This is a genomic window from Streptomyces sp. NBC_00846, assembly GCF_045207325.1.
Lineage (GTDB): Bacteria > Actinomycetota > Actinomycetes > Streptomycetales > Streptomycetaceae > Streptomyces.
Map to the genome: position 1 here is coordinate 629526 of NZ_CP108846.1, position 922746 is coordinate 1552271.

Annotated in this window: 795 protein-coding genes, 8 tRNA genes, 6 rRNA genes, 42 pseudogenes and 4 riboswitches (1 of these 855 cut by a window edge); of the genes and pseudogenes, 367 read left to right on the forward strand and 484 right to left on the reverse strand. The window is 70.1% G+C overall.

Features of this window, described 5'->3' with window-relative positions:
• The 10 genes and pseudogenes from OG936_RS02965 to OG936_RS03010 form a co-directional block, all read left to right on the forward strand.
• Positions 1-1620, forward strand: the final stretch of a protein-coding gene (locus OG936_RS02965; RefSeq protein WP_406492312.1) for a type I polyketide synthase. The gene continues 5601 nt to the left of window position 1, outside the view; only the last 1620 of its 7221 coding nucleotides appear in the window; its start codon lies beyond the left edge, outside the window; its stop codon occupies positions 1618-1620.
• Positions 1621-1704: 84 nt separating this feature from the next.
• A pseudogene (locus OG936_RS02970) lies at positions 1705-7173 on the forward strand (SDR family NAD(P)-dependent oxidoreductase); the annotation flags it as partial.
• A gap of 108 nt (positions 7174-7281) precedes the next feature.
• Entirely contained in the window at positions 7282-12060 is a 4779-nt protein-coding gene (locus tag OG936_RS02975) for an SDR family NAD(P)-dependent oxidoreductase (RefSeq protein WP_406492313.1), read from the forward strand.
• 17 nt (positions 12061-12077) lie between these two features.
• Positions 12078-20852: an SDR family NAD(P)-dependent oxidoreductase gene (locus OG936_RS02980; RefSeq protein WP_406492314.1), complete on the forward strand. Its 8775-nt coding sequence runs from the start codon at positions 12078-12080 to the stop codon at positions 20850-20852.
• A gap of 82 nt (positions 20853-20934) precedes the next feature.
• The gene (locus tag OG936_RS02985) at positions 20935-21786 is read left to right on the forward strand and encodes a 3-hydroxyacyl-CoA dehydrogenase family protein (protein WP_406492315.1); all 852 of its coding nucleotides are present in this window, start codon (positions 20935-20937) and stop codon (positions 21784-21786) included.
• Between the two features lie 6 nt (positions 21787-21792).
• A complete protein-coding gene (locus tag OG936_RS02990; protein WP_406492317.1) occupies positions 21793-22047 on the forward strand; it encodes an acyl carrier protein in 255 nt (84 codons plus the stop codon).
• 36 nt (positions 22048-22083) lie between these two features.
• On the forward strand, positions 22084-23268 hold the full coding sequence (locus OG936_RS02995; protein WP_406492319.1) for an acyl-CoA dehydrogenase family protein: 1185 nt from the start codon (positions 22084-22086) through the stop codon (positions 23266-23268).
• Complete coding sequence (locus OG936_RS03000; protein ID WP_406492321.1) at positions 23265-24353, forward strand: HAD-IIIC family phosphatase; 1089 nt, start codon at positions 23265-23267, stop codon at positions 24351-24353. The genes OG936_RS02995 and OG936_RS03000 overlap by 4 nt, the downstream gene beginning before the upstream one ends.
• Positions 24350-25165, forward strand: coding sequence for a thioesterase II family protein (locus OG936_RS03005; RefSeq protein ID WP_406492323.1), 816 nt, complete (start codon positions 24350-24352; stop codon positions 25163-25165). Before OG936_RS03000 ends, OG936_RS03005 begins: the two co-directional genes overlap by 4 nt.
• Positions 25162-26673 carry an AMP-binding protein gene (locus OG936_RS03010; protein ID WP_406492325.1) on the forward strand — a complete coding sequence of 504 codons (1512 nt, stop codon included), beginning with the start codon at positions 25162-25164 and terminating at the stop codon, positions 26671-26673. Before OG936_RS03005 ends, OG936_RS03010 begins: the two co-directional genes overlap by 4 nt.
• Positions 26674-26732: 59 nt before the next feature.
• Here OG936_RS03010 and OG936_RS03015 read toward each other — a convergent pair whose 3' ends face one another.
• The 5 genes from OG936_RS03015 to OG936_RS03035 form a co-directional block, all read right to left on the reverse strand.
• Positions 26733-27491: an ABC transporter permease gene (locus OG936_RS03015; RefSeq protein ID WP_406492327.1), complete on the reverse strand. Its 759-nt coding sequence runs from the start codon at positions 27489-27491 to the stop codon at positions 26733-26735.
• The gene (locus OG936_RS03020) at positions 27481-28410 is read right to left on the reverse strand and encodes an ABC transporter ATP-binding protein (RefSeq protein ID WP_406492329.1); all 930 of its coding nucleotides are present in this window, start codon (positions 28408-28410) and stop codon (positions 27481-27483) included. Before OG936_RS03020 ends, OG936_RS03015 begins: the two co-directional genes overlap by 11 nt.
• 345 nt (positions 28411-28755) lie before the next feature.
• Positions 28756-30018 (reverse strand): pyridoxal-dependent decarboxylase, exosortase A system-associated, encoded by a 1263-nt coding sequence (locus OG936_RS03025; protein ID WP_406492331.1) that lies wholly within the window; start codon positions 30016-30018, stop codon positions 28756-28758.
• Positions 30015-31694, reverse strand: a complete 1680-nt coding sequence (locus OG936_RS03030) for an acyl-CoA ligase (AMP-forming), exosortase A system-associated (protein WP_406492333.1) — start codon at positions 31692-31694, stop codon at positions 30015-30017. The genes OG936_RS03025 and OG936_RS03030 overlap by 4 nt, the downstream gene beginning before the upstream one ends.
• Complete coding sequence (locus OG936_RS03035; RefSeq protein ID WP_406492334.1) at positions 31687-31956, reverse strand: phosphopantetheine-binding protein; 270 nt, start codon at positions 31954-31956, stop codon at positions 31687-31689. Before OG936_RS03035 ends, OG936_RS03030 begins: the two co-directional genes overlap by 8 nt.
• Before the next feature lie 362 nt (positions 31957-32318).
• On the opposite strand from OG936_RS03035, the gene OG936_RS03040 reads away from it, so the two are divergent.
• Positions 32319-33377, forward strand: a complete 1059-nt coding sequence (locus OG936_RS03040) for a hypothetical protein (protein WP_406492336.1) — start codon at positions 32319-32321, stop codon at positions 33375-33377.
• A 123-nt stretch (positions 33378-33500) separates the two neighbouring features.
• On the opposite strand, the gene OG936_RS03045 is transcribed toward OG936_RS03040, so the two are convergent.
• Entirely contained in the window at positions 33501-35453 is a 1953-nt protein-coding gene (locus OG936_RS03045; RefSeq protein ID WP_406492338.1) for a condensation domain-containing protein, read from the reverse strand.
• The gene (locus OG936_RS03050; protein ID WP_406492339.1) at positions 35450-35896 is read right to left on the reverse strand and encodes a hypothetical protein; all 447 of its coding nucleotides are present in this window, start codon (positions 35894-35896) and stop codon (positions 35450-35452) included. Before OG936_RS03050 ends, OG936_RS03045 begins: the two co-directional genes overlap by 4 nt.
• A gap of 164 nt (positions 35897-36060) precedes the next feature.
• On the opposite strand from OG936_RS03050, the gene OG936_RS03055 reads away from it, so the two are divergent.
• The 13 genes and pseudogenes from OG936_RS03055 (at position 36061) to OG936_RS03115 (ending at position 48756) form a co-directional block, all read left to right on the forward strand.
• On the forward strand, positions 36061-36327 hold the full coding sequence (locus OG936_RS03055) for an acyl carrier protein (protein ID WP_406492341.1): 267 nt from the start codon (positions 36061-36063) through the stop codon (positions 36325-36327).
• Positions 36328-36375: 48 nt separating this feature from the next.
• A complete protein-coding gene (locus tag OG936_RS03060) occupies positions 36376-37002 on the forward strand; it encodes an acyl-CoA dehydrogenase family protein (RefSeq protein ID WP_406492342.1) in 627 nt (208 codons plus the stop codon).
• Positions 36996-38138: an acyl-CoA dehydrogenase family protein gene (locus OG936_RS03065; protein WP_406492344.1), complete on the forward strand. Its 1143-nt coding sequence runs from the start codon at positions 36996-36998 to the stop codon at positions 38136-38138. The genes OG936_RS03060 and OG936_RS03065 overlap by 7 nt, the downstream gene beginning before the upstream one ends.
• The gene (locus tag OG936_RS03070) at positions 38135-38662 is read left to right on the forward strand and encodes a hypothetical protein (protein WP_406492346.1); all 528 of its coding nucleotides are present in this window, start codon (positions 38135-38137) and stop codon (positions 38660-38662) included. Before OG936_RS03065 ends, OG936_RS03070 begins: the two co-directional genes overlap by 4 nt.
• Positions 38659-39660 (forward strand): GNAT family N-acetyltransferase, encoded by a 1002-nt coding sequence (locus OG936_RS03075; RefSeq protein ID WP_406492347.1) that lies wholly within the window; start codon positions 38659-38661, stop codon positions 39658-39660. The genes OG936_RS03070 and OG936_RS03075 overlap by 4 nt, the downstream gene beginning before the upstream one ends.
• Before the next feature lie 4 nt (positions 39661-39664).
• Positions 39665-40243 carry a GNAT family N-acetyltransferase gene (locus OG936_RS03080; protein ID WP_406492349.1) on the forward strand — a complete coding sequence of 193 codons (579 nt, stop codon included), beginning with the start codon at positions 39665-39667 and terminating at the stop codon, positions 40241-40243.
• Positions 40240-43512, forward strand: coding sequence for a S41 family peptidase (locus tag OG936_RS03085; protein WP_406492350.1), 3273 nt, complete (start codon positions 40240-40242; stop codon positions 43510-43512). The genes OG936_RS03080 and OG936_RS03085 overlap by 4 nt, the downstream gene beginning before the upstream one ends.
• Positions 43509-44246: a 4'-phosphopantetheinyl transferase family protein gene (locus OG936_RS03090; RefSeq protein WP_406492352.1), complete on the forward strand. Its 738-nt coding sequence runs from the start codon at positions 43509-43511 to the stop codon at positions 44244-44246. The genes OG936_RS03085 and OG936_RS03090 overlap by 4 nt, the downstream gene beginning before the upstream one ends.
• Positions 44247-45128: 882 nt before the next feature.
• Positions 45129-45233, forward strand: a pseudogene (locus OG936_RS03095) (IS5/IS1182 family transposase); the annotation flags it as partial.
• 132 nt (positions 45234-45365) lie between these two features.
• Positions 45366-46553 carry a tyrosine recombinase XerC gene (xerC, locus tag OG936_RS03100; protein WP_406492354.1) on the forward strand — a complete coding sequence of 396 codons (1188 nt, stop codon included), beginning with the start codon at positions 45366-45368 and terminating at the stop codon, positions 46551-46553.
• A gap of 203 nt (positions 46554-46756) precedes the next feature.
• On the forward strand, positions 46757-47392 hold the full coding sequence (locus OG936_RS03105) for an ATP-dependent Clp protease proteolytic subunit (RefSeq protein WP_406500306.1): 636 nt from the start codon (positions 46757-46759) through the stop codon (positions 47390-47392).
• A 7-nt stretch (positions 47393-47399) separates the two neighbouring features.
• Positions 47400-47708 (forward strand): hypothetical protein, encoded by a 309-nt coding sequence (locus OG936_RS03110; RefSeq protein WP_406492356.1) that lies wholly within the window; start codon positions 47400-47402, stop codon positions 47706-47708.
• Between the two features lie 387 nt (positions 47709-48095).
• Positions 48096-48279: riboswitch (cyclic di-AMP (ydaO/yuaA leader) on the forward strand.
• Positions 48280-48282: 3 nt separating this feature from the next.
• Positions 48283-48756, forward strand: coding sequence for a C40 family peptidase (locus tag OG936_RS03115; protein WP_406492357.1), 474 nt, complete (start codon positions 48283-48285; stop codon positions 48754-48756).
• A 207-nt stretch (positions 48757-48963) separates the two neighbouring features.
• Here OG936_RS03115 and OG936_RS03120 read toward each other — a convergent pair whose 3' ends face one another.
• A complete protein-coding gene (locus OG936_RS03120) occupies positions 48964-49395 on the reverse strand; it encodes an ATP-binding protein (RefSeq protein WP_383759518.1) in 432 nt (143 codons plus the stop codon).
• A gap of 230 nt (positions 49396-49625) precedes the next feature.
• Here OG936_RS03120 and OG936_RS03125 point away from each other — a divergent pair.
• Together OG936_RS03125 and OG936_RS03130 are read left to right on the forward strand one after the other, a co-directional pair.
• Positions 49626-49885, forward strand: a pseudogene (locus OG936_RS03125) (hypothetical protein); the annotation flags it as partial.
• Entirely contained in the window at positions 49882-50028 is a 147-nt protein-coding gene (locus tag OG936_RS03130) for a DUF397 domain-containing protein (RefSeq protein WP_406492359.1), read from the forward strand. The pseudogene OG936_RS03125 and the gene OG936_RS03130, both read left to right, overlap by 4 nt.
• Here the strand turns inward: OG936_RS03130 and OG936_RS03135 are convergent.
• Positions 50021-51163, reverse strand: a complete 1143-nt coding sequence (locus tag OG936_RS03135; protein ID WP_406492361.1) for an 8-amino-7-oxononanoate synthase — start codon at positions 51161-51163, stop codon at positions 50021-50023. The two genes, OG936_RS03130 and OG936_RS03135, sit on opposite strands and share 8 nt — an antisense overlap.
• 142 nt (positions 51164-51305) lie before the next feature.
• Between OG936_RS03135 and bioB the strand changes: the two genes are divergently transcribed.
• From bioB to OG936_RS03155, 4 genes are all read left to right on the forward strand, one after another.
• The gene (bioB, locus tag OG936_RS03140) at positions 51306-52514 is read left to right on the forward strand and encodes a biotin synthase BioB (RefSeq protein ID WP_406492363.1); all 1209 of its coding nucleotides are present in this window, start codon (positions 51306-51308) and stop codon (positions 52512-52514) included.
• Complete coding sequence (locus tag OG936_RS03145; RefSeq protein WP_406492365.1) at positions 52507-53811, forward strand: adenosylmethionine--8-amino-7-oxononanoate transaminase; 1305 nt, start codon at positions 52507-52509, stop codon at positions 53809-53811. The genes bioB and OG936_RS03145 overlap by 8 nt, the downstream gene beginning before the upstream one ends.
• Before the next feature lies 1 nt (position 53812).
• A complete protein-coding gene (bioD, locus tag OG936_RS03150) occupies positions 53813-54520 on the forward strand; it encodes a dethiobiotin synthase (protein ID WP_406492367.1) in 708 nt (235 codons plus the stop codon).
• A gap of 61 nt (positions 54521-54581) precedes the next feature.
• Positions 54582-55259 (forward strand): class I SAM-dependent methyltransferase, encoded by a 678-nt coding sequence (locus tag OG936_RS03155; RefSeq protein WP_266744848.1) that lies wholly within the window; start codon positions 54582-54584, stop codon positions 55257-55259.
• Positions 55260-55415: 156 nt separating this feature from the next.
• Here OG936_RS03155 and OG936_RS03160 read toward each other — a convergent pair whose 3' ends face one another.
• Entirely contained in the window at positions 55416-55787 is a 372-nt protein-coding gene (locus tag OG936_RS03160; RefSeq protein ID WP_266744849.1) for a fic family toxin-antitoxin system, toxin component, read from the reverse strand.
• On the reverse strand, positions 55784-56011 hold the full coding sequence (locus OG936_RS03165) for a hypothetical protein (protein WP_030921856.1): 228 nt from the start codon (positions 56009-56011) through the stop codon (positions 55784-55786). Before OG936_RS03165 ends, OG936_RS03160 begins: the two co-directional genes overlap by 4 nt.
• A 246-nt stretch (positions 56012-56257) precedes the next feature.
• Between OG936_RS03165 and OG936_RS03170 the strand changes: the two genes are divergently transcribed.
• The 10 genes from OG936_RS03170 to OG936_RS03215 all read left to right on the forward strand — a co-directional run bounded on the left by OG936_RS03170 (position 56258) and on the right by OG936_RS03215 (position 66815).
• Entirely contained in the window at positions 56258-56683 is a 426-nt protein-coding gene (locus OG936_RS03170) for a GNAT family N-acetyltransferase (protein ID WP_406492370.1), read from the forward strand.
• Positions 56684-56860: 177 nt separating this feature from the next.
• On the forward strand, positions 56861-58201 hold the full coding sequence (locus tag OG936_RS03175; RefSeq protein ID WP_406492372.1) for a hemolysin family protein: 1341 nt from the start codon (positions 56861-56863) through the stop codon (positions 58199-58201).
• Positions 58198-59217: a hemolysin family protein gene (locus OG936_RS03180; protein WP_406492374.1), complete on the forward strand. Its 1020-nt coding sequence runs from the start codon at positions 58198-58200 to the stop codon at positions 59215-59217. Before OG936_RS03175 ends, OG936_RS03180 begins: the two co-directional genes overlap by 4 nt.
• Before the next feature lie 276 nt (positions 59218-59493).
• A complete protein-coding gene (locus OG936_RS03185; RefSeq protein WP_406492376.1) occupies positions 59494-60342 on the forward strand; it encodes an SGNH/GDSL hydrolase family protein in 849 nt (282 codons plus the stop codon).
• Positions 60343-61299: 957 nt separating this feature from the next.
• Positions 61300-62910: an ATP-binding protein gene (locus tag OG936_RS03190; RefSeq protein ID WP_406492378.1), complete on the forward strand. Its 1611-nt coding sequence runs from the start codon at positions 61300-61302 to the stop codon at positions 62908-62910.
• A gap of 2 nt (positions 62911-62912) precedes the next feature.
• A complete protein-coding gene (locus tag OG936_RS03195) occupies positions 62913-63320 on the forward strand; it encodes a roadblock/LC7 domain-containing protein (protein WP_266744855.1) in 408 nt (135 codons plus the stop codon).
• Positions 63317-63682: a DUF742 domain-containing protein gene (locus OG936_RS03200; protein WP_383759540.1), complete on the forward strand. Its 366-nt coding sequence runs from the start codon at positions 63317-63319 to the stop codon at positions 63680-63682. Before OG936_RS03195 ends, OG936_RS03200 begins: the two co-directional genes overlap by 4 nt.
• The gene (locus OG936_RS03205; RefSeq protein ID WP_383759542.1) at positions 63660-64268 is read left to right on the forward strand and encodes an ATP/GTP-binding protein; all 609 of its coding nucleotides are present in this window, start codon (positions 63660-63662) and stop codon (positions 64266-64268) included. The genes OG936_RS03200 and OG936_RS03205 overlap by 23 nt, the downstream gene beginning before the upstream one ends.
• Complete coding sequence (locus OG936_RS03210; RefSeq protein WP_406492381.1) at positions 64265-65527, forward strand: cytochrome P450; 1263 nt, start codon at positions 64265-64267, stop codon at positions 65525-65527. Before OG936_RS03205 ends, OG936_RS03210 begins: the two co-directional genes overlap by 4 nt.
• A gap of 58 nt (positions 65528-65585) precedes the next feature.
• Positions 65586-66815: a cytochrome P450 gene (locus OG936_RS03215; protein WP_406492383.1), complete on the forward strand. Its 1230-nt coding sequence runs from the start codon at positions 65586-65588 to the stop codon at positions 66813-66815.
• Between the two features lie 352 nt (positions 66816-67167).
• Here OG936_RS03215 and OG936_RS03220 read toward each other — a convergent pair whose 3' ends face one another.
• On the reverse strand, positions 67168-68994 hold the full coding sequence (locus OG936_RS03220) for a protein kinase domain-containing protein (RefSeq protein WP_406492385.1): 1827 nt from the start codon (positions 68992-68994) through the stop codon (positions 67168-67170).
• Positions 68995-69707: 713 nt separating this feature from the next.
• On the opposite strand from OG936_RS03220, the pseudogene OG936_RS03225 reads away from it, so the two are divergent.
• The 3 genes and pseudogenes from OG936_RS03225 to OG936_RS03235 all read left to right on the forward strand — a co-directional run.
• A pseudogene (locus tag OG936_RS03225) lies at positions 69708-69941 on the forward strand (MFS transporter); the annotation flags it as partial.
• Between the two features lie 492 nt (positions 69942-70433).
• Positions 70434-71876: an adenylosuccinate lyase gene (gene purB / locus OG936_RS03230; RefSeq protein WP_406492387.1), complete on the forward strand. Its 1443-nt coding sequence runs from the start codon at positions 70434-70436 to the stop codon at positions 71874-71876.
• Positions 71873-72023 (forward strand): annotated as a pseudogene (locus OG936_RS03235) (mismatch-specific DNA-glycosylase); the annotation flags it as partial. The gene purB and the pseudogene OG936_RS03235, both read left to right, overlap by 4 nt.
• A gap of 223 nt (positions 72024-72246) precedes the next feature.
• Here OG936_RS03235 and OG936_RS03240 read toward each other — a convergent pair.
• Entirely contained in the window at positions 72247-73539 is a 1293-nt protein-coding gene (locus OG936_RS03240) for a kelch repeat-containing protein (protein WP_406500307.1), read from the reverse strand.
• 105 nt (positions 73540-73644) lie between these two features.
• Here OG936_RS03240 and OG936_RS03245 point away from each other — a divergent pair.
• Positions 73645-73890 (forward strand): annotated as a pseudogene (locus tag OG936_RS03245) (IS110 family transposase); the annotation flags it as partial.
• 270 nt (positions 73891-74160) lie between these two features.
• On the opposite strand, the gene OG936_RS03250 reads toward OG936_RS03245, so the two are convergent.
• Together OG936_RS03250 and OG936_RS03255 are read right to left on the reverse strand one after the other, a co-directional pair.
• Complete coding sequence (locus OG936_RS03250) at positions 74161-74904, reverse strand: ABC transporter permease (protein WP_406500308.1); 744 nt, start codon at positions 74902-74904, stop codon at positions 74161-74163.
• Positions 74901-75839, reverse strand: coding sequence for an ATP-binding cassette domain-containing protein (locus tag OG936_RS03255; protein ID WP_406492389.1), 939 nt, complete (start codon positions 75837-75839; stop codon positions 74901-74903). The genes OG936_RS03250 and OG936_RS03255 overlap by 4 nt, the downstream gene beginning before the upstream one ends.
• Positions 75840-75948: 109 nt before the next feature.
• Here OG936_RS03255 and OG936_RS03260 point away from each other — a divergent pair, with 109 nt between their 5' ends.
• The 3 genes from OG936_RS03260 (at position 75949) to OG936_RS03270 (ending at position 79034) form a co-directional block, all read left to right on the forward strand.
• Positions 75949-77121 carry a sensor histidine kinase gene (locus OG936_RS03260; protein WP_406492391.1) on the forward strand — a complete coding sequence of 391 codons (1173 nt, stop codon included), beginning with the start codon at positions 75949-75951 and terminating at the stop codon, positions 77119-77121.
• 4 nt (positions 77122-77125) lie between these two features.
• Positions 77126-77776 carry a response regulator gene (locus tag OG936_RS03265; RefSeq protein ID WP_406492393.1) on the forward strand — a complete coding sequence of 217 codons (651 nt, stop codon included), beginning with the start codon at positions 77126-77128 and terminating at the stop codon, positions 77774-77776.
• A 100-nt stretch (positions 77777-77876) separates the two neighbouring features.
• Entirely contained in the window at positions 77877-79034 is a 1158-nt protein-coding gene (locus OG936_RS03270) for an ROK family protein (RefSeq protein WP_383759559.1), read from the forward strand.
• 54 nt (positions 79035-79088) lie between these two features.
• Here OG936_RS03270 and OG936_RS03275 read toward each other — a convergent pair whose 3' ends face one another.
• Complete coding sequence (locus OG936_RS03275) at positions 79089-79856, reverse strand: GntR family transcriptional regulator (RefSeq protein ID WP_406492395.1); 768 nt, start codon at positions 79854-79856, stop codon at positions 79089-79091.
• Positions 79857-80184: 328 nt separating this feature from the next.
• A complete protein-coding gene (locus tag OG936_RS03280; RefSeq protein ID WP_406492397.1) occupies positions 80185-81069 on the reverse strand; it encodes an RNA polymerase sigma-70 factor in 885 nt (294 codons plus the stop codon).
• A gap of 322 nt (positions 81070-81391) precedes the next feature.
• Between OG936_RS03280 and OG936_RS03285 the strand changes: the two genes are divergently transcribed.
• Positions 81392-82876: a GNAT family N-acetyltransferase gene (locus OG936_RS03285; RefSeq protein WP_406492398.1), complete on the forward strand. Its 1485-nt coding sequence runs from the start codon at positions 81392-81394 to the stop codon at positions 82874-82876.
• Here the strand turns inward: OG936_RS03285 and OG936_RS03290 are convergent.
• Positions 82812-84104: a trans-sulfuration enzyme family protein gene (locus OG936_RS03290; RefSeq protein WP_406492399.1), complete on the reverse strand. Its 1293-nt coding sequence runs from the start codon at positions 84102-84104 to the stop codon at positions 82812-82814. The genes OG936_RS03285 and OG936_RS03290 overlap by 65 nt on opposite strands.
• Positions 84105-84163: 59 nt before the next feature.
• Between OG936_RS03290 and OG936_RS03295 the strand changes: the two genes are divergently transcribed.
• Both OG936_RS03295 and OG936_RS03300 read left to right on the forward strand, forming a co-directional pair.
• Positions 84164-84658, forward strand: coding sequence for an Lrp/AsnC family transcriptional regulator (locus OG936_RS03295; protein ID WP_406492401.1), 495 nt, complete (start codon positions 84164-84166; stop codon positions 84656-84658).
• A 73-nt stretch (positions 84659-84731) separates the two neighbouring features.
• Complete coding sequence (locus tag OG936_RS03300) at positions 84732-86417, forward strand: DUF885 domain-containing protein (RefSeq protein ID WP_406492403.1); 1686 nt, start codon at positions 84732-84734, stop codon at positions 86415-86417.
• 174 nt (positions 86418-86591) lie between these two features.
• Here OG936_RS03300 and OG936_RS03305 read toward each other — a convergent pair.
• A pseudogene (locus OG936_RS03305) lies at positions 86592-86832 on the reverse strand (rhodanese-like domain-containing protein); the annotation flags it as partial.
• Between OG936_RS03305 and OG936_RS03310 the strand changes: the two are divergent.
• A pseudogene (locus OG936_RS03310) lies at positions 86827-87178 on the forward strand (Lrp/AsnC family transcriptional regulator); the annotation flags it as partial. The pseudogenes OG936_RS03305 and OG936_RS03310 overlap by 6 nt on opposite strands.
• On the opposite strand, the gene OG936_RS03315 reads toward OG936_RS03310, so the two are convergent.
• The 3 genes from OG936_RS03315 to OG936_RS03325 form a co-directional block, all read right to left on the reverse strand.
• Entirely contained in the window at positions 87168-90404 is a 3237-nt protein-coding gene (locus tag OG936_RS03315; protein ID WP_406492404.1) for an AAA family ATPase, read from the reverse strand. The pseudogene OG936_RS03310 and the gene OG936_RS03315 overlap by 11 nt on opposite strands.
• Positions 90401-91567 carry an exonuclease SbcCD subunit D gene (locus OG936_RS03320; protein WP_406492406.1) on the reverse strand — a complete coding sequence of 389 codons (1167 nt, stop codon included), beginning with the start codon at positions 91565-91567 and terminating at the stop codon, positions 90401-90403. The genes OG936_RS03315 and OG936_RS03320 overlap by 4 nt, the downstream gene beginning before the upstream one ends.
• Before the next feature lie 267 nt (positions 91568-91834).
• The gene (locus tag OG936_RS03325; RefSeq protein WP_266744875.1) at positions 91835-92461 is read right to left on the reverse strand and encodes a YigZ family protein; all 627 of its coding nucleotides are present in this window, start codon (positions 92459-92461) and stop codon (positions 91835-91837) included.
• Positions 92462-92519: 58 nt separating this feature from the next.
• On the opposite strand from OG936_RS03325, the gene OG936_RS03330 reads away from it, so the two are divergent.
• Both OG936_RS03330 and OG936_RS03335 read left to right on the forward strand, forming a co-directional pair.
• Entirely contained in the window at positions 92520-92930 is a 411-nt protein-coding gene (locus OG936_RS03330; RefSeq protein ID WP_406492408.1) for a CoA-binding protein, read from the forward strand.
• Positions 92931-93003: 73 nt separating this feature from the next.
• Positions 93004-93828, forward strand: coding sequence for an aminoglycoside N(3)-acetyltransferase (locus tag OG936_RS03335; RefSeq protein ID WP_406492409.1), 825 nt, complete (start codon positions 93004-93006; stop codon positions 93826-93828).
• 45 nt (positions 93829-93873) lie between these two features.
• Here the strand turns inward: OG936_RS03335 and OG936_RS03340 are convergent, their stop codons facing one another.
• Both OG936_RS03340 and OG936_RS03345 read right to left on the reverse strand, forming a co-directional pair.
• On the reverse strand, positions 93874-94434 hold the full coding sequence (locus OG936_RS03340; RefSeq protein WP_406492411.1) for a YbaK/EbsC family protein: 561 nt from the start codon (positions 94432-94434) through the stop codon (positions 93874-93876).
• A 44-nt stretch (positions 94435-94478) separates the two neighbouring features.
• Positions 94479-95051 carry a helix-turn-helix domain-containing protein gene (locus OG936_RS03345; protein WP_406492413.1) on the reverse strand — a complete coding sequence of 191 codons (573 nt, stop codon included), beginning with the start codon at positions 95049-95051 and terminating at the stop codon, positions 94479-94481.
• 93 nt (positions 95052-95144) lie between these two features.
• Here OG936_RS03345 and OG936_RS03350 point away from each other — a divergent pair.
• Positions 95145-96006, forward strand: a pseudogene (locus OG936_RS03350) (EamA family transporter).
• A 21-nt stretch (positions 96007-96027) separates the two neighbouring features.
• Here the strand turns inward: OG936_RS03350 and OG936_RS03355 are convergent.
• Entirely contained in the window at positions 96028-96783 is a 756-nt protein-coding gene (locus tag OG936_RS03355; protein WP_406492415.1) for an acyltransferase, read from the reverse strand.
• Between the two features lie 182 nt (positions 96784-96965).
• Between OG936_RS03355 and OG936_RS03360 the strand changes: the two genes are divergently transcribed.
• Positions 96966-97496, forward strand: a complete 531-nt coding sequence (locus tag OG936_RS03360; RefSeq protein ID WP_383759579.1) for a gamma carbonic anhydrase family protein — start codon at positions 96966-96968, stop codon at positions 97494-97496.
• Positions 97497-97606: 110 nt separating this feature from the next.
• Here the strand turns inward: OG936_RS03360 and OG936_RS03365 are convergent, their stop codons facing one another.
• Both OG936_RS03365 and OG936_RS03370 read right to left on the reverse strand, forming a co-directional pair.
• Positions 97607-98266 carry a DedA family protein gene (locus OG936_RS03365; protein ID WP_406492416.1) on the reverse strand — a complete coding sequence of 220 codons (660 nt, stop codon included), beginning with the start codon at positions 98264-98266 and terminating at the stop codon, positions 97607-97609.
• Positions 98267-98428: 162 nt separating this feature from the next.
• Positions 98429-98881 (reverse strand): DUF4442 domain-containing protein, encoded by a 453-nt coding sequence (locus OG936_RS03370; protein ID WP_266744884.1) that lies wholly within the window; start codon positions 98879-98881, stop codon positions 98429-98431.
• Positions 98882-99019: 138 nt separating this feature from the next.
• Here OG936_RS03370 and OG936_RS03375 point away from each other — a divergent pair, with 138 nt between their 5' ends.
• Together OG936_RS03375 and OG936_RS03380 are read left to right on the forward strand one after the other, a co-directional pair.
• Positions 99020-100108, forward strand: coding sequence for a hypothetical protein (locus OG936_RS03375; protein WP_406492418.1), 1089 nt, complete (start codon positions 99020-99022; stop codon positions 100106-100108).
• Positions 100109-100171: 63 nt separating this feature from the next.
• Positions 100172-101470, forward strand: coding sequence for an MFS transporter (locus OG936_RS03380; protein ID WP_406492419.1), 1299 nt, complete (start codon positions 100172-100174; stop codon positions 101468-101470).
• Here OG936_RS03380 and OG936_RS03385 read toward each other — a convergent pair.
• From OG936_RS03385 to OG936_RS03400, 4 genes are all read right to left on the reverse strand, one after another.
• Complete coding sequence (locus tag OG936_RS03385) at positions 101432-102277, reverse strand: spermidine synthase (protein WP_406492421.1); 846 nt, start codon at positions 102275-102277, stop codon at positions 101432-101434. The two genes, OG936_RS03380 and OG936_RS03385, sit on opposite strands and share 39 nt — an antisense overlap.
• 88 nt (positions 102278-102365) lie before the next feature.
• Complete coding sequence (locus OG936_RS03390) at positions 102366-102572, reverse strand: hypothetical protein (protein WP_406492422.1); 207 nt, start codon at positions 102570-102572, stop codon at positions 102366-102368.
• A 221-nt stretch (positions 102573-102793) separates the two neighbouring features.
• Positions 102794-103963 (reverse strand): elongation factor Tu, encoded by a 1170-nt coding sequence (gene tuf, locus OG936_RS03395; protein WP_406492424.1) that lies wholly within the window; start codon positions 103961-103963, stop codon positions 102794-102796.
• Positions 103964-104054: 91 nt separating this feature from the next.
• Positions 104055-104198: a hypothetical protein gene (locus OG936_RS03400; protein ID WP_406492426.1), complete on the reverse strand. Its 144-nt coding sequence runs from the start codon at positions 104196-104198 to the stop codon at positions 104055-104057.
• A gap of 195 nt (positions 104199-104393) precedes the next feature.
• Here OG936_RS03400 and OG936_RS03405 point away from each other — a divergent pair, with 195 nt between their 5' ends.
• From OG936_RS03405 to OG936_RS03415, 3 genes are all read left to right on the forward strand, one after another.
• Positions 104394-105107 (forward strand): TVP38/TMEM64 family protein, encoded by a 714-nt coding sequence (locus tag OG936_RS03405; RefSeq protein ID WP_406492428.1) that lies wholly within the window; start codon positions 104394-104396, stop codon positions 105105-105107.
• A gap of 225 nt (positions 105108-105332) precedes the next feature.
• A complete protein-coding gene (locus OG936_RS03410; protein ID WP_406492430.1) occupies positions 105333-106205 on the forward strand; it encodes an undecaprenyl-diphosphate phosphatase in 873 nt (290 codons plus the stop codon).
• Between the two features lie 432 nt (positions 106206-106637).
• Positions 106638-107165 carry a ferredoxin gene (locus OG936_RS03415; protein WP_406492431.1) on the forward strand — a complete coding sequence of 176 codons (528 nt, stop codon included), beginning with the start codon at positions 106638-106640 and terminating at the stop codon, positions 107163-107165.
• Here OG936_RS03415 and OG936_RS03420 read toward each other — a convergent pair whose 3' ends face one another.
• Entirely contained in the window at positions 107166-107417 is a 252-nt protein-coding gene (locus tag OG936_RS03420; RefSeq protein WP_406492432.1) for a hypothetical protein, read from the reverse strand.
• A gap of 88 nt (positions 107418-107505) precedes the next feature.
• Here OG936_RS03420 and OG936_RS03425 point away from each other — a divergent pair, with 88 nt between their 5' ends.
• From OG936_RS03425 to lnt, 4 genes are all read left to right on the forward strand, one after another.
• The gene (locus tag OG936_RS03425; RefSeq protein WP_406492434.1) at positions 107506-107877 is read left to right on the forward strand and encodes a transposase; all 372 of its coding nucleotides are present in this window, start codon (positions 107506-107508) and stop codon (positions 107875-107877) included.
• Positions 107874-108737 carry a universal stress protein gene (locus OG936_RS03430; protein WP_406492436.1) on the forward strand — a complete coding sequence of 288 codons (864 nt, stop codon included), beginning with the start codon at positions 107874-107876 and terminating at the stop codon, positions 108735-108737. Before OG936_RS03425 ends, OG936_RS03430 begins: the two co-directional genes overlap by 4 nt.
• A gap of 70 nt (positions 108738-108807) precedes the next feature.
• Positions 108808-109305, forward strand: coding sequence for a nuclear transport factor 2 family protein (locus OG936_RS03435; protein WP_406492437.1), 498 nt, complete (start codon positions 108808-108810; stop codon positions 109303-109305).
• Between the two features lie 92 nt (positions 109306-109397).
• Entirely contained in the window at positions 109398-111020 is a 1623-nt protein-coding gene (gene lnt, locus OG936_RS03440) for an apolipoprotein N-acyltransferase (protein WP_406492439.1), read from the forward strand.
• A 129-nt stretch (positions 111021-111149) separates the two neighbouring features.
• Here lnt and OG936_RS03445 read toward each other — a convergent pair whose 3' ends face one another.
• Together OG936_RS03445 and OG936_RS03450 are read right to left on the reverse strand one after the other, a co-directional pair.
• Entirely contained in the window at positions 111150-112049 is a 900-nt protein-coding gene (locus OG936_RS03445) for a Gfo/Idh/MocA family protein (RefSeq protein WP_406492441.1), read from the reverse strand.
• 83 nt (positions 112050-112132) lie between these two features.
• Entirely contained in the window at positions 112133-113344 is a 1212-nt protein-coding gene (locus OG936_RS03450; RefSeq protein ID WP_406492443.1) for an FAD-dependent monooxygenase, read from the reverse strand.
• Between the two features lie 84 nt (positions 113345-113428).
• Here OG936_RS03450 and OG936_RS03455 point away from each other — a divergent pair, with 84 nt between their 5' ends.
• Complete coding sequence (locus tag OG936_RS03455) at positions 113429-114046, forward strand: TetR/AcrR family transcriptional regulator (protein WP_406492445.1); 618 nt, start codon at positions 113429-113431, stop codon at positions 114044-114046.
• 75 nt (positions 114047-114121) lie between these two features.
• Positions 114122-114571 (forward strand): hypothetical protein, encoded by a 450-nt coding sequence (locus OG936_RS03460; protein WP_406492447.1) that lies wholly within the window; start codon positions 114122-114124, stop codon positions 114569-114571.
• A gap of 154 nt (positions 114572-114725) precedes the next feature.
• Here OG936_RS03460 and OG936_RS03465 read toward each other — a convergent pair whose 3' ends face one another.
• The 7 genes from OG936_RS03465 to OG936_RS03495 all read right to left on the reverse strand — a co-directional run bounded on the left by OG936_RS03465 (position 114726) and on the right by OG936_RS03495 (position 120845).
• Positions 114726-115211, reverse strand: a complete 486-nt coding sequence (locus OG936_RS03465; protein ID WP_406492449.1) for a hypothetical protein — start codon at positions 115209-115211, stop codon at positions 114726-114728.
• A gap of 149 nt (positions 115212-115360) precedes the next feature.
• Positions 115361-116044 carry a uracil-DNA glycosylase gene (locus OG936_RS03470; protein ID WP_406492450.1) on the reverse strand — a complete coding sequence of 228 codons (684 nt, stop codon included), beginning with the start codon at positions 116042-116044 and terminating at the stop codon, positions 115361-115363.
• An 87-nt stretch (positions 116045-116131) separates the two neighbouring features.
• Complete coding sequence (locus OG936_RS03475; RefSeq protein WP_406492452.1) at positions 116132-117715, reverse strand: ABC transporter substrate-binding protein; 1584 nt, start codon at positions 117713-117715, stop codon at positions 116132-116134.
• 118 nt (positions 117716-117833) lie between these two features.
• Complete coding sequence (locus OG936_RS03480; RefSeq protein WP_383762086.1) at positions 117834-118589, reverse strand: SDR family oxidoreductase; 756 nt, start codon at positions 118587-118589, stop codon at positions 117834-117836.
• 20 nt (positions 118590-118609) lie between these two features.
• Entirely contained in the window at positions 118610-119371 is a 762-nt protein-coding gene (gene fabG / locus OG936_RS03485) for a 3-oxoacyl-ACP reductase FabG (protein WP_266744902.1), read from the reverse strand.
• 236 nt (positions 119372-119607) lie between these two features.
• Positions 119608-119991 carry a DUF3037 domain-containing protein gene (locus OG936_RS03490; protein WP_266907222.1) on the reverse strand — a complete coding sequence of 128 codons (384 nt, stop codon included), beginning with the start codon at positions 119989-119991 and terminating at the stop codon, positions 119608-119610.
• Complete coding sequence (locus OG936_RS03495; RefSeq protein ID WP_383762090.1) at positions 119988-120845, reverse strand: HipA family kinase; 858 nt, start codon at positions 120843-120845, stop codon at positions 119988-119990. The genes OG936_RS03490 and OG936_RS03495 overlap by 4 nt, the downstream gene beginning before the upstream one ends.
• A gap of 158 nt (positions 120846-121003) precedes the next feature.
• Here OG936_RS03495 and OG936_RS03500 point away from each other — a divergent pair, with 158 nt between their 5' ends.
• Complete coding sequence (locus OG936_RS03500) at positions 121004-121441, forward strand: hypothetical protein (protein ID WP_406492455.1); 438 nt, start codon at positions 121004-121006, stop codon at positions 121439-121441.
• Positions 121442-121492: 51 nt separating this feature from the next.
• On the opposite strand, the gene OG936_RS03505 is transcribed toward OG936_RS03500, so the two are convergent.
• A complete protein-coding gene (locus OG936_RS03505) occupies positions 121493-121873 on the reverse strand; it encodes a hypothetical protein (protein WP_406492456.1) in 381 nt (126 codons plus the stop codon).
• Between the two features lie 606 nt (positions 121874-122479).
• Here OG936_RS03505 and OG936_RS03510 point away from each other — a divergent pair.
• Positions 122480-122989 carry a Rieske (2Fe-2S) protein gene (locus OG936_RS03510; protein WP_406492458.1) on the forward strand — a complete coding sequence of 170 codons (510 nt, stop codon included), beginning with the start codon at positions 122480-122482 and terminating at the stop codon, positions 122987-122989.
• On the opposite strand, the gene OG936_RS03515 is transcribed toward OG936_RS03510, so the two are convergent.
• Positions 122986-123669 (reverse strand): cysteine hydrolase, encoded by a 684-nt coding sequence (locus OG936_RS03515; protein ID WP_406492459.1) that lies wholly within the window; start codon positions 123667-123669, stop codon positions 122986-122988. The genes OG936_RS03510 and OG936_RS03515 overlap by 4 nt on opposite strands.
• 111 nt (positions 123670-123780) lie before the next feature.
• On the opposite strand from OG936_RS03515, the gene OG936_RS03520 reads away from it, so the two are divergent.
• Entirely contained in the window at positions 123781-124257 is a 477-nt protein-coding gene (locus OG936_RS03520; protein WP_406492460.1) for a pyridoxamine 5'-phosphate oxidase family protein, read from the forward strand.
• A 104-nt stretch (positions 124258-124361) separates the two neighbouring features.
• Here the strand turns inward: OG936_RS03520 and OG936_RS03525 are convergent, their stop codons facing one another.
• Positions 124362-125276 carry a LysR family transcriptional regulator gene (locus OG936_RS03525; protein WP_406492462.1) on the reverse strand — a complete coding sequence of 305 codons (915 nt, stop codon included), beginning with the start codon at positions 125274-125276 and terminating at the stop codon, positions 124362-124364.
• A gap of 74 nt (positions 125277-125350) precedes the next feature.
• Between OG936_RS03525 and OG936_RS03530 the strand changes: the two genes are divergently transcribed.
• Positions 125351-126385 (forward strand): DMT family transporter, encoded by a 1035-nt coding sequence (locus OG936_RS03530; protein ID WP_406492464.1) that lies wholly within the window; start codon positions 125351-125353, stop codon positions 126383-126385.
• On the opposite strand, the gene OG936_RS03535 is transcribed toward OG936_RS03530, so the two are convergent.
• Entirely contained in the window at positions 126376-127707 is a 1332-nt protein-coding gene (locus OG936_RS03535; RefSeq protein WP_406492466.1) for an aminotransferase class I/II-fold pyridoxal phosphate-dependent enzyme, read from the reverse strand. The genes OG936_RS03530 and OG936_RS03535 overlap by 10 nt on opposite strands.
• Positions 127708-127742: 35 nt before the next feature.
• Here OG936_RS03535 and OG936_RS03540 point away from each other — a divergent pair, with 35 nt between their 5' ends.
• Complete coding sequence (locus OG936_RS03540; RefSeq protein ID WP_406492468.1) at positions 127743-128438, forward strand: pyridoxamine 5'-phosphate oxidase family protein; 696 nt, start codon at positions 127743-127745, stop codon at positions 128436-128438.
• A gap of 57 nt (positions 128439-128495) precedes the next feature.
• On the opposite strand, the gene OG936_RS03545 is transcribed toward OG936_RS03540, so the two are convergent.
• Together OG936_RS03545 and OG936_RS03550 are read right to left on the reverse strand one after the other, a co-directional pair.
• A complete protein-coding gene (locus OG936_RS03545) occupies positions 128496-129452 on the reverse strand; it encodes a DMT family transporter (RefSeq protein ID WP_406492470.1) in 957 nt (318 codons plus the stop codon).
• Positions 129453-129613: 161 nt separating this feature from the next.
• Complete coding sequence (locus OG936_RS03550; protein WP_406492471.1) at positions 129614-130642, reverse strand: EamA family transporter; 1029 nt, start codon at positions 130640-130642, stop codon at positions 129614-129616.
• Positions 130643-130802: 160 nt separating this feature from the next.
• Between OG936_RS03550 and OG936_RS03555 the strand changes: the two genes are divergently transcribed.
• Positions 130803-131021: a hypothetical protein gene (locus OG936_RS03555; RefSeq protein WP_406492472.1), complete on the forward strand. Its 219-nt coding sequence runs from the start codon at positions 130803-130805 to the stop codon at positions 131019-131021.
• Here OG936_RS03555 and OG936_RS03560 read toward each other — a convergent pair.
• Positions 130994-131563, reverse strand: a complete 570-nt coding sequence (locus OG936_RS03560) for a Clp protease N-terminal domain-containing protein (RefSeq protein ID WP_406492473.1) — start codon at positions 131561-131563, stop codon at positions 130994-130996. The two genes, OG936_RS03555 and OG936_RS03560, sit on opposite strands and share 28 nt — an antisense overlap.
• Positions 131564-131810: 247 nt before the next feature.
• Between OG936_RS03560 and OG936_RS03565 the strand changes: the two genes are divergently transcribed.
• Together OG936_RS03565 and OG936_RS03570 are read left to right on the forward strand one after the other, a co-directional pair.
• Positions 131811-132014, forward strand: a complete 204-nt coding sequence (locus OG936_RS03565; RefSeq protein WP_406492475.1) for a hypothetical protein — start codon at positions 131811-131813, stop codon at positions 132012-132014.
• Between the two features lie 78 nt (positions 132015-132092).
• Positions 132093-132524: an SRPBCC family protein gene (locus OG936_RS03570; protein ID WP_406492477.1), complete on the forward strand. Its 432-nt coding sequence runs from the start codon at positions 132093-132095 to the stop codon at positions 132522-132524.
• 87 nt (positions 132525-132611) lie between these two features.
• Here OG936_RS03570 and OG936_RS03575 read toward each other — a convergent pair whose 3' ends face one another.
• A complete protein-coding gene (locus OG936_RS03575; protein ID WP_383762128.1) occupies positions 132612-133238 on the reverse strand; it encodes a PadR family transcriptional regulator in 627 nt (208 codons plus the stop codon).
• A 200-nt stretch (positions 133239-133438) separates the two neighbouring features.
• Between OG936_RS03575 and OG936_RS03580 the strand changes: the two genes are divergently transcribed.
• The gene (locus OG936_RS03580; RefSeq protein ID WP_406492479.1) at positions 133439-134497 is read left to right on the forward strand and encodes a phosphotransferase family protein; all 1059 of its coding nucleotides are present in this window, start codon (positions 133439-133441) and stop codon (positions 134495-134497) included.
• 668 nt (positions 134498-135165) lie between these two features.
• On the opposite strand, the gene OG936_RS03585 is transcribed toward OG936_RS03580, so the two are convergent.
• The gene (locus OG936_RS03585; RefSeq protein WP_406492481.1) at positions 135166-135603 is read right to left on the reverse strand and encodes a VOC family protein; all 438 of its coding nucleotides are present in this window, start codon (positions 135601-135603) and stop codon (positions 135166-135168) included.
• A gap of 211 nt (positions 135604-135814) precedes the next feature.
• On the opposite strand from OG936_RS03585, the gene OG936_RS03590 reads away from it, so the two are divergent.
• Entirely contained in the window at positions 135815-136636 is an 822-nt protein-coding gene (locus tag OG936_RS03590) for a PhzF family phenazine biosynthesis protein (RefSeq protein ID WP_406492483.1), read from the forward strand.
• Between the two features lie 91 nt (positions 136637-136727).
• Here the strand turns inward: OG936_RS03590 and OG936_RS03595 are convergent, their stop codons facing one another.
• Positions 136728-137507: a CPBP family intramembrane glutamic endopeptidase gene (locus OG936_RS03595; protein WP_406500309.1), complete on the reverse strand. Its 780-nt coding sequence runs from the start codon at positions 137505-137507 to the stop codon at positions 136728-136730.
• Between the two features lie 184 nt (positions 137508-137691).
• On the opposite strand from OG936_RS03595, the gene OG936_RS03600 reads away from it, so the two are divergent.
• Positions 137692-139482, forward strand: coding sequence for a substrate-binding and VWA domain-containing protein (locus OG936_RS03600; RefSeq protein WP_406492484.1), 1791 nt, complete (start codon positions 137692-137694; stop codon positions 139480-139482).
• A gap of 139 nt (positions 139483-139621) precedes the next feature.
• Here OG936_RS03600 and OG936_RS03605 read toward each other — a convergent pair whose 3' ends face one another.
• A complete protein-coding gene (locus tag OG936_RS03605; protein WP_406492486.1) occupies positions 139622-141127 on the reverse strand; it encodes a glutamate-cysteine ligase family protein in 1506 nt (501 codons plus the stop codon).
• Between the two features lie 482 nt (positions 141128-141609).
• Here OG936_RS03605 and OG936_RS03610 point away from each other — a divergent pair, with 482 nt between their 5' ends.
• Complete coding sequence (locus OG936_RS03610; RefSeq protein ID WP_406492488.1) at positions 141610-142203, forward strand: hypothetical protein; 594 nt, start codon at positions 141610-141612, stop codon at positions 142201-142203.
• A 321-nt stretch (positions 142204-142524) separates the two neighbouring features.
• A complete protein-coding gene (locus OG936_RS03615) occupies positions 142525-142731 on the forward strand; it encodes a DUF5999 family protein (protein WP_323183800.1) in 207 nt (68 codons plus the stop codon).
• Between the two features lie 87 nt (positions 142732-142818).
• Here the strand turns inward: OG936_RS03615 and gcvP are convergent, their stop codons facing one another.
• On the reverse strand, positions 142819-145704 hold the full coding sequence (gcvP, locus tag OG936_RS03620) for an aminomethyl-transferring glycine dehydrogenase (RefSeq protein ID WP_406492490.1): 2886 nt from the start codon (positions 145702-145704) through the stop codon (positions 142819-142821).
• Positions 145705-145896: 192 nt separating this feature from the next.
• Positions 145897-145993: riboswitch (glycine riboswitch) on the reverse strand.
• A gap of 113 nt (positions 145994-146106) precedes the next feature.
• Between gcvP and OG936_RS03625 the strand changes: the two genes are divergently transcribed.
• A complete protein-coding gene (locus OG936_RS03625) occupies positions 146107-146475 on the forward strand; it encodes a PRC-barrel domain-containing protein (RefSeq protein WP_406492492.1) in 369 nt (122 codons plus the stop codon).
• On the opposite strand, the gene OG936_RS03630 is transcribed toward OG936_RS03625, so the two are convergent.
• The 13 genes from OG936_RS03630 to OG936_RS03690 all read right to left on the reverse strand — a co-directional run bounded on the left by OG936_RS03630 (position 146400) and on the right by OG936_RS03690 (position 161608).
• Entirely contained in the window at positions 146400-147854 is a 1455-nt protein-coding gene (locus OG936_RS03630) for a DNA polymerase IV (RefSeq protein ID WP_406492494.1), read from the reverse strand. The genes OG936_RS03625 and OG936_RS03630 overlap by 76 nt on opposite strands.
• A 57-nt stretch (positions 147855-147911) precedes the next feature.
• Complete coding sequence (locus OG936_RS03635) at positions 147912-148529, reverse strand: MerR family transcriptional regulator (RefSeq protein WP_266907202.1); 618 nt, start codon at positions 148527-148529, stop codon at positions 147912-147914.
• Between the two features lie 168 nt (positions 148530-148697).
• Positions 148698-149171, reverse strand: a complete 474-nt coding sequence (locus tag OG936_RS03640; RefSeq protein ID WP_006123076.1) for a bifunctional nuclease family protein — start codon at positions 149169-149171, stop codon at positions 148698-148700.
• 53 nt (positions 149172-149224) lie between these two features.
• Positions 149225-149968: a MerR family transcriptional regulator gene (locus OG936_RS03645; RefSeq protein WP_383762157.1), complete on the reverse strand. Its 744-nt coding sequence runs from the start codon at positions 149966-149968 to the stop codon at positions 149225-149227.
• Between the two features lie 17 nt (positions 149969-149985).
• Positions 149986-150774, reverse strand: a complete 789-nt coding sequence (locus tag OG936_RS03650; RefSeq protein WP_383762159.1) for an FHA domain-containing protein — start codon at positions 150772-150774, stop codon at positions 149986-149988.
• Positions 150775-150964: 190 nt separating this feature from the next.
• Positions 150965-151753 carry a DUF881 domain-containing protein gene (locus OG936_RS03655; protein ID WP_406492496.1) on the reverse strand — a complete coding sequence of 263 codons (789 nt, stop codon included), beginning with the start codon at positions 151751-151753 and terminating at the stop codon, positions 150965-150967.
• A gap of 5 nt (positions 151754-151758) precedes the next feature.
• On the reverse strand, positions 151759-152091 hold the full coding sequence (locus OG936_RS03660; RefSeq protein WP_003970459.1) for a small basic family protein: 333 nt from the start codon (positions 152089-152091) through the stop codon (positions 151759-151761).
• Positions 152088-153002, reverse strand: coding sequence for a DUF881 domain-containing protein (locus tag OG936_RS03665; protein WP_406492498.1), 915 nt, complete (start codon positions 153000-153002; stop codon positions 152088-152090). The genes OG936_RS03660 and OG936_RS03665 overlap by 4 nt, the downstream gene beginning before the upstream one ends.
• A gap of 98 nt (positions 153003-153100) precedes the next feature.
• On the reverse strand, positions 153101-155596 hold the full coding sequence (locus tag OG936_RS03670; protein ID WP_406492499.1) for a sugar phosphate nucleotidyltransferase: 2496 nt from the start codon (positions 155594-155596) through the stop codon (positions 153101-153103).
• 113 nt (positions 155597-155709) lie between these two features.
• Positions 155710-156318 (reverse strand): CDP-alcohol phosphatidyltransferase family protein, encoded by a 609-nt coding sequence (locus OG936_RS03675; RefSeq protein WP_266744946.1) that lies wholly within the window; start codon positions 156316-156318, stop codon positions 155710-155712.
• A gap of 148 nt (positions 156319-156466) precedes the next feature.
• Positions 156467-156583, reverse strand: a 5S ribosomal RNA gene (gene rrf, locus OG936_RS03680).
• A gap of 77 nt (positions 156584-156660) precedes the next feature.
• Positions 156661-159785: ribosomal RNA gene (locus OG936_RS03685) — 23S ribosomal RNA — on the reverse strand.
• Positions 159786-160082: 297 nt separating this feature from the next.
• Positions 160083-161608 (reverse strand): 16S ribosomal RNA (locus OG936_RS03690).
• Together the 16S, 23S and 5S rRNA genes form the textbook arrangement of a ribosomal RNA operon.
• Before the next feature lie 687 nt (positions 161609-162295).
• Between OG936_RS03690 and OG936_RS03695 the strand changes: the two genes are divergently transcribed.
• Together OG936_RS03695 and ptsP are read left to right on the forward strand one after the other, a co-directional pair.
• The gene (locus OG936_RS03695) at positions 162296-162745 is read left to right on the forward strand and encodes a PTS glucose transporter subunit IIA (protein WP_406492501.1); all 450 of its coding nucleotides are present in this window, start codon (positions 162296-162298) and stop codon (positions 162743-162745) included.
• A gap of 76 nt (positions 162746-162821) precedes the next feature.
• Positions 162822-164492, forward strand: coding sequence for a phosphoenolpyruvate--protein phosphotransferase (ptsP, locus tag OG936_RS03700; RefSeq protein WP_406492503.1), 1671 nt, complete (start codon positions 162822-162824; stop codon positions 164490-164492).
• Positions 164493-164554: 62 nt separating this feature from the next.
• On the opposite strand, the gene OG936_RS03705 is transcribed toward ptsP, so the two are convergent.
• Positions 164555-165490: a hypothetical protein gene (locus OG936_RS03705; protein ID WP_406492505.1), complete on the reverse strand. Its 936-nt coding sequence runs from the start codon at positions 165488-165490 to the stop codon at positions 164555-164557.
• A gap of 67 nt (positions 165491-165557) precedes the next feature.
• A complete protein-coding gene (locus OG936_RS03710) occupies positions 165558-167534 on the reverse strand; it encodes an acetoacetate--CoA ligase (RefSeq protein WP_406492507.1) in 1977 nt (658 codons plus the stop codon).
• A 221-nt stretch (positions 167535-167755) separates the two neighbouring features.
• Between OG936_RS03710 and OG936_RS03715 the strand changes: the two genes are divergently transcribed.
• Positions 167756-170104, forward strand: coding sequence for a glycoside hydrolase family 31 protein (locus OG936_RS03715; protein ID WP_406492509.1), 2349 nt, complete (start codon positions 167756-167758; stop codon positions 170102-170104).
• Positions 170105-170125: 21 nt separating this feature from the next.
• On the opposite strand, the gene OG936_RS03720 is transcribed toward OG936_RS03715, so the two are convergent.
• Positions 170126-170668, reverse strand: a complete 543-nt coding sequence (locus OG936_RS03720) for an NUDIX domain-containing protein (RefSeq protein ID WP_406492511.1) — start codon at positions 170666-170668, stop codon at positions 170126-170128.
• A 57-nt stretch (positions 170669-170725) separates the two neighbouring features.
• On the opposite strand from OG936_RS03720, the gene OG936_RS03725 reads away from it, so the two are divergent.
• Both OG936_RS03725 and OG936_RS03730 read left to right on the forward strand, forming a co-directional pair.
• Positions 170726-171532 (forward strand): M15 family metallopeptidase, encoded by an 807-nt coding sequence (locus OG936_RS03725; protein WP_406492513.1) that lies wholly within the window; start codon positions 170726-170728, stop codon positions 171530-171532.
• Between the two features lie 116 nt (positions 171533-171648).
• A complete protein-coding gene (locus OG936_RS03730) occupies positions 171649-171996 on the forward strand; it encodes an Mpo1-like protein (RefSeq protein WP_406492515.1) in 348 nt (115 codons plus the stop codon).
• A 137-nt stretch (positions 171997-172133) separates the two neighbouring features.
• On the opposite strand, the gene OG936_RS03735 is transcribed toward OG936_RS03730, so the two are convergent.
• From OG936_RS03735 to OG936_RS03750, 4 genes are read right to left on the reverse strand one after another with little or no spacing between them, the layout of a single operon-like run.
• Positions 172134-172739, reverse strand: coding sequence for a GTP-binding protein (locus OG936_RS03735; RefSeq protein WP_406492517.1), 606 nt, complete (start codon positions 172737-172739; stop codon positions 172134-172136).
• On the reverse strand, positions 172720-173142 hold the full coding sequence (locus OG936_RS03740) for a DUF742 domain-containing protein (protein ID WP_406492519.1): 423 nt from the start codon (positions 173140-173142) through the stop codon (positions 172720-172722). Before OG936_RS03740 ends, OG936_RS03735 begins: the two co-directional genes overlap by 20 nt.
• 9 nt (positions 173143-173151) lie before the next feature.
• Positions 173152-173595, reverse strand: coding sequence for a roadblock/LC7 domain-containing protein (locus tag OG936_RS03745; RefSeq protein WP_406492521.1), 444 nt, complete (start codon positions 173593-173595; stop codon positions 173152-173154).
• The gene (locus OG936_RS03750) at positions 173592-176480 is read right to left on the reverse strand and encodes a nitrate- and nitrite sensing domain-containing protein (protein WP_406492523.1); all 2889 of its coding nucleotides are present in this window, start codon (positions 176478-176480) and stop codon (positions 173592-173594) included. Before OG936_RS03750 ends, OG936_RS03745 begins: the two co-directional genes overlap by 4 nt.
• A gap of 429 nt (positions 176481-176909) precedes the next feature.
• On the opposite strand from OG936_RS03750, the gene OG936_RS03755 reads away from it, so the two are divergent.
• Positions 176910-177365, forward strand: coding sequence for a hypothetical protein (locus OG936_RS03755; protein ID WP_406492525.1), 456 nt, complete (start codon positions 176910-176912; stop codon positions 177363-177365).
• 214 nt (positions 177366-177579) lie between these two features.
• On the opposite strand, the gene OG936_RS03760 is transcribed toward OG936_RS03755, so the two are convergent.
• From OG936_RS03760 to OG936_RS03790, 7 genes are all read right to left on the reverse strand, one after another.
• Positions 177580-182415 (reverse strand): hypothetical protein, encoded by a 4836-nt coding sequence (locus OG936_RS03760; protein ID WP_406492527.1) that lies wholly within the window; start codon positions 182413-182415, stop codon positions 177580-177582.
• A gap of 108 nt (positions 182416-182523) precedes the next feature.
• Positions 182524-183453, reverse strand: coding sequence for a hypothetical protein (locus OG936_RS03765; protein WP_406492529.1), 930 nt, complete (start codon positions 183451-183453; stop codon positions 182524-182526).
• Positions 183450-183614 (reverse strand): hypothetical protein, encoded by a 165-nt coding sequence (locus tag OG936_RS03770; RefSeq protein ID WP_406492531.1) that lies wholly within the window; start codon positions 183612-183614, stop codon positions 183450-183452. Before OG936_RS03770 ends, OG936_RS03765 begins: the two co-directional genes overlap by 4 nt.
• Positions 183611-185137, reverse strand: coding sequence for a hypothetical protein (locus OG936_RS03775; protein WP_406492533.1), 1527 nt, complete (start codon positions 185135-185137; stop codon positions 183611-183613). The genes OG936_RS03770 and OG936_RS03775 overlap by 4 nt, the downstream gene beginning before the upstream one ends.
• Before the next feature lie 83 nt (positions 185138-185220).
• Positions 185221-188883, reverse strand: a complete 3663-nt coding sequence (locus OG936_RS03780) for a hydantoinase B/oxoprolinase family protein (protein WP_406492535.1) — start codon at positions 188881-188883, stop codon at positions 185221-185223.
• A gap of 178 nt (positions 188884-189061) precedes the next feature.
• Entirely contained in the window at positions 189062-190480 is a 1419-nt protein-coding gene (locus tag OG936_RS03785) for a HEAT repeat domain-containing protein (protein WP_406492537.1), read from the reverse strand.
• 219 nt (positions 190481-190699) lie between these two features.
• Positions 190700-191092, reverse strand: a complete 393-nt coding sequence (locus OG936_RS03790; RefSeq protein ID WP_406492539.1) for an ankyrin repeat domain-containing protein — start codon at positions 191090-191092, stop codon at positions 190700-190702.
• A 335-nt stretch (positions 191093-191427) separates the two neighbouring features.
• On the opposite strand from OG936_RS03790, the gene OG936_RS03795 reads away from it, so the two are divergent.
• Complete coding sequence (locus OG936_RS03795) at positions 191428-191622, forward strand: hypothetical protein (protein ID WP_030968886.1); 195 nt, start codon at positions 191428-191430, stop codon at positions 191620-191622.
• A gap of 37 nt (positions 191623-191659) precedes the next feature.
• Positions 191660-193297 (forward strand): hypothetical protein, encoded by a 1638-nt coding sequence (locus tag OG936_RS03800; protein WP_406492540.1) that lies wholly within the window; start codon positions 191660-191662, stop codon positions 193295-193297.
• Between the two features lie 95 nt (positions 193298-193392).
• On the opposite strand, the gene OG936_RS03805 is transcribed toward OG936_RS03800, so the two are convergent.
• Positions 193393-194892 (reverse strand): PLP-dependent aminotransferase family protein, encoded by a 1500-nt coding sequence (locus OG936_RS03805; RefSeq protein WP_406492542.1) that lies wholly within the window; start codon positions 194890-194892, stop codon positions 193393-193395.
• A 102-nt stretch (positions 194893-194994) separates the two neighbouring features.
• Here OG936_RS03805 and OG936_RS03810 point away from each other — a divergent pair, with 102 nt between their 5' ends.
• The 4 genes from OG936_RS03810 (at position 194995) to OG936_RS03825 (ending at position 198551) form a co-directional block, all read left to right on the forward strand.
• Positions 194995-195720 (forward strand): YitT family protein, encoded by a 726-nt coding sequence (locus tag OG936_RS03810; RefSeq protein WP_406492544.1) that lies wholly within the window; start codon positions 194995-194997, stop codon positions 195718-195720.
• Positions 195717-196481: a glycerophosphodiester phosphodiesterase gene (locus OG936_RS03815; protein ID WP_406492546.1), complete on the forward strand. Its 765-nt coding sequence runs from the start codon at positions 195717-195719 to the stop codon at positions 196479-196481. Before OG936_RS03810 ends, OG936_RS03815 begins: the two co-directional genes overlap by 4 nt.
• A 46-nt stretch (positions 196482-196527) precedes the next feature.
• Positions 196528-197901, forward strand: coding sequence for an MFS transporter (locus OG936_RS03820; protein WP_406492548.1), 1374 nt, complete (start codon positions 196528-196530; stop codon positions 197899-197901).
• Positions 197902-198176: 275 nt separating this feature from the next.
• Complete coding sequence (locus OG936_RS03825) at positions 198177-198551, forward strand: RNA polymerase-binding protein RbpA (protein ID WP_007262928.1); 375 nt, start codon at positions 198177-198179, stop codon at positions 198549-198551.
• Between the two features lie 129 nt (positions 198552-198680).
• On the opposite strand, the gene fxsA (OG936_RS03830) is transcribed toward OG936_RS03825, so the two are convergent.
• The 4 genes from fxsA (OG936_RS03830) to OG936_RS03845 form a co-directional block, all read right to left on the reverse strand.
• Complete coding sequence (fxsA, locus tag OG936_RS03830; protein WP_406492550.1) at positions 198681-199271, reverse strand: FxsA family membrane protein; 591 nt, start codon at positions 199269-199271, stop codon at positions 198681-198683.
• Between the two features lie 86 nt (positions 199272-199357).
• The gene (locus OG936_RS03835; RefSeq protein ID WP_383763436.1) at positions 199358-200125 is read right to left on the reverse strand and encodes a polyprenol monophosphomannose synthase; all 768 of its coding nucleotides are present in this window, start codon (positions 200123-200125) and stop codon (positions 199358-199360) included.
• Between the two features lie 549 nt (positions 200126-200674).
• A complete protein-coding gene (locus tag OG936_RS03840; RefSeq protein WP_406492552.1) occupies positions 200675-202321 on the reverse strand; it encodes an amidohydrolase in 1647 nt (548 codons plus the stop codon).
• 47 nt (positions 202322-202368) lie between these two features.
• Positions 202369-202809, reverse strand: a complete 441-nt coding sequence (locus tag OG936_RS03845) for an Lrp/AsnC family transcriptional regulator (protein WP_266363289.1) — start codon at positions 202807-202809, stop codon at positions 202369-202371.
• Between the two features lie 203 nt (positions 202810-203012).
• On the opposite strand from OG936_RS03845, the gene OG936_RS03850 reads away from it, so the two are divergent.
• Entirely contained in the window at positions 203013-203411 is a 399-nt protein-coding gene (locus OG936_RS03850; protein WP_406492554.1) for a hypothetical protein, read from the forward strand.
• Between the two features lie 455 nt (positions 203412-203866).
• Here OG936_RS03850 and OG936_RS03855 read toward each other — a convergent pair whose 3' ends face one another.
• Positions 203867-205039 carry an acyl-CoA dehydrogenase family protein gene (locus OG936_RS03855; RefSeq protein ID WP_406492556.1) on the reverse strand — a complete coding sequence of 391 codons (1173 nt, stop codon included), beginning with the start codon at positions 205037-205039 and terminating at the stop codon, positions 203867-203869.
• 309 nt (positions 205040-205348) lie between these two features.
• On the opposite strand from OG936_RS03855, the pseudogene OG936_RS03860 reads away from it, so the two are divergent.
• Positions 205349-205519, forward strand: a pseudogene (locus OG936_RS03860) (glycosyl hydrolase family 18 protein); the annotation flags it as partial.
• A gap of 106 nt (positions 205520-205625) precedes the next feature.
• Here the strand turns inward: OG936_RS03860 and OG936_RS03865 are convergent.
• The 4 genes from OG936_RS03865 to OG936_RS03880 all read right to left on the reverse strand — a co-directional run bounded on the left by OG936_RS03865 (position 205626) and on the right by OG936_RS03880 (position 210185).
• Positions 205626-205973: a thioredoxin family protein gene (locus OG936_RS03865; protein ID WP_406492558.1), complete on the reverse strand. Its 348-nt coding sequence runs from the start codon at positions 205971-205973 to the stop codon at positions 205626-205628.
• 28 nt (positions 205974-206001) lie between these two features.
• Positions 206002-206178: a hypothetical protein gene (locus OG936_RS03870; protein WP_406492560.1), complete on the reverse strand. Its 177-nt coding sequence runs from the start codon at positions 206176-206178 to the stop codon at positions 206002-206004.
• A gap of 49 nt (positions 206179-206227) precedes the next feature.
• Positions 206228-208324, reverse strand: a complete 2097-nt coding sequence (locus OG936_RS03875; RefSeq protein WP_406492562.1) for a SpoIIE family protein phosphatase — start codon at positions 208322-208324, stop codon at positions 206228-206230.
• A 475-nt stretch (positions 208325-208799) separates the two neighbouring features.
• Entirely contained in the window at positions 208800-210185 is a 1386-nt protein-coding gene (locus tag OG936_RS03880; RefSeq protein WP_406492563.1) for a peptidase C39 family protein, read from the reverse strand.
• A gap of 176 nt (positions 210186-210361) precedes the next feature.
• Here OG936_RS03880 and OG936_RS03885 point away from each other — a divergent pair, with 176 nt between their 5' ends.
• On the forward strand, positions 210362-210991 hold the full coding sequence (locus tag OG936_RS03885) for a uridine kinase (RefSeq protein ID WP_406492564.1): 630 nt from the start codon (positions 210362-210364) through the stop codon (positions 210989-210991).
• 360 nt (positions 210992-211351) lie between these two features.
• Positions 211352-213262, forward strand: coding sequence for an AAA family ATPase (locus OG936_RS03890; protein ID WP_406492565.1), 1911 nt, complete (start codon positions 211352-211354; stop codon positions 213260-213262).
• Between the two features lie 85 nt (positions 213263-213347).
• Here OG936_RS03890 and OG936_RS03895 read toward each other — a convergent pair whose 3' ends face one another.
• From OG936_RS03895 to ribD, 10 genes are all read right to left on the reverse strand, one after another.
• Positions 213348-214445, reverse strand: a complete 1098-nt coding sequence (locus OG936_RS03895; RefSeq protein ID WP_406492567.1) for a hemolysin family protein — start codon at positions 214443-214445, stop codon at positions 213348-213350.
• Positions 214442-215812 carry a hemolysin family protein gene (locus tag OG936_RS03900; protein ID WP_406492569.1) on the reverse strand — a complete coding sequence of 457 codons (1371 nt, stop codon included), beginning with the start codon at positions 215810-215812 and terminating at the stop codon, positions 214442-214444. Before OG936_RS03900 ends, OG936_RS03895 begins: the two co-directional genes overlap by 4 nt.
• A gap of 186 nt (positions 215813-215998) precedes the next feature.
• Positions 215999-216463, reverse strand: a complete 465-nt coding sequence (locus tag OG936_RS03905) for a PH domain-containing protein (RefSeq protein WP_383763464.1) — start codon at positions 216461-216463, stop codon at positions 215999-216001.
• Positions 216464-216498: 35 nt separating this feature from the next.
• Positions 216499-217347 (reverse strand): ATP phosphoribosyltransferase, encoded by an 849-nt coding sequence (hisG, locus tag OG936_RS03910; protein ID WP_406492572.1) that lies wholly within the window; start codon positions 217345-217347, stop codon positions 216499-216501.
• Between the two features lie 70 nt (positions 217348-217417).
• A complete protein-coding gene (locus OG936_RS03915) occupies positions 217418-217690 on the reverse strand; it encodes a phosphoribosyl-ATP diphosphatase (RefSeq protein WP_073739434.1) in 273 nt (90 codons plus the stop codon).
• 35 nt (positions 217691-217725) lie between these two features.
• Positions 217726-218211 carry a 6,7-dimethyl-8-ribityllumazine synthase gene (gene ribH / locus OG936_RS03920; RefSeq protein ID WP_406492574.1) on the reverse strand — a complete coding sequence of 162 codons (486 nt, stop codon included), beginning with the start codon at positions 218209-218211 and terminating at the stop codon, positions 217726-217728.
• 30 nt (positions 218212-218241) lie between these two features.
• Entirely contained in the window at positions 218242-219540 is a 1299-nt protein-coding gene (locus OG936_RS03925; RefSeq protein ID WP_406492575.1) for a bifunctional 3,4-dihydroxy-2-butanone-4-phosphate synthase/GTP cyclohydrolase II, read from the reverse strand.
• Positions 219537-220181: a nicotinamide riboside transporter PnuC gene (locus OG936_RS03930; RefSeq protein WP_406492577.1), complete on the reverse strand. Its 645-nt coding sequence runs from the start codon at positions 220179-220181 to the stop codon at positions 219537-219539. Before OG936_RS03930 ends, OG936_RS03925 begins: the two co-directional genes overlap by 4 nt.
• Positions 220178-220795, reverse strand: a complete 618-nt coding sequence (locus OG936_RS03935; protein WP_406492579.1) for a riboflavin synthase — start codon at positions 220793-220795, stop codon at positions 220178-220180. Before OG936_RS03935 ends, OG936_RS03930 begins: the two co-directional genes overlap by 4 nt.
• On the reverse strand, positions 220796-221896 hold the full coding sequence (gene ribD / locus OG936_RS03940) for a bifunctional diaminohydroxyphosphoribosylaminopyrimidine deaminase/5-amino-6-(5-phosphoribosylamino)uracil reductase RibD (RefSeq protein ID WP_406492581.1): 1101 nt from the start codon (positions 221894-221896) through the stop codon (positions 220796-220798).
• A 156-nt stretch (positions 221897-222052) separates the two neighbouring features.
• Positions 222053-222183: riboswitch (FMN riboswitch) on the reverse strand.
• A 353-nt stretch (positions 222184-222536) separates the two neighbouring features.
• Here ribD and OG936_RS03945 point away from each other — a divergent pair.
• Positions 222537-222866 (forward strand): annotated as a pseudogene (locus OG936_RS03945) (hypothetical protein); the annotation flags it as partial.
• Between the two features lie 62 nt (positions 222867-222928).
• On the opposite strand, the gene OG936_RS03950 reads toward OG936_RS03945, so the two are convergent.
• Complete coding sequence (locus tag OG936_RS03950) at positions 222929-224119, reverse strand: ROK family protein (RefSeq protein WP_406492583.1); 1191 nt, start codon at positions 224117-224119, stop codon at positions 222929-222931.
• Positions 224120-224277: 158 nt separating this feature from the next.
• On the opposite strand from OG936_RS03950, the gene OG936_RS03955 reads away from it, so the two are divergent.
• Positions 224278-225510: an MFS transporter gene (locus OG936_RS03955; RefSeq protein ID WP_406492584.1), complete on the forward strand. Its 1233-nt coding sequence runs from the start codon at positions 224278-224280 to the stop codon at positions 225508-225510.
• 511 nt (positions 225511-226021) lie between these two features.
• A complete protein-coding gene (locus tag OG936_RS03960) occupies positions 226022-227407 on the forward strand; it encodes a uracil-xanthine permease family protein (protein ID WP_406492586.1) in 1386 nt (461 codons plus the stop codon).
• Between the two features lie 364 nt (positions 227408-227771).
• Here OG936_RS03960 and OG936_RS03965 read toward each other — a convergent pair whose 3' ends face one another.
• A complete protein-coding gene (locus OG936_RS03965) occupies positions 227772-228641 on the reverse strand; it encodes a PP2C family protein-serine/threonine phosphatase (protein ID WP_406492588.1) in 870 nt (289 codons plus the stop codon).
• Between the two features lie 642 nt (positions 228642-229283).
• Here OG936_RS03965 and OG936_RS03970 point away from each other — a divergent pair.
• Positions 229284-229406: pseudogene (locus tag OG936_RS03970) on the forward strand (DUF5995 family protein); the annotation flags it as partial.
• Between the two features lie 2 nt (positions 229407-229408).
• On the opposite strand, the gene OG936_RS03975 reads toward OG936_RS03970, so the two are convergent.
• The 6 genes from OG936_RS03975 to OG936_RS04000 form a co-directional block, all read right to left on the reverse strand.
• Positions 229409-230341 (reverse strand): GNAT family N-acetyltransferase, encoded by a 933-nt coding sequence (locus OG936_RS03975; protein ID WP_406492590.1) that lies wholly within the window; start codon positions 230339-230341, stop codon positions 229409-229411.
• Positions 230338-232497, reverse strand: coding sequence for a peptidase C14 (locus OG936_RS03980; protein ID WP_406492591.1), 2160 nt, complete (start codon positions 232495-232497; stop codon positions 230338-230340). Before OG936_RS03980 ends, OG936_RS03975 begins: the two co-directional genes overlap by 4 nt.
• Positions 232498-232561: 64 nt before the next feature.
• The gene (locus tag OG936_RS03985) at positions 232562-233401 is read right to left on the reverse strand and encodes an SDR family NAD(P)-dependent oxidoreductase (RefSeq protein ID WP_406492593.1); all 840 of its coding nucleotides are present in this window, start codon (positions 233399-233401) and stop codon (positions 232562-232564) included.
• A gap of 207 nt (positions 233402-233608) precedes the next feature.
• Complete coding sequence (locus tag OG936_RS03990) at positions 233609-234454, reverse strand: amidohydrolase family protein (RefSeq protein WP_383764777.1); 846 nt, start codon at positions 234452-234454, stop codon at positions 233609-233611.
• Positions 234451-235638 (reverse strand): mandelate racemase/muconate lactonizing enzyme family protein, encoded by a 1188-nt coding sequence (locus tag OG936_RS03995; protein WP_383764780.1) that lies wholly within the window; start codon positions 235636-235638, stop codon positions 234451-234453. Before OG936_RS03995 ends, OG936_RS03990 begins: the two co-directional genes overlap by 4 nt.
• Positions 235638-237008, reverse strand: coding sequence for an aspartate aminotransferase family protein (locus OG936_RS04000; RefSeq protein WP_406492595.1), 1371 nt, complete (start codon positions 237006-237008; stop codon positions 235638-235640). The genes OG936_RS03995 and OG936_RS04000 overlap by 1 nt, the downstream gene beginning before the upstream one ends.
• A 289-nt stretch (positions 237009-237297) precedes the next feature.
• Between OG936_RS04000 and OG936_RS04005 the strand changes: the two genes are divergently transcribed.
• From OG936_RS04005 to OG936_RS04050, 10 genes are all read left to right on the forward strand, one after another.
• Positions 237298-238155: an IclR family transcriptional regulator gene (locus OG936_RS04005; protein ID WP_406492596.1), complete on the forward strand. Its 858-nt coding sequence runs from the start codon at positions 237298-237300 to the stop codon at positions 238153-238155.
• A 208-nt stretch (positions 238156-238363) separates the two neighbouring features.
• Positions 238364-240514, forward strand: coding sequence for a peptidase C14 (locus OG936_RS04010; protein WP_406492598.1), 2151 nt, complete (start codon positions 238364-238366; stop codon positions 240512-240514).
• A 214-nt stretch (positions 240515-240728) separates the two neighbouring features.
• Positions 240729-241985 (forward strand): Gfo/Idh/MocA family protein, encoded by a 1257-nt coding sequence (locus tag OG936_RS04015; protein ID WP_406492599.1) that lies wholly within the window; start codon positions 240729-240731, stop codon positions 241983-241985.
• Positions 241986-242032: 47 nt separating this feature from the next.
• The gene (locus tag OG936_RS04020) at positions 242033-243283 is read left to right on the forward strand and encodes an ABC transporter substrate-binding protein (RefSeq protein ID WP_406492601.1); all 1251 of its coding nucleotides are present in this window, start codon (positions 242033-242035) and stop codon (positions 243281-243283) included.
• Positions 243284-243387: 104 nt separating this feature from the next.
• Positions 243388-244296: a carbohydrate ABC transporter permease gene (locus tag OG936_RS04025; protein WP_383753353.1), complete on the forward strand. Its 909-nt coding sequence runs from the start codon at positions 243388-243390 to the stop codon at positions 244294-244296.
• Positions 244297-244298: 2 nt separating this feature from the next.
• Positions 244299-245246, forward strand: coding sequence for a carbohydrate ABC transporter permease (locus OG936_RS04030; protein WP_406492603.1), 948 nt, complete (start codon positions 244299-244301; stop codon positions 245244-245246).
• Positions 245247-245252: 6 nt separating this feature from the next.
• A complete protein-coding gene (locus tag OG936_RS04035) occupies positions 245253-246281 on the forward strand; it encodes an NAD-dependent epimerase/dehydratase family protein (RefSeq protein ID WP_383753358.1) in 1029 nt (342 codons plus the stop codon).
• A gap of 8 nt (positions 246282-246289) precedes the next feature.
• Positions 246290-247357, forward strand: coding sequence for a dihydrodipicolinate synthase family protein (locus OG936_RS04040; RefSeq protein WP_406492605.1), 1068 nt, complete (start codon positions 246290-246292; stop codon positions 247355-247357).
• Entirely contained in the window at positions 247341-248363 is a 1023-nt protein-coding gene (locus OG936_RS04045; protein ID WP_406492607.1) for a hydroxyacid dehydrogenase, read from the forward strand. Before OG936_RS04040 ends, OG936_RS04045 begins: the two co-directional genes overlap by 17 nt.
• A 130-nt stretch (positions 248364-248493) precedes the next feature.
• Positions 248494-249342, forward strand: coding sequence for a fumarylacetoacetate hydrolase family protein (locus OG936_RS04050; RefSeq protein ID WP_406492609.1), 849 nt, complete (start codon positions 248494-248496; stop codon positions 249340-249342).
• Between the two features lie 13 nt (positions 249343-249355).
• On the opposite strand, the gene OG936_RS04055 is transcribed toward OG936_RS04050, so the two are convergent.
• The 5 genes from OG936_RS04055 to OG936_RS04075 form a co-directional block, all read right to left on the reverse strand.
• Complete coding sequence (locus tag OG936_RS04055) at positions 249356-251062, reverse strand: flavin monoamine oxidase family protein (protein ID WP_406492611.1); 1707 nt, start codon at positions 251060-251062, stop codon at positions 249356-249358.
• A 45-nt stretch (positions 251063-251107) separates the two neighbouring features.
• Positions 251108-251905 (reverse strand): carbon-nitrogen hydrolase family protein, encoded by a 798-nt coding sequence (locus OG936_RS04060; protein WP_406492613.1) that lies wholly within the window; start codon positions 251903-251905, stop codon positions 251108-251110.
• A 283-nt stretch (positions 251906-252188) separates the two neighbouring features.
• A complete protein-coding gene (locus OG936_RS04065) occupies positions 252189-252644 on the reverse strand; it encodes an Lrp/AsnC family transcriptional regulator (protein ID WP_266745074.1) in 456 nt (151 codons plus the stop codon).
• Positions 252645-252754: 110 nt separating this feature from the next.
• On the reverse strand, positions 252755-254212 hold the full coding sequence (locus tag OG936_RS04070; protein WP_266745075.1) for an aldehyde dehydrogenase family protein: 1458 nt from the start codon (positions 254210-254212) through the stop codon (positions 252755-252757).
• A gap of 197 nt (positions 254213-254409) precedes the next feature.
• A complete protein-coding gene (locus OG936_RS04075) occupies positions 254410-255876 on the reverse strand; it encodes a GuaB1 family IMP dehydrogenase-related protein (RefSeq protein ID WP_406492615.1) in 1467 nt (488 codons plus the stop codon).
• Between the two features lie 308 nt (positions 255877-256184).
• Between OG936_RS04075 and OG936_RS04080 the strand changes: the two genes are divergently transcribed.
• Positions 256185-257207 (forward strand): terpene cyclase, encoded by a 1023-nt coding sequence (locus OG936_RS04080; protein ID WP_406492617.1) that lies wholly within the window; start codon positions 256185-256187, stop codon positions 257205-257207.
• A gap of 203 nt (positions 257208-257410) precedes the next feature.
• On the opposite strand, the gene OG936_RS04085 is transcribed toward OG936_RS04080, so the two are convergent.
• The 4 genes from OG936_RS04085 to fmt form a co-directional block, all read right to left on the reverse strand.
• Entirely contained in the window at positions 257411-258427 is a 1017-nt protein-coding gene (locus OG936_RS04085) for a sugar-binding transcriptional regulator (RefSeq protein ID WP_266752094.1), read from the reverse strand.
• Positions 258428-258591: 164 nt separating this feature from the next.
• The gene (rpe, locus tag OG936_RS04090) at positions 258592-259275 is read right to left on the reverse strand and encodes a ribulose-phosphate 3-epimerase (protein WP_406492618.1); all 684 of its coding nucleotides are present in this window, start codon (positions 259273-259275) and stop codon (positions 258592-258594) included.
• Positions 259276-259408: 133 nt separating this feature from the next.
• Positions 259409-260842 carry an RsmB/NOP family class I SAM-dependent RNA methyltransferase gene (locus OG936_RS04095; protein WP_406492620.1) on the reverse strand — a complete coding sequence of 478 codons (1434 nt, stop codon included), beginning with the start codon at positions 260840-260842 and terminating at the stop codon, positions 259409-259411.
• A 305-nt stretch (positions 260843-261147) separates the two neighbouring features.
• On the reverse strand, positions 261148-262080 hold the full coding sequence (gene fmt / locus OG936_RS04100) for a methionyl-tRNA formyltransferase (protein WP_406492622.1): 933 nt from the start codon (positions 262078-262080) through the stop codon (positions 261148-261150).
• Positions 262081-262309: 229 nt separating this feature from the next.
• On the opposite strand from fmt, the gene OG936_RS04105 reads away from it, so the two are divergent.
• Positions 262310-262861, forward strand: coding sequence for a hypothetical protein (locus OG936_RS04105; protein WP_406492624.1), 552 nt, complete (start codon positions 262310-262312; stop codon positions 262859-262861).
• Positions 262862-262937: 76 nt separating this feature from the next.
• Here the strand turns inward: OG936_RS04105 and OG936_RS04110 are convergent, their stop codons facing one another.
• The 14 genes from OG936_RS04110 to pyrR form a co-directional block, all read right to left on the reverse strand.
• Complete coding sequence (locus OG936_RS04110; RefSeq protein WP_406492626.1) at positions 262938-265082, reverse strand: primosomal protein N'; 2145 nt, start codon at positions 265080-265082, stop codon at positions 262938-262940.
• Between the two features lie 175 nt (positions 265083-265257).
• Positions 265258-266466, reverse strand: a complete 1209-nt coding sequence (metK, locus tag OG936_RS04115; protein WP_383753389.1) for a methionine adenosyltransferase — start codon at positions 266464-266466, stop codon at positions 265258-265260.
• A 243-nt stretch (positions 266467-266709) separates the two neighbouring features.
• Entirely contained in the window at positions 266710-267912 is a 1203-nt protein-coding gene (gene coaBC / locus OG936_RS04120) for a bifunctional phosphopantothenoylcysteine decarboxylase/phosphopantothenate--cysteine ligase CoaBC (protein WP_406492627.1), read from the reverse strand.
• A gap of 172 nt (positions 267913-268084) precedes the next feature.
• A complete protein-coding gene (gene rpoZ / locus OG936_RS04125; protein ID WP_003970369.1) occupies positions 268085-268357 on the reverse strand; it encodes a DNA-directed RNA polymerase subunit omega in 273 nt (90 codons plus the stop codon).
• A 119-nt stretch (positions 268358-268476) separates the two neighbouring features.
• Positions 268477-269088 carry a guanylate kinase gene (gmk, locus tag OG936_RS04130; RefSeq protein ID WP_266745084.1) on the reverse strand — a complete coding sequence of 204 codons (612 nt, stop codon included), beginning with the start codon at positions 269086-269088 and terminating at the stop codon, positions 268477-268479.
• A gap of 38 nt (positions 269089-269126) precedes the next feature.
• A complete protein-coding gene (locus OG936_RS04135) occupies positions 269127-269450 on the reverse strand; it encodes an integration host factor (protein WP_014157387.1) in 324 nt (107 codons plus the stop codon).
• Positions 269451-269694: 244 nt separating this feature from the next.
• Positions 269695-270534: an orotidine-5'-phosphate decarboxylase gene (gene pyrF, locus OG936_RS04140; RefSeq protein ID WP_406492628.1), complete on the reverse strand. Its 840-nt coding sequence runs from the start codon at positions 270532-270534 to the stop codon at positions 269695-269697.
• Positions 270531-271640: a quinone-dependent dihydroorotate dehydrogenase gene (locus tag OG936_RS04145; protein WP_406492630.1), complete on the reverse strand. Its 1110-nt coding sequence runs from the start codon at positions 271638-271640 to the stop codon at positions 270531-270533. Before OG936_RS04145 ends, pyrF begins: the two co-directional genes overlap by 4 nt.
• 64 nt (positions 271641-271704) lie before the next feature.
• Positions 271705-275013: a carbamoyl-phosphate synthase large subunit gene (carB, locus tag OG936_RS04150; RefSeq protein ID WP_406492631.1), complete on the reverse strand. Its 3309-nt coding sequence runs from the start codon at positions 275011-275013 to the stop codon at positions 271705-271707.
• Complete coding sequence (carA, locus tag OG936_RS04155; protein ID WP_406492633.1) at positions 275006-276148, reverse strand: glutamine-hydrolyzing carbamoyl-phosphate synthase small subunit; 1143 nt, start codon at positions 276146-276148, stop codon at positions 275006-275008. Before carA ends, carB begins: the two co-directional genes overlap by 8 nt.
• Entirely contained in the window at positions 276145-276726 is a 582-nt protein-coding gene (locus tag OG936_RS04160; protein WP_406492635.1) for a hypothetical protein, read from the reverse strand. The genes carA and OG936_RS04160 overlap by 4 nt, the downstream gene beginning before the upstream one ends.
• Positions 276723-278009: a dihydroorotase gene (locus OG936_RS04165; RefSeq protein WP_406492637.1), complete on the reverse strand. Its 1287-nt coding sequence runs from the start codon at positions 278007-278009 to the stop codon at positions 276723-276725. Before OG936_RS04165 ends, OG936_RS04160 begins: the two co-directional genes overlap by 4 nt.
• A 2-nt stretch (positions 278010-278011) precedes the next feature.
• Positions 278012-279007, reverse strand: a complete 996-nt coding sequence (locus OG936_RS04170) for an aspartate carbamoyltransferase catalytic subunit (RefSeq protein WP_406492639.1) — start codon at positions 279005-279007, stop codon at positions 278012-278014.
• Between the two features lie 93 nt (positions 279008-279100).
• Positions 279101-279685 carry a bifunctional pyr operon transcriptional regulator/uracil phosphoribosyltransferase PyrR gene (gene pyrR, locus OG936_RS04175; protein WP_406492641.1) on the reverse strand — a complete coding sequence of 195 codons (585 nt, stop codon included), beginning with the start codon at positions 279683-279685 and terminating at the stop codon, positions 279101-279103.
• A gap of 221 nt (positions 279686-279906) precedes the next feature.
• Here pyrR and bldD point away from each other — a divergent pair, with 221 nt between their 5' ends.
• The gene (bldD, locus tag OG936_RS04180; RefSeq protein WP_266745093.1) at positions 279907-280407 is read left to right on the forward strand and encodes a transcriptional regulator BldD; all 501 of its coding nucleotides are present in this window, start codon (positions 279907-279909) and stop codon (positions 280405-280407) included.
• 171 nt (positions 280408-280578) lie between these two features.
• Here bldD and nusB read toward each other — a convergent pair whose 3' ends face one another.
• The 13 genes from nusB to OG936_RS04245 form a co-directional block, all read right to left on the reverse strand.
• Positions 280579-281010: a transcription antitermination factor NusB gene (gene nusB / locus OG936_RS04185; protein ID WP_266745094.1), complete on the reverse strand. Its 432-nt coding sequence runs from the start codon at positions 281008-281010 to the stop codon at positions 280579-280581.
• A gap of 2 nt (positions 281011-281012) precedes the next feature.
• Complete coding sequence (efp, locus tag OG936_RS04190; protein ID WP_406492643.1) at positions 281013-281579, reverse strand: elongation factor P; 567 nt, start codon at positions 281577-281579, stop codon at positions 281013-281015.
• A 50-nt stretch (positions 281580-281629) separates the two neighbouring features.
• Entirely contained in the window at positions 281630-282736 is a 1107-nt protein-coding gene (locus OG936_RS04195) for an aminopeptidase P family protein (RefSeq protein WP_406492645.1), read from the reverse strand.
• Positions 282737-282838: 102 nt separating this feature from the next.
• Positions 282839-283651, reverse strand: coding sequence for a Pro-rich N-terminal domain-containing protein (locus OG936_RS04200; protein ID WP_406492647.1), 813 nt, complete (start codon positions 283649-283651; stop codon positions 282839-282841).
• Between the two features lie 351 nt (positions 283652-284002).
• Positions 284003-284443, reverse strand: a complete 441-nt coding sequence (aroQ, locus tag OG936_RS04205) for a type II 3-dehydroquinate dehydratase (RefSeq protein WP_266745098.1) — start codon at positions 284441-284443, stop codon at positions 284003-284005.
• Positions 284440-286086 (reverse strand): 3-dehydroquinate synthase, encoded by a 1647-nt coding sequence (gene aroB / locus OG936_RS04210; protein ID WP_406492649.1) that lies wholly within the window; start codon positions 286084-286086, stop codon positions 284440-284442. The genes aroQ and aroB overlap by 4 nt, the downstream gene beginning before the upstream one ends.
• Positions 286083-287267 (reverse strand): chorismate synthase, encoded by a 1185-nt coding sequence (gene aroC, locus OG936_RS04215; protein ID WP_406492651.1) that lies wholly within the window; start codon positions 287265-287267, stop codon positions 286083-286085. The genes aroB and aroC overlap by 4 nt, the downstream gene beginning before the upstream one ends.
• Before the next feature lie 146 nt (positions 287268-287413).
• Complete coding sequence (locus OG936_RS04220; protein WP_406492652.1) at positions 287414-288250, reverse strand: shikimate dehydrogenase; 837 nt, start codon at positions 288248-288250, stop codon at positions 287414-287416.
• Complete coding sequence (gene mltG / locus OG936_RS04225; RefSeq protein WP_406492653.1) at positions 288237-290063, reverse strand: endolytic transglycosylase MltG; 1827 nt, start codon at positions 290061-290063, stop codon at positions 288237-288239. Before mltG ends, OG936_RS04220 begins: the two co-directional genes overlap by 14 nt.
• A gap of 95 nt (positions 290064-290158) precedes the next feature.
• Positions 290159-290644, reverse strand: coding sequence for a Holliday junction resolvase RuvX (ruvX, locus tag OG936_RS04230; protein ID WP_406492654.1), 486 nt, complete (start codon positions 290642-290644; stop codon positions 290159-290161).
• Positions 290641-293310, reverse strand: coding sequence for an alanine--tRNA ligase (alaS, locus tag OG936_RS04235; RefSeq protein ID WP_406492656.1), 2670 nt, complete (start codon positions 293308-293310; stop codon positions 290641-290643). The genes ruvX and alaS overlap by 4 nt, the downstream gene beginning before the upstream one ends.
• Positions 293310-293672 (reverse strand): DUF6167 family protein, encoded by a 363-nt coding sequence (locus tag OG936_RS04240; protein ID WP_383753433.1) that lies wholly within the window; start codon positions 293670-293672, stop codon positions 293310-293312. Before OG936_RS04240 ends, alaS begins: the two co-directional genes overlap by 1 nt.
• Positions 293673-293679: 7 nt before the next feature.
• On the reverse strand, positions 293680-294129 hold the full coding sequence (locus tag OG936_RS04245; protein ID WP_383753436.1) for a DUF948 domain-containing protein: 450 nt from the start codon (positions 294127-294129) through the stop codon (positions 293680-293682).
• A 224-nt stretch (positions 294130-294353) separates the two neighbouring features.
• Here OG936_RS04245 and OG936_RS04250 point away from each other — a divergent pair, with 224 nt between their 5' ends.
• The gene (locus OG936_RS04250) at positions 294354-296558 is read left to right on the forward strand and encodes an ATP-binding protein (protein ID WP_406492657.1); all 2205 of its coding nucleotides are present in this window, start codon (positions 294354-294356) and stop codon (positions 296556-296558) included.
• Between the two features lie 17 nt (positions 296559-296575).
• Here the strand turns inward: OG936_RS04250 and rpsD are convergent, their stop codons facing one another.
• Positions 296576-297190 carry a 30S ribosomal protein S4 gene (gene rpsD / locus OG936_RS04255; RefSeq protein WP_266745108.1) on the reverse strand — a complete coding sequence of 205 codons (615 nt, stop codon included), beginning with the start codon at positions 297188-297190 and terminating at the stop codon, positions 296576-296578.
• A 188-nt stretch (positions 297191-297378) separates the two neighbouring features.
• On the opposite strand from rpsD, the gene OG936_RS04260 reads away from it, so the two are divergent.
• Positions 297379-298080, forward strand: coding sequence for a DUF2470 domain-containing protein (locus OG936_RS04260; protein ID WP_406492659.1), 702 nt, complete (start codon positions 297379-297381; stop codon positions 298078-298080).
• 63 nt (positions 298081-298143) lie between these two features.
• On the opposite strand, the gene OG936_RS04265 is transcribed toward OG936_RS04260, so the two are convergent.
• Together OG936_RS04265 and OG936_RS04270 are read right to left on the reverse strand one after the other, a co-directional pair.
• Positions 298144-299526, reverse strand: coding sequence for a replication-associated recombination protein A (locus tag OG936_RS04265; protein ID WP_406492660.1), 1383 nt, complete (start codon positions 299524-299526; stop codon positions 298144-298146).
• A gap of 69 nt (positions 299527-299595) precedes the next feature.
• The gene (locus tag OG936_RS04270; RefSeq protein WP_266745110.1) at positions 299596-300231 is read right to left on the reverse strand and encodes a vitamin K epoxide reductase family protein; all 636 of its coding nucleotides are present in this window, start codon (positions 300229-300231) and stop codon (positions 299596-299598) included.
• A gap of 119 nt (positions 300232-300350) precedes the next feature.
• Between OG936_RS04270 and OG936_RS04275 the strand changes: the two are divergent.
• A pseudogene (locus OG936_RS04275) lies at positions 300351-300661 on the forward strand (ABC transporter ATP-binding protein); the annotation flags it as partial.
• 179 nt (positions 300662-300840) lie between these two features.
• Here OG936_RS04275 and hisS read toward each other — a convergent pair.
• Complete coding sequence (hisS, locus tag OG936_RS04280) at positions 300841-302103, reverse strand: histidine--tRNA ligase (RefSeq protein ID WP_406492661.1); 1263 nt, start codon at positions 302101-302103, stop codon at positions 300841-300843.
• Between the two features lie 15 nt (positions 302104-302118).
• Positions 302119-302805 (reverse strand): MBL fold metallo-hydrolase, encoded by a 687-nt coding sequence (locus OG936_RS04285; RefSeq protein WP_383753448.1) that lies wholly within the window; start codon positions 302803-302805, stop codon positions 302119-302121.
• Positions 302806-302959: 154 nt separating this feature from the next.
• Here OG936_RS04285 and OG936_RS04290 point away from each other — a divergent pair, with 154 nt between their 5' ends.
• Entirely contained in the window at positions 302960-303745 is a 786-nt protein-coding gene (locus OG936_RS04290; RefSeq protein ID WP_406492663.1) for a peptidylprolyl isomerase, read from the forward strand.
• 204 nt (positions 303746-303949) lie between these two features.
• A complete protein-coding gene (locus OG936_RS04295; protein WP_406492665.1) occupies positions 303950-305179 on the forward strand; it encodes a DUF349 domain-containing protein in 1230 nt (409 codons plus the stop codon).
• A 169-nt stretch (positions 305180-305348) separates the two neighbouring features.
• Here the strand turns inward: OG936_RS04295 and OG936_RS04300 are convergent, their stop codons facing one another.
• Positions 305349-306236 (reverse strand): hypothetical protein, encoded by an 888-nt coding sequence (locus OG936_RS04300; RefSeq protein ID WP_406492667.1) that lies wholly within the window; start codon positions 306234-306236, stop codon positions 305349-305351.
• A 228-nt stretch (positions 306237-306464) separates the two neighbouring features.
• Here OG936_RS04300 and OG936_RS04305 point away from each other — a divergent pair, with 228 nt between their 5' ends.
• Positions 306465-306968 (forward strand): MarR family winged helix-turn-helix transcriptional regulator, encoded by a 504-nt coding sequence (locus OG936_RS04305; protein ID WP_406492669.1) that lies wholly within the window; start codon positions 306465-306467, stop codon positions 306966-306968.
• Between the two features lie 38 nt (positions 306969-307006).
• Here OG936_RS04305 and OG936_RS04310 read toward each other — a convergent pair whose 3' ends face one another.
• The 15 genes from OG936_RS04310 to pgsA all read right to left on the reverse strand — a co-directional run bounded on the left by OG936_RS04310 (position 307007) and on the right by pgsA (position 322959).
• Entirely contained in the window at positions 307007-309613 is a 2607-nt protein-coding gene (locus tag OG936_RS04310) for a RelA/SpoT family protein (RefSeq protein WP_406492671.1), read from the reverse strand.
• Positions 309614-309782: 169 nt separating this feature from the next.
• Positions 309783-310337, reverse strand: a complete 555-nt coding sequence (locus OG936_RS04315) for an adenine phosphoribosyltransferase (protein WP_266745116.1) — start codon at positions 310335-310337, stop codon at positions 309783-309785.
• Positions 310334-311452, reverse strand: a complete 1119-nt coding sequence (gene secF / locus OG936_RS04320; RefSeq protein WP_406492673.1) for a protein translocase subunit SecF — start codon at positions 311450-311452, stop codon at positions 310334-310336. The genes OG936_RS04315 and secF overlap by 4 nt, the downstream gene beginning before the upstream one ends.
• Position 311453: 1 nt before the next feature.
• Positions 311454-313202, reverse strand: a complete 1749-nt coding sequence (gene secD / locus OG936_RS04325; protein ID WP_406492675.1) for a protein translocase subunit SecD — start codon at positions 313200-313202, stop codon at positions 311454-311456.
• Positions 313203-313349: 147 nt separating this feature from the next.
• Positions 313350-313841: a preprotein translocase subunit YajC gene (yajC, locus tag OG936_RS04330; protein ID WP_406492677.1), complete on the reverse strand. Its 492-nt coding sequence runs from the start codon at positions 313839-313841 to the stop codon at positions 313350-313352.
• A gap of 164 nt (positions 313842-314005) precedes the next feature.
• Positions 314006-315103 (reverse strand): Holliday junction branch migration DNA helicase RuvB, encoded by a 1098-nt coding sequence (ruvB, locus tag OG936_RS04335; protein WP_406492679.1) that lies wholly within the window; start codon positions 315101-315103, stop codon positions 314006-314008.
• Positions 315104-315427: 324 nt separating this feature from the next.
• Complete coding sequence (gene ruvA / locus OG936_RS04340; RefSeq protein ID WP_383753479.1) at positions 315428-316051, reverse strand: Holliday junction branch migration protein RuvA; 624 nt, start codon at positions 316049-316051, stop codon at positions 315428-315430.
• Positions 316048-316623, reverse strand: coding sequence for a crossover junction endodeoxyribonuclease RuvC (ruvC, locus tag OG936_RS04345; protein ID WP_406492681.1), 576 nt, complete (start codon positions 316621-316623; stop codon positions 316048-316050). Before ruvC ends, ruvA begins: the two co-directional genes overlap by 4 nt.
• A 137-nt stretch (positions 316624-316760) precedes the next feature.
• Positions 316761-317513 carry a YebC/PmpR family DNA-binding transcriptional regulator gene (locus OG936_RS04350; protein ID WP_266745123.1) on the reverse strand — a complete coding sequence of 251 codons (753 nt, stop codon included), beginning with the start codon at positions 317511-317513 and terminating at the stop codon, positions 316761-316763.
• Between the two features lie 61 nt (positions 317514-317574).
• Positions 317575-318168 (reverse strand): pyridoxal 5'-phosphate synthase glutaminase subunit PdxT, encoded by a 594-nt coding sequence (gene pdxT / locus OG936_RS04355; RefSeq protein WP_266745124.1) that lies wholly within the window; start codon positions 318166-318168, stop codon positions 317575-317577.
• 6 nt (positions 318169-318174) lie between these two features.
• Complete coding sequence (pdxS, locus tag OG936_RS04360; RefSeq protein ID WP_406492683.1) at positions 318175-319095, reverse strand: pyridoxal 5'-phosphate synthase lyase subunit PdxS; 921 nt, start codon at positions 319093-319095, stop codon at positions 318175-318177.
• Between the two features lie 167 nt (positions 319096-319262).
• Positions 319263-319760 carry a hypothetical protein gene (locus tag OG936_RS04365; protein ID WP_266752096.1) on the reverse strand — a complete coding sequence of 166 codons (498 nt, stop codon included), beginning with the start codon at positions 319758-319760 and terminating at the stop codon, positions 319263-319265.
• A 387-nt stretch (positions 319761-320147) separates the two neighbouring features.
• Positions 320148-321356, reverse strand: coding sequence for a glycosyltransferase family 4 protein (locus OG936_RS04370; RefSeq protein WP_266745125.1), 1209 nt, complete (start codon positions 321354-321356; stop codon positions 320148-320150).
• Positions 321353-322288, reverse strand: coding sequence for a phosphatidylinositol mannoside acyltransferase (locus OG936_RS04375; protein WP_383753489.1), 936 nt, complete (start codon positions 322286-322288; stop codon positions 321353-321355). Before OG936_RS04375 ends, OG936_RS04370 begins: the two co-directional genes overlap by 4 nt.
• Positions 322285-322959, reverse strand: coding sequence for a phosphatidylinositol phosphate synthase (gene pgsA, locus OG936_RS04380; protein WP_406492684.1), 675 nt, complete (start codon positions 322957-322959; stop codon positions 322285-322287). The genes OG936_RS04375 and pgsA overlap by 4 nt, the downstream gene beginning before the upstream one ends.
• 268 nt (positions 322960-323227) lie before the next feature.
• Here pgsA and OG936_RS04385 point away from each other — a divergent pair, with 268 nt between their 5' ends.
• Positions 323228-325453 carry an elongation factor G-like protein EF-G2 gene (locus tag OG936_RS04385; RefSeq protein ID WP_406492686.1) on the forward strand — a complete coding sequence of 742 codons (2226 nt, stop codon included), beginning with the start codon at positions 323228-323230 and terminating at the stop codon, positions 325451-325453.
• Between the two features lie 146 nt (positions 325454-325599).
• On the forward strand, positions 325600-327270 hold the full coding sequence (locus tag OG936_RS04390) for a hypothetical protein (protein WP_406492687.1): 1671 nt from the start codon (positions 325600-325602) through the stop codon (positions 327268-327270).
• 66 nt (positions 327271-327336) lie between these two features.
• Here the strand turns inward: OG936_RS04390 and OG936_RS04395 are convergent, their stop codons facing one another.
• Positions 327337-327897, reverse strand: a complete 561-nt coding sequence (locus OG936_RS04395; protein ID WP_266745129.1) for an HIT domain-containing protein — start codon at positions 327895-327897, stop codon at positions 327337-327339.
• A gap of 66 nt (positions 327898-327963) precedes the next feature.
• Between OG936_RS04395 and OG936_RS04400 the strand changes: the two genes are divergently transcribed.
• A complete protein-coding gene (locus OG936_RS04400; protein WP_406492689.1) occupies positions 327964-328641 on the forward strand; it encodes a potassium channel family protein in 678 nt (225 codons plus the stop codon).
• 29 nt (positions 328642-328670) lie between these two features.
• On the opposite strand, the gene thrS is transcribed toward OG936_RS04400, so the two are convergent.
• From thrS to OG936_RS04415, 3 genes are all read right to left on the reverse strand, one after another.
• On the reverse strand, positions 328671-330656 hold the full coding sequence (gene thrS, locus OG936_RS04405; protein ID WP_406492691.1) for a threonine--tRNA ligase: 1986 nt from the start codon (positions 330654-330656) through the stop codon (positions 328671-328673).
• A gap of 127 nt (positions 330657-330783) precedes the next feature.
• The gene (locus OG936_RS04410) at positions 330784-332085 is read right to left on the reverse strand and encodes a hypothetical protein (protein WP_406492693.1); all 1302 of its coding nucleotides are present in this window, start codon (positions 332083-332085) and stop codon (positions 330784-330786) included.
• A complete protein-coding gene (locus OG936_RS04415) occupies positions 332085-332651 on the reverse strand; it encodes a DUF4365 domain-containing protein (RefSeq protein WP_266745132.1) in 567 nt (188 codons plus the stop codon). Before OG936_RS04415 ends, OG936_RS04410 begins: the two co-directional genes overlap by 1 nt.
• A gap of 206 nt (positions 332652-332857) precedes the next feature.
• Between OG936_RS04415 and OG936_RS04420 the strand changes: the two genes are divergently transcribed.
• The gene (locus tag OG936_RS04420) at positions 332858-333583 is read left to right on the forward strand and encodes a 3'-5' exonuclease (RefSeq protein WP_406492695.1); all 726 of its coding nucleotides are present in this window, start codon (positions 332858-332860) and stop codon (positions 333581-333583) included.
• Between the two features lie 97 nt (positions 333584-333680).
• Here OG936_RS04420 and OG936_RS04425 read toward each other — a convergent pair.
• Together OG936_RS04425 and OG936_RS04430 are read right to left on the reverse strand one after the other, a co-directional pair.
• Positions 333681-333752, reverse strand: a tRNA-Val gene (locus OG936_RS04425).
• Positions 333753-333791: 39 nt separating this feature from the next.
• A complete protein-coding gene (locus tag OG936_RS04430) occupies positions 333792-334238 on the reverse strand; it encodes an SRPBCC family protein (RefSeq protein WP_406492697.1) in 447 nt (148 codons plus the stop codon).
• Positions 334239-334321: 83 nt separating this feature from the next.
• Here OG936_RS04430 and OG936_RS04435 point away from each other — a divergent pair, with 83 nt between their 5' ends.
• Entirely contained in the window at positions 334322-336892 is a 2571-nt protein-coding gene (locus OG936_RS04435) for an SCO7613 C-terminal domain-containing membrane protein (RefSeq protein ID WP_406492699.1), read from the forward strand.
• Positions 336893-337067: 175 nt separating this feature from the next.
• Here OG936_RS04435 and OG936_RS04440 read toward each other — a convergent pair.
• Together OG936_RS04440 and OG936_RS04445 are read right to left on the reverse strand one after the other, a co-directional pair.
• Positions 337068-337139: transfer RNA gene (locus OG936_RS04440), tRNA-Val, on the reverse strand.
• A 54-nt stretch (positions 337140-337193) separates the two neighbouring features.
• Complete coding sequence (locus OG936_RS04445; protein ID WP_406492700.1) at positions 337194-337685, reverse strand: TIGR02611 family protein; 492 nt, start codon at positions 337683-337685, stop codon at positions 337194-337196.
• A gap of 189 nt (positions 337686-337874) precedes the next feature.
• Here OG936_RS04445 and OG936_RS04450 point away from each other — a divergent pair, with 189 nt between their 5' ends.
• Both OG936_RS04450 and OG936_RS04455 read left to right on the forward strand, forming a co-directional pair.
• The gene (locus OG936_RS04450) at positions 337875-338288 is read left to right on the forward strand and encodes an SsgA family sporulation/cell division regulator (RefSeq protein ID WP_003959770.1); all 414 of its coding nucleotides are present in this window, start codon (positions 337875-337877) and stop codon (positions 338286-338288) included.
• 354 nt (positions 338289-338642) lie between these two features.
• Positions 338643-339215, forward strand: a complete 573-nt coding sequence (locus tag OG936_RS04455) for a CGNR zinc finger domain-containing protein (RefSeq protein WP_406492701.1) — start codon at positions 338643-338645, stop codon at positions 339213-339215.
• A gap of 4 nt (positions 339216-339219) precedes the next feature.
• Here OG936_RS04455 and OG936_RS04460 read toward each other — a convergent pair whose 3' ends face one another.
• The 3 genes and pseudogenes from OG936_RS04460 to OG936_RS04470 all read right to left on the reverse strand — a co-directional run bounded on the left by OG936_RS04460 (position 339220) and on the right by OG936_RS04470 (position 340336).
• Positions 339220-339375 (reverse strand): hypothetical protein, encoded by a 156-nt coding sequence (locus tag OG936_RS04460; RefSeq protein ID WP_266745138.1) that lies wholly within the window; start codon positions 339373-339375, stop codon positions 339220-339222.
• Positions 339376-339574: 199 nt separating this feature from the next.
• Positions 339575-339817, reverse strand: a pseudogene (locus OG936_RS04465) (LacI family transcriptional regulator); the annotation flags it as partial.
• 57 nt (positions 339818-339874) lie between these two features.
• Positions 339875-340336 carry a hypothetical protein gene (locus OG936_RS04470; RefSeq protein WP_383753973.1) on the reverse strand — a complete coding sequence of 154 codons (462 nt, stop codon included), beginning with the start codon at positions 340334-340336 and terminating at the stop codon, positions 339875-339877.
• A gap of 233 nt (positions 340337-340569) precedes the next feature.
• Here OG936_RS04470 and OG936_RS04475 point away from each other — a divergent pair, with 233 nt between their 5' ends.
• On the forward strand, positions 340570-341085 hold the full coding sequence (locus OG936_RS04475) for a DsbA family protein (RefSeq protein WP_266745140.1): 516 nt from the start codon (positions 340570-340572) through the stop codon (positions 341083-341085).
• A 12-nt stretch (positions 341086-341097) separates the two neighbouring features.
• Here the strand turns inward: OG936_RS04475 and OG936_RS04480 are convergent, their stop codons facing one another.
• From OG936_RS04480 to OG936_RS04490, 3 genes are all read right to left on the reverse strand, one after another.
• Positions 341098-341934, reverse strand: coding sequence for a GNAT family N-acetyltransferase (locus tag OG936_RS04480; RefSeq protein WP_406492702.1), 837 nt, complete (start codon positions 341932-341934; stop codon positions 341098-341100).
• Positions 341935-341998: 64 nt separating this feature from the next.
• On the reverse strand, positions 341999-342820 hold the full coding sequence (locus OG936_RS04485) for an aminotransferase class IV (RefSeq protein ID WP_406492703.1): 822 nt from the start codon (positions 342818-342820) through the stop codon (positions 341999-342001).
• A complete protein-coding gene (locus OG936_RS04490) occupies positions 342820-343854 on the reverse strand; it encodes a chorismate-binding protein (protein WP_266752099.1) in 1035 nt (344 codons plus the stop codon). Before OG936_RS04490 ends, OG936_RS04485 begins: the two co-directional genes overlap by 1 nt.
• 163 nt (positions 343855-344017) lie before the next feature.
• Here OG936_RS04490 and OG936_RS04495 point away from each other — a divergent pair.
• From OG936_RS04495 to OG936_RS04515, 5 genes are all read left to right on the forward strand, one after another.
• Positions 344018-344090: transfer RNA gene (locus tag OG936_RS04495), tRNA-Gly, on the forward strand.
• A gap of 37 nt (positions 344091-344127) precedes the next feature.
• Positions 344128-344201: transfer RNA gene (locus OG936_RS04500), tRNA-Cys, on the forward strand.
• Between the two features lies 1 nt (position 344202).
• Positions 344203-344274 (forward strand) — tRNA-Val (locus OG936_RS04505).
• Between the two features lie 20 nt (positions 344275-344294).
• Positions 344295-344366, forward strand: a tRNA-Val gene (locus tag OG936_RS04510).
• A 23-nt stretch (positions 344367-344389) separates the two neighbouring features.
• Positions 344390-344461: transfer RNA gene (locus OG936_RS04515), tRNA-Val, on the forward strand.
• Positions 344462-344566: 105 nt separating this feature from the next.
• Here the strand turns inward: OG936_RS04515 and OG936_RS04520 are convergent.
• The 3 genes from OG936_RS04520 to OG936_RS04530 form a co-directional block, all read right to left on the reverse strand.
• On the reverse strand, positions 344567-344851 hold the full coding sequence (locus OG936_RS04520) for a zf-TFIIB domain-containing protein (RefSeq protein WP_406492704.1): 285 nt from the start codon (positions 344849-344851) through the stop codon (positions 344567-344569).
• A 68-nt stretch (positions 344852-344919) separates the two neighbouring features.
• Complete coding sequence (locus tag OG936_RS04525) at positions 344920-345876, reverse strand: phosphotransferase (RefSeq protein WP_406492706.1); 957 nt, start codon at positions 345874-345876, stop codon at positions 344920-344922.
• Positions 345877-346088: 212 nt separating this feature from the next.
• Positions 346089-346298, reverse strand: a complete 210-nt coding sequence (locus OG936_RS04530) for a hypothetical protein (protein ID WP_406492708.1) — start codon at positions 346296-346298, stop codon at positions 346089-346091.
• A 643-nt stretch (positions 346299-346941) separates the two neighbouring features.
• Between OG936_RS04530 and OG936_RS04535 the strand changes: the two genes are divergently transcribed.
• Positions 346942-348324 carry a serine/threonine-protein kinase gene (locus tag OG936_RS04535; RefSeq protein ID WP_406492710.1) on the forward strand — a complete coding sequence of 461 codons (1383 nt, stop codon included), beginning with the start codon at positions 346942-346944 and terminating at the stop codon, positions 348322-348324.
• Positions 348325-348328: 4 nt separating this feature from the next.
• Here OG936_RS04535 and OG936_RS04540 read toward each other — a convergent pair whose 3' ends face one another.
• The 8 genes from OG936_RS04540 to OG936_RS04575 form a co-directional block, all read right to left on the reverse strand.
• Positions 348329-349147 carry a TrmH family RNA methyltransferase gene (locus tag OG936_RS04540; protein WP_406492712.1) on the reverse strand — a complete coding sequence of 273 codons (819 nt, stop codon included), beginning with the start codon at positions 349145-349147 and terminating at the stop codon, positions 348329-348331.
• A gap of 103 nt (positions 349148-349250) precedes the next feature.
• Positions 349251-350522, reverse strand: a complete 1272-nt coding sequence (cobA, locus tag OG936_RS04545; RefSeq protein WP_383753534.1) for a uroporphyrinogen-III C-methyltransferase — start codon at positions 350520-350522, stop codon at positions 349251-349253.
• A 240-nt stretch (positions 350523-350762) separates the two neighbouring features.
• Positions 350763-354038, reverse strand: coding sequence for a nicotinate-nucleotide--dimethylbenzimidazole phosphoribosyltransferase (gene cobT, locus OG936_RS04550; RefSeq protein ID WP_406492714.1), 3276 nt, complete (start codon positions 354036-354038; stop codon positions 350763-350765).
• Positions 354039-354370: 332 nt separating this feature from the next.
• A complete protein-coding gene (gene cbiE, locus OG936_RS04555) occupies positions 354371-355609 on the reverse strand; it encodes a precorrin-6y C5,15-methyltransferase (decarboxylating) subunit CbiE (RefSeq protein WP_406492716.1) in 1239 nt (412 codons plus the stop codon).
• Between the two features lie 109 nt (positions 355610-355718).
• Positions 355719-356396, reverse strand: coding sequence for a GNAT family N-acetyltransferase (locus OG936_RS04560; protein WP_406492718.1), 678 nt, complete (start codon positions 356394-356396; stop codon positions 355719-355721).
• 102 nt (positions 356397-356498) lie between these two features.
• Complete coding sequence (locus OG936_RS04565; protein WP_406492719.1) at positions 356499-357365, reverse strand: MetQ/NlpA family ABC transporter substrate-binding protein; 867 nt, start codon at positions 357363-357365, stop codon at positions 356499-356501.
• A gap of 71 nt (positions 357366-357436) precedes the next feature.
• On the reverse strand, positions 357437-358108 hold the full coding sequence (locus OG936_RS04570) for a methionine ABC transporter permease (protein ID WP_406492721.1): 672 nt from the start codon (positions 358106-358108) through the stop codon (positions 357437-357439).
• On the reverse strand, positions 358105-359166 hold the full coding sequence (locus tag OG936_RS04575; RefSeq protein ID WP_406492723.1) for a methionine ABC transporter ATP-binding protein: 1062 nt from the start codon (positions 359164-359166) through the stop codon (positions 358105-358107). The genes OG936_RS04570 and OG936_RS04575 overlap by 4 nt, the downstream gene beginning before the upstream one ends.
• Positions 359167-359757: 591 nt before the next feature.
• Here OG936_RS04575 and OG936_RS04580 point away from each other — a divergent pair.
• Entirely contained in the window at positions 359758-360117 is a 360-nt protein-coding gene (locus tag OG936_RS04580; protein ID WP_266745155.1) for a hypothetical protein, read from the forward strand.
• Positions 360118-360119: 2 nt separating this feature from the next.
• Positions 360120-360554, forward strand: coding sequence for a hypothetical protein (locus OG936_RS04585; protein ID WP_406492724.1), 435 nt, complete (start codon positions 360120-360122; stop codon positions 360552-360554).
• A 37-nt stretch (positions 360555-360591) separates the two neighbouring features.
• Here the strand turns inward: OG936_RS04585 and OG936_RS04590 are convergent, their stop codons facing one another.
• From OG936_RS04590 to OG936_RS04600, 3 genes are all read right to left on the reverse strand, one after another.
• A complete protein-coding gene (locus OG936_RS04590) occupies positions 360592-361095 on the reverse strand; it encodes a GNAT family N-acetyltransferase (RefSeq protein ID WP_406492725.1) in 504 nt (167 codons plus the stop codon).
• 36 nt (positions 361096-361131) lie between these two features.
• Positions 361132-361698 (reverse strand): sigma-70 family RNA polymerase sigma factor, encoded by a 567-nt coding sequence (locus OG936_RS04595; RefSeq protein WP_406492727.1) that lies wholly within the window; start codon positions 361696-361698, stop codon positions 361132-361134.
• A 93-nt stretch (positions 361699-361791) separates the two neighbouring features.
• Positions 361792-362970, reverse strand: a complete 1179-nt coding sequence (locus OG936_RS04600; RefSeq protein WP_406492729.1) for a glycerophosphodiester phosphodiesterase — start codon at positions 362968-362970, stop codon at positions 361792-361794.
• 234 nt (positions 362971-363204) lie between these two features.
• Between OG936_RS04600 and OG936_RS04605 the strand changes: the two genes are divergently transcribed.
• Entirely contained in the window at positions 363205-363876 is a 672-nt protein-coding gene (locus OG936_RS04605; protein WP_266745160.1) for a 1-acyl-sn-glycerol-3-phosphate acyltransferase, read from the forward strand.
• Positions 363877-363978: 102 nt separating this feature from the next.
• On the opposite strand, the gene OG936_RS04610 is transcribed toward OG936_RS04605, so the two are convergent.
• Together OG936_RS04610 and OG936_RS04615 are read right to left on the reverse strand one after the other, a co-directional pair.
• A complete protein-coding gene (locus tag OG936_RS04610; protein WP_406492731.1) occupies positions 363979-365523 on the reverse strand; it encodes an MFS transporter in 1545 nt (514 codons plus the stop codon).
• On the reverse strand, positions 365520-366071 hold the full coding sequence (locus tag OG936_RS04615) for a TetR/AcrR family transcriptional regulator (RefSeq protein WP_383753566.1): 552 nt from the start codon (positions 366069-366071) through the stop codon (positions 365520-365522). Before OG936_RS04615 ends, OG936_RS04610 begins: the two co-directional genes overlap by 4 nt.
• 84 nt (positions 366072-366155) lie before the next feature.
• Here OG936_RS04615 and OG936_RS04620 point away from each other — a divergent pair, with 84 nt between their 5' ends.
• On the forward strand, positions 366156-366680 hold the full coding sequence (locus tag OG936_RS04620) for a hypothetical protein (RefSeq protein WP_406492734.1): 525 nt from the start codon (positions 366156-366158) through the stop codon (positions 366678-366680).
• 36 nt (positions 366681-366716) lie between these two features.
• On the opposite strand, the gene OG936_RS04625 is transcribed toward OG936_RS04620, so the two are convergent.
• From OG936_RS04625 to OG936_RS04640, 4 genes are all read right to left on the reverse strand, one after another.
• Entirely contained in the window at positions 366717-367631 is a 915-nt protein-coding gene (locus OG936_RS04625) for a sigma-70 family RNA polymerase sigma factor (protein ID WP_406500311.1), read from the reverse strand.
• Positions 367632-367778: 147 nt separating this feature from the next.
• Positions 367779-368789, reverse strand: coding sequence for an aldo/keto reductase (locus OG936_RS04630; protein ID WP_406492736.1), 1011 nt, complete (start codon positions 368787-368789; stop codon positions 367779-367781).
• A 112-nt stretch (positions 368790-368901) separates the two neighbouring features.
• Positions 368902-370335 carry an argininosuccinate lyase gene (gene argH / locus OG936_RS04635; protein WP_406492738.1) on the reverse strand — a complete coding sequence of 478 codons (1434 nt, stop codon included), beginning with the start codon at positions 370333-370335 and terminating at the stop codon, positions 368902-368904.
• 88 nt (positions 370336-370423) lie between these two features.
• Positions 370424-371617 carry an argininosuccinate synthase gene (locus tag OG936_RS04640; RefSeq protein ID WP_406492740.1) on the reverse strand — a complete coding sequence of 398 codons (1194 nt, stop codon included), beginning with the start codon at positions 371615-371617 and terminating at the stop codon, positions 370424-370426.
• Between the two features lie 230 nt (positions 371618-371847).
• Here OG936_RS04640 and OG936_RS04645 point away from each other — a divergent pair, with 230 nt between their 5' ends.
• Both OG936_RS04645 and OG936_RS04650 read left to right on the forward strand, forming a co-directional pair.
• Positions 371848-372459: a pyridoxamine 5'-phosphate oxidase family protein gene (locus tag OG936_RS04645; protein WP_406492742.1), complete on the forward strand. Its 612-nt coding sequence runs from the start codon at positions 371848-371850 to the stop codon at positions 372457-372459.
• 56 nt (positions 372460-372515) lie between these two features.
• Positions 372516-373217, forward strand: coding sequence for a L,D-transpeptidase (locus OG936_RS04650; RefSeq protein WP_406492744.1), 702 nt, complete (start codon positions 372516-372518; stop codon positions 373215-373217).
• 15 nt (positions 373218-373232) lie between these two features.
• On the opposite strand, the gene OG936_RS04655 is transcribed toward OG936_RS04650, so the two are convergent.
• The 6 genes from OG936_RS04655 to OG936_RS04680 all read right to left on the reverse strand — a co-directional run bounded on the left by OG936_RS04655 (position 373233) and on the right by OG936_RS04680 (position 380026).
• Complete coding sequence (locus tag OG936_RS04655; protein ID WP_266745179.1) at positions 373233-373769, reverse strand: arginine repressor; 537 nt, start codon at positions 373767-373769, stop codon at positions 373233-373235.
• Positions 373770-373779: 10 nt separating this feature from the next.
• Positions 373780-374976: an acetylornithine transaminase gene (locus OG936_RS04660; RefSeq protein ID WP_406492745.1), complete on the reverse strand. Its 1197-nt coding sequence runs from the start codon at positions 374974-374976 to the stop codon at positions 373780-373782.
• Positions 374973-375887, reverse strand: a complete 915-nt coding sequence (argB, locus tag OG936_RS04665) for an acetylglutamate kinase (protein ID WP_406492747.1) — start codon at positions 375885-375887, stop codon at positions 374973-374975. The genes OG936_RS04660 and argB overlap by 4 nt, the downstream gene beginning before the upstream one ends.
• Positions 375884-377038, reverse strand: coding sequence for a bifunctional glutamate N-acetyltransferase/amino-acid acetyltransferase ArgJ (argJ, locus tag OG936_RS04670; protein WP_266745182.1), 1155 nt, complete (start codon positions 377036-377038; stop codon positions 375884-375886). Before argJ ends, argB begins: the two co-directional genes overlap by 4 nt.
• Positions 377035-378063, reverse strand: coding sequence for an N-acetyl-gamma-glutamyl-phosphate reductase (gene argC / locus OG936_RS04675; protein ID WP_383753592.1), 1029 nt, complete (start codon positions 378061-378063; stop codon positions 377035-377037). Before argC ends, argJ begins: the two co-directional genes overlap by 4 nt.
• 97 nt (positions 378064-378160) lie before the next feature.
• Positions 378161-380026, reverse strand: a complete 1866-nt coding sequence (locus OG936_RS04680) for a glycoside hydrolase family 15 protein (protein ID WP_406492749.1) — start codon at positions 380024-380026, stop codon at positions 378161-378163.
• Between the two features lie 164 nt (positions 380027-380190).
• On the opposite strand from OG936_RS04680, the gene OG936_RS04685 reads away from it, so the two are divergent.
• Complete coding sequence (locus OG936_RS04685; RefSeq protein ID WP_406492751.1) at positions 380191-380688, forward strand: peptidylprolyl isomerase; 498 nt, start codon at positions 380191-380193, stop codon at positions 380686-380688.
• A gap of 141 nt (positions 380689-380829) precedes the next feature.
• Positions 380830-381573 carry a Clp protease N-terminal domain-containing protein gene (locus OG936_RS04690; RefSeq protein ID WP_406492753.1) on the forward strand — a complete coding sequence of 248 codons (744 nt, stop codon included), beginning with the start codon at positions 380830-380832 and terminating at the stop codon, positions 381571-381573.
• Between the two features lie 38 nt (positions 381574-381611).
• Here OG936_RS04690 and OG936_RS04695 read toward each other — a convergent pair.
• A pseudogene (locus OG936_RS04695) lies at positions 381612-382055 on the reverse strand (histidine phosphatase family protein); the annotation flags it as partial.
• A 2-nt stretch (positions 382056-382057) separates the two neighbouring features.
• On the opposite strand from OG936_RS04695, the pseudogene OG936_RS04700 reads away from it, so the two are divergent.
• Positions 382058-382327 (forward strand): annotated as a pseudogene (locus OG936_RS04700) (EamA family transporter); the annotation flags it as partial.
• Between the two features lie 86 nt (positions 382328-382413).
• Entirely contained in the window at positions 382414-382623 is a 210-nt protein-coding gene (locus OG936_RS04705; RefSeq protein WP_266745188.1) for a DUF1918 domain-containing protein, read from the forward strand.
• A gap of 106 nt (positions 382624-382729) precedes the next feature.
• On the opposite strand, the gene OG936_RS04710 is transcribed toward OG936_RS04705, so the two are convergent.
• On the reverse strand, positions 382730-384022 hold the full coding sequence (locus OG936_RS04710) for a glycoside hydrolase family 10 protein (RefSeq protein WP_406492755.1): 1293 nt from the start codon (positions 384020-384022) through the stop codon (positions 382730-382732).
• 187 nt (positions 384023-384209) lie between these two features.
• Between OG936_RS04710 and OG936_RS04715 the strand changes: the two genes are divergently transcribed.
• The 3 genes from OG936_RS04715 (at position 384210) to OG936_RS04725 (ending at position 388839) form a co-directional block, all read left to right on the forward strand.
• Entirely contained in the window at positions 384210-385070 is an 861-nt protein-coding gene (locus OG936_RS04715) for a 3-hydroxybutyryl-CoA dehydrogenase (RefSeq protein ID WP_406492756.1), read from the forward strand.
• A gap of 905 nt (positions 385071-385975) precedes the next feature.
• Positions 385976-386377 carry a hypothetical protein gene (locus tag OG936_RS04720; protein WP_401598506.1) on the forward strand — a complete coding sequence of 134 codons (402 nt, stop codon included), beginning with the start codon at positions 385976-385978 and terminating at the stop codon, positions 386375-386377.
• 2 nt (positions 386378-386379) lie between these two features.
• Positions 386380-388839, forward strand: a complete 2460-nt coding sequence (locus OG936_RS04725) for a tetratricopeptide repeat protein (protein WP_403231054.1) — start codon at positions 386380-386382, stop codon at positions 388837-388839.
• Positions 388840-389100: 261 nt separating this feature from the next.
• Here the strand turns inward: OG936_RS04725 and mads8 are convergent, their stop codons facing one another.
• The 7 genes from mads8 to OG936_RS04760 form a co-directional block, all read right to left on the reverse strand.
• Positions 389101-394779, reverse strand: coding sequence for a methylation-associated defense system ATP-binding protein MAD8 (mads8, locus tag OG936_RS04730; protein WP_406492759.1), 5679 nt, complete (start codon positions 394777-394779; stop codon positions 389101-389103).
• Positions 394779-396425, reverse strand: a complete 1647-nt coding sequence (gene mads7, locus OG936_RS04735; protein ID WP_403231052.1) for a methylation-associated defense system protein MAD7 — start codon at positions 396423-396425, stop codon at positions 394779-394781. Before mads7 ends, mads8 begins: the two co-directional genes overlap by 1 nt.
• The gene (mads6, locus tag OG936_RS04740) at positions 396416-400804 is read right to left on the reverse strand and encodes a methylation-associated defense system protein kinase MAD6 (RefSeq protein WP_406492761.1); all 4389 of its coding nucleotides are present in this window, start codon (positions 400802-400804) and stop codon (positions 396416-396418) included. Before mads6 ends, mads7 begins: the two co-directional genes overlap by 10 nt.
• Positions 400804-402228, reverse strand: a complete 1425-nt coding sequence (gene mads5 / locus OG936_RS04745; protein WP_403231050.1) for a methylation-associated defense system restriction endonuclease subunit S MAD5 — start codon at positions 402226-402228, stop codon at positions 400804-400806. Before mads5 ends, mads6 begins: the two co-directional genes overlap by 1 nt.
• A complete protein-coding gene (mads2, locus tag OG936_RS04750; protein WP_403231049.1) occupies positions 402225-404381 on the reverse strand; it encodes a methylation-associated defense system DNA methyltransferase MAD2 in 2157 nt (718 codons plus the stop codon). Before mads2 ends, mads5 begins: the two co-directional genes overlap by 4 nt.
• A 244-nt stretch (positions 404382-404625) precedes the next feature.
• Positions 404626-406737 carry an AIPR family protein gene (locus OG936_RS04755; protein WP_406492764.1) on the reverse strand — a complete coding sequence of 704 codons (2112 nt, stop codon included), beginning with the start codon at positions 406735-406737 and terminating at the stop codon, positions 404626-404628.
• A gap of 88 nt (positions 406738-406825) precedes the next feature.
• Entirely contained in the window at positions 406826-408175 is a 1350-nt protein-coding gene (locus OG936_RS04760; RefSeq protein WP_406492765.1) for an endonuclease domain-containing protein, read from the reverse strand.
• A gap of 411 nt (positions 408176-408586) precedes the next feature.
• Between OG936_RS04760 and OG936_RS04765 the strand changes: the two genes are divergently transcribed.
• A complete protein-coding gene (locus OG936_RS04765; RefSeq protein ID WP_403231045.1) occupies positions 408587-409525 on the forward strand; it encodes a DUF5655 domain-containing protein in 939 nt (312 codons plus the stop codon).
• A 96-nt stretch (positions 409526-409621) separates the two neighbouring features.
• Here OG936_RS04765 and OG936_RS04770 read toward each other — a convergent pair whose 3' ends face one another.
• Positions 409622-410368 carry a DNA-methyltransferase gene (locus tag OG936_RS04770; protein WP_403231044.1) on the reverse strand — a complete coding sequence of 249 codons (747 nt, stop codon included), beginning with the start codon at positions 410366-410368 and terminating at the stop codon, positions 409622-409624.
• A 578-nt stretch (positions 410369-410946) separates the two neighbouring features.
• On the opposite strand from OG936_RS04770, the pseudogene OG936_RS04775 reads away from it, so the two are divergent.
• The 7 genes and pseudogenes from OG936_RS04775 (at position 410947) to OG936_RS04805 (ending at position 418266) form a co-directional block, all read left to right on the forward strand.
• Positions 410947-412079: pseudogene (locus OG936_RS04775) on the forward strand (C40 family peptidase).
• Between the two features lie 90 nt (positions 412080-412169).
• The gene (locus OG936_RS04780) at positions 412170-412478 is read left to right on the forward strand and encodes a DUF6112 family protein (protein ID WP_266621993.1); all 309 of its coding nucleotides are present in this window, start codon (positions 412170-412172) and stop codon (positions 412476-412478) included.
• On the forward strand, positions 412478-413167 hold the full coding sequence (locus OG936_RS04785) for a hypothetical protein (RefSeq protein ID WP_403231042.1): 690 nt from the start codon (positions 412478-412480) through the stop codon (positions 413165-413167). Before OG936_RS04780 ends, OG936_RS04785 begins: the two co-directional genes overlap by 1 nt.
• A gap of 27 nt (positions 413168-413194) precedes the next feature.
• A complete protein-coding gene (locus OG936_RS04790; protein WP_403231041.1) occupies positions 413195-414622 on the forward strand; it encodes an ATP-binding protein in 1428 nt (475 codons plus the stop codon).
• 144 nt (positions 414623-414766) lie between these two features.
• Positions 414767-416239 carry an SCO6880 family protein gene (locus tag OG936_RS04795; RefSeq protein WP_403231040.1) on the forward strand — a complete coding sequence of 491 codons (1473 nt, stop codon included), beginning with the start codon at positions 414767-414769 and terminating at the stop codon, positions 416237-416239.
• Between the two features lie 42 nt (positions 416240-416281).
• Positions 416282-416734, forward strand: coding sequence for a DUF6238 family protein (locus OG936_RS04800; RefSeq protein WP_306104624.1), 453 nt, complete (start codon positions 416282-416284; stop codon positions 416732-416734).
• A gap of 26 nt (positions 416735-416760) precedes the next feature.
• Positions 416761-418266, forward strand: a complete 1506-nt coding sequence (locus OG936_RS04805; protein WP_399475102.1) for an ATP-binding protein — start codon at positions 416761-416763, stop codon at positions 418264-418266.
• 184 nt (positions 418267-418450) lie between these two features.
• Here OG936_RS04805 and OG936_RS04810 read toward each other — a convergent pair whose 3' ends face one another.
• Positions 418451-418771: a hypothetical protein gene (locus OG936_RS04810; protein ID WP_399475103.1), complete on the reverse strand. Its 321-nt coding sequence runs from the start codon at positions 418769-418771 to the stop codon at positions 418451-418453.
• A gap of 193 nt (positions 418772-418964) precedes the next feature.
• On the opposite strand from OG936_RS04810, the gene OG936_RS04815 reads away from it, so the two are divergent.
• From OG936_RS04815 to OG936_RS04845, 7 genes and pseudogenes are all read left to right on the forward strand, one after another.
• Positions 418965-419654, forward strand: a complete 690-nt coding sequence (locus OG936_RS04815) for a hypothetical protein (RefSeq protein ID WP_266412472.1) — start codon at positions 418965-418967, stop codon at positions 419652-419654.
• A gap of 135 nt (positions 419655-419789) precedes the next feature.
• Positions 419790-420371, forward strand: a complete 582-nt coding sequence (locus OG936_RS04820; protein ID WP_406492767.1) for a hypothetical protein — start codon at positions 419790-419792, stop codon at positions 420369-420371.
• 95 nt (positions 420372-420466) lie between these two features.
• Positions 420467-421228 carry a hypothetical protein gene (locus OG936_RS04825; RefSeq protein WP_403231039.1) on the forward strand — a complete coding sequence of 254 codons (762 nt, stop codon included), beginning with the start codon at positions 420467-420469 and terminating at the stop codon, positions 421226-421228.
• A 26-nt stretch (positions 421229-421254) separates the two neighbouring features.
• Positions 421255-421754, forward strand: a pseudogene (locus tag OG936_RS04830) (hypothetical protein).
• 187 nt (positions 421755-421941) lie between these two features.
• Positions 421942-423730 (forward strand): annotated as a pseudogene (locus OG936_RS04835) (type IV secretory system conjugative DNA transfer family protein).
• Positions 423727-423957 (forward strand): hypothetical protein, encoded by a 231-nt coding sequence (locus OG936_RS04840; protein ID WP_406492769.1) that lies wholly within the window; start codon positions 423727-423729, stop codon positions 423955-423957. The pseudogene OG936_RS04835 and the gene OG936_RS04840 overlap by 4 nt, the downstream one beginning before the upstream one ends.
• A complete protein-coding gene (locus tag OG936_RS04845; RefSeq protein ID WP_403231037.1) occupies positions 423954-425129 on the forward strand; it encodes a DnaB-like helicase N-terminal domain-containing protein in 1176 nt (391 codons plus the stop codon). Before OG936_RS04840 ends, OG936_RS04845 begins: the two co-directional genes overlap by 4 nt.
• Positions 425130-425197: 68 nt before the next feature.
• Here OG936_RS04845 and OG936_RS04850 read toward each other — a convergent pair whose 3' ends face one another.
• Positions 425198-425605, reverse strand: coding sequence for a hypothetical protein (locus OG936_RS04850; RefSeq protein WP_406500779.1), 408 nt, complete (start codon positions 425603-425605; stop codon positions 425198-425200).
• On the opposite strand from OG936_RS04850, the pseudogene OG936_RS04855 reads away from it, so the two are divergent.
• A pseudogene (locus OG936_RS04855) lies at positions 425546-425926 on the forward strand (hypothetical protein); the annotation flags it as partial. The gene OG936_RS04850 and the pseudogene OG936_RS04855 overlap by 60 nt on opposite strands.
• Positions 425927-426047: 121 nt before the next feature.
• Positions 426048-426260 (forward strand): annotated as a pseudogene (locus OG936_RS04860) (C-5 cytosine-specific DNA methylase); the annotation flags it as partial.
• A gap of 153 nt (positions 426261-426413) precedes the next feature.
• Here OG936_RS04860 and OG936_RS04865 read toward each other — a convergent pair.
• Both OG936_RS04865 and OG936_RS04870 read right to left on the reverse strand, forming a co-directional pair.
• Positions 426414-427541, reverse strand: a complete 1128-nt coding sequence (locus tag OG936_RS04865; RefSeq protein WP_406492771.1) for an NADAR family protein — start codon at positions 427539-427541, stop codon at positions 426414-426416.
• A gap of 54 nt (positions 427542-427595) precedes the next feature.
• A complete protein-coding gene (locus OG936_RS04870; protein WP_406492773.1) occupies positions 427596-428081 on the reverse strand; it encodes a hypothetical protein in 486 nt (161 codons plus the stop codon).
• Between the two features lie 46 nt (positions 428082-428127).
• Between OG936_RS04870 and OG936_RS04875 the strand changes: the two genes are divergently transcribed.
• The 6 genes from OG936_RS04875 (at position 428128) to OG936_RS04900 (ending at position 432055) form a co-directional block, all read left to right on the forward strand.
• Entirely contained in the window at positions 428128-428472 is a 345-nt protein-coding gene (locus OG936_RS04875) for a hypothetical protein (RefSeq protein ID WP_406492774.1), read from the forward strand.
• Positions 428473-428565: 93 nt separating this feature from the next.
• Positions 428566-429159 carry a DUF4913 domain-containing protein gene (locus OG936_RS04880; protein WP_406492775.1) on the forward strand — a complete coding sequence of 198 codons (594 nt, stop codon included), beginning with the start codon at positions 428566-428568 and terminating at the stop codon, positions 429157-429159.
• Entirely contained in the window at positions 429156-429929 is a 774-nt protein-coding gene (locus OG936_RS04885) for a glycosyl hydrolase (RefSeq protein WP_406492777.1), read from the forward strand. Before OG936_RS04880 ends, OG936_RS04885 begins: the two co-directional genes overlap by 4 nt.
• Positions 429926-430402, forward strand: coding sequence for a hypothetical protein (locus OG936_RS04890; RefSeq protein WP_398597145.1), 477 nt, complete (start codon positions 429926-429928; stop codon positions 430400-430402). The genes OG936_RS04885 and OG936_RS04890 overlap by 4 nt, the downstream gene beginning before the upstream one ends.
• Positions 430399-431070: a hypothetical protein gene (locus tag OG936_RS04895; protein WP_406492779.1), complete on the forward strand. Its 672-nt coding sequence runs from the start codon at positions 430399-430401 to the stop codon at positions 431068-431070. Before OG936_RS04890 ends, OG936_RS04895 begins: the two co-directional genes overlap by 4 nt.
• 151 nt (positions 431071-431221) lie before the next feature.
• Complete coding sequence (locus tag OG936_RS04900) at positions 431222-432055, forward strand: DUF317 domain-containing protein (protein ID WP_406492781.1); 834 nt, start codon at positions 431222-431224, stop codon at positions 432053-432055.
• Positions 432056-432583: 528 nt separating this feature from the next.
• Here OG936_RS04900 and OG936_RS04905 read toward each other — a convergent pair.
• Positions 432584-432850, reverse strand: coding sequence for a hypothetical protein (locus OG936_RS04905; RefSeq protein WP_406492783.1), 267 nt, complete (start codon positions 432848-432850; stop codon positions 432584-432586).
• Between the two features lie 219 nt (positions 432851-433069).
• Between OG936_RS04905 and OG936_RS04910 the strand changes: the two genes are divergently transcribed.
• The 8 genes from OG936_RS04910 (at position 433070) to OG936_RS04945 (ending at position 436747) form a co-directional block, all read left to right on the forward strand.
• Positions 433070-433411, forward strand: coding sequence for a DUF317 domain-containing protein (locus OG936_RS04910; RefSeq protein WP_360467304.1), 342 nt, complete (start codon positions 433070-433072; stop codon positions 433409-433411).
• A gap of 56 nt (positions 433412-433467) precedes the next feature.
• On the forward strand, positions 433468-433653 hold the full coding sequence (locus OG936_RS04915; protein WP_385029479.1) for a hypothetical protein: 186 nt from the start codon (positions 433468-433470) through the stop codon (positions 433651-433653).
• Between the two features lie 78 nt (positions 433654-433731).
• Positions 433732-433908: a hypothetical protein gene (locus OG936_RS04920; RefSeq protein ID WP_406492786.1), complete on the forward strand. Its 177-nt coding sequence runs from the start codon at positions 433732-433734 to the stop codon at positions 433906-433908.
• 60 nt (positions 433909-433968) lie between these two features.
• Positions 433969-434181, forward strand: coding sequence for a hypothetical protein (locus OG936_RS04925; RefSeq protein WP_360467308.1), 213 nt, complete (start codon positions 433969-433971; stop codon positions 434179-434181).
• Positions 434178-434585 carry an esterase gene (locus OG936_RS04930; protein ID WP_360467310.1) on the forward strand — a complete coding sequence of 136 codons (408 nt, stop codon included), beginning with the start codon at positions 434178-434180 and terminating at the stop codon, positions 434583-434585. The genes OG936_RS04925 and OG936_RS04930 overlap by 4 nt, the downstream gene beginning before the upstream one ends.
• Before the next feature lie 340 nt (positions 434586-434925).
• On the forward strand, positions 434926-435195 hold the full coding sequence (locus OG936_RS04935) for a hypothetical protein (protein WP_326666646.1): 270 nt from the start codon (positions 434926-434928) through the stop codon (positions 435193-435195).
• Positions 435188-435805, forward strand: coding sequence for a DUF6879 family protein (locus OG936_RS04940; RefSeq protein ID WP_406492788.1), 618 nt, complete (start codon positions 435188-435190; stop codon positions 435803-435805). The genes OG936_RS04935 and OG936_RS04940 overlap by 8 nt, the downstream gene beginning before the upstream one ends.
• 90 nt (positions 435806-435895) lie before the next feature.
• On the forward strand, positions 435896-436747 hold the full coding sequence (locus tag OG936_RS04945) for a methionyl-tRNA formyltransferase (RefSeq protein WP_406492789.1): 852 nt from the start codon (positions 435896-435898) through the stop codon (positions 436745-436747).
• A gap of 22 nt (positions 436748-436769) precedes the next feature.
• On the opposite strand, the gene OG936_RS04950 is transcribed toward OG936_RS04945, so the two are convergent.
• The gene (locus OG936_RS04950) at positions 436770-438926 is read right to left on the reverse strand and encodes a tetratricopeptide repeat protein (RefSeq protein ID WP_406492791.1); all 2157 of its coding nucleotides are present in this window, start codon (positions 438924-438926) and stop codon (positions 436770-436772) included.
• Positions 438923-439333: a hypothetical protein gene (locus tag OG936_RS04955; RefSeq protein WP_406492793.1), complete on the reverse strand. Its 411-nt coding sequence runs from the start codon at positions 439331-439333 to the stop codon at positions 438923-438925. The genes OG936_RS04950 and OG936_RS04955 overlap by 4 nt, the downstream gene beginning before the upstream one ends.
• A 550-nt stretch (positions 439334-439883) precedes the next feature.
• Between OG936_RS04955 and OG936_RS04960 the strand changes: the two genes are divergently transcribed.
• Both OG936_RS04960 and OG936_RS04965 read left to right on the forward strand, forming a co-directional pair.
• Entirely contained in the window at positions 439884-440006 is a 123-nt protein-coding gene (locus tag OG936_RS04960) for a hypothetical protein (protein ID WP_406492794.1), read from the forward strand.
• Between the two features lie 360 nt (positions 440007-440366).
• Complete coding sequence (locus OG936_RS04965; protein ID WP_406492796.1) at positions 440367-443225, forward strand: protein kinase domain-containing protein; 2859 nt, start codon at positions 440367-440369, stop codon at positions 443223-443225.
• Positions 443226-443483: 258 nt separating this feature from the next.
• Here the strand turns inward: OG936_RS04965 and OG936_RS04970 are convergent, their stop codons facing one another.
• The 9 genes from OG936_RS04970 to OG936_RS05010 all read right to left on the reverse strand — a co-directional run bounded on the left by OG936_RS04970 (position 443484) and on the right by OG936_RS05010 (position 450552).
• Positions 443484-443708 (reverse strand): hypothetical protein, encoded by a 225-nt coding sequence (locus tag OG936_RS04970; RefSeq protein WP_406492798.1) that lies wholly within the window; start codon positions 443706-443708, stop codon positions 443484-443486.
• Between the two features lie 281 nt (positions 443709-443989).
• The gene (locus OG936_RS04975) at positions 443990-445759 is read right to left on the reverse strand and encodes a relaxase/mobilization nuclease domain-containing protein (protein ID WP_406492800.1); all 1770 of its coding nucleotides are present in this window, start codon (positions 445757-445759) and stop codon (positions 443990-443992) included.
• Entirely contained in the window at positions 445759-446424 is a 666-nt protein-coding gene (locus tag OG936_RS04980) for a MobC family plasmid mobilization relaxosome protein (RefSeq protein ID WP_406492802.1), read from the reverse strand. The genes OG936_RS04975 and OG936_RS04980 overlap by 1 nt, the downstream gene beginning before the upstream one ends.
• Positions 446421-446645: a hypothetical protein gene (locus tag OG936_RS04985; RefSeq protein WP_406492803.1), complete on the reverse strand. Its 225-nt coding sequence runs from the start codon at positions 446643-446645 to the stop codon at positions 446421-446423. The genes OG936_RS04980 and OG936_RS04985 overlap by 4 nt, the downstream gene beginning before the upstream one ends.
• Before the next feature lie 102 nt (positions 446646-446747).
• Complete coding sequence (locus tag OG936_RS04990; RefSeq protein ID WP_406492805.1) at positions 446748-447815, reverse strand: DUF2637 domain-containing protein; 1068 nt, start codon at positions 447813-447815, stop codon at positions 446748-446750.
• The gene (locus OG936_RS04995) at positions 447812-448378 is read right to left on the reverse strand and encodes a WhiB family transcriptional regulator (RefSeq protein ID WP_406492807.1); all 567 of its coding nucleotides are present in this window, start codon (positions 448376-448378) and stop codon (positions 447812-447814) included. Before OG936_RS04995 ends, OG936_RS04990 begins: the two co-directional genes overlap by 4 nt.
• A 119-nt stretch (positions 448379-448497) precedes the next feature.
• On the reverse strand, positions 448498-449205 hold the full coding sequence (locus OG936_RS05000) for an ATP-binding protein (RefSeq protein WP_406492809.1): 708 nt from the start codon (positions 449203-449205) through the stop codon (positions 448498-448500).
• Positions 449205-450227 carry a hypothetical protein gene (locus OG936_RS05005; RefSeq protein WP_406492811.1) on the reverse strand — a complete coding sequence of 341 codons (1023 nt, stop codon included), beginning with the start codon at positions 450225-450227 and terminating at the stop codon, positions 449205-449207. The genes OG936_RS05000 and OG936_RS05005 overlap by 1 nt, the downstream gene beginning before the upstream one ends.
• Before the next feature lies 1 nt (position 450228).
• Positions 450229-450552, reverse strand: coding sequence for a transcriptional regulator (locus tag OG936_RS05010; protein WP_398635930.1), 324 nt, complete (start codon positions 450550-450552; stop codon positions 450229-450231).
• Between the two features lie 403 nt (positions 450553-450955).
• Here OG936_RS05010 and OG936_RS05015 point away from each other — a divergent pair, with 403 nt between their 5' ends.
• The 4 genes from OG936_RS05015 to OG936_RS05030 all read left to right on the forward strand — a co-directional run bounded on the left by OG936_RS05015 (position 450956) and on the right by OG936_RS05030 (position 453870).
• Positions 450956-451384: a helix-turn-helix domain-containing protein gene (locus tag OG936_RS05015; RefSeq protein WP_266412440.1), complete on the forward strand. Its 429-nt coding sequence runs from the start codon at positions 450956-450958 to the stop codon at positions 451382-451384.
• A 200-nt stretch (positions 451385-451584) separates the two neighbouring features.
• Positions 451585-452112 carry a hypothetical protein gene (locus OG936_RS05020; protein ID WP_406492813.1) on the forward strand — a complete coding sequence of 176 codons (528 nt, stop codon included), beginning with the start codon at positions 451585-451587 and terminating at the stop codon, positions 452110-452112.
• A 4-nt stretch (positions 452113-452116) separates the two neighbouring features.
• Positions 452117-453289 (forward strand): MAB_1171c family putative transporter, encoded by a 1173-nt coding sequence (locus OG936_RS05025; RefSeq protein WP_406492814.1) that lies wholly within the window; start codon positions 452117-452119, stop codon positions 453287-453289.
• Complete coding sequence (locus tag OG936_RS05030) at positions 453286-453870, forward strand: phosphatase PAP2 family protein (RefSeq protein WP_406492816.1); 585 nt, start codon at positions 453286-453288, stop codon at positions 453868-453870. Before OG936_RS05025 ends, OG936_RS05030 begins: the two co-directional genes overlap by 4 nt.
• Positions 453871-453993: 123 nt before the next feature.
• Here OG936_RS05030 and OG936_RS05035 read toward each other — a convergent pair whose 3' ends face one another.
• The 3 genes and pseudogenes from OG936_RS05035 to OG936_RS05045 all read right to left on the reverse strand — a co-directional run.
• Positions 453994-454881 (reverse strand): phosphotransferase family protein, encoded by an 888-nt coding sequence (locus tag OG936_RS05035; protein ID WP_385039272.1) that lies wholly within the window; start codon positions 454879-454881, stop codon positions 453994-453996.
• A complete protein-coding gene (locus OG936_RS05040; RefSeq protein ID WP_406500312.1) occupies positions 454878-455891 on the reverse strand; it encodes an XRE family transcriptional regulator in 1014 nt (337 codons plus the stop codon). Before OG936_RS05040 ends, OG936_RS05035 begins: the two co-directional genes overlap by 4 nt.
• 228 nt (positions 455892-456119) lie before the next feature.
• Positions 456120-456281 (reverse strand): annotated as a pseudogene (locus tag OG936_RS05045) (helix-turn-helix domain-containing protein); the annotation flags it as partial.
• A gap of 241 nt (positions 456282-456522) precedes the next feature.
• Here OG936_RS05045 and OG936_RS05050 point away from each other — a divergent pair.
• From OG936_RS05050 to OG936_RS05115, 14 genes are all read left to right on the forward strand, one after another.
• Positions 456523-456918, forward strand: a complete 396-nt coding sequence (locus OG936_RS05050; protein ID WP_406492818.1) for an ATP-binding protein — start codon at positions 456523-456525, stop codon at positions 456916-456918.
• 39 nt (positions 456919-456957) lie between these two features.
• The gene (locus OG936_RS05055) at positions 456958-457410 is read left to right on the forward strand and encodes a DUF6415 family natural product biosynthesis protein (protein WP_403231002.1); all 453 of its coding nucleotides are present in this window, start codon (positions 456958-456960) and stop codon (positions 457408-457410) included.
• Entirely contained in the window at positions 457410-457883 is a 474-nt protein-coding gene (locus OG936_RS05060; protein ID WP_406492820.1) for a DUF6302 family protein, read from the forward strand. The genes OG936_RS05055 and OG936_RS05060 overlap by 1 nt, the downstream gene beginning before the upstream one ends.
• 44 nt (positions 457884-457927) lie before the next feature.
• Positions 457928-458140 (forward strand): DUF5999 family protein, encoded by a 213-nt coding sequence (locus tag OG936_RS05065; RefSeq protein ID WP_399475153.1) that lies wholly within the window; start codon positions 457928-457930, stop codon positions 458138-458140.
• Positions 458137-458802, forward strand: a complete 666-nt coding sequence (locus tag OG936_RS05070; RefSeq protein WP_406492821.1) for a hypothetical protein — start codon at positions 458137-458139, stop codon at positions 458800-458802. Before OG936_RS05065 ends, OG936_RS05070 begins: the two co-directional genes overlap by 4 nt.
• Before the next feature lie 194 nt (positions 458803-458996).
• Positions 458997-460232 carry a methyltransferase, FxLD system gene (fxlM, locus tag OG936_RS05075; RefSeq protein WP_406492822.1) on the forward strand — a complete coding sequence of 412 codons (1236 nt, stop codon included), beginning with the start codon at positions 458997-458999 and terminating at the stop codon, positions 460230-460232.
• 59 nt (positions 460233-460291) lie between these two features.
• The gene (locus OG936_RS05080) at positions 460292-460486 is read left to right on the forward strand and encodes an FxLD family lanthipeptide (protein ID WP_406492823.1); all 195 of its coding nucleotides are present in this window, start codon (positions 460292-460294) and stop codon (positions 460484-460486) included.
• Positions 460487-460589: 103 nt separating this feature from the next.
• Complete coding sequence (locus tag OG936_RS05085; protein ID WP_406492824.1) at positions 460590-463652, forward strand: lantibiotic dehydratase; 3063 nt, start codon at positions 460590-460592, stop codon at positions 463650-463652.
• A complete protein-coding gene (locus tag OG936_RS05090) occupies positions 463649-464881 on the forward strand; it encodes a lanthionine synthetase C family protein (protein WP_406492825.1) in 1233 nt (410 codons plus the stop codon). Before OG936_RS05085 ends, OG936_RS05090 begins: the two co-directional genes overlap by 4 nt.
• On the forward strand, positions 464863-465852 hold the full coding sequence (locus OG936_RS05095) for a thiopeptide-type bacteriocin biosynthesis protein (protein WP_406492827.1): 990 nt from the start codon (positions 464863-464865) through the stop codon (positions 465850-465852). The genes OG936_RS05090 and OG936_RS05095 overlap by 19 nt, the downstream gene beginning before the upstream one ends.
• A 352-nt stretch (positions 465853-466204) precedes the next feature.
• Positions 466205-467080, forward strand: a complete 876-nt coding sequence (locus OG936_RS05100; protein ID WP_266412420.1) for a hypothetical protein — start codon at positions 466205-466207, stop codon at positions 467078-467080.
• Entirely contained in the window at positions 467077-468303 is a 1227-nt protein-coding gene (locus OG936_RS05105; RefSeq protein WP_306104571.1) for a hypothetical protein, read from the forward strand. The genes OG936_RS05100 and OG936_RS05105 overlap by 4 nt, the downstream gene beginning before the upstream one ends.
• Positions 468300-470075 carry an Hsp70 family protein gene (locus OG936_RS05110; protein WP_306104570.1) on the forward strand — a complete coding sequence of 592 codons (1776 nt, stop codon included), beginning with the start codon at positions 468300-468302 and terminating at the stop codon, positions 470073-470075. The genes OG936_RS05105 and OG936_RS05110 overlap by 4 nt, the downstream gene beginning before the upstream one ends.
• A gap of 1 nt (position 470076) precedes the next feature.
• Positions 470077-471414, forward strand: a complete 1338-nt coding sequence (locus OG936_RS05115; protein WP_406492830.1) for a hypothetical protein — start codon at positions 470077-470079, stop codon at positions 471412-471414.
• A gap of 25 nt (positions 471415-471439) precedes the next feature.
• On the opposite strand, the pseudogene OG936_RS05120 reads toward OG936_RS05115, so the two are convergent.
• A pseudogene (locus OG936_RS05120) lies at positions 471440-471679 on the reverse strand (transposase); the annotation flags it as partial.
• Between the two features lie 42 nt (positions 471680-471721).
• On the opposite strand from OG936_RS05120, the gene OG936_RS05125 reads away from it, so the two are divergent.
• A complete protein-coding gene (locus tag OG936_RS05125; RefSeq protein ID WP_406492831.1) occupies positions 471722-471850 on the forward strand; it encodes a hypothetical protein in 129 nt (42 codons plus the stop codon).
• Positions 471851-471887: 37 nt separating this feature from the next.
• Here the strand turns inward: OG936_RS05125 and OG936_RS05130 are convergent, their stop codons facing one another.
• From OG936_RS05130 to OG936_RS05155, 6 genes and pseudogenes are all read right to left on the reverse strand, one after another.
• A complete protein-coding gene (locus tag OG936_RS05130) occupies positions 471888-472238 on the reverse strand; it encodes a hypothetical protein (protein WP_266412414.1) in 351 nt (116 codons plus the stop codon).
• Entirely contained in the window at positions 472235-473401 is a 1167-nt protein-coding gene (locus tag OG936_RS05135) for a TRAFAC clade GTPase domain-containing protein (protein ID WP_306104568.1), read from the reverse strand. The genes OG936_RS05130 and OG936_RS05135 overlap by 4 nt, the downstream gene beginning before the upstream one ends.
• A 56-nt stretch (positions 473402-473457) precedes the next feature.
• Positions 473458-473952: a hypothetical protein gene (locus OG936_RS05140; protein WP_306104567.1), complete on the reverse strand. Its 495-nt coding sequence runs from the start codon at positions 473950-473952 to the stop codon at positions 473458-473460.
• Positions 473953-474198: 246 nt separating this feature from the next.
• Positions 474199-476778 carry a DUF262 domain-containing protein gene (locus tag OG936_RS05145; RefSeq protein WP_306104566.1) on the reverse strand — a complete coding sequence of 860 codons (2580 nt, stop codon included), beginning with the start codon at positions 476776-476778 and terminating at the stop codon, positions 474199-474201.
• Between the two features lie 221 nt (positions 476779-476999).
• Positions 477000-477224, reverse strand: a complete 225-nt coding sequence (locus tag OG936_RS05150) for a hypothetical protein (RefSeq protein ID WP_306104565.1) — start codon at positions 477222-477224, stop codon at positions 477000-477002.
• A 246-nt stretch (positions 477225-477470) separates the two neighbouring features.
• Positions 477471-478990: pseudogene (locus OG936_RS05155) on the reverse strand (TIGR04141 family sporadically distributed protein).
• Between the two features lie 161 nt (positions 478991-479151).
• Between OG936_RS05155 and OG936_RS05160 the strand changes: the two are divergent.
• The 8 genes and pseudogenes from OG936_RS05160 to OG936_RS05195 form a co-directional block, all read left to right on the forward strand.
• Positions 479152-480150 carry a hypothetical protein gene (locus tag OG936_RS05160; protein ID WP_306104564.1) on the forward strand — a complete coding sequence of 333 codons (999 nt, stop codon included), beginning with the start codon at positions 479152-479154 and terminating at the stop codon, positions 480148-480150.
• A 233-nt stretch (positions 480151-480383) separates the two neighbouring features.
• Positions 480384-480764 carry a hypothetical protein gene (locus tag OG936_RS05165; protein ID WP_306104563.1) on the forward strand — a complete coding sequence of 127 codons (381 nt, stop codon included), beginning with the start codon at positions 480384-480386 and terminating at the stop codon, positions 480762-480764.
• Positions 480758-482035, forward strand: a complete 1278-nt coding sequence (locus OG936_RS05170; protein ID WP_306104562.1) for a ThiF family adenylyltransferase — start codon at positions 480758-480760, stop codon at positions 482033-482035. The genes OG936_RS05165 and OG936_RS05170 overlap by 7 nt, the downstream gene beginning before the upstream one ends.
• Positions 482011-482517, forward strand: coding sequence for a Mov34/MPN/PAD-1 family protein (locus OG936_RS05175; protein ID WP_398597106.1), 507 nt, complete (start codon positions 482011-482013; stop codon positions 482515-482517). Before OG936_RS05170 ends, OG936_RS05175 begins: the two co-directional genes overlap by 25 nt.
• Before the next feature lie 62 nt (positions 482518-482579).
• Positions 482580-484055, forward strand: a complete 1476-nt coding sequence (locus OG936_RS05180; protein ID WP_306104560.1) for an SAVED domain-containing protein — start codon at positions 482580-482582, stop codon at positions 484053-484055.
• 534 nt (positions 484056-484589) lie between these two features.
• Positions 484590-484829 (forward strand): AlpA family transcriptional regulator, encoded by a 240-nt coding sequence (locus OG936_RS05185; protein ID WP_306105215.1) that lies wholly within the window; start codon positions 484590-484592, stop codon positions 484827-484829.
• Positions 484830-484968: 139 nt separating this feature from the next.
• On the forward strand, positions 484969-486240 hold the full coding sequence (locus OG936_RS05190; protein WP_406492835.1) for a tyrosine-type recombinase/integrase: 1272 nt from the start codon (positions 484969-484971) through the stop codon (positions 486238-486240).
• An 89-nt stretch (positions 486241-486329) separates the two neighbouring features.
• Positions 486330-486452 (forward strand): annotated as a pseudogene (locus tag OG936_RS05195) (3-hydroxyacyl-CoA dehydrogenase family protein); the annotation flags it as partial.
• 74 nt (positions 486453-486526) lie between these two features.
• Here the strand turns inward: OG936_RS05195 and OG936_RS05200 are convergent.
• Together OG936_RS05200 and OG936_RS05205 are read right to left on the reverse strand one after the other, a co-directional pair.
• Positions 486527-487057 carry an NUDIX domain-containing protein gene (locus OG936_RS05200; protein ID WP_406492836.1) on the reverse strand — a complete coding sequence of 177 codons (531 nt, stop codon included), beginning with the start codon at positions 487055-487057 and terminating at the stop codon, positions 486527-486529.
• Positions 487058-487157: 100 nt separating this feature from the next.
• Positions 487158-488507 carry a transcriptional regulator gene (locus tag OG936_RS05205; protein ID WP_406492838.1) on the reverse strand — a complete coding sequence of 450 codons (1350 nt, stop codon included), beginning with the start codon at positions 488505-488507 and terminating at the stop codon, positions 487158-487160.
• 426 nt (positions 488508-488933) lie between these two features.
• Between OG936_RS05205 and OG936_RS05210 the strand changes: the two are divergent.
• Positions 488934-489149, forward strand: a pseudogene (locus OG936_RS05210) (PucR family transcriptional regulator ligand-binding domain-containing protein); the annotation flags it as partial.
• A 348-nt stretch (positions 489150-489497) separates the two neighbouring features.
• Here the strand turns inward: OG936_RS05210 and pheT are convergent.
• The 7 genes from pheT to infC all read right to left on the reverse strand — a co-directional run bounded on the left by pheT (position 489498) and on the right by infC (position 497264).
• The gene (gene pheT, locus OG936_RS05215; protein ID WP_406492840.1) at positions 489498-492011 is read right to left on the reverse strand and encodes a phenylalanine--tRNA ligase subunit beta; all 2514 of its coding nucleotides are present in this window, start codon (positions 492009-492011) and stop codon (positions 489498-489500) included.
• The gene (pheS, locus tag OG936_RS05220; protein WP_406492842.1) at positions 492011-493138 is read right to left on the reverse strand and encodes a phenylalanine--tRNA ligase subunit alpha; all 1128 of its coding nucleotides are present in this window, start codon (positions 493136-493138) and stop codon (positions 492011-492013) included. The genes pheT and pheS overlap by 1 nt, the downstream gene beginning before the upstream one ends.
• Before the next feature lie 145 nt (positions 493139-493283).
• Positions 493284-494513, reverse strand: a complete 1230-nt coding sequence (locus tag OG936_RS05225; RefSeq protein ID WP_406492844.1) for an ATP-binding protein — start codon at positions 494511-494513, stop codon at positions 493284-493286.
• A gap of 285 nt (positions 494514-494798) precedes the next feature.
• Positions 494799-495632 (reverse strand): TrmH family RNA methyltransferase, encoded by an 834-nt coding sequence (locus OG936_RS05230; RefSeq protein ID WP_406492846.1) that lies wholly within the window; start codon positions 495630-495632, stop codon positions 494799-494801.
• Between the two features lie 125 nt (positions 495633-495757).
• Positions 495758-496141, reverse strand: coding sequence for a 50S ribosomal protein L20 (rplT, locus tag OG936_RS05235; RefSeq protein WP_018103794.1), 384 nt, complete (start codon positions 496139-496141; stop codon positions 495758-495760).
• A 109-nt stretch (positions 496142-496250) separates the two neighbouring features.
• Complete coding sequence (gene rpmI, locus OG936_RS05240) at positions 496251-496445, reverse strand: 50S ribosomal protein L35 (protein WP_072484441.1); 195 nt, start codon at positions 496443-496445, stop codon at positions 496251-496253.
• A 120-nt stretch (positions 496446-496565) separates the two neighbouring features.
• Positions 496566-497264 (reverse strand): translation initiation factor IF-3, encoded by a 699-nt coding sequence (gene infC / locus OG936_RS05245; protein WP_266745198.1) that lies wholly within the window; start codon positions 497262-497264, stop codon positions 496566-496568.
• Positions 497265-497607: 343 nt separating this feature from the next.
• On the opposite strand from infC, the gene OG936_RS05250 reads away from it, so the two are divergent.
• Positions 497608-497970 (forward strand): DUF1844 domain-containing protein, encoded by a 363-nt coding sequence (locus OG936_RS05250; protein ID WP_266745199.1) that lies wholly within the window; start codon positions 497608-497610, stop codon positions 497968-497970.
• 91 nt (positions 497971-498061) lie between these two features.
• On the opposite strand, the gene OG936_RS05255 is transcribed toward OG936_RS05250, so the two are convergent.
• The 3 genes from OG936_RS05255 to OG936_RS05265 all read right to left on the reverse strand — a co-directional run bounded on the left by OG936_RS05255 (position 498062) and on the right by OG936_RS05265 (position 501114).
• The gene (locus OG936_RS05255; protein WP_406492849.1) at positions 498062-498790 is read right to left on the reverse strand and encodes an SseB family protein; all 729 of its coding nucleotides are present in this window, start codon (positions 498788-498790) and stop codon (positions 498062-498064) included.
• Positions 498791-499018: 228 nt separating this feature from the next.
• The gene (mycP, locus tag OG936_RS05260; protein WP_406492851.1) at positions 499019-500206 is read right to left on the reverse strand and encodes a type VII secretion-associated serine protease mycosin; all 1188 of its coding nucleotides are present in this window, start codon (positions 500204-500206) and stop codon (positions 499019-499021) included.
• A complete protein-coding gene (locus tag OG936_RS05265; RefSeq protein ID WP_406500314.1) occupies positions 500203-501114 on the reverse strand; it encodes a hypothetical protein in 912 nt (303 codons plus the stop codon). The genes mycP and OG936_RS05265 overlap by 4 nt, the downstream gene beginning before the upstream one ends.
• A 427-nt stretch (positions 501115-501541) precedes the next feature.
• Between OG936_RS05265 and OG936_RS05270 the strand changes: the two genes are divergently transcribed.
• The gene (locus tag OG936_RS05270; protein WP_406492853.1) at positions 501542-502744 is read left to right on the forward strand and encodes an amino acid deaminase/aldolase; all 1203 of its coding nucleotides are present in this window, start codon (positions 501542-501544) and stop codon (positions 502742-502744) included.
• A 91-nt stretch (positions 502745-502835) separates the two neighbouring features.
• On the opposite strand, the gene OG936_RS05275 is transcribed toward OG936_RS05270, so the two are convergent.
• The 3 genes from OG936_RS05275 to OG936_RS05285 form a co-directional block, all read right to left on the reverse strand.
• Entirely contained in the window at positions 502836-503627 is a 792-nt protein-coding gene (locus OG936_RS05275) for a 3-oxoacyl-ACP reductase (protein WP_406492854.1), read from the reverse strand.
• A 6-nt stretch (positions 503628-503633) separates the two neighbouring features.
• On the reverse strand, positions 503634-505010 hold the full coding sequence (locus OG936_RS05280) for an aldehyde dehydrogenase family protein (protein ID WP_406492855.1): 1377 nt from the start codon (positions 505008-505010) through the stop codon (positions 503634-503636).
• A gap of 103 nt (positions 505011-505113) precedes the next feature.
• Positions 505114-506481: a glutamine synthetase family protein gene (locus OG936_RS05285; RefSeq protein WP_406492857.1), complete on the reverse strand. Its 1368-nt coding sequence runs from the start codon at positions 506479-506481 to the stop codon at positions 505114-505116.
• A gap of 109 nt (positions 506482-506590) precedes the next feature.
• On the opposite strand from OG936_RS05285, the gene OG936_RS05290 reads away from it, so the two are divergent.
• Positions 506591-507361: a gamma-glutamyl-gamma-aminobutyrate hydrolase family protein gene (locus tag OG936_RS05290; protein WP_406492859.1), complete on the forward strand. Its 771-nt coding sequence runs from the start codon at positions 506591-506593 to the stop codon at positions 507359-507361.
• Here OG936_RS05290 and OG936_RS05295 read toward each other — a convergent pair.
• Complete coding sequence (locus OG936_RS05295; protein WP_406492861.1) at positions 507358-508314, reverse strand: aminoglycoside phosphotransferase family protein; 957 nt, start codon at positions 508312-508314, stop codon at positions 507358-507360. The genes OG936_RS05290 and OG936_RS05295 overlap by 4 nt on opposite strands.
• A 117-nt stretch (positions 508315-508431) precedes the next feature.
• Positions 508432-509376, reverse strand: coding sequence for a LysR family transcriptional regulator (locus OG936_RS05300; protein ID WP_406492862.1), 945 nt, complete (start codon positions 509374-509376; stop codon positions 508432-508434).
• Between the two features lie 70 nt (positions 509377-509446).
• On the opposite strand from OG936_RS05300, the gene OG936_RS05305 reads away from it, so the two are divergent.
• Positions 509447-510598 (forward strand): TDT family transporter, encoded by a 1152-nt coding sequence (locus OG936_RS05305; protein WP_406492864.1) that lies wholly within the window; start codon positions 509447-509449, stop codon positions 510596-510598.
• On the opposite strand, the gene OG936_RS05310 is transcribed toward OG936_RS05305, so the two are convergent.
• The 4 genes from OG936_RS05310 to OG936_RS05325 form a co-directional block, all read right to left on the reverse strand.
• Positions 510537-511244, reverse strand: a complete 708-nt coding sequence (locus OG936_RS05310; RefSeq protein WP_406492866.1) for a helical backbone metal receptor — start codon at positions 511242-511244, stop codon at positions 510537-510539. The two genes, OG936_RS05305 and OG936_RS05310, sit on opposite strands and share 62 nt — an antisense overlap.
• Before the next feature lie 15 nt (positions 511245-511259).
• Entirely contained in the window at positions 511260-511805 is a 546-nt protein-coding gene (locus OG936_RS05315; protein ID WP_384454176.1) for a helix-turn-helix domain-containing protein, read from the reverse strand.
• Positions 511806-511966: 161 nt separating this feature from the next.
• Positions 511967-514603 (reverse strand): ABC transporter permease/substrate binding protein, encoded by a 2637-nt coding sequence (locus OG936_RS05320; protein ID WP_406492867.1) that lies wholly within the window; start codon positions 514601-514603, stop codon positions 511967-511969.
• A complete protein-coding gene (locus OG936_RS05325; RefSeq protein ID WP_406492869.1) occupies positions 514596-515669 on the reverse strand; it encodes a glycine betaine/L-proline ABC transporter ATP-binding protein in 1074 nt (357 codons plus the stop codon). The genes OG936_RS05320 and OG936_RS05325 overlap by 8 nt, the downstream gene beginning before the upstream one ends.
• Before the next feature lie 404 nt (positions 515670-516073).
• Between OG936_RS05325 and OG936_RS05330 the strand changes: the two genes are divergently transcribed.
• Both OG936_RS05330 and OG936_RS05335 read left to right on the forward strand, forming a co-directional pair.
• Complete coding sequence (locus OG936_RS05330) at positions 516074-516982, forward strand: 5'-3' exonuclease H3TH domain-containing protein (protein ID WP_406500315.1); 909 nt, start codon at positions 516074-516076, stop codon at positions 516980-516982.
• 73 nt (positions 516983-517055) lie between these two features.
• Positions 517056-517898 (forward strand): siderophore-interacting protein, encoded by an 843-nt coding sequence (locus OG936_RS05335; protein WP_406492870.1) that lies wholly within the window; start codon positions 517056-517058, stop codon positions 517896-517898.
• Here OG936_RS05335 and OG936_RS05340 read toward each other — a convergent pair.
• Positions 517805-518527 carry a PadR family transcriptional regulator gene (locus OG936_RS05340; protein ID WP_406492872.1) on the reverse strand — a complete coding sequence of 241 codons (723 nt, stop codon included), beginning with the start codon at positions 518525-518527 and terminating at the stop codon, positions 517805-517807. The genes OG936_RS05335 and OG936_RS05340 overlap by 94 nt on opposite strands.
• Before the next feature lie 190 nt (positions 518528-518717).
• Here OG936_RS05340 and OG936_RS05345 point away from each other — a divergent pair, with 190 nt between their 5' ends.
• The 6 genes from OG936_RS05345 to OG936_RS05370 all read left to right on the forward strand — a co-directional run bounded on the left by OG936_RS05345 (position 518718) and on the right by OG936_RS05370 (position 524847).
• On the forward strand, positions 518718-519302 hold the full coding sequence (locus OG936_RS05345) for a sigma-70 family RNA polymerase sigma factor (protein ID WP_406492873.1): 585 nt from the start codon (positions 518718-518720) through the stop codon (positions 519300-519302).
• Complete coding sequence (locus OG936_RS05350) at positions 519299-520069, forward strand: anti-sigma factor domain-containing protein (RefSeq protein WP_406492875.1); 771 nt, start codon at positions 519299-519301, stop codon at positions 520067-520069. Before OG936_RS05345 ends, OG936_RS05350 begins: the two co-directional genes overlap by 4 nt.
• A gap of 112 nt (positions 520070-520181) precedes the next feature.
• Positions 520182-521546 carry a cryptochrome/photolyase family protein gene (locus tag OG936_RS05355; RefSeq protein WP_406492876.1) on the forward strand — a complete coding sequence of 455 codons (1365 nt, stop codon included), beginning with the start codon at positions 520182-520184 and terminating at the stop codon, positions 521544-521546.
• Positions 521547-521618: 72 nt separating this feature from the next.
• The gene (locus OG936_RS05360) at positions 521619-523256 is read left to right on the forward strand and encodes a molybdopterin-dependent oxidoreductase (RefSeq protein ID WP_406492877.1); all 1638 of its coding nucleotides are present in this window, start codon (positions 521619-521621) and stop codon (positions 523254-523256) included.
• Between the two features lie 43 nt (positions 523257-523299).
• The gene (locus tag OG936_RS05365; RefSeq protein ID WP_406492878.1) at positions 523300-524292 is read left to right on the forward strand and encodes an ADP-ribosylglycohydrolase family protein; all 993 of its coding nucleotides are present in this window, start codon (positions 523300-523302) and stop codon (positions 524290-524292) included.
• A gap of 84 nt (positions 524293-524376) precedes the next feature.
• Positions 524377-524847: an SPW repeat protein gene (locus OG936_RS05370; protein ID WP_266745221.1), complete on the forward strand. Its 471-nt coding sequence runs from the start codon at positions 524377-524379 to the stop codon at positions 524845-524847.
• A gap of 186 nt (positions 524848-525033) precedes the next feature.
• On the opposite strand, the gene OG936_RS05375 is transcribed toward OG936_RS05370, so the two are convergent.
• The 12 genes from OG936_RS05375 to OG936_RS05430 all read right to left on the reverse strand — a co-directional run bounded on the left by OG936_RS05375 (position 525034) and on the right by OG936_RS05430 (position 537085).
• Positions 525034-527868, reverse strand: coding sequence for a DEAD/DEAH box helicase (locus tag OG936_RS05375; protein WP_406492879.1), 2835 nt, complete (start codon positions 527866-527868; stop codon positions 525034-525036).
• Positions 527869-527912: 44 nt separating this feature from the next.
• Positions 527913-528821: a diacylglycerol kinase gene (locus OG936_RS05380; protein ID WP_406492880.1), complete on the reverse strand. Its 909-nt coding sequence runs from the start codon at positions 528819-528821 to the stop codon at positions 527913-527915.
• 17 nt (positions 528822-528838) lie between these two features.
• Positions 528839-529789 carry a twin-arginine translocase subunit TatC gene (gene tatC, locus OG936_RS05385; protein WP_406492882.1) on the reverse strand — a complete coding sequence of 317 codons (951 nt, stop codon included), beginning with the start codon at positions 529787-529789 and terminating at the stop codon, positions 528839-528841.
• A 65-nt stretch (positions 529790-529854) separates the two neighbouring features.
• Positions 529855-530148 carry a Sec-independent protein translocase subunit TatA gene (gene tatA / locus OG936_RS05390; RefSeq protein ID WP_383753690.1) on the reverse strand — a complete coding sequence of 98 codons (294 nt, stop codon included), beginning with the start codon at positions 530146-530148 and terminating at the stop codon, positions 529855-529857.
• A gap of 252 nt (positions 530149-530400) precedes the next feature.
• The gene (locus OG936_RS05395; RefSeq protein ID WP_406492884.1) at positions 530401-530598 is read right to left on the reverse strand and encodes a hypothetical protein; all 198 of its coding nucleotides are present in this window, start codon (positions 530596-530598) and stop codon (positions 530401-530403) included.
• A 35-nt stretch (positions 530599-530633) separates the two neighbouring features.
• Entirely contained in the window at positions 530634-530903 is a 270-nt protein-coding gene (locus OG936_RS05400) for a hypothetical protein (RefSeq protein WP_406492886.1), read from the reverse strand.
• Positions 530904-530920: 17 nt separating this feature from the next.
• Positions 530921-531877, reverse strand: coding sequence for a helix-turn-helix transcriptional regulator (locus OG936_RS05405; RefSeq protein ID WP_406492888.1), 957 nt, complete (start codon positions 531875-531877; stop codon positions 530921-530923).
• A 12-nt stretch (positions 531878-531889) separates the two neighbouring features.
• Entirely contained in the window at positions 531890-532843 is a 954-nt protein-coding gene (locus tag OG936_RS05410) for a helix-turn-helix transcriptional regulator (protein ID WP_406492889.1), read from the reverse strand.
• Positions 532844-532956: 113 nt separating this feature from the next.
• Complete coding sequence (locus OG936_RS05415) at positions 532957-533331, reverse strand: FKBP-type peptidyl-prolyl cis-trans isomerase (protein WP_406492891.1); 375 nt, start codon at positions 533329-533331, stop codon at positions 532957-532959.
• 43 nt (positions 533332-533374) lie between these two features.
• Positions 533375-534328 carry an FKBP-type peptidyl-prolyl cis-trans isomerase gene (locus OG936_RS05420; protein WP_406492892.1) on the reverse strand — a complete coding sequence of 318 codons (954 nt, stop codon included), beginning with the start codon at positions 534326-534328 and terminating at the stop codon, positions 533375-533377.
• A 126-nt stretch (positions 534329-534454) separates the two neighbouring features.
• Entirely contained in the window at positions 534455-535816 is a 1362-nt protein-coding gene (pafA, locus tag OG936_RS05425) for a Pup--protein ligase (protein WP_406492894.1), read from the reverse strand.
• A gap of 9 nt (positions 535817-535825) precedes the next feature.
• Positions 535826-537085: an MFS transporter gene (locus OG936_RS05430; RefSeq protein WP_406492895.1), complete on the reverse strand. Its 1260-nt coding sequence runs from the start codon at positions 537083-537085 to the stop codon at positions 535826-535828.
• Between the two features lie 136 nt (positions 537086-537221).
• On the opposite strand from OG936_RS05430, the gene OG936_RS05435 reads away from it, so the two are divergent.
• Positions 537222-538268 carry a LacI family DNA-binding transcriptional regulator gene (locus OG936_RS05435; RefSeq protein WP_406492896.1) on the forward strand — a complete coding sequence of 349 codons (1047 nt, stop codon included), beginning with the start codon at positions 537222-537224 and terminating at the stop codon, positions 538266-538268.
• Positions 538269-538313: 45 nt separating this feature from the next.
• Here the strand turns inward: OG936_RS05435 and prcA are convergent, their stop codons facing one another.
• From prcA to arc, 6 genes and pseudogenes are all read right to left on the reverse strand, one after another.
• Entirely contained in the window at positions 538314-539138 is an 825-nt protein-coding gene (prcA, locus tag OG936_RS05440; protein WP_383753710.1) for a proteasome subunit alpha, read from the reverse strand.
• 58 nt (positions 539139-539196) lie between these two features.
• Complete coding sequence (gene prcB, locus OG936_RS05445; protein ID WP_406492898.1) at positions 539197-540042, reverse strand: proteasome subunit beta; 846 nt, start codon at positions 540040-540042, stop codon at positions 539197-539199.
• Positions 539994-540184: pseudogene (locus OG936_RS05450) on the reverse strand (endonuclease domain-containing protein); the annotation flags it as partial. The gene prcB and the pseudogene OG936_RS05450, both read right to left, overlap by 49 nt.
• A gap of 101 nt (positions 540185-540285) precedes the next feature.
• Entirely contained in the window at positions 540286-540504 is a 219-nt protein-coding gene (locus OG936_RS05455; RefSeq protein WP_383753714.1) for a ubiquitin-like protein Pup, read from the reverse strand.
• A 120-nt stretch (positions 540505-540624) separates the two neighbouring features.
• Positions 540625-542136 (reverse strand): depupylase/deamidase Dop, encoded by a 1512-nt coding sequence (gene dop, locus OG936_RS05460; RefSeq protein WP_406492900.1) that lies wholly within the window; start codon positions 542134-542136, stop codon positions 540625-540627.
• A gap of 233 nt (positions 542137-542369) precedes the next feature.
• Positions 542370-544136, reverse strand: a complete 1767-nt coding sequence (gene arc, locus OG936_RS05465; RefSeq protein WP_406492901.1) for a proteasome ATPase — start codon at positions 544134-544136, stop codon at positions 542370-542372.
• 241 nt (positions 544137-544377) lie between these two features.
• Here arc and OG936_RS05470 point away from each other — a divergent pair, with 241 nt between their 5' ends.
• Positions 544378-544689 (forward strand): ferredoxin, encoded by a 312-nt coding sequence (locus OG936_RS05470; protein ID WP_266907129.1) that lies wholly within the window; start codon positions 544378-544380, stop codon positions 544687-544689.
• A gap of 39 nt (positions 544690-544728) precedes the next feature.
• Here the strand turns inward: OG936_RS05470 and OG936_RS05475 are convergent, their stop codons facing one another.
• From OG936_RS05475 to OG936_RS05485, 3 genes are all read right to left on the reverse strand, one after another.
• The gene (locus tag OG936_RS05475; RefSeq protein ID WP_406492903.1) at positions 544729-545307 is read right to left on the reverse strand and encodes a hypothetical protein; all 579 of its coding nucleotides are present in this window, start codon (positions 545305-545307) and stop codon (positions 544729-544731) included.
• Positions 545308-545557: 250 nt separating this feature from the next.
• Complete coding sequence (locus tag OG936_RS05480) at positions 545558-546463, reverse strand: tRNA (adenine-N1)-methyltransferase (protein WP_093541283.1); 906 nt, start codon at positions 546461-546463, stop codon at positions 545558-545560.
• Positions 546464-546532: 69 nt separating this feature from the next.
• Positions 546533-547783, reverse strand: coding sequence for a site-2 protease family protein (locus OG936_RS05485; RefSeq protein ID WP_406500316.1), 1251 nt, complete (start codon positions 547781-547783; stop codon positions 546533-546535).
• A gap of 171 nt (positions 547784-547954) precedes the next feature.
• Here OG936_RS05485 and OG936_RS05490 point away from each other — a divergent pair, with 171 nt between their 5' ends.
• Together OG936_RS05490 and OG936_RS05495 are read left to right on the forward strand one after the other, a co-directional pair.
• Positions 547955-548800: a RecB family exonuclease gene (locus tag OG936_RS05490; protein ID WP_406500318.1), complete on the forward strand. Its 846-nt coding sequence runs from the start codon at positions 547955-547957 to the stop codon at positions 548798-548800.
• A 9-nt stretch (positions 548801-548809) separates the two neighbouring features.
• Positions 548810-549481, forward strand: coding sequence for a response regulator transcription factor (locus OG936_RS05495; protein WP_093541287.1), 672 nt, complete (start codon positions 548810-548812; stop codon positions 549479-549481).
• A 66-nt stretch (positions 549482-549547) separates the two neighbouring features.
• Here the strand turns inward: OG936_RS05495 and OG936_RS05500 are convergent, their stop codons facing one another.
• The 3 genes from OG936_RS05500 to metH form a co-directional block, all read right to left on the reverse strand.
• Entirely contained in the window at positions 549548-551149 is a 1602-nt protein-coding gene (locus OG936_RS05500; RefSeq protein WP_406492905.1) for an ABC transporter substrate-binding protein, read from the reverse strand.
• 526 nt (positions 551150-551675) lie between these two features.
• Positions 551676-552377, reverse strand: coding sequence for an HAD family hydrolase (locus OG936_RS05505; protein WP_383753726.1), 702 nt, complete (start codon positions 552375-552377; stop codon positions 551676-551678).
• A gap of 120 nt (positions 552378-552497) precedes the next feature.
• Positions 552498-556010, reverse strand: a complete 3513-nt coding sequence (gene metH / locus OG936_RS05510; protein ID WP_406492906.1) for a methionine synthase — start codon at positions 556008-556010, stop codon at positions 552498-552500.
• A 239-nt stretch (positions 556011-556249) separates the two neighbouring features.
• Here metH and OG936_RS05515 point away from each other — a divergent pair, with 239 nt between their 5' ends.
• The 5 genes from OG936_RS05515 (at position 556250) to OG936_RS05535 (ending at position 562187) form a co-directional block, all read left to right on the forward strand.
• Positions 556250-557014: an IclR family transcriptional regulator gene (locus OG936_RS05515; protein ID WP_383753731.1), complete on the forward strand. Its 765-nt coding sequence runs from the start codon at positions 556250-556252 to the stop codon at positions 557012-557014.
• 264 nt (positions 557015-557278) lie between these two features.
• Entirely contained in the window at positions 557279-558070 is a 792-nt protein-coding gene (locus tag OG936_RS05520; RefSeq protein ID WP_266745246.1) for an MIP/aquaporin family protein, read from the forward strand.
• Between the two features lie 71 nt (positions 558071-558141).
• Positions 558142-559668 carry a glycerol kinase GlpK gene (gene glpK / locus OG936_RS05525; RefSeq protein ID WP_266745247.1) on the forward strand — a complete coding sequence of 509 codons (1527 nt, stop codon included), beginning with the start codon at positions 558142-558144 and terminating at the stop codon, positions 559666-559668.
• A gap of 5 nt (positions 559669-559673) precedes the next feature.
• A complete protein-coding gene (locus OG936_RS05530) occupies positions 559674-561284 on the forward strand; it encodes an FAD-dependent oxidoreductase (RefSeq protein WP_406492908.1) in 1611 nt (536 codons plus the stop codon).
• Positions 561285-561515: 231 nt separating this feature from the next.
• On the forward strand, positions 561516-562187 hold the full coding sequence (locus OG936_RS05535) for a FadR/GntR family transcriptional regulator (RefSeq protein WP_384458404.1): 672 nt from the start codon (positions 561516-561518) through the stop codon (positions 562185-562187).
• Between the two features lie 141 nt (positions 562188-562328).
• Here the strand turns inward: OG936_RS05535 and OG936_RS05540 are convergent, their stop codons facing one another.
• The 5 genes from OG936_RS05540 to OG936_RS05560 form a co-directional block, all read right to left on the reverse strand.
• The gene (locus tag OG936_RS05540; protein WP_266745249.1) at positions 562329-563381 is read right to left on the reverse strand and encodes an ABC transporter permease; all 1053 of its coding nucleotides are present in this window, start codon (positions 563379-563381) and stop codon (positions 562329-562331) included.
• The gene (locus OG936_RS05545; protein WP_406492911.1) at positions 563378-564898 is read right to left on the reverse strand and encodes a sugar ABC transporter ATP-binding protein; all 1521 of its coding nucleotides are present in this window, start codon (positions 564896-564898) and stop codon (positions 563378-563380) included. Before OG936_RS05545 ends, OG936_RS05540 begins: the two co-directional genes overlap by 4 nt.
• A gap of 121 nt (positions 564899-565019) precedes the next feature.
• Positions 565020-566060: a sugar ABC transporter substrate-binding protein gene (locus tag OG936_RS05550; protein ID WP_406492912.1), complete on the reverse strand. Its 1041-nt coding sequence runs from the start codon at positions 566058-566060 to the stop codon at positions 565020-565022.
• A gap of 146 nt (positions 566061-566206) precedes the next feature.
• Positions 566207-566986 (reverse strand): SDR family NAD(P)-dependent oxidoreductase, encoded by a 780-nt coding sequence (locus OG936_RS05555; protein WP_383753747.1) that lies wholly within the window; start codon positions 566984-566986, stop codon positions 566207-566209.
• Positions 566986-568317: an L-fuconate dehydratase gene (locus OG936_RS05560; protein WP_406492914.1), complete on the reverse strand. Its 1332-nt coding sequence runs from the start codon at positions 568315-568317 to the stop codon at positions 566986-566988. Before OG936_RS05560 ends, OG936_RS05555 begins: the two co-directional genes overlap by 1 nt.
• A 255-nt stretch (positions 568318-568572) precedes the next feature.
• Here OG936_RS05560 and OG936_RS05565 point away from each other — a divergent pair, with 255 nt between their 5' ends.
• On the forward strand, positions 568573-569643 hold the full coding sequence (locus OG936_RS05565; protein ID WP_406492916.1) for a PAC2 family protein: 1071 nt from the start codon (positions 568573-568575) through the stop codon (positions 569641-569643).
• Positions 569644-569782: 139 nt separating this feature from the next.
• Here the strand turns inward: OG936_RS05565 and OG936_RS05570 are convergent.
• The 5 genes and pseudogenes from OG936_RS05570 to OG936_RS05590 form a co-directional block, all read right to left on the reverse strand.
• A pseudogene (locus OG936_RS05570) lies at positions 569783-570445 on the reverse strand (NPCBM/NEW2 domain-containing protein); the annotation flags it as partial.
• Positions 570446-570535: 90 nt separating this feature from the next.
• Positions 570536-571765 (reverse strand): cysteine--1-D-myo-inosityl 2-amino-2-deoxy-alpha-D-glucopyranoside ligase, encoded by a 1230-nt coding sequence (gene mshC, locus OG936_RS05575; protein ID WP_406492918.1) that lies wholly within the window; start codon positions 571763-571765, stop codon positions 570536-570538.
• A gap of 151 nt (positions 571766-571916) precedes the next feature.
• Positions 571917-572771, reverse strand: a complete 855-nt coding sequence (locus tag OG936_RS05580) for an SCO1664 family protein (protein ID WP_406492920.1) — start codon at positions 572769-572771, stop codon at positions 571917-571919.
• Positions 572735-573325, reverse strand: coding sequence for a DUF3090 domain-containing protein (locus OG936_RS05585; protein WP_406492922.1), 591 nt, complete (start codon positions 573323-573325; stop codon positions 572735-572737). The genes OG936_RS05580 and OG936_RS05585 overlap by 37 nt, the downstream gene beginning before the upstream one ends.
• 104 nt (positions 573326-573429) lie before the next feature.
• Positions 573430-574152: a histidine phosphatase family protein gene (locus tag OG936_RS05590; RefSeq protein WP_406492923.1), complete on the reverse strand. Its 723-nt coding sequence runs from the start codon at positions 574150-574152 to the stop codon at positions 573430-573432.
• A gap of 59 nt (positions 574153-574211) precedes the next feature.
• Between OG936_RS05590 and corA the strand changes: the two genes are divergently transcribed.
• A complete protein-coding gene (corA, locus tag OG936_RS05595) occupies positions 574212-575207 on the forward strand; it encodes a magnesium/cobalt transporter CorA (protein ID WP_406492925.1) in 996 nt (331 codons plus the stop codon).
• A 25-nt stretch (positions 575208-575232) separates the two neighbouring features.
• Here the strand turns inward: corA and OG936_RS05600 are convergent, their stop codons facing one another.
• On the reverse strand, positions 575233-576021 hold the full coding sequence (locus tag OG936_RS05600) for a ferritin-like domain-containing protein (protein WP_406492927.1): 789 nt from the start codon (positions 576019-576021) through the stop codon (positions 575233-575235).
• A 316-nt stretch (positions 576022-576337) separates the two neighbouring features.
• Positions 576338-577387: an LLM class F420-dependent oxidoreductase gene (locus OG936_RS05605; protein WP_383753769.1), complete on the reverse strand. Its 1050-nt coding sequence runs from the start codon at positions 577385-577387 to the stop codon at positions 576338-576340.
• A gap of 140 nt (positions 577388-577527) precedes the next feature.
• Here OG936_RS05605 and OG936_RS05610 point away from each other — a divergent pair, with 140 nt between their 5' ends.
• Positions 577528-578511 carry an aldo/keto reductase gene (locus OG936_RS05610; protein ID WP_406492929.1) on the forward strand — a complete coding sequence of 328 codons (984 nt, stop codon included), beginning with the start codon at positions 577528-577530 and terminating at the stop codon, positions 578509-578511.
• Positions 578508-580808, forward strand: a complete 2301-nt coding sequence (locus tag OG936_RS05615; RefSeq protein ID WP_406492931.1) for a helix-hairpin-helix domain-containing protein — start codon at positions 578508-578510, stop codon at positions 580806-580808. The genes OG936_RS05610 and OG936_RS05615 overlap by 4 nt, the downstream gene beginning before the upstream one ends.
• 51 nt (positions 580809-580859) lie before the next feature.
• Here OG936_RS05615 and OG936_RS05620 read toward each other — a convergent pair whose 3' ends face one another.
• On the reverse strand, positions 580860-581519 hold the full coding sequence (locus OG936_RS05620; protein WP_406492933.1) for a hypothetical protein: 660 nt from the start codon (positions 581517-581519) through the stop codon (positions 580860-580862).
• Positions 581520-581566: 47 nt separating this feature from the next.
• Between OG936_RS05620 and OG936_RS05625 the strand changes: the two genes are divergently transcribed.
• Complete coding sequence (locus tag OG936_RS05625; RefSeq protein ID WP_030918345.1) at positions 581567-581755, forward strand: DUF5703 family protein; 189 nt, start codon at positions 581567-581569, stop codon at positions 581753-581755.
• Between the two features lie 87 nt (positions 581756-581842).
• Here OG936_RS05625 and OG936_RS05630 read toward each other — a convergent pair whose 3' ends face one another.
• The 4 genes from OG936_RS05630 to OG936_RS05645 all read right to left on the reverse strand — a co-directional run bounded on the left by OG936_RS05630 (position 581843) and on the right by OG936_RS05645 (position 586147).
• Positions 581843-582583 carry a chaplin gene (locus tag OG936_RS05630; protein ID WP_406492935.1) on the reverse strand — a complete coding sequence of 247 codons (741 nt, stop codon included), beginning with the start codon at positions 582581-582583 and terminating at the stop codon, positions 581843-581845.
• A 138-nt stretch (positions 582584-582721) separates the two neighbouring features.
• A complete protein-coding gene (gene chpH / locus OG936_RS05635; RefSeq protein WP_406492937.1) occupies positions 582722-582955 on the reverse strand; it encodes a chaplin ChpH in 234 nt (77 codons plus the stop codon).
• Between the two features lie 351 nt (positions 582956-583306).
• On the reverse strand, positions 583307-584698 hold the full coding sequence (locus tag OG936_RS05640; RefSeq protein ID WP_331746122.1) for an IS1380 family transposase: 1392 nt from the start codon (positions 584696-584698) through the stop codon (positions 583307-583309).
• Positions 584699-584821: 123 nt separating this feature from the next.
• Positions 584822-586147 carry a M20/M25/M40 family metallo-hydrolase gene (locus OG936_RS05645; protein ID WP_406380353.1) on the reverse strand — a complete coding sequence of 442 codons (1326 nt, stop codon included), beginning with the start codon at positions 586145-586147 and terminating at the stop codon, positions 584822-584824.
• Positions 586148-586329: 182 nt separating this feature from the next.
• Between OG936_RS05645 and OG936_RS05650 the strand changes: the two genes are divergently transcribed.
• From OG936_RS05650 to OG936_RS05665, 4 genes are all read left to right on the forward strand, one after another.
• A tRNA-Leu gene (locus OG936_RS05650) sits at positions 586330-586417 on the forward strand.
• Between the two features lie 341 nt (positions 586418-586758).
• Positions 586759-590508 carry a choice-of-anchor D domain-containing protein gene (locus tag OG936_RS05655; protein WP_406492939.1) on the forward strand — a complete coding sequence of 1250 codons (3750 nt, stop codon included), beginning with the start codon at positions 586759-586761 and terminating at the stop codon, positions 590506-590508.
• Between the two features lie 26 nt (positions 590509-590534).
• A complete protein-coding gene (locus OG936_RS05660) occupies positions 590535-590975 on the forward strand; it encodes a hypothetical protein (protein ID WP_406492942.1) in 441 nt (146 codons plus the stop codon).
• A 164-nt stretch (positions 590976-591139) separates the two neighbouring features.
• The gene (locus OG936_RS05665) at positions 591140-592075 is read left to right on the forward strand and encodes a pseudouridine synthase (protein WP_406492944.1); all 936 of its coding nucleotides are present in this window, start codon (positions 591140-591142) and stop codon (positions 592073-592075) included.
• A 13-nt stretch (positions 592076-592088) separates the two neighbouring features.
• Here the strand turns inward: OG936_RS05665 and OG936_RS05670 are convergent, their stop codons facing one another.
• Together OG936_RS05670 and OG936_RS05675 are read right to left on the reverse strand one after the other, a co-directional pair.
• Entirely contained in the window at positions 592089-592718 is a 630-nt protein-coding gene (locus OG936_RS05670) for an MBL fold metallo-hydrolase (protein WP_266745268.1), read from the reverse strand.
• Positions 592718-593803, reverse strand: a complete 1086-nt coding sequence (locus OG936_RS05675) for an S-(hydroxymethyl)mycothiol dehydrogenase (protein ID WP_406492946.1) — start codon at positions 593801-593803, stop codon at positions 592718-592720. The genes OG936_RS05670 and OG936_RS05675 overlap by 1 nt, the downstream gene beginning before the upstream one ends.
• A 281-nt stretch (positions 593804-594084) precedes the next feature.
• On the opposite strand from OG936_RS05675, the pseudogene OG936_RS05680 reads away from it, so the two are divergent.
• Positions 594085-594321, forward strand: a pseudogene (locus OG936_RS05680) (transposase); the annotation flags it as partial.
• Positions 594322-594395: 74 nt separating this feature from the next.
• Here OG936_RS05680 and OG936_RS05685 read toward each other — a convergent pair.
• Positions 594396-595097 (reverse strand): FadR/GntR family transcriptional regulator, encoded by a 702-nt coding sequence (locus tag OG936_RS05685; RefSeq protein WP_266745270.1) that lies wholly within the window; start codon positions 595095-595097, stop codon positions 594396-594398.
• Between the two features lie 144 nt (positions 595098-595241).
• Between OG936_RS05685 and OG936_RS05690 the strand changes: the two genes are divergently transcribed.
• The 3 genes from OG936_RS05690 (at position 595242) to OG936_RS05700 (ending at position 597875) form a co-directional block, all read left to right on the forward strand.
• Positions 595242-595751 (forward strand): gluconokinase, encoded by a 510-nt coding sequence (locus tag OG936_RS05690; RefSeq protein ID WP_406492948.1) that lies wholly within the window; start codon positions 595242-595244, stop codon positions 595749-595751.
• 11 nt (positions 595752-595762) lie between these two features.
• The gene (locus OG936_RS05695; protein WP_406492950.1) at positions 595763-597160 is read left to right on the forward strand and encodes a gluconate:H+ symporter; all 1398 of its coding nucleotides are present in this window, start codon (positions 595763-595765) and stop codon (positions 597158-597160) included.
• Positions 597161-597425: 265 nt separating this feature from the next.
• Positions 597426-597875: an ASCH domain-containing protein gene (locus OG936_RS05700; protein ID WP_406492952.1), complete on the forward strand. Its 450-nt coding sequence runs from the start codon at positions 597426-597428 to the stop codon at positions 597873-597875.
• 22 nt (positions 597876-597897) lie between these two features.
• Here the strand turns inward: OG936_RS05700 and OG936_RS05705 are convergent, their stop codons facing one another.
• Positions 597898-599130 carry a carboxylesterase family protein gene (locus OG936_RS05705; protein ID WP_406492953.1) on the reverse strand — a complete coding sequence of 411 codons (1233 nt, stop codon included), beginning with the start codon at positions 599128-599130 and terminating at the stop codon, positions 597898-597900.
• Positions 599127-600479, reverse strand: coding sequence for an MFS transporter (locus OG936_RS05710; RefSeq protein ID WP_406492954.1), 1353 nt, complete (start codon positions 600477-600479; stop codon positions 599127-599129). The genes OG936_RS05705 and OG936_RS05710 overlap by 4 nt, the downstream gene beginning before the upstream one ends.
• 284 nt (positions 600480-600763) lie before the next feature.
• Here OG936_RS05710 and OG936_RS05715 point away from each other — a divergent pair, with 284 nt between their 5' ends.
• The 10 genes from OG936_RS05715 (at position 600764) to OG936_RS05760 (ending at position 610232) form a co-directional block, all read left to right on the forward strand.
• Positions 600764-602239 carry a 2-hydroxymuconic semialdehyde dehydrogenase gene (locus OG936_RS05715; protein ID WP_406492956.1) on the forward strand — a complete coding sequence of 492 codons (1476 nt, stop codon included), beginning with the start codon at positions 600764-600766 and terminating at the stop codon, positions 602237-602239.
• Entirely contained in the window at positions 602236-603051 is an 816-nt protein-coding gene (locus OG936_RS05720; RefSeq protein WP_406492957.1) for a 2-keto-4-pentenoate hydratase, read from the forward strand. The genes OG936_RS05715 and OG936_RS05720 overlap by 4 nt, the downstream gene beginning before the upstream one ends.
• On the forward strand, positions 603048-604034 hold the full coding sequence (locus OG936_RS05725) for an acetaldehyde dehydrogenase (acetylating) (RefSeq protein ID WP_406492959.1): 987 nt from the start codon (positions 603048-603050) through the stop codon (positions 604032-604034). The genes OG936_RS05720 and OG936_RS05725 overlap by 4 nt, the downstream gene beginning before the upstream one ends.
• Positions 604031-605062 carry a 4-hydroxy-2-oxovalerate aldolase gene (gene dmpG / locus OG936_RS05730; RefSeq protein WP_383753824.1) on the forward strand — a complete coding sequence of 344 codons (1032 nt, stop codon included), beginning with the start codon at positions 604031-604033 and terminating at the stop codon, positions 605060-605062. Before OG936_RS05725 ends, dmpG begins: the two co-directional genes overlap by 4 nt.
• Complete coding sequence (locus OG936_RS05735) at positions 605062-605823, forward strand: 2-keto-4-pentenoate hydratase (protein ID WP_406500320.1); 762 nt, start codon at positions 605062-605064, stop codon at positions 605821-605823. Before dmpG ends, OG936_RS05735 begins: the two co-directional genes overlap by 1 nt.
• The gene (locus tag OG936_RS05740) at positions 605823-606278 is read left to right on the forward strand and encodes a RidA family protein (protein WP_383753826.1); all 456 of its coding nucleotides are present in this window, start codon (positions 605823-605825) and stop codon (positions 606276-606278) included. The genes OG936_RS05735 and OG936_RS05740 overlap by 1 nt, the downstream gene beginning before the upstream one ends.
• Positions 606275-606796 carry a 3-hydroxyanthranilate 3,4-dioxygenase gene (locus OG936_RS05745; protein ID WP_406492961.1) on the forward strand — a complete coding sequence of 174 codons (522 nt, stop codon included), beginning with the start codon at positions 606275-606277 and terminating at the stop codon, positions 606794-606796. The genes OG936_RS05740 and OG936_RS05745 overlap by 4 nt, the downstream gene beginning before the upstream one ends.
• Before the next feature lie 2 nt (positions 606797-606798).
• Positions 606799-607800, forward strand: coding sequence for an amidohydrolase family protein (locus OG936_RS05750; protein WP_383753831.1), 1002 nt, complete (start codon positions 606799-606801; stop codon positions 607798-607800).
• 129 nt (positions 607801-607929) lie between these two features.
• Positions 607930-609549 carry an IS1634 family transposase gene (locus tag OG936_RS05755; RefSeq protein WP_406492962.1) on the forward strand — a complete coding sequence of 540 codons (1620 nt, stop codon included), beginning with the start codon at positions 607930-607932 and terminating at the stop codon, positions 609547-609549.
• 182 nt (positions 609550-609731) lie between these two features.
• Entirely contained in the window at positions 609732-610232 is a 501-nt protein-coding gene (locus OG936_RS05760) for a hypothetical protein (protein WP_406492964.1), read from the forward strand.
• Positions 610233-610532: 300 nt separating this feature from the next.
• On the opposite strand, the gene OG936_RS05765 is transcribed toward OG936_RS05760, so the two are convergent.
• A complete protein-coding gene (locus OG936_RS05765; RefSeq protein ID WP_406492966.1) occupies positions 610533-611474 on the reverse strand; it encodes a LysR substrate-binding domain-containing protein in 942 nt (313 codons plus the stop codon).
• Between the two features lie 205 nt (positions 611475-611679).
• Complete coding sequence (locus OG936_RS05770; protein ID WP_406492968.1) at positions 611680-613335, reverse strand: FAD-binding dehydrogenase; 1656 nt, start codon at positions 613333-613335, stop codon at positions 611680-611682.
• A 217-nt stretch (positions 613336-613552) separates the two neighbouring features.
• Here OG936_RS05770 and OG936_RS05775 point away from each other — a divergent pair, with 217 nt between their 5' ends.
• The 5 genes and pseudogenes from OG936_RS05775 (at position 613553) to OG936_RS05795 (ending at position 615984) form a co-directional block, all read left to right on the forward strand.
• Positions 613553-614446, forward strand: coding sequence for a DMT family transporter (locus OG936_RS05775; RefSeq protein ID WP_406492970.1), 894 nt, complete (start codon positions 613553-613555; stop codon positions 614444-614446).
• A 117-nt stretch (positions 614447-614563) separates the two neighbouring features.
• A pseudogene (locus OG936_RS05780) lies at positions 614564-614719 on the forward strand (SDR family oxidoreductase); the annotation flags it as partial.
• Between the two features lie 33 nt (positions 614720-614752).
• Entirely contained in the window at positions 614753-615271 is a 519-nt protein-coding gene (locus OG936_RS05785; protein ID WP_406492971.1) for an NUDIX domain-containing protein, read from the forward strand.
• A gap of 9 nt (positions 615272-615280) precedes the next feature.
• Positions 615281-615676: a YidH family protein gene (locus OG936_RS05790; protein WP_406492973.1), complete on the forward strand. Its 396-nt coding sequence runs from the start codon at positions 615281-615283 to the stop codon at positions 615674-615676.
• Positions 615673-615984, forward strand: a complete 312-nt coding sequence (locus OG936_RS05795; protein WP_406492974.1) for a DUF202 domain-containing protein — start codon at positions 615673-615675, stop codon at positions 615982-615984. Before OG936_RS05790 ends, OG936_RS05795 begins: the two co-directional genes overlap by 4 nt.
• Before the next feature lie 19 nt (positions 615985-616003).
• Here the strand turns inward: OG936_RS05795 and OG936_RS05800 are convergent, their stop codons facing one another.
• Positions 616004-616960 carry an NADP-dependent oxidoreductase gene (locus tag OG936_RS05800; RefSeq protein WP_406492975.1) on the reverse strand — a complete coding sequence of 319 codons (957 nt, stop codon included), beginning with the start codon at positions 616958-616960 and terminating at the stop codon, positions 616004-616006.
• Between the two features lie 68 nt (positions 616961-617028).
• Positions 617029-618318 (reverse strand): glucarate dehydratase family protein, encoded by a 1290-nt coding sequence (locus OG936_RS05805; RefSeq protein ID WP_406492977.1) that lies wholly within the window; start codon positions 618316-618318, stop codon positions 617029-617031.
• 153 nt (positions 618319-618471) lie between these two features.
• On the opposite strand from OG936_RS05805, the gene OG936_RS05810 reads away from it, so the two are divergent.
• Together OG936_RS05810 and OG936_RS05815 are read left to right on the forward strand one after the other, a co-directional pair.
• Positions 618472-619494: a phosphotransferase family protein gene (locus OG936_RS05810; protein ID WP_383753851.1), complete on the forward strand. Its 1023-nt coding sequence runs from the start codon at positions 618472-618474 to the stop codon at positions 619492-619494.
• Between the two features lie 6 nt (positions 619495-619500).
• The gene (locus tag OG936_RS05815; RefSeq protein ID WP_406492979.1) at positions 619501-620715 is read left to right on the forward strand and encodes an acyl-CoA dehydrogenase family protein; all 1215 of its coding nucleotides are present in this window, start codon (positions 619501-619503) and stop codon (positions 620713-620715) included.
• 27 nt (positions 620716-620742) lie between these two features.
• Here OG936_RS05815 and OG936_RS05820 read toward each other — a convergent pair whose 3' ends face one another.
• Together OG936_RS05820 and OG936_RS05825 are read right to left on the reverse strand one after the other, a co-directional pair.
• Positions 620743-625353 (reverse strand): HEAT repeat domain-containing protein, encoded by a 4611-nt coding sequence (locus OG936_RS05820; RefSeq protein ID WP_406492980.1) that lies wholly within the window; start codon positions 625351-625353, stop codon positions 620743-620745.
• 229 nt (positions 625354-625582) lie between these two features.
• Positions 625583-625747, reverse strand: coding sequence for a hypothetical protein (locus tag OG936_RS05825; protein WP_406492981.1), 165 nt, complete (start codon positions 625745-625747; stop codon positions 625583-625585).
• Positions 625748-625821: 74 nt separating this feature from the next.
• On the opposite strand from OG936_RS05825, the pseudogene OG936_RS05830 reads away from it, so the two are divergent.
• Positions 625822-626775 (forward strand): annotated as a pseudogene (locus OG936_RS05830) (LysR family transcriptional regulator).
• Here the strand turns inward: OG936_RS05830 and OG936_RS05835 are convergent.
• Both OG936_RS05835 and OG936_RS05840 read right to left on the reverse strand, forming a co-directional pair.
• Positions 626714-627307 (reverse strand): TetR/AcrR family transcriptional regulator, encoded by a 594-nt coding sequence (locus OG936_RS05835; protein WP_406492983.1) that lies wholly within the window; start codon positions 627305-627307, stop codon positions 626714-626716. The pseudogene OG936_RS05830 and the gene OG936_RS05835 sit on opposite strands and share 62 nt — an antisense overlap.
• A 232-nt stretch (positions 627308-627539) precedes the next feature.
• Positions 627540-628304, reverse strand: a complete 765-nt coding sequence (locus OG936_RS05840) for an SDR family oxidoreductase (RefSeq protein WP_406492985.1) — start codon at positions 628302-628304, stop codon at positions 627540-627542.
• Positions 628305-628489: 185 nt separating this feature from the next.
• On the opposite strand from OG936_RS05840, the gene OG936_RS05845 reads away from it, so the two are divergent.
• On the forward strand, positions 628490-629764 hold the full coding sequence (locus tag OG936_RS05845; RefSeq protein ID WP_406492987.1) for an exo-beta-N-acetylmuramidase NamZ domain-containing protein: 1275 nt from the start codon (positions 628490-628492) through the stop codon (positions 629762-629764).
• 83 nt (positions 629765-629847) lie between these two features.
• Here OG936_RS05845 and OG936_RS05850 read toward each other — a convergent pair whose 3' ends face one another.
• Positions 629848-632673, reverse strand: a complete 2826-nt coding sequence (locus OG936_RS05850; protein WP_406492989.1) for a penicillin acylase family protein — start codon at positions 632671-632673, stop codon at positions 629848-629850.
• Between the two features lie 227 nt (positions 632674-632900).
• On the opposite strand from OG936_RS05850, the gene OG936_RS05855 reads away from it, so the two are divergent.
• The gene (locus OG936_RS05855) at positions 632901-633512 is read left to right on the forward strand and encodes a hypothetical protein (RefSeq protein WP_383753876.1); all 612 of its coding nucleotides are present in this window, start codon (positions 632901-632903) and stop codon (positions 633510-633512) included.
• An 87-nt stretch (positions 633513-633599) separates the two neighbouring features.
• Here OG936_RS05855 and soxR read toward each other — a convergent pair whose 3' ends face one another.
• The gene (gene soxR / locus OG936_RS05860; RefSeq protein WP_406492990.1) at positions 633600-634088 is read right to left on the reverse strand and encodes a redox-sensitive transcriptional activator SoxR; all 489 of its coding nucleotides are present in this window, start codon (positions 634086-634088) and stop codon (positions 633600-633602) included.
• Positions 634089-634272: 184 nt separating this feature from the next.
• Here soxR and OG936_RS05865 point away from each other — a divergent pair, with 184 nt between their 5' ends.
• Complete coding sequence (locus tag OG936_RS05865) at positions 634273-634734, forward strand: MaoC family dehydratase (RefSeq protein ID WP_383753880.1); 462 nt, start codon at positions 634273-634275, stop codon at positions 634732-634734.
• Positions 634735-634747: 13 nt separating this feature from the next.
• Here OG936_RS05865 and OG936_RS05870 read toward each other — a convergent pair whose 3' ends face one another.
• The 3 genes from OG936_RS05870 to OG936_RS05880 form a co-directional block, all read right to left on the reverse strand.
• Positions 634748-635371, reverse strand: coding sequence for a TetR/AcrR family transcriptional regulator (locus tag OG936_RS05870; RefSeq protein WP_406492991.1), 624 nt, complete (start codon positions 635369-635371; stop codon positions 634748-634750).
• Between the two features lie 82 nt (positions 635372-635453).
• On the reverse strand, positions 635454-635744 hold the full coding sequence (locus OG936_RS05875) for a YiaA/YiaB family inner membrane protein (RefSeq protein ID WP_266745293.1): 291 nt from the start codon (positions 635742-635744) through the stop codon (positions 635454-635456).
• Between the two features lie 147 nt (positions 635745-635891).
• The gene (locus OG936_RS05880; RefSeq protein WP_406492993.1) at positions 635892-637043 is read right to left on the reverse strand and encodes an acyl-CoA dehydrogenase family protein; all 1152 of its coding nucleotides are present in this window, start codon (positions 637041-637043) and stop codon (positions 635892-635894) included.
• Between the two features lie 65 nt (positions 637044-637108).
• Here OG936_RS05880 and OG936_RS05885 point away from each other — a divergent pair, with 65 nt between their 5' ends.
• Genes OG936_RS05885 through OG936_RS05895 form a run of 3 tightly spaced genes read left to right on the forward strand, consistent with a single transcriptional unit; the run spans position 637109 to position 639553 of the window.
• The gene (locus tag OG936_RS05885; protein WP_406492994.1) at positions 637109-637798 is read left to right on the forward strand and encodes a TetR/AcrR family transcriptional regulator; all 690 of its coding nucleotides are present in this window, start codon (positions 637109-637111) and stop codon (positions 637796-637798) included.
• A 15-nt stretch (positions 637799-637813) separates the two neighbouring features.
• Positions 637814-638536 carry an ArsR/SmtB family transcription factor gene (locus OG936_RS05890; protein WP_406492996.1) on the forward strand — a complete coding sequence of 241 codons (723 nt, stop codon included), beginning with the start codon at positions 637814-637816 and terminating at the stop codon, positions 638534-638536.
• 33 nt (positions 638537-638569) lie between these two features.
• A complete protein-coding gene (locus OG936_RS05895) occupies positions 638570-639553 on the forward strand; it encodes a DMT family transporter (RefSeq protein ID WP_406492998.1) in 984 nt (327 codons plus the stop codon).
• A 215-nt stretch (positions 639554-639768) separates the two neighbouring features.
• Here OG936_RS05895 and OG936_RS05900 read toward each other — a convergent pair whose 3' ends face one another.
• The gene (locus tag OG936_RS05900) at positions 639769-640848 is read right to left on the reverse strand and encodes a Zn-dependent alcohol dehydrogenase (protein WP_406493000.1); all 1080 of its coding nucleotides are present in this window, start codon (positions 640846-640848) and stop codon (positions 639769-639771) included.
• 50 nt (positions 640849-640898) lie between these two features.
• Positions 640899-642287: an aldehyde dehydrogenase family protein gene (locus OG936_RS05905; RefSeq protein ID WP_406493001.1), complete on the reverse strand. Its 1389-nt coding sequence runs from the start codon at positions 642285-642287 to the stop codon at positions 640899-640901.
• A 103-nt stretch (positions 642288-642390) separates the two neighbouring features.
• Between OG936_RS05905 and OG936_RS05910 the strand changes: the two genes are divergently transcribed.
• Positions 642391-642732 (forward strand): hypothetical protein, encoded by a 342-nt coding sequence (locus tag OG936_RS05910; RefSeq protein ID WP_406493002.1) that lies wholly within the window; start codon positions 642391-642393, stop codon positions 642730-642732.
• Between the two features lie 127 nt (positions 642733-642859).
• Here the strand turns inward: OG936_RS05910 and OG936_RS05915 are convergent, their stop codons facing one another.
• The 5 genes from OG936_RS05915 to OG936_RS05935 all read right to left on the reverse strand — a co-directional run bounded on the left by OG936_RS05915 (position 642860) and on the right by OG936_RS05935 (position 650143).
• Entirely contained in the window at positions 642860-644746 is a 1887-nt protein-coding gene (locus OG936_RS05915; RefSeq protein ID WP_406493003.1) for an ABC transporter ATP-binding protein, read from the reverse strand.
• Positions 644747-645141: 395 nt separating this feature from the next.
• Positions 645142-645798, reverse strand: a complete 657-nt coding sequence (locus tag OG936_RS05920; protein WP_406493004.1) for a TetR family transcriptional regulator — start codon at positions 645796-645798, stop codon at positions 645142-645144.
• Positions 645799-645846: 48 nt separating this feature from the next.
• The gene (locus tag OG936_RS05925; protein ID WP_406493006.1) at positions 645847-647130 is read right to left on the reverse strand and encodes a hypothetical protein; all 1284 of its coding nucleotides are present in this window, start codon (positions 647128-647130) and stop codon (positions 645847-645849) included.
• Positions 647127-647969 (reverse strand): hypothetical protein, encoded by an 843-nt coding sequence (locus OG936_RS05930; protein ID WP_406493008.1) that lies wholly within the window; start codon positions 647967-647969, stop codon positions 647127-647129. The genes OG936_RS05925 and OG936_RS05930 overlap by 4 nt, the downstream gene beginning before the upstream one ends.
• A complete protein-coding gene (locus tag OG936_RS05935) occupies positions 647966-650143 on the reverse strand; it encodes a right-handed parallel beta-helix repeat-containing protein (protein WP_406493010.1) in 2178 nt (725 codons plus the stop codon). The genes OG936_RS05930 and OG936_RS05935 overlap by 4 nt, the downstream gene beginning before the upstream one ends.
• A gap of 121 nt (positions 650144-650264) precedes the next feature.
• Between OG936_RS05935 and hmgA the strand changes: the two genes are divergently transcribed.
• The 3 genes from hmgA to OG936_RS05950 all read left to right on the forward strand — a co-directional run bounded on the left by hmgA (position 650265) and on the right by OG936_RS05950 (position 653737).
• Positions 650265-651593, forward strand: a complete 1329-nt coding sequence (hmgA, locus tag OG936_RS05940; protein ID WP_406493012.1) for a homogentisate 1,2-dioxygenase — start codon at positions 650265-650267, stop codon at positions 651591-651593.
• Between the two features lie 65 nt (positions 651594-651658).
• Positions 651659-652444, forward strand: a complete 786-nt coding sequence (locus tag OG936_RS05945; RefSeq protein WP_406493014.1) for a GntR family transcriptional regulator — start codon at positions 651659-651661, stop codon at positions 652442-652444.
• A gap of 60 nt (positions 652445-652504) precedes the next feature.
• Positions 652505-653737 carry a type ISP restriction/modification enzyme gene (locus tag OG936_RS05950; protein WP_406493015.1) on the forward strand — a complete coding sequence of 411 codons (1233 nt, stop codon included), beginning with the start codon at positions 652505-652507 and terminating at the stop codon, positions 653735-653737.
• A gap of 23 nt (positions 653738-653760) precedes the next feature.
• Here OG936_RS05950 and OG936_RS05955 read toward each other — a convergent pair whose 3' ends face one another.
• Complete coding sequence (locus OG936_RS05955; protein ID WP_406493017.1) at positions 653761-654468, reverse strand: TetR/AcrR family transcriptional regulator; 708 nt, start codon at positions 654466-654468, stop codon at positions 653761-653763.
• A gap of 63 nt (positions 654469-654531) precedes the next feature.
• On the opposite strand from OG936_RS05955, the gene OG936_RS05960 reads away from it, so the two are divergent.
• Both OG936_RS05960 and OG936_RS05965 read left to right on the forward strand, forming a co-directional pair.
• Complete coding sequence (locus OG936_RS05960; protein WP_406493019.1) at positions 654532-655509, forward strand: ATP-binding cassette domain-containing protein; 978 nt, start codon at positions 654532-654534, stop codon at positions 655507-655509.
• A gap of 71 nt (positions 655510-655580) precedes the next feature.
• On the forward strand, positions 655581-656333 hold the full coding sequence (locus OG936_RS05965; RefSeq protein WP_383753994.1) for an ABC transporter permease: 753 nt from the start codon (positions 655581-655583) through the stop codon (positions 656331-656333).
• A gap of 242 nt (positions 656334-656575) precedes the next feature.
• Here OG936_RS05965 and OG936_RS05970 read toward each other — a convergent pair whose 3' ends face one another.
• The gene (locus OG936_RS05970; protein WP_406493021.1) at positions 656576-656839 is read right to left on the reverse strand and encodes a hypothetical protein; all 264 of its coding nucleotides are present in this window, start codon (positions 656837-656839) and stop codon (positions 656576-656578) included.
• Between the two features lie 272 nt (positions 656840-657111).
• On the reverse strand, positions 657112-657921 hold the full coding sequence (locus OG936_RS05975; RefSeq protein ID WP_406493023.1) for an SGNH/GDSL hydrolase family protein: 810 nt from the start codon (positions 657919-657921) through the stop codon (positions 657112-657114).
• Positions 657922-658116: 195 nt separating this feature from the next.
• On the opposite strand from OG936_RS05975, the gene OG936_RS05980 reads away from it, so the two are divergent.
• Positions 658117-659238: a DUF5925 domain-containing protein gene (locus OG936_RS05980; RefSeq protein ID WP_406500322.1), complete on the forward strand. Its 1122-nt coding sequence runs from the start codon at positions 658117-658119 to the stop codon at positions 659236-659238.
• 117 nt (positions 659239-659355) lie between these two features.
• Here OG936_RS05980 and OG936_RS05985 read toward each other — a convergent pair whose 3' ends face one another.
• Complete coding sequence (locus tag OG936_RS05985; RefSeq protein ID WP_383753918.1) at positions 659356-659733, reverse strand: GntR family transcriptional regulator; 378 nt, start codon at positions 659731-659733, stop codon at positions 659356-659358.
• A gap of 69 nt (positions 659734-659802) precedes the next feature.
• On the opposite strand from OG936_RS05985, the gene OG936_RS05990 reads away from it, so the two are divergent.
• The 3 genes from OG936_RS05990 to htpG all read left to right on the forward strand — a co-directional run bounded on the left by OG936_RS05990 (position 659803) and on the right by htpG (position 663246).
• Complete coding sequence (locus OG936_RS05990; protein WP_406493025.1) at positions 659803-660723, forward strand: GNAT family N-acetyltransferase; 921 nt, start codon at positions 659803-659805, stop codon at positions 660721-660723.
• The gene (locus tag OG936_RS05995) at positions 660704-661198 is read left to right on the forward strand and encodes a DUF402 domain-containing protein (RefSeq protein ID WP_406493027.1); all 495 of its coding nucleotides are present in this window, start codon (positions 660704-660706) and stop codon (positions 661196-661198) included. The genes OG936_RS05990 and OG936_RS05995 overlap by 20 nt, the downstream gene beginning before the upstream one ends.
• A 110-nt stretch (positions 661199-661308) precedes the next feature.
• Positions 661309-663246 (forward strand): molecular chaperone HtpG, encoded by a 1938-nt coding sequence (gene htpG / locus OG936_RS06000; protein WP_406493028.1) that lies wholly within the window; start codon positions 661309-661311, stop codon positions 663244-663246.
• Between the two features lie 125 nt (positions 663247-663371).
• On the opposite strand, the gene OG936_RS06005 is transcribed toward htpG, so the two are convergent.
• The 4 genes from OG936_RS06005 to OG936_RS06020 all read right to left on the reverse strand — a co-directional run bounded on the left by OG936_RS06005 (position 663372) and on the right by OG936_RS06020 (position 670658).
• Entirely contained in the window at positions 663372-664919 is a 1548-nt protein-coding gene (locus OG936_RS06005; RefSeq protein ID WP_406493030.1) for a trifunctional class I SAM-dependent methyltransferase/NUDIX hydrolase/VOC family protein, read from the reverse strand.
• 154 nt (positions 664920-665073) lie between these two features.
• Positions 665074-665967, reverse strand: a complete 894-nt coding sequence (locus OG936_RS06010) for an esterase/lipase family protein (RefSeq protein ID WP_406493031.1) — start codon at positions 665965-665967, stop codon at positions 665074-665076.
• A gap of 216 nt (positions 665968-666183) precedes the next feature.
• Positions 666184-667197 carry a DNA polymerase thumb domain-containing protein gene (locus tag OG936_RS06015; protein ID WP_406493033.1) on the reverse strand — a complete coding sequence of 338 codons (1014 nt, stop codon included), beginning with the start codon at positions 667195-667197 and terminating at the stop codon, positions 666184-666186.
• Positions 667194-670658, reverse strand: a complete 3465-nt coding sequence (locus OG936_RS06020; protein ID WP_406493035.1) for a DNA polymerase III subunit alpha — start codon at positions 670656-670658, stop codon at positions 667194-667196. Before OG936_RS06020 ends, OG936_RS06015 begins: the two co-directional genes overlap by 4 nt.
• Before the next feature lie 222 nt (positions 670659-670880).
• On the opposite strand from OG936_RS06020, the gene OG936_RS06025 reads away from it, so the two are divergent.
• Positions 670881-671717 (forward strand): hypothetical protein, encoded by an 837-nt coding sequence (locus OG936_RS06025; protein ID WP_406493037.1) that lies wholly within the window; start codon positions 670881-670883, stop codon positions 671715-671717.
• A gap of 440 nt (positions 671718-672157) precedes the next feature.
• Here the strand turns inward: OG936_RS06025 and OG936_RS06030 are convergent, their stop codons facing one another.
• Together OG936_RS06030 and OG936_RS06035 are read right to left on the reverse strand one after the other, a co-directional pair.
• The gene (locus OG936_RS06030) at positions 672158-673567 is read right to left on the reverse strand and encodes a protein kinase domain-containing protein (RefSeq protein ID WP_406493039.1); all 1410 of its coding nucleotides are present in this window, start codon (positions 673565-673567) and stop codon (positions 672158-672160) included.
• 356 nt (positions 673568-673923) lie between these two features.
• Positions 673924-675054 carry a hypothetical protein gene (locus tag OG936_RS06035; protein ID WP_406493041.1) on the reverse strand — a complete coding sequence of 377 codons (1131 nt, stop codon included), beginning with the start codon at positions 675052-675054 and terminating at the stop codon, positions 673924-673926.
• Between the two features lie 508 nt (positions 675055-675562).
• Between OG936_RS06035 and OG936_RS06040 the strand changes: the two genes are divergently transcribed.
• Positions 675563-676441 (forward strand): septum formation family protein, encoded by an 879-nt coding sequence (locus tag OG936_RS06040; protein ID WP_406493043.1) that lies wholly within the window; start codon positions 675563-675565, stop codon positions 676439-676441.
• A gap of 110 nt (positions 676442-676551) precedes the next feature.
• On the opposite strand, the gene OG936_RS06045 is transcribed toward OG936_RS06040, so the two are convergent.
• The gene (locus OG936_RS06045; RefSeq protein WP_406493045.1) at positions 676552-677103 is read right to left on the reverse strand and encodes a DoxX family protein; all 552 of its coding nucleotides are present in this window, start codon (positions 677101-677103) and stop codon (positions 676552-676554) included.
• Positions 677104-677739: 636 nt separating this feature from the next.
• Between OG936_RS06045 and OG936_RS06050 the strand changes: the two genes are divergently transcribed.
• Positions 677740-678165 carry a hypothetical protein gene (locus OG936_RS06050; RefSeq protein ID WP_406493047.1) on the forward strand — a complete coding sequence of 142 codons (426 nt, stop codon included), beginning with the start codon at positions 677740-677742 and terminating at the stop codon, positions 678163-678165.
• Positions 678166-678237: 72 nt separating this feature from the next.
• On the opposite strand, the gene OG936_RS06055 is transcribed toward OG936_RS06050, so the two are convergent.
• On the reverse strand, positions 678238-678714 hold the full coding sequence (locus tag OG936_RS06055) for an ATP-binding protein (protein WP_406493048.1): 477 nt from the start codon (positions 678712-678714) through the stop codon (positions 678238-678240).
• 208 nt (positions 678715-678922) lie between these two features.
• On the opposite strand from OG936_RS06055, the gene OG936_RS06060 reads away from it, so the two are divergent.
• Both OG936_RS06060 and OG936_RS06065 read left to right on the forward strand, forming a co-directional pair.
• A complete protein-coding gene (locus OG936_RS06060) occupies positions 678923-679768 on the forward strand; it encodes a helix-turn-helix domain-containing protein (RefSeq protein ID WP_406493050.1) in 846 nt (281 codons plus the stop codon).
• Positions 679765-679971 carry a DUF397 domain-containing protein gene (locus OG936_RS06065; RefSeq protein WP_406493051.1) on the forward strand — a complete coding sequence of 69 codons (207 nt, stop codon included), beginning with the start codon at positions 679765-679767 and terminating at the stop codon, positions 679969-679971. The genes OG936_RS06060 and OG936_RS06065 overlap by 4 nt, the downstream gene beginning before the upstream one ends.
• Positions 679972-680073: 102 nt before the next feature.
• On the opposite strand, the gene OG936_RS06070 is transcribed toward OG936_RS06065, so the two are convergent.
• Positions 680074-680601 carry a hypothetical protein gene (locus tag OG936_RS06070; protein ID WP_406493053.1) on the reverse strand — a complete coding sequence of 176 codons (528 nt, stop codon included), beginning with the start codon at positions 680599-680601 and terminating at the stop codon, positions 680074-680076.
• 35 nt (positions 680602-680636) lie between these two features.
• Between OG936_RS06070 and OG936_RS06075 the strand changes: the two are divergent.
• The 4 genes and pseudogenes from OG936_RS06075 to OG936_RS06090 form a co-directional block, all read left to right on the forward strand.
• Positions 680637-680783: pseudogene (locus tag OG936_RS06075) on the forward strand (DUF397 domain-containing protein); the annotation flags it as partial.
• Between the two features lie 80 nt (positions 680784-680863).
• Positions 680864-681349 carry a hypothetical protein gene (locus OG936_RS06080; protein WP_406493054.1) on the forward strand — a complete coding sequence of 162 codons (486 nt, stop codon included), beginning with the start codon at positions 680864-680866 and terminating at the stop codon, positions 681347-681349.
• 25 nt (positions 681350-681374) lie between these two features.
• Positions 681375-681791, forward strand: a complete 417-nt coding sequence (locus OG936_RS06085) for a hypothetical protein (protein ID WP_406493055.1) — start codon at positions 681375-681377, stop codon at positions 681789-681791.
• 193 nt (positions 681792-681984) lie between these two features.
• Positions 681985-683979, forward strand: coding sequence for an N-6 DNA methylase (locus OG936_RS06090; RefSeq protein ID WP_406493057.1), 1995 nt, complete (start codon positions 681985-681987; stop codon positions 683977-683979).
• Positions 683980-684151: 172 nt separating this feature from the next.
• Here OG936_RS06090 and OG936_RS06095 read toward each other — a convergent pair whose 3' ends face one another.
• Positions 684152-684736, reverse strand: coding sequence for a hypothetical protein (locus OG936_RS06095; RefSeq protein ID WP_406493058.1), 585 nt, complete (start codon positions 684734-684736; stop codon positions 684152-684154).
• A 296-nt stretch (positions 684737-685032) separates the two neighbouring features.
• On the opposite strand from OG936_RS06095, the gene OG936_RS06100 reads away from it, so the two are divergent.
• Positions 685033-685896 (forward strand): alpha/beta fold hydrolase, encoded by an 864-nt coding sequence (locus OG936_RS06100; RefSeq protein WP_406493060.1) that lies wholly within the window; start codon positions 685033-685035, stop codon positions 685894-685896.
• Between the two features lie 54 nt (positions 685897-685950).
• Here the strand turns inward: OG936_RS06100 and fxsT are convergent, their stop codons facing one another.
• From fxsT to fxsA (OG936_RS06120), 4 genes are all read right to left on the reverse strand, one after another.
• A complete protein-coding gene (fxsT, locus tag OG936_RS06105; protein ID WP_406493061.1) occupies positions 685951-689889 on the reverse strand; it encodes an FxSxx-COOH system tetratricopeptide repeat protein in 3939 nt (1312 codons plus the stop codon).
• Positions 689873-691228, reverse strand: a complete 1356-nt coding sequence (gene fsxC, locus OG936_RS06110) for an FxsC protein (RefSeq protein ID WP_406500324.1) — start codon at positions 691226-691228, stop codon at positions 689873-689875. The genes fxsT and fsxC overlap by 17 nt, the downstream gene beginning before the upstream one ends.
• Positions 691229-691439: 211 nt before the next feature.
• The gene (fxsBH, locus tag OG936_RS06115; protein ID WP_406493063.1) at positions 691440-693674 is read right to left on the reverse strand and encodes a radical SAM/SPASM protein FxsBH, inactivated beta-hydroxylase extension form; all 2235 of its coding nucleotides are present in this window, start codon (positions 693672-693674) and stop codon (positions 691440-691442) included.
• Between the two features lie 64 nt (positions 693675-693738).
• Positions 693739-693906: an FxSxx-COOH cyclophane-containing RiPP peptide gene (fxsA, locus tag OG936_RS06120; protein WP_406493065.1), complete on the reverse strand. Its 168-nt coding sequence runs from the start codon at positions 693904-693906 to the stop codon at positions 693739-693741.
• A 227-nt stretch (positions 693907-694133) separates the two neighbouring features.
• Here fxsA (OG936_RS06120) and OG936_RS06125 point away from each other — a divergent pair, with 227 nt between their 5' ends.
• On the forward strand, positions 694134-695060 hold the full coding sequence (locus OG936_RS06125) for a DUF4231 domain-containing protein (RefSeq protein WP_406493067.1): 927 nt from the start codon (positions 694134-694136) through the stop codon (positions 695058-695060).
• A gap of 68 nt (positions 695061-695128) precedes the next feature.
• Here OG936_RS06125 and OG936_RS06130 read toward each other — a convergent pair whose 3' ends face one another.
• The 4 genes and pseudogenes from OG936_RS06130 to OG936_RS06145 form a co-directional block, all read right to left on the reverse strand.
• The gene (locus tag OG936_RS06130; RefSeq protein WP_406493069.1) at positions 695129-695605 is read right to left on the reverse strand and encodes a hypothetical protein; all 477 of its coding nucleotides are present in this window, start codon (positions 695603-695605) and stop codon (positions 695129-695131) included.
• Positions 695606-695816: 211 nt separating this feature from the next.
• Positions 695817-696716, reverse strand: coding sequence for a S1 family peptidase (locus OG936_RS06135; protein ID WP_406493071.1), 900 nt, complete (start codon positions 696714-696716; stop codon positions 695817-695819).
• 250 nt (positions 696717-696966) lie between these two features.
• Positions 696967-697227: pseudogene (locus tag OG936_RS06140) on the reverse strand (DUF1684 domain-containing protein); the annotation flags it as partial.
• 6 nt (positions 697228-697233) lie between these two features.
• A pseudogene (locus tag OG936_RS06145) lies at positions 697234-697430 on the reverse strand (hypothetical protein); the annotation flags it as partial.
• A 308-nt stretch (positions 697431-697738) separates the two neighbouring features.
• Between OG936_RS06145 and OG936_RS06150 the strand changes: the two are divergent.
• Complete coding sequence (locus tag OG936_RS06150; RefSeq protein ID WP_406493073.1) at positions 697739-698182, forward strand: cell division protein SepF; 444 nt, start codon at positions 697739-697741, stop codon at positions 698180-698182.
• Between the two features lie 22 nt (positions 698183-698204).
• Here OG936_RS06150 and OG936_RS06155 read toward each other — a convergent pair whose 3' ends face one another.
• Positions 698205-699416, reverse strand: coding sequence for an acyl-CoA dehydrogenase family protein (locus tag OG936_RS06155; RefSeq protein WP_406493075.1), 1212 nt, complete (start codon positions 699414-699416; stop codon positions 698205-698207).
• Positions 699417-699489: 73 nt separating this feature from the next.
• Complete coding sequence (locus tag OG936_RS06160) at positions 699490-701196, reverse strand: MFS transporter (RefSeq protein WP_406493077.1); 1707 nt, start codon at positions 701194-701196, stop codon at positions 699490-699492.
• Positions 701197-701745: 549 nt separating this feature from the next.
• Here OG936_RS06160 and OG936_RS06165 point away from each other — a divergent pair.
• Positions 701746-702774, forward strand: a complete 1029-nt coding sequence (locus OG936_RS06165) for a phosphatase PAP2 family protein (protein ID WP_406493079.1) — start codon at positions 701746-701748, stop codon at positions 702772-702774.
• Between the two features lie 111 nt (positions 702775-702885).
• Here the strand turns inward: OG936_RS06165 and OG936_RS06170 are convergent, their stop codons facing one another.
• The 4 genes from OG936_RS06170 to OG936_RS06185 form a co-directional block, all read right to left on the reverse strand.
• Positions 702886-703101, reverse strand: coding sequence for an I78 family peptidase inhibitor (locus tag OG936_RS06170; RefSeq protein ID WP_406493081.1), 216 nt, complete (start codon positions 703099-703101; stop codon positions 702886-702888).
• Between the two features lie 488 nt (positions 703102-703589).
• Positions 703590-704573, reverse strand: coding sequence for a helix-turn-helix transcriptional regulator (locus OG936_RS06175; RefSeq protein WP_406493083.1), 984 nt, complete (start codon positions 704571-704573; stop codon positions 703590-703592).
• Positions 704574-704631: 58 nt separating this feature from the next.
• On the reverse strand, positions 704632-705564 hold the full coding sequence (locus OG936_RS06180; RefSeq protein WP_406493084.1) for a transferase: 933 nt from the start codon (positions 705562-705564) through the stop codon (positions 704632-704634).
• Complete coding sequence (locus OG936_RS06185) at positions 705561-706844, reverse strand: glycosyltransferase family 4 protein (protein ID WP_406493086.1); 1284 nt, start codon at positions 706842-706844, stop codon at positions 705561-705563. The genes OG936_RS06180 and OG936_RS06185 overlap by 4 nt, the downstream gene beginning before the upstream one ends.
• Positions 706845-707257: 413 nt before the next feature.
• Here OG936_RS06185 and OG936_RS06190 point away from each other — a divergent pair, with 413 nt between their 5' ends.
• Positions 707258-708049 (forward strand): hypothetical protein, encoded by a 792-nt coding sequence (locus tag OG936_RS06190; RefSeq protein ID WP_406493088.1) that lies wholly within the window; start codon positions 707258-707260, stop codon positions 708047-708049.
• Between the two features lie 137 nt (positions 708050-708186).
• On the forward strand, positions 708187-708531 hold the full coding sequence (locus OG936_RS06195) for a hypothetical protein (RefSeq protein ID WP_406493090.1): 345 nt from the start codon (positions 708187-708189) through the stop codon (positions 708529-708531).
• Between the two features lie 68 nt (positions 708532-708599).
• On the opposite strand, the gene der is transcribed toward OG936_RS06195, so the two are convergent.
• From der to aroH, 5 genes are all read right to left on the reverse strand, one after another.
• On the reverse strand, positions 708600-710069 hold the full coding sequence (gene der, locus OG936_RS06200) for a ribosome biogenesis GTPase Der (protein WP_406493092.1): 1470 nt from the start codon (positions 710067-710069) through the stop codon (positions 708600-708602).
• Between the two features lie 63 nt (positions 710070-710132).
• Entirely contained in the window at positions 710133-710792 is a 660-nt protein-coding gene (locus OG936_RS06205) for a lysophospholipid acyltransferase family protein (RefSeq protein WP_406493093.1), read from the reverse strand.
• On the reverse strand, positions 710789-711505 hold the full coding sequence (gene cmk / locus OG936_RS06210; RefSeq protein ID WP_406493094.1) for a (d)CMP kinase: 717 nt from the start codon (positions 711503-711505) through the stop codon (positions 710789-710791). The genes OG936_RS06205 and cmk overlap by 4 nt, the downstream gene beginning before the upstream one ends.
• 124 nt (positions 711506-711629) lie before the next feature.
• Positions 711630-712715: a prephenate dehydrogenase gene (locus OG936_RS06215; protein ID WP_406493095.1), complete on the reverse strand. Its 1086-nt coding sequence runs from the start codon at positions 712713-712715 to the stop codon at positions 711630-711632.
• A complete protein-coding gene (gene aroH, locus OG936_RS06220; protein ID WP_266745348.1) occupies positions 712712-713074 on the reverse strand; it encodes a chorismate mutase in 363 nt (120 codons plus the stop codon). Before aroH ends, OG936_RS06215 begins: the two co-directional genes overlap by 4 nt.
• A gap of 306 nt (positions 713075-713380) precedes the next feature.
• Between aroH and OG936_RS06225 the strand changes: the two genes are divergently transcribed.
• On the forward strand, positions 713381-714091 hold the full coding sequence (locus OG936_RS06225; protein WP_406493097.1) for a DNA polymerase beta superfamily protein: 711 nt from the start codon (positions 713381-713383) through the stop codon (positions 714089-714091).
• Positions 714092-714147: 56 nt separating this feature from the next.
• On the opposite strand, the pseudogene OG936_RS06230 reads toward OG936_RS06225, so the two are convergent.
• The 13 genes and pseudogenes from OG936_RS06230 to OG936_RS06290 all read right to left on the reverse strand — a co-directional run bounded on the left by OG936_RS06230 (position 714148) and on the right by OG936_RS06290 (position 728126).
• A pseudogene (locus tag OG936_RS06230) lies at positions 714148-714961 on the reverse strand (DNA polymerase beta superfamily protein).
• A 3-nt stretch (positions 714962-714964) separates the two neighbouring features.
• The gene (locus tag OG936_RS06235; RefSeq protein ID WP_406493099.1) at positions 714965-715987 is read right to left on the reverse strand and encodes an ADP-ribosylglycohydrolase family protein; all 1023 of its coding nucleotides are present in this window, start codon (positions 715985-715987) and stop codon (positions 714965-714967) included.
• A complete protein-coding gene (locus tag OG936_RS06240; protein WP_406493100.1) occupies positions 715984-716718 on the reverse strand; it encodes an NUDIX hydrolase in 735 nt (244 codons plus the stop codon). Before OG936_RS06240 ends, OG936_RS06235 begins: the two co-directional genes overlap by 4 nt.
• Positions 716719-716795: 77 nt before the next feature.
• Positions 716796-717047 (reverse strand): annotated as a pseudogene (locus OG936_RS06245) (nicotinamide riboside transporter PnuC); the annotation flags it as partial.
• A 153-nt stretch (positions 717048-717200) separates the two neighbouring features.
• Positions 717201-718310, reverse strand: coding sequence for a pseudouridine synthase (locus tag OG936_RS06250; protein WP_406493102.1), 1110 nt, complete (start codon positions 718308-718310; stop codon positions 717201-717203).
• Positions 718310-718957 (reverse strand): SMC-Scp complex subunit ScpB, encoded by a 648-nt coding sequence (scpB, locus tag OG936_RS06255; RefSeq protein ID WP_406493104.1) that lies wholly within the window; start codon positions 718955-718957, stop codon positions 718310-718312. Before scpB ends, OG936_RS06250 begins: the two co-directional genes overlap by 1 nt.
• Positions 718954-719982, reverse strand: a complete 1029-nt coding sequence (locus OG936_RS06260; protein WP_406493106.1) for a segregation and condensation protein A — start codon at positions 719980-719982, stop codon at positions 718954-718956. The genes scpB and OG936_RS06260 overlap by 4 nt, the downstream gene beginning before the upstream one ends.
• Before the next feature lie 85 nt (positions 719983-720067).
• Complete coding sequence (locus OG936_RS06265; protein ID WP_406500326.1) at positions 720068-720697, reverse strand: hypothetical protein; 630 nt, start codon at positions 720695-720697, stop codon at positions 720068-720070.
• A complete protein-coding gene (locus OG936_RS06270) occupies positions 720694-721812 on the reverse strand; it encodes a ParA family protein (RefSeq protein WP_406493108.1) in 1119 nt (372 codons plus the stop codon). The genes OG936_RS06265 and OG936_RS06270 overlap by 4 nt, the downstream gene beginning before the upstream one ends.
• A gap of 368 nt (positions 721813-722180) precedes the next feature.
• Complete coding sequence (ald, locus tag OG936_RS06275; protein ID WP_406500328.1) at positions 722181-723296, reverse strand: alanine dehydrogenase; 1116 nt, start codon at positions 723294-723296, stop codon at positions 722181-722183.
• A gap of 143 nt (positions 723297-723439) precedes the next feature.
• Positions 723440-725503: a tetratricopeptide repeat protein gene (locus tag OG936_RS06280; protein WP_406493110.1), complete on the reverse strand. Its 2064-nt coding sequence runs from the start codon at positions 725501-725503 to the stop codon at positions 723440-723442.
• A gap of 223 nt (positions 725504-725726) precedes the next feature.
• A complete protein-coding gene (locus tag OG936_RS06285) occupies positions 725727-726353 on the reverse strand; it encodes an NUDIX domain-containing protein (protein ID WP_383762331.1) in 627 nt (208 codons plus the stop codon).
• Between the two features lie 87 nt (positions 726354-726440).
• Positions 726441-728126: a CTP synthase gene (locus OG936_RS06290; RefSeq protein WP_406493111.1), complete on the reverse strand. Its 1686-nt coding sequence runs from the start codon at positions 728124-728126 to the stop codon at positions 726441-726443.
• A gap of 417 nt (positions 728127-728543) precedes the next feature.
• On the opposite strand from OG936_RS06290, the gene OG936_RS06295 reads away from it, so the two are divergent.
• Positions 728544-730346, forward strand: coding sequence for a glycoside hydrolase family 15 protein (locus OG936_RS06295; protein WP_406500329.1), 1803 nt, complete (start codon positions 728544-728546; stop codon positions 730344-730346).
• A gap of 208 nt (positions 730347-730554) precedes the next feature.
• Entirely contained in the window at positions 730555-732180 is a 1626-nt protein-coding gene (locus OG936_RS06300; RefSeq protein ID WP_266907083.1) for a PucR family transcriptional regulator, read from the forward strand.
• 77 nt (positions 732181-732257) lie between these two features.
• Here the strand turns inward: OG936_RS06300 and OG936_RS06305 are convergent, their stop codons facing one another.
• From OG936_RS06305 to OG936_RS06330, 6 genes are all read right to left on the reverse strand, one after another.
• Complete coding sequence (locus OG936_RS06305; RefSeq protein ID WP_406493113.1) at positions 732258-733355, reverse strand: glycosyltransferase family 4 protein; 1098 nt, start codon at positions 733353-733355, stop codon at positions 732258-732260.
• A gap of 185 nt (positions 733356-733540) precedes the next feature.
• The gene (locus tag OG936_RS06310; RefSeq protein WP_406493115.1) at positions 733541-734305 is read right to left on the reverse strand and encodes a hypothetical protein; all 765 of its coding nucleotides are present in this window, start codon (positions 734303-734305) and stop codon (positions 733541-733543) included.
• 193 nt (positions 734306-734498) lie between these two features.
• Positions 734499-736244 carry a DNA repair protein RecN gene (gene recN, locus OG936_RS06315; RefSeq protein WP_406493117.1) on the reverse strand — a complete coding sequence of 582 codons (1746 nt, stop codon included), beginning with the start codon at positions 736242-736244 and terminating at the stop codon, positions 734499-734501.
• Between the two features lie 108 nt (positions 736245-736352).
• Positions 736353-737258 carry an NAD kinase gene (locus OG936_RS06320; RefSeq protein WP_383762313.1) on the reverse strand — a complete coding sequence of 302 codons (906 nt, stop codon included), beginning with the start codon at positions 737256-737258 and terminating at the stop codon, positions 736353-736355.
• Positions 737255-738070, reverse strand: a complete 816-nt coding sequence (locus OG936_RS06325; RefSeq protein ID WP_406493119.1) for a TlyA family RNA methyltransferase — start codon at positions 738068-738070, stop codon at positions 737255-737257. Before OG936_RS06325 ends, OG936_RS06320 begins: the two co-directional genes overlap by 4 nt.
• A 7-nt stretch (positions 738071-738077) precedes the next feature.
• The gene (locus OG936_RS06330) at positions 738078-738431 is read right to left on the reverse strand and encodes a hypothetical protein (RefSeq protein ID WP_406493121.1); all 354 of its coding nucleotides are present in this window, start codon (positions 738429-738431) and stop codon (positions 738078-738080) included.
• A 43-nt stretch (positions 738432-738474) separates the two neighbouring features.
• On the opposite strand from OG936_RS06330, the gene OG936_RS06335 reads away from it, so the two are divergent.
• Positions 738475-738822 carry an SCP2 sterol-binding domain-containing protein gene (locus OG936_RS06335; protein WP_383762304.1) on the forward strand — a complete coding sequence of 116 codons (348 nt, stop codon included), beginning with the start codon at positions 738475-738477 and terminating at the stop codon, positions 738820-738822.
• Positions 738823-738870: 48 nt separating this feature from the next.
• Here the strand turns inward: OG936_RS06335 and OG936_RS06340 are convergent, their stop codons facing one another.
• Both OG936_RS06340 and OG936_RS06345 read right to left on the reverse strand, forming a co-directional pair.
• On the reverse strand, positions 738871-739719 hold the full coding sequence (locus OG936_RS06340) for an ABC transporter ATP-binding protein (protein WP_406493122.1): 849 nt from the start codon (positions 739717-739719) through the stop codon (positions 738871-738873).
• Between the two features lie 140 nt (positions 739720-739859).
• Entirely contained in the window at positions 739860-740888 is a 1029-nt protein-coding gene (locus tag OG936_RS06345) for an HAD hydrolase-like protein (RefSeq protein ID WP_406493124.1), read from the reverse strand.
• 71 nt (positions 740889-740959) lie between these two features.
• Between OG936_RS06345 and OG936_RS06350 the strand changes: the two genes are divergently transcribed.
• Positions 740960-742237, forward strand: coding sequence for a DUF1015 family protein (locus tag OG936_RS06350; protein ID WP_406493125.1), 1278 nt, complete (start codon positions 740960-740962; stop codon positions 742235-742237).
• A 59-nt stretch (positions 742238-742296) separates the two neighbouring features.
• Here OG936_RS06350 and OG936_RS06355 read toward each other — a convergent pair whose 3' ends face one another.
• The 6 genes and pseudogenes from OG936_RS06355 to OG936_RS06380 all read right to left on the reverse strand — a co-directional run.
• Positions 742297-743016: a tetratricopeptide repeat protein gene (locus OG936_RS06355; RefSeq protein WP_406493127.1), complete on the reverse strand. Its 720-nt coding sequence runs from the start codon at positions 743014-743016 to the stop codon at positions 742297-742299.
• A complete protein-coding gene (locus OG936_RS06360) occupies positions 743016-744170 on the reverse strand; it encodes a hypothetical protein (RefSeq protein WP_406493129.1) in 1155 nt (384 codons plus the stop codon). The genes OG936_RS06355 and OG936_RS06360 overlap by 1 nt, the downstream gene beginning before the upstream one ends.
• 211 nt (positions 744171-744381) lie before the next feature.
• Positions 744382-744498: ribosomal RNA gene (gene rrf, locus OG936_RS06365) — 5S ribosomal RNA — on the reverse strand.
• Between the two features lie 133 nt (positions 744499-744631).
• Positions 744632-747756 (reverse strand): 23S ribosomal RNA (locus OG936_RS06370).
• Positions 747757-748065: 309 nt separating this feature from the next.
• A 16S ribosomal RNA gene (locus OG936_RS06375) occupies positions 748066-749591 on the reverse strand.
• A gap of 698 nt (positions 749592-750289) precedes the next feature.
• Positions 750290-750463: pseudogene (locus OG936_RS06380) on the reverse strand (DNA-3-methyladenine glycosylase); the annotation flags it as partial.
• 155 nt (positions 750464-750618) lie between these two features.
• Here OG936_RS06380 and OG936_RS06385 point away from each other — a divergent pair.
• The gene (locus OG936_RS06385) at positions 750619-751173 is read left to right on the forward strand and encodes a recombinase family protein (RefSeq protein WP_406493131.1); all 555 of its coding nucleotides are present in this window, start codon (positions 750619-750621) and stop codon (positions 751171-751173) included.
• Positions 751174-751264: 91 nt separating this feature from the next.
• On the opposite strand, the gene OG936_RS06390 is transcribed toward OG936_RS06385, so the two are convergent.
• The 4 genes and pseudogenes from OG936_RS06390 to OG936_RS06405 all read right to left on the reverse strand — a co-directional run.
• The gene (locus OG936_RS06390; RefSeq protein WP_406493133.1) at positions 751265-751498 is read right to left on the reverse strand and encodes a recombinase family protein; all 234 of its coding nucleotides are present in this window, start codon (positions 751496-751498) and stop codon (positions 751265-751267) included.
• 273 nt (positions 751499-751771) lie between these two features.
• Entirely contained in the window at positions 751772-752497 is a 726-nt protein-coding gene (locus tag OG936_RS06395) for a class I SAM-dependent methyltransferase (RefSeq protein WP_406493135.1), read from the reverse strand.
• A 167-nt stretch (positions 752498-752664) separates the two neighbouring features.
• Positions 752665-753276 carry a DNA-3-methyladenine glycosylase gene (locus OG936_RS06400; RefSeq protein ID WP_406493137.1) on the reverse strand — a complete coding sequence of 204 codons (612 nt, stop codon included), beginning with the start codon at positions 753274-753276 and terminating at the stop codon, positions 752665-752667.
• A gap of 14 nt (positions 753277-753290) precedes the next feature.
• Positions 753291-753548, reverse strand: a pseudogene (locus tag OG936_RS06405) (DNA-3-methyladenine glycosylase); the annotation flags it as partial.
• A 72-nt stretch (positions 753549-753620) separates the two neighbouring features.
• Between OG936_RS06405 and OG936_RS06410 the strand changes: the two are divergent.
• From OG936_RS06410 to OG936_RS06420, 3 genes are all read left to right on the forward strand, one after another.
• The gene (locus tag OG936_RS06410; RefSeq protein WP_266745377.1) at positions 753621-754403 is read left to right on the forward strand and encodes a sporulation protein; all 783 of its coding nucleotides are present in this window, start codon (positions 753621-753623) and stop codon (positions 754401-754403) included.
• Positions 754404-754456: 53 nt separating this feature from the next.
• Positions 754457-754987 carry a YbhB/YbcL family Raf kinase inhibitor-like protein gene (locus OG936_RS06415; protein WP_383762491.1) on the forward strand — a complete coding sequence of 177 codons (531 nt, stop codon included), beginning with the start codon at positions 754457-754459 and terminating at the stop codon, positions 754985-754987.
• 156 nt (positions 754988-755143) lie between these two features.
• Positions 755144-755650, forward strand: coding sequence for an HNH endonuclease (locus tag OG936_RS06420; RefSeq protein ID WP_266745379.1), 507 nt, complete (start codon positions 755144-755146; stop codon positions 755648-755650).
• 89 nt (positions 755651-755739) lie between these two features.
• Here the strand turns inward: OG936_RS06420 and OG936_RS06425 are convergent, their stop codons facing one another.
• The 4 genes from OG936_RS06425 to OG936_RS06440 form a co-directional block, all read right to left on the reverse strand.
• On the reverse strand, positions 755740-756507 hold the full coding sequence (locus tag OG936_RS06425; protein ID WP_406493139.1) for a sulfite exporter TauE/SafE family protein: 768 nt from the start codon (positions 756505-756507) through the stop codon (positions 755740-755742).
• 62 nt (positions 756508-756569) lie between these two features.
• The gene (locus OG936_RS06430) at positions 756570-757499 is read right to left on the reverse strand and encodes an SPFH domain-containing protein (RefSeq protein WP_266745381.1); all 930 of its coding nucleotides are present in this window, start codon (positions 757497-757499) and stop codon (positions 756570-756572) included.
• A 152-nt stretch (positions 757500-757651) separates the two neighbouring features.
• Complete coding sequence (locus OG936_RS06435; protein WP_406493142.1) at positions 757652-758080, reverse strand: NfeD family protein; 429 nt, start codon at positions 758078-758080, stop codon at positions 757652-757654.
• 233 nt (positions 758081-758313) lie between these two features.
• On the reverse strand, positions 758314-759111 hold the full coding sequence (locus OG936_RS06440; protein WP_266745383.1) for an ABC transporter ATP-binding protein: 798 nt from the start codon (positions 759109-759111) through the stop codon (positions 758314-758316).
• 143 nt (positions 759112-759254) lie between these two features.
• On the opposite strand from OG936_RS06440, the gene OG936_RS06445 reads away from it, so the two are divergent.
• Complete coding sequence (locus OG936_RS06445) at positions 759255-760034, forward strand: hypothetical protein (RefSeq protein WP_406493144.1); 780 nt, start codon at positions 759255-759257, stop codon at positions 760032-760034.
• 180 nt (positions 760035-760214) lie between these two features.
• Here the strand turns inward: OG936_RS06445 and OG936_RS06450 are convergent, their stop codons facing one another.
• From OG936_RS06450 to OG936_RS06460, 3 genes are all read right to left on the reverse strand, one after another.
• On the reverse strand, positions 760215-760463 hold the full coding sequence (locus OG936_RS06450) for a chaplin family protein (protein ID WP_383762478.1): 249 nt from the start codon (positions 760461-760463) through the stop codon (positions 760215-760217).
• 145 nt (positions 760464-760608) lie between these two features.
• Positions 760609-761253: a response regulator gene (locus tag OG936_RS06455; protein WP_406493146.1), complete on the reverse strand. Its 645-nt coding sequence runs from the start codon at positions 761251-761253 to the stop codon at positions 760609-760611.
• Positions 761246-762391 carry a GAF domain-containing sensor histidine kinase gene (locus OG936_RS06460; RefSeq protein WP_406493147.1) on the reverse strand — a complete coding sequence of 382 codons (1146 nt, stop codon included), beginning with the start codon at positions 762389-762391 and terminating at the stop codon, positions 761246-761248. Before OG936_RS06460 ends, OG936_RS06455 begins: the two co-directional genes overlap by 8 nt.
• Before the next feature lie 551 nt (positions 762392-762942).
• Between OG936_RS06460 and OG936_RS06465 the strand changes: the two genes are divergently transcribed.
• The gene (locus OG936_RS06465) at positions 762943-763683 is read left to right on the forward strand and encodes a transglycosylase SLT domain-containing protein (protein ID WP_406493148.1); all 741 of its coding nucleotides are present in this window, start codon (positions 762943-762945) and stop codon (positions 763681-763683) included.
• A gap of 111 nt (positions 763684-763794) precedes the next feature.
• Here OG936_RS06465 and OG936_RS06470 read toward each other — a convergent pair whose 3' ends face one another.
• A complete protein-coding gene (locus OG936_RS06470) occupies positions 763795-766389 on the reverse strand; it encodes an FHA domain-containing protein (RefSeq protein ID WP_406493150.1) in 2595 nt (864 codons plus the stop codon).
• Between the two features lie 444 nt (positions 766390-766833).
• Here OG936_RS06470 and serB point away from each other — a divergent pair, with 444 nt between their 5' ends.
• The gene (gene serB / locus OG936_RS06475; protein ID WP_406493152.1) at positions 766834-768090 is read left to right on the forward strand and encodes a phosphoserine phosphatase SerB; all 1257 of its coding nucleotides are present in this window, start codon (positions 766834-766836) and stop codon (positions 768088-768090) included.
• A 149-nt stretch (positions 768091-768239) separates the two neighbouring features.
• On the opposite strand, the gene OG936_RS06480 is transcribed toward serB, so the two are convergent.
• The 4 genes from OG936_RS06480 to OG936_RS06495 all read right to left on the reverse strand — a co-directional run bounded on the left by OG936_RS06480 (position 768240) and on the right by OG936_RS06495 (position 770693).
• The gene (locus OG936_RS06480; protein ID WP_406493154.1) at positions 768240-768758 is read right to left on the reverse strand and encodes a SixA phosphatase family protein; all 519 of its coding nucleotides are present in this window, start codon (positions 768756-768758) and stop codon (positions 768240-768242) included.
• Between the two features lie 74 nt (positions 768759-768832).
• Positions 768833-769039 (reverse strand): hypothetical protein, encoded by a 207-nt coding sequence (locus OG936_RS06485; RefSeq protein WP_383762462.1) that lies wholly within the window; start codon positions 769037-769039, stop codon positions 768833-768835.
• Positions 769040-769230: 191 nt separating this feature from the next.
• Complete coding sequence (locus OG936_RS06490) at positions 769231-769350, reverse strand: SGM_5486 family transporter-associated protein (protein ID WP_406493156.1); 120 nt, start codon at positions 769348-769350, stop codon at positions 769231-769233.
• A 17-nt stretch (positions 769351-769367) separates the two neighbouring features.
• A complete protein-coding gene (locus OG936_RS06495; protein WP_406493158.1) occupies positions 769368-770693 on the reverse strand; it encodes a CynX/NimT family MFS transporter in 1326 nt (441 codons plus the stop codon).
• Between the two features lie 150 nt (positions 770694-770843).
• Here OG936_RS06495 and OG936_RS06500 point away from each other — a divergent pair, with 150 nt between their 5' ends.
• Positions 770844-771518: a FadR/GntR family transcriptional regulator gene (locus OG936_RS06500; RefSeq protein ID WP_383762457.1), complete on the forward strand. Its 675-nt coding sequence runs from the start codon at positions 770844-770846 to the stop codon at positions 771516-771518.
• 172 nt (positions 771519-771690) lie between these two features.
• On the opposite strand, the gene OG936_RS06505 is transcribed toward OG936_RS06500, so the two are convergent.
• From OG936_RS06505 to OG936_RS06530, 6 genes are all read right to left on the reverse strand, one after another.
• The gene (locus OG936_RS06505) at positions 771691-772077 is read right to left on the reverse strand and encodes a hypothetical protein (protein WP_406493160.1); all 387 of its coding nucleotides are present in this window, start codon (positions 772075-772077) and stop codon (positions 771691-771693) included.
• A gap of 169 nt (positions 772078-772246) precedes the next feature.
• Positions 772247-773014, reverse strand: a complete 768-nt coding sequence (gene fabI / locus OG936_RS06510) for an enoyl-ACP reductase FabI (protein WP_266745395.1) — start codon at positions 773012-773014, stop codon at positions 772247-772249.
• Between the two features lie 5 nt (positions 773015-773019).
• Positions 773020-773739 (reverse strand): 3-oxoacyl-[acyl-carrier-protein] reductase, encoded by a 720-nt coding sequence (gene fabG / locus OG936_RS06515; RefSeq protein WP_266745396.1) that lies wholly within the window; start codon positions 773737-773739, stop codon positions 773020-773022.
• A gap of 132 nt (positions 773740-773871) precedes the next feature.
• Positions 773872-774258: a type II toxin-antitoxin system VapC family toxin gene (locus OG936_RS06520; RefSeq protein WP_406500331.1), complete on the reverse strand. Its 387-nt coding sequence runs from the start codon at positions 774256-774258 to the stop codon at positions 773872-773874.
• A gap of 5 nt (positions 774259-774263) precedes the next feature.
• Positions 774264-774551, reverse strand: coding sequence for a type II toxin-antitoxin system Phd/YefM family antitoxin (locus tag OG936_RS06525; protein WP_406493163.1), 288 nt, complete (start codon positions 774549-774551; stop codon positions 774264-774266).
• Positions 774552-774702: 151 nt separating this feature from the next.
• Positions 774703-775179 carry an ATP-binding protein gene (locus tag OG936_RS06530; RefSeq protein WP_406493165.1) on the reverse strand — a complete coding sequence of 159 codons (477 nt, stop codon included), beginning with the start codon at positions 775177-775179 and terminating at the stop codon, positions 774703-774705.
• A 196-nt stretch (positions 775180-775375) separates the two neighbouring features.
• Here OG936_RS06530 and OG936_RS06535 point away from each other — a divergent pair, with 196 nt between their 5' ends.
• From OG936_RS06535 to tyrS, 5 genes are all read left to right on the forward strand, one after another.
• Positions 775376-776242 (forward strand): helix-turn-helix domain-containing protein, encoded by an 867-nt coding sequence (locus OG936_RS06535; RefSeq protein ID WP_406500332.1) that lies wholly within the window; start codon positions 775376-775378, stop codon positions 776240-776242.
• Positions 776239-776460, forward strand: a complete 222-nt coding sequence (locus OG936_RS06540; RefSeq protein ID WP_383762439.1) for a DUF397 domain-containing protein — start codon at positions 776239-776241, stop codon at positions 776458-776460. Before OG936_RS06535 ends, OG936_RS06540 begins: the two co-directional genes overlap by 4 nt.
• Before the next feature lie 198 nt (positions 776461-776658).
• On the forward strand, positions 776659-778182 hold the full coding sequence (locus tag OG936_RS06545) for a TldD/PmbA family protein (RefSeq protein ID WP_406493167.1): 1524 nt from the start codon (positions 776659-776661) through the stop codon (positions 778180-778182).
• Between the two features lie 82 nt (positions 778183-778264).
• Complete coding sequence (locus tag OG936_RS06550) at positions 778265-779659, forward strand: metallopeptidase TldD-related protein (protein ID WP_406493168.1); 1395 nt, start codon at positions 778265-778267, stop codon at positions 779657-779659.
• Between the two features lie 55 nt (positions 779660-779714).
• Positions 779715-780980 carry a tyrosine--tRNA ligase gene (gene tyrS / locus OG936_RS06555; protein WP_406493169.1) on the forward strand — a complete coding sequence of 422 codons (1266 nt, stop codon included), beginning with the start codon at positions 779715-779717 and terminating at the stop codon, positions 780978-780980.
• A gap of 172 nt (positions 780981-781152) precedes the next feature.
• On the opposite strand, the gene OG936_RS06560 is transcribed toward tyrS, so the two are convergent.
• Entirely contained in the window at positions 781153-781428 is a 276-nt protein-coding gene (locus OG936_RS06560) for a GlsB/YeaQ/YmgE family stress response membrane protein (RefSeq protein WP_383762430.1), read from the reverse strand.
• Between the two features lie 249 nt (positions 781429-781677).
• Here OG936_RS06560 and OG936_RS06565 point away from each other — a divergent pair, with 249 nt between their 5' ends.
• Both OG936_RS06565 and OG936_RS06570 read left to right on the forward strand, forming a co-directional pair.
• The gene (locus OG936_RS06565; protein WP_406493171.1) at positions 781678-782043 is read left to right on the forward strand and encodes a DUF3099 domain-containing protein; all 366 of its coding nucleotides are present in this window, start codon (positions 781678-781680) and stop codon (positions 782041-782043) included.
• A gap of 273 nt (positions 782044-782316) precedes the next feature.
• The gene (locus tag OG936_RS06570) at positions 782317-782574 is read left to right on the forward strand and encodes a hypothetical protein (protein WP_406493173.1); all 258 of its coding nucleotides are present in this window, start codon (positions 782317-782319) and stop codon (positions 782572-782574) included.
• Between the two features lie 198 nt (positions 782575-782772).
• On the opposite strand, the gene moaA is transcribed toward OG936_RS06570, so the two are convergent.
• The 5 genes from moaA to OG936_RS06595 form a co-directional block, all read right to left on the reverse strand.
• On the reverse strand, positions 782773-783762 hold the full coding sequence (moaA, locus tag OG936_RS06575) for a GTP 3',8-cyclase MoaA (RefSeq protein WP_406493174.1): 990 nt from the start codon (positions 783760-783762) through the stop codon (positions 782773-782775).
• A 172-nt stretch (positions 783763-783934) separates the two neighbouring features.
• Positions 783935-785575, reverse strand: a complete 1641-nt coding sequence (locus OG936_RS06580; protein ID WP_406493175.1) for a cation acetate symporter — start codon at positions 785573-785575, stop codon at positions 783935-783937.
• Positions 785572-785937 carry a DUF485 domain-containing protein gene (locus tag OG936_RS06585; protein ID WP_406493177.1) on the reverse strand — a complete coding sequence of 122 codons (366 nt, stop codon included), beginning with the start codon at positions 785935-785937 and terminating at the stop codon, positions 785572-785574. The genes OG936_RS06580 and OG936_RS06585 overlap by 4 nt, the downstream gene beginning before the upstream one ends.
• 528 nt (positions 785938-786465) lie before the next feature.
• Positions 786466-786864, reverse strand: coding sequence for a DUF6281 family protein (locus OG936_RS06590; protein ID WP_406493178.1), 399 nt, complete (start codon positions 786862-786864; stop codon positions 786466-786468).
• 38 nt (positions 786865-786902) lie between these two features.
• A complete protein-coding gene (locus OG936_RS06595; protein WP_406493179.1) occupies positions 786903-787238 on the reverse strand; it encodes a hypothetical protein in 336 nt (111 codons plus the stop codon).
• Positions 787239-788007: 769 nt separating this feature from the next.
• Between OG936_RS06595 and OG936_RS06600 the strand changes: the two genes are divergently transcribed.
• Entirely contained in the window at positions 788008-789543 is a 1536-nt protein-coding gene (locus OG936_RS06600; RefSeq protein ID WP_406493180.1) for a S8 family peptidase, read from the forward strand.
• A gap of 101 nt (positions 789544-789644) precedes the next feature.
• Positions 789645-791066 (forward strand): CoA transferase, encoded by a 1422-nt coding sequence (locus OG936_RS06605; protein ID WP_406493182.1) that lies wholly within the window; start codon positions 789645-789647, stop codon positions 791064-791066.
• Here OG936_RS06605 and OG936_RS06610 read toward each other — a convergent pair.
• Together OG936_RS06610 and OG936_RS06615 are read right to left on the reverse strand one after the other, a co-directional pair.
• Positions 791053-791733 (reverse strand): lysoplasmalogenase, encoded by a 681-nt coding sequence (locus OG936_RS06610; protein ID WP_406493184.1) that lies wholly within the window; start codon positions 791731-791733, stop codon positions 791053-791055. The two genes, OG936_RS06605 and OG936_RS06610, sit on opposite strands and share 14 nt — an antisense overlap.
• Positions 791730-792608, reverse strand: coding sequence for a sterol desaturase family protein (locus tag OG936_RS06615; RefSeq protein ID WP_406493185.1), 879 nt, complete (start codon positions 792606-792608; stop codon positions 791730-791732). The genes OG936_RS06610 and OG936_RS06615 overlap by 4 nt, the downstream gene beginning before the upstream one ends.
• A 306-nt stretch (positions 792609-792914) precedes the next feature.
• On the opposite strand from OG936_RS06615, the gene OG936_RS06620 reads away from it, so the two are divergent.
• Positions 792915-793499, forward strand: a complete 585-nt coding sequence (locus tag OG936_RS06620) for a TerD family protein (protein WP_406493187.1) — start codon at positions 792915-792917, stop codon at positions 793497-793499.
• Between the two features lie 257 nt (positions 793500-793756).
• On the opposite strand, the gene OG936_RS06625 is transcribed toward OG936_RS06620, so the two are convergent.
• Genes OG936_RS06625 through OG936_RS06645 form a run of 5 tightly spaced genes read right to left on the reverse strand, consistent with a single transcriptional unit; the run spans position 793757 to position 798784 of the window.
• Positions 793757-794470: a VIT family protein gene (locus OG936_RS06625; protein ID WP_406493189.1), complete on the reverse strand. Its 714-nt coding sequence runs from the start codon at positions 794468-794470 to the stop codon at positions 793757-793759.
• A 25-nt stretch (positions 794471-794495) separates the two neighbouring features.
• Entirely contained in the window at positions 794496-795815 is a 1320-nt protein-coding gene (locus OG936_RS06630; protein ID WP_406493190.1) for an amidohydrolase family protein, read from the reverse strand.
• Positions 795815-797092: an amidohydrolase family protein gene (locus OG936_RS06635; protein ID WP_406493191.1), complete on the reverse strand. Its 1278-nt coding sequence runs from the start codon at positions 797090-797092 to the stop codon at positions 795815-795817. Before OG936_RS06635 ends, OG936_RS06630 begins: the two co-directional genes overlap by 1 nt.
• Positions 797082-797987: an SDR family NAD(P)-dependent oxidoreductase gene (locus OG936_RS06640; protein WP_406493192.1), complete on the reverse strand. Its 906-nt coding sequence runs from the start codon at positions 797985-797987 to the stop codon at positions 797082-797084. The genes OG936_RS06635 and OG936_RS06640 overlap by 11 nt, the downstream gene beginning before the upstream one ends.
• Positions 797984-798784: an acetoacetate decarboxylase family protein gene (locus OG936_RS06645; protein WP_406493193.1), complete on the reverse strand. Its 801-nt coding sequence runs from the start codon at positions 798782-798784 to the stop codon at positions 797984-797986. The genes OG936_RS06640 and OG936_RS06645 overlap by 4 nt, the downstream gene beginning before the upstream one ends.
• Before the next feature lie 115 nt (positions 798785-798899).
• Between OG936_RS06645 and OG936_RS06650 the strand changes: the two genes are divergently transcribed.
• From OG936_RS06650 to OG936_RS06675, 6 genes are all read left to right on the forward strand, one after another.
• A complete protein-coding gene (locus OG936_RS06650) occupies positions 798900-799553 on the forward strand; it encodes a TetR/AcrR family transcriptional regulator (protein WP_383749701.1) in 654 nt (217 codons plus the stop codon).
• 29 nt (positions 799554-799582) lie between these two features.
• A complete protein-coding gene (locus tag OG936_RS06655) occupies positions 799583-800581 on the forward strand; it encodes a DEDDh family exonuclease (RefSeq protein WP_406493195.1) in 999 nt (332 codons plus the stop codon).
• Between the two features lie 64 nt (positions 800582-800645).
• Positions 800646-800879, forward strand: a complete 234-nt coding sequence (locus tag OG936_RS06660) for a hypothetical protein (protein WP_266745420.1) — start codon at positions 800646-800648, stop codon at positions 800877-800879.
• A 74-nt stretch (positions 800880-800953) separates the two neighbouring features.
• A complete protein-coding gene (locus tag OG936_RS06665) occupies positions 800954-801796 on the forward strand; it encodes an SURF1 family protein (protein ID WP_406500334.1) in 843 nt (280 codons plus the stop codon).
• A gap of 115 nt (positions 801797-801911) precedes the next feature.
• Complete coding sequence (locus tag OG936_RS06670; protein ID WP_406493196.1) at positions 801912-803711, forward strand: glycoside hydrolase family 15 protein; 1800 nt, start codon at positions 801912-801914, stop codon at positions 803709-803711.
• Positions 803712-803716: 5 nt separating this feature from the next.
• The gene (locus OG936_RS06675) at positions 803717-804472 is read left to right on the forward strand and encodes an SDR family oxidoreductase (RefSeq protein WP_406493197.1); all 756 of its coding nucleotides are present in this window, start codon (positions 803717-803719) and stop codon (positions 804470-804472) included.
• A gap of 159 nt (positions 804473-804631) precedes the next feature.
• Here OG936_RS06675 and amaP read toward each other — a convergent pair whose 3' ends face one another.
• Genes amaP through OG936_RS06700 form a run of 5 tightly spaced genes read right to left on the reverse strand, consistent with a single transcriptional unit; the run spans position 804632 to position 806971 of the window.
• The gene (gene amaP / locus OG936_RS06680) at positions 804632-805210 is read right to left on the reverse strand and encodes an alkaline shock response membrane anchor protein AmaP (protein WP_406500335.1); all 579 of its coding nucleotides are present in this window, start codon (positions 805208-805210) and stop codon (positions 804632-804634) included.
• 5 nt (positions 805211-805215) lie between these two features.
• Positions 805216-805902 carry a DUF6286 domain-containing protein gene (locus OG936_RS06685; protein ID WP_406493199.1) on the reverse strand — a complete coding sequence of 229 codons (687 nt, stop codon included), beginning with the start codon at positions 805900-805902 and terminating at the stop codon, positions 805216-805218.
• Positions 805899-806261, reverse strand: coding sequence for a hypothetical protein (locus OG936_RS06690; RefSeq protein WP_406493201.1), 363 nt, complete (start codon positions 806259-806261; stop codon positions 805899-805901). Before OG936_RS06690 ends, OG936_RS06685 begins: the two co-directional genes overlap by 4 nt.
• Positions 806258-806449, reverse strand: coding sequence for a hypothetical protein (locus OG936_RS06695; protein WP_383749713.1), 192 nt, complete (start codon positions 806447-806449; stop codon positions 806258-806260). The genes OG936_RS06690 and OG936_RS06695 overlap by 4 nt, the downstream gene beginning before the upstream one ends.
• A 48-nt stretch (positions 806450-806497) precedes the next feature.
• Positions 806498-806971 carry an Asp23/Gls24 family envelope stress response protein gene (locus tag OG936_RS06700; protein ID WP_406493202.1) on the reverse strand — a complete coding sequence of 158 codons (474 nt, stop codon included), beginning with the start codon at positions 806969-806971 and terminating at the stop codon, positions 806498-806500.
• A 91-nt stretch (positions 806972-807062) separates the two neighbouring features.
• On the opposite strand from OG936_RS06700, the gene OG936_RS06705 reads away from it, so the two are divergent.
• Entirely contained in the window at positions 807063-807764 is a 702-nt protein-coding gene (locus tag OG936_RS06705) for a hypothetical protein (protein WP_406493203.1), read from the forward strand.
• A 124-nt stretch (positions 807765-807888) separates the two neighbouring features.
• Here OG936_RS06705 and OG936_RS06710 read toward each other — a convergent pair whose 3' ends face one another.
• The 3 genes from OG936_RS06710 to OG936_RS06720 form a co-directional block, all read right to left on the reverse strand.
• Positions 807889-808680 (reverse strand): enoyl-CoA hydratase/isomerase family protein, encoded by a 792-nt coding sequence (locus OG936_RS06710; RefSeq protein ID WP_406493204.1) that lies wholly within the window; start codon positions 808678-808680, stop codon positions 807889-807891.
• A gap of 152 nt (positions 808681-808832) precedes the next feature.
• Entirely contained in the window at positions 808833-809054 is a 222-nt protein-coding gene (locus OG936_RS06715; RefSeq protein ID WP_406493206.1) for a helix-turn-helix domain-containing protein, read from the reverse strand.
• Positions 809055-809394: 340 nt separating this feature from the next.
• Positions 809395-810993 carry an ABC-F family ATP-binding cassette domain-containing protein gene (locus tag OG936_RS06720; RefSeq protein ID WP_406493208.1) on the reverse strand — a complete coding sequence of 533 codons (1599 nt, stop codon included), beginning with the start codon at positions 810991-810993 and terminating at the stop codon, positions 809395-809397.
• Between the two features lie 282 nt (positions 810994-811275).
• Here OG936_RS06720 and OG936_RS06725 point away from each other — a divergent pair, with 282 nt between their 5' ends.
• Entirely contained in the window at positions 811276-811689 is a 414-nt protein-coding gene (locus tag OG936_RS06725) for a VOC family protein (protein ID WP_266745430.1), read from the forward strand.
• A gap of 94 nt (positions 811690-811783) precedes the next feature.
• On the opposite strand, the gene OG936_RS06730 is transcribed toward OG936_RS06725, so the two are convergent.
• From OG936_RS06730 to OG936_RS06740, 3 genes are all read right to left on the reverse strand, one after another.
• Positions 811784-813094, reverse strand: coding sequence for a hypothetical protein (locus OG936_RS06730; RefSeq protein ID WP_406500337.1), 1311 nt, complete (start codon positions 813092-813094; stop codon positions 811784-811786).
• A gap of 185 nt (positions 813095-813279) precedes the next feature.
• Positions 813280-814407, reverse strand: coding sequence for an alpha/beta hydrolase (locus tag OG936_RS06735; RefSeq protein WP_406493210.1), 1128 nt, complete (start codon positions 814405-814407; stop codon positions 813280-813282).
• Between the two features lie 180 nt (positions 814408-814587).
• Positions 814588-815247, reverse strand: a complete 660-nt coding sequence (locus tag OG936_RS06740; protein ID WP_406493212.1) for a class II aldolase/adducin family protein — start codon at positions 815245-815247, stop codon at positions 814588-814590.
• A gap of 303 nt (positions 815248-815550) precedes the next feature.
• Here OG936_RS06740 and OG936_RS06745 point away from each other — a divergent pair, with 303 nt between their 5' ends.
• The 9 genes from OG936_RS06745 (at position 815551) to cobI (ending at position 828703) form a co-directional block, all read left to right on the forward strand.
• Entirely contained in the window at positions 815551-816816 is a 1266-nt protein-coding gene (locus tag OG936_RS06745) for an anion permease (RefSeq protein WP_406493214.1), read from the forward strand.
• Between the two features lie 75 nt (positions 816817-816891).
• Positions 816892-817122: a hypothetical protein gene (locus tag OG936_RS06750; protein ID WP_266745434.1), complete on the forward strand. Its 231-nt coding sequence runs from the start codon at positions 816892-816894 to the stop codon at positions 817120-817122.
• A 171-nt stretch (positions 817123-817293) separates the two neighbouring features.
• Positions 817294-817425: riboswitch (cobalamin riboswitch) on the forward strand.
• 144 nt (positions 817426-817569) lie between these two features.
• The gene (locus tag OG936_RS06755) at positions 817570-818658 is read left to right on the forward strand and encodes a cobalamin biosynthesis protein (RefSeq protein WP_406493216.1); all 1089 of its coding nucleotides are present in this window, start codon (positions 817570-817572) and stop codon (positions 818656-818658) included.
• Positions 818655-820172, forward strand: a complete 1518-nt coding sequence (locus OG936_RS06760) for a cobyric acid synthase (protein WP_406493217.1) — start codon at positions 818655-818657, stop codon at positions 820170-820172. Before OG936_RS06755 ends, OG936_RS06760 begins: the two co-directional genes overlap by 4 nt.
• Positions 820173-820180: 8 nt before the next feature.
• Entirely contained in the window at positions 820181-823846 is a 3666-nt protein-coding gene (gene cobN / locus OG936_RS06765; RefSeq protein WP_406500338.1) for a cobaltochelatase subunit CobN, read from the forward strand.
• A 121-nt stretch (positions 823847-823967) separates the two neighbouring features.
• Positions 823968-825986 (forward strand): putative cobaltochelatase, encoded by a 2019-nt coding sequence (locus tag OG936_RS06770; RefSeq protein WP_406493219.1) that lies wholly within the window; start codon positions 823968-823970, stop codon positions 825984-825986.
• Positions 825986-826585, forward strand: coding sequence for a cob(I)yrinic acid a,c-diamide adenosyltransferase (gene cobO / locus OG936_RS06775; RefSeq protein ID WP_406493221.1), 600 nt, complete (start codon positions 825986-825988; stop codon positions 826583-826585). The genes OG936_RS06770 and cobO overlap by 1 nt, the downstream gene beginning before the upstream one ends.
• A gap of 10 nt (positions 826586-826595) precedes the next feature.
• Positions 826596-827960, forward strand: coding sequence for a cobyrinate a,c-diamide synthase (locus OG936_RS06780; RefSeq protein WP_406493223.1), 1365 nt, complete (start codon positions 826596-826598; stop codon positions 827958-827960).
• Positions 827957-828703, forward strand: coding sequence for a precorrin-2 C(20)-methyltransferase (gene cobI / locus OG936_RS06785; RefSeq protein WP_406493224.1), 747 nt, complete (start codon positions 827957-827959; stop codon positions 828701-828703). Before OG936_RS06780 ends, cobI begins: the two co-directional genes overlap by 4 nt.
• 23 nt (positions 828704-828726) lie before the next feature.
• Here cobI and OG936_RS06790 read toward each other — a convergent pair whose 3' ends face one another.
• On the reverse strand, positions 828727-829449 hold the full coding sequence (locus OG936_RS06790) for a ZIP family metal transporter (protein ID WP_406493226.1): 723 nt from the start codon (positions 829447-829449) through the stop codon (positions 828727-828729).
• 119 nt (positions 829450-829568) lie between these two features.
• Between OG936_RS06790 and cobM the strand changes: the two genes are divergently transcribed.
• From cobM to cobC, 6 genes and pseudogenes are all read left to right on the forward strand, one after another.
• Positions 829569-830417 (forward strand): precorrin-4 C(11)-methyltransferase, encoded by an 849-nt coding sequence (gene cobM, locus OG936_RS06795; protein WP_406493227.1) that lies wholly within the window; start codon positions 829569-829571, stop codon positions 830415-830417.
• A gap of 65 nt (positions 830418-830482) precedes the next feature.
• Positions 830483-831736, forward strand: a complete 1254-nt coding sequence (gene cbiE, locus OG936_RS06800; RefSeq protein WP_406500340.1) for a precorrin-6y C5,15-methyltransferase (decarboxylating) subunit CbiE — start codon at positions 830483-830485, stop codon at positions 831734-831736.
• Positions 831733-833451, forward strand: coding sequence for a precorrin-3B C(17)-methyltransferase (cobJ, locus tag OG936_RS06805; RefSeq protein WP_406493229.1), 1719 nt, complete (start codon positions 831733-831735; stop codon positions 833449-833451). The genes cbiE (OG936_RS06800) and cobJ overlap by 4 nt, the downstream gene beginning before the upstream one ends.
• Entirely contained in the window at positions 833448-834056 is a 609-nt protein-coding gene (locus OG936_RS06810; protein ID WP_406493230.1) for a precorrin-8X methylmutase, read from the forward strand. The genes cobJ and OG936_RS06810 overlap by 4 nt, the downstream gene beginning before the upstream one ends.
• On the forward strand, positions 834053-834973 hold the full coding sequence (locus tag OG936_RS06815) for a sirohydrochlorin chelatase (RefSeq protein ID WP_406493231.1): 921 nt from the start codon (positions 834053-834055) through the stop codon (positions 834971-834973). Before OG936_RS06810 ends, OG936_RS06815 begins: the two co-directional genes overlap by 4 nt.
• A pseudogene (gene cobC / locus OG936_RS06820) lies at positions 834903-836051 on the forward strand (Rv2231c family pyridoxal phosphate-dependent protein CobC); the annotation flags it as partial. The gene OG936_RS06815 and the pseudogene cobC, both read left to right, overlap by 71 nt.
• A 99-nt stretch (positions 836052-836150) precedes the next feature.
• On the opposite strand, the gene OG936_RS06825 reads toward cobC, so the two are convergent.
• On the reverse strand, positions 836151-837176 hold the full coding sequence (locus OG936_RS06825) for an SCO1860 family LAETG-anchored protein (RefSeq protein WP_406493233.1): 1026 nt from the start codon (positions 837174-837176) through the stop codon (positions 836151-836153).
• Positions 837177-837510: 334 nt separating this feature from the next.
• Positions 837511-838587: an amidohydrolase family protein gene (locus tag OG936_RS06830; RefSeq protein WP_266752117.1), complete on the reverse strand. Its 1077-nt coding sequence runs from the start codon at positions 838585-838587 to the stop codon at positions 837511-837513.
• Positions 838588-838724: 137 nt separating this feature from the next.
• On the opposite strand from OG936_RS06830, the gene OG936_RS06835 reads away from it, so the two are divergent.
• The 7 genes from OG936_RS06835 to OG936_RS06865 all read left to right on the forward strand — a co-directional run bounded on the left by OG936_RS06835 (position 838725) and on the right by OG936_RS06865 (position 845551).
• Positions 838725-839831, forward strand: coding sequence for a pyridoxal-phosphate-dependent aminotransferase family protein (locus OG936_RS06835; protein WP_406493235.1), 1107 nt, complete (start codon positions 838725-838727; stop codon positions 839829-839831).
• Positions 839832-840170: 339 nt separating this feature from the next.
• A complete protein-coding gene (gene ectA, locus OG936_RS06840; protein WP_406493237.1) occupies positions 840171-840701 on the forward strand; it encodes a diaminobutyrate acetyltransferase in 531 nt (176 codons plus the stop codon).
• A gap of 199 nt (positions 840702-840900) precedes the next feature.
• Entirely contained in the window at positions 840901-842169 is a 1269-nt protein-coding gene (gene ectB / locus OG936_RS06845) for a diaminobutyrate--2-oxoglutarate transaminase (protein WP_406493238.1), read from the forward strand.
• A gap of 77 nt (positions 842170-842246) precedes the next feature.
• Positions 842247-842645 (forward strand): ectoine synthase, encoded by a 399-nt coding sequence (locus tag OG936_RS06850; RefSeq protein ID WP_389989987.1) that lies wholly within the window; start codon positions 842247-842249, stop codon positions 842643-842645.
• Positions 842646-842648: 3 nt separating this feature from the next.
• Positions 842649-843554 carry an ectoine hydroxylase gene (thpD, locus tag OG936_RS06855; protein WP_406493240.1) on the forward strand — a complete coding sequence of 302 codons (906 nt, stop codon included), beginning with the start codon at positions 842649-842651 and terminating at the stop codon, positions 843552-843554.
• 112 nt (positions 843555-843666) lie between these two features.
• A complete protein-coding gene (locus OG936_RS06860) occupies positions 843667-844692 on the forward strand; it encodes a VOC family protein (protein ID WP_406493242.1) in 1026 nt (341 codons plus the stop codon).
• Between the two features lie 52 nt (positions 844693-844744).
• A complete protein-coding gene (locus OG936_RS06865) occupies positions 844745-845551 on the forward strand; it encodes a hypothetical protein (RefSeq protein ID WP_406493244.1) in 807 nt (268 codons plus the stop codon).
• Positions 845552-845647: 96 nt separating this feature from the next.
• On the opposite strand, the gene OG936_RS06870 is transcribed toward OG936_RS06865, so the two are convergent.
• The 4 genes from OG936_RS06870 to OG936_RS06885 all read right to left on the reverse strand — a co-directional run bounded on the left by OG936_RS06870 (position 845648) and on the right by OG936_RS06885 (position 851534).
• Positions 845648-848377 (reverse strand): SpoIIE family protein phosphatase, encoded by a 2730-nt coding sequence (locus OG936_RS06870; protein WP_406493246.1) that lies wholly within the window; start codon positions 848375-848377, stop codon positions 845648-845650.
• A 296-nt stretch (positions 848378-848673) separates the two neighbouring features.
• Entirely contained in the window at positions 848674-849735 is a 1062-nt protein-coding gene (locus OG936_RS06875) for an aminotransferase class V-fold PLP-dependent enzyme (RefSeq protein WP_406493248.1), read from the reverse strand.
• A gap of 261 nt (positions 849736-849996) precedes the next feature.
• Positions 849997-850716, reverse strand: a complete 720-nt coding sequence (locus OG936_RS06880; RefSeq protein WP_406493249.1) for a DsbA family oxidoreductase — start codon at positions 850714-850716, stop codon at positions 849997-849999.
• 404 nt (positions 850717-851120) lie between these two features.
• Positions 851121-851534, reverse strand: coding sequence for a hypothetical protein (locus OG936_RS06885; protein ID WP_406493251.1), 414 nt, complete (start codon positions 851532-851534; stop codon positions 851121-851123).
• Positions 851535-851549: 15 nt separating this feature from the next.
• Between OG936_RS06885 and OG936_RS06890 the strand changes: the two genes are divergently transcribed.
• Positions 851550-851732: a hypothetical protein gene (locus OG936_RS06890; protein ID WP_406493252.1), complete on the forward strand. Its 183-nt coding sequence runs from the start codon at positions 851550-851552 to the stop codon at positions 851730-851732.
• 339 nt (positions 851733-852071) lie between these two features.
• On the opposite strand, the gene OG936_RS06895 is transcribed toward OG936_RS06890, so the two are convergent.
• Both OG936_RS06895 and OG936_RS06900 read right to left on the reverse strand, forming a co-directional pair.
• A complete protein-coding gene (locus OG936_RS06895) occupies positions 852072-854180 on the reverse strand; it encodes a prolyl oligopeptidase family serine peptidase (protein ID WP_406493254.1) in 2109 nt (702 codons plus the stop codon).
• Positions 854181-855770: an ABC transporter substrate-binding protein gene (locus tag OG936_RS06900; RefSeq protein ID WP_406493256.1), complete on the reverse strand. Its 1590-nt coding sequence runs from the start codon at positions 855768-855770 to the stop codon at positions 854181-854183.
• 779 nt (positions 855771-856549) lie between these two features.
• Here OG936_RS06900 and OG936_RS06905 point away from each other — a divergent pair.
• From OG936_RS06905 to OG936_RS06915, 3 genes are all read left to right on the forward strand, one after another.
• The gene (locus tag OG936_RS06905) at positions 856550-856876 is read left to right on the forward strand and encodes a Scr1 family TA system antitoxin-like transcriptional regulator (protein ID WP_406493258.1); all 327 of its coding nucleotides are present in this window, start codon (positions 856550-856552) and stop codon (positions 856874-856876) included.
• A gap of 36 nt (positions 856877-856912) precedes the next feature.
• Entirely contained in the window at positions 856913-857119 is a 207-nt protein-coding gene (locus tag OG936_RS06910; RefSeq protein ID WP_406493260.1) for a DUF397 domain-containing protein, read from the forward strand.
• 278 nt (positions 857120-857397) lie between these two features.
• Positions 857398-857727, forward strand: a complete 330-nt coding sequence (locus tag OG936_RS06915) for a hypothetical protein (RefSeq protein ID WP_406493261.1) — start codon at positions 857398-857400, stop codon at positions 857725-857727.
• 161 nt (positions 857728-857888) lie between these two features.
• Here the strand turns inward: OG936_RS06915 and OG936_RS06920 are convergent, their stop codons facing one another.
• The 5 genes from OG936_RS06920 to OG936_RS06940 form a co-directional block, all read right to left on the reverse strand.
• The gene (locus tag OG936_RS06920; RefSeq protein WP_406493263.1) at positions 857889-859061 is read right to left on the reverse strand and encodes a HupE/UreJ family protein; all 1173 of its coding nucleotides are present in this window, start codon (positions 859059-859061) and stop codon (positions 857889-857891) included.
• A gap of 118 nt (positions 859062-859179) precedes the next feature.
• Positions 859180-863157 (reverse strand): metallophosphoesterase, encoded by a 3978-nt coding sequence (locus tag OG936_RS06925; RefSeq protein WP_406493265.1) that lies wholly within the window; start codon positions 863155-863157, stop codon positions 859180-859182.
• A gap of 278 nt (positions 863158-863435) precedes the next feature.
• Positions 863436-863789 carry a hypothetical protein gene (locus OG936_RS06930; RefSeq protein WP_406493267.1) on the reverse strand — a complete coding sequence of 118 codons (354 nt, stop codon included), beginning with the start codon at positions 863787-863789 and terminating at the stop codon, positions 863436-863438.
• A 130-nt stretch (positions 863790-863919) separates the two neighbouring features.
• Positions 863920-864531 (reverse strand): DUF1349 domain-containing protein, encoded by a 612-nt coding sequence (locus OG936_RS06935; protein ID WP_406500341.1) that lies wholly within the window; start codon positions 864529-864531, stop codon positions 863920-863922.
• A complete protein-coding gene (locus OG936_RS06940) occupies positions 864531-866051 on the reverse strand; it encodes an aldehyde dehydrogenase (NADP(+)) (RefSeq protein ID WP_406493268.1) in 1521 nt (506 codons plus the stop codon). Before OG936_RS06940 ends, OG936_RS06935 begins: the two co-directional genes overlap by 1 nt.
• 171 nt (positions 866052-866222) lie before the next feature.
• Here OG936_RS06940 and OG936_RS06945 point away from each other — a divergent pair, with 171 nt between their 5' ends.
• The 4 genes from OG936_RS06945 (at position 866223) to OG936_RS06960 (ending at position 870568) form a co-directional block, all read left to right on the forward strand.
• Positions 866223-866993 (forward strand): IclR family transcriptional regulator, encoded by a 771-nt coding sequence (locus OG936_RS06945; RefSeq protein WP_406493269.1) that lies wholly within the window; start codon positions 866223-866225, stop codon positions 866991-866993.
• A 3-nt stretch (positions 866994-866996) separates the two neighbouring features.
• Entirely contained in the window at positions 866997-867470 is a 474-nt protein-coding gene (locus OG936_RS06950) for a GNAT family N-acetyltransferase (RefSeq protein ID WP_406493271.1), read from the forward strand.
• A gap of 102 nt (positions 867471-867572) precedes the next feature.
• Positions 867573-869024 (forward strand): penicillin-binding transpeptidase domain-containing protein, encoded by a 1452-nt coding sequence (locus OG936_RS06955; RefSeq protein WP_406493272.1) that lies wholly within the window; start codon positions 867573-867575, stop codon positions 869022-869024.
• A 311-nt stretch (positions 869025-869335) separates the two neighbouring features.
• Complete coding sequence (locus tag OG936_RS06960) at positions 869336-870568, forward strand: MFS transporter (RefSeq protein ID WP_406500342.1); 1233 nt, start codon at positions 869336-869338, stop codon at positions 870566-870568.
• Here the strand turns inward: OG936_RS06960 and OG936_RS06965 are convergent.
• Positions 870551-871266: pseudogene (locus OG936_RS06965) on the reverse strand (hypothetical protein); the annotation flags it as partial. The gene OG936_RS06960 and the pseudogene OG936_RS06965 sit on opposite strands and share 18 nt — an antisense overlap.
• Positions 871267-871421: 155 nt before the next feature.
• Between OG936_RS06965 and OG936_RS06970 the strand changes: the two are divergent.
• Complete coding sequence (locus tag OG936_RS06970; RefSeq protein WP_406493273.1) at positions 871422-871655, forward strand: hypothetical protein; 234 nt, start codon at positions 871422-871424, stop codon at positions 871653-871655.
• A 105-nt stretch (positions 871656-871760) separates the two neighbouring features.
• Positions 871761-872978: a TerD family protein gene (locus OG936_RS06975; protein ID WP_406493275.1), complete on the forward strand. Its 1218-nt coding sequence runs from the start codon at positions 871761-871763 to the stop codon at positions 872976-872978.
• Between the two features lie 129 nt (positions 872979-873107).
• Here OG936_RS06975 and OG936_RS06980 read toward each other — a convergent pair whose 3' ends face one another.
• The 4 genes and pseudogenes from OG936_RS06980 to OG936_RS06995 all read right to left on the reverse strand — a co-directional run.
• Entirely contained in the window at positions 873108-873338 is a 231-nt protein-coding gene (locus OG936_RS06980) for a hypothetical protein (RefSeq protein WP_037711258.1), read from the reverse strand.
• Positions 873339-873416: 78 nt separating this feature from the next.
• Positions 873417-873838, reverse strand: a pseudogene (locus tag OG936_RS06985) (TROVE domain-containing protein); the annotation flags it as partial.
• Between the two features lie 281 nt (positions 873839-874119).
• Entirely contained in the window at positions 874120-875568 is a 1449-nt protein-coding gene (locus OG936_RS06990) for a hypothetical protein (RefSeq protein WP_406493277.1), read from the reverse strand.
• Between the two features lie 217 nt (positions 875569-875785).
• Positions 875786-876250: pseudogene (locus tag OG936_RS06995) on the reverse strand (antibiotic biosynthesis monooxygenase); the annotation flags it as partial.
• 137 nt (positions 876251-876387) lie between these two features.
• Between OG936_RS06995 and OG936_RS07000 the strand changes: the two are divergent.
• Positions 876388-877521, forward strand: coding sequence for a lipid II:glycine glycyltransferase FemX (locus tag OG936_RS07000; protein WP_406493278.1), 1134 nt, complete (start codon positions 876388-876390; stop codon positions 877519-877521).
• Positions 877522-877582: 61 nt separating this feature from the next.
• Here OG936_RS07000 and OG936_RS07005 read toward each other — a convergent pair whose 3' ends face one another.
• Positions 877583-878227, reverse strand: a complete 645-nt coding sequence (locus OG936_RS07005; protein WP_406500343.1) for a DUF4232 domain-containing protein — start codon at positions 878225-878227, stop codon at positions 877583-877585.
• A gap of 217 nt (positions 878228-878444) precedes the next feature.
• On the opposite strand from OG936_RS07005, the gene dapA reads away from it, so the two are divergent.
• Positions 878445-879329 (forward strand): 4-hydroxy-tetrahydrodipicolinate synthase, encoded by an 885-nt coding sequence (dapA, locus tag OG936_RS07010; RefSeq protein WP_406493279.1) that lies wholly within the window; start codon positions 878445-878447, stop codon positions 879327-879329.
• Between the two features lie 226 nt (positions 879330-879555).
• Here dapA and dapD read toward each other — a convergent pair whose 3' ends face one another.
• Entirely contained in the window at positions 879556-880545 is a 990-nt protein-coding gene (gene dapD, locus OG936_RS07015) for a 2,3,4,5-tetrahydropyridine-2,6-dicarboxylate N-succinyltransferase (RefSeq protein ID WP_406493281.1), read from the reverse strand.
• Positions 880546-880753: 208 nt separating this feature from the next.
• Between dapD and OG936_RS07020 the strand changes: the two genes are divergently transcribed.
• Positions 880754-881641 carry a winged helix-turn-helix transcriptional regulator gene (locus OG936_RS07020; protein ID WP_406493282.1) on the forward strand — a complete coding sequence of 296 codons (888 nt, stop codon included), beginning with the start codon at positions 880754-880756 and terminating at the stop codon, positions 881639-881641.
• A gap of 21 nt (positions 881642-881662) precedes the next feature.
• On the opposite strand, the gene OG936_RS07025 is transcribed toward OG936_RS07020, so the two are convergent.
• Both OG936_RS07025 and OG936_RS07030 read right to left on the reverse strand, forming a co-directional pair.
• Complete coding sequence (locus OG936_RS07025; protein WP_406493283.1) at positions 881663-882199, reverse strand: TetR/AcrR family transcriptional regulator; 537 nt, start codon at positions 882197-882199, stop codon at positions 881663-881665.
• On the reverse strand, positions 882199-882519 hold the full coding sequence (locus tag OG936_RS07030; protein ID WP_266745506.1) for a multidrug efflux SMR transporter: 321 nt from the start codon (positions 882517-882519) through the stop codon (positions 882199-882201). The genes OG936_RS07025 and OG936_RS07030 overlap by 1 nt, the downstream gene beginning before the upstream one ends.
• 192 nt (positions 882520-882711) lie before the next feature.
• Between OG936_RS07030 and OG936_RS07035 the strand changes: the two genes are divergently transcribed.
• The gene (locus OG936_RS07035) at positions 882712-883746 is read left to right on the forward strand and encodes a hypothetical protein (protein WP_406493284.1); all 1035 of its coding nucleotides are present in this window, start codon (positions 882712-882714) and stop codon (positions 883744-883746) included.
• 111 nt (positions 883747-883857) lie between these two features.
• On the opposite strand, the gene OG936_RS07040 is transcribed toward OG936_RS07035, so the two are convergent.
• The 9 genes from OG936_RS07040 to OG936_RS07080 all read right to left on the reverse strand — a co-directional run bounded on the left by OG936_RS07040 (position 883858) and on the right by OG936_RS07080 (position 891137).
• On the reverse strand, positions 883858-884331 hold the full coding sequence (locus OG936_RS07040) for a carboxymuconolactone decarboxylase family protein (protein WP_406493286.1): 474 nt from the start codon (positions 884329-884331) through the stop codon (positions 883858-883860).
• A gap of 223 nt (positions 884332-884554) precedes the next feature.
• Positions 884555-884908, reverse strand: a complete 354-nt coding sequence (locus OG936_RS07045; protein WP_371665221.1) for a metal-sulfur cluster assembly factor — start codon at positions 884906-884908, stop codon at positions 884555-884557.
• On the reverse strand, positions 884905-885360 hold the full coding sequence (gene sufU, locus OG936_RS07050; protein WP_093899506.1) for a Fe-S cluster assembly sulfur transfer protein SufU: 456 nt from the start codon (positions 885358-885360) through the stop codon (positions 884905-884907). The genes OG936_RS07045 and sufU overlap by 4 nt, the downstream gene beginning before the upstream one ends.
• Positions 885361-885386: 26 nt before the next feature.
• Positions 885387-886643: a cysteine desulfurase gene (locus OG936_RS07055; RefSeq protein ID WP_266745510.1), complete on the reverse strand. Its 1257-nt coding sequence runs from the start codon at positions 886641-886643 to the stop codon at positions 885387-885389.
• On the reverse strand, positions 886640-887404 hold the full coding sequence (sufC, locus tag OG936_RS07060) for a Fe-S cluster assembly ATPase SufC (protein ID WP_406493289.1): 765 nt from the start codon (positions 887402-887404) through the stop codon (positions 886640-886642). The genes OG936_RS07055 and sufC overlap by 4 nt, the downstream gene beginning before the upstream one ends.
• A 7-nt stretch (positions 887405-887411) precedes the next feature.
• Entirely contained in the window at positions 887412-887729 is a 318-nt protein-coding gene (locus tag OG936_RS07065; protein WP_406493290.1) for a bifunctional 3-phenylpropionate/cinnamic acid dioxygenase ferredoxin subunit, read from the reverse strand.
• Positions 887729-888910 (reverse strand): Fe-S cluster assembly protein SufD, encoded by a 1182-nt coding sequence (gene sufD, locus OG936_RS07070; protein WP_406493292.1) that lies wholly within the window; start codon positions 888908-888910, stop codon positions 887729-887731. The genes OG936_RS07065 and sufD overlap by 1 nt, the downstream gene beginning before the upstream one ends.
• Before the next feature lie 68 nt (positions 888911-888978).
• Entirely contained in the window at positions 888979-890400 is a 1422-nt protein-coding gene (gene sufB / locus OG936_RS07075) for a Fe-S cluster assembly protein SufB (protein ID WP_406380746.1), read from the reverse strand.
• Positions 890397-891137: a helix-turn-helix transcriptional regulator gene (locus OG936_RS07080; RefSeq protein WP_406493294.1), complete on the reverse strand. Its 741-nt coding sequence runs from the start codon at positions 891135-891137 to the stop codon at positions 890397-890399. The genes sufB and OG936_RS07080 overlap by 4 nt, the downstream gene beginning before the upstream one ends.
• A gap of 136 nt (positions 891138-891273) precedes the next feature.
• Here OG936_RS07080 and OG936_RS07085 point away from each other — a divergent pair, with 136 nt between their 5' ends.
• From OG936_RS07085 to OG936_RS07095, 3 genes are all read left to right on the forward strand, one after another.
• Positions 891274-892254, forward strand: coding sequence for an ABC transporter ATP-binding protein (locus tag OG936_RS07085; RefSeq protein WP_406493295.1), 981 nt, complete (start codon positions 891274-891276; stop codon positions 892252-892254).
• Positions 892251-893018: an ABC transporter permease gene (locus OG936_RS07090; RefSeq protein WP_383749880.1), complete on the forward strand. Its 768-nt coding sequence runs from the start codon at positions 892251-892253 to the stop codon at positions 893016-893018. Before OG936_RS07085 ends, OG936_RS07090 begins: the two co-directional genes overlap by 4 nt.
• A 75-nt stretch (positions 893019-893093) precedes the next feature.
• Complete coding sequence (locus tag OG936_RS07095; RefSeq protein ID WP_406493297.1) at positions 893094-894098, forward strand: COX15/CtaA family protein; 1005 nt, start codon at positions 893094-893096, stop codon at positions 894096-894098.
• 180 nt (positions 894099-894278) lie between these two features.
• On the opposite strand, the gene OG936_RS07100 is transcribed toward OG936_RS07095, so the two are convergent.
• Entirely contained in the window at positions 894279-894635 is a 357-nt protein-coding gene (locus OG936_RS07100) for a hypothetical protein (protein WP_406493299.1), read from the reverse strand.
• A 98-nt stretch (positions 894636-894733) separates the two neighbouring features.
• The gene (locus OG936_RS07105) at positions 894734-895687 is read right to left on the reverse strand and encodes a heme o synthase (RefSeq protein ID WP_406493300.1); all 954 of its coding nucleotides are present in this window, start codon (positions 895685-895687) and stop codon (positions 894734-894736) included.
• Between the two features lie 413 nt (positions 895688-896100).
• Here OG936_RS07105 and tkt point away from each other — a divergent pair, with 413 nt between their 5' ends.
• From tkt to pgl, 5 genes are read left to right on the forward strand one after another with little or no spacing between them, the layout of a single operon-like run.
• Entirely contained in the window at positions 896101-898188 is a 2088-nt protein-coding gene (tkt, locus tag OG936_RS07110) for a transketolase (RefSeq protein ID WP_406493302.1), read from the forward strand.
• A 34-nt stretch (positions 898189-898222) separates the two neighbouring features.
• A complete protein-coding gene (tal, locus tag OG936_RS07115; RefSeq protein WP_406493304.1) occupies positions 898223-899341 on the forward strand; it encodes a transaldolase in 1119 nt (372 codons plus the stop codon).
• Between the two features lie 5 nt (positions 899342-899346).
• Entirely contained in the window at positions 899347-900879 is a 1533-nt protein-coding gene (zwf, locus tag OG936_RS07120; protein WP_406493306.1) for a glucose-6-phosphate dehydrogenase, read from the forward strand.
• Positions 900876-901925 carry a glucose-6-phosphate dehydrogenase assembly protein OpcA gene (gene opcA / locus OG936_RS07125; RefSeq protein ID WP_406493307.1) on the forward strand — a complete coding sequence of 350 codons (1050 nt, stop codon included), beginning with the start codon at positions 900876-900878 and terminating at the stop codon, positions 901923-901925. The genes zwf and opcA overlap by 4 nt, the downstream gene beginning before the upstream one ends.
• A complete protein-coding gene (pgl, locus tag OG936_RS07130) occupies positions 901922-902704 on the forward strand; it encodes a 6-phosphogluconolactonase (protein WP_383749900.1) in 783 nt (260 codons plus the stop codon). The genes opcA and pgl overlap by 4 nt, the downstream gene beginning before the upstream one ends.
• Before the next feature lie 178 nt (positions 902705-902882).
• Here the strand turns inward: pgl and OG936_RS07135 are convergent, their stop codons facing one another.
• The 15 genes from OG936_RS07135 to uvrA form a co-directional block, all read right to left on the reverse strand.
• Complete coding sequence (locus tag OG936_RS07135) at positions 902883-904442, reverse strand: PH domain-containing protein (RefSeq protein WP_406493310.1); 1560 nt, start codon at positions 904440-904442, stop codon at positions 902883-902885.
• Positions 904439-904942 carry a PH domain-containing protein gene (locus OG936_RS07140; protein WP_266745526.1) on the reverse strand — a complete coding sequence of 168 codons (504 nt, stop codon included), beginning with the start codon at positions 904940-904942 and terminating at the stop codon, positions 904439-904441. Before OG936_RS07140 ends, OG936_RS07135 begins: the two co-directional genes overlap by 4 nt.
• Before the next feature lie 4 nt (positions 904943-904946).
• The gene (gene pgi / locus OG936_RS07145) at positions 904947-906599 is read right to left on the reverse strand and encodes a glucose-6-phosphate isomerase (protein WP_406493312.1); all 1653 of its coding nucleotides are present in this window, start codon (positions 906597-906599) and stop codon (positions 904947-904949) included.
• Positions 906600-906751: 152 nt separating this feature from the next.
• The gene (locus tag OG936_RS07150) at positions 906752-907087 is read right to left on the reverse strand and encodes an RNA polymerase-binding protein RbpA (protein ID WP_072483070.1); all 336 of its coding nucleotides are present in this window, start codon (positions 907085-907087) and stop codon (positions 906752-906754) included.
• A 109-nt stretch (positions 907088-907196) separates the two neighbouring features.
• Positions 907197-907433 (reverse strand): preprotein translocase subunit SecG, encoded by a 237-nt coding sequence (gene secG / locus OG936_RS07155; protein WP_266736497.1) that lies wholly within the window; start codon positions 907431-907433, stop codon positions 907197-907199.
• 114 nt (positions 907434-907547) lie between these two features.
• The gene (gene tpiA, locus OG936_RS07160; protein WP_406493314.1) at positions 907548-908324 is read right to left on the reverse strand and encodes a triose-phosphate isomerase; all 777 of its coding nucleotides are present in this window, start codon (positions 908322-908324) and stop codon (positions 907548-907550) included.
• A gap of 6 nt (positions 908325-908330) precedes the next feature.
• Positions 908331-909542, reverse strand: coding sequence for a phosphoglycerate kinase (locus OG936_RS07165; RefSeq protein ID WP_406493315.1), 1212 nt, complete (start codon positions 909540-909542; stop codon positions 908331-908333).
• A 109-nt stretch (positions 909543-909651) separates the two neighbouring features.
• The gene (gap, locus tag OG936_RS07170) at positions 909652-910659 is read right to left on the reverse strand and encodes a type I glyceraldehyde-3-phosphate dehydrogenase (RefSeq protein WP_266745530.1); all 1008 of its coding nucleotides are present in this window, start codon (positions 910657-910659) and stop codon (positions 909652-909654) included.
• 259 nt (positions 910660-910918) lie between these two features.
• The gene (gene whiA / locus OG936_RS07175) at positions 910919-911908 is read right to left on the reverse strand and encodes a DNA-binding protein WhiA (protein ID WP_266745531.1); all 990 of its coding nucleotides are present in this window, start codon (positions 911906-911908) and stop codon (positions 910919-910921) included.
• Positions 911899-912933 carry a uridine diphosphate-N-acetylglucosamine-binding protein YvcK gene (yvcK, locus tag OG936_RS07180; RefSeq protein WP_406493318.1) on the reverse strand — a complete coding sequence of 345 codons (1035 nt, stop codon included), beginning with the start codon at positions 912931-912933 and terminating at the stop codon, positions 911899-911901. Before yvcK ends, whiA begins: the two co-directional genes overlap by 10 nt.
• A complete protein-coding gene (gene rapZ, locus OG936_RS07185; protein WP_406493319.1) occupies positions 912930-913907 on the reverse strand; it encodes an RNase adapter RapZ in 978 nt (325 codons plus the stop codon). The genes yvcK and rapZ overlap by 4 nt, the downstream gene beginning before the upstream one ends.
• Entirely contained in the window at positions 913904-916159 is a 2256-nt protein-coding gene (uvrC, locus tag OG936_RS07190) for an excinuclease ABC subunit UvrC (RefSeq protein ID WP_406493321.1), read from the reverse strand. The genes rapZ and uvrC overlap by 4 nt, the downstream gene beginning before the upstream one ends.
• Before the next feature lie 119 nt (positions 916160-916278).
• Positions 916279-916428 carry a hypothetical protein gene (locus OG936_RS07195; protein WP_406493322.1) on the reverse strand — a complete coding sequence of 50 codons (150 nt, stop codon included), beginning with the start codon at positions 916426-916428 and terminating at the stop codon, positions 916279-916281.
• 92 nt (positions 916429-916520) lie between these two features.
• Positions 916521-916949 carry a Rieske (2Fe-2S) protein gene (locus OG936_RS07200; protein ID WP_406493324.1) on the reverse strand — a complete coding sequence of 143 codons (429 nt, stop codon included), beginning with the start codon at positions 916947-916949 and terminating at the stop codon, positions 916521-916523.
• A gap of 387 nt (positions 916950-917336) precedes the next feature.
• On the reverse strand, positions 917337-920396 hold the full coding sequence (gene uvrA, locus OG936_RS07205; protein WP_406493326.1) for an excinuclease ABC subunit UvrA: 3060 nt from the start codon (positions 920394-920396) through the stop codon (positions 917337-917339).
• A 175-nt stretch (positions 920397-920571) separates the two neighbouring features.
• On the opposite strand from uvrA, the gene OG936_RS07210 reads away from it, so the two are divergent.
• On the forward strand, positions 920572-921261 hold the full coding sequence (locus OG936_RS07210) for a maleylpyruvate isomerase family mycothiol-dependent enzyme (RefSeq protein WP_406493328.1): 690 nt from the start codon (positions 920572-920574) through the stop codon (positions 921259-921261).
• 10 nt (positions 921262-921271) lie between these two features.
• On the forward strand, positions 921272-921925 hold the full coding sequence (locus tag OG936_RS07215; RefSeq protein ID WP_406493330.1) for an MBL fold metallo-hydrolase: 654 nt from the start codon (positions 921272-921274) through the stop codon (positions 921923-921925).
• Positions 921926-922746: the final 821 nt, after the last annotated feature.

The window sequence follows — 922746 nt, forward strand, 5'->3', positions numbered from 1 at the left end:
GGCCTCGCCGGGGCGTTCGTCGCCGGTACGGCCGTCGACTGGGCGGCCGCCCTCCCCGAGGGCCCGCGCGCGGAGCTGCCCACCTACGCCTTCGACCGCCGCCGCTTCTGGCTCACCGACACGGGCGGAACCGGCGCGGGGCCGGCGTACCGCACCACCGCGGTGGCCGACGGGGGTCTGCTGCTCGACGCCCGGCTGTCGCGCCGCTCCACCGCCTGGCTGGCCGACCACGTGATCGGCGGCGTGACGGTGGTCCCGGGGACGGCCCTGCTGGAACTCGCCCTGCGGGCCGCCGCCGCGGCCGGGGCCACCGAGGTCGCCTCGCTCACCCTGACCGCCCCCGTCGTCCTCCCCGCCGAGGGCGCGCTGGACGCGCAGGTCACGGTGGGTGCCGCGGACCCGCTCGGGCAGCGCCCGCTGACCCTGCACACCCGCCCGGCGGGCAGTCCGGATGCCACCTGGACCCCGCACGCCGTCGGGCGCACCGCCGGCCCGACGGCCGCGCTCGCCACGGACGGCGCGGAAACCGACTGGGCCGCGGCCTGGCCACCACCCGGCGCGAGCCCGCTCGACCTGTCGGACGGGTACGGACGGCTGGCCGACGCCGGATACGGATACGGCCCGGCGTTCCGGGGCCTGCGGGCCGCGTGGCGGGCGGGCGACGACCTCTACGCCGAGGTCCGCCTCCCGGCTGCGGTGGCCGCGGAGGGTTCCCTGATCCACCCTGCGCTGCTCGACGCCGTACTGCATCCGCTCGTCCTCGAAGCGCCCGGCTCGCGGCTTGTTCCGTTCGCGTTCAGCGCCGCGGAGGTGGCCTGCGCGGGCACCGACGCGCTGCGGGTACGGCTGTCGCGGGAAGGCGACCGGGTGCGGCTCACGCTGCGCGATACGCGGAACCGCCCGGTGGGCCGGGTCTTCGTAGCCCTGCGCCACGCGGCGGCCGGCTTCGGCACGGAGACCGCGGGCACGCCGGCAGCCGACGCGCCGGAGACCGGTACGCCGGTCCCGGAGCGGGCGCCGGGCGAGGACCCGTCCGGACGCGTACCCGAGCCGAGGAAGGAACACGGGGCCGGTGCCGGGACGGTGGCCCCGACCGGAGCGGAAGGGTTCACTCCGGAATCCCTGCTGGAGCTGGTCCGGGAGAAGGCCGCCGACCTGCTCGGTCACGGCGCGCCGGAGGAGGTCGAGATCGACAAGCCCTTTACCGATCTGGGCTTCGACTCCATGGGCGCCGTGGAGCTCCAGGACCACCTGGAGATGGCGACGGGCCTGCCCCTCGCCGCCACCCTCGTCTTCGACCACCCGACCGTCGCCGACGTCGCCGCCCACCTGACGGAGCTGCTCGGGTCCGCCACCCCGTCGGCCGCCGACGACGGCCCCGCGGCCCCCGACCCGGCCCTCGCCCGGCTGCGCGAGGCACTGGACGACGTGACCGCCCTGCCGGCAGCCGGACCCGAGGACGGGACCGGGGCCGGGGACGGCCGTCGCGACGCCGCCGAAGCGCTGCTGTGGGACGCCCTGCGGCAGATGCGCGGCGACCACACCACCGGAGATCTGGCCGACGAGCTCGACCTGGTCAGCGACGACGCCCTCTTCGAGTTCATCGACACCCAGCTGTAGCCAGCGGACCGCCGCACCGAACCCAGACGTGAGCGACCAGACGGAGGAATGAGCATGGCAAACGAGGAGCGGCTCCGCGCCTATCTGAGACGGGTCACCGCGGACCTGGCGGACGCCCGGCAGCAGATCGGCAAGGCCGACGAACGCGCCCACGAGCCGATCGCGGTGGTCGGCCTCGGCTGCCGCTACCCAGGCGGCGTGGAGAGCCCCGACGACCTGTGGCGGGTGGTGGCCGACGGTACGGACGCCACCAGCGAGTTCCCGGACAACCGGGGCTGGGACGCGGCGAAGGTCTACGACCCGGACCCGTCCAAGCCCGGCACCACGTACACCACGCGCGGTGGATTCGTGCACGACGCCGGGGAGTTCGACGCCGCGTTCTTCCGCATCGGCCCCCGTCAGGCACTCGGCATCGACCCCCAGCACCGCCTCTTCCTGGCCAGCGCGTGGGAGGCGTTCGAGCGGGCCGGCATCGACCCGTCGACGCTGCGGGGCAGCGACACCGGCGTCTGGGCCGGGATGATGTACGAGTACTACTCGGCCCGGTTCGCCGGGGTCACCCCGCCCGAGGTCGACGGCACCCTGATGGTGTCGAGCACCCCGAGCATGCTCTCCGGCCGGGTCTCCTACATCTTCGGCCTGGAGGGGCCGTCGGTCACCGTCGACACCGCCTGCTCCTCCTCGCTGGTGGCGGTGCACCAGGCGGTGCGGTCACTGCGGTCCGGGGAATGCTCGCTGGCCCTGGCCGGCGGTGTCACCGTGCTGGCGACGCCGGACGCCTTCGTGGAGTTCTCCCGTCAGCGGGGCCTGTCGCCGTCGGGCCGCTGCAAGCCCTTCTCCTCGGACGCCGACGGCACCGCGTGGGGCGAGGGGTCGGGTGTCGTCCTGCTGGAGCGGCTCTCCGACGCGCGCCGCAACGGCCGCCGTATCTACGGGATCATCCGGGGCAGCGCCGTCAACCAGGACGGCGCGAGCAACGGTCAGACCGCGCCGAGCGGTCCCGCCCAGGAGCGGGTCATCGCGAGGGCCCTGGCCGACGCCCGGCTCACCGCCGCCGACGTCGACGCGGTGGAGGCGCACGGCACCGGCACCCCGCTGGGCGACCCGATCGAGGCCAACGCGGTCCTCTCCGCCTACGGCCGCGAACGCCCCGAGGAGCTGCCGCCGCTGCGGCTGGGCTCCGTGAAGGGCAACCTCGGGCACACCCAGGCCGCGTCCGGCATCGCCGGGATGATCAAGATGATGATGGCGATGCGGCACGGTGTGCTGCCCCGCACGATCAACGTCGTCGAGCCCACCCGCCAGGTCGACTGGTCCTCCGGAGTGGTCAGCCTGCTGACCGAGGAGCAGCCCTGGCCGGCCCGCGAGAACGCGCCGCGCCGCGCCGCCGTCTCCTCGTTCGGCATCAGCGGCACCAACGCCCACGTCATCCTGGAGGAACCGGAACCGCAGCCGGAGTCCGCCGCGGACGCGCCGGGTTCCGCCGCCGCGCCGTACGCCTGGGTGCTGAGCGCCGCCACCGACGTCTCGCTGCGCGGCCAGGCGGAGCGGCTGCACCGGCACCTCACGGAGCGTCCCGCGGTGAGCGCGGCGGACGTCGCGCACTCGCTCACCGCCCGCCGCCCGTTCGGCTGCCGCGCGGTGGTCGTCGGCCGCGACCGGGACGAACTGCTGGAGCTGCTCTCCTCGTTCGCCCGGCGTCAGGACGGCAGCCCGGTCCCGCACGGGGAGGTTCCCCAGGGCAGCACGCGCACCGCGTTCCTGTTCACCGGGCAGGGCGGCCAGCAGACCGGGATGGGCCGCGACCTGTACCGGGCGTTCCCGGTGTTCGCCACGGCGCTCGACGAGGTGTGCGCGGCCGTCGACCCGTACCTGGAACGGCCGCTGCGCGAGGTCATGTGGGCCGAGCCGGGCACCGAGGAGGCCGCCGAGCTGGACCGCACGTACTACACGCAGCCCGCGCTCTTCGCGTACCAGGTCGCCGTCTTCCGGCTGCTGGGCTCGCTGGGCGTGACCCCGGACCGGGTCGCCGGGCACTCGGTGGGCGAGATCGCCGCCGCCCATGTGGCGGGGGTGTGGGACCTGGCCGACGCGGCCCGCATGGTGACCACACGGGCCCGGCTGATGCAGCGACTGCCCGTCGGCGGCGCCATGTTCGCGCTCTCCGCGAGCCCGCAGGAGGTCGCGGAGAGCCTGGTGGGCCTGGAGGGCCGGGTCGGGATCGCCGCCGTCAACAGCCCGGGGGACGTGGTCGTCTCCGGTGACGCGGAGGACTGCGCGGCGATCGCCGCCCACTGGTCGGAGCGCGGCCGGCGCACCACACGGCTGACCGTGAGCCACGCCTTCCACTCGCCGCTGATGGAGCCGGTGCTGGCGGAGTTCACCGCCGAGTTGGCCACCCTCACCTTCCGCTCGCCCACCCTCGCCCGGGAGACCGATCTCGGGCCGGACCGCGACTGGACCGACCCCGGCTACTGGGTGGACCAGGTGTGCGGCACGGTCGGCTTCGCTGCCATGGCCGGACGGCTCGACGAGGCGGGGACCGGCCTGTACCTGGAGATCGGACCGCGTCCCGTGCTGTCGGGGATGATCAGGACCTCGCTGCCCGACACCGGGGCGGTGGTCACCGCCGTGTCCCGCCGCAGCCTCGGGGAGCCGGAGGCCCTGCTCACCGCTCTCGCCGAGGCGTGGGCGGGAGGAGCGCCGGTCGACTGGCCCGCGCAGGCCACGGGCGGCCGCTCCGTGGAGTTGCCCACCTACGCCTTCCACACCCAGCGGTACTGGCTCAACAGTGCCGAACCCCGGCTGGACGCCGAGGCGTTCGGACTCACCGGTGTGTCCCACCCGATGCTGTCGGCGGCGGTCGAGCTGGACGACGGCGGGCTGGTCACCACGGGCCGCTTCACCGCCGACGACCTGCCCTGGATGGCCGACCACACGGTGGCCGGCACGCCGATCGTCCCGGCCACCGCGCTGCTGGACGTCGTCGCGGAGACGGCCGCGCGGGCCGGACGGGGCCGGATCGAGGAGCTGACCTTCGAGGCACCGCTGCCGCTGCCGCGGCGCGGCCCGCTGGACCTGCGGGTCGTGATCGGCGCGGACGGCTCGGTGCAGGTGCTGGCCCGCTCGGACAGCGAGGCCCCCTGGACCCGGCACGCCTCCGGCAGCGCCACCGAGGACGTCGAGGGCGGCGACGTGTGCGCCTGGGCGGCCGTCTGGCCCCCCGCGGGCGCCTCCCCGGTGGACCTGACCGGCGGCTACGACAAGCTGGCGTCCCTCGGCTACGAGTACGGCCCGTCGTTCCGGGGTGTCCGGTCGGCGTGGCTGCGCGGCGACGAACTGCTGGTCGAGGTGGAGGTGCCGGAGGCGGCCGAGCGGACCGGGTTCGCCCTGCACCCGGTGCTCCTCGACTCCGCGTTCCACCCGTACCTGCTGGCGAGCGGCTCGGACCAGCTGCGGCTGCCGTTCTCCTTCCGCGGGCTGCGGCTGGCCACGGCCGGCGCGACCAGGCTGCGGGTACGGATGGCCATCGGCGCGGACGGGGACCAGATGTCGCTGACCGCCGCCGACGAGCAGGGCGCGCTCGTGGTCGCCGCCGAGAACCTGAGGGTCCGCGCGGTCGACCCGGCCGCCCTGGCCGCCGCCGTCGGCGGCCAGAGCGACGCGGGCCACTACGGCCTCGACTGGGTCCCGCTCCCCGCTGCCCCGGCGGCCGGGGACCGGCGCTGGGCACGGCTCGGCGACCCGGCCGACGACGGCCTTCCCGCCCACGCCGACCTGGACGCACTCGCCTCGGCGGGCGGCGCACCCGACTTCGTGCTGTTCGACTGCGATGCGCTCGCCGCGTCGCTCACCGAGGCCGAACTGCCCGTCTCCGTACGGGAAATCACCGCCCGGGTGCTGGAGACCGTGCGGGAGTGGGCCGCGGACGATCGGTTCGACGGCTCCCGCCTGGTGGTGGCCGCCGCCCCGGACCGGCTGGACACCGCGGCCGTCTGGGGGCTGGTACGGGCCGCGCAGGCCGAGCACCCGGACCGTTTCCTGCTCGCCGGGATCACCGGCGAGCAGGAAACGGATGCCGCCGGCGGCATCGACGCCGCGGCGCGGGCGCTGCTGGCCGCCGCCTCGGACGCGGACGAGTCGCAGCTGCTGATCCGTGACGGCCGGGCGCTGGTCCCCCGTATATCCCGGCGGACCAGCGCTCCGGGCGCCGAGGACGCCGGTCTCGGCGAGGGCACGATCCTGGTCACCGGCGGCCTCAGCGGCCTCGGCGCGATCACCGCCCGCCATCTGGTGGAGCGGCACGGGGTTCGGCATCTGCTGCTCACCTCCCGGCGCGGCGCGGACACCCCGGGGGCGAACGAACTCGCGTCCTCCCTCACCGCGTTGGGCGCGACGGTCCGGATCGAGGCGTGTGACGCGGCCGACCGTGACGCCCTCGCCGCGCTGCTCGGCTCGCTCCCGGCGGACCGGCCGCTGACCGGTGTCCTGCACGCCGCCGGAGTCCTCGACGACGGCCTGCTCACCCGGCAGACCACCGAGCGTCTGGAGCGGGTGCTGCGGCCCAAGACCGACGCGGCGTGGGCGCTGCACGAGCTGACGGCCCAGCTGCCCTCGGTACGCGCGTTCGTCCTCTTCTCCTCCTTGGCCGGTGTGCTCGGCAACGCGGGGCAGAGCACCTACGGCGCGGCCAACACCTTCCTCGACGCCCTGGCCGCGCACCGCCGGGCGCGGGGTCTGCCCGCGGTGTCGGTGGCCTGGGGCCTGTGGTCGACGTCCGGCATGGGCACCCACCTGACCGCCGCCGACGAGGCGCGCCTGGCCCGGGCCGGGATCGCGGCGCTCAGCGAGCCGCAGGGCCTGCGGCTGCTGGACACCGTGCTCACCGACCCCGGCGGTGACACGCTGGTGGTCGCCTCCCGGTGGAATCCCGCCGGGCTGCGGGCCGCCGTGGCGGACGGCGCGAGGGTGCCGCGGATGCTGCGCGGCCTGTTCAAGGGCGTACGGCGGACCGCCTCCGCGGGAAGCGGGTCCGGGCAGGGCCCGGCCGGCGGAGCGCTGGCCGCCCGGGTGCGGGAACTGACCGGGCAGGAGGCCCACGAGGCGGTCGTCGCCGCCGTACGGGGCCATGTGGCGGCGGTGCTGGGACACGGCTCGCCGGAGTCCCTGGACCGTACGGCCCCCTTCCTCGACCTGGGCCTGGACTCCCTGACCTCGGTGGAGCTGCGCAACCGGCTCAAGGCGGACGCCGCGCTGGACCTCGACCCGACGCTGGTCTTCGACCACCCGACGATCGACGCGCTCTCCGGCCACCTGGCGGGCCTGCTGGCCCCCGAGGCGCCGGACCCGGTGGCGGATCTCGACCGGACCCTGCGCCGCATCACGGGCGAGTTCGACTCCGCCCTGCCCGAGCTGCGGGAACGCATGGTCGACACCCTGTGCGCGGCGCTCCACCACCTGGGCATCGACACCGGCCCCGCGCGCATGGCGTCCGCGGTCCTGGACGAGGCGACCGACGAGGAACTCTTCGCCTTCATCGACGCCAAGTCATGACCCGGCGGGGGCGGCCCCCTTGGCCGCCCCCGGTCCCAGTACCCCAGGCCCTCCGGTACCGCCCCGGGCCGCGGGCGACACCCGAGGCAGAAAGCAGGAAGCAGGAAGATGGCAGGCGAGGACAGACTCCGGGAATATCTGAAGAAGGCCACCGCCGACCTGGCCGAGGCGCGCCGCCGTGAGGCCGCCGCCGACGAACCGCTCGCCGTGGTCGGCATGGCGTGCCGGTTCCCCGGCGCACCGTCCGTCGACAGGTACTGGGACCTGCTGTCGAACGGCCGCACCGGCGTCGTCGACGACGTGCCGGACGGGCGGTTCGACCTGGCCGCACTGCGGGAGACGGACGGCGTCTACACCACCCGGGGCGGCTACCTCGACGACATCGCCGGGTGGGACGCCTCGTTCTTCGGAGCGTCCCCGCGCGAGGCCCTGCGGATGGACCCGCAGCAGCGGCTGCTCATGGAGCTGACCTGGGAGTCCCTGGAGGACGCCGGGCTGCCGCCCGCCGACCTGGCGGGCAGCCGTACCGCGGTGATGATCGGGCTGTCCGACACCCTGCAGTACGGGCGGATCCAGCAGGAGCGCGAAGGCCTGTCCATGGTCCACGACCCGTACGGGGGGCAGGGCGCGTCGCTGAGCGTGGCCGCCGGCCGGATCGCGTACCACTTCGACCTGCGCGGTCCCACCATGACGGTGGACACCGCGTGTTCCTCCTCGCTGGTCGCCGTGCACCTCGCCGGGGCGGCACTGCGCCGCGGCGAGTGCACGACGGCCGTGGTCGGCGGCGGATTCCTGATGATCCACCGCGACATGTACGTCAACGCCTGTGCCACGGGCATGCTGTCGCGGGACGGCCTGTGCCGGACCTTCGACGCCCGTGCCGACGGCTACGCCCTCGGTGAGGGCGCCGGAGTGGTCGTCCTGATGCGGCTGTCCGACGCGGTCGCCCAGGGACGCCCGGTGCACGCCGTGATCCGGGGCACCGCCGTCAACCAGGACGGCCGCAGCAACGGCCTCACCGCGCCCAACCGCGCGGCGCAGGTGGACGTGATCCGCCGCGCGCTGGCCGCCGCCGGAGCGAGCCCGCAGGACGTGTCGTACGTCGAGGCGCACGGCTCCGCGACCCGGCTCGGCGACGCCATCGAACTCTCCGCGCTCGGCGACGTGTTCGGCCGGCGTACGGCCGACGACCCGCTGCTCGTCGGGGCGGTCAAGACCAACATCGGGCACACCCAGTCGGCGGCCGGCATGGCCGGACTGATCAAGACCATCCTGGTCCTGAAGCACGGGACGGTCCCGCCCAACCTCAACATGGAGCAGCCCTCGCCCACGGCCCTGGCGCAGGACGGGTTGCTGCCCGTCACCACCGCCCGGCCGCTCCAGGCCGCCGCCGGGCAGCCCCGCCTCGCCGGGGTCAGCTCCTTCGGCTGGTGCGGCACCAACGCGCACGTCGTGGTCGCCGCCCCCGCCGCCGACGAGGCCGCGGGCGGATCCGGCGCGGCCGACGGCTGCGGCGCGGCCGAACTGCTGCTGGTGTCCGCCGCCGACGACGACGCCCTGCGCGCCCGGCTCGGCGATCTGGCCCCCGCCGCGGGACGGGCACCGCTCGCCGACCTGGCCCACACCCTGCGCGCCGGGCGCGGCACCCTGGAGTACCGGCGCGCGGTGGCCGCCGAGGACGCCGGACAGGCCGTCCGCCTGCTGGAGCGGGCCGGGCGCGAACCCGGCGTGCGCGCCGCCAAGGAGGCCCCGAGGATCGCGTTCCTGCTGCCCGGCGTCGGCGACCACTACCGGGGTCTGGGCCAAGACCTCTACCGCCGCGAGCCCGCCTTCGCCGCCGCCGTCGACCGGTGCGCGGACATCGCCGCCGGGCGCTGCGACATCGACCTGCGCGCCCTCTTCCACGCCGAGCCGGAGCCGCCCGCGCCCGCCGGGGACCTGCTGGGCCCGGCCGCCCAGGCGGCGGACGACCCGGACCACCGGGCGGTCACCTCCCATCTGCTGCTGTTCACCGTGGAGTACGCCCTCGCCGAGCTGCTGAACAGCTGGGGTGTCCGCCCCGAAGTGCTGGTCGGCTACAGCCTCGGCGAGTACGTCGCGGCCTGCCTGGCAGGAGTGTTCACCCTGGAGGATGCCCTGTGGGTGGTCTCCAGGCGCGCCCGTCTGATCGAGGCCGCGCCGCCGGGCGGCATGCTCGCCGTCGCCGCCGCCGCCGACCGTGTCGAGGCGGAACTCGCCGGTGCGGGGCTCGCGGTGGAGGTCGCGGCGCTCAACGGCCCCTACATGACGGTGCTCAGCGGCCCGCCCGAGGACGTGACGGCCGCCGCCGCCCACCTCACCGCGGCGGGTCTGCCCGCCCGGCCGCTGCGCTCCGCCCACGCCTTCCACTCCTCGCTGCTCGCCCCCGCCCGCGACGAACTGGCCCGCGCGGTGGCCTCGGTGGAGCGCAGACCTCCCACGGTCACCGTGGTCTCCAACGTCACCGGCGCTCCGCTCACCGCCGAGCAGGCCATGGACCCCGGCTACTGGGCCGACCACCTCACCAGCCCGGTCCGCTTCTTCGACGGCCTGGGGGCCTGCGCCGGGCTGAACCTCGGCGCCTATGTCGAGCTGGGCGCGGGGCAGACCCTCGGCGGACTGCTGCGCCAGCACGCCGAGGCCGCCGACGGCCCGCTCATCACCGGCACCCTGCCCGCCCGCTGGTCCACCGACGGCCGGCCCGATGAGCGCGCCCATCTGCTGGAGACCTGCGGCCGCCTCTGGGAGCGCGGAGCCGATCTCGACCGGACGGCCCTCGGGCGCGGCGCGGGCCGCTTGGTCCCGCTGCCCTCGTACCCGTTCCGGCGCACCCGCTACTGGCCGGAGGGCCCGCTCCTGGTGAGGTCCGCCGCGGACCTCACGGGCCTCACGCCCGCGGACCACTGCTACGCCCCGGCCTGGCGGCCGGACGTCACCGCGTCCGCCGCTCTCCTCGCCGCACCCGGACCGCTGGACGGCCCGCTGCTGGTCCTCGCGGACCCGGACGGCGTCGGCACCCGCCTGGCCGACCTCGCCGAGGCCGCCGGAACGCCGGTGCTGGAGGTCGTCCCCGGCACGGAACGGCGGCGCGACGGACGCCGGCTGGTGATCGATCCGGACGACCCGGACCACCACCGGGAGGCGCTGGCCGCCGCGCGCGCCCTGGGCCCCGGCCGCCTGCACGTCGCCCACCTGTGGAGCCTGTGCGAGCCGGTGCGCACCCCGCCGTTCGCCACCGACGCCGAACTGACCGCCGCGATCCGGTACGGCTTCGACGCGCTGCTGCTGACCGTGCAGGTCCTCGGCCCCCTTGCCGGCATCGACGGGGCGGTCCTGGTCACGGCCACGGCCGGCGCGGCCGAGGTCATCGGCCGCGACTGCACGGCCCCCGAGCGGGCCCTCGCCCACGGCCTGGCCCGGGTGGCCCGCGCCGAGTACCCGGGCCTGGGCTGGCAGGGCGTCGACCTCGACCCGGAGGCCCCGGCCGACGCGTCCGCCGCCGTCCTGCTCGCCGAGCTGGCCCGGGCGGCGGGCGCCGGCCCCCGGACCTCCTCCGACCACGCCGTGGCCGCCTGGCGGCGAGGCCGGCGGCTGCGCCAGGACTGGGCGGCCGTCGACCTGCCCGCGCCGGACTCCGCGGCCCCCGCGGCCCCGACCGCCCCGGCGTTCCGTGCCGACGGCACCTACCTGATCACCGGCGGCACCCGCGGGCTGGGTCTGTCGCTCGCCCGGCACCTGGTGCGGTCCGGGGTACGCCGCCTCGCCCTGGTCGGCCGCACCGACCTGCGGGCCGCCGCGGCGGCCGAGCCGGAGGGCCGGGCCGCACACAGCCTGCGGGACGTCGCCGAGCTGGAGGCGGCCGGCGCCGAGGTGCTGCTGCTCACCGCCGACGTGGGCGTGCCGGGCGAACTGCGGCGCGCGCTGGGCGCGTGCCGGGAACGCCTCGGCGCACCGCACGGGGTGCTGCACGCGGCCGGTCTGCCCGCGCGGGGCATGACGTTCCGGCTGACGCCCGGCGGCTCCCGGCCGGTCCTCACGCCCAAGGTGCTGGCGATGGGCCCGCTCGCCGAGCTGGTGGGTCCCGACGTGCCGGAGGCGGACCGCCCGGAGCTGCTGGTGCTGTACTCGTCGGCGATCACCGTGTTCGGCGGGATCGGCGAGGGCGACTACTGCGCCGCCAACAGCGTCCTCGACGCCTACGCGTCGGCGCTGTCGGCCGCCGCGCCCACCACCCGGGTGCTGAGCGTGGCCTGGGGACCCTGGCAGCACGACGACTGGCAGGCGGAGGGCCCCGGCAGCGCCCTGGCCGCCAGGGTGCGCGAGCACCGCGAGACCTACGGCTTCACCGACGAGGGCGGCTGTGCGCTGCTGGACCGGCTGGCCGGCACGGCCCACGGCCCGGTGCTCGCCGTCCGCCACGCGCTGGCCGAGGGGATGCGCGCCTGGGACGAGGTCACCGCGCTGGACGAGGTGACCGGCGCGGCCACCGCGCAGGACCGGACCCGCTTCCCGCGCCCCGCGCTGCGCGCCGACTACGTCGCGCCGCGCACCGCCCTGGAGCGCGCCCTGGCCGAGATCTGGGGCCGTCACCTGGGCATCGACCAGGTCGGAGTCCACGACCCGTTCTTCGACCTGGGCGGCAACTCCCTGGTGGGGCTGGCCGTGATGACCGCGACCGAGCAGCAGACGGAGCGAAGCTTCCCGCCCGCCCTGCTCTTCGCGCACCCCACCGTCGCCGAACTGGCGGCGGCGCTGGACGGCGCCACGACGGCGACCGCCATGACCACAGCACAGGACCTCGGCTCCGCGAGGGGCCGGCGAAGACGCCGGGCCCGCGACGCCCAGAGCCCCCTGACGCGGAACCGATGAGGACGAGGACGGACGACATGACCGAGCATCCGATCGAGGTCGCTTCGACCGACATCGCCCTGGTGGGCCTGTCGGGGCGCTTCCCGAAGGCCGCCGACGCGGCCGAACTCTGGGCCAATGTCCGGGCGGGCCGCTCCGGCGTCACCCGGTTCACCGACGAGCAGCTCCGGGCCGCCGGGGTCGCGCAGCACCTGCTGGACGACCCCGACTACGTCAAGGCAGGGGCGGTGGTCGACGGCGTCGACCTGTTCGACGCGGGCTTCTTCGGGATCAACCCGAAGGAGGCGCAGATCCTCGACCCGCAGCACCGGCTGTTCCTTGAGCACAGCTGGCACGCGCTGGAGGACGCGGCCTGCGACCCGGCCCGTTTCGACGGCTCGATCGGGGTGTTCGCGGGCTGTGCCATCAGCAGCTACATGAACCACAACCTGGTTCCGGCCGGGGTCGCCCAGCAGGTCGGCGAACTGGCCATGGGCCTGGCCAACGACAAGGACTCGCTGCCCCTGCGGGTGGCCCACGCCCTCGGCCTGTCGGGCCCCGCCTACGGCATCCAGAGCTACTGCTCGACCTCGCTGGTCGCGGTCTGTGCCGCCGCCACCAGCCTCGCCGCGTTCGAGTGCGACCTCGCCCTGGCCGGCGGCGTCGCCATCACGGTGCCGGGCGGCACCGGCTACCTCTACCAGGCCGGCGGCATCAGCTCCCCCGACGGCGAGTGCCGCGCCTTCGACGCCTCCGGGCAGGGCAGCCTGCTGGGCAACGGCGTCGGTGTGGTCGCGCTGCGCCGCCTGGAGGACGCGCTGGAGGCCGGGGACCGCGTCTACGCGGTGATCCGGGGCTGGGCGGTCAACAACGACGCGGGCCGCAAGGTCGGTTTCACCGCGCCCGGCGTCGGCGGACAGGCCGAGGTGGTCGCCGAGGCGCTGGCCGCCGCCGGGCTGGAGCCCGGCGACATCACCTACGTGGAGGCCCACGGCACAGGCACGGCCCTCGGCGACGCGGCCGAACTCGCCGCGCTCCAGCAGGTGTTCGCGGGCGAGGAGCTGCTGCTCGGCTCGGTGAAGAGCAACGTCGGCCACCTCGACCGGGCCGCGGGCGTCACCGGACTGATCAAGGCGGCGCTCGCGCTGCACCACGAGGAGATCCCCGCCACCCTCAACCACTCCACACCCAACCCGCAACTCCTCTCCGGTGACGCCCGGCTGGAGGTCGTCACCGAGAACCGGCCCTGGCCGCGCGGCGAGAGCCCCCGGCGTGCCGGCGTCAGCGCCTTCGGTATCGGCGGCACCAACGCCCACGTGGTGATCGAGGAGGCGCCCGAGCGGCCGGTGCGCGCCGACGCCGCGCCGTCCTCGGCCCGTCCCGAGCTGCTGGTGTGGTCGGCGCGGACCGCCACGGCCGCCGACGAGGCGGGACGGCGCCTGGCCGCCCGCCTGGAGACGGAGCCCGTCCCGCTGGCCGATGTGGCCCACACCCTGCACACCGGGCGCGCCGTCCTCAGCCACCGCCGTGCCCTGGTCTCCCGCTCGGCGCGGGACGCGGCCCGCGGCATCCACGAGGGCGCGTACCTCGCCGGGCAGCAGGGCCGTACGGACCGGCCGGTCACCCTGTACCTGCCGGACGGCCCGATCCGGCTGCGTGACGCCGACGAACTGGCCGCGCGCGAGCCCGCGTTCCACACCGCCCTGGACGCGTGCCGCACGGCGCCCGGCGGAGCCGAGCCGGCCGGCCCGAACGACACGCAGACCTCCTTCCCGGTGGCCCACGCGCTGACGGCGCTGCTGCGCTCCTGGGGCGTCACGCCCGCCGCGTACGCCGGCCGCGGCTCGGGACGGCTCGTCGCCGACCGCCTGTCCGAGGCGCTCCCGCCCGCCGCCGCCCTGGAGGCGCTCGGGTCCACCGCGGTGGCGCACACCGGCTCCGGCGACACCCTCGCCGAGCTGCTCGCCGATGAGGAACGCGTCCTGCTGGTGCTGGGCACGGCCGACCTGTCCGGTCTGACGGCCGAGCAGCGGGAACGGGTCGTCGAGGCGCTGCCCGAGACGGCCGCCGACGACGGCCTGGCACTGGCCGAGGCCGTGGCCCGGCTCTGGCTGGCCGGCGCACCCGTCGACTGGGACACTTACGCCCAGGGCCGGAACGCCGTCCGGGTCGGTCTGCCCGGCTACCCGTTCGAGCGCCGGCGCTACTGGATCGACCCGCCCGCCGCCCCCGCCGGAAGCGACGGCACGCCTCAGCCGGCCCGGGACGGCTCCGCGCCGCAGGACTCCGGCCACGTCACGCTGCTGACCCCCCGCTGGACGCCCGACGAGGCCGGTGCGGCCGCCGCCGACGCCGGTCTCACCGGCCGCTACGCCCTCAGCCGGGACCGCCACGGTGTCGCCGACGCCCTGGCCGGCCTGCTGCGCGCGGCCGGCGTGGCCGACGTCGCCCTGGTGAACGAGGACGCGGAGGCCGAGGCCGCGACGGCTCCGGCCGAGGGCCCGCTGACCGTCGTTCACCTGGCCTCGCTGGACGCGCGGGAGCCCGGTGACGCGGTGCTCGCCGTCTCCCGGTTCCTGTCCTCCTGGGCGGGCCTGCCCAGCACGGACCGGGTGGTGCTCGCCACCCGGGGCGCGCGGGCCGTGTCCGACGGGGAGAGCGCCGACCCCGCCCAGGCCGCCCTCGCGGCCCTCCCGGTCGTGGCCGGGCAGGAGTACCCCGGCCTCGACAGCCGGGGCGTGGACCTCGACCCGGCGGCGGAGCCCGCACAGGCCGCCGCGCACCTGCTCGCCGAGTTGCGCCGGGTGGCCGCGGACCCGCTGACGGCGTACCGGTCCGGCCGCCGCCACCGCCCCTCCTACGTCCCGGCCGCCCCGGAAGGCGGCCACGGCGCGGGCCCGGCCGCCGAGACCGACGGAGCGGTGCGTGCCGGTGGCCGCTACCTGATCACCGGCGGTCTCGGTGACGTCGGCCTCCTCGTCGCCGGGCACCTGGTGCGCGGCGGCGCGGGTTCGGTCGTCCTGGCCGGCCGCTCCGGGCTCCCGGACGACCCGGCCCACCCGCGCCGGCGGGCGGTCGAGGAGCTGTCCGCGCTCGGCGCCGAGGTCCGCGCGGTGCGGCTGGACGTCACCGACGAGGCCGCCGTACGCGCCCTGTTCACCGACGGTGGCGGGACGTTCGACGGCGTGGTGCACGCCGCCGCCGACACCGCGCAGGACACCTTCCTCCCGCTGAGCGCCCTGGACGAGGAGACGGTACGACGCCACTTCGAGGCCAAGGTGGGCGGCGCGCGCACCCTGCGGGCGGTGCTGCGGGAGCTGCCCGCCGACGGCGCTCCGCGCTGGTGCGTGGTGTTCTCCTCCACCTCGGCCCACCTCGGCGGCCTGGCCTTCGGCGGCTACGCGGCGGCCAACGCGGCCCTCGCCGCCCACGCCGGGGGTGCGGCTGGCGACGCCACCCGCTGGATCTCCGCCGCCTGGGACACCTGGGCCCCCACCCTGGAACGTCTGGAGGGGCCGTTCGGCGCCGCGATGACCGCGCACGCCATGACCGTCGAGCAGGCACTCACCGCGTTCGACGGGCTGTTCACCCGGGCCGCCCGGTCCCTGGTGGTGGCCGCGGGCGGTCTGGGCGACCGGCTGCCCCGGCCGGCGGCGGCCCGGCCCACCGCACCAACGGTCCCGGCGGCCACCTTCCCGCGCCCGGAACTGCCCCAGCCCTACGTCTCCCCGGTCACCGCGACCCAGCGCGCCCTGGCCGCGCTGTGGACCGAGGTCCTGGCCATCGAGCCGGTCGGCATCCGGGACAACTTCTTCGACCTGGGCGGAAGTTCGCTGCTGGCCCTGCAGATGCTGGCCACGGTCAAGGAACGCTTCGGGGTGGCGGTGCCGACGGTCGCCCTGTTCGAGTCGCCGACCGTACGGGGCCTGGCCGGCGTCCTCGACGCGGGCGGCCCCCGCCCGGTCAGCGCGGCCCCGGCACCGGCAGCCGTGCCCGGACGCCCGGCGGCACCGGTCGACGCCGTACCCGCCGCGCGGGCCGAGCCGTCCGCCCCGGTGGCGAGGACCGCCACCACCGCCGAGCTGCCCGACGCCGACGAACTGGACCGCCGGATCGCCATCATCGGCATGGCGGGCCGCTTCCCGGGCGCGGGCGACGTGGTGGAGTTCTGGCGCAACCTGTGCGACGGCGTCGAGTCGGTCACCTTCTTCAGCCCGGAGGAGCTGATCGAGGCGGGGGTGGATCCGGACCTGGCCAACGACCCGGACTACGTGCCGGCCCGCCCGGTCCTGGACGACATCACCGGGTTCGACGCGGGGTTCTTCGGGATGAGCCCCCGCATGGCCGCGCTCACCGACCCCCAGCAGCGGCTCTTCCTGGAGGTCTGCTGGGAGGGACTGGAGCATGCCGGTTACGCCCACGAGGGGTACCGCGACCGGGTCGGCGTGTTCGGCGGCTCGAACCTCAGCACCTACCTGCTCGGTATGCTGCCGCAGCTCGTCGCGGAGGGCGACGTCAACCCGTACGAGCTGATCATGAGCAACGACAAGGACGCGCTGACCACCTCCGTGTCGTACCTGTTCAACCTCGACGGGCCGAGCGTGGCCGTACAGACGTTCTGCTCCACCTCGCTGGTGGCCGTGCACACGGCGGTGCGCAGCCTGCGGGCCGGGGAGTGCGGGACGGCGCTGGCCGGCGGCGTGTCCGTGGCCGTACCGGACCGCCGGGGACACCTGCGGCAGACCGGCGGGATGGACTCCCACGACGGCCACGTCCACTCCTTCGACGCGGAGGCCACCGGCACGCTGTTCGGCGACGGTGCGACCGTGGTCGTCCTGAAGCGGCTCTCCGACGCGCTGCGCGACGGGGACACCGTGCACGCGGTCATCCGGGGATCGGCGTTGAACAACGATGGCGCCCAGAAGGCGGGTTACACCGCGCCGAGCGTCACCGGACAGGCCGCGGCGGTGCGCGCGGCGCTGGTGGACGCCCAGGTCACCAGCGACGAGATCGGCTACGTGGAGGCGCACGGCACGGCCACCGAGCTGGGCGACCCGATCGAGATCGCCGCGCTCACCCGGGCGTTCGGACCGGCCGCCCGGCCGGGGTCGATCCCGATCGGCGCGGTGAAGACGAACATCGGTCACCTCAACCACGCCGCCGGCACGGCCGGACTGATCAAGACGGCGCTCACGGTGCGCGAGGGCGTGGTCCCCGCGTCCCTCAACTACACCCGCCCGAACCCGCAGATCGACTTCGCCGGCAGCCCGTTCTACGTCAACACCGGAACCGCCGCCTGGTCCGGCCCCGACGGCCGGCCGCGCATCGCCGGGCTCAACTCGCTCGGCATGGGAGGCACCAACGTGCACGTCGTGGTGGAGGAGCCGCCCGCGCCGCCGGCCCGGGGTCCGGAGATCCGCCGCCACCACCCGCTGGTGCTCTCGGCCCGGTCCGAGGCCGCCGCCGACCAGGCGGTGCGCGAGCTCGGTGAGCACCTGGCCGCGCACCCCGAACTACGTCCGACCGACGTGGCGTTCACCCTTCAGGCCGGGCGCAAGGTCTTCGAGCACCGGCGCGCGGCAGTGGTCGGCGGCACCGCCCACGCGGCGGCGGTGTTCTCCGGCGAAGACGAAGACACACCGGTGACGACCCGGGTGGAGACGGTCTCCGGCCGTCCTGTGGCGTTCCTCTTCGCCGGGGTCGGCGAGCAGTACCCCGGCCTGGTCGGCGACCTCCACCGGCACGAGCCGGTGTTCCGCGCCGAACTCGACCACTGCCTGGACCTGTTGGCGAAGGAGCTGCCGGACGTCGACCTGACCGGGCTGCTCACCGGCGACCGCCCGGGCGCGGGCCCCGACCTGGCCGCCCTGCTGGGCCGGGCCACCGGTCCGGCCGACGGGCGGGAGGCGGAGCTGGAGCGCACCGAGGTGGTGCAGCCGCTGATGTTCGCCGTGGACCACGCGCTGGCCCGCACGTTCCTGGCCTGGGGTGTACGGCCCTCGATGATGCTGGGCTACAGCCTCGGCGAGTACGTCGCCGCCTGCCTGGCCGGGGTGCTGTCGCTTCAGGACGCGATCGCCCTGGTCGCGCACCGGGCACGGCTGATCGGCGAGGCGGAACGCGGCTCGATGGTGGCCGTGCCGCTGAACGCGGAGCAGTTGCTCGACCGTTACGGACTGGCGGAGCGCGGACTGGACGTCGCCGCGGTGAACGGACCGTCCGCCGTGGTGGTGGCCGGGCCCGGCGAGGCCCTGGAGTCGCTGATCGCCGACCTTGCGCGGGACAGTGTCCCGGCGAGGCCGCTGCGCACCACGCACGCCTTCCACTCCCGGATGCTGGCGCCGCTCGCCGAACAGCTCACCGCCTGGGTGGCCGAGAACGTCACCCTCAACCCGCCCGCGTTGCCGTACCTGTCCAACGTCACCGGCGACGTCGCCGACGCCGCCCTGGTGTGCGACCCGGGCTACTGGGCCGCACACATGTGCCGCACGGTCCGGTTCGCGGACGCGGTGGAGCGGTTGCTGGCCGAGCCGGAGCTCGCGATGGTGGAGATCGGCCCGGGCCCGTCGCTGGGCGCGATGGTGCGCGGGGCCGACTGCCCTCCGCAGCGCTGGCCGCTGATCACCGCCACCCTGCCGGCGCAGAGCGATCCCCGCCCCGCCGACCTGGTGCTCACCGAGTGTGTCGCCCGGCTCTGGATGACGGGCGTCGACCTCGACTGGGCCGCCTACCACGGGTCCGGTCCCGCCACCACCGCGCTCCACCAGGGCGCCACGCCGGGCCGGGTGCCGCTGCCGACGTATCCCTTCCAGCGCCAGCGCTACTGGATCGACCCCGCACCGATGCCCGGTGGCCGGGCCGCGCCGGCGCTGTCCGCCGGGCCGCTGGAGGAGCCGACCTCCTTCGCCGACCTGGAACGCGTGCCGTTGCTGCCGGAGGAGCAGTGGCTGTGGCAGCCGGTGTGGCGGCAGACGGCCGCTCCCGCCCCCGCCGAGGGGCAGCCGGGCCACTGGCTGGTCTACACCGACGGTGCGGCCGCCGAGCGGATCCTGGCGGAACTGCGCCGGGCCGCGGAGAGGGACGGCGCGACGGTCACCGCGGTCCGGCCCGGTGACGGCCACACCGAACTGCCGGACGGCGACCGCACGGTCCGCCCCGGCAGCCATGAGGATGCCCTGGACCTCCTGACGGACCTGCGCGGACGCGGGCTGAAGCTGGAGCGGGTGGTCCACCTGTGGACGCTCGGCGACATCGACGCCGACGACGACGAGAGCACCGACGACGAGACGGTGCGGCGCGGCCTGCACACCGTGGTCGCGCTGGCCCGCGCGGCCGACGAACTCGGCCGCCTCGACTGGGAGCTCGACCTGGTCACCGCGGGTGTCCACCAGGTGCTGGACGGCACGGAGGTGCGCCCCGCCGCGGCCACCCTGGTCGGTCCGTCACTGGTGGTGCCCCTGGAGTATCCGGGGATCAGCACCCGCCTGATCGACGCGCTGCCCGGCGTCCAGGCCGCCTCGGTCGCCGCGGAGCTGCGCCGGCCCCGCGCCGACCTGATGGTGGCGCTGCGCGGCGCCCGGCGCTGGGTCCCGCGGTACGAGTCCCTGCACCCGGCCGACCCCGAGGCGGTGGCGGAGGACCTGCTGCGCGAGGAGGGCGTCTACCTGATCACCGGCGGGCTGGGCGGGATCGGCCTGGCCATGGCGGAGCGGCTGGCCCGCTCCTGCCGGGCGCGGTTGGTGCTGATGGGCCGGCGCGGGCTCCCGCCACGCGAGCGATGGGAGGCCATCGCGTCCGGCGCCGAGCAGGCCGAGGACGCGGTGCGCGAGCGGGTCCGCCAGGTGCTGGGGCTGCTCGCCCTGGGCGCCCAGGTGGAGATCGTGGGCGGCGACGCGGCGGACCCCCGCGACATGCGCCGGGCGGTGGGCGCCGCCCAGGAGCGGTTCGGCGCGCTGCACGGCGTGCTGCACGCCGCCGGCGTGGCGGGCACCGGCCTGATCCAGTTCAAGGAACCGGAGGACTCCGAGCTGGTGCTCGCCCCGAAGGTCGCCGGCCTGCGGGCCCTGACCGAGGCGCTGGGGATCGGCGGGCCGGACGAGACGGAGCTGGACTTCCTGGTCCTGTTCTCGTCCATCACCTCCGCCACCGGCGGCGGTCCGGGCCAGGTCGACTACTGTGCCGCCAACGCCTATCTGGACGCCGCGGCGGCGCGGCTCGCTCAGGGCGGCCGCCGGGTGGTCTCCATCAGCTGGGGCGAATGGACCTGGAACGCCTGGGACTTCGGCCTGGCGGGCTACGACGACGAACTGCAGTCGTTCTTCCGCCAGCACCGCGCGACCTTCGGCATCGGCTTCGACGAGGGCTGGCGGTGCCTGCTGCGGGCCCTGGCCACCGGTGAGCCGCGCGTGGTGGTGTCCACCCAGGACCTGCCGACCATCGTCCGCTACAGCACCGGCTTCACCGTCGAGGCGGTCCTCACCCCGGCGGTCGCGGGCACCACGTCCGGTACCCGCCACCCGAGGCCGGACCTGCTGACTCCGTACCGGCAGCCGGAGGGGCCGGCCGAGGAGGCCGTCGCCGGGGTCTGGTGCGAGCACCTGAAGCTGGAGTCCGTCGGATCGCTGGACAACTTCTTCGAGCTCGGCGGCAGTTCGCTCCTCGGTATCGCCGTGCTGGCCCAGCTCCGCCGCTCCTTCCCGGACGCCGAGCTGCCGCCCCGCGTGCTGTACGAGGCCCCCACGGTCGAGGCGCTGGCCCGCGTGGTCCAGGGCGTGGGGACACCGGTCGGCCCGGTCGGCCACCGGACGGCCTGACCGCACCCGCCCGTCCGCCTCACCGCATCCGCATCACCCCGCACACCCCCGACCACCCCGCACAGAAACGGAGAACAGTGGCATGACCGTCGTAGGAGTCGTCGGCGCCGGCGTCATGGGAACAGGCGTCGCCCAAAACCTCGCACAGTACGGCTTCGAGACCGTCCTGGTGGACGTCTCGGAGGAGAACCTGGCCGACGCCAGGGCGGTGATCGCCCGCAATGCCCGTCTCAGTGGCCTGATGGGCGGCCCGACCCTGGACCCCGACGAGATCCTCGGCCGGATCACCACGGCCGTGGGTCTGGACGCCCTCGCCAAGGCCGATTTCGTGATCGAGAACGTCACCGAGGACTGGGACACCAAGAAGGGCGTCCACCAGGAGCTCGACCGGGTGCTCTCCCCGACCGCGATCGTGATCGTGAACACCTCGGCGATTCCGATCACCCGGGTCGCCTCCCTCGGCTCCCACCCCGAGCGCGTGGTGGGTGTCCACTTCATGAACCCGGTGCCGGCCAAGCCGGTGGTGGAGCTGATCCCCGGCTTCCACACCAGCACGGAGACCGTGGAGAGCACCCGGACGTTCCTGGCCGGCTTCGGCAAGCGGGCCGTCGACGTCAAGGACGCGTCCGGTTTCGTCTCCAACCGGGTGCTCATGCTCACGGTGAACGAGGCGGCGTTCCTGGTGTACGAGGGCGTCGCCACCGCCGAGTCCGTCGACGAGGTCTTCCGGGGCTGCTTCGGCCACCCGATGGGCCCGCTGGAGACCGCCGACCTGATCGGCGTCGACACGATCCTCTACAGCGTCGAGGTGCTCTACGAGCACTACGCCGACAGCAAGTACCGCCCCTGCCCGCTGCTGAAGCAGATGACGGACGCCGGGCTGCACGGCCGGAAGACCGGCCGTGGCTTCTACACCTACGGAACTCAGGAGTAAACGATCATGACCACTGTCGCCCTCACCGCCGCCGAGCGCATCACCTCCTTCGTCCGCGGCCGCTTCCCGCAGGCAGATCTCACTCCGGACCAGGACATCTTCGCCCTCGGCTACATCAACTCCCTCTTCGCGATGGAACTCGTGATGTTCATCGAGAAGACCTTCGGTGTCGCCGTTCCCAACGGCGAGCTGAAGATCGACAACTTCCGCACCGTCGCCGCGATGTCGGCGCTGGTCGGTCGGCTGGACGCGTCCGCCTGACCGGCGGCGCACACGAGAGAACCGAGGAGGATCAGCATGACGACCACGGTCGTGTCGCCGCCGGCAGGCGGCACGCGGACCGGTGGCCCGGCCGTCGACCGGGCTTCGGTACGCGCGTTCGTCGACGAGTTCGTCACCCCATACGCCGACGACTGGGACCAGGCCGGTTACGTACCCGGCGAACTCCTGGAGCGCCTCGGCGCGCTGGGCCTGTGGGCCCCGTTCCTGCCCCGGCGCCTGGGCGGCCAGGGCCTCGACCTGGTGACCCTGGGCGAGGTGCACGAGGAGGTCGGCCGCGGCTGCTCCTCGGTCCGCTCCCTGCTCACCGTGCACACCATGCTGTCGTGGGCCCTGCTGCGCTGGGGCTCGCCCGGACAGGTGGAGCGGTGGGCGCCCTCGCTCGCCGACGGCAGCGTGCGCGGTGTGTTCTGCCTGTCCGAACCGGGCGCGGGCAGCGACGCGGCCGGCATCACCACCTCCGCCGTCCCGCACCGGGGCGGCTGGCTGCTCAACGGCCGCAAGAAGTGGACCACCGGCGGACAGATCGCCGGCCTCTTCCTGGTGTTCGCCCACACCGAGACCTCGATCGTGGCGCTCCTCGTCCCCAAGGACACCCCCGGGGTGCGCGTCACACCGATCAACGAGATCTTCGGCACCCGGGCCTCCCTGCTCGCCGAGATCGATTTCGACCACGTGGAGTTGGGGCCGGACGCGCTGCTCGGCCCGAGCTCCTTCGCCTCCGGCATGGTGCTCAGCGGCACCCTCGACCTGGGCCGGTACAGCGTGGCCTGCGGCTCGGTCGGCATCGTCCAGGCCTGCCTGGACGCCAGCGCCGACTACGCCGGCCGGCGCACGGTGGGCGGCGCCGCGCTGCGAGAACTCCCGCTGATCCGCGCCAAGCTCACCGACATGGTGACCGACGTACGGGCGGCCCGGCTGCTGTGCCGGCAGGCCGGGGAGCTCAAGGACGCCGGGGACCCGTCGACCATCATGGCCACCTGGGTGGCGAAGTACTTCGCGTCGACCGCCGCCGCCCGGCACTCCACCGAAGCGGTGCAGATCCACGGCGCCAACGGCTTGACCCCCGACTACCCGGTGGCCCGTCTGATGCGGGACGCCAAGGTCACCGAGATCATCGAGGGCAGCAACGAGATCCAGCGGCTGACCATCGCCGACGAGGCGTTCCGCGAGAGGACGCCCGGAACAGGAGGAACGCTGTGACCACAGCGATACAGCCGCCGGCCGCCGAGCAGGCGGAGGACCCGTACCGCAAGCCGGTCCGCGGCCGGATCAAGTGCGTGGTGTGGGACCTCGACAACACCCTGTGGGACGGGGTGCTGCTGGAGGACGGTGACGTCACCGTGCGCCCCGGCGTGGTGGAACACATCCGCCGCCTGGACGCGCTGGGCATCCTGCACTCCGTGGCCAGCAAGAACGACCATGACACCGCCATGGCCAAACTCGGCAAACTGGGCCTGGAGAAGCTGTTCCTCTGCCCGAGGATCGGCTGGAACCCGAAGTCCGATTCGGTGAGGACCATCGCCGCCCGGCTCAACCTCGGTCTGGACGCGTTCGCCTTCGTCGACGACCAGGACTTCGAGCTGGCCGAGATGGAGTTCTCGCTGCCCGAGGTGACCCGGATCAACGCCGCGGACATCGACACGGAGCTGCTCCGCGACGAGTTCCGGCCCCGGTTCACGTCCGACGAGTCCGCGAACCGCCGCGAGATGTACCGCAGCCAGCTCGCCAGGGAGGAATTGGAGAGCGAGTTCACCGGCACCAGCGAGGAGTTCCTGGCCGGCCTGGACATGGCCTTCACCATCGCTCCGGCCGCCCGGGAGGACCTCCAGCGGGCGGAGGAGCTCACCGTCCGCACCAACCAGCTCAACGCCACCGGCCGCACCTACTCCTACGACGAGCTGGACGAGCTGCGCGAGTCCCCCGATCATCTGCTGCTGGTCGCCGAGCTCACCGACCGCTTCGGCTCCTACGGCAAGATCGGCCTCGCCCTGGTGGAGAAGGGCGCGCCGGACTGGCGGCTGCGGATGCTGCTGATGTCCTGCCGGGTGATGTCCCGCGGCGTCGGCTCGGTGCTGCTCGGCCATCTGATGCGTCTGGCCCGCGATGCCGGAGCCGGCCTGACCGCCGACTTCGTGGAGACCGGCCGCAACCGGATGATGCAGATCACCTACGCCTTCGCGGGGTTCCGCGAGGTGAGCCGCGAGGGCGACCGGGTGGTGCTGGCCGCCGACCTGAGCCAGACGCAGGACGCCCCCGGCTACGTACGGCTGGAGGTCAGGCCATGAGCACGGTCGTCGCGCCCGCCGAGGCGTCCCGCGCGGGGAGGCCGGCCGGCGCCTGGTTCCCCTTCGCCGAGCATCCGGGCAGCGACGGCCCGCTGCTGTACTGCCTGCCGCACGCGGGCGGTTCCGCCTCCGTCTTCCGGTCCTGGTTCGGCCGGATCGGGTCGGCCTCGGTCCGGCCGGTCCAGCTGCCCGGCCGCGAGACGCGGTTGCAAGAGGTCCCGTACGACGCCATGGACCTGCTGGTTCCCGACCTCGCGGAGGCCGTCCTGGCCGACCTGGCCGCGGGTCGGCCAGGACGCCCGTTCGCCGTGTACGGGCACAGTCTGGGCGCGACGATCGCCTTCGAGCTGGTCCGGGAGATCCGCCGCAGGCAGGGGCCGGACCCGGTCCATCTGATCGTGTCCGGCTGCCCGGCCCCCGGCGGCGGCTGGGCCACCGAGGGCGAGGACGACCCGCGGATGACGGGGGCGAGCGACGACGAGGTGGTCGCGCTGCTGCGGCGCATCGGCGGAACCCCGGAGTGGATGCTCACGGACCCATCGGTCCTGCGGCTCATCCTGCCGCCGTTCCGCGCGGACTTCACGGTCAAGGAGTCGTACCGGTACCGTGCCGAACCGCCGCTGACCGTGCCCGTCACGGCGCTGGCCGCCAACGGCGACCCCCGCGGGCCGGCCTCCGGCATGGCCGAATGGAAGCGGGGGACGACCGGCCCGTCGACCCTGCACACCCTGTCCGGCGGGCACTTCGCGGTACTCGCGCAGGCCGAAATCACTCACAGGCACATCGAGCGCGCGCTGCGGAGTGCGGTATGACCACCCTGCACGCCGTCCCGCCCGGCGCGGCGGCGGAGGCCGACCGGACCGACGGGACGCTGACCGGCTGGTTCCTGCGGGGGCTCGCCCTCGGCCCGGGCGCCGAGGCGCTCCGGGCCGGGGCGGACCGGGTGACGTACGGGGAACTGCACGAGCGGGCCCTCGCCCTGGCCGGTGCCGTCACGGCGGCCGTGCCGGGCGGGCGGCCCCGCCGGGTCGGCCTGCTGGGCGCCCGGTCCGTGACGGCGTACGCGGGCCATCTCGCCGCCGGCTACGCGGGGGCGGCCGTCGTCCCCCTCAACCCCGCCTTCCCGGCGGAGCGCACCGCGCACATGATCACCGCGGCCGGGGTGGACGTGCTGATCGTGGCCGCGGAGGGCGAGGCCGCGCTGCCCGCCCTCGCCGGGGTCGTGGACCGCGTCCCGGTGGTGCGGTGGCCGTCGCCGCACGCACCCCTGACCGGGCTGCGCCCGGCGGACCCCGACGACGTGGCGTACATCCTGTTCACCTCGGGCTCGACGGGCCGCCCCAAGGGCGTGCCGGTGCTGCACCGCAACGTGGACGCGTATCTGCGGTTCGTCCACGACCGCTACCGCTTCCACCCGGGCGACGTCTTCTCACAGACCTTCGACCTCACCTTCGACCTGTCGGTGTTCGACCTGTACGGCGCCTGGGGGGCGGGCGGCACCCTGGTGAGCGTGCCCCCCACGGCTTACGCGTCGCTGGAGAGGTTCGTCGCCGACCACGGCATCACTGTGTGGTTCTCCGCGCCCAGCCTGATCTCCCAGCTGTCCCGCAGGCCGCGGGGACTGGCGGCCGACTCGATGCCCTCGCTGCGCTGGAGCCTGTTCTGCGGGGAACCGCTGCTGGCCCACGACGCAACGTGCTGGCAGAGCGCCGCGCCCGCTTCCGCGGTGGAGAACCTGTACGGCCCCACCGAGCTCACCATCTCCTGCACCGTCCACCGCTGGGACCCGGTGCGCTCGCCCGGTCGCTGCGTCAACGGCATGGTGCCCATCGGCACGTTCCATCCCGGTCTGCGGTATCTGGTGCACGAGGGTGAACTCTGCGTGACCGGGGACCAGATGTTCCCCGGGTATCTGGACCCGGCGGACGACGAAGGCCGGTTCCTGGACGTCGACGGCGCCCGCTGGTACCGCACCGGGGACCTGGTGCGTGAACGCGACGACGGCGAGCTGGCCTGCCTCGGGCGCCTCGACCAGCAGGTGCAGATCCATGGCATACGGGTCGAGCTCGCCGAAGTCGAGTGCGCCTTGCGGCGGGTGGACGGTGTACGCGACGCGGTCGTGGTGGCGGCGGACGGCGAACTCACTGCCTACCTGCTGGGCACGGTGCGGCCGCCGGCCGAACTGGCCCGGTCGCTGGCCGAGTTCCTGCCCCGTCCGCTCGTACCGCGCCGCTTCGTGCACCTGGACGCGTACCCGCTGAACGCCAACCGCAAGGTCGACCGCAAGGAGCTGACCGCCCGCGCGGCCCGGCACGTGTGAGGCCCGTTCCGCCCCGGCAACCGGGGCGGAACGGGCCTGACCGGGTCACCGGTACCGCGTCACAGCAGGTGGCTGCGGCCCCACCCGCGGGAGAGCCGGTAGGCGGCGAGCACGCCGAAGACCAAGGTGATGGCCAGGCACACCAGGACGGGCCGGACCATCCCCGCACCGTCCCCGGACAGCGCGGCGCGCAGCAGGGACATCGCCCAGTAGCCGGGCGAGAACGGCGCGACGTGCTGGGCCCAGCCCGGCATCAGATCCACCGGCACCAGTGCCCCTCCGAGCGCGCTGATGGAGATGGCCCCCAGGTCGGTGACCATGCCCAGGTCGCCCCGGCTGCGGGCCACGGTGGCCAGGAACGCTCCCATGGACAGCAGGGCGAGCCCCCACACGGCGACGGCGAGCGCCACCCAGCCGATCACGGAGCCGGGCAGGTCCAGCCCGAGCACCAGCGAGCCGTACGCCATCAGTACGCACTGCTGGACCAGCAGGACCACGAAGCCGGGCACCATCTTGCCGAGCAGCAGTTCGGCCCGGCCGGCCCGGGTGCTCCGGAGCCGGTCCCAGGTGCGCCACTCCCTCTCGACCATGATCGAGTTGCCCACGACGGCCAGCGCGAAGACCGAGAACATCACCAGCGGACCCGTGACCGCCTGCACGGTCCCGCTGTCCAGGGCCTCCATGTACAAGGGCTTGAGGACGAGCATCAGCACCATGGGGATCGCCACGTAGCTGATCAGTTGTCCGGGGTCGCGCAACCGCAGGATGAGGTTGTGCCGGACGAGCAGTCCGGTGCGCAGCAGGGTGTCAGTCGCCATCGAGTACCGCCAGGGATCGGTAGAGGTCGTCGAGATCGGGCTTGCGGACGTCGACCGACGCCACCGGCCGGCTGGCCCCCGCGAGCATCCCGACCAGGGTGCCCGTCGGGTCGTCGGTGGAGCGGCGGTCCTCGGTTCCGTCTTCGAAGGTGAGCCGTACCTCGCCCGGCAGGCCGGTGAGCAGCTCGGCGGCGGTGCCGCGGGCGACCACGCGACCACGCTTGGCCACCGCCAGGGTGGCGTCCAGCTCGGTCAGTTCGGCGAGGTAGTGGGTGGTGTAGACCACGGCCGCGCCGTCGTCGGCCCGGCGGCGGACGGTGTCGAGGAGCGCCTGGCGGGTCTCCGGGTCTGCGCCTGCGGTGGGTTCGTCGAGCAGCAGCAGGGCGGGCCGGTGTATCAGCGCGGTGCCGGCCTGCGCGCGGCGCTGCTGGCCACCGGAGAGGAACCCGGCGGGCCGGTCGAGGAACTCGGTGAGCCGCAGGTCGGCGGCGACCTCGTCGACCGCGTCGCTCAGTGCGCCGCGGCGCAGCCCGGAGAGGCCGCCGAACAGCTTGAGATGCTCGCGGACCGTGAACGACGGGTAGAGCGCGAGGTGCTGGGGGGAGACCCCGACCAGGTGGCGGGCGGTGTGCGGGTCGTGGCCGGCGACGCTCACGGTGCCGCCGTCGGCGCGGATCAGCCCGGAGACGACCTCCACGAAGGTGGTCTTGCCCGCTCCGTTGTGGCCGACCAGACCGACGATCTCGCCCGGTGCGACGCTCAGGGTGAAGCCGCCGAGGGCCTCGACATCGCCGTAGCGCTTGGTCAGCCCGGTGACCTCCAGCACGGGTTCGGCGGGCCGCTTCTCGGGCGGCCGCGTACTCCCGGGGCCGGAGGTGGCGCGTTGCGTGGGCGGTGACGGGGGCGCTGGGATCTTCATTCGGGCTCCTGTGTGAATGCTCCACGGTGACCCGGGGCTGGGGTACCCCGGGTCAGGGGCGAAACGGACCGGACCGTCACCGCTCGCGCGGTAGCGTGCTGACGGTCCGTGGCCGGGCGATCGGCGTCCGGCACGCCCGTGCGCCGCGTCAGCCGGATCCGCCGGCAGAGGACCCCTGCCGGCGGATCCGCCCGCCGCGCGGGCGCGGGACGCCGCTCGCCGGTCCGGCCCTGCGCCGTGGCGGGCATGGTCCGCCCACGACCGGGCGGAACGCTGCCTGGCACGGCACAAGATGGTCAAGACACTCCTAGTTCCCCTTCCGGGCAAACATTGCCGGTCGCGGCACTAGACGAGCAGCTCACGGGGTGCGGGGTGGCCGAGGAACGCGACCGGGCTGGCGGTCAGGCCGTACGCGCCCGCCTGGAACACCGCGATCAGGTCACCCGGTTCGGCCCGGGGCAGCGACACCGCCTTGCCGAGCAGGTCGAGGGGGGTGCAGAGGCAGCCGACGACATCGACGACCTCGTCCCCGTCCGGTCCGGCGTCGACCTGGCCGGCGAGTGCGAGGGGGTAGTTGCGGCGCAGCGCCCGGCCCAGGTTGCCGGTGGCGGCGAGCTGGTGGTGCAGGCCGCCGTCGACGACCAGGTAGACGGTCCCCCGGGACTCCTTGCGGTCGACCACCCGGGTCAGGTAGACCCCGGCCTCGCCGACCAGGTACCGGCCGAGTTCGATCACCGGCCGGGCCAGCGGGAGCCGGTCCCGGACCACGGTGTCCAGTAGTTCGGCCAGGTTCTCCCCGATGGGACCGAGGGCCAGCGGCCGGTCCCTGGCGCTGTACGGGATGCCGAACCCGCCCCCGAGATTCAGGTACCGCACAGGGGCCGGGGCGTGCCCGGCCAGCTCGGCCAGCAGCTCCACCGTGGCCCGCTGCGCCGCGCGGATGCTGTCGGCGTCGAGGTTCTGCGACCCGGCGAAGACGTGGAACCCCTCGAACTCGACCCCGGTGCACCCCAGTTCGGCGAGCAGGGCCGGCGCCTGCTCGGAGTCCACGCCGAACTGCTGCGGCCCACCCCCCATCTTCATACCCGAACCCCGCACCGCGAAGGGCGGGTTGATGCGGAGTGCGGCCCTGGGACGGACCCCGAGTTCCTCTCCGGCCTTCGCCAACCGGGCCAGCTCGGTGGCGGATTCGAGCTCGACGAGGACTCCGGCGGCGACCGCCTGCCGCAGTTCCGCGGCCGTCTTGCCGGGCCCGGCGAAGGCGATCCGGGCCGGTGGCACACCCGTGTCCAGCGCCGCCAGCATTTCCCCCGCCGACGCCACGTCGAGGCCGTCGACCAGGGTGCTCAGGCAGTGCAGCACGGCGGGCATCGGGTTGGCCTTCACCGCGTAGCTCAGCTCCACCGCGCCGGGCAGCGCGGCACGCACCTCGGCGACCCGGGCGGCGATCAGGGCCCGGTCGTAGGCGAAGAACGGCGTGCCTCCGGCCCGCTCGGCGAGCAGTCCGGCGGGGATCCCCCCGATGGTCAGCTCGCCACCCGCCACCCCGTGCAGAGCGGGCCCGTAGGGCGCGGCGGCGGTGACACCCAGCTCATCCACCGCGCTCATGAGCCGGCCTCCGCGAGGCGCCGCAGCTCGACCCGGTCGAACTTCCCGTTCGCCGAACGGGGCAGCACGTCCAGCTCCATGATGCGGCGCGGCAGCATGTACGCCGGCAGTTCCCGGGCCATGGCCTGGCGGAGCCCCCCGGTGCCGCACGGGCCGCAGACCACCAGCACCACGTGCTGGCCGAGTTGCTCGTCCGCCGCGCCGAACGCCACCGCCTCGGTGACCAGTCCGGTGGCGTAGGCCGCCTCCTCGATCTCGGTAGGGCTGATCCGGTAGCCGGACGACTTGATCATCTCGTCGGCGCGGGCCACGAAGTAGAGGAAGCCCTCCTCGTCCCGTTGGACGGTGTCCCCGGACCAGACGGCGAGTTCCTGCCGCACCCCGGGCACGCCGCCGGGCAGCGCCCGGAACCGCAGGGCGGTGGTCTCGGGGTTGTTCCAGTAGCCGAGGGCCACCAGCGCGCCCCGGTGGACCAGTTCGCCCGGCTCACCCGGCATGCAGGGTGTGCCGTCCGGCCGGACCACCAGCACCTCGGCGTTGGGAATGGCCTTGCCGATGGAGTCGGGCCGCCGGTCGACCTCGTCGGGGTCGAGGTAGGTGGAACGGAACGCCTCGGTCAGCCCGTACATCAGGTAGGGGCGGGCCTGCGGGAAGTGGCCGCGCAGCCGGGTGAGGGTGACAGCCGGCATCCGCCCGCCGGTGTTGGCGAAGTAGCGCAGCCGCCGGGTGGCCTCCCGCGGCCATTCCAGCGCCGCGAGCTGCATCCACAGGGGAGGCACGCAGGTCAGCCCGGTGACGCCGTGGCGGGCGCAGAGCCGCATCACCTCGCGGGGCACCAGGTAGTTGGTGAGCACGAGGTGGGCGCCGCGGGCCAATGCGGTGGTGAGCTGGCTGAATCCCGCGTCGAAGCTCAACGGCAGGAGGCCGAGCAGGACGTCGTCCTCGGTGTGGGCGAGGTAGGTAGCCACGCTCTCCGCCCCGGCCAGCAGGTTGCGGTGGGAGAGCACCACGCCCTTGGGTCCGCCGGTGCTGCCGGAGGTGTAGAAGACCGCGGCGACGTCCGCGTCGATCACCGCGTCGGCGCCGGGCACCGGCCGCGCGCCCGGCTCGCCCAGCCGGGGCCAGGAGGTGATCTTCCAGCGGTCGTCGACCGGCGGCACGGCGGCGGTCTCACCGATCACCACGAGGTGCCGCACCGAGGTGTTCGGTGTCAGCGCGCCGCGCACGGTCTCCATCCGTTCGGCGGTGGTGATCAGGGCGACCGGCGTGCAGTCATCGGTCAGCCGGGCCAGATAGCGGGCCTTGAACAGGGGGTTGACCGGCACGAACACCCCGCCGGCCGCGGCGACGGCCAACACGGCCACCACGGTCTCGACGCGCTTCTCGGCGTACACCGCGACGCGGTCGCCCCGCCGCACACCCAGCCGGTACAGGCCGTACGCCGCCGCCGCGACCTGCTCAGCGAGCTCGCGGTAGGTGAGGGTGCGCTCCTTGAACGTCAGCGCCGGACGGTCGGGGGCGCCACGGCCGAGCAGTTGGTCGAGCCGCACGAGCGTCCCTGTCGCCCCGGGTGTGCCGGGCGTCCCGTGGGCCGCCCGTCCGTACGGCATGCGCCCGGCCGGGCCGGGCCGGGACCCGCCCCTGACGGCCTCGGTCTCGGTCAGCCTCTCACTCATGGCCGACGGGCTCCGCCGGCACGAACTCGGCCACGGCCCCCCACAGGGAACCCACGGTGGCGAAGGTCTCCTCGGTGAGCGCCTCGTCGGGCAGCTCCACCCCGAAGGTGTCCTCCAGCTCCGCGAGGAGCTGGACCACCCCCATGGAGTCCAGGCCCAGTGCCGCCAGGTCGTCTGCGGGGGCGAGTTCACTCGCCTCGGCATAGGGCAGGTACTGCAGCAGCGCGTCCTGGAAAGCACGCGGGATCTGCAAATCGGCCATGGTGGTCGGTCCCCATTCTCTTCTTCCGCCGGAGTGCGTGTGTTCTGCGCAGGTGCACGAACGCGGCTACTCGACCACCGGCCGCTCTCGTCTTGCCATCACGCCACTGCCACTCGGCCCAGTCCCCGCCGTGACCAGCACGTACCCCACGGGTGAGGTGACGGCGCGGGCGGTCCGACGGAGAAGGAACAGCGAAGCAGCAGGGAAACGGCATCCGAACGGGGGCCGGGCGGAGCCGACGACAGGGGGACGGCGGCAGGGTGATGGCACGTATGTCCACGATGCGCGGTAAGCGTGGCGTCCGGTTCCGGCCAGTCGACCGGACGACACGATTCGCATTCTTGACAGTGGGAGGTCTCTGCATGATCACGGGGATCACGATCAAAAGCCCCACCGCAGACGGTCTGTTCGGCGCCGCGGCGGCGCCCGGAGTAGCCTCGCCGACGGAACCGACGGATCGGGACAGCGTGGTCGCGGTTTACCAGTACACAACACACCACGGGTCGTTGACGCCCACGGCGGTCGACCAGGTGGCCACCGAGTTGGGCCTCTCGGCCGGCGAGGTGTTCGCCGCGGCCGCTCGCCTCGTCGAGCTGCGCATGTTGCGCACCGAAGAGGGCGCGGACGGCATCCTGGTACCGCTCGACCCGCAGACGGCGGCGACACTGCTGGTGTCGCCGATGGAACGGGCGATCCTCCAGCAACGGGACCGGGCCGACCAGTTGCGGGCCCGCATCGACACCATCGCGGGCGGGTCGGGAGCGATTTCCGGCCCTCTCGGGGTGATCGACCGCGCGGAGGGCGAGCCGGAGGTCCGGGGGCTGCTCCGGCTCGCCGCGGCCGACTGCCAGGAGGAGGCGGTGGCACTCTGGCCCGGCGTCGACGGCGTCTTCGAGGCCTGCTGCGACGCCCTGGGCTCCGGGGTCGCACTGCGGGTCCTCGTCCCGCACCGCGAACGCGCCGACTTCGCGTCCCGGGCCCGGGCGACCGAACTGGTGGCCCGGGGTGTGGAGCTGCGCACCATACGCGCGGTCCCCCAGGCGGCGGTGGTCTTCGACCGCGTGGTGGGCGTGGTGGTCGCACCGGGCGACGGCGTACTGCCGCCGACCGCGCGGCCCGTGCGGGACGAGACCACGGTGCACTGTCTGGTCGAGATGTTCGACCTGCTCTGGGAGTCGGCCAGCCCGTTCGAACCGAACGAACCGGGCTACGCGGAGGACGTGGTGGACGACTTCCAGCGTTCCATCGCCCTGCTGATGTCCCAGGGTCTCACCGACGAGGCGGTGGCACGCAGGCTCGGCATGTCCGTACGCACCTGCCGCCGTCACATCGCCGCCCTGATGCACAGCCTCGGCTCGGTCAGCCGTTTCCAGGCCGGCGTCCGCCTGGCACGGCGCCTGGCCGTCGACACGGCGGCCTGACCCCGGCCCGCTGCCGACCCCTGTCGGCCCTCCGGCCCCGCCCGGGGCCGGAGGGCCGACAGGGGTGGTGCCGCCGCGCTCCGGCCGCACGTCACCTGACCCGATCCCGGCCGGAGCCGCAGCTCAGGCTCCGGCGGGGACCGTCACACCGGTGCGCCCGGCCGTCTCCGCGTCCCGGGTACTGCCTACGGGAACCAGGTCGCGGGCGAGTCCCTCCAGCGGGCGGATGCCGAAAAGGGCTTCCAGGCCGAGTCCGGTCCAGCCGCGGCGGCGCAGTTCGGCCACGACGAGCGGTCCGCGCAGGAGGCGTCCGCCGGCGGCCGTGTACGGCAGGTCGAGGTCGACCTCCGCCACCTCGTTCACCTCTCCGACCACGACGGCCAGCACGGCCTCCGCCTCGGTCCCGGTGCCGGCCCCGGCTCGGATGCCCGGCTCCTCCGTCCGGTAGGCCGCGCCCGCCCTCTCCCGTACGGTGATCCGGAAGCGCTCGGGGCAGGACGCCCCCGGCTCGGTGGCCACGACGTCCCGGACGTACCGCCGCAGTTCCCGTTCCGGCATCGCTCGCGCCGTCTCGACATCGGCGATCAGCCGCCCTTCCGCGGCCTCCGCCTCGTCCACCCGGGCCCGGAGCACCGCAGGGTGTCCGGCCAGCACCCGCTCGACCGCTTCCAGGTCGACCAGGTCCCCGCCCGACCGACCGGTCCGCCGTGCCGCCGCCGGCGGGGCGTACCCGAACAGCGCCGCGGCCTCGCTCAGCCGCAGGTCGGCAGCCGGGTCGTGGTGAGCTTCGAGCAGCCGGACGTAGCCGTGCAGGAAGGCCTCGACGCCGGCCTCGTCCAGCACCTCGGCCAGCGTGCTCAGGCTGAGGCGCACCCCATCGCCCATTTCGAGCACGGTGAAATAGGAGTCGGTGCCGGAACGCGCCCAGGCGGCGGGCTCCGGTCCACGGAGGAACCGGTCGCGGCGGCTGCCGCAGCGTTGCTCGGGCCTGCTGAGGAAGTTGACCTCGGAGGTCACCCGCAGCGGCCGCCCACGACGGTGGCCCTCCTGGGCCACCAGTTCGGCCAGCTCGTCCCAGGGTGTGTGGGCGTGTTCCTGAGCGCTGGTCAGCGCCTCGGCGACGCGCGCCGCCACCTCGCTGAACGCGGGGTCGCCGGAGAGGTCCACGCCGACCAGGGTGGGACTGAACATGCAGGTCATCACGTTCATCAGGGAGCCCTCCCGATGACTGGCCAGCCACCGGTGGGCCACGCCGGCCTCCCCCGTGTAGACCGCGCAGGCGACCGTGTAGGCGGCCAGGTGCACGGCGGCCGGCCACAGCCGCAACCGGGCCGCGAGCTGCCGCACGGTGCCCAGCAGGGCGGGCGCGGTGAGGGTGGCGGCGTGCGCGGCCGGAGCCGCCGTGCCGGGCGGGACTTGTCGGCGGGTGCCGAACGCGTCGGCGGGCAGCCGCCGTACCGCCTCCCGCCAGTACGCCGTCGTCCGCTCCCGTTCGGCCGGGGCCATGGTGGCCTCGGCGGCAGCGAGACCGACGGGCTGGTGGGCGACCGGCGGGAGCTGAGCGCGCCGCCCCCGGGAGAGCCCCCCGACCAGCTCGACGAACTCCCGCTGGAACAAGCCCAGTGACCAGTCGTCGCAGCTCATGTGGTGGAGCACCAGCACCACCCGGGCGGGCATGCCGCCGGTGGTCACCACGCAGACCCGGATGGGCCAGTCACGGGCCAGATCGAACTCGGTCTCGGTCATCTCGGCGATCACTTCGGCCGGCCCGGGAGTGCCGTCGGCCTCCGAAGTGACGGTCCGCAGCCGCAACGGCCTGGGCGGGTGCACCACTTGGCGCGGCCACGGCCGGGCCTCGGCGTCGATCACGGTGCGCAGTCCCTCGTGACGGCGCACCAGGAAGTCCACCGCCGTGCGCACCACGGCCAGCGGAACCCCTGCGGGAACCGGGCTGTTGACCACGACATGGGCGTCATGCCGGGTGCCGGGCGGCACCTGCTGGTACCTGAGCCAGTGGTACCGCTGCCCCCAGCACAGCTCCTCGCCCCGCGCCCCGGTCCTGCTCGCGCCGTTCATCCGCCGCCTCCTCCTCCAGCGTTCTTCCGGCCGTCCGGTCTTCCGGTCCCGCCGCTTTCGAGCCTTTCCAGAATCCCCGCCCCGAGGGAGAAGAAACAGCATTTCCCGATGGCCAATGACGGACGGCAACTTGCTGTCATCGAAAGCGATCCGAAGCCGGGTCCGAAAGTGTTGACGCCACCAATAGACATGCCGGATTCTCCTTCTCGCCGGACGAATTCATCGCCCGGTGGACGTCCATATTCCTGGGCGTCTCCCTCATGGGAAGGTGTGATCCATATGACGAAGGCTGCGTCCAAGGCCGCTTCGAAGGCCGCGTCGAAGGCTGCTTCCAAGGCTGCTTCGAAGGCCGCGTCGAAGGCCGCGTCGAAGGCTGCCTCGAAGGCTGCGTCGAAGGCTGCGTCGAAGGCCGCTTCCAAGGCCGCTTCCAAGGCCGCTTCCAAGGCCGCTTCGAAGGCTGCCTGACCAACGAAGTACCGCCCGGCTCGCAGTTGATGCCGAGAGCCGGCCCGCGGACGCCGACTGCCACAAAGAGTCGGCGCCCGCGGGCTGCGCTCGCCGTACCCTTCCACGGCTGTCGCACCGCTCTTCAGGAAAGGAACTTCCGATGGATCGCGCCGAAATAATCGAGCATCTTCGCCAGTCCCTCACCGTTATTCTCGGCCGTCCGCTCCCGGAATTCGACGAAAAAACCAGGATTCTCGAGGACCTGGAAATGGACTCCATGCGCTTCGTCGAGTTACTCATGAGCCTTGAGGACACTCTCGGCCTGGAGGCGGATCCGGAAACCCTCGATCCGGAGGTTTTCCAGTCCGCCGGAGCCTTCGCCGACTACATCAAGGACCGTCTGGAATTCGCCCGCGCCGCGGGATGACGACGTCCGTCCCCGGCATCCGGTACCCGTAGCGACCACAGGACCGATATGAGCGAGACGATCACAGCATGTGAGGCCGCGGCCTACGACGGCGGTCCGGCCCGAGGCCTGGCGCTTGCCCTGGCCACCGCCGACGCCGGCCCGCCCCCGGGTGGCGTCGGCGCGCTGCCCTCCGGCGACGTGCCCCCGGACGCCGAGGTGGTGCCCCACCGGCTGGCGGCCCTGGAGGGCGTCGGTTTCGTCCGCTGGCCGGTGTCCGGGCCGGCCCCGAAGCCCACGGACGCCCCCCACCCCTGGACGCTGGCCGCGCACCTTGCGGCCGCCCGGGCGGGAGTGGCCCGCAGGCTGCTGGACGACGCGGTCGCCCACCTCTCCCGGCGCTCGGCGGGCGGCGAACTCCTCAGCCAGAAGCAGCTCGTGCGCGGCGTCGTCGCCGACGTGCACACCGAGTTGGAGGCCGTGCTGCGGCTGCTGCGTGTGGCCGGGCACCTCCCGGCCGCCGTGGTCGACGCCCACGACCGGCTCACCGCCCTCGACTGGGAGGCGGCCAAGCTCCTCGGCGCGGCCGGCTTCCTCGCCGACGGCCCGGCCCGTGCCGGGTACGTGGCCTGGCTGATCGCGGAGAGCTGGCTCGACCGGAACCACACCGCTGTGAAGGAGCCGGCGCCGTGCTGAAGCTGTCCGACACCCCGCTGCGGGAACTGCGCCACGTCTGCCGCGAGGCCGGCCGCGAACTTCGCCGGTACGCCCTGGCGGTGGACGACGACCCCGGCGGCTCCACCGCCTACCTGGACTCCGCGGTCCTGGCCCTGATGCGGGCGGCGACCACGCCGAAGGAGTTCCGTACCCCGGACATGCCGGACGACCGGGGGTTCGCCGACGGCTGTCTGTCCCGAGTCGTCGCCGGGGTGGAGATCGCCCGCGGGGACGCGGGTGTCGTCGCGGCCAACACGGGGGCCTCACTGGCCGGAGCGGCCGTCGACACCCTCGGGGACGACACCCAGCGCGCGTTGTTCTACTCGGCCATCGCGGACGGCCGTTCGTGGACGTGCTTCGGCATGACCGAGCCCGACCACGGCAGCGACGCCACCGCCATGGAGACCCGGCTCGACGCCCTGCCCGACCCGGCCGACGGCTACCTGCTGACCGGCGCGAAACGCTATGTCGGAAACGCCTCCCGGGCCTCGGTCGGCGTGGTCTTCGGCCGCACCGGACGCAGCCCGCTGTCCATCAGGGGAGCCCTGATCCCGCTGCCCGCCCCCGGGTTCACCGCCGAGCCGCTCGACATGATCGGCCTGCGCGGGGCGCGGATCTGCCGTCTCGGCCTCGACGGCGTGCACGTGCCGCGCGAGATGCTGCTCGGCGCGCACCTGCCCGCCTCCCGGCGCGGCCTGTGGGGCATCGGCCGCACCTTCAACGCGATGCGGCTGCAGGTCGCCGCCCTCGCCCTGGGCACCGCCCTGGGCACCCGCGACTACGTGGTCGAGCAGCGCCCCCGCTGGGATGGCCACGAGACCGTCTCCGCCCGCCTCGACGCCGCCCGCCAGTTGCTCTACGACGCGGCTGCCGCCGTCGACCACGACCCCGACACGCGCCGGCCGCCCTCCGCCGCCAAGCTCCACGTCACGGACCTGGCCGTGCGCACCGCCCACTGGGCCGCCCGCGCCCTGGGGCCCGGCGCGCTCCAGGAGCACCCGCTGCTGGAAAAGTGGTGCCGGGACGTGCGGGCCTTCGAGTTCATGGACGGAACCAGCAACATGCAGCGCCTCCACATCACCAGCGACATCGCCTCCCGGAGGGCCAGACCATGACCGTCACCGCCGAAGAGGCCGTGCGGCCGGACCCGCAGGCGCCGCCGCCGGTCTGGTCCGCGCGGCACGTGACCGAGGCCGACCACGCCGCGGCCCTGGACTTCTTCACCGAGCCCGACTTCCGCTTCCGTACCGTGCGGTCCGACGTCCTCGCCGAGTGGGAGGTCCTCTCCCTCCTCGACGACGCCCGTCTGCTGCTCGCCGACGGCGTGCCCGTCGGGCTCTACGCCGTCGAGAACTCCGGTGCCGACCACGCCTGCCATCTGATGCTCCAGCTCCGCCTCACCGCGCGGCTGCCGCTCGCCGTCTGGGGGTCCGCGTACCACGAGGTGATCCGCGGGCTGCGCCGGCACCGTGAGCTGGTCCGGCTCGCGGTGCTGGTGGGCGACGACGACGAACGCGGTCTGGCCGCCGCCCGGCTGGCCGGCCTCACCGAGGAGGGCGTCCTGCCCGGCATGACGGTCGGCGACGGCCGCCGCCGCGGGCAGGTCTTCTTCTCCCGTATCTGGGAGCCCGTGTCGTGACCACCCTGACCACCGCCCTGCGGCTGCGCGGATACCGCTCGGCCGACCTGCCCCTGCTCTCCGGCGGCTGGCTGCCCGGCGAGCTCCTCGGCCTGCCCGACCCCGACCGGCCGCCGCTGGCCGACCCGTCGTCCGTGCCCGCCCCGGCGGCCGGCCGCCCCGACGACGAGCTGTGTGTCGTGGACGGCGTGGGCTTCGTCCGGTTCACCGAGCTGAACTGGGTGCACCGCCGGGCCAGGCTCGAGACCGGGCTGCTCCGCGAGGCGTCCCATCTCGCGGGCCCGCTCCTCGAAGCGGCCCTCGTCCACGCCTTCTCCTGGCTCAACCTGCGCCGCGTGCACGGCTGGTACACCCCGGCCGGGCCCGACGGCGTACCACCGCTGCGCGCGGCGGGTCTGGCCCCGGAGGCCGAGATCCCGCAGGCGCTCTGGCTCGACGGCCGACCGGTGAGCCGCCAGATCTGGGGAGTGTCCCGCCCCGACACCGCGGCCGCCGTGACCGACAACGCGACCACGGTGACCGACGACGCGACCACCGGGACGACCGTCCCCGCCACACTGGAGCAGTTGTCCCCCGACGCCGCGGCGCGGCTGCTGGGCGAGGCTCCCCAGGACGCCGTGCGCGGTTTCCTCGACCTGGACCCGGTCACTCAGAACACCGCGCTGCTGGCCCGTGAGATCACCCGCCGGGGCCTGACGGTGCTGCGCCACGGCGAGGCGCTGCTCGGCTGCGCCGTCAACCCGGTGCAGCCCCGTCAGGCGACCGTGGCCACCACCTCGGCCGATCCGGTGGCGCTGCGGGCCCTGCTGTCCTTCCTGCACACCTACCGCCGGTGCACCTCCTTCACCGCCGAGACCCGCGCCGGTTCGCCGGTCCTCCCCGCGCTGGAGGCCTGCGGATTCACCCGGGCGGGTGTCCTGCCCGGCCATCTCTTCCTCACCCGCCGCTACCACGACGTCCTCGTCCACCACTTCACCCACACCGCGCTGGAGGGATGACTCCATGGCGCTCGTCACCGTCCGTCACTTCACCGAGGCGGACATCCCGCTGCGCACCGCACTGCTGCGCGAGTCCCGGTTCCAGGCCAATCTCACCGACTTCGCGGTGAGCAGCTCCGACGACGCCCTGACGAAGCGGCAGCACCGCGCCATCACCGAGGAACAGGCCGAGTGGCGGTTCTTCACGATGTGCGGGCGGGGCGGGGATCCGATCGGCTTCGCCTGGATCACCTCCATCGACTGGCGGAGCCAGACCTGTGAACTGTCCTTCGGCGTGCTGCCCAGCCACCGGGGCCCGTTCGGCGCGGCGGCGGTGGCCGCCGCCCACACCCATGTGCGGGAGGAGCTGAACATGCGGGTGGTGATCAGCCAGGTCCTCGAACACAACACCATGCTGGTGGCGGCCCGGGAGCTGGCGGAGCAGCGGCAGGTCCGCTGCGCGTACGACTCCTACACGGTCGGCGAGTGGCGGACCGCCTGCTACTGGACCGAGAACGAGGAGGACGTGCGACAGCGCGCCGAGGAGGCCGCGCGCCGCCGGCGGGAGATCGCCGACCGCATCCGAAGCCGGACCGCCCCATGACCGCGCCCGCCGCGACCCCGTCCGACGGGTCCGGCTATCTGCGGCAGCCCACCCTCGTGGGCGACCTGGTGGTCTTCGTCTGCGAGGACGACCTGTGGTCGGTGCCCGCCGCCGGTGGCACCGCCCGCCGGCTCACCGCGGGCGGGGCCGGGCCGTGCTCGGGGCCGCGGCTGTCCCCCGACGGCCGTCTGGTCGCGTTCACCGCGGCTCCCGAGGGCACGCCGGAGGTGTGTGTGATCTCCGTCGGCGGCGGCCCGGTCCGCCGTCTCACCAGCCAGGCCGGCGACTGCCTGGTCCTCGGCTGGCATCCGCGCACCGGCGACGTGGTCTACGCGGCGACCGCCGGGCTGCCCACCGGTTTCGGCCGCCGGCTGTTCGCGGTCGGCCCCGGCGGCGGCCCGCCGCGCCTGCTGGAGGCCGGTCCGGCAGCCTCCGTCGCCTACGGCCCGGACGGCGGGGTGGTGATCGGCCGTTCCCTCGCCGACCCGGCCCGCCGCAAGCGGTACCGGGGTGGCGCGGCGGGCGAGCTGTGGGTGGACGCCGACGGGTCCGGCTCCTTCCGCCGCCTCGAACTCCCCCCGGGCAACCCGGCGTTCCCGTGCTGGGTCGGCGACCGGATCTACTTCGTCTCCGACCACGACGGCACCGGCAACGTCCATTCCTGCCGCCCGGACGGCTCCGGCCTGACCCGGCACACCCACCACACCGACTACTACGTCCGCGGGCTGACGGGCGACGGAGAGCGGCTGGTCTACCACCAGGGCGCGCGACTGCGTCTGCTCGACCCGGCCGACCCCGACGGCCGCGACCGTCCGGTCCCGGTCACCGTCACCCCCTCCGGTGCGCAGCACCAGCGCCGGATCGTGTCCGCCGCCGGAGACCTCGACCATGCCCGGCTCTCCCCCGACGCCTCCCGTCTCGTCGTCGCCTCCCGGGGCAAGGTGTTCACCCTCGCCCCGTTCGACGGCCCGGTCCGCCGCCACGGCACCCCGGACGGGGTGCGCTACCGGCTGCCGCAATGGCTCGCCGACGGAACCCGTCTGGTCGCCGCGGCCGGGGACGACGCCCCCGGCGAGCGGCTCGTCCTGCTGCCCGCCGAGGGCGGGGCGGAGCTCGACTCCCTGCCGCTGGGCGACATCGGTTACGTCACCGATTTGGCCGCCGCCCCCGTCGGCGGGCAGGTAGCGTTCGCCACCAACCGGCAGCAGCTGTGGAGCGTCGACACCGACGCGGCCCACCCGGAGCCCCGCCTGCTGGACAGCAGCCCGTACGACAGGATCGAGGACCTGGCCTGGTCACCGGACGGCCGCTGGCTCGCGTACACCTTCCCGGGCACGCGGCGCACCACCGCCGTCAAGGTCGCCGAGCCCGCCACCGGCCGCACCGCACACCTCACCTCCCCCGTGCTGCGCGACTTCGCCCCTGCCTTCGACCCGCTGGGCCGCTACCTGTACTTCCTCGGCCAGCGCGACTTGCTGCCCGAGTACGACCAGGTCCAGTTCGACGTCGGCTTCCCCCTCGGCACCCGTCCCTACGCCGTCCTCCTCACCGCCGGCACGCCCCCGCCCTTCACCGGCGCACCGGCCCCGGAGGCCGACGGCGAGCAGCCGGTGGAGGTGCGTATCGACCTCGACGGAGTGGACGGCCGCGTCGTTGCGCTGCCGCTCCCGCACGGCCGGTACGCGGCGGTGCGCGGCCTGCCCGAATCCGTGCTGGTGCTCGGCGTGCCACTGGCCGGCCCGGCCGCCGACGGGCCCGAGGACCGCCGCCGTACCCGCGAGGGCACGGTGACCGTGGTCGAACTCGCCACCGGGGAGACCACGGAGGACTACCTCTCCCCCGTCGACGAGACGGACACCGACCCCTCGGGCGCGTTCCTGCTGTACCGGCACGAGCACCGTATCCGTGTGGTGCCCGCCGGAGTGCCCAGGACCGACGTCGAGGACTACGACAACATCGTTTCCCCGCCCGGCCGGGAGACCGGCTGGATCGACCTGGCCCGGGTGACCGTCCCCTTCCGCCCGGCCGCCGAGTGGCGGCAGATGTACCGGGAGGCGTGGCGGCTGCAGAAGGAGGGCTTCTGGCACTCCGGGATGTCGGGCGTCGACTGGGAGGCGGTCCACGACCGCTACCTCCCGCTGCTCGCACGGGTCGCCACCCGGTCCGAACTCTCCGATCTGCTGTGGGAGTTGCAGGGCGAACTGGCCACCTCGCACGCCTATGAGCGCGGCGGCGACCACGGCCGGCCGCCCGGTCCCGGCGGGGGCCCCGGCCGCCTCGGCGTCGACTGGGAGCCCTCCACCGGGCCCGGCGGTGGCTGGCGGATCGCCCGCGTCGTCCGCGGCGAGCCGTGGAACCCGGAGGCCACCTCCCCCTGCGGCCTGCCCGGCGTGGACATCCGCGCCGGCGACGAGGTCGTCGCTGTCGACGGTCACCCCGTCGGCCCGCTCGGCCCGGGCGAACCGCTTGCCGGACTGGCCGGGTGTGAGGTGGAGCTGACGGTGCTGCGCCCCGGCGCGGCCCCCCGGCGGGTCACCGTGCGCGCGGCCCGCGACGAGGGACGCGCCCGGTACGTGGAGTGGGTGGAGGCCAATCGCCGCTGGGTCGACGACGCCTCCGGCGGCCGGCTGGCCTACCTCCACATACCCGACATGTTCCACACGGGGTACGCCGACTTCGTCCGCCAGTTCCTCACCGGCCTCGACCACGACGGGCTGATCGTGGACGTCCGACACAACGGCGGGGGCAGCGCCTCCCCGATGATCCTGGACCGGCTCGCCCGCCGCCGCGCCGGGGTCGAGCACAGCCGCTGGAGCGGCGAGGTGCCGTACCCGCTGGAAGCGCCGCACGGCCCGATGGTGGCGCTGGTCAACGAGCAGACCGGCTCCGACGGCGAGATCTTCGGTCACATGTTCCGCGCCCGCGGCCTGGGGTCGCTGATCGGCACCCGCACCTGGGGAGGCACCATCGCCACGTGGCCCCGGCACCGTCTCGTCGACGGCACCCTCACCACCCAGCCGGAGTTCTGCTACCACCTCACCGGTGTCGGAACGGGCTTGGAGAACCGCGGTGTGGAACCCGACATCACTGTCGAGCTGCCGCCCGCCGGACCAGACCTCCCGCACCCCGACCCGCAGCTCTCCACGGCTGTCACCCACCTGCTCGGCTCCCTGCCGCCCCTGACCGCCCCGGTCCTCGCGCCCGCCCCGCACGCGGACGGCCGCCCGTCTCTCGTGCCCAGTGCCCGCCGCCCCCAGGAGACTCCATGACCTCCGGGCCCGCCCTCGGCACAACCGCTCCGCTCGCCCCGCCCGCCCCGGGCGTCTGCGACATCTGGTTCCTGCCCATCCGTCACCGTCCCGCCTGGGTACCGCTCCTCTCCTCCTGGGAACGCGACCGTCTCACCCTGCTCGGCGCCACACCCTCCGGCGCCTCGCTCGTGACCTCCCGCGCCGCGCAACGCCTCATCACCGCCCGCTACCTCGGTGTCCCCCCGGAGACCGTCCACACGGTCCGCGCCTGCGAGCGCTGTGACCATCCCTCGCACGGCCGCCCCCGCGTCCCCGGTGCTCCCTTCGACTACTCGGTCTCCCACTCCGAGGAGTGGCTCCTGATCGCCGTGGTCGGCTCGGGGCGCGTCGGCGCGGACCTGGACACCGTCGCCCCGCACCGCGACCTGGAAGGTCTCGCCCGTACCGCCCTCACCTCCGCCGAGCACCGCGCCCACGTCGGGCTCCCCGACGACGCCCGCCGGGCCGCCTTCCTCACCGCATGGGCCCGCAAGGAAGCCGCCATCAAGCTCACCGGGCACGGCCTCGCCGCCCCGCCCGTCCTCATCGACGTCGCCGGCCCCCGGGCCACCGCGCCGGGCGTCCCCGACTGGCCCCTCTCCGCGCCCTGGCTGACCGACCTCCCGGCGCCGCCCGGTCACGCCGCGGCGCTCGCCACCTCCGAGCCGCTGACCGCGCTCCGACACCGCCAAGAGAGGCATTCGTCTCGCTGATGCGCTGACGGCGTCCCGGGGCAGAACCGGGGTCACCGGGCAGGCGACCGCGTAGGTCTCGACGCGGGAGACCGCGTCGACGAGCCAGTCCGTGGTGTTGCGCGCAGGGCAGGTCGCGTCCGCCCGCGTGGGAGACCGGTATCCCACGCCGGGTCTCGGCGGCCTGCAGCCAGGCGGTCTCCCGGGCTACTGCGCGGGCCGTGCACAGTGCCGCGAGTGCGGTGGTGTCGATGTCGGCCCGGACGCGCCGTGCAGTGGGGGTGGAGGCCACCGGACCGAACACCTCGCGCTGGTCACGCAGGAGGGACAGATCGGCGATTGCCTCGCCGCCGTCGGCGAGCATCACCGTCAGGTCGACCGCCACCTGGCCCGGATCGTGGCCGGGGCCGCGCGGCCGCAGCCGACCCAGCACGATCAACAAACCCGGCCACCATCCCAGCCCGGAGACCACTCACTCAACTTGACAGTGCCCACGTACGAGTTACCGGTTCCGTGGTTAAAGAGCGTGGACCATCCTCCGAGCCGTATTGCCCTGTCGATCGCCCAGGCGGTGGAGCGGCAGTCGCATGACATCGATCATTCCCGGGTCGCTGGTCGCTACTGTCCGAAAGAGCTTCCACTGACATCTGCTGGTGCTCGGCCGACGAGGATGATGTGGTGAGAACCGTCTTGCCAGGGCTTCACGGCTGTCCACACCCGGGGGTGCCACCAGCTGGACCGACCCGCAAGGCCCAGATCAATCCCCTTCACAAAGACCACTTCGCCAGCGGTGTTTTGTTGGACCGGGGAGTAGAGATCGAGTGGGTGGCCTGCGCCGACGGCGTTGATCAGGGCTTGAAGTTCGGGTGGCGGGGATGCGTTGCTCCAGGCTCGCCGTCCGTCGTGCCTGCATCCATCATTGCCCCGATCCGCGAGGAGTTCCTCGCCTCGCTGCCGGATCGTGAGGACACTCACCCCTTGGGTTGCCACAACCCGCGTATCCCGGACCCTCTCACTGATCTATGACGGGAGCATGGCCGTGCGGGCCTGACCAGGCGTAAGACCTCCCGGGCAGGAGGAATCGCGGCTTACCGTAGGCACTTCAGGAAGCCGCCGAAGTAGGCCAGTCAAGGGGGGTACATGCCGCAGATCAAGAAGGTCACGTTGCAGAGCGGCAAGGTCCGTTACCGCGCCGTCGTCGACATGGGCCATGACGCCCAAGGCAAGCGCAAGCAGCGCACCGTCACGATGGACACTGCCACAGAGGTGCGTGACGAGATCGCCCGCATCCGCAATCAGCGGGCGACGGGCATGTACGTCATGCCGAGCAAGATCACGGTGTCCGAGTGGCTCGACATCTGGCTGGCCAAGAAGGCCGAGGACCTGGAGGAGAGCACGGTCCAGGGGTACAAGAACGCTTTGGTCCACGTGCATTCCTACCTCGGCCATATGCGCCTGCAGGAACTGACGGAGGAACACGTCGAGTCCATGGTCGCCTGGCTACTCGTCGACGCCCGCAGGCGCGGGGGCCAAGCCGGCACAGGACTGCGCCCCTCGACGGCCCAAGGGGTGCTCAGTCGTCTGAAAGAGGCCCTCGGTCGGGCCGTCGTACGGAAATTGGTGCATGTCAACGTCGCCGAGTACGTGAAGATCCCTCGCCGCGCCCGCAAGGAGGACAAGCGCACCAACAAGCGTCCCGCCCCGTGGAACGTCGTCGAGGTCGAGGACTTCCTTCACGGCATCAAGGACGAACGCCTGTTTGCCCCGCTGATACTCAGCCTCATGGGCCTGCGTCCCGCTGAGGTCGCCGGTCTGCGCTGGGAGGACATCGACTTCGACGCCGAAACACTGGTCATCGCCAACACCAGGACGATGATCGGCAACGCCCGGGTGCTGGAGAAGGACACCAAAACCGAGGCGGGCGAGCGCACACTGCCGCTGCCACTGCCGGTGAAGCAGGCGATGCTCGCCTTTCAGGCGACGCAAGAGGTAGAGCAGATGTCAATGGGCGCGCCCTATCAGCGCTCTGGCTATATGTTCGTCGACCGCCTCGGCCAGCCGCTCACGACTCGCCACCTGCGTGAGGCCGCGTACTCCCTGCAGCGGAAGCTGGAGCTGCGGAAGGTCCGGCTCTACGAGGCGCGCCACTCGTGCCTCACGTTTCTTGCCGTCAACGGCGTGCCGGACGTCGCCCTCGCCGCATGGGCCGGGCATGCCAACGCCAACTTCACCAAGCGGGTATACGTCCGCCCGAGCCCCGAGGACCTCCGCGTCGCCTCGGACCACCTCACTTCTCTACTCGGTTTCAGTGAGGGCGAAGCAGCCTGATGATCAAGACGTCGTGACGGATTGTGAGATACCCGCCCTCGGCGAACAGCTAAAACAGCCTCTGACCTGGGACTTTTAGTGGATCACTAGGATGTGCCCCGCATCCTAATTTTCTGTACGTCCTGTACATTTTTTACAGGCGCTCGCGCAGAGTCAGCTCACGCGAATCCCGTACAGATCCCGGAAGAGAGGCATCGTTCATGCTGTTCCGTCCTGCCGCCCGCTACGTGCTGCCCGAGTTCACCGAGCGCACGACCAACGGGACCCGCACCCTCGACCCGTACTCCAAGCTGCTCGCCGAACGGATCGTCTTCCTCGGCACCCCGGTCGACGACACCGCGGCCAATGACCTGGTCGCCCAGTTCATGTATCTGGAACACGCCGCCCCGGACCGGCCCATCTCCCTCTACATCAACTCCCCCGGCGGCTCGTTCGGGGCCATGTCGGCGATCTACGACACGATGGAGTACCTCACCTGCGAGGTGGAGACCTACTGCCTCGGCCAAGCAGGTTCCTGCGCGTCGGTACTGCTCGCGGCGGGTGCTCCCGGCAGGCGGCACGCGCTGCCCGGGGCGCGGGTCGTCGTACAGCAGCCCGCACTCACCGAGCCGGTGCAGGGCCAGCCGTCCGATCTGGAGATCGAGGCGCAGGAGTTGGAACGGGTCCACGAGATGCTCACCACGCTGCTGGCCCGCCATACCGGCCGCGGCGCCGAGCAGATCGCCGCCGACATCGAGCGCGATCTCATCCTCGACGCCCCCGGCGCCAAGGCATACGGCCTGGTGGACCACGTCATGGAGAACCGGAAGTCGTCGCTCCCGCCGCACGGCGCGCGGTGAACGCCCGATGCGAGCAACGGAGTTGCCACCACTGCCCGCACTGACACGCGCCGAGGGCGAGTTCATCGACCGCTATCTCGAAGTCCTCGACCAACTGGGCCGGATCAACCCGGCCCGCGGCGACGACACCTACTCCGCACTGCGGGCCGCACAGGCACTGGCCTCACGGGCGGCCGCGCTGCGGGACGCCCTCACGTTGATGCACGAGCGCGGCGAAGCACGGATCCACGCCGCCACCCTGGCCCGGGCGCTACGGGTGCTGGACGGGGAACGGCGGGCCGGACGCGTCACCGTACCCCCCGATCCGACGAGTTGATCAACCGATTTTCCGCCAGGCCGGCCGGGACCAGCCGGGCTCCCCCGCAACCCGCCCCCGGCCGGAGGCACCCAACTCCCCTTCGCGACACGCCCGGTGGTCACATCGAAATTCCTAGCTCTTTCGGCGTAGAAAGTCCTTCTCGCGAGATATTTCTCCACTTGCGCGCTCCCGGTGGCCAACGAGCGGAATCCATGATTCCGCCCCTGGTACGGGACCGGTCCGCATGAACGTCGGCGTTCCCGGAATCGTCGGCTCCACCCGAACGGGTCAGCCGTGAGGAGCCTCACAATTCGTCGCTTATTCTCGGAAATCCGGCAGTCGGTGAGTCAAGATCCGTGGGACGACAAGCCCCCGCCACAGCGACGGGGCGGTCCGGGCGGACGCCGAGTCCTGCCGCCGTCCGGATGTCTGGTCGACAGAAGTGGATCGGCAGGAGTGGAGGACCCGAGCACAACGGGTCGACCGGATCACCGGTCGGCCCTCGGGGTGAAGCCGCCGAGCGCGGCCGGGCAACTTCGCCAGCCCGAACCCGACAGGTCATCCTTCACAGGCGGCTGACGAAGGGTTGCGCATGACTGCGCAGGTTCATGTCCCGTCTCTGCTCGCCCGGGCCGGTACGGCCTCGGTTCTGACTCTGGCCGCCGTCGGCGGCACCATGCTCGTCCCGGGCGCCGCGACGGAGGCCCAGGCGGCGACTCTCTCCATGAAGGCACTCAAGGTCGCCGCGTCCAAGAAGGGATCGCCGTACAGGTGGGGGGCCACCGGCCCCAACCTCTTCGACTGCTCGGGACTGACGGCCTATTCGTTCAAGAAGGCCGGCAAGAAGCTCCCCCGCACGGCCCAGCAGCAGTACAACAAGACCCGCCACATCCCGGCCTCACACAGGCAACGCGGCGATCTGGTCTTCTTCCACTACGGTCACAGCGTCTACCACGTGGGGATCTACGCCGGTCACGGCAAGATCTGGCACTCGCCGAGGAGCGGTGCGGTGGTCCGGCTGGAGAGGATCTGGACGAGACACGTCTATTACGGCCGGGTCCGCTGACGCGGTCTCAGCGCCGCTGACAAGCCCGGTGCGGCTGAGGACTTCCGTGCAGCAGGGGGCCGGACGCCAGGACCAGCCCCCACGCGGTGAGCGTCGCGCCACCTCCGCCCTCTACGGCGCGGGCGGCACGCGGGCGGCGCAGCCACCAGCCCATCCGTCCCGTCCGCCGTCGGCCTGTCCGGGTAACGGGGCGGATCGGGTGGCCGCTCAGTTCTGTACGGGGATGCTCCATGGGAGCGCGATCCAGACCCTCTTGCCGCCGTCGGCGGTGGGGGTGACGGTGAGCCGGCCTCCGCACTCCTTGGCCAGGGAGCGGATGATCACCATGCCGCGTCCGTTGTCCTGCTGAACGGTGGCGGGCAGCCGCCGGGGCCGACGCGGGTGGCTGTCCGTCACTCCCAGCTGCAGCTGTTCCTCCCGTTCCAGTCTCAGGTCCACGGTGAAAGTGGGCGACTGTCCGAAGGTGTGCTGGACGGCGTTGGTCGCGAGCTCCGAGACGATGAGCCGGATGCCGTCGGCGAACTCCGTGTCGGTGGCCAGTCCCCATTCGGTGAGCACCCGGTCCACATATCTCCGGGCCGCCGCGACCGAGACCGGCTCGCTCGGCAGAGTGACACTGGCTTCTTGATGGTCTGCCATGGCGAGCCGTCCCTTTCCCACCCGGACCGACTCGCGCTCGGTCCCGGTTGTGCTTCGCGCCAGATTGCCTTTGATGCTGCCCCCTCCGGCGACGATCCATCAAGATATGCATATGTCTGTCGCTCAATGCGGTGAACCCTGCCCGCAAAACCGTATGCGGGCGTCACACTGTCCGCTCGGCAGGAGAAGGAGCGGGGACAGGGAGGAAGACCGCCGATGCAGCAGGGCCCGTGGCTCAACTTCCCCGCATTCAATATCAGTTGCTTCCGTTCTCGGTCGGCAAATATGCCGGTCTCTCCGGCCGTTCTCGACCATGTGACGAGTAGCCTTCCATCTGGAGCGGAAAGACGATCTCGAGGCGTACGGCTCGGCCTTGCGCACGATGCAGGCGCACACGCTGTCGCCGCAGCACTCGTTGGACCTCATCGCCGCGGTCGACCGCGGCGATCATCGTTACGGTGGCGGCGCAGCAGCCGCAGCACGGGGATGAACAACTGCGTGGAGGCCGCTCCGTTCGGTGACGGACGACCGGCCGTGCGGGACTCCATGGATGTGTCCAGGCCGCCGCTGCGGTTCTCCGCGGCGGCCTGGACCTCTTTCGCCTCCGGCCTGCACCAAGGTCCGGTCAGGTGACGGGAGCGGTCCGTCGCACGATCGCCACCGCCTCGGCCATCTGTTCCTCGGTCAGATCGGCGCGCGCGGTCAGCCGCAGCCGGGAGACGCCGTCCGGCACCGACGGCGGCCGGAAGCATCCCACCGCGATTCCTGCGGTACGGCAGTCGGCCGCCCAGCGCACCGCCGCGTCCGCCGAGGGCGCCCGTACCGAGACCACGGCGGCATCGGGGCGCACGGCGGTCAGGCCGGCGGCGGTCAGCCGCTCGTACAGCGCGGTGGCGACGTCTCGGACCCGTTCGGCGCGCTCCGGCTCGCGGCCGAGCAGCCGCAGGCTGCCCAGCGCGGCGCCCGCGGCGGCCGGCGCGAGACCCGTGTCGAAGATGAAGGTCCGGGCCGTGTTGACCAGGTGTTCGATGACCCGGGCCGGACCGAGGACCGCTCCCCCCTGGCTGCCCAGGGACTTGGAGAGGGTGAGCGTGGTGACGATTCCGTCGCCGCCCGCGAGACCGGCGGCGGCGAGCGCGCCCCGGCCGCCGTCCCCCAGTACGCCCAGACCGTGCGCGTCGTCGACGAGCAGCGCGGCGCCCTCCACCCGGCAGGCGTCGGCCAGTTCGGGCAGCGGCGCGGCGTCGCCGTCGACCGAGAAGACCGAGTCGGTGACCACCAGGGAACGGCCCTCGTGCGTCTGCAGGACCTTGCGTACGGCGTCGGGATCGGCGTGCGGCACGACGGCGGTCCCGGCCCGGGAGAGCCGGCAACCGTCCACGATCGAGGCGTGGTTGCCCGCGTCGGAAACGATCAGCGAGCCGCGGCCGGTGAGCGCGGTGAGGGCGGCGAGATTGGCCGCATAGCCCGATGACAGGACCAGGGCCGCCTCGAACCCGCAGAATTCGGCCAGCTCGTCTTCGAGTTCGGCGTGCAGAGCGGTGGAGCCGGTGACGAGCCGGGATCCGGTCGCGCCCGCACCCCATCGGCGGGCGGCCTCGGCGGCGGCAGCGGTGACCTCGGGGTGCCGGGTCAGGCCCAGGTAGTCGTTGCTCGCGAGATCCAGGAGTTCTGGTTCGGCGGGCCGGGTGCGGAGCGTACGGACGAGTCCGGCGTCCGCGCGGCGGCGCGCCTCGTCGTCGATCCAGTCGAACGGGGCGAAGGACATGAGCGGTCCCTTTTGTAGGCAGCTCACAGACCCTAACCGGGGGCGCAGCAGGTCATGCTGTGGCAATACCCACACCATCGGCGTGCTCCATTGTCCGGTTCCTCCTTGGCTGCGGGCCGTGCCGTAGGCCAGGATCAACGTCATGGACCTCCTGAACACGCTGGTGGACAAGGGGCTGCGGCGCGAGCTGCCGACCCGCGAAGAAGCACGCGCCGTACTGGCGACCTCGGACGACGATCTGCTCGACGTGGTGGCCGCGGCCGGAAGGGTGCGCCGTCAGTGGTTCGGGCGGCGCGTGAAACTGAACTATCTGGTCAATCTCAAGTCCGGGCTCTGCCCCGAGGACTGCTCGTACTGCTCGCAGCGGCTCGGCTCGAAGGCCGAGATCCTCAAGTACACCTGGCTGAAACCGGATGAGGCGTCGAAGGCCGCTGCGGCCGGGGTGGCGGGTGGCGCCAAGCGGGTGTGTCTGGTGGCGAGCGGCCGCGGACCGACGGACCGTGATGTCGACCGGGTGTCGCAGACCATCGAGACGATCAAGGAACAGAACGAGGGCGTCGAGGTGTGCGCCTGTCTCGGTCTGCTCTCCGGCGGACAGGCCGACCGGCTGCGTTCGGCGGGCGCCGACGCGTACAACCACAACCTCAACACGTCCGAGGGGACGTACGGGGACATCACCACCACCCACACCTACGCGGACCGGGTGGAGACCGTGCAGCAGGCGCAGGCCGCCGGGCTCTCGGCGTGCTCCGGGCTGATCGCGGGGATGGGCGAGAGCGACGCCGATCTGGTCGATGTCGTCTTCTCGCTGCGGGAGCTGGACCCGGACTCGGTGCCGGTGAACTTCCTGATCCCGTTCGAGGGAACCCCGCTGGCCAAGGAGTGGAACCTCACCCCGCAGCGGTGCCTGCGCATTCTGGCGATGGTCCGGTTCGTCTGCCCGGACGTGGAGGTCCGGCTCGCGGGCGGGCGCGAGGTGCATCTGCGCTCGATGCAGCCGCTCGCCCTGCACCTGGTCAACTCGATTTTCCTGGGCGACTACCTGACCAGTGAGGGGCAGGCGGGGCAGGCGGACCTGGACATGATCGCGGACGCCGGTTTCGAGGTGGAGGGAGCGGGGACGACGACGCTGCCCGCGCACCGTGCGCCGGCGGGGGGCGGGTGCGGTTCGCACGACGGTGGGTGCGGTCCGCACGACAGCGGGTGCAGTTCCCAGAACGGCGGGTGCGCGCCGTGCTGCGACGCGCCCGGGGATGCCGTGGCCGAACCCGGCGAGGTTCCGGCAGCACGCACGGATCTGGTGGCGGTGCGTCGTCGCGGCGCGGGCACGGATCTCGCTCCCAATGCATGAGGCCCTCACTCCGGACGAGCTCCGCTCCCTGGACCGGGCCCACGTCTGGCATCCGTACGGCCCCATGCCGGGACGTCAGGAGCCACTGGTCGTGGAGTCCGCGTCCGGGGTACGGCTCCGGCTCGCCGAACCGGCCCACGGGCAGCAGGAGCTGGTCGACGGCATGTCGTCGTGGTGGTCGGCGGTGCACGGCTACAACCACCCGGTGCTCAACGAAGCGGCGCGCGGCCAGCTGGACCGGATGAGCCATGTGATGTTCGGCGGGCTCACCCATGAGCCCGCCGTGCGGCTGGCCACCCGGCTGGTCGAGATCACCCCGGAGCCGCTGCGGCATGTGTTCCTCGCCGACTCGGGTTCGGTGTCGGTCGAGGTCGCGGTGAAGATGTGTCTGCAGTACTGGCGCTCGGCCGGGCGGCCGGCCAAGCAGCGGCTGCTGACCTGGCGCGGCGGTTACCACGGGGACACCTGGCAGCCGATGTCGGTGTGCGACCCCGAGGGCGGCATGCACGAGCTGTGGTCGGGCGTGCTGCCCCGGCAGATCTTCGCGGACGAGCCACCGGCCGGTTTCGACGCGGAGCCGGATGCCGCGTACGCCCGTCATCTGCGGGAACTGATCGCGGAGCACGCCGACCGGCTGGCCGCGGTGATCGTGGAGCCGGTGGTGCAGGGCGCGGGCGGCATGCGGTTCCACTCCCCCGCCTATCTGCGGGTGCTGCGCGAGGCGTGCGACGCGCACGACGTGCTGCTGGTGTTCGATGAGATCGCCACGGGGTTCGGCCGTACGGGGAAGCTGTTCGCCGCCGGGCACACGGGGATCTCGCCCGATGTCATGTGCGTGGGCAAGGCGCTGACCGGTGGCTACCTGACGATGGCGGCGACGCTGTGCACCTCTCGGGTGGCGGAAGGTATCTCGCGCGGCGACGTGCCGGTGCTGGCACACGGACCGACGTTCATGGGCAATCCGCTCGCCTCCGCGGTGGCGTGCGCCTCGATCGACCTGCTGCTCGGCCAGGACTGGGAGCGGGAGGTCCGGCGGATCGGTACGGGGCTGCGGGAAGGTCTCGCCCCGGCGGCGGACCTGCCCGGCGTGCGAGAGGTGCGGGTACTGGGCGCGATCGGCGTCGTACAGCTCGATCACGAGGTGGACATGGCTGCCGCGACCCGGGCGGCGGTGCGGGAAGGCGTGTGGCTGCGGCCGTTCCGCGATCTCGTCTACACGATGCCGCCGTATGTGACCGGTGACGACGATGTGGCGCGGATCTGCCGCGCCGTGTGCGCGGCTGCGCGGGAGGGCTGAGATGACGGTTCTGGTAGTGACGGGTACGGGCACGGAGATCGGCAAGACGGTGGTGACCGCGGCCGTGGCGGCGGCCTGCCGGGATCGCCGCGTCGCGGTGCTCAAGCCCGCGCAGACAGGGTTGGCCCCCGGCGAGCCCGGGGATGCCGCCGAAGTCGTACGGCTGGCGGGCGGCCAGGTGACCGCGGTCGAACTGGCCCGGTTCCCCGAGCCGTTGGCCCCGGCCACGGCCGCTCGCAGGGCCGGTCTCCCACCGGTACGGCCGTACGAGATCGCCGAGGCGGCCCAGAAGCTGGCGGCCGAACACGATCTGGTGCTGGTCGAGGGTGCGGGCGGGCTGCTCGTCCGGTTCGACGACGAGGGCGCGACCCTCGCCGACGCGGCCCGGCTGCTGACCGCACCGGTTCTGGTCGTGACGCGGGCGGGACTGGGCACGCTCAATGTCACGGCGCTGACCTCGGAGGCCCTGCGGGCCCGGGGGCTGGAGTGCCTCGGCGTGGTGGTGGGCAGCATGCCCGCCGAGCCGGACCTCGCGGCGCGCTGCAATCTGTCGGATCTTCCGGTGGTGGCGGGTGCCCCGCTGCTGGGTGCGGTACCGGCCGGTGCAGGGGCGCTGGAGCCGACCGTTTTCCGTGCTCGGGCCGGAAGTTGGCTGGCCGCGGAGCTGGGCGGGAATCGGTCGCCGGATGACCGGCTGAGCCGTGCGTGACGGGGGGAGAATCGAAGTAGCCGTACCTTGCGGGTCGAGTGCCGTGTCGAGGAGGTCCGTCATGCGTCTTCGCAGCACGAAAATCCCGGAGGACGCGGTGCACCACCCCGTCTTCGCCCGGATCTACGCCCGGATGAGCGTGGCGGCGGAGACCGGGGCGGGGCTGGCCGCGGTGCGCTCGGAGCTGTTGGCCGGTCTGTCCGGCCGGATCATCGACATAGGTGCGGGCAACGGCCTGAACTTCGCGCACTACCCGCCCGCGGTATCGGAGGTGGTGGCCATCGAACCCGAGCGCAGCCTGCGGCAGTTGGCGGTGGCGTCGGCACTGCGTGCCGGAATTCCGGTGGATGTGGTGCCGGGCACGGCGGAGGCCCTGCCGGTGAAGAGCGAGGCGTTCGACGGGGCGGTCACCTCGCTGGTGCTGTGCACCGTACGGAATGTGGAGCGATCGCTCACGGAAATCGTGCGGGTGCTGCGGCCAGGCGCGGAGCTGCGCTTCTTCGAGCATGTGCGAGCCGATGACCGGGTGATGGCAGCGACCCAGCGGGCACTGGACCGTACGGTCTGGCCACTGCTGGCGGGCGGGTGTCACACGGCGCGCGACACCCTGGCCGCCATCGAGAGGGCCGGGTTCACGGTGGAGACCTACCGGCGGGTCAGGATGCCGGACTGGGGATTCCGGCTGCCCACGTCCGACTGCGTGCTGGGCGTGGCCCGGCGGCCGGCCGTGCTGGACTGACCCGTCGGCTCGCCGCCGCGCAGCCCACCGCGCGCACCGGAAACGTACAGCCCACGCGCGCACCCGCAACGTACAGCCCGCGCCCGCACCCGCAACGTACAGCCCGCGCCCGCACCGGAACCGTCCTGCGGGCCGGGGACCTCCGGGCCGCAGACCTCACAGACTCCACTGGCGCAGTTCGTCGGCGATGGCCCGGACGTCCGCCTTGTCCTCCTTCACCAGTCGGGCCAGGTCACGCACCTGCTCGGGCGAGGTGATGACCTTCAGCCCGGAGGCGACGAGATAGCCGTACGCGACGGCCGAGGAGAACATCGCGTTGGAGTGTTCGAGCGCGGGGACATGAAGCAGCAACTGCAGCAGGGCCGCGGCCCTGGAGTGCGGGTCGCTGTAGACAGGGCTGCCGAAGATCTCGGCCTCATGGCGGGCCACCGCGGCCACGAGCGCACCCCAGTCGACGACCTGCGGATCGCCGGGGGTCTTGTGCTCGGCCACCATGAGCAGCCAGGAAAGGTCGATCTGGAGATTCAACGCGTGCCTTTGCGCTCCGGGCCGAACTCCTCGGCGAACACCGACTCGTACTGCTTCATGAAGTCGGCCGCGGCTTCGACAAAGGTGTGTCCGACCTCACCCGCATCCTGCTTCACGAGTTCCTCTATGTAGCGGTTCACGCTCATCCCCCTCTGCAGCGCGCGCTGTCGCGCGGCCTCGGCGGTGGCCTCGTCCACTCTCACGTTCAGCTGAGTCTTGGGCACAGCAACACGCTAGCGCGGGCGTGCTAGCACCGGCAAGAGGAGCCGTACGGTGCCCCGTACACCGGTCGTGCCTGAGTGCACCGGTCTCCGCGTCGACCGCACCGGTCACCGTCGACCGCGCGGGTCGTACATGACCAGGCGGTCATGCGTGCCGGCCCGGCCGTCCGTGACCACATGGTGGAATTCGTTCGTCGCTCCAGCCGTCCCGGTGATGGGATCCCGGCATGAAAAAAACTCGATGGCGACATGCACGACCTCGTCGTACGGGCCGCGATACCGGCCGACCTCGACTCCGTCCTCGCCTTCTGGAAGGTGGCGGCCGAGGGAAACAGCATCAGTGACGACCGGGACGGGGTCGAGCGGCTGGTCGCCCGTGATCCGCAGGCGCTGATCCTCGCCGAGTCCGACGGCGTACTCGCCGGAACGGTGATCGCCGGGTTCGACGGCTGGCGGTGTCACCTGTACCGGCTCGCCGTCCATCCCGACCGACGGCGCCGAGGTGTCGGCAGCGCGCTGCTCGCCGCCGCGGAGGAACACTTCGTGCGACTGGGCGGGCGACGTGGCGACGCGATGGTGCTCGACCGCAATGAACTGGCGCAGCACGCCTGGCGCGCCGCGGGCTACGGGCCCGAGCCGCAGTGGAGCCGTTGGGTGAAGCCCCTCACGAACTGAAGGACGATCACCCGAAAAGAGGAGCCTTCTTTGCCGATCCTTTACGATAGGTGGACTCCTGACCGACCCTTCCGAAAGGTGTGAGCGTCCGCCCATGGGCGAGCCCCCCAGTAGTCGACAGTCCCGGCACCGAGCAATCCTCCCGCCCCTGCCCGATCATGGGACGGAGGTGAACCGATGACTGAAGTGCTTCTGCTGCTCGTGGCGGTGCTGCTCTCGCTCGCCTGCGGCGCCTTCGTCGCGGCCGAATTCTCTCTGACCACCGTCGAGCGCGGCCAGCTCGAACGGGCCGTGGAGCGGGGTGAGCGCGGCGCGGTGAGCGCGATGAAGGCCGTCCGCAGCCTCACCTTCCAGCTGTCCGGCGCACAGCTCGGCATCACCGTCACCAATCTGGTGGTCGGCATGCTCTCCGAATCGTCCATCGCGAAGCTGATTCGCGGTCCGGTGGAGGCCGTGGGCCTGTCCCCGAGCGTGGCGTCCTCCGTCGCCCTCGTCCTGGGAACCGCCCTGTCCACGGTGTTCCTGATGGTCGTCGGCGAACTCGTCCCGAAGAACTGGGCCATCTCCTCGCCGCTCGCCGTGGCGAAGGCCGTGGCGACCCCGCAACGGGCCTTCACCGCCGTGTTCCGGCCGTTCATCAGCCACCTCAACAACACCGCGAACCGGATCCTGCGCCGCCTCGGCCTGGAGCCCACCGAGGAGCTGGCCTCCGCGCGCAGCCCGCAGGAGCTGGTGGCGCTGGCCCGGCACTCGGCGAAGGCAGGCGCGCTGGAGGCGGACACCGCGGAGCTGTTCGTCCGCACGCTCAACCTCGCGGAGCTGACGGCGGAGAACGTCATGACGCCGCGGGTGCAGGTCACCGCGCTGGAGGTGCAGGCGACCGCAGAGGATGTCGCGAACGCCACCCGGGCGACCGGCCTGTCCCGCTTCCCCGTCTACCGCGGCAGCCTCGACACCGTCGTCGGTGTGGCGCACATCAAGGATGTGCTGGCCGTCCCGGCCGAGCAGCGGCCCCGGACCCGCGTCTCGGAGATGCTGCGCGAACCCCTGCTCGTGCCCGAGACCCTCACCGTGGACCGGCTTCTGGACCAGCTGTCCGGCAAGCTCGCCATGGCCGTCGTCATCGACGAGTACGGCGGCACGGCCGGCGTCGTGACTCTGGAGGACATCGTCGAGGAGGTGGTCGGCGAGGTGCGCGACGAACACGACCCGCACGAGACACCGGACCTGGCACCGGCCGGCGAGGACGCCGACGGACGGACCCTGTGGTCGGCCGACGGCGCCGCGCGCATCGACCAGCTGAAGAGGATCGGACTGAGGGTGCCGGACGGACCGTACGAGACGCTCGCCGGACTCGTGGCCACCGAGGTCGGCCGCATACCCGCTGTGGGTGATTCGTTCGAGCTGGCCGGCTGGCGGGTCCATGTGGTGGACGCCTCCGGGCGCCGTGCCGCGCGGGCCCTGCTGCATGCGCCGCTGCCCGGCGACTGCGACGAGCGGACGGAGGACGCACGATGATCGCCGTCCAGCTCTTCATCGGGGCGATGACCCTGGTCGTGAACGCCTTCTTCGTCGGCGCGGAGTTCGCGCTGATCTCCGTACGCCGCAGCCAGGTCGAGCCCGAGGCCGAGGCCGGGAACCGGCGGGCGCGCAGCGTCATCTGGGGCCTCGAACACGTATCGGCGCTCCTCGCGGCGGCGCAGCTGGGCATCACCCTCTGCACACTGGTCCTCGGCATCGTCGCCGAACCGGCCATCGCGCATCTGCTGGAGCCCGCCTTCGACGCGGTGGGTATGCCGCACGGACTGATCCACCCCATCTCATTCGTGATCGCACTGTCCCTGGCGACGTACCTGCACATGCTGCTCGGTGAAATGGTGCCGAAGAACATCGCCCTGGCCGAGCCGGTACGGGCCGCGCTGCTGCTGGGTCCGCCGCTGGTGACTCTCGCCAGGGCACTGCGTCCGGTGATCTTCGCGATCAACGCCTTCGCCAACGCGCTGCTGAAACTCCTGCGCGTCGAAACGAAGGACGAGGTGTCCGCCACGTTCTCCGACGACGAACTGGCCCGGCTGGTGAAGGACGCCGGCGACGCGGGGCTGGTCGACGACCGCGCGGCCGAACGGCTGCACCACGCTCTTGAGCTCGGCCGGCGCCCCGTGCGGGATGTGGTGCTGCCGGTGGAGCGGGTGGTGTACGCCCGGATCGGAACGACCCCGGAGCAGTTGGAGCAGCTCTCGTACGAGACCGGTTTCTCGCGCTTTCCGGTGATGGACAGCGAGGAGCGGATTCTGGGCTACCTCCATGTGAAGGACGCCTTGGACGCCACACCGCGCGATGTGCCGTTCCCGGTCACGGCGATGCGGCCGATCGCCCGGGTGCGGGCCGCCACGCCGCTCGACGACGTACTGACCGCGCTGCGGCGCAGCCGTACGCACCTGGCGGTGGTGCTCGACGAGGACGGTCGACTGGCCGGGCTGGTCACGATGGAGGACGTGCTACGGGAACTGGTGGGCCGGCCGCAGGCACGCTGACCGGTGAACGGGGGCGGTGGGCGCGGCCGGGCAGGGCTCAGCGAGGGCCCGGGGCGCGCCCCACCTGCGGAAGGACCACCGCTCACGGGAGGGGCCGCCGGTCGTGGGAAGGCTGTCGCTCCGGGACCGTCAACGGCCAACGCCGGGTTTGTTCCCGCGACCGCCGCCCGAGCGGCTGAGGACGCAGCCGCTCGGGGGGCGGCCCACTGCCACGCTTCGTGCCCGGCCGACGTCGCCCGGAAGCGTTCGTGGGCACCGCGATACGATCGCACCGCCATGGAAATGAATGCCTCCTACACCAGTCTTGTCGCGGTCGGCGACTCGTTCACCGAGGGCATGTCGGACCTGCTGCCCGACGGCTCGTACCGGGGCTGGGCCGATGTTCTCGCCGGACGGCTCGCGGTCCGTACGCCAGGATTCCGCTACGCGAATCTCGCCGTACGAGGCAAGCTGATCGGCCAGATCGTCGACGAGCAGGTCGATGCGGCGGCTGCCTTGCGGGCGGATGTCGTCACGCTCGTCGGCGGACTCAACGACACGCTGCGGCCCAAGTGCGACATGGGTATGGTCCGCGGACGGCTCGAAGAGGCCGTGGAACGTCTCGCGCCCTCGTGCAATGAGCTTGTGCTCATGCGCAGCCCCGGTCGCAACGGCCCGGTGATGGAACGCTTCCGGCCGCGGATGGAGGAGCTGTTCTCCCTGGTCGACGAGTTGGCCCTCCGCCACGGTGCGTTGGTCGTCGATCTGTACGGGGCACCGGCCCTGGGCGATCCCCGGCTGTGGGACGTCGACCGGCTCCATCTGACGTCCGACGGGCACCAGAGGGTCGCGGAGGCGGTCTGGCAGACGCTGGGGCTGCCGCCCGAGAGCGACTGGCGCACGCCGCTCCCCACCTCCGTGCCGCCCGGATGGGCGATACGACGCGTCGAAGACCTCCGCTTCGCCCGCCGGCACCTGATGCCGTGGATCGGCCGTCGGCTGACCGGCCGCTCGTCCGGGGACGGGCGGACAGGCGCGCAGTACAACGCGGAGCCGGGGACGGCATTCTGGGTCACCCCCGAGGATGTCCACAACCCCGGCCCCGTGGCGACCTGGCGCCAGGTGGACGCGCCTCCGCTCTCGTAGCAACCCATAATCCGGACCGCAGCGCCGGCCTGTACAAACCGCCAGCAGAATCTGGACACCGTGTTCCAGACGCGAACGGACAGACGCAGGTCATGGCAGGTCCAGGGCGCTTTCAGCCGATCAACCACTGATCATCTCTCACGGATTCCCACGGCCGGTCGACTCGGGCCCGCGAAAAGCGTCCTACGCGGCCGCGGCCGTCCGCAGGTCTTCGACTTCCACGTGGACGTACTCGGCCTCTGTGAAGGCCACGGCACCGGACCGTGCCGGCCCGGCTGATCGTGGCCCGTCGCCGGATCGCCCCCGTTGCCCGCCCGGTCGAGGACCTGTGGACGGAGCCCCCGCTCGGAGCTGTGGGCGCCGTGCAAACCTTTGTCGGCGCACTGCGTCGTGCCCTGGAACCGGACCGGCCGCCCCGGGCCCCGCCCGACTGCTGGAGGCCAGGAACCTCGCCGGGTCCCTGCCTTGCTCGCGCGGTTGGTCCGGAGCGGACGGGATCGGCGATGACTCGCCGGCACGCACGGTCTTCCATCGAGGCCACGGGGCGTCGAGAACTCCGTGATCTCGGAAGCCTGCGCCTGCTCCTGCTCCCGGGGCCAACGCGCCTGACGCTTCGTCATGAACCGGATGCCAGGTAGCCATGCCGAAGCCCTGACTACCGCTCTGCAGGGCGTGAGCTGAGGCGCAGCGCGCCCAAGTGGGAAAGAAGGCGAGGCTGTTCACGCCCGGAGAGCACTTCCGCTTAAGCGGATTGGAGATACGATCTTCAGACAACCTCTGGTGCAGGAGTGGTTTCTCCCGTGAAGACGACGACGAACCGGGGCGATGCCGACAGGTCGCCCGGGATCGCGGACTCCTGTGCTGGCGCCCGCACGGTCCTCCTCCGCCGCACGTCGCTTGATGTCCGACGCCTGGCTTCCACCAGACATCGACTTATTGCCGAATCAAAGGTCTTCCATGGCTCGTTCCCCCGCATCCACTGTCAAACCCCGTAGAAGCATTGGCCTTTGGAAGCCGTCTCTCGTACTCACACTCCTTGTCTTCTCAGGAGCCGTGGTGCCCGTCGCAGGCGTCGGCATGACCGCGGCCGTGGCATACGTTGTGGCCTTTCTGCTGGTCTTCGCCTGCCTCGTCCACCTGTGCAGGCAGCACCGGGCGAGCGTGGCCGAAGCCATCCGCCTAAGTGCCGAGATACGTGAGCGTGAGGCGGAGGCCGCACGCCGCGATGCCGACTGGCACGCACATGTGCGTAAGCAGTCCGAAGCGGCGCTCCAGGAGGCGGAGTTCCTCCTGGAGAAGCGGCTGCCTGCCGCTCTCGGCAGGAGCGGGATTCCCGCGTCACGGGACAGTTCGGAGCCACTCGTTCGGGAGCTCTCCAAGCGCTTCGACCGGCTGCTCACGGATGTGTCCGATGCAATCGACAACCGCGAGGAGTCGCAGCGCATCGCGTTGGTCGAGCTGGCGAGCAGAGTCCAGACCTCGGCACACCGGATCCAGGCGACGGTCACGGGTGTGGCGGAGCGTCACCCGGGCGACGCGGACTTGCTCGAGGCCACCATGCATGTGGACCACGCGGCAACTCAGCAGGCGCGACACGCCCAGAGTCTCAAGGTCTTGTGCGGGGAGTGGCCCGGCCAGCAGTGGCAGAAGCCGCTGGCGCTGGTCGATGTGGTGCGGGCCGCCTCGGGCCGGATCGTCTCGTTCAAACGTGTCGAGGTGACCGGTGACCCGGATGTCGGCATCACCGCATCGGTGGTCGAACCACTGATCCATCTCATCGCGGAACTGCTCGCCAACGCGACCGAGTACTCACCGCCGAGGACCGGCGTCCCCGTCACGGTGCGGACCGTGCAGCGTGGTGCGGTCATCGAGGTGGATGACGGCGGCCTCGGCCTGGACGAGCACCGGCTGGCCAAAGCACGTGACATCGTCTCCGGCCGCCGCCTTCTCGGCGTCGGTGATGTCGGCGAGATCCCGCAGACCGGCTTCGCGGTCGTCGGCCGCTTCGCCCATCGGCACGGTCTCAGCGTCGATCTGGGTCCGTCGCCGTACGGAGGCGTCCGCGCGGTGATCCTCGTGCCACTGGAGCTCCTGAAGACCCTCGCGCCCGCCGGAGCGCCCGGCGGGCGGGTGCATGCCACTCCGCCGCCGGCTCCGCCGTCACCATCACCGGCCGTGCCCTCCGCCGACGTCACCCCGGCCGCCCCCGACCGCACCGTTCCGGCACAGGCCCCGGCTCCGGCGGCTGAACCCGCCCCGTCGCCCGAGCCGCCCCGGGAAGCGGACCGGTCCGGTTCACTCCCGCCTGCCACCGATGGTCCGGCCGCACGTCAACGCCGGTTGCCCCAGCGCAGGTCTCGACGTGACGGATACATCCCCGCGGTGGAGGAGGCGCCGACCGCTGTCACTCCACCGGGTTCGCCGGAGAACGCCGGCGACTGGATGGAGCAGTTCTTCGAAGGCGGCCGGACCACGCCCCCCGCCTCCGGCTCCGCTCCCGGTCACGACCCGCACGACCCCCTGTACGACTCCTCCGCCACCCCCGATTCCTCAGAAGGACCGATGTGAGCATGAATTACGTGGAGAACCCGGAGCAGCGTGGCTGGATGATCTCCGAAGTCGCCGCAGTGCCCGGCGTACGGCTGGCGATCGTCTTCAGTTCCGACGGTCTGCTGTTGGCCAACTCGGAGGGCATGGACCGCGACTCCGCCGACCGTTTGTCGGCGAGCTGCGCGGGTCTTCAGTCCCTCGGCCGCGGTCTCGGACGGGAGTACGGCGAGGACGGCGGCGCTGTGCACCAGCAGATGGTGGAGTTCAACGGCGGTTTCCTGTTTATGCGCAGTGCCGACGGTGCACATCTCGCCGTCGTGACGGGCCCCGTGATCGACCCGAAGCTCGTCGCCCGGCAGATGCAGGCGCAGGTGATGAAGATCGGGGCGAGCAATCTCAGCAGCCCGCCGCGTCAGGGCTCCGCGTGAGCGGGCCGGGAGAGGGGTTCTCGGACGGTGCGTTACGCCCGTACGTGATCACGAAGGGGCGCTCCAGGCCAACCCGTAACACGATCGGCGTCGAGACGCTCCTCGTTGCGGTGGACCCCCCACGGGCCCTCCCTGTCTCCGCGACCAGGGAAGAGATCACCCTCGTGCGCATGTGCGCGCAGCTGCTGTCGCTCGTGGAGGCCGCCGCTCATCTCGGACTGCCGGTCAGTCTGGTGAAGGTGCTGGCGTCCGACCTCGTCGACAGCGGGCATCTGTCCGCACGCTCCGGTGTTCCACGGGCCGCCCTGCCCGATAAGCAACTGCTACAGGAGGTACTGGATGGTCTCCGTCGGTTCCGCTGACCGCTACTTGCCCGACACGGTGCAGCAGGCCGTCAAGATCCTCGTCGTGGGCGCGTTCGGCGTAGGCAAGACCACGCTCGTCGGATCCGTCAGCGAGATCGAACCGCTGCGCACCGAGGAGGTGATGACGGCGGCGAGCGTGGGGGTAGACGAACTCGCCGGTCTGAGCGACAAGACGACCACCACCGTCGCCATGGACTTCGGCCGTGTCACGCTCAGCTCGCGACTGGTCCTCTATCTGTTCGGTACGCCTGGCCAACAGCGGTTCTGGGATCTGTGGGAAGGGCTGGCCGAGGGCGCCCTCGGCGTGCTCGCACTGATCGATACCCGCAGGCTGGAGGACAGCTTCGACGTACTGGAGCAATTGGAGATCCGCGGGCTCCCGTTCGCGGTCGCGATCAATCAGTTCCCGGACAGCGAGCGCTACACCGACGAGGAACTGCGCGGTGCGCTCGATCTACTGCCCGAGACACCCATAATGACCTGCGACGCGCGCGACCGCGCCTCATCGGTCGATTCCCTGATCAGGTTGGTGGAACACGTATCGGGCATCCATGCGGCGCGCACCCTGGAAACAGCCTCATGAGCACTCTGCCGCCGCCGGGGTGCCCGTCGCACGCAGGGCACGGCACCGGACTGCTTCCGCTGTCTGCAGTCGTCAGCTCGTCCGACCCGCATGCGGTCTACCGCAGGCTCCGCAAGGAGTGGGGCAGCGTCGCGAAGGTCGAGCTGGAGCCGGGCGTGCCTGCCTGGTTGGTGATGGGCTACCAGGAACTGCTGGTCATCACCCGGCAGGAGCAGCTCTATTCCCGCGATTCCCGTAACTGGCGCGACCTGAACGAGGGGGCCGTCTCGCCGTATTCGGGACTCCTCCCGATGATGGGATGGCGTGCCAACGTCATCGGAGCCGACGGCCCCGAACACCGGCGGCTGCGCAAGCCTCTCGACGACGGGATCGCGCGGATAGACCAGCGCAGGGTGCGTCGTGAGGTGGAGGCGTTGTGCACGGATCTGATCGCGTCGTTCTCCGAGCGTGGCAGCGCTGATCTGGTCAACGAATACGCCACGATCGTGCCGATGCTGTCACTCGCTTCGTTGTTCGGCCTGGACAGCGAAGAGGGCCGGGAACTGCTCGACGCGCTCATCGCACTGTTCGGCAGTGCGGGGGACTCTCAGGCCGGAAACCGCAACTTCGAGCAGATCCTCCTCGATACGGTGCGCGAGCGGCGGCGCAATCCGACCGACGACATGACGACGGTCTTCATCAACCACCCCAACCTGCACAACGAGGCGGAGCGCCTGCAGTCCATCGTCGTGATGATCTCCGCAGGAAACGAGACGGTCACCGCCTGGATCTCGCACACGCTCCGGCTCATGCTCACCGATCCGCGTTTCGCCTCCCGCCTGCACGGCGGGAGGCTCGGAGTGGATGACGCGCTCGACGAGGCGCTGTGGCGCGATCCTCCCATGAACAACATGCCCGCCCGGTACGCGCTTCACGACACCGAGCTGGGAGGCCGGCACATCCGGCGCGGCGACTGCCTCATCCTCGGGCACGCAGCCGCCAACGACGATCCCGAGGTCCGACCGGACGGTGCGGACGAACGCTGGGGAAACCGCTCACATCTGGCCTTTTCGGCCGGCCCGCATGTGTGTCCCGCACAGGTGCCCGCTCGGCTGATCACTCGTACCGCGGTGCAGACCGCTCTGCATCTGCTGCCGGACATGAGACTCGGCATTCCGGCGGACGAGGTGGCCTGGCGTCCCTCTCCCTGGACGAGGGTGCCGGTCGCACTGCCCGCGGAGTTCTCCGCGGCCCGTATCCCTACCAGGACGGGTCGATGAACCCTCGTATCCGACAGGACCGGCGCACGGCGGGTCCTGAGATTAGGAGCAGTTCGACATGACGCCACATATACCTGTCATCGCTCTGGATCCTCATGGAACGGACCATCACGGCGAGGCGGCCAAGCTCCGTGAACTCGGCCCCGTGGTGCGGGTCCAGCTGCCCGGCGACGTGATGGCCTGGTCCGTGACGGATCACGCCCTGCTGAACGAGATGATCGCCGACCCCCGCTTCAGCAAGGACTGGCGCAACTGGAACGCCATCATCCGAGGCGAAATTTCGGACGGCTGGCCCCTCATCGGCATGGTGAAAGTCACCAACATGGTGACCTCGGACGGCCAGGAACACCGCCGCCTGCGCAAACTCGTCACCCAGACCTTCACACCGCGCCGCGTCCAGGAACTGCGTCCCCGCATCCAGCAGATCGTGGACGACCTGCTGGATGACCTGCCTTCGCATGCCGCCGCCGACGGCAGTGTCGACCTCCGCCGCCACTTCGCGCACCCTGTGCCCATGCAGGTCATCTGCGACCTGTTCGGTGTTCCGGCCGACGAGCGTCCCCGTCTGCAGGAGCTGATGGACAACATCTTCCGCTCCGATCTGCTGCCCGAGGAGGTCAACGCCAGCCAGATCGAGCAGTACGAACTGCTGGCGCGGGTGGTCGAAAGCCGTAGGCGTGAGCCGGGAAGCGACCTCACCAGCGCGTTGATCGCGGCCCGTGCCGCGGACCCCGACGCGCTCAGCGAGGAGGAACTGGTCGGCACTCTGCTGCTCATGCTGTCGGCAGGGCAGGAGACCACCCTGAGCCTGATCACCAATGCGGTGCGTGCGCTGCTGACCCATCCCGACCAGCGGGAGATTGCCGTACGGGGCGACGCGGACACCTGGGCGAACGTGGTGGAGGAGACGCTGCGCTGGGACGCCCCGATTGGGAACTTCCCCTTCCGCTATCCCCTTGAGGACGTCGAGATCGCCGGAGTGCGCATCCCGAAGGGGGAGGCGATCATGGCTCCGTTCAGCGCTGTGGGGCGCGACACGGCCCAGCACGGCGAGGATGCCGACCGGTTCGACATCACCCGGAAACAGCGCAAGCACCTGGCCTTCAGTAACGGCCCGCACTTCTGCCTCGGCGCGCCGCTGGCGCGGCTGGAGGCCGCGTTGGCCTTGCCCGCAGTGTTCGAGCGGTACCCGGACCTCGCGATGGCAGTCGATCCGGACGCCCTCATCGCGGTGCCGTCCCTCTTCTCGAACAGTTCCTCGACTCTGCCCGTTCGGCTCGGTATCTGACCTGTGTGCGAGGCCCGGAGCATGCCTTGACGCTGTTGGTCGATTCGGGCCTGGTTGCTTCGCCCCTCGCTATGCGACGGGGCGAAGTGCTGTAAGGGGGCCGATTCGGGTGCGGGCGCGGGTCCCGGCGACGGCGCCCTGCCCGGGTCGAACCAGTGCGTGGTGTGGTCGGCCAGGGACGGCGGGGGCGAAGGGACGATGGAAAACCCCGGCCCACTCTCTCGCCACCTTCCAGGCGTGCGACCTGGATGCCGTGCAGTGGAGCAGGCCGACCGGGCTCCATCCCGCACGTTGCAGCAGCCGCCGCATCGGCGGCCTGGACGTCGGCAGGGCGATCACCGGCAAACCAGCGTTAGTAGGGCACCGTGTCGCACAAGGTCTCCGCCCAGGCAGAGGCGCCGTACTTGTTGGCCGCGCGCACCGTGACGCAGATCTTGTCACCGGAGTACGGGCCACTGATCGTGTAGCTGGTGCTGCCGGTCGAGTAGGTGGTGTCGACGTTCTTCTTGGTGAAATTGCTGCCCGTGTTGGTGTAGTGGATGTCGTACCTGGTCGCTCGGGAGATCGCCGGCCAGCTCACCTTGATCGGCATGTCGCACGCGCCGACACAGGAGTTGGCGTACGCAGCCTTGTAGCTCTTCATGGCTGGCGGCCGCGAGCCGGAGGACGAGCCGCCGGAGCCGGACGAATCTCCGCCGGCCGAGCCCGTGGAGCCGGACGGCCCCGTAGAGCCGGACCTACCGCCGGTGCCGGTGCCGCTGCTGCCTGAGCCGCTCTCGCCACCTGGTGAACTGCCGACGCTCTCCTGGTTGTTCGGCCTGTCCGGCCCGTCCTCGTCGTCCTTCCCCTTCTCTCCGTCCACGCCCTTGCCGTCGCCCCCACCCTTCCCGTTTCCTCCCTTGGAAGGTGAACTGCTGGGCGCGCTCGTCACGTTGCGGTCACGAGGAGTGGCGGTCGCACTGCTGCTCGGTGACTGGGCGTGCGTTCCATCCCCGCTGCCACCCTCAAGGGTCTGGAGCAGGACGACCGTGCCGCCGCCGACGGTGATGACGGCAACGATGGGCAGAACGATGAGCCTGCGGCGCCGGCGGGGCCGCCGTTCGTGCTCCCGCCGTCGCGTCGTGGTGCCGTTGTCCGCCGGGACGACTTCGGGAGGCCCGCCCTGCGGCCGCAGCCCGACGGTCGCCAGGTCCACGGGCTCCTCCCGCAGCGGCGCCGCCTCAGCGTCGAGCAGCCGTGCGGACTGCTGCGCGAGGTGCGCGACGACGTCGGCAGGCAGCCAGGAGCCGCCCGCGGTGCGCGGACGCGGCCGCTCGGGGTCCTCCAACAGCTCGTCGACGTCCGGTCGTTCGTCGATGCCCTTCGTCAGACACCGGGTGATGAGCGCCCGCAGCGCGGCGTCCTCGACCCGCGTCAGGTCGGGCTCGCCCTCCACGATCTGGAACATCACCGCGTGCTGATTACTTGCCCCCTGCCCGAACGGCAGCCGCCCGGTCGCCGCATACGTCAGCACGCACCCGAGGGTGAACACGTCGCTCTTGGCCCCCGCGCGCTGCCCGTACACCTGCTCCGGCGACATGAACCCGGGAGAGCCGATGGCCATCCCCGTACTGGTCAACAAGGACTCGACGGACGTCTCGAGCGCACGCGCGATCCCGAAGTCGATGACCTTCGTGCCGTCCACGGTGAGCATCACGTTGGACGGCTTCAGGTCGCGGTGCACGATCCCGGCGCCGTGAATGTCCTTGAGTGCCTTCAGCAACCCGTCGGCGAGGGCGTGCAGGGACGCGGCCGGCAACGGCCCGTACAGTCGCACGACTTGCTCAAGCGAGAGCCCGGGAACGTACCCCGTGGCGACCCACGGCGGTTCGTCGCCCGGACCCGCGTCCAGCACCGGCGCCGTGTACCGCTCACCGACCCTCCGGGCCGCCTCGATCTCCCGCCGGAACCGCGCCCTGAACTGCCTGTCGGACACGTGCTCTTCGTGCACCATCTTCACGGCTACGGTCCGCCCGCTGTCCGACCGTGCGAGGAACACCCGTCCCATGCCACCGGCACCAAGCCGCCCGAGCAGCAGATACGGCCCGATGCGCGCGGGGTCGCTCACCGCGAGCGGCTTGATACCCCCCTCGACGCTGTCGTCCCGCTCGTCACGTCCGTCCCTGTTCGTAGCACTCATGATGGTGCGGCTCCCCCGCTCTTCCCGCCTGGTCAACGGCGTAACTCGAATGAGAATAGACGTTGTTGATGTACCTGGTGAAATTGTGGGAGGCGTTGTACGAACGGGACGGTTCTAAGCGGCATCAGCGAAGTGCAGCACTGATCCTTTCGCCACCCAGGTCGGCGCCTTGGCGCACCAAATGATCAGAAAATGACTTCACTCAACTCGCTCAGCAGTCCGGATTGGGCAAGCCCAGGGATGAGCGGCGCCGAGATCGGGACTGCCGACAGGGAATGCACAAGGCGTTCCACAATGCCGACCGTGCAGCTCGAAGTGATATCCGCGCCGGCCGCGTCAGGTGCCCCAGTCTTGGGTGTGCCCGCTGCTCTCGTCGTCGGCTTATGTCAAGCCCAGGCCGCTATCCCTCTCACACCATGGCCAACCACCGCAGGCGCCGCCCGAAGCCCCCGCTCCGGGCCCCGGGCCGACGAGGGGAATAAGGTGATGAAGAAGGCCTTTCGGGAAATTAACAGCCCCACGCGGCGCAACCGTATGGTGGATGATGCGGCCCGGAAGGAGCTGAGGGAGAGCGACCTTCTCCCCCGGGCGCAGTTGAGCATCCTCGCCCACCAGATCGACCTGGCCGCTGGGCCCACGTCGAATGAAACCTCTCCGTTCAGCAACTCCCATCAAAAGGCATAGAAAGAACTCGGCGTCTTCATCGAGACCACCTCCTGGTCGACTTGGCCGTGCAAGCCGTCCATGTGACCAATCAGAGCGTGATCTGCCCGCGTCGGCCCGACGCGGGCAGCCGGGTCATCGGCGGCTACATGATCTTCTACTCCGCGGGCAGCGCCCTCGCTTCCACAAGCCTGTATGCGGCAGCCGGCTGGGGCGCGGTATGCCTCCTCGGAGCCGGGTTCAGCCTCCTTGCGCTCGCCCTTTGGGCAACCGGACGGAGCTGATTCCCGGCGGTCGCCGCCCGCAGGGCGACCGCCCGGCCTGAGGGCACCGCTCCCGGCGAGCACGGCGACGCGCGAGCAGATGCCGGATCCGCACAGGGCGCGTGCGACCTGACCGTCGGCGAAGACGGTGACGTTGCACTGGTGGGGATTGCCCCTCTTCAAAGAAACGGCGGCCGGCGAGCAGCGCCGGATCTTCACGGGCCGGCGCAGCAACAGGTCGGCCTGGTCAGCCCCCGCTACGGCCGGTCGAGGTCCCACGCCAAGCACGCGCATGCCTGCCCTCCGGGCCGACTCGACGCCGGTGACCGAGTCCTCCACAGCCATCGCGTCCTCCGGCCGCACGCCGCACAAATCACCGGTCCGGGGCCGTTTCGTCCCAGGCGTGTCTCACACACTGTGTGCGAGACGGTGGTCCAGGAACCCCTGACCTGGACTTTGTGGACTTTGCGGACACTCACGAACCACTGAGGACGACAGGTAAACTCTGGACACGTGACTGCTGTGTCTGCGAAGCCTCGCATCCCCAATGTCCTGGCCGGCCGCTACGCCTCCACGGAGCTGGCCGTCCTCTGGTCCCCCGAGCAGAAGGTGAAGCTGGAACGCCGGCTGTGGCTGGCGGTGCTGCGCGCTCAGAAGGACCTCGGGATCGAGGTGCCGGACGCCGCCCTCACCGATTACGAACGTGTCATCGACCAGGTCGACCTGGCCTCGATCGCCGAGCGCGAAAAAGTCACCCGCCACGACGTCAAGGCGCGCATCGAGGAGTTCAACGCCCTCGCCGGCCACGAGCAGGTCCACAAGGGAATGACCTCCCGGGACCTCACCGAGAACGTCGAACAGCTTCAGATCCGGCTCTCCCTGGAGCTGGTGCGCGACCGCACGGTGGCGGTCCTGGCCCGGCTCGGCAAGCTGGCGGGCGAGTACCGCGAGCTGGTCATGGCCGGCCGCTCCCACAACGTCGCCGCCCAGGCGACCACGCTCGGCAAGCGCTTCGCTACCGCGGCGGACGAGCTCCTGGTGGCCTACGGGCGGCTCGAGGACCTGTTGGACCGCTACCCGCTGCGGGGCATCAAGGGGCCCGTGGGCACGGCCCAGGACATGCTCGACCTGCTGGGCGGCGACGCCGGAAAGCTCGCCGACCTCGAGCAGCGCATCGCCGCACACCTCGGATTCGCCCAGGCCTTCACGTCGGTCGGCCAGGTCTACCCCCGCTCACTCGACTACGACGTGGTGACCGCGCTCGTGCAGTTGGCCGCGGCGCCCTCGTCGGTCGCTAAGACGATCCGTCTGATGGCCGGGCACGAGCTGGTGACCGAGGGCTTCAAGCCCGGCCAGGTCGGCTCGTCCGCGATGCCGCACAAGATGAACACCCGCTCGTGCGAGCGTGTCAACGGCCTGATGGTGATCCTGCGCGGCTACGCGTCGATGACCGGTGAACTGGCGGGCGACCAGTGGAACGAGGGCGATGTGTCCTGCTCCGTGGTCCGCCGCGTGGCGCTCCCCGACGCGTTCTTCGCATTCGACGGTCTGCTGGAGACCTTCTTGACGGTGCTCGACGAGTTCGGGGCGTTCCCGGCCGTTGTCGCCCGTGAACTCGACCGCTACCTGCCCTTCCTCGCCACGACCAAGGTCTTGATGGGTGCGGTGCGCGCTGGTGTCGGCCGTGAGGTCGCCCACGAGGCGATCAAGGAGAACGCGGTTGCCTCGGCCCTGGCCATGCGCGAGCAGGGCGCCGAGCGCAACGAACTGCTCGACAAGCTGGCCGCCGACGACCGCATCCCGCTGGACCGCGCCCAGCTGGACGCGCTGATGGCCGACAAGCTCTCCTTCACGGGGGCGGCGGGCGACCAGGTCAACGCGCTGATCTCGCGCATCGAAGAGATCACCAAGCAGCATCCCGCGGCCGCCGGTTACACGCCGGGCTCCATCCTCTGACGGCCACCACCACACCCGAAGAGCTCGAGGCCGCCCGCGACCGCACCGTTCCCGATGTGGTCGCGGGCGGTCTGCGTGTGCTGTTCTGCGGGATCAATCCGAGCCTGATGAGCAGGGGCGACGGGCTACGGCTTCGCCCATCCCGGCCCCGTCGAGGTCGGCTACGACTTGATCTCGAAGGCCCTTTTCAGCCCGGCCATTCAGGCACCCCGCGTACGCGCGGAGCGGCGGAGCCCCGGGCATCCCCCGGGACTCCAGGCGCAGGCCGGGGCCGGCGATGGGCTCCAGGTCGCCGGGCCACCCCGCTGCAGACCGGAGCCGGCCGAGAGAAGGGTGATGCGGCCCCGCCATCGGATCGGTGGCGAGGCCGTCATCTGCCGGTGCGGGCCGGGCCGGGGCCCGGCCCGCACGAGCGTTGGGTCTGGTCGGGCTTCAGAGTGAAGTCGACCGTAGTCGGCTTGCGTGGCTTGATCTTGGTCGATGCGGTCTGCGACGCCCAGCCGTCCTTGGACGCGGTCACCGTGAGCGGGCTGTTCCTGACGTCGAGCCAGAACTGGTAATGACCGTTCCGGTCGGCCTTCAGGGTGCATTTCGCCCACTTCGTGGTGATCTGCACGGTTGCTCCGGCCAGTGGCGTCGGCGTGCCAGTACAGTCGGTTCCGGTGACCGTGCCGGTGATCTTTCCCCAGGTCCTGGGCGGGTTCACCGCGAGCGTCACTGGCACCGGCACAATCCCGTACGGGGTCTTCGCGCTGATCAGGAGCTGCGCGGTGAACGTGCCGGGTTGGGTGATCTCGGCGAGGTTCGCGTTGAAGCTCACGGTGACGTCAACGCTCTCGCCCGGCTGAAGCGTCACGTCGGTCTTGTCCTCTGCCAGCCAGGGGACGTCGGTTGTGGCATCGCACTGGTCATAGCCGGGCAGCAGATCCGAGGTCGTAAAGGCGACGAAGCTTCCGGTAGTACCCCCGACCTTGTAGAAGCCGCAGACGGAGCCGCCACGGTAGAAAGTGCGGCTGGAGTTGGGCAGCGCGGTCCAGGTGTTGGAACCCGGGTCGTAGGTGTAGCCCCTGTTGGTAAGCGTGCCGGATTCGTTGGTCACGCCGCCGGACACGAGGAGCTTGCCGGCTGCCGCCGAGTTGCCCGTCCCCCACAGGTCGATCGACAGGTCGGCGACGGGAGTCCAACTGTCGGACGACGGGTCGTAGCTGTAGGCGTGCTTGGTGGTGGTACTGCCCGACATCCCGCCCGCGCAGTACACCTTGTCCGCGACACCGCCGCAGCCGAGCCAGGCAATCGACTCCGGATACTCCGCGCCCGAACTCCAGGAGTTCGAGGCAGGGTCATACACCTGCACGTCCGTCGTGCCGCAGGTGGACGCGCAGCCGCCCACGATGTAGATCTTGCCGCCCAGCACGGTCACGGCGGCACCGGCGTACGGCTTCGGGTTGTCGGCACCGGCGTACGGCTTCGGGTTGTCGGCGCCGGTGGACCAGGCGCCGGTCAGCGGGTCGAAAATCTCGGTCTTGGCCACCGGATTCCCGTTCGCGCCCCAGCCGCCGAAGACGTAGAGCTTGCCACCGTAGGCGGCCGCCTGCGGCGCTTCCCGGGCAACGCTCAGATTCGGCAGGGCACTCCCCCCTGGGCACCTGGGGAGTAGACGTATGCCTTACTGACATTGATACTCGTACGCGGTTCGGATCCCCGGCCCAGATCCGCAAGGCGGGCAGGCGGCGGCTGGTCACCCCGATGCGGCCAAAGTGGCCGAGACTCGATGCCGGGGGTCGGTGTCAGGACCGGAGCCCGGATCCTCGTCGAGGTCGGCGACGGCAGCACCTTCCCGACCGCCGGCCACCTCGCCACCTACGCCGGACTCGCCCCGGCCACCCGCAGCTCGGGCTCATCGAGTCGCGGCGAACAGCCCACCAGACGAGGAAACAAGCAGCTCAAACGGGCCTTCTTTCTCTCCGCGTTCGCGGCACTTGGCGACCCGGCATCGCGCACCGCCTTGACCAGACACATAGGGCCCCCCAACTGGCCGACTCGGCTGCCGAGACCCGTCGCTGGGCGGAGCGGGGCCGTCACGACAGCGGGTCCCGAGCCCACCCACAACGTTGCCTGCTGGACGCAGCGGCGGTTGCCGCGTTCTGTCTCAGTGGGCTGCGGCCCGCGCACGTCGCATCGGATTGATCTGCGTCACCACAACGCTCAGCTCCCATCGATGAGGCGGGGTGAAGTACGGACACGGACGCGAACATGGACGCGGGACGCGGGACGCGGGAGTCGACTACGCGTCTCTTCGCCGGATCGCCCACCAGCCCGCCAGCAGTGCGGCCGCTGTCCACCCGGCAGCCACGGCGAGGCCGCTCCAGGGTCCGAGACCGCCGGTGGGGTTCTGGTGGAGCACCAACTGTCCTGCTCGGTCCGGCAGATACCGCGCCGCCCCACCCGCGACATCTCCGACCACGAAGGAGACAACGAGAATGAATGGGATGAGAAGGCTGAGGACGGCCACAGCGCTGCGCAGCAGCATCGTCAACCCGGCCGCAAACAGAGCCATCAGGGCCAGGTATATCCCACCACCGAAGGCTGCCCGCAGGGCGCCCGGCTCCCCCAGGCCGATCGCGTACTTGCCCATGAACATCTGTCCCACCAGAAAGGCGCTGAAGCTGGTGACAAGGCCGACGACGAGGGCCGACACACCGACAAGGGCCATCTTGGCCGCGTAGAAGACACCGCGGCGCGGGACGGCGGCGAGTGATATCCGCAGGGCACCGTTGAGATACTCGGACGAGATCGCCGTCGCTCCGAAGCTGATGGCCGCGATCTGGCCGAAGTTCAACGCGTAAAAGGCGCCGAAGAGCAGCTCTGTGTCAGCGTTGTCGGCCTCGGACTGGCCGACACTGGCACATACGAGCACGGTGATGGCGAGCGTCACGAGAAGGACCCCTATCAGGGATCCGATGACGGACCGCACCGATCTGATCTTGATCCACTCGGAGCGCAGCACTGCTGTGGTCGACACGGTCAGCCCTCCTGTCGGTTCGTGGACGAAGTCGCCGCGACGGAGAAGTCCATCGCGTCAGCGGTGAGGTCGAGGTATGCCTGTTCCAACGTGGTCTGCACGTCCATGAGTTCAAGCACGGCAATACCCTCTGTAGCGGCTATCGCACCAATCTCCCCGGCCTTGGCTCCGTCGACGGTCCAACGCCCGTCGCCGTCGTGCGCAGGCATATATCCCTTACGGATCAGGACATCGCGCAGGTGAGTGGATTCAGTCGTGCGCACTCTTACCCGAGGCCGGCTGCGGGAGTTCAGGAAATCCTCCATCGGCAGGTCGGCAAGGAGCCGGCCCCGGCCGAGGACCACCAAGTGGTCGGCGAACGAGGATGTCTCGTTCATGAGATGGCTTGAGACCAAAACTGTGCGCCCCTCTCGGGCGAGCCGCTTCATCAGCTCACGGATCCAGATAATGCCTTCCGGATCCAGTCCGTTGGACGGTTCGTCGAGCATCACGACCTCCGGGTCACCGAGCAGCGCAGCCGCTATGCCCAGCCGTTGTCGCATGCCGAGTGAGAATGTCTTGATGCGTCTTTTGCCGACCTGGCCGAGGCCTGCCTCCTCCAGGACTTCGTCCACTCTCCGTGCCCCCATGCCGTTGCTGACCGCGAGGGCCAGCAGGTGATTTCGCGCGGTACGCGAAGCATGGGCGGCCTGCGCGTCAAGCAGGGCGCCTACGCGGCGCAGCGGATCGTCGAGCGTGGCATAGGGCTGCCCGTCGAACGTGGCCGTGCCACTGGTGGGCCGGTCGAGGCCGAGAACGAGTCGCATGGTGGTGGACTTACCGGCACCGTTGGGGCCAAGAAAGCCGGTGACGCGACCGGGGCGCACGCTGAACGTGAGGCTGTCCACGGCGCGGGTCTTGCCGTATTCCTTTGTGAGCTCATGGACGTCGATGCTGGTCATGTCCCTCAGACTCGGTGCCGCACCGGGTCCCTTGCCTCCCCCGGAGGTGGGGATCATCTCCCTCGCTCGGGGGAGCCGTCGCACCCGTACGGACTGACACGATGGCAGCATGTTCCGTTTCCTCCGCCCGCTGGCCGCCTCTGCCACCTACTCCCGATGGTTGCATCTCCTCATCCCCGGGGCGGCCTGCAGCGTGTGGGTCTTCATCTCCATGGATACGCCGTGGGCGCCCATGGTCTTCGCTGTGCCGGTGGGGTTGTTGCCCGGCATGCGGCTGGCCGAGGGCGTTCAGGCACAGCTCCTACTCACGCCTGCGGAGCGGGGCAGGCCCGACGCCACGATTTCCGCAACCGCTGCGACGACATGGTCGGATCGCTGGCGAACCGTGTTGTGGCTGGAGATACGCCTGCTGGCCGCCGCCGTCGTCGGGTTCGCGACGGTGTGGCTGTCGGCGACAGCTGTCGATCTCATCCTCACCGCCTCGGGCACCGTCCCGACCGGTCAGTGGCTGGTCCGCGAAGTGGAGCCGCACTGGTGGTACGCCCTGCTCTCGCCCCTGCCCGTCCTGGTGCTGCTGGCCGTGGTTGTGGCCAGTGGCGAGCTCGTCACCGCCACCGCCCGTCGGCTCCTCGGCCCCTCACCGGTGCAGCGGCTGACCGCCCTGGAGGAGCGCACCGAGCAGTTGCTGGAGCGCAACCGCATCGCCCGGGAACTGCACGATTCGATCGGGCACGCGTTGACGGTCGCGGTCGTGCAGGCGGGTGCGGCACGTGCGGCTCGCGACCCGGAGTTCACCGAGCGGGCACTTGTCGCGATCGAGGAGACCGGCCGGGAGGCGCTCGACGATCTGGAGCGGGTTCTGCGGGTGCTGCGCGAATCGGGGGCTCCGGTTGGACAGCAGCCGACCCTCGCGGAAGCGGACCGGCTCCTGGACTCCGCTCGTGGTTCGGGGACGAAGATCGATGCGGATGTGTCCGGCCCACTGGAACAGGTTCCGGGGGCGGTCTCCCGTGAGGGATATCGCATCCTCCAGGAGTCCCTCACCAATGTGCTGCGTCACTCCGGGACGGTTCCCGTCCGGGTACGGATCAGCGTCATCAACGGCCGGCTGGAGTTGGAGGTGGCCAATCCGCTGACCGGTTCGGCGGGTACACCTGGAGGGGGGAGCGGCTTGCGGGGCATCCGTGAGCGGGCCGCGTTGCTGGGCGGAATAGCCAAGACAGGTGCGCACGATGGCGAATGGCGGGTGCACGCAAGCCTTCCGTTGAACGGCCTAGGCTGACCTGATGCCGGTTACCGTTCTTCTGGTCGACGACGAACCCCTCGTCCGCGCGGGGCTGCGCGCGGTGCTTGAGGCTCAGCCCGATATCGAGGTCGTAGGCGAGGCGGGTGACGGCGCCGCGGTGATCCCGTTGCTGCGTCAGCTGCGCCCCGATGTGGTGGCCATGGACGTCAGGATGCCGCTGATGGACGGCATCGAGGCGACGCGGGTGGTGCTGCGCACCGTGCCGGATCCGCCGAAGATCCTGGTGGTCACCACATTCGAGAACGACGAGTACGTGTACGAGGCGCTGCGTGCCGGAGCGGATGGTTTTCTCCTCAAACGTGCCCGGCCCGCAGAGATCGTGCATGCGGTGCGCCTGGTCGCAGAGGGCGAGTCGCTGTTGTTCCCGGCGGCGGTCCGGCAGCTCGCCGCCGAGTACGGCACGAGCAAAGCGCGGGCGGTCATGGACCGGGCATCGCTGACCGAGCGGGAGGCCGCGGTCCTCCGGCTGATGGCCCGTGGTCTGTCGAACGCGGAGATCGCAACCAGGCTCGTGGTCGGTGTCGAGACGGTGAAGACCCATGTCAGCGCCGTACTGGCCAAGTTGGGTGCGAGGGACCGCACCCAGGCGGTGATCGCTGCGTACGAGTCGGGGTTCGTCGCTCCGAGCTGATGACCGCCGCCTCCGGATATCCGTTCCGGCCCGCGGTCGCCCTGTACCCGGGCAGCGAGTACGATCCGCCTGACATGCGCACGAGCTGGGAGGACACACCGTGGGCCGGCTGACCGGTGGGGATCCGTCGCTGCTGCGACGGATCAATTCCGCGGTGGTACTGCATGCCCTCCGCGGCGCCGACTCCCCCACTCTCACGGACCTCACCCGGATCACGGGTCTGTCCCGGCCGACGGTCGAAGGCGTCATGGAGGGGCTCTTCGAGGCCGGGCTGGTCGTCGAGTCGGTGCCCGACGGCGGCGAGGCACGGCGGCAGGGGCGGCCGGCTCGTCGGTTCCGGTTCCGCGCCGAGGCCGGGCATCTGCTCGGTATCGAGATCGGCCCGCATCGGATCTCCGCTCTGCTGTCTGGGCTGGACGGCCGGATCATCGGGGCGGGCTCACGCGAGGTGTCGGAGACGGCCTGCGCCGACGACCGGCTCGACAAGGTCAGGGCCGTGGTCGCCGATGTTCTCCGGCGGACGGGTGTGGCCCGGAGCAGTCTGCGTGCGGTCGGTGTCGGCAGCCCGGGCATTGTGGAGGCCGACGGGACCGTTCGGCTGGGCACCGCACTGCCGGACTGGACGGGTCTGGCGCTGGGCGAGCGGCTGAGGCGCTCCTTCCGCTGTCCCGTCCTCGTGGAGAACGACGCCAATGCCGCAGCGGTCGCGGAGCATTGGAAGGGCGCGGCCACTGAAACGGACGACATCGTGTTCGTCCTGGCCGGGCTGAGCCCGGGCGCCGGTTCGCTGATCGGCGGAAGGCTGCACCGGGGTTTCGGCGGTGCGGCGGGGGAGATCGGCGCGCTGCATCTCCTCGGCCGCGAGGCGACGCCGGAGAGGCTTCTGTCGACGACGGACACCCCGTTGGACCCGTTGGACGAGCCTGCGGTGGCCGCTGTGTTCGCGAAGGCACGGCATGGCGATGTCCGGGCGCAGGCGGCGGTGGAGCGGTTCATTCAGCGTCTGGTGCACGATGTCGCGGCGCTGGCGCTGGCGCTGGACCCCGAGCTGGTGGTGATCGGCGGCTGGGCCGCCGGACTGGACGGAGTACTGGACCCGCTCCGCCGTGAGCTGGCCCGCTACTGCCTCAGGCCACCACGGGTCACGCTGTCGCTGCTCGGCGAGGCGGCGGTGGCCACGGGCGCTCTGCGGCTCGCGCTCGACCATGTCGAGGAGCAGCTCTTCGCTGTGGAGGGAACAGTGACGGCCCGCCGCTGAGTGCGACGGGCCGTAGGCGAACCGAACGTCTCGGGCAGGCCGCGGCCGGCCTTGTCAGGATGCCTGGCGCTCCTGGCCGTGATGGCTGATCTCCAGGCCGCCCGAGTCGCCGAAGGTGAGCCGGCAGGTGTCGGCCCGGTAAGTGGCGACGGAGAGCGCAGCGGTGCCACCGGCCGCGAGGTAGCGGGTGGTGACGACGAGAACGGGGGCGCCGGGAAGCCGGTCGAGCTCCTTGGCATCGTCCACTCGCGCCGAGCCGAGCTCCACCGAACGGTCCTGGCCGTCGAGGCCGAGCCGGTGCAGTTCGCGCAGGACACTGCGGGCCCGGGCAGGGCCGGAGGGGGCATCGATCGCGGAGAGTTCGGGGACGGACGACGACGGGACGTACAGGAGTTCCGCCGCGACTGCCTGTTCGTGGGTGACCCGGATCCGGCGGACGATATGTACCGGCTCGTCGCTCGCCACGTCGAGCACGGCCACCACTGATGCCGGTGCGATCGCCGTCGTGCAGTCCACGGGCTGCCACGCCTCGCCGGTACCGCCGCCGGCCCAGTCGCGCTGCGCCGTGGAGACGGCGACCCCGACGCGCGGCGGGGCGACAGTGGTCCCGACGCCACGACGGCGTTGCAGTCGGCCTTCGAGTTCGAGCTGTTCCAGAGCCTGCCGGAGTGTCGCCCTGGCGACTCCGAACCGGGCGGCGAGTTCACGCTCGTTGGGCAGGATCTCGCCCACCGCAAAGTCCGAGTCGAGTGCCTCACTGAGCACGGTCTTGAGGTGCCAGTACTTCGGCTCCTGCACCGTTTCCAGCTGCGTGGTCCCCACCCTGTCCTCCGCAATCGCCCAGCGGCTATTCCGCGACGTTATTTATTAAAGGTTCTTTTCTTAACGTTGAGACCATAGGACGGGACACCCCCTTGGTCAAGACCAATCCTCCTCCGGTCACGCAGCGAAACGGGCCTCTGCCACAGAGCGTTCACAGGACGTTCTCGGTGCCGTGAGCCGCCCGCAGCACAAGGCCCCACGGCCGGCCCGCGTGGGGCTCCGGCAACCGTGGGACTTCGCGGCAGGGCGACAGGTGGACGGATTCCCGTGCGAACCGGAGGTGCTTGCACCGGCTGGAAGCGCGCGTTCCAGCGGCCGGAATGTGCGGCTACTCCCCAGCCAGACAAGCAAGCTTGTCAGGATTACGCACGATATATACGCACTGAATGAGCCCATCCCATACATCCACCTGGAAGACGGAGTCGGGTCTTCCGCCCGAGAGCACCAGCAGGCCCGGCCCGCCGTTGAGCTCCAGGAATCGGATGTCGAAGTCCGGGACCTGATCGCGAACGACCGCGAAGAGGAAACGGCCGACCTTGTCGGCGCTCTCGATGACCCGTAGCGGCGCCTTGGACTTTCCACCACTGTCACCGACAAGCCGCACATCGGGCGCGAGAAGGATCAGCAGCTCCTCGATGTCGCCGCCCGCCGCCGCGGCGAGGAACCTCTCCGTAAGGTCACGACGGTGGGCCGGGTCGACGTCGTAGCGCGGCTTGCGCTCCTCGACATGGCGCCGCGCGCGTCCCGCGAGCTGGCGCACTGCCGCCTCGGACCGGTCGAGCGTGGCGGCGATCTCCGCGTACGGGAAACCGAAGGCCTCGCGCAGAACGAAGACGGCCCGTTCCAGAGGTGACAGCGATTCGAGGACGACCAGCACGGCGACCGACACGGAATCGGCGAGAACGGCCCGTTCCGCGGTGTCGGGCACGGCCGGCCCGAAGTCGGTGACCAGGGGCTCCGGCAGCCACGGCCCGACATACGCCTCGCGCCGCGACTTCGCCTGCCGTAGGCGGTCGATGGCCAGTCGCGTGGTGACCCTCACGAGGAAGGCGCGCGGCTCCCGCACATCCTCGCGCGATGCCGACGACCAGCGCAGCCACGCTTCCTGCACGACATCCTCGGCGTCGGCGACCCTGCCCAGCATGCGGTAGGCAACCCCGGTGAGCACGGAGCGGTGCTCCTCGAAGACGTCGGCCGTGGTGTCAGCTGTCACTCCTTCATCCCAGCCGACCCACCGCACCCTGTCCAGCACGAATCACCCAGCCCCTTGAACTGCAAGCTACCGATCGGTAATTGTCATTGACGAGCGCTCAACGTCACGTTCAGGCATGGCCTGTTCACCCCGCTCGCCGAGGGGGTGCGGTTGCTGGCGGCGGCTCACGGCCCGGGCTCGGAGGCCCCGCCGTACTCCCCCGAACCATAATCGATCAAGACACCAATCAGCCAAAATAGGCAATAGGGGACTAGATCCACACTTAACCCATCAGTCACAGAGCGTTCGTGATCAGGCAACACCGTTCAGTCACAGTGAAGGCATGACTGATGCGACCTCCGCCAAGACTGCCCGCCGCTCCCACCACTGGCGGCGGGACGTGACCGAACTGGCCGCGCTGTTCGCCGCCGTCGCGGTGGCCGACGCGCTCGCCAACCTGATCGGGCACCAGCCGGACGGACCGTATCTCCTGATCGCCTCGGCCGTGACCCTGGCTGTGACAGCCACGGTCCACACCTGGTGGGCACGGCGCCACAGCCACGCCCCGCCACCGACCGGCACCGACCTCATCACCGAGACCGGCAGCACCGACAGCACGGCCCCCTACGACCACACCAACAGCAACACCGCCAACAACACCCACAGCGGCCACGACAGCCACACCACCGCGCTCGCGACCACCACCACCGCCACGGGCCCGGGCCCCTCCCGCGAGGACACGGTGCTGTGGCGGATGCGTACGACCGTTCGGGACGTCCCGGGCAGTCTGGCCGCGCTGTGCAGCACGCTCGCCCAGCACCGGGTCGACATCCTCGCCCTGCAGACGCACCCGCTGACACAGGGCACGGCCGACGAGCTCCTGCTGCGGGCCCCCGCCCCGCTCCAGACCCAGCAGCTCAGCCGGGCGATCTCCGCAGCGGGGGGCGGCTCGACCTGGATCGAGCGGGCGGACGCGCACGATCTGGTGGACGCCCCGACACGCATCCTGGGTCTCGCCACGCGTACGGCCCTGGATGCGGCCGAACTCCCCCTTTCCCTACGTCAGTTGCTCGGTCGCTGCACGATCCACTCGCTGCCCGCCGTATCGATCACCGGCCGCGCAACGGGTGAGACCGCCCCGGTGGAGGGTGTGCTGGAGGAGACGGTGATACGGCTGCGCGACCCGTCCGGAGACGCCATCACCATCGAGCGGCCTTATCCAGCGTTCACCCCGACCGAGTTCGCCCGGGCCCGCGCCCTGGTGGAGCTGGATGCCCGGCTAGGCCCCCGCGTGCCGCGCAGCGAGCACGTTCTCACGCTCCCCGAGGGAAACGAGATCGCCGTGCGCCGCGCGGACCAGGGCGACCTCGGAGCCGCCCGCGCCATGCATGACCGCTGCTCCGAGCGGACTCTGCGACTGCGGTACCACGGCCCGGTCCGTGACGCCGACCGTTACCTGGACCACCTGCTGAGCCCCCGCTTCGGCCGCACCCTGGCGGTGCGGACGGCCTCGGGCCGGCTGGTCGCCCTCGGCCATCTCCTGTGGGACGGTGACGAGACCGAGGTCGCCCTCCTCGTCGAGGACGGGTGGCAGCGTCGCGGGATCGGCTCCGGACTCCTCGGCCGCCTGGTGACGCTCGCCATCGAGGCAGGCTGCGAGAGCGTCTACGCCGTCACCCAGTCGTCCAACACCGGCATGGTCGCGGCCATGCGCGCGCTGTCCCTGCCGCTGGACTACCAGATCGAGGAGGGCACGCTGGTCATCACCGCCCGGCTGGATGCGACTCCCGTCCGTTCGCTGCCGCTGTACGAGCAGGCCGGCCACTGACACCCCCCTTTTGACCGACGTCCTGCCGGCCGACGCCGTGCTGACCGCCCTCCTCGCGGCCGCCCGGCCCCTGTGAGCTCAGCGCCTGGCACAGGTCGGCCCACAGATCCTCGACGTCCTCCAGACCGACCGACATCCGCAGCAGCCGGTCCCCGACGCCGGACGCCTGACGGTCTCCCTCATCCACAATGCGGTGGCTGATGGAGGCCGGATGCTGGATCAGAGTGTCCACACTGCCGAGACTGACCGCGGGCGTGACGAGCCGTACGGCCGAAATCACCCGGTGCGGATCCCCGTACACCTCGAACGAGACCATCGCCCCGCCCAGTTTCGGGTAGTGGACCCGGGCGATACGCGGATCGGCCTTCAGCCGGCGGGACAGTTCGGCGGCGCTCGCGGAAGCCGCCCTCACCCGCACCGGGAGTGTGGCGAGCCCGCGCAGCAGCAGGTATCCGGCCATCGGATGCAGCACTCCGCCGGTGGCGAAGCGGACCTGCCGCAGACGGGCCGCGAACTCCTCGTCACAGGCGACGACGCCACCCATCACATCGCCGTGCCCGCCGAGGTATTTGGTGGCGCTGTGCAGCACGATCCGCGCGCCGTGCTCGACGGGACGCTGGAGCACGGGTGTGGCGAACGTGTTGTCGACGAGCAGCGGCACGGAACCGCAGGAGTGCGCGATCGCCCGGATGTCGACCTCGGCGAGCGTCGGGTTGGCGGGCGTCTCCAGCATCACCAGACCCGTGTCCGGACGGAGCGCCTCCGCGATGCCCGCCGGGTCGGTCCAGGTCACTTCGGTGCCCAGCAGACCGGCGCCGAGCAGGTGATCGCTGCAGCCGTAGAGCGGCCGGACGGCGACCACATGACGCAGTCCCATGCTTGCCCTGACCAGCAGGACGGCGGTGAGCGCCGCCATTCCGCTGGCGAACGACACCGCGCTCTCCGCACCTTCGAGCCGGGCGAGGGCGGTCTCGAAACGGGCCGTCGTCGGGTTGTCCAGCCGCGCGTAGACGGGCGGCCCTTCGAGTCTCGCGCCGGTGGCGGCGAAGGTGTCGATCCGCTCGGCCTCGCCCCTGGAGTCGTACGAGGGGTAGGTGGTGGACAGATCGATCGGCGGGGCGTGCAGGCCGAGCGCCGCGAGATCGTCGCGGCCCGCGTGCACGGCTTCGGTGGCCAGCGCCCTGGATCGGGTTGTCGTCGAGGGCGCCATCGAGGCTTCGGTGTCCATGACAGCACTCTGAACAAACGCCGGGCACTTATGAAAGTGTCCCGTGCTACGTTCGGCAGATGGCCGATTCAGTCGTTCTCGACCCGGTGGATCTGCACATTCTGCGGCTGCTGCAGAACGATGCCCGGACCACCTACCGCGAACTGGCCGCCGAGGTCGGCGTCGCGCCGTCGACCTGCCTGGACCGGGTGGCCAGGCTGCGCCGCTCCGGCGTCATACTCGGCCACCAACTGCGTCTGGACCCGGCGAAGCTCGGCCGCGGTCTGGAGGCGTTGCTCTCCGTACAAGTCCGTCCGCACCGCAGAGAGCTCATCGGCCCGTTCGTCGAACGCATCAGGACGCTGCCCGAGTCCCGCGCGCTCTTCCATCTGACCGGGCCCGACGACTATCTGGTCCATGTCGCGGTCACCGGCACCGCGGATCTGCAACGCCTGGTGCTGGACGAATTCACCTCGCGGCGTGAAGTGGCCCGGGTCGAGACCCGGCTGATATTCCAGCAGTGGGAGTGCGGCCCCCTGCTGCCACCCGCCGCCGGACAGCCCGGGACGGGCTGAGAACGCACGCCCGGCGGTCCACCGAGGCCGAATGATGGTGACGCGCAGGCCCCCGGCGTACGAGGATGTCCGCATGTCAGATATTCCCAGCAGCGCGCTGCCCCGCCAGGTCGCCGACGCCTACGTCGACGCATTCATCGAGCTCGACCCGATCGCGGGCACCTACCTGGGTGTCGCTGAGAGCTCGCGCCACCTTCCCGACTTCTCCCCCGCGGGGCAGGAAGCCCTAGCCGAACTCGCCCGTACCACCCTGGTGAAGCTCGACGCCGCCGAGCAGCTGCCCGGCGCGGACAGCGATGCCGAGCGCCGTTGCGGCCGCCTTCTGCGCGAGCGTCTCACGGCGCAACTCGCCGTCCATGAGGCCGACGAGGGACTGCGCGCCGTCTCCAACCTCTCCTCGCCGCCGCACAGCGTCCGTGAGGTGTTCACGGTGACACCGACCGAGACCGACGAGGACTGGGCGGCGGTCGTGGACCGGCTGCGCGCGGTTCCCGCCGCGCTGGAGGGCTACCGCGAGTCGCTCGCGCTCGGCCTGGAGCGCAAGCTGTACGGCGGCCCGCGCGCCGCCGCCACCTTCATCGGCCAGCTCGGCGAGTGGGCCGGCGACGGCGGGACGGGTTTCTTCCATGACTTCGCGGCCGCCGGCCCGGCGTCCCTGCGTACCGATCTGGACGACGGCGCCCGCCGGGCCACGGAGTCGGTCGTGGCGCTGCGCGACTGGATGCGCGATGTGTACGCCCCCGCGATCGAAGGCGCGCCCGACACGGTGGGCCGCGAGCGGTACGCGCGCTGGTCGCGCTACTTCAACGGCACCGATCTCGACCTCGACGAGGCGTACGCGTACGGCTGGTCCGAGTACCACCGGCTGCTCGCCGAGATGAGGACCGAGGCCGAGAAGATCCTGCCCGCCGCCGGTCCCTGGGAGGCGCTGGCCCATCTCGATGTGCATGGCAAGCACATCGAGGGGGTCGACGAGGTCCAGGCCTGGCTGCAGAGTCTGATGGACGAGGCGATCGAGGCGCTCGACGGTACACACTTCGAACTCGCCGAGCGGGTAAGGAAGGTGGAGTCCCGCATCGCCCCGCCCGGCGGCGCCGCCGCCCCGTACTACACGGGCCCGTCCGAGGACTTCTCGCGCCCCGGCCGCACCTGGCTGCCCACCATGGGCGAGACCCGCTTCCCGGTGTACGACCTGGTCTCCACCTGGTACCACGAGGGTGTGCCGGGCCACCATCTGCAGATCGCCCAGTGGACGCATGTGGCCGACAGCCTCTCCCGCTACCAGGCGTCGATCGGCGAGGTCAGTGCCAATGCCGAGGGCTGGGCGCTGTACGCGGAGCGGCTCATGGACGAGCTGGGCTTCCTGCCGGACGCCGAGCGCCGCCTCGGTTATCTGGACGCGCAGATGATGCGGGCCTGCCGGGTGATCGTGGACATCGGCATGCACGCGGAGATGGAGATTCCGGCGGACTCCCCGTTCCACCCCGGCGAGCGGTGGACCCCGGACCTGGCCCAGGAGTTCTTCGGCAACCACAGCGGCCGCCCGGCCGACTTCGTGGAGAGCGAACTCACCCGCTATCTCTCGATGCCGGGGCAGGCGATCGGCTACAAGCTGGGCGAACGCGCCTGGCTGCTCGGCCGGGAGAACGCCCGCAGGGCGCACGGCGACGCGTTCGACGCCAAGGCCTGGCACATGGCCGCGCTGTCGCAGGGCCCGCTCGGTCTCGACGACCTCGTGGACGAACTGTCCAAGCTCTGACCGTGGACGAACTGTCCAGGGCTCCGGCCGTGGACGAGCCGGCCAGGCTCTGACCTGCCTCTCGCCCCCTCCCGCCCCTCCCGTCGCCTCCGGTCCTCCGCACCACTCGCGGGACGTCCCGGCAAGGGCGGCAGGGAGGGGCGAGCGGGAGGGGTACGCGTCCGGCGCGGCCGGTCAGCAGCCGCAGTCGTCGGAGTCGACCGGTGTGGTGAGCGGGTCGGCGTCGCGCCGTTCGCGCCCCTGCCAGGTCTCGAACGAGAAGCCCTCACGCACCCAGTACTCGAAGCCGCCGAGCATCTCCTTGACCTGGCAGCCGAGTTCCGCGAGGGCGAGCGCGGCGCGTGTTGCGCCGTTGCAGCCGGCCCCAGCAGTACGTGACCACGGGGACGGCCGGGTCGAGGAGGCTGCGGGCCTGTCCCCGAGTGCCGTGACCGAGCGGGTGCGCAGGCTGGAGGAGGCCGGGGTGATCAGCGGGTACGCGGCGGTGGTCGATCCGGAGCGGTTGGGGCTGCCGATTCTCGCTCTCGTACGGCTGCGCTGTCCGAACGGCAATGACAAGCCGTTCCACGATCTGCTCGATACGACCCCACGAGATCGTGGAGGCCCACCATCTCACCGGCGACGACTGTTTCGTACTGAAGGTCACCGCCCGCTCGATGCGTCATCCTGAGGAGGTCTCGGGCAGGATCGGCGCCCTCGGCTCCGTCACCACGAGCGTCGTCCGCTCCTCGCCGCTCCCCCGGCGCGCCGTCAGCCGCTGACCTCGCCCGCGGTGCGGTGCCGTACCGCCGATCCGTGGCGCTCCTTCACCACTTCGAGCTGTGCGGGGATGCGGCGGCGCAGGTCGCCGACATGGCTGACGATGCCGACGCTGCGGTCCCGTTCACGCAGCGAGTCCAGCACGTCGAGCACCTCGTCGAGGGTCTGGTCGTCCAGGCTGCCGAAGCCCTCGTCGATGAAGAGGGTGTCCAGCCGTACGCCGCCGGCCTCGTCGGTGACGACATCGGCGAGGCCGAGCGCGAGGGCGAGCGAGGCGAAGAAGGTCTCGCCGCCCGAGAGTGTCGCCGTGTCGCGTTCGCGTCCGGTCCAGGCGTCGACGACGTGCAGGCCGAGGCCCGATCGGCGGCCTCCGGTGCGGGCATCGGAGTGGACCAGCGTGTAACGGCCGGACGACATGCGCTGCAGCCGTGCGGTGGCGGCGGCCGCGACCTGTTCGAGCCGGGCGGCGAGCACGTAGGACTCCAGCCGCATCTTGCGTTCGTTGTCCGCGGAGGTACCCGCGGTGAGCCCGGCCAGCCGTGCCACCCGGTCGTACTCCTCGCGCAGCGGCCCGAGCCCGCGTACCTCGTCCGTGGCGCTGCGCGACAGCCTGACCAGCTCGGCGCAGCGCTCGCGTGCGGCTGCCAATGCCGCGGAGGCGTCCCGCAGCAACCGTTCGGCCGTGTCGTACGCGGCCTGCGCGGCGTCCACCGCGGCGGGCGGGCCGTCGGCGGCGGCTCGGGTCGCGGTCTCGGCGAGACGGTCGGCGACGGCGGCCGCCTCGGACTGCCATGCCTCGGTCAGGCGCTGAAGTCCGTGCTGTTCGGCGTCGGTGAGGAGGACCGCGGACGCGGCCTGCGGGGTGTCGAACCCGGCACGGAACGCGGCGTCCGCGAGTCGGCCGTCGGCCTCCTTGCGGCGCCGCGCGGCCGACTCCTGCTCGCGCACCGCCTCGGCGGCGGCGGCGAGCAGACCGACCCGGCGCTCCAGCAGCTCGGCGTGCTCGGCGACGCTGCCGGACTCCCCTCGGATGACCGCCAGCTCTGCTTCCAGCGTGGCCTGTTCACGGTCCAGGCCTTCCCGTAGGGAGGTACGGGCCGCGGCCCGGCGCTCGGCCAGTTGCCGGCTCTCAAGGCGTTCGGCTTGTTCCCGCTCGGCCATGGCGAGTGCCTCGCGCGCCGCGTGCATGCCGGCGGCGGTCCGGTGCGCCTCGGCATGTCCGCGCGTCAGCCTCTCGACGAGCGCGGCGAGTTCGGCGATGGCCGGATCGGCGACGGGCTCGTCCGCGGAACCCGGAAGGGGCCGCTCGCCGCGGGCCGCACCGGTCGCAGCCACCTCGGCCCCGGCGCCCGGCACGCACGGCGCCGCCCCGGCAGCAACGCCTCCGGACACCGACGCGGACACAGCCGACTCGACCGCGACGCCCCCGGCCCCCCGCCCGGACGCACCCGGGTCAGCGGCAGTGGCGCCGTCCCTCGGCTGCGGCACCGCCGGCTGTGCGGCGGCGGCGCGGGCGGCCAGGTGCTTCTCGCGTACGACCCCGAGCTCCCGGTCCGCCTCCGTGCGCGCCTCCTCGGCACGCCGGTACGCGTCGAGAGCCCGTTCCTCGGTGGCCCGGTCGACATGGCCGTCGCCGGCGCGTGCGGGCCTGGGGTGATCGGCGGAGCCGCACACCATGCAGTCCTCGCCGTCCACCAGTTCGGCGGCCAGTTCCGCGGCGATGTCGCGGAGCCGTCGTTCGCGAAGCTCCAGCCACGTCTCATGGGCGCCCGAGGCCCGCTCGCGGGCCTCCGCCAGCCGCTCGGCGGCGGCCGACGCCTGGATGGCGAGCGCGTCACGGCGGCGGGCCGCTTCCAGCCGTGCGCGGGCCGGCTCCAGTCGGCCGGCGAGCTGTTCGGCGCGGGTCGCGGCCTCCTGCGCCTCCTCGATGCGGGCCCGCAATTCCTCACGGGTGGCAGCCCAGTCGGCCAGCCAGCCCTCCGCCTCACGGATCAGCTCGTCGTCGGCCCGGGCCTGGCGCTCCAGTCCGGCTCGCTCGGCGTCGATCTGCCCGCTGCGCCGCTCGGCGCGCTGCGCGGCGTCGAGCCCGCCGAGCTCCTGGCGGAGTCTCCGTTCCATTTCCGCCAGTTGTTCGGCACCGGCGTCGGCCAGGGTGTCGGGCAGCAGCGCCCGGGCGCCGTCGCGGGCCGCGCGGGCCGTACGGTACGCGCGCTCGGCCTCGTCACGCAGCTCCAGTGCCGGTGCGACGAGGTCGGCCTTGCGGGCCCGTGCGAGCCGTTCACGGTGCCGGTCGTGGTCGGGACGGCCGGCTTCGAGCACGTCGGCGCGGCGCCGGGTCTCCTCGTACCGCTGCTGGAGCGCGGCACGTTCGCGTTCGTTGTCGAGGGCCAGGCGGGCGGCCGACTGCCGGCCTTCGGCCATGGCCAGTACGGACGCGGCGATGTCGAGCCGTTCCCGGGCGCTGCTGCGGGCCGTCGCGGCCCAGGCCAGCACGCCGTCGGCGAGCCCGGGTTCGCCGGGCTGGATGTCGGGCAGCGGCGATTCGCGGGCGGCCGGTCCGGCGGCCTGGGCGATCCGCTGGGCGACCGCGAGGATCCGTTCGTCCCCGGCCCTGACCTGTGCTTCGGCGGTACGGCGCAGTTCGGCGAGGCGCTCCTCGACGGCGGCGAAACGGCGGGTGTCGAAGAGCCTGCCGAGCAGTTTGCCGCGCGCCTCGGCATCCGCGCGCAGGAAACGTGCGAAGTCGCCCTGGGGCAGGAGGACCACCTGGCAGAACTGGTCCCGGCTCATCCCGATGAGCTGGGTGATCTCCTCGCCGATCTCCTGGTGCGAGCGGCTCAGCGGCCGCCAGCCGTCGTCGGGGTCGTACTCCCGCAGGCTGCTCTGGGCCTTCTCCGTGGTGAAGCCGTTGCCCTTCTTCTTGGGGCGGGGCTGTGCGGGGCGCCGGGTTACTTCGAGGCGCCGGCCACCGACGGTCAGTTCGAGCGTGACCTCGGTGGGGAGGCCGGCCAGGGCGTGGTCGCTGCGCAGCGACGTGCCGGGGCTCTGGCGGGCGCCGGGCACCGCGCCGTACAGGCCGTAGCAGACCGCGTCGAGTACTGAGGTCTTCCCGGCACCGGTCGGCCCGTGGAGCAGGAAGAGCCCGGCTGAGGAGAGCGCGTCGAAGTCGATGTTCTCGGTGGCGCCGAACGGCCCGAAGGCGGTGATGGCGAGCCTGTGGAGTCTCAACGGTTCACCTCGCGCAGAGCGTCGTCGACCCGTACGTGGTCGAAGGCGCCGCGCAGCACCGTGCGCTCCTGCTCGTCCGCCGAGGCCCCGGCCCGCACGTGTGCCACGAAGTCCTCCGCGATCTGCTGGTCGTCGCGCCCCTGGAGGCGCTGCGCGTACGAGGCGAGCGGGTCGTCGGGGGCCCGTTCGGGTTCGAATACGAGACTGAGGGTGTGCGGGAACCGCTCGACGAGGCGGGTCATCGGCTCGACCGGGCGCACCGGGTCGGTGAGCGTGGCCTCCACCCAGGCGTCCCGGTGCCGCTCCAGCGCGGGGTCGTCGACGAGGGTGTCGAGGCGGCCGCGGAGTCTGGCGAGCGGACGGGGCACCGGGCAGTCGACGCGTTCGGCGGCGATCGCGCCCGAGGCGTCGAGATCGATCAGCCACATCGTCTTGCGGTGGGCTGCCTCGGAGAAGGAGTAAGCGAGCGGCGAGCCCGAGTAGCGGACCCGCTCGGTGACGGTCTGGCAGCCGTGAAGGTGCCCGAGCGCCGCGTAGTCGACGCCGTCGAAGACTCCGGCGGGTACGGCGGCCACCCCGCCGACGGTGATGTCGCGTTCGCTGTCGCTGGGCTCGCCGCCCGCGACGAAGGCATGGGCGAGCACCACGGACCGGGTGGTGTCGGGGCGGCTCGCGAGGTCCGCGCGCACCCGGTCCATGGCCGCGGTCAACACCGCCTCGTGCCCGGCACGATCCGCCTTGAAGACGTCCTTCACCAGGGCGGGTTCCAGATAGGGCAGTCCGTAGAACGCCACATCGCCGTGTGCGTCGCGCAGGACGACGGGGGTGGCGCAGTGGGCGGGGTCGGTACGCAGATGGATTCCGGCCCGCTCGATCAGGCCCGCGCCGACGCCCAGTCTGCGTGCCGAGTCGTGGTTTCCGGAGATCATCACGGTGGGCACACCGGCGGCGGCGAGCCGGTGCAGCGCGTCGTCGAAGAGCTCGACTGCGGAGAGCGGCGGAACGGCCCTGTCGTACACGTCGCCCGCGACGAGGACCACGTCCACCTCGTGTGCGTGCACCGTGGCCACCAGGTGGTCCAGGTAGGCGGCCTGGGCTTCGACCAGGGAAACCCGGTGGAACGACCGCCCCAGGTGCCAGTCCGATGTGTGCAGAATCCTCAAGAACCGGCTCCGACCTGCGTCATCTCTTCCTCCGCCCCCAGGGCGCGGGGCCGCCGCGCACCGTGATCACACGGACCTTCGCGGAGTCCTGTCCCTCCGTACCGGCCACGTCTGCACCAGTGGGCCCCTGATTCCTCACCGGCCCCAGTCTCCCATCATCGCCGACCGCCCCGGGCCTTCAGCCGGGCTCGTCGCGCCGGGCGTGGGCCCCGCACAGCGTGGACCCGACCCCGACCCCGACCCGCGGTTCCGGCCCCCGCCCCCTGGTCAGGCGTCCCCGTACGCCTCGCCGCCCAGCTCCAGCCGGGCCTCGCCCGCCGTCGCGTCGGCCAGCCAGCCGCGGAACCCCTCGACATCGGCGTCCGGCAGCCCGATCTCGATGACGACGGCCTCCGCGTACCGGACCTCGCGCACCGTCCGTCCGGTGGCCCGGAGGTCGTTCTCCAGCTTGCCCGCCCGCTGATGGCCGACGGTGATCGTGGCGAGGCGGAACCGCTGCCGGGTAAGGGTGCCGATCGCGTCGAGGGCCTCGCCGACCACTCCCCCGTACGCCCGGATCAGGCCGCCCGCGCCGAGCTTCACACCGCCGTAGTAGCGGGTGACGACGGCCACGACGTACCGCATCTCACGGCGCGTCAGCATCTGCAGCATGGGGACACCCGCGGTGCCGCCGGGCTCTCCGTCGTCGCTCGCCTTCTGTACGGAGGCGTCGGCGCCGATCACGTAGGCGAAACAGTTGTGGGTGGCGGTCGGGTGTTCCTTGCGAATGCGTGCGACGAAGTCCTGCGCCTCCTGCTCGGTGGCGGCGGGGGCGAGCGCGCAGATGAAGCGTGACCGGTTGATCTCGGTCTCGTGCACGCCCGCTCGGGCGACTGTCCGGTACTGCTCCTGCATCCCGCCAGCCTATGCCCCGGCCGGGAACAGTCCGGGGCCGCCGTCCGTTGTCCGGGTCATGTACGCAGACGCAGAGACGATCCGCAGGATTCTCCGGGACACGGGCGAGACCTGGGCCGTGGTGGGCCTGTCCGACAACCGGTCGCGCGCGGCCTACGGCGTCGCCGAGGTGCTTCAGCGCTTCGGCAAGCGAGTGGTCCCGGTGCATCCGAAGGCGGAGCGGGTCCATGGCGAGGACGGCTACGCCTCGCTGGCCGACATACCGTTCCCGGTCGATGTGGTGGACGTCTTCGTCAACAGCGAACTGGCGGGCGGCGTGGCCGACGAGGCGGTGGCCACGGGCGCGAAGGCGGTCTGGTTCCAGCTCGGGGTGGTCGACACCAAGGCGTACGACCGTACGCGCGCGGCGGGGCTCGACATGGTCATGGACCGCTGCCCGGCCATCGAAATACCGGCGCTGAGCCAGTAGCCGCAGCACTCCCGTCGCTCGTCCGCATGTGCGTGGTGTCACACTCGTGGTCCGGCTGGGAGAATGACCCGCTGTGAGTACTGCGACTGCGCCGATCGTCCGTCACGGCCGAACCGGGCTGGCCGGACAGCTGTCCGAGCTCGGAGTGGAACGGAACGGCGTCCTGCTGGTGCACGCGTCGATACGGGCGGTGGGCACGGTCGGCGGCGGGGTCGGGGCAGTGGTCGGTGCGTTGCGCGACGCCCTCGGCGAACACGGCACACTCGTCGTCCCGGCTTTCACCCCGGAGAATTCCGACACCTCTGCGCACTATCTCGACCGGGTGCGCGGTCTCACCGACCAGGCGCGGGAGGCGGTGCGGGCGAGCATGCCGCCGTTCGACGCGGCGACCTCGGCCGCGCCGTCGATGGGCCGCCTCGCGGAGGCGGTCCGGCTGACCGAGGAGGCAGTACGCAGCGGACACCCCCAGACGTCCTTCGCCGCGCTCGGACCGCTGGCCCGGAATCTGGTGGCGGACCACCGGTCCGACTGCCATCTCGGCGAGGACTCCCCGTTGGCCCGCCTCTACGACCTGCGTGCCCAAGTGCTTCTGCTGGGCACCGGGTTCGACACCTGCACCGCGTTCCATCTCGGTGAGTACCGAGTGCCTGTCCCGCCCCGCCGCAGCTACCGCTGTGTGGTGACGACCGAAGGCCGGCGCCATTGGTGGGAGTACGAGGACGTCGCGCTGGACGACGGCGACTTCGCAGCCCTGGGAGCGGACTTCGCCCACTCGGACAACGGTGCGGCCGTCCGCACCGGGCCGGTGGGCGCGTCGACGAGCCGGCTTTTCCGCCTCACCGATGCCGTCGACTTCGCGTCCCGCTGGCTGTCGTCACACCGGGGCGGGTGCCGGTGAGGGCCCTCTGCCGCACGCACGGCTGAGCGGTGGCCTCAGAGGCTGTCAGCCCCTGACGCCCAGGCCCTCGACGATCACCGCGCCCGGCAGCGCGGCCAGTGCCTTGCCCGGCACGATCAGCTTGCCCCGGCGGCTGCCGCTGCCGATCAGCACCCACTCCTCGTCGACGACGGCGGGATCGATCAACAGCGGCCAGCCGGCCGGGAGTCCGATCGGTGTGATGCCGCCGTACTCCATGCCGGTCTCGCCGACCGCCGTGTCCATCGGGGCGAAGGATGCCTTGCGGGCACCGAGGTGCTTGCGGACCGCGCCGTTCACGTCGACGCGGGAGTGGGAGAGGACGAGGCAGGCCGCCAACGACACTTCGCCGCCGCGCTTGCCCGCCACCACGACGCAGTTGGCCGACCGGTCGAGCAGTTCCGCACCGTGGTGCTCGACGAAGACCGCGGTGTCGGCGATGGCCGGATCGGTGTCGACGTGGATGACATGCTCGGCGGGGACGCCGCCCCAGCCCTCGGTCACGGCTGCGGCGACGGGCTCGGTGAGCAGGTCTGGACGGTCGGCCGCCGGACAGGCGTTCTCGAAGGATCCGATGGGTGCGCGCATACGCAGCACGCTAACAGCGTCCCGGAGGCGTCAGACTGGCCGTCTCATCGTACCGGCGGGATCGAGACCGCCATGGTCACCTCGGTGGGCTCGGAGCCGTCGTTGCGGTAGGCATGCGGGTGATGCGCCTCGAAGGAGGCGGATCCACCGGCGGGTACGCGGTACGAGGAGCCGTCGACGATCAGGGTGAGCTCGCCCGCCGTGACGTGGAGCAGTTCGACGGTGCCCTCGGGGTGCGGATCGGAAGTGCTGCTGTCGCCGGGCATCAGTCGCCACGACCAGAGTTCGAGCGGGCCCCTGGCCTCCGTGCCGACGAGCAGGGTGGTGGCGCTGCCCGCCTCCGTGGACCACATGCGCACCGCCTGACTCTCGGGCACCAGCCGGACGGGGGAGCTCTGTTCGTAGTCGAGCAGCGTCGTGATGCTGACACCCAGCGCGTCGGCGAGCTTGACCGTGGTGCCGACGCTCGGATTGGTGCGGGCCTGCTCGATCTGAATGATCATGCCGCGGCTGACCCCGGCACGCGCGGCAAGTGCGTCCAGAGTGAAGCCGCGTTCCCCCCGCCAGCGTTTGAGATTGCGCGCCAGCGACTGAGTGAGCTGATCAAGGTCAGACACATTCCATCCAATATTTTGAATGACAGAGTCGAATATATTGCACTACGGTGCGGTGGACCGAACCGTTCATCGCACTGTACTGCGAGGCATGCCATGACAGCACTGTTCGCCCTGGCCACCAGCCTGCTCTGGGGGTTGGCCGATTTCGGCGGCGGGCTGCTCACCCGGCGTACGCCCGCACTCACCGTGGTCGTCGTCTCGCAGGCCGCCGCGGCCGTGGTGCTGGGCGGCGTCGTGATCGCGACCGGCGGCTGGAGCGAGGCGGGTCCGCACCTCTGGTTCGCCGTCGCGGCGGGTGCCGTCGGACCGGTCGCACTGCTGAGCTTCTACAAGGCCCTGGCACTCGGCCCGATGGGCGTGGCCGCTCGGATCACTGGGTGTCGCCGTTCCGGTGAGCGTCGGGATCGTCGTCGGGGAGCGGCCGGGGCTGCTGCAGTTCGCGGGGGTCGGCGTGGCCGTGGTGGGCATCGTGCTGGCCGGCGGTCCGCAGTTGCGCGGGGCGCCGGTGCAGCGCCGGGCGGTGCTGCTGACCCTGGTGGCCGCCTTCGGCTTCGGCTCGGTGATGTCCCTGATCGCGGAGGCGTCCACCACGGTCACCGGGCTGTTCCTGGCGCTGTTCGTCCAGCGCCTGACCAACATCGCGGTGGGCGGTACGGCCCTGTATGTATCGGTGCGGCGCGGGGCACGCGCACTGCCGGAGGACGGCGGTGTCGCCGTGGTGCTCGCGGCGCTGCCCGCCCTGGCGTTCGTCGGACTCGCGGATGTGGCGGCCAACGGCACGTACTCGATCGCCGCACAGCACGGCCCGGTCACCGTGGCCGCCGTGCTCGCCTCGCTCTATCCGGTGGTCACGGCCGTGGCCGCGCACGGCGTGCTCAAGGAACGGCTGCGCGGGGTACAGGCGGCCGGGGCCGGTCTCGCGCTGGTGGGCACGGTGCTGCTGGCGACCGGCTGAGGGCTCCGGCCGCCGCCACCCTCAGTCGCCGGACGGGCCCGAAGCCTCACCCGGCTCCGACAGGGACAGCAGCTGCTCGGGCGTGACGCCCGACGGAATCGGCACCGGGGCAGGGGTGCGCAGCGGGGGCTGCCAGCCCATCTCGGAGTCCCAGCTGCGCACGACACGGGCGGGAGCACCGGCCACCACCGCGTGGTCGGGCACCTCTCCGCGTACGACCGCGCCCGCCGCGACCACCACGTTGCGCCCCAGCACGGCCCCCGGCAGAATCACCGCTCCGGTGCCGATCCAGCAGCCCGGCCCGATGGTGACGGGTTCCATGCGGGGCCACTGCTTGCCGACCGGCTCGTACGGATCGTCGTAACTGTGGTTCGTGGACGTGATGTACACATACGGTCCGCAGTACGTGTCCGAGCCGATGGTCACCCTGGTGTCGGCGACGACATGACTGCCGCGGCCGAGCACCACTCCGTCCCCCAGAGTCAGGATCGGCTCGGCGCCGAGGTCCAGGTCGGGCATGAGTCCGGCCGTCAGCGTGACCTGCTCACCGATCACACAGTGGGCGCCGAGCTCGATCCACGGCTCTCCGAAGACCGTGCCCTGCGGGAAGGCCAGTCGGGTGCCTTCGCCGATCCGGCCGAACCGCAGCCCACCGGGGTGTTCCGCGGTGACCGCGCCCGACTCCTGCACCCAGCGCCAGCCGCGATGGACGGCCCGGGACAGGGCGCGCCGCCGCCAGGCGGCGAGGGAAGAGAACGCGTTCCAGTTCTTGGGCACTCGCACACGGTAGTCGGCGGCGCCCGGCGTGATCACCGCGGCACCCTGTGATGTTCGCCCCACTCGACGTCAGCTCTTCGCCCGTCGCCTACCGTTTCCCCGACGCGATCGGACAGCGGCGGCCGAGCCGTGGCGGTCGGACGACCACGACCGCACCACACCTGAGCACGGAGGAACGGGCGATGGCAGAGCAGGCGTTGATCACCGGAATCGGCGGCAAGGAGCCGGACATCGATGCGGAGGCCTTCACGGCACCGACGTCGGTCGTGATCGGCGAGATCACGATGGCGGCGGGCTCCAGCCTCTGGTACCAGGCCGTGCTGCGCGCCGATTGCGGTCCCATCGTCATCGGCGCCGACAGCAACATCCAGGACAACTGCAGCGTGCATGTCGATCCCGGGTTCCCGGTGACGGTCGGCGAGCGTGTCTCGGTCGGACACAACGCCGTACTCCACGGCTGCACCATCGAGGACGACGTCCTGGTCGGCATGGGGGCCACGGTCCTCAACGGCGCTCGCATCGGCGCCGGTTCGCTGGTCGCGGCACAGGCGCTGGTTCCGCAGGGGATGCAGGTACCACCGGGGTCGCTCGTCGCCGGCGTCCCCGCCAAGGTCAAGCGGCAGCTGACCGAGGAGGAGCTCGAAGGCATCAAGTTCAACGCGGTGGGCTACGCGGAACTGGCCAAGGCACACCACCAGGCACACGCGAGCTGAGCGGAACGCGGCGGCACGGAGCGCAACCGAGGACCACGGGCGGGCTGACGGAGGGCAGCGAAGGAAGCCTCGGACTGCGATTCCCCGGTTCCGTTCCGCCTCCGGCCCGGTCAGTCCACTGCCGGCACGGCCTCCGCCTCGGGCGCCGATGCGGCCGACGCCTGTGCCGCCGCCTTCTTGGCCCGGTTCTTCAGCACCAGCATCGACGTCACACCGAACAACACCGCGGCGGCCAGCCCGAGGTAGGAGAACTGCTTGAGCCAGGCCTCGGCGACGACGCCCACCGAGTAGACGACGGCCGTGGTGCCACCGGCCCAGACGATGCCGCCCAACACGTTCGCGATCAGGAACTTCCAGTACGGCATGTGCAGCACGCCGGCCAGCGGACCCGCGAAGATCCGCAGCAGGGCGACGAAGCGGCCGAAGAACACCGCCCACATGCCCCACTTCTGGAACGACCGTTCCGCCATGCCGATCTGGCTTTCCCCGAAGTGCTTGGGGAACTTCCCGCCGAGCCGGGCGAGCAGTGGCCGGCCGCCCTTGCGGCCGATGGCGTAGCCGACCGAGTCACCGATGACCGCGCCCGCCGATGCGCAGGCACCGAGGATCCAGGGGTTGATTCCGTCGTGTCCAGCGGCCAGAAGCGCCGCGCTGACCAGGACGATCTCGCCCGGCAGCGGAATGCCGAGGCTCTCCAGCCCGATGACGACACCCACCAGGACGTACACGCTGACGGCCGGGACGGTCTCCAGCCACTCCTGGATGTGCAACGCCGATTCCTCTCGTAACTGATGTCCGGTTGCCCGCCGGCCAACTCCTCGGCGCACCGCGGGAATGCTACCTGTCCGACCATCCGCCCGAACAGCGCGAAGGACCGCCACGGCCCCTGGAGTCCAAGGGTGTGTGGCGGCCCTTCACGGAGCCGTTCCTGGTCAGGCGTTCGGACGCAGCGTCCAGAGGACCGTCATCTCACCGGTCACCGCGCCGTCCGCGCGCCGGATCTCGATGGCCACGGGGAATTCGGGGCGCTTGCCCGCGTCCAGTTCGGCGACGACCTCGGCCACCGGGCGGCCGAGGGTCGCCGTGGCCGTGACGACGCCCTTGGCCAGCTTCTTGTAACCGATCTCCGCCTTCACCGCCAGCGGAACAGCGCGGGACAGTTGGTCGCCGAAGGCGGCGAGGACGATCGCACCGCTTGCGGACTCCGCGAGCGTGAACATCGCACCGGCATGGGGTCCGCCGACATGGTTGTGGTAGTCGGCCTGGTCCGGCAGGCGGACCACCGCACGCTCGGCGGTCGTCTCCAGGAACTCGAGGTTGAGGGTCCGGGCCATCGGGACCGTCGCGGCGAGCATCTCGCCCACGGTCGTCTGTTCAGCACTCATGACCAGATGTTACTTACGAGTAGAACCGTTTGGCCATCCCGGGATCCGCTCCGTCCCGTAACGCTGTCGCTTCCCTCACGGTGCGCTCGCGGGGGTGGGCGCAGTCGACCGGACACCACACCTCTATCGTTACTCGCCATGTGGCCAGGACAGCAGCCGCCCGGGGGCGAGCAGAACCCGCAGGACCAGAGTCAGAACCCATATCAGCAGCCGGGGTACCAGCAGCCGAATCCCTATCAGCAGCCGGGATATCAGCAGCAAGGACAGCCCGGTCAGCAGCCGGGGTACCAGCAGCAGGGTCAGCCCGGGCAGCAGCAGGGTCAGCAGCCCGGCTACCCGCAGCCGAACCCGTACCAGCAACCGACCGTGCCGCAGTACGCGATGCCCGGCCCGCCCGGTGGTCCGCGGCCCGACGGCGGCAAGAAGAAGACCACCGCCGTCGCGATCGTCGCGGCCACTGCCGTCGTCGTGGCTGCCGTGGTCACCGGTGTCGTCGTGATGAACAAGGACGACAACAAGGGCAAGGACGTCGCCGACGACAAGAACTCCTCGGCGCCCGCCGAGCCGTCCGGATCCGCGTCCTCGCCCGAGGCGAACCCGCGCGGCACCGACGGGGACGCCAAGCCCCTGATCGCAGGCTGGAAGGTCGTCACCAACCCCAGGTGGGGCACGCAGTTCGACGTGCCCGGCGACTGGGAGGTCGGCGCTCCCGGCACGTTGTCGTACTTCGAGGACGAAAAGAAGGGTGACGGCTCGCCCTACATCGGATTCTCCGCACCGTCCTACTACCAGAGCAAGTGGTGCGTGGACGATTCCGACAAGGACGGCACCAAGGAGGACATGAGCCTGGCCAGCGCCGGCACCAGGGGCGCCCAGGGCGCCACCGACGCGGCCAAGAACGCCCGCAACGAGGCCGGCGACTGGGCGTGGGCCGCCTACGCGCAGCACATGCCGAAGAGCACCATCAAGTTCACCGAGGCCAAGCAGTACACCACCAAGTCGGGTCTCACCGGCCAGGTCGTCACAGCCACCGCCCCGAATGTCACGAAGCGGAAGAAGTGCGACGGCGACGGCAAGACGATCGCCTTCACCTTCAAGAACAAGAAGGGCGATTTCGCGTCCTGGATCCTGTACGCAGCGCACAACGTCAAGGACGAACTCCCTGACACGACGATCCAGAAGATTCTGAGCACCGTGCGGCTGGTGGACGTCACCTCATCCCCCTGACCCACTCCCCCGTGTCCCGGAAAGCAGTTGGCAGGGCGGGGCCGCGGCGGCGATAGTCCCTTGGTGACTGCCGCTCCCGCATCCCCCGTCCGCCGCCCCGGCCGCAACTATCGTCTGCTGACCGCCGCCGCGATCATCACCGGCCTGGGTACCCATGGCGCGCTGATCGCGGCGGCGTTCGCGGTTCTGGAGGCGGGCGGTGACGGCGGCGACGTCGGGCTGGTGGCCGCCGCCAGGGCTGCACCGCTGGTGCTCTTCCTGCTGATCGGCGGGGCGGTCGCCGACCGGCTGCCGCGCCACCGTGTGATGGTCGCGGCGAACGCCCTCAACTGCGTCTCGCAGGCCGCCTTCGCCTGGCTGGTCCTGGCCGGTGATCCGAAGCTGTGGCAGATGATGCTGCTCACCGCGTTGTGCGGCACCGGGCAGGCGTTCTTCAACCCGGCGGCCGAGGGCATGCTGATGTCGAGCGTCAGCCGTGAGCAGGCGAGCCGCGCCTTCGCCCTCTTCCGGATGGCCATGCAGAGCGCGACGATCGGCGGTGCGGCGCTCGGCGGCGCCATGATCGCCGCGATGGACCCGGGCTGGGTGCTGGCCATCGATGCCGCGTCCTTCGCGGTGGCGGGTGCGCTGCGCGCCTTCCTCGACGTCAGCCATATTCCGTCGCGCGCGCCGGGCGGCGGTCTGCTCGCCGATCTGCGGGACGGCTGGCAGGAGTTCGTCGGCCGCCCCTGGCTGTGGAGCATCGTGGCGCAGTTCTCGGTGGTGGTCGCCGCGGTGGGGGCCGCCGAGTCGGTGTACGGGCCGCTGGTCGCCCGGGACGAGCTCGGTGGCGCCCGCCCCTGGGGCTTCGCGCTCGCCGCGTTCGGGGCCGGCACGTTCGGCGGGGCATTCCTGATGACGCGCTGGAGGCCGCGGCGGATGCTGCTGGCCGGAACCCTCTGTGTCTTCCCGCTGGCGCTGCCGTCGGCGGGGCTGGCAGTGCCGTTGCCGGTGGCGGGGCTCTGCGGGGTGATGTTCGTCAGCGGCGTCGCCATCGAGGTGTTCGGGGTCTCGTGGATGACGGCCATGCATCAGGAGATCCCGGAGGAGAAGCTGTCGCGGGTCTCGGCGTACGACTGGTTCGGCTCGGTGGCGATGATGCCGGTCGCCACCGCGCTCGCCGGGCCGGTGGAGTCCCTGGTCGGGCGCGGTCCGGCCCTGTGGGGCTGCGCGGCGCTGATCGTGCTGGTCACCGGTGCCGTGCTGTTCGTGCCCGAGGTACGCAATCTGACCCGGGCCGCCGTCACCACCGAGGTGGTGACGGCCAAGGCGCGGGCATCGGACTCAGCCGATGCCGAAGGCTCCGTCGGGCGGCTCGGGTGAGGCGACCGCCCCGCTGTCCTCGACCGGCCGGGCGGCTCCGGCGAACCGGTCCAGCGCGCGGCCGTACTCGACCCTGGCGGGGAAGGCGTCTGCGGCGCAGCGACGGGTCAGCGTCACGGTGTCGACGGGGAGCGGGGACGCGACGAGGATGACGTTGCCGAAGCGCCGGCCGCGCAGCACCGCGGGTTCGGCGATCAGCGCGAGTTCCTCGAAGACGGCCGCGAAGGTGGCCAGTTGGGAGCGGAGGAATCCGAAGGGCGCGCCGTCGGCGAGGTTGGCTGCGTAGATTCCGCCGTCGCGCAGCGCCCGGCGGGCGGCCCGCGCGTACTCGACGGTGGTGAGGTGGGCGGGCACCCGCGAGCCGCCGAAGACGTCCGCGATCAGGAGGTCGACGGAGCCGGGCGGGGTCTGTTCCAGCCGGCTGCGGGCGTCCGTGCCGTGCACGGTGATCCCGCTGCTTTCGGGGACCGGCAGGTGCTCGGCGACCAGGGCGAGGAGCCCGAGGTCGGCCTCGGCCACGTCCTGACGGGAGCCGGGCCTGGCCGCGGCGACGTAGCGGGGCAGGGTGAGCGCACCGCCGCCGAGGTGGAGTACGTCCAGCGGTGCGCCCGGTGCCGCCGCGCAGTCCACGATGTGGGCGAGCCGTCGCGCGTACTCGAATTCGAGGTGGTCCGGCGCGTCGAGGTCGACGTACGACTGGGGCGCGCCGTCGACGGTGAGCAGCCAGGCCCGGTCCCGGTCCACGTCGGGCAGGAGTCTGGCGGTGCCGTGGTCCACGTCCCGGATGACAGGTATCGACTCGTTCACTCCCCCATTGTGGGGGCCGGATCAGCTGTTCATGACCGCGGCTACGGCTTCGGTGTGCGCCGCCGCCCGGGCGAGCCCGGCGCGAGCCTCAGCGGCCCGGGTCGAGGGGGTTGTGGCCGAATGCCTTCTTCGCCGCCGCGTCCAGGGTGATGACCTCGACACGGGCGCCCTTCGCGGCGAGTTCGGCCGCCTGTGAGTGCGGCGAGGCGAGGGCCTTGTTGCCACTGGCCGTCGGTGCGACGACGATGACGCGTCCGTGGCCCACGGCGAGATGGGCGTTGGCCGGGGAGTGCACCCCGCCGACCACCGCGCCCGCCGAGCTGCCGATGGTCAGGTCGGCGCCGGTGAGGTCCGCGCCCGCCTTCGCGAGCCCGTACAGAATTCCCGATTCCCAGGCGCTGCCGGTGACACGCCGACGCCGAGCACCAGTGCTGTTCCTGTCCTGCCGTCAGTCTTGCGCAGTGCGCCGGGCCCGCCTCCCGCGGGGCACGGGAGGCGGGCCCTTGGCGGCACGCGTCAGAGCAGTGCGGTGACGGTGCCCGCGCCGACGGTGCGGCCGCCCTCGCGGATCGCGAAGCCGAGTCCGGTCTCCAGTGGGACGTCACGGCCCAGTTCGACGGTCAGGTCGACCGTGTCGCCGGGGCGCGCCACCGCCACCCCGCCGAGGTCGACATCGCCGACGACGTCCGCGGTGCGGATGTAGAACTGCGGCCGGTAGCCGGTGGTGACCGGCGTGGTCCGGCCACCCTCCCGCGCCGACAGGACGTAGACCTGCGCGGCGAAGCGACGGCTCGGCGTCACGCTGCCGGGCGCCGCGACCACATGGCCGCGGCGGACCCGGTCGCGCTCCACACCGCGCAGCAGCAGCGCCACGTTGTCGCCGGCCTCCGCGGACTCCATCGGCTTCCCGAAGGTCTCCAGACCGGTGACGACCGTCTCGATGTCCGGGCCCAGCACCGACACCCGGTCGCCGGCACGCACGGTGCCGCGCTCGACGGCCCCGGTGACGACGGTGCCCCGGCCGGTGATGGTCAGGACGTTCTCCACCGACAGCAGGAACGGCGCGTCGGTGTAGCGGACCGGCATCGGCACGTACGTGTCGACGGCGTCCAGCAACGCCTCGACGGCCGCGGTCCAACGAGGGTCGCCCTCCAGGGCCTTGAGGCCCGACACACGTACGACGGGGACGGAGTCACCGCCGTAGCCGTGCGCGGAGAGCAGTTCACGGACCTCCAGCTCGACCAGGTCGGTCAGCTCGGGGTCGCCCGCGTCGGCCTTGTTGAGGGCCACGACGATGTGGTCGACGCCCACCTGCCGGGCGAGCAGGACGTGCTCGGCGGTCTGCGGCATGATCCCGTCGAGCGCGGAGACGACGAGGATCGCCCCGTCGAGCTGGGCGGCGCCGGTGACCATGTTCTTGATGTAGTCGGCGTGGCCCGGCATGTCGACATGGGCGTAGTGGCGGGTGTCGGTCTCGTACTCGACGTGCGCGATGTTGATGGTGATGCCGCGCTGCGTCTCCTCCGGTGCCCGGTCGATCCGGTCGAACGGGACGAACGTGCCGGTTCCGCGGTCGCTGAGGACCTTGGTGATGGCGGCGGTCAGGGTGGTCTTGCCGTGGTCGACGTGGCCCATGGTGCCGATGTTGAGGTGCGGCTTGGTGCGCACGTATGCCGTCTTGGGCATGGCTCATTCCTTGGATTCGAAGCTGAGAGAGAAGACCCCAGGGCCCCGCCGACCCTCCCCTCACGGGGTCCGCCGGACTGTCGGGGGAGGGTCAGCTTCGGGCGCCGCCGATGGGCGCCGCGGCAGCGGTGAACGCTGCCGCGGCGACAAGTGCCGCTGCGATGACGGGGTTCACGGCAGCCTTCGGCGCGTCCGCGACTGCGGACCGCGCTGCGGGAAAGGCGTACCGGAACATGGGTCCGATCATGGCCGAGCGACGCGGCGGCGTCGAATGGTTTTCCGGCGGACATCGCGAGCGGGATACGGGAGTTCGGCGTCCGGCCGCGGTCGGAGGCCTGGCGTCCGGCAGGGCGCCGGGAGTGCACGGGCCACCCGTCCCGTACCGTTCGCGTTGCGGCGATCACCCACGGGCGTCGGTTAGTCTCCCCGCATGCTCGACCCCGTCCCCGCCGCCCGGCCCGCCACCGGTCTCGCCGCGCGCTGCACGAGGGCGCTGCTGTCGCCCTGGTCCCGGTTCTCACTGCTCGTGGTGGTGCTGCTGGCCGCCGCGGCGGCGATGCTGCTCCTCCAGCCCCAGCGACTGCTCGCCGCCGACTGGCCCGGCAGGCTGAGCGGGGGCGCGGCCGCGGTCGTGCTGTTCGCTGTCGCGTACGGCGCGTGCACCGTGGCCTTCGTGCCGAGGCCCCTGCTCAATGTCGCCGCGGGCGCGCTCTTCGGTTCGCAGGCGGGTCTGGCGGCGGCGCTGGCGGGCACGGTCCTCGGCGCGGGCATCTCGTTCGGGCTGGGCAGGGTGCTCGGGCAGGACGCACTCCGTACGCTGCTGCGCGGGCGCTGGCTCAGGGCGGCGGACGGTCAGCTGAGCCGGCACGGTTTCCGCTCGATGCTGGCGCTGCGGCTGTTCCCCGGTGTCCCGTTCGCGGCGGCCAACTACTGCGCGGCGGTCTCGCGCATGGGGTATCCGCCGTTCCTGGCCGCCACCGGGCTCGGCTCGATCCCGAACACCGCCGCCTATGTCGTCGCGGGCAGCGAGGCCTCGTCACCGACGTCGCCCGCGTTCCTGGCGGCGATGGGCTTCATCGTGTTGACGGGGCTCGGCGCGGCCGTCGTCGCCTGGCGCAAGCGCCACCGATTCTCCGCCGAGTGAGCAGAGTGAGACGTGTGGTCCGGTACGCGCCGGAACGGGCGGCAGGGGCGGCACGGGGCATGCGTAAAGCTGTTCATCTGAGGGCGATACCCTGCCCGCGACCGACCGAAGATCTCCGGGCGCGGCGCGGTGCCCTGCCCTCATTCGACCGCAAATCCGTACATGGCCGACGGCACCCATGGCCGTCGGCCGATGCACGATCACCTCCGGGATGGCCAAAGCCCCATGAGCTGGTTCGAATCGTTCGTCCTGGGCCTCGTTCAGGGACTGACCGAGTTCCTGCCGATCTCCTCCAGCGCGCATCTGCGGCTGACCGCCGCGTTCGCCGGCTGGCACGACCCGGGTGCGGCGTTCACCGCCATCACCCAGATCGGCACGGAGGCTGCCGTCCTCATCTACTTCCGCAAGGACATCGTCCGGATCGTCTCGGCCTGGTTCCGCTCGCTGGTGGACCGGTCGATGCGCGGCGACCACGACGCCCGGATGGGCTGGCTGGTCATCGTCGGCTCCATCCCCATCGGCGTGCTCGGTGTGACGTTCAAGGACCAGATCGAGGGCCCTTTCCGCGATCTGCGGCTGATCGCCACCACTCTGATCGTCATGGGCATCGTCCTCGGCATCGCCGACCGCCTCGCCGCCCGCGACGATTCGGGGGGCAGGCACCGGGCCGGCAAGGAGCGCAAGACGCTCAGGGAGCTCGGCATCAAGGACGGCCTGATCTTCGGTTTCTGCCAGGCCATGGCCCTGATCCCGGGTGTCTCCCGTTCCGGCGCCACCATCAGCGGTGGTCTGCTGATGGGGTACACCCGCGAGGCGGCGGCCCGCTACTCCTTCCTGCTGGCGATCCCGGCGGTGCTGGCCTCGGGTGTCTTCGAGCTGAAGGACGCGGGTGAGGGACATGTGTCGTGGGGGCCGACGATCTTCGCGACGTTCATCGCGTTCGGCGTGGGGTACGCCGTCATCGCGTGGTTCATGAAGTTCATCACGACCAAGAGCTTCATGCCGTTCGTGGTTTACCGGATCATTCTGGGCATTCTGCTCTTCGCCCTGGTCGGCGCCGGGGTTCTGAGCCCGCACGCGGGCGAGTCCGCGGGTTGACCGAATCGCCGCACCTGGCACTATCTAGCGCATTCTGACGCTTTCGCACATCCATGCGTCGTGATCGTCTCCCGTTTCCCTCCCACCCGTCTCCCACTCGGGAGACTAGGAGGCGCGCAGCTAAACAGCGGTGCGACAGCAAATCCGGGGACCGAAAGAAGGGCCTGCACAGCCTCAAGCAGCTGTGCGGGCCCTTCTACGCGGCGGCCGGGTTCGGGTCAGTCCGGATCGGGGCGGGCCAGTAGGCCTTGGACGCGCTCGGTAAGCGCCTTCTCCGGGTCCGGGCTGATCGTGGACTGAACACAAAGACTTGACAGACATCCCATGAGCTGGAGAGTCAAACGGCGAGCCCGTGAGCCCAGGGAGACCAGACAGTTCCCCTCCCATCGGGAGCCCGTCGTTCAGCCCGAACGGATGCCCTAGTCTCCGCGCATGACGCTCTACTTCGACCCGGTGGCCATTCTCGGCAACGACCGCGATGCCTTTCGCGGCAGTTGGGAAGACCGACTGTGGCTCAACGTCCCCGGGCCCTTCTACGGCGGGGAGACCGACACCTGCTGGACGGGACGGCTTTCGGCACCCGCCCACGTCCTCTATGGAGGCGAGTGCCTCAGCGAGTACGTCTACCACCAACCCACAACGCCTGCGGACACGGCCCTGCTGATCGAGGCGGCGGACAACGATCCGTTCCTCGGGTACGGCTGTGACGACGACTCGCGGTGGACACCGAGATCGGTCCGGGAGTGGTGGCGTAATCGCAGCCAGGTCGTGCAGTACCTGTCCGAGCAGCGGAGCAAGTGGGATGAGAGCGATGCCTGGGCAGACCAGGGCATAGCCGCTGCCGTCCGCGACTTCGAGCGCTACATCGCCGGTGGCCTGGCAACTGACCTGCGGATTTACCTCTACTGGCTGGAAGAGCGGCAGTCCCCCACACCCGTTGACCGGTTGCCTGATCTGTAGTCACGCGGCGAGTGCGTGGGCCCGCTGGGACCATGCTGTCGCCTCGTCGTACGGTGTGCCGGTTTTCAGGCAGCCGTGCAGGATGCCGACGAGCCGGTTGGCGAGTTGGCGCAGGGCTGCATTGAATTCGATGCCGCGAGCTCGTTGCCGCTCGTAGTAGGTTCTGGCTCCGGCGGAGACCCGCAGTGTGGAAAAGGCCTGGGCGATCAGGGCGTCGATGAGCCGGTCGTTGCGGACGTACCGTGCGGTCACGACCTTCTTTCTGCCGGAGGCGCGGGTGATCGGGCTGGTGAGGTTCCGAGATACTGGGACGGATTGGTCCCGGAGGAAGCAGTCCAGGTTGAGTGGCAAGAGCAACATGAGCAAGCGGTACACGTCGGAGTTCAAGCGGGACGCGGTGGCACTGGTCCGGTCGTCAGGGCGGAATGTCACCGAGGTCGCCCGGGAACTCGGTGTGAGTCCGGAGGGTCTTCGCGGCTGGGTGAAGCAAGCGAAGGTCGACCGCGGCGAGGGGGTGCCCGGCGCGCTGACCACGGCGGAGAAGGGAGAGCTCCAGCGGCTGCGCAGGGAGAATCGGGAACAGCAGCAGACGATCGAGATCTACCGGTCCGGACAACCGGCCTCGGGCAGAAGGGGCCGAAAGGCCCTGCCGTACAGGTCGTGCGCGCACCAGCCTGGGACTCGTACCGCCGGAATCTGGAGGAAATCATGACCACCGCCGACTGTCCCGTGATCGCAGCCGTCGACGGCTCGTCACACAGCCGCGAGGCACTCGACTGGGCCGCGCGCGAAGCCGTCCGCCGGGGGCTCGCGCTGGTGATCGTGCACGCCCGGACGCCGACCCGGCCCGCCGCCCGGGAGACGCAGCTGCGCGGGGCGGAGGAGCTGCTCACCCGGTCCGTACGGAGGGTGGGCGAGATCGCTCCGGACCTGCACCCGACGACGCTCGCACCGCTGGACTTCCCCGCGGCGGCGCTCACCGCGCTCAGCCGCGAGGCGTCGCTGGTGGTCGTCGGCTCCCGCGGCCTGGGTGGTTTCCGGTCCCTGATGCTCGGCTCCAACAGCCTGGCGACCGCCTCGATGGCCGAGTGCCCCGTGGTCGTCATCCACAGCGGACCGTCGGAGGAGGACGAGGCGGAGGCGGCGGAGGCCTACCCGGACATCGTCGCGGGCGTGGCCGCCGACGAGAGCAGTGAAGCGGTGCTGGACTTCGCCTTCGCTACGGCCGCGTCCCGGCCGGGTGCCCGGCTGCGGATCGTGCACGGCTGGACGATGTTCTCCTCGATGCTGTCCGGCGGTCCCGTCTTCGACCGGGACGCGGCGGCGGGAGCTGCCGCGCGCACGCTCGCCGAACTCACCGCGGGCCGGCAGGAGAGGTACCCGCAGGTCGAGGTCGTCAGGGAACCGGTCGGCGGCTCCGCCGCACGCACTCTGGTCACGGCCTCGGCGACCGCCGCGCTGACCGTGATCGGGCGGCGCAGGGGCGGTGAGTCCCTCGGGCTCGGGCTCTCCCCCGTCGCGCAGACCACGCTCACGCACGCGCTCGGCCCGGTGGCCGTGGTGCCCTGCTGACAGCGGCGCCGACCCGCCCGCGCGTGCACGCCCCCTTGGCGTCGCACTCCCGCGGGCAGACACTGACCCGATGACGCAGCGCGTGGATCTCTCGACCGTGATGGACCAGTTGTCCATCGATGCAGTGATCACCGGATACGCGAGGGCGGTGGACGACGGAGCGTGGGCGGACTACCGGGCCCTGTTCACCCCGGACGGCCGCGCCGACTACCGCAGCGCGGGCGGCATCGAAGGGCCCGCCGCCGAGGTCGCCCAGTGGCTTGCGGAGACCATGCGGCTCTTCCCCGTACGCCAGCATCTGATCGTCAACCGCCGGCTCGACATCCAGGACCTGGGCGGCTACCCGGGCGACCGCGCCGAGGTGCGGGCCGACTACCTGAATCCGATGCGGCTGGAGGTCACGGCGGGCGCCGAGGGCGGTTCCGGGAAGGGGGCGGGTGCTCCGAACTTCGTCTCCGGCGGGCGGTACGCCTTCACCCTGTCGCGTACGGCGAGCGGCTGGGGGATCCGTTCCGTGACCGTCGACGAGAAGTGGCGCGACACAGCGGGCTCGCACGTCGCGGGCTGACCCCGCCCACCGGGTGCTTCCGTTCGTCGGCGCCGGGGAAGAACTGCGGAACGGGGGCCCAGGGGCGACACTGCTGATCAAGGAGGCGCGGCATGCGGATTCCGGCGGGTCGGCGCGAGCGGTGGCAGAGGATTCTGCGGTCCGGACGGTGGCGCGGCTGCATCGCGCTGCTCGCCGGTGCGTTGCCCGCGCTCGCGTTCCCCGCCCCTTCCCTGTGGTGGTTCGCCTATGTCGCTCTGGTGCCGTGGCTGCTGCTGATCCGGTCCGCCGGTACGGGGCGCCGGGCGGCGCTCGACGGCTGGCTCGGCGGGATGGGCTATCTGCTCGCCGTGCATCACTGGCTGATGCCGAGTCTCCATGTGTTCATCGTGATCCTGGCGGCGCTGCTCGGTCTGCTGTGGGCGCCGTGGGGGCTGCTGGTCTTCCGGACGATGCACGGGCGGGTGCGCGTCGCATCCGCGGCGACCGCGGTCGTGGTGGTGCCGTGCGGCTGGCTGATGATCGAGCTGGTCCGCTCCTGGGAGGGGCTCGGCGGTCCCTGGGGGCTGCTCGGCGCCAGCCAGTGGGAGGTGGCTCCGGCGCTCCGCGTGGCATCGGTCGGCGGGGTGTGGCTGGTGAGTCTGCTGGTGGTCGCCGTGAACACCGCCGTCGTGCTGCTGTTCGTGAGCGCGGCCGCCCGGACGGTCGCCGTCGTCTCCGTCGTGACGTGTGCCCTGGCGGTGGGGGCGATGGCCGGGTGGGCGCCGCGGCCCGAGCCGTCGGGCGTGGCCAGGGTCGCCGTCGTGCAGCCGGGTGTGCTCACGGGTCCCCACAGCGTCGAGCGGCGGCTCGCCGTCAGTGAACGGCTGACCGGATCGCTGGCGGGACGCGGTCTCGATCTGGTGGTGTGGGGCGAGAGCAGTGTCGGGGTGGATCTCTCCCAGCACCCGGACATCACCGCCCGGATCGCGGCCCTGTCGCGTCGGGTGGGCGCGGATGTGCTGGTCAACATGGACGCCCGGCAGACCGACGCGTCGGGCCGGACGGGGATCTTCAAGTCCGCGGTGCTGGTGGGTCCGCACGGGCTGACGGGACAGCGGTACGACAAGATGCGCCTGGTGCCGTTCGGGGAGTACGTCCCGGCCCGTTCGGTACTCGGGTGGGCCACGTCCGTGGGCAAGGCGGCGGGCCAGGACCGGCTGCGCGGCACCCACCCGGTCACGATGTGGCTCCCCGGAGCCGAGGGCGGAAAGGGGCTGCGCATCGGGCCGCTGATCTGTTTCGAGTCCGCGTTCCCCGATATGAGCCGGCGGCTGACCCGGGACGGCGCGCACATCCTGGTCGACCAGTCCTCGACCGCGACGTTCCAGCACAGTTGGGCTCCCGAACAGCACGCCTCGCTCGGGGCGCTGCGGGCCGCCGAGAACGGCCGCCCGATGGTGCATGCCACGCTCACCGGCGTCAGTGCGGTGTACGGCCCGCAGGGCGCGCGGATCGGTGCCCCGCTCGGTACGGATACGAGCGGGGCCGCGGTGTTCGACGTACCGCTGGCGTCCGGTACCACCCTCTATGTGCGGCTGGGTGACTGGCCGGTGCACGGGGCGTGGGCGGTGCTGGCCGTGTTCTGCGCGTACGAGGGGGTGCGGATGCTCAGGAGGCGCGACGGGAGCGGGCCGGGCGGCGCGAGGGATGCGGAGGCTCCGGTGGTCGGCTCACGCGGCGGGCCCGCGGTGTGAGCCCGGGTGGGGAGGGGCCGGCCGCCGGACCATCCCGACCTTGTCGGTCACGGCCAGCACCAGCCACACCGCGCCCGAGGGTGCTGAAAATCCCGGCCGGGCCCGGACTTCAGCGCCTTCCCGACCCTCCTAGGCGCAGTCCAGGTCGCGCAGGACGCGCTCGCACAGCTCGTGCGTCTGCAGGGCATCCCTGGCGTGCAGCACCTTTCCGGCCCGTACGGCGTCCAGGAACGACAGCACGCTCTGCTCGATGCCGCGCTGACGGGCCACCGGAACCCAGTCGCCGCGTCGGCGTACGCTCGGCTGGCCCCTGTGATCGATCACCTCGGCAAGGTTCACGACCTCGCGCTTGGAGTCCTGGCCGGAGACCTCCAGCCGTTCCTCGGTCGAGCCGCTGAGCCGGTTCATCAGGCCGATCGCGGTGAATCCGTCGCCGGACAGCTGCAGCACCACGTGGTGCATCAGACCGTCACGGATCCTTGCCTGAACGACGGTGTGCTCAATCGGCCCCGGGGCGAGGAAGCGCAGGGTGTCGACGACATGGATGAAATCGTCGAGCACCAGGGTGCGTGGTTCCTCGGGCAGGCCGACCCGGTTCTTCTGCATGAGGATCAGCTCGCGCGGGAGCTCGGCGCACTGCGCGTATCCGGGCGCGAGCCTGCGGTTGAATCCGACGGCGAGGCTCGCCCCGCGCTCCTCGGCCAGGCTCACCAGCCGCGCGGAATCGGCCAGTTCATAGGCCAGCGGCTTGTCGACGTAGGTGGCGACGCCCGCGTCCAGCAGCCGCCCCACGATCTCCGGATGTACGGCGGTGGGCGCGTGGACGAACGCGGCGTCCAGGCCCTCGGCGAGCAGCGATCCGAGGTCGGTGTGGCGCTGCCCGGACGGGATCCGGTGGGCCTCGGCGACCGCCGTCAAGGTGGCCGGGGTGCGGGTCTGCAGGTGCAGTTCGACCCCGGGCAGTGTGGTCAGGACCGGCAGATACGCCTTCTGCGCGATGTCGCCGAGCCCGATGCAGCCGACCTTCACGGGGGTCTCCCTCTCACTGTTCGGCGCGGGTCGGAGCGGCGTTCACCGGGTGAGGGTGCCCGTCGGGCTGTTCGAGCCGGTGTCTACCGCGGTGGCCGGTGCGCGTCCTTCGTCCGGGCAGCATACGTGTCCCCCGGCGGCTGCCAGTCCGCGATGCCGTCGAAGGTGCGCAGGACGAGAGTGGGCCCGATCCGCGAGACGCCGGTGATCAGGGCGTCGCGCAGCAGTACGGCCGGGGCACCCGTCCATCGCATCAGCCGGGCGGCCTTCGCCGCCTTGCGGACGATGACCGTCGTGCGGGGCAGCCGGTCGGCGGTGTACGCGGCCAGGCCCGCGCCGAGTTCCCGGTCCGGCGTCACGTGGTGGGCGAGCACGATGGCGTCCTCGATCGCCTGGTTGCCGCCCTGGCCGAGGCTGGGGGCCATGGCATGCGCGGCGTCGCCGACGAGGGCGGTGCGGCCCCGGTGGAACGAGGGCAGGGGGGTGATCAGGTGGTGCACATCGTTCCGGAGCACCTGGCCGGGCTCGGCGGCGGCGATGACGGAGGGGATCGGGTCGTGCCAGCTGCCGAACCGGCGCACCAGCTCCGCCTTCTCGTCGTCGGCGGCATGGGTTCCGGCAGGGGCGACGGCGGCCGCGTAGGCGTAGATTCGGCCGTCCTTGAGCGGCTGGGTGCCCCAGAGAGCGCCGCGCCCCCAGGTCTCGTGCGGTGCGAAGGGCTGCCCGGACGCGGGAACGACGAGACGCCAGGTGGTGAATCCGGCGTACGAGGGGCCCGGGTGCGCCGGGAAGAGGGCGCCGCGTACACCGGACCTGATGCCGTCGGCCCCGATCACGAGGTCGGCTTCGAAAGTCCCGGACACCGTCCGCACCACGGCACGCGCACCGCCCACGACGCCCGGGTCCAGCAGTTCCGCGACGGCACCGGTGTGGACGGTGGAGTCGGGGAGCCGGGCGACGAGGCGGTCGACGAGGGTGGCCCGGTGCAGCAGGACGATCGTGCCGCCGAACCGTTCGGTCGCGGCGGCGCTGTTCGTACGGGAGAGCCAGCGGCCGCCCGGGGTGCGCATGCCGCCCGCGCCCTGCCAGGCGGCGAGGGACCGGATCTCGTCGCCGAGGCCGATGACGTCCAGGGCGCGCTGGGAGTTGGGAGCGAGAGCGATAGCGGCGCCGACGGGTTCCAGGGAGGCGGCGCGCTCCAGAACGGTGACCCGCCAACCGCTCCTGCGCAGGGCCACCGCCGTGGTGAGGCCTCCGATTCCGCTGCCGATGACGACGGCGTGGGGATGGTCCATCGTTCCTCCTCGAACCCTCGAAACTACACCTGTAGTGACACGCTCACCGTACTACAGATGTAGTACCGCGGGTAGGTTGGCCCCATGGCCACACGCACCACCGGCACCTCCCGGGCCGATCTCATGACCGATGCCGCCCTCGCCCTCCTCGCCGAACGCGGGATGCGCGGGCTGACCCACCGCGCGGTGGACGAGCGCGCCGGACTCCCCCAGGGGTCGACGTCCAACTACGCGCGTACCCGGCAGTCCCTGCTGGAGGCGACGGTGCGACGACTGGCGGAGCGCGAGGCACGGGTGCTCGCCCCGGGTGAACTTCCGGTTCCGGACGCCGCACAGCCACCTGGCCCGGAGGCGCTGGTCGCCGGTCTCGCGCTGGCGCTGCACCGGTATCTCACCCGCCATCCCGAACTGCTCGTCTGCCGCTACGAGCTCGCCCTGGAGGCCACCCGGCGCCCCGAGCTGCGGGAGTTCTTCGACGCGACGGGCCGGCAGTTCCGCGAACCGCTGATGGCGCTGATGACGGCGGCCGGATCGGCCGAACCCGAGCGGCATACCCTGTCCCTGGTGGCCTGGTGCGAGGGGCTGATGTTCTCGTGCGCCGCGGGGTCGTACCACCGCTCCGTACCGACGGAGGAGGAACTGCGTACCGGCTTCGCCGAACTGCTGCGCGGGATGCTGGGACCCGCGTGGCCGTTGCGCTGACCGGCGTCACTCGTGCGGACCAATCACGGCTTCCCGGCTCACCTGATACCGGTTCCGTACCGCAGAGTTGATCAGGTGCAACGAACCAGAATCACCGTGAAGCTCCTGGTCGGCCTGGCGGTCACGACGCTGTCCGGCTGTGTGTCCGTGACCCCGCAGCCGGATGTGCCGCCCCGGCCCCAAAACGGCAGCCCCGCCCAGGACCTGGCGCCACAGATCGCGCGTCCACCGGTCCACGACAGCCTGGAAGCCGTTCCGGTCCCGGCGCCGTCCGCCGCCGCGTCCACGCCGGCGGGCGCGCCCCCGGGCACCGGCCGCGCCGCGGCCCGCGCACCACGGCAACGGAACCACCCCGGGACGGCCCGGCCCCGGCCGCGTCACGCCCCGCCCGCCGTGACCGCCCCCGTCCCGGCCCTGCCGGCCACCATCACCGGAACGGACGTCTGCACGCTGGGACGGGGGTACGGGCACTGGCCGGCGGGCAGCCCGCAGTCCCGGATCTGCGAGAACGCCTACGGCCGCTGAGCCCGGTACGACAGAGACGAGCGGTCGTCCGGCACCGGCAGAGCAATCGCTGAGCCCGGTACGACAGACACAAACCGACGTCCGATACCGGAACCCCACTCTCCCGGTTCCGGGCGAGTGAGCGGTGGCCCGGCCGCCCCGGCCGGGCCACCGCTCACATCTCCCGCAGCCTCAGCTCCAGCCGCACGATCGCCGCCCGGACCCCTCCCCCGTATCCGTCGTCCGATCCGTCCGCCGCGAGCACGCCGGAGGCGGCGTGCGCCCGGTCCAGGTGGATCCGGGCCGCCTCGGGGCGCTGGAGCTTCACATAGTCCGCCGCGAGATTGAGATGGAGCGAGGGATAGAACGCCCGCACCGCGAGCGCGTCGGAGTGCTGCGCCGCCCGCTCGTCGGTCAGGCTGTCGGCCGCGGTCAACGCCCTTAGGTCCCAGGCAAGTTCATCACCGGGGTCGTCCTGGGTGTCGGCCATGTAGTGGGCGAGGGTACACCGGTGCAGGGCGTCACCGTCCTCGCCGATTTCCGACCAGAGGCCGCCGAAACGATTGCGGGCCTCCTCCCGGTCACCGCCGTGCAGGAGCATGACGGCCTGGCCGATCCTGGTCATGACGGCGTCCTTGGACGCCTCCCGCCGCTCCGTCACTGCGGCCTCCCTGTCCCTGTCCACCCGTGCCCGACCGACCGTTCCCGATCGACGCTAGCCGCAGCCGCGGCCAATCCCGCTGAGGCTCGGGCGGGCGTCCGGGCCTGTCCACCGGGCGCCCGCCACCGGCCCCGGCCCGGACCGCGGCGTCAGCCCAGGTCGGGAATGCGCCAGTCGATGGCCTCGTGCCCCTGCGCCGCCACCGCCTCGTTGATCTGCGTGAACGGACGGGAGCCGAAGAACTTCTTGGCGGAGAGCGGTGAAGGGTGCGCGCCCTTCACCACCGTGTGGCGCTCCTCGTCGATCAGCGGGAGCTTCTTCTGGGCGTAGTTGCCCCAGAGCACGAAGACGGCCGGATCGGGCCGCGAGGCGACCGCGCGGATCACCGCGTCGGTGAACTTCTCCCAGCCCTTGCCCTTGTGCGAGTTGGCCTCGCCCGCGCGCACCGTCAGCACGGCGTTGAGCAGCAGGACGCCCTGCTGGGCCCAGGGCATCAGATACCCGTTGTTCGGGACGGGCAGACCGAGTTCGTCGTTCATCTCCTTGTAGATGTTCCGCAGGGAGGGCGGCGTCTTCACACCCGGCCGCACGGAGAAGCACAGGCCGTGCCCCTGCCCCTCTCCGTGGTACGGGTCCTGGCCGAGGACGAGGACCTTCACCTTGTCGTAGGGCGTGGCCTCCAGCGCGGCGAACACCTGGTCGCGCGGCGGATAGACCGGCCCCTTGGCCCGCTCCTCCTCGACGAACTCGGTGAGCTCCTTGAAATAGGGCTTCTGCAGCTCTTCGCCGAGGACGCCACGCCAGGACTCGGGCAGCAGGTCGGTGTCGGTCACGTCAACAACCTCCGGTAGGTAATACGTTCTTCACCCGAGAACCTACCGGGGGCCACTGACAACGGACCTCGCGAGTTCTGCCGGGGCCTACCAGCTGGCCTTGCGGTACAGCTCCCACATCTGCATGACCGTCTGCGGGTCCAGGGCGCGCTCGCCGCCGCCGATGTCCTCGCCCGAAGCGACGTACAGCTTGCCCTGCCACAGCGGCAGCAGCCGTACGTCCTCGACCATGATCCGCTGGGCCCGTTCGAACTGCTTCCCGACCGCGCCCCGGTCGCTCTCCGCACGGGTCTGAGGCAGCAGCTGATCGGTGATCTCACGCTTCATGTAGGGCATCCCGGTGATGCTCTCCTTGCCCACGAAGGGGGCGATGAAGTTGTCCGGGTCCGGGAAGTCCGGGAACCAGCCGCGGCCGAAGACGGGGTACCGGCCCTTGGTGAAGCCCTCCTGGAACTCCTTCCAGGAAGGCTTGCTCTTCAGCGTGATCCGGAACAGTCCGGAGGCTTCCAGCTGACGCTTCAGCTCGTCGAATTCGGGGACCGTGGAGGAGCCGTACCGGTCGGTCGTGAACCAGAACGTCATCACGACGGGTTTGGTGATGCCCGCCTTGGTGAGGATCTGCTTCGCCTTGTCCTTGTCGGGGTCGCCGTAGGCGTCGAAGAAGCTGGTGGTGTGTCCGGCGATTCCCTTGGGGACCGTGGAGTACAGCGGCTCGGCCGTGCCCTGGTAGACCTTGGCGACCAGGGCGTCACGGTCCACGAGCTGGGCGATGGCCTGCCGCACGGCCACGTTCCCGGCGGCCGGGTCCTCGGGGTTGAAGACCAGGAACCGGATGTCCGCACCGGTGGTCTCCACAATCTGCAGATCGCTGGTCTTGTCCGTGTTGTCTTCCAGATTGACGACCTCCTCGGCGGTGAGGCCGCGGTAGATCGCGTCTATCTCGTTCTTCTTCAACGCGGCGACCACGGGGGCGGATTCCTGGAAGTACCGGATGGTCACAGCGTCGTTCTTGCGGTTGGCGAAGCCCTTGTAGTCCGGATTCTTCACCAGTTCGGCCCGGTTCCCCGGCTTGTAGGCATCCAGGCGGTAGGGGCCGGATCCGGTGACCTTCCCGTCGTTGCGGATCTTGTGCTCCGCATAGTCGCTGGGCGCCACCAGCGACATCGCGGGCGTGGCGAGAATGAAGGGGAACGTGGCGTCCGGCTTGTTGAGATGGAAGACGACCATGTCGTCGCCCTTGGTCTCGACCCGGTCCAGCGAGCCGAGCATGCCGGCGGGGCCGCCCTTGACCTTGATGGCCGAGATCCGGTCGATGGAGTACTTCACGGCCTCGGCATCGAGATTGTCACCGTTGGAGAACTTCAGGCCCTTGCGGAGTTTGCACCGATAGGCCGTGCTGGTCGTGTCGGTGAACTTGCACCATTCCGCGGCATCGGGCTCGGGGCTGGTGCTGCCGGTGGGAAAGCTCACCAGGGTCTGGAAGACATTCCGCATCAATTCCCAGGAGTTGTCCCACGCCGCCGCCGGATCGAGGGTGGAGGGCTCACTGGTCGTTCCGACGACTATCTTCTGCTCCACATTCGAGCCGCTGTCGGAAAGGAGTCCGCAGCCGGCCAGCAGGGAAAGGGAAGCAAGGACTGCAGTGGCCTGCAAACTGGCCCGGTAGAACACGTGAACGCTCCTCGATCAGCCATGGGTCGGCAGACCATACCGCAGTGCCCCGTCGGGTCAATCCACGGGCCCGACAGGGCACTTGAGTCAATAAGGACCAAACCCGCTCAGGCTGTGCTCAGCCCACGCCCGCATTGAGGAATATTCCGCCGTCGACCACCAGGGTCTGTCCCGTGATCCAGTCGCTCTGGCTCGACGTGAGGAACGCGGCGGCGCCGCCGATGTCCTCGGGGACTCCCAGCCTGCCGAGCGGATAGGCCGCGGCGGCCTCGGCCTCCCGGCCCTCGTACAGTGCCCGGGCGAACTTCGTCCTCACCACCGCGGGGGCGATCGCGTTGACCCGGACGACCGGTGCGAACTCGTGCGCCAGCTGGAGGGTCAGGTTGACCATGGCGGCCTTGCTCATGCCGTACGCGCCGACGAACGGCGAGGCTGATATTCCGGCGACCGAGGCGATGTTGACGATCGCCCCGCCGTTCTCCTTCTGCCAGGTCTTCCAGGTCTGCTGGGCGAAGCCGAGCGCCGAGATCACGTTCGTCTCGAAGACCTTGCGGGCGACGTTGAGGTCGAGGTCCGCCATCGGGCCGAAGACCGGATTCGTACCGGCGTTGTTGACCAGGAAGTCGACCCGGCCGAACGCCTCCATGGTGCGCTCGACCGCTGCCGCCCGGTGTGCCTCGTCGTGCGCCTTGCCCGCCACACCGATCGCCCGGTCGGAGCCGAGCCGCTCGACGGCCGCCTTGAGGGCGTCCTCGCCGCGCCCGGTGATGCACACCCGGTCGCCGCGGGCCACGAGCGCCTCGGCGATGCCATAGCCGATGCCCCGGCTCGCGCCCGTGATCAGCGCGACCTTCCCGCTGTCCTGCACAGTCATGATGTCCATAACCCTTCGGGTCAGTTGAGCGGTCCACCGGCGACGTACATGACCTGGCCGGAGACGAAGCCGGCCTCGTCGCCCGTGAAGAACGCGATGGCGTTCGCGATGTCCTCGGGCCGGCCGACGCGCTGCACCGGGATCTGGGTGGCGGCGGCCGCCTGGAACTCCTCGAAGCCCATGCCGATCCGGGCCGCGGTCTGCGCGGTCATCTCGGTGACGATGAAGCCCGGGGCGACGGCGTTGGCGGTGATGCCGAACTTGCCGAGCTCCTTGGCGAGGGTCTTCGTGAAGCCCTGCAGCCCGGCCTTGACGGCAGAGTAGTTGGCCTGGCCGCGGTTACCGAGCGCCGAGGAGGAGGAGAGCGAGACGATACGGCCGAACTTGGCGTCCACCATGTGCTTCTGGACGGCCTTGGCCATCAGGAACGCGCCCTTGAGGTGCACGTTCATCACGGTGTCCCAGTCGGACTCGGTCATCTTGAAGAGCAGGTTGTCGCGGAGTACCCCCGCGTTGTTGACGAGGATCGTCGGCGCGCCGAGCTCGGCGGCGACCCGCGCGACCGCGGCTTCCACCTGGGCGCTGTCCGACACATCGCAGCCGACGGCGAGGGCGGTCCCCCCGGCGGCGGTGATCTTCTCGACAGTGTCCTTGCAGGCCGCCTCGTCGAGGTCGAGTACGGCGACGGCGCGGCCCTCGGCCGCCAGCCGTACCGCGGTGGCGGCGCCAATGCCCCGCGCCGCTCCGGTCACGATGGCGACGCGCTGCTCGGTGGTGGACATGCTTGGTTCTCCTCGCCCTTGGATCGCGGCTCAGCGGACGTCGGGGCGCTCCCGGCACGGAACCTTCGCGTGCGCGGAACCACCCCGATAACTGAGCAACCGCTTAGTACCTTCAGCAGACGAGACGCTAGAAGCCCTGGCACCCGGTGTCAACGGCCCACGGCCACAGGGGCGCATGTCACACCCGGCGACGCCGCTGCCGTGAGGGTCACGGGCGGCGCCGCGGGGACGGAGAATCAGCGCACCAGCAGATCGAGCAGCCGCTCGACCTCGGCTTCCGGGTCGTTCGTGAGGCCGCTGTGCACGGGGCTCGGCTGGACGACGGTGGAGCGCGGGGCGATCAGCCAGCGGAAGCGGCGGCCCGCGTCGTCCCGGGCCGCCTGGCCCGCGTCCGCACCACCGCGACAGACACCCTCGACGGCGCGCAGAGCGGCCCGTACACCGACCACGTCGGCGGTCGGGTCCAGGGCCTTCAGCTTGGTCTCGTCGAGATGGGTACGGGCGGCGACGAAACCCCGCGCGCGGCAGTAGACGACTACGCCCGCGTTGAAGAACTCGCCGCGCTGCACGCGCGGCACCACGCGCAGCAGCGCGTACTCGAAGACATCGCGCTCGCTCACCGCTGGCCGTCCTTGTCGTTCTTCTTCTTGGTGGGGTGGGGCCACGGGGTGAGGTGTTCGGTGAGCCAGCCGGGTGCCTGGGACGGCTTGGGCTCGGTGGGGCCCTCCAGCGTGATCCGCTCATGAATCGTCGCGGCGCGCGGCAGCAGCGCCTCCACATAGGCGCGACGCAGCTCGTCCGTGGAGTCGAAGCCGGGCTCGTCCACCAGCCATTCGTCGGGGACGTCGGCCGCGACCTCGGTGAGCAGTTCCTCGGTGACCAGCGGGGCGAGTTCGGCGGCCGCCGCCGCGATATCGGGGGCGAACGGGGCGAGTGCGTGGTCCGAGGCGTTGTACGGCTTGGCCGCGGATGTCTGGGCGCCGGGCCAGTTGTGGTGCCAGATCATGGTGGCGCCGTGGTCGATGAGCCACAGGTCGCCGTGCCAGATCAGCATGTTCGGATTGCGCCAGGACCGGTCGACGTTGTTGATCAGCGCGTCGAACCAGACGACCCGGCCGGCTTCCCGGGAGTCCACCTGATAGGCGAGCGAGTCGAAGCCGATCGATCCGGGCAGGAAATCCATCCCGAGATTGAGTCCGCCGCTGGCCTTCAGGAGTTCCTGCACCTCCTGGTCGGGCTCGGCGAGCCCGATGACCGGGTCGAGCTGGATCTGTACGAGGTCGGGGACGCGGAGGCCGAGCCTGCGGCCGAGCTGTCCGCAGATGACCTCCGCAACCAGTGTCTTGCGGCCCTGTCCGGCGCCGGTGAATTTCATGACATAGGTGCCGAGGTCATCGGCCTCGACGATTCCGGGCAGCGATCCGCCCTCCCGCAGGGGCGTGACGTAGCGGGTCGCTGTGACTTCGGTGAGCATTTTCCCAGGCTATCCGGCGCCCGGAATCCACGATCCACGGCTCGGGCCCACGAGTATCAGGGCGCCACCGGCCCCAGGCTCGGGTGGTGGACGGTCGCCGCCGGACGGCGAACAGCCCCCGTGCCCGACCGTGCCGTTCACGCTCGGGAATGCGGTCGATGCCGCGGGCCGTCACGGTCGAAGGCTGTCTGGCCGATTGCGGCCCCGACTCCGTCGTCGCCGTCGGCGGTGACATGACGGCCCGCGCGGTACACACCGACGGCGAGATGTCCGTCGGCGGCACGCTCGTGGCCGAGGTCGTCTACGGCTCCTACAACGACCAGACGCTCCGGGCGGGCACCATTCGTGCCCGCCTGGTCATCGAGGACGAGCACTGCACGATCGCCGAGGTGCAGGCGGACACCCACTTCGATCTGGACGACTACCAGCAGGGATACGGCGACGGCGTACAGGAGCAGCTGCGCGAACTGTTGGTGGACGGGGTGTTCTCCAATGAGGAGGACGAGGAGGAGGAACAACTGGACCGGACACTCCTCTTCGCCCGTCTGCGCGCGGGCGAGCCGGTGTTCCGTGCGGGGGAGGCGGCGGCCCACTGACGGCTCGTCGTCACCACCCCGGTAGCTCCGGTCGCCCCGGCGACGCAGCGCCTACGAACGCAACGCTGCCAGCACTCGGCTGCGAAGAAGCTCATACTCCGCGCGGAGCCGCACGATCTCCGCAGGCCGCTCGATCACATCCCCGCCGACAACCGTCTCGTCAGGTCCGAACTGCTCGCGCGTGAGATCGACTTCGATCCCCATGCCCAGACGGTTCCACCAGTGGTAGTCGACGCGCTCGCCGTCGACGTGGACCTCGCCGCGGATCAGCTCACCACCCAACAGGTCGTGCACCACCAGGGCGGTGACACCGCATTGGTCGCGTGCCGGGTTGTCCGGAGTCCAGTGCGGACGGTGGGCCGGCGTCGTGGTGTCCGCGCCCCACCCGCCGCGAATGGTCTGCTCAAGGTCGTTGAAGTTGGTCAGCGTCATGTCGCTCAGCCTCGCAGACGCCTCCGACAATCACCCGCGCCCGGTCACACGTGACCCACCACGCCCGACCGATCACACGTGACCTGTCACGCGTGACGCCCGGCCTCCCGCCGGTCCGGGCCAGTACCGGAACGGGGCGATTCTCCGCGACGACGCCGTCCGAAGAATTCGGTATGCGGAGTCCTTCTGCCGGCCGGAGGTCTTCCCTCCGGTGGTCTCCGGTGCGGCGCCGACCGGCCGGCGGTTCCACTGCACCCATTGGGAGGAACGGTCCCTCGGCCACCCGGATGTACTTTCGGCGAATTACACGCGCAATTCGCTGCTCCCGCGGCGGCCGGGCTGACGCGCCCGCTCATGCTGGTGCACGGTCTTGCCGAAGACAATGTGGCCGTCGTGCTGCGTCGGCCGCCCGGTCATCCGGAAGGGGACGGCGGGCAATCCCGTGCCTGCTGGAGCGGGACTGCCTCAAGAAGTCCCTGGCGCGTTGAACACGGGGCTCCCGCTGCGCGTACCCCTGGTCGGGCACAGACGTGGTGAACACCGAGGTCGTAAACACAGAAGTCGCGAACGTCGACAGTCGCACACATCGCAGAAGGGAATGCCGGAATGAGCGCATCGCAGGACCATGAGGTCCGTCCCGGACGTCGGGCCGTTGTCGCAGCGGTCGGGGCCGCCTCGGTGGCTGCCGTACTCACCGCGTGCGGAAACGAGAAGGACTCGGGGGGTTCGGGCGCGGTCCACCCGGCCGCCGGCGGAAGGGACGGCAGCGGCGAGGCACTGGCGAAGACTACCGACATCCCCGAAGGCGGCGGAAGGGACGGCAGCGGCGAGGCACTGGCGAAGACTACCGACATCCCCGAAGGCGGCGGAAAGATCTTCGCCGACCAGGGCGTCGTGGTGACGCAGCCCGAGGCCGGTGAGTTCAAGGCGTTCTCGTCGAAGTGCCCCCATCAGGGATGCACCGTGTCGAGCGTGTCGAACGGCACCATCAACTGCCCGTGCCACGGCAGCAAATTCAACCTGCGGACGGGCAGCGTGACGGTGGGGCCGGCGTCTCAGCCGCTGCCCGCCAAGGCCATCACGGTCAAGGGCGGTTCGATCACCCTCACGTCCTAGTTGTGCTGCCCCGTCCGGCCGCGATCCGCCGGACGGGGCACGGTCCGCCCTCTGCTCAGCCAGCAGCCGAGCACATCATCGGTGGTCGTGATGGTGGCGACGAGGGCGAGCGTGTTGCGGATCACCGCGGGGGTGTAGTCGGCCGGCACCCCCGCGATGGCGTCGGACGGCACCACCGCCGTATAGCCGAGATTCACCGCGTCGAACACGGCGTTGGGGACGGCGACATTGGCCGAGACACCGGTGACGACGAGCGTCCGGCAGCCGAGGTTACGGAGCAACGCGTCCACCTCCGTACCGGCGATGGGCGAGAGGCCGTGCAGCCGACGCACGACGAGGTCCTCGTCCGCCACCTCGATGGGCGCGGCGATCCGTACCGCCGTGGTGCCCGAGTACTGCTGTACGGGCAGCCGGCCGGCAGCTCGGAACAGGCGGGCGTTGTTGTTGGCTCCCCGCCCGTCTGGGCGGCGCTCGGCCACGGCGTGCAGTACCTGGACCCCGGCCTCGTGGGCAGCCGCCACCAGCCGGGCGACTCGGTGGAGGGCCCCGGAGGACCTGGCCTCCTCAGCCAGCTCCGGCAGAGCACTGTCGGGGCCCACGACACCTTGCTGGCATTCGACCGTCAGAAGCACGGTGGTGGCCGGATCGAGCTGCTCGGCAAGCTGTTCCTTCGACGGCACGGCTGCCCCCTTCGGTCGCGGATCGGGCGCGCGAGGCTAACCGCCATTGCGCGACGAGGGAAGAGGCCCCATGCTTTCTGACACATAGTCAGCTACTGGGGAGGGGCACCCATGGCCACCATTCAGCGACGGGGCCGTCGGATCATGATGACGGGCGCGGCACGCGACACCTATCTCGCCGAGCAGCGGACCTGCCGGGTCGCCACCGTGTCCGCCGGCGGCCGCCCCCACATCGGCGCCCTCTGGTTCACCTGGGACGGCACCTCTCTCTGGCTGTACTCGATCACCCGCAGTCTGCGCTGGTCCCAGCTGCGTGACGATCCGAGGATCGCGGTGGTCGTGGACGACGGGGTGGAGTACGCGGATCTGCGCGGCATCGAACTCTCCGGCGAGGCCGTCCCGGTCGGCGAGGCACCCCGTACCGGCGAGCCCTGCTCCGAACTCGACGTTCCGGAGCGGCTGTTCGCGGCGAAGTACTTCGGGATGGACACCATGCCGCACGACGGGCGGCACGCCTGGCTGCGGCTTACCCCGGAGGCCATTACCTCCTGGGACTTCCGGAAGCTCGCAGGCTTGTCCTCGACGTGAGCAACGCCCGCAGAAGAACCTGGCCCCAGCCTCGGCAGGCGAACGTGAGCGGCCTCGACAAGAGAACATGAGCGACGCCGACCGGACAAAACCTGCACCCCGGCCTACGCCGTCGGGGCGTCCATCTCCCGGCCCGCCGTCCGCAGCGCCGTCACGGCCGCCCTGATCGACGGACGGCGGTCCGCGTCGGTGCGCCACACGGCGTGGACGTGCCGTCGCATCTTCTGCCGTACGGGCACGAGCCGCACTCCGTCGGGCACCGGCCCACGGCCCAGCCGAGGCGCCACACAGACACCCACCCCAGCAGCGATCAAGGCGAGTTGGGTGTGATGCTCGCCCGCCAGATGCGCGATGCGTGGTTCGATACCCTTCGATCGCAGGGTGAACATCAGCCAGTCGTAGCAGAACTCGCCCTCGGGCCAGGACACCCAGTCGTCGTCGGCGAACTCCTCCAGATCCACCTCGGCCCGGTCCGCGAGAGGATGACCGACCGGCATCGCGACGTCCGGTGCATCGTCCAGGAGTTCGACCTTGGCCAGACCACCGGGCACCGGCAGCCGTTTATTGCTCCAGTCCAGCACGACCGCCAGGTCGATATCGCCTCTGATGACCGCACGGATTCCCTCCTCGGGCTCCAATTCCCTTGTCCGTACGCGTAGTTCGGGATGGTCGGCGCGCAGCGCCTGGAGCACGGCGGGGAAGAGACCGCGCGCTGCGGTCGGAAAGGCGGAGAGTCGTATCTCGCCCACCACCTCTCCGCGCTGCGCCTCGATGTCGGACTGGGCCAGCTCGACCTGGGACAGGATCCGGGCCGCGTGGTCGGCGAGCAGCTGACCGGCGTCGGTGAGCCGGACCCCGCGACCGTTCTTGGCGAGGAGCTGCTGGCCCACCTCCCGCTCCAGCTTCGACATCTGCTGGGAGACCGCCGACGTGGTGACATGCAGCCCCTCGGCGGCACCGCTGACCGAACCGTGTCGGGCGAGTGCGTCCAGGGTGCGCAGGCGCTCCAGATTCAACATGTAAGCAATGCTACGCGGTTTTCCACACAAAATCTCACTTGTCCTACTCGATTGTTTTCGTCATCGTTGACCGCATGAGCGCGCCGGTCACACCGAGAACCCCTCCTCCTGCCAGATCCTCCGCCCCGTCCCGGCCAACCGGGACGGCCACCCCCGCCACCACCCCGGCGCTCCTCGCGACGTCCGCTTCGGCCCCGGCCGCGCGGCCCGGGCTGAACTGGCGGATCCGCTTCGGAGCGCTCTCCCTCATATGGGGCTTCAGCTTCCTTCTGATCAAGGTCGGAACCGAGGGCTACGCCCCGTTCCAGGTCACTCTCGGCCGCCTCCTGGCGGGCACGGCCGTGCTGGCCGTCGCGATGGCGGTACGCAGGGAGCGGCCGCCGCGCGGTGCCCGCACGTGGGGGCACCTGGCCGTCGCCGCGTTCTTCCTGAACGCGCTGCCGTTCTCGCTCTTCGCCTATGCCGAGCTGACCATCCCGTCGACCCTGGCCGGAATCTGCAACGCGACCTCGCCCCTGTGGGGCATGGCACTGTCGCTCGTCGCGCTCTCGGAGGACCGGCCCACCCGTCGCCGCGTCGCCGGACTCGGGCTCGGTTTCCTGGGCGTGCTGACCGTGCTGGGCGCCTGGCAGGGCTTCTCCGGGCTGGACGTCAGCGGCACGGCCATGGCGCTGCTCGCCTCCCTCAGCTACCCGATCGGCTGGATCTACGTCCGCAGAACGCTGGCGGGCAGCGGTTCCTCCACGCTCTCCCTGACCGGCAGCCAGCTCTTGCTCGGTACGGTGCAGATCGCTCTGGTGACCCCGCTGTTCACCTCGGTCCCCAACGGATTCCCCCTGCTCCCGACCCTGGCCGTGGTCGCCCTGGGTGCGCTCGGTACGGGCCTTGCGGTGCTGGTCCAGTACGGCCTGGTGGCGGAGGTCGGACCCACGACCGCGCAGATGGTCACGTACTTCATCCCGGTCATCGCCACCGCGGCCGGAGTCCTCGTGCTCGGCGAACAGCTGAGCTGGAACACTCCGGTCGGCGCCCTCGTGGTCCTGGCGGGCGCCGCCCTGACCCAGAGCAGGGCGCGCGGCGGAAGGACCGGGACCAGGACTCAGCCGTAGTTCAGCGGTTGCACCGGTCCGGCCGCCGCCGCCACCGCATCGGCCAGCGGCTCGATGTCGCCCTCGGTGAGCGGTGAGACGGTGAGCCGGACACCCTGGGGCGCGGCCATCCGGAACCGCGCTCCGGGCGCCACCGCCCAGCCCGCGTGCAGCAGCCGTGCCACGGCCCCGGTCTCGTCGCTCACCGGCACCCACACGTTCATGCCGCTGCGTCCATGCGCCTCCACGCCCCGTTCCTTCAGTGCCCGCACGAGTACGTCCCGGCGCTTCGCGTACGCCCGCGCCACCTCGGCCGGGTCGACCGCGCCCGAGGCCCACAGATGCACCACGGCCCGTTGCAGCAGTCTGCTGACCCAGCCGGGGCCGAGCCGCTGTCGGCCCGACACCCGGTCGACGGTGACCGGGTCGCCGGTCAGTGTGGCAACGCGCAGATCCGGCCCGTACGCCTTGGCGACGGACCGCACGAACGCCCACCGGTCCGTGGCGCCCGCCAGCGGGTACAGCGGGAGATCGACGATGCCGTGCCCGTGGTCGTCCTCGATCAGGAGCACTTCGCGGTGTCCGGCGAGGACGCCCCGTAGCTCGAAGGCGCGCCCGCCGCTGATCGCGGCCCCGGTCGGATTCTGCGCCCGGTCGGTGACGACGAGCGCTCGGGCCCCGGCGTTCAGCACGCGCTCCACGTCATCGGGCAGCGGTCCGTCGTCATCGAGTGCGACGGGCACGGGGCGCAGTCCCAGCGCCGGTACGAGATCGAGCATGCTGCCCCATCCCGGGTCCTCGACGGCCACCGCGTCACCGGGTTTCAGATGCGCGACCAGTACCCGCTCGATCGCGTCCAGCGATCCCGAGGTCGCGACCACGGGCCCGCCCGGCACCCGGTCGGCATCCAGTGCGGCGCGCGCGAGTGCGGCGAACTCCGGGTCCACCGGCGGCTGTCCGTACAGACCGGGGTCTCGCGCATACTCGCCCGCGGCCGCCGCGAACGCCTCCCCCAGCGCGGGCAGCAGCGCCGGATCGGGGTTCCCCTCCCCCAGATCCCGCACCCCGGGCGGCGCCTCGACCCGGAGCGAACCGCGCGCCGTACTCGCGGGGCGCGGCCGCACCCTGCTGCCCCGGCGCCCGGCCGTCTCGATCACTCCACGCTCGCGCAGCGTGCGGTAGGCGGCCGCCACCGTATTGGGATTCACCCCCAACAGATCCGCCAACTCCCTTATCGGCGGCAGCACTTGCCCCGGCGCGAGGTCACCCGAACCGACCCCGCGCTCCACACTGGCGGCAATTTCCGATGCGCGCCGCCCGACAATCCGATACTCTCCTAGCACAAACTAGATTATGCACTAGTGCAATGGAGTGCGCAATGTCGGACACCGCATCGCCGCAGAGCACGAACCCGGACACCGCGGCCGGATACCGGCCGACCGAGCGCACCGTCCCGACCCGTTCCCGCGATCGTGCGGCCTACGACCGGGAACTGGTCCACTCGATACTCGACGAGGCGTACGTCTGCCACCTCGGCTTCGTCCGTGACGGCGCACCGGTCGTCCTGCCGACGCTTTTCGGCCGGGTGGGCGAGCGGCTCTACGTACACGGTTCGACCGGCTCCCGGCCGCTGCGGGAGACCGGCCGGACCGACCCCGGCCTGCCCGTCTGTCTGACGGTGACGCATGTCGACGGGCTGGTGCTGGCCCGCTCCGCCTTCCATCACTCGATCAACTACCGCTCCGTGGTGGTCCACGGCATCGCGCGCACGGTGACCGACCCGCAGGAGCGGCGGACCGCCCTCGACGCGATCGTCGACCACGTGGTGCCGGGCCGGTCCGCGGACTCGCGGCCCGCCGACGAGAAGGAGCTGGCGGCGACGGCGGTGATCCGGCTGGACCTCCAGGAGGTCTCCGCCAAGATCCGCACCGGCGGCCCCAACGACGAGGCCCGCGACCTCGCACTGCCCCACTGGGCGGGCGTCGTCCCGCTCGCCCACGGCTATGCGGCTCCGCTCCCCTCGGACGACCTCGATCCCGCGATCGGGGTGCCCGGCTACGTCACCGCGCTCTGAACCGTCCCAGGACCGGACGGCCCGCCACCGTGGCCATGGGCCCGCCCGCCCCAGCGGTCAGGCCGGTACGGCCCCCCGGCGGCGGGCGTGCGCGGCACTGCGCGCTTCGGCGAACGCCAGCCCCGTGACGGCCACGAGGAGCAGCAGCGTCCCGACGACGGTCGCGGCGGTGAGCTGCTCACGGAGCACCAGGACAGCGATAGCCGCCGCACTGACCGGTTCGAGCAGCATGATCACGGACACTGTCGCCGCACGCACCACCGCGGCGCCCGCGAAGTAGAGCGCGTAAGCGAGCGCGGTCGGTACCGCCGCCACGTACACCAGCAGCGTCACCACGTGCGCGGGCTGAGCGGTATGCGGTACGAGCCCTTCGGCCACGGCCATCGGCAACAGTCCGACGGCTCCGATCCCGAAGGCCCAGGCGCTGGTGGCAAGCGAGTCGGTGGTGCCGCCGTCGCGGCCGAGCCACCGGGTCAGCAGGGTGATTGCCGCGTAGCCGGCCGCCGCGAGCAGGGCCAGGGCGACTCCGGCAGGCCGTACCGTGGCCCCATCGCCCCCGAGCACCAGCACCGCGAGCCCGGCCAGCGCGCCCACAACCGCAGTCAGTCCGCCGCGCCCCAGCCGTTCTCCCATGGTCAGTCGCGCGCCGACCGCGATGAGCACGGGACCCGCCCCTAGGGTGACGACGGTCCCGACCGCGAGGCCCGTCGCCTCGACGGCCGCGAAGTACGCGCTCTGGAAGACGGTGAGACCCACACCGGTGCCGAGGACGCGCAGCAGCCGACGGCTGCGCGGCTCGGCGGGGGCGGCCGCCCGCCGAGGCCGTAGCGCCAGCACGGCGAGCAGCAGCAAGAGGCCGCCCGCGCAGCGCCAGAACGACAGGGCCAGCGGGCCCAGATCGCTGGCCTCGAAGATCAGCGAGGCGGCGGCCCCGGCAGTACCCCAGGCAACACCGGCGACGATCAGATAGAAGAGGCTCCGCCCGATGGGCAGGCCGGAAGCAGGATTCGACACGTGGCTTCTCCGGATGAAGACGGGACGGTGGTCGCTCGGCTCCGCACACGGGCCGCGACGGACCGCCCGGGAACTGCCCGAGCCCGGTCTTCGTCAGGAGTGGCCGCCGCCCGTGTCAGGCGGTGGGCGGCGAAAGCACGGTCGCATACATGCGCGTCACATTACGTCGCGGTACGGCCCGTGGACAACTCCCCCTCGGCCGCGGCGCGACCCCTGTCCGCTCCGGCGATCTGTCCGCCGCCCGGCCCTGACGCGACGGGGCCGGAGGGCGTCCGCGGCGTCGCCGACTGGGCGATGAATGCGCCGATCAGCACTATGGAACCACCGATGAGCTGCGGCGCCGACAGGTGCTCACCGAGCATCACCCAGGCGAGCACGGTCGCGATGACCGCCTCCAGACAGGCGACGACACCCGCCACCGCGGGCGAAAGCAGCCGTACCGAGATCACGCCGGTGACGTAGGCGAGGACCGTCGCCAACAGCACGATCCACAGGAGCAGAAGCCATGCAGGTACGTCCGTGCCGTCCATGCCCGCGCTGCCGCCCAGAATCGACCAGTCCATGTTCCACGGCCGCGCGACCACGGTGAGAACGACCGTGCCGATCAGCAGCCCGTACGCGATGACACCGACCGGATGCGGCGGTTCCGCGCCTTTCGCCTTATCCGTGCTCCCCTGGTCCGACAGGACGAAGTAACCGACCTGACAGCAGGCGGCACCGAGCGCGAGGATCAGCCCGACCATGTCGAACCTCAGCCCCGACCAGGCCTCGACCACGCACGCGAGCCCCCCGACTGCGAGCACCACACCGACCGCGGCGCTCCGGGTGACCGGCCGGCGCTGGACGAAGCGGACCCAGCCGAGGACGAGCGCGGGCGACAGATACTCCACGAGGAGCGCGACACCGACGGGGATACGGGAGATCGCGGCGAAATAGAAGGCCTGCACACCCGCGACGGCGAGCAGCCCGAACCCGAGCAGCAGGAGCGGCCTGCTGCGTACGAGATCCCGGTGCCGCCAGGCGACGGGCAGCATGACGAGGGCGGCGCCCGCCACCCGTAGCCACACCACATGGAGCGGATCGAGGCCTGCCTCGATGAGCGGCTTGGCCGCCACCCCTGAACCACCGAATGCGAACGCCGAAACCAAGGCAAGTCCCAGGCTGGCGCTTCTCCCCTGAGACGCGTGCATCGGCACATCATGACAGCTGAAGTCAGGAGCGTCACCCCGATGACCCCTGACATGCACTCCCTGTCAGACACCAGGCCCCTCCGCGGCACTGTCCGTCAGACGCCCGGCCCCTCCGCGGCGCGCTGTCCGTCAGACGCCCGGCTCCACCGCAGCCCCCGCCATGGTCGCGGATCCGGTGCTGCGCACCGCACTTGTCGTCACCACCATGGTCGGCGTCACCATCGGCACCCAGTTCCTCGGCCTCGACGCCCGTCGCGACGCTCCCGCCGACCGCATCGCCGCCCTGCTCCGCCCGGCCTTCAAGGTGCCGACCGAACCGCCACGCCGAATCGGCGCCCGCGCCTCGGGCCGTCAGCCCCCGGCGCCCCGCCACCCCTGACCGGACACCCCCACGATCCGGGCCGCAAGCTGCTCCGCGTCGACACCGGCCCGCTCCAGCACGTCGACAGCCCGGCACTCGTGGTCCCTGGCCAGCGCCGCGAGCAGATCGAGCCCGCCGGCCCTCGCGTCGCCCCGCAGTTCCGCCCGCTCCAGGGCCCCCGCCATCGCCGTGGCGGCCGAGGGCGACCAGCCTTCCACGCCCGTGTCCCGCACAACGGAATCCGCGCCCCGGACGACCGGAACAGCTCCGGAGTCCTCCACCGCACCCTGCCAGCGGAGCCCGTAGCCGATACTGCGCTGGACGAGATACCCGAGGACCTTGGCCAGCTGGGGTCCCCCCTCGAAGGCCGCCCGCACCTCGGGGTCCGATTCGATGAGGGAGTGCAGCAGATGCGCCGTGTCGACCTGCCGGTCGCCGTCGCGCAGCGCTCGCCTGCGGGCACCCGTCACCACCGCGGCCAGCTCCACAGTGAGTCTGGCGTCGAACTCAGCACGGTTCGGTGCGGGCTGCTGAGGGATCCGCGGCGTCCGGTTTTGCACACCTCCCACCCCATCAGTCCCGCAGCGCCGAAGCATCGCCGGAGGGACCCATCTAGGCATCCCACGCAAGTTGGGCACACTCGAACACCTCCTCCTCCTTACGGATGAGATCTCGCCATTTCGGGATCCGATCCGTAAGAACAGCGCGCGCCGCCTTGCCCCGCGCTCCCGGAGCAACCAGGAGCCGCCCCCCGCACGTCCCACAGGCCACACCACCCCCACGGCAACCGGAAGGGAGCCTGCGGACGTGTCCTGGTTGGTCGCCTTACCGGCGCTCGACGGGCGGGAGTACGTGTACCGCGTCCACGCACCGGTGGACGCACTGCACGCCGACCTCTTCTGGGCCGCCTTCCACTGCCATGACGACGGCCCGCACCCGCGCGCCTGCGACCGGTTCGACGCCGCACTGATCTGGCGGGCGGGACCCAAGGACCGGATCACAGAGATCTGACGGTTCATCAGTATTGAATGTTGACGTCACTGCGGCTACGTTCCGCGACACCGTAACCCGCCGAGAAGGGGTGGTCGCATGGCCGAAGTCAGTGCAGAGGCACGCATCGAGGCGCCGGCCGAGAAGGTCTGGGCCCAGCTGACGGACTTCACCGCGTACGGCCAGTGGAACGCCACCCACACCAGCTTCCCCAAGGGCGGCCCGACAACACTCGAAGTCGCAGCCACCTATGAGGAGAACATGAAACTCATGGGCTTCCCGGCGGAGGTGATCTGGACGGTGGCGGAGCTGGAGACCGCGCGCCTGCTCACCACCAAGGGCAAGGGGCCGATGGGCGTCAACCTGGCCATGCGCTACTCACTGACTCCCGACGGCGACGCGACCACGGTACGCATCGACGGGGAGTTCACGGGTGCGGCGGTCTCCCTGATGGCGGGCAAACTCAAGGATTCGGCGACCGCCGCGCTCGTCGAATCACTGCGCAAACTGGGCGGGCTGGTCGCAGCCTGACAGCCACCGCAGGGACGGGAAAGGGACCTCGCGGCTCGGCCGCGAGGCCCCTGAACACTGCGCCGCCCCGCACGTCGCCCCACGGGCTCAGTGCTCGTCGGCGAGGATCAGATAGAGCTTCTTGCGGGCGTCATTGATGACGGAGAGCGCCTTCTGACGCTGATCGGCCGAGCCGGTCTTCCAGACCTGACCGAACGCCTCCATCAGGCCGAAACCGGCCTGCCGGATCTCATTGACGCTCTCCCAGTCGACTCCGCGCCCGGCCTCCTCCCAGGGCGCGTCGGGACCCGACTCCGCCTCGGTGCGACCGGCATCGGTCAGCGTGAACAGCTTCTTGCCGCCCTCACTGGCACTGACGATCAGGCCCTCGTCCTCCAGTAGCTGGAGGGTCGGGTAGACCGAGCCCGGACTGGGCCGCCAGGCCCCGCCGCTGCGCTCGCCGATCTCCTGGATCATCTCGTACCCGTGCATCGGCCGGTCCTTCAGCAGCGCCAGGATCGACGCACGCACGTCACCGCGGCGCGCCCTCCCCCGGCCGCCACCCCGGCCGCGACCGCCGCCGAAGGGGCCACCACCGAAGGGACCGCCACCGAACGGCGGACCGAACTGCCCGAAGGCCGCCCGCCGCCCCTCGAAGTCACCCCGGCCTTGATGGCCGGGCCCGCAGTGCCCATGTCCATGCCCGTGCTCATGTTCGTGTCCACGTGAACGCATCGCCACACTCCTTCCATCGTCGATCTGTCGCGATGCGTCAACGATATATCGGAACCGGTCGCTTGACAATCACCCAGTCGGTCACTGCTGGTGACCTGTCTCAGCGAAGGTTGATTGGCTCAGTGCCGGTCGTCCGGGGCCGTGCTCGGTGGTCGGCTGCGGGCGCCCGCGCGTGCGAAGCTACGGCTACGCTCGTCGGCATGCTGAACCGTGTTCCGTTCAATGAGGCGCTGCTCTCCACCGTGGGCACCCCCAAGCTGACCAAACTCCTGGACAGCAGTCCGCGGTCACGGGTGTGGCGGGTGCGGCTGGCCGACCGGCGGCTGGTGATCGTCAAGCAGATCACCGACAGCGGGGACACGGGCGCCGACGCGAACACGCGCTTCGCGCGGGAGGTCGCCGGGCTGCGCCTGGCGGGGCGGGCCTCCGGGCCCGCCGTGGCCCCCGCGGTGCTCGCCACGGACCTGTCCTCGCGGGTGATGGTCCTCGAGCACTTGGACGGCCTCGGCAAGACGGACGACTGGATGCCGGGGTACGCCGAGTCGCTCGCCCGGCTGCACGCCCTGACCGGGCCCGCCGACGCGGGCGCACTACCGGTCTGGTCGGGGCTCACGGCCACCGACGCGGAGTCCTTCCTCACCCTGGCCAGGGCGCTCGACGTGCCCGTACCGTCCACGGTTCCCGATGAACTCGCCGGTCTCCTGGAGCGGTTGGACCCCACCTCGCACCATGCGCTGCTGCACGGCGACCCCTGCCCCGGCAATGATCTGCGCACCGCCGACGGCGTCCGCTTCGTCGATTTCGAGAGGGCCTCGCTCGGCAACGGCCTGATCGAACTCGCCTACTTCCGCATCGGCTTCCCCACCTGCTGGTGTGCCCTGTCGGTCACCGCGGCCCCGCTTACGGAAGTCGAGGACGTCTACCGGACCACCTGGCGCGGCCTCACCGGGAAGGACGTGCCGGGTGACCTCGCCGACGCGTGCGCAGGCTGGCTGATCCAGGGCGACGCGCTCGTCGAGCGGGCCCACCGCGGGACGGTCGACCAACTCGCCCGGGTGCCCGCCGAGGACTTCGAGTGGGGCTACGTCTCCGCTCGTGAGCGGCTCGTCCACCGCCTGGACGTGGTCGCCGACATGACCCGCGACCACGATCACCTGCACGCCGTCGGCCGCCTCAGCTCCGCCCTGGCCGGCCGCCTGCTCGAACGCTGGCCGAAGCTGCGCCCGCTGCCCACGCATGACGCCCGCCCCTGGTACTAGGCCTTCTTCTTCGGCTGCTCAGGCCGGCCGCGGGACAAGCGGTAACACTTTCGCGAGCACCAGCGGCGGGTCCGGCCATCCTTGCGACGGTCGAGCGGTTTCTGGCACTGCCCGCAGGACACCGGCTTGAAGAAGACGGCTGGGGCAACACCGCCAGACGACCACGTGCGGCATCTGCGGGCTCGTCGCGTGAGGTCCGGGAACGCCGGAGCCCCTGCCCGGCAAACGGGAGACCTTCTCGGTGGTGGTGGTCGCCCTCTCCGGTGCCCGGCTCTGTACCGGTTCGGCACGGCCGGCGTCGCGGGCGTACTCGGTGTGCGTGGTGCGGCCGGGCACTCGGGGCCCACGACCTGCCGTTCCCGGCATCGGCGTCAGCCCGCTCCGGCGCCGCGACCGGCCCGCCCACGCGCCGCTGTGCCTCGCCGCCCCGGCCACGACGACGATCGCCACCACCGGGCGCATGCCGCGCTCTCGGCCTGCCGGTCCCGGCAGCAAGGCCTGAGCTCCCCGGCTGAAGAACACCGCGCGTCGCCATCACCGGGCGGCCACCCCACGGACGGCAACTTCGACGAAACCCGCAGCGTCCCCGCGGATGCAACCGCAGGAAACAACGGGCCTTCTGGACCTCGGCGTTGGTCAGCACCCGCAAGGGGCTGAGGCAGTCGCCGTCAGACCAGGCAGAACTCGTTTCCCTCCGGGTCTGCCAGCATCACGTGATCGGGTCTGCCCAGCAGTTCGTACTCATGGATCACAGTCGCACCCGCAGCGGCCAGCCGCTCCACCGCCTGGACCACTCGCGGCCATCGCACCTCCCAGGGCACATCACGACCGCCCCCGACCTGCACATCCAGATGCAGTCGGTTCTTCACCACCTTCGACTCCGGCACTTGCAGGAAGGACAGGTTGGGGCCCACCCCGTCCGGATCGCAGAGGTACGCACCCTGATCCCACTCGTCCTTCGGGATCTCGTGATGAGCGAACCACTCCTCCCAGCTTCCGAAGCCCGCGGGCGCGGGCTTCGCCGTATAGCCCAGTGCCAGCGCCCAGAACTCAGCCAGCTTCGCCGGGTGCACGCAGTCGATCGTCAAGTTCCACTTGATCCGCATGGGGCCTCCTCGATCCGATGGGGAACCGTACCGCCCGCCTCTGACACACCCGGTCCGCCGCATCGCGCCCGGCTCTCACGGCTCGTGGACGGAGGAGCAGCCGGAATCGGTGGCAGGCGCTCGAAGTCCCGGCCGGCGGCCGGGCATTTCGGTCCAGCGACAACGAATTGGCCTTGTCCCGCCACGTTCCGTCGCACTTATGGTCGGCGTCATGAGGATCCGAATCGTCGATGCGTTCACCGACCGCCCCTTCAGCGGGAATCCGGCAGGAGTCCTGCTGCTGGACTCCGACACCTTTCCCGACGACACGCAGCTCCAGTCGATCGCCACGGAGGTCAACCTCTCCGAGACCGCTTTCGCCCACCGGCTGCCGCTGGGTGGCGAAGCGGACTGGGCACTGCGCTGGTTCACCCCGACGACAGAGGTGGACATGTGCGGGCACGCCACCCTCGCGACCGCGCACGTCCTGCACACCACCGGGGCGGCGAGCGGCACGGTGCGTTTCACGGCGCGATGCGGAATCCTCACCGCGACCGGCCACCCGGACGGCACAGTCACCCTCGACTTCCCCACAGCCCCTCTGACATCGGAGTCCGTCCCGGCCGGGCTGGGCGGCGCCCTGGGCGCGGAACCGCTCTCCGTCCACGACACCGGCCCCCACATCGGCGACCTTGTCGTGGAACTGGCCGACGAGGCGACCGTACGAGGATTGGCCCCGGATCTCGCCGCGGTGGCCCGCCTCTCCCGGCGGGGCGTCGTCGTGACGGCCGCCGCCGAGGACCCCTCCCGCGGCTACGACTTCGTCTCCCGCGGCTTCTTCCCACGCGTCGGGATCGATGAGGACCCGGTGACCGGCAGCGCCCACACCGCACTGGCCCCCTTCTGGTCGGCCCGCCTCGGCCGTGACGAGCTGACCGGACTACAGGCCTCCGCCCGTTCCGGCCTGGTCCGCACCTCGCTGCGCGGCGAACGCACCTTGCTGACCGGCAGCGCCGTCACGGTCATCGACGGCGAACTGCTCACGGCACTCTGAACCTTCCGGCGACAACGCAACGGAGGGCGTACGGACCACTCCCGTACGCCCTCCGCACACGCCGAACACCCCCGACCGACCCCCACCCCGCTCACGGCGTAGGCAGCCACCCCACCTTCCCGGCCAGCAGGGCGTATCCGACGAACGCCCCTATGTCGAGCAGCGCATGCGCCGCCACCAGCGGACCGACCCGCCCCCAGCGCCGGTACAGCAGCACGAAGACCACGCCCATCGCCATGTTGCCGATGAAGCCACCAATGCCCTGATACAGGTGGTACGAGCCGCGCAGCACCGAACTCGCCGCCAGGGCGGCCATCGGCGTCCACCCCAACTGCCCGAACCTGCGCAGCAGGTACCCGACGACGATCACTTCCTCCACTACGGAGTTCTGCAGTGCGGACAGGATCAGGACCGGGAATTTCCACCACACGTCGGGCAAAGACTCCGGGACCACCGTCAGATTGAAACCGGCTGCCCTCGCCACCAGATAGAAGGCGAGCCCGGCGCTTCCGATGCCCGCCGCGACCAGCGTGCCGCGTCCCAGGTCCGGCCACGGCCTGGACCGGTCGAAGCCGATGACCCGCAGACCGGTGCCCTCCCTGATCAACAGATGCGCAACGAGGGCGACGGGCACCAGGGCCGTCGCGATACCGAAGAGTTGCCAGGCGAGATCCAGCCATGGGCGCCCTGGCGCGTACGAGCTGTTGAGGGTCGCGGCCTGTTCCTTCAAACCGCCTGGTTTCGTCAGTGATCCGACAAAACTGATCAGGGCAGACACCCCGCTGGCCCCCAGCGAGAGAGCCAGCACCAGCACCGTTTCGGACCGCAAGATCCGTTGCGAAACAGCCTCCTGGGGAAAAGAATCAGCCACGCGCCCCGCCTCCACCTGTACACCTGCCTTGAGTTGTGTATTCACGCCCCATGCCCCGCCGCGCCCCGCTAGGGTCTCGAATGCAGGTACGAAGATCATGCGCGACAGGCCGGGGGACAACCGCCATTGCCAATGGTGTGGTCCCCCTTTTCCTTGTTCATCCTCAAGGAGGGGCACCACCGACATGGGACGTCACAGCTTGCCCGACGGCTACGCGACCGATGGAAGCGGGGACGGTCCACCGCCGCTTCGTCGGCGCACCGTTGCGATCGCGACCGTGCTCGTCCTCGCGGTGGCGGCCGGAACGGTAGTCGCGGCGCAGGGCGGCCTGCTGTCGTTCTCGAAGTCCTGCGAGGACTCCGCCATACGTCTCACCATGGCGGCCTCACCGGACATCGCCCCCGCCGTGCGGGCCGTCGCCGACAAGGCGCGCGAGGACGATCTGAGATCCGACGGCCGTTGCCTGTACGTGCGGGTCATCGCGCGCGATTCCTACAAGGTCGCCGATGCCATCTCCTCCGGCACCCATGCCCCGGACTACCAGATCTGGCTGCCCGACTGCGACCTCTGGCTCGACCGGGCCAAGGGCTCCGGCAACGGCATTCCGATCACCGGCGGTGATTCCATCGCCTCCTCCCCCGTCACCATGGCCATGGTGCCGTCCGCGGCCAAGACGCTCGGCTGGCCCAAGAAGAAGTACTCGTGGGCCGAGCTGACGGCTGCGGTCCTGGACTCGGACAAGGTGCGCCTGGGCTCGGCGGACCCGGCACGCAGCGCCACCGGGCTGCTCGCCCTCTCCAGCATCGGCACGTCCTCCGAGAAGCAGGGCGGTGACAGCGACACCAGGGGCGCGGCGACCGCCAAGCTGCTCGCGCAGCGCATGTCGGACAGCGACACCCAGGTGCTGGACACACTGGCGCAGAGCGATTCGGGCTCCGAACAGGGCAATCCGGCCCGCAACCAGGCGGTGCTCCTCTCCGAGCAGGCCGCGTTCACCCACAACGCGGAGTCGACCGGCGGCGGAAGACTCGATCTCTTCTATCCCAAGGACGGCACCCCGCTGCTCGACTATCCGTACACGCTGGTCGACGAGACCAGGATGAGTACGGCCGAGGGCCGGGCGGCGCTGCGGTTCATGACGCTGTTGAACGAGCCGGGCGCGCAAGCCACCCTGAAGAAGCACGGCTTCAGGAACGTGGACGGGACGGCCGGGGAGTCGGTGGTCGCGTCGGCGGGCGGCAGCAAGCCCCAGCCGTACGCCACCACGGCCACGGCGGCACCGTCCGCCGAGGACCTCCAGCAGACGCTCGGCATGTGGACGATCACGATACAGAGCGCACGGCTGACAACGGTTGTCGACGCCTCGGGTTCCATGGCCACGATCGTGCCGGGACGCAATCAGTCCCGGATGGATGTCACCAAGGCGTCCCTGATCCAGGCCCTCAACCAATTCACCCCGAACGACGAGATCGGGCTCTGGGAGTTCGCCACCACGCTCGACGGCGACAAGGACTACCGCAGGCTGGTTCCGACCGGCCGGCTCGGGGATCCGGCGAAGGGCGGCGGTACGCACCGCGAGAAGCTCGCCGCGGCCTTCTCCGCGCTCCAGCCGGTTCCGGGCGGCGCGACCGGCCTGTACGACACCGTTCTGGCCGCGTACAAGGACGCCCAGGCGACGTATGTGAACGGCAAGTTCAACGCGGTGGTGATCCTCACCGACGGCTCGAACCAGGACGCCCCGTCCATCTCCCGCAGCGCCCTGATCGCGGAACTGAAGCGGATCGCCGACCCGGAGCGTCCGGTGCCGCTCCTCGCCATCGCGGTCGGCCCGGAGGCCGACCGCGAAGAGGTGAACGAGATAGCGAAGGTGACCGGCGGCGGGGGCTACCAGGTCACCGACCCTGCGGATATCCAAGCCGTGATTCTGCAGGCCGTCATGACGGCTGGGCAGAGCAGCCACGCCGCCCAGGAGTAGCCCTCCGTGCGGCCGGGAACCACGGCGGACGACGTCAGCCGGGAGCAGTGGCGGCCCGCCGACGCCCGCCACAACGACTGCCCGTCACGCCGACGCCCGCCACATCGACGCGCCCCACGACGAGATCAGCGCGCCGGGATCACCGCGCCGGGACACCCGTCGGCCAGCTGTGCACGGGCTCGCCACTGTGCATCAGTTCGGCGTACCGGCGGGTGGTCGCGGCCAGTGCGGCATGCCGTCCGAGCCCGGTCTCCCGGGCCCGGTGGTAGGTGTCCACCTGCCAGGAGGCCCCGTTCACCCGACGCTTGCAACGCTCCTCGATGACCCCGAGATAGCGGTCCCGGTCCGCGGCCTCGATGTTCCAGGCATCGAGCCCCGCGGCAGCCAGCGGCAGCAGTTCGTCCCGTACGAGCCTGACGGCCGGCACCCGCGTCAGCCCGCCCGCCCGGCCCGGACGCGGCCAGATCAGCTCCGCGTCGATGCCGTGGCGGCACGCGGCGTCGAAATTCTCGGCCGCCGCTGCGAACGGCAGCCTGGTCCACACCGGACGGGAATCCTCGGCGAGCGCCCGCACGAGCCCGTAGTAGAGCGCGGCATTGGCGATCACATCGGTGACGGTGGGGCCGCCGGGCAGGACCCGGTTCTCCACCCGCAGATGGGGTACGCCGTCGGCCATGCCGTACACGGGCCGGTTCCAGCGGTAGACGGTGCCGTTGTGGAGCACCAGCTCCTGCAACTGCGGCACCCCGCCCTCGTCGAGCACTCGCAGTGGTTCCTCCTCGTCGCAGATCGGGAGCAGCGGGGGGAAATAGCGCAGGTTCTCCTCGAAGAGCTCGTACGCAGAACCGATCCACCGCTCACCGAACCAGGTCCTGGGCCTTACCCCCTGGTTCTGGAGTTCGGCCGGTCTGGTGTCCGTGGCCTGCTGGAAGAGCGGCGGCCGCGACTCCCGCCACAGTTCCCTGCCGAACAGGAAGGGGGAGTTGGCACCAAGGGCGATCTGGACCCCGGACACGGCCTGCGCCGCGTTCCAGACGGCCGCGAAGCGCTCCGGCGTCACCTGCAGATGCAGCTGAACCGATGTGCAGGCGGCCTCGGGGGTGATCGAGGAGGAGGTGCAGACCAATCGCTCCACGCCGCGTATATCGAGGGAGAAATCCTCGCCCCGCGCAGCCACCATTTGATCGTTCAGCAGTGTGTAGCGCTCCGCGTCCGAGAGGTTCGCCGCAACGAGGTCCGCATGCCCAAGGGTGGGCAGAATTCCGATCATCATGATCCCGGCATCAACCTCGCCCGCCTTCCGGTGGGCATATCCGAGGCCAGTCCTGATCTCTTCGGCCAGCTGATCGAAAACGCGTCCGTCCAGATGGTGCGGGACTATGTTCACTTCCAGATTGAACATCCCGAGTTCGGTTTGGAAATCACGGCTCGCGATGCGCGGGAGCACCTCCCCATTCATCATCTTCGGCAGACCGTCGGCGCCCGCCAGATTCAGTTCGATCTCCATGCCCATGAGGTTGCGGGGGCGGTCGAACCTCCGCTCCGCCAAGAGCCTCTCCAGTCCCTCCAGGCACTGGTGGAGCTTCCTCCGGTACCTGTGCGGATCGGACAGATCAAAGGCGCCCGCCACGACCTTCTCCCCCATCGAAGCGTCCCTCCCTCGAGTGGGCGGCCCGCGGCCCAGGCCGCTCGCGTCACGGTCGATAATGCCCAGACCGGGTGATCCATAACGCCCCGCGATCGCCGCGCACCCAGTAATCTGAAGGCGGCCGTCCGGGCACATTACGTCGGCATGACGCAGTTCGCATTTTCCACCGCCGGGCATGCAGCGAAAACACCGGCGCGTTTCGGCCGACCGCGTCGAGGGAAAAATCCCTGGCGGCGGCTGCGCCGCCGACGACGAGTCAGCATAATCTCCGCATAATAAAGTCTTGATACCGCCTTGTCGGCCATGCCTGCGACGGCTAGTGGAATCACTGCGTGAACACGTGTCGTATAAACTTCGCGGACGAGGCAGAGAGTTGACGCACCGGCCCAGTCACCGGCCTCCTCTGGCCCCGCACGCCGACAGCGCCGTCTGCACCCGCCCACGCATCACCGTGTCTCCGAAGTGAGAGGCGACCCACTATGCCGCTGCTTGTTCCCCCGGCTCCCGCGCCCGCTCTCCGCAGCGTTCTCGCGGCACTCGGTTCACCCACCGCAGTCCGCGAGGCCCGTACACCGGCTCTCCGATCCGCCCAGGGGCCACTGAGCCCCGAACTCCCGCTCCCCGTCCATGTACTGGAGCGGATCGGCCCGAGCGGGCTCGCACCCACCACCCGGCTAGCCGCGTGGCGGTTCGTGATCCGCAGCTCGGAGCAGGCGGTCGCCGCGGCGGACACCATGCTCACCCCGGACGGCTGGGCCTTCTCGCACTTCTTCGAGGGCCCGTACATCGCCTCGACCGAACTCGCCCTGCGCCAGGCCGAGACAGTGACACCGCATTACCAGCCACGGCTGCTGTCCGTTCCTGAGCTCTACATGCTGGCGCTGTGGCTGCACGGCGACGCCGATGCCGACGCGGCCGGTGGCACTCTCGCCCCCGCCGATCTCCTCGTACCGCTGGCTCCCGCCCCGCCGGGAATCGCGGCCCACCGCCCGCACCGGGTAGCCGATCTGCTCCGCGTGATGACGCTGCGCATCACCCCGCGCCCCGGCCCCCTGCTCGGATCGCCGGCCTGACAGCGGCGGCGCCCCACACCACAGGGCTGTGCCCCGCCACCGTCTCCGGTGGTGGGGCACAGCCCTGCGTGGCGCACATTCCGCCCATCCGGACTAGTCCGGTCCGGCCACCCCGAACCACCCGAAGTGACAGTGCAGTTGCAGTGAACCGTCCGGCCGGGTGACGCGTCCTCGGGGTAAGGAGAAGTGCTGCTGCGAAATCCCTGCGGATTGACGCCCGTGGGGCAACACTGGGACCGGACCGATCGATACGGGGGAGCGGCCATGAACACCTCGTCAAGCCGCAGGACATTCACTACAACGCAGCGAAAGAACCCAGCCATGTGCCAGCACCAGCCACCTTGTCCGACCGCCGACTCAGCCGACCGGGAAGCCGCCCGTCTGACGGCACACCACCCGGAACAGGGCTGGAGCCTGCTGTGCAACGGCGTCCTGCTCTTCGAGGACACCGGTGAGCTGCTCCCGGACGGGCAGATCATCGCCCCGCACCGGCCCCTGGAGACCGGCCGGGTGGTGAAGGCCGCCTGAACCCGGCCTGTACGAACGGGGGCCGGCCCGGAGAGAACTCCGCACCGGCCCCGACGCATGTCCGCGTCACGCCCTGCCGCTCATGCCTCAGTTGTCGTACGCGTCCAGCGGAGGGCAGGAGCAGACGAGGTTACGGTCGCCGAAGGCGCCGTCGATCCGGCGCACCGGCGGCCAGTACTTGTCGGCAGCCGAGACACCGGCCGGGAAGACCGCCACCTCACGGCTGTAGCCGTGCTTCCACTCCCCGCCCAGCATCGCCGCGGTGTGCGGAGCGTTGCTCAGCGGGTTGTCGTCCGCGCTCCACTGGCCGGAGGCCACCTTCTCGACCTCACCGCGAATGGCGATCATCGTGTCGCAGAAGCGGTCGAGCTCCGCGAGGTTCTCGCTCTCGGTCGGCTCGATCATCAGCGTCCCCGGGACCGGGAACGACATGGTCGGCGAGTGGAAACCGTAGTCGATCAGACGCTTGGCGATGTCGTCGACGGTGACGCCGGTGGCCTTGGAGATGGGCCGCAGGTCCACGATGCACTCGTGTGCGACCAGCCCGGCCGGACCGTTGTACAGGATCGGGTAGTGCGGTTCGAGGCGCTTGGCGATGTAGTTGGCGGCGAGTACGGCGACCTGCGTCGCACGCTTCAGGCCCTCACCACCCATCAGGCGCACGTACGCCCAGGAGATGGGGAGAATGCCGGCCGAGCCCCACGGAGCGGCCGAGATCGGTCCGACACCGGTCTCCGGGCCCGCCGCGGGCTGGAGCGGGTGGTTCGGCAGGTACGGCGCGAGGTGCGCGCGCACGCCGACCGGGCCGACGCCGGGGCCGCCACCGCCGTGCGGGATGCAGAAGGTCTTGTGCAGGTTCAGGTGCGAGACGTCGCCGCCGAAGCGGCCCGGCTTGGCGAGGCCGACCAGCGCGTTGAGGTTGGCTCCGTCGACGTACACCTGACCGCCGGCATCGTGCACCTCGGCGCAGATGTCCGCGACGTGCTCCTCGAACACACCGTGCGTCGACGGGTACGTGATCATGAGCACGGCGAGCTCGTCACGGTGCGTCTCGATCTTGGCGCGGAGGTCCTCGATGTCGACCTCGCCGTCGTCGGCGGTCTTCACCACGACGACCTTCATGCCGGCCATCACGGCACTGGCGGCGTTGGTGCCGTGCGCGGAGGACGGGATGAGGCAGACGGTCCGCTGGTCGTCGCCGTTGGCCCGGTGGTACGCCCGTACGGCCAGGAGACCGGCGAACTCGCCCTGCGAGCCGGCGTTCGGCTGGATCGAGACAGCGTCGTAGCCGGTGACCTCGGCGAGGCGCTCCTCCAGCTCACGGATGAGCGTGAGGAAGCCCGACGCCTGCTCGGCCGGCGCGAAGGGGTGCAGCGCGCCGAACTCGGGCCAGGTGATCGGCTCCATCTCGGCGGTCGCGTTCAGCTTCATGGTGCAGGAGCCGAGCGGGATCATGCCACGGTCCAGAGCGTAGTCCCGGTCGGCGAGCTTGCGCAGGTAGCGCAGCATCGCCGTCTCGGAACGGTGCTGGTGGAAGACCGAGTGCGTGAGGATCGCGTCGGTGCGCAGCAGGCCCTCGGGCAGCACGTCGGCAGCCGCGGCGTCCAGCGCCTCGATGTCCCCGTCGGCACCGAACGCGGCCCAGACGGCGGCGATCTGCGTACGGGTGGTGGTCTCGTCACAGGCGAGGGAGACGAGGTCCGTGTCGACGAGCCGCAGGTTGACACCACGCTCGCGGGCGTCGGCCACGACATCGGCGGCCTTCCCGGGAACGCGCACGGTGACGGTGTCGAAGTAGGAGCCGGTCACGACGTCGATGCCACTCGCGCGCAGCCCCTCGGCCAGGATCGTCGCGTAGCGGTGGGTGCGAAGGGCGATCGTCCGCAGCCCGTCCGGACCGTGGTAGACGGCGTACATCCCGGCCATGACGGCGAGCAGCACCTGAGCCGTGCAAATGTTGCTGGTGGCCTTCTCGCGGCGGATGTGCTGCTCACGGGTCTGCAGCGCCAGCCGGTAGGCCTTGTTGCCGTCTGCGTCGACGGAGACGCCGACGAGGCGGCCGGGCAGGCTGCGGGCGAACTTCTCGCGTACGGCCATGAAGCCGGCGTGTGGTCCGCCGAAGCCCATCGGCACACCGAAACGCTGGGTGGTGCCGACCGCGATGTCCGCGCCCAGGCCGCCCGGTGAGGTGAGCAGGGTCAGGGCCAGTAGGTCGGCGGCGACCGTGACGATCGCACCCAGTTCGTGTGCCTGCTCGATCAAGGGCTGGATGTTCCGCACCGCTCCGGAAGCGCCCGGGTACTGCACCAGCACGCCGAAGACGCCGCGCTCGGCGATCTCTGCCGGGATGCCGTCGGAGAGGTCCGCGACGACGACCTCGACACCGGTGGGCTCGGCGCGGGTCTCGATGACGGCGATCGTCTGCGGCAGGGCATCGGCGTCGACCAGGAAGACGCCGTTCTTGACCTTGCCGACGCGCCGCGAGAGCGCCATGGCCTCGGCGGCCGCGGTGCCCTCGTCGAGCAGCGAGGCACCGGAGGTGGGCAGCCCGGTCAGCTCGGCGACCATCGTCTGGAAGTTGAGGAGCGCCTCCAGGCGGCCCTGCGAAATCTCCGGCTGGTACGGCGTGTACGCCGTGTACCAGGCGGGGTTCTCCATGACGTTGCGCAGGATCACCGGCGGTGTGAAGGTGCCGTAGTAGCCGAGCCCGATCATCGGGGCCAGCACCTGATTCCGGTCGGCCAGGGCGCGCAGTTCGGCGAGGACCTCGGCCTCGGTGCGGGCGGCCGGCAACCGGAGTGCCTCCGCGCTCTTGATGACATCGGGCACCGCGGCCGCGGTCAGCTCGTCCAGTGAGCCGTAACCGACCTGGGCGAGCATCTTCGACTGCGCCTCGTCATCGGGACCGATGTGGCGCTGTTCGAACGGAATACCCTGCTCCAGCTGGGAGAGCGGAGTGCGACGGGGGGTCATGGTGGAGGCCTCCTGGTCTGTCACGACCTGCGAGGGGCACCACGGCGCGGGTGCCCGGACGGCCTCCCCCTCTGTCATCTCAACCTGAGAGCTTCACCGGCGCGCCTTGTGGCGTACCGGCTTTCACCGTCGGTGAGGAAGGGAACCGACGGCGCTCGGCCGCACGGAACCCGTCCTGCTTTCCAGAGTGACCTCGTCCGCGCGGTACGGGGGCCTGAGAGATTCCGGGGAGGATTTGCTCCTTCGGCGCCTCCGGATTCGCTCCGGAGGACTCTCCCGCACGGGGTCAGCAGCCATCACCAGCCTACCAGCGGGGCTCGTGGCGGAATTCTCGAGTGGCCAACCCCTCGGATCTGCACTTTTGTAGTGCTTGTGGAGTAGCCGCGACCAGTGGGAGGGACCGTGCAGACCGACATCGATCCGCGCAGCCTGATCGGCCGCAAGGCGTTCGACCGCAAGGGCACCAAGATCGGAACCGTGGACGAGGTGTACCTCGACGACGCGACCGGTGTGCCCGAGTGGGCAGCCGTACGTACCGGACTCTTCAGCCGGGACGCGTTCGTCCCGCTGGAACCCAGCGAGTTCGTGGAGGATTCGCTTCGCGTCCCCTACGACCGGGCGCTGATCAAGGACGCACCCGACTTCGGCGTCGGTCGCCATCTCTCACCGGAACAGGAGCTCCAGCTCTACCGGCACTACGGTCTGGACTCCCCGCCCGAGGAGGCCGGCCCGGACAGGGACTTCGGCAGACTGGCCGGCCAGGACGAGTAGTCCGCCGGGTTCCGCACCAGCGGCAGCGGATCGACCGGCTGCAACTGCGCGTCGTCGATCCGGAAGGTACGCACCCGGCCAGGCGCCGACTCCGGTTCCTCGAACCGCACCGTGACACGGCCGACACCACTGCCCTGCACCCAGCCATGGCCGTAGACGTCATGGCGCACGTCCTGCCCGGCGGGCCAGCGCCGGGAGGCGAGCTGTTCTGAGGTCTCGGGGGTCTCCTCCCCCGCACCACCGGCGGGCTCGCCCCCCTGGTCACCCGCTTCCTCCTCGGCCTCTTCCCCGGTCGCGGCCCGCTCACCGGCCGCCTGCGCGAAGAGGTCCTCCTGCGTGTAGTCGGCGAGCCCCGTGACGCCGACCCCCAGGAGCCGTACGCCTCCGGTGGTGTCCACGGCCTCCAGGAGCCGCGCGGCGGCCTCCCGGACCACTGTGGGGTCGTCCGTGGGCCCACGGAGCGTCTCCGACCTCGTGAGCGTGGAGAAGTCGTACCGGCGCACCTTCAGCACCACCGTCCGCCCGGACCGCCCCGCGCCCCGCAGCCGCTGGACGCATCGGCCGGCCAGCCGCTCGACCTCCGTCCTGACCCGCACCCGGTCGTGCAGGTCCGCGTCGAAAGTGTCCTCGACCGACACCGATTTCGCGTCCCGCTCCGCGACAACGGGCCGGTCGTCATACCCGAACGCCATCCGGTGGAGCGAGCCGCCGTGCGCCTTCCCCAGCAGGCGTACGAGCTCCGCCTCACCCGCCTCGGTCAGGTCGTTGACGGTCATTATCCCGGCGCGGCGCAGATGGTCCGCCGTCGCGGGCCCGACGCCGGGGAGGATCCGTACCGGCATCGGTGCGAGCAGCTCCCGCTCCGTGCCCGGCTCGATGAGCACCAGCCCGTCCGGTTTGGCCTGCTCCGAAGCGATCTTGGCCAGCATCTTGGAGCCCGCGAGCCCGACCGAGCCGGTCAGTCCGGTGACCGCCTTGATGGCCGTACGCAGCTGCCCGCCGATCTCCAGCGCAGAAGCCGTGTCATCTGCCGCCCCACCGGCTTCCAGGTCCACGAAAGCCTCGTCCAGGCTGAGCGGCTCCACCAGCGGGGAGAGCCGCCCCAGCAGCTCCATCACTTGGTCGCTGACCGTCCGGTACAGCAGGAAGCGGGGCACCAGATAGGCCGCGTTGGGGGCCAGCCGCCGGGCCTGCGCCATGGGCATCGCCGAATGCACTCCGAAGCGCCGTGCCTCGTACGACGCGGTGGCGACGACTCCGCGTGGCCCCAGCCCACCGACCACGACCGGCTTTCCGCGCAGGCTGGGCTTCGCCGCCTGCTCGGCAGAGGCGTAGAAGGCATCCATGTCGAGATGCAGGATGGTGGGCGCGGCTCTCACATCAATCGATGCTGCCCCATGGCACTGACAATCGCCGGGCCCGATTCCTCGCCCCGGTCAGCCGGCGCGGTTGCGCCGCCGCGCGAGCTCATCGGCGGGGTTGTTCCCGACGAGCGTCTCGCCGGTGTCCACGCGCTCTCCGTGCAGCTGCGACAGCGCGACGTCGACGTCCCGCCACACCACGCCCACGGCAATTCCGAAGACCCCCTGGCCGCCTTGGAGCAGGTCGACGACCTCGTCGGGCGACGAGCACTCGTAGACCGTCGCCCCATCGCTCATCAGCGTCATCCGCTCCAGGTCCTGGAACCCGCGGGCCCGCAGATGCTGAACCGTGGTACGGATGTTCTGCAGAGCGACGCCCGTGTCCAGGAAGCGCTTGACGATCTTCAGCAGGACGACGTCCCGGAAGCTGTAGAGCCGCTGTGTGCCCGAGCCGTATGCCGGACGGACGCTCGGCTCGACCAGCCCCGTGCGCGCCCAGTAGTCGAGCTGCCGATAAGTGATCCCCGCAGCCGCACACGCTGTTGGCCCCCGATAGCCGATGTCGTTGGCCGATGCCACGCCGCCCCCTGCCACCGCCGCCGGTTGAACCGGTTGCCTGATGGTGTGGTCGGCTGTACTCCCCTGCTGCGGATACGGCCCACCCGCCGCCGTACCGTCGCCGCTGCTTCTCACGCCGACCTCCGTCCTTGACCTGCCATCTCGAAGGTAGGCAGTCACTCGGGGTGCGTCAACGATCGCCACACTCGGCACGCCGAGTGATAATCACCCTGAGGGTGGTTTCCCGTGACCCGTGAGCGGGAAAGGCTTGTCGAATGCGCTGACGGCGACCCCGTAGAACGGTCACTGACTGTTGGTGCCGAAGTCCTCTGGTGAAATCTGATCGAGGAACTCGCGGAACTTCTCCACCTCGTCCTCCTGCTCGTCGGGGATGGCGATGCCGGCGTCGTCGAGCACCCCGTCGCTGCCGTAGATCGGCGTTCCGGTGCGCAACGCGAGCGCTATGGCGTCGGACGGCCGCGCGCTCACCTCGACCCCGCTGGCGAATACCAGCTCCGCGTAGAAGACCCCTTCGCGCAGGTCCGTGATGCGGACCTCGGTGAGCTCCTGGCCGACGGCCTCGAGCACATCCTTGAAGAGATCATGGGTCAGCGGCCTGGCCGGCGCCATGCCCTGCTGGGCAAAGGCAATCGCAGTCGCCTCACCAGGACCGATCCAAATGGGGAGGTACCGGTCGCCTCCCACTTCACGCAGGAGCACGATCGGTTGGTTCGAGGGCATTTCCACCCGGACACCCACAACGTCGAGCTCGTTCACACAGCAACCCTAGGACGTGCTCGGCAGGTTTGGGTAGTCGGGCACCGACGAGATCAGTGGAACCGGACCTTCAGAGCGGTCTGCACCAGGGCCGAGTGAAGTCGAACCGACAGCTCGGCGAGCTCCCTCGCGGTGGCCTCGGCATGCGCTCTGGTCTGCGGATTCCGGTGCAGCCGCAGGGGCGCGACCACCTGCTCGATGAGTCCCGCCTCGCGGTCGGCGGCTGCCCGGATGGCACGCAGGTGACGCGGTTCCAGACCGAATCGGCCCAGATCCGCCACAAGCTTGGCCACCGTGACCATCTCGGCGTCGTAGCCGCCCTCGCCGCTCGGAGCGACCAGGCCGTACGACTCCCACTCGTCGAGGTCACTCTCGGTGGCCTCGGTCGCCGCCAGCAGCTCGGCACGGCCGATCCGGGCCGCGGTCGCCCTCCCGGACTGCGCATCCCAGCCACCGTCGGTCAGGTCCCGGGGACCGCCTCCGGAGGGCAGGGCGGACTGCTCGCCGCGGGCGAGGGCGTCCAGATGCTCGCGGATGACCTTCAGCGGGAGGTAGTGATCCCGCTGCATACGCAGCACCTGCGCGAGCCGCTCCACGTCGGCCGCACGGAACTTGCGGTAGCCGGAGGGGGTCCGCTGCGGTTCGACAAGCCCTTCGGCCTCCAGGAAACGAATCTTGGAGATCGTCACTTCGGGAAACTCGTCCCGCAGCTGCAGGAGCACCGTGCCGATGCTCATCGGGCGGTCGTCGGCAGTGGCGGTGCCGTGACCGGCACCGCCCGTCGGTGTTCTCAGCATGGACCTTCCCTGACGGGTCAGATGCCCCGCTGGCTTGCGTAGAAGACCAGCCGGTACTTGCCGATCTGCACTTCGTCACCGTTGGACAGGGCGACGGAGTCGATGCGCTCGCGATTGACGTAGGTGCCGTTGAGGCTGCCCACATCCCCGACCGTGAAGCTTCCGTCTGAGCTCCTGCGGAACTCCACGTGCCGCCTCGACACCGTCACGTCGTCGAGGAAGATGTCGCTCTGCGGGTGGCGGCCGGCCGTGGTCAGCTCGCTGTCCAGCAGGAAGCGGCTGCCTGAATTCGGACCGCGCCGCACCACGAGCAGCGCCGACCCGAGCGGAAGGGCGTCGACAGCGGCCTGAGCCTCGGGCGAGAGGGACGGCGCGAGCGTCTGCCCGGTGGCCTCCGCCTCGTACGCCTCGAGACCTGAGATGGAAATGGTCGAGGTCGTCTCCGAGGCACGCTCGGGAATTCCGCCCCTCAGCGGCGCACCGCAGTTGGAGCAGAAACGACTGGCCTCGGCGTTGCGATGACCGCACCTCGTACACACTGGCATGGACGAACCCTCCTGCCTCGGGGTAAACCCTCCACCTGTACCTGAGGTTGACGGTTCTCCGGAACCTATGCGGCCGGCACCGGCAGGGTCAACAGACGACGCGCCGGAAGCACCCGCATTGTCACTGCCCGAACCGGACACCTGATCGCGGAAGAGCGGGCGCTCCGAGCCCTGCTCATCCGCCTGGCCGTGGCGCGGTGCGCGATGGCGGGCAGCCTCATCGCGAGCGCTCTTGCCGAACAACTTCCCAAACAACTTCACGGGCGATTCCCCTTGACCGAAATAGACCCGCCCGTGGGGCAGGACGAACCCTGAATGAACACACCTGCCGACCCGGACATCTTCACAACGTCCGTATCCACTCGACAGTTTCCACCACGCACCACCATTACGATGCGGCGACCCCCCGCAACCGCCTGCCCGTATCCTTCGCCCCCTCGGTGCCGCGGCCTCACGGGGACGACGACCGAGCGTAGTCAGGCCGCTTTGCCGGTCGCAAGACATCCACGACGATGTCGTCGGCCTGCTCAACATGCACGGTGGCCTGCTCCTTCTCCAGTGTCTGCACCACACCGCCGGGGATGTTCAGCGCCGGCTCCAGGTCCTGGGGCTTGCCGATCACCTTGAACACGTACGGCGCGGCGATCTTACGGCCGTCAACCTTGACCTTGCCGCCGTCACCGGAGAAGTAGGTACTGGCCACCACTCTGACGCCGTTGACCTCGATCGCCTCGGCGCCCGCCGCACGCAGCTCCTGGAGCGCGTCGAGCAGCATGTCTGCCTTCACTCCGTTTCCCGGGTCGTTGACGGTGAGGGTGATCCCGGGCCCGTGCGCGGCCACGGTACCCGCGAGGACCCCGAGTTGCCGTTCTTTCTCCACCGTCTGCTTGCGCGCCTCCTCGGCCTGGTCGGAGCTGTTCTCCAGCTCCGTTCGCTGAGCGTCGAGACGCTGCTTCTCGTCCTCCAGACGCTGTGTGCGGTCGTCCAGCTCGTCGAGAATGCGGACGAGGTCCTCCTGGCGGGCACCTCTCAGTGCGCTGTTGTCGCTGTTCGAACGGACCTGAATGGCCAGCCCGAGGCCGAGGACGAACAGCAGCAGCGCGACGATGAGTTGGGCCCGTGTCACCCGCGGCGGCCACAGACCGGCGATGAGCCGCTGACGCCCGGTGAGCTCCTTGGCAGCGTCGGCCGACTCCTCGCCGGGATGCTCCTTGCCGCTGGGAAGTTCTTCGTTGCTCATCGGCATCAGGCCCGGAAGACGTGCCGGCGGATGGCCGCGGCGTTGGAGAAGATCCGGATCCCGAGCACGACCACCACACCGGTGGAGAGCTGCGCGCCGACGCCCAGCTTGTCGCCCAGGAACACGATCAGTGCGGCCACCACGACATTCGACAGGAACGACACAACGAACACCTTGTCGACAAAGATTCCGTCGAGCATGGCCCTCAGACCGCCGAAGACTGCGTCCAGAGCAGCCACCACAGCGATCGGAAGATAAGGCTCGACCACCGCCGGCACCTCGGGCCGGACCAACAGTCCGACCACGACTCCCACGACGAGGCCCAGTACGGCGATCACGATGTGCCCTTCCCTGTCTCTGCCGCACCACTGCCGGTGTCTGCGGCCTTGTAAGGCTCTGCTGTTCGTACGATCAGGCTCGGCGCGACTTGGAGGCTCACCTTTTCCTGGACGGACGTGCTCGTCCGGATGTCGAAAGTGTCCTTGAGCGCCTGCAGATACTGGCCGTCGGCACTGTCCTGGAATGCGCTGCTCAACGGCTTCCCGTCCCCCACCGCCAGCACCGTGTACGGCGGCACGAGCGGTCTGTTGTCGACCAGTATGGCGTCGCCGGCCGCGCGGATCGCCGACAGGGCGGTCAGACGCTGCCCGTTGATGGCGATCGCTTCCGCACCGGACTGCCACAGGCCGTTGACGACGCGCTGCAGGTCCCGGTCGCGGACCCGCCCGGTGTCGGAAAACCCGCTGGTCTCCCTCGGCCCGCCACCGCCCTGGTCGGTGCCCTTGGCGTCGTCGACGACGAGTTTCACGCCGGGCCCTTCCACCGGTGTCGCGCCGGCGAGCAACGCCACCAGTTCCCCCTGGTCCCCCCCGTGCTTCTCCAGCGCCTTGCGCTGTCGACTGCCCACATCGTCCCGGAGCTTGTCGACCTGCGCCTCGAGGTTGTCCGCCGCTGCCGTCTCCTCGCCGATACGGTCGATCAATTCCTCGCGCTCCTTGGCGAGGACCGGCGCGGCAACACGTGCCTGCGCGGCACCGAGCGTGACGACAAGGGCAGCAAGGACCAGACAGGCGGCGAGGCCGAATTTCGCCTTGAGTGTGCGGGGCAGTCCCGCGCTCCCGTCTGCCTTGCGACGCGCCGATGCCTCGGCGTACCCGTCGTCGAGGCTGTGGTCCATCACATTGGTCAGCAGCGACATGGACGCGTCGGGGCGCGAGGCGGTACTCCGATCGGGGGGCTGCTGCGACATGCCGCACATCGTCGCACGTCGCCACTGCTACCGCCGAATGGCCCCACCGATGGGCCCGGAGGCGTCGCTCGATGCCTCCGGGTCCAACGGTGGAACCCTCAGTGACCTGCGCTGTCCACAACCGCTGCCCATTCGTCCAGCAACGCCTGCGCGGAGGCGTCGTCCGGGCCCTCGGCCCACAAATGGGTGACAGCCTCGGCCGGGTCCGGAAGCACCATCACCCATCGCCCGTCGGCCTCGACGACCCGCACGCCGTCCGTCGTGTCCACACTGCGGTCCCCGGCGGCCTCCACGACCCGGCGCATGACCATGCCCTTGACAGCCCAAGGTGTGGCCAGATCCCGCCGCAGGACGTGGGCACGGGGAATGCGGGCATCGATCTGGCTGAGGGTGAGCTGGGTCCTGGCGACGAGCCCGAGGAGTCGCACGAAGGCGGCGGAGCCGTCGAAGACGCTGCTGAATTCGGGAACGATGAAGCCGCCGCGGCCGTCCCCACCGAAGATGGTGCCTTCCTCACGTCCCACGCGCGTCAGATCGTCGGGCGATGTCGTCGTCCATTCGACCTGCGTGCCGTGGTACGCCGCGACCTGCTCGGCGACCCGCGTGGTGGTCACCGGCAATGCCACCCGCCCACTGCGCCGCTCGGCGGCCACGAGGTCGAGCATCACCAGGAGTGCCCGGTCGTCCTCCACGATCCTGCCCCGTTCGTCGACCAGGGAGAGTCGCTCACCGACCGGGTCGAACCGCACGCCGAAGGCAGCCCGTGCCGAGGAGACGATCTCCCCCAACCGCACCAGTCCGGACCGCCGGGTTTCGGCGGACTCGGTGGGCCGGGATTCGTCCAGGCCGGGATTGATGGTCAACGCGTCCACGCCGAGCCGTCCGAGCAGGCTGGGAAGGACGAGCCCGGCACTGCCGTTGGAGGCGTCCACGACGACTTTGAGAGCCGCGTCGGCGATCCCTGCGGTGTCCACGTTCCGCAGCAGCGATCCGGTGTACGAGTCGAAGACGCTGGACGGGAAGTGCAGGTCCCCGATCTCCCCCGGGAAGGCCCGACGGTACTCCTGACGTGCATAGACCCGGTCCAGCTTCCGCTGGCGTGCCTGTGAGAGGTCCGCGCCCCGCTCGTCGAAGAACATGATGTCGACCGAGTCGGGTACCCCGGGGGACGTACGGATCATGATCCCACCGGCACTGCCGCGTGCGGTCTGCTGGCGCGCGACGGGCATCGGTACGTTCTCCAGGTCCCGTACGTCGATGGCGCTGGCCTGAAGCGCGGAGATCACCGCTCTCTTCAGCGCACGGGCACCGCGGGAGTGGTCACGTGCCGTGGTGACCGTCGACCCTTTCTTGAGAGTCGTGGCATACGCTCCGGCGAGCCGGACAGCCAGCTCCGGCGTGATCTCGACGTTCAGAATCCCGGATACACCACGGGCCCCGAAGAGATGAGCCTGCCCCCGTGATTCCCAGATCACCGAGGTATTGACAAAGGCACCGGCCTCGATCGTCTTGAACGGGTAAACCCGAACATTTCCCTGAACGATCGATTCCTCACCAACCAGACATTCGTCGCCGATGACCGCGCCGTCCTCGATACGGGCGGCCCGCATGACGTCGGTGTTCTTGCCGATCACGCATCCGCGCAGGTTGCTCTGCTGACCGATGTAGACGTTGTCGTGCACCACGGCCTTATGCAGAAAAGCGCCGCTCTTGACAACGACGTTGGATCCGATGACCGTGTGCTCGCGAATCTCCACGCCGGCTTCGACTTTTGCGTAGTCCCCGATGTACAGGGGGCCTCGCAGTACCGCGTCGGGATGCACTTCGGCGCCTTCCGCGACCCATACGCCCGGCGAGATCTCAAAGCCGTCGATCTCGACGTCGACCTTGCGCTCGAGAACGTCGGCCTGAGCCTTCACATAGCTCTCGTGGGTACCGACGTCCTCCCAGTAGCCCTCGGCGACATAGCCGTAGATGGGCTTTCCTTCCTTCATCAGCTGCGGGAAAACATCACCGGACCAGTCCACGGAGACGTCGGCCTCGACATAGTCGAATACCTCGGGCTCCATGACGTAGATGCCTGTGTTGACGGTGTCCGAGAAGACCTGGCCCCAGGTGGGCTTCTCCAGGAAACGTTCTACCTGGCCCGCCTCGTCGACGATGGTGATGCCGAATTCCAGTGGATTCGGCACCCGGGTCAGGCACACGGTCACCAGCCCGCCCTTTTCCTTGTGGAAGGCGATGAGGTCGGTGAGATCGAAATCGGTGAGTGCATCACCGGAAATCACGAGGAAGGTGTCGTCCTTCAGTGCTTCCTCAGCATTTTTCACGCTCCCCGCAGTGCCGAGCGGTTTCTCCTCGTTGGCGTAACTGAGCTCCATCCCGAGCTCTTCACCGTCCCCGAAGTAGTTCTTGACCAACGAGGCGAGGAACTGGACCGTTACTACGGTCTCATTGAGCCCGTGCCGCTTGAGCAACCGCAGCACATGCTCCATGATCGGCCGATTGGCGACGGGCAGAAGCGGCTTGGGCATGCTTGAGGTCATGGGGCGAAGACGAGTGCCTTCGCCGCCAGCCATCACGACGGCCTTCATGTCGGAAACGTCCTCCTTGAACAGACGACGGTTTGGCCGACTTCGCCCGTCGGGGCGCCATCCGAATCATCAGCGGCGGGCCGGCCACTCTGCGCGGCACCGCGTCAACGAGCTCAATCGGCTGCTACATCCGCCTTGACGAGTCTGCGGACCTGAACCACGTAAAGGATCCCTGCCCACCAGTAGAGCGTTGTACCCCAACCTGCGAACGCCCATCCGAAAACAGCAGCCAGAGATGCCAGCCAACCACTTCCATCGCTGAGCAGCAACAAGGGGAACGCGTACATCAGGTTGAACGTGGCGGCCTTCCCCAGGAAGTTCACCTGGGGCGGCGGATAGCCATGACGGCGCAGGATTCCCACCATCACGAGGAGCATCAGTTCGCGGGCCAGAAGTGCCGCGGTGAGCCAGAGCGGCAGGATCTCCCGCCAGGTTAGGCCAACGAGGGTCGAAAGAATGTAGAGGCGGTCAGCGGCGGGGTCCAGGAGCCGGCCGAGGCTGCTGATCTGGTTCCACCGGCGAGCGAGCTTACCGTCGAGGTAGTCGCTGACCCCGCTGAGCATCAGCACCAGCAGTGCCCAGCCATCGCTCTTGGGCCCGCCGAACTCGGGGCGAAGAATCAGCCACAGGAAGAGCGGGACCCCGACGAGGCGAGCCATGCTGAGGATGTTGGGGATGGTGAGTACCCGGTCCGTCTGGACCCGAGTCTCCTGGACCTCCACCCGGGGGCCTCCTGTGTGAAGAACGTGCCAATGATGCCCCCTGACCTTACCCTCGGCCACCGACGCCGGGTGCACGGGGGTATCGGAAAAGCTCTTGAACGCGGGAATGCCCCGTGCCACAAGGGCACGGGGCTTTCCCGTAAAAGGAGTTCGGCGGCGTCCTACTCTCCCACAGGGTCCCCCCTGCAGTACCATCGGCGCTGAAAGGCTTAGCTTCCGGGTTCGGAATGTAACCGGGCGTTTCCCTAACGCAATGACCACCGAAACACTATGAAATTAACCAACACCGGAACAACACGGCCGTTCGTTATTTCAGAACAAACACAGTGGACGCGAGCAACTGAGGACAAGCCCTCGGCCTATTAGTACCAGTCAGCTCCACCCGTTACCGGGCTTCCACATCTGGCCTATCAACCCAGTCGTCTACTGGGAGCCTTAACCAATCAAGTTGGTGGGAATACTCATCTCGAAGCAGGCTTCCCGCTTAGATGCTTTCAGCGGTTATCCTTTCCGAACGTAGCCAACCAGCCATGCCCTTGGCAGAACAACTGGCACACCAGAGGTTCGTCCGTCCCGGTCCTCTCGTACTAGGGACAGCCCTTCTCAATATTCCTACGCGCACAGCGGATAGGGACCGAACTGTCTCACGACGTTCTAAACCCAGCTCGCGTACCGCTTTAATGGGCGAACAGCCCAACCCTTGGGACCGACTCCAGCCCCAGGATGCGACGAGCCGACATCGAGGTGCCAAACCATCCCGTCGATATGGACTCTTGGGGAAGATCAGCCTGTTATCCCCGGGGTACCTTTTATCCGTTGAGCGACAGCGCTTCCACAAGCCACTGCCGGATCACTAGTCCCGACTTTCGTCCCTGCTCGACCCGTCGGTCTCACAGTCAAGCTCCCTTGTGCACTTACACTCAACACCTGATTGCCAACCAGGCTGAGGGAACCTTTGGGCGCCTCCGTTACTCTTTAGGAGGCAACCGCCCCAGTTAAACTACCCATCAGACACTGTCCCTGATCCGGATCACGGACCCAGGTTAGACATCCAGCACGACCAGAGTGGTATTTCAACGACGACTCCACAACCACTGGCGTGGCCGCTTCAAAGTCTCCCACCTATCCTACACAAGCCGAACCGAACACCAATATCAAACTATAGTAAAGGTCCCGGGGTCTTTCCGTCCTGCTGCGCGAAACGAGCATCTTTACTCGTAGTGCAATTTCACCGGGCCTATGGTTGAGACAGTCGAGAAGTCGTTACGCCATTCGTGCAGGTCGGAACTTACCCGACAAGGAATTTCGCTACCTTAGGATGGTTATAGTTACCACCGCCGTTTACTGGCGCTTAAGTTCTCAGCTTCGCCGACCCGAAAGTCGGCTAACCGGTCCCCTTAACGTTCCAGCACCGGGCAGGCGTCAGTCCGTATACATCGCCTTACGGCTTCGCACGGACCTGTGTTTTTAGTAAACAGTCGCTTCTCGCTGGTCTCTGCGGCCACCCCCAGCTCGGAGAGCAAGTCTCCTCACCAGTGATGGCCCCCCTTCTCCCGAAGTTACGGGGGCATTTTGCCGAGTTCCTTAACCATAGTTCACCCGAACGCCTCGGTATTCTCTACCTGACTACCTGAGTCGGTTTAGGGTACGGGCCGCCATGAAACTCGCTAGAGGCTTTTCTCGACAGCATAGGATCATCCACTTCACCACAATCGGCTCGGCATCAGGTCTCAGCCTTAACGTGTGACGGATTTACCTACCACACGGCCTACACCCTTACCCCGGGACTACCACCGCCCGGGCTGGACTACCTTCCTGCGTCACCCCATCGCTTACCTAGTACAAGTCTGGTTCGTCGGCTCCACCACTACCCTCAACTCCGAAGAGATCGGGCCGGCTTCACGGACTTAGCATCGCCTGATTCAGTATTGGGCGTTTCAAAGCGGGTACCGGAATATCAACCGGTTGTCCATCGACTACGCCTGTCGGCCTCGCCTTAGGTCCCGACTTACCCTGGGCAGATCAGCTTGACCCAGGAACCCTTAGTCAATCGGCGCACACGTTTCTCACGTGTGTATCGCTACTCATGCCTGCATTCTCACTCGTGAACCGTCCACAACTCGCTTCCGCGGCTGCTTCACCCGGCACACGACGCTCCCCTACCCATCCCAGCAGGCGTTGGCCCTATACGCTGGAATGACACGACTTCGGCGGTACGCTTGAGCCCCGCTACATTGTCGGCGCGGAATCACTTGACCAGTGAGCTATTACGCACTCTTTCAAGGGTGGCTGCTTCTAAGCCAACCTCCTGGTTGTCTCTGCGACTCCACATCCTTTCCCACTTAGCGTACGCTTAGGGGCCTTAGTCGATGCTCTGGGCTGTTTCCCTCTCGACCATGGAGCTTATCCCCCACAGTCTCACTGCCGTGCTCTCACTTACCGGCATTCGGAGTTTGGCTAAGGTCAGTAACCCGGTAGGGCCCATCGCCTATCCAGTGCTCTACCTCCGGCAAGAAACACACGACGCTGCACCTAAATGCATTTCGGGGAGAACCAGCTATCACGGAGTTTGATTGGCCTTTCACCCCTAACCACAGGTCATCCCCCAGGTTTTCAACCCTGGTGGGTTCGGTCCTCCACGAAGTCTTACCTCCGCTTCAACCTGCCCATGGCTAGATCACTCCGCTTCGGGTCTTGAGCGTGCTACTAAAACGCCCTATTCGGACTCGCTTTCGCTACGGCTTCCCCACACGGGTTAACCTCGCAACACACCGCAAACTCGCAGGCTCATTCTTCAAAAGGCACGCAGTCACGACTGCATGTGCAAGCACATACAGCGACGCTCCCACGGCTTGTAGGCACACGGTTTCAGGTACTATTTCACTCCGCTCCCGCGGTACTTTTCACCATTCCCTCACGGTACTATCCGCTATCGGTCACCAGGGAATATTTAGGCTTAGCGGGTGGTCCCGCCAGATTCACACGGGATTTCTCGGGCCCCGTGCTACTTGGGAAATTCTCAAACGAGCCGTTGATGTTTCAGCTACGGGGGTCTTACCCTCTACGCCGGACCTTTCGCATGTCCTTCGCCTACATCAACGGTTTCTGACTCGTCGACCAATCGGCAGATTGATCAAGAGAACTCCCGCAACCCCGCATGCGCAACCCCTGCCGGGTATCACACGCATACGGTTTGGCCTCATCCAGTTTCGCTCGCCACTACTCCCGGAATCACGGTTGTTTTCTCTTCCTGAGGGTACTGAGATGTTTCACTTCCCCTCGTTCCCTCCACACTGCCTATGTGTTCAGCAGCGGGTGACAGCCCATGACGACTGCCGGGTTTCCCCATTCGGACACCCCCGGATCAAAGCTCGGTTGACAGCTCCCCGGGGCCTATCGTGGCCTCCCACGTCCTTCATCGGTTCCTGGTGCCAAGGCATCCACCGTGCGCCCTTAAAAACTTGGCCACAGATGCTCGCGTCCACTGTGCAGTTCTCAAACAACGACCAGCCACCCATCACCCCGCTCCGAAGAACAGGTTCACTGGGGCCGGCAACTGAAGGCGACCTCACGGCCGTACCCTCAGATACCCAACAACGTGCCCGACCCGACCGGTCATCCCCACGTTCCACGCCGAAGCAGTACTAGTGAACAACAACCTGTCGTGCCGAATAGTCAACGTTCCACCCATGAGCAACCACCGTCGAACATTTGCCGACGTAGTGGCCTCTGACCAGGCAAGCCCGGTAAGAAGTGCTCCTTAGAAAGGAGGTGATCCAGCCGCACCTTCCGGTACGGCTACCTTGTTACGACTTCGTCCCAATCGCCAGTCCCACCTTCGACAGCTCCCTCCCACAAGGGGTTGGGCCACCGGCTTCGGGTGTTACCGACTTTCGTGACGTGACGGGCGGTGTGTACAAGGCCCGGGAACGTATTCACCGCAGCAATGCTGATCTGCGATTACTAGCAACTCCGACTTCATGGGGTCGAGTTGCAGACCCCAATCCGAACTGAGACCGGCTTTTTGAGATTCGCTCCGCCTCGCGGCATCGCAGCTCATTGTACCGGCCATTGTAGCACGTGTGCAGCCCAAGACATAAGGGGCATGATGACTTGACGTCGTCCCCACCTTCCTCCGAGTTGACCCCGGCAGTCTCCTGTGAGTCCCCATCACCCCGAAGGGCATGCTGGCAACACAGAACAAGGGTTGCGCTCGTTGCGGGACTTAACCCAACATCTCACGACACGAGCTGACGACAGCCATGCACCACCTGTACACCGACCACAAGGGGGGCACCATCTCTGATGCTTTCCGGTGTATGTCAAGCCTTGGTAAGGTTCTTCGCGTTGCGTCGAATTAAGCCACATGCTCCGCTGCTTGTGCGGGCCCCCGTCAATTCCTTTGAGTTTTAGCCTTGCGGCCGTACTCCCCAGGCGGGGAACTTAATGCGTTAGCTGCGGCACCGACGACGTGGAATGTCGCCAACACCTAGTTCCCAACGTTTACGGCGTGGACTACCAGGGTATCTAATCCTGTTCGCTCCCCACGCTTTCGCTCCTCAGCGTCAGTAATGGCCCAGAGATCCGCCTTCGCCACCGGTGTTCCTCCTGATATCTGCGCATTTCACCGCTACACCAGGAATTCCGATCTCCCCTACCACACTCTAGCCTGCCCGTATCGACTGCAGACCCGGGGTTAAGCCCCGGGCTTTCACAACCGACGCAACAAGCCGCCTACGAGCTCTTTACGCCCAATAATTCCGGACAACGCTTGCGCCCTACGTATTACCGCGGCTGCTGGCACGTAGTTAGCCGGCGCTTCTTCTGCAGGTACCGTCACTTTCGCTTCTTCCCTGCTGAAAGAGGTTTACAACCCGAAGGCCGTCATCCCTCACGCGGCGTCGCTGCATCAGGCTTTCGCCCATTGTGCAATATTCCCCACTGCTGCCTCCCGTAGGAGTCTGGGCCGTGTCTCAGTCCCAGTGTGGCCGGTCGCCCTCTCAGGCCGGCTACCCGTCGTCGCCTTGGTAGGCCATCACCCCACCAACAAGCTGATAGGCCGCGGGCTCATCCTTCACCGCCGGAGCTTTCAACCCCGTCCCATGCGGGACAGAGTGTCATCCGGTATTAGACCCCGTTTCCAGGGCTTGTCCCAGAGTGAAGGGCAGATTGCCCACGTGTTACTCACCCGTTCGCCACTAATCCACCCCGAAGGGCTTCATCGTTCGACTTGCATGTGTTAAGCACGCCGCCAGCGTTCGTCCTGAGCCAGGATCAAACTCTCCGTGAATGTTTTCCCGTAATCGAGACAACACAACACGAGAGCGGAACGATCAGCCGGAATAAGACCGATCGTTCACAGCGTCCTCGCTGTGTAATTGCCTACCGAAACCGTGAGGCCCGGCAGGACTTTCAAAGGAACCACCAACCTGCCGAAGCAGGCCGGGGTATCAACATATCTGGCGTTGACTTTTGGCACGCTGTTGAGTTCTCAAGGAACGGACGCTTCCTTTGTACTCACCCGCAGAACATTCTCTGGGGCTTTCCTCCGGGCTTTCCCTTCGATCTTGCGTTTCCGACTCTATCAGACTCTTTCGTGTCCGATTCCCGGTCGAAGCGGGTTCGCTTTCCAGTTCTTCGCTTTCGCGTTTCCCTTTCCGGCGAGTCCGACTCTATCAGGCCTTTCCATTTCCCTTGACCAGCCCCCACAGGCATGCGGGTGCCGATCCAAGTTAGATTCAGGGCTTAAAAAGTCGCTGCCGACCCCCGACTCGAAGTCGCACTGGGGCCAGGCAGGAATACGACAGTACAGGCAGTTGGGAGTCGAGGCAAATCGTTTCCGGCGCCCTTCTAAGGTCGCGAACCGTCAGGACTCGGCCAGAAACGGGACTTCTTATGACTTACTCTGCTGAACAGCACGCCGTCGTCCGCAAGCCGTGACGGCGCCAATCGAGCTCCACCCCCTGGGAGGTTCCCCATGACCACTGTGACGTCCCCTCTTGCCGGGCGTGCCGTCGGGCTCACCGCGGTACCGGACCCGGTCTTCTCCGGCGCGATGGTGGGGCCCGGAACCGCCATTGATCCCGAGCGCGAGCCGTCCGAAGCCGTAGCGCCGGTCGACGGCATCGTTGTCTCCCTGCACCCGCACGCGTTCGTCGTCGTGGACGATCACGGGCACGGTGTGCTCGTCCACCTCGGCATCGACACCGTTCAGCTCAATGGCGAGGGCTTCGAACTGCTCGTGAACAAGGGGGACACGGTCACCCGAGGTCAGGGCATCGTGCGGTGGGACCCTGCGGGCGTCGAGGCCGCCGGCAAGTCCCCCGTGTGCCCGATCGTCGCGCTGGAAGCCACCGCTGACTCCCTCTCCGATGTCCGCGAGGACGGCGACGTGAAGATGGGCGACACGTTGTTCGGCTGGCAGTGACGGACGCGGCTCGATGACAGCCGACTGGATATCCACCGCGGAGGCATGGACCGCCGCACAACCGGAGGCGGGTGCAATGGAGACAACGCTGCGAGGCGTCGGTGTGAGCCACGGAGTTGCGATCGGCGAGGTTCGTCATATGGGTACGGCGATGCTCGAACCGCCGGCCAAGCAGATCCCTGCCGAGGAGGCGGAGCGCGAACAGGGGCGCGCTCGCCAGGCTGTGGAAGCGGTGGCGGCCGATCTGATCGCGCGCGGCAATCTTGCCGGTGGCGAGGCTCAGCATGTGCTCGAGGCCCAGGCCATGATGGCGCAGGACCCGGAGCTGATTGCTGATGTGGAGCGGCGCATTGCCGTCGGCAGCACCGCCGAACGCGGCGTCTACGACGCGTTCGCCGCCTATCGGGCGCTGCTCGCCAGCGCCGGCGAGTACCTCGCCGGGCGGGTCGCCGACCTCGACGACGTGCGTAACCGGATCGTGGCTCGCCTGCTCGGTGTGCCGATGCCCGGTGTGCCGGACAGCGACGAGCCCTATGTCCTGATCGCCAGGGACCTCGCGCCGGCCGACACGGCGCTGCTCGACCCTGCGCTGGTGCTCGGATTCGTGACCGAGGAGGGCGGGCCCACCAGTCACAGCGCGATTCTGGCGCGTGCGCTCGGTGTGCCCGCTGTGGTGGCGCTCCCCGGGGCCGGTGAGCTGGCCGAGGGCACCGTCGTCGCGGTGGACGGCAGCACCGGTGAGATCTTTGTCGAGCCCAGCGCCGAGAAGCGTGCGGAGATGGAGCGTGCCGCTGCGGCGCGCAAGGCCGCGCTGTCCGCTTCGACCGGTCCGGGTGCGACCTCCGACGGTCACAAGGTCCCGCTGCTCGCGAATGTGGGCGGGCCCGGTGATGTGCCGGCTGCCGTCGAGGCCGGCGCGGAAGGCGTGGGACTGTTCCGTACCGAGTTCCTGTTTCTGGACGACAGCAAGCAGGCGCCGTCCGAAGAGAAGCAGGTCGCGGCGTACCGGGCGGTGCTCGAAGCGTTCCCTGAGGGACGTGTCGTGGTGCGGGTGCTGGATGCCGGCGCAGACAAGCCGCTCGACTTCCTGACGCCGACGGACGAGCCCAACCCGGCACTGGGTGTGCGTGGGCTGCGGAGCCTCCTGGATCACCCCGAGGTGCTGCGGACCCAGCTCACCGCGCTGGCGAAGGCTGCCGAAGGTCTGCCCGTCCACCTCGAGGTCATGGCTCCGATGGTGGCGGACCGTGCGGACGCAAAGGCCTTCGCCGATGCCTGTCGTGCGGCCGGGCTGGCGGCGAAGTTCGGTGCGATGGTGGAGATTCCGTCCGCGGCTCTGCGCGCGCGCTCGATCCTGCGGGAGGTTGAGTTCCTTTCGCTGGGCACGAATGACCTGGCGCAGTACACCTTTGCCGCCGACCGTCAGGTGGGTGCGGTGTCGCGGCTGCAGGATCCTTGGCAGCCTGCGCTGCTCGACCTCGTAGCGCTGTCTGCGGAGGCGGCCAGGGCCGACGGCAAGAGCTGTGGTGTCTGTGGTGAAGCCGCCTCCGATCCGCTGCTTGCCTGTGTCCTGACGGGGTTGGGTGTGACGTCGTTGTCGATGGGCGCCGCGTCCATCCCCTACGTCCGCGCCACCCTGGCGAAGTACACGCTCGCGCAGTGCGAGCGGGCCGCTTCCGCCGCTCGTGCGGCCGACTCCGCCGAAGAGGCGCGGGTAGCGGCGCAGGCGGTGCTGTCGGGCGAATAGCCCCGATGTGTCTGTGGTGAAGGGGCTCTCTGCCGATGCCGACAGGGAGCCCCTTCGGCCTGTCAGTGGTGCGACTCCGGTTCGTCCGCGCCAAGGTCGAAGCCCGCGCAGTACTCCACGTGTGACTCCGGGGAGACGGGTTCGCCGGTGTCGGCATCGGTGCAGTAGGCGCTGAAGACCTCGCCGGCGGTGAGCGGGACCAGGTTGCCGCGGGCCAGCCGCCAGCCGTGGACCCTGTCCTGGGTGCCGGGGTTGCTCGTGCGGAGTACGACTCCCCCGGGCTTTTCGAGGGCGATACCGACGGCGAGCACCGTGACGAACTCGGCTCCTTCCGCTGATTCGAGGCGAGCGGGCCCCGTGGTGTCGCGCTCGGTGTGCAGGACGGCGAGCAGGTGCTCGTTCTCGGTGGGGGTGCTGCAGACGAGGTGGTGGGTGCCCGGGCCGGCCGTCCCCAGCATGCGCAGCAGGAGGTGGGAAGCCCGGTCGAAGGCGGCGCGGCCGACGTCCTGACCGCAGTCCGCGCAGGCTCCGAGGTCGGCCAGGGTCATCGTGGCGTACTCCCAGGTGGCCCGGCGGACGGCTCGGCCGACCAGAAGCGGGATCAGGGTGTCGATGGGTTGGCCGGTGTACGCGACTGTGGCGCCGGCCGAGGCGATTTCGGCGGTGAAGCGGCTACGACTGGCGGGAGCATCGGCAGCGATTCCGGACTCGGTGCAGAACTCCGCGTACTCCTCCGGGTCGAAGAGGGCGACCGTGGCGTGCATGCCCTGTGCGGCGAGGGCCTTCAGCAGGCCCTCCACCTGCTGGAGATAGATGGTGTGGTCGTCGAAGGTGAAGGTGCGATAGCGCCGCATCGCCGCGAAGTCCTGCTCGTCGGCCAGGAGGCCGATGGTGCTGGGTGCTTCGCGGCGCAGCGTGCGTCGCATGGATGTGCCGGACCGGAGGTACCCGCTGGTCCTGCTGGTCTTGTCGTGCTTGGTGTTCCTGGTCTGCGCCATGACTCCCCCAGTGCGCTGTCGATCATTGCTCACTCAGAGTAATCAAGAGCACTGACAACGCGGCCGGTCAGTGACGCTTGCGGGCGAGGTCCTCGTAGAAGTGGAGGAGTTCGAGGTTGTCGATCGAGCCGGGGTTGACCGCCTTGGCCAGGGCTGTGCCTTGCAGGAGGCGCTTGACCGGAACCTCGATGCGCTTGCCGGTGAGCGTGTGCGGAATGCCCGGGACCTCGATGATCTCGTCCGGGACATGGCGCGGGGAGAGGTTCTCCCGGATGGTCCGCTTGATGCTGTCGCGCAGGTCGTCGTCGAGCGCGGCGCCGTCGGCGAGGTGGACGAAGAGCGGCATCCAGTAGCCGCCGTCGGGCTCTTCGATGCCGATGACGAGGGATTCGCGGACTTCGGGGAGTCGTTCGACGGCTTCGTAGATGTCGGCGGAGCCCATCCGTACACCCTGGCGGTTGAGGGTGGAGTCGGAGCGGCCGTGGATGACGACCGAGCCGTGTTCGGTGATCGTGATCCAGTCGCCGTGGCGCCAGACGCCGGGGTACATGTCGAAGTAGCTGTCGTGGTAGCGGCTGCCGTCGGGGTCGTTCCAGAAGCGGATCGGCATGGAGGGCAGGGGTGCGGTGACGACGAGTTCACCGACCTCGCCGATGAGGGGCTTGCCTGCGGGGTCCCAGGACTGGAGGTCCGTGCCGAGGCACGGGGCCTGGAGCTCGCCGATGTGCACGGGGAGGGTGGGGACCGCGCCGGCGAAGCAGCTGCAGACGTCGGTGCCGCCGCTGACGGAGGCGATCCACAGGTTGTCGTCCACCTCGTCGTGGAGCCAGCGGAATCCGTCGGGCGGGAGCGGGGAGCCGGTGGTGGCGACGCATTGGACGCGGGAGAGGTCGAAGTCGCGGCCCGGGTGGACGCCGGCCTTGCGGCAGGCCATGACGTAGGCGGCGGAGGTGCCGAAGAGGGTCGCTCCGGTCTGTTCGGCGACGCGCCACTGGGCGCTGACGTCCGGGTAGCCGGGGCTTCCGTCGTACAGCACGAGTGTGGTCCCGGTGAGCAGGCCGGAGACGAGGAAGTTCCACATCATCCAGCCGGTGGAGGTGTACCAGAAGAACCGGTCGTCGGGGCCGAGGTCGCAGTGCAGGCCGATCTGCTTGAAGTGTTCGAGCAGAATGCCGCCCTGGGACTGGACGATCGCCTTGGGGAGTCCGGTCGTACCGGAGGAGTAGAGCACCCACAGCGGATGGTCGAAGGGGACCTGTTCGAAGAGGGGCTCGGTGTCGGCGGACGTGAGGGCGGACCAGTCGAGGGTGCCCTCCGGGGCCTCGGTGCCCAGCAGCGGTATGTGGACGACGGCGCGCAGGGTGGGGAGTTCGCGGCGCAGCTCGGCGACCGTGTCGGTGCGGTCGTGTTCCTTGCCGCCGTAGCGGTAGCCGTCGACGGTGAAGAGGACGACGGGTTCGACCTGTTGGAAGCGGTCGAGGACGCTGCGGGCGCCGAAGTCGGGGGCGCAGGAGGTCCAGACGCCGCCGACGGCCGCGGTGGCGAGGAAGGCGATGACGGCCTGGGGGATGTTGGGGACGTAGGCGCTGACGCGGTCGCCCGGTGTGACGCCGAGCGCGCGGAGCTCGGCGGCGAGCGATCCGACCCTGCGGCGGAGTTCGGACCAGGAAATGGGGGCCTGGGTGTGGGTCTCGTCGACGTGGATCAGGGCGGGGGCGTCCGCGCGCAGAGGGTCCTCGGCAGTGCGCAGGGCGTGTTCGGCGTAGTTGAGGGTGGCGCTGGGGAACCACTGGGCGCCGGGCATGGTGCGGTCGCCGATGACGGCTTCGTACGGGGTGGAGAACCGTACGTCGAACCAGTCGGCGACGGCCTGCCAGAAGGTGTCGAGCTCGTCGACCGACCAGCGGTGCAGCGCCGGGTAGCCGCCTTCGGCCGGTGCTCCGTACCGCTCTGCCGCCCAGTTCTGGAAGCGGGTGACGGCCGCGGCCGCGATGCGGTCGGGGCCGGGCTGCCAGAGGGGGGCTTCGTTGGCTGCTGCGGTCATGGCGGCTCCCTGACTGTACGGGTACGCGGGGTGGGCGTGGGACGCGCGCACACGTGCTGGGGTGTGCGCGTGAGGCGGCTTTTACGGACGATGCCATGTGATCGTCTTTCGCACCAGGGTTCACCACCCATGGTCGCGTGTCCGGACATGTGGTCCGGCCACGGGTGAACGGAAGTTGAACGCGGCCCGCACCCGTCCTGTCGGGTGGCAGGGTGAGCTGCATGGACGGTCGTGACCTGGTGCGCTTGGTGAAGTTGGTCGGTTCGGTGCGGGGGCTGCGCACGGTGCGCTCCTCCCGGCGGCGCCGGAATGCGGACGCGCGGGCGCTGCCCCGGCGCGGTGCGGAGCGGGCGAGAGTGCCGGGCCTCGTGGTGGGGGCGGAGCCGGGGCCGGGTGGCGGTGTGGTGCGGTTCGCGCGTTCGGAGTTGCGGATCCGGGTGGCGGTGGGTGGGGCGGTGTTCTGGGGCTGGGACGGGGCGGAGCCGTTGCCCTCGTACGCGCTGGCAGGTGCGGGCCCCGAGCCGGATCCGCGGGCCGGGCTGGAACCGGACAAGGACGGCGGCTGGCAGGTCGTCTCGGAGCGGCTGACCCTTGCGGTGTCGAGGCACGGGGCCGTGGAACTACGTACTCCGGGCGGGGTGGTGCTCCGGCGCGAGTTGCCGCCGCGCTGGTGGGAGCCGGTCGCGGGTGGTGGTGCCCGGTGGGTGCAGCGGTCCGAGGTGCCGGCGGATGCCCGGTTCTTCGGGCTCGGCGGGCGGGCGTCCGGACCGCGGCTGCGGGACGGTGTGTACCGGCTGTGGAACACGGATCCTGGTGGGAGTTTCGGGCCGGGTGACGATCCGCTGTATCTGACGATGCCGGTGCAGCTGGTGATCTCCGACGCGGGGACGCATCTGGTGTTCCACGACAACTCCTGGTCGGGGCGGGTGACGCTGCGCGAGGGCGCGGAGGGCGCGGGATCCGGGCATGACCGTCCGGGAATGTGCGAGATGCGGATGGACGGCGGGCCGCTGCGCTGCTGGGTGATGGCCGGCACGCCGGCGCGCGTACTGCAGAGCTGGACGACGCTCACGGGTGCGCCCGCGCTCCCGCCGTCCTGGGCGCTGGGTCCGCAGCATGCCCGTTGGGGCTTCGGGAGCGAACGGGAGGTGCGGCGGGTGGTCGCCGGGTACCGGGAGCGGGGGCTGCCGTTGTCCGTGCTGCATCTGGACATCGACCACTACGACGCGCATCGGGTGTTCACCGTGGACCGCGAGCGCTTTCCCGATCTGCCGGGACTGGCGAAGGAGCTGCGGGAGGACGGGGTGCGGCTGGTGTCGATCGTCGATCCCGCGGTGAAGGCGGAGCCGGGGAACGCGGTGTTCGACTCGGGCAGGGCGGTCGGGGGCGACGGGGCGTTCGTCCGGGACGCACGGGGGCGGGTGGTGCGCGGGGAGGTGTGGCCGGGTGAGTGCGTGTATCCGGACTTCACCGATCCGCACGTGCGTGAGTGGTGGGGCGGGCTGTACGAGGAGCGGCTTGCGCAGGGGTTCTCCGGTGTGTGGCACGACATGAACGAGCCGGTGTCGTTCGCGGCGTTCGGGGAGCCGACGTTGCCTCGGTCGGCGCGGCACTGTCTGGAGGGCCGCGGGGGTGATCACCGCGAGGCCCACAACGTGTACGGGCTCGCCATGGCGCGTGCGGGGTACGAGGGGCTGCGCCGGCTGCGGCCGGAGGAACGTCCGTTTCTGTTCTCGCGTTCCGGTTGGGCGGGGATGCAGCGGTACGGGGGTACCTGGTCCGGTGATGTGGAGACCAGTTGGTCCGGGCTGCGGGCCTCCCTGGCACTGGTGCTGGGGCTGGGGCTGTGCGGGGTTCCGTATTCGGGCCCGGATGTGGGCGGGTTCGGCGGGTCGCCGTCGCCCGAGCTGTATCTGCGGTGGTTCCAGCTGGGTGCGTATCTGCCGCTGTTCCGTACCCATGCGGCGATCGACGCGGGGCGCCGGGAGCCGTGGGAGTTCGGGCCGCGGGTGCTGGAACACGCGCGGGCCGCGTTGGAGGAGCGGGAGCGGCTGCGCCCGTACTTCGTGGCCCTGGCGCAGCTGGCCCGGCTGACGGGTGCACCGTACGTGCGACCGCTCTGGTGGGGTGCGCCCGGTGAGCGGGCGTTGCGGGACTGTGAGGACGCGTTCCTGCTGGGGGACGCTCTGCTGGTGGCGCCGGTGCTGGAGCCCGGTGTGGACCGCCGGGCGGTGCGGTTGCCGCGGGGGCGTTGGTACGACACGGCGACGGGTGAGGTGTACGAGGGGCCGGGTCAGGTGCTGCTCGACGCTCCGTTGTCGCGGGTGCCCGTGCTGGCGCGGGCGGGTTCGGTGCTGCCCGTGCGGAGCGCGGACGGCGGTGTGGAGCTGGAGGTGTGGGCTCCGGCGGCGGGGCACAGTGGGGGCGGTCTTGTGGTCCGGGACGTGGGTGACGGCTGGGAGCGGGCGGAGGTCGAGCGGTATACGTCGCGCCTGGTGGACGGGACCGTTGCGGTGGAGCGGGAGGGTGAGGGGCCGGTCAACGGCACCGTGCGCGTGCGGGGGTTGTAGGACGTGGCGGGGCCCGGCCAGTCAGTGGTAGCCGCCTTCGAACCACGTGCGGACGGCCCGGGTGTGCAGGGGGAAGGCGAGCTCGGTGGGTGCCCGGAGCAGATGGAAGCCGGAGGTCTCACTGGTGGGCGCGGAGGGCGGGAGTACGCCGGCGGGGCGTTCGGGAAGCAGTCCGAAGAGGAGCAGATGGCCGTCCGGGGCACTGAGGGCGTCGGCGAGACGGACGTCCTCCTCGTCGGCTTCGATACCGGTCTCCTCGCGCAGTTCACGTACGACTGCGTGTTTCCAGTCCTCGTCGTGGTCGATGAAGCCGCCGGGGAGGGCGAGACCGCCGCGGCAGGGCGGGATGGTGCGGGTGATGACGACGAGTCCGGTGCCGTCCGGGTCGGTGACGGGGAGCAGGGCCACGGCGACCGGCAGCGGGTTGCGGTAGGCCGTGTCGCCGCAGACGGCACAGGTGCGGGGCCAGGCGGCGGGGGACGTCGACGCGGCGTACGGTGTTCCGCAGCTGCCGCAGTGGGAGTCCCTGGCCGGCTTCTCGGGGTTGCTCGTGGATGCGGACACGCGCGGACTGTATCCGATCGCCTGCCGGGCTCCCCGCACTCCATGGATTATGTGCCCATGACAGGTCTCGCTTCCGCTTTCCGTGTCCTGGCCGCCGCTGCCGCCGCCCTGCTCGCCGTCACCGCCACCGCCCCCGTGGCGCAGGCGAGGCCCGAGCCGAAGGCTCCCGAGGAGTTCGTCGCGCTGCGCTCGGTGGATCCGACGATCATTCAGGAGATGCGCTACCCCACCGCACACAACTTCATGGGCGTTCCGGTGGACGGATATCGCCAGCCGCTCTGCATCCTGACCCGGCCCACAGCCCTGGCCCTGCACCGGGCGCAGACCCGGCTCCTGGAGCAGGGTTACTCGCTGAAGGTGTACGACTGCTACCGGCCGCAGCGGGCGGTCGACCACTTCGTGCGGTGGGCGAAGGATCTCGACGACGAGACGATGAAGGGAGAGTTCTATCCCCGCGTCGACAAGACCCGGCTGTTCGCGGACGGTTACATCGCGGAGAAGTCCGGACACAGCCGCGGCAGCACGGTGGACCTGACGTTGGTGAGACGGCCCGCCGCGCCCACCGGGCCGTATCCGCCGGGCCGGCAGCAGGTGCCCTGTTACGCGCCCCAGGCCGAGCGCTTCCCGGACAACTCCGTGGACATGGGGACGGGATACGACTGCTTCGACACGCTCTCCCACACGGATGACCCGCGTATCCAGGGAACCCAGCGTGCCAATCGGCAGTTCCTGAAGAAGACGCTCACCGACGCCGGCTTCGTGAATCTGGCCGAGGAATGGTGGCACTACACCTTCAAGCCCGAGCTGTTCCCGGACACCTTCTTCGACTTCCCAGTGGCCAGGAGGTCCGTCGCGGGGCACTGAGACGAGCGCGGAGAAGGAGCGGCCGGGACCACCCCCGTGGGTTCCGGCCGCCCGTTCTCCCTCTCGGACGCGGATCGGCCGTTTCCGGTTGCCGCCCGTGCCATTACGGTGCCCGTATGCCACAACAGACATTCGATTCCTACGAAGAGTTCTGGCCCTACTACGTCGCGATGCACTCCAGGGCAGCGACCCGCTGGGTCCATCTGACCGGCACCCTCACCGGGCTCGCGGTCACCGCGTACGGCCTGGCGCGGGGACGCAAGAGGTACGCGGCCGCGTTGCCGCTGATCGGGTACGGGACCGCTTGGCCCGCACACTTCCTGATCGAGAGGAACAATCCGGCCACCTTCGGACATCCCGCCTGGTCGCTGCGGGGCGACGTACAGATGATCCGGATGATGCTGACGGGCCGCGACCGGGAGCTGGCGGAGACCGCCGCCAAGTGGCTCGCCGACAACCGCTGACCGTTGCTGTCAGCAGCCTTGACGGACCGTCATGCCGGGTGAAAAATCCTTGCTCGGTCAGGCAGAGACGCGCGGCCCGTACCCCGGTCGGCGGGGGTGCGGGCCGCGCTGCTGCGCTGTCGTCGTCGTACGGGCCGTCACGTCGTGGCGGGCTCGCGGGGGTGCTCGGCGCGGGCCAGCGCATGCTCGACGACCGTCACCAGCACGTCCCGCGCGGAAGAGCGGTCGCGTGCGTCGCACATGACGACCGGAACCTCGGGGTCGAGGTCCAGTGCCGCCTGCACCGTCTCGGTGGCGAACTTGCCCGCTCCCTCGAAGCAGTTGACGGCGACGGCGAACGGAATCGCGCGGCGCTCGAAGTAGTCGACCGCCGCGAAGCAGTCCTGCAGCCGCCGGGTGTCCGCGAGCACGACCGCGCCCAGCGCTCCCTGAGCCAGTTCGTCCCACAGGAACCAGAAACGGTCCTGCCCCGGGGTGCCGAAGAGATACAGCACCAGGTCCTCGCGCAGGGTGATCCGGCCGAAGTCCATGGCCACGGTGGTGGTGGTCTTCGCCTCCACGCCCGCCAGGTCGTCCACCGGACGGCCCGCCTCGCTGAGTCTCTCCTCCGTACGCAGCGGCCTGATCTCACTGACCGCACCGACCAGAGTCGTCTTGCCCGCTCCGAAGCCGCCCGCCACCAGGATTTTCAGGGTAACGGGCTCAACGGGCCGCCTGTTGCGGTTAGAGCGCCCGAAGGCCATTGATCACCTCGCGAAGAATGTTCACGTCCGGCAGCTCCGCCGGCGGAACGGGACGGGTTACGTGCACCAGCTCGTCCTCGACGAGATCCCCGACCAGCACTCGGACCACCCCTACGGGGAGGTCCAGGCCTGCCGCGAGCTCGGCGATCGACTGGGGCATGTCACTGCAGAGTTCAACGATCTCCACATGTTCCGGGGAGAGCGTCTGGTCCCGGCCGGGGTCGTCGGCCGCGGGTTCGGGGACGACGAGCGCGATCAGGTCGAGCCGATGACGGGAGGCGCTGCTGGTACGGCCCCGGGTCATCGCGTACGGACGGACCACGGGCCCCGCATCGGCGTCGTACCAGCGCGATGCCTGCGGGCCCGTGGACGTGGCCGGAGATCTGGAGGAGTCAGCGCTCATGCCGTCCACTCACCTCCCGGCGGCCGATCCGGTCGTCCGGGGAGCGTTGGCCAGGTGGGCACCGACGCGCTTGACCATCAGCGTCATCTCGTACGCCACCTGGCCTACGTCGGAGTCGGCATCGGCCAGGACGGCCAGGCAGCTGCCGTCACCGGCCGCCGTGACAAAGAGGAACGCCTCGTCGAGTTCGACGACGGTCTGGCGGACTCTGCCCGCGTCGAAGTGGCGTCCCACTCCCTTGGCGAGGCTGTGGAATCCCGAGGCGACAGCTGCCAGATGCTCACTGTCCTCGCGCGTCAGGCCCTCGGACGTACCGGTGGCGAGGCCGTCGCTGGAGAGCACCAGCGCTTTGTGAATGCTGGCGACGCGCTCCACGAGCTCGTCGAGCAGCCAATTCAGCCTGCTGGGGTCCTGGCGTACGGCGTCGAGTGCTGCGGCGTTCGGTGCGGTCATCGACCGTCCCCTCCCGGAGTGGTTCCTTGTGCTGTGTCACCGTGGCCGGTCACGTCCTCGGCGTTCTGCCGCCGGCCACGCTGCCAGCCACGTTGGAGCGAAGCCATACGACTGCGTACCTCGTCCGCATCGCGTTCGAAGTCCTGGTCCGGTTCCGAACGGGACGGCTCCGCATAGCGGCCACCGGAGACTTCACGAAGCTGCGGGGCGAGGCTCGCCTGCCGGATGCGCCGGGGCAGGCCGCCCACTGTCTCGGGGGCCACGCCCGGGGCTGCCGTTAGCGCGGGTTCGTCGGGCGTGACGGACTCTGGCGCGGGGGCGGGGCCGGCGGGTTTCCGGAAGCCGGCGGGCTCCCGGGGTTCGATGGGTTGCCGCGGCTCGGTGGGCCCTCCGGTGCCGGCGGCCGAGGGTCTGATCCCGGCATCTGTGGCGGGAGCCTCGGGACCGGGTGAGCTGTCGTGCTCGGCGGCCGCCGGGTGGGCGCGGCCCGCCTCGTCGACCCGGCGGCCGTTGTCGGTGACCAGAGTCGGCGGCTTGCGGCGGGGCAGCGGCACCGGGCCGCCCGGGCGCATCACCCGTACCTCGGCCTCGGGCCGGCCCGCCTGGTCGGATGCCTGCTGGTGCTGTTCGCGGTCACCGTCGCACCGGAGGTCGCGGGCCCGGAAGATGCCGCCGCGTTCGCTCTCGGTGTCGTCGATGTCGGACGCACCGCCCAGCAGGGGTTCCAGAAGAGGATCGAGCACGGGGTCGTTCTCGAAGCCCAGCGCTTCCACGGGTCCTTCGAGCTCCACGGGCCCGTCCAGGAGGGCCGGGTCCACGTGAGCGGCGGGAACGGGGGCGAGGCCGGAGTGCCTGCCGGTGGCCCGGCGGTCCGACACGCCGTCCCTGCGGTCCTTGTCTCTGCCCGGTCCCTGACCGGCCGCCTTTCCACGGCTGCCGATCGCCTTCTCGGACCGGCGGTCGAGGCGAAATCCGGCGCCGTGGGTGTCCGGGGCGTCGGTGAGCAGCGCCGCCGGGATGAAGACGACAGCGGTCGTACCACCGTACGGAGAGGTCTGCAGCGAGACCCGGACGTTCTGCCGCTGGGCGAGGCGGCTGACCACGAAGAGACCGAGCCGGTCGGTGTCGGAGAGCTCGAACTCGGGAGTTTCGGCGAGCCTCAGATTGGCATCGAGAAGGACATCGGGGGCCATGCCGAGGCCTCGGTCGTGGATTTCGAGCGTGAAGCCGTTGGCGACGCGTTCGCCGAGCACCTGGACCGCGGTGTGCGGGGGTGAGAACACCGTGGCGTTCTCCAGGAGTTCGGCGATCAGATGGGTGAGGTCGGCGACGGCGGGTCCGCCCACACCGAAGCGGGGCAGTCTGCGGACCTCGATCCGCTCGTAGTCCTCGACCTCGGCGACCGCTGCCCGGACCACGTCCATCAGCTGGATCGGCTTGCGCCACTGACGGGACGGCGCGGCGCCGGAGAGGATCACCAGCCCCTCGGCATGGCGTCGCATGCGAGTGGTGAGGTGGTCGAGGCGGAAGAGGTCCGCGAGTTCATCGGTGTCCTCGGTGCGGCGCTCCATGGTGTCCAGGAGCGTCAGCTGCCGGTGCAGCAGCACCTGGTTGCGGCGGGCGAGATTGACGAAGACCTCGGACACACCGCGTCGCATGTCCGCCTGCTTGACCGCGGCTTCGACGGCGGCCCGTTGCAGAGTGTTGAGTGCCTGACCGACCTGGCCGATCTCGTCCCGTTCGTACTGGAGGTGCGGTGCCTCGGTCTCGACGTCGACCTGTTCACCGGCGGCCAGGCGACGCATCACGCTCGGCAGCCGTACACCCGAGACCTCATGGGCGTCCTTGCGGAGCCGGGAGAGGTCACGGATGAGCTCGCGGCCGATGCGTACGGAGACGAACACCGAGGCGAGCAGGGCGAGGAAGCCGAGGACGCCCGCGATACCGGCCTTGATCAGGACGCTGTAGCCGGCCGGCTTGCCGCGGTCCTGGAACCGGTTGTTCATCTCGGTGGAGTCGTTGGCCAGCCGGTTCAGGACGGACGGGGCCACCTCCTGCCAGCGCTCGGCGTCGACCGCCCGCGGATCCTGGGTGGGACCGCCGTTGATGAGCGTGCTCTCCGCGGTGCGCAGCCCTTCGCTGTCCGGGCTCGCCCAGAACTGCTCCACGCGTTGACGCTCCGACGAGGGAAGCATCTCGCCATTGATCCCGTAGAGCAGCTTGCGATTGGCCACGAGGTCGGAGATCTGGCGCAGTTCGGAAGCGGTGAGCCGGCCGGCGACGAGCGCCGAGGCGACCAGGGCGTCTTCGCGGGAGAGCATTTCACGGGCTCGTGAGATGCCGACCAGCGCGCGGACCTGCTTGTCCATCGACACGTTCTCCATCGTGCGGAGACCGGTCAGAAAGCGGTAACAGGGGTCTATGAGACGGTTGTAGAACTCCATCGCCTTCAGTCGGTCGATGGTGCGATTCTCGACCGACTCGCGGAGCGCGCCAAGACCCTCGACCGAGCCGAGAACCGAGTTCAGCTGTGTTTCGTCCTCGGGCCGCAGTGCGTCACGAATGTCCTTCTGCCGTGCACTGTCCTGGACATCCGCCACGACGCGGTCGGTGGCCGCTCTTTGGCGCTGCAGGAGCGGAAGGGCATTGGACGCCCTCGGGTCGGCAAGAAAGACCAGGGTCTGACGGCGCTCGTCCTGAATGGCGCGGACGGTGTCCTCCAGAGGATGGCCGACCTTCTCCACGATGGTGCTCGCGCTCATCAGGTGGCTCGCCTCACGCCCCGTCAAGAAAGTGGCGAATCCCCAGAGTCCGGTGAGGGAGACGAGCGGCACCAGCAGCAGCGCCACGATCTTCCTGCGGATGGACTTCCCGCGAAAGCGCATGGCCTCCCCCAGACCGACCCCTCGGGCCGGGGGTCGTGTTCCGTCAACAAACGGCGTGAGCCTACTACTGACAGCAAGGCAACTCGAAGGGGTGTCCGGGACGTTTTTCAGCCTCACTCCCCGGTGTCGATCAGGAGGTGTACGGGTATTCCGGGCCATGAAATTCGCGAAATCGGCAGAAGGCTCCTGTCAGCGCGTCGCACTGTCCCGGAGGGCAGTTGGCTGGAATTCTTCGTTCAATGACGGTTCGAGGGAATCTTCTCGGCCGGTCACTCGTCTCTCTGTACGGGGCAGGGGGAACCCGGGAGTGCTGAGGGCAGGATGGTCCGATCCGCCCGCGTAGAAGCGGCGCATGCCGGGCAGCAACCCTGAAGTCGGACAGCGGTGGGGAGTTGAGAGTCCTTGGTTACGGAAGAGCGTCGGAGCCGGGTGTCGTCGGCACCGGTCGCGGCGGCGGCCTCGGCGGCGACCGGCGGTGCGGAGATCCCGCATCAGGAGCGTCGGCAGCTCTGGGTGGAAGAGCCCGCGACACGTCGGCGGATGCCGGACCCGGTCCGTACGGCTGCCGTGCGTGCCGTGCTCATCATGTCGCTGACGATCATCCAGGCCATGGTGGCATTCCTGTGCACGCTGACGGAGTCCTGGCTGTCCTTTCCGCTGATGCTGAGCAGTGTGGGCAGCACGGTGGTCGCGACCTGGTCGGTGCTGGATGTCTGGGTCACCCGGCAGGTCTGGAATCAGCGCAACGGTGTGGTGTCCGTGCCGAGCAGTTCGGCGCGGCAGTTGCGCCGCGAGCGGCGTAGAGCACAGCGGGCGGCGCGGTCCGCGCAGCGGGACGATGCACGGATACGCCGCCGGGGCGCGGGCGGCCTCTCACGGGCCTGAGCGGCGCGGGGGCGGAACAGTGCCCGGCCCGTCCGGTGCCGGGTCCACGCGGTGCCCGGCCCGTCCGGTGCCGGGTCCACGCGGTGCCCGGCCCGTCCGGTGCCGGGTCCACGCGGTGCCCGGCCCGTCCGGTGCCGGACGGGATCGGGTCCGTCGGGTGGTCGGGCCGGGTTCGGGGCTCTCGTCCCGGCCGTTTGTGCCCGGATGCCCGTCGTTACTCGCCGGGCGAGTTCGGGGAGGGTGTCCGCGCGGTGTCGGGCGGTGTCGTGGAGCGCTTGAACATGCGGGTGGCGGTGATCTCGCCGTGCACCGTCTCGCCGTTCGGGTCCTGCTGCGGAAGCCCGGGGCGAAGGTGCTCCTCCACGCTGATGTACTTCAGCCCGGCCCGCAGGTCCGCGTCATTGCGCAACCGGATCACCAGCGGGAATTCGGCGAGCGCCGTCGTGTCGAACAGCCCGGTCGTGTAGAGCAGCTGCACACCGAGGGCGTCCGACACCGCACGCTGGAGTTCCAGCAGATAGGTGGCGTTGGCTCGACCGATGGGGTTGTCCAGGAAGAGCGTGCCCGCGTGCCGGTGCTGGTGCCGGTCACGGCCCCGGTCGTTGCTGCGCAGTGCGGCCATCGTGCAGTACAGGGCGATGGCGGCGGTGAGCAGCTGGCCACCGGAGAAGACGTCGCCCATCTGTCCGACCGGGACGCGCTCGGCGCGGAGCACCGCGTCCGGCTTGAGGATCTCCACGGCGATGCCCTTGGGCTCCAGCGCCGCCTGCACACCGCGCAGCAGAAGGGACATGCCGTCCCTGCGCAGATCGGAGTTCTTCTTCAGCGCGGCACGGGTGGCCTCGTCGACGACCTCGCCGAGCCGCTCGATGAGCGTCGCCTGGTCGGGTTCCTCGAAGCGGATCCGGAGGAACTCCTGGCCGGACCACTCCCCCAGTCCTTCGGGGAGCTGGGAGAGCCGCTGGGCGGAGCGCAGGGTGGTGAGCGCGGACTCCACAAGGCCGCGAAGCCGGTCGACGATGGAGTCGCGGTTGCGCTCCAGCTGGACCAGTTCGTCGGTGAGGACCCGAAGGCGGGGCGCGAAGGCGGCGGCCCACTTCTCGGCGTGCTCGGGCAGCGCGGCGGCCGGCAGCTCGCGGATCTGTTGGCGGGCGGGGGTGCGGACCTGCTCGTAGCGGGTGGAGTTGGCGTGCCGTACGAGGACGTCGCTCGCTTCCCGTACGGCGCTTTCGGCCGCGGACAGGTCGGCGGCGCAGCCACGCAGTGAACGGCGGGCCTCGGCGGCGGACTGCCGGGCCTCGTCGAGGCTGCCCGGGTACGGCTCGGGGGCCTCGGTGTCGTCGTCCGCGCCGTGGTCCCTGAGAAGGTCGCGCAGAAGTGCCGCGGTCTCGTCGAAGCCGCCCGCCGAGTCCTCGGCGGTGCGGTGGGCGTGCAGCAGCTCGGCGTGGGCTGCGCGGGCGGTGTCCAGGGTCGCGGTGGCGGAGGCCAGTTCGGCCGTGGCGGTACGCAGGAGGGTCTGGGCCTGCTCGGCGTCGGCCGGGACCAGCTCGTCCGGGAGTTCGGTGTGGTGGGTCTCGCCGTCCACCGGGGACAGGCGCTCGGCCTCGCCGCGCAGCCGGCCCAGCTGCTCGCTCGCGGTGGAGGCCCTGGTCTCCAGAAGCTGGACCAGGGACTCGGCGCGGGCGGCGGCCGCCTGCCGGGACGGACCGTCGGCGCCGTCCGTGCCTTCGAGGAGATGGGCGGCGCGGGTGCGGACCTTGTTGGTGAGTCGGTCCAGCTCGGCGAGAGCGGCGCTCTCGTCGCTCTCCGCGCGGGCCTGTTCGGCGCGCAGGTCCGCGCCGACACCCACCTTCTCGTACAGCTGGGACGCGGCCCGGTAGGCCTCCCGCAGCGCCGGGAGCGCGGGGCGCGGGGTGTCCGTCCCGGGCTCCGGGAGGTGCTCGGGCGCGCCCGCGATCTCGGCTCGTTCGGCGCGCAGGGCGCGGGCCGTGCGCCGGGCGTCGTCCGCGGCGCGCTGGGCGGCCCGGCGGTCCTCGTCAGCGGCACGGGCCCGTTCCAGGCAGACGGTGGCGCGGGCCTCCGACTCGGCTGCTTCGTCGATCAGTTCGCGCAGCTTCGCCTGCCAGCCCGCCCGTTCGCGGAGCCGGAAGGCGAGGCCCGCGAGCGCGTCGGCGGCGCGACGGGCGCGCTGAGCGGCCTCCTGGCGTTCGTCGCGGACACGGGCGGTGTCCGAGGCGGCCTCGTCGGCCTCGGCGCGCACGGTACGGGCTTCGGCGAGCGTGGCCTCCGCGGTCTCGGCGGCCGTTCGGGCGGTACGGGCGGCCTCGGCGAGTTCGGCGAGCATGCCGGGCGGGCAGTCGGCGCGCCACGAACCGATGCGGGCTGCGAGGGAGCGGTCGGACGTGAGACGGGCCGCGAGGGCTCGGATGTCCTCGTCGCGGGCGGCGGCCCTGGTCCTGAGTGCCTGCCGCTCCTCGTCGGCGGCGTGTTCGTCGTGCATCGCCGGGTTCGGCGGGACGAGGAACACCCCTTCCGTGCTCGTGGCCGAGCCGGTGGTGGGGACGGGTGCCAGCAGCGCGGCGGCGGTGCCCACGGCGACGGCAGAGCGCGGCAGCAGGGCGGCGCCGCTCAGGACCTCGCGGGCGCGGGCGTGCGAATCGGGGTCGGTGATGACCACGCCGTCGACCAGTTCGGGACGGGCGGCGAGTACGGACGCGTGGTCGGCGGGGTCGACGGTCTGGGCGAGGTAGCGCCAGCCGGGCAGGGCCGGGATGCCGTGTTCGCCGAGGTACTCGACGGTGGCGAGGACGTCGGGGCCGGGCGGCAGCAGTCCGCCGTCACCGAGCGCGCCGAGGATGCGGGAGTCGTCGGCGGCCGCGGTGCGCAGTTCGAAGAGGCGGCGTTCGGCGGAGGCGACGCCCTGGTCGAGCAGCTCCCGCAGCTCGTCGGCGCTCCGGTCGAGCTCCTCGGCGGTGAGCGGCTGTTCGCGGGCGGCCTGCTGTTCGGCCGTGACGGTGTGCGTGATGCCGGACGTGGACCGGCCTGGTTGACCTGCCCGGCCGCCCTGGCCCGCGTGGTCGCCCTGGCCTGGCTGACCGGCGTGGTCCTGGTGCCGGTCCTGGTGGTCCGCGCCGTGTGGGGCGTCGGCGTCCGTCTCCGGGCCGGCCGCACCGCGGCGGGGCCTGGGAACGCCGGTGCCCTGCGCGGAGGGCAGGCCGAGCAGGTCGGCCAGACGCTGGTCGGCGGCGATCGACTCGGCGGCCCTGAGCTCGGCCTCGTACGACTGTTCCGCCGCCTGTGCTGCATCGGCGGCGCGCGCCGCCGCCAGTTCGGCGCGGCTCTCGGCGGCGGTCGCATCCCTGGCCAGGTCGGCTGCCGAACGGGCGGCCTCCCTCGCGGTGTCCCAGACGGCGACGGCGGACTGCTCGGCGTCGCTCGCGGCGAGGGCCGCGCGGGCCGGATCGGCGTCCGGCGCGGTGTTCTCGAGCCAGCCGGCCCGTACCGCCTCCGCAGTCTCCTGCTCGACCTCGGCGAGGCGCTGGCGCAGGTGTCCGGCCTCGCTACGGGCGCGCTGGGCCTCGGTCGCGGCGGTGGTGGCGTCGCGGTGGGCGGTCTCGCCCGCCGTCTGGAGCGTGTCGGAACGCTCCTCCTCCTCGTTGGCCAGCGTCTCACCGGCCTCCGCCGCGGTGTGCAGGGCGCGTACGAGATCGGCGGCGGCCTCGGCACGGGCGGCGAGCGCGGGCGCGGCGTCCCGCTCGGCCTCGCGAATGGCGACGGCGACCCGTGCGGAACGGTCGGCGGCTGCGCGGTGGCGCAGTACGGCCTCGGCGGCCTGCCAGGCGGAGTACAGGGTGCGGGCATCGCTCAGTTCGCGGCGCTGGGCTGCGGCGCCCTTCTCCGCCGCGGTCAGGGCCAGGGAGGCGTGCCGGTAGGCCAGTTCGGCCGCGATCAGGGCGCTGCGGCTGCGGGCCTGTTCGGCGGTGGTGACGGTGTGGGCCGCGCCCGTGACCTGCTGGGCCAGTTCGGCGGCCCGGCCGCGCTCCTGGCCGGCGCGGGCGGAGAGCCTGCGGGCGAGCGTGCGGGTGCGGCGCTCGGACCCCGCGTGGATGTCTCGGGCGCGGGACCGGGTGCCGGTGGCCTCGACGATCCGGCCGAGCAGATCGACCGAGCCCGCGGTGAAGTCGCGCTCCGCGGTCAGTTCGGCGCGGCGGCCCAGCTTGTTGCCGAAGCCGCTCACCAGGTCGGCGAGGCCGTCCGTGTCCCGGGTGTCGGTGACGGCGCGGAGCAGCAGGTCGGTGAAGTCGGAGTCCTTCTTGACCGCGAAGAGGCCCGCTGCCTCGCCCTCGTCGGCGTTCATCTCGCGCTGGTAGCGGAAGAGTTCGGGGTCGAGACCGAGGTCTCCGAGGTGCTCGTTCCAGCGGTCGTGGATCTCTTCCCAGTGCACATCGAGGTGCTGGTAGAACTTGCCCGCCTCGGTCAGGGCGTCGCGGAAGCCCTTCATCGTGCGCCGTCGGCCCTGCGCGCCGGAGACGCCTTCGACCGGGCGGTGCACGGAAGTGGCCTCGGCGACCGGCAGGGAGTCCAGGCTGAGTCCGGGACCGGGGCGGAAGGAGTACCAGGCCTCGGCGAACTTCCGCGGGTCGTTGGAGACCTGGCGTCCACGCCACTCGCTCACCTTGCCGACGACCACGCACTCGCCGGTGAGGGTGTGCTGCCATTCCAGGGCGACATGCCCGCAGTCGTCGGCGAGGAGGAACTTGCGCAGTACGCCGGAGCTCGCACCGCCGAGGGTATTGCGGTGGCCGGGCAGCATCACCGAGAAGATCAGCTTCAGCAGCACCGACTTGCCGCCGCCGTTCTCCAGGAAGAGCACCCCGGCGGGGGCGGGGCGGCGCGGCGGGCCGACCGGCTCCTCCTCGAAGAACTCCGCCTGGGCCGGCGCGGGATGGGGCACGGGCTCGCCCACTCCGCGCAGGTCGAGCACGGTGTCGGCGTAGCGCGCACCGGCCGGCCCGATGGAGTAGAGGCGGATCCGGGACAGCTCGTACATGGCGGCGGACTCTCGTCGTTCAGGCAGCGGGGGAGACGGCGGTGGTGGGGAGACGGCGGTGATGGGACGCGGCGGTGATGGGAGGACGGCGGTGATGGGACGCGGCGGTCAGGCGTGGAACGGCAGACCGGCGTCGGCGACCAGCTCCAGGTCGTCGGAGTCGGGCGGCGGCAGGAGCGTCGCCGTTCCGTCGGTGACGGGTACGACTCCGAGTTCCAGGAGTTCGGCCATGGCGGCGCTGCCGGCCATGTCGCGGACCTGGAGCTGGTAGCGGGCGGTGGTGCGGAAGGCGCCTCCGGCGTCGTCCCCGGTGCGCTGGAGGAAGCCGGAGTCGGTGAGGAAGGCGACGGCCTTGCCGACGATGCCCGTGGTGGAGCCGGCCAGCCTCCGGGCATCCTTCGTGGCTCCGGTGGAGCTGCGCCTGGCATAGATCCGCCAGGCCGCCTCCAGCCCGGGGGTGTCGGTGGCCGGGTCGGTGTTGTCGCCGTGCTCCTCGGCCCGTTCCTCCAGGCGGTGGCAGGCCTGGCGGACGAACGAGTCGACGCCGTTGACGGTGATCCGGCCGATGTACGCGTCGTCGGCGAGGTCCTCCGGGCGCGGGAAGGCCATCGCGGCGACGGCGAGGTGTGCGAGCCCGTGCAGGAAGCGGTCGGCGGAGTCGGACGAGGCGCGGCGGGCGTAGTCGCCCATGCGGACGGCGAAGACCGAGTCCTCGCCGGCGGTCACGGCCATGCCTGCGCGGGTGGACACCTCCAGCACGACCAGACCGAGCCCGGTCGCCACGGCGTCGGCGAGCCGGGCGAAAGCGGGCCCCTCCCGGTAGCGGCGAAGCAGTTCGGCGTATTCGGCGTCGCGCGCGGGCAGCAGTTTGGGCTGCAGCCCGAAAGCGACGAGCCGGGCGGCGTCGGCCGCGTCGGCCGGGGTGACGGGTGCGGTCGCGGCGGGCCGGGCCGGGTCGGCGGGCGCCGTACTCTCGGTCCCGTACGCGGCGGTCGGCTCGCTCCACTCGTCGGCGTGCTGTGCGCGGTGGTCGCTCACGACTGTCGCTCCTTGCTGCGGAAACTCTTCGGTACGGGGTGGACGGCGTCGGCGCTCGCGGCAGCCGTCCTGAGCTGTGTGGTTCCGTCCGGTCCGGCGGCGGGACAACGGCGTCCCCGGCAGTTGTGCGGCAGCGGTACGTCCGCAGACGCGCCGTTCATGACGCCTCCGAACGGTCCGCGGCCATTCCGGCCGCGTCCAGAAGGGCCGTGCCCACTATCAGGTCCGCACCGCCGAACTCCTCGTCGTCGAGCTCCGTCCCGTCGTCGACGGAGAACAACAGGCGCTGCTCGCCCTGCCGGTAGGCGGTGCCGACCGGCGGGCTCGCGGCGTGCACCGCGAGCAGGGCGACCAGGTAGGGCAGTTCGGGATCGCGGCGCCGGGCCTCCGCGAGGAGTCCGGAGAGTCGGCGCGGGGCGTCGTGCTCCAGATCGAGGAGTTCCATGGCACTCGCGAGCTGCTCCTCGCTGAACCTGCTGTCGTCCGGGGTGGCGATCAGATCGGGTTCGGGCATTTCGGCGCCCAGGTGTTCCCGCTCCAGGGGCGGGGTGAGCAGCATCTCGACGAGATCGCCGACCCGAACCGACGTGGGGGTGCGCAGGCCGGTGCCGTGGGCGAAGAAGGCATCGGTCACACAGATGGCCTGTTCGACGGGGAGCGGCAGCAGCGGGGCGACCAGCTGGCCGTACAGATCGAGACCGCTGCGGGCCGTGGGCGCGGCGAACGCCTGGCGGTCCTGTTCGGCGCGGAACAGCGGTCCGGCTTCCAGCAGTCGGGACTGCAGCTGGGTGTGGCGGCGGATGCAGTCCTTCACTATGTCGACGAGCTCGGCGGCGCGCCGCTTGTGCTCGGGCTCCTCCGCCTCGTCGCGCGCCTTACGGATGTTGGTGAGGATCGCGTTCTCGTGGCGGTAGCGGTCGGCGACGTGGTCGAGGGCCTCGTCGATCATGTCGGGCACGGCGTTGAGCCAGTCGACGGCCCGGACGTTGCGCCGGGTGGCCTCCAGCGTCTTCCGGAGGGTCTCCGCGTACTGCACGGTGCGGTAGCGGGCCTGTTCGGCGGCGAGCTGCGCGTCGGCGAGGCGGCCCCGGCTGATGAGGACCTCCAGCTTCACCTCGGCGGCGATCTGGGCGCTGGTGACGTCCGTATCGAGGGCGCCGACCAGGACGTTGACCGCTTCGTCGGTGGCCCGGAGAAAGACGGTGCCGCCGTGTCCCGGGACCTCTTCGATCAGCTTGAAGTCGTAATCGCGACGGACATACACCCCGTCGGGTCCAAAAGTGCCGTATACCGCACGGAATCCGCGGTCGACGCTGCCGACATTGATCAGGTTCTCCAGCACCCAGCGCGCGACTCGCTCGTGTTCGGCGGCCGGGCGGCCCGGGGCCTGGGCGGCGACGCGGGGAAGGAGCCTGGTCACTATCTGGTCGTGGTCGGCCCCCGTGTCGAAGTCCATGTTGAGCGTGACCAGGTCGATCGCGGCGAGTGCGACCTCGGCCATCGCGTAGACGGTGTACTCACCGGCCAGATTCGCCTTGCGCACATCGAGGTCGTGCAGCGGGGCCGTGCAGGCGAGCGCGCGCAGCCGCCGCGAGAGCCCCTCGTCGGCGGCCGGGCCCGGGGCGGGCCGCGGCCCCGCGCTGAGCTGGGGCGCAGCGTTGTCCGTGTAGGCAGGCGAAGTCACGCTGCACAGATTAGGTCCTCACACTGACAACGGTCGAAACGGCGCAGAAGCGACCCCTTGCCCGAAGTCGGCCGGCCGCGGCCTCACGGCTGTCCGCCGCCGCGCTCCGTACGGTCGCCGTCGCCCTGTTCCGGGGTTCCGTAGCCCCCGCCCCCCGGCGTGCGGAGCACCAGGACGTCCCCCCGCTCCAGGCCGGCGGTGTCGCAGCCGCGCAGCGGTGTGACTGTCCGGGCGTCCGCGCGCTCGATGTGCTGGTCGCCCAGCGCGCCGGGTTCGCCGCCCGCCATGCCGTACGGCCGCACCCGGCGGTGGCCGGAGAGCAGTGCCACGGTAACGGGTTCGAGGAAGCGGATGCGCCGCTCCACGCCGCAGCCGCCGTGCCAACGCCCTGCGCCCCCGCTGCCGCCCCGTACCCGGAAGCTCTCCAGCAGCACGGGGTAGCGCCATTCGAGGACTTCGGGGTCGGTGAGGCGGGAGTTGGTCATATGGGTCTGTACGGCGTCGGCGCCGTCGAAGCCGTCGCCCGCGCCCGAGCCGCTCGCCACCGTCTCGTAGTACTGGACGCGTTCGTTGCCGAAGGTGAGGTTGTTCATGGTGCCCGAACCCTCGGCCTGGATGCCGAGTGCCGCGTACAGGGCGCCGGTGACGGCCTGGGACGTCTCCACGTTTCCCGCGACGGTGGCCGCCGGATGGACGGGTGCCAGCATGGAGCCTTCCGGAATTCTGACCTCCAGGGGCTTGAGGCAGCCGCTGTTGAGGGGGATGTCGTCGGCGACCAGGGTCCGGAAGACGTACAGCACGGCCGCCATGACCACGGATTTCGGCGCGTTGAAGTTCCCCGGCTGCTGAGGTGAGGTGCCGGTGAAGTCGACGACCGCGCTTCGGGCGGCCGTGTCCACGGTGAGGGTGACCTCGATGACCGCGCCGTTGTCGGTCTCGTAGCGGTAGGTACCGTCGTGCAGTGTGGCGATGATCCGGCGGACGGACTCCTCGGCGTTGTCCTGTACGTGTCGCATGTAGGCGGCGACGACGTCGGGCCCGAACTGCTCCACCATGCGCCGGAGTTCGGCGATGCCCTTCTCGTTGGCGGCGATCTGGGCGCGGAGGTCGGCGAGGTTGGTGTCCGGGTCGCGGGAGGGCCACGCGGCGGTGGTGAGCAGTTCGCGCGTCTCGCCCTCGCGGAATCTGCCGTCCCGTACCAGAAGCCAGTTGTCGAACAGCACTCCTTCTTCGTCGATGGTACGGCTGAAGGCGGGCATGGAGCCGGGGGTGATGCCGCCGATCTCGGCGTGGTGTCCGCGGGAGGCGACCAGGAACCGCAGTCGGGGCCTCTCGTCGGTGGTCTCGTCGACGTCGAACACGGGTGTCACCACGGTCACATCGGGCAGGTGGGTGCCCCCGTGGTACGGGTCGTTGATGGCGTACACGTCACCGGGCCTCATCGCTCCGCCGTTGCGCCGCAGCACCTCCTTGATGGACTCCCCCATCGAGCCGAGGTGCACGGGAATGTGCGGGGCGTTGGCGATGAGATTGCCGTCCGCGTCGAAGAGTGCGCAGGAGAAGTCGAGCCGCTCCTTGATGTTGACGGAATGGGCCGTGTTCTCCAGGCGCACGCCCATCTGTTCGGCGATCGACATGAAGAGGTTGTTGAAGACCTCCAGCATGACGGGGTCGACCCGGGTGCCGACGGCCGTGCGGTCCGGGCGCGGGCGGACCCGGGTGAGCAGCAGATGGCCGGTGGCGGTGAGAGCGGCCTGCCAGCCGGGGTCGACGACGGTGGTGGCATCCGCCTCGGCGATCACGGCGGGTCCGGTCACGGTGTCCGCGGGGTGCAGTTCCTCGCGCCGGTGGAGCGGGGTGTCCTGCCATCGGCCGTCGGCGAACATCCTTACGAGGTCGTGCGGTTGAGGCTCGGCGTTCTCCCGGGGCGTGCGGTCGGCGGGCGGCGGCCGGTGCTGTCCCGCCGTCCCGGTCGCCTCGACCGATACCGCCTCGACGATCAGGGGCCGGTCCATGGTGAACGCGTAGCGGGCGCGGTGCTGGGCGGTGAACGCCTCGGCCATGGCGGCCGTCGTGTCCAGGCCGACCGGCAGGCTGGAGTCCGTACCGGCGTAGCGCAGGAGCACGCGGGCGTGTGTGCTGATGGCGCTGTCGGGGATGGCATCAGCGCGCAGTTCGGCGCGGGTGCGGCGGGCGAGTTCGTCGCAGAGTTCGCCTACGGCGGTGCGCGTCGCCTCGTGCAGTTCCGCCTCGACGGACTGTTCGCGCATCGCGGTGGCATCGGCGAGACCGATGCCGTACGCGGACAGTACGCCGGCCAGCGGCGGTACGAGGACGGTGTCGATGCCCAGGGCGTCGGCGACGGCGCAGACGTGCTGGCCCCCGGCGCCGCCGAAACCGGTCAGGGCGTAGCGGGTGATGTCGTGTCCGCGTTGCACGGAGATCTTCTTGACCGCGTTCGCCATGTTGAGGACGGCGATCTCCAGGAATCCGGCGGCGACCTCGGCCGCGGTGCGGCGTGTCCCGGTGGCGCGCGCCACGTCCTCGGCGAGCGCGTCGAAGCGGTTGTGGACGAGGTCCGCGTCGAGCGGGAGGTCGCCGTCCGGTCCGAAGACGGCCGGGAAGTGGGCGGGTTGGACGCGGCCGAGCATCACATTGGCGTCGGTGACGGTCAGCGGTCCGCCGCGGCGGTAGCAGGCCGGACCGGGAATCGCGCCCGCCGAGTCGGGGCCGACGCGGTAGCGGTGGCCGTCGAAGTGCAGGACGGAACCGCCGCCGGCCGCGACGGTGTGGATGTTCATCATGGGGGCGCGCATCCGCACCCCGGCCACCTGTGTGCCGAGTTCGCGCTCGAACTCGCCCGCGTAGTGCGACACGTCGGTGGAGGTGCCGCCCATGTCGAAGCCGATGACCCGGTCGAATCCGGCCTGCCCGGACGTACGGGCCATTCCGACCACGCCACCGGCGGGTCCGGAGAGCACCGCGTCCTTGCCGCGGAAGTGGGAGGCCTCGCGCAGCCCGCCGTTGGACTGCATGAACATCAGCCGGATGCCGTCGAGTTCGTGGGCGACCTCGTCGACGTACCGGCGCAGGATCGGTGAGAGGTAGGCGTCGACGACGGTGGTGTCACCGCGTGGCACGAGCTTGATGAGCGGGCTCACCTCGTGCGAGCAGCTGATCTGGGTGAAGCCGGCAGCGCGGGCCTCGGCGGCCACGGCGCGCTCGTGCGCGAAGTGGCGGTAGCCGTGCATCAGGACGACGGCCGCGCTGCGCAGGCCGTCGGCCCGGGCGGCCCGCAGTCGCTCGGCCACCGCGTCCCGGTCCAGGGGGGTCACGACGCGGCCGTGGGCGTCGACCCGTTCGGGGACCTCGATCACCCGGTCGTACACCGCTTCGGGCAGCAGAATGCGGCGGTCGAAGAGCCTCGGTCTGTTCTGGTACGCGATGCGCAGGGCGTCCCGGAAGCCTTCCGTGATGACCAGGACGGTCGGCTCGCCGCGCCGCTCCAGCAGGGCGTTGGTGGCGACCGTCGTACCGATCTTCACCGTGCCGACCCGGTCGGCGGGGACCGGGTCGGCCGGACCGAGCCCCAGCAGCCCCCGGATTCCGGCCACGGCGGCGTCCCGGTAGCGGTCCGGGTCGTGGGAGAGCAGTTTGCGGGTGACCAGGTACCCCTCGGGATCCCGGCCCACTACATCGGTGAACGTCCCGCCACGGTCGATCCAGAACTCCCAGCGTCCAGTCATCCCCCCATACTGACCCGCCGGCACCGGCAACGGACCGGACGTCACGACCGGTTCCCCGGCACACCGGCCGGCGGTACGGCGTGCAGTGCGCCCGGTGCGGCCCGAACCGTTCGCACCGCGCGCCGCTGACCACACGGCTCCGCACGCCCCCCCGACGCGCGGCGTGCACGTGTTCCGGTCAGACCGCCGGGGCGTCGGGCCCGATCCGGCTGCGTACCGCCGTCTGAACCTCGGCCTCCTCGGCCGGGTCCGCGGCAAGCCTGCGCAGTCGCTCGGCGACCCTGATGTCGCCGGTCTCGGCGTGGAGCGCGGCAACCTCACGGGTGGTCTCTTCGCAGTCCCACAGGCATTCGACGGCGAATCCGGTGGCGAAGGAGGGATCGGTCGCGGCCAGCGCGCGGGCCGCTCGGCCGCGCAGGTGCGAGGAGGACGTCTCCCGGTAGACATGGCGCAGTACGGGTGCGGCGCAGGCGATGCCCAGTCTGCCCGTGCCGTCGACGAGGGTCCACAGACGTGGCGCGTCCGGGCCTTCGCCCCGTACGGCCTCGCGGAGCGCGCCGAGGACCAGTGGGGCGTCCTGGGCGCCGCCCCGGCAGGCGAGCACGCCGGCCGCGGAGGCGCCGAGCGCGTCGGGCCGCCGGGCCCAGCGCCTGGCGCGCTCGACCGCAGCGTCGCCGCACATCCGCTCGAAGGCGGCGACGGCCGCGTCGGCGACGGTGCGCGAGGTGCCGGCCGCGGCGCTCTCGATCAGGTCGAGTACGGCCGGCTCCCTGGCCTCGGCCAGGTAGTGCAGGGCGGCGCAGCGCGCGCCGTCCGGGCCGCTGCGGGCGGCCTCGATGATGGTGGACCGGTCCTCGGGGCCGGCGACGGCGGTGAGGCAGCGGGCGGCCGGGACATGGAGGACACTGCCTCGTTCCAGCGCCTGCTGGGCCCAGTCGAAGACGGCCTGGACGCTCCATCCGGGGCGGGGACCGCCGGGTCGCATCTGGCGCTGCCAGCGGTCGAAGGAGCCTTGTTCGGAGGCGGCGCTGATCCGGGCACCGACCTCGTCGCGGGGGTCGTCGGCCCAGAGCCGCCAGGGGCGTGGCTCGAAGGCGTCCCGTACGACGGCGGCCAGCTCGGCGGCGCCCTCCTCGGTGGCCGGGAACCGGCCGAGGACGGGTACGGCGAGGGCACGGAGCCCCGCGTCGTCGTCGCGCAGGGCGAGCTCGTCGAGGGCCCAGGCCCAGTTGGCCCCGGTCGCGGCGTACCGCCGCAGCAGTGCCAGGGCGTCGCCCCGTCCGTACGAGGCGAGGTGACCGAGTACGGCGAGGGCCAGCCCGGTGCGCGAGTCGTCGGTGTCGAGGTGGTCGTCGGGATCGCACAGGTGGCGTTCGATCTCCTCGATGCCGCCGTCCAGGTCGAGATACAGGCGTGCGTAGTAGAGCGAGCGGTTCTCCACCTGCCAGTCGTGGCGCGGATCGCTCAGGACGCAGTGGTTGAGAGCCGCCAGGGCCTCGGGGCGTGGTGCGGCGAGCGCGTGGAGCGTGCCGTCGCCACGGCCCCTCTGCAGCAGGCCGAGCAGGGTGCCGCTCGGCGCTATGAACGGATCAAACATGAAAAAAGCCTCACATCAAGCTGTCGACGCAACCGGGACTGTGCAGTTCCAAGTGCCGGGTGGGGCACTAAGCCGCGCAGCAACATGATCGGCCGACCGCCGTCTTCTGCTTGGTGTAGACCATCTTCCTCTGCCTCTCGTCGGTGGCCCGAATCGGGCCCGCGACGTCATGATGACCCAGCCATTTCGCCACCGCGACCACATTTACGACGTACCCGGTCAGCGGGCGCCGAAGAGTTCCAGCAGGTCGGCCTTGCCGAACATGCGTGCGGTGTCCAGCGCGGAGGGTGTTCCGGCCGCCGGGTCGGCCCCCGCGGCGAGCAGCGCCTCGATCACCGCGCCCTCACCCTTGAAGACGGCTCCGGCGAGAGGGGTCTGCCCGCGGTCGTTGGCCCGGTCCGGGTCGGCACCCCGGGCGACGAGGGCGGTGACCGCGGCGGCGTGACCGTGATACGCGCCGAGCATCAGCAGCGAATCACCCCGGTCGTTGGTGAGGTTCGCGGGGACACCCGCGTCGACGTACGCGGCGAGCGCGTCGCTCTCACCGCGGCGGGCCAGGTCGAAAACCTTGGTCGCCAGCTCGACCACCTCGGGATCGGGGGTTTCGCTCATCGCACGGACCGCCTTCCATAAATCGGTTTCACCACTGCTGACCTGCGGGGGCGTACGCCATGGGGGCCGTACGAGTGAATCGACAGGGTACTGCTCAACCGCGCCCCGACCCGGCCCGCCCGCCGCGACGGACCACGTCCGAGGGTGACGGAACAGGACGCGACACCGAATGTTCCGCCTCCCCGGTGTTCCGTCGACGCCCTTCCCGATCCCCTTGTCGGCCAATCAAGTGAAAATACTGACTTTTCACTCGAATGCAGCTTTTATCGTATAGATACTTCCGGTGAACCTGGAAGGACTCATGGTGACTGTCCCCCCAACCAGGAGAACCTCTCATGATCCTGTCCATGTCAGGCGTAGTCATCCTCGGCGTCATCGTCTTCCTGTTCTTCAGGAAGGACGGCCTCAAGGCATCACACGCCCTCGTCACTGCCCTGTTCGGCTTCTATCTCGCAGGCACCGCCATCGCACCGAGCATCACCGCGGGCGGCGCAAGTCTCGCCGGCCTCTTGGGCGGGATCAAATTCTGATCCTCCGCGACCGCTCCCACCCCTTCAGGAGACCGACGTGGCCCGGCGACCACTCCCCCGCATTCTGAGCAGCGGCACCGCATCGATCACTCGCGGCCGCGAGTTAGCGCGCACGGCCGCCGACAACGCCACGGACGTCCTCCATCCGCTGATCACGATCACCCGTGGTCTGCGGCTGCTGGCCGGAGCCGGACGGCAGAAGTGGGCCGCGACACCCAAGGACAAGCGTGGTCCGGTGCTTTGTTCCGTGGCGGCCTGCGTCATGGTGGTCGCAATCCTCCCTTACGGGTCCGTGCTCGCCCTGGTCGCGGTGATGGGGGCCGCCGCTTGGAAGGGGCGGGAGCGGAACCCCGCGAAGACCGGCCCCGACGAAGCGGAGACCGGACGGCTGCGGTCCCTGTACGAGGCGCTCGTGCCGTACTTCTCCACGGCCGACGACCCCAGTCCGCTGTTCGCCCACGGCGGCGACTGGGACAAGGCCTTCAGCGAGTACGCATTCGACGGCGACGGGCGCCTGACGCGTCTTCAGGTGACCTACCCCGCCTACTTCACCGACAGCGAGGCCGGTTCCCGCAACCGGATCGAGCAGCTGCTGCACGCGAAGTCGGGCCGCGGCCGCGAGTACCACTTCTCCTGGGACGAGGAGGGCAACCGGCTCGTCATGAGCGTGCTCGACGCCCTGCCCACCTCGATCGGCGCCCAGCGCTTCGTCACCGCACCGGGCGAGACGGTGCTCGGTTTCACCGACGGCGACGCGGTACAGCGCACCGTTCCCGTGAGCGACGGCGACACGACCCGCGACGCCCCGCCCGTCGTCTGGCGGACCGGCGCCCGCTCCACCGAACCGCATCTGCTGGCCGTCGGGCAGCCCGGCAGCGGCACCACCACGCTGATGCGCTCCATCGCCCTGCAGGCGCTCCAGCACGGCGACATCCTGATCATCGAAGGGAGCGGCACCGGCGAGTACGCCTGCCTGACCGGGCGCGACGGCGTGCTGGCCGTCGAGTGCGGCCTGGCCGGCGCGCTGGCGACCCTGGAGTGGGCGGCCCACGAGACGGAGCGGCGGCTGATCGCGTCGAACCGGGCCCGGCAGTCCGGCCACCCCGCCCCCGACGACACCAAGCGCCCGCTCTGGGTGCTGCTGGACCGGCCCAGCGTCCTCGGCCACCTGGCGGCCGCCGACGGCAGACCCGATCCCCAGGAACTGCTCCAGGTGCCGCTGCGGCACGGCCGGGCGGCCAACGTCACCGTGGTCGTCACCGAGCAGTTCGACAGCCTGGACGCCCTCGGCGAGACGCTCAGGACCCACACCCGGGCCCGGGCCGTGCTCGGCCACTGCTCCCGCGACCAGGTCGAGTCGGTGCTCGGCACGGAGCCGCACACCACCCCGACGTCGAACGTCCCGCCCGGCCGGGGGTACGCGCGGCTGGGCGCCGGTCCCGTGCTGCGGCTCCAGGTTCCGGCCACGCCCGATCCGTACGACGAGGCGACCAGCGAGGCACACCGGCAGGCGGTTCTCGGTCTGCTCCCCGAACGGCAGGCGCCGGCCGAGGCCCCGGTCCCGGGGGAGGAGGCCCAGGAGGCCGCTCCCATCGAGCCGAGCGTCCCGGAACCGGTGATGCCGCATCCGCTGACCGCGGCCGTGGCTGTCGAGAGCGTGCGGGTCGGCGACTGAAAAGCACAGGACGGTGCGGGGCCGACGAACCGCCCGGCCCGCCGGTCCCGCGCCGTCGTGCGGTCAGGCGGTCAGGCGGTCAGGCGGTCAGGCGGTCAGGCGACGAAGGTACGGGGCGCCTCCACTCCCGCACCCGCCCCCGAACCCACCAGCCGCGCCGCCGCCGCGAGCCGCACCGCCGCCTCGTCCGCGACCGGCCCCCCGACCGTGAACGGCAGCCGTACGTACCCCTCGAAGGCGCCGTCGACACCGAACCGGGGACCGGAGGGAACGCGTACACCGACCCGCTCCCCCGCCACCGCGAGCCGGGAGCCCGAGAGGCCGCCGGTACGAACCCAGAGCGTCAGCCCCCCGCGCGGAACCGAGAACTCCCAGTCCGGCAGCTCCCGGCGGAGCGCGGCGACCAGCGAGTCCCGGTTCTCCCGCGCCTGTTCACGGCGGACCTGCAAGGCCTGCTCCCAGCCGCCGGTGCGCATCAGCCAGTTGACGGCGAGCTGCTCCAGAACGGGCGTGCCCATGTCGGCGTAGGCGCGGGCGGCCACCAGGCTGCGGATCACGTCCGGGGCGGCACGCACCCAGCCGATGCGCATACCGGCCCAGAAGGCCTTGCTCGCCGATCCGACGGTGAGCACGGTGGAGCCCGCCGGATCGAAGGCACAGACCCTGCGCGGCATCCGTACGTCGTCGTCGAAGTACAGCTCGTTCATGGTCTCGTCGACGACGAGGACCGTGCCGGCGGAGCGGGCGGCGTCCACCAGGTCGCGCCGCCGGTCCTCGTCGGCCAGCGCGCCGGTGGGGTTGTGGAAGTCGGCGACGACGTAGGCGAGCCGCGGCGCCGCGTCCCGCAGCACCTGCCGCCACCGGTTGATGTCCCAGCCGGCGAGCCCCTCCTCCATAGCCACCGGCACCAGCCGGGCACCCGCCTCCCGCATCAACTGGAGGATGTTGGCGTAGCTCGGGGACTCCACCGCGATCCGTTCGCCGCGGCCCGCGAAGAGGTGGCAGATCGCGTCGATCGCGCCCATCGCGCCGGTGGTGACCATGATCTGTTCGGGCATGGTCGGGATGCCACGCTCGGTGTAGCGGTCGGCGATCATCTGCCGCAGCGCGGGCAGTCCGGCCGGGTAGTCGCCGTGGGTGTGGGCGTACGGTGCCAGTTCCTCAAGGGCGCCCTGGACCGCCCGGGTCAGCCACGGTTCGGGGGCGGGCAGCGAGGCGCAGCCCAGGTCGATCATCGAACCGAGCGATTCCGGCGGAAGGGGTTCCAGGCCGCGTGCGGGCAGCGGGTTGCCCGCGGGTACGGCCGTCCAGCTGCCGGCGCCGCGGCGGGACTCCAGGAACCCCCCGGTGCGCAGCGCCTCGTACGCGGCGGCGACGGTGGTGCGGCTGACGGACAGGGCGAGCGCCAGTTCACGCTCCGCGGGGAGCCGGGCGGCCACCGGCACCCGGCCTTCCAGGACGAGTAGACGGACCCCGTCGGCCAGCGCACGATAGGCGGGCGGCCTGCGGGTGCCCGGTCCGGCGGGCCGGGGCTGTTGGGCCTGGAGCTGCCGGGCGAGCTGTGCCGCACCGACTGCCGAAGTCCACTGCGCCATCGAAATCAGTCCACCTTCCTCGGATTGGCCATAGTTGGCAACCAATCCCCTGCCACAGGGTGACATGCGGCAGTCCACCACCACCACTCCAGGGGGCACCTCTTGTCCATCACTCCCGTCCCTCGCGGGGCGCACCTCCCCCGAAGGCTGATTCAGCTGTACGTCGGTCTCGCGCTGTACGGAGCGAGTTCGGCGCTCCTGGTCCGTGCCGGGCTCGGCCTCGAACCCTGGGGAGTGCTGCATCAGGGGCTCGCGGAGCGCACCGGGCTGTCCATCGGAGTCGTCTCGATCATCGTCGGCGCCGCCGTCCTGCTGCTGTGGATACCGATCAGGCAGCGTCCGGGGCTCGGCACCGTCTCCAATGTCTTCGCCGTCGGAATCACCATGGACGGCACGCTGGCGCTCGTGCCCGACGTGCACGGTCTCGCCGCGGAGATCGCAGTGATGGTGGCGGGGGTCGTGGTCAACGGTGTCGCGACGGGGCTGTACATCGCGGCGCGGTTCGGCCCGGGACCGCGCGACGGACTCATGACCGGTCTGCATCTGCGTACCGGCCGCTCCATCCGGCGGGTCCGCACCCTGATCGAGGTGGCGGTCGTGGCGACCGGCTTCGCACTCGGCGGCACACTCGGCGCGGGCACGGTCCTCTATGCCCTGGCCATCGGCCCGCTCGCCCAGTTCTTCCTGCGCTTCTTCGCGGTCGACGGCCGGACAGCCGGGGAGACCGCCGCCGGAGCCGACGACGAGGCGGCCGTCGCACCCGCGCGGGACAATGGCGATACCACCGTCACCACCCCGACACCGGATCAGGCGATACTGCCGAAGTGACCTCCGTACGCCACCCCTATCTGGACCATCCCGCGCCGATCCCCTTCGCCCACCGAGGCGGCGCCGCCGACGGGATCGAGAACACGACGGCCGCGTTCCGCCGGGCCGCCGACGCCGGATACCGCTACTTCGAGACCGATGTGCACACCACGGCGGACGGCCGTCTGGTGGCCTTCCACGACGCCACGCTGGACCGGGTGACGGACGCCCGGGGCCGGATAGCCGAGCTGCCGTGGAGCGAGGTGCGGCGGGCCAGGGTGGCGGGCCGGGAGCCGCTGCCGCTGTTCGAGGAGCTGCTGGAGACCTTCCCGGAAGCCCGCTGGAACGTCGACATCAAGGCCGGGCCGGCCCTGGTCCCGCTGGTCGACCTGATCCGCCGGACGCATGCCTGGGACCGGGTCTGCGTCGGCTCGTTCTCGGAGGCCAGGGTCTCCCGGGCCCATCGTCTCGCGGGGCCCCGGCTCGCCACCTCCTACGGCGTCCGCGGCGTGCTGGGCCTGCGGCTGCGCTCGTTCGGCGTTCCGGCGGCACTGCGGGCCGGCGCCGTGTGCGCGCAGGTGCCGGAGAGTCAGAACGGCGTCCGGGTGGTCGACCGCCGCTTCGTGCGCGAGGCGCACGCACGCGGACTCCAGGTGCACGTCTGGACGGTGAACGAACCTGAGCGGATGGCGGCGCTCCTCGACCTCGGCGTGGATGGCATCATGACCGATCACATCGAGACGCTGCGTACGGTGCTGAGCGAGCGCGGGGCCTGGGCCTGACGCCGGTCGTGCGAGGTCTCCACGGGGAGAGACGAGGGGGAGCGCTTTGAGCGCCGAGACCGCGGATACGGCCGAGCCGACGGAGCTCGCGACGTGTTCCGCAGACGCCGCGAGCCGCAGACGGGAACAGCGGGGCTGGTATTTCTACGATTTCGCCTGCTCCGTCTACTCGACCAGTGTCCTGACGGTGTTCCTCGGCCCCTATCTGACTTCGGTCGCCAAGGCGGCCGCCGACGCCGACGGTTTCGTGCACCCGCTGGGCATACCGGTGCGCGCCGGGTCGCTCTTCGCCTACGCGGTCTCCGTATCAGTGGTGGTCGCGGTGCTCGTGATGCCGGTCGTGGGCGCCGCGGCGGACCGTACGGGACGGAAGAAGCCGCTGCTCGCGGCCGCCGCCTACGTGGGGGCCGCCGCCACCACCGGCATGTTCTTCCTGGACGGTCACCGTTATCTGCTGGGCGCGTTCCTGCTGATCGTGGCGAACGCCTCGATCTCGGTGTCGATGGTGCTTTACAACGCCTATCTGCCGCAGATCGCCGAACCGGAGGAGCGGGACGCGGTCTCCTCGCGCGGCTGGGCGTTCGGATACACCTCGGGCGCGTTCGTCCTCGTCCTGAACCTGGTGCTGTACACGGGCCACGACTCCTTCGGTCTCTCCGAGTCCGACGCGGTGCGGATCTGTCTCGCGTCGGCCGGCGTCTGGTGGGGCGCCTTCACGCTCGTACCACTGCGCCGGCTGCGCGACCGACGGGTGACGCCGGGCGGCGAAGGGGCGGTCGGTTCGGGGTGGCGGCAGCTGATGAACACCCTGCGCGACATGCGCCGACATCCGCTGACGCTCTCCTTCCTGCTGGCGTACCTCGTCTACAACGACGGCGTGCAGACGGTGATCTCCCAGGCCTCGGTGTACGGCTCCGAGGAACTGGGCCTGGATCAGACGACGCTGATCACGGCCGTGCTGCTGGTGCAGGTGCTCGCGGTGGCCGGAGCGCTGGGGATGGGCCGGCTGGCACGGGTGTACGGCGCGAAGCACACGATTCTCGGCTCGCTCGTCGTCTGGACGCTGATTCTCGTCGCCGGATATTTCCTGCCCGCCGACGCGCCGGTCTTCTTCTATGTGCTGGCCTCGGCGATCGGCCTGGTGCTCGGCGGCAGCCAGGCGCTTTCCCGCTCGCTGTTCTCCCATCTGGTGCCGCGTGGCAAGGAGGCCGAGTACTTCTCCGCGTACGAGATGAGCGACCGCGGACTGAGCTGGCTGGGGCCACTGGTGTTCGGGCTCGCGTATCAGCTGACCGGGAGCTACCGGGATGCGATCATCTCGTTGGTGATCTTCTTCGCGGCCGGTTCCGTACTGCTCGCGAGGGTGCCGATCCGGCGGGCCGTGGCGGCCGCGGGCAATCCCGTACCCGAACGGATTTAGACGTTGAAGTGAAAGGCCGGTAGTGTACGCCTTTGGCCTGCCCGGAGGACCGTTACTGCGAGTGGAAGAAGCCAGACCCTTGGGTGACAACTTCTGCCAGATGTGACAAACCGGGCATTGGCGGGTACTTGGACCCTGGGAAACCTGAAATAAGCAGCGGCACGACGGGCGACGCATGACCGGCAACGGGAATCTTTACCGCCGACCGGACGTTGACCGGATGACGACGACAGCGACACCTGTCCTGTGGGCGACAAGCCCGGGAGGCACGATTCATGAGTGAGCGAGCTCTCCGCGGCACGCGACTCGTGGTTACCAGCTACGAGACGGACCGCGGCATCGATCTGGCCCCGCGCCAGGCGGTGGAGTACGCATGCCAGAACGGACATCGATTTGAGATGCCGTTCTCGGTAGAGGCGGAAATTCCGCCGGAGTGGGAGTGCAAGGCGTGCGGCGCCATGGCACTCCTGGTGGACGGGGATGGCCCCGAGGAGAAGAAGGGCAAGCCTGCGCGTACGCACTGGGACATGCTCATGGAACGGCGCACACGCGAGGAGCTGGAGGAGGTGCTGGCCGAGAGGCTGGCGGTTCTGCGCTCCGGAGCCATGAACATCGCCGTGCATCCGCGGGACAGCAGGAAGTCTGCCTGACCGCCTGACACCGCCGTACGGCAGAGCCGCGGGCTGTGACACACCGAGTGTGTGTCACAGCCCGCGGCTCTGTCGCGTCGTGACCCGGTACCGGGCGCGGTGGTCGCGGACCCGGTACCGCATCCGGTGTCAGGGGGTCAGCGGCGGCCGGGGGCCCTCGTCGGGGCGGGAGCCGGGCTGTGCGCCGCCCTCACGAATGACCTCACCCTGCACGATCTTTCCGTCCGGCCGGTGAATGCGGGCCTGCTGAAAGGCGTCGGAGACGCTGCCGGGGCCCGCGGCGCGCATCCGGCGCTCCAGTGACCGCTCGGTGTACCGGCCGAGCATCGAACGGACCGACGGCACGAGCAGCAGAAGCCCCGCCACGTCCGAGATCACCCCCGGGATCATCAGCAGCAGCCCGCCGAGCATCAGGAAGCCGTTGCCCTCGGTGCCCGGGGATGCGGCCTGCGGCGCGGCGGCCGCCCCGGGCTGCCCCGGCATCCGCTGGAGCGTCTCGGTGAGGTTGCGAAAGGCCCGGCGGCCGGCCCGCTTCATCACGGCGGCGCCGAACACGATTCCCGCCACCAGGAGCAGCAGCACGGTGAACCCGCCCGCCGCGTTCGCCACGACGGTGAGCAGCCAGATCTCCAGCACCGCCCAGGCGGCGACGGCGAGCGGAACGAGGGTACGGGCGCGTGAGCGCCTGGGGGCGGTCGGGGGCGGTGTGCCGGTCGTCATGGTCCCCAGTGTGCCCGTACGGGCGTCCAAGCGGCGTAAGGGGGGTGATCATGGGCGACGGGCGGGAGCCCGCCGCACACGGCGGGTCAGATCGCCTTGCGGCCGAGGACCCGGTTCGTACGGGCAGTGACGCCCCAGGAGGTGACCCGCCAGAGCGCCTCGACCAGGATGTCGCGGCTCATCTTCGAGTCGCCGATCTCGCGGTCCACGAAGGTGATCGGGACCTCGACGACGTGATATCCGGCGTCGACGGCGCGGCGGGCCAGGTCGACCTGGAAGCAGTAGCCCTGCGAGGCGACCCGGTCGAGGCCGATGCCCTCGAGGGTCTCGGCGCGGAAGGCCCGGTAGCCTCCCGTGACGTCCCTGGTCCGCAGCCCGAGGAGGACACGGGAGTACGTGCTGCCGCCGCGGGAGATCATTTCCCGGGTTTTGGGCCAGTTGACCACGCGCCCGCCCGGCACCCAGCGGGAGCCGAGCACCAGGTCGGCTCCCTTGAGCGCGGTGAGCAGCCGGGGCAGTTCCTCGGGCTGGTGGGAGCCGTCGGCGTCCATCTCCACGAGTACGCCGTAGCCGTGCTCGATGCCCCAGCGGAAGCCCGCGAGGTAGGCGGCGCCCAGCCCTTCCTTGCCCTTGCGGTGCAACACCTGCACCTGCTCGTCGGCGGAGGCGAGCTCGTCGGCGACCTTGCCGGTTCCGTCGGGGCTGTTGTCGTCGGCGACCAGGATGTCGGCTTCCGGCACAGCGGCGCGCACCCGGCTGACGATCGGCTTGATGTTCTCGGCCTCGTTGTAGGTCGGAATGATCACCAAGGTTCTGCCGAGCGCGCCGTACCGCCGCTGACCGCCGTCGTTCACTTACTGCCCCTTAAGTCCGTACGCAGGTGCACACCATATCCAGCGGACGGGGGCCGGATGCCGACGTGGTCGGGCGGGGACGGGCACCGCCACGGACAGAAGGAGGGAAGTACGGACAGACTCCCTGAGGGAACGTGCGGGAACTGCGAATGGGGGCCCGGCGCCCTTCGGGCCGACCTGGGACCCGCCGGCTGCGGGTCGACCTAGAGCCGTTGTCTACTGAACGTCCGGGCCCCACCCGGGTCGCACCTACCGTCCGGCTGAAACCTTCCCTCGCCCCCGAGGCGCGGGCGCTGAACCTGGCTGTCAGGAGTGGTGCGCCGGTGCGGCACACCACCCCATGACCCAGCGGCGTTCGACGACTGCGTGGAGGTTTAACCGGTCGGACGTCCTGTGGTGGACTCGGCCGAACCTACCGGCCGGTGGGCGCGTTCTGTCAATAGCTGCCTGACCTGCGATGTTCCCGGAACTTGCCTGGTCAGTAGCGAAGATCCGCAGGTCGCGGCTGACCGTGGGACTCTTCGATCGGCGGTACGAAATGTCCGGACGTCACCCGTTCGGACGCACGTAGACAGTTTGTCCGAAGACCACAGTGCGCAGGCAGACCGGAAGCGCCGCGCCCGGGGTGAGGTCCGGCAGGCCCGGCGTTCCCGACCTCGGGTCGGTCGACCAGCGGGCGACCCGGTCGTCCGGCGCCTGAACCACCAGGTCATCGGTGCGCCAGACCGCGTAGTCGGCCGGAGCACCGGGCACCAGGGTCCCCGCGTCGTCGCGGCCGACGGCTCGCCAGCCGCCCCTGGTGTGGGCGGTGAAACCGGCTCGCACGGAGATCCGGTGTTCGGGCGTGCGATGGAAGGCGGCGGCCCGTACGGTCCCCCAGGGGTCCAGCGAGGTCACCGGGCTGTCCGAGCCGAAGGCCAGGGGCACACCGGCCCGCAGGAGCGCCGCGTAGGGGTTCAGGGTCCTGGCCCGCTCGGCGCCGAGCCGCCGCGCGTACATGCCCTCCTCGCCGCCCCAGGCCGCGTCGAAGGCGGGCTGCACGGAGGCGGTCAGCCCCAGCTCCGCGAAGCCGGCGACGGTCTCCGGGGTGAGCATCTCGGCGTGCTCGATACGGTGCCGGGCGGCCCGGACCCGGGCCAGGCCGAGCGTCTCGGAGGCGGCCCGGACGCCCTCCACCACGGCGGAGACCGCCGCGTCGCCGATGGCGTGGAAGCCGGCCTGCAGGCCGGCCCCGGTGCAGGCGGTGACATGGGCGGCGATCTGCGCCGCGTCCAGGTGCGCGGCGCCCGTGTGCCCGGCCGGGCCGTCGGCGTACGGCTCGTGCAGGCAGGCCGTGTGCGAACCGAGGGAGCCGTCGACGAACAGGTCCCCGGCCGCGCCGATCGCGCCGAGTTCCCGGATGCGGCGGGCATCCTTCTCGTCGGCGACCTGCTCGGCCCAGTAGCCGAAGACCCGCGGCCCGCTCTGCGCCGCAGCGAGCTTCAGCAGCGCGACGAAGTCCTCCTCGTCGGAGATGTCGGGGCCGCCGCACTCATGGACAGTGCCGATGCCGAGCGACGCGGCGTGGCGCAGGGCGGCGCGCTGCGCGTCGGCGCGCTGTCGCGCCGAGACGGCGCCGTGGGCCGCGGAGCGCACCGCGTGGTGGGCGGCGCCGGTCAGCGGGGCGTCGGGGTGGTATCCGGTGAGCGCGGTGACGCCCGGGACCAGGTCGAGCAGGGCGGTGGTGACGACCGCGGAGTGCACATCGATACGGGGCAGGTAGACCGGCCGGCCACCGGCGGCCGCATCGAGCTCGTCGCGCGCCGGCGGACGCTGCTCCGGCCAGCGTGTGGCGTCCCAGCCGTGGCCGAGGACGACCCGGTCCGCCGGGTGCGCCGCCACGTACGCGCGCAGCAGACCGAGCGCCTCGTCGAGCGTCCGGGCACCGGAGAGATCGAGGCCGGTGAGGGCCAGGCCGGTCGAGGTGGTGTGGACATGGGCGTCGGTGAACGCGGGGGTGACCAGCGCACCTTCGAGGTCGATCACTTCGTCGACGCCGCTCGCGAAGGCGTCGGCGGCCCCTTCCGAGCCCACCCAGGCGACATGGCCGCGCTCGACGACCATGGCGGTGGCGAAGGGGTCGGCGGGGCTGTGGACGTCTCCACCGCGCAGCAGCACGGTGCGGTGGTCGCCCTGGGGGGCGGTGCTCTCGGTCATGGGACCAGTCTCGCGCCTGCCCGGAGTCGCGCGGTCCGCGGCCCCTCTCAGATCTGCGGGGGCCGGGCCTCGTACGGTGTGGAGAGGACGACGGTGGTCCGGGTGGAGACACCGGCCAGCGAACGGATCCGGGTGAGCAGGTGCTCCAGCTCCAGCGGGGTCGCGACCCGCGCCTTGAGGATGTAGTTCTCGTCACCGGCGACGCTGTGACACGCCTCCAGCTCCGGAACGCCCGCGAGCCGCTCCGCGATGTCGTCCGGTGCGCTCGGGTCGAAGGGTTTCACCGAGATGAACGCGGTGAGCGGCAGGCCGACCGCCTCGGGGTCGACGACCGCGGCATAGCCCCTGATCACCCCGCGCTGCTCCAGCCTGCGGACGCGCTGATGAACCGCCGAGGTGGACAGGCCCGTGGCCTTGCCCAGGTCGGTGTAGCTCATCCGCCCGTCCTTGACGAGCAACTCCACGATCTGTCGGTCCAGCTCCTCCATACGGATCAACCTATTGCCACTGGTACCTCCGGGCACAGCGGCAAGGGCTCCGAACGGGCACCTGCAGCGGGCATGTGACGAATGCCACAGGTTTACGGGCGGGTAGCCACCCCCTTGGCGGTTACGGCGGGTGCGCGACGGGAAGTGCTTGCTGTGGTCGAGGCCGTGTCGCCTTGTCGGCCCACCCGAGGGGGGAATTTCCCATGCAGAGCCTGAAGCTCACCGAACGTACCGAACCGGATCCCGTCGATCCCGTCGAGGACACCGCTCACGACGCCTACGACATGCTCGAGATGTACCGGGTGATCTGCCCGGACTGCGTGCAGCCGATCGCGCTGCTGGCGGACGAGGACGTACTGCCGGAGCACGCGCTGTGCCCGACTCCGTGGAACCCGTTCGTACTGACCGTCTGTGCCGGTACGGGCCGCGCGGCGTCGCAGACGCGGCCCGCCGACGATTCGCTCGACGTCCAGGAGCAGGAGACGGCCCTGCTGCTGACGCTCCCTCAAGGGCTCGACTGGAGAATGCAGCCGTTCTCGCACGCCGGCGGCCCGGGCTCGCGCCCGCTGCGGGTGCCGCAGATGCGGCGCGACGCCGCCTGAGAGGGCCGCTCCGGCCCCGCGCGAGGCCGCCCGGACCCCGTCCGGGCTCGTCCCGCACGAATTGCGCCGCACCACGACGACCCGGTCGGCGTGGTGCCCGCTCCCCCGGAGGCTCCGCCGCCGGGGACCCGGCGAACGGGCTCTCGAATCGACCCGGCAGTGACCAGGGCCCGCCCCGCGCCGTTGGCCAGGCATGACCCTGCTGCATTCAACGGCCGGTCCCGGTCGTAGCCGTCTCACCGCTCCGACCGCCGAAGAATCGGTTCCGCAGCCCGGTTCGCAGCCGGTGCCGCCCCGGTCGACGCCGCGGCCGGTGCCGCACTCCACCGATCCACCCATCTACCGGGCCCTGCTGCGTCGTTGGGAGAGCGCCGGACGGACCCTGCCGGGCCGCCACGACCAGGAGTGGAACCGGATCATGGCGACGCCCGTGTGGTCGGAGCGGCCGCTGAGGATCAGTGCGTCTCAGGACCTGCGAGGTGGCGCGCGATGACCATCCGCTGGATCTGGTTGGTCCCCTCGACGATCTGCAGCACCTTGGCCTCGCGCATCAGCCGCTCGACGGGGAAGTCGAGGGTGTAGCCGTAGCCACCGAGGACCTGGACGGCGTCGATGGTGACCCGCATGGCCGCGTCCGTGCAGAACAGCTTGGCCATGGCCGCCTGGCGCGAGAAGGGCTTGCCCTCGTCACGCAGCCGGGCCGCCTCCAGGTAGAGCGCCCGGCCCGCCTCGATCTGGGTGGCCATGTCGGCGAGCATGAAGCGCAGGCCCTGGAAGTCCGCGATGGGCCGCCCGAACTGCCGGCGGCCGGTGGCGTAGGCGACGGCCTCGCTCAGGGCGGCCTGGGCAACGCCGATCGCGCAGGCGGCGATGCCCAGGCGTCCTGAGTCGAGTGCGGACAGGGCGATCGCGAAGCCCTGGCCCTCCTCGCCGATCCGGCGCGCGTCGGCGACCCGTACGCCGTCGAAGTTCAGCTGGGCGGTGGGCGAACCCTTCATGCCCATCTTCTTCTCGGGGGCGGCCGCGTTCAGCCCCTCGGCGTCGCCGGGGACCAGGAAGGCCGTGATGCCGCGGGCGCCCTCGACACCGGTGCGGGCCAGGACCGTGTAGAAGTCGGCGATGCCGCCGTGGGTGATCCACGCCTTGGTGCCGGTGATGACCCAGTCGTCGCCGTCCCGTACGGCCTTCGTGCGCAGCGAGGCGGCATCGGAGCCCGAGGCGGGCTCGGAGAGGCAGTAGGCGCCCAGCAGGCCCCCTTGGAGCATCGCCGGGAGGTGTTCGGCCTGCTGCTCCTTGGTGCCGAATCCGGCGAGGGCATGGCAGGCGAGGGAGTGGACGCTGACACCGAGACCGACGGTGAGCCGGGCGGCCGCGAGTTCTTCGAGGACCTGGAGGTAGACCTCGTACGGCTGGTCGCCGCCGCCGTGGGCGGAGTCGTAGGGCAGTCCGAGCAGTCCGGACTCCGAGAGCAGCGTGAAGACTTCACGCGGGAACCTGCCCGCGTCCTCCTCCTCGGCTGCTCGTGGCGCGATCTCTCGCTGGACGATGTCGCGGACGAGCGCGATGAGCTGCCTGGACTCCTCGGTGGGCAGACGGCGTTCCACCAATTGCGGGGCACGGTCGGACATGACGGCGCTCTCCTCCCTGTCGGGCGTTGCGACGGTCGCGCGCACGGGGTATGGACGGCGCCGCCGGGGGGACTTCCGGGCAGGGCCCGGAAGAGCACTTACTGCGCAGCCGTTGCCCGCCTCTCGGATTACGAGAGCTGCCGGCCAGCGGCTGCGGCGGCTTGAGTATGCCCGATCGGACGATATCCGTCACGGGGTAACGGAGCGACTCGGGGACGGGCGGGGCAACCGGAATTGGTCCGAACCATTGACCCAACTGGTCTAGTCCATCTACGGTTCCACCCGAGCCGCCTTTTCGAGTTCATGCCCACCGTCGCCGGTACGGCGTACGCACACTGCGGCACCAACTGGTGGAGCTACGACACCCCGGCCACCATCGCCACCGAGATGAACTCCAAGAACCAGCAGGGACTGGGCGGCACCTTCTTCTGGGAGCTCAGCGGTGACACCACCAACGGCGAACTGATCAAGGCGATCAACTGGTCACGGCCGGCCGTGACCGGTCGCGGCCGGTCACGACCAGTCACGGCAGCGGGATCGGGGCGGCGGGCCAACTGGCCCTGCGCCGCGTTTCGTTCCTGCCTTGCTACCGACGTACCGCCACCGTGCCTATCCGTGCGGCCTCTTGGTCGTTTGAGTTGAGCGCCTCGACGAGTTGCTCGACGGTGGGTGCCCCGGCCAGTCCGTCCGGCGTCGCGTAGACGCGACAGGTCAGTCCGTACGTGTCGGCTGTGGGCGGGAAGAGGTCGTTGCCGTCGACTCGGATCGTGGGTGATCCGGTGAAGTGCTGGGCTTGGGCGTCCTGGTCCGTCTCGACGGCGCGGAGGTTCACGCTCTGGCCAGGGCGTCCGACCAGCGTGAGTGCTTCGGTGAGCCGTTCTTCGGCGGTGTGCAGGTTCGGGCAGCCGTCGAAGTAGAGCAGTTGGATTTCCATATGCCCATGATGCGCCAGCGGTGCTGGTTCACGGCGTCGTGATCACTGGCCGGGAGAGGCGCTGGGCCGGGGTTTCCCGGCCCAGCGCCTTACGTGGGCGGCTGCTGAGTTCGGCCGGGGTGGTGGCCGGCCTTTCGACGAGCTCGGCGCAGTGGAGCCGGGTGAACTGTCCGCGCTGCTCGGCGAGACACTCACCGGCGGGCACTGACGCACCGTCGCGTACGCGCGACGAGACCGCCGCTGACGCGCCTGCTTCAGGCCGCTCCCGGCCCCCGCACGGGCTCGGCTCGGGCGATGAGGAGGGCCGTGTCGTCGTGGTCGTGCGGGTGGCGCAGGGCGTGCAGGAGCAGGTCGCAGGTCGCTTCCAGGGGCCGGTCCGGTTGGCCGAGGAGGCCGAGGAGGGTGGCCAGGCGTGCGTCGATGGCCTGGTCGCGGGTTTCGACCAGGCCATCGGTGTACAGGACGAGCTTGTCACCGGGGTCCAGAGCGATGCACGTGGTGCGGAAGGGAACCCCACCGACGCCGAGGGGCACGCCGGTGGGCAGGTCGAGCAGTTCGGGGGCCCGGCCGGGACGTACCAGGACGGGGGGCAGATGTCCGGCGAGGGCGATGCGGCAGTGCGCGCGGTGCGGGTCGTAGACGACGTACACGCAGGTGGCGATGGCCTGATCGAGACCGAGGGAGCTGCGGTCCAGGTGGTGCAGGACCCGGCTGGGGTCGAGGTCGAGGTCGGCAAGTGCGCGGGTGGCACTGCTCAGTTGCCCCATGGTGGCAGCGGCGGGGATGCCGCTGCCCATGACGTCTCCGACGACCAGGGCGGTCTTGTCGCCGGGAAGACGGATGACGTCGAACCAGTCGCCGCCGACCTCGTGGGCTGCCTCCGCCGGCTGGTAGCGGTAGGCGATCTCCAGGCCCGGCCGATGCGGCGGGTGCTGGGGCAACAGGCTGCGCTGGAGGGTGAGAGCGGCGTCGCGTTCCCGCTGGTACCAGCGTGCGTTGTCGATCGACACGGCGGCCCGGACGGCCAGTTCGCTGGCCAGGATGAGGTCGTCGTCGTCGAAGGGAAGCGGGTTGCGGAAGCGTTTGAGGTCCAGGGCGCCGAGGACTTCGCCGCGCGCGATGAGCGGCACCACGAGGTAGGAGTGGAGCCCGGCGCGGGCCAGGGCGGTGGCGGCTTCGGGACACCGGGCGATCTGCCGCAGATCTTCGCCGTCCACGTGCGGGACGAGGATCGGGGTGCTGGTGGTGACGCACTGGGTGACCAGGCGGTCGGCGCCGTAGTCGGCGATGTCGCCGGTGGGGTCGGCGGCGCAGACGGCTTCGGTGGGGTGGGCCGCCTTCACGGCGAGCGCCCGGAACCGGGCGTGCCCCTGCAGCGGGGTCGGTGGGGTGCTGCAGCTGTTCAGGGCGGTGCCCAGGATGTCGACCGTGGCGACGTCGGCCAGGTCGGGCACGACGATGCCGGCGAGCTCGTGGGCGGTCCGGTGGAGATCGAGGGTGGTGCCGATGAGTACGGAGGCGTCGGCGAGGAGGGCGAGGCGCCGGCGCGCGTGGTGCGCCTCGGCGGCCATGCGGTGCCGGTCGGTGACGTCCACGATGGACCCGGCCACTCCCAGCACCTTGCCGACCGGGTCCTCCAGCCGGTAGTACGAAGCCGACCAGGCACGCTCGTGATCCGGATCGGCGGCGGTGCGTCCGACGACCTCCAGGTCCAGGATCGGGACGCCGGTGTCCAGGACCTGGCGCATCGATGAATCGATGGCTTCGGTGTCCAGGAACGGCAGGACTTCGTGGGTGCGTCGGCCGATCAGCTCGTCGGCGGGCAGGCCGTCCATGCGTTCCAGCGCCGGGTTGACCGCGGCGAACCGCAGTTCGGTGTCCATGACCACCAAGCCGATCGGGGACTGCGACACCAGCCCCGCGGACAGGGCCAGGTCCCGTTCGATCCTCCGCAAGGTGGTCCGGTCGGAAGCCAGCCCCAGGGCGTACAGGCCCTTCCGGTCGTCCATCAGCCGCATATTGCGGAACTCCACCAGCTTCGTGCCGCCGTCCCTGCGCCGAATGGGAAAGATCCCGGCCCAGCTGCCATTGCCCCCCATGACCTGGGCGAACAGATCCATGACCTGCTCCAGGTGCTCTTCGTGGACCAGGAGCCGGCCCGCGAACCGGCCCAGGGCCTCGTCGGGGGTGTACCCGAAGAGCGCCTCGGCCTGCGGACTCCACAGCACGATCCGCCCGTCCTCGTCCAGGACGACGGCGGCAACTCCCAGCACGTCGAGCAGCCCGCCGGGCGCGGACGAAGCAGGCCCTGCCGGGCCGGGCCTCACCCGGGATGGTTCGGAGGCACTCATCCCGGACTCCCTTCCGCCCACCGGGGCGGCTCGATGTCCCGACTCGGGCCCACGCTGCCGTGCACTGCGCGCGCCCCGGAGCCCCTCCATCGTCTCCCCGTACCGGTCGCCCCCGCATCCCCCGGAGTGATCGTCCACGGCACGGCAGGGGCCGGCGCGCGGCGGGGGCCTGCCAGGAATTCGCACAAGACATGAGGCGAGGCGGTCGACGACGCCCCGGCGACTCGGACCGCCTGAACACAATCCGTACGACGTGCGGTACTCAGGGTCCACCGTGACCTCGACGCGCGGCATGTCCGTTCACGGGGTGTCCCCCGGCTCGGGCATGACTCGGTCAAGGCCACGGCGGACCGGTAGGGCCGTCTCCCCCAGGACGGCCCGCAACGCTGCCCTCAGGTCGTTACGCCCCACACCGTCAGGTCGTCAAGCCGTCACACCGACACGCCGTGGTGGCGGCCGTCGCGCCGCACCTTGTTCACAGCAGGCCGAGCGACTTCAGGGCCCGGCGCTGACCCGGTGCCGGCGCGGCGGGCCAGTAGACGTAGCAGACACCGCCCGTACCGCTCCTGACCTTGCCGTTCGCGTCGTAGCGCTTGGTACGGAGCCAGATCGTCTCCCACTCCTCGCGCTTGTAGACGCGCCGCACGGCCTCGTTGTTCGGCGAGGCCGGGTCGTTCGCGATCACGTCGCCGTCCGCGGTGAACCCGATCACGGTCATCAGATGGCCCGAGGTTCCGTATCCCGCGCCGGTCAGCTCCTCCTTGAGGAAGGACTGCGACGTTATGACCGGGATACCCGCCCGGATCAGCGTCTCCAGGTCCGTCAGCGAGCCGAGCCGGGTCACGGCCGCGCTCATGTCGTCGTACGTCGCGGCGTACGCGGCGTTGAACGGCCAGTTGCCGCAACCCTCGTACTGGTAGTCGTAGGTGAACCGGGCCGCGTGGCAGACCTGCGGGTCGGCCAGGCCGGGCTCGACCCAGGCGAGCTCCGCGGCGGAGGGCCTGCGTCCCCAGTACTCGATGATCATCTGCGAGGAGGTGGGGCTGCACCAGGCCTCGCCGCCGTTGTCGTACTCCGGGTACTGCCCCGCGTGGATGTTCTGCGAGTAGCGCGGCACCGGAAATTCCCGGGCGAGGCCAGGGGTGCTGACGGACACGGTGAAGCGGTCCGGTATGTCGGACGCCATCGCGCCGAGGCGCCACACCGTGGGCGTGAGACGGGTGCCCGGGGCGCGGTGGAGGGTGAGCCGCAGCCGGTACGAGACCAGCCGCAGGCCGCTCGCCGCGTCGTCCACCGAGAAGGTGTCGGTCCAGATGGAGCTCTTGCCGTCCGTCTGGTCGTCGACGGACGTCCGGCGGATGTCGCCGTCGCCCGCGGCCCATCGGCCCATCACGTACCAGGGTGTCCAGGTGGCGTCCGAGTAGCGGCCCTGGAGCTCGATCTGGATCCAGGTGCCCGCGGGGGTGTCGGCGTTCCACGAGGCGATCACCTCGGTCGCCGGAACCGCGGACCGGTGGACCTGCGAGGTCCAGGTCGCGTACTCCCAGGCGGCCGTCCTCCCGGTGTGCGGATCGGTGTAGTCGGCACTCCCCTCGGCGTGACCGATCACCAGACCGGGGCGGCGGCCCGCGACGGCACGCGTCCCGGAGCCGGAGCCGCTGCGCCAGTCGGTGAACGTGTTCCAGGAGTGGTTGTCCACAAGGGAAGCGGCCGCCGAGGAGGGGGCGGGCGGGCCGACGGTGGGCTGGGCCGAGGCGGGAACGGCGGCGGCCGCGGAGCCGGCGGACGACACCGTACCGGCGGTGGCCGCTGCCGCGAGCGCGGCGGTCAGCACGGTTCTGCGTGAGGTCGGTCTGTTCATGGGCGAGACCCCCGGACGTAAGCGGAATGGGGCTTGCAGGTGCACGACAGTGCGCCAACTATTGCGGGTCGTAGCCGGATTCGGCCAGTGATTCGACTCGCGTCGGCAAACCAATATTGGTCTGGTCCACTGGCGTGACCTGCGCTTGCTTCGGGCGGGCTCGTAGGCTGGGGCGCATGAACGACCTCTCGCTCCTCGCCGCGCGGCTGCACACCCTGGCGCCGTCCTGCGGACCGGTGCGGCTGATCTCCGTCGACGGCCACGCCGGATCGGGGAAGAGCACCTTCGCGTCCCGCCTCGCCGCCGCGCTCGACGGCGCCCCCGTACTGCGTCTGGACGATCTGGCCACCCATGAGTCCTTCTTCGCCTGGGTGGACCGGCTGCGGGAGCAGGTGATCGGCCCGCTGTCGCGCGGGGAGTGCGCTTACTACGCGCCGTACGACTGGACCGCGCGGGCGTTCGCGGCGCCGCGCGCCCTGGAACCCGCGCCGGTGGTCCTGATCGAGGGGGTCGGTGCGGGCCGCCGGGCGCTGCGGCCCCATCTGGCGCGGCTGCTGTGGATGGATCTCGGTGCGACGGAGTCCTGGGAGCGGGGCCGCCGCCGGGACGGACCGACCCTTTCGGCCTTCTGGGACGAGTGGACGGCGGCCGAGGCGGTGCATTTCTCGGCCGATCCCTCGCGCCCCCGCGCGGACGCTCTGGTACGGCAGTTGCCGGTGGGGTACGAGTGGCTGGAGGGACCCGGCGCGGCAGCAGGAGCGAACCATTCCGTCACGGAAAGTGAGCGCATTGCGCCACCGAGCTGAGTGGTGAGAAAACGTCCCGGAAGTACCCCAACTCTGCTTGACCCGAGGGCGGTACAGGTCTTACGTTCTCAATGTGCGGCTTTTCGGAGCCCCCGCGGACACGAAGCCCCTGGTTGTTCCCCCGTGATCGGGGGCTTCGTTCTGCCTCCGCGCGCCCTTTCCCCCGCAGACACACCGCATTCCGCCTACCCTCGGTAACGGTCTTCCTTCTGCCTGCGGCGCTCTTAGTCGCGCACTCCCTGCGCAGGTACGATGCCTCTCGGTGCGGTCAATTCCCGTCCGTGGCACAGTAATTCAGCGCGCCTCGGCGGGCAGGTCGTGCGGCGGGACATCCTGGGGGCACGGTTTGTGGGGGACCAGATGGACATCGGCACGCAGGGCGCACAGGCCCCGGCCGACCTCGCCTGGCTGCGCGGCGTGGACGCCTACACCATGGGCGCCTACCCACAGGCCGAAGAGGAGTTCAGAGCCGCGGTACGGATCGATCCCGGCATGGCGGACGGCTGGCTCGGCCTCCACGCGCTGCGGGTCGACACAACGACGGCTCTGCTACACATGTACCGCCATCGCGAACGCTTCGGCGAGCAGCGCACCCGCCATAGACGCACACTCAACTCCTGGTACTGGCTGGGCTGGTGGGTGCAGCCGGTGCTGGAGAGCCCGCGTGATCTGCTTCTCGCGCACGCCTCGCACTGGCTGGACGGGCGCCATGTCCCCGAGCTGGATCGCGCGCTGGCCGGCCTGCCGCCGGTGGACGCGGACCCGCAGGTCCGCTTCCTGCACGCCTGCCGCTCCTATCTCGTCAAGGACTGGGAGCAGCTCGTCCGCAACACCGAGCAGTTGATCGACGATCCGCTGCTCGGCATCGAGGCGGGGCTGTTCGGCGGGATGGCGCGGGTGCGGCTGGAGATGTACGGGCAGGCCGAGCCGCTGCTCTCCACCGCGCTGATGCGCTGCCGCAGCGAACAGCCACAGCGCAAGGAGCTGCGCTACTGGCTGGCCCGCGCGTACGAGGGCACCGGCCGCAGCGCCGCCGCCCTGCCGCTCTACCGGGCGGTGCACCGGATCGACCCGGCGTTCATGGACACCTCGGCCCGACTCGCCGCGATCGCGGACTACGACGGTCTCGAAGGCACCGACGAGGCCGCCGGTCTGACCGCCGTCTCCCTGGCCGGCCTGGGTACGGACGCCGTGGCGGAGTCGCAGCCGGACGGGGACGCGCTGCTCGGCACCGACCTGGTGGACGGCCGGGAGCTGCGGCCGGGCAGCGAGGCCCCGGGGCTCGTGGGCCTCGGGGGGCCGCCGCCGTCCGACGGCGCGCGCCGGAAGACGGCGGTGCCCGGCCAGCCGCCGTCCCCCTTTCCTGCCGGGCCCAGCGATCCGGTGCTGCTCGCCGAGGCGCTGGCGGAGCTGGAGCGGATGGTCGGTCTGGAGCCCGTCAAGCGCCAGGTCAAGGCGTTGTCCGCACAGTTGAACATGGCGCGGTTGCGGGCCGGTCAGGGGCTTCCCGTGCAGCCGCCGAAACGCCATTTCGTCTTCTCGGGCCCTTCCGGTACCGGCAAGACCACCGTGGCCCGCATCCTGGGCCGGGTCTTCTACGCCCTCGGTCTGCTCGGCGGCGACCATCTCGTGGAGGCTCAACGGGCGGATCTGGTGGGCGAGTTCCTCGGCCAGACCGCCGTCAAGGCCAATGAGCTGATCGACTCGGCGCTCGGCGGGGTGCTGTTCGTCGACGAGGCGTACAGCCTCTCCAACACCGGCTACAGCAAGGGCGACGCGTACGGCGACGAGGCGCTCCAGGTCCTCCTCAAGCGCGCGGAGGACAACCGGAACCATCTCGTCGTGATCCTCGCGGGCTATCCGGAAGGCATGGACCGGTTGCTGACCACCAATCCGGGGCTCTCCTCCCGCTTCACCACCCGGGTGGACTTCCCGAGCTACCGGCCGCTGGAGCTCACCTCGATCGGTGAGGTGCTCGCCGCGGAGACCGGCGACGCGTGGGACGAGGAGTCCCTGGAGGAGCTGCGCTCCATCAGCGCTCATGTCGTCGACCAGGGCTGGATCGACGAGCTGGGCAACGGGAGATTCCTGCGCACCCTGTACGAGAAGAGCTGCGCCTACCGCGATCTGCGGCTCTCCGGTTACGCGGCTCTGCCGAGCCGGGACGATCTGGCCACGCTGCGGCTGCCGGATCTGATGCAGGCGTACGGCGAGGTGCTGTCCGGCCGGGGGCCGGTGGACCGGGGGCCACAGGAACCGCCGGCGTTGTGAGGAGGCCGCAGAGGCCCGGCAGCCGTTGTCCTCGGTCGCCGGACGGGCTGAAGAATGGAGAGTCAGCCGGTCCGGCGGCCGGGATTCAGTGGACCGACGCGGTGAGTTCGCCGGTGCCGGTCGTCGTGTCCGCCGTCCGGCGCGGTACCGAGACCCGGTGGGCCGGATCGCGCACCTCACCGACGAGCATCTCCAGGACGTCCTCCATGGCGACCAGGCCGAGGATCCGGCCCGACGCGTCGGCGACCTGCGCCAGATGCGTCGCCGCGCGGCGCATCACGGTCAGGGCGTCGTCCAGGGGGAGTTCGGCCCGCACGGTGGCCATCGGGCGCCAGACGTGCTGGGGGACGGCCCGTTCACCGTCCTCCAGGTCCAGGACGTCCTTGACGTGCAGATAGCCCATGAACGGACCGCCGCCCTCCGCGCACACGGGAAAGCGTGAGTAGCCGGTGCGTACGGTCAGCTGCTCGATCCGGTGGGGGGTGACGGAGGGGTCCACCGTCACCAGTGAGGCCCGGCTGAGCAGCACATCGGTGACGGGCCTGCTGCCCAGCTCCAGTGCGTCCTCCAGCCGCTCCTGGGCCTCCGGCTCCAGCAGCCCGGCCTGGCCGGAGTCCTCGACGAGCCGGTTGAGCTGCTCGCTGGTGAAGACGGCCTCCACCTCGTCCTTCGGCTCGACACCGAAGAGCCGGAGCACCAGCCGGGCGCAGGCGCCCAGTGCGGAGGTGACCGGGCGGCACAGACGGGCGAAGCCCACGAGGCCGGGGCTGAGCCAGAGTGCGGTCTTCTCCGGCGCCGCCATCGCGAGGTTCTTCGGGACCATTTCGCCGATGACGAGATGGAGGAAGACCACGAAGACCAGCGCCAGGACGTAGCCGAGCGGATGGATGAGCCCCTCGGGCAGGTGGACCGCGTGGAAGACCGGCTCCAGCAGCTGGGCAACGGTCGGCTCGGCGACGGCGCCGAGGGTCAGCGAGCAGACGGTGATGCCGAACTGGGCGGCGGCCATCATCTGCGGCAGGTTCTCCAGTCCGTACAGCACCTGGCGGGCCCGGCCCGACCCGGCCGCCGCGAGGGGTTCGACCTGGCTGCGCCGTACGGAGACGAGGGCGAACTCGGCACCGACGAAGAAACCGTTCGCCAGCACGAGGAGTCCGGCGAAGACCAGCTGGACCAGGCTCATCGCACGGCCTCCAGGGCGTCCTGGGTCAGCGGGGCCGGGGTAAGGGGGTCGGTCGCCTCGGGCGTGCGTACGAAGCGGACCTTCTCGGCCCGGTAGTGACCCACCTGGCGTACGGAGATCCGCCAGCCGGGCAGCTCGGCCCGGTCACCGGGGGCCGGGATACGCCCCAGCAGATCGGCGACGAGTCCGGCCACGGTCTCGTACGGGCCGTCGGGGACGTCGAGCCCTATCCGGCGCAGGGTCAGGACCCGGCAGCTGCCCTCGGCGTCCCAGGCCGGACGGCCGTCCTCCGGAGCGGCGGGGGCAAGCTCGGGCCGGTCGGCGCCCTCGGCGTCGTGCTCGTCCCTGACCTCCCCGACGAGTTCCTCGATGATGTCCTCAAGGGTGACGACTCCGGCGGTACCGCCGTACTCGTCGACCACGACGGCGATCGGCTGCTCGTTGCGCAGCCGCTGGAGCAGCTGTTCGACGGGCAGGGTCTCCGGCACCAGCAGCGGCGGTACGGCGATCCGGCCGGCCGGAGTGCGCAGCCGCTCCTGGGCGGGCACGGCGAGGGCGTCCTTGAGGTAAATCATGCCGACGACCTCGTCGATGCGCTCCCGGTAGACCGGGAAGCGGGAGAGGCCGGTGGCGCGGGTGAGGTTGAGGACGTCCTGCGCGGTCGCCGAGGTCTGCAGGGCGCTGACCTTCAGCCGTGGGGTCATGACGTGCTGAGCGGTGAGCCCGGCGAGGGACAGGGTCCGTACGAAGAGGTCCGCGGTGTCCTGTTCGAGGGTGCCGGCCTCGGCCGAGTGCCGGGCCAGGGAGACCAGTTCCCCCGGGGTGCGGGCGGAGGCCAGCTCGTCGGTGGGTTCGACGCCGAGCAGCCGTACGAGCCGGTTGGCGACGGTGTTCAGCAGGCTGATCACCGGTCGGAGAGCGGCGGAGAAACGGTGCTGGGGGCCGGCGACGAAGCGGGCGACCTGGAGCGGCCGGGAGACCGCCCAGTTCTTGGGCACGAGTTCGCCGATGACCATCTGGACGGCGGAGGCCACCATCATCCCGATGACCACGCTGATGCCGGGAACGGCGCCGTCGGGCAGCCCGGTCAAGGTGAGGGGGCCGTCCAGCAGCTGGGCGAGTGCCGGTTCGGCGAGCATGCCGACGACCAGTGAGGTGATGGTGATGCCCAGCTGGGTGCCGGAGAGCTGGAAGGAGAGTTCGCGCAGGGCTTCGACGACGGTACGGGCCCGCCGGTCACCCTCGGCGGCGGCGCGCTCGGCGTCCGGCCGCTCGACCGTGACGAGCCCGAACTCGGCTGCCACGAAGAATCCGTTGGCGAGGATGAGAAGGAATGCCGCGCTCAGAAGCAGCAGGGGGATGGTCATGCCGCCGCCTCCGGTGAGGGGGCGGCGCAGGTACTACCGGACGATCCGTCCATTGCTGGAAGGACTCACTCCTTGGGTCGCAGGAAAGCCCCGCCGGTCTCGTGGACCTCTCGTGCGGGGCGGGGCACGCACAGGGCGCCGCCGCCCTCCAGAGTAATCAAGAAGAGGCCGTACGGGGCAGGGGGCTCAGCCGTTGTCCGTACCGGTGCCGTGGTTCTCGGCGAGGGCGCGGAGCGCACGGGCGTCGCGGATGGCCTGCTGCTTGGCGATTCCCGGCTGGATACCGAGGGCGGGCATGCTGGTCCCGTCGCTCAGATCGAGGTAGACCCAGGGATCGCCGACACGCAGGTTGACGCGGAGAATCTCCGCCCAGGACAGTCGGCGCGTCCGGGTGAGATTGACCACGGTCACCCCGTCCTCGTTCGCGACGATCTTCGGGCGGCTGAGCAGCGCGAGCACGCCGAAGAACAGCAGCGCGGTGAAGACGAAGCTGGACCGCTCCCCCGGGCTCAGCTGCTCCAGGGTCAGGGCGATGACCGTGATGACGACGAACATCGCCGCCCCCACGGTCAGCAGGACCACTCGGGTTCGGGTCGGCCGGAAGGTGACCGGGAGGGTGGGAAGTTCGGACCGGGGCGCGGGGGCGGACATGGTGTTCTTCTGTCTTCCGGGTGGTCGCCCGGCCGTCAGAGGCGGCAGGCGTGGATGGCGGTGGTGAGGATGGCGCGGGCGCCGAGGTCGTACAGATCGTCCATGATCCGCTGGGCCTCGCGGGCGGCGACCATGGAGCGGACGGCGACCCAGCCCTCGTGGTGCAGCGGGGAGATGGTCGGCGACTCCAGGCCCGGGGTGAGGGCGACCGCGCGCTCCAGGTGCTCGACGCGGCAGTCGTAGTCCATCATCACGTAGGAGCGGGCGACCAGGACGCCCTGGAGGCGGCGGAGGAACTGCTGCACCTTGGGGTCGTCGTCCGGTGCGCCGGTGCGGCGGATGACGACGGCTTCCGACTTCATGATCGGCTCGCCGATGACTTCGAGTCCGGCGTTGCGCAGGCTGGTGCCGGTCTCCACGACGTCGGCGATGATCTGGGCGACGCCGAGTTCGATGGCGGTCTCGACCGCGCCGTCGAGGTGGACGACGGAGGCGTTGACGCCGAGGTCGGCGAGGTGCTTGGCGACGATGCCCTCGTAGGAGGTGGCGATCGTCCTGCCGTCGAACTCCTGCGGGCCCTGGGCCGTGCCGGGCTTGGTGGCGTAGCGGAAGGTGGAGCGGGCGAAGCCGAGCTGGAGGATCTCCTCGGCGTCGGCGCCGGAGTCCAGCAGCAGGTCGCGGCCGGTGATGCCGATGTCGAGGCGGCCGGAGCTGACGTAGATCGCGATGTCGCGGGGCCGCAGGTAGAAGAACTCGACCTCGTTCTCGGGGTCGACGAGGACGAGCTCCTTGGACTCCTTGCGCTGCTGGTAGCCGGCCTCATGGAGCATCGCCATCGCAGGCCCGGAGAGTGAACCCTTGTTGGGAACGGCGATGCGCAGCATGAGGTCAGGTTTCCTTTGCGAGGAGGGAGTCCGGCGCGATGTGCGGATGTGCGTGGTGCGGAGGTCGTGCTCAGAGATGGGCGTAGACGTCGTCGAGGGAGATTCCGCGGGCGACCATCATCACCTGGACGTGGTACAGCAGCTGGGAGATCTCCTCGGCGGCGGCGTCCTTGCTCTCGTGCTCGGCGGCCATCCAGACTTCGGCGGCCTCCTCGACGACCTTCTTGCCGATGGCATGGACGCCCTTGTCCACCAGCTCGGCGGTGCGGGAGGTGGAGGGATCGCCGTCGGCGGCCTTGAGCTGCAGCTCGGCGAAGAGCTCTTCGAAGGTTTTGTTCGCCATGATGGTCCTTAGACTACGGGGTCCGGGACCTCCGATCAGCGCCAGGGCTCGCTGACGGCGCGCAGCGTCGCGGCGGTGGCGACGGCTGCGGTGACCGCTTCGTGCCCCTTGTCCTCGTTGGAGCCTTCCAGTCCTGCCCGGTCGAGGGCCTGTTCCTCGGTGTCGCAGGTGAGTACACCGAAGCCGACCGGGACTCCGGTGTCGACGGCGACCTGGGTGAGGCCGTTGGTGACGCCGTGGGACACGTACTCGAAGTGCGGGGTGCCGCCGCGGATGATCACGCCGAGGGCGACGATCGCGTCGTAGCCGCGGCCGGCGAGGACCTTGGCGACGACCGGGAGCTCGAAGCTGCCGGGCACCCGGAGCAGGGTCGGCTCGTCGATGCCCAGCTCGTGCAGGGCGCGCAGGGCGCCGTCAACGAGTCCGTCCATGATCTTCTCGTGCCACTGCGCGGCGACGACCGCCACGCGCAGGTCGCCGCAGTTGCGTACGGACAGTTCGGGTGCGCCCTTGCCGCTCATGGTTCTCCTACCGCTCGTTTCCGTGATCGTTCACTGGTTGCCGCAGGTCGACGCCGTGGCGGCGTCGAGCCAGGGCAGGTCGTGCCCCATGCGGTCGCGCTTGGTGCGCAGGTAGCGCAGATTGTGTTCGCCGGCCTGGACGGGCATCGGTTCGCGGCCGGTGACGGCCAGACCGTGTCGCACGACCGCGGCCGTCTTGTCGGGGTTGTTGGTCATCAGCCGCAGGCTCCGGACGCCGAGGTCCTTGAGGATCTGGGCACCCGCCGCGTAGTCCCGGGCGTCGGCGGGCAGGCCGAGTTCCAGGTTGGCGTCGAGGGTGTCGCTGCCGCGTTCCTGGAGTTCGTAGGCGCGCAGCTTGGACAGCAGGCCGATGCCCCGGCCCTCGTGGCCGCGCAGATAGACGACGACGCCGCGGCCCTCCTCGGTGATCCGGCGCATGGAGGCATGGAGCTGGGGCCCGCAGTCGCAGCGCTGCGACTGGAAGATGTCGCCGGTCAGGCACTCGGAGTGGATCCGTACCAGGATGTCGTCGCCGCCGACGACGTCGCCGTGGACGAGCGCGACATGCTCGACGCCGTCGGCCGTGGAGCGGTAGCCGTACGCGGTGAACGCGCCGAAGCCCGTCGGCAGCCGTACCTCGGCCTCGCGGCGGACGGTCGGCTCCGAGGAGCGGCGGTAGGCGATCAGGTCCTCGATGGAGATGATCGTGAGGCCGTGCTTGCGGGCGAACGGGACGAGCTGCGGCAGCCGCAGCATCACGCCGTCCTCTCCGGCGATCTCGACGATCGCTCCGGCGGGCCGCAGTCCGGCGAGCCGGGCGAGGTCGACGGCGGCCTCGGTGTGGCCGTTACGGACCAGCACACCGCCGGAGCGGGCGCGGAGCGGGAAGATGTGGCCGGGCCGGACGAAGTCGCCGGGGCCCGCCTCGCCGCCCGCCAGCAGCCGGAGCGTGGCGGCCCGGTCGGCGGCTGAAATGCCGGTGGTCACGCCGTGCGCCGCCGAGGCGTCGACGGAGACGGTGAACGCCGTACGCATCGACTCGGTGTTGTGGGCGACCATCTGCGGCAGTTCGAGCCGTTCCAGCTCGTCGTTCTCCATGGGCGCGCAGATCAGGCCGCGGCACTCGCTCATCATGAACGCGACGATCTCGGGGGTGGCCTTCTCGGCCGCGATGACGAGGTCGCCCTCGTTCTCCCGGTCCTCGTCGTCGACGACCACGACGGGCCGTCCGGCGGCGATGTCGCGGATCGCCTGCTCGACGGGGTCGAGCGTGAGGTCCTCGACGACGCTCTCGTGTTCCCGGTGCAACCAGGCGGGCTGGGCAGTCATGCCGTGGCTCCTTCCAGAGCGGGTGTCCGCGAACGCAGCCACCAGTCGCGCATGCCCCACAGGACGAGGGCGCCGTACACGACGTAGATGAGACCGGAGAACGCGAGGCCGCTGTGGAAGTTCAGCGGTACGCCGACCAGGTCGACCAGCAGCCAGGCGAACCAGAACTCGACCATGCCGCGGGCCTGGGCGAGCATCGCGACGAGTGTCCCGGCGAATATGTACGCGTCCGCCCACGGGCTCCAGGAGAGCGAGGGGAACGCGGTGAACAGGCCGCCGACCGCGAGGGTGCCGACTGCGGCGCCGCCCAGCAGGTAGCCGCGCTCGCGCCAGGTGGCGAACCGTACGGCGATGGAGCCGTCCCGGGCCTTCCGCCTGCCCCGGGTCCACTGCTGCCAGCCCCAGACGGCCACGGCGATGACGACGAGCTGCTTGCCGACGCTGCCCGCCTGGTGCACGGAGACGTTGGCGGCGACCAGGACGACGCCGGACAGGAGCTGGGCGGGCCAGGTCCAGATCGAGCGGAGCCAGCCCAGGGTCAGCGCGATCAGACCGACGGTGTTGCCGATCATGTCGGACCAGATGATGTGCTGCCCGAAAACGGTGAACGCCTCCGAGTTCAGCCAGTTCAGCGCCATCACTTCATCGGCTCCTCGGGGTCCCGGGCGGCGCCGCCGAGCAGCCGCTCGACGTACTTCGCGATGACGTCCACCTCCAGGTTGACCGGGTCGCCGGGCTCCTTGATACCGAGGGTGGTCAGGGCGAGGGTGGTGGGGATGAGGCTGATGGTGAAGTAGTCGGGTCCCGCGTCCACAACGGTCAGGCTGACGCCGTCGACGGTGATCGACCCCTTCTCCACCACGTAGCGGGTCAGGTCCGCCGGGAGGGAGATCTTCACGATCTCCCAGTTCTCGGAGATCGTGCGCTCGACGATGCGGCCGGTGCCGTCGACGTGGCCCTGGACGATGTGGCCGCCGAGCCGGCCGCCGAGCGCCATGGGTCGTTCCAGGTTGACCCGGGAGCCGGTCTCCAGGGCGCCGAGGCTGGACCGGTTCAGGGTCTCGGCCATCACATCGGCGGTGAACTCGCCCTCGCCCAGGTCGACGACGGTGAGGCAGACGCCGTTGACGGCGATGGAGTCGCCGTGCTTCGCGCCTTCGGTGACCACGGGACCGCGCAGGCGGAAGCGGGAGGCGTCGCCGAGCTTCTCGACGGCGGTGACTTCACCCAGTTCTTCGACAATTCCGGTGAACACTCAGATTCCCTTCCGGGCAGGGCCGGGTACGGCGGTGATACGCAGATCGGGGCCGATACGGACGGTCTCGGTGACATCGAGGCGCAACGCCTCGGCGATGGTGGTGATTCCGGCGTCGGCGAGGGCCGCGGGGCCGGCGCCGAGGAGCACGGGGGCGAGGTAGCCGACGACCTTGTCGACTGTTCCCGCGGCGACGAAGGCCCCGGCCAGGGTCGGGCCGCCTTCGAGGAGTACGGAGCGGACGCCCCGCCCGTACAGGGCGCTGAGCAGGGCGGTGATGTCCAGGCCGGGGCCGGTGGCGGCGCGCGGCAGCCGCAGTACGGCTTCTTCGGGGAGGTGGTGGGCGTCGGCGCCGATAGCGACGGCGATCAGCGTGGGCGCGGTGTCGTCGAGGACGCGGGCGCCGGGGCGCACGGCGGCGGCGCTGGTATCCACGACCACCCGCAGGGGCTGTACGGCGCTTTCGATGCCCCGTACGCCGAGCTGCGGGTCGTCGGTACGGGCGGTGCCGGAACCGACCACGACGGCGTCGGCCTCGGCGCGCAGCCGGTGGACGTCGGCGCGGGACTCGGGCGAGGTGATCCAGCGGCTGGTGGCGTCGGCGGCGGCGATCCGGCCGTCGAGGGTCGCCGCGTACTTCCACAGGACGTACGGGCGGCCCAGGCGCACCGAGGTCAGCCAGGCCGCGTTGCCCGCCTCGGCCTCGTCGGCGAGGGGCCCCTGCTCGGCCTTGACCCCGGCCGCGCGCAGGGTGTCGGCACCGCCGGTGGCCTGCGGGTTCGGGTCGCCGACCGCGTAGACGACCCGGGCGACACCGGCCTCGATGAGGGCCTGGGCGCAGGGGCCGGTGCGGCCGGTGTGGTTACAGGGTTCGAGGGTGACGTAGGCGGTGCCGCCACGGGCGCGGTCGCCCGCGCCGCGCAGGGCGTGGATCTCGGCGTGCGGCCCACCGGCGCGCCGGTGGAAGCCCTCGCCGGCCGGTTGGCCCGCGGCGTCGAGGATGACGCAGCCGACGACCGGGTTGGGGCTGGTGGAGCCGAGACCGCGGGCGGCGAGCGCGATCGCTCGGCGCATGGCGGTGATGTCGGCTGCGGTGTCCACCGGGTCCTCCTGCCTCTTCGGGCACGGACTCCGGGGCCTGTCGACGACGACAGATGAAGCGGGAACGCAACAGGGGAACGCCGAAGCCGGAACAAACGGATGGATCGGTTGCCCGAAAACCATCCGCCGACGGCGGCGTACCCGTGAAACGGCCCGCCGCGCACTGCCTCCCATCCGGACTTTAACCGTCGGTCCAGGAATCCCACCTGGTCAACCGGCCGCTGGATGCGGACGGGTCGCGGACTATAACCGCCGGTTCGGAATTGCACCGACCCCGGAGTGCGCTGCTGCTGGTACACGGTCAGTGTGCCATGCCCACCGATGGGCCATATGGGTGAGTTCTTGTGGGGTGGCTCACATGGACCTCGGGGCGGGGGCCGCAGCGGGACAGTCACCGCTTGAAGGTCAGACCTATTGACGCAATGGTCCAGCCCTCCTGATCTCTGCGTCACCTCCGAGGAACGGTCCCGCGGTGTGCGCACACCGCGGGACATCAACACGGCCCGCCTCCTTGTCAGTTGTGTTCTTCCGAACCTCCCCGGGAGGAACCGGACGTGCTGTCCCCCACCCGTGCGAGCGCCCCCCTGCCCGCCGCCGGCGTAGCCGTCGCCGGACTGCTCATGGGCTCGCTCACCCCTCCTCGATGGCGGCCAACGCCTACGGCTCGGCCGACCGGACCGGCATCGACACGTTCGCCGACTCGGCCATCGCCTTCATCGAGCAAGTACGGCTTCAACGGCGTCGACATCGACTACGAGTACGACCTGCACGGCGCCTGGAACGAGTACGCCGAGCCCGACGCCGCGCTCCACGACGACGGCAGCGACGCCGAACTCGCCCGGGCGGGCGTCCACTCGGCCTCGCAGCACGGCGGCACCGGTTACCTCGACACCGACTGGGCCTACCACTACGTCCGCGACTCGATGCCGGCCGGCCGGATCAACATCGGTCTGCGTACTACACCCGCGGCCGCACCCCCGACCGCCCGTCGGTGATCGGTTCGCCCCCGGTCGCCGCCGGGCCCAGCCCTGCTCAGCCGGCCGGAGTGAACAGCTCGTCCTGAGCCGCCTCCCGGGCCGCGAGCAGCGCGCCGCGGAGCACCGCGGCGCCACCCAGCCGCCCGGCCCTGACCTCCGTGCGCAAGGGGGACATCGTGGTGAGCCGTTCCTCGACCCGGGCCGCGAGCGCGTCGCCACCCGCGTGGCCGACCTCGCCCGCGAGCAGCACACAGCCCGGGTCGAGGACCGAGGCGATGGCGGCGCCGCCCAGCGCGAGACGTCCGGCGAGGGCGTCCAGGAACGCCTCACTGTCCCCCTCCCCCGCCAGGGCGGCCCGTACGGCGAACGCAGCACCCGGCTCCTTGTCCCCGTCGGCAGTGTCCGCAGGCACCACGATGCCGTGGGTGGCGGCCAGTTCGCAGACCGGGGCAGAACCCACCAAGGAGTGAAACCCGCCGTCGCAGCTGACGGCCGAGGGGGTACCGGCCGCGCCGGGCACCGGCAGGAAGCCGATCTCGCCCGCGCCGCCGGAGGCCCCGCGCCGGAGCTTCCCGTCCAGCATGACGGCCGCACCGACGCCGTTGCCGAGCCAGAACAGGACGAAGGTGTCACGGTCGCGGGCCGCGCCGCTGCGATGTTCGGCGACGGCGGCGAGATTGGTCTCGTTCTCCACCAGCACGGTGGCGGGCAGCCGCTGCTGGAGCACCCGGACCAGCCTCCGGTGCCAGGCGGGCAGCCCGGTGGTGTCGCGCAGTTCCCCGGTGACCGGGTCGATCAGGCCGGGCGCGCCGACGCCGACGCTGTGCAGCGGGGCGGCGCCCGCCTCGCGCGCGGTGCGCTCCAGCAGCGCGGCGGCCTGTTCGGCGGCGGACTCGGTGCCGGTGTCGCTGCCGATGGGCAGGGTGGCCTCGGCGAGCGTGGCGCCGAGGAGATCGGCGACGACCACGGCGACGCTGCCGGTGCGTACGTCGAGCGCGGCGAGGTGCGCGCGGTCGGCGGCGATCCCGTACAGGCGGGCGTTGGGGCCGCGGCGCTCGGCGCCCGCCTCACCGACCACCCTGATCAGACCGGCCCCCTGAAGCCGTTCGACGAGGTCGGCGACAGTGGGCCGGGAGAGGCCGGTCAGGGTCTTCAGCTGCGTGGCCGTCAACGGGCCGTCCTGCTGGAGCAGTCGCAGGGCGAGACGGTCGTTGATGGCCCGGGCGGTGCTCGGTGATGCGGGCATGCCGGGATCCTTCCAGATCACTGCCGCACGGGATGAGGGCATGGACTGAGCAGATGCACTATTTATCAGGCAGGGTTCCTGATAATTTACCTCGGCACCGTGAAGGCGGGCGCCGGGATCGCCGGCGACAGAGGATTCCCAGGGGAGGGCACGGCGGTATGACAACGGATTCCACAGAGGCGGTCTTCGGCATGGAGCAGGTGAGGCGGGCCAGATTCGCCGTCGCCGCGGTCTTCACCGTGCACGGCGCCGTCACCGGCAGCTTCGCCACCCGGGTGCCCTGGATCCAGGAACACGCCGGGGTCAGTGCCGGACAGCTCGGCCTGGCCCTCGCCTTCCCCGCGATCGGCGCCTCACTGTCGATGCCGCTGGCCGGCGCGATCAGCCATCGCTTCGGCGCCCGGACCGCACTACGCGGGCTGCTGGCCCTGTGGACGCTGGCGCTGATCCTGCCCGCGCTGGCCCCCAACCTGCTGACGCTGTGCGCGGCGCTCTTCGTGTACGGGGCATCGGCCGGCATGTCCGACGTGGCGATGAACGCCCTCGGCGTGGAGGTGGAGAACCGCCTCGACAAGTCGATCATGTCCGGGCTGCACGGGATGTGGAGCGTGGGCGCCCTGATCGGTTCGGCCGCGGGCACGGTGGCCGCGCATCTGGGCGCCGACGCCCGGCTGCACCACTCCATCGCCGCGCTCGTCCTCACCGCGCTCGGCCTGATCGCCTGCCAGGGCGTACTGGATCTGCGCAGCGAACCGGACGAGGAGCCGCCGCCGCGCTTCGCGCTGCCGCCGAAGTCCGCGCTGATCATCGGCGCGGTGGGCTTCTGCGCGGTATTCGCGGAGGGTGCCAGCCTGGACTGGTCGGCGGTCTATCTGCGGGACATCATGGACACCTCCGCCGGACTCGCCGCGGCGTCCACGACGGCGTTCGCGCTCACCATGGCGGTCGCCCGGATCGCCGGCGACAAGGTCGTCGACCGCTTCGGCGCGGTCCGGACCGTACGGGTGGGCGGCGTCCTCGCGACCGTCGGCGGGCTGCTCGTGGTCGCGTCACCGAACGCGGTACTGGCGATGTGCGGTTTCGGGCTCCTCGGCCTCGGTGTCGCCGTGGTCGTCCCGCTCGCCTTCGCGGCGGCCGGACGCAGCGGCCCGAACCCGAGTCAGGCGATCGCGGGCGTCGCCACCATCACGTACACCTCCGGGCTCATCGCCCCGTCCGCGATCGGCTCGCTGGCCGAGGCGACGTCGCTGGTCGTCTCGTTCGGTCTGGTGACGGTGCTGGCGTTCGGCCTGGTGCTGGGGGCCGGGGTGCTGCGGGCGGGCGACCGCAGGGCCGTGTCGTCCTCGGGCACCGGCGCTCCGAGCGCGGCGGCGGCCGAGCCGCGCCCCTGAGCCGAAGGCTGTGCGGGGCGCGGGCCCCCGGCCCGCACAGCGGCGGCGCTCCCCCGTCCGCGGCCCGGCCGCGGGCGCGCCCTGATCCGGCACTATCATGGCGCTGATCATTTCTGCGGTGAGCACCATGCCGGGCGAGGCACTGGACTCCGTATCTACACACAGGGGGTAACCGTGGGCCTCGGCGTGCGCTGGACCTTGCACGGAGACGGGAAGACCCCGCCGGGGGCCGTGGTCCGGCCGGACGAACGGTTCTCCTGGCCCCGTACGTTCGGACTCGGTGCCCAGCACGTGGTCGCGATGTTCGGTGCCTCGTTCGTCGCGCCGTGCAGCCCATGATGAGCGCAGCGACCAGCACTCTCCCGCAGAATACGACGCCCCAGGTCGAATCCCCACCCTCACGGCCAGCCCTGTCGGCATACGCCTGAACCGCATGTCCGCCAGTCGTCGAGCCCCCGGTCCAGCCGGCGGAGCTCAGCACCACCCCAGCAACACATCAAGGAGCAAGACCATGGCGGGCTTCGGCTGGAAGCTGCACGGCGACGGCAAGAGCCTCGCACCGGGCGAGGTCGTACGACCCGATGAGCGGCTCACCTGGGGCCGCACCGCCGGCCTCGGTGCGCAGCACGTGGTCTCCATGATCGGGGCCTGCTTCGTCGCCCCCATCTTGATGGGTCTGGACGCCAACCTCGCCGTCATGGCATCCGGTGTGGCCACCATCATTTTCCTGCTCATCACCCGCGGCCGTATCCCCAGCTATCTCGGCAGCAGCCTGTCGTTCATCGGCGTGGCCGCCGTCATCAAGACCCAGGGCGGCGACGCGGCAACCCTCACCGGCGCACTGCTGGTTGTCGGCGCGGTCCTCTTCCTGTGCGGGGCCGCCGTTCGCGCTCTGGGCGCCCGCATCATCCACGCAGTCCTGCCACCGGTGGTCACCGGCGCTGTAGTCATGCTCATCGGCTTCAACCTGGCTCCCGTCACCGCTGGCACCTACTGGCCACAGGATCAGTGGACCGCGCTGCTCACCATGCTCTTCACGGGCTTCGCCCTCGTCGTGCTGCGCGGCTTCTGGTCCCGTATCGCGATCTTCCTCGGCCTGGCCTTCGGCTACCTGATCTCCTGGGTCTTCGACCGCATCTTCGGCAAGATCCACTCCCCCGCCGGAGGAACCGAATCGGTCGACCACTGGCGCCTCGACCTCTCAGGTGTGGCCAAGGCCGACTGGATCGGCCTTCCCACCTTCCACGCCCCGAGCTTCTCCCTCTCCGCGGTTCTCGTCGCCCTGCCCGTCGTCATCGCGCTCATCGCCGAGAATGCCGGGCACGTCAAGGCCGTGGGCGAGATGACGGGCGACCCGCTGGACGACAAGCTCGGCACGGCCATCATGGCGGACGGTGCGGCCACCGTGCTGTCGACGTCCGTCGGCGGCCCCGCCACGACCACGTACGCAGAGAACATCGGTGTCATGGCCGCCACCCGCGTCTACTCGACCGCCGCCTACTGGTGCGCCGCCGGCTTCGCGATCCTGTTCGGACTCTGCCCCAAGTTCGGCGCCGTCGTAGCCGCCATCCCCGGCGGAGTCCTCGGCGGAATCACCGTCATCCTCTACGGCATGATCGGCCTGCTGGGCGCCCAGATCTGGGTCCGCTCCCGCGTCGACCTGTCCAACCCGCTCCACCTCGTGCCCGTCGCCGCGGGACTCATCATCGGAATCGGCGACGTCAGCCTGACGCTCACCGACAACTTCGAGCTCAGCGGCATCGCATTGGGGACGCTGATCGTCGTCATCGGCTATCACGCCCTTCGGGCCCTGGCACCTGCTCACATGAAGGGCGAGCCGCCGCTCGGCGAATCAGCCAATCCAGGGTACGACCGAGGCCTGCCGGGCGGATCGTGATCGCAGACGCCGCCAGTGAACCGCAGAGGACACACCCTCTGAAGTGCCGCTCACAGGAGCGTGAAGTACAAGGAGACGGCCCGCGGCGTGGGATGGGGCCCCTTCCGAGCCGGCCATGCACTCTCTTCCGGTACGACCCCACAACCCGTGACACGCAGGTCGAATGGCCGGGCTCCGCCAGGCGGAACCGCCATGTTGTCACTTCAAACAGGAGTCCGACTACAGCGCGCACGCATGAATCACAGTGCGTACATCTCAGGCCCGCCATAAAACAGGGGACTACAGACCAGGAAGGCACCGGCAAGGCATTGGCTTCCTGGTCGACTCGGGAAGGCGAGCGGCGTGGACGACCGCCCGGCCCGTTTCACGCCCTGGTCGGCGCCGTGGCGACCACCGCACGCACGGCAATGGCCGCGATGTCGTCGTCGAGACGGCCGCGGCTGTAGTGGACCAGGTCGCTGTGCAACTGCCCGAGCAGCCGGGACGGGGAGTCCGCGTCCCACTGTCCCGCGTGCCGCACCAGCGGAAAGAACGCGCCGGAGTAGTCACGGGTCTCGGTGACGCCGTCGGTGTAGAGCAGCAGCTGATCCTCTGCGGCGAAGGAGAAGGTGTCGATGCGGTAGCCCTCCCCGATCAGCGCGCCCATGTTGATGGGTGGTGAGGGAGCCGTGGGGGTGACCTCGCGGATCATTCCTGCGCTGAGCAGCAGCGGAGGGGGGTGTCCCAAGTTGACGATGCCGACGACCGATCCGTCGTCGGGGATCTCGACGAGCAGAGCCGTGGCGAAGGACTCCATCCGGTCGCCGGGCAGCAGTGCGGTGTAGCGGCTCGTGCTGACGTCCAGTCGGCGTGCCAGCCGTGCCAGGTCCGGCTCGTCGTACGCGGCTTCCCGGAAGCAGCCGAGGATCGCTGAGGCCATGCCGACCGCAGGGAGGCCCTTGCCGCGCACGTCTCCGATGATCATGCGGACGCCGTGGACTGTCGCCAGCGCCTCGTAGAAGTCGCCGCCTACGCGGGCCTGGGCCGCGGCGGCCAGGTACAGAGCCTCGATGTCCAGCCGGCCGAGGTGGTGCGGCATGGGGCGCAGCAGGACTTTCTGGGTCGTCTCGGCGACGGAACGAACGTCGGCGAGGGTCCGCTCCCGCTGCTGGCGCACATGGCTGGCGCAGGCGGCCGCGGCGGTGACGCCCGCGATCACCGCGAGGGTGAACAGGTGTGTGTGCTGCTCACTCACACTACCGATGGTCACGGCGATCACTGCGTCGACGGCCGCGGCGAGCACGCCTATAGCAACCGTTCCGACCACTGGCCACACCGAGGCAGCGAAAGCGGGGGCGAGTGAGAGAAACCGACTGAAGTGGAGGGTGCTCGGAGTGGCAAAGGCCGCCACAGCGATGATGGCGATCAGCGCTAGGGGCGCAAGGAGCGCCAAGTCCCCCCGCAGGTTGCCCGCACAGTGCCGAAATCGATCGGAATGGTTCATATGAGCCAAGTATCAGAGCATTTGCGCCATCAGGCCAATTCGCCGCCCAATGCTCCGGCCGGACTTCTTCATTCGTGCTGGTCAACGACTTGGCGGGGGAAGCGTAGCGGGCTGGAGCACTAGGGCGCGTATGCATTGACCTGGGCGAACCTGCGGCTCGATACAGTCGCGTCCATGGCGAACCCTTGGCTACGGGCGATCGAGGAAGGCGGGCGCCGTCCCGCCTTCCCGCCCTTCGGCAACAGCAACTCCAGCACTACCCACCGGGCATCCGTCAGATCTCCACGCGCCACAAACCGAGATCACCTCACGCGCTAGATCCACTTCGACACACGCCGTAGTCAGGCGACGCAAATGTGTCCAGCAGGCGCATCAACTGCTCACGCTGCTCCGGCGGTCGACGCCGCGGCGGCGGGGAGACGGCCGCCCGACTGCCGGCGTCCGCTGTTCCAGTACCGGCACCATCCCGGTGTACGGCCGCTGCAATTCGCGCCGGCCGGCATCACCGCGCACATTGTTCAGAAGCAGTCGCCGTACCAGTGGACCGCGCCGGGCGCCGTGACCGTGGCCCGGACGGATTCGGCGGTGGCGTGCAGCGGGCGCGCCATGCCCACGTGCTCCTCCACCGGCCGGGACTCCGCCAGCAGCGCCGGCAGTGCCGCCCGGACCCCGGGGCCGTCGGGAATCCGGACCCGGGCCCGGCTCAGCCCCGCGCCACGGCCCCGTGCGCCGACTGCGGCGAACAGCTCGCCCAGGCACTCGGGCGCGCCCGCGAACTCGCGCACCTCCACGTACGGGCCCACGTGCTGGGCCACGATCCAGCCGGCCAACGCCCCCGACGCGGGGTCCTCGGCCACGAGCGACCGCTCGACCGGGCCGTACCAGGCGGGCACCCGCACCGACCAGTCCTCGGGCGCCCGCAACGAGCTGAGCGGCCTGTTCGCGTTGTACGCGTGGTGCAGGGCGGCCACCTCCGCGGTGTCCCGCGCGGCGGTCTCGCGGACCCGGAACGTCCCGGAGGCTGCCGGGGCAGCCAGCGTTCCCTCGGTGTAGGTACTGCCGAACTCCTGCCATCCCGAGCCCCGGTAGACCCCGGGCGTACCGGTGAACAGCAGGGACCAAGCGCACTGTTCGGCCGTCATGGTGCGCTCCGCCGCCACCAGCAGCCGCCGCACCAGCCCCTGCCCGCGGGCCTCGGGGCGGGTGGCGACGCTGCCGATACCGCCGACCCGCTGCGGGGTTCCGTGCGCGTCGCGGATCAGCCGGGGTACGTAGACGACGACCGCGTCGATCCCACCTCCCGGACCGTTCTGCGCGACGAACGTGTGCCGGTGGCGGTCCGGATCGAGGGCGTGCAGGGCGGCGATGTGCGGGGCGTCGAAGCACCGTTGCCACAGGGCGGCCAGGGGCGCCTCGTCGGCCGCGGTCATGGTCCGGATGACGGCGGTCACAGGGTCAGGTTCCCGTCCGTGCGCACCGAGTCACCGTTCGCGGGCATCGCGCCGCGCGTCGTACCGTCCTCCACGCACGCGGTGTGCAGAACCGAGGCCAGGGCGTCCGGGGCGAGGTGGAGCGTGCCGCCGGTGAAGCGGCTGCCGGTGGCCGCGTAGTGGTTCGTGCCGTCGGTGATGCGTATGTGGGCGGTGTCCGGTGCGGAGGCGGCGCTGCTGAGCGCGGTGATGTCCCAGGTCACCCTTCCCGGGCCGGCCGCCCGGCCGAGCAGCGCCTTGGTTTTGTTGCTGCCGGTGAGGCGGGTGCCGCCGGTGACGGTGAGCCGCTGGTCGCGTACGGCGCTGAGTTCGATGCCGGTGTTGTCGTAGGTGCCGCCGTCGATCCGCAGGTCCGCCGAGCCGACGGAGAGCGGGGCGGCGTTCTCGGCGCCGGTGACGGTGCAGTCGGTGAAGTGGACGGGCCCCGCACCGCGCAGGATCGCGCCGTCGACGCCCTTGAAGGTGCAGCGTATGAAGTGCACAGGAGCGGTGACCGGGGTCTGGACGAGGACGGCTCCCGCGGGCGGCTCGAAGGAGCAGTCGCTGATGGTGGTCGGCCGGGTGGAGCGGGCGGAGCGCTGGGCGACCGCGAAGGTCTTGGCGGTGCAGCCGCGGACCTGGGCTCCGTCGGCGTTGACGGTGAGGGTGCCGGCCTGGTCGAAGGTGGGGCGCGCGATCACCGTGATGTCTTCGAGCGTCAGATCGGTGATCCTGGTGTTGGCGGTGAACCAGGAACAGACGTGTCGGCGTACGGTGATGCGCTTGGCGGAAATTCCCCACTGCGCACCGGAGTTGGCGATGTCCATCAGTCCGGAGTTGCCGTCGAAGAGCAGGTCGTGCTCGTACTGCCCGTGGGTCGTGAAGGGGTTACCACCCGCGTCGTCGCCGTCGCCGTGGCAGTTCACGACGGTGCAGTAGGCGGAGGCGGTGAGGTCGTTGAGATGGCGGACGTTGCTGGTCGTGCAGTCCGCGACCCGTCCGTACAGGCAGTAGATCTGCTGGGTGAGATAGCCCGCGCCGCCGTACTCGACGGTGGGCGGGTTCTTCAGCGAACAGTCCTCGGTACGGAAGCGGGTGCACCAGCGGCGCATGATGACCGGCCAGAAGGAGCCGGTGGCATGGATTCCGGAGACGTCGCAGCCGACGGCGTACTCGAAGCTGACGGGGTGGGAGCCGGTGTACTCGTCGGGGCCGGCACCTTCGAAGACCAGGTTACGGATGTGGGTGCCCCGGACCGGTTCGACGCGGGTCCAGGTGAGGGTGCGGCCCGCGGCGAGTTCCCAGCCGTTGAGGTAGCCGATCCGGATGTGGGTCGCGTCGATGATCTCGGTGATCTCGACCAGCTTCTGCAGCTCGCGTTCGTCACCGCCGCCGCCCGCGACCGGGTCGACCTGTACGGCCCACCACTGCCCGACCTCGAACCCCTTGGCGTCGGGGACCGGGAAGGTGTCGGTGAGTTCGATGACCTTGCCGGAGAGCGTGTGCTTGACGGTGGTGTCGGTGACGGTGCCGCGGAAGGAGAGGACGGCGCCGAAGGGGTTGTCGTGGGTGTTCTTCTCGATGCCTTCGGTGCGCATGCGGTGGCCGCCGAAGTCGAGTTCGATGTTCGAGCGGTTGAAGAGGTGGCGCTTGGTGAGGAGGAGGTCGGTGTGGGCTTCGATGCGGTGGACGCTCTTGTCGGCGATCATCGCGTCGAGTGCGGCGTCGGCGGGGGCTTTGGCGTCGAAGTGGCCGAAGGTGCGGAAGTCGAGGGTGCCGGTGTGGAGCTGGAGCCAGCGGCCCGTTGCGGTTCCTTCGGGGGCGAGGACCGTGCCGCCGTTGTGTGCGGCGGTGGACTTCTTGTCCCAGCGGACGGCCATCGCGCCGCCGTCGCCGGGGGTGTGGTAGCCGGCGAGGAGGACGTGGGTGCCGTCGTCGAGCGGCTTGGTGTTCAGTGCGCGCAGCTCGGCGACCGTGCCGACGCGCAGTACGTCGCCCGTGTGCGCGGGGGCGGCCTGCGCCGAGCCGGTGGCCACGGCCGAACCGGCCATCACGAGACCGGCCAGCCCCGAAGCCCGCAGCAGAGTGCGACGGGACGAGGCGGAGGACGAGGCTGGGGACGGTGCATTGACGGACATGGCGGAGGGGCTCCTCGCGGTGTCGATGCGTGCTCGATGAGGACCGACTGCCGGTCGGTCGCGGTCAGATCGTGTTGCGGTACGGCGGCATGAAGCGCATCCGCGGCATCTGGTCGGCCAGCACTCCCCCGTCGACGACGATGCGCGCCCCGGTGAGGTACGCCCCGGCGTCCGAGGCGAGCAGCAGCAACGCGCCCACGCATTCGTCGGGCTGCGCGTACCGGCCGAGGGGGATCCGCTCGCGGTACGCGGACTCGAAGGCCTCCCGGTCGAAGGGGAATTCGCCGTCGATGGGCGTCTCGACCATGCCGGGGGCGAGGGTGTTGGCGGTGATGCCGTGCGGGGCGAGTTCGACCGCCAGGGTTTCGGTGAGCAGTTGCGCGGCGGCCTTGGAGGCGTTGTAGTGGGCCAGTCCCGCCTCCGCCACCAGGGCGTTCTTCGACGTGATGGTGATGATGCGGCCGGCGACGGAGTCGGCCGTCATGTGTTCAGCGACGCGCTGGCTGAGGAAGAAGACGGCGTCGACGTTGACCCGCATGATGTGCGACCAGCTCGCCGGGGTGATCTCGTTGAAGCGTTCCAGCGCCGCCGTTCCCGCGTTGTTGACCAGGATGTGCAGCGGTCCGGCCTCGGCGCGCACGACGTCGACGAAGCCGGGCAGCGCCTCTATGTCCGCGAGATCCTGTCCATAGGTGCGGACCTGGCGGCCGAGCGCCTCGATCGCCGCGGCGGTCTCGGCGACGCCGTCGGCACCGGGCAGGTCGACGAGGACCAGGTCGGCGCCGGCCTCGGCGAGAGCGACGGCGAAGGACCGGCCGAGGCCGCGGGCGGCTCCGGTCACGACCGCGGTGCGGGCGGTCAGGTCGAAGCGGTCGGTTCCGCGGGGCGGGACGGCTGCGGTCATGGCGGGGGTTCCTCCAGGCGGAGACGTACGAAAGAAGGGTGGGCCGCCGCGCAAGGGACACAGGGTGGAGCGCGGCGGCCCCACTGCCGGTACGGGGCACGAGGCTCAGGGGGGTGGGCCCGTACGCCGTACCGGCAGGTCCGTGGGAACGGCAGGTCCGTGGGAACGGCAGGTCCGTGGGAACGGCAGGTCCGTGGGAACGGCAGGTCAGCCGTTCAGGCCCAGCAGGTCCAGCGACGGCCGGTGGACGATCTCCTCCACCGCGTCCACGTCGAGCGGTGGCAGTCCGGGGATGCCCGGGATGCGGGCGATCTCCCGCAGCCCCTTCACCGAGTCGTCGACCGTCGTGAACGGGTAGTCGCTGCCGAACATCAGCTTGTCGAAGACCCCGTAGTCCTGGACGAGCCGGAGGCTGTGCCAGAGCTGGAAGGGCCGGTAGTGCAGGGCGCTGATGTCCGCGTACACGTGCGGGTGCTTGCGGATGACCGCGATGCACTCGCCCTCGAAGGGGTGGCCGAGGTGGGCGAGGACCATCCGCAGTTCGGGGTGGCGGATGGCGACCGCGTCCAGGTGGCGGGGCATCGCCCACTCCAGCGGCGCGTTCGACACGAAGGTCGTGCCGGTGTGCACGAGGAGCGGGAGGCCGTGCCGTTCGGCGTAGCCGTACAGCTCGTCGTACTCCTCGGCGGCCGGGTCGAAGCCCGCGTACATCGGCATCAGTTTGATGCCACGCAGGCCCAGTTCCTGGTGGCCGTAGCGGAGTTCGTCCTGCCAGCCGGGCTGGGTGGGGTCGAGGGAGAGGTAGCCGATCAGCAGGTCGGGGTGCGCTCCGGCGTACGAGGCGACGGCCGCGTCGTCGACCCAGAGACCGCTGCGCCGCGCCTTGCCCCCGACGACGATCGTGCGGGTGCCCTCGGGGGCCGTGGCGGCGTACTCCTCCCACTTCACCGTGAGGTCGACCTCGCCCGCGTGGGCCCGGGCGGAGTCGGACTTGAACGGGTCGGTGAAGTCGTGGCTGTGCCGGAAGAGATGTGAGTGGACGTCGACGATCATGTCCGGTTCCGCTTCTCCCAGCCGTCCGCGAACATGTTCCAGAAGCGGTGGCTGGGCGGGTGTTCCTCGAAGACCTCGTCGACGAGCTCGACACCGAGCCCCGGGGCGGTCGGCAGGCCGATGCGGCCGTCGACGATCGGAAGGGTGCCCTTGAGGGCGTCGAAGACGTAGTCCTCCAGGAGCCCGTCGAAGGTTTCGAGGATCTTGAAGTTGGGGATGCCGAGCGTCGCATGGACCGAGACGGTGGTGCAGAGCGGCGAGTTGGAGTTGTGCGGGGCCACGAGCATGCCGTGGGTATCGGCGATCGCGGCGAGTTTCCTGACCTCGGTGAAGCCGCCGGCCATGGAGAGGTCGGGCTGGATGATGTCGACCGCGTTCGTGGCGAAGAGCTGCTTGTACTCGTAGCGGTTGTGGAAGTGCTCGCCGCCGGAGATGGGGAACGCGGCGCGCTGGCGCAGTTCCGCGTAGCGCTCGATGTGGGTCCAGGGCATCGGCTCCTCGAACCAGCCGATGTCGAACGGTTCCAGCTCCCGCACGAGGCGGGCGGCGGTCGGCATGGCGAACCGGGCATGGCCCTCGATGAACAGGTCGACGTCCGGTCCGATGGCCTCGCGGACGGCCGCCACCAGGTCGACGGAGCGGCGCAGTTCGGCGCGCTCCAGCTCGTGCAGGCCGGGACCGAAGGGGTCGAACTTGAGGGCGGTGAAGCCCTTCGCGACGGTCTCCTTCGCCTTGGCCGCGAAGGTCTCGGGCTCGCGTTCGCCGGTGTACCAGCCGTTGGCGTACACGCGTACGTCGTCCCGGCAGGCGCCGCCGGTCAGCCGGTAGGCGGGGACGCCGAGCGCCTTGCCCATCAGGTCGTACATCGCCTGGTCGAGGCCGGACAGCGCGATGCCGCCCATGTCGCCGCCGCGCAGGAAGTCGCCCTGGTAGACGCGGAGCCAGAGCTCCTCGATGTCGAAGGGGTCGGCGCCGATGAGGTGGCGCTGCGCCAGTGCCTCGGTGAGCGCGCAGACCTCGCGGACCCGGTAGGGGTGGGTGATCTCGCCGACGCCGGACAGGCCCTCGTCGGTGTGCACCCGGACGTAGCCGAAGTCGCGCCAGGAGGTGCCGAGCATCAGGGTCTCGACCCGGGTGATCCGTCCGGCGGGGCCGGCGGGGCGGGTGCGGTTGACGGTGAGCATCAGCGGATCGCTCCGCCCATGGTGGAGGTGTTTTCCAGGTCGCGGGCGCCGCCGTCGGCGAGGACCGCCTTGACCGCGGCCTCGGTGCCCTCGATCAGGCGGTCCACGTCGGCGTCGGTGTGGGCGTAGCTGATGTGGCTGCGCTTGAGGTTGAGCGGCAGCTCGAACAGGCCGTGGTCGAGGAGCTTTCGGCGGTAGCCGACGAAGAGCGAGGCGTCGTTGTTCAGCAGGTCCGCGTAGGTGCGGGGGGTCTCGCCCGGCATGAAGTAGCTGACGAAGACCGAGCCGTAGCCGGTGACGACGGCGGGGACGCCGAGGCGCTCGTACAGTCCGGTCAGTTCGCTGCGGACGCGGTCGCCGAGCCGGAAGACGTGCTCGTGGACCGGCTCCTCGCGGAGCTTGCGCAGGGTGGCGAGAGCGGCGGCGACGACGGACGGGTGGCCGTTGTACGTACCGGCGAAGAAGGCGGGGGCGCCGGGGCGGGTGGAGAAGAGGTCCATCAGGTCGGCGTGGCCGCCGATCGCGCCGACGGGGGCGCCGTTGGCGATGGCCTTGCCGAGGGTGGTGAGGTCGGGGGTGACGCCGGAGATCTTCTGCCAGCCGCCGGTGTCGTGGCGGAAGCCGGTGATGACCTCGTCGAAGATCAGGACGCTGCCGGCCTTGGTGGTCTCCTCGCGCAACGTGGTGAGGAACTCCTGGTACGGCAGGAGCGCGCCGACGTTGTGCGGGACCGGCTCGACGATGACGGCGGCGATGTCGGATCCGCGCTCGGCGAAGGTGCGGCGGACGGCCTCGCTGTCGTTGAAGGGCAGGACGAGGGTGGCTTCGAGGACCTCGGGCAGGATGCCGGTCGAGATCGGGTCGTGGGCGCCGACCTTCTCGGGGGCGGAGATGACGTTGAGGCTGACCGCGTCGTGCCAGCCGTGGTAGCAGCCCTGGAACTTGACGACCAGGCGGCGGCCGGTGGCGGCCCGGGAGACGCGCAGCGCGTGGAACGTGGCCTCGCTGCCGGTGCTGGTGAGCAGCACCTTCTCGATCGACGGGATCAGCTCGGTGAGCTGTTCGGCGAGGATTACCTCGCCCTCCGTGACGCCGACGCCCATGTGGCCGAGGGTGGCGCCGGCCTCGGCGGTGGCGCGGGCCACGTCGGGGTCGTTGTGTCCGAGCAGCGGCGGGCCGAACGCCGAGTGGAAGTCGGTGTACTCGCGTCCGTCGGCGGTACGGAACCGTGCGCCGTCGGTCCCGGTGACGACCAGGTCGGTCAGTCCGGGAACGCTGCGCTGACCGCTGTTCACGCCGCCGGGTACGACCTTGCGGGCGCGCTCGGCGAGTCGGGCTCCGGATTCGTTGCCTACCGGGCCTGAACTCATATCGCTTGCTCCTTGCGTCGAGAGTCGTCGGTTTCCGCAGGCCCTGCCCGGCCTGCGAGTCCCTGGCGCCATCCGCCCGGCAGTCGCCGCAGGAAGAGGGTGATCCGTGGTGCTTGGGTGGTGCGTTTCAGTTTTCCGAACACTGTTCTGTAGAGCAGAACAGTGCTGGATATTACGTGCGGCACCTGGGCCGGTCAACCCCCTTTCCGGCTCGGTAAACCCGATTCCCCGGATTCCTTCACGGAGAACGCGCCTCCCGGCCTCCCTGAAGGCACTAGGCTGTTCTGCTATGACGAACAGTGCTGCCCCAGAAGAACCGAAGTACTGGGTCAAGAGCGTGGCCAGGGCAGCGGACATCCTCGAAGCGCTCGCCGCCCCCGCACAGGGGAACGGCCTGAGCGTCACGGAGGTCGGCCAGGCCTGCTCGATCTCCAAGAGCGCCGCCTTCGGCATGCTCCAGACACTGCGTGCCTACGGCCTCGTCTCCGACGACGGCGAGGGCATGAACCGCCGCTACCGGCTCGGCATGAGCCTGGCCCGGCTCGGCGACCGGGCCCGCTCCCAGGTGTCGCTGCGCGGGGTCGCCCACCCGGTCCTGCGCGAGCTCACCCGGACCACCGGCATGGCGTCCAGGCTCGCGGTACCCGAGGACGGCCATGCGGTAGTCGTGGACCAGGTCGAGCTCGACCAGCGCGTCCGGCTCGATCTGCGGATGGGCCAGCGCGAGCTGCCGCACTGCACGGGCCTGGGCAAGGCGCTGCTCTCCGCGATGCCGCAGAGCCAGGCCGCCGCGGTCGTCGAACGGTTCGGGCTGCCCAGGCGCACGTCCCGCACGATCACCGACCCGGCCACCTTCCTGTCGCATCTGCGCGACATCGCCCGGGTCGGCTACGCCCTGGACGACGAGGAGGACGCCGAGGGCATCATCTGCATCGGCGCGCCGGTCTTCGACGACCGTTCGGAGTGCGCCGGAGCCATCTCCATCACCGGCCTCAAGCTCGGTCTGCCGGCCTGGCGATACCAGGAGCTGGGCGGCCAGGTACGGGACGCGGCACGGCGGATCAGCCGCTCGCTGGGCTGGATCGACGACGCGGAGGACGCCGCATCCGACACCGGCACGCCGCATTCCGACGGATTCGGGTCTTGACCGATCGGCATATCCCGCCGTAGGTTCCCTGCCAACCCCGGTGACACTCACCCGTCACCGGCGATTTACCCCCTTCCGGTCCGCTTCCGACGCCTGCCCACCGCGTCGTGAACATCCGACGGCCGGACCCTTTTCAGCCATCCGCCCATGGCAGTCCATCGCAGGAACGCTCCCTCATTCTCGGCACTTCTCGGAAGGCGAAGTCCGCATGAGCGTTCCGCACCACCCCACCTCTGCCTCGTCCCGTCGCGCTCTGCTGCGGGCTTCGGGACTGGCCGGTCTCGTGATGGCCGGTTCGGCCGTGGCCACCGGCTCGGCGCAGGCCGCCCCCGCACACACGGGCGACGTACTGCGCGTCGGCACGGTCGCCGAGCTGCGCGCACTGAACACCAAGCCGCTCGACGACGGCACCCACGTCCTCCTCGCCGGCTACCACACCCCCGGCGACGGCGGCGCGATGGCCGTCCGCTGGGACAAGAAGTCCACCGCCGCACACAACGGCGGCACGGTCCTCGCACCCGAAGGAACCGCAACGGGCCGCTGGCTCCAGCTCCACACCGGCACCCTCGACTTCCGCACCTTCGGCCACTTCGACGCCAAAACCCCCGCCGACGCCGCACTCGACGCGATGATCGCCGACAAGAGCGTCCACCGCATCGAAGCCCACACCGACCTCCTCCTCACCAAGCGCCACCTCTTCAACCGCTCGAACATCGAACTCGACTTCGGCGGCCACCGCATGCGCACCGAAGGCATCGAGAAGAACACCCACGACAACCCCTTCGGCGCCGTCCTCTCCTTCCGCGGCACCGTCACCGACACCACCGTCAAGCACACGCTGAGCACGGCGATGCCGGACCTCTCGGATCTCTTCGAGGTCGGCGACTCGTCGAAGTTCGCCGTCGGCCAGTGGTGGGCGGTGGAGATCAATGCCCTGTCGGGGCGGTACGAGAAGGAGATCCAGCGCCTCGTCCAGGTCACCGATGTCGTCGACTCGGCGCACATCCGGGTCAACTACCAGATCGGCTGGGACCTGGCCGCCGGCCGCACCCTCACCTGGACCCGCGTCGAGCCCGTCGACCGCGCCCACGTCCGCAACATGGTCTTCGAGGGCTGGGGCGAGGACGAGATGACCGGCTCGCACCCGGTCGCTTTCGAGTACGCGGTGCGCTGCGACGTCTCCGGGATCGAGGCCATCGGCACCTTCTGGCCGGTCGTGATGCGCCGCTGGTGCACGTACTACCGCACCGAGCAGTGCTCGCTGACCAACCCCAAGTCCGTCACGTACGGCGGCGCGGGCTATCTCACCCAGCAGATCTACTGCCTGTACGGGCACGTCGAGGACTGTCACACGTCCAACGCCCGTCATCTCAACGACTTCACGGCCTCCGCGTACTGCTATGTCACCAACTGCCACGGCGACGGTGACGACGAAGGCCCGTTCGTGACGCACGGACAGTTCGAGCACGACCTCGTCTACACCGGCAACTCCGGCCTGATGACGTTCGCCAACTCCGGTGCCGCCTGGGGTGGCAGGGCCAAGCGGATCACCGTCCGCCGGCACGCCTGCTCCTGGTTCGTGGCCCGCGTCAAGATCACCGATCTGACGCTGGAGGACGTCCTGGTCATCGGCAAGAAGTCCCTGGCCGGCTCCGGCATGCTCTGGGTCAACGCCGACGGGGTGCAGATGCGCGGCTGTACGGCCACCGGTCCGCTGATCGTCTCCCGGGCCTCGGACCTGTCCACCCGTCCCAATGTGATCGCCGACTCCTCGTTCGCCTTCGCGCCGGGCGCGGAGATAACCCAGGCCAATGTGACCGTCCCGCTCACCCTCCAGCGCAACACGCTGAAGGGCGTCGACGGCGCGGTCTTCAACGGCACCGGGCCGCTCGTCATCGACCAGTGCACGCTGACCGGCTCCAAGGACACCGCACCGGTCTCGCTCGCGCACGCCGACATCACCGTCCTCGGCGGCGAACTCCGCGACACCGGACTGAAACTGACCTCGGCGAAGGACCAGCGGCTGCGCGTCGACGGCACGCGGCTGTCCGGCACCAACAAGGACGGCGCCCTGCTCGCCCGTACCGGCTCCGGACGCACCGTCGACTGGCAGCTCACCGGCCTCGACTCGGCCGCGCCCAAGGGCACCGCCCACGTGCTGGTCACCGAGGGCCCCAACCGCTACCGGGCCACCGGCTCCACCTTCACGGGCGGCCGGCTCGAACTGCGGCCCGCGGCGTTCGGCGGCACCGCCAGCCATCTGCTGCACACCGGCTGCGTCGAGGACGGCACCGAGCGCACCGCGCTGCCGGACGAGGGCGACCGCGTCGCCCACACCGCCGCCACGCTGCGCTTCTGACCACCTTGGGACCTCCCGTTCGGATCATGCCTGGCTCGCGGGGTCCGGCACGCACGCTCGCGGCGTTGTCGTCGGTCTTCCCCAACGGGGGAGACCCCATCGGCTCCGCCATGGCTCCCTCCTCCGCCTTGCGAGCGCACGCACCCGACCCCGCTCTCCGATCCGGCCTGATCCGGACGAAAGGCCCCAACCCATCGAGCACCAGGGATTCCCCGTGTCCACGCATACCCCGATCAACGGCCGGCCCGTACGGGTCGCGCTCGTCGGCGCCGGCAACCGCGGTCTGACGTACGCCGAGTGGATCAAGGCGCACCCCGAGCGCGCCGAACTCGTCGCCGTCGCCGATCCGCGCCCCGCGGCGCGGGCCGCCGCCGGTGCGCCCGTCGAGTTCAACGACTGGCGCCCGCTCGTCGAGAACCGCATCGCCGACGCCGTCGTCGTCGCCACCCAGGACCGCTTCCATGTGGAGCCGGTACTGGCCCTGGCCGAGGCCGGATACGCGATCCTCGCCGAGAAGCCCCTCGCCCCGACCGAGGACGAGACCCGGCGGATCGTCGAGGGTGTGGAGAGGGCCGGGGTCCTCTTCGCGGTGTGCCATGTCATGCGGTACACCCCGTACACCGACCTGGTGAAGGAGGTCGTGGACTCCGGCGTGCTCGGTCAGCTGGTCTCCCTCGACCATCTGGAGCCGGTCGGCTGGTGGCACTACGCCCACAGTTATGTGCGCGGGCCGTGGCGCAGCGAGAAGGACTCCTCCCCGATGCTGCTCGCCAAGTCCTGCCACGACCTGGACTGGATCACGTACGTCATGGGCGGCCGGATCGAGCAGGTTTCGAGCTTCGGCGGGCTGAAGCACTTCCGCCCGGAGAACGCCCCGGCCGGGTCCGCCGACCGCTGCCTCGACTGTGCGGTCGAGTCCGGCTGCCCGTACAGCGCGCTGAAGCTGTACATGCCGACGCTGCGCGAGAAGGGCGCGGTCTGGCCGGTCACCCATGTCACCGAGGCGACCGACGAGGCCGGACTGGTGCGGGCGTTGCGCGAGGGGCCGTACGGCGTCTGCGCGTACCGCGGCGACAACGACGTGGTCGACCACCAGGTCCTCGCGATGCAGCTGACGGACGGGGTGACCGCGACCTTCCAGATGGTGGCTTTCACCGAGCAGACGCACCGGCAGACCCGGATCTTCGGCTCGCACGGCTGGCTCATCGGTGACGGTGAGCGGGTCACCGTGCAGGACTTCCGGACCGGTGAGTCCACCGTCCATGAACTCGGCGCGTCCGGTTCGAACGCGGCCGACGGGCACGGCGGCGGGGACGCCGCGCTCGTCGAGGCGTTCGTCACCGCCGTCGCCACCGGCGACGCCGGGGCCGTCCGCTCCGGTCCCGCCACCTCGCTCGGCAGTCATCTCGCGGCGTTCGCCGCCGAACGTGCCCGGCACACCGGCACCGTGCAGACGGTCCCGGCCCAGTGACACCCCCTCTTCCCGGCCCCACCCTCACGTCCTCGGAGGACCACCTCATGTCCCGTCTCCTCACCCGCCGTTCCAGAGTCCGTGCCGTCGCCGCGCCCGTCCTGGCCACCGCGCTCGCCGCCGGTGTGCTGGCCGGCTGTTCCGGCAGCGACGACAACACCGTGACCATGTGGACCTACCCGGTCATCTTCGACGAGGCCAAGAACAAGGCGTACTGGGACGGTCTCGTCAAGGCGTTCGAGAAGGAGCACTCGGGCGTCAAGGTGAAGGTGGAGACCTTCCCGTGGGCCAACCGCGACACCGCGCTGGCCACCGCGATCGCCTCCGGCAAGGGCCCGGACGCGGTCTACCTGATCCCGGACCAGCTGCCGAAGTACGCCAAGAGCATCGTCCCGGCCGACGACTACATGCCGGCCGATGCCAAGTCGGACTACACGGACTTCGCGCTGAAGTCCGTCACGGTCGACGGCAAGGCCCTCGCCACCCCGATCCTGACCAGCGCCAACCCGCTGATCTGCGACAAGCGGGTGTTCGCCGCGATCGGCGAGAAGAACTACCCGACGAGCTGGGCGGAGCTGGAGGCACTGGCCCCGAAGCTGAAGGAGAAGGGCTACTACGCCACCACCTACTACGGCGACACCCAGCAGACACTCAACATGACCTTCTACCCGCTGCTGTGGCAGGCCGGCGGCGACGTCTTCTCCGAGGACGGCAAGAACGTCACCTTCAACGACGCGGCCGGCGTCAAGGCGCTGACGTACCTGAAGAAGCTCGTCGACGGCGGCTACACCGACAAGGACCTGGTCACCACCACGCCCAAGCTGGAGCAGACCCCGACCGCCAAGGGCAAGATCGCCTGCACCTGGCAGAACACCCCGGCCGACGTCGAGCCGTTCTGGGGCAAAGAGAACATCGTCGTCCAGCCGCCGCTGAAGGACGTCAAGTCGGTCGGCTACGGCACCGTGGGCGCCCTGTCGATGCTCAAGGGCGCCGACAAGAAGAACACCGGCGACTGGCTGAACTTCGTCGCCGAGTCGAAGAACGCGGCCGGTCTGCAGAAGGCCGCGGGCTACTTCCCGGCCCGCAAGTCCGGCGGCGACCTGTACCCGGACGACGCCCTTCAGACGGCGGTCGGCACGACGCTGCCGAGCATGACCGTGGGCCCGCTCCAGGACAAGGCCCGTGAGGTCCAGGGCGTGCTCGCGCCGGAGATCCAGGCGGCACTGCTGGGCAAGAAGAGCCCGCAGGAGGCGCTGGACGCCGCGCAGAAGGCCGCGCAGGCGATGCTCGGCCGCTGATCACGCGCGGGGCCGGGGTCCGGCCGCAGCCGGACCCCGGCCCCGCACCCCTGGGGCATTTCCCCCGACCCCCCGCAATTCCCCCGTACCGCAAGGAGATCCCCGTGGCAGTCGTCGCGGAACCCACCCGCCGCCGGGGCCGTCGCAGCGGGCCGCAGGCGCGCCGCGAGGCCCGGATCGGCCTGCTCTTCGTCCTTCCGTGTTTCCTGCTCTTCCTGGCCTTCCGGTTCGGCCCGGGTGTCGCCGGTGTGCTGATGAGTTTCACCGACTACACCCTGACCGGCGGCGGCAGCTTCGTCGGGCTGGACAACTTCACCCGCCTGTGGGACGACCCGCTGTTCTGGCAGGCGCTGAAGGTCACGGTCCTCTACACCGTTCTCGCCGTGCCGGGCACGCTCATCGCGTCGGTGTCCCTGGCACTGATCACCCGCCGCGCGTTCCGCGGCGCCAAGTTCTTCCGTTCGGTGTTCTTCCTGCCGGTCGTCACCTCGCTGGTGCTGGCCGCCACCGTCTTCGTCTGGATCTTCTCGACGGGCGGCCCGTGGTCCACGCTGATGGGCTGGTTCGGCATGTCCGAGGGCTCCTGGCTCTCGGACGACGTGCTGGTGCTGCCGGCGCTCGCGATCGTCGGCGTCTGGTCCCGCTTCGGGTACGGGATGCTCATCCTGCTGGCCCGGATGCAGGACATCCCGAGGGAGCTGGAGGAGGCGGCCCTCACCGACGGCGCGGGCCCCTGGCAGCGGTTCCGGTACATCGTGCTGCCGCAGCTCAAGCCCGCCCTGTTCTTCCTCGCGGTGATCGAGACGACGGCCTCGTTCCAGGTCTTCGACGCCGTCTACACGATGACCGGCGGCGGCCCCGCAAACGCCAGCTACACGCTCGTCTTCCAGCTCTACGACGCGGGCTTCAAGTACTTCGACCTGGGCTACGCCTCCGCCATCGGTGTCGCGCTCTTCGTGCTGACCGTGGTGGTCGCGGTGATCCAGCGGCTCGTGATCGGGAAGGACCAGTGACCATGACCGCAGCACCCGCAGAGACCGAGACCCCTCCCGCGAGCAAGGCTCCCGCGGCACCCGACCGGGCCGCGCGCCGGGCCGAACGCAAGCTGCGCAAGCTGTCCGAGCAGGACAGCGTCCCGTACGGCATGCGCGCCACCCCGGCCGGCCGGATCGCGCGCGCCGCGCTGCTGACGGTGGCCGCGATCGTGACGATCTTCCCGTTCTACGCGATGGTCGTGCTCTCCCTGAAGCCGTCCGCGGCGGTCGAGTTCCCCGGAAGTCTGCTGCCGTGGCCGCTGACCGGCGAGGCGTACGACACCGTCATGAACTCCCAGGACGTGCCGCGCTGGCTGTTCAACACGCTGATCTACTCGGTCGTCTCGGTCGTCGGCGTGCTGCTGCTCGCCTCGCTCGCCGGATACGCCTTCGCCAAGAAGCGCTTCCCGGGCCGGGAGACGATGTTCTGGTCATTCCTGTCGATGGTGATGGTCCCGTACCACGTCACGATGATCCCGACCTTCGCGATGATCGCGAAGCTGGGCGGCGTGGACACGTACTGGGGTCTGATCGTGCCGACCCTGGCCAACGCCCAGGCGGTGTTCCTGATGCGTCAGTTCATCCAGGGGCTGCCGGACGAACTGTTCGAGGCGGCCCGGCTGGACGGCTGCAACGAGTGGCAGATCTTCTACCGGATCGTGCTGCCGCTGCTGAAGCCGATCCTGGCCACGCTCGGTGTCTTCGTCTTCCTGTGGCACTGGAACGACTTCCTGTGGCCGCTGGTCATCGGCCAGTCCACCGACATGCGCACCCTCACCGTCGGCATCGCCTCGCTCCAGCAGCAGAACGTGCCGCTCAACGTGGTGCTCTCCGGCTCCGTCATCGCGTTCGTGCCCATCTTCGCCGCGTACATGGTGGGCCAGCGCTACTTCACCGAGGGCGTCACCGCGTCCGGAATCAAGGGATAGCTACGAATGTTCACCGATGAGGCCGCGCTCGAAGAGCGGCTCGCCACCCCCTCCCCCGTACTCGTCGCCGATCTCGGCCGCCTCGAAGGCGATCTGCTGGTGCTCGGCGCCGGCGGCAAGATGGGCCCCAGCCTGTGCCGGCTGGCCCGGCGGGCGCTGGACGCCGCGGGCCGCCAGGACGTGACCGTGTACGCGGTCTCCCGCTGGTCCGACAAGTCCGCCGCCGACGAGCTGGAGGCCGCCGGGGTCTCCACCGTGGCCTTCGACCTGATGGACCCGGCCGCCGATCTGGCCGGACTGCCGGACGCCGGGAACGTCGTCTTCATGGTCGGCGCCAAGTTCGGCTCCGCCGGGGCCCCTTCGCACGCCTGGGCGGTCAACGCCGCCATGCCGGACCGGGTGGCGCGCCGCTGGTCGGGGGCGCGGATCGCCGCGTTCTCCACCGGCAATGTGTACCCGCTGGTGCCCGTCTCCTCCGGCGGCTGCACCGAGAGCGACCCGGTCGGCCCGGTCGGCGAGTACGCCATGTCGTGCCTGGGCCGGGAGCGGATCTTCGGCCACGCGGCGCTGACCCGGGGCACCAAGGTCGCCAACATCCGCCTCAACTACGCGGTCGACCTGCGCTACGGCGTCCTCGCCGACATCGCCCACCGGGTCCAGACGGGCGAGCCCGTCGATATGACGACCGGTCATGCCAATGTGGTGTGGCAGGGGTACGCCAACGAGGTCGCCCTGCGCTCGCTGCTGCACGCCACCGACGGCGAGGCGTTCACCCTCAACCTCACCGGCCCGGAGACCGCTTCGGTGCGCCGCATCGCCCAGTGGTTCGGCGAGGAGTTCGGCAAGGAGCCGCTCTTCGAGGGCGAGGAGGCGCCGACCGCGCTGCTCTCCGACGCGAGCCGCTGCCACGCGCTCTTCGGCTACCCGGACGTCGCCCTGCGCACCCTCGTCGAGTGGCAGGCCGACTGGCTGCGCCGCGGGCTGCCGCTCTCCGGCAAGCCCACCAAGTTCCAGGTCCGTGACGGAAGGTTCTGATCCACCCCATGTCCACTCCCTCCCTCCCGTCCGCCCCCGCCCGCTCCGGCACGCTGGACGCACTCGCCCATGGCTCCGTGATCCCCGCGCACCCGCTCGCCCTGCACGACGACGGCTCCTTCGACGAGCGCAGGCAGCGAGCGCTGACCCGCTACTACCTCGCCTCGGGCGCGGGCGGGGTCGCCGTCGCCGTACACACCACCCAGTTCGAGATTCGTGAACCGGAGGTCGGCCTGTTCCGGCCGGTCCTGGAGCTCGCCGCCGAGACGATCGACGCCGAGGCCGGACGCCCGTTCATCAAGGTCGCCGGGGCCTGCGGATACACGGCGCAGGCCGTCTCCGAGGCCGAGACCGCCGCCGGGCTCGGCTACGACGCGGTGCTGCTCAGCCCGGCCGTGCCCGGTGCGGACGAGAAGGGTCTGCTGGAGCGGGCCCGGGCGGTCGGCGAAGTGCTGCCGGTGATCGGCTTCTACCTCCAGGAGGCCGTCGGCGGACGGTACTTGTCGCCCGGTTTCTGGTCCGCGTTCACCGACCTGCCGAACACGGCCGCGGTGAAGATCGCCCCGTTCGACCGGTACCGCACAGCCGACGTCGTACGGGCGGTGGCCGCCGCGGACCGTGCCGACGAGGTGGCGCTCTACACCGGCAACGACGACGACATCATCGGTGATCTGCTCACCCCGTACGAGACGGCCGGCGGCACGCCGCGCTGGTTCGCGGGCGGCCTCCTCGGCCAGTGGGCCGTCTGGACGACCTCCGCGGTGACCCTCCTCGACGACGTCCGCAAGGCGCGCGGAGGGGACCACGAGGCGATGCTGCGCTGCCTGGCGCGCCGCTCCGAACTGACCGACGCCAACAGCGCGGTCTTCGATGTGCGCGGCGCGTTCCGCGGCTGCATCGCCGGGGTGCACGAAGTGCTGCGCCGCCAGGGACTGCTGGCGAACATCCGGTGCCTGGACCCGGCCGAGACGCTCTCCCCCGGCCAGGCGCAGGAGATCAGCCGGGTGGCCGCGGCCTACCCTTGGCTGACCGATGACGCCTTCGTTGCGGAGCACCTCGATGCCTGGCTCTCCTGACCCTGCCGACCGTTCCCGGGTGGTCGTCGCCGTACCGCCGGGCCTGCGGGCCCAGTTCTTCACCGCCGAGGTGTGGCGGGAGGTGGAGCGGGCGGCGGAGCTGACGGTCCTGGACGACCATCGCGACCGGGCGGCGGTGACCGCGGCGCTGCCCGGAGCCCGGGCGCTGATCACCTCGTGGGGCGCGCCCCTGGTGGACGCCGGACTCCTCGCCTCGGCCGACCGGCTGGAGCTGGTGGCGCACACCGGTTCGGCGGTCGCCCCCTATGTCACCGAGGAGGTGTTCCGGCGGGGCATCCTGGTGACCCAGGCCGGGGACGAGATGGCCCGCCCGGTCGCCGAGGTGGCGCTCGCGTTCACGCTCTCGCTGCTCCACCGCATCCAGCGCTTCGACCACGCGCTGCGCGGCGGGCTGGAGTGGGCGGCGGCGAGCGAGGCCCCGCCCCGTCACGAGATCCACGGCAGCGACATCGGCGTGATCGGCGCCTCCCGTACCGGACGCGCCTACATCGCCCTGGTCCGGGCGATGGGGGCGCGGGTGAGCGTCACCGACCCCTACCTCTCCGACGCGGACGCCGAGGCGCTCGGCGTGCGCTCCGTACCGCTTCGGACCCTGCTGTCGCACAGCAGGATCGTCGCCGTGCACGCGCCGGTCACCGAGGAGACCCGCCGGATGATCGGCGCCGAGCAACTGGCGCTGATGCCGGACGGGGCGGGCCTGGTGAACACCGCCAGGTCGTGGCTGGTCGACGAGGACGCGCTCCTCGCCGAGGTGTCGTCGGGCCGGCTGGACGCGGCCATCGATGTCTTCGACGCCGAGCCGCTGCCCGCCGGCCACCCGTTCCGCTCCCTGCCGAACGTGCTGCTCACCCCGCACCAGGCGGCGGGCAGCGTCGAATGCCGGCAGCGGCTCGGCATGAGCGCCGTCAACGAGGTGCTGCGGCTGCTCGCCGGCCGCCCCCCGGTCCACGCCGTCACCGCCGACGCCCTCACCCGGCTGCACTAGTGCCCCTCCCGGCAAGCTTTGCCCCGTCGCGCCGCCCAGCACGCACGCTCGCTGCGTTGGCCAAAAGCCCTCTGCCGACCGGAACAGTTCCGACCCTCAACACCCCCACCTGTCAGGAGAGTTCACCCTCATGCGACTGATGCGCATCGGCGAACCGGGCCATGAGCGCCCGGTTGCCGTCTGCCCCGAAGGCCGTCACCACGACCTGTCCGGCATCACCGACGACATCGACGGCGCGTTCCTCGCCGCGCTCGCCGACCATCCGCGCCTGGTCCCCGCCGAACCGGCGCTCCCCGGAATCGACATCACGGGTCAGCGGATCGGCGCCCCGGTGGCCCGCCCCTCCGCACTGCTCTGCATCGGCCAGAACTACGCGGCGCACGCGGCGGAATCGGGCAGCGAGCCGCCCGAGCAGCCGATCCTCTTCTACAAGTCGCCGAACACGATCGTCGGCCCGTACGACGACGTGCTGATCCCGCGCGGCTCGAAGAAGACCGACTGGGAGGTGGAGCTGGCCGTCGTCATCGGCCGCCGCGCCTCCTACCTGGACTCCCCCGCCGACGCCGCCGCGCACATCGCGGGCTACGCCGTCAGCAACGATATTTCCGAACGCGCCTTCCAGCTGGAGGAGTCGGGCGGCCAGTGGTCCAAGGGCAAGAGCTGCGCCACGTTCAACCCGCTGGGCCCGGTGCTGGTGACGGCCGACGAGGTCGGTGACCCTCAGCAGCTGCGGCTGCGCAGCTACGTCAACGGGGAGCCGCGACAGGACTCCAGCACCGCGGACATGATCTTCAGCGTGGCGCATCTGGTGCACCACCTGTCGCAGTACCTGGTGCTGGAGCCCGGCGACGTCATCAACACCGGTACCCCGCAGGGTGTGGCGCTGTCCGGCCGCTTCCCCTACCTGGGTCCGGACGATGTGATGGAGGTCGAGATCTCGGGTCTGGGCCGGCAGCGCAGCGTCTGCCGACCCGCGTAATACCGAACCGCCTTCAGTCCTCCGGGAGTTCGACCGGGGCGATGTCGTCGAAGACATCACCGGGGCCGGGGTTCGTCGCATCGGTCGCGCCGCCGAACCGGGTCATCACGCCCCAGACGGCGTTGAGCGCGGTCTGTACGGCGCCCTCGGCCCATCCGGCCGTCCAGGAGATGTCGTCGCCCGCGAGGAACAGCCCCCGCCGGTCGGCGGGCAGCCGGTCCTGCATGAAGTGCGTGAACAACCGCCGCTGATACCGGTAGTGACCCGGCAGGTTGGCCTTGAACGCCCCCATGAAATACGGCTCGTTCTCCCACGAGACCGTCACCGGGTTGCCGATGATGTGCTTCCTGATGTCGACGCCCGGATAGATCTCGCCGAGCGACTTGAGCATGACGTCCATGCGCTCGTTCGGCGAGAGCGGCAGCCACTTCAGGCTGTCGTCGCACCAGGTGTACGAGAGGCAGATGACGGCGGGCCGGTCGGGGCCGTCGTCCAGGAGGTACGTCCCCCGGGTCATCCGGTCGGTGAGCGTCATCGACATGACGTCCCGCCCGGTCGGCTCCCCGCCGCCGTCGACGGCCCGGTCCAGCCAGAACGGCCGGTCGACGGGGACGAACAGCTTCGACGACTCCATGTAGTGGGTGCGCTCCATCGCCGTCCAGTGGTCGATCGGGAACAGCGCGTCGTCACAGTCGATCTTCGAGAGCAGCAGCCAGGACTGCCCGGTGAAGACGGCGGCCGGGTAGGTGCGGATGTCGCCGGCGGCGTCGGTGACGGTGATCCGGTTTCCGGCGGTGCGGTGCAGCCGGGTCACGGCGGGGCGCGGTTCGCCCCCGTGCAGCGAGGACAGCGACGTGCCGAGCGGCCAGTGGACGATCTTCTGCGGTTCGCGGTCCCAGAGCCGCAGCGGGAGCTGCTGGCTGCCGCCGACGATGGAGCGGTGGTGATCGTCCGCCTCGGTGTAGACGACGCGCAGGATCTCCAGGATGGAGTTGGGGAAGTCGGTGTCCCAGCCGCCGGTACCGAAGCCGACCTGGCCGAAGATCTCCCGGTGACGGAACGACTTGAACGCGTCGGAGTCGCAGAGGAATCCGTAGAAGGTCTGGTTGTCGAGCTTGTGGACGAGCTCCGCCCAGATCTCCCGGATGCGCGGCACATCGCGTTCGCGCATCGCCCGGTTCATGTCGGAGAAGTCCGCGCCCTCCTCCAGACACCGGTTCCAGGCGTCCATCACCTCGCGGTAGACCTGCGGCAGATCGTCGACGGTCCGCGCGTAGTGCGAGGTGCCCTTGAGGTCGACGACGGTCGACGGGGTGGCCGGGGAGAGCGGGTTGGGGAACGGCTTCGTTTCCAGGCCGACCAAATCGATGTAGTGCTGGAGCGCGGTAGAGGACGGCGGGAACCGCATCGCGCCCATCTCGGCGGTGAGTTCGGGGCCGCAGCCGTCGAATCCGACGGTACGCAGCCGGCCGCCGATCTCGTCCGCTTCGTAGACGACGGGCCTGAGTCCCATCTTCATCAGCTCGTACGCGGTGACGATGCCGGAGAGCCCGCCCCCGATGACGGCGACCTCGGCGCCGTGCTCGGTCGCCGGTATCTGCCCGATGCCCGCGGGGTGCGCCAGGAAGTCGTCGTACGCGTAGGGGAAGTCCGGCCCGAACATGGTGATCGGCTCGGTGGCGTCGGTGTGCTGGACGGCGTTGGGCACCGTGGACGTCATGGGGTACGGACTCCTTGCGCAAAAAGACGGATCGGGGTGACGGGTTCAGACGAGGGAGCCGTACAGACCGGGGCGGCGGTCGCGCAGATACGGGTTGGCGGCGCGGGACGCACTCAGGAACTCGGGGTCGACCTCACCGATGACGAGCTCCTCGCCACGTCCGGCGCGGGCGCGGACGGCGCCGTCGGGACCGGCCAGGCAGCTCAGCCCGACGAACTCGAACTCGCCTTCCTGGCCAGCCCTGTTGACGTACGCCACGTACAGCTGGCTCTCGAAGGCGCGCACCGGCACGACGGACTCGGCGACGAACTGGAAGGGGTGCATCACCGCGGTGGGCACCAACAGCAGACCGGTGCCCGCGAGGGCGTGCGCACGGACGTTCTCCGGGAACTCGACGTCGTAACAGATCACGATCCCGATGCGGACGCCATCGAGTTCAGCCTGGACGACGGGCTGCTCGCCCGGGGTGAACCACTCCTGCTCGAAGCAGCCGAAGAGGTGGGTCTTGCGGTAGTTCGCGAGCGCCGCGCCGTCCGGCCCGATGAGCTGTGCGGCGTTGAAGATCTTCTCGCCCGCACGCTCCGGGTAGCCGTAGAGGACCGCGAGCCCGTGCCGTACGGCGATCTCGGCGACCGCCCGGGCTGAAGGACCGTCGGCCGGCTCGGCCAGCCGGGGAACATCGGCCCCGATCGCGTACCCGGTCAGGAACAGCTCGGGGCAGACCAGCAGCCGGGCCCCGGCCTCCGCAGCCCGCCGCGCCGCTCCGTCGAGCACCTTGAGGTTCTCGTCCACGTGCCCGGTTCGTCCGGAGTTCTGGAGCAGGGCGGTGCGCAACGGCGACATGGCTGACCTCGGGCGGGGCGGGGACGTAGGAGGGTGCTGAAGATCTCGGCCGGGCCGAGATCTTCAGCGTTCTCCCAGACGGTACGGTCCACCGCGTGGGCCCGACAAGGCGCGACCGTTGCGCGCACACCATCGATCCATTGCGCGCCGACGGCCGGTGACGGCGATTCATTGCGCTCGACGTCTTCGCAGGTCAAGCAGGTGACACAGGTCTCGGCCCGCCCGCGGATCAAGGCCGTCCGGCGATCGAGGACGGGGCGGCCACCGGCCGCCGCGCGGCGCCCTACTCGGGCGTCCCCGACGAGTACCGCCTGAGCAGCGGCGAAAGCACCAGCACGGACTTCGTCCGCTCCACGTACGGCTCGCCCGCGATCCGCTCCAGCACCTGCTCGAAGTGGCGCATGTCCGCGGCGAAGACCTGCACGATCGCGTCGGCCTCGCCCGTCACCGTGGACGCCGAGGCGATCTCCGGATACCGGGCGAGCCCCCGCTTGATCGCCTCCGGCGACGTGTTCCGGCTGCAGTAGATCTCGATGAACCCCTCGGTCTCCCACCCCAGCGCCGCCGGGTCCACCCGCACTGTGAAGCCGGTGATCGCGCCCTCGGCGCGCAGCCGGTCCACCCGGCGCTTCACGGCGGGCGCGGACAGGCCGATGATCGCGCCGATGTCCGCGTAGGAGCGCCGGGCGTCTTCGGCGAGGGCGTGGACGATGCGTTCGTCGAGGTCGTTCAGGCGCACTTCGGGCGGTTCACTTCTCTGCGATGGTCTGCTTCGGGGGCGGCAGGAGCCGCCCCCGAAGTAGACCATGACGCCGCCCGCCGGGCGCGCTCACCTCATCCGGTGACCGGTCAGAACGGGAACCGCGAGCGGCCGTACTGCACCGAGATCCACTTCTGCGTAGTGAAGGCGTCGACCATCGAATCGCCGTTCAGCCGGCCGAGGCCGGAGCTCTTCTCGCCGCCGAACGGGACGATCGGCTCGTCGTGGACCGTGCCGTCGTTGATGTGGATCATGCCGGTGTGGACGCGCTGCCCGATCCGTACCCCGCGCTCGATGTCGCCGGTGTGCACGGCGCCGCTCAGGCCGTACGGGGTGTCGTTGGCGATCCGTACCGCCTCGTCGTCACCGTCGAACGGCACGAGGAGTGCGACCGGCCCGAAGATCTCCTGGGAGAGGACGGGGGAATCGGCGGCCAGCCCGGTCAGCACGGACGGGCTCACCAGGTTGCCGTCGGCCCGGCCGTGCAGCAGGGCGGTCGCACCGGCTTCGACGGTCTGGTCGACGAGCGAGGAAATGGCCTCGGCCTGCGAGGAGTTGATCAGCGGGCCGATCACGGTCTCCGGGTCGGCCGGGTCACCGACCGGCAGCGAAGCGACCTTGGCGACGAACTTCTCGGTGAACTCCTTCTCCACCGCCCGGTCGACCAGGATCCGGTTCGCGGCCATGCAGACCTGACCCTGGTGCACGTACCGGCTGAAGACGGCCGCGTCCACGGCGTAGTCCAGATCGGCGTCGTCGAGGACGATGAGCGCGCTGTTGCCGCCGAGTTCGAGCACGGCGCGCTTGAGGTTCGCCGCGCACACCGTGGCGACGTGCCGTCCCACCTTGTCCGAGCCGGTGAAGGAGATGACCTGCGGAATGGGGTGCTCCAGCAGCGCGTCACCGATCTCGGCGATGTCGGTGACCACGACGTTCAGGAGACCGGCCGGCAGCCCCGCCTCCTCGAACACCTTCGCCACCAGCGTGCCGCCGCAGACCGGGGTGTTCTGGTGCGGCTTGAGCACCACCGCGTTGCCGAGCGCCAGGGCGGGGGCGACGGACTTCAGCGACAGCAGGAACGGGAAGTTGAACGGGCTGATGACGCCCACGACGCCGACGGGCACCCGGTAGACGCGGTTCTCCTTGCCCTCGGTCGGCGAGGGCAGGATCTGTCCGACGGGCCGCAGCGCGAGCTGGATCGACTCCCGCAGGAACTCCTTGGCGAGATGCAGTTCGAAGGCCGCCTTCAGCCGGGTGCCGCCCAGTTCCGCGACGATCGCGTCACTGATCTCGGGCTCACGTTCCTCGACGACGCGCAGCGCCCGCTCCAGCACCAGCCGCCGGGCGTACGGGTTGGTGTCGCCCCATGCCCGCTGCGCGGCCTCGCCGGACCGGTACGCCTGGTCCACCTCGTCGGCCGTGGCGACCGTGATCGAGGCGAGCTTCTCCCCGTTGTACGGATTGAAGTCGATGATGTCCCAGGACCCCTTGCCCGGCCTCCACTCGCCGTCGATGTACTGATGGGCCAGATCGGTGAAGAAGGACATGAGATCCCTTACCACAGAGGAACAGGCGGCTGATTGGTCTTCATGTTACTTACATTCCAACGAGATTGAGTTGGATCAGGGCGGGATCCGGGGGCCGGAACAGGACATCCGTGCAACCCGCGAGGACACCCGGAGACGCCGTTGCCCCCCACGGCTTGAACGGCCGTGAGGGGCAACGGTGTTGCTGGATTACGGGATCAACTCCAGCTGGCGTGCAGCGGCTTGCCCTCGGCGTAACCGGCGGCGCTCTGCACCCCGACGACCGCCTTCTCGGCGAACTCCTCCAGGGAGGCCGCACCGGCGTAGGTGCAGGAGGAGCGGACGCCCGCGATGATCGAGTCGATCAGGTCCTCGACGCCGGGCCGGGCCGGGTCGAGGAACATCCGAGAGGTGGAGATGCCCTCCTCGAAGAGCGCCTTGCGGGCCCGGTCGTACGCCGACTCGTCCGACGTACGGTTCTTCACGGCGCGGGCGGACGCCATACCGAAGGACTCCTTGTAGAAGCGGCCGTCGGCGGACTGCTGGAGGTCGCCGGGCGACTCGTACGTACCGGCGAACCAGGAGCCGATCATCACGTTGGACGCACCCGCGGCGAGCGCCATCGCGACATCGCGCGGGTGGCGGACACCACCGTCGGCCCAGACGTGCTTGCCGTACTTCTTCGCCTCGGCGGCGCACTCCAGGACGGCGGAGAACTGCGGCCGTCCCACGCCCGTCATCATCCGGGTGGTGCACATGGCGCCCGGTCCGACACCGACCTTGATGATGTCCGCGCCGGCCTCGACGAGGTCGCGCACTCCCTCGGCGGCGACGATGTTGCCCGCGACGACGGGCACCTGCGGGTCGAGCCCGCGAACGGCCCGGACCGCGTTGATCATGGACTCCTGGTGGCCGTGGGCGGTGTCCACGACGAGTGCGTCGATGCCCGCGTCGAGGAGCTGCTTGGCCTTGCCCGCGACATCGCCGTTGATCCCGGCGGCGGCGGCGATCCGCAGCTTGCCGCCGGCGTCGGTGGCCGGGGTGTACAGGGTGGCCCGCAGCGCGGCCTTCCGGGTGAGGATGCCGACGAGCCGGCCGTCCGCGTCGACCGCGGGGGCGAGCTTGCGGTGGGCTCCGTCGAGCTTGTTGAACGCGTCGCGCGGGTCGATGTCCGCGTCGAGCACCACCAGGTCCCTGGACATGATCTCGGAGAGCTGGGTGAAGCGGTCGACACCGGTCAGGTCGTGATCGGTGACGACACCGACGGGCCGGTGCTCCGCGTCGACGACGACGCCGGCGCCGTGCGCGCGCTTGGGCAGCAGGGACAGGGCGTCGGCGACCGTCTGGCCGGGGGCCAGCACGATCGGCGTGTCGAGCACCAGATGGCGCGTTTTCACCCAGGAGACGACGTCGGCGACAACCTCGATCGGGATGTCCTGCGGGATGACGACGAGCCCGCCGCGGCGGGCGACCGTTTCGGCCATCCGGCGGCCCGCGATGGCCGTCATGTTCGCCACGACGAGGGGGATGGTGGTGCCGGTGCCGTCGGGTGAGGAGAGATCGACACCCTGGCGGGATCCGACCGCCGAACGGCCCGGGACCATGAAGACATCGTCGTACGTGAGGTCGTACGGGACCGAGGGGGAGTCTGTGTAGCGACCGGTGCCGGGCTCAAGAAAACGCATAACACTCATTTTTTCACACGAAACGGAGCAGGTCGCTTCCACGAAGACACAGCAAACACCCCCCGCGTTCGTACCTTCCCCCAAAGGAACCGGGCGGGAGTCCCGGGCAAGTGGAACCTGCCTTACCGGCGGACCCTACCCGAGCCACGTCCGAATCATTCGTGATCACCTTCCCTGGACCTGGTGACAAGGGGTCGGGTAGCTTCGCGACCCGCAGGTCCCGCGGGTCGCCACGTCGCCCCGGAGGAACATGCGGAAGGGTCACAACTTCCGTCACCCATACGACCGGAGAGGATCACGACCCACCCGTGGAGAGCCAACTGCCGGACATTTACTGCCCGTTCCCCCAGCAGACGAATCCGCACGTCTCGGACACCAGACTCCATCTCGACGCCTGGATCCGCAACACCGGTCTGGTGCAACGGGATTCAGCCAGGGAACGCTTCGAGCAGGCGGACTTCGGAGCGTTCGTCGGCATGGTGTACCCGACCGCCGACGGCAAGAATCTCGAACTCGTCGCCGACTGGTTCGTGTGGCTGTTTCTCGTCGACGACCAACTCGACGACGGCCGGCTCGGCCGCAGCCCGGAGCGGGTGCGGGACGTGGTGGCGGTGATGCGCTCCGTGATCGAGGGCAACGGCACGGGCGGCGTACCGGACGAGGAGCTCCCCGCCGCCGTGGTCGCCCTGGTCGATCTGTGGGAACGGACGACGCCGACCGCGGCCCCACAGTGGCGTGCCCGGTTCGGCCGGCACGTGATCACGTATCTCACGACGGCCACCACCTGGGAGGCCGGGAACCGTGAGGCGGGTGCGGTGCCGCCCGAGGAGACGTACATCGCCAAGCGCCGCCACACCGGTGCGATACATGTCTGCATGGACCTGATAGAGATCGTGGCCGGGATCGAGGCACCCGAGTCGATCCACAACGACTCCCGGTTCATCACCGCACTGGAAGCCTCGTGCAACGTCGTGTGCTGGGCCAACGACGTGTACTCCTACGAGAAGGAGCAGGTGCTCGGCGAGATCCACAATCTCGTCCACCTGGTCCGCCATCACCGCGGTTACGGCAAGCAGCAGGCGCTGGAACACGTCTGCGCGGAGATCGCCACGGAGACGGAGCGGTTCCTCACCGCCGAGGCCGAGCTGCTGGCCGCGTACCCGCAGTGGTCCTGGATGCTCACGCCGTACCTGGACGGGATGCGGAGCTGGATGCGCGGCAACCTGGACTGGTCCCGGCAGACCCCCCGCTACAACCCGGCCGACGTGAGCCAGTACGAGGAGCCGGAGCAGTATCTGGAGGCCACGGTCCTGGGCGTGGCCCAGGACTGAAACCGCCGGGCCGGACAACGCCCCGGCAGCATACCCCGCTGTCCGGGCGGTTCACTCGCCGTCATCCGCACGGCTCGGCCGTGTCCGGGGACCTGCGCCCCCGTCCGGCGTCCGGCGTCCGGCGTCCGGCGTCCGGCGTCCGGGGACGAAACAGCCACCGGGCGGCCCCGTACCAGTCACCGCCGTCAGCCGCCCGCACCCGTTCAGACCCCGTCCGGATCCGCCCGCTCCAGCGCCGGCCGCCGCGGCGCCGCCGACTCGGTCAGCAGGTAGTCCGCCGCCGCCGTGTCCGTCACCAGGCTGGTGACCAGACCGGACCGCAGCACGGCCCCGATCGCCGCGGCCTTGCGCTGGCCGCCCGCGATCGCCACCACTTCGGGGATCCGGCGCAGCCGGTCCGCCTCGACCGTGATGCACCGCTCCCCCAGGTCCCGGCCGACCCGCCGTCCCTCCGTGTCGAAGAGGTGCGCGGACATCTCGGCGGCGACGCCGAGCGACGCGTAGTGCGCACGCTCCTCGTCCGACAGCATGTCGTGGACGGTGGAGATGCCCGGCTCCCAGGAGCCGATGGACACCGCGGCGACCGTCACCTTGTCGAAGTACTCGAAGGCGCGGGCAATACCGGTCTGGTGGCGCAGCGCGGCGGCCGTGGCCGGATCGGGCAGCAGCATCGGGGCGTAGATGGGGTGGGCCTCACCGCCGGCCACCTGGGCGGCCCGGCGGACCGCCTCGACCGAGCCGCGCTCGGCCGTCCCCGCGTCGTACACCCCGGTGAGCTGCACGACCGTGCACGGCGGCAGCCGGTCGAGGGCCGCTGCCATGTGGATCGTGGAGCGGCCCCAGGCCAGGCCGAGCACATCGCCCTCGTTCACCAGTTCGCCGAGGAGATCGGCCGCGACCTCCCCCAGGTTCTCCGGGTCGGGAGCGTCGTCCTGCTCCTCCGCGGGGGATTCGACGACGACCGCGTGACGCAGCCCGTAGCGGGCCCGGAGCGCGTCTGAGCGCTCGGCGTCGAGCTCGGCGGGGACCCGGATCTCGATCCTCACCAGGTCGCGTTCCAGTGCAGTCTCCAGGACCCGGGCCACCTTGAAGCGGCTGACGCCGAACTCCTCGGCGATCTGGATCTTCGACTTTCCTTCGAGGTAGAAGCGGCGGGCCATGGCCGCCGCCTGCACCAGCTCCGCGGGCCCCATCCGCAGGGCGGACCGGCCCGCCGACATTGCAGACACCGCGCTCTCCTCACTGCTGTTCACACTCTCGATACGCCGCTCATCCTGTCAGATCCGGCGATCCTTGATCGGTCCCGTCGGACCACGTTTATCTGCCCTTGGCCGGGCCGACCCGCAATCGGGGGCCGGCGCGGCTGCCGGCTCCACTCCCGGCTTCAGTGGCCGCATGCCCAGGCCGCCGACGCGGTGGCCGCGTCGGCCCGGGCCCGCAGTGCGCGCACCGCTTCGGCCGGGTCCTCGGCCCCGTACACCGCCGAACCCGCGACGAACACGTCCGCGCCGGCCTCGGCGCACCGCTCGATGGTGGACGCGGAGACGCCGCCGTCGACCTGGAGCCAGAGTTCGAGTCCGTGCTTGGAGATCAGCTCACGGGTGCGGCGGATCTTCGGCAGCATGATGTCCAGGAACGCCTGGCCGCCGAAGCCCGGCTCCACCGTCATGATCAGCAGCATGTCGAGCTCGGGGAGCAGGTCCTCGTACGGCTCGATGGGCGTCGCGGGCCTGAGCGCCATGGAGGCGCGGGCGCCCTTGGCCCGGATCTCCCGCGCCAGTCGTACGGGGGCCGCCGCCGCCTCGACGTGGAAGGTGACGGAACCGGCGCCCGCCTCGACGTACTGCGGCGCCCAGCGGTCCGCGTCCTCGATCATCAGATGGCAGTCGAGCGGGGTGTCCGTGGCCCGGCTGAGCGATTCCACGATCGGCACGCCGAGGGTCAGATTGGGCACGAAGTGGTTGTCCATCACGTCGACGTGGAGCCAGTCGGCACCTTCGACCGCCTTCGCCTCCTCGGCGAGACGGGCGAAATCGGCGGACAGAATGCTGGGGTTGATCTGGGCCATGTGCCAAGCCTGCCATGCTCGGCGCCACTTCCCCGCCCCGGTGCGGGCCAAAGCCTCACGGGATCATTACAGTTCGCCCGGTCCGGACCGCCCACTCCGCGCGATCCGGGCTTTTCCGCCCTCGTCGGACCCGTCAGGCGGTGCGCCGCAGCAGTGCCAGGTACATCGCGTCCGTGCCGTGCAGATGCGGCCACAGCTGGACATCGGGGCCGTCGCCGAGCGCGGGCACGCCGGGCATCAGCGGGCGGGCGTCGACCCACTCCGCGTCGACCGGCTCTCCGCCCCGGCCCTTGAGCACGTCCTCGACGACGACCCGGGTCTCCGCGAGATGCGGCGAGCAGGTCGCGTAACCGACGACGCCGCCGACCCGTACCGCCTTCAACGCTTCGCGCAGCAGCCCGCGCTGCAGCGGTGCGAAGCTCTCCAGGTCCTCGGGGCGGCGCCGCCAGCGGGCCTCCGGGCGGCGGCGCAGCGCGCCGAGACCCGAGCACGGCACGTCCATCAGGATCCGGTCGAAGGTGCCGGGCCGCCACGGCGGGCGGGTGCCGTCAGCGGTGATCACCTGGTACGGGCCGGGGTTGCCGGCCAGCGCGCGTTCGACGAGGCGGGCCCGGTGCGGCTGCTTCTCGGCGGCGAGCAGGGTGGCGCCGCGTCCGGCGGCGAGGGCGGCGAGCAGGGCGGCCTTTCCGCCGGGCCCGGCACAGCCGTCGAGCCAGCGGGTGTCGTTGCCCTCCACCGGCGCGTTGGCGAGGGCGGCGGCCACCAGCTGGCTGCCCTCGTCCTGGACTCCGGCGCGGCCCTCCTGCACGGCCGCGAGGGCACCGGGCTCGCCGCCCTCGCCCATCCGTACGGCATGGGACGACCAGCGGCCGGGCAGGCCGTTCCCCTCACCGAGGGCGGTGAGCAGCTCCTCGGTGGTGGAGCGGCCGGGGCGGGCGACGAGCGTGACCTCGGGCCGTTCGTTGTCCGCTTCGAGGAGGTCCTCGATCCCGGCGCGGCCGCCGCCCAGCGCGTCCCAGAGGGCGGACACGATCCACCGCGGATGCGAGTGCACGACCGCGAGGTGGTCCTCGGCGTCCTCGTCGTACGGCGGGGCGACGCGCGCCACCCAGCCGTCGAGATCGTCCGCGGCGACCTTCCGCAGGACGGCGTTGACGAACTTGGCACGCCCCTCGCCGAGCACCACCCGGGCCAGCTCCACGCTGGCGGAGACGGCCGCGTGAGTGGGGATGCGGGTGCCGAGCAGCTGGTGCACGCCCAGGTCGAGCACGTCGAGGACCGGCGGATCGACCTCGCGCAGCGGCCGGTCGATGCAGGCGGCGACGATCGCGTCGTACGTTCCCTGGCGGCGCAGCGTCCCGTAGACCAGCTCGGTCGCCAGGGCCGCGTCCCGGCTGTCGAAGTCGCCCTTGGCCCGGGCCTTCTTCAGCAGCGGGGGAAGGACGAGGTTGGCGTACGCATCGCGCTCGTCGACGGCCCTGAGCGCCTCGAATGCGAGGAACCGGACGGGGTCCTTCTTGGGCCGGCGATGCGGCTTGGCGGGACGGCGACGCTGCTGGTCGTTCACGTGAAAGGTGCTCCGCTGATGATGAGAGGACGAACCCTGCCAGCCTACGTCGCCGCCCCGGTCCGGATCTCCCTGGTGCCGCGACCGGCAATGTTCACCCGGAAGGAGCGTCGTCCAGTGCGTGCGATCGCAAGGCGGCCGGAAGTCCTTGAACGGGGCCTCCCCTGCTCGAACGAAGTTGAGAGCTTGGGGAAGGAGCTACCAGGGCTTTCGGCCAACGCAGAAGGGGGTCCCCCCTGGCCCTCAAGGCCTTGGGGGAGTGCGTGCTGGGCGGCGCGACGGGGCGAAGCCTGCCGGGAGGGGCACTAGCTGCCCAGCAGCTCGCCGTGGACGATGCGCACCCCGCGGGCCCAGTCCGCGGCCCGCATCGGCTTCTTGCCCTGCGGCTGGACCCAGAGCAGTTCGACTGCGTGTGATCCGGTGCCCACGTACACGTTGTTCTTGGCCGCCGACAGTTCGCCGGGGGCCAGGTCGGCCCGGTCCAGTACCGGCACCGCCTGGACCAGCTTCAGCCGTTCCCCGCGAAACAGCGTCCACGCCCCCGGAGCGGGTGTGCAGCCGCGCACCACCCGGTCGACCCGCAGGGCAGGGGCGGACCACTGCACCTGGGCGTCCTCGACGGTGATCTTCGGTGCGAGGGTGACGCCGTCGGCGGGCTGCGGCACGGCGTGCAGCGTGCCGTCCCCGATGCCGTCCATGGTCGCGACGAGCAGCCCCGCACCGGCGAACGCCAGCCGGGTGAGCAGGTCGCCGCTGGTGTCGGTGGGCCGCACTTCTTCGGTGAGGACGCCGTACACCGGGCCGGAGTCAAGCCCCTCCTCGATCAGGAAGGTCGACGCACCGGTCACCTCGTCCCCGGCCATGATCGCGTGCTGTACGGGGGCCGCGCCGCGCCAGGCGGGCAGCAGCGAGAAGTGGAGGTTGACCCAGCCGCGGGCCGGTACGTCGAGCGCGGTCCTGGGCAGCAGCGCGCCGTAGGCGACGACGGGACAGCAGTCCGGGCCGATCTCCCGCAGCCGCGCCAGGAAGTCCTCGTCGCGCGGGCGGGCCGGCTTGAGCACCTCGATCCCGGCCTCCTCGGCCCGCTCGGCGACGGGGCTGGCGACCAGCCGGCGGCCTCGCCCGGCGGGGGCGTCGGGCCGGGTGACGACGGCGGCCACCTCGTGCCGGCCGGAGGCGATCAGGGCGTCCAGGGCGGGTACGGCTACCTCGGGGGTGCCTGCGAAGACGAGCTTCATGGGTGGCTGACTGCCTCTCAGGCCGAAACGTACGGTGACGAGCAACGCACAAGTCTATGGGCCGGACGCCCGGGGGGCGTACGCATCACTGTGCGCCCCTTCGATATGCGCATGCGCCCCTCCAGCGTGACCAGATCCACAGGTGATGCGTTGGTCAAGAGAGATTGACCGAAGCGAGCCGCCACGGTGCGGCCCGATCCCTTTCAACGCCGGTTCGAGAGGCTTCTTCATGGCCGACCACGCAACCCATGACGCCCAAGCGAGGGCCAGCCTGCATCTGTTGGTGCGGGACATCGAGCGGGTCCGGCGGCAGGTGGACGCGCTGCGCACGCTCACCGCCCAACTGGGCAACGTCTACCGTCCGCGCCGCTCCGGCCCGTCCACGGGCTTCGTCGTCTACGGCCGGGCCCCGGCCCCCACCGTCAGGCTGGCCCAGGAGCTGCGCGACAGCGTCGAGACCCTGGTCACCGCGGCAGTGGACTTCGACCGCTCGCTGGGCTTCTCCTGGGACGCGGTGGGCTCCGCGCTCGGGGTCACCAAGCAGGCGGTGCACCGCCGCTACGGCGCTCGCCGCAACGCCCGCCAGCCGGGAGCGGCGGCCGAGGCCACGGCGGAGACCGCGGTGACGCACCCCCTGCCCATGGCACCCGGCTCGACGGGTACGCCGCCGCTGCCCGCCGTGCCCGCCGCACGCTCCATGCCACCGCAGCCGTCGGCGGACCGCCCGGCACTGCGCGAGGATCTGCGCCCGGGCGCGTTCCCCGGCCCACGCAACGGCTGACCGCGCCACCCCGCTTCCTGCCCCGCCGCGCCCGACGCCCGGCGGGGCAGCCGCGTCCGCGGCCCCGGTCCCGTCGTCACCCGATGTCCGGCGGATCCACCCGGATCCGGACCTGCTCACCGCTCCCCCTGGCCATCCGTGCCGCCTGCGCCGCCTTCAACGCCGCCGCCAGCGCCGCCCCGCTCCCCGGAGGCACCCTGAGCAGGGCCCGCTCCCACGACTCGCCCGGCGGCGCGTCCCCGGGCCTGCGGGGTCTGCCGGTTTCGGCGCCAGGCACCGGCACCGGGCCGAGCACCTCGGCGTCCGGCGGCAGTTCGACGGCCGTGAGGAACGCGGCGAGCGCCTCCGGCGAACCGGTCACCGAGGCCATCCGGGAGACCGGCGGAAAGCCGAGCTCGGCCCGCTCCGCCAGCTCGCGGCGGGCGTGCCCGACCGGGTCCCAGCGCACCAGGGCCTGCACCGGTCGCAGGGTCGGCTCGGCGACGATCACCACCGTGCCGCCCTCCGGCTGCCCGCGCACCAGCGACGCCGCGGCCGTCCAGCGACGCAGCGCCTCCTCGCCGGCCCGCAGGTCGGGACGGCCGACCATCGCCCACCCGTCCAGCAGCAGCGCGGCCGCGTAGCCGCCCTCGGCGACGGGTTCGGCGCCCGGGGTGCTGACGACCAGGGCGGGCACATCCGGCACCGAGTCCAGGATGTGGTCGCGGCCCGACGTCCGGACGGGCACGGCCGGGAACGCCCGGCCGAGCTCCTCGGCGGTGCGACGGGCACCGACGATCCGGGCCCGCAGCCGGCTCCCGCCGCACGCGACGCAGTGCCAGGCGGTCTCGGCCCGTCCGCACCAGGCGCAGTCGAGATCCCGTTGATCCGGTGCCTGGAGCGGTCCGGCGCAGTGCCGGCAACGAGCGGGTTCACGGCAGCGCTCGCAGGCGAGGCGGGGCGCGTATCCGCGGCGCGGCACCTGGACCAGGACGGGGCCTTCGCGCAGCCCGTCCCGTACCGTCTGCCAGGCCAGGCTGGGCAGCCGGGCCGCCCGCGCGGCGCCGTCCCGCGCCAGCTCCCCGTCGCCGACCGTACGCACCAGGGGCGCCGCGATCCGCAGCTGTTCCCGGTCCGCGCGCAGCGGAAGCGCCCAGCCGCTCTCCACCAACTGGGCGGCCTCCACGGTGCAGTTCGTGCCGCCGAGCAGGAACGCGCACCGGCCGTACGCGGCCCGTAGTTCGAGCACCTCCCGGACGTGCGGGAAGGGGGCGTTGTCGTCGCTGTGGCTGGAGTCCCCGTCGTCCCAGACGGCGACCAGGCCGAGATCGGCGACGGGGGCGAACATCGCGGCCCTCGTCCCGACGACGGCCCGCACGGAACCGCGCCGCACGGCGAGCCACTCCCGGTACCGCTTCTCCGGTCCGGAGTCGGCGGTCAGCAGGGCGTGGCGTCCCCGGCCGAGCAACTCGGTGAGCGCGGCATCCACCCGGCCGGCGGCCCGGCCGTCGGGCACCACGACGAGTGCGCCGCGCCCGGAGGCGAGGGTCGCGGCCATGGCCCTGGCGATCTCCTCGGGCCAGTGCGGGCCGGGCAGCGCGGTCCAGACGGCCCGGGGCGCACCGCCCTCGGCCAGTGCCCGCAGGAACGCGGGCCCCTGTGCGTATCGCTCCCAGCTCCCCGCCGTCGGGGCGGGCGGCGGGGGCAGCGGCTCGGGCGAGGGCTTGGCCTCGGCCCGTCCGTTCCTGGGCGGCACGGCGAGCTGCAGCACATCAGCGAGGCTGCCCGCGTAGCGGTCGGCGACGGCCCGCGAGAGGGCGAGCAGCTCCGGACCCAGCACTGGTTCGGGGGATACGACGTAGGCGAGCGCGGCGAGGGCACCGGGGTAGTCCGATTCGGTGAGCCGCTCCACGAGGAACCCGTCGATCAGTCCGCCGCCTTCGCGCCGGCCGCCGCGGACATTGCGCGCCCCGGCCCCGAATCGCACCCGCACGCGCACCCCGGGCTGCGCGTCGGCGTCGAGCTCCTCGGGGACGGCGTAGTCGAAGTACTGGTCGAGATGGAGCACGCCCTTGTTGACCAGCACCCGGGCGACGGGCCGCTCCTTGGCGAGCGCGGCGCCGCGCCAGGTCCGCGGCTTGGCCCGCGGCACCTTCGCCTTCCGTACCGTCTCCCGAATCAGCGCAAGCTGCTCCGGGGCCCCGGTCCCGGGGTCCTCGGATCGCTCGTTGTCGCTGCTCACAGCCAAATTCCTACCAGAAACCACTGACAGCGGCCCCGGCGCGAGCGCACCGGCGGCCCGCACGCGCCGGGGCCCGGACACCGCGTGCGGTGTCCGGGCCCCGGCGTACAGACGGAGAGCGGCAGGCTGACGACCTCACCCGCGACAGAGAGCGGGCTCCGTTCGCCCCAGGTCGTTACAGCCCGGCCGCCGTACGCAGCGCGTCCACGCGGTCCGTGCGCTCCCAGGTGAAGTCGGGAAGCTCACGGCCGAAGTGGCCGTACGCCGCGGTCTGGGCGTAGATCGGGCGCAGCAGGTCGAGGTCGCGGATGATCGCGGCCGGGCGGAGGTCGAAGACCTCCCCGATGGCATGCTCGATCTTCTCGGTCTCGACCGCGGCGGTGCCGAACGTCTCGACGAACAGACCGACGGGCTCGGCCTTGCCGATCGCGTAGGCGACCTGTACCTCGCAACGGGCGGCGAGGCCCGCGGCGACGACGTTCTTGGCGACCCAGCGCATGGCGTACGCGGCGGAGCGGTCGACCTTCGACGGGTCCTTGCCCGAGAAGGCGCCACCGCCGTGCCGGGCCATGCCGCCGTAGGTGTCGATGATGATCTTGCGGCCGGTCAGACCGGCGTCGCCCATCGGGCCGCCGATCTCGAAGCGACCGGTCGGGTTGACCAGCAGCCGGTAGCCGTCGGTGTCCAGCTTGATGCCGTCCTCGATCAGCTGCCCGAGCACGTGCTCGACGACGAACTCGCGGATGTCCGGCGCGAGCAGCGAGTCGAGGTCGATGTCGCTGGCGTGCTGCGAGGAGACGACGACCGTGTCGAGACGGACGGCCTTGTCGCCGTCGTACTCGATGGTGACCTGCGTCTTGCCGTCCGGACGCAGGTACGGGATGGTCCCGTTCTTGCGGACCTCGGAGAGCCGTCGCGAGAGCCGGTGCGCGAGGTGGATCGGGAGCGGCATGAGCTCGGGCGTCTCGTCGCAGGCATAGCCGAACATCAGGCCCTGGTCGCCGGCACCCTGCTTGTCGAGCTCGTCCTCATCGCCCTCGACCCGCTGCTCGTACGCGGTGTCGACACCCTGCGCGATGTCGGGCGACTGCGCGCCGATGGACACCGAGACACCGCAGGAAGCGCCGTCGAAGCCCTTCTTGGAGGAGTCGTAGCCGATTTCGAGAACCTTGTTGCGAACGAGGGTCGGAATGTCGGCGTAGGCCTTGGTCGTGACCTCACCCGCAACATGCACCAGACCGGTGGTGATCAAGGTCTCGACGGCGACGCGGGACCGGGGGTCCTCATGGAGCAGTGCGTCGAGAATGGTGTCGCTGATCTGGTCAGCGATCTTGTCGGGGTGGCCCTCGGTGACTGACTCCGAGGTGAAGAGACGGCGGGACACATCGCTCCCTGGGGTTGCAGCGGCTGCTGGCTGATCATTTGGCGGACGGCCGGGAGCTGCGCCCGACGCGGTCCGCAGGCCAGTTTATCGGTCACTTCCGTTCGGCGGACAACGTGTCTCGCCCTTTGGTAGTTCTGTGACCTGTGGCACGTCCCGTGACGGTGGGGAAATCAGCTGCCGAGAAAGCTGTTTACGCCCATATTTCAAGGGTTTCGGCCTGCGCGAAGACGGGAGAATGGAAATTCATCCGAGCCGCGACGACACGAGATCCCAGACCGTGTCGGCCAGCGCCTCCTTGGGGCCGTGGGGCACCGGGGTCTCACCGCCGTCGGCTGCGAGGACCACCGCTTCGTTCTCCTCGGAGCCGAATGTCCGGTGTTCCCCCACCTCATTGACGACGAGCAGATCGCAGCCCTTGCGGCGGAGTTTCTCACGGCCGTTGGCGAGGACGTCGTCGGTCTCGGCGGCGAAACCGACGACGATCTGGTCCGGGCGGGCGCGTTCACCGGCGACCTCGGCGAGGATGTCCGGATTGCGGACCAGTTTGACGGCCGCGGGCTCCTGGCCGTCCTTCTTCTTGATCTTTCCCGTCGCGTACTCCGCGGGGCGGAAGTCGGCGACCGCCGCCGCCATCACGACCACATCGGCGTCCGCCGCAGCCTTCAGCACCGCCTCGCGCAGTTGTATGGCGGTCCCGGCGTGCAGTACGTCTGCGCCGGCCGGGTCGGGAAGGCCGGTGTTGGCCTCGACGAGGGTGACCCGGGCGCCGCGGGCGACCGCGGTACGGGCCAGGGCATAGCCCTGCTTGCCGGAGGAACGGTTGCCGAGGTAGCGCACCGGGTCGAGCGGCTCCCGCGTACCACCCGCGCTGATCACGACGTGGCGGCCGGCCAGGTCGGCTTCGACGCTTCCGCGGGCCAGCACCCGGCGGCAGACCTCGAAGATCTCCCCGGGGTCCGGGAGCCGGCCCTTGCCGGTGTCGACGCCGGTGAGCCTGCCGACGGCGGGCTCGATGACGACGGCGCCGCGGCGGCGCAGCGTGGCGACGTTCTCCTGGGTGGCGGGGTGCTCCCACATCTCGGTGTGCATGGCGGGCGCGAAGACGACCGGACAGCGGGCGGTGAGGAGCGTGTTGGTGAGGAGGTCGTCGGCGAGGCCGTGGGCGGCCTTGGCGAGCAGGTCGGCGGTGGCGGGGGCGATGACGACGAGGTCGGCGCCCTGGCCGACCCTGACGTGCGGCACCTCGTGGACGTCGTTCCAGACCTCCGTGGAGACCGGGTGGCCGGAGAGCGCCGACCAGGTGGCCGCCCCCACGAAGTGCAGCGCCGACCCGGTCGGGACGACGCGCACATCGTGACCGGACTCCGTCAGCCGGCGCAGCAGCTCGCACGCCTTGTACGCGGCGATGCCCCCGCTGACCCCAAGAACGACCTTCGGCTTGTCCACTGCGTCTCCCCGCACTCGGATACGAACACCCCCATGCTGCCTCACCGCGACCGGTCCGAGGCTGTCGCCCCGGACACGCCGCGAAGTCCCCGGACACACCATGCGGACCCCGGACACGCCACAGGCCCGGCGGCCGTGGCCGCCGGGCCTGTGGTGAAGGTGCAAACCCTGCTTACTGCGCGGGGCCCTCGATGGCCTCGGAGGTGAGCAGGCCCGCGTTGATCTCGCGGAGCGCGATCGAGAGCGGCTTCTCGTGCACGTGGGTGTCGACGAGCGGACCGACGTACTCCAGGAGACCCTCGCCGAGCTGCGAGTAGTACGCGTTGATCTGGCGCGCGCGCTTGGCGGCGTAGATCACGAGGCTGTACTTCGAGTCGGTGGCCTCGAGGAGCTCATCAATCGGCGGGTTGATGATGCCCTCGGGCGTGGTGATGGAAGAGGACACTCTCTGCCTTCCGAAGGGGGTAAAGATCAAAGAAATCTTTGACAGTGCGGAGTTCCGTAATGCGCATTGGTTCCGTGATGCGTGTGGTTCCGTGATGCGCGTGTGCCGACCGTCAGTCGTTAGTCGACACGGTGGCCGGAAGCCTCCAGCATCAAGGCTAGCAGCTCACGGGCCACGTCCTCGACGGAGGTGTTGACCAGCGTCGTATCGAACTCGGATTCGGCGGCCAGTTCGATCCTGGCAGCGGCGAGCCGGCGCTCGATCACCTCGGCGGACTCGGTCCCGCGGCCGGTGAGCCGTCGGACCAGCTCCTCCCAGCTCGGCGGGGCCAGGAAGACGAGCCGGGCGTCCGACATCGACTGCCGGACCAGCCGGGCACCCTGGAGGTCGATCTCCAGCAGCACCGGCTCGCCCGCTTCCAGGCGCTCCAGCACGGCGCGTCGGGGCGTGCCGTACCGGTTGCCCGCGAACTCGGCCCACTCCAGCAGCTCGCCATTGGCGATCAGCTTGTCGAACTCGTCGTTGTCCACGAAGAAGTAGTGGACACCGTTGCGCTCGCCGGGGCGCGGCTTGCGGGTCGTCGCCGAGACCGAGAGCCAAACCTCGGGGTGGGCCTTGCGCATATGGGCGACGACCGTGCTCTTGCCGACCCCCGAGGGGCCGGAGAGCACGGTCAGCCGCGGACGTACGTCCGGGGGTGCGGGGGACGTCCCCCGGGATGTTGCAGCCATGGAGCGATTATCCAGGTTCTCAGGAGTGCCTGAGAACCTCAGGCGGCGCTGCCGCCGAACTCGCGCTCCAGGGATGCGATCTGGTTGGAGCCGAGGCCCCGGACCCGGCGGCTCTCGGAGATGCCGAGCCGCTCCATGATCTGCTTGGCGCGGACCTTGCCCACGCCCGGCAGGGACTCCAGGAGGGCGGAGACCTTCATCTTCCCGATGACGTCGTTCTCCTGGCCCTGCTTGATGACCTCGTGGAGGGAGGCGCCGGAGTGCTTGAGTCGATTCTTGACCTCGGCCCGCTCCCGGCGAGCCGCGGCGGCCTTTTCGAGCGCGGCTGCGCGCTGTTCAGGGGTAAGGGGCGGAAGAGCCACGCCTACGTCACCTCGGATGTCGATCTGTCGGATACGGACCGGTGCGGAAGCTGGGCGCTCCACACCAGGTGAGCGACGGACAACATGTGTACGTCGGCTCTCGACGGAGACTAGCGGCCAAGGCCGTCCCAGTCAGCGAGAACCAACGAAAAGTCCTGGTCAGCCTCAACCGACCAGGACATTTCGTGCATAACAACCGAGTTTTTTGGTCAGGATTCAGTCAACAACCTGATACGTGGCATGGTCATGCACGTGCGACGGCCGTCCGGACCTCGTCCGTGAGCCGATCCGCCGCCGCCCGCAGCCCCGTCACGTCCGGTCCCCGGCTCAGCACGCCGCGGCTCACGCTGGGCACCACATTGCGCACCGCGTCGCCGAACACACCGGGCAGATCGGCGGGCGTCGCGCCCTGGGCCCCGATCCCGGGCGCGAGCAGCGGGCCGTTGATGGCGAGATTCACACCCGCGTCCCCGAGCGTGGCGCCGACCACCGCGCCGACGGAACCGAGCGGGGTCACCCCCTCGTTCTCGGCGGCCATGTGGTCGAGCATGAGCTGGGCCAGCGAACGCCCGTCGGCGGCCGTGGCGCGCTGCACCTGTGCCCCTTCGGGGTTGGACGTCAAGGCGAGCACGAAGACGCCCGAGCCGGAGAGGACGGCCGCGTCGAGCGCCGGGCGCAGCGAACCGAAGCCGAGGTACGGCGAGAGGGTGACCGCGTCGGAGAACAGCGGCGAGTCCTTGTCCAGGTAGGTTGCCGCGTAGGCGCCCATGGTGGAGCCGATGTCGCCGCGCTTGGCGTCCATCAGGACGAGCGCGCCGGCCGCGCGCGCCTCCTCGACAACCTTCTCCAGGACCGCGATGCCGCGCGAGCCGAAGCGCTCGAAGAACGCGGACTGCGGCTTGAGCACGGCGACCCTGTCGGCCAGTGCCTCGACGACGGTACGGGTGAACCGCTCCAGGCCCGTGACGTCGTCGTGCAGGCCCCACGCGGTGAGGAGCGAGGCATGCGGATCGATGCCGACGCAGAGCGGCCCGCGGGTGTCCATGGCGTGGCGCAGACGTGCGCCGAACGGTTCCGGGATCATGCGGTGGCCTTCCTGGTCTCCGCGCCGACGGCTTCGGCGAGGGTGGCGTACGGGGATGCGGCCAGGCGTGCGGCCAGGCCCTTGTGGATCGCCCGGGCATAGCACGGGCCCTCGTAGATGAAGGCGCTGTAGCCCTGGACGAGCGTGGCGCCGGCGAGGATGCGCTGCCAGGCGTCCTCGGCGTTCTCGATGCCGCCGACGCCGACCAGGGTGATCCGGTCGCCCACCCGCGCGTACAGGCGGCCCAGGACCTCCAGGGAGCGTGCCTTGAGGGGCGCGCCGGAGAGTCCGCCGGTCTCCGCGACGAGGGACGGCGAGGACTTCAGGCCGAGGCCGTCCCTGGCGATGGTGGTGTTGGTGGCGATGATGCCGTCCAGTCCCAGCTCGACCGCGAGATCGGCGACCGCGTCGACGTCCTCGTCCGCGAGGTCCGGGGCGATCTTGACGAGCAGCGGGACCCGCCGCTCGGTGACGGTCCGGTCGGCCGCTTCGCGCACGGCGCTGAGCAGGGGGCGGAGCGCCTCGGTGGCCTGGAGGTTGCGCAGGCCGGGCGTGTTGGGCGAGGAGACGTTCACGACGAGGTAGTCGGCGTGGCGGGCGAGCCGCTCGGTGGACTTCACGTAGTCGCCGACCGCTTCGGCCTCCGGCACCAGCTTCGTCTTGCCGATGTTGACGCCGACCGTGGTCCTGAAGACCGGCCTGCGGGCGGCCAGCCGCTCGGCCACGGCGGCCGAGCCCTCGTTGTTGAAGCCCATGCGGTTGATCAGCGCGCGGTCCGCGACGAGACGGAAGAGGCGCTTCCTGGGGTTGCCGGGCTGCGGCTCGCCGGTGACCGTACCGATCTCGATGTGGTCGAAGCCGAGCATCGACATGCCGTCGATCGCGACGGCGTTCTTGTCGAATCCCGCGGCGAGGCCGAAGGGGCCGTGCATCCGCAGGCCGAGCGCCTCGGTGCGCAGCTCCTTGTGGCGGGGGGCGAGCACGGCGGCGACGAAGGTGCGCAGCACGGGGATGCGGGCCGCGAGGCGGATCCAGCCGAAGGCCAGGTGGTGCGCCTGCTCCGGGTCCATCCGCTTGAAGACCAGCTGGAAGAAGAATTTGTACATCGGGGGTGTCCTCGGTGTCCTCACGGAGAGGGGGACACCGTTTCCGGTGTCCCCCTCTCGGCTGCTAGTCGCGGGCCGCGGTCAGACGCTCCGCGTGTTCCTGGAGGGAGCGGACGCCGACGTCTCCGTGGGTGAGCGCGTCGATGCCCTGGACGGCGGCTGCGAGCGCCTGGACCGTGGTCAGGCAGGGCACGGACCGGGCCACGGCCGCGGTACGGATCTCGTAGCCGTCGAGGCGGCCGCCCGTGCCGTACGGCGTGTTGACGATCAGGTCGACCTCGCCGTCGTGGATCAGCTGGACGATGGTCCGCTCGCCCTGCGGGCCCACGCCCTCGGACTGCTTGCGCACGACCGTGGCGTTGATGCCGTTGCGCTTGAGGACCTCGGCGGTGCCGGAGGTGGCGAGCAGCTCGAAGCCGTGGGCGACGAGTTCGCGTGCCGGGAAGATCATCGAGCGCTTGTCGCGGTTGGCGACCGAGATGAACGCGCGGCCCTTCGTCGGCAGCGGGCCGTACGCCCCGGCCTGCGACTTGGCGTACGCCGTGCCGAAGACCGCGTCGATACCCATGACCTCACCGGTGGAGCGCATCTCCGGGCCGAGGACGGTGTCGACGCCGCGGCCGTGGATGTCGCGGAAGCGCGACCACGGCAGGACGGCCTCCTTGACGGAGATCGGCGCGTCGAGCGGCAGGGTGCCGCCGTCGCCGTTCGCCGGGAGCAGGCCCTCCGCGCGCAGCTCGGCGATGGTCGCGCCCAGCGAGATCCGGGCCGCGGCCTTGGCGAGCGGGACCGCGGTCGCCTTCGAGGTGAAGGGGACGGTGCGCGACGCGCGCGGGTTGGCCTCCAGGACGTACAGGATGTCGCCGGAGAGCGCGAACTGGATGTTGATCAGCCCGCGGACGCCGACGCCCTTGGCGATGCCCTCGGTGGAGGCGCGCAGCCGCTTGATGTCGTAACCGCCGAGGGTGATCGGGGGCAGGGCGCAGGCGGAGTCACCGGAGTGGATGCCGGCCTCCTCGATGTGCTCCATGACGCCGCCGAGGTAGAGCTCGGTGCCGTCGTAGAGTGCGTCGACGTCGATCTCGATCGCGTCGTCGAGGAAGCGGTCGACCAGGACCGGCCGGGTGGGGCTGATCTCGGTGGACTCGGCGATGTACGAGGAGAGCCGCGTCTCGTCGTACACGATCTCCATGCCGCGGCCGCCGAGCACGTACGACGGGCGTACGAGGACCGGGTAGCCGATCTCGTCCGCGATGGCCTTGGCCTCGGCGAACGTGGTGGCGGTGCCGTGCTTCGGGGCCGGCAGCCCGGCCTCGGCCAGGACGCGGCCGAAGGCGCCGCGGTCCTCGGCGGCGTGGATGGCCTCCGGGGACGTACCGACGACCGGCACGCCGTTGTCCTTGAGCGCCTGCGACAGACCCAGCGGGGTCTGACCGCCGAGCTGAACGATGACACCGGCGACCGGGCCCGCGAGGGTCTCGGCGTGCACGATCTCCAGGACGTCTTCCAGCGTCAGCGGCTCGAAGTACAGGCGGTCGGAGGTGTCGTAGTCGGTGGAGACGGTCTCCGGGTTGCAGTTGACCATCACGGTCTCGTAGCCCGCGTCGCTCAGCGCGAAGGAGGCGTGGACGCAGGAGTAGTCGAACTCGATGCCCTGACCGATGCGGTTGGGGCCGGAACCGAGGATGAGCACCGCGGGCTTGGTGCGGGCCGCGACCTCGGACTCCTCGTCGTAACTGGAGTAGAAGTACGGCGTCTTCGCGGCGAACTCGGCGGCGCAGGTGTCGACCGTCTTGTAGACCGGGCGGATACCGAGGGCGTGCCGCACCTCGCGGACGACGTCCTCGCGCAGGCCGCGGATGTCGGCGATCTGGGCGTCGGAGAAGCCGTGCCGCTTGGCCTCGGCGAGCAGCTCGGGGCCGAGCTCCTCGGCGGCGGCCAGCCCGTCGGCGATCTCCCTGATCAGGAAGAGCTGGTCGACGAACCAGGGGTCGATCTTCGTGGCGTCGAAGACCTCCTCCTGGGTGGCGCCGGCCCGGATCGCCTGCATGACGGTGTTGATCCGGCCGTCGGTCGGGCGGACCGCCTCGGCCAGCAGCTCGGCCTTGTCGCCGGGCTCACCCGTGAAGGAGAACTGCGAGCCCTTCTTCTCCAGGGAGCGCAGCGCCTTCTGGAGCGCCTCGGTGAAGTTCCGGCCGATCGCCATGGCCTCGCCCACCGACTTCATGGTGGTGGTGAGGCCGGAGTCGGCGGAGGGGAACTTCTCGAAGGCGAAGCGCGGGGCCTTGACCACTACGTAGTCGAGGGTCGGCTCGAAGGAGGCCGGGGTCTTCTCGGTGATGTCGTTCGGGATCTCGTCGAGCGTGTAGCCGACGGCCAGCTTGGCGGCGATCTTGGCGATCGGGAAACCGGTCGCCTTCGAGGCGAGCGCCGAGGAGCGGGAGACGCGCGGGTTCATCTCGATCACGATGACCCGGCCGTCGGCCGGGTCGATGGCGAACTGGATGTTGCAGCCGCCGGTGTCGACGCCGACCTCGCGGATGATGGCGATGCCGATGTCGCGCAGCCGCTGGTACTCGCGGTCGGTGAGCGTCATCGCAGGGGCGACGGTGATCGAGTCACCGGTGTGGACGCCCATCGGGTCGAAGTTCTCGATGGAGCAGACGACCACGACGTTGTCGTGCTTGTCGCGCATCAGCTCCAGCTCGTACTCCTTCCAGCCGAGGATGGACTCCTCCAGGAGCACCTCGGTGGTCGGCGAGAGGGTGAGGCCCTGGCCGGCGATGCGGCGCAGCTCGTCCTCGTCGTGCGCGAAGCCGGAGCCGGCGCCGCCCATGGTGAAGGAGGGACGAACGACCACGGGGTAGCCGCCGAGCGTCTCGACGCCCGCCAGGACGTCGTCCATGGAGTGGCAGATGACGGAGCGTGCGGACTCGCCGTAACCGATCTTCGCCTTGACGGCCTCGACGACGCCCTTGAAGAGGTCGCGGTCCTCACCCTTGTTGATGGCCTCGACGTTGGCGCCGATGAGCTCGACGCCGTACTTCTCCAGGACACCGTTCTCGTGCATGGAGATCGCGGTGTTGAGCGCGGTCTGGCCGCCCAGCGTGGGCAGGAGCGCGTCGGGGCGCTCCTTGGCGATGATCTTCTCGACGAACTCGGGGGTGATCGGCTCGACGTACGTGGCGTCGGCGATCTCCGGGTCGGTCATGATCGTCGCCGGGTTGGAGTTGACCAGGATGACGCGCAGGCCCTCGGCCTTGAGCACGCGACAGGCCTGGGTGCCGGAGTAGTCGAACTCGGCGGCCTGCCCGATGACGATCGGACCGGAGCCGATGACCAGGACGGACTGGATATCGGAGCGCTTAGGCACGCTGGCCCTCCATCAGGGAAACGAAGCGGTCGAAGAGGTACGCGGCATCGTGCGGGCCCGCGGCCGCTTCGGGGTGGTACTGGACGCTGAAGGCCGGCTGGTCGAGGAGCTGGAGGCCCTCGACGACCTGGTCGTTCAGGCAGACGTGGGAGACCTCGGCGCGGCCGAACGCGGTGTCGGACACCTTGTCGAGCGGGGCGTCGACGGCGAAGCCGTGGTTGTGCGCGGTGACCTCGACCTTGCCGGTCGTACGGTCCTGCACGGGCTGGTTGATGCCGCGGTGGCCGTACTTCAGCTTGTACGTACCGAAGCCGAGGGCGCGGCCCAGGATCTGGTTGCCGAAGCAGATGCCGAAAAGCGGAGTCTTCCGCTCCAGGACGCCTCGCATCACGGAGACGGGGTGGTCGGCGGTGGCCGGGTCGCCGGGGCCGTTGGAGAAGAAGACGCCGTCGGGCTCGACCGCGTACACCTCCTCCAGAGTGGCGGTGGCGGGCAGCACGTGCACCTCGATGCCGCGCTCGGCCATCCGGTGCGGGGTCATGCCCTTGATGCCGAGGTCGATCGCGGCGACGGTGAACTTCTTCGTGCCGATCGCGGGGACGACGTACGCCTCCTTGGTGGCGACCTCGGTGGAGAGGTCGGCACCCACCATCTCGGGGGCCTGCTGAACGCGGGCGAGCAGCGTGGCCTCGTCGGCGAGTGCGTCGCCGGAGAAGATGCCGACGCGCATGGCGCCGCGCTCGCGCAGATGGCGGGTGAGGGCGCGGGTGTCGATGCCGCTGATGCCGACGACACCCTGACGCTCCAGCTCCTCGTCGAGCGAGCGCCGCGAGCGCCAGTTGGAGGGCACCCGGGCGGGGTCGCGGACGACGTAGCCGGAGACCCAGATCCGACCGGACTCGGGGTCCTCGTCGTTCACACCGGTGTTGCCGACGTGCGGGGCGGTCATCACGACGACCTGGCGGTGGTACGAGGGGTCGGTCAGCGTCTCCTGGTAGCCGGTCATGCCGGTGGAGAACACCGCCTCGCCGAAGGTCTCCCCCACGGCCCCGTAGGCACGACCGCGGAAGGCGCGGCCGTCCTCCAGGACGAGTACGGCGGGAGCTTGGGCGGCTCCCCGGGTGGAGATCGTCATCGTGCGGTGCCTTCCGTAGTGCTGGTGAGATGGTTGATGGCCTCGACCCAGGCCGGGTGCTCGGCCGAGCGGTCGGAGCGGAAGCCGGAGTCGATCAGCTGGTCGCCGTGCGCCCAGGTGATGATCAGCAGGCCGCCCTCGGGGAGGACCTTGCCGGCGATGCCCTTGTCGAGCCGGGCCTCGCGCAGCGCTGCGGCCGGTACGAAGAAGTCGGCCGCTCCGGGGCGTACGACATCGAGGCCCTGGTCGGTCAGGGTGAGCTCGACGCGGCTGCGGGTACCGAGGCCGTGGGCGACGATCCGGTCGAGCCACTGCCCGGCGGTCGTCGAGGCGTGGTACCGGCCGCTCAGCGTCAGCAGCTTCTCGCCGTCGGCGAACCCCTCCGGGGTGGTGCCGAGTTCCGGCAGACCGGACTGGAGACTGCCCCGCCACTTCCATCCCTGGCGCATCAGCCAGTAGACGAAGGCGATGAGGACGAGCAGTCCGACGACCCAGCTGATCCGCGCGGGCCAGTCGGTCACTTCGGCCGACTTCTGCTCGGCGGCGAGCTGGAGGTACAGGGGGGTGAGTGATGTCACGCGAGCTTCCCGTCGACGACCGTGGCACGGCCCCGCAGGAAGGTGTGGGTCACTCGGCCCGGCAGCTCGCGACCCTCGTACGGAGTGTTGCGGCTGCGGGACGCGAAGTCCGCGGGGTCCACGACACCACGGTATGCCGGATCGACCAGGGTGAGGTTGGCGGGCTCACCGGCCGAGACGGGCCGGCCGTGTCCGTCGAGACGGCCGATGGCGGCCGGACGGAACGACATCCGGTCGGCGACGCCCGCCCAGTCGATGAGGCCGGTGTCGACCATCGTCTGCTGGACGACGGAGAGCGCGGTCTCCAGGCCCACCATGCCCATGGCGGCGGCGGCCCACTCGCAGTCCTTGTCCTCGTGCGGGTGCGGGGCGTGGTCGGTGGCGACGCAGTCGATGGTGCCGTCGGCGAGCGCCTCGCGCAGGGCCATGACGTCGGCCTCGGTACGCAGCGGCGGGTTCACCTTGTAGACCGGGTCGTAGGACCGTACGAGCTCGTCGGTGAGGAGCAGGTGGTGCGGGGTGACCTCGGCGGTGACGTTCCAGCCCTTGGACTTCGCCCAGCGGATGATCTCGACGGAACCGGCGGTCGACAGGTGGCAGATGTGCACCCGGGAGCCGACGTGGGCGGCGAGCAGGACGTCGCGGGCGATGATCGACTCCTCGGCGACGGCGGGCCAGCCGCCGAGACCGAGTTCCGCGGAGACGACGCCCTCGTTCATCTGGGCGCCCTCGGTGAGGCGGGGCTCCTGGGCGTGCTGGGCCACGACGCCGTCGAAGGCCTTCACGTACTCCAGCGCGCGTCGCATGATCACCGCGTCGTCGACGCACTTGCCGTCGTCGGAGAAGACCTTCACCCCGGCGGCCGAATCGTGCATGGCGCCGAGCTCGGCGAGCTTCTTGCCCTCCAGGCCGACGGTGACGGCGCCGATCGGCTGCACGTCGCAGTAGCCGGACTCCTTGCCGAGCCGCCAGACCTGCTCGACGACGCCGGCGGTGTCGGCGACGGGGAAGGTGTTCGCCATGGCGTGCACGGCGGTGAAGCCGCCGACGGCCGCCGCCTTCGTCCCGGTGAGGACCGTCTCGGAGTCCTCGCGGCCGGGCTCGCGCAGGTGGGTGTGGAGGTCGACGAGGCCGGGCAGCAGGATCCGGCCCTCCGCCTCGACGACAGTCGCGTCGCCGGCCTCGATGCCGGTACCGACCGCGGCGATGGTCTCGCCGTCGATCAGGACGTCCTGGGGTTCGCCGCCGAGGATCTTCGCGCCACGGATAAGGATCTTGCTCATGGTTACTTGTTCTCCTCGGTACGGGTGGCGGGCGACGGGTGGGCCGGGGCGGCGGGCTCGGAGCCGCCCAGCAGCAGGTACAGGACGGCCATGCGGATCGAGACGCCGTTGGCGACCTGCTCGACGGCCGTGCACCGGTCGGAGTCGGCGACCTCGGCGGTGATCTCCATACCGCGGACCATCGGGCCGGGGTGCATGACGATGGCGTCCTCGGGCATCTTCGCCATGCGGTCGGCGTCCAGGCCGTAGCGGCGGGAGTACTCGCGCTCGGTCGGGAAGTACGCGGCGTTCATCCGTTCACGCTGCACACGCAGCATCATCACCGCGTCGGACTTCGGCAGCACCTCGTCGAGGCCGTAGCTGATGTCGCACGGCCACTGTTCGACGCCGACGGGGACGAGGGTCGGCGGGGCCACCAGCGTGACGTGGGCGCCGAGCGTGGTCAGCAGATGGACGTTGGAGCGGGCCACCCGGCTGTGCAGGATGTCGCCGACGATGGTGATCCGGCGGCCTTCGAGGTCGCGGCCGAGACCGCTGTCGGCCCCGACGAGGCGGCGGCGCATGGTGAAGGCGTCCAGGAGGGCCTGGGTGGGGTGCTCGTGGGTGCCGTCGCCGGCGTTGACGACGGAGCCGTCGATCCAGCCGGAGGTGGCGAGGCGGTACGGGGCTCCGGATGCGCCGTGCCTGATGACGACGGCGTCGGCGCCCATCGCCTCCAGGGTCAGCGCGGTGTCCTTGAGCGACTCGCCCTTGGAAACGGACGAGCCCTTCGCGGAGAAGTTGATGACATCGGCGGAGAGGCGCTTGGCCGCGGCCTCGAAGGAGATGCGGGTACGCGTCGAGTCCTCGAAGAAGAGGTTGACGACGGTACGGCCGCGCAGGGTCGGGAGCTTCTTGATCGGCCGGTCCGCGACCCGTGCCATCTCCTCGGCGGTGTCGAGGATCAGGACGGCGTCGTCGCGGGTGAGATCGGCGGCCGAGATGAGGTGACGCTTCATCTGGGTGTTCTCCGGAGGGCTGGAGGGTTCAGGCATGCGGGCGCGCGGAAGCCGCCGTACGGGCTCGGGGTACGCCGTACGGGTGAAGTGCGGTTACTGCGCGCCCGTGGGGGCGGTCTGCTGGACACCGAGCAGCACGGCGTCGCGGCCGTCCTCCTCGGCGAGCTGGACCTTGACCGTCTCCCGCAGCGACGTGGGGAGGTTCTTGCCGACGTAGTCGGCACGGATCGGGAGTTCACGGTGACCGCGGTCGACGAGGACCGCGAGCTGCACCGCGCGGGGCCTGCCGATGTCGCCCAGCGCGTCGAGCGCGGCGCGGATCGTACGGCCCGAGAAGAGAACATCGTCGACGAGGACGACCAGGCGGCCCTCGATGCCCTCGCCGGGGATCTCCGTGCGGGCCAGGGCGCGCGCCGGGCGCAGCCGCAGGTCGTCCCGGTACATGGTGATGTCGAGGGAGCCGACCGGCATCTTCCGGCCGGTGATCTCCTGAAGTTTTTCGGCGAGCCGGCGGGCGAGGAAGACGCCCCGCGTCGGGATGCCTAGGAGCACCACATCATCGGCGCCCTTGGCGCGTTCGACGATCTCGTGGGCGATCCGGGTCAGTACCCGGGCGATGTCGGGAGCCTCCAGAACGGGGCGTGCCGCGTTGCCGGTGGCTTCGTGCTGTGCGTCCATAAGAAACGGACCTCCTTCTCCGCCTCACGGGACGGACCTTAAAGGACGTCTAAATTGCGTCATCAACGTTACCAGGGCTTGTGCCAGGCCTTGGTCGCACCCCCGGAAGGTGCCGGTCCGGACCATTCGGCTTGACGCAGCCAAGTAACGCTGCGTAACCTCACAGTGAGTTACCAGCCGCGCGGCGGAGCCGCAGAATGTCCCAGCGTCCGGGGAGCCTTATGTCCAGCGAATACGCAAAACAGCTCGGGGCCAAGCTCCGTGCCATCCGCACCCAGCAGGGCCTCTCCCTCCACGGCGTGGAGGAGAAGTCGCAGGGCCGCTGGAAGGCCGTCGTGGTCGGTTCGTACGAGCGCGGAGACCGTGCCGTGACCGTGCAGCGCCTCGCCGAGCTCGCGGACTTCTACGGGGTCCCGGTGCAGGAGCTCCTGCCCGGTACGACGCCCGGCGGGGCCGCCGAGCCGCCGCCGAAGCTCGTCCTGGACCTGGAGCGGCTCGCGCATGTCCCGCCGGAGAAGGCCGGACCGCTGCAGCGCTACGCGGCGACGATCCAGAGCCAGCGCGGTGACTACAACGGCAAGGTGCTCTCGATCCGCCAGGACGACCTGCGCACACTCGCCGTCATCTACGACCAGTCGCCGTCCGTGCTGACGGAACAGCTGATCAGCTGGGGTGTACTGGACGCGGAGGCGCGCCGCGCCGTCGCCCACGACGAGGGCTGAGCCGCCTTCGCAGAAACGTGCCGCCGTGTTGGCGCGGGCCCTTCCCGGGTGTCCCGCCGACACGGCGTTCTCGTTGTGGCAACCGGGTGCGCGGCAAGCCGGCGCACCAACGGCCGAAGGGCCCACCGCCATCCGGCCGTGGGCCCTTCGGCGGCTGAACGCCGCAGGAGGCTACTGCTCCCGGCGAAGGTTCGGCTTGAGGTCCTTGAACCGGGCGAGCAGCCCGTTCACGAAGGACGGGGAGTCATCGGTGGAGAACTCCTTGGCGAGCTGGACCGCCTCGTCGATCACCACCGCGTCCGGGGTGCCGTCCTCCCAGATCAGCTCGTAGGCACCGAGCCGCAGGATGTTCCGGTCGACGACCGGCATGCGGTCGATCTCCCAGTCCACGGCGTAGGTCACGATGAGGTCGTCGATCCGGTCCGCGTACTGCGCGTACCCCTCGACGAGCTCCATCGTGTACTCGGTGACCGGCGGCTGACGGGTGTCGGTCCGCGAGTGCCGCACCCAGTCCGCGAGGACCGTCTGCACGGACTCACCGCGCTGGTCGGCCTCGAAAAGGATCTGGAAGGCGCGCTTGCGGGCCTTGTTCCGGGCAGCCACGGTTAGCTGTTCACCCGGCCGAGGTAGTCGCCCGTGCGGGTGTCGACCTTGATCTTCTCACCCGTGGTGATGAAGAGCGGGACGCCGATCTCGTAGCCGGTCTCCAGCGTGGCGGGCTTGGTGCCACCGGTGGAGCGGTCACCCTGGACGCCCGGGTCGGTGTGCTGGACGGTCAGCTCGACGGCGGCGGGCAGCTCGACGTTGAGCACCTCGCCCTCGTGCTGGGCGACGGAGGCGGTGAAGCCTTCGATCAGGAAGTTGGCGGCGTTGCCGACAGCCTTGCGGTCGACCATGAGCTGGTCGTACGTGTCCATGTCCATGAAGACGAAGTACTCGCCGTCCATGTACGAGAACTGCATGTCGCGACGGTCGATGGTGGCCGTTTCGACCTTCACGCCGGCGTTGAACGTCTTGTCGACGACCTTGCCGGACAGCACGTTCTTGAGCTTGGTGCGCACGAAGGCCGGGCCCTTGCCGGGCTTGACGTGCTGGAACTCGACGACGGACCAGAGCTGGCCTCCGTCGAGCTTGAGCACCAGGCCGTTCTTGAGGTCGTTCGTGGAAGCCACGGTTGCGGAATCTCCTGGACTGAAGCTGGTGGAACGACCGAGGATGCGCGCTAGAGCGCGAGCAGCTCCTTGGTCGTAATGGTGAGTAGCTCGGGTCCGCCGTCCGCCTCGGGGCGCACGACGAGCGTGTCATCGATCCGGACTCCGCCCCGGCCCGGGAGGTGGACCCCCGGTTCGACGGTGACCGGTACACAAGCGTCCAGTTTACCCATGGCCGCAGGTGTCAGCTGCGGGTCCTCGTCGATTTCGAGCCCCACCCCGTGCCCCGTCCACGGTGCGAGGCTCCGGCCGTGACCCGCGGAGTCCAGGATGTGGCGGGCGGCGCGGTCCACATCGCGGTAGGCCGCGCCCGGTACGAGGGCCTCGCGCCCGGCCCGCTGAGCGGCGAAAACCAGGTCGTAGAGCTCGATCTGCCAGTCGGCGGGCGCCGTCCCGATGACGAACGTGCGGCCGATCTCGCAGCGGTAGCCGCGATAGTTGGCGCCGAGGCAGACGGAGAGAAAATCCCCTTCCTCCACCCGTCGGTCCGAGGGGCGGTGGCGCCCCTGGCCGGAGTTCGGCCCGGTGGCCACGGAGGTGGCGAAGGCGGGGCCGTCGGCGCCGTGGTCCACCAGGCGGCGCTCCAGTTCCAGGGCGAGATGGCGTTCGGTGCGGCCGACGAGGATCGATTCGAGAAGTTCGCCCAGGGCCTGGTCGGTGATCTCGGCGGCGATCCGCAGACAGGCGATCTCCTCCTCGTCCTTGACGACCCGGAGCTGCTCGACGGTGGCACCGAGATCGGCGAGCAGGAGCCGCGGGGCGACCGAGCCCATGGCCCGGTGGCGGGAGACCGTCAGATGGTGTTCCTCCACGGCCAGGGACTCCGCGCCCGAGGAACCGGCCAGAGCGGCGGCCGCGACCACCGGATCGCCGTCGCGGTCCGGCAGCGCGGACACCCGCAGCTGATCGTCCGTGCGCCCGTCGGAGGAATCGTCGGCCGGGTCGCAGGGGCAGAGCAGCACGTCCTCGCCGGGGCCGAGCAGCAGCACGGCACCCGGCGGCGCTCCGCCCGCGAGATAGCGGACGTTGGCGGGGCGGGAGACCAGAGCGGCCGCGGATCCGACGGCGGCGCACCGGTCGCGGAGCTGCCCGCGGCGGACGGCGTACACGTCTGACATGCCACGAGCCTACGAGCGGTTGCGCGGGCCTGCTCGGTCAGCGCACCCGACCGGGGGCCGCGGCCGGCCCTCACCGGACCGGGAGAGCGGCCCGGCGAGGGTTCACCAGGACGGTGGGCTGGTTATGGAGCGGGCGAGTATGTCGTCGAGGACACGGGCGGTGGTCTCCACGTCGTACGTCGAGTTGTCGATGATCGGCAGTCCGGAGCCGTACCACCCGGCCATCCGGCCGTGGATCCGGGCGACCTCCTCGTCCGAGAGGCGGCGGTTGCCGCTGCGGGCGGCATTGCGCTCCAGCACGATCTCCAGGCCGGGCAGCAGGACGACGGGCAGCAGCCCGGGCCCGACATGGCGTTTCCAGCCGCCGAGACCGACGACCGGACGGTCCGGGAACACGGCGTCGTCCAGGATGCAGGAAATGCCGTTGGCGAGGAAGTTGCGCGCGGCGAAGCCACAGGTACGGCGGGCGAGGCGGTACTGGGCCTCGGAGTGGTCGTTCCACCCGGCCTGGGGGTCGGCGAAGCCGGAGCAGACCCATTCACGGACGTCGTCGAGGCTGACGTGAGCCGTGGGAACCCTGCGGCGGCCGGCCCAGAGCTTGGCCACGGTGGTCTTGCCTGCGCCCGCGGGACCGATCAGCAGGACGGCGAGGGTCGCGCTGCCGGTGCCGGGCCCGGCGGGTGGCGCGGGCAGCGGGACGGGGCCGCCGGGCGGCAGCTGGACGTGCCCGGTGGTCTCCCTGGAGGGCGGCACCGGGGCATGCTGCGGGGCGGGTCCGCTCCAGCCCCGGGGCGCAGGAGGGGTGGTGGGCGGCGGCCCCGGCTGTCCGGGGTGCTGGGCCTGGTGCGTCCAGCCGACAGGTCCGCTTCCGGGGCCTTGGGGCGGCGGCAGCGGGGCCCCCACTGCGTGCTGCATCCGGTGCCACTCCGTCTCGTACAGTCAACTGGCGCTGGTGGAACGGCAACCGTACCGTCCCCGGCCGCCACTGAGGGAACGGCCGGGGACGGTCCACGGTGCCCGGTCGGCCGGGGTCTTTCGTTTGGATCAGGCCGGATCAGGGAGCGGCCCGCCGCGGAGCGGCTGATGTCACCGTGGTGCCGTGCATCGCAAGGCGGAGGAAAGAGCCGATGGGCTCACCTCTGCTCGAGCGGAGCCGAGAGCCCGGGGAAGACCGACGACAACGCGGCGAGGCGGGGTGCCGGGGCACGCGAGCCCGGCGTGATCCAAACGAGAGGCCGTGGGGCGGCCGTCCGGTGTACGGGTCCGTCAGTCGGTCAGCTCGTCCGCGAGGGCACGCAGAGCGAGGCGGTAGGAGCCGATGCCGAACCCCGCCACGGTCCCCGTGGCGACCGGTGCGACCACGGAGTTGTGGCGGAACTCCTCCCGTGCGTACGGGTTCGAGATGTGCACCTCGATCAGCGGGGCGGTGCGCTGGGCCGCCGCATCCCGCATTCCGTACGAATAGTGGGTGAAGGCCCCCGGGTTGAGAACGACCGGAATCGAACCGTCCGCGGCCTCGTGGAGCCAGCGGATCAACTCGCCCTCATCGTTGGTCTCCCGGACGTCGACGGCGAAGCCGAGCTCCTTGCCGAGCGCCTGACAGGTCTCGACGAGCCCGGCGTAGGACGTGGCGCCGTACACATCGGGCTCGCGGGAGCCGAGACGGCCGAGGTTCGGCCCGTTCAGGACGAGGACCCGGCGGGTCACGCCGACACCTCCCCGTAGGCGGCGAGCAGCACGGCCGGGTCGGGGCCCTCCAGCACGGTGGGCTTGCCGAGGCCGTCGAGGACGATGAAGCGCAGCAGGTCGCCGCGGGACTTCTTGTCGACCTTCATGTTCTCCAGCAGCTTGGGCCACTGGTCGCCGCGGTAGGTGAGCGGGAGTCCGACGGACTCCAGGACGGCGCGGTGCCGGTCGGCGGTGGCGTCGTCGAGGCGTCCGGCGAGCCGGCCCAGCTCGGCGGCGAAGACCATGCCGACCGAGACGGCCGCGCCGTGCCGCCACTTGTAGCGCTCGTTCTTCTCGATGGCGTGGCCCAGGGTGTGGCCGTAATTGAGGATCTCGCGCAGCCCGGATTCCTTCAGGTCGCTGGAGACGACCTCGGCCTTGACCCGGATGGCCCGCTCGATCAGCTCGGCGGTGTGCGGTCCGGTGGGTGTACGGGCGCCCTCCGGGTCCTCCTCGATGAGGTCGAGGATCGCGGGGTCGGCGATGAAGCCGGCCTTGATGATCTCGGCCAGGCCGCTGACGTAGTCGTGCACCGGCAGCGAGTCCAGCGCGGCGAGGTCGCACAGGACCCCGGCGGGCGGGTGGAAGGCGCCGACGAGGTTCTTGCCCTCGGCGGTGTTGATGCCGGTCTTGCCGCCGACGGCCGCGTCGACCATGGCGAGCACGGTCGTGGGTACGGCGATCCAGCGCACGCCGCGCAGCCAGGTCGCGGCGACGAATCCGGCGACATCGGTGGTGGCTCCGCCGCCGACGCCGACGATGACATCGGTACGGGTGAAGCCGGTCTGCCCGAGCGCCTTCCAGCAGTAGGCCGCGACCTCGACGGTCTTGGCCTCCTCGGCGTTCGGCAGCTGGATCGCGATGGCCTCGTAGCCCTGTTCGGCGAGGTCCTGACGGACCGCCTCACCGGTCTCGGCGAGCGCCTCGGGGTGCAGGACGGCGACTCGCTTGGCGCGGTCGCCGATGAGCGTGGGCAGCTCACCGAGGAGCTGTCGGCCGATCAGCACCTCGTACGGGTCGGTGCCCGCGCTGCCGGCGATCTGGATACGGGTGGGGCCCTGCTCGGTCATGCGTGTGTTCTCCCGGCCGGAGGTGACGGGGTCGTCCGTGCGCTCCGGCAGTTCCAGTGCGTCGAGGACCGCCTGGGCGACCTCTTCGGGGGTGCGCTCGTCGGTGGCGACGGTCACCCGGGCCACCTCGGTGTACAGGTGCCGGCGGGCGTCCATCAGCTCGCGCCACTGCCGGCGCGGGTTGACGGCGAGCAGTGGGCGGGCGGCGTTCAGGCCGACCCGCTTGACGGCCTCCTCCACGTCCATCGACAGATAGACGACAGGGTGGTCGGCGAGCAGCACGCGGGTCGTCGCGTCGAGCACGGCGCCGCCGCCGAGGGAGAGGACGCCCGTGTGCTCGGCAACGGCCGTATGCACGGCCTGTCGCTCCAGCTCGCGGAAGTGTTCCTCGCCCTCGTCGTAGAAGATCTCGGGGATCGGCTTGCAGGCCGTGGCCACGACGTCCGCGTCGGTGTCCCGGTACGTGGTGCCGAGCCGGGCGGCGAGCAGTTCACCGACCGTGGTCTTGCCGACGCCCATCGGCCCGACGAGGACGATCAGCGGGCCGCTCATCGGATCTGGAGGTGGTCGAGGTACGACTGCACATTGCGACGGGTCTCCGCGACGCTGTCGCCGCCGAACTTCTCCGCGACGGCGTCGGCCAGGACCAGCGCGACCATCGCCTCGGCTACGATGCCCGCCGCCGGAACGGCACAGACATCGGAGCGCTGGTGATGGGCCTTGGCGGGCTCACCGGTGACGACGTCGACGGTGGCGAGCGCGCGCGGCACGGTCGCGATGGGCTTCATCGCGGCGCGGACCCGCAGCAGCTCACCGGTGGTCAGACCGCCCTCGGTGCCGCCGGAGCGGCCGGAGGCGCGCTTGATGCCGTCCTCGGTGACCAGGATCTCGTCGTGCGCCTTGGAGCCGGGGACCCGGGCCAGGTCGAAGCCGTCGCCGACCTCGACCCCCTTGATCGCCTGGATGCCCATCAGGGCCGCGGCGAGCCGGGCGTCGAGGCGGCGGTCCCAGTGGACGTGCGAGCCGAGGCCGACGGGCACTCCGTACGCCAGCACCTCGACCACGCCGCCGAGGGTGTCGCCGTCCTTGTGGGCCTGATCGATCTCGGCGACCATTTCCTTGCTCGCGTCGGCGTCCAGGCAGCGCACCGGGTCGGCGTCCAGCCGCTCGACGTCGGCGGGCGTCGGGTAGACGCCGTAGGGCGCCTTGGCCGCGGCCAGTTCGACGACGTGGCTGACGATCTCGATGCCCGCGGTCTCCTTGAGGTACGACCGTGCGACGGCGCCGAGCGCCACCCGGGCCGCCGTCTCCCGGGCGCTGGCGCGCTCCAGGATCGGCCGTGCCTCGTCGAAGCCGTACTTCTGCATCCCGGCGAGGTCGGCGTGGCCGGGACGCGGGCGGGTCAGCGGGGCGTTACGGGCCAGCGCGGCCAGTTCCGCGGGGTCGACCGGGTCGGCCGACATGACCTGCTCCCACTTGGGCCACTCGGTGTTGCCCACCATCACGGCGACCGGGGAGCCCATGGTGAGACCGTGGCGCACCCCGCCGAGGAAAGTGACCTCGTCCTTCTCGAACTTCATCCGCGCACCGCGGCCATAACCGAGCCGCCGCCGGGCGAGTGCGTCCGCCACCATCTCCGTGGTGATCGGGACGCCGGCGGGAAGACCCTCCAGCGTCGCCACGAGTGCGGGGCCGTGCGACTCCCCCGCGGTCAGCCAGCGCAACCTGCTCAACGGTGCTCCTCATGCTCGCGCCTGGAACTGCGACGGCGCGACCGGGTGCGCGGCCCTGGCCCGCCACCTTGATCCTCCCACGGCCGGGGGCGTGAACCGGTCGCCGGTCCAGCAGACGGACGCCTTCCGTCGCGGGCGCAAGGGGGTCAGCGGGCGGCGAGCGCCGCTTCCCCGGCCTGCCGCATGGCCATGAGCGGAGCGGGCGCGCGGCCGGTCATCTGCTCGACCTGGAGGATGGCCTGGTGCACCAAAAGGTCGAGACCTCCGACGACTGTGCCGTTACGAGCCGCCCAGGCGGCCGCGAGTCCGGTCGGCCAGGGCTCGTAGAGCACATCGAAGAGCGTGCCCGGCCGGTCCGGCACGGCGCCGGTCAGCACGTCCGTGGCACCGGCCGGAGTGGTGGCGACGACCAGCGGGGCGTGCAGCGCCTGCTCGGCCTCCGCCCAGTCGGAGATCCGCACGTCGACGCCGAGTCGTTCGCCCCAGCCGCGCATCTCCCGGCCCCGTTCCCGGCTGCGGACGTACGCAGTGACCGGTCCCGTACAGATCTCGGACAGCGCGGCGAGCGCCGAGGACGCAGTCGCCCCGGCACCGAGGACGGCCGCGGAGTCGGTCTTCTCCACACCGCGTTCGCGCAGCGCGGCAATCATTCCGGGGATGTCGGTGTTGTCGCCGGTCCGGCGGCCGTCCTCCGTGAAGACGACCGTGTTGACGGATTCCACCGATGATGCCGTCCCGCTGATGGAGTCCAGCAGCGGGATGATCGCACGCTTGAGCGGCATGGTCAGCGAGAGCCCGGCCCAGGTGGAGTCGAGCCCCTCGACGAATCCGGGGAGCGCGGCCTCATCGATCTCGAAGCGGTCGTACGACCATCCGGCGAGGCCGAGTTCGGCGTATGCGGCCCGGTGCAGGACCGGGGAGAGCGAGTGGGCGATGGGCGAGCCGAGGACGGCTGCCCTGTGACGCGGGTCAGCCGAGGTCATGCTGTTCCTTGAACTTCTCGTTGAGCCTCTCGTGCTCGGCGGACGTCTTGGTGAACTGGGTCTTCTTGCCGTCGAGCGAGATGAAGAACATCCACCCGTCACCCGTGGGATGGAGCGTTGCCCGCAGGGCTTCGTCGCCCGGATTACTGATCGGACCCGGCGGAAGGCCCGCGTGGTAATAGGTGTTGTAGGGGTCCGGATTTGTCACGATCTCTTTCGACCGGATCTTGATCTCGCTCTGGTTCTTGAGGTAATTGAACGCGGAGTCGAACTGAAGCTTACGGTTCGTGACCGTGTTGTCCGGCTTCAGGCGGTTATAGACGACTTCAGCCATCTTGCGGAAGTCATCGTGTGTGAGGCCCTCCGCCTGGACCAGGCTGGCGACAGTGAGAACCTGCCATGGATCGTCCAGCTTGTACTTCTTGGCCGTGCCCTCGAGGTCGAGCTCGTCGTACTCCTCGTTGGCGCGGGAGACCATCTTCTTCAGGAGGATCTCCGGCTTGGTTTCCTTGGTGACCGGATAAGCGGCCGGGTAAAGGAATCCTTCCAGGGGGTCCTTGATGTCCTTGCCCTTGCTCGCCCAGTCGGGCAGACCGAGGCTGGACGCCTTGGACGTGGCAATTCCCTTGGTCGTTCCCTTTTTGAGACCCAGCTTCTTGTCGACCATCGCGTAGATGGCGACATTGCGGGAACCCTCGGGAATGATCAGAGGATTCTGGCTCTTCGGGTCGAGCATCATCTTCACGGCTTCGGCCGCGGACATCTTCTCGTGGAGCAGATAGACGCCGGCCTGGATCGACTTGCCCTTGGGGTTGTTGTTCTGCGCGGCGACGAACGCGTCGACGCTCTTGACGACGCCCTTCTGCTTCAGGATGTTGCCGATGTCGTAGCCGAGGGCGCCCTTCTCGATCTCGACCTCGACCTCGCCCGTGCCCGTGCCCGCGTAGTCGGGTGCCGCGCCGAACTTGTCCTGCCAGTACGAGTATCCGAGGTAGCCCACTGCCCCGAGGCCGCTGACCAGGACCACCGAGACGACCAGGCAGGCGCGGCCGCTGCGGCTCTTCTTCTTGCCCTTGCCCCGGCGTTCGCTGCTGCCGCGACCGCCGCGGCGTGACTCACGCGGGTCGTCGTCGTACTCGTCGTCCTTGTCGCCCCCGTCGTCCGTGCCCGTGAAGAAGGGGTGGGTCTCCTCCGGCTGGACCTCCGGGTCCCAGTCGGGACTCTGCGCGGGGGGCTGCTCGGGGACGGCCTGCCGACGACCCGGGGGCTGCGGCGGCGGGTAGGCCTCCGGCGTGCCGTAGTAGTCGTGCGTCTCGCCGTAACCGGCCTGCCGACCGCCGTACTGGTCGGCCGACTGGGGGTCGTAGGGCATCCCGGCGGGCTGCTGCCCGGAGTCCCAGCCACCGTTGTTGTACTGGGGCTGCTGGGGCTGCTGCTGCGCGTACGGGTCCTGCGGAACTCCGTACGCGGGCTGCTGCTGGTACGACTGCTGCTGCGCGTACGGGTCCTGCTGTGCGTACGGGTCCTGCTGCTGCGGCTGCTGCTGCGCGTAGGGGTCGTGCTGCGGCTGCTGCTGCTGCTGCTGCGCGTACGGGTCCTGCTGCTGCGGCTGCTGCTGCTGCGGCTGCTGCTGCTGCGGCTGCTGCTGCTGCGGCTGCTGCTGCGCGTAGGGGTCGTGCGGGTAGGGCTGCTGCTGGCCGCCGTACTGGTTCTGGCCGTGGACAGGCTGCTGTCCTCCCCACCCCTGGTCCCCGTACAAGGGGTCCTCGGGATGCCACGGTTCGGAGCCGGGGCCCCGGCCATACTCAGTCATCGATCCCCTAGAGCCGCGAGACGACATTCCGTCTCTTTGCTGTGCGGTATTTGTTCGAACACCGCCGCATCGCGCGGAACGTTACCGTATCGCGATCAGAGAGCCACTTCGACGCCTTCGCCCGGGGCTTTACCCGAGGACCGTTCCGACTCCAGAGCGTTCTGGAGGATCACCACAGCGGCAGCCTGATCGATGACGGAACGGCCTTTCTTGGACTTCACGCCCGAGGCGCGCAGTCCTTGACTGGCCGTCACTGTGGTCATCCTCTCGTCCACCAGTCGCACCGGAATGGGTGCGACCGAGCGGGCGACCTCCTGGGCGAAGACCCGGATCTTGGCGGCGGCGGGTCCCTCACCGCCCCTGAGGGACCGCGGCAGGCCGATGATGATCTCGATCGGCTCGTATTCCTGGACGATCTGTCCGAGCCGCCGGTGGGCCGCCGGGACATCGCGCCCCGGAACGGTCTCCACCGGCGTCGCGAGGATTCCGTCGGGGTCGCACGAGGCGACCCCGATCCGGGCGTCCCCGACATCGATCGCGAGCCGACGGCCGCGGCGCATCTGCGTCATCCCCGTCGTCACGCCGTCTCGGTGACGAGGCGTTCGACAGCGGCCACGGCGGCGCCGATGGCCTCGGGCTTCTGGCCGCCGCCCTGGGCGACGTCCGGCTTGCCGCCGCCACCGCCACCGAGGGTCTTGGCAGCCGTACGGACCAGGTCGCCGGCCTTGAGTCCGCGCTCACGGGCGGCCTCGTTGGTGGCGATCACGGTCAGCGGGCGGCCGTTGGCGGTGGTGAACAGGGCCACGACAGCCGGGCGGCCGCCCTGGATGCGTCCGCGGACGTCGAGGACGAGCCTGCGCAGATCGTCGGCCGAGGTGCCGTCGGGGACCTGACCCGTGACCAGGGCGACGCCCCGTACGTCCTTGGCGGAATCGGCCAGTCCGGCGGCGGCCTGGAGGACCTTCTCCGCGCGGAACTTCTCGATCTCCTTCTCGGCGTCCTTCAGCTTGCCGAGCATTCCGGCGATCTTCTCCGGGAGCTCCTCGGAACGGCCCTTGACCAGCTCCTGGAGCTGGGCGACGACCGTGTGCTCCCTGGCGAGGAAGTTGTACGCGTCGACACCGACGAGGGCCTCGATGCGGCGCACACCGGAACCGATGGACGATTCGCCGAGCAGCTTCACCAGACCCAGCTGGGCGGTGTTGTGGACGTGCGTACCGCCGCAGAGCTCCTTGGAGAAGTCGCCGATGGTGACGACCCGGACCCGCTCGCCGTACTTCTCACCGAACTCGGCGATGGCGCCCTGCTTCTTGGCCTCGTCGATCGACATGACCTCGGCCTGGACATCGAGTTCGCGGGCGAGGACCTCGTTGATCTTCTGCTCGACGTCGGTGAGGACCGTGCCGGGTACGGCGGCGGGCGAGCCGAAGTCGAAGCGGAAACGGCCCGGCGAGTTCTCCGAACCGGCCTGGGCGGCCGTCGGGCCCAGTGCGTCGCGCAGCGCCTGGTGCGTGAGGTGCGTGGCGCTGTGGGCACGGGCGATGGCGCGGCGGCGGGTGTTGTCGATGGCGGCGTAGGCGGAGGCGCCGACGGTCACCTCGCCGACCTGCACCGAACCCTTGTGGACGGAGACGCCCGGGACGGGCTGCTGGACGTCGCGGACCTGGATGACGGCGCCGCTGTCGAGCCGGATCCGGCCCTGGTCGGCGAGCTGGCCGCCGCCCTCGGCGTAGAACGGGGTGCGGTCCAGGACTACTTCGACCTCGTCGCCCTCGGTGGCGGCGGGCGAGGGCACGCCGTCGACGAGCAGACCGACGATCCTCGACTCGCCCTCGGTGGCGGTGTAGCCGGTGAACTCGGTGATGCCGGAGTTGTCGGCGACCTCGCGGTAGGCGGACAGGTCGGCGTGGCCCGTCTTCTTGGCCTTGGCGTCGGCCTTGGCGCGCTCCCGCTGCTCCTTCATCAGGCGACGGAAGCCGTCCTCGTCCACGGCGAGGCCCTGTTCCGCGGCCATCTCCAGGGTGAGGTCGATCGGGAAGCCCCAGGTGTCGTGGAGCAGGAACGCCTTGTCGCCGGCGAGTACCTTGCCGCCGGCGGCCTTGGTCTCGGTGACGGCGGTGTCGAGGATGTTGGTGCCGCCCTTGAGGGCCTTGAGGAAGGCGGCCTCTTCGGCGAGGGCGACGGTCTCGATGCGCCTGCGGTCGGTGATCAGCTCCGGGTACTGCTGCCCCATCGTGTCGATCACGACATCGACCAGGTCCTTGACGACGGGTCCGGTGGCGCCCATCAGACGCATGTTGCGGATGGCACGGCGCATGATGCGGCGCAGCACATAGCCGCGGCCCTCGTTGCCGGGGGTGACGCCGTCGCCGATGAGCATCGCGGAGGTACGGATGTGGTCGGCGACCACGCGGAGCGAGACGTCCGAACCGTGGTCGGCGCCGTACTGGACACCGGTCAGCTCGGTGGCCTTGTCCATGACGACACGCAGGGTGTCGGTCTCGTACATGTTCTGTACGCCCTGCAGGATCATGGCGAGGCGTTCCAGGCCCAGACCCGTATCGATGTTCTTCGACGGCAGGTCACCGAGGATCGGGAAGTCCTCCTTGCCGTCACCGGCGCCCCGCTCGTACTGCATGAAGACCAGGTTCCAGATCTCCACGTAGCGCTCGTCGTTGACGGCCGGGCCGCCCTCGACACCGAACTCGGGGCCGCGGTCGTAGTTGATCTCGGAGCAGGGGCCACAGGGGCCGGGGACGCCCATGGACCAGAAGTTGTCCTTCTTGCCCAGACGCTGGATGCGCTCGGCCGGTACGCCGATCTTGTCGCGCCAGATCTGCTCGGCCTCGTCGTCGTCCAGATAGACCGTGATCCACAGCCGCTCGGGGTCGAGACCGAAGCCGCCGTCCGCCACAGGGCTCGTCAGAGCCTCCCAGGCGTAGCTGATGGCGCCTTCCTTGAAGTAGTCGCCGAAGGAGAAGTTGCCGCACATCTGGAAGAACGTGCCGTGCCGGGTGGTCTTGCCGACCTCCTCGATGTCCGGCGTACGAACACACTTCTGCACGCTGGTGACGCGCGGGGCGGGCGGCTTGACCTCGCCGAGGAAGTACGGCTTGAAGGGGACCATGCCTGCGGGGACCAGCAGCAGAGTCGGGTCGTCCGCGATGAGCGACGCCGAAGGGACGACGGTGTGACCGCGCTCCTCGAAGAAGCTCAGCCAGCGGCGACGAATTTCAGCCGACTCCATCAGTGGTCCTCATTCCGGTTGTACGAGTTGTAGGGGAGCGTGCGGTAGTGGGTTCCTTCGAGCGGCCGGTCCGGTCCGACGGACTCGGCCGCCTCGACGGCGAAGTGGCGCCGTACGGGGAGCTCGGGGTCGACCGGTGCCTCCAGGCCCAGCGCCTCGCCCAGCTCGGCCTCGCGCCGGGCCATGGACTCACGGACGTCGAGAGCGAAGTCCTTGAGCTTGTGGCCGGTCTCGATCGCCTTGTCCGCGGCCTGCGCCGCGAGGCTCTCGGGGGTCAGCTGCTTGAGCTTGCGGTTGACCTTGGCAGTGGCCCAGACACCGGCGGCGGCGCCGGCGGTGAACCAGAACGTACGGCGGAACATCGCTGCGTCAGTCCTTCGATCCGCGGGAGTTTCTGCCGTCGCGCTTCCTGCCGCGCGCGGACGGCACGGTACGGCCGACAAGCACCGTTCGACGGGACGGCCGGCGCGCAGGTTCCGGTTCCGGACTGGTCTTGCGGCCGATGGCCTGGCGCACCCCGTAACCGAAAGCGGCGACCTTGACTAGCGGGCCACCGAAGGCCGAGGCGACGGTGGTGGAGAGCGCCGAGGCGTTCGAGGTGACTTCCTGGACATCCGTGGCGATCGCGTCGACCTTGTCGAGCTGGGTCTGCGCGGAGCGCACAGTGGCGGAGGCGTCGGCAAGCAGCGGGACCGCCTGCTCGGTCACGTCCGCCACGAGCTTGGTGGTCGCCCTGAGCGTCTGGGCCAGCCTCACCAGTACGACGGCGAGGAACGAAACCAGGATCGCCCAGAAGACGGCTACCAGAATCCCGGCCACCTCTCCACCGGACACAGTCCACCGCTCTCTAGCTTGTCGCTGTTTTTGTACTGTCTCTGTCTGTCTCTGCTCGGTCCGCCGACCGCTGCCGCGGCCGCCAGTCGTCGTCACCCGAGCCTATCGCGCCGGTGGTCGCGCCCCGTACCGCATTACCGGCGGCAGGGGCCGTAGTTGGCACGAGGAGATTGTACGGAGAGCTTCGATGTCAGTACTCTGCGTGTTTCATGCGACGCCCCCAGCACCCCTTTCCGTCCCCCCACGATCCGGGTCGTTCCGGAGCCGTCCCCGGCAGTCTGCCCGCGGAGCTGAACAGATTCGTCGGGCGGGAGGATGAACTGGCCGGTCTCGGCCAACTGCTGAACGAGTCGAGGCTCGTCACCGTGGTCGGGGTGGGCGGAGTGGGCAAGACCCGCTGCGCCACCAGGATCGCGGCGCTCACGGAGAAACGGTACTGCGACGGTGTCCGCATGGTGGAGCTGTCCGCCATCCACGACGCCGGGCTGCTGGAACACGCCTTGATCGACGCCCTCGGACTCACCGATCACACCAGCAGACCGCCGCGCACGACACTCCTCGAACACCTTGCCGGACGCCAACTCCTCCTGGTGATCGACGGTTTCGAGCATCTCGTCGACGCCTGCGCCGAACTCGTACGTGAACTGCTGCGCCGGGCCCCGCGACTACGGGTGCTGGCCGCCGGGCGGCTGCCCCTGGAGCTGGACGGCGAGCTCACCTTCCCGCTCACGCCGATGACGGACGAGGACGCGATGCTGCTTTTCGCGGAGCGGGCCGCCGCGGTACAGCCGGAGTTCCGGCTGACCGACGGTAATCGCGCGGCGGCGCGGGAGCTGTGCCGTCGGCTGGACGGGATCCCACTCGCGCTGGAACTGGCCGCGGGCCGGCTGCGCGCCCTCTCCACCGAGCAGGTGCTGCAGCGCCTGGACGACCGCTTCCGCCTGCTGACCGGCACCAGCCGCAGCGCCCTGGCGCGTCACCAGACGCTCCGTACGGCCATCGGCTGGAGCCATGAACTCTGCGCTCCGGAGCAGCGACTGCTCTGGGCGCGGCTCTCGGTGTTCGCCGGGCAGTTCGATCTGGAGGCCGTCGAGTACATCTGCAGCGGCGCCGATCTGCCGGCCGATTCGGTGCTCGACGTGCTCACCGGACTGCTCACGCAGTCCGTCGTCGTACGGGAGGACTCGGCGGCCGGCACCCGCTACCGGATGCTGGACACGGTGCGGGAGTACGGCGCCGAGTGGCTGGCGGCCACCGGTGACACGGACCGGCTGCGACGCCGCCACCGGGACTGGTTCCTGGGTCTTGCCACCTGGTGCGAGCTCGACTGGTTCAGCCCGCGGCAGGGCGAGGTGGCCGCGCGGGTGGAGAGCGAGCTGCCGAATCTGCGGCGGGCGATGGAGTGTTCGCTGGAGAGCCCGGGCGAAACGCATCTCGCGCAGTATCTGGCGGGCACCCTCTGGTTCCTCTGGGTGGGCTGCGGACGCCTCTCGGAGGGCCGGCACTGGCTGGGCCATGTGCTGGCGGAGGAGGCGCCGTACGACTCCTCGCGGCTCAAGGCGTTGTGGGTGCTCGGGCATGTGGCCGTCCTGCAGGGCGACCCGGTCGGCGCGATCGCCGCGTTGCAGGAGTGCCGGGACGAGGCGGACCGGGCCGGGGACGCCACGGCGCTCGCGTACGCGGTGCACCGGACGGGGTGTCTGGCGCTGGTCACGGACGACGTGGTCAGGGCGCAGGAGCTGCTGGCCGAGGCGCTCGGCCGCTACCGGGAGATCGGTGAGCTGAACAGCAATGTGCTGATGGCCCAGATCGAGCTGGCGATGGCGATCGGGTTCCACGGCGATCTGGACCGCGCGGCCACGATCTGTGAGGAGGTCAGGGAGGTCTGCGAGGACCACGGGGAGCGGTGGGCCCTCTCGTACGCGCTGTACGTACTGGCCTACGCGGCGCTGCAACGGGGCCGGCCGGACCGGGCCCGGGACCTGCTCGGGGAGTCCCTCGCGATCGGCCACGCCTTCCACGATCTGCTCGGCTCGGTGCTCGCCCTGGAGCTGCTGGCCCTGGCCACGGCGGTCGAGGGGGACGCGGCGGAGGCGGCGGTGCTGCAGGGGGCCGCCGACCGGATCTGGCCGTCGGTGGGACTGCCGCTGTTCGGTTCGGCGTACTACGGGCAGCCCCGGGCCCGGTGCGAGGAGCTGGCCCGCCGGGAGCTGGGCGACGGTCCCTACGAATCGGGACTGCGCGCGGGCGGGCGGCTCGATCTGGACGCGGCGGTGGCCAGGGCGCTGGCGAGCGGGCCCGCGGACCGGCCGCGGACGCCGTCGCGTTCTCCCGGGCCGCCGACGGGTTCCGGGAGAACGCGACGGCCCGCCGCCTCCCGTACGACGGGGAGGGGCGGGCCGGAGCGCTGGTGAGAGCGGCTACGCCTGGATCAGCGGGCGTAGTACTCGACGACGAGCTGCTCGTCGCAGATCACGGGGATTTCCTTGCGGTTCGGGTCCCGGTCAAGGCGGAAGGCCAGGGCCTTCAGGTTCACCTGCAGGTAGCGCGGGGTCTCGCCGGCGGGGGCGTAACCACCCTCGCGGGCAACCTGGAAGGGGTGCTTGTCGCGGCTGCGCTCGCGGACCATCACGATGTTGTCGGGACGGACACGGAAGGACGGCTTGTCGACCTTGCGGCCGTCGACCTCGATGTGACCGTGCACGACCATCTGGCGGGCCTGGTAGATGGTGCGGGCGATGCCCGAACGCAGAACCAGGGCGTCGAGACGACGCTCGAGCTCGACGACCAGCGCCTCGCCCGTCTTGCCCTCGGCCTTCTTGGCACGGTCGTAGGCACGCGCCATCTGGCGCTCGCTGATGTCGTACTGGGCACGCAGGCGCTGCTTCTCCAGCAGACGGACCTTGTAGTCCGAGTTCTGCTTGCGACCACGGCCGTGCTCGCCCGGCGGGTAGGGGCGGGCCTCGAAGTACTTGACGGCCTTCGGCGTCAGCGCGATGCCGAGCGCGCGGCTCTTCTTGACCTTGGGACGCGACTGGTTAGGCACGTTCTCCAGACCTCCATTGTAGGTTAGGTTAGGCTCACCTTACTTGAGGAGATCGCGTGTCTCGCCCGGGGAACACCACACACATCACGGACAGCACTGACAGCGTCGACACCCCGCAAGGTGCCGATACGACGGAGGACCGATCAGATCGTGGTCAGCCGCGTCCCGGCGGGCTTGAAAACACTCGGATGCCGTCAGCAGCCGAGCGCACACGAACTCTCGTACAGAGTACCTGTTCAGCGGTGCTGCTCGTCCCCGGGCCGTACGGGGACGACCCGGCTCAGCTGATGGTGTCGACCAGGAGCGTGGGCCCCGACGGGGATCTGTTCCTCGAACTCCCCATGGATTCCCCGGCCTTACGGGTCGCGACGCACGCCGAGGGCGACGGGCCGAGCGCTGTGCTGGAGATCACGGACGTCGCCCCGGTCTCCTTGCCCCACCGCATCCGCGGACGCGCCCGGGTATCCGGCCGGCTCACCACCGTACCCGGGGTGCCGGGGCCCGGCCGGATGACGCTCCGGCTGGCGCCGGGCGAGGCGTACGTCGACGATCTGTGGGGCGCCGAGGCGGTCGGGCCGGAGGAATTCCGGGACGCGGCGCCCGACCCGCTCGTCGGACACGAGGCGGAGCTGCTGCAGCATCTGCACGCGGCGCACGGCGAACAACTGGGCGCGTTGTGCGGACTGCTGGGCGAGCGGCCGGCCCGCCGCTGCGCGACCCACCGGCCCTCCGTCGTACCGCTCGCGCTGGACCGGTACGGGCTGCGGGTACGCCTCTGCCAGGACCGGCGGCGGTGCTTCGACGCACGCTTCGAATTCCCCGAGCCGGTGCGCGACATCAGCGAACTGCGTCACGCCATGCACACGCTCTTCGGGGCAGCGGCGAACTGAACTGCGGGGCCGCTTCCCGCCTGCCCTCCGACCTCGCCCGGCCTGAAGTCCCGCACGCCCCGCTCAGTCGGTGGACGGGCTCGCGTCGCCGTCGGCGCCCGAGCGGCCGAGGCGTTCGCGGACCCGCTCCGCCACATCCGCGTAACGCGCCTCCGCGCCGTAACGCGTGGGCTGGTAGTAGTGCTTGTCACGGACGGCGTCCGGGGCGTACTGCTGGGCGGCGATGCCGCCGGGGACGTCGTGCGGATATACATAGCCCTGGGCGTGACCCAGCTTGGCCGCGCCCTTGTAGTGGCCGTCGCGCAGATGGGCCGGAACGGGGCCCGCGAGGCCCTTCCGTACGTCCTCCTGGGCGGCGAAGATCGCCAGCGTCGCCGCATTGGACTTGGGGGCGAGGGCCAGGGCGATCGTGGCATGGCTCAGGGTGAGCGCCGCCTCCGGGAATCCGATCATGGCGACCGCCTGGGCGGCCGCGACGGCGATGGGCAGTGCGGTGGGGTCGGCGAGACCGATGTCCTCACTGGCCGAGATCATCAGCCGTCGGGCGATGAACCGGGGGTCCTCCCCCGCCTCGATCATCCGGGCCAGGTAATGCAGCGCAGCATCGACGTCGGAACCGCGGATCGACTTGATGAGCGCGCTCGCCACGTCGTAGTGCTGGTCGCCGTCCCGGTCGTACTTGACGGCCGCGCGGTCGACCGTTTCCTCCAGGGTCAGGAGGGTGATCTCCTTCTCCTGCTTGGACAGCGCCGCTCCGGCCGCCGCCTCCAGCGCCGTCAGCGCCCGACGGGCGTCGCCGCCCGCGATACGCAGCAGATGCGCCTCGGCGTCCCCCGACAGCGCCACCGCGCTGCCCAGTCCGCGCTCGTCCGAAAGGGCCCGCCGCAGCAGGCCGCGCAGATCGTCGTCGGTGAGCGATTCCAGGGTGAGCAGGAGCGAGCGCGACAGCAGCGGCGAAATGATCGAGAAGTACGGGTTCTCGGTGGTCGCGGCGATCAGGGTCACCCAGCGGTTCTCCACGGCCGGAAGCAGGGAGTCCTGCTGTGCCTTGGAGAAGCGGTGGATCTCATCGAGGAAGAGAACGGTCTCCTTGCCGTAGCCGCCGGTGGCGCGGCGGGCGCCCTCGATGACGGCCCGTACTTCCTTGACGCCCGCGGTGATCGCGGAGAGCTCGACGAAGCGCTTGTTGGTGGCCTTGCTGACCACGTACGCGAGAGTCGTCTTCCCGATGCCGGGCGGGCCCCAGAGAATCACCGACGAGGGCCCTGCGGGCCCGCCGTTCCCCTCGCCGACCAGGCGGCGCAGCGGCGAGCCCGGCTTGAGCAGATGCTGCTGTCCGACGACCTCGTCGAGGGTGCGGGGGCGCATCCGGACAGCCAGGGGGCTGCTGGACGGGTCCTTCTCCTGGCGGTCTTCGGCGGCTGCGGTAAAGAGGTCGGGCTCCACGTTTTGAAGCCTATGTCACGGCACCGACATCCCTGCCGGGCCGGTCGCCCGGCAGGAGCCGCTCCCCGGTCAGCTGGTCCAGAAGTCCCACCAGCGGGTCAGGATCAGCATGCCGATGATGCCGACCCACAGGACCGGCGGCACCCAGTGGAACTCTGTCAGCCCGTTGCGCAGCCAGTTCGGCGCGGGCAGGATCCGGTGCTTGATGTTGTGCGTGGTGACGTAGCAGAACATGAAGATCGTGGCGACCCAGGCCAGGCAGCACCACAGGCAGAGCGAGTTGATGTTGTAGAGCGACTGGTACTGGAGCCAGGTGCAGAAGCCGACGCCGAACAGCGTGCCCGCGTTCATCCCCAGCCAGTACCAGCTGCGGAAGCGGGCCCCCGCGAGCAGTGCCAGGCCGATGCCGATGATCACCGAGTAGGTGGCCAGGCCGAGCATCGGGTTCGGGAAACCGAAGGCGGACGCCTGCTCGCTCTTCATGATGTTGCCGCAGGCGACGACCGGGTTGAGACTGCATCCCGGTGTGAAATTGGGGTCTTCCAGCAGCTTGAACTTGTCGATCGTGATGACCCAGGCGGCGAGGAGTCCGGCAGCGCCCGTGATCACCAGCAGCAGCGCCAACGCCCGGCTGCCGCCGATGGTCCTCTTCCCGCCGTCCTCGTCCTGGTCGGAGGAGGGGTGGTCTACCGCTGCAGTCGTCATATCGCCGTTCCATCAGTGAGTGGCCTGCTGGGCACGGTCATTGTGCCGCACCACGTCGCCGGTCTTCTGTTCGATGGACATAAAGGTGTGCGCAAAACTTCGCGTACGAACGGGGCCGGGAGGGCACGACCATGGAGATTCTGCAGGGCCGTCGCTGCCGTGACAAGGGGAGCCGTTTCGCTGCTGGGCGTGGACCCGGCTTCCGCGGACCGCCGGTGGCGTTCGCGGGTCGGAGTCGTCCGGCAGGAGGAATCAGCGCCCGCCGAGTTGACAGTACGCGAGACGGTGAGAGTTGACGGTGGCGCATTTCGCCCGCTGCTGCCCGTGGCCGCGCGACTGCGAGGACGTCATCGCGCTGGTGGGTCCGGAACACAAGGCCGGTGCGCGTCTCAAGGAGCTCCCCAGTGGCCGGCGGTGCCGTCTCGACGTGACGCGTCGGGGGCCTGGTTCGTCGCCGGTCCGGTGTTGTGCCTGCTGACCCTCCGGTGGAAGGACCGGCGCGACGGCCAGGGTCCCTCCGGCTCCGATCCGCCGGGCAGACCCTCGCCGGTTGCGTCGCCGGCCGCCGGGCAAGGCCGGCTCCCCAGCCCGCCCGGCGGCCCGCAGGCGCTACGCCAGGCGCTCGCGGATCGTCCCGGCCACGTCCGCCAGAGGGACCGCCGTCTGCTCGCCGGACTCCATGTCCTTGAGCTGGACGACGTCCTCGGCCAGGTCCCGCTCGCCCGCGACGATCGTGAACCGGGCGCCCGAACGGTTCGCGCTCTTCATCGCGCCCTTGAGGCCGCGATTTCCGTACGCGAAGTCCGCTGCCACGCCCTCGCGGCGCAACTGCGTGACGATCCCGAAGAGCGCCCGCCGGGCCTCCTCGCCGAGCGGTACGGCGAAGACGCTGGTGGCCGCGGGCAGTTCGAGCTCGATGCCCTCCGCCTCCAGCGCGAGCACCGTACGGTCCACGCCGAGCGCCCAGCCGACCGACGGGAGCGCCGGGCCGCCGATCATCTCGGACAGGCCGTCGTAGCGGCCGCCGCCGCCCACCGCGGACTGCGAGCCGAGTCCGTCGTGGACGAACTCGAAGGTGGTGCGGGTGTAGTAGTCGAGGCCGCGGACGAGCTTCTCGTCGTCCTCGTACACCACACCGGCCGCGGAGAGCAGGTCGCGCACCTCCTCGTGGTACGCCTTGCAGGCGTCGCACAGGTAGTCCCGCAGCACCGGCGCGCCGGCGAGCTGCTTCTGCACCTCGGGCCGCTTGTCGTCGAGGACCCGGAGCGGGTTGATCTCGATGCGGCGGCGGGTCTCCTCGTCGAGGTCGAGCTCGCGCAGGAAGCCCTGGAGCGCGTCCCGGTAGACGGGACGGCACTCCTTGTCGCCCAGCGAGTTGAGCAGGATGCGGAAATTGCGCAGACCCAGCGTGCGGTAGGCCTGGTCGGCCAGGATGATCAGCTCGGCGTCGAGCGCCGGGTCCTCGGCGCCGATCGCCTCGGCACCGACCTGCGAGAAGTGCCGGTAGCGGCCCTTCTGCGGGCGCTCGTAGCGGTAGTACGAGCCGGAGTACCAGAGCTTCACGGGCAGGTTGCCGAGCTTGTGGAGGTTGGCCTCCAGTGCGGCGCGCAGCACGGACGCGGTGCCCTCGGGGCGCAGCGCCAGCTGGGAGCCGCCCTTGGTGGTGAGGGTGTACATCTCCTTGGTCACGATGTCGGTGGATTCACCGACACCGCGCGAGAAGAGGGCGACGTCCTCGAAGCCGGGCGTCTCGATGTAGCCGTAGCCGGAGTTCTTCAGGGGTGCGGCGATCGCCTCGCGCACCGCGAGGTACTTCGCGGAATCGGGCGGGGTCAGGTCGTACGTGCCCTTGGGGGCCTTGAAGGTGCTCACGGTTTTTTTCTCTCGTCACATTCCTCGTCGGGGCGCGTCCATACCGTGCAGATACGGATTCGAGGCGCGCTCGCGGCCGATGGTCGTCTGGGGGCCGTGGCCGGACAGCACCACGGTCGAGTCGTCGAGCGGCAGGCACACACGGGCCAGCGACTCGAGCAGCTCGGCGTGGTCGCCGCCGGGCAGGTCGGTGCGTCCGACGGAGCCGGCGAAGAGCAGGTCGCCCGAGAAGAGGACCTGCGGAACATCCGCGGCCTCGGGCATCCTGAACGTCACCGACCCCTTGGTATGGCCGGGCGCATGCGCGACACCGAACTCCAGACCGGCCAGCTTCAGCAGAGCGCCGTCGCTCAGCTCCTTGACGTCGTCCGGCTCCCCCACCGTCAGCTCACCCATGAGCGGCATCCCGATGGAGCGGCCGAGGGCCTTCTCCGGGTCGCTCATCATGTACCGGTCCTCAGGGTGGATCCAGGCCGGGACGTCGTGCGCGCCGCACACCGGGACGACCGAGGCGACGTGGTCGATGTGGCCGTGGGTCAGTACGACGGCGACGGGCTTCAGCCGATGCTTCTTCAGCGCTTCCTCGACTCCGGATGCGGCCTGATGGCCCGGATCGATGATCACGCACTCCTCGCCTGCGGCCGGGGCGACCAGGTAACAGTTGGTCCCCCAGGCTCCGGCGGGGAACCCGGCAATGAGCACAATCGTCCTTACTGGTCGTCCGACGATGGATTGCGACTGAGAAGGTCGCGGCAGTTCAGAGCCTACCGGCGCTCCTCATTCCACAGCTAACCCATATACGGTACGGGCAACCCAGGCCCCATCCTCATCACACGACCCACAAGGAGATCACCCGGTGGTCAGCAGCGATCAGCGGCGGCGGCAGCTCGCCAGGGAGAAGTTCGAGCGGCAGCAGCAGCGCCGGGAGGAGGCCCGCCGCCGGACGCGGCGGCTGACGGTCGTCATCGCGTCCGCGGTGGCCGTGGTGGCGGTCGTCGGGGTGGGCGCGTATCTCACCCTCGACAAGAACGGCGACGGCAAGAAGGACAAGAGCGATGCGGCCGCGAGCCCTTCGGCTTCGCCGTCGCCGAGCGAGAGCAGCGCGCCGGAGCCCGCGATGAAGATCGACAAGACGTCGAAGTACACGATGTCGATCAAGACGAGCCAGGGCGACATCGCGTTCACGATGGACGCGGCGAAGACCCCGCACACCACGAACTCGTTCAAGTCGCTGGCCGACAAGGGCTTCTTCGACGGTACGAAGTGCCACCGGCTGACCACGCAGGGCATCTTCGTCCTGCAGTGCGGTGACCCCAAGGGCGACGGCACGGGCGGCCCCGGCTACACCATCCCGGACGAGAACCTGACCGCGCTGGGCAAGGCGGGCGCGGACGGCGCGGTGACCTACCCGGCGGGCACGGTGGCGATGGCGAACGCCGGCCCGCAGACCGGCGGCAGCCAGTTCTTCCTGGTGTACAAGGACAGCAAGCTGGCGCCCAGCTACACCCCGTTCGGGACGATGGACGATGCCTCGCTGAAGGCCGTCAAGGACATCGGTGCGGCGGGGGTGGCCGACGGTGCCACTGACGGTGCGCCGAAGAAGGCCGTGGACATCTCGAAGGCCGCAGTCGCGAAGTCGTGACGTGGCCGGGGCGGCCGGACCGGGCCGTCCGGTGGTGACCGCGAAGCGCGGGCCGGAATATTTTTGAGCCGCGCTGAGTGCGGACAGCCGGGCGGCCGGTCGCCTAGATTGGCGTTGTGCAGGGCGGGCGCTGCCCGCCCCAGGAAACTGTGGACGATGCCAGGGAGGCGAACCCTCTCGCAGGCATCAGGTGGAGGAGGCGCTGTGAGCAGCGACCCGTGGGGCCGTGTCGATGAGACGGGCACCGTGTACGTGCGTACAGCCGATGGCGAGCAGGTCGTCGGATCGTGGCAGGCGGGTTCCCCCGAGGAGGCTCTGGCCTACTTCGAGCGCAAGTACGAGGGCATTGTGGTCGAGATCGGCCTCCTCGAACGGCGGGTGAAGACCACCGACCTGTCGGCGAAGGACGCCACGACCGCCATCGAGCATCTACGCGTGCAGGTGGACGAGCATCATGCCGTCGGCGACCTCGACGCGCTCCGCAAGCGGCTCGACGCGCTGGTCGCGACGGTCGAGTCGCGGCGCGAGGAGCGCAAGGCCCAGAAGGCGAAGCAGACCGACGAGGCGAAGCACGCCAAGGAGGCGCTGGTCGCCGAGGCGGAGGAGCTGGCGCAGAGCGAGCAGTGGCGCTCGGCGGGCGAGCGGCTGCGCGCGCTCGTCGACACGTGGAAGGGCCTTCCGCGGCTCGACCGCAAGTCCGACGACGAGCTGTGGCACCGCTTCTCGCACGCCCGCTCGGCGTTTTCCAAGCGCCGCAAGGCTCATTTCGCCTCGCTGGACGCCCAGCGCGAGGAGGCCCGTAAGGCCAAGGAGAAGCTGGTCGCGGAGGCCGAGTCGCTGTCCGGTTCCACGGACTGGGGAGCCACGGCTGCCCGTTACCGGGACCTGATGACGGAGTGGAAGGCGGTGGGCCGCGCCCAGCGCGAGGCCGAGGACGATCTGTGGAACCGTTTCCGCGGTGCTCAGGACGTCTTCTTCGCCGCCCGTAGCGAGGTCTTCGCCGAGCGGGACGCGGAGCAGGGCGAGAACCTCAAGCTGAAGGAGGAGCTCGCCGCCGAGGCCGAGAAGCTGGTGCCGGTGAAGGACCTGAAGGCGGCCAGGGCCGCGTTCCGGGCCATCAACGAGCGCTGGGAGGCCGTCGGCCATGTGCCGCGTGACGCCCGCCCGAAGGTCGAGGGACGGATGCACGCGGTGGAGCGGGCCCTTCAGGAGGCCGAGGAGTCGGAGTGGCGCCGGACGAACCCGGAGGCGCGTGCGCGCGCCGCGGGTCTGACGGGTCAGCTGCAGGCGGCCGTGGACAAGCTGCGTACGCAGATCGACACGGCCCGCGCCTCGGGCAACAATGCCCGGGCCGACAAGCTGGCCAGGGAGCTCGAAGGCCGGCAGGCACTGCTGGACCAGGCGCTGAAGGGCCTGGAGGAGTTCGGCGGCTGAAGCCCCCGCGGCTGTCCGTTCGCCGTGGTACGTCAGGCCGGAGGGGCCCTCGTCATGGACGGGGGCCCCTCCGGCCTGTTCGGGTCGAGGACGTGGGTGCTGTCCTCGGCGGTGGGGCTGACAGGGTGCGGGTCGGTACCAGGGGCCGGTCGTGCGGAGGCCCGGGGGTTCAGCCGCTCGCGCCCGCCGTGACGGGTTCCGGAGCGGCGGAGGTCAGGACGAAGTCCCTGCGCATCGTCTCGCCGGGGCGCGGGTCCAGCCGGGCCGCGACCGGGATGCGGTCCCGGGCCGAGAGCAGGACGGTGACGGAGCCCACGGCCGGTGCCGACGCCGGGTGGGCGGGGCTCTCCGGACGCGTGTGGTGGTGCAGCGGCGCCTCGTACCTTCCCGTTTCGTCGGTACGGGCGAGGGCGAGGCGGCGGCTGTCCGCGTCCATCACGGTCACCAGCACGCCCTCGACGGGGCTGCCGTGCTCGTCGGCGGCGACACCGGGCAGTACGGGGTGGCCGCCGACAGCCGGGGAGAGTTCCCGCGGGGTCTCGACGGCGTCCGGGGCGGCGGCGTCACCGGAATCCGCACTCGCCGCCCGTTCGGCACGGCGCTGCCCGAGGGCGCCGTACCCGATCAGGGCCGCACCGGCCGCCATCCAGCCGAGCAGGACCAGCGTCGGCCTGAGCAGCCCCGCTCCGTCGAAGTAGAGGATTCCGCGCAGCGCGTAGACCGCGTTGCCCAGCGGCATGACGGGGTGCAGGGCGCGGAAGAAGCCCGGGACCAGCTGGTGCGGGATGGCGCCGCCGCTGGACGGGATGGACAGCAGGACGAAGAGCCCCATCGCCACACCGGGGATGAACTGCCTGACGAACGGCACGAGTCCGTAGGTCACCCAGGCGATGGCCTGGGTCAGCATGAACGCGTAGACCATGGCGAGCGGTTCGTCGGGGACGATGTCCGTGGCACGGCCGACCACGAAGCCGAGGACGCTGACGAAGACCCCGAGGCCGACGAGGGTGAGCAGCTTCGCACGGCGGCCGAGCCCGACCGCCTGCAGCAGCATCATCACGGCGATGTGCGCGACTCGGCAGCGGCACGGTGGTGGTCGGCGGGACCCGCCCTCGGCCGGCGTCAGGAGGGCGGGTCTCGCCGAGGCGGGTTTGCCCGGAGTGCCCGTATGTATGCAGGTCCTAGCCCGAAGGCTCGGCGCCGTCGCCAGTTTTCGTTCCGCTGTCCCTCGACCCCCGTGAGGCCCGCGAGTTCGCGGAACGTCTCCTTCGGGCAGGATGACCTCATGGCGCAACAGTCGGACGATCCCCTGAACGACCTGGTGAGAGCCGTGACGGCACTCTCGTACGCGATGGGACGCAGTCGGGTCCATGACCAGCTCACGGCAGCCGTGGGCGTCAGGATCGACCGGCCGGAGGTAGCCCTGCTGCGCGTGCTCTGCGCCAGCGAGGAACCCTTGCGGATCACCGATGTCGCCCGGCGGCTGCTCGTAAGGCCGCCGCATGTCACGCGGCAGGCGGCACGGCTGGAGGAGGGCGGCCTGATCCGCCGCATGCCGGACCCGCGTGACCACCGCGCGCAGCTGCTGGAGCCGACGGAACGCGGTCGCAGCATGGTGGAGCGGCTGTCGGAGGGCGTCCGGAACACGTTCGGCGAGGTGCTGGGCAGCGTGCCGGAGGAGGAAATCCGCAGCGCGGCGAAGGTCATCGGGCTGCTGGTCGCCGATGCGGCCACTCAGCTGCTCTCGGACCACGCCTCCGGCCACGACGAGCGGCAGCCCCCCGCGTAGTCACGCGAAGGGCTGCCGGAAGGAGCGCCGTCGGCCGGTCAGGGCCTGCGGGCCGATGTCACACGGTAGACGTCGTAGACGCCCTCCACGCCTCGTACGGCCTTCAGTACGTGGCCGAGGTGCTTCGGGTCGCCCATCTCGAAGGTGAAGCGCGAGGTGGCCACCCGGTCCCGGGAGGTCTGGACGGCCGCCGACAGGATGTTGACGTGCTGGTCGGACAGGACGCGGGTGACGTCCGAGAGCAGCCGCGACCGGTCCAGGGCCTCGACCTGGATGGCCACCAGGAAGACCGAGGACTGGGTCGGCGCCCACTCGACGTCCAGGATCCGTTCCGGCTGCTGCGACAGGGAGTCGACGTTGACACAGTCGGCACGGTGCACGGAGACGCCGCTGCCGCGGGTGACGAAGCCGATGATCGGGTCGCCGGGGACGGGCGTGCAGCAGCGGGCCAGTTTGACCCACACGTCCTCGACGCCCTTGACGACGACACCGGGATCGGCGTTGGAGCGGCGCTTGCCGCGGCCGCGCGAGGGCGGCGAGCTCTCCGCGATGTCCTCGTTGGCGGCGTCCTCGCCGCCGAGCGCCTGGACGAGCTTCTGTACGACACCGGCGGCGGCCACATGGCCCTCGCCGATCGCCGCGTACAGGGACGAGATGTCGGGGTAGCGCATCTCGTGGGCGAGGGTGACCAGGGAGTCGCCGGTGAGGATGCGCTGGATCGGCAGGTTCTGCTTGCGCATGGCGCGCGCGATGGCGTCCTTGCCCTGCTCGATCGCCTCGTCGCGGCGCTCCTTGGAGAACCAGGCGCGGATCTTGTTGCGGGCGCGGGGCGACTTGACGAAGCCCAGCCAGTCCCGGGACGGTCCGGCACCGGCCGCCTTCGAGGTGAAGACCTCCACCAGGTCGCCGTTGTCGAGGGTCGATTCGAGCGGTACGAGCCGCCCGTTGACCCGTGCCCCTATGGTCCGGTGGCCGACCTCCGTATGGACGGCGTACGCGAAGTCGACCGGCGTCGCACCCGCGGGAAGCGCTATGACGTCACCCTTGGGCGTGAAGACGAAGACCTCGTTGCGGGAGAGGTCGAAGCGCAGGGACTCCAGGAACTCGCTGGGGTCCTCCGTCTCCTTCTGCCAGTCCAGGAGCTGGCGCAGCCACGCCATGTCGTTGACGGTGTCCTGGCGCGCGCCCTTGCCCGTGCTCTTGGGTACGTCGGTACGCACTTTGGAGGCGCCCGCGACGGCCTCCTGCTTGTACTTCCAGTGCGCGGCGATGCCGTACTCGGCGCGGCGGTGCATGTCGAACGTACGGATCTGCAGCTCGACCGGCTTGCCGCTGGGACCGATGACGGTGGTGTGCAGCGACTGGTACATGTTGAACTTGGGCATCGCGATGTAGTCCTTGAACCGGCCCGGGACCGGATTCCATCGCGCGTGGACGGTGCCGAGCGCCGCGTAACAGTCGCGGACGGTGTCGACGAGGACCCGGATGCCCACCAGGTCGTAGATCTCGGCGAAGTCCCGGCCGCGCACGATCATCTTCTGGTAGACGCTGTAGTAGTGCTTCGGCCGGCCGGTGACCGTGGCCTTGATCCGGGCGGCACGCAGGTCGGCCTGGACCTCGTCGGTCACTATGGCGAGGTACTCGTCGCGCTTGGGGGCCCGCTCGGCGACGAGACGGACGATCTCGTCGTACATCTTGGGGTAGAGGATCGCGAAGGCGAGGTCCTCCAGCTCCCACTTGATGGTGTTCATGCCCAGGCGGTGCGCCAGCGGGGCGTAGATCTCCAGCGTCTCGCGGGCCTTCTTCTCCTGCTTCTCCCGCTTGAGGTAGCGCATGGTGCGCATGTTGTGCAGCCGGTCGGCGAGCTTGATGACGAGGACCCGGGGGTCCTTGGCCATGGCGACGACCATCTTGCGTACGGTCTCGGCCTGTGCGGCCTCGCCGAACTTGACCTTGTCCAGCTTGGTGACGCCGTCGACGAGCAGGGCGACCTGGTCGCCGAAGTCCCGTCGCAGGGTGTCCAGGCCGTACTCGGTGTCCTCGACCGTGTCGTGCAGCAGGCCGGCCATCAGCGTCGCCGGGTCCATGCCGAGCTCGGCGAGGATCGTCGTGACGGCGAGCGGGTGCGTGATGTACGGGTCGCCGCTCTTGCGCTTCTGGCCGCGGTGCCAGCGCTCGGCGACCTGGTAGGCGCGCTCGATCTGGCGCAGCGTGGCCGTCTCGATCTTGGTGTCGTTGCTGCGGACGATGCGCAGCAACGGTTCGAGCACCGGGTTGTACGGGCTGGAGCGCTGCACACCGAGGCGGGCGAGCCTGGCCCGTACCCGGTTGGAGGAGCCACCGGAGCGGGTCGCGGGCGCGGCCCGGGTGGCCTGCTTGGCGGCGGGCTTCGCCGGGGGCTTCGAAGCGGACGCGGCCGACGAGGCGGGCGCTACCGGCTGGGCGGGGGAAGCGGGCGCGGGCCGCAGTACCCCGGCACCGGCCGGCGCCGGGCCCGTACCGGGCTCGGGTGCCGGGGGCTTCGGCTTCTGTTCGGGCTGGTTCTTCCCTGGCGTGGCTGAGGCCGCCGCGGGCCCGGGCGTGGCTGAGGCCGCCGCGGGCTTGTCGGGCTGCGGGGCGGCGACTGGCTGGGCCTCGTCTGGCAAGAGCGCTCCTCGTGCGGATCCGGATACCCGGAAAGGCCATCGTATCGATCCTGTGGCTCGACCTCCCCCGGGGACCGTGAGACCCCTCACAACGCGGAACGGGCACCCGATTGTTCCCGGGTGCCCGTTCCGCGAGCATGAGCCGTTGCCACGGACGGTCCGCTGCCGCTCAGACCGTGATCAGAACCTCCAGCGGTGCGCCGCGCAGGCCCTGCTCCAGACGGGCGCGACCGGGCAGGAAGCCGAGCTCCATGAGGACCGCGACGCCCGCGATCTCGGCACCGGCCCGCCGGATCAGCTCCAGGGAGGCCTCGGCGGTGCCACCGGTCGCGAGGATGTCGTCGATGACCATGATCCGGTCGTCTGCGGACAGGTCCTCCGCGTGGATCTCGATCTCGGCGGTGCCGTACTCCAGGTCGTACGCCTGGCGAAGCGTGGCTCCGGGCAGCTTCCCCGCCTTGCGGACGGGTACGAAGCCGAGCCCGGCCCGGATCGCGACCGGGGCGGCCAGGATGAAGCCGCGCGCCTCGAGGCCGACGATCTTCGTGGCTCCGTGGCGTACGCACAGTTCCGCGAGGGTCTCGGTGAGGGCCGCGAACGCTGCCGGGTCCGCGAGCAACGGGGTGATGTCCTTGAACAGCACGCCCGGCTTGGGGTGGTCCGGTACATCACGGATCCGGCTGAGCAGGAGCTCGCGGATGCTCTCGGTCGTGCTGCTGGTCATCGGCGCTTCCCCGAGGTCCGGCCGTGGCCCCTGGGGGGCTGCTGGCGCTGGCCGACGACCGCGGCGGCGGGTTCGGCTTCCTGGGGGAAGTCGCCGTCCGAGGGCTCGTCCTCGGCGGACTCGCCCTCGGCGGACTCGCCCTTGGCGGCGGCCGCCGCGCGCTTGGCGAGGACCCGCTTCTTCAGGGCCTTCATCTGCGGGTCGCGTTCCTTGAGGTCGGCGACGAGCGGGGTGGCAATGAAGATCGAGGAGTACGCACCGGCCGCGAGGCCGACGAACAGCGACAGCGAGATGTCGTTCAGCATGCCGGCGCCGAGGACGCCACCGCCGATGAAGAGCAGACCGGCGACGGGGAGCAGGGCCACGACGGTGGTGTTGATGGAACGGACCAGTGTGCCATTGATCGAGCGGTTGGCGATCTCGCTGTACGTCCAGCGGGTCTGCTTGGTGATGTCCCCCGTGCTCTCCCTGAGGCTGTCGAAGACGACGACGGTGTCGTAGAGGGAGTAGCCGAGGATGGTCAGCAGACCGATCACGGTGCCCGGGGTGACTTCGAAGCCGACCAGGGCGTAGACGCCGACCGTGATGGTGATGTCGTGGATCAGCGCGACGAGGGCCGCGATCGCCATGCGCCATTCGAAGGCGATGGCCAGGTAGATCACCACGAGGACCATGAAGATGCCGAGGCCGGTCCAGGCCTTGTTGGCGATCTGCTCACCCCAGCTCGGGCCGACCAGGTCGGCGGCGATCTTCTCCGTGGGGACGTCGAGGTCCTGGGAGAGCTGTTCCTTGATCTCGTCGGACTTCGCGGTGTCGACCTCGGTGATCTGGATGCGCAGACCGCCGTTGCCGAGCTTCTGGACGATCGCCTGGTGGCCGGAGGCCTCCGTGGCCAGGTCCTCCGCCTGGGCGACGCCCACGCTCGTCTTCGGGGTGGTGAAGACGGCGCCGCCCTTGAACTCGATGCCCATGTTCAGGCCGCTGATCGCCAGGCCGACGATGGCCGTGATGGTGATCAGGATCGAGATCCCGTACCAGATCTTGCGGTTGCCGATGAAGTCGTAGCCGACCTCGCCGCGGTAGAGACGGGCGCCGAGACTGCCGAGTCGCGACATCTCACGCCTCCTTCGGGTCGGTGGGGGCGTTGACACGGCGCGAGCGGCGCAGCGGCGGCTTGGCGCCGAGCCGCTTCGGGTCCAGACCGGACCACGGGTGACCGCTGGAGAAGAACTTCGTACGGGCCATCAGCGTCATGACGGGCTTGGTGAAGAGGAACACCACGACCACGTCGAGCAGGGTGGTGAGACCCAGCGTGAACGCGAAGCCCTGGACCTTGCCGACGGTCACGACGAACAGCACCGCGGCGGCGAGGAACGACACGAAGTCGGAGACCAGGATGGTACGCCGGGCGCGCGGCCAGGCGCGCTGGACGGCCGGGCGGAGCGTACGGCCGTCGCGGATCTCGTCGCGGATTCTCTCGAAGTACACGATGAAGGAGTCCGCGGTGATACCGATGGCCACGATGGCGCCGCAGACCGCCGGGAGGTTCAGTGCGAAGCCGATGGCCGGGCCGAGCAGCGACATGAGCGTGTAGGTCAGGATGCCGGAGGCCAGCAGGCTCAGGAGCGCGATGAACGCGAGGCCGCGGTAGTAGGCCACCAGGTAGATGACCACGAGGGCCAGACCGATGGCACCGGCGATCAGACCGGCCCGGAGCTGCTCGCCACCGAGCGCGGCGGTGACGGTGGTGACGCTCGCCTCCTTGAAGGAGAGCGGGAGCGCACCGTAGGAGAGCACGTTGGCCAGATCCTCGGCGGACTGCTGGGTGAAGCTGCCGGAGATCTCGGCACTGCCGCTGAGCGTCGTGTTCACCTGCGGAGCGGAGACGACCTCGCCGTCCAGGGCGATGGCGAACTGGTTCTGCGGGGACTGCTGCGCGGAGAGCTTCTTGGTGATCGTCTGGAATTCCTTGGAGCCCTTCTTGGTGAACTCCATGTTGACGATCCACATGCCGCGCTGCTGGTCGAAGCCGGCCTTGGCGTTGTCGACCTCGGTGCCGGACACCTCGGACGGACCGAGGACGTACTTGGCGTCGCCCTCGGAGCTGCACGCGACGACCGTTTCGGTGGGCTTGGCGCCCCGTGCGGCCTCGGCGCGGGAAGCCTTGCTGGAGCAGTCGAGCGCCGCGAACCGCTTCTCGAGCTTGGCGGCGGCCGCCTCTTCCGCGGCGGAGGGAGCGGACGCGGAGGGCTCCGGTGTGGTGGCGGCGGAGCCGCTCGCCTTGGGGCTCGGCGTGACGTCGGCCTTGAGGCCGTCGGTGACCGCGCGGCCCTGCGTGGAGGCACTCGCGCTCGGCGTCGCCGACGCCTTTCCGTCGGCCGATGCCGAAGCGCTCGGGCTCGCGGACGGGCTGGGCTTGCCGGACGACGAGGCGCTGGGCGTCGGGGTGGGCGTGCCCTGGGCGACGGTCAGCACCGGCCGGAAGTAGAGCTTGGCGGTGGTACCGACCTGCTCACGGGCCTGGGCGGAGTTCGTGCCCTTGGGGATGTTGACGATGATGTTGCGATCGCCCTGGGTCTGGACCTCGGCCTCGGAGACGCCAAGACCATTGACACGGCGTTCCATGATCTGGACCGCCGTGTCCATGTTGGTCTTGTTGATCGCCGATTCCTGGCCCGGCTCGCTCTTCGCCTCAAGCGTGATGGACGTGCCACCCGCCAGGTCGATGCCCAGACGTGGGGTCGGCTGACCAGCCAGGAACATCCCGCCGGTGAGCGCGACCATGGCGATCAGGATCAGAGCCAGGGAACGCCCCGGCCTGCCCTGACCGCCGGCCGGCCCTCGGCTCTTCTTCGGTGCTGCCACCTTATCGTTTCTCCCTGTCCAACCGCCCCCGCGCCGGGTACGCGCCCGAGCGGCCACGAAGTGTTGTGAGGACCCGCCCCCGCAGAAGATCGCACGGTCCGGGGAGTGCCCGATGCCGGTGGGCTCATGGCATCCCCGGGTCGTGGGTTACTTCGCGTCGGCCTCGCCGTCGGTCTTGCCCTCGGACTTCTTGTCGGACGTGGCGTCCGTCGCCTCGGCGTCGTCGGCGTCGGCCTTCTTGCCGAGGTCGATCTTGGCGTCGTCCGAGGTGTCCTCGTCGACGCCGGCCTCGGCCTCGGTCAGCGAGGAGGCATCGTCCGGCACGACCGCGCCGTCGATGTCGAGGGCGTTCTCGTCGTCGCCGTGGACGATGCGGTTGTACTCCGCGTCGTCGAGGACGGCGCCGATGGCGTTCTTGGCGTAGACGGCGTGAACGCCGGGCGCGATCTCAAGGAGAACCGTGTCGTCGTGAAGTTCCTTGACGGTGGCGTACATGCCCCCGATCGTCCGGACGCCGGTGCCGGGCTGCATTTCGTTGCGCATCTGGGCGGCGGCCGCCTGCTTCTTCTTGGCGGACCGCGTCATCAGGAACATGGCCCCGATGAGCACGATGAAGGGGAGAAGAGTCACGGGATTCACGGGACGAGTTTCCTTCGCACGACCGCGCTGGACGGCGGCCTGATCTACGGGGGTGGGAACACCGACCTTTAAGGGCGGCACCGGCGGAGTCTAAGCGAGTCCGCATCGATGGAACAACGCCTGGCATCGCTCGGTGGTTCCTGTCCGGGTGAACCTGTGACGCATCACGCCCTGAACAGGCCCTGTTGTCCCTTTCCATCATGCTGCGGGGGCACGAGACCGAGGTGGACCCACGCCGCGGGTGTCGCGACGCGCCCTCGCGGCGTCCTGGCCAGCAGCCCTTCCCGCACCAGGAAGGGCTCGGCGACCTCCTCGACCGTTTCGCGCTCCTCGCCCACGGCCACCGCGAGGGTGGACAGCCCGACGGGACCGCCGCCGAAGAGTTTCAGCAGGGCGCCGAGCACCGCCCGGTCCAGCCGGTCGAGACCTCGGGCATCGACCTCGTAGACCCTGAGGGCCGCGGAGGCGACGGCGCGGTCGATCCGCCCGTCCGCCTTGACCTGGGCGTAGTCCCGGACGCGGCGCAACAGCCGGTTGGCGATACGGGGGGTGCCGCGGGAGCGCCCGGCGATCTCGGCGGCACCCTCCATGTCTATCGCCACGTCGAGGAGACGCGCGGAACGGTGGATGACACGTTCCAGTTCGGTGGGGGTGTAGAACTCCATGTGGCCGGTGAAGCCGAAGCGGTCACGCAGCGGGGGCGGCAGTAGTCCGGCCCTGGTGGTGGCGCCCACCAGGGTGAACGGCGGCAGTTCCAGCGGGATGGCGGTGGCGCCGGGGCCCTTGCCGACGATGACGTCGACCCGGAAGTCCTCCATCGCCATGTAGAGCATCTCCTCGGCGGGCCGCGACATGCGGTGGATCTCGTCGAGGAAGAGGACCTCGCCCTCCTGGAGCGAGGAGAGAATCGCGGCAAGATCACCCGCATGCTGGATGGCGGGGCCGGAGGTGATCCGGATCGGTGCGCCCATCTCGGTCGCGATGATCATGGAGAGGGTGGTCTTGCCGAGGCCGGGGGCGCCGGAGAGCAGGACATGGTCGGCGGTGGCACCGCGGGCCCTGGCCGCCTTGAGGACCAGGTCGAGCTGTTCGCGCACCTTCTCCTGACCGACGAATTCATCGAGGTCCTTCGGGCGCAGCGCCGCTTCGACCGCGGTGTCCTCGCCGTCCGCGTCGGCGTCGACAAGGCGCTCGTCCAGCCGCTCGCTCGGGCGCTCGCCGAGCGGCTCTTCGGTGTCGGGTCCGGTCTCGTCCCAGTTCATTCAGTCTGTCCCGCCTCGGGTGTTTCGGTGCCGTGCGGTGCCCGGCTCGGCGTCGGGGTGTCGGTGCCCCGGGGGGTGTGGCGCTCAGAGGCTGTCGGGCGACCTCCGACCGGAAAGCGGACGCGGTCCGGTGCGTGCGATTCCAAAGCGCCGAGATGTCCTCGAATGAGGTCTCCCCCGCTCGAACGAAGTTGAGAGCTTGAGGAAGGAGCTACCAGGGCATTTCGGCAACGCGGGAGGGGGTCCCCCTGGCCCTTAATGCCTTGGGGGAGTGCGTGCCAGGGCGTGGACGCCCGGTCGGAGGTCACCCGACAGCCTCTCAGGTCAGCGTGCACGGTTGAGGGTCTGCAGCGCGGCGCGCAGCAGCTGCGGCACAGGCGCCTGCCCGCCCTCGGCCAGCGCCGCCTCGGCCTGCGGGGTGACCGCGGTGACCGCCTCGTCGGCCTCGCGGGTCGCGTAGCCGAGACCGATCAGGGCGGCCTGCAGCTGGTCGCGCCAGGAGGAGGTGACGGGGGTGCCGATGCCCTGCCGGCCGATCTGGGCGACGGGTTCGCCGAGTCTGTCCTTCAGTTCGAGAAGGAGCTTCTGCGCGCCCTTCTTGCCGATACCGGAGACGGCGGTGAGCGCCTTCTCGTCGCCGGTGGCGACCGCGATCCGCAGGGCGTCCGGGGTGTGGGTGGCAAGCATGGCCTGGGCGAGCCGGGGACCGACTCCGCTGGCGGTCTGGAGCAGCTCGAAGACCTGCCGCTCGTCGTCGTCGGCGAAGCCGTAGAGGGTGAGCGAGTCCTCCCGTACGACGAGGGAGGTGGCGAGCCTGGCCTCCTGGCCGATCCGGAGGCCGGCCAGGGTGTTCGGTGTGCACTGGACGGCCATACCGATGCCGCCGACCTCGATCACGGCCGTGGTCGGGGCGAGCGCGGCCACAGGGCCGCTGACGAAGGCGATCATCGGGGGACCTTCCGGACGGGAACTGCGGGAGTACGGGGAACACGAGCGGTGCGGGCCGCGGCGGCGGCCGCCGCGTGCGCCTGCTGGAGACGGCTGACGGCGGGGACGCGCCAGATGTGACAGATGGCGAGCGCGAGGGCGTCGGCCGCGTCGGCCGGTTTCGGCGGGGCGTCGAGCCGCAGCAGCCGGGTGACCATGGCACCGACCTGTGCCTTGTCGGCACGGCCGCTGCCGGTGACGGCCGCCTTGACCTCGCTGGGGGTGTGCAGGGCGACGGGGATTCCGCGCCGGGACGCGCAGAGCATGGCGACGGCACTGGCCTGGGCGGTGCCCATCACAGTACGGACGTTGTGCTGGCTGAACACCCGCTCCACGGCGACGAATTCGGGCCGGTGCTCGTCCAGCCACTCCTCTATGCCGCGCTCGATGGCGACCAGCCGCCGGCCGAGCTCCGCATCGGTCGGGGTGCGGACGACGCCGACGCCGAGCATGGTCAGGGGCCGCCCTGCGACGCCTTCGACGACGCCGACACCGCACCGGGTCAGCCCCGGGTCGACGCCGAGTACCCGCATGGGACGCCCCCTCCGTACCGATCGGTCAACTGTTCCCGCAGGCTATCGGCTCGCACTGACAACGCGGCGGGCAAAGCGACGGGCCGACGGGGTGTGTTCCCCGCCGGCCCGTCCATGAAGGCTGTGCCGATCCCGGCTCAGGCGTCCACCTTCTCCATGACCTCGTCGGAGACATCGAAGTTGGCGAAGACGTTCTGCACGTCGTCGCTGTCCTCCAGCGCGTCGATCAGCTTGAAGATCTTGCGCGCGCCCTCCTCGTCCAGCTCGACCTGCATGGTGGGCAGGAAGTTGGCCTCGGCGGAGTCGTAGTCGATGCCGGCCTGCTGGAGCGCCGTACGGACCGCGACCATGTCGGTGGCCTCGCTGACGACCTCGTAGGTGTCACCGAGGTCGTTGACCTCCTCGGCGCCCGCTTCGAGGACGGCACCCAGGACGTCGTCCTCGGTCAGTTCGCCCTTGGGGACGATCACGACGCCCTTGCGGTTGAAGAGGTACGAGACCGAACCAGGGTCGGCCATCGAACCACCGTTGCGGGTCATCGCGACGCGCACGTCGGAGGCGGCACGGTTGCGGTTGTCGGTCAGGCACTCGATGAGCACCGCGACACCGTTCGGGCCGTAACCCTCGTACATGATCGTCTGGTAGTCGACGCCGCCCGCTTCGAGACCGCCACCGCGCTTGACCGCGGAGTCGATGTTCTTGTTCGGTACGGAGCTCTTCTTGGCCTTCTGGATCGCGTCCACAAGGGTCGGATTTCCATCGGGGTCCACACCGCCGGTGCGCGCCGCGACCTCAATGTTCTTGATCAGCTTCGCGAAGAGTTTGCCGCGCTTGGCATCGATCACGGCCTTCTTGTGCTTCGTCGTAGCCCATTTAGAGTGGCCGGACATCTGCCTTCTCCTTCGCGTCACCCAAATCGATTCGAACCCGAGAGATCCTACCGGGATCGAGTCAGCCGACTGCGCGCACCATGTCCACGAACAACGCGTGAACCCGGTGGTCCCCGGTCAGTTCGGGGTGGAAGGACGTCGCGAGGGCGTTCCCCTGGCGTACGGCGACGATGTGGCCGCCGTGCTCCGCCACCACCTCGGCCCGTGCGCCGACCGATTCCACCCACGGGGCGCGGATGAACACGCCCTCGACCGGGCCGCCCTCGATACCGGCGACCTCCACGGCCGCCTCGAAGGACTCGTTCTGCCTCCCGAAGGCGTTACGGCGCACGATCATGTCGATCCCGCCGACCGTCTCCTGGCCCGCGCGCGGGTCGAGAATCTTGTCGGCGAGCAGGATCATTCCGGCGCAGGTGCCGTAGACCGGCATCCCGTCCCGGACCCGTTCGCGCAGTGGTTCCAGCATGCCGAACAGAGCAGCCAGTTTGGACATCGTGGTGGACTCGCCACCGGGAATGACCAGGCCGTCGACCTCGGCGAGTTCCTCGGGACGCCGGACCGGCCTGGCCAGGGCGTCCGCCGAGGCCAGGGCGATCAGGTGTTCCCGTACGTCGCCCTGGAGAGCCAGGACTCCGATCACAGGGGTGTCGCTCATCAGTGACTACCAGCCGCGGTTGGCGTAGCGCTCGGCCTCGGGCAGGGTGTCGCAGTTGATGCCGACCATGGCCTCGCCCAGGTCCCGGGAGGCGTCCGCGATGATCTTCGGGTCGTCGTAGAAGGTGGTGGCCTTCACGATGGCGGCAGCGCGCTTGGCGGGGTCGCCGGACTTGAAGATGCCGGAGCCGACGAAGACGCCCTCGGCGCCGAGCTGGCGCATCAGCGCGGCGTCGGCGGGGGTGGCGACGCCGCCCGCGGAGAACAGCACGACGGGCAGCTTGCCCAGCTCGGCGACCTCCTTGACCAGCTCGTACGGGGCGCGGAGCTCCTTGGCGGCGGCGTACAGCTCGTTGTTGTCGTAGCCGCGCAGCCGAGCGATCTCGTTCTTGATCTGGCGCAGGTGACGGACGGCCTCGACAACGTTGCCGGTGCCGGCCTCGCCCTTCGAACGGATCATGGCCGCGCCCTCGGCGATCCGGCGCAGGGCCTCGCCCAGGTTGGTGGCGCCGCAGACGAACGGGGTGGTGAAGGCGAACTTGTCGCTGTGGTTGACCTCGTCGGCCGGGGTGAGGACCTCGGACTCGTCGATGTAGTCGACACCGAGGGACTGCAGGACCTGGGCCTCGACGAAGTGCCCGATGCGGGACTTCGCCATCACCGGGATGGAGACGGCCTCGATGATCTCCTCGATCATGTTCGGGTCCGACATCCGGGCCACGCCACCGTCCTTACGGATGTCGGCAGGCACCCGCTCCAGGGCCATGACGGCCACGGCGCCCGCGTCCTCGGCGATCTTCGCCTGCTCGGCATTGACGACATCCATGATCACGCCGCCCTTGAGCTGCTCGGCCATGCCGCGCTTGACGCGGGCGGTGCCGGTGGCCGGGGAGTCGGCGGACTGCGGGGTGGTGGGAAGCGTGGACACGGATCGACCTCACTCGGAGAAAAGTTGCTGAATGCGCTGGTTGGTGCTGAGCAGAGCCAACTCCCCGGGACCAGTCCACAGCAAGGGCCAATAGCAGGCCGGTGGATCGTTTTGAACTCGTACGGGACGGGCTGTGGCCCCGGTCACGTAAGGGTGAGGCCGCCGGATCAGCTGACGGGGCGGTCCGCCAGGGCGACCGGTGGCTCGTCGTCCATCTCGAAGGCGAGCGGGAAAGGGGCGTGCCCGGCCAGCCGGAACCACCGCACCGTACGGTGCCTGCGCAGCGCACGCGCCGCGCGCACGGCGTCGTTGTGGAACCGCCGGGCCATCGGCACCCGGCGCACGGCCGCGGCGAGTTCGGACGCCGCTTCCTCCCCGCCGGGGATCTCCTTCACGCTCTCGACCTGCGCCCGCTCGCCGAAGACCGCCCGCAGCGCGGTGCTCAGCTCGCTCTCCGCGACCTCGCGGTGTTCCTCCTCCGCCTGCCGGGCGGCGTGCGCGGCCTCGTAGAGCACGATGGACGCGGCCGGGTCGAGAACACCCGAGGTGGCCAGTTCCTGGGTGACCGAGGCGCGACGCAGGAGCTGCGCGTCGAGGGCCGCGCGGGCGGCGTCGATACGGGTGTGCAGCCGGTCCAGCCGTCCGGCGGTCCAGCCGAGGTACATGCCGATCGCGACGACCGCGACGGCGATCCAGATGAGGGTTTCGATCACGGGCGGCAAGGCTACCGTCGGGACGCGGGCGCTGCGGCTGTCCGGCCCGGGCCCGAGGACGGGCGGGGACATGCCCGGTTGCCGCTGTGGCGCCGGTCCGGGCGCCGGTCCTCACACGCGGGACGGGCTCGAAATCGCCATGCGCATCACTCTGCGTGGCTCGATGCGCCACGCCGACCGGCCGCGCGCTCGAACCGGCGCCCTGGGGCTTTCGTTCCTATCAGGCCCCCCTCGCGTACCCCGGCAGCGAGCCCTGCCTGATCCGGACGCGCGGTCCTAGCCAGTGCCGTGACCGGCAATGTTTGCGACGCGACGGGGCAGAGCTTGCCGGGAGGGGCACTAGTCCCGCGCCAGTCCGAAGCGGGCGCGCAGGCCCGTGCGTTCGTCGGCCGCCACGGATGCGGCACCGTCCGTCACCGTCTCGTAGACCGCGAGGATGTCCGCGCCGACCGTCGACCAGTCGAAGCGCCGCACGTGCGCGGCTCCCCGCTCGCGCAGCTCCGCGCGCCGCTGCGGATCGCCGAGCAGCCGGATCGCCGCCGACGCCAGGGCGTCCGCGTCCTCGTTGATGAAAAGCTCGCCCGCCGCGCCCAGATCCAGGACCTGCGCGAACGCGTCCAGATCACTGGCCAGGACCGGCGCGCCGGCCGACATCGCCTCGACCAGGATGATCCCGAAGCTCTCGCCGCCCGTATTGGGCGCGACGTACACATCGACGCTGCGCAGCAGCCGCGCCTTGTCCTCGTCGCTCACCATGCCGAGGAATTCGACACGCCCGCGCATCTCCTCGGGCAGCGAGGCGACGGCCTCCTCCTCGTCGCCCCGGCCCGCCACCAGCAGCCTGGTGTCCGGACGCGCGGCGAGGATCGCGGGCAGCGCCCTCATCAGGACGGGCAGACCCTTGCGGGGCTCGTCGATGCGCCCGATGAAACCGATCGTGCCGCCCTCCCGTCTTCGCCCACCGCCCTCGACCGAGCTTCGCGCCTGCTCCGACTGCCACTCGGCCTTGGGCTCGGCATCGGCGAAGAAGCCGACATCGACCCCGTTCGGGATGACGACCGCGTCACCGCCGAGGTGCTCGACCAGGGTCCGGCGCGCATACTCGCTCACCGCGATGCGCGCGCTGATCTTCTCCAGGGCGGGCTGCAGGATCGGGTACGCGGCGATCATCGCCCGGGAACGCGGGTTCGAGGTGTGGAATGTCGCGACGATGGGACCCTGCGCGGCCCAGCAGGCGAGCAGCCCCAGCGAGGGCGACGTCGGCTCATGGATGTGGATCACGTCGAAGGTGCCGTCGTGCAGCCAGCGGCGCACCCGGGCGGCTGAGAGGAAGCCGAAGTTCAGCCGGGCCACGGAGCCGTTGTACGGGACGGGCACGGCCCGGCCCGCGGAGACCACGTACGGCGGCAGTGGAGTCTCGTCGTCGGCGGGCGCCAGCACCGACACCTGATGCCCCAGCCGGATCAGGTGCTCGGCCAGGTCCCGGATGTGGAACTGCACGCCGCCCGGGACGTCCCAGGAATACGGGCATACGATGCCGATCTTCACGGCCGGACCTCCCGGTTCTCCAGATCGGCCGACCAGAGCCTCTGCAGCATGTGCCAGTCCTCCGGATGTTCGGCGATCCCGACGGCGAAGGCATCGGCCAGCGCCTGTGTCATGGAGGACGTCTTCTCGTCGCGGTTGCCTGACTCGGGCACCTCGACCGGCGGGTGGATGCGCGCCTTCATCACCGGCGTCTCGTCGTACGACAGCGTCACGGGCAGCAGCAGTGCCCCGGTCTGCTGGGCGAGCAGCGCCGGTCCCGCGGGCATGCGCGCGGAGTCCCCGAAGAACGTCACCTCGACGCCGGAGGCCGACAGGTCGCGGTCGGCGACCAGACAGACCAGGCCGCCCGCGCGCAGCCGTCGCGCCAGGGTGCCGAAGGCGGCGCCGCCGCTGTGCGGCAGGACCTCCATGCCGAGCCCCTCGCGGTAGGCCACGAACCGGTCGTACAGCGTCTCGGGCTTGAGCCGCTCGGCGACCGTGGTGAAGGGCACCTTGAGGTCGGTGGTGACCCAGGCGCCCGCCAGGTCCCAGTTCCCCAGGTGCGGCAGGGCGAGGATGACGCCGCGGCCGGTGTCCAGCCCGTCGGTCAGCCGGTGCGAGTCCGTCACCTCTATGGACGCCTTGATCCGCGCCGGGCTCCAGGTGGGTAGCCGGAACGACTCCATCCAGTAGCGCATGTACGAGCGCATTCCGGCCTTGGAGAGCGCGGCGAGCCGGGCCGGGGACGCCCCGGGCACGACCCGCGCCAGATTCGACTCCAGCCGCAGCACGCCCTTGCCCCGCCGCTTCCACACCTGGTCGGCGATGGTGCGGAAGAGAGCCCGGGCCACCGGTTCGGGAAGCTTCTTCACAGCGGCCCAGCCGAACCCGTACAGCCCGTCGGTCAGCCGGTCCCGCAGGCCGGTCCGCGCCTCACCCGGTGCACCGGTCACTGCGCGGCCCCGCTCCCCCGGCCCGCGGCCTTGGCCTCGGCGGCATCTGCCTCAGCGGACTCACGGCGCACCGTAACGACCCGCTGCACGAGCGTCACCAGGCTGCCCGCGGCGACGATCCACAACGCGATCGGCAACAGGACCTGGATCCCGGGGACACCGAACTTGTGCAGACCGGCGAGCCCGGCCGCGACCAACGAGATCACCAGCCGCTCCGCGCGCTCCACGAGCCCGTTGACCGCGACCGGCAGCCCGATCGACTCACCACGCGCCTTCGTGTACGAGACCACCTGGCCGCTCGCCAGGCAGAAGATCGCGACCGCGCACATCACGTTGTCGTCGCCCTTGCCCGCGTACCAGAGCGCGAATCCACCAAAGATCGCCCCGTCGGCGACCCGGTCGAGGGTCGAGTCCAGGAAAGCGCCCCAGCGGCTGGAGATACCGGCCTGCCGCGCCATGTTGCCGTCGACGAGGTCGGAGAACACGAAGATCGTGATGACGATCGTGCCCCAGAAGAACTCCCCCATCGGGAAGAAGACCAGCGCACCTGCCATCACTCCGGCCGTACCGATCAGAGTGACCGCGTCGGGGCTCACGCCGAGACGGAGCAACAGTGCGGCGAACGGTGTGAGGACACGCGTAAAAAATGCACGCGCGTACTTGTTCAGCATGGCCTTCCCGAGGGTCGGTGGGCCGAGTGGCCCCTTCGGCCACCGGCTGGCCCATCGTAGTCACGCCCGCCGGACTCCACCGTCCGGGCACCCGGCCTCGCGCGGCGGCGCTCGACGTATGGACGCGACCCGGCGGGAGTGGAAAGCTCGAATTACCGCGGGCGTCGCCGTAGCCGCCGCGGCGGCTCCCCCGTGCCCGTGCACCCTTCTCCCCACACCGCGCCGGCTTTTCTTCCCGCTCCGCGCCACTATCTGGGAGGCACGCATCATGGGCGACAAGGCACGTGTACACACCGGGGCCGCCGGCAGGGCAGCGACGGCCGACCAGCCCTCATCGATACGGAATGTGGTGCTGGTCGGCCACAGCGGCTCCGGCAAGACCACCCTCGTCGAGGCCCTCGCACTGACCGCGGGTGCGGTCAACCGGGCCGGCCGGGTCGAGGACGGCACGACGATCTCCGACTACGACGAGATCGAACACCGCCAGCAACGCTCCGTACAGCTCTCTCTCGTCCCCGTCGAATGGGGCGGATACAAGATCAATCTGCTGGACACCCCGGGGTACGCGGATTTCGTCGGGGAACTCAGGGCCGGTCTGCGCGCGGCGGACGCGGCCCTGTTCATCGTGTCCGCCGCGCAGGAGGCCGACGCCGTGGCGGGCGCCACCCGCGCCGTGTGGGACGAGTGCGCCGCCGTCGGCATGCCCCGCGCCATCGTCGTCACCCACCTCGACACCGCGCGCACCTCGTTCGACCGGATGACCCGGATCTGCGGCGAGATCTTCGGCGGCGACGACCCCGACGCCGTACTCCCGCTCTATCTGCCCGTCCTCGGCCCCGAGGGCCCCGACGGGCACGCCCCCCTCACCGGCCTCACCGGACTCCTCACCCAGCGGATCTTCGACTACTCCTCGGGCGAGCGGCAGGAGCACCCGCCCGCCGACGCCCAGCAGGCCCCGCTCCAGGAGGCCCGCAACCGGCTCATCGAGGGAATCATCGCCGAGAGCGAGGACGAGACCCTGATGGACCGCTACCTCGACGGCTCCGGCATCGACATCAAGACACTCATCGACGACCTGGAACGCGCCGTAGCCCGGGACGCCTTCCACCCCGTACTCACCGCGGCCCCCGCCGCCGAGGGCGCCCGCCAGGGCGTCGGCACCGTCGAGCTCCTCGACCTCATCACCGGCGGCTTCCCGACCCCGCGGGAGCGCCCGCTCCCCGAAGTCACCCCCCTGCACGGCGCGCCCCGGCCGGTCCTCACCTGTGACCCGCAGGGCCCGCTCCTCGCGGAGGTCGTCAAGACGGCCTCCGACCCGTACGTCGGCCGCGTCTCGCTCGTACGCGTCTTCTCCGGCACCCTGCGCCCCGACGAAACTGTCCATGTCTTCGGCCACGGCCTCACCGACCCGGGCCACGAGACCCGCCCCTTCCACGAGGCGGAGGTACGCGTCGGCGCCCTCTCCGCTCCCTCCGGCAAACAGCAGCAGCCCCTCACCGCATGCGTCGCCGGAGATCTGGCCTGCGTCGCCAAACTGGCCGGCGCCGAGACCGGGGACACCCTCTCCGCCAAGGACCAGCCGCTGCTGATGGACCCCTGGGCCACTCCCGACCCCCTGCTGCCGCTCGCCATCCGGGCCCACAGCAAAGCCGACGAGGACAAGCTCTCCCAGGGTCTCTCCCGGCTCGTCGCCGAGGACCCGACCATGCGCCTCGAACAGAACCAGGACACCCACCAGGTGGTCCTGTGGTGCCTCGGCGAGGCTCATCAGGACGTGGCGCTGGACCGGCTGCGCAGCCACTACGGCGTCCAGGTCGACTCCGTACCGCACAAGGTGCCGCTGCGCGAGACCTTCGCCGCCCCCGCGACCGGGCGCGGCCGGCATGTGAAACAGTCCGGCGGCCACGGTCAGTACGCCATCTGCGAGATCGATGTGGAGCCGCTCCCTCCGGGTTCGGGCATCGAATTCGTCGACAAGGTGGTCGGCGGGGCGGTGCCGCGCCAGTTCATCCCGTCCGTCGAGAAGGGCGTGCGCGCCCAGGCCGCGCGCGGAGTGGCGGCCGGACATCCGCTCGTCGACGTGCGCATCACACTGCGGGACGGAAAGTCCCACTCCGTGGACTCCTCCGACGCCGCGTTCCAGACCGCGGGCGCCCTGGCCCTGCGCGAAGCGGCCGCGGACACCCGCATCCAGCTCCTCGAACCCGTCGCCGAGGTCCGGGTCCTGGTCCCCGACGACTACGTCGGGCCGGTCATGAGCGATCTGTCCGGACGGCGCGGCAGAGTGATCGGAACCGAACAGTCCGGCCCCGGACGCACCCTCGTACGGGCCGAGGTGCCCGAGCTGGAGATCGGCCGGTATGCCATCGAGCTCCGCTCCCTCTCCCATGGTGCCGGTCGCTTCGACCGGGTGTACGCCCGGCACGAAGCCATGCCCCCACAGCTCGCGGAACGCATCCGTGAACAGCAGCAGAACAACCCGAATGACGCGTAATCGACTGTGCCGCCCGCTCTTTCCACAGGAGCGGGCGGCGTGTTGATCCGGACGATACGCTGTGGTCCCAGCTCAGAAGGTGTGCCGGGCACGGCAGTTGGGAAACAGCCGCAGGAGCGGTTCCATGGCGGCGAGTGGGGGCGACAGTGGCCAACGACGGATTCGATTTCTCTCCTGGAGCGCAGATCCCGCTCCAGGGCTCGGGCGGACAGACGGTGGCGACGAACGCCCTCGCCTCCGCCGCGTACCGCGACAGTCCGGTGGAGACGATCCTTGACGCCAACAGCGAATGGCACAAGTCCGAAGTCAAGGCAGGCCGTTCCAAGCTCTTCAAGTCCGACTACTTCAAGCCCAATCTCGGCGAGGCGTTCTCCCGCGCCGTCCAGGAGCGCATGCTGGGCGGTGCCCGGAAGGCGCTCATCCAGTCCTTCGGGACCGATCCGCAGACGGTCGTCGAGCACTGCCTGTCCGCGACCCGCCTCCGCAGGGCACGCGACAGCAAACTGACCGCCGTCACCGCCCTGTTCGGCTTCCTCTTCCTGCCCGGCATGATCCTGTGGGTCATCGCCTTCCGACTGCGCGACGGGCTCGGCAACACCAAGGACAAGGCGCTCGCCACCCTGGGCAACGCCCTGCTCCCGGTCATCGGCATCGTGGCCCTGTTCTTCCTGATCAAGCTGCCGCTCACCGGATTCCTGGCGCTCTACGTACGGGCGATGATCGTCGCCCCCGTGATCGGCTGGCTCCTCGCCAAGCGGATCGCCGAATCCTCCGCCAAGGACATGCGCGCCCGCTGGGAAGGACTGCTCTCCGGCGGCGGCGTCATCGCCAAGATCCCCGAGGCCGTACCGAAGAACCCCAACGAGACATCCCGCGAGGCACTGCGCCAGGGCCTGGAGAAGCTCTCCGCCGAGCAGCAGTCCAACTCGGTCTTCTACGCGGGCCCCAAGGGAATCCTCGGCATGGGAACCCGCTGGGGCAGCTGGCAGCTCGCCGAAGAACTCGTCTCCAAGGAACCCGGCAAGGAATTCCACCAGTTCCGCAGCTGGGACCTGATACGCGTCATCCACGACCAGCTCAAGGTGCTGGAGCGCGGCCCGCTGAACACCGGCGGATTCCCCACCCCGTCGGTCACCCACTGGGTCGTCTCCCCCGTCGGCGAGAACGCCGACTCGGTCTCCCGTCCCGACGGCGAGGACGTCGCCACCTTCCAGGTCAAACCACACGAGATACAGCGAATCTGCAACCATCAGCAGTTCGGCGGCGGCGACCGGCACTACCTGGGCGTCCAGTTCACCCTCTGGGACGGCCAGTTGGTCATCACCATGATGATCACGGTCACGGTGCTCTACGAAACCCTGCGCATCGAAGTCACCGGACACGCACTCGGCCCGGTCCACTCGCTCTTCACCAGCAAGCCCGCGGCCAAGACCAAGACCGTCAACAAGACCGTCCGGTTCTGGGAGACCCGCGACATCACCCTCGCACTGGTCGAACCCCGCGAAGTCGTCCGTCTCGCCCTGCGCGCACCCCTCACCTGGTACCCGCCGCTCCTCGACTACCTGGGCGGCAAGATCGCCCTGCCGGAGCCGTTCGGCCTGCGCCACGCCTGGGCCGAGAAGCCTTGGCGCCACCGCTTCATGGCCGACGACGCGATGCGCGCCGCCACCCCCGTCCTGCGCGCCGTGCACAGCGCCGCCCTGCGCGTCCTGGAGGAGAACGGCGTGGATACCGAACGCTTCGACAACCGCTCGATGATATTGAGCGGCCTGGTCCAGGACCCGACACCGCGCAAGGCCGACCTGTACGACGCGTAGACGGCGAAAGGCCGCCCCGGCAAAAAGGCGAAGACCGGGGCGGCCCCTTCGAAGCAACAGCCGGGATCAGCCCACCGGCCAGGCGTCGGCCAGCATCTTGCGCGTGTCGGCGAGCAGTTGCGGCAGCACCTTCGTGTGCCCGACCACCGGCATGAAGTTGGTGTCACCGCCCCAGCGCGGCACCAGGTGCTGGTGCAAGTGGGCCGCGATACCGGCTCCCGCCACGGCCCCCTGGTTCATACCGATATTGAACCCGTGCGCCCCCGATGCCGTCCGCAGTGCCACCATCGCCCGCTTGGTGAAGTCGGCGAGCTCCAGTGTCTCCGGACCGTCCAGCTCCGTGTAGTCCGCGACATGCCGGTACGGCACCACCATCAGATGACCGCCGTTGTACGGGTACAGATTCAGCACGGCATAGACATGCTTGCCACGTGCCACGACAAGCCCGTCCTCGTCCGACTGCGACGGAATCGCGCAGAACGGACAGCCATCGCCGGCCTCCGGACCGGACGGCTTGTTCTCGCCCTGGATGTACGCCATCCGGTGGGGCGTCCACAGTCGCTGGAACGCGTCGGGCGTCCCGACTCCGATCTGCTGCTCCGGCTCACTCGTCATGCCGATCAGCATATTGCTTCGCTCCCGGGCAGCGTGTCGCCGGGGCCGCACCCGTCGGCGCCCGGCGATGCTGAGGCGGTGATCGACCAGCCCGCGGACTCCACCCCTCCTCGTTTCAGGCATTGGGAGCAGCGCACGGAAGTGCCTCTCTTCGGCGCCTCGCTGCTCTTCCTGCTCGGTTACGCGGTCCGCGTGCTCGCCCCGCACGACGCCCGCCCATGGCGCGAGATCGCCCTCGCACTGGTCTGCGCGACCTGGCTGGTCTTCGCCGCGGACTATGCGGTACGGCTCCGGCTCAGCGGCCTCGGTCATCGTTTCGTCCGTGTGCACTGGCTGGACACGGTGGTCCTGCTGCTTCCCCTGCTGCGGCCGCTGCGCCTGATCCGGCTCTACACGGCGGTCCAGCAGCACAGGGAGCAGCCGCGGCTGAGCCTGTACGCGCGCGTGATCGCCTACGCCGGAGTGAGCGCCCTGCTGCTCGGCTTCTCCGCCGCGCTCGCCGTGTACGACCAGGAGCACACCGCGAAGGGTGCCTCCATCCGCACGTTCGGCGACGCGGTGTGGTGGGCCTGCGAGACGCTCACGACGGTGGGGTACGGGGACACGGTGCCGGTCACCCCCAGCGGGCGGGTCGTGGCATCGGGCCTGATGGCCTGCGGTCTGGCGCTGCTGGGGGCGGTGACGGGTTCGTTCTCGTCGTGGCTGCTGCGGGTCTTCCGGCGGGAGGACGAGAAGAGACCCCCGGAGAGCGGGTAGCTCTCCGGGGGTCTCCCACTCCGTGCCCGTCAGACCTGGACGCGGTCCTCGACGGCCTTCTGGATCTTGGCGATGGCGTCCTCGACGGGGATGCCGTTCTCCTGCGATCCGTCGCGGTAGCGGAAGGAGACGGCGCCGTTGGCCATGTCCTCGTCGCCCGCGATGATCATGAAGGGCACCTTGGCCTTCTGCTGGTTCCGGATCTTCTTCTGCATCCGGTCGGACGAGGCGTCCACCTCGACCCGCAGCCCCTTCTTCCTCGCCTTGGCCGCGAACTCCTGGAGGTACGGGATGTGCGCGTCACCGATCGGGATGCCGACCGCTTGGACCGGGGCCAGCCAGACCGGGAACGCACCCGCGTAGTGCTCCAGCAGCACGGCGAAGAAGCGCTCGATGGAACCGAACAGGGCACGGTGGATCATGACCGGGCGCTGCTTGGCGCCGTCCGGGCCGGTGTACTCCAGGTTGAAGCGCTCCGGCAGGTTGAAGTCGAGCTGGACGGTCGACATCTGCCAGGTACGGCCGATGGCGTCGCGTGCCTGCACGGAGATCTTCGGGCCGTAGAACGCGGCGCCGCCCGGGTCCGGGACCAGCGGCAGGCCCTGCTTCTCGGCGACCTGGCGCAGCGTCTCGGTGGCCTCTTCCCACACCTCGTCGGAGCCGACGAACTTGACCGGGTCCTTGGTGGAGAGCTCCAGGTAGAAGTCGGTCAGACCGTAGTCGCGGAGCAGGTTCAGGACGAAGGTGAGCGTCTTGTCGAGCTCCTCCGCCATTTGTTCCTTGGTGCAGTAGATGTGCGCGTCGTCCTGCGTGAAGCCGCGGGCCCGGGTGAGGCCGTGCACGACGCCGGACTTCTCATACCGGTACACGGTCCCGAACTCAAAGAGCCTCAAGGGAAGTTCACGGTACGAACGCCCGCGCGCATCGAAGATCAGGTTGTGCATCGGGCAGTTCATGGGCTTGAGGTAGTAGTCCACGCCCTCGTCGAGCTGCATGGGCGGGTACATGCCCTCGGAGTACCAGTCCAGGTGGCCGGACTTCTCGAAGAGCTTGCCCTTGGTGGCGTGCGGCGAGTAGACGAACTCGTAGCCCTCCTCCTCGTGACGCCGGCGCGAGTAGTCCTCCATGGTGCGGCGGATGATGCCGCCCTTGGGGTGGAAGACCGCGAGACCGGAGCCGATCTCGTCCGGGAAGGAGAAGAGGTCCAGCTCGTTGCCGAGCTTGCGGTGGTCGCGCTTGGCGGCCTCCTCCAGGAACTCCAGGTGCGCCTTCAGCTGGTCCTTGGTGGGCCAGGCCGTCCCGTAGATCCGCTGGAGCATGGGGTTCTTCTCGCTGCCCCGCCAGTACGCCGCGGCGTTCCGCATCAGCTTGAACGCCGGGATGAACCGGGTGGTGGGCAGGTGCGGGCCGCGGCAGAGGTCCTTCCAGCACAGCTCGCCGCTCTTCGGGTCGAGGTTGTCGTAGATGGTCAGCTCGCCGCCGCCCACCTCGACATCCGCGCCGTCGCCGGCGTTCTCGACGGAGTCGGAGCCCTTGATGCCGATGAGCTCCAGCTTGTACGGCTCGTCTGCCAGCTCCTCACGCGCGGCCTCGTCCGTCACGACCCGGCGGGAGAACCTCTGCCCGCGCTTCTGGATCTCCTGCATCTTCTTCTCGATGGCCTTGAGGTCCTCGGGAGTGAACGGCTTCTCGACGTCGAAGTCGTAGTAGAAGCCGTCCTTGACCGGCGGGCCGATGCCCAGCTTGGCCTCGGGGAAGAGCTGCTGAACGGCCTGCGCCATGACATGCGCGGTGGAGTGCCGGAGGATGTTCAGGCCGTCCTCGGAGGAGATCTCGACGGGCTCGACGACCTCGCCGTCGGCGACGGCGTACGCGAGGTCCTTCAGCTCACCGGCGACCCGGGCGGCGACAACGGTGCGCTCGCCGGGGAAAAGCTCGGCCGCCGTAGTGCCCGTCGTCACCACGCGCTCTTCCCGCTCGGAATCGCGTTGGATGATCACACGGACGTCTGACACCGGTCTCTCCTGACTCAGGGGGTACGCACGCATGCGTGGTGCGCGTGCGATACGAATCGTACCGAGCCGCGGGCCCCCTCTGCGAAACGGTGGAGCCGTGAAGGCCCCCGGCTCCCCCACTACGCCCCTATTCGCCCGTGCACGCCTCCTCGAAATAGTCGACGTTCTCCTGGAGCGACTTCATCAGCCGGTCCCGTTCCGCCTCGTCCACCTGCACGGGCACCACCTGCGCGGTCCGGGTCAGCCGCCGGAAGCCGCCGCGGCTCTCCAGCCTGCCCTCCACCCTGATCGGCAGCCCCACCAGGTGGGCGTGGCCGGCGATCCGGTAAGCCTCCTCGTCCAGCTCCAGCCGTACGTGCGCCACCTCGGCGCCGGCCAGCACCCGCAGCCGTACGATTCCGGCGCCCCGCGGTCCCGAGCGGCGCAGCCGGACGACGGCGCCGGTGATCCGTACCGTCACGGCGGGCTCGTCCCGGAGGTAGCGGGCGCCCGCCCGGCGCAGGGCGGGCAGGTCGCCCGGGGAGAATTCCACCGGCTCGGGACGGGCCGGACAGCCCTCGGGGATCCCGGCGGCGGGCGCCCACTGAAGGGCGATCCCGGCCCCCTCCGAGCCCTGGACCAGCGCGATGAGGGCCTCGGTGAGTTCCCGGCCGGCCCCTGCCTCGACGGCGGTGTCGAAGGCTTCGAACCCGCCCGTGGCCCGCTGGTAGTCCACGGCATCGCGGGTGGCGTGCAGGGCATGGTAGAGCCGTACGGCGACGGGCCGGCCCGGTTCTACGGGGACGAACGCGGCGAGATCGCGGCCGCCGGGCGCGGGCCCGACGAGGATGCCGTCGAGGGCCGCCCGGGCCCTGCGGCGGTGGCGTGCGCCGTGGTAGCCGGCGCGTGCCCGGACGGCGAGGGCTCCGGCGAGCAGGATCTGCCGGGCGGCGCTGTGCAGTTGCTCCGCTCCCGTCCAGCCTGCCGCCCCGGCCGCTCCCCCGACGGGTTCGGGGACCTCGCGCCACCACCGGATCTCGTCGCTGGGCACGGCGAGGGAGACCAGGACTTCGCGGGCGGAGGGTGCGGCGCTGCGGGCAAGGGCGGTCAGCGCCTCGCCGAGGAGGTCCTCGCTGTCGGGGAAGGCGGTGGTGTCGGGTACGAGGAGGCTCGTACCGCCGCCGGGCGGGGCCGGTGCTCCCGGTGGGGTCCAGCGGCTGTACCGTCCGGCCGCTCCGCCGCGGCGGAGCCAGCCGTGCCGGTCGAGCAGGGCGGCGAGGACCGCGGGGTCGACCCGGGCGGGGTCGGGGATGTCCCCGGGCGGCCGGGGAGCGGTGGGCCACGCTCCCGCGGATTCGCTCGGGTGGGGGCGCATGGCTGACGTGATCACTTCGTTGGCGGAGTTGGCGGAGTTGGCGGAGTTGGCGGACTCGTCCATCGGCCGGTGCATCAGGGTCTCCCTCCCGCCCCTACGCGGGTCATGATCTCGCAGAGCGCCCGGTCGTCGAAGATGCGCGAGGTCGGGATCCGCACGGTGGTCCGGTGCCGGCCAGTGACCGCGTGGCCGGCCAGGTTGGTCCAGTAACAGCAGTGCCGCAGGTCGAGCCGGTCGTGTCCGGCGCGCAGCCACTCGTCCTGGCTGCGCGGCACGATCATCACGACGAGGATCTTGTGGACCGACACGGGAGTCCGGGCGAGTTTCACGAGATGCGCGTTGTCGAGTGTGAAGGAGAACGTCGGTCCCGGCGGGTGCGGCGGGATCTGGTAGGTGCATTTGAGCTGCACCTTTATGGTCACTTCGTCGTCCACGGCATGGCCCGGGGCGCCATGGCTGACGTGCCAGTCGATGCCGTTGTCGGGGAAGGGCTGCGACAGGGAACACCCCGCCGCGGCCGCGACCGCGTGCAAGTAGCCCACCTGGAGCGTCTCCATGCAGGCGGTGGTGGCGAGTGCGCCGCGCAGCGGTGCGATCCGCTGGGGCAGCAGCCCGCTCGGTTCGGGCTGCGCGAGCGCCATGGCTGCGTGGGCCTTCCGGGCTGTGCCGATCGGTTCTTCGACGGAGGGGTCTCGATGGCGGGGTGACGGACAACTTCCTTTCCCCCCACCTGTGTTGTCACCGCACGGAACGGAGCGCAAACGGCGTATCAGGCAAAGGGTGCGGGTATCACCGGACCGGGCAGGGGAATCACGCCATCTGCCGTTCGGGCACGAGGAGTTCGGGGATGACTCACTGGTACGAAGGGCCACTGGCCGCATTTGACACCGAGACAACGGGAGTGGACGTCGAGGGGGACCGGATCGTCTCGGCCGCCCTGGTCGTCCAGGACACGGCAGGCGGGCGGGCGCGGGTCACCCGCTGGCTGGTGAATCCGGGGGTTCCGGTGCCCGTGGGGGCGACCGCGATCCACGGTCTGACCGACGACCATCTTCAGCGCAACGGCCGCTGGCCCGCGCCGGTGGTGGAGGAGATAGCCCGTGCGCTCGCCGAGCAGTGCGCGTCCGGCCGGCCGCTCGTCGTGATGAACGCACCGTTCGATCTGACTTTGCTGGACCGGGAGTTGAGGCGCCACCGCGCGTCGTCACTCGCCCAGTACCTGCAGAACACACCGCTGTGCGTGCTGGATCCGCGCGTGCTCGACAAGCATCTGGACCGTTACCGCAAGGGGCGGCGGACCCTCACCGATCTCTGCGAGCTGTACGGGGTGGTGCTGGACGGCGCGCACGACGCGGCGGCCGATGCGGCGGCCTCGCTGGAGCTGGTACGGGCGGTGGGGCGGCGGTTCTCGTCCCGGCTGGAGCGGCTGTCCCCGCCGGAGCTGCACACGTTGCAGGCCGTGTGGCATGCGGCACAGGCTCGTGGGCTGCAGGCGTGGTTCGCGAAGAACGGCACGGTCGAAGCGGTGGACCCCGCGTGGCCGCTGCGCCCGGAACTGCCCGCCGCGGCGTGATCGGACGGGTCGGGCCGACGGACACCGGACCGGCTCCCGCGCCCGGACACGCAGAGGCCGGTCCGTCGATTCTGCTGACGGACCGGCCTCTTCAGGGTGGGCGATACTGGGTTCGAACCAGTGACCTCTTCGGTGTGAACGAAGCGCTCTCCCACTGAGCTAATCGCCCGGGAACGGGTTGAACCATACAGGGCTCACGGCGTCCGGTTCAAACTCCTTCCAGCCAGGCCGTGAGGCCCCGGCACCCGGCGCGCATCATCAGTGCGTGGTTGGCCCGGAACACGGCGCGTCCGGGCACCGCGAGGAGTCGCATCAGCCGTCGGTGCACCTCGACCTCCTGCTCGTACGTGGCACGGCTGCCTGCGCCGTGCGCGGTGACCGTCCACCGGGCCCAGCCGACGAGGTCGCCGCCGAGGGCCGCTTCGAGGACCCGGGCCGCGGGGTCGCGGCGGTGTTCGCGGACGGTCATGACGAGGTCGTACGGGAGGAGGGAGCGGATCCGGGTGGTACCGGTGGTGCCGTCGACCGAGGTGACCTCGCGGACCTGCGGCCACCATCGCGGGTAGTCGTCGGGACGTCCGAGGATCTCGTACACGGTGTCGGGCGGCCCCGGCAGGTCCCAGACACTCACGAATCGGTAGTGACTCCAGTCCATGACCCAAGTCTGCGCGTACTCAGCCGGGAAACTGAGTATCCGAGCCCATGTCCGGTCCTGTTGCTCGCGCCACACTCCCGTCCATGGAACATGTGCCGCCGCCTGCCGAGGAATTGGCGCTCCTCGATCGCGAACTGGCCCGGTTGGATACCCGCCGGTCCCAGTTGCTGGTTCGTCGTGCCTGGCTGGTGAGTGTGCTGGCGCAGCCCGCCGCGCGCCCCGCAGTGCCGCCCGTGCCGCCGCACGCCGCTCCGTTCGGGCCGTCGGCGCCGGTCCGGTCATCGGTCCCGTTCGCGGCTCCCTTCGGCCCTCCCACCGCGCCGGCCGGACCGCGCAGCGCGCAGAATGTGCTGCTCACCCTGGGCGGTCTGCTGCTCACGATCGCCGCGATCGCGTTCACCCTGGTCAACTGGGGTCAGATGGGCATCGGTGGCCGCTCCGCGGTGCTGACGCTGGTGACGGTCGCGGCGCTCTGCGCCCCCGCCGTGCTGCTGCGACGCGGGCTGTCCTCGACGGCCGAGTCGCTCGCCGCTCTGGCGTCGGTGCTGATGGTGCTCGACGCGTACGCGCTGCACGAGGTGGCGGTGCCGGACGCCGGCGGTCCCGGTTTCGCCTCGGTCGCCTCGGCGGTGCTGGCGGTGCTCTGGGGTGCGTACGGGCTGCTGCTCGGCCGGCTCCGGCTGCCGCTGCCCCTGGCCGTGGTGACCGCGCAACTGCCGCTGTTGCTGTGGGCGTGGTCGGCGGGCGCGGGGGCCACGGTATTCGGCTGGGCGCTGCTGGCGACGGCGGCGCTGGACTGTGCGATCGCGGTGTGGGGCAAGGGAGTTGCGGTACGGGTGACGGCCTCCGTCTGCTGCTGGGCGGCGGGTCTGCCGGGCCTGCTGGTGGGCCTGGGGCAGTCGGTGTCCGCCGACGCGGTGTCGGCCGCGGTGGCGCCGGGTCTGCTGTTGCTCGCGGGTGCGGCGGTCGCGGTGGCCGGGGCGTGTCGTGCGCCGACGGGGCTCGCGGTGGCCGGTGGAGCGGTGGCCGGGCTCGGCGGGGTGGCCGCGGTGGGCGGTGTGCTGGGTGCCGGGGTGGCCGGGGACTGGTCGGTGCCGCTGTACCTGCTGTGCGGTGTGGTGCTGTTGGCGGCGGTGCGCGCTCCGCTGCCGCGCCCGGTCGGGAAGGGCCTGCTGTGGGCCTCGTCGGCGGTGACCGTGGGTTCGGTTCTGGCTGCGGTGCCGCCGGTCGGCCTGTCGCTGGCGGGCACGGTGTCGCAGGCGGCCCGGGTGTGGTCGGGTGTGCCGGAGGGCGGGGTACGGGGCGCGTTGGGTATGGAGGCCATGGCGTGGTCCGCGATGGCTTCTGCCCCGGTGGTGCTGTTGGTGGTGGCCGCCCTGTCGGGGGCGGCGTACCGGTCGTGGGCGTCGTGGCTGCGGGTGGCCGGGCCGGTCGTCGCGCCGGGGGCGGCGTGGCGAGGTGCTGCGGGGGCCGGTGCGGTGGCACTCGGCTGGGCGGGGTGCACCGCGTTGCCCGCGGTGCTGGGACTTTCGTACGCGGCCGCGCTGTCGGTGCAGTCCGCGCTGGTCGCCGGGGTGTTCGCGGTGGCGGTGCGGGAATTGCGCCGGGGGACGAATGGGGTGGGTCGGACCGCGCTGGTGTGCGGCCTGACGGGTGCGGTGAGCGTGGGGATGCTGTCGCTCGCCACGGAGACCGCCACGTACGCGGTGTTCACGGTGTTGCTGGTGGTGCTCGCGGCGGCTGCGGTGGTACTCGGCGGTGCCGCGGTCCCGGCAGCGGCGCGGGCCTTGCCACCACTGCCTGCCGCTCAGGCGGCGCGTGCGGCAGGGGTGTTGCGGACGGCGCAGGCGGTGCCGGCGTGCGGTGCGGTGGTGTGCGGGATGGTGCTGGCCCGTGCGGTGGGGGCCTCATGGGGGCTCGCCGGGTATCGGGCGGCACCGGTCATGCTGGTCGTCCCTCTGGTGACGGTGCTGCTCGGGGCGCGGCTGCGGGGCCGCCCACCGGCTCTGCCGGTCGAGCTGACCGGGGCCGTGGCGGGTGTGATGGCCGTGGGCATGGCGGTGCCGGACCGGCCGTTCCTGGCATTGGTGCTGGCGCTGTGCGGGGTGCTCGCGGCGGGCACGGCCGTACGGGCCGAGCGCCGGCCGGTGGCCGGGTATCTGGCGACGGCGCTGTTCGTCCTGGCGGCCTGGCTGCGGTTGTCGGCTTCGGGAGTGTCGGCCCCGGAGGCGTACACCCTGCCGGTGACGGTGCCCGCCCTTGCGGTCGGTGTGCTGCGTCGGCGCCGTGATCCCGAGGCCTCGTCGTGGACGGCGTACGGGGCGGGTCTCGCGGCGACTCTGCTGCCGAGTCTCTTCGCGGCCTGGGGTGATCCGTCCTGGGTGCGGCCGCTGCTGCTCGGTGCGGCGGCGCTGGTCATCACCCTGGCGGGCGCGCGGCTGCGGCTGCAGGCTCTGCTGCTGCTCGGTGGTGCGGTGCTGGCGCTGGACGCGCTGCACGAACTCGCGCCGTACGTGGTCCAGGTCGTCGGCGCACTACCGCGCTGGCTGCCGCCCGCGCTCGCCGGGGTGCTGCTGCTGGTGGTCGGGGCGACGTACGAGCAACGGCTGCGGGATGCGCGGCGCCTGAAGGACACCCTGGGCCGGATGCGTTGACGGTGGGCCGCACGGCCGGTCCGGGGTGCCCTCGGGGGCTCGGGCCGGTCTGCGGTCTGCGGTCTGCGGTCTGCGGTCTGCGGTCTGCGGTCTGCGACGAAGGGCACGGCCGGGACACCGTGGGAAACGCAGAGGGCCCGTGAGACTCTGCAGTCTCACGGGCCCTCTGTCCGGGTGGGCGATACTGGGTTCGAACCAGTGACCTCTTCGGTGTGAACGAAGCGCTCTCCCACTGAGCTAATCGCCCGGGCGCAGGCCAAACATTACCGCATGTCAGCGGCACCCCATGACCATCCCCGGGTCACTCGTGGATCTTCCACGGCATTATCACGCCGAACTTCCAGACGTAGATCCCCACGAGCACCACGATGATCACCAGACCGGTCACGGTGAGGATGATGTTGCGCCGCCGGACCTTGGGATCGAGCGCCCGCTGGGCGGCCTCGGTGACCTTCCGCCGCGTCCAGCGCAGCACCAGCTGCGCCCAGACGAACTCGGTGGCCCAGATCGCCATGCCGCCGAAGATCACCAGCCAGCCGGGACCGGGCAGCGGCAGCATGATGATCCCCGCGATGACCACCGCGAGGCCGACCACGAAGACGCCGACCTGCCAGCTCAGGTGCAGCGCCCGTGACGCCTTGATGAACCCGGGTGCCCGGGAACCGAGCTCCCGGTCCCCCTTCGTCACACCCTCTGTGACCTCTCCCGTCACGCTCCCCGTCACATCCCCCGTGGCGGACAACGGTTTCGCCGGTACGGCGCCCTCGTCCCCCTCGTCACTCTCCGCGCTCATGGGGCCAATCTACCGGAACGCCCTTCGTCACCGGAATGGCCGCATAACCCAAAGTTACACACCGCTGTACGAGCTACCTGAAGGGGCACAAAAAGGTCAGAGGGGTTTACAACGCCACCGTAGGTGGCATGTCGATTTCGCCGACGTGCGAATCCCCGAGCGCACACTGAGCGAAAGGCCCTGGCGCTTATGAACACCACGGTCAGCTGCGAGCTGCACCTGCGCCTCGTTGTGTCGAGCGAGTCTTCACTGCCTGTACCCGCGGGCCTGCGGTATGACACGGCCGATCCCTATGCCGTGCACGCCACCTTCCACACCGGAGCGGAGGAAACGGTCGAGTGGGTTTTCGCCCGCGACCTCCTTGCCGAGGGGCTGCATCGGCCCACCGGCACCGGAGACGTCCGCGTCTGGCCATCACGTAGTCACGGCCAAGGCGTCGTCTGCATCGCACTGAGCTCCCCAGAGGGCGAAGCCCTGCTCGAAGCCCCGGCGCGGGCCCTGGAGTCGTTCCTGAAAAGGACCGACGCCGCGGTTCCGCCGGGCACCGAGCATCGTCACTTCGATCTCGACACGGAGCTCTCACACATCCTGGCCGAGAGCTGAGCCAGGCCGAGAGCTGCACGGTGCCGTCCGACTCGGGGAGACGGCGCCGCGCGGACAACCTCATAGGGCTGACACCGACGCCGTCATCACGGAATCCACCGTGGTGACGGCGTCGGTGCGCGTTCCCGCCCATCCGTGCGGCCATGCTTCGCGCACCGGTACGCACCCCCGCAGGCCCTGGCCGCCCGTCACGGCCCGGACGGGCGGCCACCGGCCATGGATACGCACAGGTGGCCGGTACGCGCTCCTCGCGCCCCGCATGGGCCCTCTCGGGCCTCTGCGCGGCGGCACCGAGCCAGTAGAGTCAGCCGGCATCGGCGGGCACCCGCCCGCCGGAGGCCAGGGAGCGAAAGCGTGCTGATCCCCCACGACACCCGGATCGCCCTCGACATGGTGGTCGACCTGCTGAACACGGCGCCGGAGAGCGGACAGCCGGAAGGCGGGCCGGCCGACGGTCTCGCCGGCATCGAAGCGCTGTACGACTTCGCGCGCCGTCATCGCATCAGCGGCGTGGGCGAGCTCCACGAGAAGGACCTGCGGGCCGTACAGGAGGTACGGAAGCGCTTCGCCGAGATCTTCGCGACGGACGACGCCCGGACCGCGGCCTCGCTCGTCAACACCCTCGTCGCCGCCGCCGGCACCACACCGCAGCTCAGCAACCACGACGGCTACGACTGGCATGTGCACTACTTCGCACCGGACGCCTCGGTCGCCGACCACCTCGCGGCCGACTGCGGCATGGCCCTGGCGTTCATCGTGGTGGCGGGCGAGCAGGAGCGGCTGCGCCGCTGCGAGGCGCCGGACTGCCGGCACGCGTTCGTCGACCTCTCGCGCAACCGCTCCCGGCGCTACTGCTCAAGCCGCACCTGCGGTAACCGTCTGCATGTGGCCGCGTACCGGGCACGCCGCAAGGAAGCGGCCGGCTGACCGTTCACAGCATGAAGAGATCATGCACCGCGGCCATCAGCAGCAGGCTGCCGATCACCGCGAGGAAGATCATCAAAGGGGGCTGGGAAAGCGCGAAGAGGCAGCCGCGCGGCTCTTCGTCAGCGGGGGCGGGGGCATCGCCCCGGGAGGTGTCCACCATCTCGAGACGATCATGACGCAGACCGGGCCCCGTTGGCGATCAACACTCCTTTTTGCGCCGGGAGTTCACCCACTCCGGAGTGAAACACGATTCGCTCCGGCGTCCGGTCGTCCGTCAGGTATTCGGTACGACGGTCCCTGAACCACTCGTCGTTGACGTCGGCGTGGCACAACACCGCGGCAGGTTCAGCGAATTCACCGGGGCCGCTGACGTACGCCACCGAGTGGTGCCCGGCCGAGACCCGATGACCGGCGGCGAGCGCGCCACCGCGGACGTCGTCGACGGAGACCGCGCAGGTCCCCGTGCCGGACGCCACGCGGTCCACCAGGACGAAGGGGATCCGGTGACGGCGGAACGCCTCCGGGTTGCGGCTGGTTGCATCGGCAGGGGTGACCAGGACACCGCACACCCGCTGCTCGGCGAAGAGCCCGAGGTACTCGGCAGCGGGCCGACTCCCGGTAGCGCCCATCTTGCCCCCACCCCGCCGTGGTGGTAGGGGTCAGATGCCGTGCTTCTTCAGGATGGCCTCGATGTCGCTGAAGTCCTCGCCCGACGACGCGGACCGCTCCTTCGCTTTCGCCTTCGGGACCGCCTGTGCCCGGGTCGCCGGGAGTCCGGAGCCGAGGGAGGGCGCCGAAGCCGCCGGAGCGACGGCCGCGCCCTGTGCCGCCCGTGCGGCGGCCTTGCGTTCCTTACGGGTGCCGACGCCTCGGCGCTCGATCGCGCGCGTGGTCAGGAACAGCAGCCAGGCCACGGCGAGCAGCCCGAAGCCGAGCCAGACGCTCGGCTTGAAGGCGATTCCGGCGACCCAGTCCACGATTCCGGTCAGCACCAGGCCGATCGGGACCAGGGAGTAGGCGGCGATCCGGACCGCGGCGAGGAAGCGCTTCCGGTACGCGGTGACGGCGGCGATGCCCAGGCCCGCCGCGGACACCGCGGAGCAAATGGTCTCGGCAAGCATCGGGGCCTCCAGGCACATGGGGAAACGTCCCTTCCATCCTGCACCGCCCACCGCCCGGTCGGCCACGATCCGGGACCACATCAGGGACATTTCAGGGCCGGGATCCTCCCCAGGTGCCGATTCGGAAGCACTCCGGTCCCCCGAAGCCGGAGCGGACCGGACGGGGGTCGGGGTGCGGGTACGGATGCGGATGCGGATTGGGACGCTCGCGCGCGCCCTGGGAGACTGGCCGCATGAGCGATTCCACCGCCGCAGCGCCGGTCGTCCTCGACCTGTGGTGCGAGCTCCAGTGCCCCGACTGTCACCAGGCCCTCACCGATGTGCACGCCCTGCGGGCCAAGTACGGCGAGCGGCTGGAGGTGCGACTGCGGCACTTCCCGCTGGAGAAGCACAAGCACGCCCACGCCGCCGCGCAGGCCGCCGAGGAGGCGACGGCCCAGGGCAGGGGCTGGCCGTACATCGAGGCGGTTCTCGCCCGCACCGCAGACCTCGGCCGCACCGGCGAGCCGCTGCTGATCGAGGTGGCGCGGGAAATCGGCCTGGACGCCGAGGAGATGGACACCGCCCTGATCGACGGCCGCCACATGCTGATCGTCGACGCCGACCAGGCCGAGGGCAAGGCGATCGGGGTCACCGGCACGCCGACGTATGTGATCGGCGACGAGCGGCTGGACGGAGGCAGGAGTCAGGACGGGCTGCGCGAACGCATCGAGGAGATCGCCGACCGGCTGCTCGCGGAGCAGGGCTGAGCCGGCGGAGGATCAGAGCGTCTTGGCCAGGTTGTACTGAGTCGTCCGGTAACCGAGCGACTCGTACAGCCGCTGGGCCAATGTGTTGGCGGCGAAGACATGCAGCCCGAGGCGGTGGGCGCCCGCGTCCAGCGTGATGTGCTCCGCCTGCCACATCAGGGCACGTCCGTAGCCCCGGCCCCGGTACTCCTCGTCCACTTCGACGTCGAAGACGTATCCGGCCTTTTCGCCCGGGCTTTCTTCGCGCACCGACACCCACACATGGCCGACGACCGCGTCCTCGTGAACGAGGACGTGGAAATGCATGCCCTCGCTGTCGATGCCGTCCGGCAGGTTTTGGGCATGGTCGGCGCGGGACTTCTGGATGGCCTGCTCGGCCGGAACGCCCTGGTCAATCCAGGACTGCGCATACGTGTCGACGCTGGTGAGCTGCCAGCGCGCGAACTCCTCGGCACTCATCTGCCGGGCGATGACACCGTCCGGCAGCGCCGGAGCCGCCCGGTCGAGCTCCTTGAGCATGTTCCGGCCGCGTTCGGTGTAGCCGAGCGCGGCCGCCAGGCCCTGGATTCCCTCGTTGCCCTCGGGTGCCGCCAGGCGCACCTGGGTGCAGTCCCAGCCGCGCAGCACCTCTTCGGCCGCCAGCGCCGCGATGGTGCCGCGGCCGCGCCTGCGACGGGACTCGTCGACGCTCAGGGAACGCAGCACGCCGACCGACGCGCCGAACCGCGGATCCGTGCCGATCTCGACGGCGCCGACGGGCCGCCCGTTGTCACACACGTCGTACGCCCGGCTCTTCGCGCCGTCGGCGCCTTGCTGGATCGGCCCGGTCGGCCGGAGGGTCGTAGTCATCGGAGTTGTTCTATCCGCTTGGCCCCGGCCCGTCACCCCGTTTTACCGAGTCGAGGCACGGGCTCTACGGGTCGAGGTCGTTCCCGGCCCGCTCGTCGAAGATCCGCATGGCCTTGGCGGTCACCGGTCCGGGCCCGTCGGGCAGCTCCCGGTCGTCCACCCGGTGGACGGCCTGCACATCACGCAGGGTGGAGGTCAGAAAGATCTCCTCGGCCCGTTCCAGGACGTCGAACGGCAGGTCGGTTTCCTGCGCCCCCGTCCATTCCACGGCCAGTGCGCGGGTGATCCCGGCGAGGCAGCCGGAGGCGACCGGCGGGGTGTGCACCTGCCCGTCGAGCACGACGAAGACATTGGACCCGGTGCCTTCGCAGAGCTGTCCGACCGTGTTGGCGAAGAGTGCCTCGGACGCACCGTGCTCATGGGCGCGGGCGAGGGCGACGACGTTCTCGGCGTACGAGGTGGTCTTGAGCCCGGTGAGCGCACCGCGTTCGTTGCGCGTCCAGGGGACGGTGATCACGGCGGTGCTGTCCGGGCGGCGGCGCGCCTCCCCGAGGGCGACGACGAGGCCGGGACCGGCGTCGCCGCGGTCGGAGCCGAGCGGGGAGAGCCCTCCGGTGTAGGTGATGCGCAGCCGGCCGCGCGCCATCGGGTTGGCGTCGATGACGGCGGCGCTGGCGCGGCGCACCTCGTCGAGGTCGGGCGCGGGAAGGCCGAGGCCGCGGGCCGAGCGGGCCAGCCGGTCGAGGTGGCGGGTGAGAGCGAAGGGCCTGCCGTCGACGGTCTTGACCGTCTCGAAGATGCCGTCCCCCACAGTGAGTCCGTGGTCGAGCACGGACACCCGGGCGTCGTCGGCGCCCCGCAGTTCGCCGTTGACCCAAATCCTCATCACGCGGTCCTTCCAGTCGCTTCGTGAGCGCCCGACGCTACAGCGAGCAGCCGGGAGGCCTTCAGTTCGGTTTCGTCCCATTCGCGCTCCGGGTCGGAGCCCCAGGTGATGCCGGCCCCGGTACCGAAGCGCAGGACCGGGGCGGCCGCGGTCCGGTCGATCCAGAACGTACGTATGCCGACGGCCAGGGAGGCGGTGCGGCGGTCGGCGTCGACCCAGCCGATGCCGCCGCAGTAGGGCCCGCGCGGTGCGGTCTCCAGTTCCTCGATGATCCTGAGAGCGCTGGATTTGGGTGCTCCGGTGACGGAGCCGGGGGGGAACGCGGCGTCCAGGAGTTCGGGCCAGCCGGCCCCCTCGGCGAGCTCCCCGCGCACGGTGGAGACGAGGTGGACGAGCCCGGGGTGCTTCTCCACCACGCAGAGGTCCGGGACCGTGACCGATCCGGTGGCGCAGACCCGCCCGAGGTCGTTGCGGACCAGGTCGACGATCATCACGTTCTCGGCGTGGTCCTTCTCCAGCAGATCGTCCTCGGTCCGCCCGGTGCCCTTGATCGGTCCGGACTCGATGGTCCGGCCGTTTCGCGCGAGGAAGAGTTCCGGGGACGCGGTGGCGATCTCCACGCCGTGCGCGGGCAGCCGGATCGTTCCTGCGTAGGGGGCGGGGTTGCCGCGCGCGAGCAGCGCGGTCAGCGCGTCCACGTCCGAGGCGGCCGGGTCGGGCAGTGGAGCGGTCATCACCCGGCAGAGGTTGGCCTGGTAGACCTCGCCGGCCGCGATGTACTCGCGGATCCGCCGTACGCCAGCGGTGTACGCGGCACGGTCCAGGGACGACTTCCAGTCACCGGCCGCGGGCCCGCGCCAGCCGCCGCGCACCGGGGCGGCCACCGCCTCCGTGCGTACGGAGGCGAAGCGGGCGCAGACGAGGCGGCCCTCGAAATCAGCGGAAACGGCCCAGAAGCCGGACGAGTCGAGGGCGGTGGGATCACTGGTCACGTCCTGCAGATCGGACGCGACGAGGCCGCCGAAGCGGGCCATCGGGACAAGGTCGTGCACGCCGTTGAGTCTAGGACGGCGCGCGATGACCTGCGCCGGGGCGAACGCACCTCAGCACGCTGCACAAACGCGTTTTTGTACTGGCCCGGGAATCCGCTAGAGTTCAACACGTCGCCGGGACGCGCAAGCGGGCCGGAAAAGACAAGCGGACGTAGCTCAGTTGGTAGAGCGCAACCTTGCCAAGGTTGAGGTCGCCAGTTCGAACCTGGTCGTCCGCTCGCAGAAAGTGGGGGATCTTCCCGAACCCCCGCTCCTGGTGGAGTGGCCGAGAGGCGAGGCAACGGCCTGCAAAGCCGTCTACACGGGTTCAAATCCCGTCTCCACCTCCAAGGACGATTAGCTCAGCGGGAGAGCGCTTCCCTGACACGGAAGAGGTCACTGGTTCAATCCCAGTATCGTCCACCGGTCCGCAAGGATCCCCCGCGCGATTAGCTCAGCGGGAGAGCGCTTCCCTGACACGGAAGAGGTCACTGGTTCAATCCCAGTATCGCGCACGCAGTACACGCGGGTTCACCCTGCGCGATTAGCTCAGCGGGAGAGCGCTTCCCTGACACGGAAGAGGTCACTGGTTCAATCCCAGTATCGCGCACGCAGTACAAGCCCCGGTCGCTTCGGCGACCGGGGCTTTGTCGTCTCAGCGGTACGTGCGGCGGTGGGCCCGGACCGAAGACGTCCGGGCCCACCGCGCGTTGGCTCAGGAGGAGAAGAGCATGCGGCCGAAGCTCTTATGCCGGTAGTGACCGCCGTGGTGGCCGTCGTGGTACTGGGGGGCGCCCCAGGCCGGTGCCGGGGCGGCCGGGTAGGCCTGCGGGACGGGCGGTGCGGGCGGGGCCTGCTGCGTCCACTGCGCCTCGATGCGGGTCAGGGTCTCCAGTTCGCCGTAGTCGAGGAAGATTCCCCGGCAGCCGCTGCACTGCTCGATCTGTATGCCATTGCGGTTGTACGTCTGCATCTGTGCGTGGCACTTGGGACACTGCATGGTTCGGCTCACTCCTCGCCGTCGGGTCGCCGTCCCCGGAATGCGTGCCCGGCGACGGTCGGTTCAGCCTACGACGGGCGCTCGGCGGCCAACTCGGACTGGAGGGAGGCAATTCGGGCACAGGCATCGATCACCACCTGCTCCACTTCATCCGGACTCCGGCCCTCCGCCGCGGACTTGGCGAGTGCGAGCGCCGCGGTCTGCACGGTCAGGGCGCGGGCCGGGACGTCCAGTTCGGGCCAGGGGTCGCCCTCGGCCCGTACGGCGGGCCCGCCCGCCGCCCGGTAGGTGTCCAGGAAGCGGAGCCAGACATCGGGGGGCAGCAGACCGGCCGCGTACCAGGCGGCGGGGCGGGCGAGGTCCCAGGCGGGGTCGCCGAGGCCCATGTCGTCGATGTCGATGAGCAGCCAGGGGCCGTCCGGCGCGGGGTGGCGAACGAGTTGGCCGAGGTGCAGATCGCCGTGGCAGAGGAAGCCCGAGCGGTGCGGGGGCGCGGCGGCTTCGTCGCGGGCCCAGGGCGGCAGGCGGCGCCAGGCTTCGAGCACGGGGGCGGCGGCCGGCTCGCCGGGCCGGGCGGCGCGCATCCGGGCAACGGCGAGTGCGGCCTTGGCGGGCCCCCGCATGGGCGGGAGCGGGACGGTGGCCGGGGTCCGGTGCAGCCCGGCGAGCAGGACTGCGGCCTCCTCCCAGGGGGCTGCGTCGGGGTCGTCGGCATCGACGGGCCGGCCGTGGGGCCACAGGGTGACGGGGCGGCCGTGGAACGGGGTAGCGGGCCGGGGCCGCAGCGGAGCGAGCAGGATGCCTCTCAGACGGGAGTCGTTCGCGAGGGTCAGACGGGTCAGCAGACCGGGGGTGTCCGTGCCGGGGGCGTGGGCCTTGGCGACGACGTGACCGCTGCGGACCACCGTGCCGTCCGCGCGGTCCGCGAGTACGGCCGGTGGCGGGCAGGCGCAGTGGGCCGGGGGGCCGGGGTGGGCGGCCCGGTGGGCGAGGGCGCCCAGCGCGCGTACGACTGTGGTGCTCACGGTCTCCCCCGGTGGTGGACAGGTGTGGGCGGGCCGGTCCGCGCCGGGCCCGCCAAGGAGCGTACGCGCGGCGGAAAGGTCCCGGACAGCGCGATGTCCGGTCAGCTCCCCAGCTGACCGGACAAACGCTGCCGTCCGCCGCACCCCCGTCCCCACGGGGTTGTTGGCCGGATGTCCCGGTCCGGACCGCTCTTCCGGACCCGGGGCGCCGCTCAGCGCCCCAGCATCACGCCCACGGACGACGCCTGTGTGACCACTGCCTCCCAGCCGCCGAAGACGACTACGAGCAGGGCCGCCAGGGGAAGAACCATCGCCGTCGCCACCAGTGGGTGGCGCGTACCGGACGACGGGCGATTGCCGAACGCGGCATGGGCCCTGCGTCCTTGCGTGCGGATCGGGGTCCGCGTTGCCGTGTCCGCCATGGTTCCTCTCCTGACCGGTTGTGGAGCGGCGGGCGTGTGACCTCGGGGGACGAGTGCTGCGCCCGCCGCTTGACCTCAACATTAGGGAAGCGGAGGGCCTACGACGTCATGCCCGCGTACCGAATACCGGGCCTCCCGGAGGATGAGCCGTGGGTAGTCGATGTACTCCCCTGGGTGGAGATCGGGCGCCTGATCCCGGGGTCATCCCGGAGAAGTGCCCGGAATGTTGCGGATCAGGTGGCCGGACGGGATGCGGTGGCCGGTCGCCGCAGGGCCCGAACCAGGCATCCGGCAGGTCGGACGACGGCCGTGACTTCACTCACTCGCCCACGCCCCGGCTCCCGGCGGCGGGCCGGGGCGCGCGTCGCCCCGGTCGGCGCGGGCCCGTCCCTGCCGGGGCCGGTGTGCGGCGCCGGTCTCGTCGGGGACGTGGCTCTCATGGCACCAACCTCTTGTCACCGCAACCGGTTTGAGCGTCCGGCACCGTCCGGTGCACGAACGGCCGCGGCCCCACACCCCGTCACACGCCGTGCTGCGCACCGACAATCGATCGGCGGGCGAGGGCGCGGCCTCTGAGCGCCCCGGGCGCCGGGTACGTAAGCTGTGCCTCGTCAGGCGTACCAGGCAGCGGGGATGGGCAGACATGGCGATGATGCGGCTCCGGCGCGAGGACCCGCGTGTCGTCGGTTCGTTCAGACTGCACCGGCGGCTCGGAGCGGGCGGCATGGGTGTCGTCTACCTCGGTTCGGACCGGCGGGGCCAGCGGGTGGCCCTGAAGGTGATCCGCCCGGATCTGGCGGAGGACCAGGAATTCCGCTCGCGGTTCGCGCGCGAGGTGTCCGCCGCGCGGCGGATCCGCGGCGGCTGTACGGCCCGTCTGGTGGCCGCCGATCTGGAGGCGGACCGCCCGTGGTTCGCCACGCAGTACGTCCCGGGGCCCTCGCTGCACGACAAGGTGGCCGAGGAGGGACCGCTGTCGGCGGCCGAGGTCGCCTCGATCGGGGCAGCGCTCTCCGAAGGGCTGGTGGCGGTGCACGAGGCCGGTGTCGTCCACCGCGACCTGAAGCCGTCGAACATCCTCCTCTCCCCCAAGGGCCCCCGGATCATCGACTTCGGGATCGCCTGGGCGACCGGGGCGTCCACCCTCACGCATGTCGGTACGGCGGTGGGCTCGCCGGGATTCCTGGCTCCCGAGCAGGTGCGCGGTGCGGCGGTGACGCCCGCGACGGACGTCTTCTCGCTCGGTGCCACGCTGGCGTACGCCGCGATGGCCGACTCGCCCTTCGGGCACGGCAGTTCCGAGGTGATGCTGTACCGCGTGGTGCACGAGGAACCGCAGTTGTACGACGTGCACGACGCGCTCGCGCCGCTGGTGAGTGCCTGTCTGGCCAAGGCTCCCGAGGAGCGGCCGAGCACGCTCCAACTCTCCATGCGGCTCAAGGAGATCGCGGCACGGGAGGCGCAGGGGCTGCACGAGAGCCGCCCGCCCGTCCAGCGTTCGGCGCAGGAGCTGGACCGGCCGACCGACCTGATCGACGGCCCGTACACCGAGCAGCAGACCCGGCGTACGGCTCCTCCGGCGCCCCGCAGGCAGAAGCAGAAGCAACCGCACAGCGGCCGGCAGGCCACGTCGTCGCGGGCCGGGTCGCCCCGTACCGGTGGTTCGCGTCCTCAGCAGCATCAGCCGCCGCGCAACACGACACGGTCCGGCAAGCGCCCGCAGGGCACGAACGGGACGAACGGCCGGCCGGGAACGCGTCCCGGGGCCCGCAAGACGTCGACCGGGCGGCGTCCCGCCAATCCGCGGCTGCTGCGGCAGCGGCTCGTCGTCTTCGTCGTGGTGACGCTGCTGGTGGCGCTGGGCATCGCGGCGGCACAGGGCTGCCAGGGGCCGGCCCGCGGGCTGGGCACGGACCGCCCCCGGGGCCAGGCGCAGAGCCAGGGCGCGGCGTGGACCGAGCCGCAGGGTCCGAACGAGGCGCGGAGTGGGAGTCCGGGCCGAGCGCAGAGTCCGGGGCTCCGGTAGCCGGTCAGCTCTGCGGGCGGCCCGATGCCACGGCGTAGAACGCGACCGCGGCGGCGGCTCCCACGTTCAGCGAGTCGACGCCGTGCGCCATCGGGATGCGCACCCATTCATCGGCGGCGACCAGGGCCTGGGTGGACAGCCCGTCGCCCTCGGCTCCGAGCATCAGCGCCACCTTGTCCATCCGGTGCGGTGCCGCCTCGTCAATGCTGCTGGCCTTTTCGTCCGGGGTCAGCGCGAGGAGTGCGAAGCCCGCTTCCCGTACGGTCTCCAGGGCCTTGGGCCAGGTGTCGAGACGGGCGTAGGGGACGGAGAAGACCGCACCCATCGAGACCTTGACCGAGCGCCGGTAGAGCGGATCGGCACAGTCCGGCGAGAGCAGCACGGCGTCCATGCCGAGGGCGGCGGCGCTGCGGAAGATCGCCCCGATGTTGGTGTGGTCGTTGACGGCCTCCATGACGACCACCCGGCGGGTCGTCGCCAGCAGTTCGTCGGCCGTCGGCAGCGGTTTGCGCTGCATCGAGGCGAGGGCGCCGCGGTGGACGTGGTAGCCGGTGACGCGTTCGGCGAGCTCGGGGCTGACCGCGTACACCGGGGCCGGGACCTCGTCGATGACATCGCGCATGAGGTCGACCCACTTCGCCGAGAGCAGCATCGAGCGCATCTCGTACCCGGCGTGCCTGGCGCGTCTGATCACCTTTTCGCCCTCGGCGATGAAGAGGCCCTCGGCGGGCTCGCGCTTGCGCCGGAGTTCGACATCGGTCAGTCCGGTGTAGTCGCGCAGGCGGGGGTCGTCGGGGTCGTCGACGGTGATGAGATCAGCCACGGGTTCGATACTGCCTTGTCCGGTGTGTGATGCCAACGGCTTGGAGGGAGATCCGCTACCGCCGGTTACTCGGCGGGGTGCGGGCGGTGGGCGCTCGGGCCGGCTATTCGGCGGCCGGCGGTACGGCGCTCGGGCCGACCGCGACGACGTCGCCGATGACGATGACGGCCGGGGGGCGTACGTCCTCGGCGACGGCCCGTTCGGCGACGGTCGCGAGCGTCGCGTCGACCCGGCGCTGCGCTGCCGTGGTGCCCTCCTGGACCAGGGCGACCGGGGTTTCGGGGGCCTTGCCGTGGGCGATGAGGGTACGGGCGATGGCGCCGATCTTGTCGACGGCCATCAGGAGCACGAGGGTGCCGCGCAGTTGGGCGAGGGCCTGCCAGTCGACCAGTGAACGTTCGTCGTCGGGGGCGACATGACCGCTCACGACGGTGAACTCATGGGCCACTCCGCGGTGGGTGACGGGGATACCGGCGGCGCCGGGCACGGAGATCGAGCTGGAGATGCCGGGAACGACGGTGCAGGCGATGCCTTCGGCGGCGAGCGCCTGGGCCTCCTCCATGCCGCGGCCGAAGACGAACGGGTCGCCGCCCTTGAGCCGCACGACGGCCTTGCCCGCCTTGGCGTGCTCGATGAGCGCCTGGTTGATGGCCTCCTGGGCCATGTAGCGGCCGTACGGGATCTTCGCGGCGTCGATCACCTCGACGTGCGGCGGGAGTTCGTCGAGCAGGTCGCGCGGGCCGAGGCGGTCGGCGATGACGACGTCGGCCTCGGCGAGGAGGCGGCGGCCGCGCACCGTGATCAGGTCCGGGTCACCGGGGCCCCCGCCGACCAGGGCGACGCCGGGGGTCCGGGTGCGGTGGTGGGGTGCGGCGAGGGTGCCGTCGCGCAGGCCCTCGACGATGGCGTCGCGGACGGCGGCGGAGTGGCGCGGGTCGCGGCCGTGGGTGTCGGTGGTGAGGACCGCGACGGTCACGCCCTCACTGCGGCCGGTGGCCGGGGTCCAGGCCGTGGCGGCGTCGGCGTTGTCGCTGCGGACGCACCAGGTGCGGGTGCGCTCGGCCTCGGCGGAAGCGGCGTCGTTCGCCGCGGTGTCGTCGGACGCGATCAGGGCGTACCAGGCGTCGGCCAGATCCCCGTCGGCGTACGGGCGGCGCTCCCAGCGGATCTCGCCGGCGTCGGCCATCGCCTCGACGGACGGGGTCGCGGCCGGCGATACGAGGACGATGTCGGCACCCGCGGCGATGAGCGCGGGGAGACGGCGCTGGGCGACCTGGCCGCCGCCGACCACGACGACTCGGCGTCCGCCGAGACGCAGTCCGACGGGGTACGCAGGGTGATCGGCGTGATCGGCGTGAACCGCGTGCTCGGCCATGGCGGTGCGGGCTCCTCGTGCAGGGGACGGAGTGCGGCGGCCGCTGCGGCGGTGGAGCGGCTGTGACGTGCGGGTTTGTGGGGTGGGGTCCACGATACGGGGTGGATGCGGGGGCGGGTCCGGGCGCGGGTGGGGCGCCCGCAGCGGGCTTGTTCCCCTACCCGTCTCCCGTCCCTGCCCGGGGGCTCGCCCCCCGGAACCCCGCGCCTCAGACGCCGGCGAGGCTTGCTTTCCGTTCCGCTACTTCTCCGTCACGCCCGCCGAATCGAACGTCGCCACCTCGTGCATCGCCCGCGCCGCACTCTGCACGATCGGCAGCGCCAGCAGCGCGCCCGTGCCCTCGCCGAGGCGGAGGTCGAGGTCGACCAGCGGGCGCAGGCCCAGTTTGTTGAGCGCGGCCACATGGCCGGGTTCGGCGCTGCGGTGGCCCGCGATGCAGGCGGCAAGGGCCTCGGGCGCGATCGCCCGGGCGACCAGGGCCGCGGCGCCCGCACTCACGCCGTCGAGGATGACCGGCGTACGGAGCGAGGCACCGCCCAGCAGAAAGCCGGCCATCGCCGCGTGTTCGAGGCCGCCGACCGATGCCAGGACACCGATCGGGTCAGCCGGGTCGGGCTGGTGGAGTTCGAGAGCCCGGCGGACGACATCGACCTTGCGGGCGTGCATCTCGTCGTTGATGCCGGTACCGCGACCGGTCACCTCGGCCGGGTCCATGCCCGTGTACACGCAGATCAGAGCGGCCGACGCGGTGGTGTTGGCGATGCCCATCTCGCCGGTGAGCAGGCCCTTGTTGCCTGCCGCGACGAGATCGCGGGCGGTCTCGATGCCGACCTCGACGGCCGCCAGGACCTCTTCGCGGGTGAGCGCGGGGCCGGTCGTGAAGTCGGCCGTTCCGGCGCGCACCTTGCGGGGCAGGAGGCCCGGTGTCGCGGGCAGTTCCATGGCCACGCCGACATCCACCACGCACACCTCGGCGCCCACTTGGGCCGCGAACGCGTTGCAGACCGCGCCGCCGCCGAGGAAGTTGGCGACCATCTGGCCGGTGACCTCCTGCGGCCAGGCCGTGACCCCCTGGGCGTGCACTCCGTGGTCCCCCGCGAAGATCGCGACGGCCGCGGGCTCCGGGATCGGCGGCGGGCACATCCGGGAAAGCCCCGACAACTGCGCGGAGATGATCTCCAGCATGCCGAGCGCGCCGGCGGGCTTGGTCATCCGCTTCTGGCGTTCCCACGCCTCGCCGAGCGCCTTGGCGTCCAGCGGGCGGATGCTGGAGATGGTCTCCTGCAGCAGGTCGTGCGGTTCCTCGCCGGGCAGGGCGCGGCGGCCGTACGTCTCCTCGTGGACGACCCAGGACAGCGGGCGGCGCTTCGACCAGCCCGCCTGCATGAGTTCGGGCTCCACGGGGAACTCGTCGACGTAACCGACACAGAGGTACGCGACGACTTCCAGGTGCTCGGGCAGTCCCAGGGCACGGACCATCTCGCGCTCGTCGAAGAAGCTGACCCAGCCGACGCCGAGGCCCTCGGCGCGGGCGGCGAGCCAGAGGTTCTCGACGGCGAGTGCCGAGGAGTACGGGGCCATCTGTGGCTGGGTGTGCCGGCCGAGGGTGTGGCGGCCACCGCGGGTGGGGTCGGCGGTGACGACGATGTTGACCGGGGTGTCGAGGATGGCCTCGATCTTCAGTTCCTTGAACTGCTTGGCCCGGCCCTTGGGAAGCGACGTGGCGTAGGCGTCGCGCTGACGCTGTGCCAGTTCGTGCATCGAACGGCGGGTCTCCGCCGAGCGGATGACCACGAAGTCCCAGGGCTGCGAGTGGCCGACGCTGGGCGCCGTGTGCGCGGCTTCGAGGACCCGGAGCAGGACCTCGTGCGGAATCGGGTCGCTGCGGAAGCCGTTGCGGATGTCGCGGCGCTCGCGCATGACGCGCAGCACCGCCTCGCGCTCGGCGTCGTCGTAACCGGGAGCGGGCGGAGCGGCGGGAGCCTCGGACTCCTCGGCCGCGGACGTCTCGGCGGCGGCCGCCTCCTCGGCGAGGGGCTCGCGCTCGGGCTCCGGCTGGAGCTCCGGCTGGGCCTCGGGCTGTACGGACTCCACGGGCACGGATTCGGTGGCTTCCACGGTCTCCGTGGGGGTCGCGATGTCCGGGGCGGCCGTGATGCCCGGGGTCTCGATGACCTCCGGGCCGGGCTCGGGCTCCGGCACGGGCAGAAGCTCGGCCTCGGGGGCGGTGACCGTCTCAGGAGCTGCGGCGGTCTCGGCAACTGCCACGACCTCCGCGGGCTGGACCAACTCCATGACGATGGCGACCCGCTCGGGTCCGGGCTCGGCCGCCACGGCCTGCTCCTCCACCACGGGCGTCGGCGCCAGGTGCGGAGTTGTCGGCACCGGCCCCTCCACGGGCACGAACCGGCCCAGGGGAGCGGCTTCCACGGCCGCCTCCGGTACGGTCTCCACCGACGCGGCCTCCACCGGTGCGACGGGGGCGACCTCGACGGCAGGTGTCTCGGCGACAGCCTCGGCCTCGGACTTCGCCGCGCTCTCGACGCCCGCCCCGGCAGCAGCCCCGGCCGGAGCTTCGACAGCGACCGGCGCCGGATCGGCCATCGGCGCGACCTGCACGGGCTGCGCCTGGGATACCGGCTCGACGACCGGCTCCGGGACGACCGTTTCTGCCAACGCCGGGGCGGCGACCGGCTCCGGCGCCTGGGCCGACCACGGGCTTCCGCCCTGCGGCAGGATCTTACCGAGCTGCGGACCCGGCAGTACGGCCGTCCCGTCGCCCGGCGTCTCGAAGTACTCGGGACCGATCGTGGACGGTCCGGCGTGCCGTGCGGGTGCCTGGGGCTGCGCCTGGGTCTGGATCTGGGTCTGCGTCTGAGGCGCGCCCGCGGGTCCGCGGTCGGCGAGCGAGCGGACCACTCCGCCGGTCGGCGATCCGCCGTAGGACGGCCCGCCGTCGGCCGCGGCCGGACCGCGGTGCAGCGGTCGACGCGCCAGGGTCTGGGGCTGGGGCTGCACCGCCGGGGCGGGAGCCGGGGTGGGCGCGGGGATGCGTACACCCCTCAGATCGACCGAACCGGAGTCGCGGCCACCGGACTCGTGCGTCCCCTGACCGGTCTCGGGCACGAGGCCGGGCGCCGGCTGCTGCGCGGCGTACGCGTCCGCGACCTGCACCTGCACGTGGCTCTGGACGGGTTCCTGCGCCTGTACCTGCACGGGCCCCTGAGGCTGCCCCGGAGCCTCGAAGGCGAACTGCGGCTGGGCCTGGTGGACGGCCTGTTCGGGCAGTGGTGCCTGCGCGGCGACGCCGTCGGGGTACTGGCCGGGGGCCGGTACCGCCTGCGGGTCGCTCCAGGCTCCCTGGGGGCTCGGCATCAGCAGGACATCGTCGTCCTCGGAGACATGCTCGGAGGGAGCGAGGTAGGTGTAGGCATCCGGGGCGGCGATGCCCGGCTGCTCCACCATGCCTGCGTTCTCCGGCAGTCCCTCACCCGGGATCTGGCCGGTGTCACTCATGCGTACCCCTCGCCCATCGTCAGTGCTCCTTCGGCCCTTCGCCCGGGACGCCCGAACACGGCACGCCGGCGCTCGTCAACAAGAACGAGCGGGCGCGCCGCGCGGCACGAAACGATCGCGGACATACTGCATTCTCGCGGCCGTTCGCCGCCGCGGCAGCTCTTTTCGCCACGGCCCGCTGTGGACTGCGCCACGTCGCGCATCCCCCGGTCTGCCGTACCACAACGAGGGCCAAAACGGTCCCCTTTTCCGGACATTGAAGAACGAAGCGACGAACATCCAGGCGCGGTGCAACAATCGGCCAGCCTACCTCGCGCCGTACGCCGAACGGGTCAGGGGGCGAGGTCCGAACGCAGCGCGGAGAGCAGGAACACGACCGAGCGTTCGCGCTCCGACCATGCGGCCGTGTCGAGTTCGACGGACTGGAGGAGCGAACACCGGACGGTGTATCCGTTCCCGGCGAGTGCCGCGCCGAGTGCCTCGGCCTCGTCGCGCGTGGAGGCGTGGGTCACGATGCGTTCCGGTCGGCGCTCCGTGACGGCGGTGACGACGGGGACTCCGCCGCCTCCGATCCGTACGACGTCGGGCTCCGGCAGCCGCTCCAGCACATGCGGCGCCCGGCCCTCGACGACCTGGAGCTGGACGCCGAAGGACCGGGCCGCCGCCACGGTGCGGGCGCAGGCCGCCGGGTCGCTGTCGACCGCCAGGACCGCGGCCCCGAAACGGGCGGCCTCCACGGCCAGGGCCCCGCTGCCGGAGCCGATGTCCCACAGGAGGTCGCCGGTACGGGGGCCCAGGCGGGCCAGCTGGGCGGCGCGCAGCCCCGGGGACTCGCCCTCGCCGCTCTCGTCCCCGGCGTCGGTGGCGCCGCCCGGGTAGGCCTCCGGAGGCAGCGCCCAGCCGCGTACGCCACGGGGGTAGGCGGGGTGGCGGCCGGCGATCCAGGCGCCGGTGGCCTGCGGTTCGGGGCCACCACCGATGACGATCACCACGTTCGGGTCGCGCCAGACGTGGTCGGCGGCGTTCTCGGAGGTGACGACGCTGACCTGTTCGCGCGCGGTGCCGAGCTCCTCGCAGATGACGAAGGTGCGGTGGACGCCTTCGAGGAGCAGGGCGAGTTCGGCGGGGCCCGCGCCGGGTGAGGTGAGGACGGCGACCTTGTGATGGGCGCGGCAGACGTTGACGGCGCGGCGCAGGGTACGGGGGTGGGCGACGACGACCTGGGCGTCCTCCCACGGCATTCCGGCGCGGGCGAACGCGGTGGCCACGGAGGACACGGCGGGCACCACTTCGACTTCGAGGCCGTGTTCGGGTGCGCGAAGGTTGCGTACGACTCCGAAGAAGCCCGGGTCTCCGTCGGCGAGGACCACGGCACTGCCGCGGTGTCCGGCGATCCGGCGGGCGGCCAGGTCGATGGAGCCCAGGCGGATCCGTTCGGCGTGCGCCGGGACTTCGGGGAGTGCCAGGTGGTGGGCGGCTCCGGCGACGAGCGTGGCGGCCGAGAGGGCGGCGGTGGCCGCTCCGGTCAGTGGCGAGCCGTCCCAGCCGATCACGGTGACCCGATCGGCCATCTGTCGTCAGTCTCCTGGAGTTGTCGCAGGTGGGGCTGTTCGTGAAGGGTGGACAGGCCTCTGAGAGTACTCGGTCCGTACCGGCCCGGTGCCGGGGGCCCGGTGGGGGTCAGTTCCAGTCGTTGTAGGCACCGTAGCCGCCCGCGTCGGCGAGTTGCTCGGCGACTCCTTCGAGATCCTCGGGGAGCAGGCCCCAGACGATCAGGTCGGTCCTGATGTCGGTCCAGCTGCCGTCCACCGTCTGGATGCGCGCTATGCGGGCGTTGCGAAGGACTCCCTCGCTGATGCAGCCGAGCTTCTGGGCGACCTGCTGGGCAGCGGTGTTGTCGGCGGCGGTGCGCAGTTCGATGCGCTCGAAGCCCTGGTCGCGGAAGAGCCACTGGGCCAGCGCGAGTACGGCCTCGGTGGCGTAGCCCTCGCCGCGTGCCCAGGGGGCGGTGATGTACGCGGCCTCGGTGGCGAGGGTGCGCCAGTCCGTGTGGTGCAGGCGCACCGAGCCGACGAGTCGCTGGGTGAGGAATTCGGTGACGGCGAAGACGATGCCGTCGCCGGTGGTGCGCTGTGCGGGAGCGATCCTGCGGACCCAGCGTTCGGCGTCGACCTGGGTGTAGGGGTGGGGGGCCTCGGTCCACGCGGTGACGAGTTCGTCGTTCATCATCTCGATGTACGCGGGGACGTCCGCCATGTCGAAAGGACGCAGCACCAACCGATCCGTGCTGATGGAGATGGACGGAAAGGTGGAAGTCATGCGCAGCTCCATGCTGAAGACCGTGTAAAGGCACAGCATGCAGCATCGGGCGGGCGTTGTGCATGGGCGGGGCCCACGACGGAGCCCCGCGCACCCCGTGGTGGGGTGGGCGGGGCTCGTCGGGCAAATTTCTTGCGGGTGTCAGGACTTGGTCGCGGTGCCGAAGGCCGGGACGACCGAGCCCTGATAGGTGTCCTCGATGAACTTCTTGACCTCGTCGGAGTGCAGGAGCTCGACGAGCTTCTCGACCCGGACGTCCTTCTCGTTGCCCTTCTTCACGGCGATGATGTTGGCGTACGGGTTGCCGTCGGCCTTCTCCAGCACCAGGGCGTCCTTGGAGGGCTTGAGGTCGGCCTCGATGGCGTAGTTGCCGTTGATGACGGCGGCGTCCACATCGTTCAGGGCGCGGGGCACGGTCGCGGCCTCCAGCTCCTTGAACTCCAGGCCTTTCTTGTCGGTGATGTCGCTCAGCTTGGCGTCGGTGCCGACGCCGGACTTGAGGGTGATCAGACCGTTCTCGGCGAGCAGCTGGAGGGCGCGGCCCTCGTTCGTGGTGTCATTGGGCACCGCGATGGTCTGGCCGGGCTTGATGTCGCCGATGGCCTTGACCTTCTTGGAGTAGAGGCCGAGGGGCTCCAGGTGGACGGTGCCGACGGAGACGAGGTGGGTGTTGTTCTTCTTGTTGAAGTCGTCGAGGTACGGCTGGTGCTGGAAGAAGTTCGCGTCGACCTGGCCGGTCTCGGTGGCGGTGTTCGGCAGGACGTAGTCCGTGAACTCCTTGACCTCCAGCTTGAGGCCCGCCTTGTCCGCCAGGTTCTTCTTGACGAAGTTCAGGATGTCGGCGTGCGGCGTCGGGGACGCGGCGACGACGAGTGCCTTGGAGGTGTCGGCCTTGGCGCCGGTCTCGCTCTTGGAGGCCGGGTCGGACGACGTGCCGCAGGCGGTGAGGCCGAAGGCCAGGGCGGCGGTGGCGGCGGCAGCTGCGGTGATCTTGATGTTCTTGCGCACGAAAAGTGCCTCTTTCGGTGGTGAGGGTGGTGCGCCCGGACAAGGAGTTCGGGCTTGAGGGGGAGAAAGTCTCAGGTGGTGGTGCGGCCCCGGCGGGCCAGCAGGCGTACCGCCGCGTCGCCGATCAGCTGGATCACGGTCACGATGACGATGAGCAGCGCGACGGTGATGAGCATGAACTGGTTGTCGAAGCGCTGGAATCCGTAGGTGACGGCCTTGGAGCCGAGCCCTTCGCCGCCTACCGCGCCGGCCATCGCGGAATAGCCGATGAGCACGATGACGGTGGTGGTGACGCCGGAGACGAGCGAGGGCAGTGCCTGCGGGAGCAGTACCTTGCGGACGATCGTGGGGATGGATCCGCCCATCGACTGGACGGCCTCGACGAGCCCGTGGTCGACCTCGCGGACGGCCGTCTCGACGAGCCGCGCGAAGAACGGGATGGCGCCGACGGCGAGCGGCACGATCATCGCGGTCGGGCCGATGAAGGTGCCGACGACCCAGGTGGTGAAGGGGATCAGAGCGATCAGCAGGATGATGAACGGCAGCGACCGGCCGATGTTCACGATCACTCCGATGATCTTGTTCACCGGAGTGTTCCGGAGCAGCCCGCCCTTGTCGGTGAGAACCAGCAGGACACCGAGCGGCAGCCCCACGAGAACGGTGACGACCGCGGACCAGAGCACCATGTAGAGGGTGTCGACGGTTCCCTGGGTGAGCAGCGGCTGCATTTCGGACCAGGTCACTTCGCCACCTCCTTGGTGAGCGGGGCGGGGGTCCGCACGGGGATGGAGGCGGCGTCGTGCTCCACTACCTCGGCCTGCAGGCCCTGCTCGCGCAGGAAGCCGATCGGGACGACGTTCTCCTCGAAGCGGCCGGGCAGTTCGATGCGCATCCGGCCGATCTGCTTGCCGCCGACGGTGTCCATCGCGGCGCCCAGGATCGAGATGTCGATGTTGTACGTACGGGAGAGCTGCGAGATCAGCGGCTGGGTGGCGGCCTCGCCGTGGAAGGTCACGTCGACGACCGTGCGGTCGGGGCCGGAGGCCGTACCGCCGACGGGGAACAGCTCGTGGGCCAGTTCGGAGCCGGGGGTGGCGAGGAGTTCGCCGACGGTGCCGGATTCGACGATGCGTCCCCGCCGCATCAGCGCGGCGGAGTCGCAGATCGTCTTGACGACGTCCATCTCGTGCGTGATGAGCAGGACCGTCAGGCCGAGCTGCCGGTTGAGGTCGCGCAGCAGCTGGAGGATGGAGCGGGTGGTCTCGGGGTCGAGGGCGGAGGTCGCCTCGTCGGAGAGCAGCACCTTGGGGTCGCCGGCGAGTGCGCGGGCGATGCCGACGCGCTGCTTCTGACCGCCGGAGAGCTGGCCCGGGTAGGACCTGGCCTTGTCAGCGAGGCCGACGAGGTCGAGGAGTTCGAGGGCCTTGCGGGCCCGGTCCTTGCCGGATACGCCGAGGATCTCCAGCGGGAGTTCGACGTTGTCCTGGACGGTGCGGGAGGCCAGCAGGTTGAAGTGCTGGAAGACCATGCCGATGCGGCTGCGTGCCTCGCGCAGTTCCTTGCCGGCCCGGCGGCCCCGGCCGGCGAGTGCGGTGAGGTCCTGGCCGGCCACGGTGACGGTGCCGGAAGTGGGGCGTTCCAGGAGGTTGACGCAGCGGATGAGGGAGGATTTTCCGGCGCCGCTCTGTCCGATGACGCCGTACACCTCGCCCTCGCGGACGTGCAGGTCGACGCCGTCCAGGGCGGTGACCTCGCGGTCGCGCGACTGGTAGACCTTCGTGAGGCCCGTAGTGGTGATCACAGGGTTTCCATCACTGTCGAGTGCGCGGCGCGGTGTCCGCCGGGCACGGGGCATTCGTCTGATGAGACTGTCCGGGCGTTTCGATCGGATGTCCCGAGCGGGGATCTCGGCACGGCTGCGGGCGGCGGAGGGCCGGGCAGCGGTGCTCGGGCAGGCTCGTTCCGCTGGGTGCGGACGGCTCGGGCTCGGTCTCGCTTCGGGGCGCGAGGATCGGGCGGGGGCCCTCAGAGGGTGCGCATTCGACACATACAACGAGCACCGGGCGTCGTGATCGCCTCGGTCGCAAGGATGCGGTCGCTCGTCGTGGTCATGCGGCAAGTAAATCAGACGTAACGTTCCGCCCTGCCCGGCTGTCCGAATAGCGGACAGCTGTGGATGGTGGCGTGAGACCGTTCGGCCGGCCGTCGCGATTCTCGATTCCTCCGCTGTGACCTGCACCGATACCGCGGAGGGGCAGCGGCGACGCATGGTGCGGCAGGCGCGGCGCGGTCGCGTGTTGTGGTCAAGGCCACGGTCCCGCCCGGGTGCGGACAGCGCCCCGGGTGCGGGGGCGCACGCAGGGGGCCGTTTGGTCCGTAATACCCTCGCCTCATGCTTGACGCCCTGACGGTCGCGGTCGCCGTGACCGCGCTCGCCCTCACCGCCTGGTGCGGATTGGCCGCTTACCGGGACCAGCCGACCAAGGACTGGCACTTCATCGGGATGGCCGTGGTCTCGCTGCTGGCGCTGGCCCAGCTGGTGGTGGGCATCGTGCAGTTGTCCCGGGGCGAAAGGCCCGAGCAGGGCATGACGATCTTCATCGCGTATCTGATCGGGTCCTTCCTCGCCGTGCCCGCGGCCGGGTTCCTGTCGCTCACCGAGCGGACCCGGTGGGGTTCGGTGACGGTGGCGGCGGGCGCGGTCGTGCTGGCCGTCCTCGAAGTACGGCTCTACGACATCTGGGGAAACTGACCGTGACCGACACCGAGCGCACCCCCGCCGCCACCGATGAGAAGCGCCCCTTCGACCTCGGTACCGGACCCGGCCGGGTACTGGTCTGGTTCTACGGGGTGTTCACCGTCGCGGCGGCCTCCCGTTCGATCGTCCAGATGATCCTGGACTTCGGCAGGGCGCCGCTCGCCTATGTGCTGTCGGCCGTCGCCGCCGTCGTGTACGGGTTCATCACGTACTCGCTGGTGCGTGGCGGCGAGAGGGCGCGCAGGTCGGCGCTGGTGTGCTGCGCCGCCGAGCTCCTGGGTGTGCTGGTCGTCGGGACCTGGACGATGGTGGAACCCTCGGCGTTCGCCGACGCCACGGTCTGGTCCGACTTCGGCATGGGCTATCTGTTCATCCCGGTGATCCTGCCGATCACCGGGATGATGTGGCTGCGCCGCGCGAAGAACCCGTAGGACGGGCGCGGGACGGACGGCGTACGCGTAACCGGTGCTACGCGCTCGCGACGTAGACGGGCGCGGTCGCTTCCTTCTCCAGCAGGATCATCCGGACACCGTCCTGGCTCATCTCGTTGCCCACGGGGGCGTAACCGGCCCGCCGGTAGAGGCGCAGGTTACCCTCGCTGCGATGCCCGGTGTGCAGCCGGAAGCGGGTGGCCGACCGCTCGTCGGCGAGTCCCGACTCCGCGGCCCGCAGCAGCCGGGCGCCGAGGCCGTGCCCCTGGAGCCGCGGGTGGACGCAGAGCCCCCCGATCCGCCCGGCGCCCTCCTGATCGATGGATCCGCGGACCGAACCGACGACTTCGTCACCCAGCCGCGCGACGAACACCAGATTCGTGGCGATCTCGGCGCGCACCGAATCGAGCGTCTGGACGAGCGGGTCGATCCGGTAGTTCCCGTACAGCTCCGCCTCGGTCTGGAAGCAGAGGTACTGAAGTTTCAAGATCTCTTCGGCATCCTGTGCCGTCGCCGCCGAGATGATCACACTCATGCCCATGTGCGCATGCCTCCGCCCACCTGATCCACCGGTTGTCTAACGCTCCTTTCCCCGCGGTTCAGGAGCGGCAACCTCCGCCGCGAGCATTCTGCGCAGACATCCAAGGCATCGGGAACGGACCGGGCCCAAACTCCCCTGTGACATACCCAACTTTCCTGCGATTTCCCGGTAGGTGGCGTCACCTGGCGCCAGTAGCGCCGCCAGCAGCCGGGGGCAGCGACCGGGCAGCCGGTCCACGGCGGCGTGCAGCGCCCGGCGTTCGTCGGCACCGACGGCGATCCGTTCGGGGCAGTCGGCCGCGTCCGCGGAGGTCTCGTCGCGGTAGGGGCGTTCGTGCCGGGCGGTGCGGCGGGCCCGGCGGGCCTCCGCCCGTACGGCGTTGCGCACCCAGCGCGCCGGGTCCGGCGGCGGCCCGTCCAGCGCGAGCCGCTCCAGCAGCCGTAGCCAGACGGCCTGTTCGAGGTCGGCGGGTTCGATCGCCGCGCCGGTCGCCGAGGCGGCCGCCTCGGCCGTGGCCTCGGCGCTCACCAGCGGATGGAGGATGCGGACGACGGCCGCGGGGGCGGCTTCGGTCGTTGCGGGGCAATGATCAAGAAGCATCATGCCCCGGCCAACGCACCGTACCGGCGGCCGGTTGCCGTACCCGGCGCGCACCACCCGACCGGGGCACGCCCCGGCCGGGTGCTGACGCCGGTCTCACTTCGCGGCGAAGTCCGCCGCGGCGAGAAGAGCGGTGTCCGGGTTGTCGGAGAAGATCCCGTCGATACCCGTCGCGAAGTACGCCTGGAACGCGCCGAAGGCGTCACCGTACGCGGTGGGGTCCGTGCCGCGCCGGAAGTCGGCGGGCAGGAAGGTGTTCTCGTTGCGCAGGGTGTACGGGTGCAGGACCAGGCCCTGGGCGTGCCCATCCGTCACGAGGGTGGTGGGTGCGGTGAGCCGCCCCGAGGCGTCCTTGGGGATGATCAGGTCCAGGGTGGGTCCGATGCCCTGGGCGAAGGAGGCCATCCACTTCAGGCCCTCGGGCTTCACCAGGTCGGCCACGGTGCGCGGATCGCCGGACGTGACGAAATCCCAGGGGCGCTCGCCCGCGCCGGAGAGCAGGACGACGCGCGGGGTGGCGACGAGTCCGGCCAGGCGCTGGATGCTGCCGGGCTCGAAGGACTGGAGGATGAGCGGCGACTGCACGCGGTGGCGGTTGTAGCGGCGCAGCAGCTTGGCGAGGGGCTCTTCGAGACCGAGGCCCAGGCCCCGGAAGTAGGTGGGGTGCTTGGTCTCGACGTACAGCCAGACCGGCTTGCCGCGCCTGCGGCCCTCACGGTCGGCCCAGCGCAGCACCTCTTCGAAGGTGGGGATCTCCCAGCGGCCGTCGTAGAGCGTGTTCTTCTGACGGGTGCCAGGGATGCGTTCCGTGGCCCGCAGTGTCTTCAGTTCTGCGAGGGTGAAGTCCTCGGTGAACCAGCCGGTGAGCGAGACCCCGTCGACCTTCTTCGTGGTCTTGCGGCTCGCGAACTCGGGGTGGGCGCAGACGTCGGTGGTCGCGGTGATGTCGTTCTCGTGACGGCAGACGAGATGGCCGTCCTTGGTCGGCACCAGGTCCTGCTCGATGATGTGCGCCCCCATGTCGAGGGCCAGCTGGTAGGAGCCGAGGGTGTGCTCGGGCCGGTAGCCGCTGGTGCCGCGGTGCCCGATGACGGTGGGCACCGGCAGATCGAGGCGGAAGCCGTGGCCGCCCGGCCGTCCGGCGGTGTTCCCGGCCGGGTTCCCGGCGGCGTCGGCCGGGCCGCCGGCCAGTCCGAGGGCTGCCGTGCCCAGTACGGCGGCCCCCGCACCGAGCAGGGTTCTGCGGCCGGGACCTGCCTGCGCGCGCTCTGTCATCAATGCTCCTCGCGTGTGATGTCTCGCACCTGTCGGACGCCGTCCGAGCGTAGGCAGTCGTACCGTCGGGGGAGCAGCTCCTGGACGAACATGGCGGAAACACGCGTCAACACTGCGTATCCACTCGGTGAACCCGATGTGCGGTGAGCGAGAACCCGCGAGTATCGTCCTCACCTGCATGGACCGTCACGATCCCGCGCCCCGGCCGGCCCGGCCACTACACCGGAGGAACCGTTGTCCCGACACGCACTCATCAAGGCAGTGCTCGGACCGATCTTGCGCCTGATGTTCCGCCCCCAGGTGGAAGGCGTGGAGAACATCCCCGGGGACGGTCCGGTGATCCTCGCGGGCAACCATCTGACGTTCATCGACTCGATGATCATGCCGATCTGCTGCGACCGGCCGGTGTACTACATCGGCAAGGACGAGTACGTGACGGGCAAGGGGCTCAAGGGCCGGGCGATGGCCTGGTTCTTCACGGGCTGCGGCATGATCCCGGTGGACCGGGACGGCGGGCGCGGCGGTGTCGCGGCGCTGATGACGGGCCGTCGGGTGCTGGAGGAGGGCAAGGCCTTCGCCATCTACCCGGAGGGCACCCGCTCCCCCGACGGCCGCCTCTACCGGGGCCGTACGGGCATCGCCCGGCTGACGCTGATGACCGGCGCGCCGGTGGTGCCGTTCGCGATGATCGGCACGGACAAGCTGCAGCCCGGTGGTACCGGTCTGCCCCGCCCCGGCAAGGTGACGGTCCGCTTCGGTGAGCCGATGGAGTTCTCCCGCTACGAGGGCATGGACCGCGACCGCTATGTGCTGCGGGCGGTCACCGACTCCGTGATGGCCGAAGTGATGCGGCTGTCGGGTCAGGAGTACGTCGACATGTACGCCACGAAGGCGAAGGCCGCGTGAGCTGACGCACGGCGCAGGTTGCGCGGATGGGCCCGTACCCCGGTTGGCGGTACGGGCCCTTTCCCATGTCGTCCCGGCCCGTACGGGCCGGGACGCGGGCGGCTACTGGTGGACGATGCCCTCCTCCAGCTTCTGACCGCGCAACAGGAACCAGGCGATGACGGCCGTCACCAGCAGGACGACCGCGCCGGCACCCGCGGCGAGCCGCAGCCCGTCGACGAACGACTCCTGTGCGGCGGAGATCAGCGCGCTCGCCTGGTGCGCCGGAAGGCCGTGGGCCGCTTCGACGGCGCCGCCCAGCGATTCGTGGGCCGCCGCGGCGTTGGCGGACGGGACGCCCTTCGGGGTGGCGAAGTCCTGGTAGACGCCGGTGACGATGGAACCGAGCAGGGCGATACCGAGGGCCGCGCCGAGTTCGTACGCCGTCTCGGAGACCGCGCCCGCGGAGCCCGCCTGCTCCTTCGGGACGCTGGAGAGGATCACATCGGAGGTGACGGTGAAAGCGAAGCCCGCACCGACGCCGACGACCAGCAGCACCGCGCCGATCAGCGGGTAGGCGGTCTCCTTGTGGATCAAGGTGACAACGGCGAGCGCCAGGCCGATCGCCCCGAGACCGCCGGACACCACCAATCGTACGGAGTAGCGACGGGCCGCCACACCGGCGAGCAGTCCCGCCGTGACCGCGCCGACGGCCGCGGGCAGTTCGGCCAGTCCTGCCTCCAGCGGTCCGCGCCCCTGGACCAGTTGCAGGAACTGGGAGAGGAAGAAGACCAGTCCGGACAGGCCGAGGATGGTCAGCAGATCGGCGAGGACCGCGCCCGAGAAGCCCCGGTGATGGAAGAGCCTCATGTCCAGCAGGGGAGCGGGGAGCGTGAGTTGTCTGCGGACGAACCAGTGGAGCGCGGCCAGGCCGCCGAGGCCCGCGACGGCGACTGCCCAGCTCGTCCCGTGCGCGGCCAGCTCCTTGACGGCGTATACGACGCCGATCATGCCGATGAAGGAGAGCGCCACGCTGCCCAGGTCCCAGGGGCCCGGCGCCGGATTCTTCGACTCGGGGATCATCTTGACGCCGACGACCACCAGGACGGCCATGACGGGCAGGTTGATCAGGAAGACCGAGCCCCACCAGAAGTGTTCCAGGAGGAATCCGCCGACGACGGGGCCGACGGCCGCGCCCGCCGAGGCCATGGCGCCCCAGAGGCCGATGGCGAGGCTGCGCTCGCGCGGATCGTGGAAGAGGTTGCGGATCAGGGCGAGCGTGGACGGCATCAGGGTGGCGCCCGCGACACCGAGCAGCGCCCGCGCCAGGATCATCATCTCGGGGGTGCTCGCGTACGCGTTGAGCACGGAGACCGCGCCGAAGGCGACGGCGCCGCCCAGCAGCAGCTTCTTGCGGCCGATGCGGTCGCCGAGGCTGCCCATGGAGACCAGGAGCCCGGCGATGACGAAGGAGTAGACGTCGCCGATCCAGAGCAGCTGAGTGCCGGACGGCTTGAGGTCCTCCGTGAGGAAGGGGGTGGCGAGGCCGAGGACCGTGGCGTCCACGGCTACGAGCAGCACGGCGAGAACGAGGACGGCCAGGGCGATCCACCGCCCCGGTCGGCGCAGCTCTTCGGCGGTTTGTGCGTGCTGTTCGAGACTGCTCATTGCTCCACGCTCCGGCGTGCGCCGCCGAGCAGCAACTCGACGATCATGTGTTGGAAGTCCTGTCCGGCGACCCGGCCCGTCTGGACGGTCCAGGCGCCGGAGGAGATGAGCGCGTAGAGGGCCTCGGTCAGCCAGGCGGGGGTGAGGTCGATGCGGAACTCGCCTCGTTCCTGGCCGCGCAGGAAGAAGGCGGACACCTGGGCGTCGAGCCGGCTCCAGCCTTCGTTGACCTCGTCGCCCTCGAAGAGCTGGTTCTCGGTGACGAGGAAGGAGAGGAGTCCGGCGCTCGGCTCGACGGCGGCGATCAGCCGGCGCAGCGCTTCCTCGGAGGTCCCCTCGTCGAGCGCGGCGGCGTCCAGAGCCGCTCCGAACTCCTGGATGCCCAGGTTTTCCAATGCCCTGACCAGGGCGTCCCGTCCGGCGAAGTGCCGGTGCAGGGTGGCGCGTCCGATGCCTGCGGCTCTGGCGACCTCGTCCATGGTGGCGGTCGATTTACGGGTCAGCAGGGCGGCGGCGCTGCGCAGCACCTGCTCACGGTCGAGAGTCATGAGACAACCATAACCCATATGAGACATTAATGTCTCACGGCAGAGCCGTCGCCCTCCGCAGGCGCGAGAGAGGACCATGTCGTCATGAAGCCGCTGCTGCTGATCGACATCGACGGCCCGCTCAATCCGTACGCGGCACTGACGCGCCGCCGGGTTCCGGACGGCTATGCACTGCATCTGATGCGGCCGACGGGGTGGGACTACGGGATGCCTCTTCCCGTCCTCCTCAACCCGGAGCACGGGAAGGCGCTGCGCGGCCTGGCGGGCCGTTACGAGCTGGTCTGGGCGACGACCTGGAAGGACGAGGCCAACGAGTGGATCGGGCCGCGTCTGGGGCTGCCCCGGCTGCCGTACATCGACTGGCCGTCGATGCACGGCAGCGCGCCGGACGGCACGTACTGGAAGACGCGGTACGTGGTGGAGTACGCGGCGGGCCGGCCCTTCGCCTGGGTCGACGACGAGATCTCCGAGCAGGACCGGGGGTGGGCTACCGAGCAGGGGGCGGCCGAGGCTCTCCTGCTGTGGATCGATCCGTGGATCGGGCTGCTGCCGGCCGATTTCGAGGTGCTCGCCACGTGGGCGGACGGCCGCCGGGGCGGCGGGGACTGAGTCCGCCACTCCGGTCGGGTCGCCGCCCGTCCCGAGTCAGCCGGTGAGGACGGTCAGATCGAGGCCGGGCAGGCGGGCCGGATCGTCGACCACGAACATCTCGGTGACCTTCCCCCGCGCAACGGTGAAGATCATGACCGAGAACCGGTGGTCGTCGAGCGCCGAGATGACGGCCGGTTCCCCGTCGACCAGCGCGGGCAGCGACGACCGGGCGAACGGTGCGAACATCATCGCCTGGCGGGCCACGGTCGCGGCGCCCCGCACCAGGGACGGCGCTCCGACGCCACCGGCTCCGGCTCCGGACCGCACCACGACGTCCGGGTCGAGCACGGCGACGAGGGCCTCGAAGTCACCGCCGCGGGCGGCCGCCAGGAAGGCGTCGACGACTTCGCGCTTGCGGGCGAGATCGGGTTCCGGGTCCGGCTCCACGCCCCGCACCCGGCGACGGGCCCGGCTGGCGAGCTGCCGGGCCGCGGCCGGGGTCCGGTCCACGACGCGGGCGATCTCGTCGAACGGCACGGCGAACATGTCGTGCAGGACGAAGGCGAGCCGCTCGGCGGGGTCGAGCGTTTCGAGTACGACCAGCATCGCGAGACCGACCGAATCGGCCATCATCGCCTGTTGTTCCGGGTCGGCCTCCGGCTCGGCGCCGAGGACCGGATCCGGGGCGTGGGCCTCGGAAGCGCGCGTGTCGAGCAGTTCCTCGCGGCGAGCGCGGCGGGAGCGGAGCCTGTCCAGGCACACCCGCCCGACCACCGTCGTCAGCCAGCCGCCCAGGTTCCCGATCGCCCGGCTGTCGGTACGGCTGAGCCGGATCCAGGCTTCCTGGACGGCGTCCTCCGCCTCGTTCGTCGAGCCGAGCATGCGGTAGGCCACGGCCTTCAGCTGGGTACGGTTCTCCTCGAAGCGTTCGGCCAGGAACTCGCGGCCGTCGGCCTGGCGTCCGTTCACCCCGCGTCCGTCCCGCGCGTGTCCGCCCCGCTCATGTCCGTCCACAGTCGCATTCCTCCGTGGTGTGCCGTCACTGTGATGACGAACCGGAGCTCACCGATGTGACAGGTGGCTGCGCGCCCCTTCACCGGCGCCGGGCGCGCCCGCTCAGCTCCACGGCAGCGCGGCGCGGCGGTGCCAGTAAGCCTCCGGCTCCTCCACGAGCGCGTCGAGCCGGGCGCGCCGCGGCTCGCCGAGGTCGACGACGGCAGCGCGCAGGTTTCCGGCGAGCTGGTCGAGGGCCGCCGCGCCGGAGAGCACCACTGAGGCCCACGGCTGGTGCAGTACGAACGCCAGCGCGATCGCGTCGCTGCCCACGCCGACGTCGGCGGCGATCTCCTGGACCACGGCGGGGGCCTCCGTCCCGGCGAGCCGGCCGTTGGCCATGGCTTCCTTGACGATCACGGTGAGCCCGGCGTCATGGGCCTCGGCGAGCGCCGCTCCGGCCGAGGTCTCCAGGGCGTTGTAGGTGGCCTGGACGGTGCGGAAGAGCGGTTCGCCGCCGACGGTGACGGCGAGGGCGGCCCGGATGGCGTCGGCCTGGGCGGGTCCGCTGGTGGACAGCCCGACGCCGATACCCGCCGCGGCGAGTTCGGCGAGCCGCGCGTGCAGTTCCTTGTCGGTGAGGGCCGGGCTGTCGGGGGTGACCGAGTGGATCTGGTAGAGGTCGAGCCGGTCCCCGAGCAGCGCGTCGGTCTCGGCGCGCTGGCGCAGATACGTGGCCAGGCTGTGGTCCTTGACCTCGTGCGCCTCGGCTTCCACGCTCCAGTCGGCGGTGTAGGTGTAGCCCCACTTGCTGCCGATGACGACATCGTCCGCTTCCGGGTGCGCCGTCAGCCAGCCGGCCAGGAACTCCTCCGAACGACCGTAGGAGCGGGCCGCGTCGAAGTAGCGGACGCCCTGCGCGTAGGCGGCGTCCAGCAGTTCGTGGGTGCGCTCGCGCAGCGCCTCGACGCTGCGGTCGGCGGGCAGATCGCGGTCACGGTGCAGGTTGATGTAGCCCGGCCTGCCGACCGCTGCCAGGCCGAGCCCGATGTGGGCGCTCGGAGTCGTCGCTGTGGCCGATGGGGCCTCCCCCGGCCGGGCGAGGCCGAGAGCTCGGGGAAGGTCGAAAGGCATCGTGGGCTCCTCGTCGATGGGGTGCGCTCCCCCGTCAACGTAACCCGGCGCGCAGAAACCGGAAGGCGGGCAACGTAGGGCCGCTCCCCGCCCCGAAGCCGCCTGCGCGGCATCAGTTCCTGGCGGTGGCCCACGCCTGCTGGACGGCGAGGTCGGCCTTGACCTCGGCGAGCTGGACGGCGACGGCGGACGGGGCCGTACCGCCGCGACCGCTGCGGGAGGCGAGGGCGCCGGGCACGTTGAGGACCGTGCGGACCTCGGGGGTGAGGTGCTCGGAGATCTTCGCGAACTGCTCGTCGGTCAGCTCGTCGAGCTCGATGCCCTGCTGCTCGCACGTCTTGACGCACTCGCCCGCGACCTCGTGGGCGACCCGGAACGGCACACCCTGCTTGACCAGCCACTCGGCGATGTCTGTGGCGAGCGAGAAGCCGGCCGGGGCCAGCTCCTCCATGCGCTCGCGGTTGATGGTGAGGGTGGCCATCATTCCGGTGAAGGCGGGCAACAGGACTTCGAGCTGGTCGCAGGAGTCGAAGACCGGTTCCTTGTCCTCCTGGAGGTCGCGGTTGTACGCGAGCGGGAGGGCCTTCAGCGTGGCCATCAGGCCCGTCAGGTTGCCGATCAGCCGGCCGGACTTGCCGCGGGCCAGCTCGGCGATGTCGGGGTTCTTCTTCTGCGGCATGATCGAGGAGCCGGTGGAGAAGGCGTCGTGCAGGGTGACGAAGGAGAACTCCTTCGTGTTCCAGATGATGACCTCCTCCGCGATCCGGGAGAGATTCACGCCGATCATCGCGGTGATGAACGCGAACTCGGCGACGAAGTCGCGGGAGGCCGTGCCGTCGATGGAGTTGGCGACGGAGCCGTGCTCGAAGCCGAGGTCGGCGGCGACCGCTTCCGGGTCCAGCCCGAGGGACGACCCGGCCAGTGCACCGGAGCCGTACGGGGAGACGGCGGTCCGCTCGTCCCACTGGCGCAGCCGCTCGGCGTCCCGGGACAGGGACTGCGCGTGGGCCAGGACGTGGTGGGCGAAGAGCACCGGCTGGGCGTGCTGCAGATGCGTACGGCCGGGCATCGCTACGTCCGGGTGCGCCTCGGCGAGGCCGACCAGGGCGCCCTGGAGCTCGGCGATCAGGCCGCCGATGATCCGGGCGTGGTCGCGCAGGTACATCCGGAAGAGGGTGGCGATCTGGTCGTTCCGGGACCGGCCGGCCCGCAGCTTGCCGCCCAGGTCCGGACCGAGGCGTTCCAGCAGGCCACGCTCCAGCGCGGTGTGCACGTCCTCGTCCGCGACGGTGCCCGTGAACGATCCGTCGGCGACGTCGGTTTCGAGCTGGTCGAGACCGGCGATCATGCGGTTCAGCTCGTCCTCGGTGAGCAGACCCGCCTTGTTCAGGACGCGCGCGTGGGCGCGGGAGCCGGCGATGTCGTATGGCGCGAGCCGCCAGTCGAAGTGGACGGAGGCGGACAGCTTGGCCAGCGCCTCGGCCGGACCGTCGGCGAAGCGGGCGCCCCAGAGGCGTACGTCGCTGTTGCCGTTGCCGTTGCTCACTGCGTGCTCCTCGGGAGGACAAGGGGGTGGATGTGCGACCGCCTCCCCGCGCGGAGAGCCGGGGAGGCGGTGACGTAACTACTGGGGGTCAGGCGAGGTCACGCTTCGCGGCGATCTTCGAGGAGAGGCCGAAGATCTCGATGAAGCCCTGCGCCTTGGACTGGTCGAACGTGTCGCCCGAGTCGTAGGTGGCGAGGTTGAAGTCGTAGAGCGACTGCCCGGACTTCCGGCCGGTGACGACGGCGCGGCCCGCGTGCATGGTCATCCGGATGTCACCGGTGACGTGCTGGTTGGCCTCGTTGATGAAGCCGTCCAGGGCGCGCTTGAGCGGGGAGAACCACAGGCCGTCGTAGACCAGCTCGCCCCAGCGCTGCTCGACCTGCCGCTTGTAGCGGGCCAGCTCGCGCTCGACGGTGACGTTCTCCAGCTCCTGGTGGGCGGTGATCAGCGCGATCGCGCCCGGGGCCTCGTACACCTCGCGGGACTTGATGCCGACGAGACGGTCCTCGACCATGTCGATCCGGCCGATGCCCTGGGCGCCGGCCCGCTGGTTCAGCTGCTGGATCGCCTGGAGGACGGTGACGGGCTTGCCGTCGATGGCGACGGGCACGCCCTCCTTGAAGGAGATGACGACCTCGTCGGCCTCGCGCGAGGTGGCGGGGTTCTCGGTGTACTCGTAGATGTCCTCGATCGGCGCGTTCCAGATGTCCTCCAGGAAGCCCGTCTCGACGGCCCGCCCGAAGACGTTCTGGTCGATGGAGTACGGGGACTTCTTGGTGGTCGCGATCGGGAGGTTCTTCTCCTCACAGAAGGCGATCGCCTTGTCCCGGGTCATCGCGTAGTCACGGACCGGGGCGATGCACTTCAGGTCCGGGCCGAGCGCGGAGATGCCGGCCTCGAAGCGGACCTGGTCGTTGCCCTTGCCGGTGCAGCCGTGGGCGACGATGCCGGCGTTGTGCTTGTTGGCGGCGGCGACGAGGTGCTTGACGATGGTCGGCCGGGACAGGGCCGAGACCAGCGGGTAGCGGTCCATGTAGAGGGCGTTGGCCTTGATCGCCGGAAGGCAGTACTCCTCGGCGAACTCGTCCTTGGCGTCCGCGACCTCGGCCTCGACGGCACCGCAGGCGAGCGCGCGCTTGCGGATGACGTCCAGGTCCTCGCCGCCCTGGCCGACGTCCACGGCAACGGCGATGACCTCGGCGCCCGTCTCCTCGGCGATCCAGCCGATGGCGACGGAGGTGTCCAGGCCGCCCGAGTAGGCGAGTACGACGCGCTCGGTCACGGGTTTCTCCTTACGGTGCAATCACTGATGGGTATAACTATGCAGTCCTCCGTATGCTTTGTCAAAGGTGCAGGTGGGAGTGGCGCGTCGACACCGGGCCAGGGCGGCGACCAGCGGCCGCGACGGCTGCGAAGCGGTGCGGGAACGGTGCCGGGCGGCGGGTCCGTACCGGCGTCCCATCGGCTGAAATGGGCTCGGCCACGCCGGAGTTGGCGACGATAATGGCCGCCATGGGAAAAACGTACGAGCGAATCGACGGACGGATCAGGACCTTCATCGAAGAGCAGCACATCTTCTTCACGGCGACGGCGCCCCTGGACGGCGAGGGCACGGTCAATCTGTCCCCCAAGGGCGTCAGTGGCTCGTTCGCCGTCGTCGACGAGCTGACCGTGGCGTATCTGGACTTCGCGGGCAGCAATGCCGAGACCATCGCCCATCTGCGCGAGAACGGCCGCATCACGCTCATGTGGTGCGCCTTCCAGGGGCCGCCGAACATCGTGCGGGTGCACGGCCGCGGCGAGCCGGTCTTCCGCGACGATCCGCGGTTCGGTCCGCTGCTCGGCCACTTCCCCGACGTGGACCCCGGCTCGCACGGACTGCGTGCCATCGTCGTGGTCAGGGCCGAGCTGATCCGCGACACCTGCGGATTCGCCGTGCCCTTCATGTCGTACGACGAGGACCGGCCACTGCACGCACAGCGCTTCGCCCGCGAGGACGACGCGTCGCTCAGTGTCTACTTCGAGAAGAAGGAGCACGTCGCGACGAGTATCGACGGGCTGCCGGGGCTGCCGCTCCCGCTGCCGTCCATGCCGGGCGCGAACCGAGGCGCAGCAGGGAATTGAGCTGTCCGGAGCACGTCCGGAGGTGCCGCCCCGCCGCATGGTCTAGCGTCCGTGGCATGCGCAGATCTCTGGTGACCGGTTCGGTACTGCTCGCGCTGGCGGGGTCGGTCGCGGCCCGGCCCGCCGCGACGCCGGTTCTCCCGGAACGGCTGGCCGACACCGGCGGCGGCACCCAGCTGATCACGGCCGAGGCACCGGCCCCGGGGTCCACCACGGGCACCGTCACCTGGTGGAATCTGCGCCGGAGCACCTGGGTGAAGGGCGGCTCCGCCCCGGCCCGGTTCGGTGCGAAGGGCCTGGCCGAGGGGGCGTCGCGCAAGCAGAGCACCGACACCACCCCCACCGGCCTGTACGACCTGCCGTTCGCCTTCGGGGTCGAGGCGGCGCCGGCCGGCACCGTCCACCCGTACCGCCGGGTCAACAGCCAATCGTGGTGGTGCCAGGACAACGGGGCGCGGTCCTACAACCGCTGGGTGGAGCCGCGGCCGGCGGACTGCCGGGCGAGCGAGGCGGAGCATCTGAGCGCGTATCCGACGCAGTACGCCCGCGCGCTCGTCATCGGCTTCAACTACGCGCGGCCGGTGCGGGGGCGCGGCGCCGGGATCTTCCTGCACGTCAACGGGCCTGGCGCGACCGCCGGTTGTGTGTCCGTACCGGCGGCCGCGATGGACCGGATCCTGGACTGGGTGGATCCGGCCCGCCGTCCGCACATCGCGATCGGGACCCGTTCGGGACCGCTCGCGATCACGCGCTACTGAGTCGTTCCGGCCCGCTCAGCGTTCTTTCTGGGCCAGTCGCAGCAGGTGGTCGGCGAGCGCCTGGCCGCCCGCCGGGTCACGGCTGATCAGCATGAGGGTGTCGTCACCCGCGATGGTGCCGAGGATGTCGTGCAGTTCGGCCTGGTCGATGGCCGAGGCGAGGAACTGGGCGGCGCCCGGCGGGGTGCGCAGCACCACGAGGTTGGCCGAGGCCTCCGCCGAGATGAGCAGTTCGGCGGAGAGGCGCCGCATCCGCTCTTCCTTCGCGGACCCGCCCAGCGGTGCCTGCGGGGTGCGGAAGCCGCCTTCGCTCGGCACCGCGTAGATCAGTTCGCCACCGGTGTTGCGGATCTTCACCGCGCCCAGCTCGTCCAGATCGCGGGAGAGCGTCGCCTGGGTGACGCTCAGCCCGTCGTCGGCGAGGAGCTTGGCCAGCTGGCTCTGCGAGCGCACCGGCTGCCGGTTCAGGATGTCCACGATCCGGCGGTGGCGCGCGGTACGGGTCTGCGGCACGGACGGCCCGCCGTGCTCGGTCTCCTGCGCCTCGGTCATCGTCGTCGCCTCATTCTCCGGATCGTCCGTCCCCTTTTGCCGCGTCGAGAGCGCCGGGCAGCGCCCGGAGGAACGCGTCCACCTCCGTGTCGCCGATGATCAGTGGCGGCATGAGCCGCACGACATCGGGGGCGGGTACGTTCACCAGGATTCCGGCTCCCTGAGCCGCCTGTTGCACCTGCGGTGCCAGGGGCTCGGTGAGCACGATACCCAGCAGCAGCCCGGAGCCGCGGACGTGGGAGACCAGAGGGTGCCCGAGACCCTCCACTCCGTTCCGGATCTTCTCGCCGAGCCGCTTCACCCGGTCCAGGGCGCCGTCGGCCGCCAGGGTGTCCAGGACGGCGAGTCCGGCGGCGCAGGCGATCGGGTTGCCACCGAACGTCGTGCCGTGCTGGCCCGGCTTCAGCAGATCGGCCGCCGGGCCGAACGCGACGGTCGCGCCGAGCGGCAGTCCGCCGCCGAGGCCCTTGGCGAGGGTGACGACGTCCGGCTCGACGCCCTGGTGGGACTGGTGCTCGAACCACTGGCCGCAGCGGCCGATACCGGTCTGCACCTCGTCGAGGACGAGCAGGGTGCCGGTGGCCCGGGTGATCTCGCGGGCGGCCTCCAGGTAGCCCTTGGGCGGCACGACCACACCGTTCTCGCCCTGGATGGGCTCGATGATCACCAGGGCGGTTTCGGTACTCACGGCGGCCCGCAGCGCCTCGGCGTCCCCGTAGGGGACGTGGGTGACATCGCCGGGCAGCGGTTCGAAGGGCTCGCGCTTCTTCGGCTGACCGGTGAGCGCGAGCGCGCCCATGGTCCGGCCGTGGAAGCCGCCGTCGGTGGCGACCATGTGGGTCCGCCCGGTCAGCCGGCCGATCTTGAAGGCGGCCTCGTTGGCCTCGGCGCCCGAGTTGGCGAAGTAGACCCTGCCCTCGCGGCCGAAGAGCTGGAGCAGCCGTTCGGCGAGGGCCACGGGCTGCGGTGCGATGAAGAGGTTGGAGACGTGGCCGAGGGAGGCGATCTGGGTGGAGACGGCCTCGATGACGGCGGGGTGGGCGTGGCCCAGCGCGTTCACCGCGATACCGCCGACGAAGTCGACGTACTCGGTGCCGTCGGCGTCCCACACATGGGCGCCCTCGCCGCGGACGAGGGACAGCTGGGGGGTGCCGTAGTTGTCCATCAGCGCGTGGCTCCAGCGCTGCGACAGCTCCTGGTTGCTCATGACTCCCCCTGCGCGTCGGGCTGTGCGTCGGGCACGACCATCGTGCCGATTCCTTCGTCGGTGAAGATCTCCAGCAGGATCGAGTGCTGGACCCGGCCGTCGATGACGCGGGCGGTCTCCACGCCGTTGCGGACGGCGTGCAGGCAGCCCTGCATCTTCGGCACCATGCCGCTGGACAGCTCGGGCAGCAGCTTCTCCAGCTCGGTGGCGGTGAGGCGGCTGATCACGTCTTCGCTGTTGGGCCAGTCCTCGTAGAGGCCCTCGACGTCGGTGAGGACCATCAGCGTCTCGGCGTTCAGCGCGGCGGCAAGTGCGGCGGCCGCGGTGTCGGCATTGACGTTGTAGACGTGGTTGTCGTCGGCGGAGCGGGCGATGGAGGAGATGACCGGGATCCGGCCGTCGTCCAGCAGCGCCCGGATCGCCCCGGTGTCGATGGCGGTGATCTCGCCGACCCGGCCGATGTCGACGAGTTCGCCGTCGATGGTGGGCCGGTGCTGGGTGGCGGTGATCGTGTGGGCGTCCTCGCCGGTCAGGCCGACGGCGAGCGGGCCGTGCTGGTTGAGCAGGCCGACGAGCTCGCGCTGGACCTGTCCGGCCAGCACCATCCGTACGACGTCCATCGCCTCGGGCGTGGTGACGCGCAGACCCGCCTTGAACTCGCTGACCAGGCCCTGCTTGTCGAGCTGGGCACTGATCTGCGGGCCGCCGCCGTGCACGACGACGGGCTTGAGGCCGGCCTGGCGCAGGAAGACGACGTCCTGGGCGAAGGCCGCCTTCAGTTCCTCGTCGATCATGGCGTTGCCGCCGAACTTGATGACGACGGTCTTGCCGTTGTGCCGGGTCAGCCAGGGCAGTGCCTCGATGAGGATCTGCGCCTTCGGGAGTGCGGTGTGCTTCCGCGTCGAGGTCATGAGCTGTACGCGCTGTTCTCGTGGACGTAGTCCGCGGTGAGGTCGTTGGCCCAGATGACGGCCGACTCGGTGCCTGCGGCCAGGTCAGCGGTGATCTCGACCTCGCGGTAGCGCATGTCGACCAGGTCGCGGTCCTCGCCGACTCCCCCGTTCTTGCAGACCCAGACGCCGTTGATGGCGACGTTCAGCTGGTCGGGCTCGAAGGCGGCCTTCGTCGTGCCGATCGCGGACAGGACGCGGCCCCAGTTGGGGTCCTCGCCGTGGATGGCGCACTTCAGAAGGTTGTTACGGGCGATGGAGCGGCCCACCTCGACGGCGTCGTCCTCGGTCGCGGCGTTGATGACCTCGATCCGGATGTCCTTGGAGGCGCCCTCGGCGTCACCGATGAGCTGCCGGGCGAGGTCGGCGCAGACAGTCCGGACGGCCTCGGCGAACTCGCCCTGGTCCGGAGTGATTCCACTGGCGCCGGAGGCCAGCAGCAGGACCGTGTCGTTGGTCGACATGCAGCCGTCGGAGTCGACCCGGTCGAAGGTGGTGCGGGTGGCGGCGCGCAGCGCGGTGTCCAGCGCCGGGGCGTCCACATCGGCGTCGGTGGTGAGGACGACCAGCATGGTGGCGAGGCCCGGGGCGAGCATGCCCGCGCCCTTGGCCATGCCGCCGACGGTCCATCCCTCGCCGCCCGCGACGGCGGTCTTGTGGACGGTGTCGGTGGTCTTGATCGCGATGGCGGCCTTCTCGCCGCCGTGCTCGCTCAGTGCCGCGGCGGCGGTCTCGATGCCGGGCAGCAGCTTGTCCATCGGGAGCAGGGTCCCGATCAGTCCGGTCGAGGCGACCGCGATCTCGCCCGCGCTGTGGCCGGGGAGGACCTCGGCGGCCTTTTCGGCGGTGGCGTGGGTGTCCTGGAAGCCCTGTGGGCCCGTACAAGCGTTGGCACCACCGGAGTTGAGCACGACGGCGCCGACTTCACCGCCCTTCAGTACCTGCTCCGACCAGAGGACGGGGGCGGCCTTGACGCGGTTGGAGGTGAAGACGCCCGCGGCGGCGTGACGCGGACCGTTGTTGACCACGAGGGCCAGGTCCGGGTTACCGCTCTCCTTGATACCCGCGGCGATGCCCGCCGCGGAGAACCCCTGTGCTGCCGTGACACTCACGGTGCGACTCCGATCGTGGAAAGACCTGTGTCCTCGGGGAGCCCGAGGGCGATGTTCATGCTCTGCAGGGCGCCGCCGGCGGTGCCCTTGGTGAGGTTGTCGATGGCGCTGACGACGATGATCCGGCCCGCCGCGTCGTCGTACGCGACCTGGATCTGCACCGCGTTGGAACCGTGGACGGCCGCCGTGGCGGGCCACTGCCCCTCGGGGAGCAGGTCGACGAACGGCTCGTCGGCGAACGCCTTCTCGTACGCGGCGCGGAGGGATTCGGCGCTCACGCCCGGCTTCGCCTTCGCGCTGCACGTGGCGAGGATGCCGCGAGGCATCGGCGCCAGGGTCGGCGTGAAGGAGACGGTGACCGGCGTGCCGGCTGCCGCGCTGAGGTTCTGGATCATCTCGGGGGTGTGCCGGTGGCCCCCGCCGACGCCGTACGGGGACATGTTGCCCATCACCTCGGAGCCGAGCAGATGCGGCTTGGCCGCCTTGCCGGCCCCGGAGGTGCCGGACGCGGCGACGATCACGGCCTCGGGCTCGGCCAGCTGGGCCGCGTACGCCGGGAAGAGCGCGAGCGAGACGGCGGTCGGGTAGCAGCCGGGCACCGCGATGCGCCTGGATCCCGCCAGCGCCGAGCGAGCGCCGGGCAGTTCGGGCAGACCGTAGGGCCAGGTCCCGGCGTGCGGCGAACCGTAGAACTTCTCCCAGTCCGAGGCGTCCTCGAGCCGGAAGTCGGCGCCCATGTCCACGACGAGCACCTCGTCACCGAGCTGCTCGGCCACGGCGGCGGACTGCCCGTGCGGAAGGGCGAGGAAGACGACATCGTGCCCGGCGAGCACCTCGGCCGTGGTCGGCTGCAGCACCCGGTCGGCCAGCGGCCGCAGATGCGGCTGCAGCGCACCGAGCTTCTGCCCCGCGTTGGAGTTGGCGGTGAGGGCCCCGATCTCGACCTGAGGGTGGACCAGCAGGAGACGGAGCAGCTCCCCACCGGCGTATCCGCTCGCCCCTGCCACTGCTGCACGTACCACCATCGAAATCCTCCTCATTGATGGCATGACTATACGCAGCAATGCACTTTTATGCAACGACGCCACCGCCCGCGGATCCCGCCGGAGGCGAAGGTGCTCATCAGCCGAGCGCGCGGTCGAGATCAAAGGCCGCGCTGATCAGCGCGAGGTGGGTGAAGGCCTGCGGGAAGTTCCCGCGCTGCTCCCCGGTGTGGCCGATCTCCTCGGCGTACAGACCGAGGTGGTTGGCGTACGTGAGCATCTTCTCGAACGCGAGTCGGGCCTCGTCCAGCCGGCCGGCTCGGGCCAGCGCCTCGACGTACCAGAACGAGCAGATCGAGAACGTGCCCTCGTCGCCCCGCAGTCCGTCCGGGCTGGCCTGCGGGTCGTAGCGGTAGACCAGCGAGTCAGACACCAGGTCCTCGCCCAGCGCGTCCAGCGTGGCGAGCCACTTCGGGTCGGTCGGGGAGACGAACTTCGCCAGCGGCATCATCAGCAGGGACGCGTCGAGGACGTGGCCGTCCTCGTACTGGACGAAGGCGTGCCGCTCGTCGGACCAGCCGTGGCGCATGATCCGGCGATAGATCGCGTCCCGGGCCCGCCCCCACCGCACGATGTCGACGGGCAGGCCGCGATGCTGGGCCAGTCGCATGGCGCGCTCGATGGCCACCCAGCACATCAATCGTGAATAGAGGAAGTTCTTGCGCCCGCTGCGGGTCTCCCAGATTCCCTGGTCGGGCTGGTCCCAGTGGTCGCACACCCAGTCGACCAGTTTGCTGATGCCGTCCCAGTGCGCACTGGAGATGGGCTGTCCCCACTTGTTGTAGAGGTAGAGGCCGTCGATGAGCGCCCCGTAGATGTCCAGCTGCAGCTGGTCGACGGCGTCGTTGCCCACACGTACGGGGGCCGAGCCCCGGTAGCCCTCGAGATGGGTCAGCTCGCGTTCGGGCAGCTCACGGCGTCCGTCGATGCCGTACATGATCTGCAGCGGGCCGGTCTCGTCGGTCGCTTCGAGACAGACATGCTCGGAGAGAAAGCCCATGAAGGCCTCGGCCTCCTCGGTGAAGCCGAGCCTGAGCAGCGCGTAGACACAGAACGCCGCGTCGCGGATCCATACGTAGCGGTAGTCCCAGTTGCGCTCGCCTCCGATGCGTTCGGGCAGGCTGGTGGTCGGCGCGGCGATGATGGCGCCGGTCGGGGCGTAGGTGAGCAGCTTCAGGGTGAGGGCGGAGCGGTGCACCATCTCCCGCCAGCGACCGCGGTACCGCGACCGGGACAGCCACCGCCGCCAGTACAGGACAGTGGCGTTGAACTGGTTCTCCGCCTCGGCCAGCGGGCAGAAGCGGGGTGCCACGTCGCCGCCGACCCGGTCGAGGGCGAAGACCGCGGACTCGCCCTCGTGCAGCTTGAACAGCGACCATACGTCCTGGCCGGCGACCTCGAGCGGCACACTCGACGTCAGCGCGAGAGTGAGGGAGGGCGATTCGAAAACCGCCTGGCCCTGCTGTACGTGCACGGTGTGCGGCTGCGCCCCGTACTCGAAACGGGGGGCCGCCCGGGCGCGGAACGGCAGCGATCCGCGGACGCACACCACGCGGCGGATCAGCCGGTGCCGGTCGGCCTCGCGCGAATCGTCGAGTACCGGCATGAAGTCCTGGACCTCACCGACCCCGTCCTCCGCGAAGAAGCGGGTGATCAGCACATTGGTGTCGGGGAAGTAGAACTGCTTGGTACGCGTCGGAGCATCCGCCGCGAGTTCGAAGTACCCGCCGCGGTCGGCGTCGAGGATCGAGGCGAAGACACTGGGTGCGTCGAAGCGCGGGCAGCAGTACCAGTCGATGGTGCCGTTGGTGTCCACCAGGGCCGCGCTGCGCAGATCGCCGATCAGGCCGTGCTCGGCAACCGGCAGATAGCGGGGTCCGCCGACACCCGTGGACGCGCCGAAGGCACTGAACGTCCCGGCGCTCGCGTTGGCCTCAACAGTCACCTCGGACCTCCCTGAGCCTCCGCACCCCCTCTTCAGGCTAGCCAGTCGTCGACATACAGGACAAACGGGAACGGGCTCCGTCGCACCCTCCCCGTGACCGTGCCGACGGGCCCGGCACCATGCCCGCCCGTCGGCGCCGAGCGCATCGATGTCAGGATGGTTCCATGACGAGCAAGGTTTACTTCGACATCACCATCAACGACGAGCCCGCCGGGCGGATCACGTTCAAACTGTTCGACGACGTCGTTCCCAAGACCGCGGAAAACTTCCGCGCGCTGGCGACCGGCGAGAAGGGCTTCGGCTACAAGGGCTCCTCGTTCCACCGGATCATCCCCGACTTCATGCTGCAGGGCGGCGACTTCACCCGCGGTGACGGCACGGGCGGCCAGAGCATCTACGGCGCCAAGTTCGCCGACGAGAACTTCAAGCTCGCGCACACCAAGCCGGGCCTGCTCTCCATGGCCAACGCCGGCCCCAACTCCAACGGCTCGCAGTTCTTCATCACGACCATCGTGACGTCCTGGCTGGACGGCAAGCACGTGGTGTTCGGCGAGGTCGACAACCAGGAGAGCATGGACCTGGTCAAGAAGATCGAGGCCCTCGGTTCGAAGAGCGGCCGGCCCCAGGCGAAGGTCACCATCGCGGACAGCGGCGTCCTCTGACCCACCCCCAAAACCGCTGAACGAGCGCGCCCCCGACGGTCTCCGTCGGGGGCGCGCTCCGTCGTTCCCGGCGGCCGGCCGGACCCGGTCCACTGCCAACCGAAGGTTGACATGCCTCTACTGTCAACCTAAGGTTGACACATGGAGAATCCCGTACGCATGACCCATCCTGTGCGCCTCGACGAGCTGATCGAGGCCATCAAGAAGGTTCACACCGACACACTCGACCAGCTCTCCGACGCGGTCATCGCCGCGGACCACCTCGGGGATGTGGCCGACCATCTGATCGGGCACTTCGTGGACCAGGCCCGGCGCTCGGGCGCCTCCTGGTCCGACATCGGCAAGAGCATGGGGGTGACCCGGCAGGCGGCGCAGAAGCGGTTCGTCGCCAAGGATCCCGGCGAACTGTCCGACCTCGACCCCAGCCAGGGGTTCAGCCGCTTCACGGAGCGGGCCAGGAACGTCGTGATGGCCGCGCAGAACGAGGCCCACGCGGCGCGCAACAACGAGGTGAGCACCGGACATCTGGTGCTCGGGCTGCTCAGCGAGCCGGAGGCGCTGGGCCCCGCGTTCATCAAGGCCCAGGGGGTCACGCTGGAGGCCGTCCGCCGGGCCGCGGCCGAGTCGCTGCCGCCGGCCGTGGACGGCGAACTGCCCGAACTCGTCCCGTACGACGCGGGGGCCCGCAAGGCTCTGGAGCTGACGTTCCGCGAGGCCCTGCGGATGGGCCACAACTACATCGGCACCGAGCACCTCGTGCTCGCCCTGCTGGAACAGGAGGACGGTGCGGGTGTACTGACAGGTCTCGGCATCGACAAGGCGACGGCCGAGACGGCGATCGCCAAGGCCGTCACCCTCGGCGCCGACTCGAAGAAGCAGGCATGACCGGCGCGGTCCGTCCGGGCTGAGTACAAAAGAACCGGTCAGCGCACCCAGGCTTCGAGTCCGAGGCCAGCTGCCCGGCATGCCGGTGAGCGTGACCGTGGACAACGGCCGGACGTCGACGTTCCAGTACGTCGGCGACGGGCCTTGAGCACGTGGACGCGGGCGGCCCGGATGACCGCCGGTTCGGCGACGGCGACGATCGCGCCGTCGCAGGCCGGTCGGGTGTCCCGCCGGCCGCCCATCCGCGAGATGAAGGCGAGCAGCGGTTCACCGCCGTGCGGGGCCGAGCGCGGGTCCGCGAGCCGGGCGTCGACGGCCGCGGGCTCGCAGGCCGTGACATCGGCGAGGGTGCGGCCCCGCCAGCGGCCCATGTCACAGTCGCGCAGGGTGGGCTGGACGAGCGGGGCGAGGCCAAGCGCGTCGCCGGTGGCACGGCTGCGCGGGGTGGGTGAGCAGTAGCGCAGTTCGGCGGCGCCGAGGGGCGGTGCGGCCGACCGCGCACGGAGTGATCGGCCTGGTCCGGGTGGCGGCCGGGTCCACCTTCCTCGGCCTGTACGTCTGGTACCGCGGGATGGCGGAGATCGGGGTGCCGCGGGCCAGCCGGCTCCATCTCGCGCAGCCGATGCTGACTCTGGTGTGGTCGTTCCTCGTGCTCGGCGAGAAGGTCTCGGCGGCGGCACCGGTGGCGGCGATCGCGGTGCTGGTCTGCATCGCGGTCACTCAGCGGACGGGGCGCGCCCGGCGTGCGGGGTGAGAACCGCGCACCCTCCGCCGGGCGAAGTCGCGTTTCGGTCATAGACTTGTCGACATGGACCGCCACCCGTGAGGAGGTCACACCCGATGGAGGCACACGCGGGCGACCGTCTGCTGACGCACGGCAGGACCGTGGGACAGCACGACCGGGTCGCAGAGATCGTCGAAGTGCTCGGGGCCGGGGGCACTCCCCCGTACCGCGTCCGCTTCGAGGACGGACACGAACACCTCATTTCGCCCGGTCCCGACAGCGTCGTACAGCACAGAGCCCGTAAGCGGGCAACGGAGACCCGGTAGCGGCCTCCGGCGGACGGCACTGCTCTTCCCCCCGGGCCCCGGGCGGACCGACCGGGTTCCCGGCGGCCCGCCCGCGCAACAGGGTGCGTCCACCCCGCTGCTTCGGTCAGCGGGGTGGACGCACCCTGTTGCGGTAATGGTCGGCCACCACTCGGGCCATGGTTCCGATCCGGTCCGTGACCACGTCCTTGCCGGAGAAGTAGACGTGGCCGCGCACCTGGTCGTAGCCGGCGGCGAAGTCGAGGTGGCGGGAGAGCTCGGCCGGGTCCTGCCAGGCGGCGGGCTGCGCGGGGTCGCCGGCCTTGTAGAGCGCCTCGCCCACGAACAGATCGACGCCCGTACCCCGTACGACCTCGTCCCACCACGGCAGCAGCTTGGCGTAGTCGGCGGCTGCGAAGCCGATGTTCCAGTAGATCTGCGGGCAGATGTAGTCGATCCAGCCCTTCCTGATCCAGCCGCGGGTGTCGGCGTGCAGATCGTCGTACGTCTGCACGCCCGCCTTCGTGTCGGAACCGAGCGGATCGGTCGCGGCGTTGCGCCACACGCCGAACGGGCTGATCCCGAACTGGACGTGCTTCTTGATCCCCTTGATCCGCTCGGCGGTCTCGCGCACCAGCTTGTCGGTGTTGCCCCGCCGCCAGGCGGCCTTGTCCGGGAAGCCGGCGCCGTACTTCGCGTACGTGGCGTCGTCGTCGAAGACCTGCCCGGCCACCGGGTACGGGTAGAAGTAGTCGTCCCAGTGCACGGCGTCGATGTCGTAGCGGCGGACCGCGTCGAGCATCGCGTCCTGGACGAAGCGGCGGACCTCGGGGATTCCGGGGTTGTAGTAGAGCTTCCCGCCGTACGGCAGGACCCAGTCGGGGTGCAGCCTGGCGGGGTGGGTGGCGGTCAGCCGGGAGGGGTCGGTGTGGTTGGCGACCCGGTACGGGTTGAACCAGGCGTGCAACTCCAGGCCGCGGCGGTGCGCCTCGTGGACGGCGGTGCCCAGCGGATCCCAGCCGGGGTCCTTGCCCTGGACCCCGGTGAGGTACTGGGCCCACGGTTCGTAGGGCGAGGGCCACAGCGCGTCGGCGGTCGGCCGGACCTGGAGGATCACCGCGTTCAGCCGCCGGTCGACGGCTTCGTCGAGATATCCGATGAGCTCGGCCCGCTGCTGGGCCGCCGTCAGGCCGGGTGCGGAGGGCCAGTCGAGGTTGGCGACGGTGGCGACCCACATGCCGCGCAGCTCACGCCGCGCGACCCGGCGACCGCCCTCGCGGGGCCGTGCGTCCGTCTGCCCGGAACCGGCCTGCCGGAACGGAGCCGCGACGGCGTCACCAGCTGTGGTGACGCCGCTCACCACCCCCGCGACCACTCCGGCCGCACCCGCAACAAAGGCTCGTCTGGCGATTTGCCGCATTTCGTTGCACCTGCCGTCTCTCTGTCATCGTCCGTCGCCCGTGTATTCAGGCGTAACGCAGAGCATGCCCGCCCCGGCCCGCGATGACCCGTAGGTCGCGGGTAACGTCGGGGCGTCGGGGCGGGCACCGGATCGGACGGGAACCTGCGACTCGGAGAACAGCGAAAGGCACGAGGTGACGGACTCTATGGCCGACATTGCACGCGTCGGAGTAGTGGGCTGCGGTCAGATGGGCGCGGGCATCGCAGAGGTGTGCGCCCGCAGCGGTCTTGAGGTGATGGTGGCCGAGACCACCGGCGAGGCGCTGGAGATCGGGCGCACCCGGCTGCACAACTCCCTCTCGAAGGCCGCCGAACGCGGCAAGATCACTCCGGCGGAGCGCGACGAGACCCTTGCCCGGCTGAGCTACACCACCGACCTCGGGGAGTTCGCCGACCGCGATCTCGTCATCGAGGCCGTCGTGGAGAACGAGCAGGTCAAGACCGAGATCTTCCAGGTGCTCGACCAGGTGGTGACCCGGCAGGACGCGATCCTCGCCTCGAACACCTCCTCCATCCCGCTGGTGAAGCTGGCCGTGGCGACTTCTCGCCCGGACCACGTCATCGGCATCCACTTCTTCAACCCGGCCCCGGTGCAGAAGCTCGTCGAGCTGATCCCCGCGCTGACGACGTCCGACGAGACGGTGAAGCGCGCCGAGACCCTGGTGCAGCACGTCCTCGGCAAGCACCCGATCCGTGCCCAGGACCGCTCCGGCTTCGTCGTCAACGCGCTGCTCATTCCGTATCTGCTCTCCGCGATCCGGATGTTCGAGTCGGGCATCGCCAGCCGTGAGGACATCGACAACGGCATGGAGCTCGGCTGCGCCCACCCGATGGGCCCGCTGAAGCTCTCCGACCTGATCGGTCTGGACACCGTGGCCTCGGTCGCCGACTCGATGTACGCGGAGTACAAGGAGCCGCTGTACGCCGCTCCCCCGCTGCTCCAGCGGATGGTCGACGCGGGCCGGCTCGGCCGCAAGACGGGCTCGGGGTTCTACCCGTACGGCTGACCACCCGTACGCGGGCCCGGCGCTCACGCCGCCGGGCCCGCCGGGCACGTTCCCCGAGGTCAGGACCGTGTGCGGCCCCGAAGAGCCTCGTCTCCTACTGTCGACCCGACGCCGTGCCGGAGCGCTATGGAGCGACGGCGCGGATGCGCGGGCCCGAAGCCCTGGGCCTTTCAGCGCTGTCGCAGTCTTCCGTGCTTGTACTGCGAAAGCTCCCTCGGATGTCCCTCCGACAGAGCTGAAAGTCCCTGAAAAGTCCCTGGCAACTCCGACCCGGGACCTACGCATTACGAGACCGTGAACGTTCGTGCTGCGTGGTGCCTGGCCGTGCTGCTGAGTGACGTTCTGCCTGATCAGACCACTTGCGGCTAGTGACCTGAGTAGTCGGTTCGTCGTTGGTTGGGTATGAGTCGTCCGGGTCCGAAAATCCGCCGTCGTCGGTGACCAATGCCCAGCGGGCTGTGCTGGAGGGCTGGGTGCGTCGCCGTTCGACGGCCCAGGCTCTGGCCCAGCGCTCAAGGATTGTGCTGGAGTGCGCCGAGGCCCACTCGATTCTGGAGGTGTCCCGTCGGCTGTATGTTGCCGCGGACACGGTCCGCACCTGGGACTTCTCGTCGACACGGAGCATCACCGCACGCTCGGGCGGATTGCGGTGGCGGCCTTCGGCATGGGCTTCCGATGGCCCTTCTACGGCAGGAAAGATTCCAGTTTCTGGTTCTCCCGCTGCCTCGATGACGTCATGGCTGGGGGCACCAGCCCAGCGCTGCACCCTGCGGGTGCGCCAGAGCGGCCGCCGCCCATCCACAAGAGCTGCCCCACACCGTCTGGTATCAACGGCCCTGTACCTCAAGGCTGTTCGATACAGTGGACATCTCTTACGCACTCGATCAGCCTCTGGGGAGGAATGCATGGATCCATCGCTTGTCGATGCGGTAATGCCCGGCGTGACGGCGGCCGTCGCCGCCTACGGAGCGAACGTCTTGGTGCATGCCGAGGACGCGGCGGCCATAGAGACCGTGCGCCTGGGACAACGGTTGCTGGCACGGTTGCGACGGAATGAGGACGTGCAGCCCCGTATCGATGTTGCCGTTCAGGATCTGACCAGTGCCCTCGACGACGAGGACTTCCTCGGCGCATTGCGCGCCCAGATAAAGAAGGCCCTTGTAGAGGACGCCGACTTGGCCTCCGACCTCAAGAAGCTTCTGACTGAATCGCCTGTGACGACTCAGGCGATGGGAACACGTTCCGTCGCCGTCACGCACAACGACGGAGTCATCTCCACAGGCGACAACGCGACCATCCAGAGGTAGGCGTGGATCAGGGCTTCGAACGATCCGTCCTTGTCGGGAACAACACCGGGATCGTTTCCACCGGTGACAATGCCTCGATCACCCAGATCACTCTTGCGCCGGGCGCACCGAAGCCGACAGCGGCGGTACCTACTCCCCCCGATGTGTTCGGGTTCCACAGCGGCAAGAGCCCGGTTTTCTCTGGCCGGATCGGCGAGCAGAAACATTTGAAGGGCATCCTAGGCGGGCCCCCCGGTTCGGTCGCTGTGATCACTGGATGCGGCGGCGTGGGCAAAACGTCGTTGGCCGCTCAGACAGCCTCCGAGTACCGGGGCAAGTACAACCCTGTTTGGGAAATATCGGCCGGAGACGCGACCCAGATCGAGTACGGCCTGTCCCGGCTGGCCTGTCGCATTGACCCTGGGCTGGTCGATCAGCCGAGCGAAGTTGCTGCGGAGTGGGCGCGAGCCTGGCTTCAGACTCATGACGACTGGTTGCTCGTTCTGGACAACGCCTCATCCCCCAGGGACGTACGCGCTCTACTCAGCCAGCTGCCTCGGGGACGATTCATCGTCACCAGCCAACAGGGCACGGGCTGGCACCACATCGGCCCGGTGATGCCACTCGACGTTCTGGACCCTGACGCTGCGCTGGGCCTACTGGTCACAATCGCCGGACGGTCAGCCCTGAACAGTGAGGACCTGAGCGACGCTGCCCTCGTGTGTGAAGAGCTGGGCTATCTACCGCTCGCGATCGAATTAGCGGCAGCCAATATCGCGCAGACCCGAACCAGACCACGCCACTATCTTGAGAACCTGAGTGCCGCCCCGCTCGACGTACTCATCGACCATTCGGCTTCCGAGGACTCAGCGCACACAGTTGCCAGGGTCCTTCAGGCAAACCTTAAGAGACTCAGCGGCCATCCACTTGCGGAAGAGCTGCTGCGCGTAATGGCATGGTTTGCGCCTGACGGAATTCCCCGTTCGCTATTTTTCCGGATGGAGTCTCCACAAGCGGTGCGCACAGCGGTCGGACTTCTCGCGAAATACAGCGTGATCCGTTGGACCGAAGGTGCCGACGAGCCGACATTGAATGTCCATCGCCTCGTGCAAAAGCTAGTCATTGCTTGGAGTCGAACCTCCCCTGATGGGACGTTCGAGTCGTCGTTTACCGCTACAGATATTCTGTGTCAGGCACTGGGCGATGAGGATCCCGAGGAGGGTTTCAAAACACGGTGGCGTCGCAGCCTGATGCCGCACGTCGACTCGCTGACCTCGAAAATTGAAGCGAGCGACGAAACCCTTGGAGCAGCCGCACTCTATCGGATTTCCGCATATTTTCTATTGCGCCAAGGCCAGTTGGGACAGGCAAACTACTATGCGCAGAGGGCACATCAGGTAATAGTCCGGATCGGAGCGGGACCTTCAGGATCACCAGACATCCAAAACTTGCTTGGACAGATACAATTTGCCGCAGAGAACGCGTCGGGGGCTACGGAGCACTTCAAATGGGCGCTGGATGAAGCGACTCCGCGATTTAGCGAAGACAGCCGAAGCGTTTTGACCTATCGGGTGAACTATGCGCGGGCCATCCTCGCAGGGGGCGACCACTCTGCTGCGATCTCCATGCTCGACGACGCGGTGTCCGACTGCGTAAACATCCTTGGCGGGGAGGACCCGCTGACCTTCACCGCGCGAGCCTGTCTTGGTCTTGCGTATGAGACCAGCGGAGATATAGCCACAGCGATGTCACTGTACAGCCAGGTCCTGTTCGATCGGTTGCATACGCTCGGTTTGAATCACGAAGCAACTGCCGCTTCATCAGCCCTACTCGGCGGCGTCCATCTCGCCAACGGGGATCCATCTGGCGCCATCCCCTATCTAGAACTGGCCCTTGGCGTGAGGGTTCGGATACTGGGGAGGGATCACCTGGACACAGTGACGTCGCGGAACAACCTCGCAGTTGCTCTCTGCGAGGTTGATGAACCACACCGCGCTATTCCACTCTTGGAGCAGGTGATCGATGATGCGCCAGGCATCTTCACCCCCGATAGCGCCGAGTTGACGAGCACGCAAGAAAGACTCGCCAGCCTGTATATTTCAACAGGGCAGCCGGATCGCGCCATCTCAATTTACAACCAGCTGTTGGAAAATCGCATCCAGATTATTGGAGTCGACCATCCCACGACCCTCGCAACCCAGAACATGTTGGGATTCACGTACAGCGCAGTTGGTGATCTTCCCCGTGCCATTATCTTCTACGAACAGGCACTGATCGGCCGTACCCGAGTCCTTGGACCGGAGCATCAAGACACGTTCAACTCGCGGAATAATCTCGCCTACGCATACAAGCTTGCCGGAGACCTCGCTCGGGCGATTCCGCTCTACGAGGAGACGCTTGAATTTGCCGCCAGCAGACTGGGGCCTAACGATCCAGCCGTCGTCAACATGCGCGACGATATTCGCTCCCTGCGAGCTCAGTGACGAGTGGCGTTGTCAAGTTATCCGCGAGCGGGCTGACTGATGGCACGTCAGGGATGGCGGCCGGTGGTGGTGTGTTCAGACCGCGGTGGCTACGCCGGCGATCTGGTTCCAGAGGGTAAAGCGGTGCTGCATCTCGGTGCGGTAGTCGGGTGCGGTGATCAGATGGCGTCGTGAAATCTGACTGGGGCCTTGCCCCAAGGCCGAAGCCGAGGTCCCCCCGCCACTCGTTCGAAGTCCGACTCTGGGCGACGTGCCGCCAGCTCACTGTCCACCCGTCGCCGTCTTCGTCCCTCCGCCATGCTGGGTCACCCGAGGACGGCATCGCATTCGGACGGCTCCGTGAGTGAACGCCGGGTCAGTGGACTTACTCGCCCACACGTACGCCTCACCGGGCTGAAGCTGCGCCATCTGCTCAGCGCGCAGACTAGCGAAGGCGGTGTTTGCCTTCTGGAGGTGCTTCAACCAGGCCGGCGAGGTGAACTTGTGCAGGATGACGTGGTCGGAGAGTTCGATCAGAGAGATCGGTACCGAGGGCGGGTCCTGGCTGGCGACCAGGATGCTCACTCCCTTGTGGCGCATCTCGCGGACGGTCTCGACTAGGCCGGCGACGAGGTCCGGGCTGTCGATGTACTTGTGCGCTTCGTCGAAGACGACCAGCTTGTTGAAGTGTTCGTCCCCGCTGCGGCCCTCGGCGAACAGCTGCATCAGGACGACGAAGAGGCCGAGTGCTTCGTCCTTCTCAATGTACTCGTCGCGGAGGTCAACGACGATCAGCCGGCCTGGTCGGATGAGGCTGGCGAGCCGGGCATTGTCGTCGATGTAGTCCTCGGCGAGGTTGAGCCGCTCCTGGGCCAGTTGCTTGACGTGGTCAGGCATACCGGAATCGGCCACGCCCTGCCGGATGACGCCGAGGTTCAGGTTGTTGCGGTTCGACCTCATGATGCGAGTCAGCTGCCGGATGTACGTTGACTGGTTGCCGACCGCTCCCATGAGGAAGCGCCAGTGGGACGACTGGAGTTCAGCGGAGGAGAAGGCGAGCGGCTGGACGTCGATGCCGGGGAAATTCCGTCGGTGGTCGGCGACCTGGGCGGCGGGGGCGAGCAGCAGCACGTCCGACAGCGCTTGGGGGTCGGCTCCGTAGCGCTCCTTCAGCACCTGGAGCTGCGCCTTGTCATCATTTGGGCACGCCATGGAAGTGAACTCCGGGGCGTAGTTCATGTCGCGGCTGTAGTGGAACACCACGGTCGCGAGAGGGCGGGGAAGTTCGTTGACCGGCGGGGCGGACAGCGAGGCCATCTCGATGATGCTGCCCAGGGTGTAGCTCTTGCCGCCTCCTTGTACGCCGAAGAGGCTGATGGTGTGGGTTTCGTCGAGATCGACCGCGACTTTCCGGCCGGCTACTTCGCCGAGTACACCGTGTTGCGGGGAGGGGCGGGTGACGCCGAGGAAGATCTCGGGGAGGCCCCCTGGTGAAGCCGATCCCGGTGTGACAGAGGTGGGCTGGGCATCGATGGTCGGCGACTCGTGGAAGCCCTGACTTTCAGGGGCAGAGCCCGTCCGCAGCGGTGTTCCGGTACCGCCCGGAGGACGAGCAGCGGATGAGGCTCCTCCCGAAGAGGGAGGTACCGGAACCGCCTCCGCCGCGTCGGAAGCAGGCACGGGCAACGTCGCCACGGACTGGGCCGGACCTGTCTCGCGGCCCGCATGCTCAAGCGCGTTAAGTGGCCTGGTCTCGTTGCCGTTCGCGACCTCGTCCGTATCGAGGATGGTCACTGCCGTGCCCCCACCGGCCTGCCCGCGGTCTTCCTCCTGGGCATCTTTGACATCCCGCTCATCCTGTACGTCAGGTGCCCGGAACTCTGCGTCGGAGAGCCGTGGCACAGCCAACTGCGACATCGCCAAGGTGGGAGCGGTGGCCGCTCCGTCCTCCTCCGCAACGGCTAGGCCCGTGGGCGCGGGTACACCCGGTCGAACAGTGGGAATCGCGTTGATCAGCTCGGTGATCAGATCGCTGCCGATGCGGTGGAACTCCACCTCGTCGTCGAGTTCGCGGTCTGTCCCCTCGCGGGCGAGGTCGAAGATCAGGCCGCTGCGGGTGAAGTGGAGGGTGTAGCCATCGTCGAGGCTGTCGAGCAGGGCGTGGGCCGCCGTCCTGGGGGCGTGCCCCATGGTCCCGTGGCGTGCCGCCCGCTCCAGGTAGAAGCGGAGCATAGAGCCGAGAGCCAGGTTCTTGACCGGTCGGTCCACCCGGTCTGGGGCGATGTGGGCCGGATCGAAGGAGTCGGTGAGGACGGTCTGGCTCCGTCCGAGCTGCTGGATGACCTTGGTCTTGAGGCGCTGGTAGGCGCCGATGTCATCGAGCGCGGTGTAGCACTTGACCTCGACGAGGCGGCAGGTGATGGTCCGGGTCCGCGCGTCGAGATGGAACAGGGCGAGGTCGCTGCGCTGGAAGGAGAGGGCGTCGCCGAGTTCCCGGGCCTGACGGCGGACTTCGGCGTACAGCTCGGGGTGGGCGTCCAGGGGGACGACGATCTGGTTGCGCAGTGCGTCCTGGTAGTCCAGGTAGAGGCGGGCCAGGGCCAGGCCGAGCACTTCAGTGCGCTGGGTGGGGGCGGTTGAGGCCAGCTTGAAGGCGAGGTTGCCGGAGAGCAGGCGCAGTTGCTCGAAGAAGGTGTTGAGGTGGCGCTGTTCGACGTCGAGCCCGTGCTGCTGGGCGGTCGGTCCGAGCAGGGTGCGCAGTTCGTCGACCGAGTTCGAGCTGACCATGATCTGGTGGCCGAGGCCGCTGTCCAGCGAGGGCGCGTAGTCGATGACGTACTCGGGTCGGTCGTGTTGTCCGGCGTGGTCGAAGTACTCCAGGCCCAGGGTCCTGTCGATGGTGACGACCCAGTCGCTGACCTGGTGGGCCTGGTAGAGCAGGGCCCGGTCGGTGTTGTCGAGGGAAAGAACGGTGCACGGCACATGGCGTGGCGCCTGTCCCGCGGTGGCGACGTTGGCCGCGGCGCCGGCGAGGAGTCCGGGCAGCCGGCTCAGGAGCGTGGCAATGTCCTCCGCGTCCTCGGCGGGCAGGGCGGTGCCGTGGCGTGGCATGGTCCGCCACACGATCTGCTGCTCGTTTTCCTCGTACGTGGAGGACGTCGGCTGTACCAGGCCGTGGACCGGGGCGTGCGCAATGTCGTGGCGTATGACGGAACCGTGCTGTTCCCCGCCGAAGGCATCGATGAGCACGGTCAGATGGGCGTCGAACTCGGCTCCGGGTTCGCTGAACTCCTCCACTGAGCGGACGGAGTAGACGAGTTTCGCGCTCCGGGTGCCTTCCGCGGCGTGCAGGAACGCCTCCGCCGCAGTGGAGGTGAACTGACTCTGCGTGCTGATCAGTTCACCCAGCGCCGCACCAGACTCGGGGGCTTCCGGGTCGGACACGCACAGGCGAATGTCGTAGGTGAGGTCCCGGGTGGAGGTACGGCGCTGCAGTTCGAGGAGGGCGTCGGCGACGATCTCCGCGCGGCCTGCGTTGACGACGTTCATGACCAGGGTGCGGACGTACGGGTGGAGGCGTAGGTACCGCTCGATCCGGTCGGCGATCGCCGTACCGGACAACGCGCCTGCAGCGCGAGGGCCGGCGGCCGGGAGGTGCAGCGCTGTGGTGAGCCGGCCCAGCAGGCCACGAGGGTCGGCGGTCTCGCTGGGCAGGTAGGCGGCCCAGTACGGGGTGAGGTTGTCCGCAGCTGTCATGAGTCGGCCGTCCTGGCGCGGGACGGCGAACGGGAAGCCCAAGGGCGAGAGGGCTTGGAGGAAGGAGTCGCGGGCGGCGATGACCCGTCGCTTGTCCTCGCCGACGAGGCGCGCGGCCCAGTCCCGGCCTAGGGCCGACCAGGTCGCCAGCCAGAGTGCGCGGAGGGGGTGCGTCGGGGAGATGAGCAGGACGGTGTCGCGCCCGCCGAGACCGTCGGTGAGGGTGACGGCCGCGCAGTCGGTCTGCTGGATGCGGGCCAGCCCCACCAGCGCGGCGCCCCGGGCACTCTCACCGGCCCGCTCCGCCTGAAGCGACTGGGCTTCCACCAGTTCCGCGTACGCCTCGGTGTAGGCGACCAATTCGTCGCGGATCACCTCGAAGTCGACAGCTTCGCTGACCAGGAGCTGATCGGGATCGACCACGTCTCCCGCCTGGCCGCACAGGGCGGCGAAATAGTCGTAACGCGTAGCGAGGTAGCGGTCGTAGGCCTCGGCAGCCCGCCCGGTCAGGGCGAGGGACAAGTCCTCCTCGTTCCCCCCGGGGGTCTCGCTGGTGCCGTCGGGGCGCAGTACGAGCCGACGCAGGGAGGTGTCCTGGGGGCGGGCGAGTAGGTCCTGCTGGAGTTGTACGAGCTGCGGGGAGAGCCGGATCTCTGCGCTTCCCGCCGTGTGGATGCGGGCGTTAAGGACGCGCAGGGGGCTGCGCATCGACGTCGACTTCCAACGGACGTCCGTCAGCGTGACACGGGCCGGATCGTCCCCGGCTGCTAGCGCGTCGAACTGCAGTGAGCGCAGCGCCTGGATGATGCCGTCGTAGCGCCCGGCGCTGCGCTCCGGCGGCTCCTCGGCCTCTCCCTCGGGGACGACGTAGAAGCGTTCGCTCTCGCCGCCGGGCAGGCCGTGCGCACCAGGGGCGATATCGAGAGCGTCACCGGCGGCGTCGAGCGGGGTGATTCTGAGGTAGTGCCACCCTTCCTCCCAGTCGATCTTGTTCAGCCGGCGCAGCGGTGCCTTGTAATCGGGCTTGGCCCGGGTCCCCTTGGTGACGTGGGCAATCCGGCCGATCGGCCCGCCGCTCTCCGAGACGATCTCCACGCGGAAGCGGTCGAGACCCTCCACCTTGAGCGGGGACGGTTCGATGGTGAACCGGGGTGCCAGATCGCGGACGCCCTTGTCCCCGGCGAGCAGGTAGGGCTGCCCCACAATGGCTTCGAGTGCTGGGTGGGCCTGTAGCTCCTCGGCGTTGTCGCCGGCGGCGGGCAGACCGAGTTCGCGTACCTCGATGGAGACGGTGGCGCGACGCCGTTCATCGACGCGCCAGTTACCGAAGGAGAGCGACCAGTTCTCCCGGTCGACGACGATACGGCGGGTCCATGTCGCCGGGTCCTCCAGGCCGCATCGGGTGGCGAATCCCGCTAGCCTGCCGGCGAAGTCCGCGTCGGTCAGACCCAAATCGAGGACGCGCTGGCGCTCCGAGCGGCTGGAGGTGGCAAGTTTGCCGACCAGCTTGCGGTTCCGCTCGGCCCGATCCTTGACGAGCGACGGGTCGGTGTACAGCTCGAAGTCGGGTACCAGGCCGAAGTGGTAGACAGCAGCCCCCGCGACCTGGGTGCGGTAGTCGTTGGTCCGGAGCGTCAGCAGGTACAGGGCGATGGCACGGTCGCCCGTCCGGTGTCCGGGCTGGTCACGGAGTACGGCGAGCAGCTCGTCGACGCCGGGCCGCAGCCGCTCCGGTACCTGATCGAGAAGGTGGTCGGCCAGCTGTGCGTACGCGTCGCTGAGGGGTACTTCCTCGAAGGTCGCGATACCGAAGGAGTCCTCGGCACTGACCCGCGTGCCCGGGGGAACGAAGACGAGGAGTGGTCCGGGCAGGCTGTTCCCGTTCCCGTCGTCACCTTCGGTGCGGTTGCGGAGCTCGACCAGTTTGGTGCTGGTGACGACGGTGTCGTGGTGCGGCTGTCCGGGAGTGAGGTCGTCGGCGGTGCCCAGGACACAGACAGTGGCGGCCGGCCCGAGTGCCCCCCGGAGCCGACGGACCAGCGCGGCCGCCAGTTCGGGCTCCACCTCGGTGACCCGCATGCAGTGCCCGGCGCCCCGCTCGCCGACCAGCTTGGCCAGGCGCGGCACGAGGACGCCTTCGAGGGCTTCGCGGAGGTCCTTCGCGGTGGGCTCCGCCAGGCCGTTGCTGGTGCTGGCGCTGCTCATCAGGCCGTCGCCCCCGTTGTCGCGGCCCCGATGATGTACCGGGGAGTGATGGTCTGCGTCAGATAGGCATCCGACATGTCCTGGTAGTAGCCGATCTCGCGCAGCCGATTGAGGAAGGCCGCCGCGTTGGCCCGCAGTGCTGCCTGGTCGTCCAGGTGGGCGCCGGAGAAACCGTCGCCGTCCGGCAGCTGGTCGATGTGGAGTCCGTACCGTTCGCGCAGCAGAGTGAGGAACTCGTCCACGCGCATGGGGGCGGTACGCAGATTGCCGCTGTCGTCGTCGCCCTCCCTCAGGAGCGACACCTGAAGGAGCACTTCGAGCAGGCGCGCGTCCAGGACAAATCGCCGGACGGCGCTGTCGCGTCTGCCGCGCGGTTGGGCGAGCAGGGCACCGGGCCGGTGCTTGAGCAACATCGAGTCGAGGCAGTCGATGAAGTAGCTGCGGTGGTAGCTGCCCTTGTAGTGCATCAGCATCTCGATGTACTCGTCGAAGGCGTTGAGCCCGAGCTGGGTGATCTGCTTCAGCTCCGGGGGAAGGTCCTTCTCCTCGTCCCGTACGCGGGTGGCGCGCTGCAGGAAGAACGCCTCGCGTTCCTTGGGATGGGTGGAGAGCCGCCTTAGGACTTCGACCGGAGTGAAGTAGCTCCGGCCGACGGGCGGGGCCAGTTTCTGGCTCTTGACGAGGTCCTCGGAGAACTCGTCGAGCTTCTTGATCTGATAGGTCGCCTGGATGAACCGCGTGATCCGCCCGTACCAAATGCCGGCGCTGCGCTCGGCGAGCGCAGCCGCCGGGGTGCCGGGCACGCCCTCGACGTCGACGAAGAGCCGGACGCTGTGCGGGCAGCGGTCCGCCGTCGGCGTGTCCTGGTGCCCCGTCCGGCAGGTGGCGGGCGCCGATCCGGCCTCGATCACGGCGGGCAGCAGCTTGATCATCCGCAGGTGGTAGAGGGCCAGGTGAAAAGCGAAGAGGATCTTCAGGTAGTCAACGAGGACGGTCCGGGGCATGTGTGCCTGGTGGTAAAGCAGCCGCAGAACGTCCCGGCACAGCTGGCGGGCCGGTTCGGCGCACAGGGCGGGGTAGGGGGTGCGGGGGCGGGTGGTGTCGGGCCGGTCCCGCATCTGTCCGCCCGCCTGTCCCACCAGGTGGAGCAGCGCCTGGGTCTCCACGTCGGTGTCCGCCCCCGGGGTGATCTCCGCGGTGGCGCGGTCGACGTCGGAAAAAAAGAACTCGCGGAGCTGGTCCAGGGCTCCCTCCTCGGTGGCGAGCATCTCGTACAGCTGCTCGTCGGCCCCGTACGGGCGGGACTTGCGCTTGTTGCGGAACCGGTGGGTGAGACCGTGCAGCGGCCTGGGGCCGGCCACCGCCTCGGTGGCCTTGCCCCGGTTGACCATGTCGAGGAGATGGGTGGAGGCCCACCGGGTGGTGGTCTCCCGGTCGAAACCGTCGAAGACTTCCGGGTGGTCCAGGAACAGCTTGACAAAGACGTCGACCTTGAGCTCGTTGGAGCGGTTGATCTTGCTGGGCATGCCCTGGTGCCACAGGCGCGCAAGCAGCCCGGTCAGGACACGGTCCATGTCCAGCGTCTTGTAGTCGAGCCGGCTGATGCCGGGGTGGTGGAACGTCCCCAGGGAACCGCTCAGCGCCATGTCGTCTCCTCCGCCCTCGCGACGTCCCCTTCGATGCCGGCCGCGGTGCCCGCGACAGCCGGACCGTCACCGTCCGCACCACTGTGGTCGTCGCCGGACCGTGCTGTCAGTTCTTCCATGTGCAGGACGGAGTCCTCGGTGCGGTGGATCCGCCGCAGGTCGTGTCCGTGTGTGGTGAGCAGGATCTCCTGGTACGGCACGGCCGCCAGCCGGTTCTTGAACACGGCGAGGGCGAGCTGCTGCCCTTGCAAGTCGGTCACGGACGGCCGGTAGCCGCGCTCGAACCGCTGGAAAAGCTCGAACAGGTCGAGCCGAATGTCGAGTTCGGCCGTGCCGCCCTGGCTGCCGGCCGGATCCCGGTAGCTCAGCCGCAGCGAGGTGCGCCCCGACTCGATGTACGGGGAGGCCGCCGCGTTACCTGGTTCGAGCCGGAACCCTTCTGCGGGGAAGCGGCGGAAGGTACGGATGGTGCCGCCAGGTACGTCGCGCACCTTCAGCGCGAGAGCGTCGCCGATCCGCTCCGGGGCCACGAGTCCCTCACCACGGTTGAGCGCCCGCAGGATCCGGTCCCGCTCCTTGGTGCCCGTCTGCGTTGCGCGGGACAACAGCGCCATGAAGTGCAGCACCGATGGATACGGCAGCATCCGCTCCGCACGGTCCTCGTCGTGGAGTTCGAAGTAGAGCAAGCGGCGGGCAGCGTCCACGTAATGACGGTGGGCAGCGGTCTGGGAGACGCGTTCGGCGACCGACCGGCCGAGCTGCTCGAACGCGCCGCGCAGCAGTACGCGATCGCGGTCGCCGCGCCCGTCGACCGCGATCAGCGCCCGGTCCTCCAGGAGCCCGGCGTAGTCCAGACGACGGTCGAGCTGCGGTTGCGGAACCGCCGCCACATCGGCCTCGCGCAGCAGGGTCAGCAGTCGGTCCCGCTCGCGCGGACTGCCGTCGGCGGCGGCCGGGGCGCCGAGGTGGGCGGAGAAGTAGAAGCTGTCCAGGATCTCCTGACCGGAACCGCCCGCGTACAGTTGGTGGATCTCGGCACAGTCGCGGCCCGAGGTGAGGGTGTAGGCGAGCGCGGAGCGCAGGTCGCGCAGGGTGATGTGGAGCCTGCCGCGCAGCTGGGTCACCTCGTAGAGGCGGCGCAGCCGCCGCGCGGTCTGGGGCCCCGCGGCGGGGTGCTGGAAAGTCTGGGCGTTGTGCCGGGCATAGCAGGTGGCAGCCAGGTCACAGCGCTCGCAGCCCTCCCAGAACCGATCGTGCGTCATCCGGTCGAGCATGCGCTCCAGGAGCGATTCGCCGTCCTGCGGTTCGCCGTCGGCGTCGAGGGGACGAGCCGCGACATCACGTGCGTTGAGGTTCACGACGGCGACGGCCTGCCCGGTGTCACGGCCCGCCAGGCCGAGGTTGGCCACCTTGGCGAGGTGCGGGAAGCGGTCGTGGTGGTGGCTGAGGAAGTCGACCAGACGCCCCTCGTTGATGGCGATCAACCGGGTCTCCCCCGCGACCTGCCATGCCGATGCGTCGGCCCCGGCGAAGGGTGCGAAGAACTCATCCAGTACGTCGTCGCCGCTGACCTCACCCTCGTCCTGGCTGCCATCGTGGTTGGTACGGAACCGGTGCCCGGCCAGGGTGAAGTCGCTGCCGTTGGCCCGGCGGGGCCCGAACTCGGCGCCGAGCTCGCCCGCCTGGCGTTCGAACCGCTCCAGGAAGGCCGTCTTGCCGTCGCCCGCGTTACCGGTCACCACGACCAGCGCATGCCGGCCTTCCCGCAGTGCGGGCACGAGCTCCCGGTCCAGGGCCGTCTCGACGTAGACGGACATCGTGTGCGGATCGAGGCCGCGGGTGCCGCGGTTGCTGCGGCGGCTCTGGCTGTACAGCGTCTGCAGGTGTGCCACGAACGGATTGGAGTTCGGCTCGGGCTCTTGCGGCTCCTGACCGACACTGGGGGCAGCCGGTGGCGTCGGCGGCGGCTGAGACCGCTCGGACGACCGTGACACGGCTGGTAGAAGCGGTGTAGGGGCGACGCGTGCGGATTCCAGCGCCTCCAACGCGCGCAGCAGTTCCTCGGCTGTGGAGAACCGCTCCGCCCGGTACGGAGAGACCGCGCGCAGCATGATCTCGGCGAAACCGGGCGCCAGATCACCGAAACCGCTGTACGCGGTGCGCGGGTCCACCGGCGACACACCGGGCGAGGGCCGTCCAACACCCTCCCACGGGTACTGCCCGCCGGTCAGCGCCTCGTACAGCGTGACGCCGAGGCCGAACAGGTCCCGGTCGGTGTAGCCAGAAGCGTCGGCGGGCACCTGGTCCAGGTCCGGCGGGCTGTAGCGGGGGCTGGTGTAGCTGTGCCCCTCGGAGGAATCGGAGGTCTTCGAGATCCCGAAGTCGATCAGCTTGACGCCGTCGTCGGTCCACAGCAGGTTGCTCGGCTTGATGTCGCAGTGCCACACCCCGCGATCATGGATGTGGCGCAGCCCGCGCGCGGTGTCGATCGCGAGCCGCAGCACGTCCGCCGCGCCCATCCGGCCGCCCCGGATCACCTCCGCGACGTCCTTGCCGTCGACGAACTCGAAGACCAGGTACGGGTACTCGTCCGGTGGCATCAACCGGTCCGCGTCCACCATCGACACCACATTGGGGTGCGGGGCGTTCTGTAGCCGGTCCAGGACGCCCGCCTCGCGGCGCAGCCGCTCCAGGACGGAGTCCCGGTCCCGCAGGACCAGCTTCACCGCCCGGTCGACACTCCTGATCGTGTCGTACACCCGATAGGCCACACCGAACGAGCCGGGGCGGCCGAGACGATGACGCACCAGGTATTTCGTACCGAGCTGGTGGTCGGCCGGCAGGTCACGGTAGAACTCCGGGCCCCGCGGGCCGTCCTGCACGGGCTGCCCAGTGGACGGCGCAGGAGGAGCCGGAAGGACTGCGGCCGAGGAGCCGATACGCCGGGCCGGAGCCCTCCGTGCTCCCATCACCAGATCCAGGCGGCGCAGCGCCTCCACGGCGGTCGGGCGGTCATCCGGAGCCGTCGCGCACAACTTCTGCAGCCAGTGGGCCAGTTCGACTCGGACCTCGGCGGATTCGAGGACCTGCGCAGGGAGCCGCCCTGCCGCGTCGGCCTGCTCGGTGGCGGAGGTGAACGGCAGCTCGCCGGTAAGGAGCTGGAACCCGAGGACACCGACCGCGTAGATGTCCGCCTTCATGCCCATCGCCGCCGGGTCAGCATGGCACTCGGGCGCTAGATACGCGCGATCGGCGACCTGGTACGCCTCCCGCATGACCGTGTGGGCGCGGCGCTGCGCGGTCTTCGCGTACTCGAAACCGGTCAGCATCGCCCGGCCGTCCTGCGCGATCAGCACGGTGGACGGGTTCAGCTCGCGGTGCGCGATCAGGCGGCTGTGCGCATGGGCCAGGCCCATCAGCATGTGACGGATCGTCCGCAGCTTCGCGTCGGCAGTCAGCGGGTCTGCGGCCCCGTTCAGGTGCAGGGCGAGGGCGTGCCCCGGAACGTCGTCGTAGACGGTGACGAAGGAGTCCTTGTCCTCGTCGGCGAAGAAGTCCCGCACCCCGACGATGTTCGGGTGCGAGGGCAGCTTGCCGAGCGCCTCGTACGCGATGCCGATCCGCTTCTGCTGCTGGAGCCGCTCGGCTTCCGGCGCGTACGGATCGGCTCTGCGGACGGAGAGCCGGACCGTGCCCGACCCCTGCACCGCGAGGGCGTTCTTCGCCCGGTACTCGCGGTGGACGTCGTCGCCCTCCTCCGGGCCCGTCTCACTCAGCCGCTCGATCACTTCCCAGCTACCGAACCGCAGAGGTCCCGACGGCGGCCGGGACGAACCCTGCACTGCGCGCACAATCAGGTCGTGGTGCGCGGAGACGTCCGTGTCGAAGCGGTTGGTCGAGGTGGGTACGCGGCTCACGTCCGTGAGTCGGCCGATCAGGTCCGGGAGGGCGACGGTGTCACGGGCGTCGTGCTGGCGGGGCGTCCGGTCGACGAGCAGGGCGTCGGGTGCGGGCAGGACGACGAGGGCGTCCGTGTAGAGCCGGGACAGCGGACGGTGGGCCGTCTCCAGGAGCGTCTTCAGCTGCTTGGCGTGCCCACGCAGCTTCGGCAGCGGAGAGCGGAACGGCGCCCGGTGAGAGGGCTGCCAACGGCCGCCGTCGACCTCGATGCGGCCCCGGGTGCCCTTGACGTCGATGACGTACACGGCGTGCCCGGTGACCACGACGAGGTCGACCTCGAACAGCTCGTTCCGGTTGTACGGAATCTCGACGGAGTGCAGGACCGTCCAGTCGTCGGGGGCGTGATCACGCAGGTGCGCGATCACCCTCCGCTCGGCATCGTTGACGGCCTCCCCAACAGCAACGATCCTGGCACTCATCAGCTGGCGGCCTCCTCGATGGCGATGGTGAGCAGCGCGAGGGCCCGATCTTCTAGGACGTCGGCTTGGTCGCGGCATTTGTAGGCGTGGCGGACGGTGGCGGCGATGCGCTTACGGTCGGCCGGGGGCGCGAGGGGGATGCGAAGCTCTTGGAGCCTACTGGGTAGAAAACCTTGTTGCTTTCCCCCATAGCTCATTGCGCGAAGCAGCCTGAAGGCCACAGCAGAACGGAAGAACGCGAAAAGATAGGCTCCTGGAATTTCAGGATTCCCACTCAAAACCCGCACGAAATCTTGACTGTAGGCATTCGTCAACCAAGATCCGGTGACGAAAATCGCACGGCCGTATACCTCATTTTCTCCAAGAGTTCCGCGTCCGGCAATTAGGATTGCTTCATCCGGAATGCTTGAATTGCTAGGCGCTTGAGCAGCGCTAATCCATCGCCCTTCCGGTCGGAGCCAAAATACCTGCCGCTGCCCGAGTAGGCGAATGCCATTCGCGGAATCAACGTCGATCCTCTTGAATCGTGACCCGATTTTCAAGCTGGATTCTGTGCACACTTCCCCGAACGACTCTCCAGGCACCGAGCTCAGCCGTCGTGCCAAATTTTGGGCTCGCGGAGAAAAGTTAAGAGCCCGAAGGGAATCAGGGCTCAGCCCATCGACCTTGAACCCGAGGTCCCGCTCCTGCTGATGCCATCCGACATCGATCAGCTCGGGCAGCCCCACGCTCGTGAAAAGGTCCTTCGTCGCGCTGACCGAGGACGACTGGAACTCGGCGCGCAGCCGCGCGCACTCTTCCACCAGGTCGTGGATCTGACCCTCGAGCTTCGTTCCCAATCGCGGCACCGGCAGCCCCGCGATGTGATGCGGCTCGATGTGCTTCACGGCCGAGCCGTACACCGACCCTCGCACGAGCGACTCGCCGAACTTGCTCAGCAGGAAGGCGTACAGATATCCGGATTTGATCTTCTCCGGATCGGGCTCGACCTTGACAATGTCCTCCGAGGCCCAGTAATCACCCATGTCGGGCCGGACGTACGCCCGCCTTCCTGCGTTAAATCCCGAGCGCGAGATCAGGGTCATTCCAGGCTTGAGCTGGAGGTACGACAGGGCTGGCGATTCCGCATCCGACTTGCGCAGCCGGGGCAACCCGGTCAGGTCGGCCGCCATCATGTCCTTGGTGCCGATGAACGGCACGCTGTGCTCAGGATCGGTAAGAAAAACCCGCCGGAACATGGGCCCGCTGAAAATTCCGCCCTTGTGCCCCGCTGTCAGACTCGCCAGCGGCTGCGTCCTCGGCAACTGCTCCAGCAGCTTCTTCGTCTTCATGGACCCCGCCACATACGGCGAGGCATCGAGCCGAAGCCCCTGATCCGCGAACCAGTCGGACTTCACCGGGTTGGACAGCTCGGCGACCTTCACGCCCCGACCTCCGTTCCCGCCGACCCTGCCGTACGCGGGTCCACGCCCGGCACCGGGTACTTGGCCCGGAACTCCCGGTACTTCTCCGCGATCACCGGCAGATCGTTGTCGATGACCTTCTTGCTGCGGGTCAGCGGCCGGGTCACCTCCTTGCCCCGGATACGAAGCCGCTCCATGACGACCTCCGTCTCCACCACGATCTCCCCGTTGGGCTCACGCTTGTAGAGGTCGTTGCCGCGTCGGTCGAAGCCGACCTTCTCCGCGACGGCCATGAAGACGGGATACGCCTTCTCCGTCCCGAGGTCGTGGTTCTGGATCTCCTGCCGGGTCTTCCGCTTCAGGAAGAGGAGCGTGGTGAGGATGTTGACGTTAGCGTCGACGATGAACGTCTCCACCGGCAGCTCGACGCTCGCGAGAACCCAGCAGTTCCGCAGGATGTACCGGCGAATCGCCTCGTCTGTCGGCCCCGGGTTCGACAGAATGCCGTTCGGCAGGACGATACCGATCCGCCCGCCTGGCTTGACCCACTCGATGGCGCGCTGGATGAACAGCTGCTCCGGCGCCATGCTCGACGGCACGCTGGTTGCGCTCGCCTCGACCGCGCCGGTCTCCTTGTTGCGGCCCCACGATCGAGCGATCCCGTTACGGAACGAGCCGAGCACCGACTCATCGCTGACCGGGATGTCCGCGCCGAAGGGCGGGTTGGTCAGGAGTACGTCCACGGTGGGCTTGTCAAGCGGGATCTTCTTCTTCGCCGCCTCCACACCCGAGAGGTGTCCCCGCGGGAAGGCGAGCGAGTCCATGTGGAAGACGTTCCCCGTGGTCTGCGCGAGCGTCATGATCGCCATGGTCGTCGCACGCACCAGGAACGGGTCGAAGTCGGAGCCGAACAGGTGCTCGTCCGCGAACTCCTTAAGCTTGTCGCCGTACCGCTCCCGCTCCTCCTCCGTGTCCGGGAAGCCGAGCGTGCCGGCCTCCTTCTTCCAGGTGTGGTGTAGGTGCTTGAGGGTGGCCTGGAGGAAGCCACCGGTGCCGCAGGTCGGGTCGAGGACGGTCTCGTCCTCCTTCGGATCGAGCATCTCGACCATCAGGTTGACCGCGCCGCGCGGGGTGAAGTACTGGCCGCGGTCGCCGCGCAGGTTGGTGCCGACGAGCTCCTGGTAGGCAATGCCCTTGGCGTCGACGTCCGTGCCGATCAGGTCGTACGGGGCAAGCTCGCTGACGATGAAAGCGAGGGCCCGGTCGGAGAGGTTGATCTCGTCGGTGGGCTTGAAGACGTCCTTGTACTCGCTCTTGACGTCCTCGAAGAGCTCCTTGACGCGCTTACTGATGGCCGCGCGCCCGTTCTCGTCGAACATCTCCTTCAGACCGGTGCGGAACCGGCCGTGCACGGAGCCGTGGCTGACCCGCTCGTCGTACATCTTGGCAAAGAGCAGGTAGAGGAACTGCCAGAAGGCGGCGTCCTTCGGCATGCCCTCGTTGCCGTGGATGTAGTTGTGGCAACGCCGGAAGGCGATCTTGAGCATCTCCGGGTCGGCCTGGCGCAGCCGTTGGTGCGAGGCGACGGTGCGGCTACCGAGGGTGCCGTCGGCGACCTCCCAGTCGCTGCGGTCCTCGAAGTCGGCGCCGAAGTCGCCGACCACCTTCTTGAGGAAGAAGAAGTCGACACCGTCGGTCCACATACCGTCCGCGCACTGCGGGCGGTCCTCGTTGCCCATCAGCTCCTGGAGCTCCTCCAGGTCCTTCCGGGCCTGGTCGGGCTCGCGGAGCTTGACGACGTTCTTCCCGCGCTTGGGCTCCTGCTTGCAAATCACCACCCGCCGCAGGTTCGCCGTGGTGTGCGGGCCGCCGGACTCGAAGATCGCGATGTCGGCCTTCTTGCTCCGCTTCCGCTTGGCGCCCTCCTCGCTGACCGTGACGGAGAAGTCGCGCTGCATGTCGCCGGGGTCGATGCCGTGCTCGTGCACCAGGGCGCGGGCGATCCGCTGCCGGACCTTCTCCTTCTCCGTCTCCTTGATCGCTTCGCCGGAGATGTAGTCGACGACCTGGCCCTCCTTGAGGGCCGTGACCTTGGGCGCAGAGCCCTCCGCGGCAGGCTCCGCGCCGCCCTCGGGCTGCTGCGGGATGTCCAGGTCCAAGGTCAGTTCCTCCATCGGCGTGCTGCTACTTTCCTGTGCTCGGTGGTGCGGGTAGGAGCCTGCGCCCCTGGGCGGTCCGTGCGTGCGCCGTCACAGCCGCCCCCTGTGATCCTACGGCCACAGAGGGCGCCTCCGAAGGCGCGTTCCGCCAGGCCGGAGGGCGCGCAGCTCAGTGTCCCCAGACCCTGGACAACGCCCGGGCGGAAGCGGGCGACGGAGCTGAGAAGCCGCGCCCCAGCCTGTTACCCCCTGGCTCCGCTCACGTCTCCGTCGGCTCGTTACCCTCCCGCAGCCGCACCGCCAGCGCCAGCTCGTCCAGCGACCCCTGCCCCGGCACGAACCACCGGATCGTGCCCTGCACCGCGCTGTCTGCCCCGGACGCCTCGAAGCGCATCTTCCGCGCGAGGCCACTGGGCGAGTACCACGCATCGTCGGCGTGCCACTGCAAGGGGCTACGCCCTGCCTCGTTACTCCACGTTGCCTGGGCCCGCCGCGGATCCGCCGCCAGCCACTCAGTCATCTCGCGGCGCTCCGGCTTGCTGTACGGACGAAACTCCAGAACCGTGCCCTCCTCGATCTCGCAGGCGGCGACCAAGGTCGTCACGGCATTCATCTTCCGCCCCTTAGCCTCGGCCGTAGCGACTCGGTAGTCCTCGTTGAGATCCGGAGCCTCCTCCTCGGAGTCGAGCCTGCGCAGGGCCGCACGTACCACTCGCTCGATCCGTTCGGTGTTCCGGACGGCGGCGATGATGTGGCTGGACTTGCCGTACTCGTTATTGATCGCGTCGAGCACCCAGGACAGAGAGTCACGAACCAGGTCGGGCACCTTGGCGAGTTCCACCGCCCAGTCGTTCTCTGGGTCCTCGATGGCCCGGGTGTCCAGACGACGGTAGACGATGTGGGTGACCAGGAGGTCGCCGTAGAAGGCCGCCGCGTCGGCACGCCAGACCAGCCCTTCGCGGAGGGACTGCAGCTGCGCCCGGACCTCGCGGAGGAGCTCGACGCTGCGCCAGACCTTGAAGACGTTCGGTTCGGAGCCGAAGGTCTCCTGGTAGTTGTGGTCCTCCCACAGCCCGGCAAGGTTGTCGTCGCGCTTGGCCACGGCGGCGAGCCGGGCGTTCGGGCTGACGGCAGCGAGCGCCTCGGCGGCCTCGGTGATGGAGCAGCCATGCGCCGAGTCGGGCACCGTCTCGCCGCGCTTCGTGACGTAACTGCGCTTGAGGAGCCTGGCGAAGTCCTCGCGGAGCGTGATCTGGCCGGGGTCGAGGGACTTGAAGTCGCGCTCCTCGATCGGGTTCTGCGTGTTCGTAGTGGTGGTCACCTGGTCACCGAAGCCGGGCGGGCAGTCTTCCAGGGAGATCAGGCGCACAAGGACCCGCCCGTCCTGCGCCGCGCCCGTATCCTCGGTGAAGGCCCGGTAGATGGCACTCACCGTCTGCGCGCCGTTGACAACGCTGACGCCGGACAGCTGGAAGTTGCCCACTTTGCCGGGCAGTGCCCGGCCGATCGGCTGGATCGACTCGCACAGCATGGTGATGCCATTGCTGAAGTACCAGAAGTGCTCCGGCTCCTCCCGCAGAGTCTCCCTGATCTTGGAGTTCACGTCGCTCTCGTCGAGAGAGTCACGGATATTCCGGGCGAAAAGGCCGCGCCGGTGCTCCTCATAGAGATCAGCCAGGTCGGGGACAGTCATGGTGCCGTACATCGCCTTGTACGGCGTCGACTCCTGGCCGAAGCACTCCAACTGCACCTTGGTGTCGATCTTCGGCGCGGCGGACTCACCGAGAATCGCGCGGTGGAAGTCGCGCAGGTCGAGGACCTTGACTTCAACCATGTCTCGGACAACCTGGTTCTGCTCGTCCTGCTTCATCTTGATCAGGTCGCGCACGCCGTCGCTGAGCGGCGCCTCGCGCATCAGGGCGAGCACCAAGGTGATCTTCGGAGTGCCGGAGTCGTAGGCCCGCTCGATGTCCGGGACGAACGGCTGGAAGCGGCGGTTGAACCGGCTGAAGTTCCGGTCGAGCATCAGGTCCAGACCGTGGAACATCTTGTGTACCTCGGCCTCGCCGAAGCCTCCTCTGTTCTGGTCGCTCCACTTCGCCTGCACCAGACAGACCCTGGAGCGCGTGGTTCCTAAGTCCACGGCGATCGAGTCGAGGCCCTGGTCGTCCTGCCCGTCGAAGACTCGTGTGGCGGCGACCCGGTCGCTGCACGGGTGCTCAATCTGCGCGGCGAGCGCGGCCAGACCACGGCTCAGAAGCGCCTGATGGCGATTGGCCTCCGACAGGCGCGCCTGATCCGACATGTCGATGAGGCCGGTGAAACGATCCTCGATCGCCTTGCGGACGTACCCCACGTGCAGTTTGCTCACGATCCACCCCTGTCAACGCCTCAGATCGTCAACACCCTATCGGGGAAGAGTCCTTGAGCTTGACTCTGTCGGGGATCTTGGTGCCTGCTCAGAACAGTTCCAGATCCTCACCGTTGGTGTCCAGGATGACTGGCCGGAACTGGGCGGGGAGGCCGTCCAGGCGGTCCGGGCCGGCCGCGGCGGCCACGGCAGGGGCCGTCTCGGCCAGCCACGCTCGGAATCGCTCGGCGGCAACGCGGTAGGGGACACGCGCCAGGACACGGTGCTCGCCGGAGGGGCAGAAGTCGACGGCGACAGTGAGAAGGCAGGAATGGGGCGCGCTGTAGCTCCCCGACCAGGACACCCGCAGAACGCCGCAGGGCTTGCGCCCTCGGGAGGCGCGGTGGGTCGGGCGCAGTGGTCGGCAGGCGGTGTGGGCGGTCCATGCGGCGAGGTGCGGCAGGGGCAGGGTGGTGCGTGCGCGGCAGCCGGTGCAGCGGTGCCAGTGGCGGAGCCAGGTGTCGGTGTCGGTGTGGAAGAGGCGTGTGTAGTGGTTCGCCACGCGGACGTCGTTGTCGTACAGGTGGTCGGGGCGTTCCTGTGTGTTGCAGGACTGGCAGACGGGGGCGCGGACGTAGCCGTGTTCGTGGCAGTGGTCGAGCACGGTGGCGGGTGCGTTGCGGCAGACGGCACACGCCCACTCGGCCACCTTGCGGGAGGTGTTGGGTTTCCTGCTGAGTACCGAGTACAGCTGGCCTTCCAGCTCTTTGGTGTACGGGCGCAGAGCGGGGGTGAGGGGCTCGGGGTTCGTCTTCTGCCGGCTGCCGGGGTCCGGGGTCTGCCGGGGGTGGGAGCGCGGCTCGGTGGCGGTCGCTGCCACGCTTGCCTGGCGGGACCGCGCGGCCTGCATCCACTGCGTTTCGGCGTGCTCGGCCGCGTCCAGGAGTCTGACCACAGCCCGCGGCAGCCACCATGTGCGCGGCGCCTCGTCGCGGGTCTGCTCCACGAGTATGTGCCGCCAGTCGATCCCCGCCAGGAGGTACGGCCGGCAGGCTTCATGTCGTACTGCCCGCTCAGGGTCGCTCAGCTCCTGCAGTTCCTCCGTGATGCGTCGGCGCCAAGGCAGCGGCGCCCCCTCGTGGGACTCCCACCTCGGCGCCCCACGAAACGGGCCGATGCGGACCAGGTCCTGCCGATCCATCCGGACCGCGTTCAGTTTCCCGGCCGCACGACGCACCTCGGCCTCCGGAACACTCCACTGACCGCTGCTCGCCCTCACCGTCGCGGCCACGTGGCTGCCGAGCAGGACGTGTCCCACCTGAGCTCGGGCAGGAGGGCAGACGAATGCCCCGGTAGCCGTCGGCACGGCGCTGTCGGCCGTCAGACCGACCCACAGAGCATCCGCGGCAACCAGAGTGATCAGGCCGTCCGTGCGGCCGAGCATGAGGCGCTCCGACATACTGACAGGCTAACGGCCGACAACGGAGCCTCGTACGCGATCGATCCTCACGCGCTACGTCCGGGAAGGCCGCCAGAACCCGTTCTGCTTGGCCAGAATGTACTACTGGTTGAATGCCGCCCGTGCCGGAGCTTCCCGAGGCGTCGGCGCTCCCCTTCGCGCTCCGTCGGTCCCGCGTCGGCTTCCCTCAGGCGGTAGCGCCCACCACTGCTGACTACGCAGTGGCTGAGCAGCCGACTTCGAAGTTCAGCAGCAGCACCGGCTGACAGCTCGCGGAGTCGGGACGGTCCGCACTGTTGGGAGTTCCCACAGGCGCAGCCCTCTCTCCGCGTCAGATCCTCTCGTGTCCCGGGAATACTTCGCCCCTCGCCGCGATTGATGTCGGGTTAGGGCAATGCGACGGGGGCTCCTGTGACTGACTTGAAGTTGTTTCGACGTGCGGCAGACGGCCGGGACGTCGAAGTGCAGGGTTCGGCCGTAGCCCTGGAGGTAGAACTGCAGCGGCGGGTCGAGGCAGGGATGGCGTCGATGCTCGGTATCCGCTTCCTGGCCTCGGAGTACCCGACGGGACCGTGGCACCGGGGCCGGATCGACACTCTGGGGTTGGACGAGAACAACGTCCCCGTGCTGATCGAGTACAAGAAGGGCTCGGACAGCGGGGTCCTGTCGCAGGCTGCCTTCTATCTGTCGTGGCTGGACTCGGCACATCACGAGTTCGAAGCCGTGGTCAAGGCGAAGCTGGGCGCCGAGGCAGCCGAATCGATCGACTGGCGGAATCCGCGGATAGTCTGCATCGCGGCAAGTTTCTCGCATCACGACCGGGTAGCGGTGCACCGCCTGTACGAGCGGATCGACTTGGTGCGCTATCGCGTCTTCGACGGCGGGCTGCTGAGCCTGATGTTGATCGAGTCCGCGCCCGGTTCTCCCCGTCCTGCTCCGGCTCTGTGGCGGCGACGGGCGCGGGAAGAGGCGTCCCGCGCCGGCCGCGGCAACGCGAGTCCGTCGGTCCAGGTGAGCCGGGGCGTGGCTCCTGGCTGTCTGCAGGACCTGTACGCGGAGTTGGACGAGGTACTCACGGCGTGGGGCGAGGTCGAGGTTGCTCCGCTCATGCACTACATCGCCTATCGGCAGCTGGTGAATCTCGCCTCGGTGGTCTTCCGGCCAAAGCACGAGGCGATCCTGGTCTACCTCAGACTCGACCCGGACACGGTCGAGCTGGAGGAGGGATTCTCCCGTGACATGCGCGGCGTCGGCCACCTCGGGACCGGGGACCTGGAGGTGCGCATCTCGTCGCCGGCCGACTTGGAGAAGGCCGGCCCGTTGATCCGGCGTGCATTCGAGGCGACATGACGCAAAGAGAAGGGCGGCTGGTGCATCGGGTTCTGGATGCACCAGCCGCCCTTCCACGTCTGTGCGCTGGCGGCTTCGGCCTCTCCACTCTCATCGTCATTCCTCCGGTCCCGCCAGGGTGAAGTCGTCCTTCGTCAGCTCGGCGCGGAGTCGCTGCTCGGCAACGTCGGCGTAATGCTCGGAAAGCTCGACTCCGACAAACCTGCGTCCCTCGCGCAGGGCGGCGACGCCTGTGGAGCCGCTGCCGGTGAAGGGGTCGAGGACGGTGCCGCCTTCGGGGCAGATCTGCACGAGCTGCTGCATGATCTCGATCGGCTTCTGGGTGATGTGCACCCGGTCCTTGCGCGGCTGGGAGGCGACGAAGTGGCCGGGCAGGTAAAGGTCCCGATCCTTGGCCAGACTGCCCTTGACGCCCCAGGTGATGAACTCGGCCGACTGCTTGAACCCGCCCTTGCGTGGGCGGCTGGCGGGCTTGATCCACGGGATCGTGCCGCTCCAGGTCCAGCCCGCCATCTGCAGAGCGTCGGATGTGGTCGGCTCCTGGCGCCAGTCCGAGAAGACGAGGGCCACCGCGTGCTCGGTGGAGGCCCGGTACGCCTCGGTGAGCAGGACGGTGAGCCAGCTCCGATAGCTCCGCTGGTCCCGGTTCTCTCCGGGAAAGTTCTGCAGGTCGTGCGCGGATCCGCTGGTGACGTACTTCGCCCGGGCGGTGCGGCCGGTGCGGTCAGAGCTGGTGCGTCCGCCGGAGTTGTACGGCGGGTCGGTGATGACGGCGTCGACGCTCTCGTCCGGGAGGGACTTCAGCACGGTGAGGGCGTCGCCTCGGTGCAGCGTGTAGCTCATGTGCGGGACCTCTTTCAGTGCGCGGCGGGACTGCACCCGCTCCGTACGGCGTTCAACAGCAGTCGCTTCGAGCGGGGTTGCGCCGGAGGTTAACCGCGAGTTCCGGCCGCACCTAACGAGCCGCTTCACGCACCTGGGTCGGGCCCGGGAGCCGTTTGGTGCGGCCGGAATCCCGGTCTACTGTCTCGCCACATCACCAGGTCGGAACCTCGTTTCGCACCCGTTGACCTGCGCTTATCCGTGTTGTCTCGTTCGGGCGAGCAACGTGGCAATCCCGTTGGCCCTTCTTTCCTGAAGCCGTGAGGAGATCCGGTGTACCGCCTGAGATTACGAGCGCGGCCGGCTGCCGCCCATCAATTGCGACCAGCATCCGGGAGCTACCAACTCCTGTGGCCTGGGCCTGCCCTGTGAGGCGGATTCACATCGGCGTGGTGCCGGCGGCTTTGCACGAGAAGCCGGCACCACGCCTCCTACGAACATCGAGGAGCCGCTGCGATGCAGCATGGACTGATACCCCCGCGTCCCGACCCAACAACGCTGTCCGGCCGGTATCACCGTCTCGGTGAGCGGTGTCTCCGATGAAGAAGACCACCGGAGCCGTCGTCGGTCTCTTCGCGGCCGGTCCGCTACTGCTGGCGGTTCCGATCCTCGCCCTCGGCGCTGGGGCGGCTTCGGCCTCCTGCTCTGCAGGCGGTACACCGCCTGTGGATACCTCGGCCGTCGCCGCTCAGGTGAAGGCGATCCTGGACGGCAGCGGAAAGGAAGCGGTCTCCGTGCCGGGACTGGGTGATCCGGCGGAGCAGGTGCCCAACGCCAAGACGATCCAGGCCACCGGCGTCGCGATGAACGTTCCGGCCCGTGGGCAGGTCGTGGCCCTGGCGACGGCCTTGCAGGAGAGCGGACTGCGGAACCTGACCTACGGCGACCGCGATTCGCTGGGACTGTTCCAGCAGCGTCCGTCGCAGGGGTGGGGCACCGCGAACGAGATCCTCGACCCGGTGCACGCCTCGACCAAGTTCTACGAGGGGCTGAAGAAGGTCTCGGGCTGGCAGTCCCTCTCTGTCACCCAGGCCGCTCAGGCGGTGCAGAGGTCCGGCTTCCCGGAGCTTACGCCAAGTGGGAGCCACTGGCCACCGCGTTGCAGCAGGCGATCGAGCCCCTGCTGCCGAAGGCCGACGGAGCATCAACGGCTCCTTCGCCGTCCGGTTCGGCTAGTCCCACCGGCCTTGCGGGCGGCTGCACGACGGACGGGGACGGCACCGGCTTCGGGACCATTCCGGCGGGCGCGGTGCCTGACGGGTACGAGATTCCCGCGGACGCTCCGCGCGAGGTCCAGACAGCGATCCGCTGGGCACTCGGCCAGCTCGACACCCCGTATCAGTGGGGCGGCAGCTGCACCGACGCCCATGGGCCGGACCCCATGGGCCGGTGCGACTGCTCCTCGCTGATGCAGCAGGCGTACAAGGCTGCCGGGGTCACCCTGACTCGGACGACGTACACGCAGGTCAAGGACGGCAAGTCGATATCGGCCGATGCTCTCCGGCCAGGAGACCTCCTCTTCACCGAGGGGTCGGTCAGCACTCCTGAGCACGTCGGCATGTTCATCGGCCAGGGCCTGATCATTCACGCCCCCCACACCGGTGACGTGGTCCGCATCACGTCCCTCGCGTCCTGGAAGCCGCAGATCCTCGCGGCCCGCCGAGTCGCCTGACCTGCCCTTCCTCCACCCCCCTTCCGCTCTCGCACCGTCGCTCCGCCCGCTCGGGCTTTGACGCGTATTGAATCGAACTGGAGTTCTTACATGTATCTCGCGGACAAGGTCGTCCAGCTCGCCTACGACCCCGGGATCAAGCCGAACGAGGGCGGGCTGCCCGGCCTCGCCGTCCTCAAGCAGGTGATGGGCTCCATCAACCTCTTCGGCATCATCGCCGTGGTCGGCGCGCTCGCCGTCAGTGCGGGCGTGTGGGCGTGGGGCCATCACTCCGGCGGCCACCAGGCCGAGGCCAACGGCAAGAAGGGTGTGCTGGTCAGCGCCGGTGCGGCGCTCCTGTTGGGTGCCGCGAATGGTGTGGTGGCGTTCTTCAGCACGCTGGGGACGCAGGTCCGCTGATGTCCTCCCGCTCCTCGAACCCCGGCGGCGCATCGAGCGTGCGCCGCCGGGCGCTGCTCGGCACCGCCGTCCTGGTGGTGCTCGTCGCCCTGGCCGGTCTGGCCGCCTACCTCACCCGCGACGGCAGGGAACCCGCCAAGCCCCCTGCAACTCAGGCGACTTCGGTCTCCCCCTCTGCCCCGGCCGTTTCGCCGGCCGGGTCGCCGTCGCCGATCACAAGCTCCGCCGCCCTCCCGGTCCCACCGGACACGCACGATCCGATCGCGTTCGGGAAGGCAGCCGCCACAGCTCTGTGGTCCTACGACACCCGCGCGTACTCCCAGGCGGAGTTGCTGACCTCTCTGCACGGGTGGCTGACCACCGAGAGCAAGTACGCCGACCGCGACTCGGTCGACGCGGTCGTTCCCTCGCCCGTGCTGTGGAAGAACATGGCCGTCAACGGCCAGTTCGCCACTGCGACCGTGAACGAGGGGCACTTCCCGGACGCGTTCACCCAGGCCCTTCAGGCGGCCCCCGGGACGATCACGCAGGCGTACGTCTACGCGGTGACCGTCTCCGGCAAGCAGTCGATCGCCTGGAACGGCTCGCCCGCCGGTGGTGCGGAGAACCGCGTCACCACCCTCGCGGTCCAGTGCCGGCCCGACCGTCCCTGCGCCCTGGCCGGCGTCATGCCGTCCGTCGCGCCCTGATCCCCAGCCCGGAAAGGAGGTACCACCATGGGAGTCTGCGACCTTCCGCTGATGGACAAGGTCTGCGGCGCTGTCGACTTCGCCACCAACCCCGCCGGGGCCGTCACCGACGGCATCGGGGCATGGATCGCGAAGTCCATGGGTGAACTGGCCGCCAGCGCGGCTGATCTCGCCGCCAGGACCGTCAACGCGACCACCGCCATCGACCTCAACGCGTCGTGGTTCCGGGAGAACTACGAACTGCTGCTGCCCATCGGGCTCGCGCTGACCGTCGGCACGTTCTGCATCCAGTTGATGCTCGCGGCCTGGCGACGCGACGAGCGAGCCTTGGCCCAGGCAGCGATCGGCACCATGACCGGTGTCCTGTTCAGCTTCTGTGCCATCGCCTTCACCTCCGTCGCCATCACCGTGGTCGACGCCTTGTCCGACGGCCTGTTCCAAGCGGCCAACAGCTCGGTCGACGACGCGATCCGCCGAGTGGTGAAGGTCACTGAGCTGGGGGCGATGTATGGCCTCGGCTGGGGAGTCCCATCCCTGGTCGCCCTCGGATGCGCGATCGGCGCGTTCCTGTACTGGGGCGTCATGGTCGCCCGCAAGGTCGGCGTCCTCGTCATGGTCTCCCTCGCCGTCTTCGCCGGAGCCGGCGGAGGCTGGGAGGTCGCCAAGCGGTGGCGGCGTGGCTGGATCGAGGCCACCGCCACCCTGGTCGTCTCGAAGCTACTGATGACCGTGGTCTTCCTCATCGGCGTCTCGGCGATGGGCAAGTCGGATGCCCACGACGGCATGGCTGCCCTGTCCGACGCGATGGCCGGCATCGTCGTGATGGTCCTGGTCCTGCTGTGCCCGTACGCGACGTACAAGTTCGTCCACTGGGCGAGCGACGGCGGCGGCCATGACGACCTGCACCGCACCGGCGTCGCCGGCATGGCGGTCGCCGCGGGGGCCGCGAAGACCGCGGGCAGCATGGCGATGCGGGTCGGCACCGGCGCAGGCGCCCCTTCGCCGCAGGGTCCGAGCCAGGTACCGGGCGCAGGCACCGACGGTGTCGCCTCCGGCATCAACCCCGCCGGTGGCAACCTCAGCAAGGAGGGCATCGACTCCGGCCCGCCCAAGCCGCAGACCAGCTTTCGCTACGGCGAGGACCCGAACGCCACCGGCGACAAGGGCCGCGCCCTGATCCAGCGCCCTGGCATCCCTCCGCTCATCACCCGGCCCAGCGAGGGCGAACCGGAGGATGCCGAAGGAGGCGCCGCCCCGGGTGCTCAGTTCGCCGGCGTGTCGGCCCCGGTCAGCAGCGTCTCCCGCGCTGGTGTCGCGCTGCCCGCTCCCCCTGCGCCCGGGGGAACGAGCAGCCCTTCCGCACCGTCGCTGCTGCCCACGGGGCCGTCGGCAGCAGGCTCCCCGACGCCGACGAGCTGGGGACAGCAGCCCACCCAGCCGCCCGCGGGTTCCTGACCAACCACCACCGGGGGCGAGCCGCACCCACAGCTCGCCCCCACTCCCCCACACCACCGACCAGCGGAAACGGAGCCTCGCCATGCCCTGCAGAAGAACGCCGCACGCCTCGCCCTCCGCCCGCTCCCACCCTCTGGAACCACCATGTCCGTCAAACCTCAGGCCGAAGCCACCACGGCCACCGTGAAGTTCCCGCACCGCAGCAGGCGCGGCATCCTGCTCGGCCTGACCGCCCCGCAGCTGATCATCGCCGGCCTCGCCGGTCTGCTCCTGCTCGCCGTGATCCTCGCCCGCGGTGTGATCGGCGCTCTTGAACTCATTCCGGTATGGGCCGCCATCGCCCTTCTCGTCTTCGTCCGCCACCGAGGCCGCGCCCTGGCCGACTGGACTCCGATCGTCACCCGATACCTGGTCCGCCGGCTGCGCAAGCAGTTGGTCTGGCTCACCCGCCCCTCGCACCGCCCGGTCCGCGAAGGGCTCCTCCACCTGCCCGGCACAGCGGCCAGCCTGCGCGCGGTCACCGCACCCGACCGCCGCTACGGCGCGGTCCACGACCCGCACACGGGCACGCTGACCGCCGTCGTCAAGGTCTCCTCCCGCGCCTACGCACTACTCGACCCCGGTACGCAGAACGCCAACGTCAACGGCTGGGGGCGCGCGCTGGCCGCACTGGCCCGCACCGGTCAGGTGGCCAGGATCCAGGTGATCGAGCGCACCGTCCCGGACTCCGGCGACGCGCTGCGCCGGTACTGGGAGGAGAACGGCCGGCCCGACACCCCCATGGCCGGTGCGATCTACAGCGAGCTGATCCAGAGCGCGGGCCCGGCCGCGGCACCGCACGAGGCGTACGTCGCCGTGTCGCTGGACGCCAAGGCCGCACGCCGCCTGATCAACCAGGCCGGAGGCGGCCTCACCGGATCCTTCAACGTCCTGGGCCAACTGACCTCGACGTTCGACCAGGCCGCACGGACCGCCGGGCTCAACCCCACGGGTTGGCTCACCGCTCGCGAGATCGCGGCTGTCGTTCGAACCGCGTACGACCCCAAGGCGCTCTCCGCACTGGACCGTTGGTCGGTCAGCGGCCGCCCCGAGGCAGAGCCCGCTGCCGCCGGCCCGGTCGTGGTCGTCGAGAAGGCGGACCACATCGCCACCGACTCGGCCGTCCACGCCACGTACTGGATAGAGAACTGGCCCCGCACCGAAACCTCGGCCGGCTTCCTGCACCAGCTCCTGTTCACCGCCGGGGTACGGCGCACGCTGTCGCTGTCGTACGAGCCGAAGGGTCTGGACGCCGCCCTGCGCGATGTCCAGCGCAGGAAGGCCAGCGTGATCGCGGATGCTGCGGAACGGACGCGGCGTGGGCAGGTCGACTCCGAGGCGGACTCGATCGAGTACCAGGACATCAAGTCCCGTGAACGCCAGCTCATCGCGGGGCACGCGGACGTCGCGTTGACCGGGCTGCTGACCGTCTCGGCCGACTCCGAGGAGGAACTGCGTTCCGCCTGCGCGGTCGTGGAAACCGCAGCCGTCGGCGCGCAGCTCGATCTGCGGCCGCTCACCTGGCAGCAGGCCGAGGCGTTCACCACCGCCGCCATGCCGCTCGCCCGCACCGTCTGAAACCGGCCTTCGTCCCCTTCTCTCCTGTGAAAGAGCGCCCGCATGTCCCGCACCGCCAGTACGACCGCGCAGGACTTCGTGCCCTTCGCCACCGCCGCGCTCGACTTCCACCGCGCGCTCAACATCCCGGGCGGTCCGCTCGTCACCACCCGACCCGAGCTGGACGCCCTGCACGCCCATCTCGTCTCGCTGTACGAACTGCTCGACGCCCACGCCTCCCGCACGGGACAGCTCGTCCCTGTCGAGGGCGACGCCCTCCGTGCTGCCCGCACCAGGGCCTGGCAGGCCGCCGACCACATCCACACCGCCTACCACGCGGCGCCCCGGCCGGACTCCGGCGAAGTGCCCGAACCCGAGGCGTGCCGGGCCGCCCTGCCCGAAGGGGCGCCCGAGCTGACCGTCTGCCAGCGCCACCAGCGCACCGCGCGCCTCGTGCGCCGCCGCACCACCCCTGCCGACCTGCACGCACCGTTCACCGGCCTCGTACGCCACTGACCCCGCCTTCCACTTGGAGAACACTCATGCCCCGCACCCGCGCCAGCGCCTCCCACCTGTTCGTCCCCCGCAAGGCGACCCGTGCCGAGCAGCGGGCCGCCCGAAACGGTTTCGCCGAGGCCCGTCGTCAGGCGCGCCTGGCCGGCGCCGCGCCCAAGCACCGTGCCGCGGAATTGCTCGATCCGGAGCTGCGCCCGGTCTTCCCGTCGTCCGGGCGCCCCGGCTCCTCCTCGGCTCGGGGCGGCAAACTGCGCCTGGCCGCCCACCGGATGACCACCGCCACCGTGTCCGGGGCCTACCCCTTCCTCGCGGAGGGCGGCCTGGGCGCGGAGGGCATCTTCATCGGCCGCGATGTACACGCCGAAGCGGCTTTCTGTTACGACCCGTTCTCGCTGTACAGCAGCGGCAGGATCGAGGGCTTCACGAACCCGAACGCCGTCCTGGCCGGGATCATCGGCATGGGCAAGAGTGCGCTGGCCAAGTCAATAGCCACCCGGGCGATCGCCCACGGCTACCGGGTCTACGTGCCCTGCGATCCCAAGGGAGAGTGGACGGCTGTCTCACAGGCTCTCGGCGGCTACAGCATCGCGCTGGGGCCGGGCCTCCCCGGCAGGCTGAACCCGCTGGATGCTCCGGCCCGGCCCGCGTCGGTGAGCGAGGACGACTGGTCGACCGAGGTCCGAAAGCGCCGTCTCCTGCTCCTGGCCGGCCTCGCTCGTACCGTGCTGAAGCGTGATCTCCTGCCGATGGAGCACACGGCCCTGGACCTCGCGCTCGACCTGGTCGTCGCCGAGGCCGACGCCGGCGGCACGGTGCCCCTGCTCGGCGAGATCGCCCACGCCCTCGGCTCTCCCGAGCGCCTCGACCGGGCCCTCGGCGACCAGGCCGGCCACATGGGGCTTGCCGCACAGGACCTCGCACACGCCCTGCGCCGCCTGGTACACGGCGACCTGAGCGGCATGTTCGACGCCCCGAGCACCGTCGTCTTCGACCCGGCCACCCCGATGCTGTCCATCGACCTCTCCCGCCTCGGCGGCTCCGGCGACGACACCGCCCTCGTCCTCGCCATGACCTGCGCCTCAGCGTGGATGGAATCCGCCCTCACCGACCCGGACGGCGGCCGACGCTGGGTGATCTACGACGAAGCCTGGCGTGTCATGCGGCACGTCGGCCTGCTGGAACGCATGCAGTCACAGTGGAAGCTCTCCCGCGGACTCGGCATCGCCAACCTCATGGTCATCCACCGCCTCAGCGACCTGCTCAGCGCGGGCGATGCCGGCTCACGCGGCCGGGTGCTGGCCGAGGGCCTCCTCGCCGACTGCTCCACCCGCATCATCTACCGCCAGGAACCCGACCAACTCACAGCCGCCGCCTCGCTCCTCGGCCTGACCGGCGTCGAGACCCAGGCCGTGTCCGCCCTGACCAAGGGACGGGGCCTGTGGAAGGTCGCAGGCCGCTCCTTCATCACGCAGCACATCCTGCACCCGGCCGAGCGCAAACTGTTCGACACCGACGCCCGCATGTCGGCATAAGCCCGTGGGTTCGTCAATTCTGAAGCATCGAGCGGGTGGAACTCATCGGGCGTGTGTGCCGGAGAGCCCACGCCCGGTCACCGGTCGGGGAACCGGGGCTTTCCTGTTGCACGGGCCGGGGAGCTCCGGCCCGTGATCGGAATAGCGGCGTGCACAACTGACCGCCAGGCCGACCCCGATCAGGTCAGAGCCACTGGGCCCAGCCGAAGGTCGCGATGTATGCACGCTCGGTCGCCTTCCAGCCCCGTCCGCCGCGTCGGCGGACAACCCCCAAGGCCAGCGCAAACCAGACCGCGATCGCACCCCCGATGATCAACGGCCACTTGGGACCCGCCAAAGCCCCGACCACACCGAGCGCCACGGCCGTCACCACCAGACCGCCGTGTGCCCCACCACGGCTGGAGCGCAGTGACTCCCGGACTACCCGCCGATCCTCTGCGAGGACCCGCTCGTACGCGTTCGGTGCTGCCTCTGCGCTGCGCTCCCGCTCCGTGTCCTTCTCCACAAAAGCTCCCCTCAACAAACGCGCCCCTACGGGGTGGCACCCACCCACACGGGCGCATCACCTACACCACGACAAGGGACATGACTGAAACGAATCTGACGAGAACGCACCCACGGCAGTAGGGACGTATCCCCAGCCCCGTCCGCTCGCTTCCGCCTCCCAGCGGGCATCGACACAGCAACGAGGACCAACCATGCCCTCTTCTCCCGCTTCCCGTGAAGGCCAGCCCCTGACGGCCACCGATCAACTGGCATGGAGGCAGCACATCCCCGCGCTCGCCTCCGCCGCCGCCGGCATCATTCGGGCATCCGACGCCTGGGACGCGGTCTCGGACTCCTTCTGCGACGAGGACGGCTGGCCCATCGACGAGAAGGGCTACGCGGACGGCAAAGTGACCCGTGACGCAGAGGCGTGGAAGCACGTCGAGGTCTTCCTCGCCTACGGCCCCGAGGTCCTGGCCGGAGTCCGCGCCGCCGCCCACGGTGCCGACTACGTCGAGGGACCGGTCAGCGCGGACCTCCGGCGGCTGCGCGGGATCGACACCACTCTGGAACGAGCAGGCCGGATCCGGCACGAGTGGGACCAGATCATGGCGCTCATGGACGACTCGCTCCCTGGCTCACGGGAGATCTACGCGAGCCATGCGCAGGAGATCCGCAACTCCGAAGGCTGGCACTACGCCGACGAGTTGTCCTCCCAAGGACTGGCGCTCACCCGGGCAGCCGGCTACTTGGCCGAGCGAGCGGATCACGATCGGGCCTCGCAGGCCGGCCGCGCCCAGGCGGCCCTCGCTCGCTCCGCTCTCGGCATCCGCGGGGCCTCGCCCGCTTCGCCTCCCGCACCACCCGCGTCGAACCCGAAGCCCCCACGTCATTCCCGCTGACGTCGATAGCACCGAGTTCCGGCAGGACCAAGCCGACTGATCGCCGCATCCTCGTGGAACACCGCGCCCCTCACCCCTACCAGCGGCTCGCGCGGTCGGTCACCGGGCACCCGGCCAAGGAGAAGGAGAAAGCTCGTGCGTCCCGATGAACCCCGGGTTCCGCTCCATCAGGAGGACCTACCGATATCCGCCCGCCCGAGGAAACCGCTCCTCCGGCAGGCCGTCGCCGGCCCGCAGGGGCCGGAGCACGGATACGGTCACCTCACCGTGCCCCTTCGGCAGCGTGGCCTGGAGTGCACTGTCGAGTACGGCCTCAGCGACTACATCGTCCACGCCAGCCTCCCGGACGGCAGCTCGCTGATCATCTCGCCGCCCCAGGAACCGCCGACCGACCACCCGCCCGGGCACCCCGCAAGCTGGCTGGTGACCCGAGGGCATCCCAACGACTCCACAGTCCACGAAGTGATCTACGACTCGGAGCCAGACGGCTCCCACGCCCAGCAAGGCGGCAGCGCCCCCAGTCTGCTCGCCGCCATCGACGGACGCCTCGATCAGCTCGGCGTCCCTCCGCGACCGGACACCGCCCCGTCGCGAGTGAGTGCCGCTCGCGCACTCTCACCGACCGCCCAGTTCACGGCACTGGCACCAATGCCAGCGGCTCCGGCCGTACGTCCCGCGCTTCCGCCCGCCCATCCCCCGTCCGCACTCGGTCGCTGACCACTTCCCGCCGGAGTACGCGATGCCCCGCACCAGCAGAACCACCTCGGCCCTCGACCACAGCGTTTCCCGAGCCCGCACCGGACGGATCAGCCATGTCCACCCACTACGACTCGCTTCCCGACGTAGCTATCGGCCGCCACCCCGACTACGGCATCGTCGCCGCGAACCCAAAACATCTCGCAGCCAGCGCATGGATGTTGAAAGGCTTCGACTTCCACCCCGTCCCTGACCAGCCGACGCTGTACACACTGGCCGACCAGCAACGTGACGGACAGGGCCGCGCCACCCGGGCTGTCACGCTGCTGCGCGACGCCGGCTACCAGGTCGACGTCGATGCCGCGTTCGACCCCTCCCTGGCCTCGGAAGCGACCGCCGACCTTGACCGGCCGCCGCGCATGGTTCCCGACGTCGCGTTCGCCGAACATCCGCAGCTCGGCATCATCGCTGCCACCGACGACCACTCCTCCGCGCTCGGCGGCCGCCTCGTCCTGGAGGAGCACGGCTGGCGCCATAACCCGGCCCTGGACATCTACACGCTGCCCATCACCACCGACCGCAGCGAAGCCCTGGGGAAAGTCGCCGCCGCCACTCTGTCGATGCATCGATCCGATCTCCAGGCCGCGGTGCAGCCCTCCCTCGCCCAGGACGTAGCTGATCGCCGCCCTCCTGCTCCCGCAGCAACCGCGCGCCCCGACCACGACCGGGGCTTCACCCGTGCCTCCCTCGTCAGCGCCGCCGCTCTCACTGCCAGTCCAGCCCGCGACGGCCTCCCGGCCAGGACGCCGGCTTCCGCCGACGACACTCCGGCGGCCCGGCCGGTTGACCCGCGCATCCCCTTCGCCCTCAACCGCTGACCCCACCTCCCGTAAGGAACCGTTCCATGACAGTGAAGACCATCTGGCAGATCACCCATTCCTGTGGTCACCATGCCGACCGCGACCTGTCCAACCGGGCCGCCGACCGGCGTGCGGGCTTTGCCGAGTGGCTCGCCAAGCAGGAGTGCACCGACTGCTGGCGAGCCTCCAAGGAAGGCGCCGAACCGGACAAGACCGCCTGGCTGAAGGCCAAGCGCGCCGAAGAACGGGCCGAATCCGAAGCCTGGTCGCAGCAGTACCGGATGCCGCCCCTGGACGGGACCGAGCGAGCCGTGCCCTGGGGCGTGCGCTGCCGCCACCAGGTCATGGCCGCCGCCTACACCGCCCTGGTCCTCGAAGGCGAGACCAGCGAAAGGAAGTGGGAGGAGATCGAGAAGGCCGCCCGCACCGTCACCCGCGCCGGGTGGTGGATCGACCAGCGCTCCTCCGAACCCCCGACGACCTCACCGAGCTGCTCCAGGCCGCCACCGAGGCCGACCGGACCACCGAGAACCCTCACTTCTGACCGCCCGATGCCCCGCCAAGGTGGTGCATCAGTTTCCTTCCTGCCAGCGATGTAAATGCCCTCGCCGGAGCGCTCCCCGCGCTGCGTTGCCGCCCCGAATCGGAGTGCCCCTCCCGATGACCAGCAGAAGAACGCACGTCGCACCCCACCACCCATCACTCGTCTGCGCTCACTCCCAGGACCCACCATGCCCGCACCACGTACCAGCGCGCCCTCGACCACCACCGGGTCGGACGCGCTCCTCTATCTCCTCTTCGGCCTACTCGGCGTCGGACTCGCCTTCGGTTCGCTGGCCTGGCTGACCGGTAACCTCAGCAACTCCCTCGTCGGTACCGGGCCCTGGGCCCCGTACACGGCCACCGACGCGCTGCTGCACCCCGAGGTGCTGTGGCCGAGCCTGAGCTCCACCTCCCTGCTCGTCGGCGCACGGATCATTCCCGGCCTGCTGTCCGTCTGCCTCGCCGTCCTCGGCCTGGTGGTGTGGATACGGCTGCGCGGCGGTGCGAAGAACGGTCTCGCGCGGAAGGGCGACCTCGCCCCGCTGCTGGACAAGGAGATCACCGCCAAGGCCCGGAGCCTGCGGCCGTCCCTGAGCGGCCGGGAGTGTAAAAGAGGCCGCTCCTGCTGACCGCGGCATCCTGCTCGGCACCCTCTCCCCTGGGCGTTCCGATGTCCGTGCCTCGTGGGAGGACGTGATCGTCGCGATCATGGCCCCGCGCTCCGGCAAGACCTCCGGGCTGGCGATCCCCGCGATTCTCGCGGCTCCAGGTCCGGTGTTGCTGACGTCGAACAAAGCGGCGAACGACGCCTTCACCGCGACGGTCGACGCCCGGGCCGAGGTCGGCACGATCTGGACCCTGGACCCGCAGCAGATCGCCCACCACCCTCGCGAGATGTGGTGGGACATCCTGGCCGACGCCCGCGACCTGGCCGGAGCGAAACGCCTTGCCGGGCACTTCGTCGCCGCCAGCGTCGACGAGTCGAACGGCGCCGACTTCTGGTCCACTGCCGCGTCCAACACGCTCGGCGCACTGTTCCTCGCCGCCGCCGGCCACCGGCGGCCGATCACCGATGTCCTGGCCTGGCTCGCCTCCCCCGCCGACCGGACCCCGGTCGACCTCCTCACCGACGCCGGCCACGACGCGGTCGCCGCCCAGCTCCAGGGCACCGTCTCCGGCGCCACCGAGACCCGCGACGGCATCTACGAGACGGCACGCCAGTACGCGAGTTGCCTGCTCGACCCGGACGTCGCCGCCTGGGTCACCCCTGCCAAGGGGCTCCCCGAGTTCGATCCCTTCGCCTTCGCCACCTCCCGCGACACCCTGTACCTGCTCAGCAAGGACGGTGGCGGCAGCGCGTCCGCGATCATCGCCGCGGCGGCCGACGCTGTGATGCGGGCCGCCGTCATCGTCGCCGAGCGCTCCGGTGGACGGCTCGACCCGCCCGCCCTGTGCGTCCTGGACGAGGCCGCGAACGTCTGCAAAATCTCCGACCTCCCCGACCTCTACAGCCACTTGGGCAGTCGTGGTGTCATCCCGATGACGATCCTGCAGTCCTACCGGCAGGGCCAGCGGTGCTGGGGCGAGGCCGGCATGGACGCACTCTGGTCCGCCGCCACCATCAAGATCATCGGATCGGGCATCGATGACGCCGACTTCGCCGACCGCCTCAGCAGGCAGGTCGGCGACCACGACGTGCAGACCACGTCGGTATCCACCAGCGACAGCGGCAAGTCCACGTCGGTCAGCATGCGCAGCGAGCGGATCCTGCCGCCCGACGCGATCCGTGCCCTGCCCAAGGGCAAGGCACTGCTCCTGGCCACGGGTATCCGCGTGGCGATGCTTGATCTGCGGCCTTGGTACAGGGAGCCGTCCGCCAAGGTGGTCGGCCCGGCCTCGGCCCGTGCGACGAAGGCCATCACCGAGCGGGCCCTCGCGAAAACGCATGGCCGTGACGGCTTCGGGCTGTCGGCATGAGTGCGCCCACGCCGCGTCCCGGGCGGCTCGTACGCTCCCCGGTCGTTCTGCGTGACGGACAGTGGTGGCTGGTCAGCGGGGCCGGCTCGGTTCTCGCCGCCGACCCCGTGTTCACCGGTGTGCTGGACGGCTTCGCCAAGGCGATGGCCGCTGCCGACCAGGCGGTCGCCGATCTCCATGCCCGGCGGGGTGAACCTCCTTCCACCGACGCCGGAGGGCGACGATGAACCCGCTGCTGCGCGCGGAGCAGGCGGTACTGGGCTCCGTGCTGCTCGACCCGGGCCAGCTGGCGCATCTCGACTGGCTCGCATCGGATCACTTCGACCGGCCGGTCCACCGGGCGCTGTTCGCCGCCCTACGCAAGCTTCAAGCCGATGGACACCCCGCGCTGGCAGACGACGGGACGGTGCCGCTGTCGTGGGTGACCGACGCGGTCGACGAGGCCGTCCTCCACGTACGGGGGCTGAGCGCGGTGTACGCCCACACTCTGGTCTCGGCCTGTCCGCGCCCCGAGCATGCTCCGGCATACGGCCGCATGGTGCTGGAGGGGGCGATCCATCGCAGCGTCACCGCGCACGCGATCCGCCTTCACCAGGCGGCTCGCGCCGACGCCCTGCGGGGCGCGGTAGAGGGAGCCCTGCACCACGCGGACGTTCTGAGCGGGGTTCTCGACGATCTCGCACGGCGGTGGGGAACCGAACCGCGCCCGGTCGCACCGGCTGCTCAGCCGGCGACCGCCCCGGCAGCCCCGTCGCCGATGGTTCGGACGGACCATGTCGCCGAGGACGAACGGTTCCTGCTGGCCGTCCTTGTCGAGCGGCCGAGGGCCATGGCCGAGGTGGTGGGCTGGCTGCGGCCGGGCGACTTCGCCGACCCGGCCCACGGGCAGCTCTACCGCTGCCTTGGCGCGCTGCACCACCGGGGCGAGCCCATCGACCGGATCACCCTGCTCTGGGAGGCGCAGCGGCGCGGTCTGCTGGCCGACGGCACGCTGTCCGGCGGGCAGGTCGCCGCCATCTGTGACGGTGTGGGTCCTGGCAGCGCCGACTGGCTCGGTGAGCAGGTGATCCGTTCCTCGGTCACCCGCACCGCCGTCACCTCCGCTCGCACCATTCGGGGCTTGGCGGAGAACGAGTCGCTGTCTCCTGGGCAGCTCATCAATCACGCCCTGCACGCGCTCGGTCCACTCGATGACGTACGTACCCGCTGGCGGACGGCGAACGGCCACTCTCCTCCGCCACCAACGGCCCCGGCTTCTTCGTCGAACAGGCCTTCTCCTGCGCGGGTGCACGCCGCTCTCGCTCGCAGCACGCCACACCCAATCTCGCCGTCCTCGGCCCGGACCCGCTCTGCGCCCGGCCCTGCTGCCGTGCGATCTCCCTCGCGCGGCCACAGCTGAAAGCCCCCGTCCTCTGTTCGTCCTCTCCCTTGGGATTCACCGTCAACAACACCCCCAGCTCTGACATCTCAGCCCTGCGTGGCATGGCCTCGGCCTTCGACGCCCAGCGCGGCAAGGTCCCGGTCCCTGGGAACTACCGTCGCTTGCCCGGCATCGTCGCCGTCGCCAGGCAGATGTCCGAACTCGGCGAGCTGATCACCGACCTGGGCCATGAGGTCTTCCTCCGTGCCGCGGCCCAGGACCACGAAGTCCACACGGCCCGGGTCATCGCGGGCTTCGCCGCCGCTGCGCGACCTGCCGGCGAGGCGGCATCCGCCCTCGGGGAGACGGCTCACCAGCTCGCCTTCCTGAACCGGACCGGGCATCTCCGTAACCGGCCCGACGCCCAGGAGGCCCGGGAGGCAGCGGTGCGGGTGATGGAAGACGCTCTCGGTGCGGCGGACACGGCCCTGCGCGAAGCCGCCGACTCCCTTCACGCCGCGTCGGCGACGGTTTCACCTCCGTCCGTACGGCTCCGAGCCGCCCGTAGCCGGTCCACGACCACAGCTCCCGCTCCCCGACCCGCGCCTCCCGCTGCCACGCCGACAGCGGCCGCACCGGGCCGGATCGTGCGGGGGCGGTGGCATAGGACCAACAGCGTGCACCCGCCGTTGATCGGCTCGCTCTGCTCCGGGTACGGAGGGCTGGACCTCGGGGTGCAGTCCGTGCTCGGCGGCAGCCTGGCCTGGCATGCGGAGGTCGATCCGGGCGCCTCGCGGATCCTGGCCCGGCACTGGCCCGGGGTGCCCAACCTGGGCGACATCACGACCGTCGACTGGTCCAACATCCCCCGGGTGTGCGTCCTGACCGCGGGCTTCCCCTGTCAAAGACGTCTCGGTTGCCGGCCGACGGGCCGGACTCAACTCCCAGACCCGCTCCGGGCTGTGGCTGCACGTCGCCCATGCGGTCGAGGCCCTCCGACCCTGCCTGGTTGTGATCGAGAATGTGCGCGGCCTCCTCACCTCCCCCGCCGGTTCCCCTGGCAACGTGGAATTCTGCCCGTGGTGTCTGGGAGACACCCCAGGCCAGCCTCCTCTGCGAGCACTCGGTGCCGTACTCGGATCCCTGGCCGACCTCCGGTACGACGCGAGGTGGCTCGTGCTTCGCGCCTCCGACATCGGGGCCCCTCACCGCCGCGAGCGGACCTTCCTCGCTTATCTGGACACTTTCATGATCGCCGGGTGCCGATTCGCGCGGTCGTGTGTCACTCGATTGAGGCGATCTGCGTCTGGCTGGTCCGGTCGATCATTGCAAGATGTCCAGCTTGGCGGCGACGAGTTCGGAGCGGGTAAGCTCAAGCAGTCGGCCCATCCAGTTCCGTCCTTCGAGCCCGTGTTGACCCCAAAAGGTCGATCCCATCTCGGTGTAGATCAGTCGGGTGGCGCCTGTGGCCATAAGCGTCTCGGCGAACTCGGGATGTTGCTGGAACTTCGCGCGCAGCAAGCGCGTCATGACGGCGACCCGAACCTGGGGCCAGTCGTCGCGCAGGGTGGAATCCTCAGCGATCTTCTGCGCGTCGTACGGCCTTTCCGCGCCAAGGATCTCGGCCTGGCGGTGTTCGTCGGCGACCGCCAGCGCCCAGTAGGCGTGCGCAACCGTGGGATAGGTCCAGTTACCCAAGACGATTGGCGCGGGAAACTCATTGCGCAGTACGAGGGTGCCGGGGTTCTCGGGCCAGCCGCGCGGGAAGACCGTCTGGTTGAGATGGACGCTGCTCTCGACCGGTTCGGTCGGGCCGTCGGCGGGTGTCTTCGTCTCGTACTGCTTCCGCAGTTGCTCGCGCTCCGCGAAGTACTCCAAGGCGGAGGCGTGCATCTCCTCGGTAACGTCGACGGTGTTCCCGTTCCACAGCTCGATCTGGTTCTCCGGGCCGGTCACGATGACCCGGAGGGGGAAGTCCTTGCGGTCCATGTCACCCAGGGCATATCTCCGCAGGTGTTCCGGGATGGCTTCGTAGGCATCGCGAACGGCGGTCCGGTTGGCCTCGGTCGGCTGCTCCCGGAAGACCTCGACGGCGGCGAGGCAGCGGCCGGTGGAGTTCGGACGGCCGTTGAGGTTGTCGATGTCGTCGCGGACCTCGCCGAGCAGCATCTTGGGGGTCAGCCAGGTCTTCGGCTCGGCGAACTTCCACGAGGCGAGGTGGTGGGCCGATGCCCTGGCGCCTTCGGGCAGTTCGGTGGCGACCCATCCGGAGGCAAGCTTGCCGGCGAAGCCCTCCAGGGTCTCCAGACCCCAGCAGTCGACCATTCCGTCGGCGTAGATCAGCAGGTCGGTGAGGTAGTAGTTGCCGCCGTTGCGGATGAAGGCGTGCCGCCAGGTGCCCTCAATACGCTCGCCGTCCACGTTCCGCCACGTCCGCTGTCGTATCGCCATGCGCGACAGGGTAGCTGTCCGCACTCCCACAAGATCGGGAGATTCCGGCTGGGGTTATTCAGGAAGCTCAGCGTGGGGTTCGCCGAGGTCGTCCAAGAGGCTGCTGATGCGCTGGTGGCGCTGGACCTCGCGGTCCCACCCGCGGGATTCGGCGTCGGTTACCAGCTGCTGTTCAGTGCAGAGGCGTTCGCGCAGTCGTGGAGCGTACTGGGGTGTGGTGACGAACTTCGCGCAGGTCAGGTAGAGGTTGCACTCGCAGGGCCCCTCTTGGGGCAGGCGCAGGCAGCGGCCGAGTTCGAGTTCGGTCTTGTAGAAGTTGGTCTTCAGCCAGTCCAGCGCGTCCTGGTCGAGCTGCCCGGAGCGGAGGGTGTCGGCAAGGGGGCCGGCGATGGTGGTCCCAGGCTGGAGTACGGCCTGGTAGTCGGCCAGGACGGTGGGTCCGAGATGTGCGTGTAGGTCATCGACATGTCGGGCCCAACCAGCGGCAGGGCGACGGCGACATGACCCTGCCGAGCGCGGCAGCCTCCTTGCTGCCCACACCGTCGACCATCGTCACGGGCCCCACGGAACGCCGACCAAGCAAGAGGTGGCACCCTCCCTCGTCAGCGGTCGTTCTGCCGCTCTGGACGGAACCAGGTCCGGCTGCCAGGGAGTAGACCGGCGATGGGGTGCGTACGCAGCCGCCATCACCCAGTGGGAGACGCTCACCCGCCCCGCCCCGGCGCCCACCGACTCGGCCGGACGGCTGCGTGCCGACTTCGTCGAGTGGATGCAGGGCCTCGATGCCGACTGGATCACCGCCACCCCGGGGCTCGGCCGCCCCGCCCAGCTCACCGCGCTCGGCAACGGTGTCGTACCTCAACAGGCCGCCCGGGCGGTGCGGTTGCTGGCCCCGCCCTTCCCTCGCTGTCCTCGCTGCGCGGCGGCGTAGCGCCCGGCTACCGGGTTTTCCCGGCCGGGCCAAATCGCGGCTTCTCCGGATCCTCTTTCTCATGTCGCCGTCCCACAGAGGGAGCACGCCCCGATGCCCGACACCACCGCGACCGCCCCCGGCCCCGAGCCGTTCCGCGTCCCCGACGAGAACCTCGACGACCTCGCCAGCAGCCTCGCCAAGACCATGGCCGAGGTCAAACAGCACGGCGTCCTCCTCGACCGCCTCAGCTCCGAGCCCACACCCGCCCCCCAGCCGACGGACGACGCTCCAGCAACAGCAGCGGGCTCCGAGTCGGCAGCGGGCCCCACCTCAGTGTTCATCATTGCCCTGGGCGGTGAGGCATACGCCGTCGAACTCACCGCCCTCACTGCCTGGGTGAACCACCTCCTCCTCCCGATCTACGGGCGAGAGATCAGCACGACCCGCCCGTGGTGCACGCGGTGGCAAGAACACCCCGAAGCCGTGGCACGGCTGCACGCCCTCTGGCTCGCGTGGCAGCAGTTCACCGACGCCGAGGCCGGCCTGCCCGGTCCCTCGACGTGGCACCGCGACCACCTCGACCAGACACTGGTCCACCTCCGTGCTCCCGACGGCCCGTTCGCCGCGTGCACGACGAGCCCGGCCCGGCCCAACCACCGCGTGCTGGCCACCCCCGCGCCCGACCAGCTGGGACTGACCGCATGAGTAGCGACGAACTCGACTTCCACCTCGACGACCTCGAACCCGCCGACGCGGCCTCCCAGCACGCGGAGGAGCAGTTCTGGGCCGGTGACTTCACCGTCCTTGCCGAGCACCACATCGCCCGCGACGTCTCCCGCAGTTTCGTCGTCGCCCACGACGCCTCGGTCACCTGGGGTGTGCCCGGCGAACCCCAGATCTGCGCGATCAAGGTCGCACGGGACTTGAACCAGAACACCTTCACGTTCGAGTCGTCCTATCACTCCACCGTGTCCTTCGCTCAGAACTGGCTGGTCGAGCACGGTTGCCCACCGGAGCGCCTTTCCCAGGTCGGCGACGACTTCATACAGCCCGCCGACGCTCTCACCACACAGGTCGAGCAGAAGCTCCGCACGTCTGGCACCCGGTACACGGTCCTGGACAGCTACACCTCGGACTACGACCCCTGCGAGACATGGACGTTGACCCGCGACTCCAGCGCTGCTCAGGCACCGATTCGCATCTTCCTCGAAGAGGGAGACTTCGAAACACACACGTACACGACGCGTGAGGGCGCCTTCGCCGATGAGAGCGCAGCCCGGCACTGGCTGGACGACCGCAACAGCCCGCTGCCGAACCCACCGGGAGACGGCAGGGACACCGGCGCTGCCCTGCGGACCCGCGCCGCCCTCACCCGCTCAGCCGGTTCCTCGGCAACTCCGAAGGCCGGCCTCGATACCCACAGCCTGCCGTCGCCAGGACCGACCCCGCGGCCGAGCCCTGGGCGGTCGATGTGAGCCGCGCCCGCTTCGCCTTCGCCGCGCACCCGGACGCCATCGCGGACCTGCGCGAACTCCCCGACGAGATACGTGATCTGGCGCTACTGGAGCTACAGAACCTGGTCCACGGAAGTGACGACTGCCTGCCGTTGAAGGGCCGTCTCGCGGGCTTTCACAAGGTGTACGTCGACCCATCCGTCTCCTATCGGATGGTCATCCAGTTCCGCCCCGCCCCGTCCACCTCGCACCACAAGCGCGAGGTCTATCTCGTCGCCGCGGGCAGCCGGAAGGAGTACGCGGTCTACCGCACGGCCCACCTGCGCACCGGCCCCCACCAGAACGCGGACGTCGAGACAGCCTCCTCGGCCGCCGAAGCACGCGTGCAGGCCGCACGCTCCCGCTCTCCCCACACGGCAAACCAGCCGACGCCCCTCCCAGTGGCGGCGGCCCAGCCCCCTGCCACCGCTTCCCGAAAGGCTCCCCAGCGATGATCGTCGACCGCGCCCCGCTGACTCGTACCGAACTGGCGGGCCTGCTCACCGATGCCGCGCAGAGTGTCTCCGGGATCCTCACCGCCGAGTACCCGACGGCTGCCAGCCGCTCCTACCTGCACCCCGTACTGGGTGCGCTGTCGGCCGGACCCAGGGTGATCTGCAAGCTGAACGATCGGCTCGAAGAATTCCTGGCCGCCGAGCCGCGCCGCGCGACGCCGGCGGGTCTGTTCACCCTGGCCTCCTACGCCTCCGCGCTGGGATGGCTCACCGAGTCCCTCGCCGAGCTCACCACCTCGGTCGACCAGATCTGCACCCGCGTCGGCATCCCCACACAGCCACCGGACGACCCCACCTTCACCACGCCCGACGGCGACGAGCGGGACAGCGAGCTCGACTTCGCCTTCAGCGACTTGGAGTTGACGGAGATCCGCACCGCCGCCGAGGCCGCCCACCTCCCGCCGGGCGACTACGTCGCCGTGCTCTCCGAGTCCCTTCTCGCCATCACCCGGATCACCGACGCCTGCATGGAAATTTCCAGCGGCCTCCTCGACGACGCCACGTACGTCCTCGGCGAAGCGACCGACCACATCTGGATCAACGATGGCCCAGGCCACTTGCCCACCCTGGTCCGTTCACTGCTCGCCCGGATGGAAACCGCCGGGTGAGCCCCCACAACCCGTTCCGGAGCCGATGATCCGGCTCATTTCCACGGCGCCCGTGTGCAGCCGAACGGCCCGCTCCACGGCGTACGCAGGCGCATCACCCCCCTTCTCTTCTTCAGGAACGCCCCATGACCTTCAGCTCGGATGACGAGCAGTGGCGCGAGTACCACGTCAGCCCCGCTACCTCGCCGGATCAACGTTCACCGGTGACCCCGCTCTCCGTCCGCTCCTCGACAGCGACTGGTTGCTGAACGGCGACGACGTGGGCAACGTGTACGTCAACACCCCTGACCAGCGGGTCCGCCTGGCCTACCTGCCCGAGGGCGACGACGACGCCCTGTGGAAAATCACCGCGTACAGCTCGGAATACGCGACGCCACGCTGGCTGGTCACCTTCCAGAGCGGCACCCCCACCGAGATCGTCGCCGGCTTCACCACGGCGCTCGCCGCCGCCTACGCCGAGGGCCCCGATTCCTACCTCCACCACGGCAACAGCGCCCTGACCGCACTGGATGCCGGCACACCGCTGGCAGCGGCGGGCTGGAGCCACAGCTACAGCCCCCAGAACGTCTACTTCCAGTCGCCCGACCGCCTGGCCGCGGTCTACCTGCGCCACAACCACCGTGACCACACCGCCGAGATGCGGGGCCATCAAGAACGCTGGCTCACCCTTGCCGGGCCGCCAGGAAACCAGTGGTACGCCACCGCTTCCTCCTTCACCCCGCAGAGGCTGGTGACCGCGATGAACACCGCCCTCACCGACCCGTCGCCAGTCATCCGTTACGGCTACGACCTGCAACGCCTTCCCCCACAGGCCACCGCGACACCGGTCAAACCGCGCATGCCCACTCCCCTGGACATCCACCGCGTCCAGGCAGCCAAATCCCGCTCCACGGTGGTGCCGACGACTGCCGCGGCTCGTCCCGTAACCCCGTCGCCGCGTTCGCTGCCGGCTTCGCAGGCCTCGCGCTCCGGGTACGCCCGCTGACGAACACGCCCTCTCCCCGACCATGTGGAGCCGCTCATGTCCAACACCACCGCACTCGACCAGGCCACAGCCATGATCGAGAAAGCCTGGAACCGCCCTATCGACGCTCTGGAATCCCTCGCAGTCCGCCGCCCCAGCGACGACCCGCTCCTGCGCTCGGCCATGCGCATCCGCTCGGCCTTGGTCATCACCGACAGCGCCGCGACCGTGCACCAGGACCGTCTGCACGCCCTGACCCGCCCCGGCCACGTGCCGGCCTTCTACGACCTGGAACGGATCACCAGCTCAGCGGCAGACCTTCGCGTCGCCAAGGCAGAGAGCAGTACGTCCCTGCAGGCCATCAGCCACGTGATCGAAGCCCGCGAATCCGCCGCGACCACGGCCTCGGCCCCGGCAGTCCGGCTGGCCCAGGCCGCCGTCGCCCGCTCCGGGCACACACCACGCACCCTGGGCCAGGTACCCGATAGCCCGCCCCTTCGGCCGCTGTCAGCCCGCCGGCGGCCGGCCCGGGGCCGCGCCGCTGACCGTTCAGGCGAGGTCCTCGTCGCGGTGGGCATCCCCGATGCGGGAGCCCACCGCGCGGGCCAGCTCCTCCACCGTCAACTCGACACGGTGGCCCTCCGCGACCCGCTCCTCCACCACCGCGCCCTCGCCCCACCACCCGTCGCACTGCGTACCAACAGCCCACTGGCCGTCAGCGACCACCGCGATGTCCCCGACCGTCCACGGCCGCCCGGCCGCCCGGATCTTGCGCTCCATCCCGGCTCCATCCCGGTGTCTGACCGGCTCCACCATCCCTGCTCCCCTTCGGTTCCGTGTGGCCCGCTGCCGCAACCCGGATACGACAACCAGGTCCGCTCATCCATTCCCGGAGCCGCCGGCCATCTGCTGCCGGCGGCCAGTTCGCCCACGGCAGACGCCAGTTCCCGGGAAAGGACTACGTACTCCTGCGCACCGCATGCCAACGTACGAGTGTCGGGAAAAACCGCAGGTCAACGAAGGGATCGCCCAACCGTGAACGCCTCCGCCACCCTCCTCCCAGCCGTCATCCACCCCGCCCCGGACGACCGCTGCCGGCTCTCCTCCGACCACTGCGCGGCCCCGGTCCTTGACCTCCTCCACGCCCTCAGCTGGACCGTCGTCGAGACCCCGGAGGCCAACGTCCACGCTACGAGCCCGGACAGCCGCATATACGTCGGCTGGCTCCCCGAAGACCCCGCCGCCTGGCAACGCGACATCGTCTGGCAGATCCGGGTCCAGCCCCCCGAAAACGCTCCATGGGTTCAGGAATTCGGCCCCCACTCCCCCTCCGAGGCCGTCGCCGGATTCATCGCCGCCCTCGCCGCCCACCGCTGACCACGTCACCACCCCGCCCGCTCCGAACAGCACCACCCAGATAGGAGGTTCCGTCCATGCGCATGCTCCTGGCCACCCGCCCCGGCCACCGCCGCACGTGCGCCTACGCCCGACGAGGCTGCACCTGCTACTACCTACCCGGCCAGTACGGCCGCCGTACCAAAACCATCCGCCGCCGCGCCGCCCGGCACGCCGAACGACGCCAGTGGCAGCGCGACCTCGCGGACACCGCATCCACATGACGCTTTCAAGTCGCTGAACAACCACCGCGCTCCGCCACAGCACCCACGCGATCCGGCGTGAAGAAGGGACCGCACAACATGACGCGCGACAAGATGATGACCCGCCGCGGGATGAGGCGCTACAACTGCTGCCCCGGCCACAACCCCCGCTCCTACCACCACGGACGTGAACGCGCCCGCGAGGACCGCGAATGGCGGCAGGACATCGGACCTGACCTCCCGCACAACGTACGTGGCCCTGTCCGGCTGCCCTGACGTGCAGACGAGTCGGCCTTCCCCGCACTCACCCTTCCCTACCGATCTTGGAGGCCTTCCGTGCCCCGCCACCTGACCGTCGGCCATGTGCTCCGTCAGCTCCAGGAACTTGACCCCAACCTGCCGATCCGCCTCGCCGTCAACCCCGACTTCCCCTTCGCCCACCACGTGGGAGCCCAGGTCATCGTCCGGGACGGCAAAGCGTTCATCGCCGACGACGGCCAGGAGGGCTACCTCCCGGCGGCCGTGGGCGAGGCCCTCAACTGGACATGACCAACCCCATCAACGCCCCGGAGGTTCCTATCCCGTCGCACGCCCTCCCACTCCACAGCATCGCCGCGCACCCCCTGCCGAGCGGCGTACGAGGCGCACTGGTCCAACGCGTCTCCGCCCTGCCCGACGGGCCGCTCGACGTCACCTGGCTCGCCACCGAATCCCCGAAGCTCCCTCTCGGACGCATTCGCCTCCGCTGGGAGCCGGCTTCCCCCACCGGCTGGAACGTCACCGCCCACCTGGGCCTGGCCACCGCCGAGGTACACCTCGCCTCCTGGCCTGCCGCGCCGGACGATTGGCCGCGTCTGGTCCACCCCACCATCCGTGAGGTGCTCGGCCTGTGCGCCGCCCTCACGGTCGCGACCGCCGCCCTCGACCTCTCGAACCGCCTCGCCCAGGTCTGACCGGGACCGCAGCGCCTTCCTCCAACTCCGCAGCCAACTCGTCGAGGGGCCGGGCCTCGAAGACCTGACCGGTGCGCTCGCCCTCCAGCGTGCCCCATCGACTGCTACAAGACTCGCAGGGACGGACGGAACGGCAGTACATATTCGTGAAGCGCTGTCACGGTCGGTCGGCCGGGCGTAAGTCCGGTCGTTCCTGCCGGTCCACCCCGGGCGATTTCACCGTGATCCGCCCGACTGTCCGGTCGATACGGAGGAACGAGCCGTTGGCTGGAAGTCTCTGCCCGACGTTGCATCAGATGTGATCTAGGTTACCTTCGGGGGGACTGAATGGAGAGCCGTGATGATTCGGGGCTGGGAAGCCGATCCCTCTTCGCCGCTGGTGCGCCGCCTGGGTAAATCCCCCACCGAGCTCGGGACCACGGGCGGCGAGCAGGGATGCCCGGATATCTGGGAACTGGAGAACGGGGACATCGCCATCGTTGGCCGCGACCTCACCGATTCCTACCTGCCCAGCCTTCCCCCGGGGCTCGTCGTCGCCCCGGATGAACGGATCGTCGTCATCCCCCGCAGGACAGCCGCTGCGGCGAAGGTGGACCTTCCCGATGCTTAGCCCACAGGCCGGCGGTCCGGGTCAGCGCCTCGGACTTGACGACTACTCCGAGGACTTCGGTCGCCATTTCTGGCGTTCCGGCTCCGAAGGGTTCTGGAAGCTCGAACGTCAGCAGAGCTTCCAGGAGCCCGGGGTGGAGAGCTGGGAGGCCTTCCGCAAGGGGCACTGGGACGAGTCCCTGGCACTGATCGAGGGACAGCGGGGTCACTACGAGGAGTACCTCCGGCGAATCGCCGGAAGCGGATTCGCCCTCCACCGTGTCCGCTGCGTGGAGGAGCCCATCGCTCCATACCTCCAGTGGGAACTCCACCTGCTGCACCTGAAGGCCCAGTGCGGGGAGGACACGAGAGTCCTCAGCGGGGCCGACATCCTCCGGTACGAAACGCAGCACCCGCTTCCGGAGATCGTGGTCCTCGGCTCCTCAGTGATGTACGAGGTGCTGTATGACGACGACGGAAAACTCGCCGGCGGTATCCGCTTTGACGATCCGCACGTCATCTCTCGTTGGCGGAAGACGATCCAGGAGATGCACCAGGCTGGTGAGCCGTTGGACGACTTCTTCAGCCGCCGGGTCGCTCCGCTGCCTCCGCCGACCGTGACCGAGGAGTAGGGCGCAGTAGTCCCGCCCGGAACTCGGTGGAGAGTCCGGGATGGGCATGAGAGTTTCGGCCGGACGCCGGTCGCACCACAAAGGCTGCATATGCGCATTATCCTGATTTCATACTCTGCGCAGGGCTTCGCCCTCCTGCACCGCGTGTGCGAGCGGGCCGGACACACGCCCGTCGCTTACCTGCATGCGAGATCACTTCGGCCGGGCGAGCCGACGCGAAGCGGTGCGGGCGATGTCGTGGGCGAGATCGTCGACGCCCTGCCGAACGGGATGGATCTGCTGATTCCGGGCCGGAAGAGCATGTTGCCGCACATCCTCGCGGGATATCAGGCCGATCTCATCGTCTGCTACGGCTTTCCCTGGAAGCTGCCGCCGGCGGTACTCCGGTCGACGAACTTGGGTGCCGTCAACGTGCATACGTCGATGCTGCCGAAGTACCGAGGCCCCATTCCGGTCAACTGGGCGATCAGGAACGGCGACAAGGAAATCGGCGTCAGCATCCACTGGATGGAGAGCGAATTCGACTCCGGCGGGATCTTGGCGCAGGAGGCGGGTATCGCGTTGGGTGACGATGTCGCCCCCCGGTTGTTGTGGGAAGAGGTCGACCGGTACATCGAGCGGCTTCTGCCCGGCGCGCTCTCGCTGGCCGAAGCCGGTTCGCCCGGCACACCGCAGGAGGAGAGGTCGGCCACCTACGCGGGGTGGATGGAACCCGCGTTCTCGCAGATCGACTGGACTGCCTCCAGGGAGGAGATCCACAACCAGGTGCGCGCCGTCAGGTTCGGCAGCTCGGGAAGATCCGGCCCGGTTGCCGTGGTGGCTGACCGTCGTCTGCGGGTTCTGCGGACATCGTTGCAGCCGACGGACGGAGTCAAGGTGACGTGTGGAGATGGATCCGTGTGGATTACGGAGTCCGTACCGGTGGCGGACTCCGAATCCTGAACAGACACCGAACCACCGCGAGTCAGTTCGGGTCTGGTGACGTTGCCTCCGCCAGGGAACGCCGGTACCGCCCCAGCTTGTACCGGATTCCCCTCGTCCACGGGTGCTCTGGACCGAGTACCCGCTCGCGCCATTTCCTGACGATTTCCGCCTGTTCGATCGCTTCCCGGTCCTCGCCGACCGCGTGCAGGACGTTGCTGAGCAGACTTCGTGCCGCCAGCGTGATGGGGTAGCGAGCTCCGAACCGGCGTTCGTGCGCCGCCAGCGCACGGCGGGCCAACAGCAGTGCTTCGGCGTGCTTTCCGGTGTTGAGCAGCGCACCTGCGCAGTTGAGGTCGGCCGACAGTGTGATCGGGTGGTCTGGGCCCAACTCACGGCGACAGTCGGCGACCACATCCGGTCCTGCCAGTGCCTCCCGGTCCAGGTCCGGACCGGGAGGCAGTTCGAGCAGACATGCCCTCGCCTCCAGCGTCAGCGGGTGCCATGGGCCCAGCAGCGCGGCTCGCCCGGCGACCGCCCGGTGCATCAACTGCACGGCTTCCGTCACTCGATCGAGCCAGACCAACGGGCGGGACAGATGGAGGCAGGTGGTCAGGGTGTCCAGCGCCTCGGGACCGCAGACCCGTTCGAAGTCGTCGAGCAGCCCGCGGTGGAGATCCGCAGCCGCGTCGAGGCGCCCCAGACGATCGGTCGCCTTCCCGATCCGCTGCCGTAGGCGCAGCGCCAGGACGTGATCGTTTCCCAGTCGTCGTTGCACGAGGACTGTCGCCTGTTCGGCCGTGGCCAGCGCAGATGCGTAATCGCCGGAACGATGCTGGGCCGTCGCCAGACGCAAGGCGCAGGTGGCAGCTGACTCGGCGGTGCCGATCGTGATCTCGGGCCAGGTCATGACGCGGCGAAGGAGTGCCAGGATATGGGGGGTGAGGGGGGTGAGCAGGCTGTCGCGCAGGCCGCGTTCCGGGGATGCGGGCAGGGAGTGCAGGAGAAGTCCAGCCGCTGCGGCGGCGAGTTGGTCGCGTTCATCGGCCGGGGTGACGCGTGCGACGCTGTCGAGCAGCACTCCGTGCGTACGCAGGCAGCGGATGTCGCCGGGAACGAGTTCGGTGAGCGAGTGGTCAAGCAGCCCCCGAAGCGCCAGTTCCACCCGGTCTGCGGGCAGGGTCAGGTCGAGCCGGATGTTGGCCAGCAGCGACAGGGGCAGCGGGTCGTTCGACCAGCAGGCCAGCAGGCGCAGCAGGGTGACGGCCTCGGGCAGGTTCTGCCCGGCCAGGGAGTTCAGCGAGAGCTGCCACGTTCCGCTGACCAGGTGGCGCGAGTCGTTGCCCGCGTCGAGGGCTCCCTGGTCGATAAGTTCGATGGGATCCGGACGCTCCTGCAGACGGCGCCCGTATTCCTCCATCGTCCAGGGGGCGATCACCTGGTGTGCCAGAAATCCGCCGGCCAGAGTCAGGGCGAGCGGGAGTCGGCCGAGGCTGTCGGCGATGGCGGCGGCGTCCTCGGCGGATCCCGTTCCGGGGGCGAGGTCGCGCAGGACCTGGGCCGCCTCCTCACGCGGCAGGACATCCACGTACAGCAGTTCGGCTGCGGGCCACCAGTGGCCGGCGGCCTGCCGTGTGGTCACGAGGACAGTTCCGCGAGGGCTGGTGCGCAGCCATCCGCCGTCCCGTAGCACCGCTGGGTCATCGGCGTTGTCCAGCACCAGCAGCCAGGGTGTGTCGGACCGGTCGAGGTGGTCCCAGACCAAGTCTGCGGCTGCGCGTAAGCCGTTGCGCGCGGCCATCAGTTCGCCGTCGCCTGCGCCGCGGTCTGCGGCCACAGCGAGCATCCCGGCCCGTAAGGATGCCTGATCGGAGGCGTTGACCCACAGGCCCAGGCGTCCGCGCTCCCGGGTGGCGTGTGCGAAGAGTGCGCACGCCACGGCCGTCTTTCCGCATCCTCCCAGGCCGTGCAGGACGAACACGGTGCTTCCGGCGCCCTCGCTCACCGCCTCCCTCAGTCGCCCGATGAGTTCGCCGCGATCCCTCAGGATCGCCGGTGCTCGGCCGATAGGCGGATGCCGCACCGAGTCCGGGCCGGCCCAGGCGGCGCCGTGATGGTGGTGCTCGGTGATGTGTTGGTCACCGGAAGCCTGGTAGACGCGCCCCTGGTCAGTGGCACGGCCGTCGTTGCGGCCGGTCACCGCTGGTCGACGTTCAGGTCACGGCCGGCCTGGTAGACGCGTGAGCTGCCTGAGGCGGTCGCACGTTGGGTGACGGTCGGGATGGCGGGTGTGCCGGGGTCGAGTTCGGTCAGCAGAGAGCGCAGTTCCGCCACCAGTTTGGGGTGCGCGACGAGGAGACGGCGAATGCGGCCCTGCCACTCCGCCGCGATCTCCCGCTCGGTCTCCTCGTCACCACTGCTCTGCGCGCCCAGGAGGTCCCGGCGCGACGTGTCGAGCTGGGCGCCGACTTGCTCCTCATGGTCCGGCCGGACACGTCGCCACAGACCGACCACGCCGTTCCGCACACCGTTCCACGTATCGGTCGCCAGCAGCGTCGCAATCGTCGTCCCGGCGGTACCCGCTAAAAGCGCGATCTCCGCGTCCATCCCTTGTCCTCCCTCGATCCAGCCCGGGTCACAACTCTAGGGAGACGAGGCTGTGTCAGTACACCGGACTTTCAGCGACATTTCGCGCCGCCCTCGGCCCACTGCCACGGACCTACCGCTCCCAGTCGTCGGCGTACCCCCGTATCCCTCAGGGCGGTACAGCCGAAAGGGCTCAGCTTCCGTGCCCGAGATGAGGGTGCTCGGCGCAATCGGGAGGCGCGCGGGCGGGGGATGCAGAACACTTCGGCCAGGTGATCGCGATGTAGCCCGTCCTGGAGATATACGCGCCTGACGGCTTCGGCCTCTGCCTGTCGCCGAGATCCAGTCGTTGACTTTCTTCCTCACAGAGCCGAACTCCGCGACGTCTTCAACGCGATCCTCTACGTGAACCGCACCAGAATTTTCTGAAAGTACGTCCCGTACGAATCCCCAGGCCGGCCTGCCGGCCTCGGCAAGCGACGCGCCATCCATGGCCTCGACCAAGTGCCCAGTCGTCGTACTCATCAGGTTCACTCCTTCGGGAAGATCCACACCTGATATCCGTCGGCACATGCTCGGCCAGCTCCAGGACCTTGGCCCCAACCTGCCGCTACGCCTCGCCGTGTTCATCGCCGACGACGGCCAGCAGGACTACCTCCCGGCAACGGTGAGCGACGCCCTCAACTGGGCCTGACCAAATCCATCAACGCCCCGCGGCTCCCATCCCGCCGCACGCCCTCGACCTCTCGAACCACCTCACCCAGGTCTGACCGGGACCGCAGGAGGCCGCCCCGCGCCGATCAGGCGGGCCAGCCTTGCCGTACCCCGACCACGTTTAGCACACAGCACTGGCCCCGGTGGTTCCTGGTACTGCTGGCCGCGCTGCTGTCCCTGGCCGGTGCGGCGTTCGGGTACGGGTTGACCGCTGATGCCCTGCGCTATCGCACTCTGGCCGGGGGCGATCTTGTGCCGCCCCTGGCCACGCCATCGTCCACAGGCACACAGATACTGCAGACACCGGCGCCGCAAGACCGCGATGGGACACAATACGCTCATGCTGACCCCGCACCCGGGCGTCGGCACCGGGGAGCGGGAGAACACGAACAGCGTGGATGAGGCACGGGCATTGCTGGCCGACTACGGCCAGTGGGCCAAGGACGACACCGTGACCAGTGCGGAGAGGTACGAGGCACTCGCCGAGCTGGTGGCCGCTCTCCTGAGTCAGGTCAGCGCCGATGGATCCGTGCAGCGCGTCGACCTTGAAGGGCTGCCCGGGCTCGGCTTCGAGTACGAAGGGCGGGACTATCTGCTCAGCCTGGCCATCGGCGCGAAGGATGCTAAGGGCCGGGCGGTGCTCTCCGCACGCCGGTCGGGGCTGGAGTCCGAGCGATGGGCTCTGCTGTGGTGGACGGCCACGGTCACGCCCGACGACGAAGATCTGGACCGGGTCGAGGACGCCGTGCGGGCCTTCGGCGTGGTGCTGGACCGAACTCATCTGGACGCGGCCGTGGCCGGCCTGCGGTCCCTGCCGGAGCTGATCCGCGACACCTTCTGGCAGCGCCAGCCGCACGTCCAGCTCGCTCAGCTGCTGCTCACCGCCTCCCCGCCGGACCGTGCATGGCCGATGACGCCTGCGGCGCGTCTGAGCCCGGCGGTTCGGGTGGAGATGCAGGCTCAGGCACCGCTGACCGCTGAGGTGCTTTTCATGGGTCGGGCCTTGGCGGATGCTCCCTCGGGCCTTGCGGCCCTTTCGTGGCCGGGCCGGAACGGCCGACCGGGCGGAACCAGCCTGCTAATCACCGGCGCCCACGGCGTGTCGTCGATCGGCATGCGCGGGGCCGCGCTCTGGCGCCTGAAGCTGTCCGGGTGTCACGGAACCGCGCTGCTTCAGCCCGACGATGCGCTGCTGGTGATGTGCGGGCCGGCGCTGGTCCGCTGGCACGAGGGCGCACTGACCGTCCTGGCCGGTGCCTTTGAGGAGGGAGCCCAGCTGCTGGCGGGCCGAGGCGGGGAGCCGTGGGTGCTTTCCGGTTCCGGTGTCACGTTCGGTGCCGGTGACGGCACGCTCGCTCTGACCCGCGTCGGTGGTGAGCTCGGCAACCAGCTGCGCTACCCCATCGCCTTCGAGGCAGCGGTCCGGTCGGCCGTCTGGCTGGAAGGGCGTCGCTTCTTACTCGCAGCGGGCGGGAGCAGTGCCGTGGTGGACCTGGGACGGAGCACGGATGCCGGCCAGCGTGAGGACTGGATTCCCACCGCCGGACACTACCCTGCGCACCTGCTGACCGACGGGCGCGGCAGCGTGCTCAGCGCCTCCCCCGACGGGTCGGGCAACCACGTCCTGCTTCACCGCACCCTGATCGCAGACCGCTCCGCCGAGACGGTGGCCGATCTCCGGCTCTCCCAGGTCTTCGGCCTAGCCCAGACCGACAGCGCCGATGGGCCTGTCTACCTGCTCGCCTCCCTCCCGGACAACCACTCTTCCAGCGTGCGCCCTGTCGTGGTCAAGCTCACCACCCCCCAGCTGGCCACTGAGTCCGCCGAAGGGGACACCGCCCTGGTCGGGCCGCGGGCGCAGGAGTACGGGCAGGTGAGCGGCTCCGCTCGTGGGGAGAAGAAGGACTATCGGCTCGAACGGCTGCCGCTGGCGGAGGGCGGGCAGGCCGAGGTCTTCCGCGCTATACACAAGGCATCGCGCGTCGTCGTGGCGTTCAAGCGCCGCTTGGGTAAGGGGTCCCGGGAGCGTCGGCGCATGGCCCGGGAGATCGAGCTTGCGCAGCGGCTGGGCGGCCACCCCCACGTGATGTCGGTGCTCGACTTCAGCCCGGATCACGCCTGGTTCGTGATGCCAATGGCCGATGCCACCGCCGAGGACCTACGCTCTGAGCTCCAGGAGGCAGGCAGGCTTCGGGCCTTGGTGGACGCCGTCGCCTCGGCGCTCACCGCGGCGCACGAGCACGGGTGGCTGCACCGGGACATCAAGCCGTCCAACGTCCTCTACCTGGAGGACCGGTGGGTGCTGGCCGACTGGGGCATCGCGCGCCGACCACGCGGTCAGACTAGCGACCTGGGCGTCCTCACCCACGGCGCGATCGGCACCGAGGGGTTCGCCGCCCCGGAACTATCAGTCGGTGCGCACGAGGCGACCTTCGCGAGCGACGTCTACAGCCTCGGCCAGCTCATCGGGTGGATCCTCACCGGTACCTGGCCCCAACCCAACGTCCCGCTGCTCCCGCCGCCGGGGCCGTGGTACGGCGTTGTACGCCGGGCCACGCATCTCAACCCTTCCCGCAGGCCCCAAGACGTCGGTGCCTTCCTTGACCTGGTTGAGAGGGAGACGTCCCCGGCCGTCGGGCTGCCTATCGTCCGCGCCCGGCAGCTGCTTGAGGCCGCAGCCGCCGGCGAGGTGGCGGCAGCTGGGCAGCTGCTCGACCTAGCGGCCGACCGACCCGGCGACTACGAGCTCTACCTGGAAGCAGTCACCGCGCTCGACATCAAGGCCGCCCGCCCTGTGCTGCTGTCGGACGCACCACGGGCGGTTACGGTGTTCAGGGCACTGGCCTCCCATTCCCGCGGAGACGAGCGCGGCAACTGGCCGCGGTTCGAGGAGATGAACCGGGCCATCTGCTGGCTGCTGGCTGCCGCCACCGCCGCAGGGCGGAAAGAACAGTGGGCTCTCCTGGATGCCGCAACGGACAGCATGTGCGAGTGGGACGGCGCATGTGATCAGTGGAAGCCGCAGAACTTGATCAGGGAGTGGCTGCGCACCTTGGAGGGGCAGGCCGCGGCTGTGGTTGCCTCGGTCTTGCGCCAACACCCTCACAGCGCACGGCACTTCGCCGAGCTCACCGACGAACGCGGCGTCGAGGTAAGCCTGCGAGGCGCGATCCACGCGGCCCTCGCCGAGCTCGGATGAATCAGGTCCGGCGGTCAGCGGCAGGTGGGATCCCGCCGTTCATAAGTGATCGGATCACGCCCGGCCGACGCATCTGCAGCGTCTACCCCGACCAGGGTCCGCGGTCCGGGCACGACTACGTGGAACCTGTCGGCGGCCGCTCGATGCATTGCTCCTCAATGTCGCCGGCTTCAGTGCGGGGGGGCCTTACCAAGGAAGCAGCGCTCATCACCGAAAACGGGAGCTACGGGGCCGGCGGGCGGGCGCTCGACGGACGGCCTAGTCCAAATAGGTGCCTGTGAAGGCTCCATCAAATCCGAGCGCGGCGAGGCCCTGCTCGATGGTGGGGTAGGTGATCCCGTCTGGGATGTCTATCAGGGCGTCGAAGTCGGCGCGGCTGATCTCGGGTTCGAGCCACTGGTTACTGCAGCGGCAGACGATCCAGACGTTGCGGCCGTGGTTGATGAGCAGCCAGTCTCGTCGGGCGTTGCAGGCTGTGCACATCGCCGGGATTCCACGAAGTGCCAGTTCGCGTGGGTGGTTGAGGCAACGTGTCACGCCGGGGCCCGTGGGTGGCTGTGTCTCGTACTCGTGTTGCAGCAGCGGATCGGTTCCGGTGGGAGGGGTGGGCTGCCCGGGTGTTGTCGGCTCTGTGGGGCGGTGGGTGGTTCTGAGCACGAGTTTCATCTTCCGGTCGGGGTCCTTCTGTTTTCATCCATAGCGGCTGGTGGGGTCGGTTGTCCACGGGTTTCGTGGTCTCCGGCGGGCCGGAGGCCGGACTCTGATCAGCGGCGCGGTGGGCGGTTGCGGGGGTCGGACGCTGCGGGGCGGGCTGCTGCAGTGGGCGCCGTCCGGTTGATGGTGTGATTGGTCGCGGTCTTGGGCTGGCTTGTGCTGGCTTGCGGGCGGCGGGTTGCTTCGCCCGGGTGTGCGGGGAGATAGGCGAGGCGGCGTAGGCGCCAGACCAGGACGTCGTTCGTGTTCTCGGCGGTGTCGAGTTCGCGCATGTCGATGGCCTGCTGGAGAAGAGCCTTGGGATCGTGACCTGCTTGCTCGGCCTGGGCGAGGGTGGCGGCCAGGGCATCGGTCTTCGTCGACGAGCTGTCTGCTCGCGGCCCCTGTTCCGGCAGGGCTGCGCGGATGGTGGCCTCGTGGGTTCGGCGTTCGGTTTCGGGCAGGGCGCGGCCTTGGTCTCGCAGTGCCCGTATGGGTGCGGTGGCGGCCTGGCGGTATGCGGCTCGTAGGTGCTCGGCGGCCTGGCGGGATGCGTGGGCCTGCTGGGCGTGGCCGCGGGCGGAGTGCCAGTGGGCGGCGGCGAGGGTGACCAGGACCAGGGTGGAGAGGAGCATGGCGGTGGTGCCGCCGTCCTCGCCTCGGCCGAGGGCGCTGCCGGCCTGGATGATGCCCCGGGCCGCCGTGCGGAGCGCCCGGGTGTCGGCGTGCTCTGCTCGGACGTGGCTGCGGGTGGCACGCTCGAAGGCTCGGGCGGCTGCTCCCAGTTCGGCGCGGGTGGCGGCTGGGGAGGTCTGGGCGACCGCGTCCAGAAGTTCGCCTACGCCGACGAGTTGGGCGGCTGCTTCGTCGTCGTCGCTGTCGAGGAGGACGGCGGCACACTCGGCGACCCCGGTGGCGCTCCGTCGCTCTCGGGCGGGCGGGGACCAGTCGGGGCGGCCGTCGGCGGCCAAAGGTGTTGTCCGCTCGGCGGTCCCGTCGGCCAGCCGGAGGCGGATCTTCGGAAGCGATAGGTCGGGGGCCAGCTTGGAGCCGGGGTACCAGACTGGTTCGCCGTGGCGGTTGCGGTCGCCGGGCAGGGCCACGTTGTAGCCGAGCGCGTCACCGGACGGGGCGTGGCGCATTTTCACGCGCAGGCCCGCCTCGTGGAGCCGGGTGAAGAACTCCTTCTCGTCGTCCGCTCCCGCGACGGCCCGGCGGACGGCTTCGCGGAGGGTCTCGCGGGAGGTCTCGGGGCGGCCGGTGCGTTCGGCTTTGAACTTCTCGGCGCTGGTGGGGTTCTTCGCTGCGGTGCCGTCGCCGGCGTTCAGACGGCGCAGGCCCATCTCCTTCTCGATGCGGCGGCAGGTGGCCTGGGCCTTGTTGAAGTCGTAGTTGAGGCGGGGGTTGCGCAGGTCGCCTCGGACCAGGGTGGCGACGATGTGGATGTGGTCTTCCGCGTGGCGGACGGCGATCCACCGGCAGCCGTCGGGATCACCGTCGGGGGCGATGCCGGTGGCGTGGACGATGCGTTGGGCGACGGTGTTCCACTCCTCGTCGGAGAGTCGCCGGTCGCCGGGGGCGGTCCGGACCGAGCAGTGCCACACGTGCTTGGCGGGTGCGCGGTCGCCGGCCTGCCTGACCCGGAGGTCGAGGGCGGCGGTGAGGCGGGCGAGGGTGACTTTCGGATCGGGGTCGGGGCTGATGTCGCGGCCGGGGTCGGGGGCGAAGCCGTCCCAGGAGCCGACGAGGTGCGCGTCGGTGTGCTCCTCGCGCCTGCCGGGGCCGTAGAGGTAAATGAGGAGTCCGTGGGTGCGGGAGCCGCGTCCGATGTCGGGAACCATCACAGCCGCCTGTTCACCAGGTCGTTCGCCGCGTCGTCGAGGCGGCCGAGGAGCCGGATCAGAACGCTCAGTGCGTGTTCGAGTTCGTCGACGCGCGGGCGGCTGCCGCTGTTGAGGACGTAGGCGATCTGGTTGATGTTGTTGCCGATGCGAGCAAGCGCGGTGCGCAGCGCGGCAAGTTCGTCGATGGCCGCGTCGAGCCGGTCGTTCCTGTATACGGCGGCGGGCCCGTGGGCGGCGGTCAGGCCGGCGGTGGCGAGGAAGCGGGCGACGGTGACGCCGCGCTGAGCGGCGGCGGCGACGATCTCGGCTTCCTCGGTGTCGGAGAGGCGGGTGGTCGTCTTGCGGGTTCGCTCGCTCGGGTTGCGGGTGCGGCGGCGCGGTTTGCGGTCGGGGAAGGCGGGGGTGCTCGGGCTCGGCTGCTCGCGGTGGTCGTCGCGGTCGGCTTCTCCCCCGGTGACCGGCGCCCCTTGGTGCCGATCACCGGGCTGGTCCCCGTGCGCCCTCGCTCGGGGACCAGCCGGCCTCCCCCCGCCCTCCTGGGCGGGGGCAAGTGCGTACGACGGGCCGTAGGACCGTCGTACGCGATAGCTTGCTCCGCCAGGAGCCGTCGTGGGGTCACGCTGCTGTCCGGACCTGGGGACCGCCGGGTCGTGGGCGCTCACCGGGTCGTCTCCGGGTTCTGCTGCCGGATTTCGCGGACGAGTTCCTCGATCCAGTGCATCGCGAGAACCGGGTGGTGCAGGGTCCAGGGGCGGGTGTGCGGGTTTCGTTGCACGATCCAGGTGTTGTCGGGGGCGGACTGGGCGTGGTGAAGGTGGCCGTGCTGGTGCAGGACGGTCAGCCAGGAGTCGACCTCGGCGGGGGTGGCCGGGTGGGTACGCATGAGGTTCTCTTCGCTTCGCTTCGGAAGGGTGTGGGTGTACGTGTCCGGGGGCGGGTGACCTGCCGGGGTGTCCGGCTCGGTCACCCGCTTCGGGCTGTCCGGTCAGTTCCGGGTGGAGGTGACCGGCTGTCCGTGCTGCGCGCGGAGCTGGGCCATCAGGACGGTCAGCGTGTCGCTGGAGAGCGGGATCTGCTGACCGCGGATCGCCTGGGCGACCACCTTGCGGGTCAGCTTGTCCTCGGCCCTGACCGCTGACCGGGCGATCTTCAGCAGCTCCTCGGTGTCCGGGTCAGGCCGCTGGTCACTGGTTGTCCGTGGGCCCCGGTCAGTGACCGGGCTCGAAGTGACCGGCTGGTCGGTGACCGGTACGGGGCTGTCCTGGTGACCGGTGACCGGCTCGATGCCGACCGGGCGGTCAGTGACCTGCCGTGTGGTGTCCGGCTGTCCGGGCAGGTCAGCGGCCTCGTGCAGCTGACCGTGCTGACCGGTGACCGGGTCACCGCTGTCCGCCGGGGCGCTGTCCCCGGTCAATGACCGAGAACTCGAGGTCGGCTTGTCCGGGGACGGGTGCGGCCGGTCGGTCAGGGCAGTGACCGGCTGTCCGGCGCTGACCTGACCGGCCCGGTCGGCCCGGGTGACCTCGACGCCCTTACCCCGGTCAGCCTGACCGAGGTGACCGGGGTAACCGACCTGACCGGCCCGACCGAGGTCCGCGCGGTCGCTGTCCTTGACCGGGCCCCGGGCTATGAGGATGTAGAGGTGGACAGCCCCGGCCAGTGCGAGCGGGGCGATGGTGGACAGCACCGCGACCACCGTGTTCCCGAGCCGCAGCCCGGTGACCGAGCCCGCCTCCTCCTCGTTGAGCCTGACCGCGTGCAGCGCGTTCGCCCAGATACTGGCGGCCGTCGCCGTGCCGAAGAGCGTCCAGACATAAAGCCGGGCGCGCAGAGGTGCGTCGCGCAGGACCAGCAGGGCCCGGACTCCGTAGGCGATGAACCCGTCGATCACCAGGGGGAAGAGGTAGGTGAGGAAGCCGCGGATGTGGATGGCGACGGCCATCTGTTGGAGGGCGTCGTACGACAGGGCGCAGCCCGCGCCGCCCAGGGCGATGACGACCGTGCGGTCCCAGCCGGTGATGTGCGCCGTCCTTGGCGCGTGCGCGGTGGTCATGCCGCGGTCCCGAAGTCGACGCGGCCCAGGCGCTCGCCGTCGGTCACGGGCGGCGGGACGGTCTTCGTCCCCGGCTCCAAGTCACGGTGTACGAGTGCCCGGCGGGTTTCGCGGTACAGCTTCTGGGCGTGTTCCTCGGTGATCTTCAGGAGCCAGGCCAGGCGCTGTTCGGTGAGGCCGTGGCGGTAAGCGGCCTGGACGACCGCGCGGCGTTCGGCCTTGGTGAGGTGGACGTCGCGTCCGGCGATGGTGGCGTTGACACGGCTGTAGTCGAGGCGGTGGGCGAGCTTCTCGTGCAGCGGCCGGCGCTCCTCCTCGGTCAGTCCGCCCCGGATGCCATCGGTGTCGTTGTTCTCGAGGGCGGCGTCCAAGCAGGCGCGCTGCACCGGGCACTGGCCGCACAGCGACTTCGCGGCGGTGATCTTGGCGGTCTCGTCGGGCTCGGGGAAAAAGATTTCGGGGTCCACCGGGTTGTACTCGGTGGACTGGCAGACGGCCTCGTCCTGCCAGGTGTGGTCACCGAGGGACCGGTGGTGGTCAGGGCTGATCGTCGTGGTGGTCATGCGGGTTGCTCCGATCGCTCTCCGCGCGCAAAGGGGCGTCGGCGGAGGGGTGCGCTGGGTCGTGAGGTGCATGGGGCGGCCCGCTGAGGGCGCGGCCCGGTGGGGCTGCCTGTGGTGGGTCAGGCTGCGGTGCGGTGGCGTCTGCGGTCGACCGGTTGGAACTCGACCCGGGTGGTCATCTGGGCGAGGCGGGAAGTGACGCGGTCGCCGAGGTAGGCCTTGAGGTCCTTGATCGCCAAGTTGGTGGTGATCAAGGTCGGGAGCATGTGGTTGTACCGGCGGTTGATCAGCCGGTACGTCACTTCCTCGACCCACTCGCTCGCCTTGGCCGCACCGAGGTCGTCGATGATCAGCAGCGGGCAGCGGCTGACGGCCGCCAGCCCCCGCTCGCTGTCGACCCCGGGCCGGGGCCGCAGGTCGGCGTACAGGTCGGCGGCGGTGGTCGCGCGCCAGCGCACGCCGACTCCGCTCTGCACCAGTCGCCGGACCGCGCCGTACGCCTGGTGCGTCTTGCCCGCCCCGACGACCCCGGCCATCAACAGGCTGGGTCCGGTGGCGACCTGCCGCCGGGCTCCCGGGCTGGGGGCGACAGCCGCCTCGGCGACCTCCCGGGCCCAGGCCAGGACCTGGGGGTGGTCGGCGACGGCGGCCTGGTAGCGCGGAGGCATGCCAGCCGACAGGGCGTCCAGCGGGGAGAAGGGCTCGGGCTCGTCGACCAGTTCGGCGACGGCGGCCGGGTCGATGTTGCGGGCGGCCAGAATCCGGGCCATCCGGTCCAGGGTGCCCTCGCTGGCGAGGGTCTGAGGTTCGCGGTTACGGGTGCGCATCACAGTTCCTCGGCGTAGGCGGCGGCAGCGTCGGCCGGGTTGGTCCACGCCTGGTGAGCGGGCACGTGAGGCCAGCTTCCCGGCCGTGCCGAACCGCCGGGCCTCGCGTTCATGGCCTCGTTGACCATGCTGGTCAGCACGCTCGGGTGCTTGGGGTTGGCCGCGAAGTTCCGCAGCCCGGCCCGGATGTGCTCCGGGGCGATGCCCTCGGCCAGGAGCTTCTTGGTGATCCGCCCGAGGTGCCCGATCACGTCACTGGGCGGACGCTCCTCGCATGCAGCGATGTACTCGCCGACCAGCTGATTGGCCGAGACGGTGTCCGCGGGCGCCGTGCGCCCCGTAGGGAAAGAAGATCCAGGATCCAAGATCCTAGATCCAGGCGCCGAGCCCTCGGGGAGGCTTCGGGGAAGGTTCGGGGAAGCCTCGGCGAATGGCTCCTGACCTGCGTTTTTAGCGCCCGTGTGGTGATGGGCGCCGACCGTGACGTCAAGTGGGTCCCGCTGGGCGGTGGGAGGCCCGCCTGCGGGGCCGGGAGATGTCGCGGCGGCCTGGGCCGGCAGATCGAGGCCTCGGGGAGTGTTCGGCGAAGCCTCGGCGAACACTCCGGGAGAAGTAGGGGACGGCGCCTGCGTCCGCTCGGTGCAGGTGCCCTTGCAGGGTGCGCACCGGTGGGCGGCTTGGTGCTGCGGGCAGGACGGCAGGCGGGACTGGCTCGGCTTGTCGATCTTCTGGTGCTCGGACCAGGTGACGATGTGGAGGTAGCGGCGGCCGTCGCAGCCGGTGTACCGGCAGATCAGCCTGGCGTTCGCGAGCTGCTGGAGGTCGTCCTCGACATGGACCGAGGTGTGTTCGGCGCGCAGGGGCCAGAGCAGCCCGGCGATGATCGCGGCGTTGTCGCGGTGACGGCCGTGGTCGTCGGCTTGGGTGAGCAGCCCGAAGAAGGTCCGTTCGGCCTCGACGCTCACTTCGGCGAGCGACTCGGAGGTGAACGCCTCCGGCTTGATGGTGCGTATCCGTGCCATGTCAGCGACCCCGGCCGGCCGCGAGGTCGCTACGGATGAGGGTCGCGTCGGCGAGGTCGAGGATGTGCGGCCGGGTCCAGTCCGCCTCCGGCCAGACCCGCAGGATCCAGCGGGCCGCGACCCTGGCGGTCGTCCGGCTGAGCGCCACCGTCTCGCCGGCCTCGCCCCTTGCGCTGGCATGCGGGTGCGGCCAGGCCTGGCTCGGGTCGGTAAGGCTGACGCGGATGGTGACCGCGCCCGGGATCATGTCGGTGAGCTGGGCAGCGAGGCGGTGCTGGCGGCCGGTTTCCGGGCAGGCCGGGATTCCGCTCGGCGTGGCGAGCATGCGATACTCCGTTGTTCGTAGGAGCGCGGTGCGGTGGTTCTCCTGAAAAAGCCCGCCGCCCGCGAGATGTGAGTCGGCCCCTCTGGGGCGCCGGCCTGGCGCTCCGGGAGTTGGTAGCTCCCGGGCACTGGGCCCCTCTTCCTTCCCTGCCTCTTCCCTCTCGTTCGTTGCCGCAGCGCCGGGTAGGCGATCTGCTGGGACCAGGACCATAGGGTGAGCCTCGTTACAAGTCCACCTCTTACACCTGCCCTGACCAGGCAATCACCACTCCAGTGGATGGATGCGCGATCAACATACACCGCAATCGCGAACCTTCGTCAACCACAGTGTTGCCATTCGGTACGATCGAACACGTAGCACCACCGAAGTGGATGGGCTCACCCGCGCAGCGAAGGGATCCGGAATGACCACAGAGCGGCAGTTCGCGGAACTGCTCGACCGGCTCTTCAGAGACATGCACCCCAAGGGGCGAGGGCCGTACACCTACGCCGAGGTGTCCGCCGGCATCCGGGAGAGCACGGGGACATCCATCTCGGCCAGCGCCATTCAGCAGCTCCGGACCGGCTCCAACCGCAACCCGAAGCTGGAAACGATCAGAGCATTGGCCGCCTTCTTCGGCGTACCTCCGGCGTACTTCTTCGACGCCAAGGAGTCGGAGCAGATCGAAGCCGAGCTGGCCCTCCTGACGACCATGCGGGACGCCGACGTCCGCGCCGTAGCCCTACGCGCCGCCGGCCTGTCGACTGAAACGCTCTCGACGATCAGCGGATTCATCGAAAGGGCGCGCGCACTGGAGGGGCTTCACGACGACCCTGCGAAGCCGAACGCGTGACGGTTGTCACCACGCCGATTCCACACTGCGAAGATCGACGCCGAAAAAATGCACTATGCACCATTTTCGAGCTTGATCAACTGACACCCAATCAACAAAAGCCATTCCTTGCATTCCCCCAGCCCATTCGCGCGTGATCACTGTCGTATCGTGATTCGGCCGAAGAACGCTTCGGTATGACATCGAACCGGAGCAGCACGTTGAACCTGCGCAGTCACTTCGGTCGGGTGGGCAGTAGCGCGGCGAAATCCCCGAAGCACAAGGGCTTGCTCGCCACCACAGAGATCCCCGACCCGTTTGACGTACAGACCTTCTGCGAGATGCTGTCTACACAACGCGGACGCCCCGTATACCTTCACAGCACTCCGGGAATCACGTCCAGCGGAGTTCCCTGCGGGGCCTGGATCGCCACGGAACGGGCCGATCACATTTTCCACGAGGAATCGACTTCCCCGCTTCATCGCACACACATCGTCCTCCACGAAATAAGTCACATGCTGCTGGAACACACTTCGTTGCAGGTTGAACGAATGGCGCATCTCTTCAAGCAGGTTGACTCATCAGCCGTGAAAAGCGTGCTCGGGCGGGCCAGTTACAACACGGAGGATGAGCGAGCCGCCGAGCAGCTCGCCGACCTCCTTGCCAGGAAAGCCAACTTGTTCTCCCCGAACGAGACCCGAAGCAACCCCGTCCTGCAGCGCCTCGACGACGCGCTGAGCGACTCCTGATCTGATGGCTTCCTTCATCCCCGCAGCCCTGCTGTGGATCGTCACGGTGTGGCGCACGCCGGCCGCCTGGCGTGTTCCGGCGAAGCGCGCTCTTTGGGTAGCGTTCTTCGCACTGTCCATAGCCATGACCATCCGTCCGGACGGCGTCTCATCGGCTCTGGATTCCTGGTTGGGGATCCACAACGTGGCGACCCTGTGCAAGCACCTGGCAGGCATCACAGCCGCCTACGCCGTACTGACCTTCGTGTATGACGTGGCACAGGAGCAGGCCACCTCGCTCCGCGGATCACGTCCGCGCATCGCCGTCCCTCTTGCCGCAGGAGTCGGTCTGACCCTGCTGTTCTTCGCCGCTCCGCAGCCTGGGGAAGCCACCGACCTTCTCACCGACTTCGCCGACGACTGGCGTATCGCCGTCTACGGCGTCATCTGGTCCGGCTACCTCGGTACGGCTCTCGTCAGTGCCACTCGACTGTGCTGGCGATGGGGTCGCCTCCCGGAAGCCGGTCTCCTGGGGCGCGGGCTTCGGATCACCGGCATGGGGACGGCTCTGGGGATCGTCTACGCGGGGCACCGCGTACTGGCCTTGGCGCTTCGTTACTTCGGCTTGACGCCGGTATCCCCGCGGACTGATGAAAACATCAGCAGCGCCTTCTTGTTCGGGGCGTTGGTCTTCATCCTCGCCGGAAGCACCTTGCCGGTCGTCCGTCGACTCCACCAATGGGGCCGTGCCCATCTCGCTCTCACGCGGCTCTACCCTCTCTGGCTCGAGCTCACTTCCGCCGTCCCTTCAGTGCGTCTCGATCCACCGCGCAGCAGGCGAGCGGATGCTCTTCTTTTCCGCCACACACGCGGTCGCCTGTATCGACGGGGGATAGAAATCCGAGACGCGATTCTGGATCTCGGGGACCATGCTTCCCCGGCCCTACGTTCCGAGGCCGCACGTTACGTGGCGGAGAAGGGTCTCATAGGCGCCCAGGCCGAGATATACGCCGAGGCGTGCTGGATCGCCAGCGCCAAGGAGGCGCGGGAAAACGGCGACGCCCGCGCGGGTGAGCACACAGCCCCTGCCAGTGGCGGTAAGGACCTTCACAGTGAAGTCGAAGCTTTGAGGCACCTGGCAACAGCCTACGAATCAGCACTTGTTCGAGAATTCTCCTCAGTCCGGAGTTCAGGATGAAGCTCACTTCAACCCGTCTGGCCCGCATAGTCACCGAAGTCCTCGCGCCGGCTTACCTCGTCATAGCCATCCTGCTGATCATCGGCTGGCACAGCACGGGAAGCGCCGAAGGGCTGGCTTGGGGACTCCTCGCCGCGTTGTTCTGCGGTGGCATTCCCATCGCCATCATCTTGTTCGGTGTGAAACGCCGATCCTGGACGGACAAGCACGTCAAGGTCCGGTCCCAGCGCGCCATCCCACTCACGGCGACCATGATCTCGGTGCTCGTCGGCATCTTGATCCAGGTCGTCTTCGACGCTCCCCGTGAGCTCTTCGCCCTGGTGATCGCCATGCTCGTCGGCCTGGCCGCCACCATGGTGGTCACCGTCTGGTGGAAGGTGTCGGTGCACACCGCCGTCGCCGGCGGGGTGGCCACGATCCTGACGCTCGCCTTCGGGCCGGCCCTGGCCGCCCTCGCCCTTGTCGTCGCCGCCGTCGGATGGTCCCGTGTCCAGCTCCGGGACCACACCGTCGCGCAGACCATCGTCGGCGCCCTGCTGGGCGGAGTTGCCGCTGCCGTGACGTTCGGGCTTCTCAGGTAGCGCGGTGTCGGTGAGCGGGCCAGCTTGCACAACTCGACGAGTGCGAGGTGCGGCATCCCGCCGCTGACGCGGGGCCGATTCGCCGCCGAGCTGACCCTGGCAGCGCGTCGGCGAACATCCTGATCAGAGGATTCCCGTCCACGTCCACGGCCTCGGACCGGATCGACCGCGCAGGCAGTCGATCCGGTACTGCGCTTGGCTGATCCATTCTTCGTTGCCGGCCGCGTGCTGTGCTGCGTACGTCGTCATCCGCAGCTCCCGAGCGCGCGCGAGGATGGGATAGCCCTCCCACGCCGTGACGTCGTGGCCGTAGGCCGCGCAGAACTGGTCGTACTCGCGCATGGTGACCGCGCCCGTGGTCTTCGCGCGCACTGCGGTGGATACGAGATCCCACTCCGGAGGCCCCACGGAGAAGCGCTCCAGGTCCATCATCAGGACCCCGTCGGCCGTGCGGACGAAGTTGCCGGGCCAGGCGTCGCCGTGCACAGCCCGGTCGGGGAGGCCGGCCGGCCGCTCGGCCCAGGCCGCTGCGAGGTCGCGGTGGAGTCCGTGCAGCCACTCTCTGTCGTCGTCGCGGATCGTCGTGGCTGCTTGGAGTCGTTCGCCGACCCGGACGAAGGGATCGAGGTACCCCAGCTCGATGCCCGGCATGGGCAGGGAGTGGAGCTGTGCAAGGAGTTGGGCGACGTCTTGAACGGAGCCGTGCTCCTGCGGCGGGAGTTCCACCCAGAAGGTCACCGGCCTACCGCCCACCTCGACCGGCTGCTCCACGTCGACCAGGCGGACAGCCGCGACGTTCTCCCGGGCGAGCCAACGCGCGACGCGCACCTCACGGGCCGCCGCAGCGCTCTGGCCCACCCGTGATATCCGTACGATCACCCGCCTGCCCGGTAGCCGCCATATCTGGTTCTCGGCCAGCCGTAGCGGTTCCGCCCCGGCGGATTCCAGTCCGACCACGGAACATGCCTGCTCCAGGACGTGACGCGCAGGGGCGGCTGCCGCAGAAGTCATGCGGAAACCGTAGCGGCGATCCGCTCGCGCAGCCCGAGAGCCTCTTGGACCGTCTGATGCTTCGAGGCGAAGCGACCGAGCTGTCGTAGGTCGTCGGCAGCGCGGCGGGAGGTGAGCCGGCCTACCTCGTCCAGGGCCTCGTGGCCGAGTGCCGCCGCCTGGCGAGGGTCACCCTTGGCCATGATCAGGGAGGCCAGTTTGGTGCGCGAGATCGCACGGGACCGCTTGTAGGCGTCGGTGTGCCCCTTCACTGCGGTGCCGAATCGGCGGGCTGCCCGGCCCGGGTCCTGTCCGGCGAGGATGGCGAGATCGAACAGGGCGTGGGCTGTGTCCCCGTTGTGCTGCGCCTCGTCGTAATAGGCCATCCACGGCGCCTCTTCGGCAGGCCGGGCCCGGGCGAACGCTTCATCCGCGGCGCCGACGGCCGCCATGGTGTCGCGCACGTTGCCCATTTTCCCGAAAGCCCTGGCCCGTGCCGCGTGAAGCATCGCCTGCTCTGTCGCGGACAACCGGTCGGCGCGTACGAGTCCCTTCTCGGCGTAGGTCAGGCCGTCGTCGGGGGCTCCGATCCATACGGCCTGCCGGGCGAGGAACGAGTACGTCTTGGCCCGTAGATGCCAGTCGCCGGCCTCCTCGGCGCAGTCCGCTGCGAACCGGAACGTCTGGGTGGCGTCATCGTGGTGGTAGGCGTCGAACGCGGAGGCGCCCACCACGATCCCGAGTCGCGACACAGAGGCGAACAGTTCGGTTCGCAGGTGCTCGGGGACCTGGGCCTGGAGGAGGCCGGCCGACCACTGCATCGCTCGGCCGGCTACGTCACGCACCATGCCGCCGCCGCCCAGCTCGTTGTCCATGCCGCTGATGGCGGTGGCTGCGGCCAGGACCTGGTCGACGTGGCCGGGGTTGACGTTCGCCGGGAGAGTCAGCTCGGCGGGGGCGAAGATCTCGGTGAGGTCGAGGGGCGCGATGGCGGCGAGGCCACCGAGTTGGAGGAACGAGCGTCGAATCACGGGCTCATGGCTCCCAGGGCGAAGAGTCGGTTCGTCTCTGCCCAGGATGCGGCCTGCCGGCACCTGAGCGGACCTCTCCCCTCTTCCCGTGGATGTCTTATCGGCATCAGCGCGCTTTCTGTCGGCATCGCGGTTACCGAAGGCCATCGGCCACGCCCGGTCAAACAGCCCTCCCGTACGGAGGACATCATCGAGCCGTTGAGCCACGTCGCGCCGGCAGCTTGGATATTTCCCCTTCTCGATCGACAAGATCATGTCGTCGCTGACCTGCACCAACCGCCCCAGTGCCTTGGCCGACAGCCCTTGCTCCAGGCGCAGGTTGCGCAGCTCGTTGCCGAACCACTCCTGGGGGGAGGCGCCCGGATCGAGCTGCTTCATTGGCTGCGGCATGTTCTGTCCCCGAAGTCGTTGATGCCGAACTTCTCATCTGTCGGCATCAGGCTCTGCACGCTCTCGGTGCGCTCTGCCTAAATGGTTGCTGACCGGTTCCAGTCCAGTACACACCGCAACCCACCCCTGCTGAAGGGGTTCTGGCAGAACGGAGGAAGCAGCAATGGACCTGCTCATCGGCGCCCGCGATCGGGACGCTTCTGTTCGAGCCACGTCCAGAAGCGTGGGCGGTCAACTCGACATGAATTTCGAAGTCCGGGCCGAAGATCTGGGAACCGTCAGGGGCATCGTCGCGGCGCACCTTTGCTGGTGGCGCGTCGACGACAGCACTGCGCACCGCATGCTGACCGTGGTCAACGAACTGATCACCAACGTCTTGCAGCACACGGTGGCGGACACCGATGGATACCGGATGGCCAGCCTGCTCCTCCAGAAGGTGCCGGACGGAGTCACCGCCGTCGTCCGCGACCAGGACCCTTGCCCGCCCGTATACGCGTCTCCGGACCCCCTGGCCGAGGAGGGGCGCGGGCTGTTGTTGCTACGGGCCCTGGCCGACGACACGTCCGTATCCGTGACCCCAAGGGGCAAGGACGTGTGGGTCTTCATCGGAACCCCGGAAACCCCCGAACACTTCTAACCCCTCACGGCCGGCACTTGGCCCTCTACAGGAGTTCCGATGTCCCTCACCGCTCTGGTTCCGGAGAACGACGTGGTTCCTCCGCCGGCCGACGAGCCGAGCATCCCGCAGTGGACACCTCCACTCGATGCGGAGGGCTTGAGGTCCGTCCTGGAGCGGATCAAGGACTGGAGTCCGCTCGATGTCGAGGAAGTCTTCGACGACCTCGACACGGCAATCGGCAATCAGCTGCCGTCGGTCACGACGACCGACACCTTGATCGACCGCCTCCGCAGCCACTTGAAGCAGCTCAGCGACATCGCCCTCGCGGACGAGCAGTTTTCGCCCACCCGGGCGATGGTCCAGCTCGTTGAACGAGGGCTCCCCCTGAGGGGCGAGCGAACGCCGGCCGCACATCAGCAGGCTGTCGGCCTTGCTCGCCGCCTGGCCTTCGTGACCTCCGACCTGGTCGAAGAGCTGATCGAAGCCCGCTACATCACGGAGGCGGAGTGATGCACAACCCCAGCGCCGTCAGACACCCGCCCGTGACCGCAACGGCGGCAGCCCTTCCGCGGGACGCGTACGACTTCGACTACTACGAGCAGCGCATCTCCGACGCCTGGCTCTTGGAGAAAAGCGTCGCTGTACGCACCCTGCGTACGCCCTTCCTCGCGGTCCCCGTCGGGGGCACGCGGAGAGGCGGGTACTACCCGGTGTCGTGCTTCTGCTTCGGGCTCAAGGTCCGTGACCTTCTCCTTGAGCAGCCCGGCTTCCCCAACCCTCGCTTGCGGTTGTCGTCCTGTCCGGACACCGGTCCCGTTGTCGAGTGGGGCGAGAAGCCACCGATGCTCTGGGGCGACCGCAGCGTCACCGCCCTTGGTCGCTTCTACGGCTACAGCGAGACAGCCATCGCCGACTTCGTGCAGCGGCACCACACGACTCCCTCTTCGGCAATCTCCGTTCCGTGTTCCCCCACGGCCCTGTAGTTCGCCGAAGAGGGCCCGACTTCCCACCCGAGAGGACGAGCACCATGTGTGCGCACAACCCGCCGTGCCCCGTGGCCGAGGCTCCCGACAGGGAGGCCGCGCAACCTCTCAGGCACCGCCCTGAGCAGGGCTGGAGCCTGCTGTGCAACGGGGTGCTTCTCTTCGAGGACACCGGGGAACTTCTCCCTGACGGCCGTGTCATCGCCCCGCACCGGCCCCTCGGCGCTCCTCTCGACGCGGCGGGGGCAGCCTCGTGAAGCGGGCCGGCGCAGCGTCGGGACTCGTCCCCTACATCACCTCACGGGAGGGCGAGTACGGCGCACCGGAATCGGACCTAACGCTCAGCATGAACGCCTTCGGCTCCGTGCGTCTCGCCTATCGCAACGAGACACCGGCCGACCGTGGCCCGCACGGTGAGCTGTGGGCGCGGTGCTCCCAGTCGGTCGATGCTTCCGGGAGCCCGGCGGGCAAACCGCAGTGGCGCTTGGTCAATCCGGCCCGGCAGTTGGCGTGCATGCGGCAGCTTCGTTGCCAGATCGGCTTCTGTACGGCCGAGACCGACCGTGGGTACGTCTTCCTGGCCGGATCTGCGGAGGGCGCGGCGCATCGGGGCGGTGAGCCGGTGCGGACGGCGCAGCCGCCGGTGTGTCTTAAGCATGTGCGGCCTGCCATCGAATTGTGTCCGCATCTGCGGAAGGGGCACGTCGCCTTCCGTGCGCGGGCGACGTCGGTCTGGGGTGTTGTCGGTTCCCGGTATCGCCTCTCCGCCCTCGGCTTGGAACCGCTTCCTGCCGAGCACGACGATGCGCCCGTGCCGTACGGGCATCCCCAGGTGGGCTGGTTCCTGGCGAGCCAACTCGTACGCGAGCTGCGGGACTACGAGGTCGTCAACCTGGACGATCTTGTGCCCGCCACGTAGACGGTCGCCCGGCGGCCTTGAGTGGTACAGACAGGACCGCCGGGCGGCTCAGCACCGGCACCAAATCCCTCGGGCGCCATCCACAACCTTGGGCGCGCGCTCCGACAAGAAGGAGGCTGTTCACCGGCAGCCCCCGTCCCACCGGCACGCGGTGCCGGCCTATCTCCCCGAACACGTACGACCGAAGGAAGTCCATGACGAACACGACCGTCGAGCCCGACGAGGCGACCCGCCTGCGGAACAAGGTGGTGGACGAACTGTGCGCGGACGGCAACATCTCCTCGCCGGAAATCGAAGCGGCCATGCGCAAGGTGCCCCGGCACGAGTTCACCCCCAACACCCCGCTGGACAAGGCGTACGACACGTACGCCGCCGTGATCACCAAGACGGATGAGCACGGCGTGCAGCTCAGCTCCGTCTCCGCCCCGCAGATCCAGGCCATGATGCTGGAGCAGGCCCAGGTGAAGCCCGGGATGCGAGTGCTGGAGATCGGCTCGGGCGGGCTGAACGCGGCCTACCTGGCCGAACTCGTCGGCCAGGACGGTGAAGTCGTCACCGTGGACATCGACTCCGTCGTCACCGGACGTGCGCGCCGGCTCCTGGACGAGCACGGCTACGGCCGCGTGCATGTCGTCACTGCCGACGCCGCCGAACCCATCCCTGGCCTCGGTGAGGTCGATGTCGTGATGGTGACCGCCGGAGCCTGGGACATCTCCCCGGCCTGGACCGCGCAGCTCAAGCAGGGCGGCCGGCTCGTGGTGCCGCTGCGGATGCGGGGATTGACCCGGTCGGTCGCCTTCACCCAGGTCACGGGCGAGCACGGCCCCTACCTGGAGAGCGTGTCGGCGCGGATCTGCGGCTTCGTACCGATGCAGGGCTCGACCGCCCACCGGGAAGAGCTTCTCCTGGTCAACGGCACCCCGGAGATCGGGCTCAAGTTCGACGATGGCCTGCCGGCCGACCCGCACCGGCTGGACAACGCCGTCACGACACCGCGCCACGAGCTGTGGACCGGTGTCACCGTTCGTCTCCAGGAACTCATCGACACCCTTCAGATGGCGATGGCGATCAGCCTGCCGGGCTTCTGCACGATGGCCGTCGACGAAGACCTGGACACGGGCCTGGTCGCCCCCGTGAACAAGCGGTTCGCCCTCGCCGCTGTCGAGGACGACTCCTTCGCCTACCTCGTCACCCGCCGCACCGAGGACAACAAGCGCATCGAGTACGGCGTGCACGCCCTCGGCCCGAACGCGCAGCAGCTCGCCGACAAGATCGCCGACGTTCTCCGCGACTGGGAGGCCAACCGGCGCGGCGGCCCCAGCCCGGCCATCCGGGTCTATCCGGCAGGTACCCCCGATAACCAGATTCCTGGCGGCCGGGTCATCGACAAGGTGCACAGCCGGATCTCGCTCTCCTGGCCCTCGGCGTAACACCGGGAGCCAGGTAGTCCCGCACCATCCGAACCATCCGCACAAGAGGAAGGCACATCATGACGAGCACCACTCTGGCCCCGCCCACCCCGCTGGCAGGCCTCGACGACGACGACTTCGCGCCCCTGGATGTGAAGGTCATCATCGCCGAGCACGCGTACGGCAAGCTCATGTGCTCCACGGGCGACGGCTGTGGCAGTACCTGCGCGACCGGCGCCTCCGCGTGCGCCTCCTTCACCGAGGACCCGGCCTGATCCAGGCCTGTTCCTCGCCGGTGGGCCGGGCGAAGCGCTTCGCCCGGCCCACCGGCTCCTCTCCCCCTCTCCCCTCCCCCGCGCCGCCTGACGGAAGGGCCTCATGGCTTCCCGAGCAGTCGCCGGCTACCAGTGGCAGGGCGTGGCGATGCTGCGCGCTACCACCGGCCCCGGACCGGCAGACATCCCCCGTACCCTCGACCTGGACGACGTGGCCGTCACCCGCGGATGGCTGAACCGCATCTGGCAGCGCGAGGACTTCCGCCGCGCGCTGGAGGCGGCCACCCCCGCCCTGTCCGACGCCATCGAGGCAGTCGTACGCGGCCGGCAGGCCGAGCCCCGTCACGTGCGCCGCACAGCGCTGTCGACGGTCTCCTACCTCCTGCGGTGGCAGCACCGCCCGACCCCGCTCGGCCTGTTCGCCGGCACCGCCCCGGTGTCCGTCAGGCCCCGGGCCGGCGTGCGGTGGCGCGACAAGCACCGCGCGATGATCCGGCCGGACGCCGAATGGGTCACCGACATGGTCCTGCGTCTCCAGCGCGCCCCCGCGTTACTGAAGCGGTTACCGCTCGTCGCCAACAACGCCGCTCACACGCGCGGCGACCGGCTCGTGGCGCCGGGCCCGCCTTCCGACGGCCACGCCGTCCTCCTGGCCCCCGTCGAGGTGTCCGTCCGCAACGCCCGACCGGTGGCCGCCGCGATGGATGCGGCCCGCGCCCCCATCCCGTACGGCGAACTCCACGACCATCTGCGCGCCGGCTTCCCGCAGGCCACCGACGACAAGATCGACGCTCTCCTCCTGGGCCTGGTCGAGCAGCAGTTCCTCATCACCAGCCTGTGGGCGCCCATGACCACCGTGGACGCCTTCCAGCACCTGTGCCGCGAACTGGACCGGCATCAAGCGGACACCATCCCGGAGGTGCGGGCCCTGGTCCACGCCCTGTACGCGCTGCGCGACGACGTGTCCTCCCACCAGCCGACACTCTCCGACACCAACGTGAACGCCCTCGCTACGCGAATGCGGGCCCTCACCCCGGTCACTCCGACGCCGCTGCTCATCGACACCGCCCTCGACTGCGAGACCCAGCTCCCGCAGGCCGTGATCGCGGAAGTGCAAGCAGCCGTGTCGGCCCTGTACCGGACCACCCCGCAGCCCTACGGCTACCAGCACTGGCGCGACTACCACCGCCGCTTCCGGGCCCGGTACGGCGTCGGCGCCCTGGTGCCGGTGATGGACCTGGTCGCCGACAGCGGCCTGGGCCTGCCCGCCGGATACCTCGGCTCAGAGCGCGGTACGGCCCCGAAACTGCGCACCGACCGCGACGAGCTACTGCTCGCCCTGATGCAACAAGTCCTCTTGGACGGCCGCGACGAACTCCGACTCACGGACGACGTGGTCGACGCCCTGGAAAAGGCAGCTGGAAGCGACGAGCGGCTGTTCGTGCCCCGCGTGGAGACCGCCTTCGAAGTTCACTCTCCCAGCACCATGGCTCTGTCCCGCGGCTCCTTCGACGTACTGCTCACTGCGGCACCCCGGCCCGGCAGCAGCATGGCCGGCCGGTTCGCCCACCTCCTGCCACCCGAACAACAGGACGCACTCGCCGCCACGTACCACGGGGCGCCGAACGTCCTCACAGCCCAACTCGTGTTCCCGCCACGCCGACACCGCAACGAGAACGTCACCCGCACACCGCGGCTGCTACCACACGTCATCGAGCTGTCCGGCCACCGGGAAGTGGACGAGATGACGATCCAACTCACCGACATCGCCGTCACCGCGGACCCACGCAGCTTCCATCTCGTGCAGCTCTCCACCGGCCGGCGCGTCGACGTGCGGGTCCTGCACGCCCTGGAGGGCGGGACGCAGACACCGCCGCTGGCCCGCTTCCTCGCCGAGGTGGCCAACGGTCGGTACGCCGCCTACAAGCCGTTCGACTTCGGCGCCGGCTCTCGGCTCCCGTACCTGCCGCGGGTGCGCTACCGCCGCACCATCCTCGCCCAGGCCCGTTGGTTACTCATGGCCGACGACCTGCCCGGCCGCAAAGCCACGACCCAGGAGTGGGAGCACGCCTTCGACACCTGGCGAAACCGCCTACGGGTGCCCATGAAGGCGGCCATGATCGAGTACGACCAGCGCCTGCCCCTCGACCTGTCCCATCCGGTCCACCGCCGGGTCCTGCGCGCGCACCTCGACAGCACCCGACGTCTGGAGCTGCGCGAGGTCCCGGACGGCGACTCCCACGGCTGGATCGGGCGTGCGCACGAAATCTGGCTCTCCCTGGGCCAGACCTCCGACACGACCGATATACCCCGCCCCCAGCTCACCACCTCGTCTCACCCCGAGCGACACCTCCCGGGCGCCAGCAACGTACTCCACGCTCAGCTCCACGCCCACCCACGCCGCTACGACGAGATCCTGAGCCGCCACCTGCCCAGCCTTCTCTCCACGTTCGGCGAGCAGCCGCCGACCTGGTGGTTCACCCGGCACCGGGAGATGGCCCGGCCGGACGCGGACCAACACCTGGACCTCACGCTGCACCTGCCGCCGGACGCGTACGGCACCGCCGCCCAGCACATCCGTACCTGGGCGGACAACCTGCACGGGCTCGGTCTGGCGTCCGGCCTCACCCTGGCTCCCTACCAGCCGCAGACCGGGCGCTTCGGCGGCGAGGCGGCCATGGACGCCGCGCACCAGGTGTTCGCGACGGACTCCGCCGCCGCCCTCGCGCAGATCCAGCTCACCGAGCACAGCGACACGTTCGGCCCGCAGGCCCTCGCCGCGGCCAGTGCTCTGCGCCTCGTCATCCCCCTGGCGCAGAACACCGCCGCAGTTGAGGAGTGGTTGGTGCGCAACCTCCCCCAGAGCAAAGGGCCACTGAACCGAGCCCTGCGGAGCCAGGTGCTCGAGCTCGCCGCACCGTCCGGCACTTCCGCGCTCACCGCACTTCCCGGCGGCTCCCAGGTCGCCGAAGCGTGGCGGGACCGCGCCGCCGCCGTGGACACCTACCGGCGCACTTTGACCGGCCAGCGTGATCCGCTCGACGTCACCCGCTCGCTACTGCACCAGCACCACGTCCGGGCACTGGGCGTCGACCCGCGCACCGAGGAGGTCACGATCCGGCTCGTACGAACCGTGGCCCTTCAGCACCGGATGGCAGCCCGATGACCGCGCCGACCGCCAGCCCCTCGGCATTCCTGGAGCAGTACACCGTCCAACTCGCAGAACCGGCTCCTGCGCCCCCGGACGAGCCCTGGGCGGTGCAGTCCCTCGCCGACGGCGCCGCCGGAGTCAGCCTGCTGCACATCGAGATGGCCGGCCGTCACGGCGGTTCCTGGCGCTCCGCCCACCGGTGGATCACCGCCGCAGCCACGGGACACATCAGCGCGGCCGACACCACCGGCCTGTTCCTCGGCGCCCCCGCCATCGGCTTCGTCCTCACCACCGTTCCGCCGCCCTTCCAACACCTGTACAACCCTGCGCGCAGAACGCTCCACCAGCACATCACTGCTCTCACCCACCGCCGCGTCGATGCCGCGCTCACCCGCATCCGCAACGGCGACCTGCCCACCTTCGCCGAGTACGACCTCTTCTACGGCCTGACCGGCATCGGTGCCTACCTACTGCGCGCAGACCCCGGGGGGATCGCCCTGGAACGCGTCCTGCGATACCTCGTCGCCCTGACCCGCCCGCTCGCCCCTGCCGGTCGTGGGCTGCCCGGCTGGTGGGTCCGCCACGACCCGGCACGCGGCGACTCCCCCCACTTCCCGGGCGGCCACGCCAACTTCGGTGCCGCCCACGGAATCACCGGCCCACTCCTTCTCCTGGCCCAGGCAATCCGTCGCGGCATCACCGTCGACGGCCACCGGGAGGCCATGTGGGCCATCTGCGAGCACCTTGACGTCTGGTGCCAGCTCAGTCCCTCCGGTCCCTGGTGGCCCGAGCACATCTCGCGCCGTGACTTCGACCGCGGACGCCCTCACCATGACGCCCCCGCCCGGCCGAGCTGGTGCTACGGAACCACGGGCATCGCACGGGCCGGGCAACTCGCCGGACTCGCCCTACGCGCCCCCGACCTCCAGACCTTCTACGAAGACGCCCTGTACCGCGCCCTGACCGACCCCGAACAGCTCGCCCACGTCACCGACTCCGGTCTGTGCCACGGCTGGGCAGGCATCTACCAGACCACCACCCGCGCCGCCGCCGACGCCCTCGACCACCGACTTCAGACCCTCCCGAAGCACCTCGGCGACACCCTCGTCGCACAAGCCCAACCCGGCAGCCACCCCACGACCGGGCTGATCAACGGCGACGCCGGCACCGCGCTCGCCCTCACCACCTATGCCGCACAGCAGGCCCCGATCACCGGATGGGACTCATGTCTCCTGATCAACTGACCCAGGCGGAACCACCCCTGACCCCGAACGCGGTCCTCGCCGTCCTCACCGGACTACCGATCGCCGACGCCGCGCGCCGGTACGGGATGGACACCGTGGCCCTGTCCAGCGCCGTCAAGGTTTACGACCAGGCCGGCCGAGAAGCCCTGGACCGTCGCTCCGCCACCACCGACTGGTGGCACGCATACCTCCACTTCACCGACTGGGCGAACGCCGACACCACCTTCGCCACACACGTGCTACCTGTCCTGCAAGACGCTGAAGCCACCGGCGCCATCGACGGCTGGTGGTACACCCGCAAGCACCCCTGCTGGCGCCTGCGTCTACGCGTACAGCCCACAGTCGGGGACAAGTTGGCTGTCGGCAACGACTTGGACCGCCTCGTCGCCGACGGGCATCTCCACCGATGGTGGCCCGGCATCTACGAGCCGGAGACCACAGCATTCGGAGGGGCAGCCGGCATGACAGCCGCGCACGCCCTGTTCATCACCGACAGCCGCGAGGCACAGCGGCTTCGGCAGCGCGGCGATCTGGCCGTGGGACCACGCGAGTTGTCCGTCCTCCTCTGCACACTCATGATGCGCGCGGCCAAACTGGAGTGGTACGAGCAAGGGGATGTCTGGCACCGCGTCATCACGGAAGAACACCGCTCGGCCATCAACGACGTCCCGACCACCAGCCTCGACGCCCGCGCCCGGGAGATCCGGCCCCTGCTCTTCGCCGACACCAACGCCCTGCTGCGCCCCGGCGGACTGCTGGAGCCCGTCGACGAGTGGGCCACCGCCTTCCGCGACGCGGGGAAGGCGCTCGGCCACGCCGTCCAGGACGGAACCCTCGACCGCGGGCTACGGCAGGTGCTCAGCTACCACGTGATCTTCCACTGGAACCGCCTCGGACTGTCCATGCGGGGACAGAGCATCCTGGCCTGGGCGGCCAGGGCAGCGATCCTCCACGGAGAGAACGGGGCGTGACCCGCTACGAACAGAGCCTTTTACCTCGCAAAGGCCCTGCGCTCCGACTAGCCTTCCTAAGGCGTAGGGGACGCGGATCAGGCAGCGACAGGTGGGGTTCGTGGGGTTCTGGCACACCGGCTACATGGAGTTCCATGAGCCAACCGGATTCGAGTCGGTCGGACTGCCAGCGCCGCCAAAGCCCCCTGATTTTCCCTGCACTGAGTGTGGACTCGTCTTCTCGTCCGAGCGCGCCCGCCGAGCGCACCACTTCGACGGTCATGCGACTAAGCGGCCTACCCTCCTCTTCAGGGGACGAGAGTGCGGGCGCACGCGCTTGATGGTCACGAGCTCCAGTGTCTTCGCCGATTGGGTGACTTCGGATGTCGAATCCATCACCGTCAACGGCCGCGAGACCTCGACATCTGAGGCCGCCGGCTACCTTGCCTCGGTGAAGGTTGGCGTCCAGACAGTGGCAGTTTTCAATGGCCCGCTGGAGCGAACGTTCGAGTTCGATTTCTGCCTTGCAGAGGAAGAGGACCTCTGCCTCGTCGACCAGGCCTTGGAGAAGCTCATCTCCAGTCGCGAGTTGAGTCGCAACGCAATCGACACCTTCATCATGCGTGCCGGCCGCGGGGTGACGGCCCGCCGTTACCGCGAAGGTCTGGCGGCATACCTGTACGGCGTGCTTGCGCGGGAGGCGGTCGAGGACCCCGGCCGGGTAGATGCGTCGGGTGCGCCGCTGTACGAGCAGCGGTACAACGGTGCTGTCTCTCTGCTGTCGACCTTTGACCGGTCCGCGGCGGAGGCGATCTGCGGTTTGGTCGCGTTGCACTACAACCAGTTCGAACTCGCCGTGCGCAAGACCAACAGCCACCGCGTCTCCGATGTTGCGGCGCGGTTCCGATCCCTCCTCGCAGGCGGCGACTTCGTCACGACAAGTCTGGCCGACCGGTCGCACGGAAGCCTCGATCAGGCGTTGAGTGACTCCGTTACCGAGGACCTCCTGGACGTCGGTGCAACGGCTTTGGACGGGACCCAGTCACCCGTGGTTACCCAACTGTTGCCCTTGCTGGGCGAGCTCCGGCCCCAGGACCAGTTCAAGGTCCGGCTCATCGCCGCTGAGGCGCTGCTCGCTGCGGGAGACACCGAGGGCGCATCACGACAGGGCGAGGCGCTCAGGCACTCTAATGAGACCGGCGCCTGGTACGCAGGATTTCGGACCCGACTGCAAGAGGTAGGACGTTGAGCAACGAGACCATTCCAGAGCCCGGCGCGGAGTCGGGGCCGAGCGCCCCCGCGCCGGCAACCGCTACCGGCGACGGCACGGCCTCGGCCGCACCTACTGACAATGCGCCGACGGCATCCGTTGTGGAAGAGGGCTCGCATCGGGCCACATCCAAGACGAAGACAAAGCCGGTCATTACCTCGATCGGCGACCTGCTGACGTTCGCCTACAAGTCGAACGCTCGACTGCTTGACCTCCCAAAGGAGACCCTCAAGAAGCTGGCGATCACCGACGAGGGCATCGCATCAGAGAGTGCGCTGGTCGCGGATCTCGCGCCGACGGACCCAACGTTGTCGGCCCCGTTCAAGCTGCTTCAGTATGTGGCGCGCCAGGGGATCCCGCTCAAACGCGCCGAGAATGGTGACCTCGCACCGGCGTTGAACCGGCTCTTTGACCTCGCGGTAGTCGCACTGGGCCACAGCCCGGTGTTCCGGGTCTGGGTGAACCAGCTGGTCGATCCCCGTAGGGGTCCGCAGCTCTCGACCGAACACCTTCGCAGCATGGCCCGGCAGGTCTGCGCCGACGATCTTGGGCTGTCCCCGGAGCAGTTCAAGACCGCTGACAGTGAGCGCCTCGTCAAGAATGCGATCGCGTGCTACGGCCTCCTCCGCGTGCTCCAGCGTGAGTGGACCCTGGATCAGTTCCTCGATGCGTCGTACGGCTCTGTCTGGAGGTACGAGGCCCCGGAGGTAACAGGGCTAGAGCGAGCCGCCAGCGAGGTTGTGGCAAGCCGCGATCTCGACGTGCTCGGGATCGTCGGCGAGAACTACCTGGCCCGGCTCGCCCGCTTGGAGTATCAGGTCACACAACTCGAGCATGAGGCTGGCGCTGCTCGGAATCGCGAGACTCGGCTCCGCAGTGAGCTTTCGGCCGTCGAGGAGCGCGAGCAATCTGCGATGGCTCGCGCCGACGCGTTCTCTGCCGACGTGGTGCGACTACAAAAGGAGCTCGCGGCTGAGCGCGATAACAGAGTGGTCGACAAGAGCCACATGACGGACGACTACGAAACGCTGCGAACGCGCATCATCCGGCGTCTCGGGGGTGAGATCGATCTGCTTACCGATGGCCTGCACGCACTCCGGAACGGTGCGCCCAACGTCGCGGAGGAGTTCCTCGACCGTTCCCTGCTTGCCCTCACCCGTGAGGTCGAGCAGCTGAAGAACGCGTCCGGAGGCTTCGCATGATCGTCGGGTTCGACTTCGGAACGACCAACAGTCTGGTTTCGGTAGTAGTTGGTGACCGCGTGATCGACGTGATGGACGTCGAGACTGGCCGACCACATCCCTCGATCGTCCGGTACGAAGGCGAGCAGGTAGTCGTCGGCCGCGAAGCCAAGGACGCGTTGGGTGCGGCGGGCATCGGGGTGCACGGCAACACGGTGAAATCGCCAAAATTTCTCCTCGGCGAGGAAGTAATCGCCGTCGGAGGCGTCGACCGGAGCCCGGTGGACATCGTTGCGGACGTCGTGCGGCACGTCCGATCGGAGTCCCTGCGCAGTCCGCAGCGGAAGGTGCTTGGCAGCCTCGACAGCGCTGTGGTCACGATCCCCGTGACCATGAATGGGCACCGACGCGCGGCCCTGCGAGAGGCGTTCGCCGGGGCCGGGATGCGTGTAGCCCAGTTCGTCCACGAGCCGCTAGCCGCCTTGTATGGGTTCATCCGGGGAGCAAACGACCCAGAGGAGATGGCGCGGCGGCTTGCACGACGAAACGTTCTGGTTGTCGACTGGGGCGGCGGAACGCTGGACCTGACTCTCTGCCGGGTCGACGAAGAACAGGTGAGACAACTTCGCAACGGTGGCTCGGCCCAGGTCGGCGGCGACGAGTTCGACAGGGTGATTCGCGACGAGGTCGTAAAGCGCGTTCGGGCTCGCGGCAGTGCCACTGACCGTGACCTTGCGATCCCTGAGGCTGAACTCCGGCTCCTCCAGGACGCGGAACGGAACAAGATCGAGCTATCGGCGGACCGCGTTGACGTGACATTCTACCGGCCAAGTTATTTCCAATCAGGGGCCACGTTGCAGTACCAGCTCACACGTCAGGAGCTGGAAGAGATCACACGGCCACTCGTGACGGCAGGTATTGATGAGATCGAGTCGCTGCTCGGCAGCTTGTCGATGGCACCCGGCCAGGTCTCGCTAGTCGTCGTGGTCGGCGGGATGGCGGCCATGCCCGCGATTCGAAGCCGGCTGTACGAGTTGTTTGGTCCGGACCGAGTTGAGGTGCCGACGAACAGTGCCACATTGATCTCACAAGGGGCTGCGTGGATTGCACATGACCAGCAGAGGCTCCGACTGGCAAAGCCCGTCGAGCTCGAGCTCGCCCGTGGGTCTTTGATGCCGCTCCTCGCCGCGGGCACAGAAATGCCTCTCGGTGGAGAGGCCAAGCACGAAACTCTCCACCTGTACTGCGCGGATCCGACGGACGGGAAGGCTAAATTCCCGATCGCCACTCCGACCGCCTTGTCATCGCATCCGCAGGCGAGCGAGCGTCGAACGTCGCTGGGAATGATCACAATCGGCGTCGATGAGGCCGCGCCGCCACTTCATGAGCGCCTCGAACTGAAGGTTCTTCTCGACGACGACTTGGTGTTGTCGGTCGAGGCGTCATCGAGCCAGAAGCACGATCGAGTCAAGGCGTCGTACTACGACCTGGAGTTCGGCCTTGGCCTCCCGGCTTCTGCTATGCCCGGAGGTGGTGCCGCAGACCCAAAAGCACCTGAGGAGTCCATAGTCGTGCCACAGGCAGGACTGGTCGTCCGTGCGAATGTGGCGAGGTACACGGACAAGGCGGCTATTCCCGGCGACGTGCTATATCGGCACAACTCAGGGGCATTCGCCCGGCACGTGCGCGACGGAGCGACAGAAGCCCAGGTGCGGGAACACCTGTACTACCAGCCGTGCTCCGTCTGCAAGCGCCAGTGGGGGCACCCGAAGTGCCGATGCGGATCGGCGTGACATGGCGAGCGCCAAGGCACTCGTGCGAGTCCTTGACCACGGAACGGAAGTCGAGTCGGGAGTCCGCCGTCCGATTCGTCTGACCCCCGATGGATATGCGGGCGTCGCGTACGCGGGCGCCGTCTACCCACTCCGGCAGGGCGATCTCATCGACTTGGGCGGATCGAGCTGGGAACTTGCGGACTGCAATCGTTTCCTGTTCGCCGGAGCAGAGGTTCCGTACGCTCCCCTTGTCGATGAACCGCTGGAGAAGGCCGGCGGTTTCGACGTCGAGTGGCACCTCGAGACCAATCAGTACGGGCATTACGTCGTCTTCAACGCGCCAGAGCGCGTCGCCAGCAGTTTGGTGTCAGCACTTGAGGGCGCAGATCTCAGCGTCCAGCGCTGGGACGTAAGCCATCGTCCAGCAGCCGACGGCAATTTCTACGACTGGTTCGCGCGTCTTCGGTTCAAGGGCAGCCAGGCCGAAGCACTTGCGCTCGTCGGGGCTGTCATCGCGCCGCCGTCGTCTCTTGCGCCGACGGTGCCAGTCACGGATCCGACTACCGCTCGACTCGCTGATGCAGAGGCGCGAATCGAGGAACTGCTCAACCAGCTTTACGTCGCGACACGGAAGGGCGAGGCAGCTGAACGTGAGCTCGCGCAGCTCCGTCACGATCTCGCGAACGTTGAAGCGAGCGAGCATCGATATCGAGAATCCGTTGCCCTTGCAGAACGCCATCATGCAGATCTACACGAGCAACTCTCCGTGCTCCGACAAGGCCAGGGAGGCCTGACTGACGCGGCGGAGCTGGTAAGGAGCCTCGCTGACGCCGAGGAGCTTCGAGAACTAGCTCTTGCCGAGAACTCCTTGCTGCTGGAGCGTGTGCGAGCGGCCGAATCGGAAGTCACAGAAAGCGGAGCACGCGCTGGCGGCTTGGCGGCGCAGGTAGACGCACTCCTTGGAAGGGTGTCGGAACTTGAGGCGCTGGAGACTGAGCGACTTCGCGCCGCGACCGCGCAACGGCCTCGGCGAGGCGGTGTCATTGAATTCCTGCCTCAGGCGTTCAGCCGCCTCGAGTTCGTTCTCGATGCAGTCGACGTGATCGCCAACCTCGACTCGCCGGCGTCCACGATGAGAGCACTAGCTGAGATCGACTCTGGGCGCCTTGTTGGAAAGGACCTTGAGGGAATGAGTGGCTGGTTCGAGGTGACGAAATTGGCAACGGGCATCGCGGGAAGCGAGCGACTTGGCCGCATCTACTACAAGCCTGACGGCCGTAGAGTGCTTGTCAGTGTGCACATAAAACAGGACGACAAACAGCAGCGACACCACATCGAGAGGCTACGAGCCTTCTAACCCCTGGTCGGCCTCAAACAGTTCATGCTTTCGTCCAATCGGTGAACCGGCGGTGAGCCGTAGCCCCCGACGGACCGAGCGATGCGGAGGGAACCTGCTGCCACGTGCATCCCGATGTCGCCACGAACACGATCGCGGCCAGCACCTCACGGTGGCCGTGACGGCGCCGACCGCCACCCTGAGGCCGCGACGGCGCCTCCGGCACCACTCGCGGAAACAGCTCCCACAACTCCTCCGGCACCAGACGCTCAACAATCCCCACCATGGACAACAGGCTACCGAGTCAATTGAGATGACTTCTAACCACGTGTCAGAACGAAGCGACGTCGGCACCGCGATCGGAATGGGCCTCATCATCGCTCTCTGGGTAGCCGTGGACATCATTCTGGGCATCACCTACGGCGTCTACCGCCTCGCCCGCAGGCAGCGAGCGTGACGCGACTCACCGCCCGGCGGCAGCGGCAATTGTGTCGCTAAAGTCCCTCGCCGGGCGGGGGCGGCTCGGGCATTTCCCAGATGCGGCTGAATACGTCGGCAACCTGGGGCCAGACCAGCTGACGAGCACACTCGACCGAGTCCACCTCATTGGCCAAGGGCCCGAGGACAACGAACTCGTGGGGGATGATTCTGCCGGCCCTGTCCTTGCGTCCCAAGGGATCCGGGAAACGCAGCGCCCCCTTCTCGGCGACGCGCCACCAGACTTCCGGCTCGTCCCCGACATCCGAGAAGGCGTCGTCGTAGACCTGGAGTGGATCCCCGAATCCCCCGTCACGGAGAAACCGGAAACCCCAGGTCCGCCCACGCGTGGCCCAGATGAGGCTCACTTGACGCTCCTCAGAAAGACCTGCTCCTCTTCTCCCCTGTCCAGGTCCATCCGGAAGCGGGTCAACGTGGCGGTGAGATAGTTCTGTTTGGCCATCGCTTCGGAGTTGATGTTTTTGAGTTTATCCCCTGCCACCTTGGCCGCCTCGTTCAAGACTTCCTTCGAGAGCACGAGGCCGACGACGTTCCGCAAAAGACCTACCGCACCAGGCAGCTTGACCTTGCTACCGACCAGCGCAGCGGCCAAAGCTCCCGCCCCGCCCAGTAGACTCTCCGCCACCTTCACAGGGATTTGTTTCAACTGGGCCCATCGGACGTGGCGCTCGAATGGAAGCATGGCGGCCAGCGGGAGGATCAACTCCAGGCCGACGCGCTTGGTCACCTCAATCTTTTCTGCACCGAACTTCGCTGACGAAAGCAGCACGAAGTCCTCACCCACGGACAACGCGTCACTGGCCTCCACCAGCCCAGCGATCACCCCACGCAATTCGACTATGTCATCGCCGGCCTTCTCCACGAGGAGATCCCTGAAATTGAACACGTCCAGGTTCGGCAGCAGATCGGACTTTGACAGTGCCATGATCCAGATACGCGGAAATTCAACGAGAGGCTTGCCGTCCTTCAGTAGATCACTCTTGATCGACAGCAGTCCGTTACGGAAATTGGTCAGCAGCGACTTCAGGTACCGCTCTTCCTGTCCGGCGTTGTCCAGCAACCGCTGACCGTCCACCAGCAGGAGAGCGACATCAGAGCCCAGCAAGGACATGAACGTGTCGACTCTGCGTTGGGCCTCCTCCGGCCCACTCACGTCCTCCTCGAACCACTCACCCGGGTAATCGTGCCAGACAAGGCGCAGGGCGTCGAAAGGCCTGGCCTTATTGGCCTTAGCGTCGGACCCGTCCTTCAGCCTGACCGAGAAAGAATAGGACGTGGCGGAGAAACGGTTGGTTGCGGGCAGTCGCGCCGACTCCCTCATGCCAAGGTAGTTTCGATGCAGCCGAGTGCCCTGTCCCATTTCGTCCGCCACGACATGGAACAGACTCTTCTGCAGGTACTGAGGCTCCTGCGTCGCTCCATAGAAGGAGGAGAGCATGACGGTCTTCCCGCTGCCGCTCTCGCCGAACACTGCAATGTGCTGCTCCAGCGCTGCTTTCTTTACTTGCATATGCGGAGCATACTGAGGTTCCCCTCGCAGCGTGAAGACCGTGACTGCAGGGGAATTCAGAGCGTGCGTGTGCCGCTGACCGTTGCCAAAGGTCGCCAGCACCCCTGCCCACTCTCCTGAAGAAGAGCGTTGAGACGTGCCACTTGCTGCGGCGTGAGATAGGCCGTGTCGGGCTCGAGGTCGAGGGAGTAGTGGGCCTCGAACCACACGAGAACTTCCGGCCAGCTCCAGATCTTGGTGGCAGTCCGCCCCTGACCCACCTGGGCACGGGGAGCCGGGAACGGTTCACCCTGGGTACGCCTCTTCCCTGCTGCCCACAGGCTCACAGCTTCATGGCTCAGGCCGGCCCGCGCGGCGATGTCGGCAAGCGAGACGAACTGCTCGTCGACGCGCTCTACAGAGGCCTGTGGCAGCACGCGTCCGATGCGGACTGCTGCGGCCGCAACCGCAGCCACTGGATCGGACGACGTGGTGAAGAACGTGGCGACTACCTGTTCCCCGGTCGCGTGCCACGCGAAATCGGCCAGGCGAACAGCGAGCTGCTCGGCCATCCCGTCATCGTCGAGGTCAACCCCGCGGACGATCAGCGGAATGTGCCCATACTGCTTCTGACCTTGCCGTTTGCGTCGTAGCGCTTCATACGGAGCCAGATGATCTCCCTCTGGCGACGTAGGAGCGGGTTCGAGTCCAGGGCCCCGCATGAATGGTCGACGCACAGAGATAGAGCTCCGCATCTCAGCTCGAATACGCGACACCTCAACATGCGAGCCCACCAGTCCCGGGGCCGGATTCAGAGCTCAGGACATGTCCCTGCCGATCCAGCGGTCCCGGAACCAGGTCAGGGTCTCGGCCAGCGCGTCGCGGTTGCCGTCCTTCTCCAGCAAGGCCAACCGGAAGTTGGGACGCAAGTCCAGCTTCCCCTCCGGAATGTCGACGCCGTCCAAGCCGTTGACGCGGCCGAGGAGCTCCGCACGCAGCGGGCGGTCGGTGAAGGGCTCGCGGGTGGCGAGGTACTGGAAGACCACCTCCGCCGAACCACCGCGTCCGCCGCCGGGGTAGAGCACCAGCGGCCAGATCCCGGCGCCGGGGAGACCTGCCGCACCCAGCATCAGGAAGGCGCTGGTGGTGACCTGGCCGGCCCCATAGCCGACCCAGCCGCCCAGCTCCTCCCACCGGGCGAGGAGAGTACGCACCGCGCCCACGGTCTCGGGGGTGTCGTCCGCGGCGAGCTGGCGGAAGAACCGCTCGGCCCGGGTTTCTTCCTCTGGCTCCGCTCCGTCGCGCCCCGCCGCCACCGCGCCCTCCGAAGACTGCTCCTGGTCGGGGTCGGCCAGCAGCAGTGCCAGGTCACTGCTGGTCAGTCGTTGGGCGGGGTCCGCAGCCCCGGTCTGGGTGAAGTGGATGCCGTCGGCGTTCAGTCGCGCCCGTACGTCCTCGCCCTCCGGCTGCGGGCCGGCCCAGCGGAAGCCGTCGGCGATCCGCCCCTCCGCATTGAGGACGCGGTAGGCCTGCACGACGCCTGCGGTCTGGGCGAGGTGGTTGCCCACCGCCTGGGCGCCGGAGCCGATGTACGCGGCGAGGTCGCCGTACGAGGTCCAGGTGCCGTGCGGCAGGGCGGCGAGGACCTGGTGGACGAGCTGCCAGTCGCGGCTCCGCTCGGCTCGGCCCACCCCGCGCAGCGGGGACGGCCAGAGCGCGAGCGCCCGCTCGGCCAACTCGTCGGCACGGGCGCCGATCTCGCGGGCACCCCAGCGGTCGGTGGCGGCGATGCGGCGGTTCATCTCCAGGTGGCTGCTGTGCAGCAGGTCCTGCTTGCGGTCGAAGGGGTGGTTGGAGAGCTCGGAGTTCTGAGCGGTGAGGGTCAGGTTGCCCAGGGTGTGCTGGAGTCGGGCGTGCACGTCCTGTGGGGTCTCGCCGTCGATGGCGTCCTCGGCGAGAACTTGGAGCCAGTCGTCGCCCGCCGACTGCGGCAGGACGTGCTCGATGGAGAGTTTCGCGGCGGCGAAGTCCACAGGCTCGGGGTGGTCGTAGCTCTCCTCCAGCCGCTGGAGGACCAGTTTGCGCTGCTCCGGCCGGCCGTACAGGTAGAAGGGCGCGGTCCTGAACTTCTCGCGCAGTTCGTCGTCGTCGGGCCAGTAGCGGTTGCTGGCGGAGAGGAGCTGGCGCAGGCCGTCGGCGACGGGGACGTCCAGCGGGAGCTGGGCGGGCACCGACTGGAAGATCCGGTTGAGGTTGTTCGGTGGTACGCGACACACGGTGCGGCGTACCAGGAAGCTCTCGATGTACGACAGGGCGCGGGCCGTCTCCGCCGAGTCGGTCTCTCCGCGTTCGCGCCGGTCGAGCAGCAGCATGAGCGCCGGGTACGTGGCGGCGGCCTCCCAGGCGTCGAGTCGGCGAAGGTGGGCACGGACGGCCGGATCGCCTTCCTCGTCGGGGCGGACCACCCTGCGGAAGTGCATGGACCGCCGGTGCAGTTCCTTCACGTACGCCTCGATGTCCGCCTCTCTGACCTCGGTCTGCTCGAAGCGGTGTTGCTGAGCCGCGTACAGGTCCTGGCGGCGGACCCGGTCGTCGCCGTCAAGCACAAGCTGCAGCCACATGAGCTGTTCGAGCTCTTTGTTGCTCAGGCTGGCCTGGAGCGGCAGCCAGTACGTCTCGTATACCAGTTCGCCACGGGTCGGCAGCCGCATGAAGAGGTAGTTGCGCAACAGGTCGGCCTGGCTGAGCTTGAGGCCGGTGTTGTTGAGGGACTCGAAGATGCGGTGAACGTTGTCACCGGCCTCGGCGGTCACCGCAACCAGGGTGAGCCGGGAGGTGATCGCCTGCTCGATCCGGAGGACGTCCTGCGGGTCGACGGGGTCCTCCGCCTCGACGAGCTTGCGGCGGAAGAAGCGGTAGGCGACCGACACGTTGTCCCCCGCCGCCTGCCACTCGTGGGTGCCGCGGATGTGCGCGGCGTAGTGCGGCCGGTCGGCCTGGGTGGGCAGGAGGCGGAACCGGTCGTTCTCGTTCTTCCGCTTGTTGATCAGGTATTCCTCGTCGATCCGCTCGGCCTCGTCCGGCCGGCTCTGGGCGAGGTGGTCCCGGATGGCGGCGAGTGCGAGGGAGATCGTGGTCAACCGCTGCTGGCCGTCGACCACCAGCCAGCGAGGGAACGTCGCCTCGTTCTGCGGGGACGGGGCCAGCACCACGGAGCCGAGGAAGTGCGCGCTCGCTTTCTCCCTGGTCTCCAGCAGGTCCACCTGATCGAGGATGTCGCTCCACAGCTGAGCCAGTTGTTTCTCTGTCCAGGAGTACGTCCGCTGGTAGAGCGGCACCTGGAACTGTTGAGCCCGCCCCTGCACGAGGTCGGCGAACAGCGTCTCTTTGGCCTGCACAGTGGTTCCCGCTCCCCTTGGATTCCCTCGACCCCGCACCCATACGCCCCGCACAATGGTGCCTGGAGGACCGACAATAGGGCGTGCCACCAACGCTCTTCCGCAAAACGATCGAGATCGGGCAACGAGACGTGGGAGCGGCGACGAGCAGGGCTCGGGCGTCGTGGTCGCGCGATAGGTCGGTCCCCGGCTCTGCGCTGGAAGGGACGGGGGATGGTCCGTCAGCGCCCTCCCTGCTGGGCGCGGCGCCGGGCCGAAGGCGCGGGCGCCGGTTGCGGGAGCTCGGGGTTGTCCTTCATCAAGTCCAGCAGCCGGAATGCGCGTTCGCTGGTCTCGCGGGATGCGCACAGCGCGGCCAGGAGCAAGACTCCGACAGTGGCCAGTCGGGCGGTGAACAGCACCGCGTCCATGTCGGTGTCCACTGCGTGCTGGTCTGTGGTCTTCATCGGCGTTCTTCCTCTCATTGAGCCGACGCCCGGCACGCCGGGCTTACGGGCTCAGGGTCTACGGTCGTCGAGCGTGAAGGGCCTCGCCGAGGCCGCGATCACTCCGTCCGGCTACGGTTCCGCTGGGGATCCCGGGGCCTATGCAGGGAGCTGCAAGAGGCCGGTCTGTGGTTCTTGCAACGGCGGGCTGTCACCTTCCGCCAGGGCGCGGTCTGCCGTCGGGTAGATCCCCGGGGCACTGCCTACCTACGCGGCGTCGGCAAGACCGCCGTCAGCGGCCGACCCGGCCGCGCTGATGCCCACGACCTCAAGCGAGACGCCGCGCGCGGCCAGCGCCTTCGCGGTCTGAGCGAGGGTGATCTGGGAGAAACCGAAGAGGGAATCAGGGGTGAGTTTCGCTCCGGTCTTCAGGTGGATGGCGAGGACGAGGCGCTTGGGGAGGAAGTCGTCGGGCAGCGTGCGCCGGCCGTCGCTCGCGGTGCGAACGCGCTGGGCGAAGTGCGCGCGGGCGACCGCGGAGTCGTACAGAACCTCGACGGCTACCCGGGCCTGGTTGTAGAGGTGGCTGAGGGCACCGGAGCCACGGGCCTGCTTGACGAGGACGAGCGTGTCGTCCTGCGTGAGGAAGTCGCAGATCTCGATCTGGTCGCTGGACTTCGCCGGGTTGGGAATGGTCTTGCAGTCGAGCACGACCCAGTCTTCCCAACCGACGGTCCGGGCCGTCTTCTTGTTGTAGGGCGTCTCCGACATTCCGCGAGGCCAGGCCGGCAGGACGACAGAAGGAACGGGAGCGAACAGCCGCTGCACCTCGGTGTGGAGGGAGGCGAGGTACGAGGCCCCGAACTCGTACCACTCGCCGTCCAGCAGGCAGAACACGTGGGAGCCGAGGGAGACGGTGGCCTCGATCCAGCGCAGGGTTCCGACGGTGGCGATCACGTCGTCCGGCGCGCTCCGCCTGCGGCGCTCCCGAAGGAGCTTGACGGTGCCGGACTTGAGGGCTTCGAGGCGGCTCCCGGAGGGGAGATACCGGACGCGGCCGAGCACGTAGCCGAGGTCGAACGCGTCCGACTCGAAGCTCCCGTCGCTGTTGATCCGCGTGCGGTAGGTGGCGGCCTCCGCGTCGTTGCGCAGGTGGTCGAAGGGCACGGTCTCGGCGATACGGCCGTCGGCGGGCAGGCCAAGCTGGTCGTCCAGCGCCGCTCGAGCTCGGTGAGGACGGTCACGTCCTTGACCGGGATGATGTGCTCGACGAACTCGAGGTCCTGATGCGGCAGGCGTTCGGTGCAGGTGCAGGCGCGGGCGAGCTGGCGGATGTCGGAGACCAGGTCCGCCGGCTCGACTCCAAGGGGCAGGCGCAGTCCGCAGCCGCCCAGCACAGTGAATCCTCCGGCCCTGCCCTTGAGGGTCCGCGTGAGCGGGGCGTCGTTGAGGTAGCCGCCGAGACTGCGCACGATCCGGGTGTGGTCGCCGAGGCCGAGCGTGGGCACGGGAGCACCGTTGGGAACAAGGGAGATGTCCGTACGAGCCTGACCGAGAATTCCGGAGACGGCACCGCGGACGAGGGTCGGGTCGATCTCCCGGATCGCGAAGGACAGGCCGAACCGCTTGTCCTTGAGCCGCTCGGGGATGAGCCGGTACCCCTGGTCACAGCCGATGGCGTACACCTGGCCGTCGACGGCGAGCAGCAGCAAGGCGGCGGTGCGACGTACAGCCTCGGGCCCGTGTGACCTCTCCGCGTGAGGGATGTCCGGCACCCCCGCAAGCACGTCACGTCCCGCAAGAGCTTCTCCGCGGAGCGTTGTCAGTGGCGGCGTCTACGCTGGCTGACAGCTGCCCGATGCCTCCCGAACACGGACGAAGCCTGCCCCACCAGGCGGCCGAACTCGGTGTGGAACCAGGGCCGGACACGCAAGATCGAGGAGGCACCATGCGGATCGACGAAGCGTTTGACGAGTTCCAGAGAAGTGTCAACGAGGACGTGGGCCAGACCCGGCTCGCCCGGGAGCGGCGCGATCTGTTCAAGAGGGCGCTGATCAGCGAGCCCGATGTCACCGAGGCGTTCGGCTCGGGTTCGCTCCGCCGCAGCACTCAGCTCAAGCCGATCAACGACGTCGACATCATCGCCGTCTACGACACCACCCAGCACCCCGACTGGGGTACTGCCGGTCTCAGCGCCGAGGACGCCCTGGACCACGCCCGTGGCCAGGTCAACCGGCTGCTGGGCAAGACCAACGGCAGCCACGGCAACGAAGTCCGGCTGGCGCTGCCGAGGAACCACGCGGTCAAGTGCTTCCTCGACGACCCCGACGACGAGAACGGCTTCACCGTCGACGTGATGCCGGCTCTCCGCCAGGCCGACGGCACCCTCCTCATCCCCGAGAAGCTCACCCAGAACTGGGTGCCCGCCGACCCGGAACACCTGATCGACCTCGTGGCCGATCGCCAGCGAGACTGGGAGCACTTCCGCCCACTGGTCCGCGTCCTGAAGCAGTGGCGCCACGACGTCGCCGTCACAGGACGGATCAAGTCGCTCGTCATCGAAGTCCTCGCTCTCGACTGCATGCCAACATCCGGTAACCGGCCCAGCGCACTGCGCGCCTTCTTCACCGCCTCGGCAGCACGCGTCAACGAGCGCGTGAAGGACCCGGCCGAGCTGTGCGGTGAGATCCAACCCGACCTCGACTACGACGGTCTGCAGGCCGCCCTTGCCGACGCCGCCGAGCTCGCCGACCGGGCGTGCGCGGCCGCCGCAGCTGGTGAGACCGATCAGGCCCTGCGACTGTGGCAGGAGATCCTGGGCGATTCCTTCCCCGCTCCCGCCGCGCCGACCAAGCCCGCGAACCCAGTGACCGGGGCCCCGGCCCTGATCACTGGCACGCCCGCGCTCATCACTCCTCGGCCGATCAAAGACGCCCCCCAGGGATGACGACCGCCCCCGGCCCTCAGCGGTCCTCTCAGCCGGCCCCCGTCACGTGGTGGGCTTGTGAGCCACACCGTTTCGAGCGGGACCAGCGCGAGATCACCACCGCCTTCCCCGACCTTGCCTACGACGGCGATGGTGCCGGGAGCTGGCACGGCACGCTGCCTCTGTGGCCGTTCAACCGGCCCCAGCCCGCACACCTCACCGATTGGACAGGAAGCACAGGGCTCCATGTAGTGATGGCCTACCGGCAGGCCTATCCCATGGTGCCGCCGTACATCTGGCCTCTCGACCCGGTTCCCGAGCCGGCCGAGTGGACGCAGTCACGCTGGCATGTCAACGGCGACCGCACCCTGTGTCTCCTGCGCGCCGACGCACTGTGGACGGGCCGCGAATCTGTCGTCGACCTGCTCTTGAAGGCCGCAGGGTGGAAAGTGGAGTACGCGCTGATGAAGCACGAGGCCATCACGCAGATGTCCGACTGCGGCATCGTCGAGGACGACCGCTTCGACCACCTCCTCACCCGGCCGCCCGCCGCTGGGCCTGCCCACGCCAGCCTGACGGCCCCGCCCGACACAGCACCGGACCACTCGGACGCCGGGGGTGGACCCTTGTGCTGATCCTCGTCCCTCACCACGCCGCAGCCACCATCCGCCAGGCCGGCCCCTGGGGCGGGATGACGCTGCGCGGCAACCACGAGGACCTGGCCGTCATCCGGGGAGTCTCCACCCGCGACGGCGCGACCTTCCCCGTCAACACCTCGCCAGGCCAGAACCTGATCGCGGCCACCGGCGACGTACGCGCTTCCGGATACTGGTACCGCGTGGCCCCTGTACTGCACGTCTACTGGCGCCAGGTGAGCGGCCGACTGGGTACACGGGTGCCTCTGTCCGTATTCCAGGAGCACCTCACCAGCGGCTACAAGAAGCCCGGCACCACCCCGTACCTGGCTCTGACCTACGCGCCCAACCTCACAGATGCCTTCCCCGACCACAACGCGCCCGACATCGTCGCCTGGCGTGTCGGGCGCGACGGCGCGTACCCCCTCAACTGTCTCGTCGAGCCGTCGACCACCGGCATCAGCCAAATCCAGGACCACTGGCCCGTCAGGGACCTCCAAACAGCACATGTCATGCTCGTCGGCGCCGGCAGCATCGGATCCGCCACCGCGCACGCTCTCGCCGGCTACGGCATCGGACACCTCACCCTCGTCGACCCCGACCGGCTCTCCTGGCACAACCTCGTACGCCACACCACCAGTCGCCGCCACGTCGGCCGCTCCAAAGTCACAGCTCTCGCCGAGGAACTCACCGACCTCCGCCCGGACACCACAGTCACCCCTTTGGTCCTCGACGTCATCGACGACGCCGACCGGATCAGAACGCTGCTTCCTCAAAGCGACCTTGTCCTCTGCACGGCCGACGGCGTTGCCGCCCGCCGCGTCACCGGACACCTCGCCCGCCGCGCAGGAATCCCCGCTGTCATGGCCTGCGTCCTGCAGGACGGCGCCCTGGGCGAAATCCTGCGGCTGAGACCCTGGCCCCAGCACGGATGCCTCACCTGCAGGCGCCAGGCACTCGCCGAGCACGGCGGCATCGACCCCGAACCCGCTCTCGACGCCGGATACGGCACCGGCACACGACACCGGCCGATGACCGCGGTCGGTCCCGACCTCCACCTCGTCGCCCATCTCGCAGCCAAGACCGCCATCGCCACGCTCCTGGAACGCCTCGGGCACCCCGACCAGCGGCTGCCCGGCGAACACGGCCTCATCAGCCTGCGCCGGCAGCCCGACTGCGCACCACCCTTCGACCTCAACCGAACCGGCGAAACCCGGTGGCTCCCCGCCACACCACCACGCCCCGGATGCCCCACCTGCGAAACCCCATGACCCCGCGCCCCGTCACCGCTGTACACCTCACCCAGGAGGCCCTGCGCGTCATCACTGACGAACTTCGAACCGCCGACAGAACCAGGGAAACCGGAGGCATCCTGCTGGGACACCACGTCCACGACACGGTGACCGTCCAGCACGCCGGAACCCCCGGACCCGAAGCGATTCAAACCCCCACCTACTTCCTTCGCGACCTGGCCCACGCCCAGACCCTGGCCGACCAGGCATACGCCCAGGACCACAGCGTCTGGATCGGCGAATGGCACACCCACCCCACCAGCCGCCCCGTCCCCAGCCCTCGCGACGCAACTACCTACCACCAACTCCTCAACGACCCCGAACTTGCCTTCCACAGCTTCATCGCCGTCATCCTCGGCCCCCGAGGACCGCACCGGGACATGGCCGCCTGGACCTGCCACAACAACACGATCACCCAGGTCGCCGTGCACGACCTGCCGCGTCAGCCGCGGCATCGGTAACGGCCGAACGACGGCCCGATTCTCACAGCAGCCTCCACACCCCTCGCCCCCGGAGAGTGACCATGGAACCCCTGCCCGCGCCGAGCCCCACCAGCGTCAGAATCACCGGCGACCACTACCAGTGGCTCATCGCCTGGACCGGCTGCCTCACTCTCCTGCGCGAAAACGCCATTCACACCGCCAACCCCGTCGTCTCCGTCGGCGTCGAAGCCGACGACGCAGGCAACCTCGACGACGTCGTCCTGCTACGCCGTACCCCGCCCCACACATACGCCCAGGTCAAATACACCGTCAGCAACACCACACCCGTCAACGAGGACTACCTCACCAAACCGAGCCCCACCGGCGGCCCATCGATCCTGAAGAAGATCGCCACGACATGGCGCACTCTCACCGCCGACGGCACCGATGCCGACCTTGCGATCATCACCAACCGGGCCCCAGACCCCAACGACCCCCTCATCGCCGTGCGGGACGCCCGCACTCAGCTCCTCCTGCCCAAGGCGGCTCATGGAACCGCACGCGCGGAAACTGGCAAGGCACGAACTCGCTGGGCCCAGAACGCCGGCCTGAGCGAGAGCGAACTCCACGATCTCCTCTCCCGCCTGCGCTTCGACCTGTCCCGAGAACTACAGCACGTACAGGAGCAGTTGCAGCTCCTGATGGCCGTCTGCGGTCTCCGCAACGACAGGCACGCCGTCGACGAGGGCGCCAACTGGGTCGCCCAGCAGGTCCGCGACGGCCACCGCACCCTCACCCTCGACATGGTCAAGACAGCCGTCGAAAGTCTCGACCTCAAGACGGGGCCCGCTTATGCGATCCTCTCGATCGCCACCCTCAAACCCGACCCGATCGCCTCCGAAGCCGACCACACCATCAACTGGATCGACCGGTTCGAAACCGACTCCGCATACACCAAACGCCGCCCGCTCGCACCAGCCACCTGGGCACAACTCCAGGACGACATCGAGGCAGCCCCCGCCCGCCTGCCCGGCCGCACCAACATCTCCGTGTCAGGAAGCCTCCGCCTCGCCCCCGCCTTCCTGACCGGCACGGCCTTCCGCATGGTCACCGGAGCAGACCTCGCCGTTCTCCAGCGCGGAGACCTATGGTCCACCCGTGACACCTACGACACCGAATGCGACCCCGCCGTCAAGGAATACGACATCGGTCAAGGCGAAGACCTCGCCGTCGGCGTCAACGTCACGGTCAAGGAACAACACTTCACCCAGGACGTCCTCGAATACCTCGAAGGACAGAACATCCCCGCATCCAGACTTCTCATCCTCACACCACCAGCCGGACCCAAGGACCGCTCGGTCCTCGATAGCCCCGCCGCCAACGCCCTCGCTGTCGGAGTCCGCGATGCCCTGCGCCGTCCCAGCCACGCAACTTCCCGGATCCACCTCTTCCTCGCCTGCCCCATGGGACTCGCCCTCCTCCTCGGCCACCGCTGGAACCGGCTGCGCCCCACCGTGGTGTACGAAGACGTCAGCACGGCACAGGTATATGAGCCAGCCTTCTTCGTTCAAGCCTGACTGCACGACGGGGCAGCAAAGCGGCACCAGCTCCACTGCCGGACGCCTGGGTGTTGATCATCAGTAGTTACAGCAGTTCATGACGTCGTCGGGGCTCGGTGTCCTCGCCGCTTCTGACACGGAGACGTGCACGCTGTCCTGGCAACTGTTCCTGCCTGATAGCTGGGACGGGCCGAAGCCTCCGAGAGGCGGGCCCGGTGCCGAGGCTCCGATCAATAGCATCACCGGTCGAAGTAGCAGCTCACGCTGGACATGCTCGACGAACTCGGGGCGGGCAGCCTGCGGCACACGGTACTGGTCGCGGACACCGGTTACGGGGCGAACGCTGACGGCGCTCGCCGGGGTCCAGACGCAGCGGTGCTGGGCGGGACTTTGCTCGGCGCCTGGGCACGGCATGTGAACGTTGCCGAACCAGAAATACGAGACCCTCGCCTATCACGCCAGCGCGGTTCTCCCAAATCGCGACTCGTCAGGGACTCTTGCAAACGTCGATTCGACAGGCAGGAGCACACCATGGACGAGAGTAAGGCCCGAATGCCCGAAATAGCATTCCTCACGTTGGACAAGGCCGCGGCGTATCTCGGTATCTCTCCCAACACCCTTTACGTGTGGCGCCATCGCCGGCAAGGGCCGCCCAGCTTCCAGATGGGCCGACGCGTGATGTACAGGATCTCCACGCTTGACGAATGGGTGGACCGACAGGAAAGGGCGGACTCGCGATCGAATCCTGCCTTGAATCCACTGAACCGCAAGCCCTCGCGTCGCACATCGTGACGTCCACAGCAGCACAGAGCATCGACACCAACCCGACATCAATTCCACCTGCCACAGCGGGATATGACCTGTCGCGAAGAAGCGTTCCCAACACCGTCAAGCACCCGGAACGCATCATTCGCACAGGCAGGAGGCCCCCATGGCGGGCTACATCGAGGATCGTTGGCTCAAGAAGAGGCCGGACAAGACGACCGGCAAGCGAGAGCGCACTTCCATCTGGGGGAAGGGAAAGCGGTACCGTGTCAAGGGCATTCCTGGTATCCAGGACAGGTCCTTCGACACAAGCGAAGATGCCAAGCGCTGGCTCGCTGAGGCGCAGACAGACTCCAGCAGGGGCGACTTCGTCGACCCACGGAGTGGTGCCATCTTGCTCGCCGATTACATCGCCGACCACTGGTGGCCCAGCCGAACGGATGAACCGTCAACTGCGGGTCCCATGCGGAGCCGGATCTGGAACCACCTGATTCCCTTGCTCGGCTCGTATCCTCTGCGCGAGATCGACGCCTCGGCCCTTCGCCGGTTCAAGGCCGACTTGCTCTCTCGAGTCGAGGAGTCTTCCGCCGAGATCATATGGATACACCTCACCACCATCCTGAATGCCGCGGTTGATGACAAGCGCCTGCTGAAGAGCCCCGTCGCTGTCCACCGATCGATCAAACGGCCCAAGCCGGTCGGCACGAAGGCGAAGGCGTGGTCTCAAACCACAGTCGACGCGGTGCGGAACGGAATACAGGAGCGGTATCGGATCGCCGTTGACCTCGGGCTCGCACTCGGAGTTCGTCAAGGTGAGGTACTCGGGCTCGCAGAAGAGGACTTCGACTTCGGGGCGGATGTGGTCCACATACGGCGCCAGCTCCGCTGGGACGGGAAGGGACGGCCCTACTTCTGCCTGCCCAAGGGCCGCAAGACCCGTGATGTTCCCCTTCCGCCGAACCTCGCCCGCCGCGTTCGGCTCCACTTCCAGCTCTTCCCGCCGGTCGAGTGCACCCTGCCGTGGCGTAATCCTGAGACGCCGGCGACCGAGTTGGAAGAGCGTCAGCGCAAGCCGATCACCGTGCGACTCGTGCTGAGCACCTCCCACGGGCTTCGGATCAATCCCGGGACTTGGAACGAGCGCAGCTGGAAGCCCGCTCTCGTAGCCGCAGGGGTTCTGCGCCAGATTGGCGAGAAGGCGGAGAGTTACGGTTCCCGCGTCCGCCTCCACCCCGTCTACGAGCGCTCACGGCCGGACATGTTCCACGTCCTGCGCCACACCTTCGCGAGTGTGCAGTTGGAGGCCGGCGAGTCCATCGTGAGCGTGGCGACCTGGTTGGGGCACTCCTCCCCGAAGGTCACGCTCGACTACTACGCTCACTTCATGCCGGGCGCAGGCAAGCGCGGACTGGCCGCGATGGATACGTGGCTCGTGTGATGCGGGATCGAAAGTCCCCGAGAAGTCCCTGGCGCCGTCAAAGCCACCACACAACTGAAGAAACCGCAGGTCACAGGGCTACGCACAACGCCGCCCAGTTGTACGCGGAGTTCAAAGAGCCGCTGTACGCCGCTCCCCCGCTGCTCCAGCGGATGGTGGACGCGGGCCGGCTCGGCCGCAAGACCGGCTCGGGCTTCTACCCGTACTCCTGATCCGTTCTCTCGTGCCCGTACGGGGCCGGGCGGGGCATTGCCCCCGGCCGGTCCCGTACGCACTCGCGGGCTTCTCACCCCAGCCTTGAGTGATGGAGCATCATCAGCCCGGCCACCATGCCGGCGGCCGGGACCTCGCCGCGGGCGATCATGTCGGGCACCAGTTTGAGCGGTATCCACTCGCGGCGCGAGGACTCGAAGTCGTCGCTGGGGTGGCCGGTCCAGGTGGCCTCCTCCGACCAGTAGAAGTGGTGCCGGGCGTCGGTGAGCCCGTTCGACGGCTCCACGGTCAGCAGCGGACGCAGCGGGCCGGGGCGCCAGCCGGTCTCCTCCTCCATCTCCCGGGCCGCGGCGGCCGCGATGTCCTCGCCGTCCTCGACGACGCCCGCGGCGAGCTCCCAGCCCCAACTGTCGGTGATGAACCGGTGCCGCCACAGCAGCAGCACCTCGTCGGCATCGTTGACGACGGTGGCCGCCGCGACGGGGCGGAGCCGGATCAGGTAGTGGTCGAGATGGCGGCCGTCGGGGACGACCACATCCGCCAGATTGACCCGGAACCAGCGGTTCTCATACACAGTTTGTTCGTTCAGGTTCGCCCATTGCACAGTTGTGCCACCTTCCGACAGAGTAGGTGGCAACATCGCAGCAGGCGTAGGACCGGAGGGGAACGTACCGGCACCGGTGGGTTCGCCCGCGCGTGGGTACTCACAGCGGTACGCGCAACGCCCCGTCGATCAGTTCGGCGGCCCGCCCCGCCTCGGCGCAGCCACTCGCGATCAGGCCGTCGCGCACCGCGCGCAGCCGGTCGCGCAGCCGCTGCGACTCCATGCCCCGGGCCCGCTCGGCCATTTCCACGGCGGTGGCCGCCGCCCGGTCCGCCTCGCCCTGGCGCAGCTCGACATGGGTCAGCATGGCGAGCCGGTGCACTCTGCCCCGGTCGTGCGCCGGGGTCCGTACGGCCGCCGCCGCGTGTTCCCTGGCCCCGGGCAGATCGCCGAGGCCGAGCAGCGCCTCGGCCACCTGCACATCGACCAGGCCCGGCTGGACGTACCCCGTCTCGTCCGGTTCCTCGCCCGGACGGATGCGTTCCGCCTCCGACTCGGCGCGCCGGATGCAGTCCAGGGCGCTGCCCGCGTCGCCGAGGTGGGTGTACGCCTTGGCCTGCATCGCGTACAGATCGGTGGCCAGCGCGGGAGTGATGTGGCCACCGGCGGCCCGCAGCGCCGCCTGCGCGAAGGCCACTGACTGCCGGTACTCGGCGAGGCACAGCGACTGGTTGACCAGCAGGGCGATCACATAGCCGCCAAACCCCCGGTCCCCGCTCGCCTTGGCCAGCCGCAGCGCCTGGTGGAAGTAGCGCTGGGCGAGCCCGTGCGCGTCGGAGTCGTAGGCGCAGATGCCCGCGACGGCCACCAGCCCTCCTGTCGCCCGGTGCAGTTGGCGCCCCGTCGCATCGCTGTAGGCGCCACGCAGCAGCGGGGCGGTCTCCGCGTTGAGGAAGCCGACGATGCGGGACCGGGTCGCGATTCCGCCTGCCCTGCGGTACATGAGTTCGTAGTGGGCACGGGCCGCGCGCAGGGTCACTATGTCGGCCGCGCCGACCCGGGTGGTGCCGCTGCGGGAGACATCGAGGTCCTCGGGCGGGTTCTCCCATTCCCAGACGGGCATCACCGCCGTGGTCCCCGTGACGGCGGCCGAGGCGAGTGTGTGCGGGCGCTGCTGTGCGTCGGAGCGCCACAGCGCGGTGGCCCGCTCGACGAATCCGCCGAGTGTGGACGCGGGCCCACCCGCACCGGCGCCCGGAGCCGCCATGCCGATGTCGTCCAGTGAAAGAGGCCTGTTCAGCCGGTTCCCGAGGACTTCGCAGACCAGGTCCGGCACCTGGCCACGAGGGCGTTGCCCCTTCAACCAGCGGGCCACCGCGGTGTGTTCGTACCGCAGGCACAGTCCGCGGGAGCGGCCGATCCGGTTGATGTGCGCGGCGAGGCCGGCCCGGGAGACGCCCGCCTCCTCGATCAGGGCCGCCAGCAGAACGTTGGGCTCCGTTGCCCCCATGTGCCCCTCCGGTGGTTCGGCACGCCGAGGCGTGTCGCACCAGTGGAGCACGATTCACACGGGGTGTGAACGTAATGCCCGAACCGTCCCGCCGCGCGCTCTGGCAGGCCGGGGCCCGGGTCGGTTGAATCAGTCGTCTCGCAAGAGGCGGCCGGGTCGTCTGCTCCCCCTCGTACAGCCGACGACCCGCACCCGCGTCGTCCGTTACCGCCGGCCTGCCCGACACTCCGCGGCGGCGCGGACGGCGCCGGATCGCACGGCCCACTGCCCACGGATCGGAGGGTGGCTGCGGGGTCGGCACGGAGCCGGGTTCCCCCGGGCCGGGCCGGGGCCCGCGTGCGGTCCTCGCCGTTCGGCGAGCACGGGAGGGGCGCGTCCGGTGACCGGATGCGCCCCTCCCCACTTCGCGGCCGGCAGACGTGACCAGTGGCCGCCGTCGAACTGGACGATCCGGTCCCGTTCCTGCGCGGTGCTGAGCTGGTTCCGACCACCGGCCTGCGCCGGCGTACCCGCCGGGAGTGGGACCGGCTGGTACGTGACCTGGTCGCCGTGCCCGTCGCGGCGTTCCGCATCGGGATCGGGCTGGTGCACGACCGGGTGCCGGCGGGGTTGCGGGACGCCGCCGAACGGCACGGGCTCGCGCTGTTGACGTCCCCGGTGGAGATCCCGTTCGTCCAGATCAGCCGGTGGACGGCGGATCAGATCTTCGCCGAGCAGTACGCGCGGACCCGGCTGATGATCCGCCTCCAGGGCGAGATCATGGGAGCGCTGCTCGCGGGCCGCGGCCTGCGTCATCTCGTCGCCGTACTGGCCCGGCATCCGACCGCCGAGGTCGCCATCCTCGACACGGCGGGCACGGTGCTGGAGCAGCACCCGTCGGCCGCGCGCCGGCGGGCGGAGCCGTGTCGTCCCCGACGGGCTCGATACGTCATCGAACGCGCCGGGCGGGCCGGAGATCCGGCCCGCCCGGCGGTCGAGGACGAAGGCGCCTCACGCGCCCCGCAGCACCGCGCCCGTCCGCTCGGCGGCGAGCGCCACCGCGGCGTCGCGCGCGGCCGAGGCCTCGTCGACGGTCAGCGTGCGGTCCGCAGCGCGGAAGCGCAGCGCGTACGCCAGGGACTTGCGGCCCGCACCGATCTGGTCGCCGGTGAAGACGTCGAACAGCCGCAGCGATTCGAGGAGTTCACCCGCGCCCTCGCGCAGCGCCCGCTCCACCTCGGCGGCGGGGACGTTCTCCGCGACGATCAGCGCGACGTCCTGGGTCGCCACCGGGAAGGCGGAGATCCGGGGCGCCTGGAGCGCGCCGTCGGCAGCCTGCTCCAGGAGGTCGAGTTCGACCTCCATGGCACAGGTGCGCTCCGGCAGGTGGAGCTCCTTGATGACGCGCGGGTGCAGCTCACCGGCGTGCCCGAAGAGGGTCTCCGTGCCGTTCACCGTGACGTACAGCGCGGCGCAGCGGCCCGGGTGCCACGGCGCGTGCTGGTCGCTGCGGACGGTCACCTCGACACCCGCCTCGCGGGCGATCGTCCGGGCGGCCTCGATGGAGTCCGCCCAGTCGGCCGGGCGGCCCTTGCCCCACCAGCCGGCCTGCTCGCGGGCGCCCGCGAGGACGACCGCGGCGCGGCGCGGCTGGCGCGGCAGCGTGGCGTCGAGCCCGGCGATCTCCTCGTCGGTGGGACGGCGGTCGACGGGCAGCCGTACGGCCTTCGTCTCCGTACCGGTCGGCCGGAAGACCAGGCCGGTCTCGAAGAGAGCGAGGTCGTGGCTGCCGCGGCCGTCGTTGCGCCGCAGTGCGCCGAGCAGGCCCGGCAGCAGCGTGGTGCGCAGCGCCGGCTCCTCGTCGGAGAGCGGGTTCACGAGCTCGACCGTACGGCGGCGGGCGTCGTCGGTGTCGAACCCGAGCTGGTCGAGCACGGCGGCACCGATGAACGGGTAGTTCAGCGCCTCGACGTAGCCGGCTCCGGCGAGCGCCCGGCCGATCCTGCGGTGCAGCCGCTGGCGGTCGGTGAGCCCGCGGCCGGACGGCGGCGTCGGGAGGGTGGACGGGAGGTTCTCGTACCCCTCGAGACGGATGACCTCTTCGGCGAGGTCGTTCGGCTCGCTGAGGTCCGGGCGCCAGGACGGCACGGTGACGATCAGCTCGTCCTGCCCGTAGACGTCGCAGCCGACCTGCTGGAGGCGGCGTACGACGGTCTCGCGGCCGTAGCCGACCCCGGCCACCCGGTCGGGGTGGTCCGCCGGCATGGCGATGGTGCGGGGCGCGGACGGGGCGCTGACCTCGGTGGCGCCGGCCTCGGCGGTGCCGCCGGCGAGCAGCACCAGCAGGTCGACGGTGCGCTGCGCGGCGGCAGCCGCGGCCTGCGGGTCGGAGCCGCGCTCGAAGCGCTTGGACGCCTCGGAGGTCAGCTTGTGGCGGCGCGCGGTCCGGGCGATCGAGATCGCGTCGAAGTGCGCGGCCTCGATGACGACCTCGGTGGTGCTGTGCGTACCGTCCTGGACGTCCGCGATCTCGGTGTTGGCGCCGCCCATGACACCCGCGAGGCCGATCGGCCCGCGGTTGTCGGTGATGACCAGGTCCTCGGCGTCCAGGACGCGGGCCGTGCCGTCGAGGGTGGTGAGCTTCTCGCCCTGCTGGGCGCGGCGCACCCCGATCGGCCCGTCGAGGCGGGTGCGGTCGTAGGCGTGCAGCGGCTGGCCGAGCTCCAGCATCACGTAGTTGGTGACGTCGACGGCGAGCGAGATGGGGCGCATCCCGGCCTTCTGCAGCCTGCGCTGCAGCCAGATCGGGGAGCGCGCCTCGGGCTGGAGGCCGACGACGGTGCGCGCGGTGAACTTGTCGCAGCCGATCGGGTCGGCGATCTTGACCGGGTAGCCGAACGCGTTCGGCGCGGGTACGTCCAGGAGCGCCGGGTCGCGCAGCGGCAGCCCGTACGCGATGGCGGTCTCGCGGGCGACGCCGCGCATGGACAGGCAGTAGCCGCGGTCCGGCGTGACGGCGATGTCGAGGACCTCGTCGACGAGCTGGAGGAGCTCGATCGCGTCGGCGGAGACCTCGTGCTCCGGGGGCAGCACGATGATGCCGTGCGTGCCGTCGTCGCCCATGCCGAGCTCGTCGGTGGAGCAGATCATGCCGTGCGAGGTCTTGCCGTACGTCTTGCGCGCGGCGATCGCGAAGTCGCCGGGCAGGACGGCGCCCGGGAGGACCACGACGACCTTGTCGCCGACGGAGAAGTTACGGGCTCCGCAGACGATCTCCTGCGGCTCACCGGTGCCGTTGGCGTGGCCGACGTCGACGGTGCAGAAGCGGATGGGCTTCTTGAAGCCCTCCAGCTCCTCGATGGTCAGTACCTGTCCGACGACCAGCGGGCCCTTGAGGCCGGCGCCGATCTGCTCGACGGTCTCGACCTCCAGACCCACGGCGACGAGCTTGGCCTGTACGTCACGGCCGGTCTCCGTCGCCGGCAGGTCGACGTACTCCCGCAGCCAGGAAAGCGGGACGCGCATCAGATCTCCATCCCGAACGGCCGGGTGAACCGGACGTCACCCTCGACCATGTCTCGCATGTCTTCGACGTTGTGGCGGAACATCAGCATCCGTTCGATGCCGAACCCGAAGGCGAATCCGCTGTACTTCTGGGGGTCGACACCGCAGGCGATGAGCACCTTGGGGTTGACCATGCCGCAGCCGCCGAGCTCGATCCAGCCCTCGCTGCCGCAGGTGCGGCAGGGGCGGTCCGGGTTGCCGACGGACGCGCCGCGGCAGACGTAGCAGACCATGTCCATCTCGGCGGACGGCTCGGTGAACGGGAAGAAGTTCGGCCTCAGCCGGGTCTTCATGTCCGGGCCGAAGAGCGCCTGGACCATGTGGTCGAGGGTGCCCTTGAGGTCGGCCATGGTGAGGCCCTCGTCGACGGCGAGCAGCTCGATCTGGTGGAAGACCGGGGTGTGCGTCGCGTCGAGCTCGTCGGTGCGGTACACGCGGCCGGGGCAGACGACGTAGACGGGGGGCTCGCGGTCGAGCAGGGTGCGAGCCTGGACCGGCGAGGTGTGCGTACGCAGCACGACACCGGACTCGTCGCTCTCGACACCGTCGGCGCCCCGGACGAAGAAGGTGTCCTGCATCTGCCGGGCCGGGTGGTCGGGCACGAAGTTCAGGGCGTCGAAGTTGAACCACTCGGCCTCGACCTCGGGGCCCTCGGCGACCTCGTAGCCCATGGCCACGAAGACGTCCGCGACGCGCTCCATGAAGGTCGTCAGCGGGTGACGGGCGCCGGCCGGGACGCGGTCGTAGGGCAGCGTGACGTCCACCGCCTCCTCGACCAGGACGCGGGCGTCCCGCTCGGCCTCCAGCTCCGCCTGACGGGCGGCGAGGGCCTTGCTCACGGCGCCGCGGGCCTGGCCCACGCGCTTGCCCGCCTCGGCCTTGGCCTGCGGCGGCAGTGCGCCGATCTCCCGGTTGGCGAGCGACAGGGGCGAGGTACCACCGGTGTGCGCGGTCTTCGCCTGGGCGAGCGCGTCGAGGTCACCGGCGGCGGCGAAGGCGGCGAACGCCTCGTCCCGCATGCGCTCGATCTCTTCCGGTTTCAGTGCCTCGACCTCGACTGGGTCGTACGACTTGTTCGGTGCCGACATCTCTTCCCGTGCTTCCGATTGGCTGATACTGCGCTTACCGGGGAATGCCCCGGACCCCCATGGCCCCGATCGACGACTGGAGGACGCAAAGGTGCCAAAGGTCGAGTCTAAGGGCCACAGGATGTGTGGGAGGCCCGTGGGCCGCTCAGACCAGGTAGGCCGGCGCGCTCACGGGCAGAATAAATCGGAATTCCGCGCCGCCTCCAGGGCCGCGGCCGACGGTGATCGTGCCGCCGTGCGCCTCGACGATGCCCTTGACGATGTAGAGGCCCAGGCCGGTGCCGCCGCGCTTGCTCCCCCGCCAGAAGCGGGTGAAGACACGGCCCATCGACTCCTCGGGGATGCCGGGGCCTTCGTCGCTCACGGTGACGGCCGTTCCCTTCTCGTCGCTCTTCGCGGGTACGGATGCGGGTGCGACTTCAATGGTGACGGTTCCCTCGCCGTGGCGCACCGCGTTTTCCAGCAGGTTGCCGAGCACCTGGTCGACCTTGTCCGGGTCGGCCCAGACCGCGGGCAGCGGCTGGCAGGTGCGGACGAGGAAGCGGTCGGGGGTCTGGCCGTTCGCGGTGAGGGTCTGGATGTGACGTTCGACGGCGGCGGAGAGGTCCACGGGCTGCCGGCGCAGCTCCAGCCTCCCGGAGTCGATCCGGGAGATGTCGAGCAGTTCGGCGATGAGCCGGGTGACGCGGCCCGCGTCGGCGTCGACGGTCTCCAGCATCAGGCGCTTCTGGTCATCGGTGAACCGTGCCCACTTGGCGAGGAGGGTCGCGGTGAAGCCCTTGACGGAGGTCAGCGGGGAGCGCAGCTCGTGGGCGACCGTGGCGATCAGCTCGGCGTGGCTGCGTTCGGTGCGGCGCCGGGCCTCGGTGCCGCGCAACGAGATCACCACCCGGCGTACGGGACCGGTCGGGTGCTCGCGTACATACCGTGCGGAGACCAGGACCTCGCGGCCGCCGGGCAGCAGCAGATTGCGCTCGGGCTGGCCGACCCGGATGGCGAGGCCGCCGTACGGATCGGTCAGCGCCCACCAGCGGCGGCCCTTGAGGTCCTCCAGCGGCAGGACGTGCTCCAGGGGGCGGCCGAGAGCGGCGGCCCGGGGCATGGCGGTGATCCGGGCGGCGGCGGAGTTGAAGCAGATGACCCGGCCGGTCTCGTCGGCGATGACCAGGCCGTCGGGGAGGTCGTCGGGATCGACGGTGGCGTCGACGGCTCCGGTGTCCCGACTTCGGATGTCCCGGCCGTCGATGTCCCGGCCGTACGGATGCGCGCCGTCGGGGTCCTGACCGTCGGCGGGTTCGTCCGCCGGGCCGGGGCCGTCACAGGCGCGCACCGCGGCCGTGCGTGTCCCGCGCGGCATGCCCATGCCGACAGCCATATCCCGTACCCCACCTCTCGAACCGGTGTAGTGGGCCCCCGAGTTCGTCACCCTACTAGTCGTCGGTGACGGAGCGACACCCTGCGGGGGCGCACTCACACGGTGCGCCGTCGGTGGAGTACGTATATGGCGTCGGTCGGACGGCGACCTCGACCCGATCCCCGGCCGACCGTTCCGCCCGCTCACGCCGCACGAGCGATCCGGAGGCGAACGATCCGGTCGGCCACAACGCGGCGAGGCGCGGCACCGGGGCACGCGAGCCCGGCCTGATCCAGACGAGAGGCCCTAGCGGCGCGGGCGCTGGGCCCGTGCGGAGGCGTACAGGCACACGGCCGCCGCCGTCGCCAGATTGAGGCTCTCCGCCTTGCCGTGGATCGGCACCCGCACGACGGCGTCGGCCAGCGCGCGGGTCTCCTCGGGCAGGCCCCAGGCCTCGTTGCCGAAGACCCAGGCGGTCGGCCCGCCCATGGTTCCGGCGTCGAGCTCGTCGTCGAGGTCGTCCTCGCCCGCGCCGTCGGCGGCGAGAATCCGTACGCCCGCGTCCCTCAGCCCGTGCACGGCCTGCTCGACCGGGACACCGACGGCGACCGGCAGATGGAAGAGCGAGCCGACGGACGCCCGGACGGACTTGGGGTTGTAGAGGTCCACCGAGGCGTCGGTGAGCACGACGGCGTCGGCGCCCGCGGCGTCGGCGCAGCGCAGCACCGTACCGGCGTTCCCCGGATCGCGTACGTGGGCGAGCACGGCGACCAGTTTCGGCTTCGCGGCGAGGATCGCGTCGAACGGCGAGTCGAGGAAGCGGCAGACGCCGATCAGGCCCTGGGGGGTGACGGTCTGCGACACATCGGCGAGCACACCGCCGTCCGCGAGATGCACCCGCGCGCCCGCCGCGTGGGCGGCGTCGACGATGTCGGCGTACCGCTCGGCTGCCTCGACGGTGGCGAACAGCTCGATCAGCGTCGGTTCGCCGTCGCTGCCGCGGTGTTCGGCGGCCTCGCGCACGGCCTGCGGCCCCTCGGCGATGAACCTGCGCTCCTTGCCGCGGAAGTTGCGCTTGGCCAGCCGCCGGGCGGCGGTGACGCGTGGCGATCGCGGGGAGATCAGTTCGGGGGTGCCCATGGTCGGCGGCGAGCCTCTCTGCGTACGGAGGTGAGGGACGTACGGAAATTGTCGTGCAACGCACCGGACCCGCAGACGACGAGCGCCTGCGGGTCCGGCTCAGAAAACAGGAAGTGCGACCTGGGTCAGGCGGCCTTCGGGGCGTTGACGTCGCTCGGGAGGGCCTTCTGGGCGACCTCGACGAGAGCGGCGAACGCGTTGGCGTCGTTGACCGCGAGCTCGGCCAGAATCTTGCGGTCCACCTCGATGTTGGCGGCCTTCAGACCCTGGATGAGGCGGTTGTACGTCATGCCGTTCTGGCGGGCAGCGGCGTTGATGCGCTGGATCCACAGCTGACGGAAGTCGCCCTTGCGCTTCTTGCGGTCGTTGTAGTTGTAGACGAGGGAGTGGGTGACCTGCTCCTTCGCCTTGCGGTACAGGCGGGAGCGCTGGCCCCGGTAACCGCTGGCCTGCTCGAGGATTGCCCGGCGCTTCTTGTGAGCGTTTACTGCCCGCTTGACGCGTGCCACTTTTTAACTCCTTGTAGCGGGGCCGTGGTTGGACTCACACGGCCCGGAAACGAATTGGTCCCGGTCTGAGTCGAGCTCGCCGCCCACGGGTTCACCGCGGGCCGCGGACTCACTTGCCGAGAAGCTTCTTGATCTTCTTGGCGTCGGACGGAGCCACTACGACCGTGCCGGTCAGCGAGCGGGTCTTCTTGGACGACTTGTGCTCAAGAAGGTGGCGCTTGCCGGCGCGCTCACGGAGCACCTTGCCGGAGCCGGTGATCTTGAAGCGCTTGCTGGCACCGCTGTGCGTCTTGTTCTTCGGCATCGCGCCGTTCTCTCCTCGTCAGTGGCGCCCCTCTCGGTGCGGGCACCGGACAGCAGGGGCGTCAGATCTTGGTGGGAATTCCGTGCAGACCCGGGGCCGCCTGGATGGCGGCCCCCTGAGTCACGCCTCGGAAGGTGTGTCGCCCGGAGCCTCGGGCTGCGCTTCGGCAGCCTCGCCCGCGGGTTCGGCGTCGGGGGTGGAACCCTGACGCTCCGCCTTGCGGGCGGCCTGGGCCTCACGGGCCTCGGCCATGGCTTCGGTCTTCTTCTTGTGCGGGCCCAGAACCATGATCATGTTCCGGCCGTCCTGCTTCGGGTTGGACTCGATGAAACCGAGTTCCTCCACATCCGAAGCGAGACGCTGGAGCAGTCGGAAGCCCAGCTCGGGGCGGGACTGCTCACGACCACGGAACATGATCGTGATCTTGACCTTGTCGCCCTGCTTGAGGAACCGGACGACGTGACCCTTCTTGGTGTCATAGTCGTGCGGGTCGATCTTCGGCCGGAGCTTCATCTCCTTGATGACCGTGTGCGCCTGGTTCTTGCGCGCCTCACGGGCCTTCATGGCCGACTCGTACTTGAACTTCCCGTAGTCCATGAGCTTGCACACGGGCGGACGGGCGGTCGCCGCCACCTCGACCAGGTCGAGGTCGTACTCCTGTGCAAGTTCCAGGGCCTTGGCAAGCGGAACAATCCCGACCTGCTCGCCGCTGGGACCGACAAGTCGCACCTCGGGAACGCGAATCCGGTCGTTGATGCGGGGCTCGGCGCTGATGGATCCTCCTCGGTAGCACCACGCGGCCGTCTGGCGGACAGCCACGTAACGTCTGTTTTCGTCAGACCAACCGCGCCGGCGCAAGAAAAATGCCCCGGACGGGACACAGGCGGGGCTCCTGGAACAACCGGAACACCGCCGCGGTCAACCGCGGGGCGCATCGGGCGGCTCCATCGTCCGTACGGAACGATGGGCGCCACCTGACCGGTGACCCGCCGTCCGAACGGACAGCCAGGTGGGAGATCGGAGCCTCCACTTGTGGGCTGAGCACATAGCTGCACAGCCGGTCTTAGACAAGGCTAGCAGCTACCCCGGGCGGGCGCGAACCGGCTGCCGCCCACCGCTCCCGCAGACGGGGCGGCATCGCAATGGGCCTATCGTATGGCGCATGAGTGACGCGACCCCCACCACCGATTCCCCCGGCTTCGACGACATGGCCCGCGACATCGCGGAGGTGCCCGCGGTCGAGGTGATCGTGACGGTCGCGGTCAATCTGATGAGCGCCGCCGCCGTGAAGCTCGGGCTGACCGAGGAGGGCGACGAGCACAAGGACCTCGACGAGGCCCGCAAGCTGGTCCATGCGCTGGCCGGCCTGCTGGACGCCAGCACCACCGAGATCAGCTCCTTCCACGCGGCTCCGCTGCGTGACGGCCTGAAGTCGCTGCAGCTGGCGTTCCGCGAGGCGTCGCTCGTTCCGGACGAGCCCGGCCAGGGCCCCGGCGAGAAGTACACCGGCCCCGTCTACGGCTGAGTCCGCACGGCCCCCGGTTCCGCCTCCCGACGCCTGACGACTGTGAGCCCCCGCCCGTCCTGGGCGGGGGCTCACAGTCGTCAGGCAGCGATCAGCGGGTGAACAGCGTCCGGCCGGGCGTGACCGCGTCGGCCGGGAGCAGCGCCAGGTCCAGGCCCCGCTCCAGGCGGGCGCGCAGGACGTCATCGGCCGCCAGCCGTTCCGCGACCCGGCGGGCCGCGTCGGCGGGGTCCGCGCCGGGGGCGAGGACGAGCGCGAGGGTGCCGTCCGCCCGGCCGGGGCCGAGGTGGGCGCGGAGTACCGCGGGCTCGGCGGCGACGGCGTCCCGTACCGCGGCGGTGACCGCGGGGTCGTCCAGCGGGTCGGCGCTGGTGCGGCCTTCGGCGAGGGCCAGCAGCGCCGACCCGGTCAGTTCGAACGCGACCGGGCCGGCGAGATCGAGGACCACCGTGTCCGCCTTCTCGTGCGCGGCGGCCTGCAGCGCCTGGTGCAGGGGCACGGCGACGGGGCGGGCCTGCGGATCCCAGAGCGCCAGCGAGGCGGTCGAGGTGAACGCGGGCAGCGCGCGGCGGTCCCCCGCCTGGAGGGTCGGGACGGCCATGTCGCTGGTCTTCTCGCGACGCAGGCCGTTCTCGTCCTCCTCCACCTCCCCGAGCACGGCGACGACCGGGACCAGGAGCCGGGCGCCCTTGAGGGCTTCGAGTACTGGGCCGATGGCCTTTCGGTCCTCGGCCCAGGCGGCGAGTGCCGCGCTCAGGGCCGGGTCGGCCGTGCCGTCGTCGTCGGAGTAACCGGGGTCCGGAATGTTCTTCATCGCCACAGGGCGAGCGTAGTGCCTGGGAATTCTCGCTCCGGCAGCCGGTCGGGCCGAGCGGGCTTGCGGGGCAGGTCGGCGCCGGCCGGCAGCGGGAGGGGCCCGGCGCCGGTGGGCGTGCTCGACGGGGACGGGGACGGGGGCGCGGACGCGAAGCGGTGGCGGACGCGAAGCGGTGGCGGGCGGGCTCGACGCCGGACGTCGAGCGGTGGCGGGCGTGGAGCGTGGGCGCGGTCAGCGCCGTACGGTGGACCGCCTGCCGCGCCACAGCACCACGGCCAGTGCCAGCAGGACCGCTCCGAGGCCGCCCGCGGCTGGGGCGAGCCAGCCTGCGGGGCCGTCGTGGTGCTCGGAACCGGGACCGGGACCGAAGTACCGCTTCCGGTATCCGGCCTCGGCGGATTCCGCGCGCAGACCGGCCGGCCGGAGCGTGGCCCCGGCCTCGATCGCCGCGACGGGGTCGACGATGCCGTACCCGCGGGCGTCGTCCCGGCCGGACTCCGGGGCGCTGCGGGCGGTGTCCGTGAGCAGTTGCCTGATCTGGGCGGGCGTCAGTCCCGGATGTGCGGCGCGGACCAGGGCGACCGCGCCCGAGACGAACGCGGAGGCGGCGGAAGTGCCCCACTCCACGTAGTACTGGCGGTCGGGGGCCGCGACGACGATGTCGACTCCGGGGGCGCTGACGGTGGCGTACCAGCGGCGGGTGGAGAACGCGGCATGGGTGCCGTACCGGTCGACGGCGGCGACCGCGATCACGCCGGGATAGGCGGCGGGGTACGAGATGTGGTCGCCCTTCTCGCCCCCATTGCCCGACGAGGCGACGACGACGGCGCCCTTCTTCAGCGCGTACTGAACGGCGGCGTCCTCGCCCGGTTCGGGGTGGGCCGACTTGCTGTCGTCGCCGAGCGAGAGGTTGATGACGTCGGCGCCGTGGTCGGCGGCCCAGCGGATGCCGTCGGCGAGAGCCGTGCCACGGGACTCCCGGGCCTTGGCGCGGGCCGGGTCGGAGGCTTCGAGGATCACCCGGACCGGCAGGATCTTCGCCTCGGGCGCGATGCCCAGGACCCCGTCACCGCCTCCGGCACCATGGCCGTGACCTGCGATGATCCCCGCCATCGCGGTACCGTGCCGCGCCCAGGACCGGTCGCCGCGGCCGGCGCCGAAGCCGATCATGTCCTTGCCGGGCAGCACCTGGCCCGCCAGGTCGGGGAGGCTGCCGTCGACCCCGGTGTCGACGACCGCGACGGTGATTCCCCTGCCCTTGGTGGTCCGCCAGGCCTGATCGGTGTGGAGCGCCTCAAGGCCCCACTGCTGGTCCCGGATGGCGTCGGCCCTGGCCGGCGCCGCGGGCAGGAGCGCGAACGCGGTGGCGGCGCAGACCGCTCCCAGGGCGCGACGGCGGGTGCGAGTGCGGCGGATCATTCCGGCTTCTCCGTGAGGTCGGTGATGGTCCGGCGCAGGCCACGCTCGATCCGGTCCGCTATTCCCTTGGCCTCGTGGCCGAGTCCGGCCTGGGCGGCGGCCGTGGTGGCGTTCGCGGTCACGGCCTTGCCGACGGGTTGCGGATCGGTGACCGTACGGCCGTCGGCGAAACCGGAGACGGCGAACACGACGACGGGGACCTCGGTCAGTACGTGGACGGTCCAGCTGGCGCGCTGCCGGTCGCCGAACCCGGCGGCCACCGTGCCCTTGACGGGATACGTGCGCGGCATCAGGTCGGTACGCAGGCCGAGGTGCTGGTCGGTGAAACGGGTGCTCAGCGCCTTCATGGCCTCGATGTCACCCTCGGTGAAGATCACCCCGACCGTGGTGACGCTGCTGCTGGTGGCGTCGGTGTAGGTGGCGCGGAGCATGCGCGCGCAGCCGACCGGCCCGAGCGTCCGGGCCAACAGCGGGTCCAGGCCCGTCCGGCAGCCGCTGTCCGGGGCGACGGCGACCCGGGTCCAGACCCGGTCGGCCCCACCGGGCCCCGCCCCGCCGCCGGCCAGGGTGCGCGGGAAAAGGGTGTCCACGGGGACGCTGTGCCAGGCGGAGCGGCCCACGGTGTAGGCGCTGCGGGCGGCCGGGTCGGCGGAGGAATCGCTGGTGAGCCAGGCGCCGGTGGCCGCGCCGCCGATCAGTCCCAGCCCCAGCACGGCACAGGCCGCGGCGGTCGCGGTCCGGACGGGGCGACGGCTCGGGACGGGACGCAGCCGGGTGGTGGTCTCGGCGGGCGTCTCGGGAACCGGATGGCGGTACGGGAACGGGTACGACTGCTGCTGGTACGGGTGCGGGACGTGCGGCCGGCCGGACGGTGGCGGGGCCGCTCCCGGACGCGGGGTGAGGTCCACGGCGCCGACGGGCCGTCGCCGGGTGGCGGCGGGCGGCTGCTCGGGGCGGGGCGGGGCGGTGTCCGGCGTGGGCACGGGCACGGCGGGGGCGGCGGGCGGCGGCACCGCTGCCGTGGGCGATGGCGGGGTCGTCGGATGCTGCGGAACAGACGCGCCCGCGGACGGCGCGGCCGGCCCCTGCGCCGATGGTGGCGGGGTCGTGGGGCGGGGCGGAACAGGAGCGCGCTGCGCCTCGGTACTCATCCGCCCCCCTGGTCCTCTTCCGTACCGTGCGCGGATCGACGTCACAGGCAAGCCTGTTGGTTGCCGCGTGCCCGTCACTCTACGGTGTGGAACGGCCCCTGTGGGAGCCGGACGCACTGCCCACGGGCGATCTGCACGGATCATCCCCCTACCCAGTGGTACGGACGTCTGGCAAGCTGCGGCCATGACTGCCCGCGCCGCTGACCGGACCCGTTACAACCGGGCCACTGCCCATCTGGACGCCCCGATCGCCGTAGTCGATCTGGACGCGTTCGACGCCAATGCCGACGATCTGGTGCGCCGGGCCGCCGGGAAGCCGATCCGGGTGGCGAGCAAGTCGGTGCGTTGCCGGGCGCTGCTGGAACGGGTGCTCGCGCGACCCGGGTTCGCCGGGATCATGTCGTTCACGCTGGCCGAGTCGCTGTGGCTGGCGCGGGCCGGTTTCGAGGACGTACTGCTGGCCTACCCGTCGGCCGACCGGGCCGCCTTCGCGGAGTTGGCCGCCGATCCGAAGCTGGCCGCGGCCGTCACGGTGATGGTGGACGACCACGCGCAGCTGGAGCTGATCGACGCGGCGCGGGCCGGTGGCCGCGAGGAGATCCGGGTTTGTCTGGAGCTGGACACCTCGCTGCGGCTGCTCGGCGGCCGGGTCCGGATCGGCGCCCTGCGTTCCCCTCTGCGCTCCCCCGCCCAACTGGCCGAACTGGCACGCTCGGTGGCGCGCAGGCCCGGCTTCCGACTGGTGGGGCTGATGGCGTACGAGGGCCATATCGCCGGGGTCGGGGACGCGGTCGCCGGGCAGCCGCTGCGCTCTCGGGGAATCCGGCTGATGCAGGCCGCGGGCCGCAAGGAGCTGGTGGCCCGGCGGGCCGAAGTGGTGCGGGCGGTACGGGCGGTGGCGCCGGACCTGGAGTTCGTGAACGGCGGCGGCACCGGCAGTGTGCAGCACACGGCGGCGGAGCGCGCGGTGACCGAGATCGCGGCCGGGTCGGGGCTCTACGTACCGCGGCTGTTCGACAACTACACGTCGTTCACGGCGCGTCCGGCGGCGCTGTTCGCCCAGCCGGTGGTGCGCCGGCCGGGCGTGGGGGTGGTGACGGTCCTCGGTGGCGGCTACCCGGCGTCCGGGCCGGCGGGGGCGGACCGGCTGCCCGTCCCGTACCTGCCGGAGGGGCTGCGCTACGACCCGCAGGAGGGGCCGGGCGAGGTGCAGACCCCGCTGCTCGGCGCCCCGGCCGACGATCTGCTGATCGGTGACAAGGTGTGGTTCCGGCACGCGAAGGCCGGTGAACTGTGCGAGCGCTTCGATGAGTTGCAGCTCATCGAGGGCGACCGGGTGACGGCGACCGTGCCGACGTACCGGGGCGAGGGCCGTACGTTCCTCTGAGCACCGGACGGTCCCGCGTCGGCGCACCTGGTAGCCGGCGCGGCCGACGACGCTCACGGCCGCGGAGGCGAGCTGCTTGTGGGATGGAACACTAAACGGGTGTGACGTACGCGCCGGAGATACCCCCGTCGACGAGGAAATCGGTGGCGTTGACGAACGAGGAGTCGTCGCTCGCGAGGAACGCGACAGCCGCGGCGATCTCCGTGGCCTCGGCGAACCTGCCGACCGGGATGTGCACGAGCCTGCGGGCCGCCCGTTCCGGGTCCTTGGCGAACAGCTCCTGGAGAAGCGGGGTGTTGACCGGTCCGGGGCACAGCGCGTTGACCCGGATGCCCTCGCGGGCGAACTGCACGCCGAGTTCGCGGGACATGGCGAGGACGCCGCCCTTGGACGCGGTGTACGAGATCTGGCTGGTGGCCGCGCCCATGACGGCGACGAAGGACGCGGTGTTGATGATCGAGCCGCGGCCCTGGCGCCGCATGTAGGGCAGGGCGGCCTTGCAACAGAGGTAGACGGAGGTGAGGTTGACGTCCTGGACGCGCTTCCATGCCTCCAGGCCCGTGGTGAGGATGGAGTCGTCGTCGGGCGGGGAGATGCCCGCGTTGTTGAAGGCGATGTCGACGGAGCCGTAGGTGTCGAACGCGGTCCTGAAGAGCGCCTCGACCTGTTCGGGGTCGGTGACGTCGACACGTACGAAGGTGCCGCCGACCTCCTCGGCCGCGGCCTTGCCGGCGTGCTCGTCGATGTCGGCGCAGACGACGTTCGCGCCCTCCGACGCCAGGCGGCGTGCGGTGGCCAGGCCGATGCCGCTTGCGGCTCCGGTGATGACGGCGGTGCGGCCGACGAGGCGGCGGCAGATGTTCTCGTTGTCGGTGATGGTCATGCCGGTTCAGGCCTCCGTACTGATGAAGACGTTCTTGGTCTCGGTGAATGCGCTCAGCGCGTCGGGGCCGAGTTCGCGGCCGAGCCCGGACTGCTTGTAGCCGCCGAACGGGGTCCAGTAGCGGACGCTGGAATGGGAGTTGACGGAGAGGTTCCCGGCCCGGACCTCCTGTGAGACGCGCAGCGCGCGGCCCACGTCACGGGTCCAGACCGAGCCGGCGAGGCCGTACTCCGTCGCGTTGGCGAGCCGGACGGCGTCGGCCTCGCCGTCGAAGGGAAGGACGACGGCGACCGGTCCGAAGACCTCCTCGGTGGCGACGGGTGAGTCCGGGCGGACGTCGACGAGGACGGTCGGCGGGAACCAGAAGCCGGGCCCCTCGGGCGCTTTGCCGCGGAGCGCGGTCGCGTCCTCGGGGACGTGGCCGCGGACCCGTTCCCGTTGTGCCCGGGAGATGAGCGGGCCCATCTGGCTGTTCTCGTCAAAGGGGTCGCCCACGACGACGGACTCGATCGCGGGCGCGAGGAGTTCGAGGAAGCGGTCGTACGCGGACCGCTGCACCAGGATGCGGCTGCGGGCGCAGCAGTCCTGGCCCGCGTTGTCCAGGAACGCCATGGGTGCGGCGGCCGCGGCGGCCTCGATGTCGGCGTCGGCGAAGACGATGTTGGGGCTCTTGCCGCCGAGTTCGAGGGTGAGCCGCTTCACGCGGTCGGCGCACTTGGCCATGATCCGCTTGCCGACGCGGGTGGAGCCGGTGAAGACGATCTTGGCGACTCCGGGGTGCTCGACCAGGGCGTTTCCGGTGACGTCGCCCGCGCCCGGCAGCACCTGGAAGAGGTGTTCGGGAAGGCCCGCGTCCAGGGCGAGCCGAGCCAGCCGCAGGGCGGTGAGCGGAGTGGTCTCGGCGGGCTTGAGGAGCACGGCGTTCCCTGCCGCGAGGGCGGGGGCGAGGCCCCAGGCGGCGATCGGCATGGGGAAGTTCCAGGGCGCGATCACGCCGATGACGCCGAGGGGTTCGAGGAGGGTGATGTCGATTCCGCCGGGAACCGGGATCTGCCGGCCCGCGAGTCGTTCCACTCCCCCGGCGGCGTAGTCGAGCAGATCACGGACATTGCCCGCTTCCCAGCGGGCGTTGCCGAGGGTATGACCGGCCTCCTGGACCTCCAGCCGGGCCAGCTGCTCGGCCTCGCCGTCGACGGCGGCGGCGAAGCGACGCAGCAGCCGGGCTCGGTCCGCGGGCGCGAGGGCGGCCCAGGTGCGCTGGGCGGCTGCGGCCCGTTCTACGGCCTCATGAACCTCGTACGAGGTCGAGTCCGCGACGGTCGCAATGGTCTCTTCGGTCGCTGGATTGATGATGCGGCGCTCGTTCGACAACGGATACCTCATTCGCATTCGAAACAACGGGGCAGCCCGTCGCTGCGCGCTACCACTTGTTGATGGAGAGCCGCACGGATCCAAGGCTCAGTGCACGGACCAGCGATACGCCCGGTCAAAGCCTCTCAAATGCCCTGCGGAGCTCCCAGTCGGTTACCGCGGCGTCGAAGGCTTTGAGCTCGACACGCGCCATGTTGCCGTAGTGCGCGACGACTTCTTCGCCGAAGGACGCTTTCGCCACCTCGCTGCGTTCCCAGAGTTCGGCTGCTTCGCGCAGCGTGGTGGGGACGTGGTCGTACGCGGCGGCGTAGGCGTTGCCCTCGCACGGCTCGGGGAGTTCGAGGCCCTTCTCGATGCCGTGGATGCCCGCCGCGATCAGTCCGGCGACGGCAAGGTACGGGTTGACGTCACCGCCGGGCAGTCGGTTCTCGAAGCGCATCGAGCGGCCGTGGCCGACGACGCGGAGCGCGCAGGTGCGGTTGTCGTGGCCCCAGGCGACGGCGATCGGGGCGAAGGAGCCCGGCTGGAAGCGTTTGTAGGAGTTGATGTTCGGTGCGTAGAGGAGGGAGAAATCCCGCAGGGCGGCCAGTTGTCCGGCGAGGAAGTGGCGCATCACCGGGGACATGTCGCCGTCCTCGCCCACCATGGCGTTGCGCCCGGCCTCGTCGATGGACTGGAGCGAGAGGTGGATGTGGCAGGAGTTGCCTTCGCGCTCGTTGAACTTGGCCATGAAGGTGAGCGAGACGCCCTCCTGGGCGGCGATCTCCTTGGCGCCCGTCTTGTAGATGGCGTGCTGGTCACAGGTGACCAGGGCCTCGTCGTAACGGAACACGATCTCATGTTGCCCGGGGTTGCACTCGCCCTTCGCGGACTCGACGGTGAGACCCGCGGCAGCCATGTCGTTGCGGATGCGGCGCAGCAGCGGCTCGACGCGGCCGGTGCCGAGGACTGAGTAGTCGACGTTGTACTGGTTGGCCGGGGTCAGATCGCGGTAGTTGTGGTCCCAGGCCTGCTCGTAGGTGTCCTTGAAGACGATGAATTCGAGTTCGGTGCCGACGTGGGCCGTGTAGCCGTGCCCGGCGAGTCGTTCCAGTTGTCTGCGGAGGATCTGGCGGGGTGCGGCGACAACGGGTGCGCCGTCCTCCCAGGCGAGGTCGGCGACGACCATCGCGGTGCCCGGGTGCCAGGGGACGCGGCGCAAGGTGGTGACGTCGGGGTGTAGCGCGAAGTCACCGTAGCCCTGATCCCAGGAGGACATGGCGAATCCGTCGACGGTGTTCATGTCGGTGTCGACGGCGAGGAGGTAATTACAGCCTTCGGTTCCGTGTTCCATGACTTCGTCGAGGAAGAAGGGGGCCGCGAACCGTTTGCCCTGCAGTCTTCCCTGCATGTCGGGGAAGGCGAGGACCACGGTGTCGATCTCGCCGCTCCCGACGAGGACGCGCAGTTCCTCGACGGAGAGCGGGGCTGTTCGGTCGGACACGGATGGATCCTCTCCTCGCAGGCCGACGGGTGATCCAAACCTATGGGCAGCGCAAGGGATTTGGATACGGTGCCGATGCGTTCCGCGTGCCGGGTGAGAGAGGGATCTGATGAACCGTCCGCTGATCGGAATCAGCACGTATCTGGAGGCTTCGACGCGCTGGGGCGTCTGGGACCTGCCCGCGACGCTGCTGCCTGCGGGATACGCACGTCTGGTCCGCGAGTCGGGCGGTCTGGCCGCGCTGCTCCCGCCGGACGATCCGGACCTCGCGGCGTCGGTGGTGGCGCGGCTGGACGCCGTGGTGATCGCGGGCGGGCCCGATGTGGACCCCGTACGGTACGAAGCCGACCGCGACCCGCGGACAGGGCCGCCGGCACCGGAGCGCGACGGCTGGGAGACGGCCCTGATCGGTGCCGCACTGGAGTCCGGCACTCCGCTGCTGGGGATCTGCCGTGGCATGCAGCTGCTCAATGTGGCGCTCGGCGGCACGCTCACCCAGCATCTGGACGGTCACGCCGGACCGCAGGGCAAGACGGGAAGGTTCGGCTCGCATGCGGTGGCGCCGGTGCCGGGGACCCGGTACGCGTCCGTCGTGCCCGAGGAGACCACCGTCCCGACCTACCACCACCAGTGCGTGGAACGGCTCGCTCCCGGCCTGGTTGCTTCGGCGCACGCGGCGGACGGCACGGTCGAGGCGATCGAGCTGCCGGGTGCGCAGTGGGTGCTCGGGGTGCAGTGGCATCCGGAGATGGGGGACGATCTGCGGCTGCTGCAAGCGCTGGTGACGGCTTCGGCGGACCGGCTGGTCCCGGCCCTTCCGCAGGCCGGGGACCTCGCACCACAGCAGACCACGGGGGACGACGAACAGATGCGCTCCTAGGCCGCGCGGTGTGCGAGCCTCCTCCGTAGCCATTGCAGTGCCGCCGCGCCCTGGGCGCCCTGGAAGGCCCGCAGCGTCGGGAGGCCGGGTGGGTCGGGGCGCAATGAACGGGAGACGAAGTATCCGCTCAGCGCGGTGAGTACCGCCGTCACTCCCGCCGGATCGGCGTTGCGGCCCAGCGGGTGGGTGGTGAAGACGGTCTCCGGGTCGGGGCCGCCCTGAGCCGCGACGCACGGCAGCATCACCAGCAGGTCGAACCAGGGCGCGGCCTTCAGCGCATGAGGCCAGTCGACGAAGACCACCCGTTCGTCCGTGAGCAGGATGTTGTCGGCCCGCAGGTCGCCATGGGCGAGGGCGTCCCCGGTGGCGGCCTCCGCCCAGTCGGACTCCAGCTCGGCGAGCAGGCCGAGGCGGCGTGCCGCCCAGGGGTCGAGTCGGCTCGTGTCCCCTTCGGCGAGCAGAGTCCGCCAGCCGCTGAACATCTCGGCCTTTCTCACGGCGACGGCGGGCGCGTCGATCGGGGCCGGGGTCAGGGCCGCACTCAGCTCACCGACCGCGGCCAGCACCCGGTCCAGCTCGGCGGGGCCCCAGGGGATGCGGGGCTGGTGGCCGTCGATGTCCTGGAGGACGAGGGCGACCCGGGTGCCGTCGTCGTACGAACCGAGCAGCCGGGGCACGGGGGCGCCCGGAGGGAGAGCCGCGGTGTGCCGGGCCTCGGCGCGGTGCAGTTCCGGGCTGCCCGGATTCACTTCGGCACTCACCGCCTTGACGAACGCGCGCCGCCCGTCCGCGAGCCGGACACGGGCGGCGACCCCTGGTGAGAAACCGCCGCTCTGACTCCGTGCTTCGACGACGCGGGCACCGAGGATGTCCTCGACAGCGCCACGGACCGACGCGGGGAGGCCGGACCAGTGGTGCCGGACGCCGGTGGCGGGGGATGCGATCACAACCATCCGCGTATTTTCACCACGGAGCCCGACGCACGCCACCGGTTTGCGCACGGTGCGGCGGGCTGGTGCAAGGCGCCGCCGTGCCCGGCTCCGCCATGGCCGGGCACGCCGGGTATCGCGCTACGCGTCCCGATCCGCCAGCGGCTTGTCCCGGCCCGTCAGCGACAGCAGGTTGCGTGCCGGCCCCGTCGGCCGGTGGCCCGAGGGCCATACGGCGCGCAGTTGGCGCCTCAGCCGTACTCCGGCGATCGGGATCTTGACCAGGCGCCGGGAGGACAGCTCCTCGCCGAGCGCCAGTTCGCTCAGCACGCAGGGGCCCGCGCCGCTCTGGGCCGCTCCCTTCACCGCGGTGGTCGAAGAGAGTTCGAGCAGTGGCTGGGCGAGGCCGCCGTGGACGGCCAGGGCCGCGTCCAGGACCTGGCGGGTGCCGGAGCCGTGCTCGCGCAGGATCAGCGGGGTCGCGGCCAGCTCCTGCGGGGTCAGCGGCGTACGGCGACGGGCCCACGCGTGGGACGGGGCGACGACGACGACCAGCCGGTCGTGGGCGATGACCGTGCCGTCGAGGCCTTCCGGCACGGACAGGCCCTCCACGAAGCCGAGGTCGGCCTCGCCGACGAGCAGCCGGCCCGCGACGGCCGCCGAGTTCCCGGCGAGCAGCGAGACCGCGGTGTCGGGCCGTTCGGCGCGCAGCGCTATCAGCCAGCCCGGCAGCAGGTATTCGGCGATGGTCATGGAGGCGGCGACCCGCAGCCGGGAGTCCCGCCGGTCGCGCAGCGCCTGCGCGCCCGCGTCGAACGCCTCGGCCGCCTCGACGATCCGGCGCGCCCAGTCGGTGACCAGCGCGCCCGCGTCGGTGAGCCGGGAACCGCGCGGCGAACGGTCCAGCAGGGCAAGACCGAGCTGCCGTTCCATGGACCGGATGCGGCTGCTGGCCGCGGGCTGGGTGACGCCGACGTCGCGTGCCGCGCGCCCCAGGCTGCCGTGCCGGGCGACCGCGAGCAGCAGTTCCAGCGCACCGAGGTCGGGGACCCGGTGGGAGAGGGGGACATGTTCTTCGCCGGACATAAAGTCAGCTTATGACCTCATAGAGACGGAGTCTCTGGTGGGGTTCGTCCCCCGCCGCGAAAATCGTGGCATGGCCATCTTTCCGCAGACACAACAAACCCCTACCCCATACCAGGCCGCCCTACGGCTCCCTCACCTGCGGTACGTCGGCCCCAACTGGTACGCAACCGTCATGGGCACCGCGATCGTGGCGAGCGCGGGTGCGACGCTGCCCGTGCATGTCCCGGGACTGCGCGGTGCCTGCACCGTGGTGTGGGCGCTCGCGACGGTCATGCTCGCGGTCGTGCTCGCGGCCCGTGCAGGGCACTGGGCCGCCCATCGCGACCAGGCCCGTACCCATCTGCTCGACCCTGCCGTCGCCCCGTTCTACGGCTGTCTCTCGATGGCCCTGCTGGCGGTCGGCGGCTCGTCGATGGTGGTCGGCCGGGACGTCATCGGGCATGAGGCGGCGCTGGCCCTGGATGTGGTGCTGTACACGGCGGGCACGGTGATCGGGCTGGCCGCCGCGGTCGCGATCCCGTATCTGATGGTCGTACGCCACCGGGTCGAGCCCGGCACCGCGTCGCCGGTGTGGCTGCTGCCGGTGGTGGCGCCGATGGTCTCCGCGGCGCTGGGTCCGCTGCTGGTGCCGGAGCTGCCCGCCGGTCAGTGGCGGGAGGCGATGCTGCTGGCCTGTTACGCGATGTTCGGGCTGAGCCTGCTCGCCACGCTGGTGATGCTGCCGCTGATCTTCGCCCGGCTCGTCCACCAGGGCCCGCTGCCGCTCGTGCTGACGCCCACGCTGTTCCTGGTCCTCGGCCCGCTGGGCCAGTCGACGACGGCGGTCAATCAGCTCGCCGATGTGGCGCCGGGGGCGATCGGGGCACCGTACGACGCGGGGCTGGGGGTGTTCGCCGTGCTGTACGGGGTGCCGGTGATGGGCTTCGCGCTGATGTGGCTCACGCTGGCCGTCGCGCTGGTCGTGCGCGCCGTCCGGAACGGCATGACGTTCAGCATGACGTGGTGGGGCTTCACCTTCCCCGTCGGTACGTGTGTCACGGGCGCCACGGGCCTGGCCCGGCACACGGGTCTCACCGCGTACACCTGGCTGGCCGTCGCGCTGTACGTGCTGCTGGTGGCGGCGTGGGCGGTGGCCGGGCTGCGGACGCTGCGCGGGCTGCTCAGCGGAGCGCTGCTCGCAGCGCCGCAGGGGCGCGCACCAGTGACGGCCCGTACCACGTGAGGAATCGCCCGTCGACGAGCGCGGCGGGCAGTGCGGGGAAGGCCTCGGGGCCGTCGTCCGCGGTGAAGCGGTACGGCTCGTCGGGCAGGACGACGAGGTCGGCGCCCGCCGCGTTGAGTGCGTCGAGCGGGATACGGGGGTAGCGCTCGGCGTGGTCCGCGTAGACGTTCTCGACTCCGAGCCTGGCCAGCACGTCTCCGGCGAAGGTGTCGTGGCCCAGCACCATCCAGGGCCTGCGCCAGACGGGTACGACCGCACGGCGTGGGGTACGGGGCGGCGGGAGTGCGGCCCAGGCGGCCTCGGCCTCGTCCAGCCAGCGCGGCCTGGCCTGCCCGCAGGCGGTGGCCAGGACCCGTTCCAGTTCCTCGAAGGCCTGGTCGAGGGTGCGGACCGTGGTGACGAGCACCTCGATGCCGGCGGCCCCGATCGCCGCGAGGTCGGGTTCGCGGTTCTCCTCCTCGTTGGCGACGACGAGATCGGGCCGGAGCGCGACGATCGCCGCCACGTCGGGATTCTTGGTGCCGCCGATCCGGGCCGCGGTCAGGCCGGGCGGATGGGTGCACCAGTCGGTGACGCCGACCAGCAGGCCGGGGGCGGTGACGGCGACGGCCTCGGTGAGCGAGGGGACCAGGGAGACGACGCGCACGGCGGACAGCCTCTCTCAGCGACGCGGGTCGAAGGTGGCGTCGATGTGCTCGGCCACGGCGACGACCAGCAGTCGCGTACCGGGCACCGTGGCCCGCCAGCGGTGGCGCACGCCACCGGACAGGAACAGCGTGTCGCCCTGCTCCAGCCGGTACGCCTGCCCCTCGGCCTCCACCTCCGCCGCGCCCTGCACCACGTACATCACCTCGTCGTTGCGGTGCTGGAACTCGCGCCCGAGGTCGAGCTCGCCGGTGAACTCCAGGGCGCTGAGCTGATGGCGTCCGCGCACCACCCTGCGTACGCCGTCGCCCTCGCCCGCCCGTACGACATCGACGGCGCGCGCCGAGTCCGCGGCGGCGCGCAACCGCGCGGTGCTGGTCTCCAGCGCTTCGGCGACCCGGTCCAGGGAGCGGGCGCTGGGCCGGGCCCGCTCGTTCTCGATCTGGCTGAGGAACGGCACGGACAGGCCGCTACGGGTGGCGACCGCGGCCAGTGTGAGCCCCAGGGATCTGCGCCGTCGGCGGACCGCGGCGCCTACGCGGAGTGCTTCCTTGTCGTCCATGTCCGGCTCCCTCCCGACTCGTCATCCTCCCGGCTGCCGGCACATTACGCACACGGTTACGCAAGGTCGGCCGGTGGATGAGCGTCTTCCGGACAGCCGGAAGGGGTGGGTACCGTCGTCGGCGGTGCCCACCCCTTCCCGTTTTCGGGTCCTGCAGGACTCTACTGCGGGGCCATCGTGTCCGCGATGCCCGGATTCTTCTCCATCCAGGCCTTCACGGCCTCTTCCTCATGTCCCGCACCGCGCTTCTGGATCTGGTTCTCCAGGCCGGCGAGCTGGTCCTCGCTCAGCTTGAAGTTCTTGAACCACTTCGTCAGCTGCGGGTAGTTCTCCGGGAAGTCCTTGCTGGCGATGGTATGCAGCCGGTCGCCGTCGCCGAATGCCTTCTCGGGGTCCTTCAGCCTGGTCATGCTGAACTCGTTGTACGCCCAGTGCGGCGTCCAGAGCAGCACCGCGATGGGCTCCTTCTTGACGTACGCGCGCTTCAGCTCGGACAGCATGCCCGGCGTCGAGGAGTCGACGACCTTGTACTCCTTGTCCAGGCCGTACGTCGGCAGCACGTTCTTCTTGAGGTTCTCCATCGTGGCGGTGCCCGGCTCGATGCCGACGATCCGGCCCTTGAACTGCGACCCCTTGCCCTTGAGATCGGCGAGGGTCTTGACGTCCTTCACGTATGAGGGCACCGCGACCTCGATGGACGTGGGGCCGTACCACGAACCGATGTCGGTCAGCTGGGAGCCGTACTTGTCCCAGTAGTTCTTCTGGGTGTACGGCAGCCAGCCGTCGAACTGCACGTCGATCTGGCCGCGCGACATCGCGGCGTACATCGGACCGACCTCGAACTGCTTGAGGTTGATCTTGTAGCCGCGCTCCTCCAGGACCGCCTTCCACAGGTACGTGGCGGCGATGTCCTCCTCCCAGGGGAACCAGGCCATCTCGACGGCGCGGTCGCGCTCGTCCTTGCCGTTCGCACCCTTGGGCGCGGCGGCCTTGGCGACGGGGGTCCACTGGTCGGCGACGCCCGGGTTGGCCTTCAGCCAGGTGCGGACGGCCTCCTGCTCCTTGCCGGTGCCCGACTTCTGGATCTGCGCCTCAAGACCGGTGAGCTGGCCCTCGCTCATCTTGAAGTTCTTGAGCCAGCTGCCGACCTCGGGGTTGTCCGCGGAGAAGCCCTTACGAGCCAGGGTGTGGATGCCGTCGCCCTTGCCCCAGAGGTTCTTGGGGTCCTTGAGCTTGGTGAGCTCGAACTGGTTGTACGCCCAGTGCGGCGACCAGAGCGGGACGACGATCGGTTCCTTCTTGGCGTACGCGCGCTTCAGCTCGGCCAGCATCGACGGAGTGGAGCCGTCGACGACCTTGTACTCCTTGTCCAGGCCGTAGCCCGGCAGGATCTTGTCCTTGAGCAGGCCCATTTCACCGGCGCTCGGCTCGATGCCGACGATCCGGCCCTTGAACTGCGACGCCTTGCCCTTCAGGTCGTCCAGCGACTGGACGTCCTTCAGGTACGAGGGGACGGCCAGCTCCAGCGAGGTGGGGCCGTACCAGGAGCCCATGTCCTCCAGGCGGTCCTGGTACTTCTTCCAGTAGCTGGCGTGGGTGACGGGGAGCCAGGAGTCGGTCTCGAAGTCGATCTGGCCGTTGGCCATACCGGTGTAGAGCGCACCGGCCTCGTACTGCTTGACGTCGACCTCGTAGCCGCGCCGCTCCAGCATCTCCTTCCAGAGGAAGGTGGAGGCGATGCCCTCGTCCCACGGGATGTAACCCATGCTGATCTTCTTGCCCGCGCCGACGTTCGAACCGTCGGCGGTACCGGTGGACTTGCCCGAGCCGGACGAGCCGAAGATGCCCATGGCACCCGCGACGAGCGCGAGGACGACGATGCCGGAGACGGCGACGACGGGCTGCGGGCGGTAGTTCCAGATCTTCAGTCCGCCGGCCATCGACTGCGCCTTCGCCAGCGCGCGGCGGGCGAGCGGGGAGACCTCGCGGCCGAGCGCGCCGGTCATCCGGTCCAGGTACATCGCCACGATGACGATGGAGATGCCCGCCTCGAAGCCGAGGCCGACGTCGACGTTGCCGATGGCGCGGTAGACGGCGCCACCGAGGCCGCCGCCGCCGACCATGCCGGCGATGACCACCATGGACAGGCCCAGCATGATGACCTGGTTGATGCCCGCCATGATCGTGGGCAGGGCGAGCGGCAGCTGGACCCGCAGCAGGGTGTTGCGCCGGGTGGTGCCGAACGCTTCGGCCGCCTCGACGAGCTCGCCGTCGACCTGGCGGATGCCGAGCTCGGTCATCCGGACGCCCGGAGGCAGCGAGAAGATGATGGTGGCGATGATGCCGGGCACCACGCCGACGCCGAAGAAGATCACGCCGGGGATCAGGTAGACCATGGCGGGCATGGTCTGCATGAAGTCCAGGACCGGCCGGGTCACCGCGCTGACGGTCTTCGAACGGGACGCCCAGATGCCCAGCGGCACGGACAGCACCAGCGCGATGATGGTGGCGACGAGCACCAGGGTGACGGTGTCCATCGCTTCGTCCCACAGCTCGACGGAGTCGATGAGGGCGAAGCCCACGAAGGCGAGCACACCCGCGAGAAGACCGCGCAGCCACCAGGCGATGACGGCGACGATGCCCGCGAAGAGCAGCGGTGCGGGGGCGGAGAGCACGGCGGCTATGCCGTCGAACATGCCGCTGACGATCGAGCTGATCGCGTCGAACAGCCAGGAGAGGTGGGTCTGCAGCCAATCGACCGCGGAGTCGACCCAGTCACCGAGAGGGAGCCTAAACATTGGCCACCTTCTTCGTGTCGACCGTGCCGGGCCTGACGTCCTGCGGGACCTCGGCGGGGGTCATCGGCTCGCCGAGGACGGCGAGCAGCCGGGCCCGCGGTACGACGCCGACGAGCTTGCCCGTGGTGTCGGTCACGGCGACCGCCACGCCGCTCTGCGAGCACGGCGTGAAGAGGTCGATGATCGGCGTGGACTCGGTGACGGTGGCCGGGGCGGCCGCCAGCACGTCGGCGGGGGTACGCAGTTCCCTGCCGTCGTCCGTGGTGGTGCCCATGACCGTGTGCGGCTCGGCCATGATCGCGCCCGCGGTCAGCACCCGGGAGCGGTCGACGTCCTGGGTGAAGGAGGCGACGTAGTCGTTGGCCGGGGTGACGAGGATGTCCTCGGCGGTGCCGAGCTGGACGATCTTCCCGTCGCGCATCACGGCGATGCGGTCGCCGAGGCGCATGGCCTCGTTGAGGTCGTGGGTGATGAAGACGATCGTCTTCTTCAGGCGCTTCTGCAGTTCGAGCAGCTGGTCCTGCATGTCGCGGCGGATCAGCGGGTCGAGCGCGCTGAAGGACTCGTCCATCAGCAGCAGGTCGGCGTCGGTGGCCAGGGCGCGGGCCAGGCCGACGCGCTGCTGCATACCGCCGGACAGCTCGTCGGGCCAGGACTTCTCCCAGCCGGCGAGACCGGTCAGCTCCAGCGCTTCGGCGGCGCGCTGCTCGCGCTCGGCGCGCGGCACACCCTGCACTTCGAGGCCGTATCCGGCGTTCTCCAGCACGCTGCGGTGGGGGAAGAGGGCAAAGTGCTGGAACACCATGCTGATCTTCGAGGACCGGACGTGGCGCAGTTCGGCGGGGCTCAGGGCGGTCAGATCCTGGCCGTCGAACAGGACGCGTCCGGCTGTGGGCTCCAGAAGTCCGTTGAGCATGCGCAGCAACGTGGACTTTCCGGACCCGGACAGACCCATCACGACGAAGATCTGTCCCGGTTCGACGGTGAACGAGGCGTCGATCACCGCTGCGGTCGTTCCGTCGGCGCGCAGCACGTCGCGGTCGGCACCGCTTTCGAGCTTCTGCACGGCTTGATCGGGTCGTCTGCCGAACACTTTGTACAAATGTTCGGCTTGCAGCCTTGACACATACACCTCGCGGGTTGAACCGAAAAACGGTCTGCCACCCCCTCGGCAGACCGTGGAGCGACGCGGATTCGGCCCGCATGGCACGTGCGGTAGTTGAAATTGCTACGTGCTCCGCTCCGGCTGCGCGCCTGCCCTCACTTACACGAGCCAAACACAAGAGTGACCCAGCTCACATATGTGCGGGCACCGTGGGGAGCGGGGGCACCCCCCGGCCCGGACCTCTCTGACGGCCGGTGCCGCCCCCGGCTCGGCCGCCCTCGGCTACCGGTGCCGGTGCCGGTGCCGGTGAGGTGCGACGGGCTGTCAGTGGGGTGCGGCATCATCGGGGTGTGACGCGACGCCTGATGCTCCTCGACACCGCCTCCCTCTACTACCGCGCCTACTTCGGGGTCCCCGATTCGGTACGCGCCCCGGACGGGACACCGGTCAACGCCGTGCGCGGGCTGCTCGATTTCATCGGGCGCCTGGTGCAGGACCACCGGCCGGACGACCTGGTCGCCTGCATGGACGCGGACTGGCGGCCGCACTGGCGGGTGGAGCTGATCCCTACGTACAAGGCGCACCGGGTCGCGGTGGAGACCGCCGAGGGACTGCCCGACGAGGAGGAGACCCCCGACACCCTGGCCCCGCAGGTGCCGGTCATCGAGGACGTGCTCGATGCGCTCGGCATCGCCCGGGTCGGCGTCGCGGACTACGAGGCGGACGACGTGATCGGCACGCTCACGGGCCTGGCCACCGGCCCCGTGGACATCGTCACCGGCGACCGGGATCTCTATCAGCTGGTCGACGACGCCCGCGGGGTGCGGGTGCTCTACCCGCTGAAGGGGGTCGGCTCGCTCCAGCTGACGGACGAGGCGTGGCTGCGGGAGAAGTACGGGGTGGACGGCTCCGGATACGTCGATCTGGCCCTGCTGCGCGGCGACCCGAGCGACGGGCTGCCCGGCGTCCCCGGGATCGGCGAGAAGACGGCGGCGAAATTGCTGGACGCCTTCGGCGATCTGGCCGGAATCATGGCCGCGGTCGACGATCCGGCCGCCAAGCTGACACCCTCGCAGCGCAAGCGGCTCGACGAGGCCCGGGACTACGTCGCCGTCGCACCGAAGGTGGTCCGCGTCGCCGGTGACGTGCCCCTGCCGGAGTTCGACCCCTCGCTGCCCTCCGAGCCGCGCGATCCGGTCGCACTCGAAGCCCTCGCGAAGCGGTGGGGGCTGGGCGGCGCACTGCAACGCCTGCTCTCCGCACTGCACGCCTGACTCCGGCCCTCCCCAGCATCTGACCGAGATGCTAACTTAGGTAAGCCTAAGCAATCGGAGCAGGGAGAACCTCGTGGCAGAACGACCGGCACGGCAGGCACCCAAGGCGCAGGGGGCCCACGTTCTGCGCACCGAGCAGATCACCCCGCACATGGTCCGTGTGGTGCTCGGCGGTGACGGTCTCGCCGATTTCGGGCTCTCCGGGTTCACCGACCACTACGTCAAACTCTGCTTCGCCCCCGAGGGCGCGGACTACGCGCACCCGTTCGACATGGCCCGCATCCGCGCGGAACAGCCCCGGGAGCTGTGGCCCACCACCCGCACGTACACGGTGCGCTCCTGGGATCCGGCCGCCCGGGAGCTGGCCATCGACTTCGTGGTCCATGGCGACGAGGGTCTTGCCGGCCCCTGGGCGATGCGGGCGGCCCCGGGCGATCCGGTGACGTTCCTCGGCCCGGGCGGGGGCTATGGCCCGGACACCTCGGCGGACTGGCACCTTCTGGCGGGCGACGAGAGCGCCCTCCCGGCCATCGCGGCGGCCCTGGAGCAGATGCCGGCCGGCGCGGTGGTGCACGCGTTCATCGAGGTGACTGACGCGGCGGAGGAGCAGAAGATCGTGACGCCCGACGGCGTCGAGGTGACCTGGCTGCACCGCGGGGAGCGGCCGGTGGGCGAGGCACTGACCGCCGCGGTGAAGGAGCTGGAGTTCCCGGCGGGCGAGGTCCAGGCGTTCGTCCACGGCGAGGCGGGCTTCGTGAAGGAGATCCGCCGCCATCTGCGCCTGGACCGCCGGATCCCGCTCCCCCAACTGTCGGTCTCGGGCTACTGGCGGCTCGGCCAGAACGACGACACCTGGCGCTCGGTCAAGCGCGAGTGGAACGCACAGGTGGAGCGCGAGCAGGAGAAGGCGGCATAGCACCGGCCCACCCGCGTAACGGTCTCGCCCACGATTGTCAGCGGCGTCGCGGTGCCAATCGTGGGCGAGACCGTAAGCCCCGGTCCCCGACCGGGGCTTACGCGTTCCCGGTGCGCCGGCTCGCTCACCGACGGCAGGCACCACCGTTCAACGTGATGGGCATCACCGTCGCCGTGCTCTGGGCCGGCACACCGGTCATCGCCATCCTGCTGCTGCGCGCCCGGATCGCCCACCGCACCGCCTCCCGGCCGATCCGCCCGGGTGTCCTGCCCGCCCTCGTGGGCGCCGGATTCCGACAGGGCCGTCTCGAAGACCGGGTGCTCGGCGGCCGGCACGGCGAGCAGGCCGGAGAGCCAGTCGAGCATCTCCACGCGCCCGGCCTCGGTGATGCCGTAGAGCGTGCGCTCGGGTCGGTTGCCCTGTCGCTGGACGCCCGCGACCTCGACGTAACCGTGCTTCTCCGGGTTCTGAACGACGGTGAACAGCGAGCCGAAATTGATCTTGACGCTGTGTTCCTTGCCGCGTCGGCGAAGCGTCTGGGCGATCTCGTACGGATGCACGGAACGCTCGGCGAGCAGCACCATGACCGCCAGTGCCAGTGGATGGCCGAGCTTGCGCCGCTTGGCCACCGCCCCCCCTCACCCTTCACTTCGCCATCGAATACTCGTGACCGGATGTATCGCGTTCACTCGAACGCGCCAATCACGATGTATCGCGGACTCTTGGGACCGTGGAAGGATCTCGCGCACCGACCGATCCGCGCTGCCGTCGGCTCCGAATCATCTGGAGAACCGATGAGCGACCAGGGAGGAAGCCCGCGTGAAGGAAGCCGTGTACATCAGCGGAGCACGCTCGGCGGGGCCCGATCTCCAGGAGCTCCTGGAGATGGTCGCCCAAGGCGACCAGGACGCCTTCGCCAAGGTGTACGACGCGGTCAGCGGGCCGGTCCTCGGACTCGTACGGAGCGTGCTGCGTGATCCCGCCCAGTCGGAGGAGGTCGCGCAGGAGGTGCTGGTCGAGGTGTGGCGCACCGCCCCTCGTTTCCGGGCCGCCCGCGGCAGCGCGATGAGCTGGGTGCTGACACTGGCCCATCGCCGGGCCGTGGACCGGGTGCGCTCGGCCGAGGCCTCGGCCGCCCGCGAGTACAGGGCCGCACTGCTCGACCGCACACCCGCCTTCGACGAGGTCACCGAGCAGGTCGAGAGCCGGGTGGAGCGTGAACAGGTCCGCCGCTGCGTGCGGACGCTCTCCGAGCTGCAACGGCAGTCCGTGGACCTCGCCTACTACCGGGGGCTGACGTATCGCGAGGTGTCGGAGCTGCTCTCCGTCCCGCTCGGGACGATCAAGACACGACTGCGCGACGGACTGATCCGGCTGCGCGACTGCCTCGGGGTGGGCGCATGAGCAACGCCGGACTGCACACGCTGACCGGGGCTTACGCCCTGCAGGCCCTGCCGGAGGCCGAGCGGCGGGACTTCGAACGGCATCTCTGCGACTGCGGGGCCTGCGCCGTGGAGGTGCGCGAGCTGTCGGAGACCGCCACCCGGCTCGGGCTCGCGGTGGCCCGCACGCCACCGCCCGAACTGCGCGAACGGGTGCTGCGGGAGATCACGGCCGTACGGCAGGACTCGCCTTCCGGCGCCGGGCGCCGCTCCGACGGTGGGGTGGGTCCGGTCGCCGGGGTGACGGGGCCGAGCGGCCGGTGGCCGAAGTTCGCACTCGCCGCGTGTCTGGCCGCCGCCTGCTTCGGGGGGATCGCCGTCTGGCAGAACCGGGCGGCCGAGGACGCCCGGCAGGAGGCCCACACGGTCCGGCAGCGGAACGAGCAGTTGGTCCGGGTCCTCGCCGCACCGGATGCCAAGGCGTCGTCCGGTGCCATGACGGGCGGTGCGAAGGGAACGATCGTGGTCTCGCGGACCGCGAACCGGGCCGTGTTCATGGCCTCGGGAATGCAGCAGCCACCTGGCGACAAGGTGTACCAGTTGTGGTTCGATGACCACGGCAGCATGCGTTCCGCCGGTCTGATGGACTCCACGGCGACGAGCGACGCCTTGGTGCTGGACGGGCCGGTCGACGGGGCGTCGGGCATAGGCATCACGGTCGAACCCGCCGGTGGCTCCGCGCAACCGACATCGGCACCCATGGCTCTGATGAACTTTCCGGCGGCCTGACCGGGCGGGGCCGGGGCGGTCTCGCCGGCCCCGGACCCCGCCCGTGGGGGCGACGAGTCAGGGCGACCCGTGGCGCGAGTAGGGCACGACGACAACGGAACGGCACACGCGTATGACAGTCTCCGTGGCACTGTTCACCTCCGACCTGCGCCTGTACGACAACCCGGTGCTGCGGGCCGCACTGCGCGAGGCGGATGCCGTCGTTCCCCTGTTCGTGCACGACAGGGGGATCCAGCGGGCCGGCTTCGACGCGCCGAACCGGCGGGCGTTCCTCGCGGACTGCCTGGCCGACCTCGACGCGGCACTGCGCCGCCGTGGCGGACGACTCGTCGTCCGGGACGGCGACGTCGTCGCCGCCGCCCGTGCCGTGGTCGTGGAGACCGGTGCGCGGAGCCTGCACATCGCGAGCGGAGTGAGCGGGTACGCGCTGCGCCGTGAGGAGCGTCTGCGCCCGGCCCTGGCGGCCGTCGGATGCACCCTGCACGTCCATGACGCCGTTGTCACGGCGCTCGCACCCGGCCGGGTCGTCCCGACGGACCGTGCTCACTACGCAATGTTCACCCCGTACTTCCGCCGTTGGGAGGCGGCCGGGGTACGGGGCACACTGGCCGCTCCGCGTACGGTGCGGCTGCCGGAAGGCGTGGAGTCCGGGCCGTTGCCGGACCGGGCGGAGGTGGCCGGGGTCTCCCCCGGGCTCGCCAGGGGCGGCGAGACCGCCGCGCGTCGGCTGCTGTCGCGCTGGCTGAACGGCCCCCTGGCCGGCTACGAGAGTGGCCACGACGATCTGGCCGGTGATGCCACTTCCCGGCTCTCCCCCCATCTCCACTTCGGCTGTCTCTCGGCGGCCGAAGTGATCGATCGGGCGCGGCGGCGGGGCGGGCCGGGAGCCGACGCGTTCGTACGCCAACTGGCGTGGCGGGACTTCCATCACCAGGTGCTCGCCGCCAGGCCGGACGCCGCCTGGAACGACTACCGTCCACGCCACGACCGCTGGCGGACCGACGACGCCGAGGCCGAGGCCTGGCGCGCGGGGCGCACCGGCTACCCACTGGTCGACGCGGCAATGAGGCAACTGGCGCACGAGGGCTGGATGCACAATCGAGGACGCATGTTGGTGGCGAGCTTCCTGACGAAGACGCTGTACTTGGACTGGCGGGTGGGATCCCGGCACTTCCTGAACCTGCTGGTGGACGGCGACCTGGCGAACAACCAGCTGAACTGGCAGTGGGTGGCGGGCACCGGCACGGACACCCGCCCCAACCGGGTCCTCAATCCGGTGGTCCAGGGCAAGCGGTTCGATCCGCGCGGTGCCTACGTGCGCCGCTGGGTGCCGGAGCTCGCGGAGCTGGCGGACGACGAGATCCACGAGCCGTGGAAGCTGACCGGCCCGCGCCGGGCCGCGCTCGACTACCCCGACCGGCTCGTCGATCTGGCGGAGGCCCGGACCCGGTTCGAGCGGGCCCGGGGCGTGAACTGACGGCGGGATCAGCCGCACCGAATCCCACGTCCAATCGGGTGACGGACCAATCCGTCCGGCGCCGGGCGACGAATGCTGGTTGTGACTGAAAACCGAGATGATCCAGGGCAGACCGGAGCATCGTCCTCCCGACGATCCCGCTGGGCACGCGCCATTCTCGCCGCGCTCAGCGGTCTGATCGCCGGGTTCTGCGCCCTGGCCGTGGCCGAACTTGTCGCGGCTGTCGTACGTCCCGAGTCGGGCCCGGTCACGGCGGTGGGGAGTGCGGTCATCGACCGCACTCCCCCTGCCGTGAAGGAGTTCGCCGTACGGAATTTCGGCACGGCCGACAAGATGGTGCTCCAACTCGGAATCCTGGTCCTCCTGGCGCTCTTCGCCATGGGGATCGGAATGCTGGCGCTGCGGCACCGTCTGCTCGGTTCCGCTGCCGTCCTGGTCTTCGGTCTGGTCGGGGCAGTGTCGGCGGTGGGGCGTCCGGAAGGCGTACCGGCCGACGCGCTGCCTTCGGTGGTGGGGGCCGTGGTGGCCGCGGGAGTGCTGTATCTCCTGGTCGGACGGCTCAAACCGGCCCCGTCTCCCTCTCCCGCGGCCGGGGAGGGGGAGACGGAGGCATACGTCACCTTCGACCGCCGCGGCTTCGTCGTCGCGGCGACCACGGCGGCGGTCACCTCGGCGGGCGCGGGATTCCTGGGACGCCGACTCACCTCCTCCGTCCAGGCCGGGGCCGGCGCTTCGCGTCACAACCTGGTCCTCCCCGTACCGGAATCCGCCGCACCGGCCATTCCCCCGGGCGCCGATCTGAGGATCCGGGGACTGAGTTCCTTCATCACCCCGAACAAGGACTTCTACCGGGTGGACACGGCGCTGGTCGTGCCACGCGTCGATGCCGGTACGTGGCGGCTGAAGATCCATGGCACGGGGGTCGCACGGCCCGTCACCGTCGACATCCACGATCTGCTGGGCCGCGAGATCATCGAGCGCGACATCACCCTGGCCTGCGTGTCCAACGAGGTCGGCGGCCCCTACGTCGGCAACGCCAGGTGGATCGGCGTACGGCTGGCCGATCTGCTGCGCGAGGCCGGGGTGCGGCCGCCGTCGAAGGGCGGTCCCGCTGACCAGATCGTCGCGCGTTCCGTCGACGGCATGACGATCGGCACACCGGTCGAAACGGCCATGGACGGACGCGACGCGATGCTCGCCTTCGGCATGAACGGCGAGCCACTGCCCTTCGAGCACGGCTTCCCTGTCCGGATGGTCGTTCCCGGCCTGTACGGGTACGTATCGGCCTGCAAGTGGATCAAAGACATCGAGCTCACCACGTTCGACGCGTACGACGCCTACTGGGTCGAACAGTCCTGGTCCCAGCAGGCGCCGATCAAGACCGAGTCACGGATCGACACCCCCCGCCCGTTCTCCTCCCCGAAGGCCGGCACGGTGCCGGTGGCCGGGATGGCCTGGGCCCAGCACCGCGGTATCTCGCGGGTCGAGGTCCGGGTGGACGGCGGGGAGTGGCACACGGCCCGGCTGGCCGCCGCGGACAACCGGGACACCTGGCGCCAGTGGGTGTGGGAGTGGCCCGCCACATCCGGCAATCACACCCTCGAGGTCCGTGCCACGGACGGAACCGGCGCCACCCAGACCGGCGACCGCGTCGGCACCGTGCCCAACGGCGCGACGGGCTGGCACTCGGTGACGGTCGACGTGTCCTGATCGAGCGGGGCAGCCGGGAGGTCACCCTCCGTACGCTGACCGGATGGAACCTCGCGGCGTGGTGGAACGGCAGGACCGGGTGGTGGGTGCCGTCGTCGGGTCGGCGGTCGGTGACGCGCTGGGGGCGCCCTTCGAGTTCGGCCCCGCCGGTGTCTACACGGCACGCTTCCCGGACGGTGTCGGCACGATGTGCGGGGGCGGCGGCTGGGATCCGGGCGAGGCCACGGACGATACCCAGATGGCCGTGCTGGTCGCGGAGTCCCTGCTGGAACGGGGCGGCCTCGACCTCCCCGACCTGTTCGGCCGGTTTCGCCGATGGGCGGCGGGCGGGCCGAAGGACATCGGACTGCAGACCGAGGACGTACTGACGAGCGGCGAGCCCTGGGACATCGCGGCAGCGCTGCACTTCCAGGTCAATGGGCGCGCGGCGGGCAACGGTTCGCTGATGCGGGCCGCCACGTCGGCCGTGTACTTCGCGCGGGCGGGGCAGATGGCGACGATGGCCGCCGCACGACGGATCGCCGCGCTGACACATGGCGACCGGGCCGCGTGGGAGGGCACCGCCGTGCTGCACGAACTGATCCGGGTGGCACTGAACGGTGGCGATCCGCTCGCCGCCGTTCCGGGCGCCGTGGACCGGGTGCACGAGGATCACCGCGAGCGCTGGGCCGCCGTCCTCGCGCCCGACTGGCACCCGGACTCGGCAACGGAGTTCAACGGTGCGGTATGGCCGTGCCTGGGCACCGCGCTGTGGGCCCTGCGCACCACACGTACGTACGAGAGCGCCCTGGCCACAGCGGTGGACATCGGCGGGGACACCGACACGGTCGCGGCGGTGACCGGTGGCCTGGCGGGGGCTGTGTACGGCTTCGGCGCGATTCCGGCACGCTGGGCGGAGCCCCTGCACGTGCCGCTGCCGGGGTACGGGGACCGGGTGCTGCGGACGCCCGGCCTGGTGGACCTGGCCGGACAGTTGGAGCGCGCCTCACACGTCGCGATTCCCTCCGATATTCGTAATCCCCGAACCTGCACATAAGGGCTGGATAAGCGCAAAATGGCATAGAGGGCCGCGTTTCCCCAAAACGGCGGCCAGGTCCGCAGGAGCGAAGGAGACCAACCCATGTCAAACCTCTCGCACGCCGGCCGTGACATCGCCAGTCACCCCGATGTTTCCGAAATGCGCGATCGCTATGCGCGAGTGCTCGGTGGCCGTGACGTGGCCCTCGTGGACGCACCGGTGTTCCTCGTCGGTCTCTACTGCGCCATCTCGCCCTGGGTGCTCGGCTTCACGACGAGCCAGCCCACCCTCGTGGCACACAACCTGATCATGGGTATCGCCATCGCCGTGCTGGGCCTCGGATTCACCGTCATGCCGGAGCGGATGTACGGCCTGAGCTGGGCCATCTGCGCCATAGGCGCCTGGATGATCGCCTCGACGTGGGTGGTCGGCAGCGGCCCGAGCCTCGGCGTCATCCTGAACAACGTCATCATCGGCGGACTGACCCTGCTGCTGGGGCTGGTCTGCGCGGGCGCGTCGATGAAGATCGGCAAGCGCGGCACGCGCGGCACACGCGGCACGCCCACAGACTGAAGCGGCACGCCCACAGACTGAAAAAGGCGCCGTCGGCCGGCCCGCACGAAGCGGACCGGCCGACGACTGACGGGCGCGATGACCCGGATCCACGCTCCGGTGACGCGGGTGTTCGCCGCCGCCCAGGTGTCCGGCCGACCGCCGCGCCGGCACCCCGCCCCCGGCACCCCGCACTGCGTGACCCCGTCACCCCACGGAGCTGTAGGCCACGACCCCCCGCAACACCGCGTCCACGGCCTTGCGCGCACTCCGCGCCACCGAACTCCCCTCCCGAGGAGCCGCAGCCGCGATCTGCCCCAGCACATCGATCACTTGCTTGCACCACCGCACGAAGTCCCCGGCCGGCATCTCCACCTCGCCCAGCACCTCGTCCAGCGACCGCCCGGACGCCCACATGTAGACCGCCCAGGCAAACCCGAGATCGGGTTCGCGCTGGCCGACCCCCTCCGCTTGGTTGATCTTGAAATCCTCCTCCAGGGCATCGAGCCGGCCCCAGATCCGGACCATCTCGCCCATCGCGGCTTTCGCGGGCCCCGACGGCAGCTTCGGCGCCACCGCGTCATCGGCCTGCCGCGCCTCGTACACCAACGCGGAGACGCACGCGGCGAGTTCGGCCGGGTTCAAGCCCTCCCACACCCCGTCCCGCAGGCATTCGCTCGCCAGCAGATCCAGCTCGCCGTAGAGCCGTGCGAGACGCTGCCCGTGCTCGGTGACCTCATTGCCCCGCAAGTAGTCGAGCTCGGTGAGCAGCGCGACGATCCGGTCGAAGGTGCGGGCGATCGTGTTCGTCCGCCCCTCGATCCGCCGCTCCAGTTGCTTGGTGTCGCGCTGCAGCCGGTGGTACCGCTCGGCCCATCGCGCGTGGTCCTCACGCTCGTCGCACCCGTGGCAGGGGTGGGCGCGCAACGCCGCCCGGTAGCGGGCGATCTCCCGGTCGTCGGCCGCGGGTGACCGATCCCTGCGGTGCCGCTCCGGCGCTATGTGCCCCGCCTTCGTCCGCAGCGCGGAGGCCAGATCGCGACGCGACTGCGGTGAGCGCGGGTTGAACGACTTCGGCACCCGCATCCGCTCCAGCGCCTCCACCGGAACGGGGAAGTCGATCGAGGCGAGCCTCTTGACCTGTCGCTCGGCGGTCAGCACCAACGGCCGTGGCCCGTCGTGGTATTCGAGCCCGCGGTACCCGTGCCCATTGGTCCGTCCGCCCGGCAGCCCCGGGTCGAGGACCAGCGCCAGTCCGGCGAACTTGCCGGTGGGCACGTGGATGACATCGCCGGGCTTGAGCTTCTCCAGGGACGCCGCCGCTGCGGCCCGCCGCTGCGACGCGCCCTGCTTGGCGAGCTCGGTCTCCCGGTCCTTGAGGTCGCGGCGCAGCCGCGCGTACTCCTCGAAGTCACCGAGGTGACAGGTCATGCCCTCGCGATAGCCCTCCAGCCCCTCCTCGTTCCGCTGGACCTGCCGGGAGATCCCGACCACCGACCGGTCGGCCTGGAACTGCGCGAAGGAGGTCTCCAGCAGCTCGCGCGAGCGGTGCCGCCCGAACTGATGCACCAGGTTGACGGCCATGTTGTACGAGGGCCGGAAGCTGGACCGCAGCGGATACGTCCGCGTACCCGCGAGTCCGGCCAGCGCGCCCGGATCCATGCCACGTTGCCACAGCACCACCGCATGGCCTTCGATGTCGATCCCACGCCGTCCGGCCCGCCCGGTCAGCTGGGTGTACTCGCCGGGGGTGATGTCGGCGTGCTGTTCGCCGTTCCACTTGACGAGCTTCTCCAGCACGACGGAACGCGCGGGCATGTTGATCCCGAGGGCGAGCGTCTCCGTCGCGAAGACCGCCTTGACGAGCCCTCGTACGAAGAGCTCCTCCACGACTTCCTTGAACGTGGGCAGCATGCCGGCGTGGTGCGCGGCGATGCCACGCTCCAGTCCTTCGAGCCACTCGTAGTAGCCGAGGACATGGAGGTCCTCGCCGGGGATGGACGCGGTCCGCTCCTCGACGATCTCGCGGACCAGACGCCGCTTGGCCTCGTCGTTGAGCCGGAGTCCGGCATGCAGACACTGCTGCACGGCGGCTTCGCAGGCGGCCCGGCTGAAGATGAACGTGATGGCGGGGAGCAGCCCTTCGGCGTCCAGCCGGTCGATGACCTCGGGCCTGGACGGGGTCCAGATGCGGCTGCGCTCGCGGCGCTCGCGCTCGCGGTCCGCCTCGCGGACCATCTTTCCGCGGCGGCGTTCCCGCGGGTTGTAGCCCCGCTGGTTCTCCATCCGGGCGAGCCGGACCAGGTCGGGGTTGACCTCGCGTCGTCCGGTGCCACGGCCGCCGTGGTCGGTCTCCTCCTCGAAGAGGTCGTATATCCGGCGGCCCGCCAACACGTGCTGCCAGAGCGGCACGGGGCGGTGTTCGGAGACGATGACCTCGGTGTCACCGCGGACGGTGTCCAGCCAGTCGCCGAACTCCTCGGCGTTGGACACGGTCGCCGACAGTGACACCAGGGTCACGGAGTCCGGGAGGTGAATGATCACTTCCTCCCAGACGGCGCCCCGGAAGCGGTCGGAGAGGTAGTGCACCTCGTCCATCACCACGTAGCCCAGGCCGCGCAGCGTCTGCGAGCCCGCGTACAGCATGTTCCGCAGCACTTCGGTGGTCATGACGACCACCGGGGCGTCGCCGTTGACGCTGTTGTCGCCGGTCAGCAGGCCGACCTTGTCCGGTCCGTAGCGCTTGACCAGATCGGTGAACTTCTGGTTGGACAGGGCCTTGATGGGGGTGGTGTAGAAGCACTTGCGGCCCTGCGCGAGCGCGAGGTGCACGGCGAATTCGCCGACGATCGTCTTGCCCGAGCCGGTGGGAGCTGCGACGAGCACCCCCTTGCCTGCCTCCAGCGCCTCGCATGCCTCGATCTGGTAGGGGTCCAGATCGAACTCGTACAACTCGCGGAAGGGCGCGAGTGCGGTGGCCAGCTCGGCGGCGCGGATCCGAGAAGCCTGGTATCGCTCAGCTGGTGAGAGGTCCTCTGTCATCTTGCTTACGAGCCTACCCGGCGCCTCCGACAGTGACGCGATCTTTAAATACCGCCGGGAGAACCCGGTGCGAGCACCCTCGCCGCGCCCGGTACGCAGGTGGCGGTGAGCGGCAGTGCGCCGAGTTGTTCGCCGTCCGCGTACGCCGTGACACCGGCCGCGGCGAGCTCGATCGAGGAGACCCGGTGCGACGTGACCTTGGGGTGGCCGAGGTGCGTTCCCTTGTAGACGCGGGGAAAGACCCTGAGGAGTGTGGTGCGGCTGCAGTCCCCGACGACGGTCACGTCGAAGAGCCCGTCGTCCATGACGGCGTCCGCGCAGATCTTCATGCCACCGCCGTACGTCGATCCGTTGCCGACGGCGATGAGCGTCGCCTCGATCTCCCGGACCGGTCCACCGTCCAGCCTGATGCGGTACGGGATCGGTTTGAACGCGGCGAGTTCGGCGAGGATCGCGAGGTCGTACTTGAACCGTCCGCCGACCCAGCGCATCCGGTTGCCGCGGTCGTTGACCCGGGAGTCGAAGCCGGAGGCGAGCACGGACCCGAACCACCGCTCGCCGACCCGGCCGAGATCGATCTCGCGGACCGCCCCGCCCTTGAGCGCCCGGGCGGCGAGCCGTCCGGCCGCGGCCGGATCCCGTATCGGCACCCCGAGCGCGCGGGCGAAGTCGTTCCCGGTGCCCACGGCGACGACTCCGAGCGGGGTCTCCGTTCCGGCCACGGCCTGCAGGGCGAGGGACATCATGCCGTCCCCGCCCACCGCTATCAGCGCACCGGTGCCGTCCGCGACGGCCTCCCGCGCCCGCCGCAGGGCGTCGGCGGCGTCCTCGCCGAGAACCGTACGCACGGAGAATCCGGCGTCCCGCAACGCGGAAGCGGCCGGCTGCGCGGCACGCGCGCCCCGGCCGCGTCCCGCGGTGGGATTGACGAAAAGGGTGATCTCGCTGGTCACCCGGGGACCCTACAAGGTCAGGTGATGTCGTCGTAACCGTTGACCCGGTCACGGTCCGAGCTCGCCTGGGTGGGCAACGACCGGCTGGACGAGACCGATTCGATCTCACCGACGTCTTCGGGGGTGAGGTCCAGCTCCGAGGCCTCGTCGTCGGCGGGCCCCGCCGCCGCGCGCTGCGCCTTGCGTCGGTCGTTGAGGAGCGAGATCGCCGTGGCCATGAAGTAGAGCACCCAGATCGGTCCGGCGAGCGCCAGCATGCTCACCGGGTCGGTGCTGGGCGTGGCCACCGCCGCGAAGACCGTGATCCCCATGATCATGCCCCGCCACCAGCCGAGCATCCGCTTGCCGGTGATGACCCCGCCGAAGTTCAGCATGACGAGCAGCAGGGGCAGTTCGAAGGAGAGCCCGAAGACCACCACCATGCGCGTGATCAGATCCAGCAGGTCATCCAGCGGCAACTGGTTGTCCAGGCCCGCCGGCGAGAAGTCCAGGAGCACCCGGGCCATCGTGGGCAGGGTCTTGTACGCGAAGAGGCCACCGGCGAGGAAGAGCGGGAACCCCGCACCGACGAAGGCGAGCGAATACTTCTTCTCGTGCTTGTGCAGACCCGGGGCGACGAAGGCCCACAGCTGGTAGAGCCAGATCGGCGAGGAAAGGACGACGCCCGCCATCAAGGAGACCTTGAGGGCAAGGGTGAACGGGGTGAGCAGACCGTTCAGGACGATACGCGCGCACGTACCGTCGTCCTTCTTGGCGAGCTCGGCGAAACTGGACTCACAACCGACGGACTTCAGTACCGGGTTGGTGAAGAACTCGATGATCCCCTTGTAGAAGAACGCGGCCACGATCGTGACGACGACGATTCCGAGCAGGCCTTTGGCCAGCCGGTTACGCAGCTCACGCAGGTGCTCCACCAAGGGCATGCGGCCGTCGGGGTCCGTCTCCTGCTTGCGGGCAGACTTGAGCAACCCACGTCCTCATCTCGTGCAGCAGGCCGTCACCGATCGCGGCGCCTGCGTCGGCCCGTTTCTTGTCAGCGCTTGGTCGAGTCGGTCGGCTCGGCGACCGGACGCGAGCTCGTCACGTCACCGGGCGCGGCCTTGATGGTGCGCGGGGCGGCCTGCTCCTGGGCGGCGGTGTCGTTCGCCGGTTCGGCCGGGGTGGCCGACGGGCTGCCCTCGGACTTCATGGCCTTGGCCTCGCTCTTGAGGATGCGGGCCGACTTGCCGAGCGAGCGAGCCATGTCAGGAAGCTTCTTCGCGCCGAACAGCAGCACAATAACGACGAGGATCAGGATGATCTCGGGAGCGCCGAGCCTTCCGAACATATGCGTGTACCTTCTCACCGAGGCAGCAGGGGTGGGGCTGACCGAACGTCGGACGGACGCCCGATCGTCGTACTGTCAGCGATCGTATCCCGCAGGAGTAAACGCAGGGCAATACTCATGCATCCTTGCGATTGCGGCCCACGCCTCGCTCTCAGGGCCGCTTGAGCAGCGTACCCCCCGAATCCGGGAAACTGGAGGCCGCGCCGGTTCCGTTCGATCGTCCCTGCTCACAGGCGCGCAGCGGCGCGGACCCTAGGGCAACGCTTCCCCCGTCGCGGCGAGATCCGTCGCGGCGCGTTCGAGGTCCTCCGCCGCCCGGTTGATGCGCTGGGTGGTTCGCGTCACCTGGTGCCCCAGGCGCTGGGCCTCGACGAAGACCTTGACAGCCAGCACGCCCAGGACGGCGATCCCGAGGAATCCCAGGGCGATGGCGAGCATGGGCCAGAACATGCGCAGAGCCTCGATGTATCTAGGTGTCCGGAGGTCTAAAGGCTGGTGTGGAGGCGCAGCGTCCGCACCCCGCCACCGGTGAGGAGCTCGACTATCCGCTCCCCGGCGGGTTTACGGACGACCACGCCGCACTCGGGGCAGGTGAACGAGTAGAACGTCGTCCGGCGGCTCGCGCCCACGGCGAGTCGGATGGCGCCCGCCGCCAGCTCGAACCGCTCACGGCAGTCCGGGCAGGCGGCCTTGAACCGTACGGACTCGGGCACCACCACGGTCGGCACACCCGATACCACGGACATGTTGTTCATATCTCTCAGATCTCCGCTCAGGCCGGGCCGTCGTAGGCAGCGAGCGCCGCACGGGCCGCCTGCCGTGCGCTCCGCGCCAGTTCCGGTGGGGAGACGATGCGGCCTTCCCCGCCGAGCCGCAGTGCGAGTCTGCGCAGCGAGGCCGGATCAGGGGTGCGCAGGGTGATCCGCAGCCCGCCGTCGGGCAGCTCCTCGGCGCTGTCGTGCGGGTAGTACTCGGCGACCCACCGGCCGCCGGGCCCCACCTCGACCACGACCTCCGGGTCCTCGGCCGCCGGCTGGACGAGCCCTTCGGACAGATCCCGCAGTTCCAGCTCGGGCGGCGCGGCCGGCTCGTCCAGCAGCCGGATCTCGGCGACCCGGTCGAGCCGGAACGTACGCCGGTCCTCGGAGGACCGGCACCAGGCCTCCATGTACGTGTGCCCCACGGCGAACAGCCGGATCGGGTCCACCTCGCGCTCGGTCAGTTCGTCGCGCGCGGGTGAGTAGTAGCGCAGCCAGAGCCGGCGCCGCTCGGAGATCGCCCGGTCGACATCGGCGAAGACACCGCCCTCGGACTCGAAGGTGACCGAGAGCCGCGAGCTCGCCGCGCCCACCTCGCCGGCCGCCGTCTCCAGCTTCGCGGTGGCCCGCAGCAGTGCCTGCCGGTCGCTCTCGCGCAGCCCCGGCAGCGTGGCCACGGCGCGGGCGGCGACCAGGAGCGCGGTCGCCTCGTCGGCCGCGAGCCGCAGCGGCTCCGCGACATCGTCCGGGTTGTGCCACCAGATGCGGTCGCCGTCGGTGTCGATGTCCAGCAGATCGCCGCCGCGGAAGCTCGTACCGCACATCGGCAGCACATCGAGGTCCGAGATGAGCTCGTCCTCGGTGATTCCGAAGGCGCGGGCGACGTCCTGGACATGGGCGCCGGGGCGTTCCCGCAGATACGTCACCAGGGAGAGCATCCGGCGGGTCTGGTCGATCGCGTTCGTGGCCATGAATGGGTCCCCTCAGTCCTTGGCCACGGCGCGCAGCCGGTCCACCACATCGGCCCGCAGATCGGCGGGTTCCCGTACGACGACGTCCGGACCGAACTCGACGAGCCAGGCATCCAGACCGTGTCCGTACGGAATCTCCAACTCGTCCCACCCGTTCCCGAGTTCCCGGACCGATATGGCGCGCGAACGCAGCGGGTATCCGGCACCGGTCCGCAGCCTGATCAGCGCGGTCCGGGTCGCCGTCTCCCCCGCCCAGCTCTCGACGGTCTCGCGGACGGTCACGACGTCGGGCACCTCGGCGGTGAACGCCCCGGCCCGGGAGCGGACCCGGCCGGTGATCCGGGAGAGCCGGAACACCCGCTCGGCGCCGCGGTCCCGGTCCCAGCCGGCCAGGTACCAGTGACCGCGCCAGCATTCCAGCGTCCACGGCTCGACCTGGCGCTGCTCGGGCCGGGCGGCGTTGGCCTTGCGGTAGTCGAAGGTCACCGGACGGCGGTCCCGGCAGGCCAGCATCAACGGCTCGAAGGCGGCCTCATGAACGGGGATACGGGGTTCGAGGGCGCTGTGCACCTCGTACGCGTCCTCGGCCTCCGGCATGCCGGCGGCCCGCAGCTTCTGCAGCGCGCCGCTGGCGGCACCGGCCAGCCGTGCCTGCTGCCAGACCTTGGCGGCCAGTCCGAGGGCGGCGGCCTCCTCGGCGTCCAGCGTGATCGGGGGCAGCCGGTTGCTGTCGCGGCGGGCGAGATATCCCGTGTCGCCGTCCAGGTTCTCCACGGTCTCGATGACCAGACCGAGCTCGCGCAGATCGTCCTTGTCGCGCTCGAACATCCGGTTGAAGGCGTCGTCGGAACCGGCCTCCAGGTAGGCCTCGATGGAGCCGCGCAGCTCGCGCTTGCTCAGCGGGCGCCGGGTCCCCAGCAGACACAGAGCCAGGTTCATCAGCCGCTCGGCCTTGGCGATCGCCATCGACGCCCTTTCTGTTTTGCCCTACGACCGTCGACCGTACCGCTCCGCGGTGTCCGGACAAAAGCGAGGGCCCGTGCCCCCAGGCACGGGCCCTCGTAGTGCACGGGTGCGGATCAGACGGCGACCAGGTCGCAGACGAAGATCAGGGTCTCGCCGGGGGCGATACTGCCGCCACCGGCGCCGCGGTCGCCGTACGCGAGGTGCGCGGGGATGGTCAGCTGGCGACGGCCGCCGACCTTCATGCCCTCCACGCCCTTGTCCCAGCCGGAGATGACCTGGCCGGCACCGAGCTGGAACTGCAGCGGGGCGCCGCGGTTCCAGGAGGCGTCGAACTCCTCGCCGGTGGAGAATGCCACGCCCACGTAGTGGACGGAGACGGTGGCGCCGGCCTTGGCCACCGCGCCGTCGCCTTCCCAGATGTCCTTGATCTCCAGGTCGGCCGGCGGCTCGCCACCCGGGAAGTCGATCTCGGGCTTCTCGATGCTCACTGACTTGCTCCTCTTACTGATGAACTGGGCAACCGGGACAGTCTTACATCTTCGCCAGGATGTCCACGGCGAAGACCAGCGTGGACTTCGCCGGAATCGTCTGCTGCGCCTTGTCGCCGAACCCCTGGTCCGGCGGGATGACGAGGAGCACGCGGCTGCCGATCTTCTTGCCGACCAGACCGTTCTTGAGCCCCTTCAGGGTGACCTGGGCGAGGGGGAAGGTCTGCGTCTTGCCCGTGCTGTAGGTGCTGTCGAACGTCTTGCCGTCCTTCCACAGCAGCCCCACGTAGTTCACGACGACGCTGTCGGTGTCCTTCACGACGTCGCCCTTGGACTCCAGGATGTAATTGGAGACGAGCTTCTTCGGCGGGTCGCTCTTGGTCGGGATCGTGACCTTGGGGGCCTTGCCGTCCGTGTTGGTGCCGACCTTCGGCAGGTCGATGTTGTCCTGGGCGACCTCGGTGCCCTTGGCGGACGCCGGGATCTGCGTCGCCTTCAGAACGTCGACGACGAAGACGAGCGTGGCGTTCGGCTTGATGTCGCCCTGGCCCTGCGCTCCGTAACCGAGCTCCGGCGGGATGACCAGCTGCACCCGGCTGCCGACCTTCTTGCCGACGAGGCCCTTGTCCCAGCCCTGGATCACCATGCCCGCGCCGAGGGTCAGATCGAACGGCTGCTTGCGGTCGAAGCTGTTGTCGAACGGCTTGTCGGAGTCCCAGGCCTGCCCGAGGTAGTTGACCTGGATCGCGTCGCCGTTCTTGAGCGTGGCGCCGTCACCCTCGCTGACGACCCTGGTCTTCAGCTCCTTGGGCGGGTTCCCGGTCCCCTTGGCCAGGGTGGGCTTCTCGCCGAACTTCGCGCCCGCGGTGATCGCGGGGAACCCGTCCTTGGACGCGGCGGAAGCGGAAGCGGAAGCGGAGGCGGAGCCCTTTTCGTTACCGCAGGCTGCTGTCACCAGCAACAGGGGGACGACGAGAAGGCCGGCAAGTCGGCGCACTGGTTCCTCAGATCTCAGACGGCACAGTTGGTTGAGTCCCCGACACTCTAGGGCGTACGCAGGGCCCCGTACGAGGAACGTACGGGGCCCGCGTCGCGTCGGAGTCCGGGAATTCCTGTCGCCGGCTCACATACCCGCGATCAGCTTCTCCACTCGGTCGTCCACCGAACGGAACGGGTCCTTGCACAACACCGTGCGCTGCGCCTGGTCGTTGAGCTTGAGATGGACCCAGTCGACGGTGAAGTCCCGCCGCTGCTCCTGGGCCCTGCGGATGAAGTCCCCGCGCAGTCGCGCCCTGGTCGTCTGCGGGGGCACGGACTTGCCCTCGAAGATCTTCAGGTCGTTGCAGACACGGGCGGCCTTCCCCTTGCGCTCCAGCAGGTAGTACAGGCCGCGACGGCGGTGGATGTCGTGGTACGCGAGGTCTATCTGGGCAACCCGCGGATGCGACATCGTCATGTTGTGCTTGGCGCGGTACCGCTCGATGAGCTTGTACTTCATCACCCAGTCGATCTCGGTCTCGATCCGGTCGAGATCCTCGGCCTCGACCGCGTCGAGCGTACGGCCCCACAGCTCCAGGACCTGGGCGACCGTTCCGGTGCGGATGCCGCGGCGGTCGACGAAGTCGACGGCCTTCTCGTAGTACTCGCGCTGCACCTCGATGGCGGATGCCTCACGGCCGCTGGCCAGGCGCACCTTGCGCTGCCCCGTGGTGTCGTGGCTGACCTCACGGATCGCCCGGATCGGGTTCTCCAGCGTCAGATCCCGCATCACGGTGCCCGCCTCGATCATGCGGAGCACCAGATCGGTGGCGCCGACCTTGAGCAGCATCGTCGTCTCGGACATGTTGGAGTCACCAACGATGACGTGGAGACGGCGGTACCGCTCCGCGTCCGCGTGCGGTTCGTCACGCGTGTTGATGATCGGGCGGGAGCGGGTCGTCGCGGAGCTGACGCCCTCCCAGATGTGCTCGGCACGCTGGCTGACGCAGTAGACGGCGCCCCGTGGGGTCTGCAGCACCTTGCCCGCGCCGCAGATCAGCTGCCTCGTGACGAGGAAGGGAATGAGGATGTCCGCGAGCCGGGAGAATTCTCCGTGTCGCGCCACGAGATAGTTCTCATGACATCCGTAGGAGTTTCCCGCCGAGTCGGTGTTGTTCTTGAAGAGATAGACGTCGCCCGCGATTCCCTCCTCGTGCAGGCGGCGTTCGGCGTCGACGAGCAGACCTTCGAGAATGCGCTCGCCGGCCTTGTCGTGGGTGACCAGCTCGGTCAGGTTGTCGCATTCGGGGGTTGCATACTCCGGATGCGATCCCACGTCGAGGTAGAGGCGGGCGCCGTTCCGCAGAAAGACATTGCTGCTGCGGCCCCATGACACAACACGGCGGAAGAGGTAGCGCGCCACTTCATCAGGAGACAGTCGGCGCTGTCCCCTGAACGTGCACGTGACGCCGTACTCGTTCTCCAGCCCGAAAATGCGGCGGTCCATGACTGAACATTACGCCTGATGGCCTGAACTGAAACCGGGTTCGACAGCACCGTTTCGATCATTTTCCGATCCCCGTACAGCAACTGCCGTACGCCCGGGAACTGCGAGGACCCTTCCCGTGGCCAGCAGAACCAGCAGCGCCGCCACCCCACCGGCCCCCGCGACGGCGAAGCTCCACGTCGTGCCGCCCAGTTCGACGGCCGGGCCCGCCACGGCCGTTCCCGCCGCCGCGCCCACCCCGAACGTCGTCACGAGCCAGGAGAACGCCTCCGTCACCGTGCCCCGCGGAGCATGCCGGTCGACCACGATGAACGAGCAGGCGATCGCGGGCGCCAGGAAAACTCCGGCCACTGCCGACAGAGCGGTCATCGCGACCACTCCCGGGGTCAGCATCAGCGGCAGATAGCCGAGCGCCAGCAGTGCGACGATGACCCGCAGCCGGCGTTCCGGAGCCCCGGCCCACTGCCGCGCCCCGTACACCGCGCCACCCACCAGCGCACCCAGCCCCAGCGCGGCCATCAGCCAGCCGTACACCGACTCCCGGCCGTGGTCGTCGGCGTACGCCACCCCGGCCACCGTGATGGAACCGAGCGCGAGCCCGACGAAGAAGAACGAACCGAGCAGTGCCAGCAGCCCCGGCGAACGCAGCGCACCCAGCCAGTGCGCCTCCCGGGGCGCCGAACGCCAGGCACGGGACGGCTCCGAGAGGACGACGGAAAGCGCGCCCAGAACCCCTATTGCGTTGATGACCAGCAGGGCGGCGGCGGGCGACCAGAGCGAGACGAGCAGCGTCACCAGCAGCGGGCCCACGGTGAACATGACCTCCTGGGCGACGGCGTCCATCGCGTACGCCCGGTGCACCCGTTCCTCACCGCCCAGAACGGTCGGCCACAGCGCTCGCAGACCGCCTTCCAGCGGCGGCGTGAAGACTCCGGCCACCATCACCGCGCCGCAGGCCAGCGGCAGCGACCCCAGGCCCACCAGGGCCAGCAGGGCCATGCCCAGCGCCGAGGCCACGGCGGCCGGGAACTGGACACGTGGCTGGCCGTACAGGTCCACGGCGCGGCCCAGGAGCGGCTGCCCGACCGCGGTGGACAGCCCGTACACGGCCGCGAGCGCGCCGGCGAGGGTGTAGCTGCCGCCCTCGGCCCGGGTGAACAGCACGATCGCGATGTGGGCGGTGCCGCTCGGCAGCCGCCCCACCAGGGTCCCCGTGAGCAAACGGGCGGCATGCCGCGCCCGGAGGATGTCCAGATATCCCGCGGCCATGTCCCGCCCCTCTCCTCCGGGTACTCTCGGGCACCTGAAGTTTTACGTATAACGTCGAGGTTCATACGTACCATGTGCCCAGTCCGCAGGTCCACCTCACGGCGCCTGCCCTCCCCGTCCGGCCCGGAGGCCCCGAGTGACCAGCGCACCGCAGTCGCGTCCCGCCCCGCCCCGGCCCACCAGCCGCGATGTCGCGCGGGCCGCCGGGGTCTCGCAGACCACCGTCTCCCTCGTGCTCGGCGACAAATGGCGCGGCCGGGTCTCCGAGGCCACCGCCGAACGCGTACGGCACGCCGCCCGCGGCCTCGGCTACCAGCCCAACCTCGCCGCCCGTAGCCTCCGCCTCGGCCGCACCAGGACCGCGCTGCTCGTCGTCCCCGCGCTCACCAGCGAGTTCTTCGCGCGCGTCTACACCGGCGCTGCCGCGGTCGCCGCCGAGCACGGCTTCGGGGTCGTCCTCTATCCGTCGCCCGAGGGCACCGGCCCGGCCAGGGATCCGTTCGCCTCGGCGCGCGCCTCGCTCGACGGGGTGATCGCCTCGTCCATGGCCGCCGGAGCCCTCGACGCGCTGCGCGGCGCCGGTCTGCCGCTGATCATGCTCGACAGCGACCCGGCGGACACCGGTGTCGCGGCCCGGGTCAACCTCGACATCGCCGACGGCATGCGGCAGATCGCGGACCATCTGCTCGCGCTCGGCCACCGCCGCTTCGTCCACCTCGCGTCGGCAATCGACTCCTGGACCTTCGCCGCCCGCGCCCGGGCCCTCCACGACGCGCTGAAGGCGGTGCCCGGCACCTCCCTACGGACCGTCGCGGCGACGCTCGATGTCCCCGCGGGCCGCGCGGCCACGGAGCGGGCGCTGGCCGCCCCCGGCCCCCGGCCCACCGCCCTCGTCTGCGACGACGACATCCTCGCCGCGGGCGCCTGCAAGGCCGCCCGCAGGCTCGGGCTCCGGGTCCCCGACGACCTCTCCGTCACCGGTTTCGACGATCTGGCCCTGGCCACGGCCGTCGAACCCGAGCTCACCACCGTGCAGCTGCCCGCCGAACAGGTCGGCGAACGCGGCATGGCCGCGCTGCTGGCAGTCCTGGACGGCCGCCCGGCCGAGCCCGGCAGCCTGCCCGTGCGGCTGGTGGCACGCGGCTCCTCGGCACCCCCGCCCGCGGACGGCCCGCGGACATGACGGTGCCCCGGCCCGCCGGGAGGGGCGGACCGGGGCACCGGAGGACTACTCCACGTCCCCACCGGAATCGGTGGAATCGGTGGACTTGGTGATGTCCGTCGTGCTCGCGGGAGACTCGGATTCCTCGCCGTCCTCGATGTCGGAGGGGGCGTCCGTCGGAGCGGCGCCGCCGTCCGCCTCCAGCAGCCGTGCCAGCTGCCGGCCGACGATCCGCTTGAACTTCCGCTGCTGCGGCCTCGTACGGTCCAGGACCGCGACCTCCAGCCGCTCCGCGGGGATCTCCCGCTCGCTGCCGTTGGGATCGCGGGACAGCGCCTGCACGGCCAGCTTGAGCGCCTCGGCGAGCGTCATCCCGTCACGGTGCCGCTGGTCCAGGAAGGTGCTGATCTGCTCGGCGTTGCCGCCGACGGCGACGGAGCCGTGCTCGTCGACGATCGAGCCGTCGTGCGGCAGCCGGTAGATCTGGTCTCCCTCCGGCTCGGTACCCACCTCGGCCACCACCAGCTCCACCTCGTACGGCTTCTCGGCCGCACTGGAGAAGATGGTGCCCAGCGTCTGCGCGTACACGTTGGCCAGCCCACGGGCCGTCACATCGTCACGGTCGTAGGTGTATCCGCGCAGATCGGCGTAGCGCACACCACCGATGCGGAGGTTCTCGTACTCGTTGTACTTGCCGGCGGCGGCGAAACCGATCCGGTCATAGATCTCGCTGAACTTGTGCAGCGCACGGGACGGGTTCTCGCCGACGAACACAATGCCGTCGGCGTACTGCAGCACAACCAGGCTGCGACCACGGGCGATGCCCTTCCGGGCGTATTCCGCCCGGTCGGCCATGGCCTGCTGGGGTGAGACATAGAACGGCGTCGACACCGGTTATCCGTCCCTTCCTGTCAGTGACAAAAGCATCGAAGAAGCTGCGGAACGACGGTCAGAGCAGCGCGGCGCGCGGGCCGTCGGGCTGTTCCAGCCGGCGTTCCAGAACCGAGCGGGCGATCTCGGCGGATTCCACCTCGGTCAGCTTCCGGAAGCCCTCGTCGGTGATGACGGTGACGATCGGATAGATCCGCCGGGCCACATCGGGACCACCGGTCGCCGAATCGTCGTCCGCGGCGTCGTACAGCGCCTGGACGACCAGGGTGAGGGCCTGCTGCTCCGTCAGATCTTCGCGGTAGAGCTTCTTCATCGACCCACGGGCGAAGATCGACCCGGAGCCGGTGGCCGCGTAGCCGACCTCCTCGGAACGGCCGCCGGTGACGTCGTACGAGAAGATCCGGCCCTTCTCCCGGTCGATGTCGAAGCCGGCGAAGAGTGGTACGACGGCGAGGCCCTGCATGGCCATCGCCAGATTGCTGCGGATCATCGTGGAGAGCCGGTTCGCCTTGCCCTCCAGGGAGAGCTGGGCGCCCTCGACCTTCTCGAAGTGCTCCAGCTCCAACTGGAAGAGCTTGACCATCTCCACAGCCAGTCCGGCCGTACCGGCGATGCCCACCGCCGAATACTCGTCGGCCGGGAAGACCTTCTCGATGTCGCGCTGCGCGATCATGTTGCCCATGGTCGCCCGCCGGTCGCCGGCCAGAACCACCCCGCCGGGGAACGTCGCCGCGACGATGGTCGTCCCGTGCGGCGCCTCGATGGCCCCCTGCAGGGGCGGCAGGTTCCGGTTGCCCGGAAGCAGCTGGGGAGAATGGTCGGACAGGAAATCCATGAACGAAGAGGATCCCGGCGTCAGGAAGGCAGCTGGTAGACGCCCGGTGCTACGAGTGTTGGCTTCCACGCGTTTCCCTCCAGGTATGCGACGGCCCTGCGCAGGGTGTCAGGATCGTCTCCCAACGTGCCGATGGCCGAATTGCAGTCGATGCGGTTACGCCACGGACCCTACCCGCCCCGTGGCAGTGGTCCACATGAACTGCGGGGGCAGCGGCACCGCACCCGCGGTGCCGCTTGTGGACGCGCGGTACGGGCAGACCTCGCCCGCACCGCGCACGCCTCACCACTCCCCCGCGTTCACATCCGTGAACTACTGTCCACCCTTTTGGACAAATGACCGGACGAAGTCCTCGGCGTTGGCCTCGAGGACATCATCGATCTCGTCGAGAACGTCGTCGACATCGTCGCTCAGCTTCTCCTGGCGCTCCTTGAGATCCTCGGACGCCTGCGCATCCTGCGCCTGCTCCTCGACCTCCTCCGTGGAACGCGTCGCCTTCTGCTGTCCGCCGCCGGTGTCCTTGGTCGCCATATAGCTCACCCCGCTCGGTTCGAAGCACTTGATCAGACCCTACCCACGGGGTCCGACATTGGCCCGGTAGTTGTCTCAACGTCCGGGGGTCATCCCGATGTTTCCCCGATCGCGGCCCTTTCAGCCGCCCGACAGCACCTGAACCAGCTCTTCCGCCGTGCGGCAGCGGTCCAGGAGCTCCTTGACGTGGTTACGGGTGCCCCGGAGCGGTTCCAGGGTGGGCACCCGCTGCAGCGAGTCATGGCCCGGCAGATCGAAGATGACCGAGTCCCAGGAGGCTGCGGCCACGTCATCGGCGTACTGCTCCAGGCAGCGGCCGCGGAAGTAGGCCCTGGTGTCCTCCGGAGGCCCCGTACGGGCCTTCTCGACGTCACGGTCGTCCAGCAGGCGCTTCATCTTGCCGCGGGCCGCCAGACGGTTGTACAGGCCCTTCTCGGCCCGCACGTCGGCGTACTGGAGGTCCACCAGGTGCAACCGCGCCGCGTCCCAGTCCAGACTGTCACGGCGGCGGTAGCCCTCCATGAGTTCCCGCTTGGCGATCCAGTCGAGCTCGCCGGACAGGCTCATCGGATCGTTCTCCAGCCGGTTGAGGGTGTCCTCCCAGCGGACCAGGACGTCCTTGGTCTGCTCGTCGGCGTCCGCCCCGTACCGCTCCTCGACGTACTTGCGGCCCAGCTCGAAGTACTCCATCTGAAGCTGTACCGCGGTGAGCGTGCGCCCGCTGCGCAGCGTGATCAGGTGCTGCAGCGTCGGGTCGTGGGAGACGTGGTGGAGCGTGCGCACCGGCTGGTCGACCGCGAGATCGACGTTGATGAAGCCGTCCTCGATCATGGAGAGGACCAGGGCGGTGGTACCGAGTTTGAGGTAGGTGGAGATCTCCGAGAGGTTCGCGTCGCCGATGATCACATGGAGCCGGCGGTACTTCTCCGCGTCGGAGTGCGGTTCGTCGCGGGTGTTGATGATGGGGCGCTTGAGGGTGGTCTCCAGGCCGACCTCGACCTCGAAGTAGTCGGCACGCTGACTGATCTGGAAGCCGTGCTCGTGGCCGTCCTGGCCGATTCCCACGCGTCCCGCGCCGGTGACCACCTGGCGGGAGACGAAGAACGGGGTCAGATGGCGCACGATGTCGGAGAAGGGGGTTTCCCGCTTCATCAGGTAGTTCTCGTGCGTGCCGTACGAGGCGCCCTTGTTGTCGGTGTTGTTCTTGTAGAGGTGGATCGGCTGGGCGCCGGGCAGCTGGGCCGCGCGCTCGGCCGCTTCGGCCATGATGCGTTCGCCGGCCTTGTCCCAGAGGACCCCGTCCCGCGGATTGGTGACCTCCGGGGAGCTGTATTCCGGGTGCGCGTGGTCGACGTAGAGGCGGGCCCCGTTGGTGAGGATGACGTTGGCGAGGCCGATGTCCTCGTCGGTGAGCTGGCTGGAGTCCGCGGTCTCGCGGGCGAGGTCGAAACCTCGCGCGTCCCGCAGCGGGTTCTCCTCCTCGAAGTCCCAGCGGGCGCGGCGCGCCCGGTGCATCGCCGCCGCGTAGGCGTTGACGATCTGGGACGAGGTGAGCATGGCATTGGCGTTGGGGTGGCCGGGGACGGAGATCCCGTACTCCGTCTCGATGCCCATTACTCGCCGTACGGTCATGCGGCCCTCCTTGCCCGGCGGCGCTCCCTTGAGGGGCGGCGCTCAAGTACCGCTGCTTGTCGGTGCGCGTGCGTGCCCGTCCACGCACTGCGCGACCGGGCGGTACGCAAGAGCCTAGAGCGCCTCTGTGCTGGTGGGGAGATCAATTACGTCATTGCTGCGGTGTCGTGCGAGCTGTCCGGAAAGCGACCGGCTGCGGATGCCCGGCCGGGCATCCGCAGCCGGTCCGCGTTCTACAGGTACTGCCCGGTATTCGCCACCGTGTCGATGGAGCGACCGGTGTCCGCGCCCTGCTTTCCGGTGACGAGCGTGCGGATGAAGACGATCCGCTCGCCCTTCTTGCCGGAGATGCGGGCCCAGTCGTCCGGGTTCGTGGTGTTCGGCAGGTCCTCGTTCTCCTTGAACTCGTCCACGCATGCCTGGAGGAGATGGGAGACGCGAAGGCCCTTCTGACGCTGGTCGAGGAAGTCCTTGATGGCCATCTTCTTGGCCCGGTCGACGATGTTCTGGATCATCGCGCCGGAATTGAAGTCCTTGAAGTAGAGGACTTCCTTGTCGCCGTTGGCGTACGTGACTTCGAGGAAGCGGTTCTCCTCGGACTCGGTGTACATCCGCTCGACGACGGACTGGATCATCGCGTGCGTGGCGGCTTCCTTGGAGCCGGTGTGCTCCGCGAGGTCGTCCGCGTGCAGGGGCAGCGAAGGCGTGAGGTACTTCGCGAAGATGTCCTTCGCGGCCTCCGCGTCGGGGCGCTCGATCTTGATCTTCACATCGAGGCGGCCGGGGCGCAGGATCGCGGGGTCGATCATGTCCTCGCGGTTGGAGGCGCCGATGACGATGACGTTCTCCAGGCCCTCGACACCGTCGATCTCGGCGAGCAACTGGGGGACGATGGTGTTCTCCACGTCCGAGCTGACGCCGGATCCCCGGGTGCGGAAGAGGGACTCCATCTCGTCGAAGAAGACGATGACGGGGGTGCCCTCACTCGCCTTCTCGCGCGCCCGCTGGAAGACCAGGCGGATGTGCCGCTCGGTCTCGCCGACGTACTTGTTGAGGAGTTCCGGGCCCTTGATGTTGAGGAAGTAGCTCTTGCCCGCGGGCTGGCCGGTGACTTCGGCGACCTTCTTGGCAAGGGAGTTGGCCACCGCCTTGGCGATGAGTGTCTTGCCGCAGCCGGGCGGCCCGTAGAGCAGGATGCCCTTCGGCGGCCGCAGTTCGTGCTCCTTGAAGAGGTCGGGGTGGAGGTAGGGGAGCTCGACCGCGTCCCGGATCAGCTCGATCTGGTCGCCCAGGCCGCCGATCTTGCTGTAGTCGATGTCCGGCACCTCTTCGAGGACGAGCTCTTCGACCTCGCTCTTGGGCACCACTTCGTAGACGTAGCCGGACCTGGGTTCGAGCAGCAGGGCGTCGCCGGGGCGGATGGTGGCGTCCAGCAGCGGCTCCGCGAGCCGTACCACCCGTTCCTCGTCGGTGTGCCCGATGACCAGGGCGCGTTCGCCGTCCTCAAGGACTTCCTTGAGGGTCACGATGTCCCCGGCCCGTTCGAATTCCATGGCGTCGACCACGTTGAGCGCTTCGTTGAGCATGACTTCCTGGCCGCGCCGGAGGTCGTCGAGCTCGACGCCGGGGCTGACATTCACCCGGAGTTTCCGGCCTCCGGTAAAGAGGTCGCAGGTGCCGTCCTCATTGCCCTGCAAGAACACACCGAAACCGGCAGGCGGCTGTGCGAGCCGGTCGACCTCTTCCTTGAGGGCCACGATCTGGTCGCGGGCCTCGCGGAGCGTGTTGGCGAGCCGCTCGTTCTGCGCGGACACGCCTGCCAGGTTGGTCTGCAACTCGACGATCCGCTCTTCGAGAATCCTCGTATGGCGCGGAGAGTCGGCGAGCTTACGTCGCAGGACGGCGATTTCCTGCTCAAGATAGGCGACCTGGCCGGCTGGGTCTTCGGACCCCCGCCCGGGCCGGATGCCGCGGTTGATGTCGTCGTCGTGGGCTGCCACGGTCCTCACCTCCTCCAAGGGGAGCTGGACGCTTCCTGACCCTACCTGGGTGGGTGATGATTGAAACCCCTAGATCACAAAGACTGCGGGGCGTGTCCGATCTTCACCCTTGCGTTCCCCCTCGTGAGAGGGGAATACCCACCCTTCAACATCGGAAAGCGGCCAGTTGTATCGTCGAACCGTTCAACACCCGTCAGTGCTGGCTTCATTTGGTTCGGATACGTAGGGAACGGCAGGAGAAATGACCGTGCAGCAGGAGGCTCCCACCGGCAGCGACACTCAGGACCTGGAGGTCTGGATCGACCAGGACCTGTGCACGGGGGACGGGATCTGCGTGCAGTACGCACCCGAGGTGTTCGAGCTGGACATCGACGGCCTGGCGTATGTGAAGAGCGGTGACGACGAGCTGCTGCAGGACAAGGGCGCGACCACACCCGTACCGCTTCCGCTGCTTCAGGATGTCGTCGATTCGGCCAAGGAATGCCCGGGCGACTGCATCCATGTACGTCGCGTTTCGGACAGGGTCGAGGTGTACGGACCCGAGGCCGCCTGATCCGGCGGTTGTGGGCGGGCGGGCACGCGCGGTGACCGCTCAGGCACTGCCGGGGCCGGCCTGGATGGTGCGGACGAACGCACCGCCCTGCCACCGCCAGGTGACCTTTTCCTGCTGGTCGGGACAGCAGCGGGGTACGTCGGCCGAGGAGTAGCCGAACAGGGTGGCGAAGACGGCTCCGTCTCGCACCGCGAAATCGCCGATGCTCATCTGCTGGGCGGGGTCCACCAGGGTCGCCACGATCCGGGGCGCGGCCCCGTCTCCCTGTGTGAGGACGTAGACACCGCTGGGCGGGGTGCCGGATCCGGCCGCGCAGTGGACCACGGCGACGGTCTCGGGGCGGCCGTCGCCGTCGAGGTCGCCGGGCGCCTGCTGGGCCACGGTGTTCTCCAGCCCGGCGCATTCCAGGGGGTAGGCCACCCGCTGCGGATCGGGGGCGGCGACGGGCGCGGTGCCGTGCTGTGCGGCGGTCCCGTGGGGGGCCGAGGCGGAGGCGGTGGGCTCCGGCTGGAGCATGCCGGCTGCCGCGATGACAGCGGCCATCGCTGTCGCGGTGGCGAGCCAGTGGAGCGGCTTGGTGTCGGTGTGCGCGAGGTCCGGGAGCTCGGAGGGCTGCACGCGGGATGTCTCCTGTGGTTCCTGTGGATCGGGGATGCCTGGTCGGGCGGTGGCACCGGTGGGACGTCCGCGGTGGTGCGGGGTGGCCAGCATCGTGCCACACCGCACAGATCAGGGGAACGGTGGGGTCGGCCACGGACGCGTGTCCGTAGCGGCAACGAGGAGGCGCCACCGCCGAGTTCCCGGGTCGGTCCGGGAACTCGGCGGCGGCGCCGGTACGTTGTGCGGTCGGAGGTCACCCGACAGCCTCTCAGCCGCGGGAGGAGCCGCTCTGGCTGCCGGGACCGTCGTAGTCCTCGCCGTAGGCGCCCTTGGCGGGGCGGCGGCGGCGCAGCGGGGCCTCCACACCGTCGGCCAGGCGGCGGGCGGTGACGAGGAAGCCGGTGTGGCCGATCATGCGGTGGTCCGGGCGGACGGCCAGGCCTTCGACGTGCCAGTTGCGGATCATCGATTCCCAGGGCTGCGGTTCGGCGAAGCAGCCGATCTCGCGGATCGACTCGACGGTCCGCGCGAGCTGCGTGGTGGTCGCGACGTACGCGCAGAGGATGCCGCCGGGCACGAGCGCCTTGGAGACGGCCTCCAGACACTCCCAGGGGGCGAGCATGTCGAGGATGACACGGTCGACGTCGGTGTCCGAGAGGTTGTCCTGGAGGTCGCCGACGGTGAGCTGCCAGGCGGGGTGCGGTTCGCCGAAGTAGCGTTCCACGTTCTGCTGGGCGATCTCGGCGAAGTCCTCGCGACGCTCGTAGGAGTGCAGCATGCCCTGGTCGCCGATGGCGCGCAGCAGGAAGGTGGAGAGCGAGCCGGAGCCGACGCCGGCTTCCACGACGCGGGCGCCGGGGAAGATGTCCGCGAAGGCCAGGATCTGCCCCGCGTCCTTGGGGTAGACCACGGCGGCGCCGCGGGGCATGGACAGGACGTAGTCGGGGAGCAGGGGGCGCAGCGCGAGGTAGGCGACGTTTCCCGTGGTTCGGACAACACTGCCCTCGGGGGCACCGATCAGCTCGTCGTGCGGGAAAGAACCCTTGTGGGTGTGGAAGTTCTTTCCGGCTTCGAGCGTGAAGGTGTAGTGGCGTCCCTTGGGATCGGTGAGCTGGACCTGGTCCCCGACCTTGAAGGGCCCGCGTCGGCGGGCGGCACCGGTCGGTTCAGACATGTGACCAGCCTACCGGTGATTCCCGGGGCTCCGACCGCGAGGCGGGGCGGACGCCGGGCCGGCAGCCTCTCAGGCGGCCGGCCTGGCCAGGGCGGCGACGAAGGCCCGTTCCACATCGGTGGTGGACAGCACTCCGTAGATCTCCCCGGTCTCCTCCAGAACGAGATACTCGGTGGCGGGATGGGCCTTGAGGCGGTCCAGGAGTGCTTCGCCGGCGAGCTCGGCGGAGATCTTCATGCCCTCCGTGAGGTCCTGGGCGAGGCCGCTGACGGCGACCCAGGGGCGGCGGTGTTCGGGGATGGAGACGATCGACGTTTCGCGGACGACGCCCATGGGTTCGCCGTGTCCGTCGACGACGACGAGGGCGCGGGCGCCCGCCTCGTTGGCGCGGCGCAGAGCCTCGGAGAGCGGGGTGTCGGCCTCCACGGGCACGGCGCGCCGGGTGAGGGTGCGGGCGCGCAGTTCGGGAAGGTGCTCGCGCAGCCGGGCCATGCGCAGGCTGTTGCCCGCTCCGGTCCAGATGATGGCGGCGAGGATGGCGGCGAGCAGGGCGTCGGTGACGGTCTCCATGCCGCTGAGCTCCCGGGGATTGTTCCCGAAGGAGCCGGTGTGGGTGAGCAGCGGGAGGCCGATGAGGGTGACGACGGCGAGGGCGCGGCCGACCCAGGCGGCGGCGACGGTGCCGCTCATCGGCCGGCCGGTGATCTTCCAGACGACGGCGCGGAGCATCCGTCCGCCGTCGAGCGGGAGGCCGGGCAGGAGGTTGAAGGCGGCCACCAGGAGGTTGGAGACCATCAGTCCGGCGAGGAGGACACCGGGCACCGTGCCGGGTTCGACGAACTTCGTCCCGGCGTAGAAGACGCCGGCGAGCACCAGGGAGAGCAGGGGGCCGACGAAGGCGAGGAGGAATTCGCGGCCGGGGGTCTCGGACTCCTTCTCGATCTCGGAGACGCCGCCGAAGAACTGGAGCTGGATGCGGCGCACCGGCAGCTTGTAGCGCAGCGCGACGACCGTGTGGGCGAGTTCGTGGACGAGTACGGAGGCGTAGAAGGCGATCGCGAAGAACAGGGAGACCAGATAGCGCGCGGCGCCGAGCTCGGGCAGCACCCGTTCGAGCTGGCCGCCGAAGACCCAGGTGATCAGTGCGGCCACGACGAACCAGCTGGGTGCGACGTACACGGGCACGCCGAACGGACGGCCCATGAGAAGGCCGCCTCCGGGTTCTTCGGGGCGCCGCGGCTCGCCCTTGTCGGGGCCGGTGCCGGGGGCTGTTCCCCCCGTACCGGGCTGCGGCCGCCCGCTGTCGCCGCTCTCGTCCACGAGGTCCCTTCGGTCGGTGCCGGTCGGCACGATCATGCAGTGTTCGAGGGTGTGTGGTCGATGGTATGCCGCCCGCTGTCAGTGGTGGGCCGTAGGGTCTTCGACATGACGTCCCTGCCGCGGCCGCCGCAGCCGCCTTCGTCCCTGTCGCCGTCGCGGGCGAGCGATTTCATGCAGTGTCCTCTGCTGTACCGCTTCCGGGTCATCGACAAACTGCCGGAGAAGCCCAGCGAAGCGGCAACCCGGGGCACGCTGGTGCACGCGGTGCTGGAGCGGCTCTTCGACAACCCGGCCGCGGAGCGCACGGCCGGCCGGGCCACGGCACTGATCCCGGCCCAGTGGGACCGGCTGCTGGAGTCGAAGCCGGAGCTATCGGAGCTGTTCGCGAAGGATGCCGGCGGCGAGCGGCTGTCGCGCTGGCTCTCCGAGGCGGAGAGCCTGGTGGAGCGGTGGTTCTCGCTGGAGGATCCGACGCGCCTGGAGCCCGCCGAGCGGGAGCTGTTCGTCGAGACGGAGCTGGAGTCGGGGCTGCGGCTGCGCGGGGTGATCGACCGGATCGATGTGGCACCCACGGGCGAGGTCCGGATCGTCGACTACAAGACGGGGAAGGCGCCGCGTCCGGAGTACGCGGAGGGTGCGCTCTTCCAGATGAAGTTCTACGCGCTGGTGATCTGGCGGCTGAAGGGTGTGGTGCCGCGGCGGCTCCAGCTCGTCTATCTCGGCAGCGGCGACATCATGACGTACGACCCGGTGGTGGCGGATCTGGAGCGGGTCGAGCGGAAGCTGCTGGCGCTCTGGGACGCGATCCGGCTGGCGACGGAGACGGGCGAGTGGCGGCCCCGGCCGACGAAGCTCTGCGGCTGGTGCGACCACCAGGCGGCCTGCCCCGAATTCGGCGGCACTCCCCCGGTATATCCGTTGTCCGTACGCCCGGCGGAATCCGAGCAGGATGTCCAGGGCAGAATGGATCCGGTCCGTGCCGAGGCCGCCCGGCCTGTGGCCCTGGAAGGACCTTGAGGAGACCTTGTGGCTATCCGCGTCCTACTGGTCGACGACCAACCGCTGCTGCGCACCGGCTTCCGGATGATTCTGGAGGCGGAGGGGGATCTCGCGGTGGTGGGCGAGGCCGGTGACGGCCTCCAGGCTCTCGACCAGGTGCGGGCGCTGCAGCCCGATGTGGTGCTGATGGACATCCGTATGCCGCGGATGGACGGCGTCGAGGCGACGCGTCAGATCACCGGTCCGGGCCGGGACGGTCCGGCGAAGGTGCTGGTGCTGACCACGTTCGATCTCGACGAGTACGTGGTGGAGGCGTTGCGCGCCGGCGCCAGCGGCTTCCTGTTGAAGGACGCTCCGGCCAATGAACTGGTGCAGGCGATCCGTGTGGTCGCGGCGGGCGAGGCGATGCTCGCTCCGAGCATCACCCGCAGGCTGCTCGACAAGTACGCGGATCATCTGCCGTCCGGCGAGGAGCCGGTGCCCGACACCCTGCACACGCTGACGGACCGTGAGGTCGAGGTGCTGAAGCTGGTGGCGCGCGGCCTGTCGAACGCGGAGATCGCCGCGGATCTGTTCGTCAGTGAGACGACGGTCAAGACGCATGTCGGCCATGTCCTGACGAAGCTCGGCCTGCGGGACCGGGTGCAGGCGGCCGTGTACGCGTACGAGAGCGGCCTGGTGCGCCCCGGCGCCCAGTGAGCGGACGAACGGGCCTGCGGAGCCGGCGTGCGCCCCGGCCGGGTACGGCCGGGGCGTCGTCCGTACTCAGACGGTGCTGTCGGCGAGCTCCCAGAGCTGGAGGTCGGCGGATGAGTTGACCGCCCATTCGACGCCGGTGAGGCCTTCGCGGGAGGCGACGTACTGCTTGCCCTGCCAGATCGGCAGTACGGGGACGTCCTGGGCAACGATGTCCTGGAGCCGCTGGAAGGTCTTGGCCGAGGCGCTGCGGTCGGACTCCCGGCGGGACTGCGGGATGAGCGTCTTCCGGGCCAGGTCCGACGTGTAGGGCGAGTTGAGGAAGTTGTTCCTGTCGAGGAACGACGCCGTGAAGTTGTCGGGGTCCGGGAAGTCGGGGAACCAGCCCATGCCGTACACCGCGTAGTCGCCGCGCACCTGCGCGGGGCGGTACTTCTCCCAGGCAGTGCCCTGGACGGTGACGTCGAACAGCCCGGTGTCGTTGAACTGCTTCTTCAGGGCTTCGAATTCGGTGGCCGTGCCGGTGCCGAAGTGGTCCGTCGTGTAGTGCAGGGTGAGCTTCACCGGGGTGTCGATGCGCGCGGCGTGCAGGATCGCTGCGGCCTTCGCGGTGCTGGGCTCGCCGTACTTGTTGTAGAACGAGTTGGTGTGCGCGGTGATGCCGGACGGGATCAGCGAGTACAGCGGCTCGGCCGTGGTGCCGTACACCTTGCTCGCGATCTCACCCCGGTCGATGACCTGGGCCATGGCCTGGCGTACGGCCTTGTTCTTCACGGCCGGGTCCTTGGTGTCGAAGCCGAGGAAGCGGACGGCGAGACCGGACATCTCGGTGAGCTTGATGCCGCTCTCGGGGTTTTCGAGCAGCTCCCGGGACTGCTCGGGTGACATGGTGCGGGTCATCATGTCGATCTTCTTGCTGTCCAGCGCCTTCCCCATCTTCTTGGCGTCGGGGAAGAGGTCCAGTTCGACCTCGTCGTTCCGTACCCTCAGATCGCCCTTGTAGTGCGGGTTCCTGGTGAAGAGGACCTTGACGACCCGGTGGTGCACGACTTCCGGCTTCATGGTGTACGGCCCGGAGCCGTCCACCTGGAATCCGGTACGCGCGGACTTCGCGGCGTACTTGCTCCGCGGCACTATCCCGGCGACCGGGGTGGCGAGCTTGTACGGGAACGTGGCGTCAGGCGTGCGGAGGTGGAAGACGACCTCCCGCTCGCCCCGCGTCTCGACGGTGTCGATGTTGGCGAGCAGGGCGACGGGCCCGTTGGCCGCATTGATGCGGATGACGCGGTCGATGGAGTACTTCACGTCATCGGCGGTGACCGGCTTGCCGTCGGCGAACTTCAGGCCGGCGCGCAGCTTGCAGCGGTAGCTCTCGTTCTGGGTGTCCGTGAAGATGCAGCTCTCGGCCGCTTCGGGCACCGGCTCGCCGCCGCCGCGCGGCACATGCGTCAGGGTTTGCACGGTCTGCCGGAGCACGTTCCACACGCCCGCTTCGTAGCCGATGGCAGGGTCGAGCGGTGCGGGATTCGCCTTGGAGGTCACGAACTGGTCCGTGGTGCCGACAACGATGGCGGCCCTGCCATCGCTCCCGTCACCCGCCGCGCCGCAGGCGGCGAGTGCGGGGGCGAGCAGGCCGACGACGGCCGGCAGCACCAGAGTCTTACGGTTCATTGTGGACGCTCTCCCTCATCCCGGCATGGAGAAAACGACATTAGCGGGCGGCGTCGGCAATGCCGGACCGGATATGCCCGGTGTGTAACCAGGCTGCGCCGGGAATTACCGGCGAGCCGTTTTCCCTGGCGGGGAGAGTTTCGGGCGAGAGGCCATCAATCGTGACACTTCGACACCCTGAATCGGACACCTCGGGCGATCTCGGAAGGCCCTCCTCTGCAATTCGGGTGACAAAGGTCATGCCCGGGCTCCTTTTTTCCTTTGTCGGGCGCCCGGCCTGCACGCACGTACACACGACAGAAAATGCACCATCCGATGCCGAGAGTTTTTCGGTTTAGAGGCCGCGCAGATAGGTGGGGTGGAGGAAGGAGCGGGGCGAGGGGCAAGCCTGGCAAGGCGGAGGAGGGAGGCGACGCGGAGCGTCGCCGACCGACGACAACGCCGCCAGGCGCCGCCCATCGGCACGCGACGCCGCCCCACCTATCTGCGCGGCCTCTTATTCACAGAAACACTCTCGGTGTGTGGATCACTGCATTCCCGTGACCAGCCCCCGGAGAAATGCGAGGTCGACTTCTTCGAGCGAACGTACGACCACACGGCCGGATGCCGGGGCGATCGGGGCGACGGACGGTACGGCGACCACCCGGCAGCCCGCGGCCTCCGCGGCCGCGACTCCGGTCGCGGTGTCCTCGATGACCGCACACCGCTCGGGCTCGGCCCCGAAGCCGGACGCGGCGGTGAGGTAGGGCTCCGGGTGCGGCTTCGTACGGGCGACCTCGTCGCCCGCGACGGTCAGCGAGAAGTGGTGGTGACCCACCGAGTCCAGCACCCGGTCGATGATCCGGCGGTGCGAGGCGGAGACCAGGGCGGTGGGAATCTCGTGCCTGGCCAGTTCGGCCAGCAGCCGTGCCGCACCCGGCATCAGCGGCACACCGCGGCCGATGCGCGCCTCGAAGCGGTCGTTGAGCAGCACGGTGAGTTCGGCGAGGGTGATGTCAGCGCCGGTCACATCCATGAGGTAGCCGGCGCTGCGGGTCATCGGCCCGCCGACCACCACGTCCCGCCATGCCTCGTCGAGCTGGTGCCCGAGCCCGGCGAAGACCTCCACTTCGGCGTCCCACCAGAAGCCCTCGGTGTCGACGAGGGTGCCGTCCATGTCGAGCAGGACGGCCTGCAGGGCGGCGCCTTCCGCCGTGCGGGTCATGGACACAGGAACCGTGCTGGTCATCCGGCACACCTTCCGTAAGGGACGAGAAGGCCGGCCGCCTTTTCCCGTGGGAAGGGCGACCGGCCTGCACTGGACCGACCAGTCTACGACTTGTTCTGCTGCGACGCGTCGAACGCAGTCCTACCGCGCGTTGAAGTACTTCGCCTCCGGGTGATGGATGACGATCGCGTCGGTGGACTGCTCCGGGTGCAGCTGGAATTCCTCCGAGAGCTGCACGCCGATCCGCTCCGGCTGGAGCAGCTCGGCGATCTTCGCCCGGTCCTCCAGGTCGGGGCAGGCGCCGTAGCCGAGGGAGAAGCGCGCTCCGCGGTACTTCAGGGCGAACATGTCCTCGACATCGGCCGGGTCCTCGCCGCCGAAGCCGAGCTCGGAGCGGACGCGGGCGTGCCAGTACTCGGCGAGGGCCTCGGCCAGCTGTACGGACAGGCCGTGCAGCTCCAGGTAGTCGCGGTAGGCGTTGGCCTCGAAGAGTTTGGCGGTCTCGCCGCCGATCTTCGAACCGACGGTGACGACCTGGAGACCGATCACGTCCGTCTCGCCGGACTCCTCGGGGCGGAAGAAGTCCGCGAGGCAGAGGCGGCGGCCACGGCGCTGGCGCGGGAAGGTGAAGCGGGTGCGCTCGGAACCGTCCTCGTGGAGCAGGATCAGGTCTTCGCCCTTGGAGACACAGGGGAAGTAGCCGTAGACGACGGCGGCTTCCAGCAGGTTCTCGGTGTGGAGCTTGTCGAGCCAGCCGCGCAGGTGCGGGCGGCCCTCGGTCTCGACCAGTTCCTCGTACGTCGGTCCGTCACCGGCGCGGGCCTGCTTCAGGCCCCACTGGCCCTTGAAGAGCGCGCCCTCGTCCAGCCAGGACGCGTACTCCTTGAGCTGAATGCCCTTGACGACCCGGGTACCCCAGAAGGGGGGCTCGGGGACCGGGTTGTCCACGGCGACGTCGGAGCGGACGCCCTCCTGCGGCTCGTCGACCTCCAGGACCGCAGTGTCGCGCTTGGGAACGCGGCGCTGCTTGAGTTCCGGAAGGACGGCGCCGGGCACGCCGCGCTTGACCGCGATCAGGGCGTCCATCAGGCGCAGTCCCTCGAACGCGTCGCGGGCGTAGCGGACCTCGCCCTCGTAGATCTCGTGGAGGTCCTGCTCGACGTAGGCCCGGGTGAGGGCGGCGCCGCCGAGGATCACCGGGAAGTCGGCGGCCAGCTTGCGCTGGTTCAGCTCCTCCAGGTTCTCCTTCATGATCACGGTGGACTTCACCAGCAGGCCGGACATGCCGATGACGTCGGCGCGGTGCTCCTCGGCGGCCTCCAGGATCGCGGAGACGGGCTGCTTGATGCCGAGGTTCACGACGTTGTAGCCGTTGTTGGAGAGGATGATGTCGACGAGGTTCTTGCCGATGTCGTGGACGTCGCCGCGGACGGTGGCCAGGACGATGGTGCCCTTGCCCTCGGCGTCGGACTTCTCCATGTGCGGCTCCAGGTAGGCCACCGCGGTCTTCATGACCTCGGCGGACTGGAGCACGAACGGCAGCTGCATCTGGCCGGAGCCGAAGAGCTCGCCGACGACCTTCATGCCCTCCAGGAGGGTGTCGTTGACGATGTCGAGGGCCGGGCGGGTCCTCAGGGCCTCGTCGAGGTCGGTCTCCAGGCCGTTCTTCTCGCCGTCGATGATGCGGCGCTGGAGGCGTTCGTCGAGCGGCAGGGCGAGGAGTTCCTCGGCCTTGCCCGCCTTCATCGACTTCGTGCTGACGCCCTCGAAGAGCTCCATGAGCTTCTGGAGGGGGTCGTAGCCCTCGGAGCGCCGGTCGTAGATGAGGTCGAGCGCGACCTCGACCTGCTCCTCTTCGAGGCGTGCGATCGGAAGGATCTTGGAGGCGTGCACGATCGCGGAGTCGAGACCGGCCTTGACGCACTCGTCGAGGAAGACGGAGTTGAGAACGACACGGGCGGCCGGGTTGAGGCCGAAGGAGATGTTGGACAGGCCGAGCGTCGTCTGTACGTCGGGGTGGCGCTTCTTCAGTTCGCGGATGGCCCCGATGGTGGCGACGCCGTCGCCGCGGGATTCCTCCTGGCCGGTGCAGATCGTGAAGGTCAGGGTGTCGATGAGGATGTCCGACTCCTGGATGCCCCAGTTGCCGGTCAGGTCCGCGATGAGCCGCTCGGCGACGGCGACCTTGTGCTCGACCGTGCGGGCCTGGCCCTCCTCGTCGATGGTCAGGGCGATCAGCGCGGCGCCGTGCTCGGCGGCCAGCGCGGTGACCTTGGCGAAGCGGGACTCGGGGCCGTCGCCGTCCTCGTAGTTGATGGAGTTGAGGACGGCACGGCCGCCGAGCTTCTCCAGACCGGCGCGCAGGACGGGCAGTTCGGTGGAGTCGAGCACGATCGGCAGGGTGGAGGCGGTGGCGAAGCGGCCGGCCAGTTCCTCCATGTCCGCCACTCCGTCGCGGCCCACGTAGTCGACGCAGAGGTCGAGCATGTGGGCGCCCTCGCGGATCTGGTCGCGGGCCATCTCCACGCAGTCGTCCCAGCGGGCCGCCAGCATCGCCTCGCGGAACTTCTTGGAGCCGTTGGCGTTCGTCCGCTCGCCGATCGCGAGGTACGAGGTGTCCTGGCGGAACGGGACGGTCTGGTAGAGGGACGCGGCGCCCGGCTCGGGGTGCGGGACGCGGGGGGTGACGGCGACGCCGCGGACCCGCTCGACGACCTGGCGCAGGTGCTCCGGGGTCGTACCGCAGCAGCCGCCGACCAGCGCGAGGCCGTACTCGCGGACGAAGGTCTCCTGGGCGTCGGCCAGCTCGGCCGGGGACAGCGGGTAGTGCGCGCCGTCCTTGCCGAGCACGGGGAGGCCGGCGTTGGGCATGCAGGAGAGCGGGATGCGCGAGTGCCGGGCGAGATAGCGCAGGTGCTCGCTCATCTCGGCCGGGCCGGTGGCGCAGTTCAGACCGATGAGGTCGATGCCGAGCGGCTCCAGGGCGGTGAGCGCCGCACCGATCTCGGAGCCGAGCAGCATGGTGCCGGTCGTCTCGACGGTGACGGAGCAGATCACCGGGAGGTTGGCCCCGGTGGCCTCCAGGGCGCGGCGGGCGCCGATGACGGAGGCCTTGGTCTGCAGCAGGTCCTGGGTGGTCTCGACCAGGAGGGCGTCGGCACCGCCGGCGATCATGCCCTCGGCGTTCTGCTGGTAGGCGTCGCGGAGTTTGGTGTACGGGGCGTGGCCCAGCGTCGGCAGCTTCGTGCCCGGGCCCATGGAGCCGAGCACCCAGCGCTGCTGTCCGGTGGAGGCGGTGAATTCGTCGGCGACCTCGCGGGCGATGCGCGCGCCGGACTCGGAGAGCTCGAAGACCCGCTCGGCGATGTCGTACTCGCCCAGGGCGGCCAGGTTGGCGCCGAAGGTGTTCGTCTCGACGCAGTCCACGCCGACGGCGAAGTACTCCTCGTGCACGGAGCGCACGATGTCGGGGCGCGTGACGTTCAGGATCTCGTTGCAGCCTTCGAGGTTCTGGAAGTCCTCGAGGGTCGGGTCCTGTGCCTGGAGCATGGTGCCCATGGCACCGTCGGCCACCACCACCCGGGTGGCGAGTGCCTCACGGAGGGCTTCGGCTCGGTTCCGGCTGTCGGCGGAAGGGGTCGGCGACGAGGCCATGGATGTACTCCCTGGGATGCGACGGCTGTCGGCTTTGCGGCTTCGGCGGAAGGCGCACCACGCCAGCGTAGCCGGGCGACGCCCGGGGCCGTCACTCCGTCCCACGGAACGGACGGCATGCTGTGCGGGGGGATGTCCGGATCGCAGTGGTGCCGCGGTTTTCCTGCGCGCTCACGCAAGGGTCGGCATCGACCGATAATGTTCAGCATTGTCGAACCGAGGTGGAGGAGTACGGCGCGATGGCCAAGAACATCCAGTCGCTGGAGCGGGCGGCGGCGATGCTGCGCCTGCTGGCAGGTGGCGAGCGTCGGCTGGGGCTGTCCGACATCGCCTCTTCACTGGGCCTGGCCAAGGGCACCGCACACGGCATTCTGCGCACGCTCCAGCACGAGGGCTTCGTCGAGCAGGACGCGGCGTCCGGCCGTTATCAGCTGGGCGCCGAGCTGCTGCGCCTGGGCAACAGCTATCTGGACGTCCACGAGCTGCGGGCGCGCGCGCTCGTCTGGACGGACGACCTGGCCCGCTCCAGCGGCGAGAGCGCCCATCTGGGGGTCCTTCACCAGCAGGGCGTCCTCATCGTCCACCACGTGTTCCGGCCCGACGACAGCCGGCAGGTCCTGGAGGTCGGGGCCATGCAGCCGCTGCACTCCACGGCCCTGGGCAAGGTGCTCTCGGCGTACGACCCGGTGGCGCACACCGAGGCGATGGAGGCCGAGCGGAGGTCCTTCACCCCGCACACCGTCACCGATACGGCGGAGTTCGAAGCGATGCTCGATCTGATCCGGGCCCGCGGCTGGGCGGCCGACGTGGAGGAGACCTGGGAGGGCGTGGCCGCGGTGGCCGCCCCGATCCACGACCGGCGGCGGATGCCGGTCGGCGCGGTGGCCGTGACCGGCGCGGTGGAGCGGGTCTGCGCGGACGGGGAGCTGCGCCCCGAACTGATCGCCGCGGTGCGGGACTGCGCCCGCGCGGTCTCCAGGGATCTGGGCGCCCGGCCCTTCTGATCGCGGCAGCGAATGATCACCGGCGGCGGCCGCGCCACCCGCGGGCCGCCGGTAACGATCGAGTTTTAGGCCACACAACCCTTGACGCGTGTTTCACCTGGGGGAAGCATTGCCGTTCACCGGTCGGCATTATCGAACAGCTAACGGAATTTCACGTTACGGTGTGCCAGCGCCAAGGGCCGGAAAACGCCCTCATGTGAGGGCGCGGACCACCGGAGGGACCCGGGGTTCGGCTTCCCTGGACGAAGGACAAAGGAGTCGCGGGTGTCCAGCTCCGACATCTTCATCGGCGAGACCACAGGTACCGCCGTACTCATCCTGCTCGGCGGCGGTGTCTGCGCGGCCGTCACTCTCAAGCGCTCCAAGGCGCAGAACGCCGGCTGGCTCGCCATCACCTTCGGGTGGGGTTTCGCAGTCCTGACCGGCGCGTATCTGGCCGGCGGCGTGTCCGGCGCGCATCTCAATCCGGCGGTCACGATCGGTCTCGCGATCGAGGGCGGCACCAAGTGGAGCGACGTGCCGCTGTACCTCGTCTCCCAGCTGTTCGGCGCGATGATCGGCGCGGTGCTGGTCTGGCTGACGTACTACGGGCAGTTCCGGGCGCATCTCACAGATCCGGAGATCGTGGGCGCCCAGCCGGGTGAAGAGGCCATGGTCGACCAGTCCTCCGCCCCGAAGGCAGGCCCGGTGCTGGGCATCTTCTCCACCGGCCCCGAGATCCGGCACGCGGTGCAGAACCTCGCCACCGAGATCATCGCCACCGTCGTGCTCGTCCTGGCGATCCTCACCCAGGGCCTCAACAACGACGGCAACGGCCTCGGCACGCTCGGCGCATTGGTCACCGCGCTGGTCGTCGTCGGTATCGGTCTCTCGCTCGGCGGGCCGACGGGTTACGCGATCAACCCGGTTCGCGACCTCGGTCCGCGTATCGTGCACGCGCTGCTTCCGCTGCCGAACAAGGGCGGCTCCGACTGGGGCTACGCATGGATCCCGGTCGTCGGACCGCTCGTCGGCGGCGCGATCGCGGGCGGGCTCTACAACGTGGCCTTCGCCTGAGCCGTGACGTACAGAGCTGTGACGTACAGAGCCGCAACCCTCACGACCACACAGACTTCCGGGAGCACACCGTGACCGACGCACACACCACCGGCCCGTTCATCGCGGCCATCGACCAGGGCACCACCTCCAGCCGCTGCATCGTCTTCGACAAGGACGGCCGGATCGTCTCCGTCGACCAGAAGGAGCACGAGCAGATCTTCCCGAAGCCGGGCTGGGTCGAGCACAACGCGAGGGAAATCTGGGAGAACGTCCAGGAGGTCGTGGCGGGCGCCGTCGTCAAGGCGGGCATCACCGCCGCCGACGTGAAGGCCATCGGCATCACCAACCAGCGCGAGACCACGCTGCTCTGGGACAAGAACACCGGTGAGCCGGTCCACAACGCCCTCGTCTGGCAGGACACCCGCACCGACGCGCTCTGCAAGGAGCTCGGCCGCAATGTGGGCCAGGACCGCTTCCGCCGCGAGACCGGTCTGCCGCTCGCCTCGTACTTCGCGGGCCCCAAGGTCCGCTGGCTGCTCGACAACGTCGAGGGGCTGCGCGAGCGCGCCGAGCGCGGCGACATCCTCTTCGGCACGATGGACTCCTGGGTCATCTGGAACCTGACCGGCGGTACGAACGGCGGCGTCCACGTCACCGACGTCACCAACGCCTCGCGCACCCTCCTGATGAACCTGCACTCCATGACGTGGGACACCAAGATCCTCGCGTCCATGGAGATCCCGGCGGCCGTGCTGCCCGAGATCCGCTCCTCCGCCGAGGTGTACGGCACCGCGAAGGGCGGCGTCCTGGACGGCGTCCCGGTCGCCTCCGCGCTCGGCGACCAGCAGGCGGCCCTCTTCGGCCAGACCTGTTTCTCCGAGGGCGAGGCCAAGTCCACGTACGGCACCGGCACCTTCATGCTGATGAACACCGGTGAGACGCCCGTCAACTCGTACAACGGACTGCTGACGACCGTCGGGTACCGGATCGGCGAACAGAAGCCGGTCTACGCCCTGGAAGGCTCCATCGCCGTCACCGGCTCGCTGGTGCAGTGGATGCGCGACCAGATGGGCCTGATCAACTCGGCGGCCGAGATCGAGACGCTGGCCTTGTCGGTCGAGGACAACGGCGGCGCGTACTTCGTGCCCGCCTTCTCCGGTCTGTTCGCCCCGTACTGGCGCTCCGACGCCCGCGGCGTCATCGCCGGCCTGACCCGGTACGTCACCAAGGCCCACATCGCCCGTGCCGTCCTGGAGGCCACCGCCTGGCAGACCCGGGAGATCACCGACGCCATGACGAAGGACTCCGGTGTCGAACTCGCCGCCCTGAAGGTCGACGGCGGCATGACCTCCAACAACTTGCTGATGCAGACGCTCGCCGACTTCCTGGACGCACCCGTGGTGCGGCCCATGGTCGCCGAGACGACCTGCCTCGGCGCCGCCTACGCCGCCGGTCTCGCCGTCGGCTTCTGGCCGGACACCGACGCGCTGCGCGCCAACTGGCGCCGGGCCGCCGAGTGGACACCCCGCATGGACGCGGACACCCGCGACCGCGAGTACAAGAGCTGGCTCAAGGCCGTGGAACGGACCCTGGGCTGGCTCGAAGACGAGGAGTAATCACCATGACCACCCTGCAGAGCGTCCCGGCACTCGGGACACACCCGGCCTCCGGCTCCCTCCCGAGCCGCGCCGAGACCCGGGAGCAGCTGTCCAAGGCTGCGTACGACCTCCTGGTGATCGGTGGCGGCATCCTGGGCATCTCCACCGCCTGGCACGCCGCGCAGTCCGGGCTGCGGGTGGCCCTGGTGGACGCCGGCGACTTCGCCGGCGCCACTTCCTCCGCCTCCTCCAAGCTCCTCCACGGCGGTCTGCGCTACCTGCAGACCGGTGCGGTGAAGCTCGTCGCGGAGAATCACTTCGAGCGCCGTGCGGTGTCCCGTCAGGTCGCACCGCACCTGGCCAATCCGCTCACCTTCTACCTGCCGGTCTACAAGGGCGGCCCGCACGGCGCGGCCAAGCTCGGCGCCGGTGTGTTCGCGTACTCGGCGCTCTCCGCGTTCGGTGACGGGGTCGGGCACGTGATCAGCCCGGCGAAGGCGCAGCGCGATGTGCCGGAGCTGCGTACGGACGGTCTGAAGGCCGTCGCGGTCTACGGCGACGACCAGATGAACGATGCCCGGATGGCGCTGATGACGGTCCGCGCGGCCGTCGACGCGGGTGCGGTCGTCCTCAACCACGCGGCGGTGACCGGGCTGCGGTTCACCCGGGGCCGGGTGACGGGCGCCGACCTGGAGGACCGTACGGACGGTACGGAGTTCGGCGTCAACGCCCGTCTGGTGCTGAACGCCACCGGCCCGTGGGTCGATCACCTGCGGAAGATGGAGGACGCCGGCGCGGCTCCTTCGATACGTCTTTCCAAGGGCGCGCACCTGGTCCTGAAGCGGACGCGGCCGTGGAAGGCCGCGCTGGCGACCCCGATCGACAAGTACCGGATCGCGTTCGCCCTGCCCTGGGAGGACATGCTGCTGCTCGGCACGACGGACGAGGAGTACGAGGGCGATCCGGCGGACGTCGCGGTCAACGAGAAGGACACCGCGCAGATCCTGGACGAGGCCGCTTTCTCCATCAAGGACCAGCAGCTGTCGCGCGATCTGATCACGTACTCCTTCGCGGGTCTGCGGGTGCTGCCCGGCAGCCCGGGCGACACGTCCAAGGCCAAGCGCGAGACGGTCGTGACGGAGGGCCGCGGCGGGATGCTGTCGGTCGCGGGCGGCAAGTGGACGACGTTCCGCCACATCGGCCGTACGGTGATGAACAAGCTGGCCGCGCTCCCCGGCCACTCTCTGGCGGACGACATGGAGCCGATCTCGCGGCTGCCGAAGAAGCTCCCGCTGCCCGGCATCGCCAACCCGAACGCGGTGGCGCACCGGCTGCTGATCGACGGCGGTACGCCCGGCCCGCGGATGGCGGCCGACACGGCTCGCCACCTCGCCACCCACTACGGCTCGCTCGCCTTCGACATCGCACGGCTGGCGAACGAGAACCCGGCGCTGGCCGAGCGCGTCCACCCGGACGCGCCGGAGATCTGGGCGCAGGTCGCCTACGCGCGTGATCACGAGTGGGCCGAGACCGCGGACGACGTGCTGCGCCGCCGGACGACGCTGACGATCCGGGGCCTGGCGACGGACGAGATCCGGGCCGGCGTCGAGTCCATGCTCGGCGACCGGGGCTGAGGGGCCGTACGCGTCGGACGGGGCGGTTCCCGGGTGGGGCCGCCCCGTCCGTATGTCCGTATGTCCGCCCGCCGGGGAGGCCTCGGGCCGGTGGGCGCGCCGTACGGGCGCCGTGCGTGTGCGGTCCCCCGGGACGACCTGCGGCAGACCTGGTTCATCAGTCTCTTCCGACCCGCATAATGAGGGGAGACATCGGATGTCTGATTCCCGCCCGGATCCAGGAGGACCGTCATGGCTGTCACCGACGAGGCGATCGAGAAGATCAAGGGAATGATCGTCTCGGGTGCGCTACGGCCCGGCGACCGGCTCCCCAAGGAGAGCGAACTCGCGGCCGAGCTGGGGCTCTCACGCAACTCCCTCCGGGAGGCGGTGCGCGCCCTGTCGCTGATCCGCATCCTCGATGTGCGGCAGGGCGACGGCACGTATGTGACCAGCCTCGATCCGCAGTTGCTGCTGGAGGCGCTGAGCTTCGTCGTGGACTTCCACCGCGACGACACGGTGCTCGAATTCTTGGCGGTCCGCCGGATCCTGGAACCGGCGGCGACGGCGATGGCGGCCACCCGGATCAGCGAGGCCCAACTGGACTTGCTGAGCTCGCAGTTGGACGCCCTGGGCGCGCAGCCCTCGGTGGAGGAGCTGGTCGCCTGCGATCTGGAGTTCCACCGCGGGATCGTGCAGTCCTCCGGGAACTCGGTGCTCTGCTCGCTGCTCGACGGGCTGTCGGGGCCGACGACCCGGGCGCGGGTCTGGCGCGGTCTGACGCAGGAGGACGCGGTGAGCCGCACGCTCCATGAGCACCGGGCGATCGTGTCGGCGCTGCGGGACCGGGACGCGGAGGCCGCGCGGGCGTGGGCGACGGTGCATGTGGCGAGCGTGGAGCAGTGGTTGCGGTCGACGCTGTAGTGCGGGAAGGGGCTGGTGGGTTGTTTCCCCCACAGCCCCCTCCCGTAACCGGGGCTCCGCCCCGGACCCCGGAACCCCGGACCCCGGTCCTCGAACGCCGGACGGGCCGGATCTGCCCGTCCGGCGTTCGGGAGGCGGGCCTCAGTCCTGCTTCTCGCCGCTCGCGAAGCGGGAGATGACCAGGGCGACGATGATGATCGCGCCGTTGAGGAACTGGTTCCACAGCGCCGGGACACCGCCGAGGGTCATCACGTTGACCACCAGCTGGAGCGTCAGTACGCCGGTCAGCGCGCCGAACAGGGTGCCGCGGCCGCCCTTGAGGCTGATGCCGCCGATGACCGCGGCGGCGAACACCTGGAAGATCCAGCCGTTGCCCTGGGTCGCCGCGACCGATCCATAGTGGCCGGTGTAGAGGATGCCCGCGAAGGCCGCCAGCAGACCGCCGATGGCGAGGACGATCCAGGTGACGCGGTCCACCCGGATGCCCGCGGCGCGCGCGGCCTCCGGGTTGCCACCGATCGCGTACAGCGAACGCCCGTGGCGCAGCCAGGCCAGCGCGGCGCCGCCGACGGCGAACAGCGCCAGGCAGATCCAGACAGCGGCCGGTGCGCCGAACCACTCGCTTTTGCCGAGGTAGCGGAAGGACTCCGGAACGTCGGTGATGGACTTGCCCTCGGTGATGCCGATGTGGAGGCCGCGCAGCATGGTGAGCATGCCGAGCGTGGCGATGAAGCCGTTGACCCGCAGTTTCAGCATCAGGAAGCCGTTGACGGCACCGATGGCGAGGCCCACGAGCAGACAGAGCGGGATCGCCGACCAGGTGGGCAGCAGGCCCAGGCCCGCGAAGCGGCCGCCCTCGGTGGGCAGGACGAGCCACATCGCGACGACGGGTGCGATGCCGATCGTCGACTCCAGCGACAGGTCCATCCGCCCGCAGATCAGGATCAGCGCCTGGCCCAGGACCAGCAGGCTCAGCTCGGAGGACTGCTGGACGACGCTGATCAGGTTCTCGGAGGTCAGGAACACCGGCGAGACGATGAACCCGATCACCATCAGCACCAGGATCACCGGTACCAGCGAGAAGTCGCTCCACCGGATCAGCTTCAGCCGGTCCAGCGGGCGTTCGCCCGTCAAGGAGCCCTTGGACCCGCCGTTGATGTCGTCGGCCGCCGCGGGCCGTACCGTGCCGGTCATTCCCTTTCCCCCACACCTTCCATGGCGGCGACGAGTTCCCCGTCGGTCCACCCGCTGGCGAATGTCGCAACCACACGCCCGTGGAACAGGGCGAGTACCCGGTCGCAGACCCGCAGATCGTCCAGTTCGTCCGAGATGATCACTGCGGCGTTCCCCTCGTCGGCGACCCGCCGTACGACTCCGAGCAGCGAGTCCTTGGACTTGACGTCCACACCCGCGGTGGGCCGGACCGCCACCAGCACGCTCGGATTGCGGGCCAGCGCGCGGGCGACCACCACCTTCTGCTGGTTTCCGCCGGAGAGTCCGGAGACGGGCTGCTCGGGCCCCTGTGTCTTGATGTCCAGCGAGGTGATCATGGTCCGTGCGAACTCCCTGGTACGGGAGGGCAGTACGGTCCCCCACGGGCCGAGCTGGTCGGTGACGGTGAGGGTGGCGTTCTCGGCGACGCTGCGTTCCAGGACGAGGCCCTGGTCGTGCCGGTCCTCGGGGATGTAGCCGATCCCGGCGTCCAGTGCGTGCGGCACGCTGCCGGAGCGCACGGCCCTGCCGTGGACGGAGACCGTGCCGCCGCTCGCCTTGCGCATTCCGGCCAGGGTCTCGCCCAGGGCCGTGTTGCCGCTGGCCGCGGAGCCGGCCAGGCCGAGCACCTCGCCGGGGCGGACCTCCAGGTCCAGGGGTTCGAACCGGCCCTGGAGGGTGAGGTGTTCGGTCCGCAGGACGGGGGCGGTCGATTCGTCCCGAGCCGTCGCGCCGTCACCGCTCGCGTGCCAGGCGGTGGCGCCGGCGGACTGTTCGCCGGTCATCGCCGCCACCAGTTCCGCCTTGGCCACGTCGGCGACCGGCGCGCTGAGCACATGACGGGCGTCGCGGTAGACGGTGACCGCCGTGCACAGCTCGTACACCTCCTGCAGATGGTGGGAGATGAAGAGGAACGCCACTCCCTGGCTCTGCAGTTCCCTGAGTTTGTCGAAGAGCCGCCCGATGCCGCGGGCATCGAGCTGGGCGGTCGGCTCGTCCAGGATGATCAGCCGGGCGCCGAAGGACAGCGCCCGCGCGATCTCGACGAACTGCCGCTGCTCGACGGCGAGATCGCGCGCCCGGGTGCCGGGGTCGACCTGGACGCCGTACTCGGCGAGGAGCCCCTCGGCCCGCTTGCGGAGCTTCCCCCAGCTGATCCAGCGGGCGTGGTCGTCGAAGCGGTTGAGGAAGAGGTTCTCGGCGACGGTCAGATCGGGGACGACCATCGACTTCTGGTAGACGCAGGCGACCTTCGACTGCCAGGCCGTGGTGTCCCCGAAGGCGGGCGCGGGCTCCCCACCGAAGGTGACCGTGCCCGCGTCCGCCTTGTGGAGCCCGGTCAGGACACTGACCAGCGTCGACTTGCCCGCGCCGTTGCGGCCGACGAGGGCGTGGGACTCACCGGGCCGCACGGTGAGCTTCACCCCGTCGAGCGCCACGGTCGGACCGAAGCGTTTGACGATGCCCGCCGCCTGTACGGCGGGCGGTGCCTTTTCCATCAGACCCCTTGAAGCGCTGTAGTAATTCGGTGCTCTGCCCCCGGGCAGCGGTCAGGGCTTGGCCGCGTCCCGGTTCCTCGTTACCGAGAGGGAGGAGTCACGGCTAGTGCCGCGACCGGCACTAGCTCTTCTTCTCCAGCTGATTGGCCCACAGTTTCGGGTCGTCCACGTTGTCCTTGGTCACCAGGGGCGCGGGGAGTTGGTCCTCGAAGCCGTTCGGGATCCTGATGATGTTCGAGTCGTGGTCGGTCGGGCCTTCCTTGAAGGTCTTGCCGTCCAGGGCCGCCTTCGCGTAGTACAGCGCGTACTTCGCGTACAGGTCGGCGGGCTGCGAGATCGTCGCGTCGATCTTCCCCGCCTTGATGGCGTCGAACTCCTCCGGGATGCCGTCGTTGGAGATGATCGTGATGTGGCCCGGCGTACCGGCCGGCTTCAGCAGCTTCTTCTGCTCCAGGAGCGCGAGGGTGGGCTGCAGGAAGACGCCGCCCGCCTGCATGTAGATGCCGTTGATGTCGGGGTTGGCGGCCAGGGTGGCCTGGAGCTTGGCGGAGGCGACGTCGCCCTTCCAGTCGGTGGCCAGCTCGAAGACCTTGATGCCGGGAAAGTCCTTGTCCATGCAGGCCTTGAACGCCTCGGACCGGTCACGGCCGTTGATCGAGGCGAGGTCGCCCTGGAACTCGACGACCTTGCCCTTGCCCTTCAGCTGCTCGCCGAGGTACTTGCAGGCGTTGGTCCCGTACGCCTTGTTGTCGGCCCGCACCACCATGTAGATGTTGCCCTTGTCGGGGCGGGTGTCGACGCTGATGACGGGGATCTTCTTCTCGTTCAGCGTGTTGAGCGATTCGGCTATCGCACCGGTGTCCTGGGGTGCCATCACGACGGCCTTGGCGCCCTGGTCGGTGAAGGTCTGGACGTTGGCGACCAGCTTGCCGATGTCATTCTGCGAGTTGGTCAGCGGCAGGGCCTTGACCTCGCCCGCGTTGACCCCCTTCTGCACATAGTTCTGGTACGAGTTCCAGAAGTCGCTGTCGCTGCGCGGCAGGTCGATTCCGACCTTCCCGCCTCCCGCGCCGTCGGCCGAGGACTCGCGGTTGCAGCCCGCGAGGGCAGTGACGGCCAGCAGTACGGCGCAGGCTGCCGCACTCTTCGTACGCACTCTCATTGGTGTCCCAATCCTTGGCGGAGTACCGGTCGGAGCTCTGCGGGCAGAGCGGCGGTGCATGGTGCTCGGGGGCGCGGCCCGGTGGTGCGGCTCGGGCCTGTCCGGCGGATCAGGGCCGGACAGGCCCGGGGGCCGCGCGTCCTTGATCAGCTTTCGGCGGGGCGCAGGCGCAGGCCCTGCATTCCGCCGTCGACGGCGAGTGCCGTGCCGGTGACGGAGGCGGCGGCGGGGCTCGCGAGGTAGACGATCGCGGCGGCCACCTCATCGGCCGAGACCAGCCGCCCGAGCGGCTGGCGGGCGTCCAGCGCGGCCCGTTCGGCGACCGGGTCGTCGGCCTGTCCGAGGAGCCGGCCGATCCACGGGGTGTCCGCGGTGCCCGGGTTGACGCAGTTGACCCGGATGCCCTCGCGGACGTGGTCGGCGGCCATCGCGAGGGTCAGGGAGAGGACCGCGCCCTTGCTCGCGCTGTACAGGGCGCGCTGCGGCAGCCCGGCGGTCGCGGCGATCGAGCAGGTCTGGGTGATCGAGACGGCACCGGGGCGTTCGGCCGCCGCGCTCCGCAGATGGGGCAGGGCGTGCCGGGCGGTACGGACCATGCCGAGGACGTTGATGTCCAGGACCCGGGTCCACTCCTCGTCGGCGTTGTCCTCGACGGTGCCGATGGAACCGATGCCCGCGTTGGACACGACGGTATGCAGGCCGCCGAGTTCGCCGGCCGCCCGGTCGACCGCCTCGCGCACGGCGTGGTCGTCGGTGACGTCCGCCTTGACGGCCAGGACGCCCGCGGGGGCGCCCGCGGTCTCCCGGTCGAGCACCGCCACCTGGGCGCCGCGCGCCAGCAGCAGGGTCGCGACGGCGGCGCCGATGCCGGAGGCACCGCCCGTCACCAGGGCGTTCATCCCCTCGAAGTCGCGTGTGCCGGTCATCAGTTGGCCTCCTCGGTGGTGCGGCGGGCCTGCCATACGGGGCCCTCCGGATAGCGGTGCGCGGCGATCGACTCGGGGAGCATCCGGGCGGAGAAGCCCGGTGAATCAGGCGCGGCGTAACGGCCGTTCTCGATCACGGTGGGGTCGGCGAAGTGTTCGTGGAGATGGTCGACGTACTCGATCACTCGGTTCTCCCGGCTTCCGGAGACCGCCACATAGTCGAACATCGAGAGGTGTTGCACCAGCTCGCAGAGCCCGACTCCGCCCGCGTGCGGGCAGACCGGCACGTCGTACTTGGCGGCGAGCAGCAGGATCGCCAGGTTCTCGTTGACGCCCGCGACCCGGGCCGCGTCGATCTGGACGAAGTCGACGGCTCCGGCCTGCAGCAGCTGCTTGAACACGACCCGGTTGGCGACGTGTTCACCGGTGGCGACCTTGACGGGCTGCCCGGCGCGGACGGCCGCGTGGCCGAGGATGTCGTCCGGGCTGGTCGGCTCCTCGATCCAGTGCGGGTCGAACGGCGCGAGCGCGGTCATCCACTCCACCGCGTCGGCGACGTCCCAGCGCTGGTTGGCGTCGACGGCGATCCGGATGTCCGGCCCGACGGCCTCGCGGGCCAGCGCGAGTCTGCGGACGTCGTCGCGGATGTCGCCGCCGACCTTCAGCTTGATCTGGGTGAAGCCGTCGGCGACGGCCTCCTTCGCCAGCCGGACCAGCTTGTCGTCGGTGTATCCCAGCCAGCCCGGCGAGGTGGTGTATGCGGGGTAGCCCTCGGCGCGCAGCCGCTCGGCGCGCTCGGCCCGCCCCGGTTCGGCGGCCCGCAGGATCGCGAGGGCCTCGTCGGGGGTGAGGGCGTCGGTGAGATAGCGGAAGTCGACGAGCGAGACGAGCTCCTCGGGCGTCATCTCGGCGAGGAACTGCCAGACGGGCCTGCCCGCCTGCTTCGCCGCCAGGTCCCAGGCCGCGTTGACGACCGCGCCGGCCGCCATGTGCATCACGCCCTTCTCGGGGCCGAGCCAGCGCAGTTGGGAGTCATGGGTGAGCTCGCGGTGCAGTGCGGCGAGGTCGGCCGCGGTCCTGGGCGCCGGGCGCCCCACGACGTACGGGCGCAGCGCCTCGATGGCGGCGGCCATCACCTCGTTGCCGCGCCCGATGGTGAAACAGAAGCCATGTCCCTCGACGACGGCGCCCTCGTCGAGAATTTCGGTACGCAGGACGACGTAGGCGGCCGAGTAGTCGGGATCGGCGTTCATGGCGTCCGAGCCGTCCAGTTGTTCCGAGGTCGGAAATCGGATGTCGTGAACCTCGAAATCCGTGACGGTCTGACTCATGTGCGCCCCCAGGGGAATAACATCGGACCTCTGTTCTGATCATCCGATGTATAGCGTCAGGAAGGCCCCAACGTCCAGAGTCGGGGCGAAATTGACGGACACAGCTCGGATGTATTCAGAGACTGATGCCCTGATTCGACCGGTGATGCACCCCCGTGGCACAGGTTCACCCGGCTGTGCACAGGGGCTGCGGTGGGAGTGGCCGGAAGCCGTAAGGTTGGTGCGTACACAAGGGAACTTCGGAAGGAGGCCTGGGTGATCGAGCTCGAGGGGGTTCCCGAGCTGATCGACCCGGTCATGGTGGCCGCGTTCGAGGGATGGAACGACGCAGGTGACGCCGCCTCCACGGCGGTCGCGCATCTGGACCGGGAGTGGAAGGGAGAGGTGTTCGCGGCACTGGACGCCGAGGACTACTACGACTTCCAGGTCAACCGGCCGACGGTCTGGCTGGACGGCGGGGTGCGCAAGATCACCTGGCCGACCACCCGGCTCTCCGTGGTCCGTGTGGGCGGGGAGAAGCCCCGTGACCTCGTCCTGGTCCGCGGTATCGAACCGTCCATGCGCTGGCGCTCGTTCTGCAACGAGATCCTGGCCTTCGCCCATGAGCTGGGCGTGGAGATGGTGGTGATCCTGGGCGCACTGCTCGGCGACACCCCGCACACCCGCCCGGTGCCGGTCAGCGGAGTCACCTCCGACCCGGATCTGGCGCGGACCATGGACCTGGAAGAGACCAGGTACGAGGGCCCGACGGGCATCGTCGGCATCCTCCAGGAGGCCTGCACGCACGCGGGCGTGCCCGCGGTGAGTCTGTGGGCGGCGGTGCCGCACTACGTGTCGCAGCCACCCAATCCGAAGGCCACCCTCGCGCTGCTCAACCGCTTGGAGGACCTTATCGGCCTGCGCATCCCGCTGGGCGAACTGCCCGAGGACGCCCGTGCCTGGCAGGTCGGCGTGGACCAACTGGCCTCCGAGGACAGCGAAGTGGCGGAGTACGTGCAGACGCTGGAGGAGGCCCGGGACACCGCGGAGCTCCCCGAGGCGAGCGGCGAGGCCATCGCCCGGGAGTTCGAGCGCTATCTGCGCCGCAGGGACGTCGGTCCGGGCCAGGGGCCCGGCGGGCATGCGACGGAGAGTGGCGACGCCTCGTATCTGCGCGACACCTCCGGTGGCCGCACCCGTTCGCCGAAGCCGCTCCGGCCGGAATCCGGCGGCGGGACGGGACCCGGCCGGCAGTCTCCGGCCGGCCAGGAGGACGAGGACGGCGACGGCGGTCACGACGGGGGCGACGGCCCCCAGGATTCATCGGAGGACTCCTCGGAGGACTGATACGACCGGTGGAGCGCCGGGCGGGACGTACGGTACGTACGCACCCGCCCGGCGCTGCCTGTGCCGTCCGGGTCATTCACCACCATCTGGTGTCCGGGTCGTTCACGGGCATCCGGACGTTCCGGGACATCCGGGTCCGTCAGGAGCAGGTGAATCGCGCCGCGGCCCAGTCCCCGTGGTCACCGGTCTTGGACCCATTGGTGTCCGTGACCATCAGATGCACATGGCGCGCCCCGTCGAGCCGCACATCGACGGGTACGGTCGCGGACGCCCCCGTCACCTTCGGCGAGGTCTACAGCACCTTGCCGTCCGCCTCGACGGAGAACGCCACTTCGCCGTAGCCGTTGATCTCGTCGTCGATCCCGACGTCGGCGGTGAACTTCGAGCAGCGTCCGCCGAGATATACCTCGATGTCGGAGTCGGCATGGGTGCCGATGCCCTTCTCGTACACCTTCCCCGCCAGCGTGAGGGGGTGTCCGTCGGCGGCGCCCGACTCGCCGTTGCTGCGGTCCCGTTCGGCGGGCCCGTAGCCGTTCACCGACGTCAGCCACACCAGATCGCTCGCCCAGGCCTCGCCGGTGAGCGGCGGTGGCATCACCGTGGCGGCGAACCGCTGGGCGGTGGTGCGGGATTCACCGGCCGACCGGTAGCGGGCGAGCGCGGTGATCCTCGCCTCCCCCGCCGCGGCGTCCCTCGCCGGGGTGACCGGCACCTCGACCCGCCGGGTGGTGCCCGCCGGGATCCGGTCCACGGTCGCGGCCGGTGCGACCTGCCAGCCGTCGGGCACCATGGACAAAACGGAACCGGCCCTGAACTTCGTCGAGAAGTCCAAGGCCGGCTCATGAGATGGCGGTCCGCGCGCTGTCACCGCGCGCGGCAGTTGCGGGCGACGCTACAGAGCGACACCCAGCAGCGCGTCGACGGTGCGCGAGACGAGGCCGGGCGCGCCCTCGTCCGTACCGCCCTCGGCGTTCTGACGCTCGGCCCAGCGGTCCACGGCGGCCAGCGCGGCCGGTGCGTCCAGGTCGTCGGCGAGGGCCTCGCGGACCTCCTCGACCAGGGCCTCGGCGGGCAGTCCGTCGGGCCGGGAGACGGCGGAACGCCAGCGTCCGAGCCGCTCGACGGCATCGGCGAGCACCTGATCGGTCCACTCCCAGTCGGACCGGTAGTGGTGCGACAGCAGGGCGAGGCGGATCGCCGCCGGGTCCACGCCGTCGTGGCGGAGCTTCGACACGAAGACCAGGTTGCCCCTGGACTTGGACATCTTCTCGCCGTCCAGGGCGACCATTCCGGCGTGTACGTACGCCTGCGCGAACGGATGCTCGCCGGTCAGCACCTGGGCGTGCGAAGCGCCCATCTCGTGGTGCGGGAAGGCGAGATCGGACCCGCCTCCCTGAACGTCGAAGCCCATGCCGAGGTGGTCCAGGGCGATGGCGACGCACTCGATGTGCCAGCCCGGGCGGCCGGGGCCGAGGGAGGCCCCGTCCCAGCTCGGCTCGCCCTCACGGGCGGCCATCCAGAGCATCGGGTCGAGCGGGTTCTTCTTGCCCGGGCGCTCCGGGTCACCGCCTCGCTCGGCGGAGAGCAGCCGCATCGCCTCGGCGTCGAGGTGGGAGACCCCGCCGAAGTGCGGGTCGGTCTCGACGGAGAAGTAGACGTCCCCGTCGAGCTCGTAGGCGGCGCCCGCGTCCCGGAGCCGTTCGACGAGCGGGACGATGCCCGGTATCGCCTCCACGGCGCCGATGTAGTGCTTCGGCGGGAGCATGCGCAGGGCAGTCATGTCCTCGCGGAACAGAGCCGTCTCGCGCTCGGCGAGCTCGGTCCAGTCCTGACCGTCGCGCACGGCCCGCTCCAGCAGCGGATCGTCCACGTCGGTCACGTTCTGGACATAGTGGACCAGCCGCTTGGTGTCGAGCCACACGCGCTGAACGAGGTCGAACGCGTTGTAGGTCGCCGCATGACCCATGTGGGTCGCGTCGTACGGCGTGATGCCGCAGACGTAGATACGGGCGACGGGACCGGGGTCAAGAGTGATCCGTCCGCCGGTCGCGGTGTCGTGGATCCGAAGGTCGCGGCCCTTGCCAGGCAGGGCGGGGACCTCAGAAGCGGGCCAGGCATGCATGTCACGAGCGTAACCGGATGCAGGTTCCGGATACGAACCGGATACCCGATCCTGGCCGAAGAGGCGGTCTTGCGCGGTGTGGGTTCATCAGCTCAGGTACGGGCAAGCCCACCGTGTCCCGCCCCTCGGTCGCCGGAGTGGCTCGATTTCGTCACACCGGTGGCCAGGGGATCGACGGCCACTCGCCGCTCGGTTCCGGGTGCCGCCCCGAGGCCTTCAGCCCCGCCACGCGTCCCCGCAACGCCTCGATCTCGGCCGCGGTGATCAGCTCGGCCAGCCGGGTGACGAGCGAGGTCCCCGGCGCCAGCTCCGCAGCCAGCCGGTCCACGACCTCGACGGCCTCGGCCGTCAGCGGCTCCCCCGCCCATCCCCACAGCAGCGTGCGCAGCTTGTCCTCGGCGTTGAAGGTCACGCCGTGATCGATGCCGTAGAGCCGGCCGCCGGGTGCGGGCAGCAGATGGCCACCCTTGCGGTCACCGTTGTTGATCACGGCGTCGAGGACCGCGAGCCGCCGCAGCCGCGGATCGTCCGCGTGCACCAGCAGGGCCGTCCTCCCCTCCCCCACCTCGGCGAGGGCGACGGCCTTCCAGCCCTCCGCCGGCTCCTCGTCGTCGACGAGCGCGAGGAGCGGCGGCAGGCCGTCCGGGGAGGACTCGTCGTCCTGGGGCGCCGCCTCGATCCACAGCTGGCACATGCCCTCGCCGTACGGACCGTCCCGGAGCACGGTGGGCGGTATGAGCCCCCAACCGGTCACCTCGGAGATCTCGTACGCGGCCACCTCGCGCCGGGCGAGCGTGCCGTCGGGGAAGTCCCACAGGGGCCGTTCCCCGGCCACGGGCTTGTAGACGCACGTCACCTCGTCGCCGTCGTGGGCGACCGTGCAGCAGAGCACCGCGTTGGACGCCCCGCGGACCTGGCCAAGAACGGTGAGCCGGCCCTCGGCGAGCACGGTGACCAGTTCGGTGTCGGTCAGGCTCCGCGACGGTATCCGTTCTGGCGCGGGCATACGTGTCCTTCCGGGTCGAGCGGCAGGCTGCACAGCGGGCACGGCGGGCGTCCGGCGTTCACGACGTCCAGGGCGCGCTTGGCGAAGGCCCGGGCCTGCGCCCCGCTGAGGCGGACGCGGAGCATCGGCGGGCCGTTCTCCTCGTCCTGGAGCAGCCGCTCCTCGGCCTCCGCGAGATCCTCGTCGGATTCCACGTCCAGCTCGACGAGCGCCTGCGCCTCGACGATCATGCGCTGTTCCTCGCCGTCCCAGGCGAGCGCCATCGTGCCGACCCGGAACTCCTCCTCGACGGGCACGTCGAGGGGCGCGGTGTCGGTGACGTCCATGGGCGCCACGGCGGGCACCGGAGAGTTTCCGCCGGTCCGCCGCACCACCTCGTCGAGCAGTTCGTCGATGCGCTCGGCGAGCGCGGTGACCTGAGTCTTCTCCAGGGCCACGCTGGTGACACGTCCGCCTGAGGATGCCTGCAGGAAGAACGTACGACGTCCAGGCAACCCGACCGTACCGGCCACGAAGCGGTCCGGGGGGTCGTAGAGGAACACCTGACGGGACACGTCCTGTCTCCCTTGAAAATTGACGGCAGATGAGGGGTGGCGGCGGCCTTGGGGGTTACCGGGTAAGGGCGCCTACGGCGCGTCCACCCTACTGCGCGGAGCGATCACGGCGCCCCAGCGCCGCCACCGACCGCCGCGTCCGCATCGGTGTCCGCCGCCGGTCGCCGGTCCGGGGCCGCCTCGGCGGTGTGCTCCCGCGGCGCCAGCGAGGCCAGGTCCCCGGTGTCGCCGAGCCGCAGCAGGAAGGGCCGCAGCCGGGTGTAGCGGATCGCGGTGACCGAACACGGATCGGCGTGGATCCGCTGGAAGAGGTCGAGATGGAGGCCGAGCGCGTCGGCGACGAGGGCCTTGATGATGTCGCCGTGGGAGCACATCACGTAGGCGGCGTCGCCACCGTGCTCGGCCTCGATCCGCGCGTTCCAGTGCCGCACGGCGTCGACGGCGCGCGCCTGCATGGCGCGCATGGACTCACCACCGGGGAACGCCGCGGCCGACGGATGCTGTTGCACGACGCCCATCAGCGGCTCGTCGGTGAGTTCGGCGAGCTTGCGTCCCGACCAGTCGCCGTAGTCGCACTCGTTGATCCGCTCCTCGGTGTGCAGCGTCAGTTCCGGCCGCGCGTCGAGCAGGGGCCGCAGGGTCTCCCGGCAGCGCTGCAGGGGGCTGCTGACGACGGCGGCCAGCGGCAGTGCGGCCAGCCGTCCGGGCAGCGCCGCGGCCTGGGCGGCGCCGCGCTCGTCGAGCGCGACACCGGGCGTCCGGCCCGCGAGCACCCCGGCCGTGTTGGCGGTGGAGCGTCCATGGCGTACGAGGATCAGGGTGGGCATACGGGCCAGCGTAGGCCGCTGCCGGCGGTGAGGTGCGCCGGGGAGCGGGGCAGGGAAGAATGCGCGCCGTGATTGTGGACTGTGCGATCTACCGGGACGGGCGTCGTACCGAAGGCCCCGCCGATCTTTCCGATGCCCTCGCGGAGGCACGGGCGACCGGGGACGCGTTTCTCTGGATCGGCCTGTACGAGCCGACGGAGCAGGAGGTCAACCGCGTCAGCAGCGAGTTCGGACTCCATCCGCTGGCCGTGGAGGACGCCCTGAGCGCGCACCAGCGGCCCAAGCTGGAGGTCTACGACGACTCGCTCTTCGCGGTCATCAAGCCGGTGGTGTACGAGCACCTGAGCGACACCGTCACCACCGACGAGCTGATGGCCTTCATCGGCGATTCCTTCGTCGTGACGGTCCGGCACGGGGAGGGCGCGCCGCTCGCCGCGGTACGCCGCCGGCTGGAGTCGGAGCCGGAGGTCCTCAAGCACGGGCCGACCGCAGTGCTGTACGCGATCAGCGACGCCGTGGTCGACCACTACATCGAGGTGGCGGGCGAGCTCCAGGCCGACCTGGAGGAGCTGGAGACCGAGGTGTTCGCGCCGACCGGCACCACGGACACCAAGAACACCGCGTCCCGCATCTACACCTTCAAGCGGCAGCTCCTGGAGTTCCGCCGGGCCGCCGGGCCGCTGAGCGCCCCCATGGCCCGTCTGGCGAGCGCGGAAGTGCCGTTCGTCCCCGAGCACTCGCAGCCGTTCTTCCGCGACGTGAGCGACCATCTGACGCGTGCCAACGAGTATGTGGACGGGCTCGACCGGCTGCTCTCCGACATCCTCGCGGCGCATCTGGCCCAGGTGGGCGTGCGGCAGAACGACGACATGCGCAAGATCTCGGCCTGGGCGGCGATGGCCGCCGTACCGACGATGGTGGCGGGGATCTACGGCATGAACTTCAAGCACATGCCGGAACTCGGCTGGGCGTGGGCCTATCCGGTGGTGATCGTGCTGATGGGTTCCGTGGTGTTCGGCCTGTACCGGCAGTTCAAGCGGCGCGGCTGGCTCTGACGGCCGGTCCGCCGCGGTGCCCGGATCAGTCGGACTCGGCCGCCTGCGCGGCGGGACCGCCCAGTGCGTCGCGCCGCTCGGGCGGCTCCAGGCTCACCATGCGCCGCCATCCCAGGAGCCGTTCGTACGCGTAGATCCCGTGGATCCCCGCGGTCAGCGCCGCCGCCTTGACCCGGGGCCAGCCGAGGATGCGGCCCATGTGGTCCATCACGGCGAGGCTGACGTCGCGGTACACCCGGATCTCGGCGAGCGCGCACTCGCGCAGGACGCGCTGGATGGTACGGCCGTGTCCGACGAGGGCGAGCCGGATCAACTCCTCGTGGCAGTAGGCCAGGTGGTTGTCCTCGTCGTTCGAGATCATCCGCACCGCGCGGCCGAGGTCGGGGTGGTCGGCGAAGTGCTTGCGCAGCAGCTTCATCTGCTCGGAGGCACGCTGTTCGGTGACCCTGCTGTGCGCGAGGTAGGTGATGATGTCGTGCTCGGAGAGCGGCTCCCGGCGCCCCAGCCGCTCATGGGCGAGGCCGATGCCGTGCTTCTCCAGCAGCATCGTGTAGTCGGTCTCGTGCGGGACCTCGACCGGCTGCAGCCCGCGCTTCTTCAGCAGCGCGTGGAAGATCCGGCCGTGCTTGTCCTCGTCCGCGCCGTGCCGCGTGATCTTGGGCGCCAGGGCACGCTGGCTCTCGGGCACGAGGGCCGCGATACGGCCGTTCTCCCAGCCCCCCTGGGACTCCCCGCTCGCCGCAATGGAACAGAACAGCCGGAACGACTCGTCCTCGTCGAGGATCTCCTGGAACAGGTTCCTTGCCGAGAGCACCACTGCCACCTCCGTACCGGCATCCGCCCATCGACAGTCAAATGCGGCACACCCACCCGGGCAACAGGAGCGTCCCGCGGCTACGCCGGACGGGTCGCGGCGTTCCCGGCCCGTCCAGCGGTCGAGGACGGACCGTGGCCCCCGTGACCCCGGTGGCCCAGGTGGCCCCGGTGACCCCGCGCCGGAGCGCGCGCCGATCGGCGTAACCCCGCACCCACGAAAGCGTTGTTACGCGTAACGGCCGTGGCGGGGAGCCCCCGAGCCCCCACCACGGCCGTAGTGCTCTCCCGGAGCCCCCTCCGTCCGCCGGTCCGCACTACGCGAGCCCGGACCGCTCCAGCGCCTCCATGCCTGCCCGCAGAGCCGTGATCCGCTCGTCGAGCGTGAACCCGGCCGGAGCCAGGGTCAGTGTCGTGACCCCCGCCGCGGCGTACGCCTGCATCCGCTCGGCGATCCGCTCGACCGGCCCGAGCAGCGTGGTCTGGTCGATCAGCTGGTGCGGGACGGCCGCGGCGGCGCCGCTCTTGTCACCGGACAGGTACGTGTCCTGGATCTCGGCGGCTTCCTTCTCGTAGCCCATGCGCTGCGCGAGCTGGTTGTAGAAGTTCTGCTTGCGGCTGCCCATGCCGCCGACGTACAGCGCGGTGTACGGACGGAACATGTCCGCGAGGCCGTTGACGTCGTCACCGACGGCGAGCGGCAGGGTCGGGCAGACGTCGAAGCCCTCCATGGTCTTCCCGGCCTTCTCGCGGCCCGCCCGCAGGTACTTCACGGCGGTGTCCTCGAGGTGCTCCGCCGAGGGGAGGATGAGCAGCGCCCCGTCGGCGATCTCGCCGGTCTGTTCCAGGTTCTTCGGGCCGATCGCGGCGATGTAGAGCGGAATGTGCTCGCGCTGCGGGTGGACGGTGAGCTTGATGGGCTTGCCCGGGCCGTCGGGCAGCGGGAGCGTCCAGTGCCGACCCTCGTACGACAGCCGCTCACGGGACATCGCCTTGCGGACGATCTCCACGTACTCCCGGGTGCGGGCCAGCGGCTTGTCGAACTTGACGCCGTACCAGCCCTCGGAGACCTGCGGTCCCGACACGCCGAGGCCGAGCCGGAACCGGCCGCCGGAGAGCGAGTCGAGGGTGGCGGCGGTCATCGCCGTCATCGCGGGCTGGCGGGCCGGGATCTGCATGATCGCGGAGCCGACGTCGATGGATTCGGTCCGGGCGGCGACCCAGGCGAGCACCGTCGGCGCGTCTGAGCCGTACGCCTCGGCCGCCCAGCAGACGTCGTATCCGAGCCGGTCGGCCTCCTGGGCGACGGCGAGGTTGTCGCCGTCCATTCCCGCACCCCAATAACCGAGATTGATGCCGAGCCGCATAGCCGCTCCCCTTACTGATCAGTAACGTGCCTGAGCTCCGGACTCTAGCGCGCGGCGGCGGGTTCCGGCAGAGGCGATGTAGTGCCGGGTTGTCCACAGGCTTCCGCCGGGTGGGGTCCCGGCCAGTAATCTCAGCGCCCATGGAGCAGAGGCATCTCGGCCGTACCGGCCTTCGAGTGTCCCGGATCGGGCTCGGCACCCTCACCTGGGGCCGGGACACCGACGAGCACGACGCTGCCGAACAGCTGAAAGCCTTCTGGGAGGCGGGCGGCACGCTGGTCGACACGGCTGATGTCTACGGCGGTGGGGAGGCCGAATATCTGCTCGGGCGGCTCACCGAGGGTCTGGTGCCGCGGCAGGATCTGGTCATCGCCACGAAGGCCGGCGGCGTGGCCGACCCGTACCGCCGGTTCAACGGCTCGCGCGGTCATCTGCTGGCCGCGCTGGACGCCTCCCTGGCACGGCTCGGAACGGATTACGTGGACCTGTGGCAGGTGCACGCCTTCGACCCGGTGACCCCGCTGGAGGAGACCCTTCAGGCGGTGGACCTGGCGGTGTCGACGGGCCGTGTCCGGTACGCGGGGGTGTCGAACTTCTGCGGCTGGCAGCTGGCCAAGGCGGCGACCTGGCAGCTCGCCTCGCCCGGGTTGCGCACCCGGCTGGCGAGCACCCAGATGGAATACTCCCTGTTGCAGCGGGGCGTGGAACGCGAGGTCCTGCCGGCCGCGCGCGATCTGGGGGTGGGGCTGCTGCCCTCCTCTCCGCTGGGCAGGGGGGTCCTGACCGGCAAATACCGGACGGGCACTCCGGCGAACTCGCGCGGCGCCTCGGAGCTGCTGGCCCCGTTCGTCGAGCCGTATCTCGACGACCCGGCGAGCCGCATCGTGGACGCGGTGTCCACCGCGGCCGACGGCCTGGCCACGACGGCGCTCCAGGTGGCTCTCGCCTGGGTGCGGGACCGGCCGGGGGTGGTGGCCCCGATCGTCGGAGCGCGCAACGCGCAGCAGCTCACGGAGGCATTGTCAGTGGAGGCGCTTAGTCTTCCTGACGAGATCTGCCAGGCGCTCGACGACGTGTCGGCGCCCGTGCACCGCTATCCCGACCAGGACTGGAGCACGCTGTGACTGCGCTTCCCCGGGGGGAAACCCCCGGCTCCCCGGCCGCCGACGACACCGGCGTCGTCACGGACCCCTCCGCGGCCGTGCCCGCCCCGTCCGCACCGGACGAGGGGCACGAGGCGGACGAGGGTTCGCCGACGGCCGATGCCGCCGTCGATGGCGCGCGGACGGACGGCGACGACCACCGGGCCACCGGGACCGACGGAACGGCCGCGGCCGACGCCGAGCCCGACGGCGCCGCCGACGCGACAGCCGCGACCGACGGCGCCGTGGACGCGGCGGGCGCCGGCCCCGCCGCGCTCTCCGAGGCGGAGGCCGAGCTGACCGCCCAGCGTGAGCTCCGGGAACGGATCGAGAAACGCAAGGCGGAGAAGGCGGGCCCCATCGCCGCCGGTGCGAAGCTGAGTGGCAGGGCGGCCGATCTGCTGGCGGCCGTACGTGCCGTGGAGAGCGGCGAGAAGCCCTCCGCCGCGTTCCTCGACTCGCCCGAACCCGCCGCCCCCCGCCGGGCCGCTCCCGCGCCGGTACGGCCCCGGACGCCCGTTCCGGCCCCGGTCGCGCAGGGCCCCTCGCCGCAGACCGTGGCAGCGGTGGCCGCCGTACTGGCCGAGGGCGGGGCTCCCGGAGCGCTGGCGGCCCCGGCGGCGGAGGTCCTCGGTGCGCAGGCGGCCGGCGCCCTGCGCGAGGACCCCTGGCAGTTGCTGGCCGTGCCGGGAGTCAGACCGGAGCAGGCCGACGGCTTCGCCCGGGCCCTGCTGGGCGCCGGGTGCGGTCCGGACGACGAGCGGCGGACCTCGGCCCTGGTCGGCTGGCTGCTGGAGCGGGCCGCACTCCAGGGCCATACGGCGCTGGACGCGACGGCGGTCCGCGCGGCGCTCGCCGAGCGCGCGGTGAGCGACCCCGCCGCGGCCGTCGAGCACGCCGTCGCCGAGGGCGTCGTCCTGGTCTTCCAGGACGGCCAGGAGGACGAGGGCGACCAGGAGCCCGGAGCACCCGCGGAGGCCGAGGAGAGCGCGGAGGGCCTGACCGGGCAGGAACCCGTACCGGCGCTGCTGGGTCTCGACCGGTACGCACTCGCCGAGGAAAGCCTCACCGACGGGCTGGCCCGGCTGGTCAACGCCTGCGAGAAGGACGCCGACTGGACGGCGGCGGCCACGGCCGCGGGCTCCCCGTCGGCGGCCGAGCTGATCTGTGCGGTCGCGGCCCACGGACTGGTGGCGCACACCGGCGGCGAGGCGGCCAGGGCCGAACCCGCGGCGCTGATCAGCGCTGCCCGCGGCCTCGGACTGCGCGCTCTGGGCGCCGTGCACAGCACGGACGGCAGACGTCGACTGGCCGAGACGACCGGCGATCCGTCGGCGGCCGTCACCCTCGCCGGGCTGCTCTGTGGCGCGGAGGGTCCGGGGCGGGACGAGGAGGGGGCGATCGCCGTCGACCTGCTCGTCGTGCTGGACGCTCCGCAGCTGGACGTCGAGAGCGCCGCGATCCTCGTGGAGTCCCTGAGTGACGGCACCCGGCTGGTGCTCAGCGGCGACCCCTGCGTGCTGGGGTCGGCCGGTGCGGGACGGGTGTTCGCGGATGTGCTGGCGGCCCGCGCCTGCCCGCAGATCGTGTCCCGTACACCCGATCCGGGACCGATCGGCGAACTGGTCTCCGGCATTGGCATCGGAGAGCTGAACCAGGTCGCGGCACCCGGCAAGGAAGTGGTGATCGTCCCCGTGCGCGACGCGGGCGAGGCGGTGCACCGCACCGTGCAACTGGTCGCCGACTCGGTGCCGCGCGCCATCGGCGTACCGCCGGCCGATACCCAGGTGATCACCGTCGGCCACGGCGGCCCGGCGGGCACCCGGGCCCTGAACGCGGCGCTCAAGGAGCGGATCAACCCCGGTCCGGGGCGGTTCGGCGGCTTCGACCCGGGCGACCGTGTCGTCCATGTCCCGGCCCCCGGCAGGACCCTGCCCGCAGTGGTCGTCTCGGCCGACGCCGAAGGCCTGCATCTGGACTGCGGGGGCACGAAGCTCGTCGTATCCCAGGAGCGGGTGGAGTCGTCCGTACGGCATGGCTGGGCACTCAGCGCCCATCAGGCCGCCGGTATGCGGTGGCCCGCCGTGGTCGTCGTGCTGCCCGGTGACGCCGCGCAGGCGCTGAGCCGCCCCTGGGTGTACACCGCCTTCAGCCGCGGCGAGCGGCATCTGTCCGTCGTGCACGGGGTGGATCAGGCGCTCCAGCGCGCGGTCGCCCAGTCCCCGGCGCAGGACCGCACGACGCGGCTGCGCCCCCTGCTGGAGGCATCGGCCCGATGACCGGGCCGCCCCGTCGGACGGGCTCGGAACGGAGCCCGTCCGACGGACGGATCAGGAGCTGTCCGCCACCAGGCCGGCCGGCAGCTCGTCCGTTTCGTCCTCGTCGAAGACCGCGCTGACGTCGAAGCGGCAGACCACCAGTTGCGGATCCGCGTCGTCGAACGGTGCGCCGAGCCACTCCCCCGCCTCGGGGGGCTCCTCGGCCGCCGTGACCCAGAGCGTGGAGTCGCCCTCCTCCAGTCCGAACTCCATGTGCCGGGAAGCGATCTCGTCCGGTTCGTACTCGCCGAAGAGCACTCCGAGCGCCGCGTGGACGCTGGAGCCGACGACCGCGGCACTCCCGCCGCCGCGGTCGTCCGGATCGAGGTCGGCGATCCGCTGAGCCTGTGCGAGCAGCCTCGGCGGCTCCACCACCGCGTAGTCACGCCGGATGAGGACGCTGAGCGCGTTCGGCTCCTCGGGACCGGCGTACGGCGGCAGGGAGTCCTCCGCACCGGGGATCTCGAAGGGGGTGACCTCGTCGTAGCGGTCGTAGAGCAGTTCGTCGTAGAACTCAGCAGCGGCGGCCAGTGCGTTGAACGCTTCATAGACGGCGGGATCATCGTCCCCCGTCCGGCGTTCGACCGCCTCGAGGTGATGGTCGAGCGCGACTTTGATCGCTTCGGCGGCGGCGCGTACCTCGGCAGCGGTGGGCTGCGCAGCATCAGACATGGTGCAGACGCTATCCGTAGACGGGCTCTGCCCGCACAATAGATGCGATGCCGGAATACGAATTTGTCGATGTGTACGTGCCGCGCGGGGTGTCCCGGAAGGAGACGGCCCGCCTGCTGACCGACCATGCCGAGTACGGGCACTGGGAGTTGGACCGGCTGACACTGCGCCGTGACGGCAGCCGCAGGGTGCGGCTGCGCCGACGGATCATCCGCCAGCTACGGGCCACCTGGTGAGACGGCGGGCCGTCCGGTGAAACGGAGCGGGCCCCGCCATCGCGGGACCCGCTCCCTTTGCCGTGCCTGCGTCGTCTCCTCGGTCCGCTACGCGGACATCCGGGCGCGGCGGTAGAGCACTGTGCCCGCACCCGCGAGCAGCAGGCCCGCGCTCGCCGGGACCAGCAGGCCGAGCCCGCCCGCTCCGGTGTGTGCGAGCTCAGCGACGCCCTGTGTCTCGAGTACGTTGTGGACGGCCTGCACTCCGGGTGCCGGGGGCTTGTTCTCGGTGACCGGGGTGACCGGCGTGCCGACCGGCGGCGTGACGACGTCCGTACCGTTTCCGCACTCGTTGCCGGAGGCGGGGTTGAGCAGTCCACCGATGGTGACGCTGTTCCCGCAGGCGTTCACGGGGATGTCGATGGGCACCGCGATGTTGTTGCCCGAAAGCACACCGGGCGAGCCCTGTGCGCTCCCCTCGGCCCTCGCCCCGCTCCCGGTGTCGCCCGTGACGGCCCGGTGCTTGCCGGTCCCCGCCCGGGTCGCCCGGGTGAGGTCGCCGGACACCTGGCTGCCCGAGGCATGCCTGCCCGAAGCGGCGCTGCGCGAACCGTTTCCGCAGGCGTTTCCCGCCGCCGGGTCGAGCAGTCCCACGACGCTCACGGAGTTGCCGCAGACGTTGACCGGTACGTGGACCGGGACCTGGACCGAATTCCCTGAAAGCACCCCCGGGGAATTCGATGTACCGCCGGTCGCTCCGGCGTCGGCGTGCGCATAACCGCCGCTCAGCGCAAGGACTCCGCCTGCGGCCGCCATGGTGATCAGGCCTTTACGCGTGACCTGTCGCATAGGTTGATTCCTGCCTTCTACCTTCCGGAATACCCCCGGACTTGACCGTGCGGGGGCGGATTACCCAGCGGCCCCGGAGTGCATGGCGTGCACCCCGGGGCCGACCGGATTCAAACCCTTACGGGTTGACGCACAACGTCAGGCGTTGACGCAGGGGTTGCCGAAGGCGGGGTTCAGCAGCCCGATCACGGAGATCGTGTTGCCACACACGTTCACCGGCACGTGGATCGGGGCCTGGATGACGTTGCCCGAGAGCACGCCAGGGCTGCCGACAGCGGCGCCCTGGGCACCGGAGTCCGCGACGGCCATGCCCGCACCGGCGAGCACCAGACCACCAGTGACAGCCGCAGCAGCGACGATCTTCTTGATCACTATTCCTCCTAGTTGGCAATGCGATCCCAGCCGCGGACCGCATCACTTGTAACGAGGAAGAGGTAATCGGGCTACGAGCGTATGGTTCCTTTCACCCGTTCCGGTCACATACGCACACGCGGGCGATTATTGACGCGGAGAATCGGTGGAATATCAACGGAGCCCGGGCAGGAGCGCGGCACGGACTCAGCCTGGATCCACCGGGTGGATTTCGGGGTGAGGGTTTCGGCGGATTTTTGGTCCTCGCGGAGTTGACCGGTGGTTTCGGGTGTCGGGTGTCCGCTGGTCTGCCCAGCTTTTCCACGTGTCTGCAGGTATCGGGCCCTCTCGGGCGGGTCGTTTCAGGGAGCGTCAGCCGACTGGTGGTGGCGCGTGCGTGGCGGTGAACAGCTGGATGAACTCGCTTTCCCAGGGCCAGTGTTGGGGCAGGTGGAGGGTGAGGTGGCGTGCTGAGCGGGCCAGACGTGCGGGGACGTTGATCAGGTGGTCGCGGATCGTCGCGGTGGTCGCGCGGGCATGGAACGCGCAGGCCAGGGCCCCGGCGGCGCGGGTCAGGTTGTGGGCGAGGGCGGCGAGCGTGAGCCAGGCGGCGTTCGCCTGGAAGTGCCCGGAGGGGGCGTGCGCGAAGGCGCTGTTCTTGACGTCCGCGATCACCTGCTCCACCACGGCGTGCCGTCGGTGATCACGCTCGGCGTCGATCAGGGTGAGCGGGGAGTCGGTGAACGCGGCGTGGTAGCGCCAGGTATCGAAGAGCGTGCCCTGTCCCTCGGGCAGGGCCGCGGGGTTGAGCCGCTTCACCCTGCGCACGATCAATCGGGCGGTGACCTGCTGTTTCTTTGGCTTGGAGGTGAAGGCGGTGTAGGTGGTCTCGGCTATCTCCGCGTCCGAGATCCAGCACTGTCCCTCCTCGTCCCAGACCGCCTTGGGGTACTTGATCGCCGTCCACGCGCTCTCGCCGATGGCCGCGATGGCGGTCTTGACCGAGGCGTTCATCCGCGCCGTGACGGAGAACCGGGCGTCCGCGGCCCGGCAGGCGTTCACCACGTCAGCGCCGTAGAACGCGGAGTCGGCACGCACGATCAGCAGGCCGCCGGCCCCGCAGGTGCGGGCGGCGCGGATGGTCTCGGCAACGAACCCGGCCGCACCGCGTGCCGAGTTCGTGGGCCCCTTGCGCAGGCGGGTGGCAGCGATCACCGGTGCGGCGAGCGGGGTGGAGATGATCCCGAGCAGCGCGTTCAGGCCCTTGACCTTGCTGTATCCGTAACCGGCACCCTGCTTGGCATAGCCGTAGGTACGGCGGATCGTGTCGTCAATGTCCACATAAGCCACCGCCTGCGCGCCGGGCAGCAGCCCGGTGTGCGCGGCCAGGGCGGGTAGGAACCGCCGGGCCACGGCATGCAGTTGCTTCACATGACCGTGGGTGAAGGAACGCAGGAACGAGCCCAGCGTGGACGGCGCCCGCACCCCGGTGAACAGCCGGGACAGTCCGCCGTGCCGCAACCGGTCCATGTCATCGAAGCTGTCCGCACCCGCGACCATGCCGCCGACCAGCGACATCACCTTCGCCGCCGGGAAAGAACCCGTGCCGTCCCTCGAGACCGGCAGCTTCACCAGGCCCTCGACCAGCGCGGGCAGTCCGCACCGCTCGGCCAGACGCGCCACCGGCTCAAGCCCGCCGTACGCGACGAGATTCGGGTCATCGAACCGTGCGGAGACCATCGCGGCGGCATGGGAAGATTGCATCTCGGAAGTGCCTTGTCGATCGTGCCTGATGTGGTCCTAGAGAAACCCCATCATCGCAGGTCACAAGGCACTTCCTCGTTTCCGTGAGAGTCATCCACAGACGTCAAGCCGGTGGATCCAGGCTCAGCAGTTGTCGATGAAACGGTCGAGCACACGCACGCCGAACTGCAGCCCGTCCACCGGCACACGCTCGTCCACACCGTGGAACATGCCCGCGAAGTCGAGCTCCGGCGGCAGCTTCAGCGGGGCGAACCCGAAGCAGCGGATGCCGAGATCGTCGAAGGACTTGGCGTCGGTACCGCCGGAGAGCATGTAGGGGACCGCGCGCGCGATCGGGTCCTCCGCCTTCAGGGCGATCTGCATCGCGTCGACGAGCGAGCCGTCGAAACTGGTCTCCAGGGCCTTGTCCCCGTGCACGTCCTCGCGCTTCACCCGCGGGCCGAGGATCCGGTCCAGGTCGGCCAGGAACTCGTCCTCGAAGCCGGGCAGGAATCGGCCGTCGACGTGGGCGGTGGCCTGGCCGGGGATCACGTTCACCTTGTAGCCGGCGCCGAGCATGGTGGGAGCGGCGGAGTTGCGGAGCGTGGCGCCGATCATCTTGGCGATGCCACCCAGCTTGGCGAGCGTGGCGTCCATGTCCTCCGGGTCGAGCGGGGTGCCGAGCGCGTCGGACAGCTCGTCGAGGAAGGACCGTACGGTCTTGGTCACCCGGACCGGCCACTTGTGCCGTCCCAGCCGTCCGACCGCCTCGCAGAGCTCGGTGATCGCGTTGTCGTCGTTGGTCATCGAGCCGTGGCCCGCCGTGCCGTCGACGGTGAGCCGCATCCAGTGCATGCCCTTCTCGGCCGTCTCGACGAGGTAGAGCCGCAGCTTCTCGTTCACCGTGAAGGAGAATCCGCCGACCTCTCCGATCGCCTCGGTGACGCCCTCGAAGAGACCGGGGTGCTTGTCCACGAGATACCGCGCGCCGTACGTACCGCCCGCCTCCTCGTCGGCGAGGAAGGCCAGCACGATGTCGCGCGGGGGCTTGCGGCCGCTGCGCATCCGGTCGCGGACGACCGCGAGGGTCATCGCGTCCATGTCCTTCATGTCGACCGCGCCGCGGCCCCACACACAGCCGTCCGCGACCTCACCCGAGAAGGGGTGGTGCGTCCAGTCGTGGGCATTGGCCGGAACCACATCGGTGTGGCCGTGGATCAGCAGGGCGGGCCTGGACGGGTCCTCGCCCTCGATCCGCGCCACGGTCGAGGCCCGGCCCTTGTGGGACTCGAAGATCTGCGGCTCCAGCCCGACCTCGGCCAGTTTCTCCGCGACATACTCGGCGGCGCGTCGCTCCCCCGGCCCCGAGTGGTCCCCGTAGTTGCTGGTGTCGATCCGGATCAGCTCACGACAGAGGTCCACGACCTCGTCCTCGCCCGAGACGGTCCGGGCCGTGTTGGTCTCGCTCACACTGCTTCCTTCCACTGTCGCTGCGGTGCTCCCCCTCATCCTCCCGCGCCGGGCCCGCGCGCCCAAGGCCCCCGCCCCTCGCCATGTGCCCTTCACACCTCCCCCGGCGTGATCGAGCACCCCCGGATGTTTGCTATTGTTTTCCACGTCGGAACGGGCCGGGCCCGCGAGACAGACACCTTGTCCGGGTGGCGGAATGGCAGACGCGCTAGCTTGAGGTGCTAGTGCCCTTTATCGGGCGTGGGGGTTCAAGTCCCCCCTCGGACACCAGCGTTGCACCAACCATGTGCTGGTCGGGATTCTTCCCGACCAGCATTTTGCGTTCTGCGGAGCACCGCATACGCCCGAGCTGTCCGGGACCGTGCGGCATCGCGGAGAGCATCGGTCTTTTCACCCATGGTGCGCACCAGCTCAGCGATCCGGTCGCTGCCTGCGCGGGGCGGGGCACCCGAGCCCATCGGCGCCTCTCCGGTTGCACTTGACCCACCGGGGTGAACAACGCCGGGCGCGCGGACCGAGAACGTTCACATACCACGTGGTCCCGCCGACGATGATCGCCGGCGGGACCTGCCGGTCTCCGCCCTCGCGCACTGACGTACCGAGGTGGAGAGATGTCCAGCACGCGCAGACCACTGGGTGGCCGGCAACGGACGGAGCGTCGGCTGTCGCGCTTCCTGGCTTCGCTGCTGACGGGCGGTCTGTTGCTCGGCATGGGCAGCTCGTTGCCGCTGCTCGCAGCCGTGCCCGCCGTCGCCGACGAGACGACGATCTCGGGCGACACGCTCCGTACCGGCTGGGACTCGAACGAACCCGGTCTGGCGCCCGCCCAGGTGTCCAGCTCCGACTTCGGCCAGCAGTTCTCCACCACCGTGGACGGACAGGTCTACGCTCAGCCACTGGTGATCGGGAAGACGGTCGTCGCGGCCACCGAGAAGGCCAAGGTCTACGGGCTGGACTCGGCGAGCGGGAAGATCAACTGGACGGCGGACCTGGGTGCGCCGTGGCCGGCCTCGGCCATCGGTTGCGGGGACCTGGAACCGAACATCGGGGTGACCTCGACCCCCGTGTACGACTCGGCCACCGGAACCGTCTACCTCACCGCGAAGATCAATGACGGTGCCGACACCTCGCACCCCAACTGGTACGTCCACGCGCTGGACGCGACGACGGGTGCCGAGCGCAGCGGCTGGCCGGTGAAGGTGCAAGGCGCGCCGGTGAACGACCCCAGCCGTCCGTTCAACGCGTTCACTGCGGCCCAGCGCCCCGGCCTGCTCCTGATGGGTGGATCGGTTTACGCGGCCTTCGCCTCGCACTGCGATGTCGGCCCCTACGTCGGCTATGTGCTGGGCGTGAACACCACGACCCGCAAGAGCACCCTGTGGGCCTCCGAGGACTCCTCCGCCAACGGCATGGCCGGCATCTGGATGAGCGGCGGCGGCCTGGTCTCCGACGGGCCGGGCCGGATCCTGCTCTCCACCGGGAACGGCGTCTCCCCGGCGCCCGGCCCCGGCTCGAAACCGCCGGGCCAGCTGGCCGAGTCGGTGGTCCGACTGGGCGTCAACAGTGACGGGACGATGTCCGCCCAGGACTTCTTCAGCCCCAGCAACGCTCCGATCCTCGACCAGAACGACACGGACTTCGGCTCGGGGGGCCCGGTGGCACTGCCCGGCCCGACCTTCGGCACGGCCCAGCACCCTCATCTTCTGGCGCAGATCGGCAAGGACGGTCGCCTCTTCGTCCTCGACCGGGACAACCTCGGCGGCCGCAGCCAGGGGCCCGGCGGCACCGATGCGGTGCTCGGTACCTTCGGACCGTACGAGGGTGTCTGGGGGCACCCGGCCGCGTACGGCGCCGAGGGCGGCTATGTGTACACGATCGGCAGTCGTGGTCCGCTGCGGGCCTTCGCTTACGGCGTCAGTGGCTCGGGCCTGCCCTCGTTGACCAGTACCGGCGCCAGTACGGGCACCTTCGGGTACACGTCGGGTTCGCCCGTGGTGACCTCCACCGGCACCACCCCGGGGTCCGCCCTCGTCTGGGCAATCTACGCGGACGGCTCCAACGGTGCCAACGGTCAGCTGCGCGCGTACGACGCCGTACCGGTGAACGGAACCCTGAACCTGCGCTGGTCCGCCCCGGTCGGCACCGTGTCCAAGTTCTCGGTGCCCGCCACCGACGGTGGACGGGTCTACGTCGGCACCCGGGATGGCCATGTGCTCGCCTTCGGCCGTCCGTCCAACTCCGCGCTGATCGGCAACGCGGTGGACATCGGCAAGGTGCCCGTGGGCAGCACCGGCAAGGCAACGGCCAAGGTCACCGCAACTCGTGATGTGAAGATCACGGCGGTGGGTACGCCTTCGGGCAGCAAGTTCTCCGCAGCGCCCACCGGTCTGCCGGTCACGCTGCACACGGGCGACACCTACTCGGTGCCGGTCTCGTTCTCGCCGACCACGTCCGGAGCGGACAGTTCCGTGCTGACTTTCACCACCGATCTCGGGACGATCGGCCTCGGCCTGACCGGCTATGGCACCCAGCTCGGCCTCACCCCTGTCCCGTCCACGCTGGCCTTCGGTACGGTGGCCACAAAAACGACCAAGACCCTGGGCGTGAGCTTCACCAATACCGGCACCGAGGCCGAAACGATCTCCGCCAGCAGCCCACCGAACGCCCCCTTCAAGGCCACCGGCCTCCCCGCCAACGGCACCGTCGTCCAGCCCCAGCAGTCTGTCACCGTCCAGGTGACATACGCCCCGACAGCAGTCGGCGACAGCACCGGGACGCTCTCGGTCACCGGTCAGCACGGCACCGCGACCGCGAGTCTGACCGGTACGGCGGTGGCCGGGCAGGCGCGCCTGACGGTCACTCCGACCTCCTCCGACTTCGGGCAGGTGCCGGTCGGACAGTCGGTCACCAAGACCTTCGACATCAGTAACACCGGAAATATCCCCCTCACCATCACCAAGGCGGCACCGCCCGCGGCCCCGTTCCTCGTGACCAATCCGGTGAGTGAGGGTCAGGTGATCGGCCCGGAGGACGTGGTGCACCAGGCGGTCACCTTCTCCCCGACCTCCGTCGGCGCGGCCACCGGCACGTATCAGCTCACCTCCGACGACGGCCGGGGGCCGCAGAACGAAGCGCTCACCGGCACCGGGACCGGAACCGGGCCCACCGGGGTCGCCATCCCGGCGCCCGGTGCGGGCGGCTGGAAGCTCAACGGATCCGCGCAACTCTCCGGTAATGACCTGCAATTGACCCAGACAAGCACATATCAGGCAGGCTCGGCGGTCTTCCCCGTCCCGGTGTCCACCGACGGCCTCAAGGCGACGTTCACCACCGTCATCGGCGGCGGGACCGGCGCCGACGGCCTCACCTTCAGCCTGCTGGACCCGGCCCTGGCCACCCCGAGCGCGCGCGGCACCGACGGCGGGGGCCTGGGCTGGTCGGGGCAAGCGGGCGTGGCGGTCACGTTCGACACCTACAGGAACGGCAAAGACCCGTCGTCGAACTTTGTCGGGATCGCCACCGCGGGAAGCGGTTCCGATCTCACCTACGCGGCGACCACCACCGCCGTGCCCGACCTCCGCTCGGGTCCCCACGCCGTCTCCGTCTCCGTGTCCGGGACCACCCTCACCGTCTCTCTGGACGGCACACAGCTACTGCGGACGGCAGTGGCCTCGCTGAGCCCGACAGCCCTGCTGGCCTTCACCGGCGCCACCGGAGGGCGGACCGACATCCACACGGTACGGGACGTGGCCATCACCGCGACCTCGTACGCGGTGCCACCGCCCGGGCCCAACGGTTGGACGTTCAACGGGTCCGCCGCGCTCTCCGGCACCGACCTGGTGCTGACCAAGGCCGTTCAGGAGACTGCCGGGTCCGCCGTCCAGGGCACCCCCGTACCGTCGGCACGCCTGCGGGCGAACTTCACCGCCGCGATCGGCGGCGGTACCGGCGCCGACGGCCTGGCCTTCCTGCTGCTCGACGCGTCCAGGACGACCCCCAAGGCGCTGGGCGCACCTGGTGGAGGCCTCGGCTATTCGGAGCTGCCCGGCATCGCCGTCACCCTGGACACCTGGCGGAACGGCAATGATCCCTCGGCCAATTTCGTCGGAGTGGCCATCGGTGGCACCGGGGACAACCTGCAGTATGCCGCCACCTCGACCGCCGTTCCCGCACTGCGGACCGGCACCCACACTGTCGGCGTGACCGTGACGACGGCCGGACACCTGCTGGTCAGCATCGACGGCAACCAGATCATCGACACCGCGGTGAACCTGCCGCAGAACGTACTGGTCGGGTTCAGCGGCGCCACCGGTGGATCGACAGACAACCACACGATTCGCGACGCCAAAATCACCTACTGAGGGCCTGAAAGACCATGGAGATCGTCATGCGTGGACTGGTTACTTCCTTCCTGACCACAGTGGTCGTCGTGTCCTGCGTCGGCGCCGGTCCTCAGCCCGCACGGGCGCCCGTACCCCCTCCGCTGCCCGTCATGGTCTCGGACACCGACACGATGGGGCGGGTGTTCACGGATCCTCACGGGCGCACGCTCTACCACAACGACGTGGAGCGCAACGGGACCTTCATCTGCGTCGGGCTCTGTACGGACACCCGCAAACCGCTGCTGCATGAGCCCGGTGCCGAGCTCCGGCTGCCGCCGGGCATCGCCGGGACGCTCGGGACCGTGAGGCGGCCCGACGGCGGCGACCAAGTCACCTACAACGGCTCCCCGCTGTACTGGTTCACCGGGGATCAGCAGCCGGCCGACACCCGAGGGGTGACCCTGCTGTGGCATGTGATCAACCCTCAGAACGTGCCGGTGAGCTGAGCGACAAGGGACAGCCCACGTCCGCTTTCGTCCACCATGGCCGGGACAGTCACGCCTCCTGGCGCGGTGCGGGCGGGCGGAACGGGCGATACTGTGCGGACACTCCAGGAGACGATACGAGGAGCCCGCACCATGTTCACCGTCGTGCCGGTCGGCGCGCCCCGATGAGGGGGCGCGCGAAGCCCCCGTCGGCGCCGCTGGCGCAGCGGGACGGGATCGATCCGGTGCGGCTGCGGCTCCCGGAGGATCCGGACGGGCGGTGGGCGACGGTCCGCGATCATCTGCTGGCGCGGTTCGCGGGGGCGATCGGGGCGGCGCGGGTGGACGCCATGTTCGCCGAGGGCCGGTTCGTCTCCGTAGCGGGGCCGGTCTGCGCCGACGAGCCGTACGCGGCGGGCCGGTACCTCTGGTTCCACCGGGATTTCGCGCCGGAGGAACCGGTGCCGTTCCCGGTCGGTGTCGTCCACCGCGACGAGCACCTCGTCGTCGCCGACAAGCCGCACTTCCTCGCGACGACACCGCGTGGCCGGCACGTCACCGAGACGGCCGTGGCCCGGCTGCGCCGCGAGCTGGACCTGCCCGCACTGCAGCCCGCGCACCGGCTGGACCGGCTGACCGCGGGCCTCGTCCTGTTCGTCGTACGCCCCGAGGAGCGGGGCGCGTACCAGACGCTGTTCCGGGACCGTCTGGTGCGCAAGGAGTACGAGGCGGTGGCACCGTACGACCCCGGCCCGGCCTTTCCGCGGACCGTACGCAGCCGCATCGTGAAGGAGCGCGGGGTCGTCGCCGCCCGCGAGGAGCCGGGCGAGCCGAACAGTGAGAGCCGGATCGAGCTCCTGGAGCACCGGGCGGGACTCGGCCGTTACCGGCTCTTGCCCGCCACCGGGCGCACCCATCAGCTGCGGGTCCACATGAACAGCCTGGGGCTGCCGCTCGTCCACGACCCGGTCTATCCGGTGGTCCGGCCGGAGGGTGCGGCCGACGACTGGTCACAACCGCTCCAACTCCTCGCCCGGGTACTGGAGTTCACCGATCCGGTCACGGGCGGGCCGCGCCGCTTCGAGAGCGGGCTGCGGCTCTCCGCGTGGCCGGACCGGTGAGCAGCCATGGCCGTCAGTGACCGCGGGCGATCCATTCGTCCAGGTGCGGGGCCTCCGCGCCGATCGTCGTGGAGTCGCCGTGTCCGGTGCGGACGGTGGTCTCCGGATCCAGGGCGAGCAGCCGGTCCCTGATCGACGCGACGATCGTCGGGAAGTGGGAGAAGGACCGTCCGGTGGCGCCGGGTCCGCCCTGGAAGAGCGTGTCGCCCGTGAAGACGGTGGACAGCTCGGGGGCGTACAGGCAGACGGCGCCGGGGGCATGGCCGGGGGTGTGCAGGACCCGGAGCGTCGTACCGGCGATCTCCAGCTCCTGGCCGTCGGCCAGTTCGCCGTCCGGGGCGCGGTCCGGGTGGGTCTGCTTCCACAGCGGCAGGTCGTCGGGGTGGAGCAGGATCGGCGCACCGGTGGCGGCGGCGAGGGCCGGGGCCGCGTCGATGTGGTCGTTGTGCGCGTGCGTGCAGACGATGGCGCGCAGCGTACGGCCGTTCAGCGCGGCCTCGATGGCGGCGGCGTCATGGGCGGCGTCGATGACGATCGCCTCGGTGTCGTCGCCGACGATCCAGACGTTGTTGTCGACGTCCCACTCACCGCCGTCGAGGGCGAAGGTGCCGGAGGTGACGAGGTGGTCGATGCGGGCGGCCATCAGAGGATCACCACCGAGCGCAGCACGTCACCGTCGTGCATCCGGGCGAAGGCCTGCTCGATGTCGCCGAGTCCGATGGTCTCGGTGACGAACGCGCCGAGGTCGATCCGGCCCTGCTGGTGCAGGTCGATGAGCATCGGGAAGTCGCGCGAGGGCAGGCAGTCGCCGTACCAGGAGGACTTGAGCGAGCCGCCGCGGCCGAAGACGTCGATGAGCGGCAGCTCCAGCCGCATCTCCGGGGTGGGGACGCCGACCAGGACGACGGTGCCGGCGAGGTCGCGGGCGTAGAAGGCCTGCTGGTAGGTCTCCGGGCGGCCGACCGCCTCGATGACGACGTCCGCGCCATTGCCGTCGGTCAGGGCACGGATCGCCTCGACCGGATCGGCGGAGCGGGAGTTGACGGTGTGCGTGGCACCCATCGTCTTCGCCGTCTCCAGCTTGCGGTCGTCGATGTCCACGGCGATGATCTTCGCCGCGCCGGCCAGCCGGGCGCCCGCGATCGCCGCGTCGCCGACGCCGCCGCAGCCGATCACGGCGACCGAGTCGCCGCGGCCGACCTGACCGGTGTTGATGGCGGCGCCGATGCCCGCCATCACGCCGCAGCCGAGGAGCCCCGCGACGGCCGGTGAGACCTCGGGGTCGACCTTGGTGCACTGGCCCGAGGCGACCAGGGTCTTCTCGGCGAACGCGCCGATGCCGAGCGCCGGCGACAGCTCCGTGCCGTCGAGCAGTGTCATCTTCTGCTTCGCGTTGTGGGTGTTGAAGCAGTACCAGGGGCGGCCGCGCAGACACGCACGGCACTGCCCGCACACGGCACGCCAGTTGAGGACGACGAAGTCGCCGGGCGCGACGTCCGTGACGCCCTCGCCGACGGACTCGACCACGCCCGAGGCCTCATGGCCGAGCAGGAACGGGAACTCGTCGTTGATGCCGCCCTGCTTGTAGTGCAGATCGGTGTGGCAGACGCCGCACGCCTGGATCTTCACCACGGCCTCGCCGGGGCCCGGGTCCGGGATGACGATCGTCTCGACCCGTACCGGCTCGTTCTTCCCCGGTGCGATGACCCCTTGCACCTGCTGCGCCATACCTGGTCTCCCTGTTTCCGTCATGTGGTGAAGATCGAACACGAACAACCGTACGCCCCATGAGGGTGTCACGGCGGCGCGCCGCGTTGGCGGGAAACGAGTGCCGTCCACCCGGTGGGATGCACCGGTTTCGGTCACATGGGGCGAACCGCTGAACTGCCCCGGGTTCCAGGGGGTCCTTGGATGCAGAGGGGCCACGGAACCGATACCTGCGGGGGCAGGGGTTCCATGGTCCACCGGCAGAGGAATGACGGATCACGGGGGAAGTACCTCGACCGAGATTGCCGAGAGCACGGAGAAGACCGGCCGGCGGGCCGACGGACCGGGCCGGTTCCCGGAGCGGCGGCGCTCGGGGCGCCGGTCGGCAGGCATCGAAGCGCTGGGAGAAGGCGAACCGGGCGCGGAACAAGGTGCACCACCGGGTCGCGGACCTCCGCGAGGACACCATCCACAAGATGACGACCCGCCTTGCCCGCGCGTACGGCACGATCGTCATCGAAGATCTCAACGTGGCAGGAATGGGCCGCAACCGGCGCCTGTCCCGCCGGGTCTCGGATGCCGCGTTCGGCGAGATCCGACGCCGCCGTCCGTCTCAGGGCGCGAGCACGTCCAGTTCGTGCAGGGCGCCCACCGCGATCTCCTTCGTCAGCCGCTGCGCCGCCACCGCGTCGCCCTCACGCACCGCTTCGGCGAGCCGGACGTGGAGGGTGACCGCGGCCGGGTCCGGATCCTCGAACATGACCTGGTGATGGGTGCGGCCGGCCAGGACCTCGGCGACGACATCGCCGAGCCGCGCGAACATCTCGTTGCCGGAGGCGTTCAGCACGATCCGGTGGAACGCGATGTCGTGCTCCAGGTATCCCTCCAGCTGCTGGCCGCGCGAGGTGGCGACCATGCCGAGCGCGCACTCGGTGAGGGCCGAGCACTGCTCCGGGGTGGCGTTGCGGGCGGCGAGGCCGGCCGCGACCGGTTCGATCGCCGAGCGCAGCACGGTCAGGGAGCGCAGCTGGCGCGGGCGGTCGGCGCCGGCCAGCCGCCACCGGATGACCTGCGGATCGTAGACGTTCCACGCCTCGGTCGGCCGTACGGTCACGCCGACCCGGCGCCGGGACTCGACCAGGTGCATGGATTCGAGGACGCGGATCACTTCGCGCACGACCGTGCGCGAGACGTCGAAGCGCTGGGCCAGCTCGTCGGTACGCAGTACCTGTCCGGGCCGGTGCTCCCCTGCGGCGATCTCCAGACCCAGGGTGTCCAGCACATGTGTATGCAGCCCGGGGCCCTGTGTGGTCATGGGCACAGCCTACGGGGCCCCACTCAGGAACAAAAAGTACGACGTTTATGTCACAACATCTTGAATAAGTCGTACGTATGGGTTTCAGTAGCGCGACGGACCGATGTCGAGGAAGACGTCGAAGTAGACAGCGAGGCACCACCAATGAGCACCCCCCACGTCGTCGTGGTGATGGGCGTCGCAGGGACCGGCAAGACCACGGTCGGCCCCCTGCTCGCCGCCGCCCTCGGCGTTCCGTACGCCGAGGGCGATGACTTCCATCCCGCGGCGAACATCGCCAAGATGTCGGCCGGTATCCCGCTGGACGACTCCGACCGGTGGCCCTGGCTCGATGCGATCGGCCGCTGGGCGCACGGCCGGGCGGGGCTCGGCGGGGTGGTGAGCAGCTCGGCGCTCAAGCGGGTCTACCGGGACCGGCTGCGCGCCGAGGCCCCCGGTGCGGTCTTCCTCCATCTGACCGGCGACCGGACCCTGATCGAGAAGCGCATGGCGGAACGCAAGGGGCACTTCATGCCCACCGCACTGCTCGACTCGCAGTTCGCCACCCTGCAGCCGCTGCAGGAGGACGAGGCCGGTGTCTCGGTCGACGTGTCCGGTACCCCCGAAGAAATCACCCAGCGAGCCGTCGCCGCGTTGCGCCGGCTCGAAAACTAAGGATCACCACCGTGACCAGTCTCAGCGTCGAGACGCTGGCAGCGGACGCCGTCGACCCGATCACTTCGGCAGGCAACGCGCAGTTGGGCATCGCCGTACTGGCGGGCATCGCCGTCATCGTTCTGCTCATCACCAAGTTCAAGATGCATGCGTTCCTCGCGCTGACCATCGGCTCGCTGGCGCTCGGCTCGTTCGCCGGTGCCGCGCCCGCGAAGACGATCGCGAGCTTCACCGCCGGCCTCGGCTCGACCGTCGCGGGTGTCGGTGTCCTGATCGCGCTCGGCGCCATTCTGGGCAAGCTGCTCGCCGACTCCGGCGGCGCGGACCAGATCGTCGACACGATCCTGGCGAAGGCGAGCGGGCGGGCCATGCCGTGGGCGATGGTCCTGATCGCCTCGATCATCGGTCTGCCGCTGTTCTTCGAGGTCGGGATCGTACTGCTGATCCCGGTGGTGCTGCTCGTCGCCAAGCGCGGCAACTACTCCCTGATGCGGATCGGTGTCCCGGCGCTGGCCGGTCTCTCGGTGATGCACGGGCTGATTCCCCCGCACCCCGGCCCGCTGGTGGCGATCGACGCCCTCGGCGCCAATCTCGGCGTCACGCTCGCGCTGGGTGTCCTGGTCGCGATCCCGACCGTGATCATCGCCGGGCCGGTCTTCTCCCGCTACGCCGCGCGCTGGGTGGACATCAAGGCTCCGGAGAAGATGATTCCGCAGCGCCCCTCGGAGGAGCTGGAACGGCGTCCCAGCTTCGGCGCCACCCTGGCGACGATCCTGCTGCCCGTCGTGCTGATGCTCGTCAAGGCCCTGGTCGACATCGTCGTGGACAACCCCGAGAGCCACGTCCAGCGGATCACCGATGTGATCGGCTCGCCGCTGATCGCGCTCCTCGCGGCCGTCATAGTCGGCATGTTCACGCTGGGCCGGGCGGCCGGTTTCACCAAGGGCCGGCTCTCCACCACCGTCGAGAAGTCCCTCGCCCCGATCGCGGGTGTGCTGCTGATCGTGGGTGCGGGCGGCGGTTTCAAGCAGACCCTCATCGACGCCGGTGTGGGCCAGATGATCCTGGACTTCTCCAAGGACTGGTCGATCCCGGCGCTGCTGCTGGGCTGGCTGATCGCCGTCGCGATCCGGCTCGCGACCGGCTCGGCGACCGTGGCCACCATTTCGGCGGCCGGTCTAGTCGCCCCGCTGGCAGCGGACATGTCAACATCCCACGCCGCGCTGCTGGTCCTCGCCGTCGGCGCGGGTTCGCTCTTCTTCAGCCACGTCAATGACGCCGGGTTCTGGCTGGTGAAGGAGTACTTCGGCATGAACGTCGGTCAGACGATCAAGACCTGGTCGGTGATGGAGACCATCATCTCCGTGGTCTCGCTGGCCTTCATCCTGCTGCTCTCGCTGGTCCTGTAGCGACCGGCCCCCTCCCGCACGGCCCTCCCCCCGCGGCGCAAGCCGGGGCCGTGCCCGATGGCGCCCGACCGGCCCGGTGCGTATGCCACGGCATGCCTCCGGGTCGGCGGGCGCCATCGCCATGTGCGGCGGGCACTCTGCCCGGCCTCTCTGCCAACTCCGGTCATGAACCGGCTGATTGGCGGCCGCGACCAGCCGCCGACCGGCCTGCGGCCCGGTGCCCGAACCGGCGCGGCGTACGGCGGCCCATGTCAGACTTGGTGCCATGGCGAACCGTGAACCTCTCAAGCCCTTTCTGCTCGCCTTCCCCGGACCGCTGCGCGATCGCCTGGTGGCGGCGGTGCTCGCCGGTGCGAAGGTGTCGACGACCGGGCTGCTCGCGGAGTACGAGGCGGAGAGGGAGGAGCTGCCTCCGGTGGGCGAGCGGTCCGCGCTGATCGACTCGGACGGCCGGGAGCTCGCGGTGCTGGAGGTGACGGAGGTACGGGTGCTGCGCCTCGGCGACGTCGATCTCCAGCATGCGATCGACGAGGGCGAGGGGGACAGATCGGTGGCCGAGTGGCGTGCGGGCCACGAGAAGTTCTGGCACGGCAAGGAGATGCGGGAGGCGCTCGGCGACCCGGAGTTCACGGTCGACGACGACACCATGGTCGTCGCCGAACGGTTCCGGGTCGTCGAGCTGCTGGATCCCGTCGCGGGCGCGGCGGAACGGTAGCCGGGCCCGGGCAGTCGGTGTCCTACGGCTGCAACGCGAGGATCTCGCGGCAGGTCAGGGGCGAGGCGACGGTGCCGGGACGACCGGTGCGGGCGAAGCCGGTCCAGGCGGCGCGCATCGCTCTGCCCAGAGCGTCCACCTCGTCCCACGGGGTGTCCCCCAGCATCGGTGAGTGCCGCCAGGCGGCCGGGGAACCCAGGAGCAGCGGCAGTTCCACACAGTGCGTGGCACCGAAATCCGATCCTGCCGGGCGCCAGTCCAGTCGGTAGGCGTGGACCCGGGCACCGGCCCGCACGAGCCGTTGGCCCAGGGCGGCGAGCGGTTCGGCGTACATCCGCCGGGTCGGGTCGATCGGTTCGCCGCTCTTCCGCGTTCCGCCCTTCTCCCCGGGGAAGGCGGACATGTCGTCCGCGTTCCAGCCGTACACGATGTCCATGCCGCGTACGTGTGCGTCGAGGAAGGCAGCGCCCGTTTCGACTGGGCCGAACGGTGGTTCCAGGGTCGAGCCGGAGCGTTCCCGATGGGCGAGGGCGGTGTCCCGCTGTGCTGCGAGTACGGCGGCGGGGGCGGCGGTCCGCGGGTCGGCTCCGGGGGCGTGGGCCGCGAGCCGTTCGGTGAAGATCCGGCCGAGGGCGGCGGCATCGGCCCGGGACCGTGTCGCGATCGCCAACGGTGCGCTCTGCAGGATCGCGCGGTGGAACAGCCCTTGGGCTTCGGGCAGCTCCATCAGCAGCAGGATGGAGAGCGCTCCGGCGGACTGCCCGAAGACGGTGACATCTGCGGGGTCGCCTCCGTACGCGGCGATGTTCGCCTTCACCCAGCGGAGTGCTTCGAGCTGGTCGTACAGGCCGAGGTTGCCCTCGGCGACACCGTCGAGGCAGAGGTATCCGAGCGCGCCCAGACGGTAGTTGACGGACACGACGACGACATCGCCCTCGGTGGCGAGTGCTCCGCCGTCGTACCAGTCCATGAGGCCCGCGCCGCTGCTGAATCCGCCGCCGTGGAACCAGACCATCACCGGCCGCGCCGCGCTGTCGCGGGCGGATGTGGTGACCGTCAGGTTCAGACAGTCCTCGCCCTGCGGGTGCCGATCGAGCGGCGGTCCCATCACCGTGTCGAGCCTGGACGGCAGTTGCGGACAGATCTCACCGCTCGACGGGCGGGCATCGCGACCGTGCACCGGGCGGGGCCGCGCGAAGCGTTCCGCCACGGCGTAGCGGACCGGGCCGGACCGGACCACGGCGGAGCCGGTCACGCGCCGCTTCCCGAGAGCGATTCCACCGTGGCCGCCGGTACCGGTTCGGGCGCTCCTTCGGGCACCAGGCGGAACAGGGCGACGGCGCCGGCCAGGCTGACGGCGCAGATCCCGACGAGGTACCACGTCACCCCGGTCGACGACCCGCCCGAGTTGAGCAGCGCCGTGGAGATCATGGGGGCGAGGCCGCCGCCGAGGATGGCACCGCCCTGCAGGATCAAAGAGGAGCCCGAGTAGCGGACGTTGACGGGGAAGGTGTCGACGATGATGCTGCCCTGCACACAGTGGGTGACCGGGATGATGAGCCCCATGCCGAGCAGCGCCACCACAGCGAGGGCGGAGTTGCCGGTGTTGAGCAGCGGGAAGAAGGCGACGCACCACACGAGGATGGCCGCGGATCCGGCGATGAACATGGTGCGCCGGCCGCGCCGGTCCGCGAACCGTGTCCACACCGGGATGGTCACGAACCACAGGGCCGCCGCGATGGTGACGCCCACGATGAGGAACTGTTTGTCGTAGTCGAGGTGCTGGGAGCCGTAGGACAGAGTGAAGACCATGAACACGTACGCGACGGCCGAGTTCGCCACCACGGCGAGCAGGGTCAGCGCGAGCCTGGGGAATCCGACCTTGAGGGATTCGGCCAGCGGGAACCTGACCACTTCGTCCCGGGCGCGGGCGCGGGCGAAGGACGGCGACTCGGTCACCCTCAGCCGGATCACCAGCCCCACGGCGACCAGTACGAAGCTGAGCAGGAACGGGATGCGCCAGCCCCATGAGGTGAAGGCGTGGTCGCCCAGGACGGAGTTTGTGGTCAGGAAGATGACGTTGGCCAGGACCAGTCCGCCGGGTGTGCCCATCTGCGGGAAGCCCGCGTAGAGGTTCTTCTTGTCCGGCGGTGCGTGCTCCATGGACATCAGGGTGGCTCCGGCGCCTTCGCCGCCGAGTCCGATGCCCTGGACGATGCGCAGCGCGACCAGGAGGACCGGTGCCCAGAATCCGATGGAGTCGTAGTTCGGGATGGCGCCGATGAGGGTGGAGCCGATCCCCATCAGGAGGAGGGAGACCACCAGTGTCGCCTTGCGGCCGATGCGGTCGCCGTAGTGACCGAAGACCAGGCCGCCGAGCGGACGGGCGATGAAGCCGACGGCCAAGGTACTGAAGGCGGCCAGGGTGCCTGCGGCGGGGCTCAGTGAGGGGAAGAACTGCTGGTTGAAGACGAGCGCCGCGGCCGTGCCGTAGAGAAAGAAGTCGTACCACTCCAGCGTGGTGCCTGCGAGCGTGGCGAGGGCGGTTCTTCCGGCAGTGGCTCGGGCGCCGCCCGAGCGTTCTTCGTGAGGTGAAGTGTTCACGGGGTGACCTATCACTTGGATGGCGGGCTGTGGGCGGTTCGCTCCGGACAGCCGCTACGACGGCCGGGCTTCACCCGTCGTTAACCGTGGATCCTGACTCCCTGAGACATGACGCACAAATACCGAATTGGAAACCTGCCATACCTGTTCCGGTATAGCAGGTGCATGGTTGGCGGCTGCCCGCCCCGCGCCACCGAGCCGTGAAGCAGGTATGCCCTTTCAGGTATGCCTCTGCACAGGAATCGCATTTGTCCGGCATGGATGCGCGGATCACAGTGGGACGCATGACGGCAGAGACTGGGCGGTGGATCCGCAACTTCGTGGCCGGGCAGTTCGTGGAGCCCGACGAGAACCACGGCTTCGACAAGACCGACCCGGCCACCGGCCGGGTGTTCGCCCGGGTGCACGAGGCGGACGAGGCACTGGTGGACCGCGCCGTGGCAGCGGCCCGGCGGGCCCTGCACGACGGATGGGCGACGACGCCCGTACGGGAACGCGCGGCGCTGCTGCGCCGGGCCGCGGACCGGATCGAGGAGCGCTTCGAGGAGTTCGTCGCCGCGGAGGTCGCCGACACCGGCAAGCCGGTCACCCAGGCGCGGGAGCTCGATGTCGCGCGTGCTCTGGCGAACTTCCGCACCTTCGCCGATGTGGTGGCCGCCGCCGGACAGGAGTCCTTCCTCACCGACCTCGCAGGCGGTCGGCAGGCCCTCAACTACGCGGTGCGCAAGCCGCTCGGCGTCGTCGCGGTCGTCGTCCCGTGGAATCTGCCCCTCCTCCTGCTGACCTGGAAGGTCGCCCCGGCCCTGGCCTGCGGCAACGCCCTGGTCGTCAAGCCCAGCGAGGAGACCCCCGCAACTGCCACGCTGTTGGCCGAGGTGCTCGCCGAGGTCGGGCTCCCCGCCGGGGTGTACAACGTCGTCCACGGCTTCGGTGGCGACTCCGCCGGTGAGTACGTGACCTCGCACCCGGGAATCGACGGCGTGACCTTCACCGGTTCGTCCGCGACCGGCTCGCACGTCATGAAGACCGTCGCGCCCCGGGTCCGCCCGGTGTCGTTCGAACTCGGCGGCAAGAACGCCGCCATCGTCTTCGACGACGTCGACCTGGACGAGGCGCTGACCGGGCTGACCAAGTCGGTCTTCACCAACACCGGTCAGGTCTGTCTGTGCACCGAGCGGGTCTACGTACAGCGCTCGGTCTTCGCCGATGTCGCCGAAGGGCTCGCGGAGCGGGCCCGGGGCCTGCGGCTCGGGCGGCCGACCGACGAGCGGACCACCACCGGACCGCTGATCTCCCAGACGCACCGGAACAAGGTGCTGGGCTACTTCGAGCTGGCCGAGCAGGCCGGAGCGAAGGTGCTCACCGGCGGTGGCGTGCCGCAGCTCGGCCCCGACCTCGCGGACGGTTCCTGGATCGAGCCGACGCTGTGGACGGGGCTGACCAACGCGGACCGGGCCGTGCGGGAGGAGATCTTCGGTCCGGTGGCCGCCCTGATCCCCTTCGACACCGAAGCGGAGGCGATCGCCCTGGCCAATGACACCGAGTACGGCCTCGCGGCCTCGGTATGGACCAATGACCTGCGCCGCGGGCACCGGGTGGCCCAGGCGATGAACGTCGGGATGGCCTGGGTCAACACCTGGTTCCTGCGCGATCTGCGCTCCCCGTTCGGCGGTGTCGGACTCTCCGGCATAGGCCGCGAGGGCGGCGCGTCCTCCCTGCACTTCTACACCGAGCCGACGAATGTGTGTGTACAGCTGTGACCGATCACGACAACCCCGATCTCTCCGCGCGGATCGACGCGGCCGTGGCACGCCTGACGGCCGCTGCCGCCACCGGCACTCCGTGTGCTCCCGTCCGGGAGTTCCTGGGCCGCGACGACATCGATACCGCCTACGAGGTCCAACGGCGTCTCGCCGCCGCCCGAAGCACGGCCGGAGCCCGGGTGGTGGGCGCCAAGATCGGCCTCACCGCCCCTGTCGTGCAGCAGCAGTTCGGCGTGTTCCGGCCGGACTTCGGGGTGCTCTTCGACGACATGATGTTCGCGCACGCCGAGCCGCTGCCGCTGAGCCGGTTCCTTCAGCCGCGCGCGGAGGGCGAGATCGCCTTCGTCCTCGGCCGGGACATCGACCGGCCCGGCGCGGGTGTCGCCGATGTGCTGCGGGCCACCGAATTCGTGCTGCCCGCCATCGAGATCGTCGATTCACGGATCAACGGCTGGGACCTGGCCATCACCGACACCGTCGCCGACAACGCCTCCAGCGGCGCGGTCGTGCTCGGCACCACCCCGTATTCATTGAGCGGGCTCGACCTCTCCCGGGTCGGCATGGTGCTCCAGCGGGACGGCGAGCCGGTCTCCTTCGGTGCCGGCCACGCCTGCCTCGGCTCACCCGTCGTCGCCGTGGCCTGGCTGGCACGCGAACTGGCCGCACGGGAGCAGCCGTTGCGGGCCGGTGACGTGGTGATGTCCGGGGCACTCGGCCCGATGGTGCCGATCAACGGTCCCGGCCGGTACCGGCTGGCGCTCGACGGGCTCGGCGAGGTCGAGGCAGTCATCGAGGAGGAGACCAAGTGAGTTCCCACGCAAGCGACACAGCAACCGAAACCGAATCCGCCACCGGCACCGTTGCGGTCGCCGTCATCGGGTCCGGCAACATCGGAACCGACCTCATGATCAAGGTGTTGCGGCTCTCCAAGTCACTGCGCATGGGCGCGATGGCGGGGATCGACCCGGACTCCGACGGGCTGGCCCGCGCCGCCCGGCTGGGGGTCGCCACCACGCATCGCGGTGTCGACGGGCTCGTGGAACTGCCCGAGTTCGCCGACATCAAGGTGATCTTCGACGCGACCTCGGCCAAGGCCCATGTGCGCAACGCACAGCTTGCCGCGGAGCACGGCAAGCTGATGATCGATCTCACCCCGGCGGCTCTCGGGCCTTTCGTGGTGCCGTCGGTCAATCTGGACGAGCATCTGGCCGCGGCCGACGTCAACATGGTGACCTGCGGCGGACAGGCGACCATTCCGGTCGTGGCCGCGATCTCCCGGATCGCTCCGGTCGCGTACGGGGAGATCGTCGCCTCCATCGCGTCGAAGTCGGCCGGTCCCGGGACCCGGGCCAACATCGACGAGTTCACCGAGACCACGAGCAGGGCGATCCGGCTGGTCGGCGGCGCCGAGGTCGGCAAGGCCATCATCGTGCTCAACCCCGCGGAACCCCCGCTCGCGATGCGTGACACGGTCTTCTGCCTCGTCGAGGGCGAACTGTCCGACGCCGACCGGGACCGGATCGTGGCCTCCGTCCAGCGGATGGCGCAGTCCGTACGGGAGTACGTGCCCGGCTACCGGCTCAAGCAGGACGTGCAGTTCGACCAGGTCGAGGACACCGTCGTACCGGCGCTCGGGCGGCGGGTCACCGGGGTCAGGATCTCGGTGTTCCTGGAGGTGCTCGGCGCCGGCCACTACCTGCCCGACTACGCGGGCAATCTCGACATCATGACCTCCGCCGCGGTCCGCACCGCGGAGAAGGTCGCCGCACTTCGAGGATGGGTGACCGCATGAAGCTGTACGTCCAGGACGTGACCCTGCGGGACGGCATGCACGCGATGGGGCACATGTACACCGTCGACCAGGTGCGCCGGATCGTCTCCGCGCTCGACCGCTCCGGGGTCGCGGCGATCGAGGTCGCGCACGGGGACGGGCTCGGCGGTTCGAGCGCGAACTACGGGTTCGGCGCGCACAGCGACGAGGAGTGGATCGAGGCCGCGGCCGATGTCCTCGAACACGCGAAGCTGACCACGCTGCTGCTGCCCGGCATCGGCACCATCGACCATCTGCGCCGCGCGCATGCGCTCGGGGTGCGCAGCGTGCGCGTGGCTACGCACTGCACCGAGGCCGATGTCGGCGCGCAGCACATCTCCTGGGCGCGGGAGAACGGGATGGACGTCTCGGGATTCCTGATGATGAGCCATCTCAACTCCCCTGAAGGACTTGCCCGGCAGGCCCGCCTGATGGAGTCGTACGGGGCGCACTGCGTCTATGTCACGGACTCCGGCGGGCGTCTGACGATGCGTGATGTCGCGGCCCGGGTCGACGCGTACCGCGAGGTGCTGGACGAGTCCACCGAGATCGGCATCCACGCCCACGAGAACCTCTCGCTGTCGGTCGCCAACAGCGTGACCGCCGTGGAGCACGGCGCGTACCGCGTCGATGTGGCGCTCGCGGGGCAAGGCGCCGGAGCCGGGAACTGCCCGGCCGAGCCATTCGTCGCCGTCGCCGACCTGCTGGGCTGGGAGCACGGCTGCGACCTGTTCGCGCTCCAGGACGCCGCCGACGACATCGTCCGGCCGCTGCGCAACCGGCCCGTGCAGGTGGACCGGGAGACCCTGACCCTCGGTTACGCCGGTGTCTACTCCAGCTTCCTGCTGCACGCCGAACGCGCGGCACGGCGCTACGGCGTCGACACCCGGCAGATCCTGCTGGAGGTCGGCCGGCGACAGATGGTGGGCGGCCAGGAGGACCTGATCGTGGACATCGCACTGGACCTGGCCGCACGGCACGAGGCCCTGACGGAAGGGAGCAACAAGTGATTTCGGCAGAACTGACCGGCGTACTGGCGCAGCGGCTGGACGCGGCGCAGACGTCCCGCGAGGACACCCCGAGCCTCGCCGACAGCCACGAGCTGGACATCGACGACGCGTATGCCGTGCAGGCGGCGCTGCTGGCGCTGCGGGTGGCGCGCGGCGAGCGGATCGTGGGCGTGAAGCTGGGGTTCACCAGCAAGGCCAAGATGGCCCAGATGGGCGTCTCGGACGTGATCGTGGGCCGGCTCACCGACGCGATGCGGATCGCGGACGGCGACGGGGTCGACCTGTCGCGCTTCATCCATCCGAAGGCGGAGCCCGAGGTCGCCTACCGGCTGTGCCGGGACGTCGATCTGGACGATCCGCTGACGGACATCGAGTCCTGCGTGGACGCTGTGGCCCCGGCCATCGAGATCATCGACTCGCGTTACCGGGACTTCCGGTTCACGTACACCGATGTCGTCGCGGACAACACCTCCGCGGCTGGCTACGCGATCGGCCCGTGGCGGCCCGTGGAGAGCGTCGCCAACCGTGCGGTGCGGCTGCGTACCGCGGCGACGGAAGCGGTGGGTTCGACCGCCGCGATCCTCGGCGACCCGGTGCACGCGCTCCACGCGCTGCTGGACATGTGCCGGCGCCGCCGGATTCCGCTGAAGGCCGGCCAGGTGGTACTCGCGGGGGCTGCCACGGCGGCCGTGCCGCTGGTGCCCGGGGTCACGGAGTGCGACGTGGCGGGCCTGGGGTCCGTCACGGTGAAGGGGTACTGATGAGCGGTTCACGGGTGATCGAGGGCAAGGCCACTCCGCGCGGGCGGTTCCCCCATGTGAAGGTCGTCGGGGACCTGGTGTTCGTCTCCGGTACCAGTTCACGCCGGCCCGACAACACGTTCGTGGGTGTCGAGGCCGATGAGTTCGGCACCACGGAGCTGGACATCCGGGCACAGACCCGGGCGGTGATCGAGAACATCCGGGACATCCTCGCCGAGGTGGGTGCCGAGCTCTCCGACATCGCGCAGATCACCACCTATCTGGTGTCCATGAACGACTTCGGCGGATACAACGAGGTCTACGGCGAGTTCTTCGACGAGCGGGGACCGACCCGGACGACCGTCGCGGTGCATCAGCTGCCGCATCCGCATCTGCTGATCGAGATCCAGGCCGTCGTCCATCTGCCGCGGCCCCGCACGTCACACACAGCGCACAGCACGGAGGTGTCCTCATGACCGTCATTCCCCCGGTCATCGATTTCCAGGGCTGGATCACCGAGCACGAGCACCTGCTCAAGCCGCCGGTGAACAACCGCACCATGTCCCTGGGACAGGACTTCATCGTCCAGGTCGTCGGCGGTCCCAACCAGCGCACCGACTTCCACCTCGACCCGTACGAGGAGTGGTTCTACCAGGTCAAGGGCGATATGCACGTCGACCTGATGACCGAGGACGGGCCGCGGACCGTACACATCCGGCAGGGCGAGGCCTGGCTGCTGCCCGGCAATGTGCCGCACTCCCCGCAGCGGCCCGACGCCGGTTCGATCGGGCTGGTCATCGAGCGGGTCCGGGAGGAGGGCACCCTGGAGAAGTTCCAGTGGTACTGCCCCGAGTGCGCCACGAAGATCCACGAGGTGGAACTCCAGGTGCGGGACATCGTCGCGGATCTGCCGCCCGTCTTCACCGAGTTCTACGGGGACGAGAAGGCGCGTACGTGCCCGAACTGTGGTGCGCTGCACCCTGGGAAGGGCTGAGCGTGAACCGTACGATCGACATCCACACGCATTACGTTCCGCGCGGCTGGCCGGATCTGACGGCCGAGGTGGGCCCGGACGCCCCCTGGCTGCGGATCGAGTCCGAGTCCGACGCCGTGATCATGATGGGTTCCAAGGAGTTCCGGCGCATCCGGGCCGATGCCTGGGACGCCGAAACCCGGCTGCGGGACATGGACGCGGACGGCGTGCACCGCCAAGTGGTCTCCCCCACCCCGGCGTTCTTCACCTACGGTCGCGACGGTGCCGAGGCGGCGAAGGTCTCGCGGATCTTCAACGACCTCGCGCTGGAGATCGTCGCCCCGGCACCGGACCGGCTGATCCCGTTCTGCCAGGTGCCGCTGCAGGATCCCGACGCGGCCTGCCGCGAGTTGGAGCGGAGCATCGCCAACGGGCACCGGGGAGTGGAGATCGGCAACCATGTCGGTGATCGCGACCTGGACAGCGAAGGCGTCGTGACCTTTCTCCAGCACTGCGCCTCGCTCGATGTGCCGGTCTTCGTGCACCCCTGGGACATGGCGAGTTCACCGCGGCTGGACCGGTGGATGGCGCAGTGGCTCACGGCCATGCCCGCCGAGACCCATCTGTCGATCCTCGCGCTGATCCTGGGCGGCGCCTTCGACCGGATCGACGACCGGCTGAAGATCTGTTTCGCGCACGGCGGCGGGTCGTTCGCCTTCTGGCTCGGCCGGATGGAGAACGCCTGGCACGGCAGGAACGATGTCATCGGCACCTCCGAGCACCCGCCCTCGCACTATCTGGGCCGTTTCTACGTCGACTCGGTCGTGTTCGACGACCGTGCCCTGCGGCTCCTGGTCGACACCGTCGGCGCGGACCGGGTGATGGTGGGCAGCGACTACCCGTATCCGCTGGGGGAACGGCCGGTCGGTGAGGTGGTCCGCAAGAGCGCCTTCCTCGACGAACGCGGCCGGGAGCTGATCACGCACGGCAACGCGGAACGCTTCCTGGGGCTGAGCGGCTGCTAGTTCCGTACTTCGCGGGTGGCTGAGTCGGGTGGAGTTGCTGCCTGGCCGTGTCCGGTCCGGGGGTGGTCGTGTTGAGCGGGTGTGACGAAGTCTTCCCGGTCCCCGCGGCTGCGGACGGTGCGTCCGCGCATGGAATGTGTGGTCACCTCTGTGGTGGAGAAGCGTCTGGGCGCTCTGCCTGTCGCTGCCGAGTTTCTGCGCCGGCTGGATGTGGCCGGGACCGTCGACCGGCTGTGCCCGGGCCGCGACATCGCCCACCTCACGCATGGCCAGGTCATCGAGGCGCTGGTGGCCAACCGGCTGACCGCGCCCGCGCCCTTGTGGCGGGTGGATCGCTGGGCCGGTGAGTGGGCGGTGGAGGAAGTCTTCGGGATCGAGCCGGAGCTGCTCAACGACGACCGTCTGGGCCGGGCCCTGGACGCCATCGCCCCGCACCTGACGGAGATCACCGACAGCGTCGGGGCCCGGGCGATCGGAGAGTTCGGCATCGATGTGTCCACGTTCCACTGGGACATGACATCCATGTCGCTGTATGGCGCCTACCCGGCCGAGGACCAGGACGAGGAGTATCCCCGCATCAAGCACGGCCATCCCAAGGACCGCCGCTACGACCTCAAGCAGATCCAGACCGGACTGGCGGTGACCGGCGACGGCGGCATCCCGCTGCTGTCCCGCGTCATCGACGGTGGAGCCGCGGAGATCTCCCAGATCACCGGCACCATGAACAGTCTGCGCGCGATGGCCGGGCCGAAGGAGTTCTTGCTGATCGCCGACTCCAAGCTCATCTCCTACGGCAACGTCACCGCCCTGATCAAGGCCGGGACCGATTTCATCGCCCCGGCCCCCGCATCCAGGATCGACGATGCGGTCTACGCCGCCCTCGACCTTGAATCGGCCACCGTCGTGGACTACACACCGGCCCGCGACGAGGACACCCCCGCCGGAGCGCGCGAGACCTACCGGGTCCTGGAGGACACCCACCTGCTGGCCGGGCCCCGCAAGAGCGATCCCCCGCTTGAGGTGCGCCGGATCCTGGTGCACTCCACCGGCAACGCCAAAGGCCAGCAGCGGGCCCGTGACAATCGCCTGGCCAAGGCCCGCGAGGACCTCGACAAGCTCCAGCACTCAGCCGGCGGCCGCTACTACAACACCGCCGAGAAGATCGCCGCACGCGTCGGCGTGATCACCAAGACCCGCCGGGTCTCCGGCTGCCTGCACACCGAGATCACCACCGGCGAAACCGGACGGCCCACCCTGTCCTGGCACTTCGACCAGGACGTACTCCAGGCCGAGGCAGCCGTCGACGGCTGGTATGCGCTGCTGACCACCCTCACCCCCGAACAGGCCGATCCCAGCGAAGTACTACGCCGCCACAAAGGCCAGGGCGCGGTCGAGCGCAGATACGGCGACTTCAAGGGCCCGCTGGCCGTCACCCCCATCTTCGTGCAGGACAACAAGCGCGTCGCCGCACTGATCGCGGTGATCTGCCTGGCCCTGCTGCTGTTCTGCCTGATCGAACGCCAGGTCCGCCGGGCGCTCGGGGCCGACCAGAAGATGCGGGGCCTCTACCCCGGCAACCAGAGAGTGCGACCCACCGGCCGGATGATCCTCTACCACCTCTCCGACCTCCGGCTACGAGTCGGCAGGGCCACCGACCCACCCGTCATCGCCATCACCCGGGGTATCCAGCTCCACCTACTCGACCTCCTCGGCCTCGAACCCACACACCCCCGCTGGCCAGAGACCTGAACGGCCCTAGCAGGGAGAAAATTTCGCCCTCAGCCACCGGTGAGCAATGGAATGGCTGGGACGATGCCTCGGTGAACTACTTCTCGCATTTCAGCATCGGTCCTGGTCACGAGTGGCAGCACCTCCCGGAACCCAGGCGAGTCGAGCCCGGCCAGTGGCCGAAGTTGGAGGCTGCGCTCGCCATGGTCAACCGCGACCTGATGGCAACCCTGCCAGGCCAGGACGCGCTGATACTGATGCTTGCCCCGTCTTGCGAGCCGCTGCCCCGGAGATCCATCGATAGAGATCAGATCTACGTGGCGATGCCGGACGGCCGTTGGCACGGCAACTCGGTCAATTCGTGCGACCTGGAGGAGGGCGATCCGCCAGAGCCGGACGATGCGACGACGGTCCTGTCCGTGGTCGCGGATGCGGCGCAGGAGACCATCATGGAGCTGCTCTGGCAGGTCTGGCCGATCTGCTCGGCACACAAGATCGGAATGCACCCTCGGCCCGCAGGAACCGCCGACGGCTGGTACCAGAGCGAAGCGGACTCGGCAGGCCCACCGGTGTGGTGGTGCCGGGGCGGCCGGGATGGCACGTGCCACGACGTCTCCCTGGTGGGCGAGTTAGCCGCCACCCTGCCGGGCAAGCAGCGTCGGGCCCTGCGGCGCAGCGAGCGCAAACAGGATGGTCGCCGATAACCGCAGGCCATACGACTGCGCGTTGCCGCTGGAACCCACCATCCACTGCCACCCGCGAAGTACGGAGCTAGTGCCGCGACCGGCAATGTTTGCCCGGAAGGAGCGTCGTCCAGTGCGTGCGATCGCAAGGCGGCCGGAAGTCCTTGAACGGGGCCTCCCCTGCTCGAACGAAGTTGAGAGCTCGGGGAAGGAGCTACCAGGGCTTTCGGCCAACGCAGAAGGGGGTCCCCCCTGGCCCTCAAGGCCTTGGGGGAGTGCGTGCTGGACGACGCGACGGGGCGAAGCCTGCCGGGAGGGGCACTAGGAAGTCTCGGTTCCCTGGGGGGCCATTCCGGCAGCGATGTCCTCCAGGCTGCGGATCAGCGCCTGCGCGGACGGGCCCAGCGCACGGGCGGCCGACAGGGTCAGCCCGACGCTGTGGCCGATCGGGTCCAGCGGCACTGCCAGCCTTGCGATCCGGGTGTCGTCCCGGGTGATCAGGCTGGGCAGTACCGCGACGACATCGGTCTCCAGGAGGAGTTGGCGGACGGTCAGGAACGAGGTCGTCTCGACCCGGTTCATCGGCAGCGGCATCCCGTGCCGGGCGAAGAACTCCTCGATCTCCCGCCGCAGTGCGGTCTCCGCCCCCGGCAGGATCCAGGGGTAGTCCACCAGGTCCGCGAGCTCCACCGGGGACCGCCCGGCGAGTGCGTGCGAGGCCCGGACCACGAGCTCCACCGACTCGTCGTAGAGCTTGCGGCGCACGATCCGCTCGTCGGAGGGGGCGGTGAGCCGGCCGACGACGAAGTCGATGCGACCGGCCTCCAGTTCCAGGAGCAGCGCTTCCGGCGACGCCTCCCGGACGATCACCGTCAGGTAGGGGCGCTCCTTCTTGATCTCGGCGATGGCTCGCGGGAGGAGCACGTTGGACCCGGCCAGATGGGTGCCGACGATGACCGTCCCGCGGTCGGCGTCGGCCAGCTCCACCACATGGCGGCCCGCCTGCGCCAGCTGGGCCAGCACGGCCCGCGCGTGCTCGGTGAAGGCCTCGCCGAAGACGGTGGCGGTGACGCCCCGGGGCCCGCGCTCGTACAGCGGCACACCGAGGATGTCCTCCAGCTCGTGCAGGCTGCGGGTGGCGGCAGGCTGGGTGACATGCAGCTCCGCGGCGGCGCCGACGACGCTTCCCTGCCGGGACAGCGCGTCGACGAGGGCCAGGTGGCGCAGCTTCAGCCGGCCGTCGAGGAGACGCGGGATCTTCACCCCACCGACTCTATCCGCGCCGGGTACGGCCGGCCCGGACGGGCCCGTTCCGGGAGCCCGCCGCACGTACCGGCCAGGACGGGCCCGGGAACTCGCCGCACCTACCGGCCCGTACGCACCGGTCCGAGCGGGCCGACCGGGCCGTTGAGCGGTGCCCGGGAACGGGGCCGGTGAGCGGGGCCCGGGAACGGGCGCCGGACACCCGTTAGCCGACGGCCTTCGCCGCCGCCCGGCCCGCCGCCCGGCCGGAGAAGATGCAGCCGCCGAGGAAAGTTCCTTCCAGTGAGCGGTAGCCGTGCACCCCGCCGCCGCCGAATCCGGCCGCCTCCCCCGCCGCGTACACACCGGACAGCGGTGTGCCGTCCTCGGTGAGCACCCGGGAGGACAGGTCGGTCTCCAGCCCGCCGAGCGACTTGCGGGTCAGGATGTTGAGCCGTACGGCGATCAGCGGACCGGCCTTGGGATCGAGGATGCGGTGCGGTGCCGCCGTACGGATCAGCTTGTCCCCCAGATATGTCCGGGCGCCGCGGATCGCGGTGATCTGGAGGTCCTTGGTGAAGGGGTTGGCGATCTCGCGGTCGCGGGCGGTGATCTCGCGGCGCAGTTCGGCCTCGTCGATCAGCGGCTCGTCGGTGAGCGCGTTCATTCCGCGGACCAGTGCCGCGAGGTCGTGCTCGACGACGAAGTCCGCCCCGTTGTCCATGAACGCCTTCACCGGCGCCGGTACGTCGGCGCGGGCCCGGCCGAGCACGTCGCGGATCGACTTTCCGGTCAGGTCGGGGTTCTGCTCGGAGCCGGAGAGCGCGAATTCCTTGCCGATGATCTTCCGGTCGAGGACGAACCAGGTGTAGTCGTATCCGGACCTCATGATGTGTTCGAGGGTGCCGAGGGTGTCGAAGCCGGGGAAGAGCGGGACCGGCAGCCGCTTGCCGCGGGCATCCAGCCAGAGCGAGGACGGTCCCGGCAGGATGCGGATGCCGTGCCTGGCCCAGATCGGGTTCCAGTTCTCGATGCCCTCGGTGTAGTGCCACATCCGGTCGCGGTTGATGTGGTGGGCGCCCGCCTCCTCGGTGATGCCGAGCATGAGTCCGTCGACATGGGCGGGCACGCCGGAGAGCATCTTCGCGGGCGGGGTGCCGAGCCGCTGGGGCCACTGCTTGCGTACGAGGTCGTGGTTGCCGCCGATGCCACCGGAGGTGACGATCACCGCCTGGGCCTTCAGCTCGAAGGTGCCGGCCGTCACCCGGCTGCTCGCGGTGCCGCGGGCGGCCGCGCTCGGCTCCAGTATCTCGCCGGTCACCGTGTCGACGGTGCCCGCGGTGCGGCCGAGGCCGGTGACCCGGTGGCGGAACTTCAGCCGGACGAGGCCCTTGACGACGCCCGCGCGGACCCGGCGCTCGAAGGGTGCGACGATGCCGGGACCGGTGCCCCAGGTGATGTGGAAGCGGGGTACGGAGTTGCCGTGACCGGTCGCGTCGTACCCGCCGCGCTCCGCCCAGCCGACGACGGGGAAGAGCCGCAGCCCCTGGGCGTGCAGCCAGGAGCGCTTCTCACCGGCCGCGAAGTCGACGTACGCCTCGGCCCACTTGTGTGGCCAGTGGTCCTCCTTGCGGTCGAAGCCCGCCGTGCCGAGCCAGTCCTGGAGGGCCAGCTCGTGGCTGTCCTTGATCCGCATCCGGCGCTGCTCGGGCGAGTCGACGAGGAAGAGACCGCCGAAGGACCAGTGCGCCTGGCCGCCGATGGACTGTTCGGGTTCCTGGTCGAGCAGGATCACCGAGCGGCCCGCGTCGACCAGCTCGGCGGTGGCCACCAGACCCGCGAGCCCTGCCCCGATAACGATCACATCAGCGTCGTACGCCATGGGTTCCATCCTTGTCGGGGGTCGCAGGCGGAGCGATCCGGTCACGGCCACGGTGAGGGTCCGGCACGGACGCCGGAGGTTACTCGTGCGTCAGATCCTCTGCACCGGCCGCTGCGGCGTCAACCGCCCGGTCGGCGGCGCCCCGGCCGCACCCCTGGGGCGCAGGCGCTATCGTCGATACGAATCACCCACTTCTGGCCTGACTTGAGGTAGAAGCGTGTCGGTGCTGGTTCTCGTACTCGCCGTGAGTGCCGCCTGCTGTCTGGGGTTCGGCTTCGTCCTCCAGCAGGACGCCGCTTCCCATGCGCCGAGGAGCGACTATCTCTCCTTCCGGCTGCTGCTGGACCTGATGCGGGTACGGAGCTGGCTGGCCGGTGTCGGACTGATGGTCTGCGGCATGGTGCTGGGCGCCCTGGCCCTGGGCAAGGGCGAGCTGTCCATCGTCGAACCACTGCTGGCGACCAATCTGCTCTTCGCGATGGCCCTGTCTCGCCATCGCACCGGGCAACGGCTCGGCCGGCAGGGCTGGGCCGGGCTCTGGATGCTGGCCGGCGGAGTCGCCGCGTTCCTGCTGGGGGGCCGGCCGCGGGGCGGTGAGGCGGTGACCGATCCGCTGCGGCACTGGCTGGTGATCGGCGTGGTCGTGGGCGTGGCGCTGCTGCTCACCGCCTTCGCCAAGCGCTATCAGTCCGGGGTCGCCCCGGCGCTGCTCGCGGTGGCGGCCGGACTGCTCTACGGACTCCAGGACGCCCTCACCCGGGTCACCGGCCAGCGGCTGTCGGAAGACGGCTTTGCGACGTTCGCGACGGCATGGCAGCCGTACGCGGTGGTGGCGCTGGGGGTGACGGGCCTGCTCCTGGTGCAGAGCGCGTTCGAGACGGGCCCGCTGCGGGTCTCGCTGCCCCCGCTGACCGCCGCGCAGCCGCTGGCCGGGATCGCCTGCGGGGTCGGTTTCCTCGGTGACCAGCTGCGCACCGACCCCGGCGCGCTGGCCTGGCAGGCGGCCGGTCTCGCGGCGATCGTCACCGGGATCGTCCTGCTGGGACTCCATCCGGCGATGCCGGAGGGGCCCGTGGGCGGGCGCCAAAAGAAGAGCCTGCTGCCGAGCTGAGCGGCGGCGCGAGCCCAGGGGGCACGCCTTCCCGGCGCTCCCCCGCACGCGCTCCCGTACGCCCTCCCCGTACGCCCTCCGGCACGTCTTCCCGGTACGTCTTCCTGGTCACAGGGAGCCAGTCCGCGCTGCCGGGTCGGCGAGGCCCCGGAGATCGCCGAGGCGGTCGTCTTCCTGCTGTCGGACGCCGCCTCGTACGTCACCGGCGCCGAACTGGCCGTGGACGGCGGCTGGACCACGGGCCCGACCGTCAAGTACGTCATGGGGCAGTGATCACTGTCAGTGGTCTGATGTTGGATGAGGGGCATGACTCCTTCTGACGAGATCCTGGACATCGTCGACGAGAACGACGTGGTCGTGGGGCAGGCACCGCGCGGTGAGGCGACCGCGCGGGGCCTGCGCCATCGCTGCGTCTTCATCGAGTCCCGGGATGCCGGGGGCCGGCTCTTCGTGCACCGCAGGACCCCCACGAAGCTGGTCTTCCCGTCCCGTTACGACATGTTCGTCGGCGGAGTGGTCGGGGCCGGCGAGTCGTACGACGAGGCGGCGCTGCGGGAGGCGGAGGAGGAGCTGGGGGTGTCGGGGCTCCCCCGTCCCGAGCCGCTCTTCAAGTTCCTCTACGAGAGCGCGGAGCACTCCTGGTGGTCCCACGTCTACCAGGTGCGGTGCGAGCTGCCGGTGCACCCTCAGGTGGAGGAGGTCGCCTGGCACACCTTTCTCACCGACGCGGAGCTGGAGCAGCGGCTCGGCGACTGGGAGTGGGTGCCGGACGGGCTGGAGACGTACCACCGGCTGCGCGCGTTCCGGGCGGGCCGGCCGGTCTAAGGTTCACGCGTGAACGAATTCGTACGGAGCCTGCGGCTGTGGTTCGCGCCGCGGCGAATCCGCGAAGAGGGCGACACCCCCGACTACCGGTTCTCGCTCGCCAATGAGCGCACCTTCCTCGCCTGGATCCGGACGGCTCTCGCACTGATCGGCGGCGGTTTCGCGGTCGACCAGTTCCTCCCGGAGCTGTCGTGGGGCATGCGCACGGGGCTGGCGCTGGCATTGCTGGCGGCCGGTGTGCTGTGCGCGCTGCGGGCGATCAACCACTGGGTGCGGTGCGAGCGGGCGATGCGGCGCGGGGAGGATCTGCCGGTCTCCCGGTTCCCGACGCTGCTCGGTCTCGCCGTCGCGGTCGTCGCCGTGGCGATGGTGGTGGTGGTCCTCTTCGGGTGGGAGGGCCGGTGACGGCGAACGGGCGCGACCCCGGGCTGCAGCCCGAGCGGACCAGGCTGGCGTGGCGGCGTACGACGCTGTCCTGCACGGTGGTGGCGATCCTGGCGGTCAAGCAGGCGCTGCAGGGCGGGGCGAGCCCGGCCGCGGTCGTCGCCGTGTCGCTGAGCGGGCTGGCCTGGCTGGGTTTCCTGCTCGTGGCGCACCGGCGGGTGCTCGTGATGGGGACCGCGCGTCCGGAACCCCTCTCGGCGCGCGGCGCACTGACGGCGGCGGCGTGCACGGTCGCGCTCGCGGTGTTCGCCACGGCCATGCTGTTCTGAGGCCGGAGCGCGGGGCCCCTCAGACCTCGGGGCGGACCTCCGGGGTGTCCCAGGGGACGGTGACGACGATCTTTCCGCGGGTCCGTCCCTGCTCGTTCATCCGGTAGGCGTCGGCCGCCCGTTCCAGCGGGAAGACCTGGTCCAGATGGACTGTGACGACGCCCTGTTCGGCCAGTTCCGCCAGGTGGGCGAGGTCCTTGGCATCCGGACGTACGTAGGCGTAGCGGCCGCCGTACGAGAACACCTCGCCGTCCGCGATGGAGGCCAGCCGGCCCCCGGGCTTCAGCAGGTCGGCGGAGACCCGGAGCGCCTCCCCGCCCACGGTGTCGAACGCGGCGTCGACGCCGTCCGGGGCCAGCGCCCGGAGCCGGTCGGCGAGGCCGTCGCCGTAGGCCACCGGCTCCGCACCGAGCTGCCGGACGTGGTCGTGGTTGCGCTCGCTCGCGGTGCCGATGACGCGGGCGCCCGCGTGGCGGGCGAGCTGGACGGCGAGCGAGCCCACGCCGCCGGCCGCCGCATGGACGAGGACCGTCTCGCCGTCCTGGATCCGCAGGGTGCGGTGCAGCACCTGATACGCGGTGAGGCCGGCCAGCGGCAGGCCGGCGGCCTCCTCGAAGCTCAGGCTCAGCGGCTTGCGGGCGAGGGTGCGCACGGGTGCGGCGACGTATTCGGCGAACGTACCCCGGCAGAGGAAGTCCTCCCGTACATAGCCGATGACCTCGTCGCCGACCGTGAACTCGTCGACGGCGACGCCGGGCTGCACGACGACTCCGGACACGTCCCAGCCGGGGATCACCGGGAACACGGCCTCCAGACCGGCGTCGAGGTAGCCCTCACGGGCCTTCCAGTCGACCGGGTTGACCGCCGCGGCCCGCACCTTCACCAGGACGGTGTCGGGGCCGACCTTGGGGTCGGGCCGTTCCCCGTACTCCAGGACGTCCGTCCCGCCGTACCTGCTGTAGCTGATCGCCTTCATGTACCGACCCTCGGCGCGGGCCGGGGCGTACGCAACTCAGGCCATGGCGGCCCCGGGGAAGGGGGCCGTCACCAGCGCGGGATCGTGGGTGTCCGCCAGGCCGGCTCGGCCTTGCGCATCGCGGCCGCGTCGTCGCGCTCGCGCATCGTGCCGTCGTCGTCGAGCCAGCGCCGGTGCAGTGCGGCCAGGCGCTCGCGGTCGAGTTCGACGCCGAGGCCGGGTGCGTCACAGACGGCGAGTCGGCCGTCCCGGAAGACATGGCGGGTGGTGATGACGTCCTCGGTCTGCCAGGGGTAGTGGCTGTCGCAGGCGTAGTCGAGGTTGGGAACGGTGGCCGCGACATGGGTCATCGCGGCGAGGCTGATGCCGAGGTGGGTGTTGGAGTGCATGGAGAGACCGACGCCGAAGGTACGGCAGATCCCGGCCAGTTCACGGGTGCGGTGCAGCCCGCCCCAGTAGTGGTGGTCGGAGAGGACCACCTGGACGGCGCCGCGGGCGAAGGCCTCCGGGACCTCGGCGAGCGTCGTCACGCACATGTTGGTGGCGAGCGGTACGTCGGTGGCGGCGGCCACCTCGGCCATGAGGTCCGTGCCGCTCGCCGGGTCCTCCAGGTATTCGAGTACGCCCTTGAGCTGCTCGGCGACGTACAGCGAGGTCTCCACCGACCAGGCGCCGTTGGGGTCCAGGCGCAGCGGCTGCCCGGGGAACTCCTCGGCCAGGGCGCGGATCGCGGCGATCTCCTGGCCGGGTTCGAAGACGCCGCCCTTGAGCTTGAAGGAGGAGAAGCCGTGCTCGCGGGCGAAGCGCCGGGCCTGGGAGACGACTCCGGCCGGGTCCACTGCGGCACCCCAGTCGTCCTGTTCGCCACCTTCGGGGTGGGCGGCCCAGCGGTAGAAGAGGTACGCGCTGTACTCGACGCTGTCGCGGACCTTGCCGCCGAGCAGGGCGTGCACGGGCAGACCCAGGGACTTGCCGAGCGCGTCCAGGCAGGCGACCTCGAAGCCGGAGACGACGGAGAGCCGGAGCTTGTCGGCGGTCTGGACGCCGCGCAGCCCGCCCGCGTCGACCCGCTCGTCGGCCGCGGGTGAATCACCGCACACCTCATCGGCCAGGGCGAACAGGCCGTTCAGATCGCTGACCGGGCGTCCGACGAGGGCGGTGGCGAGCGGCTCGGCGAGTTCGAGGTACTTGCCGTCCCCGTACGTCTCCCCGATACCGGTCACACCGCCGCGTGTGACGACTTCCACGATGAGCCGCGGGGTGTACGGCTGGTGGACGCCCTGGGTGTTGAGCAGGGGCGGGCCGGCTATCAGGATCGGGGTCAGCCGGACTTCCGCGATCAGCAGCTCTGGCTTCATACATGAACCATATTCAGGGATGCGACTGAGCGCCAGACTTCCGGACTACGCCGGAGCGGAGTGCGTGTGGCGGATTCCGGGAGTCCACTGGACGACATACCGACTGGTCGGCATCATGAGCACCGACCGTTTCTCACCCCGGAGGTGCGCACGATGAGCCCAGTCCACCCGCCAGGTCTCGGCCTCGACCGGCTGCGCGGCCATCTCGATCGCGAGCGGCCGGGTCTGGTGAACGGACCGCTCGAAGCCCGGCTCATCGAGGGCGGCCGCTCGAACCTGACGTACGTCGTCACGGACGGCACGGGGCGCTGGGTCGTCCGCAGGCCCCCGCTGGGTCATGTGCTGGCCACCGCGCACGACATGAAGCGCGAGCACCGGGTGATCAGCGCCCTGCACCCGACAGCCGTTCCGGTACCCGAGCCCGTGCTGCTCTGCGAGGACGACTCGGTGATCGGGTCGCCCTTCTACGTCATGGAGTACGTCGAGGGCACCCCGTACCGCACGGCCGAACAGCTCGCCCCGCTGGGCGCCGAGCGCACCCGGGCGGCCGTCCTCGGTCTCGTCGACACGCTCGTCGAACTGCACGCCGTGGACCCGGGGTCCGTCGGCCTGGGCGACTTCGGGCGCCCCGAGGGCTTCCTCGACCGGCAGCTGCGCCGCTGGGGCAAGCAGCTGGACGCCTCCCGCAACCGCGAGCTGCCCGGCATCGACGAACTGCACGCCGCGCTCGGACGGGAACTGCCCGCCTCCCCCTCGCCCACCGTCGTACACGGCGACTATCGCCTGGACAACGTCCTGATCGGCTCCGACGACCGGATCAGGGCCGTCCTCGACTGGGAGATGTCGACGCTCGGCGACCCGCTGACCGACCTCGGCCTGCTCGTGATGTACAGCTCGGACCTCGGCCTGGCGAACTCCCCGGTCTCCACCACCAGCGGCGCGGCCGGCCACCCCACCCCCGCCGAACTGATCGAGCGCTACGCCGCACGCTCCGGCCGCGACACCTCCGCGATCTCCTGGTACACGGCGTTCGCCTGGTTCAAGCTCGCCGTGATCCTGGAGGGCATCCACTACCGCTACACGCTGGGCCGGACCGTCGGCGCCGGCTTCGACCGCATCGGCGATCTCGTCCCGGTCTTCATCGAGCACGGCCTCACCACCCTCCAGGAAGGCTGATCCCCCATGGACTTCGCATTCGACGCCCGTACCGAGGAGCTGCGCACCAAGCTGCTCGCCTTCATGGACGAGCATGTATACCCGGCCGAAAAGATCGCGGACGAACAGCGCGCGCTGCTCGCCTCCCCGTGGGACACCCCACAGATCGTCGAGGACCTCAAGGCCGAGGCGCGACGGCAGGGGCTGTGGAACCTCTTCCTCCCCGACGCCGGGTACGGTGCCGGGCTGACCAACCTCCAGTACGCCCCGCTCGCCGAAATCACCGGCCGTTCCGCGCAGTTGGCCCCGACCGTACTCAACTGCGGGGCTCCGGACACCGGAAACATGGAGGTGCTCTTCCAGTTCGCCACGGACGAGCAGAAGAAGCAGTGGCTGGACCCGCTGCTCGCCGGGGAGATCCGCTCGGCGTTCGCGATGACGGAGCCGGAGGTGGCCTCGTCGGACGCGACGAACATCGAGACCCGCATCGTGCGGGACGGCGGGGACTACGTCATCAACGGCCGCAAGTGGTACATCTCCGGGGCGATGAACCCGGACTGCAAGATCTTCGTCGTGATGGGAAAGACCGACCCTGATGGTGCCGACATCCGCCGCCGGCAGTCGATGATCCTGGTCCCGCGCGACACCCCCGGTCTCGAAGTGCGGCGCGCCATGCAGGTGTACGGCTACGAGGACCACTCCCACGGCGGTCACGCCGAGGTCGTCCTCACGGACGTACGGGTGCCCGCCGCGAACCTGATCGGCGAGGAGGGCGGCGGCTTCGCGATCGCCCAGGCGCGTCTCGGCCCCGGCCGCATCCACCACTGCATGCGGCTGATCGGCATGGCCGAGCGGGCGATCGAGCTGATGTGCAGGCGGGCGGTGTCCCGTACGGCCTTCGGTAAGCCGCTCGCCCAGCAGGGCGTCGTACAGAACTGGATCGCGGACGCGCGGGTCACGGTGGAGCAGTTGCGGCTGCTGGTGCTGAAGACGGCGTGGCTGATGGACACGGTGGGCAACCGGGGCGCTCACACGGAGATCCAGGCCATCAAGATCGCCACCCCGCGCGCCGTGGTCGACATCCTGGACCGGGCGGTGCAGTTGCACGGCGCGGGCGGCGTCGGCCAGGACTTCCCGCTGGCCGAACTGTGGGCGGCGGCACGGACGTTGCGGCTGGCGGACGGGCCGGACGAGGTGCATCAGCGGTCGTTGGCACGGCAGGAGATCAAGCGGTACGTGTAGGCGGTGGCCCGGCCTGGAGGGGTGCTCTCAGTCTTCACCGGCCCTGATCCGGTCCAGTACGTCCGTGTACAGGGTGCGCCGGTCGGGGCGGGCGTGGGCGGCCGCCTTGCGGAGGGTGGGGATCGCCGCCGCGCCCAGTTCGACGAGCGCTTCGGCCGCCGTCCCGCGCACGACGGCGTGCGGGTGTCCGAGCAGCCCCGTCACGGCAGGGAGCGCAGGCTCCCAACCCGCCCGGCAGAGCGTATGGATCGCCATGCGCACCACGTCCGGACGCGGGTCGTCCAGCAGGAGTTCGGTGTGGCGCAGATGGGTCTGCGGGGCGAGCATCACCCGTGAGGTCCGGTGGGCGCGGAGCCGGACCTTGGACCGGGGGTGGGTGAGCAACTCGCCCAGCAGGTCGATGAGTTGCCGGTCCCGATCGGGCTCCGGGCCGGTGTGTGCCCCGGCCAGTTCCGTGAGCGCCCGGCAGATCTGCTCCGCGGTGCCGGTGCCGGCCAGCTCCAGCAGTTCCTGCCGGGTGGGGCGGCGCCGGGTTCCGGCGGGTGCGGCCGCGTCCCGGTCGCGGAGTGCCGCCAGTGCCGCCGCGTCCTGCCTCTCGGCGTCCGGGCCGCGCAAGGGGCCCTCGACGAGCAGGAGCCGGTCCGCGAGTTCGTCGCGTCCTTCGGCGCGCAGCCGTCGGCCGGTCCGGGTCAGCGCGGGGGTGCGCAGCAGCGGACGGCCGACGAGCAGGTCCAGGAAGCCCCAGGCCCCGGCGTCGAGCCGTTCGCCCAGGGCCCCGGCCAGCGCGTCGGCGGGGTGGGCGCACAGTGCGTCGCCGACTGCCCGGGCCACCGCGGGCGGGGCGTGCTCCCACCACTCCAGCAGCAGCGGGATCAGCCGTCCCCTCTCCCACGGGTCGAGTGCGGCGGCCGCGCGCGCCACCCTGTCGCGCAGGATGCCGTCGCCCCGGAGTTCCGTCTCGTCGACGGCGCCCAGGGCGCGGGCCAAGCCGGCGCCGACGCGCAGGTCGACCCGGCCGCGGAGGTACGCGCGCAGCACCGGCAGCCGGGCCTCCGGCTCGGGCCATCGCGCCAGTGCCAGGGCGGCGGCCTGTCTGCGGTCCGCCTCGGCCGACCCCAGCATGGTCAGCAGCCGCTCCCGCAGCGCCGCCGAGCGCGGCTGGTCCAGGTCGTCGACGCGGACCCGGCGTGGTGGCGGCTCCGGTGCGTGGGCAGTCTCGGCGATGGTCCAGAGCGGTGCGTCGATGGGCTGGAGCAGCGTCATCCAGTCGATGAGCGCGGCCCGGACTTCGGGACCGGCACTCGGGTGGGCCTCGATCAGCGCACTCAGCCGGTCCCGCGAGGGGACCGCGCCGCCGTCCCTCCGGCGGAACTCCTCCAACGTGCCCTGGGTGCGGACCGCCTCGTCCAACGCGGCCCGCCATGCCCGGGTCCCGGCGGGCAGGGCGTCCGCGGCAGCCATCTCCGGTACGGCGAAGGCCTCACGCAGCACGGCGGTTCCGGCCTGCCAGGGGTCGGCGCCGAGCCGGGCGTCCGCGAGGGCCCGGTCGAGATCGGCGCGGACCGGAACCGCGCCGAGGCGGCGCAGCAGCGCCAGCGTGGACCGGCTCGGGGCCGCCGGGGCGGGGCGCAGGGCCCGTACCGCGGCGACGGCGGCCGGTTTCGCGGTGGCCGTCAGCATCGGCGCGACCTCTTCGAGTACGGCGATCAGGTCGTGCCGGTCCCCGTCCTGGGCGTCGGCGAGCGCGTCCAGCAGGAGCGGGGCGGACCGGGCGAGTGCCGTGAGCTCCGCACCGTCCCGGGGCTCGGTGCAGAGCGACAGCACGAACCGCACCACCTTGTTCCGGACTGCCTTGTGGTTCCGGAGTGCCTTGTTCCGGAGCACCGGCTGCGAGTCGGCCAGCCGGAGCCAGTCGGCCAGCATCGGCCGCAGCTGCTCCGCCCGGTCGGGGCCCAGCGGCTCGTCCCGCTCGGCGACGCGCAGCGCGACCTCGGGGTCCCAGCCCCGGGCCACCAGGGCCTCGATGTCACGGTCCGCCCGACCGGCCTCCGCCGACGGCTCTCCGGCGGCCGGTGCGGTGATCCCGTGCCGGGCCATCGGTATCGCCAGGTCCTGCACGGTGCCGGAGGCCAGTGCGACCCGGCCGGACACCACCAGGGCGAGCAGCGGGGCCGCCACCGGTGAGGCCTGGTCGTCCAGCGCGAGGACCGAGCGTGCGGTCAGGGTGCCGTGGAGGCCCTCCAGCAGCAGCTCACGGGTGCCGTCGTCCCGGCTGTGCTCGGCGGCGGCGACGATCGTGGCCGCGCAGGCATCGCCGAGGACTGCGTGCAGGGCCTCGACGAGGCTGTCGCGCAGACCGGGGTTGCTGTCGTGCCCGAGTCGGAAGAGGAGCTTCGGGAGCGCCGCCGGTGTGCCCGCGCGGACCAGCGCCTCGGCCGCCGTCTTCCTGATGTTCATGTTCGGATGGTCGAGACAGGCGGAGATCGCGGCGCTCGCCCAGTGGGCGCGGGCGTGGCCCAGGGCGAGCAGCGCCTGCCGGACGGTCTGGATGTCCGGCGCGGCGGTCAGCGCGATCAGCGTCGCCGACAGGGCCTGGGCGTCCTCGCCGGTGACGTCACGGGCGAGCAGGGCGATGACGTGCTTGCGTACGTGCCGGTCGCGGTGGCGCAGCAGCCGGTGCACCCGCGTACGGGTGCCCTTCCACGGGGCCCGCAGCAGCAGTTCGAGGAGGACCACCTGCTCGTCGACGCAGAGCCCGGGACGGTCCAGCAGGTCCAGTGCCAGAGTCGCGACCAGTGCGTGCCCGGCCTCCTGGGCGTCCGCGGTGCCGAGCAGGCAGACCGGCCGGATCGCGCGCCGCGCGTGGAGCCGGCGGCCCAGGGCGCTCACCGCGTCCAGGGCCTCCTGCGGCACCGCGGGCTCACCGGCCGGCTCCCCGTGCTCCCCGGTCCCGGGCACCGCTTCCGGGCTCCTCGCCGCGGCCTGCTCGGCCACGATGCGCAGGAGCAGGTCGGCGATGACCGGGAGGGTGCCGGCGTTGCCGTGGGCCGCCAGCCGGCACAGCGCCGCCACCGGCTCGTCCGGGTCCAGATGCGAGCGCAGCAGAGCCAGTTCCCGCTCGTCCGGGCCGCCGAGGCCGGCCGCGATGCGCGGTGGCAGGCCGACGGGGTCGAGCCGTACGAGGAGGGCGCGGCGCTGCTCCGGGTCGCGGTTCAGCTGCCACAGCAGTCCGAGGGCGCGGTCGCGTACGGCGCGCAGGTGGGGGGCCGTCCCCCCGTCGGTGGTGAGGCCCAGCCCCTGGCGCAGGGCCAGTACCGTCCGGTCCCCGCCGATCGCCTCCAGGGTGTCCAGGGCCGCGCCCGGTGCCGAGGGCAGCAGGGCGATCACGGCCTCCTCGGCATCCTCGTGGCGCAGTTCGCGGATCGCGTCGAGGAACGGCCCGGGTGCGGGGGCGGAAGGCAGTACGCGGGCGACGGCGTCCCCGATCGGGAGGTCACCGGCGCCCTGTCCGGCCAGGGCGACCAGCAGGGTGAGCCGTCGCGGCCAGCACGGGTCGTCGGCCGGTGCGTCCGTCAGTACGCGGAGTGCCTCCTTCCGGGCGGTGAAGAGGATCGTCGCCACGTCGCGGGCCGGAACGGAGTGGTCGGACAGGGCGAGGCCGATGACGGCGGGGACGTCCGGCCCGTCCGGAAAGTGACCGCGCCGGTGGAGTCCGCGCAGACAGGTCACGGCCGGCCCGCCGAACAGCAGCGGATCGCGTGCGGCCACGGCCGTCAGCTCGCCGATGTCGTCGCGGTCGGCCAGATCGCCGAGGAGTTCCATCGCGCGTCGGCGAAGGCCCGGGGGAAGGCCGGGGTCCTCGACGGCCCGGCGCAGCAGGTCCAGGTGGCCGTGGCGCGCGGCGGCCCGGAGGGCGGCATCGGCCACCGCGGGCCGCTCCCGTACCGGCTCCCGATCCGGTTGACCGGCGTGTTCGCGTACCGGATCGGCCGAGAGGAACGGAGCGAGGAGGCCGGGCGGCAGCGGATCCGTCGCCGCCCACGGTTCGGCGAGCTCGCCCAGCGCTGCGGCGACGACCGGGGCTCTGCCGGCGCCCAGCAGACCGATCAGGTCTTCCCGGACCAGTGCCGGGGCCAGCAGTCCGGCGTGCAGCCCCTCCCTGGCCAGCCGCAGCGCCTCGGCCTGGAGCACCGGATCGCCGCTGCTCACCAGCTCGTCCACGAGCCGCGCCGGCCGGTGCGTACCGGTGATGCCCGCCCCCCGTACGGCCTGGTAGAGGAGTTCGCCCGGGGCCTCGTCGCGGAGCACCCCGGGATCGTGGAGCACATCGGCGCGCAGCCAGGCGGTCCGTACCGCCGCCGGCAGTTGCCCGGCCGTGCGCCACGGCGGCCGGGGGCGGCCCCTGAGGCGGTGGCCGAGGCGTTCGTAGAGCCCCGCCAGGAGGAGATCGGCCTCTGGAAGTCCGGTCAGCGATGCGGGCAGCAGCCCGGCGAGCCGGTCCGTCTCCCGGTCGTCGGACGGGGGGCACTCGGTGACACGCTCGGTGAGCAGGACCAGCCCGAGATGACGCTGCCCGGGGTCCTCGTGCCCGATCAGTCGCCCCAGGGCGTGGAACTGTTCGTCGGCCGGCGTCTGCATCGTCGGATGCTAGTGCCCCTCCCGGCAAGCTTTGCCCCGTCGCGCCGCCCAGCACGCACGCTCGCTGCGTTGGCCAAAAGCCCTGGTAGCTCCGCTACAAGGACTTCCGGCCGCCTTGCGATCGCACGCACTGGACGACGCTCCTTCCGGGCAAACATTGCCGGTCGCGGCACTAGCCGGGCGCTCTCCGGCCCCACCAACGGGTTTCGGGCCTGCGCTCCCGGCCGCCTCAGTAACCGCCGGAACCCACGTGGTCCGCCAGGGCCAGTTCGCGGGCGAAGGTCCTCACCCGCAGCAGGCACCGGGCGGCGAGGCGCACAGCCGGCGCGTGGTGGGGGCCGTACGCCGCGGTCCAGAGTGCGGGGACGTGCGCGGACGGCTGGATGTGAGTCATACATCCAGCTTCGCCCCGTACCGGCGGTCGGTCCAACAGATGGTTTTGCTGGCTGCGATCGATATCGTTGATGGATGGAGATACGCCAGCTCCGCCACTTCATGGCGGTGGTCACGCACGGCACGTTCACCGCCGCCGCCCGTGCCGAGCTGATCGTGCAGTCCGCGCTGAGTACCTCCGTACGCAACCTCGAACGGGAGCTGGGGCCGAGCTGTTCGACCGGACGGGGCGGCGGGTGATCCTCACCGAGGCGGGGCGGGCGCTGCTGCCGTCGGCCCGGTCGGTGCTCGCCGGCGCCGAGGCGGGGCGGGACGCGGTGGCCGCCGTGTCGGGGCTGGTGACCGGCCGGGTCCGGATCGGCACCATCCAGACGCTGACCTGCGTGGACCTGGCGGCCGAGCTGGCCTCTTACCACCGGCTGTGGCCGGGGGTGCAGATCTCGCTGCGCGAGGCGACGACGCCGGAACTGGTCGCGGGGGTACGGGCCGGTGAGCTGGATCTCGCCTTTCTCGCGCCGGACGCCGCCGAGCTCCCGGACGGCATCGCCGGGTTCGCGACCTGGCACGAGGACCTGGTGCTGATCACCGCGCCGGGCCATCGGCTGGCAACGGCCGGAAGCACCCTGATCAAGGATCTCGCCGATGAGCCGTTCGTGGACTTCCGTGCGGGCACCGGGCTGGAGACCGCGGTACGGAGACTGGCCGCGCACTGCGGGCTGGAGCGCCGGATCACCTGCGACGTCACCCAGATCCGGCTGCTCGTCGATCTCGTGCGGGCCGGGATCGGCGTGGCGATCGTGCCGCGGCGGATCGGCGAGGACGCGGGGCTGCCGTGCGTGAGCATCCGCCAGCCGGAGCCCGGCCGGACGGTCGTCCTCGCGGGGCGGGCACCCGGCCCCCGCAACCCGGCGGCGGAGGCGCTCCTCGGGCGGCTGACCGGCGGCGCCGCCGGGGTGCTGGGCGCAGGCTAGGGGCGCAGGGCGCGCAGCAGGAGGTCGGCGAGGTGGTCGGCGACCTCCTGCTGGCTGAGCGGGCCGTCCGGCCGGTACCAGGTGGACAGGTGGTGGACCGAGCCGAAGTGGTAGTCGACGATCAGGTCCGCCGGGGTGGCCGTGGAGAACACGCCGCTCCGCTGGCCCTCTTCGACCAGGGCCCGGAAGCGCTCGTGGTAGCGGCGCCGCTCCACCCGTACCTGCTTGTTCTTCTCCGGGCTCAGGTGGTGCATGGACCGGAAGAAGATCGAGGCGTCGTCGAGGTTCTCGATGGTCGTGACGACCACGTCCGCGGCGGCGTCGCGCAGCCGCTGTTCGACCGGGGCGTCGGCGTCGGCGAAGGCGTCGAGCCGCTCCTGCTGGAGCCGGAGCACCCGGGCGTAGACCTCCTGGAGGAGGTCCTCCTTGGAGCCGAAGTAGTGGTAGAGGGCACCCTTGGTGACGCCCGCCGCCTCGACGATCTCCTGGACCGAGGTGCGGTCGTAGCCCCGCTCGGCGAAGAGCCGGGTGGCGGCGGCCAGCAGCCGCTGCGGGACGGGGGGCGTGTCCCCGTCCGTCGCCTTGCCCATTGCCGCCACCTTCCTTCCGTACCGTGCGTGAATCCGTGCGTGCGTGAAACGCTCTGCTGAGCGTGAAGCGGTCCATCGGGGGAACGCAGTTCCCGTCCGAGGATCTTCCCACTCGCCGTCTTCGGGAGTTCGGTCAGGATCTCGACCTCGCGCGGGTGCTTGTACGCTGACGGGGCCCGCTGGGCCTCGCCGAGCAGGGAGATCCAGGGCCTGGCGGCGTGGATCGACCCGTTCACGCGCCGGTCTCCTCCCACTTCTGCTGGAGGTGGTTCATATTGCCGAGCCAGTGGTCGGTGTCCTTGGTGCGGGCCCGGTAGTACCCGGCGACCTCGGGGTGCGGCAGGACGAGGAAGCGGTCCTCGGCCATGGCGTCGAAGAGCGCGTCGGCGACCGCCTCGGGCTCGATGGCGCCGGGGGCGAGGACGAGCTCACCGGCCGATCCGGCGGCCGTGAGCATGTCCGTACGCACACCCTGTGGGCAGATCGCGTGGACCTTGACGCCGCGGTGGCGGTAAGTGAGGGAGAGCCATTCGGCGAAGGCGACGACGCCGTGCTTGGTGACGCTGTACGGGGCGGCGCCGATCATCGTCAGCAGTCCGGCGGCCGAGGCGGTCGAGACGAACCGGCCGCTGCCGCGCTCCAGCCAGTGGGGCAGCAGTGCCCTGGCCGCGCGGACGTGGGCCATCACATTGACATCCCAGGCGGCGGCCCAGACCTCCTCGTCGGCGAAGACGTCACCGGGCGAGGCGAGGCCCGCGTTGGCGCAGTAGATGTCGACGGTGCCGTCCAGCGCGTCACGCGCGGCGTCCACGATCCTCGAGGCGTCACCGGCGACGGCGACGGCGCCGATCTCCTCGGCCAGCGGCCCGATCCCGGCCTCGTCGAGGTCGTTGACCACGACCCGCGCGCCTTCCGCGGCGAATCGGCGGGCCAGGGCGGCTCCGATGCCGCCTCCGGCCCCGGTGACCACTACGCCCGTGCCCCGCACCGTACTCATCGGGTCCCGCCTCCCTCTGCCGACTACCTCAGCAGACTAACCAGTCGGTATGTCGTAGCGGAAGAGGCCGGACCGGCTCGGGCGACACTCCTGTCGCACCCGTCTCGTCCGGCTCATTCCGTACGGCCCGAACGCGCGCTAGCGTGCGTGACCATGACAGAGGTCGCGATCATGGAGGTAGCTGAATGAGCCTGTCCAGACGTGGTTTGCTGGCCGCCGGTGGTGCGGTGGGAGCCCTCGCGGCGACGGCCGCCGGTACCGGGGCGGCGACCGCCGCCCCCGGTACCGGCAACGGGCGGGGCAACGGGCACGGCCGGGTCCGTACCGGCTTCGACCTGCTGGCCGCGGACGGCTACGCGCTGCTGAAGGGCCAGAAGGTCGGGGTCGTCACCAACCCGACCGGTATCACGTCCGACGTGCGCCACATCGTCGATGTGATGCATCCGGACGAGCGAGTCGACCTGATCGCCGTCTTCGGGCCCGAGCACGGCTTCCGCGGCACCGCGCAGGCGGGGGGTTCGGAGGGGCGGTACGACGATCCGGCGACCGGACTCCCCGTCTACGACACGTACTTGAAGAGCGGGCAGCCGCTCGCCGATGTCTTCACCGCGTCCGGTGTGGACACGGTCGTCTTCGACATCCAGGACGCGGGCGCCCGCTTCTACACGTACATCTGGACGCTGTACGACTGCATGGAGGCGGCCGCCCTCGCGGGCAAGCGGTTCGTGGTCCTGGACCGGCCGAACCCGGTGACCGGGCGGGCGGCGCTCGGGCCGGTGCTGGACCCGGCGTTCGCCACGTTCGTGGGCCGCCGGGAGATCGCCCAGGCGCACGGCATGACGGTCACCGAGCTGGCGCTGCTGTTCAACAAGGAGTACCTGGCCCGGCCGGTGGACCTGCGCATCGTGAAGATGTCGGGGTGGAAGCGCGCGGACTTCTTCGACACGACGGGGCTGCCGTGGGTGCCGCCGAGCCCCAACATGCCGACGCCGGACACGGCGCTGGTCTACTCGGGGACCTGCCTGTTCGAGGGCACGAACCTGTCCGAGGGGCGCGGCACCACCCGGCCGTTCGAACTGCTCGGCGCCGAAGGCATCGACCACCGATGGGCGGCGGCAGCGAACGCGCTCGGTCTGCCGGGAGTCGCGTTCCGCGAGGCGTACTTCGCGCCGACGTTCTCCAAGTTCCAGGGGAAGACGGTCGGTGGGGTGCAGTTGCACGTGCACGACCGCGAGGCCTTTGATCCGGTACGCACGGGGATCGCGCTGCTGGTCACGGCGAAGCGGACGTGGAGCGGGTTCGCCTGGCGCTCGGACAACTGGATCGACAAGCTCACCGGCAACACGCGGGTCCGCACGATGATCGACGCGGGGGCGGACACGGACGAGGTGGTGGGGGCGTGGGCGAACGACCTCGCCGCGTTCCGGTCCGTACGGAAGAAGTACCTCCAGTACCGGTGAGGCAGGCCGGGCGGGCCCGGGGGGTCCGGGCCCGCCCGGCGAACCGGTTCCGTCCTCCGCCGGAGGACGGAACCGGAAGGTTCCTACCGGTGGGCGGGGAACTCCACCACCTGCTGGTAGGTCGGGCGGTTCTGCCAGTGAATGGACTTCTGCGCGATCCCGCCCAGCGGCCGGTGCACGATCGAGTCCGAGCACCACTGCTCGCCCGCCTTGCAGTTGTCGTCCCCCGGGTACACCGCGGCGGCAGGCTCCGCCGCGGCCCGCTTCAGGGACGTCAGCAGCGCGTCGCGGCAGCTGTCCAGGTCACCGTTCCCGCAGTACGTCCTGGCCAGCGGGCCCTTGACCGGCTGCCCCAGGACCTGGCGCAGGTCCTTGTCCACGAAGCCCCACCAGCCGTACTGGAACGCCGAACCGCTGTGCGCCCCGCTCGGTCCGTGGCCGGCCGCCGGGGACTCGTCGGTGGCGAGGTTGGCGGTCAGCGCCCCGTACAGCCCGTCGCCGAGCCCCGGCCTGAACTCGGCCTCGACCAGCTGCGGCCACCACGCGTCCATGATCCGTACCGCGTCGGCGTAGCTGTACGCGTGCGATCCCGGGCTGCTCTCCCTGCGCTGCGACCCCGCCGCCCGCCAGGATTCCAACTGCTGGACCACGCCGTTCAGTTCGGGGTCGGCGACCGGCCGGGAGCGGATCACCTTCAGCAGTTCGGGCAGCAATTGCTCGCCGCGCAGGTCGGTGACGGCGGCCTGGGCCATGGCCCGGGTCAGGGAGGCGCGGGAGACACCGCCCTCCTCGACCAGCTTCGCCACCCGGTCGTCCAGCAGGTCGGCCCGGTGCACCGCGCCGAGCCCGAAGCCCGCGGCCGCATACCCCTTGGCCTGCTTGTTGTTCCAGGAGACGTAGTAGTCCTGGCCGCTGGAGTGCGGGTGCTCGGCGAACGGGGTGTACGCGGCGGTGTTGGCGGCCGGGTCGTACCCCTTCCACTCGTAGGTCCGCTCGGCCTTCACCGGCAGCGCCGGGTCGACGCCCGCCGCGCGCACGGGGTTCATGCCGCTGTTGTAGTAGGCGGCGGTGCGGGAGTCCGCGTAGAACCAGTTGAACGCGTAGTCGATGTTGCCCGCCGCCCGCTGGAACGAGGCGGCGTCCTTGACGTACGACGGGTCGTTGAGCATCTGGAAGCCGACGATCGAGTCGGCCTCGTGGCGGTAGGTGGTGCGCAGCGAGGTGTACGCGACGGGCTTGCCGCCCACGGTGGCACGGTGGGTGACGATGCCGTAGTTCGTGCGCCGGACCTGCATCCGGTAGGAGCCCTTCGCGGTGGAGTCGGCGACGGTCGGCTTCCAGGAGTTGGTGCGCTCCAGCGTCTCCATGGCGGTGCAGGTGCCGCGGTAGAGGTAGTGCGTGGAGTCCTTGGCGGGCGTGGCGCCGTCGGGCTCGCACAGGTCGACGGCGTACGTGTCGGTGATGTCCTGGCCGGCCGAGGTGGCGCTCCAGGCGTAGTCCTGGCCGCGGCCCATCTGGATGTACATGCCGACACCGGCGAAGGAGACGCCCCGGGCGCTGATGCCCGGGCCCTGGAGCTCCTGGAGCATCATCAGTTGCGGGGCGAAGTAGCCGGTCTGCGGCCCGAAGACGGCGATCGGGTTTCCGCTCGCGGTGTGCTTGCCGGAGACCAGCAGGGCGTTGGACATACCGCGCTTCTGGGCGCCGGAGCCGGAGCCCGGCAGCGAGCCCGCGGGGATGACGCCGTCGTCGTAGATGCCCTGGGCCTTCTTGAGCGTGGCCGGGGCCTTGACGGGAGCCTTCTTGTCGGTGCCCGCGGAGCCGGTGCGGTCGTAGATCAGGGGCTCGGCCGTGACGGACCCGCTGTCGGGCAGCGCGGTGCCGCGCGCCGTGGCGGGCTTGCCCGCGTACGGGAAGGACGTGCCGTCATGAACCGTCAGCACGGCCTCGGGGTCCTCGCGCTGCCGGAACGACTCCCAGACCTTGGTGCCTTCGGCGACGCCGTACTTCTGCTGGGCGGAGAGCAGCGAGAGCGCCGCCTGCACCTCGCCGCCGCCACCGCCACCGAACTGGCCGCCGACCACGGAGGCGATCGAGATCAGGTCGGTCAGCTTGAACGGCTGGATCTCCCCGATGTTCGTGATGGCGTCGATCTTGCCGGTGAGGACGTACTCGCCGGGGAAGTAGCGGCCCTTCTTGGACTTCTCGCGGTAGGCGTTGATGCCGTCGACGTACGCCTGGGCGTCCGCCATGGCCTGTTCGCCGCGGGCGCCCTCGTGGGTCCTGATGTACGCGACCTGGGCTTCGAGATCGGCCTCTGTGTACGGGGCCTGCGGCCAGAACTGCTGCTCCAGGCCCTGGTTGGCCAGTGCGCCACCGGCGAACGAGGTGAGTTCGCCGCGTCCGATGTGCCGGAAGAGGTCCATCAGCCAGAGCCGGTCCTGCCCGGCGGCGAATCCGGCGCCGAACTCGGTGCCGTACCGGGTGGTGCCCTTGATGTGCGGGACACCGGACGCCTTGTCACGGGTGATGGTGACGTCGTCGCGGGGCGAGGTGACGGACTCGACCTGGTCCTTCGGGACGCCGAACGAGGCGTCGTTGAAGAAGTCGTTCAGCTTCTGGTCGGTGAGAGCGGCGTGCCCGGCCACCAGGCCGTTGTAGCGGTCGAGTTGGTCGTCGCTGTGCGCGGGGTGCGTGCCGAACGCCTTGTTGCCGAGGATGTCGACGAGTGTGGCGTTGCCGTTCTCGCCGGGTGGCAGGATGTCGTCGCACTGCCCCTGGCAGTAGTCGGTGACGGGTGCGGGTTCCGCCGCGGCGCCGGACTGGGGCGAGGCCGCGAGCAGGGTGGTGCCGAGCGCGAGAACCGCCGCGACGGTGGCGGCTCTGAACTTGACGGTGCGTGGGGGCATGCGTGCTCCTCCGAGAGGCCGATGGACCGGAGGTTACCGACGGTATGACTCGCCGGTAGGGTGAGCATCAGTCACCTTTTCCGAATCATCACATACCCCTCGTTCGGGAGTTCATGACGACCGGTCATCTCACATGCTGAACGCCGCTCCAGGTGGATGGATCCGGATCGGATGCTCGTACGTCTATCCCTCGACGCCGAAGTACGAGCGACGGAGGTGGCAGTGCGGTGGCCGGATTCCGGAGTCTTGCGAGACAGGCCCGCGACCCTCGGGGCGACTTGGCGCTGCGGCGGTATTCGCTGCGCAAGTGCCTGGAACGGTTCGCCCCTTATGGGCACCGGGCGACCTGGGATCACCTGTGCGCCCGGCACGGGATCGGGCCCGAGGACCGGTCCCCCGATCCGGTGCGGCTGATGCGCGCGCTGGACGAACTGGAGGCGGCGCGGGCCGTCTGGCTCGGTTACGAGGCGGGGTTCGCCGAGCGCCGCAGGCGGGAGAAGCACAACGGGCTGCGCAGGCCCGGCGCGTTCGACGACTGGCACCGGCGCACCTGGGGCGGGTACGGGGTCGCCCGCTGCGCGGACCCGGAGGTGCACCCCTCGGCGCCGCTCGCCGAGGTCCTCGGCCGGCTGATCGCCGCCTTGGAGTCGGAGCCCGGCACGGCCTGCCCGGTGTGCGCGGGCACGGAGATCGCCTGGACGTCGGAGCTGGGGTGCGAGCCGTGGTCGGGGCCGCTCTGCACGGGGTGCGGAATCCTGGTGCCGCAGCCGGTGCTCACACCGGGGGCGCTGACGAAGGCCCGGAGCGAACGGCGCCGGGATCTGGCGTCGGCGGCGTGAGGGGCGGGGGCGATCCGTGCTCGGATCGGGCGGGGCGTCCGACGCCCGCGCCCGACGGCCGAACGGCAGCCGGCAGGTCCCCCGGATCTACCGGCTGTCGGCCTGCCGGCAGTCCGCCGGCAGGCGCTCCGGCATCAGCCGGGAGCCGCTGATCCGCTCACCGGAGATGTCGTCCGGGTTGGAGAGCACGCAGTTCTCCAACGACAGGCAGCCACAGCCGATGCAGTCGGTGAGATGGTCCCGCAGCCGCCCCAACTGCTCGATGCGCTCGTCCAGTTCGGAGCGCCACCTGGCGGACAGCCGCGCCCAGTCGTCGCGGTTGGGGGTGCGCTCCTCCGGGAGTTCGGCGAGGGCGTCCCGGATGGTGGCGAGCGGGATTCCGACCCGCTGCGCCGCCCGGACGAACGCGACCCGGCGCAGCGCGTCCCGGCTGTAGCGACGCTGGTTGCCGCTGGTGCGACGGCTGCTGATCAGGCCCTTGGCCTCGTAGAAGTGCAGGGCCGCGACAGCGGCGCCGCTGCGCGCGGAGAGCTGGCCGACCGTGAGTTCCTGGAGTGTCTGTGGGATCTGGGGCACTCCTCCAACCCTACGTGGCCGCCCCGGGCCGGTCCGTCGTTGACAGGAACCGCACCGCCAACCATGCTGAGCAAGCGCTTAGGTCGACCGGCAACGGGGGGCGTCGCCTCCCCATTGCCGGTCGGCCTTGGACACGCGTTGTGATGCCGGACGGCCGACAGCGGGAAGGGCAGGGACCAGGGACATGGCAGAGCCGAGGATCTTCACGTCCGCGCAGGAGCTGCGCGACGGGGTGGGCGAGCAGCTGGGGCACAGCGAGTGGCTGGAGGTCGACCAGAAGCGGATCGACCTCTTCGCCGAGGCCACCGGTGACCACCAGTGGATCCATGTGGACCCGGAGCGGGCCGCGACCGGTCCGTTCGGCACGACGATCGCGCACGGCTACCTCACGCTCTCGCTGCTGCCGGCGCTCGTCCCGCAGATCATGCGGGTCGAGGGCATGAAGATGGGCATCAACTACGGGACGAACAAGGTCCGCTTCCCGTCCACCGTGCCCGTGGGTTCCCGGCTGCGCGCGACGACCGTCCTGAAGAGCGTCGAGGAGGCCGGGGGCGGCGTGCAGGTCACCGCCGTCGTCACGGTCGAGCGCGAGGGCGGCGACAAGCCGGTGTGCGTGGCCGAGTCGGTGTCGCGCTACTACTTCTGACGACTCCCCGGCGCTACCGCTGGGCAGCCACCATGCGCAGGACGAGGTCGGCGTACAGCTCGCCCACCTCGTCCGGCGTCCGGCTCCCCTGTGCGTTGAACCAGCGCGCCACATCGATGCAGAGCGAGAGCACCGCGAGCGTGGTGCCCGGGATGTCGGGCACGTCGAACTCCCCTGCCCGCACACCCTCGCTGATGATCCGGCGCACCACCGCGTCGCTCCTGCGGCGCAACTCGACGATCTCGGCGCGGTGCTCCTCACCGAGGGCGTCGAGTTCGTACTGGACCACGCGGGCCGTGGTGTGCCGTTCGGCGTGCCAGCGGACGAAGGACCGTACGGCCTCGGCCAGCCGCTCGGCGGCCGTGCCGCCGCCGTCGGCCGCGGCCTCCAGGACGAACAGGGCGCGGTCGTGACCGATCCGGCTGATCCGGTGGAGCAGTTCTTCCTTGGTCTTGTAGTGGATGTAGAGCGCGGCGGGACTCATCCCCGCCCGGCCGGCGATGTCGCGGGTCGTGGTGGCGTGGTACCCGCGCTCGGCGAAGGCGTCGACGGCGGCGACGAGGAGCCGCCTGGCCGCCTCGGGCGTCACCTCGGCCCACGGCGCACTGTCGCCGTCGGTCTCCTCCGCCGTGCTCATCGTCACTCGCCCCTCTCATCAGCAGGACGCACACCATACCGCGAACCTGAGCAAGCGCTTAGGGCCCGTCCGGGAGGGATCGTCAGAGCTTCTGGAAGGGGTCGTGGTCGGCGAGGATCTTCTCCAGCCGGGCCTGGTCGACCCGGCTGACGATCCGTCCCGCCTCCTGCCGGTCACGGATGACCTTGGCCAGAGTGAAGCAGGAGGTGACGAGATAGAGGACGCCGATCGCGAGGAACCCGCGGACCCAGGCGTCGGCGTCCAGAAAGTAGATACCGAGAGTCATCGCAGCCATCGCCACCCCGAAGGACGCGACGGCCTGGCCGTAGAAGGCCGCGGTGCTCTGCTGTTTGACCGGTGCTGTGTCACTCATGGCACCCAGCATCGGCCGAGGTGGCGTGCACCACATCCGTCCCCGTACTCAGCCCGGTACTCAGACTCCCGTTCGAGGACTCTCGTTCGAGGGCTCCCGTTCGAGGGCTCCCGTTCGAGGACTCCCGTTCGAGCGGCGACGCAGCGGTCAGAAGGCCGAGACCCCGGTGAGCGCGCGGCCGATGATGAGCTTCTGGATCTGACTGGTGCCCTCGTACAGCGTCATCACCCGGGCGTCCCGCAGCAGCTTGCCGACCGGGTACTCGTCGATGTAGCCGTAGCCGCCGAAGACCTGGAGGGCGTTGTTGGCGGCGCGGACGGCGGCCTCGGAGGCGAAGAGCTTCGCCTGGGAGGCGGCGGTGGCGAAGTCCTCGCCACGGTCGACGAGGTCGGCCACCCGCCAGGTCAGCAGCCGGGCCGCGTCGACGTCCACGGAGATGTCGCTGATGAGTTCCTGGACGAGCTGGTAGCTCGCGATGGGCTTGCCGAACTGCTCGCGCTCGCCCGCGTAGCCCACGGCGGCGTCGAGGGCGGCCTGCGCGATGCCGACGCAGCCGGCCGCGACCGACATCCGGCCCTTGGCCAGGGCGGACATGGCGATCGAGAAGCCCTTGCCCGCCGGGCCCAGGAGCGTGGAGGCGGGGACGCGGACGTCCTCCAGGACCAGCTCGGCGGTGGCCTGGCCGCGCAGACCGAGCTTGCCGTGGATGGTGCGGCGGCCGAGACCGTGGGTGTCGGTGGGGACCAGGAAGGCGGATATGCCCCGGTGGCCGGGGGTGTCCTCGGTACGGGCGAAGAGCAGCACCACATCGGCCCAGGTGCCGTTGGTGATGAACATCTTGCTGCCGTTGATGACGTAGGAGTCACCGTCCCGGACGGCCTTCGTCGTCAGGTTCCCGGCGTCCGAACCGGTGCCGGGCTCGGTGAGGCCGAAGCAGCCGATCGCCTCGCCGGCGGTGAGCCTCGGCAGCCAGTGCCGCTTCTGCTCCTCGTCGCCCCAGGCCGCGATCGTCTTGGTGACCAGGCCGAGGGATACGGAGACGATGCCGCGGACCGAGGAGTCGCCGCGTCCGAGCTCCTCGGTGACCAGGCAGTAGGCGAGGTGGTCGCCGCCCGAGCCGCCGTACTCCTCGGGGACGGTCAGCCCGAGGAAGCCGACGGAACCCAGCTTCTTCACGATCGACGTGTCGATGTTCTCGGCCCGGTCCCATGCCACGACGTGGGGGGCGATCTCCCGGGCGACGAAGTCCTTGGCGAGCTGCCGGACGGCTTCCTGCTCCTCGCTGAGCTCCAGGTTCATCCTTCGACTCCCCACTTTTAATTAGCACTGCTAGTTTTTCGTTCGCAGGCCCTACTATGTGCCGCATGGCCCGCCCGCGCAAGCCCCTCCTCAGCAGAGACCGCATCGTCGAGGCGGCGAGCGCACTCGTGGACTCCGAGGGGCTCGACGCCGTCTCCACCCGCCGGCTCGCGGCCGAACTCGGGGTCAGCGGACCCTCGCTCTACAACCACTTCCGCAACAAGGACGAGATCCTGGACGCGGTCGCGGACGCCGTGTCCGCCCAGGTCGATCTGTCGATGTTCGACGAGTCGGACGCCCGTGACTGGCGCGCCGCCCTGCACGACTGGGCCGTCTCCTATCGTGCGGCGCTCGCCGAGCACCCGCACATCGTCCCGGTGCTCGCCCAGGGACCGGGTCGCCGCCCGGCCGGTCTGCGGGTCGCCGACGCGGTCTTCGGCGCGATGGTCAGGGCCGGCTGGCCGCCCGCCCAGGCGACGTACATCGGGGCCCTGATGCGCTACTTCATCACCGGCTCGGCCCTCGGTTCGTTCGCCCGCGGCTTCGTGGACGACGAGACGGCGTACGACCCCGCCGACTACCCGCACCTCGGCCAGGCCCATCTGCTGGCCGACCGCCGCCAGAAGGTCGACGAGGGAGCGTTCGAGACCGGGCTGCGGGCACTCGTCGACGGTCTCTCGCTCCAGTACGAGCAGCTGGAGCGCGGGCATCTGCCGCCCGCCGGGACGGTTCGGCCGGCGCCGAAGCGTTCCTGACGCATCCTGGAACACATGGCACGCATGGCACACCCCGACCCGGCCGCGCCCCGGCTCGCCGCCCTGGCCGCGCTTCTCGCCGACGAGACCCGCGCGGCCTTCTGCCTGGCCCTGCTCGACGGCCGCGCCTGGACCGCGGGCGAGCTGGCCCGCTACGCCTCGGTGGCGCCGTCCACCGCCAGCGAACACCTCGGCAAGCTCGTCGCGGGCGGGCTGCTGGCCGAGGAGCGGCAGGGCCGCCACCGCTATCTGCGGCTCGCTGGTGAACGGGCGGCGCACCTCGTGGAGGATCTGGCCGCCCAGGTCGTCACCGACGCCGTGCCCGAGCGGCCGCGCACCCTGCGCGCGGCGAGCGCCGGGAGCGCGCTGGCCCGCGGCCGTACCTGTTACGACCATCTCGCGGGCCGGATCGGCATCGCGATCGCCGATGCCATGACCGTACGGGGGCTGCTGGAGCAGGACGCCGGCTTCGCGCTCACCGACGACGGCATCGGCTGGTTCGGCGGGCTGGGCATCGCTCTGGAGTCGAGGTCGCGGCGTCCGCTCGTACGGAGCTGTCTGGACTGGACGGAGCGCAGACCGCACCTGGCAGGGGTCGCGGGCGCGGCGCTGTGCCGGTACGCGCTGGATGCGCGGTGGTGCGTACGGATCGGGTCCGGGCGTGCGGTGAAGGCGACCGCGGAGGGGGAACGGGCGCTGTACGAGCACCTCGGCATCGAGCCTGATTCAATTCGGTAGGTGCCGAACGGTCGCGGCCCTACGGTCGGGGACATGACGACGACACCCGCCCCGGCGGAGACCCCCTCGGCACATCGTGACTGGCGGGCCCCCGCCGCGGCCTGCACCACCGTGCTGCTGTGGGCCTCCGCCTTTGTCTCCATCCGCAGCGCCGGCGAGGCCTACTCGCCCGGTGCGCTCGCGCTCGGCCGGCTGCTCACGGGCTCCGTGGCGCTCGGCGCACTCCTGCTGCTGCGGCGCGAGGGGCTGCCGTCGCGGGCCGCCTGGCCGGGGATCATCAAGTCCGGACTGCTGTGGTTCGGCCTGTACATGGTGCTCCTCAACTGGGGTGAGCAGCAGGTCGACGCGGGCACGGCCGCGATGGTGGTGAACATCGGTCCGCTCCTGATCGCGCTGCTCGGTGCCCGGATGCTCGGTGAGGGGCTGCCCGGCAGGCTGCTGGCGGGCATGGCCGTGTCGTTCGCGGGCGCCGTCGTGGTCGGACTCTCCATATCGGGGCACGGGAACGCGTCGGTGCCCGGTGTGGTGCTCTGTCTGCTCGCGGCGGTGGCGTACGCCGCCGGGGTGGTCGGGCAGAAGCCCGCCCTGCGGCACGGCTCCGCGCTGCAGATCACCACGTTCGGCTGCCTGGTCGGTGCCGTCGCGTGTCTGCCGTTCTCCGGCGCGCTGATCTCCGACGCCGCCGCCGCGCCGCTGTCCGCCACCCTCAACATGGTCTACCTGGGCCTCTTCCCGACCGCGCTGGCGTTCACCACCTGGGCCTACGCACTCGCCCGGACCACCGCGGGACGGATGGGCGCCACCACCTACGCCGTGCCGGCGTTGGTGGTGTTGATGTCCTGGCTGCTGCTGGACGAGGTGCCCGCGCCGCTCGCCGTGGGCGGAGGTCTGCTCTGTCTGGCCGGGGTGGCCGTCTCCCGTGCGCGTACGCAGACCGGCCTGACGCGGAAAATTCCGGCACAGCCGGTGGAGGGACGCCGACATGATGCGGAGCGCCGAGGAACCGAGCGGCCGTAGGAAGGCGAAGAAGCAGTCGGCCGGGCCCGGAAAGCCGCGCCGGACGCCCTCACGGAGGCGGCCCGCTACGGCGGCTCCGGGCTCGACGGCTTCGCCGTGGCCGACAGCGGTGGCCTCCCGGCTCTTCGAACGGGGCGAGATGGACGCCCGGCTGCTGACCACGGAGCGGGCGCAGCCGGGGCCGATGGTCTGACCGTGTCCAGTGACGACCCGGCTCAGAACACCACGAGTGCGCGGCCTCCCTTGCCCGCGATCATGTTGTCGAAGGCCGCCGGGATGCCGTCCAGCGCGATCCGTTCGGTGACCATCATGGAGAGGTCGAACCTGCCCGCCCTGATGTGCTCGGCGAGGACCGGCAGGTCACGGGCCGGGTCGCTGTTCCCGTACACACAGCCCGTCAGCGAGCGGCCCCAGTGGAAGATCTCCAGGGCGTTGAAGGTGATCAGTTGGTCCTTGCCGCCGATGCCGACGACCGTGGTGCGGCCGCCGCGGCGGGTGGCGTCCCAGGCGCCGCGGATGGTGGCGGGCCGGCCGACGCACTCGATCGCGACGTCGGCGCCCTGGCCGCCGGTGAGTTTGCGGATCGCGCGCGGGGTGGTGTCGGAGGCGATCACGTAGTCGGTGGCGCCCGCCTGCCGGGCCAGTTCCTCCTTCTCGGAGGACACGTCGACGGCGATGATCTTCGCGGCGCCCGCGATCCGGGCGGACTGAAGCGCCGCGAGGCCGACGCCGCCGATGCCGAACACGACGACGGACTCGCCGGGGCGCACCCGGGCGCTGTGGTGGACCGCGCCGTATCCGGTGAGGACCGCGCAGCCGAGCAGCGCGGCGTCGGTGAGCGGGATGCCGTCCGGGGCGGGCAGGACGCAGTTCGCGGCGACGACGGTCTCCTGCGCGAACGCGGCCACGTTCAGCCCGGGGTGGAGTTCGGTGCCGTCGGCGGTGCGGGCGTGGATGCCCCCGGCGCCCGTCAGCGCGTTGGCGCAGAGCCAGACCTCGCCGATCCCGCAGTGGTGGCAACTTCCGCAGGAGGGTGCCCAGTTGAGTACGACGCCGTCGCCGGGCGCGACGTGGGTGACGCCCTCGCCGACCGCGACGACGGTGCCCGCGCCCTCATGTCCGAGGACGGCGGGGACGGGCACCCGCATGGTGCCGTCGGACAGGGAGAGGTCGGAGTGGCAGACGCCTGCGGCGGCGAGAGCGACCCTCACCCGGCCGGGGCCGGGCTCCGGGAGTTCGATGTCGGTGATCTCCAGGGGAGCTCCGACGGCGGGCAGTACGGCGGCGCGGACCACGAACAGGCTCCTTGACGGTCGTCAGCGGGGATCGGTGCGGGGGCGGACGGTCAGAACTGGAGGGACTTGGTCTGGAGGTACTCGGCCAGTCCGTGCTGACCGAGCTCGCGGCCGACGCCGGACTGCTTGTAGCCGCCGAACGGGGCGAGCGGGTTGAACCGGCCGCCGTTGATGTCGACCTGCCCGGTGTCCATCCGGCGGGCGAACGCCACCGCCTCGGCGTCGTCGCCCGCCCAGACCGCGCCCGCGAGGCCGTACACGGTGCCGTTGGCGATGCGCAGGGCGTCGTCCTCGTCCTCGTAACGGATGATCGACACGACCGGGCCGAAGATCTCCTCCTGGGCGATGGTCATCTCCGGGGTGACGTCGGCGAACACGGTCGGGCTGACGAAGTAGCCCTGCTCGCACGGGGCTTCGGGGCCGCCCGCGACCAGGCGCGCGCCCTCCGCCACGCCCTTCTCGATGTAGCCGAGCACCCGCGCGTGCTGCTTGGCGTTGACGAGGGGGCCGATGCGGTCGCCGTACTTGGCGGCGGCCTCCGCGGCGAGCGCGACCGCCTCGTCGTACCGGGAGGTGTGCACGAGCATCCGGGTCCAGGCGCTGCACGTCTGGCCGGAGTTGCCCATGACGTTCGCGACGCCGACGGCGACGGCCTTGGCGAGGTCCGCGCTCGGCAGGATGACGTTGGCGGACTTGCCGCCCAGTTCGAGGGCGACGCGCTTGATCGCGGCGCCGGCCGTGGCGCCGATCCGCTTGCCGACGGCGGTGGAGCCGGTGAAGGAGACCAGGTCGACGCCCGGGTGTTCGGCGAGCGCCTGTCCCGCGACCGGGCCGAGGCCGGTGACCAGGTTGAACACGCCTGCCGGGACGCCCGCTTCATGGACGGCCTCCGCGAAGAGCTGGGCGGTCAGCGGGGTGTCCTCGGCGGGCTTGAGGACGACCGCGCAGCCGGCCGCGAGCGCGGGGGCGACCTTGGCGACGATCTGGTGCAGCGGGTAGTTCCACGGGGTGATCGCGCCGACGACGCCGACCGGTTCGGCGTAGACGGTGGAGTTGCCGACCTGCTCCTCGAAGGCGTACGACGCGGCGAGTTCGGCGTACGAACCGGCCACCAGGATCGGTACGGACGCGTGCACCGCTTGCGAGAAGGGCAGCGGCGCGCCGAGTTCGGCGGTGACGGTAGCGGCGATCTCGTCCTTGCGGGCGACGAGGATGTCGCGCAGGGCTGCGATCCTCGCGGCGCGCTCGGCGGGCGGTGTCGCGGCCCAGGCGGGGAAGGCCCGGCGCGCGGCGGACACGGCGGCGTCGACGTCCTCGGCGGTGCCGGCCGGGACATGGGCGATGACCTGCTCGTCCGCCGGATCGACCACCGCGATCGTGTCCGTGCCCGCGGCGGTGCGCCACTCGCCGCCGATATACATCCCGTCGTGGGCCTTCATCGCGTTCCTCCCGGGGGCCGTGGATACGGCGTAGTCGTCCGCACCCCAAACTAGCGCTGTTAGTTTTTTGGTGCCAGGGGCCATTTCGCCAGGGGTGCTCGCCATGGCTCCCGTCACGGTGTCACGCCATGCGCTCACGGCGCTGCGCGCCGAGGCGAGGAACAGCCAGCGGCCGCTCACGTCCTTCCTGGACAAGGAGAAGGTCGGCTACGAGTCCTTCTGGATCGCCAACGCGGTGAAGGTGACCGGCGACCAGCGACTCGTCGAGGCCCTCGCACACCGTTCCGACGTGGCGAGCATCGTCAAGGAGCACCACTACGAGCTCGATGGCACCAAGAGCGCGGCCTCGGACGCCGCGGCCGACGCCGATCCGGTCACCCCCGAATGGGGCGTCGAGGACATCGGAGCGGACTGGGGCGCCGCCGGGACCGGGTTTCCCGGCTGACCCGGCGTCCGGACCGTCCTCGCCGGGTGACCGCCGCCCGTTCCGGGTCCGCCGGGCGGCCGTCGGTCCGGGCGGTCGTCGCCCGTTCCATGTGCCCGGCCGGTCGTCGGCTCCCGGGCGGCCGTTGTCAGCCGAGTTCCGCGGGCTCCGTGCGGGGGGTCTCGAACTGGGTACGGTAGAGCTCCGCGTACCGGCCGCCGGCCGCGAGGAGTCCTTCGTGGGTGCCGCGCTCCACGATCTGCCCGTTCTCCACGACCAGGATGAGGTCGGCGGCCCGTACGGTGGAGAGCCGGTGGGCGATCACCACTGCGGTGCGTCCAGCGAGGGCCTCGGTGAGGGCCTCCTGGACGGCCGCCTCGGAGGTGTTGTCCAGGTGGGCGGTGGCCTCGTCGAGGATGACGACGCGCTGGCGGGCCAGCAGCAGCCGGGCGATGGTCAGCCGCTGGCGTTCGCCGCCGGAGAGCCGGTAGCCGCGTTCGCCGACGACGGTGTCGAGCCCGTCGGGCAGCGAGGCGACCAGACCGTCCAGGCGTGAGCGGCGCAGCGCGTCCCAGAGGTCCTCCTCGGTGGCTTCGGGCCGGGCGAGCAGGAGGTTGGCGCGGACCGACTCGTGGAAGAGGTGGCCGTCCTGGGTGACCATGCCGAGGGTGTCGCGCAGGGTGTCGGCGGACAGGTCGCGTACGTCGATGCCGCCGATGCGTACGGAACCCTCGTCGGTGTCGTACAGGCGCGGCAACAGTTGCGCGATGGTCGACTTGCCCGCTCCGGACGAGCCGACGAGTGCCACCGTCTGACCGGGCTCGGCACGGAAGGAGACCCCGCGCAGCACTTCGTCGCCGCCCCGGGTGTCGAGGGTCGCGACGTCTTCGAGCGAGGCGAGGGAGACCTTGTCGGCGGACGGGTAGCCGAACCGTACCCGGTCGAATTCCACGGACACCGGGCCCTCCGGGACCGCCCGCGCGTCCGGCTTCTGGTCGATGAGCGGCTCCAGGTCGAGGACCTCGAAGACCCGCTCGAAGCTGACGAGGGCGCTCATCACCTCGACGCGCGCCCCGGCAAGGGCGGTGAGCGGCGCGTACAGCCGGGTCAGCAGCAGGGCGAGGGCGACGACCGCGCCCGCGTCCAGCTGTCCGCGCAGCGCGTAGAACCCGCCGAGCCCGTACACCAGGGCGAGTGCCAGCGCGGACACCAGGGTCAGGGCGGTGATGAACGCGGACTGGGCCATGGCCGTGCGTACCCCGATGTCGCGCACCCGGCCCGCTCTGGCGGCGAATTCGGCGGACTCGTCGGCGGGCCGGCCGAAGAGCTTGATCAGGGTGGCGCCGGGTGCGGAGAAGCGCTCGGTCATCCGGGTGCCCATCGCGGCGTTGTGGGCCGCCGCTTCCCGCTGGAGCCTCGCCATCCGCGTACCCATGCGGCGCGCGGGCAGCACGAACACCGGCAGCAGCACCAGGGCGAGCACGGTGATCTGCCAGGAGATGGAGAGCATGACGCCGAGGGTGAGGAGCAGCGTCACGACATTGCTGACGACTCCGGAGAGCGTGTTACTGAAGGCGCGCTGGGCGCCGATGACGTCGTTGTTGAGGCGGCTGACGAGCGCGCCGGTGCGGGTGCGGGTGAAGAACGCGATCGGCATGCGCTGCACATGGTCGAAGACGGCGGTGCGCAGATCGAGGATCAGTCCTTCGCCGAGGTTCGCCGAGAGCCAGCGGCCGGCCAGCCCGAGCGCGGCCTCCGCGACGGCGATCACGGCAATGAGCAGCGACAGCCGGGTGACCGTGCCCCCGTCCTGGCCGGCCACGATCGCGTTCACGACGCGTCCGGCGAGGACGGGCGTGGCGACCGCGAGCAGCGCCGTGGCCACGCTCAGGAGCAGAAACAGGGCGACGCGGCGCCGGTGCGGACGGGCGAACGCGGCGATGCGCCGCAGGGTGGCTCGGTCGAAGGGGCGTCGGTCCGCTTGCGCGTTCATGACGTTGTGGAGCTGCGTCCACGCGGTGGCTTCCATACTCATGGGAGGAAACGTACGACCTCCAGCGGACTTGAGGTCAATTGCCGCCGTCGATCGCCGGTGTCAGACGTCGAGACCCGGGATGTCCTTCGGCAGCGGGCAGATCCGGCGGCCGTGGTGGTCGAAGACATGTCGAAGACATACAGGTGCGCGAGGTCGACGAGGAGCGGTACCTGTCCGCCTTGCACTCCCGCCGGAGTCGGCGGTCCGGATGACGTCAGGGCGCGTCTCCCCGCGTCAACAAGATGTCGACATGCGAACAATACGAGCAAAACCCCAGGTCAACGCGGTGGTCACGCGCCGGGCACAACCAGCGGCACGTCCGTCAGCACGTCCGTCGGCACGTCCGTCGGTAGAACCGGAGGCACGCCGTCCGGCGCCTTGGCGGGGCGTCACCGTCACCGGGATGCCGTTGAGCACGGCGGCCGGCGCGGTCGGTCCAGGACCTGCGCGAGGTAGGCCCGGAGCAGGACGCGGGTCTCGGCGACGATGGCCGTGTCGCCCGACGGGTCGGCGCGGAAGGCCAGTTGGAGGAGGGCGTCGGCGGCCTCGACGCAGACCAGGACCGTCCGGAGCAGATCCTCGTCGGGGGCGCGGCCGAGGTGCCCGGAGAGGAGTTCGGTGAGCCGGCCGGCGACCCGCTGGTTGGCGTCGGCGGCCGGGTCGTCGTCGGGGGCCGGTGCGCCGAAGTCGACGAGGGCGAAGCCGGCCACGGAGCGCTTCATCCCCAGGTACTCGTCCAGGACGGCATCGATGGCGCTGCGCCAGTCGTCGGCCGGGATGACGGCGAGGCGGGCGGTGATGCGTTCGGCGTAGCTGTCCAGATTGCGCCGGGCGAGCGCGTCTGTCAGCGCGCGCTTGTTGGAGAAGAACCGGTAGACGGAGCCGATGGGGACCTCGGCGCGGACGGCGACGGCCCGGGTGGAGAGCTGCTCGTAGCCGGTCTCGTCGAGGAGTTCGGCGCAGGCGTCGAGTATCCGCGCGAGGCGTTCGGCGCTGCGCTGCTGCACGGGGGCGCGGCGGAGGTTCGTATTCGCATGGGGCACGGTCTCCATGATGCCGTGGGTCTCCTCTGCGGGATGCGGGCCGGTGCGGGCGCGGCCTCAGGCGATGAGCAGGGACAGTCCGCCGATGGTGTACGTGATCATCAGGACCAGGAGCGGGAGTTGCCCCGCGACGGCGCGGCCGGCCGGGAAGAGGCGTACGGACCTGTCGTGGGCCGCGACGACGCCGAGTACGTGGCCGAGGACGATCGCGGCGACCTGGAGCGTGGCGACCCCGCCCGGGCCCAGGGGCGGTTCGGGCGGGACGGGATTGTCAGTGCCGGATGCCACCATGACGGTGCGTGGTCCTTCGGTGACGAAGAGCGTGAAGTAGTGGGCGACGAGATAGCCGAGGGCGATCGGGACGAGCGAGTGCGCGAAGGCGGTGAGGGGATGGCGGAGCCGACCGGAGATCAGCCGGGTGGCGCCGGTGCAGAGGGCATAGAGGGTGGCGACGAGGGCGACGGCGCCCAGGAGCCCGAGCGTGGCCGCGGTGGTACGCCCCAGCGGTGAGGTCTGGACGGTGGTGATCCAGGACGGGGCGTCCGAGAAGCCGTCATAGGCGGTGGAGCCGAGCATGACGCAGACGGTGGCGACGAGTCCGGGGCTCTGCGGGGTGGCGTCGAGGCCGTTGAAGGGGGAGCGGAGTACGAGACGGCGGTCGGCGGGGCGGCGGCCGAGCGGGGAGAGCCGGGCGAGCAGCCCCGAGTAGACCTCGAAGGCGTCCGCCCGGTCGAACCATCCGGCGCCGTGGCGGGCGGCGCCCGCGAGGTGGACGGCGGTGTAGAGGGCGAGGAAGAGAAGGAGGGCGGTGGTCGACGCGGGGTCGGGTGAGACGAGTTCGAGCCAGGTGAAGGCGAGGAGCCCGGCCGCGGCGGGCCAGAGCCCGAGGCGCGGGGGAAGGGGGCGGCCCGCGGCCGGGTCGCGGCCGAGCACCCGGCAGCCGAGGAGGTGGACGGTACGGAGCGGGTTGAGCAGTCGCCAGACGGGACCGAGGAGGAGTGAGGCGGGGACGAGCCCGACCCAGAGGAGTACGTAGACGGCGCCGGGGGCCGGATTGCGGTCCGGGTCGTCCGGACCGAGGAGGAGGTGGAGCGTGACGAACAGGGCGGCGGCCAGCCCGAGTACGCGCGCGGCGATACGGGTGGGGCGGGCGTCGGCGAGGCGCTGGACGGCGGCCGGGAGCGGCCGGCCGGCCCGGTCGCCGCGGAATCGGGAGGCGGACCAGAGCAGGCCGAGCGCGAGGAAGGAGACGAACAGCGCGGCGAAGGCACCGGCGAAGGCGTAGAAGGGGGACAGCGGGAGATCGTGCTGGGCGCCGATGCCATGGGCGAGGACGGTCACCGTACGACGAGTTGGGTCAGGAGCAGGTCGGACTCGTGCGTCTCGACTTCGAAGAGCCCGGTGCGGTCGGCGGTGAACGTGAGCGTGACGGTCTTTCCGGCGGGCAGCCCGGCCTCCTTGTCGTAGCCGTGCACGTGGAGGGTGTCGGCGTGGTCGCTGCGGACCCGGAGGGCGATGATCCGGCCCTTCTTGATCTCGGTACGGCCGGGGGCGGGGCTGACCTTTCCGTGGGAGACGACGATCTCCAGGGTCGTGTCGGGCCGGGGCGTCTGCGGTGCGTGCGTCGCGGGGGCGGTGGGCGGTGCGGAGGCGGTGGAGAGGGAGGTGGTGGCCTGGATCGGGGCGGAGTTCACGGCCCAGGCGGTGTGGTCGTCGGCATAGAGCCGGGCGGTGAGGGCGGTGCCGGCGCCGCGGACGAGGGAGTCGGGGAGGTGGTACCAGGAGCCGTAGACCCGGGCGAGGGGGTGGCCGTCGAGGAAGAGGCGGGCGTGGCCGCGCCCGAGGAGAGCGGCGCCGCCCACGCTGTCCGGGGTGAACCGGAAGTTCCGCACGGAGAGGTGGACGTTCCACCCGTCCTCGGAGTCCGGCCGGACGTCGACCGTCACCTCGGGGGCGCCCTTGGCGTCGACCTGCCGCAGCCGGTGGCCGGAGCCGTCGTCCGCGGTGAGGAGTCGGCCGACGCTGCCGGCGGCCTGCTCGTGACTGGTGCCGGGTTTGTGGTGGGTGGTGGCCCGGCCGCCGCAGGCGCTCGCTCCGAACAGGAGGGCGCCCGCGGTGAGTGCGGTGACGGCTGCGGCGCCCGGCCGGACGGCCCTCGGTCGTCTGGGGGAACGCTTCACGATGCGTCTCCTTCCGGAGCGGGAGACGGGGCCTGGGCGGGGGGCTGCGCAGGGGCCGGTGTGGCGACCGCGTCCGCGTCCGCAGCCCGGCCCTCCGCCGGCGCTCCCCGTTCGCCCGCCGCTGCCTGTTCGCCCGACGTTGCCTGTTCGCCCGACGCCGCCCGTTCGCCCGACGCGGCCCGTTCGCCGTGCCGTGCGGCGGCCACGACGGCCCACACCACCCAGATCACACCGAGCAGTCCACGCACCCAGGCCGGGCTGAGCGGAATCCACGGGATCATGAACACGGCCTTGTCGACGGCGTCCAGCAGCGTGAGCGCGCCCAGGACCACCGTGGTCCAGCCCAGCCACGGCCGTTCGCCCCGCAGCACCAGCCCGATCCCGGTCCACCACACCCCGGTCAGCAGCAGCGCCAGCGCGGGCACGTAGGAGGAGGCCAGTCCCATCGTCGATCCGGCCACGTCCAGCCCGAGACCGAGCACGCCGAGTACCGTGACGGCGGTGGCGAACCCGCTGCCGCGAAGCCTGCGCCACCACAGCACCCCGCCGACCAGCGCGAGCACCACCGCGACCGCCAGCACCAGTTGTACCTCGATGCGCTCGATGCCACGTGCTCCGTACCAGTCGCAGCCGGCCGGCAGCCGTCGCGCCTGCACGTTGTAGTCGGCGCAGACCAGCAGTTGGGCCAGCTTGACCGGTTCGCCGACGAGCCGGTCGGTACGTCCGGACACGGCGCCGCGCTCGGAGCCGCAGGCGGGCAGGGCGCGCGGGGAGGACGGACCGGTGTCCGACTGCCAGCAGTTGCCGTCGCCCTGGCCGTCCCACCACACGTCGGTGCGGTTGGGCCGGGAGTTGCCCGCCTTGTCCGTGCCGAGGTGGTTGCCCGCGTACCGGTTGTGGTGGGAGGTGTCGGCCTGCTTGGAAAGCGCGTTCTCGCCGCGGATGAAGGCGGGGACCGCGGTCAGGAAGAAGGCGGCGCGCTCCTGCCCGTAGACCCAGTTGTTCTCGTAGAGGTTCCAGTTGCCGCCCGCGGTGATGATGCCGGAGCCGGGCGGCATGGAGATCTGCGGGCAGACGACGCCGTCCTCGTAGCCGCGGTCCACGGGCGGCTTGGCGCAGGTCCCGTCGGCGACGTACGGGTAGTAGTCGGCGTTGTTGTCGTGGATCAGGTTGCGTTCGAAGCGGGCGTGGTTCTGCGGCAGTCCCGGGTGGCCGGGGAAGGCGCTGTCCATCGAGGCGCCGCCCATGTTGTGGTCGAACTCGTTGTCGTGGACGTAGACGGAGTCGCCCGCGGTGCCGGAGTAGCCGACCATGTTGTGGTGGCTGCGGCAGCCGGTGATCTCGATCGAGTAGCGCGGCACGTCGTAGCCGTACGCGTCATTGATGTTCGACGCGCTTCCGGGGTAGATGCCCGAGTCCCCGTTGCCGTACGACTCGCAGTTCTTGTACAGCCCGTGATCGCTCGCGAAGGTCAGGAACCCGTACTCGTCGTTCCACCGGGTGAGAACGGAATCGATGACGAAGCCGTCCTGGGCGAGGACGTACAGGGAGTTGAACGTGGTGCGCTGGGCGGTGAAGTTCTTGAAGTAGACGCCGTCGGAGCCGTCCGCGCGGATCGCGTTGAGCTTCTGGTACTTGGCGTCGATGACGACATCCGTGCGCTCAGCGCCCGTACCCTCGATCTGGAGGTTCTTCTTCCCGAGGATCGACACCAGGTTCTGGTTGTGCGGGCAGTGCGCCTGCTGCGCGTAGGACAGGATCTGGTAGCCGAGCTGGGAGTTGGGCGCCTTCAGCCGGGCGCATTCCCCCGTCGGCTTGGGCAGCGAGGGCTCCTCCTCGTACAGGCCGGGCAGGATGGCGATGTTCATGCCTGGCCTGCCGACCGCGTCGACGGCCTGCTGCAGATGGCGGTAGCCGGATTTCAGACACCGGTCGAACAGCTTCAGGTTCCGGTCCCGCAGCCCCTGGGGGAAGTCGGCTATGCGGCGCTCGAAGTCCGCCCGGTCGCTCTTGCAGACCAGCAGATCCGGTTCGCCGGTGCGGTACACGGGGACGCTGCCGGTTCCGTCGGGCAGGGTGACCGGACGTTCCTCGTGCGCCTGGGCGGCCGGAGCCGCGAGGAGGGTGGCGGCGAGCGCCGCCAGTACCACCAGAAGCCTTCGTGTCCACGACATGTGCGGGAGAGTAGAGCATTGTTCAGCTTTTGGAACCCCCTGTGCACCACGAATGCCGTTGACGCGCTTCGATCCGATTCCTACGGTTGCCCATAGGATTTCTTCGGCACCGGGAGCGCACATGAGCGGCATCGAGCAGGCGAGGAAGACGACGGAAGGGCTTGAGTACTGCGCCGGTTTCGGCAATCAGCACAGCTCGGAGGCGGTGCCGGGGGCGCTGCCGCACGGCCGCAACTCTCCTCAGCGCGCCCCCCTCGGGCTCTACGCGGAGCAGCTGAGCGGCTCCGCATTCACTGAACCGCGGGTACACAACCGCCGTTCCTGGCTCTACCGGATCCGCCCGTCGGCCGCTCATCCCCCGTTCGTCCGCATCGACAACGGGGCGATCCGGACCGCTCCGTTCACCGAATCCGTGCCCGACCCCAACCGGCTGCGCTGGGACCCGCTCCCCGCGCCCGCGGCCGGTACGGACTTCGTGGCCGGCCTGTGGACCCTCGGCGGCAACGGCGACGCGACGCAGCGCACCGGCATGGCCGTGCACCTCTACCACGCCGACGCGTCCATGACCGACCGGGTGTTCAGCGACGCGGACGGCGAGCTGCTGATCGTCCCGGAGCGGGGCGGCCTGCTGCTCCGTACCGAACTGGGCCTGCTGCGCGCCGAGCCGGGGCACGTCGCGCTGATCCCGCGCGGCGTCCGTTTCCGGGTGGAACTGCTCGACGCCACCGCCCGCGGCTACGTCTGCGAGAACTACGGTCAGCCTTTCGCCCTCCCCGACCTCGGCCCGATCGGCGCCAACGGCCTGGCGAACGCCCGGGACTTCCTCGCCCCCGTGGCCGCCTACGAGGACGACGAACGCCCGGTGGAGGTGATCAACAAGTTCTGCGGGAACCTCTGGTCCGCGACCTACGACCACTCGCCGCTGGACGTGGTCGCCTGGCACGGCAACCACACCCCGTACGTCTACGACCTGCGCCGCTTCAATGTCATCGGCTCGATCAGCTACGACCATCCCGACCCGTCGATCTTCACGGTGCTGACCTCGCCGTCCGACACCCCGGGGCTGGCCGGGGTCGACTTCGTCGTCTTCGCGCCGCGCTGGCTGGTGGGCGAGGACACCTTCCGGCCGCCGTACTTCCACCGCAATGTGATGAGCGAGTACATGGGCCTGATCGAGGGCGCGTACGACGCGAAGACGGCCGGCAAGGGCGGGTTCGTACCGGGCGGCGGCTCGCTCCACAACATGATGTCGGCGCACGGCCCCGACCGGGAGACCTTCGACCGGGCGAGCGAGGCGGAGCTGCGGCCGCAGAAGATCGACGACGGCCTGGCCTTCATGTTCGAGACCCGCTGGCCGGTGACGGCGACCGGGCAGGCGGCCGCCGCCGACCATCTGCAACGCGGCTACGACGACGTGTGGCAGGGTCTGAGCCGCAACTTCAGGCCGTAGGCAACGACGCCACGTATCGGCCCCCGCGTCGTCGCGTCCGCTGTGTCGCAGTACGGAGAGACCAGATGACCCAGGTGCCTCAGATGCCCAAGCTGTCCCAGGGACACGCCTTCGCCCCCGATTCACTGGTCCTGAACCGCAAACTTCCGTTGTGGTACCAGGTCTCGCAGTCGTTGCGCGCCTCGATACTGGGCCGTACCAAGGACGCCTCGGCGCGGCTGCCGACCGAGGAGCAGCTCGCCGCGCACTACGGTGTCAGCGTTCTGACGATGCGCCAGGCGCTCAAGGAGCTGGAGACGGAAGGGCTGATCAGCAGGCACCGGCGGCGCGGCACGTTCATCGAGCCGCGCGCCCGGCGGGTGTCACCGGTCCGGCTGCTGGGGTCGATCGACGCGATCGTGGCCCAGCAGTCGGGCGAGCGGGCCGAGGTCCTCGGCCACGGTCCGATCGCCGTGCCGGGCGAGCTCACCGAGTATTTCCCCGACTGCGCCGAGGTGGTCAGCTACCGCAGACTGCGCCGCGCCGGGGAGAGCGACGAGCCCACCAACTGGGCGGAGAACGCGGTCCGTCCCGAGGTGGCGGCCCGGCTCGATGTCGCCGATCTCGAACGCTGGCCGATGACCAAGGTGCTGCGCGACCGGGTCGGCGTCCGGATCGCGCGCATCACCGACACGGTCGAGGCGCGCCTCGCGGACCCGGCGACCGCCGAACTCCTCCAGGTCCCTTTGCTGAGCCCGATCCTGTTCTACACGGGGGTGACGTACGACGAGAGCGGCCGGGTGGTGGATGTGGCACAGATCCGCTACCGGGGCGACCGGTTCTCCTTCTCGGTGACCGTGGAAGCGCGCTGACGGCCCACCCTCCGACGCCGTTACGATGCCGGAGGCGGTGGCGACGGGGAGGACGACACGGTGGCAGCACGGGCGGGCGCCGGAGCCGGCGGGGACGACGACAGCACGCTGCTCGACGACCTCATGCCATGGTCCGTACGACCGCTGCGGACCGGGCGCCCCTGGGTGACCGCCCCGGACGCCGGTTCGCTCAGGGCCCGTTGGGAGCGGCTGGTCCGGACTGAGGCCGCCGAGCGCGAACGGCTGTTCCGGCCCACCCGTCTGCGTACCCCGCAAACGCCGGTGGCGGCGCTTCCGGGACAGGCCACCGGCACCGGGCGGTTCGCCCGCGAGAGCGGACCGTGCCCCGAGCCGGTACGGATCCTGCACGGTCCGTTCGACGAACAGTGGCTGCTCCCCGACCACCGGCTGATCGACGCGGCCCGCCCCGAGCTGTGGCGGGTCGCCGACGGGCACCAGCTCTTCGCCGTGGAGCACGGCTACGTGCCCCAGGACACCGGCCCCGCCCTGTCCGTGACGGCGCTCCTGCCCGACGGCCACTCCCCGGCCGGCCGGCCGGGCCGGATCCGGCCGCTGTACAGGCGCCCCGGAGGTCTCGAACCCAATCTGGCCCCGGGTCTCCTCGCACTGCTCCGGGCCCGCCACGGGGATGCGGTCACGGACCATTCCGTGCTGGCGTGGACACTCGCGGCGGCCCGCCACTCCCCCGCCGGGTGCGTGGTCCCGCTGCCGGCCGACACGGCGCACTGGTCGGCAGGCGTGGAGCTGGGGCAGGAGCTGCTGCGACTGCAACTGCGCGGCGCCCGGGGCGGGGAGCGCCCGCGGCTGCCCGGCGGACGCCGCCCCTATGTGCGGGCCTCGGTTCCGCCCGTGCCGGCCACGCTGGAGTACGACCCGGCCGACGAGGCGCTCCTGCTCGGCACGGGCCGCATCTCGCCCGTGCCCGCCGGGGCGTGGGAGTTCCGGGTGGGCGGCGTCCGAATGCTGGAGCTCTGGTTCGAACGCCGTACGACGAGGGCCGGGGCCGGGGCAGAGGACATGGACGGCCTGGAAGCGGTCCGGCCGCGTACCTGGCCCCAGGAGTGGACCTCGGAGCTGCTGGAACTCATCACTCTGCTCGCCCTGCTGGCCGAACTCCGGCCCCGGCGGGAGGGCCTGACGGACGGCCCGCGGATCACGGCCGACGACCTCCGCGCGGCGGGCGTCCTGCCGGTCCCGGCCGCGGCCCGGCGGCCGGCCTCGGTGCTCGACCATCAGGAGGAGGGCCCGGACGGGCAGTTCGCGCTGCTGTGACGGGGCGCCCGGGGCCCCGCGCGCTACCGGTCGAAGGAGTCCAGCACCCGGTGCAGCGCCCGGTCGAAGACCCCGTCCAGATCGATCGGCCCGGAGTCCTCGGCGAATCCCGCCGCCATCCGCGGATACTTCCCGGTGGCGATCTGACTGATCAGATAGTTCGTGCGCGCGGCGTGCTCCTGCTCCTCGGACCAGGGCAGCGACCGGCTGCGCTCCGCCGTGGCGATCTCGTTGGCCGTATAGGTGGTGACCACGCCGTTGACCATGGCAATGAGTTCCATCTTCTCGCCGAACCGCGCGTCGACCCCGTCCAGGCAGCTGAGCGTGTACTCCAGATACCGCAGCGCGTTCGGGCTGAAGCCGTACACGGGTGACATGAGCCGGGGCACCCAGGCGTGGCGGTGCATCATCGCGCGGGCCTGATGGGCCAGCGCGATGAGATCGCCGCGCCAGTCGCCGGACGGCTCCGGGAACTCGTACCCGCCGCTGACCGCGTCGAGCATCAGCTCGTACAGGTCCTCCTTGCGCGGTACGTAGTTGTAGAGCGACATCGTCCCGCAGCCGAGTTCGGCAGCCACTTTCCGCATGGACACCGCGTCGAGCCCCTCCGCGTCCGCGATACGGACGGCGGCCGCCGCGATGTCGGCGCGGCAGAAAGCGGGCTTGGGGCCGCGGCCCGCACGCTCGGGGCGCGCCCAGATCACTTCCGGTACAGCGGGTCGCCCCACCATTGATCATCACCTCTCCCACCATCGTAGTTACGTACACCGTACGTAGTGCGGTACGGTGCACGCATGACAACTATGTACGGTGTACTTAGTGAAGGTCTGGAGAAGCGCTACGGCGATGTCCACGCGCTACGGGGACTCGATCTCGCGGTCGCCGAGGGCACCGTCTGCGGAGTGCTGGGGCCGAACGGCGCGGGCAAGACCACCGCCGTCCGGGTCCTCACCACGTTGACACCCCCGGACGGCGGCAGCGCCCGGGTGGCGGGCCACGACGTGGTGCGCGAGGCGGGTGCGGTGCGCGCGGCGATCGGCGTCACCGGGCAGAACGCCTCGGTCGACGGCGAGCTGTCCGGCCGGCAGAACCTGCGGCTCTTCGCGAAGCTGCTCCGGTTCCGCGGCGAGGCCGCGCGCACCCGCGCCGACGAGCTCCTGGAGCGCTTCGAGCTGACGGAGGCCGCCGACCGCCCGGCCCGAACCTACTCGGGCGGCATGCACCGCCGCCTCGACCTCGCCGCCAGTCTGCTGACCCGCCCCCGGGTGCTGTTCCTGGACGAGCCGACCACCGGACTCGACCCGCACAGCCGCAACCAGATCTGGGCGGCCGTACGGGAACTGGCCGACCGGGGCACGACCGTCCTGCTCACCACGCAGTACCTGGAGGAGGCCGACCAACTGGCCGACGACATCGTGCTGATCGATCGGGGCCGGGCCGCCCACCGCGGAACCCCCACCGAGCTGAAGGCCCGCATCGGCAGTTACGCCGAAGTCGTCGTCCCCCATGATTCGGCGCTGGTCCCGGCGGCAGCCGTACTCGATCAGCTCACCGGCACCGAACCGGTACTCGACCACGAGCGCCGCACCGTGGGCGCCGTCACGACCGACACCACGCTCACCCTCCCCCGTATCGTCCGCGAACTCGACGGGGCGGGCGTACCGCTGGTCGACGCGAGCCTGCGCCCGCCGACGCTCGACGAGGTCTTCCTCCGCCTGACCGGCCGCGGCGACAGCCGCACCTCCCCACCCCTGAAGGAGACGGCAGCATGAGCGGCATCGCACCGGCCCACGAGCCGAACGTCACACCGGCCACGAGCGCCCCGGTCGCCGACGCCCTGGCCATGCTGGGCCGCCATCTGCAGCGGATCAAGGCCGCGCCGGGTGTCATGATCCTGACCCAGACCATGCCGATCACGATGCTGCTGTTCTTCGGCTACGTGTTCGGCAGCGCCCTGGCCATGCCCGGCCAGGAGTACCGCGCGTTCCTGGTGCCGGGCCTGCTGGCGGCGACGGCGGCCAACGGCATCATGGTCGGGATGTTCCAGGCCTCGCAGGACTGTGACCGCGGGGTGATGGACCGGTTCCGTACGCTGCCGATGAGCCGGCCCGCCGTACCGTTCGGTCAGACCGCCGCGGATCTGCTGACCACCGCCATCGGCATGATTCCGCTGATCCTCGTCGGACTCGCGGTCGGCTGGCGGATCGAGGGCGGCCCGCTCGCCGCCCTGGGAGCCTTCGGACTGCTGCTGCTCCTGCGGTTCGCCACGTCGTGGCTGGGCTGCTGGCTGGGCCTGCTGATCCGCAACGAGGAGGTCGCCGGTCAGCTGGGCAGCGCCACCTTCATCCTGCCGCTGCTGTCGAACGCGTACATCCCGACCGACAACCTGCCCGGCTGGCTGCGGACGGTCGCGGAGTGGAACCCGATCAGCGCGATGGCCTCGGCCACCCGCGAACTGTTCGGCAACGCGTCCCCGGCGGCCGACGCCGCCTGGCCGGTCGCCCATCCGGTGGCCGGGACGCTCGCCTGGTCGGTGGTGCTCCTCGCGGTGTTCGTGCCGCTGGCCGTACGGCGTTACGCGCGCGGCGGCGAATGACCGCCATGCGCCGCGCTCGCCGGGGCAGCTCGGCGGGCCGACCCGGGCGCCGGGCAGGCCGATGGGCCTCGGCAAGCACACCGAAGCGCTGCCGCGGGCTCCGGGGAGACGGAAGAGCGGACAGCAGCGCAGCGCCGGGACGGTGAAATCGTCCGACCGGCCCGAGCGGGGGGCTGGACGATGACCCTGGCCGGGGAGAGCCCGGGCGGTGGACCGTTGGGCAGTTGTGACGGGCCGTCGGGTCAGTGGCGGCTGCCGAAGAGCGAGCGGCGCAGTCGGCGCAGCGGCGCGAAGAGGGAGACCCGCGCGCTCTTGCTCCGACGGTGATGGGCGGCATCGCGCGAGGTGAGCTCGCGCATCAGCAGCGTCGCCTCCGCGGAGTCCCGCTGCGGGACGGCGGGTCCGCCGAGCACCGCGAGATGGCGGTCGAGGCGCGAACTCGTCGCACTGCTCCCGCATGTGATGGCAGGCACACGCGGCCTGCTGCGCATCGTTATCTGTTCCATGTCACTCCCCACCCGTACGAGGGCACCCGGCCCGGGCAGGTTAACCCTAACCCCCCGCGACGACACCCGTGTATCCCGGTCACAGGATTGAGCACACGCATACGGAGGTTGACGACCCCACTCCCAATCCATCCGATTCCAGGGCGAGTTGGACAGAACGGAAGTGGTTCGCCGGCCCGGATCGACAGAGTGCCGGACGGAGGCCCCTGCGGACTGGGGCCTCCTGCCCGCCGGACGACCGGACGGGCCCGGCACGGGCACTGGGTGGGGGGTCAGGCGGCCGAGGCGAAGGCGGGCAGGTAGCCGCCCGACTGTCCGGCCGCGGTGGGGTGGTACGACTCGCCGATGTCGAGCCAGTTGAGACTGTGCAGCCAGGCGCCTCCGGAGCAGATCTCGTGCCCGGTGAACTTCCCCGCGACATCGGTGAAGGTGAAGCCGTGGTCGGCGGCGCGCTTGGCGGTCGCCGCGTTGAGGTAGTTGGCGGCGTCGTTGATCGCGCCGCGCACCTTGTCGCTCAGACCGACGACACAACTGCCGCCGATCTTGTAGAAGCGCGGGTAGCCGAGGACGACGACACGCGCGGACGGCGCCTTGGCGCGGATCGCCGAGTACACCGAGTCGAGGTTGCCGGGCAGGGTGGTGTCGACATAACTGCGGGCCGTGGCGATCCGGCTGAGGCAGGTGGCCTCCGACTGGAGGACGCAGGTGGTCATGACGTCGGCGAAGCCCGCGTCATTGCCGCCGACGGAGATCGAGACGAGGTCGGTCGAGGAGTTGAGCGGGCCGAGCTGACCGGCCTTGACATCACTCGTACGGGCACCCGAGCAAGCGGTGAAGGCGAAGGACGAGGGCGAGTTGGCCGCGGCCCAGAGTTTGGGATAGGCCTTGGTGCTGCGCTTGCAGTCCCCGCTGGCACTGTCATAACTGCCGGATCCGACACCCGAGGAGTACGAGTCGCCGAGGGCTACGTAGTCGACGGCCTGAACAGACGTGGCGGCGTTGGCGGTGGCCGCTCCGGTCAGAGCGAGTACGGCACCGAGCAGGAGCGAGGACGAGAACGCCACGAGTCTGGACATCTTCATGGAACCTCCCTTGGACCGACCGGCAGGATCTCCGCCGGTACGACGTGTCCGTGGTAGCAGTACGCACACCCCCACCGGAAGTGTTCATGCCAAGTTGCTCCGACGAGTTCTCCTGTGCGCCCCCTTGAGGCCGCGTCATGTCCGTAATCGCCCCGCTGGAGCGGGGAGGAAGGTGTTGAAACCTGGGTGCGCGCGATGCCCTCGTGCCGGATCATGGGCGCCATGTCTGCCAACCCTGAGTCCGCTCTGCCGATCCGGCTCACCGTCGACGACAGCGATTCCCCGTCCGATGTCGTCGACGCGCTGTTTCTCGGCCGCTTCGCGACGGGCGAGCAGCCGTACTCACACAGCTCCTCCCTCGACCGCGTCAAGGCCGGGGCCACTCTGCTGCCCCCGGGCGCCAAGGTGTTGCGTGCCGCCCGCGACGACGATCGCAGCGCCACCCTCGCCGAGGGCGACGGCTGGACGCTGCTCATCTCGCGGTGGAGCCTCGGTGCCGACGTCACGGTCACCGCGACCGGCCCGGAGCTCGCGCAGCGGATCCTCGGCCAGGCGACGGACGGCGTCCGGGACGAACCGGAACCGCAGCCCGAGAACGTGACGATGGGCTTCTGGTACGTGTCCCCGCGCCGCGGCCCGTACCGCACCACCCGGCAGATCGCCGCCGGCACCTGGGACGAGGTCCGCGACAACTACACGGCACCGGTGGCCGATGCCATGGACCGGCTGATGAAGGTCACCCCCGACGACATCGCCGGCCGGCTGCTCCTGCTGCACGGCCCGCCCGGCACCGGCAAGACGTCCGCACTGCGCACGCTCGCGCGCTCGTGGCGGGACTGGTGCCAGGTCGACTGCGTGCTCGATCCGGAGCGGCTCTTCAACGACGTCGGCTATCTGATGGACATCGCGATCGGCGAGGACGAGGGCACGGCGAAGGGCCGTTGGCGGCTGCTGCTCCTGGAGGACTGCGACGAGTTGATCCGCGGTGAGGCGAAGCACACGGCGGGCCAGGCGCTGTCCCGGCTGCTGAACCTCACCGACGGGCTGCTGGGCCAGGGCCGCAATGTGCTGGTGGGGGTCACCACCAACGAGGACCTGGAGCGGCTCCACCCGGCCGTGGTCAGGCCCGGCCGCTGCCTCGCCAGGATCGAGGTGGGCTCACTGACCCGCAAGGAGGCGGTGGCCTGGCTGGGTACGGAGGAAGGACTCGGCCGCGAGGGGGCCACGCTCGCCGAGCTGTACGCGCTGCGGCGGGGCAGCAGTCCCGCGTCGGTACCGAAGCAGGACTCCGGCGCGGACGCGGGCCTGTATCTCTGAGCCGCAGTTCGAGCCCGTCCGGCGATGGAGGACGGACCGGCCGCCGGACGAACCGGCCGCCGGACGGCCCCGGACCGGGGCTGCGCTCACTCCTGGACCCCGCCCCCACGCCCCGCATCATCGCGGCTCGTACGCCGCCCGCAACGCGTCCTCGGCCAGGGACAGCGCGTCGGCCCGCGACAGGCCCAGCCGCCGCGCCTGCTCCGCGTACTCCTGCGCGGCGGCCGCCGCATGACGTTCCGCCGCGTCACCGGCTGCGGCGACGAACGTGCCGTTGCGGCCACGGGTCTCGATCACCCCGTCGGCCTCCAGTGCCCGGTACGCCTTGGCGACGGTGTTCGCGGCGAGGCCGAGCTCCTCGGCGAAGCCGCGTACGGTCGGAAGTCTGAAACCGACGGGCAGCGCGCCGGAGCGCGCCAGTTCGGAGATCTGCGTCCGCAGTTGCTCGTACGGGGCGGTACCGGCGTCCGGATCAAGGACGATCTTCAGAGTCACCCGCCGATTGTCCCCCACCACCGGAAAATCAGGGGCGCCCGGCAGGCAACCACGCGTACGGTCCACCCCATGACTGTCCTCGTTCGCGACTTCCTGCCCGCCGACGCGGAGGCCTGGGTGCGGGTCCGTCGCGCCGCACTGCCCTCCATGGTGACGACGCCCGAGCAGGTCGCCTTCGATCTCGCCTCCGCCCATCCCGACCAGCGCTACCGGCTGCTGGTCGCCGAGAAGGACGGAGAGCTGATCGGGACCGCGCAGGTCGGCCTCGCCCACGACAGCCCCGAACCGGGCCAGGCGTTCTGCAATCCGTACACGCACCCGGACCGCACCGGGCTCGGGGCGGGTGGGCTGCTGCTGAGCACGGCCGAGGAGTATCTGGCGCGGGAGGGCGCGGTCGCCGTCTACAGCTGGGTGCTCGACATCCCTTCGAACCGCGCCTTCGCCGAGAAGCGCGGCTACGCACCGAGCCGTTCGGCGCACTTCCTCCGCCTCGATCTGGCCGGCGGTTCACTGCCGCCCCGTCAGGAGCCCCCGGCCGGCGTCGAGCTGCGCACCGGCGCGGACTTCGCCGACGATCCGCGCCCGCTCTTCGAGGCGGACGCCGAGACCACGGCCGACGAGCCGAGCGACACCCCGGCCGAACTGTCCGACTACGAGGACTGGCTCCGGCAGATCTGGCGCCACCCCGGACTCGACCACGAACTCACCTCGGTTGTGGTGGTCGACGGCGAGGTGGCGGCGTTCAGCGCGGCGCAGACCGACGGACTGACCCGCTACATGTCGGGGATGACCGGCACCCGCCGGGCGTACCGCAACCGGGGCCTGGCCAGGCTCGCCAAGAACGACTCGCTGCACCGGGCGCGCGCCGCCGGCTACACGGACGCGTACACCGGCAATGACGCGGAGAACGCCCCGATGCTGGCCGTCAACCGGTGGTTCGGCTACGAGATCTGCGCCACGGAGGTGCGGTATGTCCGCAAGCTCGGCTGAGACCGCGCTGACGGTCGCCCTGGTGAAGGCCGGACGGACCAAGATCCGATACCCGGCAGATGTGGTCCACGACGACGGCACCCGGGTGACGGTGCGTGCACCGTGGGCCGCGCCGGGGGTGCGGGACTTCGGCTTCGTACGGTTCGAGCCCGGCGATGTGTTCACCGAGCACTACTGGCGCGATCGCTGGTTCGCCGTGAAGGAGGTCCGTACCGGAGCGGGTGAACTCAAGGGCTGGTACTGCGACGTGACCCGTCCCGCGGTGCTGCGGGGCGGGGAACTGCTGGTCGAGGATCTGGACCTGGATCTGTGGGTGTCGGCGGACGGCACGTCCGTACTCCGGCTGGACGAGGACGAGTTCGAGGAGAGCGGTCTCGACGAACGCGATCCGGCGGCGGCCGGGGCGGCCCGCCGGGCCCTGGACCAGCTGGAACAGTTGGCTCGCACGGAGGGCCTCGCGGTGCTGCTGGCCTGACCGGCCCCGGGGTCCGGGCGGACACTGCGGCCGCTGCCGACTGTCCGCCGTCTGAATTACAGTGCTCAGGCCAGTTCCCCACCCTGTGACCTGAGAGGGAATCACGGATTATGCCCACTGAGACGTTCGAGTTTCAGGTGGAAGCGCGCCAGCTTCTGCAGATGATGATCCACTCGATCTACTCGAACAAGGACGTGTTCCTGCGCGAACTCGTCTCCAACGCCTCCGATGCGCTCGACAAGTTGCGGCTCGAAGCGCTCCGCGACGACTCGCTCGGCGCGGATGTGTCCGACCTCCACATCGACATCGAGACCGACAAGCAGGCCCGTACGCTGACCGTGCGGGACAACGGCATCGGTATGTCACACGATGAAGTGGTCCAGCTCATCGGGACCATCGCGAACTCGGGCACGGCGAAGTTCCTGCGGGAGCTCAAGGAGGCCGAGGACTCCACCGCGGCCGAAGGGCTGATCGGCCAGTTCGGGGTCGGGTTCTACGCCAGCTTCATGGTGGCCGACGAGGTCACGCTGCTGACCCGGCGCGCGGGCGAGAGCCAGGGCACCCGCTGGACGTCGACCGGCGAGGGCACGTACACGATCGAGACCGTCGACAGCGCCCCGCAGGGCACCGCGGTCACCCTCCGGCTCAAGCCGGAGGACGCCGACGACCGGCTCTACGACTACTCCTCCCCCTGGAAGATCAGGGAGATCGTCAAGCGGTATTCGGACTTCATCACCTGGCCCGTCAGAATGGCCGCGGAGACCCCGGCCGACGACGCCGCGGATGCCGGGGAAGGGGCCGACGCCGCCCCGCGTGAACCCGAGACCCTCAACTCGATGAAGGCCCTCTGGGCGCGCTCGCGCGACGAGGTCAAGGACGACGAGTACCACGAGCTGTACAAGCACATCAGCCACGACTGGATCGCCCCGCTCGAAACCATCCGGCTGCAGGCGGAGGGGACTTTCGAGTACCAGGCGCTGCTCTTCATCCCGTCGCACGCGCCCCAGGACCTGTTCATGCAGGGGTACAAGCGCGGCATCCAGCTCTATGTGAAGCGCGTCTTCATCATGGACGACTGCGAAGCGCTGATGCCGCCGTATCTGCGCTTCGTCAAGGGTGTCGTCGACGCGCAGGACCTGTCGCTCAACGTGTCGCGCGAGATCCTCCAGCAGGACCGGCAGATCCAGTTGATGCACCGGCGCCTGGCGAAGAAGGTGCTGTCGACGGTCAAGGACATGATGTCCGCCGACCCGGAGCGCTACGCCACGTTCTGGCGGGAGTTCGGCCGCGTCCTCAAGGAGGGGCTGCTGAGCGACTTCGAGAACCGTGACGCCATCCTCGGTGTGGCCTCGTTCGCCACGACCCACGACCAGGACGAGCCGACCACGCTGCGGCAGTACGTGGAGCGGATGAAGGACGGCCAGGAGCACATCTATTACCTCACGGGTGAGTCCCGGCAGGCCATCGAGAACTCCCCGCACATGGAGGCGTTCCGGGCCAAGGGCGTCGAGGTGCTGCTGCTGACCGATCCCGTCGACGAGGTGTGGGTCGAGGCCGAGCCCGAGTTCGACGGCAAGCAGTTGCGGTCCGTCGCCAAGGGCGAGGTCGACCTCGGGACCGAGGAGGAGAAGAAGGAGGCCGCGACCGAGCGCGAGAACCGGCAGCAGGAGTACGCGGATCTGCTGACCTGGATGACGGACCGGCTCGGCGAGACCGTCAAGGAAGTACGGCTCTCCTCGCGTCTCACCGTCTCGCCCGCCTGCATCGTCTCGGACACGCACGATGTGACGCCGGCCCTGGAGAACATGTACCGCGCGATGGGCCAGCCTGTCCCGCAGGTCAAGCGCATCCTCGAACTCAACCCGGAGCACCCGCTGGTCAGCGGCCTCAACCGGGCGCACGCCGAACGGGGCGAGGAGGCCGGGCCGGGCCTGGAGGAGACGGCCGAACTCCTCCACGATCTGGCGCTGTTGGCCGAGGGCGGCGAACTGGGCGACCCGTCGCGCTTCGTCAAGCTGATGGCCGACCGCCTGGAGCGCACCTTGTGAGTGAGGTCCGCACCCCCTCGGACGGGCCCCCGGGCCTGCCCGGGGGCCCGCACCCTGGCTCATCGCCCGGCTGATCGCGGTCGAACGTGTCGTGGACAGGTCCTGGGACAGGTCCTGGACTCGTCCTAGTCCCGGCGCTGTGCCCATACATCGGTGTACGGCGCCGGGGCCTCCGGTGCCGGGCGGGCCTGCGGGATTCCGGCGACCAGCTCCACCTCGTACCCCGCCGGGTCCTCCAGATAGGCGGCGATGTGCTCGTCCCCGCCCGCGTGCGGGTAGCGGTCCGGGAAGAGCTGCTGCCAGCCGTGCTCCGGGGCTCTGGCCACCAGTGCGTCGAGGGTGGCCCGGTCCCGGACGTGGAACGCCAGATGGTTGAGCCCGGGGCTGCGGCGGTCGTGCGTCCCCCCGGTGAGGTCGGGTGACTGCTCGACCACCACATAGCTGTCGCCGCGCCGCCAGCTCCGGCCGTGTTCCCAGTGCTGGTACGGGGCATGGCCGAGCTCGCCGAGCAGCCAGCCCCACCCGCGCTCGGCCGTCGGCAGATCGGGCACCCACAGCTCGATGTGATGCACCCCGCCGGTGCCGGCTCCGCCGGCGGGCAGCGGGACGGCTCGGCGGACGCCGTGCGGCTGGTACGCCACGGTGTCGCCGTCCTCGTGCCAGTGGATCAGGAAGTGCTCCCCCGCGCGGTAGCCGTCGAGTCCGGCCCGGAAGTAGGCGACGATGTCGTCCGGGAGGGCGTCCAGCGGGAACCAGGCCAGCTCGGAGCACTTGTCCGGTTCGCAATTGCGCGGCGGGCGGCCGGGGTCGTACTCCGCCTCGAAGAACCAGCCGGTCCGGGGATTGCCGCCGGGGCCGCGGTGCTGCATGACCAGGGCGACCCGCAGCTCGTCCGGGCCGAGTTCGACACCGATCTCCTCGGCGGTCTCACGGATCACCGCCGCGCGCACGTCCTCACCGTCCTCGACGTGTCCGGACGGGCCGTTGAACAGGCCGTCCCCGTACCCCGTATTGGCCCGGCGGGCGAGCAGGACGTCGGGGCCGCGGCGGAGAATCAGATGCACATCGACGACTTCGGTATGCCGGTGCCGCGGTTCGGCACGGGCCACCAGGGCGTAGCGCTCGTCGTCGACGTGCTTGCCCCACAGAGCCGGATCGTCGGAGAGCCGCTCGTGGTGGATGTGCTCGGTGAACTCCGGGAGCAGTCCGGTCAGCCGCTCCGCGGAGAGGCCGACGGCACCCCAGACGCCCTCGATCAGGATCAGCCGGCCGCCGGGCCGCAGCAGGGTGAACCAGTGGCGCAGGGCCGCCACCGGATCGGGCAGCAGCCACACCACATGCCGGGCCATGATCACATCGAACTGCTGCTTGCCGACCGGTGGTTGGGCCGCGTCCCCGAGAAGGACCCCGGTGCCGGTGCCGGCGAGCTTGGCCCGCGCCTGCTCCACCATGCGCGGCGACCGGTCGACGGCGGTGACCCGGTGCCCCTGTCCGGCGGCGAGCAGCGCGAGGCTTCCCGTGCCGCACCCCAGGTCGAGCACCTCGGAGCGCTCGCCGGGCAGCCAGCTCTCCAGCCGCTGCGCCCAGGCATGCCGGACGGCCGGGTCGAGCAGCCCGTGGTCGGGCTCCTCGTCGAAGGAGTCGGCCGCGGAATCCCAGTCGATCGTCGTCATGAGTCGATCGTGCCATCCACCACTGACAACGACGGCCCGCACGGCAGGAAAGGCCCCGCCTCGGAGTGCCGGGACACCGGGGCGGGGCCTCTCGTTCCGCTTCTTCGTTCCGCTTCTTCGTTCCGCTTCTCCGTTGCCGGACAGGGCGGTACGTCTAGCCGATGACCGAGGCGCAGGTGGTGGGAGTGGCGTGTGCCGGATCCAGGGCGTTCGCCACCTCGTGGTACGCGATCCGGTCGACGGTGCCGATCGCCACGTGCTCGGAGAGGTCGACCGGGCACAGGTCCTGGAGCAGGACGTTGTGTACGTTCGGCCCGTCCAGGAACTGCGTGCGGTACGGGGTCACGACCTCGTCGTACTTGGTCGCGATGACCGTGTAGCGCACTCCGGGCACGGTGTCGCCGCCCGCGTTGAGCTTGGTGACGAAGGGGGATCCCGCCACCTGGTCGGCGAGGCCGGGCGTGTTGGCGTTCAGCAGGTCCTCCGCTCCCGGGAAGTACGGCAGCAGCTTCGTCAGGCCGAGGAGGGTGGTGCCGTGGTTGTCGGGTGCGAGCCCGATCATGGCGTTCACCTTGGCGGCACCGCCGAGGAACTTCAGGTAGTAGTTCGGCATCATGCCGCCCTGGGAATGGCCGACGATGTCGGTCTCCGACGCCCCGGTGGAGGCGAGCACCTTGCTGACGAACGTGGCGAGCTGACCGGCCGACTCGTCGATCGGGCCGAGGCCGTTGAAGACGGGTACGCCGGGCAGTTGCCCGTAGTCGAGCGAGTAGACGCAGTAGCCCCGGTTGACGAGGTAGGGGGCGAGGACCAGCCAGTTGTCGATCGAGTTCCCGAAGGTTCCGTGGACCAGGACGATGGGGCGGGGGTGGGCTGCGGAGGGTTTGCAGGAGTAATCGTTCCAGCCACGGGAGGTGGCCGTGACGGCGGTGGGGGTGGCTGCAGCGGCAGCGGCCGCGGGGGTGGCGACTGCGGCGACGGCGAGGAGCAGTGCGGCAAGGGTTCTCCGCGTACGTGGGGTACGCGGCGCACGGGTCCAGGGCAGCATCGTGTGGTCTCCTTGCGGCTCAAGGGAGTTGCGATGTGTGTGCGCCCTGCGGCCCGGACCACAAGCGGTGACTGCTGATGTTCTGTGTACGCAGGCCAAATTACGCGTGAGTAAGGTGGCGTGGGAAGTTACGCGCCGGTAAAAACTGATGGATCATCAATTACTCGAGCTCGGGAACCATTCAGGCCGCGATCCGCCCCGGCGCTACGGCTCACGTCACAGCTCACGGCTCACGTCGCGGCTCACGGTTCCCGGGGCCAGAACGGCGGGGTACACGGCTCCCGGACCGAAGCGGCGGCGGGCCCGGTCCGCGGCCGCTTCGGTGGCGTGGGCGCGGTCGTCGCCGGAGTCCAGGGAGAGCTGACGGTGAGCGGCGCCGGCCGGCCCCAGATCGTCGGCGCGGATCGCGAAGGCACGGACCCGTGCCCGTTGCAGCCCGAGAGAGGCCAGCAGGCCCAGGGCGGCCGCGATGAGGGCGGGCGAATGACTGGTGGGTTCCGGCAGCGGACGCGTACGCGTGGTGGAGGTGCGGTCGGCGTACCGCACCGTGAGGGTGAGCCGGCCGGTGACCTGCCTCTCGCCGCGCAGTCGTTGACCGATCCGGTCGGCGAGCCCCAGTACGGCCCGGTGCTGGAGCGCCGGATCGAGACAGTCCCGGTCGAGCACGAGGTCGGCGAGCAGGTGCCGCGCGGGTGCCAGTGGGGTGACCGGGCGGGGATCACGGCCCTGGGCGCGCTCGGCGAGCAGTCGGGCGGGGCCGGCGCCGAGGAGGCGTTGCAGGGTCGCCGCGGGTACGTCGGCGACCTGGCCGATGGTGTGCAGGCCGTACTTGTCGAGGGTGGCCGCCGTGGCCCGCCCGATCCCCGGCAGTGCGGTGACCGGGCGGGGGTACAGCCATGCGGCGGCCTGGCCGGACGGGACCCAGGTGGTGTCCCCCGGTGCGGACGCGTCGGCCGCCATGGCGGCCAGCATGCGGTTGCCCGCGAGCCCGGCGCTGCTGTCGATGTCGTAGAGGCCCTTCAATCTGAGCTTCGCCATCTGGACCAGGCCATACGGGGACAGGTCGAAGTACCTGAGCGCCGAAGTCAGGTCCAGTTGAACGGCGTTGGGCGGAATGGCCTGGACGTGAGGCGTCATACCGGACACCAGTTCGATTACATCGTCGTACTGGTCCTCGCTCAGTGCGGCGTGCAGATGAAGGTGGGCGATGTGCCGCTGACGCGTGGTCATCCCGCGCTCCCCGGGCTGGTGTAGCCGAGCTTCTTCAGGTCGGCCGCACGACTGCCGGCGGGCCGCAGGTCGGCGTACGGGTGCAGCCGGGCCCCCGTGGTGCCGTTGACCAGGGTCCGCCGCGGCTGCGCGGGGGTCGGGTGCGGGTGGTCGGCGCCGAGGAGGGCGAGAGCGGCTTCGGGGCCGCGGTCGCGGCGGGCGGCGGCAATCCGGTCCAGGTCCCAGGCCATGGTGCCGACGACGGTGCGGCGGGTGCCGCGCACCTGGACCGTGCCGCGGACCAGCAGCAGCCCGCTGTGGAAGACGGTGTGCGCGCAGGCCGGGTGGGAGTCCTCGAAGAAGGCCAGGTCGACCAGGCCGGAGCCGTCCTCCAGGGTGACGAAGATGACGCGCTTGCCGCTGGCGATCGGCGGGGTCTGGGTCGAGGCCCGTACCCCTGCGACGAGGACCTGCCGGCCTGCCCGGGCCGCCGCCAGGTGGGCCGAGTCGGTCGCCCCGATCTCACGCAGCAGCCGGTGGTGATGCTCCATCAGGTGCTGGGAGACGTCGATGCCGAGCGTGTTCAGCTCCGCGTTCAGAGCCTCGCGCCCGGTCATTTCGGGCAGGCCGCTCGGCTCCGCCCCGCCTGCCGCGTCGGCGTCGGCGTCGATGGACAGCTGACCCCTGCCCACGGACCGGACTCGGGACCGCCGGTGGAGTTCGGCGATCTGCAGAAGCAGATCACGCCGTGTGAGACGGCCGTCGTGAAGAGACCCCAGGGCGCCGATCTCCGCGAGGTGTTCGGCGACCGGTCGGCTGGGACGGGCCCGCTGCCAGAAGTCCGACAGCGATCCGTACGGCCGGCCTTCCTCGATCCGGGCGCACTCCTCCTTGCTGATGCCGCGCACCTCGGACAGCGCGAGCCGTACGCCCCACCGCTCCCCGTCGGTCCGCTCCACGGTGTGCTCCACCCCGGAGCGGTTGACGTCGACGGGCAGGACGGGAACGCCATGTCGGCGGGCATCGGCGACGAGGACACGCTTGGGCCACATACCGGGGTCGTGTTCGAGCAGCCCGGCCAGCAGGTACGCCGGGTAGTGCGCCTTGAGCCAGGCGCTCTGCAGGGCCGGCACGGCGAAGGCGACCGCGTGCGCCCGGCAGAAGCCGTAGGCGCCGAAGGCCTCGACGGTCTTCCACACCTCGTCCCGGACCTTCGCGCTGTAGCCGCGGGCGCGTGCCTGGCGGTGGAACCAGTCCTTGATCCGGGGCAGTCGCTCCTTGTCACCGAGCGCCCGCCGGGCGACCTCGGCCAGAGCACGGTCGCAGCCGGTCAGCACCGACAGCGTCTCGATGATCTGTTCGTGCCAGATGGTCACGCCGTAGGTGTCGGCGAGCACGGGTTCGAGGTCCGGGTGGGGGTAGGAGGGAGTGCCGCCGTGGCGGGCGGCGATGTACCGCTCGGGCATTCCTCCGGCGACCGGCCCGGGGCGGAAGAGACTGATGTCGGCGATGACGTCCTGCGGGTCGCGGGGCTGCAACCGGGACAGGAGGTCTTGCTGGCCAGGGGATTCGAGCTGGAACAGGCCCAGGGTCCGGCTCTCCTGAATGATCTTGAACGCGAAGACGTCGTCGAGCGGCACCTGCCCCGGGTCGTCCAGATCGATGTGGTTGCCGGTCGTCCGTTCGATCTCGTTGACCGCATGGGCCATCGCGGACTGCATCCGTACGCCCAGGACGTCCAGTTTGATGTTGCCCAGCGCCTCGATCTCCTCCTTGGCCGCCATGGCCATCGGGTAGTCGCCCTGGGGGGTGGGCTGCACCGGCAGCCGGTCCAGCAGCGTCGCGTCGCTGATGACCACGCCGCAGGGGTGCATGGCCATGCCGTGGACCAGGGAGTCGAGCCCTTCGGCCAGCTCCCACAGCGGCCCGTACCGCTTCGCCTCGGCCGCCAGCTGACGCAGTTCAGGCAGTTCGGCAAGCGCTCCCCCGATGTCCGCCGCCCGCAGATGCGGGAAGCTCTTGGCGATCCGGTCGACCTCTGCCGGTGCGATCCCCAGAGCCAGGCCGGTGTCCCGCAGGGCCCGACGGGCCCGGTAGGTCTCGGGCATCGCGGTGACCGCCACCCGTTCCCTGCCGAACCGGTCGAAGATCGTGTCGTAGCACTCCAGCCTCCTGGCGGACTCCACGTCGATGTCGATATCCGGCAGTGACGTCCGTCGCACACTCAGGAAACGTTCGAACAGCAGGTGGTGATCGAGCGGGTTGGCGGTGGCGATGCCCAGCGCATGGCAGACCATCGACCCGGCGCCCGATCCGCGTGCCGCCACCCGGATGCCCTTCTCGCGGATGTCGGCCACGACCTGTCCGACGGCAAGGAAGTACGGGTCGTAGTTCAGCTCGGAGATCACGGCGAGTTCTTCGTCCAGCCGGTCGAGCACGGCGCGGTCGCGGTCCAGGCCGCGCCGGGCCATGCCCGCCTCGCACTGCCGGCGCAGCAGCTGTGCCGCGGCGCCCGCCCCGGGCCCGGCGCCGAGCACTTCCGCCTCCGGGAAGTGCGGCGTGCCCAGGCCCAGATCCGCCGCGGGGTCAACGGTGCACGCGGCCGCCGTGGCGGCGGTGTCCCCCAGCAGACGGCTCGCCCGCCGGGGTCCCGCTCCCGCGCATTCGGCGATCAACCGCGCGATGCCCGCCATCGCCCTCTCGTCCTTGAGCCAGCGCTGCCCGCTGTCCAGGCGGCGCCGGTCGATGGGCCGCAACAGCCGCGCGGCGTCCAGGACATCGGCGAGCCGGTGCTGGTCGGGGTCGGCGTAGCGGACGGCGTTGGAGAGCACGGCGGTGGTGTGGGTACGGTCGGCCAGCGCCAGGGTCCGGGCGGCCACCCGAAGCGATCCCGGCCCGGTGCCGGACCGTTTGTGCAGGACGGCCTCCAGCCGTATCCCCCTGCCGAAGATCTCCCGCCACGGCGCCAGCAACTTCACCGCGACGTCCTCCCGGCCCGCCGCCAGCGCGCGTACCGGCTCCGAGAGCGGCCCGAGCAGCACGATCAGACCGGGGCCACCGTGCTCGCGCAGCGCCTCCCACGGCACCACCGGCGCCGCCCCGCCCGCGGTCCCGGCGTGCGCGGCCGACGTGATGCGGCACAGCCGCGCCCAGCCGGCCCGGTTCTGCGCAAGCAGCACGAACCGCAAGGGCGGCTCGACGACGTGCGCGCCACCGCGCACCGGGGTGCGGCGCCGCGACGCCGGAAGCGGAGGCAACGGAGCAAGAGCCTCGACGGCCAGATCGACACCGAAGACCGGCCGGACACCGGCCCCGGCGCATGCCTGCGCGAACCGCACCGCCCCCGTGACCGTGTCCCGGTCGGTGAGCGCGAGCGTCGTCATGCCGCGCTCGGCCGCCCGCCGGACAAGGTGCTCGGGGTGGGCGGCGCCATAGCGGGCGGAGTATCCGGACGCCACGTGCAGATGCGCGAAGCCTGCCATTCCGCACCTCCGTCCTCCACCCCATTTCAGCCATACGCCCGATACCCCTATCGTACGTCCGTTCGATTACTCTAACTCCATCGAAGCCGGTCAGCGAGTCGATTCGAACACGTGACCGTATCTGGAGTGCTTGGAGTGAGTGGCTGAAACCGTCAGCTCCCCGTTCTCACTCGGCCCGACTCCGGCCGGCCATTCGGCCGTCGACCCCACCGGTCTGAGTACGTGCGGCCAGCATCTCGAATCGTCTCCACCGCATGGTCGGATCGCCCAACGGAGCTGGAGACAGACTTCTTCGAAGCCGAGTTGCGGCAAGCCTTCAACGTCTTGCCCACCGATCCGGAAGATGCGCTCGAGGCGCTGGAGCGTGAGGCTGGCCGGCGACCACCCTGCAAGGCGAATGGTGAAGGCGGTCGAGACACCGCGATCTACCTGACCGCGCTTCGTGCGGCTCGCAAGAACGACGACTTGGAATCGGTGCAAGCCAGGATCGCGGGCAAGGCCAGCGGAGGCGGCCGCCCTCTCCCTGTGATCTTCGTGACCGAGGACAAGGGTTTCTCGGATCCGAAGAACCGCACCGCCTTCGCGCCGGAGCTACGCGAGGAGATCGCCGACGCGCCGCTGACTCTCCGCCTCGACGTCGTCTCGGCACTCGCCGAGATCGGCTACCCGAGCCAGTGGGTTGATGCCAAGAGCATCACCGAGCGGGATGACTTTCGCGGCATGCTCCGCGAGGCCGTCACACGCGAGACACTGGGCATGCTCTCCCCGGCGCCCCGCGAGGCCTTCCCGGAATGGGTTCGGACTCGCACCCCTCGGCTTCGAAAGCTCGGCAAAGCACACCAGTGCAGGGGAGACGGGCTGACCTTGTCCATGCTGACCGGGACATGGTCGTCGGGCATCTTCACCCGCAACAGGCCTGATGGCCTGAGTCCGTCCACGATCAAGGGCGAATACCGCCTACGCATCACCGCGGACATAACAGCATTGGTCGTGCAGGCCGAGATTGGCGACGTCGTCGAAGCCGAGTTCTCCTCCACGTCGGTGACGATCACAGACTGAGATCTGCGCATCGACGAGACCGCTCAGTCGGGTTCGACCAGATCGTCACGGACATCTACGCGATGCATCGGAGCAGGTCACGGACAATCCGCTTGGATGAGCGGTCGGTAAACTGAAGTTGGGCACCCTCGCGACCGCACTCCATGTGAAGACCGACGACCTGCTGAAGGCGTCTGCACCTCGCGCCACGGCCGGCCGGCCGTGGGGATCTCCCCGCAGCTCACCGACGCCGAGCTGGTCACGCTGGCAAACGGCAATGTTTGCCCGGAAGGAGCGTCGTCCAGTGCGTGCGATCGCAAGGCGGCCGGAAGTCCTTGAACGGGGCCTCCCCTGCTCAAACGAAGTTGAGAGCTTGGGGAAGGAGCTACCAGGGCTTTCGGCCAACTCAGCGAGCGTGCGTGCTGGGCGGCGCGACGGGGCAAAGCTTGCCGGGAGGGGCACTAGCTTCCGCCGGACACCACCGGGGCCCACCGGGCTAGGGACACAATGGCGAGCAGTACATGTCCCAGCAGGGGTACGAGCGCCGTCGCCTGAAAGACGGCGAGCGAGACGCTGCGCTGTTGCCCCGGACGGGATGAGCCGCCCCTGGCCGTGAGCCATATCCCCCACGCAGCGATCACCAGCGGAACGAAGGCCAGAAAGTCCGGAGTGGCCTGGAGCAGAAAGGCCGGAACAAGCAGAAGGTACGCCCCACGCAGACGCTGCGCCGTCTTCCTGTTCTCCGCCGGCGTCTGCGCCGGGCCGAGAACCGCGCCGACGCCTTGGTTCCATCCCTCAACAGGCGGTACGAGCGCCCTGGTCCGCCCCGGTGGGAAGCCACCACCTCGGCTCGCGTACGCGTCCGCGGGCCGAGGCCGGGCCGGCTCGCCCAGTGGTGGAGGCACGAGATCCGTCGACGTGACCACGGCCGTCGGCGTCGGCACGAACCGAGCGGCGTCCGGCTGCGTCATTGCGTGGCTGATCTGTTCGCGTACGTACTCGATCTGCGCGCGCATCGCGTGTGCGTCCTGGAACCGGTCCACGGGGTTCTTCTCCAGTGCGCGTGCCACCAGCGCCTCGACCGTCTCCGGCACTCTGACCCCCGTGGATGCCAGGGTGGGCGCCGCCGTGGTGGCGTGCTGGTACCCGATGGAGATGTGCGAGTCGCCATCGAAGGGCAACTGACCGCTGATCAGCTGGAACAGCATGACGCCCACCGCATACAGGTCGGATCTGCCGTCGACCGCCCGACGGCCTTCGAACTGCTCGGGGGACATGTAGTGGGGAGTCCCGATCAGGCCACCGGTGACTGTCAGAACAGTCCCTCCCGCCCCCGGCCCATCCAATGCGCGAGCGATGCCGAAGTCCATCACCTTGACCGCACCGTCATCCGCCACCACGACGTTGGAGGGCTTGATGTCACGGTGCACGATTCCCGCGGCGTGACTGGCCGTCAGCGCTGAGAGCACCTCCGCGGTCAGTACAAGGGCGCTGTCGAGCGCCAGCGCCCGGCCGGAAGCCGCGGACTCCGCGAGCAGCTCGCTCAGCGTGGCCCCACGCACGAACTCCATGACGAGGTAGGGAATCAGCTGTCCGTCCTCGAACCGCTCCTCCCCCGTATCGTGCACCGCGACGACGCAGGGGTGGCTGAGCCTGGCCACCGACTGGGCCTCGCGCCGGAAGCGTGCCCGGTACTGCTCTTCGTGGGCCAGAGCCGACAACATGGTCTTGACGGCGACCGTCCGGTTCAGCGCCGTGTCGTGCGCCTTGTAGACGGCAGCCATACCGCCCTGGCCGACCTGCTCCTCGATACGGTAACGCCCACCCGCCAGCGCCACCCCTGTGCGGATCGGTCCGGTCGCGCCCACCACTGCGTGCTCCTCCCCGACACCCTGCCCGGAGCCACCGGGCGGCAGCGAACGGGCAGGTCGGCCAACGAGTATATGGGGGCAGTGTCCGTCGGCGGCCAGAGAAGTCGGACGTGCCCGGACAGTACGACGACAGCCACGCCTCCGCCCGGACGGGGGGCGGCTGGAGCTGCTCGCCGCCCTGGACCGGATGGACCTCCCGGACCCCTAGGTACTTCTCGCCGACCCCGCGGGTGCGGCCCGGTCGTGGGACGAGGACGATCCCTGTTACGTCCCGCGCTCCCCGCCCGCGGGGGCGCGAACGGTTGTCATCAGTGCGGCTCCCGCGGTGCGGTAGGTCCTCGCGTGATGACGCTCCGTCACCCCGCCTGCGGAGCCAGGCGCGGTGGCAGCTCCTTCGGCGGGTTCGCGTAGGCGGCGTGGGCTCGTTCCTGCTCGCGATGCCAGATCTTCACAAGAGCCTCATCGGTGCGCGGAACGGCGAGGCCCGCGGCCTTGAGAATGTCGCGGAAGAAAGGTACGGGACCGCCGTCCGCCCCCACAGCCAGCGCGGAAAGTACGGGCACATCGTGCGGAATATGTCTGTCCAGCGCCTCCATCCGCTGTTGCAGGTCGGGCCTCGCCCGTCCTGCGTCCAGGAGGATGGCCGGAATGGTTCTCCCCTGCGCCGCAACGGCAATGAGCTGCCTTGTGAGCCGCTCCACGGGGTCCTCGACCGGCCCCTTGGGCTGTTGCCAGGCGGGCTGCTTCAGCGGCGTGCGCTCCGTCGAGCGCCGTTGCTCCGTTTCCTTCCGCTCCAGCCATTGCGCCATCGCAAGGTCGTTCTGCGCTGCCGAAATCGCGTGCTTCAGCCGTTCGGCGACGAAGTCGGGAGTCTGATTCGCCAGCTTCCTTCTCTGCTGCGCGGGCAGCTCCGCGCCTTCCTGGTGAGCGAGCCAGGCTTCCGCACGGCTCAGAGCTCTGGTCACCGGCTTTCGAGCCACCTTGCCCAAACCGGGCATGGCCGACTTGAGTTGAGCGACGAGTCCACGCACACGCCTCAGTTCTGCGGGGTCCACGACTGCCGCCCGGACCTGGGGCATGCTCGCGATCGCGACCGCGCGGCGTTTGGCGGGACGTTGCGCCGGCGTCAGCGCGCAGTCTTCGAGCGGGGTCCAGGCAACCGTACGGTCCCGGGCCTCGGCCCCGATGTGCACGCGTCGCTCGCCCCCGACCGTTTCGCAGCGCACGCGGAGGCAGTAGCCGCGGCGCCCGAGAATCTGCTGAGTGATCGGCCCGTCGGAGGCGAAGATCCAGTCGACGTCATCGACGTCCGCGCCGAGTTCATCCGCTGCACCGCGCCAGGCGCGGTAGTCGACCGTGCTGAGCTGGAACCGCAGCCGACGGCGACTCTCGGGGAGATACACGTCGACGGCGTCTCCGGGACCGCTCCCCAGATCGCGCGTCTGCACCTTGCCCCGGAGCTGCCGCTTGTCCATCAGGCGCCGCACGCCCTGCTTGATGAAGAGGTGGTCGGCGCTGGACGCCGTTGGCGGTGCGGTGGCAGAAGGGCGCGGTGGGATGGTGCGCGAAGTGGCACACCTTGTTGGTGTAGCGGCGGTCGCTCAACTCACCGCCGCAGCCGTCGAGCTGCAGCCCGCACCAGTAGCTGTACGAGGGATGCACCTTGCGCCAGAGGTCCAGCTCATGCGCGTTCATGGGCAGAATCACCGGGAGATCGGAGTTCTTGTCCCCGATCACAGCGGTTTGAACAAGCCGATGGTCTTGCAAGGTGATGACCCTCCCTGGAGGCGGCCACCGCCCAGCATGTCAGTCATTGACTGAGTTCACAAGCAAAAGCACATATCGGCCACCCATAGCGTCGGGCGCCAACTCGTCCCGATATCACCTGTACAACCGTCTCCGGCGCAACGAAGCGCCTGTACACAGCCCTGTCACTTACATGCCATACGATGCGCACACCTGTTCACAACCCTTCCGCTTGAGGATTCTCACGTCATGTCTCTCGGTGTCACGTCCCGTTCCCTGCGCGGTATATCCGCTGTCGTAGCCCTGATCTCGGTCGGAGCGGTGGGATGCTCAGAATCCCTCGACAGCGCAAAGGCCGGCGCCAAGAAAGTGGTTCGCCAGCGATCGGTCTTCTCGCTCGCGACCGGCGACTGCTACAACCCGAACAGTGGGGCACCCGAGGGCGAGGAGTTCAGCGTCGAGGTCGTGCCGTGCAAGGAACCGCACGAGGGCCAGGTCGTCGGTGAGTTCAAGATCGACGGGAAGGCCGCGTACCCCGGCGAGGACAAAACCGCGCAGATCGCCGATGAACGCTGCCCGGCCGAGGCGCAGAAGTTCACCCCCGACACCTGGGCCCTGCCCAAGGGCGTCGACGTCTACTACTACTACCCCACCAAGGAGAGCTGGGCGACGGGCGATCGAAGCGTGAGCTGCACGTACGCCAAGGAAGACGGCAAGTTCTCCGGTTCACTGAAGAGCAAGTCCCTGGACACCGACCAGCTCGCGTACCTGAAGGGTTCGAACGCCGTCTACGAGGCCCTCTGGGCGAACCAGCCCGAAGCGGAGCAGGTCGAGGACGACTTGGTCGGCTACAAGAAGCAGGCCAAAGCCGTTGCCGCCGCGCTCGGCACCCACCTCACGGCCCTGAAGGGCATTCAGCAGCCGGAGACCGTCAAGCTCCGTGCACGGCTGGAGGAGACCGCCGGCGCATGGGAAAAGGCCGCCTCGGCCAGCGACACGGACGCCTTCTACCTCGCCTACGACCGGGCCTTCACCGGCATCGACCCGACCAAGACGGTCGCCGCTCGCAAGGAACTGAAGCTCGCCACCACCGTCCCGGCCGACGAAGCCGAGGTCTGGGCCGGCTGACCCCTTCGGATCACGAACAGCGGGCTCGTCCACATCATTCGAGGTGATGCGGACGAGCCCGCTGGTGCGACTCGGCGCAGAAACACTAGAAGTGCTGCGGCACATCCGTCTCAGTGACGGAGCAGCAGCGTGACGCCGGCCACGACGGCACCGAGCGCGATCGCGGCGACGCCGTAGGCGACCCGGTGCGAGCGCAGCCGGGGCAGCAGCCGGTCCACGGCGATCCGGCCGGGGCCGGTCAGGGCGAGAGCCACCGCGGTCAGGGCGATGAGGAGCTCGTACTCGACGCCCTCCGGGGCGAAGAAGCCGCCGCCCCACTTGACGGAGATCGCATTGACGAGCGTGCCCGCGACGGCTGCGGCGGCGAGCGGAGTGAGCAGGCCGAGTACGAGGCCGAGCCCACCGAGGGTCTCGCTGAGCCCGGCCACGACGGCGAACGCCTTCGGCGAGGGATAGCCGGAGGCGGCGAAGAACTGCCCGGTGCCGTCGATGCCGCCCCCGCCGAACCAGCCGAACAGCTTCTGGGCACCGTGCGCGGCCATGGTCAGGCCGAGCGCGAGGCGCAGCACGAGCAGGCCGATGTCATAGGCGCGGGCGGGGGCGGCCGGGGCCTTCTCGGGCGCGGCGGCGGGACGGGACAGGGTGGTGGCAGGAGTGGTCAAGGGAAGGGCTCCTCGTGGGGCGGGGGGCAGGGGCCGCGCGGCGCTGGGCAGCACCGCATGAACTTGAATCTTCAAGGTAACCCACGAGGGTCCTTGCTTCAACTTTCAAGCATCCCAGGCCGGCGCCCGAGCGGGAGCGCTACATCGCCGGGTACCTCGACCACCTCCCCGACGGTGCGGCCATGGACATCAAGACGCCGGCCAAGAACATCCCCCTCTACGGACAGATGGCCATCGGTTCCGCCCTCAGGGCTCTCACAGTCGCCGGGCACCTGCGGCACGCCCGCTGCCAGGCCGGCGAGAGCGGAAGCCGTTGGGTCACCCTCAGTACTGGTCCCGCGCCGCCCACGACAACGAGCGGTGGGGCGCCTTCACCGAAGCCGAGAACATCCGGGTCACCCAGGAAACTGCGGCGGCCCTGACCGCGCCCCTGCCGCCGTGGGCCCCCATGGAAGCCCCTGCCACGCAGGTCACTGCGGAAGCCCCCGTCGCACCAACCGAGCCCGCACCCCAGCGCGCACCGCCCTCTCCCGTACCCTCCGCACCGCAGCAGAGGACCCCGGAACCGGCCCCAGTGCGTGGAAGCCGAGCAACGAGGAGGGAGGCGCGCTCGCGGGCCGGTGGTGGAAGTGGGCCATGTCCGCCCCTGACGACCTCAGCCCGGTCAAGGACACAACAGGCGAGCACGCCGCCTGGAAGCAGCCGGACGACCTCTGGTTCCTGGCCGGCACCTACGGCGGTCGCGTGGTGCGGCGCTGCGCGATCTCCTCGGACCGGCCGGTCTTCTTCCCTGTGCTCAATATGCAGCACCCCAGGTCCTACTCGAGGGTCCCTCGGTCCTTGACGGTGGCAGAGGCCACGGCGTCGCTCAACAGCGTTCCGTTGCCGCTGCAGGAGTTCTCCGCACCCTTCAGGACGGGGTCGACCCAGCGCTACGCGTGGGGCATCTGGGGCGGCATCGCGTCGCTGACTCCCGGCCAGTACGTACTGGAGATCAAAGCCAGGGCCACGAACGCCTTCTGGGTCGACACGACCTACCACCTGGAGTCGAAAGCCTCCTGATCCTGACCGCTCTGTGAGTGGTCCGGCGCCGGGCGGGGAGCCGTGGCCGGGCGCTGAGCTCTGGTGACAGGGCTATCGGCGTCCGCCTCCGCCCCCGTAGCCCTCCGGGAACGTCACTTCCGCCCAGACCGTCTTGGTGTAGGCGTCGCGGACTGTACATCCCCAGCGGTTCGCGTAGGCGTCGATCAGGAGGAGACCGCGGCCCGAGCCGGCGTCGGTGGGTCCGGGAGCGGGTGGCGGCTGGGGCGGGAGGCGTTCCGGGCGGGTGTCGGTCACCTCGATGCGCAGGGCATGGGGCAGGAGGAGCAGGGTCAGCCGGAAGTCGCGACCGGATAGGTGGCCGTGCGTGATCGCGTTGGAGGCCAGCTCGGCCGTGACCAGGGCGACGGTCCGGGCCGAGTCGGAGTCGTACGGGATGTCGCACCACTCGGTGAGCTGCTGGACGGCGAGGGTGCGGGCCAGCCGGGCACCACGTGGGGTGCTGCTGAGGCGGAGACTGAACTCGGCTGCGGGCGGGTGGGGTTCGGGAGCGATTGCCTGGTGCTTCACCGTGCCATCGTGGATGGGTGCATGTGGCGCTGACCAGGTGTGATGGCCGTACGCAGTGGTGGTCGTACGGGGTGGGGCGCGGAGGGCCGGTCTTGGTTGTACGGGGCTTGTACGGGTGTTGTACGGGTCCGGGGCCGTGTCCCGGGAATGGCCCTTCCTGTTGAACCATGCCCAGCCGCAGTGGGGTGACCGGAAGGGCGTTAGGGCAATGCGGGATACGCGGAACGGCCGGGCGGCGAAGACGAAGGAGGACAGCGAACTGCCAGGGGTGTGGGTGGCGTACGGCACGCTCCTCCAGCATCTGCGCAGACGAGCCGAGTTGAACCAGCAGACGCTGGGGGAAGCCATCGGCTACTCGCTGGAGCAGGTCGCCTCGGTCGAACAGGGACGGCGACCCGCGAAAGAGGCATTCACGGTCGCCGCGGAACGGGTGCTGGCGGCGGGCGGCGTACTGGAGGTACTCCAGGCCGATGTGGACCGGGCGAAGCTTCCGCAGTTCTTCCGCAACTTCGCCCTCATCGAGGCGGAAGTGCTGAGCCGCTTCTCCTACGACCCGCTGCTGGTGCCGGGCCTATTGCAGACGGAGGCGTACGCGCGAGCCGTATTCGGCGGCCACTGCCCGCCGTTCAGCGAGGACATCATCGACCAGCACACGGAAGCACGGCTGAGCAGGCAGAAGCTGCTGACACGGGACCCGCTGGCGGAACTGTCGTTCATCATCGGGGAGGAGGCGTTGCGCGATCCGGTGGGCTGCAGCGAGGTGATGCGCGCGCAGTGGCAACACCTGCTGAACGTAGGCACGTTGCGCAATGTAGAGGTTCAGGTCATGCCTGCCGGGCAGGGGTTCCATCCTGGGAAGAACGGGCCATTCGTGACGGTCCAGACGAAGGAACTCCGACACCTCGGCTACTTCGAGTCGCAGGGTGTCGGGTGCGTCGTCGGTGATCAGGCAGAGGTCAGCTCCTTCGGGTTGCGATATGGCAAGCTGCGATCGCAGGCCCTGAACGTCGAAGCGTCTGCGCGGCTCATCGAACGGCTGGCGGGAGAGACATGAGCATGGAGCAGGTAACCGGCAACGTTGACGAACTGCGCTGGTTCAAGAGCAGCTACAGCGGATCAGACGGCGGCGACTGTGTAGAGGTGGCTGCCGGCCCCGGTGCGATGTACGTACGGGACTCGAAGATCACGGGTGGCGGACCGGTGCTGCGGGTCGGGCGGGGCGAGTGGGCGGCGTTCGTGACGCTCGCTCGCGGATAGTCCCAACAAGGTTTCCTGAACGGAACAACGGGCTCGTCCGCATCAATTGAGGTGATGCGGACGAGCCCGTAGTCATGCAGAAGGCTCAGAACGAGATCGGAATTACGCCTTCCTGGCGGCCACCACCCGAATTCGGTCGCCCATCCCCCGAACCGCACGGGACTTGCGGTACAAGGCGAGACTCTTCCGCATATTCTCGAAGTGCTCATCCCCACGGGACGTGGAAAGCACCATGTAGTCGTCGAGAAAGATCTCCCAGGAGGCACACGCTTCCTCGATGTGCCCGAACTCGAACTGCCTCTGGGCCAGAACAGCATTGGCATGCAGCCGGCCTTGGCGCTCCTGAAGCGGCATGGCTTCGATCGACTGCTTCATGGCCTTGATGGAGTCGGCCAGGTCCCGGTTCTCGTAGTGGACGTGGGATACGTGGAAGAGGTAGGCCGCCTGGTCGTACCCGCCGATCGACTCACGGCGGGATCCGCCTTCGAGAGCGCCACCTCGGTCTCCCGAAGTCTGGTCGTGGCAGCTCGCTTGTCCCCCACCCTGCGGAGAGCATGTCAAGTGCACATCCTCGGCAGCATCGGCCTTGAGGTACGGGGCCACCGTGTTGACCAGGAAGGCCGCAGCCATGGGCCGCGCGTGCCCGCGAACACGAGTCGTGCGTCGAGGTCGGGGCCATCCCCGGCGCGGCCTCCGGCTTCGCGATCCGCGATACCAAGCCCGAAGGGATCGGCCTCGAACTGAGGTTCACCGAAGCCGAGCTGAACGACTTCGCGCTCGGCTGGGCCAAGAAGCAGGGCCTGGCGCTCTAGTCTGACTCTTCCCCACCCCGCACGAGGCGGGCCGCCCTGCGAACAGGCGGGGCGGCCCGGTGCGTCTTGGAGAGGCACCAATGAGCTGGTCAGGCCACTGGCATGGGTACTCGTGGACAGGAAGCCCCGCCGCCTACGCGCGTGAGGGCAACCGTCGGCCCGCGTTCCCGGACGGCCCTTCCTCCGAGGCCAAGGAGGAGGACAGGAGCCGGTACCGCGAAGCCGCCGCGGAATTCCAGACATCCAACCTGCCGCCCTTGATGACTGGCCATTGGCTGCTCAAGCGGAACCAGAGTGCAGCCGACCGCACATGGTCCGACACTGATGTCGTACTGGCATGGCTGACAAAGCACTATCAGGAGAATCCGCCGTTCGAGCGCGAAGACGGCAAGGCCGCCTACTGCACGCTGGACAACAAGCTGGAGTACGCCGCCGATGTACTTCCTCGCGGCGTCGATGTGAGTTGGGTGCACTTCACCAAGTCTCAGAACATGGTGTCGCTCTCCGTCGCGTGCTGCCCGAACCACTTCCATCCGGAAATCTCCTGCCCACTCCCACCCTCGTGAACCTGCACTCAAAGAGACCCCGATCATGTCGTTGCGGCTCTTACTGCCCGAGGACGGCGTAACCGAGCTCCTGCTCGCATGGCCTGATGAGCCCCGCGTCTACGAGCGTGGCAAGACGACGCTCGACGAGACGTTCACCGCCGACTCCATCAAGGACCTTCTCTTCACCGGCTGCGCACCCGCGCACGAGATCGCTGTCGTCAAGGCACCGAACCCGTCCTTGAGCCGGGACGCGTTCATGACGAACGGCCGAACCGACCCTGCCAGGCTGCGGAAGCTCCACAACAACGGGCACACCATCCGCCTGGGCAACCTTCAAAGGGTTGTGCCGTACCTGGCCCACGGCTCCAAGCGCATCCAGGAGGAGACGGGTCGGAGTTTCGCTTCAACCGTTCCACCCACGCACACCTGCCCCATGACACCCCGCCCGAGCAACGACTGAAGTCGATACCGGTCACACAGCGTCATTCCCGGCACAAATGCCTGCACGCCTTCCACTCTCCACACGATTCGAACACCGAGACCTCGGGTCGATATGATGTGAACAAAGTCAATGGCCTTAGCATCCTGCAATGTACTGCGGCCACCGGGACGCCGACCCGCCCAGCCCACCATGGATCCCCGGAGACCCCTCGATGAGCACATCAAACCCCGTACCGGTCAGCCTGGCCGAGATCGCCCGGATCGCGGGTGTGGGGCGGGCCGCCGTGAGCAATTGGCGCCGCCGTCACGACTCGTTCCCCGCGCGCATCGGTGGCACGGACGTCAGTCCGCAGTTCTCGCTGTCCGAAGTCGAGCGGTGGCTGCGCGACAACGGAAAGCTGACGACCACTGGAAGCCGCGAATTCCTGTGGCCACGGTTCGAGGCGCTCGGCAGCCGGGAGGAGTCGGGGCTTGCCATCGCCGAGGCGGCGCGCCGCATGCGCGCCCCCCGGGCTCGCGGCACGGCATCGAAGCTCACCGCCGAAGCAAGAGATCTGGCAGGCGCCGCTGCCCGGCTCGGGCGGAGCGAAGGCCCGCGCGAGACGTTCGAGTTCCTGCTACGGCGATGGCTGGACACCCACGTACGACAGCTCAGCACCACACCTCCTCAGCTGGCCGCGCTGATGACCCGGATCGCGCTCGACACCCGGATCGGCAACGGTGAGGGCGGACTCACCGCCTTCGATCCGGCGTGTGGCACAGGGCACCTGGCAGCGGCGACGGTGCACGCGTACGACGGTCCGGGGCTGGTCCTGCTGGGCTGCGAGCGCGAGCCCGCTCTCGCTGCCCTCGCCTCCGCCCGTCTCGACTTCGCGACCGAGGGCCGGGACGTCCGCACGGAGATCGTCACCGCCGACGCACTGCGCGCCGACCCGTTCCCCGGCCTGCGGGCCGACATCGCCCTGTGCAACCCGCCGTTCAACGAGCGCGACTGGGGATACGAGGAACTGGCCACCGACCAGCGCTGGACACACGGCCTGCCGCCCCGGACCGAACCCGAGCTGGCCTGGGTCCAGCACCTGACAGCCCACCTCGGGCCCGGCGGCAGCGCTGTGATCGTGCTCCCTCCGGCCGTCGCTTCCCGCAAGGCCGGCCGTCGCATCCGCGGGTCCCTGCTGCGCACAGGACTGCTCAGGGCGGTGGTGGCGCTGCCACCGGGCTGCGCTCAGCCTCACAGCGTCTCGCTCCAGCTGTGGGTGCTGCGAGCCGCCCCCGAGGGGTCCCTCGCGAGTCCGGGCGCCCAGGACGCACTCCTGATCGACGCGACACGGGCCGGAAAGCCCGGTACACGTGAGCAGGGACCCGGCTGGGAGGCTCTGACCGCCTTCGTACTCTGCGCCGTTTCCCAGCTCGACAGGCCGGATCGGGAACTGCCCGAAGACACTGTACGAGTATCTCTTCTCGACCTGCTGGACGACGAGGTCGATGTCACCCCGGGCCGCTACACCGCGTCGGGCAGCGAACCGTCCGGCGTCGAACTCACCGCCTCATGGCATGAGTTGACCGAAACGCTGGGTGAGCTGACCGAACTGGCAGCGCATCTGTCGAAGCTCGGCCTGACGGACTCGGAGCCCCGGACCACGGTCACCGTGGGGGATCTCGTCAAGGCAGGGGCCCTCGCCCTGCACGCGGGCCAGCAGCCCTCGGACGCCGCATCACCCGGTGATTCCGGTACGCCGCTGCTCACCATCGCCGACCTGCTGATGGATGGCACCCCGAGCAGATTGCTGGCGCCCGGCGCCGCCCACGCCATGGCCGAAGAGGGCGACGTCGTGGTAGCCGGGGTCGTTCGCGCGTTCAGGGCATGGGTCCACGAAGGTCCGCCGATCGCCCTGGGCCCCCAGCTGTACGCCCTGCGCGTGGACCGGGAGATGCTGGACGCCCATTTCCTCGCCGGATGCCTTCGTGCACCGGCCAACGGACGCCAGGCCGGCACGCACGCCTCCAGCTCGTCCCGCGTCGACGTCAGACGGCTCCAGGTGCTCCAGCTCCCCCTGCATGAGCAGGCTGCCTACGCCGACACCTTCCGCCGCCTCACCGACTTCGAGAGACTGCTGAAACGAGTGGACGACCTGGGCAAGGGTTTGGTGAACGACGTCGGCGACCGGCTTGCCGCCGGCGGTCTCGCAACCGCACGCAACGGCTAGGGCCTCTCGTTCGGATCACGCCGGACTCGCGTGCCCCGGCCCCTGATCCGGCCTGATCCGAACGAAAGACCCCAGTCGCTCAGCTCAGATCCCTGACCGGGTAATTGATCCCCCGTCCGTTGCACGGCAGGCTGCCCATGAGAGGACGCCGGTGAGCCGGACGAGGCACGGATCACAAAGCCCGGGGCGCCGGTTCACCGTCCAAGACGATCCCCGAGCAGGGATTGACGATCGCTGGGCAAGAGTTCCACAGCCCCACCCCGGCCCTGATCAACTCCAGCACCGCGCGTTGTTCCTCGGGAGTCCACGTGGCGCACTCGCCTCCGAACAGCTTCTCGTATGCGCTGTTGTGTTCTGTTCCCTGCTGCGGTAGCTGGTGGACCGCGTCGAGGCCTCGGGCCAGATCCTCGAAAAAGTTCCAAGCGTCCAGCACCGCGCCTGGCGGGATCCTGCGGCGCACCGGATCCTCCAGCCAGTGCTGGACACGGCAGAGCTCCAGCGTGCCGGCCTCGGAAGTGGCGAGCCCCCGGCCTCGTCGGCGTACATACACCCGCGCCTGCCGAACAGTCACAAACACCGGCATGTGCCGGCGGCCGGCACCGGGCACCGCAAACACCTGATCGGGTTCGTCGCCCCGTCCGCCGATCCACACAACTACGGCACTGCGTCCGCGCCCACGCACCCGGTACGCATAGAGACTCCCGCCTCCACCGCGGCGTCCGGTCGCGAACACATCTGCCGTCTCGATCTTTGTCACGCCCTCACTCTGACAGGACCCGCAAGACCCGTCGCGGCATTTCTCCACAGGCTCAGGCGGACCGGAATCCCGGATAGGTCCGTTACCCGCCCGGCGCTTCGAGCAGAGTCACCAGCCGTCGCATCCGCGTCCAGCGCCCGACCCCTGCGGAATAACGGCCGCGCCCCCTGAAGCCCCCATCTTTTCCCAACGCGCCGTCCCTTTAGGCGCCCTGATGGGCCATCATCGAATTGAGCGGGAAAAGCCGGGCACGTGGTGCCCGCACCATACGGAGGAGGCGCGGAGTGCGTAGTCGGGTGCCCGCAACGGACGGGCGGCATCTGGTCGTGGAACATCTCGGGGATCCCCGCGGCAGACCGGTCTTCCTGCTGCACGGAATGCCCGGCAGCAGGCTCGGTCCGGCCCCGCGCGGCATGGTGCTGTACCAGCGCAAGACCCATCTGATCACCTACGACCGGCCGGGCTACGGCGAATCCGACCGGCTGCCGGGCCGCTGTGTCGCCGACGCCGTCAAGGACGTGCGGGCCATCGCGGACCACCACGGGCTGGAGCGGTTCGCCGTGGTGGGCCGCTCCGGTGGCGCCCCCCATGCTCTGGCCTGCGCCGCGCTGATGCCCGAGCGGGTCACCCGTACCGCCGCGCTGGTCGGGCTGGCCCCCTGGGGTGCCGACGGCCTCGACTGGTTCGACGGGATGGCCGCCTCCAATGTGCTGGCGTACTCCACCGCGGCGGCCGATCCGGACGGGCTCGCGGAGTCGTTCATCTCACGGTCCGCGGTGATCAGGAAGAACCCGGTCCGGCTCATCGACGATCTGCGCCGGGAGCTGACCGAATCCGACCGGATGGTGGTCAACGACGCGGGGGTCCGCACCATGCTGCTGCGCAACTACCGTGAGGGGCTGCGCACTTCGGCATGGGGATGGATCGACGACGCGATCGCGTTCAGCAATCCGTGGGGGTTCGACCCTGCCGACATCAGGAGTCCGGTGATGCTCTGGCACGGCGAGAAGGATGTGTTCTCGCCGGTGGGCCACTCGCGCTGGCTGGCCGAGCGCATCCCGAACTCCACCGTCGTGGTGGAACCGGCGGCCGCGCACTTCGACGCCCTGCACGCCTTGCCCAGGATCCTCAACTGGCTGCTGGAGCCGACTGCCGAGTGAGCAGCGGAACCGGGAGTCCGGGAGCGTCCGGCGGCGGCCGGACGCTCCCGCGGCTCATACCGCCGTCGGTTCCAGTTCGCGCTCGAACCGGCGCTCGTCCCGGGCGATCCGGGTCATCGGATGCTCCTCACCGAGCTGCCGGGTCAGCTCGGTGACCGTCTCCGCCCTGATACGCAGCGCTTCGTCCTTGCGCCCCATCGCGTCGAGCGTGACCGCCATGTTCGACATCATGGCCAGTGTCTCCGGATGGTGCGCCCCGACGACACGCCTGAGCTGTCCGGCCACCCTTCGTTCGGTCTCCAGCACGATTTCCAGCTCGCCTCGTTCGGCCGTCGCGTTGGCCAGGTTCATGACGCAGAACAGGGTGTTGGGGTGCTCCGGACCGTACACCTCCCGCATCGACGCGACCACCCGGGTCAGCACCCGCTCCGACTCCTCCACCTCGCCGGCCCCCAACTGGTAGACGCCGAGGTTGTTCAGGGCGGCCAGGGTGTACGGGTGCTTCTCCCCCGGCACCTTCATGTACTGGTCGACGACCTCCTGCGCGGCATTCCTGGCCTCGGTGGTCTCGCCCGCCGCGTACAGGTCGGCTGCCATGTTGAGGTCGCAGGCCAGCGACTCCGGGTTGGCGGCGGTGTACTTGGCCCGGTACCTGGCACGGGTGGCCACCGTGAGCCTGCGAGCGTCCTCCAGTCTGCCCGCCCGGCGCAGCGACACCGCCAGGCTCTTCGCCGCGCTCAGCGTGCCGGGGAAGGACCGGCCGAGCGTTGCCTTGTAACTGTCGTACGTGCGGCTGAGGATGCCGACCGCGTCCTCGTACCGTCCGACGTCGCGCAGGTCGCGGGCCAGGCTCATGGCCGAGGAGAGACTGTACGGGTGCTCGGCGCCGAGTACCTCGACCCGCTTGTCGAAGACGTCCTGGTCGATCTCCCTGGCCCTGGCGAACTGCCCGATGGACCGCAGGGTGAACGCCAGGTTGTTGGCTGCCGCCAGGGTCCTCGGGTGCGAATCGTGGAAGATCTGGTTGAACCCGTCGGTCGCCTCCGTCGCCAGCTCGATCGCCCTGGTGTACTCACCGAGCGTGCCGAGGTCCGTCGCCAGGCTGCTGGTGCTCATGTACGTGTGCGGATGCTCCGGGCCCAGGACCTCCTGCTGCATCGCCAGGGTGATCTCGTCGAGTTCCCGCGCCTCCATATAACGGCCGCGCGAACGGTAGATGTTGGCGACGTGGAAGCAGAGGTAGAGGTACTGGATGTCCCGCTCCCCCAGTGTCTCCTTCCAGAGGGCGCGCAGCTCCTCGCCGAGCGTGGCGGCGGTCCTGAAGTCACCTCGCTTCCAGAGATAGCGGAGCCGGTCGATCAGCAGTCTGCGGGCCTCGGGCTCCTTGCAGTTGCGGGCGTCGGACGGGCCGAGGTGCGGCCAGATGGTGGCGAACTGCGGCCAGCTCGCGGGGTTGTCGATCGGCTCGTTCTCGTCGTCGGGCCGGGCGCCCGCCAGGATGCGGTGGACGGCGTGCCGCGCGTCCTGCTGCTCCTCCTCGCTGAGCTGTGCCCGGATGACGGCCTGGACGAGCCGGTGCACCTGGATGGAGTTGGAGACCTGGTCGACCTTGGCGAGGGCGAACCGGCCGATCTCCCGGATGACCCGGCCGAGCACCAGCTTCTCCTGGAGCGAGGCGTCGTACGGCTTCAGCGCGTCGATCATCTCCTTGCTGTAGAGGAGATTCCCCGAGATCGGCTCGGGCGCGAAGAAGGCACAGAGCTGGAGCAGCCGCACCGCGGCGGGCGAGCGCTCCTTCAGCCGCTCGATGGAGATGTTCCAGGTCGCGGCGACCGGCTCCGGGTAGCCGGCCGGCTGGTTGAGGGCCAGTACCTCGGGGGCCTGCTGTGCCAGCTGTTCCAGATAGGTGTCGATCGGGGTGGCGGTCTCCGCGATCCAGGCCGCCGCCTGTTCGACGGCGAGCGGCAGGTCACCGACCGCGGTCGCCACCTGGGCGGCTTCCTCCTCGCTCAGCCCCGGGGCCCGGCGCTGCAGGTGTTCGATGGACTCCTCGCGCAGGAAGACGTCGACGGGCAGCGCGTCGCCGTGCTGGGACCAGGCCTGGTTGCGGGAGGTGACCAGGATGTGTCCGGAGCCGCCCTGCGGGAAGTAGCGCCGCAGCCGCTCGGGGTCGTCGGCGTTGTCGAAGACCAGCAGCCAGCGGTCCGAGGGCACACCGCGTCGCAGCAGGTCCACGGCCTCCTGGGACGCGGCCGCCATGTCGTCGCCGCCCTGGGCGCCCAGCCGGACCGCGAGTTCGGCCAGCGCGGCCACCACGTCGTCGGTCTGCTCGGACGATATCCACCAGACCAGGTCGTAGTCGGCCATGAAGCGGTGCACGTACTCCAGCGCGACCTGGGTCTTGCCGACGCCACCGAGTCCGTACAGGGTCTGCGGCTGCGGCAGCACGACGGCCATGCCGCCACCGAGTTGGTCGCGCATCCGCTCCAGGACCAGGGAACGGCCGGTGAAGCCGGGGTTGCGCGGCGGCGCGTTCCAGATCCTGGGGACGGTGCCGGGGAAGCGCGGTCCGGGCGACACGGCGTCGGTGAGCTGTACGGGCCGGTCCAGGGCGCGCAGCAGCGCCGCGGTGGCGTGCACCTCGTCGAGCCGAAAAAGGTCGACGGGGTTGCGGTCGATGTAGGGAGCGGACAGCCGTACATCACCGACCCTGAGCGGCAGCAGATGGCGCCGGCCGCCACCGGGGTCCTCCGCCACGGCCCGGTCCCAGAGGTTCACCGCGCGCTGCGACTTGAGGTAGGCGCTGGAAAGCAGCGCCACGGTGCGGGTCGCGCTCTCGGTGGGGGTATCCGCCGGTTCCTCGGTCTCCCGCTCCGCGGACACGTCGCGCGGTACGACACGGAACCCGGCCCGGGTGAGCACGGATTCGATCCAGTCGGCCCACATCCGGTTCTCGGCCACGTAGTTGAGGAAGAGATCGGCGGGCAGCGCGGGCCTGCGCCGGGTGAACGCGTCACGGATGCGCAGCCGTACCTCTTCGCCGACCGGGGGCATCGAGGTGATCTCCTGGTCGGTGATGACGGAGGTCAGCCGCTCGAAGGCGGAGAGCAGCGAGTTGGTGAGACCGGCCTCGTCGCCGAAGGTGGCGAGGGTCTCCTCGTACGCGTAGTAGGGGCGGTACGGAATCTCCACCGCGCCCCAGTACGCGGTGAGTTCGTCGCCGGACAGGTCGCGCGGCAGCCGGTCGAACTTCAGCCGGGCCAGTGCCCGTCCGGCATCGGCCTTCTCCTTCTCGCCCTCGTCGATGCGCATCGGGACGGGGAAGATGGAGATCGGGCGGCCGGTGTAGCGCTCGGAGATCTGCCGGGCGACGGAGGCGGCGCCGTCGATCGACTGGTCGCTGAGGGTGAAGCAGTCGACGAGGACGTCGGGCAGGTGGACGGTGCAGATGTCGGCGATGTCGCTGAGGCCGGTCCGGCTGTCGATCAGGACGTAGTCGTAGTTGGCCCTCATGTCCTCGCGCAGGGCGTCGAAGAAATGACCGCCGCCGAGCCGGTCGTAGAAGTTGTCCCAGTCGAAGGTGGAGACGGTCGCGGAGTATTCGCGGTTCTGCCGGCCGGCGGAGACGAAGTCGAGGGTCCCGCCGTGCGGGAACTCCCAGCCGAGCGCCTCGGGTGTGAGCGACACGGCGTGCGGCTGGATGCGGGCGTAGTCGCGGTGCCAGTCGTCGGCGCGCTGCACGGGGCTGGTCGCGGCCCACGCGTACTCGGTGATCAGATCGATGACGCCGGTGGTGGCACCGAGGGTCGAGGGGTCCAGGAACGGGTGGAAGAACCGGTGGAGCCCCGGTGCCTCCAGGTCCCAGTCGACGGCCAGTACCCGTTTTCCGTTGGCCGCGAGTATCCAGGCGGTGTTGGCCAGGGCCATGGTGCGCCCGGTGCCGCCTTTGTACGAGTAGAAGGTGACGATGCGCCCGTCACGACTGGCCGTCATCCGTGTCCTCCGCATCCGTCGCAGGGTCGTGTGTCTCGGGGATGTCGTTCGTCTGCGCCATCGGCCCCATCAGACGTGTCCGTTCGGTGTGTACGGCGCCGGCGGCGGGCGGGTAGACCGCCGCATGTCTCAGGTACTGCTGGGCTGCCACTTCGACCACCTGCGGCAGGATCCGCCCGAAGGCGTCCATTGTGGGTACGCCCCTGGCGGCGACGCGGCAGTAGGCCCGCCCCTGACGCATCTTGGCCGGCATGGTCTGTTCGAGTTTCTCGGTCAACTCGGCTTCGGAAGCCCTGCTTTCGGGGTCCTCGCGGTTCCATGGCACGACCATCGTCACCCAGGGGCGGTTCTCGGCGTCGAAGGCGGCAAGCCGCCTGCGCCGCTCCTCGTCCTGGAGGGCCCAGCGGTCGACGAGCAGGATCTCCGGTCTGCTGGGGGGATGTTTGCCCTCCGGGTGCCCGGACTCCTCGTCGAAGGAGGAGACGGTGACCTGGTAGTTGAGGGAGCGCACCAGGTCCTGGGCGACGTAGGCCAGGGGGCGGGCGGCGGCCGGATGGTAGGGGTTCCAGTCCTGCGGGCTGTCGCCGTAGTACTCGGCGTTGCGACCCTCGGGCAGGTCGTGCCGCGTGGGGGCGGCGATGGTCACCTGCATGGGGCGGGGCCCGCCCACTCCGCTGTCCGGCGGGCCGAAGGCACTGGGGGCCAGCCGGTAGTCGACGGGGCGGCCGGTGCCGAGTCTTATGGTGTCGGCGACCGTGACGATGCGCTTGGCGAGTTCGTACACCGCGCGCTCGTACTCCTCCTCGAAGAGCTTGAGTTTGATCAGCCCGTAGAGCCCGTCACTGACGTAACGGTCGCCGAAATCACGGTGGTTGAACTGTAATCGCTCGGCCGGTCCCGGAAGCTGGGTCGGTGGTACGGGCACCCAGAGCGCCGGGACGATCGCCTCGGCGCTCTGATTGGAGCGGGCCCGGTGGTGGATGGCGCGCTGGGCGAAGGCGTACCACTCCTTGCCGCACATCTCACTGGCGAAGTAACGCGGCGAGAACAGCGGAACGAACACCCGGCAGGTGGCGAGCGCCTCACCGAGCCGTTCCGACCAGCCCTCGCCGGAGCGTATCTCGCGGTCGATGAACCCCGCGGGCGCGCCCGCGGGGAGATCGGTCAGGGCCATCACATGGCCGCAGAGATCCTGGAAGAGCCGCTCGACCCACATGTCGGGGTCCGTTCCACCGCCGTACCCCGGTGTATGCGCGTAGCTCAAGAAGAAGTACGGCCGATGGTCCGCCGCTCGCTGCTGCGTTGTTGCGTGCACACGACCCCCGTCCTGTGTGAGCACCCGCACCCGAGGAGTGATAGTGAATGCGAGCGAATTCATCATTCCGGAGCGGACGTTGCTCCACCCCCATGGCGTTCGGTCATTCAACGCCTTTTTTCAGTCATACATTCCCAGGTTCCATCGATCGATCCTTGATCGAATCGGGTCTGCGTCTGTTCCTCCCAGTTGTCCTGTGCGTACGGACAGCCCCGGCCGAACCGGAATGCGATCCTCAGATCTCCTTCCGCATACGATCCAGCAGCCGTTTCCCGCTGATGGTCAGTTCGGCGGCACTTTCCAGAGCGTCGAGGGCCTGCGGTACGCCCTCCAGACAGCGCGGGTCGAAAGCCCCCAACGCGATCCGCTCATAGGTGTCGGCCAGCAACCGGGAAAACGGAACTGGTTCTTCCTGCCAGGGCATCCGATGTTCCCAGGAGCCGTCTGCCGCGTAAAGATCCGTGACATCCCTAAGTGCCCGCAATTCGGCCCGCCGGAAACCGCGCAGCAGAGCGATCGCCAGTTCCTCGGAACTGCCGTCCGGGGAAAACCCCAGCGCGCCGTATCCGTGCCGCCCGACGGCGGGCTCACTCGGGGCCGGGCCGGCCAGCGGGGTGAGGGTGGTGAGACCACCGGCCATCTCCTCCGTACGCCCGGGCGCCTTCGCCTCGATGAGCGTCCATGCCTCGCCGATCCGGACCACCAGGTCGGCGGCGGCCCGGTCGTCGAGCGCGTCCGCGGCGGGCGAGGAGTAGCAGTCGCGGTACGGGTCGAGGTCGTCGAGCACGAGGCCGGCCGCCGAACCGGGTGTCGGGATCCGGCGCAACGGCCGCCAGCCGGGACCGGCCGCCTCCGACCGTACGATGCGGCGTTCGGCCGCGTCGCCGCTTTCCCGCCGGACGCGGAAGCCGTCCTCGGTGGCGCGCAGGAGCGCCGTGCCGTCCTCCCCCGCGTTCTCGATCCGCAACTCGCCGAGGCCGGGGAGGAAGATCCGGCCGCCCGAGAAGGGCACCCGTACGGGCAGGTCCAGGCCGGTCCGTAAGACGGCGGCCGCGAGGCAGGCCGACATCCGGCGCGTCACCTGTACGGCCCCGGTCCGCTCGTGGACCAGTTCCATCGCGTCGAGCAGCCAGGTGCGGGTGTACGGGTGCGCCAGCACCTCGTTCAGACCGCGGGCCCCCTCCTCGGACGCCTCGATGGTGGCAGCCAGCTCCCAGGCGGCCGCCCACTGCTCGCCGCCGTGCTGTCCGATGTCGACGTTGAGCAGGGCGAGCAGGGTGCGGGTGAGGTCCTGCTGGGCGGCGACCAGTTCGACGGGCTCGGCCACCGCGGGCGCGACGAGGACCGCCGCCGTACGCGCCTCGATGCCGCGCACCAGGGCGGCCAGATCGGCGCAGTACACGGACGGGTTGTCGAATGCGCCGGACGGCCCCGTGGAGCGGTACCGGTGGGTGTACAGACCGCCTCCGCACGACCGTACGACGGGGCATTGCCGGCAGGTCTCGCTGACGCCGGCCAGTCCGAGCTGGCGGGCCTGCACCCCGGGGTGGGCCGCGACCTCGTCGAAGGCGTGGGTGAAGACATCGAATCCGGTGGCCGCCGCACCTTCGTAGGCGCTCTTGAGCGAGTCGACCTGCTCCAGCTGACCGTCGGTCTCGACGACGACGAGGTCGGTGGGGGCGAGCCCCAGGGACTCGGTGAGGCTCGGGCCGCCGCTCAGCGTGGACAGCACCGAGGAGAAGAGCCGCACCGGCACCGGGCGTCCCCGCTCGTGCCAGTGGTCGAAGACCGCGAGAAGCCAGTCGGCGTAGGCGGTGGGGGATCCGTCCGGGCGGGGCGGCGGATCGTCCCAGGTGGCGTGCGGGAGCAGGAAGTCGATGAGCGGCGGGTCGAGCTCGGCGAGCGCGTCGAGAACCGCGCGCGGGTCGTTCGCGATGTCGACGGTGCACAGGAGCCCGAGGTAGAGATGGCGGTAACGCTCCTGCCGGAGCAGCTCGACGGCCTTGAGGACCAAGGGGTGGCTGCTGCGCCCGTCGGCGTAACGGCGGTGGCGGTCGTTGGCGGCCTGGTCGCCGTCGAGGGAGATGCCGACCCTGACGCCGAATTCGTCGAAGAGGTCGAGATAACGCGGGCTGAGCTGGAGTCCGTTGGTGTGGATACGGAGGTCGAGCTCCGCGATGCCTTCTAAGGCGGAGGTGAGCTCTTCACAGACGCGCCGCAGCCGGACGGGGCCCGCCAGTAGAGGCTCCCCTCCGTGCAGGATCACTGACACGGAGGGCAGTGCATGTGCCTTGGCATGCTCGGCCAAGCGTTGAGCAGTCCGGAAGATGACATGATCAGAGATTGTTTTCGGGCGGGTTCGCCAGCTCTGATCTGCATGTTCGTAGACATAGCAATGGTCACACGCCAGATCACACCTGCTGTGGACCTTGAGAACGACTTCGCGGAAAGGGACCAGGGGTCCTGTCATTCCACCAGTCTAGCCAGCCCGAAGGGGTACTCGGGACATTGGTTGAGGGCGCCGGGGCGTTGGTTCAGAGTGCCGAGTTGAACGTCGACGCCTGAGTGCGGTGACCGATTGACGCGGCGTGCACACGGCCGAGCTTCTGGGCAGCAGCAGCGCCGCGGACGTCGATCTCGGCGAGCGGCACACGGATCTTCTTCGCAACGGCGAAGGAGGAGGAGGATTCAGAGGTCTTCACGGTCGTCCTTGAGGGGGTTCGTTCCGATGGAATGGTTCCAGACAGGAATTGCGACAACGGTATCTGCACCATTGCAGTGCCTGGCGGCACGACTTTACTCTCATGGCCTCGGTTCGCAACTGAGGACGCCCACTTGCAACCAGAGCGTCACGTGAGGAAGTCCCGAACCGAACGGAAGCATCGATTCCGCCATTGCAGTGACGACATAACCGCAGACAGGGGTGAACATGACGGCGATTCCCGGACCGCTCCAGAGCATGGTGTTCAGGAACGCTGATCTGCCGGAGCTCTTCCACCACACGGACGCGATCGCCATCGCGAGCCAGCGGGAGGCTGTGAACACCACCCGTGTCCAGCTGATCCTGCTGGTCACGGGCGCGATACCGGCAGCGGTGCCCTGGCACGCGGAGGTGGCGGGCACGCTTCAACTCGCCGACGTCCTCAGCGTATTGGCCTACGCGGGTGTCCTGATCACGACGTACCTCACCGCCCACCGCAAAGCAAAGTCGCAATGGCAACTCAACCGGTCCGCTGCGGAGTTCATCAAGTCGACGTGCTGGCGCTATTCGGTGCACGGCTCTCCTTTCGACACCCGCGTCCAGCACCCGGAGGCGATGTTCGCGAACCGCCTCGAAGAGGGCCTTCAGGAGCTCCGCAAGGTGGGGTGGGCCGACCCCCGCGACCTGACCGCGGACTCGGGCGGACTGATCACGGACTCCATGCGCGAGCTGCGGAACAAGGCGTTCACCGTGCGCAAGGAGACGTACGTACGGGACCGGCTGATCGAGCAGCGCAGCTGGTACCGCAGACGCCAGGAGGTGTCCCGGCGGGCCACCCTGGCCTGGTCGACCACCATTGCCGTACTGACGGCGCTCGCCCTGGTGTTCGCGCTGTTGAGGACTTTCTCCGTGACCCAGTCCTTCGCCCTGACCGGGGTACTGTCGGCCGCCGCGGCGGCCTGCCTGGCATGGAGCGAGATGCGCCGCCACCACCCGCTGATTTCGGCACACTCGCTGGTGGAGCAGGATCTGGAGTCGATGCAGGTGGCGATGGAGACCACACTGACGGAGCAGCAGTGGCCGCGAGCGGTATTCGAGACCGAACGCATCGTCTCCCCGCAGCACACCGACTGGCTTGCCCGACACCAGATGTGAGGACGCGTCAGCCTTCCTGTCGCCGGTTCGCCCGGTCGCGTACGAACGGCCGGGCGAACCGGTCGGCGTCAGCGCTCCACGCCCTCGCGCCAGATCACGGTCACCGGGCGGCCCAGGTTGCGGGCATAGGTCACGATGTCGCCCGTGCCGCCGAAGCCCCGGGCCGGCCTACCGTCCCATACGGCGAGCAGCTGGTCGCAGTGGTCGGCGATGTACGCGCCCGCCGCGTAGTACGCCTCGTCGGTGGAGTGCGGGTAGTCCAGCCGGATCTCCCGGACCGCCCGGTCCTTGAGGGCCTGGTAGCGGGCGAGTTCGGTCGCGTCGGCGAAACTGGATTCGTAGTCGCCACTGGGGATGACCACGGTCAGTTCCGCGCCGCGGGCCAGGGCCAGATCGGCGAAGAGCTGGTCCGCTCCCACCGCCAGACTGGAGAGGGCCTCCAGGGAGCCTTCGAAGCCGCAGAGCGCTGCCTGTAACCCGGCCAGCACATGGGCATGGGCCTCTTCCGGAATGCTGCGATGGCCGGTCACTCCGATGCGTTTCACGGATCTGGAACCCCCTGATGTGTCTGCGGGGGTCCCCGGAGGGCATCCCTCCGGGAGGCACAGCATCCGCCCCCGTTTGCTCCTGCTTGACCGACCTGCCCCACATTCTCTCAAAAGCCGTGGGGTGAGCGGGAGTCCCCGCCCAGATCTCGGGCGGGGACTCCGTTTCGGCCGACTGCGTGTTCCAGGGCTAAACCGGGGTGTTGGAGCGTCAGTTCAGGGTGACCCCGTACGCGCTGAGTGCCTTAGTGACCGGCTGGAAGTACGTGGTGCCACCGGAGCTGCAGTTGCCACTGCCGCCCGAGGTGAGGCCGATCGCCTTCGAGCCGGAGTAGAGCGGACCGCCGGAGTCGCCGGGCTCCGCACACACGTTGGTCTTGATCAGACCGTAGACGATCTCGCCGTTGCCGTAGTTGACCGTGGCATTGAGGCCCGTGACGCTGCCGCTGTGGGTGCCGGTGGTGGAGCCGCGGCGGGTGACGGACATGCCGACCGTGGCGTTGGCCGCTCCGGTGATGGTGACACTGCCGACGGTGCCCGGGTGGGCGACCGAGGCATTGTCGTACCGCACCAGGCCGTAGTCATTGGTCGGGAAGCTGGATCCGACCGTCGGGCCGATCTTGGTCGTGTTCGAGGAGTTGGTGTACCAGGGCGGGTTGCCGTCGGTGCAGTGACCGGCGGTCAGGAAGTAGTACGTGCTGCCGCTGTGGACGTTGAAGCCGAGGGAGCAGCGCCAGCCGGGGGCGTAGATCGCGTCGCCGCCGGAGATCAGTTTCCTGAGCTTCGAGGAGGTGCGCTCGATCCGCAGCGCGCCGGCGTTGGCTCCGACGGACTGCTTGATCTGCTTGATCTCGGCCTGCGAAACCGTGGGGTCCGCGGTGACCACGAGGGTGCCGGTCGCCGGGTCGATGCTCCAGGCGGTCCCCGCGACATCGGCGCCGAGCACGGCGTCGCTCGCGGCGGAGAGCTGTTTGGCGCTGAACGTGGTGGCGGTGTCGGCCTGGGCCGTGGGGACGGTGAGCGCGGCGACGGCGACCAGGCCTGCGGCGATGGCGACAGCCCTGATGCGTCTTGCGGTGCCACTGAGGGGGGTGGTGCGCTTGATCCTCACTTTTCATTCCTCCCGAAAGGAATTCGGGGGTCCGCCTGTGGGGTGGTCGGACCCGTGAGGCGCAGTCGTTCGCACGGCGGCATGCCTGCGTTCCGGAATGCCGTGCTCCTGACAAGCGCTGATCGGGAGTATTCAAGGCGTCAACTTGTGGCGCAAGGGGGCCTGCTGGCCTGAACTTGTCGGACTCACGGGGCGGCCCCGGCAGCACATGGGCTGCCGGGGCCGATGTCCGGGGCGAAATAGCGGTGCGTCAGCCGTCGATACGGTTCCGCTCGCCCGCCTCGACTGCGAGGGGGAGGGTGTTGCCGGGCGGCGGGAAGGGGCAGATGAAGTGGTCCGCGAAGGCGCAGGGCGGCAGCAGAGCCCGGTTGAAGTCGACCGTCACACTGCCGTCCTCGGATGGGGCCGCGGGTCGCAGGAACCGGAAGCGGTAGCTGCTGTTCCCACTGGTGGCATCTGCGAATACCGCCAGCGCGTTCCGCGGGGAGACCTGCTGGAGCCGGATCCCAGCCGCCCTCCCCGCGGTGCGTCGCCACCCGGTGGCGCGCGCGGACTGAGTCTCCGTCAGGACCGAGACGATCAGGCCGTCATAGTTCGTGACGATCCGGGCGAACTACCCGTGGTCCGAGCCAAGTGCGAGGCAGAGTCCGCAGAGAACTCGGTTCTGATTCCCTCGGACAACCGATGCGTACAGGGCCTGACGATTCCGAACACGACGATCCCCCGAGAGTCGTTCAGCTGTGCGCCGAGCTCGTACGCCCGCACGAACGTGCATCGTATCGAGCGTCCCGTTCACCCGTACGTCCTCTACATCACCCGTACGGACCGGCGCATCATATTTCTTTCTTCCAGGCCCCTGATGCAGGAGGAACCTTGACGAACCGCCACATCTTCTGCACCAGTACCGTCACGAATCCCCTGCGCGCCGACTATCCACTTGGCGCACGATCCGCATCATGGACGACCATAGGGACACGAAAGAGATACGGAACACCACGGAACCGCGGTGAGAGGAGGCGTCCATGGGATCGGTGCGCAAGGCGAGTGCCTGGCTGGGCCTCGTAGAGGACAACGACGAGCGGTACTACGACGACGACGAGTACGCCGGGGGTGCGCAGACCGGGACCGGTCAGGCCTGGGTGACCGACCCCCGGGTGCAGGTGGCCTCCGAGGCGGCCGAGGAGACGGGCCGCCGGATCGCCACCGTCACCCCGGACAGCTTCCGGGACGCGCGGGCCATCGGCGAGCTCTTCCGGGACGGCGTCCCGGTGATCGTCAACCTCACGACCATGGACCCCACCGACGCCAAGCGCGTCGTGGACTTCGCCGCGGGGCTGACCTTCGGCCTGCGCGGCTCGATCGAGCGCGTGGCCACCCGGGTCTTCCTGCTGACCCCGGCCGACACCCAGGTGGTAAGCGGCGAAGCCGTCGGCCGGCGGGCCGACGGCTTCTTCAACCAGAGCTGAGCAGGGCGCTCGCCGGACCTGTCTACCGGAACGCGTCGAGACCGGTGAGCGCCTTGCCCAGCACCAGCTGGTGCATCTCCACGGTCCCCTCGTAGGTGAGCACCGACTCCAGATTCGTCGCATGGCGCATCACCGGGTACTCCAGCGAGATCCCGTTGGCGCCGAGGATCGTGCGCGAGGTACGGCAGATCTCGATCGCTTCCCGCACATTGTTGAGCTTTCCGAAACTGACCTGCTCCGGGCGGAGCCTGCCCGCGTCCATCCGACGGCCCAGATGGTGGGCGAGCAGGATGCCCTTGTGCAGTTCCACGGCCATGTCCGCGAGCTTGGCCTGGGTGAGCTGGAAGCCACCGATCGGCCTGCCGAACTGCTCCCGGGTCCTCGCATAGTCGAGGGCCGCTTCGAAGCTGGCGCGTGCCGCGCCCATGGCTCCCCAGACGATGCCGTAACGGGCATGGCTGAGACAGCTGAGCGGGCCACGCAGACCAGTGACCCCGGGGAGTACGGCATCGGCCGGCAGCCGTACCTCGTCGAGGACCAGCTCGCTGGTGACGGAGGCGCGCAGCGACCACTTGTGCTTGATCTCGGGTGCCGAGAAGCCGGGGGTGCCGGCCGGCACGACGAAGCCGCGGATACCGCCGCCCGCGCCGCCCTCGTCGGTCTGCGCCCAGACGACGGCGACGCCGGCGACCGAGCCGTTGGTGATCCACATCTTGCGGCCGGTGAGCACCCAGTCCTCGCCGTCGCGCTTGGCGTACGTCCGCATCCCGGCGGGGTCGGAGCCGTGGTCCGGCTCGGTGAGGCCGAAGCAGCCGATGATCTCGCCGGCCGCCATGCCCGGCAGCCACTGCTGCCGCTGCTCCTCGGAGCCGAAGCGGTGGATGGCGTACATGGCGAGCGATCCCTGTACGGAGACGAGGGAGCGGATTCCCGAGTCCGCCGCTTCGAGTTCCAGGCAGGCCAGCCCGTACTGGACGGCGGTGGCGCCCGCACAGCCGTAGCCCTGGAGGGACATGCCGAGGGCGCCGAGCGAGCCGAGCTCGCGGGCCAGTTCGCGGATGCCGGGCAGCTCGCCGTTCTCGTACCACTCGGCGATGTGCGGCAGGACCCGGTCGGTGGCCCAGTCGCGGACGGTGTCGCGGATGGCGAGGTCCTCGGCGCTGAGCAGATCGTCGATGCCGATCGGGTCGGCGGGGTCGAAGGGCGGGAGCTTCGAGGACGGAGTGGTGGACATGAGGGTGCCTCCGGCGGCTCGCACGATGCTAAAACTAGCGGTGTTAGTTATGGCGTCGCACCGACGTTACGGCTCAGTGTCCCGCCCGTCCAGAGCCGGTCGCCTCGGCGGGTCGCGGGCGCCGGGCGGGTATCCCCGGCGGCCGCTGCGCACAGCCTGCGACGGGCGCCTCCTGCGGACCGTGGATCTCCGGCGCCTCGCTCGCGTCGGCCTCGTGAGGTTCGCGGAGAACCGGCGACAGGCACTCCATCCTCCGTGGCAGCCGCAGCGCGGCGAGCGCCCCGATCAGCAGCAGAGCCGCGCTGACCAGCAGCGTGACGTGCAGCCCGGTGATGAAGGAATGGCGGGCCGTGGAGCGCAGCGCCTCGCCCGGCGGACCGCCCAGCCGGTCCGCCACCTGGTAGGCCTCGCCGAGCGAGTGGGCGGCGGCCGCGCCGTCCCCGGCGGGCACGCCCGCTGCGGGAAGTTTCGCGAGTCCGGGGGTGTAGACGGCGTTCATGACGCTGCCGAGCAGGGCGATCCCCATGCCCGCGCCCAACTGGTACGAGGTCTCCCCTATCGCCGCCGCTCCGCCCGCCCGGTCGGCGGGCGCCTCGCTGAGCATGGATTCGTACGCCCCGAAGAGCGTGGACTGGAGCCCGAAGCCGAGCGCGACGAAGGCCGCGGTCAGCAGACCGGGCCGGTCGTGCTGCCCCATCGCCGTCAGGACCAGCACCGAGGCGGCCGTGAGCACGAAGCCCCAGCCGACCATCCGGCGCGGCCCGATGCGGCGCAGCATGTACGAGCCGGTGGCGCCCGCGGCCATGGCCGCGAAGGTGAGCGGCAGCAGCCGCAGCCCGGTCTCCAGCGGACTCAGGCCGAGGACGAGCTGGAGGTACTGCACGGCTATCAGTTCCAGCCCGACCAGGGCGAGCATCGCGAGGACGATGCAGCCCACCGCCGCGGAGAACGCGGGCCTGGCGAACATCCCGATGTCGATCAGCGGATGCGTACGGCGTTTCTGACGGCGTACGAAGGCGATGAGCAGTACGGCCCCGATCAGCAGCGGGCCCAGCGTGGCCGGGCTCAGCAGCCCCTCACCGGTGCCCGCCCGCTTCACTCCGAGGACGACACCGAGCACTCCGGCCGCGGCCATCAGCGCACCGAGCACATCCCACGGGCCGTCGTTGCTGCCGCGCGACTCGGGCAGCAGCAGTCGGCCGACCGGCAGAACCAGGGCCATCAGCGGGACATTGATCAGAAAGACGGAGCCCCACCAGAAGTGCTCGACGAGGAAGCCGCCTATGACGGGTCCGGTGGCGGCGCCGACGGCGGCGACCGCGGTCCAGACACCGATCGCCACGGCCCGCTCGCGCCGGTCGGGGAAGACCTGGCGGAGGATCGACAGCGTCGCGGGCATGATCATCGCGCCGCCGACACCGAGCAGGGCACGGGCCGCTATCAGTACACCGGGAGTGTCCGCCAGCGCGGCGACCGCGGAGGCGACGCCGAAGAGGGCATAGCCGAGCAGCAGGATGCGGCGTCGGCCGACCCGGTCGCCCAGGGTGCCGAAGAGGATCAGCAGCGAGGCACAGACCAGTGGATAGGCGTCCACGATCCAGAGCAGCCCGACGGCGCTGGGCCGCAGGTCCTCGGTGACGGCGGGGACGGCGACGTGGAGCACGGTCGCATCGAGCGCGACGAGCAGCAGACTGAGGCAGAGAACGACGAGGACGACCCATCGGTTGGCACCGTCGGCGGCTGAGTGCAGCCGGAATCGGGCTGTGGTCGTCCCGGACATGCATGTACCTCCCAAAAGGTCCCTCGCGCTCGGCGGGCCAACCGGGAACGCGGCTGTTCACCGGCTCCCGGGGCCCGGCATCGACGGGCGAGTGATCCGTCAGCGTACGCGAGTTCGGAGCACTCACACGTGGTCCACCTCATACCTCGATGACCCGTGAAGTGTGGCGTACGCCACGCCGGGCCGCCGCTCCGGACCCCTCGGACCTGCACGGACACCCCTCCTCCGTACCCGGCACAGAAGGTACTCGGCGTCATGCCGCGAGCACGCGCCGGGCCCGCACAGAAGGAGGCCGGTGACCGGATGGATACGGTCCGCTTCCGCCTCCCCGAGGCGCCGGAGAAATTCACACCGGCGCCTCCTGCGCTTTTCTACTCGCGCCCAAACACCCTTCCGAAATAAGTGCGAAATCAATAGCGTGGAGACTCCTGAGCGCGCTTCTTCGGATCAGGAATTAAGGACCGACTGAGACATAGTCCACATCACATCGTCATCACAAAGAGACCGGATCGACCGGTTCACTCACTAACTCGCTGTAACGTCGATTGGGTGCGTACCGACATCTTTGCCCGCCTGGACCGGGAGCCGGAGCCGCCGAAGATAGAGCCGCCGCGGATGAGCCGTCACCGCATCGCTCTCTTCTGCGGGACGTTGGCGTTCTATCTCGCCATCGTCGTTGCCGTGCTGGTCTCTTCCCGGCTGGTGGCCCTGGACTGGAAGGTCATGCTCTTCCGGCCGTATCAACAGTGGCCGGAAATCCACGCCTTCCTCGACTACTACATCGTGCTGGGCCAGCGCGGCCCCACCGCCACCATGGTCGCCTGTTGGCTCGGCTGGCGCTCCTGGCGGCAGCACACGATGCGGCCCCTGCTGACGCTCGGTGCCTCGCTGCTGCTACTCAATGTGACGGTCGGCGCGGTCAAGATCGGCCTGGGCCGGCTCGGCCCGCACTACGCGACCCAGATCGGCTCGGCGGAGCTCTTCGCCGGCGGCGATATATTTCCCTCGGGCCACACCGCCAACGCCGTCGTGACCTGGGGAATCCTCGCCTATCTGGCGACCACCCCGAGGGCCAGGCGCTATCTGTCGGCCGCCTCGGCGATCGTCTCGCTCGGCGTCGGGCTCACCACCGTCTACCTCGGTACCCACTGGCTCAGCGATGTACTGCTCGGCTGGACCGCGGGGCTGCTGATCCTGCTGGGTCTGCCCTGGGTCGAGCCGCTGATCACCCGGGCCGAGGCCTGGATCTTCGCCCAGCGCGAAGCCCTGCGGGGACGCGGCCGTCCCGTTCCCTCCGTGCCCGTCGCGGCCTGCGGACCCCGGACCGTGGTGCTCCCGCAGCCGGTCGGCGCCACGGCGGAGACCCCGGTACTGGAGCCGGTCGCCGCCGGAGGACACCCGGCGACCACGACAGGCACGGTCGCGGGTGCCCGCTCGCGGGCGCACCCGGCGGCCCCGTCCCATCTGGTGCGCTCGGAACGGACCCCTGTCACCCCGGCCGGCAGCCGCCGCCCGCCGCACGCGGACCGTACGCCACGCGGCGGCACGGCCCCGGCCCGCCCGATGTCCGGCGGCTGAACACCCCGGCAGCCATGGGGAGGCCGGTACGCACAGCCACCGCCCCGCACCGCGAAGGCCCCGACTCCGGTCGGGGCCTTCGCGCATGCCGGGTCCGGGCCGCGCGAAGCCTCAGCCCACCCAGCACCGGGTGACAACCGCACCGTCGACCTCGAAGTTGATCCGTCCGGCCTGGAACTCCATGGTGATGATCGCGCCGGGCGGCAGGGATCTGACGCTGGTCCAGCCCTGCCTGCGGGCCCGCTGTTCGGCCACGTCGACGGCGAGGCCTACGTACGCGCCGGGCGTGTCGTCGGGCTGGGCGGAAGGGGTCGGTAGGTGTGCCATGCCTCTCACCGTAGGCGGCCGCGGACCGCGGCGGAAGCCGGGGCACCGGCCGCCGCACGGCATCCCCACATCCCCTGCCGGTCACACTTGTGTCACAGGATCACGACACGCCTGCCACGCGCATCACGCCACCCCGACATGCGGTCCGCGACCCGACACACAGTAATCACACAAGCCAGGAAACGATCGCACGGAAGACCCGAAAACAAAACAGAATACCCGCTTCCGAGCGGCTGGAATTCTTTCGCCGAATAACCCACGTAAATGAGCATGCCACCGGGAATTCACGCTTCCTTATGGCAGCCTTATCTTCTCGTCACAAAATCCACACCACAGGCCCGGGATGCCCCCACAGCTGCTCACTGCCGCCCATATAACGGACAACTCGAACGTCCGCGATGTGTCTGCGAACCGTCCCGACCGACCCTTGGTCCGCCCCCGATCGGCCCACCCTCGGTCATGCACCGGTCCACGCATCGGCCCCCGCGTCAGGACTGCTGTGGTGGCAGCGTTCGGTCCAGGGCCCGGGAGAGCCGGTCCCTGGCCACCCTGATCGCGTCCTTGAGCTCCGGCGGTTCCACGACCTCGAAGTCGATCCCCAGCAGCATGACGTGGATGACCAGCACATCGAGACCGGCGGCCCCTGTGCGCAGCAGACAGCTGTCGGCGCCGTCCGCCTCCAGCACCCCGGAGGTCGGCGAGATCCGCTCGGCCGCGTGCTCGATCCCGGTCTTCAGCCGGATCACCGCGCGGCTCGCGTACACGGTGGTGGAGATCCCCTTCGAGACATAGGCGGCCAGATCCTCGGCCGGTGCGGCGCGGGGGACGAATCGGGGGCCGTGCGGCGGCGTGGGGGTGATCCGGTCCGCGCGGAACGTCCGCCAGTCCGCACGGTCCAGGTCCCAGGCGACGAGATACCAGCGGCGCTCGGTACACACCAGCCGGTGCGGTTCGACGGTCCGGCGCGATACGGAACCGGAGTGGTCCCGGTACGCGAAGCGCAGCCGCTCGCTGTCCCGGCAGGCTCCGGCCAGTTCGGTGAGGACCCCCGGATCTGCGGTGGACGCGCCGGGTCCGCGGAGCAGTGGCACGGTAAAGGTGTTCAGCGCGCTCACCCGGCGCCGGAGCCGGTCCGGCAGCACCTGTTCGAGCTTGGCCAGGGCGCGTACGGACGTCTCCCCGATGCCCTCGACGCCGTTGCCCGCCGCGGTGCGCAGCCCCACGGCGACGGCGACGGCCTCCTCGTCGTCGAGGAGCAGCGGCGGCAGCTGGGCACCGGCACCGAGCTGGTATCCGCCGCCGGTGCCGGTGCCGGCTTTGACCGGGTAGCCGAGTTCGCGCAGCTTGGCGACGTCACGCCGGACGGTCCGCGGGGTGACGCCGAGCAGTTCGGCGAGATCCGCGCCCGACCAGTCCCGGTGCGCCTGGAGCAGTGAGAGCAGGCGCAGCAGCCGTGCCGAGGTCTCCAACATGGGGGCGAGTCTGCCAGGGGCTGCGGACAGCCTCGGTCCGCAACCGATCGCCGACGGCCTACCGGGCCGGTGCCGGGTCCGGTTCGATCCGTACGCACAGGTCGTTGTCGCCCGAGTAGCAGGGAGTCGCGCGGACGCCCTCTCCGGCGCTGCGGCCGGGATAGACAAAGGTGTTCCTGCGGTCCCAGACATCGTCGAGGATGCGCGAGATCCGTACATCACCGGCCGGCCTTCCGGCCGCCTGCTTCCCGTCGGTCCGAGTCCGCTCGGAGGGCTCCTGGTCGCCGGCCGTCCCTGGCACGAGCCAGAGCGTCCACAGCTGCCGCCCGGTGACCGGACCGGCGCCCAGCCGGTCGAGGGGAAGCGTGAAGGAGAACGTCCCCTCCTTCCCGGTGACCGGCACCCGGCAGGTCCGGTCGGGAGCACCCGCCAGTCGCGCCTCGACGCGGGCGTCGTCGCCGAGGGCGGTCCCGTACAGCGCGCCCTCCACGGTCATCGCGTCCCCGTCGAAGGTGACCGGCCCGGCCTCGGCGTGCGGTGAGCGGATCCAGCAGCGCACCGCGAGCCGGCCGTCGGCGGTCGGGTACGGGATACGGACCGTGATCCGCCCGCTGTCGGGTGTGCGGTCCATCAGGAGCCGGACGTCCCGGATCCCGGGCGCCACGGCCACCGCCCCGTCGTCGTCGGTGCCCGGCGCTCGCACATGGACGTCCCAGCGGCCCTCTGCGGGCTCCACGGTGCTCGCCAGCACCGCTCGCAGCCGTCCCTCGCCGAGCGGGGTCAGGGGCAGTCGTACGGAGGTGCCGTCGCCGCCCTTGTCCTTGGCGCCGCGCAGCCGGAGCAGCAGTTCGGGCGCCTCCCCGTCCTCGTACCTTTCGGGCCTTTCGGGCCTTTCGGGGCCGGGGCCGAGATGCAGGTCGAAGACGATCCCGCCGTCGGCGTCCGCGGTGCAGTCGGCTTGCGGTGCCGGGTGCTCTGTGGAGACGGTCATGCGGGCTTCCCCTTGCGGATGACATCGGCGGCCTTGTGGCGCACGGCGTACGCCCCGTCCAGCACAGTGCCGCGGGCGCGGTGCAGTGTGGTGCGCAGAGCGCCGTGCGCGCGGTCGCGCGGGGTCCGGGAGGCGAGTTCGGCGAAGAGCCGTTCGTGGCGTTCGGCGATCCGCGCCGGGTCGAACCGCTCTGCCGCGGCCAGCGCGGCGCGCCCCGAGCGGCGCCGTGCTTCGTCGTCGTCGATCAGACCGAGCAGGGCGCCCGTCACCGCCGCCGCGTCACCGACCGGCACCAGGCGTCCGTCGGTGCCGTCCTCGATGATCTCGCGGGGTCCGTGCGGGCAGTCGGTGGCGACGACCGGCAGTCCGCAGCGCATCGCCTCGACGATGGTCATGCCGAAGGACTCGCGGTCCGAGGTGACCGCGGCGATCGCACCCTTCGGCCACTCGGCTTCCAGCGGGTTGACCGGCCCCATCAGGAACACATGGTTGTGCAGGCCGAGTTCACCGATGAGCGCGAGCAGCGCCTGGCGCTCGTTCCCCGTCGCGTCGCCGCCGCCGTAGATGCGCAGCCGCCAGTCCGGTCGGGCGGCGACCACACCGGCGAACGACCGGACAAGGAGGTCGTACCGCTTGACCTTGTGCAGCCGTCCTGCGGCGATCACCCATTTACCGGTGCCGTCGGCGGGCGCGATTGCGGGCGCGGGCACGCCGTTGGGGATGGACTCGATCCGTACGCCGGGCAGCTTGAACCCGCTCTGGTAGGCGCGGGCATCGGCCTCGGTGACGGTGGTGAGTGCGTCGAGCAGGGCGTAGCGGTGCCCGATCTCGCGGCGCAGCCGGTAACTGTGGCTGTCGAGGGTGAGGTGCTCCTGCCCGATCAGGACCGGGCCGCGCCGGGTCTGCCTGCTGATCTGCACATTGAGCCCGGGCCGGGTTCCGACCACCACATCCGCGTCCATGGAGCGCAGATGGTCCGCCACCCGTGCGTCGGTCAGCCTGCTGTACTGCCGGTACCTGCTGTCGCCGCGCGGGAACACGGTTGCGGGGCGGGCGTGTTCGGCCGCGTCGCCGTCGTACGCCGGACTCTTCTTCCGCAGGTCGACGAGGTGGTTCAGGCGCACGCCCGCGGGGGGTCCCAGCGCGGGGACGTCCCGGTGCCGGAAGACGGACACGATCTCGATGTCATGGTGCTCGGCCAGGGCCCCGGCGAGATTGAACGTCGTACGGATGGTGCCCCCGACTCCGTAGGCGTTGTGGAGCAGGAACGAAATATGCATGAATCGCCATGTCTCCCGGTTCGGCTGGTCGGCTGGTCGGCTGGTCGGCTGGTCGGCTGGTCGGCTGGTCGGCTGGTCGGCTGCGAACGACACGTGCCATAACGATGGAGGCCGGTGTGCGGTTCACTCAGGAACCAGCCGGATTCAGCCATTTTCACTTTCACCCGTTTTCCCGATTTGTCGACGTATCAGCGAACCGGCCCACAGTCGAGTCGACCACATCACCGCGCGGAAAACGCGGAAAATCTGGATGAACAGGTCGCAAGCGGCCCTTCCGATCCCGGGATTCACCCTCTGCTCCGGTTGGTTCGATTACGTTCCCTTTCTCGCGTGACCCCGGCCACGGATCGCCCGTTGTCTTCTTCATGAGCCGGGAACCGCCCGGCGCACGCACCGAGTTCGAGGAGCCAACCGTGCCGCGCATGCTCGACGTCAGCGAGGACGTACGCGCCGAGATCGGCGATGTCGAAGCCGACCGGCTGCTCGTCGGCGACAACACCCCAGGCAGTTACGACTGCACCTCCTGCCGCACCCCCGGCGACTCCGAACAGGAACGCACCAGCACGGTTCTCTTCGTCGGTGACGAGACCGCCGTCCTCGCCTTCGCGCACGCGACCTGCATCCCCTCGCAGGTCGTCCAGGTCGCCGAGGATCAGCTTCAGGGCGCGGTACGCAGCATCACCGGCGGCGACGCGGAGCACCGGGAGCACCCGGAGGGCCCCGGCACCGAACAGGCCGTCCTCGGGATCACCAGCGGCCTCGTCCTGATCGACGACGAGGTCCACCCGGCCCTCGTCGTCGAGCCGACCGGCCCGATCGCCCGTCCGGGCACCGACGGCAGCCGGGGGGACGAATTCCTCCAGCTGTTGCTGGAGCAGGGCTTCCAGCCGGTCCATCGGATGGACCGGCTGCCCGCGGTGCTGCACGGCTGGTCGATCCTGCTCGCGATGGGCCAGCTGCACGCCGTGCTCCAGCCGGGCACCGATGGCGGCGCGCCGGTCGCCTGGTGGCAGGCACATGCGCCGCTCCAGGTCACCGAGGGCTGGCGGACCACGGCCAACAAGTCGCAGACCGTGCTCGTCTTCGCCGCCCCGGCGGGGGTGATCGGCCAGCAGCCCCGCGAGGACCTGCTGCGCGACGCGCTGGACAAGGCCGCCGCCGGCGGGCTCCTGGTCGCCGCCGCGATGCCGCTGGCCGGGACCTGACCGTGGCCGTCGGCACCTCGCACCTGCGGCGAACAGCTATTTCTCCGCCGGGCCCGCATCCGACGGCCAGTGGGGTCGTTGGCACGTACGTGCACTCATACGACTCCTCCCGCCAGCGCCCGAGCCCGATCCCTGCCATGCGCCCCGCGCAGGACCCATCGGGCGGTCAGTCCCACACCCCGATCTACGACGCGCTGTACTCCGAGTACCGCCGGTCGTTCCGGGCGCTGCCGGGTGATCGTAGCGGCGAGGAGAACCTCGGCTTCGTGGCCTTCGGCAGCGGGTGGTCCGGTAGTCGCATGCCGCTGAGCAGCCACTCCGGTCACTCCGCCGCCCTCTCGGTACACAGCGGGATCACGGGATACACCGGCGGCACGAGCACGCACACCAGCGGTCTCGGTTCCTGGCAGCGGGTGGGGCGGCACTCCGGGCGGTCCCAGCCCGCGGCTCTGCCCCCGGGATCGGGATCGCGAGGGGCCTGACCGTACGACGGAGCCCCGGACCGTTTCGGATGCGAAACGGTCCGGGGCTCCGTCGTGGGGCCTGCGTGCTACTTGTGGCGGCCACGCTTCTCGCGCACCCGCACCGAGATGTGGATCGGGGTGCCCTCGAAGCCGAACTCCTCGCGCAGCCGGCGCTCGACGAAGCGTCGGTAGCCGTGCTCCAGGAAGCCCGAGGAGAACAGCACGAAGCGCGGCGGCTTGGTGCCCGCCTGGGTACCGAAGAGGATCCGGGGCTGCTTGCCGCCGCGGACGGGGTGCGGGTGCGAGGCGACGACCTCGCCGAGGAAGGCGTTCAGCCGGCCGGTGGGGACGCGGGTCTCCCAGCCGGCGAGGGCGGTCTGGATCGCCGGGACCAGCTTCTCCATGTGCCTGCCGGTGACGGCGGAGACGTTGACCCGCGGGGCCCACCCGATCTGCGCGAGCTCCGTCTCGATCTCGCGCTCCAGGTAGTAGCGGCGCTCCTCGTCGAGGGTGTCCCACTTGTTGTACGCGATCACCAGGGCACGCCCGGCCTCCACGGCCATGGTGATGATGCGCTGGTCCTGGACGCTGATGGACTCGCCGGCGTCGATCAGGATGACGGCGACCTCGGCCTTCTCCACGGCGGCGGCGGTACGCAGCGAGGCGTAGTAGTCCGCGCCCTCCTGGAGGTGGACGCGGCGGCGGATACCCGCCGTGTCGATGAACTTCCAGGTGATGCCGCCGAGCTCGATCAGCTCGTCGACCGGGTCACGGGTGGTGCCCGCGAGCTCGTTGACGACGACGCGGTCCTCGTTCGCCACCTTGTTCAGCAGCGAGGACTTGCCGACGTTCGGACGGCCGATGAGCGCGATCCGGCGCGGTCCGCCGACGGCGGTGCCGAAGCGCTGCGCCGGCGCCTCGGGAAGAGCTTCGAGCACCGCGTCGAGCAGGTCGCCCGTGCCGCGGCCGTGCAGCGAGGAGACCGGGTGCGGCTCGCCGAGGCCCAGCGACCAGAGCGCGGTGGCGTCCGCCTCGCCGCTCTGCCCGTCGACCTTGTTGGCGCACAGCACGACGGGCTTGCCGGCCCGGCGCAGCAGCTTGACGACGGCCTCGTCGGTGTCGGTCGCGCCGACCGTCGAGTCGACCACGAAGACGACCGCGTCCGCCGCTTCGATGGCGTACTCGGCCTGGGCGGCGACGGAGGCGTCGATGCCCAGTACGTCCTGTTCCCAGCCGCCGGTGTCGACGACCTTGAAGCGGCGGCCCGCCCATTCGGCCTCGTAGGTGACGCGGTCGCGGGTGACGCCCGGCTTGTCCTCGACGACCGCCTCACGGCGGCCGATGATCCGGTTCACCAGCGTCGACTTGCCGACATTGGGGCGGCCGACGACGGCGAGCACGGGAAGCGGTCCGTGACCGGCCTCACCGATCGCGCCCTCGACCTCTTCGGCGTCGAAGCCCTCTTCCGCGGCGAGCTCCATGAACTCCGCGTACTCGGCGTCGCCAAGCGCTCCGTGCTCGTGGTCCGAGCCGTCGGAGTGAATCTGGTCGTTCATGAAGTCCGTTCCTCTTTGCGTCATCATCGATGGGCCACGACCACGCGGCCCACTACTCAAGTCTTACCTACGCCCGGTGAAACGCCTGGCGTCTTCCAGATGGGCGGTCAGCCGCGCCTGGATCCGGACCGTCGCCTCGTCCAGCGCCTTCCGCGTCCGCCGCCCACTTCGGTCGCCCGCCTCGAAGGCGTCGCCGAAGACGACATCGACCCGGCTGCGCAACGGCGGCAGTGCCGATACCAGCCGTCCGCGGCGCTCGGTGCTTCCCAGTACGGCCACGGGCACGATCGGCGCCCCGCTGCGTACGGCGAAATACGCAAGCCCGGCGCGCAGGGAGGCGAAGTCGCCCTCGCCCCTGGTGCCCTCGGGGAAGATCCCGAGCACCCCGCCGTTCTCCAGCACGCCGAGGGCGTCGGTGATGGCGGTGCGGTCGACGGTCGTACGGTCCACCTTCAGCTGCCCGATTCCCCGCAGGAACGGGTCGAGCGGGCCGACGAACGCCTCTTTCTTGATCAGGAAGTGGACCGGCCGGGGCGCGGTGCCCATCAGCATCGGACCGTCGATGTTGTGAGAGTGGTTCACCGCGAGTATGACGGGTCCGGAGGCGGGAACCCGCCAAGCACCGAGGACGCGGGGCTTCCACAGCCCGTACATCAGGCCGATCCCGATCCCGCGCCCCACCGCCGCACCGCGCGGCGAGGGCGAGCCCGTGGCACAGGTCACTTCACGGCCCGCTTCTCCTCGACGAGGGTGACGACGCACTCGATGACCTGCTGGAGGGTCAGCTCGGTGGTGTCCACCTCGACGGCATCGTCCGCCTTGGCCAGCGGGGAGGTCTTGCGGCCGGAGTCGGCCGCGTCCCGCTTGATCAGCGCCTCCTTGGTGGCGGCGACGTCGGAGCCCTTGACCTCCCCGCTGCGTCGGGCGGCACGCGCCTCCGGCGATGCGGTGAGGAAGATCTTCAGGTCGGCGTCGGGCAGCACCGTGGTGCCGATGTCGCGGCCCTCGACCACTATGCCCCGGTCGGCCGCGGCGGCGATGGTGCGCTGCAGCTCGGTGATCCGGGTGCGCACCTCGGGAACCGCGCTGACGGCGCTGACCTTGGAGGTGACCTCCTGGGTGCGGATCGGGCCCGAGGCGTCCTCGCCGTCGACAGTGATCGTCGGGGCGGCCGGGTCCGTACCGGAGACGATGACGGGCTTCGCGGCGGCGGTCGCCACCTCCATCGCGTCCCGCACGTCGATACCGTTGTTCAGCATCCACCAGGTGATCGCCCGGTACTGGGCGCCGGTGTCCAGGTAGCTCAGGCCGAGCTGGGCGGCGACGGCCTTGGACGTGCTCGACTTGCCGGTGCCGGAGGGCCCGTCGATGGCGACGATCACTGCGGCCGGAGCCGTCCGGGTGGCGGCGCTTGCGGTTTCCACGGTGGTGGACACCTTCCTGGTACACGGGGTGGGCGGGACGGGGACGCGCGAACCCGCCCCGCACAAGGTTACCGAGTGTCGGCGCGGTCCTCTGCACCCCTGTGGACAACCGCCTCCCGGTCCCGCCGCCCCGCGCCTACTGGCGTATCGACCAGCCCCGCTCGCGCAGTGCCGTGCGCAGCTCGGCGGCCGCGCTCGGCTCGACCATGAGCTGGACCAGGCCCGCCTGCTGCCCGGTGGCGTGCTCGATGCGGACGTCCTCGACGTTGACTCCGGCCCGGCCGGCGTCGGCGAAGATCCCGGCCAGTTCGCCCGGCCGGTCGCTGATGAGTACGGACACGATCTCGTACGAGGCGGGGGCCGTCCCGTGTTTGCCGGGGACCCGGACCCGGCCCGCGTTGCCTCGGCGCAGCACGTCCTCAATACCCTCGGTGCCCGCGCGGCGCTCGTCGTCGTCGCCGGACTGCAGACCGCGCAGCGCGCGTACCGTCTCGTCCAGATCGGCGGCGACCCCGGCCAGCACGTCCGCGACCGGGCCGGGGTTGGCGGAGAGGATCTCCACCCACATCCGGGGGTCGGAGGCGGCGATCCGGGTCACGTCCCTGATGCCCTGGCCGCAGAGGCGTACGGCGGTCTCGTCGGCCTCCTCCAGCCGGGCGGCGACCATCGACGAGATCAGCTGCGGGGTGTGGGAAACGAGGGCGACGGCCCGGTCGTGGGCATCGGCGTCCATGACGACCGGGACGGCGCGGCAGAGCGCGACCAGTTCCAGGGCGAGGTTGAGGACCTCGGTGTCGGTGTCACGGGTCGGAGTGAGGACCCAGGGGCGGCCCTCGAAGAGATCCGCGGTGGCGGCGAGGGGGCCGGACCGCTCCTTGCCGGCCATCGGGTGCGTACCGATGTACGGGCCGAGGTCGATGCCACGGGCTTCCAGTTCGCGGCGCGGGCCGCCCTTGACGCTGGCGACGTCGAGGTAGCCGCGGGCGACGCCGTCCCGCATGGCGGTGTCCAGGACCGAGGCGACATGGGCGGGCGGCACGGCGACGATCGCCAGATCGACGGGGCCCTCGGGCGCCTCGCCCGTACCGGCGCCGAGCGCCGCCGCGGTGCGGACCGACTCGGGGTCGTGGTCGACGAGGTGGACCTGGATACCGCGCCCGGCGAGGGCGAGGGCCGCGGAGGTGCCGACGAGGCCCGTTCCGATGACGAGGGCGGTTCTCACTGGGCGATGTCCTTGCGGAGGGCGGCGGTGGCACCGAGGTACACGTGCGCGATCTCGGACTTGGGAAGGTACGTCTCGACGTGCGCGAGGATCCGTACCACGCGGGGCATGGCGCCCACGATGTCCAGTTCCTGGGCGCAGATCAGTGGTACGTCGACGATACCGAGCCCGCGCGCCGCGGCGGCCGGGAAGTCGCTGTGCAGATCGGGAGTGGCCGTGAACCAGATACTGATCAGGTCGTCCGCGACGAGGCTGTTGCGCTCCAGGACGGCGGTGAGCAGGGCGCTGACCCGCTCGGCCATGTGTCCGGCCTCGTCCTGCTCCAGTTGGACGGCTCCACGGACCGCTCGTACCGCCACGTCGTGCTCCTCGCTTCTTCGTACGTGTCGCGCCTGCTGTCCGCCTGCGTGATCCTTCTGCGTGATCAGCCTAGAGGGGCGGGGGCGAGAGACGGCCGCGGTGCTCTCCCAGTGAGACGGGGCGGTGGCGTGCACGGAGCGGAGCGCCTCGGCCGGAGGGCTCCGCCGGCAGCCACTGCCTGGCCGTGTCGCATCGCGCTCACCGGAGGGTGGCGCGGCGAGCCTTTCCGATCACCGTCATGGAGGTGATCGTGGCGCCGCAGATCTTCCGGTGCAACACATATTCGCTCACGTACCCTCGCCGGCATGATCACCCCTGATCCCGAGACTCTCGTACGCGACCACACGGTCTACTCCTGTGTGATGGGCTCACGCGCCTTCGGGCTCGCCACGGACGGCAGCGACACCGATCGGCGCGGCGTCTTCCTCGCGCCGACCCCGCTGTTCTGGGGATTCGACAAGCCACCGACGCATGTGGACGGCCCGGCGGACGAGCAGTTCTCCTGGGAGCTGGAGCGCTTCTGCGAGCTTGCTCTGCGCGCCAACCCCAATGTGCTGGAGTGCCTGCACTCACCACTGGTGGAACACGTCGACGCGGTGGGCCGTGAACTCCTCTCCTTGCGCGGGGCGTTCCTGTCGCGGCTGACCCATCAGACTTTCGTCCGGTATGCGTTGGGCCAACGCAGGAAGCTGGAGGCGGACGTACGTCAGTACGGGGCGCCGCGCTGGAAGCACGCCATGCATCTGCTGCGGCTGCTGGCCGGCGGCCGGGATCTGCTACGCACGGGCGAGCTCACGATCGAGGTGGGCCCGGCCCGGGAGGAGCTGCTGGCGGTGAAGCGCGGCGAGATGCCGTGGCCGGAGGTCGAACGCCGCATGACCCGCCTGGCCGAGGAGAACGACGAGGCGGCCGAGCGCTCCCCGCTCCCCCCCCCCCCCCAGCCGGACCGGGCTCGCGTGGAGGACTTCCTGATCCGCACCCGCCGGGCATCCGCGCTCTCGCCCGACGAGGAGTGACGCCCCCGCCGTGGCGGCGCCCCCGTGAATCCCGCACCCCTCGGACGAGCGGAAAATCAAGCCCGTCCCGCGGTTGAGGACAAAGACACCCATCTCTTCAACCGCGCACGCACCACAAGATCGTGCAGCCCGTCGAACCCACCGGCCACCTCGGGAAGCCCCGATTCCGCCTGCGCCTCGTCAAGCACCCCATGCAACATCTCGACATCCCTGGACACCACCGCGCCGTCCACGCCCCCCCGCTCCCCCATGCTCGGCCTCGGCCTTCGCGTCGATCAGCTCGGGCAGATACGCCGGAGCCGCCACCTCCCCGAGGAGCGTCGGCAGATGCGCGCGCACCTCACCGCTGCGCATCAGATGGATACCGGTGAGCAGCGCGCGGAACGTGTACAGCAGCGGCTTCAGTTCGCCCGTCTTCCCGAAGAGCCGCCACTGAGTGTGGGCGAACCCCCGGTAGTGGTGCGCGTGATTGCGGGTGAGCACATCGGGCGTCAGATCCACCAGTTCCGCGTGCAACTCACTCGTGTGCACCACGAGCGGAGACAGCAACTGTTCCAGCACGTAGCCGTTCGGTTTCAGCATCAACCGGACGAACTTGCGCAGATCGTGGGTGACGAGGTCCAACTCGACCCCGTCCCGGTCCCACATCCGCGAGCGGGTCTCCTCGGGCCGGCGCAGCCCGAGGAGATCGTCCGCGGGGAGGAGATGGACCCCCCGAAGGTCCACATCCGAATCCCTGGACGGGAATCCGTACAGATGCGCCCCGGAGACCGTGGCGAACAGCAGCGGGTGGCGTTCTTCGGCGAGCACCGGGCCGAAGTCCGTGACCGGCAGCCCGGCCTCCTGGAGGCGCGTCGTTTTGCTGTGCACGGATCAAGAGTCCCAGAGCGCCCCCAACGACAGCAGATCGCTCCGGTACTCGATCCGCTCCGACCACTCCTTGGGCCAGGCCCCCGCCCCCAGATGCGCCCCGGCGAGAGCGCCGGTCAGGCAGCCGAGGGAGTCCGAGTCGCCCCGGGTACAGGCGGCCCTGCGCAGGGCCGTGACGGGTTCGTCGGGGAAGAGCAGGAAGCAGTGCAGGGCGGTGGCCAGGGCCTCCTCGGCGATCCAGCCGTCACCGGTCGACTCGCAGGGATCGGTCTCCGGGGACGGGGCGCGCAGGGCGTCCTGGACGCGGGCCAGCGCGGTGAGGCATTCCTCCCAGCCGCGCCGGATGTACAGCTCCGGCGAGGAGTCGCCCGCGTACCGCCAGAGGTCGCCGAGCCAGCGCGTGAGATAGCGGCTGCTGTTCTCGTACGCGTAGCTGCGCAGCTGCCCGATCAGACCCATCGGCTCCGCGCCCTGCGCCAGCAGGTACACCGCCCGGGCCATCAGGTCGGACGCGGCGAGCGCGGTCGGATGCCCGTGGGTGAGAGCCGCCTGCAACTGGGCGGCGCCGGAGCGCTGTTCGTCGCTCAGCCCCGGCACGAGCCCGACCGGCGCGACCCGCATGTTGGCGCCGCAGCCCTTGGAGCCGGTCTGGCTGGCCTCCTGCCAGAGCCGGTCGCTGTCGAGCAGGCGGCAGGCGGTCATGCAGGTGCGGCCGGGGGCACGGTTGTTGTCGGGCGAGTGGTACCAGTCGACGAACTCCTCGCGCACCGGGCGGACCAGCCGCAGCGGGGTGAGCAGCCCGCGGTCCATGGCGGTGCGGATGCCCCGCCCCAGGGCCAGTGTCATCTGGGTGTCGTCGGTGACGAACGCCGGCTTCGGCAGTCGCATCGCGCGCCACGGCCCGCACTTGGCGAGGATCGACGGCACATTGTTGAACTCGGTCGGGAAGCCCAGGGCGTCGCCGAGCGCGAGCCCGGTCAGCGCGCCGGTGGCGGCCTGCTTGGTAATGGTCCTGGTCACGATCACGTGCTTCTTCCTTCCGGTCTCAGCAGTGGAGGGTGCAGGGCGGTAGCGGCACCCGCCCGGTAGAGCGCGGCCGGCTTTCCCCGTCCGCCGGTAAGGCGCGGCGATCCCTCCACGGCCTGGACGAAGCCGGGCGTGGTGAGGACCTTGCGCCGGAAGTTGGGACGGTCCAGCTCGACGCCCCAGACCGTCTCGTAGACCCGCTGGAGTTCCCCCAGGGTGAATTCGGGCGGGCAGAAGGCGGTGGCCAGGCAGCTGTATTCGAGCCTGGCACCGATGCGGTGGTGCGCGTCGGCCAGGATGCGGTCGTGGTCGAAGGCGAGCGGGCCGAGGGTTTCGGCGTCCCACCACCGGGCGTTGGCGGCGTCGCCGCCGCCTCGCGGTTCGGGCAGGTCGGGGACGAGTGCGGCGAAGGCGACGGAGACGACCCGCATCCTCGGATCGCGGTCCGGGTCGCTGTAGGTGCGCAGTTGTTCCAGGTGGAACGCGGACACGGTGCCCTCGGTCAGGCCGGTCTCCTCGGCGAGTTCCCGCCGGGCGGCTTCCTCGGCGGACTCACGGGACTGGACGAAGCCGCCGGGCAGTGCCCACTGGCCCTTGTACGGGTCCTCGCCCCGCTCGACGAGCAGGACGTTCAGCCGGGTTTCGCGGACCGTGAAGACGGCGAGGTCGACGGTGACCGCGAAGGGTTCGAAGGCGTACGGGTCGTAGCCCGCGGGAGCGTCGGCGCTCATCGGTGCTCCGGGAGGGGCGCGGCGAAGTTCCAGCCGGCGGCGAGCAGGGTGTCGACGGCGCCGACCGCGGTGGCCAGGCCGTACGCGGCAAGGGCGATGAAGACGATCTGGAGGCCGGCGTCGGCGTACAGGCCGGACTGGGTGAACAGGAGGATGAAGAAGAGGTTGTTGGCGATGCCGATCGGCCAGTTGGCGAGGTGCTGGCGGGCCACGAGCCAGACGCACAGCGCCCCGCTGCCGAAGCCGAGCACCTCGGTCCAGCTGACCGGGGTGCCGAGGACCGTCACCAGGGGTTGCTGCAGGGGATCGAGGACATCCGCGAGACTCACTCCCGCCTCCTTAATAGTCATTCTGACTATAAAGGCGGAACGGGCGCAGCAAAAGGCCCGCGGCCGGTTCCTGTTCGAAATTCGAAAACAGGAACCGGCCGCGGGCCGTGGAGCGGACGGAGCCGGGTTACGGAACCGGGCTGCGCAGTCGGATTACAGACCGACCTCGCGCATCAGCATGCCGACCTCGGTGTTGGTGAGGCGGCGCAGCCAGCCGGACTTCTGGTCGCCCAGCGGGATCGGTCCGAAGGCGGTCCGTACGAGCCGCTCGACCGGGAAGCCGGCCTCCGCCAGCATCCGGCGGACGATGTGCTTGCGTCCCTCGTGGAGGGTCACCTCGACCAGGTAGTTCTTGCCGGTGTTCTCGACGACCCGGAAGTGGTCGGCGCGGGCGTACCCGTCCTCCAACTGGATGCCGTCCTTGAGCCGCTTGCCCAGGTCGCGCGGGAGCGGTCCCTGGATGGCGGCCAGGTAGGTCTTCTTCACCCCGTACTTGGGGTGGGTCAGGCGGTGGGCGAGCTCACCGTGGTTGGTGAGCATGAGGATGCCCTCGGTCTCGGTGTCCAGCCGGCCGACGTGGAAGAGCCGCGTCTCACGATTGTTGACGTAGTCGCCGAGGCACTGGCGGCCGTCCGGGTCCTCCATGGAGGAGACGACACCGGCGGGCTTGTTCAGCGCGAAGAAGAGGTACGACTGGGCGGCCACGGTCAGGCCGTCGACCTTGATCTCGTCCTTGTGCACGTCGACGCGCATGCCCTGCTCGACGACGATCTCGCCGTTGACCTCGACGCGGGCCTGCTCGATCAGCTCCTCGCACGCCCGCCGCGAACCCATGCCTGCCCGGGCGAGGACCTTCTGCAGCCGCTCGCCCTCCTGCTCGGCGCCGGGGTGGGTCTTGGGCGTGCTGATGTCGGGCTTGCCCGCGTACCTGTCCCGGTTGCGCTGCTCGATCTTGGCGTCGAGCTCACGCGGACGGGACGGGGCGCCCTGGCGGCGCGGGCCGCCGCTCCTGCCGCCGCCGGACTGCGCGGGCTTCGGGCCGCCCTTGGCGCCGCCACGGGCGGCCGCGCCGCGGCCCTTGCGGGGTGCTTCGGTGCTCTTCTCTCCGGTGGAGCCCACGTCGTAGCGGCGCTCCTCGGGCCGGGGCCGGCGGGGACGCTGCTCCTGCTTGCCGTCGCCGCGGCCGGCGCCGGCACCCCGGGGATTCCGGTTGCCGCCGCTCTTGCCGCTGCCGCTTCCGCTGTTCCTGCCACTGCTTCGCATCAAAATTCCGTCTTGTCGTCTGCGTGAGTATCCGGGGTGTCCGGTGCGTCCGGATCGAACGACGGCACACCCTCTAGCGTCTCAGCCTCGATCGCGTCCGCCTCGGGGAGGAAGGGCGCGAGCTCCGGGAGCTCATCCAGGCCACGCAGGCCCATCCGCTCCAGAAAGTAGTTCGTCGTCCTGTACAGGATCGCACCTGTTTCGGGTTCCGCGCCCGCTTCCTCGACGAGGCCCCGCTGGAGCAGGGTCCGCATGACCCCGTCGCAGTTCACGCCGCGGACCGCGGACACCCTCGACCGGCTGACCGGCTGGCGGTACGCGACCACGGCGAGAGTCTCCAGGGCCGCCTGTGTGAGACGGGCCTGCCGGCCGTCCAGGACGAAGCCCTCGACGGCCGCCGCGTACTCCGGGCGGGTGTAGAAGCGCCAGCCGCCCGCGACCAGCCGCAGATCGAAACCGCGGCGCTGCACGGCGTACTCGTCGGCCAGCTCGTGCAGGGCGTCGGCGACGGCCCTGCGGGGCCGCTCCAGCACCTTGGCGAGGTGCTCCTCGGTGGCGGGCTCGTCGACGACCATGAGGACGGCCTCCAGGGCGGGCTTGAGATCAAGGTCCGCGGCGGGGGAACCGGTGGTGTCCTGCTGACTCATGCCTTCACATCCTCCTGGGCGTCCTGCGCCTCGGTCACCCCGGTGTCGAACTCGTCCGTCACGACGGGCCCGGCCCCCTCTCCCCCGGTCCAGCGCACCAGAAGCTCGCCGAGCGCCTCGTCCTGATCGAGCGCGACGGCCTTCTCCCGGTACAGCTCCAGCAGCGCGAGGAACCGGGCGACGACGGTGAGGGTGTCCTGGGCGTCCTCGGCGAGCATCCGGAAACTGATCTCCCCCGCCTGCCGCAGCCGCGCGACCACGATCCCGGCCTGTTCCCGCACACTGACCAGCGGTGCGTGGATGTGGTCGACGTACACCTGCGGCTCGGGCCTGGGCTGCATCGCCTTCACGGCCAGCCGGGCGAACCCCTCGGCCCCGATGCTGATGACGACCTCGGGCAGCAGCTCGGCGTAGTGCGGCTCCAGCCCCACGGTCCGGGGGAAGCGCCGCCCCTCCGACTCCAGCCGGTCGCTGAAGATGTCGGCGACGCGTTTGTACGCGCGGTACTGGAGCAGCCGGGCGAAGAGCAGGTCCCGCGCTTCGAGCAGCGCCAGATCCGCCTCGTCCTCCACCTCGGCGGCGGGCAGCAGCCGGGCGGCCTTCAGATCGAGCAGGGTCGCGGCGACGACGAGGAACTCGGTGGTCTGATCCAGGTCCCAGTCCGGCCCCATGGCGCGGATGTGCGCCATGAACTCGTCGGTGACCTTGGACAGTGCGACTTCGGTCACATCCAGCTTGTGCCGGGAGATGAGCTGCAGAAGCAGATCGAAGGGCCCCTCGAAGTTCGCCAGCCGTACGGTGAACCGCCCGTCGTCGGCGGGCTCGGGGGGCGAGGCCGGGGTTGCCGCTACGGCGGTCTCGGCGGGCGTTACCGGCGCCTCGGGCCCGGCGGACGCGACGGATGACACGGCGACCACCGCCGCATCGGCCCTACCGTCCCCGCCCCCCACCAAAGCGGCCCGGCCGCCCGGACCGCGCCCCAAGGGGCGGCGAGGGGTGCGGGCGGGCTCGTCGGTCGTCGGCATGAGGGTCCAGGGACGGCGGGATACGGGCGGCGGGCGTACGAGAAGGCCCGGACGCGCTCCGGGCAGGCTACCGGCGCCCCACCGGTCAGCGGCCGCGCAGCCGCCGTACGAGGATGCTCGCGTCGCCCCGCGACTCCAGGTCCGCGAGAACCACCGCGACCGCCTCGCGGACGATCCGCCCGCGGTCGACCGCGAGCCCGTGCTCCCCGCGCAGCACCAGACGGGCGTGTTCGAGGTCCATCAGTTCCTCGGCCGAGACGTAGACGGTGATCTTCTCGTCGTGCCGCTCCCGGCCGCTGGGCCGCCGGTTCGCCCCGCGTCCGCCTCCGCGCCTGCGCTGCTGCTGAACGGCGGGGGCGGGAACCGCCTCCTGGGCCGACGACTGCGCGGACGCCGATGTGGCGGGCTGAGTGGCCGGCCGCTGGGCCGGCGAGGACTGCTGGGGCCCGCGTCCCGGCTGCGCCGCCACCGCGCCCCGGCCGCCGTCACCGCCGCGGGTGCGTGATTCCCCCGCGTCGGCATCCGCCGCGGAGTGCTCCTCCCGAGCCGCGGTCTCCGCCGCCCCGGACCCGTCGGCTGCGGGATCGCTCTCCCCGGCCGGACCGGGCACCCGGGCCTCGCCGTTCGCCTTGCGCCGCCGGTCCGCCGGGGACGACGCCTGCAGGCCCATCCCCCCGGTGGTACGGAACAGTTCGTCGGCCCCGGGCAGACTCACTCGGCGTGACACCGGGCGAGCACCTCCCTGGCGAGCTGGCGATAGGCGGCGGCACCGACCGAGTTGGAGGCGTACGTGGTGATGGGCTCACCGGCGACCGTGGTCTCCGGGAAGCGCACGGTGCGCCCGATGACCGTGTGGTAGACGTGATCGTCGAAGGCCTCGACGACGCGCGCGAGGACCTCGCGGCTGTGCACCGTACGGGAGTCGTACATCGTGGCGAGGATGCCGTCGAGCTCCAGATCCGGGTTGAGCCGCTCCTGGACCTTCTCGATCGTCTCGGTGAGCAGTGCCACGCCTCGCAGCGCGAAGAACTCGCACTCGAGCGGCACTATGACCTTGTGGGCGGCCGTCAGGGCGTTCACGGTGAGCAGGCCCAGCGAGGGCTGGCAGTCGATCACGATGTAGTCGTAGTCGGCCATCAGCGGCTTCAGGGCACGCTGCAGCGTGGACTCCCGGGCCACCTCGCTCACCAACTGCACCTCGGCAGCCGACAGGTCGATATTGCTGGGCAGCAGGTCCATGTTCGGGACCGCGGTCTTCAGCAGGACCTCGTCGGCCGACATGCCCCGCTCCATGAGCAGGTTGTAGACCGTGAGGTCGAGCTCCATCGGGTTGACGCCGAGCCCGACCGACAGGGCTCCCTGCGGGTCGAAGTCGACGAGCAGGACGCGGCGCCCGTACTCCGCGAGCGCGGCACCCAGGTTGATGGTCGACGTGGTCTTGCCCACGCCGCCCTTCTGGTTGCACATCGCGATGATCTTCGCGGGACCGTGGTCGGTCAGCGGTCCCGGGATCGGGAAGTAGGGCAGGGGCCGACCGGTCGGGCCGATCCGCTCGCGGCGCTGGCGGGCAGCGTCGGGCGCGAGGGTGGCCGCGTACTCCGGATCGGGCTCGTACTCGGCGTCGGGGTCGTAGAAGTGCCCCTGGGGCACCTCGTCGAAGTCGGCGAAGTGGGCGGTCTCTCGGCCACTCTCGTTGCCGGCCATGGCGTTCACGTGTAGGCCGTCCATCATCTGGGGGGCTGTCGTCATGTGCTGATTGGTGGCGAAGGTGCGGACAGCGACGGAGCCGACAGCCTCCAGCCCGTGCGGGCTCCGGCCCCGTGCAAGCATCCCTGATTGAACACCCCCGGGAGTAATTGTCGACTCATTCACAAGTCGTCTTACCTCCTTGGACGTGACCAGGAAACTTATCGATAGGTCAGCGTGGCACCATGCCGACGATTGGCGACTCTATGGCGTGTCACCGCTCCACAGCAACACAATCCGCCGGACCCGGCCCGATGTGTCGGCAATCGAACACCTCCCTGTCAAGGGCACGCAGCCACCCCGGCTCACTTTTAACGGGTGCACGAATCGGCTAAAGGGTTACGTTCGAGACGAGTTGAACGAGGGTCGCGCAGGGCCCGACACGCGTCCGGCCGGACCTTGCTGGGCAAGGTCCGGCCGGACGCGTGAGGTTGACGGGAAGTGTTGACCCCTCAGCCGAGAAGCGAGCTCAGCTCGACGCGCTCCAGGCCGTGCGCCTCGGCCACCTCGCGGTAAACGACCTGCCCGTCATGGGTGTTGAGACCCTTGGCGAGTGCGGCGTCACGGCGCAGCGCCTCGGCCCAGCCGCGGTTGGCGAGCTCCACGATGTACGGCAGCGTGGCGTTGGTGAGGGCGTACGTGGAGGTGTTCGGCACCGCGCCCGGCATGTTCGCGACGCAGTAGAAGACCGAGTTGTGGACCATGAAGGTCGGCTCGGCGTGCGTCGTCGGGTGGGAGTCCTCGAAGCAGCCGCCCTGATCGATCGCAATGTCGACAAGTACACTTCCGGGCTTCATCCTGGCGACGAGCTCGTTGGTGACCAGCTTCGGGGCCTTCGCGCCGGGGATCAGCACGGCGCCGATGACGAGGTCGGCCTCGACGACGGCCTTCTCCAGCTCGAAGGCGTTGGAGACGACGGTCTTGACCTTGGTGCCGAAGACCTTGTCGGCCTCGCGCAGCTTGTTGATGTCCTTGTCGAGCAGCGTGACGTGGAAGCCGAGACCGACGGCGATCTGCGTGGCGTTCCAGCCGGAGACGCCGCCGCCGATGACGACGGCCTCACCGGGGGCCGTGCCCGGGACGCCGCCCGGCAGCACGCCGCGGCCGCCGACCGAGCGCATCAGGTGGTAGGCGCCGACCTGCGGGGCCAGCCGGCCCGCGACCTCGGACATCGGGGCGAGCAGCGGCAGCGCGCGGCTCGCGGTCTCGACCGTCTCGTACGCGATGGCCGTGGTGCCCGACTCCAGCAGCGCGTCCGTGCACTCGCGGGAGGCGGCGAGGTGCAGGTAGGTGAAGAGCGTCTGGTCCTTGCGCAGGCGGTGGTACTCCTCGGCAACCGGCTCCTTGACCTTGAGCACCAGGTCGGCGGTGGCCCAGACCTCGTCGGCGGTGGGGAGGATCTGCGCCCCGGCGGCGATGTACTCCTCGTCCGTGATCGAGGAGCCGGCCCCGGCGCTCTCCTCGATGACGACCTGGTGGCCGTGGCGTACGAGCTCGTTCACACCGGCGGGCGTGATCGCCACGCGGAACTCGTTGTTCTTGACTTCGCGGGGGATGCCGACCTTCACGTCGATCACGGTCCTTGACTCAGAGGGTTACCCGGACATAGCTCTACATACCCGGGTAGACACAGCATAAATGGAGACACCGCGAACGAACGCGGTAGAGCCAGTCTAATGAAGGGGTTCCCGCTGTCTAGCCTTACAAAGCATTAATTTTCACTCACCGCACTACGGATTTCGTAGGCGACACCCTTCTCGCCAAGCAATCTGTCGGCAAGACCGCGGTGCAGCCGGGCCGCAGCCGGGTCGCCGAGCCGGTCGAACGTGTCGGCCAGCCGCAGTTCCAGCGCCGCCTGCAGCCGCACGTCCCCCGCCTGCCCGGCCCAGTGAACGGCCTCCTGGCAGGTGCGCAGCGACTCGCGCGGCCGGCCCGCGTACTCCTGCACCCGGGCCGCCTCGCTCAGCGCCCGCGCCTGGGCCGGCACATCACCGAGCCTGCGGTACCCGGCCGCGGCGGCCCGCCAGTTCCGCAGCGCCTCGCCGTACCGCCCCGCGTAGGTGTGGACGGCACCGAGCCGCCCGTACAGCCGCGCCTCGTCGGCCCGCTCGCCCTGGGTGAGCCGCTGCGCCAGCGCCCGGCCGTACCAGTCGGAGGCCCGCTGGAAGTCCCCCAGCTCGGCGTAGGCGCCACCCACGGATTCCATCGCGCGGCCGATGGCGTACGGATCCTTCGCGGCCCGTCCGGCGTCCAGCGCGGCCCGGTAGCGGGTCAGCGCCTCCCGCGTACGGCCGGTCCTCGCGTCGAGGTCCGCGAGGTTGAGCAGCGCGGCGGCCCGCTCGCGCGGCAGGTCGCGCCGCTCGGCGACGGCCAGGACCAGACCGTGCAGTCCGTACAGCTCGGGCGCGGCGGCCTCGGTGCCCTGGTGCACGGCCAGCGCCCGCACCAGCGCGGCCACCAACCGCCTTGCCAGGGTGTCGAGTTCACCGTCCTCAACAGCGATCCGAGCCGAGGCGAGCAGGGCGGGCCGACGGCTCCGCAGCCATGCGGCGGCCGCATCGGGGCCGGGGAAGCGCAGCGAGCGCGGCAGCCCGGCGAGCTTGCGGCGGGCCGCGGAACCCTCGGGTTCGGTGACCGCCCGGCAGGACTGCAGCAGCCGTACGGTCCGCTCCAGCATCCGGGCCCTGGCGAGTTGGTTCTCCGCCGGCCGGTCCCTGGTCTCCAGCAGCGCCCGCAGCAGCGGGGCGAGGCAGCCGGGCACCTCGTACTGCGGCTCGTCCGCCCCATCGCTGCGCAGCAGCCCCAGGGCCACGAAGTCGTCGAGCGTCGTCCGGGCCGCGGAGACGGAGCAGCCGGCCAGCCCGGAGGCGGTGTGGGCGTCGGCGAGCCCGGCGGGGGCGAGGGCGAGCAGGCGCAGTATCCGTGCGGCGGCCGGCGGCAGGGAGTCATGGACGAGGCGGAAGGCACGGGCCAGCGGGCGGGCGCCGGTGGACTGCTCCGGGTCGTCCGGGAGCTCGCGCAGCTGTTTGGTGACGTCGGCGACGGACGCCATGGGGTGCGTGGCGAGCCAGCCGCCGGCCAGCACGAGGGCGGCCGGCAGTCCGCCGCATTCCTCGGCGAGGGTTTCGGCGGTCCGTGGGTCGACGGTGATCCTGACCTGGCCGATGATGCGGGCGAGCAGCCGGACGGCGGAGCCCGCGTCCAGCCCGCCGATGGTGCAGGGGCGGACGTCCGGGATTCCGGTCAGCGGGCCCTCGGAGGTGGCGACGACCAGGCAGTCGGGGTTGTCCGGCAGCAGCGGGTCGACCTGTTCCGCGTCCACGGCACCGTCGAGGAGGAGCAGGGCTCTGCGCCCGGCGAGCGCCTCGCGGACCAGCTGGGAGAGTTCGTCCCCGTCGGCGCCGGGCGGGCCCGTGATGCCCAGCTGGTCGAGCAGCTCCCGGGCGGTGCGCTCGGTGGGAACCGGCGTGCCGCCGAGTTCGGTGAGCCGGGCCCGGAACAGACCGTCGGGGTGGTCGCCGGTGGAGAGCAGTCGGCGGGTGAGCTCGCCGGCGAGTGCGGTGCGTCCGGAGCCGGGACGTCCGGCGATCAGCAGGACCCGGGCGCGGGCGGCCTTGCGACCGGCCAGGGTGTCCAGTCCGGCCCGCTCGATGTCGGCGCGCAGCGCCTTCAACTCGCGTTCGCGGCCGAAGAATCGGGGGGGTGCGGCACCGGACGGCTCCTCGGTTCCCGCCGCCTTGGCCGGGCCGCTGGTGTCCACCGCCTGATCCGTCACGGGCCACGCTCCACTTCGCTGCACGCGTTGCCCGCCGGGACTCCGGTCAGGGCATTCCGAGCGTAGTTCAGGCGAGTGGACGAATTCCGTGGAGCGGGGCGCGGTGGTCCCCCGATCGGATCAGCATCTTTTCCGATCGGGGGGCTCGGGTGAACCGTTCAGCGGCCGGACCGCGGACCGCCGGACGGCGCACGGCCCTTACGAGCCGTCGGGCAACGCACCGTCAGACCCCGAACGGTCGGGCGGGCCACGGTGCCTCGGCCGGACGCAGCGAGTCGATCCCGTCACCGGCGAGCACCGCCGCGAGGGAAAGGACGCCCACGACGAGGCAGCTGTTGTGCAGGTCCCCGGCGAGCACCCCCCGTACCAGCTCCTGGAGCGGCACCCGGGCCAGCTCCATGTCGGACTCCTCATCGGAGACCAGGTAACGCTCGCAGTCGGCCTCGGAGAGCTGCCGGGCCAGGAAGATCCGTACGGCCTCGTCGCAGCCGCCGGGGGTGGTGTAGACGTCGGTCAGCACCCGCCAGTCCTCGGCCTTGGCGTACGCCTCCTCGTAGAGCTCGCGCTGGGCCGCGTGCAGCGGGTTCTCACCGGGGATGTCGAGCAGTCCGGCCGGGATCTCCCAGAGCTTGTGGCGCACCGGGTGGCGGTACTGCCGCAGGACGAGGACCCGGTTCTCCTCGTCGAGCGCGAGCACGGCGACCGAACCCGGGTGGACCTGGTAGTCGCGGCGTACGACCGTGCCGTCGGGCATCACCACGTCATCGGTGCGGACACTGGTCTTGTTGCCGGTGAAGGGCGTCTTGGTCGCGGTGACCTGCCACTCCTCGGGCGTGTCCTGGAAACCCATCTCGTCCTCCCACAAAAACCGGAACCGGGGCACGCATCCTCGATGGATCCGTACCCCGGTCAACGTTAGTGCCTGTGCACCGCCGGACTACTTGCCCGACGCGGCGCCCTGCTCGGCGCCGGCCCCGGCGCCCGTCTTGCGCGCGACGGCCGCCTTGACCAGGCCCGCGAAGAGCGGGTGCGGTCGGGTCGGGCGGGAGCGGAGCTCCGGGTGCGCCTGGGTGGCGACCAGGTAGGGGTGGATCTCGCGCGGGTACTCGACGTACTCGACGAGCTTGTTGTCCGGGGAAGTGCCGGAGAAGACCAGACCGGCCTTCTTCTCCAGCTCGGCACGGTAGGCGTTGTTGACCTCGTAGCGGTGGCGGTGGCGCTCCTCCACGTACGGCTGGTCGTCGTAGGCCTCACGGACCAGCGAGCCCTCGGCGAGCTTCGCCGGGTACAGGCCGAGCCGCATGGTGCCGCCCAGGTCGCCCGCGCCCTCGACGTACGCCAGCTGCTCCTCCATCGTCGAGATGACGGGGTGCGAGGTGGCGGCGTCGAACTCGGTGGAGTTGGCATCGGGGATCTCGGCGAGGTTGCGCGCCGCCTCGATCACGATGCACTGCAGGCCGAGACAGAGGCCGAGCAGCGGCACCTTGTTCTCGCGGGCGTACTGGATGGCGCCGATCTTGCCGTTGACCCCGCGGTCGCCGAAGCCGCCGGGGACACAGATCGCGTCGACATCGGAAAGCTGCTTCGCGGCACCGGCCGGGGTCTTGCAGTCGTCGGAGGCGACCCACTTGACCTTGACGCGGGCCTTGTTCGCGAAACCGCCGGCCCGGATGGCCTCGGTGACCGAGAGGTAGGCGTCGGGCAGGTCGATGTACTTGCCGACGAGCGCGACGGTGATCTCGTGGTCGGGGTTGTGGACGCGGTCCAGCAGGTCGTCCCACGTGGTCCAGTCGACGTCACGGAACGGCAGGTCGAGCTTGCGCACGACGTACGCGTCCAGGCCCTCGGTGTGCAGCACCTTCGGGATGTCGTAGATCGACTTGGCGTCCACGCAGGCCACCACGGCGGCCTCGTCGACGTCGCACATCAGCGAGATCTTGCGCTTGATGGCGGTCGGTACGTCACGGTCGGCGCGCAGCACGATGGCGTCGGGCTGGATGCCGATGTTGCGCAGCGCGGCGACGGAGTGCTGGGTCGGCTTGGTCTTGAGCTCGCCGGACGGGCCGATGTAGGGCAGCAGCGAGATGTGCACGACGAAGACGTTGTCCCGGCCGACCTCGTGGCGGACCTGGCGGACGGTCTCCAGGAACGGCAGCGACTCGATGTCACCGACCGTGCCGCCGACCTCGGTGATGACGACATCGACGTCGTCGGTCGCCATGCGGCGGATGCGGTGCTTGATCTCGTTGGTGATGTGCGGAATGACCTGCACGGTGTCACCGAGGTACTCGCCGCGCCGCTCCTTGGCGATCACCTGCGAGTAGACCTGGCCGGTGGTGACGTTGGCGGAGCCGTCGAGGTCGACGTCGAGGAAACGCTCGTAGTGGCCGATGTCCAGGTCGGTCTCGGCGCCGTCGTTGGTGACGAACACCTCACCGTGCTGGAAGGGGTTCATCGTGCCCGGGTCGACGTTCAGATACGGGTCGAGCTTCTGCATGGTGACCCGGAGGCCGCGCGCCTTGAGCAGGGCACCGAGGCTTGACGCAGTCAGACCCTTGCCGAGGGAGGAGGCGACACCCCCGGTGACGAAGATGTGCTTGGTCGTCGTGGATGTGGGCTGCATAGCCAAAGGGGGCTCCCGTGGTCGCGATCGTGAGGTGCGTGCCGGCGTTGCCGTCCGGAGAATTCCGGAGGTGCCTTCGCTGCGGTTCGGGGGCCTCGTCCGCTGTTGCGGACGAGGACCGGTCCACGGGCTACCAGGGTATCAGCGACAAAGGGGGCCTGCTTCCGGCCATGCCCCGCACCACCACCCCACGTGATCACCGCGGGCCCCTCACGCCGCACCCGTTCGGCTCAGGCTCATCGATGAGCGTTACCGAGACAGTCGCGCAGATCATTCCGGTGCGTCGTATCCTGCTCGGACACTCGCTCCGGGCGAGGTACCGAGCTCGCAGGTTCCCCCACAACAACCCCTTGCGACGACCTCTTGACCCGCAGTAATGCCCTACGGGGCGACATGGCCGTTCGACTGGAGATGCACGTGGCCGGGCGCATCGAGGATTACGCACTCATCGGAGACATGCAGACCGCCGCCCTGGTCTGCCGGGACGGCACAGTGGACTGGCTGTGCCTTCCCCGCTTCGATTCGCATGCCATTTTCGCGGGACTTCTGGGTACCGAGGAGCATGGTTTCTGGCGCCTGGGACCGGCGCGGGAGGACGGGGCGGAGCCGCCGTCCGCGGACCGCCGCCGCTACCGCGGGGACTCCCTCGTCCTGGAATCGGAGTGGGACACACCGCGCGGAACGGTCAGAGTGACCGATTTCATGCCCCCGCGTGACGGTGCCCCGCAAGTCATCCGCATCGTGGAGGGGATCAGCGGCCGGGTACCGATGCGCTCCGAGCTGCGGATGCGGTTCAGCTACGGGCGGGTGACGCCGTGGGTGCACAAGGTCGACGGCCGTACGGTCGCCGTCGCGGGTCCGGACTCCGTCTGGCTGGACACCCCCGCCGACACCTACGGCGAGAACCTGACGACGTACTCCGATTTCACGGTCGCGCCGGGTGACCGGATCGCGTTCACGATCAGCTGGCAGCCCTCGCACCACGAGCCGCCGGGCCTGCCGGACCCGGAGGGCTCGCTGGACGCGACCGCGGACTTCTGGCGTGAATGGGTCGAGCAGTGCACGTACCACGGGCCCTACCGCGAGGCCGTGGTGCGCTCACTGATCACCCTCAAGGCCCTGACGTACGCGCCGACCGGCGGCATCGTCGCCGCGCCGACCAGCTCCCTGCCCGAGGACATCGGCGGTTCCCGGAACTGGGACTACCGCTACACCTGGCTGCGCGACGCCGCGATCACCCTCTCCTCCCTGCTGCGCACCGGCTACCGCGAGGAGGCCCGCGCCTGGCGCGAATGGCTGCTGCGGGCGGTCGCCGGCGACCCGGAGAACCTGCAGATCATGTACGGCATCGCGGGCGAGCGCGAGCTGGGCGAGGCCGAGCTGGACTGGCTGCCCGGTTACGAGAACTCCAGCCCGGTCCGGGTCGGCAACGGCGCCGCGGGTCAGCTCCAGCTGGATGTGTACGGCGAGGTCATCGAGGCGCTGCACCTCGCCCATATGACCGGTCTGACCCGCAACGACTACGCGACGGGCCTCCAGCTCAAGCTGATCGAGTACCTGGAGAAGCACTGGGACGAGCCGGACGAGGGCATCTGGGAGGTGCGCGGCCCGCGCCGCCACTTCGTCCACTCGAAGGTGATGGCCTGGGTCGCCGTCGACCGCACCATAAAGCTGATCGAGTCCGGGGACGCGGAAGGGCCGCTGGAGCGGCTGCGTGAGCTGCGCGACGACATCCACCGCGATGTCTGCGACCGGGGCTACGACGCGGAACGCAACACCTTCACCCAGTCCTACGGATCGAAGGAGCTGGACGCCTCCCTCCTGCTGATCCCCCAGATGGGATTCCTCCCACCGGACGACAAGCGCGTGATCGGCACGATCGAGGCGATCCAGCGCGAACTGTCCACGGAGGACGGCTTCGTGCTTCGCTACCCCACCAAGGGCGAGCACGCGGGCGTCGACGGCCTGGAGGGCGACGAGGGCGCGTTCCTGGCCTGCTCGTTCTGGCTGGCCGACGACCTGGCGATGATCGGTCGGGTCGACGAGGCGCGCCAGCTCTTCGAACGGCTGCTGGCCCTGCGCAACGATCTGGGCCTGCTCGCGGAGGAGTGGGACCCCCGGCTGCAGCGCCAGGTGGGGAACTTCCCCCAGGCGTTCAGCCATGTGCCGCTGATCGACACGGCACTGCGCCTGACGGCGAGCGGGGCGTACGTCGGCTGACCGCCGGGTGGGATCCAGGGCTCCGGCGGCCGGCCCGCCTCGGTGCGCCCTTCACGACCCTGTCGATTGTGGCGTACGTCATAATCGACAGGGGGGCGTGCAATTCGCCTGCCCGCGGCACGAGTTGTCGGGAAGGAATGCCTCACGGTCCGGTCCGTGACCACCCGGTGATGTCTCCGGAGCGCGAGCACGGGTAGCGTCCGACCCCATGGACAATCAGGGCGGAATCACCGTGCAGCGGGCCCTTGAGCTGCCGGGACTGCGCAGCGGGCTGCCGGAGGTGGTGGCCGGCACGGACCGGCTGAACCGTACGGTGCGCTGGGTGCACGCGGGCGAGGTCCCGAACATCGCTTCGCTGCTCAAGGGCGGCGAATTGCTGCTCACCACCGGCCTGGGGCTCGGCACCCGCCCCGCCGAGCAGCGCGCCTTCGTCCGCAGGCTCGCCGACCGCGGGATCGCCGCCCTGGTGGTGGAGCTCGGACCGCGGTTCGGCAGGCTGCCCGCGTCGATCGTGGACGCCGCCCGCGCGGCGGGTCTGCCGCTGGTGCAGCTGCACCGGGAGGTGCCGTTCGTGACGGTGACCGAGGAGATCCACACCGAGATCGTCAACGGTCACTACGCGCTGCTGCGGCAGGCCGAGGACGTGCACCGGCGGTGCACGGAGGCGCTGCTCGGCGGCGGTGGTGTGCCCCAGGTGCTGGGCATCCTGGCTGACTTCGCGGCCAATCCGGTCTTCCTGGAGACGGCGGACGGCCAGTTGCTGTACGCGGCGGGACCCACGTCCGGCCCGGTCGGCGCCGATCCGCTCCAGGTGTGGGACGGGATGCGCGGCGGCCGGGCGGCCCGTGAGTCGCCGCCCGCCGGTTCGGTGCTGGTGGATGTGCCGGGTGGCGGTCCGGGGACCGGTTCGGTACGGGCCAGGCTGGTGCTGCTGGCCGTGTCCGGGCCGCTGGTGCCGGTGCACCGGATGGCGGCGGAGCGGGCGGCCGGGATTCTCGCCGTCGTGCTGATGCAGGCCCGCCAGGAGGAGGAACTCGCGGCGCGCGGCCGGGGCGACTTCCTGACGGATCTCGCGGAGGGCCGGATCACGCCGGAGGACGCGCCGGCGCAGGCCCGCGTGCTGGGCTTCAAGCCGGGTGAGATGCCGTTGCTGCCGGTGGTGATGCGACTGGCTCCCGAGCTGTCCGTGTCGGGGAACTGGGCGCTGCTGGCGCGCGCTGTGCTGGAGGAGCTCTCGTCGGTGGGTGTGCCGGTGCTGCTCGGCGTGCGGCCCGTGGAGGGGCGGGTTCCGGTGCTGCTGGGGCTGCGGTCGGAGACGGAGCGCACGGCGGTCGCGGACCGGGTCGCGGCGGCGCTGCGCGCCGGGGTGGAGCGGGCCGGTCTCGAGCGCGCCGGATCGCATCCGCCGGTCGTGGTGGTGGGCGTGGCGGGTGGCTGGGCGGCGGCCGGAGCGGGGCTGCGGCACGCGGCGGAGACGGCGACGGCCGCGCACGGTCTCAGCGACCGGCCCTGGTACGACGCCCGGCGCCTGGACATCGATCTGCTGCTGTGGCGGCTGCGGGACCATCCGGATCTGGCGGCGTTCGTGGACCGGGCGATCGGTCCGCTGCGCGATCACGACCGCACCTCGCGCCCTCCGCTGCTGCCGACGCTGGAGACCTATCTCGCCCACGCGGGCCGCAAGGCGGAGACGGCACGCGAACTGCACCTGAACCGCCAGACGCTGTACAACCGGCTGGCCCGCATAGGCGAGCTCCTCGGCACCGATCTGGACGACCCCCAGGCCGTCCTGGCCCTGAGCCTGGCCCTGCGCGCCCGCCGCCACACGTCGTAGCGGCGCAGCGGTCCCCAGGAGGGTGCTGAAGATCGCGGCGCCCCGCCGCGATCTTCAGCACCCTCCCAGCAGCCCGTTCACCGCGTCCGGGCTGCCGCCAGCGGCTGCGTCAACTCGTCGTAGACGCTGAGCACTTGAGCGATCGTGTCGTCCTCCGTCGGCCAACTCGCGGCCTGCGCACGGCCCGCGGTCACCAGCTCCGCACGCCGCTCCGGGTCGCCGAGCAGCCTGGCCACCGCCCGCCCGAGCGCCTCGGCGTTCCCGTACGGTACGAGCTCCGCCGCGTCCCCCACGAGTTCGGGCACCCCTCCGACCGCGGTGGCGACCAGCGGAACGCCGAGCCGCAGCGCCTCCTGGGCCAGCACCGAGCGCGCCTCCCACCGGCTGGACAGCACGGCCAGATCGGCGACGGCGAGGAGTTCCGCGAGGTCGTCGCGGCTGCCGACGATCCGTACGGGCAGGTCCTCGTTCCGGATCCGGCGCTGCAGAGCGGCCCGCTCGTGTCCCTCCCCCACGATGATCAGCAGCGGTACGGGGTCGATTTCGCGCCATACCCGTGCGGCGTCGAGCAGCAGGTCGTACCCGTGGTGCGGTACGAGACTCCCGTACGACATGATCAACGGCCGTTCCACCGCTCCGAGTTCGGCCCGAATCTTGTCTGCGTGGACGAGGGCGGCGTGGGACGATAACGGGGCGGAGACCGGCGAGAGCCGGGCATCGCGCGCGCCTCGGAGCCGCGCCCGGTCGACCAGGTCCGATGTCGTACCGAGCACAACCGCCGCCGTACGGGCGGCCCTTCGCTCCATCAAGTGGAGCAGCCGGCCGCGGGCGCCTTCGGCGTGCGCGCGGGCGTGCCAGGTGACGACCAGCGGGACACGCCGGCCGCCGAGCGCGAGAGCGGCGCGCACGGCGGCGTGCAGACCGTGTGCGTGGACCACGTCCGCCGTCAGGCAGGCGGTACGCAGCGCGGCGACGGCCGCGGGATCGCTGCGCCGCGGTACTGCGGTGAACCGGGCACCCGTACCGGAGAAGTCGTAGGCGTGGTCCAGTTCGGCCGGGGCGCAGACGGTGACGTGCACGCCTCTCGCCACCAGTCCCGCGGCCAGCGAGCCGACGTGGGCGCTGCTGCCCGCGCTGCCGCCGCCCAGGACTTGGACCGTACGCAGCTGTGACACGTTGAATGGCTCCCGGGGGTCCCTGTGCGGGTGATGGCACCGCCAAGGATGCCAGCCCGTACGCACGTTCCGGCACAGTCGAGCCACTGTCGCGGTGCGGACAACAGCAACCGGCCATGACCTACCACTCGCACGGGTGATGAAGCGGCGCGATGTTGCCGTGACCGTGGGTCAGTGGCTCCCCGTCAGCGGTCCGCCGTCAACTGGACGAGCCGGCTGACCCGGTCCCCGTACACCGTCGCCGCGACGAGCCCCGCCGCATGGGCGACGAGCCCGGCCCGGCCACGGCCCGCGACGATGGCGATCCCGACCGCGGCGCCCAGGGCGTGGGCCCCGGTGTCCCCGATCATGGTGCGCTCCCCCAGGTCGTCGGCGACGAGGGCCGCCGCGGCCCCCATCGGTGCGGCGGCGAGCGGGCCGCCCAACAGGCCCGGGGCCCCGAGGGCGAGCACGGTGGCTGCGGCCGCTGCGGGCCGTACGTCCGTCAGATTGACCAGGTGCGCGGTCGCGGCGATCACGACGCCGGCGAGGATCCGGTCGACGGGCCGGTCCTTGAGCAGCGCACCGGCGGCGAGCCCGGCGGCCCCGATCCCGAACAGTTTCACCGCGCCGCTGGTCACCTCACCGTCCCGCAGGGCCCCCAGGTGGGCGCGGAACCCGCGCCGCGGATCGTCCGCACCGACGAGGTCGTCGTACGCCCCGCAGCCGCCTGCCGCGAGTACGGCGAGCGCGGCGGCGTACCTGGTGCGGGCCGGGAGGGGCAGGACGGCGGTTCCGGCTGCGGCGCCGAGGGCGACGGCCGGTCCCGCGTACAGATCGACGGTGCGGCCCGCGTGGTTGGTGCGCTGCCAGCCCCTCCGCGGCCGGGCCCGCAGCGCCCGGTACACACCCCCCGCGACGGCGGCTGCGACGGCACCGGACACGGCGGCCCTGCTGAATGCTGCTCCCATACGGGCCAGGCTACGCACCGGCCCGCAGGCACCGTTCAGCGGCCGCCCTCGTATGGAGACCACCGGGCGGACCCCGGCAACTCGGCACGGAAGCGCGCCGGGCGGGCTCAGCGCACGAGCCCGTCCGGCGACCGGACACGCACGCGCGCCGACCGGCGGCGCAGCCCGCTCGCCACCGCGCGCGCCGCCCCCGCTACCCGTCCGCCCGCGCCGCGGCCAGCAGTTCCTCCGCATGGGCCCGTGCCGTCTGCGAGTCCTCCTGGCCCGCGAGCATCCGGGACAGCTCCCGTACCCGGTCCTCGCCCTCCAGGACCGTGACCCCGCTGCTGGTCACCGACCCGTCGACCGTCTTCTCGACCAGCAGCTGCCGGTCGGCGAAGGCCGCCACCTGCGGCAGATGCGTCACGACGACGACCTGCGCGGACCTGGCGAGCTTCGCGAGCCGCCGCCCGACCTCGACGGCGGCCTTGCCGCCGACCCCCGCGTCGACCTCGTCGAAGAGATACGTGGGTACGGGATCGGAGCCGGCGAAGACCACCTCGACGGCGAGCATCACCCGGGACAGCTCACCGCCCGACGCGCCCTTGGCGATCGGCCGCGGCTGGGCACCGGGGTGCGGGGCCAGCAGCAGCTCGACCTCGTCGGCGCCGGACTGCCCGTAAGCCACGCTCCGCCCGTCGATCTCGATGCCGGACGCCTCGTCGGCCGCCTCGGTCTGCCGGATGTCGAAGGAGACCCGGGCGTGCGGCATGGCCAGGGAGGCCAGTTCCGCGGTCACCGCCTCGGCGAAGCGCTCCGCAGCCCCCGTACGCGCATCGGTCAACGCCTGTCCGAGGCCCGAGAGTTCGGCACGCAGCGCATCCCGCTCCGCCGTCAGCTCGCCGATGCGGTCGTCGTCACCCTCCAGTTCGGTGAGCCGGGCGGCCCCTTCCTCGGCCCAGGCGAGCACGGCGGTGATGTCCTCGCCGTACTTGCGGGTGAGGCCGGTGAGTGCGGCGCGCCGCTCCTCCACCGCGGCGAGCCGCAGCGGATCGGCGTCCAGCTGGTCGGCGTACCCGGCCAGTTCGCCCGCCACGTCGGCGAGCAGGATCGAGATCTCGCCGATCCGGTCGGCGAGCGCGGCGAGCGCCGCATCGTGGGCGCGTACGGCGTCCAGGGACCGTCCGGCGGCCGCGACCACGGTCGTCGCGTCGACGCCCTCCGGGTCCTCCGGGTTGCCCGCGAGCGCGGTGTGCGCGAGGGACGCCGCGGAGGCGAGCGCTTCGGCGTGGCCGAGCCGCTCGGCCTCGGCTGCCAGGTCGGCGTCCTCGCCCGCCCGTGGTTCGACCGCGGCGATCTCGCCCAGCCCGAAGCGCAGCAGATCCGCTTCCTGGGCGCGTTCGCGGGCGCGCGTCGTCAGCTCGTCGAGCTCCGTGACGACGGCCCGCAGCCTGCGGTACGCGGCCGCGTACTCGGCGTGCGGCACGGCGACACCTTCGCCCGCGTACCGGTCGAGCGCCTGCCGCTGCCGCGCGGGCTTGAGCAGCCCCTGCTGGTCGGTCTGGCCGTGCACCGCGACGAGTTCGTCGGCGAGCTCGGCGAGCACCCCCACCGGCACGGATCTGCCGCCGAGATGCGCCCGGGAGCGCCCCTCCGCGGAAACGGTCCGGCTGATCAGCAGCGCGCCGTCGTCGAACTCGGCTCCGGCCTCCTCGGCCCGCCGGGCCACGGCGTCGCCGTCGGACACCGTGATCCGCCCCTCGACGACCGCGGCCTTGGCCCCGATCCGTACCAGGGCAGGATCGGCACGCCCGCCGAGCAGCAGCCCCAGGCTGGTGACGACCATGGTCTTGCCCGCGCCGGTCTCACCCGTCACCGCGGTGAAACCGGGCGACAGCTCGACCACCGCGTCGTCGATGACTCCGAGCGACCGTATCCGCATCTCCTCCAACACGGACATGACCTTACGAGGTCCGGGCCCCGATGTGCGACGGACCCCGCCCTCCAGGGGTCACTCTCCCGTGTGCACCTTCGGAATGTGCGCCGCCGCCGGAAAGATGTCCACCGGTCAGTGCGGCGCTCCCCGCCACCCCGAGACGGGCAGTGCGAACTTCGCGACCAGCCGGTCCGTGAACGAGGCGTGGTGCAGCCTTGCCAGCCGTACGGGCACCGCACCGCGCCGCACCTCGACCCGCGCGCCCGCGGGCAGCTCCACGGTCCTGCGGCCGTCGCACCACAGCACCCCGTGCGGGGTGTGCTGCTGGACCTCGACGGCGAGCACCGAGGCCGGCGAGGTCACCAGCGGCTTGGCGAACAGCGCGTGGGCGCTGATCGGCACCAGCAGCAGCGCCTCGACCTCGGGCCAGACGACGGGACCACCCGCTGAGAAGGCGTAGGCGGTCGATCCGGTCGGGGTCGCGCAGACGATCCCGTCGCAGCCGAACCCGGTAACCGGGCGGCCGTCGATCTCCAGGACGACCTCCAGCATCCGCTCGGGCGACACCTTCTGCACGGCCGCCTCGTTGAGCGCCCAGTCGGTGTGGACGATGTCGCCGTTGCTGCGCACGACGACGTCGAGCGTCATGCGTTCCTCGACCTGGTACGCCCGGGTGACGACCCGGTCGACGACCTTGTCCAGGTCGTCGCGCTCGGCCTCGGCGAGGAAGCCGACCCGGCCCAGGTTGACGCCGAGCATCGGCACCCCGGAGGCCCGGGAGAGCTCGGCACCGCGCAGCAGCGTCCCGTCCCCGCCGAGCACGACCAGCAGCTCGCAGCCGTCCACGGCCGCCGGTGTGGTGTCCGTGGCCGTCTCGACGGCCGGCGGCAGTGGCAGATCGGCCGCCTCGGTGGCCAGCACGCGGACGCCGAGGCCGCTGCGGAGCAGTCCCTGCACGACCAGTTCGGCGCTGCGGATCGCGGCCGGGCGGCCGGTGTGTGCCAAAAGGAAGACAGTTCGTGCCGCATTCGTCGTCAACGAGGCCCCTCCGCCACTGCACGGTCGACATCCGCGGGATCCAGCTCTGGTGCTCCGGCCCGCAGCCAGAGAAAGTACTCGACATTTCCCGCGGGCCCCGGCAGCGGGCTCGCCGTCACCCCCCGTACTCCGAGGCCCAGCGCCCACGCCCGGCGCGCCACCTCCCGTACCGCTTCTGCCCGCAACTCGGGGCTGCGCACCACTCCGCCGCTGCCGAGCCGCTCCTTGCCGACCTCGAACTGCGGCTTGACCATGAGGACCAGGTCCGCGTCGGGGGCGGTGCAGCGCGCCAGGGCGGGCAGGACAAGGCCCAGCGGGATGAACGACAGATCGCCGACCACCAGGTCCACCGGCTCCCCGTCGATCGCTTCGAGCGTCAACTCCCGTACGTTGGTGCGATCCTTCACGGTGACGCGCGCATCGGACTGGAGCGACCAGGCGAGCTGCCCGTAACCGACGTCGACGGCGACGACATGACCGGCGCCGGCCCGCAGCAGTACGTCGGTGAAGCCGCCGGTCGACGCCCCGGCGTCCAGCGCCCGCCGCCCCTCGATCTTCAGCCCGAGGGGCACGAAGGCGGCGAGGGCGCCGGCGAGCTTGTGCCCGCCGCGCGAGACGTACTCGGGATCGCTGTCGTCCTTGAGCACGACGACAGCGGCGCTGGTCTCGACCTGGGTGGCGGCTTTGGTCGCGGTGTTGCCGCCGACGGTCACCCGCCCTGCGGCGATCAGCTGGCTCGCATGCTCGCGTGAGCGGGCGAGATTACGTCGTACCAACTCGGCGTCGAGGCGGTGTCGTGCCACTCCTGCCACGTTCGGTTCAGCTCCTGTTGTCGTACGAGGGCATCGGTGCGGGTACCGGTGCGGGTGCGGGCCTGGCGTCCAGCGCGGTCAGCGCGTCGCGCAGCCCACGATGTACATCCTCGTACACCTCGATGTGTCCGTCGGCCGGTAGGCGGTCCGCATCGGCGAGACGCTCCAGCCGCGCGTCGACCTCGGCGTTGCCGGTGGGGGTGCGTCCGATACCGAGGGGCGCGGATGCGGCGGGTTCGGGAGAGGGCGCGGCGGCATGGGCCGCGTCCGCGCCGTCGGGGGTTCTCGCTGACGGGTCCTCCGTCCCACCCGCGGGGGCCGCTCCGGGCGCTGTTCCGGGCACCGGCATCGAGTCGCTCATGCGGGAAACGCTACAACGAAGGGCTGCGGTACCGTCGATCACGATGGCGACCATGGCGGAGTGCCGCAGCGCACTCGAAAAACTTTCCGGCAACCTCGCGGGGGCCGACGGCGACGTGCGCAGCGCGGCCGCCCTCGACCGCTCCCTGAGCTGCCACATCAAGGATCTCGACGTCACCTTCACCGGCCGGCTGGCCGATGGCCGGATCCAGATCCTGGACACGGTCGAGGGCCCACCCCGGGAGAAGGCGGAGATCCGGCTCGCGATGACCGGCGACGACCTGGTGGCGATGGTGAACGGCGGGCTGAACTTCGCCAAGGCGTGGGGTTCGGGCCGGGTCCGGCTGGAGGCCGGCTTCCGCGATCTGCTGAGACTCAGGTCGCTGCTGTAGCCGCGGGACGGGCCGTTTCCCGGGAGCCGCCCCGGGCGGTCGGGCCGGTCAGCCCCTGGCCGGCGCCGACGCCCCGGCGGACGTCCTGCCCTGCACGGCCACCCCGCCGCTCCGCGGCTTGCGCGCGGCCGGCACCACCAACGGCGTCCCCGTCTCCGGATCGTCGATGACCTGGCAGCGCAGCCCGAAGACCCGCTCCACCAGCTCCGCGGTGACGACCTCGCCCGGCGCCCCCTGGGCAATCACCTCGCCCTCCCGCATCGCGATGAGGTGCGTGGCGTACCGCGCGGCGTGATTCAGATCGTGCAGGACGGCCACCAGGGTGCGCCCCTGCGTCTCGTGCAGCTCCGCACAGAGATCGAGGACGTCGATCTGGTGCTGGATGTCGAGGTACGTCGTCGGCTCGTCGAGCAGCAGCAGCGGCGTCTGCTGGGCGAGCGCCATGGCGATCCAGACCCGCTGCCGCTGCCCGCCGGACAATTCGTCGACATAGCGATCGGCAAGCGCGCCGACTCCGGTCGCCGTCATCGATTCCTCGACAATGCGCTCGTCGTCCGGCGACCACTGACGCAGCAGCCCCTGGTGCGGGTACCGGCCGCGCCCGACGAGGTCGGCCACCGTGATGCCGTCCGGTGCGATGGAGGACTGCGACAGCAGCCCCAGCGTCTTGGCGACCTGCTTCGCCGGCATCCCATGGATCGTCCGCCCGTCCAGGAGCACCCGCCCGCCGGTCGGCTTCAGCATTCGCGAGAGCGCGCGCAACAGGGTCGACTTGCCACAGGCGTTGGGGCCGACGATCACCGTGAACGAGTTGTCGGGTATCTCGACCGAGAGATTCTCCGCGATGACCCGCTGGTCGTAGCCGAGGGTCACCGAGTCCGCGGTGAGGCGCTGCATGGTCGTACTCCCGGAGTCGGCGGTGATCGGGTGCGAGGGCCATCCGGACGGCGGCACACCACACAGGGCAAAGTTAGGTTAGCCTACCCTCCCTACGGACTCGCTCGCCTCTGTGCTCGATCCGCCGGGAGCCGTCCGCCCTACAGCCCCAGCCTGGCGATCGCCTTCCCACTGTCCAGCCCGCACGAGCCGTCTTCGGCGTAGGACCACGCCGTCCCGCAGAGCGCCCGCAGCCCGTCGAGCACGTCCCCGTCCCCTTCCAGCACCAGATCGTCGCCGCGCACCACCGCCGTCCAGCCGCCACAGCCGAACGCGTCGCCCGTACGCGTCACTTCGGGCTGCCCGGTCAGCAGCCCCCGCAGGTCGGCGTCCACATACGTCGGCCGGTGCTTCGGCTCGGCGGCCACCAACTGCGCGGCGCCCGTCACCCCGGTGAGCACCAGCAGGGAATCCACACCGCCGTTGAACGCCCCCTCGATGTCCGTGTCCAGCCGGTCCCCGACCACCAGCGGGCGTTCGGCCCCGGTCCGCAACACCGTCTCCCGGTGCATCGGCGGCAACGGCTTCCCGGCGACCTGCGGCTCGGCACCCGTCGCGATGCGTACGACCTCCACCGCCGCGCCGTTCCCCGGCGCGATCCCCCGAGCGCTCGGAATCGTCAGATCCGTGTTGGACGCGAACCACGGCACCCCGCGCGCGATCGCGTACGCCGCCTCGGCGAACCGCCCCCACGTCATGTCGGGCCCGCCGTACCCCTGCGCCACCGCGACCGGCTCGTCGTCCGCCGATTCCACCGGCACCAGACCGCGCTCCCGCAACGCGACGCGCAGCCCCTCGCCACCCACCACCAGGACCCGCGCCCCGGCAGGCAGTTGATCGGCGATCAACCGGGCGACCGCCTGTGCCGAGGTGATCACATCTGCGGGCTCGGCCGGAACGCCGAGTTCGGTCAGATGCTCGGCCACCGCGGCCGGGGTCCGCAGGGCATTGTTGGTCACATACGCGAGGTGCATCCCACCGTTCCGCGCCGCCCCCAGCGAGTCGACGGCGTGGACGATCGCGTGGCCGCCCGCGTACACCACCCCGTCGAGATCGAGCAGCGCCGTGTCGTACGCCTCGTTCAACGCGGTGCTGCTGCCGGCCGGCCTGGTCCTGCTCGCCTGACTCATTCTTTGCGCTCCTCATTCCATGCTTCTGTCCAGATCATCGCGCATCGCGCCCGCGCACATACCATGCAGAAATGAACACATCAGGTCCGGCCGGCCAGGGACTGCGACTCATCCCGTTCCGCGGGCTGCGATTCGTCCCCGAGCGGGTCGGCAGTCTCGCAGCGGTGACCTCACCGCCGTACGACGTCGTCGTGCGCCCCGACGGGCTGCACCACCTGGAGTCGGCGGACCCGCACAACATCGTCCGGCTGATCCTGCCGCAGGCCGACACGGCCGCGGCCCGCCACAATCAGGCCGCCGAGACCCTGAACCGCTGGCTGGCCGAGGGCATACTCGCTCCTGATCCCGAGCCCGCCCTGTACGTCTACGAACAGCGCAACGACGAGATCCTGCAACGCGGCATCGTCGGGGCGCTGGCGCTCTCCGCCCCCGCCGACGGCATCGTGCTGCCGCACGAGGACGTGATGGCCCATGTGGTCGAGGACCGGGCCGACCTGATGCGCACCACCGCTGCCCACCTCGAACCACTGCTGCTCACGTACCGCAACAACGGCGACGGCTCGGGCGCGACCGCCGTCATCGAGCGGACCATCGAGCGACCACCGCTGCTCGCCACCACCACCGAGGACGGTTACAGCCACCGGCTCTGGGCGGTCACCGACGCGGCCGACCGGGCCGAGATCGAGACCGACCTCGCCCAGCACCAGGCCCTGATCGCCGACGGCCATCACCGCTGGGCCACCTATCTCCGCCTCCAGCAGGAGCACACCGCGCCCGGCCCCTGGGACTTCGGCCTGGTCCTCCTCGTCGACACGGCCCGCTACCCGCTCCGGGTCCGCGCCATCCACCGGCTGCTGCACCGCCTCCCTGTCGCCGACGCCCTCACCGCGCTGCATGGCCTCTTCCGCATCCGCGACGTCGAGGGCCCCCTCCCCAAGGCCCTGGACGTACTCGCCGAGGCGGCCACCGAAGGCAACGCGTTCCTGCTCGCGGGCGACGGCGGCTTCCATCTCGTCGACCGCCCCGACACCGACCTTCTGCACCGTACGATTCCGGCCGACCGCCCGACCGCGTGGCAGACCCTCGACGCGACGGTCCTGCACGCAGCTCTGCTCGACCACGTCTGGCAGATCCCCGACGCCCCGGAACACATCGCGTACATCCACGACACCGCGGCAGCCGTCGAACAGGCCGAACGTCACAACGCCACGGCGGTCCTGATGCATCCGGTACGCGAGGAGGTCGTCCGGGACCTCGCGCGACAGGGCGTCACCATGCCCCGCAAGTCGACCTCCTTCGGCCCCAAGCCGGCCACCGGCCTGGTCCTGCGAAGCCTCACTCTCGATTGAGGAACGCGGCAACGAAAAAGGGCGGCACCCCTCCCGGGGGTGCCGCCCTCTCTCATGCCTTACGCCTCGGACGTGCCGTCCTTGTCAGTGGCCTCGTCCTTGGCGTCGTCCGCGACGCCGTTCTCGTCCCTGTCCTCGTCCCTGTCCTCGTCCTCGTCGTCACCGAGGGCATCGACGAACTCGACACCGTCCAGTTCGGCGAGCCGGTCCGAGGCATCGGTGGAGCCGTCCTTGTCGGCCTCCAGCGCCTTCCCGAACCACTCACGCGCCTCGTCCTCGCGCCCCGCCGCCAGCAGCGCGTCCGCGTACGCGTAGCGCAGTCGCGGCGTCCATGGGTGCACGGCGTTCGAGGCGAGCTCGGGGCTCTGCAGCGTGACGATGGCGGCATCGATCTGCCCCATGTCCCTGCGGGCGCCCGCGGCCACGAGACGCATCTCGACCTGACCGGCCTTGTCCAGCTTCTGCACCTCGGGCTCGCCGGCCATGGCCATCGCCCGCTCGGGCCGCCCGAGTCCACGCTCACAGTCCGCCATGACGGGCCACAGCTCTACGGAACCGGTCATCCGTTTGGCCGCCCGGAACTCCGCCAGGGCCTCCGAGTACTTCTGCGTCGCGTACGCGGCGAACCCGGCCGCCTCACGCACCGCAGCGACCCGCGAAGCCAGCCGCAAGGCGATCCGCGAGTACGCGTAAGCCTGCTCGGGGTCCTCGTCGATCAACCGGGCCACCATGACGAGGTTCCTGGCAACGTCCTCGGCAAGCGTCTTCGGCAGGCTCATCAGCTCCTGCCGCACGTCCTTGTCGATCTCGTCACCGGTGACGTCGTCAGGAATCGGAAGCCGCTTGATGGGCTCGCGGTCCCGGTCGTCCCGCCGCTCGTACCCACCCCGGTCGTCCCGCCCGCGGTAACCGCCCCGGCCACCACGGTCATCGCGGCCGCCACGGTCATCGCGCTGTCCGCGATATCCCCCGCCACGACTGTCGTCACGACGCGGCCCACGGTCACGATCACGGTCATCGCGGCGGAACCCGCCACCACCGGTGGGCCGGCTGTCGTCGTCCCGACGCGGCCCACGCGGCCGGTCGTCCCGCCGCTCGAACCCACCAGGGCGCCCGCCCCGGTCATCGTCCCGACGCGGCCCACGGTCACGGTCACGGTCATCGCGACGGAAGCCACCACCGGAACCACCACCGCGGTTGTCATCCCGCCGGAACCCACCGGGACGGTCATCCCGCCGATCGTCCCGACGGAACCCACCACCGGAACCACCACCGCGACTGTCATCACGACGCGGCCCACGGTCACGATCACGGTCATCGCGGCGGAACCCGCCACCACCGGTGGGCCGGCTGTCGTCGTCCCGACGCGGCCCACGCGGCCGGTCGTCCCGCCGCTCGAACCCACCAGGGCGCCCGCCCCGGTCATCGTCCCGACGCGGCCCACGGTCACGGTCACGGTCATCGCGACGGAAGCCACCACCGGAACCACCACCGCGGTTGTCATCCCGCCGGAACCCACCGGGACGGTCATCCCGCCGATCGTCCCGACGGAACCCACCACCGGAACCACCACCGCGACTGTCATCACGACGCGGCCCACGGTCACGATCACGGTCATCGCGGCGGAACCCGCCACCACCGGTGGGCCGGCTGTCGTCGTCCCGACGCGGCCCACGCGGCCGGTCGTCCCGCCGCTCGAACCCACCAGGGCGCCCGCCCCGGTCATCGTCCCGACGCGGCCCACGGTCACGGTCACGGTCATCGCGACGGAAGCCACCACCGGAACCACCACCGCGACTGTCATCACGACGCGGCCCACGGTCACGGTCGCGGTCATCGCGGCGGAACCCGCCACCGCCGGTGGGCCGGCTGTCGTCGCGCCGGGAGCCACCGCGGTCGTTGTCCCGGCGCGGTCCGCCGGAGCGGTCGTCACGACGGCCGCTGAAGCCGCCTCGGTCACCACCGTCCCGGCGACGCGGCTCGCGCTCCGAACGATCGTCGGGAGAGTTGGTGGACATCGGCGTGACTCCTTCATCGGGTACTACAAGACATTCTTACGCAGTCGGACACCCGACGCGCTACGACAAAGCAAAAGGACCCCTGGCCCCAGCATGAACGCTGGGACCAGGGGTCCTTGAAAGATTGTTCGGCGGCGTCCTACTCTCCCACAGGGTCCCCCCTGCAGTACCATCGGCGCTGAAAGGCTTAGCTTCCGGGTTCGGAATGTAACCGGGCGTTTCCCTAACGCAATGACCACCGAAACCCTATCGGGCCACCCCGCAGAGCGGGATATCGGCACTTAGCGAACAAGCACACTTTTCAATTAAGTAGTGAAGTTGTTCAACCGGTGCGACTGTTCGCAACCCGGGAACAACACAGTGGACGCGAGCAACTGAGGACAAGCCCTCGGCCTATTAGTACCAGTCAGCTCCACCCGTTACCGGGCTTCCACATCTGGCCTATCAACCCAGTCGTCTACTGGGAGCCTTAACCAATCAAGTTGGTGGGAATACTCATCTCGAAGCAGGCTTCCCGCTTAGATGCTTTCAGCGGTTATCCTTTCCGAACGTAGCCAACCAGCCATGCCCTTGGCAGAACAACTGGCACACCAGAGGTTCGTCCGTCCCGGTCCTCTCGTACTAGGGACAGCCCTTCTCAATATTCCTACGCGCACAGCGGATAGGGACCGAACTGTCTCACGACGTTCTAAACCCAGCTCGCGTACCGCTTTAATGGGCGAACAGCCCAACCCTTGGGACCGACTCCAGCCCCAGGATGCGACGAGCCGACATCGAGGTGCCAAACCATCCCGTCGATATGGACTCTTGGGGAAGATCAGCCTGTTATCCCCGGGGTACCTTTTATCCGTTGAGCGACAGCGCTTCCACAAGCCACTGCCGGATCACTAGTCCCGACTTTCGTCCCTGCTCGACCCGTCGGTCTCACAGTCAAGCTCCCTTGTGCACTTACACTCAACACCTGATTGCCAACCAGGCTGAGGGAACCTTTGGGCGCCTCCGTTACTCTTTAGGAGGCAACCGCCCCAGTTAAACTACCCATCAGACACTGTCCCTGATCCGGATCACGGACCCAGGTTAGACATCCAGCACGACCAGAGTGGTATTTCAACGACGACTCCACAACCACTGGCGTGGCCGCTTCAAAGTCTCCCACCTATCCTACACAAGCCGAACCGAACACCAATATCAAACTATAGTAAAGGTCCCGGGGTCTTTCCGTCCTGCTGCGCGAAACGAGCATCTTTACTCGTAGTGCAATTTCACCGGGCCTATGGTTGAGACAGTCGAGAAGTCGTTACGCCATTCGTGCAGGTCGGAACTTACCCGACAAGGAATTTCGCTACCTTAGGATGGTTATAGTTACCACCGCCGTTTACTGGCGCTTAAGTTCTCAGCTTCGCCGACCCGAAAGTCGGCTAACCGGTCCCCTTAACGTTCCAGCACCGGGCAGGCGTCAGTCCGTATACATCGCCTTACGGCTTCGCACGGACCTGTGTTTTTAGTAAACAGTCGCTTCTCGCTGGTCTCTGCGGCCACCCCCAGCTCGGAGAGCAAGTCTCCTCACCAGTGATGGCCCCCCTTCTCCCGAAGTTACGGGGGCATTTTGCCGAGTTCCTTAACCATAGTTCACCCGAACGCCTCGGTATTCTCTACCTGACTACCTGAGTCGGTTTAGGGTACGGGCCGCCATGAAACTCGCTAGAGGCTTTTCTCGACAGCATAGGATCATCCACTTCACCACAATCGGCTCGGCATCAGGTCTCAGCCTTAACGTGTGACGGATTTACCTACCACACGGCCTACACCCTTACCCCGGGACTACCACCGCCCGGGCTGGACTACCTTCCTGCGTCACCCCATCGCTTACCTAGTACAAGTCTGGTTCGTCGGCTCCACCACTACCCTCAACTCCGAAGAGATCGGGCCGGCTTCACGGACTTAGCATCGCCTGATTCAGTATTGGGCGTTTCAAAGCGGGTACCGGAATATCAACCGGTTGTCCATCGACTACGCCTGTCGGCCTCGCCTTAGGTCCCGACTTACCCTGGGCAGATCAGCTTGACCCAGGAACCCTTAGTCAATCGGCGCACACGTTTCTCACGTGTGTATCGCTACTCATGCCTGCATTCTCACTCGTGAACCGTCCACAACTCGCTTCCGCGGCTGCTTCACCCGGCACACGACGCTCCCCTACCCATCCCAGCAGGCGTTGGCCCTATACGCTGGAATGACACGACTTCGGCGGTACGCTTGAGCCCCGCTACATTGTCGGCGCGGAATCACTTGACCAGTGAGCTATTACGCACTCTTTCAAGGGTGGCTGCTTCTAAGCCAACCTCCTGGTTGTCTCTGCGACTCCACATCCTTTCCCACTTAGCGTACGCTTAGGGGCCTTAGTCGATGCTCTGGGCTGTTTCCCTCTCGACCATGGAGCTTATCCCCCACAGTCTCACTGCCGTGCTCTCACTTACCGGCATTCGGAGTTTGGCTAAGGTCAGTAACCCGGTAGGGCCCATCGCCTATCCAGTGCTCTACCTCCGGCAAGAAACACACGACGCTGCACCTAAATGCATTTCGGGGAGAACCAGCTATCACGGAGTTTGATTGGCCTTTCACCCCTAACCACAGGTCATCCCCCAGGTTTTCAACCCTGGTGGGTTCGGTCCTCCACGAAGTCTTACCTCCGCTTCAACCTGCCCATGGCTAGATCACTCCGCTTCGGGTCTTGAGCGTGCTACTAAAACGCCCTATTCGGACTCGCTTTCGCTACGGCTTCCCCACACGGGTTAACCTCGCAACACACCGCAAACTCGCAGGCTCATTCTTCAAAAGGCACGCAGTCACGACTGCATGTGCAAGCACATACAGCGACGCTCCCACGGCTTGTAGGCACACGGTTTCAGGTACTATTTCACTCCGCTCCCGCGGTACTTTTCACCATTCCCTCACGGTACTATCCGCTATCGGTCACCAGGGAATATTTAGGCTTAGCGGGTGGTCCCGCCAGATTCACACGGGATTTCTCGGGCCCCGTGCTACTTGGGAAATTCTCAAACGAGCCGTTGATGTTTCAGCTACGGGGGTCTTACCCTCTACGCCGGACCTTTCGCATGTCCTTCGCCTACATCAACGGTTTCTGACTCGTCGACCAATCGGCAGATTGATCAAGAGAACTCCCGCAACCCCGCATGCGCAACCCCTGCCGGGTATCACACGCATACGGTTTGGCCTCATCCAGTTTCGCTCGCCACTACTCCCGGAATCACGGTTGTTTTCTCTTCCTGAGGGTACTGAGATGTTTCACTTCCCCTCGTTCCCTCCACACTGCCTATGTGTTCAGCAGCGGGTGACAGCCCATGACGACTGCCGGGTTTCCCCATTCGGACACCCCCGGATCAAAGCTCGGTTGACAGCTCCCCGGGGCCTATCGTGGCCTCCCACGTCCTTCATCGGTTCCTGGTGCCAAGGCATCCACCGTGCGCCCTTAAAAACTTGGCCACAGATGCTCGCGTCCACTGTGCAGTTCTCAAGCAACGACCAGCCACCCACCACCCCGCCCAAACAGGCGAGTTCACTGGGGCCGGCGTTTGAAGGCAACCTTGCGGCCATACCTTCAGACACCCAACAGCGCGCCCAGTACCCAGAATTCAGCCGGTTCGTTTTCCACGCTCCGAAGAGCAGTACTTACGACCCGGTTGAACCACCAGGTACTGAATAGTCAACGTTCCACCCATGAGCAACCACCGTCGAACATTTGCCGACGTAGTGGCCTCTGACCAGGCAAGCCCGGTAAGAAGTGCTCCTTAGAAAGGAGGTGATCCAGCCGCACCTTCCGGTACGGCTACCTTGTTACGACTTCGTCCCAATCGCCAGTCCCACCTTCGACAGCTCCCTCCCACAAGGGGTTGGGCCACCGGCTTCGGGTGTTACCGACTTTCGTGACGTGACGGGCGGTGTGTACAAGGCCCGGGAACGTATTCACCGCAGCAATGCTGATCTGCGATTACTAGCAACTCCGACTTCATGGGGTCGAGTTGCAGACCCCAATCCGAACTGAGACCGGCTTTTTGAGATTCGCTCCGCCTCGCGGCATCGCAGCTCATTGTACCGGCCATTGTAGCACGTGTGCAGCCCAAGACATAAGGGGCATGATGACTTGACGTCGTCCCCACCTTCCTCCGAGTTGACCCCGGCAGTCTCCTGTGAGTCCCCATCACCCCGAAGGGCATGCTGGCAACACAGAACAAGGGTTGCGCTCGTTGCGGGACTTAACCCAACATCTCACGACACGAGCTGACGACAGCCATGCACCACCTGTACACCGACCACAAGGGGGGCACCATCTCTGATGCTTTCCGGTGTATGTCAAGCCTTGGTAAGGTTCTTCGCGTTGCGTCGAATTAAGCCACATGCTCCGCTGCTTGTGCGGGCCCCCGTCAATTCCTTTGAGTTTTAGCCTTGCGGCCGTACTCCCCAGGCGGGGAACTTAATGCGTTAGCTGCGGCACCGACGACGTGGAATGTCGCCAACACCTAGTTCCCAACGTTTACGGCGTGGACTACCAGGGTATCTAATCCTGTTCGCTCCCCACGCTTTCGCTCCTCAGCGTCAGTAATGGCCCAGAGATCCGCCTTCGCCACCGGTGTTCCTCCTGATATCTGCGCATTTCACCGCTACACCAGGAATTCCGATCTCCCCTACCACACTCTAGCCTGCCCGTATCGACTGCAGACCCGGGGTTAAGCCCCGGGCTTTCACAACCGACGCAACAAGCCGCCTACGAGCTCTTTACGCCCAATAATTCCGGACAACGCTTGCGCCCTACGTATTACCGCGGCTGCTGGCACGTAGTTAGCCGGCGCTTCTTCTGCAGGTACCGTCACTTTCGCTTCTTCCCTGCTGAAAGAGGTTTACAACCCGAAGGCCGTCATCCCTCACGCGGCGTCGCTGCATCAGGCTTTCGCCCATTGTGCAATATTCCCCACTGCTGCCTCCCGTAGGAGTCTGGGCCGTGTCTCAGTCCCAGTGTGGCCGGTCGCCCTCTCAGGCCGGCTACCCGTCGTCGCCTTGGTAGGCCATCACCCCACCAACAAGCTGATAGGCCGCGGGCTCATCCTTCACCGCCGGAGCTTTCAACCCCGTCCCATGCGGGACAGAGTGTCATCCGGTATTAGACCCCGTTTCCAGGGCTTGTCCCAGAGTGAAGGGCAGATTGCCCACGTGTTACTCACCCGTTCGCCACTAATCCACCCCGAAGGGCTTCATCGTTCGACTTGCATGTGTTAAGCACGCCGCCAGCGTTCGTCCTGAGCCAGGATCAAACTCTCCGTGAATGTTTTCCCGTAATCGGGACAACACAACACGAGAGCGGAACGATCAGCCGGAATAAGACCGATCGTTCACAGCGTCCTCGCTGTGTAATTGCCTACCGGAACCGTGAGGCCCGGCAGGACTTTCAAAGGAACCACCAACCTGCCGAAGCAGGCCGGGGTATCAACATATCTGGCGTTGACTTTTGGCACGCTGTTGAGTTCTCAAGGAACGGACGCTTCCTTTGTACTCACCCGCAGAACATTCTCTGGGGTTTTCCTCCGGGCTTTCCCTTCGGTCTTGCGTTTCCGACTCTATCAGACTCTTTCGTGTCCGATTCCCGGTCGAAGCGGGTCCGCTTTCCAGTTCTTCGCTTTCGCGTTTCCCTTTCCGGCGGTTCCAACCTTACCAGACTCTTTTTCGTTCCGTTTCCGGTTCGAATTTGAATTCTGATGGCCTTTGGAATGGCCTTGCCTTTCGGCGTGTCCACTACATTAACCGATTCTCCTGGCGACTCATAATCGAGTCGATGCGGTCGAATTACGGCATGCCGAATTCGCACCCGCCAGGGTGATTCGTAGGTAGTGGTTGGCCGCTTCCGGATGCTCGGGGTGGTCCGATGGACCGTACCGACAGCAGTACCCGTTTCAAGCGGCTCGGGCTACATTAGGCGGCCCCCGAAGAGGAGTCAAGTTGCGCGGCGACGTGGCGCATGGGCCTCCAGCGGGCCGCCGGGGTGGGCGATGGTGTCGGTGCCGTTGAGCCCGCTGTCGATGTCGAGGGCGGTGGCCAGTCGCGCCGGACCCTTGGCCAGTTCCCTGTCATTGCGGGCCGAGATTCGACGTTTGTGAGCGAGGTCGGCACCGACCTGGATGTTGCCGGCGCGGAGCAGAACAGGCAACGACAAGCAGGAGACAGGCAGTGCGAGCGATCATCTACGCCAGGCTCAGCCCCACCCCGAGGGGCGAGGAGTCCAAGGGCGGGAACCTGACACAACAGGTCGAGCTGAGTCAGGCGCTGTGCGACCGGAACGGCTGATCCGTCGTAGCCGTGATCGTCGAGAAGGACACGTCAGCTTCAATCAAGCGGGGAGCCAAGCGAAGCCACGAGTGGGAGCACGTCAAGGCTCTGGTGGAGGACGGCAAGGCAGACGCCATCGTGTCTCGCCACTACGACCGCATGTATCGCACCCCCTGGGATCTTGAGGACCTGGTGGACCTGGCGGAGTCGACCGGTGTCACGCTGGCCGCCGCACAGGCTCAGGGAGTGCTCGACCTGTCCACCCCGTCCGGCCGTCTCGCTGCTCGCATCGGCGCTGTGGTGGCTCGCAACGAGACCGAGAGGCGAGCAGAGCGTCAGGTGCTCGGACACCAGCGCCGTAGAGAGTCGGGGAGGCCCTTCTGGAGTACGCGCCCCTTCGGCTTCGGGCGCACTGAGGGACGGCGAGCAACACAGACCAGAGGTGCGCTGGAAGGGGCGCAGCGTGAGCGACATGCGCCCCTGTGCTGGCCCTTGTCGACTTCCCACGTGGTCGGCAGGGGCCAGCATCGTTGCGGCCGTCAGACAGTGTTTTACGTCCACGTACGACAACGGCCCCCGGCGTAGAGCCGAGGGGCCTGTCTGAACTCCTGTGCGCCTGCCTCAGGCGCTCTCTCCCAGGTGCCGGTACCGCGCGGCTCGGGAGACCCCGAGGGCCTTAGCGATGGTGCTGACGCTCTCTCCCTTTGGCCTTCCGGGCGCGGGCCACGGTGAGTACATCCTCGTCCACCACAGACGGCCGGCCGCCGGTACGGCCCTGTGCCTTGGCTGCTTCCAGCCCGGCCCGCGTGCGGTCCTTGATGAGCGAGCGCTCGAACTCCGCCATGGCCGCGATGATCTGGAAGAACAGGCGGCCATCGGCCGACGTGGTGTCGACAGAAGGAGAGCGCACTGCGGGCGTAACCGATGAGCTGGCCAGTGATCGTGTTCGTCGCCGTGACACGTACCGTCTCGGAACTCGTCTCAAAAGATCAAGTCCGAGACGGAAGTTTCGAGACGGGTTTTGAACAGGGCTACGCCCCGTGAGGGGCGCTCTGCCCGTCGTCTCACAAACCTTGGTTTTCGAGACGTCCGCTACTGGTCGAGCTGCGCCAGGGTCGTTGTCCTGTGCCATGGAACCTTGAGTGTGCGTCATCGAAGTTCGAGCGGCTCGAATCACCGACGATCACGGACGTCGTGCCAGGAAGACGAACTCCCTTCCTGGACGGTCGGGCGCGTCGCGAACGTCATCCACCACGTATCCCTGCGCGACCAGATCCCGCTCGACTTCCTCCCGCTCGCGGAAACGCAGGGTCGAATCCGACGTCAGCACCTGTCGATCCGCGGCGAACCCGTAGGTCCAGCGGAACGTCACCAGAGGCCAGCTCACCTCGATCAGCTGGACCCAACTCTCGACGGAGCCGACACCGGGGATCTCCGTCACACGGTAGGAGTTCTCGCGGGTCCACTCCTCCCAGGCGCGCCTGGCCGGATCGCGCGTCTCGAAGACCAGATGTCCGCCAGGCCGCAGTGCCTCGTAGGCCCCCAGTAGCGTCTTCTGCCACGTCTGCGGATCAGCGATGGCCTGGGCAACGTTCGCTGTCATCGTCGCGAGGTCAACCCGCAGCGGCGGCAGGTCTGTCGCGTCACCGCAGATCCAGCGCACTCGCTCACTGCCCGGTTTGGCCCGGGCGACATCGATGGACGCCAGCGCGGGATCCACACCGACGACCTCGATCCCGCGGTCGGCCAGGAAAAGTGCGAACACCCCTGTGCCGCAGCCGATGTCCAGCACTCGGCGTGCCTCGAACTCTTCTCCGATCCGGACGTAGGCATCGAGATCGCTGCGGTCAGGGTCGAGCGGATCGTAGATCGCGGCGAGCCGTGGATGCGCGAAGCAGTCGTCAGCCATGCGGTCGAACGTAAGCAGAGCTGGGTCCGAACAGCTACCGAGTTTTGCTGACGGTTCTCCCACCCGGCCAGGAACGCGTCACGTGCCACGCTCGCGAGCGATCACCCATCTTCTGCCCCAGCTCCGCACCGACTCACCGGCGAGCCGCGAGCGAGGCGCACAGCGGCTCAGGCTCCGGCGGGCGGCTTGGCTCTCGGGCTCAGTCGGTACGCCGAGACCGTCGGATCACCGGCAAGGTAGAACCGGTGTTGCCAGTCGTGGGCCTTGCTCACGCCTACCCGAGGACCAACCTGGATGAGCGCGGTAGGTACCGACTCGCCCTCGGACAACACGACCGAGGTACCTGTCAGGAGGTCTGCGCCGTTGTGCTCCGCCGTGATGCCGAGTGCCTGGCAGAAGTTCCCCGGACCTCGGGCAAGCCGTGGACTCTCGACCCTCTCCCCTCGTCGCTTGCGTGCCAGGTCTTCCCCCTCGATGACCCTGCCTGCCCGGATGAGGACAGCCGAGGCGATGCCGTCCGTCCCGGTGACGACGTTGGCGCACCAGTGGAGACCGTGGGACCGGTAGACGTACAGGTGTCCCGCAGGTCCGAACATGACGGCATTACGGGGTGTCTGGCCTCGGTAGGCATGGGACGCTGGGTCAGCCGTGCCGGAGTACGCCTCGGTCTCCGTGATGGCGATGCTCACGGTTCCCTCGGAGGTCTTGCAGGTGAGGACGCTCCCGAGCAGCCTGGGGGCGACCTCTTCAGCAGGATGGGCGAGAAGGTCGACGTTCATGCTGACTGCCTTGACATGCCGTAGGTGAAGTAGACATACGCACCCTCGGGTGGTCCGTACATGACACTGTTGCGGGAGGTTCGGCCTCTGAACGCGTGCGATCCGAGGTCGATCTCGCCGGCGTAGGCCTCCACCTCGGTGAGGCGGAGTTCGATGGGGCCGTCGGGAGTGGTGCGTACCAGGGTCCGGCCCAGGAGGTCGGGTGCTACCTCCAGTACGGGGCGGTCGAAGAAGTCGCGTGTCAGTGGAGTACGGTCCGGGCCCTCGATCATGGCGTCCGAGGGTACTGGGAACCGTCCACGGTCGTGCCGCGTATCTAGGGGCAGGACCAAGGAGGAGTAAACATGGGCTTCAAGCGGCTGCTCGCGAGCATGGGTGCCGGTGGTGCTTCGGTGGAGACCGAGCTGACCGAACTCAATGTCGTACCGGGTGGGGTCGTCCAGGGCGAGGTGCGGATCCAGGGCGGGTCCGTGGATCAGCAGATCGAGGGGCTCTCCGTCGGTCTGCAGGCCCGGGTCGAGGTCGAGGGCCAGGACACGGAGACCAAGCAGGACATCGAGTTCACCAAGCTTCGGCTCGGTGGCGCGTTCGAGGCGCGGGCCGGTGCCGTGCACGTCGTACCCTTCGGGCTCGAAATTCCTTGGGAGACCCCGATCACGATGTTCGCCGGTCAGCATCTGCACGGCATGAACATCGGTGTGACCACGGAGCTGGAGATCGCGCGGGCGCTGGATTCGGGCGACCTGGACCCGATCAATGTGCACCCGCTGCCGGCCCAGCAGGCCATCCTCGACGCCTTCGGGCAGCTCGGTTTCGGCTTCCGCAGTGCGGACATGGAGCGCGGCCACATTCGCGGTACTCGCCAGCGGCTGCCCTTCTACCAGGAGATCGAGTTCTTCCCGCCGCAGCAGTACCGGGGGCTGAACCAGGTGGAGCTGACGTTCGTCGCGGACGGCCGCGAGATGGACGTCGTCCTGGAGATGGACAAGAAGCCGGGGCTCTTCAGCGAGGGCAGCGACTCGTACCGCGCGTTCAAGGTCGGGCTGAACGACTTCCATGGCACCGACTGGGCGGCATACCTCAACCAGTGGCTCGCCCAGGTCGGCGGTCGGCGCAACTGGCTCTAGGGTCGGGCGGGAGACCTGCTGACAGCAGGAGAACGATCAGGAGAGGTGCTGACGTGACCGAGCAGAAGAGGGCGCCGCTGCCGCACGACTTCCATCCCGAGGTGCCGTCGTTCACGGTGGTGAGCGAGGACCTCGCCCCCGGGGCCGTGCTGGCGGACGCCCAGGTGTTCGCGGCCGGGAACACGTCGCCGCAACTGCGGTGGGAGGGGTTCCCGGACCCCGCCAAGAGTTTCGCCGTGACGTGTTTCGATCCCGATGCTCCGACGGGCAGCGGATTCTGGCACTGGGTGGTCTTCGACATCCCGGCGTCGGTCACGGAGCTGCCGGCCGGTGCGGGCAGCGGCACGTTCGAAGGGCTGCCCGCGGGTGCCGTACAGGTCCGTAACGACTACGGGTCGAAGGAATTCGGCGGTGCCGCTCCGCCGGCCGGGGAGAAGCACCGCTATGTCTTCACCGTGTACGCGGTGGACACCGAGAAGCTGGGGGTCGACAGCGATGCTTCGCCCGCGGTCGTCGGATTCAATCTGCGGTTCCACACGCTGGGCCGTGCTCAGCTGATCGGTGAGTACACGGGTCCTGCCTAGCAACCGGTGAGCCGAGAGTTCGTTTGCTGTTTGCCCTGTCCTGGTCCTGGAGAGATCAGGACAGGGCATTTTTTATTGCGTTGTCCATCACGGCCTGCCCAGCCAGAGTTGATCCGGGCCTGCCAGGGGGCGGGTGGCACACGGGAGGTGGGCGAGATGCGGGACACGCTGGTACTGAACGCGAGCTTCGAGCCGCTGTCGACGGTGACGCTGAACCGTGCGGTGGTGCTGATTCTGCAGGACAAGGCCGTCGTCGAGCAGTCGCACCCCGATCTCCGTATGCGTGGTGCCGCCGTCGACATTCCGGTGCCCCGGGTGATCAGGCTCTGCCGGTACGTGCGGGTGCCATTCCGAAGACAGGCCCCGTGGTCCAGAAGGGGTGTGCTGATACGGGACCAGCACCGGTGCGCGTACTGCGGGCGGCGGGCGAGCACCGTCGACCACGTGGTGCCGCGTGCCCAGGGAGGACAGGACTCCTGGCTCAACACCGTGGCGTCCTGTGCGGAGGACAATCACCGCAAGGCGGCCCGGACGCCGGAGCAGGCGGGGATGCCGCTGCTGCGGCAGCCGTTCGTGCCGTCTCCGGCGGAGGCGATGCTGCTGGCGCTGGGGGCGGGTGAGCGGTCGGCGCTGCCGGAGTGGCTGGACCGCACCGCTGCGTAGTCGGCGTGGTGTGCACGTGATCGACTTACTCGGCGTACGCATGTTGTCGTACCGGAAGCCCGTCTCTTGTGGGGGCGGGCTTCCGTGGGTCAGCGGAGCAGCAGCTGGACGATGGCGACCGTGCCGACGGCGACGATGAGGACGCGCAGGATGGTGGGGCTGAGGCGGCGGCCGACCTTGGCGCCGATCTGGCCGCCGATCGCCGAGCCGACCGCGATCAACACGACGGCCGTCCAGTCGAACTCCGCGGCGAAGAGGAAGAAAATCGCGGCGACGCTGTTGACGATGGCGGCCAGGACATTCTTGACGGCGTTGAGGCGCTGCATCGTGTCGTCCAGCAACATGCCCATGAGGGAGAGGTAGATGATCCCCTGGGCGGCGGTGAAGTAGCCGCCGTAGACGCTGGCGAGCATCAGTCCGACGAAGAGGAGCGGGCCGCCGTCGGGGCGTGCGAGGGTGCCGTCGTGCTCGCGGCGGCGCTGGACCGCTTTGCTGATGCGGGGTTGCAGGATGACCAGGACGAGGGCCAGGGCCACCAGGATCGGAACGATCGTCTCGAAGGCCGTGGAGGGCAGGGCCAGCAGGAGGGCTGCGCCGGTGAGGCCGCCGATCAGGGCGCCGACGGCGAGCTTGAGGACGCGCCGGCCCTGTCCCGCCAGTTCGGCGCGGTAGCCGATGGCGCCGCTGACGGAGCCCGGGATCAGGCCGAGGCCGTTGGAGACGGTGGCGGTGACCGGGGGCAGACCAGTGGCGAGCAGCACCGGGAAGGTGATCAGCGTTCCCGATCCGACGATCGTGTTGATCGTGCCGGCGCTGATGCCCGCGGCGAAGACGGCGAGCATCTCCCAGGTGGTCATGGCGAATCCCCCGTACATGATCGGTGGTTGGTGCACTGATCATGCACGAGGGCGTGTACGCGTCAGTCGACCGGGGGCTGTTCCCTGCGTTCCTTGCCGGTGTCGAATCCGGGGACACCGTTGCCGAGGTTGCCGAAGGCTCCGCTGAGGCCCTTGAGTGCGTCGCCGATCTCGCTGGGCACGATCCAGAGCTTGTTGGCGTCGCCCTCGGCGATCTTCGGGAGCATCTGGAGGTACTGGTACGAAAGGAGCTTCTGGTCCGGGTCGCCGGCGTGGATGGACTCGAAGACCGTACGGATGGCCTGTGCCTCGCCCTCGGCGCGCAGGGCCGAGGCCTTGGCCTCACCTTCGGCGCGCAGGATCGCGGACTGCTTCTCGCCCTCCGCCGTGAGGATCGCGGACTGCCGGGTTCCTTCGGCCTGGAGGATCGCGGCGCGCTTGTCGCGATCGGCGCGCATCTGCTTCTCCATCGAGTCCTGGATGGAGGTGGGCGGTTCGATCGCCTTGAGCTCGACGCGGTTGACGCGGATGCCCCACTTGCCGGTCGCCTCGTCGAGAACTCCGCGGAGGGCGGCGTTGATCTCCTCGCGGGAGGTCAGGGTGCGCTCCAGGTCCATGCCACCGATGATGTTGCGGAGGGTGGTGACGGTGAGCTGCTCGATCGCCTGGATGTAGCTGGCGACTTCGTAGGTCGCGGCCCTCGCGTCGGTCACCTGGTAATAGATGACCGTGTCGATGTTGACGACCAGGTTGTCCTGGGTGATCACCGGCTGGGGCGGGAAGGGCACGACCTGTTCACGGAGGTCGATGCGGTTCCTGATCGAGTCGATGAATGGAACGACGATGTTCAGGCCTGCGTTGAGCGTGCGGGTGTAGCGGCCGAAGCGCTCCACGATGGCGGCGCTGGCCTGCGGAATGACCTGGATCGTCTTGATCAGGGCGATGAAGACGAGCACCACCAGAATGATCAGGACGATGATGATCGGTTGCATCGTGTTCCTCGTTGCCCTTCGGTTGCCGACGGATCGCGATGATCGAGGTCGAAATCGTGTGAGGGGCCGTATGTCTGTGCCTGGACGGTCCCGATCTCATGATCATCGACATCGAGTCTGACAGAACGTGCTCTGTCGTGTGGGTGGTTCGGTCACATGACGACTGCTGTGGCACCGTCGATCTCGACGACATCGACCTGTTGGCCCGGATCGAAGCTCTGGTCCCCGTCGAGCGCGCGGGCGGACCAGATCTCTCCGGCCAGCTTGATCCGGCCGCCACTGCCGTCGACCCGTTCCAGGACGACTGCCTGACGGCCTTTCAGCGCATCGATGCCGGTGGCCAGTTGGGGCCGGTCGGCACGGTGTCTGGCGGCGATCGGCCGGACCACGGCGATGAGCGCCACGGAGACCACGACGAATGCCAGTACTTGGGCCACGATGCCGCCGCCGAGTGCCGCGACGACCGCCGCGGCGACCGCTCCGACGGCGAACATGCCGAACTCGGGCATCGCGGTCAGGACGAGCGGGATGCCCAGTCCCACCGCGCCGATCAGCCACCACACCCATGCGTCGATGTCCACGTGGTCATGGTAGGACCGCGGGTGCCTTCGCGGACAGGGCGCAAGCGGACGTCGCGCCGGACAGGTTCCAGCCGGAGGGGTTCCGGACCGGACCGGGGTGGCCGGGGGGTTCGGTCGGAGACGTTCCGGTCGGAGGGGTTTCGTTCTGTTCTGTTCTGCGGGCCGGTTCCGTTTTACCGAGCCGGTTCCGTTTTACCGGGCCGGATCCGTTTCAGGAGAGCGGGAGTCCGTGTTCAGGAGAGCGGGAGTCCGTGGGCCGTGTAGCGGTCGCCGGTGTGCTCGACGATCAGCGGCAGGCCGAAGCAGAGGGAGAGGTTGCGGGAGCTGAGCTCGGTCTCCATGGGGCCCGCGGCGAGCACCTTGCCCTGGCGGATCATCAGGACGTGGGTGAAGCCGGGGGCGATCTCCTCGACGTGGTGGGTGACCATGATCATGGAGGGGGCGTACGGGTCGCGGGCCAGTCGGCCGAGGCGGCGGACCAGGTCCTCGCGGCCCCCGAGGTCGAGTCCCGCGGCGGGCTCGTCGAGGAGCAGCAGCTCCGGGTCGGTCATCATGGCGCGGGCGATGAGGGTGCGCTTGCGCTCGCCCTCGGAAAGGGTGCCGAACTTGCGGTCGAGGTACTCGGTCATGCCGAGGCGGTCGAGGAAGGCGCGGGCGCGCTCTTCATCCACGGCCTCGTAGTTCTCGTGCCAGGTGGCGGTCATGCCGTAGGCGGCGGTGAGCACCGTCTGCAGAACGGTCTGGCGCCTGGGCAGCTTCTCCGCCATGGCAACGCCCGCGATGCCGATGCGGGGGCGGAGATCGAAGACATCGGTGCCGACGCCTCCGAGTTGCTCGCCGAGGATCTTGGCGGTGCCGGTGCTCGGGAAGAGGTAGCTGGACGCGATGTTGAGGAGGGTGGTCTTGCCGGCGCCGTTCGGGCCGAGGATGACCCAGCGCTCCCCCTCCTTGACCTGCCAGGAGACGTCATCCACCAGAGCGCGTCCGTCGCGGACCACGGATACGTCCACCAGCTCCAGTACATCGCTCATGGCGCGTTGTCTCCCCATGCAGTGTCGAGATCGTCGCGTGCCTGTGGGCACAGCTCCCAGGGAAATCTACGCCACCGCAGGAGTGCATCAGGCGCTGGGCCCGCGTGAGGACAGGCCCCTGCTCCGTTCCCTAGGCTGGTGCCATGCTTTCGGAACCACGCTCAGGACTGCTGGCCGCTTGGGGAAACGCGCTTCTGGCAGGGCTCGTATCGCCGGACGACGCGGCGCTCGCCATTGTCGGGGAGGACGCGGTGCACCGCGTGGAGGGAGTGCCGGGCGAGGCGGTGCCGGTCGGGCTCACGCTGGCGCTCGGGCGGTTGCGGGCACTGGGGGTGACCGGATTCCGGGTCGCGCTGCCGGCCCCCGGGCATCCGCTGGGGCTGAGCGGTCCGCCGGACTTCAATGCGCGAGCGCTGGAGGCCGAGGAGGCGGTGACCGCGTTCGGTGCGCCGTACGGGCTGGTTCCCGAGGTCCATGAGGCGGGGCCTGCTGGGGATCTGCACGTCGAGGTGGTGTGGCACTGTCTGCTCGTGCGGGAGGCTCCGCCGGCCGATGTGCCGTCGCTGGGTGAGGCGGAGCGGGAGCTCGCCGAGGCGTTGCGGGATGCGACGGCGGTGCTGTCGCGGTTGGATGTGGCGGGCTCCGGGCCGGTCGCGGAGGCGGCGGTGGACGCGTACCGGGCGCGGGCGGAGCGGGGGCGCGAGGTACTGGCGCCGGGGTATCCGCCGCGGGCGGTGCGGGTGCTGGAGCTGGCGCAGCGGGTCGGGCTGCTGGTCTCGGTGGCGTACGAGAACGGGCACGGCGGGGCGGTGAGCGCGTCGGAGATCGCGGCTCGGGGGGAGGCGCTGAGGCCGGTGGAGCGGGTGGCTCGGCGGGCGCAGGTTGCCGCGTACAACGCGTATGTGGAGGAGCGGGAGCGGTAGGCCTCGGGCGGCCGGCAGGGGTGGTTGTGGTTGGCGTCCCGGGGCGCTGGCTCTGCCCTCAATCGCCGGACGGGCTTGTGAGTGCCGGGTGTGGGCTTGAGGGTGCCGGGGTGGGCGGTGGGTGTGGGGGTCGCCGGACGGGCTCGATGTGCCCGTCCGGCGACACAGGGCCGTGGTCGGTCAGCCGTTCAGGCCGACGTTGCCGAAGGCCGGGTTGAGCAGGCCGATCACGTTGACGGTGTTGCCGACCACGTTCACCGGGACGTGCACCGGGACCTGGACGACGTTGCCGCTGACCACGCCCGGGGAGTGAGTCGCGGCACCGTGGGCGCCGGCGCCGTGGCCGGTGGCGGAAGCCGCGCCGGCACCGGCGGCGATGATTCCGCCGGCGATCACGGTGACGGCAGCGGCCTTCTTCAGGTTCTTCACTTCAGGATCCTCCTAGCGTGGCTGCGGCCAGCCGCCGCAGCACCCTGGAGAACGCCTCGGGGTCGAACAGGTTGCGCCGTCCGGGTGACATCCACCCGACAGTATGAATCTCAGTCCGGAGTGAGACGGTCCGATCCGGTGCCGGTCAGCCCGCCGCCCCGTGCCTGACGGCCCAGAGGGCCGCCTGGGTCCGGTCCGAGAGATCCAGCTTCATCAGAATGTTCGAGACGTGCGTCTTGACGGTCTTCTCGGAGAGGACCAGGGCTCGCGCGATCTCGCGGTTGGAGCGGCCGTCAGCGATGAGGCCCAGTACTTCCCGCTCCCGTTCGGTGAGGGTGCTCCCCCGGCCCGTACCGCTGCCCGCGTCGTCCTGGGCGAGCAGGGCTCCCGCGACCTCCGGCTGGAGCAGGACGTGGCCCGCGTGCACCGAGCGGATGGCGCCGGCCAGGGCGTCCGGGTCGACGTCCTTGTATACGTACCCGGAAGCTCCGGCCCGTAGCGCGGGGACCACGGTGCGCTGCTCGGTGAAGCTGGTGACGATGAGGACCTTGGCCGGGTTCTCCAGCTCGCGGAGCTTGCGCAGGGCCTCGATCCCGTCCGTGCCGGGCATCTTGATGTCCATCAGGACGACGTCGGGACGGAGCTCTTCGGTCCTGGCCACCCCTTCCGCGCCGTCGGACGCCTCACCGACCACTTCTATGTCGTCCTGCACCTCCAGGAACGTACGCAGACCGCGGCGGACCACCTGGTGGTCGTCGACCAGCAGCACCCTGATGATCTTGTCAGCCACCGGGTACCTCCATCTCGATCGTGGTGCCCTTGCCGGGCGCCGATTCAACGGTGAGCCTTCCGCCGACCCCGCTCGCGCGGTCGCGCATCGACACCAGGCCCAGGTGGCGGCCCGCCTGCCGGGTCGCCGCGGGTTCGAAACCGCTGCCGTCGTCGGTGATCCGCAGCAGTGTGCCGCCGCCGTGCCGGGCCAGTGTGACGCCGACGTGCTCGGCGCCCGAGTGGCGCAGCGCGTTGTGCAGGGCCTCCTGGGAGACCCGGAGCAGCGCCTCTTCCTGGGCGGCCGGCAGGGCCCGTACGCCCAGGCTCTCGAAGGTGACCCGGGCCGAGTGGGCACGGTCCAGGACCTGGATCTGGGTGCGGAGGGTGGCGATGAGGCCGTCCTCATCGAGCGCGGCCGGGCGCAGTTCGATGACGGCGGCGCGCAGCTCCTCCACGGCTTCCGCGGCGAGCACGGCGACCTGATGGAGCTCGCCCTTGGCGCGGGCCGGGTCGCGGTCGATCAGAGCGGTGGCGGCCTGGGCCGTCAGCCGCAACGAGAACAGCTTCTGGCTGACCGCGTCGTGCAGCTCATGGGCGAGCCGGGAGCGCTCCTCGGCGATGGTGAGCTCCCGGCTGCGCTCGTACAGCCGGGCGTTGGTGAGGGCGATCGCCGCATGCTGGGCGAGGATCGACAGCAGTTCCTCGTCCTCGGCGGTGAAACCGCAGCTGCCCTCGGGTTTGGGGCAGCGCTTGTTGGCGAGGAAGAGCGCGCCGATGATCTCGTCGCCGTCCCGGATGGGCAGACCGAGGAAATCGGACATGTCGGGGTGGGCGGCGGGCCAGCCCTCGAAGCGGGGGTCCTTGCGGACGTCGGCGAGGCGCTCGGGCCTCGCCTCGTGGAGCATCGCGGCGAGGATGCCGTGCTGCCGAGGCAGAGGGCCGATGGCCTTCCACTGCTCGTCGCTGACGCCGTCGACGACGAACTGGGCGAAGCCGCCGTGATCGTCGGGCACGCCCAGGGCGGCGTACTCGGCGTCCAGCAGTTCGCGGGCCGAGGCGACGATCGTCTTCAGGACGTCGCGCACTTCGAGATGCCGGCTCATGGCGAGCAGCGCGGCACTCACCGCTGCGAGGCCCGACGGTGGGCGATGGCTCATGGCCTCACCATACCGGCGGGGGTACGGACGCCGTATCGGCCTGTGGACGGCCGCCGATTAGGGCGCAGGGACTAGGTCCGGCCGAGGCGGGTCCGGCCGAGGTCGGGTACGGCGGGGTTCGGCCCGGCCCGGTACGGGGTTCTGCCGAGGTCCCGTACGGGGTACATCGCGGTCCTGTACGGAGGGCCGGGGCCGGTCGGGCCAGGGGGGAAGGGTGTCCATCCGACCTCCGAGACCCGGAGCCTCACACTCCGAATTGCTTGAGCAACCGTTGGTGAGCTTGTTACCCGGTCAATGTGAGGCCGGGCATAGGACCCACGTCACTTACGAAGCCTGCTAGTGGATACCTAAGCGCCACATCAACGAGCATGAGCGCGAGCTGCCCTGTTCGAGCGGAGTCCTGATCCACTACCCGGGATCGTACGTCACACCTTTGCCACGTCATTTTGCTGACGCTAAGAATTGCTCTCGTCCCCGACGGAGATGCGAACACCTCGCCTCCCGTCTTCGTCCTCCGTGAGGACTTCCGCGATTCGAAGAGGTACGTCTGCATGTCCGAGTCCAGCATCCCCGGCCGTCGCCGTCGCCTGAACAAGACCCAGAAGCTCTCCGCCGCGGCTATCTCCGCCGTCGCCGCCGCCTCGCTCTCGTTCTCGCTCGTCCCCGCCAATGCCGAAGGCAAGCCCAAGGCCCAGACCCCCGAGGCCGCCGCCCCCGTGGTTCTCACCTCGGTCGCCGGTACTCCGCAGGCCAAGGCACTGCAGGCCAGCCTCATCGGGCAGCACACGACCGCCGAGAAGCTGGTGAAGGCCGCCGACCTCGCGCGGGCCAAGCAGGCCGCCGCGGTCGAGGCGAAGGCGAAGGCCGCCGCGAAGGTCAAGGCCGCCGCCGCTGCCAAGGCCGAGGCGGTCGCCGAGAAGCGCACCGGCACGCAGGCTGCCAGCCGTTCCGAGGTCCGTACCCCGGTCTACGCCAACAACCTGGACGGCTGGATCCGGGAGGCCCTGGACATCATGAAGTCGCGCGGCATCCCCGGCTCGTACAACGGTCTGCACCGCAACATCATGCGGGAGTCCAGCGGCAACCCGAATGCGATCAACGGCTGGGACATCAACGCGCGGAACGGCGTTCCGTCCATCGGCCTGCTGCAGATCATCAAGCCGACGTTCGACGCGTACCACGTCCCCGGCACGGCCTTCAGCCAGTACGACCCGGTCGCCAACCTCACCGCCGCAGCCAACTACGCCGCCGACCGGTACGGCTCGATCGACAACGTCAACAGCGCGTACTGATCGCATCCGGACGTCCTCGGACGGCCTGAGGAGCCGCGTACGCATACGCCGGAGGGCGGCACCCCGCGTGGGGTGCCGCCCTCCGGCGTATGCGTACGCGGGTGTCCGCGTCTACTTGCGCATGACCTCCGGCTCGTGGCGGCGCAGCAGTCGCGCGACGACGACGCCGCAGATGATGCCGAGCAGCAGGAGCACCGAGATGTTCATGCCCCACTGACCGGCCGAGTGCTCCCACAGCGGGTCCAGGTCGGTCGGGTTCTTCGGGTCCCACGGCGCCATGAGGTGCGACAGGTCGAGTGTCGTGCCCGCGCCGGCGATGGCCCAGCGGGACGGCATCAGCCAGGCGAACTGCTCCAGGCCGGGCGACCCGTAGACCTGGAAGAGGATGCCGGTGAAGACGACCTGGACGATCGCGAACATGACCAGCAGCGGCATGGTCTTCTCGGCGGTCTTCACCAGCGAGGAGATCACCAGGCCGAACATCATCGAGGTGAAGCCGAGCGCGATGATCGTCACGCAGAGCTCGACGGCCGGCGGCATGATCAGGCCCTCTGCGGGCAGCTCGCGGGTGGCAAAGCCGATACCGCAGATGATGACGCCCTGGATGGCCGTGATCACACCGAGGACGATCACCTTCGACATCAGATAGGCGGAGCGGGAGAGACCGGTGGCCCGTTCCCGTTCGTAGATGACGCGTTCCTTGATCAGTTCTCGTACGGAGTTGGCCGCTCCGGAGAAGCACATACCGACCGCGAGGATCAGCATGATCGTTCCGGCGGCTCCGTTGAACCGGGACGGCGCCTTCGGCGGGGCCAGGCCGAAGCTGGCGGGGATGACCACGCTGACGACGCCGAGCACGGCGGGCAGGATCACCATCAGGCCCATGAAGCCCTTGTCGGACGCGATCACCGAGACGTAGCGGCGCATCAGCGTCCACAGCTGGGCCGTCCAGCTCTGCGGTTTCGGCGGGCGCAGCTGCTGCTGCGGCGTGTGTACGGACTGTACGGCGACGGCGTCGATGTCCGCGGCGTACATCTGGTAGTGCTGCGAACCGCGCCAACGGCCCGCCCAGTCGTAGTCGCGGTAATTCTCGAACGCGGAGAAGACGTCGGCCCAGGTGGTGTAGCCGAAGAAGTTGAGCGCTTCCTCCGGCGGGCCGAAGTAGGCGACGGAACCGCCCGGCGCCATGACGAGCAGCTTGTCGCAGATCGCCAGCTCGGCCACGGAGTGGGTGACGACGAGGACCGTACGGCCGTCGTCGGCCAGGCCGCGCAGCAGCTGCATGACATCGCGGTCCATGCCCGGGTCGAGGCCGGAGGTCGGCTCGTCCAGGAAGATCAGCGACGGCTTCGTGAGCAGCTCCAGGGCCACGGAGACACGCTTGCGCTGGCCACCGGAGAGCGAGGTGACCTTCTTGTCCTTGTGGATGTCGAGCTTGAGCTCGGCGAGGACCTCGAGGATCCGGGCCTCGCGCTCGGCCCCTGTGGTGTCCGCGGGAAAGCGGAGCTTGGCCGCGTACTTGAGGGCCTTGGTGACGGTGAGTTCCTTGTGCAGGATGTCGTCCTGCGGGACCAGACCGATGCGCTGACGCAGCTCGGCGAACTGCTTGTACAGGTTCCGGTTGTCGTAGAGGACGTCTCCCTGGTTGGCGGGCCGGTAACCGGTGAGCGCCTTGAGCAGAGTGGACTTGCCGGAGCCGGACGGGCCGATGACCGCGATGAGCGACTTCTCCGGGACGCCGAAGGAGACGTCCTTGAGGATCTGCTTCCCGCCGTCGACCGTCACTGTGAGGTGGCGGGCGGAGAAGGAGACCTCACCGGTGTCGACGAACTCTTCCAGCCGGTCCCCGACCAGGCGGAAGGTCGAGTGACCGACGCCGACGATGTCGTTCGGGCCGATGAGCGCGGAGCCGGACTTGGGGAGCGGCTGACCGTTGACGTAGGTGCCGTTGTGGGATCCGAGGTCACGGATCTCGAAGCGGCCGTCGGGCGTCGCGTGGAATTCGGCGTGATGGCGCGAGACCTGGAGGTCGGAGACGACCAGTTCGTTCTCGAGCGCACGACCGATGCGCATGACGCGGCCGAGGTCCAGCTGGTGGAACGTCGTGGGGTTGCGGTCGCCGTACACCGACGAGGCCCCCGCGGCACCGCCGGGCCCGCCCGAGCCGGGTGTACCGAGTGATTTCGCCGGGCCCTGCTGGTGCGGGACCTGGGGCTGCTGGGGCTGCGCGGGCTGCTGCGGCTGGGCCTGGGGGGTCTGCTGCCAGCCCTGCTGCGGCGGCTGCTGTTGCTGCGGAACGGGGGCGGCCTGCTGGCCGGGCCAGCCCGCGCCACCCTGCTGGGGCTGCTGGGCGGGGGCCTGCTGCGCACCCGCGCCCTGCCCGCTGTACACATCGGCGCCCGCGGCGGCGCTGGCGCTCAGCCGCGGTCCGTCAGTGGCGTTGCCGAGGTGTACGGCGGAGCCGGGCCCTATTTCAAGCTGATGGATTCGCCGGCCCTGCACATAGGTGCCATTGGTGCTTCCGTGGTCCTCGATGAACCAACTGTGGCCCCCCCAGCTGATCGTGGCGTGCCGCCACGACACCCTGGCGTCGTCGACCGTCAGGTCGCCCTGCGGATCACGCCCCAGGGTGTACGACCTGGACGGATCGAGCGTCCAGGTCCTGCCATTCAATTCCAGTACGAGTTCCGGCACTCCGCGCCCCACTAGTTGTCCCCCGAGTTACCCCCATCGCAGGGAGTCTAGGGATGCTGAACATCGTGGGGAACTATTCCAGGAGCAGTCCCCGATACGAAAGTCGGGCCAGGTGAAGACCCTGCCGAGGCCTGTGGTGTTGTGCCGTCCGTCAGGATGGATCGGCACGGAGACCGGCAGCCTCGCATGACTGCGTACGACCCGTGAGCGAACGGGCCGAGCCACGGTGATTCCGTCCGCTCGGAAAATCGCCCGGTCCGGATCCGCCCGGAAGATCCGCCCCGGTCCGGATCCGCTCGGGTCCGTCCGTGGTCGCCGGGCGCACCCGAGCGCGTGCGGTCCGTCGTCGCACCGTGTTGCGTGCCGGTGGCGTGCGGGGACGGGGCGGCGACGCGCTGTCCGGTCCTCGGGACGGGCCGCCGAGGCCATGGAGCGGACCGATACGGTGGGAGCACCATGAGCGCATCTCAGCCACCTCAGTCTTCCCCGTCCCCTGAACCCCCTGAGTCCCGTCAGGGCACGGACACCCCCACCCTTCTCGTGAAGATCTTCGGGAAGGACCGCCCCGGGATCACCGCCGGGCTCTTCGACACCCTCGCCGCCTACTCGGTCGATGTCGTCGACATCGAGCAGGTCGTCACCCGTGGCCGCATCGTCCTGTGCGCACTGGTCACCGCCCCGACCGCGGGCGACACCACCGAGGGCGACCTGCGGGCGACCGTGCACAGCTGGGCCGACTCACTGAAGCTGCAGGCCGAGATCATCTCCGGTACGGGTGACAACCGCCCGCGTGGCTCCGGACGTTCCCATGTGACGGTGCTCGGGCACCCGCTGACCGCCGAGTCGACCGCCGCCATAGCGGCCACGATCACCTCCACCGGCGGGAACATCGACCGCATCTTCCGGCTCGCGAAGTACCCGGTCACCGCAGTCGAGTTCGCGGTTTCCGGCACCGGGACCGAGGAACTGCGGACGGCGCTGGCGACGGAGTCCGCCGGGATCGGCGTCGACATCGCGGTCGTGTCGGCCGGACTGAGCCGGCGGGCGCAACGGCTGGTCGTCATGGACGTCGACTCGACGCTCATCCAGGACGAGGTCATCGAGCTGTTCGCCGCCCATGCCGGCTGCGAGGACAAGGTCGCCGAGGTGACCGAGCAGGCGATGCGCGGCGAGCTCGACTTCGAGCAGTCGCTGCACGCGCGGGTGGCGCTGCTGGCGGGGCTCGACGTATCGGTGGTGGACAAGGTGCGCGCCGAGGTGCGGCTGACCCCGGGGGCCCGCACGCTGATCCGTACGCTGAAGCGGCTCGGCTACCAAGTGGGTGTGGTTTCGGGCGGGTTCACCCAGGTCACCGATGATCTGAAGGAACGGCTCGGGCTCGACTTCGCCTCTGCCAACACCCTGGAAGTGGTCGACGGAAAGCTCACCGGACGGGTCGTCGGCGACATCGTCGACCGGGCCGGCAAGGCCCGGCTGCTGCGCAGTTTCGCCGAGCAGGCCGGGGTGCCGCTGGCGCAGACCGTCGCGATCGGCGATGGCGCGAACGACCTCGACATGCTGAACACCGCCGGGCTCGGGGTGGCGTTCAACGCCAAGCCGGTGGTCCGCGAGGCGGCGCACACCGCGGTGAACGTGCCGTTCCTGGACACCGTGCTGTACCTGCTCGGTATCACCCGCGAGGAGGTCGAGGCCGCAGACGGCCTCGTCGACTGACGCGTACCCGCTTACTCGCATACCCACGTATGAGCAGGGCCCCGGTGGTTTCCGCGCATGATGCGCGCACCGGGGCCCTGTTCGTACGACGACGGGAGCTGCGCGACGGCGGGGACCCGTACGACGGCCAAAACCGTACGACGGCGGGATCAGTCGTTGGGGGTCCAGTACTCGACCAGCTTGCCCACTCCGTGCTCCACGCCCTTCCAGGAGCCGGAGAATTCCACGACGGCGAAGGCGGCGGTCGGGAAGCCGCCGCGGTTCATCCGGGCCAGGGCGTCGCCCTCGGCCGATTCCGAGAGGGCGTCGGCGACCGCGTGCATCCCGGGGTTGTGGCCGATGACGAGAAGGTCGTGCACATCATCGGGGGTCTCGTTGATCACGGCGATCAGTTCGCCGGGAGACGCCTCGTACAATCGCTCCTCGTACACGGTCCTGGGACGGTGCGGCATCTCGTGCACGGCCAGCTTCCACGTCTCGCGCGTCCTGGCCGCGGTCGAGCAGAGGGCCAGATCGAGGACGATCCCGGAGTCGACGAGTTTGCGGCCTGCGACGGGGGCGTCCTTGCGGCCGCGCTCCGCGAGCGGCCGCTCATGGTCGGAGTCCTGCGACCATTCCGCCTTGGCATGCCTGAGAAGGACGATCCTGCGAGGTGTATCGACGCTCATACACCTCAGCTTCGCACGAAATGTGCCGCCCGGCGCAGGGTGTTGAAGGGCTTCCACGGGCTGCGCGGAAGCCGTCAGCCGGTGATCAGGGCCACGATTCGCTCAAGCAACCGGCCGAGCGCGGGATCGACCGTCGCCGCGTGTGCGTCGCCGGATCCCACGATCATCAGCAGGAGCGCGGCGAACGCGATCGCGGGCAGCGCGATGGCCCACCACGGCAGCCGGACCTCGACGCTGCCCGTGGCCGGGTGGGTGGTCCGGGTATGCGTACGGGTCGGCATGTCCGCCTCCGAGAGTCATCGGTTCCGATACCCAGAACCTACGGACTCGGGGGTGCCGGTCCCATCCGGTGACCCACCCACTTCCCCCTGACCCTGTCCCCCTAGGGGACGGTGGTGCCAGCCCCACCACTGGCCGTCGTCGGCCACGCAATTCAGGGGGTTCAGGCAGGTTCAGATGGATTCAGCCGGATTCAGGGGGATGCGATCGAGGCGATCACCGCGATGATCACGGTGACCAGCAGCATCGCCCCGAGCACGAGGAGAAACTTCTTCTGACCGTTCTGGGGATTCGGATCGAGCACAGGAGACATGGGCTCAGTCTCGCATCTCAGCATTCGTCCTCGATCGTCCGGTCCCGCCCGGCCAGCACCCCGACCACCATCTGCGGCACCATGAGGCCCGCCATCAGTGCGATCGGCAGCCCCCAGCCACCGCTGTGCTGGTGGAGCACGCCGATGAGCAGCGGGCCGGGGATCGAGATCAGATAGCCGGTGGACTGCGCGAACGCGGACAGCCTGACCACTCCGGCGCCACTGCGGGACCGCATGCCGATCATGGTCAGTGCGAGCGGGAAGGCGCAGTTCGAGATGCCGAGCAGCAGCGCCCAGACCCAGGCGCCGCCGGTCGGTGCGAGGTAGAGGCCGGCGTATCCGATGAGGCCGCAGGCGCCGAGAACGACGACGATCGGGCCCTGGTTCTTCATGCCGCCGGCGACCCGGGGGATGACGAACGCGAGCGGCACGCCCATCGCCATGGTCACGGCGAGCAGCACGCCCGCCGTACCGGCCGAGACCCCCGCGTCGCGGAAGATCTGCGGCATCCATCCCATGGTGATGTACGCGGCGGTGGCCTGCAGGCCGAAGAAGCAGGCGAGGCACCACGCGGTACGGCTGCGGGTGATCCTGAGCGCCGGGGCGTCCTGGTGACGGGCGGCGGGCTGTCCCGGGGCGCCGCGCCGGTCCCGTATCAGCGGTATCCAGGGCAGGATCGCGACGGCGGCGAGGACGGCCCAGATTCCGAGGCCCGCCCGCCAGCTGCCGCCCAGCGCACTGGTCATGGGCACGGTCACGGCGGCGGCGAGCGAGGTGCCGAGGGCCAGGGCCATCGAGTAGAGCCCGGTCATGGAGCCGACGCGGTCCGGGAACCAGCGCTTGACGATCACCGGCATCAGGATGTTGCTGACGGCGATGCCCATGAGAGCGAGGGCGCTCGCGGCGAGGAAGCCGACCGTGCCGCCGACGAACGGCCGGATCACCAGACCGGCCGTGATGGCCATCATGCCGACGCAGACGATCGCGCCCGGGCCGAAGCGGCGGGCGAGGCGAGGCGCCATGACGCCGAAGACCGCGAAGCAGAGCGGCGGTACGGAGGTGAGGACACCGGCGACGCTGCCGCTCATGTGCAGCCCGTCCTGCACCTCTTCGAGGAGGGCGCCGAGGCTGGTGATGGCGGGACGGAGGTTGAGCGCGGCGAGGACGAGGCCGATGGCGACGAACCGGAGCAGCCACGGGGACGGCCCGGGAGCGGTCTGTATGGCCTGTGCGGTCTGCGGGGCTTCCGGGGCCGGGGATTTCGTCGGGATGTCCGCGGTGGTGGCGGGGCTCAGGGTCCGGGTCGGCGTCCGGGGCTGCGGCTGGGTCTCGTCGTCGGGCATGGAGTCATCATAGAATCATGGGATGATTGATTGTCCAATCCTGTGCATACTCCTCTGAGACCATTCACCAACAGCAGGGCCACCCCGTGCCCCTCTCCCCTCTCATCACCGCAGCAACCCGTCACCGAAGCAACCCGAGCAAGGAGCACCATGGCGCTGACGTCTCCGCGGCGTTCGGCACTCGCCGACCAGGTGATTGCCCAGTTGAGGAATCAGATCACCTCGGGCGAGTGGCCCGTGGGTTCACGGATTCCCACCGAGGCCGAACTGGTGGAGCAGCTGGGCGTGGCCCGTAACACCGTCCGCGAGGCCGTGCGCGCACTTGCGCACAACGGCCTGCTCGACATCCGGCAGGGCTCGGGGACGTATGTCGTTGCCACCAGCGAACTGGCCGGGGTGATGCACCGCCGCTTCGCCGCCGCCGATCCGCGCCATGTCGCCGAGCTGCGTTCCACTCTGGAGTCGTCGGCGGCACGGCTGGCGGCCGCCCGGCGCACCGAGCGGGATCTGAAGCAGCTGGACGCGCTCATGGCGCGGCGGGAGGAGACCTGGGCGGCGGGTGATGCCGAGGCGTTCGTCGCGGCGGATACGACGCTGCATCTGGCGGTGGTCGCGGCCTCGCACAATGACGTGCTGACCGGCCTCTATGCCGACCTGGGCGATCTGCTGCGCGATTATCTCAGGGGCGATGTCGGCCATGAGCTGGGGCCGGAGAGCCTCATGGACCACGGCCGGCTGGTCGAGGCGATCCGGGCGGGGGACGCGGAGACGGCGGCTGCCGAGGCGGCGAGTCATGCACTGAGCTGTCTGGTGGACCGGGTGTGAGGGGGCGCGGCCGTCCGGCGGACCAGGCGTGAGGGTCGAAGTCACCTCGGGTCGGCCGGGGTCGCGTCTCGTCGAACGGAGCCACCTCGGGTCGACCGGGGTCGCGTCTCGTCGAGCGGAGCCACTTCGCGTCGACCGGCGGTCGCGTCGCGATCAAACGAATCGTCGCGTGTCAAACGGAACTCTGAACCCGGTGGGTGACCCAGACCGAGCCGACTTCCTTCCAGCAGCGGTCGTCGAGCCGCACGGTCTGTCCCGGTCCCACGTCGACCGGGGTGGCGTCGGCGTCTATGTCCCACCAGCGGCGGCATTCGGTGTGCAGCTGTACGCGATCGGTGGAGGCGTACGGGTTGTGGCAGTAGGCGACGACCCGGGAGCCCAGGACCGACGTACGGCATTCGGATCCGGCGGGCTCCGGGGTGGGAGCGTCGGGAGCGGACGCCCCGACTCCACTCGGTCCCGCCATGGATATGACGGATATACCCAAGGGGGCTATGAGTCCGGCGATGACCACGGAGGCCGTCGGCAGGGCCCAGGTTCGGCGACGTGTGGAGCGCACAGCGACCTCCTCCCCGCAGCCTGACCAATAGTCCGGTTCCACCACATTCTGCGGTGGATCGACCATCTTTTCGACTTGGGCGGGTCGGGGCCGGGCACAGACGCACGACGGCCGCGTACCGCCTGCTCAGAGGCGGTACGCGGCCGTGTCACAGCCTGTCGGCGCGGGTTCAGGCACCCATCATGTGCACGCCACCATCGACGTGGACGATCTCGCCGGTGGTCTTCGGGAAGAAGTCCGAGAGCAGGGCCACGACACCGCGGCCGGCCGGCTCCGGGTCCGCCATGTTCCAGGCCAGCGGGGAGCGGGTGTTCCACACGTCCGCGAGCTCGGAGAAGCCCGGGATAGACTTCGCGGCCATGGAGCCGATCGGTCCGGCCGAGATCAGGTTGCAGCGGATGCCGTCCTTGCCCAGGTCACGGGCGAGGTAGCGGGAGGTGGCCTCCAGCGCGGCCTTGGCCGGGCCCATCCAGTCGTACTGCGGCCAGGCGTACTGCGCGTCGAAGGTGAGGCCGACGATCGAGCCGCCGTCGTTCATCAGCGGCTTGCAGGCCATGGCGAGCGACTTCAGCGAGAACGCCGAGACGTGCATCGCCGTGGCGACGGACTCGAACGGGGTGTTCAGGAAGTTGCCGCCGAGCGCGTCCTGCGGCGCGAATCCGATGGAGTGCACGACGCCGTCGAGCGAACCGAGCTCGTCACGGACCAGACCGGCGAGGCGGTCGAGGTGCTCGGCGTTGGTCACGTCCAGCTCGATGACCTTGGCCGGCTTCGGCAGCTTCTTGGCGATGCGCTCCGTCAGCGTGGGCCGGGGGAACGCGGTCAGGATGACCTCGGCACCCTGCTCCTGAGCCACCTTGGCGGTGTGGAAAGCGATGGACGACTCCATCAGCACACCGGTGATGAGGATGCGCTTGCCGTCGAGAATTCCGCTCATGGTGATCAGTGACCCATGCCCAATCCGCCGTCAACGGGGATGACGGCTCCAGTGATGTACGACGCGTCGTCGGAAGCGAGGAAGCGCACAGCGGCGGCGATCTCCTCGGGCTGCGCGTAGCGGCCGAGCGGCACCTGGGACACGATGCCCTTGCGCTGCTCCTCGGTGAGCGCCTGCGTCATGTCGGTGTCGACAAAACCGGGCGCGACGACGTTGAAAGTGATGTTCCGCGAACCGAGTTCACGGGCCAGCGACCGGGCGAAGCCGACCAGACCCGCCTTGGAGGCGGCGTAATTCGCCTGCCCGGCCGAGCCGAGGAGCCCGACGACGGAGGAGATGAGGACGACGCGGCCCTTCTTGGCGCGCAGCATGCCGCGGTTGGCGCGCTTGACGACCCGGAAGGTGCCGGTGAGGTTGGTGTCGAGTACAGACGTGAAGTCGTCCTCGGACATCCGCATGAGCAACTGGTCTTTGGTGATACCGGCGTTGGCGACCAGTACCTCGACGGGGCCGTGCTTGTCCTCGATCTCCTTGTAGGCCTGCTCCACCTGTTCGGCGTCCGTGATGTCGCACCGGACGGCCAGAACGCCCGCCTCGGTGAGGATCTGGGGGGGCTCGCCCGAGCGGTAGGTGATCGCGACCTTGTCGCCGTTGTCGGCGAAAGCGCGGGCGATGGCGAGGCCGATGCCCCGGTTTCCTCCGGTGACGAGAACCGAGCGGCTCAACGGATCACCCTTTCGATAGCGGTCTGGTACCTCGAAAACCTATCGGTACCACCCGCTCCGCGAGCAATCGGCCCCTGACAGCGCCGCCCGCCGGGCACTGTGGGGTTCCTACAGTTGGCACCCGGCCCGGCCTCATTCCGCCATTCCGGGTGCATGTACGGAGAGGCCCTCTTCCCTCGCTGAGTCGAGCATGCGCTTGTCGTACGTGATCAGGGAGTCAAGAGCTCCGCCGATGACGAGCGCGCTCGCGACGTGAATGGCATCAAGGGATCTCAGGGCCCCCGAGACCCTGGTGGCCAGATCCCGGACCTCTTCCGTCAGCAGGATCTCGGTGACCATCCCGTCCAGATCCGACAGCGCGTTGGGGAATGATCCGGCCTTGTCGAGCTGCCGGACGGTCTCGACGATGCCGATGGTGCTGGTAGCCAAGGGCAGTCCGGGCCGGTCGGACAGGAATGTCCTGAGCTCGGCGGCACCTGGCCTGCCTGTGAGCAGAGTGATGAGCGCCGAGGAATCCATGTAGATCAACGGTCGCCCTCCTCGCGTTCGGCCAGGAGAAGCTCCAGCGGATCGGGGGAGCCTGAGGGGAGGTCGTAGCGCGGGAAGCGGTCGAGGTCCGAGGTGGTCGCGGCCTTGAGCCGGATCTTCCCCTGAGCCACCAGGTCCGCATACCGGGAGGTCGCCCCGGAGCCGGGCAGCAGTATGGCGATCACCTTGCCGTGCCGGGTGACCTGGACCGCCTCCCCCTTCTCCACGCGGGCGAAGACGGCGCTCGGGTTGTACGAGAACTCTCGGACGGAAATTGCGCTCATCGGGGACGGGGCTCCCTTCAGCATGCAGCCAAGAAAGTACCTACACTCCAAAATTGTACCTACAACGAGGGCGCATCGGCGCAGGCTCCGGCAGCTCCCGCGAGGCGATACCCCCGACTTGGCCCGTTCATCACCCCCACCCCCGCGAGGCTCATCCCGCCGGGCATGGCACGCGACAGCGGATCTGCTTGCCGATCGACGACCGGACCACGTGCCAGCCCGGTGCGAGCAGATCCAGCAGCGCGAGGCCGCGGCCGGCCTCGGCCTCCGCGTCGTCCAGCGCGATACCGCGACGGCGCGGAACAGTGCGGGGGTCGGGGTCATGGACATTGACCGCGACCCCGAAGGCCGCGGCGTACACCTCCACCACGACGGGCACGTGATCCCCGCACGCCCGGACGGCGTTCCCGACGAGCTCCGACACGACGAGCTGCGTGGTGTCGGCCACGTCGCCCTGCACGCCCAGCTCGGCCAGGGCCTTGGCGGTGAGCTCACGTACGGAGCGGAGGTTCGGGCCGGAGGCGTTGATGTGTGCCGCGAAGCCGCGGCTCCGGTAGCGCACGTAGCGCCCGACGGCGGGTGGCGGGGATGGCGGGTCCTGGTCTTCCTCGTCGGCCATACCGAACATGACGCCTCCAGCCTGCGGCGCGGGGCCGCGGGAAGTATCGACTTCGACCACGTTGAGCAATTACGCATGCACGTTGGGTGGCGATGAGTGCCGATGCTGCACCCGATCCACCTTGGGTAGCAAGTTTTCTACCTCCTTCGGTTATGAGTTCCCGGAAGGTATTCAGCACCACCAACTACTGAGGTATGACTGGGACATGCCCAACTCTCCCCTGGTACCGACCGTCCGGCGCCGACGCCTGGGATCCACGCTCAGACGCCTGCGGAACGGCGCAGGTCTGACGCTCGACGAGGCCGCCGTCGCCATGGGCTGGAAAGGCCCGAAGCTGTCGAAGATCGAGAGCGCCAATCAGACCATCAGGCCCGGAGATGTCGTGACGCTGCTCAAGGTCTACGGGATCAACGATCTGGAAACGCTCAACGCCCTGGACAATCTGGCCAAGGACGCCAGCAAGAAGGGGTGGTGGCAGAGCTACAGCGGAATCGTGTCACCTGCCTACGCCGACTACATCTCGCTGGAGTCCGACGCCTCACAGATCTGCGAATGGTCGCCACTGGTGATCCCGGGCTTGTTGCAGACCGCTGCGTACGCGCGCGAGAACATCGCGGGGATCACAACTTTCCGTACCACCGACGAAGTTGCGGCCCTTGCCGAAGTGCGGCTGGCCCGGCAGTCCGTACTCACTCGTCCGGGAAAGCCGTTGGAACTGTGGGCCATCATCCACGAGGCCGCGCTCCACCAGCGATTCGCCGTCCGTCCCGCCACCATGCGCGAGCAGTTGCGACGCCTGCTCGATTCGGCGGAGATGCCCAACGTGACCATCCAACTGATGCCGTTGGACTCAACCGCGCATCCTGGAGTCGTGGGAGGCTTCAGCATGGTCGGTTTCCCTGGCCCCGCCCCGGACGTGGTTCTGCTGGAAAACCTCAGCGGAGAGACTTACCTTGAGGGCGAAGGAGCATCGCCCTTCGCGAAGGCGTTCGAGCGGATTCGTGCCACGGCGCTGTCCACGGAGGACTCGGCCGCACGCATAGCCGAGATGGAAGAAGGCCACAGAAAGTGAACGCGCCCGAGGCGGAGTTGTTCGGACACGACCTCTCGATCGCGACCTGGCGCAGGTCTTCCGCCAGTGGAGCGGAGAACAACTGCGTAGAAGTCGCCAACCTCCCCGGAGGAGCAACGGCCGTACGCGACTCGAAAGACCCCGCACGCACCCCCCTGCGGTTCACGGCCTCGGGGTGGGCCGCGTTCAGGGCGGGTGTGGTCGACGGCGAACTGTGATCGGTCGGGGCGGCTTGCCCGAGGGGCCATCTCATTGAAGCTCTGTTCGGGGCACCGGGGTCGGATCCAGGACTCGGGTGGCCCACGCCGAACCGGTTGGACGAGTTCGGCGTGCCCGTCCGGGGAAACCTATGGCCGATTGCCCTCGACGCCCGGCATGGTTCACTGCGGACACATGCCGAAAAGACGGAGTACTACATGCCTCATGAGGTAGATCAGTCGTTCCTGGCCCTGCCCCTGCGGGCCCTCGCCGACGCGGCACTCGCCCGCGCGCGTGCGCTGGGGGCCGTGCATGCCGACTTCCGGTTCGAGCGGGTGCGCAGCGCGTCCTGGCGGTTGCGGGACGCCCGGCCCGCCGGGACCTCGGACACCACCGACCTCGGGTACGCGGTACGTGTGGTGCACGGTGGTGCGTGGGGGTTCGCGTCGGGTGTGGATCTGACGATGGACGCCGCGGCGAAGGTCGCCTCCCAGGCCGTCGCCATGGCGAAGCTGTCGGCGAAGGTGATCGCGGCGGCCGGGTCCGACGAGCGGGTGGAACTGGCGGACGAGCCGGTGCACGGTGAGCGGACCTGGGTCTCGGCGTACGACGTCGATCCCTTCGACGTACCGGACGAGGAGAAGGCGGGGCTGCTCGCCGAGTGGAGCAGCCGGCTACTGGGCGCGGAGGGGGTCGCGCATGTGGACGCCTCGCTGATGACCGTCCACGAGAACAAGTTCTACGCGGACACGGCGGGCACCGTCACCACCCAGCAGCGGGTGCGGCTGCATCCGCAGTTCACCGCCGTCGCCGTGGACGGGACCACGGGTGAGTTCGACTCGATGCGGACGATCGCCCCGCCGGTGGGCCGCGGCTGGGAGTACCTGACCGGGACCGGCTGGGACTGGGACGACGAGCTGGAGCGGATTCCCGGGCTGCTGGCCGAGAAGATGCGGGCGCCGAGCGTCGAGGCGGGGACGTACGACCTGGTCGTCGACCCGTCGAATCTCTGGCTGACCATCCATGAGTCGATCGGCCACGCGACCGAGCTGGACCGGGCGCTGGGGTACGAGGCGGCGTACGCCGGGACCTCGTTCGCCACGTTCGACCGGCTGGGGAAGCTGGCGTACGGCTCTCCCGTGATGAATGTGACGGGCGACCGCACCACCGAGCACGGGCTCGCGACCATCGGGTACGACGACGAGGGGGTCGAGGCTCAGTCCTGGGACCTGATCAAGGACGGGACGCTGGTCGGGTACCAGCTGGACCGGCGGATCGCGAAGCTGACGGGTCTGGGCCGGTCCAACGGGTGCGCGTACGCCGACTCGCCGGGCCATGTCCCCGTGCAGCGGATGGCGAACGTGTCGCTGCGGCCGGATCCGGGCGGGCTGTCCACGGAGGATCTGATCGGTGGGGTGGAGCGCGGGATCTATGTGGTCGGCGACCGGTCCTGGTCGATCGACATGCAGAGGTACAACTTCCAATTTACCGGGCAGCGGTTCTTCCGGATCGAGAACGGCAGGCTGGCCGGTCAGCTGCGTGATGTCGCGTACCAGGCGACGACGACGGACTTCTGGGGCTCGATGGAGAAGGTCGGTGGCCCGCAGACGTACGTCCTGGGCGGCGCCTTCAACTGCGGCAAGGCCCAGCCGGGCCAGGTCGCGGCGGTCTCGCACGGCTGCCCCTCCGCCCTCTTCCGGGGCGTGAACATCCTCAACACGACGCAGGAGGCCGGGCGATGAGCGTTCATCACGGAACCGGCCGGGGGGCCGGGGGTCGACACCCGGGACAGCACAGTCTCAACACGACGCAGGAGGCCGGACGATGAGTCGCGTCAGCAAGCCGCACGAGATCGTCGAGCGGGCGCTCGAACTGTCCACCGCCGACGGCTGTGTGGTCATCGCCGACGAGGAGTCGTCCGCGAATCTGCGCTGGGCCGGCAACGCGCTCACGACGAACGGTGTGACGCGGGGGCGGACCCTGACCGTCATCGCGACCGTCGACGGTGCGCAGGGCACCGCGTCCGGGGTGGTGTCGCGGTCCGCGGTCACCGCCGACGATCTGGAGTCGCTGGTGCGGGCCGCCGAGGCCGCCGCGCGCGGGGCCGGGCCTGCGGAGGACGCACAGCCGCTGGTCGCCGGGGTGCCCGCCTCGCCCGACTTCGCGGACGCACCGGTCGAGACGGGATCGGACGTCTTCGCGGAGTTCGCCCCGGCGCTCGGCGACGCGTTCGCCCGAGCCCGGTCCGGTGGCCGTGAGCTGTACGGCTTCGCCCACCATCAGCTGACCTCCACGTACCTCGGTACGTCGACGGGGCTGCGGCTGCGCCACGACCAGCCGAACGGGACGCTGGAGCTCAACGCCAAGTCCCCCGACCGGTCCCGGTCGACCTGGGCGGGCCGTTCCACGCGCGACTTCAAGGACGTCGACCCGGCCGAGCTGGACGCGGACCTGGCGCAGCGGCTGCGCTGGGCGGAGCGCCGTATCGAGCTGCCCGCCGGGCGGTACGAGACGCTGCTGCCGCCGACCGCCGTGGCCGATCTGCTGATCTACCAGCTGTGGTCGTCGACGGCACGGGACGCGGCGGAGGGCCGGACGGTGTTCTCCAAGCCGGGCGGCGGGACGAGGCTCGGCGAGAGGCTGTCGGAGTTGCCGTTGTCGCTGCGCAGCGACCCGCATGCACCGGGCCTGGAGTCGGCGCCGTTCGTGATCGCCCATGCCTCCGGGGACGGCGCTTCCGTATTCGACAACGGTCTGCCGCTGTCGTCGACCGACTGGATCCGGGACGGCAGGCTGGAGCATCTGACGACCACCCGGCACACGGCGGGGCTGACCGGGCTGCCGGTCGCGCCGGCCATCGACAATCTGCTGCTCGAAGGCGGTGGTGAGCGGTCGCTGGAGGAGATGGTGGCCGCGACGACCGGGCGCGGGCTGCTGTTGACCTGCATGTGGTACATCCGGGAGGTCGATCCGGCGACGCTGCTGCTGACCGGGCTGACCCGCGACGGGGTGTATCTCGTCGAGGACGGTGAGGTCGTCGGCGAGGTGAACAACTTCCGGTTCAACGAGTCGCCGGTGGATCTGCTGTCGCGGGCCACGGAAGCGGGCCGTACGGAGAAGACGCTGCCGCGCGAGTGGGGCGACTGGTTCACCCGGGCCGCCATGCCCGCGCTGCGGATCCCGGACTTCAACATGAGCTCGGTGAGCGCGGGCGTGTGACCCGCCTAGACTGACTGTTGCCTTTCGATACACGTAGCTGAGGAGACACGGAACCGTGACGGACATCGTCGACGAGCTGAAGTGGCGTGGGCTGTTCGCCCAGTCCACTGATGAGGACGCACTGCGCAAGGCTCTCGCGGACGGTCCCGTCACGTTCTATTGCGGCTACGACCCCACCGCGGCGAGTCTGCACGTCGGCCATCTGGTGCAGGTGCTCACCATGCGCCGGCTCCAGCTGGCCGGTCTGCGGCCGCTCGCCCTGGTGGGCGGGGCCACCGGCCAGATCGGTGACCCGCGGCCGACCGCCGAGCGCACGCTGAACGACCCGGAGACGGTCGCCAACTGGGTTTCGCGGCTGCGGTCCCAGATCGAGCCGTTCCTGTCCTTCGAGGGCGAGAACGCGGCGATCATGGTGAACAACCTGGAATGGACCGCGGGCATGTCCGCGATCGAGTTCCTCCGGGACATCGGCAAGCACTTCCGCGTCAACAAGATGCTGACCAAGGACTCCATCGCCCGGCGGCTGGAGTCCGACGAGGGCATCAGTTACACCGAGTTCAGCTACCAGCTGCTCCAGAGCATGGACTTCCTGGAGCTGTACCGGCGCCACGGCTGCACCCTCCAGCAGGGCGGCAGCGACCAGTGGGGCAACCTCACCGCGGGTCTCGACCTGATCCACCGCCTGGAGCCGGGCGCCGAGGTGCACGCGCTGGCGACCCCGCTGATGACGAAGGCGGACGGGACCAAGTTCGGCAAGTCCGAGAGCGGGGCCGTCTGGCTCGACCCGGCGATGACGACGCCGTACGCGTTCTACCAGTTCTGGCTGAACGTGGACGACCGGGACATCTCCCGGTACATGCGCATTCTCAGCTTCCGCACCCCCGCGGAGCTGGAGGAGCTGGAGCAGGTCACCGAGGAGCGCCCGCAGGCCCGGACGGCGCAGCGCACGCTGGCCGAGGAGCTGACGACGCTGGTGCACGGCGCCGATCAGTGCGCCGCGGTCATCGCGGCGTCGAAGGCGCTCTTCGGCCAGGGCGAGCTCGGCGAGCTGGACGAGGCGACGCTGAGCGCCGCGCTGTCCGAGGTGCCGCACGCGCGGGTCACCGAGCTCGGCCCGCTGGTGGACCTCCTGGTGGAGGTCGGCCTGGCGCCGAGCAAGTCGGGCGCCCGCCGCACGGTGAAGGAGGGCGGTGCGTACGTGAACAACGTCAAGGTCGCGGACGGCGAGAGCGCACCGGCCCACGAGGAGCTGCTGCACGGGCGCTGGCTGGTGCTGCGCCGGGGCAAGAAGAACCTCGCCGCCGTCGAGGTCACCGGCTGATCCCGGAGAACTGACGTCGCACCGCGGCCGGACACGCGTCACGCGTGCCCGGCCGCGGTTGTGTTGTGGCCCGGGACGCGGGGTCCGGAAGCCCGGGGGTCGGGCATTGCCCGGGCTTCCGGCGTTGCCCGGGCCCGAGCTGCCCGTCGGTTCAGGGGTGCGGCCCGTCGGTTCAGGCCTTCTGTCTGGCGCCGCGGAACGACGTCCACAGCATGTCGCCGACCCCGACGACGACCACGGCGCCGATCAGCTGGAACAGATGGCGCGTCCAGTCGATGCCGCTGGTGTCGTTGACCCCGATCCAGGTGGCGACGGTATTGCCGAGGACGCTGCCGAGGATGCCGAAGATCGTCGTCAGCCAGAGAGGGATGCTCTGTTTGCCGGGCAGGATCGCCTTCGCGATCAGGCCGAGCACCAGACCCACGATGATTGCCCACAACCAGCCCATGTCGCCTCCTCGTGCGACGTGATGTCGCGCATGTGGGCCCAGTCTCGGCCCGTGGACCGTGCACCGCACGCCGGACGCGTCCGGATGCGCGGCCCGGCTTCCGATCCCACGGAATACGGCGCGCCCCGGTCTCGAAGCCGTCGGACACCGGGCGTACCGTGGATGCGGTCCGGTCCGGGGAACGTCCGGCGCGGGAATGTGGTCTTCCCCGACCCGTGAGAGGTGCTGGGGATGGGTGGTGGAGGCGTGATGCGGAAGCAGAGCGGTGTCGAGGTCTTCCGGATCACGGAGGCACGGCAGGGGCTCGCGGACGATGTGCGCGGCAGGCAGCGGCGCTATGTGATCTCGATGTCCGTGCGGACGGTCTCGGTGATCCTGGCCGCTGTGCTCTGGAACGTCGAGCGGTACGTCGCGATCGTCGCGCTGGCGCTCGGGGTACTGCTCCCGTACGTGGCGGTGGTCATCGCCAACGCGGGCCGGGAGAACACCCCTTCACTTCCTTCGACCTTCGTCCCGGCGCCGGTGCGGCCGGTGCTCGACGCCGCGCCCGTGGCGGGTTCGGCGGAATCCGGTCCGGAGGCCGACGGGGTGCGGCAGGCCGGGGAATCGTCATGAGCGACGGCACATCGGCATAAGCACAGTTGAGGCCGCGCCACACCCGGGGCACGGGAAAACGACAGACCAATCATGAAGTTACGGTGCACCGCACCCCGGTCTGCGTGACATACTTCGTAAGCGCTCCGCATCCCCCGTCGGAGCGACAGACCGACGCCGGGCAGCTCCCCCCGTGGCTGCTCGGCGTCGCTTTTTCTCCGGTTTTCTCCGGTGGGGGATGTCCGGGACAGCCGGTTCGCCCGGCCGTATGGGCGCTGACCTAGGGTTGAGTCCGTGAACTCCCCTGATTCCGCGGCCGAGAGCGCTGCCGCCGCACCCATCTGTTCCGCCAAGGGCTGCCGGAGCGACGCCGTGTGGGTGCTGGCCTGGAACAACCCGAAGCTGCACACCCCGGAACGCCGTAAGACGTGGCTGGCCTGCGAGGAACACCGGGAGCATCTCTCCTCGTTCCTGGACGTCCGGGGCTTCCTCAAGGATGTCGTGACGCTGGCGGAATGGGATTCCGAAGGAACGGGGCCGGGCCGGTCCTAGTGCCCCTCCCGGCAAGCTTTGCCCCGTCGCTCCGCCCAGCACGCACGCTCGCTGCGTTGGCCAAAAGCCCTGGTAGCTCCTTCCCCAAGCTCTCAACTTCGTTCGAGCAGGGGAGGCCCCATTCAAGGACTTCCGGCCGCCTTGCGATCGCACGCACTGGACGACGCTCCTTCCGGGCAAACATTGCCGGTCGCGGCACTAGCCGCCGATCGCCGACATCGGCCGGTCGGGCTGCAGGAAGGACGGGTCGTCCAGACCGGACCCGGCCTTCTTCCCCCACATCGCGAGCTTCCAGATCCGGGCGATCTCCTCGTCCGGCGCGTCGGAGCGCAGGGCACCGCGCAGATCGGTCTCCTCGCGGGCGAACAGGCAGGTGCGCACCTGGCCGTCGGCGGTGAGCCTGGTCCGGTCGCAGGCCCGGCAGAAGGGGCGGGTGACGGAGGCGATGACACCCACTCGGTGGGGTCCTCCGTCGACGAGCCAGCGCTCGGCGGGGGCGGAGCCGCGCTCTGCGTCGCCCTCCTCGGTGAGGGTGAAGCGGGTGCGCAGCGACTGGAGTATGTCGCTTGCCGTGATCATGCCGTCACGCTTCCAGCCGTGCTGGGCGTCGAGCGGCATCTGCTCGATGAAGCGGAGCTCGTAGCCGTGCTCGACGGCCCAGGCGAGCAGGTCGGGGGCTTCGTCGTCGTTGAGTCCCGGCATCAGGACGGCGTTGACCTTGACCGGGGTGAGACCGGCGTCGCGCGCGGCTTCGAGGCCGGCCAGCACGTCGTGGTGACGGTCGCGGCGGGTGAGTGTCCTGAAGACGTCGGGGCGCAGGGTGTCCAGCGAGACGTTGACCCGGTCCAGGCCGGCGGCCCGGAGTGCGGCCGCGGTGCGCTTGAGCCCTATGCCGTTGGTGGTGATGGACATCCTGGGGCGCGGGGTCAGGGCCGCGCAGCGCTCGACGATGGAGACGAGCCCGGGGCGCAGCAGCGGCTCACCGCCGGTGAAGCGGACCTCGGTGATGCCCAGCCGGGTGACGGCGATGCGGACCAGGCGGACGATCTCGTCGTCGCTGAGCAGGTCGGGCTTGGCCAGCCATTGCAGGCCCTCTTCCGGCATGCAGTACGTGCACCGCAGATTGCAGCGGTCGGTCAGTGACACGCGCAGGTCGGTGGCGACCCGGTGGTAGGTGTCGATGAGCATGTGCGCCCCCTCCCGCGCTTGCTGCCCGGCCGTCGTGTCCGGCGTTCCGGGCTGACTCCTCCGAGACTACGCGAGATCTGTGACATCGCAGGGGCTCGCATGACACGAGGTGCGGCACGGCCGTGTCGTAGGACTCTACGACACGGCCGTGCCGCACCCGGTTCGTTCTCGCTCAGTGCGCTCCGACACCGGTGAGGGACTTGACCTCCAGCTCGGCGTACTTGCCCTTGTCCGGCTCCTCCTTCGAAAGGAGGGAGCCGATCCAGCCGAGCAGGAAGCCCAGCGGGATGGAGATGAGGCCCGGGTTCTCCAGCGGGAACCAGGAGAAGTCGACGCCCTTGAACATCGATGTCTTCGGGTTGCCGGAGACGACCGGGGAGAACAGTACGAGGATCACCGAGCTCGCGAGACCGCCGTAGATCGACCACAGGGCGCCCTGGGTGGTGAAGCGCTTCCAGAAGAGGCTGTAGAGGATCGTCGGCAGGTTGGCGGAGGCGGCGACGGCGAAGGCGAGCGCCACCAGTCCGGCGACGTTCATGTCCCGGGCGAAGGCTCCCAGGACGATCGCGACCGCGCCGATGAGGACGGTGGCCCAGCGCGCGGCCCGCATCTCCTCCTTCTCTGTGGCCTTCCCCTTGCGGATGACATTGGCGTAGATGTCGTGCGCGAAGGAGGACGAGGAGGCGAGGGTCAGTCCCGCGACGACGGCGAGGATGGTGGCGAAGGCGACGGCCGAGATGACGGCCAGCAGCACGGCGCCACCGGTGGAGCCGACCCCGCCGAGGTATTCGGCGAGCTGCGGGGCGGCCGCGTTGCCGGCCGGGTTCTTCGCCTTGATCTCGTCCGGGCCGATGAGTGCCGCGGCGCCGAAGCCGAGCGCGATCGTCATCAGGTAGAAGGCGCCGATGATACCGATGGCCCAGTTGACCGACTTACGGGCGGCCTTGGCGGTCGGCACCGTGTAGAAGCGGATCAGGATGTGCGGGAGACCGGCGGTGCCGAGGACCAGGGCGATACCGAGGGAGAGGAAGTCCAGCTTGGAGGTGCCGGTGGCGCCGTACTTGAGTCCGGGCTCCAGGAACGCCGCTCCGTGGCCGCTCTTCGCGGCGGCCGTGCCCAGCAGGTCGGAGATGTTGAAGTCGAACTTCAGCAGCACCAGGAAGGTCATCAGGAGGGCACCGGCGATGAGCAGCACGGCCTTGACCATCTGGACCCAGGTGGTGCCCTTCATTCCGCCGATCGTGACGTACACGATCATCAGCACGCCGACCAGCGCGACGATGAGGATCTTGCCCGCGTCGCTGGTGATGCCGAGCAGCAGGGAGACCAGGACGCCCGCGCCGGCCATCTGCGCCAGCAGGTAGAAGATCGACACGACGATGGTGGAGACGCCGGAGGCGGTGCGGACCGGGCGCTGCCGCATCCGGTAGGCGAGGACGTCGCCCATCGTGTAGCGGCCCGAGTTGCGCAGCGGTTCGGCGACCAGCAGCAGGGCCACCAGCCAGGCGACGAGGAAGCCGATGGAGTACAGGAAGCCGTCGTAGCCGAAGAGGGCGATGGCTCCGGCGATCCCGAGGAACGAGGCCGCCGACATGTAGTCGCCGGAGACGGCGAGCCCGTTCTGGAACGCGGTGAACTGCCGTCCGCCCGCGTAGAAGTCGGCGGCGCTCTTGGTCTGCCGGCCGGCCCAGACGGTGATGCCCAGGGTCGCGGCGACGAACACCGCGAAGAGCGTGATGATCAGCGGCCGGTGCTCGGTGGTCGAGGAGGCGGCCAGCTGGAGGGCGGGGTGGGCGTGGTACGCGGCGCTCATGCGTCGGCCTCCATACGGGACTTGATGGCCTCGGCCTTCGGGTCCAGCTTCGCGGCCGCGTGGCGCGAGTAGAACCAGGCGATGAGGAATGTGGTGACGAACTGGGCGAGGCCGAACACGAAGGCCACGTTGATGTTGCCGTACACCTTGATGCCCATGAGGCCGCCCGCGTAGTTGGACAGCAGCACGTACAGCAGGTACCAGAGGACGAAGGCGATGGTCAGCGGGAAGGCGAACGAGCGGTACGAGCGGCGCAGTTCGCCGAACTCCGCGCTCTCCTGCGTCGCGATGAACGCCTCGGTCGTGGGTTCGGCAGGGTGGGTGGCCGTACTGACCTCGGGTGGCGGTGCATCGGTAGCCACGGAATCTCCTCGCGACGCGGGTGCGGTAGTGGGGACGGCGGATTTCACTGGGGAACCTCGGTGTCGGGGGATGGTGGTGCGTCTCCCCTGACAACGGCACGGAGAGCGCGGCGAAGCGGTTCACTTCGAGTTGCGGCGGACGGACGGCCCGGCTGTGGAGCCTGAGCCGGTGCCGGCCGAGGCGGGCGGGATGCTGCCCGTGCCGCGCCGTACCGAGGGCATGGGCGATGAAGAACTGTTGGACATGGCCGACGGCAGCTCGTCTCCGCCTCCGCCGTGCGCCGCCGTCCGCCGCTGGGCGACGGAGGTGACGGAGCATCTCCTTCCACCGATCACGCTCCCGACCAGCGTGAGTACTCGGCCCTCAGCTCACGCCAGCCCGTGACCCGCGAAATCAGGATGAATAATCCTCAATCCGTCCCTTCGCTCATGCAGGCCTCTTCACTGAGAGCACCCGGTCAATGGCAACGGAATGGGCGGTGCGCGGGACGTCACTGCCGTTCGCTCAGCAGCGTCCCGCGCGCCGGGTCATGATCCGTCGATCAGCTTCTGCACCTCGAGCGGCAGCTCGTCGCCGGCGTACGAGGCCACGAACACCGCCTCGCCAGGTGTGGCCCCGACCGCGATGGCCGCCTCGGGGGATACGCCTTCCACCCGGTAGGCGATCACGCCTTCCGGAGATTCCTCTCCCCCGTCCTGGCCACCGACGTCGTTGCAAGGTGGTTTGGTCGCGGTTCCGAGCTTCTGCCCGACCGTGAAGTCCACATTCGCGACGTCCTCATAGGTGCGGTTCTGGTAGGTGAACTGAATGGCGCAGGACTTCTCCCCGCCGGTACTGCCGGTACTGCCGGTACTGCCGGTACTGCCGGTACTGCCGGTAGCCGAGCATGCGGCTGCCGGCAGCATGATGGCTGCCGCCAGCAGCACGCCTGAACTCCGTCCGCCCCAGCTCACAGACGTCCTCCCTAGTAGATGCTCCGAAGACCGAGGACGTCTCCCTTGCCGAGCGTCCTCGCCTTCGTCGAGCACTTGAACGAATTGATGTACATGGTGAGGTTCTCGTGCCCAGCCCCGACATGGCCCATTCCGAAGACGTGCCCGGCCTCGTACGTGCCGACGGAACGGATGTCGTACTTGTTGGAGCAGCTACAGGTCGGGCTGTTCGTGAAGCCGAAGTCCGTGGTGTCGTACCGGACGTCCGCCTCCCGCAGGTCGTTCTTGACGCCCGGCATGGGCCAGGTCCACGAGCAGGTCACCGCGACGTGCCTGCCCGCAAGGTTGCCCGCGTCCCAGGTGCTCAACCCGTCCCGGGGGGGTGCACTGGGAGCTGGAGTTGATGTCCGCCTCGTAGCTCGTCGTCGCCCGGTAGTTGGCGGCCGCGCCGACCTGATCGGTGTAGCCGCAGTTGTTGTAGCTCTCCGTGATGTTGTCAATGGCATCCCGGAACGCCCGCTTGGCATCCGGCTGTGACAGGCCGCCGGGCATGCCGCCGTCGCCGATGTACCACTCGTAGCTGCCGTACTCTCAGGGATCGATACGCCGGTGCCGTCGTAGGTGACGACGCGGCCCAGGCCGTTGCAACTATGGATATTCAAGGTGGCCGAGAGGTCGTAGACCGTCAGATCCCCTTCCTCGGGGGGCACACCGCCGCCCCGTTGGCGGACGTCTGCGCACTGCCTGCACCCCCGGCCATCGATACCGTCAGCGCGAACGCTACGACAGGTCTGTCTATGAGCCCTGGAACGCGTCCAGTCACTCCACACCCCCACATTTCGGCCCGCTGGACGGGACTTGATCGATCCGGGACAGCGTATAGATCAAGAGCATGACAAGTATGGGTGATCCTCAACCGTTGCTCCCGGTCGCCGGGCATCGCTGTCGGCCGCGAAACAGTCAGCCGGGCACGCCACTCGCCGAAAGGGCAACGACTCGGCGGCCGCGCTCCACACTTCGAACTGATTTACGTCAATTCATTGATGCGCCGGATGATCAGCGATAGCTTCACCGTTCATGCACATGGCCGGACGCACCCCGTGTCCGGCCGGCTGAGACGGATGATGTGGAGACCCCATGGCTCACCTGGGATCCAGACGGACCCGCGTACTGACACTGCCCGTCGGATTGGCGCTCACGGCCTCGCTCGGCTTCCTGCCGATGGGTGCCGCTTCTGCCGCACCGGTGGACGCGCAGCCCACAGCGGCGGTCTCGACGGACGGCCCGAAGCTCTCGTACGTGGTCAACACGCGGAGCAATCACGGGACCGTCAAGCAGGTGAAGAAGGCGATAGCCGAGGCCGGCGGCACGGTGGTGATCGCCTATGAGCAGATCGGCGTCATCATCGTCGAATCGCAGAACCCGGACTTCGCGAAGACGATCCGCCGGGCCAAGGCCGTCGATTCGGCCGGGGCCACCCGCACCAGTCCCATCGTTCCGCAGGCCACCACGGACATCGGGGTGGCGCAGCCGCTCACCGCCGAGCAGGCCCGGAGCGCGGCGGCGGAGGCTACGGCGGACCAGGATCCGATGGAGCCCCTCCAGTGGGATCTGCCCGCCATCAAGGCCGACCAGGCGCACCAGAAGACGCTGGGCAGCGGCAAGGTCACCGTCGCGGTCATCGACACGGGTGTCGACGACACCCACCCGGACCTGGCGCCGAACTTCAACCGCGGGGCCTCAGCGAGCTGTGTGTCCGGGGCGCCGGACACGACGGACGGCTCCTGGCGTCCGAAGACCGGTGAGAGCGACCACGGCACGCACGTCGCGGGCACCATCGCCGCCGCGAAGAACGGCATCGGGGTCACGGGCGTCGCGCCGGGCGTGAAGGTCGCCGGCATCAAGGTCGCGAACCCGGACGGCTTCTTCTACACCGAGTCGATCGTCTGCGGCTTCGTCTGGGCCGCCGAGCACGGCGTCGACGTCACCAACAACAGCTATTACACCGACCCGTGGATGTTCAACTGCAAGAACGACCTCGACCAGGGCGCCCTGGTCGAGGCCGTCGCCCGTGCCACCGGGTACGCGGAGCGCAAGGGCACAGTGAACATCGCCTCGGCCGGCAACAGCAAGTTCGACCTGGCCTCCGGCGCGATCGACGACAAGACCAGCCCGAACGACACCACGGCCGTGACCCGGACGATCGACCCGCGCGAGTGCCTCGACATCCCGGCGATGCTGCCGGGCGTCGTGACCGTCTCGGCGACCGGTGCCAAGGGTCTGAAGTCCTCGTACTCGAACTACGGGAACGGCGTCATCGACGTCGCGGCTCCCGGCGGTGACTCGACGGTCTATCAGGCGCCCGCACCGCCCGCCACGAACGGTGCGATCCTGTCCACGCTGCCGGGCGGCAACTACGGTTACAAGAACGGTACGTCGATGGCCTCCCCGCATGTCGCGGGTGTCGCGGCCCTGATCAAGTCGACGCACCCGCACGCCTCCGCGGCCACGGTGAAGGCGCTGCTGATGTCCGGGGCCGACGCCACCGCGTGCGGCGCCCCGTACGACTACAACAACGACGGCAAGATCGACGCCGTCTGTGAGGGCGACAAGAACCACAACGGCTTCTACGGGGCCGGTGTGGTGAACGCGCTGAACGCGGTCCTCCGGTAGGAGCCCGCCGGGACGTGCGATGCGGCGGGAGGGGCCGGGCCTTCGGGCGCTCCTCCCGCCGCCTCTTCCCAGTTGGTGGCACTCAGTGCCATTGTGTGGGGATGAGTCATGCACGAATGTCCGGTACGGAGCAGGCCTGGGCGGCGCTCGGCGGTGCTCCCGCGCTTCTCGCGCACCTCGGAACGGGTGGCTCCGACGGGCTGCTGCCCGCCCGGCTGCCCGTGATGGAACTGGCCCGTTCCGCCGTCGCGGTCTGCTCACTGGCCGCCGCCGAACTGGCTGCCCGCCGCACCGTGCGCCCCGTGCCGCAGGTCCGCGTCGACGACGGCGCGGTGGCCACGGCGTTCACCAGCGAGCGCCATCTGCGGATCGACGGCCGCGCGCCGACCAACTTCGCCCCGCTGTCCCGGTTCTGGCGCACGGCGGACGGCTGGGTCCGTACGCACGCCAACTACCCGCACCACCGGGCCCGGTTGCTCGCCACGCTGGGGCTGCCCGCGGACACCTCGGACGACATCGCGGTGGACGCCGTCGCCGCCTCGTTCACGGAGCGCACGGGACACGAGATCGAGCAGACGGTGTACGCGGCGGGCGGCCTGGCCGTCGCCGCCCGTACGCCGGCCGAGTGGGCGGCCGACCCACGGGGCGCCGCCGTCGCGGGTACGCCGCTGGTGGGCAGGGAACGCATCGACAGCGCGCCCGTCCGTCGGACGACACCGCTCACCGGCGAGCCGCTGCTGCCCGCCGCCGGGGTGCGCGTGCTGGACCTCACCCGGGTCATCGCGGGGCCCGTCGCCACCCGTACGCTCGCGCTGCTCGGCGCGGACGTCCTGCGGATCGACGCCCCGCAGCTCCCGGAGAGCCAGGACGCGCACAGCGACACCGGATTCGGGAAACGGTCGGTGGATCTGGACCTCGGCAGCCGCTCCGGCGCGGCCGCCTTCGATGAACTGCTGGCCGGCGCGGACGTGGTCGTCATCGGCTACCGGCCCGGGTCCGTCGAGCGGTTCGGCCTGACTTCGCAGGCCCTGGCCGCACGCAGGCCGGGACTGGTGATCGGGCGGCTCTCGGCCTGGGGGCGCGGCCCGTGGGCACGGCAGCGCGGCTTCGACAGTCTGGTGCAGGTGGCCACCGGCATCTCCTCGGTCGAGGCCACGGCCGGGGCGGAGCACCCGCCCGGTGCGCTGCCCGCCCAGGCCCTCGACCACGGCACGGGCTATCTGCTGGCCGCCGCCGTGCTGCGCGCCCTGACCGAGCAGCACGACGAGGGCGGCTCCCGGGTGGCCACGCTCTCGCTCGCCCGTACCGCCGCCTGGCTCCTCGACGAGCTGCCCGCCGGCCGGGAGGACGAAGCCGCGGATTCGTCGTACGGCCCGGAGAAGTGGCTCACAGAGACGGACAGCCCGCTGGGACGGCTGCGTCACGCCCTGCCGCCGGTCGCCTTCGACGGCTCCCCCGCCGACTGGTCGCGCCCGCCCGGCCCGCTGGGGGCGGACACGGCCGCCTGGCTCACGGCTCGATGAGCGCCTTCGTGCGCCCGCCGGGTGCGAGCGCTCCGACAGTCAGCAGGAACTGTGCGGCGATGTAGGTGAGCATGACCCAGAAGTCGGGGGCGGGCAGCTGCGGCCAGTCGGCGATGCCGGTGGCGATGAGCGCGTCGGAGAGGAGGAAGAGCGCCCCTCCGACGGCCGCGTACCGGCCGAGGGTGCCGGCGCGGTACGCCATCGTCGTGAGCAGCAGGCTGTAGCCGGTCATCGGGATCCGCAGGTCCGGCGGCAGGCTGTCCCAGAGCAGCGCGACGAAGGTGGCCAGGACGGCGGCGTACACGATCCCGGCGAGCAGCGGGCCCCGGGCGCGTCCGAAGAGCCACAGGTAGCAGACATGGCCCGCGGCGAAGGAGCCCATCCCGATGAGGAAGGCGGTGTCGGAGTCGGGCAGCAGCAGCGTGTCGCCGCCCCAGCCGAACAGGAGCGCCGCGATGAGCAGCCGGGGGCCGCGCCGGGCGGCGGCGTACCCGGCCAGCAGCGGCATCAGCAGGGGCTTGGCGAGGAGATGGGCGACCGGGACATCGGCGAGGACGCCGACGAGATCGATGGCCGAGGCCACGAGGAAGGCGATGAGCAGCGGGCGTACGAGACGTTCCCGCCGGTCCGTGACGGAGTCGGCGCTCCTGCCGGCGTCGGCGCTCATCCGGTGCGCTCCTGGGCGGGGGCGGCCGTACGGGCGACCACTTCGGTGGGCTGCCAGCCGGGCCCGCGGAAGATCCGTCCGGCCCGCTCGCTCCAACTGCCCGCCGCCCGCACGTCGCGGGCGATCGCGGCGTACTCGTGGGTGGCGACGCGGAGCGGGTTGAACGTGTCGATGTTCTTGGTGAGGCCGAACACGGGCCGCTCCGTCTCGGCGGTGAAGGACCCGAAGAGGCGGTCCCAGAGGATCAGGATGCCGCCGAAGTTCCGGTCCAGGTAGCCGCCCTGCGACGCGTGGTGCACCCGATGGTGGGAGGGCGTGTTCAGTACGTACTCGAAGGGTGCGGGAAGCCTGTCGATGCGCTCCGTGTGCACCCAGAACTGGTAGACGAGGTTCGCCGACGAGCAGAACGCGAGCGCGGCCGGATGGACACCACAGGCGATGAGCGGTACGTAGAAGGGCCAGACGGTCAGCGACGTCCAGGGCTGGCGCAGCGCGGTGGACAGGTTGAACTTCCGGCTGGAGTGGTGGACCACGTGGCACGCCCAGAGGATCCGGATGACGTGGTGGCCGCGGTGGGACCAGTAGTAGAAGAAGTCCTGCGCGAGCAGCATCAGCAGGACCGTCCACCACAGCACGGGGACCCGGAGCGGCGTCAGCTCGTAGACGGCGGTGTAGATCGCGACGACGGGCACTTTCCACAGCAGGTCGAAGACCAGGCTGCCGAGCCCCATGGTGATGCTGGTGACGGCGTCCTTCGTCTCGTACCCGGCGGCTTCCTCATCGGGGTGGAGGCGGTGGAGGGCCATTTCGAGGACGGTGAGCAGGACGAAGGCGGGTATGGACCAGAGCACGACATCGGGCAGGTTCGGCGGCATGGGAGCACCGTAGAGCCGCGGATCGACCGCGCACCAGACGTTGTTACCAACAAGTATACGAGACGCGCTGTCAGCGGTCTTTGGAGACTTCCGCCAACGCGGGCGTCACGCCATCCTTGTACCGGAACTTCCGCGGGCGAGTAACCGCCCTGCGATGATTCGGAAGTTGCCGCCCCCGGACAGCCCGAGAGGGTTCACGCGCACCTCGCCCATGGGGACCCGTCACAGGGAACCACCGAGGCGCCCAGGCACACTCTGCATGGTGTAGTCCCTCCGACAATCCCCTGACAAAAGGATGATCCACGCATGATCACGCTCACCAAGGAAGACGGCCCGGCGGACCTGGACGGGGTGACCCATCTGTCCATCGGCGTGTCCTGGGACCCCACGGCCGGCAGCAGCGGCGGCGTCATGGGTCTGGTCCGCCGCAAGGCCGGAACGGACCTCGACCTGATCGCCGTCGCCACGCAGGACGGGGACCCGGTGCGCCTGGCCGGCCTCGACTCGCTGGACCCCATGGGCAACGGCTCCCTCATACACAGCGGCGACAACCAGACCGGGCGCGGGGAGGGCGACGACGAGACCGTCACGGTCGAGTTCGCGCGCATCCCGGGCAACATCACGTCGATCGTGTTCGTCGCCGCCGCCTTCAAGAAGGGCAGTTCCTTCCAGAAGGCCCGCAACATCAGTTTCAAGGTCTACGACGCGACCGGGGGAAGCTCGCAGCAGGTCGCCGACATATGGCCCAGCCTGCTCACCCAGGACAACGGCTGCGCGGTGGCCAAGGCCGTGCGGGTCGGCGGCGCGTGGAAGCTCGAAGTGATCAATACGACGGGGAAGATCAAGCAGGGTGACGAGCATGCCCTGATGCGCTTCGCCGTCAGCAAGTAGTACGCGGTCGCCGACGTGGCCGCGGGAACGTTCCCCGCGCCGGAGCACACCTTCTGAGCGGAGGTCCGGTCGGAACGGACGGGCGAGAGGGCCAGAAGGCCGTTCGCCCGTCCGCGTTCCCTCGCTGGTCGGCGCGGCGTCGAGGGCGGCCATGCGCGCGTGGCTCAGCCGACGCTCGACGCCGGACTCACCGGTCGACGTCATGGACGCAGCAGCACCCTCCTATTACCTTCCCGGCAAGCTTGCCGGTCGCGGCACTAGACCCCCGCCGCCCCCAGCAACTCTCCCGCCGCATACGTGACCGCCATCGCCAGCGCTCCCCCGCCCATGTTCCGCAGCACCGCGGGTCCCGCCATCGCCTCGCCCAGGCGGGCGCTCCACCAGCCCGTCACCGCCAGCGCCGCCAGTACCGACAGCACGGTCACGAGCAGCCGCAGCGACGCCGGGGGCAGCACGATCGCCAGCAGCGGCAGCAGCGCGCCGACCGTGAACGCCAGGAAGCTCGCTCCCGCCGCGTGCCAGGGGTTCGTCAGCTCGTCCGGGTTGATGCCCAGCTCGACCACCGCGTGGGCGCGCAGCGCATCGCGTTCGGTAAGCTGGACGGCGGCCTCGCGGGCGACCTCGTGGCTCAGCCCCCTGCTCTCCAACAGGGTGGTCAGCTCGACGAGTTCCGCCTCGGGGGCCTCCTTCAGCTCCCGTTTCTCCGTCGCCAGTGCGGCCCTCTCCGAATCGCGCTGGGTGGAGACCGATACGTACTCGCCCACCGCCATCGACATGGATCCGGCCAGCAGGCCGGCCAGGCCCGCGGTGAGCAGGATGCCGCGGTCGGCGGTGGCTCCGGCCACACCGACGACCAGGCCGGCGGTGGAGACCACACCGTCGTTGGCGCCGAGGACCGCGGCGCGCAGCCAGTTCAGCCGCGTGCCGAGTCCGTTGCCATGCGGTTCGTCATGCGCCTGGGTATCCGTCACCCGAGGATGGTCTCACCCCGCCCCGTCACCAGACGCGTACCGACCCGCCCGGCGCGAAGGCGGGGCTGGTCGCGTCGGCCGGGGTCTGCTTGAGGGGTTCGGCGATCTCGTCCACCGTCGGGCCGACGGTCGCGGCGATACGGTCCAGGGCGGCCAGGTCGAATCCGTAGACGCGTGCCGCGTTGCCGCCGATCATCGCCGCGATCTCCTCGGGCGGCAGGCCCGCGTACGCGATCCGCAGGCCCTCCCGCGAGTACGGGGCGGTGCCCTCGTCGTGCGGGTAGTCGCTGCCCCACATGATCTTGTCGAGTCCGATCCGGCCACGCAGCGGCACCTCGTGGGGCCGCATGAAGCTGGCGCCGACGTAGCAGTTGTCGCGCCACACCTCGCCGGGGCTCGCGCCCATCGAACCGGCGAGCCCCGCACCGAACTTGGACTCGGCGGTGGCTGCCCGGGCCGAGGCCGCCACCAGCCGTCCGTGGTAGTAGTCCAGCATCTCGACGACGCCGGGGATCCAGCCGGAGCCCTGTTCGGTGAGGACGAGTCTGAGTCCGGGATGGCGTCGGAACGCGCCGCCGAAGATCAGGTGCCACAGCGCCCGGTGCGAGAACCAGGTCGTCTCCACCATGAAGACGGCCCGGGCCGCCGGTTCGTCGCCGAGCGGCGGGGAGGCCGATCCGCCGTGGTGGTTCACCGGTACGTCCAGCTCTTCGCAGACCGCCCACAGCGGGTCGTACGCCCGGGAGTAGAGCTCCGGGACGCCGGAGCCCGGCGGGGCGCCGGGCAGCAGGATCCCGCCGGTCAGGCCCGCTTCCTTGGTGCGGCGGACCTCGCGGGCGGCCTCCGCCGGATCGTTGAGGAGGATCTGCGCGACGCCCGCGCGCCGGCCCGGCAACTGCGCGCAGAAGTCGGCGAGCCAGCGGTTGTGGGCGCGCAGACCGGCCCAGCGCTGCTCGTACTCGGCCCGCGACGGTGCGGGCGCCATCAGGGAGGCGGAGGGGAAGAAGGGCGGGATGGTGTTGGGGAAGACGACCTCCGCGACGATGCCGTCCGCCTCCAGTTCCGCGGCGCGGCGAGCGGAGTTCCAGTTCCGGTCGGCGGTGTCGGCGAGGAGGTCCTCGTACGGGTTGACGTAGGCCGCCGCCCACGTGTCGAAGTCGTCGTGGTACTTCGTCTCCAGGTACGGCCGGTAGTCGAGGAGATCGGCTCCGGCGTGGCAGTCGGCGGAGATGACGGTGTAGCGGGCCGGGTCCCGGTCGGTGTGACGGTTCGCGTCAGGATCGGTGTGCCGGTCCGTGTCACGGTTCGCGTCCCGATCGGTGTGCCGGTCCGTGCGCCGGTTCATCACGAGGCTCCCAGGACCGGGAAGTCGTGGCCGGTCAGCCAGTGCCGGCCCACGTCGCGCGACCTGGCCCAGGACGCCTCGACCGCCGTCTGGTCCGCGCTCTGGCCCAGGTCCTCGGGTGTCGGCCCGATGCGTTCGGCGATCGGGGCGAGCTTCGCCGTGTCGAAGCCGAAGACTTCGGCGGCGGCGAGGCCCAGCATCCGGCGGGTCTCGGCCACCGGGATGTCGTGGAAGGTGTCGCGCAGCCAGTTCGCGGTGTTCGGCCAGGTTCCTTCGGGGTGCGGGAAGTCGCTGCCCCACAAGATGTTGTCGACGCCGATCTCGTACCGCTGGGCGAGTTCGCGGCGTTTGGTGTTGGTGGCGCAGATGAAGACCTGGCGGTCGAGGTACTCGTGCGGGGGACGTTTCAGTTCGGCGAAGGGGGAGAGTTTCTTTCCGCCGTGGGCGCCGAGGTAGAGCCGGTCCATGAACCACAGGAGGTTCGGCAGCCACCAGCAGCCGGACTCGGCGACGCCGAACCTCAGCCCGGGGTGGCGTTCGAAGGCGCCCGACCAGAGCAGGAACCAGAGCGGCCGGGACGGCCACCAGGTGACCTCGGAGACGTAGATCCCGAGATGGTCACCGTACTCGTGGCGCGGGGCCGCACCGGAGTGGGTGACGACCGGCATGGCCGTCTCGGCGGCGGCTGCCCACACGGGGTCGTAGCGGCGGTCGTGGTACGGGGCCTTGTCCACCCACATGGACGGGATCATGAGCGCGCCGAGTCCGGACTCCTTCGCCCGGTGGATCTCGGCGACGACCCGGTCGACCTCACCGGTGACCGGCAACAGCGCGACCCCGCAGTGGCGTTCGGGGTTCTGCGCGACGAAGTCGGCGAGCCAGCGGTTGTGGGCCTGTGCGCCGGCCATGCCCAGTTCCGGGTCCTGGTCGCCGGAGAGTCCGAGGCCGACGCCGAACGGGGCGGCGGTCCGGCTGTCGACGGCGTCCGCGTCGGGGAAGACGACCTCGGCCGCCACCCCGTCGCCGTCGAGCTCCTTGAGACGCTGCGTCGCGTCCCAACCGCCTTTCAAGCCTTCCTCGTTGTCGTGGAACCACTTGTCGGCGAAGGCTTCGTTGCGTACGCCGAGGCGGGTCATCTCCGCACGGCGGCGGTCGCGTCCGGCGAGGAAATCGTCGAACTCCCGGTGGAAGCGGGCGTCGAGATAGGGCCGGTACTCCTCGGTGGGCAGCCCGGCGTGGCAGTCGGAGGAGATGATCAGGTACGGGTCAGTGGTCATCGCTCGCTCCTCGGTCGAGTATGAAGCTCTCCAGGTACGACGGTTCGGCCCGGTCGAGCATCGACTGCGACCGGGCGCGGATCTTCCGGTCGCTGTGCTCGCTCTCCGGCAGCATCCAGAAGCGGTCGGCGCGTATCCCGTCGACGACGGTCGCGGCGACCTCCTCCACGGGGGTGAACTCCACCTCGTGGCCCGCCGCCCGCATGGCGGACTCCCACTGGTCGAGGCTGCGGTACGGGGTCCTGCGCGGGCGCTCCTTGGCGTACCGATCGGGCCGGTTGCGGTGCGACTCCCACAGTCCGGTACGGAGCATGTGCGGGCCGGGGAAGAGGACGGAGGCGCCGACCGCCGCGCGCTCGGCCTTCAGATGCGCGTACAGGGACTCGGTCATCGTGACGACGGCTGCCTTGGTGACCGCGTACACGGAGGCGGTCGGCAGCGGGGCGATCCCGCCGTCGCCGGACGAGGTGTTGACGACATGACCGGGGCCACCGCCCGCGATCATGCGCGGTACGAACGCCTGGATGCCGTGGAAGACGCCCCACACGTTGACGGCGAAGGCCCACTGCCAGTCGTTCGGCTCGTGCTCCCACATCCGGCCCTCGGCCCCTGAGCCGACACCTACGTTGTTGCACAGCACGTGCACGGCGCCGAAGGTGTCGTACGCGGCCTCGGCCAGAGCCTGTACGGAGTCGCGTTCACTCACGTCGACGACGTGCGCCAGCACCCGCGCACCGTTCTCGCGCAGGCCGCCCGCCGCCTCGTCGAGCGCGCCCTCCTCCACATCGGCGAGGACGACCTTCAGCCCCTCGGCCGCGAACCTGCGCGCCATCGCGAGGCCGATGCCGCTCGCCGCGCCGGTGACGACGGCGACCTGCCCTTCCGCCAGCCTCATCGGACGCTCCCCTGCGGCGGGCCGTCATGGATCTGCTGCGGGTCGTCGTAGCGCTGGTGGATGTACGGCAACAGCGCCTCGGCGCTCACCCGTTCCACGGCCCTGCCCCGCTGGTCGCTGGTCTTCTCGCCGATGGTGAGGTCGACGAGCCGGCGTACGGGGAGGTCGGCGACCGGGTCGTACACCGACTCGCGCAGCACCACGTCGCCCGCGACGCGTTCGAGCCGGCGGACCTTCTCGTGGCGGGTGCAGTGGATCAGCACGGGGCCGGAGTCGAAGCCCTCGCCGTCCACTGCGGGCAGGAACTTGAAGTAGAAGTCGAGCTTGTCGGCCGGTTCGGGCAGCGGGAGCGGTCCGCTCACCGCGCCGCGCACCTCGACGAAGGCGATGCCGTGCCGGGCCAGCGCGGCCCGGACGACGAGGCCGTCGCGTTCGACGGTCACCTCGCCGAGCTTCTTCGGTTCACCGAAGACCTCGCGACCGCCGGTCAGCGCCCGTTCGTGGGTCATCGGCATGACGAGCGGATACCAGCCCTCGTGCCCGTCATGGACGGCGGCGACCGCGACGGAGCCGGCGCCGAGCGGGTAGCCGGGGAGTTCAACCGTGCTGATGCTGGCCCGGACGAGCGGGCGCTGTGCGGGTTCGAGGGGCGGCGGCAGGACGGCCGCCACCGCGTCGGGGTCGCTCTCCCAGAGGGCCACCACGCCGGTGGACCAGATGTCGGGGAGCGTGGAGCGGGCCGCGCGGGCCGCCGCGATCTCGGCCCCGGTGCGCGCGCCGTACCGTACACGTGCCATGGACGTACCACCCTTCTCGGTTGTCCGACGTCCGGGCTCTGTAACACAGTTACACCGATGCGAATGAAGGGTAAATAGGCGTGCACCTGACGGAGTTCGAAAAACTGGGAGCACTGTGGCCCGATCGTCGCTGACCCGCGAAGAGGTACTGGACACCGCCACCGCCCTGGTGAAGCGGCACGGCCCGCAGGCCCTCACCATGCGCGGGCTGGCCGCCGAACTGGGCACCGCGGTCACGTCGATCTACTGGCACGTCGGCAATCGCGAATCACTGCTGGACGCCCTCGTCGAGCGCACCGTGCGGGAGATGGGCACCCTCCGGCCGGCCGGCCGGACCCCGGCGGCCCGGATCGTCTCCGTCGCCGTCGGCCTGCGCCGCGCACTGCGGGCCCGGCCGCATCTGATCGCCATGGTCCACGAACGGGGGCTCACCGAGCGGATGTTCCTCCCCGCACAGCGGGCCCTCGTCCACGAGGTGCACGCCGCGGGGCTGCACGGGGCGCGGGCCGCGGCAGCCGTGCGGGCGGTGCAGTTCCAGACCGTCGGCTTCCTGCTCGTCGAACGCAATCGGGAGCGGTCCCCCGTCCAGTCCCCCGGCGAAGGCGATCTGTGGGCCGCGTCCACCGCGGACGACGACCCGGCGCTGGCCCGCGCGCTGGCCCGGCCCGCCGATCCGGACCGGCTGTTCGCGGACTCCGTGCGGGCCCTGGTGGAGGGTCTGCTGGCCGGTCCCGTACGGCGGGCACGCGGGCGGGAGACGGCCGAATAGGAGACTGTCGGAGGCGGCCCGTATTCTCTGTGACCATGCTCGACGACCGTCAGACCGCAGCACCGTGGCCGACCGCCTACCCGCAGGGGTACGCGGTCGTCGACGTGGAGACCACCGGACTCGCACGGGACGACCGGATAGTGTCCGCGGCCGTCTACCGCCTGGACGCGCGGGGCAACGTCGAGGACCACTGGTACACCCTCGTCAATCCGCAGCGTGATCCCGGCCCGGTCTGGATCCACGGGCTGACCAGCGAGGTCCTGGACGGCGCTCCGCTCTTCCCGGAGGTCGCCGCCCAACTGTCCGAGCGGCTCGCGGACCGCGTGCTCGTCGCGCACAACGCGGCCTTCGACTGGTCGATGCTGGCCCGGGAGTACGCACGGGCCTCGGTCACCGCCCCCGTCGAACAGCGGCTGTGCACCATCGCGCTCTCCAAGGAGCTGCGGCTGCCCCTGCCCAACCACAAGCTGGAGTCGCTGGCCGCGCACTTCGGAGTCGTGCAGCAGCGCGCCCACCACGCGCTGGACGACGCCCGGGTGCTGGCCGAGGCGTTCCGGCCGAGTCTGCACGCGGCGGCGCGGGGCGGGGTGCGGCTGCCGTTGCTGGAGTGCCGGCCGCTGACCGAGTGGTCGGACTCCCCGGTCGCCCCGCGGATCGGCTACCAGCCCTCGTACGGTCAGGGCAGCTGGCGTCCCTCGCGAAAGCGTCCGGCGTGCCCGTATCCGAACCCCGGGCGGTACGAGAAGGACAAACCCCTCATGCAGGGCATGCGGGTGGCGTTCTCCGGGGACACCTCCGTCGACCGAGAGCTGCTGGAGGACCGGGCCGTGGAGGCCGGGCTGCACGTGGCGACCAGCGTGTCCCGGCTGACCAGTCTGCTCGTCACCAATGATCCGGACGCGGCTACGTCGAAGACGGTGAAGGCGAAGTCGTTCGGGACACCGATCCTGGACGAGAGCGCGTTCACCCATCTGTTGCGCGATGTGGCGCCGGCGGCGGCGCAGCCGGCCGCGCGGTCATCGGAGTGAACCGGGGGCGACTCGCCCGCCCGCCGCTCGCCCGCCGCCGCTCCGGCGTCCCACCCTGTGGCGCATGGCACGTTGCGAGGTTTGCGGAAACGACTACGGCATGTCCTTCGAGGTGCACGCGCAGGGCGCCGTGCACGTCTTCGACTGCTTCTCCTGCGCCATTCATCGCATGGCGCCCATTTGCGAGCACTGCCGGGTCCAGATCATCGGCCAGGGCGTCGAGGTCAACGGCCACTGGTTCTGCGGCGGTCACTGTGCCCGCGCCGAGGGGAAGGTGGGCATCATCGACAAAGTCTGAGCACCGGCCGCCGCCGCGCCCCTTCCCCCCACCCCTCCGCGATGCACCCCATGACGCAGATGTACCGTCATGGGGTGTACCGCTTCCTGTTGACCCGGCAGTGGCTGATCCTCGCCCTCCTCGCCCTCGTACTGATTCCCACGATGGTCGAGCTGGGCTTCTGGCAGCTGCACCGGCATGAGCACAAGGTCGCGCAGAACTCCCTGATCTCCCGCAACCTCAAGGCGGGACCGGTTCCGGTCACCTCGCTCACCTCGCCGGGTCACACGGTCCCGCGCTCCGACTACTGGCGCGCGGTGACGGCCACGGGTACGTACGACACCGCGCACGAGGTGGTCGTACGCCGCAGGACCTCCACCGACGACCGGATCGGCGTCCACGTACTGATCCCGCTCGACCTCAAGGGCGGCGGCACGGTCCTGGTCAACCGCGGCTGGGTGCCCTCCGCCGACAGCCAGCGCGCGTTCCCCGACGTACCGGCCGTACCCAAGGGCGAAGTGACCGTGACCGGGCGGCTCAAGGCCGACGAGACGACCGGCACCAGCGGCATCAAGGACATTTCGGACCTGCCGGACCGCCAGGTGATGCTGATCAACAGCGCCCAGGAGGCCAAGCGGCTCTCCCGGCCGGTGCTCGGCGGCTACATCGAGCAGACCGGACCCGAGCCGTCCGGCGACTCCCCGGAACTGATCGCCGCCCCCGACGACGGCTCGATCGGCCCGCACATGGCGTACGCCGTGCAGTGGTGGCTGTTCGCCGCGGGGGTCCCGGTGGGCTTCGTGGTCCTCGCCCGCCGGGAGAAGCGCGACCGGGTGGAGGCCGCGGCCAAGGCCGCCGCCGGGGAACAGGACGCCTCCGAGCCGAAAACGCCGGAACAGCCCGGGCAGCCGGAGAAGCCGGAGCCCGCTACGGCCTGACGCCGTCTCCGGCGGGGTGCGGGGCCGCCTCTGATCGCCGGCGTACCGACGTGACCCGTGCCTCTCGTGGGACTGGGCTGCTTAACGAGGCCCAGGTTCGGGAACACGCCAGAACGTGACCCCACGCATCGAGGACTACGCTCTCATCGGTGATCTGCAGACAGCCGCCCTGGTCGGCAGGAACGGTTCTGTCGACTGGCTCTGTCTGCCCCGCTTCGACTCGGGCGCCTGTTTCGCCGCCCTGCTCGGCAACGAGGACAACGGCCACTGGCGGATCGCCCCGCAGGGCGCCGACGCCTGTACCCGGCGCGGCTACGCGGGTGACTCGCTCGTCCTGGAGACGTACTGGGAGACCCGTACCGGCACGGTCAAGGTCATCGACTTCATGCCGCAGCGCGACCGGGAACCCGACGTCATGCGGATCGTCGAGGGCGTCAGCGGCACGGTCGAGATGAGCTCCGTGATCCGGCTGCGCTTCGACTTCGGCTCGGTCGTGCCGTGGATGCGCCGCTCGCAGGGGCACCGGGTGGCGGTCGCGGGCCCGGACTCGGCCTGGCTGCGCAGCGAGCCGCCGGTCAAGACCTGGGGCCAGCAGTTCTCCACCTGCTCGTCGTTCACCGTCTCCGCGGGCGAACAGGTGGCGTTCGTCCTGACCTGGCACCCCTCCCACTCGCCCCGCCCCGAACTCGTCGACCCGTTCGAGGCGCTGGAGAACACCCTGGCCGACTGGGCCGACTGGTCCGCCCGGTGCAGGTACCGGGGCCCGTACCGGGAGGCGGTGATCCGCTCGCTGATCACGCTGAAGGCGCTCACCTTCGGCCCGACCGGCGGCATCGTGGCGGCGCCCACCACCTCGCTGCCCGAGGAGATCGGCGGCGTACGGAACTGGGACTACCGCTTCTGCTGGCTGCGGGACTCCACGCTGACCCTCGGCGCGCTCATCTCGGCCGGCTATCTGGAGGAGGCGGCCGCCTGGCGGGACTGGCTGCTGCGGGCCGTCGCCGGGAATCCGGCGGATCTGCAGATCATGTACGGCCTGGCGGGCGAGCGCAGGCTGCCCGAGTCGGAGCTGCCGTGGCTGCGCGGATACGACAGCTCCGGCCCGGTCCGGATCGGCAACGCCGCGGTCCGCCAGCGTCAGCTCGATGTGTACGGGGAGGTCATCGACTCGTTGCGGCTCGCGCGGGAGGCGGGCCTGAACGACAAACCGCACGCCTGGAACGTGCAGCTCAGCCTGCTCGGCTTCCTGGAATCCACCTGGCGCGAGCCGGACGAGGGACTGTGGGAGATCCGCGGCCAGCGCCGCCACTTCGTGCATTCCAAGGTGATGGCCTGGGTCGCCGCCGACCGTGCCGTCAGCACCCTGGAGAAGAACCCCTCGCTGCCCGGCGACGCGGACCGGTGGCGGGCGATGCGGGACGCCGTGCACCGGGAGGTGTGCGAGAAGGGGTACGACCCGGAACGGAACACCTTCACGCAGTCCTACGGCTCCCGGAACCTGGACGCCGCGACACTGCTGATCCCCCGGACCGGATTCCTGCCGCCGGACGATCCCCGGGTGATCGGGACGGTCGACGCGGTCCGGGAGGAACTGGGCAGCGGCTGCCTCGTCCGCCGCTACAGCACGGACGGCACCTCGATCGACGGGCTGCCCGGCAGCGAAGGGGCCTTTCTGGCGTGCTCGTTCTGGCTGGCCGACGCCCTGCACCTGACGGGGCGCACCGAGGAGGCCCGAAAGCTCTTCGAACAGCTACTGGCGCTCCGTAACGATGTGGGGCTGCTGGCCGAGGAGTACGACACCGTCGGGCGCCGGCAGCTCGGCAACTTCCCGCAGGCGTTCAGCCACATCGGACTGGTGGGCACGGCCATGGCCCTGGCCGGGGAGGACACGCTGGAGGCCGAGGCGGCAGGATAGGGCCCATGGATCTTGGACTGAAGGACCGCGTGTACATCGTCACCGGAGCGACCCGGGGGCTGGGCAACGCCACGGCCCGGGCGCTGGCCGAGGACGGGGCGCGGGTGATCATCACCGGGCGGGACGAGAAGGGCGTCGAGACGGCCGCCGCCGAACTGGGGCCGGACGCCGTCGGCCTCGCGGCCGACAATGCCGACCCCGCCGCCGCCCAGCGTCTGGTCGACAGCGCGCACGAGCGGTTCGGGCGGCTCGACGGCATTCTCATCAGCGTCGGCGGGCCGGCGCCCGGCTTCCTCGCCGACAACACCGACGAGCAGTGGCAGTCGGCCTTCGATTCGGTGTTCCTGGGTGCGGTACGTCTCGCCAGGGCTGCGGCGGCCACGCTCGGCGACGGCGGGGTCATCGGTTTCGTGCTCTCCGGCTCCGTGTACGAGCCGATCGCCGGGCTGACGATCTCCAACGGGCTGCGCCCGGGTCTGGCCGGCTTCGCCAAGTCCCTGGCCGACGAGCTCGGTCCCCGGGGGATCCGGGTGGTGGGCGTGCTGCCGGGCCGGATCGACACGGACCGGGTGCGGGAGCTGGATACGCTCTCGGGCGACGCGGAAGCCTCCCGCGCGGTCAATGCGGCACGTATTCCACTGCGGCGGTACGGCACACCGGAGGAGTTCGGCCGGACCGCGGCGTTCCTGCTCTCGCCCGCGGCGTCGTATCTGACGGGCGTCATGCTGCCGATCGACGGCGGCTACCGGCACGGCTTCTGAACCCGCGCGTTCCCGCACCGGACCGGCCTTCGAAGGGGTGCCTTCCCGAACCGGACCGTTTTCCGGGCCGGCGCCTTCCTGGACCGGACCGTTTCACAGGAGCGGCCGGGCTTCGTTGCGTACCGTCGGGCGGGCCGTTCGAGTCCGTCCGGCGATACGTCAACTCACGCGTTCCGCACGGTGCTTGACCGCCCGCAGTCGCACCTCGGCCGGCAGCTCGGCCAGCCCCGCCGAATCCCGCGCATGCGCCAGCGCCTCGTCGGTGAGGCGGCCGAGCGCCTCGTCCGGCGCCGCGTGCGACTCCATCAGCAGGCGGATCCTGGCATGCGGCGCGCTGCGCCGGCCGGTCAGCGTGACCTGGGCGCGGGCCACCCCGTCCACGGTCCCCGCCTCCTGGGCGAGCACCCCTTCCAGAGCCCGGCCCCGCAGCAACGCGCCCTCGCCGTCGCCGCTGTCCACCAGCACCTCGGCAAGGCGGGCCCGGCGCAGTTGGGCCAGCAGCCACCACAGGGCGAGGACGACCACGACGGCGAGGACCGCGATCACCGTCGGCCACCACCAGCCCTCGCCGCGCCAGCGGTCCCGGTCGGCCTGGCTGAGGAGCACATCGCCCTTGCCGTACCAGGGCCACCAGGACGGTACGGAGAGGCCGAGTCCCGCGGCGAGCACCGCGCCGCCGACGCAGATCAGCACCAGCCCGGCCAGGCCGAGCAGCACGCGGTTGACGGTCCTGAGCAACTGACTCACCCCTTCTTCGCCGGACGGCGGACCTGTACGGACAGGCTGGGCGGCCTGGCCAGCCCCAGTTCCCTGATGGCGGTGGCGAGCACGGTGTCCAGATCGGCCCGTACGTCGTCGAGTTCGCGGAAGTGCGACACCGCGCGCACCCCGGCCCTGCTCCGGCCCATGCGGACCCGTACCGACTGCACGCCGGACACCTCGACGGCCCGGTCGCGCAGGACCAACGCTGCCGCTGTGCGGTCGAGTCCGGCGCGTATGCCGGGACGGTCACGGCGCATCGGCAGCAGGTCGCGGAGTCCGGGGGTGACGGCGAGCACGAGCAGCCACAGGCCGATCACCAGGGCGGCCACCGCGCCGGCCAGCACCCAGACGTTGTCCAGCGGCCGCTCGGCGAGTTCAGCGGCCAGCACGCGGCGCCACCGCATCGCCGGCCGGTCCGCCCGTACCGCCGCCACGTCGTAGAGGAGGAGGCCGGCGCCGCCGAGGGTCACCAGCGCGAGGACCGCCGCGGGGATGCGGCGCGGGGACCAGAATCGGCCCGCCCTGTCGCCGCCCCCCTGCTGTGCGGGCACCGGGTCGTACGCGGCGGACGAGGCGGACTGGTCGAGTTCGAGCAGGTCCCCCTTTTCGACGGGCCGGGCGGCGGGCAGCCGCTGTTCACGGTGTTCCGGGTCGTGGGGCTCGGTCATCGGATCCTCCCCTGTGCCGCGATGCCCGCTCCCGTCGGGTGCAGGCGCTCGACCTGTACGGCAACCTCGGGCACTTCCATGCCCGCCAACGCCCTTACCCGTTCGGCGACATGCCGACGCACCTCGCCGCACTGGCGGCCGATGTCGGTGGGGTATCCGAGCTCCAGGCTCACCCGTACCCGGGCGGTGCCACGTTGCACGGTGACCGTGGCGCGCGGCGAGGCGCCTTGCTCCGGCGGCTCGTCGATCGCCTCCTTCGCCGCGTGTGCGGCGATCTTCGCGATCACCCGGTCGGCGATCCGGGTCTCCCCGCGCTCACCGGCGGCGATCGGGCCGCCCGCCCCCGACAACGCCGTCACCGCCGTCGGTCGCCGCGCTCGCGACCCCGGAAGAAGTCGCCGGGTTCCAGGTCACCTTCCAGGAACCGGCCGACGACGAAGCCGACCGCCCCCAGCGCGGCCACCAGGAGAAAGGCGCCGAATCCGCCGAAGTACCCGGCGAATCCGAGCGCCATGCCGGCCACCATGCCGGCCACCGCCATGTTCATCGTGCGCTCCTCAACTGCCTCGGCTCCGAGGCCTTCGGGTCCGGAGGCCTACTGAAGACGTGGTTCGGGGTGGTCCTCGTCGTCGGGCTCGTCGGGCAGCTTCACATCGCTCACCGCGATATTGACCTCGACGACTTCCAGGCCGGTCATCCGCTCGACCGCCGCGATCACGTTCTCCCGTACGTCACGGGCGACATCGATGATCGACACGCCGTAGTCGACGACGATCTCCAGGTCGAGTGCGGTCTGTGACTCGCCGACCTCCGCCTTCACCCCGCGGGTGACGGACTTGCCACCGCCGGGGACCCGGTCGCGCACCGCCCCGAACGTGCGCGAGAGGCCGCTGCCCATCGCGTGGACACCGACCACGTCGCGGGTCGCCATTCCCGCGATCTTCTCGACCACGCCGTCGGCGATGGTCGTGCGGCCGCGGGTGGCGGGGTCTCCCCCACCGCGCTTGATGAGCGGGGTCGCTTCCTTGTCCGGGCTCTCGGGCCGGTTCCGCTGCGGAGTCTCGGTCATCGCCACTCTTCCCTTCGGGCAGGTTGGACCTCTTTGCCCACACTAAGTGCGCTTGCCCCGTCTCGCGCCGTGGATGCGGCAGGCTGGGGAGATGACGACGGCTGACGGTCCGCGCGGGACCGACGGATGGAAAGCGGCGGTACGGCAACGGCTCGGCCTCGGCCGGCTGCTTCCGCTGGGCGGTCCGGCGGACGGGGCCTGGATCTCGGAGCGGGCCGCGGTCGCGGTGCTGCGCGGCGCGGTGAGCGGGCCGGGACCGGGACCGGTGCTCGGGAGGCTCAGGATCTCGGTGGCGGATCCGGACGGGGCCCCGGCTCCGGAGCTGGAGCCACCGCCGAGTGCCCTGCCGCCGGGACCGTTGCGGATGGAGGCGACCATGTCGGCGATGTCCGGTCTGCCGCTGCCCGCCGCTGCCGCGGAACTGCGCTCGGCGCTGCTGGCGGCGGCCGGGCAGCGGCTGGGCCTGGTGGTCGCCGAGGTGGATCTCCGGGTGACGGAACTGCTCGACACGTCACCCGTACGGCCGACGCCCGAACCGGCCGAGGTGCGCGAGGCGAGGCCGGAGGGGGCGGCGGGGGTCGCTGCCGCGGGTGTTCCGGGTGTGGTGGCGCTGACCCGGGTGCTGGGCAACGCGGTGCACACGGGTCCGGGCCGGGTACGGGTCGAGCTGGCGACGGAATCGGGGCACCGGGCGCTCGATGTGGCTCGCGCGGTGCGGGGCGCGGTGGCGGCCGCGGTGGAGGGGCATCCCTCGGTCACGGTGCTGGTCACGGCGGTGGCGGAGCAGGACTGATCACCGGGCCCGGGAACGACCCACCAGGTCCGGGCCCGACGCACCGGGACCGACCCACCGGGTCCGGGACTGCCTTGCCGGGGCTGCCGCAAGGGGCCCGGGCGGGTCCTGCTCAGGCCCCGGATCAGTCGGTGATGCCCGCCAGGTCGCGCAGCCGGCGGCCCTGCGCGGCGCGTTCGGCGATGCGCTGCTCCTCGTAACCACGGGAGACGGCACCGCTCAGCAGCGCCTTGGTCTCCACGACCGCGTCGCGCGGGGCGGCGAGCAGTGCGGCGGCCAGGTCCCGGGCCGCCGCGTCCAGTTCACCGGCGGGGACCACGAGGTTGGCCAGGCCGGTGCGCTCGGCCTCCTCGGCGTGCACGAAGCGGCCGGTGGCGCAGATTTCGAGCGCGCGGGCGTACCCCACCAGGTTTACCAGGGGGTGGGTGCCGGTGAGGTCGGGGACCAGGCCGAGGCTGGTCTCACGCATGGCGAACTGCACGTCCTCGGCGACGATCCGCAGATCGCAGGCGAGGGCGAGCTGGAAGCCGGCCCCGATCGCATGCCCCTGGACGGCCGCGACCGACACGATGTCGTTGCGGCGCCACCAGGTGAACGCCTCCTGGTACTCGGCGATGGTCGCGTCGAGCTCGGACTCCGGGCCGCGCGCCATGTCGAGGAAGGACGGCTCACCGTCGAACCCCTCGGGGGTGAACGCCTGCCGGTCGAGGCCCGCGGAGAAGGACTTGCCCTCGCCACGGAGCACGACGACCCGCACGCTGCCGGGCAGCGCCCGTCCGGCCTCGGTCAACGCCCGCCACAGAGCGGGGGACTGAGCGTTGCGCTTGGCCGGATGGGTGAGGGTCACCGTGGCAACCGCGTCGTCGACGGTGAGTCGTACGCCGTCCTTGTCGAGCACAGAGTCGAGCGAGGTCATGGGGCGCCTCCGGATCGGTTCAGTCAGCCGGTCGAACTAAGTGACTGAACAGTAACCACCCGGCCGACAGTCTCGTCGACCGGGTGGCCACCGCCGAAACCGGTGAGCCCCGGGACGGGTCCGGACGACCTGTCCCGATCCGCCGAAGGCCGTCAGACCGTGGCGGCCTTCTTGCCCCGCGTCGCTCCGCCGCGTCCACGCAGCGTGACTCCGGACTCACTGAGCATCCGGTGGACGAATCCGTAGGAGCGGCCGGTCTCTTCGGCCAACGCCCGGATGCTCGCACCGGAGTCGTACTTCTTCTTCAGGTCTGCCGCGAGCTTGTCGCGCGCGGCGCCGGTAACCCGGCTGCCCTTCTTCAGAGTCTCGGCCACCCGTGCCTCCTCGTGGGAAGTGCGCTCTGGACTCTCATGATCACCCCTCGGGGGCGTCCTGGCCACCCATTCGGCAAGGTCCGTGCAACCGGATTCCGGTCCGGGGAGCGGACCGACTTAACCGGAATCCCCCATTCCATGGGGCTTCAGGGTCGGGTGACGACAACCTCGGGACGAACCGCCAGGTCAGGGCCACACGGGGAATGCGGCCCCGCATGGGTGCGCCCGGCAGGTATCTGCCGGGCGCCGCGCCGAGGTACGAGACGTACTCACGCAGATGACGGATCACGCATGGGCCGAATGATCCATACGGAGTGGATCAGAGGTGACCGGGCCGGGATCAGGCCAGCGCGACCAGGTCCCGGTAGTCCGCGCCCCACAGGTCCTCGACACCGTCGGGCAGCAGGATGATGCGCTCCGGCTGGAGGGCCTCGACCGCTCCCTCGTCGTGGGTGACGAGGACGACGGCACCCTTGTACGTGCGCAGCGCGCCGAGGATCTCCTCGCGGCTCGCCGGGTCGAGGTTGTTCGTCGGCTCGTCCAGGAGCAGCACATTGGCGGAGGAGACCACGAGGGTCGCGAGCGCGAGACGGGTCTTCTCGCCGCCGGAGAGCACTCCGGCGGGCTTGTCGACGTCGTCGCCGGAGAAGAGGAACGAACCCAGCGTCTTGCGGACCTCGACGAGATCGAGGTCGGGCGCCGCGGAGCGCATGTTCTCCAGGACGGTGCGGTCCGGGTCGAGGGTCTCGTGCTCCTGGGCGTAGTAGCCGAGCTTGAGTCCGTGGCCCTCGATGACCTCGCCGGTGTCGGGCTTCTCGGCGCCGCCGAGGAGCCGCAGCAGGGTGGTCTTGCCCGCGCCGTTGAGGCCAAGGATGACGACCCGGGAGCCCTTGTCGATGGCGAGGTCCACATCGGTGAAGATTTCGAGGGAGCCGTACGACTTGGACAGTCCCTCCGCCATCAGGGGAGTCTTGCCGCACGGCGCCGGCTCGGGGAAGCGGAGCTTGGCGACCTTGTCGGAGACCCGGACGGCCTCCAGACCGGAGAGCAGCCGCTCGGCGCGCTTGGCCATGTTCTGCGCGGCGACGGTCTTGGTGGCCTTGGCGCGCATCTTGTCCGCCTGCGAGTTGAGGGCCGCGGCCTTCTTCTCGGCGTTCTGCCGCTCGCGCTTGCGGCGCTTCTCGTCGGCCTCGCGCTGCTGCTGATAGAGCTTCCAGCCCATGTTGTAGATGTCGATCTGCGAGCGGTTGGCGTCGAGGTAGAAGACCTTGTTGACGACCGTCTCGACGAGCTCGGCATCGTGGGAGATCACGATGAAGCCGCCGCGGTAGGTCTTGAGGTAGTCGCGCAGCCAGACGATCGAGTCGGCGTCGAGGTGGTTCGTCGGCTCGTCGAGCAGCAGAATGTCGGCGTCCGAGAACAGGATCCGGGCCAGCTCGACGCGGCGGCGCTGACCGCCCGAGAGCGTATGGAGCGGCTGTCCGAGCACCCGGTCGGGCAGGCTGAGCGCGGCGGCGATGGTGGCGGCCTCGGCCTCGGCGGCGTATCCGCCCTTGGTGAGGAACTCCGTCTCCAGGCGCTCGTACTTCTTCATCGCCTTCTCGCGGGTGGCGCCCTTGCCGTTCGCCATCCGCTCCTCGTTCTCCCGCATCTTGCGCAGGATCTCGTCGAGACCGCGGGCGGAGAGGATCCGGTCGCGGGCGAGTACGTCGAGGTCGCCGGTGCGCGGGTCCTGCGGGAGGTAGCCGACCTCGCCGGCGCGGGTGATGGTGCCGCCGACGGGGTTGCCCTCGCCGGCGAGGCACTTGGTGAGGGTGGTCTTACCCGCTCCGTTGCGGCCGACGAGGCCGATGCGGTCGCCCTTGGCGATACGGAAGGAGGCGGACTCGATGAGGATGCGGGCGCCGGCGCGCAACTCGATGCCGGAAGCGGTGATCACGGTAAAACTCCAGGGCGGGTGGACTGCGGACGGGACGACTAAGAGTTCGACTCGACGCCGTTACTCATGCACAAGGAGAATTGCCATAGGGGTCATTCTACTGGCGGTGTGCAACTGCTTTTCCGCATGCGCCCACGGCACTTGTCCCGCCCTCGCCGGGCGCCGCCGCTCCGTGGCGGGCCGGGCCGAATCGGGCCGTCGTCGGCGGCGGGTGGAAGACTGAGACGCAGATCACAGAGATCGCAGAAACGGGTCACGGGAGCACGAGAAGGGGTGAGCGTCATGGCAGGCGCACCGGCCGGCGTTCCGACGATCTATCCGACGATTCTGTACGACGACGCGAAGGCCGCGATCAAGACGCTGACGGAGGGCCTCGGCTTCAAGGAGGAAGCGGTCTACGAGGGCGCGGCCGGCCAGGTTCTCCATGCGGAACTGTCCTGCGGCAACGGCAGAGTGATGCTCGGTTCCAAGGGCCGCGAGGGCGCCTTCGCCAAGGCGATGCAGGGGGCGGGCCCCGCCGGTGTCTACGTCGTGGTGGACGAGGTCGACGCGCACCACGCACGGGCCGTGGAGCACGGGGTGGAGATCCTGATGCCGCCCACGGACCAGGACTACGGCTCGCGCGACTTCATGGCCCGGGACGGGGAGGGCAATGTGTGGACCTTCGGGACGTACGCACCGGGGTCGGCGGGCTGACGGCCGGGCGGACCGACTGCCTGAGTGACGGGCTCAGCGGCGCACGCGTGGCCGGACGGGCTCGGGGCGGGCCCGTCCGGCGTGGTCGTACGGGCTACGCGCCGCCCGTGTGCACCTGGAACGCGGCCCGGCGCACCGCTTTGGCCAGTGCGGGGTCCGGGTGCGCGGCGGCCAGGGCCACCAGGACCTGCACGGTGCGCGGGTGGCCGACGGCCCGTACCTCGTCCAGCAGCGCCGGCACCGTGCCTTGGACGGCCGAGTCGAGGTGGCGGACCAGCAGTCCGGTCTCGCCGTGGTCGGCGACGGCCGCCGCGGTGTCGACCCAGAGCCAGGTGGCCTCCTCCCGGCTGAGGACGTCCTGGACGTCCTCGGGGTCGGTTCCGTCGTACTCGGCCAGCCAGAGCAGCGCGTAGGGGCGCAGCGAAGGGTCGGCGGCGACGGAGCGCACCTCGGGTTCCGCCGGGGCGCCGACGACCCGGAGGGCTTCGAAGGCGAGGCCGCGCAGCAGTGCGTCCTCGCCGCGGGCCACGGCGAGGAGTTCGGCGACGGCGCTGCCGACGGGGCGGGCGGCCAGCCAGGCGCGGTATTCGTCCCGGGCCGGGCCGGGGGTGAGCCGGGCGCAGCCGAGCAGCATGTCTGCGGCGGACTGCTCGATGTTCCCGGCGGGGCTCTGGGCCGCGACGCAGATCTGCTCCAGCTTGACCCAGACCGCCCAATTGCCGAGCGGGGTGAGGGTGACGTGTCCGGCGCCGAGCGTGAGCGCGCCGACGGCGGCCAGTCCCTCCAGGGCCCAGTCGAGGAGCAGGGCGACCAGGGCGGCGGGGTGTGCGGCGGGGGCGGGTTCGGCCGGTGCGGTCAGCGGCCGCGGTCCGTACGGCACCTCGCAGCGCTCCTCGTGGAGTTCGGCGACGCGCTGGCCGAGCAGGTCCAGGAGGGCGGGCAGGGTGACCGGGCCGGCCGAGAGCTGGAGGAGGGAGAGCACCTGGGGCACGGCCTCGACGGCCTCGGCGACCGCGGTGGACTCGATGCCCTCGGGTGCGGGGTGGACGAGCGACCAGGCGTCGAAGAGCGCCACCCAGCCGCGGAGCACGGCGGAGTCGTCGCGGTCCCAGGCGCGCAGCCGCCAGCCGGGGCGCGCGGTGCCGCCGTGCAGTTCGACGAGACCGGCCAGGCGGGCCCGGTCCCAGCCGGAGCGCACCTGGGCCGGGGACAACTCCAGGGCCGTCGCGGCCCGTTCGAGAGCCCGGGCGGCCGGTGGCGGTGCGCCGGGGAACGCGCCGTCGGCTGCCCAGTGGGCGATCCGTACGGCGTCGGCGAGGACCGTCCTGGCCTGGCGGGCCAGTTCCGCCCGGGGCGGGGTGCCCTCCGGGGGGCGGGGCGCCGGCCTGGTGCGGCGGGTGGTCACCGCCTTGCGAGCAGTGGCGATGGGTCGGGGGCGGACAAGTCGCAGCCTGGAGTCGCGCGGAGTACGGGACGTCACGGGGAGCAGTCTTGCCTCTGACGGCCCGAAAGCCCAAACGGAACCCGAATTCCCGGTGGAGGGGGTGCCCGGCGGGGTCCGGCACCAATCGGCCGATCCCCCTCATCAGGTCACATCAGAGGCGTGAGGAAGCGGCGCAGGGCCTCTTCGTAGTGGACCGGATCGGCATTCCACATCGCCGCATGCGGAGCCTGTGGAACGGCGTGCAGGGCGACCAGGTCCGGGCGGCGGGCGGCGAGATCGCGGGACGGCTGCCAGGGGGCCAGGGTGTCGTCCGGGCCGTGGAAGATCAGGGCCGGGACGCGCAGCTCCGACGCGAGGGAGCCGTCCAGGAGCCGGGCGCCGCGCAGCCCGGTCTGTCCCTGGGCGGCGCGGACCGCGAGCGGCAGCAGCGCGGTCGGGACGCCGTGGGCGACGGCCAGGGCGCGCAGTGTGGTGACCCAGTCCAGGACCGGGGAGTCGAGGACGAGACCGCGGATCCGGTCGCGCAGCGCGGAGTTGACGGCCGCGTGCAGCGCCATCGAGGCGCCGGTGGACCAGCCGTGCAGGACGACCTTGTCGGCTCCGTACCGCACGGCGAAGCGGACGGCCGCGTCCAGGTCGCGCCATTCGGATTCGCCGAGGTGGGCTAGGCCGTCGGGGGAACGCGGGGCTCCGGCGTCGCCGCGGTAGGCCAGGTCGAGGACGGGCAGGCGCAGGTCGTGCAGGAACTCCATGATGTTCATGGGGTGTTCCCTGGTCGTACCGAGTCCGTGCACGGTGATGACCCAGGTGTCGCGGGCGCCGGGCAGGAACCAGGCGGGCAGTGCGCCCAGTTCGCCGGGGATCTCGACTTCGCTGTGGTCGAGGCCGAGGGCCGAGGAGGGGTCGCCGCTGTGCAACTGCGGGGTGATCCGGACCTTGGCGCCGGGTTCCAGGTTGCCGCGGTCGACCCGCTCCAGTCGGCGGACGACGGTGTCGGGGGCGTGATGGGCGTGTTCGATCACCGGGCCGACGACCGCGTGGACGTCGTCGCCCACCAGTCCGTACCTGCCGGGCCGCAGCGCGGCGAAGGAGCGGGTCAGGGTGATCTGCCCGGCCGCCGTGGCGTGCACGGTGAGCCTGCGGTCGGCGGGGAGCGGTCGTCCGGACGGCGCCCTGAGCGCGGCGTCGCTGGCGTACCGGCCGGCCGCGACAGCTGCCGCACCGACGCCGAGGATCGTGGTGACGGCTGCTGCCGTGACTGTTGCCGGGCGCACGGTTCCAGTGTCGGGGGGTGTGCCGCACCCTGCCAGCGGACGGGGGCCGTCCGGTGTCCCGGCAGAGGTGATCCCGGAACGGGGTGATCCCGGAACGGGGTGATCTCGGAAGAGGTGATCTCGGAACGGGGTATCCCGGAAGGGGGTATCCCGGAAGGAGGTGGGACCGCCCGGAGCGGGTCAGCCCGGTTGTCCGTATCCCTTCAGGGCTTCCTGTACGTCGCGCAGCTGGGCCGGGGAGAGCAGGCTCGGAGTGTGTCCGGGTACGGAGCTCGCGGTGAGCCAGAGCCGGCAGAGCCATTCCAGCTGGGCGGTCCTGTCGTACGCCTCGTCCAGGCCGGCTCCATAAGTGAGGGTTCCGTGGTTCTGGAGCAGGCAGCCCGTACGGTCCCGCAGGGCGGTGAGCATGTTCTCGGCCAGTTCCGCGGTCCCGTAGCGCGCGTAGGCCGCGACCCGGACGGGGCCGCCGAGCATGGCGGCGGCGTAGTGGACCGGGGGGACCTCGTGGACCAGGGTGGAGACGGCCGTGGCGTGCACCGCGTGGGTGTGCACGACGGCGGCCGCGTCACTGTTCCGGTAGACCGCGAGATGAAGCGGGAGTTCGCTGGTCGGGGCCAGTTCGCCGATGATCCGGTTGCCTGCCAGATCGACGCCGACGACGTCCTCGGGGCCGAGCCGGTCGTACGGCACGCCGCTCGGCGTGACCAGGACCGTCCCGCCGACCCGGGCCGACACGTTGCCCGACGTGCCGACGACGAGGCCGTCCGCCGCCGTCCGGCGGGCGGTGGCGACGACGCCCTCCCATGCCTGTTCGATCGCGTCCCGCTGCTGATCGCTCATACCGAGATCCTGTCAGCCGCGGAGGCCCGGGTCAGCTCTATGAGCGAACGGACAAGCGGTCGGCTCGACCGAAGCCGCCACCATCACAAATCGGAAACGTTCGCAAATAGGGGTGACGAGGGGCGAAACGGGCCTCACGGAGCCCTGCGCTCGACTCGTGCCGCCCGCGGAGGACGAGCGGAGAACAAACTGAGCGACCCGACTCCGTTTGGAGTCACCGTGACGCCCTGTCCAGTTCATCTTCCGTTCACCCAGGTTGCCTACGGTCCACGTGCCAATGACGTCGAACGATTGCCTGGGTAAATGGAACACATCACGCTGCTCCTCGCGATTGTGATCGTGACAGCTCTAGTGTTCGATTTCACGAACGGTTTCCATGACACCGCCAACGCGATGGCGACGACCATCTCGACCGGCGCACTCAGACCGAAGACAGCGGTGGCCATGTCCGCCGCTCTCAACCTCGTCGGCGCGTTCCTGTCCGTGGAGGTCGCCAAGACGATCTCCGGCGGGATCGTCAACGAGAACGGGCTGCGGACAGAAGTCATCTTCGCGGCACTCGTCGGCGCCATCCTGTGGAATCTTCTGACCTGGCTGGTCGGGCTGCCGTCCAGCTCCTCGCACGCCCTGTTCGGCGGACTGATCGGCGCGGCGGTGATGTCGGCGGGCTGGTCGTCGGTCAACGGCGGCACCGTCGTCACCAAGGTGCTGCTCCCCGCGGTCGCCGCCCCGATCGTCGCCGGTCTGGCCGCGCTGCTGGCCACCAGACTGACGTACCGGATCGGCGGGAAGATCCGTAACGACGCCCAGGAGAAGGCCACCGCCAAGGGCTACCGCGCGGGTCAGATCGCCTCGGCCGGACTCGTCTCCCTCGCCCACGGCACCAACGACGCGCAGAAGACCATGGGCATCATCACCCTGGCGCTGGTCACCGGTGGCGTCCTGCACCCCGGTTCCAACCCGCCGGTCTGGGTGATCGTCTCCGCCGGTCTGGCCATCGCGCTCGGCACCTACCTGGGCGGCTGGCGCATCATCCGCACCATGGGCAGCGGCCTCACCGACCTCAAACCGCCGCAGGGCTTCGCCGCCCAGACCAGTGCGGCCACGGTCATCCTGGCCTCCTCCCACCTCGGCTTCTCCCTCTCCACCACCCAGTCCTGCTCCGGCGCCGTGATGGGCGCGGGCCTCGGCCGCCAGGGCGGCGTGGTCCGCTGGTCCACCGCCACCCGGATGTTCGTCGCCTGGGGTCTGACCCTGCCGGCCGCGGGCCTGGTCGGCGCGGGCGCGGAATTCCTCACCAAGCAGGGCACCTGGGGTGTCGTGGTCGTCGCGACGCTGCTGGTCGCGGGCTCCGGGGCGATCTGGCTGCTGTCGCGCCGCAAGCCGGTCGGCCACGGCGATGTCGCACCGGCGAACGGCGTCGCCGAGCCCGCGGGCGTCGTCACCACGGCCATCGCCGCCGTCTGCCCCCCGCTCACCGCGGCCCAGGCAGCGGCACAGGACCTCAAGACCACCATTCCGGCCCCGGCCGGAACCACCCCGGACCCGGCGCAACCCGCCACCGTCTAGGCCGACCTTCCAGGCCGGTCCGTCCGGGCCCGCCGTCCGGGCCCGCGTCCAGGCCCGCCGTCCAAAGGATTCCGCATGAAAATCGACTGGGCAGCCCTCGGCACCGTCTTCGGCGTCTCCCTCGTCGCCACCGTCGCACTGGTCGGCCTCTTCACCCTGGGCATCGTCGGCCTCTCCAAGCAGCCCGAACCGGCCACGCAGGGCGGCTCCGGCGGCTCGCTGCTGCTGGCCCGCGCCGGCGCGTACGTCTGCTTCGCGCTGTGCGCGGCGGCGGTCGCGTACGGGATCTATCTGATCGTCGCCTGAGCCCCGCCCCGCGCACTCCCTCTTCGGGCCGGACACACCTCGTGTGTCCGGCCCGAAGTGCTGCGCCCGGCCCGGTGTGGGCCTCAGCACACTGCGCCGTCGCAGGTCAACGGCAAGTTGACGGACGTTCGCGGAGCGTGGTGGACTGCCGGAGCCAATTACGGCGACAGCAGAGGAAGCCGGTGCGAATCCGGCGCGGTCCCGCCACTGTCACCGGGGAGCAGTCCCCCACACCGGAAGTCACGGCACGCGCGAGCGGGCTGGAAGGCCGGGGGAACTGCGGATCCGGGAGCCAGGAGACTCTCGTCGCCGGTCACGTCGAACCAGGGCGCGGACCCTGAGTGAGGACATATCGCCATGCCTGGCTGCCGTGCGTCCGTTGCTGTGGCGCTCTCACCGAGAGCCGCCTGTACGAAGCTCCTTCGAGGCGTAACGGCCGGCTGAGCCGTGCGTGCCGACCGCGTCTTCGCGTACGGCGCCACAGCCGGCCTGATCGGCGATCTGCTGCTCGGTGACCCCCGCAGGGGGCATCCGGTCGCCGCCTTCGGGCGGGCCGCGGCGGGCGTCGAGCGCCGGCTGTGGCGCGACCACCGCGGGTGGGGCGCGCTGCACACCCTCGTCTGCGCCGGAGGCGCCGCGGGTGGTGCCGCGCTGCTCGCCCGTGCCGTACGCGACCACCCCGCCGCCTCCGTCGCGTTGACCGCGGCCGCCACCTGGTCCGTCGTCGGCGGTACCTCCCTGGGGCGTGAGGCCCGGACCATCGGTGACGCCCTGGCCGCCGGTGACCTCGATCGCGCCCGCGAGCGGCTGCCGCATCTGTGCGGGCGCGATCCGCACTCCCTCGACGGGCCGCAGATCGCCCGCGCCGTGGTGGAGTCCGTGGCCGAAAACACCTCGGACGCCGTGGTCGGCGCCCTGGTGTGGGGTGCGCTGGCCGGTGTCCCCGGGCTCGTAGGCTTCCGGGCCGCGAACACGCTCGACGCCATGGTCGGCCACAAGTCGCCCCGCCACCGTCGCTACGGCTGGGCCTCGGCGCGCCTCGACGACCTCGCGGGCTGGCCCGGCGCCCGGCTCACCGCCCTGCTCGCCGTGGCCTCCGGGCGGCGGCCACGTGAAGCGGTACGGGCGTGGCGGGCCGACGCGGCCAAGCACCCGAGCCCCAACGCGGGCCCGGTGGAAGCCTCGTTCGCGGGTGCGCTCGGCGTGCGGCTCGGCGGGACGCTCGCGTACGGCGGCCGCGTCGAGCACCGCCCCGTCCTCAACGGGGAGACGGGCCGGGCGGTGGAGACCCAGGACATCGAACGCGCGGTGCGGCTGTCGCGCCGGGTGAGCGCGCTGGCCCTCGGCGTGTGCGTGACGGGCCGGTTGGGAGTAGCCCTCGCCGCACGGCGGATCGCGGAACGCCCGATGACAGAACGCTCGGCCGCGGGGACTCCGGTCGCAGTGACGTCGATCGCTGTGACCTGGATCGCTGTGACCTCGATCGCTGGAATTTCGATGGCAGCACGTTCGATCGCAGAACGGAGACGGACATGAGCGGCGGACTGCTGGTCGCCGGAACCACCTCGGACGCGGGCAAGAGCGTCGTCACCGCGGGCATCTGCCGCTGGCTCGTACGCCGGGGCGTGAAGGTGGCGCCTTTCAAGGCGCAGAACATGTCGCTGAACTCGTTCGTCACCCGCGAGGGCGCCGAGATCGGCCGCGCCCAGGCCATGCAGGCCCAGGCCGCCCGGGTCGAGCCGACCGCGCTGATGAACCCGGTCCTGCTCAAGCCCGGCGGCGACCGCTCCAGCCAGGTCGTCCTGATGGGCAGAGCCGTGGGCGAGATGAGTGCGCGCGGCTACCACGGGGGCCGGCAGGAAGCGCTTCTCTCCACGGTCGTGGACTGTCTGGAGCAGCTTCGGGGCACGTATGACGCGGTGATCTGCGAGGGGGCGGGCAGTCCGGCCGAGATCAATCTGCGGCGCACGGACATCGTGAACATGGGCATCGCACGGGCGGCGCGCTTCCCGGTGGTGGTCGTCGGCGACATCGACCGCGGCGGCGTCTTCGCCTCGTTCTTCGGCACGACGGCGCTGCTCGACGGCGAGGACCAGTCGCTGATCGCCGGCTACCTCGTCAACAAGTTCCGCGGCGACGTCTCGCTGCTGGAGCCGGGCCTGGAGATGCTGCGCGACATCACCGGGCGGCAGACGTACGGGGTGCTGCCCTTCGCCCACGGCCTCGGCATCGACGAGGAGGACGGGCTACAGGTCTCCCTGCGCGGGGCCGTGCGCGAGTCGGTCGTCGCGCCGCCGCACGGCGAGGACGTGCTGCGCGTCGCGGTGTGCGCCGTACCCCTGATGTCGAACTTCACCGATGTGGACGCGCTGGCCGCCGAACCGGGCGTCGTCGTCCGGTTCGTGGACCGCGCGGAGGAGCTGGCCGACGCCGACCTCGTCATCGTGCCGGGAACCCGCGGCACCGTGAAGGCACTGGCCTGGCTGCGCGAGCGCGGCCTCGCCGACGCCCTGGCACGGCGCGCCGCCGAGGGCCGGCCGGTCCTCGGGATCTGCGGCGGCTTCCAGATCCTCGGCGAACACATCGAGGACGAGGTCGAGTCGAGGGCGGGGCACGTCGACGGCCTCGGCCTGCTGCCCGTACGCATCCGCTTCGACCGCGAGAAGACCCTCGCCCGCCCCGTCGGCGAGGCGCTCGGCGCGCCGGTCGAGGGGTACGAGATCCACCACGGCGTCGCGGACGTGAGCGGCGGCGAGCCGTTCCTGGACGGCTGCCGGGTCGGCGCCGTGTGGGGCACGCACTGGCACGGTTCGCTGGAGAGCGACACGTTCCGCCGCCGCTACCTGACCGAGATCGCGCGGGCCGCCGGCCGGCGCTTCGTCCCCGCCCCCGACACCTGCTTCGCCGCGTTGCGCGAGGAACAGCTCGACCGCCTCGGCGACCTCATCGAAGAACACGCGGACACCGACGCGCTGCTGCGGCTCATCGAGTCGGGCGCACCGTCCGGACTTCCCTTCATCGCCCCCGGAGCACCTGGAGCACGCGCATGAACTCCCCTATGAGCACCGTGCTGTTGCTGTCGACCGCCGACACGGACCTCCTCGCCGCCCGCGCCTCCGGCGTGCCGTACCGGATCGGCAACCCCACCCGCATCGACACCCGCGAGGAACTCCCCGCACTGATCGAGGGCTCCTCCGTCGCCGTCGTCCGCCTCCTCGGCGGCAAGCGCGCCTGGGAGGACGGGCTGGCCGTCCTCAAGGCGTCCGGCATCCCGACCGTGCTGCTGGGCGGCGAGGCCGTGCCGGACGCGGAACTGATGGCCGAGTCGTCCGTACCGGCCGGTGTGGTCGCGGAGGCACTGCGCTACCTCGTGGAGGGCGGCCCCGGAAACCTCGTGGAGCTGGCCCGCTTCCTGTCCGACACCGTCCTGCTGACCGGTCACGGCTTCGCCGAGCCGCAGCAGATGCCCGAGTGGGGCCTGCACGGCGGGCGTACGTTCATCGAGGGCCGCCCGACCGTCGGGGTGCTCTTCTACCGAGCACACCAGCTGTCCGGGAACACCTCGTTCGTGGACGTCCTGTGCGACGCGGTCGAGGCACGCGGCGCCAACGCCCTGCCCGTGTACTGCGGTTCGCTGCGCAGCGCGGACGCCGGTCTCTACGAGCTGCTCGGCAGGGCGGACGCCCTGGTCGCCACGGTCCTCGCGGCGGGCGGCACCCGCGCGTCGGACGCCTCCGCCGGGGGCGACGACGAGGCCTGGGACATCGGCGCGCTCGCCGAGCTGAACATCCCCGTCCTCCAGGGCCTGTGCCTGACCTCGTCGCGCGCCGCGTGGGACGCCTCGGACGCGGCGCTCTCCCCCATGGACGCCGCGATGCAGGTCGCGATCCCGGAGTTCGACGGCCGGCTGATCACCGTGCCGTTCTCCTTCAAGGAGCAGGGTCCCGACGACGTGCCCGTCTACCGCGCCGACCCCGAACGCGCCGCGCGCGTCGCGGGAATCGCGGTACGCCACGCCGTCCTCAAGCACAAGTCGAACGCCGAGAAGAAGCTGGCCCTCGTCTTCACCGCCTACCCGACCAAGCACTCCCGCGTCGGCAACGCCGTCGGCCTGGACACGCCCGCGTCGGCGGTGCGGGTCCTGGACGCCCTGCGCGATGCCGGTTACGGGGTCGACGGGCACCCCGACAACGGCGACGAGCTGATCCACCGTCTCATCAACGCCGGTGGCCACGACGTCGAGTGGCTGACCGAGGAGCAGCTCGCCGCCGCCCCCGCGCGCGTCCCGCTCGCCGACTACCGGGCCTGGTTCGAGAAGCTGGAGCCGGAGCTGCGCGACTCGATGCTGGAGCACTGGGGCGAGCCGCCGGGCTCGCTGTACGTGGACGGGGACGACATCGTCCTCGCCTCGTTGCAGTTCGGGAACGTGGTGGTGCTGATCCAGCCGCCGCGCGGCTTCGGCGAGAACCCGATCGCGATCTACCACGACCCGGACATGCCGCCGTCGCACCACTACATGGCGACGTACCGCTGGCTGGAGGCCGCACCATCGGAGGGGGGCTTCGGCGCGGACGCCGTCGTCCACATGGGCAAGCACGGCACGATGGAGTGGCTGCCGGGCAAGGGCCTCGGCCTGTCCGCCGGCTGCGGCCCCGACGCCGTGCTCGGCGAACTGCCGCTGATCTACCCGTTCATCGTCAACGACCCGGGCGAGGGCACCCAGGCCAAGCGGCGCGGGCACGCCACCGTGGTGGACCATCTGGTGCCGCCGATGGCGCGTGCCGACACCTATGGCGACCTGGCCAAACTGGAGCAACTGCTCGACGAGTACGCGCTGGTCAGCGATCTCGACCCGACGAAGGCTCCCGCGGTGCGGGCGCAGATCTGGACGCTGGTGAAGGCCGCCGAGCTGCACCACGACCTCCATGTCGACGAGCAGCCCGGCGACGACGACTTCGACTCGTTCGTCATGCACATCGACGGCTACCTCTGCGAGATCAAGGACGTCCAGATCCGCGACGGCCTGCACATCCTCGGCGGCGGTCCCATCGACGAGGCGCGGGTCAACCTGGTCCTGGCCGTGCTGCGCGCCTCCCAGGTGTGGGGCGGCACGGCGAACGCGCTGCCGGGGCTGCGGGCGTCGATCGCCGAGCACTTCGGGCTCAGCGAGAAGGAGTTGCTGGCCGAGCCGGGCGCCGCGGTGAAGGTGCCGGCCGAGCTGACCGAACTGGTCGACGGCCCGGCGCGCACCGGTGCGGACGCGATCGATCTGCTGGAGCAGCTGTGCCGCCGGCTCGCGGAGGGCATGGAGGAGCGCGGCTGGGACCTCACGGCCGTTGCGGGGCTGGTACGGGACGTCCTCGGCTTCGAACTCCCGGACGCCGTGGCCGTGTTGGGCTTCGCGTGCGAGGAGGTCGTGCCGCGGCTGGCCCGGACGACGGACGAGGTCGACCACATTCTGCGGGCGCTGGACGGCGGCTTCGTACCGGCGGGTCCGTCGGGCTCACCCACCCGCGGTCTGGTCAACGTGCTGCCGACCGGGCGCAACTTCTACTCGGTGGACCCGAAGGCGATTCCGTCCCGGCTGTCGTGGGAGGTCGGCCAGTCCCTCGCGGACTCCCTGATCGCCCGGTACCTCGCCGACACGGGCGACTACCCGAAATCGGTCGGTCTGACCGTGTGGGGCACCTCCGCCATGCGTACGCAGGGCGACGACATCGCGGAGATCCTGGCGCTGCTCGGCTGCCGTCCGGTGTGGGACGACGCGTCGCGGCGGGTGACCGGCTTCGAGGTCGTGCCGGTGAGCGAGCTGGGCCGGCCGCGCATCGATGTGACGGTGCGGATCTCCGGGTTCTTCCGGGACGCGTTCCCGCATGTGGTGGGGCTGATCGACGACGCGGTACGGGCGGTGGCGGAGCTGGACGAGCCGGCCGACGCCAACTACGTACGAGCGCACGCCGACGAGGACACGGCAGAGCACGGCGACCGGCGTCGAGCGACGGCACGCATCTTCGGGTCGAAGCCGGGGGCGTACGGTGCGGGGCTGCTGCCGCTGATCGACGCGCGGAACTGGCGGTCGGACGCGGACCTGGCCGAGGTGTACGCGGTGTGGGGCGGTTACGCGTACGGGCGCGGGCTCGACGGGCGGGCGGCGCGCGGGGACATGGAGACGGCGTTCCGGCGGATCGCGGTGGCGGCGAAGAACGTGGATACGAGGGAACACGACATCCACGATGCCGACGACTATTTCCAGTACCACGGCGGCATGGTGGCCATGGTCCGGCATCTGACTGGCGAGAGCCCCGAGGCGTATGTCGGTGACAGCGCCACGCCCGACCAGGTGAAGACGCGGACACTCGGCGAGGAGACGCACCGGGTCTTCCGCGCGCGGGTCGTGAACCCACGCTGGATGGCGGCCATGCGTCGGCATGGCTACAAGGGCGCGTTCGAGATGGCCGCGACCGTGGACTACCTCTTCGGGTACGACGCGACGGCAGGGGTCGTCGACGACTGGATGTACGAGAAGTTGTCGGCGGAGTACGTGTTCGACGAGACCAACCGGGACTTCATGACGAAGTCCAATCCCTGGGCGCTGCGCGGGATTTCGGAACGGTTGCTGGAGGCGGCCGAGCGGGGGCTGTGGGCGGAGCCGGACGCGGAGACGCTGGAGCGGCTCCGCGCGACGTACCTCGAACTTGAGGGAGATCTGGAGGGGGACGAGTGAGCGGTCCGTCCATGTCCGCCCATCGGGGGCTCCGCCCCCGGACCCCCGCTCCTCAAACGCCGCAGGGGCTGGAATTCACGCCGGAGGGGCTGACACCTCGCCGTACCCCCAAGGAGACATCGTGAGTACGCCGTACCCCTTCACCGCCATCGTCGGGCAGGACGATCTCCGGCTCGGGCTGCTGCTCAACGCCGTCTCACCCGCCGTCGGCGGGGTGCTGGTGCGTGGCGAGAAGGGCACCGCCAAGTCCACCGCCGTGCGTGCGCTGGCCGCGCTCCTGCCGGAGGTTCCCGTCGTCGCCGGGTGCCGGTTCTCGTGCGACCCGGCGTCGCCCGATCCGGCGTGTCCCGATGGCCCCCACGAGGCCGGGACCGGCGTGTCGCGGGATGCGCGAATGGTGGAGCTTCCGGTCGGCGCGTCCGAGGACCGGCTCGTCGGGGCGCTCGACATCGAGCGAGCACTCGCCGAGGGCGTGAAGGCCTTCGAGCCGGGGCTGCTCGCCGACGCGCATCGCGGGATTCTCTACGTCGACGAGGTCAATCTCCTGCACGACCACCTCGTGGATCTGCTGCTGGACGCGGCCGCCATGGGCGCGTCGTACGTGGAGCGTGAGGGCGTCTCCGTACGGCATGCCGCGCGCTTCCTGCTCGTCGGGACGATGAACCCGGAAGAGGGGGAACTGCGGCCTCAGCTCCTCGACCGTTTCGGGCTGACCGTCGAGGTCGCCGCCTCCCGTGAGACCGATCTGCGGGTCGAGGTGGTGCGGCGTCGGCTCGCGTACGACGATGATCCCGCCGCCTTCGCCACCCAGTGGGCCGACGAGGAAGGCGCGTTGCGCGCGCGGATCGTGGCCGCGCGTGCACTGCTGCCCCAAGTACGGCTCGGTGACGGCGCGTTGCGCCAGATCGCGGCCACCTGCGCGGCCTTCGAGGTCGACGGGATGCGTGCGGACATCGTGATGGCACGGACAGCCACCGCCCTGGCGGCCTGGGCGGGACGTACGGATGTGCTCGCCGAGGATGTACGGCAGGCCGCCCTGCTCGCGCTCCCCCACCGGCGCAGACGCAACCCGTTCGACGCGCCGGGGCTCGACGAGGACAAGCTCGACGACACGCTGGAGCAGAACAGCGGCGAGGACGACGATCCGGACCCGGACGGCCCCGGTGGCGGCGGCCGGCCCCCGCAGGGCGACGGGCCCGACACACCGCCGCAGCCCGAGGGCGAGGCCGACGACACGCCCGCGCAGTCCGTGCCCGAGCAGGGCAAGGAGCAGGGACAGGGGCAGTCGTCCGGAGGCGGTGAGCAGCAGCCCGTACGGGCCGGTGAGCCGTTCCGTACGAAGATGCTGAGCGTGCCCGGTCTGGGCGAGGGCGCGGCGGGGCGGCGGTCCCGGGCGCGTACCGAGCACGGACGTACGACCGGTGCGCGGCGTCCACAGGGCGCCCTGACCAAGCTGCATCTGGCGGCAACCGTGCAGGCCGCCGCCCCGTATCAGCGGGCGCGGGGGCGGTCGGGGCGGGGGCTGGTGGTCCGGCGGGACGATCTGCGGCAGGCGACCCGGGAGGGACGCGAGGGAAACCTCGTTCTCTTCGTGGTGGACGCGTCCGGGTCGATGGCTGCCCGGCAGCGTATGAGTGCGGTGAAGGGTGCGGTCCTTTCTCTGCTGCTGGACGCGTATCAGCGGCGGGACAAGGTCGGGCTGGTCACCTTCCGGGGCAAGGACGCCGAGGTGGTGCTGCCGCCGACGTCGTCGGTGGACGCGGCGGCAGCGCGGCTGGAGATGCTGCCGACCGGTGGGCGTACGCCCGTCGCGGCCGGGCTGTTGAAGGCGCACGAAGTGTTGCGGGTGGAGCGGCTGCGTGATCCGTCGCGGCGGCCGTTGCTGGTCGTGGTGACCGACGGGCGGGCGACCGGGGGGCCCGAGCCGGTGGCGCTGGCGGCGCGGGCGGCGCGGCTGCACGAGGCGCAGGGCATCGCGTCCGTCGTCGTGGACTGCGAGTCGGGGCCCGTACGGCTCGGGCTCGCGACCGGTCTCGCACGGGATCTCGGCGGCACCGCCGTCACGCTCGACGAGCTGCGGGCCGAATCGATCGCCGGGCTCGTCAAGGACGTTCAGGGAACCAGCAGGAGGGCCGCGTAATGCCGCAGGGACAGCCGACCACCGTGCCGGACGACGGGCTCACCACCCGTCAGCGCCGCAACCGCCCGCTGCTGGTGGTGCACACCGGCATCGGTAAGGGGAAGTCGACGGCGGCCTTCGGGCTCACGCTGCGCGCCTGGAATCAGGGGTGGCCGATCGGGGTCTTCCAGTTCGTCAAGTCGGCGAAGTGGAAGGTCGGCGAGGAGAACGCGCTCAAGGTCCTCGGGGCGAGCGGCGAGGGCGGGTCCGTGGCCTGGCACAAGATGGGCGAGGGCTGGTCGTGGGTGCAGCGCGACAAGCAGCTGAACAACGAGGAGGCGGCGCGCGAGGGCTGGGAGCAGGTCAAGCGCGACCTGGCCGCCGAGACGTACCGGCTGTACGTCCTCGACGAGTTCGCGTACCCGATGCACTGGGGCTGGGTCGACACCGACGAGGTGATCGAGGTGCTGCGGAGCCGTCCCGGTACGCAGCATGTGGTCATCACCGGGCGCAACGCGCCCGAGAAGCTGGTGGAGGCCGCCGACCTGGTGACCGACATGTCGAAGGTCAAGCACCCGATGGACGCCGGTCAGAAGGGTCAGCGGGGCATCGAATGGTGAGGGGCCCGCGGTGAACGTTCCGCGTCTGGTGATCGCCGCGCCCTCCTCGGGCAGCGGCAAGACCACCGTGGCCACGGGGCTGATGGCGGCCTTCGCGGGCCGGGGTCTCGCCGTGTCCGGGCACAAGGTCGGGCCCGACTACATCGACCCCGGCTACCACACGCTGGCCACGGGGCGGCCTGGGCGCAACCTCGACGCGTACATGTGCGGTCCGGAACTGGTCGCTCCGCTGTTCGCGCACGGGGCGCGCGGCTGCGATCTGGCGGTCGTCGAGGGGGTGATGGGGCTGTACGACGGGGCGTCGGGCCACGGTGAGCTGGCGTCGACCGCCCAGGTCGCGAAGGTGCTGCGGGCGCCCGTGGTGCTGGTCGTGGACGCGTCGTCGCAGTCGCGGTCCGTGGCCGCGCTGGTGCACGGCTTCGCCTCGTGGGATCCGCGGGTGCGGATCGGTGGGGTGATCCTGAACAAGGTCGGCTCGCAGCGGCACGAGGCGTTGCTGCGGGAGGCCCTGGACGAGTCGGGCGTGCCGGTGCTGGGGGTGTTGCGGCGGGCCGAGCAGGTGGCTGTGCCGTCGCGGCATCTGGGGCTGGTGCCGGTGGCCGAGCGGCGGCGCGACGCGGTGGCCGCGGTCGCGGCGATGCGGGAGCAGGTGGTGGCGGGGTGCGATCTGGAAGCGCTGATGGCGTTGGCGCGGTCGGCGCCCGAGGTGCCGGGTGAGGCGTGGGACGCGGTGGAGGCGGTGGGCGCAGGCGGGGCGGGGAAGCCGGGCCTGGGCTCCGGGGTGGTCGCCGTCGCGTCCGGGTCCGCGTTCACGTTCTCCTATGCCGAGCACACCGAGCTGCTCGCCGCCGCAGGGGCCGAGGTCGTGCCGTTCGATCCGTTGCGGGACGAGGTGCTGCCCGAGGGGACTCGGGGGCTGGTCATCGGGGGCGGGTTCCCGGAGGTGTACGCGTCGGAGCTGTCCGCCAACGAGCCGTTGCGCAAGGCCGTTGTCGAGCTGGTGGAGTCCGGGGCTCCGGTGGCCGCCGAGTGTGCGGGGCTGCTGTATCTGGCGCGTTCGCTCGACGGGCTGCCGATGTGCGGGGTCCTCGATGCCGAGGCCCGGATGTCCGAGCGGCTGACGCTGGGCTACCGGGAGGCCGTGGCGGTCTCCGACAGCGTGCTGGCGGCGCCCGGCACGCGGGTGCGCGGGCACGAGTTCCACCGGACCGTGCTGGAGCCGGGCGCCGGGGCCGAACCGGCCTGGGGCCTGCATCAGCCGGAGCGGCGCGTGGAGGGGTTCGTGCAGCGGGGCGTGCACGCGAGTTATCTGCATACGCATGGGGCTTCGTCGCCCGCCATGGCCCGCCGATTCGTTGAGAGGTGCAAGGGATGAACCACGGTGACGTGACGCGCAGGCTGGTCGGTGTGGGTGTCGGGCCCGGTGACCCGGAGCTGGTGACCGTCAAGGGTGTGAACGCGCTGCGCGCCGCCGCGGTCGTCGTCGTGCCGGTGATGGACACCGGTGAGCGGGGGCGGGCCGAGGCGACCGTGCTGCATTACGTGGCGGCCGACAAGGTCGTACGGGTGGTGTTCGCGCTCAATGAGCGGACCGACCGGGCGCGCCGGGAGGCGGCGTGGGACGCGGCGGGTGAGCGGGTCGCCGAACTGCTGCGTACGCATGGTTCGGTGGCGTTCGCGACGATCGGAGACCCCAATGTGTATTCGACGTTCACGTATCTCGCGCACACGATAGGTGACCTGCTGCCGGGTACGGCCGTGGAGACGGTCCCGGGGATCACGGCCATGCAGGATCTGGCCGCCCGCAGCGGTGCTGTGCTGACGGAGGGCACGGAGCCGTTGACGCTGGTGCCGGTGACCGCGGGGGCCGCGGTGCTGAAGGAGGCTCTGGAAGGTCCCGGGACGGTCGTGGCGTACAAGTTCGGGCGGCTGGCGGCGGAGGTGGCCACGGCGCTGCGGGAGACGGGACGTACCGAGGACGCGGTGTGGGGTTCGGCGCTCGGGCTGCCCGAGGAGTCGATCCGGCCGGCGGCGGAGCTGGCCGAGGGGCCGTTGCCGTATCTGTCGACGCTGATCGCGCCTGCGCCGCGCGACGGCGGGCGGGGCGGGAAATTGTGAGGCGCCCGTGTGCGGCCCGGTGGTCAGTCCGCGATGCCCACCACCAGCCAGATGAAACCCACTCCGGCCACCGTGCACAGCAGCGTGGAGCGGGCCGGGTGTTCGTGGTGTGCCTCGGGCAGGATCTCGGCGGCGGCGAGGTAGAGCAGCGCGCCGCCGAAGAAGCCGAGGTAGCAGCCGAGCGGTTCCTCCGGAAGGGTGAACAGCAGCGTCGTCGCCGCGCCCACGAGGGGTGCCAGGGCGTCCGCGAACAGCATGAGCAGGGCCTTGCGGCGGGCGTTCCCGTACAGGCTGGTGATCGTGTACGTGTTGAAGCCGTCGGCGAAGTCGTGCGTGATGACGGCGAGGGCGACGGCGGCTCCCATGCCGGCGCCCACCTGGAAGGCCGCGCCGAGCGCGACGCCGTCCATCAGGCTGTGGCCGACCATCGCCGCCGCCGCCGTGAGTCCGACCTGTGGCACCCGCTCCTCGCCCGCGCCGTGTGCCGCCTGGCGTACGGCGAGCAGACGCTCCACCATGTGCGCGACGAGGAAGCCGCCCACGAAGAGCAGCAGGGCGGCGGGGACACCGAAGACGGGTTCGCCCGCGGCGTCGATCGCTTCCGGCAGCAGGTCCAGTCCGACCACGCCGAGCATCAGTCCGCCGGCGAAGCCGAGCACCAGGTGGCGGCGGTCGGTGACGCGTTGGGCGACCCAGCCGCCGGCCAGGGTCATCAGGAACGCGCCGAGCGCGACGAACACCGCCATGCGCCCTTGCTAGCCGATTGACCCCGGTGCGCGCATCTCAGCGCGCGCTGCCGTTCGTACCGTCCTTCATCTCCCGTCCTTCATCTCCCGTTTTCCGTTTCCCGAAAGGACCCCGTCCCATGTCCGAAGCAGTCGACGCAGCCGGCCCGGTCGCCGCGCCCACCCACGGCAGAGTGACGTTCGTCGGTGCCGGTCCCGGTGCCGCCGATCTGCTGACCTTCCGGGCGGCGCGGGCCATCGCGGATGCCGACATCGTCATCTGGGCGGCGAGCCTGGTGCAGGCGGAGGTCCTGGAGCATGCCCGGGAGGGCGCGGAGATCCTCGATTCGGCGCAGATGTCGTTGGAGCAGGTCGTCGCCGTGTACGAACGTGCGGCGGCCGAGGGGCTGAAGGTGGCCCGTATCCACTCCGGCGACCCGGCGCTGTGGGGCGGCACTCAGGAACAGGTCGATCGCTGTGCCGGGCTGGGGGTGGCGGTCGAGATCGTGCCGGGGGTGTCGTCGTTCTCGGCGGTCGCGGCGATCGCTCAGCGGGAGCTGACGATTCCGGAGGTCGCGCAGTCCGTGATCCTGACGCGTCTCGGCGGCGGCAAGACGCCGATGCCGCCGGGCGAGGAGGTACGGGAGTTCGCGCGTCACGGTACGACGATGGCACTGTTCCTGTCGGCTGCCCGGTCCGGGCAGCTCACCCAGGAACTGCTGGAGGGCGGCTATCCGACGTCGACGCCGGTCGTCATCGCGTACCAGGCGACGTGGCCGGAGGAGCTGATCCTGCACTGCACGATCGCGACCCTGGAGGAGACGGTCAAGGAGCACAAGCTCTGGAAGCACACCCTCTTCCTGGTCGGTCCGGCGCTGTCGGCGTCGGGGACGCGTTCGCACCTCTACCACCCGGGGCACTTCCACGGTTTCCGCAAGGCCGACAAGGCGGCGCGCGCCGAGCTGCGCGCCCAGCGGTCCGGCTCGTGAGCGGCGACTTCGGTACGGGGACGGCCGCGCGGATCCCCGGATTCGGTACGGGGACGACCGCGCCGATCCGGGTCTTCGGTACGGGGACGGGCGAGCCGCTCGGCCGTGAGGCGCGGGAGGCGCTGGCCGTGGCCACGCTGGTGGTCGGCGCCCGGCGCCATCTGGAGGCCGCGGGGCCGGCGGAGCAGGTCGAGCGCATCGTGCTCGGTCCGCTGGCGCCCGCGCTCGACCGGATCGCGGAGCAGGTGCCCGGCGACGGGGCGCGGGTGGTCGTACTGGCCTCCGGCGACCCCGGATTCTTCGGGATCGTGCGGGCGCTGACGGAGCGTTTCGGGCCGGACGCGCTCGATGTGCGGCCGGGTGCGCCGTCCGTCGCGGTCGCGTTCGCCCGGCTCGGGCTGGCGTGGGACGACGCGGTCGTGGTCAGCGCGCACGGCCGCGACCCGAGGACCGCCGTGAACGTGTGTCTGGCACATCCGAAGGTGGCCGTCCTGACCGGGCCCGGCGCCGGGCCCGCGGAGCTTGCGGCCGGTCTGGTGCACGGAGCCGGGGAACGCACCCTGGTCGTCGCGACGGCGCTCGGCGATCCGGAGCGCGAGCGCGTCGAGCGGCTGACTCCCGCCGAGGCGCTGGCCCGTGACTGGCCGGACCCGGTGAGCGTGGTGCTGTGCCTGGACGAATCCCGGGTGCTCTCCCCCGTACGGACCGTCGCGGGAGCATCCGCCGGACCGGGGCAATGGGCGCTGGACGAGGCGGAGTTCGAGCACCGCGACTCGATGGTCACCAAGTTCGAGGTGCGGGCACTGGCGCTGGCCCGGCTGGGGCCGCGCACCGGTGACCTGGTGTGGGACATCGGCGCGGGTTCGGGTTCGGTGGCGGTGGAGTGCGCGCGGCTCGGCGCGGCGGTCGTCGCCGTGGAGAAGACCCCCGACGGGGTCGGGCGGATCAGGGCGAACGCGGCCGCGCACGGGGTGTACGTCCGTGCCGTGCACGGCTCGGCGCCCGCCGTGCTCGACGGTCTGGGCGAGCCGGACGCGGTGTTCATCGGGGGCGGCGGACGTGAGCTGCCCGCCATCGTGACGGCGTGCGCCCGGCGTGCGCGGCGCTCGGTGGTGGTGGCGCTGGCGGCGCTGGACCGGGTGCCCGAGGTGCGGGCGGCGCTGGCCGGTGCCGGGCTCGCGCCCGAGGGCGTACTGCTGCAGTCCTCCCGGCTGCGGCCGCTGCCCGGCGAGGTGACGCGGCTCGCCGCGGCCAACCCGGTCTTCCTGCTGTGGGGCACCCGCCCCGCGGTTCGTGCAAGTAAAGGAGCAACCCATTGATCGGCCTGATCTCCGCCACGGCGGCGGGCGCCGTCGCCCGCGACCGGCTGGCCGCGGCGTGGCCCGGCCGCACCGCGGTCTACGAGGGACCGGTGCGCGAGGCCGTGCAGCGGGCGTTCGCCGAGCGCGAGCAGCTGGTGTGCTTCCTGGCGACGGGGGCCGTGGTGCGGCTGCTCGCGCCGCTGCTGTCGGACAAGTCCTCGGACCCGGGTGTCGTCTGCGTCGACGAGGCGGGCCGCCATGCGGTGGCGCTGCTCGGCGGGCACGGGGGCGGGGCGAACGCGCTGGCCGAGGCGGTCGGTGAGGTGCTGGGCGCGGCGCCGGTCGTGACGACCGCGACGGACGCGACGGGGGTGTTGGGGCTGGACATGCTGGGCCTGCCCGTGGAAGGGGACGTGGCGGGCGTGTCGCGCGCGATGCTGGACGGGGCTCCGGTGGAGCTGCGCGCGGACGTGGTGCGGCCGTTGCCGCCGCTGCCGCCGAACGTGTCCCCCGGCGCCGGAGGCCCCGCGGTGCTCCATGTCACCGACCGAATCATCGAACCCGGTTCCCTGGCCGCCGTGTTGCGGCCCGCGTCGCTCGCCGTCGGGGTCGGTGCGTCCAAGGGCGCGCCGGCCGAGGAGGTCGTCGGGTTGATCCGCGACACCTTGAACGAGGCCGGGCTCTCGCCGCTGAGCATCGCGGAGCTGGTGACGGTCGACGCGAAGGCGGACGAGCCGGGGATCGTCGCGGCGGCGGCGCGGTTCGGCGTACCGCTGCGGACGTACGCCGCCGAGGAGCTGGCCCGTATCGAGGTGCCCAACCCGTCGGGCGCGCCGCTCGCCGCCGTCGGCACACCGTCCGTGGCGGAGGCCGCCGCGCTCGCCGCGGGGGGTGAACTCCTCGTACCGAAGCGGAAGTCGAACCCTGTGGGGCGGGCCGCGATGGCTACCTGCGCGGTGGTACGCCGCGGTCCGCGCGGGCGGCTGGCCGTCGTCGGGCTCGGGCCGGGCGCGCGCGATCTGCTGACGCCGCGGGCCCGCGAGGAGCTGCGGCGGGCCTCGGTGCTGGTCGGACTCGATCAGTACGTGGACCAGATCAGGGACCTGCTGCGGCCCGGCACCATCGTCCTGGAGTCGGGGCTCGGCGCCGAGGAGGCGCGGGCCCGCACCGCGGTCGCCGAGGCGCGCAAGGGGCGTGCGGTGGCGCTGATCGGCAGCGGCGACGCGGGCGTGTACGCGATGGCGTCGCCCGCGCTCGCCGAGGCCGGGACCGATATCGATGTGGTGGGTGTGCCGGGTGTGACGGCCGCGCTGGCGGCTGCCGCGATCCTGGGCGCCCCGCTGGGCCACGACCACGTGTCGATCAGCCTCTCCGATCTGCACACGCCGTGGGAGGTCATCGAGCGCCGGGTACGTGCCGCGGCCGAGGCCGACCTCATCGTGACGTTCTACAACCCGCGCAGCCGGGGCCGCGACTGGCAGCTCCCCAAGGCCCTGTCGATCCTGTCCGAGCACCGGGAGCCGGCGACTCCGGTCGGTGTCGTACGCAACGCCTCGCGTCCGGACGAGAGCAGCCGGGTGACCTCGCTGGCCGTTCTGGACCCGGCGACGGTCGACATGATGACGGTCGTGACCGTCGGCAACACGGCCACCCGGGAGATCGCGGGCCGCATGGTGACCCCGCGCGGCTACCGCTGGCAGTCGGCCCCCACGGAGCGGGGAGGAGCGAAGTGAACCGGCCCTGGGAGCGAACCGTTCACCCCATCGAGCAGGAGTCGTACCGGCGGCTGCGCGCCCGCCTGGACACCTCGCACTTCGCACCGCTGACCCGGGCCGTCGTGGAGCGGGTCATCCACTCCGCGGCAGATCCGCAGTACGCGACGGACCTGGTCTGCGACGAGGCGTCGCTCGTCGTCGCCCATGCGGCGCTGCACTCCGGTGCGCCGGTCGTCACCGATGTGGAGATGGTCGCGGCGGGCATCACCCGCCGCGAGACCGTGTGCCGGCTCAGGGAGGCCCGGTCGGGCCCCGGGCTGACCCGTTCGGCACATGCGATCCGGCTCGCGTACGAGCAGGTCGGGCCCGGCGCGATCTGGGTCATCGGCAACGCGCCGACCGCGCTGGAGGAGTTGCTCGTCCTGAACGCCGCGCCCGCGCTCGTCATCGGACTGCCGGTCGGTTTCGTCGGCGCGACCGAGTCGAAGGCGGCGCTGCGCGAGAGCGGTCTGCCCGCCGTGAGCAATGTGTCGGAGAAGGGCGGCTCGGCCGTCGCCGCCGCCGCCCTCAACGCCCTTCTGTACCACCCCGTACCCCCCACGACCACCGAGGAGAACCTGTGACCACCCCGGCCACCCCGGCCACCCAGCCCGCACTGCTCATCGCCGGCCACGGCACCAGGGACGAGGGCGGGGCCGCGGCGTTCCGTGACTTCGTGGCGGAACTGGGCGAGCGCCACCCCGAACTGCCCGTCGCGGGCGGCTTCATCGAGCTGTCCCCGCCGCCGCTCGGTGATGCCGTGACCGAGCTCGTCGGGCGTGGTGTCCGGCGTTTCGCCGCCGTGCCGCTGATGCTGGTGTCGGCCGGGCACGCCAAGGGGGACATTCCGGCGGCGCTGACCCGTGAGAAGGAGCGCCACCCCGGCATCTCGTACACCTACGGCCGTCCGCTCGGCCCGCATCCGGCGCTGCTGAAGGTGCTGGAGCGCCGGGTGGACGAGGTGCTGGGCGACACCGACCGGTCCGAGGTGACAGTGCTGCTGGTGGGGCGGGGTTCGACCGACCCGGACGCCAACGCCGAGGTGCACAAGGCTGCGCGGCTGTTCTGGGAGGGCCGGGGCTACGCGGGCGTGGAGACGGCATTCGTGTCGCTGGCGGCGCCCGATGTACCGTCCGGTCTCGACCGTTGCGTGAAGCTGGGTGCCGGGCGCATAGTCGTTCTGCCGTATTTCCTCTTCACCGGCATCCTGCCGGACCGGGTGCGTCATCAGACCGCGGAGTGGGCCGCCGCCCATCCGGAGCTCGATGTCCGCCCGGCCGAGGTCATCGGTGGTGCCGAGGAACTGTTCGACCTGGTCATGGAGCGCTACCGGGAGGCTGTCGAGGGCGATCTGCGGATGAACTGCGACTCTTGCGTGTACCGAATCGCGCTGCCGGGCTTCGAGGACAAGGTGGGGCTGCCGCAGCAGCCGCACTTCCACCCCGACGACGACGGCCACCATCACCACCACCCTCATGGCGGTCATGCACACTCCCATTGAAAGCCCCGACGCAACAGGCGCGGGCATGCACGATCTGCGGCACCACGGTGACGCGGAAGTACGGGGACGGGGCCGGGATCTGACCGATCTCGCCGTCAACGTACGGACCGGTACGCCCCCGGCCTGGCTGCGGGCGCGGATCGCCGCGTCGCTGGGCACGCTCGCCGCCTATCCGGACGGTCGTCCGGCGCGGGCGGCGGTAGCGGCCCGGCACGGGCTGCCGGTGGAGCGCGTACTGCTGACGGCGGGTGCGGCGGAGGCGTTCGTGCTGATCGCACGGGCGCTGCCGGCCTGCCGTCCGGTGGTCGTGCATCCGCAGTTCACCGAGCCGGAGGCGGCGCTGCGCGCGGCCGGCCACGAGGTGCGGCGGGTGCTGCTGCGCGCCGAGGACGGTTTCCGGCTGGACCCGGCGGCCGTGCCCGAGGACGCGGATCTGGTGGTGGTCGGCAATCCGACCAACCCCACATCGGTCCTGCATCCGGCGGGCGTGCTGGAGCAACTGGCGTGCCCCGGACGGACGTTGGTGGTCGACGAGGCGTTCATGGACGCGGTGCCCGGCGAGCGCGAGGCGCTGTGCGGACGTACGGACGTCCCGGGGCTCTTGGTGCTGCGCAGCCTCACCAAGACCTGGGGGCTCGCGGGGCTGCGGATCGGTTACGTGCTGGCTGCCCCGGAGACGATCCGTGTGCTGGAGAGGGCGCAGCCGCTGTGGCCGGTGTCGTCCCCGGCGCTGGCGGCGGCCGCGGCGTGCATGGAGCCGCGGGCCCTGGGCGAGGCGGCGGCCGCGGCGGAGCGGATCGCGGCGGACCGGGCCCATCTGGTCGCGGGGCTGCGGGAGTTCTCCGAAGTGCGGGTGGCGGAGCCGGCCGAGGGACCGTTCGTCCTGGTGCGGCTGGAGGGGGCTACCGAGGTACGGGAGCGGCTGCGGGCACTGGGATTCGCGGCGCGGCGTGGAGATACGTTTCCAGGGCTGGGCCCGCAGTGGCTGCGGCTGGCGGTACGCGACCGGGCGACGACGAACCGTTTCCTTCAGGCTCTCGACCAGGCACTGCAAACGCTGACCGCGGTCACACGCTGACGGGTCGGACCACGGGGAGCGGCGCTCCGTCACGCGAACGCCGCTCCCCTCCCCTCCTGGCCTGTGTCTGCCCCCCCTCGGGCCTTGAGCCGTGCGGGGTCAGCCGTGGGCGCGGCGCCTGGCCACGACCATCGCCCCCGCGCCGGCCGCCAACAGCAGGGCGGCGCCGCCCGCGATGTACGGGGTGGCCGAACTGCCGCCCGTCTCCGCGAGGTTGGAGTCGACGGCCGGGGCGTGGCCGGTGCCGGTCTGGGGCTTCACGTTGCCGCCGTCCCCGCCACCGGTGGCGCCGGAGGTGCTTCCCGACGTGCTGCCGGAGGTGCTCCCGCCGGTCGCGCCGCCGCTGCCTGAACCTCCGTTGCTCGTACCTCCGTTGCTCGTACCGCCGTTGCCGCCGCCCGGCTCGGTTCCCTTCGGGGTCTCGCAGGTCGCCTCGGCGAGCGTGACCTCGCCCCGCACATCGGCGACGTTCAGCTTGAGCGGGTTGACGGAGACCTTCAGTTGCAGTGCGGCCGCCGCCGCGGTGCGCGAGGTGGTGTGCGTCTTCGACAGGTCGAGGGTCACCTCGCCGACACCCGGCACCTTGATCTGCGTGGTGCCGCCCGCGCTGAGGTCGATCCGCTTGCCGAGGATCGACACGTGCCCCAGCACGTTCGACTCGGCGACCGGCTTCTTGCCAACCTCGCAGACGGCCTTGGAGGTGACCTTCTCGACCTCGATCAGCGAGAGCAGCGGCAGTCCGGGCACATGGACCCGGGCCTTCGCCACGTTGCTGTAGCCCTCGGCCCGGTGCTTGTCGACGGTGGCCTTCGCGGTGGCCACATCGGCGCTCAGGACGCTGAACGGCCGTCCGCCGTCCACCCCGTCGAGCCGCACGCTCAGCGCGGTCTTCTCGGCACTGGCGGGTGCCTGCACTTCATTGAGCGTGGCCTTGAGCGGCACTTCGACGGTCTTGTTCAGGAGCGAGACGTCGAGTGCGGTACGGAGCACGACCGCGCTCGCCTTCCCGTCGCCGGTGGTCGTGGTGGTCGTCGCGGTGGCGGCGTGCGCCGGGACGGCGACCAGCAGGGCGACGGGAGCGGCGGCGACCGCCAGGGCGGCCAGGCGGAAGGTGTTGCTGTTCAAGATGGTGGAACCCCCACAAGAGACATGGAGCCACGGGCGCCGTCCAATGGGGGACATCGCGGGCGCCGGTGACCTCGACTCCGAAAGCTTTACGCACAGAGGGTGAACCGTCAGACACCTGACGTGAGTTCACTCCAAAGGGGGGTTTCCGTACTTGTATTCGAATATCTCGGTACGTTCGTTCCTCGGAGTCACCCGATCCGCCGAGCGCGGACGGCGCGGGCATCGACTGCGCCGGGGTGCGCGCAAAGGTGTTTCAACGACCCGGCAGCGATGTGGTAACTGCCTGTCAACACGGCACACCCCGGCCGGAAGGCGGCCCGGTGAGCCGCCCTCAGCCGATCACCCGCCCGTTCAGCACCACCCGTCGCGGCGCCGCCAGCACCCGTACGTCCGCCCGCGGGTCCTCGTCGTACACCACCAGGTCCGCCGGGGCGCCCTCCTCCAGCACCGGCCGCCCCAGCCACCGACGCGCACCCCAGGTGGTCGCCGACAGCGCGTCCAGGGCCGGGATGCCCGCCTTGACCAGTTCGGCGACCTCGTCCGCCACCAGCCCGTGGGCGAGCACCCCGCCCGCGTCGGTGCCGACGAAGACCGGAATGCCGGCGTCGTACGCGGCGCGCACGGTGTCGTAACGCCGCTCGTGCAGCCGTCGCATGTGGTCCGACCAGCGGGGGAACTTGGCGTCGCCGCCCGCCGCGAGCGAGGGGAACGTGGCGATGTTGACCAGCGTGGGGACGATCGCGACACCGCGCTCGGCGAAGAGCGGAATGGTTTCCTCGGTCAGCCCGGTGGCGTGCTCGACGCAGTCGATCCCGGCCTCCACGAGATCACGCAGCGAGTCCTCGGCGAAGCAGTGCGCGGTGACCCGGGCGCCGAGCCGGTGCGCCTCGGCGATGGCCGCCCGGGCCGCCTCGCGCGGCCAGCAGGCGGTCAGATCACCCACCTCCCGGTCGATCCAGTCGCCGACCAGCTTCACCCAGCCGTCGCCGCGGCGGGCCTCCTGCGCGACGTACGCGACCAGTTCGTCCGGCTCGATCTCGTACGCGTAGTTCCGGGTGTACCTGCGGGGCCTGGCGATGTGACGGCCGGCCCTGATGATCTTCGGGAGATCCTCGCGGTCGTCGATCCACCGGGTGTCGGCCGGCGAACCGGCGTCCCGCAGCAGCAGCGCACCCGCCTCCCGGTCGGCGAGCGCCTGCTTCTCGCTGGTCGCCTCGTCGACGGCGCCGTGGTGGTCGAGCCCGACGTGGCAGTGGGCGTCGACCAGCCCCGGCAGCGCCCAGCCGGTGACGGTCACCGCCTCGTCCGCGCCGGGCGGCCTCGCGTACGAGATCCGTCCGTCGACGGCCCAGAGCTCGTCCCGGACGTCCTCGGGTCCGACGAGCACCCGCCCCTTCACGTGCAGCACCCGCGGTGCCCTGTGATCGCTCATGAACAGCACTGTACGAGGCACTGTCCGGCGCCCTGGGTACGCTTCGACGGAAGCACCGTCCGTACGCGGCACCGCAGCGCACCGACCCGACCCGATCCGAAGAGAGCACCACCGTGACGCACCCCTTCCTCGACCTCGCCCCGCTCACCGCCGCGCGTTTCGCGGCCATCGAGAAGCGGGTGGCCGGCCTCCTCGCCACCGAGCAGGACGTCGTCATCATGCAGGGCGAGGCGCTGCTCCCCCTCGAAGGCTGTATCCGGGGCGGCGCCCGGCCCGGTTCGACCGCGCTGAACGTGGTCACCGGTCCGTACGGGCAGACCTTCGGGAACTGGCTGCGGGACTGCGGTGCCAATGTCGTCGATCTGGCGGTTCCGTTCCACACGGCGGTCACCACCGACCAGGTGGCGCGGGCACTGGCCGAGCACCCGGAGATCGACTTCGTCTCCCTGGTGCACGCGGAGGCGGCGACGGGGAACACCAATCCGGTCGCCGAGATCGGCGAGGTGGTCCGTTCGCACGGGGCGCTGTTCATGCTGGACGCCGTCGCCTCGGTGGGCGCGGAGCCGCTGCTGCCGGACGTGTGGGGCGTCGACCTCTGTGTGATCGGCGCGCAGAAGGCGATGGGCGGCCCGGCCGGGGTGTCGGCGGTGTCGGTGAGCGAGCGCGCCTGGGCGCGGATCGCGGCCAACCCGCAGGCCCCGCGCCGCTCGTACCTCTCGCTCCTGGACTGGAAGGAGCGCTGGATCGACGGCGGTCGCAGGGCGCTGCTGCACGCCCCCGCCCAGCTGGAGATGCTGGCGCTGGAGGCGTGCGTGGAGCGGATCGAGGCCGAGGGGCTGGACGCCCTCATGGGCCGCCACGCCTCGGCCGCCGCGGCGACGCGCGCGGGTGCGGTGGCGCTCGGCGGGGGCCTGTCGCCGTATGTGCACGAGGCGGGGGACGCGGCGCCGGTCGCGACGACGCTGCGCACCCCCGAGGGCGTCGATGCCGCCGAGCTGGTCGCGCGGGCGCTCGCGGCCGACCCGGCGCTGCCGCTGATCGCGGGCGGGGGCGTGCTGTCCAAGGAGATGATCCGGGTCAATCACTACGGTGTGGATGCGACGCGGGGCGCGGTGCAGTCCTCGCTCGCGGCTCTGGGGGCGGCGCTGGCCGATGCGGGCCGGCAGGTCGACTTCGAAACTGCCCGCAAAGCCGTATCGGAAACCTGGCCGAGCGAATAAATCCACACCGGAACGCCGGTATTTCATAAATGCGGGGAGCTGCTCCATTCAGAGCAGCTCCCCGCATTCTTCTGCCCGCTTTCCTGGACCCTAAACACCCGAGTTTCCAGGACCTCGATCCGGGCTCGATCCACACAATTCCGGTGCGCATCCCGAGAGTTATGGCCTTGTGACCGACTCCACATCGCGCCCGTTATGCCGGATAAATAGCGCCCAAAACAGAAGAAAGCGCGGCCGGATCGCGCCGGGGCACGCGCCCGCGTGATAACACAACGGATCGCTCCACCCAACCCCCCGCATCGATGCAATTCAGAAATTTGCTGGGTAAATTCAATTCCCATGACCGCCGCACCCGCAGATTTTGCACGTGCCCGAAGCGAATTCCTCACCATCGACACCCCACGAGTGGAGGACGGAGCCGCGATCTGGCGCATCGCCCGCGACTCCGAGGTCCTGGACCTCAACTCCTCGTACAGCTACCTGCTGTGGTGCCGTGACTTCGCCGCCACCTCCGTGGTCGGCCGCGACGAGACCGGCGAACCCGTCGCCTTCGTGACGGGGTACCTCCGGCCGGACCGTCCCGAGACGCTCGTCGTCTGGCAGGTGGCCGTCGACCACGCCCACCGCGGGACCGGCCTCGCGGGAAAGCTCCTGGACGCGCTGACCTCGCGGGTCGCGGCCGAGCAGGGCCTCGCCTCGGTCGAGACGACCGTCACCCCGGACAACACCGCGTCGGACCGGCTGTTCACTTCCTACGCGCTCCGCCACGACGTGGGCCTGGAGCGCGAGGTGCTCTTCGACGGCGGGCTCTTCCCGGAGGGAACGCACCTTCCCGAAGTGCTCTACCGCATCGGCCCGTTCCATGCGTGAACGCGTCGACCTGTTCCGCACGTGGGCGCCCGGCCCGTTCCATGCGTGAACGCGTCGACCGGTTCCGCACGTGGGCGCCCGGCCCGTTCCATGCGTGAACGCGTCGACCTGTTCCGCACGTGGGCGCCCGGCCTGTTCCACACGTGAACACACCCGCACCGCCACCCGTCACACACCCCCCTCAAGCAGGAGACTCCCTGTGACCATCACCCCGCCCGCGCTGAGTGTCTTCAAGACCCTGGAGTCGGAGGTACGGAGCTACTGCCGCAGCTGGCCCGCCGTGTTCGACCGTGCGCAGGGCGCCCGTCTGAGCGACGAGGACGGCCACAGCTACCTCGACTTCTTCGCCGGCGCCGGATCCCTCAACTACGGCCACAACAACCCGGTGCTGAAGCGCGCGCTGATCGACTACATCGAGCGCGACGGCATCACCCACGGCCTCGACATGGCCACCACCGCGAAACGGGCCTTCCTGGAGTCCTTCCAGAACAACGTGCTGCGCCCGCGTGACCTCCCGTACAAGGTGATGTTCCCCGGCCCGACCGGCACCAACGCGGTCGAGGCTGCGCTGAAGCTGGCCCGCAAGGTGAAGGGGCGGGAGTCGATCGTCTCCTTCACCAACGCCTTCCACGGCATGTCGCTGGGCTCGCTCGCCGTCACCGGCAACGCCTTCAAACGGGCCGGGGCCGGCATCCCGCTGGTGCACGGCACCCCGATGCCGTTCGACAACTACCTCGACGGCCGGGTGCCCGACTTCCTCTGGTTCGAGCGGCTCCTGGAGGACCAGGGCTCCGGTCTCAACAAGCCTGCCGCCGTGATCGTCGAGACGGTGCAGGGCGAGGGCGGCATCAATGTGGCGCGCCCCGAGTGGCTGCGGGCGCTCGCCGATCTGTGCCGCCGCCGCGACATGCTGCTGATCGTCGACGACATCCAGATGGGCTGCGGGCGTACGGGCGCGTTCTTCTCGTTCGAGGAGGCCGGCATCACCCCCGACATCGTGACCCTGTCCAAGTCCATCAGCGGCTACGGACTGCCCATGTCGCTCTGCCTGTTCACACCGGAGCTGGACGTCTGGGGGCCGGGCGAGCACAACGGCACCTTCCGCGGCAACAACCCGGCGTTCGTCACGGCCGCGGCCGCGCTGGACGCCTACTGGGCGGACGGCCAGATGGAGAAGCAGACCCTGGCCCGCGGCGAGCAGATCGAGCAGGCGCTGCCGGCGATCTGCGACGAACACGCCCGGCTCGGCGCGCAGTTCCGGGGCCGTGGGCTGGTCTGGGGCATGGAGTTCACCGACAAGGCGCGCGCCGCCGCGATCTGCGCCCGCGCCTTCGAGCTGGGCCTCCTCGTCGAGACCTCCGGTCCGCAGAGCGAGGTCGTGAAGCTGCTGCCGCCGCTGACCGTCACCCCCGAGGAGCTGGACGAGGGTCTGCGGACGCTGGCCCGCGCGGTCCGCGAAACCGCCTGAACCCGACCCGGACCCGGACCACCCCGGCGCGGGTCCGACGAGAAACACCCCCGCAGAGAGAAAGGCACCGAACCACCGTGATCGTCCGATCGTTCAGTGACATCGAGAACACCGACCGGCATGTGAAGGCCGCCTCCGGAACCTGGGAGAGCAAGCGCATCGTGCTCGCGCAGGAGAAGGTGGGCTTCTCGCTCCACGAGACCACGATGTACGCGGGTACCGAGACGTCGATGTGGTACGCGAACCACATCGAGGCCGTCCTGTGCGTCGAGGGCGAGGCCGAGCTCACCAATGACGAGACCGGCGAGAAGCACTGGATCACCCCCGGCACGATGTACCTGCTGAACGGCCACGAGCACCACACCATGCGGCCGAAGACCGACTTCCGCTGCGTCTGCGTCTTCAACCCTCCGGTCACCGGACGGGAGGAGCACGACGAGAACGGTGTCTACCCCTTGCTGACCGAGGAGGACTGAACCATGACCACCGATGTACGCACCGGTGTACGCGCCGATCTGTACCCCACCCGCGGCACCGCCGAGATGATCACTCCCCGCCAGGACCCGGTCATCTGGTCGGCGCCCGGTGCCCCGGGGCCGGTCCCCGTGAAGGACCTGCAGGGCTTCGAGCGCGACGGCTTCCTCACCGTCGACCAGCTGATCACCCCGGACGAGGTCGCCGTCCACCACGCCGAACTGGACCGGCTGATCGCCGATCCGGCGGTACGGGCCGACGAGCGCTCGATCATCGAGCCGACGTCGCAGAAGGTGCGGTCGGTCTTCGAGGTCCACCGGATCAGCGAGGTCTTCGCCCGGTTGGTCAGTGACGAGCGCGTGGTGGGCCGGGCCCGGCAGATCCTCGGTTCGGACGTGTACGTCCACCAGTCCAGGATCAACGTCAAGCCGGGCTTCGGCGCTTCGGGGTTCTACTGGCACTCGGACTTCGAGACCTGGCACGCCGAGGACGGCCTGCCGAACATGCGGGCCGTGTCCGTGTCGATCGCGCTGACCGAGAACCACGACACCAACGGCGGGCTGATGATCATGCCCGGTTCGCACAAGTCGTTCCTCGGCTGTGCGGGCGAGACGCCGAAGGACAACTACAAGAAGTCCCTGAAGATGCAGGATGCCGGCACCCCGTCGGACGAAGCGCTGACGAAGCTGGCCGACCGGCACGGCATCAAGCTCTTCACGGGCAGGGCGGGTTCGGCGACCTGGTTCGACTGCAACTGCATGCACGGCTCGGGGGACAACATCACCCCGTACCCGCGCAGCAATGTCTTCATCGTCTTCAACAGCGTGGAGAACGCCGCCGAGGAGCCGTTCGCGGCACCGGCCCGACGTCCGGAGTTCATCGGCGCGCGGGACTTCACCCCGGTGAGGTGATCCGGTGAGGGGGACTTCACTCCGGTGAGGGGGTGGGCGGCATCCGTCGCCCACCCCTCCTCCACCCTAAAGTTGGTGGACCGCGAGGCCGCTACCGGCGACAGTGTGGCCCATGACCTCACTCGTACGCCACCTCACGATCGACTGCGCCGACGCCTACGAGCTCGCCGGCTTCTGGTCCGGGGTGCTCGGCGCGCCGCTCTCCGACGATGACGCGCCCGGCGATCCCGAGGCACTCGTCGAAACCCCCGGTGCCGCCCTGCTGTTCATCTCGGTGCCGGAGCCGAAGAGCACCAAGAACCGTCTCCATCTGGACATCCAGCCGCAGGACCGCACCCGGGACGAGGAGGTCGAGCGGCTGCTCGGCCTGGGCGCCACCCTCGTGGCCGACCACCGCAAGCCGAACGGACGGGGCTGGGCGACGCTCGCCGATCCGGAGGGCAACGAGTTCTGTGTCGAGTGCAGTGCGGCGGAACGGGCCGCGCTGACCGGGACCCGGCTGCCGGTCACCGCGGACGATGTCACCACCGCGGTCCGTCTCGCAGTCGCCGCGCTCCGCGAGTCCCCGGTGGACGACTGGCTGGTCCCGGCCGGGACGCTGGAGTGGGACTGCTGGGAGACCACGGAGCACCTGAGCGACGATCTCTTCTCCTACGCGGCCCAGTTGGGCCCGCAGCGCCCGCCGCTGCACGCGGACGTCCCGTACCGCTGGAGCGCCAACTACAAGGGCGGCCCGGCGAACGCGGTCTTCGCGGACCCGTCGGCCGGACCGGCAGGGCTGCTCCAGACGCTGGAGGCGAGCGGCGCGCTGCTCGCGGCGATGGTCCGGACGGCCCCGCCCGAGTTGCGCTCGTACCACCCCTACGGGGTGTCCGACCCGGAGGGCTTCGCCGCCATGGGCATCGTGGAGACCCTGGTCCACACGCACGACCTCGCCGCCGGCCTGGGCGTCCCCTGGACGCCGCCCGCCGGTCTCTGCGACCGAGTGCTGGCCCGGTTGTTCCCGGACGCCCCGAAGGACACCGACCGGTGGACCGTCCTGCTCTGGGCCACCGGCCGCGCGGAACTGCCCGGCCGGCCCGGCGTCACCTCGTGGAAGTGGCACGGTGCGCCGCTGGAGGAGTCGGGCCAGGAGTAGCGGGAGCCCGGGAGGGCGCGAGCGCCCCGGGGGCGCTGCCAGAATCGGTGCTGTGAAGCATCAGCAGATCCTGGAGAAACTGGCCGCTCGGGGACTTGTCCGGGCGATGGACGAGGATCTGGCGCGGTGGGTGGGGCACCGGATGCGCTGCCCGGGCAGCTCGCGCTCCGAGGTCGAACAGGCGGTGATCCCCCCGGTCCTGCTCCGGTGGCGCTGCCTGCTCGATGCCGAGGACATCGGCCCGGTGACGAAGAACGTCGCCCGGGTCGCGCTCGCCACGCTGCTGCACAAGTACGGGTTCCAGGACCCCGGCACCACGGCCGACGCCCTGCGTGCGGTGGACGAACTCAACGAGGGCGTCGTGCTCTCCGATGCCTTCGAACGGCAGTCCCCGGAGATCAAGAAGCTGCTGGAGTCGGCGCCGGTCCCGCTGACCCGCCGCCCGCGCCGGCCTCGGACGCTGTCGTTCCTGCGGCCCGGCGACGTGATCTCCTTCGAGCTCTCCGGCCGCTTCCACGCGGCGTTCGTGCGCGAGATGAACGGCGCCAACGAGTTCCCGGTGATCGAGTTCTACGCCGGTACGTTCACCCGGCCGCCCACCTGGGCAGAACTGTCGGGCCGCGCCGCGGCCGCCGAGCACGCGCGTGCCCGATTCGGTGTCGTGGGCCTGACCCATGTGCCCGACCCCGCCCATCAAGTGCTGATCATCGAGGCGCAGCAGCCCCAACCGCCGCACGGCGGCGATACCTTGCCGGGCGGGGGCCTCTGGGCGATGTCCGACCTCATGAGCCTGCAGGAGGATGTGCGGGGACTTTTCGCCGACCGCCCGGCCCACGGTCCGGCAGAAGCTCTGGAATGAGACCATCAGGCGTCGATCGCCCGACGGTCCTTGTCCCGGCCACCATGCTGGAACAGCCGAGGAGGTGCTCCTCTCGGGGGCTTGCCGATCCAGCGGTCAGAGTTCCGCGTCGAGGATGTCCGACCACGCCGTGCCGTCCGCGCTCCCGTCGGACCGGGGCAGCGACATCTCCGCCCAGATGACCTTTCCCTGGGGGGTGTAACGGGTGCCCCAGCGTTCGGCCAGTCGTGCGACGAGGAACAGACCGCGGCCTCCTTCGTCCATCACGGCGGCATAGCGCAGGTGGGGCGAAGTGCTGCTGCTGTCGGTCACCTCGCAGGTCAGGGTGCGGTCGTGCAGCAGTCGTACGGTGACCGGCGCGGAGCCGTAGCGAATGGCGTTGGTGATCAACTCGCTGAGCACCAGTTCCGTGGCGAACGCGAGCTCGGACAGACCCCAGTCGTCGAGCTTCTCGGCCACGACGGCACGCATGCCCGCCACGGCGGCGGGATCGAACGGTACGTCCCAGTCGGCGACACGGTCGGGCGGGATCGCCCGTGTCCGGGCGATGAGCAGCGCCACATCGTCCTTCGGCCGGCTGGGCAGGAGCGCGTCGAGCACCGCCTGACAGCTCTCCTCCGGCGACCGGTCGGGGTGGCACGCCAGGGCCTGACGCAGCAGCTCGATCCCCACGTCGATGTCTCGGGTGCGGTCCTCGATGAGCCCATCGGTGTAGAGGACGAGTTGCGTGCCCTCCGCCACTTCCAGTTCCGCCGTCTCGAACGGCATACCGCCCAGGCCGAGGGGCGGGCCGGCCGGCAGGTCGGGGAACGACACACTGCCGTCGCGCCGGACCAGTGCGGGCAGGGGATGCCCGGCCCGAGCCATGGCGCAGTGGCGGGAGACGGGATCGTAGATCACGTACAGGCAGGTGGCTCCGATGATCCCCGCGTCGGCGGTGATCTCCGCCTCCTCCTGGTCGATGCGCCCGATCAGGTCGTCCAGGTGGCTGAGGATCTCGTCGGGCGGCAGGTCGAGTGTGGAGAAGTTGTGCACGGCCGTGCGCAGCCGTCCCATCGTGGCGGCCGCGTGCAGGCCGTGGCCGACGACATCCCCGACGACCAGCGCCACCCGACTGCCCGAGAGCGGGATCACGTCGAACCAGTCGCCGCTCACCCCGGAGAGTGCGGGCAGGTAGCGATGGGCGACGTCGAGCGCGCTCTGTTCGGGCAGGGCCCGCGGGAGCAGGCTGCGTTGCAGAGTCACGGCCATGACGTGCTCACGGGTGTAGCGGCGGGCGTTGTCGATGCTGACGGCCGCCCGGGCGACCAGTTCTTCGGCCAGGGACAGGTCGTCTCCCTCGAACGGCTGGGGCTTCTCGGAGCGCCAGAATTCGGCCATGCCCAGGATGACGCCCCGTGCCTGGAGGGGCACCGTGATGAGCGAATGGATGCCGTAATCAACGATCATCCGCGTCCGCTCCGGGTCCTGGGCGAGCCAGCCGGGTGCGGCGGACAGGTCGGGCACCAGCTCCGGCCGGCCGGTGGCAAAGGCCCGTGCCTGCGGCGTGGAGGGGAGAAAGCTGATCAGGAGACCGAGTTCGTAGAGGGGATGGTCGTCCCGGATGCCGCGGACAGCGGTGCGGCGCATGGCCGTGTCCGTACCGGTCGGCTCGTCCCCGTGCAGGACCGGGTCGGCCAGATCGACGGTGACGAAGTCGGCGAGCCGGGGGACCGCGACCTTGGTCAGTTCCTCGGCCGTACCCACCACATCGAGGGTGGTACCGATGCCGAGGCCGGCGTCGTACAGCAGCCGCAGCCGCTCGCGGGCGCTCTCCGCCCTGCCGGACAGCGCCCGCAGCTCCGTGGAGTCACGCAAGGTCGCGACCGTCCCCTTGGGGCCACCGTTACGGTCCGTGGGCCGCTGGTTCACCGCGAGCAGTCGGTTCCCCGCGAGGTGCACTTCGTCCGTGGCCACGTGCCCCGAGGTCAGCAGTGCCACCATGCCGGGATCAAGGCTGGACAAGTCCGAGATGTGCTGCCCCTCGGCGTCGAGCGGCAGATCCAGCAGCCGTCTGGCCTCGTCGTTGGCCAGCAGCAGCCGACCGTCTCTGCTGATGATGAGCACGCCTTCGCGCACGGAGTGGAGCACCGCGTCGTGATGCTCGTACATACGAGTCATCTCGACAGGGCCCAGACGGTGGGTCTGCCGCCGCAGCCGCCTGGCCACCAGCGCCGTCCCGGCCGTGGCCACGGCGAGCGCAGCCGCTCCTGCGCCGAAAATGATCGGAATCTGCCGTGCCACCACGCCGGTCACGTGTTTGACCTTCATGCCGGCAGCCACCAGGGCCACGACCTTGTGCGCGCGATCATGGACGGGGACGATCGCCTGCACCTCGCGCCCGAACGGGCCATTGACGCTCTCGGTGTACACGCGGCCGGCCAGCGCCGGCTCGATGGTAGCGACGATCCTCTTCCCGATCAGGTCCGGCCGGGGGTGGGTGTAACGGATCCCTTCTGTATCCGTCACCACGATGAAGTCGACGCCGGCCGCCTTCCGCCCCGCCTCGGTGAGCGGCTGGAGCACCTTGGTGGGATCAGGGGCCCTCAGTGCGGCCAGGAGGCCCGGTGAGTGCGCGAATGTCTGCGCGACGGCGATGGTACGGCTTCGCGCCTCCGCGCTGCTGTCGTGCCGGGACTGCACTACGAGCGCAAGCACCGCAGCAGCCACGAGGAGCACGACCACAGCCACCTGGAGGGCGAAGACCTGGCCTGCGACGCTCCGAGGATACTTGCCCGCGAGTGACCGAACTTGTGCGCTCCGGAATCGGCCGAAACGATTGACCACATTGCCCTTTGTAACACCGCGAGGTCGAAGATGCGTGCGGCCAGGGCTCGCTCGGGGACGGGACCGCGCGGCGGCGCCGGCGACGATCCGGCAGCTGTGGGACCGGATCGGCGCCAGGACGGTACGGATACGGCCGGCCCGGATCGGTGGGGAGGACCCGGCCCCGGTGATACCCCCCACCGAGCCGGTGCGCCGTGATTCGTCGTGGCCGCCGTCGCGACCGGCACCTCTGCCACGAGACCGAGAACTGCCCCGGCCTCCGCTGCCCCCTTCCCTCACCCGGCATCCGGGCGGGTTCAGCCGGAGAGCACGTCCAGGACCCGGTCCACATCGGCCTCCGTGTTGTACAGGTGGAAGGCCGCGCGCAGGTTCCCCGCCCGGTTCGAGACCATCACCCCGGCCCGCGCCAGCCCGGGCTCCCGTCCGCCGAGTCCGGGCACGACGACGATCGCCGACTCCCCCGGCACCGCCTCGTGCCCCAGCCCGGCCAGCCCCGCCCGCATCCGGGCCGCGAGCCCGGTGGCGTGGGCGTGGAGGGCGTCGATGCCGACCTCGCCGAGCAGCGCGAGGGAGTGCTCGGCACCGTGGTACGAGAGGAAGGCGGGCGGTTCGTCGTAGCGGCGGGCGGTCGGGGAGAGCCGCTCGACCGGGCCGTACGTGCTGTTCCACGGGTCGTCGGAGGCGACCCACGCGGCGAAGACGGCCGGCAGGGTGCGCTGCGCCTCCTCGGTGACGGTGAGGAACGACGCGCCACGCGGGCAGAGCAGGAATTTGAAGCCGCCGGTGACGGTGTAGTCGTACGCCCCGGCGTCCAGCGGCAGCCAGCCGGCCGACTGGGTGGCGTCGAGCAGGGTCCGGGCGCCGTGGGCGGCCGCAGCCGCGCGTACCGCGTCGAGATCGGCGATCCGGCCGTCGGCGGACTGCACGGCCGAGAAGGCGACGAGCGCGGTACCGGGCCGTACCGCGTCGGCCAGTCCGTCCAGCGGGACATAGCGCACCTCGAGATCGCCACGGACCGCGAACGGGCTGACGACGGAGCTGAACTCGCCCTCGGGCGCCAGGACTTCGGCCCCCGGCGGCAGCGAGGCCGCGATCAGTCCGACGTGTACGGAGACCGAGCTGCCGGCGGCGACCCGGTCGGCGTCCACACCGGCGAGGCGGGCGAAGCCGGCCCGGGCCGCTTCCACCGCCTCGAAGTCGCCGGAGCCGGCGCTGCGCCCCGTGGCGATCGCCTCCGCGAGTGCCTGCACCGCCGCCACGGTGCGCCGGGGCAGCAGCCCGCAGGTGGAGGTGTTGAGGTACGTGGTCTCCGGTGCGAACTCGTCGTCCGCCGTACGGCTGAGCGAAGTAGTCTCCATGGGCCCAGCGTGCGGCGCCCTTGACCCCTCGTCAATTACGAGGAGTCGAGGGGCACACCCCAACGGTGCCGGGGGCTCAGGCGGTGCGGCCGCCCCGCGGACTCAGGCACGAAGCCCGGCAGGCGGGCGGCTCAGGCCCAGCTTCCGGCCGACGGGCTCAGGCACAGCTTCCGGTCTGCGGACTCAGGCATGACGCCCGGTCCGCGGACTCAGGCATGACGCCCGGTCCGCGGACTCAGGCATGACGCCCGGTCCGCGGACTCAGGCGTTGTTTCCGGTCTGCGGAACCTCGCAGGCGCCGTCGGCGTCGCACGCCGCGGCGTCCCCGCCGATCGCCGTGAGCGGCCGGTCCCGCCACGCCTGTTCGAGCGCCTGGGCGAACACCTCGGCGGGCTGGCCGCCGGAGATCCCGTACCGCCGGTCGAGCACGAAGAACGGCACGGCGTTGGCCCCCAGCTCGGACGCCTCCCGCTCGTCGGCCCGCACCTCGGCGGCGTAGGCCTCCGGGTCGGCGAGAACGGCCCGTGCCTCGTCGGCGTCGAGACCGGCCTCGACGGCCAGCTCGACCAGCACGTCACCGTCGAAGACGGAACGCTCCTCGGCGAAATTCGCCCGGTAGGCGAGGCTCAGCAGCTCGTCCTGGCGGCCCCGGGCCTTGGCCAGGTGGAGCAGCCGGTGGATGTCGAAGGTGTTGCCGTGGTCACGGCCCTCGGTGAGGTAGCCGAGCCCTTCGGACTGCGCGTTGGCCGCGACGTTCGCCTCCATGGCCCGCGCCTCTTCACGGGTGCGCCCGTACTTCTGCGCCAGCATGTCGATCACCTGCGTGGTGTCACCCTTGGGGTACCCGGGGTCGAGCTCGAAGGACCGGTGCACGACCTCGACGTCGTCGCGGTGGGCGAACCCCGCCAGCCCCTTCTCGAAGCGGGCCTTCCCTATGTAGCACCACGGGCAGGCGATGTCGCTCCAGATCTCGACGCGCATGATTCTTCTTCTCTCCGTGTTCCCGTACGTACAGCTCAGGCGACGCGGAGCCACCCTCCGCTCCCGTACACAACGTGCGAGCGGACTCTCCCATTCCCCGGTTGCGTCCGCTTCCATGCCGACATACTGGAGGCAGCTCCTGGCCCCCCAGCGCGGCTTACCAACGGACGGATCTTCGGAGATCTGACGACCTTGCAAGGTAAGGGGGCCAGCCCACAGCCGGCCCCCTCTCCCTCCCGGAGCACTTCCGCCGGGTGGGCGGCGGCCTGCTTCTTTGGCTGGAAGAAGAAGTCGAGCAGCATCCGCGGCACCTTGCGTGCGTCTCGCCTCCATTCGACTCGGGGCGATTCGAACGCGCGAAAGCAACGATGGATGTCAAGCCTTTCCCGGAGAGCGTTTCCGACTCAGCTCGCGTCGCGGAGCATCGGGGCGGCCGGGGCCGAGGCTATGCCGAGGGCCAGCATCGCGGTGGCTGCGAGTGCGGCAGGTGTGTGGTCCGGGGGCATGAGGATGACTGTCCACGGACGAGCCTGACCGTTGCCTCCCGAGTTGCCGATGAGCATCATCGTGATCACCCATGCGACGGGAGTGATGGCGGCCACCTGATGACCCGCTATCCGGCGGGCGCAGAGCATCAGCCCGACCAGGAACGCGGTATTGCGGCCGGCGGTGTTCGCAGTCTGGGCGTCGAGGAGCACAGTCACGGTGTACGCCACGGCGACCGTGGTCAGGACGGTGGCCAGGACCAGTGCCTGGTCGAAGCGGGAAACGGGACGACTTGGGTGTAAGTCCGCACCGGCTCGGTGCGGACCTGGCATGCCTCAAATCACCACATGTGGACGCGTGTCACGCTCAGCGTCGGTCCGCTGCCGGAACCGTTCGTGGTTCCGTTCACCGTCTTGATCTGGAAGAAGAGGTCACCGCCCTTGCGCCCGGTCCGCTCTCCGTGGGACTGGCCTCCGCTGAAGCAGGCGGTGAAGGCCTTCGCCTCCCACTCCTCGTTCGGGGTGGTGTAGTTGTAGTTGATCAGCTGAACCTTGGTCGACTCGTTGGTGATGGAACCGTGGTCGGGGTTCTGCAGTTGTAGAAGTCAATGATCGTCGGGGCTGTCGCGATGTTGGTCTTGCTGGACTGGAAGCCGGGCCGCACGCCCGAGAGTTAGCTGTCGATGGCCTGTGTCGAGATTCCCCCTCCTTGCCCCCGAGGGCGTCCTCGGCAGACGCGGCAGGTGCGGCGACGAGCGGCAGCACGGCGGCACAGGCCACGACCGCCGCCGCCGCTTCTCGGACCGGGTCTTCCGTGCCCTGCCTGCCAACGAAGCGGCACGACTTCAGCGCGACCAACCTTCCACAGAATCAGTCGAGTTGGCTGCTTGACATAGGAGCGTCGATCGAGGGCACCAGCCACCGGTCGAACCAGTCCCTGGTACGGCGCAGGAGGTCGAGTTGGTGGTTGCGCTCCCGTATCCCATGGCCTTCTCGCGGGTAGACGACATACTCGTGCTCGACGCCGAACCGGACCAGAGCGCGGTGGAAGAACTCCGCCTGGGATGGTGGGACGTTCGTGTCGTCCTCGCCCTGCAAGATCAGCACCGGGGTACGGATTTTCGAGGCGAACGAGACCGGGCTGAGCTGGTCGTGCCGGTGCGGGCCTGTTCCCTCCCAACCGGTACTGCCGCCCAGAGCGGCCTCGAACGCCCCGTATTCGCCGGTTGCCGCTTGCATCCCCCAGTCGCTGATGCCGGCTCCCATCAGGCCGGCCCGGAATCGGTCCGTCTGCCCGACGGCCCAGGCAGCCATGAATCCGCCATGGCTCCATCCCCCGATCCCGAGCCGGTCCGGGTCGGCGACCCCGCCGGTGACCAGCAGGTCAATCCCGGTGACGATGTCGGTCCACTCATCCATGCCGACCGCACCCGCGACGCTCGCGGCAAAAGCATGACCATGCCCCTGGCCACCGCGCGGATTCGGCAGAAACACCGCGTAGCCGGCGGTGGCCAGCCACTGCCCGCTGATGTGCACGCCCAGCATGAACTGGTCCGCGTACCGGTCGGCCGGGCCGCCGTGGACCAACGTGACGAGGGGGAAGGGTCCCTCGTTCCGGGTCTTACCAGCCGGGAGGATCAGCAGACCGTCCAGCGCCAGTCCATCGGACGCCTTGTAGGACAGGCGTTCTTGAGTACCCCACCGGATGCCGCGAAACTCGGGCCTGGTATCGCTGATCCTGGCCAACGGCCCCTCCGGGGCCCCTGCGTGGACGTTCACGGGTTCGTAGGCCGTACTCACCAGGGCAGCGACGACATCACCGGATCGACTCGCGGTCAACGCCGTCAACAGACCGTCCGCACGCGCCACTTCCACCAGGCGCGACCCGCCCTGGTCGAGCCGGTGGACAGCGGTGTCCAGGCCGTCGGCGACAACGACCAGCGGCGGACCGGAGGCGACCTGGACGAGACCCGACGGACAGGCGGTCATCCCGTCCGTCAGGTTGCGGGGCTCGGCCGCAGCCCCGGAGAGCGGCACCACGACGTCGAACACGGCGGTGCCGCCCACCAGCCCCGGCGAGGTGACAGCCAGATATGCCAGGTGCCAGCCGGCTTCAGCTCGCCACCAGGTGAGCGAAGACGCCTCTGCCACCGCCGGTCCGAGATCCTGCGTCGTCCCACCCTCCAGATCCAGCAGATGAAGTCGGGGCGCCTGCGAACCGGGGTCCAGATCGGGCGTCGCCCAGGTGAGCACAGCCAGCGGACCACCGTCGGGTCGCTGGACCATCTCGACGGCGTGACGATCGCCGACGGCGGCCGGAGTACGGATCTCCCCGGTGCGCAAGTCCAGCAGCCGAATCCGGTCCAGCGGCACACGCTCGCCCCAGACCCGGGCGTCGTCCCGCTCTCTCGCCCGCCGCCTGTCCTCATCGGTCGGCTCGTCCTGCGCGAAGAGGGCGACCATGTCGGGATCGCTCAACGGAAGGTGGCCATGGATCCCGCCACTCCAGGCAGTCAGGGTCTCCACGTCACCGCCGGCCAGCCGAATCCGGTGCAGTTGGGTCGTGCCGTCCTCGGCCCGGTCCGAGAGAAAGAAGACCGCTTCCGAGTCCGGCGCCCACTGTGGCGACCGATCCGCCGTCGTGCCTGCAACCAGTTCCCGGGGCGCCGTACTTCTATCAACGGCCGCTATCCAAAGATGGCTGACCGGACGCTCGCCGGCCTGTCCGATCGCCGCCACTTCATAGACGACCCACCGGCAGTCGGGCGAGACCACCGGGGCGCGCGGCGCGGAACCGTCCGCCACCAACTCCGCGGTCAACTCAGTCGCAACGTCTTCCATCATGCTTGCTGATTCTCCGTTCAACAGGCGCAGCGCATAGTCATGCTCACGAAGACGTGGACCCTGCACTTCGCCGACCTGGAAACCACAACAGCGTGATCCCATGCCAACCCCCGAAGGAGTTCGGAAACCGACCACTTAGTCCGCGGTGCTGAGTTCCCAGAACCGGAAGACGGTCGAGGTGTCCAGGCAGTTCTGCAGGCCCCGGACGTTCTCGTGGGCGACCGCGTACTGCTTGCCCTGCCAGAGCGGCAGGAGTGGCAGCTGGCGCGCGACGATGTCCTGCAGCTTCATGAACTCCTGCCGGGTGTCCGCACGGTCCGTCATGGACGAGGTCCTCGGGATGATCTGCTTGGTTATCTCGCTGTTCTCGTAATTGTTCGACAGGACGTTTCCCTTGCCGAAGAACGGCTGGGTGAAATTGTCGGGGTCGGGGTAATCCGGTACCCAGCCCTTGACATAGACGCCGTACTTTCCCTCGGAGATGTCCTTCTCGTATTGCTCGAACGGGACGGACTTCATCCTGGCGTCGAAGAGTCCGCTCTTGTTCAGCTGATCGGCGATGGTCCGCAGTTCGTCGTCGGTGGCGGGTCCGTAACGGCTCGGAGTGGACCAGAGGGTGAGTTTCACCTTGTCGGTGATACCGGAGTCCCGCAGGAGATCCTTCGCCCGTTCTGGTTGCGGGACGTCGCCGTACGTGTCGAAGAAGGAGGTGCCGTGGCCGGTGATGCCGACCGGGACGATCGAGTAGAGCGGTGCCGCCGTGGACTGGTAGACCTGACTGACCAGGGAGTTGCGGTCGACGAGATAGGCAATGGCCTTGCGCACGGCGAGCTTGCCGACCACGGGGTCGGCGATGTTGAAGACCATGTGCTGGACTTCGGCGCTGCTTCCCTGGACCACCTCGAGGCCGTCGTTCTGCGCGGTGGGCGAGGTGTCCAGGGCGGCTATCGCCTTGGCGGTGAGGCCACGGTAGGCGATGTCGACCTTGCCCTTTTCCAGGGACGTTTCGAGGGCCTGCTGGTCACCGCGGAAGAGTTTCAGCGTCACGCCGGAGTTCTTCACCTCGGCGTTTCCGTGGTAGCCGGAGTAGACCGAGAAAACGGCCTTCGACTTGTCGAAGGAGTCCAGCTGATAGGGACCGGAACCAACCGTCTTGCCGCCCTTGAGCAGCCGGTTCTTGGGGTAGACGCGATGGTCCACGATGGAACCGGCACCCGATGCGATCTTGCTGGGAAATATCGCATCGGGCACGTTGAGGTGGAAGACGACGGTCTTCTCGCTCGGGGTGGTGATCGACGAGATGGTGGAGAGCAGCGGCGCCGGGCCCGCCGGGTCGTTGATTCCGATTGCCCGGTCGAAGGAGTATTTGACGTCCTCCGATGTGAGGCTGTTGCCGTTGCTGAACTTCAGGCCGTCACGCAGGGTGCAGGTATAGGTCTTGCTGCCGTCCGAGAAATGGCACTCCTCGGCCGCCTCCGGCACAGGGGTGGAGCTCCCGGGCGGGAAGCTCAGCAAGGACTGGAAGACGTTGCTGAACAGCAGCCAGGACCCCGGGTCGTACCCCGCCGCCGGATCCGTCGCGAGGATGCCGTCGGACATCCCGACGACCATCCTGTCCTTGGACTCGAACGGCCAGATCTGATCCTGGGAGCCGCAGCCCGTCAGCAGCACCACTGCCATTCCCCCGGCGATCAGGGTGCTCGACCGCCTCGTACGAACCTTCACAGAACGTGCCTCATACTCTCGGCCGGCCACAGGGGTGCACCCGGACAACCGGATCAGGTCGGGAAATACTGCGAACGGCACGCCTGTCCGGCATATTCAGCCGGGCCGGGCGCGGTGGTGCGGACTGAACATTGTGCCTGGACCGGGCGTTCACCAGGAATTCCAGGCATAGTGACCAACTTTCGCATTCCCAGCCAGTGAACGGCACGGGCAGGCTATGGCCGGTCTCGTGGTGCCGTCGATCAATCTAGTAGTTGACGGCATTGCGCGATGGCACATCATGCGCCAATTAATTCCCGCGCTCCGCCGGGGATGTTGGCCTGGTTTGCCTAATATCACATGGTGATGGTCGAGCTGATCGGCCCGGTCGTCACCCCGCCCGACTGATCGACGAACCGGCCCGGGAGGGCGGTAAGCGGGGCCACGGGGCAGCACCAAAAGCCCCCTTCCTGGACACTGCGGCTGTTCACCGGCCGCAGGGCTACCTCCCGTCCCGCCCCCCGCGCCATCGAGGCTGAAAATCGTCGGATTACCGCGGAACCCTCGAACTTCCGGCGTCCATCGGCACCCCGGTTCTTCCCGCAGATCTTCCCGGTTTCCTACAGCTGGTCTTGCGCCGTCCCGGGGGCCATGGCGACGTGGACCGCCACGTCCCGGTCGAGGACGGCTCGCGGACCCCGCACTCCTCAGGGCTTCGGGCGTAGTCGGCCGTCGTCCGGTTCGTGACGGTTCGTTGGGCGGTGGGGGTACATGCAGGTCAGGCACGGGCTTCCGAGATCATGGAGTTCTCGACGCCCCGTGACCTCATCGGGGAGGCAGTCCTCCGACGCCCGGTCGGTAAATGGAACGTCCACAAGGAGCAGTTCGAAGAGCTGCTCAGGCTCGGCAGGCTTCGCAACGTGGAGCTCCAGGTCATGCCGCTTGACCGTCCTGAACACGCGGGCCTGGCCGGCCCGTTCATCCTCCTCACGCCCACGCGCAAGCCCCAGGTCGGATACCTTGAGGTGCAGAACATCAGCCGATTGATCACCGACCGTCCCGGAGGAGGTCCGAATCCTGGCCGCACGATATGGATGCATCCGGTCTCAGGCGCTCACTCCGCGTGAGTCCTCGGCTCTGATCGAAAGGTTGCTGAAAGACCGATGAAGCCCGACGTCCGCGTTCAGAACCCGGCAGACAACTCGTGGTTCAAGAGCAGCTACAGCTCCAACGAGGGCGGCGAGTGCATCGAGGTGGCCAATACCGAAGAGGCGGTCCTCATCCGCGACTCGAAAGACGCGTCCCTTCCCCACCTGACGCTCACCCACACCGGCTGGAAGCACTTCGTGCGGTACGCGGCCGGAGCCTGACCGACGAACCACCCGGCGCTACCCGCACGACGCCGGGTGCTCGCCGGCCAGGACGATTCGGAGAAGCGATGAGCCGACCCGAGCCTGGTTGTCCTCGACACGCAGAGCGTGCACGGAGAGGGCATACGACAGCCTCTGCGGCTGCAGCCCCTGATCCGGGCAGCCGACGCCGTTCTTGATGTGCTCGGCCTACAGACCAGCGGTGTTCCGCCGTCGGTGGGGTCCGGGGACCCCACCGACGGCGTTCCCTCACCCCACCTGATACGAGGACCAGCGTCATGTCCGATCCCACCCCCGACGACACCCCTGAGCAGCCGAGGCTGTGGCAGGTGGAAACAGCCATGGTCGCTACAGCGGCCGAACACGAGGAGCTGATGGACCGGCTGACCGACGTGTTGTGCCCCGACCCTGAGCACGAGGGGCCATGCCCCATTCCTTGGGCCATGCACAGCGTCAACGGGGACTCCCTGTCTCGCGGCCGGCGCAAAGCACTGCTGGCTGAAATCAGGGGAACCAACTGGAATCCGGAGGACGACCAGGACACCAGCGAAACCGGAGCAACGTGGAAAGACCGCCTGAACGTATTCAGACGGCGTCCGATGTGGTGAGTCGGCCCGCTGGGCTGCGGCCTTGCGCCTGGGGAGCGGACGAGCCGCAAGGCGGTGGGCCGCCCGGGACGAGGCAGCAGTGATCCACCGGAAGTCCGGTCGGCACCACCGCGTACATCTCGCCGGAGCAGGTACGGCTACGAGTCTCCGGCGGACCCAAGTCACGCCGCGACGGACAGCCGGTCCCAGAACCAGTACAGGCTGACGATCACGATGGGCGCGGTCATCGCGGGCAGGGCCCAGCGGTGTGCGGGAGTCCTGCGAAGGAGGAGCAGCAGCGGGAAGACCACGGCGATGATGCCCAACTGCACCGCCTCGATGCCGACGTTGAAGCTCAGCAGCGACAGCAGCAGTTCCCAGGACCAGCTCTCCTCGATGCCCAGCGCGCCCGCGAAGCCCAGACCGTGGACGAGACCGAACAGGAAGACGACCGGCAGCCGCCAGGACCCGGTCCCCTCGCGGTCGCGCAAAACGACACTCGCGAGCGCCACGACGACGATGGAGCCCGCGATGACCGGCTCCACGACCGATCCCGGCACGTTCACGACGCCCATGGCCGCCAGCAGGAACGTGATGCTGTGCGCGACCGTGAAGGCGGTCGCCGTGAGGACGATGTCGCGCAGGTCACGGGCTCCTATGAGCAGTGACAGGAGGAAGAGGATGTGGTCGAGGCCGAACAGCAGGTGTTCGGTGCCGAGCAGGAAGAACTCCACGATCTGGTGCGACTCGTGGTGTCCGCCGGTCTCCAGGGCCGGTTCGGCGGCGGTCAGGATCTGCGAGCCCCGCTGCCCGTCGATGTCGTAGTGGACGATCGTCTCCGTGCTGTGGACGAAGCTCTCGGCGTCGGGGAACAGGGCGCTGGAGATCGTGTAGGTGCCGTCTGCGCCCGTCGCGCAGTCGTAGGCCAGGGTGAGGACGGCGAACGGCCGGGTGCCTCGGGTGCGGACGTCCGCGTCGCCGACGCGGCGCGGTGTGCAGGAGGTGTCGTCGCGGGTGACGGCGAAGCGTCCGGTGACGTATTCGGTCACCGCGTCGGCATTGGTCTTCAGCTGGTGCAGTTGCTCCGCGCGGTTCTTCGCCCCGTACGCCTCGGCGTAGAGCCAGGCCGACTTCATGAGCAGGTCGTATTCGAGGTCGAGGGTCGCCTCGATGCGGGTTCCGGTGCCCTCCACCGCGACGTACGCGGTCGAGGTCGCGTCGTGCGCGGCGGCGGGGGCCGGGTGGGCGAAGCCGATGGCGAGCACGGCCACCAGGGCCGCCACGGTGGTGATGAGCGCGGCGGGCAGCCGGGAGGAGGGCGCGGGTGCCGGCAGGGGCAAGGGGGCGGGACGCATGGAGGTCTCGGTTCTCGTGGTCGAGGGCCGGGCAGTGGAGGGGGCCCGCTGTCCCGGACCGCTCGGGGCCGGGACAGCGGGTGTGGTGCCGGTCGCGTGCTACCGGCGGGTCAACCGGTCACCGCCGGTCGGTGGACGACGTGAACCACGGGTAGGCGGGCACGTCGGGTCCCCAGGTGCCGGGCCGGCCGTGGCCGTCCTTGGTCACGAAGGCGCTGGGCGCGGAGGCGGTCACGCCGCCGCCGGTGGAGCGCGCCGTGACGAACCACGCGTGGGTCGTGCCGGGCTTGAGTCCCTTCCAGGTCACCGAGGCGACCCCACCGGAGTCGGCCTCGGACCTCCCGATGATGCTGACGGGGTTGTAGAGCGCCAGCGAGTCGGTCTTGAAGGTCGTCTTGCGGGTGCTGAGGTCGATCGGGAGGACCATGTTGTCCTCGGTTCCGTCGTAACGGTGGTTCGCGTCGTACTCGGTGGCACCGAACTCGTCGAGCAGCGGCGAGTAGGTGTCCACGGTCAGTTCGGACCGGTCGACGTCGAACTGGAGCATCCGGAAGAAGCTCGCGCCGAACCGCAATTGGTCGTTCGGCCGGTAGCCGCCGATCTCGGTGAGTCCGAGCCGGTCCGCGGACACCGTGTAGAACTGGTAGTCGGCGAGCAGTTCGACGACGCCGTGGGCGACCTCGCCGACACGCGGCTTCACGTTGGTGCCGACGCCGTGCTCATGACCGGCGAGGATCAGGAACACGTTCGGGTTGTCCTGGACCACCGTCTTGTACAGCATCGAGCCGTCCGGCGCGGAGAACTTGGCGCCGCGTCCGTCGGGGTTGCTGCTCGGGGCGAGGTAGTCGTGCGAGAGCAGGATGCCGTTGCGGTCGGGATAGCGCTTGAAGATCGAGTCGGCCCATTCGGCTTCCTCGCGCGTCACCCCGTAGGACAGGCCGACGACGACGAAGTCGAGGCCGCCGGCGGAGAACAGGTCGTAATGGTTCTGATTGTCGCCCGGGCGCCATGGCCCGCCGTACTTGGCGTGCTTCCAGCCCTCGGAGAGCGCCTGGTAGCGCTCGGGCCCGTAGTACTGGTTGTAGATCGCGTCCGGACCGTTCTCGGTGCCCGACTGGTTGTCATGGTTGCCCGCGATCACACCGTTCGGCACACCCGCGTCGTCCAGGATCTTCTGCTGCTTCGAGGACATCTCCAGTTCGCCGGTGACCTGGCGCCGGGTGGCTTCGTCGGCGGGCTTGCGGATGTTGTTCTCGATGATGTCGCCGGTGTGGGCGACGTACGCGATCTTGCGCTTGTCCTTGTTGTCGGCGACCCAGCGCGAGACGTCGCCGTACGCCTTCTCCCAGACCGCGCGCTCCCCTGCCGTCTCCTGCTCCACCGCGCCCTCGGAGAGGTACTGCGTGTCGGTGTAGTGGACGATCGAGAAATCGTACGAGTCGGGGTCGGCGAACTTGTTCGGATCACCGGCGTCGACGTCGTCGGCGAACGGGTCCTCGCCGGTCACCATGACATGGACCCGCTGCCCGTCGACGTGCTTCCGGTCGACGACGGCGGTCAGGACGGTGTCGCCGTCGGCGGCGCCGCGGGCACTGGTGAGGACGTCCCACTGCTTCGTCGCGGTGTTCCACACGCGCAGCGCGGCGAGCCGCTCCGGGTCGATAACGCCCTCCCAGCGCAGCACCGGAGCGTCGACATGGCCCTTCACCTGGACGTCGAACCGCTGATACGTGACGTCCTCGGCGGCCGGCGCGTCGAGCGTCCTGCCGTCGGCGGGTGCGAGGCCGTCGGCCTTCACCTTCTTCTCGCCCTTGACCTTGAGCGTCGTGGGAACGGACGCGGCCGTTCCCACGTACACCTGGTTGGGGGTGAGGATCTCGGCCTCGGAGAAGGTGGCGCTCACCGTGCCGCCATCGGGCTCGGCGACCTTGGCCGACAGTTTGACGTCGCTGCCCGCGTCGGTCGTCCCGGACTTCGGGGTGAGGTCGGCGGGGGTGTCCGGGATGCCGGCGGAGGTGAACTCGACCTCGCGTGTGCCGCTGTTGCCGAGACTGTCGGTGCCGGACACCGACAGCGTGTGCTCGCCGGCGGACAGACCGGGACCCACAAAGGCGCCGAGCTCGACCGGCTTGCCGTCGAGCTTCACGTCGGGACCGTTCACCACGCCGGAGAGGTCCTGGAGCCGGACGTCGAGGACGACCGACGCGTTGATCCTCTGGCCGGCGGCGGGGATGCTGGAGGCGATCTGGGGCGCCGAGTTGTCGGTGGTCAGGACGCGGGTCGCCGTCTTGCCCGTCTTCGATGTCGCGGCCAGGGTGTGCTTGCCGTCGTCGATCTTCGCGGTGTCGAGGTCTACGCGGAGGCCCTGGGCCGGGCCCTCGACGAAGAACTCCAGGTCGATCTCGGTCAGCGGGTTGACGTTGTCGCCGCAGTTGCCGTCACCGAAGCTGTACGAGCCCTTGAGCATCCGGCCGGTGGCGGTGCCGTCCGCCGGGGTGAGGGTGATGCCGGAGACGGCGAAGTCGTCGCGGTTGTCGCCGCACGACGTCGGATATGTGCCGGTGACGAAGTCGATCGTGTTCCAGCCGGGGACGAGCCACTCGTTCGGGAAAGCGAGGTCGACGTGCCGGCTGACGAAGTCGCTGTCGATCACGTGCTTCTGACCGTTCACCAGGATGTGGTTCTGGTAGCGGGCCTCGATCGAGTTGCTGCCCACGGTGAAACCGAGGGCCGCGTTGCCGGATCCGAGGGTGTCGGATACTCGCACGCCGGGGGCGTCGATCGTGTAGTGCAGTTCCACCTCGCGCAGGCGGGTGTCGCTGCTGCCACAGGTGCCGTCGCCCATGGCGTACGAGTCCGCGATGTCCTGGCCCGTGACGGTCGCGCCGTCGAGGGTGAGAGCGAGCCGCGCGATGTCGAAGTCGTCGCGGTTGTTGCCGCAGCTCTCCTTGTACGGGCCGGTGACGACCGTGATGGTGTTGTCACCGGGTACCAGGTGGCGTGCCGGGATCGCTATGTCGACCCGCTGGCTCACCCAGGTACCGCCCAGGTCGATGCGCTTGCCGTTGACGAGCAGGTAGTTGTCGTTCCGGTCGTCGATCGAGTCCGGCCCGACGTCGAAGGAGAAGGTCGCCGCGCCGTTGCCGAGGTGCGGATCGGTGACAGGCGTGCCACCGTCCACGGTCAGCGACTCGACGCCGCCCTCGGCGCCCGCCGGGAAGTTCGCGAACACCGGCTGCGGACCCTTCACCAGCGTGCCGTCCTTGGGCAGCAGCCGGGGGGCGCCCGCCGGGGCGTTGTTCACCGTCACCGTGTTCTTGACGGTCTTGCCCGAGACGGTTTTCGCGGTGAGGGCGTGCTCGCCGTTGGCGAACTCCGTGGTGTCCAGATCGGCTTTGAGGCCAGTGGTGCCCTGTGGGTCGCCCAGGACGAAGAAGCTGAGCGTCGCCTTCGTCAGCAGCGAGGTGTTCGAACCGCAGCTGCCGTCGCCGAAGGAGTACGTGTACTCGTTCTCCTCGCCGTCCGCGACCTCGCCGAGTAGGTCCAGGCTGATGTCGGACAGTACGAAGTCGTCGTAATTGGTGCCGCACGAGCTGTCGACCGCGCCGGCCAGGATCTCGATCTTGTTCTCGCCCTTGACCAGGTGCTGGTTCGGGATCTCGATCGTGCCCCGCTCATTGACGAGGTCACCGATCTCGGCCCGGTACTCGCCGTTGACCAGCACGTAGTTGTGGTAGCGAGCCTCCGTCGAGTTCGACCCGACGTCGAAGCCGAGCCGGGACACCCCGACCGTCCGCTCCGCGTCGATCGCCTTCCCGTCGACCGCGAGCCCCGTCACGGAGTCGCCGGCCAGCGTGGGCGTGGCCGCGACCTTCTCCGTGTCCTCCAGATAGGCCCCGTCGCCGGGGGTGAGGACCGGCAGAATCGTGGCGTCCGCCGACCCGCTCTGCCCCGGTGTGCGCTGTCCCGAACCGGTTTCGGCGTATGCCGTGGTCAGGTTGCCGCTCGCGAGGAGCAGCGCGGTGAGGGCCACCCCCGCCAGCCGTCGCCCGCCCGATCTGCCACCCGGCCGTATTCGCCGCTCTGTTGGCCGCATCAGCAGCCGTCCTTCCTGATCGCCGCAAGGTGAAGGGCACGCCGTGAAGTTGTACGACATGCCCATCGCGGATGGTGGGCGGCGCAGGTGAACGGAGTCGTATCACCCGTGAACCATCAGCGGAAGAATTCCTCCACGGCACGGCCAAAGTTGTGCCTCCGGACATCGGCCGGGGGCACAACACCTCACATGGCAGTCGACGCCCTGGCCGGACGCCCGGGGGCCGCCGAGTCGGAACGTTGCCCCAGCCGTGTCGCGAGACCTGGACCGACGTGCCATCAGGCGTAACTGAGGATCAGGGACACCGTCATGAGCTGCGCCGCGATGTGCAGGCCCAGCAGCCAGCCGCGGGCCGAGGTGAACGGGAGCCACTTCCGCGGCCGGGCGACCGCCGCGACGCCGAGTACGACCGCCGCCACCAGGCAACCGGGGATCCAGCCAGGGGGGACATCGGCGCACTCCACGCCGTAGGTCAGGCAGCCGGACGCCCGGGTCGTGCTCAGCACGAAGAGGCCGGAGCCGATCAGCGCGGGCACGAGCATTCCCAGGGCGAACCATGAGGCCGTGCGGGTGTTGCGGTCCGCACGCTCGGTGTCGGCGGTGCGAGCCTCGGCGGCGGGAGTGGTCTTCATGCGGCCCAACCAACCCTCCGACAGAAGCGGAGGGTTGGGGGCCGGTACTCGGTTCCGCTGAGTATGCGCACGCATTCGTTCGGTGCGGCGACGGATGTGCGAGTCTGTTCAGTTCCCGTCGCGCAGATCCTCAAGTCCCGTCGCGCAGATCCTCAAGTCCCGTCGTACGGAACGCGATCCGGTCGAACGTCGCCTCGCAGCCCTCGCCCGTGGGCGACTGGACCAGGAAGCCGACCGATGCCGCGGCCGCCTCCTGCGGATCGCCGAGGGCGAAGACGCGGACGAAGGTCCACTTCTCGCCGTCGGCGGAGGCGTGGAAGGCGAACGCGTTGCCGGTGCGGCTGAGGCGGAGCCAGTAGCTGTCACCGTCCACGACGAAGGAGTTGACGTCGTCGGAGTGGTCGCGGGTGACGACCGTACAGACGGTGGGGAGGTCCGGGGAGAGTTCCAGGCATAGCTTGGCCCACTCGCGTTCCCCGACGTGGAGGTAGAGCACACCCGCGTCGAAGGCCGCGGCGAAACCGACGCGCACCCGGGCGAGGAGTTGGAAGTCGCCCGGGGGCGCGGTGCCGAGGAGGCGGGGGGCATCGCTCGCGGGGTCGAGGGCGTCGCCGCCCGGTGGTACGAAGCGGTCCTGGCGGGCGCCCGCACGGGCGGTCAGTGCGCCGCTCTCGTACGTCCAGTCGGCCTCGGGGCCGAAGGGGCGCAGCTCAAAGGGGAGTTCGGGGAGGTGCGGGGTCATCATGCGCGGCGGCCGTCCACTCGGCGGGGCAGGTTCAGGGGGTTGTCCTCGCGGAGCTCCGGGGGGAGCAGGGCCTCGGGGGTCGTCTGGTAGGTGACCGGGCGCAGCCAGCGTTCGATGGCGGTGGCGCCGACCGAAGTCGAGGTGGAGGTGGTGGCCGGGTAGGGGCCGCCGTGGTGCTGCGCGGGGGCGACGGCGACTCCCGTCGGCCAGCCGTTGACGAGGATCCGGCCGGCCAGCGGGGTGAGGGCCGCGAGAAGGGTGGGGGCGTCGGCGTCGGCGCCGTCCGTGGCGATCTGGAGGGTGGCGGTGAGGTTGCCGGGGAGCCGGGAGAGGACCGCGGTGATCTCGTCCGTGGAGGCGTAGCGGGCGACGACGGTGACGGGGCCGAAGCACTCCTCCAGGAGCGCGTCGTGCGGGCCCTCGGCGGTGAGGAGGTGCGCCGGTACGGTGAGGAAGCCGGCCGAGACGGTGTGCTCGCCGCCCGCGCCGGGGGTGACCGGGGCCTCCACGTCGGGCAGTTCGGCCCGTTCGCGTACGCCCGCGACGAAGGCGTCGCGCATCCGGTGGTCGAGCAGGGCCCCGGCCTCGGTGTCGCTGACCGCGTCGGTCAGGGACTTCAGCAGCCGGTCGCCGCTCTCGCCGGCCGGGGCCAGGACGAAGCCGGGCTTGGTGCAGAACTGGCCCGACCCCATCGTCATCGAGCCCGCGAGTCCGGTGCCGATCTGCTCGCCGCGCTCGTCGGCGGCGGCCTCGGTGACGACGACGGGGTTGAGGGAGCCCAGCTCGCCGTGGAAGGGGATGGGGGTGGGGCGGGCGCCCGCCGCGTCGAACAGGGCGCGTCCGCCGCGTACGGAACCGGTGAAGCCGGCGGCGGCGACGAGCGGGTGCTTGATCAGCTCGATGCCCGCCTCGAAGCCGTGCACCAGGACCAGTACGTCCTCCGGCAGGCCGACGCGGGCCGCCGCCCGGCGCAGTACGGAAGCGCACAGTTCGGAGGTGGCGGGGTGGTCGGGGTGCGCCTTGACGACGACCGGGCAGCCGGCGGCCAGCGCGCTCGCGGTGTCGCCGCCGGGGACGGAGAAGGCGAGCGGGAAGTTGCTGGCCGCGTACACCGCGACGACGCCGAGCGGGATCTTGTAGCGGCGCAGGTCGGGCCAGGGCGGGGTCCTGGTGGCGTCCTCGTGGTCGATGTGGATGTCGAGGAAGGCGCCCTCGTCGACGACCTCCGCGAAGGCCTTCAACTGCGCTGCGGTGCGCGCGAGTTCACCGGTGAGCCGGGCCGGGCCGAGTGCGGTCTCGGCGTCGGCGGCCTCGATGATGTGCTCCCCGGCCCCGGTGAGCAGCTCGGCGGCGGTACGCAGGAACGCGGCGCGCACGGCGCGGTCGGCGAGCGACGCGCGTACCGCGTGGGCGGCCCGGACCGCGCGATCGACCTCCTCCGCTGTAGCCTCCACCGCAACCTGCTCACGCGGGTTCCCGGTGCGGGGGTCGACGCTCCAGACTGGTGCTGCTGCCACCGTGATTCCTTCCGCTCCACTGCCACACATCAGAGTTGTTCGGTATTCTGAACAGAGTTCCTGATCGTGAATATGCGGCGACTCTATTTCCGGGCGTTCGGTGTTGGCAAGAAGTCGCTGAGTTCAACAGGTCGCAGGATTTCGTAAGTGGGCTGGAAGGGGCGTTGGGCGATGTCGGCTGCCGAGTCTGGTGGGGCGCAGGTCAAGTCCGCCGTGCGGACGGTGGAACTGCTCGAATACTTCGCCGGGCGACCCGGCATGCACTCGCTCGCCGCGGTGCAGGAGGCCGTCGGCTATCCCAAGTCCAGCCTCTACATGCTGCTGCGCACGCTGGTGGAGCTGGGCTGGGTGGAGACCGACGCGACGGGCACGCGGTACGGGATCGGCGTACGGGCCCTGCTCGTCGGCACCTCGTACATCGACGGCGACGAGGTCGTCGCGGCGGCCCGCCCGACGCTGGACCGGCTCGCCGACGACACGACGGAGACCATCCACCTGGCCCGCCTGGACGGCACGAACGTGGTGTACCTCGCCACCCGGCAGTCCCAGCACTATCTGCGCCCCTTCACCCGCGTCGGCCGCCGGCGGCCCGCCCATTCCACCTCGCTCGGCAAGGCCCTGCTGGCCACCCACAGCGACGAGCAGGTCCGCAAGATGCTCCCTCGGACGCTGCCCGCGCTGACCGAGCACACCATCACCGACCGCGAGAAGCTCATCGAAGAGCTGCACCTCGTCCGCGAGCAGGGTTACGCGGTGGACCGCGAGGAGAACACCCTCGGGCTGCGCTGCTTCGGCGTCGCCGTCCCGTACCGCACCCCGGCCCGTGACGCCATCAGCTGCTCGGTGCCGGTCGCCCGGCTCACGCCCGCGCACGAGCAGCTGGTGAAGGACGCGCTGTTCGACGCGCGGGACCGCCTGACGCTGGCCACCCGGAGGCTCTGAACCATGCGGATTTCCCTGCGCGAGGTACGGGAGGGCGACCTGGCATCGTTCTTCGTGTTCATGTCCGACCCGGAGTCGGTCAGGACGGCCGCCTTCACCAGCGAGGACCCCACCGACCGGCACGCCTTCGACGCCTACTGGCGGCGCGTCCTGGCCGACCGCTCGGTCGTGATGCGGACGGTGGTCGCGGACGGTGTGGTGGTCGGCAACGCCGGGGCGTACGGGCGGCCGGACGACCGCCAGGTCACCTACTGGATCGACCGCGCGCACTGGGGCCGCGGGCTCGCGACGGCCGCGCTGCGGGCGCTGCTCGACGTCGTACCGGACCGCCCGCTGCACGCGCGGGCCGCGGCCGACAACACCGGGTCGCGCCGGGTGCTGGAGAAGTGCGGGTTCGCCGTCACCGGAAGCGACCACGGGTACGCGCGCGCCCGCGGCGAGGACACCGACGAGCTGCTGTTCACCCTGCCGGGGTGACCCGGGGCATCGCCCCCGGTCACCCCGGCCGATCATGAGGAATCGGTGAGAAGCGGCACAACCGGGAACGCCGCGCGGTGCCCCGCTCGTCCCTCCCCTGGGATGAACAAAACGATCAGGCACGCCTCGGTCTTCTGTCTGCTGCTGGTCCTCGCCCTGCTGGTGCGGGCGACCTGGGTGCAGGCGTACCAGGCACAGGCGCTCGCAGACAACGAACACAACCGGCGGAACACCATCGCGCAGTACGCGCAGCCGCTCGGCGACATCATCGTGGCCGGGAACCCGGTCACCGGCTCGAAGAGGACGGTGGGCGGCGACCTCGCGTACAAGCGCACCTACAAGCAGGGCGATCTCTACTCGGCCGTCACCGGCTACAGCTCGCAGGCGTACGGTGCCACGCAGCTCGAAGGGATCTACAGCCAGGTGCTGGACGGCACCGACGACCGGCTGAAGAACCCGATGGACGTGGTGACGGGCAAGCAGGCGGCCCCCGGCGACGTCCTGACGACGATCGACCCGGCTGTGCAGAAGGCGGCGTACGAGGCGCTCGGCACCGACAAGGGCGCGGCCGTCGCGATCGACCCGAAGACCGGGCAGGTGCTGGGCGTGGTCTCCACGCCTTCGTACGACCCGTCGAAGATCAGCGGGACGGCGGACGGCGACGCCTGGCAGAAGCTGCTCGACGACCCGGACAAGCCGCTGGTCAACCGGGCGCTGCGGCAGCCGCTGGCACCCGGTTCGACGTTCAAGCTGGTGGTGGCGGCCGCGGCGCTGGAGGACGGGCTGTACAGCTCCGTCGACGAGCCCACGGACAGCCCCAATCCGTACCCGTTGCCCGGCAGCAGCAGGAACCTGGAGAACGAGAGCGCCTCGGCCCCCTGCGAGAACGCCACGCTGCGCACCGCGCTCCAGTACTCCTGCAACAACGTCTTCGGGAAGGTCGCCGTCGACCTCGGCCAGGACAAGGTCAGGGCGATGGCGGAGAAGTTCGGCTTCAACACCGCGAAGCTGGACATGCCGGTGCGGGCCTCCGAGAGCGTCTACCCGTCCGGCATGGACAAGGCGCAGACGGCGCTGTCGGGCATCGGCCAGTTCGATGTCACCGCAACGCCGCTGCAGATCGCCATGGTCTCGGCCGCCCTCGCCAACGGCGGCGAACTGGCCGCACCCCACATGGTGTCCCGGGTGACGGACGCCAAGGGCAACACGTTGCAGGACTTCGCGGACGGGGACATGAAGCGGGTCGTCTCGCAGTCCACCGCCGAGCAGCTGCGCAGCGCGATGGTGACCGTCGTCGAACAGGGCACCGGCACCAACGCCCGGATCGCGGGGGCCGAGGTGGGCGGCAAGACGGGGACCGCGCAGAACGGCGTGGGCAACAGCAAGTCCCCGTACGCCTGGTTCACCTCCTACGCGAAGGACAGGTCCAGCGGCAAGGAGGTCGCGGTGGCGGTGGTCGTCGAGGACTCGGGCGCGGCCCGCGCGGAGGTCAGCGGCAACGGTCTGGCGGCGCCGATCGCCCAGAAGATGATGAAGGCGGCGCTCAAGGGGTGAGATCGGGGTGGGCGTCGCCAAGGTCATGAGTGAAGGACTCTCGCGTCTCGCGCCTCATATATGACGCACGAAGTACGACATATATGACGCACGAAGTACGACGCGATGAAGCCGGAGGGGGCCGGAATGTTTCGTCAAAGCTTCTGACCGAACAACTTCGCGGGCATCCGGCATGTGCCGTACACCCGGTGCGGGGCCGGCACGCGCGGCCGGGTGCGCGGTAGGGCATCCGCCCGATGCGGGCGGGCGTACTCAGTCACCAGCCTGAACCTGTGACGAACGTGCGGGTCGGAAGGGTCGTGGTGGGTGCGATGGCGGGGTCGGCGACGGTGCGGGTGCTGCGGGACCGTACGGCGGGGCTGTTCCTGGCGGCGGTCGTCGTCTCCGGTTTCGGGACGTCCGCGATGTGGCTCGCGGCCGGGGTCTGGGTCAAGTCGCTCACCGGCTCGGACAGTCTGGCGGCGCTCGCCGTCTTCGCTATGTGGCTGCCGGTGCTGGTCGGGCCCGCGCTCGGGGCGATCGCCGACCGCCTGCCCAGGAAGCCGCTCCTCGTCGCGTCGAATCTCGTCATGGCGGGGCTGGTGGCCTCGCTGGTCGTGGTCGACTCGGCGGGACGGATCTGGATCCTCTTCGCCGTGCTCGTCCTGTACGGAACGAGTTCCGTGCTGATGGACGCGGCCGAGTCGGCGCTGGTCGCCGGGGCCGTCGACGCACGGCTGCTGGGTGATTTCAACGGGCTGCGGATGACGGCGAACGAGGGCATGAAGCTGCTGGCGCCGCTGACCGGCGCGGCACTGTACGGCCGGTTCGGGGGCAGCGCGGTGGCGCTGCTGGACGCGGTGTCGTTCGCGCTGGCGGCCGGGGTCTACGCGTTGCTGCCGGTGCGGGAGCCGGTCGTGACCGCTCCGGTCGGACGCCGGGGCGAACTCGCCGCGGGTGCACGCCAGGTGTGGCGGTCTCCGGTGCTGCGGCCGCTCGTGCTGGCGGGATCGGTGACGATGCTGTGCGCGGGGCTCAACGGGGCGGCGGTGTACGCCTTCGTCGACGACGGTCTCGGGCACTCCCCCACGTACGCGGGGGTGCTGTACGCGGCGCAGGGCGCCGGGTCCGTCGCCGTGGGGGTGCTGGCCGGGCCGTTGCTGCGGCGGCTGCCGGAGCGGGTGTTCACGGCGGCGGGGATCGCGCTGTTCGCGGTGGCGGTGGCGGCACGGACACTGCCGTACGACGCGGTGGCGCTGGCGGGGAGCGCGGCCATCGGGATGGGGCTGCCGTGTGTGCTGATCGCCGCGATGACGGCGGTGCAGCGGGAGACCCCGGACGCCCTGCTGGGTCGCACCGTCGCGACGGCGAACACGCTGATGATGGTGCCGAACGCGGTGGCGCTGGCGCTCGGTGCCGGGCTGATCGCGCTGGTGGACATCCGGGTACTGCTGCCGCTGGTCGGTGCGGCGGCGCTGCTGACCGCGGCCCTGCTGGTCACGGGCCGGCGGGGGAGGCTGACGGGCGCCCCCACCGGCCCGCTTCCTTCATCGCCCGAGGCGTGACAGCGCTCCGGCGATGGCATCGAGGTCCGGGCCGGAGGCCAGCCCGGCGTGGTACAGGCGCAGTTGGTTCGCGCCGAGCGATGCCGCGTGCGCGGCGTCCCGCTCCAGCGTGGCGGGCTGCCACCCATGCCCGTGACCACGGTGAAGTTGGCCGCGAGCACGCCGTCGCGCCCGGCGAACGGGCCGAGCACGGCCTCGCGCGCCGCTTCGCCGCCGGTGCACGGCAGCACCGCACCGTCCGCCACGGACAGGAGGTGCTCCGGGTCCACGCCGACGTTGGCACCGCAGCGGTACGGGGCGGGGTCGGCGTGCAGCAGCACCTGGAAGCCCGGCTCCGCCGCCGCCCGCACCGCGGCGACCGCGGCCTCCTGAAGCGTGCGGGCGACCTGGCCTCTCCACCGGAGGGTGGCGGCGGCGAGGCCGGCGCCGAGGAGCTTCTCGATGCCCGCCCACCCGGCCTCCGGGGAACCGGAACCCGACCAGGCCGGTTCCAGGCCCCGCCGTACGGCCGCGGCCAGCTCTTCGGCGTCCAGGCCGTGTTCGCCGTATCCGGTCCGGCAGGCCGGACAGAAGCAGAGCGACATCAGATACTGCGCCGCGTCCCCGAGGCCGACGCCCGCGATCTTGTCGTGGGCGTGCAGATGTGCGAAGCCGTACCAGCCGCAGGATTCCAGCTCGGTGCCGCGCGCACCGTCCCGGACCGTCCACGCCCACCTCGGCGGCCGCTTCTGCACCAACCCGCCGATCTGGCCGCGCTGAACCCGCGGCTCGGAACCCGCGGCTCGGAACCGCGGCTCGGGAACGCGGAAATCCACGCGACAGCGCGCCCCGGCGGACGGCAGGATGCGGAGCCATGCCGAGACCCTCCGGATTCCTGTACGAGCAGCACGGCGACGCGAGCGTCACCATCACCCATCACGGCCGCCCCGCGGGCACGCTGCGCGGCGGCCGGGCGGAGAAGTTCCTGGCCGAGGTGGCTCACGGGGACGCGCAGCTCGTGATGGCCCGATGGACCGGGGCGTACAAGCACGGCAACGAGCGCACGGCCCGCGGCCACCCCCGCAATCGCTGGCGGAGGGGCTCCTGACCCGTACGGCCGAAGGCCCGCGAAAGCCCGCGAAGACCCGCGAAGGCCCGCGAAGGCCCGCGAAGGTAAGGGAACGGCAAAGCCGGGTCGTTCGTTACCCCGGGCATGACCGCTATGACCCCCGGCTCGAACATCTCTCTCTCCGCCGCCCGCGTGGCAGTGGACGTCTCCGCCCCGGTGCGGCTCGACGTTTCGGGCCTGCTGCTCACCGCCGACGGAAAAGTGCGCTCCGACGACGACTTCATCTTCTACAACCAGCCCGCCGGCCCCGGCGTGACGTACCGCTCCGGCGGCGGCACCGCGCCGGACGCGATCGTGGTGGACACCACCGCGGTCCCGCCCGGCATCGAGAAGATCGTCGTCACGGCGAGCCCGGACGCGGCGGGCCAGTCCTTCCAGGGCATCGAACCCACCGCGACCGTGCGCAACGCCGACGACAGCAGCGTGCTCGCCACGTTCACGCCACCCCAGCTGGGCACCGAGACGGCGCTCGTGGTCATCGAGGTCTACCTCCGCAACGGCGTCTGGAAGGCCCGCGCGGTCGGCCAGGGCTATGCGAACGGACTGGCCGGAATCGCCACGGACTTCGGCGTCTCGGTCGAGGAGGAGCCCGCCGCCGCGCCCGCGCCCGTCCTGCCCCCGATGCCCACCGCCCCGCCCGTGGACCCGCGGATCGCCGCGCCCGCGGCCCCGGCGGCCCCGCCCGCCGCCCCGCCCGCCGCCGCGCCTGCGCCCGCCGCCTCCGGCAAGATCAACCTCGACAAGGGCCGGGTCAGCCTCCAGAAGAACCAGACGGTCTCCCTGGTCAAGGCCGGCCAGCCGCTGCTCTCCCAGGTCAAGATGGGCCTCGGGTGGGAGCCCGCGTTCCGCGGCAAGGACATCGACCTCGACGCCTCGGTGATCGCCTACGGCCCCAACCGGAACCACTTGGACAGCTGCTACTTCGGCAAGCTCTCCATCCTGAACGGCGCGATCAAGCACTCCGGCGACAACCTCACGGGCGAGGGCGCCGGGGACGACGAGGTGATCGTCGTCGACCTGGGCCGGATCCCGGCGGAGGCGACCGGCCTGGTCTTCACGGTCAACTCGTTCACCGGCCAGAAGTTCACCGAGGTCGCCAAGGCATACTGCCGGCTGATCGACGCCACCACCGGCGAGGAGCTGGTCCGCTTCGACCTGACCGGCGCCGAGCCGCAGACCGGCGTGATGATGGCCAAGCTGATCAAGCAGTTCTCCGGCGAGTGGGAGATGACGGCCATGGGCGACTTCGTGAAGTCACGCACCGTCCGCGGCATGGTGAAGCCCGCCGCCCAGGCGCTGTAACGCCGCGAGGACTTCCGGCGACGGCGAGGAGCCTCCGGTACGGCTTCAGGGGCACCTGCGAGTGCCAGGTGCCCCTGAAGCCGGAGAGCGTGACGGGACCGCGGACGCTGCGCGTGCTCGCCGGCTCTCTCAGAGCTTGGTCAGCTTGGAGTACGGGCTCAGGATCCTCCCCTGTCGCCCCGAGAAGTCGATGAGTACTGCGTCGTTGTCGCCCTCGACAGCAAGGACTCGACCGAGTCCGAACTGATCGTGCGACACCCTGTCGCCCACATCGAACAATTCGACCGGTGGGGCCGCCTGGGCCGGGCGGTTGAAGGGACTGGAAGGCAGGTGACGCCGGGATCCGGCTGACTGTTTCATTACCTTGAGTATGCGCCCTGGGAACGCCCGGCGCCATGCCCGTCCGCTCCTGGGGGCCCACTGATGCCGGATTCGTAATCAGCGATTCCAGGGCCAGTGGGCGTCCCGGCCCGCTTCCAGCCACGGCACCATGCGGAACGCCGCGTCCGAAAGCCCCCCGAAGGTGTGGCGGTTCCCACCTCCCGACGGGGCGTGCCCGACCTGATATCCGTCCAGGTTCCAGATGTAGACGGGCACCTCGGACGGCACGGCCGCGGTCGCGTCCGCGGCGTACGAGAACGACGCCCGCTCGTCAGTGACGATCAGTACCCGGTCGTGCTTCTTGTAGTGGCGGCGCACCGCCTCGGCGGTGTTGGTGCCGCCGAGGTCGCCGAAGCGCTCCAGGACCTTCAGCACGGACTCGCGCCGGCGATACCCCCCGGTGCGCTGTTCGTACCGAACTGCACCAGATCGGCGTCGGCGGCCCGCAGTGCCGGCGCTGCTCCGAAAATCGAGGAGCTCACCGGGCTCATCGGCGCGCAGCAGGACGGAGTCGACGACCCGGCGACTGGAAGGACCCTCCGTAGCGTCCGGTCAACGTGACGCCGGTGAACTCGCTGTACTCCGGCTCCTGTTCGCTGCCGATGTTCAGTGCTGCGCAGTTGGCCGAATACGGCACCGGCGGCCGGACGCGATGCCGTACCCGGATGCGGCCTTCCGCATCCGGCCATCCCCGCATCCGGCCATCCCCGCATCCGGCCATCCCCGCATCCGGCCGTCGCCACGCCCGGTCGCGTGCTGCTCAGGCGCGCGACCGGGCCTTGAACGCCGCCTTGCGGGCCTCCTTGGCCTTCTTCTTGTCGCTGTGCAGCCGCCCCATCGCTTCGAGGACGTCCGCCGTCGCCGGGTGGTCCACCCGCCACGCCTCGCCGAAGAAGCCGCTGTGCTGACCCGCCAGGCCCTCGACCAGGCCCTGGAGCTCGTCCAGGTCGCCGTCGGCCTCCAGCTGGGCGGCGATCGTGTCGATGGCGAGCCAGAAGATCATCGACTCGGGCGGCGCGGGTACGTCCGCCGCGCCCAGCTCCGCGAGCCAGACCCGGGCGAGGCCGCCCAGCTCGGCGTCGTCCAGCACCGCGCGCACCGCGGGCTCCGCCTCCGCGCCGACCAGGGCGAGCGCCTGCTGGCAGTTGAGCCGCCGCAGCGGCGCCTGCCGGTCCGTTCCGCGGGCCGCCGCCAGGAGTTCGGCCGCGGCACCGTCCACGCCGCGCCGGGTGAGCCACAGCTCGATCTCGCCGCGCGCCGCCGCCTCGGGGTAGTACGCGATGCCGCCGAGGAGCGCGTCGGCCCCCTTGTCCGCGAGGTCGCCGATCGCCGGGGCGTCCACCCCGGCCTCCAGCATCCGGGCCCGGACGCCGTACAGGCCGAGGGGGGTCAGCTTCACCATGCCGTACCGGGTGACGTCCTCGTCGTCGGCCGCGACGGCGGTGTCCTCGCCCTCCTCGGCCAGCAACGCCTCGTCCACCGGGCGGTATTCGACGATCCCCATGGGTTCGAGGACCCGGAACTGGTCGTCGAGACGCATCATCGCCTCGGACACCTGCTCCAGGATGTCGTCGGTGGGCTCGCCCATGTCGTCCGGCACCAGCATCGACGCGGCGAGCGCGGGCAGCGGTACGGGCGCCGCGTCCACGCCGCCGTCGCCGACGGTGAGCAGGTACAGATTGCCGAGGATCCCGTCGAGGAATTCCGCCTCGGCCTCCGGATCCCAGTCCAGGGAATCGAAGTCCACCGTGCCGTCCTCGCCGACGAGGTCGGCGAAGTCCTCGAAGAAGGGCGCGGTGGCATCGGCGTGGACGGCCTCCAGCCCGTCGAGCCAGATCGACAGGACGTCCTGCGGCGAACCCCCGGTGATCAGCGCCAGGTTCTCACCGGCGGTGGCGGTCCCCTCCGCGTCCTCCGCGTCGGTCTCCCCCGGGTCCTCGACATCGACCAGTCCCGTGTCGACCGCGAGCCGCCACGCCTCGCTGGCCTCCGCCGCGCCGTCCTCGTCCGCCGGGCGGCCGAGGTGCTCGGCCGCCGCGGGCAGCTGCTCTTCGACGAGCTCGCCACCGGCGCCGACCCGGGTCTCCGGGCCCGCCCAGCGGGCGAGCCGGACGGCGCGGGCGAGCAGCGGCGCGGCGAGCGCGTCCCGTGCCAGCTCGGCCTCGGTGCGCAGCCTTACGGGCGGCAGGGTGGGGCGCTCTGCGGACATCAGGCGGTTCTCCTCGGGACGTACGGGGGCGTACGGGACGCGTACGGGTCGGGCGGCCCAAGCGTAGACGCATTTCGCACCATGCCACCCGGTTCACCAAACGGACGGCTTCCGTCCACCCGGAGGTTCTTGACAACGGATCTGCCCACACAAGAGATTGACGCGCGTAGACCCAATCGTCCCCCCTCGAAATTCCGGAGCCGTTGAGGGCGGCGGTCCCCAGCGCTTCGAACACGGTGTCCACCCAGTCCCGCTGCCGCGCCTTGTCCGGCCCCTCGAACTCGACGTCGACGATCACGACGCACCCCGGTTCCCGCCCGTCTTCCTCCGTCGGCGGCACGGAGCGGAACATCTCGAAGGTGTGCAGCCCGAGCCGCCGGATACCCGGCACGGCGGCGTCGATGTCCGCGTTCCGCTCGTCCCGGCCGTGCCGGAAGAACTCCTGGTACGCCTGCTCACCACTCCACTGGCTGCAGTGGAACAAGGTCTTCCCGTCCTCACCGACATGGACGGTGTACGAGAGCAGCCCCGGATGCGGCCACTCCCGGCTTTCCCACGCGGTACGGATGGCCTCGGTCGTCCGCCGCTGCCGCTCGGGGGTGCCGACATCCCAGGTGCTTGCCTTGACCGGTCCGACGTCGTTACGGGCAGGATCGGGACGGGATTCGAATCGCACGCTCATGACGGGTCCTCCTGACCGGTGCACCCGCGTGGCGCGCCGCTGCCGACCACACTGGTAGATCAAGTGCGCTTGAGGTCAACAACACTCTTCTGGTGACACCGTCGGGCCCACCGACGGGACAACGAACGGAGTACCGCATGGAACCGCGTCTCAGGGCGATCACCCGCGAGGAGCATCTGGCGTTCGTCGCGAGCCGGCCCGCCGTGAGCCATATGCAGGTTCCGTCGTGGGGCGATGTGAAGCCCGACTGGCGAGCGGAGAGCATCGGCTGGTTCGACCGCGACGCCGCCGGCCGGGACCGGATCGTCGGAGCCGGGCTCGTCCTCTACCGGCCGATCCCCCGGCTGAAGCGCTGTCTGGCGTATCTGCCGGAGGGTCCCGTCATCGACTGGCACGACGCCGGTCTGGAGCGGTGGCTGGCACCGATGCTGGCCCATCTGAAGGCGCAGGGCGCGTTCTCGGTGCGCATGGGCCCGCCGGTGGTCGCCCGCCGCTGGGACGCCGGGACGGTCAAGGACGCCATCGCGGACCCGGCCGCCGGACGGCTGCGCGACGTGGCGGCGGACACGGAGGAGCCGCAGGCCGCCGCGCTGGTGGAACAGCTGCGCGCACTGGGCTGGCGGCAGGGCGAGGAGGGCGGCGAGGACGGTTTCAGCGCCGGGCAGCCCCGGTACGTCTTCCAGGTGCCGTTCGCCGGGCGGTCGCTGGAGGAGATCCTGGGCAACCTGAACCAGCAGTGGCGGCGCAACATCAAGAAGGCGGAGAAAGCGGGCGTCAAGGTCGTCGAGGGCGACTACCAGGACCTCCCGGCCTTCTACGAGCTGTACCGCGAGACGGCCGCGCGCGACCGCTTCATTCCCCGCCCGCTCGGCTACTTCCAGCGCATGTGGACCGCGCTGCGGGCCGAGGACCCCGACCGGATGCGGCTCTATCTGGCCCACCACGACGGCGAGACGCTCTCCGCGGCGACGATGCTGACCGTGGGGAACCACGTCTGGTACTCCTACGGCGCCTCGACCGGCCGCAAGCGCGAGGTCCAGCCCAGCAACGCGATCCAGTGGCGCATGATGAGCGACGCGCACGCGAGGGGCGCGGCCGTCTACGACCTGCGCGGCATCACCGACACCCTGGACGAGAGCAACCATCTCCTGGGCCTGCTGCGCTTCAAGGTCGGCACCGGCGGGCGGGCAGCCGAGTACGTCGGCGAGTGGGACTACCCGATCAGCAAGGTGCTCCACAAGGCGTTCTCCCTCTACCTGGCGCGCCGCTGACCTCACCACCCGCGCCGGCCTGCCCGTCGAGCTCGTCCTCCGGTCCGAGGCCACCGCGGTACTACTGCGAGGAACCGGCCCGCCAGGCGGTCATGTTCAGCTCGTCGAGCAGCCGTACGTCGTTCCCCTTCAGCGGGAAGGTGCGCGCCTGAAGGCCGGGGGCCGGTGCGATCTCCAGCGCGTCGCCCTCGATGAGGTCACCGCCGGTCGGGGTGGAGACCCAGGCGAGGAGCGAGCGCATCGTCCCTCCCGGCTTCAGCATGACCTCCTTCGGCCCCGGGTCGTTCCCCATGTACGAGGAGCCCGGATTCACCGGGACCGGCAGCGGGTCACCGGCCTCGTCCAGGGCCCGGACCGACGGATAGCCGTAGACGCGGTACGGCTTGCTGCCGCAGTTGGTGAGGGTGAGGCCGACGGCCCGGTGGCCCAGCGCGGCCTCGATCTCGCCCATGCCGACGACGACTCCGGAGGACGGGCAGTCGGCCCGGGTGGTACTCCCGGTGGGTGTCGGGCCGGGCCCCTGCGCCGGCGGAGGCGGCGGCCGGTCGGGAAGCGCTGCGGGGACGCTCGGAAACGAGGACGGCAGCTTGTCGGCGTGCACCCGGTACGAAGAGCTCGGTGCCGGCTCCGGCTCACCCTCGCCCGCCGGCACGAGAAACCCGGCGCAACCCGAGAGCGACAGGCCCAGCATCCCGGCCATGAGCACGGGCACCACCGGCCGCCGTCTCCCGGCTCCGGTTCCGTTCTCCGCCCCTGTCCGTTCCCGTACAGTCATGCACCCGCCCCCGGTGTCGGTCTGCCGCGTAGGTGTTCGATCATGCCAGAGCGCGGCCCCCCTCCCCACGACTGTTCAGTGTTTCTTCCCCTTCATCCCAAGCAGAACTAAGTGGACCTTCACAGTCCGGTCGGCCGACACTTCGGGAATGACAGCACCCGTAGCCCCCTTCGGCCGCGCACTCTGCGCCATGATCACGCCGTTCACCGCCTCCGGAGCGCTGGACCCGGACGCCGCCGGGAAGCTCGCCGCCTCATTGGTCGCCGACGGCTGCGACGGTCTGGTGCTCAGTGGCACCACCGGCGAGTCCCCGACCACCACCGACACGGAGAAGACCGCGCTGCTGCGGGCCGTCCGGGCGGCGGTCGGCGACGGTGTGCCGATCGTCGCCGGGGTCGGCAGCGCGGACACCCGGCACACCATGGCCCTCGCCCGACAGGCCGAACAGGCGGGAGCGGACGGCCTGTTGGTGGTGACTCCGTACTACAGCAGACCACCGCAGGCCGCCGTCGAGGCGCACTTGTGGCGCGTCGCCGATGCCACCGGCCTGCCGCTCATGCTGTACGACATCCCCGGCCGCACCGGCACCCGCATCGAGCCGGATACCCTGCTGCGGCTCGCGGAGCACCCGCGCATCGTGGCCGTGAAGGACTGCGCGTACGACCTGCTCGGCTCGACGAAGGTGATCGGCGCGACGTCGCTGGCCTACTACTCGGGCTGCGAGGAACTGAACCTGCCGCTGTACGCGGTCGGCGCGGCGGGCTACGTCAGCACGGTCGCCAATGCCGCACCCCGGCAGCTGCGGGCGGTGCTGGACGCCTTCGACGCCGGGGACACGGCCGAAGCCGCCCGGCTCAACCGGCTGACCGTCCCGCTCGCCGAGCTGATGATGGCGTCCGGGCTGCCCGGCACGGTCACGGCCAAGGCGCTGCTCGGCGCCGGACCGGTCCGCGAACCGCTGCAGCCCGCCGGGCGCGAGGCGACCGACGGGCTGCGGAGGGCGTACGAGGAACTCCTCGCCGCTACACGCTAGTGCCGCGACCGGCAATGTTCGCCCGGAAGGAGCGTCGTCCAGTGCGTGCGATCACAAGGCGGCCGGAAGCCCTTGAATGGGGCCTCCCCTGCTCGAACGAAGTTGAGAGCTCGGGGAAGGAGCTACCAGGGCTTTCGGCCAACGCAGAAGGGGGCCCCTGGCCCTCAAGGCCTTGGGGGAGTGCGTGCTGGGCGGCGCGACGGGGCAGAGCTTGCCGGGAGGGGCACTAGTTGTGGCTGTGCAGGATGTCGTTGAGACCGCCCCAGACCGCGTTGTTCGGACGGGCCTCGACGGCGCCGGTGACCGAGTTGCGGCGGAAGAGGATGTTCGAGGCGCCGGAGAGCTCGCGGGCCTTGATGATCTGCCCGTCCGGCATCGTGATACGGCTGCCGGCCGTGATGTAGAGCCCGGCCTCGACGACGCACTCGTCGCCGAGCGCGATCCCGACACCGGCCTCGGCGCCGATCAGGCAGCGCTCGCCGATGACGATGCGCTCCTTGCCGCCGCCGGAGAGGGTGCCCATGGTGGAGGCGCCGCCGCCGATGTCGGAGCCGTTGCCGACGACGACACCCGCGGAGATCCGGCCCTCGACCATCGACGTGCCGAGGGTGCCCGCGTTGAAGTTGACGAAGCCCTCGTGCATGACGGTGGTGCCGGAGGCGAGGTGCGCGCCGAGCCTGACCCGGTCGGCGTCGGCGATCCGGACGCCCTTCGGCGCGACGTAGTCCGTCATCCGGGGGAACTTGTCGACCGAGGTGACCTGGAGGTGCAGGCCCTCGGCGCGGGCGTTCAGCCGCACCCGCTCCACGTCGTCCACGGCGACCGGGCCGAGCGAGGTCCAGGCGACGTTGGTGAGGAGGCCGAAGAGGCCGTCCAGGTTCTGGCCGTGCGGCCGGACGAGGCGGTGCGAGAGGAGGTGCAGGCGCAGGTACGCGTCGTGCGCGTCGAGCGGCTTGTCGTCGAGCGAGGCGATGACCGTACGTACGGCGACGACCTCGACCCCGCGGCGGGCGTCCACACCGATGGCCCTGCCGGCACCGTCGCCGATGAGGTTGACGGCCTGGTCGGGGGTGAGCCGTTCGGTTCCGGCCGGGCCCGGCTCGGCGGTGAGCTCGGGGGCGGGGAACCAGGTGTCGAGAACGGAACCGTCGCCGGCGATGGTGGCGAGGCCGGCGGCGACGGCGCCGGTGGTGCGAGCAGGAGTCGTGTCGGTCATGACACGAAACCTAACCGGCGGGGCACCGTCGTCGCCAACCGGTCTCGCCCGGTGGTCGCGCCCGCGCCCCGGCAGACGGCGATCGGCGCGGCAAGCGGCAGGCCGACGGCGAACAAGGCAAGTTCCCCTTGGGAACGGACTGTGTCATCATGCTTGACTGCAGGTCGATCACGTAAGAGACGGCAGCGGCAGACCGACGGAGGAGCCCATGCCCCAGCGCACCAGCCTGGCCGACGCCGACTGCGCGATCGCCCAGGCACTCGATGTCGTCGGCGACTGGTGGACCCTGCTGATCGTGCGGGACACGGCGCGCGGGGTGCACCGCTTCGACGCACTCCAGGAGGAGCTGGGCGTGTCCCGCAAGGTGCTGACCGAGCGGCTGCGGCTGCTCGTCGACGCGGGAGTGCTGTCCCGGGAGCCGTACCAGGACCGGCCACCCCGGTACGAGTACCGGCTCACCCGGCGCGGACGCGCACTGCTGCCCGTACTGATCGCGCTCCAGGACTGGGGCGACAGCTGGGTGATGGGAGACGGAGAGATGACGGCGACGTCCGCCGAGGCATCGAAGGAGGCGGCCCGGGTGCACGCCCTGGTGGACACGCGCCTGCCCGAGCTGCAACTACTGGACTACGACGGCGCGTTGCGCGACCCGGTCGCCGACACCCCGTACACCGTCCTGTACTGCTTCCCCGGCGCCTACGCCCGCCGGGACGCCTATCCGCCGGGGTGGGCACAGATCCCCGGCGCGAGCGGCTGCACCCTCGAATCCTGCACGTATCGCGACCAGTTGGCCGAGTTCACGGCGGCGGGCGCCACCGTGCACGGGGTGTCCACCCAACGCCCGGACGAACAGCGGGCGTTCGCGGACGCGGAGCGACTGCGCTTCCCGCTGCTGTCCGACGCGGAGCTGGAGTTGACGGCGGCTCTGCGACTGCCGACGTTCCGCGCGGCAGGGACGAGCCGGCTGAAGCGGCTGACGCTGGTGGTGGACCGGAACCGGACGGTCCGCGAGGCGCTGTACCCGATCACGGATATCGAGGCGAGCGTGCGGGCGGCCCTGACGGTGATCCGAGAAGCGGCCCGGCCCGACGCATGACGCCCGGGCGGCGCCGGTCCGTCAGCCGACGAGGCGCCCCAGCATCTCCCGCGCGTACGCCTCGTCGTATTCGCCGCCGGTGAGCAGCACCTGCAGACAGATCCCGTCCATGAGCGCGATCAGCGCGCGCGCCGTGGCCGGATCGGTCCGCCGGGACAGCAGTTCGGCGATGCCGTCGGTCCACTCGGCGGCGACCGGCCGCAACGCGGGCCTGCGGAGCGCGGCGCAGTACAGCTCGTATTCCAACTCGGCCCGCCCACGCCCGCCGGAGAAGTACTCCCCCAGCAGCCCGGCCAGTTCCCCGGCGAGGTCGACGGCCGGGTCGGCCAGGGCCTCACTCGCCCGCATGACCCCGGCGAAGTTCTCGTTCGACCGGCGCAGCGCCGCGATCAACAGCTCGTCCAGCGAGGCGAAGTGATACGTCGTCGAGCCGAGCGGCACATCGGCCTCGGCCGCGACGGAGCGGTGGCTGAGTCCCGCGATGCCCTTGGCACCGACCACCCGGATCGCGGCGTCGATGATGCGGCCGCGCCGCTCGGGGTCGTAACGACGTGTCATCAGTGCGCCCCTCCCAGGTTCAGCACCACCACTCCGGCGATGACCAGCGCTATGCCGGCCAGCTTGACGAGGTTGCCGGACTCTCCCATGAAGAGGATGCCGATGGCGGCGATCGCGGCGGTGCCGATCCCGGCCCAGATGGCATAGGCGGTGCCCATCGACAGCGTCTTCAGCGTCTGGGCGAGCAGGGCGAAGGCGATGAGATAGCCCGCGACGGTGATCAGCGAGGGCCAGAGCCGGGTGAAGCCCTCGCTGTACTTCATGGCCGTCGTACCGGCCACCTCGGCCGCGATCGCCGCGGCAAGCAGTCCATAACCCATGTGTACGAGTGTACGCATCGCCGCTCGCGCCACGGTACGGCGGTTTTGCGCCATCCGGGGCGCTACGGTGTCCCGACCGGCACACTGGACGACGACACACAACGGAGCGGCAGAGTGGCGCAGGACGCAGGGTGGGGCGGCGGAGCACCGTACGGAGGGCCCCCGGGGCCATCGGGATGGGGCGGCGGCTGGATGCCACCGCCGAAGCCGGGGGTGATACCGCTGGCGCCCCTGAAGCTCGGGGACATACTCGGCGGCGCCTTCAGCGCGATGGGGCGCTACTGGAAGCAACTGTTCGGCATAGGCGTGGCCGTGTACGGCGGGGCGCTGGTGATCGTGGGGGCGGCTGCCCTGATCGCTTACTCCCAGATCAGTGACCATCTGCGCCACGTCGTCTCGCTCAGCGCCGAGGAGGATCCGGCGTCGGCGGACGTGGTGCCGCTGGGGATCGGCTTCGGCGTCGTCTGGCTGGTCGCGATGATCGTGTTCATGGTCAGTACGGCCATGATGTACGCGACCGTTCCCGCGATCCTGCAGGAGGCGGTCCTGGGCAGGCCGACCACCTTCGGCGTGATCTGGCGCCGGGCCTGGGCCCGTGTGCCGGCGGTGATCGCAACGGTGGTCCTGTCCACGCTGATCGCGATGATCCCGATGGTGCTCGCGGTGATCGGCTTCGTCACGGTCATGATCGGCGCCATCACTCTCTCGCAGGGGTCCGGCACCGCGCTGTGGGCCTCGCTCGGCTTCCTGGGTGCCCTGGCCACCGCGCCCCTGGCGGCCTGGCTCTGGGTGAAGTTCTGTCTGGCCCCCTCGGCCGTGGTCTTCGAGGGGCAGGGCCCGGTGGCGGGACTGCGCCGCTCGTCGCAGCTGGTGCGCGGCGACTGGTGGCGGGTCTTCGGGATCACTCTGCTGGCCCTGCTCATGGCGGGCGTGGCGAGCTACATCATCCAGATCCCGTTCTCGTTCCTCGGCATGTTCTCCGGTGTCATCGGCGGCTCGACCCTGGCCGACGACCCGAATCCGGCCTCGATCCTCTTCGCCATGAGCGGCTATCTGGTGATCATGGCGCTCGGGCAGCTGATCGGACAGCTCGTCTCGACGACGTTCCCGCCGCTGGTGACCGGACTCCTCTACGTCGACCGGCGCATCCGTACGGAGAACCTGGGCCCGGCCCTGGCCGAGGCGGCGGGCACCCCGCCGCCGCCCCCGTACGGCACCCAGTACTGATCAGCCGGACCGCCGGGCGGTTCAGCACGACGCCCCGGGCTCCACCGCATGGCGCCCGGGGCGTCTGCCGCTCCGGTACCGGACCGAATCGGCGGTCCCGGCTCTCCCCGGCTATCCGAACTGGCCGGGCTGGTAGTCGCCGGCGGGCTGCTGGACGATGACGTTCACGCGGTTGAAGGCGTTGATGAGGGCGATGAGCGACACCAGCGCGCCGAGCTGCTCCTCGTCATAATGCTTGGCGGCATTCGCCCACACCTCGTCACCGACACCACCGGCCCCGTCGGCGATGCGGGTGCCCTGCTCCGCAAGCTCCAGGGCAGCGCGCTCGGCATCGGTGAACACCTTGGCCTCCCGCCACGCCGCGACCAGGTTGAGGCGCAGCGACGTCTCCCCGGCGTGTGCGGCGTCCTTGCTGTGCATGTCGACGCAGAAGCCGCAGCCATTGATCTGACTGGCACGGAGCAGCACCAGCTCCCGCGTCGTGGCCGGCAGCGACGATTCCCCGATCACCTTGCCCGCCGCGACGAGGTGCTTCAGCGCCCCGGCCGCGACCGGGTTGGCGAAGAGGTTCAAGCGAGCTTCCATGGTGCACTCCTTTGCCGTTGTTGGCGGTTACACCTCTCTGACGGAAACGGCCCAGCAGATGTGACCCCACGGAATGTGACGCGCGTCTCTCTCGTCGAGCCACGGCAGGGCCTACGTGTCCGGGTTGTCGTCGGCCGCCCAGGAACCGGCCGTCATGCGTACGGCGGCCGAACAACGACGAACGGCCCCCGGCAGAAGCCGGGGGCCGTTCGTCGGTGATGCCTCAGACGTTGAAGCCGAGCGCGCGCAGCTGCTCGCGCCCGTCGTCCGTGATCTTGTCCGGGCCCCACGGCGGCATCCAGACCCAGTTGATCCGCAGCTCGTTGACGATGCCGTCGGTCGCGGACTTCGCCTGGTCCTCGATGACATCGGTCAGCGGGCAGGCCGCGGACGTCAGGGTCATGTCGAGGGTGGCGATGTTGGCGTCATCGATGTGGATGCCGTAGATCAGGCCCAGGTTGACGACGTCGATGCCCAGTTCGGGGTCGACGACGTCGTACAGGGCCTCGCGGACCTCCTCCTCGGAGGCCGGCTTGGTCGTGAGCTCCTCGTTGGATGTCACCGTGTTGTCGCTCATGCCGTCTTCCCTTCGGACAGCGCTTTCGCCGTCGCGTCCTTCCACGCCATCCAGCTCAATAGCGCGCACTTGACCCGGGCCGGGTACTTCGAGACACCGGCGAACGCGACCGCGTCCTCCAGTACCTCTTCCATCGCGTCGTCCGGCTCCAGCTGGCCCTTCGACTGCATCAGCTCCAGGAAGGTCTCCTGGATCTTCTGCGCCTCGCCCAGTTCCTTGCCGACCAGCAGGTCGTTGAGCACGGATGCGCTGGCCTGGCTGATGGAGCAGCCCTGACCCTCGTACGACACATCGACGATGGTCTCGCCGTCGTACTTCACCCGGAGAGTGATCTCGTCGCCGCACGTCGGGTTGACGTGGTGCACCTCGGCGTCGCCGTCCCGCAGGCCACGCCCGTGGGGGTGCTTGTAGTGGTCCAGGATCACTTCCTGGTACATGGAATCAAGCTTCACCAGTCAACCCTCAGCCGCTCTGCGTATTAACCGAAAAAGTTCCGTACGTGTTCCAGCCCGTCCACCAGGGCGTCGACCTCGGCGGGCGTGGAGTACAGATAGAACGACGCTCGCGTCGTCGCAGGAATTCCGAACCGCAGGCAGACCGGCCGTGCGCAGTGGTGTCCGACCCGGACGGCGATGCCCTGCTCGTCGAGCACCTGGCCCACGTCGTGCGGGTGGATGTCACCGAGCGTGAAGGAGATCGTGGCGCCGCGGTCCTCGGCCGTCGCAGGACCGATGATCCTGAGATCCGGGACCTCCAGGAGACGCTTCACCGCGTACTGGGTGATCGCGTGCTCGTGCTGGTAGATCTTCTCCATGCCGATCGCCGACAGGTAGTCCACGGCCGCGCCGAGGCCGACGGCCTGGGCGATCGGGGGCGTACCGGCCTCGAACTTGTGCGGCGCGGGGGCGTACGTCGACGAGTGCATCGACACGGTCTCGATCATCTCGCCGCCACCGAGGAACGGCGGCAGGTCCTCCAGGAGTTCCTGCCGTCCCCAGAGCACGCCGATGCCTGTCGGGCCGACCATCTTGTGGCCGGTGAAGGCCACGAAGTCGGCCTGCAGCGCCTGCACGTCGAGCACCATGTGCGGGGCGGCCTGCGAGGCGTCGATGCAGACCAGCGCGCCGACCTGCTGGGCGCGGCGGATGATCTTCTCGACCGGGTTGATCGTGCCCATGATGTTGGAGACCAGGGTGAAGGTGACGATCTTCGTCTTCTCCGTGATGATCTCGTCGATGTTGGACAGGTCGAGGCGGCCGTCGTCGGTGATGCCGAACCACTTCAGCTTCGCGCCGGTGCGCTGCGAGAGCAGCTGCCACGGCACGATGTTGGAGTGGTGCTCCATCTCCGTGGTGACGATCTCGGTCTCGTGGTCCACCCGGTAGGGCTCATCGGCCCAGCCGAGCATGTTGGCCACGAGGTTGAGCGACTCGGAGGCGTTCTTGGTGAAGATCACCTCGTTGCGGCTGGGCGCGTTGATGAACGCGGCGATCTTGTCACGGGCGCCTTCGTACAGCGCCGTGGCCTCCTCCGCGATCGTGTACACGCCGCGGTGCACGTTGGCGTTGTGCCGCTCGTAGTACTCGTTGAGGGCATCGAGGACCTGGCGCGGCTTCTGCGACGTCGCCGCGCTGTCCAGGTAGACGACCTTCTTCCCGTCGTGGACCGTGCGGTCCAGGAGGGGGAAGTCCTTGCGGATCGCCTCGGTGTCGAGGAGGCCCGGCAGCTGTGTCACGCGGAAGCGCCACCCTTCACATATGCCTCGTAGCCCTCGTTCTCCAGCTTGTCGGCGAGTTCGGCGCCGCCGGACTCGGCGATGCGGCCGTTGGCGAAGACGTGCACGAAGTCGGGCTTGATGTAGCGGAGGATCCGCGTGTAGTGCGTGATCAGCAGGGTGCCGACCTCGCCGGTCTCGCGGACCCGGTTGACGCCCTCGGAGACGATGCGCAGGGCGTCGACGTCCAGACCGGAGTCGGTCTCGTCGAGGATCGCGACCTTCGGCTTCAGGAGCTCCAGCTGGAGGATCTCGTGGCGCTTCTTCTCACCGCCGGAGAAGCCCTCGTTGACGTTGCGCTCGGCGAACGCCGGGTCCATGTGGAGGTCGGCCATCGTCTCCTTGACCTCCTTCACCCAGGTACGCAGCTTGGGTGCCTCGCCGCGGACGGCGGTGGCGGAGGTACGGAGGAAGTTGGAGACCGAGACACCGGGGATCTCGACCGGGTACTGCATCGCCAGGAACAGACCGGCGCGGGCGCGCTCGTCGACGGTCATCTCCAGGACGTTCTCGCCGTCCAGGGTCACCGTGCCGCTGGTGATCGTGTACTTGGGGTGACCTGCGAGGGAGTACGCGAGGGTCGACTTGCCGGACCCGTTGGGGCCCATGATGGCGTGGGTCTCGCCCTGCTTCACGATCAGGTCGACGCCCTTGAGGATCTCCTTCGTGGCGTTGTCGGCCTCGACGGAGACGTGCAGGTCGCGGATTTCAAGCGTTGCCATGGGTGACTCAGGACTCCTGGGTGACGGAGACGAGCACATCGTCCCCTTCGATCTTGACGGGGTATACGGGGACGGGGCGCGTCGCGGGAAGGCCGGACGGCTTGCCGGTGCGGAGGTCGAAGCTGGAGCCGTGCAGCCAGCACTCGATCTGGCAGTCCTCCACCTCTCCCTCGGACAGTGAGACGTTCGCGTGCGAGCAGATGTCGTTGATCGCGAACACCTCGCCCTCGGTGCGGACGATGGACACCGGCGTGCCGTCGAGCTCCACCCGCTTCGGGGTGTCGTCCTCCAGCTCACTCAGCGCACAGGCTTTGACGAAGGCCATCAGACGGAAGCCTTCAGCTCGGTCTCGATCTTGTCGAGCAGCCGCGCCTCGACGTCCGGCAGGCCGATCTGCTGGACCAGCTCGGCGAAGAAGCCGCGCACGACGAGCCGGCGGGCCTCCTCGGCCGGGATGCCGCGGGACATCAGGTAGAAGAGCTGCTCGTCGTCGAAGCGGCCGGTCGCGGAGGCGTGACCGGCGCCGACGATCTCGCCGGTCTCGATCTCCAGGTTCGGCACGGAGTCGACCCGCGCACCGTCCGTGAGGACGAGGTTGCGGTTCATCTCGTAGGTGTCGGTGCCCTCGGCACTGGCCTGGATGAGAACGTCACCGATCCACACCGCGTGTGCGCCGTCGCCCTGGAGCGCGCCCTTGTAGGCGGCGTTGGACTTGCAGTGCGGGGTGTTGTGGACGACCAGGAGGCGGTGCTCCTGGTGCTGGCCCTTGTCGGTGAAGTACAGACCGAAGAGCTCGGCTTCGCCGCCGGTGCCCGCGTAGCTGACGCGCGGGTGGAGACGGACGAGGTCACCGCCGAAGGTGACGACAATCGACTTGAACGAGGCGTCTCGGCCGATCAGCGCGTTGTGCTGGCCGACGTGGACGGCGGTCTCGTCCCAGTCCTGCACGGAGACGACGGTGAGCTTCGCGCCGTCACCGAGGACGTAGTCCACGTTGGCGGCGAGCACCGCGTCACCGGTGTGGTCGATGACGACGACGGCCTCGGCGAAGGCACCCAGCTCGATGACCTGGTGGCCGTAGGCCACGCCGCCCTCGCCGTGCACCGCGATCCGGATCGGCTCGGTGAGCACGGCCTCCTTGGCGACCGTGACGACGGACGCCTGCTCGAAGGACGTGTACGCCTGGGCAGCGACGCGGTCCACCGGGATGCCGGCCTTACCGAGCCGGGCGTCGTCACGGCCGACGGTCTCGATCGTGACGCCCTCGGGGGCCTCGATCGCGACCTTCACACCGCCACCGGTGGCGACGGCCGTGCCGTCGTGCAGCCCGCGCAACCGCTCCAGCGGCGTGAACCGCCACTCCTCCTCGCGGCCGTGCGGGACCGGGAAGTCCGCGACGTCGAAGGACGGGGGCGCGCTCATGCGCGTGGCGACGGTCGACTCGGCGGCCACCGCGATAGACCCGGTGGTGGTGGACCCCGCCGGAATGTTCTGAGCCTCAGCCATGGCTGTCGTAGTGCTCGCTTTCTCTGTCAAAAGTCGGGGAGTTCGGTCGTCCGGCTGCGGTAGCCGTATTAGCCGACCGAACCCTCCATCTGCAGCTCGATCAGCCGGTTGAGCTCAAGTGCGTACTCCATCGGCAGCTCCTTCGCGATCGGCTCGACGAAGCCGCGCACGATCATCGCCATTGCCTCGAACTCCGTCAGACCGCGGCTCATCAGGTAGAAGAGCTGGTCCTCGGAGACCTTGGAGACGGTTGCCTCGTGGCCCATCGACACGTCGTCCTCGCGGACGTCGACGTACGGGTAGGTGTCGGAGCGCGAGATGGTGTCGACCAGGAGCGCGTCGCACAGCACGTTGGACTTGGAGCCCGCGGCGCCCTCGCCGATCTCGACCAGACCGCGGTACGAGGTACGGCCGCCGCCTCGCGCCACCGACTTGGAGACGATGTTGGAGGAGGTGTTCGGCGCCATGTGGACCATCTTGGATCCGGCGTCCTGGTGCTGGCCCTCGCCCGCGAAGGCGATGGAGAGCGTCTCGCCCTTGGCGTGCTCGCCCATCAGGTAGACGGCCGGGTACTTCATGGTGACCTTGGAGCCGATGTTGCCGTCGACCCACTCCATGGTCGCGCCCTCGTACGCCACGGCGCGCTTGGTGACCAGGTTGTAGACGTTGTTCGACCAGTTCTGGATCGTCGTGTAGCGGCAGCGGCCGCCCTTCTTCACGATGATCTCGACAACGGCGGAGTGCAGCGAGTCCGAGGAGTAGATCGGCGCGGTGCAGCCCTCGACGTAGTGGACGTAGGCGTCCTCGTCGACGATGATCAGCGTCCGCTCGAACTGGCCCATGTTCTCCGTGTTGATACGGAAGTAGGCCTGCAGCGGGATGTCGACGTGGACACCCTTCGGCACGTAGATGAACGAGCCACCGGACCACACGGCCGAGTTCAGCGAGGCGAACTTGTTGTCGCCGACCGGGATGACGGTGCCGAAGTACTCCTTGAAGAGCTCCGGGTGCTCCTTCAGCGCGGTGTCCGTGTCGAGGAAGATGACGCCCTGCTCCTCCAGGTCCTCACGGATCTGGTGGTAGACGACCTCGGACTCGTACTGCGCGGCGACACCGGCGACCAGGCGCTGCTTCTCCGCCTCCGGGATACCGAGCTTGTCGTAGGTGTTCTTGATGTCCTCGGGCAGGTCCTCCCAGGACTCCGCCTGCTTCTCGGTGGACCGCACGAAGTACTTGATGTTGTCGAAGTCGATGCCCGACAGGTCCGAGCCCCAGTTCGGCATGGGCTTCTTGTCGAACAGGCGCAGCCCCTTGAGACGGAGCTTCAGCATCCACTCGGGCTCGTTCTTCTTTGCCGAGATGTCGCGTACGACAGCCTCGGAGAGGCCGCGCTTGGCCGCCGCGCCTGCCGCGTCGGAGTCGGCCCAGCCGAATTCGTACGTACCCAGACCCTCGAGCTCAGGGTGGGCAGTCTCCGTGGGGAGCGTCATGCGGGGTTCCTCCCGGCCGTGCTTGCAGATACTGAATGGGTGGTCTGTGGTGCTGCGTGGCCGCTGCGCGGAATGTAGGTCGTGCACACACCGTCGCCGTGGGCGATGGTGGCCAGACGCTGCACATGGGTCCCGAGGAGGCTGGAGAAGAACTCCGTCTCCGCCTCGCACAGCTGCGGGTACTGCTCGGCGACATGGGCGACCGGGCAGTGGTGCTGGCACAGCTGCTCGCCCTGCTGCGGGCCGGGCGCGCTACGCGCGGTAGCAGCGTACCCGTCGGCCGACAAAGCCTTGGCCAAGGCCTCGGTCCGTGCCTCCGGGACCGCGGCCTCGACCGCCGCGCGGTACGCCTCGGACTGGGCCGCGATCCTGGCCCGGGCGAAAGCGACGACCGCCTCGTCGCCCGAGGTCTCGGCGATCCAGCGCAGCGCGTCTGCGGCGAGCTTGTCGTAGGACTGGTCGAAGGCGTCCCGCCCGAAGTCGGTGAGGGCGAACACCTTGGCCGGGCGGCCCCGGGTCCGCGCGCCGTACACCCGCTGTTCGCGGGCCTCGACGACGCCGTCGGAGACGAGGGCGTCGAGATGGCGGCGTACCGCGGCCTGGGTCAGGCCCAGGCGCTTGGCCAGCTCAGAAACCGTGGACGGGCCGTGGTCCAGGATGGAGCGCGCGACGCGGTTGCGCGTCGAGCGCTCTCCGGTCGCGAGTTCCTCCTGCGGAGCCTCGCCAACGTATTTCACAACGCCATTGTTGCGTAATTCATCTCGCCCTGACAACCACGGTCCGGAACGATCTACGGTGCGTTTCATCACTTAGGGTTACCTAATGCGGCCCCGGGACACGGGCGTTTCCCGCCCCTGCCTAGACTTACCGGCCATGAAGAGCGAGTCCGCCCTCCCGTCACCCGGCCGCTGCCCCCCATCGAGGCACTCCGCGCCGCACCTGGCCATCGAGGTCCGCGGACTGGTGAAGCGGTACGGCCCCAAGACCGCTGTGGACGGCCTCGACCTGCGTGTACGCACCGGCGCGGTCACCGCCGTCCTCGGCCCCAACGGCGCCGGCAAGACCACCACCATCGAAACCTGCGAGGGCTACCGCCGTCCGGATGACGGGACGGTACGGGTCCTCGGTCTCGATCCGGTCGCCGATGCCGCGCTGCTCCGCCCGCGGATCGGCGTGATGCTCCAGTCGGGCGGCGTCTACTCCGGAGCGCGCGCCGACGAGATGCTCCGCCACATGGCGAAACTCCACGCCCATCCCCTGGACGTCGACGCCCTGATCGAGCGCCTCGGCCTCGGCAGCTGCGGCCGGACGGCCTACCGCCGGCTCTCCGGCGGCCAGCAGCAGCGGCTCGCCCTGGCGATGGCCGTCGTGGGCCGCCCCGAACTGGTCTTCCTGGACGAACCGACCGCCGGCCTCGACCCGCAGGCCCGCCGGTCCACCTGGGATCTCGTACGGGAGCTGCGCGCCGATGGCGTGTCCACCATCCTGACCACGCACTTCATGGACGAGGCCGAGGAGCTCGCCGACGACGTCGCCGTCATCGACGCGGGCAAGGTCATCGCCCAGGGCAGCCCGGAGACGCTCTGCCGCGGCGGCGCCGAGAACACCCTGCGCTTCACCGGCCGCCCCGCGCTCGACCTCGGCTCCCTGCTGAAGGCACTGCCCGACGGTACCGAGGCGGCCGAGCTCACTCCGGGCACGTACCGCATCACCGGCGACGTCGGCCCGCAGCTGCTGGCCACCGTCACCTCCTGGTGCGCGCAGCACGGCGTGATGCCGTCCGGCATCTCCGTGGAGCGGCACACACTGGAGGACGTCTTCCTGGAACTGACCGGCAAGGAGCTGCGCGCATGAGCGCCGGTACGTACACCCCGCGGCCCGGCGCCGCCCCGCTGTCCCGCATGATCACCACGCAGACCGCGCTGGAGACGCGGATGCTGCTGCGCAACGGCGAGCAACTGCTGCTGACCGTGATCATCCCGACGCTGCTGCTGGTGCTGTTCAGCGCGGTCGACATCGTGGACACCGGCTCGGGCGAGTCGGTCGACTTCCTGACCCCCGGCATCCTCGCGCTCGCCGTGATGTCGACGGCCTTCACCGGCCAGGCCATCGCCACCGGCTTCGAGCGGCGGTACGGGGTGCTCAAGCGGCTCGGCGCCTCGCCGCTGCCCCGCTGGGCCCTGATGACCGCCAAGACCCTCTCCGTACTGGTCACCGAGGTGCTGCAGGTGGTGCTGCTGACGGTGATCGCGTTCGCGCTGGGCTGGTCGCCGCACGGCAACCCGTTCGCCGTCCTGCTGCTGCTCGTGCTCGGCACCGCGGCCTTCTCCGGGCTCGGGCTGCTGATGGCCGGGACGCTGAAGGCGGAGGCGACGCTCGCCGCGGCCAATCTGGTCTTCCTGCTGCTGCTGGTCGGCGGCGGTGTCATCGTGCCGCTGGAGAAGTTCCCGGACGCGGTGCAGTCGGTGCTGGGGCTGCTGCCGATCGCTGCCCTGTCGGACGGGCTGCGCGACGTACTCCAGCACGGCGCGTCGATGCCGTGGGGAGACCTCGGCATCCTCGCGGTATGGGCGGTGCTCGGGCTGGGCGCGGCGGCGAAGTTCTTCCGCTGGGAGTGAGCGGGCCCACGCATCGGTCGACGTTTCGGGGTAACTCGTCCCCCTCGTGAAAGCTTGCACAAGCCGCCGCCTACCATGGTGCGCGTGCCCAAGCTGACCCGAGCCGAAGTCGCTCAAGCCGTGCGGAACCCGCTCCTCTACATCGCCGAGCGATGGACTCCGTCCCCCCGCACGGTCCGCCGTGCGGCCATGTCGGCCGTCGTCATGGCCGTGCTCATCGTCGTGACCGGCGGCGCGGTGCGGCTGACCGGCTCCGGCCTGGGCTGCCCGACCTGGCCCAAGTGCACCGAGGAGAGCCTCACGGCGACGAGCGAGATGGGCCTCCACGGCGCCATCGAGTTCGGCAACCGGATGCTGACGTACGTCCTGTGCGCGGCCGTCGGGTGGGCGATCATCGCCGCCCGGTCCGCGAAGCCCTGGCGGCGCAGCCTCACCCGGCTCGGCTGGGTGCAGTTCTGGGTGGTCATGGGCAACGCGGTGCTCGGCGGCATCGTGGTGCTGGTCGGCCTCAACCCGTACACCGTCGCGGCGCACTTCCTGCTCTCCACGGCGCTGCTCACCGTCGCGATGGTGACGTGGCAGCGGGTCCGTGAGGGCGACGCGGCGCCCCGGCCGCTGGTGGGCAAGGCGGTGTCCCAGCTGACCTGGCTGCTCGCGGTCGTGGCGGGGCTGCTGATCGCGGTCGGCACAGTCGTCACGGGCGCCGGACGGCACGCGGGTGACTCCAGCGAAGTCCACCGCATTCCGATCGACTGGAAGATGATCACGCAGCTGCACGCCGATCTGGCCTGGGCCGTGGTGGCGCTGACCGTGGCCCTCTGGTTCGTACTGAAGGCCGTGGACGCACCCGTCGGGCCGCTGCGCCGCACCCGTGACCTCTTCCTGGTGCTGCTGGGGCAGGGACTTGTCGGGTACGTGCAATATTTCACCGACACGCCGGAAGTACTGGTCGGACTGCACATGCTCGGCTCGTGCCTGGTGTGGATCGGCGTGGTGCGCGTCCTGCTGTCGCTGCGCGAGCGGCCGGTGGAGGTCGGGCCGACTCCGACCCCGCACAGCGAAACAGCGCTCATCGCCTGAAAGGCGCCGCGCGCCGGGGAGCACATGGGCAAGGCGTCATTGGGTACGTGCAGTACGGACCATTCCCGGCGCGCGGCAGAAATGCCAACGCGCGAATCCCCTAAAGGTTTCGTCAGCGGCTGATCGAAAGCCCCCTGCCAGCCCGGCTGAATGCGGTGAGCAGGGGGCTTTCGCCTGCCCTCAGGCCTTGTCGAACGGGCCGCCCACCTGGATTCCGGCCATCCGCGTCCACTCGTACGGGCCGGTGCGGACCTTCGCGGCGAACTCCCCGTCGAAGGACTCGTGCATCGTGATCCCGGCCTTCCGGGCGGCACTCTCGGCGACCGCGTACGACGGGGCGACCAGATCGCCCCAGCCGCCGTCCTCGCCGACGAGAACGATGCGGGTGCCCATCTGCCCGATGTAGGAGAGCTGTCCCTCCGCACCGCCGTGGGCCTTGGAGAAGGCACCGATCTGCTTGGCGAGCCTCGCCGCCCTGCGCTCCGCGCGGGCCGCCTGCTTGCCGCTCTCCACCTGGGTTTCTGCCGTCTCTGCCATGCTCAGGATGCTACCGATGGGTACGCCGACGTGCGACGGGCGGGGCACGTGGCCTGGGCCACGCACCCCGCCCGTCGGCAGGTGTCGGTGAAGCGGGACTACCTCAGGAAGGGGTCGACCGCCACGGCGACGAAGAGCAGCGAGACATAGGTGATCGACCAGTGGAACAGCCGCATCTCCTTGAGCTTCCCGCCCGTCACCCCGGCCTTGGCCCGGTTGAGCAGGCCGTGGGCCTCCCAGAGCCAGAACCCGCCGGTCAGCAGCGCCACCGCCGTGTAGAACCAGCCGGTGTAGCCGAGCGGGGTCAGCAGCAGCGAGACGGCGACCATCACCCAGCTGTAGACGACGATCTGGCGGGCCACCACCCGGTTGGAGGCGATGACCGGCAGCATCGGCACGCCGACCCTGGCGTAGTCGTCCTTGACCTTCATCGACAGCGGCCAGTAGTGCGGCGGCGTCCAGAAGAAGATGACGGCGAAGAGGATGACCGCGGCCCAGGACATCGAGTTGGTCACGGCGGACCAGCCGATGAGGACCGGCATGCAGCCGGCGATGCCGCCCCAGACGATGTTCTGCGAGGTGCGGCGCTTCAGCAGCATCGTGTAGACGACGACGTAGAAGAGCAGCGCACCGAGCGACAACGCCGCCGACAGCCAGTTGACCAGCAGTCCGAACCAGGCCGTGGAGATCACCGCGAGGGCAATACCAAAGGCCAGGCACTCACGCGGGGTCACCATTCCGGTGACCAGCGGGCGCTGCGACGTACGGTCCATCAACGCGTCGATGTCGCGGTCGATGTACATGTTCAGCGCGTTGGCACCGCCCGCGGAGAGATATCCCCCGACGGTGGTGGTGAGAACGAGCCACAGATCGGGTACACCCTGAGCGGCCAGGAACATCACCGGAACAGTGGTGATCAGCAAAAGCTCGATGATCCGAGGCTTGGTCAACGCCACGAATGCCTTGACACGGGCCCCGAACGGGCGATGGCCCCCTGGACTGGGAGTCAAGGCGACCCCTGCGGGTCGGGACTCGACGGCCGTCACGCACACCCCTGACAGAGAAATCCCAGCAAGCTCCGGGCGTGAAGGCCCAGTAAAGACTTGCGCGAACCAGACCACTGTAGACGTTGGGGACAGGCCGCCCTTCGCGGGGGGTGCGGTCGTGTTGAAGTGGCGCAGAAGTAAACGGACGCGCTCATCGAAGTGGCATATGAGGGCCTCGCTGACCGAGGTGGCGCATCAGTGAAAGGACACGCTCATCGGAGGGCCCAGAAGTGGCCTGAGGCGCTCATCGGAGGGCCCAGAAGTGAGCCGTCGCGCTCATACGGGAGGCGAACTCCACGGACCACCCGCACCCTGGAAAGCAGCCGGAAAATGCGTGTTTCGACGAGGGTAGGCTCGACAGCGCCCGGTGCGGTCACCAGTCACCGGTTTACAACAGTGGAGAGGAGCCCTGACTCAGGGTGAGCACCAAGCCGACCACCACAGACCTCCAGTGGACCGAATTGGACCAGCGGGCCGTGGACACTGTCCGCGTCCTTGCCGCCGACGCCGTACAGAAGGTCGGAAACGGCCACCCGGGCACGGCGATGAGCCTGGCTCCCGCCGCGTACACCCTCTTCCAGAAGGTGATGCGGCACGACCCCGCCGACGCCGAGTGGACCGGTCGCGACCGGTTCGTGCTCTCCGCGGGGCACAGCAGCCTGACCCTCTACATCCAGCTCTACCTGGCCGGGTACGGCCTGGAGCTCGATGACCTCAAGGCCTTCCGCACCTGGGGTTCGAAGACCCCCGGTCACCCGGAGTACGGCCACACCACCGGCGTCGAGACGACCACGGGCCCGCTGGGCCAGGGTGTCGCCAACGCGGTGGGCATGGCGATGGCCGCCCGCTACGAGCGCGGCCTGTTCGACCCGGAGGCGGCCCCCGGCACCTCCCCGTTCGACCACATGATCTGGGTCGTCGCGGGCGACGGCTGCCTCCAGGAGGGCATCTCCGCGGAGGCGTCCTCGCTGGCCGGGCACCAGAAGCTCGGCAACCTGGTCCTGCTGTGGGACGACAACCACATCTCCATCGAGGGCGACACGGAGACCGCGGTCTCCGAGGACACCCTGAAGCGGTACGAGGCGTACGGCTGGCACGTCCAGCGCGTCGACCAGCTGCCCAGCGGCGACCTGGACCCCGCAGGTCTGTACGCGGCGCTGCAGGCCGCCAAGGCCGAGACCGAGCGCCCGTCGTTCATCGCGGCCCGTTCGATCATCGCCTGGCCCGCCCCGCACGCCCAGAACACCGAGGCCTCGCACGGCTCGGCACTCGGTGACGAAGAGGTCGCCGCGACGAAGAAGGTCCTCGGCTTCGACCCGGAGAAGACCTTCGAGGTCTCCGACGAGGTCATCTCGCACACCCGTGAGGCGCTGGACCGCGGCCGCGAGGCCAAGGCCGAGTGGGAGAAGTCCCTCGCCGCGTGGCGCACCGCCAATCCGGAGCGCGCCGCCGAGTTCGACCGGATCTCCGCGGGCGAGCTGCCCGCCGGCTGGGAGGACAAGCTCCCCGTCTTCGAGCCGGGCAAGAGCGTCGCCACCCGTGCCGCCTCCGGCAAGGTGCTCCAGGCTCTCGGCGAGATCGTCCCCGAGCTGTGGGGCGGCTCCGCCGACCTGGCGGGCTCGAACAACACGACGATCGACAAGACGTCGTCGTTCCTCCCGACGGGCAACCCGCTGCCGGGCGCGGACCCGTACGGCCGCACGATCCACTTCGGCATCCGCGAGCACGCCATGGCCGCGGCCATGAACGGCATCGCGCTGCACGGCCACACCCGTATCTACGGCGGCACCTTCCTGGTGTTCTCCGACTACATGCGCAACGCCGTGCGCCTGTCCGCGCTGATGCACCTGCCGGTGACGTACGTGTGGACGCACGACTCCATCGGTCTCGGCGAGGACGGCCCGACCCACCAGCCGGTGGAGCACCTGGCCTCGCTGCGCGCCATCCCGGGCCTGAACATCGTCCGCCCGGCCGACGCGAACGAGACCGCCGTCGCCTGGCGCGAGATCCTGCGCCGCTACACCAAGGTGTTCGGCAAGGGAGCCCCGCACGGCCTGGCGCTGACCCGTCAGGGCGTGCCCACGTACGAGGCGAACGAGGACGCGGCCAAGGGCGGCTACGTGCTCTTCGAGGCCGAAGGCGGCGACGCCCAGGTCCTCCTCATCGGTACGGGCTCCGAGGTGCACCTCGCCGTCGAGGCGCGCGAGGAGCTGCAGGCGGCCGGCATCCCGACCCGGGTGGTCTCGATGCCGTCGGTCGAGTGGTTCGAGGAGCAGGACCAGGCGTACAAGGACAGCGTTCTGCCGCCGTCCGTGAAGGCCCGGGTCGCGGTCGAGGCCGGTATCGGTCTGACCTGGCACCGGTACGTCGGAGACGCCGGCCGGATCGTCTCGCTGGAGCACTTCGGTGCCTCGGCCGACGCCAAGGTCCTCTTCCGTGAGTTCGGCTTCACCGGCGAGCACGTCGCCGCCGCAGCGCGGGAATCTCTCGCCGCCGCCACGCGCTGACGCCGTTATACGACTAGTAGGAGATGCAATTCTCATGACAGACGCACTCAAGCGCCTCTCCGACGAGGGCGTGGCGATCTGGCTCGATGACCTGTCGCGCAAGCGGATCACCTCGGGCAACCTCGCCGAGCTGATCGACGAGCAGCACGTCGTGGGCGTCACCACCAACCCGTCGATCTTCCAGAAGGCGATCTCGCACGGCGACGGGTACGAGCGCCAGCTCACCGATCTCGCCACCCGCAAGGTCACCGTCGACGAGGCCATCCGCATGATCACGACGGCCGATGTGCGGGACGCCGCGGACATCCTGCGTCCGGTCTTCGACGCCACGGACGGCCAGGACGGCCGGGTCTCCATCGAGGTCGACCCTCGTCTGGCCCACCACACCGACGCCACCGTCGCCGAGGCCAAGCAGCTGGCCTGGCTGGTGGACCGGCCCAACACGCTCATCAAGATCCCGGCGACGAAGGCCGGTCTTCCGGCGATCACCGAGGTCATCGGAAAGGGCATCAGCGTCAACGTCACGCTGATCTTCTCGCTGGAGCGCTACCGCGAGGTCATGGATGCCTACCTGGCGGGTCTGGAGAAGGCGAAGGCCGCGGGCCTGGACCTCTCCAAGATCCACTCGGTGGCCTCCTTCTTCGTGTCCCGCGTGGACACCGAGATCGACAAGCGTCTCGACGCGATCGGCACCGACGAGGCCAAGGCGCTCAAGGGCAAGGCGGCGCTCGCCAACGCCCGGCTCGCCTACCAGGCGTACGAGGAGGTCTTCGGCTCGGACCGCTGGGCCGCCCTGGACAAGGCGCACGCCAACAAGCAGCGCCCGCTGTGGGCCTCGACCGGTGTCAAGGACCCCGCGTACAAGGACACCCTGTACGTCGACGACCTGGTCGCCCCCGGCACGGTGAACACCATGCCCGAGGCCACTCTGGACGCCACCGCGGACCACGGACAGATCACGGGCAACACCATCGCCGGCACCTACGAGCAGGCCCGCGCCGAGCTCGACGGCGTCGCGAAGCTCGGGATCTCCTACGCCGACGTCGTCCAGCTCCTCGAGGACGAGGGCGTCGAGAAGTTCGAGGCGTCCTGGATCGACCTGCTCAACTCGACCGAGGCAGAGCTCAAGCGCCTCGCCCCTTCGGAGGGCTGACCACCTTGTCTGGTGTTCCCGGAGCCAACCCGCTTCGTGACCCCCAGGACCGACGGCTCCCGCGCATCGCGGGACCGTCGGGTCTGGTGATCTTTGGGGTCACGGGCGATTTGTCCCGTAAAAAGCTGATGCCAGCCGTCTACGACCTGGCCAATCGCGGCCTGCTGCCGCCGGGCTTCTCCCTCATCGGTTTCGCGCGCCGCGAGTGGCACGACGAGGACTTCGCACAGGAGGTCCACGACGCCGTCAAGCAGCACGCCCGTACGCCGTTCCGTGAAGAGGTCTGGCAGCAGCTCATCCAGGGGATGCGCTTCGTCCAGGGCAACTTCGACGACGACGACGCCTTCGAGACGCTGAAGGCGACGATCCAGGAGCTGGACAAGGCACAGGGCACGGGAGGCAACTTCGCCTTCTATCTGTCCGTGCCTCCGAAGTTCTTCCCCAAGGTCGTCCAGCAGCTCAAGAAGCACGGGCTCGCGGACCAGAAGGAGGGTTCCTGGCGGCGTGCCGTCATCGAGAAGCCCTTCGGCCACGATCTGAAGAGCGCACAGGAGCTCAACCAGAACGTGCACGACGTGTTCCCGCCCAACGAGGTCTTCCGGATCGACCACTACCTGGGCAAGGAAACGGTCCAGAACATCCTGGCGCTGCGGTTCGCCAACACGATGTTCGAGCCGATCTGGAACAGGTCGTACGTCGACCACGTCCAGATCACGATGGCCGAGGACATCGGCATCGGCGGCCGGGCCGGCTACTACGACGGCATCGGTGCCGCCCGTGACGTCATCCAGAACCACCTGCTCCAGCTGCTGGCACTGACGGCGATGGAGGAGCCCGGCTCCTTCCACCCGAAGGCCCTGGTCGCCGAGAAGCTCAAGGTGCTCACGGCGGTGGAACTGCCGGACGACCTGGGCAAGCACACGGTGCGCGGCCAGTACGCGCGCGCCTGGCAGGGCGGCGAGGAGGTCCTCGGCTATCTGGAGGAGGACGGCATCGACCCCAAGTCGACGACCGACACCTTCGCCGCGATCAAGCTGACGATCAACAACCGCCGCTGGGCGGGCGTGCCGTTCTACCTCCGTACCGGAAAGCGGCTCGGCCGCCGCGTCACGGAGATCGCGGTCGTCTTCAAGCGCGCCCCGTATCTGCCCTTCGAGTCCGGCGCGACCAAGGAGCTGGGCGGCAACGCCCTGGTCATCCGGGTCCAGCCGGACGAGGGCGTGACCGTGCGGTTCGGCTCCAAGGTGCCCGGCACCTCGATGGAGGTCCGGGACGTCACGATGGACTTCGCGTACGGCGAGTCCTTCACGGAGTCCAGCCCGGAGGCGTACGAGCGGCTCATCCTCGATGTGCTGCTCGGCGACGCCAACCTGTTCCCGCGGCACCAGGAGGTCGAACTCTCCTGGAACATCCTCGACCCGATCGAGGAGTACTGGGACAAGCACGGCAAGCCCGCGCAGTACCCGGCGGGCACCTGGGGCCCGGCCGAGGCGGACGAGATGCTCGCACGAGACGGACGGAGCTGGCGTCGGCCATGAAGATCGATCTCACGGAGACCACTTCCAGCAAGATCAACCAGGCGCTGGTGTCGGCCCGCCGGGCCATCGGTACCCCGGCCATCGGCATGGTGCTGACCCTGGTCATCGTCACCGACGAGGAGAACGCGTACGACGCGCTCAAGTCGGCCGGCGACGCCTCGCGCGAGCACCCCTCGCGGATCATCGCGGTGATCAAGCGGGTCAGCCGTTCGCCGCGCAGCCGCCGGGACGCCCGGCTCGACGCCGAGGTGCGGGTCGGCTCCGACGCGGGCACCGGCGAGACCGTCGTCCTGCGTCTCCACGGCGAGCTGGCCAACCACGCCCAGTCGGTGGTCCTGCCGCTGCTGCTGCCGGACGCCCCGGTCGTGGTCTGGTGGCCCGAGGACGCACCCGACGACCCGGCGAAGGACCCGCTGGGCGCGCTCGCCCAGCGCCGGATCACGGACGCGTACTCCTCGGAGCACCCGAGCGACGAACTCGCCGTCCGCGCCCGGTCGTACACCCCGGGCGACACCGATCTGGCCTGGACCCGCATCACGCCGTGGCGCTCGATGCTCGCGGCCGCGCTCGACCAGCAGCACGTCGAGATCGTCGCGGCGACGGTCGAGGGCGAGTCGGAGAACCCGAGCTGTGAGCTGCTCGCCATGTGGCTCGCCGACCGGCTCAAGGTTCCGGTGGAGCGCACCCAGTCCGACGGCCCCGGTCTGACGGCCGTGCGGATGACGACCAAGAACGGTGTCATCGTCCTGGACCGGCCGGACGGTTCGCTGGCCACGCTCTCGATGCAGGGCCAGCCCGACCGTGCGGTGGCGCTCAAGCGGCGGGAAACCTCCGAGCTGCTCGCCGAGGAGCTGCGGCGCCTGGACCCGGACAACACCTATGAGGCGACGGTGAAGTTCGGCGTGGAGAAGCTCGGCGGACCGGCGGTGCAGAAGCCTGCCGAGCCCAAGTCCACCGAGCCCAAGTCCACCGAACCGAAGTCCGGCGGGACCGCCGGCCCGGCCGCCGCCAAGAAGACGGCGGCCAAGAAGGCGGCGACGAAGTGAGTGCCCCTCAGCTTGTCGTGCACCGCGACAAGGAGCTGATGGCGCAGGCCGCCGCGGCCCGGCTGATCACGAGGGTCGTGGACGCCCAGGCCGCCCGTGGCTACGCCTCGGTGGTCCTCACCGGCGGGCGCAACGGCAACGGCCTGCTGGCCGCCCTCGCCGCCGCGCCCGCCCGGGACGCGATCGACTGGTCGCGGCTCGATCTGTGGTGGGGCGACGAGCGGTTCCTGCCGGAAGGCCATCCGGAGCGCAATGTCACGCAGGCCCGCGAGGCCCTGCTCGACTCGGTGCCGCTGACCCCGTCCCGGGTACACGCGATGCCCGCCTCGGACGGCCCCTGCGGCAACGACGCCGACGCGGCCGCGGCCACGTACGCCGGGGAACTGGCCGCGGCGGCCGGTCCGGAGGACCACGGTCCGGTGCCGACGTTCGATGTGCTGATGCTGGGCGTCGGCCCGGACACGCATGTCGCGTCGCTCTTCCCGGAACTGCCCGCGGTACGGGAGACCGAACGCACCGTCGTCGGTGTGCACGGCGCCCCCAAGCCGCCGCCCACCCGGGTCTCGCTCACGCTGCCCGCGATCCGGGCGGCGCGCGAGGTGTGGCTGCTCGCCGCGGGTGAGGACAAGGCGGAGGCCGCGGAGATCGCGCTCTCGGGTGCCGGGGAGATCCAGGCCCCGGCGGCCGGTGCGTACGGACGCAGCCGCACCCTGTGGCTGATGGACGCGGCGGCGGCCTCGCGGCTGCCGCGTGCGCTGTATCCGCCGGCCTCTCCCTGAGTGGCCGTCAGTACCGTTGCACCCGGGCCTGGTTCGCTCCTCGGAGCGGCCGGGCCCGCGGCGTGAAAGGGCGGGGAGCCGGGCTCGCCGTCCCCCGACGCCCCGGATGTCGTGGCGCCGGCCGGCACCGGGGCAGCTGATTCCGCGTCATCGGCGCGGCGCGCGGCCCCTCCAGCGCTCAGCCGGCCGCCGGGGTGCGCTCCAGGAAGGGTTCCAGCAGGCCCGGGACCGCCTGCGAGGCGAAGTCGAGGCCCTCGCTCGCGTCCGCGTCGTACGCCGTGTACGCGCCCGCTCCCGCGGCCGTCGTCGCGGTGAGACTCAGCACGCCTGACCGCCGCTGGAAGTACGTCTGCCGGACCGTCCAGCCGATGACCCCGGCCCGCTCCAGCGCGGCGGTCGAACGCCGGACCGTGCCCGACCGGACCACCAGGTAGTCGCCGCTGAGGCCATGCCCCAGACCGCGGTACGAGTCAAGGGCCACGAACACCCCCAGAGGCAGCCCCACGGCCGCGCAGCCGAGCGCGGTCCAGAGCAGTACGGGGGTCAGCAGCACGCCGAGCACGGCCTGGACGGCCACGGGGACGACGACGGCCCAGAACGCCCGGCGCAGCCGCCGGCCGCGGGCCCCGACGGGGTGCCCGGTCAGCGGGGCACCAGTCGGGGACGTGGTCGCGCGCAGGACGTCGGCGGCCACCGTGTCGGCGACGGGCCGGGGTGCGGCGGGCAGCAGGGTGTTGTGGTCGCCGTGCTGCTCCTCGTCGTCCTTGGCCAGTCCGGTGGTGATCGCGTCGACGCGGGCGGCGCCGAAGAGCCGGATGCCGAACGGTTCGACGAGGTCGACTCCGCGCAGCCGCCGCTCCTCGATGGAGACGGACCGGGAGGTCAGCAGGCCGCGCCGGATGCGAAGGGTGCCACCGGGTTCGCGCTCCAGCCGGTAGCTCCACCACATCTCGACCCACAGCCCGAGAGCGCCGACGACACCGGCCGCCACGGCCGCGACGGCGAGGATCACGATCATGGCCGTCAGCGAGGTGTCGCGGAACCGGTCGCCGACCCAGTCGATCACCTGCCCCTGTGCCCCGAACCAGTCGCTGACCTGCATCACCGCACCGGCCGCCGCGCCGCCGAGTGCGGGGGCCACGAACGAAACCGGTGCGTAACGGATCCAGCGCGGGTCGAGGGCGACGAGTTCGCCCTCGCGATGCGTGCCCGGGGCGCCGGTGGCCGTACGCTCCAGCAGTCCGCGGCGGAGCCGTTCGCCCTCGGCCTTGGGGACCGGATCCAGTTCCAGGGTGGATTCGCCGCCGGAGTGCTCGCCGGTGCCGATACGGACGGTCACCAGGCCGAGGACCCGTTGGAGCGGATGGGCGGTGAGGTCGACGCTGCGGATGCGTTCACGGGCCAGTGAGCGCTTCTTGACCAGGAACAGGCCGGTGTGGAGCTCGACCCGTTCGGCGCCGACGCGGTAGCGGGTGCGGCGCCACCGTACGTAGTCGCCGGCCGCGGCGGAACCGATCAGCAGGAGCGCACCGGCCAGCACCCACGCGACCGCGGGCCCGACGCCGAACCGCCCGGAGAGCCCGAGCGTGGTGGGCACCGCCGCACCGGCCGCCACTCCGACCGTGACGAGTGCGCTGACGAGGACCGTACGCCGGTCCAGCCGCCGCCAGTCGGTGTCGGGGCCGGTGGTGCGGTCGTCGCCCCCGGCGTCCGGGGAGACGACCGCCTCGGCGCTCATGTGGCGTCCCCGGGGGTGTCCTGGGTGATCCGGGTCAGCCGCTCGGCCAGCTCGGCCGCCAGCTCGTGGCCCAGTCCCTCGATCCGGACCGCGCCCTTGGACGACGCGGTGGTCACGGTGACCGTGGCGAGCCGGTAGAGCTGTTCGAGCGGGCCGCGGACGGTGTCCACGGTCTGGATGCGGGACATCGGGGCGATCCGCCACTCCTGTCGCAGGACCCCGGTTCTGACGTACACCGCTTCGTCGGTGACCTCCCAGCGATGGGTGCGGAACCACCAGAGGGGGAAGAGGACGGCGCAGCCGATACCGAGGACCGCGAGGATCGCGGCGGGCAGCAGCAGCCAGAACCGGGCGGGCTCGATGAGCACGCCGAGCACCGCCAGGACGGCCACCGGCGCCGCGGTCAGCAGCAGCCACTGGGCCCGCCACCAGCCGACGGCCCGCGCGTCCAGAGTGTTGCTGGGCGGCCTCAGCCGCACCGTCCGCTCCCCCGTGGTCATCGGCTCAGCGCCCCCTGCGGGCGCGGTATGCCGTAACGAGTGCGGCGGTCGAGCTGTCCAGCTGCTCGCCCCCCTTGCCTTCGGTCAGCACCGGCTCGATCTTCTTGGCCAGGACCTTGCCGAGCTCGACGCCCCACTGGTCGAAGGAGTCGATGTTCCAGATGGCGCCCTGGACGAAGACCTTGTGCTCGTACAGCGCGATCAGCTGGCCGAGGACGGACGGCGTCAGCCGGTCGGCGAGGATCGTCGTCGTCGGGTGGTTGCCCTGGAAGGTCTTGTGCGGCACCAGTTCCTCGGCGACGCCCTCGGCGCGGACCTCGTCCGGCGTCTTGCCGAAGGCCAGCGCCTGGGTCTGGGCGAAGAAGTTGGCCATCAGCAGGTCGTGCTGGGCGACGAGACCGGGCAGCAGGTCGGCGACGGGCTCGGCAAAGCCGATGAAGTCGGCCGGGATGACCTTGGTGCCCTGGTGGATCAGCTGGTAATAGGCGTGCTGCCCGTTGGTGCCGGGGGTGCCCCAGACGACCGGTCCGGTCTGCCAGTCGACCGGATTGCCGTCCCGGTCCACGGACTTGCCGTTGGACTCCATGTCCAGCTGCTGCAAGTACGCGGTGAACTTGGACAGGTAGTGGCTGTACGGCAGCACGGCATGCGACTGGGCGTCGAAGAAGGCGCCGTACCAAACGCCCAACAGGCCCAGCAGCAGCGGGACGTTGTCCTCGGCGGGAGCGGTGCGGAAGTGTTCGTCGACGAGGTGGAAGCCGTCGAGCATCTCGCGGAACCGGTCCGGGCCGACGGCGATCATCAGCGAGAGGCCGATGGCGGAGTCGTAGGAGTAGCGGCCGCCGACCCAGTCCCAGAACTCGAACATGTTGGCGGTGTCGATGCCGAAGTCAACGACCTTCTCGGCGTTGGTGGACAGCGCCACGAAGTGCTTGGCAACCGCGTCCTGACCGGCCCTCAGACCGGTCAGGAGCCAGTTGCGGGCGGAGGTGGCGTTGGTGATGGTCTCGATCGTGGTGAAGGTCTTCGACGCGATGACGAAGAGCGTCTCGGCCGGATCGAGATCGCGCACGGCCTCGTGGAGGTCGGCGCCGTCGACGTTCGACACGAAGCGAACGGTGAGCGAGCGGTCCGTGAAGGAGCGCAGCACCTCGTACGCCATGGCGGGGCCGAGGTCGGAGCCGCCGATGCCGATGTTGACGATGTTCTTGATGCGCTTACCGGTATGACCGGTCCACTCCCCCGACCTGATGCGGTCGGAGAAGGCCGCCATCCTGTCGAGCACGGCGTGCACGGCCGGCACCACGTTCTCGCCGTCGACCTCGATCACCGCATCACGCGAGGCGCGCAGCGCAGTGTGCAGGACGGCGCGGCCCTCGGTGGTGTTGATCTTCTCCCCGCGGAACATCGCGTCCCGCAGCTCCGCCACCCCGGTGGCCTCTGCGAGCTCACGCAGCAGCCGGAGCGTCTCGTCGGTGACCAGGTGCTTGGAGTAGTCGACGTACAGATCGCCGACCCGGAGCGTGTATCCGGTGCCGCGCTCCGGATCGTCTGCGAAGAGCTGCCGCAGATGGGTGGTCCCGAACTGCTCGCGGTGCTTGCCCAGAGCGGTCCACTCGGGCGTCTGGTTGAGCCTGGTTCGGCTTGGTGTATTCATCCCGGATATCAGCCCACTTCTTCTCGTGCCTGCAAGCCCCGCTGCCCTTCCAACCTAATTGATCAGAAGGGCGGACGAGACGACGGCAAGCTGCGGCACGACGAAAGCGCTCCGGCCGGGCACCTGTGAGGTGCCCGGCCGGTGAACAACAACTAGATCTCGCCCCGGAGTTTCGCCAGGGCCTCGGCGAGGATGGCCTCGCCGTCCGCATCGCTGCGCCGCTCGCGTACGTACGCGAGGTGCGTCTTGTACGGCTCGGTGCGCGGCGGGTCCGGCGGGCTGTCCCGGTCCTGGCCGGCCGGGAAACCACAGCGCGGGCAGTCCCAGGTCTCCGGTACCTGCGCGTCACTGGCGAAGCTCGGCTGCGTCTCGTGCCCGTTCGAGCACCAGAAGGAGATGCGGAGGCGTGGTGCGGACTCGCCCCGCTCGGCCTCCCCCATCGGCCCCGCTCCGACCCGGCTTCCCCGAATCGCGTTGCCACTTGCCACGGTCGTAACTCCCTGCGTGATGGTGCTCGAAGATGCCCCAGTCTACGTAAGGCCCAACGCGCGTCCAGTGAAAGGAGTTACACCCTCACCGGGAATCGCCTACGACGGGTCAGTTGTCCAGCTTGATCAGCAGACCAAGCACAACAATGCACGCGAACCAGGCCAGGCCGACGAAGACCGTGATCCGGTCGAGGTTCCGCTCGGCGACCGAGGAGCCGCCCACGGACGACTGCATACCGCCACCGAACATGTCGGAAAGGCCGCCGCCCTTGCCTTTGTGCATCAGCACCAGCAGCATCAGCAGCAGGCTGAAGACGATCAGGGCGATCTCGAACGCCAAAATCACGGCTGGTCCCTACTTTCCGGAATTCTCTGGACTGCATGTGCGAACAGCGGAGGCCGGGAGGCTACACCCTCCTCGGCCCCCGCTAGGGTACGACGGATCCGCGCTACCGCATACTCACTGGTCGCGGAAGCGGACGATCTTGACGAACTCGTCGGCGTCCAGTGCGGCGCCGCCGATCAGCGCGCCGTCCACGTCGGGCTTCGACATGATCTCGGCGACGTTCCCGGACTTCACGGAGCCGCCGTACTGGATACGGACCGCGTCGGCCAGGTCCTGGGAGTACAGCTCGGCGAGTCGGCTGCGGATCGCCCCGCAGACCTCCTGGGCGTCGTCGGCGCCGCAGACCTTGCCGGTCCCGATCGCCCAGACCGGCTCGTACGCGATCACGATCGACTCGGCCAGCTCGGCGGGAACGTCCTTGAGACCGCCGTCGACCTGCGCAAGCGTGTGCGCGACATGGTTGCCCGCCTCGCGGACCTCCAGCTCCTCGCCGACACAGAGGATCGGGGTCAGGCCGTGCTTGAAGGCGGCCTTCACCTTGGCGTTGCAGAGCTCGTCGGTCTCGCCGTGGTACTGGCGGCGCTCGCTGTGGCCGACGGCGACATAGGTGCACTTCAGCTTGGCGAGCATCGGGCCGGAGATCTCACCGGTGTACGCGCCGGAGTCGTGCGCCGAGATGTCCTGGGCGCCGTACTTGATCTTCAGCTTGTCGCCTTCGATCAGCGTCTGCACGGAGCGCAGATCGGTGAAGGGCGCCAGGACGGCGACCTCTACGGCGTCGTAGTCCTTGTCGGTCAGCGCGAAGCCGAGCTTCTGGGTGTGTGCGATGGCCTCGAGGTGGTTGAGGTTCATCTTCCAGTTGCCCGCCATCAGCGGGGTACGGGTGGTCATGAAAGGTCAGTCCTCCAGTGCGGCCAGGCCGGGAAGCGTCTTGCCCTCGAGGTATTCGAGGCTGGCGCCGCCACCGGTCGAGATGTGTCCGAATGCGTTCTCGTCGAAGCCCAGGATGCGGACGGCAGCGGCGGAATCGCCACCGCCGACCACACTGAAGCCCGAGGAGTTCACGAGGGCCTGGGCGACGGCCCGGGTGCCCTCGGTATAATCAGGGTGCTCGAAGACGCCCATCGGGCCGTTCCAGAAGACGGTAACGGCGTCTGCGAGCTTCGAGGCGTACAGCTTGTTGGTCTCGGGGCCGTTGTCCAGGCCCATGAAACCGGCGGGGATCGCGTCCGCGGGCACGGTGCGGTGCTCGGTCGGCGCCTTGGTCCTGAGGTCCGGGAACTGCTCGGAGACCACGACGTCGACGGGGAGCACGAACTCCACGCCCTTCGCCTCGGCGCGCTCGAGGTACTCCAGCACCGCCGGGATCTGGTCCTCCTGGAGGAGGGAGCTGCCGACCTCGTGGCCCTGGGCCTTGAGGAAGGTGTACGCCATGCCGCCGCCGATGAGGATGCGGTCGGCGCGCTCCAGCAGGTGGTCGATCACGCCGAGCTTGTCGGAGACCTTCGAGCCGCCGAGCACGACGGCGTACGGGCGCTCGACGTTCTCGGTGAGCTTCTTCAGGACGCCGACCTCGGTGGCGATCAGGTCGCCGGCGGCGTGCGGCAGCCGGGCCGGGAGGTCGAACACCGAGGCGTGCTTACGGTGTACGGCTCCGAAGCCGTCGCCCACGTACACATCGGCGAGTTCGGCGAGCCGGTCGGCGAACGCGCCGCGCTCGGCGTCGTCCTTCGACGTCTCACCGGGATTGAAGCGGAGATTCTCGATGACGGCGACCTTGCCGTCGGTGAGCGCGGCGACCGTGGCGCGGGCGGACTCGCCGACGGTATCGGTCGCGAACGCCACGTCCGCGCCGATGAGTTCACCGAGCCGGGCGGCGGCGGGTGCCAGGGAGAAGGCGGGGTCCGGGGCGCCCTTGGGGCGGCCCAGGTGCGAGGCGACGATGACCCGCGCACCGGCCGCGGCGAGCTTCTCCACGGTCGGCCGGACGGCGCGGATGCGGCCGTCGTCGGTGATGGTGGTGCCGCTCAGCGGCACGTTGAGGTCGGCGCGGACGAATACGCGCTTGCCGGTGACCCCTTCGGCGAGAAGTTCGTCGATCGTCTTCATCTTGCTGGACTCCTTGAGAGGACGAGAGGGCATGCAACGGGGCTCGAACGGCGCCCCGTTGCGCCTATCGAGCCCCGTGCTCACTTCGAGGTGCCTGCCGATCCGACGGTCAGAGCTGGCTGCCGACGAACACGGTCAGGTCGACGAGGCGGTTGGAGTAGCCCCACTCGTTGTCGTACCAGCCGATGACCTTGACCTGCGTGCCCTCTGCCATGGTCAGCAGGGAGTCGAAGGTGCAGGATGCCGGGTCCGAGACGATGTCCGAGGACACGATCGGGTCCTGGGTGTAGGCCAGCTTGCCCTTGAGCGGGCCTTCCTCGGCGGCCTTCTGGAACGCGGCGTTGACCTCGTCGCGGGTCACCTCGCGCTCCAGCGTGATGACCAGGTCGGTGACCGAACCGGTCGGGACCGGGACGCGCATCGCCATGCCGTCGAGCTTGCCCTTGAGCTGCGGGAGCACCAGAGCGGTGGCCTTGGCGGCGCCCGTCGTGGTCGGGATGATGTTCTCCGCCGCGGCGCGGGCGCGACGCAGGTCGGAGTGCGGGAAGTCCAGGATGCGCTGGTCGTTCGTGTACGCGTGAACCGTCGTCATGAGGCCCTTGACGATGCCGAAGTTCTCATCGAGAACCTTGGCCATCGGCGCGACACAGTTGGTGGTGCAGGAGGCGTTGGAGATGACGTGGTGGCTGGCCGCGTCGTACTTGTCCTCGTTGACACCCATCACGATCGTGATGTCCTCGTTCTTGGCCGGGGCCGAGATGAGGACCTTCTTGGCGCCACCCGCGATGTGCTTCTCGGCGTCGGCCTTCTTGGTGAAGATGCCGGTCGACTCGATGACGATGTCGACGCCCAGCTCACCCCAGGGGATGTCGGCCGGGTTGCGCTCGGAGAGCACCTTGATGGTGTGCCCGTCGACGGTGATGCTGTCGGCGGTGTGACTGACCTCGGCCTTGAGACGGCCCAGGATCGTGTCGTACTTCAGAAGGTGTGCCGTGGTCGCGGTGTCACCCAGGTCGTTGACAGCCACGATCTCGATGTCCGCACCCTGCTCCAGCAGCGCGCGGAAGTAGTTACGACCGATGCGGCCAAAGCCGTTGATGCCTACGCGGATCGTCACGAACCGATCTCCTCGTTAGGTACGCGGGGTTACCCCCGGCGAGTTGTATGAGATGTCCCCGACCGCCTCCGACCCTACCTCTCCGATGGCCCCGGAGTGACATCGAGCGGGGCCGTACGAAGCGCCGAGGCCCGTACTCCGCGGCAGGAGTACGGGCCTCCGGATGCCCGGCCGTACACGCAGTGGCGATTACGGAGAGTCAACACCCTCGAGACGGCCATGCGTTCTGGATTAGGCCGATTTCATGGCCTTTCGCGGGTCACCCCACCAGGCCGTCCGCGAGCTCCTCGCTGAGGGTGGATTCCGTACCCGGGATGCCCAGGTCCTGGGCCCGCTTGTCGGCCATCGCCAGCAGCCGGCGGATCCGGCCGGCGACCGCGTCCTTGGTCAGCGGCGGTTCGGCAAGCGCGCCCAGCTCCTCCAGGGACGCCTGCTTGTGCTCCATGCGCAGCCGCCCGGCGGCCGCGAGGTGCTCGGGCACCTCCTCGCCCAGGATCTCCAGCGCACGCCCCACCCGGGCGCCCGCGGCGACCGCGGCCCGCGCGGAACGGCGCAGGTTGGCGTCGTCGAAATTGGCGAGCCGGTTGGCGGTGGCGCGGACCTCGCGCCGCATCCGCCGCTCCTCCCAGGCCAGCACCGACTCGTGGGCGCCGAGCCGGGTGAGCAGGGCGCCGATCGCGTCGCCGTCACGGACGACGACCCGGTCCACGCCGCGCACCTCGCGGGCCTTCGCCGCGATGGACAGCCTGCGGGCCGCGCCGACCAGCGCGAGCGCCGCCTCCGGGCCCGGGCAGGTCACCTCCAGCGAGGAGGAGCGGCCCGGCTCGGTGAGCGAGCCATGGGCCAGGAAGGCTCCGCGCCAGGCGGCCTCGGCATCGCAGGTGGCCCCCGAGACCACTTGCGGGGGCAGGCCGCGGATCGGCCGGCCACGGCCGTCCACCAGTCCGGTCTGGCGGGCCAGTTGGTCGCCGCCCGCCACCACCCGTACGACATAGCGGGAGCCGCGCCGCAGCCCGCCGGGAGCCATCACGATCAGCTCCGAGCTGTGCCCGAAGATCTCCAGGATGTCCCGCTTCAGCCGGCGCGCCGCCATCGCGGTGTCCAGCTCCGCCTCGATCACAATCCGGCCGCTCACCAGGTGCAGCCCACCTGCGAACCGAAGAATCGCCGAGACTTCTGCCTTCCTGCAGCAGGTCCGGGTCACGGGAAGCCGAGAGATTTCGTCCTTCACCGCGGGCGTCATCGCCATGGGCCGATCCTTCCATGCATCCGAAAAATACGGTCGTACGCGGCGGCCAACAGCTCCGGGTCATGAATCGGAACGCCGTCGGGTGAGGCCACCGGCGCCAGCTCGACCGCGGCACCGAGCCGCTTGGCGGCGTCGGCGAGGGACTCACGATCGGGCACGGCGGCTTCGTCGGCCAGCACCACGTCCATGGCGAGTTTAGGGGCGTGTCGTCCCAAAACCTCCAAATGACGCTGCGGGGAGAAGCCATCAGTTTCACCGGGTTGCGGTGCGAGGTTGAGCGAGAGGACCTTGCGGGCCCTGGTCTCGACGAGCGCGTCGAGCAGTTCCGGTACGAGCAGGTGCGGGATCACGGAGGAGAACCAGGACCCCGGGCCGAGCACCACCCAGTCGGCGTCCAGGACGGCGGCGACGGCCTCGGGGACGGCCGGCGGGTCGTGCGGGACGACGTGGACGGACTGCACCTCGCCCGGGGTGAGCGCCACGGTGGCCTGGCCACGGACCGTATCCACGTCGTCGGGGCGGGCCGGGTCGTGTCCCCGTACGAGCGCCTGGAGCTCCAGTGGCACGGCGGACATGGGCAGCACCCGGCCGTGCGCCCCGAGGAGCTTGCCGACCAGGTCCAGGGCCTGGACGTGGTCGCCGAGCTGCTCCCACAGGGCGACGATCAGCAGGTTGCCGACCGCGTGCTCGTGCAGGTCGCCCTGGGACTGGAAGCGGTGCTGGATGACCTGGGCCCAGGTCTGGCCCCAGTCGTCGTCACCGCACAGGGCGGCGAGCGCCTTGCGGAGGTCGCCGGGCGGCAGGACGCCGAGCTCCTCCCGGAGCCGGCCGCTGGAGCCGCCGTCGTCGGCGACCGTGACCACGGCCGTGAGGTCGCCGGTGATCCGGCGGAGCGCCGCGAGCGACGCGGACAGGCCCATGCCACCGCCGAGGGCGACGACTTTGGGCTGCGCGCCGCGCTTGCGGGCGGACAGTGCAGAGGTGGCTCTGCGCAGCCTCCGCAGGCGCAGATTACGACTGGTCACTCGCGCCCCATGTCCCGGTGGACGAGTACGGTCTCGATGCCTTCGGTCGCGAGCCGGGCCGCGAGCTTCTCGGACATGGCGACCGAGCGGTGCTTGCCGCCCGTGCAGCCGACGGCGATCGTCACGTAGCGCTTGCCCTCGCGGCGGTACCCGGCGGCGATGAGCTGGAGCAGTTCCGTGTACTGGTTGAGGAATTCCTTGGCGCCGGGCTGGTCGAAGACGTATTCGGAGACCTCGGCGTTGAGCCCGGTGAACGGGCGCAGCTCGGGGACCCAGTGCGGGTTGGGCAGGAAGCGGCAGTCGACCACCAGGTCGGCGTCGACCGGCAGGCCGTACTTGAAGCCGAACGACATGACCGTGGCGCGCAGCTCCGGCTCCTCGTCGCCGGCGAACTGGGCGTCCATCTTGGCGCGCAGTTCGTGCACGTTGAGACTGGAGGTGTCGATCACCAGGTCGGCGTCGCCGCGCAGCTCGCGCAGCAGGTCGCGCTCGGCGGCGATGCCGTCGACGATCCGGCCGTCGCCCTGGAGGGGGTGCGGGCGGCGGACCGACTCGAAGCGGCGGACCAGGGCGTCGTCGGAGGACTCCAGAAAAACGATCCGCCGGGTGACGTGCTTGGTCTCCAGGTCGGCGAGGGAATCGCGGAGGTTGTCGAAGAAGCGGCGGCCGCGCACGTCGACGACGACGGCGATCCGGGCCACGTTGCCCTGCGAGCGGGCGCCGAGCTCGACCATGGTGGGGATCAGGGCGGGCGGCAGGTTGTCCACGACGAACCAGCCGAGGTCCTCCAGACACTTGGCCGCGGTGCTGCGTCCCGCGCCCGACATCCCGGAGATGATCACCAGCTCGGGGATGGCCCCGGCCCCGTCGCCCGGGTCGATCGTGGTGCCGGTACTCACGTGTCCTGCTCCGTCTGCTCGGTCGGTGCTGTCGTGCTCGACTTCGTGTTCGTGTTCGTGCTCGTGCTCAGTCATGTCGTCCTGCCCCCGTCGTCTTCACCAATGATCTCTCCTGTCGCCGTGTTCACGGCGGGCGTGGCCGGGGCGGCCGAGGCCAGGGCGATGGCCACTGATTCCGCCGTTCTGCGGCCTATCCCCGGCACCTCGCAAATCTCGTCGATTGTCGCCTGCTTCAGCTTCTTCACGGAGCCGAAATGCTTGATCAACGCCTGTTTCCGGGTCTCGCCGAGGCCGACGACGGCATCCAGGGGGCTGGAACGGATGCGCTTGGCCCGTTTGGCGCGCTGGTACGTGATCGCGAAGCGGTGGGCCTCGTCGCGGACGCGCTGGAGGAGGTAGAGACCTTCGCTGGAGCGGGGCAGGACGACGGGGTCGTCGTCATCGGGCAGCCAGACCTCTTCGAGGCGCTTGGCGAGGCCGCAGACGGCGATGTCGTCGATCCCGAGCTCGTCGAGGGCGCGTTTGGCCGCGGCGACCTGCGGCTGGCCGCCGTCGACCACGACGAGCTGCGGCGGATAGGCGAACCGCTTGGGACGACCGTCGTCTTCACGGGGCTCGGCGTCCGGATCGGGAGTGTTGTCCACCGGACCAGGGGTGGTGTCCATCAGTTCGGGAGTGGTACCCACCGGATCGGGGGTGGTGCCCACCGGATCGGGGGTAGTGCCCACCGGATCGGGGGTAGTGCCCACCGGATCGGGGGTAGTGCCCACCGGATCGGGGGTAGTGCCCACCGGATCGGGGGTGGTGCCCACCGGTTCGTGGGTGGCGTCCGGGCCGGCGGCCGGGTCGGCCGGGGCCGTAGAGGCGGTGTGCGGTGCCGGGGCGGGGCCGCTCGGGGCGGGGGTCTCCTCCCACTCCCCCGTGCGTTCCTTCTCCTGGAGATACCGCTTGAAGCGGCGGCCGATCACCTCGTGCATCGACCGGACGTCGTCCTGGCCCTCGAAGCCCTTGATCTGGAAGCGGCGGTACTCGCTCTTGCGGGCGAGACCGTCCTCGAAGACGACCATGGACGCGACCACGTCGTCGCCCTGGAGATGGGAGATGTCGAAGCACTCGATGCGCAGCGGAGCCGTGTCGAGGCCGAGTGCCTCGGCGATCTCCTCCAAGGCCCGGGAGCGGGTCGTCAGGTCGGAGGCGCGTTTGGTCTTGTGCAGCCCCAGGGCCTGCTGTGCGTTGCGCTGGACCGTCGTCATCAGGTCCTTCTTGTCGCCGCGCTGCGGGATGCGCAGGCTGACCTGGGAACCCCGGCGGTCGGCGAGCCACTGGGAGATCGCGTCGGGATGCTCGGGGAGGGCCGGGACGAGGACCTCCTTGGGGACGGAGTCGCCCGTCTCCTCTCCGTACAGCTGTTGCAGGGCGTGCTCGACCAGGCCCGAGGTGTCGACGTTCTCGACCTTGTCGGTGACCCAGCCGCGCTGGCCGCGCACCCGGCCGCCGCGCACATGGAAGATCTGGACGGCGGCTTCGAGCTCGTCCTCGGCGACCGCTATCAGGTCGGCGTCGGTGGCGTCGGCGAGGACGACGGCGCTCTTCTCCATGGCCCGCTTGAGGGCCTCCACGTCGTCACGGAGGCGGGCCGCCCGCTCGTACTCCATCTCTTCGGCCGCCGCCATCATGTCCTTCTCCAGGCGGCGGATGTACGTGCCGGTGCGGCCGGCCATGAAGTCGCAGAAGTCGACCGCCAGTTCGCGGTGTTCCTCGGGGGTGACCCGGCCGACGCAGGGGGCCGAGCACTTGCCGATGTAGCCGAGGAGGCACGGGCGGCCGGTCCTGGCGGCGTTCTTGAAGACTCCGGCGGAGCACGTACGCACCGGAAAGACCCGGAGCATCAGGTCGACCGTCTCGCGGATCGCCCAGGCGTGCCCGTACGGACCGAAGTAGCGCACGCCCTTCTTCTTGGCTCCGCGCATGACCTGGACGCGCGGGAATTCCTCGTTGAGCGTGACCGCGAGGTACGGATAGCTCTTGTCGTCGCGGTACTTGACGTTGAACCGGGGGTCGAACTCCTTGATCCAGGAGTACTCCAGCTGAAGCGCCTCGACCTCCGTGGAGACGACGGTCCACTCCACCGAGGCGGCCGTGGTGACCATCGTGCGCGTACGCGGGTGGAGAGCGGCCAGGTCCTGGAAGTAATTGGCCAGGCGCTGGCGCAGGTTCTTGGCCTTTCCGACGTAGATCACCCGGCGGTGTTCGTCGCGGAATTTGTAGACCCCCGGGGAGTCGGGGATCTGTCCCGGCTTGGGGCGGTAGCTGGAGGGGTCTGCCATGTGTCCCACCCTACTTGCGGGCAGTGACAGCGCGGCCTGCCCGGCCGTGGTGCCGTTCTCCGGGGCGCGGGTTGAGGGAGCGCGCCCCCGAGTACGGGGCAGGGGGGTGCCGTCGCCGGTCACGGCGTTTCCCGGTGGCGGCGGTTGCGCAGCGCGGTGACGCCGCCGAGGACGAGCACGGCGAGGGCGCCCGCTCCGGCGGCGAACGTCAGGTCCCGGCGGGCGAGCCGCGCGGCGCCCGTACGGATCTCACGCTCACCGGCCGCCACCGGACCGTGCACCTGGTGGAGCAGGGGTACGGTCCGGTGGCGGCATCGGCCGGGAGTGATCGGCCGGGAGCGAATCCGCCCTCCGCGCGCCGTCAGGCGTCGGGGCCCGCGACGAGCTTTCCTCCCTCGATCCGGACCGGGACGGACGGCAGCGGCGCGGTCGCCGGGCCGTACGTCGCCTGGCCGGTCGTCGTGTCGAAGCGGCTGCCGTGGCAGGGGCAGTTCCCGACGTTGTCCTCGACCTTGTCCAGCAGGCAGCCCGCGTGGGTGCACTGGGCGCTGAACGCCTTGTACTGGCCCTTGGCCGGGCAGCTGACGACGACCCGCTGTTCGCGGTAGAGCTTGGATCCGCCGACCGGAACCTCTTCCGGCACACCGAGTTCGACGGGGGCGGTCGGCGTCGGCGTCTGGGCGTGGCCGAGCTTCGACTCGGTCGAGCAGGCGGCCACTCCCAGCCCGGCGGCGCCGGCGAGAGCGGCGCCCTTCAGCACGGTACGGCGGGCGGCGGGCTGGCCGGGCATGCGGTCTCCACTGGTCAGAGGGGGCAGGGTGCAGAGGATTACCGGTCGGCTGGGGCACCACGCGGACCAGAGGTACCGCCGGTATCAGAGCCATCGGTGACAGAACCGACGATACCGGCGGAGATCAGGGACCCGACGGCCGGGCTGCCCAAGGCCCGTTCTGCCTGCTCAGGGGGGCGGGCGGCCGGATCAAGGCGTGTGGGCGTTCGGGGGCACGGGGTGTACGGGTGGCGCGGCCGGCAAGCGCCCGGCGCACAGGCTGAGCACCGGGAGCTGCGGTGAGGGGCAGGGCTCGTACCGGCCGAAGGTCCCCCGTACCGACAGAGGTGGTGGCCCCCGGGGGCCACCACCTGAACACGCGGGCCGTCATGCCTTGCGCGCGGGCGATCAGGCCTTGCGCGTGCGGGTCGCCTTCTTCACCGCGGGCTTCTTCGCGGCGGCCGTCCTGTCGGTCCTGGCCGTGGCCGACTTGGCGGCCTGGCCCGCGCTCGTCCTGGCCGTGGCCGTCTTCCTGGCCGGGGTCGACTTCGCGGCGACCGCCTTCTTCGCGACCACCTTCCGCGCCGGCTTGCGGGCCGCCGGCACCGCGGCTTCGCTCACCCGGTCCGGGTCGAGGATGCCCTGGAGGAACTTGCCGGTGTGGCTGGCCGGAACTCCGGCGACATGCTCCGGGGTCCCCTCGGCAACGACGAGACCGCCGCCGTTGCCCCCTTCGGGCCCCATGTCGATGACCCAGTCCGCGGTCTTGATCACGTCGAGGTTGTGCTCGATGACGATCACCGAGTTGCCCTTGTCGACCAGCCCGGAGAGCACCTTGATGAGCTTGCTGATGTCCTCGAAGTGCAGACCCGTGGTCGGCTCGTCCAGGACGTAGACCGTCCGGCCGGTGGAGCGCTTCTGGAGCTCGCTCGCGAGCTTCACACGCTGCGCCTCGCCGCCGGAGAGCGTCGGCGCGGACTGGCCGAGCCTGACGTAACCGAGGCCGACCTCGTGGAGCGTACGGAGGTGGCGGGCGATCGTCGGGACGGCCTCGAAGAACTCCAGGCCCTCCTCGATCGGCATGTCCAGCACCTCGGCGATGGACTTGCCCTTGTAGTGGACCTCCAGGGTCTCCCGGTTGTAGCGCGCTCCGTGGCAGACCTCGCACGGGACGTACACATCAGGCAGGAAGTTCATCTCGATCTTGATCGTGCCGTCGCCGGAGCAGTTCTCGCAGCGGCCGCCCTTGACGTTGAAGGAGAAGCGGCCCGGCAGATAGCCGCGCACCTTCGCCTCCATCGTCTCGGCGAACAGCTTGCGGACGTGGTCGAAGACGCCGGTGTACGTGGCCGGGTTGGACCGGGGCGTACGGCCGATGGGCGACTGGTCGACGTGCACCACCTTGTCGACCTGGTCGTCGCCGTCGACCCGGGTGTGCCGGCCGGGAACCGACTTGGCGCCGTTCAGCTCGCGTGCCAGGTGGGTGTAGAGGATGTCGTTGACCAGCGTCGACTTTCCGGAACCCGAGACGCCCGTGACGGCCGTGAGCACGCCGAGCGGGAAGGAGATGTCGATGTCCTGGAGGTTGTTCTCCCGGGCACCGTGCACCGTGAGGGTGCGCGTCGGGTCGACGGGGCGCCGGATGTCAGGCATCACGATCGACTTCTGGCCGGTCAGGTACTGGCCGGTGATCGACTCGTCGTTGCCCAGCAGCTCCTGGAGCGATCCGGAGTGGACCACCTTGCCGCCGTGCTCACCGGCGCCGGGGCCGATGTCGACGACCCAGTCGGCGACCTTGATGGTGTCCTCGTCGTGCTCGACGACGATGAGCGTGTTGCCCATGTCACGGAGTCGGACCAGGGTCTCGATCAGCCGGTGGTTGTCCCGCTGGTGCAGGCCGATGGACGGCTCGTCCAGCACGTACAGCACGCCGACCAGGCCGGAACCGATCTGGGTGGCCAGCCGGATGCGCTGGGCCTCGCCGCCGGACAGGGTGCCCGCCGCGCGGTTGAGCGAGAGGTAGTCGAGGCCGACGTCGACCAGGAACCTCAGCCGCTCGTTGACCTCCTTCAGCACCCGTTCGGCGATCTTCTTGTCGCGCGCGTTCAGCTTCATCCGGCCGAGGAACTCGGCGCACTCGCTGATCGACATCGCGGAGACCTCGGCGATGGACTTCTCCATCACCGTGACCGCGAGGACGATCGGCTTGAGCCTGGTGCCCTCACAGGTCGGGCAGGGCACCTCGCGCATGTAGCCCTCGAAGCGCTCCCGACTGGAGTCGCTCTCGGCCTCGGAGTGCCGCCGCTTGACAAACTGCACCGCCCCCTCGAAGGCGGGCGTGGTGTAGGCGCGCTCGCGCCCGTACCGGTTGCGGTAGCGGACCTCGGTCTGGATCTTGTGGCCGAAGAGAAGGGCCTTCTTGGCGCGCTGCGGCAGCCCGGCCCACGGGATGTCCGTACGGAACCCGAGGGCTTCGGCAAGGGCGCCGATCAGCCGGCCGAAGTACTCCTTGGTGTGGCCGTGCGACCAGGGGTGGATCGCGCCCCCGTCGAGCGACCTGTCCTCGTCGGGGACGATCAGCTCGGGGTCGACCTCCATGCGCGTACCGATGCCCGTGCAGTCGGGGCAGGCGCCGAAGGGCGAGTTGAAGGAGAAGGAGCGCGGCTCCAGCTCCTCGAAGGAGAGGTCGTCGTACGGGCAGTAGAGGTGCTCGGAGTACATCCGCTCACGCTCGGGGTCGTCCTCGGGGAGGTCGACGAAGTCGAGCACGACCATGCCGCCGGAGAGCCCGAGCGCGGTCTCGACCGAGTCGGTCAGCCGGCGCTTGGCGCTGTCCTTCACCGTGAGCCGGTCGATGACCACCTCGATGGTGTGCTTCTCCTGCTTCTTCAGCTTGGGCGGCTCGGAGAGCTGGATGGTCTCGCCGTCGACCCGGGCCCTGCTGTACCCCTTGGTCTGCAGATCGGCGAAGAGGTCGACGAACTCGCCCTTGCGCTCGCGCACCAGCGGCGAGAGCACCTGGAAACGGCTGCCCTCGGGCAGGCCGAGCACCTTGTCGACGATGGCCTGCGGCGACTGGCGCGAGATGGGCCGGCCGCACTCCGGGCAATGCGGCTTGCCGATCCGGGCGAAGAGCAGCCGGAGGTAGTCGTAGACCTCGGTGATGGTGCCGACCGTCGAGCGCGGGTTGCGCGAGGTCGACTTCTGGTCGATGGAGACGGCGGGCGAGAGGCCCTCGATGAAATCGACATCCGGCTTGTCCATCTGGCCGAGGAACTGGCGGGCGTACGAGGAGAGGGACTCCACGTAGCGTCGCTGGCCCTCGGCGAAAATCGTGTCGAACGCGAGAGACGACTTTCCCGACCCGGAAAGCCCGGTGAAGACGATGAGGGAGTCGCGGGGGAGGTCGAGCGAGACGTTCTTGAGGTTGTGCTCGCGAGCGCCACGGACGATGAGACGGTCGGCCACGCCGGTCCGCACCTTTCTGGAGAGAAATGGGGGAACTGAGCCGCTGTCCCAGGGTACGGGGGGCGCCACAGCGATGTACGAAGCTTTCGGCTCCGAGCGTATAGCACGCGCATTCGATTTACGGACGACTGCCGACTCCTTCACCCGATTGAGTGGCGGAGCTAGGCTCGGCATCATGATTGATCATGCGCACGACCTGGACGCCGTACGTGAAGCGACTGATCGACTGCTCAGCGCCACCGAGAAACTGGACGACGCCGCGCTCGCCCAGCCGTCGCGATTGCCGGGCTGGAGCCTGGGCCATGTCGTTGCGCATCTCTCTCGTAACGCCGACGCGCTCGTAAATGTTCTCCAGGGCCGCCCCATGTACGCAGACAGCGAAACCCGCGACCGCGACATCGAGCGCGACGCATCCCGGCCGAAGGCCGAGCAGCTGGCCGACCTGGCCGGGAGCGCGGCCCGCCTCATGGACGCCGCCTCGGCCCCGGCGGACTGGTCCCGCACGGTCACGCTGCGCAACGGCGTGACGGACTCGGCCTCCCGGATTCCCTTCCGCCGCCGCGTCGAGGTCGAGCTGCACCATGTCGACCTGGGCATCGGCTACGAGCTGGAGGATCTTCCCGAAGAGTTCGTCGGCCGGGAGATCGACTTCCTCACCGAGCGGTTCGACCGGCATCCGGAGGTCGTGCCCACGACGGTGGCCGCGGACGACGGCCGGTCCTGGACCACGGGCGGCGGTGCGGAGGGCGGCCCTGCCGTGGTCCGCGGCACCGCCCCCGAGCTGCTCGGCTGGCTCTGCGGACGCCGCGACGGGTCGGCGCTGACCGTCGAAGGCGGACCCCTTCCCGCGCTGCCCCCGCTATAGGCTGAGTCGTATGACGTACAGCGGAGCGGTCAAGGTCGGCGGACGTGCGGATGTGCACGAGTTGACGGATCTGATGATCTCCAAGGTCGCCGTCGGCCCGATGAACAACAACGCCTATCTGCTGCGCTGCCGGGCCACCGGCGAGCAGCTCCTGATCGACGCGGCCAACGAGGCCGGGACCCTGCTGCGGCTGATCGGTGACGACGGCATCGCCTCCGTCGTCACCACCCATCGGCACGGCGACCACTGGCAGGCGCTCGGCGAAGTGGTGGCGGCCACCGGCGCGCGTACGTTCGCCGGGCGGTACGACGCCGAGGGCATCCCGGTCCCGACCGATGTCCTGGTCGGCGACAACGACACGATCCGGGTGGGCCGGGTCGGCCTGACCGCCCGTCATCTCGTCGGTCACACCCCGGGCTCCATCGCGCTGATCTACGACGACCCGCACGGCGCTCCGCACCTGTTCACCGGGGACTGCCTCTTCCCGGGCGGTCCTGGAAGGACAACACTTCCGAAGGACTTCGACTCGCTGATGAACGACATCGAGGCGAAGCTCTTCGACCCGTTGCCGGACGAGACGTGGGTCTACCCGGGCCACGGCCATGACACCACGCTCGGTGCGGAACGCCCGCACCTAACGGAGTGGAGAGCCCGAGGCTGGTAAACCGGAACTCGCACAAGCGGGGCCGCTCTGAAAGGGGCCGGCCCCGCTTTGGTGTTCCCGCACCGCGCACACGGCGCCATGATCCGGCCACGCCCAAGCCATTCGGTCTGAGTGATCAGCACCGGCACGGCGATGTCCGCGTCGGCCGGATCCGCACGTGGAAGTGCGGGTCCCCGAGTTTCCCCGAACTTGACACAGGTGTGGTGCAGCAGGAGGGGCCCGCACGACCTGGTGGTCGGCGGGCCCCCTCCTCTTCTGGCTAGAAGAGAGCGGATCGCAACATCATCCGGGGTCGCCACGGTGCTCACCGGCCGCCGTACGTTGGCCCGACTCCGAGCCGCACCCCGCCCATGCCGGGCTCCGGCCGGGCGGTAGCCACCTTGTCCAACTTGGACAAGGTGGTTACGACGGGCGGGGCGCGGAAGGTGGCGGGGTGCGGCTCGGGTACTCCGGCAGCACGTTCGCGGGCGCCCTGCGGCTCAACCCACACGTCCGCTTGTGGCAGATCTGCCACGGGTCTGTTCGTCCAAATTGGACGAGCAGACACCCGCCGCGGCACGGGCGACGAGGAAGGTAGCGGCGGTGGGGACGAGAACACATGCCGCGAGCCACTCACCCCCATACGAAGCAGCACGCGCCCGGGAACGACGCAGCCAGCTCCTGGCCCCCGCAGCCCAGGGACGTAAGACGCAGGCAGCCGGTAGGCCCCGTGGCGAGAAGGCTGACGGCGTCTCTTCCCCCAAGTTGGGGGAAGAGACGAAGGCCCGGGAAACGGCGAAGGTGGCCGCGCTGGGGACGAGAACTGTGTGACATCCCGCGGT

Coding starts and splice junctions, on each gene's coding strand:
- OG936_RS02975 (WP_406492313.1), top strand. CDS start 7,282: ATGGCAGGCGAGGACAGACTCCGGGAATATCTGAAGAAGGCCACCGCC.
- OG936_RS02980 (WP_406492314.1), top strand. CDS start 12,078: ATGACCGAGCATCCGATCGAGGTCGCTTCGACCGACATCGCCCTGGTG.
- OG936_RS02985 (WP_406492315.1), top strand. CDS start 20,935: ATGACCGTCGTAGGAGTCGTCGGCGCCGGCGTCATGGGAACAGGCGTC.
- OG936_RS02990 (WP_406492317.1), top strand. CDS start 21,793: ATGACCACTGTCGCCCTCACCGCCGCCGAGCGCATCACCTCCTTCGTC.
- OG936_RS02995 (WP_406492319.1), top strand. CDS start 22,084: ATGACGACCACGGTCGTGTCGCCGCCGGCAGGCGGCACGCGGACCGGT.
- OG936_RS03005 (WP_406492323.1), top strand. CDS start 24,350: ATGAGCACGGTCGTCGCGCCCGCCGAGGCGTCCCGCGCGGGGAGGCCG.
- OG936_RS03010 (WP_406492325.1), top strand. CDS start 25,162: ATGACCACCCTGCACGCCGTCCCGCCCGGCGCGGCGGCGGAGGCCGAC.
- OG936_RS03015 (WP_406492327.1), bottom strand. CDS start 27,491: ATGGCGACTGACACCCTGCTGCGCACCGGACTGCTCGTCCGGCACAAC.
- OG936_RS03020 (WP_406492329.1), bottom strand. CDS start 28,410: ATGAAGATCCCAGCGCCCCCGTCACCGCCCACGCAACGCGCCACCTCC.
- OG936_RS03025 (WP_406492331.1), bottom strand. CDS start 30,018: ATGAGCGCGGTGGATGAGCTGGGTGTCACCGCCGCCGCGCCCTACGGG.
- OG936_RS03030 (WP_406492333.1), bottom strand. CDS start 31,694: ATGAGTGAGAGGCTGACCGAGACCGAGGCCGTCAGGGGCGGGTCCCGG.
- OG936_RS03035 (WP_406492334.1), bottom strand. CDS start 31,956: ATGGCCGATTTGCAGATCCCGCGTGCTTTCCAGGACGCGCTGCTGCAG.
- OG936_RS03040 (WP_406492336.1), top strand. CDS start 32,319: ATGATCACGGGGATCACGATCAAAAGCCCCACCGCAGACGGTCTGTTC.
- OG936_RS03045 (WP_406492338.1), bottom strand. CDS start 35,453: ATGAACGGCGCGAGCAGGACCGGGGCGCGGGGCGAGGAGCTGTGCTGG.
- OG936_RS03055 (WP_406492341.1), top strand. CDS start 36,061: ATGGATCGCGCCGAAATAATCGAGCATCTTCGCCAGTCCCTCACCGTT.
- OG936_RS03060 (WP_406492342.1), top strand. CDS start 36,376: ATGAGCGAGACGATCACAGCATGTGAGGCCGCGGCCTACGACGGCGGT.
- OG936_RS03070 (WP_406492346.1), top strand. CDS start 38,135: ATGACCGTCACCGCCGAAGAGGCCGTGCGGCCGGACCCGCAGGCGCCG.
- OG936_RS03080 (WP_406492349.1), top strand. CDS start 39,665: ATGGCGCTCGTCACCGTCCGTCACTTCACCGAGGCGGACATCCCGCTG.
- OG936_RS03085 (WP_406492350.1), top strand. CDS start 40,240: ATGACCGCGCCCGCCGCGACCCCGTCCGACGGGTCCGGCTATCTGCGG.
- OG936_RS03090 (WP_406492352.1), top strand. CDS start 43,509: ATGACCTCCGGGCCCGCCCTCGGCACAACCGCTCCGCTCGCCCCGCCC.
- xerC (WP_406492354.1), top strand. CDS start 45,366: ATGCCGCAGATCAAGAAGGTCACGTTGCAGAGCGGCAAGGTCCGTTAC.
- OG936_RS03110 (WP_406492356.1), top strand. CDS start 47,400: ATGCGAGCAACGGAGTTGCCACCACTGCCCGCACTGACACGCGCCGAG.
- OG936_RS03115 (WP_406492357.1), top strand. CDS start 48,283: ATGACTGCGCAGGTTCATGTCCCGTCTCTGCTCGCCCGGGCCGGTACG.
- OG936_RS03120 (WP_383759518.1), bottom strand. CDS start 49,395: ATGGCAGACCATCAAGAAGCCAGTGTCACTCTGCCGAGCGAGCCGGTC.
- OG936_RS03130 (WP_406492359.1), top strand. CDS start 49,882: ATGAACAACTGCGTGGAGGCCGCTCCGTTCGGTGACGGACGACCGGCC.
- OG936_RS03135 (WP_406492361.1), bottom strand. CDS start 51,163: ATGTCCTTCGCCCCGTTCGACTGGATCGACGACGAGGCGCGCCGCCGC.
- bioB (WP_406492363.1), top strand. CDS start 51,306: ATGGACCTCCTGAACACGCTGGTGGACAAGGGGCTGCGGCGCGAGCTG.
- OG936_RS03145 (WP_406492365.1), top strand. CDS start 52,507: ATGCATGAGGCCCTCACTCCGGACGAGCTCCGCTCCCTGGACCGGGCC.
- bioD (WP_406492367.1), top strand. CDS start 53,813: ATGACGGTTCTGGTAGTGACGGGTACGGGCACGGAGATCGGCAAGACG.
- OG936_RS03155 (WP_266744848.1), top strand. CDS start 54,582: ATGCGTCTTCGCAGCACGAAAATCCCGGAGGACGCGGTGCACCACCCC.
- OG936_RS03170 (WP_406492370.1), top strand. CDS start 56,258: ATGCACGACCTCGTCGTACGGGCCGCGATACCGGCCGACCTCGACTCC.
- OG936_RS03175 (WP_406492372.1), top strand. CDS start 56,861: ATGACTGAAGTGCTTCTGCTGCTCGTGGCGGTGCTGCTCTCGCTCGCC.
- OG936_RS03180 (WP_406492374.1), top strand. CDS start 58,198: ATGATCGCCGTCCAGCTCTTCATCGGGGCGATGACCCTGGTCGTGAAC.
- OG936_RS03185 (WP_406492376.1), top strand. CDS start 59,494: ATGGAAATGAATGCCTCCTACACCAGTCTTGTCGCGGTCGGCGACTCG.
- OG936_RS03190 (WP_406492378.1), top strand. CDS start 61,300: ATGGCTCGTTCCCCCGCATCCACTGTCAAACCCCGTAGAAGCATTGGC.
- OG936_RS03195 (WP_266744855.1), top strand. CDS start 62,913: ATGAATTACGTGGAGAACCCGGAGCAGCGTGGCTGGATGATCTCCGAA.
- OG936_RS03205 (WP_383759542.1), top strand. CDS start 63,660: ATGGTCTCCGTCGGTTCCGCTGACCGCTACTTGCCCGACACGGTGCAG.
- OG936_RS03210 (WP_406492381.1), top strand. CDS start 64,265: ATGAGCACTCTGCCGCCGCCGGGGTGCCCGTCGCACGCAGGGCACGGC.
- OG936_RS03215 (WP_406492383.1), top strand. CDS start 65,586: ATGACGCCACATATACCTGTCATCGCTCTGGATCCTCATGGAACGGAC.
- OG936_RS03220 (WP_406492385.1), bottom strand. CDS start 68,994: ATGAGTGCTACGAACAGGGACGGACGTGACGAGCGGGACGACAGCGTC.
- OG936_RS03255 (WP_406492389.1), bottom strand. CDS start 75,839: ATGACCAGCATCGACGTCCATGAGCTCACAAAGGAATACGGCAAGACC.
- OG936_RS03260 (WP_406492391.1), top strand. CDS start 75,949: ATGTTCCGTTTCCTCCGCCCGCTGGCCGCCTCTGCCACCTACTCCCGA.
- OG936_RS03265 (WP_406492393.1), top strand. CDS start 77,126: ATGCCGGTTACCGTTCTTCTGGTCGACGACGAACCCCTCGTCCGCGCG.
- OG936_RS03285 (WP_406492398.1), top strand. CDS start 81,392: ATGACTGATGCGACCTCCGCCAAGACTGCCCGCCGCTCCCACCACTGG.
- OG936_RS03290 (WP_406492399.1), bottom strand. CDS start 84,104: ATGGACACCGAAGCCTCGATGGCGCCCTCGACGACAACCCGATCCAGG.
- OG936_RS03295 (WP_406492401.1), top strand. CDS start 84,164: ATGGCCGATTCAGTCGTTCTCGACCCGGTGGATCTGCACATTCTGCGG.
- OG936_RS03300 (WP_406492403.1), top strand. CDS start 84,732: ATGTCAGATATTCCCAGCAGCGCGCTGCCCCGCCAGGTCGCCGACGCC.
- OG936_RS03325 (WP_266744875.1), bottom strand. CDS start 92,461: ATGCAGGAGCAGTACCGGACAGTCGCCCGAGCGGGCGTGCACGAGACC.
- OG936_RS03330 (WP_406492408.1), top strand. CDS start 92,520: ATGTACGCAGACGCAGAGACGATCCGCAGGATTCTCCGGGACACGGGC.
- OG936_RS03340 (WP_406492411.1), bottom strand. CDS start 94,434: ATGCGCGCACCCATCGGATCCTTCGAGAACGCCTGTCCGGCGGCCGAC.
- OG936_RS03360 (WP_383759579.1), top strand. CDS start 96,966: ATGGCAGAGCAGGCGTTGATCACCGGAATCGGCGGCAAGGAGCCGGAC.
- OG936_RS03370 (WP_266744884.1), bottom strand. CDS start 98,881: ATGAGTGCTGAACAGACGACCGTGGGCGAGATGCTCGCCGCGACGGTC.
- OG936_RS03375 (WP_406492418.1), top strand. CDS start 99,020: ATGTGGCCAGGACAGCAGCCGCCCGGGGGCGAGCAGAACCCGCAGGAC.
- tuf (WP_406492424.1), bottom strand. CDS start 103,963: ATGCCCAAGACGGCATACGTGCGCACCAAGCCGCACCTCAACATCGGC.
- OG936_RS03400 (WP_406492426.1), bottom strand. CDS start 104,198: ATGTTCCGGTACGCCTTTCCCGCAGCGCGGTCCGCAGTCGCGGACGCG.
- OG936_RS03405 (WP_406492428.1), top strand. CDS start 104,394: ATGCTCGACCCCGTCCCCGCCGCCCGGCCCGCCACCGGTCTCGCCGCG.
- OG936_RS03410 (WP_406492430.1), top strand. CDS start 105,333: ATGAGCTGGTTCGAATCGTTCGTCCTGGGCCTCGTTCAGGGACTGACC.
- OG936_RS03415 (WP_406492431.1), top strand. CDS start 106,638: ATGACGCTCTACTTCGACCCGGTGGCCATTCTCGGCAACGACCGCGAT.
- OG936_RS03430 (WP_406492436.1), top strand. CDS start 107,874: ATGACCACCGCCGACTGTCCCGTGATCGCAGCCGTCGACGGCTCGTCA.
- OG936_RS03435 (WP_406492437.1), top strand. CDS start 108,808: ATGACGCAGCGCGTGGATCTCTCGACCGTGATGGACCAGTTGTCCATC.
- lnt (WP_406492439.1), top strand. CDS start 109,398: ATGCGGATTCCGGCGGGTCGGCGCGAGCGGTGGCAGAGGATTCTGCGG.
- OG936_RS03450 (WP_406492443.1), bottom strand. CDS start 113,344: ATGGACCATCCCCACGCCGTCGTCATCGGCAGCGGAATCGGAGGCCTC.
- OG936_RS03455 (WP_406492445.1), top strand. CDS start 113,429: ATGGCCACACGCACCACCGGCACCTCCCGGGCCGATCTCATGACCGAT.
- OG936_RS03480 (WP_383762086.1), bottom strand. CDS start 118,589: ATGACTGTGCAGGACAGCGGGAAGGTCGCGCTGATCACGGGCGCGAGC.
- fabG (WP_266744902.1), bottom strand. CDS start 119,371: ATGTCCACCACCGAGCAGCGCGTCGCCATCGTGACCGGAGCGGCGCGG.
- OG936_RS03495 (WP_383762090.1), bottom strand. CDS start 120,845: ATGCTCACCGAAGTCACAGCGACCCGCTACGTCACGCCCCTGCGGGAG.
- OG936_RS03500 (WP_406492455.1), top strand. CDS start 121,004: ATGCCGCGGGCCGTCACGGTCGAAGGCTGTCTGGCCGATTGCGGCCCC.
- OG936_RS03505 (WP_406492456.1), bottom strand. CDS start 121,873: ATGACGCTGACCAACTTCAACGACCTTGAGCAGACCATTCGCGGCGGG.
- OG936_RS03510 (WP_406492458.1), top strand. CDS start 122,480: ATGAGCGCATCGCAGGACCATGAGGTCCGTCCCGGACGTCGGGCCGTT.
- OG936_RS03520 (WP_406492460.1), top strand. CDS start 123,781: ATGGCCACCATTCAGCGACGGGGCCGTCGGATCATGATGACGGGCGCG.
- OG936_RS03525 (WP_406492462.1), bottom strand. CDS start 125,276: ATGTTGAATCTGGAGCGCCTGCGCACCCTGGACGCACTCGCCCGACAC.
- OG936_RS03530 (WP_406492464.1), top strand. CDS start 125,351: ATGAGCGCGCCGGTCACACCGAGAACCCCTCCTCCTGCCAGATCCTCC.
- OG936_RS03540 (WP_406492468.1), top strand. CDS start 127,743: ATGTCGGACACCGCATCGCCGCAGAGCACGAACCCGGACACCGCGGCC.
- OG936_RS03550 (WP_406492471.1), bottom strand. CDS start 130,642: ATGCACGCGTCTCAGGGGAGAAGCGCCAGCCTGGGACTTGCCTTGGTT.
- OG936_RS03555 (WP_406492472.1), top strand. CDS start 130,803: ATGGTCGCGGATCCGGTGCTGCGCACCGCACTTGTCGTCACCACCATG.
- OG936_RS03570 (WP_406492477.1), top strand. CDS start 132,093: ATGGCCGAAGTCAGTGCAGAGGCACGCATCGAGGCGCCGGCCGAGAAG.
- OG936_RS03575 (WP_383762128.1), bottom strand. CDS start 133,238: ATGCGTTCACGTGGACACGAACATGAGCACGGGCATGGACATGGGCAC.
- OG936_RS03580 (WP_406492479.1), top strand. CDS start 133,439: ATGCTGAACCGTGTTCCGTTCAATGAGGCGCTGCTCTCCACCGTGGGC.
- OG936_RS03585 (WP_406492481.1), bottom strand. CDS start 135,603: ATGCGGATCAAGTGGAACTTGACGATCGACTGCGTGCACCCGGCGAAG.
- OG936_RS03590 (WP_406492483.1), top strand. CDS start 135,815: ATGAGGATCCGAATCGTCGATGCGTTCACCGACCGCCCCTTCAGCGGG.
- OG936_RS03600 (WP_406492484.1), top strand. CDS start 137,692: ATGGGACGTCACAGCTTGCCCGACGGCTACGCGACCGATGGAAGCGGG.
- OG936_RS03605 (WP_406492486.1), bottom strand. CDS start 141,127: ATGGGGGAGAAGGTCGTGGCGGGCGCCTTTGATCTGTCCGATCCGCAC.
- OG936_RS03610 (WP_406492488.1), top strand. CDS start 141,610: ATGCCGCTGCTTGTTCCCCCGGCTCCCGCGCCCGCTCTCCGCAGCGTT.
- OG936_RS03615 (WP_323183800.1), top strand. CDS start 142,525: ATGTGCCAGCACCAGCCACCTTGTCCGACCGCCGACTCAGCCGACCGG.
- gcvP (WP_406492490.1), bottom strand. CDS start 145,704: ATGACCCCCCGTCGCACTCCGCTCTCCCAGCTGGAGCAGGGTATTCCG.
- OG936_RS03645 (WP_383762157.1), bottom strand. CDS start 149,968: ATGCTGAGAACACCGACGGGCGGTGCCGGTCACGGCACCGCCACTGCC.
- OG936_RS03655 (WP_406492496.1), bottom strand. CDS start 151,753: ATGAGCAACGAAGAACTTCCCAGCGGCAAGGAGCATCCCGGCGAGGAG.
- OG936_RS03665 (WP_406492498.1), bottom strand. CDS start 153,002: ATGTCGCAGCAGCCCCCCGATCGGAGTACCGCCTCGCGCCCCGACGCG.
- OG936_RS03670 (WP_406492499.1), bottom strand. CDS start 155,596: ATGAAGGCCGTCGTGATGGCTGGCGGCGAAGGCACTCGTCTTCGCCCC.
- OG936_RS03695 (WP_406492501.1), top strand. CDS start 162,296: ATGACCACTGTGACGTCCCCTCTTGCCGGGCGTGCCGTCGGGCTCACC.
- ptsP (WP_406492503.1), top strand. CDS start 162,822: ATGGAGACAACGCTGCGAGGCGTCGGTGTGAGCCACGGAGTTGCGATC.
- OG936_RS03705 (WP_406492505.1), bottom strand. CDS start 165,490: ATGGCGCAGACCAGGAACACCAAGCACGACAAGACCAGCAGGACCAGC.
- OG936_RS03710 (WP_406492507.1), bottom strand. CDS start 167,534: ATGACCGCAGCAGCCAACGAAGCCCCCCTCTGGCAGCCCGGCCCCGAC.
- OG936_RS03715 (WP_406492509.1), top strand. CDS start 167,756: ATGGACGGTCGTGACCTGGTGCGCTTGGTGAAGTTGGTCGGTTCGGTG.
- OG936_RS03725 (WP_406492513.1), top strand. CDS start 170,726: ATGACAGGTCTCGCTTCCGCTTTCCGTGTCCTGGCCGCCGCTGCCGCC.
- OG936_RS03730 (WP_406492515.1), top strand. CDS start 171,649: ATGCCACAACAGACATTCGATTCCTACGAAGAGTTCTGGCCCTACTAC.
- OG936_RS03735 (WP_406492517.1), bottom strand. CDS start 172,739: ATGGCCTTCGGGCGCTCTAACCGCAACAGGCGGCCCGTTGAGCCCGTT.
- OG936_RS03740 (WP_406492519.1), bottom strand. CDS start 173,142: ATGAGCGCTGACTCCTCCAGATCTCCGGCCACGTCCACGGGCCCGCAG.
- OG936_RS03745 (WP_406492521.1), bottom strand. CDS start 173,595: ATGACCGCACCGAACGCCGCAGCACTCGACGCCGTACGCCAGGACCCC.
- OG936_RS03750 (WP_406492523.1), bottom strand. CDS start 176,480: ATGCGCTTTCGCGGGAAGTCCATCCGCAGGAAGATCGTGGCGCTGCTG.
- OG936_RS03760 (WP_406492527.1), bottom strand. CDS start 182,415: ATGTACGAGCTGTCCCGGATCCGCCTCTACTCCATCGGGCCGGCCGGT.
- OG936_RS03770 (WP_406492531.1), bottom strand. CDS start 183,614: ATGAACGGCGCGTCTGCGGACGTACCGCTGCCGCACAACTGCCGGGGA.
- OG936_RS03780 (WP_406492535.1), bottom strand. CDS start 188,883: ATGACTGGACGCTGGGAGTTCTGGATCGACCGTGGCGGGACGTTCACC.
- OG936_RS03785 (WP_406492537.1), bottom strand. CDS start 190,480: ATGTTTGATCCGTTCATAGCGCCGAGCGGCACCCTGCTCGGCCTGCTG.
- OG936_RS03790 (WP_406492539.1), bottom strand. CDS start 191,092: ATGAGCGAAACCCCCGATCCCGAGGTGGTCGAGCTGGCGACCAAGGTT.
- OG936_RS03795 (WP_030968886.1), top strand. CDS start 191,428: ATGATCCTGTCCATGTCAGGCGTAGTCATCCTCGGCGTCATCGTCTTC.
- OG936_RS03805 (WP_406492542.1), bottom strand. CDS start 194,892: ATGGCGCAGTGGACTTCGGCAGTCGGTGCGGCACAGCTCGCCCGGCAG.
- OG936_RS03825 (WP_007262928.1), top strand. CDS start 198,177: ATGAGTGAGCGAGCTCTCCGCGGCACGCGACTCGTGGTTACCAGCTAC.
- fxsA (WP_406492550.1), bottom strand. CDS start 199,271: ATGACGACCGGCACACCGCCCCCGACCGCCCCCAGGCGCTCACGCGCC.
- OG936_RS03840 (WP_406492552.1), bottom strand. CDS start 202,321: ATGACCGAGAGCACCGCCCCCCAGGGCGACCACCGCACCGTGCTGCTG.
- OG936_RS03845 (WP_266363289.1), bottom strand. CDS start 202,809: ATGGAGGAGCTGGACCGACAGATCGTGGAGTTGCTCGTCAAGGACGGG.
- OG936_RS03850 (WP_406492554.1), top strand. CDS start 203,013: ATGCAGAGCCTGAAGCTCACCGAACGTACCGAACCGGATCCCGTCGAT.
- OG936_RS03855 (WP_406492556.1), bottom strand. CDS start 205,039: ATGTCCGACCGTGCCCCGCAATTGGTGGAACGCCGTCTGCCCACCGAG.
- OG936_RS03865 (WP_406492558.1), bottom strand. CDS start 205,973: ATGGAAATCCAACTGCTCTACTTCGACGGCTGCCCGAACCTGCACACC.
- OG936_RS03875 (WP_406492562.1), bottom strand. CDS start 208,324: ATGAGTGCCTCCGAACCATCCCGGGTGAGGCCCGGCCCGGCAGGGCCT.
- OG936_RS03880 (WP_406492563.1), bottom strand. CDS start 210,185: ATGAACAGACCGACCTCACGCAGAACCGTGCTGACCGCCGCGCTCGCG.
- OG936_RS03885 (WP_406492564.1), top strand. CDS start 210,362: ATGAACGACCTCTCGCTCCTCGCCGCGCGGCTGCACACCCTGGCGCCG.
- OG936_RS03890 (WP_406492565.1), top strand. CDS start 211,352: ATGGACATCGGCACGCAGGGCGCACAGGCCCCGGCCGACCTCGCCTGG.
- OG936_RS03895 (WP_406492567.1), bottom strand. CDS start 214,445: ATGAGCCTGGTCCAGCTGGTCTTCGCCGGACTCCTCGTGCTGGCGAAC.
- OG936_RS03900 (WP_406492569.1), bottom strand. CDS start 215,812: ATGACCATCCCCCTGCTGCTTCTGAGCGCGGCATTCCTTCTCATCCTC.
- OG936_RS03905 (WP_383763464.1), bottom strand. CDS start 216,463: ATGTCCGCCCCCGCGCCCCGGTCCGAACTTCCCACCCTCCCGGTCACC.
- hisG (WP_406492572.1), bottom strand. CDS start 217,347: ATGCTGCGCATCGCCGTTCCCAACAAGGGTTCACTCTCCGGGCCTGCG.
- OG936_RS03915 (WP_073739434.1), bottom strand. CDS start 217,690: ATGGCGAACAAAACCTTCGAAGAGCTCTTCGCCGAGCTGCAGCTCAAG.
- ribH (WP_406492574.1), bottom strand. CDS start 218,211: ATGAGCGGCAAGGGCGCACCCGAACTGTCCGTACGCAACTGCGGCGAC.
- OG936_RS03925 (WP_406492575.1), bottom strand. CDS start 219,540: ATGACTGCCCAGCCCGCCTGGTTGCACCGGGAACACGAGAGCGTCGTC.
- OG936_RS03950 (WP_406492583.1), bottom strand. CDS start 224,119: ATGCCCGCATCACCGAGCACCGCCCGGGCCATCAACGACCGTCTCGCC.
- OG936_RS03955 (WP_406492584.1), top strand. CDS start 224,278: ATGACAACGGATTCCACAGAGGCGGTCTTCGGCATGGAGCAGGTGAGG.
- OG936_RS03960 (WP_406492586.1), top strand. CDS start 226,022: ATGGCGGGCTTCGGCTGGAAGCTGCACGGCGACGGCAAGAGCCTCGCA.
- OG936_RS03980 (WP_406492591.1), bottom strand. CDS start 232,497: ATGTCCGTCAATGCACCGTCCCCAGCCTCGTCCTCCGCCTCGTCCCGT.
- OG936_RS03985 (WP_406492593.1), bottom strand. CDS start 233,401: ATGACCGCAGCCGTCCCGCCCCGCGGAACCGACCGCTTCGACCTGACC.
- OG936_RS03990 (WP_383764777.1), bottom strand. CDS start 234,454: ATGATCGTCGACGTCCACTCACATCTCTTCCGGCACAGCCACGACTTC.
- OG936_RS03995 (WP_383764780.1), bottom strand. CDS start 235,638: ATGCTCACCGTCAACCGCACCCGCCCCGCCGGCCCCGCCGGACGGATC.
- OG936_RS04000 (WP_406492595.1), bottom strand. CDS start 237,008: ATGAGTTCAGGCCCGGTAGGCAACGAATCCGGAGCCCGACTCGCCGAG.
- OG936_RS04005 (WP_406492596.1), top strand. CDS start 237,298: ATGACGAACAGTGCTGCCCCAGAAGAACCGAAGTACTGGGTCAAGAGC.
- OG936_RS04010 (WP_406492598.1), top strand. CDS start 238,364: ATGAGCGTTCCGCACCACCCCACCTCTGCCTCGTCCCGTCGCGCTCTG.
- OG936_RS04020 (WP_406492601.1), top strand. CDS start 242,033: ATGTCCCGTCTCCTCACCCGCCGTTCCAGAGTCCGTGCCGTCGCCGCG.
- OG936_RS04030 (WP_406492603.1), top strand. CDS start 244,299: ATGACCGCAGCACCCGCAGAGACCGAGACCCCTCCCGCGAGCAAGGCT.
- OG936_RS04035 (WP_383753358.1), top strand. CDS start 245,253: ATGTTCACCGATGAGGCCGCGCTCGAAGAGCGGCTCGCCACCCCCTCC.
- OG936_RS04040 (WP_406492605.1), top strand. CDS start 246,290: ATGTCCACTCCCTCCCTCCCGTCCGCCCCCGCCCGCTCCGGCACGCTG.
- OG936_RS04045 (WP_406492607.1), top strand. CDS start 247,341: ATGCCTGGCTCTCCTGACCCTGCCGACCGTTCCCGGGTGGTCGTCGCC.
- OG936_RS04050 (WP_406492609.1), top strand. CDS start 248,494: ATGCGACTGATGCGCATCGGCGAACCGGGCCATGAGCGCCCGGTTGCC.
- OG936_RS04055 (WP_406492611.1), bottom strand. CDS start 251,062: ATGACGTCCACGGTGCCCAACGCCGTCCAGCACACCGACGCCACCGAG.
- OG936_RS04060 (WP_406492613.1), bottom strand. CDS start 251,905: ATGTCGCCGTTGCGCACCGCCCTGCTCCAGAACTCCGGACGAACCGGG.
- OG936_RS04070 (WP_266745075.1), bottom strand. CDS start 254,212: ATGTCCTTCTTCACCGATCTGGCCCATCAGTACATCGACGGCGAGTGG.
- OG936_RS04075 (WP_406492615.1), bottom strand. CDS start 255,876: ATGCGTTTTCTTGAGCCCGGCACCGGTCGCTACACAGACTCCCCCTCG.
- OG936_RS04085 (WP_266752094.1), bottom strand. CDS start 258,427: ATGTCGGCGGGCCGGTCCGCCCTGCGGATGGGGCCCGCGGAGCTGGTG.
- rpe (WP_406492618.1), bottom strand. CDS start 259,275: ATGGCCCAGATCAACCCCAGCATTCTGTCCGCCGATTTCGCCCGTCTC.
- fmt (WP_406492622.1), bottom strand. CDS start 262,080: ATGAAGCTCGTCTTCGCAGGCACCCCCGAGGTAGCCGTACCCGCCCTG.
- OG936_RS04105 (WP_406492624.1), top strand. CDS start 262,310: ATGGCCGACCACGCAACCCATGACGCCCAAGCGAGGGCCAGCCTGCAT.
- gmk (WP_266745084.1), bottom strand. CDS start 269,088: ATGGCTGCAACATCCCGGGGGACGTCCCCCGCACCCCCGGACGTACGT.
- pyrF (WP_406492628.1), bottom strand. CDS start 270,534: ATGATCCCGGAACCGTTCGGCGCACGTCTGCGCCACGCCATGGACACC.
- OG936_RS04145 (WP_406492630.1), bottom strand. CDS start 271,640: ATGTACAAATTCTTCTTCCAGCTGGTCTTCAAGCGGATGGACCCGGAG.
- carA (WP_406492633.1), bottom strand. CDS start 276,148: ATGACGATCTCCACCCGGGGAGCCGCCCAAGCTCCCGCCGTACTCGTC.
- OG936_RS04165 (WP_406492637.1), bottom strand. CDS start 278,009: ATGAGCAAGATCCTTATCCGTGGCGCGAAGATCCTCGGCGGCGAACCC.
- OG936_RS04170 (WP_406492639.1), bottom strand. CDS start 279,007: ATGAAGCGTCACCTCATCTCGGCCGCCGATCTCACCCGCGACGACGCC.
- pyrR (WP_406492641.1), bottom strand. CDS start 279,685: ATGGACGCACAGCACGAAGCCACCGGCAACGCGGCACGCCCCGTTCTG.
- bldD (WP_266745093.1), top strand. CDS start 279,907: ATGTCCAGCGAATACGCAAAACAGCTCGGGGCCAAGCTCCGTGCCATC.
- OG936_RS04195 (WP_406492645.1), bottom strand. CDS start 282,736: ATGTCAGACGTGTACGCCGTCCGCCGCGGGCAGCTCCGCGACCGGTGC.
- OG936_RS04200 (WP_406492647.1), bottom strand. CDS start 283,651: ATGCAGCACGCAGTGGGGGCCCCGCTGCCGCCGCCCCAAGGCCCCGGA.
- aroB (WP_406492649.1), bottom strand. CDS start 286,086: ATGAGCGGCCCGCTGATCGTCCTCGTCGGGCCGATGGGCGTCGGCAAG.
- OG936_RS04220 (WP_406492652.1), bottom strand. CDS start 288,250: ATGACCTCGGCTGACCCGCGTCACAGGGCAGCCGTCCTCGGCTCGCCC.
- mltG (WP_406492653.1), bottom strand. CDS start 290,063: ATGACTGAGTATGGCCGGGGCCCCGGCTCCGAACCGTGGCATCCCGAG.
- alaS (WP_406492656.1), bottom strand. CDS start 293,310: ATGGAGTCGGCTGAAATTCGTCGCCGCTGGCTGAGCTTCTTCGAGGAG.
- OG936_RS04240 (WP_383753433.1), bottom strand. CDS start 293,672: ATGTTCCGCCGTACGTTCTGGTTCACCGCCGGCGCCGCCGCCGGTGTC.
- OG936_RS04250 (WP_406492657.1), top strand. CDS start 294,354: ATGCGACGCCCCCAGCACCCCTTTCCGTCCCCCCACGATCCGGGTCGT.
- OG936_RS04260 (WP_406492659.1), top strand. CDS start 297,379: ATGCCGTCAGCAGCCGAGCGCACACGAACTCTCGTACAGAGTACCTGT.
- OG936_RS04270 (WP_266745110.1), bottom strand. CDS start 300,231: ATGACGACTGCAGCGGTAGACCACCCCTCCTCCGACCAGGACGAGGAC.
- OG936_RS04300 (WP_406492667.1), bottom strand. CDS start 306,236: ATGATGCTGCTGCAGGCGGTCGGGCTCGGCCGCCGTGCGAAGCTGCTC.
- OG936_RS04305 (WP_406492669.1), top strand. CDS start 306,465: ATGGCGCAACAGTCGGACGATCCCCTGAACGACCTGGTGAGAGCCGTG.
- OG936_RS04315 (WP_266745116.1), bottom strand. CDS start 310,337: ATGACCAGCAGCACGACCGAGAGCATCCGCGAGCTCCTGCTCAGCCGG.
- secF (WP_406492673.1), bottom strand. CDS start 311,452: ATGTCGCGACTCGGCAGTCTCGGCGCCCGTCTCTACCGCGGCGAGGTC.
- ruvB (WP_406492679.1), bottom strand. CDS start 315,103: ATGAACTGGGACGAGACCGGACCCGACACCGAAGAGCCGCTCGGCGAG.
- ruvA (WP_383753479.1), bottom strand. CDS start 316,051: ATGATCGCCTTCGTCAGCGGCCCTGTGGCCGCGCTCGCCCCGACCACG.
- ruvC (WP_406492681.1), bottom strand. CDS start 316,623: ATGCGGGTACTCGGCGTCGACCCGGGGCTGACCCGGTGCGGTGTCGGC.
- OG936_RS04350 (WP_266745123.1), bottom strand. CDS start 317,513: ATGTCCGGCCACTCTAAATGGGCTACGACGAAGCACAAGAAGGCCGTG.
- pdxT (WP_266745124.1), bottom strand. CDS start 318,168: ATGAGCGACACCCCTGTGATCGGAGTCCTGGCTCTCCAGGGCGACGTA.
- OG936_RS04365 (WP_266752096.1), bottom strand. CDS start 319,760: ATGTACCTCGGCTGGACCGCCGGACGGCTGGACCGGCTGCACACCCGT.
- pgsA (WP_406492684.1), bottom strand. CDS start 322,959: ATGCTGAACAAGTACGCGCGTGCATTTTTTACGCGTGTCCTCACACCG.
- OG936_RS04385 (WP_406492686.1), top strand. CDS start 323,228: ATGGGCGACAAGGCACGTGTACACACCGGGGCCGCCGGCAGGGCAGCG.
- OG936_RS04395 (WP_266745129.1), bottom strand. CDS start 327,897: ATGCTGATCGGCATGACGAGTGAGCCGGAGCAGCAGATCGGAGTCGGG.
- OG936_RS04410 (WP_406492693.1), bottom strand. CDS start 332,085: ATGCACCGGCCGATGGACGAGTCCGCCAACTCCGCCAACTCCGCCAAC.
- OG936_RS04415 (WP_266745132.1), bottom strand. CDS start 332,651: ATGGCGCTCGCGCAGCCCGAACCGAGCGGGCTGCTGCCCCAGCGGATC.
- OG936_RS04420 (WP_406492695.1), top strand. CDS start 332,858: ATGACTCACTGGTACGAAGGGCCACTGGCCGCATTTGACACCGAGACA.
- OG936_RS04430 (WP_406492697.1), bottom strand. CDS start 334,238: ATGGACTGGAGTCACTACCGATTCGTGAGTGTCTGGGACCTGCCGGGG.
- OG936_RS04435 (WP_406492699.1), top strand. CDS start 334,322: ATGGAACATGTGCCGCCGCCTGCCGAGGAATTGGCGCTCCTCGATCGC.
- OG936_RS04445 (WP_406492700.1), bottom strand. CDS start 337,685: ATGAGCGCGGAGAGTGACGAGGGGGACGAGGGCGCCGTACCGGCGAAA.
- OG936_RS04450 (WP_003959770.1), top strand. CDS start 337,875: ATGAACACCACGGTCAGCTGCGAGCTGCACCTGCGCCTCGTTGTGTCG.
- OG936_RS04460 (WP_266745138.1), bottom strand. CDS start 339,375: ATGGTGGACACCTCCCGGGGCGATGCCCCCGCCCCCGCTGACGAAGAG.
- OG936_RS04470 (WP_383753973.1), bottom strand. CDS start 340,336: ATGCTTGCCGAGACCATTTGCTCCGCGGTGTCCGCGGCGGGCCTGGGC.
- OG936_RS04475 (WP_266745140.1), top strand. CDS start 340,570: ATGAGCGATTCCACCGCCGCAGCGCCGGTCGTCCTCGACCTGTGGTGC.
- OG936_RS04480 (WP_406492702.1), bottom strand. CDS start 341,934: ATGACTACGACCCTCCGGCCGACCGGGCCGATCCAGCAAGGCGCCGAC.
- OG936_RS04485 (WP_406492703.1), bottom strand. CDS start 342,820: ATGAGGATTTGGGTCAACGGCGAACTGCGGGGCGCCGACGACGCCCGG.
- OG936_RS04490 (WP_266752099.1), bottom strand. CDS start 343,854: ATGGCCCGCTTCGGCGGCCTCGTCGCGTCCGATCTGCAGGACGTGACC.
- OG936_RS04520 (WP_406492704.1), bottom strand. CDS start 344,851: ATGCAGTGTCCCAAGTGCCACGCACAGATGCAGACGTACAACCGCAAT.
- OG936_RS04530 (WP_406492708.1), bottom strand. CDS start 346,298: ATGGCGGACACGGCAACGCGGACCCCGATCCGCACGCAAGGACGCAGG.
- OG936_RS04535 (WP_406492710.1), top strand. CDS start 346,942: ATGGCGATGATGCGGCTCCGGCGCGAGGACCCGCGTGTCGTCGGTTCG.
- cobA (WP_383753534.1), bottom strand. CDS start 350,522: ATGGCCGAGCACGCGGTTCACGCCGATCACGCCGATCACCCTGCGTAC.
- cobT (WP_406492714.1), bottom strand. CDS start 354,038: ATGAGTGACACCGGCCAGATCCCGGGTGAGGGACTGCCGGAGAACGCA.
- cbiE (WP_406492716.1), bottom strand. CDS start 355,609: ATGGCCGATCGGGTCACCGTGATCGGCTGGGACGGCTCGCCACTGACC.
- OG936_RS04560 (WP_406492718.1), bottom strand. CDS start 356,396: ATGCTGTGCCTTTACACGGTCTTCAGCATGGAGCTGCGCATGACTTCC.
- OG936_RS04580 (WP_266745155.1), top strand. CDS start 359,758: ATGCTTGACGCCCTGACGGTCGCGGTCGCCGTGACCGCGCTCGCCCTC.
- OG936_RS04590 (WP_406492725.1), bottom strand. CDS start 361,095: ATGGGCATGAGTGTGATCATCTCGGCGGCGACGGCACAGGATGCCGAA.
- OG936_RS04595 (WP_406492727.1), bottom strand. CDS start 361,698: ATGATGCTTCTTGATCATTGCCCCGCAACGACCGAAGCCGCCCCCGCG.
- OG936_RS04600 (WP_406492729.1), bottom strand. CDS start 362,970: ATGACAGAGCGCGCGCAGGCAGGTCCCGGCCGCAGAACCCTGCTCGGT.
- OG936_RS04610 (WP_406492731.1), bottom strand. CDS start 365,523: ATGAGCAGTCTCGAACAGCACGCACAAACCGCCGAAGAGCTGCGCCGA.
- OG936_RS04615 (WP_383753566.1), bottom strand. CDS start 366,071: ATGACTCTCGACCGTGAGCAGGTGCTGCGCAGCGCCGCCGCCCTGCTG.
- OG936_RS04620 (WP_406492734.1), top strand. CDS start 366,156: ATGAAGCCGCTGCTGCTGATCGACATCGACGGCCCGCTCAATCCGTAC.
- OG936_RS04630 (WP_406492736.1), bottom strand. CDS start 368,789: ATGCCTTTCGACCTTCCCCGAGCTCTCGGCCTCGCCCGGCCGGGGGAG.
- OG936_RS04645 (WP_406492742.1), top strand. CDS start 371,848: ATGGGAAAAACGTACGAGCGAATCGACGGACGGATCAGGACCTTCATC.
- OG936_RS04650 (WP_406492744.1), top strand. CDS start 372,516: ATGCGCAGATCTCTGGTGACCGGTTCGGTACTGCTCGCGCTGGCGGGG.
- OG936_RS04655 (WP_266745179.1), bottom strand. CDS start 373,769: ATGACCGAGGCGCAGGAGACCGAGCACGGCGGGCCGTCCGTGCCGCAG.
- OG936_RS04660 (WP_406492745.1), bottom strand. CDS start 374,976: ATGAGCAACCAGGAGCTGTCGCAGCGCTGGAGCCACGCGCTGATGGAC.
- argB (WP_406492747.1), bottom strand. CDS start 375,887: ATGACCTCGACGCGGAAGCACACCGCACTCCCGAAGGCGCAGATCCTC.
- argC (WP_383753592.1), bottom strand. CDS start 378,063: ATGGTGGTACGTGCAGCAGTGGCAGGGGCGAGCGGATACGCCGGTGGG.
- OG936_RS04685 (WP_406492751.1), top strand. CDS start 380,191: ATGACGAGCAAGGTTTACTTCGACATCACCATCAACGACGAGCCCGCC.
- OG936_RS04690 (WP_406492753.1), top strand. CDS start 380,830: ATGGAGAATCCCGTACGCATGACCCATCCTGTGCGCCTCGACGAGCTG.
- OG936_RS04705 (WP_266745188.1), top strand. CDS start 382,414: ATGGAGGCACACGCGGGCGACCGTCTGCTGACGCACGGCAGGACCGTG.
- OG936_RS04710 (WP_406492755.1), bottom strand. CDS start 384,022: ATGCGGCAAATCGCCAGACGAGCCTTTGTTGCGGGTGCGGCCGGAGTG.
- OG936_RS04715 (WP_406492756.1), top strand. CDS start 384,210: ATGGCCGACATTGCACGCGTCGGAGTAGTGGGCTGCGGTCAGATGGGC.
- OG936_RS04720 (WP_401598506.1), top strand. CDS start 385,976: ATGGATCCATCGCTTGTCGATGCGGTAATGCCCGGCGTGACGGCGGCC.
- mads8 (WP_406492759.1), bottom strand. CDS start 394,779: ATGAGCAGCGCCAGCACCAGCAACGGCCTGGCGGAGCCCACCGCGAAG.
- mads7 (WP_403231052.1), bottom strand. CDS start 396,425: ATGGCGCTGAGCGGTTCCCTGGGGACGTTCCACCACCCCGGCATCAGC.
- mads6 (WP_406492761.1), bottom strand. CDS start 400,804: ATGAGTGCCAGGATCGTTGCTGTTGGGGAGGCCGTCAACGATGCCGAG.
- mads2 (WP_403231049.1), bottom strand. CDS start 404,381: ATGGAGGAACTGACCTTGGACCTGGACATCCCGCAGCAGCCCGAGGGC.
- OG936_RS04760 (WP_406492765.1), bottom strand. CDS start 408,175: ATGTCGGAGCGCCTCATGCTCGGCCGCACGGACGGCCTGATCACTCTG.
- OG936_RS04770 (WP_403231044.1), bottom strand. CDS start 410,368: ATGAGCTACACGCTGCACCGAGGCGACGCCCTCACCGTGCTGAAGTCC.
- OG936_RS04780 (WP_266621993.1), top strand. CDS start 412,170: ATGTATCTCGCGGACAAGGTCGTCCAGCTCGCCTACGACCCCGGGATC.
- OG936_RS04785 (WP_403231042.1), top strand. CDS start 412,478: ATGTCCTCCCGCTCCTCGAACCCCGGCGGCGCATCGAGCGTGCGCCGC.
- OG936_RS04790 (WP_403231041.1), top strand. CDS start 413,195: ATGGGAGTCTGCGACCTTCCGCTGATGGACAAGGTCTGCGGCGCTGTC.
- OG936_RS04795 (WP_403231040.1), top strand. CDS start 414,767: ATGTCCGTCAAACCTCAGGCCGAAGCCACCACGGCCACCGTGAAGTTC.
- OG936_RS04800 (WP_306104624.1), top strand. CDS start 416,282: ATGTCCCGCACCGCCAGTACGACCGCGCAGGACTTCGTGCCCTTCGCC.
- OG936_RS04805 (WP_399475102.1), top strand. CDS start 416,761: ATGCCCCGCACCCGCGCCAGCGCCTCCCACCTGTTCGTCCCCCGCAAG.
- OG936_RS04815 (WP_266412472.1), top strand. CDS start 418,965: ATGCCCTCTTCTCCCGCTTCCCGTGAAGGCCAGCCCCTGACGGCCACC.
- OG936_RS04825 (WP_403231039.1), top strand. CDS start 420,467: ATGTCCACCCACTACGACTCGCTTCCCGACGTAGCTATCGGCCGCCAC.
- OG936_RS04840 (WP_406492769.1), top strand. CDS start 423,727: ATGAGTGCGCCCACGCCGCGTCCCGGGCGGCTCGTACGCTCCCCGGTC.
- OG936_RS04845 (WP_403231037.1), top strand. CDS start 423,954: ATGAACCCGCTGCTGCGCGCGGAGCAGGCGGTACTGGGCTCCGTGCTG.
- OG936_RS04865 (WP_406492771.1), bottom strand. CDS start 427,541: ATGGCGATACGACAGCGGACGTGGCGGAACGTGGACGGCGAGCGTATT.
- OG936_RS04880 (WP_406492775.1), top strand. CDS start 428,566: ATGCCCGACACCACCGCGACCGCCCCCGGCCCCGAGCCGTTCCGCGTC.
- OG936_RS04885 (WP_406492777.1), top strand. CDS start 429,156: ATGAGTAGCGACGAACTCGACTTCCACCTCGACGACCTCGAACCCGCC.
- OG936_RS04895 (WP_406492779.1), top strand. CDS start 430,399: ATGATCGTCGACCGCGCCCCGCTGACTCGTACCGAACTGGCGGGCCTG.
- OG936_RS04905 (WP_406492783.1), bottom strand. CDS start 432,850: ATGGTGGAGCCGGTCAGACACCGGGATGGAGCCGGGATGGAGCGCAAG.
- OG936_RS04915 (WP_385029479.1), top strand. CDS start 433,468: ATGCGCATGCTCCTGGCCACCCGCCCCGGCCACCGCCGCACGTGCGCC.
- OG936_RS04920 (WP_406492786.1), top strand. CDS start 433,732: ATGACGCGCGACAAGATGATGACCCGCCGCGGGATGAGGCGCTACAAC.
- OG936_RS04930 (WP_360467310.1), top strand. CDS start 434,178: ATGACCAACCCCATCAACGCCCCGGAGGTTCCTATCCCGTCGCACGCC.
- OG936_RS04935 (WP_326666646.1), top strand. CDS start 434,926: ATGATTCGGGGCTGGGAAGCCGATCCCTCTTCGCCGCTGGTGCGCCGC.
- OG936_RS04940 (WP_406492788.1), top strand. CDS start 435,188: ATGCTTAGCCCACAGGCCGGCGGTCCGGGTCAGCGCCTCGGACTTGAC.
- OG936_RS04945 (WP_406492789.1), top strand. CDS start 435,896: ATGCGCATTATCCTGATTTCATACTCTGCGCAGGGCTTCGCCCTCCTG.
- OG936_RS04955 (WP_406492793.1), bottom strand. CDS start 439,333: ATGGACGCGGAGATCGCGCTTTTAGCGGGTACCGCCGGGACGACGATT.
- OG936_RS04960 (WP_406492794.1), top strand. CDS start 439,884: ATGCTCGGCCAGCTCCAGGACCTTGGCCCCAACCTGCCGCTACGCCTC.
- OG936_RS04965 (WP_406492796.1), top strand. CDS start 440,367: ATGCTGACCCCGCACCCGGGCGTCGGCACCGGGGAGCGGGAGAACACG.
- OG936_RS04970 (WP_406492798.1), bottom strand. CDS start 443,708: ATGTGCACAGCCTGCAACGCCCGACGAGACTGGCTGCTCATCAACCAC.
- OG936_RS04975 (WP_406492800.1), bottom strand. CDS start 445,759: ATGGTTCCCGACATCGGACGCGGCTCCCGCACCCACGGACTCCTCATT.
- OG936_RS04985 (WP_406492803.1), bottom strand. CDS start 446,645: ATGCGTACCCACCCGGCCACCCCCGCCGAGGTCGACTCCTGGCTGACC.
- OG936_RS04990 (WP_406492805.1), bottom strand. CDS start 447,815: ATGACCACCGCGCACGCGCCAAGGACGGCGCACATCACCGGCTGGGAC.
- OG936_RS04995 (WP_406492807.1), bottom strand. CDS start 448,378: ATGACCACCACGACGATCAGCCCTGACCACCACCGGTCCCTCGGTGAC.
- OG936_RS05000 (WP_406492809.1), bottom strand. CDS start 449,205: ATGCGCACCCGTAACCGCGAACCTCAGACCCTCGCCAGCGAGGGCACC.
- OG936_RS05005 (WP_406492811.1), bottom strand. CDS start 450,227: ATGGCACGGATACGCACCATCAAGCCGGAGGCGTTCACCTCCGAGTCG.
- OG936_RS05010 (WP_398635930.1), bottom strand. CDS start 450,552: ATGCTCGCCACGCCGAGCGGAATCCCGGCCTGCCCGGAAACCGGCCGC.
- OG936_RS05015 (WP_266412440.1), top strand. CDS start 450,956: ATGACCACAGAGCGGCAGTTCGCGGAACTGCTCGACCGGCTCTTCAGA.
- OG936_RS05025 (WP_406492814.1), top strand. CDS start 452,117: ATGGCTTCCTTCATCCCCGCAGCCCTGCTGTGGATCGTCACGGTGTGG.
- OG936_RS05030 (WP_406492816.1), top strand. CDS start 453,286: ATGAAGCTCACTTCAACCCGTCTGGCCCGCATAGTCACCGAAGTCCTC.
- OG936_RS05035 (WP_385039272.1), bottom strand. CDS start 454,881: ATGACTTCTGCGGCAGCCGCCCCTGCGCGTCACGTCCTGGAGCAGGCA.
- OG936_RS05050 (WP_406492818.1), top strand. CDS start 456,523: ATGAATTTCGAAGTCCGGGCCGAAGATCTGGGAACCGTCAGGGGCATC.
- OG936_RS05055 (WP_403231002.1), top strand. CDS start 456,958: ATGTCCCTCACCGCTCTGGTTCCGGAGAACGACGTGGTTCCTCCGCCG.
- OG936_RS05060 (WP_406492820.1), top strand. CDS start 457,410: ATGCACAACCCCAGCGCCGTCAGACACCCGCCCGTGACCGCAACGGCG.
- OG936_RS05065 (WP_399475153.1), top strand. CDS start 457,928: ATGTGTGCGCACAACCCGCCGTGCCCCGTGGCCGAGGCTCCCGACAGG.
- fxlM (WP_406492822.1), top strand. CDS start 458,997: ATGACGAACACGACCGTCGAGCCCGACGAGGCGACCCGCCTGCGGAAC.
- OG936_RS05080 (WP_406492823.1), top strand. CDS start 460,292: ATGACGAGCACCACTCTGGCCCCGCCCACCCCGCTGGCAGGCCTCGAC.
- OG936_RS05085 (WP_406492824.1), top strand. CDS start 460,590: ATGGCTTCCCGAGCAGTCGCCGGCTACCAGTGGCAGGGCGTGGCGATG.
- OG936_RS05090 (WP_406492825.1), top strand. CDS start 463,649: ATGACCGCGCCGACCGCCAGCCCCTCGGCATTCCTGGAGCAGTACACC.
- OG936_RS05095 (WP_406492827.1), top strand. CDS start 464,863: ATGTCTCCTGATCAACTGACCCAGGCGGAACCACCCCTGACCCCGAAC.
- OG936_RS05110 (WP_306104570.1), top strand. CDS start 468,300: ATGATCGTCGGGTTCGACTTCGGAACGACCAACAGTCTGGTTTCGGTA.
- OG936_RS05115 (WP_406492830.1), top strand. CDS start 470,077: ATGGCGAGCGCCAAGGCACTCGTGCGAGTCCTTGACCACGGAACGGAA.
- OG936_RS05135 (WP_306104568.1), bottom strand. CDS start 473,401: ATGCAAGTAAAGAAAGCAGCGCTGGAGCAGCACATTGCAGTGTTCGGC.
- OG936_RS05140 (WP_306104567.1), bottom strand. CDS start 473,952: ATGGCCGAGCAGCTCGCTGTTCGCCTGGCCGATTTCGCGTGGCACGCG.
- OG936_RS05150 (WP_306104565.1), bottom strand. CDS start 477,224: ATGAAGACCACAGACCAGCACGCAGTGGACACCGACATGGACGCGGTG.
- OG936_RS05160 (WP_306104564.1), top strand. CDS start 479,152: ATGCGGATCGACGAAGCGTTTGACGAGTTCCAGAGAAGTGTCAACGAG.
- OG936_RS05165 (WP_306104563.1), top strand. CDS start 480,384: ATGGCCTACCGGCAGGCCTATCCCATGGTGCCGCCGTACATCTGGCCT.
- OG936_RS05175 (WP_398597106.1), top strand. CDS start 482,011: ATGCCCCACCTGCGAAACCCCATGACCCCGCGCCCCGTCACCGCTGTA.
- OG936_RS05180 (WP_306104560.1), top strand. CDS start 482,580: ATGGAACCCCTGCCCGCGCCGAGCCCCACCAGCGTCAGAATCACCGGC.
- OG936_RS05185 (WP_306105215.1), top strand. CDS start 484,590: ATGCCCGAAATAGCATTCCTCACGTTGGACAAGGCCGCGGCGTATCTC.
- OG936_RS05190 (WP_406492835.1), top strand. CDS start 484,969: ATGGCGGGCTACATCGAGGATCGTTGGCTCAAGAAGAGGCCGGACAAG.
- OG936_RS05205 (WP_406492838.1), bottom strand. CDS start 488,507: ATGGGGGCAACGGAGCCCAACGTTCTGCTGGCGGCCCTGATCGAGGAG.
- pheT (WP_406492840.1), bottom strand. CDS start 492,011: ATGCGCGTCCCGCTTTCCTGGCTGCGGGAGTACGTCGACCTGCCGGCG.
- pheS (WP_406492842.1), bottom strand. CDS start 493,138: ATGTCGGCACCGAACAAGTCGTACGACCCAGTCGAGGTCGAGGCACTG.
- OG936_RS05225 (WP_406492844.1), bottom strand. CDS start 494,513: ATGGCTGTCGGCATGGGCATGCCGCGCGGGACACGCACGGCCGCGGTG.
- OG936_RS05230 (WP_406492846.1), bottom strand. CDS start 495,632: ATGGGCACCCCCGAACTGATCTCCCCGCGATCGCCACGCGTCACCGCC.
- rpmI (WP_072484441.1), bottom strand. CDS start 496,445: ATGCCGAAGAACAAGACGCACAGCGGTGCCAGCAAGCGCTTCAAGATC.
- OG936_RS05250 (WP_266745199.1), top strand. CDS start 497,608: ATGAGTGACGCGACCCCCACCACCGATTCCCCCGGCTTCGACGACATG.
- mycP (WP_406492851.1), bottom strand. CDS start 500,206: ATGATCCGCCGCACTCGCACCCGCCGTCGCGCCCTGGGAGCGGTCTGC.
- OG936_RS05270 (WP_406492853.1), top strand. CDS start 501,542: ATGACTGCCCGCGCCGCTGACCGGACCCGTTACAACCGGGCCACTGCC.
- OG936_RS05275 (WP_406492854.1), bottom strand. CDS start 503,627: ATGACCATCACCGACAACGAGAACATCTGCCGCCGCCTCGTCGGCCGC.
- OG936_RS05280 (WP_406492855.1), bottom strand. CDS start 505,010: ATGAGGTATCCGTTGTCGAACGAGCGCCGCATCATCAATCCAGCGACC.
- OG936_RS05290 (WP_406492859.1), top strand. CDS start 506,591: ATGAACCGTCCGCTGATCGGAATCAGCACGTATCTGGAGGCTTCGACG.
- OG936_RS05295 (WP_406492861.1), bottom strand. CDS start 508,314: ATGGTTGTGATCGCATCCCCCGCCACCGGCGTCCGGCACCACTGGTCC.
- OG936_RS05300 (WP_406492862.1), bottom strand. CDS start 509,376: ATGTCCGGCGAAGAACATGTCCCCCTCTCCCACCGGGTCCCCGACCTC.
- OG936_RS05305 (WP_406492864.1), top strand. CDS start 509,447: ATGGCCATCTTTCCGCAGACACAACAAACCCCTACCCCATACCAGGCC.
- OG936_RS05315 (WP_384454176.1), bottom strand. CDS start 511,805: ATGGACGACAAGGAAGCACTCCGCGTAGGCGCCGCGGTCCGCCGACGG.
- OG936_RS05320 (WP_406492867.1), bottom strand. CDS start 514,603: ATGTTTAGGCTCCCTCTCGGTGACTGGGTCGACTCCGCGGTCGATTGG.
- OG936_RS05330 (WP_406500315.1), top strand. CDS start 516,074: ATGCTCCTCGACACCGCCTCCCTCTACTACCGCGCCTACTTCGGGGTC.
- OG936_RS05350 (WP_406492875.1), top strand. CDS start 519,299: ATGAGCAACGCCGGACTGCACACGCTGACCGGGGCTTACGCCCTGCAG.
- OG936_RS05355 (WP_406492876.1), top strand. CDS start 520,182: ATGACAGTCTCCGTGGCACTGTTCACCTCCGACCTGCGCCTGTACGAC.
- OG936_RS05360 (WP_406492877.1), top strand. CDS start 521,619: ATGCTGGTTGTGACTGAAAACCGAGATGATCCAGGGCAGACCGGAGCA.
- OG936_RS05365 (WP_406492878.1), top strand. CDS start 523,300: ATGGAACCTCGCGGCGTGGTGGAACGGCAGGACCGGGTGGTGGGTGCC.
- OG936_RS05370 (WP_266745221.1), top strand. CDS start 524,377: ATGTCAAACCTCTCGCACGCCGGCCGTGACATCGCCAGTCACCCCGAT.
- OG936_RS05375 (WP_406492879.1), bottom strand. CDS start 527,868: ATGACAGAGGACCTCTCACCAGCTGAGCGATACCAGGCTTCTCGGATC.
- tatA (WP_383753690.1), bottom strand. CDS start 530,148: ATGTTCGGAAGGCTCGGCGCTCCCGAGATCATCCTGATCCTCGTCGTT.
- OG936_RS05395 (WP_406492884.1), bottom strand. CDS start 530,598: ATGTTCTGGCCCATGCTCGCCATCGCCCTGGGATTCCTCGGGATCGCC.
- OG936_RS05400 (WP_406492886.1), bottom strand. CDS start 530,903: ATGAACAACATGTCCGTGGTATCGGGTGTGCCGACCGTGGTGGTGCCC.
- OG936_RS05405 (WP_406492888.1), bottom strand. CDS start 531,877: ATGGCCACGAACGCGATCGACCAGACCCGCCGGATGCTCTCCCTGGTG.
- OG936_RS05410 (WP_406492889.1), bottom strand. CDS start 532,843: ATGGCGATCGCCAAGGCCGAGCGGCTGATGAACCTGGCTCTGTGTCTG.
- pafA (WP_406492894.1), bottom strand. CDS start 535,816: ATGGACCGCCGCATTTTCGGGCTGGAGAACGAGTACGGCGTCACGTGC.
- OG936_RS05430 (WP_406492895.1), bottom strand. CDS start 537,085: ATGGCCGCGGGATATCTGGACATCCTCCGGGCGCGGCATGCCGCCCGT.
- OG936_RS05455 (WP_383753714.1), bottom strand. CDS start 540,504: ATGGCGACCAAGGACACCGGCGGCGGACAGCAGAAGGCGACGCGTTCC.
- dop (WP_406492900.1), bottom strand. CDS start 542,136: ATGACCGTACGGCGAGTAATGGGCATCGAGACGGAGTACGGGATCTCC.
- OG936_RS05470 (WP_266907129.1), top strand. CDS start 544,378: ATGACCGTGCAGCAGGAGGCTCCCACCGGCAGCGACACTCAGGACCTG.
- OG936_RS05480 (WP_093541283.1), bottom strand. CDS start 546,463: ATGTCTGAACCGACCGGTGCCGCCCGCCGACGCGGGCCCTTCAAGGTC.
- OG936_RS05490 (WP_406500318.1), top strand. CDS start 547,955: ATGCAGTGTCCTCTGCTGTACCGCTTCCGGGTCATCGACAAACTGCCG.
- OG936_RS05500 (WP_406492905.1), bottom strand. CDS start 551,149: ATGAACCGTAAGACTCTGGTGCTGCCGGCCGTCGTCGGCCTGCTCGCC.
- OG936_RS05505 (WP_383753726.1), bottom strand. CDS start 552,377: ATGACCAGCACGGTTCCTGTGTCCATGACCCGCACGGCGGAAGGCGCC.
- metH (WP_406492906.1), bottom strand. CDS start 556,010: ATGGCCTCGTCGCCGACCCCTTCCGCCGACAGCCGGAACCGAGCCGAA.
- OG936_RS05515 (WP_383753731.1), top strand. CDS start 556,250: ATGGCCAAGAACATCCAGTCGCTGGAGCGGGCGGCGGCGATGCTGCGC.
- OG936_RS05530 (WP_406492908.1), top strand. CDS start 559,674: ATGACCACCCTGCAGAGCGTCCCGGCACTCGGGACACACCCGGCCTCC.
- OG936_RS05535 (WP_384458404.1), top strand. CDS start 561,516: ATGGCTGTCACCGACGAGGCGATCGAGAAGATCAAGGGAATGATCGTC.
- OG936_RS05540 (WP_266745249.1), bottom strand. CDS start 563,381: ATGACCGGCACGGTACGGCCCGCGGCGGCCGACGACATCAACGGCGGG.
- OG936_RS05545 (WP_406492911.1), bottom strand. CDS start 564,898: ATGGAAAAGGCACCGCCCGCCGTACAGGCGGCGGGCATCGTCAAACGC.
- OG936_RS05550 (WP_406492912.1), bottom strand. CDS start 566,060: ATGAGAGTGCGTACGAAGAGTGCGGCAGCCTGCGCCGTACTGCTGGCC.
- OG936_RS05555 (WP_383753747.1), bottom strand. CDS start 566,986: ATGACCGGCACACGCGACTTCGAGGGGATGAACGCCCTGGTGACGGGC.
- OG936_RS05560 (WP_406492914.1), bottom strand. CDS start 568,317: ATGAGTCAGACCGTCACGGATTTCGAGGTTCACGACATCCGATTTCCG.
- mshC (WP_406492918.1), bottom strand. CDS start 571,765: ATGCATGCCTGGCCCGCTTCTGAGGTCCCCGCCCTGCCTGGCAAGGGC.
- OG936_RS05580 (WP_406492920.1), bottom strand. CDS start 572,771: ATGCCCGCGCCAGAACGGATACCGTCGCGGAGCCTGACCGACACCGAA.
- OG936_RS05590 (WP_406492923.1), bottom strand. CDS start 574,152: ATGCCCACCCTGATCCTCGTACGCCATGGACGCTCCACCGCCAACACG.
- corA (WP_406492925.1), top strand. CDS start 574,212: ATGCGCGCCGTGATTGTGGACTGTGCGATCTACCGGGACGGGCGTCGT.
- OG936_RS05605 (WP_383753769.1), bottom strand. CDS start 577,387: ATGCGGCTCGGCATCAATCTCGGTTATTGGGGTGCGGGAATGGACGGC.
- OG936_RS05610 (WP_406492929.1), top strand. CDS start 577,528: ATGGAGCAGAGGCATCTCGGCCGTACCGGCCTTCGAGTGTCCCGGATC.
- OG936_RS05620 (WP_406492933.1), bottom strand. CDS start 581,519: ATGTCTGATGCTGCGCAGCCCACCGCTGCCGAGGTACGCGCCGCCGCC.
- OG936_RS05625 (WP_030918345.1), top strand. CDS start 581,567: ATGCCGGAATACGAATTTGTCGATGTGTACGTGCCGCGCGGGGTGTCC.
- OG936_RS05630 (WP_406492935.1), bottom strand. CDS start 582,583: ATGCGACAGGTCACGCGTAAAGGCCTGATCACCATGGCGGCCGCAGGC.
- OG936_RS05640 (WP_331746122.1), bottom strand. CDS start 584,698: ATGCAATCTTCCCATGCCGCCGCGATGGTCTCCGCACGGTTCGATGAC.
- OG936_RS05655 (WP_406492939.1), top strand. CDS start 586,759: ATGTCCAGCACGCGCAGACCACTGGGTGGCCGGCAACGGACGGAGCGT.
- OG936_RS05660 (WP_406492942.1), top strand. CDS start 590,535: ATGCGTGGACTGGTTACTTCCTTCCTGACCACAGTGGTCGTCGTGTCC.
- OG936_RS05665 (WP_406492944.1), top strand. CDS start 591,140: ATGAGGGGGCGCGCGAAGCCCCCGTCGGCGCCGCTGGCGCAGCGGGAC.
- OG936_RS05670 (WP_266745268.1), bottom strand. CDS start 592,718: ATGGCCGCCCGCATCGACCACCTCGTCACCTCCGGCACCTTCGCCCTC.
- OG936_RS05675 (WP_406492946.1), bottom strand. CDS start 593,803: ATGGCGCAGCAGGTGCAAGGGGTCATCGCACCGGGGAAGAACGAGCCG.
- OG936_RS05685 (WP_266745270.1), bottom strand. CDS start 595,097: ATGACCACACAGGGCCCCGGGCTGCATACACATGTGCTGGACACCCTG.
- OG936_RS05690 (WP_406492948.1), top strand. CDS start 595,242: ATGAGCACCCCCCACGTCGTCGTGGTGATGGGCGTCGCAGGGACCGGC.
- OG936_RS05700 (WP_406492952.1), top strand. CDS start 597,426: ATGGCGAACCGTGAACCTCTCAAGCCCTTTCTGCTCGCCTTCCCCGGA.
- OG936_RS05715 (WP_406492956.1), top strand. CDS start 600,764: ATGACGGCAGAGACTGGGCGGTGGATCCGCAACTTCGTGGCCGGGCAG.
- dmpG (WP_383753824.1), top strand. CDS start 604,031: ATGAAGCTGTACGTCCAGGACGTGACCCTGCGGGACGGCATGCACGCG.
- OG936_RS05740 (WP_383753826.1), top strand. CDS start 605,823: ATGAGCGGTTCACGGGTGATCGAGGGCAAGGCCACTCCGCGCGGGCGG.
- OG936_RS05745 (WP_406492961.1), top strand. CDS start 606,275: ATGACCGTCATTCCCCCGGTCATCGATTTCCAGGGCTGGATCACCGAG.
- OG936_RS05755 (WP_406492962.1), top strand. CDS start 607,930: ATGGAATGTGTGGTCACCTCTGTGGTGGAGAAGCGTCTGGGCGCTCTG.
- OG936_RS05760 (WP_406492964.1), top strand. CDS start 609,732: ATGGTCAACCGCGACCTGATGGCAACCCTGCCAGGCCAGGACGCGCTG.
- OG936_RS05770 (WP_406492968.1), bottom strand. CDS start 613,335: ATGGCGTACGACGCTGATGTGATCGTTATCGGGGCAGGGCTCGCGGGT.
- OG936_RS05785 (WP_406492971.1), top strand. CDS start 614,753: ATGACTCCTTCTGACGAGATCCTGGACATCGTCGACGAGAACGACGTG.
- OG936_RS05800 (WP_406492975.1), bottom strand. CDS start 616,960: ATGAAGGCGATCAGCTACAGCAGGTACGGCGGGACGGACGTCCTGGAG.
- OG936_RS05805 (WP_406492977.1), bottom strand. CDS start 618,318: ATGAAGCCAGAGCTGCTGATCGCGGAAGTCCGGCTGACCCCGATCCTG.
- OG936_RS05810 (WP_383753851.1), top strand. CDS start 618,472: ATGAGCCCAGTCCACCCGCCAGGTCTCGGCCTCGACCGGCTGCGCGGC.
- OG936_RS05815 (WP_406492979.1), top strand. CDS start 619,501: ATGGACTTCGCATTCGACGCCCGTACCGAGGAGCTGCGCACCAAGCTG.
- OG936_RS05820 (WP_406492980.1), bottom strand. CDS start 625,353: ATGCAGACGCCGGCCGACGAACAGTTCCACGCCCTGGGGCGACTGATC.
- OG936_RS05825 (WP_406492981.1), bottom strand. CDS start 625,747: ATGACTCACATCCAGCCGTCCGCGCACGTCCCCGCACTCTGGACCGCG.
- OG936_RS05835 (WP_406492983.1), bottom strand. CDS start 627,307: ATGGGCAAGGCGACGGACGGGGACACGCCCCCCGTCCCGCAGCGGCTG.
- OG936_RS05840 (WP_406492985.1), bottom strand. CDS start 628,304: ATGAGTACGGTGCGGGGCACGGGCGTAGTGGTCACCGGGGCCGGAGGC.
- OG936_RS05845 (WP_406492987.1), top strand. CDS start 628,490: ATGAGCCTGTCCAGACGTGGTTTGCTGGCCGCCGGTGGTGCGGTGGGA.
- OG936_RS05850 (WP_406492989.1), bottom strand. CDS start 632,673: ATGCCCCCACGCACCGTCAAGTTCAGAGCCGCCACCGTCGCGGCGGTT.
- OG936_RS05865 (WP_383753880.1), top strand. CDS start 634,273: ATGGCAGAGCCGAGGATCTTCACGTCCGCGCAGGAGCTGCGCGACGGG.
- OG936_RS05870 (WP_406492991.1), bottom strand. CDS start 635,371: ATGAGCACGGCGGAGGAGACCGACGGCGACAGTGCGCCGTGGGCCGAG.
- OG936_RS05875 (WP_266745293.1), bottom strand. CDS start 635,744: ATGAGTGACACAGCACCGGTCAAACAGCAGAGCACCGCGGCCTTCTAC.
- OG936_RS05880 (WP_406492993.1), bottom strand. CDS start 637,043: ATGAACCTGGAGCTCAGCGAGGAGCAGGAAGCCGTCCGGCAGCTCGCC.
- OG936_RS05885 (WP_406492994.1), top strand. CDS start 637,109: ATGGCCCGCCCGCGCAAGCCCCTCCTCAGCAGAGACCGCATCGTCGAG.
- OG936_RS05890 (WP_406492996.1), top strand. CDS start 637,814: ATGGCACGCATGGCACACCCCGACCCGGCCGCGCCCCGGCTCGCCGCC.
- OG936_RS05895 (WP_406492998.1), top strand. CDS start 638,570: ATGACGACGACACCCGCCCCGGCGGAGACCCCCTCGGCACATCGTGAC.
- OG936_RS05905 (WP_406493001.1), bottom strand. CDS start 642,287: ATGAAGGCCCACGACGGGATGTATATCGGCGGCGAGTGGCGCACCGCC.
- OG936_RS05910 (WP_406493002.1), top strand. CDS start 642,391: ATGGCTCCCGTCACGGTGTCACGCCATGCGCTCACGGCGCTGCGCGCC.
- OG936_RS05915 (WP_406493003.1), bottom strand. CDS start 644,746: ATGAGTATGGAAGCCACCGCGTGGACGCAGCTCCACAACGTCATGAAC.
- OG936_RS05920 (WP_406493004.1), bottom strand. CDS start 645,798: ATGGAGACCGTGCCCCATGCGAATACGAACCTCCGCCGCGCCCCCGTG.
- OG936_RS05935 (WP_406493010.1), bottom strand. CDS start 650,143: ATGTCGTGGACACGAAGGCTTCTGGTGGTACTGGCGGCGCTCGCCGCC.
- hmgA (WP_406493012.1), top strand. CDS start 650,265: ATGAGCGGCATCGAGCAGGCGAGGAAGACGACGGAAGGGCTTGAGTAC.
- OG936_RS05945 (WP_406493014.1), top strand. CDS start 651,659: ATGACCCAGGTGCCTCAGATGCCCAAGCTGTCCCAGGGACACGCCTTC.
- OG936_RS05955 (WP_406493017.1), bottom strand. CDS start 654,468: ATGGTGGGGCGACCCGCTGTACCGGAAGTGATCTGGGCGCGCCCCGAG.
- OG936_RS05960 (WP_406493019.1), top strand. CDS start 654,532: ATGACAACTATGTACGGTGTACTTAGTGAAGGTCTGGAGAAGCGCTAC.
- OG936_RS05965 (WP_383753994.1), top strand. CDS start 655,581: ATGCTGGGCCGCCATCTGCAGCGGATCAAGGCCGCGCCGGGTGTCATG.
- OG936_RS05970 (WP_406493021.1), bottom strand. CDS start 656,839: ATGGAACAGATAACGATGCGCAGCAGGCCGCGTGTGCCTGCCATCACA.
- OG936_RS05975 (WP_406493023.1), bottom strand. CDS start 657,921: ATGAAGATGTCCAGACTCGTGGCGTTCTCGTCCTCGCTCCTGCTCGGT.
- OG936_RS05980 (WP_406500322.1), top strand. CDS start 658,117: ATGCCCTCGTGCCGGATCATGGGCGCCATGTCTGCCAACCCTGAGTCC.
- OG936_RS05990 (WP_406493025.1), top strand. CDS start 659,803: ATGACTGTCCTCGTTCGCGACTTCCTGCCCGCCGACGCGGAGGCCTGG.
- OG936_RS05995 (WP_406493027.1), top strand. CDS start 660,704: ATGTCCGCAAGCTCGGCTGAGACCGCGCTGACGGTCGCCCTGGTGAAG.
- htpG (WP_406493028.1), top strand. CDS start 661,309: ATGCCCACTGAGACGTTCGAGTTTCAGGTGGAAGCGCGCCAGCTTCTG.
- OG936_RS06005 (WP_406493030.1), bottom strand. CDS start 664,919: ATGACGACGATCGACTGGGATTCCGCGGCCGACTCCTTCGACGAGGAG.
- OG936_RS06010 (WP_406493031.1), bottom strand. CDS start 665,967: ATGCTGCCCTGGACCCGTGCGCCGCGTACCCCACGTACGCGGAGAACC.
- OG936_RS06015 (WP_406493033.1), bottom strand. CDS start 667,197: ATGACCACGCGTCAGCGGCACATCGCCCACCTTCATCTGCACGCCGCA.
- OG936_RS06020 (WP_406493035.1), bottom strand. CDS start 670,658: ATGGCAGGCTTCGCGCATCTGCACGTGGCGTCCGGATACTCCGCCCGC.
- OG936_RS06040 (WP_406493043.1), top strand. CDS start 675,563: ATGTCTCTCGGTGTCACGTCCCGTTCCCTGCGCGGTATATCCGCTGTC.
- OG936_RS06050 (WP_406493047.1), top strand. CDS start 677,740: ATGTCCGCCCCTGACGACCTCAGCCCGGTCAAGGACACAACAGGCGAG.
- OG936_RS06060 (WP_406493050.1), top strand. CDS start 678,923: ATGCGGGATACGCGGAACGGCCGGGCGGCGAAGACGAAGGAGGACAGC.
- OG936_RS06065 (WP_406493051.1), top strand. CDS start 679,765: ATGAGCATGGAGCAGGTAACCGGCAACGTTGACGAACTGCGCTGGTTC.
- OG936_RS06070 (WP_406493053.1), bottom strand. CDS start 680,601: ATGGCTGCGGCCTTCCTGGTCAACACGGTGGCCCCGTACCTCAAGGCC.
- OG936_RS06080 (WP_406493054.1), top strand. CDS start 680,864: ATGAGCTGGTCAGGCCACTGGCATGGGTACTCGTGGACAGGAAGCCCC.
- OG936_RS06085 (WP_406493055.1), top strand. CDS start 681,375: ATGTCGTTGCGGCTCTTACTGCCCGAGGACGGCGTAACCGAGCTCCTG.
- OG936_RS06090 (WP_406493057.1), top strand. CDS start 681,985: ATGAGCACATCAAACCCCGTACCGGTCAGCCTGGCCGAGATCGCCCGG.
- fxsT (WP_406493061.1), bottom strand. CDS start 689,889: ATGACGGCCAGTCGTGACGGGCGCATCGTCACCTTCTACTCGTACAAA.
- fxsBH (WP_406493063.1), bottom strand. CDS start 693,674: ATGACAGGACCCCTGGTCCCTTTCCGCGAAGTCGTTCTCAAGGTCCAC.
- OG936_RS06125 (WP_406493067.1), top strand. CDS start 694,134: ATGACGGCGATTCCCGGACCGCTCCAGAGCATGGTGTTCAGGAACGCT.
- OG936_RS06150 (WP_406493073.1), top strand. CDS start 697,739: ATGGGATCGGTGCGCAAGGCGAGTGCCTGGCTGGGCCTCGTAGAGGAC.
- OG936_RS06155 (WP_406493075.1), bottom strand. CDS start 699,416: ATGTCCACCACTCCGTCCTCGAAGCTCCCGCCCTTCGACCCCGCCGAC.
- OG936_RS06160 (WP_406493077.1), bottom strand. CDS start 701,196: ATGTCCGGGACGACCACAGCCCGATTCCGGCTGCACTCAGCCGCCGAC.
- OG936_RS06170 (WP_406493081.1), bottom strand. CDS start 703,101: ATGGCACACCTACCGACCCCTTCCGCCCAGCCCGACGACACGCCCGGC.
- OG936_RS06175 (WP_406493083.1), bottom strand. CDS start 704,573: ATGTTGGAGACCTCGGCACGGCTGCTGCGCCTGCTCTCACTGCTCCAG.
- OG936_RS06180 (WP_406493084.1), bottom strand. CDS start 705,564: ATGACCGTCTCCACAGAGCACCCGGCACCGCAAGCCGACTGCACCGCG.
- OG936_RS06185 (WP_406493086.1), bottom strand. CDS start 706,844: ATGCATATTTCGTTCCTGCTCCACAACGCCTACGGAGTCGGGGGCACC.
- OG936_RS06195 (WP_406493090.1), top strand. CDS start 708,187: ATGCGCCCCGCGCAGGACCCATCGGGCGGTCAGTCCCACACCCCGATC.
- der (WP_406493092.1), bottom strand. CDS start 710,069: ATGAACGACCAGATTCACTCCGACGGCTCGGACCACGAGCACGGAGCG.
- OG936_RS06225 (WP_406493097.1), top strand. CDS start 713,381: ATGATCACCCCTGATCCCGAGACTCTCGTACGCGACCACACGGTCTAC.
- OG936_RS06240 (WP_406493100.1), bottom strand. CDS start 716,718: ATGAGCGCCGACGCTCCCGCGGGCTACGACCCGTACGCCTTCGAACCC.
- OG936_RS06250 (WP_406493102.1), bottom strand. CDS start 718,310: ATGCGAAGCAGTGGCAGGAACAGCGGAAGCGGCAGCGGCAAGAGCGGC.
- scpB (WP_406493104.1), bottom strand. CDS start 718,957: ATGAGTCAGCAGGACACCACCGGTTCCCCCGCCGCGGACCTTGATCTC.
- OG936_RS06260 (WP_406493106.1), bottom strand. CDS start 719,982: ATGCCGACGACCGACGAGCCCGCCCGCACCCCTCGCCGCCCCTTGGGG.
- OG936_RS06270 (WP_406493108.1), bottom strand. CDS start 721,812: ATGCTTGCACGGGGCCGGAGCCCGCACGGGCTGGAGGCTGTCGGCTCC.
- OG936_RS06285 (WP_383762331.1), bottom strand. CDS start 726,353: ATGGGTTTCCAGGACACGCCCGAGGAGTGGCAGGTCACCGCGACCAAG.
- OG936_RS06290 (WP_406493111.1), bottom strand. CDS start 728,126: ATGCAGCCCACATCCACGACGACCAAGCACATCTTCGTCACCGGGGGT.
- OG936_RS06300 (WP_266907083.1), top strand. CDS start 730,555: ATGGACAATCAGGGCGGAATCACCGTGCAGCGGGCCCTTGAGCTGCCG.
- OG936_RS06310 (WP_406493115.1), bottom strand. CDS start 734,305: ATGGGAGCAGCATTCAGCAGGGCCGCCGTGTCCGGTGCCGTCGCAGCC.
- recN (WP_406493117.1), bottom strand. CDS start 736,244: ATGTCCGTGTTGGAGGAGATGCGGATACGGTCGCTCGGAGTCATCGAC.
- OG936_RS06330 (WP_406493121.1), bottom strand. CDS start 738,431: ATGAGCGACTCGATGCCGGTGCCCGGAACAGCGCCCGGAGCGGCCCCC.
- OG936_RS06335 (WP_383762304.1), top strand. CDS start 738,475: ATGGCGACCATGGCGGAGTGCCGCAGCGCACTCGAAAAACTTTCCGGC.
- OG936_RS06340 (WP_406493122.1), bottom strand. CDS start 739,719: ATGCAGCGCCTCACCGCGGACTCGGTGACCCTCGGCTACGACCAGCGG.
- OG936_RS06345 (WP_406493124.1), bottom strand. CDS start 740,888: ATGAGTCAGGCGAGCAGGACCAGGCCGGCCGGCAGCAGCACCGCGTTG.
- OG936_RS06350 (WP_406493125.1), top strand. CDS start 740,960: ATGAACACATCAGGTCCGGCCGGCCAGGGACTGCGACTCATCCCGTTC.
- OG936_RS06355 (WP_406493127.1), bottom strand. CDS start 743,016: ATGAGCCTGCCGAAGACGCTTGCCGAGGACGTTGCCAGGAACCTCGTC.
- OG936_RS06395 (WP_406493135.1), bottom strand. CDS start 752,497: ATGGCTGACGACTGCTTCGCGCATCCACGGCTCGCCGCGATCTACGAT.
- OG936_RS06400 (WP_406493137.1), bottom strand. CDS start 753,276: ATGAACGTCGACCTTCTCGCCCATCCTGCTGAAGAGGTCGCCCCCAGG.
- OG936_RS06410 (WP_266745377.1), top strand. CDS start 753,621: ATGGGCTTCAAGCGGCTGCTCGCGAGCATGGGTGCCGGTGGTGCTTCG.
- OG936_RS06420 (WP_266745379.1), top strand. CDS start 755,144: ATGCGGGACACGCTGGTACTGAACGCGAGCTTCGAGCCGCTGTCGACG.
- OG936_RS06425 (WP_406493139.1), bottom strand. CDS start 756,507: ATGACCACCTGGGAGATGCTCGCCGTCTTCGCCGCGGGCATCAGCGCC.
- OG936_RS06430 (WP_266745381.1), bottom strand. CDS start 757,499: ATGCAACCGATCATCATCGTCCTGATCATTCTGGTGGTGCTCGTCTTC.
- OG936_RS06440 (WP_266745383.1), bottom strand. CDS start 759,111: ATGAGCGATGTACTGGAGCTGGTGGACGTATCCGTGGTCCGCGACGGA.
- OG936_RS06445 (WP_406493144.1), top strand. CDS start 759,255: ATGCTTTCGGAACCACGCTCAGGACTGCTGGCCGCTTGGGGAAACGCG.
- OG936_RS06460 (WP_406493147.1), bottom strand. CDS start 762,391: ATGAGCCATCGCCCACCGTCGGGCCTCGCAGCGGTGAGTGCCGCGCTG.
- OG936_RS06465 (WP_406493148.1), top strand. CDS start 762,943: ATGTCCGAGTCCAGCATCCCCGGCCGTCGCCGTCGCCTGAACAAGACC.
- serB (WP_406493152.1), top strand. CDS start 766,834: ATGAGCGCATCTCAGCCACCTCAGTCTTCCCCGTCCCCTGAACCCCCT.
- OG936_RS06480 (WP_406493154.1), bottom strand. CDS start 768,758: ATGAGCGTCGATACACCTCGCAGGATCGTCCTTCTCAGGCATGCCAAG.
- OG936_RS06485 (WP_383762462.1), bottom strand. CDS start 769,039: ATGCCGACCCGTACGCATACCCGGACCACCCACCCGGCCACGGGCAGC.
- OG936_RS06490 (WP_406493156.1), bottom strand. CDS start 769,350: ATGTCTCCTGTGCTCGATCCGAATCCCCAGAACGGTCAGAAGAAGTTT.
- OG936_RS06495 (WP_406493158.1), bottom strand. CDS start 770,693: ATGCCCGACGACGAGACCCAGCCGCAGCCCCGGACGCCGACCCGGACC.
- OG936_RS06500 (WP_383762457.1), top strand. CDS start 770,844: ATGGCGCTGACGTCTCCGCGGCGTTCGGCACTCGCCGACCAGGTGATT.
- fabI (WP_266745395.1), bottom strand. CDS start 773,014: ATGAGCGGAATTCTCGACGGCAAGCGCATCCTCATCACCGGTGTGCTG.
- OG936_RS06520 (WP_406500331.1), bottom strand. CDS start 774,258: ATGGATTCCTCGGCGCTCATCACTCTGCTCACAGGCAGGCCAGGTGCC.
- OG936_RS06525 (WP_406493163.1), bottom strand. CDS start 774,551: ATGAGCGCAATTTCCGTCCGAGAGTTCTCGTACAACCCGAGCGCCGTC.
- OG936_RS06530 (WP_406493165.1), bottom strand. CDS start 775,179: ATGTTCGGTATGGCCGACGAGGAAGACCAGGACCCGCCATCCCCGCCA.
- OG936_RS06535 (WP_406500332.1), top strand. CDS start 775,376: ATGCCCAACTCTCCCCTGGTACCGACCGTCCGGCGCCGACGCCTGGGA.
- OG936_RS06545 (WP_406493167.1), top strand. CDS start 776,659: ATGCCTCATGAGGTAGATCAGTCGTTCCTGGCCCTGCCCCTGCGGGCC.
- OG936_RS06550 (WP_406493168.1), top strand. CDS start 778,265: ATGAGTCGCGTCAGCAAGCCGCACGAGATCGTCGAGCGGGCGCTCGAA.
- OG936_RS06560 (WP_383762430.1), bottom strand. CDS start 781,428: ATGGGCTGGTTGTGGGCAATCATCGTGGGTCTGGTGCTCGGCCTGATC.
- OG936_RS06565 (WP_406493171.1), top strand. CDS start 781,678: ATGCGGAAGCAGAGCGGTGTCGAGGTCTTCCGGATCACGGAGGCACGG.
- moaA (WP_406493174.1), bottom strand. CDS start 783,762: ATGCTCATCGACACCTACCACCGGGTCGCCACCGACCTGCGCGTGTCA.
- OG936_RS06580 (WP_406493175.1), bottom strand. CDS start 785,575: ATGAGCGCCGCGTACCACGCCCACCCCGCCCTCCAGCTGGCCGCCTCC.
- OG936_RS06600 (WP_406493180.1), top strand. CDS start 788,008: ATGGCTCACCTGGGATCCAGACGGACCCGCGTACTGACACTGCCCGTC.
- OG936_RS06605 (WP_406493182.1), top strand. CDS start 789,645: ATGAGTCATGCACGAATGTCCGGTACGGAGCAGGCCTGGGCGGCGCTC.
- OG936_RS06610 (WP_406493184.1), bottom strand. CDS start 791,733: ATGAGCGCCGACGCCGGCAGGAGCGCCGACTCCGTCACGGACCGGCGG.
- OG936_RS06615 (WP_406493185.1), bottom strand. CDS start 792,608: ATGCCGCCGAACCTGCCCGATGTCGTGCTCTGGTCCATACCCGCCTTC.
- OG936_RS06620 (WP_406493187.1), top strand. CDS start 792,915: ATGATCACGCTCACCAAGGAAGACGGCCCGGCGGACCTGGACGGGGTG.
- OG936_RS06630 (WP_406493190.1), bottom strand. CDS start 795,815: ATGAACCGGCGCACGGACCGGCACACCGATCGGGACGCGAACCGTGAC.
- OG936_RS06635 (WP_406493191.1), bottom strand. CDS start 797,092: ATGACCACTGACCCGTACCTGATCATCTCCTCCGACTGCCACGCCGGG.
- OG936_RS06640 (WP_406493192.1), bottom strand. CDS start 797,987: ATGAGGCTGGCGGAAGGGCAGGTCGCCGTCGTCACCGGCGCGGCGAGC.
- OG936_RS06645 (WP_406493193.1), bottom strand. CDS start 798,784: ATGGCACGTGTACGGTACGGCGCGCGCACCGGGGCCGAGATCGCGGCG.
- OG936_RS06660 (WP_266745420.1), top strand. CDS start 800,646: ATGGCACGTTGCGAGGTTTGCGGAAACGACTACGGCATGTCCTTCGAG.
- OG936_RS06675 (WP_406493197.1), top strand. CDS start 803,717: ATGGATCTTGGACTGAAGGACCGCGTGTACATCGTCACCGGAGCGACC.
- OG936_RS06685 (WP_406493199.1), bottom strand. CDS start 805,902: ATGACCGAGCCCCACGACCCGGAACACCGTGAACAGCGGCTGCCCGCC.
- OG936_RS06695 (WP_383749713.1), bottom strand. CDS start 806,449: ATGAACATGGCGGTGGCCGGCATGGTGGCCGGCATGGCGCTCGGATTC.
- OG936_RS06700 (WP_406493202.1), bottom strand. CDS start 806,971: ATGACCGAGACTCCGCAGCGGAACCGGCCCGAGAGCCCGGACAAGGAA.
- OG936_RS06705 (WP_406493203.1), top strand. CDS start 807,063: ATGACGACGGCTGACGGTCCGCGCGGGACCGACGGATGGAAAGCGGCG.
- OG936_RS06710 (WP_406493204.1), bottom strand. CDS start 808,680: ATGACCTCGCTCGACTCTGTGCTCGACAAGGACGGCGTACGACTCACC.
- OG936_RS06725 (WP_266745430.1), top strand. CDS start 811,276: ATGGCAGGCGCACCGGCCGGCGTTCCGACGATCTATCCGACGATTCTG.
- OG936_RS06740 (WP_406493212.1), bottom strand. CDS start 815,247: ATGAGCGATCAGCAGCGGGACGCGATCGAACAGGCATGGGAGGGCGTC.
- OG936_RS06745 (WP_406493214.1), top strand. CDS start 815,551: ATGGAACACATCACGCTGCTCCTCGCGATTGTGATCGTGACAGCTCTA.
- OG936_RS06750 (WP_266745434.1), top strand. CDS start 816,892: ATGAAAATCGACTGGGCAGCCCTCGGCACCGTCTTCGGCGTCTCCCTC.
- OG936_RS06760 (WP_406493217.1), top strand. CDS start 818,655: ATGAGCGGCGGACTGCTGGTCGCCGGAACCACCTCGGACGCGGGCAAG.
- cobN (WP_406500338.1), top strand. CDS start 820,181: ATGAGCACCGTGCTGTTGCTGTCGACCGCCGACACGGACCTCCTCGCC.
- cobO (WP_406493221.1), top strand. CDS start 825,986: ATGCCGCAGGGACAGCCGACCACCGTGCCGGACGACGGGCTCACCACC.
- cobI (WP_406493224.1), top strand. CDS start 827,957: ATGAACCACGGTGACGTGACGCGCAGGCTGGTCGGTGTGGGTGTCGGG.
- OG936_RS06790 (WP_406493226.1), bottom strand. CDS start 829,449: ATGGCGGTGTTCGTCGCGCTCGGCGCGTTCCTGATGACCCTGGCCGGC.
- cobM (WP_406493227.1), top strand. CDS start 829,569: ATGTCCGAAGCAGTCGACGCAGCCGGCCCGGTCGCCGCGCCCACCCAC.
- ectA (WP_406493237.1), top strand. CDS start 840,171: ATGACCGCCGCACCCGCAGATTTTGCACGTGCCCGAAGCGAATTCCTC.
- thpD (WP_406493240.1), top strand. CDS start 842,649: ATGACCACCGATGTACGCACCGGTGTACGCGCCGATCTGTACCCCACC.
- OG936_RS06860 (WP_406493242.1), top strand. CDS start 843,667: ATGACCTCACTCGTACGCCACCTCACGATCGACTGCGCCGACGCCTAC.
- OG936_RS06875 (WP_406493248.1), bottom strand. CDS start 849,735: ATGGAGACTACTTCGCTCAGCCGTACGGCGGACGACGAGTTCGCACCG.
- OG936_RS06880 (WP_406493249.1), bottom strand. CDS start 850,716: ATGCGCGTCGAGATCTGGAGCGACATCGCCTGCCCGTGGTGCTACATA.
- OG936_RS06885 (WP_406493251.1), bottom strand. CDS start 851,534: ATGCCAGGTCCGCACCGAGCCGGTGCGGACTTACACCCAAGTCGTCCC.
- OG936_RS06890 (WP_406493252.1), top strand. CDS start 851,550: ATGTGGACGCGTGTCACGCTCAGCGTCGGTCCGCTGCCGGAACCGTTC.
- OG936_RS06905 (WP_406493258.1), top strand. CDS start 856,550: ATGGAGTTCTCGACGCCCCGTGACCTCATCGGGGAGGCAGTCCTCCGA.
- OG936_RS06910 (WP_406493260.1), top strand. CDS start 856,913: ATGAAGCCCGACGTCCGCGTTCAGAACCCGGCAGACAACTCGTGGTTC.
- OG936_RS06915 (WP_406493261.1), top strand. CDS start 857,398: ATGTCCGATCCCACCCCCGACGACACCCCTGAGCAGCCGAGGCTGTGG.
- OG936_RS06920 (WP_406493263.1), bottom strand. CDS start 859,061: ATGCGTCCCGCCCCCTTGCCCCTGCCGGCACCCGCGCCCTCCTCCCGG.
- OG936_RS06925 (WP_406493265.1), bottom strand. CDS start 863,157: ATGCGGCCAACAGAGCGGCGAATACGGCCGGGTGGCAGATCGGGCGGG.
- OG936_RS06930 (WP_406493267.1), bottom strand. CDS start 863,789: ATGAAGACCACTCCCGCCGCCGAGGCTCGCACCGCCGACACCGAGCGT.
- OG936_RS06935 (WP_406500341.1), bottom strand. CDS start 864,531: ATGACCCCGCACCTCCCCGAACTCCCCTTTGAGCTGCGCCCCTTCGGC.
- OG936_RS06945 (WP_406493269.1), top strand. CDS start 866,223: ATGTCGGCTGCCGAGTCTGGTGGGGCGCAGGTCAAGTCCGCCGTGCGG.
- OG936_RS06950 (WP_406493271.1), top strand. CDS start 866,997: ATGCGGATTTCCCTGCGCGAGGTACGGGAGGGCGACCTGGCATCGTTC.
- OG936_RS06955 (WP_406493272.1), top strand. CDS start 867,573: ATGAACAAAACGATCAGGCACGCCTCGGTCTTCTGTCTGCTGCTGGTC.
- OG936_RS06960 (WP_406500342.1), top strand. CDS start 869,336: ATGGCGGGGTCGGCGACGGTGCGGGTGCTGCGGGACCGTACGGCGGGG.
- OG936_RS06970 (WP_406493273.1), top strand. CDS start 871,422: ATGCCGAGACCCTCCGGATTCCTGTACGAGCAGCACGGCGACGCGAGC.
- OG936_RS06975 (WP_406493275.1), top strand. CDS start 871,761: ATGACCGCTATGACCCCCGGCTCGAACATCTCTCTCTCCGCCGCCCGC.
- OG936_RS06980 (WP_037711258.1), bottom strand. CDS start 873,338: ATGAAACAGTCAGCCGGATCCCGGCGTCACCTGCCTTCCAGTCCCTTC.
- OG936_RS06990 (WP_406493277.1), bottom strand. CDS start 875,568: ATGTCCGCAGAGCGCCCCACCCTGCCGCCCGTAAGGCTGCGCACCGAG.
- OG936_RS07000 (WP_406493278.1), top strand. CDS start 876,388: ATGGAACCGCGTCTCAGGGCGATCACCCGCGAGGAGCATCTGGCGTTC.
- dapA (WP_406493279.1), top strand. CDS start 878,445: ATGACAGCACCCGTAGCCCCCTTCGGCCGCGCACTCTGCGCCATGATC.
- dapD (WP_406493281.1), bottom strand. CDS start 880,545: ATGACCGACACGACTCCTGCTCGCACCACCGGCGCCGTCGCCGCCGGC.
- OG936_RS07020 (WP_406493282.1), top strand. CDS start 880,754: ATGCCCCAGCGCACCAGCCTGGCCGACGCCGACTGCGCGATCGCCCAG.
- OG936_RS07025 (WP_406493283.1), bottom strand. CDS start 882,199: ATGACACGTCGTTACGACCCCGAGCGGCGCGGCCGCATCATCGACGCC.
- OG936_RS07030 (WP_266745506.1), bottom strand. CDS start 882,519: ATGGGTTATGGACTGCTTGCCGCGGCGATCGCGGCCGAGGTGGCCGGT.
- OG936_RS07035 (WP_406493284.1), top strand. CDS start 882,712: ATGCCACCGCCGAAGCCGGGGGTGATACCGCTGGCGCCCCTGAAGCTC.
- OG936_RS07040 (WP_406493286.1), bottom strand. CDS start 884,331: ATGGAAGCTCGCTTGAACCTCTTCGCCAACCCGGTCGCGGCCGGGGCG.
- OG936_RS07045 (WP_371665221.1), bottom strand. CDS start 884,908: ATGAGCGACAACACGGTGACATCCAACGAGGAGCTCACGACCAAGCCG.
- sufC (WP_406493289.1), bottom strand. CDS start 887,404: ATGGCAACGCTTGAAATCCGCGACCTGCACGTCTCCGTCGAGGCCGAC.
- OG936_RS07065 (WP_406493290.1), bottom strand. CDS start 887,729: ATGGCCTTCGTCAAAGCCTGTGCGCTGAGTGAGCTGGAGGACGACACC.
- sufD (WP_406493292.1), bottom strand. CDS start 888,910: ATGGCTGAGGCTCAGAACATTCCGGCGGGGTCCACCACCACCGGGTCT.
- sufB (WP_406380746.1), bottom strand. CDS start 890,400: ATGACGCTCCCCACGGAGACTGCCCACCCTGAGCTCGAGGGTCTGGGT.
- OG936_RS07085 (WP_406493295.1), top strand. CDS start 891,274: ATGAAGAGCGAGTCCGCCCTCCCGTCACCCGGCCGCTGCCCCCCATCG.
- OG936_RS07090 (WP_383749880.1), top strand. CDS start 892,251: ATGAGCGCCGGTACGTACACCCCGCGGCCCGGCGCCGCCCCGCTGTCC.
- OG936_RS07095 (WP_406493297.1), top strand. CDS start 893,094: ATGGTGCGCGTGCCCAAGCTGACCCGAGCCGAAGTCGCTCAAGCCGTG.
- OG936_RS07100 (WP_406493299.1), bottom strand. CDS start 894,635: ATGGCAGAGACGGCAGAAACCCAGGTGGAGAGCGGCAAGCAGGCGGCC.
- tal (WP_406493304.1), top strand. CDS start 898,223: ATGACAGACGCACTCAAGCGCCTCTCCGACGAGGGCGTGGCGATCTGG.
- opcA (WP_406493307.1), top strand. CDS start 900,876: ATGAAGATCGATCTCACGGAGACCACTTCCAGCAAGATCAACCAGGCG.
- OG936_RS07135 (WP_406493310.1), bottom strand. CDS start 904,442: ATGAGCGCCGAGGCGGTCGTCTCCCCGGACGCCGGGGGCGACGACCGC.
- OG936_RS07140 (WP_266745526.1), bottom strand. CDS start 904,942: ATGACCACGGGGGAGCGGACGGTGCGGCTGAGGCCGCCCAGCAACACT.
- pgi (WP_406493312.1), bottom strand. CDS start 906,599: ATGAATACACCAAGCCGAACCAGGCTCAACCAGACGCCCGAGTGGACC.
- tpiA (WP_406493314.1), bottom strand. CDS start 908,324: ATGACCACCCGTACCCCGCTGATGGCGGGCAACTGGAAGATGAACCTC.
- OG936_RS07165 (WP_406493315.1), bottom strand. CDS start 909,542: ATGAAGACGATCGACGAACTTCTCGCCGAAGGGGTCACCGGCAAGCGC.
- whiA (WP_266745531.1), bottom strand. CDS start 911,908: ATGGCGATGACGCCCGCGGTGAAGGACGAAATCTCTCGGCTTCCCGTG.
- rapZ (WP_406493319.1), bottom strand. CDS start 913,907: ATGACTGAGCACGAGCACGAACACGAACACGAAGTCGAGCACGACAGC.
- uvrC (WP_406493321.1), bottom strand. CDS start 916,159: ATGGCAGACCCCTCCAGCTACCGCCCCAAGCCGGGACAGATCCCCGAC.
- OG936_RS07200 (WP_406493324.1), bottom strand. CDS start 916,949: ATGCCCGGCCAGCCCGCCGCCCGCCGTACCGTGCTGAAGGGCGCCGCT.
- OG936_RS07210 (WP_406493328.1), top strand. CDS start 920,572: ATGATTGATCATGCGCACGACCTGGACGCCGTACGTGAAGCGACTGAT.
- OG936_RS07215 (WP_406493330.1), top strand. CDS start 921,272: ATGACGTACAGCGGAGCGGTCAAGGTCGGCGGACGTGCGGATGTGCAC.